This is a genomic window from Clostridiales bacterium (assembly GCA_015243575.1).
In the GTDB taxonomy this organism is placed as follows: Bacteria; Bacillota; Clostridia; order Peptostreptococcales; family Anaerovoracaceae; genus Anoxybacterium; species Anoxybacterium hadale.
On record CP042469.1, the window covers coordinates 749,729 to 1,672,474 of the forward strand.

Annotated in this window: 793 protein-coding genes, 19 tRNA genes, 1 other RNA gene, 13 pseudogenes and 4 riboswitches (1 of these 830 running past the window's edge); of the genes and pseudogenes, 385 read left to right on the forward strand and 441 right to left on the reverse strand. The window is 43.9% G+C overall.

Features of this window, described 5'->3' with window-relative positions:
• The first annotated feature begins 182 nt into the window (after positions 1–182).
• On the forward strand, positions 183–3,092 hold the full coding sequence (locus tag FRZ06_03165) for a HAMP domain-containing protein (GenBank protein QOX62429.1): 2,910 nt from the start codon (positions 183–185) through the stop codon (positions 3,090–3,092).
• A 46-nt stretch (positions 3,093–3,138) separates the two neighbouring features.
• Here FRZ06_03165 and FRZ06_03170 read toward each other — a convergent pair whose 3' ends face one another.
• The 6 genes from FRZ06_03170 to FRZ06_03195 form a co-directional block, all read right to left on the reverse strand.
• Entirely contained in the window at positions 3,139–4,770 is a 1,632-nt protein-coding gene (locus FRZ06_03170) for a DEAD/DEAH box helicase (GenBank protein ID QOX62430.1), read from the reverse strand.
• 366 nt (positions 4,771–5,136) lie between these two features.
• A complete protein-coding gene (gene hydA / locus FRZ06_03175) occupies positions 5,137–6,540 on the reverse strand; it encodes a dihydropyrimidinase (protein QOX62431.1) in 1,404 nt (467 codons plus the stop codon).
• A gap of 176 nt (positions 6,541–6,716) precedes the next feature.
• Positions 6,717–8,228: an NCS1 family nucleobase:cation symporter-1 gene (locus FRZ06_03180; GenBank protein ID QOX62432.1), complete on the reverse strand. Its 1,512-nt coding sequence runs from the start codon at positions 8,226–8,228 to the stop codon at positions 6,717–6,719.
• A 226-nt stretch (positions 8,229–8,454) separates the two neighbouring features.
• Positions 8,455–9,069, reverse strand: a complete 615-nt coding sequence (locus tag FRZ06_03185; protein ID QOX62433.1) for a TetR/AcrR family transcriptional regulator — start codon at positions 9,067–9,069, stop codon at positions 8,455–8,457.
• Complete coding sequence (locus FRZ06_03190; GenBank protein ID QOX62434.1) at positions 9,069–12,203, reverse strand: efflux RND transporter permease subunit; 3,135 nt, start codon at positions 12,201–12,203, stop codon at positions 9,069–9,071. The genes FRZ06_03185 and FRZ06_03190 overlap by 1 nt, the downstream gene beginning before the upstream one ends.
• A gap of 10 nt (positions 12,204–12,213) precedes the next feature.
• Entirely contained in the window at positions 12,214–13,293 is a 1,080-nt protein-coding gene (locus FRZ06_03195) for an efflux RND transporter periplasmic adaptor subunit (GenBank protein QOX62435.1), read from the reverse strand.
• A 531-nt stretch (positions 13,294–13,824) separates the two neighbouring features.
• Between FRZ06_03195 and nth the strand changes: the two genes are divergently transcribed.
• Positions 13,825–14,574, forward strand: a complete 750-nt coding sequence (nth, locus tag FRZ06_03200; protein ID QOX62436.1) for an endonuclease III — start codon at positions 13,825–13,827, stop codon at positions 14,572–14,574.
• Positions 14,571–15,449: an epoxyqueuosine reductase gene (locus FRZ06_03205; GenBank protein ID QOX62437.1), complete on the forward strand. Its 879-nt coding sequence runs from the start codon at positions 14,571–14,573 to the stop codon at positions 15,447–15,449. Before nth ends, FRZ06_03205 begins: the two co-directional genes overlap by 4 nt.
• 228 nt (positions 15,450–15,677) lie before the next feature.
• On the opposite strand, the gene FRZ06_03210 is transcribed toward FRZ06_03205, so the two are convergent.
• Together FRZ06_03210 and FRZ06_03215 are read right to left on the reverse strand one after the other, a co-directional pair.
• A complete protein-coding gene (locus FRZ06_03210) occupies positions 15,678–16,175 on the reverse strand; it encodes a hypothetical protein (GenBank protein QOX62438.1) in 498 nt (165 codons plus the stop codon).
• Between the two features lie 102 nt (positions 16,176–16,277).
• A complete protein-coding gene (locus FRZ06_03215; protein ID QOX62439.1) occupies positions 16,278–17,567 on the reverse strand; it encodes a homoserine dehydrogenase in 1,290 nt (429 codons plus the stop codon).
• A 319-nt stretch (positions 17,568–17,886) separates the two neighbouring features.
• On the opposite strand from FRZ06_03215, the gene trmL reads away from it, so the two are divergent.
• From trmL to rnr, 16 genes and pseudogenes are all read left to right on the forward strand, one after another.
• Complete coding sequence (trmL, locus tag FRZ06_03220; GenBank protein ID QOX62440.1) at positions 17,887–18,357, forward strand: tRNA (uridine(34)/cytosine(34)/5-carboxymethylaminomethyluridine(34)-2'-O)-methyltransferase TrmL; 471 nt, start codon at positions 17,887–17,889, stop codon at positions 18,355–18,357.
• A 117-nt stretch (positions 18,358–18,474) separates the two neighbouring features.
• A complete protein-coding gene (gene rpoN / locus FRZ06_03225; GenBank protein QOX62441.1) occupies positions 18,475–19,899 on the forward strand; it encodes an RNA polymerase factor sigma-54 in 1,425 nt (474 codons plus the stop codon).
• Positions 19,900–19,963: 64 nt separating this feature from the next.
• Positions 19,964–20,974 carry a type I glyceraldehyde-3-phosphate dehydrogenase gene (gap, locus tag FRZ06_03230; protein QOX62442.1) on the forward strand — a complete coding sequence of 337 codons (1,011 nt, stop codon included), beginning with the start codon at positions 19,964–19,966 and terminating at the stop codon, positions 20,972–20,974.
• Positions 20,975–20,978: 4 nt separating this feature from the next.
• On the forward strand, positions 20,979–22,166 hold the full coding sequence (locus FRZ06_03235; GenBank protein QOX62443.1) for a phosphoglycerate kinase: 1,188 nt from the start codon (positions 20,979–20,981) through the stop codon (positions 22,164–22,166).
• Between the two features lie 133 nt (positions 22,167–22,299).
• Positions 22,300–23,046 carry a triose-phosphate isomerase gene (locus FRZ06_03240; protein ID QOX62444.1) on the forward strand — a complete coding sequence of 249 codons (747 nt, stop codon included), beginning with the start codon at positions 22,300–22,302 and terminating at the stop codon, positions 23,044–23,046.
• A gap of 103 nt (positions 23,047–23,149) precedes the next feature.
• On the forward strand, positions 23,150–24,439 hold the full coding sequence (locus FRZ06_03245; protein ID QOX62445.1) for a phosphopyruvate hydratase: 1,290 nt from the start codon (positions 23,150–23,152) through the stop codon (positions 24,437–24,439).
• Between the two features lie 64 nt (positions 24,440–24,503).
• On the forward strand, positions 24,504–24,734 hold the full coding sequence (gene secG / locus FRZ06_03250; GenBank protein QOX62446.1) for a preprotein translocase subunit SecG: 231 nt from the start codon (positions 24,504–24,506) through the stop codon (positions 24,732–24,734).
• Positions 24,735–24,897: 163 nt separating this feature from the next.
• Positions 24,898–26,922 carry a sodium-translocating pyrophosphatase gene (locus FRZ06_03255; protein ID QOX62447.1) on the forward strand — a complete coding sequence of 675 codons (2,025 nt, stop codon included), beginning with the start codon at positions 24,898–24,900 and terminating at the stop codon, positions 26,920–26,922.
• 323 nt (positions 26,923–27,245) lie between these two features.
• Positions 27,246–28,427: an ABC transporter substrate-binding protein gene (locus tag FRZ06_03260; GenBank protein ID QOX62448.1), complete on the forward strand. Its 1,182-nt coding sequence runs from the start codon at positions 27,246–27,248 to the stop codon at positions 28,425–28,427.
• Between the two features lie 213 nt (positions 28,428–28,640).
• Positions 28,641–29,519, forward strand: a complete 879-nt coding sequence (locus FRZ06_03265; GenBank protein QOX62449.1) for a branched-chain amino acid ABC transporter permease — start codon at positions 28,641–28,643, stop codon at positions 29,517–29,519.
• 3 nt (positions 29,520–29,522) lie between these two features.
• The gene (locus tag FRZ06_03270) at positions 29,523–30,479 is read left to right on the forward strand and encodes a branched-chain amino acid ABC transporter permease (GenBank protein ID QOX62450.1); all 957 of its coding nucleotides are present in this window, start codon (positions 29,523–29,525) and stop codon (positions 30,477–30,479) included.
• A gap of 14 nt (positions 30,480–30,493) precedes the next feature.
• Positions 30,494–31,279 carry an ABC transporter ATP-binding protein gene (locus FRZ06_03275; GenBank protein ID QOX62451.1) on the forward strand — a complete coding sequence of 262 codons (786 nt, stop codon included), beginning with the start codon at positions 30,494–30,496 and terminating at the stop codon, positions 31,277–31,279.
• Positions 31,272–31,979, forward strand: coding sequence for an ABC transporter ATP-binding protein (locus FRZ06_03280; GenBank protein QOX62452.1), 708 nt, complete (start codon positions 31,272–31,274; stop codon positions 31,977–31,979). Before FRZ06_03275 ends, FRZ06_03280 begins: the two co-directional genes overlap by 8 nt.
• A 1-nt stretch (position 31,980) precedes the next feature.
• Entirely contained in the window at positions 31,981–32,625 is a 645-nt protein-coding gene (locus FRZ06_03285) for a CBS domain-containing protein (GenBank protein ID QOX62453.1), read from the forward strand.
• A gap of 291 nt (positions 32,626–32,916) precedes the next feature.
• Positions 32,917–33,006: pseudogene (locus tag FRZ06_03290) on the forward strand (bacteriocin microcin).
• Positions 33,007–33,188: 182 nt separating this feature from the next.
• Positions 33,189–35,249, forward strand: coding sequence for a ribonuclease R (gene rnr, locus FRZ06_03295; GenBank protein ID QOX62454.1), 2,061 nt, complete (start codon positions 33,189–33,191; stop codon positions 35,247–35,249).
• A gap of 78 nt (positions 35,250–35,327) precedes the next feature.
• Here the strand turns inward: rnr and FRZ06_03300 are convergent, their stop codons facing one another.
• From FRZ06_03300 to trkA, 4 genes are all read right to left on the reverse strand, one after another.
• Positions 35,328–35,750 (reverse strand): CBS domain-containing protein, encoded by a 423-nt coding sequence (locus FRZ06_03300; protein ID QOX62455.1) that lies wholly within the window; start codon positions 35,748–35,750, stop codon positions 35,328–35,330.
• A 155-nt stretch (positions 35,751–35,905) separates the two neighbouring features.
• Positions 35,906–37,366: a TrkH family potassium uptake protein gene (locus FRZ06_03305; GenBank protein ID QOX62456.1), complete on the reverse strand. Its 1,461-nt coding sequence runs from the start codon at positions 37,364–37,366 to the stop codon at positions 35,906–35,908.
• Between the two features lie 8 nt (positions 37,367–37,374).
• Positions 37,375–38,832: a TrkH family potassium uptake protein gene (locus tag FRZ06_03310; protein QOX65810.1), complete on the reverse strand. Its 1,458-nt coding sequence runs from the start codon at positions 38,830–38,832 to the stop codon at positions 37,375–37,377.
• Positions 38,833–38,854: 22 nt separating this feature from the next.
• Entirely contained in the window at positions 38,855–40,219 is a 1,365-nt protein-coding gene (gene trkA / locus FRZ06_03315) for a Trk system potassium transporter TrkA (protein ID QOX62457.1), read from the reverse strand.
• Between the two features lie 169 nt (positions 40,220–40,388).
• Between trkA and FRZ06_03320 the strand changes: the two genes are divergently transcribed.
• From FRZ06_03320 to hslU, 9 genes are all read left to right on the forward strand, one after another.
• A complete protein-coding gene (locus FRZ06_03320; GenBank protein ID QOX62458.1) occupies positions 40,389–40,988 on the forward strand; it encodes an MBL fold metallo-hydrolase in 600 nt (199 codons plus the stop codon).
• Positions 40,989–41,351: 363 nt separating this feature from the next.
• Positions 41,352–43,154 carry a threonine--tRNA ligase gene (thrS, locus tag FRZ06_03325; protein QOX65811.1) on the forward strand — a complete coding sequence of 601 codons (1,803 nt, stop codon included), beginning with the start codon at positions 41,352–41,354 and terminating at the stop codon, positions 43,152–43,154.
• Between the two features lie 392 nt (positions 43,155–43,546).
• Positions 43,547–46,852, forward strand: a complete 3,306-nt coding sequence (locus FRZ06_03330; protein QOX62459.1) for a HAMP domain-containing protein — start codon at positions 43,547–43,549, stop codon at positions 46,850–46,852.
• A 245-nt stretch (positions 46,853–47,097) separates the two neighbouring features.
• Entirely contained in the window at positions 47,098–47,442 is a 345-nt protein-coding gene (locus FRZ06_03335) for a YraN family protein (protein QOX62460.1), read from the forward strand.
• Between the two features lie 75 nt (positions 47,443–47,517).
• The gene (locus FRZ06_03340; GenBank protein ID QOX62461.1) at positions 47,518–49,098 is read left to right on the forward strand and encodes a YifB family Mg chelatase-like AAA ATPase; all 1,581 of its coding nucleotides are present in this window, start codon (positions 47,518–47,520) and stop codon (positions 49,096–49,098) included.
• Between the two features lie 58 nt (positions 49,099–49,156).
• Entirely contained in the window at positions 49,157–50,017 is an 861-nt protein-coding gene (gene dprA / locus FRZ06_03345; GenBank protein ID QOX62462.1) for a DNA-protecting protein DprA, read from the forward strand.
• A gap of 91 nt (positions 50,018–50,108) precedes the next feature.
• The gene (gene topA / locus FRZ06_03350; GenBank protein ID QOX62463.1) at positions 50,109–52,181 is read left to right on the forward strand and encodes a type I DNA topoisomerase; all 2,073 of its coding nucleotides are present in this window, start codon (positions 50,109–50,111) and stop codon (positions 52,179–52,181) included.
• 51 nt (positions 52,182–52,232) lie between these two features.
• The gene (gene hslV / locus FRZ06_03355) at positions 52,233–52,772 is read left to right on the forward strand and encodes an ATP-dependent protease subunit HslV (protein QOX62464.1); all 540 of its coding nucleotides are present in this window, start codon (positions 52,233–52,235) and stop codon (positions 52,770–52,772) included.
• A gap of 21 nt (positions 52,773–52,793) precedes the next feature.
• Positions 52,794–54,221, forward strand: coding sequence for an ATP-dependent protease ATPase subunit HslU (gene hslU / locus FRZ06_03360; protein QOX65812.1), 1,428 nt, complete (start codon positions 52,794–52,796; stop codon positions 54,219–54,221).
• Positions 54,222–54,357: 136 nt separating this feature from the next.
• Here the strand turns inward: hslU and FRZ06_03365 are convergent, their stop codons facing one another.
• A complete protein-coding gene (locus FRZ06_03365; GenBank protein ID QOX62465.1) occupies positions 54,358–54,552 on the reverse strand; it encodes a helix-turn-helix transcriptional regulator in 195 nt (64 codons plus the stop codon).
• Positions 54,553–54,564: 12 nt separating this feature from the next.
• Positions 54,565–54,858, reverse strand: coding sequence for a hypothetical protein (locus FRZ06_03370; protein ID QOX62466.1), 294 nt, complete (start codon positions 54,856–54,858; stop codon positions 54,565–54,567).
• A gap of 316 nt (positions 54,859–55,174) precedes the next feature.
• On the opposite strand from FRZ06_03370, the gene codY reads away from it, so the two are divergent.
• The 22 genes from codY to FRZ06_03480 all read left to right on the forward strand — a co-directional run bounded on the left by codY (position 55,175) and on the right by FRZ06_03480 (position 62,930).
• The gene (gene codY, locus FRZ06_03375; protein ID QOX62467.1) at positions 55,175–55,954 is read left to right on the forward strand and encodes a GTP-sensing pleiotropic transcriptional regulator CodY; all 780 of its coding nucleotides are present in this window, start codon (positions 55,175–55,177) and stop codon (positions 55,952–55,954) included.
• A gap of 110 nt (positions 55,955–56,064) precedes the next feature.
• Positions 56,065–56,742, forward strand: a complete 678-nt coding sequence (gene yunB / locus FRZ06_03380; protein ID QOX62468.1) for a sporulation protein YunB — start codon at positions 56,065–56,067, stop codon at positions 56,740–56,742.
• A gap of 211 nt (positions 56,743–56,953) precedes the next feature.
• Positions 56,954–58,207 carry a GTPase HflX gene (hflX, locus tag FRZ06_03385; protein ID QOX65813.1) on the forward strand — a complete coding sequence of 418 codons (1,254 nt, stop codon included), beginning with the start codon at positions 56,954–56,956 and terminating at the stop codon, positions 58,205–58,207.
• A 12-nt stretch (positions 58,208–58,219) separates the two neighbouring features.
• The gene (locus FRZ06_03390; protein QOX62469.1) at positions 58,220–58,849 is read left to right on the forward strand and encodes a YigZ family protein; all 630 of its coding nucleotides are present in this window, start codon (positions 58,220–58,222) and stop codon (positions 58,847–58,849) included.
• Positions 58,850–58,950: 101 nt separating this feature from the next.
• Positions 58,951–59,025: transfer RNA gene (locus FRZ06_03395), tRNA-Asn, on the forward strand.
• A 96-nt stretch (positions 59,026–59,121) separates the two neighbouring features.
• Positions 59,122–59,197, forward strand: a tRNA-Val gene (locus tag FRZ06_03400).
• A 48-nt stretch (positions 59,198–59,245) separates the two neighbouring features.
• A tRNA-Asp gene (locus tag FRZ06_03405) sits at positions 59,246–59,322 on the forward strand.
• 21 nt (positions 59,323–59,343) lie between these two features.
• Positions 59,344–59,418 (forward strand) — tRNA-Thr (locus FRZ06_03410).
• Positions 59,419–59,733: 315 nt separating this feature from the next.
• Positions 59,734–59,818 (forward strand) — tRNA-Tyr (locus tag FRZ06_03415).
• Between the two features lie 6 nt (positions 59,819–59,824).
• Positions 59,825–59,899, forward strand: a tRNA-Gly gene (locus FRZ06_03420).
• Positions 59,900–59,904: 5 nt separating this feature from the next.
• Positions 59,905–59,978 (forward strand) — tRNA-Gly (locus FRZ06_03425).
• Positions 59,979–60,004: 26 nt separating this feature from the next.
• Positions 60,005–60,081, forward strand: a tRNA-Arg gene (locus tag FRZ06_03430).
• A gap of 15 nt (positions 60,082–60,096) precedes the next feature.
• Positions 60,097–60,172 (forward strand) — tRNA-Gln (locus tag FRZ06_03435).
• 4 nt (positions 60,173–60,176) lie between these two features.
• Positions 60,177–60,252 (forward strand) — tRNA-Lys (locus FRZ06_03440).
• A gap of 31 nt (positions 60,253–60,283) precedes the next feature.
• Positions 60,284–60,372, forward strand: a tRNA-Ser gene (locus FRZ06_03445).
• A gap of 114 nt (positions 60,373–60,486) precedes the next feature.
• A tRNA-Ser gene (locus tag FRZ06_03450) sits at positions 60,487–60,578 on the forward strand.
• Between the two features lie 3 nt (positions 60,579–60,581).
• Positions 60,582–60,657 (forward strand) — tRNA-Trp (locus FRZ06_03455).
• Between the two features lie 29 nt (positions 60,658–60,686).
• Positions 60,687–60,763, forward strand: a tRNA-Pro gene (locus tag FRZ06_03460).
• Positions 60,764–60,774: 11 nt separating this feature from the next.
• A tRNA-Met gene (locus FRZ06_03465) sits at positions 60,775–60,851 on the forward strand.
• A gap of 18 nt (positions 60,852–60,869) precedes the next feature.
• Positions 60,870–60,945, forward strand: a tRNA-Phe gene (locus FRZ06_03470).
• 396 nt (positions 60,946–61,341) lie between these two features.
• Positions 61,342–62,091, forward strand: coding sequence for an S-layer homology domain-containing protein (locus FRZ06_03475; protein ID QOX62470.1), 750 nt, complete (start codon positions 61,342–61,344; stop codon positions 62,089–62,091).
• A gap of 260 nt (positions 62,092–62,351) precedes the next feature.
• Positions 62,352–62,930, forward strand: a complete 579-nt coding sequence (locus FRZ06_03480) for a thymidine kinase (GenBank protein QOX62471.1) — start codon at positions 62,352–62,354, stop codon at positions 62,928–62,930.
• Positions 62,931–62,937: 7 nt separating this feature from the next.
• Here the strand turns inward: FRZ06_03480 and FRZ06_03485 are convergent, their stop codons facing one another.
• Positions 62,938–63,867, reverse strand: coding sequence for a TIGR01212 family radical SAM protein (locus FRZ06_03485; protein ID QOX62472.1), 930 nt, complete (start codon positions 63,865–63,867; stop codon positions 62,938–62,940).
• A gap of 299 nt (positions 63,868–64,166) precedes the next feature.
• Between FRZ06_03485 and FRZ06_03490 the strand changes: the two genes are divergently transcribed.
• The 11 genes from FRZ06_03490 to FRZ06_03540 all read left to right on the forward strand — a co-directional run bounded on the left by FRZ06_03490 (position 64,167) and on the right by FRZ06_03540 (position 76,098).
• Positions 64,167–64,823, forward strand: coding sequence for an epoxyqueuosine reductase QueH (locus FRZ06_03490; GenBank protein QOX62473.1), 657 nt, complete (start codon positions 64,167–64,169; stop codon positions 64,821–64,823).
• Positions 64,824–64,925: 102 nt separating this feature from the next.
• Positions 64,926–65,939, forward strand: coding sequence for an aspartate--ammonia ligase (locus FRZ06_03495; GenBank protein QOX62474.1), 1,014 nt, complete (start codon positions 64,926–64,928; stop codon positions 65,937–65,939).
• A gap of 18 nt (positions 65,940–65,957) precedes the next feature.
• Positions 65,958–67,973, forward strand: coding sequence for a primosomal protein N' (priA, locus tag FRZ06_03500; GenBank protein ID QOX62475.1), 2,016 nt, complete (start codon positions 65,958–65,960; stop codon positions 67,971–67,973).
• A gap of 71 nt (positions 67,974–68,044) precedes the next feature.
• On the forward strand, positions 68,045–68,512 hold the full coding sequence (gene def / locus FRZ06_03505) for a peptide deformylase (GenBank protein ID QOX62476.1): 468 nt from the start codon (positions 68,045–68,047) through the stop codon (positions 68,510–68,512).
• A 7-nt stretch (positions 68,513–68,519) separates the two neighbouring features.
• Positions 68,520–69,449, forward strand: coding sequence for a methionyl-tRNA formyltransferase (locus tag FRZ06_03510; protein ID QOX65814.1), 930 nt, complete (start codon positions 68,520–68,522; stop codon positions 69,447–69,449).
• Positions 69,450–69,557: 108 nt separating this feature from the next.
• A complete protein-coding gene (locus FRZ06_03515; GenBank protein ID QOX62477.1) occupies positions 69,558–70,262 on the forward strand; it encodes a zinc metallopeptidase in 705 nt (234 codons plus the stop codon).
• A gap of 1 nt (position 70,263) precedes the next feature.
• Positions 70,264–71,562, forward strand: a complete 1,299-nt coding sequence (rsmB, locus tag FRZ06_03520; GenBank protein QOX62478.1) for a 16S rRNA (cytosine(967)-C(5))-methyltransferase RsmB — start codon at positions 70,264–70,266, stop codon at positions 71,560–71,562.
• A gap of 156 nt (positions 71,563–71,718) precedes the next feature.
• The gene (locus tag FRZ06_03525; GenBank protein QOX62479.1) at positions 71,719–72,447 is read left to right on the forward strand and encodes a Stp1/IreP family PP2C-type Ser/Thr phosphatase; all 729 of its coding nucleotides are present in this window, start codon (positions 71,719–71,721) and stop codon (positions 72,445–72,447) included.
• A 137-nt stretch (positions 72,448–72,584) separates the two neighbouring features.
• Positions 72,585–74,546, forward strand: a complete 1,962-nt coding sequence (gene pknB, locus FRZ06_03530; protein ID QOX62480.1) for a Stk1 family PASTA domain-containing Ser/Thr kinase — start codon at positions 72,585–72,587, stop codon at positions 74,544–74,546.
• Complete coding sequence (gene rsgA, locus FRZ06_03535) at positions 74,546–75,412, forward strand: ribosome small subunit-dependent GTPase A (protein ID QOX62481.1); 867 nt, start codon at positions 74,546–74,548, stop codon at positions 75,410–75,412. The genes pknB and rsgA overlap by 1 nt, the downstream gene beginning before the upstream one ends.
• Before the next feature lie 32 nt (positions 75,413–75,444).
• Entirely contained in the window at positions 75,445–76,098 is a 654-nt protein-coding gene (locus FRZ06_03540; protein QOX62482.1) for a ribulose-phosphate 3-epimerase, read from the forward strand.
• 282 nt (positions 76,099–76,380) lie between these two features.
• Here the strand turns inward: FRZ06_03540 and FRZ06_03545 are convergent, their stop codons facing one another.
• Positions 76,381–77,187: a triose-phosphate isomerase gene (locus FRZ06_03545; protein ID QOX62483.1), complete on the reverse strand. Its 807-nt coding sequence runs from the start codon at positions 77,185–77,187 to the stop codon at positions 76,381–76,383.
• Positions 77,188–78,103: 916 nt separating this feature from the next.
• On the opposite strand from FRZ06_03545, the gene FRZ06_03550 reads away from it, so the two are divergent.
• The 17 genes and pseudogenes from FRZ06_03550 (at position 78,104) to FRZ06_03630 (ending at position 96,158) form a co-directional block, all read left to right on the forward strand.
• On the forward strand, positions 78,104–79,720 hold the full coding sequence (locus tag FRZ06_03550) for a response regulator (protein ID QOX62484.1): 1,617 nt from the start codon (positions 78,104–78,106) through the stop codon (positions 79,718–79,720).
• A gap of 47 nt (positions 79,721–79,767) precedes the next feature.
• Positions 79,768–80,823: a sensor histidine kinase gene (locus FRZ06_03555; GenBank protein ID QOX62485.1), complete on the forward strand. Its 1,056-nt coding sequence runs from the start codon at positions 79,768–79,770 to the stop codon at positions 80,821–80,823.
• Positions 80,795–82,252 carry a hypothetical protein gene (locus FRZ06_03560; protein QOX62486.1) on the forward strand — a complete coding sequence of 486 codons (1,458 nt, stop codon included), beginning with the start codon at positions 80,795–80,797 and terminating at the stop codon, positions 82,250–82,252. The genes FRZ06_03555 and FRZ06_03560 overlap by 29 nt, the downstream gene beginning before the upstream one ends.
• A gap of 248 nt (positions 82,253–82,500) precedes the next feature.
• Entirely contained in the window at positions 82,501–83,490 is a 990-nt protein-coding gene (locus tag FRZ06_03565) for a sugar ABC transporter substrate-binding protein (GenBank protein QOX62487.1), read from the forward strand.
• A 75-nt stretch (positions 83,491–83,565) separates the two neighbouring features.
• Positions 83,566–85,044, forward strand: coding sequence for a sugar ABC transporter ATP-binding protein (locus FRZ06_03570; GenBank protein ID QOX62488.1), 1,479 nt, complete (start codon positions 83,566–83,568; stop codon positions 85,042–85,044).
• A 19-nt stretch (positions 85,045–85,063) separates the two neighbouring features.
• Positions 85,064–86,068, forward strand: a complete 1,005-nt coding sequence (locus FRZ06_03575) for an ABC transporter permease (GenBank protein ID QOX62489.1) — start codon at positions 85,064–85,066, stop codon at positions 86,066–86,068.
• Between the two features lie 74 nt (positions 86,069–86,142).
• On the forward strand, positions 86,143–87,039 hold the full coding sequence (locus tag FRZ06_03580) for a TIM barrel protein (GenBank protein ID QOX62490.1): 897 nt from the start codon (positions 86,143–86,145) through the stop codon (positions 87,037–87,039).
• Between the two features lie 96 nt (positions 87,040–87,135).
• Entirely contained in the window at positions 87,136–87,699 is a 564-nt protein-coding gene (locus FRZ06_03585; GenBank protein QOX62491.1) for an SIS domain-containing protein, read from the forward strand.
• Positions 87,700–87,711: 12 nt separating this feature from the next.
• Positions 87,712–88,188: a ribose 5-phosphate isomerase B gene (gene rpiB, locus FRZ06_03590; protein QOX62492.1), complete on the forward strand. Its 477-nt coding sequence runs from the start codon at positions 87,712–87,714 to the stop codon at positions 88,186–88,188.
• A gap of 45 nt (positions 88,189–88,233) precedes the next feature.
• Positions 88,234–90,029: pseudogene (gene dhaL, locus FRZ06_03595) on the forward strand (dihydroxyacetone kinase subunit L).
• A 278-nt stretch (positions 90,030–90,307) separates the two neighbouring features.
• The gene (locus tag FRZ06_03600) at positions 90,308–91,036 is read left to right on the forward strand and encodes a hypothetical protein (protein ID QOX62493.1); all 729 of its coding nucleotides are present in this window, start codon (positions 90,308–90,310) and stop codon (positions 91,034–91,036) included.
• On the forward strand, positions 91,026–91,805 hold the full coding sequence (locus tag FRZ06_03605) for a septum site-determining protein MinD (protein QOX62494.1): 780 nt from the start codon (positions 91,026–91,028) through the stop codon (positions 91,803–91,805). The genes FRZ06_03600 and FRZ06_03605 overlap by 11 nt, the downstream gene beginning before the upstream one ends.
• The gene (locus tag FRZ06_03610; protein QOX62495.1) at positions 91,787–93,145 is read left to right on the forward strand and encodes an ATPase; all 1,359 of its coding nucleotides are present in this window, start codon (positions 91,787–91,789) and stop codon (positions 93,143–93,145) included. The genes FRZ06_03605 and FRZ06_03610 overlap by 19 nt, the downstream gene beginning before the upstream one ends.
• 2 nt (positions 93,146–93,147) lie before the next feature.
• Entirely contained in the window at positions 93,148–94,170 is a 1,023-nt protein-coding gene (locus FRZ06_03615; protein QOX62496.1) for a hypothetical protein, read from the forward strand.
• A gap of 51 nt (positions 94,171–94,221) precedes the next feature.
• The gene (locus tag FRZ06_03620; GenBank protein QOX62497.1) at positions 94,222–94,926 is read left to right on the forward strand and encodes a hypothetical protein; all 705 of its coding nucleotides are present in this window, start codon (positions 94,222–94,224) and stop codon (positions 94,924–94,926) included.
• Between the two features lie 365 nt (positions 94,927–95,291).
• Positions 95,292–95,705, forward strand: coding sequence for a hypothetical protein (locus tag FRZ06_03625; protein QOX62498.1), 414 nt, complete (start codon positions 95,292–95,294; stop codon positions 95,703–95,705).
• Between the two features lie 3 nt (positions 95,706–95,708).
• Complete coding sequence (locus FRZ06_03630) at positions 95,709–96,158, forward strand: hypothetical protein (protein QOX62499.1); 450 nt, start codon at positions 95,709–95,711, stop codon at positions 96,156–96,158.
• 92 nt (positions 96,159–96,250) lie between these two features.
• On the opposite strand, the gene FRZ06_03635 is transcribed toward FRZ06_03630, so the two are convergent.
• Positions 96,251–97,138, reverse strand: a complete 888-nt coding sequence (locus FRZ06_03635; protein ID QOX62500.1) for a PHP domain-containing protein — start codon at positions 97,136–97,138, stop codon at positions 96,251–96,253.
• A 224-nt stretch (positions 97,139–97,362) separates the two neighbouring features.
• Between FRZ06_03635 and FRZ06_03640 the strand changes: the two genes are divergently transcribed.
• Positions 97,363–98,259, forward strand: a complete 897-nt coding sequence (locus FRZ06_03640) for a hypothetical protein (GenBank protein QOX62501.1) — start codon at positions 97,363–97,365, stop codon at positions 98,257–98,259.
• Between the two features lie 118 nt (positions 98,260–98,377).
• On the opposite strand, the gene FRZ06_03645 is transcribed toward FRZ06_03640, so the two are convergent.
• Positions 98,378–98,971: a hypothetical protein gene (locus tag FRZ06_03645; protein ID QOX62502.1), complete on the reverse strand. Its 594-nt coding sequence runs from the start codon at positions 98,969–98,971 to the stop codon at positions 98,378–98,380.
• A 182-nt stretch (positions 98,972–99,153) separates the two neighbouring features.
• Between FRZ06_03645 and thrS (FRZ06_03650) the strand changes: the two genes are divergently transcribed.
• From thrS (FRZ06_03650) to FRZ06_03660, 3 genes are read left to right on the forward strand one after another with little or no spacing between them, the layout of a single operon-like run.
• The gene (gene thrS, locus FRZ06_03650) at positions 99,154–101,061 is read left to right on the forward strand and encodes a threonine--tRNA ligase (GenBank protein ID QOX62503.1); all 1,908 of its coding nucleotides are present in this window, start codon (positions 99,154–99,156) and stop codon (positions 101,059–101,061) included.
• A 42-nt stretch (positions 101,062–101,103) separates the two neighbouring features.
• A complete protein-coding gene (locus FRZ06_03655; GenBank protein QOX62504.1) occupies positions 101,104–101,457 on the forward strand; it encodes a DUF2007 domain-containing protein in 354 nt (117 codons plus the stop codon).
• A 3-nt stretch (positions 101,458–101,460) separates the two neighbouring features.
• On the forward strand, positions 101,461–102,552 hold the full coding sequence (locus tag FRZ06_03660) for a zinc ribbon domain-containing protein (GenBank protein ID QOX62505.1): 1,092 nt from the start codon (positions 101,461–101,463) through the stop codon (positions 102,550–102,552).
• A 5-nt stretch (positions 102,553–102,557) separates the two neighbouring features.
• Here the strand turns inward: FRZ06_03660 and FRZ06_03665 are convergent, their stop codons facing one another.
• The 8 genes from FRZ06_03665 to FRZ06_03700 form a co-directional block, all read right to left on the reverse strand.
• On the reverse strand, positions 102,558–103,190 hold the full coding sequence (locus FRZ06_03665) for an ABC-2 transporter permease (protein QOX62506.1): 633 nt from the start codon (positions 103,188–103,190) through the stop codon (positions 102,558–102,560).
• Positions 103,187–104,095 carry an ABC transporter ATP-binding protein gene (locus tag FRZ06_03670; protein QOX62507.1) on the reverse strand — a complete coding sequence of 303 codons (909 nt, stop codon included), beginning with the start codon at positions 104,093–104,095 and terminating at the stop codon, positions 103,187–103,189. Before FRZ06_03670 ends, FRZ06_03665 begins: the two co-directional genes overlap by 4 nt.
• Positions 104,096–104,136: 41 nt before the next feature.
• Positions 104,137–104,514 (reverse strand): GntR family transcriptional regulator, encoded by a 378-nt coding sequence (locus FRZ06_03675; GenBank protein QOX62508.1) that lies wholly within the window; start codon positions 104,512–104,514, stop codon positions 104,137–104,139.
• A gap of 219 nt (positions 104,515–104,733) precedes the next feature.
• Positions 104,734–105,300 carry an N-acetylmuramoyl-L-alanine amidase gene (locus tag FRZ06_03680; GenBank protein QOX62509.1) on the reverse strand — a complete coding sequence of 189 codons (567 nt, stop codon included), beginning with the start codon at positions 105,298–105,300 and terminating at the stop codon, positions 104,734–104,736.
• 230 nt (positions 105,301–105,530) lie between these two features.
• The gene (locus FRZ06_03685) at positions 105,531–106,829 is read right to left on the reverse strand and encodes an aminoacetone oxidase family FAD-binding enzyme (protein QOX62510.1); all 1,299 of its coding nucleotides are present in this window, start codon (positions 106,827–106,829) and stop codon (positions 105,531–105,533) included.
• 160 nt (positions 106,830–106,989) lie between these two features.
• Positions 106,990–109,209 (reverse strand): acyltransferase, encoded by a 2,220-nt coding sequence (locus tag FRZ06_03690; GenBank protein ID QOX62511.1) that lies wholly within the window; start codon positions 109,207–109,209, stop codon positions 106,990–106,992.
• Positions 109,184–110,080, reverse strand: a complete 897-nt coding sequence (locus FRZ06_03695; GenBank protein ID QOX62512.1) for an ABC transporter ATP-binding protein — start codon at positions 110,078–110,080, stop codon at positions 109,184–109,186. Before FRZ06_03695 ends, FRZ06_03690 begins: the two co-directional genes overlap by 26 nt.
• Positions 110,064–110,459, reverse strand: coding sequence for a GntR family transcriptional regulator (locus FRZ06_03700; protein ID QOX62513.1), 396 nt, complete (start codon positions 110,457–110,459; stop codon positions 110,064–110,066). The genes FRZ06_03695 and FRZ06_03700 overlap by 17 nt, the downstream gene beginning before the upstream one ends.
• A 314-nt stretch (positions 110,460–110,773) precedes the next feature.
• Here FRZ06_03700 and sppA point away from each other — a divergent pair, with 314 nt between their 5' ends.
• From sppA to FRZ06_03750, 10 genes and pseudogenes are all read left to right on the forward strand, one after another.
• Positions 110,774–111,766 (forward strand): signal peptide peptidase SppA, encoded by a 993-nt coding sequence (gene sppA, locus FRZ06_03705; protein ID QOX65815.1) that lies wholly within the window; start codon positions 110,774–110,776, stop codon positions 111,764–111,766.
• 215 nt (positions 111,767–111,981) lie between these two features.
• A complete protein-coding gene (locus FRZ06_03710) occupies positions 111,982–112,617 on the forward strand; it encodes a Crp/Fnr family transcriptional regulator (GenBank protein QOX65816.1) in 636 nt (211 codons plus the stop codon).
• 279 nt (positions 112,618–112,896) lie between these two features.
• On the forward strand, positions 112,897–113,460 hold the full coding sequence (locus FRZ06_03715; protein QOX62514.1) for a 4Fe-4S dicluster domain-containing protein: 564 nt from the start codon (positions 112,897–112,899) through the stop codon (positions 113,458–113,460).
• Positions 113,461–113,481: 21 nt separating this feature from the next.
• A complete protein-coding gene (gene cooS, locus FRZ06_03720) occupies positions 113,482–115,389 on the forward strand; it encodes an anaerobic carbon-monoxide dehydrogenase catalytic subunit (protein ID QOX62515.1) in 1,908 nt (635 codons plus the stop codon).
• Between the two features lie 85 nt (positions 115,390–115,474).
• Positions 115,475–116,251 (forward strand): AAA family ATPase, encoded by a 777-nt coding sequence (locus FRZ06_03725; protein ID QOX62516.1) that lies wholly within the window; start codon positions 115,475–115,477, stop codon positions 116,249–116,251.
• 120 nt (positions 116,252–116,371) lie between these two features.
• Entirely contained in the window at positions 116,372–116,941 is a 570-nt protein-coding gene (locus tag FRZ06_03730; GenBank protein QOX65817.1) for an NAD(P)H-dependent oxidoreductase subunit E, read from the forward strand.
• On the forward strand, positions 116,928–118,736 hold the full coding sequence (locus FRZ06_03735; protein ID QOX62517.1) for a 4Fe-4S dicluster domain-containing protein: 1,809 nt from the start codon (positions 116,928–116,930) through the stop codon (positions 118,734–118,736). Before FRZ06_03730 ends, FRZ06_03735 begins: the two co-directional genes overlap by 14 nt.
• 10 nt (positions 118,737–118,746) lie before the next feature.
• Positions 118,747–119,580: an NADH-quinone oxidoreductase subunit E/F gene (locus FRZ06_03740; protein ID QOX62518.1), complete on the forward strand. Its 834-nt coding sequence runs from the start codon at positions 118,747–118,749 to the stop codon at positions 119,578–119,580.
• Positions 119,581–119,988: 408 nt separating this feature from the next.
• On the forward strand, positions 119,989–120,363 hold the full coding sequence (locus tag FRZ06_03745) for a pyridoxamine 5'-phosphate oxidase family protein (protein QOX62519.1): 375 nt from the start codon (positions 119,989–119,991) through the stop codon (positions 120,361–120,363).
• 50 nt (positions 120,364–120,413) lie between these two features.
• Positions 120,414–120,500: pseudogene (locus tag FRZ06_03750) on the forward strand (MazG-like protein).
• 230 nt (positions 120,501–120,730) lie between these two features.
• Here FRZ06_03750 and FRZ06_03755 read toward each other — a convergent pair.
• The 4 genes from FRZ06_03755 to FRZ06_03770 form a co-directional block, all read right to left on the reverse strand.
• Positions 120,731–121,561 carry a 4Fe-4S dicluster domain-containing protein gene (locus tag FRZ06_03755; GenBank protein ID QOX62520.1) on the reverse strand — a complete coding sequence of 277 codons (831 nt, stop codon included), beginning with the start codon at positions 121,559–121,561 and terminating at the stop codon, positions 120,731–120,733.
• 2 nt (positions 121,562–121,563) lie between these two features.
• Positions 121,564–121,938 carry a nuclear transport factor 2 family protein gene (locus FRZ06_03760; protein ID QOX65818.1) on the reverse strand — a complete coding sequence of 125 codons (375 nt, stop codon included), beginning with the start codon at positions 121,936–121,938 and terminating at the stop codon, positions 121,564–121,566.
• 339 nt (positions 121,939–122,277) lie between these two features.
• Positions 122,278–123,081, reverse strand: a complete 804-nt coding sequence (locus FRZ06_03765) for an SDR family oxidoreductase (protein QOX62521.1) — start codon at positions 123,079–123,081, stop codon at positions 122,278–122,280.
• A 289-nt stretch (positions 123,082–123,370) separates the two neighbouring features.
• Positions 123,371–123,526 (reverse strand): integrase, encoded by a 156-nt coding sequence (locus FRZ06_03770; protein ID QOX65819.1) that lies wholly within the window; start codon positions 123,524–123,526, stop codon positions 123,371–123,373.
• A gap of 128 nt (positions 123,527–123,654) precedes the next feature.
• Here FRZ06_03770 and FRZ06_03775 point away from each other — a divergent pair, with 128 nt between their 5' ends.
• The 19 genes from FRZ06_03775 to FRZ06_03865 all read left to right on the forward strand — a co-directional run bounded on the left by FRZ06_03775 (position 123,655) and on the right by FRZ06_03865 (position 137,623).
• On the forward strand, positions 123,655–124,131 hold the full coding sequence (locus tag FRZ06_03775) for a winged helix-turn-helix transcriptional regulator (protein QOX62522.1): 477 nt from the start codon (positions 123,655–123,657) through the stop codon (positions 124,129–124,131).
• 6 nt (positions 124,132–124,137) lie between these two features.
• Positions 124,138–124,323, forward strand: coding sequence for a conjugal transfer protein (locus FRZ06_03780; protein ID QOX62523.1), 186 nt, complete (start codon positions 124,138–124,140; stop codon positions 124,321–124,323).
• A gap of 64 nt (positions 124,324–124,387) precedes the next feature.
• Positions 124,388–125,698 carry an MATE family efflux transporter gene (locus FRZ06_03785; GenBank protein QOX62524.1) on the forward strand — a complete coding sequence of 437 codons (1,311 nt, stop codon included), beginning with the start codon at positions 124,388–124,390 and terminating at the stop codon, positions 125,696–125,698.
• A gap of 424 nt (positions 125,699–126,122) precedes the next feature.
• Positions 126,123–126,479 (forward strand): YlxM family DNA-binding protein, encoded by a 357-nt coding sequence (locus tag FRZ06_03790; protein QOX62525.1) that lies wholly within the window; start codon positions 126,123–126,125, stop codon positions 126,477–126,479.
• Between the two features lie 85 nt (positions 126,480–126,564).
• On the forward strand, positions 126,565–127,902 hold the full coding sequence (locus FRZ06_03795; GenBank protein QOX62526.1) for a signal recognition particle protein: 1,338 nt from the start codon (positions 126,565–126,567) through the stop codon (positions 127,900–127,902).
• A gap of 99 nt (positions 127,903–128,001) precedes the next feature.
• Entirely contained in the window at positions 128,002–128,247 is a 246-nt protein-coding gene (gene rpsP / locus FRZ06_03800; GenBank protein QOX62527.1) for a 30S ribosomal protein S16, read from the forward strand.
• 18 nt (positions 128,248–128,265) lie between these two features.
• Positions 128,266–128,496: a KH domain-containing protein gene (locus tag FRZ06_03805; protein ID QOX62528.1), complete on the forward strand. Its 231-nt coding sequence runs from the start codon at positions 128,266–128,268 to the stop codon at positions 128,494–128,496.
• A gap of 164 nt (positions 128,497–128,660) precedes the next feature.
• Complete coding sequence (gene rimM, locus FRZ06_03810) at positions 128,661–129,158, forward strand: 16S rRNA processing protein RimM (GenBank protein QOX62529.1); 498 nt, start codon at positions 128,661–128,663, stop codon at positions 129,156–129,158.
• Positions 129,159–129,211: 53 nt separating this feature from the next.
• Entirely contained in the window at positions 129,212–129,958 is a 747-nt protein-coding gene (gene trmD, locus FRZ06_03815) for a tRNA (guanosine(37)-N1)-methyltransferase TrmD (protein ID QOX62530.1), read from the forward strand.
• 112 nt (positions 129,959–130,070) lie between these two features.
• The gene (locus tag FRZ06_03820; GenBank protein ID QOX62531.1) at positions 130,071–131,267 is read left to right on the forward strand and encodes a hypothetical protein; all 1,197 of its coding nucleotides are present in this window, start codon (positions 130,071–130,073) and stop codon (positions 131,265–131,267) included.
• A 12-nt stretch (positions 131,268–131,279) separates the two neighbouring features.
• The gene (locus FRZ06_03825) at positions 131,280–131,981 is read left to right on the forward strand and encodes a YggS family pyridoxal phosphate-dependent enzyme (GenBank protein ID QOX62532.1); all 702 of its coding nucleotides are present in this window, start codon (positions 131,280–131,282) and stop codon (positions 131,979–131,981) included.
• A 174-nt stretch (positions 131,982–132,155) separates the two neighbouring features.
• Positions 132,156–132,557 (forward strand): cell division protein SepF, encoded by a 402-nt coding sequence (locus FRZ06_03830; GenBank protein ID QOX65820.1) that lies wholly within the window; start codon positions 132,156–132,158, stop codon positions 132,555–132,557.
• Between the two features lie 3 nt (positions 132,558–132,560).
• On the forward strand, positions 132,561–132,845 hold the full coding sequence (locus FRZ06_03835; GenBank protein QOX62533.1) for a YggT family protein: 285 nt from the start codon (positions 132,561–132,563) through the stop codon (positions 132,843–132,845).
• Positions 132,846–132,897: 52 nt separating this feature from the next.
• A complete protein-coding gene (locus FRZ06_03840) occupies positions 132,898–133,464 on the forward strand; it encodes a DivIVA domain-containing protein (protein QOX62534.1) in 567 nt (188 codons plus the stop codon).
• Between the two features lie 18 nt (positions 133,465–133,482).
• Positions 133,483–133,938: a signal peptidase II gene (gene lspA / locus FRZ06_03845; protein ID QOX62535.1), complete on the forward strand. Its 456-nt coding sequence runs from the start codon at positions 133,483–133,485 to the stop codon at positions 133,936–133,938.
• Complete coding sequence (locus FRZ06_03850) at positions 133,938–134,876, forward strand: RluA family pseudouridine synthase (GenBank protein QOX62536.1); 939 nt, start codon at positions 133,938–133,940, stop codon at positions 134,874–134,876. Before lspA ends, FRZ06_03850 begins: the two co-directional genes overlap by 1 nt.
• Complete coding sequence (locus FRZ06_03855; GenBank protein QOX62537.1) at positions 134,869–135,504, forward strand: flavin reductase family protein; 636 nt, start codon at positions 134,869–134,871, stop codon at positions 135,502–135,504. The genes FRZ06_03850 and FRZ06_03855 overlap by 8 nt, the downstream gene beginning before the upstream one ends.
• Positions 135,505–135,948: 444 nt before the next feature.
• Positions 135,949–136,812: a lysophospholipase gene (locus tag FRZ06_03860; protein ID QOX62538.1), complete on the forward strand. Its 864-nt coding sequence runs from the start codon at positions 135,949–135,951 to the stop codon at positions 136,810–136,812.
• A 196-nt stretch (positions 136,813–137,008) separates the two neighbouring features.
• On the forward strand, positions 137,009–137,623 hold the full coding sequence (locus tag FRZ06_03865) for a hypothetical protein (protein ID QOX62539.1): 615 nt from the start codon (positions 137,009–137,011) through the stop codon (positions 137,621–137,623).
• A 92-nt stretch (positions 137,624–137,715) separates the two neighbouring features.
• Here FRZ06_03865 and FRZ06_03870 read toward each other — a convergent pair whose 3' ends face one another.
• On the reverse strand, positions 137,716–139,410 hold the full coding sequence (locus FRZ06_03870; protein ID QOX62540.1) for a fibronectin/fibrinogen-binding protein: 1,695 nt from the start codon (positions 139,408–139,410) through the stop codon (positions 137,716–137,718).
• Positions 139,411–139,581: 171 nt separating this feature from the next.
• On the opposite strand from FRZ06_03870, the gene FRZ06_03875 reads away from it, so the two are divergent.
• The 43 genes from FRZ06_03875 (at position 139,582) to FRZ06_04085 (ending at position 184,787) form a co-directional block, all read left to right on the forward strand.
• The gene (locus FRZ06_03875) at positions 139,582–140,466 is read left to right on the forward strand and encodes a YicC family protein (GenBank protein ID QOX62541.1); all 885 of its coding nucleotides are present in this window, start codon (positions 139,582–139,584) and stop codon (positions 140,464–140,466) included.
• A gap of 244 nt (positions 140,467–140,710) precedes the next feature.
• A complete protein-coding gene (locus tag FRZ06_03880) occupies positions 140,711–141,319 on the forward strand; it encodes a guanylate kinase (GenBank protein ID QOX62542.1) in 609 nt (202 codons plus the stop codon).
• Positions 141,320–141,523 carry a DNA-directed RNA polymerase subunit omega gene (locus FRZ06_03885; protein QOX62543.1) on the forward strand — a complete coding sequence of 68 codons (204 nt, stop codon included), beginning with the start codon at positions 141,320–141,322 and terminating at the stop codon, positions 141,521–141,523. It begins immediately after the preceding gene.
• Between the two features lie 187 nt (positions 141,524–141,710).
• The gene (locus FRZ06_03890; GenBank protein ID QOX62544.1) at positions 141,711–142,574 is read left to right on the forward strand and encodes an amino acid ABC transporter substrate-binding protein; all 864 of its coding nucleotides are present in this window, start codon (positions 141,711–141,713) and stop codon (positions 142,572–142,574) included.
• A 165-nt stretch (positions 142,575–142,739) separates the two neighbouring features.
• A complete protein-coding gene (locus FRZ06_03895; protein ID QOX62545.1) occupies positions 142,740–143,381 on the forward strand; it encodes an amino acid ABC transporter permease in 642 nt (213 codons plus the stop codon).
• Between the two features lie 9 nt (positions 143,382–143,390).
• Positions 143,391–144,152: an amino acid ABC transporter ATP-binding protein gene (locus tag FRZ06_03900; GenBank protein ID QOX62546.1), complete on the forward strand. Its 762-nt coding sequence runs from the start codon at positions 143,391–143,393 to the stop codon at positions 144,150–144,152.
• 181 nt (positions 144,153–144,333) lie between these two features.
• A complete protein-coding gene (locus FRZ06_03905; GenBank protein QOX62547.1) occupies positions 144,334–145,092 on the forward strand; it encodes a tRNA threonylcarbamoyladenosine dehydratase in 759 nt (252 codons plus the stop codon).
• A 198-nt stretch (positions 145,093–145,290) separates the two neighbouring features.
• Entirely contained in the window at positions 145,291–145,644 is a 354-nt protein-coding gene (locus FRZ06_03910) for a LytTR family transcriptional regulator (protein QOX62548.1), read from the forward strand.
• A 267-nt stretch (positions 145,645–145,911) separates the two neighbouring features.
• Positions 145,912–146,658, forward strand: a complete 747-nt coding sequence (gene rpsB, locus FRZ06_03915; GenBank protein ID QOX62549.1) for a 30S ribosomal protein S2 — start codon at positions 145,912–145,914, stop codon at positions 146,656–146,658.
• A 55-nt stretch (positions 146,659–146,713) separates the two neighbouring features.
• The gene (locus FRZ06_03920; GenBank protein QOX62550.1) at positions 146,714–147,628 is read left to right on the forward strand and encodes an elongation factor Ts; all 915 of its coding nucleotides are present in this window, start codon (positions 146,714–146,716) and stop codon (positions 147,626–147,628) included.
• A gap of 48 nt (positions 147,629–147,676) precedes the next feature.
• Positions 147,677–147,871: a hypothetical protein gene (locus FRZ06_03925; GenBank protein ID QOX62551.1), complete on the forward strand. Its 195-nt coding sequence runs from the start codon at positions 147,677–147,679 to the stop codon at positions 147,869–147,871.
• A complete protein-coding gene (locus FRZ06_03930) occupies positions 147,855–148,559 on the forward strand; it encodes a UMP kinase (GenBank protein QOX62552.1) in 705 nt (234 codons plus the stop codon). Before FRZ06_03925 ends, FRZ06_03930 begins: the two co-directional genes overlap by 17 nt.
• Before the next feature lie 79 nt (positions 148,560–148,638).
• The gene (locus FRZ06_03935; protein QOX62553.1) at positions 148,639–149,196 is read left to right on the forward strand and encodes a ribosome recycling factor; all 558 of its coding nucleotides are present in this window, start codon (positions 148,639–148,641) and stop codon (positions 149,194–149,196) included.
• Between the two features lie 3 nt (positions 149,197–149,199).
• Positions 149,200–149,415: a hypothetical protein gene (locus FRZ06_03940; GenBank protein ID QOX62554.1), complete on the forward strand. Its 216-nt coding sequence runs from the start codon at positions 149,200–149,202 to the stop codon at positions 149,413–149,415.
• A complete protein-coding gene (locus FRZ06_03945) occupies positions 149,412–150,122 on the forward strand; it encodes an isoprenyl transferase (GenBank protein ID QOX62555.1) in 711 nt (236 codons plus the stop codon). The genes FRZ06_03940 and FRZ06_03945 overlap by 4 nt, the downstream gene beginning before the upstream one ends.
• Positions 150,123–150,130: 8 nt before the next feature.
• Positions 150,131–150,928: a phosphatidate cytidylyltransferase gene (locus FRZ06_03950; GenBank protein QOX62556.1), complete on the forward strand. Its 798-nt coding sequence runs from the start codon at positions 150,131–150,133 to the stop codon at positions 150,926–150,928.
• A gap of 74 nt (positions 150,929–151,002) precedes the next feature.
• Positions 151,003–152,136: a 1-deoxy-D-xylulose-5-phosphate reductoisomerase gene (locus FRZ06_03955; protein ID QOX62557.1), complete on the forward strand. Its 1,134-nt coding sequence runs from the start codon at positions 151,003–151,005 to the stop codon at positions 152,134–152,136.
• Positions 152,133–153,131, forward strand: coding sequence for an RIP metalloprotease RseP (gene rseP, locus FRZ06_03960; GenBank protein ID QOX62558.1), 999 nt, complete (start codon positions 152,133–152,135; stop codon positions 153,129–153,131). Before FRZ06_03955 ends, rseP begins: the two co-directional genes overlap by 4 nt.
• Positions 153,128–154,201, forward strand: coding sequence for a flavodoxin-dependent (E)-4-hydroxy-3-methylbut-2-enyl-diphosphate synthase (gene ispG / locus FRZ06_03965; protein ID QOX62559.1), 1,074 nt, complete (start codon positions 153,128–153,130; stop codon positions 154,199–154,201). The genes rseP and ispG overlap by 4 nt, the downstream gene beginning before the upstream one ends.
• A gap of 15 nt (positions 154,202–154,216) precedes the next feature.
• Positions 154,217–154,705, forward strand: coding sequence for an NfeD family protein (locus FRZ06_03970; protein QOX62560.1), 489 nt, complete (start codon positions 154,217–154,219; stop codon positions 154,703–154,705).
• The gene (locus tag FRZ06_03975) at positions 154,702–155,646 is read left to right on the forward strand and encodes an SPFH/Band 7/PHB domain protein (protein ID QOX62561.1); all 945 of its coding nucleotides are present in this window, start codon (positions 154,702–154,704) and stop codon (positions 155,644–155,646) included. Before FRZ06_03970 ends, FRZ06_03975 begins: the two co-directional genes overlap by 4 nt.
• An 83-nt stretch (positions 155,647–155,729) precedes the next feature.
• Positions 155,730–159,548: a PolC-type DNA polymerase III gene (locus FRZ06_03980; GenBank protein QOX62562.1), complete on the forward strand. Its 3,819-nt coding sequence runs from the start codon at positions 155,730–155,732 to the stop codon at positions 159,546–159,548.
• Positions 159,549–159,776: 228 nt separating this feature from the next.
• A complete protein-coding gene (locus tag FRZ06_03985) occupies positions 159,777–160,253 on the forward strand; it encodes a ribosome maturation factor RimP (protein ID QOX62563.1) in 477 nt (158 codons plus the stop codon).
• A 19-nt stretch (positions 160,254–160,272) separates the two neighbouring features.
• Positions 160,273–161,439 (forward strand): transcription termination/antitermination protein NusA, encoded by a 1,167-nt coding sequence (nusA, locus tag FRZ06_03990; GenBank protein ID QOX62564.1) that lies wholly within the window; start codon positions 160,273–160,275, stop codon positions 161,437–161,439.
• Between the two features lie 83 nt (positions 161,440–161,522).
• Positions 161,523–161,798 carry a YlxR family protein gene (locus FRZ06_03995; GenBank protein ID QOX62565.1) on the forward strand — a complete coding sequence of 92 codons (276 nt, stop codon included), beginning with the start codon at positions 161,523–161,525 and terminating at the stop codon, positions 161,796–161,798.
• Positions 161,782–162,087 carry a 50S ribosomal protein L7 gene (locus FRZ06_04000; GenBank protein QOX62566.1) on the forward strand — a complete coding sequence of 102 codons (306 nt, stop codon included), beginning with the start codon at positions 161,782–161,784 and terminating at the stop codon, positions 162,085–162,087. The genes FRZ06_03995 and FRZ06_04000 overlap by 17 nt, the downstream gene beginning before the upstream one ends.
• A gap of 112 nt (positions 162,088–162,199) precedes the next feature.
• Positions 162,200–165,127, forward strand: coding sequence for a translation initiation factor IF-2 (gene infB / locus FRZ06_04005; GenBank protein ID QOX65821.1), 2,928 nt, complete (start codon positions 162,200–162,202; stop codon positions 165,125–165,127).
• A 31-nt stretch (positions 165,128–165,158) separates the two neighbouring features.
• Positions 165,159–165,578 (forward strand): 30S ribosome-binding factor RbfA, encoded by a 420-nt coding sequence (rbfA, locus tag FRZ06_04010; protein ID QOX62567.1) that lies wholly within the window; start codon positions 165,159–165,161, stop codon positions 165,576–165,578.
• A complete protein-coding gene (locus FRZ06_04015) occupies positions 165,535–166,512 on the forward strand; it encodes a bifunctional oligoribonuclease/PAP phosphatase NrnA (GenBank protein QOX62568.1) in 978 nt (325 codons plus the stop codon). The genes rbfA and FRZ06_04015 overlap by 44 nt, the downstream gene beginning before the upstream one ends.
• 7 nt (positions 166,513–166,519) lie before the next feature.
• Positions 166,520–167,572 (forward strand): tRNA pseudouridine(55) synthase TruB, encoded by a 1,053-nt coding sequence (gene truB / locus FRZ06_04020; GenBank protein QOX62569.1) that lies wholly within the window; start codon positions 166,520–166,522, stop codon positions 167,570–167,572.
• A 160-nt stretch (positions 167,573–167,732) separates the two neighbouring features.
• Positions 167,733–168,701: a bifunctional riboflavin kinase/FAD synthetase gene (locus FRZ06_04025; protein QOX62570.1), complete on the forward strand. Its 969-nt coding sequence runs from the start codon at positions 167,733–167,735 to the stop codon at positions 168,699–168,701.
• A 456-nt stretch (positions 168,702–169,157) separates the two neighbouring features.
• On the forward strand, positions 169,158–170,171 hold the full coding sequence (gene aroF / locus FRZ06_04030; protein ID QOX62571.1) for a 3-deoxy-7-phosphoheptulonate synthase: 1,014 nt from the start codon (positions 169,158–169,160) through the stop codon (positions 170,169–170,171).
• Between the two features lie 74 nt (positions 170,172–170,245).
• On the forward strand, positions 170,246–171,379 hold the full coding sequence (gene aroB / locus FRZ06_04035; protein ID QOX65822.1) for a 3-dehydroquinate synthase: 1,134 nt from the start codon (positions 170,246–170,248) through the stop codon (positions 171,377–171,379).
• Between the two features lies 1 nt (position 171,380).
• Positions 171,381–172,499 (forward strand): chorismate synthase, encoded by a 1,119-nt coding sequence (gene aroC / locus FRZ06_04040; GenBank protein ID QOX62572.1) that lies wholly within the window; start codon positions 171,381–171,383, stop codon positions 172,497–172,499.
• Between the two features lie 33 nt (positions 172,500–172,532).
• Complete coding sequence (locus FRZ06_04045; GenBank protein ID QOX62573.1) at positions 172,533–173,651, forward strand: ACT domain-containing protein; 1,119 nt, start codon at positions 172,533–172,535, stop codon at positions 173,649–173,651.
• 94 nt (positions 173,652–173,745) lie between these two features.
• Positions 173,746–175,020, forward strand: coding sequence for a 3-phosphoshikimate 1-carboxyvinyltransferase (gene aroA, locus FRZ06_04050; protein QOX62574.1), 1,275 nt, complete (start codon positions 173,746–173,748; stop codon positions 175,018–175,020).
• 289 nt (positions 175,021–175,309) lie between these two features.
• Positions 175,310–175,576 carry a 30S ribosomal protein S15 gene (rpsO, locus tag FRZ06_04055; protein QOX62575.1) on the forward strand — a complete coding sequence of 89 codons (267 nt, stop codon included), beginning with the start codon at positions 175,310–175,312 and terminating at the stop codon, positions 175,574–175,576.
• A gap of 194 nt (positions 175,577–175,770) precedes the next feature.
• Positions 175,771–177,870, forward strand: coding sequence for a polyribonucleotide nucleotidyltransferase (locus FRZ06_04060; protein ID QOX62576.1), 2,100 nt, complete (start codon positions 175,771–175,773; stop codon positions 177,868–177,870).
• 287 nt (positions 177,871–178,157) lie between these two features.
• Positions 178,158–180,611: a hypothetical protein gene (locus FRZ06_04065; protein QOX62577.1), complete on the forward strand. Its 2,454-nt coding sequence runs from the start codon at positions 178,158–178,160 to the stop codon at positions 180,609–180,611.
• Positions 180,612–180,672: 61 nt separating this feature from the next.
• Complete coding sequence (locus FRZ06_04070) at positions 180,673–181,452, forward strand: polysaccharide deacetylase family protein (GenBank protein ID QOX62578.1); 780 nt, start codon at positions 180,673–180,675, stop codon at positions 181,450–181,452.
• A 65-nt stretch (positions 181,453–181,517) separates the two neighbouring features.
• Positions 181,518–182,768 carry an insulinase family protein gene (locus FRZ06_04075; GenBank protein QOX62579.1) on the forward strand — a complete coding sequence of 417 codons (1,251 nt, stop codon included), beginning with the start codon at positions 181,518–181,520 and terminating at the stop codon, positions 182,766–182,768.
• Positions 182,769–182,784: 16 nt separating this feature from the next.
• On the forward strand, positions 182,785–183,219 hold the full coding sequence (locus tag FRZ06_04080; protein ID QOX62580.1) for a dUTP diphosphatase: 435 nt from the start codon (positions 182,785–182,787) through the stop codon (positions 183,217–183,219).
• A 251-nt stretch (positions 183,220–183,470) separates the two neighbouring features.
• Positions 183,471–184,787, forward strand: coding sequence for a catalase (locus FRZ06_04085; GenBank protein QOX62581.1), 1,317 nt, complete (start codon positions 183,471–183,473; stop codon positions 184,785–184,787).
• A 130-nt stretch (positions 184,788–184,917) separates the two neighbouring features.
• Here the strand turns inward: FRZ06_04085 and FRZ06_04090 are convergent, their stop codons facing one another.
• Entirely contained in the window at positions 184,918–186,264 is a 1,347-nt protein-coding gene (locus FRZ06_04090; GenBank protein ID QOX62582.1) for an aspartate aminotransferase family protein, read from the reverse strand.
• A gap of 415 nt (positions 186,265–186,679) precedes the next feature.
• Between FRZ06_04090 and FRZ06_04095 the strand changes: the two genes are divergently transcribed.
• From FRZ06_04095 to FRZ06_04115, 5 genes are all read left to right on the forward strand, one after another.
• A complete protein-coding gene (locus FRZ06_04095) occupies positions 186,680–187,696 on the forward strand; it encodes a deoxyguanosinetriphosphate triphosphohydrolase (protein QOX62583.1) in 1,017 nt (338 codons plus the stop codon).
• Between the two features lie 224 nt (positions 187,697–187,920).
• Complete coding sequence (locus FRZ06_04100; GenBank protein ID QOX62584.1) at positions 187,921–189,729, forward strand: DNA primase; 1,809 nt, start codon at positions 187,921–187,923, stop codon at positions 189,727–189,729.
• 9 nt (positions 189,730–189,738) lie between these two features.
• Positions 189,739–190,881: an RNA polymerase sigma factor RpoD gene (rpoD, locus tag FRZ06_04105; protein QOX62585.1), complete on the forward strand. Its 1,143-nt coding sequence runs from the start codon at positions 189,739–189,741 to the stop codon at positions 190,879–190,881.
• Between the two features lie 204 nt (positions 190,882–191,085).
• Positions 191,086–192,045 (forward strand): ISL3 family transposase, encoded by a 960-nt coding sequence (locus FRZ06_04110; GenBank protein QOX62586.1) that lies wholly within the window; start codon positions 191,086–191,088, stop codon positions 192,043–192,045.
• A complete protein-coding gene (locus FRZ06_04115) occupies positions 191,996–192,268 on the forward strand; it encodes a transposase (protein ID QOX62587.1) in 273 nt (90 codons plus the stop codon). Before FRZ06_04110 ends, FRZ06_04115 begins: the two co-directional genes overlap by 50 nt.
• Positions 192,269–192,581: 313 nt before the next feature.
• On the opposite strand, the gene FRZ06_04120 is transcribed toward FRZ06_04115, so the two are convergent.
• Positions 192,582–196,703, reverse strand: coding sequence for a hypothetical protein (locus FRZ06_04120; protein ID QOX62588.1), 4,122 nt, complete (start codon positions 196,701–196,703; stop codon positions 192,582–192,584).
• 573 nt (positions 196,704–197,276) lie between these two features.
• Between FRZ06_04120 and FRZ06_04125 the strand changes: the two genes are divergently transcribed.
• The 16 genes and pseudogenes from FRZ06_04125 (at position 197,277) to FRZ06_04200 (ending at position 214,830) form a co-directional block, all read left to right on the forward strand.
• Positions 197,277–198,017 (forward strand): SAM-dependent methyltransferase, encoded by a 741-nt coding sequence (locus tag FRZ06_04125; protein ID QOX62589.1) that lies wholly within the window; start codon positions 197,277–197,279, stop codon positions 198,015–198,017.
• Positions 198,014–198,829 carry a Nif3-like dinuclear metal center hexameric protein gene (locus FRZ06_04130; GenBank protein ID QOX62590.1) on the forward strand — a complete coding sequence of 272 codons (816 nt, stop codon included), beginning with the start codon at positions 198,014–198,016 and terminating at the stop codon, positions 198,827–198,829. Before FRZ06_04125 ends, FRZ06_04130 begins: the two co-directional genes overlap by 4 nt.
• A 101-nt stretch (positions 198,830–198,930) precedes the next feature.
• Positions 198,931–199,349, forward strand: an RNA gene (rnpB, locus tag FRZ06_04135) — RNase P RNA component class A.
• Between the two features lie 428 nt (positions 199,350–199,777).
• Positions 199,778–200,095, forward strand: a complete 318-nt coding sequence (locus FRZ06_04140) for a hypothetical protein (GenBank protein ID QOX62591.1) — start codon at positions 199,778–199,780, stop codon at positions 200,093–200,095.
• Positions 200,096–200,099: 4 nt separating this feature from the next.
• Complete coding sequence (locus FRZ06_04145) at positions 200,100–200,480, forward strand: polymer-forming cytoskeletal protein (GenBank protein QOX62592.1); 381 nt, start codon at positions 200,100–200,102, stop codon at positions 200,478–200,480.
• Positions 200,481–200,530: 50 nt separating this feature from the next.
• Positions 200,531–201,325, forward strand: a complete 795-nt coding sequence (locus FRZ06_04150; protein ID QOX62593.1) for a hypothetical protein — start codon at positions 200,531–200,533, stop codon at positions 201,323–201,325.
• A gap of 188 nt (positions 201,326–201,513) precedes the next feature.
• Positions 201,514–202,452: a tyrosine-type recombinase/integrase gene (locus FRZ06_04155; protein QOX62594.1), complete on the forward strand. Its 939-nt coding sequence runs from the start codon at positions 201,514–201,516 to the stop codon at positions 202,450–202,452.
• A gap of 33 nt (positions 202,453–202,485) precedes the next feature.
• On the forward strand, positions 202,486–202,716 hold the full coding sequence (locus FRZ06_04160; GenBank protein QOX62595.1) for a hypothetical protein: 231 nt from the start codon (positions 202,486–202,488) through the stop codon (positions 202,714–202,716).
• A gap of 242 nt (positions 202,717–202,958) precedes the next feature.
• A complete protein-coding gene (locus FRZ06_04165) occupies positions 202,959–203,342 on the forward strand; it encodes a hypothetical protein (protein ID QOX62596.1) in 384 nt (127 codons plus the stop codon).
• 147 nt (positions 203,343–203,489) lie between these two features.
• Positions 203,490–205,310 carry a hypothetical protein gene (locus FRZ06_04170; GenBank protein QOX62597.1) on the forward strand — a complete coding sequence of 607 codons (1,821 nt, stop codon included), beginning with the start codon at positions 203,490–203,492 and terminating at the stop codon, positions 205,308–205,310.
• A gap of 453 nt (positions 205,311–205,763) precedes the next feature.
• Positions 205,764–206,255, forward strand: coding sequence for a hypothetical protein (locus FRZ06_04175; GenBank protein ID QOX62598.1), 492 nt, complete (start codon positions 205,764–205,766; stop codon positions 206,253–206,255).
• An 841-nt stretch (positions 206,256–207,096) separates the two neighbouring features.
• Positions 207,097–208,191, forward strand: coding sequence for a hypothetical protein (locus FRZ06_04180; protein ID QOX62599.1), 1,095 nt, complete (start codon positions 207,097–207,099; stop codon positions 208,189–208,191).
• 224 nt (positions 208,192–208,415) lie between these two features.
• Positions 208,416–208,982: a recombinase family protein gene (locus FRZ06_04185; GenBank protein ID QOX62600.1), complete on the forward strand. Its 567-nt coding sequence runs from the start codon at positions 208,416–208,418 to the stop codon at positions 208,980–208,982.
• Positions 208,983–209,128: 146 nt separating this feature from the next.
• Complete coding sequence (locus tag FRZ06_04190; protein ID QOX62601.1) at positions 209,129–210,262, forward strand: DUF4062 domain-containing protein; 1,134 nt, start codon at positions 209,129–209,131, stop codon at positions 210,260–210,262.
• 47 nt (positions 210,263–210,309) lie between these two features.
• Positions 210,310–213,285 (forward strand): hypothetical protein, encoded by a 2,976-nt coding sequence (locus FRZ06_04195; GenBank protein ID QOX62602.1) that lies wholly within the window; start codon positions 210,310–210,312, stop codon positions 213,283–213,285.
• Between the two features lie 349 nt (positions 213,286–213,634).
• Positions 213,635–214,830: pseudogene (locus tag FRZ06_04200) on the forward strand (IS256 family transposase).
• Positions 214,831–214,992: 162 nt separating this feature from the next.
• Here FRZ06_04200 and FRZ06_04205 read toward each other — a convergent pair.
• Positions 214,993–216,021, reverse strand: a complete 1,029-nt coding sequence (locus FRZ06_04205) for an AraC family transcriptional regulator (protein ID QOX62603.1) — start codon at positions 216,019–216,021, stop codon at positions 214,993–214,995.
• A 158-nt stretch (positions 216,022–216,179) separates the two neighbouring features.
• Between FRZ06_04205 and FRZ06_04210 the strand changes: the two genes are divergently transcribed.
• The 6 genes from FRZ06_04210 (at position 216,180) to FRZ06_04235 (ending at position 224,817) form a co-directional block, all read left to right on the forward strand.
• A complete protein-coding gene (locus FRZ06_04210) occupies positions 216,180–217,199 on the forward strand; it encodes a zinc-binding dehydrogenase (protein ID QOX62604.1) in 1,020 nt (339 codons plus the stop codon).
• Between the two features lie 27 nt (positions 217,200–217,226).
• Positions 217,227–218,606 (forward strand): hypothetical protein, encoded by a 1,380-nt coding sequence (locus FRZ06_04215; GenBank protein QOX62605.1) that lies wholly within the window; start codon positions 217,227–217,229, stop codon positions 218,604–218,606.
• Positions 218,607–218,620: 14 nt separating this feature from the next.
• Entirely contained in the window at positions 218,621–219,496 is an 876-nt protein-coding gene (locus FRZ06_04220; GenBank protein QOX62606.1) for a transketolase, read from the forward strand.
• Between the two features lie 2 nt (positions 219,497–219,498).
• Positions 219,499–220,461, forward strand: coding sequence for a transketolase (locus FRZ06_04225; GenBank protein QOX62607.1), 963 nt, complete (start codon positions 219,499–219,501; stop codon positions 220,459–220,461).
• Positions 220,462–220,672: 211 nt separating this feature from the next.
• Positions 220,673–220,954 carry a DUF503 domain-containing protein gene (locus tag FRZ06_04230; protein QOX62608.1) on the forward strand — a complete coding sequence of 94 codons (282 nt, stop codon included), beginning with the start codon at positions 220,673–220,675 and terminating at the stop codon, positions 220,952–220,954.
• Between the two features lie 452 nt (positions 220,955–221,406).
• Entirely contained in the window at positions 221,407–224,817 is a 3,411-nt protein-coding gene (locus FRZ06_04235) for a HAMP domain-containing protein (protein QOX62609.1), read from the forward strand.
• A 161-nt stretch (positions 224,818–224,978) separates the two neighbouring features.
• Here FRZ06_04235 and FRZ06_04240 read toward each other — a convergent pair whose 3' ends face one another.
• A complete protein-coding gene (locus FRZ06_04240) occupies positions 224,979–225,875 on the reverse strand; it encodes a YitT family protein (protein QOX62610.1) in 897 nt (298 codons plus the stop codon).
• A 191-nt stretch (positions 225,876–226,066) separates the two neighbouring features.
• Here FRZ06_04240 and FRZ06_04245 point away from each other — a divergent pair, with 191 nt between their 5' ends.
• From FRZ06_04245 to FRZ06_04255, 3 genes are all read left to right on the forward strand, one after another.
• Positions 226,067–226,573, forward strand: a complete 507-nt coding sequence (locus FRZ06_04245) for a DUF2512 family protein (GenBank protein ID QOX62611.1) — start codon at positions 226,067–226,069, stop codon at positions 226,571–226,573.
• A 181-nt stretch (positions 226,574–226,754) separates the two neighbouring features.
• Positions 226,755–227,510, forward strand: a complete 756-nt coding sequence (xth, locus tag FRZ06_04250; GenBank protein QOX62612.1) for an exodeoxyribonuclease III — start codon at positions 226,755–226,757, stop codon at positions 227,508–227,510.
• A gap of 161 nt (positions 227,511–227,671) precedes the next feature.
• Positions 227,672–229,723 (forward strand): S-layer homology domain-containing protein, encoded by a 2,052-nt coding sequence (locus FRZ06_04255; GenBank protein ID QOX62613.1) that lies wholly within the window; start codon positions 227,672–227,674, stop codon positions 229,721–229,723.
• Positions 229,724–229,759: 36 nt separating this feature from the next.
• Here FRZ06_04255 and FRZ06_04260 read toward each other — a convergent pair whose 3' ends face one another.
• Positions 229,760–230,377, reverse strand: coding sequence for a hypothetical protein (locus FRZ06_04260; GenBank protein QOX62614.1), 618 nt, complete (start codon positions 230,375–230,377; stop codon positions 229,760–229,762).
• Positions 230,378–230,667: 290 nt separating this feature from the next.
• Here FRZ06_04260 and FRZ06_04265 point away from each other — a divergent pair, with 290 nt between their 5' ends.
• The 26 genes from FRZ06_04265 to FRZ06_04390 all read left to right on the forward strand — a co-directional run bounded on the left by FRZ06_04265 (position 230,668) and on the right by FRZ06_04390 (position 263,207).
• Positions 230,668–234,891 carry a 2-hydroxyacyl-CoA dehydratase gene (locus FRZ06_04265; protein ID QOX62615.1) on the forward strand — a complete coding sequence of 1,408 codons (4,224 nt, stop codon included), beginning with the start codon at positions 230,668–230,670 and terminating at the stop codon, positions 234,889–234,891.
• Positions 234,892–235,058: 167 nt separating this feature from the next.
• Entirely contained in the window at positions 235,059–235,784 is a 726-nt protein-coding gene (locus FRZ06_04270) for a YebC/PmpR family DNA-binding transcriptional regulator (GenBank protein ID QOX65823.1), read from the forward strand.
• Positions 235,785–236,076: 292 nt separating this feature from the next.
• A complete protein-coding gene (locus tag FRZ06_04275; GenBank protein ID QOX62616.1) occupies positions 236,077–237,504 on the forward strand; it encodes an extracellular solute-binding protein in 1,428 nt (475 codons plus the stop codon).
• A 50-nt stretch (positions 237,505–237,554) separates the two neighbouring features.
• Complete coding sequence (locus FRZ06_04280; protein QOX62617.1) at positions 237,555–239,672, forward strand: diguanylate cyclase; 2,118 nt, start codon at positions 237,555–237,557, stop codon at positions 239,670–239,672.
• Positions 239,673–240,245: 573 nt separating this feature from the next.
• On the forward strand, positions 240,246–241,466 hold the full coding sequence (locus tag FRZ06_04285) for a dihydropyrimidine dehydrogenase (GenBank protein QOX65824.1): 1,221 nt from the start codon (positions 240,246–240,248) through the stop codon (positions 241,464–241,466).
• 1 nt (position 241,467) lies between these two features.
• A complete protein-coding gene (preA, locus tag FRZ06_04290) occupies positions 241,468–242,727 on the forward strand; it encodes an NAD-dependent dihydropyrimidine dehydrogenase subunit PreA (GenBank protein QOX62618.1) in 1,260 nt (419 codons plus the stop codon).
• 477 nt (positions 242,728–243,204) lie between these two features.
• On the forward strand, positions 243,205–244,884 hold the full coding sequence (locus FRZ06_04295) for a formate--tetrahydrofolate ligase (GenBank protein ID QOX62619.1): 1,680 nt from the start codon (positions 243,205–243,207) through the stop codon (positions 244,882–244,884).
• Between the two features lie 9 nt (positions 244,885–244,893).
• Complete coding sequence (locus FRZ06_04300; GenBank protein ID QOX62620.1) at positions 244,894–245,520, forward strand: cyclodeaminase/cyclohydrolase family protein; 627 nt, start codon at positions 244,894–244,896, stop codon at positions 245,518–245,520.
• Entirely contained in the window at positions 245,511–246,362 is an 852-nt protein-coding gene (locus tag FRZ06_04305; protein QOX62621.1) for a bifunctional 5,10-methylenetetrahydrofolate dehydrogenase/5,10-methenyltetrahydrofolate cyclohydrolase, read from the forward strand. The genes FRZ06_04300 and FRZ06_04305 overlap by 10 nt, the downstream gene beginning before the upstream one ends.
• Positions 246,363–246,531: 169 nt before the next feature.
• Complete coding sequence (locus FRZ06_04310) at positions 246,532–247,365, forward strand: formate/nitrite transporter family protein (protein QOX62622.1); 834 nt, start codon at positions 246,532–246,534, stop codon at positions 247,363–247,365.
• A gap of 97 nt (positions 247,366–247,462) precedes the next feature.
• Positions 247,463–248,254: an IclR family transcriptional regulator gene (locus tag FRZ06_04315; protein QOX62623.1), complete on the forward strand. Its 792-nt coding sequence runs from the start codon at positions 247,463–247,465 to the stop codon at positions 248,252–248,254.
• A 92-nt stretch (positions 248,255–248,346) separates the two neighbouring features.
• Positions 248,347–249,183: a 3-methyl-2-oxobutanoate hydroxymethyltransferase gene (gene panB, locus FRZ06_04320; protein QOX62624.1), complete on the forward strand. Its 837-nt coding sequence runs from the start codon at positions 248,347–248,349 to the stop codon at positions 249,181–249,183.
• A gap of 218 nt (positions 249,184–249,401) precedes the next feature.
• Entirely contained in the window at positions 249,402–250,316 is a 915-nt protein-coding gene (locus tag FRZ06_04325) for a 2-dehydropantoate 2-reductase (GenBank protein ID QOX62625.1), read from the forward strand.
• Positions 250,317–250,455: 139 nt separating this feature from the next.
• Positions 250,456–251,679, forward strand: coding sequence for a M20 family metallopeptidase (locus tag FRZ06_04330; protein ID QOX62626.1), 1,224 nt, complete (start codon positions 250,456–250,458; stop codon positions 251,677–251,679).
• A gap of 16 nt (positions 251,680–251,695) precedes the next feature.
• Positions 251,696–252,394 carry an ATP-binding protein gene (locus FRZ06_04335; GenBank protein QOX62627.1) on the forward strand — a complete coding sequence of 233 codons (699 nt, stop codon included), beginning with the start codon at positions 251,696–251,698 and terminating at the stop codon, positions 252,392–252,394.
• Between the two features lie 200 nt (positions 252,395–252,594).
• Entirely contained in the window at positions 252,595–252,834 is a 240-nt protein-coding gene (locus FRZ06_04340) for a 4Fe-4S dicluster domain-containing protein (protein QOX62628.1), read from the forward strand.
• Positions 252,827–253,906 carry a 3-methyl-2-oxobutanoate dehydrogenase subunit VorB gene (gene vorB / locus FRZ06_04345; protein QOX62629.1) on the forward strand — a complete coding sequence of 360 codons (1,080 nt, stop codon included), beginning with the start codon at positions 252,827–252,829 and terminating at the stop codon, positions 253,904–253,906. Before FRZ06_04340 ends, vorB begins: the two co-directional genes overlap by 8 nt.
• A complete protein-coding gene (locus tag FRZ06_04350) occupies positions 253,903–254,649 on the forward strand; it encodes a 2-oxoglutarate oxidoreductase (GenBank protein ID QOX62630.1) in 747 nt (248 codons plus the stop codon). The genes vorB and FRZ06_04350 overlap by 4 nt, the downstream gene beginning before the upstream one ends.
• Entirely contained in the window at positions 254,650–255,180 is a 531-nt protein-coding gene (locus tag FRZ06_04355) for a 2-oxoacid:ferredoxin oxidoreductase subunit gamma (protein ID QOX62631.1), read from the forward strand.
• A gap of 38 nt (positions 255,181–255,218) precedes the next feature.
• Positions 255,219–256,568 carry an ABC transporter substrate-binding protein gene (locus FRZ06_04360; GenBank protein ID QOX62632.1) on the forward strand — a complete coding sequence of 450 codons (1,350 nt, stop codon included), beginning with the start codon at positions 255,219–255,221 and terminating at the stop codon, positions 256,566–256,568.
• 168 nt (positions 256,569–256,736) lie between these two features.
• The gene (locus tag FRZ06_04365) at positions 256,737–257,597 is read left to right on the forward strand and encodes a branched-chain amino acid ABC transporter permease (GenBank protein ID QOX62633.1); all 861 of its coding nucleotides are present in this window, start codon (positions 256,737–256,739) and stop codon (positions 257,595–257,597) included.
• A gap of 22 nt (positions 257,598–257,619) precedes the next feature.
• Positions 257,620–258,612, forward strand: a complete 993-nt coding sequence (locus tag FRZ06_04370; protein ID QOX62634.1) for a branched-chain amino acid ABC transporter permease — start codon at positions 257,620–257,622, stop codon at positions 258,610–258,612.
• Between the two features lie 2 nt (positions 258,613–258,614).
• Positions 258,615–259,343: an ABC transporter ATP-binding protein gene (locus tag FRZ06_04375; protein QOX62635.1), complete on the forward strand. Its 729-nt coding sequence runs from the start codon at positions 258,615–258,617 to the stop codon at positions 259,341–259,343.
• Positions 259,336–260,040 (forward strand): ABC transporter ATP-binding protein, encoded by a 705-nt coding sequence (locus tag FRZ06_04380; GenBank protein ID QOX62636.1) that lies wholly within the window; start codon positions 259,336–259,338, stop codon positions 260,038–260,040. Before FRZ06_04375 ends, FRZ06_04380 begins: the two co-directional genes overlap by 8 nt.
• 380 nt (positions 260,041–260,420) lie before the next feature.
• The gene (locus FRZ06_04385) at positions 260,421–262,082 is read left to right on the forward strand and encodes a peptide transporter (protein QOX62637.1); all 1,662 of its coding nucleotides are present in this window, start codon (positions 260,421–260,423) and stop codon (positions 262,080–262,082) included.
• 162 nt (positions 262,083–262,244) lie between these two features.
• On the forward strand, positions 262,245–263,207 hold the full coding sequence (locus FRZ06_04390; protein QOX62638.1) for a P1 family peptidase: 963 nt from the start codon (positions 262,245–262,247) through the stop codon (positions 263,205–263,207).
• A gap of 39 nt (positions 263,208–263,246) precedes the next feature.
• Here the strand turns inward: FRZ06_04390 and FRZ06_04395 are convergent, their stop codons facing one another.
• Entirely contained in the window at positions 263,247–264,194 is a 948-nt protein-coding gene (locus tag FRZ06_04395) for a DUF4097 domain-containing protein (GenBank protein QOX62639.1), read from the reverse strand.
• Between the two features lie 52 nt (positions 264,195–264,246).
• Positions 264,247–264,909 (reverse strand): TetR/AcrR family transcriptional regulator, encoded by a 663-nt coding sequence (locus tag FRZ06_04400; protein ID QOX62640.1) that lies wholly within the window; start codon positions 264,907–264,909, stop codon positions 264,247–264,249.
• Between the two features lie 340 nt (positions 264,910–265,249).
• Here FRZ06_04400 and FRZ06_04405 point away from each other — a divergent pair, with 340 nt between their 5' ends.
• Positions 265,250–266,353: an RNA-directed DNA polymerase gene (locus FRZ06_04405; GenBank protein QOX62641.1), complete on the forward strand. Its 1,104-nt coding sequence runs from the start codon at positions 265,250–265,252 to the stop codon at positions 266,351–266,353.
• Positions 266,350–266,742: a metallopeptidase family protein gene (locus FRZ06_04410; protein QOX62642.1), complete on the forward strand. Its 393-nt coding sequence runs from the start codon at positions 266,350–266,352 to the stop codon at positions 266,740–266,742. Before FRZ06_04405 ends, FRZ06_04410 begins: the two co-directional genes overlap by 4 nt.
• A gap of 108 nt (positions 266,743–266,850) precedes the next feature.
• Here the strand turns inward: FRZ06_04410 and FRZ06_04415 are convergent, their stop codons facing one another.
• Positions 266,851–267,645 (reverse strand): histidinol-phosphatase HisJ family protein, encoded by a 795-nt coding sequence (locus tag FRZ06_04415; protein QOX62643.1) that lies wholly within the window; start codon positions 267,643–267,645, stop codon positions 266,851–266,853.
• Positions 267,646–267,799: 154 nt separating this feature from the next.
• Between FRZ06_04415 and FRZ06_04420 the strand changes: the two genes are divergently transcribed.
• The 6 genes from FRZ06_04420 to FRZ06_04445 all read left to right on the forward strand — a co-directional run bounded on the left by FRZ06_04420 (position 267,800) and on the right by FRZ06_04445 (position 275,254).
• Positions 267,800–268,375 carry a sigma-70 family RNA polymerase sigma factor gene (locus tag FRZ06_04420; GenBank protein ID QOX62644.1) on the forward strand — a complete coding sequence of 192 codons (576 nt, stop codon included), beginning with the start codon at positions 267,800–267,802 and terminating at the stop codon, positions 268,373–268,375.
• Between the two features lie 130 nt (positions 268,376–268,505).
• Positions 268,506–269,624 (forward strand): hypothetical protein, encoded by a 1,119-nt coding sequence (locus FRZ06_04425; GenBank protein ID QOX62645.1) that lies wholly within the window; start codon positions 268,506–268,508, stop codon positions 269,622–269,624.
• A gap of 2 nt (positions 269,625–269,626) precedes the next feature.
• Positions 269,627–272,509: a DNA polymerase I gene (gene polA / locus FRZ06_04430; protein ID QOX62646.1), complete on the forward strand. Its 2,883-nt coding sequence runs from the start codon at positions 269,627–269,629 to the stop codon at positions 272,507–272,509.
• A 43-nt stretch (positions 272,510–272,552) separates the two neighbouring features.
• The gene (locus FRZ06_04435; protein QOX62647.1) at positions 272,553–273,185 is read left to right on the forward strand and encodes a dephospho-CoA kinase; all 633 of its coding nucleotides are present in this window, start codon (positions 272,553–272,555) and stop codon (positions 273,183–273,185) included.
• Positions 273,186–273,202: 17 nt separating this feature from the next.
• Positions 273,203–274,867, forward strand: coding sequence for a hypothetical protein (locus FRZ06_04440; protein QOX62648.1), 1,665 nt, complete (start codon positions 273,203–273,205; stop codon positions 274,865–274,867).
• A 304-nt stretch (positions 274,868–275,171) separates the two neighbouring features.
• Positions 275,172–275,254 (forward strand) — tRNA-Leu (locus FRZ06_04445).
• Positions 275,255–275,349: 95 nt separating this feature from the next.
• On the opposite strand, the gene FRZ06_04450 is transcribed toward FRZ06_04445, so the two are convergent.
• The gene (locus tag FRZ06_04450) at positions 275,350–276,258 is read right to left on the reverse strand and encodes a hypothetical protein (GenBank protein QOX62649.1); all 909 of its coding nucleotides are present in this window, start codon (positions 276,256–276,258) and stop codon (positions 275,350–275,352) included.
• A gap of 206 nt (positions 276,259–276,464) precedes the next feature.
• Between FRZ06_04450 and FRZ06_04455 the strand changes: the two genes are divergently transcribed.
• Positions 276,465–276,905, forward strand: coding sequence for a GNAT family N-acetyltransferase (locus FRZ06_04455; protein ID QOX62650.1), 441 nt, complete (start codon positions 276,465–276,467; stop codon positions 276,903–276,905).
• 307 nt (positions 276,906–277,212) lie between these two features.
• Here FRZ06_04455 and FRZ06_04460 read toward each other — a convergent pair whose 3' ends face one another.
• Together FRZ06_04460 and FRZ06_04465 are read right to left on the reverse strand one after the other, a co-directional pair.
• Positions 277,213–279,435, reverse strand: coding sequence for a leucine-rich repeat protein (locus tag FRZ06_04460; protein ID QOX62651.1), 2,223 nt, complete (start codon positions 279,433–279,435; stop codon positions 277,213–277,215).
• Positions 279,436–279,596: 161 nt separating this feature from the next.
• A complete protein-coding gene (locus FRZ06_04465; protein ID QOX62652.1) occupies positions 279,597–281,654 on the reverse strand; it encodes an AAA family ATPase in 2,058 nt (685 codons plus the stop codon).
• A 331-nt stretch (positions 281,655–281,985) separates the two neighbouring features.
• Here FRZ06_04465 and FRZ06_04470 point away from each other — a divergent pair, with 331 nt between their 5' ends.
• The 8 genes from FRZ06_04470 to FRZ06_04505 all read left to right on the forward strand — a co-directional run bounded on the left by FRZ06_04470 (position 281,986) and on the right by FRZ06_04505 (position 290,012).
• The gene (locus FRZ06_04470; protein ID QOX62653.1) at positions 281,986–283,188 is read left to right on the forward strand and encodes a S8/S53 family peptidase; all 1,203 of its coding nucleotides are present in this window, start codon (positions 281,986–281,988) and stop codon (positions 283,186–283,188) included.
• A gap of 166 nt (positions 283,189–283,354) precedes the next feature.
• Entirely contained in the window at positions 283,355–283,792 is a 438-nt protein-coding gene (locus FRZ06_04475; GenBank protein QOX62654.1) for a hypothetical protein, read from the forward strand.
• Between the two features lie 115 nt (positions 283,793–283,907).
• Positions 283,908–285,155 carry a hypothetical protein gene (locus tag FRZ06_04480; GenBank protein ID QOX62655.1) on the forward strand — a complete coding sequence of 416 codons (1,248 nt, stop codon included), beginning with the start codon at positions 283,908–283,910 and terminating at the stop codon, positions 285,153–285,155.
• A 186-nt stretch (positions 285,156–285,341) separates the two neighbouring features.
• Positions 285,342–285,893: a lytic transglycosylase domain-containing protein gene (locus tag FRZ06_04485; GenBank protein ID QOX62656.1), complete on the forward strand. Its 552-nt coding sequence runs from the start codon at positions 285,342–285,344 to the stop codon at positions 285,891–285,893.
• A 231-nt stretch (positions 285,894–286,124) separates the two neighbouring features.
• Positions 286,125–286,484: a BlaI/MecI/CopY family transcriptional regulator gene (locus tag FRZ06_04490; GenBank protein ID QOX62657.1), complete on the forward strand. Its 360-nt coding sequence runs from the start codon at positions 286,125–286,127 to the stop codon at positions 286,482–286,484.
• Position 286,485: 1 nt separating this feature from the next.
• The gene (locus tag FRZ06_04495) at positions 286,486–288,084 is read left to right on the forward strand and encodes a hypothetical protein (protein QOX62658.1); all 1,599 of its coding nucleotides are present in this window, start codon (positions 286,486–286,488) and stop codon (positions 288,082–288,084) included.
• 115 nt (positions 288,085–288,199) lie between these two features.
• Entirely contained in the window at positions 288,200–288,406 is a 207-nt protein-coding gene (locus FRZ06_04500) for an alpha/beta-type small acid-soluble spore protein (protein ID QOX62659.1), read from the forward strand.
• A gap of 214 nt (positions 288,407–288,620) precedes the next feature.
• Positions 288,621–290,012, forward strand: a complete 1,392-nt coding sequence (locus FRZ06_04505; GenBank protein QOX62660.1) for an AMIN domain-containing protein — start codon at positions 288,621–288,623, stop codon at positions 290,010–290,012.
• Positions 290,013–290,218: 206 nt separating this feature from the next.
• Here the strand turns inward: FRZ06_04505 and FRZ06_04510 are convergent, their stop codons facing one another.
• Both FRZ06_04510 and FRZ06_04515 read right to left on the reverse strand, forming a co-directional pair.
• Positions 290,219–290,803 carry a hypothetical protein gene (locus FRZ06_04510; protein QOX62661.1) on the reverse strand — a complete coding sequence of 195 codons (585 nt, stop codon included), beginning with the start codon at positions 290,801–290,803 and terminating at the stop codon, positions 290,219–290,221.
• A 191-nt stretch (positions 290,804–290,994) separates the two neighbouring features.
• Positions 290,995–291,582, reverse strand: coding sequence for a hypothetical protein (locus tag FRZ06_04515; GenBank protein ID QOX62662.1), 588 nt, complete (start codon positions 291,580–291,582; stop codon positions 290,995–290,997).
• Positions 291,583–291,883: 301 nt separating this feature from the next.
• Here FRZ06_04515 and FRZ06_04520 point away from each other — a divergent pair, with 301 nt between their 5' ends.
• The 5 genes from FRZ06_04520 to FRZ06_04540 all read left to right on the forward strand — a co-directional run bounded on the left by FRZ06_04520 (position 291,884) and on the right by FRZ06_04540 (position 301,281).
• Positions 291,884–292,804 (forward strand): ATP-binding cassette domain-containing protein, encoded by a 921-nt coding sequence (locus FRZ06_04520; GenBank protein ID QOX62663.1) that lies wholly within the window; start codon positions 291,884–291,886, stop codon positions 292,802–292,804.
• A 1-nt stretch (position 292,805) separates the two neighbouring features.
• Positions 292,806–293,642 (forward strand): transporter, encoded by an 837-nt coding sequence (locus FRZ06_04525; GenBank protein ID QOX62664.1) that lies wholly within the window; start codon positions 292,806–292,808, stop codon positions 293,640–293,642.
• A gap of 66 nt (positions 293,643–293,708) precedes the next feature.
• Positions 293,709–293,791: riboswitch (cyclic di-GMP riboswitch) on the forward strand.
• Positions 293,792–293,841: 50 nt separating this feature from the next.
• On the forward strand, positions 293,842–298,725 hold the full coding sequence (locus FRZ06_04530) for a hypothetical protein (GenBank protein ID QOX62665.1): 4,884 nt from the start codon (positions 293,842–293,844) through the stop codon (positions 298,723–298,725).
• Between the two features lie 133 nt (positions 298,726–298,858).
• Positions 298,859–299,959, forward strand: coding sequence for a glycerol dehydrogenase (locus FRZ06_04535; protein ID QOX62666.1), 1,101 nt, complete (start codon positions 298,859–298,861; stop codon positions 299,957–299,959).
• Between the two features lie 179 nt (positions 299,960–300,138).
• On the forward strand, positions 300,139–301,281 hold the full coding sequence (locus FRZ06_04540) for an alanine--glyoxylate aminotransferase family protein (protein ID QOX62667.1): 1,143 nt from the start codon (positions 300,139–300,141) through the stop codon (positions 301,279–301,281).
• A 153-nt stretch (positions 301,282–301,434) separates the two neighbouring features.
• On the opposite strand, the gene gap (FRZ06_04545) is transcribed toward FRZ06_04540, so the two are convergent.
• A complete protein-coding gene (gap, locus tag FRZ06_04545; GenBank protein QOX65825.1) occupies positions 301,435–302,436 on the reverse strand; it encodes a type I glyceraldehyde-3-phosphate dehydrogenase in 1,002 nt (333 codons plus the stop codon).
• A gap of 135 nt (positions 302,437–302,571) precedes the next feature.
• Between gap (FRZ06_04545) and FRZ06_04550 the strand changes: the two genes are divergently transcribed.
• The 7 genes from FRZ06_04550 (at position 302,572) to FRZ06_04580 (ending at position 308,049) form a co-directional block, all read left to right on the forward strand.
• Positions 302,572–303,438 (forward strand): helix-turn-helix transcriptional regulator, encoded by an 867-nt coding sequence (locus FRZ06_04550; protein QOX62668.1) that lies wholly within the window; start codon positions 302,572–302,574, stop codon positions 303,436–303,438.
• A gap of 214 nt (positions 303,439–303,652) precedes the next feature.
• Positions 303,653–304,438: a flagellar motor stator protein MotA gene (gene motA / locus FRZ06_04555; GenBank protein QOX62669.1), complete on the forward strand. Its 786-nt coding sequence runs from the start codon at positions 303,653–303,655 to the stop codon at positions 304,436–304,438.
• A gap of 13 nt (positions 304,439–304,451) precedes the next feature.
• Positions 304,452–305,201: an OmpA family protein gene (locus FRZ06_04560; protein ID QOX62670.1), complete on the forward strand. Its 750-nt coding sequence runs from the start codon at positions 304,452–304,454 to the stop codon at positions 305,199–305,201.
• Between the two features lie 229 nt (positions 305,202–305,430).
• Positions 305,431–306,372: a hypothetical protein gene (locus FRZ06_04565; protein ID QOX62671.1), complete on the forward strand. Its 942-nt coding sequence runs from the start codon at positions 305,431–305,433 to the stop codon at positions 306,370–306,372.
• Positions 306,373–306,418: 46 nt separating this feature from the next.
• A complete protein-coding gene (locus tag FRZ06_04570; GenBank protein ID QOX62672.1) occupies positions 306,419–306,748 on the forward strand; it encodes a glutaredoxin family protein in 330 nt (109 codons plus the stop codon).
• Positions 306,749–306,821: 73 nt separating this feature from the next.
• A complete protein-coding gene (locus tag FRZ06_04575; protein QOX62673.1) occupies positions 306,822–307,292 on the forward strand; it encodes a pyridoxamine 5'-phosphate oxidase family protein in 471 nt (156 codons plus the stop codon).
• Positions 307,293–307,620: 328 nt separating this feature from the next.
• Positions 307,621–308,049 carry a metal-sensing transcriptional repressor gene (locus FRZ06_04580; GenBank protein ID QOX62674.1) on the forward strand — a complete coding sequence of 143 codons (429 nt, stop codon included), beginning with the start codon at positions 307,621–307,623 and terminating at the stop codon, positions 308,047–308,049.
• A 145-nt stretch (positions 308,050–308,194) separates the two neighbouring features.
• Here the strand turns inward: FRZ06_04580 and FRZ06_04585 are convergent, their stop codons facing one another.
• The gene (locus FRZ06_04585) at positions 308,195–308,905 is read right to left on the reverse strand and encodes a DUF421 domain-containing protein (protein QOX65826.1); all 711 of its coding nucleotides are present in this window, start codon (positions 308,903–308,905) and stop codon (positions 308,195–308,197) included.
• Between the two features lie 264 nt (positions 308,906–309,169).
• On the opposite strand from FRZ06_04585, the gene FRZ06_04590 reads away from it, so the two are divergent.
• From FRZ06_04590 to FRZ06_04665, 16 genes are all read left to right on the forward strand, one after another.
• Positions 309,170–310,657: an NAD(P)/FAD-dependent oxidoreductase gene (locus tag FRZ06_04590; protein ID QOX62675.1), complete on the forward strand. Its 1,488-nt coding sequence runs from the start codon at positions 309,170–309,172 to the stop codon at positions 310,655–310,657.
• 13 nt (positions 310,658–310,670) lie between these two features.
• Positions 310,671–311,273, forward strand: a complete 603-nt coding sequence (locus tag FRZ06_04595; protein QOX62676.1) for a hypothetical protein — start codon at positions 310,671–310,673, stop codon at positions 311,271–311,273.
• Between the two features lie 249 nt (positions 311,274–311,522).
• Complete coding sequence (locus tag FRZ06_04600) at positions 311,523–311,699, forward strand: cytochrome C551 (protein QOX62677.1); 177 nt, start codon at positions 311,523–311,525, stop codon at positions 311,697–311,699.
• Positions 311,700–311,761: 62 nt separating this feature from the next.
• A complete protein-coding gene (locus tag FRZ06_04605) occupies positions 311,762–312,307 on the forward strand; it encodes a translation initiation factor IF-3 (GenBank protein QOX62678.1) in 546 nt (181 codons plus the stop codon).
• Positions 312,300–312,947, forward strand: coding sequence for a hemolysin III family protein (locus FRZ06_04610; GenBank protein ID QOX62679.1), 648 nt, complete (start codon positions 312,300–312,302; stop codon positions 312,945–312,947). The genes FRZ06_04605 and FRZ06_04610 overlap by 8 nt, the downstream gene beginning before the upstream one ends.
• A gap of 178 nt (positions 312,948–313,125) precedes the next feature.
• Positions 313,126–315,090, forward strand: a complete 1,965-nt coding sequence (locus tag FRZ06_04615) for a PAS domain S-box protein (GenBank protein ID QOX62680.1) — start codon at positions 313,126–313,128, stop codon at positions 315,088–315,090.
• Positions 315,091–315,229: 139 nt separating this feature from the next.
• Positions 315,230–315,436: a DNA-binding protein gene (locus FRZ06_04620; protein QOX62681.1), complete on the forward strand. Its 207-nt coding sequence runs from the start codon at positions 315,230–315,232 to the stop codon at positions 315,434–315,436.
• Between the two features lie 11 nt (positions 315,437–315,447).
• Positions 315,448–315,900 (forward strand): C_GCAxxG_C_C family protein, encoded by a 453-nt coding sequence (locus FRZ06_04625; GenBank protein ID QOX65827.1) that lies wholly within the window; start codon positions 315,448–315,450, stop codon positions 315,898–315,900.
• Entirely contained in the window at positions 315,872–317,014 is a 1,143-nt protein-coding gene (locus FRZ06_04630; GenBank protein ID QOX62682.1) for a xanthine dehydrogenase, read from the forward strand. The genes FRZ06_04625 and FRZ06_04630 overlap by 29 nt, the downstream gene beginning before the upstream one ends.
• Positions 317,015–317,294: 280 nt before the next feature.
• A complete protein-coding gene (locus FRZ06_04635) occupies positions 317,295–318,488 on the forward strand; it encodes a 2Fe-2S iron-sulfur cluster binding domain-containing protein (GenBank protein QOX62683.1) in 1,194 nt (397 codons plus the stop codon).
• 116 nt (positions 318,489–318,604) lie between these two features.
• Positions 318,605–319,048 (forward strand): 4Fe-4S dicluster domain-containing protein, encoded by a 444-nt coding sequence (locus FRZ06_04640; protein QOX62684.1) that lies wholly within the window; start codon positions 318,605–318,607, stop codon positions 319,046–319,048.
• Between the two features lie 61 nt (positions 319,049–319,109).
• Positions 319,110–321,827, forward strand: a complete 2,718-nt coding sequence (locus FRZ06_04645) for a molybdopterin-dependent oxidoreductase (protein ID QOX62685.1) — start codon at positions 319,110–319,112, stop codon at positions 321,825–321,827.
• Between the two features lie 189 nt (positions 321,828–322,016).
• Positions 322,017–324,389 (forward strand): FAD-dependent oxidoreductase, encoded by a 2,373-nt coding sequence (locus tag FRZ06_04650; GenBank protein QOX62686.1) that lies wholly within the window; start codon positions 322,017–322,019, stop codon positions 324,387–324,389.
• Between the two features lie 126 nt (positions 324,390–324,515).
• The gene (gene nuoE / locus FRZ06_04655) at positions 324,516–325,031 is read left to right on the forward strand and encodes an NADH-quinone oxidoreductase subunit NuoE (GenBank protein QOX62687.1); all 516 of its coding nucleotides are present in this window, start codon (positions 324,516–324,518) and stop codon (positions 325,029–325,031) included.
• The gene (locus FRZ06_04660) at positions 325,024–326,817 is read left to right on the forward strand and encodes an NADH-quinone oxidoreductase subunit F (GenBank protein QOX62688.1); all 1,794 of its coding nucleotides are present in this window, start codon (positions 325,024–325,026) and stop codon (positions 326,815–326,817) included. Before nuoE (FRZ06_04655) ends, FRZ06_04660 begins: the two co-directional genes overlap by 8 nt.
• A gap of 5 nt (positions 326,818–326,822) precedes the next feature.
• A complete protein-coding gene (locus FRZ06_04665; GenBank protein QOX62689.1) occupies positions 326,823–327,584 on the forward strand; it encodes a hypothetical protein in 762 nt (253 codons plus the stop codon).
• Between the two features lie 113 nt (positions 327,585–327,697).
• On the opposite strand, the pseudogene FRZ06_04670 reads toward FRZ06_04665, so the two are convergent.
• A pseudogene (locus FRZ06_04670) lies at positions 327,698–328,072 on the reverse strand (CatB-related O-acetyltransferase).
• 131 nt (positions 328,073–328,203) lie between these two features.
• On the opposite strand from FRZ06_04670, the gene FRZ06_04675 reads away from it, so the two are divergent.
• From FRZ06_04675 to FRZ06_04685, 3 genes are all read left to right on the forward strand, one after another.
• Positions 328,204–328,770, forward strand: a complete 567-nt coding sequence (locus FRZ06_04675) for a TetR/AcrR family transcriptional regulator (protein QOX62690.1) — start codon at positions 328,204–328,206, stop codon at positions 328,768–328,770.
• A gap of 212 nt (positions 328,771–328,982) precedes the next feature.
• Positions 328,983–331,361 (forward strand): endopeptidase La, encoded by a 2,379-nt coding sequence (gene lon / locus FRZ06_04680; GenBank protein ID QOX62691.1) that lies wholly within the window; start codon positions 328,983–328,985, stop codon positions 331,359–331,361.
• 121 nt (positions 331,362–331,482) lie between these two features.
• The gene (locus FRZ06_04685) at positions 331,483–331,695 is read left to right on the forward strand and encodes a DUF1858 domain-containing protein (protein QOX62692.1); all 213 of its coding nucleotides are present in this window, start codon (positions 331,483–331,485) and stop codon (positions 331,693–331,695) included.
• A gap of 114 nt (positions 331,696–331,809) precedes the next feature.
• Here the strand turns inward: FRZ06_04685 and FRZ06_04690 are convergent, their stop codons facing one another.
• Positions 331,810–332,814, reverse strand: a complete 1,005-nt coding sequence (locus tag FRZ06_04690) for a uroporphyrinogen decarboxylase (GenBank protein QOX62693.1) — start codon at positions 332,812–332,814, stop codon at positions 331,810–331,812.
• Positions 332,815–333,123: 309 nt separating this feature from the next.
• Between FRZ06_04690 and FRZ06_04695 the strand changes: the two genes are divergently transcribed.
• The 7 genes from FRZ06_04695 to FRZ06_04725 all read left to right on the forward strand — a co-directional run bounded on the left by FRZ06_04695 (position 333,124) and on the right by FRZ06_04725 (position 339,296).
• Positions 333,124–333,579 carry a CGGC domain-containing protein gene (locus FRZ06_04695; GenBank protein ID QOX62694.1) on the forward strand — a complete coding sequence of 152 codons (456 nt, stop codon included), beginning with the start codon at positions 333,124–333,126 and terminating at the stop codon, positions 333,577–333,579.
• Positions 333,539–334,993, forward strand: coding sequence for a PLP-dependent aminotransferase family protein (locus FRZ06_04700; protein ID QOX62695.1), 1,455 nt, complete (start codon positions 333,539–333,541; stop codon positions 334,991–334,993). The genes FRZ06_04695 and FRZ06_04700 overlap by 41 nt, the downstream gene beginning before the upstream one ends.
• A gap of 276 nt (positions 334,994–335,269) precedes the next feature.
• The gene (locus tag FRZ06_04705; GenBank protein QOX62696.1) at positions 335,270–335,998 is read left to right on the forward strand and encodes a hypothetical protein; all 729 of its coding nucleotides are present in this window, start codon (positions 335,270–335,272) and stop codon (positions 335,996–335,998) included.
• Positions 335,999–336,078: 80 nt separating this feature from the next.
• The gene (locus tag FRZ06_04710) at positions 336,079–336,537 is read left to right on the forward strand and encodes a GNAT family N-acetyltransferase (GenBank protein QOX62697.1); all 459 of its coding nucleotides are present in this window, start codon (positions 336,079–336,081) and stop codon (positions 336,535–336,537) included.
• A 67-nt stretch (positions 336,538–336,604) separates the two neighbouring features.
• Positions 336,605–336,904, forward strand: a complete 300-nt coding sequence (locus FRZ06_04715) for a hypothetical protein (protein QOX62698.1) — start codon at positions 336,605–336,607, stop codon at positions 336,902–336,904.
• 144 nt (positions 336,905–337,048) lie between these two features.
• Positions 337,049–337,324: a metal-sensing transcriptional repressor gene (locus tag FRZ06_04720; GenBank protein ID QOX62699.1), complete on the forward strand. Its 276-nt coding sequence runs from the start codon at positions 337,049–337,051 to the stop codon at positions 337,322–337,324.
• 79 nt (positions 337,325–337,403) lie between these two features.
• Positions 337,404–339,296, forward strand: coding sequence for a cation-translocating P-type ATPase (locus FRZ06_04725; GenBank protein ID QOX62700.1), 1,893 nt, complete (start codon positions 337,404–337,406; stop codon positions 339,294–339,296).
• Positions 339,297–339,308: 12 nt separating this feature from the next.
• Here FRZ06_04725 and FRZ06_04730 read toward each other — a convergent pair whose 3' ends face one another.
• From FRZ06_04730 to FRZ06_04745, 4 genes are all read right to left on the reverse strand, one after another.
• Positions 339,309–339,947 (reverse strand): NAD(P)H-dependent oxidoreductase, encoded by a 639-nt coding sequence (locus tag FRZ06_04730; GenBank protein QOX62701.1) that lies wholly within the window; start codon positions 339,945–339,947, stop codon positions 339,309–339,311.
• Positions 339,944–340,465: a flavodoxin family protein gene (locus tag FRZ06_04735; GenBank protein ID QOX65828.1), complete on the reverse strand. Its 522-nt coding sequence runs from the start codon at positions 340,463–340,465 to the stop codon at positions 339,944–339,946. Before FRZ06_04735 ends, FRZ06_04730 begins: the two co-directional genes overlap by 4 nt.
• A gap of 67 nt (positions 340,466–340,532) precedes the next feature.
• Positions 340,533–341,105 (reverse strand): TetR/AcrR family transcriptional regulator, encoded by a 573-nt coding sequence (locus tag FRZ06_04740; GenBank protein QOX62702.1) that lies wholly within the window; start codon positions 341,103–341,105, stop codon positions 340,533–340,535.
• A gap of 199 nt (positions 341,106–341,304) precedes the next feature.
• Entirely contained in the window at positions 341,305–341,685 is a 381-nt protein-coding gene (locus FRZ06_04745; GenBank protein QOX62703.1) for a hypothetical protein, read from the reverse strand.
• 182 nt (positions 341,686–341,867) lie between these two features.
• On the opposite strand from FRZ06_04745, the gene FRZ06_04750 reads away from it, so the two are divergent.
• The gene (locus FRZ06_04750) at positions 341,868–342,524 is read left to right on the forward strand and encodes a DUF3298 and DUF4163 domain-containing protein (protein QOX62704.1); all 657 of its coding nucleotides are present in this window, start codon (positions 341,868–341,870) and stop codon (positions 342,522–342,524) included.
• A gap of 85 nt (positions 342,525–342,609) precedes the next feature.
• Here FRZ06_04750 and FRZ06_04755 read toward each other — a convergent pair whose 3' ends face one another.
• A complete protein-coding gene (locus FRZ06_04755; protein QOX62705.1) occupies positions 342,610–343,014 on the reverse strand; it encodes a bacteriohemerythrin in 405 nt (134 codons plus the stop codon).
• A gap of 227 nt (positions 343,015–343,241) precedes the next feature.
• Between FRZ06_04755 and mnmA the strand changes: the two genes are divergently transcribed.
• The gene (mnmA, locus tag FRZ06_04760; protein QOX62706.1) at positions 343,242–344,318 is read left to right on the forward strand and encodes a tRNA 2-thiouridine(34) synthase MnmA; all 1,077 of its coding nucleotides are present in this window, start codon (positions 343,242–343,244) and stop codon (positions 344,316–344,318) included.
• A gap of 78 nt (positions 344,319–344,396) precedes the next feature.
• Here mnmA and yajC read toward each other — a convergent pair whose 3' ends face one another.
• Complete coding sequence (gene yajC / locus FRZ06_04765; GenBank protein ID QOX62707.1) at positions 344,397–344,855, reverse strand: preprotein translocase subunit YajC; 459 nt, start codon at positions 344,853–344,855, stop codon at positions 344,397–344,399.
• Between the two features lie 111 nt (positions 344,856–344,966).
• Between yajC and FRZ06_04770 the strand changes: the two genes are divergently transcribed.
• Positions 344,967–345,053 (forward strand) — tRNA-Leu (locus tag FRZ06_04770).
• Between the two features lie 54 nt (positions 345,054–345,107).
• Here FRZ06_04770 and FRZ06_04775 read toward each other — a convergent pair.
• Positions 345,108–346,751, reverse strand: coding sequence for a helix-turn-helix domain-containing protein (locus tag FRZ06_04775; GenBank protein ID QOX62708.1), 1,644 nt, complete (start codon positions 346,749–346,751; stop codon positions 345,108–345,110).
• Between the two features lie 196 nt (positions 346,752–346,947).
• On the opposite strand from FRZ06_04775, the gene FRZ06_04780 reads away from it, so the two are divergent.
• The 23 genes from FRZ06_04780 (at position 346,948) to FRZ06_04890 (ending at position 376,789) form a co-directional block, all read left to right on the forward strand.
• Positions 346,948–348,555: an APC family permease gene (locus tag FRZ06_04780; protein QOX62709.1), complete on the forward strand. Its 1,608-nt coding sequence runs from the start codon at positions 346,948–346,950 to the stop codon at positions 348,553–348,555.
• A gap of 30 nt (positions 348,556–348,585) precedes the next feature.
• A complete protein-coding gene (locus FRZ06_04785) occupies positions 348,586–350,238 on the forward strand; it encodes an amidohydrolase (protein ID QOX62710.1) in 1,653 nt (550 codons plus the stop codon).
• A 100-nt stretch (positions 350,239–350,338) separates the two neighbouring features.
• Positions 350,339–353,440 (forward strand): HAMP domain-containing protein, encoded by a 3,102-nt coding sequence (locus FRZ06_04790; GenBank protein QOX62711.1) that lies wholly within the window; start codon positions 350,339–350,341, stop codon positions 353,438–353,440.
• 145 nt (positions 353,441–353,585) lie between these two features.
• Positions 353,586–353,951, forward strand: a complete 366-nt coding sequence (locus FRZ06_04795) for a TIGR04086 family membrane protein (GenBank protein QOX62712.1) — start codon at positions 353,586–353,588, stop codon at positions 353,949–353,951.
• Between the two features lie 157 nt (positions 353,952–354,108).
• Complete coding sequence (gene secF, locus FRZ06_04800) at positions 354,109–356,301, forward strand: protein translocase subunit SecF (protein ID QOX62713.1); 2,193 nt, start codon at positions 354,109–354,111, stop codon at positions 356,299–356,301.
• A 3-nt stretch (positions 356,302–356,304) separates the two neighbouring features.
• On the forward strand, positions 356,305–358,479 hold the full coding sequence (locus FRZ06_04805; GenBank protein ID QOX62714.1) for a bifunctional (p)ppGpp synthetase/guanosine-3',5'-bis(diphosphate) 3'-pyrophosphohydrolase: 2,175 nt from the start codon (positions 356,305–356,307) through the stop codon (positions 358,477–358,479).
• 41 nt (positions 358,480–358,520) lie between these two features.
• Positions 358,521–358,970 carry a D-tyrosyl-tRNA(Tyr) deacylase gene (locus tag FRZ06_04810; GenBank protein ID QOX62715.1) on the forward strand — a complete coding sequence of 150 codons (450 nt, stop codon included), beginning with the start codon at positions 358,521–358,523 and terminating at the stop codon, positions 358,968–358,970.
• Between the two features lie 26 nt (positions 358,971–358,996).
• A complete protein-coding gene (locus FRZ06_04815; GenBank protein QOX62716.1) occupies positions 358,997–359,617 on the forward strand; it encodes an MBL fold metallo-hydrolase in 621 nt (206 codons plus the stop codon).
• Complete coding sequence (hemZ, locus tag FRZ06_04820; GenBank protein ID QOX62717.1) at positions 359,541–361,148, forward strand: coproporphyrinogen dehydrogenase HemZ; 1,608 nt, start codon at positions 359,541–359,543, stop codon at positions 361,146–361,148. The genes FRZ06_04815 and hemZ overlap by 77 nt, the downstream gene beginning before the upstream one ends.
• A complete protein-coding gene (locus FRZ06_04825) occupies positions 361,142–362,452 on the forward strand; it encodes a histidine--tRNA ligase (protein QOX62718.1) in 1,311 nt (436 codons plus the stop codon). Before hemZ ends, FRZ06_04825 begins: the two co-directional genes overlap by 7 nt.
• A gap of 22 nt (positions 362,453–362,474) precedes the next feature.
• On the forward strand, positions 362,475–364,259 hold the full coding sequence (gene aspS / locus FRZ06_04830; GenBank protein ID QOX62719.1) for an aspartate--tRNA ligase: 1,785 nt from the start codon (positions 362,475–362,477) through the stop codon (positions 364,257–364,259).
• 55 nt (positions 364,260–364,314) lie between these two features.
• Complete coding sequence (locus tag FRZ06_04835; GenBank protein QOX62720.1) at positions 364,315–364,929, forward strand: nicotinate-nucleotide adenylyltransferase; 615 nt, start codon at positions 364,315–364,317, stop codon at positions 364,927–364,929.
• Between the two features lie 41 nt (positions 364,930–364,970).
• Positions 364,971–365,546: an HD domain-containing protein gene (locus FRZ06_04840; GenBank protein ID QOX62721.1), complete on the forward strand. Its 576-nt coding sequence runs from the start codon at positions 364,971–364,973 to the stop codon at positions 365,544–365,546.
• 61 nt (positions 365,547–365,607) lie between these two features.
• Positions 365,608–365,964: a ribosome silencing factor gene (gene rsfS, locus FRZ06_04845; protein ID QOX62722.1), complete on the forward strand. Its 357-nt coding sequence runs from the start codon at positions 365,608–365,610 to the stop codon at positions 365,962–365,964.
• A gap of 87 nt (positions 365,965–366,051) precedes the next feature.
• Positions 366,052–368,523 (forward strand): leucine--tRNA ligase, encoded by a 2,472-nt coding sequence (locus tag FRZ06_04850; protein ID QOX62723.1) that lies wholly within the window; start codon positions 366,052–366,054, stop codon positions 368,521–368,523.
• 2 nt (positions 368,524–368,525) lie between these two features.
• Positions 368,526–370,262 carry a ribonuclease J gene (locus tag FRZ06_04855; GenBank protein ID QOX62724.1) on the forward strand — a complete coding sequence of 579 codons (1,737 nt, stop codon included), beginning with the start codon at positions 368,526–368,528 and terminating at the stop codon, positions 370,260–370,262.
• A gap of 21 nt (positions 370,263–370,283) precedes the next feature.
• Positions 370,284–370,733 (forward strand): hypothetical protein, encoded by a 450-nt coding sequence (locus FRZ06_04860; protein ID QOX62725.1) that lies wholly within the window; start codon positions 370,284–370,286, stop codon positions 370,731–370,733.
• Positions 370,723–371,433 carry an aminopeptidase P family protein gene (locus FRZ06_04865; protein QOX62726.1) on the forward strand — a complete coding sequence of 237 codons (711 nt, stop codon included), beginning with the start codon at positions 370,723–370,725 and terminating at the stop codon, positions 371,431–371,433. Before FRZ06_04860 ends, FRZ06_04865 begins: the two co-directional genes overlap by 11 nt.
• 94 nt (positions 371,434–371,527) lie before the next feature.
• A complete protein-coding gene (efp, locus tag FRZ06_04870) occupies positions 371,528–372,088 on the forward strand; it encodes an elongation factor P (GenBank protein QOX62727.1) in 561 nt (186 codons plus the stop codon).
• Between the two features lie 136 nt (positions 372,089–372,224).
• Complete coding sequence (gene mltG / locus FRZ06_04875) at positions 372,225–373,268, forward strand: endolytic transglycosylase MltG (protein ID QOX62728.1); 1,044 nt, start codon at positions 372,225–372,227, stop codon at positions 373,266–373,268.
• Positions 373,269–373,311: 43 nt separating this feature from the next.
• Entirely contained in the window at positions 373,312–373,989 is a 678-nt protein-coding gene (locus FRZ06_04880; protein ID QOX62729.1) for an O-methyltransferase, read from the forward strand.
• A gap of 107 nt (positions 373,990–374,096) precedes the next feature.
• Entirely contained in the window at positions 374,097–375,320 is a 1,224-nt protein-coding gene (locus FRZ06_04885; protein QOX65829.1) for a U32 family peptidase, read from the forward strand.
• Positions 375,321–375,436: 116 nt separating this feature from the next.
• Positions 375,437–376,789 carry an HlyC/CorC family transporter gene (locus FRZ06_04890; protein QOX62730.1) on the forward strand — a complete coding sequence of 451 codons (1,353 nt, stop codon included), beginning with the start codon at positions 375,437–375,439 and terminating at the stop codon, positions 376,787–376,789.
• A 140-nt stretch (positions 376,790–376,929) separates the two neighbouring features.
• On the opposite strand, the gene FRZ06_04895 is transcribed toward FRZ06_04890, so the two are convergent.
• The 5 genes from FRZ06_04895 to vanR form a co-directional block, all read right to left on the reverse strand.
• Complete coding sequence (locus FRZ06_04895; GenBank protein ID QOX62731.1) at positions 376,930–379,299, reverse strand: acyltransferase family protein; 2,370 nt, start codon at positions 379,297–379,299, stop codon at positions 376,930–376,932.
• Entirely contained in the window at positions 379,296–380,063 is a 768-nt protein-coding gene (locus tag FRZ06_04900) for a M15 family metallopeptidase (GenBank protein ID QOX65830.1), read from the reverse strand. Before FRZ06_04900 ends, FRZ06_04895 begins: the two co-directional genes overlap by 4 nt.
• Before the next feature lie 74 nt (positions 380,064–380,137).
• A complete protein-coding gene (gene vanG / locus FRZ06_04905; GenBank protein ID QOX62732.1) occupies positions 380,138–381,226 on the reverse strand; it encodes a D-alanine--D-serine ligase VanG in 1,089 nt (362 codons plus the stop codon).
• A 215-nt stretch (positions 381,227–381,441) separates the two neighbouring features.
• Entirely contained in the window at positions 381,442–382,518 is a 1,077-nt protein-coding gene (locus FRZ06_04910) for a HAMP domain-containing histidine kinase (GenBank protein ID QOX65831.1), read from the reverse strand.
• Positions 382,519–382,537: 19 nt separating this feature from the next.
• Positions 382,538–383,236 (reverse strand): VanR-ABDEGLN family DNA-binding response regulator, encoded by a 699-nt coding sequence (gene vanR / locus FRZ06_04915; GenBank protein ID QOX62733.1) that lies wholly within the window; start codon positions 383,234–383,236, stop codon positions 382,538–382,540.
• 373 nt (positions 383,237–383,609) lie between these two features.
• Between vanR and spoIIIAA the strand changes: the two genes are divergently transcribed.
• From spoIIIAA to FRZ06_05055, 28 genes are all read left to right on the forward strand, one after another.
• On the forward strand, positions 383,610–384,515 hold the full coding sequence (spoIIIAA, locus tag FRZ06_04920; GenBank protein QOX62734.1) for a stage III sporulation protein AA: 906 nt from the start codon (positions 383,610–383,612) through the stop codon (positions 384,513–384,515).
• Entirely contained in the window at positions 384,505–385,026 is a 522-nt protein-coding gene (locus tag FRZ06_04925) for a hypothetical protein (GenBank protein QOX62735.1), read from the forward strand. The genes spoIIIAA and FRZ06_04925 overlap by 11 nt, the downstream gene beginning before the upstream one ends.
• A 192-nt stretch (positions 385,027–385,218) precedes the next feature.
• Positions 385,219–386,061 (forward strand): Cof-type HAD-IIB family hydrolase, encoded by an 843-nt coding sequence (locus FRZ06_04930; GenBank protein ID QOX62736.1) that lies wholly within the window; start codon positions 385,219–385,221, stop codon positions 386,059–386,061.
• Between the two features lie 251 nt (positions 386,062–386,312).
• Positions 386,313–386,507: a stage III sporulation protein AC gene (spoIIIAC, locus tag FRZ06_04935; protein QOX65832.1), complete on the forward strand. Its 195-nt coding sequence runs from the start codon at positions 386,313–386,315 to the stop codon at positions 386,505–386,507.
• Positions 386,508–386,546: 39 nt separating this feature from the next.
• Positions 386,547–386,942: a stage III sporulation protein AD gene (spoIIIAD, locus tag FRZ06_04940; protein QOX62737.1), complete on the forward strand. Its 396-nt coding sequence runs from the start codon at positions 386,547–386,549 to the stop codon at positions 386,940–386,942.
• A 52-nt stretch (positions 386,943–386,994) separates the two neighbouring features.
• Positions 386,995–388,083, forward strand: coding sequence for a stage III sporulation protein AE (gene spoIIIAE / locus FRZ06_04945; protein ID QOX62738.1), 1,089 nt, complete (start codon positions 386,995–386,997; stop codon positions 388,081–388,083).
• Positions 388,074–388,241 carry a hypothetical protein gene (locus FRZ06_04950; GenBank protein QOX62739.1) on the forward strand — a complete coding sequence of 56 codons (168 nt, stop codon included), beginning with the start codon at positions 388,074–388,076 and terminating at the stop codon, positions 388,239–388,241. Before spoIIIAE ends, FRZ06_04950 begins: the two co-directional genes overlap by 10 nt.
• A 122-nt stretch (positions 388,242–388,363) precedes the next feature.
• Positions 388,364–388,819, forward strand: coding sequence for a hypothetical protein (locus FRZ06_04955; protein ID QOX62740.1), 456 nt, complete (start codon positions 388,364–388,366; stop codon positions 388,817–388,819).
• A 37-nt stretch (positions 388,820–388,856) separates the two neighbouring features.
• Positions 388,857–389,618, forward strand: a complete 762-nt coding sequence (locus tag FRZ06_04960; protein QOX62741.1) for a SpoIIIAH-like family protein — start codon at positions 388,857–388,859, stop codon at positions 389,616–389,618.
• Positions 389,619–389,725: 107 nt separating this feature from the next.
• Entirely contained in the window at positions 389,726–390,091 is a 366-nt protein-coding gene (locus FRZ06_04965; protein QOX62742.1) for an Asp23/Gls24 family envelope stress response protein, read from the forward strand.
• 5 nt (positions 390,092–390,096) lie between these two features.
• A complete protein-coding gene (gene nusB / locus FRZ06_04970) occupies positions 390,097–390,504 on the forward strand; it encodes a transcription antitermination factor NusB (protein QOX62743.1) in 408 nt (135 codons plus the stop codon).
• Complete coding sequence (locus FRZ06_04975) at positions 390,494–391,489, forward strand: O-sialoglycoprotein endopeptidase (GenBank protein ID QOX62744.1); 996 nt, start codon at positions 390,494–390,496, stop codon at positions 391,487–391,489. The genes nusB and FRZ06_04975 overlap by 11 nt, the downstream gene beginning before the upstream one ends.
• Positions 391,471–392,712 (forward strand): exodeoxyribonuclease VII large subunit, encoded by a 1,242-nt coding sequence (locus tag FRZ06_04980; protein QOX62745.1) that lies wholly within the window; start codon positions 391,471–391,473, stop codon positions 392,710–392,712. Before FRZ06_04975 ends, FRZ06_04980 begins: the two co-directional genes overlap by 19 nt.
• Complete coding sequence (xseB, locus tag FRZ06_04985; protein ID QOX62746.1) at positions 392,681–392,884, forward strand: exodeoxyribonuclease VII small subunit; 204 nt, start codon at positions 392,681–392,683, stop codon at positions 392,882–392,884. The genes FRZ06_04980 and xseB overlap by 32 nt, the downstream gene beginning before the upstream one ends.
• Positions 392,885–392,899: 15 nt before the next feature.
• Positions 392,900–393,796 carry a polyprenyl synthetase family protein gene (locus FRZ06_04990; protein QOX62747.1) on the forward strand — a complete coding sequence of 299 codons (897 nt, stop codon included), beginning with the start codon at positions 392,900–392,902 and terminating at the stop codon, positions 393,794–393,796.
• Between the two features lie 77 nt (positions 393,797–393,873).
• Positions 393,874–395,781: a 1-deoxy-D-xylulose-5-phosphate synthase gene (gene dxs, locus FRZ06_04995; protein ID QOX62748.1), complete on the forward strand. Its 1,908-nt coding sequence runs from the start codon at positions 393,874–393,876 to the stop codon at positions 395,779–395,781.
• Positions 395,729–396,577, forward strand: a complete 849-nt coding sequence (locus tag FRZ06_05000) for a TlyA family RNA methyltransferase (GenBank protein ID QOX65833.1) — start codon at positions 395,729–395,731, stop codon at positions 396,575–396,577. The genes dxs and FRZ06_05000 overlap by 53 nt, the downstream gene beginning before the upstream one ends.
• 53 nt (positions 396,578–396,630) lie before the next feature.
• Positions 396,631–399,255, forward strand: a complete 2,625-nt coding sequence (gene mutS / locus FRZ06_05005; protein QOX62749.1) for a DNA mismatch repair protein MutS — start codon at positions 396,631–396,633, stop codon at positions 399,253–399,255.
• Between the two features lie 71 nt (positions 399,256–399,326).
• A complete protein-coding gene (mutL, locus tag FRZ06_05010) occupies positions 399,327–401,414 on the forward strand; it encodes a DNA mismatch repair endonuclease MutL (protein ID QOX62750.1) in 2,088 nt (695 codons plus the stop codon).
• 73 nt (positions 401,415–401,487) lie between these two features.
• Entirely contained in the window at positions 401,488–402,432 is a 945-nt protein-coding gene (miaA, locus tag FRZ06_05015) for a tRNA (adenosine(37)-N6)-dimethylallyltransferase MiaA (protein QOX62751.1), read from the forward strand.
• A 44-nt stretch (positions 402,433–402,476) separates the two neighbouring features.
• On the forward strand, positions 402,477–403,622 hold the full coding sequence (locus tag FRZ06_05020; GenBank protein QOX65834.1) for a tyrosine-type recombinase/integrase: 1,146 nt from the start codon (positions 402,477–402,479) through the stop codon (positions 403,620–403,622).
• A gap of 137 nt (positions 403,623–403,759) precedes the next feature.
• The gene (locus FRZ06_05025; GenBank protein QOX62752.1) at positions 403,760–405,058 is read left to right on the forward strand and encodes a hypothetical protein; all 1,299 of its coding nucleotides are present in this window, start codon (positions 403,760–403,762) and stop codon (positions 405,056–405,058) included.
• Between the two features lie 151 nt (positions 405,059–405,209).
• A complete protein-coding gene (locus FRZ06_05030; protein ID QOX62753.1) occupies positions 405,210–405,947 on the forward strand; it encodes a TVP38/TMEM64 family protein in 738 nt (245 codons plus the stop codon).
• Between the two features lie 36 nt (positions 405,948–405,983).
• Complete coding sequence (locus tag FRZ06_05035; GenBank protein ID QOX62754.1) at positions 405,984–406,493, forward strand: MarR family transcriptional regulator; 510 nt, start codon at positions 405,984–405,986, stop codon at positions 406,491–406,493.
• A gap of 117 nt (positions 406,494–406,610) precedes the next feature.
• A complete protein-coding gene (locus FRZ06_05040) occupies positions 406,611–407,876 on the forward strand; it encodes an MFS transporter (protein ID QOX62755.1) in 1,266 nt (421 codons plus the stop codon).
• A 186-nt stretch (positions 407,877–408,062) separates the two neighbouring features.
• Positions 408,063–408,980: an AraC family transcriptional regulator gene (locus FRZ06_05045; protein ID QOX62756.1), complete on the forward strand. Its 918-nt coding sequence runs from the start codon at positions 408,063–408,065 to the stop codon at positions 408,978–408,980.
• Between the two features lie 260 nt (positions 408,981–409,240).
• Positions 409,241–410,296 carry an aldo/keto reductase gene (locus FRZ06_05050; protein QOX62757.1) on the forward strand — a complete coding sequence of 352 codons (1,056 nt, stop codon included), beginning with the start codon at positions 409,241–409,243 and terminating at the stop codon, positions 410,294–410,296.
• Positions 410,297–410,571: 275 nt separating this feature from the next.
• Complete coding sequence (locus FRZ06_05055; protein ID QOX62758.1) at positions 410,572–410,874, forward strand: LysM peptidoglycan-binding domain-containing protein; 303 nt, start codon at positions 410,572–410,574, stop codon at positions 410,872–410,874.
• A gap of 568 nt (positions 410,875–411,442) precedes the next feature.
• Here FRZ06_05055 and ruvX read toward each other — a convergent pair.
• The 4 genes from ruvX to FRZ06_05075 all read right to left on the reverse strand — a co-directional run bounded on the left by ruvX (position 411,443) and on the right by FRZ06_05075 (position 416,630).
• Positions 411,443–411,910, reverse strand: a complete 468-nt coding sequence (gene ruvX, locus FRZ06_05060) for a Holliday junction resolvase RuvX (GenBank protein ID QOX62759.1) — start codon at positions 411,908–411,910, stop codon at positions 411,443–411,445.
• A gap of 208 nt (positions 411,911–412,118) precedes the next feature.
• The gene (locus FRZ06_05065) at positions 412,119–412,367 is read right to left on the reverse strand and encodes an IreB family regulatory phosphoprotein (protein QOX62760.1); all 249 of its coding nucleotides are present in this window, start codon (positions 412,365–412,367) and stop codon (positions 412,119–412,121) included.
• A gap of 78 nt (positions 412,368–412,445) precedes the next feature.
• A complete protein-coding gene (gene alaS / locus FRZ06_05070) occupies positions 412,446–415,076 on the reverse strand; it encodes an alanine--tRNA ligase (GenBank protein ID QOX62761.1) in 2,631 nt (876 codons plus the stop codon).
• Positions 415,077–415,079: 3 nt separating this feature from the next.
• Positions 415,080–416,630 carry a diguanylate cyclase gene (locus FRZ06_05075; GenBank protein ID QOX62762.1) on the reverse strand — a complete coding sequence of 517 codons (1,551 nt, stop codon included), beginning with the start codon at positions 416,628–416,630 and terminating at the stop codon, positions 415,080–415,082.
• Positions 416,631–416,865: 235 nt separating this feature from the next.
• Here FRZ06_05075 and FRZ06_05080 point away from each other — a divergent pair, with 235 nt between their 5' ends.
• Entirely contained in the window at positions 416,866–417,822 is a 957-nt protein-coding gene (locus FRZ06_05080) for an aldo/keto reductase (protein ID QOX62763.1), read from the forward strand.
• Between the two features lie 109 nt (positions 417,823–417,931).
• Here FRZ06_05080 and FRZ06_05085 read toward each other — a convergent pair whose 3' ends face one another.
• The 13 genes from FRZ06_05085 to FRZ06_05145 all read right to left on the reverse strand — a co-directional run bounded on the left by FRZ06_05085 (position 417,932) and on the right by FRZ06_05145 (position 428,820).
• On the reverse strand, positions 417,932–418,375 hold the full coding sequence (locus tag FRZ06_05085) for an iron-sulfur cluster assembly scaffold protein (GenBank protein ID QOX65835.1): 444 nt from the start codon (positions 418,373–418,375) through the stop codon (positions 417,932–417,934).
• Between the two features lie 10 nt (positions 418,376–418,385).
• On the reverse strand, positions 418,386–419,555 hold the full coding sequence (gene nifS, locus FRZ06_05090) for a cysteine desulfurase NifS (protein ID QOX62764.1): 1,170 nt from the start codon (positions 419,553–419,555) through the stop codon (positions 418,386–418,388).
• Positions 419,556–419,703: 148 nt separating this feature from the next.
• Positions 419,704–420,159: a hypothetical protein gene (locus FRZ06_05095; protein QOX62765.1), complete on the reverse strand. Its 456-nt coding sequence runs from the start codon at positions 420,157–420,159 to the stop codon at positions 419,704–419,706.
• Between the two features lie 140 nt (positions 420,160–420,299).
• On the reverse strand, positions 420,300–420,500 hold the full coding sequence (locus tag FRZ06_05100; GenBank protein ID QOX65836.1) for a DUF896 domain-containing protein: 201 nt from the start codon (positions 420,498–420,500) through the stop codon (positions 420,300–420,302).
• A gap of 17 nt (positions 420,501–420,517) precedes the next feature.
• Complete coding sequence (gene spo0A, locus FRZ06_05105; protein ID QOX62766.1) at positions 420,518–421,321, reverse strand: sporulation transcription factor Spo0A; 804 nt, start codon at positions 421,319–421,321, stop codon at positions 420,518–420,520.
• A gap of 149 nt (positions 421,322–421,470) precedes the next feature.
• Positions 421,471–422,637, reverse strand: a complete 1,167-nt coding sequence (spoIVB, locus tag FRZ06_05110) for a SpoIVB peptidase (GenBank protein ID QOX62767.1) — start codon at positions 422,635–422,637, stop codon at positions 421,471–421,473.
• A 28-nt stretch (positions 422,638–422,665) separates the two neighbouring features.
• Positions 422,666–423,169 (reverse strand): hypothetical protein, encoded by a 504-nt coding sequence (locus tag FRZ06_05115; protein QOX62768.1) that lies wholly within the window; start codon positions 423,167–423,169, stop codon positions 422,666–422,668.
• An 88-nt stretch (positions 423,170–423,257) separates the two neighbouring features.
• Complete coding sequence (locus FRZ06_05120; protein ID QOX62769.1) at positions 423,258–423,959, reverse strand: ComEA family DNA-binding protein; 702 nt, start codon at positions 423,957–423,959, stop codon at positions 423,258–423,260.
• 105 nt (positions 423,960–424,064) lie between these two features.
• Positions 424,065–424,733: a DUF2344 domain-containing protein gene (locus FRZ06_05125; GenBank protein ID QOX62770.1), complete on the reverse strand. Its 669-nt coding sequence runs from the start codon at positions 424,731–424,733 to the stop codon at positions 424,065–424,067.
• Positions 424,730–426,577: a TIGR03960 family B12-binding radical SAM protein gene (locus FRZ06_05130; GenBank protein QOX62771.1), complete on the reverse strand. Its 1,848-nt coding sequence runs from the start codon at positions 426,575–426,577 to the stop codon at positions 424,730–424,732. The genes FRZ06_05125 and FRZ06_05130 overlap by 4 nt, the downstream gene beginning before the upstream one ends.
• 130 nt (positions 426,578–426,707) lie before the next feature.
• Positions 426,708–427,568 (reverse strand): hypothetical protein, encoded by an 861-nt coding sequence (locus FRZ06_05135; GenBank protein ID QOX62772.1) that lies wholly within the window; start codon positions 427,566–427,568, stop codon positions 426,708–426,710.
• An 8-nt stretch (positions 427,569–427,576) separates the two neighbouring features.
• Complete coding sequence (locus tag FRZ06_05140; protein QOX62773.1) at positions 427,577–428,233, reverse strand: M23 family metallopeptidase; 657 nt, start codon at positions 428,231–428,233, stop codon at positions 427,577–427,579.
• Positions 428,234–428,298: 65 nt separating this feature from the next.
• The gene (locus FRZ06_05145) at positions 428,299–428,820 is read right to left on the reverse strand and encodes an HD domain-containing protein (protein QOX62774.1); all 522 of its coding nucleotides are present in this window, start codon (positions 428,818–428,820) and stop codon (positions 428,299–428,301) included.
• 402 nt (positions 428,821–429,222) lie between these two features.
• Here FRZ06_05145 and FRZ06_05150 point away from each other — a divergent pair, with 402 nt between their 5' ends.
• Entirely contained in the window at positions 429,223–429,984 is a 762-nt protein-coding gene (locus tag FRZ06_05150; GenBank protein ID QOX62775.1) for a hypothetical protein, read from the forward strand.
• A gap of 134 nt (positions 429,985–430,118) precedes the next feature.
• On the opposite strand, the gene obgE is transcribed toward FRZ06_05150, so the two are convergent.
• The 10 genes from obgE to recA form a co-directional block, all read right to left on the reverse strand.
• Positions 430,119–431,408, reverse strand: coding sequence for a GTPase ObgE (gene obgE / locus FRZ06_05155; protein QOX62776.1), 1,290 nt, complete (start codon positions 431,406–431,408; stop codon positions 430,119–430,121).
• A 216-nt stretch (positions 431,409–431,624) separates the two neighbouring features.
• On the reverse strand, positions 431,625–431,885 hold the full coding sequence (locus FRZ06_05160) for a 50S ribosomal protein L27 (protein ID QOX62777.1): 261 nt from the start codon (positions 431,883–431,885) through the stop codon (positions 431,625–431,627).
• Positions 431,886–432,030: 145 nt separating this feature from the next.
• A complete protein-coding gene (rplU, locus tag FRZ06_05165; GenBank protein QOX62778.1) occupies positions 432,031–432,525 on the reverse strand; it encodes a 50S ribosomal protein L21 in 495 nt (164 codons plus the stop codon).
• Between the two features lie 266 nt (positions 432,526–432,791).
• The gene (gene rbsB / locus FRZ06_05170; protein QOX62779.1) at positions 432,792–433,700 is read right to left on the reverse strand and encodes a ribose ABC transporter substrate-binding protein RbsB; all 909 of its coding nucleotides are present in this window, start codon (positions 433,698–433,700) and stop codon (positions 432,792–432,794) included.
• Between the two features lie 74 nt (positions 433,701–433,774).
• Positions 433,775–434,758 carry a ribose ABC transporter permease gene (gene rbsC / locus FRZ06_05175; protein ID QOX62780.1) on the reverse strand — a complete coding sequence of 328 codons (984 nt, stop codon included), beginning with the start codon at positions 434,756–434,758 and terminating at the stop codon, positions 433,775–433,777.
• Positions 434,748–436,244, reverse strand: a complete 1,497-nt coding sequence (locus FRZ06_05180; GenBank protein ID QOX62781.1) for an ATP-binding cassette domain-containing protein — start codon at positions 436,242–436,244, stop codon at positions 434,748–434,750. Before FRZ06_05180 ends, rbsC begins: the two co-directional genes overlap by 11 nt.
• Positions 436,245–436,269: 25 nt before the next feature.
• Positions 436,270–436,698 carry a D-ribose pyranase gene (gene rbsD, locus FRZ06_05185; GenBank protein ID QOX62782.1) on the reverse strand — a complete coding sequence of 143 codons (429 nt, stop codon included), beginning with the start codon at positions 436,696–436,698 and terminating at the stop codon, positions 436,270–436,272.
• Positions 436,695–437,642 carry a ribokinase gene (rbsK, locus tag FRZ06_05190; protein QOX62783.1) on the reverse strand — a complete coding sequence of 316 codons (948 nt, stop codon included), beginning with the start codon at positions 437,640–437,642 and terminating at the stop codon, positions 436,695–436,697. The genes rbsD and rbsK overlap by 4 nt, the downstream gene beginning before the upstream one ends.
• A gap of 62 nt (positions 437,643–437,704) precedes the next feature.
• A complete protein-coding gene (locus FRZ06_05195; GenBank protein ID QOX65837.1) occupies positions 437,705–438,721 on the reverse strand; it encodes a LacI family transcriptional regulator in 1,017 nt (338 codons plus the stop codon).
• A gap of 253 nt (positions 438,722–438,974) precedes the next feature.
• Positions 438,975–440,018: a recombinase RecA gene (gene recA, locus FRZ06_05200; GenBank protein ID QOX62784.1), complete on the reverse strand. Its 1,044-nt coding sequence runs from the start codon at positions 440,016–440,018 to the stop codon at positions 438,975–438,977.
• Between the two features lie 453 nt (positions 440,019–440,471).
• Between recA and FRZ06_05205 the strand changes: the two genes are divergently transcribed.
• Complete coding sequence (locus FRZ06_05205; GenBank protein ID QOX62785.1) at positions 440,472–441,317, forward strand: LysM peptidoglycan-binding domain-containing protein; 846 nt, start codon at positions 440,472–440,474, stop codon at positions 441,315–441,317.
• Between the two features lie 126 nt (positions 441,318–441,443).
• Here the strand turns inward: FRZ06_05205 and FRZ06_05210 are convergent, their stop codons facing one another.
• The 5 genes from FRZ06_05210 to FRZ06_05230 form a co-directional block, all read right to left on the reverse strand.
• On the reverse strand, positions 441,444–442,313 hold the full coding sequence (locus FRZ06_05210; GenBank protein QOX62786.1) for an AraC family transcriptional regulator: 870 nt from the start codon (positions 442,311–442,313) through the stop codon (positions 441,444–441,446).
• A 154-nt stretch (positions 442,314–442,467) separates the two neighbouring features.
• Complete coding sequence (locus tag FRZ06_05215) at positions 442,468–443,709, reverse strand: competence/damage-inducible protein A (GenBank protein QOX62787.1); 1,242 nt, start codon at positions 443,707–443,709, stop codon at positions 442,468–442,470.
• 118 nt (positions 443,710–443,827) lie between these two features.
• Positions 443,828–444,355 (reverse strand): CDP-diacylglycerol--glycerol-3-phosphate 3-phosphatidyltransferase, encoded by a 528-nt coding sequence (gene pgsA / locus FRZ06_05220; GenBank protein QOX62788.1) that lies wholly within the window; start codon positions 444,353–444,355, stop codon positions 443,828–443,830.
• A 1-nt stretch (position 444,356) separates the two neighbouring features.
• On the reverse strand, positions 444,357–445,673 hold the full coding sequence (gene rimO, locus FRZ06_05225; GenBank protein QOX62789.1) for a 30S ribosomal protein S12 methylthiotransferase RimO: 1,317 nt from the start codon (positions 445,671–445,673) through the stop codon (positions 444,357–444,359).
• A gap of 85 nt (positions 445,674–445,758) precedes the next feature.
• Positions 445,759–447,855: a DNA translocase FtsK gene (locus FRZ06_05230; GenBank protein QOX65838.1), complete on the reverse strand. Its 2,097-nt coding sequence runs from the start codon at positions 447,853–447,855 to the stop codon at positions 445,759–445,761.
• 875 nt (positions 447,856–448,730) lie between these two features.
• On the opposite strand from FRZ06_05230, the gene FRZ06_05235 reads away from it, so the two are divergent.
• The 4 genes from FRZ06_05235 (at position 448,731) to FRZ06_05250 (ending at position 452,320) form a co-directional block, all read left to right on the forward strand.
• Positions 448,731–449,726: an aspartate-semialdehyde dehydrogenase gene (locus tag FRZ06_05235; GenBank protein QOX62790.1), complete on the forward strand. Its 996-nt coding sequence runs from the start codon at positions 448,731–448,733 to the stop codon at positions 449,724–449,726.
• A 42-nt stretch (positions 449,727–449,768) separates the two neighbouring features.
• Positions 449,769–450,647, forward strand: coding sequence for a 4-hydroxy-tetrahydrodipicolinate synthase (locus FRZ06_05240; GenBank protein QOX62791.1), 879 nt, complete (start codon positions 449,769–449,771; stop codon positions 450,645–450,647).
• A 231-nt stretch (positions 450,648–450,878) separates the two neighbouring features.
• Entirely contained in the window at positions 450,879–451,631 is a 753-nt protein-coding gene (locus tag FRZ06_05245) for a 4-hydroxy-tetrahydrodipicolinate reductase (protein ID QOX62792.1), read from the forward strand.
• Between the two features lie 101 nt (positions 451,632–451,732).
• The gene (locus FRZ06_05250; protein ID QOX62793.1) at positions 451,733–452,320 is read left to right on the forward strand and encodes a hypothetical protein; all 588 of its coding nucleotides are present in this window, start codon (positions 451,733–451,735) and stop codon (positions 452,318–452,320) included.
• Positions 452,321–452,377: 57 nt separating this feature from the next.
• On the opposite strand, the gene rpmF is transcribed toward FRZ06_05250, so the two are convergent.
• The 20 genes from rpmF to glgB form a co-directional block, all read right to left on the reverse strand.
• On the reverse strand, positions 452,378–452,560 hold the full coding sequence (gene rpmF, locus FRZ06_05255) for a 50S ribosomal protein L32 (protein ID QOX62794.1): 183 nt from the start codon (positions 452,558–452,560) through the stop codon (positions 452,378–452,380).
• A gap of 100 nt (positions 452,561–452,660) precedes the next feature.
• On the reverse strand, positions 452,661–453,869 hold the full coding sequence (locus FRZ06_05260) for an acetate kinase (GenBank protein QOX62795.1): 1,209 nt from the start codon (positions 453,867–453,869) through the stop codon (positions 452,661–452,663).
• Positions 453,870–453,977: 108 nt separating this feature from the next.
• Positions 453,978–455,204, reverse strand: a complete 1,227-nt coding sequence (locus tag FRZ06_05265) for a nucleotidyltransferase (protein ID QOX62796.1) — start codon at positions 455,202–455,204, stop codon at positions 453,978–453,980.
• On the reverse strand, positions 455,201–456,358 hold the full coding sequence (locus FRZ06_05270) for a hypothetical protein (protein QOX62797.1): 1,158 nt from the start codon (positions 456,356–456,358) through the stop codon (positions 455,201–455,203). The genes FRZ06_05265 and FRZ06_05270 overlap by 4 nt, the downstream gene beginning before the upstream one ends.
• Positions 456,359–456,464: 106 nt before the next feature.
• Positions 456,465–456,995, reverse strand: a complete 531-nt coding sequence (locus FRZ06_05275) for an ATP synthase F0 subunit B (protein QOX62798.1) — start codon at positions 456,993–456,995, stop codon at positions 456,465–456,467.
• A 17-nt stretch (positions 456,996–457,012) separates the two neighbouring features.
• Complete coding sequence (coaD, locus tag FRZ06_05280; GenBank protein QOX62799.1) at positions 457,013–457,498, reverse strand: pantetheine-phosphate adenylyltransferase; 486 nt, start codon at positions 457,496–457,498, stop codon at positions 457,013–457,015.
• Positions 457,499–457,579: 81 nt separating this feature from the next.
• The gene (rsmD, locus tag FRZ06_05285) at positions 457,580–458,152 is read right to left on the reverse strand and encodes a 16S rRNA (guanine(966)-N(2))-methyltransferase RsmD (GenBank protein QOX62800.1); all 573 of its coding nucleotides are present in this window, start codon (positions 458,150–458,152) and stop codon (positions 457,580–457,582) included.
• A gap of 67 nt (positions 458,153–458,219) precedes the next feature.
• Positions 458,220–460,262 carry an ATP-dependent DNA helicase RecG gene (gene recG / locus FRZ06_05290; protein ID QOX62801.1) on the reverse strand — a complete coding sequence of 681 codons (2,043 nt, stop codon included), beginning with the start codon at positions 460,260–460,262 and terminating at the stop codon, positions 458,220–458,222.
• Between the two features lie 27 nt (positions 460,263–460,289).
• Positions 460,290–460,982 carry an Asp23/Gls24 family envelope stress response protein gene (locus tag FRZ06_05295; protein QOX62802.1) on the reverse strand — a complete coding sequence of 231 codons (693 nt, stop codon included), beginning with the start codon at positions 460,980–460,982 and terminating at the stop codon, positions 460,290–460,292.
• A gap of 444 nt (positions 460,983–461,426) precedes the next feature.
• The gene (locus FRZ06_05300; GenBank protein ID QOX62803.1) at positions 461,427–461,987 is read right to left on the reverse strand and encodes a hypothetical protein; all 561 of its coding nucleotides are present in this window, start codon (positions 461,985–461,987) and stop codon (positions 461,427–461,429) included.
• 79 nt (positions 461,988–462,066) lie between these two features.
• Positions 462,067–462,771 carry a hypothetical protein gene (locus tag FRZ06_05305; protein ID QOX62804.1) on the reverse strand — a complete coding sequence of 235 codons (705 nt, stop codon included), beginning with the start codon at positions 462,769–462,771 and terminating at the stop codon, positions 462,067–462,069.
• Between the two features lie 424 nt (positions 462,772–463,195).
• Entirely contained in the window at positions 463,196–463,387 is a 192-nt protein-coding gene (gene rpmB / locus FRZ06_05310; protein ID QOX62805.1) for a 50S ribosomal protein L28, read from the reverse strand.
• Positions 463,388–463,520: 133 nt separating this feature from the next.
• Entirely contained in the window at positions 463,521–464,012 is a 492-nt protein-coding gene (gene nrdG / locus FRZ06_05315; protein QOX62806.1) for an anaerobic ribonucleoside-triphosphate reductase activating protein, read from the reverse strand.
• The gene (locus FRZ06_05320; GenBank protein ID QOX65839.1) at positions 464,009–466,348 is read right to left on the reverse strand and encodes an anaerobic ribonucleoside triphosphate reductase; all 2,340 of its coding nucleotides are present in this window, start codon (positions 466,346–466,348) and stop codon (positions 464,009–464,011) included. The genes nrdG and FRZ06_05320 overlap by 4 nt, the downstream gene beginning before the upstream one ends.
• A 211-nt stretch (positions 466,349–466,559) precedes the next feature.
• Positions 466,560–468,524, reverse strand: coding sequence for a glycoside hydrolase family 13 protein (locus FRZ06_05325; GenBank protein QOX62807.1), 1,965 nt, complete (start codon positions 468,522–468,524; stop codon positions 466,560–466,562).
• The gene (locus FRZ06_05330; protein QOX62808.1) at positions 468,484–470,919 is read right to left on the reverse strand and encodes a glycogen/starch/alpha-glucan phosphorylase; all 2,436 of its coding nucleotides are present in this window, start codon (positions 470,917–470,919) and stop codon (positions 468,484–468,486) included. Before FRZ06_05330 ends, FRZ06_05325 begins: the two co-directional genes overlap by 41 nt.
• 87 nt (positions 470,920–471,006) lie before the next feature.
• The gene (gene glgA, locus FRZ06_05335) at positions 471,007–472,431 is read right to left on the reverse strand and encodes a glycogen synthase GlgA (GenBank protein ID QOX62809.1); all 1,425 of its coding nucleotides are present in this window, start codon (positions 472,429–472,431) and stop codon (positions 471,007–471,009) included.
• 101 nt (positions 472,432–472,532) lie between these two features.
• A complete protein-coding gene (gene glgD / locus FRZ06_05340; GenBank protein ID QOX62810.1) occupies positions 472,533–473,660 on the reverse strand; it encodes a glucose-1-phosphate adenylyltransferase subunit GlgD in 1,128 nt (375 codons plus the stop codon).
• A complete protein-coding gene (locus FRZ06_05345; GenBank protein ID QOX62811.1) occupies positions 473,657–474,883 on the reverse strand; it encodes a glucose-1-phosphate adenylyltransferase in 1,227 nt (408 codons plus the stop codon). The genes glgD and FRZ06_05345 overlap by 4 nt, the downstream gene beginning before the upstream one ends.
• Positions 474,856–476,772, reverse strand: a complete 1,917-nt coding sequence (gene glgB / locus FRZ06_05350) for a 1,4-alpha-glucan branching protein GlgB (protein ID QOX62812.1) — start codon at positions 476,770–476,772, stop codon at positions 474,856–474,858. The genes FRZ06_05345 and glgB overlap by 28 nt, the downstream gene beginning before the upstream one ends.
• Before the next feature lie 81 nt (positions 476,773–476,853).
• Here glgB and FRZ06_05355 point away from each other — a divergent pair, with 81 nt between their 5' ends.
• Positions 476,854–478,431: an aminoacyl-histidine dipeptidase gene (locus FRZ06_05355; GenBank protein ID QOX62813.1), complete on the forward strand. Its 1,578-nt coding sequence runs from the start codon at positions 476,854–476,856 to the stop codon at positions 478,429–478,431.
• A gap of 142 nt (positions 478,432–478,573) precedes the next feature.
• Here the strand turns inward: FRZ06_05355 and FRZ06_05360 are convergent, their stop codons facing one another.
• The 17 genes from FRZ06_05360 to FRZ06_05440 all read right to left on the reverse strand — a co-directional run bounded on the left by FRZ06_05360 (position 478,574) and on the right by FRZ06_05440 (position 499,035).
• Positions 478,574–480,787: a methyl-accepting chemotaxis protein gene (locus FRZ06_05360; GenBank protein ID QOX65840.1), complete on the reverse strand. Its 2,214-nt coding sequence runs from the start codon at positions 480,785–480,787 to the stop codon at positions 478,574–478,576.
• A 664-nt stretch (positions 480,788–481,451) separates the two neighbouring features.
• Positions 481,452–482,099: an L-fuculose-phosphate aldolase gene (locus tag FRZ06_05365; protein ID QOX62814.1), complete on the reverse strand. Its 648-nt coding sequence runs from the start codon at positions 482,097–482,099 to the stop codon at positions 481,452–481,454.
• The gene (araB, locus tag FRZ06_05370) at positions 482,083–483,768 is read right to left on the reverse strand and encodes a ribulokinase (GenBank protein ID QOX62815.1); all 1,686 of its coding nucleotides are present in this window, start codon (positions 483,766–483,768) and stop codon (positions 482,083–482,085) included. The genes FRZ06_05365 and araB overlap by 17 nt, the downstream gene beginning before the upstream one ends.
• Before the next feature lie 41 nt (positions 483,769–483,809).
• Positions 483,810–484,841: an oxidoreductase gene (locus FRZ06_05375; protein QOX62816.1), complete on the reverse strand. Its 1,032-nt coding sequence runs from the start codon at positions 484,839–484,841 to the stop codon at positions 483,810–483,812.
• Positions 484,838–485,572: an L-ribulose-5-phosphate 4-epimerase gene (locus FRZ06_05380; GenBank protein QOX62817.1), complete on the reverse strand. Its 735-nt coding sequence runs from the start codon at positions 485,570–485,572 to the stop codon at positions 484,838–484,840. Before FRZ06_05380 ends, FRZ06_05375 begins: the two co-directional genes overlap by 4 nt.
• 21 nt (positions 485,573–485,593) lie before the next feature.
• The gene (locus FRZ06_05385; protein QOX62818.1) at positions 485,594–486,946 is read right to left on the reverse strand and encodes a sn-glycerol-1-phosphate dehydrogenase; all 1,353 of its coding nucleotides are present in this window, start codon (positions 486,944–486,946) and stop codon (positions 485,594–485,596) included.
• A 33-nt stretch (positions 486,947–486,979) separates the two neighbouring features.
• Positions 486,980–488,536 carry a hypothetical protein gene (locus tag FRZ06_05390; protein QOX62819.1) on the reverse strand — a complete coding sequence of 519 codons (1,557 nt, stop codon included), beginning with the start codon at positions 488,534–488,536 and terminating at the stop codon, positions 486,980–486,982.
• A gap of 100 nt (positions 488,537–488,636) precedes the next feature.
• The gene (dhaL, locus tag FRZ06_05395; GenBank protein ID QOX65841.1) at positions 488,637–489,272 is read right to left on the reverse strand and encodes a dihydroxyacetone kinase subunit L; all 636 of its coding nucleotides are present in this window, start codon (positions 489,270–489,272) and stop codon (positions 488,637–488,639) included.
• Positions 489,272–490,756, reverse strand: a complete 1,485-nt coding sequence (locus FRZ06_05400) for a carbohydrate kinase (protein QOX62820.1) — start codon at positions 490,754–490,756, stop codon at positions 489,272–489,274. Before FRZ06_05400 ends, dhaL (FRZ06_05395) begins: the two co-directional genes overlap by 1 nt.
• A gap of 18 nt (positions 490,757–490,774) precedes the next feature.
• Complete coding sequence (locus FRZ06_05405; protein ID QOX62821.1) at positions 490,775–491,779, reverse strand: dihydroxyacetone kinase subunit DhaK; 1,005 nt, start codon at positions 491,777–491,779, stop codon at positions 490,775–490,777.
• Positions 491,767–492,243, reverse strand: a complete 477-nt coding sequence (gene rpiB / locus FRZ06_05410; GenBank protein ID QOX62822.1) for a ribose 5-phosphate isomerase B — start codon at positions 492,241–492,243, stop codon at positions 491,767–491,769. Before rpiB (FRZ06_05410) ends, FRZ06_05405 begins: the two co-directional genes overlap by 13 nt.
• Positions 492,244–492,289: 46 nt before the next feature.
• Entirely contained in the window at positions 492,290–493,369 is a 1,080-nt protein-coding gene (locus tag FRZ06_05415) for a zinc-binding dehydrogenase (GenBank protein QOX62823.1), read from the reverse strand.
• 53 nt (positions 493,370–493,422) lie between these two features.
• Positions 493,423–494,541, reverse strand: a complete 1,119-nt coding sequence (locus FRZ06_05420) for an ABC transporter ATP-binding protein (protein ID QOX62824.1) — start codon at positions 494,539–494,541, stop codon at positions 493,423–493,425.
• Complete coding sequence (locus FRZ06_05425) at positions 494,541–495,677, reverse strand: ABC transporter ATP-binding protein (protein QOX62825.1); 1,137 nt, start codon at positions 495,675–495,677, stop codon at positions 494,541–494,543. Before FRZ06_05425 ends, FRZ06_05420 begins: the two co-directional genes overlap by 1 nt.
• A gap of 13 nt (positions 495,678–495,690) precedes the next feature.
• The gene (locus tag FRZ06_05430; protein ID QOX62826.1) at positions 495,691–496,521 is read right to left on the reverse strand and encodes a carbohydrate ABC transporter permease; all 831 of its coding nucleotides are present in this window, start codon (positions 496,519–496,521) and stop codon (positions 495,691–495,693) included.
• Positions 496,522–496,540: 19 nt separating this feature from the next.
• On the reverse strand, positions 496,541–497,449 hold the full coding sequence (locus tag FRZ06_05435; GenBank protein ID QOX65842.1) for a sugar ABC transporter permease: 909 nt from the start codon (positions 497,447–497,449) through the stop codon (positions 496,541–496,543).
• A 173-nt stretch (positions 497,450–497,622) separates the two neighbouring features.
• Positions 497,623–499,035, reverse strand: coding sequence for a sugar ABC transporter substrate-binding protein (locus FRZ06_05440; GenBank protein QOX62827.1), 1,413 nt, complete (start codon positions 499,033–499,035; stop codon positions 497,623–497,625).
• Positions 499,036–499,312: 277 nt separating this feature from the next.
• On the opposite strand from FRZ06_05440, the gene FRZ06_05445 reads away from it, so the two are divergent.
• Positions 499,313–501,034, forward strand: a complete 1,722-nt coding sequence (locus FRZ06_05445) for a sensor histidine kinase (protein ID QOX62828.1) — start codon at positions 499,313–499,315, stop codon at positions 501,032–501,034.
• 164 nt (positions 501,035–501,198) lie between these two features.
• On the opposite strand, the gene FRZ06_05450 is transcribed toward FRZ06_05445, so the two are convergent.
• The 18 genes from FRZ06_05450 to scfA form a co-directional block, all read right to left on the reverse strand.
• Positions 501,199–502,758 (reverse strand): response regulator, encoded by a 1,560-nt coding sequence (locus FRZ06_05450; GenBank protein ID QOX62829.1) that lies wholly within the window; start codon positions 502,756–502,758, stop codon positions 501,199–501,201.
• A 308-nt stretch (positions 502,759–503,066) separates the two neighbouring features.
• Positions 503,067–504,185 carry a hypothetical protein gene (locus FRZ06_05455; protein QOX62830.1) on the reverse strand — a complete coding sequence of 373 codons (1,119 nt, stop codon included), beginning with the start codon at positions 504,183–504,185 and terminating at the stop codon, positions 503,067–503,069.
• Positions 504,186–504,235: 50 nt separating this feature from the next.
• Positions 504,236–504,775 carry a hypothetical protein gene (locus tag FRZ06_05460; protein QOX62831.1) on the reverse strand — a complete coding sequence of 180 codons (540 nt, stop codon included), beginning with the start codon at positions 504,773–504,775 and terminating at the stop codon, positions 504,236–504,238.
• Between the two features lie 170 nt (positions 504,776–504,945).
• A complete protein-coding gene (locus tag FRZ06_05465; GenBank protein QOX65843.1) occupies positions 504,946–506,139 on the reverse strand; it encodes a signal peptidase I in 1,194 nt (397 codons plus the stop codon).
• Entirely contained in the window at positions 506,117–507,043 is a 927-nt protein-coding gene (locus FRZ06_05470; protein ID QOX62832.1) for a hypothetical protein, read from the reverse strand. Before FRZ06_05470 ends, FRZ06_05465 begins: the two co-directional genes overlap by 23 nt.
• Positions 507,040–507,657: a response regulator transcription factor gene (locus FRZ06_05475; protein ID QOX62833.1), complete on the reverse strand. Its 618-nt coding sequence runs from the start codon at positions 507,655–507,657 to the stop codon at positions 507,040–507,042. The genes FRZ06_05470 and FRZ06_05475 overlap by 4 nt, the downstream gene beginning before the upstream one ends.
• On the reverse strand, positions 507,645–509,231 hold the full coding sequence (locus tag FRZ06_05480; GenBank protein QOX62834.1) for a sensor histidine kinase: 1,587 nt from the start codon (positions 509,229–509,231) through the stop codon (positions 507,645–507,647). The genes FRZ06_05475 and FRZ06_05480 overlap by 13 nt, the downstream gene beginning before the upstream one ends.
• A 45-nt stretch (positions 509,232–509,276) precedes the next feature.
• Positions 509,277–509,359: riboswitch (cyclic di-GMP riboswitch) on the reverse strand.
• A gap of 252 nt (positions 509,360–509,611) precedes the next feature.
• Positions 509,612–510,259, reverse strand: coding sequence for a hypothetical protein (locus FRZ06_05485; GenBank protein ID QOX62835.1), 648 nt, complete (start codon positions 510,257–510,259; stop codon positions 509,612–509,614).
• A gap of 98 nt (positions 510,260–510,357) precedes the next feature.
• Complete coding sequence (locus tag FRZ06_05490) at positions 510,358–511,038, reverse strand: hypothetical protein (GenBank protein QOX62836.1); 681 nt, start codon at positions 511,036–511,038, stop codon at positions 510,358–510,360.
• Positions 511,039–511,251: 213 nt separating this feature from the next.
• Positions 511,252–512,163 carry a ribonuclease Z gene (locus FRZ06_05495; GenBank protein ID QOX62837.1) on the reverse strand — a complete coding sequence of 304 codons (912 nt, stop codon included), beginning with the start codon at positions 512,161–512,163 and terminating at the stop codon, positions 511,252–511,254.
• Positions 512,164–512,448: 285 nt separating this feature from the next.
• Complete coding sequence (locus FRZ06_05500; GenBank protein QOX62838.1) at positions 512,449–513,375, reverse strand: carbohydrate kinase family protein; 927 nt, start codon at positions 513,373–513,375, stop codon at positions 512,449–512,451.
• On the reverse strand, positions 513,372–514,751 hold the full coding sequence (locus FRZ06_05505) for a 6-phospho-beta-glucosidase (protein QOX62839.1): 1,380 nt from the start codon (positions 514,749–514,751) through the stop codon (positions 513,372–513,374). The genes FRZ06_05500 and FRZ06_05505 overlap by 4 nt, the downstream gene beginning before the upstream one ends.
• Positions 514,752–514,759: 8 nt before the next feature.
• Positions 514,760–515,569, reverse strand: a complete 810-nt coding sequence (locus FRZ06_05510; GenBank protein ID QOX62840.1) for a carbohydrate ABC transporter permease — start codon at positions 515,567–515,569, stop codon at positions 514,760–514,762.
• A gap of 11 nt (positions 515,570–515,580) precedes the next feature.
• Complete coding sequence (locus tag FRZ06_05515; protein ID QOX62841.1) at positions 515,581–516,450, reverse strand: sugar ABC transporter permease; 870 nt, start codon at positions 516,448–516,450, stop codon at positions 515,581–515,583.
• Between the two features lie 78 nt (positions 516,451–516,528).
• Positions 516,529–517,809, reverse strand: a complete 1,281-nt coding sequence (locus FRZ06_05520; GenBank protein ID QOX62842.1) for an extracellular solute-binding protein — start codon at positions 517,807–517,809, stop codon at positions 516,529–516,531.
• A 174-nt stretch (positions 517,810–517,983) separates the two neighbouring features.
• A complete protein-coding gene (locus FRZ06_05525) occupies positions 517,984–519,006 on the reverse strand; it encodes a LacI family transcriptional regulator (protein QOX62843.1) in 1,023 nt (340 codons plus the stop codon).
• A 176-nt stretch (positions 519,007–519,182) separates the two neighbouring features.
• Positions 519,183–520,541 carry a thioether cross-link-forming SCIFF peptide maturase gene (scfB, locus tag FRZ06_05530; protein QOX62844.1) on the reverse strand — a complete coding sequence of 453 codons (1,359 nt, stop codon included), beginning with the start codon at positions 520,539–520,541 and terminating at the stop codon, positions 519,183–519,185.
• Between the two features lie 106 nt (positions 520,542–520,647).
• Entirely contained in the window at positions 520,648–520,794 is a 147-nt protein-coding gene (gene scfA / locus FRZ06_05535; protein QOX62845.1) for a six-cysteine peptide SCIFF, read from the reverse strand.
• Between the two features lie 265 nt (positions 520,795–521,059).
• On the opposite strand from scfA, the pseudogene FRZ06_05540 reads away from it, so the two are divergent.
• Positions 521,060–521,760, forward strand: a pseudogene (locus FRZ06_05540) (phospholipase).
• A gap of 51 nt (positions 521,761–521,811) precedes the next feature.
• Here the strand turns inward: FRZ06_05540 and FRZ06_05545 are convergent.
• The 9 genes from FRZ06_05545 to FRZ06_05585 form a co-directional block, all read right to left on the reverse strand.
• Positions 521,812–522,900 carry a hypothetical protein gene (locus FRZ06_05545; protein ID QOX62846.1) on the reverse strand — a complete coding sequence of 363 codons (1,089 nt, stop codon included), beginning with the start codon at positions 522,898–522,900 and terminating at the stop codon, positions 521,812–521,814.
• 238 nt (positions 522,901–523,138) lie between these two features.
• Positions 523,139–524,377 carry a LysM peptidoglycan-binding domain-containing protein gene (locus FRZ06_05550; protein QOX62847.1) on the reverse strand — a complete coding sequence of 413 codons (1,239 nt, stop codon included), beginning with the start codon at positions 524,375–524,377 and terminating at the stop codon, positions 523,139–523,141.
• A gap of 202 nt (positions 524,378–524,579) precedes the next feature.
• A complete protein-coding gene (cooS, locus tag FRZ06_05555) occupies positions 524,580–526,493 on the reverse strand; it encodes an anaerobic carbon-monoxide dehydrogenase catalytic subunit (protein ID QOX62848.1) in 1,914 nt (637 codons plus the stop codon).
• Between the two features lie 117 nt (positions 526,494–526,610).
• Positions 526,611–527,747: a DUF3810 domain-containing protein gene (locus tag FRZ06_05560; protein QOX62849.1), complete on the reverse strand. Its 1,137-nt coding sequence runs from the start codon at positions 527,745–527,747 to the stop codon at positions 526,611–526,613.
• A 135-nt stretch (positions 527,748–527,882) separates the two neighbouring features.
• The gene (locus FRZ06_05565) at positions 527,883–529,403 is read right to left on the reverse strand and encodes an amino acid permease (GenBank protein ID QOX62850.1); all 1,521 of its coding nucleotides are present in this window, start codon (positions 529,401–529,403) and stop codon (positions 527,883–527,885) included.
• 177 nt (positions 529,404–529,580) lie between these two features.
• On the reverse strand, positions 529,581–531,101 hold the full coding sequence (locus tag FRZ06_05570) for a collagen-like protein (protein QOX65844.1): 1,521 nt from the start codon (positions 531,099–531,101) through the stop codon (positions 529,581–529,583).
• A 642-nt stretch (positions 531,102–531,743) separates the two neighbouring features.
• The gene (locus tag FRZ06_05575; protein ID QOX65845.1) at positions 531,744–532,937 is read right to left on the reverse strand and encodes a collagen-like protein; all 1,194 of its coding nucleotides are present in this window, start codon (positions 532,935–532,937) and stop codon (positions 531,744–531,746) included.
• A 588-nt stretch (positions 532,938–533,525) separates the two neighbouring features.
• Positions 533,526–535,172, reverse strand: a complete 1,647-nt coding sequence (locus FRZ06_05580; protein QOX65846.1) for a hypothetical protein — start codon at positions 535,170–535,172, stop codon at positions 533,526–533,528.
• Positions 535,173–535,714: 542 nt separating this feature from the next.
• Positions 535,715–537,622, reverse strand: a complete 1,908-nt coding sequence (locus FRZ06_05585) for a collagen-like protein (protein ID QOX65847.1) — start codon at positions 537,620–537,622, stop codon at positions 535,715–535,717.
• Positions 537,623–538,162: 540 nt separating this feature from the next.
• Between FRZ06_05585 and FRZ06_05590 the strand changes: the two genes are divergently transcribed.
• Together FRZ06_05590 and FRZ06_05595 are read left to right on the forward strand one after the other, a co-directional pair.
• Positions 538,163–538,912, forward strand: a complete 750-nt coding sequence (locus FRZ06_05590) for a polysaccharide deacetylase family protein (protein ID QOX62851.1) — start codon at positions 538,163–538,165, stop codon at positions 538,910–538,912.
• Positions 538,913–539,003: 91 nt separating this feature from the next.
• The gene (locus tag FRZ06_05595; protein QOX62852.1) at positions 539,004–539,975 is read left to right on the forward strand and encodes a metal ABC transporter substrate-binding protein; all 972 of its coding nucleotides are present in this window, start codon (positions 539,004–539,006) and stop codon (positions 539,973–539,975) included.
• A gap of 195 nt (positions 539,976–540,170) precedes the next feature.
• On the opposite strand, the gene FRZ06_05600 is transcribed toward FRZ06_05595, so the two are convergent.
• The 26 genes from FRZ06_05600 to FRZ06_05725 form a co-directional block, all read right to left on the reverse strand.
• On the reverse strand, positions 540,171–540,914 hold the full coding sequence (locus tag FRZ06_05600; GenBank protein QOX62853.1) for an ABC transporter permease: 744 nt from the start codon (positions 540,912–540,914) through the stop codon (positions 540,171–540,173).
• Positions 540,911–541,690 carry an ATP-binding cassette domain-containing protein gene (locus FRZ06_05605; GenBank protein ID QOX65848.1) on the reverse strand — a complete coding sequence of 260 codons (780 nt, stop codon included), beginning with the start codon at positions 541,688–541,690 and terminating at the stop codon, positions 540,911–540,913. The genes FRZ06_05600 and FRZ06_05605 overlap by 4 nt, the downstream gene beginning before the upstream one ends.
• Before the next feature lie 12 nt (positions 541,691–541,702).
• Positions 541,703–542,656: an EamA family transporter gene (locus FRZ06_05610; protein ID QOX62854.1), complete on the reverse strand. Its 954-nt coding sequence runs from the start codon at positions 542,654–542,656 to the stop codon at positions 541,703–541,705.
• A 353-nt stretch (positions 542,657–543,009) separates the two neighbouring features.
• On the reverse strand, positions 543,010–544,413 hold the full coding sequence (locus FRZ06_05615) for an FAD-binding oxidoreductase (protein ID QOX62855.1): 1,404 nt from the start codon (positions 544,411–544,413) through the stop codon (positions 543,010–543,012).
• A gap of 17 nt (positions 544,414–544,430) precedes the next feature.
• Positions 544,431–545,648 carry an electron transfer flavoprotein subunit alpha gene (locus FRZ06_05620; protein QOX62856.1) on the reverse strand — a complete coding sequence of 406 codons (1,218 nt, stop codon included), beginning with the start codon at positions 545,646–545,648 and terminating at the stop codon, positions 544,431–544,433.
• A gap of 16 nt (positions 545,649–545,664) precedes the next feature.
• Positions 545,665–546,453 carry an electron transfer flavoprotein subunit beta/FixA family protein gene (locus tag FRZ06_05625; protein ID QOX62857.1) on the reverse strand — a complete coding sequence of 263 codons (789 nt, stop codon included), beginning with the start codon at positions 546,451–546,453 and terminating at the stop codon, positions 545,665–545,667.
• A gap of 72 nt (positions 546,454–546,525) precedes the next feature.
• Positions 546,526–548,073, reverse strand: a complete 1,548-nt coding sequence (locus tag FRZ06_05630; protein QOX62858.1) for an L-lactate permease — start codon at positions 548,071–548,073, stop codon at positions 546,526–546,528.
• Between the two features lie 274 nt (positions 548,074–548,347).
• Complete coding sequence (locus tag FRZ06_05635) at positions 548,348–549,067, reverse strand: FadR family transcriptional regulator (protein QOX62859.1); 720 nt, start codon at positions 549,065–549,067, stop codon at positions 548,348–548,350.
• A gap of 191 nt (positions 549,068–549,258) precedes the next feature.
• Positions 549,259–549,522 (reverse strand): HPr family phosphocarrier protein, encoded by a 264-nt coding sequence (locus tag FRZ06_05640; GenBank protein ID QOX62860.1) that lies wholly within the window; start codon positions 549,520–549,522, stop codon positions 549,259–549,261.
• A gap of 34 nt (positions 549,523–549,556) precedes the next feature.
• Positions 549,557–550,816 carry a zinc-binding dehydrogenase gene (locus FRZ06_05645; GenBank protein QOX62861.1) on the reverse strand — a complete coding sequence of 420 codons (1,260 nt, stop codon included), beginning with the start codon at positions 550,814–550,816 and terminating at the stop codon, positions 549,557–549,559.
• 74 nt (positions 550,817–550,890) lie between these two features.
• Entirely contained in the window at positions 550,891–551,823 is a 933-nt protein-coding gene (gene pfkB / locus FRZ06_05650; GenBank protein ID QOX62862.1) for a 1-phosphofructokinase, read from the reverse strand.
• Positions 551,824–552,264, reverse strand: a complete 441-nt coding sequence (locus tag FRZ06_05655) for a PTS mannitol transporter subunit IIA (protein ID QOX62863.1) — start codon at positions 552,262–552,264, stop codon at positions 551,824–551,826.
• Positions 552,261–554,324: a PRD domain-containing protein gene (locus FRZ06_05660; protein QOX62864.1), complete on the reverse strand. Its 2,064-nt coding sequence runs from the start codon at positions 554,322–554,324 to the stop codon at positions 552,261–552,263. The genes FRZ06_05655 and FRZ06_05660 overlap by 4 nt, the downstream gene beginning before the upstream one ends.
• Positions 554,325–554,425: 101 nt before the next feature.
• Positions 554,426–555,868, reverse strand: coding sequence for a PTS mannitol transporter subunit IICB (locus FRZ06_05665; protein QOX62865.1), 1,443 nt, complete (start codon positions 555,866–555,868; stop codon positions 554,426–554,428).
• 273 nt (positions 555,869–556,141) lie between these two features.
• The gene (gene lpdA, locus FRZ06_05670) at positions 556,142–557,530 is read right to left on the reverse strand and encodes a dihydrolipoyl dehydrogenase (GenBank protein ID QOX62866.1); all 1,389 of its coding nucleotides are present in this window, start codon (positions 557,528–557,530) and stop codon (positions 556,142–556,144) included.
• A 14-nt stretch (positions 557,531–557,544) separates the two neighbouring features.
• Positions 557,545–559,005, reverse strand: a complete 1,461-nt coding sequence (locus FRZ06_05675) for a 2-oxo acid dehydrogenase subunit E2 (protein QOX62867.1) — start codon at positions 559,003–559,005, stop codon at positions 557,545–557,547.
• 23 nt (positions 559,006–559,028) lie between these two features.
• Positions 559,029–560,003 carry an alpha-ketoacid dehydrogenase subunit beta gene (locus FRZ06_05680; protein QOX65849.1) on the reverse strand — a complete coding sequence of 325 codons (975 nt, stop codon included), beginning with the start codon at positions 560,001–560,003 and terminating at the stop codon, positions 559,029–559,031.
• Between the two features lie 18 nt (positions 560,004–560,021).
• On the reverse strand, positions 560,022–560,969 hold the full coding sequence (locus FRZ06_05685) for a thiamine pyrophosphate-dependent dehydrogenase E1 component subunit alpha (GenBank protein QOX65850.1): 948 nt from the start codon (positions 560,967–560,969) through the stop codon (positions 560,022–560,024).
• A gap of 298 nt (positions 560,970–561,267) precedes the next feature.
• A complete protein-coding gene (locus FRZ06_05690) occupies positions 561,268–562,785 on the reverse strand; it encodes a carbohydrate kinase (protein ID QOX62868.1) in 1,518 nt (505 codons plus the stop codon).
• Positions 562,786–562,799: 14 nt separating this feature from the next.
• Positions 562,800–563,693, reverse strand: a complete 894-nt coding sequence (locus FRZ06_05695) for an L-ribulose-5-phosphate 3-epimerase (protein QOX62869.1) — start codon at positions 563,691–563,693, stop codon at positions 562,800–562,802.
• Positions 563,660–564,382: an SDR family oxidoreductase gene (locus FRZ06_05700; GenBank protein ID QOX62870.1), complete on the reverse strand. Its 723-nt coding sequence runs from the start codon at positions 564,380–564,382 to the stop codon at positions 563,660–563,662. The genes FRZ06_05695 and FRZ06_05700 overlap by 34 nt, the downstream gene beginning before the upstream one ends.
• 3 nt (positions 564,383–564,385) lie before the next feature.
• The gene (locus FRZ06_05705; GenBank protein ID QOX62871.1) at positions 564,386–565,042 is read right to left on the reverse strand and encodes a hypothetical protein; all 657 of its coding nucleotides are present in this window, start codon (positions 565,040–565,042) and stop codon (positions 564,386–564,388) included.
• Between the two features lie 28 nt (positions 565,043–565,070).
• Positions 565,071–565,724: a class II aldolase/adducin family protein gene (locus tag FRZ06_05710; protein ID QOX62872.1), complete on the reverse strand. Its 654-nt coding sequence runs from the start codon at positions 565,722–565,724 to the stop codon at positions 565,071–565,073.
• Positions 565,725–565,758: 34 nt separating this feature from the next.
• On the reverse strand, positions 565,759–566,811 hold the full coding sequence (locus FRZ06_05715) for an ABC transporter permease (GenBank protein QOX62873.1): 1,053 nt from the start codon (positions 566,809–566,811) through the stop codon (positions 565,759–565,761).
• A complete protein-coding gene (locus tag FRZ06_05720) occupies positions 566,799–568,337 on the reverse strand; it encodes a sugar ABC transporter ATP-binding protein (protein QOX65851.1) in 1,539 nt (512 codons plus the stop codon). Before FRZ06_05720 ends, FRZ06_05715 begins: the two co-directional genes overlap by 13 nt.
• Positions 568,338–568,424: 87 nt before the next feature.
• A complete protein-coding gene (locus FRZ06_05725) occupies positions 568,425–569,480 on the reverse strand; it encodes a substrate-binding domain-containing protein (protein QOX65852.1) in 1,056 nt (351 codons plus the stop codon).
• A gap of 634 nt (positions 569,481–570,114) precedes the next feature.
• Here FRZ06_05725 and FRZ06_05730 point away from each other — a divergent pair.
• Entirely contained in the window at positions 570,115–571,089 is a 975-nt protein-coding gene (locus FRZ06_05730; protein ID QOX62874.1) for a hypothetical protein, read from the forward strand.
• 97 nt (positions 571,090–571,186) lie between these two features.
• On the opposite strand, the gene FRZ06_05735 is transcribed toward FRZ06_05730, so the two are convergent.
• From FRZ06_05735 to FRZ06_05840, 22 genes are all read right to left on the reverse strand, one after another.
• Positions 571,187–572,251 (reverse strand): FkbM family methyltransferase, encoded by a 1,065-nt coding sequence (locus FRZ06_05735; GenBank protein QOX62875.1) that lies wholly within the window; start codon positions 572,249–572,251, stop codon positions 571,187–571,189.
• A 132-nt stretch (positions 572,252–572,383) separates the two neighbouring features.
• Positions 572,384–573,340: a 4Fe-4S dicluster domain-containing protein gene (locus FRZ06_05740; GenBank protein QOX62876.1), complete on the reverse strand. Its 957-nt coding sequence runs from the start codon at positions 573,338–573,340 to the stop codon at positions 572,384–572,386.
• 251 nt (positions 573,341–573,591) lie between these two features.
• Positions 573,592–575,325 (reverse strand): adenine deaminase, encoded by a 1,734-nt coding sequence (gene ade / locus FRZ06_05745; protein ID QOX65853.1) that lies wholly within the window; start codon positions 575,323–575,325, stop codon positions 573,592–573,594.
• A gap of 17 nt (positions 575,326–575,342) precedes the next feature.
• On the reverse strand, positions 575,343–577,127 hold the full coding sequence (locus FRZ06_05750; GenBank protein QOX62877.1) for an adenine deaminase: 1,785 nt from the start codon (positions 577,125–577,127) through the stop codon (positions 575,343–575,345).
• A gap of 147 nt (positions 577,128–577,274) precedes the next feature.
• Positions 577,275–578,390, reverse strand: a complete 1,116-nt coding sequence (locus FRZ06_05755; protein QOX62878.1) for a BMP family ABC transporter substrate-binding protein — start codon at positions 578,388–578,390, stop codon at positions 577,275–577,277.
• Positions 578,391–578,500: 110 nt separating this feature from the next.
• Positions 578,501–579,430: an ABC transporter permease gene (locus tag FRZ06_05760; GenBank protein ID QOX62879.1), complete on the reverse strand. Its 930-nt coding sequence runs from the start codon at positions 579,428–579,430 to the stop codon at positions 578,501–578,503.
• Positions 579,427–580,602: an ABC transporter permease gene (locus FRZ06_05765; GenBank protein ID QOX62880.1), complete on the reverse strand. Its 1,176-nt coding sequence runs from the start codon at positions 580,600–580,602 to the stop codon at positions 579,427–579,429. Before FRZ06_05765 ends, FRZ06_05760 begins: the two co-directional genes overlap by 4 nt.
• On the reverse strand, positions 580,589–582,118 hold the full coding sequence (locus FRZ06_05770; protein QOX62881.1) for an ABC transporter ATP-binding protein: 1,530 nt from the start codon (positions 582,116–582,118) through the stop codon (positions 580,589–580,591). Before FRZ06_05770 ends, FRZ06_05765 begins: the two co-directional genes overlap by 14 nt.
• Positions 582,119–582,358: 240 nt before the next feature.
• A riboswitch (purine riboswitch) is annotated at positions 582,359–582,461 on the reverse strand.
• Positions 582,462–582,585: 124 nt separating this feature from the next.
• A complete protein-coding gene (locus tag FRZ06_05775) occupies positions 582,586–583,269 on the reverse strand; it encodes a D-lyxose/D-mannose family sugar isomerase (protein QOX62882.1) in 684 nt (227 codons plus the stop codon).
• On the reverse strand, positions 583,250–584,239 hold the full coding sequence (locus tag FRZ06_05780; GenBank protein ID QOX62883.1) for a carbohydrate kinase: 990 nt from the start codon (positions 584,237–584,239) through the stop codon (positions 583,250–583,252). The genes FRZ06_05775 and FRZ06_05780 overlap by 20 nt, the downstream gene beginning before the upstream one ends.
• A gap of 244 nt (positions 584,240–584,483) precedes the next feature.
• Positions 584,484–585,578 (reverse strand): sugar ABC transporter substrate-binding protein, encoded by a 1,095-nt coding sequence (locus FRZ06_05785; GenBank protein ID QOX62884.1) that lies wholly within the window; start codon positions 585,576–585,578, stop codon positions 584,484–584,486.
• Positions 585,579–585,633: 55 nt separating this feature from the next.
• Complete coding sequence (locus tag FRZ06_05790) at positions 585,634–586,899, reverse strand: sugar ABC transporter permease (GenBank protein QOX62885.1); 1,266 nt, start codon at positions 586,897–586,899, stop codon at positions 585,634–585,636.
• Complete coding sequence (locus tag FRZ06_05795) at positions 586,896–588,464, reverse strand: sugar ABC transporter ATP-binding protein (GenBank protein ID QOX62886.1); 1,569 nt, start codon at positions 588,462–588,464, stop codon at positions 586,896–586,898. The genes FRZ06_05790 and FRZ06_05795 overlap by 4 nt, the downstream gene beginning before the upstream one ends.
• A 40-nt stretch (positions 588,465–588,504) precedes the next feature.
• Positions 588,505–589,335, reverse strand: coding sequence for an HAD family phosphatase (locus tag FRZ06_05800; GenBank protein QOX65854.1), 831 nt, complete (start codon positions 589,333–589,335; stop codon positions 588,505–588,507).
• Positions 589,332–590,579, reverse strand: a complete 1,248-nt coding sequence (locus FRZ06_05805; protein ID QOX62887.1) for an ROK family transcriptional regulator — start codon at positions 590,577–590,579, stop codon at positions 589,332–589,334. The genes FRZ06_05800 and FRZ06_05805 overlap by 4 nt, the downstream gene beginning before the upstream one ends.
• A 262-nt stretch (positions 590,580–590,841) precedes the next feature.
• Entirely contained in the window at positions 590,842–592,500 is a 1,659-nt protein-coding gene (locus FRZ06_05810) for a hypothetical protein (GenBank protein QOX62888.1), read from the reverse strand.
• 13 nt (positions 592,501–592,513) lie between these two features.
• Positions 592,514–593,323, reverse strand: coding sequence for a lysophospholipase (locus tag FRZ06_05815; protein QOX62889.1), 810 nt, complete (start codon positions 593,321–593,323; stop codon positions 592,514–592,516).
• Between the two features lie 157 nt (positions 593,324–593,480).
• Positions 593,481–597,686, reverse strand: a complete 4,206-nt coding sequence (locus FRZ06_05820; GenBank protein ID QOX62890.1) for a DEAD/DEAH box helicase — start codon at positions 597,684–597,686, stop codon at positions 593,481–593,483.
• 123 nt (positions 597,687–597,809) lie between these two features.
• Entirely contained in the window at positions 597,810–598,712 is a 903-nt protein-coding gene (locus FRZ06_05825; GenBank protein QOX62891.1) for a phosphatidylserine decarboxylase, read from the reverse strand.
• Complete coding sequence (locus tag FRZ06_05830; GenBank protein ID QOX62892.1) at positions 598,709–599,302, reverse strand: SAM-dependent methyltransferase; 594 nt, start codon at positions 599,300–599,302, stop codon at positions 598,709–598,711. The genes FRZ06_05825 and FRZ06_05830 overlap by 4 nt, the downstream gene beginning before the upstream one ends.
• A 76-nt stretch (positions 599,303–599,378) precedes the next feature.
• Entirely contained in the window at positions 599,379–599,900 is a 522-nt protein-coding gene (gene pssA, locus FRZ06_05835) for a CDP-diacylglycerol--serine O-phosphatidyltransferase (GenBank protein ID QOX62893.1), read from the reverse strand.
• Between the two features lie 37 nt (positions 599,901–599,937).
• Positions 599,938–600,693: a TVP38/TMEM64 family protein gene (locus tag FRZ06_05840; GenBank protein QOX62894.1), complete on the reverse strand. Its 756-nt coding sequence runs from the start codon at positions 600,691–600,693 to the stop codon at positions 599,938–599,940.
• A 171-nt stretch (positions 600,694–600,864) separates the two neighbouring features.
• Here FRZ06_05840 and FRZ06_05845 point away from each other — a divergent pair, with 171 nt between their 5' ends.
• The 3 genes from FRZ06_05845 (at position 600,865) to FRZ06_05855 (ending at position 603,649) form a co-directional block, all read left to right on the forward strand.
• The gene (locus FRZ06_05845) at positions 600,865–601,554 is read left to right on the forward strand and encodes a response regulator transcription factor (GenBank protein QOX65855.1); all 690 of its coding nucleotides are present in this window, start codon (positions 600,865–600,867) and stop codon (positions 601,552–601,554) included.
• The gene (locus FRZ06_05850) at positions 601,547–602,860 is read left to right on the forward strand and encodes a HAMP domain-containing protein (protein ID QOX62895.1); all 1,314 of its coding nucleotides are present in this window, start codon (positions 601,547–601,549) and stop codon (positions 602,858–602,860) included. Before FRZ06_05845 ends, FRZ06_05850 begins: the two co-directional genes overlap by 8 nt.
• Before the next feature lie 309 nt (positions 602,861–603,169).
• The gene (locus FRZ06_05855; GenBank protein ID QOX62896.1) at positions 603,170–603,649 is read left to right on the forward strand and encodes a hypothetical protein; all 480 of its coding nucleotides are present in this window, start codon (positions 603,170–603,172) and stop codon (positions 603,647–603,649) included.
• Positions 603,650–603,725: 76 nt separating this feature from the next.
• Here the strand turns inward: FRZ06_05855 and FRZ06_05860 are convergent, their stop codons facing one another.
• On the reverse strand, positions 603,726–603,953 hold the full coding sequence (locus tag FRZ06_05860; protein ID QOX65856.1) for a hypothetical protein: 228 nt from the start codon (positions 603,951–603,953) through the stop codon (positions 603,726–603,728).
• 186 nt (positions 603,954–604,139) lie between these two features.
• A complete protein-coding gene (locus FRZ06_05865; protein QOX62897.1) occupies positions 604,140–604,946 on the reverse strand; it encodes a 4Fe-4S dicluster domain-containing protein in 807 nt (268 codons plus the stop codon).
• A 239-nt stretch (positions 604,947–605,185) separates the two neighbouring features.
• On the opposite strand from FRZ06_05865, the gene FRZ06_05870 reads away from it, so the two are divergent.
• Positions 605,186–605,782 (forward strand): TetR/AcrR family transcriptional regulator, encoded by a 597-nt coding sequence (locus FRZ06_05870; GenBank protein QOX62898.1) that lies wholly within the window; start codon positions 605,186–605,188, stop codon positions 605,780–605,782.
• A gap of 173 nt (positions 605,783–605,955) precedes the next feature.
• On the opposite strand, the gene rlmD is transcribed toward FRZ06_05870, so the two are convergent.
• The 8 genes from rlmD to ruvC form a co-directional block, all read right to left on the reverse strand.
• Positions 605,956–607,110: a 23S rRNA (uracil(1939)-C(5))-methyltransferase RlmD gene (rlmD, locus tag FRZ06_05875; GenBank protein ID QOX62899.1), complete on the reverse strand. Its 1,155-nt coding sequence runs from the start codon at positions 607,108–607,110 to the stop codon at positions 605,956–605,958.
• Between the two features lie 84 nt (positions 607,111–607,194).
• Positions 607,195–608,133 (reverse strand): homoserine O-succinyltransferase, encoded by a 939-nt coding sequence (metA, locus tag FRZ06_05880; protein ID QOX62900.1) that lies wholly within the window; start codon positions 608,131–608,133, stop codon positions 607,195–607,197.
• A 66-nt stretch (positions 608,134–608,199) separates the two neighbouring features.
• The gene (tgt, locus tag FRZ06_05885; protein QOX62901.1) at positions 608,200–609,318 is read right to left on the reverse strand and encodes a tRNA guanosine(34) transglycosylase Tgt; all 1,119 of its coding nucleotides are present in this window, start codon (positions 609,316–609,318) and stop codon (positions 608,200–608,202) included.
• A 97-nt stretch (positions 609,319–609,415) separates the two neighbouring features.
• Positions 609,416–610,447, reverse strand: a complete 1,032-nt coding sequence (gene queA, locus FRZ06_05890; protein ID QOX62902.1) for a tRNA preQ1(34) S-adenosylmethionine ribosyltransferase-isomerase QueA — start codon at positions 610,445–610,447, stop codon at positions 609,416–609,418.
• A gap of 24 nt (positions 610,448–610,471) precedes the next feature.
• Positions 610,472–611,860 (reverse strand): SpoIID/LytB domain-containing protein, encoded by a 1,389-nt coding sequence (locus FRZ06_05895; protein QOX62903.1) that lies wholly within the window; start codon positions 611,858–611,860, stop codon positions 610,472–610,474.
• A 108-nt stretch (positions 611,861–611,968) separates the two neighbouring features.
• Positions 611,969–612,991 (reverse strand): Holliday junction branch migration DNA helicase RuvB, encoded by a 1,023-nt coding sequence (gene ruvB, locus FRZ06_05900; GenBank protein QOX62904.1) that lies wholly within the window; start codon positions 612,989–612,991, stop codon positions 611,969–611,971.
• Positions 612,992–612,995: 4 nt separating this feature from the next.
• Entirely contained in the window at positions 612,996–613,583 is a 588-nt protein-coding gene (gene ruvA, locus FRZ06_05905; protein ID QOX62905.1) for a Holliday junction branch migration protein RuvA, read from the reverse strand.
• Positions 613,584–613,677: 94 nt separating this feature from the next.
• Positions 613,678–614,187 carry a crossover junction endodeoxyribonuclease RuvC gene (ruvC, locus tag FRZ06_05910; GenBank protein QOX62906.1) on the reverse strand — a complete coding sequence of 170 codons (510 nt, stop codon included), beginning with the start codon at positions 614,185–614,187 and terminating at the stop codon, positions 613,678–613,680.
• Between the two features lie 403 nt (positions 614,188–614,590).
• Here ruvC and FRZ06_05915 point away from each other — a divergent pair, with 403 nt between their 5' ends.
• The 3 genes from FRZ06_05915 (at position 614,591) to uraA (ending at position 618,266) form a co-directional block, all read left to right on the forward strand.
• Complete coding sequence (locus FRZ06_05915; protein ID QOX62907.1) at positions 614,591–615,040, forward strand: arginine repressor; 450 nt, start codon at positions 614,591–614,593, stop codon at positions 615,038–615,040.
• Positions 615,041–615,050: 10 nt separating this feature from the next.
• Positions 615,051–616,682, forward strand: a complete 1,632-nt coding sequence (recN, locus tag FRZ06_05920; GenBank protein QOX62908.1) for a DNA repair protein RecN — start codon at positions 615,051–615,053, stop codon at positions 616,680–616,682.
• Between the two features lie 312 nt (positions 616,683–616,994).
• Positions 616,995–618,266 carry a uracil permease gene (gene uraA / locus FRZ06_05925; GenBank protein ID QOX62909.1) on the forward strand — a complete coding sequence of 424 codons (1,272 nt, stop codon included), beginning with the start codon at positions 616,995–616,997 and terminating at the stop codon, positions 618,264–618,266.
• A gap of 256 nt (positions 618,267–618,522) precedes the next feature.
• Here uraA and FRZ06_05930 read toward each other — a convergent pair whose 3' ends face one another.
• From FRZ06_05930 to FRZ06_05960, 7 genes are all read right to left on the reverse strand, one after another.
• On the reverse strand, positions 618,523–620,574 hold the full coding sequence (locus tag FRZ06_05930) for a bifunctional 4-hydroxy-3-methylbut-2-enyl diphosphate reductase/30S ribosomal protein S1 (GenBank protein ID QOX62910.1): 2,052 nt from the start codon (positions 620,572–620,574) through the stop codon (positions 618,523–618,525).
• Positions 620,571–621,845 carry a replication-associated recombination protein A gene (locus FRZ06_05935; GenBank protein ID QOX62911.1) on the reverse strand — a complete coding sequence of 425 codons (1,275 nt, stop codon included), beginning with the start codon at positions 621,843–621,845 and terminating at the stop codon, positions 620,571–620,573. Before FRZ06_05935 ends, FRZ06_05930 begins: the two co-directional genes overlap by 4 nt.
• A gap of 93 nt (positions 621,846–621,938) precedes the next feature.
• Positions 621,939–622,502, reverse strand: coding sequence for a hypothetical protein (locus FRZ06_05940; protein ID QOX62912.1), 564 nt, complete (start codon positions 622,500–622,502; stop codon positions 621,939–621,941).
• Positions 622,503–622,693: 191 nt separating this feature from the next.
• Positions 622,694–623,209 carry a hypothetical protein gene (locus FRZ06_05945; GenBank protein QOX62913.1) on the reverse strand — a complete coding sequence of 172 codons (516 nt, stop codon included), beginning with the start codon at positions 623,207–623,209 and terminating at the stop codon, positions 622,694–622,696.
• A gap of 30 nt (positions 623,210–623,239) precedes the next feature.
• A complete protein-coding gene (locus tag FRZ06_05950) occupies positions 623,240–623,827 on the reverse strand; it encodes a J domain-containing protein (protein QOX62914.1) in 588 nt (195 codons plus the stop codon).
• 17 nt (positions 623,828–623,844) lie between these two features.
• Complete coding sequence (locus FRZ06_05955) at positions 623,845–624,747, reverse strand: hypothetical protein (GenBank protein QOX62915.1); 903 nt, start codon at positions 624,745–624,747, stop codon at positions 623,845–623,847.
• Between the two features lie 92 nt (positions 624,748–624,839).
• Complete coding sequence (locus FRZ06_05960; protein ID QOX62916.1) at positions 624,840–625,100, reverse strand: hypothetical protein; 261 nt, start codon at positions 625,098–625,100, stop codon at positions 624,840–624,842.
• Positions 625,101–625,371: 271 nt separating this feature from the next.
• On the opposite strand from FRZ06_05960, the gene FRZ06_05965 reads away from it, so the two are divergent.
• A complete protein-coding gene (locus tag FRZ06_05965; GenBank protein QOX62917.1) occupies positions 625,372–625,539 on the forward strand; it encodes a cytochrome C551 in 168 nt (55 codons plus the stop codon).
• 80 nt (positions 625,540–625,619) lie between these two features.
• Here the strand turns inward: FRZ06_05965 and FRZ06_05970 are convergent, their stop codons facing one another.
• From FRZ06_05970 to FRZ06_06015, 10 genes are all read right to left on the reverse strand, one after another.
• Positions 625,620–626,612, reverse strand: coding sequence for a hypothetical protein (locus FRZ06_05970; GenBank protein QOX62918.1), 993 nt, complete (start codon positions 626,610–626,612; stop codon positions 625,620–625,622).
• A gap of 5 nt (positions 626,613–626,617) precedes the next feature.
• Complete coding sequence (locus FRZ06_05975; GenBank protein QOX62919.1) at positions 626,618–627,385, reverse strand: hypothetical protein; 768 nt, start codon at positions 627,383–627,385, stop codon at positions 626,618–626,620.
• Positions 627,363–628,700 carry a hypothetical protein gene (locus tag FRZ06_05980; protein ID QOX62920.1) on the reverse strand — a complete coding sequence of 446 codons (1,338 nt, stop codon included), beginning with the start codon at positions 628,698–628,700 and terminating at the stop codon, positions 627,363–627,365. The genes FRZ06_05975 and FRZ06_05980 overlap by 23 nt, the downstream gene beginning before the upstream one ends.
• Positions 628,697–629,062, reverse strand: coding sequence for a hypothetical protein (locus FRZ06_05985; protein ID QOX62921.1), 366 nt, complete (start codon positions 629,060–629,062; stop codon positions 628,697–628,699). Before FRZ06_05985 ends, FRZ06_05980 begins: the two co-directional genes overlap by 4 nt.
• A 26-nt stretch (positions 629,063–629,088) precedes the next feature.
• Complete coding sequence (locus FRZ06_05990; GenBank protein ID QOX62922.1) at positions 629,089–629,286, reverse strand: hypothetical protein; 198 nt, start codon at positions 629,284–629,286, stop codon at positions 629,089–629,091.
• Between the two features lie 115 nt (positions 629,287–629,401).
• Complete coding sequence (locus FRZ06_05995) at positions 629,402–630,835, reverse strand: hypothetical protein (GenBank protein ID QOX62923.1); 1,434 nt, start codon at positions 630,833–630,835, stop codon at positions 629,402–629,404.
• Positions 630,832–631,620 (reverse strand): hypothetical protein, encoded by a 789-nt coding sequence (locus FRZ06_06000; GenBank protein QOX62924.1) that lies wholly within the window; start codon positions 631,618–631,620, stop codon positions 630,832–630,834. Before FRZ06_06000 ends, FRZ06_05995 begins: the two co-directional genes overlap by 4 nt.
• Entirely contained in the window at positions 631,617–632,822 is a 1,206-nt protein-coding gene (locus FRZ06_06005) for a CpaF family protein (GenBank protein QOX65857.1), read from the reverse strand. Before FRZ06_06005 ends, FRZ06_06000 begins: the two co-directional genes overlap by 4 nt.
• A gap of 67 nt (positions 632,823–632,889) precedes the next feature.
• On the reverse strand, positions 632,890–634,002 hold the full coding sequence (locus FRZ06_06010; protein ID QOX62925.1) for a hypothetical protein: 1,113 nt from the start codon (positions 634,000–634,002) through the stop codon (positions 632,890–632,892).
• 107 nt (positions 634,003–634,109) lie between these two features.
• Positions 634,110–634,925 (reverse strand): translocation-enhancing protein TepA, encoded by an 816-nt coding sequence (locus tag FRZ06_06015; GenBank protein ID QOX62926.1) that lies wholly within the window; start codon positions 634,923–634,925, stop codon positions 634,110–634,112.
• 103 nt (positions 634,926–635,028) lie between these two features.
• On the opposite strand from FRZ06_06015, the gene FRZ06_06020 reads away from it, so the two are divergent.
• The 4 genes from FRZ06_06020 (at position 635,029) to FRZ06_06035 (ending at position 638,374) form a co-directional block, all read left to right on the forward strand.
• Entirely contained in the window at positions 635,029–635,271 is a 243-nt protein-coding gene (locus tag FRZ06_06020) for a YlmC/YmxH family sporulation protein (protein QOX62927.1), read from the forward strand.
• A 132-nt stretch (positions 635,272–635,403) separates the two neighbouring features.
• On the forward strand, positions 635,404–636,204 hold the full coding sequence (locus FRZ06_06025) for a flagellar motor protein (protein QOX62928.1): 801 nt from the start codon (positions 635,404–635,406) through the stop codon (positions 636,202–636,204).
• Between the two features lie 11 nt (positions 636,205–636,215).
• Complete coding sequence (locus FRZ06_06030; GenBank protein QOX62929.1) at positions 636,216–637,046, forward strand: OmpA family protein; 831 nt, start codon at positions 636,216–636,218, stop codon at positions 637,044–637,046.
• Positions 637,047–637,240: 194 nt separating this feature from the next.
• Positions 637,241–638,374 carry a PLP-dependent transferase gene (locus FRZ06_06035; GenBank protein ID QOX62930.1) on the forward strand — a complete coding sequence of 378 codons (1,134 nt, stop codon included), beginning with the start codon at positions 637,241–637,243 and terminating at the stop codon, positions 638,372–638,374.
• A 23-nt stretch (positions 638,375–638,397) separates the two neighbouring features.
• Here the strand turns inward: FRZ06_06035 and FRZ06_06040 are convergent, their stop codons facing one another.
• The 20 genes from FRZ06_06040 to FRZ06_06135 form a co-directional block, all read right to left on the reverse strand.
• On the reverse strand, positions 638,398–638,865 hold the full coding sequence (locus FRZ06_06040) for a low molecular weight phosphotyrosine protein phosphatase (GenBank protein ID QOX62931.1): 468 nt from the start codon (positions 638,863–638,865) through the stop codon (positions 638,398–638,400).
• A gap of 79 nt (positions 638,866–638,944) precedes the next feature.
• The gene (locus FRZ06_06045) at positions 638,945–639,652 is read right to left on the reverse strand and encodes a hypothetical protein (GenBank protein QOX62932.1); all 708 of its coding nucleotides are present in this window, start codon (positions 639,650–639,652) and stop codon (positions 638,945–638,947) included.
• A 316-nt stretch (positions 639,653–639,968) separates the two neighbouring features.
• Positions 639,969–642,596, reverse strand: a complete 2,628-nt coding sequence (locus FRZ06_06050) for a pyruvate, phosphate dikinase (protein QOX62933.1) — start codon at positions 642,594–642,596, stop codon at positions 639,969–639,971.
• Positions 642,597–642,694: 98 nt separating this feature from the next.
• Entirely contained in the window at positions 642,695–644,098 is a 1,404-nt protein-coding gene (locus tag FRZ06_06055; GenBank protein QOX62934.1) for a glycine--tRNA ligase, read from the reverse strand.
• Positions 644,099–644,183: 85 nt separating this feature from the next.
• Positions 644,184–644,792, reverse strand: a complete 609-nt coding sequence (locus FRZ06_06060) for a DUF4342 domain-containing protein (protein ID QOX62935.1) — start codon at positions 644,790–644,792, stop codon at positions 644,184–644,186.
• Between the two features lie 16 nt (positions 644,793–644,808).
• On the reverse strand, positions 644,809–645,561 hold the full coding sequence (recO, locus tag FRZ06_06065) for a DNA repair protein RecO (GenBank protein QOX62936.1): 753 nt from the start codon (positions 645,559–645,561) through the stop codon (positions 644,809–644,811).
• A gap of 71 nt (positions 645,562–645,632) precedes the next feature.
• Positions 645,633–646,532, reverse strand: a complete 900-nt coding sequence (locus FRZ06_06070) for a GTPase Era (GenBank protein QOX62937.1) — start codon at positions 646,530–646,532, stop codon at positions 645,633–645,635.
• Between the two features lie 172 nt (positions 646,533–646,704).
• Positions 646,705–647,082, reverse strand: coding sequence for a cytidine deaminase (cdd, locus tag FRZ06_06075; protein QOX62938.1), 378 nt, complete (start codon positions 647,080–647,082; stop codon positions 646,705–646,707).
• A 297-nt stretch (positions 647,083–647,379) separates the two neighbouring features.
• Positions 647,380–647,832, reverse strand: a complete 453-nt coding sequence (ybeY, locus tag FRZ06_06080; GenBank protein ID QOX62939.1) for an rRNA maturation RNase YbeY — start codon at positions 647,830–647,832, stop codon at positions 647,380–647,382.
• Positions 647,829–648,800, reverse strand: coding sequence for a PhoH family protein (locus FRZ06_06085; protein ID QOX65858.1), 972 nt, complete (start codon positions 648,798–648,800; stop codon positions 647,829–647,831). Before FRZ06_06085 ends, ybeY begins: the two co-directional genes overlap by 4 nt.
• Positions 648,775–650,001, reverse strand: coding sequence for a hypothetical protein (locus FRZ06_06090; GenBank protein ID QOX62940.1), 1,227 nt, complete (start codon positions 649,999–650,001; stop codon positions 648,775–648,777). Before FRZ06_06090 ends, FRZ06_06085 begins: the two co-directional genes overlap by 26 nt.
• Entirely contained in the window at positions 649,991–650,272 is a 282-nt protein-coding gene (locus tag FRZ06_06095) for a hypothetical protein (GenBank protein QOX62941.1), read from the reverse strand. Before FRZ06_06095 ends, FRZ06_06090 begins: the two co-directional genes overlap by 11 nt.
• A 149-nt stretch (positions 650,273–650,421) precedes the next feature.
• Complete coding sequence (locus FRZ06_06100; GenBank protein QOX62942.1) at positions 650,422–650,865, reverse strand: GatB/YqeY domain-containing protein; 444 nt, start codon at positions 650,863–650,865, stop codon at positions 650,422–650,424.
• Positions 650,866–650,883: 18 nt separating this feature from the next.
• The gene (locus FRZ06_06105) at positions 650,884–651,063 is read right to left on the reverse strand and encodes a 30S ribosomal protein S21 (protein QOX62943.1); all 180 of its coding nucleotides are present in this window, start codon (positions 651,061–651,063) and stop codon (positions 650,884–650,886) included.
• A 216-nt stretch (positions 651,064–651,279) separates the two neighbouring features.
• The gene (locus FRZ06_06110) at positions 651,280–651,621 is read right to left on the reverse strand and encodes a histidine triad nucleotide-binding protein (GenBank protein ID QOX62944.1); all 342 of its coding nucleotides are present in this window, start codon (positions 651,619–651,621) and stop codon (positions 651,280–651,282) included.
• A 358-nt stretch (positions 651,622–651,979) separates the two neighbouring features.
• Positions 651,980–652,864 (reverse strand): 4Fe-4S binding protein, encoded by an 885-nt coding sequence (locus tag FRZ06_06115; protein QOX65859.1) that lies wholly within the window; start codon positions 652,862–652,864, stop codon positions 651,980–651,982.
• Positions 652,865–652,868: 4 nt separating this feature from the next.
• On the reverse strand, positions 652,869–653,015 hold the full coding sequence (locus tag FRZ06_06120) for a thioredoxin (protein QOX62945.1): 147 nt from the start codon (positions 653,013–653,015) through the stop codon (positions 652,869–652,871).
• 104 nt (positions 653,016–653,119) lie between these two features.
• Positions 653,120–653,704: a TlpA family protein disulfide reductase gene (locus FRZ06_06125; protein ID QOX62946.1), complete on the reverse strand. Its 585-nt coding sequence runs from the start codon at positions 653,702–653,704 to the stop codon at positions 653,120–653,122.
• A gap of 88 nt (positions 653,705–653,792) precedes the next feature.
• The gene (locus FRZ06_06130) at positions 653,793–655,160 is read right to left on the reverse strand and encodes a MiaB/RimO family radical SAM methylthiotransferase (GenBank protein QOX62947.1); all 1,368 of its coding nucleotides are present in this window, start codon (positions 655,158–655,160) and stop codon (positions 653,793–653,795) included.
• Between the two features lie 128 nt (positions 655,161–655,288).
• Complete coding sequence (locus FRZ06_06135; protein QOX62948.1) at positions 655,289–656,479, reverse strand: pyridoxal phosphate-dependent aminotransferase; 1,191 nt, start codon at positions 656,477–656,479, stop codon at positions 655,289–655,291.
• A 384-nt stretch (positions 656,480–656,863) separates the two neighbouring features.
• Here FRZ06_06135 and FRZ06_06140 point away from each other — a divergent pair, with 384 nt between their 5' ends.
• From FRZ06_06140 to FRZ06_06150, 3 genes and pseudogenes are all read left to right on the forward strand, one after another.
• Positions 656,864–657,205, forward strand: coding sequence for a LysM peptidoglycan-binding domain-containing protein (locus tag FRZ06_06140; GenBank protein QOX62949.1), 342 nt, complete (start codon positions 656,864–656,866; stop codon positions 657,203–657,205).
• Positions 657,120–658,838: an amidohydrolase gene (locus tag FRZ06_06145; protein ID QOX62950.1), complete on the forward strand. Its 1,719-nt coding sequence runs from the start codon at positions 657,120–657,122 to the stop codon at positions 658,836–658,838. Before FRZ06_06140 ends, FRZ06_06145 begins: the two co-directional genes overlap by 86 nt.
• Before the next feature lie 301 nt (positions 658,839–659,139).
• A pseudogene (locus FRZ06_06150) lies at positions 659,140–660,144 on the forward strand (M23 family metallopeptidase).
• An 887-nt stretch (positions 660,145–661,031) separates the two neighbouring features.
• Here the strand turns inward: FRZ06_06150 and FRZ06_06155 are convergent.
• The 7 genes from FRZ06_06155 to FRZ06_06185 all read right to left on the reverse strand — a co-directional run bounded on the left by FRZ06_06155 (position 661,032) and on the right by FRZ06_06185 (position 668,889).
• A complete protein-coding gene (locus tag FRZ06_06155) occupies positions 661,032–661,769 on the reverse strand; it encodes a 16S rRNA (uracil(1498)-N(3))-methyltransferase (protein ID QOX62951.1) in 738 nt (245 codons plus the stop codon).
• A 92-nt stretch (positions 661,770–661,861) separates the two neighbouring features.
• The gene (locus FRZ06_06160; protein ID QOX62952.1) at positions 661,862–662,887 is read right to left on the reverse strand and encodes a 50S ribosomal protein L11 methyltransferase; all 1,026 of its coding nucleotides are present in this window, start codon (positions 662,885–662,887) and stop codon (positions 661,862–661,864) included.
• Entirely contained in the window at positions 662,884–664,041 is a 1,158-nt protein-coding gene (gene dnaJ, locus FRZ06_06165) for a molecular chaperone DnaJ (protein QOX62953.1), read from the reverse strand. The genes FRZ06_06160 and dnaJ overlap by 4 nt, the downstream gene beginning before the upstream one ends.
• Before the next feature lie 240 nt (positions 664,042–664,281).
• Positions 664,282–666,165, reverse strand: a complete 1,884-nt coding sequence (gene dnaK / locus FRZ06_06170) for a molecular chaperone DnaK (GenBank protein QOX62954.1) — start codon at positions 666,163–666,165, stop codon at positions 664,282–664,284.
• 63 nt (positions 666,166–666,228) lie between these two features.
• Positions 666,229–666,822 (reverse strand): nucleotide exchange factor GrpE, encoded by a 594-nt coding sequence (gene grpE, locus FRZ06_06175; GenBank protein QOX62955.1) that lies wholly within the window; start codon positions 666,820–666,822, stop codon positions 666,229–666,231.
• Positions 666,815–667,861, reverse strand: a complete 1,047-nt coding sequence (hrcA, locus tag FRZ06_06180; protein ID QOX62956.1) for a heat-inducible transcription repressor HrcA — start codon at positions 667,859–667,861, stop codon at positions 666,815–666,817. The genes grpE and hrcA overlap by 8 nt, the downstream gene beginning before the upstream one ends.
• 230 nt (positions 667,862–668,091) lie before the next feature.
• Positions 668,092–668,889, reverse strand: a complete 798-nt coding sequence (locus FRZ06_06185; GenBank protein QOX62957.1) for a ZIP family metal transporter — start codon at positions 668,887–668,889, stop codon at positions 668,092–668,094.
• A gap of 245 nt (positions 668,890–669,134) precedes the next feature.
• Here FRZ06_06185 and FRZ06_06190 point away from each other — a divergent pair, with 245 nt between their 5' ends.
• On the forward strand, positions 669,135–669,791 hold the full coding sequence (locus FRZ06_06190) for a cytidylate kinase-like family protein (protein ID QOX62958.1): 657 nt from the start codon (positions 669,135–669,137) through the stop codon (positions 669,789–669,791).
• On the opposite strand, the gene FRZ06_06195 is transcribed toward FRZ06_06190, so the two are convergent.
• The 4 genes from FRZ06_06195 to FRZ06_06210 form a co-directional block, all read right to left on the reverse strand.
• Positions 669,727–670,764 (reverse strand): acyltransferase family protein, encoded by a 1,038-nt coding sequence (locus FRZ06_06195; GenBank protein ID QOX62959.1) that lies wholly within the window; start codon positions 670,762–670,764, stop codon positions 669,727–669,729. The two genes, FRZ06_06190 and FRZ06_06195, sit on opposite strands and share 65 nt — an antisense overlap.
• A 189-nt stretch (positions 670,765–670,953) precedes the next feature.
• A complete protein-coding gene (gene glpK / locus FRZ06_06200; GenBank protein QOX62960.1) occupies positions 670,954–672,444 on the reverse strand; it encodes a glycerol kinase GlpK in 1,491 nt (496 codons plus the stop codon).
• Between the two features lie 3 nt (positions 672,445–672,447).
• Entirely contained in the window at positions 672,448–673,953 is a 1,506-nt protein-coding gene (locus tag FRZ06_06205) for a flotillin family protein (GenBank protein QOX62961.1), read from the reverse strand.
• 22 nt (positions 673,954–673,975) lie between these two features.
• The gene (locus FRZ06_06210) at positions 673,976–674,635 is read right to left on the reverse strand and encodes an NfeD-like protein (protein QOX62962.1); all 660 of its coding nucleotides are present in this window, start codon (positions 674,633–674,635) and stop codon (positions 673,976–673,978) included.
• A gap of 305 nt (positions 674,636–674,940) precedes the next feature.
• Between FRZ06_06210 and FRZ06_06215 the strand changes: the two are divergent.
• Positions 674,941–675,141, forward strand: a pseudogene (locus FRZ06_06215) (helix-turn-helix transcriptional regulator).
• Between the two features lie 345 nt (positions 675,142–675,486).
• Here the strand turns inward: FRZ06_06215 and FRZ06_06220 are convergent.
• The 5 genes from FRZ06_06220 to FRZ06_06240 form a co-directional block, all read right to left on the reverse strand.
• Positions 675,487–676,701 carry an oxygen-independent coproporphyrinogen III oxidase gene (locus FRZ06_06220; protein QOX62963.1) on the reverse strand — a complete coding sequence of 405 codons (1,215 nt, stop codon included), beginning with the start codon at positions 676,699–676,701 and terminating at the stop codon, positions 675,487–675,489.
• Positions 676,685–678,496, reverse strand: a complete 1,812-nt coding sequence (gene lepA / locus FRZ06_06225; protein QOX62964.1) for an elongation factor 4 — start codon at positions 678,494–678,496, stop codon at positions 676,685–676,687. Before lepA ends, FRZ06_06220 begins: the two co-directional genes overlap by 17 nt.
• Before the next feature lie 181 nt (positions 678,497–678,677).
• Positions 678,678–679,001 (reverse strand): hypothetical protein, encoded by a 324-nt coding sequence (locus FRZ06_06230; GenBank protein ID QOX62965.1) that lies wholly within the window; start codon positions 678,999–679,001, stop codon positions 678,678–678,680.
• Between the two features lie 166 nt (positions 679,002–679,167).
• Positions 679,168–680,253, reverse strand: a complete 1,086-nt coding sequence (locus FRZ06_06235; protein QOX62966.1) for a hypothetical protein — start codon at positions 680,251–680,253, stop codon at positions 679,168–679,170.
• Positions 680,254–680,281: 28 nt separating this feature from the next.
• Positions 680,282–681,172, reverse strand: coding sequence for a GPR endopeptidase (locus tag FRZ06_06240; protein QOX62967.1), 891 nt, complete (start codon positions 681,170–681,172; stop codon positions 680,282–680,284).
• Between the two features lie 147 nt (positions 681,173–681,319).
• On the opposite strand from FRZ06_06240, the gene FRZ06_06245 reads away from it, so the two are divergent.
• The gene (locus tag FRZ06_06245; GenBank protein QOX62968.1) at positions 681,320–681,589 is read left to right on the forward strand and encodes a 30S ribosomal protein S20; all 270 of its coding nucleotides are present in this window, start codon (positions 681,320–681,322) and stop codon (positions 681,587–681,589) included.
• Between the two features lie 420 nt (positions 681,590–682,009).
• Here the strand turns inward: FRZ06_06245 and FRZ06_06250 are convergent, their stop codons facing one another.
• The gene (locus FRZ06_06250) at positions 682,010–683,257 is read right to left on the reverse strand and encodes an amidohydrolase (protein QOX62969.1); all 1,248 of its coding nucleotides are present in this window, start codon (positions 683,255–683,257) and stop codon (positions 682,010–682,012) included.
• A 78-nt stretch (positions 683,258–683,335) separates the two neighbouring features.
• On the opposite strand from FRZ06_06250, the gene FRZ06_06255 reads away from it, so the two are divergent.
• Both FRZ06_06255 and FRZ06_06260 read left to right on the forward strand, forming a co-directional pair.
• On the forward strand, positions 683,336–684,268 hold the full coding sequence (locus FRZ06_06255; GenBank protein ID QOX65860.1) for an LD-carboxypeptidase: 933 nt from the start codon (positions 683,336–683,338) through the stop codon (positions 684,266–684,268).
• A gap of 202 nt (positions 684,269–684,470) precedes the next feature.
• A complete protein-coding gene (locus FRZ06_06260; protein ID QOX62970.1) occupies positions 684,471–684,878 on the forward strand; it encodes a nucleoside diphosphate kinase regulator in 408 nt (135 codons plus the stop codon).
• Between the two features lie 145 nt (positions 684,879–685,023).
• On the opposite strand, the gene FRZ06_06265 is transcribed toward FRZ06_06260, so the two are convergent.
• The gene (locus FRZ06_06265) at positions 685,024–686,778 is read right to left on the reverse strand and encodes an AMP-binding protein (GenBank protein QOX62971.1); all 1,755 of its coding nucleotides are present in this window, start codon (positions 686,776–686,778) and stop codon (positions 685,024–685,026) included.
• A gap of 228 nt (positions 686,779–687,006) precedes the next feature.
• Here FRZ06_06265 and deoD point away from each other — a divergent pair, with 228 nt between their 5' ends.
• Complete coding sequence (gene deoD / locus FRZ06_06270) at positions 687,007–687,714, forward strand: purine-nucleoside phosphorylase (protein QOX62972.1); 708 nt, start codon at positions 687,007–687,009, stop codon at positions 687,712–687,714.
• Positions 687,715–687,892: 178 nt separating this feature from the next.
• Here the strand turns inward: deoD and FRZ06_06275 are convergent, their stop codons facing one another.
• The 7 genes from FRZ06_06275 to FRZ06_06305 form a co-directional block, all read right to left on the reverse strand.
• A complete protein-coding gene (locus tag FRZ06_06275) occupies positions 687,893–688,951 on the reverse strand; it encodes a response regulator (protein QOX62973.1) in 1,059 nt (352 codons plus the stop codon).
• Between the two features lie 9 nt (positions 688,952–688,960).
• Complete coding sequence (locus tag FRZ06_06280; GenBank protein ID QOX62974.1) at positions 688,961–691,042, reverse strand: PAS domain S-box protein; 2,082 nt, start codon at positions 691,040–691,042, stop codon at positions 688,961–688,963.
• A 281-nt stretch (positions 691,043–691,323) separates the two neighbouring features.
• The gene (locus tag FRZ06_06285) at positions 691,324–692,424 is read right to left on the reverse strand and encodes a PQQ-dependent sugar dehydrogenase (GenBank protein QOX65861.1); all 1,101 of its coding nucleotides are present in this window, start codon (positions 692,422–692,424) and stop codon (positions 691,324–691,326) included.
• Positions 692,425–692,614: 190 nt separating this feature from the next.
• Positions 692,615–694,030, reverse strand: coding sequence for a hypothetical protein (locus tag FRZ06_06290; GenBank protein QOX62975.1), 1,416 nt, complete (start codon positions 694,028–694,030; stop codon positions 692,615–692,617).
• A gap of 124 nt (positions 694,031–694,154) precedes the next feature.
• Complete coding sequence (locus FRZ06_06295; GenBank protein ID QOX62976.1) at positions 694,155–694,898, reverse strand: ABC transporter permease; 744 nt, start codon at positions 694,896–694,898, stop codon at positions 694,155–694,157.
• Positions 694,885–695,646, reverse strand: a complete 762-nt coding sequence (locus tag FRZ06_06300; protein QOX62977.1) for an ABC transporter ATP-binding protein — start codon at positions 695,644–695,646, stop codon at positions 694,885–694,887. Before FRZ06_06300 ends, FRZ06_06295 begins: the two co-directional genes overlap by 14 nt.
• A 67-nt stretch (positions 695,647–695,713) precedes the next feature.
• On the reverse strand, positions 695,714–696,475 hold the full coding sequence (locus FRZ06_06305) for a MerR family transcriptional regulator (protein ID QOX62978.1): 762 nt from the start codon (positions 696,473–696,475) through the stop codon (positions 695,714–695,716).
• Positions 696,476–696,952: 477 nt separating this feature from the next.
• Here FRZ06_06305 and FRZ06_06310 point away from each other — a divergent pair, with 477 nt between their 5' ends.
• A complete protein-coding gene (locus tag FRZ06_06310) occupies positions 696,953–698,059 on the forward strand; it encodes an Ldh family oxidoreductase (protein ID QOX62979.1) in 1,107 nt (368 codons plus the stop codon).
• Between the two features lie 56 nt (positions 698,060–698,115).
• Here FRZ06_06310 and FRZ06_06315 read toward each other — a convergent pair whose 3' ends face one another.
• A complete protein-coding gene (locus tag FRZ06_06315; protein QOX62980.1) occupies positions 698,116–701,064 on the reverse strand; it encodes a response regulator in 2,949 nt (982 codons plus the stop codon).
• A gap of 305 nt (positions 701,065–701,369) precedes the next feature.
• Here FRZ06_06315 and FRZ06_06320 point away from each other — a divergent pair, with 305 nt between their 5' ends.
• Positions 701,370–701,729, forward strand: coding sequence for a DUF454 domain-containing protein (locus FRZ06_06320; GenBank protein ID QOX62981.1), 360 nt, complete (start codon positions 701,370–701,372; stop codon positions 701,727–701,729).
• A 59-nt stretch (positions 701,730–701,788) separates the two neighbouring features.
• Here FRZ06_06320 and FRZ06_06325 read toward each other — a convergent pair whose 3' ends face one another.
• The 3 genes from FRZ06_06325 to FRZ06_06335 all read right to left on the reverse strand — a co-directional run bounded on the left by FRZ06_06325 (position 701,789) and on the right by FRZ06_06335 (position 703,780).
• Positions 701,789–702,379, reverse strand: coding sequence for a hypothetical protein (locus FRZ06_06325; protein ID QOX62982.1), 591 nt, complete (start codon positions 702,377–702,379; stop codon positions 701,789–701,791).
• A gap of 158 nt (positions 702,380–702,537) precedes the next feature.
• On the reverse strand, positions 702,538–702,858 hold the full coding sequence (locus FRZ06_06330; protein ID QOX62983.1) for a hypothetical protein: 321 nt from the start codon (positions 702,856–702,858) through the stop codon (positions 702,538–702,540).
• 82 nt (positions 702,859–702,940) lie between these two features.
• Entirely contained in the window at positions 702,941–703,780 is an 840-nt protein-coding gene (locus FRZ06_06335) for an RNA polymerase sigma factor (GenBank protein QOX62984.1), read from the reverse strand.
• A gap of 646 nt (positions 703,781–704,426) precedes the next feature.
• Between FRZ06_06335 and FRZ06_06340 the strand changes: the two genes are divergently transcribed.
• Positions 704,427–706,040 (forward strand): sodium:solute symporter family protein, encoded by a 1,614-nt coding sequence (locus FRZ06_06340; protein ID QOX62985.1) that lies wholly within the window; start codon positions 704,427–704,429, stop codon positions 706,038–706,040.
• A gap of 100 nt (positions 706,041–706,140) precedes the next feature.
• On the opposite strand, the gene FRZ06_06345 is transcribed toward FRZ06_06340, so the two are convergent.
• The 3 genes from FRZ06_06345 to FRZ06_06355 form a co-directional block, all read right to left on the reverse strand.
• Complete coding sequence (locus tag FRZ06_06345) at positions 706,141–707,604, reverse strand: GGDEF domain-containing protein (protein QOX62986.1); 1,464 nt, start codon at positions 707,602–707,604, stop codon at positions 706,141–706,143.
• A gap of 182 nt (positions 707,605–707,786) precedes the next feature.
• Positions 707,787–708,959: an NADP-dependent malic enzyme gene (locus FRZ06_06350; GenBank protein QOX62987.1), complete on the reverse strand. Its 1,173-nt coding sequence runs from the start codon at positions 708,957–708,959 to the stop codon at positions 707,787–707,789.
• An 11-nt stretch (positions 708,960–708,970) separates the two neighbouring features.
• Complete coding sequence (locus FRZ06_06355; GenBank protein QOX62988.1) at positions 708,971–710,407, reverse strand: aspartate ammonia-lyase; 1,437 nt, start codon at positions 710,405–710,407, stop codon at positions 708,971–708,973.
• Between the two features lie 258 nt (positions 710,408–710,665).
• Between FRZ06_06355 and FRZ06_06360 the strand changes: the two genes are divergently transcribed.
• On the forward strand, positions 710,666–711,607 hold the full coding sequence (locus FRZ06_06360) for a LysR family transcriptional regulator (GenBank protein QOX62989.1): 942 nt from the start codon (positions 710,666–710,668) through the stop codon (positions 711,605–711,607).
• A gap of 107 nt (positions 711,608–711,714) precedes the next feature.
• Here the strand turns inward: FRZ06_06360 and FRZ06_06365 are convergent, their stop codons facing one another.
• From FRZ06_06365 to FRZ06_06515, 31 genes are all read right to left on the reverse strand, one after another.
• Positions 711,715–712,794 (reverse strand): ATP-binding cassette domain-containing protein, encoded by a 1,080-nt coding sequence (locus FRZ06_06365; protein QOX62990.1) that lies wholly within the window; start codon positions 712,792–712,794, stop codon positions 711,715–711,717.
• Entirely contained in the window at positions 712,781–715,096 is a 2,316-nt protein-coding gene (locus FRZ06_06370; GenBank protein ID QOX62991.1) for an ABC transporter permease subunit, read from the reverse strand. Before FRZ06_06370 ends, FRZ06_06365 begins: the two co-directional genes overlap by 14 nt.
• A gap of 57 nt (positions 715,097–715,153) precedes the next feature.
• Complete coding sequence (locus FRZ06_06375; GenBank protein QOX62992.1) at positions 715,154–716,062, reverse strand: amino acid ABC transporter substrate-binding protein; 909 nt, start codon at positions 716,060–716,062, stop codon at positions 715,154–715,156.
• Positions 716,063–716,199: 137 nt separating this feature from the next.
• Positions 716,200–717,579, reverse strand: coding sequence for a radical SAM protein (locus tag FRZ06_06380; GenBank protein ID QOX62993.1), 1,380 nt, complete (start codon positions 717,577–717,579; stop codon positions 716,200–716,202).
• A 12-nt stretch (positions 717,580–717,591) separates the two neighbouring features.
• On the reverse strand, positions 717,592–717,840 hold the full coding sequence (locus FRZ06_06385; protein QOX62994.1) for a hypothetical protein: 249 nt from the start codon (positions 717,838–717,840) through the stop codon (positions 717,592–717,594).
• A gap of 78 nt (positions 717,841–717,918) precedes the next feature.
• Positions 717,919–719,022, reverse strand: a complete 1,104-nt coding sequence (locus FRZ06_06390) for an ATP-binding cassette domain-containing protein (protein QOX62995.1) — start codon at positions 719,020–719,022, stop codon at positions 717,919–717,921.
• Entirely contained in the window at positions 719,019–719,705 is a 687-nt protein-coding gene (locus FRZ06_06395) for an ABC transporter permease subunit (protein QOX62996.1), read from the reverse strand. Before FRZ06_06395 ends, FRZ06_06390 begins: the two co-directional genes overlap by 4 nt.
• Before the next feature lie 34 nt (positions 719,706–719,739).
• Complete coding sequence (locus tag FRZ06_06400; GenBank protein ID QOX62997.1) at positions 719,740–720,657, reverse strand: transporter substrate-binding domain-containing protein; 918 nt, start codon at positions 720,655–720,657, stop codon at positions 719,740–719,742.
• A 114-nt stretch (positions 720,658–720,771) separates the two neighbouring features.
• Complete coding sequence (locus FRZ06_06405) at positions 720,772–721,662, reverse strand: transporter substrate-binding domain-containing protein (protein QOX62998.1); 891 nt, start codon at positions 721,660–721,662, stop codon at positions 720,772–720,774.
• A gap of 81 nt (positions 721,663–721,743) precedes the next feature.
• Positions 721,744–722,613: a hypothetical protein gene (locus FRZ06_06410; protein ID QOX62999.1), complete on the reverse strand. Its 870-nt coding sequence runs from the start codon at positions 722,611–722,613 to the stop codon at positions 721,744–721,746.
• 66 nt (positions 722,614–722,679) lie between these two features.
• Positions 722,680–723,429 carry a chloramphenicol acetyltransferase gene (locus FRZ06_06415; GenBank protein QOX63000.1) on the reverse strand — a complete coding sequence of 250 codons (750 nt, stop codon included), beginning with the start codon at positions 723,427–723,429 and terminating at the stop codon, positions 722,680–722,682.
• Positions 723,426–725,339, reverse strand: coding sequence for an oligoendopeptidase F family protein (locus FRZ06_06420; GenBank protein ID QOX63001.1), 1,914 nt, complete (start codon positions 725,337–725,339; stop codon positions 723,426–723,428). Before FRZ06_06420 ends, FRZ06_06415 begins: the two co-directional genes overlap by 4 nt.
• The gene (locus tag FRZ06_06425) at positions 725,339–727,873 is read right to left on the reverse strand and encodes a SpoIIE family protein phosphatase (protein QOX63002.1); all 2,535 of its coding nucleotides are present in this window, start codon (positions 727,871–727,873) and stop codon (positions 725,339–725,341) included. The genes FRZ06_06420 and FRZ06_06425 overlap by 1 nt, the downstream gene beginning before the upstream one ends.
• A gap of 14 nt (positions 727,874–727,887) precedes the next feature.
• The gene (locus tag FRZ06_06430; protein ID QOX63003.1) at positions 727,888–728,793 is read right to left on the reverse strand and encodes a hypothetical protein; all 906 of its coding nucleotides are present in this window, start codon (positions 728,791–728,793) and stop codon (positions 727,888–727,890) included.
• Entirely contained in the window at positions 728,780–729,700 is a 921-nt protein-coding gene (locus FRZ06_06435) for a DMT family transporter (GenBank protein ID QOX63004.1), read from the reverse strand. Before FRZ06_06435 ends, FRZ06_06430 begins: the two co-directional genes overlap by 14 nt.
• Entirely contained in the window at positions 729,693–730,664 is a 972-nt protein-coding gene (locus tag FRZ06_06440; protein ID QOX63005.1) for a DUF2156 domain-containing protein, read from the reverse strand. Before FRZ06_06440 ends, FRZ06_06435 begins: the two co-directional genes overlap by 8 nt.
• 3 nt (positions 730,665–730,667) lie before the next feature.
• Positions 730,668–730,964, reverse strand: a complete 297-nt coding sequence (locus tag FRZ06_06445; GenBank protein ID QOX63006.1) for an STAS domain-containing protein — start codon at positions 730,962–730,964, stop codon at positions 730,668–730,670.
• A gap of 28 nt (positions 730,965–730,992) precedes the next feature.
• Positions 730,993–731,550 carry a hypothetical protein gene (locus FRZ06_06450; protein QOX63007.1) on the reverse strand — a complete coding sequence of 186 codons (558 nt, stop codon included), beginning with the start codon at positions 731,548–731,550 and terminating at the stop codon, positions 730,993–730,995.
• Positions 731,551–731,564: 14 nt separating this feature from the next.
• Complete coding sequence (locus tag FRZ06_06455; protein ID QOX63008.1) at positions 731,565–731,933, reverse strand: hypothetical protein; 369 nt, start codon at positions 731,931–731,933, stop codon at positions 731,565–731,567.
• 59 nt (positions 731,934–731,992) lie between these two features.
• Positions 731,993–732,241 (reverse strand): hypothetical protein, encoded by a 249-nt coding sequence (locus FRZ06_06460; protein QOX63009.1) that lies wholly within the window; start codon positions 732,239–732,241, stop codon positions 731,993–731,995.
• Positions 732,242–732,260: 19 nt separating this feature from the next.
• The gene (locus FRZ06_06465; protein ID QOX63010.1) at positions 732,261–734,471 is read right to left on the reverse strand and encodes an NHLP bacteriocin export ABC transporter permease/ATPase subunit; all 2,211 of its coding nucleotides are present in this window, start codon (positions 734,469–734,471) and stop codon (positions 732,261–732,263) included.
• Between the two features lie 15 nt (positions 734,472–734,486).
• Entirely contained in the window at positions 734,487–736,670 is a 2,184-nt protein-coding gene (locus FRZ06_06470; GenBank protein ID QOX63011.1) for an NHLP family bacteriocin export ABC transporter peptidase/permease/ATPase subunit, read from the reverse strand.
• 8 nt (positions 736,671–736,678) lie between these two features.
• Positions 736,679–737,155, reverse strand: a complete 477-nt coding sequence (locus tag FRZ06_06475; protein ID QOX63012.1) for a hypothetical protein — start codon at positions 737,153–737,155, stop codon at positions 736,679–736,681.
• Between the two features lie 59 nt (positions 737,156–737,214).
• On the reverse strand, positions 737,215–737,463 hold the full coding sequence (locus FRZ06_06480) for a hypothetical protein (protein QOX63013.1): 249 nt from the start codon (positions 737,461–737,463) through the stop codon (positions 737,215–737,217).
• A 153-nt stretch (positions 737,464–737,616) separates the two neighbouring features.
• Positions 737,617–741,039, reverse strand: a complete 3,423-nt coding sequence (locus tag FRZ06_06485) for a hypothetical protein (GenBank protein ID QOX63014.1) — start codon at positions 741,037–741,039, stop codon at positions 737,617–737,619.
• A 10-nt stretch (positions 741,040–741,049) separates the two neighbouring features.
• Positions 741,050–742,702: a dicarboxylate/amino acid:cation symporter gene (locus FRZ06_06490; GenBank protein QOX63015.1), complete on the reverse strand. Its 1,653-nt coding sequence runs from the start codon at positions 742,700–742,702 to the stop codon at positions 741,050–741,052.
• 6 nt (positions 742,703–742,708) lie between these two features.
• Positions 742,709–743,464, reverse strand: coding sequence for a GHKL domain-containing protein (locus FRZ06_06495; GenBank protein ID QOX63016.1), 756 nt, complete (start codon positions 743,462–743,464; stop codon positions 742,709–742,711).
• On the reverse strand, positions 743,461–744,180 hold the full coding sequence (locus tag FRZ06_06500; protein ID QOX63017.1) for a response regulator transcription factor: 720 nt from the start codon (positions 744,178–744,180) through the stop codon (positions 743,461–743,463). Before FRZ06_06500 ends, FRZ06_06495 begins: the two co-directional genes overlap by 4 nt.
• 49 nt (positions 744,181–744,229) lie before the next feature.
• On the reverse strand, positions 744,230–744,469 hold the full coding sequence (locus FRZ06_06505) for a hypothetical protein (protein QOX63018.1): 240 nt from the start codon (positions 744,467–744,469) through the stop codon (positions 744,230–744,232).
• 150 nt (positions 744,470–744,619) lie between these two features.
• Positions 744,620–745,876, reverse strand: coding sequence for a sensor histidine kinase (locus FRZ06_06510; protein ID QOX63019.1), 1,257 nt, complete (start codon positions 745,874–745,876; stop codon positions 744,620–744,622).
• Between the two features lie 3 nt (positions 745,877–745,879).
• Positions 745,880–746,608, reverse strand: coding sequence for a response regulator transcription factor (locus FRZ06_06515; GenBank protein ID QOX63020.1), 729 nt, complete (start codon positions 746,606–746,608; stop codon positions 745,880–745,882).
• Positions 746,609–746,899: 291 nt separating this feature from the next.
• Between FRZ06_06515 and FRZ06_06520 the strand changes: the two genes are divergently transcribed.
• Together FRZ06_06520 and FRZ06_06525 are read left to right on the forward strand one after the other, a co-directional pair.
• Positions 746,900–747,514: a helix-turn-helix transcriptional regulator gene (locus tag FRZ06_06520; protein ID QOX63021.1), complete on the forward strand. Its 615-nt coding sequence runs from the start codon at positions 746,900–746,902 to the stop codon at positions 747,512–747,514.
• A gap of 139 nt (positions 747,515–747,653) precedes the next feature.
• Positions 747,654–748,484 (forward strand): undecaprenyl-diphosphate phosphatase, encoded by an 831-nt coding sequence (locus FRZ06_06525; GenBank protein ID QOX63022.1) that lies wholly within the window; start codon positions 747,654–747,656, stop codon positions 748,482–748,484.
• 526 nt (positions 748,485–749,010) lie between these two features.
• Here the strand turns inward: FRZ06_06525 and FRZ06_06530 are convergent.
• Positions 749,011–749,340, reverse strand: a complete 330-nt coding sequence (locus FRZ06_06530) for a winged helix-turn-helix transcriptional regulator (protein QOX63023.1) — start codon at positions 749,338–749,340, stop codon at positions 749,011–749,013.
• A 117-nt stretch (positions 749,341–749,457) separates the two neighbouring features.
• Between FRZ06_06530 and FRZ06_06535 the strand changes: the two genes are divergently transcribed.
• The 3 genes and pseudogenes from FRZ06_06535 (at position 749,458) to FRZ06_06545 (ending at position 751,603) form a co-directional block, all read left to right on the forward strand.
• Complete coding sequence (locus FRZ06_06535; GenBank protein QOX63024.1) at positions 749,458–750,342, forward strand: radical SAM protein; 885 nt, start codon at positions 749,458–749,460, stop codon at positions 750,340–750,342.
• Between the two features lie 22 nt (positions 750,343–750,364).
• Positions 750,365–751,243, forward strand: coding sequence for a radical SAM protein (locus FRZ06_06540; protein ID QOX63025.1), 879 nt, complete (start codon positions 750,365–750,367; stop codon positions 751,241–751,243).
• 208 nt (positions 751,244–751,451) lie between these two features.
• Positions 751,452–751,603: pseudogene (locus FRZ06_06545) on the forward strand (transposase).
• Between the two features lie 368 nt (positions 751,604–751,971).
• Here the strand turns inward: FRZ06_06545 and FRZ06_06550 are convergent.
• Positions 751,972–752,190: pseudogene (locus FRZ06_06550) on the reverse strand (hypothetical protein).
• 27 nt (positions 752,191–752,217) lie between these two features.
• Here FRZ06_06550 and FRZ06_06555 point away from each other — a divergent pair.
• A pseudogene (locus tag FRZ06_06555) lies at positions 752,218–752,748 on the forward strand (IS3 family transposase).
• 98 nt (positions 752,749–752,846) lie between these two features.
• Here FRZ06_06555 and FRZ06_06560 read toward each other — a convergent pair.
• The 4 genes from FRZ06_06560 to FRZ06_06575 form a co-directional block, all read right to left on the reverse strand.
• Positions 752,847–753,266, reverse strand: coding sequence for a pyridoxamine 5'-phosphate oxidase family protein (locus FRZ06_06560; protein ID QOX63026.1), 420 nt, complete (start codon positions 753,264–753,266; stop codon positions 752,847–752,849).
• A gap of 24 nt (positions 753,267–753,290) precedes the next feature.
• Positions 753,291–753,680: a glyoxalase gene (locus FRZ06_06565; GenBank protein ID QOX63027.1), complete on the reverse strand. Its 390-nt coding sequence runs from the start codon at positions 753,678–753,680 to the stop codon at positions 753,291–753,293.
• A gap of 16 nt (positions 753,681–753,696) precedes the next feature.
• On the reverse strand, positions 753,697–754,137 hold the full coding sequence (locus tag FRZ06_06570) for an AraC family transcriptional regulator (GenBank protein QOX63028.1): 441 nt from the start codon (positions 754,135–754,137) through the stop codon (positions 753,697–753,699).
• A 66-nt stretch (positions 754,138–754,203) separates the two neighbouring features.
• Positions 754,204–755,097: a YafY family transcriptional regulator gene (locus FRZ06_06575; protein QOX63029.1), complete on the reverse strand. Its 894-nt coding sequence runs from the start codon at positions 755,095–755,097 to the stop codon at positions 754,204–754,206.
• Positions 755,098–755,169: 72 nt separating this feature from the next.
• Here FRZ06_06575 and FRZ06_06580 point away from each other — a divergent pair.
• Positions 755,170–755,364 (forward strand): annotated as a pseudogene (locus FRZ06_06580) (M24 family metallopeptidase).
• Positions 755,365–755,761: 397 nt separating this feature from the next.
• Here FRZ06_06580 and FRZ06_06585 read toward each other — a convergent pair.
• Positions 755,762–755,850 (reverse strand) — tRNA-Ser (locus FRZ06_06585).
• Positions 755,851–755,933: 83 nt separating this feature from the next.
• On the reverse strand, positions 755,934–756,911 hold the full coding sequence (locus FRZ06_06590) for a YegS/Rv2252/BmrU family lipid kinase (protein QOX63030.1): 978 nt from the start codon (positions 756,909–756,911) through the stop codon (positions 755,934–755,936).
• A gap of 262 nt (positions 756,912–757,173) precedes the next feature.
• On the opposite strand from FRZ06_06590, the gene FRZ06_06595 reads away from it, so the two are divergent.
• On the forward strand, positions 757,174–758,283 hold the full coding sequence (locus FRZ06_06595; protein QOX63031.1) for an aminopeptidase: 1,110 nt from the start codon (positions 757,174–757,176) through the stop codon (positions 758,281–758,283).
• A 147-nt stretch (positions 758,284–758,430) separates the two neighbouring features.
• Here FRZ06_06595 and FRZ06_06600 read toward each other — a convergent pair whose 3' ends face one another.
• From FRZ06_06600 to rmuC, 23 genes are all read right to left on the reverse strand, one after another.
• Positions 758,431–760,785 (reverse strand): carboxypeptidase regulatory-like domain-containing protein, encoded by a 2,355-nt coding sequence (locus tag FRZ06_06600; protein ID QOX63032.1) that lies wholly within the window; start codon positions 760,783–760,785, stop codon positions 758,431–758,433.
• Positions 760,786–760,886: 101 nt separating this feature from the next.
• Complete coding sequence (locus FRZ06_06605) at positions 760,887–762,956, reverse strand: hypothetical protein (GenBank protein ID QOX63033.1); 2,070 nt, start codon at positions 762,954–762,956, stop codon at positions 760,887–760,889.
• Entirely contained in the window at positions 762,946–763,737 is a 792-nt protein-coding gene (locus tag FRZ06_06610; GenBank protein ID QOX63034.1) for a prepilin-type N-terminal cleavage/methylation domain-containing protein, read from the reverse strand. The genes FRZ06_06605 and FRZ06_06610 overlap by 11 nt, the downstream gene beginning before the upstream one ends.
• 6 nt (positions 763,738–763,743) lie before the next feature.
• Positions 763,744–764,325, reverse strand: a complete 582-nt coding sequence (locus tag FRZ06_06615; protein QOX63035.1) for a type II secretion system protein — start codon at positions 764,323–764,325, stop codon at positions 763,744–763,746.
• A 31-nt stretch (positions 764,326–764,356) separates the two neighbouring features.
• Positions 764,357–765,076 carry a hypothetical protein gene (locus tag FRZ06_06620; protein QOX63036.1) on the reverse strand — a complete coding sequence of 240 codons (720 nt, stop codon included), beginning with the start codon at positions 765,074–765,076 and terminating at the stop codon, positions 764,357–764,359.
• Complete coding sequence (locus FRZ06_06625; protein QOX63037.1) at positions 765,057–765,611, reverse strand: hypothetical protein; 555 nt, start codon at positions 765,609–765,611, stop codon at positions 765,057–765,059. The genes FRZ06_06620 and FRZ06_06625 overlap by 20 nt, the downstream gene beginning before the upstream one ends.
• Positions 765,612–766,670 (reverse strand): hypothetical protein, encoded by a 1,059-nt coding sequence (locus tag FRZ06_06630; GenBank protein ID QOX63038.1) that lies wholly within the window; start codon positions 766,668–766,670, stop codon positions 765,612–765,614.
• Positions 766,670–767,434, reverse strand: coding sequence for a prepilin peptidase (locus FRZ06_06635; GenBank protein ID QOX63039.1), 765 nt, complete (start codon positions 767,432–767,434; stop codon positions 766,670–766,672). Before FRZ06_06635 ends, FRZ06_06630 begins: the two co-directional genes overlap by 1 nt.
• A 38-nt stretch (positions 767,435–767,472) precedes the next feature.
• The gene (locus FRZ06_06640; protein QOX63040.1) at positions 767,473–767,904 is read right to left on the reverse strand and encodes a prepilin-type N-terminal cleavage/methylation domain-containing protein; all 432 of its coding nucleotides are present in this window, start codon (positions 767,902–767,904) and stop codon (positions 767,473–767,475) included.
• 193 nt (positions 767,905–768,097) lie between these two features.
• Positions 768,098–769,306 (reverse strand): type II secretion system F family protein, encoded by a 1,209-nt coding sequence (locus tag FRZ06_06645; protein ID QOX63041.1) that lies wholly within the window; start codon positions 769,304–769,306, stop codon positions 768,098–768,100.
• Positions 769,307–769,320: 14 nt separating this feature from the next.
• Positions 769,321–770,382: a type IV pilus twitching motility protein PilT gene (locus tag FRZ06_06650; GenBank protein ID QOX63042.1), complete on the reverse strand. Its 1,062-nt coding sequence runs from the start codon at positions 770,380–770,382 to the stop codon at positions 769,321–769,323.
• A gap of 10 nt (positions 770,383–770,392) precedes the next feature.
• A complete protein-coding gene (locus FRZ06_06655) occupies positions 770,393–772,090 on the reverse strand; it encodes a type II secretion system protein GspE (protein QOX65862.1) in 1,698 nt (565 codons plus the stop codon).
• A gap of 422 nt (positions 772,091–772,512) precedes the next feature.
• Positions 772,513–772,818, reverse strand: coding sequence for a DUF3343 domain-containing protein (locus tag FRZ06_06660; protein QOX63043.1), 306 nt, complete (start codon positions 772,816–772,818; stop codon positions 772,513–772,515).
• A gap of 89 nt (positions 772,819–772,907) precedes the next feature.
• The gene (locus tag FRZ06_06665) at positions 772,908–774,185 is read right to left on the reverse strand and encodes a D-alanyl-D-alanine carboxypeptidase (GenBank protein QOX63044.1); all 1,278 of its coding nucleotides are present in this window, start codon (positions 774,183–774,185) and stop codon (positions 772,908–772,910) included.
• Positions 774,186–774,403: 218 nt separating this feature from the next.
• Positions 774,404–775,597, reverse strand: a complete 1,194-nt coding sequence (locus tag FRZ06_06670; GenBank protein QOX63045.1) for a beta-aspartyl-peptidase — start codon at positions 775,595–775,597, stop codon at positions 774,404–774,406.
• Positions 775,598–775,620: 23 nt separating this feature from the next.
• Positions 775,621–777,366, reverse strand: a complete 1,746-nt coding sequence (gene yfcC, locus FRZ06_06675; GenBank protein QOX63046.1) for a putative basic amino acid antiporter YfcC — start codon at positions 777,364–777,366, stop codon at positions 775,621–775,623.
• 218 nt (positions 777,367–777,584) lie between these two features.
• Entirely contained in the window at positions 777,585–779,777 is a 2,193-nt protein-coding gene (locus tag FRZ06_06680) for an AAA family ATPase (GenBank protein ID QOX63047.1), read from the reverse strand.
• Positions 779,778–779,850: 73 nt separating this feature from the next.
• Entirely contained in the window at positions 779,851–781,155 is a 1,305-nt protein-coding gene (locus FRZ06_06685; protein ID QOX63048.1) for a pyrimidine-nucleoside phosphorylase, read from the reverse strand.
• Positions 781,156–781,306: 151 nt separating this feature from the next.
• Complete coding sequence (locus FRZ06_06690; GenBank protein QOX63049.1) at positions 781,307–783,034, reverse strand: amidohydrolase; 1,728 nt, start codon at positions 783,032–783,034, stop codon at positions 781,307–781,309.
• A gap of 82 nt (positions 783,035–783,116) precedes the next feature.
• The gene (locus FRZ06_06695; protein ID QOX63050.1) at positions 783,117–784,301 is read right to left on the reverse strand and encodes an AraC family transcriptional regulator; all 1,185 of its coding nucleotides are present in this window, start codon (positions 784,299–784,301) and stop codon (positions 783,117–783,119) included.
• A gap of 27 nt (positions 784,302–784,328) precedes the next feature.
• Positions 784,329–785,498: a phosphopentomutase gene (locus FRZ06_06700; GenBank protein ID QOX65863.1), complete on the reverse strand. Its 1,170-nt coding sequence runs from the start codon at positions 785,496–785,498 to the stop codon at positions 784,329–784,331.
• 41 nt (positions 785,499–785,539) lie between these two features.
• Positions 785,540–786,253 carry a serine/threonine protein phosphatase gene (locus FRZ06_06705; protein QOX63051.1) on the reverse strand — a complete coding sequence of 238 codons (714 nt, stop codon included), beginning with the start codon at positions 786,251–786,253 and terminating at the stop codon, positions 785,540–785,542.
• A 4-nt stretch (positions 786,254–786,257) separates the two neighbouring features.
• The gene (rmuC, locus tag FRZ06_06710; GenBank protein ID QOX63052.1) at positions 786,258–787,586 is read right to left on the reverse strand and encodes a DNA recombination protein RmuC; all 1,329 of its coding nucleotides are present in this window, start codon (positions 787,584–787,586) and stop codon (positions 786,258–786,260) included.
• 512 nt (positions 787,587–788,098) lie between these two features.
• Here rmuC and FRZ06_06715 point away from each other — a divergent pair.
• Positions 788,099–789,091, forward strand: coding sequence for a hypothetical protein (locus FRZ06_06715; protein ID QOX63053.1), 993 nt, complete (start codon positions 788,099–788,101; stop codon positions 789,089–789,091).
• Between the two features lie 44 nt (positions 789,092–789,135).
• Here FRZ06_06715 and FRZ06_06720 read toward each other — a convergent pair whose 3' ends face one another.
• Positions 789,136–792,009 carry a sulfatase-like hydrolase/transferase gene (locus FRZ06_06720; GenBank protein ID QOX63054.1) on the reverse strand — a complete coding sequence of 958 codons (2,874 nt, stop codon included), beginning with the start codon at positions 792,007–792,009 and terminating at the stop codon, positions 789,136–789,138.
• Between the two features lie 198 nt (positions 792,010–792,207).
• The gene (locus FRZ06_06725; GenBank protein ID QOX63055.1) at positions 792,208–793,926 is read right to left on the reverse strand and encodes an endoglucanase; all 1,719 of its coding nucleotides are present in this window, start codon (positions 793,924–793,926) and stop codon (positions 792,208–792,210) included.
• Between the two features lie 102 nt (positions 793,927–794,028).
• Between FRZ06_06725 and FRZ06_06730 the strand changes: the two genes are divergently transcribed.
• Complete coding sequence (locus tag FRZ06_06730) at positions 794,029–795,519, forward strand: hypothetical protein (GenBank protein QOX63056.1); 1,491 nt, start codon at positions 794,029–794,031, stop codon at positions 795,517–795,519.
• 177 nt (positions 795,520–795,696) lie between these two features.
• Here the strand turns inward: FRZ06_06730 and FRZ06_06735 are convergent, their stop codons facing one another.
• The 13 genes from FRZ06_06735 to FRZ06_06795 all read right to left on the reverse strand — a co-directional run bounded on the left by FRZ06_06735 (position 795,697) and on the right by FRZ06_06795 (position 809,437).
• The gene (locus tag FRZ06_06735) at positions 795,697–796,347 is read right to left on the reverse strand and encodes an SdpI family protein (GenBank protein QOX63057.1); all 651 of its coding nucleotides are present in this window, start codon (positions 796,345–796,347) and stop codon (positions 795,697–795,699) included.
• Entirely contained in the window at positions 796,337–796,627 is a 291-nt protein-coding gene (locus FRZ06_06740; GenBank protein QOX63058.1) for a winged helix-turn-helix transcriptional regulator, read from the reverse strand. The genes FRZ06_06735 and FRZ06_06740 overlap by 11 nt, the downstream gene beginning before the upstream one ends.
• A 330-nt stretch (positions 796,628–796,957) precedes the next feature.
• Entirely contained in the window at positions 796,958–798,550 is a 1,593-nt protein-coding gene (locus FRZ06_06745; GenBank protein QOX63059.1) for an ATP-binding cassette domain-containing protein, read from the reverse strand.
• Positions 798,547–798,996 carry a hypothetical protein gene (locus FRZ06_06750; GenBank protein QOX63060.1) on the reverse strand — a complete coding sequence of 150 codons (450 nt, stop codon included), beginning with the start codon at positions 798,994–798,996 and terminating at the stop codon, positions 798,547–798,549. Before FRZ06_06750 ends, FRZ06_06745 begins: the two co-directional genes overlap by 4 nt.
• Positions 798,997–799,022: 26 nt before the next feature.
• The gene (locus tag FRZ06_06755; GenBank protein QOX63061.1) at positions 799,023–799,520 is read right to left on the reverse strand and encodes an O-acetyl-ADP-ribose deacetylase; all 498 of its coding nucleotides are present in this window, start codon (positions 799,518–799,520) and stop codon (positions 799,023–799,025) included.
• Between the two features lie 84 nt (positions 799,521–799,604).
• On the reverse strand, positions 799,605–799,943 hold the full coding sequence (locus tag FRZ06_06760) for a hypothetical protein (GenBank protein QOX63062.1): 339 nt from the start codon (positions 799,941–799,943) through the stop codon (positions 799,605–799,607).
• A 48-nt stretch (positions 799,944–799,991) separates the two neighbouring features.
• Positions 799,992–801,113 (reverse strand): transglutaminase domain-containing protein, encoded by a 1,122-nt coding sequence (locus FRZ06_06765; protein ID QOX63063.1) that lies wholly within the window; start codon positions 801,111–801,113, stop codon positions 799,992–799,994.
• 414 nt (positions 801,114–801,527) lie between these two features.
• Complete coding sequence (gene msrB / locus FRZ06_06770) at positions 801,528–802,487, reverse strand: peptide-methionine (R)-S-oxide reductase MsrB (protein ID QOX63064.1); 960 nt, start codon at positions 802,485–802,487, stop codon at positions 801,528–801,530.
• A 65-nt stretch (positions 802,488–802,552) separates the two neighbouring features.
• The gene (locus FRZ06_06775; GenBank protein ID QOX63065.1) at positions 802,553–805,060 is read right to left on the reverse strand and encodes a hypothetical protein; all 2,508 of its coding nucleotides are present in this window, start codon (positions 805,058–805,060) and stop codon (positions 802,553–802,555) included.
• An 11-nt stretch (positions 805,061–805,071) separates the two neighbouring features.
• Positions 805,072–806,274 carry a hypothetical protein gene (locus FRZ06_06780; protein QOX63066.1) on the reverse strand — a complete coding sequence of 401 codons (1,203 nt, stop codon included), beginning with the start codon at positions 806,272–806,274 and terminating at the stop codon, positions 805,072–805,074.
• Positions 806,275–806,293: 19 nt separating this feature from the next.
• Entirely contained in the window at positions 806,294–807,658 is a 1,365-nt protein-coding gene (locus FRZ06_06785) for a putative glycosyltransferase, exosortase G system-associated (GenBank protein QOX63067.1), read from the reverse strand.
• Positions 807,645–808,232, reverse strand: a complete 588-nt coding sequence (gene xrtG / locus FRZ06_06790; protein ID QOX63068.1) for an exosortase family protein XrtG — start codon at positions 808,230–808,232, stop codon at positions 807,645–807,647. Before xrtG ends, FRZ06_06785 begins: the two co-directional genes overlap by 14 nt.
• Entirely contained in the window at positions 808,229–809,437 is a 1,209-nt protein-coding gene (locus tag FRZ06_06795) for a hypothetical protein (protein ID QOX63069.1), read from the reverse strand. The genes xrtG and FRZ06_06795 overlap by 4 nt, the downstream gene beginning before the upstream one ends.
• 315 nt (positions 809,438–809,752) lie before the next feature.
• On the opposite strand from FRZ06_06795, the pseudogene FRZ06_06800 reads away from it, so the two are divergent.
• Positions 809,753–810,508, forward strand: a pseudogene (locus FRZ06_06800) (hypothetical protein).
• Between the two features lie 311 nt (positions 810,509–810,819).
• Here FRZ06_06800 and aroF (FRZ06_06805) read toward each other — a convergent pair.
• The 8 genes from aroF (FRZ06_06805) to trpE all read right to left on the reverse strand — a co-directional run bounded on the left by aroF (FRZ06_06805) (position 810,820) and on the right by trpE (position 818,376).
• Entirely contained in the window at positions 810,820–811,629 is an 810-nt protein-coding gene (gene aroF / locus FRZ06_06805) for a 3-deoxy-7-phosphoheptulonate synthase (protein ID QOX63070.1), read from the reverse strand.
• A 6-nt stretch (positions 811,630–811,635) separates the two neighbouring features.
• Entirely contained in the window at positions 811,636–812,409 is a 774-nt protein-coding gene (locus tag FRZ06_06810) for a tryptophan synthase subunit alpha (protein ID QOX63071.1), read from the reverse strand.
• The gene (gene trpB, locus FRZ06_06815) at positions 812,402–813,586 is read right to left on the reverse strand and encodes a tryptophan synthase subunit beta (GenBank protein ID QOX65864.1); all 1,185 of its coding nucleotides are present in this window, start codon (positions 813,584–813,586) and stop codon (positions 812,402–812,404) included. Before trpB ends, FRZ06_06810 begins: the two co-directional genes overlap by 8 nt.
• A 66-nt stretch (positions 813,587–813,652) precedes the next feature.
• Positions 813,653–814,354 carry a phosphoribosylanthranilate isomerase gene (locus FRZ06_06820; GenBank protein ID QOX63072.1) on the reverse strand — a complete coding sequence of 234 codons (702 nt, stop codon included), beginning with the start codon at positions 814,352–814,354 and terminating at the stop codon, positions 813,653–813,655.
• A 29-nt stretch (positions 814,355–814,383) separates the two neighbouring features.
• A complete protein-coding gene (gene trpC, locus FRZ06_06825) occupies positions 814,384–815,229 on the reverse strand; it encodes an indole-3-glycerol phosphate synthase TrpC (protein ID QOX63073.1) in 846 nt (281 codons plus the stop codon).
• Positions 815,226–816,269 carry an anthranilate phosphoribosyltransferase gene (gene trpD, locus FRZ06_06830; protein QOX63074.1) on the reverse strand — a complete coding sequence of 348 codons (1,044 nt, stop codon included), beginning with the start codon at positions 816,267–816,269 and terminating at the stop codon, positions 815,226–815,228. Before trpD ends, trpC begins: the two co-directional genes overlap by 4 nt.
• A 44-nt stretch (positions 816,270–816,313) precedes the next feature.
• The gene (locus FRZ06_06835; GenBank protein QOX63075.1) at positions 816,314–816,910 is read right to left on the reverse strand and encodes an aminodeoxychorismate/anthranilate synthase component II; all 597 of its coding nucleotides are present in this window, start codon (positions 816,908–816,910) and stop codon (positions 816,314–816,316) included.
• Positions 816,907–818,376 (reverse strand): anthranilate synthase component I, encoded by a 1,470-nt coding sequence (gene trpE, locus FRZ06_06840; GenBank protein QOX63076.1) that lies wholly within the window; start codon positions 818,374–818,376, stop codon positions 816,907–816,909. Before trpE ends, FRZ06_06835 begins: the two co-directional genes overlap by 4 nt.
• A 609-nt stretch (positions 818,377–818,985) precedes the next feature.
• Between trpE and FRZ06_06845 the strand changes: the two genes are divergently transcribed.
• Positions 818,986–819,591 carry a dienelactone hydrolase family protein gene (locus FRZ06_06845; protein ID QOX63077.1) on the forward strand — a complete coding sequence of 202 codons (606 nt, stop codon included), beginning with the start codon at positions 818,986–818,988 and terminating at the stop codon, positions 819,589–819,591.
• Positions 819,592–819,625: 34 nt separating this feature from the next.
• Here the strand turns inward: FRZ06_06845 and FRZ06_06850 are convergent, their stop codons facing one another.
• Positions 819,626–820,456, reverse strand: coding sequence for a class I SAM-dependent methyltransferase (locus FRZ06_06850; GenBank protein ID QOX63078.1), 831 nt, complete (start codon positions 820,454–820,456; stop codon positions 819,626–819,628).
• A 27-nt stretch (positions 820,457–820,483) separates the two neighbouring features.
• Entirely contained in the window at positions 820,484–821,890 is a 1,407-nt protein-coding gene (locus tag FRZ06_06855) for a PLP-dependent aminotransferase family protein (GenBank protein QOX63079.1), read from the reverse strand.
• A gap of 276 nt (positions 821,891–822,166) precedes the next feature.
• On the opposite strand from FRZ06_06855, the gene FRZ06_06860 reads away from it, so the two are divergent.
• Entirely contained in the window at positions 822,167–823,066 is a 900-nt protein-coding gene (locus tag FRZ06_06860) for a DMT family transporter (GenBank protein QOX63080.1), read from the forward strand.
• 121 nt (positions 823,067–823,187) lie between these two features.
• Here FRZ06_06860 and uvsE read toward each other — a convergent pair whose 3' ends face one another.
• From uvsE to pepF, 30 genes are all read right to left on the reverse strand, one after another.
• Positions 823,188–824,102 carry a UV DNA damage repair endonuclease UvsE gene (uvsE, locus tag FRZ06_06865; protein ID QOX63081.1) on the reverse strand — a complete coding sequence of 305 codons (915 nt, stop codon included), beginning with the start codon at positions 824,100–824,102 and terminating at the stop codon, positions 823,188–823,190.
• Positions 824,080–824,760 (reverse strand): ABC transporter ATP-binding protein, encoded by a 681-nt coding sequence (locus FRZ06_06870; protein QOX63082.1) that lies wholly within the window; start codon positions 824,758–824,760, stop codon positions 824,080–824,082. The genes uvsE and FRZ06_06870 overlap by 23 nt, the downstream gene beginning before the upstream one ends.
• Entirely contained in the window at positions 824,753–825,964 is a 1,212-nt protein-coding gene (locus FRZ06_06875) for an ABC transporter permease (GenBank protein ID QOX63083.1), read from the reverse strand. Before FRZ06_06875 ends, FRZ06_06870 begins: the two co-directional genes overlap by 8 nt.
• Positions 825,965–826,014: 50 nt before the next feature.
• Complete coding sequence (locus FRZ06_06880) at positions 826,015–827,256, reverse strand: HlyD family efflux transporter periplasmic adaptor subunit (GenBank protein ID QOX63084.1); 1,242 nt, start codon at positions 827,254–827,256, stop codon at positions 826,015–826,017.
• Positions 827,257–827,513: 257 nt separating this feature from the next.
• Positions 827,514–828,539: an electron transfer flavoprotein subunit alpha/FixB family protein gene (locus tag FRZ06_06885; protein ID QOX63085.1), complete on the reverse strand. Its 1,026-nt coding sequence runs from the start codon at positions 828,537–828,539 to the stop codon at positions 827,514–827,516.
• A gap of 155 nt (positions 828,540–828,694) precedes the next feature.
• Positions 828,695–829,483: an electron transfer flavoprotein subunit beta/FixA family protein gene (locus FRZ06_06890; protein ID QOX65865.1), complete on the reverse strand. Its 789-nt coding sequence runs from the start codon at positions 829,481–829,483 to the stop codon at positions 828,695–828,697.
• A gap of 28 nt (positions 829,484–829,511) precedes the next feature.
• Positions 829,512–830,654, reverse strand: a complete 1,143-nt coding sequence (locus FRZ06_06895) for an acyl-CoA dehydrogenase (protein QOX63086.1) — start codon at positions 830,652–830,654, stop codon at positions 829,512–829,514.
• Between the two features lie 378 nt (positions 830,655–831,032).
• Positions 831,033–831,479, reverse strand: a complete 447-nt coding sequence (locus FRZ06_06900; protein QOX63087.1) for a GNAT family N-acetyltransferase — start codon at positions 831,477–831,479, stop codon at positions 831,033–831,035.
• Between the two features lie 255 nt (positions 831,480–831,734).
• On the reverse strand, positions 831,735–832,610 hold the full coding sequence (locus FRZ06_06905) for a hypothetical protein (protein QOX63088.1): 876 nt from the start codon (positions 832,608–832,610) through the stop codon (positions 831,735–831,737).
• A complete protein-coding gene (locus FRZ06_06910) occupies positions 832,607–833,641 on the reverse strand; it encodes an MBL fold metallo-hydrolase (protein QOX63089.1) in 1,035 nt (344 codons plus the stop codon). Before FRZ06_06910 ends, FRZ06_06905 begins: the two co-directional genes overlap by 4 nt.
• A 113-nt stretch (positions 833,642–833,754) precedes the next feature.
• Positions 833,755–835,353 (reverse strand): acylcoa--acetate/3-ketoacidcoatransferase, encoded by a 1,599-nt coding sequence (locus tag FRZ06_06915; protein QOX63090.1) that lies wholly within the window; start codon positions 835,351–835,353, stop codon positions 833,755–833,757.
• An 83-nt stretch (positions 835,354–835,436) separates the two neighbouring features.
• Positions 835,437–837,344, reverse strand: a complete 1,908-nt coding sequence (locus tag FRZ06_06920) for an AMP-binding protein (protein ID QOX63091.1) — start codon at positions 837,342–837,344, stop codon at positions 835,437–835,439.
• A 206-nt stretch (positions 837,345–837,550) separates the two neighbouring features.
• The gene (locus FRZ06_06925) at positions 837,551–838,792 is read right to left on the reverse strand and encodes an OFA family MFS transporter (protein ID QOX63092.1); all 1,242 of its coding nucleotides are present in this window, start codon (positions 838,790–838,792) and stop codon (positions 837,551–837,553) included.
• A 94-nt stretch (positions 838,793–838,886) separates the two neighbouring features.
• Positions 838,887–839,078: a hypothetical protein gene (locus FRZ06_06930; protein ID QOX63093.1), complete on the reverse strand. Its 192-nt coding sequence runs from the start codon at positions 839,076–839,078 to the stop codon at positions 838,887–838,889.
• Positions 839,059–839,610, reverse strand: a complete 552-nt coding sequence (locus FRZ06_06935) for a hypothetical protein (GenBank protein ID QOX63094.1) — start codon at positions 839,608–839,610, stop codon at positions 839,059–839,061. The genes FRZ06_06930 and FRZ06_06935 overlap by 20 nt, the downstream gene beginning before the upstream one ends.
• A 16-nt stretch (positions 839,611–839,626) precedes the next feature.
• A complete protein-coding gene (locus tag FRZ06_06940) occupies positions 839,627–840,028 on the reverse strand; it encodes a hypothetical protein (protein ID QOX63095.1) in 402 nt (133 codons plus the stop codon).
• Between the two features lie 104 nt (positions 840,029–840,132).
• Entirely contained in the window at positions 840,133–842,472 is a 2,340-nt protein-coding gene (locus FRZ06_06945; protein QOX63096.1) for a molybdopterin-dependent oxidoreductase, read from the reverse strand.
• Position 842,473: 1 nt separating this feature from the next.
• Positions 842,474–842,965, reverse strand: a complete 492-nt coding sequence (locus FRZ06_06950) for a (2Fe-2S)-binding protein (GenBank protein QOX63097.1) — start codon at positions 842,963–842,965, stop codon at positions 842,474–842,476.
• Positions 842,966–842,970: 5 nt separating this feature from the next.
• Positions 842,971–843,855: a xanthine dehydrogenase family protein subunit M gene (locus FRZ06_06955; protein ID QOX63098.1), complete on the reverse strand. Its 885-nt coding sequence runs from the start codon at positions 843,853–843,855 to the stop codon at positions 842,971–842,973.
• Positions 843,856–843,880: 25 nt separating this feature from the next.
• Positions 843,881–845,005 (reverse strand): acyl-CoA dehydrogenase, encoded by a 1,125-nt coding sequence (locus FRZ06_06960; protein QOX63099.1) that lies wholly within the window; start codon positions 845,003–845,005, stop codon positions 843,881–843,883.
• Between the two features lie 19 nt (positions 845,006–845,024).
• Positions 845,025–846,167, reverse strand: a complete 1,143-nt coding sequence (locus tag FRZ06_06965) for an acyl-CoA dehydrogenase (GenBank protein ID QOX63100.1) — start codon at positions 846,165–846,167, stop codon at positions 845,025–845,027.
• Between the two features lie 355 nt (positions 846,168–846,522).
• A complete protein-coding gene (locus tag FRZ06_06970; protein QOX63101.1) occupies positions 846,523–847,926 on the reverse strand; it encodes an AAA family ATPase in 1,404 nt (467 codons plus the stop codon).
• 108 nt (positions 847,927–848,034) lie between these two features.
• Complete coding sequence (locus FRZ06_06975) at positions 848,035–848,973, reverse strand: MBL fold metallo-hydrolase (GenBank protein ID QOX63102.1); 939 nt, start codon at positions 848,971–848,973, stop codon at positions 848,035–848,037.
• A complete protein-coding gene (gene rarD / locus FRZ06_06980; GenBank protein QOX63103.1) occupies positions 848,974–850,029 on the reverse strand; it encodes an EamA family transporter RarD in 1,056 nt (351 codons plus the stop codon).
• 6 nt (positions 850,030–850,035) lie between these two features.
• Positions 850,036–851,703: a biosynthetic-type acetolactate synthase large subunit gene (gene ilvB, locus FRZ06_06985; protein QOX63104.1), complete on the reverse strand. Its 1,668-nt coding sequence runs from the start codon at positions 851,701–851,703 to the stop codon at positions 850,036–850,038.
• 71 nt (positions 851,704–851,774) lie between these two features.
• Complete coding sequence (gene ilvC, locus FRZ06_06990) at positions 851,775–852,770, reverse strand: ketol-acid reductoisomerase (GenBank protein ID QOX63105.1); 996 nt, start codon at positions 852,768–852,770, stop codon at positions 851,775–851,777.
• Between the two features lie 295 nt (positions 852,771–853,065).
• Positions 853,066–853,398 (reverse strand): hypothetical protein, encoded by a 333-nt coding sequence (locus FRZ06_06995; GenBank protein ID QOX63106.1) that lies wholly within the window; start codon positions 853,396–853,398, stop codon positions 853,066–853,068.
• Positions 853,399–853,482: 84 nt separating this feature from the next.
• Positions 853,483–854,385: an RluA family pseudouridine synthase gene (locus FRZ06_07000; protein QOX63107.1), complete on the reverse strand. Its 903-nt coding sequence runs from the start codon at positions 854,383–854,385 to the stop codon at positions 853,483–853,485.
• Positions 854,386–854,428: 43 nt separating this feature from the next.
• Positions 854,429–855,226: an NAD(+)/NADH kinase gene (locus FRZ06_07005; protein QOX63108.1), complete on the reverse strand. Its 798-nt coding sequence runs from the start codon at positions 855,224–855,226 to the stop codon at positions 854,429–854,431.
• A 130-nt stretch (positions 855,227–855,356) separates the two neighbouring features.
• The gene (gene pepF, locus FRZ06_07010) at positions 855,357–857,153 is read right to left on the reverse strand and encodes an oligoendopeptidase F (GenBank protein QOX63109.1); all 1,797 of its coding nucleotides are present in this window, start codon (positions 857,151–857,153) and stop codon (positions 855,357–855,359) included.
• Between the two features lie 299 nt (positions 857,154–857,452).
• Here pepF and FRZ06_07015 point away from each other — a divergent pair, with 299 nt between their 5' ends.
• The 4 genes from FRZ06_07015 to FRZ06_07030 all read left to right on the forward strand — a co-directional run bounded on the left by FRZ06_07015 (position 857,453) and on the right by FRZ06_07030 (position 860,608).
• The gene (locus FRZ06_07015) at positions 857,453–858,271 is read left to right on the forward strand and encodes a glutamate racemase (protein ID QOX63110.1); all 819 of its coding nucleotides are present in this window, start codon (positions 857,453–857,455) and stop codon (positions 858,269–858,271) included.
• Between the two features lie 10 nt (positions 858,272–858,281).
• The gene (locus FRZ06_07020; GenBank protein QOX63111.1) at positions 858,282–858,914 is read left to right on the forward strand and encodes a hypothetical protein; all 633 of its coding nucleotides are present in this window, start codon (positions 858,282–858,284) and stop codon (positions 858,912–858,914) included.
• Between the two features lie 155 nt (positions 858,915–859,069).
• Entirely contained in the window at positions 859,070–860,056 is a 987-nt protein-coding gene (locus FRZ06_07025; protein ID QOX63112.1) for a hypothetical protein, read from the forward strand.
• Positions 860,057–860,092: 36 nt separating this feature from the next.
• Positions 860,093–860,608 carry a GNAT family N-acetyltransferase gene (locus tag FRZ06_07030; protein QOX63113.1) on the forward strand — a complete coding sequence of 172 codons (516 nt, stop codon included), beginning with the start codon at positions 860,093–860,095 and terminating at the stop codon, positions 860,606–860,608.
• Between the two features lie 83 nt (positions 860,609–860,691).
• Here FRZ06_07030 and FRZ06_07035 read toward each other — a convergent pair whose 3' ends face one another.
• The 3 genes from FRZ06_07035 to FRZ06_07045 are packed head-to-tail and all read right to left on the reverse strand — an operon-like array spanning position 860,692 to position 864,187.
• Positions 860,692–862,233: a UDP-N-acetylmuramoyl-L-alanyl-D-glutamate--2,6-diaminopimelate ligase gene (locus FRZ06_07035; GenBank protein ID QOX63114.1), complete on the reverse strand. Its 1,542-nt coding sequence runs from the start codon at positions 862,231–862,233 to the stop codon at positions 860,692–860,694.
• 3 nt (positions 862,234–862,236) lie between these two features.
• Positions 862,237–862,959 carry an aspartate/glutamate racemase family protein gene (locus tag FRZ06_07040; GenBank protein QOX65866.1) on the reverse strand — a complete coding sequence of 241 codons (723 nt, stop codon included), beginning with the start codon at positions 862,957–862,959 and terminating at the stop codon, positions 862,237–862,239.
• A 16-nt stretch (positions 862,960–862,975) separates the two neighbouring features.
• Complete coding sequence (locus FRZ06_07045; protein ID QOX63115.1) at positions 862,976–864,187, reverse strand: ATP-grasp domain-containing protein; 1,212 nt, start codon at positions 864,185–864,187, stop codon at positions 862,976–862,978.
• A 275-nt stretch (positions 864,188–864,462) separates the two neighbouring features.
• Here FRZ06_07045 and FRZ06_07050 point away from each other — a divergent pair, with 275 nt between their 5' ends.
• Positions 864,463–865,563 (forward strand): ATPase, encoded by a 1,101-nt coding sequence (locus FRZ06_07050; GenBank protein ID QOX63116.1) that lies wholly within the window; start codon positions 864,463–864,465, stop codon positions 865,561–865,563.
• A gap of 129 nt (positions 865,564–865,692) precedes the next feature.
• Here FRZ06_07050 and FRZ06_07055 read toward each other — a convergent pair whose 3' ends face one another.
• A complete protein-coding gene (locus FRZ06_07055; GenBank protein QOX63117.1) occupies positions 865,693–866,481 on the reverse strand; it encodes a DUF975 family protein in 789 nt (262 codons plus the stop codon).
• A 312-nt stretch (positions 866,482–866,793) separates the two neighbouring features.
• On the opposite strand from FRZ06_07055, the gene aroB (FRZ06_07060) reads away from it, so the two are divergent.
• A complete protein-coding gene (gene aroB, locus FRZ06_07060; protein ID QOX63118.1) occupies positions 866,794–867,858 on the forward strand; it encodes a 3-dehydroquinate synthase in 1,065 nt (354 codons plus the stop codon).
• Positions 867,851–868,654 carry a shikimate dehydrogenase gene (gene aroE, locus FRZ06_07065; GenBank protein ID QOX63119.1) on the forward strand — a complete coding sequence of 268 codons (804 nt, stop codon included), beginning with the start codon at positions 867,851–867,853 and terminating at the stop codon, positions 868,652–868,654. Before aroB (FRZ06_07060) ends, aroE begins: the two co-directional genes overlap by 8 nt.
• A 111-nt stretch (positions 868,655–868,765) precedes the next feature.
• Here the strand turns inward: aroE and FRZ06_07070 are convergent, their stop codons facing one another.
• From FRZ06_07070 to FRZ06_07090, 5 genes are all read right to left on the reverse strand, one after another.
• The gene (locus tag FRZ06_07070; GenBank protein ID QOX63120.1) at positions 868,766–869,884 is read right to left on the reverse strand and encodes a 4-hydroxybutyrate dehydrogenase; all 1,119 of its coding nucleotides are present in this window, start codon (positions 869,882–869,884) and stop codon (positions 868,766–868,768) included.
• Positions 869,885–869,922: 38 nt separating this feature from the next.
• Complete coding sequence (locus tag FRZ06_07075; GenBank protein ID QOX63121.1) at positions 869,923–871,239, reverse strand: acetyl-CoA hydrolase/transferase family protein; 1,317 nt, start codon at positions 871,237–871,239, stop codon at positions 869,923–869,925.
• Positions 871,236–871,511: a hypothetical protein gene (locus FRZ06_07080; GenBank protein QOX63122.1), complete on the reverse strand. Its 276-nt coding sequence runs from the start codon at positions 871,509–871,511 to the stop codon at positions 871,236–871,238. Before FRZ06_07080 ends, FRZ06_07075 begins: the two co-directional genes overlap by 4 nt.
• A 169-nt stretch (positions 871,512–871,680) precedes the next feature.
• A complete protein-coding gene (locus FRZ06_07085) occupies positions 871,681–873,159 on the reverse strand; it encodes a 4-hydroxybutyryl-CoA dehydratase (GenBank protein QOX63123.1) in 1,479 nt (492 codons plus the stop codon).
• A gap of 161 nt (positions 873,160–873,320) precedes the next feature.
• Positions 873,321–873,596, reverse strand: a complete 276-nt coding sequence (locus FRZ06_07090; protein QOX63124.1) for a NifU family protein — start codon at positions 873,594–873,596, stop codon at positions 873,321–873,323.
• Positions 873,597–873,982: 386 nt separating this feature from the next.
• Between FRZ06_07090 and FRZ06_07095 the strand changes: the two genes are divergently transcribed.
• From FRZ06_07095 to thiT, 3 genes are all read left to right on the forward strand, one after another.
• Positions 873,983–875,263, forward strand: coding sequence for an O-acetylhomoserine aminocarboxypropyltransferase/cysteine synthase (locus FRZ06_07095; GenBank protein QOX63125.1), 1,281 nt, complete (start codon positions 873,983–873,985; stop codon positions 875,261–875,263).
• Positions 875,264–875,313: 50 nt separating this feature from the next.
• Entirely contained in the window at positions 875,314–875,961 is a 648-nt protein-coding gene (locus FRZ06_07100) for a thiamine diphosphokinase (protein QOX63126.1), read from the forward strand.
• Between the two features lie 139 nt (positions 875,962–876,100).
• Positions 876,101–876,193, forward strand: a riboswitch (TPP riboswitch).
• Between the two features lie 86 nt (positions 876,194–876,279).
• Complete coding sequence (gene thiT, locus FRZ06_07105) at positions 876,280–876,918, forward strand: energy-coupled thiamine transporter ThiT (GenBank protein QOX63127.1); 639 nt, start codon at positions 876,280–876,282, stop codon at positions 876,916–876,918.
• 152 nt (positions 876,919–877,070) lie between these two features.
• Here thiT and FRZ06_07110 read toward each other — a convergent pair whose 3' ends face one another.
• Positions 877,071–878,225 carry an iron-containing alcohol dehydrogenase gene (locus FRZ06_07110; GenBank protein ID QOX63128.1) on the reverse strand — a complete coding sequence of 385 codons (1,155 nt, stop codon included), beginning with the start codon at positions 878,223–878,225 and terminating at the stop codon, positions 877,071–877,073.
• A gap of 285 nt (positions 878,226–878,510) precedes the next feature.
• Here FRZ06_07110 and FRZ06_07115 point away from each other — a divergent pair, with 285 nt between their 5' ends.
• On the forward strand, positions 878,511–879,287 hold the full coding sequence (locus FRZ06_07115; GenBank protein ID QOX63129.1) for a crotonase: 777 nt from the start codon (positions 878,511–878,513) through the stop codon (positions 879,285–879,287).
• A gap of 160 nt (positions 879,288–879,447) precedes the next feature.
• On the opposite strand, the gene FRZ06_07120 is transcribed toward FRZ06_07115, so the two are convergent.
• From FRZ06_07120 to FRZ06_07155, 8 genes are all read right to left on the reverse strand, one after another.
• Complete coding sequence (locus tag FRZ06_07120) at positions 879,448–880,998, reverse strand: acyl CoA:acetate/3-ketoacid CoA transferase (GenBank protein ID QOX63130.1); 1,551 nt, start codon at positions 880,996–880,998, stop codon at positions 879,448–879,450.
• 316 nt (positions 880,999–881,314) lie between these two features.
• Positions 881,315–884,809 carry an FAD-dependent oxidoreductase gene (locus FRZ06_07125; GenBank protein QOX63131.1) on the reverse strand — a complete coding sequence of 1,165 codons (3,495 nt, stop codon included), beginning with the start codon at positions 884,807–884,809 and terminating at the stop codon, positions 881,315–881,317.
• A gap of 19 nt (positions 884,810–884,828) precedes the next feature.
• On the reverse strand, positions 884,829–886,577 hold the full coding sequence (locus tag FRZ06_07130; GenBank protein QOX63132.1) for an NADH-quinone oxidoreductase subunit NuoF: 1,749 nt from the start codon (positions 886,575–886,577) through the stop codon (positions 884,829–884,831).
• Positions 886,574–887,110, reverse strand: a complete 537-nt coding sequence (gene nuoE, locus FRZ06_07135; protein ID QOX63133.1) for an NADH-quinone oxidoreductase subunit NuoE — start codon at positions 887,108–887,110, stop codon at positions 886,574–886,576. The genes FRZ06_07130 and nuoE (FRZ06_07135) overlap by 4 nt, the downstream gene beginning before the upstream one ends.
• A gap of 615 nt (positions 887,111–887,725) precedes the next feature.
• A complete protein-coding gene (locus tag FRZ06_07140) occupies positions 887,726–888,631 on the reverse strand; it encodes a DMT family transporter (GenBank protein ID QOX63134.1) in 906 nt (301 codons plus the stop codon).
• Position 888,632: 1 nt separating this feature from the next.
• Positions 888,633–889,688, reverse strand: coding sequence for a DNA polymerase III subunit delta (gene holA / locus FRZ06_07145; GenBank protein ID QOX63135.1), 1,056 nt, complete (start codon positions 889,686–889,688; stop codon positions 888,633–888,635).
• The gene (locus FRZ06_07150) at positions 889,613–892,042 is read right to left on the reverse strand and encodes a DNA internalization-related competence protein ComEC/Rec2 (GenBank protein QOX63136.1); all 2,430 of its coding nucleotides are present in this window, start codon (positions 892,040–892,042) and stop codon (positions 889,613–889,615) included. Before FRZ06_07150 ends, holA begins: the two co-directional genes overlap by 76 nt.
• 107 nt (positions 892,043–892,149) lie before the next feature.
• Positions 892,150–892,566, reverse strand: a complete 417-nt coding sequence (locus tag FRZ06_07155) for a hut operon positive regulator HutP (protein QOX63137.1) — start codon at positions 892,564–892,566, stop codon at positions 892,150–892,152.
• 324 nt (positions 892,567–892,890) lie between these two features.
• Here FRZ06_07155 and FRZ06_07160 point away from each other — a divergent pair, with 324 nt between their 5' ends.
• Positions 892,891–896,265: a hypothetical protein gene (locus FRZ06_07160; GenBank protein ID QOX63138.1), complete on the forward strand. Its 3,375-nt coding sequence runs from the start codon at positions 892,891–892,893 to the stop codon at positions 896,263–896,265.
• A 39-nt stretch (positions 896,266–896,304) separates the two neighbouring features.
• On the opposite strand, the gene spoVAE is transcribed toward FRZ06_07160, so the two are convergent.
• The 3 genes from spoVAE to spoVAC are packed head-to-tail and all read right to left on the reverse strand — an operon-like array spanning position 896,305 to position 898,216.
• Complete coding sequence (gene spoVAE / locus FRZ06_07165; protein QOX63139.1) at positions 896,305–896,658, reverse strand: stage V sporulation protein AE; 354 nt, start codon at positions 896,656–896,658, stop codon at positions 896,305–896,307.
• Positions 896,659–897,714, reverse strand: a complete 1,056-nt coding sequence (gene spoVAD, locus FRZ06_07170) for a stage V sporulation protein AD (protein ID QOX63140.1) — start codon at positions 897,712–897,714, stop codon at positions 896,659–896,661.
• Between the two features lie 7 nt (positions 897,715–897,721).
• The gene (gene spoVAC, locus FRZ06_07175) at positions 897,722–898,216 is read right to left on the reverse strand and encodes a stage V sporulation protein AC (GenBank protein QOX63141.1); all 495 of its coding nucleotides are present in this window, start codon (positions 898,214–898,216) and stop codon (positions 897,722–897,724) included.
• 226 nt (positions 898,217–898,442) lie between these two features.
• On the opposite strand from spoVAC, the gene buk reads away from it, so the two are divergent.
• Together buk and FRZ06_07185 are read left to right on the forward strand one after the other, a co-directional pair.
• Complete coding sequence (buk, locus tag FRZ06_07180) at positions 898,443–899,504, forward strand: butyrate kinase (protein ID QOX63142.1); 1,062 nt, start codon at positions 898,443–898,445, stop codon at positions 899,502–899,504.
• Positions 899,505–899,604: 100 nt separating this feature from the next.
• Entirely contained in the window at positions 899,605–899,961 is a 357-nt protein-coding gene (locus tag FRZ06_07185) for a hypothetical protein (protein ID QOX63143.1), read from the forward strand.
• Between the two features lie 106 nt (positions 899,962–900,067).
• Here the strand turns inward: FRZ06_07185 and FRZ06_07190 are convergent, their stop codons facing one another.
• From FRZ06_07190 to rny, 14 genes are all read right to left on the reverse strand, one after another.
• Positions 900,068–901,369: a radical SAM protein gene (locus FRZ06_07190; protein QOX63144.1), complete on the reverse strand. Its 1,302-nt coding sequence runs from the start codon at positions 901,367–901,369 to the stop codon at positions 900,068–900,070.
• An 11-nt stretch (positions 901,370–901,380) separates the two neighbouring features.
• A complete protein-coding gene (locus FRZ06_07195; protein QOX63145.1) occupies positions 901,381–902,709 on the reverse strand; it encodes a UDP-glucose/GDP-mannose dehydrogenase family protein in 1,329 nt (442 codons plus the stop codon).
• Between the two features lie 13 nt (positions 902,710–902,722).
• On the reverse strand, positions 902,723–903,886 hold the full coding sequence (locus FRZ06_07200; protein ID QOX63146.1) for a glycosyltransferase family 1 protein: 1,164 nt from the start codon (positions 903,884–903,886) through the stop codon (positions 902,723–902,725).
• The gene (locus tag FRZ06_07205; GenBank protein QOX63147.1) at positions 903,886–904,482 is read right to left on the reverse strand and encodes a zinc dependent phospholipase C family protein; all 597 of its coding nucleotides are present in this window, start codon (positions 904,480–904,482) and stop codon (positions 903,886–903,888) included. Before FRZ06_07205 ends, FRZ06_07200 begins: the two co-directional genes overlap by 1 nt.
• 189 nt (positions 904,483–904,671) lie before the next feature.
• A complete protein-coding gene (locus FRZ06_07210; GenBank protein ID QOX63148.1) occupies positions 904,672–904,944 on the reverse strand; it encodes a hypothetical protein in 273 nt (90 codons plus the stop codon).
• A gap of 177 nt (positions 904,945–905,121) precedes the next feature.
• Positions 905,122–906,405 carry an electron transfer flavoprotein subunit alpha gene (locus FRZ06_07215; GenBank protein QOX63149.1) on the reverse strand — a complete coding sequence of 428 codons (1,284 nt, stop codon included), beginning with the start codon at positions 906,403–906,405 and terminating at the stop codon, positions 905,122–905,124.
• Positions 906,406–906,422: 17 nt separating this feature from the next.
• Positions 906,423–907,223 carry an electron transfer flavoprotein subunit beta/FixA family protein gene (locus FRZ06_07220; GenBank protein ID QOX63150.1) on the reverse strand — a complete coding sequence of 267 codons (801 nt, stop codon included), beginning with the start codon at positions 907,221–907,223 and terminating at the stop codon, positions 906,423–906,425.
• A gap of 105 nt (positions 907,224–907,328) precedes the next feature.
• A complete protein-coding gene (locus FRZ06_07225; protein QOX63151.1) occupies positions 907,329–908,474 on the reverse strand; it encodes an acyl-CoA dehydrogenase in 1,146 nt (381 codons plus the stop codon).
• 650 nt (positions 908,475–909,124) lie between these two features.
• Positions 909,125–909,856, reverse strand: a complete 732-nt coding sequence (locus FRZ06_07230; protein ID QOX63152.1) for a sigma-70 family RNA polymerase sigma factor — start codon at positions 909,854–909,856, stop codon at positions 909,125–909,127.
• Complete coding sequence (locus FRZ06_07235; GenBank protein ID QOX63153.1) at positions 909,846–910,310, reverse strand: anti-sigma F factor; 465 nt, start codon at positions 910,308–910,310, stop codon at positions 909,846–909,848. The genes FRZ06_07230 and FRZ06_07235 overlap by 11 nt, the downstream gene beginning before the upstream one ends.
• A complete protein-coding gene (locus FRZ06_07240; protein QOX63154.1) occupies positions 910,303–910,680 on the reverse strand; it encodes an anti-sigma factor antagonist in 378 nt (125 codons plus the stop codon). Before FRZ06_07240 ends, FRZ06_07235 begins: the two co-directional genes overlap by 8 nt.
• A gap of 290 nt (positions 910,681–910,970) precedes the next feature.
• Entirely contained in the window at positions 910,971–912,158 is a 1,188-nt protein-coding gene (gene thiI / locus FRZ06_07245) for a tRNA 4-thiouridine(8) synthase ThiI (GenBank protein QOX65867.1), read from the reverse strand.
• On the reverse strand, positions 912,158–913,324 hold the full coding sequence (locus FRZ06_07250) for a cysteine desulfurase (protein QOX63155.1): 1,167 nt from the start codon (positions 913,322–913,324) through the stop codon (positions 912,158–912,160). The genes thiI and FRZ06_07250 overlap by 1 nt, the downstream gene beginning before the upstream one ends.
• A gap of 132 nt (positions 913,325–913,456) precedes the next feature.
• Positions 913,457–915,004, reverse strand: coding sequence for a ribonuclease Y (rny, locus tag FRZ06_07255; GenBank protein QOX63156.1), 1,548 nt, complete (start codon positions 915,002–915,004; stop codon positions 913,457–913,459).
• A gap of 298 nt (positions 915,005–915,302) precedes the next feature.
• Between rny and rodA the strand changes: the two genes are divergently transcribed.
• Positions 915,303–916,409 carry a rod shape-determining protein RodA gene (rodA, locus tag FRZ06_07260; GenBank protein ID QOX63157.1) on the forward strand — a complete coding sequence of 369 codons (1,107 nt, stop codon included), beginning with the start codon at positions 915,303–915,305 and terminating at the stop codon, positions 916,407–916,409.
• A 117-nt stretch (positions 916,410–916,526) separates the two neighbouring features.
• Here rodA and minD read toward each other — a convergent pair whose 3' ends face one another.
• The 6 genes in view from minD to FRZ06_07290 are tightly spaced (at most 46 nt apart) and all read right to left on the reverse strand, a layout consistent with a single transcriptional unit that may run on beyond the window.
• On the reverse strand, positions 916,527–917,252 hold the full coding sequence (gene minD / locus FRZ06_07265) for a septum site-determining protein MinD (protein ID QOX63158.1): 726 nt from the start codon (positions 917,250–917,252) through the stop codon (positions 916,527–916,529).
• A gap of 10 nt (positions 917,253–917,262) precedes the next feature.
• Positions 917,263–920,007 (reverse strand): penicillin-binding protein, encoded by a 2,745-nt coding sequence (locus FRZ06_07270; GenBank protein ID QOX63159.1) that lies wholly within the window; start codon positions 920,005–920,007, stop codon positions 917,263–917,265.
• Complete coding sequence (gene mreD, locus FRZ06_07275) at positions 920,004–920,555, reverse strand: rod shape-determining protein MreD (protein ID QOX63160.1); 552 nt, start codon at positions 920,553–920,555, stop codon at positions 920,004–920,006. Before mreD ends, FRZ06_07270 begins: the two co-directional genes overlap by 4 nt.
• Before the next feature lie 46 nt (positions 920,556–920,601).
• Positions 920,602–921,435, reverse strand: coding sequence for a rod shape-determining protein MreC (gene mreC / locus FRZ06_07280; protein ID QOX63161.1), 834 nt, complete (start codon positions 921,433–921,435; stop codon positions 920,602–920,604).
• Entirely contained in the window at positions 921,432–922,472 is a 1,041-nt protein-coding gene (locus FRZ06_07285) for a rod shape-determining protein (protein ID QOX63162.1), read from the reverse strand. Before FRZ06_07285 ends, mreC begins: the two co-directional genes overlap by 4 nt.
• Before the next feature lie 40 nt (positions 922,473–922,512).
• Positions 922,513–922,746, reverse strand: the final stretch of a protein-coding gene (locus FRZ06_07290; GenBank protein QOX63163.1) for a JAB domain-containing protein. 462 nt of this gene lie beyond the right edge of the window; 234 of the gene's 696 nt are visible here — the last part of the coding sequence; its start codon lies off the right edge, out of view — the gene reads right to left on this strand; its stop codon occupies positions 922,513–922,515.

Here is a 922,746-nt window from a genome sequence, read left to right on the forward strand (position 1 = left end):
TTTGCTGTTCCTTTACTATTGATAAATATTAGCACAATGCATAACACTTTGCAATATTGTTTTTTAAATTTTCAGACAAATAACTTTACCATGTTTTAACAATGAATTAACCTCTCTTTTACAATCACAAGTTACAATGATAAGGACAAGACCGCAATGACGAAAAGAAAGAAGGTATTCTATTGAATCAAATAGGCATTCGAAAGAAATTAATTTCCGCATTTATCTTGATAGGACTTTTTACACTTGTGTCTGGAATCTTTGGGATCGTAGGTGTTAACAGCACAAATGCAAGTACGAAAGATATCTATCAAAGCCATTTTATCCCTGCTACCTATTTATTCGAAATACAGAAGAATTTGATGAAGGTGAACGATTATTACATCTTAATGCTTTATGAGAAGGATATCCTTCAGACGAAAAAACGGCTGGAGGAGATACAAAAACTAAAGGGAGAAAATCAACTGCTTTTTGAGGCATATGAAGGAAGCGGCGATGGGATTCCTGACATGGGACTTTATGAATCCATGAACGAGCATCTTGCGAATACTGATGAGATCATGGCCCGTTTGGGAACCTATTTAGGCAGCAACAATTATGTTGATGCCATGAATCTTGCTCCTTCCTTTCATTCAGGGATCAATCTGGTAAATAAAGATCTTCAATCACTGATAGATAAAAATATAAAGCTGGCAAACAGCTCCATTGCAGAATCCCAAACGGCGTACCTGACCTCCATCCTGTCTGTTCTTGCAGCAGCGGTGTTGAGCCTTATTGCAGCTGCCTCTGTCGGAGCCTACATATCAAAGAGGATCAGCCAGCCTATTACAGAACTTTCTCATGCTGCTGAGCAGCTGGCGGTGGGAGACCTTGGGGTTTCCGTTCACACAAATTTGAAGGATGAAATAGGAATTCTGGTAGATTCCTTTAACCGTATGACAGAAAACATGAGACAGCAGGCTGACATCGCAGAAAGTATCGCAGCGGGAAACCTGAATGTCGTAGTTCGCACGCGCTCAGACCGAGACCGACTGGGCCAGAGTATGCAGTCTGTGATAAAAACACTAGGATCTCTGATGACAGAAATTAATGAAATGACTGAAGCAGCCGGCGCAGGTCGCTTTGAACACCGAGGATTGGCGGAATCTTTTCCCGGTGGTTACGGTCACATCATTGATGGTATCAATGCCACGATTGAAGGCTTCACCAAACCGATGCAGCTGGCTTCTGACTATCTGAGAAGGATTAGCAGAGGAGAAATTCCCCAGGAAATAACAGAAATCTACACTGGTGATTTCAACGATATCAAAGATAGCATCAATACTTGTATTCGTGCGGTTAATGCCATGATACAAGATGTAAACCTCTTGTCAGATGCTGCAATTCAAGGAAAACTGGATCTACGTGCAAATTCGGATCTTCATGGAGGAGACTTTAAAAAAATAGTTGCCGGGATCAATGATACTCTTGATGCAATCACTGCTCCTCTTTATACAGCAGGGGAATGCATGACGAAAATTGGGCAGGGAAAAATCCCAGAGCCGATTCATGAGGAGTATTACGGTGACTTTCAGAATATCAAAGACAGTATTAATTCCTGCATCGAAGGCCTCCATAGTCTTGAGGAGAGCAGGGCGATACTGGAATGTATGCGAAATAACGATTTCAGCAGGCGCATGGAAGAGAGTGCACTTGGGGTTTACGGCGAGATCGCAATTTCCATTAATGAAGTTTCCGAGCAGATCAATCGAATGATCGTATACATCAACCATGTTTCGGTAGGAGATCTAGAAGATCTTCCTGCTTTGAAAAAATCCGGGAATAAGAGCGAGAAAGATTTACTGACGCCAGCGGTTGTAACGATGCTGGAAACCCTGAATGCTCTGGTCGATGACACCAATCGACTTTCGGAGGCTGCTATAAAGGGAAACATTTCGGAGAGAGGGCAAGCGGACAGATATCTTGGCCAATACAGAACACTTATGGAAGGAATTAATGGTACGCTGGACGCGGTTGCGGTACCGTTCCAGGAAGTTTCTAGTGTGATGCGAGAACTGTCGGAAGGAAATTTAAGTGTAAAAATGCAGGGCGATTATTTGGGAGAGTATGCTGAAATAAAGGATGCTGTAAATCATACACTGAACAGTCTGACCGGTTATATCAAAGAAATATCTGCTGTACTGCATGATCTTGGAAGTGGTAAGCTGTCGGTATTGATTTCAGATGGATATCGCGGAGATTTTATAGAAATTCGAACATCGCTGATCAATATCACCGAGAATTTGAATCAGATGATGACAGAAATCGCAGCGGCATCCGGTCAAATCGCATCCGGTTCTGCTCAGCTATCGGAGGAAAGCAGAATTTTGGCTGGGGGTTCTGCGGATCAGGCAGGATCGATTCAGGAATTGATGGCCTCCATCAATGAGATGACTGCACAAATGAAGCAAAGCTCAGTCGATGCCGGGCAGGCCAGCGTACTCAGTGAGGAGGCTTGTAATCACGCCAGAACGGGAAGCACCAAAATGGGGCAGATGCTGGATTCCATTGAGAACATGAAAGAATCTTCCCTCAATATTTCAAAAATCATTAAGGCGATCGACGATATTGCATTTCAGACGAATATTCTTTCACTCAATGCAGCGGTGGAAGCAGCAAGGGCTGGGCTGCATGGAAAGGGCTTTGCAGTGGTTGCCGACGAGGTAAAGGTTTTAGCCTCGAGGAGCGCAGCTGAAGCGAAAAGAACTTCTGAATTGGTTGCGGAAACTATGAAAAGAATGAAGCAGAGCACTGACCTTGCCAGGGATACGGCATCTGTTTTCAAAGATATCGTGGCCTCTTCTGAGACTACTGCCGGACTCGTGATGAGCATATCGGGTCTGTCTGAGATACAGACAGAAAGGATGGTGTCAATCCGGCAGGGGATTGATAGCGTTTCTCAGATTGTTTGGAACAACAGCGCATCTGCTGAGCAGAGTGCTTCTGCAAGCAGACAGCTATCGGGACAGGCAGAGCTGCTGGCTGAGCTCGTTGGGCGTTTTCGACTTGCTGAAGTAGGGGATCCGCTAAACGAAGAAAACCCTTCCAAGTGATCTGGAAGGGTTTTCATTTTTATAAAATATCAATAAGTTTATCTGCTTATCTTCTACGATTGGGTTTGTTTTTCGGACCCTGACGCTTTGCCGCTTTTTCGATCTGTACCTTTCTGCCGCGGTGGGTGTAGTTTCTCATAGAATCCATAACTTCGTCAGCAAATTCAGATGGGATTTCCACGAACGTAAAGTTTTTATGAATATCGATTTCACCGATCAGCTTGCCGGCAAGAGAGGTCTTTGCGGCGATGCTCTGCACGATGTGTTTTGGCTGGATGTGATCCATGGTTCCGATATTCATGAAAAGGCGTGTCATGCCTCCCTTTTGATATCTGGTGTGGTCGTCATCCAAATCAGAATACTCATAGTTTCTGTTGTCCAGTTCTTCAAAAGCCATGCTGAAAAGAGCTCCGGCAACATCAAGGGTTGTCGCATCCGCTGATTCGGCCAGGATTTTTTCAATAGTGGAATGATATTTTGTATATCGTTCCGGTGATTCCAGGAGTGAAAGCACCTTTCCGATGGAGGCTTCTAGCTTAACCTCTTCCACGTCTGTGATCGTAGGCGGTTTCATTGGAAGAATTTCAGACTTCGTATATCGTTGGATGTCCTTCAGCTTGTAAATATCACGGCCAAAGATAAAGGAGTAGGAAACACCTGTTTTTCCTGCACGTCCTGTACGGCCGATTCTGTGTACGTAATACTCCTCGTCATTGGGAATATCGTAATTGAAAACCGCTTCAATATTGTTTACATCGATGCCTCTTGCCGCAACATCTGTTGCCACAAGGATTTCGATCATGCCTTTTCTGAATTTATTCATTACTCGATCTCGTTCTGACTGCTTCATATCGCCATGAAGTGCTTCAGCGGAGTAACCTCGCGTCTGAAGAGCAATGGTAAGATCGTCAACACGTTTCTTTGTATTACAGAATACCAAACCAAGCTTGATATTTTTGGCGTCGATCATGCGGCAGAGCAATTCCGGTTTGGAGCTATCCCTGACTTCCAGATAGTACTGTTCAATACTGGGTATTGTAAGCTCCTTATGAACTGTTTTGATCAACATGGGCTCTTTTTGATAAAGCTTGGTCAAATCCATAATTTCCGATGCCATGGTAGCAGAGAACAACAGCGTCTGTCTCTCTTCTGGTACCTGAGCAAGGATGGTATCGATATCTTCACGGAAGCCCATATTGAGCATTTCGTCTGCTTCATCAAGAATAATCATTTTTAAGTTTGCAAGCTTGAGGGTATGTCTTCTCATATGATCCATGACTCTTCCAGGAGTGCCGATTATAATCTGCGGTTTTCCTTTCAGGGCCTGGATTTGCCGTTCGATTGACTGACCGCCATAAATTGGCAGTATTTTTACGCCTCTTTTAAATTTACATACGTTCTTCAATTCTTCGGATATCTGGATCGCCAGTTCCCTTGTAGGACTCAAAATGAGTACCTGTACACCGCTTACATTCGGATCAAGCATTTCTACTGCCGGAATGCCAAATGCGCAGGTTTTTCCGGTACCAGTCTGTGCCATTCCGATAATATCTTTACCTTCGAAAATAGGCGGAATTGCCTTTGTTTGTATGGGAGTAGCTTCTTCAAACCCCATAGCACTGAGTGCCTTTTGCACATCATTTGATAGATTTAGATCTTTGAATAATATGTTTTCCATTCTTCTCCTTTATTTGTACTTTTATTTGAACTTTCAGCCTCAGTTTACAAAGATATAGACGGTCTAAAGATTGCAAATTAATGCTCTTTTAAACCAAGGCTATTTATTGTATTACAGTCATTTTAATCCGTAGGGTATTCGTATCATGATTGTTGACAGCAAGCCGAGAGAACCTGCTGAACTGAGATTTATTTTCTACATAACAATTAATTTTAAACTAAAAGAATGAATTATGCAAGGAAAAGTTGAAAATTGAAAAAAGGCTGTCTCATGCTGTAATGAGCAGTTTTTCGATCTTGCTCATAAGCCAGAATGAGATCAGCCAATTAATATCGTTTTAATTTTGCGAGCTTGGCGCCATAGTACTTAGAGTTTTGGGCCAGTCAGCTTGATCGGTTTACACTTGATGAGCTTTCCAGCACCTTTCTGTCCAAGGAACTCACCGTCTTTATAGACCAGATTTCCTCTGCTGTAAGTAGCGACAGGATAGCCCTTAACCTCAACGCCTTCCCAGATGGTATGGTCCAGATTACCATGCATTTCGCTATTGGCAATGGTTACGTTCTTTTCTGGATCATAAATAACGATGTCTGCATCCAGACCCGGCGTTATTCCGCCCTTTAGGTGGTCTAAGCCGAATAATTTTGCAGGGTTTGATGCGCAAAGCTCAACAGCTTTATTGAAGGTGATTCTACCCTTGTTTGCTTCGGAAAGCACATATGGATACATATTCTCAACTCCAGCGCATCCGTTGGGGATGGTTGTGAAGTTTCCGGGTTTGCCGTCCTTTGTGGTGATTCCCCAGTCTTTTTCCGCCTGAGTAAAGGGGCAGTGGTCCGTTGCAATGGTAGCGATGTCCCCGGCTTTAATGGCCGCCCAAATCGCATCCTGAGATTCCTGACCTTTCATTGGAGGAGAGCAGACAAAATCTCTTCCTCGTTCTCTCTTATACACTTCATTTGTAAAGTGAAGATACTGGGGGCAGGTTTCTGCGAAGATTGGATAACCTTCATCTCTTGCCTGTGCTACAGCTTCGACACCCTGCTTATCAGCGAGGTGAACGATGTACAGTGAGGTACCTGCCATCTTTGCAAGATTGATTGCTCTTACATCGGCCTCACCCTCAACATCTTCATTCTTGGCCATATAATGCCACCATGCATCTGTTTTGCCTTCTGCCAGATACTGCTTTACCAGTACGTTGTTAACGTCTCTGTTTTCGGCATGAACTCCTACCAAAGCACCAATCTTAGCAGCCTTCTGGAGTACCTGATAGAATGCACCATCATCTACACCAAAGTCATATACCATGAAAACTTTAAAAGAGGGGATACCGTACTTGACGGCATCTTCCATGGAATCCAGCAATTCTGGGGTGGTAACGTCACATACGCCTACGTGGAAGGAATAATCCACCGCTGCATCAGGAGCTGCCAGAGCATCTCTTCTTTTAATAGCGTCCAGCATGTTTTCACCCTTGCCCTGAAGAACAAAATCAAAGACTGTTGTGGTACCGCCGCAAGCAGCAGATTTTGTGCCCGTGTAGTAGTCGTCGGAGGAAATGGTTCCGCCGAAGGGCATAGCAAGATGAGTATGTCCGTCGATTGCACCAGGAAGAACAAGCTTACCCTGGGCATCTACAACTTCAGTTCCCTTTAAAGGCTCAATGTCTTGACCAACAGTAATAATTTTACCGTCCTTAACTGCGATGTCGGCTTTAAAGGTTGATTCTGCGGTTACGATCGTGCCGTTTTTGATCAATAAATCCAATTCAAAAACCTCCTTAGAATTTAGGCTGGAAAATCACGAAGTGATCATTCGTAGTTTTCCTCGTCTCACTTAAACTCATTTTTGTTGTCATATGAGCAGGAGCCCCTGGGTCACAAGGGCTCCTGACATTTATTATAATTTACATTATAATTTAAATTGTAATATTGGAACGTGAATTATCTTTCAGTCATTGCTTCTTCTTCTTCGTCACTTACGAAGGAAACAGTGTCATTCTTCATCAGAAGTACATAAACGATGAACGCGATTGCAAATCCGATAACATATCCGTTTGCCGCAACCCATTTCAGGGAAGCAACGCCCAGGTTACCCATGGTCGGAAGAATGAATCCGAGTACCCATGCGATGAGGGCTTTGATATTCCAGCCACTCTGGTACCAATATCTGCCTTCTTTACCCTGGAACAGAGCCATAACATCGATGTTTCTCTTCTTTACGATGTAGTAGTCAGCAATGAAGATTGCAGCTACTGGTGCCAGGATACCGCCATAAGTGTTCAGCCATCCGAAAATATAAGAGCCGGCACCGCCGAAGATCCACCAAGGACGATAGAGAACTGCAAGCAGGCAGGAAATGGTAACGCCCATCTTATAGCTGATTCTCTTAGGTGATACATTGGAGAATCCGTTTGCAGGTGCCACTACGTTTGCAGCGATGTTTGTGGTGATCGTTGCAAGGATAACACCTACAGAAACAATGAACTTAATGAATGCATTGTCAATCAGCGGCAGGACTGCGGTTGGGTCAAACATTGCAGTTCCCATAACAAGCTTGGTTGCCTGAGCGAAGATAGCGCCGATGAATGCACAGGCTGCCATCATGACAGGCATTCCGTACAGCTGTCCTCTGAACTGATTCTTCTGAGATTTTGCATATCTGGAGAAGTCAGGAATATTCAGTGCCATCGTAGCCCAGAATGCGATGTTGGCTGTCAAACCGCCAAGGAATACATAGAGGAAACCGCCGTTAGCGTCAACTGCAGCTGTATCGGTTGTAGCTTTGAGCAGATCGCCGAAAGCGTAGCCGCCTCCACTTGCAAGCGCAACAGACCATACGAAAAGCATAATCGTTAACACGATCAGAACAGGAGAACCGACAGCTTCAAGGTATTTGATGCTTTCGGAACCCATTACGGTTACCCACCAAGTTAATAATAAGAAAATTCCGAATCCGATAAAAGGAGCAGCAGCCATTTGTCCAAAAGCCGGAGCAAAAGAAGCAACCAGAGAAACGATTGCAGCGCCGCCGATCCAAGACTGTACAGCATTCCATCCACAAGCGGTGAGCGCTCTTGAAAGGGACGGCAGATGCGCGCCGATAGGTCCAAAAGCAAGTCTTGCAAATACAGGGAACGGAAGACCGTACTTTGTACCTGCGTGGGAGTTAAGCTGGATAGGAATGAGGATGATGATGTTTCCCAATGCTACGTTGAATACGGACATCCAAGGGGATAATCCCAGGGCAACCAATGAGGAAGCCATCGTGAAGGAAGGAATACATACGGACATTCCGACCCAAAGCATTGCGATGTGATAAGTAGACCAAGATCTTTCAGAGATTGGAGTTGGTGCCAGATCTTCGTTGTAATACTTTGACGAAGTTAGTTCGGCACGAGCGGCGTCAGTCAGTTCATATAAACCGCCGCTTTCTTTTTGCGTGTACTTTGACATTAAAACACCTCCATAAAATATACAGTTGTTAGATTATTACACGATCATTATACAACAGAATTACCCAGATGTAACTAGTTTTTTTATTTATTTGGGGAATTATTTTTTAACCTTCCAAATCTTCTGATAAATTGAAAAACCATGATTTCCTATACTAATATTGACAGGAAATCATGGTTTTATTCTTGTGTCAGGCTAACCGCCTTTTCTTTAAAATATTTGTTTCTCAGGCTTTTAAGCCATTTAATATCAGGGCTAAAAAGTCACTTTGATCCAGTTCGTCCATCTGACTTTCAGAGGCGAACTGAGATAAATCAACAGGGCAGAATTTTATACTGATAAAGTGGTGCACTGCACCCATAATGGCAACCGTTGCAAGAAGCGGATCGGATTTTCTGAATTCTCCCTGCTTGATACCTTGTTCTATAATCTGATGCATAATCCGGAATTTATCCGTCATAAGCTGGCTGATCGCTTCAATCAGAGCTGGGTTTTGAAATGCGTCTGATTTCAAAAGCAAATCCAAGACAAAGTGCTTACTAAAGGTGTATCTGGACGTATTTTCAAGCTCTACTTCGATGTACTTTTTTAATTTATTCTCACAATCAAGTTCTGCATTCAATAGATCCGGAAGTTTTTCATAGCCAGCAGCGACCTCTGTTTTAAACAGTTCCATGAAAATGGCATCTTTACTATCAAAATACTCATAGACAGTGCCTTTGCCAATTCCCGCAGCATCGGCGATGTCAATGATCTTTGCATCAAGATACCCTTTCTTTACAAAGAGCTCATAAGCCGCTTTCAGAATCATTTCACGCTTTGATTGCTTTCCTTTGGTCATTAGATTTCCTCCTGCAGCGCTAGCTTCTTCGCCTTTCGTTCCGCTTTTTTAGCAACCCGCTTCAGATGTTGATCATCCATGATGGAGTAGAATACCGGCACGATAATCAGGGTGATGATCGTTGAGAAAATCAACCCGCCAATAACAGTGATTCCCATAGGTGCCTGTATTTCTGCTCCAGTTCCAACGCCAAAGGACAATGGAAGAAGACCAAGTGTCGTTGTCAGCATTGTCATTACGATAGGACGAATCCTGAATTTGCCTGCATTGACAATCGCTTCTTCTCTACTGGCATATACCAGCTTATTCTGGTTAATAAAGTCAATGAGCAGAATTGAGTTATTCACGACGATACCGCCTAACATGATAATTCCCAGGAAAGCGACCAGCGATAATGGTGTGCCGGTCAGGAACAGTGCCATGAATGCGCCTGTCAGAGCAAAGGGAATGGCCATCATGATGATGAACGGCTGCAAGAGCGATTCAAACTGGGAGGCCAGAATCATATAGATGATCAGGATAGACAGCAATAAAGCGTAACCCAAACTTGTGAAGGATTCTGCCATTTCCTGTTGTTCTCCGCCTGTTTCTATAGAATATCCGGCAGGAAGCTGATAGTTCGCCAGTGCTTTTTCGATATCTTTCGAAATGGATTGCAAATCCCGACCGGAGATGTTTGATGATATGGTTACGGTTCGAATCTGATCCTGTCTGGTAATCTGGGATGGGGAGTTGTCGAAAGCAAACTCTGCGATTTCTCCCACGGTAACCAATTGTCCTGTAGGCGCCGGTATGACGATCTGCTTCAGATTCTCAACGGATTCTTTATACACGTCGTTGAGGGAAAGGATGATATCCGTTTCTTCTCCATTGGTCTTCAGTGTCGTGGCTGTTGCTCCATTCAGAGCGGATTCCAGGGACTTCGCCAGCTGATAGGACGTAATACCGTATTTTGCTGCATTATTTCTCTGCAGCATAACCCGAAGCTCAGGATTACCCTCGGTCATATCCGTCGAAACGTTGATTGTGCCCTTGATGCCTCGGATGACGTCAGCAATTTCGAGGGAAACGTTCTTAAGGGTTTCCAGATCATCTCCCTTTAGAACGATGGAAACTGGGCTCCCGTTACCGCCGGACATATTCATTGAGGAGGTTTCAGAAACGGTTAGCTTTGCTCCCACCAGAGTCTGTAGATCAAGAGTCGTTTGTCTTACAACGTCTGATGTGCTCCTTTTTCTGTCCTGCTTGTCGATGAGGTTGACGGTAACTGTGGCAGTATTTGCAGAACTCAGGCTGAACATGTTGCTGTTTCCTATTGCAACAGAGCAAATCTTTAGTTCTGGGATATTGGCTATCACATAGGACTCAATCTCACTGATAATTTTATCTGTATCTTCAAGAGATGTTCCAAAAGGAACTTCTGCTGTAATGGTGAAACTGCCTTCATCGCTGGTGGGAAGGAGCTCTCCTCCTACAAAAGCTACAAGAACGGAGGAGGAAATCAGGATGATCAGAGCCCATACAACGATTTTCTTTCGATGGCGGAGGGAGTATCTCAGGAATTTGAGGTATTCCTCCGTCGTATAGTTCATTCCTCGTTCAAACAAGGGCAGAAGCTTAAACTCGTATCTGCGTCCCAGAAGTTTTACATGGGTTCCCATATCTTTCGTATTCAATAATCTGGAGCATAGCATAGGAACGACCGTCAGTGCTACCAGCAGGGAGCAGAGCAGTGCAAAGCCGATGGTATAAGAAAATTCCTTAAAGATAGAGGCCGCAATTCCTTGCACAAAGACGATGGGAAGAAATACTGCAATCTTTGTCATGGTTGCTGCAAATACAGGCATGGTAACTTCCTTTGTACCCGCAATGGAAGCTTCCATTGCAGACATGCCTTCATCTCTTCTTCGATAAATATTTTCCATGACGACGATGGAGTCATCAACCAGCATACCGATGGCAACCGCAAGGCCGCTGAGGGAAAGAACGTTCATCGTCAGACCAGTGAAATACATGATAATAAAGGTTGCAACGATGGACGTGGGTATGGAAATCGCGATAATCATTGTAGAAGCAACATTTCGCAGGAAAAGGAAACAGATGATTACTGCGAGGATACAACCCATGATTGCCGTTTCGGCCACATTATAAATGGAATTTTTTATGTAGTCTGCCTGATCATAAGAGAAGGTAATCTCCAGATCAGGGTGAGAAGCTCTCAGCTTTTCAACTGCATCATTTACCTGCCTTGATACAACGACTGTATTGGCGGTAGATTGTTTTGTGATGCTGATGCCGATGGCAGGGGATTCGTTAACACGGCCGATGGAGGTTTGATCTTTCAGCGTTTCCTCCACGGTGGCAACGTCTTGAAGATAGACCACTTCTCTTGTTGGAAGAACGAAGGGTACGTGCTTGATATCGTCAAGGGAGCGGAATTCGCCGATGGTTCTTACCACAAGCTCTTTAGAACCCTTTTTAACATCGCCGCTGGGCAGACTGACATTCTCCGCTGCAAGCATACCGCTGATGTCGCTGAGGGTCATGCCGTAGCCGGAGAGTCGTTCCTGATCAAACTTCACGCTGATCTGCTTTTCCGTTCCGCCAAAGCTGCTGGCAGCAGCCACGCCTTCACTTCTTTCGAGTGCAGGGATGACATCATCATCAACAATGGTATTCAGCTTTTCCAGGGACATATCGCCCGAAACATAAAGCTGTGAAACAGGCATCATTGTGGGATCCATGGTTAGAATCATGGGTTTGGTCGCATTGTCAGGAAGATATTCAGAAATGATATCAACCTTTTCCCGCATGTTAAGGGAGGCGAAATTCATATCTGTTCCGTTTTCAAATTCGCATAAAACGATGGAGTTTCCTTCCATGGAATAAGAATAGATCGCCTTAATGTTTTCTACTGTTGCAATTTGCTGTTCCACAGGTTTTGTAACAAGATTCTCGATTTCTGTGGGGGCAGCATTGGGATATTGGATCATAACCATTGCATAAGGCAGCTCCATTTTTGGATAAAGGTCAATGGGCAGCCTTGTAAAAGATACTGCGCCGAGTACAACAATAATGAGCATCAGCATAATTGTTGAAACAGGACGCATAATCGCTGTTTTGGAAAAATTCATGCTATCACTCCTACTCTATAATGTTGAACTCTGAGTTTTCTTCAAGATATTCCTGACCTTTAATAACAATGGTATCACCGGCTTTTACTCCGCTTTTGATTTCGGCAAGATCCCCATTGTCCACGCCAAGAACTACATCTTTCAGTTTCACTTTGCCGTCTTCAATGACGGCAACTACTGTTTTTCCTGACTTGATCAGGACAGCACTTGAAGGAAGGGCTATAACGTTCTCTGTTTTCTCGGAGGTGATGACTACCTCTGCAAACATGCCCGGCTTAATGGAAGTTGTTACATTATCCAGAGTGACTTTCATCGGATACGTAAGGGAACCGGCCGCCGGGGCAGGAGACAGTGCAGTGACTGTTCCTGTAAAAGGAGTGTCGGAAGCAGAGGATACAAGAACATCAACTTTATCTCCTACTTTGATTTTGTTAATAAGGGCCTCAGATAGACTGGTGTCAATTTCCAGTTTGTCTATGTTGGCGATTGTTACTGCAGGGGCAGCCTGAGAGGCGATTGCTCCGGCATTGACATTGATCGAAGTAATATATCCGTCGATGGGAGCTGTTACAACGTAATTATTCATACTATCGCTTGCAAAGGTATACGCTTCTTTGGCTACAGTATACGTTGTTTTTGCCGCTTCGTACTGCTGCTGAGAAACTGCGCCTTCATTAAATAGCGTTTCCGTCCTGCTTAAATTAACGGATGCATCGTTAAGAGCTACTTTCGCCTGATTGTATGTAGTCGCAACTTGTGTTTTATCCATATCAAACAGAACAGTGCCTTTGGCAACCTTCTGTCCCAGCTCCACATAAACGTTTGTTACTTCTCCCATAGCTTTTGGAATCAATGCGACCTCTTCGACCGGTTCCAGTCTGCCGGTAAGAGGCGAGGTACTCTCTAACGTTGTGATTGCGGCAGTAGTTACTTTAATGTTGACCACATCACTGGTGACAGCCGTCTTATCTTCCAGTTTGCTGGAGATAACACGAAAAGCGCCGATTGCAACAATTAGTATTACTACTGCTAAAACGAATTTTTTCTTTTTGCTCATACTTCTGAAGCTGTCAAATTTCTTTTTACTCATTTTCTTTCCCCTTCTGCTGATAAGATACACCGCTACTGACCAACGGGTCAGAAGCACAGTTATTATATTAATAAAATAGGCAAATCATGTCAATACAAATCCGACCCGTGAGTCAAAAAAATTGCTGCTATAGTAATTTTTCGATTATTTAATCGAAAAATTTCTGCCGATACGTTATAATAAATGCGTATATGAAACAAAATCCTGTAGATTTTGCCCGCAGATGCATTTATTGTATCGGTGTGAAGCAAGCCGGAGCAGCGGCTTGCACTCATGATATAATAAATACAAAATCTGAAACCAAAATCCGAAGATTTTGCCCGCAGATGCATTTATTGTATCGGTGTGAAGCAAGCCGGAGCAGCGGCTTGCACTCATGATATAATAAAGAGGGTTTATTAAAAATCAATTAGAATCTAATTAGGAAATCATTGGAATCCGATTGGAGTTTTATAAAGTTGTAATTCGACAGCATCGATTGACAAAAACCGTATCTGGGAAGATATGAAATAGAAAGGACGGAAAGCTGGTATGGCTGTGTTATCAAAGAAAAAGGTATTGGAAGTGGTTGAAATTTTGGAAGGAATGTATCCCGAGGCAGACTGTGAGCTTACCTTCGGTTCTGTTTTTCAATTGCTTGTGGCGGTGGTCATGTCTGCACAGACAACGGATAAAAGTGTGAATCAGGTTACAAAGGTTCTATTTGAAAAATATCCGGATGCTCCGTCCATCGCTGCAATGGAGGAAACCAAGTTGCAAGAGATGATTAAACGGATTGGGATGTACCGTACGAAGGCGAAAAATGTTCTGCATCTTGCACGGATCCTGACAGAAGAATACGGCGGTGAGGTTCCGGGGGATTACGACAAGCTCATCGCGCTTCCCGGTGTAGGGCGAAAAACTGCCAACGTAGTTCTGGCCAACGGCTTTGGTGAGCAACGCATAGCTGTGGATACTCATGTATTCCGTGTATCAAATCGCATCGGTCTTGTGAAAGAGCCAGACGTACTGAAGACTGAGCTTTCTTTGATGAAAGTTTTGCCGGAGGACAAATGGACAAGGATGCATCATGCACTGATCTGGCATGGCAGAAGGGTTTGTGACGCCAGGAAGCCCAGATGTCCGGAATGTCCGCTGAACTCCCTTTGCCTTCATTGGAAGAACGTGAATACAGTAATAAAAAGGAAGGAAGGCGTCGCTGCGAAAAAGGAAAGCAGTACAGCTGTGCAAAAGAGCCGCAAAGTTTTGGCACAGAAAGCAGCCAATGAGGAGAAAAAATGAAGGCGATGATCACTGGTGAAATTGAGGAATTCGTAAAAAAATATGAAATGATAGAGGGGATCACGACAAAATGGGGGAAGCCTTTGGTCGGTTTTGCTGATGCTAAGCATCCACTGATCATGGAACTGCCCGAAATCATCTCATCCGCTCATCAACTTCCGAAGGATGTTCTGCCCTGTGCTTCCATCGTTATTGCATATTTTGTACCGTTTACGCGTGAGATGAATCGAACGAACCAAGTTCAAAACGATATTGCGTCCAGGGAATGGGCTCTCGCGTATGAAGAGACCAATGGGATGTTCCTCAAATTGAATGAGCATCTCATCGCTTCCTTGGCTGGAAAAGGGGTTCGTGCCGCGGTTTCACCGGAAACCCGCACCTTTGACAGGGAAACGCTCATCAGCAATTGGTCCCATAGGCATATGGCAAGGGCTGCCGGGCTCGGTTCCTTCGGGCTGAACAATATGCTGATTACCAAGCAGGGCTGCTGCGGAAGATTTCATTCACTTGTTACAAATCTTGATGTGGTGCCTGATTCACCAGATGCGCAGGAGTACTGTCTTTACAAGAAAAACGGAAGCTGCGGGATCTGCATCAAGCGTTGTCCTGCAGGGGCCCTATCAGTGGAAGGCTATGACCGAAAAAAGTGCTTTGCGGTGCTGCAAAAGAACGCGATGATTCATACTGGGCTTGGAGATTCGTATGGCGAAGCACAAGGGGAACTTGAATCAGATGAACATACAGAAAGCATGGCGGTTCAGAAGTCGGAAGAAAATAAGCAGCTGGGGATGTCGACAGCAGAAACCAAGACAAAGGGTGGCAGTGATGTCTGCGGTAAATGCATCGCATTTGCTCCCTGTGCATTCTTTTGTTAAATGAAAGAAATGGAAATAACGGAATCAAAGATTCCTATTTCCACATGACGCCTCAAGGGCGACGATAATCAAGGTGCTTACTTTGTTATTCCGTCAATATTGCTTTCAGCAATAATTCCTACATAATAAAAAAGAGGTTCTCAACCGATTTTTCGAAAGGGAACCTTTTTTATATTCAATGAAAAATATTTCGTAGCTTTTTTGTAGCAATCCACAATTCGTTATCGGCTAGTTGGCGCCGCAGCATTTTTTATATTTCTTTCCGCTGCCACAGGGACAGGGGTCATTTCTGCCAGGCTCCTTATCTTTGACTACGGTTTTGGACTTTTTGTGGGTCTTTGTAATTTCCTGTCTTTCTTCTTCGGTGAGAATTTGTTCCCACTGGGGCAGGGTGTACAAGTAGTCGGCCTTTGCTTCCAGCATATTGAAGAATAACTTGTTGTAATCAATATCAAGCTCGATCTGAGATTCTTCATCAAAGCTCTTGAAATCCAGTTCCTGATTCAGACTTGAACTGATTCCATCCAGAAAACCCATGAAAATCACAGGATCAGCTTCGTATTTTTCTGCAAGTTCCTGAAAGGAACCAGTAACTTTTTCTTTGTAATTTTCAAGAATCCCGCTATAGATTCTCTTCTCAGTAGAACTGTATTTTTCCCAGAACGCGCCAAAGGTTTCATCGGTCTGATGATCGATCAAGTCCTGCCACTGTTCAAATAAACTCATAAAAAAATTCCTCCATCTTATTTAATTTTTTCTTATGGTAACGATGTGCATCTCAGGGAGCTGCATTCAGAAGCGATCCACTAACTGCTGCATCGAAGAGCGCTACATCACGCGAATGATACTTTTTATTTCACTGGCAAACTGAGATTTTCCGATTTTATCCAGCGCTTCATCAAGACGGGCTCTGGTTACCTCGTGCAGAATAAAGACAAGAGGTACTTCTCTGCGCTCGTTCACTTCTCTCGACAGCTGGAGAACAGAATCCACACCGATGCCGCATGATCCGAAAGTTGTAGCGATACTGCCCAGCACTCCGGGAACATCTTTTGCCATCATGTTGACATAGTATTTGTTTTGACCTTCACCAACATAGCGGAGCATCTTTTTCGCTTTTGTTTCCGCATAGTGATCAAAGGCAGCGCCCTTTGCTATGGCTCTTGAAATTTCAATTACGTCTCCCATAACTGCACTTCCTGTAGGCAGGGGACCGGCTCCTTTTCCGTAAAACATCAGGTCATCTACCGCATTTCCGGTGACGAAGATGGCATTGAACTCATTGCTGACGGAAGCAAGGGGGTGGTCTTTGGGAACAAAAGCTGGCTGTACGTGTGCTTCCAGCTGATTGCCTACCTTCTTAGCGGTTGCCAGCAGCTTGATTTTATATCCAAACTGATCCGCAAGCTTGATATCCTCTTTTGAAATGTTGGAAATTCCAGCAGTAGGGATTTCCTGGGGTGCTACTCGGATTCCAAAAACCAGAGAGATCAGAATGGAAAGCTTGTTGGCTACATCGATGCCTTCAACGTCAGCAGTGGGATCCGCTTCCGCAAAGCCCTTTTCCTGCGCAACCTTGAGCACATCCGCATAATTCAGTCCATATTCTGTCATCTGGGTAAGAATATAGTTTGTAGTTCCATTTACGATACCCAGGATCTCTTCGAATTCGTTAGCAAGAAGATCTGAAGCAAGGGTATTCAAAATCGGAATACCACCGCCTACGCTGGCTTCATAGCGAAACATCACCTGGTTTTCTTTTGCAGCATCCATGAATGCGTCATAATTGGCTGCTACTGCTGCTTTATTTGCCGTTACTACGTGCTTTTTATTCTGGAGAGCCTTCAGCATGAAGGTGCTGGCAGGTTCAATTCCCCCCAAAAGTTCGATGACAATATCAATGGAAGGATCCAGAAAGATATCGTCAGGGTTCTGCGTAAACTGCTGCGGAGTCACCGTAATGTCTCTTTTCCTATTTACGTCTTTTTCCAGTATCTTTGTGATTTCTATTGAAACGCCAGTGGTGGATTCAATCTGCCTTTTATTCATTTCCAGTGTTTTGTAGGTTCCGGTACCAATATTACCAAGCCCGAGAAGTCCGACTTTTATTGTTTTCATACAATTACCTCCTATCGTATTTTGTTCACTTCATATTCGTATTTCGTTCGCTTCTATCTTTTGCCAGGCGGATACTCCTGCCAGCAAAAGGCTGCTGAATCCGTAGCGGAAGCTGTTGTCTCTGCGAAATAGACTGCTATTTTCAGCGTATTTAGGTATTATAATATATAATTGTAAAATTGTCTTTAAAAAATTACAAAAATTTATTATGATAGATATGACGCATTGTCTAAATTACAGGGATGATGAAGATAACGAACTGGGATGAAACAGTGATTAAGTTAGTATTAGTTGCATAATATGACGGAGGTGATTGATTTTGACATTGCATATTGTGCTGGTAGAGCCTGAGATTCCTCCTAATACGGGAAATATTGCTCGCTCCTGTGCTGCCACCGGGACGAAGCTGCATTTGGTCAAGCCCCTTGGCTTTTCCATTGATGACAAGACTCTGAAGAGGGCTGGGCTGGACTATTGGCCATTTGTTGATCTTGAGGTGCATGAATCCTTAGAGGAGTTTCTCATAGAATATAAAGACATGCCCATGTATTTCGCGACAACCAAGGGGATCAGAAGCTATTCGGAAATCATTTACGAAGAGAATGCCATGTTGGTCTTCGGAAAGGAAACGGCAGGACTGCCACGGGGGTTGATCGAGGAAAATAAGGACAGAACCATTCGAATTCCAATGGGTAAGGACACCAGGCTGCGATCTTTGAACTTATCAAATTCAGTGAATATCGTGCTCTTTGAAGCACTGCGGCAATTAGAATTTCCTGGATTGGAATAATTGTGAGATTCGCTTGTTAATTTTTTGATAATTTTTAAGAAAAGTTTGGCACAAGGTGATATAGTTGTGGTATAATGATGAAGAGGTTTGAGAGAACCTCTCATAATGAGGTGCATTATGAGACTTGGGTACGACTTAACAATTGAACAATCGCAGAAACTGGTTATGACTCCTGAGTTGATTCAAGCCATTCAAATCCTGCAGTTCAATACACAGGAACTTGATAGCTACGTAGAGGAGCAGCTGCTGACAAATCCTATTTTGGAAATTACGGCCTCAGCTCCCGCGGAAAGCGAAAAAAACGCAGAAGAGTTTCAGGTCAAAAATGATGATTTTCAGGCAAAGGACAATAATAATGAATTTGACTGGGCAGAGCATTTCAAGGAGAAGGAATACGACGACATCAGTTATAAGCAGTGGGAGTATAACGCGGAAAAAAGCGAATACACTTACGAACAGTTTGTATCTTCTGAAATAACATTGGTGGAGCATCTGATGTTCCAGCTGCAGTTTGCCCCCATCAAACAAAGCTGCCGTGCCATCGGCAGGTATATGATTGAGTCTTTGGACGAAAACGGCTACATGACACTTTCGGTGGAAGAAATCGCCAAGGAGTTTGGGGTTGAACCAGAAAAGGTCACTATCGTACTCGATGCGATTCAAAATTTTGAACCGGCGGGAGTAGGAGCAAGGAGCCTGAAGGAATGTCTTTTGATACAGCTGCGGCACCAAGGAAAAGTTGACCCGGTTGTAGAGGAAGTTATCAACCATTATCTTGAAGACATTGCTGGTAATCGGCTGAACAATATCGCGAAGGCACTTGGTGTTTCCGTAAAAGAGATTCAAGAGGTGAGCGATCTCATTAAGGGTCTGGAACCAAAACCAGGCAGGCAGTTCGGATCAGCAAATGAAACAAGGTATATCGTACCGGATGTTACTGTAGAGAAAATTGATAGTGAATATATTGTCACAGTAAACGAAAGCAGTGCACCGAAGCTTACCATCAGTCCTTACTATCAGAGAATGCTTATTGATTCAGACAAGGAATCAAACATATCAAAATTCCTAACGGGCAGATTAAATTCCGCTCTTTGGCTGATCAAGAGTATCGAGCAAAGAAGGCAAACCATCTACAACGTTGTAAACGCAGTCGTAAAATACCAAATTGACTTCTTTGACAAAGGACCCAAGTATCTAAGAACTCTAACACTCAAACAAATTGCGGACGAGGTGGGCATACATGAATCCACTGTAAGCCGATCCATCAACGGAAAATACATGCAGAGTCCGCGAGGAATCTACGAAATTAAATATTTTTTCACCAGCGGCGTTTCAGGCAACAGCGGAGAGGGTATTGCTTCAGAGAGCATAAAAACTTTCATCAGGGAAATAGTAGAAAATGAAGACCCAAAATCTCCTTTGAGCGATCAAGCCATGGTAGAGATGCTGACGGAAAGAGGAATTGACATTTCAAGAAGAACTGTAGCAAAATATCGGGATGAAATGAATCTTCCCTCTTCTTCGAAGCGGAAACGATATTAGTGAATCCCACACTGATTAATTTGGTATCCAAAAAATTCATATATATTTATTAGGAGGAAAAAACATGAAAACAAAAGTTGGAATTAACGGATTTGGAAGAATCGGTAGAAACGCATTTAAGGCTGCACTGGCGAAGAACGCAGATTTTGAAATAGTTGCCATCAATGATATCACAAATCCTGCTACTTTAGCTCATCTTTTGAAATATGACAGCTGTTTCGGAAAATTTGACGGAACTGTAGAAGCAAAGTCCGACGCAATCGTTGTTAACGGAAAGGAAATCAAAATCCTTGCTGTAAGAAATCCTGAGGAACTTCCTTGGAAGGAAATGGGAGTTGAAGTTGTTCTGGAATCCACAGGGCTCTTCACAAAGAAAGCTGACGCTGAAAAGCATATCAAAGCTGGCGCAAAGAAAGTTATCATCTCCGCACCTGCAACTGACGAAGATATCACCATCGTTATGGGCGTAAATGAAGACAAGTATGATCCTCAGAATCACAACGTTCTGTCTAATGCTTCCTGCACAACAAACTGCCTCGCACCTTTTGCTAAGGTTATCGATGAAGAATTCGGAATCGTAAGAGGACTGATGACCACAATCCACTCCTATACAAATGATCAGAGAATTCTTGACCTGCCGCACTCCGACCTGAGAAGAGCAAGAGCTGCTGCAGTATCCATCATTCCTACCACAACAGGCGCTGCGAAAGCGGTATCCCTTGTTCTTCCTCAGCTGAAGGGCAAACTGAACGGAATGGCTATGCGTGTACCTACTCCTGCTGTATCCGTAGTTGATATCGTATTCGAACTGAAGAAGAATGCAACGAAAGACGAAGTAAATGCAGCACTGAAGAAGGCTTCTGAAAACGAACTGAAGGGTATCCTGGGCTACACAGAAGAGCCACTGGTATCCATCGACTTCAAAGAAGATGAAAGATCCTCCATCGTCGATGCATTATCCACAATGGTAATCGAAGACAATATGGTTAAGGTTGTTTCCTGGTATGACAATGAATGGGGTTATTCCAACAGAGTCGTTGACTTGATGGAATATGTAATCAAGAAAGGCCTGTAAGAAGATGAAAAAAACAGTAAGAGACATTGACGTTAAGGGTAAAAAAGTGATCGTTCGCTGTGATTTCAATGTACCACAGGACAAAGAAGGTAACATCACAGACGATATCCGAATTACAAGCGCCCTGCCTACAATCAGCTATCTGATCGAACAAGGGGCCAAGGTGATTCTCATGTCTCATCTGGGCAGACCTGACGGTGAAGCCAATATGAAATATACCCTAAAGCCGGTTGCAGACAGACTGTCCGAGCTTCTGGGAAAGAGTGTCCTGTTTATCAGTGCTCCCGAAGTAGTCAGCGAGGAAGTTTCCAAGGCTGCAGCGGGTCTTGCTGAAGGCGAAGTGATGCTTTTAGAAAACGTTAGATTCCGCAAGGAAGAAACCAAGAACGGAGAAAATTTCTCCAGGGAGCTCGCGGATCTGGCTGAACTCTTTGTGAACGATGCTTTCGGCACTGCTCACAGAGCACACTCATCAACCGCAGGCGTAGCAGATTACCTGCCTGCAGTATCCGGCTTTCTCATTGAAAAGGAAGTTAAATTTCTGGGAAGCGCGGTGGAAGCACCTGAAAGACCGTTCGTTGCTATCATGGGCGGTGCAAAGGTTAAGGACAAGATTCTCGTCATCGAGAATCTGCTTGCCAAGGTTGATACGCTGATCATCGGCGGAGGAATGGCATTTACCTTCCTAAAAGCAAAAGGCTATGAAATCGGCAAGTCCTTGCTGGATGCTGAAAGAATTGACTATGCGACAGAGCTGATGAAAAAAGCTGAGGAAAAGGGTGTAAAAATCCTTCTCCCGATAGACGTTGTGGCAGCCAAAGAATTCAGCAACGATGTTGAAACGGCTGAATTTGAAGCAGATGCCATTCCTGCGGAATGGATGGGTCTTGATGTAGGACCTAAGTCTGCGCAGCTTTTCAGTGAAGAGTTGAAGAATGCAAAAACTGTCATTTGGAATGGTCCCGTTGGAGCATTCGAAATGTCCAACTTTGCACAGGGAACCATTGCAGTAGCAAAGGCTCTTGCTGAGACAGATGCGGTTACCATCATTGGCGGCGGAGATTCTGCTGCTGCTGTGGAACAGTTCGGCTATGCTGATAAAATGACCCACATATCCACCGGCGGCGGTGCTTCGCTGGAATTCCTGGAAGGCAAGGAACTGCCGGGAATCGCTGTATTGCAGGATAAGTAAGACATCATAAATAGTGAAGCTCTGAATGACATCAAGTATAGTTCAATGAAACAGAGCTTTTGAGAAAAAATATTTCGCCGACAATTTGACTTGGATTGTCGGCGAGCTCATGAATTAATATCGGAGGACAAAAATGAGAAAGCCTTTTATAATGGGCAACTGGAAAATGTTTAAAACAACAAAAGAAGCAGTTGCGTTTGCAGAGGAATTCAAAAAATTATATCAGTCTTCGGACGTTGTTGCAGGCGTATGCGCACCCTTTACACAGCTTGCAGCGTTAAAGGATGCTTTCAAGGGTACCGACATTAAGGTTGGTGCACAGAACATGCACTTTGAAGAAAACGGTGCGTTTACCGGGGAAATTTCAGCAGATATGCTTAATGAACTGGGAATAGAATACTGTGTCATTGGACATTCTGAAAGAAGACAGTATTTCAATGAAACGGACGAAACGGTAAATAAAAAGCTTCACACTGCTTTCAAACATAATATCATTCCGATTCTCTGTGTAGGTGAAGTACTGGAAGAGAGAGATGCCGGCAAAGAGTTTGATGTTGTTAAGACACAGACCGTTGGTGCGCTGAAAGATCTCATAGCTGAGCAGGTATCTGCATTGATCATTGCCTACGAGCCAGTATGGGCGATCGGTACAGGCAGAACAGCTTCACCAGAGCAGGCTAATGAAATGTGCGGCTATATCAGAACGGTTATCGAAGAGCTTTATAGCGATGAAGTATCTGAAAAGGTCATCATTCAGTATGGCGGCAGTGTCAAACCTGCTAACGCATCCGAATTGATGAACATGGAAGAGATTGATGGGGCTCTGGTTGGCGGAGCAAGCCTTGTTCCTGCTGATTTTATTGAAATCGTAAATTTCTAACAATGAGAATCTACAAATCACTGATTTGTAGATTTCTAATGAAAACGGAGCAGTGTCCCGCAAGGGGCGCTGGCAGTAAGTGAAATATTAAGGAGGATAAGACATGTCATATATTGAAGATGTAATTGCACGTGAGTTACTTGATTCAAGAGGAAATCCTACAATTGAAGTTGAAATTTTTCTGGAAGACGGAAGCACAGGAAGCGCGATTGTTCCTTCCGGTGCATCCACTGGTATCTTCGAAGCTGTTGAGCTTCGTGACGGAGACAAGAGCAGATACCTTGGAAAGGGAGTTCAGACTGCAGTTGACAATGTAAACAACATCATTGCTGAAGAAATCATCGGCATGAATATTTTTGACCAGGTAGGTCTTGACAAGGCGCTGATCGCTCTTGACGGAACACCGAATAAGGGCAAGCTCGGAGCAAACGCGATTTTGGGCGTATCCATGGCAGCTGCTCATGCAGCGGCAAACTCCCTTGGCCTTCCGCTGTTCCAGTATATCGGAGGCGTTAACGGTAAGCTTCTTCCCGTACCGATGATGAACATCTTAAACGGCGGGCAGCATGCCGACAACAATGTTGATATTCAGGAATTCATGGTAATGCCTATTGGCGCTCCTTCCTTCAAAGAAGGTCTGAGAATGGGTACAGAAATATTCCACAGCCTGAAAGCTGTTCTGAAGGGCAAAGGCCTTAACACCGCTGTTGGTGATGAAGGCGGATTCGCTCCAAACCTTTCTTCCAACGAAGAGGCTATTGAAGTCATCGTTGAAGCGATCAAAAAGGCTGGATATGTACCAGGAACTGATGTGAAGATTGCTCTTGACGTTGCTTCCTCCGGAATGTATGACAAAGATACCAAAACCTACAATTTTGAAGGTGAAGGCGTAAAAAGAACCACTGCTGAAATGGTGGACTTCTATGACCAGCTTACATCAAAATATCCGATCATCTCCATTGAAGACGGATTGGATGAAGACGATTGGGAAGGATGGAAACTCCTGACAGACAGACTTGGCAAGAGAGTTCAGCTGGTTGGAGATGACCTGTTTGTAACGAATACCGAAAGACTTTCCAAGGGAATTGAACTTGGTGTAGCAAACTCCATCCTGATCAAGGTAAACCAGATCGGAACCCTGACTGAAACTCTTGATGCAATCGAAATGGCGAAAAAGGCTGGTTATACTGCCATCGTTTCTCACCGTTCCGGCGAATCAGAAGATGTTACCATCGCTGATATCGTAGTCGGAATTAACGCTGGACAGATCAAGACTGGTGCTCCTTCCAGAACAGATAGAGTTGCGAAATACAATCAGCTCCTCAGACTGGAAGAACTCCTCGATACAGCAGCACAGTATGCTGGAAGCAGTGCGTTCTATAATTTAAAATAAGCATTGATTTATTTGACAAGTTATGGTACACTACAAGAGTTAATCTTGTATAGGAGGTGCGGAAGTGCAAATATTTCTGATGATATTGCTTTCAATCGCTAGTTTAGTATTGATTGCAAGTATCCTGCTGCAGCACGGCAACAGCGCTGGACTCTCTGGGTCCATTGGCGGCGGCGCGGAACAACTGTTTGGCAAAAAGAAAAGCAAAGGCTATGAAGCGATCTTGAGTAAGATCAGTACCGTTGGTGCCATCGTATTCATTTTGTGCTCGTTGATTCTTGTTGCAATTGAGTAAAGAAAGCAGTCGTTACAGCCATATATTAAGATTCATTATAAACTTAACTGACCGGTAAGTCATTTTAAGAGGTGCTCTTTGCGCCTCTTAATCTTGTTGTTGAGGGGATTCGCAAACGTTGTAGGAAAAGAAAAATATCGTAAACGTAAGGAGGAGTTTTTTAATGAATGTTTTAGCCGTTTTAGCACCTGTATCTGCCGTCATAGCGTTAATTTTCGCCTATGGCTTATCGTCCTGGATAGGAAAAATGGACGAGGGCACTGACCGTATGCGCGAAATTTCAGGCTATATCAGAGAAGGCGCCATGGCGTTCCTGAGAAGAGAATATAAGACAATGGCGGTAGTTATCCTTGTCTTATTTTTGGTTTTAGGGTTCGGCATTGATTGGCTTACAGCGGTGCTGTATGTTTTTGGTGCGCTTTTTTCGGTTCTGGCAGGTTACTGCGGCATGCGTGTTGCCACAAAGGGTAATGTTCGTACAGCAAGTGCGGCCATGAGCGGTGGCATGAATAAGGCACTTAAGGTAGCCTTTAGAAGCGGGGCCGTAATGGGTCTGTGTGTAGTAGGTCTGGGACTCCTCGGTATCGGAGGAGTTTTTGTTCTATTTGGGGTAGAATCAGCCTCGGTAATTACGGGGTTCGGACTGGGAGCTTCCTCCATGGCCTTGTTTGGTCGTGTTGGAGGCGGGATCTATACAAAGGCTGCAGACGTTGGTGCTGACCTGGTTGGTAAGGTTGAAGCCGGGATTCCTGAGGATGATCCGAGAAATCCCGCTGTTATTGCAGACAATGTTGGAGACAATGTCGGCGATGTAGCAGGAATGGGCTCTGATCTGTTTGAATCCTATGTAGGTTCTATTATCTCTGCCATCACTCTTGCTGTAGTGATGCCTTCGATCAAGCCGACTTTTGGCTATGAATTCGACCTGCCTCCTCTGGCAGGATCAGTATTTCCCCTTGTATTATCTGCAATCGGAATCATTGCTTCCATTATAGGAATTATGTGTGTAAGGGGCAATGAGAAATCCAATCCTGCTGCTGCTTTGAATGCAGGAACTTATATCAGCAGCGCAATAGTCGTTGTTTTCTCTTTCGTGTTAAGTTGGGTTTTCTTTGCCAACTTCAACTGTGCCATAGCGATTATCGCGGGTCTTATCGTCGGAATTGCTATTGGGAAACTCACAGAATTCTATACCTCCGGTGACTACAAGCACGTTAAAAAAATATCAGAACAGTGCCAGACAGGACCGGCAACGACAATTATCAGTGGTTTTGGCGTTGGTATGCTTTCCACTGTATGGCCTATCATCATGATTGCAGTGGGAATCCTTGTTGCTAATGCATTTGCTGGATTATACGGAATTGCACTGGCGGCAGTAGGCATGTTGTCTACCACAGGTATGGTTGTTGCAGTTGATGCTTATGGACCTGTATCTGATAACGCAGGTGGTATTGCTGAGATGTCTAAGCTTCCAAAGGAAGTCAGAATGATAACGGACAAGCTCGATGCAGTTGGAAATACAACAGCTGCAATTGGAAAAGGCTTTGCAATCGGTTCGGCAGCGCTCACTGCACTGGCACTGTTTGCTTCCTATTCTCAGCTTGCTGGATTAGAGTCCATTAGCTTGCTTGAGCCAATGGTTATCGCAGGTCTCTTTATTGGAGCAATGCTTCCTTTCCTTTTCTCTGCTTTGACTATGAACTCTGTGGGAAAAGCAGCATATCAGATGATTGAAGAAGTAAGAAGACAGTTCCACTGTGATGCAGGTATCATGGAGGGCACCTGTAAACCTGATTATGCAAGATGTGTTGATATCAGCACAAAGGCGGCATTGAAAGAAATGATGGCGCCGGGATTGCTTGCAATCATTGCACCCATGGCTGTAGGAATCATTATGGGAACAGAAGCTCTGGGCGGAATGCTTGCCGGAGCTCTTTCCTCAGGCGTACTGGTTGCTATTATGATGGCAAATGCAGGAGGCGCTTGGGACAACGCAAAAAAATACATAGAAGAAGGACATTTCGGAGGCAAGGGCAGTGAGTCACACAAAGCTGCCGTTGTTGGAGATACTGTAGGAGATCCCTTTAAGGATACTGCTGGTCCTTCCATTAATATCCTCATTAAGCTGATGACCATTGTTGCGGTTGTATTCGCACCGGTCTTCGTAGCGATCGGCGGTCTGCTGTAAGGAAGACCGCTACCCGTAGTCAGTTAGTAAAATTAGTAAGTTTGCGAACAAAATAACAAAAAATCAAACCGAGAGGGAGTAATTTGACTCAGATTTTAGAATTCTGAGCAAATACTCCCTTTTCTAATATTGTGAATGTGCTATCTAAGGGTTTGTATCATACGCACAAATTAGCCCCGGAATATTCAAGGGCTTTTGTTTGTCCACACATAACAGAGGGATTTGTAGTGCGAACACAAAGAAATATGACATATGTTGTTGACAAAAACATAAAAAAAGATTAAGATAAGTACTATCTTAAATGAAGGTGGTGTATTCACAATATGAAGAAAACTTTAATTTTATTACTCGTAATGATCATGGTAATCGGTTCCTTCACAGCTTGCGGCGGAAAGAAAGATGCTGGTAACGGCGGGGATGCTGCAACAGAAGTGAAAATTGGTATAAACTATGAATTAACTGGTGCTGTAGCTACATACGGCGAAGCTTCTGTCGATGGTATCCTGATGGCATTTGATGAAATCAATGCAGCCGGTGGCATCAATGGTATGAAGATTGTGCCCGTAAAGGTAGACAATAAGTCCGATGCAGCGGAAGCAACAGCTCTTGCTACGAGACTGATGACGCAGGAAGGCGTAGTTGCTTCTTTGGGACCAGCAACTTCCGGTAACTTCATGGCTACCATTCCAGTAGCGATGAGCAGTAAAGTTCCGGTAATCTCGGCATCAGCTACTGCTGACGAAGGTGTAACAGTTGACGCAAAAGGTAATGTAAACGACTATGTTTTCAGACTTTGCTTCAATGATTCCTTCCAGGGCGTAACCATGGCGAACTTTGCAGCAAACAACCTGAGTGCAAAAACAGCTGTTATCATTCAAGATAACTCCAGTGATTATGCAAAAGGTCTTGCAAAGAACTTCAAGGAAACTTTCACAGCAGCAGGCGGAACCATCGTTGCTGAAGAAGGCTATGTTGCAAAAGACAAGGATTTCAATGCAATCCTGACAAGTATCAAAGGTAAGCAGTTTGATGTTATTTTCCTTCCAGGATACTACCAGGAAGCAGGTCTGATCATCAAACAGGCACGTGATCTTGGAATTGCTCAGCCGGTTCTTGGTGCAGACGGTTTTGACTCCCCTGTTCTTTTAGAACTTGCTGGAGCAGCTGCTCTGAATGATGTTTACTTCTCAAATCACTATTCCTCACTGGATCAGGATCCAATGGTACAGGATTTCATCGCAGCGTTCAAGGAAAAATATGGTTCAGATCCGAATGCGTTCCATGCTCTCGGATACGACCTTGGTAAGTATATTGCTGATGCTATCAGCCGTGCAGGATCCACGGATCCGACAGCCATCAAAGATGCCCTTGCTTCCACAAAAGATTTTGCAGGAGTTACCGGTACCTTCAGCATGGGTCAGGACCACAATCCGATCAAATCAATTGTTGTAATCGGACTTGAAAATGGCGTTCAGACAACTAGTGTAAAGGTTGACCCGAAATAAGCCAACTTCAAAACAAAGCATAGTTACGGTACATTCCAGAAAATTCCTCAAAATGATGGATCGAAGGATGTTACCAACGATTGACGAATTAACAAATAAAAGCTATAATTATTAAGTTAGAGCACTAATCTGCTCTAACTTAATTGTTGTTTATGACAAAAAGAATTTTTATCCAAAAAAAGAAATAATTATTAAGTGTGGAGGTGCCAAACCTTGGATCAATTTTTACAGCAGATGGTAAACGGAATTTCGCTGGGCAGTATCTATGCATTGATTGCCTTGGGTTATACCATGGTTTACGGAATTATTAAGCTCATCAACTTTGCACACGGGGATGTGTACATGATTGGCGCTTATGTTGGGTTTGCTGCTACCACGTATGCAAGGCTGGGATTTATACCGGCACTTGTGATTTCAATGATTTCCTGCGCAGTATTAGGTATTGTTATTGAAAAGGTAGCTTACAAACCGTTGCGACATTCTTCGAGAATCGCAGTTTTGATTACCGCGATTGGTGTATCACTGCTTCTTGAATATGTCATGATGTTCTTCGTAGGAGCAGAAGTGCGCTCTTATCCAAAAGTATTATCAGATGCAGCGATTAATCTGGGATCTGTCAGAGTTAGTATGCAGCAGATCTACATTATCGTTACAGCAATTGCACTCATGGTTTTATTACAATTTATTGTTCACAAGACGAAAACAGGAAAAGCGATGCGTGCCGTGTCCATCGATTCAGATGCTGCTCAGCTCATGGGCATCAGAGTGGACAAGACCATATCCTTTACCTTTGCCATCGGCTCTGCCTTTGCAGGTGCAGCAGGCGTGCTGGTAGGAATCTATTACAATTCCATTGATCCGCTTATGGGAGTTATGCCGGGACTTAAGGCCTTTGTTGCTGCTGTATTCGGCGGAATCGGAAGCATCCCCGGTGCTATGATCGGCGGGCTTTCCATCGGTATCATGGAAACCATGGTGTCAGGCTATGGAAACTCCATGTACAGGGACGCTGCGGTATTTGCATTCCTGATCATCATTCTGATCTTCAAACCGGCAGGACTGCTCGGTAAGAATACAAGAGAGAAGGTGTAACAGATGAGAGCGATAACTAAGAAGAATTTACTGATCCTCGTCACCATTCTGCTGACCTTCGGTATTGTTCAGACACTTTTGACCGTTGGGATCATCAATAGCTTTTATGAGATCACAATTGCAACAATCTGTATCAATATCATTCTTGCAGTAAGTTTGAACCTGGTTACAGGATTCACCGGACAATTTTCTCTGGGTCACGCTGGCTTTATGTCCATTGGAGCCTATGTGTGTGCGATAGTCAATCTTCAGATGAATTCGACAGTTGGTTTTCTCGTCGGTACCTTCGCGGGAGCGCTGGTAGCTGCCCTTGTAGGAATACTCGTTGGAATTCCTACCCTCAGGCTCAGGGGAGATTATCTGGCAATTGCCACCCTTGGAATGGCTGAAATCATCCGTGTGGTATTCCTGAATATGGAAATTACTAACGGGGCTGCCGGATTAAATGGAATTCCGAGATTTACTAACTGGCTGTGGTTATTCGTGTTCACAGCGGGAACCATCATTCTCATTAACAACTTTATTAAATCTTCCCACGGCCGTGCCTGCATCTCCATCCGTGAAGATGAAATTGCGGCAGAATCCATGGGAATCAATACAACGAAGTATAAGGTTATGGCCTTTGCCATAGGTGCATTCTTTGCTGGAATTGCAGGAGCACTGTATTCATCCTATTTCTTTTTTGTAAAGCCTGATTTGTTTGGTTTCCTGAAGTCAATCGACATTCTGGTTATCGTAGTACTGGGCGGAATGGGAAGTCTAACAGGTTCTGTTATCGCAGCGGTGGTACTTGCCGTAATCTCTACATTCCTGCAGTCGTTTACTGCGGTTAGAATGATCGTTTACGCTGCTTTGCTGGTGCTGATCATGATCTTCAGACCTCAGGGCATTATGGGTACCAGAGAAATCACAGATCTTCTGAAATTCATACCAAGAAAAAAAGATGATAGAATCGAGTAAAGGAGGAACCAGTCATGTCATTGCTAACGGTTGACAAATTAACAAAGTCTTTTGGTGGACTTACTGCAGTATCCAATGTCAGTCTGTATATCGACAGAGGCGAGCTGGTTGGGCTGATCGGACCAAATGGGGCCGGTAAGACTACTCTGTTCAATCTTCTTACAGGTGTATATGTTCCAACTTCGGGTACAATAAAAGTGGAACGGGACGGCAAGGTCAAAGAGATCGGTGGATTAAAGCCCTACCACGTAACAAAGGAAGGGCTCGCAAGAACCTTTCAGAACATCAGATTATTTAAAGATCTTTCGGTTCTGGACAATGTCCGAATCGCGATGCATCAGAACGTTAAATACCGTTTGGGTTCTGCGTTTCTGCATCTGAATAAATTTCATAACGAAGAAGATGAATTGAGAGCAGAGGCAGAGCGGCTTCTGGACATCTTCCATCTGTCTCACAAGAAGAACGAACTGGCAAAGAACCTTCCCTATGGAGAACAGCGACACCTTGAAATTGCAAGGGCGCTTGCTACTAAGCCTTCACTGCTGCTTCTTGATGAGCCAGCCGCCGGTATGAATCCTCATGAGACAGCCGCGCTCACCGAAATCATCGGATGGATCAGGAAGGAATTTGATCTGACCATACTGCTCATTGAACATGATATGTCTTTGGTTATGAAGATTTGCGAACGAATCTACGTACTTGATTACGGGATGCTGATCGCATCCGGAAAGCCGGAAGAAATCAGAGCAAATAAAAAGGTAATTGAGGCGTATTTGGGGGAGGATGTTAATCATGCTTGAGATAAAAAATCTTAACGTTCATTACGGCGTCATCCATGCCCTGAAGGATATTTCCTTGACGGTTAATGCCGGAGAAATCGTAACACTCATCGGCGCAAACGGTGCAGGAAAGACCACAACACTCAGAACTATATCGGGACTAAACAAAGCGACCAGCGGTGAAATTTTGCTGGAAGGCAAGAATATAACAGGTGCGGCGGCTCCCCAGCGTGTTGAGATGGGGATTTCGCAGGTTCCAGAGGGAAGAAGAATCTTTCCAGCTATGAGCGTATTTGAAAATCTGGAATTAGGTGCATTTTTGCGTAATGATAAAGCAGAGATCAAGAAGGATATGGAAATGGTTTTCGGCCGCTTTCCAATCTTGGGGAACAGAAAAAAGCAGACTGCCGGTACGTTATCCGGTGGAGAACAGCAGATGCTGGCGATGGGACGGGCATTGATGTCCAGACCTAGGATCCTGCTGCTTGATGAACCTTCCATGGGGCTTGCTCCGTTGCTGGTAAGAGAAATATTTGAAATCATAAAGGCGATCAATCAGACTGGAACAACAATCCTTCTGGTAGAGCAAAATGCCAGCATGGCACTTTCCATCGCACATAGGGCCTATGTATTAGAAACCGGTTCTATTGTACTTTCAGGAACCGGAGAGGAGCTAGCTAAGAGCAGTGAAATTCAAAAAGCTTATTTAGGAGGGGAATAGCATGTATGTAAAGAACAGAATGACTACGAATCCGTATACCATAGCTTTTGATGCGCCAATTACGGAAGTAATTGAACTGATGAGAGAGAAAAATCTGAAAAGAGTACCCGTTGTCCATGGTGACAGAGTGGTTGGAATGCTGACTCACGGAGATATTCAGAAGGTATCCCCCACAAAGGCAACGACTCTGAGCATCTATGAACTGAACTATTTGCTGGCAAAAACCAAAGTTAGTGATGCAATGAGCAAAGATGTCATAACCATTTCGCCGGATGCGCTTCTTGAAGAAGCCGCGGTTCTAATGCGTGACAATAAGATCAGCACCTTGGCTGTGGTTGAAAAAAGTAAACTTGTGGGAATTATAACGGAAAGCGATATCTTTGATTCGTTCATTGATCTCCTTGGATTCCGTGATTCTGGAAGCAGAATCACTGTGCAGGCAAAGGATGTTCCCGGAGTTCTCGCTGATATTGCTGAAATTTTCAGTGATCTGGACTCCAATATAACCCATGTTGGCATTTACAGAGGCAGCGGCGGATATAGTGATGTCGTAATTCGCACCAATGCGATCAACACGGACGAAATTGAAAAACGCTTGACGGAACATGGCTATAGAATTGAAAATGTCATAAGAAACGAAGATTGATCATTAAATCGTTATGTGTGGCTATGCACGGCATTAAAACTGCCAGGCATAGTCACTTTTTTTTTCCCAAAAGTTACCTCATCATAATTCTTCACAATCATAATCACTTTATTAATTTTTTGCGTAAAAAAGTAAAAACAGCAAATAATATTATCGAGAAAGAGAGGAGATGAAAGAATGAAAAATAGAAAGATTTTTCTGATGCTTTTATTGGTTTTAACTCTGTTTATGTTTGCTGCCTGCAATACAAATGACAATGGAACTCCTAACGTACCTGATACAACGAATAACGGTACAGGAGATGGCACTGGTGGCGGAACTGGTGGCACTGGTGGCGGAACCGGTGGTACTGGTACAAACGGAACCGGTACCGATGGTGGATTGGTAACGGACAGCGGCATAAATAATAATACAAATCAATAAAAGCCGGGAGCACAGAGGAAAAGCCTTTGTGCTCTTTGTTTATAACAAGGTATTATCACGAAATCTTTGATGATGTGATTTCTGCTTTGTTGATTTATTCTGTTTAAGAAATCCAAATTGTGGTAGAATGGTGATGTAGAATGAATACAAATATGATAAATGATATGGATGTGAATATGAATACAAATTTAACGAAACGCAGTTTAAAAGGTAAAAAGAGGAAAGAGGAAATCATCACCGGTGTTCTGTCCAAGCATAAAAAGGGGTTTGGCTTTGTAATTCCGGAATCAGGTGAGGGTGGAGATATTTTTATTGCACCGCCAGCAATCAATGGGGCAATGAATGGCGATATTGTAAAGGTTGCACTGCTGCCGCCGGAAGAAACCACAAGGTCAAGAGAGGGCACCATCAAGGAAGTGGTAACGCGCGCTGTAGACGAAATTGTGGGTACTTTTGAAAAGAGCAAGCGCTTTGGTTTTGTTATCGCGGATGACAGGCGCGTTAATGATGATATTTTTGTGCTTCGAAAAGATTTCAACGGTGCGAAGTCAGGAGACAAAGTAGTTGTTAAAATTACCAAGTACCCTGATAAAGCGAATAATGCAGAAGGGCGGATCGATGAAATTATCAGCAAAAGCGGAGAGGCTGGCGGAGATATCAAAGCCTTGATTCGGCAATATCAACTGACAAAGGAATTTCCTGAGAAGGTAGAAGCGGAAACAAAGAAAATACCATTGAAAATTTCTGAAGCCGAAATCCAAAAAAGAGCAGATCTTAGAGAAAAAACGATTGTAACCATGGATGGCGCAGACGCCAAGGATCTTGACGATGCTGTTTCTGTAGAAAAATTGAATAACGGAAATTATCTTCTGGGTGTTCATATTGCAGACGTAAGCCATTATGTAAGGGACGGTTCTCAGCTCGACAAGGAAGCATTAAAAAGAGGCAACAGCGTTTATTTGATTGATCAGGTGATCCCAATGCTGCCAAAGCTGCTTTCCAATGGAATCTGCAGTTTAAACCCAGCAGTAGATCGGCTGACTTTGTCTGTAAACATGGAGATTGACAGCAAAGGAAAAGTTGTGAATCACGATATCTATGAAAGTATCATTCATTCAAAAGCGAGAATGGTTTATGGTGACGTATCCGATATGCTGGAGAAGAATGACAAAGCCCTGATTGATCAATACCAAGACATTTATCAGGATATTCTCCTTATGGATGAGCTTGCTAAGATTCTAAGGAAGGCAAGAGACCAACGGGGAAGTCTGGATTTTGATTTTGACGAGGCTTATATTAAACTGAATGAGCAGGGCATCCCAACCAGCGTGGAAACCGCGGAACGGAGGGTGGCAAATCGAATTGTTGAAGAATTCATGCTCATTGCCAATGAGACGGTGGCGGAGCATTTTTACTGGATGGAGGTTCCTTTTGTATATCGTGTTCATGAGTCTCCCTCATTGGAAAAAATTGAAGAATTTAAGCGCTTCATTGGTAGCTTCGGATTGATCCTTAAGGGGAATCCCGACAATATTCATCCCAAGGCACTGAATGAAATCATAAAAAATGTTGAGGGAAAACCGGAAGAACATGTTGTAAATACGGTAATGCTTCGTTCTATGAAAAAAGCTTTCTATGGAACGGATTGTGAAGGGCACTTCGGACTTGGGGTTAAGTATTATTCCCATTTTACCTCTCCCATCAGAAGATACCCAGACTTGATCATACACCGTATCATAAAGGAAGCAATTCATGGAAAACTGGATGCAAAGCGGATCAAGTCACTGAAAAAGAAAACGGAAAAAGCTGCTGAGATTTCATCCGGAACCGAAAGGCAAGCCCAAGAGCTGGAACGCGAGGTCGAAAAGCTGAAAAAGGCCGAATATATGTCCTATCACGTAGGAGAAGTTCATGAAGGCATCATAAGCGGAGTCGCGAATTTTGGTTTCTTTGTGGAGATAGAAAATACTATCGAAGGCATGGTGCGTGTGGATTACCTGAATGATGATTTCTATGACTATGAAGCTTCTAAATACAGGTTAATCGGCAGAAGAACCAATAAGATCTATGGATTAGGGGATAAGGTTACCATTAAGGTGCACTCTGTAGATCTATTAAACAGAGAAATAAATTTTACTGTTGCGGAAGAACGTCAAAAGAAGGAAGATGTTTCAAAGTATCAGTATCGCAAAGATCATTGATATTTCATATAAAATTGAGCCGTCCAAAGACTGTATGGAGATCTGTTATAGATTCATCAATCTTGGCGGCTCAATTGTTTAATTCATAGTGCTCTGTTTTGATATGGCTGACAGTGCGTCTCCAGCCTCGTCTACATAGATCTGCTTTCGGGCAATATCTGCCATCGCAAGCATTCCGATGACTTTATTGTTTTCAACTACAGGCAGTCTTCTGACCTGATACTTAGCCATAAGCAGGGAGGCTTCATGGGTATCCATATCGGGTTCTGCATATACTAAGTGTTTCGTCATGATATCCTGGGCTGTTTTTGCGGCCCCGCCATTTGAAACGGCACGGATTACGATATCACGGTCTGTGATAATACCCAGGGCCTCACCGCGGTCATTGCATACCGGTATGGAACCGATATTTTCTTGTTTCATTTGTTTGGCAACCTGTTCGATGGAAGTTTCCGGTCTAACGCAGGTTACGGAAGTGGTCATTAAATTTTTTACACGCATATAGGCCTCCTTCAAATTTGCAGTTCAATCGCTATGTCCTCCTTTGAAAACAAGCAGGGTGGACATTCATAGATTGCCCGTTTTTCATTTAGAATATTCGAAGAGACCTGATGAATCGATGAATCAGTTTTTACATATTTGATCGATTTATGAGTTTATCTAGCTCTCCAAAAAGAGGGGGAAAGCAGCATAATAATGGTAAAGAGCTCAAGCCTTCCAGCAATCATTAAAACCGACATATAAAGGCGTATCGGAAGCGAAAAAATGCTGTAATTTCCATTTGGACCCAGCAAATTCATTCCCATACCGGTATTGGAAAGGGTGCTTGCGGCAGCACTTATGGTCGTCAGCATATCGTGATTTTCCAGAGAAATGACAAGAATACTGAATATAAACACGGTAAAATAAAGGATGGTAAAGGAGCTGACCTTTGATACTGTATCCGATGAAATAATCTTACCGCCGATTTTAATGGGAACTACTGCATTGGGATGAAGCCTTTTATAAATCCCCCGAATGATTAGCTTAAAGATAATCATAACACGGATAACCTTAACGGAACCACAGGTAGAGGCTGAGCAGCCCCCGATGAGCATCAAGCAAAATAGAATCATCTGGCTGAAAGATGGCCAGTACGTATAATCTGCAATAGCGTATCCGGAGGTAGATATAAAAGCGGTCGCTTGAAAAAATCCTTTTCTGACTGATTCGCCCAAGGTATCGTAAGTATCAGAGAGCCATAAATTCAATGTTATCAACAGGGCGGATATGAATAAAATCATTAGAAATGTCCGCAATTCACTGTCTTTGAAGAAATCTTTAATCCTCCCTTTTAATATAAGTCCGTAAAGAACAAAGTTCACCGAGGCGACGATGCTGAAAAAGATGATGACAAATTCGATGTAAAAATTATCAAAATGAGCAATACCTTGCTTATAGTTGGATAAGCCGCCTGTCCCAATACTGCTGAAGGTGTGGATGAGTGAATCGAAAAGATTCAGACCCCCCAGCTTCAGTAAGCAAATTTCAATAATGGTAAAAGTGAGATACATCAGATAGAGGATTCTAGCAGAGTCGGATATCTTTGTTGACATTTTTTCGACAGTGGGTCCTGGTGCTTCCGCACTGGCGATCCGAAGACCGCCGATTCCCAATGCCGGCAGGAGCGAGATGGCAAGGATAAGGATACCCATTGCGCCAAGCCAGTGGCTGAAAGATCTCCAGAACTGAATCGCTTTTGGCATGATAGAAAAATCATCTATTATGGTAGACCCAGTTGTCGTAAATCCAGAAACGGACTCAAAATACGCTTCCAGATAGTTGGGAATCGCTCCTGAAAACATATAGGGGAATGCACCGTATGCAGAGGCGATAAACCAGCAGAGCGCTGCGATGATATATCCGTCACGAATTTTTAGGGTAGTGGATTCTGTGCGAACAAAAAACAGAAGAATCAAGCCGATAGGTAAAGCGATAAGAACTGATTTTAAGAATGCAAAACCCGCTGTCCTCTCATGATAAATCACTGCAACGATGAAAGGGAGAATCATAGCTGTGCCTATCATCACTGAGATAATGCCTATGATACGGATAATAACTCTATAATTAAAGGACATATGATACCTCACTTATCGGGATTCCAAAAATGTCTGGTAAACAGCAATATGATGGTAAATAGCTCCAAACGCCCAACCAGCATAAGAATTGCCAGCATAAAAGTGGACAGATCGGAAAAAAGACTATAGTTTAAAACGGGTCCCACCAGATTGAACCCAGGCCCTATGTTCCCAAGACAAGAGGCGGCAGCGCTAGCGGTTGTTATGAGATCGAAGCCTTCAAGAGATAGTAAAAGCGTCGATCCGAAGAAAATCCCAAAGTAAAGGAAAGCAAAGCAGACTACTGAGGATATGGTATCCGTGGAGACTGGTTTATGATTCAGCTTAATAGAGACCACCGCACGCGGGTGCAGTCGTACAGAGATACCTCTCTTTAAGAGCTTAAAAAGCATGAGTATCCGTATCACCTTGATTCCTCCCGCAGTTGATGAGGAGCAGCCTCCAATAAACATGAGAAAGAATAGGATCATCTTGCTGAAGGTAGGCCACAGATCGAAGTCTGCAGAGGCAAAGCCTGTTGTTGTCATAATAGAAGCACTTTGAAAGACTGAGAACCGAAGTGACTCTCCCAGGGAAGCATAGATGCTGCTTGTCCAGAGATTCAGTGTAATCAGAGCGATAGCAGAACTGATAATAATAAAGTAGCATCGGATTTCACTATCGTAAAAAAAGTCTCGCCAATGTCCTCTTAGAGCATAGTAATACAATGAAAAGTTGGTCCCGGCAAGAAACATGAAAATGGAGATTATTATTTCAAAATACAAATTATCGTAGTGAGCAATACTATTATTATAAATGGAGAATCCTCCGGTACCAACAGATCCAAACGTATTGATCAGAGCGTCAAAGACATTCATTCCCCCAAGTATCAAAAGAAGTACTTGCAGCAAGGTCATGCCGACATAGATCAAGTACAGGATTTTTGCACTTTCAGCTGTTTTAGAAGTAAGCTTTCCGAAGGTTGGGCCTGTCGTTTCTGCTTTTGCTACTCTTTGACCGCTGATCCCAAGTGTCGGAAGCAGGGCGATTGCAAAAACTATAATTCCCATTCCGCCAATCCAGTGAGTGAAGGAACGCCAGAAAAGCAAACCCTTCGGCAATACTTCGATGTCTGTCAAAATGGAGCTTCCTGTGGTTGTAAACCCGGAAACCGTTTCAAAAAAAGCGTCAATGAAATCTGGAATATAACCAGAAATGACAAAGGGGAAGGCGCCTAACACAGAACTCAATGTCCAGCAAAGTGCAACGATTATAAAACCGTCTCGGACTTTTAAATGATCGAATTGAGCTTTAACATAAGTGGTGATGAAACCGCCGACAAACAGCATCGGCACGATTGTAGACATGAAGGATTTCATGACTTCAGTTTCACCATAAAGAAAGGCAACAAAAAGTGATGGAATCATGAGACACGCAATCAGAACGATGATAATTCCGCTAAGTTTTAAAATTGCTTTGTAGTTCAGAACCATGATGTAAAAGACACCCCTATTTAAAAAAGCCTGCTCTGCCGGAACGAATAAATTTTTCCAGATCCGGAACATCAGATAACAGACAGATGATGATTACCTTGTCATCCTTTTTGATTACTGTGTTGCCATTTGGTATGATGGCATCGGTTCCTCTATGAATTGCTGCGATCATAACTCCATCCGGCAAATCGAGATCTTCGATGGGGCGGTTGGTCAGTTTCATGTGATCACCGGCTATAATTTCAATGATTTCAGCTTGTCCCTGTATCAGTTGAGAAGAGATCACGCGCTTCGAGCCTTGAATAAACCGCAAAACATGGCTGGCGGTCATATCAAGAGGGTTTAGGGCCATGTCAATTCCCATGCTTTCGATGAGTGTTGCATAACTCTCCCTGCTGACTTTCGCAATGACATCTTCAATACCACGCTGTTTCGCCATTAGAGCCAATAATAGATTTTCTTCATCAAAGCCTGTGGCAGTGACCAGTGCATCCATTTCATCGATATCTTCTTCTTCCAAGAGGCTCATGTCTGTTGCATCGCCGTAGAGAACCAGCACATCGTCCAAATGGTTGGAAAGATACTGACACCGTTCCTTGTCTTTGTCTATTATCTTTACGGAAATACCGAATTCAGACAGCTTCTGGGCAAGATAGAGTCCTGTTTTCCCTCCGCCCAGAATCATTACCTTTTGGAGGTTGGTATATTTTCCTTTTTCATGGACTTGATCATTTAGCCGCATGATTGGAGTCTTTTCTCCCACAACGTAGAGGGAGTCGTCCCTCATGATTTCCGTGCCCTTTTTTGGTATGATGACTTTGCCATTGCGCGAAATCGCTACCACATGCATATTGCCGAGGGATTCGTTCACATAATATACAGTTTTTCCAATAATCTCAGTCATTCTATCGGTTGAAAATTCCACCAGAGAAATTTTTCCACTGGTAAAGATTCCATTACTGAGTGTATATTTTTCAACGAGATATTTATAGATCTCCAACGTGATAGAAAGATCAGGGTTTACGATATAATCGATATTCATTAAATCCTTCAAAAAGTCAAGCTGGTTCATATGCTCTGGATCCCGGACTCTGGCAATTACTTTTTTGCATCCTAATTTTTTTGCAAAAGCACAGATCACAATATTCTTTTCGTCGGCATTGGTGGCTGATATCAGATAATCATATGTATCAATTTCAATGCTTTCCAGCAGACTAATCTGTTTTGCGTTTCCCACCACAGTGAGAATATCCATTTGGGAAGACAGTTTCTGAAGAAGGGCTTCATTTTTATCTATTATGGTGACGGAATGGTCTCCGCCCAAGATCGCTTCAGCAATTTTGATCCCAAGCTTACCTGCTCCGGCGATGGCAACTTTCATTTTCAAACCTCTTTCGAATATATGATTTTACAATAATATCTAATATTGTAACCTTATTTGGTGCGAAAGCAATATCTTTTTCCTATTTCTTGATAAAATTATCAGGATTCTATTTGTTATTCTTCCAAAATGGTCTAAAATAAAACATATGATCTTATTATAAAACGAGGTGGAAATTGTGAAAATAAAACGATTGATAGGCGGAAATCTTGAAAGCAATGGTTATGTGATCTATGACAGGGAGCAGGGAGAGTGTTTTGTGGTGGATCCGGGCTATAATGGGGATAAATTCGTAAAGATCATCAATGATCTGGGGTTGCACATGAAAGGGATTCTTTTAACCCATCACCACTATGATCATGTGGGTGGAGTGGATAAGATCAAGGAAATGACAGACTGTCCAGTATACCTTCACAGAGCTGATGCTGATGTGTATAAAAAGGAAGTGGAAGTGCTTTTAGAGGATGGAGATACGCTTGCCTTGGGTGAGGAAGAACTCAAGGTCATTAGTACACCGGGACACACAAAGGGCAGCATATGTCTTTATTCAGAACAAAGTAAGCTGGCATTTACAGGAGACACAATTTTTAACGTTGATATCGGAAGGACAGATCTTAGTGATGGCTCACCGTCTGAAATGGAACGATCTATTAAAGGTATCATTAATCTGTGGAGCAATGAAATTACAATCTACCCAGGGCATGGAGATTCTTGCAGCATGAAATTTGTCAGGAATAACAACCAGGAATTTTTGGATGCAATAGGATGAGGCTGTGCCGTTGACAACGGCATTGTCGCGTAATATAATGAAAAAAACATCCGCAATGATGAGAAGAGTAAAAGGAATTATTTCTTACCAGAGAAAAGGCATCTGTGGCTGAAAGTGCTTTTATACAGAAATCCTTTGAAGACCACCTCGGAGCAGGAACGGTGATTCCGTTATCATCACAATGAGTTTCAATTAGGGTGGAACCACGGGTATTACTCTCGTCCCTTACAGTTTTGTATCGGACGGGAGTTTTTTTATCTGCTTGGAAATATCGTATCGTTTCCTATCAGATAAAAATGGGAGTGCAGAAGCGGAACCCCTTGTCGATAAAGGAGAGTACTCAGATATAAGGAGGATTGAATGATGTTTAAAGTAACATGGAAAGACGGAAATACAGAATTGATGGATTTTGATACAGAGGAGGGCAGAGCTGCGTTTCGGCATACCGCGTCCCATATTCTTGCCCAGGCGGTAAAAAGGCTCTATCCGGAGGTAAAACTAGCCATAGGGCCGTCAATAGATAATGGATTTTATTATGATTTTGACAGCGATATGAGTTTTTCTCCGGAAGTATTGCAAAACATTGAGGAAGAAATGGGGAAAATCGTCAAGGAGGCAATTCCGCTAGAGCGGATTGTTTTGCCGCGAGATGAAGCAATAGCGCTCATGGAGGAGAGAAATGAACCGTATAAATTGGAGATGATACGAGATTTGCCAGAAGGGGAAGAGATAACCTTCTTCAAGCAGGGAGAATTCATCGACCTTTGCGCAGGACCACACCTGACATCCACAGAAAAAGTAAAAGCTTTTAAGCTGACTGGAACTGCGGGAGCCTATTGGCGGGGCAGCGAGAAGAATAAGATGCTGAAAAGAATCTACGGTACATCATTTCCCAAGAAAAGCGAATTGGAAGAATATCTTACGCGGGTAGAAGAAGCAAAATTAAGGGATCATAACAAACTGGGAAGAGAACTGGAGATGTTTACTACGGTGGACTATATCGGACAGGGCCTGCCCATTCTCATGCCGAAAGGTGCAAAAGTGATTCAGCTTCTTCAGCGTTTTGTTGAAGATGAAGAGGAACGCCGCGGATACCAGCTGACTAAGACACCGCTTATGGCCAAAAATGATCTATACAAGATCTCAGGGCATTGGGATCATTATCGGGAAGGGATGTTTGTCATCGGCAATACTGAGAAGGAAGACGGAGAAGTTTTTGCGCTCAGACCCATGACCTGTCCGTTTCAGTTTCAGGTATATCTGGCAAAACAGAGAAGTTATCGTGACCTGCCCATGAGGTTCAATGAGACGTCCACCCTATTTCGAAATGAGTCCTCAGGGGAGATGCACGGGTTGATACGCGTAAGACAATTCACCATCTCCGAGGGTCATATTGCATGTACTCCGGATCAGCTGGAGCAGGAATTTGCAGATTGTATCGATCTTGCCAACTTTATGCTGAGAACCGTGGGATTGGATGATGATGTGTCCTATCGTTTCTCCAAGTGGGATCCAAACAACAAAGAAAAATATATCGGTACAGAGCAACAATGGGAAGAAGTCCAAAATCGAATGAGACAAATTCTCGATCATCTAGGACTAGAGTACAAAGAGGAAGAGGGGGAAGCTGCCTTTTACGGCCCGAAGCTGGATATTCAGATCAAAAATGTTCATGGTAAGGAGGATACTCTGATCACGGTTCAGATCGATTTTCAACTTTCAGAAAAATTTGGAATGCAGTATGTGGACAGTGACGGACAAAAAAAGTTTCCTTATGTCATTCATCGGACCTCCATCGGCTGCTATGAAAGAACCCTTGCACTACTTATTGAGAAATATGCGGGAGCATTACCTGCGTGGCTGGCCCCGGTGCAGGTAAAAATCCTGCCTCTGGTTGACAAGCAGCACGCTTATGCGGCAGAAATCAAGAAAGCGCTGCAGCGCCAGGGGATCAGAGCTGAGGTTGACCTTAGAAATGAAAAGGTAGGATATAAAATCAGAGAAGCACAGATGGAAAAAGTCCCCTATATGTTGGTGGTCGGAGCCAAGGAAGAAGAAAACAAAACTGTGTCAGTACGGGCAAGAAAACAGGGAGATCTTGGAGTGCTGACGCTGGAGGACTTTGCAGCACGCATCATGGAGGAAATTAAAAACAAGGATAAATGAGCAACTTTCATATAAAAACATGATCAAACTATGTGTCGTTTCGATGGTGCGTGAATTCACAACTAATATGGAATAAAAACCCAAAAGCAAGCAAAGCGAGCGGTGCTCCCAGGGGATCACGCTCGCTTTGTTTCGTTATTTTGTGCGTAGATTTTACAAATTCACACTTGTCTGCAAAAGAAATTAATGGTAAACTCTTGTCTGGTCTTCAAGTCCTCACAGAAGCTATGCTGCGGAGAAAATCGACGGCGCATCTAATTATCAACCGGAATAGGAATATCTGCGCAAATTTATTTGCATGTGCCAAATCAACTCAGGTCAAACAAGTTATTTTCATAACAGGTATCACATATAAGATTCTATTTTTGTTTATTTAATCAAGGAGACAGACAATGAAGATGAAAGGGAACAAAGAAAAAATTCTGGTCAGAAGAAAGAGCTTGCTGCACAAGATTCTGGCATGGATCGGCACACCGGTTTTTTTGACGTATTGCATTGCAGCGGTATTGATCCTGAGCCTCGTAGGGGGTTCTATCGTAAAACTAAGAAATGAAGAACTTGCATCCAGTTCCAGAGCAGTCGCCAATGAGATCAACGGAACATTAACCAATTATCTGGAAATTACGGATCAGATGTCCTTCAACAGCCAATTTGAAAACTTCTGCAAAATCGTAGTTCCGGGAGTAAGTATTGTGTCTGCGCCGGACATCGAGAATGTCATGCGTTCCATGAGAAAAATCTCTGATGAGAATCCCGATTTTATGTGCGCTTGGGTCGCTGATTTTGACACAAATCAGCTGATTGACTCCGACGAATGGGTATCTGGTTCCGACTACATCATAACAACAAGAGATTGGTATAAAGGGATTACAGAGAAGAAGGGTTCCATCATAACAGCACCTTACATCGATGCAACAACACAGTTGGCAGTGGTTAGTACAGTATCGCCTGTTTACGATTCTGATACAGGTGAAATGATCGGTGCTGTTGGTTTAGATTTTAACATTGATAGCATCTATTCCATGGTAAGCAAGTATCAATTGGGTGAGACAGGCTTCTTTATCCTTGTCAGCAGCGATGGTACAACTATTTATCACCCCAACGAAGCATATAAGAACATTCTTGTAGGGGAGACAAAGATGTCAGAAAATATCATCGATCAGATCCTGAAAAGGAGTGAAGGGCCAGTCGAGTATACAACAGATGGGAAGAAAAGCAGCGGATATGTAACCCCTGTGGGTGAAACAGGCTGGGTTGTAGCTTCCGGTTTGCCGCTGGCAGAATTTAATCTCATACAAAGCAAGGTCCAGCAATCAGTCTTTCTGATTTTCGGCCTTGCGTTTTGCTTCATTCTTCTAATGATATTTTTTATCTCGAAAAGGATTGTTTCTCCCATCAAGCAGCTGGCGCTAGCGTCGGATAAACTTGCACTTGGAGATGTGGATGTCGCCATTGATGTCAGAAGAAGTGATGATGAGGTTGGGGAACTGGCAGATTCCTTTAATAAGATGATCGAGAATATTAAATCTCAGGCAAGAGTGGCAGAGCGGGTAGCGGACGGGGATTTAAACATACAAATTGAGCCAAGGTCTGAGAATGATATCCTAAGCAAGAGTTTTATAAAGGTCGTGACATCCCTAAATGATCTGGTGGAAGAGGCAGAATCCATGACTTTGGCGGCGATAGAGGGCAGACTTGACTCCCGTGGCAGGTCGGAACGCTTTCACGGCGGATATCAGGAAATTATCCATGGTTTTAACCGAACGCTGGATGCACTAATTACTCCGCTTCGCACCATCTCTGATTACATAGAGCGGATCAGCACCGGTGATATTCCGAAGAGGATTTCTAAATCGCAGAATGGAGAATATGATAAGATTAAAAATAGTGTGAACACTTGCATTGACGCGGTAAATCTGCTGATTGAAGATGCGCTGATGCTAGCGGAGGCAGGAGTAAATGGCAAGCTTTCTGTTCGCGCTGATGCGTCTCGGCATGGTGGGGATTTTGGTATGATCATCGACGGTGTCAACAGGACACTGGATTCAGTGGTGGGCCCCTTGAACTCAGCGGCAATTTACATCGAAAAGATTGGCAGAGGAGAGATTCCCGATGAAATTAGCCAGGAGTATCAAGGTGATTTCAATGATATTAAAAACAGTATCAATGCCTGCATCGTTGGACTTGGCGGTATTGTTGAGGCAAATGAAGTTGTAACGAAAATGAGCCTGAATGATTACTCCCTAAAGGTAAAGGGAGCATATGAAGGAATCTTCAAACAGATGGCGGAATCGGTAAACTTACTGAACCATCGTATGAATGGTGTTGTGGAAATTTTGACTCATGTTGGAAACGGAGATCTTGGTGACTTGGATGAGATCAGAGCCGGTGGAAAACGAAGTGAAGGAGATAGTCTTTTTCCTGCACTCATCACTCTGGAAGAGGGAATTAAAGCGCTGGTAGATGAGACCAAAGCGCTGTCGGAGTCAGCGGTATCAGGAAATCTGGACAAGCGTGGTGATGTGGAAAAATTCCAAGGAGAATATAAGCAGGTCGTCTTGGGAATCAACCGTACGCTGGAAGCCGTGATTGCACCGATTCATGAAGCCTCCCAGGTTCTGACCGAGATGGCAAAGGGCAACCTTCATACCTTGATGCAGGGGGAATATGCCGGAGATCACGCTGTGATCAAGGATGCATTAAATGGTACCATTGGCAATATCAGAAGCTATATCAAAGAGATCTCGGAGGTACTGGCAGAACTATCCGAAGGAAATCTGGATCTTTCCATCACAGCAGATTATAAGGGCGACTTTGTGATCATTAAAGAATCCATGAATCGGATCACGACTACCTTGAGCCAGGTTCTCAGCGAGATTCGGATCGCTTCCAATCAGGTAGCCTCCGGATCACGGCAGGTCTCAAACGGCAGTCAGGTGCTGTCGCAGGGGACGACGGAGCAAGCCAGCGCCATTCAGGAGCTCACTGCTTCTATGAATGAAATGGCTCTGCAGACCAAAGAAAACGCAGCTAATTCAAATGAGGTGAACGGCCTTGTTGAAAGCGCGAAGAACCATGCGGAAAAGGGAAATCTGCATATGAAGGATATGTTGGCCTCTATGGGAGAAATTAACGCGGCTTCAGCAAACATTTCCAAGATTATTAAGGTAATCGACGATATCGCATTCCAGACCAATATTTTGGCACTGAATGCAGCGGTGGAAGCAGCGAGAGCCGGGGCCCACGGCAAGGGATTTGCTGTTGTGGCTGAGGAAGTCAGGAGTCTGGCCGCCAGAAGTGCCGCTGCTGTCAAGGATACAGCTGCTTTGATTGAAGGCTCCATGAGTAAGGTACACACGGGTTCGGCCATTGCAAATGAAACCGCAGCAGCCTTGGATCAGATTGTTCAGGAAATTGAAAAGGTTGCTGATTTCATTGATAAAATTGCCGTTTCCTCTAACGATCAGGCTACGGGGATTATACAGATCAATAAAGGAATTGAACAAGTTTCTTCCGTAATTCAGAACAATTCCGCTACTGCAGAGGAGAGTGCAGCCGCAAGTGAAGAGCTTTCCAGCCAGGCCGAGATGCTGAAAGAGATGGTGAGCAGATTCCAACTAAATAATAGTTTGGACCGAGAACCGCCGATGCAGCTAGATTCCATAAAAATATTGGAGAGCGGATCAGATAAATACTAATCTTATGAAATCTAGTTGTTGATTTGAAAATAGTATCGCAACGCTTATCACTCCAGGTAAACTCTCTCAAATAAAAGAAATAGAGGCAGCTCGGAAATTTTCCGGGGCTGCCTCTATTTTATACGATTTTATCAGCTACCGAGCAGCTATAAATGTAATTAATTGACAATTGAAAAATAAAATGGTATATTGTGGAATAAGACAAAAACTGATTCAATTCCTTTCACTGAAAACAGGAGGGACTTATGACCCTGGGCAGTTGGGGCGAACTCGCCGCTGAAAAGTATCTGAAAAAAGAAGGTTACATTATTTTAGAAAGAAATTATCGATGTAGAATCGGAGAACTGGATATCATCGCACTTGATGGGGACTGCATGGTATTTGTTGAGGTGAAAACGAGGCAAAGCCAAAGCTTTGGCCTTCCATGCGAAGCAGTCCACCAAGAGAAAATAAGACACATCAAGCGAACAGCAGCCTATTATTTGATGATGAATCCTTATAATGATTTCGACCAGAGAATCGATGTGCTGGAAATCTTAAGAATAGATGCTCAAGCATACCTACGTCATGTGAAAAATATAACGGGGTAGTCTGCAGTGGTTAAACCCATTGCATTATACTGACCCGTAATCATGGTTCTAAAAAGATTAGAAAGGTAAAAACAAATGTACTCACAGGTGAAAAGCGGTTCTCTTTACGGACTGGATTCAGAACAAGTCATGGTTGAAGTCGATTTGTCCCCTGGGCTGCCAGCCTTCAATCTGGTGGGTCTGCCCGATATTTCCGTGAGAGAATCCAAGGAACGGATCAGGGCTGCTATGGTAAACTCGAATTTTCCATTTCCTTCGAAGAGAATCACGATTAATTTAGCTCCGGCAGGAACGAAAAAAGAAGGGACGCATTTTGATCTGCCCATTGCACTTGGCGTTATGGCTGCCAATGGTACTGTGAAAAAAAGTGTTGTCTCATCCTTTGCGTTTTTGGGAGAGCTTTCGCTTGACGGAAAGCTGAATCGAATCGACGGAGCATTGCCGCTGGCAATCGGATTAAGAAATTACGGGGTTAAAAAAATTATTTTGCCATCTGCAAATGCTGCAGAAGTTGCGGCCATCGACGATATTTTACTATACCCAGCAGAAAGTCTGGGGCAGATCGTATCCTTCTTAAAGGGTAAGGAGAAAATTACCCCCTACGCAAAGCATCCCCGTGAAGAAGCAAAAAAAAGTGTGGAACATCTTGATTTCAGCGATGTGGCTGGGCAGGAAACCGTCAAGCGAGCCATGCAAATCGCAGCGGCAGCGTCTCATAATTTACTCCTCATTGGTCCGCCGGGAGCTGGAAAAACAATGATGGCCAAAAGAATATCTGGAATTCTGCCTGAAATGAGCTATGAAGAAAAGCTTGAGGTCACAAAGATTTACAGTGTGACAGGGAAACTGACTTCAGATCATCCCATGATCACGGCAAGACCTTTTCGTGCGCCCCATCATACGGTATCAGGGCCGGCCTTGGTGGGAGGCGGCGTAAGCCCAAGACCCGGTGAAGTATCACTTGCTCATTGCGGAGTTTTGTTTTTGGATGAGCTTCCGGAATTCAGCCGCTATGTGCTGGAAATGCTGCGGCAGCCGGTGGAGGATGAAAAGGTCTCCATCTCCAGAATCAGAGGGACCGTTACCTTTCCATCTCGCTTTCTGCTTCTTGCCTCTATGAATCCATGCCCTTGCGGCTATTATGGTGATCCAACACATGCGTGTACCTGCACTCAAAATCAAATACGAAGTTACCTGTCTAAGGTATCCGGACCCTTACTGGATAGGATGGATATGCATATCGAAATACTTCCGGTGAAGTACAGTGAGCTTGCGGGGCTGGGACTTGATTCGAATCAGCAAATGGGAGCCTTCAAGCAAAAAACATCGGAAGAACTGCGAAAGGACGTTGAGCAAGCCAGGGAAGTCCAGCTTGAACGCTATAAAAGTGAATCCATCTGCTACAATTCACAACTGACGACAGGATTGATTAGAAAATACTGTGCTTTAGATCGAGAAACAGAAACGCTGCTGGAACATGCATTTCATAAGTTATCTTTTAGTGCAAGAGCTCATTATAAAATCATCAAGCTGGGGAGGACTATTGCCGATTTGGAAGGGGAAGAACAAATTCGCCTTCATCACATCGCGGAAGCGATTCAATACAGAAGTCTTGACAAAATGTACAGGGGAATGGTGATGGTAAGCCCCAGGTAGCACCTATATAATAGAAGAAAAAATTTTGAAGAAGCAATCAGGAATAAACAGGTGAAATATGGATAAGATCAAAAAAGTAAAAGTAGGGGAGAAAGATTACCCTGAACTGCTCAATTACATTGGAAATCCACCAGAGGCACTTTACTATCAAGGAGACATCACGCTGGCAAGCGAACCTTTGATTGCCGTTGTGGGTGCTAGAAAAGCATCCTCATATGGAAAATGGGCAGCGTACCATTTGTCAGAGAAACTTTCGGAATTCGGCATCGGTGTGGTAAGCGGAATGGCTTATGGCATTGATGCCTATGCACATAAAGGAGCTGTTGATTATGGAGGCAGGACCATCGCAGTACTCGGCTGTGGTGTCGATATCTGTTATCCAGCTTCCAATCGTGCATTGAAAGAGGAAATCTTAAAAACAGGGTTGATTCTATCAGAGTATGAGCCGGGGGTTCCGCCGCTGCCTTTTCGGTTTCCGCTTCGAAATCGCATCATCAGCGGACTTTGTATCGGAACCGTTGTTGTTGAAGCCGGACTGAACAGTGGCTCGCTGATTACTGCAGAGTATGCGGCGGAACAAGGCAGGAATATTTACGCTGTGCCAGGGAATATAAATAATGTGAGCAGCTTCGGTGCCAATAAATTAATCAAGGACGGAGCTGTTCCTTTAATCGTATTTGATGATATTATAGATGAATTGGGGATCAACCGCTCAAAAAAGAAATCAATAGCAGAAATAGAACTCGGTGAAGACGAAAAAAAAATTTATGATTATATTCGTTTCAATGGTGAGTCCACAACGGACGAAGTATGCAGAAACACCGGAAGAAAGCCTTCGGAGATCAATTCCATGGTTACAATTTTGGAAATGAAAGGACTACTTCAGACCGCTCTTGGAAAAATTTTTATTGCAAAATGAAACTATTGGAAATATAATCTGTTCTTGTAAGAAGTCGTAATACAATGCGAAATGATTTCTAAACAGAAAAAATCGATAAAGGAGGCTGAAAATGGCCGATAAAAATCTGGTGATCGTAGAATCTCCATCAAAAGCAAAGACCATCGGCAAGTTTTTAGGCAGCAAATATAAAGTAGTCGCATCGGTGGGACACATCAGAGATTTGCCGAAAAGCAAGCTGGGCATCAATATAGAAAATAACTTTGAACCGGAGTACATCTCGATTCGGGGCAAAGGAGATATTATAAAGGCAATGAAAAAGGAAGCAAAGGATGCTGGCAGAGTATTCCTCGCAACTGACCCTGACCGCGAAGGTGAGGCCATTTCCTGGCACATTGCTTATTTGCTTGGAATCAATGCTGATGAACCATGCAGAATCGTGTTTAATGAAATTACAAAGGGAGCGATTCAAAATGCGGTAAAGCATCCGCGGCAGATTGATAAGAAGCTGGTGGACGCGCAGCAGGCAAGGCGTGTTTTGGATCGTCTTGTGGGCTACAAGATTAGTCCTTTGCTGTGGAGAAAAATTAGAAGAGGTCTCAGCGCCGGTAGAGTTCAATCTGCAGCTTTGAAAATTATTTGTGACAGAGAAAAATCCATACTGGACTTCGTTCCAAAGGAATTTTGGAATATTACCGCAATGCTGATGAACGAGAGCAAGGGCAAGGAAAAACAAAAGAAATTTGCTGCAAAGCTCACGGAACACAAGGGTAAGAAAATAACTGTATCCAATAAGGCAGAAGCGGATCATATTTTATCTGAGCTGGATGGAAAAGATTTTGTTATACAGAAAATAGAAGAACGGGAAAAGGTGAGAAAACCGAATCCTCCTTTTACAACAAGCAGTCTTCAGCAGGAAGCATCTACAAAGCTGAACTTCTATACCAAGAAGACCATGCTCATTGCTCAGCAGCTATATGAAGGAATCGAAATCAAAGGCCACGGAACAGTAGGTCTTGTTACCTATATCCGTACTGACTCTGTCAGAATTTCAGATGAAGCTCAGAACGCAGCAGTGGAGTATATCAAGGACAAGTATTCGGATCGTTATTTAGGAAATCATGTGTTTACCAACAAGAAAAAAGATGTGCAGGATGCCCATGAGGCAATCCGCCCTAGTATTGTAACTTTGCATCCTGATGAAATCAAGGATTCATTGACCAAGGACCAATACAGCCTATACCGGCTGATCTGGTCTCGCTTTATTGCCAGCAGAATGTCATCGGCAGTTTATGATAGTGTCAGCGCAGAGATCGTAAACGGAGATTATACTTTTAAAGCCAACGGCTCAAAGATGAAATTTGATGGATATCTCAAGGTATATAATAATGTGATGGATGAGGATGAAGAGAAGATGCTGCCGCTGCTCAAGGAAGGCGACAAGCCATCTCTCCTTGATATGCTCAGCGAACAGAGCTTTACCCAGCCGCCTTCCCGCTTCAGCGAGGCTTCTTTGGTCAAGGATCTGGAGGATAAGGATATCGGCAGACCGAGTACTTATGCACCGATTATTGCGACGCTCATCGAGCGGAAATATATTACGCGGGAAAAGAAGATGCTCAAACCTACAGAGCTGGGCTTCATTGTTACAGATTTGATGGAAACCTATTTCAAAGAGATCGTTGATGCGGGCTTTACCGCCGATATGGAGGAGAAGCTTGACGACATTGAAGTAAAAAATACCGAATGGAAAACCATCATAGCAGATTTTTACGGTATCTTGGAACAAGAACTACAGGTTGCGGACGAGGCCATTGAAAAAGTAAATATTGAAGACGAACTGACCGATGAAATCTGTGAGGTCTGTGGAAAGCAGATGGCTATTAAGCATGGCAGATTTGGTGAGTTTTTGGCGTGCAGTGGTTATCCGGAATGCAAAAATACAAAACCTATCGTCAGCAAAATTGATGTTAAATGCCCGGATTGTGGGAAAGATATCATTGCGAGAAAGAGCAAAAAAGGTCGTGTGTTTTATGGTTGCAGCGGCTACCCGGAATGCAATAAGCTGTATTGGAATAAACCGGTGGATAAAAAGTGTCCCAACTGTTCTTCGCTGCTTACAGAGAAAAAAACAAAAACCACAAATTATTTGTGTTCCAACCCCGAATGTGGGTATAAAGAATAAGTCGATTTATCACGAATCGTGATTCGTGATTTCATAGGAGGTAGTAACAAAATGGGAGATTTTCACGCAACTACAATCGTTGCTGTCAGACGGAATGAGAATGACATCTGTATTGGGGGGGATGGCCAGGTCACGATGGGACAGAGTGCCATCATGAAACAAACCGCAAAAAAAGTAAGAAAAATATATAAAAATACAGTGATCACCGGCTTTGCCGGATCTGTTTCCGATGCATTTGCACTGACCGAGAAATTTGAAAAGAAGTTGGAAGAGCACTCAGGCAATCTAAAACGTGCCGCTGTAGCATTGGCACAAACCTGGAGATCAGATAAGGCTATGAGGAACTTGGAAGCGCTGATGGTGGCTGCCGATAAGGAGAGCCTCTTGGTGATTTCCGGAAACGGAGAAGTCATTGAGCCCGATGATGATTTTATTGCCATTGGTTCGGGAGGAAACTTTGCGTATGCTGCCGCCAACGCGCTCTACAAGCATACGGAAATGAATGCTGAGGAAATTGTGAGGGAAGCATTAAATATTGCTTCGTCTATTTGTGTCTACACAAATAGCAACATTTCCGTAGAAAAGCTGTAAGGGGGAATAGAGATGAGCACACTGTATAGCATGACTCCGAAAGAAATTGTAAAAGAACTGGATAAATATATTATCGGTCAAGACAGCGCTAAGAAATCAGTTGCTGTGGCACTTAGAAACCGATACAGAAGAAGTCTGCTCCCTGAAGAAATGAGGGAAGAGATCACACCGAAAAACATTCTTATGATGGGCCCGACCGGTGTTGGAAAAACTGAGATCGCAAGAAGACTTGCAAAACTTATGGATGCGCCATTTGTTAAGGTAGAGGCAACTAAGTTTACAGAGGTTGGATATGTGGGCAGAGATGTGGATTCCATGGTCCGAGATCTGGTGGAAGCATCTATCCGTATTACCAAACAGAACCGTCTGCAGGAGAAGTACTCCATTGCGGAAGAAATCGCTGATGAAAAAATTATTGAGGCGATTATACCAGGGAAGAAAAAACCAGCCCAGAGCTCCGGCGGAGTGAGAGGGCCATTTGATTTTATCCTGGGAGGAGGCTTTCAGACCAATCAGAACAGTCAGAATCAGATTCCAGGAGCAAAGGATGAGACCCAGTCAGAGAAGGGCGATGTGGAACTGGCTAGAGAGCAGGTCAGACAGCAGCTTAAAGACGGCCTTCTGGAAGAGCAGTTTATTGAAATTGAAGTCAATGATACTCCTAAGACCAACAATCTGGATCTTGGAAATGAAGGTATGAGCATTGCCATTGGCAATATCTTTGGTGACATGATGCCACAGAAAAAGAAGAACAAGAAGGTTCGCGTCAAGGATGCAAGAAAAATATTGCGGGAACAGGAAGCACAAAATCTCATTGACATGGATCAAGTTACCATAGAAGCACTGGAAAATGCCGAACAAAACGGTATTATATTCATCGACGAAATTGATAAGATCGCTTCCGGCTCTGGGTATCGCTCAGGAGCTGATGTTTCGAGAGAAGGTGTCCAAAGAGATATTTTGCCTATCGTGGAAGGCAGTGTCATCAATACAAAGTATGGACCGGTAAAAACAGATCATGTTCTGTTTATTGGGGCCGGGGCATTCCATATCTCAAAACCAACAGATCTGATCCCCGAACTTCAGGGACGTTTTCCAATCCGTGTAGAGCTGGAAAATCTCACAAAGGAAGCTTTTGTTCAGATCTTGACCGTGCCGGAAAATGCGCTGCTGAAACAGCATAAAATGCTTCTTGAGACAGAAGGAATCAAAGTGACCTTTACGGATGATGCCGTGGAAGAAATCGCTACAATGGCATTTCTAACCAATGAGCAGACGGAAAACATCGGTGCCCGTAGACTTCACACAGTAATGGAAAAACTTCTTGAGGAAATCTCTTTCAATATTCCGGAAATGAATGAGGAAGAGATCGTCATCGATAAAGAATACGTAAAAGAGAAATTCCTTGATCGAATTCATGCTGATGACATTGATCGGTATATCCTGTAATATAATCAGTATATCAAGTAATTGAACCGATAATAGCAGTAATAAAATAGCTCTATAATAGACCATCAGAAGATTATCTAAGATGAACGTAACGTAAAAGGCCAGCATATTGCAAAATGCAATTGCTGGCCTTCCACTATTCTTCCAGCAGAAAAATGCTTTCAACCGGTAGCTCCAATAGTTTGGCGATTTTCATCGCCAAATCAAGGGTAGGATTGTACTTGTTGTTTTCAATTGCATTAATCGTCTGCCGGGTTACTCCTAATTGTGCCGCCATATCTTCTTGACGCAACCCCAAATTTTTCCGTAACTCTTTGATCCGATTTTTCACACCATAGCCCTCTTACAAATTAAAAAAATAAAGGAGGCTGCCGAACGCCAGCAGAAACAGGATGCAGATTGCGGCGCTTAACATATATTTGCGCCCGTTTGCATCATCAACCTTAGCTTTTGAAATTTGGCTTACCAGAAAATAAACGATGATCTGCATGCCAAAAAGAAAAGAAGCAACAGAAGCTTGCTGTTTCTGTAAGTAATCGTTGATACTCCAAGCAAACAAAGCGATGGCTGTAAAACCCCAGCTCCATTTAATTGCACTCAGATTAATGTTCATTTCCATTTCGTCCATCTTTTTCATATAGAATACTCCTTTCGAAATGTCAAAAGTAATTGACATTTGCAGTATAACTTCTTTGTGGGTAAATGTCAAGAACGTTTGACATTTTAATTCGGGCGCGCTTGCTTCACATGTTCCTATTTTTGATGATTCAATAAACGTTAGAACTTAGATATCAACGGGGTTCATCCAAATTGTACAGAATGATGAAACTTTTTTGAACAATCAAAAAAATCTATTTTACATTGCTAATATTTCATATATAATGATTACAAATAGATTAATATTTAACAATTACTATTTTAAATAATGAGAATAAATAATAATGGAGGAATTTATGGAAAGGGATATACTTACCAAGGTAAGAAAGCTGAACTGGGTACTCCAGGAAAGCGCTTCCGGCGTCTTTTCATTCAATGACCTTTGCGGGATATTGAGTGACCTGATGGATGCAAATGTTTACATTGCCAATAAAAGAGGAAAGGTGATAGGCGTTCATTACAAGATAAAATCAGACAGCTCTACCATTACCGACCCGGAGACCGGGAGTGAAAAGTTCCCAAATGAATACAATGAGGCTTTGCTGAAAGTTGTTGAAACAGAGGCTAACCTGAAGGCTGAGGAGGCTCTGGAAATTTTTAAGTACGACTATGATACTTATGATAAGCTCCATACGATCATTCCGATCCTCGGTGGCGGCCAAAGACTGGGAACCTTGATTGTGACCAGATATAAACCGGAATTCACAGATGAGGATCTGGTACTGGGAGAATATGGTGCAACCGTAGTGGGTCTGGAGATCCAACGGCGGAAAACCCTCGAGATTGAGGAGGATGCAAGAAAGAGAGCAGTGGTACAAATGGCTATTGGAACACTGTCCTATTCAGAAATTGAAGCGGTGCAGCAGATTTTCGCAGAACTGAAAGGAACTGAAGGCCTCCTTGTTGCCAGCAAGATTGCGGATCGATCCGGCATTACTCGTTCGGTAATTGTGAATGCACTACGCAAATTAGAAAGCGCAGGGGTTATTGAATCTCGTTCCCTCGGAATGAAGGGCACCCATATCAAGATCCTCAATGGAAAATTTATGGAAGAACTGGATAAGCTGGAAGTATAACGCTGTACCTGATTTACATCTGGAAAGCGTTAAAAAGATTACTTAATTTAATAAAACATGTGTCAAATTTACCCCAAGTATCATATTCTGAAGTACTTGGGGGTTTTTTTATGAAACAGAGAAGAAAGAGAGACAAGCGGAAAAGTATAAAATGGTTTGTTTGTCTAGTGCTGCTTTTAGTACTGACTGTTTACAGTGCTGTTTTTACAGAAAAAATCATAAAACCCAACCTTGCTGCAATTGCAGAAGTTAAGGTAAAAGCGATGATGACAAGAATTGTGAATGAGGCTGTCCGAGAGCAGTTTGTAAACGATGCTGATGTAAAGGGCTTATTGACGATTAAAACTGACCAGGAAGGTAATATTACATATGTGGAATCCAACACGACCGCTATGAATGCTCTTGCAACCAACCTGACACAAGCTGTGCAGAATCAGTATAAATGGGAAGATGCTTCCATGATGCGCGTTCCTGTAGGAAGTATTGTAGGAAGTCAGATTTTATCCCAGTTCGGTCCTTATGTTACGCTTAAGGTACTTCCCATTGGAACATCCAAAACCAATTTTAAAACGGAATTTGAGAGCATGGGGATCAATCAAACCAAATATAAGGTGTACCTTGAAATGGACAGCCAGGCGAAAGTCTTAGCACCATTTTCAATTAACAATATCGATATACAAAATACAATACTGATTGCTGAAGCGATTATTGTTGGTGAAGTTCCCAATTCCTATATTAATGTGCCGCCAGGTTCGGCAATGGATGCTACAAACTTTTTCAATGAGTGATTGTAATACTGCGAAAATTTTCCTTGCGGTGCAATGCCAAGTTTTCTTGATTTATGGTATACTAAATTACAGGCAATCTTTGGATTGTCTTATAAATAAGTCATGAAGATATTAATTTGGAGCAAATGTCCGGTAAATAATTTAATATGGCATTGCCCCGGAAATGTAAATAAGGAGTACAGATTTGAGATTTACAGATGATAATATAGTCCTGCAAAATGAGGGGTACCGCGCAATTCTTGCAGGTGTTCAGCTGGATCAGGATATTTCCTATTCTATGAAAGAATTATGGTCCCTTGCAGAGGCTGCGGGAGTCGATGTAGCGGGGGAGATGATACAGAATAAAGAAAGACCGAATACCGCCACATATATCGGGAAGGGTAAGGTGGACGAGCTTGCCGAACTGTGCCAAAATATGGAGGTTGATACGGTCATTTTTAATGATGAGTTATCAGGTATGCAGCTAAGAAATCTAGAGGAGCGGCTTAACGTAAGAGTAATTGATAGAACCATATTGATTCTTGATATCTTTGCTTCAAGAGCTGTATCCCGAGAAGGAAAACTTCAGGTTGAGCTTGCTCAGCTTAAATATCGTATGCCTAGACTCACCGGCTTTGGAAAATCCCTCTCAAGACTGGGAGGCGGAATCGGCACCAGAGGTCCAGGGGAAAAGAAGCTGGAAACCGATCGCCGTCATATCTCCAAAAGGATGGATGAAATCAAACGGGAACTGGCAGAGGTCAAAAACAATAGAACAACACAAAGAGCAAGGCGTCAGAAGAACGAAATTCCAGTGGTTGCATTGGTGGGGTATACCAATGCCGGAAAATCAGCATTGATGAACAGGCTTCTTTCGTTTACGGACAAAGAAGAAAAGAGTGTATTTGAAAAGGATATGCTTTTTGCTACGCTGGATACTGCCCAGAGAAATATTAAGCTGGAGACGAATCAAGAATTCATTCTGGTTGATACGGTAGGCTTTGTAAGCAAACTGCCCCATTCGCTTGTTAAGGCTTTTAAAGCAACCTTAGAGGAAGTAAACTATGCAGATTTATTGCTTCACGTAGTGGATGCGTCCTATTCGGATCATGATTTTCATATTAGCGTGACGAATCAGGTATTAAAAGAAATCGGTGCTGCGGAGAAAGACCGATTGATGGTTTATAATAAAATTGATATTGCAGAGGATATCACTCTTCCTAGCAATGGGGAAGAAAATCTTTATATTTCAGCCACCCGGGGAGATAATATCGAGCAACTTGTGGATCGTATCAAAGAAAAGATTTTTTCTGACAGGACTGTGGTTAAAATGCTGATCCCATATGATCGGGGTGATATTTCATCCTATCTTTGTGAAAAAGCTCGTGTTGATACTATGGAGTATCGAAACGAAGGGACTTATTTTGAAGTAGAGATATCCAGGAAGGATTACGGAAGGCTGGAGCAGTTTCTTCTCTTGGAATAATCGGAGGTTCTTGTGATCAGATATAAAACAGTAATGAAAGAAGCTGAAGCTGAACAAATCATAGACAAATCAAGATTTATTGGACATGTCAGGCCAGTTGATTCGAGAGAAGAAGCGGAAGCATTCCTTTTTGAAATTCGATCTAAGCATAAAACAGCAACCCATAATGTTCCCTCGTTTGTAATCGGAGAACAATTTCAGTTTCAATGGGCAAGTGATGACGGAGAACCACAGGGGACTTCCGGTGCTCCCATGGTTCAGATGCTGGTAAAAGAAGGCATCACTAATTTAGCGCTTGTTGTCACAAGATATTACGGCGGGATTAAATTAGGAACCGGCGGCTTAGTCAGAGCTTATACTGGAACTGCTAAGCTTGCATTAGAGGCCGCTGGTATCTGCGATGTAAAAGAACTGGATGAGCTGAAGGTGCGACTGGACTATACTTTCTACGGAAAATTGCAGAATCTTGCCTTAAATGGCAATTTCACTATTTGTGATGCTGTTTTTGAGGATGCTGTTGTGGCGAATCTTGTCATGGAGCCGGAAAGTAGGGAAGAAATCAAAACAATGCTTTCAAATTTGACAGGGGGAAATGCCTTGATTTTAGACGAAAACAGGCGATTGGCAAAAGTCAAGACCTAATTGAAAAGTAAAATTTAGCAGAAAAACGAATTTTACCGTTGACATTAAAAAAATCCTATGCTAAGATAAGAAAGCGCTCAAGAGAGAGCGAAAACGAACGTTCCAAGGTAGCTCAATGGTGGAGCACTCGGCTGTTAACCGATAGGTTGTGGGTTCGAGCCCCACCCTTGGAGCCAAGTTAAAAAAATAAAAATAAATAAAAAAAGTGTTGACACGAAGGTGAAAACAGAGTATAGTAAATAAATGTGTCAACCAATTAGTAAGCAAGCTTCGGGCGCATAGCTCAGCTGGGAGAGCACCTGCCTTACAAGCAGGGGGTCATAGGTTCGAGCCCTATTGCGCCCACCAATTTCAACAAACCAAGCTTGCCGAAAAGAGAGTTTCACCCAAAAAAACGGTCCGGTAGTTCAGTTGGTTAGAATGCCAGCCTGTCACGCTGGAGGTCGTCGGTTCGAGCCCGATCCGGATCGCCATTTTAAAAAAATACAGAATAAGCTGGTGTGGCTCAACGGTAGAGCAGCTGATTTGTAATCAGCAGGTTGGGGGTTCGATTCCCTCCACCAGCTCCAATAACTCCATATATAATAGAAGGGAATCGAACCCGAAAGGGCTCGAGCGCATGGAGAAAGTCCGGTGGACTTTTGAAAAGCGAAAGGTTCAAGCCGACTGAAAAGGAGGCGAAGAACAGCGGATGTGGAGCAGACGCTTATTCCCTCCAACAGCTCCAGTAACTCCATATTATATGGCAGTAACACAAAATAAAAAAAGAAAAAAACTTAAAGAAAAAACTTGACAAATTTTGCTGAATATTCTATAATAATCAAGCGGTCAAAAAACAAAAGGGAATTGCTGGTTCCCAACATACCTTGAAAAATCAATAATCTGGAGGGATTCCCGAGTGGCTAAAGGGGGCGGACTGTAAATCCGTTAGCTGAGCTTTCGGTGGTTCGAATCCACCTCCCTCCACCAAAACATGCGGAAGTGGCTCAGGGGTAGAGCATCGCCTTGCCAAGGCGAGGGTCGCGAGTTCGAATCTCGTCTTCCGCTCCAATTCTGCGGATGTCGTACAATGGTAGTACTTCAGCCTTCCAAGCTGATAGCGCGGGTTCGATTCCCGCCATCCGCTCCATATTCTCATTAGCACTAGAACAATTTGGGCTCATAGCTCAGCTGGATAGAGCATCGGCCTTCTAAGCCGTGTGTCCGGGGTTCGAATCCCTGTGGGCTCGCCAAATTTTTTTTGAGAATGGGGTATAGCCAAGCCGGTAAGGCAACGGACTTTGACTCCGTCATTCGTAGGTTCGAGTCCTGCTACCCCAGCCAATAGGACCCATTAGCTCAGTCGGTAGAGCACTTGACTTTTAATCAAGGTGTCCCGCGTTCGAATCGCGGATGGGTCACCAATAACTCTGAAGGATAGTAGAACCTAACGATGGAGAGGTGTCCGAGCGGTTTAAGGAGCTGGTCTTGAAAACCAGTGACTCCGAAAGGGGCCGTGGGTTCGAATCCCACCCTCTCCGCCACACAAACACATGAATCTCAAGGGATTTATACCCGAAGGGCGTTAAGCTTAACGGAGTGGAGGATGAGTAAAATCGCCCTCTCCGTCATGATATATAGAGGAATCGACCAACCATGGAGAAGTACTCAAGCAGGCTCAAGAGGACGGTTTGCTAAACCGTTAGACCGGGTAACTGGTGCATGGGTTCGAATCCCATCTTCTCCGCCACATAGGGGCATAGCTCAGTTGGTAGAGCAGTGGTCTCCAAAACCACGTGCCGTGGGTTCAAGTCCTACTGCCCCTGCCAATTTTAATAATAAGAGATTCAGCTGGTTGCGGGGTGTAGCGCAGCTTGGTAGCGCAACTGGTTTGGGACCAGTGGGCCGCGGGTTCAAATCCTGCCACCCCGACCATTTTTTATCAGGGGCCATTAGCTCAGTTGGTCAGAGCGTCCGGCTCATAACCGGCAGGTCCGGGGTTCAAGTCCCTGATGGCCCACCAAAAAGTGAATATTGATTTGCCCAGATAGCTCAGTAGGTAGAGCAGAGGACTGAAAATCCTCGTGTCCTTGGTTCAATTCCGAGTCTGGGCACCACTTAGAAACCTTCGGGAACGATTGAATTAGCAACGTTTTCGGAGGATTTTCTTTTTTTTGTATAGGAAATATCTCTGGACGATTCTGTCATTTCCTCTTTTGTTATTTTTCGATGCATATCTCTAAGGAATGCGTCCTTTTGTTGTATCGGTATGCTTACAAAATAAATTCATCGTATTCGGTCATATCTTGAATCATCTTGATATATGGAAACGAATAGAAACGATTTCGTGCTGTTTGTCGGAGAATTTGTAATAAGCATTAGATTGCATTGAACTGTGGACAAGCTTCATAATAAATAGTAGAAGGGGTGTTTCATAAGGAGCACAAGAAGATTAGTACCATAAGCACACAAAAACACAACTGTAGTAGAGCATTGAGCATCAGGGGGAAAACGTGAAAGAAATACCAAATTTCAGGGGACTTTTGGTCATTCTTCTTGCAGCAGTCTTGGTTCCTTTTGCAGCATTAACTGCGAAGGAAACAAGTTATGCTGCTGAGCAGCCTGACCGAATAACCGGCATTCACCGGGCGTACATATATGGCTATCCAGATGGAACGGTAAAACCTCTTGGAGTACTGACCCGGGAGGAAGCAGCGGCGATTTTTAGCAGGCTGCTGGAAGGCTGTGATAAATGGGCCGCAGAACAAAAGGAAAGGAAGTTCTCTGATGTCAGTCCGGACCGATGGTCCTACAGAGAAATATCAGAATTGGCTGATGCTGGATTCTTGCAAGGGTACCCAGATGGAAGTTTTCGACCTGAAAACCCCATCACACGGGCTGAATTTGCTAATATCGCTTCAAAACTTTCCACGAAGTTCGATCTCGATGTGCCTAGCTTTCCAGATACACCCAATCACTGGGGTGCGGATCCAATTCGCACGGCTGCCTGCCGCGGCTGGATTCGATCTTTTGGAGACGGATCTTTTCGGCCTGAGGAGCATCTTCTTCGCTGTGAAGGGATGATGCTGATCAATGATGCACTTGATCGAAGAGTGAATGGAGAGGGGCTAACACATAAGGTGATTCGCTGGATCGATAATCCTGCACATGAGTGGTATTATGAAATCGTACAGGAAGCTAGCAATTCCCATAAATATGAAAGAATGGATAAAACGAAATCCACGGAAAGATGGATTGAATAAGGAAGTAATATAATAGGGAAATAATTCAAAACAGAAATAATCCGGATTGATGGATTGCGTCAACCGGTATTATGCTGGGGGTTGTCTCAACATGTATCTTCATGGAGGGATGGCCTCTTTTACTTCCTGCACTTGCTTTCATCATAGAGGAGTAATTCTATAAGTTTCTTCCTGAACATTTTTCCTGTTTCCCTGTTCCTGTTGATTTTAACGCTCCATTCCTTTAAAATAGAATTACACGAACGTAAGGAGGAACTGAAGTGGCACAATTATATTACAGATACAGCACCATGAATGCAGGAAAGTCCATAGAACTGATCAAAGTAGCATATAACTACGAAGAACGGGGGAAACGGGTACTGGTTCTGACGCCCAGTATTGATGACAGATTCGGTGTTGGGGTCGTTGCTTCCAGAATCGGGATCACAAGAGAGGCAATTACAATCAATGAGGAAACCAATGTTCTCGAATTGTTTATGAAAGAAAACAAGCGTCATGGCATAGACTGTGTCCTTGTGGATGAGTGCCAGTTTCTAAAAAAGCATCACGTTCAAGAGCTTGTTGAGATCGTCGACAGCTGCGATGTTCCTGTGCTGGCCTACGGATTAAAAAACGATTTCAAAAATGAGCTTTTCGAGGGCTCTTATTATATGCTGATTTATGCGGATAAAATAGAAGAGATCAAGACAATCTGCTGGTGTGGCAGAAAGGCTACCATGGTAGCCAGGGTTGTGGACGGGAAATTTGTAAAGACCGGTGAACAGATCGTGGTCGGTGGCAATGACATGTATATTTCCCTTTGCAGAAAGCATTACAATGACGGACGCCTGGGAGAATAAAAGGATACTATTTCAAACTTATATCAGTTTTTACCAGACCTATCAAGCCTTTTCCCTGATAGCTGTTTCTGTGTCTGAATTCCTTTTGAATTCCGTTGAGGATGGACCGCTTTTCATATCCCCATTCAGGCGCAATCAGAAGATGACGCGGCGCATCTGCCGTCACTCTATGGATTGTTATCTCTGGAGGGACGATTTCGAGTGCATCAACCACAAGGTTGATGTATTCTTCTTTTTGGGGTATGTGTATCCGATCCGGATAAAATTCAGCGAGACGTGTACCTTTTAGTACATTCATTAAATGCAGCTTGATGCCGAAGACATTTTTGCTGCAAACATGGCGGAGGGAGCTTAGCATATCGTCTCTGGTTTCTCCCGGAAGTCCGAAAATTAAGTGTACTACCGTTTTTATGCCGCGCTTTTTCAGCTCCGTAACCGCTTCATCAAACACGGATAATGGGTAGCAACGATTGATCAGCTCCGCAGTATTCTCATGAATGGTCTGAAGTCCGAGTTCGACCCAAAGGAAAGTTCTTTTGCTCAGCTCTGCGAGAAGCTCCAAGACTTCCGCTGAAAGACAGTCGGGCCTTGTCGCAATTGCAATCCCAATGACATCTGGATAAGCGAGAGCCTGTTCATATTTTTCACGCAGAACCTCGATTGGGGCATAGGTGTTTGTATGGCTTTGAAAATAGGCAATGTATTTGCCGGAGGGCCATTTATTTGATAGAAGCTTAATTTGCCCAGGGATATCACTGGCGAAATCACCAGATCCGTCTGCAGAACAAAAAATGCAGCCCCCTGCGCCTTTTGTGCCGTCTCTGTTAGGACAAGTAAATCCGGCGTCCAGAGAAAGTTTGATGACTTTGCATCCAAATTGATGCTTTAAATAGCTGCCGATGGAATTAAAATATTGATCGTTGTATATGGTATTCATTTCAATGTGTCTCTTTCGATAAAATTCAAGGGTAAAACCTGTTGGCATTTCGATTGCAATATTTGCAGCAACCCAATAATATGGTATAATCATTCATGGAATAATAATCGCAGAAATCTTGTGGCTGCGATTATTATACGGATTGAGTGCCCTGCGAGAATTTCTGTTTTGAAAGCGAGCAGGACCGAAAACGCAGATTGTATCGGTGCGAAGCAAACCGGAGCGGCGGCTTGCACGTATGATATAATAATACCGTAAATCAGAAGAAAAGTGAATGAAATTGAGGAAGATTATAAAAAATGAAAACGACGAAAGAAAAGGACTGCAGGTATGAGGGTCTGGAGGAGATCACTCAGAGCAGCCCATTTATCAGACTGGATCAATTGAATGAAGTTCGCAAAAGCAGGCATAAACTACTTCTTCACAGCTGCTGCGGGCCATGCAGTACCGCGGTAGTGGAGCGACTCACCGGGCGGTTTGATATTACAATTTTCTTCTACAATCCCAACATAAATGATCAAGAGGAATATGAAAAAAGGCGAGATGCACAACTTGATTTTATAGAGAAGTACAATGACCGGATCGACGCCAGAGACAGAATTGCTTATCTGGAAGGCCCGTTTGAGCCGGAGTTGTTTGTACAGGCATCTAAAGGGATGGAAGAGGAGCCGGAAGGCGGAAGACGCTGCACCTCTTGCTTTCAGCTGCGGCTTGAAAAAACTGCTGAGACTGCAAAGATGAGCGGTTTTGACACCTTTAGTACTACGCTATCCGTCAGCCCGCATAAAAATTTTGAGTTGATTCATAAGATTGGAATGCAGCTAGGGATGCGATATGCACTCTCCTTTCTGGGTGAGGATTTTAAAAAGCAGGGCGGGTATCAGCGTTCCATAGAACTGTCAAAGGAATACGGACTGTACAGGCAGCGGTTTTGCGGCTGCAGCTATGCAAAATAAAGGATTCCCCTTTGTGAGAGATTGCTGCATAGCCATTAAGACTATGTATGAAAAGAAATATACAATGTAATAATAATGTGATAATAATTGGAGGAAAAAAACATGTCAAGAGGACTCATACTACCAGAGGGATATTCTACTGTGATTGATCTGATGGAGAGCCAAAGGGCCATCAAAAAAATTAAAGATTTCTTTCAGCAGGAATTGGCTTATGGGCTCAATTTAAGAAGGGTTTCTGCACCCCTGTTCGTCACCCCTGAAAGCGGGTTAAACGACAATCTCAACGGTGTGGAACGTCCTGTTGCCTTTACCTTAAAGGGGCAGGATGAAAGAACTGTAGAAATTGTCCAATCCCTGGCAAAGTGGAAGAGGATGGCACTGGGAAAATATGAAATCGAGCCAGGTAAGGGCATCTATACTGATATGAATGCGATTCGCAGAGATGAGGAAGCGGATAACCTGCATTCCATCTATGTAGATCAATGGGACTGGGAAAAATCCATCCGCCAGTCCGATCGAAATGAAGAATATCTTAAGGAAACTGTGATCACCATATATAACGCAATGAAGAATCTAGGCGATTATGTGAATCGGATTTATCGGGACATCCAGACGGAGCTGCCTAATGAAATCTTCTTTATCACCACACAGGAATTGGAAGATCTTTATCCTGAGCTGACTCCAAAGCAGAGAGAAGATAAGATCGCGGAAGAAAAGAGAGCGGTATTTATTATGAAAATCGGCGGGAGACTGAAATCCGGCGAGCCTCATGATGGAAGAGCTCCTGACTATGATGACTGGGAGCTGAACGGAGATATCGTATTATGGAACGACGTTCTTGGCATCGCCTATGAGATCTCTTCTATGGGGATCCGTGTTGACGAAAATTCCATGTTGAAGCAGCTTAAGCTTGCTGATGCTGAAAACCGGTCAGAGCTGCCATTTCATAAAGCAATACTCAATCAGGAGCTGCCTTACAGCATCGGCGGCGGAATTGGACAGTCAAGACTGTGCATGTTCTTCCTGCGAAAAGCCCATATCGGTGAGGTTCAGGTTTCTGTCTGGCCGGAAGATATGATCGAAGAATGCAAGGCAAATAATATCTTCTTATTATAATGATTGAAAAGAGAAAAAATGAAATATGTTAATGTAGTAATCGACAATAATACGGATCATACGGACAATTTGTATACTTACAGCTGTGCAGATGACAATGTAAGGGTGGGCAGTAAAGTTACCGTCCCCTTTGCTATGGGGAATCGTATTAAAGAAGCCTACGTCATTCAAACTGCGGATCAGCTGACGGAAGAGATCAAAGGTCTCAAAGCGGTTGATGCCGTTGACCCGGAGATTTCTTTAAGCGAAGAGGCGGTTGCTACATGTATCTGGATGAAACGGCAGTACCTTTGCAGGTATATTGATGCCATCAAGTGCTTTACCCCAGCGGGAACTTCTTCAAAAAGAGGGAAGATAAGGACGCCTTACAAGGATGCTACGGGGGAATCGTCAGGAGGGAAAGCACTGACGCCAGAGCAAAAGAATGCAGTGGAATCAATCCGGCCTGTCATTGCGGCAGGGGAACATAATGTTTTTCTGATTCACGGTGTGACCGGAAGCGGAAAGACGGAAATTTATATGAAAGTCATTGAGGAGTGTATCGGGAGAGGGAGAACTGCAATCATGATGGTTCCAGAAATCTCTTTGACACCTCAGACAATAGACCGATTTATCGGAAGATTTGGAACGGAACAGATTGCAGTTCTTCATAGTAAGCTGTCTCTGGGAGAGCGATATGATGAATGGATGAGAATTCGTCGTGGTGAGGTGAAGATTGTCATCGGCGCTCGTTCCGCAATTTTTGCGCCGCTGGAAAACATAGGGACAATCGTCCTTGATGAAGAGCATGAAACGACCTATAAATCTGATATGACGCCGAAATATGACGCAGTGGAAGTCGCGATCAGACGAGCGAAGAAAAACCATGCTGTGGTCCTTCTTGGGAGTGCAACCCCTTCTTTGGTCTCTTCCTATAAGGCGGAACAGGGTGAATATCACAAGATTCTGCTCAAGGAGAGATATAATGGAACGCCGCTTCCAGATGTAGAAATCGTTGATATGCGTGAGGAGCTAAAGCAGGGAAATCGTTCAATTTTCAGTGTGTCGCTCTATGAGGAAATCAAAAAAAATCTCGCAGAAAAAAGGCAGGTTATTCTTTTCTTGAACAGACGAGGATACTCAACCTTTGTATCCTGCAGATCCTGCGGCTACGTAATGAAATGCAAGGAATGCGGTATTTCACTTACATATCATAAGTCCAGAAATGAAGCGGTTTGCCACTTCTGCGGTCATAGTGAAAAGGTGCCTGTCCTCTGCCCCGATTGCGGAGGGAAATACATCAAACATTTCGGGACTGGTACAGAAAAAGTGGAGGAGATGACCAGGGAAATTTTCCCCGATTATAACATCGATCGGCTGGATTTAGACACCACCACCAAAAAAGGCAGCATAGACAAGATTTTAAATTCCTTCAGAAAGGGTAAAACTAATATATTGATTGGTACGCAGCTGGTGGCGAAGGGCCTAGACTTTTCCAATGTCGGCCTGGTTGGTATTATATCTGCGGATATCACCCTGAATGTACCGGATTTTCGTTCGGCAGAGAGAACCTTCCAGCTCATCACTCAGGCCGCTGGGCGAGCCGGTAGGGGAGATCGCAGAGGCCGAGTTCTCATCCAAACCTATCATCCGGATCATTACGCGATTTTGGCTGCTAAAGATCATGATTACGATACCTTCTATCAGTCAGAGTCACTGCTGCGTAGGCAGCTAGGGTATCCTCCCTTTAGTGATTTGATGCAGGTGGTTTTGTCTGCTGAGAAAGAAAAAGATGCATTGGAGCTGTGCAGACAGATTGCAGAAGAATTTATTCGGGGTGTGGGCGAGGAGGAACGGCGGTATGTGCTTGGTCCCCAGGCGGCGCCCATGAACAAGATAAAAGGACTTTACCGTTATCAGCTGCTGATCAAGTGCTTTCCCGGTAAACGGAAAGCTTATACTAAGGTGCTGAATAACATCAGATTGAAAATAAGCACCGACAGAAATGCAAAATATCTCATTTCTGTCGACGTAAATCCATATAGTTTTTTATAGCAAGATACTGTGTTATAAGTAGGACGGCCAGGCCGTCGAGTTTCATTGGTATTAATTGAGGAGAGGTTTGAATGGCATTAAGAAACATTGTACAGGAAGGCGACGAAATTTTAAGAAAGAGAGCAAAAGAAGTTACAGAGATCAATGATCATATCCGTATGATTCTTGACGACATGATTGAAACCATGAGGGAGAAGAACGGTGTGGGTATTGCAGCTCCTCAGGTAGGAATTTTGAAGAGAATGTTCATTGCTGAAGTAGATGGTGAACTCATCGAGATGATTAATCCTGAGATCCTTGAAACAGAAGGATCCCAGAGCGAAGATGAAGGCTGCCTGAGCCTGCCCGGATATATCGGAACCGTTGAACGGCCAGAATATATTAAGATGAAGGGCCTTAACAGAGATGGAAAAGAAATGGTATATGAGGGAACTGGCTTTCTGCCAATCGTACTAAGCCACGAGTACGACCACCTTGATGGCATTCTTTATACAGACAAAGCCAAGAATATAAGAGAGTTTGATCGAGATGATGAATAAGAATGGGATTAAAATCGTCTATATGGGTACGCCTGAGTTTGCAGTCCCGCCGCTGAAAAGTCTGTGTGAAAGCGGTTATCAGGTGGAGCTTGTGGTCACCCAGCCTGATAAGGCGAGAGATAGAGGAAAAAAGGTGCAGTTCCCTCCGGTAAAGGAAACTGCCCTTCAATACGGCGTCGAAGTGCTGCAGCCGGAAAAAATAAAGGGCAATGAGGAGTTTTTCAACCGCATCAGAGAGATCAAACCCGATTTGATCATCGTCGCGGCATACGGGAAGCTTCTCCCTCTTGAGCTTCTTGAAATTCCTGAGTTGGGATGTATCAACATTCATGCATCTCTTCTGCCCAAATACAGGGGAGCAGCACCAATCCACAGATGTATTATTGAAGGCGAAAAAACGACAGGCATCACGCTGATGTATATGGAAGAAGGCTTGGATACCGGTGATATGATCGCTTCCAGATTTGTTGATGTGGAGGATAAAAACACTGCTCAGCTCCATGAGGAACTGTCGGTAATGGGAGCAGAGCTCTTGATGGATACACTTCCGAATATCATGAACGGAACTGCAGGAAGGACCAAGCAGGATGACAGCATGGCAAGCTATGCTCCTATGGTATTTAAGCAGGATGGTCTGATTGATTTTGGAAAATCCCCAGAAGAAATTGAACGGCTCATCAGAGGGCTGAATTCATGGCCGGTGGCCCATACGCTTTATCTTGGGGAAACGATGAAGATTTGGGAAGCCAAAGCACTTGATGAGAAGTCTGCAGAACCATGCGGTACGATCAGAGCGGTCTCAAATGAGGGAATAAAAGTTTCGGCAGGGGGGCGGTCACTGATGATCACAAAGCTACAGATGCCTGGAAAACGTGCGATGCAAGTATCCGAATACCTTAAGGGGAACAAAATCGAAATCGGTGAAGTTTTAGGGTGATTTGGAAGGGTATTTAATTGATACGTGAAGAATTCAAAGGGAAGTTGCGCCAGACAGCTGAATTGGAAAACATTTTTGAAGTCTGCTGCGGGAAAGGATGGAGATGAAATGTATTTAGGAATGTTTGATCCGACAATTATTATATTGATACCGGCGATTATTTTTACCATGTATGCACAAAGCAAGGTGAATTCCGCCTATAACAAATACGCAACTGTAAGAAACAGAAAGGGCATGACGGGCGCTCAGGCTGCCAGAAGAATTCTGGACAGCAATGGACTTCAGGATGTGCCTATTGAGGTAACAAACCAAAGGCTGGGAGATCATTATCATCCGGGTAAGCGTGTCATGCGTTTGTCGCCGCGAGTGTTCAATGATCCGTCTATTGCGTCAGTCAGCATTGCCGCGCATGAAGCAGGCCATGCAATTCAGCATGCAGAAGGGTATATTCCTCTTCGGTTCAGGGGAATTCTGGCGCCGCTGGCAACGTTTTCATCAAGACTAGCCTGGCCCATTTTGATTGTCGGTTTGATGATCATCGGGGCAGGGAACCTCTATCAGGGAAATATGATCTTTAATATCGGTATCATCTTGTACACTTTGGCAGTTTTATTTCAATTAATTACACTGCCGGTGGAGTTTAATGCAAGCAAAAGAGCAATTGCTCAGATGAACGATTTAGGAATAATTTATGTGGAAGAGACCGCAAGTGCCAAGAAGGTACTTTCTGCAGCTGCTTTGACTTATGTAGCCGCATTGGCTGCTGCAGTAGCGACTCTTCTTAGAATGTTAGCGCTAAGGGGGCGTCAGTGAAATGGATAAGAACAGAAGAACTGCATACTTTACACTACTGGATGTCGAAACAAAGAACTCCTATTCCCACATCGCTTTGAATCATCATATTATCAGCGGAAAGCCGGATTCCCCGTCATTTGTCAGGGAACTGGTCTATGGTGTTTTGGAGAACAAGACCTACTTGGATTATATGATAGAACATTTCATAAAAACCCCTGCCGCTAAAATGAAGACAAGCGATCTCATCGTATTAAGAATGGGATTCTATCAGCTGAAATTTCTCAGCGGTGTTCCGGAGTATGCTGCAGTCAGTGAAAGTGTTGATTTGGCAAAGAGATTCTGCAAGGGCAGAGAGGGTTTTGTCAATGGCGTGCTGAGAAGCTTCGTTCGGGCAGGAAAAACGGTGGAACTACCCGATCGCGCTGCAGATGAGGTAAAGTATCTTTCCATCAAATATTCCTATGAGCCTTGGATCATAGAACTGTGGATGGAACAATATGAAACGCCATTTGTGGAGGAACTGCTAGAAGCGGGAAATACTACGCCGGATTTGGTTGTGCGGGTCAATCGGCTTAAAACTTCCAAAGAGGATTTAAAGAGACGGCTCACCGCCAAGGGGTATCTTGCTGAGGACGGAGTTCTTTGCAAGGAGGCGCTGCATGTTGAGGGGCGCGGGCTGCTTGATGGAAAACTATATCATAATGGAATGTTTTCCGTTCAGGATGAAAGCTCTATTCTTGCTGTCAATATTCTTGATCCCCAGGCTGATGAGCTTGTTATGGATGTTTGCGCAGCACCTGGAGGGAAAACCTTGGCAATTGCCGAGAAGATGGGCAATAGAGGCGAGATTGTCGCATGGGATATCTATAGACGGAAACTGGCAATTATCGATAAGGAAGCAGAGAGATTGGGTGTGACCAATATTACAACGAAGACCTGGGATGCCACCAGAGTGGATTCTTCCATGATCGAAAAGGCCGACCGAGTACTTGTGGATGCTCCTTGCTCAGGCCTTGGAGTAGTCCGCAGAAAACCGGAGATAAAGTATAAAAAACAAACAAGAGAACTGGAAGAACTTCCAAAGAAGCAGCTTGCAATACTTTCAGCATCCTCCAAGTATGTGAAACCCGGTGGAGTTCTGGTTTACAGCACTTGCACCATTTCTCACAACGAGAATCAAAAAGTCGTGAAAGAGTTCCTAAAAAAGAATTCGAGCTTTAGCAAGGTTGAGGAGCTTCAGCTTCTTCCGAACATCAACAACACGGATGGATTCTTTATTTGTAAAATGAAGAAAGATGAAAGCCTGATCGGAGATTGATGAAAGCGGGAAACGGATGAAACTTTGACATTTCATTTGTTTTTATATATAATAACTACGCAAGGATGGAGCTGCCGCCAGTCATGTAGCTTTACGGCGTAGGGTTAAATTCTTGTGAAGTGATGATGCCAGCATCGGGATCAATAGGGGAAGCTTATGACACAAGTGGGATTTAAAACGGATAGAGGCAGAAAGAGAGGGAGAAACGAAGACTCTCTTTTCGTCATGCCAAAAGAGGAAATTTATATCGTTGCTGACGGAGTCGGCGGCCAGAATTCAGGGGAACTGGCTAGTACGATGGCAGTCAAAGGTATTGCCGAATACATAAAATCGCGGCCATTAAAGGGTGCTGAAAACGAAGATGAACTGCGGAGTTACTTTCTGGATTGCATGAGATTAGTGAATGACTTGATTTATCAGGCTTCTAAGCAGTCTCCTGAAAATGCGGGAATGGCCACTACCGCAGTGCTTCTTTATTTGAACAAAAGAACTGCCTATTTTATTAACATTGGTGACAGCAGAGCCTATATTTACAGGGACGGGCAGATCAGCCAGGTTACCGAAGACCATACCTATGTAAATGAATTGGTGAAAGGCGGCTCAATTACTAGAGCAGAAGCGGAAAACCATCCGCAGAAAAATATGATAACAAGGGCGCTGGGAGGAGATGATAAAGTCCTTCCAGATTTTTATCGATTGGATACCAACAAAGGTGATATCATCATTCTATGCACTGACGGCCTTTACGGAGAGGTGGCTGTGGACGAAATCTGCAGCATGGCAGCAGTAACAAGTTCCATGAGCACTTTGAGCAGGAAGCTGGTAGAACGTGCCAATGAGAACGGTGGACATGACAACATAACAGTAATTTGTTTGAAAATATAACGGAGGCGTTAGAACGAGCGCCACTATTGAGATGCAGTATTGACTGAAAGGAAGCGACCGTTGAAACGCGAAGAGGAAAGAAAATTTTGTACTTCAAGAATTTTCTATGAAAACATTTATGACAGGAGGATTAACACATGAGTAGTAGAATACTTGCTGGCAGGTATGAATTACTTGAAAAGATAGGCGATGGCGGTATGGCCGTCGTATATAAAGCAAGATGTCGATTACTAAATCGCTTTGTAGCGATCAAGATATTAAAGCCTGAATTTACAAAGGATCTAAAATTCATAGAGAGCTTTCGGCGAGAATCCCAATCGGCAGCAAGTCTTTCTCACCCAAACATCGTTAATATTTTTGATGTGGGCAAGGAAGGCAATATCCATTACATTGTGATGGAGCTGGTTGAAGGAAAGGTTTTGAGCGATATTATCAAGGAAGAAGGCCCTATGGAATTCCAAAAAGCAGTGGAAATCGTTAAGCAGATAGCCCTTGCTTTAAATTTTGCTCATAAAAATCACATCATACATAGGGACGTGAAGCCGCATAATATTCTGATTACCCCTGAAGGAGTGGCAAAAATCACTGATTTTGGGATTGCGAAAGCGGTGAATGCGGGAACCATTGTTGGCAATACCGGAACGATTATGGGTTCGGTTCACTATTTTTCACCAGAACAGGCACGAGGCGGCTATGTGGATGAAAAATCTGATATCTATTCGCTGGGAATTGTTCTTTACGAATTGGTGACAGGAAAGGTCCCCTTCGATGCGGAAAACCCTGTTGCAGTTGCCATCATGCATATGAATGATGAGATGGTACCTCCCTCCACCTATGTTCCGGAAATACCGTCTGCCGTGGAAGATATCATCATGAAGGCGACAAACAAATACCAGGTGAATCGCTTTAAAACGGCCAGTGAGATGTATGAAGCGCTGTGCCAGGCAGATATGCATAAAACAAGAGCCTTATCCGGTTTCGATCATTATTCGGGCGCCGGTTTGGATGCAACAATCGTTATGAACGCCGTCAATGGTTTTAACGGGGCGGCAGACACAGGAGAGGACAATACCGGAGATATGAGAAAGAAGAATAAAGAAAACAAACCGAAAAAACGGATTCGAATTAATAAAGTAAAGGTGGCCGCTATCATTTTAGCGCTGATTTGTGCAATTCCGGTGAGCCAGCTGATTCTGAGTGCATTTAACAGCCTTACCGCAACAAAAGAGGTAGCAGTTCCCAGCGTTCAGGGTATGACCGTTGATCAGGCAACTGCGGAACTGAGCAAGTACAACCTGAAGATCAAGGTAGGAGATGCAGTGACCAGCTCCCAATTTGCCGAAGGCGAGATCGTATCCCAAGACCCTAAAGCGGAAATGATGGTGAAGGAAGGGTTCTCCGTAACCGTTAGTATCAGCAAGGGTAAAGAAGAGGACGGCAAAATACCGAATGTAGTGAATAAGACAGCTTCTGATGCAAAATTCATTTTGGAAAGCTATGGTTTTGAGCAGGGCAGTGTATCGACGGAAAACAGTGATTTTCCGAAGGATGTTGTCATACGCCAGTCTCCAGATGCGGGGACCAAGGCAGATCCTGGTACCAAGGTAAATCTGGTGGTCAGCCTGGGTAAGGCAATCGAACAGGTTCAGGTTCCAGATGTAAAAGGAAAAGATATCGATGCGGCTAAGGCAGAACTGGAAAAGATTGGTCTGCGTTTTGGTGCTGTAAGCTATGAGATGAGTGAGGCTTACGAAATCAATACAGTTATGTGGCAGCAGTACGAACCAAACACGATGGTGGATAAGGATACCGCTGTGAATCTAAAGGTCAGCACCGGCGATCAGCCGCCTGCAACTTCTAGGTCCATTCCGCTGACGGTTGACTTTAGCAATGCAAAGAACGAGGTATTTTATCTGACTGTGGTTATATCTGATGAGTCCGGTGTAAGAACCATCATCAACAGAGAGCAGATGATTAAGAGCGACGGCTCTCAGATTCTTTCTCTGTCAGGTGACGGTGCGGGTACCGTAAAAGTTCTTTTTGACAACGATGTTGTGATGGAGAAAAGTGTAAACTTTAATACTGGAGAAATTAATTAATGAAGGGTATCATCATAAAGGGGATTGCAGGGTTTTATTACGTTAAGACAGAAGAACGCGTCTATCAGAGTAAAGCCAGGGGGATTTTTAAGAAGGATGGGATCACTCCATATGTAGGAGATGAGGTTATCATTGCGCCTCTAGACGAAACGGAAGCGGTTGTCAATGAAATTTTGCCGAGAAAGAACTGCTTTATTCGTCCTCCCATTGCAAACGTTGATTGCTTTATCATCGTTACCGCAGCTGCAAAGCCCCAGCCGAACCCTGATATTATAGATAAATTTCTTGTTATGGCTGAAAAAAATCATACAGACATCATTGTGTGTATCAATAAGATCGATCTTGTAAGCGAAGAAAAGCGGAGATCGATCGAGAGCATTTATGAGAGCATCTATCCGGTTGTTTGTATTTGCGGAGCGACGGGAGATGGGATTCAAACGCTTGTACAATTGATGGGGTCACGAAAGTGTGCTCTGGCAGGTCCTTCCGGCACAGGAAAATCAACCATACTCAATCGCCTTCAAACCCGCTTTCTTGTTGAAACCGGGGATATCAGTGAGAAGACGAAGCGAGGAAAGCATACCACTCGGCATGTGGAACTGTTTGAGACGGATTCCGGTGCGCTGGTGTTTGATACGCCTGGCTTTACCTCCTTCGATATCTTGGATGCTGATACAGAGGAATTGCATTTCCTTTATCCGGAGATGGTACCTTTCATCGGAAGTTGTAAATATGATGACTGCAGGCACGTCAAAGAACCGGACTGCAGCGTAAGAGATGCTGTTATAGCAGGGAAGATTCATGAATCCCGATATCAGTCCTACTTGAGTCAATACAAAGAGATTCAGGAAAAGAAGAAGTATTAATTGATCACGAATTGTGAAGATAAGGAGAATTTATGAACCGCTTAGCACCCTCATTATTATCCGCAGATTTTTCCAGACTTGGCCAGCAGGTTGCCGCGATCGAAAAGGCAGGGGCACAGGTAATCCATGTAGATGTAATGGATGGACATTTCGTCCCCAATATCAGCTTTGGTGCTGTGGTAATGAAAAGTCTTTTGGGAAAGACAAAGCTTCCCTTTGATGTTCATCTGATGATCGAAAACCCAGATCAGTATCTAGAGAGCTTCGTGACGGACAATACCGAGATTATAACGGTTCATGCGGAAGCTTGCCGACATCTGCACAGAACGGTTCAGCATATTAAATCTCTTGGGGTCAAGGCCGGAGTGGCGTTGAATCCTGCTACTCCCCTTTCGGTTTTGGACTATGTCCTGGAGGATCTTGATCTTGTTTTGATCATGTCTGTTAATCCGGGATTTGGGGGGCAGAAATTCATTCCCTCTCAGCTTGATAAGATTAAGACACTGAAGGAAATGAAAGATCAGAGAAATCCCAAACTGGTAATCGCAGTTGATGGCGGCATCAACTTGGATAACATCAAAACCGTGGCAGATGCAGGAGTTGAACTTCTTGTAGCAGGCTCGATGGTCTTTGATGCGCCTGATATAGAGAGCAGAGTGAAAGAATTGCTGGAGCTGATTCAATAGCGATTATAAGCAGGATTGAATCCTAACAAGCATTTATAAAGATTAAAACCTTGGATGAAATACCTCCTCTATCGATGATAGGGGAGGTTTATTAATTTCGGTTCTATAATCAATGGTTGGGGTGACCATCAATCAAACAAATTGATTAGGATAGCAGAGATATTTCCGCTGTCATAGTATTTCATGATCCTACGATACCCTCCATCACGAGTACGATCGTACTAGTGATAGGAGGGTATACCGAAAATCAAATGACCGAATTGATCTTTCTATAAAAAGAAATCATTTGTTCGTGTCAGCTGCGCTCTCTCTATTCTGATAAGTCAGCAGTGAACTTCTGATCAACAGGTTGAAATCATCTGCCTGCCAGGCACTTCGTCCTGTAAAGAGTCCATCAATGGATGGCTGAACAATCAAATCTTCTGCATTCCCCGGATTGACACTTCCTCCGTAAAGGACGGGTATTTGTTTTGCTTCTTCTCCAAATAATTCGGAGAGACATTCCTTGATTAGCCGATGCATGCGTTCTGCATAATCTGAGGTTGCGGGAATTCCATTCACTCCAATAGCCCACACTGGTTCGTAGGCAATCCACAATTGATGAATACGTTCATTGGGGATATTGTGAAGTCCAATTTTAAGCTGTCTTCGGAGGACTTCCTCACTGACGCCGAAGTTTTTTTCTTCAAGGGTCTCTCCGATGCAGAGTAAAACGGTAAGGTCGTGAGAAAGAGCAGAACGTACCTTTTTATTTTCATCAATATCCGATTCTCTAAAAACGTGCCTTCTCTCAGAATGACCGATCATAACCAGCTCAAGATTCAATTCTTTCAGCATAATAGGAGAGATTTCTCCGGTAAATTGCCCCTGATCTTCCCAATTCATATTCTGAGCACCCAATTTTATTAAATTTTGATCGATGGTTTCTGATGCTTTCACAAGAGAGGTATAAGATGGGATGACAAACAGTTCGATGTTGTCCCTGCTGATGTCTTTGGTCAAATCCGCCAATTTGCTCAAATAATCCAAGGTATCAGAGATGGTTTTATACATTTTCAGATTGGTGCCGAAATAAAGTTTCTGATTCATTGTTTTTCTCCTTTAATTTCAAAAGCAAGATGCTGTCGTTAGAAAATTCCTCCGCTGCACCTTATGGGGTGCTGTCAGGAGTGGCTAAGTTTGTTAAAAAAACAAAGCCAAAAAACCGGTCTGTCCGGCCCTTTTCCTTACGCTATTTACTTTCAAAGAAGAAGAATTAAAATGATGCCGTACTATGCCTTCATGATCCCCGGAACATGTTCCAAAGCCGGGCTCTCCGATGCATGCGTGATCATCATTGTTAATTCATATTCATTTTATAATACAATATAACAATATACAACTAGAAAAAAGTTTATTATAATAAATGCAAATAGGAAACAAAATCTAAGATTTTGTCATGATGCATTTATTGATCGTTATGAAGCAAACCGGAGCAACGGTTTGCACGAATGATAGAATTAGGGGGAACTGAAAAACCCCTATCCTTTCCCAGGGGTTTTTCAGACCGGATGAAATCCGGCGGCATCTCAAACCTTCAGAATCAAGGATGTTTGAGGTGTGTTCCCCCTAATTATTGGCGAGCGAAACCGAAGGTGACCCAATATTTAGCATCACCTTCGCACAAAACATGAGATTTTTTTCTGGAAACAACCTCATGTTTTGAGAATTCGAAAAGGCCATACCAGTAGGTAGAGGCATTTTCGAATTGTTTCGTAAGCCCTAATAAATGCAAATAGGAAACAAAATCTAAGATTTTGTCATGATGCATTTATTGATCGTTATGAAGCAAACCGGAGCAACGGTTTGCACGAATGATAGAATTAGGGGGAACTGAAAAACCCCTATCCTTTCCCAGGGGTTTTTCAGACCGGATGAAATCCGTCGGCACCTCGAACCCCTCAGAATCAAGGATGTTTGAGACGAGAGTTATTGCGGAAAAGTGAAAGACGAATCAGGTGATGAAATGCTGGACAGAAAGTTACGAGTACTAATTGTTGACGATGAATTTCATATTGCGATGCTGATCAAAAAGCTGATCAAATGGGATGACATTGGATTGGAATGCGTGAACGTAGTAGACAACGGTGAGAGAGCCTATCGTATCATTACCGAGGAGAATCCTGACATCGTCATTACGGATATCAGAATGCCAAAGATTAATGGCCTTGATTTGATCAGTATGACAAAAAAAGAAAATGAAAGCGTTAAATTTATCGTGGTCAGCGGGTATAAGGAATTTGAATATGCGCATAAGGCATTGCAATACGGCGTGAACGATTATTTGCTGAAACCTGTGAATGAGGAGGAACTGAATAAAGTTCTTCAAAATATTTGTGCAGCTTTTGCAGATGAAGGCCTCAAGCAGAGAGAGGGAGAGAAATTTAAAAAAACCATCTCGGTTAGTGAACAGATCATCAAAAACAACCTGCTGAACAATATCATTGAAATGAATGAGCATCCGACATTGGCGGATCTGGAAGAGAAATATAATCTGTCTTTTCATGAAGGCGCATATCGGGGAATTGACATTAAATTGGACTATTGGGACTATGAGAAAAGTGATAAAAAGCAGGATACGATCACCATGGACAAGGTTGTGATGATCCTTGATAGTATGGTGAAAAATAATGTTTATGAATATATGATCTGCAAAAAGACCAATTTGAATATTTACTGTATTTTGAATTATAACGCACTTCAGTGGAAGGAAATTAAGACAATTATCAATAATATCCTGTCGGAAATCCAAGAATATCTGATTGGTTTTGAACAGTATAAAATAACCATTGGCATCGGCCCTGAAGCTTTGGAATTTGAGAAAATAAAGCATTCAATCTCTGCATCTCATATAGCAGTCTTAAACAGGATTAAACTTGGAACAGGAAGATTGATTTATTTTGATTCATTGCAGCCGGAAAGCAAATTTGATCTTGGGAAACATCTATCCGTTCATAAGGAATCGTATCTCATGAGCATTGAATCTCTTTCCAGAGAGTCCCTGGAACAGACGATCCAACAAATGTACCAAAAATTTCAGAATGAAGAAAACCATGATTTTGCAGTCTGTTATGATATTGCCTATGAGCTGATCGACTTGTTTTTTGGGCATATTACAGTGCAAAATAGTGAAGGAAAACAGCTGATCCAGGTAATGCAAAATGCTTGTCAACACTGTTACACTCTGGAACTTTTAACGGGGATGCTGAAAAATTATCTGGGAAGCTATCTGGAAACCTGTCTGAAGCAGCTAGAAATCGAAACGGCAAAACCGATCCGGCAAGCAAAGCAGTACATAAATGAGCACTATCGAGACAAGATCATACTGGAGGATATTGCGACAATTGTGGACCTGAATCCTGTATATTTCAGTGTTTTATTTAAAAAGGAAACCGGTATGAATTTCAGCGTTTATCTCGTACATATCCGAATGGAAATTGCTAAGGAATTGATTCGGGGAAGCAATAAGACCATTGCTGCTATTGCTGATGATGTAGGCTATAAGGACAGTCGGCACTTCAGCCAGACCTTTACCAAAACCGTTGGGATCAAACCTGCGCTATATCGCAAGCTCTATTCCTAGGTTTTCTAACCAGTTATTTAGAGTACTCTGTACTAGGAGATTTTATTATGGGTATGGCAAGAACGATCAAATTATATATGATGTTTCTTTTTCTGCTCATCCTTTTTCTATTGCTTGGGTATATCACCAAGCTGCTGTCGCCGATCTGGATGGGGATTTTTATCGTGAATCTGACCATTCTAACGCTGTGGCTTTATTTGACTATCGCCAAGCCTCTTTCGAGTTTTGAAGATTCACTCGATCGCAGCATCGAAACGGAACTGGGAAGCGAAGCGCTTCTGGACAATCTATCTGATGATGTTTTATTTAAGAATAAAATTAAAGATCTGGTAGAAAAGTGCGCCAATGAGATGATACGAGAAAATTCGGCAGAAATGCTGGATAAGCAGGCTGAACTGGCAGCTCTACAAAGCCAGATCAACCCTCATTTTCTGTATAACACATTAGAGACGATACGGGGCTATGCTTTAATTGATGATAATAATGATATCGCAAAAATTGTAGAGGCTCTTGCTGCATTCTTCCGTTACAGTATCAACCGAAGAGCGGATCTTGTTACCCTTCGCGATGAACTGGTGAACATCCAGAACTACATGATGATTCTGAAGTTTCGATTCAATAATCGCTTTACGCTGGAGATCATTATCGATGATGATGATTCCAAGGCTTACGATTATTTTATTCCAAAGCTGATTCTTCAGCCGATTGTTGAAAATGCGATTTTCCATGGACTTGAGGATTGTGTTGAGGGTGGCAGGGTCACCATTGAAGTCATAGAAACAGAGAAGAACCTGCTGATTACTGTTTCCGACAACGGGAAAGGAATGGATGGAAAAGCACTGAATGATCTGAATGAAAGAATTCGGTCGGCGGAACGAAATCTGGAAGACTACAAGGGAGGCGCGCATCGAAACACCGGTATTGCCCTTTCCAACATTCAGAAGCGAATCCAGCTGCTATTTGGACCAGACTACGGCTTGAGTGTATACAGCACCGCAAATCAAGGAACTGATGTAGAGCTTACAATCCCTGCAGGCTATGAACGAAGAATGCAGAAAGGAATCGTAACAGACCATGAAAAAGGAAATGCTGCGCATCAATAATCTAAATATGGAGTACAGCACCACCGAGCGGCTGAGGAATATTACCTTATGCCTTTTGGCCGGGGAGTGTGTTGGATTTCTGGGATTGGAGAATTCAGGGAAAAGATTGCTGGAAGATTTCATCTGCGGTAAGCTGAATGTGGATCGAGTCAGCTTTTATTTTGACGGAGTACGCCGAATTAATACGGAGGATCTGTGCAGATACGTATACAAGATTATCGCTTCAAATTTCTTGATTGATGACTGGACCGTTGCGGAATATATTTTTTTGGTTGATGAAAGCTCCTTTTTAGGAATCAATAAGAAAAGGCTTGCTGCGAAAACGGAGGAGCTCTTTTTAGAATTTGGACTGGAGATCAATCCTGATCGAAAATTAAAAAAGCTGACAGAGCTGGAAAAGCGGATGGTGGACCTGTTGAAGGCGTATAGCAAGCATTCTAGAATCGTCGTCATTGAAGACGAATTTGAGGGTTGTTCCACAATGGATATTAAAAAGTTCAAGGAGCTGATCGATCGTGTTTCAAGTAGGGAACTCGCCGTTGTTGTGAACAGTCACTCTGATCATGTCTCACGAATTCTTTCTGATAAATTTATCATCTTCAAGAAGGGCAGCATTGTTAAAAAGTGTCGAAAAGACTTTATTATTGATAACAGCAACCTGGAGGAACTTTTGTTGGGGGGGACTCGAACTTCACCAGAGATACTGGCAGATGCAGATGGCGTGGAAGACGAAAAAATCGTCAATGATAGAAAAAGCCAAAAGGGGATACAAATGCATCTTAAAGAATCTCAAGCGATAATCTATTCTATTGGCAACATGACTCTGAAACGAGGATGTGTCTTCCATTTTGACTTCTATCAGGGTGAAGTTACAACTATTCTTTCGCTGGATCTAAAGGAAAAAACCCAGCTGTTTCAACTCCTGTCCGGCAGAACCATCGATAAAACAATGAATATTGTTCTCGAAAAGAAGCGATGTGACTTTAATGACATTATCGGCTTTGTTAAAAACAGGATTGCATCCATCGCAGATATGGGCGGCGAAAGTGAGCTGCTTCTCAGCATGTCAGCGGGGAATAATCTTCTAATTCCGTCTTTAGAAAAAATATCAGCCGTGCAGCATGTTCTCATGGAGCGCAGAGTATTGAAAATGCTCGAGAATGAGATAAAAAATAATTTGAAGGTGAAGCATGAAAACATCCGGGATATGAGTGTGAACGAATATATCCTACTTCTTTTGGAACGATGGCTTATCTACAAGCCTAAGGTGATGATCTTATTTGAACCCTTTGTACACTGTGATATCTTTGGTGTTTCTCTGGTCAAATCCTATATCAAGAAATTTACAGAAGCCGGTTCGGCTGTAATCATAATCAAATCCAGAGAAGAATACGTAGAGGATATTTCAGACCGGATCATACATATCTAAAATACTTTTACTGCCGTGCAGGGTAGGATTTTATTCGATCCCCTGAACGGCAGTTTTCTTACAGAAAAGCGTAACCGTTCACGACCAATTCCCGCAACTTACTTCAATCAGCGTTCCCTTAGAAAAAGATGCCCAAACTAAAAATCCCCACACCTATTCTAAATCCCACCACATTGGAATTGATGATGCTCACAGATATAATTAAATTACTTTCAAAGAAGAAAGAAATTCTAGGAGGAGGAAAAACAATGAGAAGGAAAATTTTATCTGCAGTGCTTGCGGCAGCCCTGGTGATTGGGAGCTTTGCAGGCTGCGCCAAGTCAGAACCGTCATCCAGTGATGCGGGTGAGGCAGGTTCTGCTGCGAAAAAGAACTTAACGTTTGTTATTGTTCCAAAGGTGGTACATCCTTGGTTTGACGAGGTCAATAAGGGTGCCCAGCTTCAGGCAAAAGCCCTGTCTGAGCAGCTCGGTGTAGAGGTGAAAATCGATTACCGTGCACCACAGACCGCTGACGTAGCAGAGCAGAATACTGTACTGGAACAGGCTGCGGCAACAAAACCTGATGGTATTGCACTGGACCCACTGGATTATGAAGGCAACAAAGCTGTTATCGAAGAAATCCAAAAGCAGGGAATTCCGGTGGTGCTGTTCGACGCTCCAGCTCCTGAAGGCAGCGGGCTGACCAGTGTTGGCAATGATTTTGCAGAACAGGCAACCATTGCAGCAGATAAATTGGCGGAACTGATCGGACATAAAGGTAAGGTCGCCGTTATGCAGGGTGTTCCAACAGCCCCCAATCATGCAGAGCGGTATCAGGCGCATCTGGATGCGCTTGCCAAATATCCTGACATTGTTGTGGTTGACGGCGGAATCGACAATGACAGCGTAGAAGAAGCTCAGTCACAGGCTGCTGCTGTCTTGGCAGCCAACCCGGATCTGAAGGGATACCTAAACTGTGATGCCTGCGCGACGGGAATTGCGGCAGCAGTGGAAGAAGCTGGTAAGAAAGACCAGGTTACCATTGTTTCCATGGATAATCTAATCGAAATCCTTCAATATGTTAAAAGCGGCACAATTACAGCAACTTCTTCAACAATTCCACAGATGCAGGGTTCCATGGCTGTTCTGATGATGTGGCAGAAATCCATCGGCATCGATATTCCAAAGGTTGTTGATACGGGCATTGCTTATATCGATTCTTCCAATATTGATGAGTGGATCGAAATGGTCAAATAATTATAGAAGTAAAAGCGGGGGGCTTGGCTTATCATCGAGCTGGCCCCTTTTACCATAATAAAAGGAGCATATCAGATGAAAGTACTTGAGGCATGTAATATCACGAAAGTTTTTCCCGGAGTCGTAGCCTTGGATTCTGTAGATATTTCCTTTGAATTAGGTGAAATTCACTGTGTCATCGGAGAGAACGGCGCGGGAAAGAGCACCTTGATCAAATGCCTGACCGGCGTTTATGAGCCGGAAGGTGGAAGCATCCATATTCGCGGTGAAGATGCTATGAAGAACAAGAAACTGTTCGAAAAAATTGCATATGTACCCCAGGAGATTGATCTCTTTGAGCATATGACGGTAGCGGATAACCTGTTTCTTCCTTATGAGAGATCCGGACTAAAAGGGCTTGTTAATCGGGCGGAAATTGAGAAGAGGGCAGTTCCGCTTCTGGAGCGCTTTCATATTCATGCAGACCCGGGCATGCTGGTAAAAGAAATCTCGGTATCGGAAAAACAACTGCTGCAAATCGCGAGGGCAACGGTACATCAGGAGTATGAAGTTCTGCTGCTGGATGAACCTACCACCAGCCTGACCACAAAGGACACCCAGATTTTGTTTGAAGTCATTGAGCAGATCAGGCAGGAGAATAAAGCTATCGTATTTATTTCTCACAAGCTGGAAGAAATTTTTCTCATTGGTGATGTGCTCACAGTTTTTCGTAACGGAGAGAAGGTAGCGTATTCAGACATTCATGAAGTGGATGCTCCTTGGGTCATCACACAGATGACCGGCCGCTCTTTGGATCAGTCACAGGTTTTTTTCTCTGAGAAAGTTGGCGACGATGTTTTACTGGAGGTAGAGAACCTTACAGGAGAGAAGTTCTCTGATATAAGCTTCCAACTGAAACGCGGTGAAATCCTCGGATTTTCAGGACTTGTCGGGGCTGGGCGCAGCGAGTTGATGCAGGCTATTTTCGGATATCTTCCCATCTATGCGGGAACGGTGAAACTGAATGGAATGCCGATAAAGCAGGGTGATACGAATTACTCTGTAAAAAAGGGCTTGATTTATTTACCGGAGGAAAGAAAATCTCAAGGTATTTTGCCAATGCTAAGCGTCAGGGAAAATATTAGCGTCTCCAATCTGGATGATCTCAGAAGCACCGTTGGAATATCCAGTAAAAAAGAGATGGATTTGGCGGAGCAGGTGGTCAGGGAGTATGACGTAAAGACATCGGATATTGAAAAAAAGATAAAATTTCTGAGCGGCGGTAACCAACAAAAGGTGATTATAGGAAGATCCATGGGATGCAGCCCGAAGGTATTAATCTTTGATGAACCGACAAAAGGAATTGACGTTGGAACAAAAGCTGAGATTTATCGAATGATGAAAATACTTGCGGAGGAAAACGGGATGGGAATTATCCTAATCTCATCCGAGATGGAGGAGATCAGAAAGTGCTCCAATCGAATCGTTGTTTTGTACAATGGAAAAAAAGTTGGTGAATTTGGTTCTGATGCGGAAAAAGAACGCATTTTAAGTGCGGTTATCGGTATAAATTGAGAAAAAAGGAGTCGAGATTATGTATGAAAGATTGCCCAATCCTGTTCATTCTGTAGTCAGTACGTTAAAAAAGAGCACCATGACTGCAATCGGAGCTGTCCTGGCCCTGATGATCCTGATGGCCAGTGTTTTTTCCCCGTACTTTTTAGACATATACAATTTGCAATCACTGATCAGAGACCTTGCCTTTATCGGGATGATCGGTATTGGTCAGTCCCTTCTGCTCATCATCGGAGAACTGGATTTATCCGTAGGGAAAATCGCATCTCTTTGCGGGATACTTTCCGGTATCATGATGATGCACTGGGGATGGAATCCGTATCTTTCTCTGTTAGCAGCTTTGTTTCTCGGTTTGGTTCTGGGAAGCCTCAATGGCTTGATTATCTCAAAGCTAAGACTGAACGCTATGGTCGCAACCATCGGTATGGCGGGGGTTTACGGAGGCGTCAATCTCGTATTGACAAAGGGAAAAGCCATCACTGGTATTCCATCTGAAATACATATCTTTGGAAAAGGAAATCTGGGACCTTTACCCATTCCATTTATTTTTACTCTTATCGTACTTGTTCTTGTCTTGTTCTTTGTAAAAAAGACGAAAACCGGACGATATATTTACGCAATTGGAAATAACAGAGATGCTGCGAGAGTTTTAGGGATTAAGGTAGACAGAATCCGAATTTTGATCTACTCCATCGTGGGAATGATATCAGCTCTTGCCGGTATTTTGTATGTGGCCCGCCTTGGCTCGGCCCAATCTGCTATCGGTGAAAACTGGCCTATGAATTCCATTGCTGCATCTGTAATCGGCGGCGTAGCGCTGACCGGCGGGATAGGAAATCCTGCAGGGGCTTTGATCGGAGCTGCAATCATCAGCGTGATTCAGAATATGATCATTCTATTTGGTGTCAATGTGTACTGGCAGTCTGCTGTCAGCGGGTTTGTTGTTGTCATTGCAATTTCCTTCAGCTCCCTTTCTGTAATCCTTCAGGAACGGAAGCAGAGAAAAATCAAGCTGACCAAATAAATGGGATACGGCGGATTCCAAACGTATGACAATTGGATCGTCAATTGCATCGCTATGAAAAGGAGGTTTTATTCATGAAATTAGGTTTGAATCTTTCCTTTGCCACAAAGCGTTGGCTGGATCCTTACCAGCTGGCGGCGATGTGCAGAAATGATTTTAAAGTCGAACATATCCAATTTACATGGGATTTGATTGATCCATGGTGGCCGATGATACAAAGAAATGCTTTGGCAGGTGAGTACCGCAGAGCCTTCGAAACAGAGGGGCTGCTGCTGGATGCAACCTTCGGCGGGATTGCTTCTTATACCTATGCCCAATTGCTCGCACCCTCGGAACTTCAAAGAGAGGTGTCCTTTCAATTCTTTCAAAGAGCGGTTGATCTCACCGTTGAAATGGGCGCAGAAGTGATGGGAACCCCTGTAGGCGGGATGACTTATGATCATTCGCGTGATGCAAAAATGCGTGAAGAGCGATATGCGAACATGCTGGAATATCTGTTCCGAATTGCAGAGTACGGAAAAGGCAGCGGGTTGAAGGAAATTCATATTGAAGCGACTCCGCTGATTACTGAATTTCCCCATAGCCCTGAATCCTCCGTTCAGATGATGACGGATCTGGCTTCCAGCGCTATTCCCTATAAGCTGCTTGTCGACTGGGGTCATGCGCTCTTTTCTCCACTTCTCGGTCAGGAAGCTGATATGGGGCATTGGCTCAAGGTATGTAAACCTTACATCGGATCAATTCATCTTCAGCAAACAGATGGATTGCTGGATCGGCACTGGGATTTTACAAAAGAAGGCATCATTACACCGCAGCTGATCAAAAAAGCTACGGAAGACGCAGGTCTTTCGGATATTGTACAGTATCTTGAAGTGGTTCCTGCTTTTGAAGCATTTGATGATGAGGTATATGAAGGAATGAAAAAGACGATGGACTATCTTCATAAAGAACTAGCGCTCTGCAACACATAAGCCTTACAATGCTGATCGGTTAAATACTAACTTTTGATCTCTGCTGCAGGCTGGAATATGGAACAATGCAGGAACGTAAGGAATGGAGGAGCGAAAATGAATTTTGATGAGATGTATCCAAAAATTCTTTCGGAATATGAGCAGGTATTTCAAAAAATTGATTATAAAAATATCCGTGACTTTATGGATACTGTAAGAGATTCAAATCGAATTTTCCTGATCGGAGTTGGTCGCGAGGGTATGGCAACGAGAGCCTTTGCCATGCGCCTGATGCATATGGGGAAGGAAATTCATTGGATATGGGATGACACGACACCAGGAATTGAACCCGGCGATCTTTTGATAGCAACGCTGGGGGACGGCCAGATTGGTCACATTCATTATATCTGCGAGCGGGCGAAGGAGGCGGGGGGAAACATCTGTGTCGTTACAGGTTCCCCCAGTGGAAGAACGGCAAGAGACCTGGCGGATCAAGTACTGTTTCTGCCAGCGGCGGTTTACCGCGGAACGGATGCGGTGGTACCTTCCTTTCAGCCCATGGGAAATCTTTTTGAGCAGTGCCTTCTGATCCTATTTGACATGGTGATTATGATGCTCGTTGATGAAGACCCGGCACAGAGTTTTGAGAAGATGTCCGAACGGCACAGAAATGTTGAATAGGAGGAATTGGATATGAGAATAGCGATCGGCTGCGATGAGGCCGCATATTGTCTCAAGGTTGAAATTATCAAGCATCTTGAAAATCGCGCGAATCTTGAAATAGTTGATTTTGGAGCAATGGCAGGAGATGTGGTGCTGTATCCAGATGTCGCGTATACGGTGGCGGATGCCGTTGCAGGAGGAGCATTTGATCGGGGCATTCTCTTCTGCGGAACAGGAATCGGTATGGCCATCTGTGCAAATAAGGTACCGGGAATCCGGGCGGCAGTCTGCCATGATCCATTTTCTGCCGAACGTTCGAGAAAAAGTAACAACGCGCAGATCCTATGCATGGGAGAACGGGTCATTGGTGTGGAGCTTGCAAAATATATCGTTGACATCTGGATGAACTGTGACTTTGCAGGTGGCGGGTCTGCACCGAAAGTTGAGAGGATTCAGGAATTGGAACAGGAGCATCTTCGGAGTTTTCATGAGGCTGAGGTGCTGTAGCTTGCTTCAGGAGACCAATGAAACGTAAGAATGGAGGGAACTTCTATGAAGAAAATCATAAACCGCGATTCCAATGTGATCGAGGAAATGCTCACCGGATATTTAAAGGCGTATCGCCGCTATTATGAGCGAATTGGAGAATTTAACGCGTTTGTCTATAAAGGGAGACGGAAAAACAAGGTTTCTCTCGTCATCGGGGGAGGCAGCGGACATGAACCGCTATTCGGCGGCTTTGCAGGCAGAGGCCTTGCAGATGCAGTAGCCTGTGGGAATATTTTTGCATCTCCCAATCCCCAGCTCATTGCAGAAACGGCAAAGGCGGTACATGAAGGAAAAGGAGTATTGTTTCTCTACGGCAATTATGCAGGGGATAATCTCAACTTTGACATGGCGGAGGAACTCTGCGATATGGAGGATATCCAAACGGCACATGTGCGGGTCTGGGATGACTGTGCTTCTGCACCAAGAGAAAGGATACAGGACAGAAGGGGCATTGCGGGAGACGTTTTTGTGATTAAGATTGCAGGCGCTGCCTGTGATGCGGGGCTTGAGCTTGCGGAAGTGCTGCGCATTACAGAGAAAGCGAGAGATTCTATCAACACCATCGGACTTGCAACTTCGCCAGGCTCCATACCTGGCCTTGACAAGCCGACGTTTGTACTTGGAGAGGATGAGATCGAATTTGGTATGGGCCTTCACGGAGAGCCGGGAATTGAACGCACTACAATGAAACCCGTAAATGAGCTGGTAGAGAGAATGTATGGAGAGCTGCGAAATGAGATGGGATTGAAACAAGAGGACGAAATCTCTGTCCTTGTGAATGGACTGGGCTCCACAACCCTTCTCGAACTGAACACGGTCTATTACGAGCTGGATCACCAAATGAGTGATGACGGGCTCATCGTACACGATGCTGAGATTAAGAGCTATTGTACCTGTCAGGAGATGGGGGGCTTTTCCATTACCATTCTTAAACTGGATGACGAGCTGAAAACTTATTATGATACGGCTTGCTGGTCGCCTTACTATGCAAGAGAGGAGATCGTACAGCAATGACAACAACGACGACCTTTACGACTGCAGCGACAACACCAGCGGCGTCAACTGCAACAACTGCAACGGCAACAGAGACGACTGCAAAGACAGCAACTACTGCGCTGACCTCTCTGACCATCGATCAGACAACGGATATGATTCTGTCTGCCTGTGATGCAATCACAGCGAGTAAGGATTACCTTACAGAGGTAGACAGCAGAATCGGAGACGGAGATCATGGAATCGGAATGTCTGGCGGTATGGAAAAGGCAAAGGCTGCGCTGGAAGCTGGACGCCCTTTTGAAGATATCAATACCATTTTTAAAACCACAGGAATGACCATGCTGAACTCCATGGGCGGAGCATCCGGCGTTATATTCGGATCGATGTTTCTCAGCGGTGTTAAGGGACTCCCGCCTATCATAGAACTTAATGGATATGCGCTGACTGTGATATTCCGAAACGCACTGGATGCAATTAAGGCACGAGGCGGCGCACAGGTGGGGGATAAGACCATGGTGGACGCGCTGGAACCCGCAGTGGTTGCCATGGAAGCAATTGTCGCTATGGGAGAAACTGATTTTTCAAATCTCATATTGCTGCTGAGCAGTGCAGAAAAAGCAGCAATAGAGGGGATGGAAAACACAAAAAATTATACAGCTAAATTCGGCCGAGCAAAATCCCTGATGGAACGAGCCATCGGCTATCAGGATGCAGGCGCAACCTCGGTAGCAATCATTTTTTCTGCAATGCAGCGATATGTTTCAGAACTCTTCTTCTCCTTATCCCCTCAAGAAACGGTTTGACGCAGATAACCTGTTATAAGCAATAAAACTTATCAAAAAGGGGAATCGATTACCAGAAAAAGACAGCGGAATCAGAATGATTTCGCTGTCTTTTTTGGTTGCATTCCTAAAATAAAATTTTGCCATAGAGATAGAGAAGAACTATTAGTACACTACAGAATAAAATGTAATATTATGGAAAAAAAGTGGTTGACAACAAAGGGACGGTGGGATATATTAAATGTAAAATAATGTAATTATATCAAGGACATGGGACATAATGTTAAAGGAGTGGTTAATTGAAGCGAGTCAAATCAATCATCGGAATTCTACTCATCATGTTGTCTTTCGTCAGCCTGTTTCTATGGGAATGGAAGGGCAGGGAGATGATCCTACTGAGAGAAGTTCTCGTTGCGAAACATAAAATTGAGATGGGGACGCTGGTGGATCAAAATATGTTTGAGATAAGAGGGGTGCCAAAGGACAACCTGATTGAAGGGGCGCTGAAGCCGGAAGAGGCGGGCTTGTTAATGGGCAAGGTAACAGCCCAGCTCATTTCACAAAACAGTCAGCTCAGTCAGGCTTATTTCAGAGAGAATGAGTTTTATCTAAAAGAAGGGGAGGCTATATTTGTCATTGAGCCAGACTGGATTGCTATGCGAAGCAGTTCCCTTCGAAGAGGAGACATCGTTCAGATCTACGGCAGCAACAGTGGAGGGCTCATTGGTTCTTACCGGATTGCTTTTGTAAAGGATGAAGCAGAGCGCGAGGTAAGAGATGTGATGCTCGAGGGCAAAAACTATATTGAAAAAGAGGTTCTCGAGAGAACGGACAGTACCTCCATCATCGACCATGTTGAAATCATCACCACATTGGAAGAGTATGAAAAGCTGGTTGCGTATGTAACAGCAACTCCAAATAATGCCGGCGCGGAAAACCAGGCTCCTGCTTTGGAAACCCAGGTTGCTGCTTCCGAAATGTCGAGATCGCTCATACTCGTGCAAGGAGGAGAAAAAATTGATCCATAATCTATTTTGCTTTCATGGCGTTGATCACAAGGTCGGGACAACCATGGTATCCCAATCAATTGCAGAGGCCATATCTCTTGGCAGCCCCAATTTGAAACTTCTTTTTATCTCAATGAATGGAAGGGAAAGCGCTGAATATGTAAAAGAAACCCCTGTTTCCATCGATGCCATGAAATTTCACATTGACAATAAGATGATCAACGGCAGTGATTTTATGAAAACCTGCAGTCATAAAGGGAATTTCTATATGATGGCTGGAATCTCCAATGAACTAGAAGCACGGTATTATTATCCAGACATGGCCAGATATCTGCTGGAAGAAATTGCGCCGGAGTTTGATCTCATATTAGCAGATTGTGGAAATGAGATAGACAACGGTCTTGCAATAGGAGCATTGTCTTCTGCTGAGGAAATCTTTCTTGTGGCGACGCAGCAGGAGACCGGAATCCGCCGCTTTGAAAAGAACAAGAGGATTATGGAGAATCTGGGAATCGCTATTTCCGCATGTATTATTAATAAATACTATGAGCAGGATCCCATAGGACTTTCTTATCTTGCCGGACGGATGGAAATTGAAAAGGAACGTCTCTGGAAACTCAACACTGCGGATTATTCCCGTCAGGCAGAGATGGAATACAAGACACTTTTGGAATATCGAAATGAGGCATACACAAAGGATATTGTCGCAGTTGCAAATTATATTCTCAGGAAAAATGGGTTTGAGGAATTTGCGAAACAAAGGAAAAGCAGATGGAAAAGTTTCATTTAGGGGATTATATCAAAAATCAAACGACGGAGACGCTTCGTAAAAGCATAGATTTTCAGAAACTTTGCCATAGAGTAAACCTTGAATTTCTGAAAGAATGGGAAAGTGGGAAGGAAAATTTAGATTCTGCTTTAAGGATACAAAAAAAGGCGATTATCGGATATGAGAATGAGGTTGCATACTTTAAAAGCAGAATCCTTGAATCCATCAGACGGTATGGTGCCGAGAACGCTTCTTATCCATCCTGGTATGAAAGTCTTGAGGACGGGATTTATCAGGAGAACTGGGGACTAGCGGGGGTTTCTGAGTGGTTCACAGCATCGTTTTCTGAAAGCAGCTCTGCAAAAATTATCGGTGACAGAATCTATTTCTTGGAAAATGGTCAAATGTGCTTGAAGTCTCAGAAAATTACGAAAGAGCGAAGAGAACAGATGATTCGGGCATTCCTGCTGCTAACCCCCGAGGAACGACTTGATAAGGAGACCCATGAAGTCTATATGCTTGATGGAACGAGAGTAACCATATTTGGAGGCGGGATGACGAAAAAGGGTCAGGATGTCATCATCTTTCGCCGCTACATTATCCCCAATTACAGCTTTGAAGAACAGGCGGCAAGAGGTACCATTCCTATGGAATCCGTTGAACTCTTTAAGATCATGGTACGTCTTGGATACAATGTGGCATTTACAGGAGCGGTTAGAACCGCTAAAACCACCTTTCTTTCCACATGGCAGAGCTATGAGGATCCGTCCTTGGAAGGGGTGTTGGTTGAAACAGATCCGGAGATACCGATCCATCAGCTGATGCCGGAAGCACCAATTTTACAGCTGCTGGCAGATAATGAAAAGCTGAAGCATTTGTCCAAAAACCTTTTGAGAAGCGATGCCGACTACTTTATTCTTGCGGAAGCAAGGGATGGTATCGCGTTGGATACCGCTGTGAAGGTGGCAAGTAAAGGCACCAGGCGTATGAAAATCACCTTTCATACAAGGGAGCCTCTGGATTTTTGCTATGATGTTGCTTTTGAAATCATCAAGAGTATGGGGGGAGACCTTGAGAATACAGCAAGAAAAGTGGCTGTCAGCTTTGATTACATCTTTCATTTTATTCAGCTGAAAAACAAAAGCCAAAAGAGGCTGAAAGGAATCTATGAATTAAGCTTGAATAGAGAATTAATGCAGATCAATATCAGGCAGATTTGCACCTATGATCACTGTTTGGATACATGGAGCTGGGACTTTGCAATTGGTGAGGATAAGAAAAGGCTTGGAGAAGAAGAAGATTCCGCTGCGTTAGAAATGTTTGTGGAAAGACTTCGCAGTCTATCACAGAAGGGAGCATAGAAATGATTGCTGAGCTGGAACAAAAAGCAGGTTTTTTTGCGGACCTGGAAAAAAGTACCGGAACCTTTGTGAATTTCGAAAAACCAGAAGTTCTGGCTGTTCTTGCGGTAGCGATCCTATATCTGCTGCTGATCACGGGAGTATGGATTACCTATCGGGTGCGAATTCGGAGCGTCATGGCTAAAATTCGAATGCACAATCGGCTGAAGGCAAGAAAGAAAATGCTCAGACAGGATTCAGCTCTGGAGCGGCATCTGAGAAGTGTTTTGTCTGCCGCACAGAATAAGCCAATGGAACCCAAAGCATATCTTGTGATGTCGATCATTATTTTTGCATGCATACTGACAGCTGGACTAAGGAGCGCGTCGCCGATATCAGCCTTTCTAATGGCGCTCCTGCTTACACTGATGCCATATCTAATGCTTCGGGTCAAAGTAGAGACGATGCGAAGGAAGAGCAGCTATGAAGGAGAAAAACTGATTTCAGAAGTTCTATGCCAGTATCGAATCTGTGAATATAATGTCTACAAAACCATGGAGCAGGTGATTTTGATCTCGGAAGGAACAAAAATTACAGGAAAACTAATGTTCAAGCTTTTACTTGAACTGCGAAATACTGGAGATCCTCAGATCATAAAGGATGCTACAGAGCGTTTTGCTTATGGAATCAACACCAATTGGAGTAGGATGCTTGCAAACAGCATTCGTGTAGCAGCGGAAAGCGGCATGAACGTATCACTTGCTTTGGAAGATATCCTCATTCAGCTTAGGGAGGCGAGGCAGCTATTTGAAGAACGGAAGCGGCTCAATGCTGAGTCTGTCAGAATGGTGGTTTTTCTGGCACCGGTAATGTATCTGGGCACTATACTCATGTCAGTGAAGTATCTAGGCATCCCCGTTTCAAAGCTGATTCGAAATCAACTGTATACGGAGCAGGGTTTTCTTCTTATACTCGTAATCATCTTCTTGTTTTTAATCAATTTGGCGTTGATAGAAATCATTAATAATCAGCGCTTTGATTATTGATCATTGGGCAGAAGTATGGCTTTTCAGCGAATGGAATAAATGGAGGACCGAATGAATATAGGCTGGCTTGAATATTGGTATAGAGGGATTCCCATGGGGCTTATGGGTGTTTTCCTAACTGGAATTTTTATTATAAAAGACCGCAGACTCTGGGTCTTTAGTTTGCAGCGAAGACTTGAACTTAGAAGCAGTGCTGTTCTAAAAGCAAGAAGCAGCAGTGAGAGAGAATTCAGACAGCATAAGACCGGCATTTTTGAGATGCCCTCCCGTATCATCAGAAACATAAGGGAACAGAGTATGGACAAGGAAATCCTTGAGGCCATTGCATTTCTTCGAAATCTCGCAACGCTTGGCAGGGGGAAAACAAGCAGCTCCGACTATATCATTGAACGATTATCGGAGCACAATGGTATCCTTCAGCCTGTTTATGTAAAAATGCTGAGCTTGCTCCGTATGAATCAATCCACAGCGGCGGCAGAATATTTTGCAAAAAAAGTCGGTACTACTGCTGGCCGGGATTTTGCCGGACTGCTGATTCAATGGGATCGTCTGGAGCCCACCGGGTTATTGGAAACGCTGCTTTCGTATGAAAAGAGCATAAAAGCGGTAAGGGTTACCTATCAGAAAAAAAGAGATGAGATTGTAAGTGAATTGATTTACTTTCCGGTAGTAGTGAACATCCTGGCTATCTTTATTAATTTTATTTATATTGCGTATTTTATCGATCAGAAGGAATTGCTGCAGTTATTTATGTAGCAAAAGTAAAGGAGAGTTGAAATGAAACAAATTATCGTAATGATTGCGATGGTTCTCCTGGGGATTACCATTGCAGGTTTTGTAGGGGAATTTAAAGGAAGCGCTGAAACCATATCGGATAGTGCCAATTCTAGAATTGTAACAATTACCTCTCCGTGAGGAATTTGATGAAAGGGGGGAGGCTCCGATGAAGCAATTCATTGTACTTTGCAGCACGATTCTTCTGGGGATTACCATTTACAATATGATCATGGGACCTGCGGACAGCTCGGTTATCAATGTGGTGGGTGACATCTGGGAACAGGGAATTCAAGTCAGGACGAACAATCCTTGAGGATTACTTTGTGGTCGAGAGAAGGTGAATTATGAAACAGCTTATTGTTCTAATGGGGGTATTGCCCATTATGTTGGTTTTTCTGTTTCAATATGCTTTGGATCAGAAGAATAATGAACGGATTAACCGATTTCAGGAATATGTGTATCAAGCCAAGGAACAGGCCAAGCAGGAAGGCTGCTTTACGCCTAGTATCAGAAACGAACTCTCAACTAAGATCACGGACACGTTTGGAGTCACAGAAGGAGAGATGATTCTGGCACTCGAGGCGGTTCCTCAGTACCGCACCACAGCCTTTGACGAAAGAGAGCTGATTTATTATAAGGTCTCAGTTCCCATCGAAAAGATCATGGCAGGTAATCGATTTTTTGGCATCTCTGATGCGGACAATCAAGGGATGTATACCATTGAAAGCTGGACTGCCAGTGAGCGGTTGAGAGATTGAGCGATGAAAGTTTTTATTGTATTTATGGCGATTTTTGTGATCCATGTCAGTTTTCTTTCCTACCAAGGGGATATGGGAAGATATGTGCAGAGCAGGAACTTTTTAAAGGCAACTGCGGAAGAGTGTGCAGCCGGGGCGGCGCTGTACTATGACCGAGAAGCGTATGGACAAGGGAACTTTCACTTTTCCTACGAAGAGGGAAAACAATACATAGAATATATCTTAGAGCATGGTATGGCAGCAGCTCCCCTTCCTCAGGGAAGTCGTATCTCCTATGAGGTAGTCTTTCAGGATGATCACTTGGGATACGAGAACGATCCAGAAAGTGATGAGCGCAACAATATTCCATCAGTAACTGTCACGCTGAACGCAAAGACACAAGATCTCTTTGCGCTGCCTTTTTTTGAGGTAACGGAAATAACGAGGGCAGCCCGGTATGAGCTGCCACAGTAGATCAGTGTTTTTCAGCTTGAGCTGCCGCAGCAGATATATCGTTCCGCTCCCGGACTGCTGCGCAGTTCGGGAGTTTTTCAATTCAAGTCCTATTAAATAGAAAAAGTTTTCACGGATGGAAGCCATGGTTCCAATATTTCAAAGGGTATTCTCATGCCCTTGATACTTTCACCGATAAACACGGATGGTTTCAGAGCGCCGTGATAATCGCTGCCGCCTGATGCTAAGAGACGGTTGTCTCTGCAATATCCGAGTAAAAATTCCGTTTTTTCTTTATCATGGAGGGAATGGTAGCATTCAATGCCATCAAGGGCTCGGAGGCTCACGATGGAATCCAGCAGCTCCAAATGGTTTTCTGCAAAGTACCCATAAAGATGAGCCAAAAAAGATTTCCCTCCTGCCTTTCTGATTAGAGCTGCTATCTCTGAAACTGTAGGATAATCCTTCGCTTGATTCAGGAAGAAGGGACTTTCTTCGTTGTTGATGCAGGTACGGTAAAATGCGTTGATGCTGCCCCATATTTCTTGAGAGAAGAACATTTCGTTCTCTGGATATTTCCTTAAATCCCTATGAATTACCTGAGTTGCGAAAGGCTTTCCGCTCGTTATTGAGAGCGTATCTGTCATCTGGATTCCCAGGTTCTTACATATCTCTTTCATTTTATTGATATATTGGTTTTCTCGTTCCAGAAACCGTTCGTCGGATAACAGACCGGATTCTGCGATGGTATCAAAATCAAGGCCATAGCCGAGTACCTCGATGGGCATTTTATTGTGAACAACAGAAAATTCACATCCCGGTATCAGAACACCCGGATAGGATTCCCTGTGTTTTCCCTCTTTCAGCTTATGATAAGCCTCCATAGAGTCATGGTCGGTTATGGAAATATATCGCAGCCCAGCATGGGCGGCTTTCTTTAAAATCAACTGCGGCTCATCAGAACCATCAGATGAAGTGGTGTGGAGATGAAGATCGATCATGTCAGCCTCCTTAGAATCATTCAATCAATTTATTTTACTATGATATGGATCATATTACAATTCTGGTTCCAAATAGGCAGATTTATTTATCGATATGGAAGAGAAAGGGATATCTCAGTTTGATTGCTTTTGGTATAATGATAATATCAATGAAAATGGAGATAATAACAGCCGCGGCAACGATATCAAAGCTTAATGGAGAGTGTTTTCCATACGGAGTAATCATGATGAATGTTAAGAATGCTAAAACTCAGATCGGAACAGGAAAAAAAACAATTTTAAGGAGAGCAAAGCTGGGGATCTTGATTTTTGTTCTACTGGCAGTAATACTGATTGCTTTGGATGTTCTTCCGGAGGGAAGCGGCGTGTGGAAGCCGGATTACCAGAAAATCGATTTAGATTCCATCCTTGTCAAGGCGCAATTGTCAGAAGATGACTATCATGCTCTATTTCTTCAAACCGGGTTGGGCAAGGCTGCTGTTGATGAGATTTTTTTAAATAATATAGGGATTCGCAGAGAACGGACCATAGAAGAGTACCAGAATAATTTCTTTGCTTCCGGGGATTACGAATGCCGCAATGTAGCGATATTTGTTAATGAGGAGCGAATCAGAAACGACGATGGAGCACCGGTTAAAGGCTTCGAAATCGCTGATTTGAAGAACGGTGATGTCTTGATCACGAAAGCAACCCATACGGTGGGGTGGAGGCATGGACATGCGGCAATTGTTACCGATGCAACTCGGGGAGAGACACTTGAAGCAATCCTTTTGGGGAATCCATCTCTCCTTCAAAATACAAGCAAATGGCAAACCTTCCCTAGTTATATTCAGCTTCGTTTGAAGGAGGATTTCAAGGGAGATGCAGAGCGAATTGCCGAATATGCGAAGGAAAATTTTAATGGGATACCCTATGGACTTTTCACAGGAATACCGAATAAGGCACCTCTGGAAGTCAAGAAGACCCAGTGCTCTCATTTGGTTTGGTATCCATATATGCATTTTGGATATGATATAGACTCCGACGGCTCTTGGCTGGTCACACCAAAAGATATTGCAAACAGCGATCTTTTTGATGTGGTGCAGGTTTTTGGTGTTAATCCGGAGGAGGTTTGGCCGTAGCGTAACCCAGATACGGCTGTTGTTAAACTGGATTCCATAGAACAACTAGGCTGTATCCTCAGGATAATACGGATACATCCGAAGGATCGTCAGGATGCCAAGGTAACCCTGGAAAATGCTAAAATGAAAAGAAACCTGCAATTGCCAAGTGACCCTCAACAGTAGGGTGTAGGCCATCGATAAGATATTCATATGGATTTTCTTCTGAGTATAATGCTGCAAATTTTGCCTGTACATCAATGATTCTCACGTTGTTTTTTTCGCCATACTCCAATAATCGTGAACGAAGAGACATAAGCTTATGGTTTACTTCAGCATAGTCAATGTCCGGTAACCAAAGCTTTGATGCCATGAGCGGACTGGTCAGCAGCGGTGTCATCAGAATCGGCTCGATTGCATTGGCTCGTGCTATCAATACCATTTCATTCATATATGCAAGAACCCCTTGTGGTGTTTCAAGCTGATATATAAAATCATTGGTACCCGTCAGCACCACTGCGGCTGATGGTTTGTGGGCAACGACATCTCGCTGAAAGCGGAGCACAATATTAGAGGAAACATCACCATTTTCCCCTTTGTTTATGATTTCATGGCCAGAGGCTTCTCTCCACAGACTGACAAAGCACTGGCTTCGCTTCAGGGGAAAGCCATTAACAATACTGTTGCCGATACATACTATTTTCAACGTTTCCACTCCCTTTTCTTGACAAATTCATCCTATTGCATATAATTATAGTGAGGCAAACTGTCTATCGCCTCATTGATTTTTGCCCAAATCTTGCAGTAAAAATATTCCAGTATCTTTGATTTTCTACAGATGCATTATAATATTGGGCAAATTTATTGTCAATTATTGAGTAAGATAAAACAAGAGTTATGAACCAGGAGGTATTTATGATAAAAATTACATTGAAGGACGGCAGCGTCAGAGAAGCAGATCAAGGCGCATCCATTTTGGATGTGGCAAAATCCATTCATCACGGATTGGCTAAAGAAGCGGTTGCCGGAAAAGTAAACGGCAAGGTACAGGGACTTGATTATAAGCTGGAGGAAGACAGCGATTTGGAAATCCTGAAGTTTGAGGATACAGACGGAAATCATACCTTCCGCCACACCAGCTCTCATATACTGGCGCAGGCGGTAAAGCGTCTGTTCCCGGAAGCAAAGCTTGGCATAGGCCCGGCCATTGACAACGGATTTTATTATGACTTCGATCTGGAACACCGTTTTTCTGATGAAGACCTTGCAGCCTTGGAAAAAGAGATGGCAAAGATTGTTCAGGAGAACTTCCCCGTGGAGCGGTTTGAACTGCCCAGAGAAGAAGCCGTAAAATATATGGAGGAGCGTCAGGAGCCCTATAAAGTTGAACTGATCAGAGACCTTCCTGAGGATGCGATTATATCATTCTATAAGCAGGGGGATTTTACCGATCTTTGTGCCGGTCCTCATATGCTCTCCACCGGTGCGGTTAAGGCCGTTAAGCTGATGAATGTTGCCGGAGCATATTGGAGAGGCAGCGAAAAGAATAAGATGCTTCAGAGAATCTATGGAACTTCTTTCCCCAAGCAGAAGCAGCTCGACGAATACCTGGAGCGGCTGGAAGAAGCAAAGAAGAGGGATCACAGAAAAATCGGAAAGGAAATGGATCTCTTCGCTATTTATGAAGAGGGCCCAGGATTCCCATTCTTCATGCCCAAGGGCATGGTCATCCGAAATGAACTGGAGAACTTCTGGAGAAAAGCCCACAGGGAAAGGGGCTATCAGGAAATAAAAACACCGCTGATTTTGAGTGAGGCTCTTTGGCATACTTCGGGACATTGGGACCACTATCAGAATAATATGTACTTTACCAAGATCGACGAGGGGGATTATGCGGTGAAACCGATGAACTGTCCCGGCGCGATGCTTGCTTATAAAAGAAAGATGTACAGCTACAGAGATTTCCCCATGAGAATGGCGGAAATGGGGCAGGTTCACAGACATGAACTTTCCGGAGCGCTACATGGACTCATGAGAGTTAGAACCTTTACTCAGGACGATGCTCATATATTTATGCTACCTGAGCAGATCAAAGATGAAATCGTAGGCGTTATCGACTTTATTGATTACGTGTATAATATCTTTGGTTTTAAGTATCATGTTGAACTCTCCACCAGACCGGAAGACTCTATGGGTACTGAGGAAGAATGGAATATGGCCACCAGTGCGCTGCAGGGTGCACTGATAGAAAAGGGTTTGCCGTTCATCATCAATGAGGGAGACGGTGCGTTCTACGGCCCTAAAATCGACTTCCATCTAGAGGACTGCCTCGGCAGAACTTGGCAATGCGGAACAATCCAGCTGGATTTCCAGATGCCTCAGCGCTTTGAGCTTACCTATGTCGGAAGTGATGGAGAGAAGCATACGCCTATCATGATTCACAGGGTAATCTTCGGAAGCATTGAACGCTTTATCGGGATCCTGACCGAGCATTTCGCAGGAAAATTCCCGCTGTGGCTCGCTCCGGTGCAGGTAAAACTGCTGACGGTTACTGAAAAGTTTGCAGAATATGCAGAGGCCGTTGGACAGAGGCTTTTAAAAGAAGGTTTTCGTGTTGAAGTTGATGTTCGAAACGAAAAAATAGGGTATAAGATAAGAGAAGCAAGAAACGAAAGGGTATCCTATATCGGTGTCATCGGTGAAAAGGAAACGGAAACGAATACGTTAACGGTGCGTTCCAGCAAAGAAGGCGAGCTGGGCGCCTTAAACCTAGATGAATTTATCGAGAAACTGAAGAAAGAAATCGAAGATAAGGTCTGCTAGAATCTGAATTTCAACTGAAAACAGGGAAAGGATTGGATAGCCATGTTTGAAAAGAAGGATCAGAAAGAGTGGCGGGATGGAGTATATCTCTGCACAGCCAAGAACAGCTTTGAAGCGGATATACTCGAATCTAAGCTGAGGAGTGAAGGCATACCATCGATAAAGAAGTTTAAAGGAGCCAGCAATTTTCTTGAAATATTCATGGGATCCAATAGTGCATTTCCCATTGAGCTCTATGTGCCTGAGGAGACTTTGGAGGATGCAAAAAATGTTATTATAGCCGTACCCTTAGACGGGGATGAGTTCCCCAGCGAACCCGTTGATTTTGATTCCTTAACCGATGAGGAGCTGGATGAATTAATCGGGAAAGGTGAAGACGAAACCGAAGAGAAATAATATATGCGTTGCAGCAATTGTGGTAAAAAAATAAGAAAAAGGAGCAACTTTTGTATCAAATGCGGTGCAAAAGTTCCTCCTGCTTTGAAAAAAGATAAAAAAGCAAAAAATGGTGAAAAAGGCGAAAAAAAGAAACGCAGGAAGAGGATCTTAGTACCGGCAGCGATTTTGATCCTTATTCTTGTTGTTGCTTTTTTGCTTTTTGGCTGTGACAGGGTGAAACAGGGGCTTGAAGAAAATAAGGCGTATACAAAAATAAGCCAAACGGTGAAGGACAAGCTGCCCTTTGATTTGCCTAAGCTGCCTGAAATACCAATTGATTTACCTGCTCTGACGAAAAAACTGCCCTTTGATTTTCCAAATCCCGCTGCGCTTTTGGGCGATAAAGAACCTCCTGACGATGAGCAGATTCTTGAAGATCTAAAAAAGTATCTGGAAAAGGAAGAAAAAGTAAAGCTCAATAGTCTGGAGATTGAAAGAAGAGACACTGCAGAAGAGGGGAAAGAGGAGACAGTCTATGCCAAAGCAGAAACCACTTCGAAAAAAGGCACCATTCAAAAGAGCTACAATCTTTTTTACAAAAAGGGTCTTCTCGGCGGTTGGAAGCTGAAGGAAGCAGTGGATTCTGAGCAGGCAGAAAAAGAAGCGAAAGCTGCAAAAAAGGAAAAAGAGGCGAAAGAGGCAAAAGAGGCAAAAGCGGCAAAGGCTGATAAATCCGGAAATGGAGAAAAAGAGGAAAAGTCAGCGGCTGGCGAAAAATCCAAAGAGGAAGAAGCTCCAAAAGGTGTTGACAGCAAAATCGTTCTGGCTGATGAAAATCTTTATCAAGACCTGCCTTCAGACTGGACCTACAGTAATGTGAAAGTGATTGCCCATAGCCTTGACATGGATTCGGGAACGGACCGGGTGATTGTATATATGGAGCTTAAGACTGCATACGTTAATTTGACTGGCACGAAGGAAATTACTTATCAACTGGATCACAAAACCGGGGAATGGAAAAGCACGGGACCCGCTTCAAAGCTGGCTTGCCTTTCCATAGAACCAATCGTCATACCCGGTCAGGAAAATGGTGCTAACGGACTTCCCGTATGATCGCCTTAAATTTCTTTTGAACCGTAGATTCTGCAGGAGATCAGAAAAGAAAGAATGAAACAGGAAGCTGCAATCAGCGGCAGGAGTTTCAACAAACCGAGCAGAACCGCAGGAGAGGGAAGCTCAACCCCCAATTGGCCGAAGGAGATAACAGCAGCCGTCGGAGCGGCAAAGATGGCAATGAGGAACAATCTGCTTTTTTCCACGCCAAACTTAAAGATCAGGGGAAGAAGAAGGCTGAAAAGAAAAATTCCCATGGACGAGACCCCAGCCAGCGAAAAAAGATGTTCTTTAAGTCCAAAGCCGTCAACAGGTCTGAACGCAAGAATTACTGAGGAAAGGATAAAGGCCAAAATGCCTCCTGCGAGACAGAGGATTAAAGAGAGTAAATATTTACCTCCAACCACTTCTGTTCTCGATACAGGCAGTGAAAGCCCGAAACGATCCCATCTTGCTAAATTGTCATATGAAAAAGAATAGATTGCCATCATCATAGACATGATCACCATAAACCCTTCAAAAAAGCTAGCCGGATTATCCATGCCTGCGCTAAGGAATGCGAAAAATACAAGCATAAAGAGCATGGTCTTACTGTATTGGCGCAGTGAATAAAAGTCTTTTAAAAGTAAACCTGTCATTTTAATTGAACCCCCTTTACATAAAACAGCATAATATCCTCAAGCGTAACAGAATCTATGGTTAACCCCTTATATTTCTTTGACATTTCGTCTTTTTTTCTGATGAGCATTTCATGGCCGAATCTATTTTCCCTGTGTCCGATGATATCCCCTTTATCAACGGAAGAGAAATCAGCAGTGCCGCATAGGAGCAGACCATAGTCTGCCAGAAGCTCATCTTTTGATTCGCTGAACAGGATCGTTCCTTCATGGAGGAAGGTGATGTAATCGGCAACCTTCTCCAGATCACTGGTGATGTGAGAAGAAAACAGTATGGAATGTTCCTCATCTTGAATAAAGTCAAGAAAGATGTCTAAAATCTCATTTCGGATCACCGGATCAAGACCACTGGTGGGTTCATCCAAAATCAATAGCTTAGGATGATGCGAAAGAGCAGTGGCGAGGGAGAGTTTCATTTTCATACCCCTGGAAAAATCCTTTGTAATTTTATCCTCGGGTAGACGGAATGCCTTCAGGTAACGAGAAAACATCTCACAATCCCAGTTTCTATAAATGCGCTCCATAATTTTAGATATGTGCTTTGGTTTAATATTATCGTGGAAATAGCTTTCATCAAAAACCACACCAATTTCTTCCTTTAGCTTTTTTTCCTCCCGGATATGATCATATCCCAGAATTGAAATTTTTCCTGCATCAGCCTTTAGCTGATTCAGTATGAGTTTTATTGTAGTTGTTTTTCCCGCTCCGTTCTCTCCGATAAAGCCCATAATACTGCCTTTCGGTAATGTGAGGTTCACATCCTTGAGCTGAAATTGGTCAAAACTTTTGGAGAGATTAGCGATCTCAATAGAATGCTGCGTGAATTGGTTATTGGAATGCCGTATTGTATCTGCACGATGATTCATCGGTTTTATACCTCCTGTATTAGGCTGATTTCATAAGCCGTCTATTCCGTTTCCTTCATAAATAGGGTAAGGATTTCGATTACTTCGTCAAGGCTGATATTTGCTGTAATAGCAAGATCAGCAGCTTTTCGAAGGTTTTCTTCGATGATACGAAGATTCTCTTCGCGAACAAACTCCAGGTTTTTTGCAGCAACAAAACTGCCTCTGCCCGTTGCGGTCTCAATAAAGCCGTCTCGCTCCAGATCCTCATAGGCGCGTTTGGTTGTAATGACGCTGATTCGCAGTTCTTTTGCCAGAAGCCGCATGGACGGAAGGGCATCCCCTTCATTCAGCGAGCCGTTCAGTATCATTCCTTTGATTTGAGACGATATTTGTTCGTAAATCGGCTTGCTGCTAGAATTGCTGATAATGATATCCATTTATTCTCCTTGAAAGAAGTATATGATATAAATATTGTATATATACGTTATATACAATATAACTCCTTAAAATGATCCTGTCAAGGCAAGTTTGGTAAAAGTATTAAAAAAAATGCCTGACGCCAGAGGCGCGAAAAGCGAAATAGAGAGCAACATAAAAATCGCTTCAACTTTAAGTTGAAGCGACTACAGAATTACATCTTCCAGGCAGGGGTTAGTCTACTCAAGGCCGTAATATGTCAGAATTCCGCTGTAAATACCTCGGGCAAAGCTTTGGGGATCATTTACCAGCAGATTGAGATCGATCGGATTTGACATGTAGCCCATCTCCACCAGGACGGCAGGCATGGAGGTGGCGCGCAGGACATAAAGATTCGTTCTGACCATTACACCACGGTTGGGAAGGCCTGTATAGTAGTTTATACCTTCCAGGATACGTTCGCCCATGTAATATGCCGGAGAGTCTGCTTGGTATACGTACGCTTCACTCCCGCTGGCAGTGAGGATTTCACTGATATTGCAGTGAAGGCTGATAAAAAAGTCTGCGCCCCATTGATTGGCAGCAGCGACTCTTGCCTGCAGGCTTGTGGTCGTACTTGTACCAAGCTGCTCCGTTGGAGAGTTTCTTGATAAACGTGCTTCAAAATTCGGATTGCTGTTCAGGAGAGCGGCCAGCCTGACGCCAACTTCATAGTTGATATCTTGTTCCCGAAAACCGCCTGCTTCCGCTCCCGCGTTTGGATTCACAGGGTTGTGGCCCTGATCAATGAATATCTTTATCGCCATATTGTTCTCCTGTTAATTAGGGCGACTCAAAACAGATGCTGTGACATGCTAAACCCGGCTGTCTCTTCCGTTTCTGAGATGCCCCATTCTATTTGATACTATGATATCCATTATATGAAGGGGAGGGGCTGATGGTGCGGTCAATTACAGTTGGTTATGGCAATCCATAATCACTGAACCTGTTAAATATATGGACTTATTGATTCGTACGGGTACTCGTGCAGGAATCATTAAACTGCACTGTTTGCGGCAAGCCACCCAGACGAGAATGCGAACTGGAGGTTGTAACCACCGGTGTCCCCATCAACATCGAGAACTTCTCCGGCAAAATACATACCGAGGTATTGGTTAGATTCCATCGTTTTCAAATTGATTTCATCAAGTGAGATTCCGCCTGCAGTGACCATGGCAGCGGAAAAGCCGTCGGTTGATGATATGGTGAACCGATCCTGAAGCAAGAGTTTCACAATGGATCGGAGCAGAATACGGCTGACGGCAGAAGCTTTTACCGCAGGATCAGTACCTGCACGCCTGCAAAGTGTTTCCAAAAATCGTTTCGGCATTTCCGATTCACGCCCTTCTGCATTGCGATTCCCATTGAAGTATTCGTAGAGCTCTGTGAGCAATTGCTTGCTGCTGCTGCTTAGGGCAGTGGTGAGTTCTTTGATTAAGACCTCATCCGATTTTCCAGTGCAGTAGCTTAATGAGAGCTGCATTCCCTCCGTAACATATCTTGATAGGTTCAAAATACCAGGTCCTGAAAAATGATTGCGTGTAAACAACAAAGGGCCGATGTTCTCTGCAACCCGTTTGCCTTCTTTTGAATAAAGAGTAACAGCGGCATTCTGAAAGGAAATTCCGGAAAGATCACTGTATGGGTATTGCTGTACATGAATCGGAACCAGAGCGGGGTGCAAAGGTTTGACTGCTATGCCCAATGCTTCCAAAACAGGAAAAAGACTGCCGTCTGATCCAGTGGACGGATAGGAACAGCCGCCTGTTGAAATAATTATTTTCTTTGCAGTGAAAACAAAGCTTCCAGTTTGGATCACGTAAAGTCCATCATTGCCCTCAGCAGGTTCACGATAGGAGATGTTTTCGACCGGAGTCGAAAAACATAATTTCATTCCATTTCGCTGACATTGAGATGTCAGACAGTCTAGGATATCCTTCGCACGGAGTGATTTGGGAAAGATCTTACCATCCTCTCGTTCAAAGAGGGCAATCTCATTTTTTTCAAAGAAGTCAATGACGGAATCGTTACTGAAACGATAGAGAACCGTTCTGATCTTTTTTCCGCGTGCACCGTAATGGGTAATGAAATCCTTGATACTTCCTCCATGTGTCAGATTGCACTGCCCTGCACCGGACATCAGAAGCTTCTTTCCGGGTGAAGCACTCTTTTCCAGGATCAGTCCGTTAATTTTATTTGGGAGGGAAGCTCCGGCAAAGAGGCCGGCAGCACCGGCTCCAATTATTATTAAATCATATGTCAAGTTCGGTTCCTCCGTATGAGTAGTATGAAGCACATTGTATCATATATTGCATTGGTTGACAAAGTGCTGCTTGGCGTATTTGTGGTTCGGAAACGAAACGGCCGTACAATATATAACTGTACAGCCGTTTATAAAACCCCTATTTTGAATTGATTTTAGTTTGTATCATACCTTGGTTTTTATACCAAATTCCTTACTGAAAATAGTCCAGTACGAAATCCGGGATATTTCCTTCATTGAAGTAAATGTTTACCATGGGATAGCCCGATTCGCTGGTAGAATAGTCCGCTCCGTATTTTTCGGCCATTTCCTTCGCATACGACGAACCATAATTTTGTTGGTTCAATACGCTCCCCTTGTAGAAAATGGTGCCGTAGTAATAATCGGAATAAACGATATTCGACGTTTCATAGCTTTCGAGAATCTGTTTGATCTGATCGGGATCTGTGATTTTCATGGTTGGAATCTCTACAGAACCGGTTTTTGAAGTTCCTACTATTCCCATGACACCATTTCCGCTATAGGAATACTCAGCTGCGGCAGGGTAGCGATTGTCATCTTGATCCTCGCTTTGGACATAATGATAAATCTCGATATACTCGATATCTGCGGTGTTGTCTTTGAACCGCTCTCCATAGCCTTTGCTCTCGAGCCACTGAATTGTATTGGTATAGCTTTCTGTTATTTTGAAAGCTATATTGTTGTTCAGCAGCCGTTCCGGTGTATTGGAACTGGTATCTTTATACATAAAATTGATGCTGGCAGTGGCATAGCCGTGCTTTAAGTCAACTCTGTCTTCAAACTTCTGTGCTTTGAAGTCCAGATCAAGACACTTCATGAACTCCTCAAGATCAGCTGCCCGTTTAATTTCCACCGCTTCCACATTGGGTTTATCAGTGCTGACAAGGATACTGTCAAGCTTTTCGTAGTTTAAATTGCTGGGAGCAAAATAGTCTTTGTATTCCTTTGATTCATAAATCTGCTTAAAGTCGGGGCTTTTACCAAAGGTCACATAGTCCAGCGTGTAGCGCCTGCTCAGCGGAAATAGGGAATCAGGGTTATAGGAAAGTGCGAGACTGCCTGCATATACATCCTCCGGTTTTTGCAGCCGTTCCTTATCTGCGACCAGCATTTTGTGCAAATTGACTGCCGCCTCTATATTTGCAGGATCTTTGAACAGCAAACCCTTTTCATCCCCTTTGAAAAGGGTATAGCCGCTGCTGCTATAGTAGTAATTGTTGTAATTTCTCATAAAATCATCAGAAAAGGTCATGCTTCCCACCTTGGAAGGATTTGGTACTCTCTTCTCAAAGCCTGTGAGATCAAATCGCAGACCCAAAATGAACACAATAGCGATGAGCGCATAGATGCCCAGACTCTTTAAACTTTTCAGGTTGTAAACCCTGGGGGTCTTTTTCACAATCATCTGCCCGATGATAAAGAAGATCAAGGTACCTGCAGCAAGACCTCCATACATATAAAATTCGGATTTCCCCAGCACCTGGAAGTAGAATCCAAGCAATGTCATACCAAGAAATGCAATGAGATAGCATATGATGGGCTCCATGAAACTGAAGGCCAGAGAATCCGTTGCGTGCTCCAGATTTCTTTTTCTATATAGAAAGCCTGTAATAATAAAGAGCACTATGGCACTGATCAAATAATAAATCGTGCTGAATAGTCCCAGATGACCTTGATTTTGCAATACACTGAGGTATGGTGAGATTTTCATTCCGAATTCAACCCAGTTTCCGGCAGTATCAAAGCCATAAAGGAATTGGGAGAAGTATGCGATGAAGACAGCATACAGTGCGGGAATCAGGAAGTTAAACCAGATTGCCGTTGCAAAATGCATCAGTGCATTTCCTGTCACGATTCCAGCAAAGACAGATACTGCGTAGATGACCACTGCGATCAGGATGGAAACCCAGATCCAGTTCAGGATATCTGCTCTTGCAAAGACATTCACTTCATTGATCATCATCCCGGATTCTGTACCATACATTCTGTAAACCGGTTTGCTGATGGCAAGAAGAATCAAGCCATTGACCAGGATTGGAGACACGATGAGGATCAATCCAGAAATAAAACCGCTATTATAGAGCTTCGTTCTCGTAAAGGGCATGGAATGCATCACAGACACCGAACTGATCCCCTGCAGATATCGGAAAATCACGACAGCTGCTACGATGGGAAAGATCAAATGGGCAAACATGTAAAAGGGCTGCTGGTTTTTCAGTGACATATCGATATAGCTCGCCATATTATTCAGGCGATTGTAGGACATCAAAACAGGAAAAACTCCTGACAGAAAATAAACCAGGAATGCCAGGGCAGGAAGCGCCCAAAAACGTCGCAAATTTTCCAAGATGAGCGGCTTTGAGATACTAAAATATGATGCCTTCAATTTCATTGTCGCCACCTCCTAACTCATAGATAAAAATTTCCTCAAGGGACAGGGGAAGCATGTCAAAGATCACCGGATGGCTTTCATTGATTACGCTTTCAACATCTTCTTTTTTATTTCGGATGATTAAAAGGTCTACGGTCCCTCTGGATTCCTTATGAAGGACGTTCAGACCCTGGTATGGATCATCACTGCTTTCTTTAAATGCTACCTGAATTTTATGGATGTCTGATTTCAATTCGTCCAGATCTCGTTCGATCATCATCTTCCCCTTGGAGAGGATGCCGATAGAGTCACAGATCCCTTCCAGCTCACGCAGATTATGGGAGGAAACCAGAACCGTCATTTCTCTTTCTGCCACGTCCTCAATGATGTACTTCCATACCAGCTTTCTGATGATTGGGTCCAAACCGTCAATGGGCTCATCGAGAATCAAGTAGTCGGGCATGGATGACATGGTAAGGATAAAAGCGGCCTGCTTCTGCATTCCTTTGGAAAATTTGGAAAGCTTACGCCGTTCATTCAGTTCAAACTGCTTTACCATATGGGTATATCGTTCCTGGCTCCAATTGGGATAAATGGAGCGGTAGAACTTGGCAGACTCCTTTAAATTATAGGATGCGAAGAAGTAGAGATCGTCGGGTATAAAACCCATTCGTTCTTTCACCGGGATATTTTCGTAAACAGGCGCTCCTTCAATGAGTATTTCTCCCTGATCCTGTTTCAAAACACCGGTTACATGCTTGATCAGGGTGGTCTTTCCGGCCCCGTTGGTTCCTACCAATCCATAAATGGAACCCTTCCTGACATTGAGATTTAAATCGGAAAGTGCCCGAAAGCCGTCAAAGGATTTGTCAAGATTACTTACCTTTATCATTCCTATTACTCCTTTCCTCCAGTAGTTCATTCATGATGGATCTGATTCTTTCCAGAGTACAGCCAAGATAAAACAGTTCTCTAATGCAACCCTTCAGGTGCTCTCTTGCTTCGCTGATTTTTTTCTCATCCACCGGTAAGTCCGATGGAGAAGCAACAAAGGTACCTAGGCCGGAAACCGTGTACAAAAATCCTTGATACTCCAGCTCCCTGTATGCCTTTTGTATGGTATTGGGATTTACCGTGAGGGTTTTTGAAAGCTCCCGTACCGATGGAATTTTATCTTCCGGTTTCAATATGCCTGTTATGATGAGCTCTTTAATATTATCAACAATCTGCTCATAAATTGATTTTCGGCTTTTCAAATCAAGCTGAAACATGATTCTAACCCTCCTTTTCTATTCAGGAAATGCAAATTTCATTCAGTGAGACCATCTGTATAGGCCTCCATTAAATCAGCACTTCCTATATTTTCGTCAATTGAATCGATCCTATTCAGCTGCAAGTGTACTAAATGATATAATACACCTGATGTGCATAGTGTACTACATGGTGTAATACGCTGTCAACTGTTTTTAATACGCGCATTTTTACCTTTCACATTGACATTGATGATAAAAAAGTGGAAAATGGAATGAGATCAATTGAAAGGGGATTAGAAATGACAGAAATCAGAGAATATGACATTGAAGCAATGAATCAGGAGAAGAAACCCGGGAAAAAACGGCTCAGGAAAAGTCTGATGGTTTTTGGATGTATCATAGTTGGTATCGTGATACTGGCATTGATTGGGAATGGAATAAAAAACACCATGTTCGGACAGGAAAAGGATATTGCAGCTAATGGACCATATATTGCAACGCTTTATGTAGAGGGATCAATTATGTCCGGACAGTCAGATACCTTCGGTTTGCCGGTAGGGTATCAGCACAACTGGACTTTAAATAAGATTGACGAAATGATAGCGGATACGAACAATCAGGGTTTAATCCTGTTTGTGGATTCTCCCGGAGGCGGTGTTTATGAAAGCGATGAACTCTATCTCAAGCTAAAGGAGTATAAGGATAAGACAGGGCGTCCGGTCTATTCTGCAATGGGCTCCATGGCGGCTTCGGGAGGGTACTATATTTCGGCAGCTGCAGATAAAATCTTTGCAAATAGGAATACCTGGACCGGATCCATCGGCGTTACCATTGGAACGCTTTATGACATTTCGGGATTGCTTGATCGATACGGGATTAAAACCGAAACCATAACCGCAGGGCGGAATAAGGCTATGGGAAGTTCTGTTGAACCGATGACAGAAGAGCAGAAGGCAATTTTTCAATCTCTTGTTGACGATGCATATGACCAATTTACAGGAATTGTGGCAGAGGAAAGAAATCTTAGCCTGCCGGATGTGAAAGCACTTGCGGACGGCAGAATCTATACTGCAAAACAAGCCTTGGATCTGGGACTTGTGGATGATATTGGAACTTTCAAAGATGCTGTGGACGACATGAGAGCGTCGTATGATCTCAGTGGTGAAGTGATCGATGTTGTTTATCAGGATAATTCTTTTTGGAGAAGCTTCCTGGGAGGAGTGCAAATTCCTGATTTAAAGAATGGTGATGTATCCGCACTGATGGAAGTCATCGAGAAGGATCAACATTTTCCCATCAGTTATGAATGCGAACTGCTGAAGTAGCTGTAATTAGGAAATAGAAGCAATAAGATAGAGATTTTACGATCTTTATGGGAAGGCGTTCTCGGCTTACGAATGTTGCCGGAGACGCCTTTTTGTATTTTTACAAAAAGAATTCTTTTCTATGGGGATGGAAAGTTCTATAATTATAGAAAGCTCAATTAGAAAACGATCAAATCTTTCAAAGGAAAAGGGGCAGTGCCGTGTTAAGAAGGGGAATGCCGGATCAGAATCTTTTGAATGTCCTTAGCCTGCCGGAACATGCCGGTTTATTATCTATGTTCCATGAAAAAAAGTATCGCAAGAAGGAGCTCATCTATCATCCAAACCATGGTGATAACAATGTGTTTATCGTCAAGGAAGGCAAGGTCCGTATTTTCTTGGCATCCAATGATAAAGAATTCACCCTGTCCATTCTGGAGCCCGGTGACGCATACTCTACCCATACCCGCGCATTTACACAGGCGTTATGTGACTGTGTGCTGCTGATCTGCAAAACCCAAGATTTTGGGCAGATCATGATGCAAAATCCCACCTTCGCCATGAATACCGTCAAGGTCCTTGGAGATCTCCTGAAAAACTCCTTTACCATCATTACCAATCTTGCCTTTCAAAATACCAATCAAAGAATGAAAGAATATCTGCTTTCTATGGCGGAAGATAAGGGAATTCTCTGTGAAAAGGGGATTTTGATCGAAATCGGTCAGGATACTGGTCAGGTTGCGATGATCGTCGGAGCCTCCCGGCAGACTGTATCTTCAATTTTCAGCGAATTTTGCCGTCTTGGTATCATGGAACGAATCAACCGAAAAACAATTCTGATCACGGATCTGGAAAAACTCAAATCACTGTAAAGTCTTAACCGTATCAAATATATCCAGCTCTAAAAGTCGAAACCGTATTAATTATATCGAGTCTCCATCACTGCAGCGAAATTATTTCTAGTCTAAATTTCAGAAAATTAAGACTAATGTCTCCTATCTGACAGATTTATTTTATAACTTTGTTACAATTGAATTAGAACCAGAGGCTGCTGCCTGCATTTTTACGGCAGCAGTCCGATATTCATTTCCGTTGGTATCGCACCGCGGTATTGCTTTGTGTCGGAATCAAGAATGAGAGGAGGTTATTTCATGTCAGATCAGAAGGAAAACTATTTCATTTATGCAGATCCGCAAAAATGTCTGGGTTGTAAAAGCTGCGAGCTTGCTTGCGGCCTTGTCCACGCAGAAACGGATTTGTTTACGGCTGTTCTTGAAGGCTACAAGATCAGACCGCGGAATCGCGTGGTACAGGCAGAGAACGTCAAAGTACCGCTTCAATGCCGGCAATGCGAGGATGCACCATGTGCCCAGGTCTGTCCTTCTGGTGCCATTGGGCAACGGGACGGTATGGTTTTTCTAAACAGGGATCTGTGCATCGGATGTAAAAGCTGTGCAATGGTATGTCCCTACGGCGCCATTCGCGTCAGGTCAGAGGCACAGGGAAAAGGAGACGGACGGATAAAAAGAGCAAAGGCTCTGAAATGTGATCTTTGCGTCGAGGCAAATGGAGGAATTGACGGTGAAGCCTGTGCATGCGTAAAGGCATGTCCCACAAAGGCAATCGCCCTTGTGGATTATGAGGACTTGATTCAAAGATCAATGGAAGCAAGAGCAAAAGAAATTGCGGCAGTGGCTTCCGGCAGAGAAAAATGAGAGGGTAAGGAGGAAGGATCTATGAACAAAGAATTTTCTGCTGACCAGGCAGTAAAACAGATGCTGCCTTTTGCAAAAAAAGCCGGAGTTGAAACCGTATGGGACCGCTTTGAAAAGCAGCAGCCTCAATGCGGCTTCGGTACGCTGGGAATCTGCTGTCGTATTTGCTGGCAGGGACCATGCAGAATCGACCCCTTCGGAGAGGGGCCATCCAAAGGTGTGTGCGGTGCGGATGCGGATACCATCGTCGCGCGAAATCTGATCCGGGGGATTGCGGGAGGAACTGCGGCCCATTCTGATCACGGCAAACATATTGCCCTTACGCTCCTCGAGATTAGTGAGAAAAAAGCGGAAGGATATCAGATCAAAGACGAAGCGAAGCTGCGGAGTGTAGCCGATAAGCTTGGCCTGCCTCAGGAAGGCCGCGACCTTTATGAAGTGGCGGGTGCCGTGGCGGAAGCCACCCTTGAGGACTTCTTCCGAAAAGATGAATCGATTCACTGCAGCTGGTTTGATAAAACACTACCGAAAGAGCGGGTGGAAAAGCTGGAAAAGCTGGGAGTGGTTCCCGGGAACATCAATGGCTCAATTGCCGAGATCATGGCCAGAACCCATATTGGAACCGATGCAGATCCCGTCAACCTGCTTTTGGGCGGAATCAAATGCGCTCTCGCCGACTATGTGGGAATGGCGCTGGCTACGGATTTGTCGGATGCTATATTCGGAACCCCGACACCAGTGAAAACTAGAGCAAATCTTGGCGTGATCAAGGAAGCTGCCGTTAATATTGCAGTCCATGGTCATAACCCTCTGCTCAGTGAGTTAGTATGCGATTTGGCAGCGGAATTGAACGAGGAAGCCATCAAGGCTGGGGCAAAGGATGGAATTAATGTTGTGGGCGTGTGCTGCACGGGCAACGAGGTTATGATGCGCAGGGGCATTCCTTTGGCGACCAACTTTCTGTCCCAGGAATTGGCTGTTGTCACCGGGGCATTGGATGCCATGGTCGTAGATGTACAGTGCATTATGCCATCCCTTGCGGCGGTAAAGGATTGTTTCCACACAGAGCTCATCACCACAATGCCTACTTGTAAGATTTCGGGAGCAACCCATGTAGAATTCAGTACGGAAACAGCAAAGGAGAGCGCGGGAAAGATCGTGAAACTGGCCATTGAGGCATATAAAAGGCGAAATCCCGCCAAAGTCAATCTTTCTGACATTACACAAACAGCATATGCTGGGTTCAGTACTGAAGCCATCGTCGCGGCTCTCAGTGCAGTGGATCCGAATGACCCGCTGAAGCCGCTTCTTGACAATATCGTCAACGGAAATATCCGCGGCGTTGTTTTGTTTGCAGGATGCAACAATCCTAATGTGGTGCAGGATCATGCCTTTACTGCCATCGCCAGGGAACTTGCGGCAAAGAATGTGCTGATGCTCGCCACGGGCTGCGGAGCGGGGGCCTTTGCCAAAGCAGGGCTGATGACCCCCGAAGCTACGGAAGCGTATGCCGGAGATACCCTGAAAGCAGTCCTTACAGCAATTGGTGAGGCTGCCGGACTTTCCGGGCCTCTGCCGCTGATCTTACATATGGGCTCCTGCGTTGACAATACAAGAGCCGTTGCCGTTGCAACAGCTCTTGCAAATAAAATCGGTGTGGATCTTGACAAGCTGCCCGTTGCAGCTTCTGCGCCGGAATGCATGTCGGAAAAAGCTATGGCCATCGGCACTTGGGCGGTATCCCTTGGGCTTCCCACCCATTTGGGCGTCGTACCCCAGATATTGGGATCAGAGCTGGTTACCAAGGTTCTGACAGAAGGCGTAAAAGATCTCACCGGCGGTTACTTCTTTGTTGAAACAGAACCAAAGGCCGCCGCAGCCAAGCTTTTGGGAGCCATCGAAACGCGCAGAGCGGGGCTAGGTATATAAGCGTGGTTTTTAAGTCTTATTCAACAGTGGCTTATCTTCTATTGCCAAATCAGGATAAATTAATCAAGCGCAAAGGAGGGCAGATGTGAAAATTGCGATAACAGGAAAAGGTGGTGTAGGAAAAACCACCATCGCAGGTACCCTTTCCAGAATCTTTGCAGAGGAAGGATATAAGGTTTTGGCCATCGATGCAGACCCGGACGCAAATCTTGCGTCTGCTTTGGGAGTCCCGGAAGAAATTTCAAAGAAAATAATGCCTTTTTCTAAGATGAGGAAGCTTGCGGCTGAGAGGACAGAAGCCTCTGAATCCTATGGCGGCTTGTTTATCCTCAACCCAAAGGTTGACGATCTTCCGGATCAATTTTGCGTCGATCATCAAGGTGTTAAGCTTTTGGTTATGGGCACGGTGGAGCAGGGCGGAGGAGGCTGTGTCTGTCCGGAGCATACCCTGCTGAAACGATTGATGCGTCATCTTTTGGTGGAACGAGATGAGGTTGTTATTATGGATATGGAGGCAGGAATTGAGCATCTTGGCAGGGGAACCGCTGACGCAGTGGACGTTATGATCATCGTTGCGGAGCCGGGATATCGGAGTATTGAAACCGCTCTGAGGATCAGAAGCCTGGCGAAAGATGTGGGGATCAAGAAGCTTTTTGTCATCGGAAGCAAGCTGCGGGGTGAGGAAGATGCGGAATTTATCCGAACCTGTCTGCCTGAGATCCCTTATCTGGGCTCCTTGCCCTTCTGTCAGGATATCATTGAAGCAGACTTAAACAGAAGAGCATTGTTTGATGCAGGGAATGGAGCATCTGTTCTTGCTCTGAAAAAAATACAGGAACGTCTCATGGCAGAAGGAGAATGAATTTTGTATCTAGTTCTTTATCTTTGCTGTATTAGATGGTGACAATTCTGGTGAATCGATAGGGAGGATAAAATGACAACTTTAATGGAACAGGAACAGTGCTCCTTTGACGAAGGCGTTATGGACATCACAGAGCTGCTTCATCGATATCCCGCGGAACGAAGATATATGCTGGCAGTCCTGCAGGACATACAGGAACGGTATCAATTTCTTCCCAAAGAAGCTTTGTGCCAAACCTCAGGATATTTTGGAGTGCCCTTGAGCAAGCTTTACGGAATGGCTACCTTTTATAAAGCATTCAGCCTGAAAGCAAAAGGAAAGAATATCATACGGGTCTGCGACGGAACCGCCTGCCACATTCGTTCCTCGACGGTACTTCTGGAGGAAATTGAACGGCTTTTGCACTTGAAACCGGGTGATACTTCAGTGGATGGAGTTTTTTCTCTGGAAACGGTCAGCTGTCTGGGATCCTGCGCCCTGGCGCCGGTTTTGGTGGTAAATGAAGAATATTATGGGAGTGTGACCCGCACGATGGTGGGAGAAATTTTGAATCATTACGGCCCTGCCATGGGGGAGGTTCCAGTGTGGGATGTAGGATCTGCCTTTGAGGAGAACCTTGAGGGGAATGGAGGGTCAGCTATAGGGGATCGACTTGCATGGGACGGAGGAAATGCAGATGAATGGGCATGATGGAACAAACTTTGAAAAGATACTCGTCTGCTGCGGTACCTGCTGCCTGGCAAATAACAGCATGGATATCGACAGTGGTCTGAAAGAGAGAATCCAACAAGCGGGCCTTCCTCTTGAGGTGGAGCCCATGGTGAAAGCCACAGGCTGCAGCGGACTTTGTGAGAACGGCCCCATCGTTCGGTTTTTGCCAGATGATCTTTGCTACTATAAAGTCAAGCCGGGTGATGTGGATGAGGTGTTTGAAAAGACGGTACTGAACAAGCAGGAGATCGACCGCTTGATGCATCGGGAGCCGGAGCAGCGGAATCGTGTCAGAACGAGGGAAGAAAACAGCTTCTATAAAAAGCAGTTCAGAATTGCCCTGAGAAATACTGGGGAAATCGATCCGTTCTCTATCCAGGACTACATGGAACGGGGAGGATATTCGGCGGCGAAAAAAGCTTTAAAAATGACCCCGGAGGAGATCCTTACTGAAATTGAAGGTTCCGGTCTTCGGGGAAGAGGCGGGGCTGGTTTTCCAACGGGCAGAAAATGGAGACAGTGTGCCGGGATCGGACGATATCCCAAATATACCATCTGCAACGGAGATGAAGGTGATCCGGGAGCATTCATGGATCGATGCATTCTAGAGGGCGATCCTCACAGTATCATTGAAGGGATGCTGATCGGGAGCCTAGCCATAGGCGCCAATTCGGGATACCTCTATATCAGAAATGAGTATGGGCTGGCTGTGAGGACTATGGAAGAAGCTATTTGTCAGGCAAGGGAGAAAGGTTTTCTCGGGAAAAATATCTTTGGCAGCGGATATGAGTTTCATCTCCAGATTGTCAAGGGCGGAGGCGCGTTTGTCTGCGGTGAATCAACTGCACTTATGGCCTCCATCGAGGGAAATACGGGAGAGCCAAGAGCGAAATATATCCGCTCGGTAGAAAGAGGATTATGGGGACAGCCGACCCTCTTGAACAATGTGGAAACCTGGGCCAACATTCCTGAAATTATCAACCGGGGAGGCAGTTGGTTTTCCTCCATCGGAACGGAAAAAAGCAAGGGGACAAAGGTGTTTTCTCTGGTAGGAAAGGTCAAAAACAATGGTTTGGTGGAGGTTCCTATGGGAATTACTCTGCGGGAGCTGATCTTTGAAATTGGTGGAGGAATTATCGGAGGGCGAAGGTTCAAAGCTGTGCAGACAGGAGGCCCTTCTGGAGGCTGTATTCCGCAAGAACTATTGGATATGAAGGTTGATTTTGATTCTCTGGAAGCTGCTGATTCCATGATGGGTTCCGGAGGAATGATTGTCATGGATGAACGGACCTGTATGGTGGACACCGCCCGGTATTACATCAATTTTCTCTCGGAGGAGTCCTGCGGAAAATGCGTGCCGTGCAGAGAGGGTCTGAGAAGAATGCTGGAAGTGCTTGACGGAATTACGGAGGGCAAAGGCTCTGAGGAGGATCTGGAGCTTTTGATCTGGTTGGGCTCCATGATGAAGGAGGCCGCACTCTGCGGCCTGGGAAAGAGCGCTCCCAATCCGGTATTGTCTACCATAAAATACTTCCGCCAAGAGTATCTTTCTCACATACGGGATCAGCGCTGCCCTGCAGGGATCTGTAAGAAACTGACGACGTTCCGCATTCTTGAAGAAAAGTGCACCGGCTGCGGACTCTGCAAAAAGAATTGCGGTGTGGGAGCAATCAGCGGAAAGCCCAGGTTGAGTCATGTTATTGACGAAGAACTTTGTACACGCTGCGGAAACTGCATCGATGTATGCAGATTCCAAGCGGTGGAAATCGGATAGGAGGTGCGGAATGAAGGTAATCATTGACGGTTTGACATGTGAAGCAGAATCAGGAGAGTATCTTCTTCAGATTGCAAAAAGAAATCATATTAACATTCCAACCCTCTGTCATGAAGAGGCGCTGGCTGGTCTTGCCACCTGCAGAATTTGTATTGTGGAAGTGATGGATGCAAGACAGAAGGCAGAAGAGAGAGCGTTTGGGCAATTGAACGATGATTGCGGTGAGAAGGACGATCGAAAAAGAAAAATAGTCACTGCCTGCGTTTATCCTGTGGTTGCAGAAATTGAAGTGCTTACCAATTCAGAGAAGCTGAGAGACATGCGAAAAGCCGTATTAACATTGCTGATGGCCAGAGCACCTCAAAGTGATGCCATTGGTATGCTTGCGAAGGAATATGGTGTAGAACAAAATCATCGGTGGAGTTCTAGGGAAGACGAAAAATGCATCCTTTGCGGACTGTGCGTTGCTGCCTGTGATAAAATGGGCACCGGCGCCATTGCAACAGTTAATAGGGGAACCACGAGAACAGTTTCTACACCATTCGAAGAGCCTGCAGAAAGCTGTATTGGATGCTGTTCCTGTGCAAGTGTTTGTCCCAGCGGAGCAATTCCTTTCACGGATCTTCATGGAAAAAGAACCATCTGGAATAAGGAATTTGAGTTGGTTTCCTGTTCTTGGTGTGGTGAAGTGATCGGTACCAAAGAACAGCTGGAGTATGTGGGTAAAAGAAATGGCCCTTCTGCTGATGTGCACGGCGGTGAAATGCTGTGTGAACATTGCAGGGCGGTCAGGGAAGCATCGCGTTTGAAATGGGTGAGTCAACCTGGGAGGACCTTTGCATAGACCGGAACAATATCGGTGAAAAAGCAGAGAAAAAAAGCAAGAAGGCTCCTCCCATTCCTGTAGCCCAATCACGCGCTTAGGCATCATGACATCGGCAGGTCCGTGGATCACTGTCCCCGGACTGACCACGTTGAGACGGTAGTATTGATGTCAAGGGTAAAAGACTGAATGTACAAAAAGCTCAGTAAATAAGCCATTTCTGTGGTTTTGGGATTTTCAAACTGTACTCTCAAAACGTGATTTTACCCGTACATGGGAATCAGTCTATCGGGTCGGATTCCGCTTGACGTTTACATTGCAAATAGCATAGATAATATGACGGGACATTGTCATATTTTCTATGCTATTATTAATAACAACCCGTAAATTTGCATCGATTTTATTCGATTCTATACCAAGGAGGAACAAATGCTATCAGATAAATTTTATGAAGTATTAAAAAACGAGGGTATTGTAACAATTGTAACGTGGGGAAAAGGAGAACCTCATGTTGTAAATGAGTGGAATTCCTATTTAGTGGTTACCGAAGACGAAAGAATACTAATTCCCGCTGGAATAATGCACACAACGGAGAAAAATATAAATGATAACAATAAGATAAAAATGGCTTTAGGAAGTAAAAATGTGAAAGGGCATGATAATTATCAGGGAACCGGGTTTGTTGTAGAAGGAACTGCAAGATTTTTATACTCCGGCGCAGATTTTAATATGATGGAAAAGAAATTTAAATTTTTAACCCGAGTATTAGAAATTACGGTTACGTCAGCTAAGCAAATGTTATAGCAGGCAAAATCGCTATTTCGCTAAATAGAATATGGAAAACTTACAGGAGATATTAAATTATGAAGGATGCCCTCGCCTTTTTGACGGACGCCGGTCTGGTCGGCCGGTTAACCATGTCCCAACAAGGGCGTTGGCCGGTTTTTTGTCCAAACTTGAGAAGCAGATACAGTCTTAATATGCCCGAGTAAGGAATGTTTTTGATTCAAAAGCAGGGCATCCTACGTAAAATCCCGTAGAGTGCCATGCTTATTTTTGCCCTTATTCATCTGCATCCACCGTCATGCCGATTTGTATTCCAAAGTGAATTGATAACATTCTCTATTCTTAACATCACCAAAAAAATAAGACAAAGATCATGTGCTCCACATTAATGCCATGTAACCTGTAAAGGTTCCCTGTCTACTATTCGCCTAAATGTATAGATCGGATATCCAACGAGCAACGCACCTGTGACGCTTTTGTTTTCATGAAGCCGGAGAAGCTGCAGCAAAGGTTTATAGCCCGCTGTAGCACAATATTCGAATAACCCTGACCAGCAAGTACCGAGTCCGAGCGCCGGTGCATAGAGCTGGGCATAGGAAAGCGCAAAATGAGTATTGTCCCGACCGAGCGCGAAGCATTCTTTTTGTGCCGTGGCGATGATCAGACAGGGCGCATCCCTTAGGATTGTGTCCCTGCCATTTTCCCGGTAACCGCGTATGGTATTGACGGTGTTTTTTGACCATGGGGATTTCCCCAAAGCTCCGTGTTTTAAATCCCCCTCTGCCCAATCCGCAATCACAGCTGCGATTGCTTTTATGGTCACAGGATCATCTACAACATGGTAGGAGACTCCCTGTGAATTGCATGCTGTTGGTGCGAAACGGGCAATGTCAAGAAGCTCGCGGACGGTCTCACGCGGCACACGTTTTTTTTGGAAAGAGCGAACAGACCGACGTGACCGGAGAAAGCGGGCTGCCGTATTGGCGTCCGGTATCGGTGTCTCTTCGAGCGAAACTTGCTTTTCAAGTGGAGCCAGCCTGTGATCCAACGCGCCGTTTGGGCAAACCGCTACGCAATGCCCGCAGGCAATACAGAAATCATTGACGGCCTCGGGGCCGTGCTCGCCCATGTCAAGCGTGCCCCGGCAGACCTTTACGCAAAGTCCGCATTGTGTGCATTTGTCCTGATTTACCTGAATCAAATTCTCTGTGGCCATTTTTACGCTCCAGCCAATACAATATTCAAGGCATTGATTTTCCCGTTTTCAACGGTGAAGTGGAAATCCAGCGGAACCGGGCTGCCCTCGAAGCTACCGGAAAGCGTAGCGGTGACAACAGTATCACCGTTTTTCTCTGTACAGCCGGTGATTTCGGTCGTGACTTTAGCGTCCCGGTTTGCCTCCAGAATATGCCCGCTAACAGCTTCGGGGCCATGATATTCCATTCCCTCGTCAGCCAACACGGCATCAGTCGCAAAGCAACCCGCAAGCAGAGCGTCGTCATACACATCGGAGGCATGATAAAAGGCAGCAATCGGTTGAGGCAGCGGCACAGCTCTGCTGTTGGAAGAAAGAACATTGCGTAGGCGTGTGATTTTATCCCCATCCAGCGTAAAATGAAAATCAAGATATAGAGGGTCTGGCAGGCCGGTTTTGTCGTATTCTCCGTCACATTTTGCAGTGACGACTATCTCTAGAGCGTCCTGAACGGCGTTTGTGACTTCCAGTCTCAGATGGTCGCCAAAATAGTCGCGGTCGCTCCATGCTTTGATGGCTGCTTTCCCGCGATATTCTTTACCGGCGTCTATGACGACGGCGTCCTCGGAAAAGGTTGAAAGGAAGGCCACGGGGTCACTGGTATTTGTCGCCTGAAAATGTGTCTCAACCGATTTTGGTAATTGGAATTGATTGTTTGCCATAATTTTTATTCTCCTTTATATTGTGCGGACGATTCCGCCGTCGATTGTATGCTCCGCTCCTACAATGTAGGAAGCGCGGTCGGATACCAAAAAAGCGACAAGTTCAGCCACTTCCTCCGGCCGCGCAGTACGCCCTATGGGAATACCTCCTAAAGAGTCCATCAAAGACTGCCGGGCATCACTATAGTCGCATCCCCGTTCCTGTGCCATCCGCTCGATAAGTCTCTCAGCGGCCTTTGTTTCCGTGAAACCGGGCGCAACGCTGTTCACGCGGATACCCTTGGGTGCGAGCTCCGTCGCCAGAGCTTTACTGTAATTTGTGAGTGCGGCCTTGGCCGCTGAATATGCCATGGTGTTTTCTCCCGGGAATCGGCGTTGAATTGAGGTAACGTGAACAATCACGCCACCACCCTGCTCAAGCATTGAGGGCAACAAACCTCTATCCAATCGGACAGCGGCGAATAAATTGGTCTCGAACGTTCGCTGCCAGTCCGCGTCGGTTTGTTTCAGTACGCCGCCTGTTGGTGTAGAAGAGCCTCCCACGTTGTTGACGAGGATATCTACACCGCCAAAGCGTTTTAGCAGATACTCCACAACTTTTGTAGTGCCTTCAGGCGTGCTAATATCGGCCTGGATAAATAAATCCGAATCTTTTAATTCGTCCGGCGTGTGCCGTGCTGTCGTGATGACTGTTGCTCCGGCACGAGCAAGTCGTTTGACCGTCGCCTCGCCCATCCCGCCCCCAGTACCGCCGGTCACAAGCACACGTTTGCCGTTTAGTTCCTTGGAATCAATTATGATATGGTTGGAATTCTCCATGAAGAAAGCCTCCTTTTTGGGAATTAGGTTGTTTGCATGTTCCAATCATACCAACCATAACCTGACAGTATCGCGTCAAGTTATGATTTATATTTGCCCATTATGTTATTTAATTCATCCCGGAACGCGTCGCGTATCTTTGCGGGAGCCAACACTTCCACATCGGATGCTTGCAGATACCAGGCGTTTATTTTGAAAATGAGTTTCATCGGTTCTACTCTCCTGATCCAAATATGTGGTTTCATTTTTTGATCGAAGAATGATCGAGTTGCCTCGCTCATTTTTACCCTTATTCATCCACATCGACCGTTACGCCAGACTTGAATTCTACGGTGAATTTACCCTCGTAGACGGTGACTTTTTCAATCAGCCGCCGTACAAGTGGCTCGTCGTATTCGGTTAGAGCGGTGGGCTGCTCTCGCAGGAAAGCTTTATATAATTTTATCTTAAAGCAGCAATTATACGATTGACAAGTATCCGATTTCGGATTATAATCAGTATGTTTCCGAAGTCGGAAACATATAATTTAGTCAATGAGCCAATAGAACAGCTTATTGCGAAAGAGGTAAGAGTATGGGACATGACATTCAACAACAATTGAATACTCTCAATCGTCTGTATAAAGAAACAGATGAAATCTATCGCGGCATTGCCGGACGCTTTGGATTAACTGATACGGCATTTTGGATACTATACGCAATCACCCATGCTGACGGGGATTGCACACAAAACGACTTGTGCAATGATTGGTTTTATCCCGTGCAGACTATCAACTCGGCAGTCAGTAAATTGCAGCAGCGAGATCTTGTATATCTCGAAACAATTCCGGGCACGAGAAATCGGAAAAAGATTCTCTTAACGGACACAGGAAGGCAATTCGCCGAACACAGTATTAGCATGATTGATGAAATGGAGAAAGAAGCTTTCTTGATGTTTACCGATGAAGAAAGAGAAACCTATATTTCTATTTATCAAAGATACAACGAAAATATCCGGCGTGAGCGAGATAGAGTGCTATGCACTATAGATAAACTGTTGAAAAAGGAGTGAGGGTGCATGGCCGAGCAATGGATTATCTGTCCTGTTTGTCAGCAGAAAACCAGACTTAAAATCCAAGAAAACACGGAACTGAAGAACTTCCCGCTATTCTGCCCCAAGTGCAAGCAAGAAACGCTTATAGATGTCGAAAAGTTTAATATGACCATTATCAAAGAGCCAGACGCAAAGACGCAGAGCCGATAACACAAGAAATTGTTGTTTCGGCTCTTAATTTTTTACAAATAAAAGTATAGGAGAACTTCAAGTTATGAAATCAACTCAATTCAAAAATGTACTTAAAATCGTAATACCAACGGTTTTTAGCCAATGTGCCATTTTCCTCTTTACCATAGTTGATGGTATTTTTGTAGGTCGCGGCGTTGGAACAGACGCTTTGGGCGCTGTGAATATGGCGCTGCCTTTTATGATGATTATTGCTGCGGCCTATTTGTTGACTACAATCGGCGGCGTCACAATTGTCGCCATCAGAATAGGTCGGAAAGATATTGATGGTGCAAATCAAGTGTTCATGCACGCATTATGCCTGACCGCACTATTATCTGCTATATTTATGATTATCGGCACCGTATTTAATGAGGTGCTTGTATCAGCATTAGGTGCTACCGGCGTTTATCATGATATGGTATCAGAGTATATTTTTTGGTGCAGTATCTTTACCATTCCCTCTGCGATGTCAATTATCTTGCAAGGTTTTGGAAGAAATGATAATGCTGCTGTACTGGTGATGATAGCCACAATCGCCAGTACCGTATGTAATGTCTTTCTCGACTGGCTTTTTGTATTTCCGCTGCAAAGAGGGCTTGCGGGCGCAGCCATAGCAACGGGTATTTCTCAACTCCTATCTTTTGTTATTATTACCATGCACTTTATTCGCAAGCGCGGGGATTTGAGAATAGGCAATTTTAAAGTTGATGGTGTTTTAGTAAAAAAAATTCTGACCCGCGGCTTGCCGGAAATGCTCTCACAACTTACCACCCCTATTATGACAATATGTATGAACGCTGTAGTTTTAAGATATATTGGTAACAATGGAATCAATGCTTATTCCGTTATTAGCTATATCTCATCGTTTACTTTTGCAATCGTCCTTGGTGTTGCAGAAGGTATGCAGCCTTTGTTCGGACAAAGCTATGGTGAACAGAATGAGCAGGATATAAAGTATTACTTTCGTGTAGGCCGTATTATTAGTTTTGTGGGAAGTGCATTGATTTATTTCGTTACCTTTTTTGTCGGAGCAAATATTTGCAGGCTGTTTGGTGCGGATACTGTCGCAACGGAAATGTCGGTAGTAGCAATGCCAAAATACGGTTGGATGTTTCTTTTTGCGGCGCTTAACACCATGATTGCCGCCTATCTCTACTCTACAAAGAGAACAAAAGAAGCAGTTTTGCTAAACATTTTGCGTGGGTTTGTGTTTTTACCTGCCTGTATTTGGGGTGTTTCTATTGCTTCTAATGGTGCGTTGGTATGGTTTACAGTCGGTATTGCAGAAATCCTTTCTCTGATAGCCGGAACCGTTATTGTAAAGCACTCTGAACGAAATGGCTTGACTTTTTGACGCGGATTAGAGGAGGTGTTTTATAATGAGCAGCATCTTATTGTTGGCAGTATTTTCTGGCAGCATATTGCTTTTCAAGTGATGCGTAAGCATCCCAAAATCTTAAATTCTATGATATAATCTAAAAGCAGGACAACGCTGAGGTTATGAAAATGAGTGAGCAAGGAGGCCACTTTTGTAGGAATTATATTGTCTCCGCCAAGGCAGGATTCTGCCTTTCGGAAATCTATTTCACAGCTTCAATACAGGTAAGGCGTATCGTTAAAATTAAATTTTTAATCTGCTTAGCAAAAGTTCAGGAAAATTACAATAAAATTTCTTTGAGCGGCAAGTATTATTGCTTGACAGTGCTGATGATTTATGTTAAATTTACATGGTGTCAAGTAAAAATACTTGCCAAATAAGATGATAAGGCTGATTGCAGATGTTTGATAAGATGATAGAAATTAGTATGCTATATGATTTTTATGGTCAGTTGCTCACTGCAAAGCAGCAGGAAATACTGAAACTTTACCATGAAGATAATTACTCCCTGTCGGAGATTGCAGAAGAGTTTGGCATCAGCAGGCAAGGGGTTCATGACGCAGTGAAAAAAGCTGAAAAAGCGTTGCATGAATATGAAAATAAACTTGGTCTGGTGAAAAAATTCATGGATACAGAAGATGCGATAGCAGCCATTGACTCACAACTCGATGAGTTGATCAAAGAAAACGATGGAAATGAAGGGCTGCGGTCAAAGCTGATGGATCTTAAGTCCATCATCGACCGAATTAATGAATGAGGAAATACTTTTATATTTTTAAAACGATAAAATTCTGCGAATCGGTTCTATAGAGCCGTAGAGAATGTTATAAGGAGAGCCGCATATGGCATTTGAAGGACTATCGGAAAAACTGCAGGGAGTCTTTAAAAAACTAAAGGGCAAAGGAATTCTCTCAGAAGCGGATATCAATGAAGCAATGAGAGAGGTTAAGCTGGCACTGCTGGAAGCTGACGTAAACTTTAAAGTCGTCAAACAGTTCGTTGACAGCGTCAAGGAAAAAGCTCTGGGTCAGGATGTATTGGCCAGTCTGACGCCTGCACAGCAGGTAATCAAAATCGTAAACGACGAGCTGGTTTCCCTTATGGGTGGGACAAACAGCAAGCTGACATATTCGCCAAGAGGATTTACCGTCATTTTAATGGCTGGTCTGCAGGGTACCGGTAAGACCACAACCTGCGGAAAACTTGCAAACTACCTAAAGAAAAATGGAAAAAGACCAATGCTGGCAGCGTGTGATGTATACAGACCCGCAGCCATTGATCAGCTGGAGATTGTAGGAAAAACCGTAGGCGTTCCAGTGTTCACCATGAGGGATTGCAATGAGCCTGAAGTGATCGCAGAAAAAGCCATGAAGGAAGCAGAATACAAAGGCCATGACGTGCTGATCCTGGATACATCGGGCAGACTTCATATCGATGATGAACTGATGGATGAGCTTGTCAGGATCAAGCAAAGAACCAAGCCCCATGAGATTCTTCTTGTAGTAGATGCCATGACCGGTCAGGATGCGGTAAATGCTGCAACTGGGTTTAATGAAAGGCTGGGCATTGACGGGATCATCATGACGAAGCTGGACGGTGATACCCGAGGTGGTGCCGCATTGTCGGCAAAGACCGTTACAGGCAAGCCCATTAAATTTATCGGTATGGGTGAAAAGTTCGACGCACTGGAACCATTCCATCCGGAGCGTATGGCATCCCGAATTCTGGGAATGGGCGATATGATGAGCCTGATTGAAAAGGCTCAGGAAAATTATGACGAAGAGAAAGCGGCTGAACTCGAAAAGAAGATGAAGAAAAACGAGTTCACGCTGGAAGACTTTCTGGATCAGATGGGACAAATCCGAAAGATGGGCGGACTCGCGAAGATTATGGATATGCTCCCGGGTATGGGTGGAAAAGCTATGCAGGAAGTCGATCTGGAAGGCGGAGAAAAAGAGTTTTCTCAGATGGAAGCCATCATTCAGTCCATGACGAAAGCGGAGCGAAAAGATCCGTCTCTCCTCAACGCCAGCAGAAGGAAGCGGATTGCAGCGGGAAGCGGCCAGCCGGTCAGCAAGATCAACAATCTGATCAAACGGTATGAGGAAGCGAGGAAGATGATGAAACAATTTTCCAACGCACCAAAATTCAAAAGAAACCGCATGTTTAAAGGTTTTTAGTTGATTAAATTCAGATAGACTGAGTTTAACATATATTGTAAATCGTTTGTCATGGAGTCAATTCGGAAAATGACAGACAAAAAGAAGGAGGTGGAACATATGGCAGTAAAAATTAGACTGAAGAGAATGGGAGCACACAAGAAGCCTTTTTATAGAGTAGTAGTAGCAGATTCCCGTTCACCAAGAGATGGAAAGTTTATTGAGGAGATAGGTTACTATAATCCTTTGACTGAACCGGCTGATGTTAAAATCGATAGCGAAAAGGCTAAGAAATGGATTTCAAACGGAGCTCAACCTACCGATACTGTAAAGAGTCTTTTCAAAAGATCAGGAATTATAGGATAAGGAAAGCGGTGAAAACTTATGGTAGAACTGGTTGAAGCTATTGCAAAATCACTTGTTGATAATCCTGATGCGGTAGAAGTTAAAGAGGTCGAAGGTAGACAGGCAATTGTTATCGAATTGAAGGTTGCCCCGGATGATATGGGTAAGGTAATCGGCAAGCAAGGGAGAATCGCCAAAGCGCTTCGTACCGTCGTAAAAGCCGCAGCGACCAAAGCAAATAAAAAAGTGGTAGTAGAAATCGTTCAATAAAGATTCTGCAATACTGCGTTCGTGGCACATATATCGGATATATGTGCCCGTATTTTTTGATGTCGCAGGAAAAACTGGAAGGCAAGGAGCGAGGCGGGCCTGCACCAAAGGACGCTGGTTTTCTGGGGGAAGTGGCGAAGCCACTGTTTTGATGAAGAGGAACTATGGAAAAGATTAAAATTGGACAAGTTGTGAACGTGGTCGGACTAAAAGGGGAACTAAAGGTGTACCACTATTCCGACTATAAAGAGCGTTTCGAAGAACTGTCTGAGATCTATCTGGATCAAAAACTGGTTAAGATAGAAGGCGTTCGCTATATGAAGGATATGGTGATCCTGAAACTTGCCGGCATTGGTGATCGGACAGAAGCAGAAAAGCATAAGGGTAAGGATCTTTTGATTGAGAAAAAAGATGTGAGGGTGCTTCCGGAAGATACTTATTATATTTATGATCTCATTGGTCTTGCGGTGCAGGATGAAAGCGGAGCATCTTTGGGGTCCCTTTGTGACGTGATTCAGAACAGTTCACAGGATCTTTACGAAATAAAAAAAGAAGATGGCAATAAATTCATGATCCCGGCTGTGGAAGAATTTATTTTGAAGATCGATATGGAAAATAGAGTGATGACCGTCAGATTAATCGAAGGTCTGCTGGAGCTTTAGGGAAGCTGTGACTTCATTCAATCAGCGCTTCCTTAGAAGGATATGAAGAGAATATGAAAATTGATGTTTTAACATTATTTCCGGAGATGTTTCGGCCGGTTACGGAAGAAAGTATCCTAGGAAGAGCTAAAGAAAATGGAATCTTGGATGTCCGGCTGACAAATATCAGAGACTTCAGTCAGAGCAAGCATAAAAAGGCTGATGATTACCCCTTTGGGGGCGGTGCTGGTATGGTGATGCTTGCGGATCCGATTTTTCGGGCACTGGAGCATGTGGAAGCTAAAGAAAAGAAAATCCTTTACATGTCGCCTAGAGGAAGACTGCTGGACAAAGAACTTGTTGGTGAACTGTCCCAGCGTTCGGAGCTGGTAATTTTATGCGGCCATTATGAGGGAATCGATCAAAGAATTATCGATCATTGGGAGATGGAAGAGGTTTCCGTGGGAGATTATATCCTAACAGGAGGGGAGCTGCCCGCTATGATCGTCATCGATGCGGTAGCTCGGATGATCCCTGAGGTCCTTGGAAGCAGCAATGCGCACTATGAGGAATCCATCTATTCGGGCCTTTTGGAATATCCACAGTACACAAAACCAAGAGAATATGCAGGCATGGAAGTTCCCGAGGTGCTTGTTTCCGGAAATCATAAGCTGATTCACCTCTGGCAGTTTGAAAAGTCTCTGGAACTGACGAGACAGCGTCGTCCAGACCTTTGGGAAGCCTATGTAAGGGCAGAGAAAAATTTAACAAAAGACGAAAAAAAAATCCTGCAGAAAATGCTGGAATCCTCTGACGGATGACAGTTGAATCGGAGGAGATTATAATATATACTTATTGCAGCCAATATAGCAAAATCCATAGATTTTGCCAGCAATCATAAAAGTAAGGATTTGGCGGAGGTTAGGACAAGCTATGAAAACAAAGAACAGACTGATGATACTGTTTTTTTCCACCTTAGTCATCCTTTTTGTAATCATTTACGTATTTCCGAATGTAACCGGTGCGCTCAAAAAAACGGAGATTATTCAGTATGGAAGTATTCAGGTAACAGATCATGTTACCGCATATCTGGTGCGGAATGAAACCGTTTTTTTTGCCAATAAGGCCGGCAGCATCCATTACAATGTCAAAGAAGGGGAAATGGTGCGAAAGGGTGTAAAAATCCTTGATATTACATCAGGAGTACAGGGTGAGGAAGAGAGCCAATATGGGAAGATCACTGATCGTATTTCCAGATTCAACGGCGGCGAAAGTATTTTCAGTGACGATCTAAAGCAGATCAAGGTACAGATCGCAAAGTTGGAAACAAGGCAAAGTGAAGCACTGAGTGAGGGAGAGATCGAGCAGGCAGAACGGTTTGGCCAGCAGATAGAGCGGCTGAATCAGAAACGTGATTACATACAGGCAACGGATTCGGCAGCAAAAGAAGAAATCGTGCAGCACAATCAGACCATTAACAGTACCATGGGCGTTATTCCACAGGATTATATCAGCAGAACCAGCGGTGTAATCAGTTATTATGTAGATGGTTATGAATCCGAATTCACACCGGAAAACATGGCGCTGCTGAGTCGGGACAAGGTTGAAAGCTTGAATATTGAGGTTCAGAACCTGGCAAGGGAGATTACCCAGCCAAAAGAACCGTTATACAAGGTTGTGGATAATAAGTTCTGGTATGCGGTATTCTGGGTAGCTCCGGAAAATATTATGAAGTATGAAAAAGGAAAAACCGCAACCATCAACCTGCCGCTTGGACCGGTAGAAGGCAAAATTTATGACATTGTCGATGCAGGTGATGAATTTTTGGTTATACTTGAATTTAATCGATATTATGAAGAGTTTGCACAGATCAGAAAGATTGAAGCAGATGTTATTACCTCAGATTATAAGGGTTTGACCATAAAAAATGAGAGTATTACTACGAAAGATGGTAGACCGGGTGTCTATGTTAAGGATAAAAGCGGCCAATATGTTTTTAAGCCGGTAAAGATCATTACCAGTGATGGAGAATGGTCTCTTGCAGAGGTCTCCTATTTTTACACCGATAATGGAGCCACAAAGGTGGACACGGTGAATATCTATGATGAGATATTAAAAAATCCAAAATAAGGTGGGTTAATCATGGGAATCAGGGAAAATATCGAAGAAATAAACAAGATCAAAGAAGATACGTCAATCAAGGCCGGAAAAAAGCCAGGAGAGGTTCTTCTGATTGCGGTAACAAAAACAAGATCTTCAGAGGAGATCAACGAAGCCATTGAAGCAGGGATCACAGATATCGGAGAAAATAAGGTTCAGGAGATTCTGGATAAATATGATTCTGTTAAGCCTGTTCGCTGGCATATGATTGGACATTTACAAACAAATAAGGTAAAATATATTATCGATAAGGTATCCTTGATACACTCTGTCGATTCCTTCCGCTTGGCTGAGGAAATCAACAAACGTGCAGAGCAGAGGCAGATTATAATGGATATTCTGGTTCAGGTAAATTCTGCGCAGGAGGAAAGCAAATTTGGAATTACCTCTGCGGAAACGGGAGAACTGATCGAATCAATCCTTGAAAACTGTCCTCATATCAGGATCAGAGGCTTGATGTGTATTGCGCCGTTTGAGGATAATCCTGAGGATGTTAGGATTTACTTCAGGGAGGTTAAAGAGCTCTTTGATAAATATGCGAAGCATTCGCATGCAGGTATCGATTTCCAATATCTCTCTATGGGAATGTCCCATGATTTTGAAGCAGCAATCCATGAGGGATCCAATATGATCCGTGTGGGAACGGCAATCTTCGGGGAACGAAATTATAATAAACAAATATAAATGATATGGAATGTATGTAATGAACAGTGCCAATGATAAATACCAACAGGAGGTAAAAAAATGGGAGATGGTTTTTTTTATAAACTCAAGACATTGATCGGTATCGAAGAAATCGAGGAGGAGGATCAACAGGAAGAGGTTCATACCTCATCAGCGCCCCTTGAGAGAAAGCCGATGGATCCCAGAGGCTCATATATGTCCGCAAGAAGTGATCTGAAAGAGGCTAAGGAAATCAAGGATACAAGAGTCCTGCCGATGCAGAATAAAAGCACGCCTCAAGGCACGGCTCAGTTTAAAATGGTTGTCATCGAACCGAAGAGCTTTGATGAATGCCCGAAACTGGTGGATAATTTGAAGGCCAAGAAACCTGTGATCATCAATTTGGAAAAGGTTGAGACCGATAGTGCAAGAAAGATATTCGACTTCCTGAGCGGAGCTACATATGCCTTGAACGGAAATGTTCAAAAGGTTGCCAACAATATATTTATTTTTGCACCCGAGAATGTGGATGTGACCGCAAATATCGATCACAAAGGCATCGATTTCAGCGGTTCCCCCAAGAATGTTTGGAGATAATGTATGATTTATGTTTTGATTAACGCCATTAACACTTTCTTTCAGATCCTTGTGTATCTGATTATTGGAAGAGCGATTCTCAGCTGGTTTGTAAGAGCTCCATATGGGAATCTATACCGAATTTACGCTGCTATCATGCAGATCACAGAGCCCATGCTGGCTCCGTGCAGAAATTTGCTTGGAAGATTCGGACTGAATACCATGATTGACTTTTCACCGATTCTGGCGATTATTGGGCTGACCGCAATCAACAATCTGGTAATCCGTCTCCTAATTATGATATTTTAAACTGGATTACCCTCCACATCCTTGTCATTGGAGGGTACAGAGAGGTAAATAAATGATTACTCCTTTAGATATCCAAAACAAAGAGTTTGCGAAGGCTGTCCGTGGCTACAAAGAAGAGGACGTGGACAGTTTTCTCGATCTGCTTACCCTTGATCTGGAGAAGCTGCTGGAAGAAAATCGCAGACTGAAGGATCAAGCCAAAAGCCTGAATGCGGAAGTGGAACGTTACCGCAATTCGGAGGGCGCAGTTCTGGAAACCCTTGAAGCGGCAAAAGCACTGATGGGTGATATCTCTGCAAGCGCTGAAAAACGAGCCGAAATACTGCTGAAAAATGCCGAACTGGATGCAGAACTCATTCAACGAGAAGCAAAAGAGTCCGTGGAGCGATTGAATGAGGAGATGATTTCTACAAGAAATCGCCTAAATATATTCAGAACGAGATACCGGAGCCTATTAGAGTCGGAGCTGGAGAAGTTTGATAATCTTAGTGCCGAGCTTTTTGCTGATAAAGTAATAGAGGAACTAAAACCTTATACAGAAGAGCGGCCGGTATCGATAGAAAAGCGCTCCTTTGGCAAAGAGACCATTACAAATTTGAGAAAGGGAGAAGGGGTTTAACGATTCCCCTCATAATAAATGTACTTTATCATAATCGCATTCATTCTAATTGCTGACCAAGGGATCAAATATCTAATCCGGGCTGCAATGGAATTGAATCAGTCAATTCCACTGATTGACGGTATCTTCCATATCACATACATTCACAATTATGGAGCGGCATTCAGTATCCTGCAGAATAAGACAGTATTTCTCATCGCGGTACAAGTGATCGTAATCAGCGGAATATTGGTTTATTTAGTCAAAAAGAGAAAAACAGAACATCCGATGCTGCTTCTGAGTCTGGCAATGATCGTTGCGGGGGGCCTTGGAAATCTCATTGACAGAGCGGCGAATGGATATGTTGTAGACTTTTTGGACCTGAGATTCTGGCCGATCTTTAATATTGCGGATATTTCCGTCTGTGTGGGCTGCGGGCTGATGGTTTTGTATGTTCTCATTATTGAACCAAAACGAAGCAGGAGTAAGATTTAATGGAACAAGAAAGCAGCTTATTTCAATTTATTATAGAAGAGGATTTTAAAGGGACCAGGCTTGATTTGGTCCTTTCGCTTCTTATTGAGGAAACATCAAGAAGTCACCTGCAAAAACTCATTGAGCAGGGAAAAGTCACCGTCAACGGGGCGGTGAATAATTTGAAAAAATACAAGGTAAATACCGGTGATCTGGTTACCGTGTCAGTGCCGGAACCGGTTCTTCTGGATGTAGCGGCCGAAGATATTCCCATCAATATTGTTTATGAAGACGAGGATGTTCTTGTGATCAACAAGCCAAAGGGTATAGTCGTTCATCCTGCAGCGGGGAATTACAATGGAACGCTGGTGAATGCAATTTTGTATCACTGCAAAAGTCTGTCTTCAATCAACGGAGTCATTCGTCCGGGGATTGTTCATCGCATCGATAAAGATACGAGCGGACTTCTCATGGTCGCAAAGAATGACGTCGCTCATAGAAGCTTAGCTGAGCAATTGGCAGCACACTCCATTACAAGGGCATATCGAGCAGTGGTATACCATAATTTTCAGGAGGATGAGGGGACTGTGGATGCACCTATCGGAAGAGATCCAAACAATCGGCTGCGAATGGCGGTGAACCGCATGAACGGCAAGGAAGCGGTTACTCATTTCAAGGTACTGGAGCGATTTGGATCCTTCACCCATCTGGAAGCGAGACTGGAGACAGGAAGAACCCATCAGATCAGAGTGCATATGGCATATATCAATCATCCACTGCTGGGGGATGCAGTTTACGGGCCCAAAAAGCATGTTATGGGTGTTGAATCCCAAATGCTCCATGCAAAACTACTGGGATTTCGTCATCCCAGAACCGGAGTGTATATGGAGTTTGATAGTCAGCTGCCTGATGAATTCAAACGTATTTTAAGCAAGCTAGGAGGGACATCCTATGAGTAAAGTTACCTTCAAACCCGGAACTATGGTAAATCCTGTTCCTGTTGTCATGGTAACCTGCGGAGATATGGAAGCAGAATCTAATATTATAACCATCGCTTGGACCGGAATCGTAAATTCGGAGCCGCCAATGACCTATATCTCTGTAAGAAAATCGAGACATTCCCATGCAATGATTGAAGGCTCAGGAGAATTCGTTATCAATCTGACCACCGAGAAACTGGCTTTTCAGACCGACTACTGCGGCGTGAAATCCGGACGCGATGTCAATAAATTTCAAGAGCAGAAGCTTACCCCTGTTCCGGGACAGCATGTAAAATGCCCAATGATAGAGGAAGCGCCTGTCAATCTGGAATGCAGGGTGAGAGAAGTGCATCAATATCCGTCCCACGATATGTTTGTCGCGGATATTTTAGCAGTTCATGCGGACGAGAGCTTGTTCCATGAGAACGGAAAACTAGAGCTGGAGCGTGCTGGCTTGCTCTGCTACAGCCATGGTGAATATTTCGGACTTCAAAAGCATCCTCTTGGAAAATTTGGCTATTCCATTATGAAACCAAAGACGAAAAAAAGGATCGCGGCAGAAGAGCGAATAAACAAGCAAAAAAAATGGTCAAATAAAAAAGGCTGATACCGTCGAGATCAGCCTTTTAGCGGCAGGTTCCCCTTCTGAGAAAAACGAGTAAACGATTTGGATTTGAGAGAGAGGGAATATCGTATTAAAGAGTTCTAACGTATTGTAGACAACTGGTGCAGACATATCCGTTTTTGAAACCGGTGATATCTTCCAGCCCGCCGCATAATCCGCAGCGTAATTCTCCTATCCTGGTAAATTGATATCTTTTTGTTTTGCTGTTTTTAATCTTCATACTAACCTACTTTCTTCCTGATTTAAAAGGAGAATTCGTCTCAGCTTTGAGAGGGAACCTGCCGCGTTCTTATAGGAGCAATTTCATTTTATGGCGGGGCCAAAAAGAAAGCAATAGCATACTAATTTAATGTAATAAGTAGTGCACGAAATGTAATAATTTATCATATTATGTAATATATTGTCCAAAATTGGGAGGTTGTTTCAATGTACAGTACATTTCTATTGCATAACGGTAAAATTCAGCTTATGGGGTATGCTTGGAACGTGGATCAACCCAAAGCGATTGCCTGCCTGATTCATGGAATCGGCGAACATGCCGGAAGGTATGACCGAATTGGAGAAGCCCTTCAGGAATCCGAAATCGGTCTCATTGCTGTGGATCTGAGGGGACACGGGCTGTCGGCAGGTAAGAGGGGACATACAGCGCCAAGAGCGGAAATTCTTCGCGATATTGACTTATTGATCGAATATACGAGAAAGATCCATCCAGATGTACCCATTGTTCTTTATGGCCATAGCATGGGAGGAAACCTTGCATTGGATTACCGGAACAGGGGGAAATACCGTTCTTTGCTAGAGGGCTATGTGATTACTTCCCCCTGGCTGATTTTGATGCGAAAGATCCCATTTTACCTCTATCAGTTTTCTAAGCTCATGGCGGTGTTCAAGCCGGATTTTACGATGAATTCTAAAATAAAATCCGAAGAGTTGGGTAATTCCGGTATTATCGCAAAGCAGGAGAATAAGCATCTCATTCACGGTAAGATTACGGTCAGAACTGCCCTAGATGGATTTGACACAGCAGACAGACTGCTTCGGGAACGGGTTGGGGGAGATGATGGTGCTGCTTTGAAACCATTTCTTCTAATGCAGGGCGATGCAGATCAAATCTGCGATCCTGAGGGAAGCAGGCGACTGGCACGATTGGAGGCAGAGCGCTGCACCTATATTGAATGGCCGGATTTATACCATGAAATACATAGCGGAGGCGCTGAATCAGACGGTGCTGAAGTAATAGAAACCATTGCTCAATGGATTATAAAAATTTCGATTCATACCATGGAATAGTTTCCATGGTATTTTTTGTGATTTTATTGTATGACTTGAAATTATAAATCGATCAGTGAATAATATATATAGAAACGGGAATATAAAATTTATTCAAATCCGTGAAACCCATCTTGAACACTTTCTAAAAACAGGAGTGTTCCGCAGACCCCTTTCAGACGCCCTGATTATTAATTCATCATGAAAGGAGATTTATATGTTTATGAACAAAGAGAACAGCCCGATCTGTAAAATCAAGTCCGATCAAAAACAAATAAAGATTCCTGTAGATGGTCAATTGAGTAAAAAAGGAACAATTGTCAAGAAAACAAGTACTGCCGGTGAAATCGACTATTCGATTGCAAACCTTGTAGATGGTATTAACAAAGCTGGGTTTAAGTCTGTTTATTCCTGTTCTGGGCTAAAAAAAGATCACCCTAACTGTGAAATAAAGCCAGGGGGTGGATATATTAGTTTTTTGATTCAGGATAATGATCTGGATGCCATCACATGGATTAAAAACGCTGCTCATCGTTTTAGCTTATCAGTGGAACACACATATATCAATAACAAGCCTGCTTTGGTCGTCAGAATCGATAAAGATAAGGAAGGGAATTCCTTGACGGATCGAATCAGGATCGCCAATGAGTCAGGGGATCATGCCAGTGGAGACTTCAAAAACCGCCCTTATGGTGCCTTCACAAAGGATCTTGAGGATATTATCCAGCGCTGTGGAGGTTTGATTTACGATACCGACGAAAAAATTGAAGCAGCCTGGAGGAAGTTCTGCTCAATGCTGCTGCCGGGTATCAGTATTAAAAATGCAGGCTGAACCTAGAACGATTTCTTTCTATTTCATATGAAATCTATTTTTTAATGGAACGAAGTTCTAATTGGAAACAGTAAAAAAAGAGGCTGCCGGAACTACGGCAGCCTTGGATTTACATAAACTGTTCTGTTATCTGTGAAGATCACCATCCCTGGTTTTGCTCCGTTTGGCTTTTTTACATGGCGGACCTGCGTATAATCTACCGGAACATTTTCGGAATCTCTCCCTTTACTATGGTATGCTGCAATAGCTGCAGCTTCGAAAATTGCTGTTTCCGTCAAACCCTTTCCTTCAGAGAACAGGATTACATGAGAACCGGGGATGTCCTTTGTGTGGAACCAGACATCTTTGGGCGAAGCTGTCTTAAAGGTAAGGCTGTCATTCTCCTTGTTGTTTCTTCCGACGAGAATGCGAAAACCGTCGCTGGTGGAATACTGGTGAGGAGCAGGCTTACTCTTTCCCGGTTTGAAGTTATTTTTCCTTCTTTTTAGATAACCGCCTTCCACCAGTTCCTGACGAAGCTCTTCGATTTCTTCCACTGTAGAAGCCTTTTCGATATAAGATGATACGGATTCAAGATAAGCAATGTCTCCGTTGGTCTCTTCCAGCTGTATCTTTTTTTCCGTAATTGCCGTCTTTGCCTTAGCGTACTTTTTATAATATCTCTGTGCATTCTGGATTGGAGAAAATCTGGGATCCAGATCAATAGAGACGGTGGTGTTGTCATAATAGTTCGGTACCTCAGCTTTAGAAGCGCCTTGTTTGACGAGGTGAAGGCTGGCAGTCAGAAGTTCTCCATACAGCCGAAGCCCGTCGGAGTTTTCTGCTTTCAGCAGATCCTCGGATAGTCTTTGCTTTTTTAGATAGAGCTTATCAAGGCTGCTGCTCACCGCACGATCCAGGTCGGAAGCTTTTTGCCTGATTCTATTCGAAGAACTTTTGTTTGTGTAGAAATACGAAATTGCCTCACTGATGTTTTGAAAGGCGATTTCCTGATAATAATCAGAGATAGACAGAAGAGAAAATAGATGGAAATCAAAAGGCGTTCCGCTTTCTGTTAGATACACCTTCGGCTCAGGCTTGCCGCTGCCAATCTGTGCTGTCATATGAGATAAAATTTGGAATATGGACGCTCCTGTCATTCCTGCTTCAAAGATGATTTCATCTGCAATCAGGGGACTAACGCCTTGAATTCCCGACATCAGCGCCTTTGCTTCATTCCCTGCCGCATGTTCCAAGATAGTATCAATCTGCGCTTCGGTAATCCCATAATAAGGGATCTTTCCCTGTGCAGGGGGATAGATGTACTGCTGTCCCGGTAAAAGCTGACGGTATCGGTTCACATCGATAGAGACTCTTTTGATGCTGTCAATGATCTTGTTCGAAGCGATATCTATGAGAATAATATTGCTGTGCTTGCCCATGATTTCAACAATCAGTTTTTTGTTCACGGAAAAGCCGAGCTCATTGATGGTATCGATGAAGAACTCCACGATTCGTTCTGAATCCCTTTGATGAACAGCTGTAATCCTGCCGCCCTGAATATGCTTTCGCAGCAGCATGCAAAAACCCATAGGGTTCAACGGATTTGCAGAAGTTTCGGATATCAGATGAAGCCTTGCGTGGCTGCTGTTCGACGAGATATATAATTTTTGATTTTCCTTACCGGAATGGATGTTTAATATGATTTCATCCGCTTCGGGCTGATAGATCTTCTCGATCTTTCCTCCTGTCAGACAGCCTTGAAGCTGGCTGACCACAGCACCGGTGACCATGCCGTCAAAACTCATTGTATCGTCTCCTTTAATGTTGTATAATAACTGGGGAAACGCGGATTAACCGTGCTTCCTTAGGGTTTACCGAATAAAGAAAAAAAAGTGATCCAATCACCATTTCCTCTTTCTTTATTTAATATATCATAAAAACACCAATTTTAACAAGCAAAGCAAGGAGAAACTTGTATGATCAAGAGCATGACCGGCTTCGGCAGAAGCGAATATACGGACGGAAAACGGAACATAATTGTAGAAATCAAGTCAGTGAATCATCGGTACAGTGATATCAGCTTTAAGATGCCGAGACGTTATTCCTTTGCAGAGGACAAGCTGAAAAGTGCTGTAAAAGACATTGCAAGACGAGGAAAAATAGATGTATCCATCATGGTGGAGAATATCACCGAGGATGATACCAACGTCAGATTAAATACAATGGTTGCCAAGCAGTATTATGACAACTTGAGAGAATTGCAAAAGAGCTTTGACTTATGCGGTGACATTACGCTGCAGTTTCTGTCAACACTCCCGGATGTTATGAAGGCAATTCCGGACGTTGAAGATGAAGAAGCGATTTTCAAAAGCTTGGAAATTCCGGTATTGGAAGCTGCAAAGAAGCTGGATGCTATGAGAACTCTTGAAGGGGCAAAGCTTGCAGAAGATATTATTAAGAGGGGAGATTACATCCGAAGCTATGTTAAAGAAATTGAAACCAGATCGCCTGAAGTAACAAGATGCTATTCGGATAAGCTGAAGGAAAGAATTAAAGAACTGTTAGGAAATAATGTTACAGTTCCTGAAGATCGTATCCTTGTAGAAGCGGCAATATTTGCTGATAAATGCAGCATTACGGAAGAGCTTGTAAGACTTGACAGCCATATCCTGCAGCTCAACAGCATTATTTCAAAGAGCAATCAGCCCGACGGCAAAAAATTGGATTTTCTGGTGCAGGAGATGAACCGCGAAGCCAATACCATTGGTTCCAAGGCGAATGATATCGAAATTACAAGTAAGGTGCTGGAGATCAAGAGTGAGATCGAAAAGATCAGAGAGCAAGTTCAGAATATAGAGTAAACAGGTGCCAATAAAATCAATTCATCACTTCAGCGTATTTGGCTGCGATTTTATTGATGAAACAGAAATTTTGTATTGTAATAATCGACATTTTATTGTATCATAATCTTTACACTTAGCAGTTTTATCGCTTTATTGTTTATGATTCAATAGTTCCTTCCTTGCAGAAATACTGCATTTTGACGGTGGGAGCTATTCTATTCTATAAAATTGCAGGATAGATAAAAGTTTGTGAGGAATGATTATGAGAAAAGGCTTACTGTTCGTCGTTTCTGGTCCGTCGGGAGCGGGGAAGGGTACGATATGTAAAAAACTAATAGACAAAATGGATATTGAACTCTCTGTATCCATGACCACTAGAAAACCAAGACCTGGTGAGGTCGATACCAAGAACTATTACTTCGTTTCAGAGGAAGCGTTCGTTGAAACGATTCAAGTAGAAGGATTTCTGGAATACGCTAAAGTTTACGGCAATTACTACGGTACTCCAAAGGAGATCGTGCTAAAGAAGCTGGAAGAAGGCAAGGATGTGGTCCTTGAAATAGATATTCAGGGAGCGCTGAAAATTAGGGAATCCTATCCGAAAGGCGTGTTTATCTTTATCCTGCCGCCATCGATGTCGGAATTGCGCAAACGAATCACCGGCCGAGGGTCCGAATCTGAGGATGATATTAATCTTCGTCTCGGAGAAACTTTGAAAGAAGTATCCTATATTGATAAGTATGACTATTGTGTTGTAAACGGTGACATCAACGAAGCGGTAAATCGAGTAGCAGCAATCGTCAAAGCAGAGCATTCCAGAGTCTCGGAAGATATTTATGATTTAATAGAAAAATATAAGGAGGAGATTTAAATGTTATATCCATCCATCAACCTGATTAGGGAGAAGGCTGACAGCAGATATACCTTGGTAATCCTGGCGGCGAAAAGAGCCAGAGACATCATCGACGGAAAACCGAAGCTTACAGAGGTTGATATCGAAAAGCCGGTTTCCATTGCAGCGAACGAAATCTCAGAAGACTTAATTACCTATCGAAGGGAAAGCAACGCGCAATAGTAAGTTTGCAGGGCTTTATGAATAGAGGAAGAGCAGGATAACTGCTCTTTTTTTTCTATTAGGAAACGATAGGGTTCTCCAGCGGAAGTGGCAAAGTCACTTTTTTTATTTTAGTACTTTACAAATTTAGCACGGTAAAGTATAATAGCAACATAAGCTGTTCGATACGAACGAGGAGGAGAGAAAAATGTTTAAAAAAGTTAGTATATTACTTGTACTGGTACTTATCATGAGCATCTTTGCAGTTGGCTGCGGAGGCGGAGCCTCTACGGAAGAACCTGCTGCCGGTGCGGATACAGATACATCGTTAACAGACCTTCAGGCAAAAGGCGAATTTGTAGTCGGAATCGATGATCAGTTTCCGCCCATGGGTTTTGTCGGTGAAGACGGTGAAATCACTGGATTTGATGTTGAACTTGCAAAATTAGTTGCTGAAAAACTTGGTGTAAAAGCAACACCACAGCCGATCGACTGGTCTGCAAAGGAAATGGAACTGAACAGCGGCAAGATTGATGTAATTTGGAATGGTTATACAATCACTGCTGATAGAATTAAGCAGGTCGAATTTACAAAGCCCTATCTGAACAACGAACAGGTTCTTGTTGTTGCACAGGACTCCCCTTATCAGAAAAAGTCTGATCTTGAAGGTAAGGTTGTAGGTGCTCAGGTTGAAAGTGCTGGCCTGGATGCACTGAATGCTGATGCTGAATTGTCAGCTTCTGTTGCTGAAATTCCTGAATATGATGATTATATGTCAGCGCTTCTGGATCTTGGATCTTCCAGACTGGATGCACTCGCTATTGATAAAATATTGATTGGTTATACCATGTCACAAGATCCTGGGAAATATAGAATACTTGACGAAAGTCTTGCAGACGAGTATTATGGAATAGGTTGTGCAAAGGGAGCGGTTGCTCTTAGAGAAGCAATCGATAAAGCTCTAGACGAATTATATGAAGACGGAAGCATAGAAGAGTTATCAACAAAATGGTTTGGCGAGAACATTGTTATCCGCGACGTTGATCAGCTTAGCGCTGACGACTTTAAATAAGCGTGCTCCTTAGATTAAATAAAGGAATAGAGCTTCTGCTTCGGCAGGGGCTTTGTTCTTTCTTGGAGAAACGCTGATTCCCTTTGGGCGCACTTTGGAACTTTAAAACTGAAATAATAAATCGTTATTATAGCTGAATGTAAGATTGGAAAGGTGGTTCAATCATTGGATTTATGGAATATCAGCCTGTTTATTTTGGAGGGAGCGAAAATCTCTGTCAAAATTTACGCAGTCACATTGCTTTTTTCCATTCCACTTGGGATGCTGTGCGCAATTGGGAAACTTACTCCGTTGAAACCGTTGCAATGGCTGCTGGAATTGTACACTTGGATTTTCAGAGGAACCCCGCTGTTGCTGCAGCTGTTTTTTTCTTATTATGGACTTCAGATTCTTACCGGAATTGAGCTGAGCAAGGAGATGGCGGCATACATAACATTTGTTCTGAACTATGCAGCCTACTTTACAGAAATCTTCCGTGCAGGGATTCAGTCCATCGACAAAGGACAATACGAAGCTGCTAAGGCACTGGGTATGAGCTATCGTCAGACAATGAAACGGATTGTCATCCCCCAGGCAGTTAAGGTGATTTTGCCGCCTACAGGAAATGAAGCGGTTACCTTGATCAAAGACACTGCGCTTGTATCTGCCATTGCTCTTGCCGATATTCTGAGAAATGCGAAATCGGTGGTCTCGAGAACTGCCAGTGTGGAAGGATATTTTATCGCGGCCATATTGTATCTGATCATGACCTTTGTCATTATCAATATCTTTAAATATATTGAAAAGCGCTTTGCTTATTACAATTAGGAGGAAAGTATGGAAGCAATTATTAAAGTGGAAAATTTGCATAAATACTTTCATTCCCTGCATGTGTTGAAAGGGATCAATCTGGAGGTAAGCAAAGGGGAAATTGTGTCGGTAATTGGCCCTTCCGGTTCGGGAAAAAGTACTCTGCTCAGATGTTTAAATCATCTGGAGGTTGCAGATAAAGGAAGCATAAGTTTTGAAGGACAGTTTATCGCCAAGGCGGATGCATCCGGCAAGGCGGTATATAAGAACAATCGCGAAGTGCTTGCCATCTGCAGCAATTTGGGAATGGTCTTTCAGAATTTCAATCTTTTTCCCCATATGTCGGTCTTGGAAAATATTATAGAAGCTCCTATTATGGTGAAAGGGAAGGCCAAAGCGGAGGCTGTCAGGAAAGCAGAAGAGCTGCTTGATAAAGTAGGGCTGCTGGAAAAAAAGGATGCTTATCCAAATCAACTTTCAGGAGGACAAAAGCAGCGGGTTGCTATTGCAAGGGCGCTGGCGATGGAGCCGGAAATCATGCTCTTTGACGAACCGACTTCGGCGCTGGATCCTGAGCTGATCGGAGAGGTTCTTCAGGTTATAAAAAAACTAGCGGATGAAAAGATGACCATGATCATCGTAACCCATGAAATGAATTTTGCGCGGGAAATATCGGATCGTATCATCTTTATGGATGACGGACAAGTGGTTGTGGATGGATCTCCTGATGCAATCTTTGTAAATCCGGATCATCCTAGAATCAAGACGTTCTTAAATAAAGTGCTTTAATTGAGAATTTATGGTCTAAAATAAGGTGCTCTGTTGAAATTGAAAAATAGATTCTATTTAGGAATTAAAAAGAATCCCGTGGGTTGATATTGGCTGACCGCTTGTATCAGACATGGGATTTTTTAATGATAAACAGCAGAAATATCTGGTATAATAATTTGTGAGTGAAGTGAGGTGCAAGATGAAAAACATTTATGAAAGAACACAAATGCTCCTTGGGGCAGATATGCTGAGAAAGATACAATCGAAAAAAGTAATCGTATTTGGTATGGGCGGTGTAGGCAGCTATGCTGCAGAGGCGTTGATTCGTGCCGGAATTCGCAATATAACCATGGTTGACGATGATATCGTGGAGCCTTCTGATCTGAATCGGATGGTTGCTGCACTTCGTAGTACGATTGGAAGAAAAAAGATCGATGTTATGGAAGAACGGCTCTGGGATATCAATCCAGATGTCACTGTGACAAAACTCGATCAGCGGCTGGATGCGTCCAGTCTCGCAGGTTTTCCACTTGAAGACTATGATTATATTATTGATGCGATAGACGAACTGCCGGAAAAAATACTTCTGATCCAAGCTGCGGTAAAAGCACGGACTTCTCTGATCTCGGTTATGAATACCGGAAATCGCTTTGATCCTGTCAAGCTAAGGATCGGTGATATTCGAAAAGCTTCCGTATGTACCATGGCGAAAAACATAAGAAAGGAACTTGCCGGGCTTGGAATTAAACAGCAAAAGGTGCTCTTTTCCATAGAAGAACCACACAGGGAGGAAATTAATGAGGATGAGCCTGGAGTGTCCTCCAGTATCTCCTTCGTTCCTTCGGCTGCGGGAATCCTGGTCGCTGCAGAAGCGGTAAAGGATTTGATCTTCACTGTGCCCGGAGACAAGCTGCTTTTCGGAATCAAAAAGCCTGCAGAAAGATTCAGAGTGGAATAGGATTCGAGAAAATTACGGCTTTCATCGAAATTAAAGCGATGCCCGATGAAAATATATATTTAATATAAAAAAATAGAATTTCTTGCAACATTTTAAAGAAAATTGCCCCCTTATTATATATACAAAGAAAACTGAGAATGATTTTCAGCCGATCATGCTTAAGAAAAAGCATCGCCGGTGCAAGAGGGAGGGAGCGAAATGAACGCGAATGAACTATGCAAGGAATACTATATTCCAGTTATTACAAGGAAGGAAGTCTCAAAAGTATCTGTTGGTGAAATTATATATATTGAGACCCAGCTTCGGGTTGTGTATATTTATACGGCCCCCCGGATATACAGGTTTTATGGAAAATTGGACGAAGTGGTAAAATATTTGAATGGTGACTTTTATCGCTGCCACAAAAGCTGCGTTGTTAATCTCAACAAAATCTTGAGAATGGAAGACGGTGTTGTTTACTTCAAAGGTGGATTAACCTTACGGGTCGGACAGAATAACTTTCGACATACGCGCAGTTTTTATAGCAAGTTTCTGATCGATCATATGAAATAATCCGTTCGAAAAGATAAAATCGGTACTTAAAAAACAATAAAGTAGGAAAACTTTGATGAAATAACGTCTTAACAACAGTATTTCGATAAGTTTTCCTTGATTTTCAAATAATAATAGTGTATAGTATTCGAGGATATGTCTCCAAAAGGGACAATTCACAATGATTATTTCAAATTCACACACCGCACTACTTAAAAATGGGTGCCTGAAAAAAGGCCATTGAAAAGGAAGGTACGGTGGAGGGAAAAAACCAGGAGGTAAAAAATTATGGCTGTTATTTCAATGAAACAGTTGCTGGAAGCCGGTGTGCATTTCGGACATCAGACAAGAAGATGGAACCCTAAAATGGCTCCTTATATCTTCACAGAAAGAAACGGAATCTACATCATCGACCTTCAGAAGACAGTAAAGAAAATTGATGAAGCGTATACTTTCATGAAGGAAGTTGCATCTACAGGCAGACCCGTTCTGTTTGTCGGAACGAAAAAGCAGGCTCAGGCTGCAATTGCAGACGAAGCAAAGAGATGCGGAATGTACTTTGTAAACGAGAGATGGCTCGGCGGAATGCTGACCAACTACAAGACAATTTCCAGCAGAATCAAAAGACTGAACGACATCAGAAACATGGAGACTGACGGAACCTTTGAAGCACTGACAAAAAAGGAAGTTATCAAGCTGAAGGCTGAACTGGAAAAGCTTGAAAAGTTCCTGGGTGGAATTAAAGATATGAAGGGTATGCCGGCGGCAATCTTCGTAGTTGATCCCAAGAAAGAAAGAATTGCTATCAAAGAAGCTAGAATTTTAGGCATTCCGATCATTGGTATCGTAGATACAAACTGTGATCCGGACGATGTTGATTATATCATCCCTGCTAACGACGATGCAATCAGAGCAGTTAAGCTGATTGCCGGAAGAATGGCTGATGCGATCATTGAATCCAACCAGGGCGAAAGCTTTGCTGAAGCGGAAGAAGCTGCTCCTGCAGCGGAAGTTTCCGAAGAAGCTGCGGAATAATTCAGATCAAATCACAGCATGATAATTATATAAATCGTTAGGAGGATGAAGGATAATGGAAGTAACCGCAAGTTTAGTAAAAGAACTGCGCGAAAGAACAGGCGCAGGTATGATGGACTGCAAAAAAGTACTTGTTGAAACAAGTGGAGATATGGATAAGGCCATCGAGCTGCTGAGAGAAAAGGGTCTGGCAAAGGCTGCTAAAAAAGCTGGAAGAGTTGCATCTGAAGGATTGGTAAAGCTTGCTTTTGCAGCAGATGGCAAGACAGCTGCTGCCATTGAAGTTAATTCAGAGACTGACTTCGTTGCAAAGAATGAAGAGTTTGTTGAATTCGTAAACGTATTAGCAGACAAGGTTCTGGAAGGTGATTCTGATAGTGTTGAATCCTTCCTCACACTTTCATATGGCGATGAGGGCAGTGTTCAGGATGCTTTAAATGCAAAGATCGCTAAGATCGGCGAAAATCTGAATATCAGAAGATTTCAGAAATTCGCGGCTCCCGGTGTTGTTTACGTAGGATATACTCATGGTAATGGAAAAATCGGCGTTGTAGTAGGATTTGAAACAGAAGCATCCGTTGATGAAATCCATGCAATGGGAAGAGACGTGGCCATGCAGGTTGCATCCATGAATCCGAAGTTTATCGATGAATCCGCAGTTGACCCAGAGTATCTGGAGAGCGAGAAGAAAATCCTCATACAGCAAGCACTGAATGAAGGAAAGCCGGCTGATATCGTCGAGAAGATGGTAACCGGAAGATTGAAGAAAGAACTAAAAGAAACCTGCCTTGTTGAGCAGAAGTTCGTTAAGGACGGAGAACTCAGCGTTAAGCAGTATATTGACAACTCAGCAAAAGCCATTGGCAAGACGGTGAAAGTTGTTGAAATGGTTCGTTACGAAGTAGGCGAAGGAATCGAAAAGAAGGAAGAAAATTTTGCCGAAGAAGTAGCAAAACAGATGAACAACTAATCAAAATATGGTATAATAAAAGGACACTAAATTCTAGTGTCCTTTAAAATGATCAAACATAAAAGAATGCGCGAGAAAATATTGCAAGAAATGCGCAGGAAAAATATTGCAATGCAAGGCGCGGTGATTGAGTTTGAGCAAAGCGTACCTAGATGTACGAGTGCGAAAACAAAAGAACCGGCAACGCAGCAGTGCGGAATTTTAACAAGCATGAAAGGACACGGTAATGGAGCCAAAGTATAAACGGATTGTATTAAAAATCAGCGGAGAAGCGCTGGCGGGTGAAACAAAATTCGGCCTGAATGAAGACATGCTAAGCATGGTTGCAAAACAGGTAAAGGCGCTTGTTGAATTGGGAGTTCAGGTAGCTGTCGTCGTCGGAGGAGGAAACTTCTGGCGTGGAAGAACCAGTAAAAGTATGGATCGTGCAACTGCGGACTATATGGGTATGCTTGCCACAGTCATTAATTCTCTGGCACTGCAGGATGCCTTTGAAGCAAATGGCATACCCACCAGAGTTCAAACCGCAATCGAAATGAAAGAGGTTGCCGAGCCGTATATCAGAAGACGCGCTATGGCGCACCTTTCTAAAAATGTGGTGGTTATATTTGCAGCTGGAACAGGAAATCCGTTCTTTTCCACAGATACGACTGCAGCACTTCGGGCTGCGGAAATTGAAGCCGATATTATCCTGCTGGCAAAGAAGGTTGATGCGGTTTATTCCGATGATCCGGAAACAAATCCGGATGCGGTTCGATATGATGCGCTTACCCATAAAGAGGTTCTTGAAAAAGGACTTGGTGTTATGGATTCCACTGCAGCATCTCTTTGCATGGACAATAACATACCGATTCACGTATTTGGTCTATCTGAACCAAATAACGTAATCAAGGCCATATACGGTGAGAAAATTGGCACGATAATATCATAACAACAGCACCCAGGGATCAGGCTTATCCAATGGACACGTCCCTAAGTAAAAAATAAAAATAAATTCGGAGGATGAAATTATGAGTGTTGATGTACAAAAAAATCTTGACGACAAAATGAAGAAGAGTATATCAGTATTAAAAGAAGAATTAAATACCGTCAGAGCGGGCAGAGCAAATCCGGCACTTTTGGACAAGATCGTTGTGGAATATTACGGGAGTCCCTCGCCTCTGAAAAACCTTTCAAATATATCCGTACCGGATCCAAGAACTTTGATGATCTCTCCATTTGATCCAAAGTGCATTCACGATATTGAGAAAGCGATCAATGTCGCAAATCTGGGAATCAATCCATCCAATGACGGTAAGGTGATCCGACTTGTGATACCGCCTGTTACAGAAGAAAGAAGAAAAGACCTCATTAAAGTGGTAAAGAAATACGGTGAAGATTCCAAGGTCGCCATCAGAAACGAAAGACGCGATGCGAACGACGAACTGAAGAAACAGGAAAAAGCCGGTGAAATTACCGAGGATGATTTGAAGAAGTCTCTGGATGAAGTTCAGAAAAAGATTGACAAATGCATTAAAGACATCGATCAGATCGTTGTAGATAAAGAAAAGGAAATCATGGAGGTCTAGCCATTGAATGAATTTCCTGACGTTTTAGGTATGGAGCTTCATGATGCAGCGGCCCTTCTGGAGTCAGAAGGGCTAGCTTTTATTATTGCGGAGACAAAACCGCCTAGGAAAGAATTGGACAGCGGAGAATTCCGTGTGATTCGAATCAAGCTTCCTGACAGAGGTGAGAGCCTGCTTAAGGAACAGCAAAACATAATTTTGACGGTGTGCAGGATATGATTGATTTAAATAGAATGCCAGCGCATGTTGCTGTTATTATGGATGGTAACGGTCGTTGGGCTCAGGGAAAAAATCTGCCGCGTATGGCAGGACATAATGCGGGAATGCTTGCTTTAAAGGAAATAGTCAAAGCTTCATCTTCACTGGGGCTAAAACATTTGACTGTTTATGCGTTTTCTACAGAAAACTGGAAGCGGTCCGTGGAGGAGGTCAGCGGAATCTTCAAGCTGATCATTATTTACATCGAAAAAGAACTCAGAGAGTTGCATGAAAACAATGTGAGAGTAAATATTTTGGGAGATTATGAGCAGCTGCCTAAAGATGCGGTAAAAAGCCTGGAGCGATCATTGGAAACGACGAGGAACAATTCTGGCTTGCAGTTTAACATCGCATTGAATTATGGGGGAAGAGATGAAATTCTCAGATCTGTAAAGAAATTGGCTGCACAAATCGAAAATGGAACCTTAAAAGCAGAAGAAATCACCGAAGATAAGATTTCGGAAAACCTGTATACCGCCGGTATACCTGATCCGGACATCATATTAAGAACAAGCGGTGAAATAAGATTGAGTAACTATCTTTTATGGCAATGCGCTTACAGCGAATTCGTATTTACAGATGTACTGTGGCCAGATTTTAACCGTAATGAGTTTGAGAAGGCCATAGAAATCTATCAGAGCCGCAAGAGACGGTTCGGGGGCAGGTGAAATACTCAATGAAAACGCGAATTTTATCGGCAGTGATCATGCTGCCGCTATTGACACTAGTGGTCTTTGGGGGAAGACCGCTGCTGATTGCCTGTTTTATTATTGGGGTAATGGGGGTCAGAGAATTCTATCAGGGTTTTGAGAAAATCAACATCAAACCCTCTTATCGAGTAGCAAATCTCAGTATATTAGGTCTATATGCCGTCAATTTATTTGCTCCGGATGAAATCCATTACTATATGTTTTGGCTTTTTGCGGTGGTTATATTGAGCCTGATTTATCTGTTCAATATTGAGAACCGGGAACTGAATGATGCAATGGCGACTTTGACAGGCATCTTTTACGTGGTATTTTTGTCCTTCCACGTCACGTTGGTGGACCAAACCGGTGAATATGGTATTCTGGTCTGGTTGATCTTTATTACCGCTTTTGGTACGGATTCCATGGCTTACTTTGCAGGCTATGCTTTTGGCAGACACAAGCTTGCTCCCAAAATCAGCCCGAAAAAAACCATAGAGGGCTCCGTTGGAGGGATCGTTGGCAGTGTTTTGTTCTGCGGAATATTCGGATACTTTGTCATACCGCAGCTATTCATTCATTGTATTATCATCGGTATTCTGGGTGGTATCATTTCTCAACTAGGAGATCTTACTGCATCTATATTCAAGAGAAAAATGGGTATTAAAGACTTTGGGAACCTGATTCCCGGTCACGGCGGTATACTGGATCGCTTTGACAGCGTGCTCTTCACGGCACCTATGGTTTATTATTATATCGTACTGGTTATATCACAATCCGTACTTTAATTTAAATAATCATTCGTTTTGGGGAGCGGGATAAAAGCAGTGCAGATACATAACCCAAATCTTTGGAGGAATTTATGAAAAAAATAGCCATTCTGGGGTCCACCGGATCCGTTGGAACTCAGACTTTGGATTTTATAGAGAGTAATCCGGACAGGTTTACAGTGACTGTCCTTTCCTGTGGAGCCAACGTAGAACTGCTAAGAGAACAAATCAGAAAGCACCAGCCGCAGCTTGCTGTTGTGTCCTTCGAAGATGACGCAATGGATTTGGGAAGAGAATTTCCCGGGACAGAGTTTTTGTATGGTATGGAAGGTCTGATTGCTGCTGCCTCAAAAAGTGACAGCGATACGGTTGTAAATTCTCTCAGCGGTATGATGGGGCTGCTGCCTACGTATTGTGCGATTGAGGCAGGCAAAGATATTGCTTTTGCTAATAAGGAAACCTTGGTAGCCGGTGGCGAAGTGATTATGGATGCTGTTAAGAAAAACAATGTACAGCTTCTGCCGGTGGACAGCGAACATAGTGCGATCTTTCAAGCATTACAGGGGAATGATGCCAAAGCATTAAATCGGATTATACTGACTGCTTCAGGTGGTCCATTTCGTGGATATCAGTTAGAGCAGCTTGAAAAAGTGACGCTGGCCCAGGCACTAAAACATCCGAAATGGAGTATGGGAAGCAAAATTACCATCGATTCGGCAACCCTGATGAACAAGGGGCTAGAAGTAATTGAGGCCAGATGGCTTTTTAATGTTCCTGTAGACATGATTGAAGTTGTGGTTCACCCACAGAGCATCATTCATTCCATGGTGGAATACTGTGATCATTCTATCATTGCTCAGCTTGGTGTTCCAGATATGAGAATTCCTGTCAGCTATGCGCTGACTTATCCTGAGCGGATCAAAAATGAGTATCAGGGAATAAATTTCTTAGAAACGGGCGAACTTAATTTTGAAAAGCCGGATATGGAAACCTTTCGATGCCTATCCCTTGCCTACGAAGCAATTCGCGCAGGTGGAAGCTATCCAGTGGTTTTAAATGCGGCAAATGAAGTATTGGTACAATGGTTCCTTGAGGGCCGTATCAGATTTTTGGACATACAAAAGACGATTGAGAGGGTATTGGAAGAACACAAACCGGTATATCATCCCGGTTTAGAGGATATATTGGATATTGATCAGAAAATCAGGGGGGATTTAAAATTATGATGATCATATATGCGTTGTTAATTTTTTGTCTGTTAATTTTCATTCACGAGCTGGGACATTTCTTATCGGCAAAAGCGGTGGGGATACGGGTTAATGAATTTGCACTAGGCATGGGACCGCTTCTGTTCCATTTTAAAAAAGGGGATACGGAATATTCGCTGAGGGCACTTCCTATTGGCGGTTATTGTAAGATGGAGGGCGAGGATGAAGAATCCAATGATTCTGCCGCCTTTAACAACAAATCCTTTCTGGCGAAAGCGCTGGTAGTGGTAGCTGGGTCTGTGATGAACCTGCTTCTTGCCATTGTGATTATTTCGATGGTTTTCTTATCAGTAGGAATGCCCACCAATATTATCAAGGATTTATCACCTGATCTTCCGGCAGCCCAAGCAGGACTGCTGCCCGGCGACAGGATTGTACAAATAGAAAATACGAAGATCAAAGAATGGGAGGATATCACCAACACCATCGGAAAGAGTACCGCTGATACTCTCCGCGTCATTATAGAAAGAGACGGATCGATGCAGACATTTTCCGTTGGGGTCGTCAAATCTGATGAAGGCAGAAGAATGATTGGAATTGGACCCGAGTATACGAAAAACCCGGGTAAGGCGTTGATATTCGGAGCTTCCAGCACGGTAGAAATGGGAGTCAAAATGGTAGAGGTCATCGGCCAGCTCTTTACGGGTGAGGTCTCAACCAAGTCATTGACTGGTCCTGTGGGGATCGTTTATATGGTGGGGGATTCTGCAAAACTCGGAATGCTTTATCTTGCACAGCTTACAGCACTCATCAGTCTGAATCTTGCCATCGTCAATATGCTTCCGTTCCCTGCACTCGATGGAGGAAGACTCCTATTTATGGTAATCAGACTCTTTACCGGTAAAGCGGTAACGGATGAAACCGAAGGAAGAATTCACTTTATAGGACTGATCCTATTGTTTGGCTTGATGATTTATATTACCTATCAGGACATAGGAAGGTTTTTCTTATGAGCAGACAGATTAACTGCGGGGGCATCCTCATCGGAGGAGGCGCTCCCGTTTCCATTCAGTCCATGACAAATACGGATACTAGAAATATCACAGCCACTGTAGAACAGATTCAAAAACTTGTCAGTGCAGGCTGTGATATCGTGCGTTGTGCCATCCCTGATATGGAAGCGGCAGAAGCGTTCGGTGAAATTAAAAAAAAAGTAGGGATACCCCTCGTAGCAGATATCCATTTTGACTATCGTCTGGCTTTGGAAGCAATCAAAAATGGAGCGGATAAGGTAAGAATCAACCCGGGCAATATTGGCAGCAGAGACAGGGTTAAGGCTGTTGTTGATGCAGCCAAGGAACGTGAGATTCCCATTCGGATCGGAGTAAATTCCGGTTCCCTTGAAAAAGACATTCTGGAACAATACGGCGGAGTTACAGCAGAAGGACTTGCTGAAAGTGCACTCAGGAATGCAGTCTTGGTTGAAGAAATGGGATTTTCCGATCTCATCTTGTCCTTGAAAGCCTCGGATGTCAGGCTGAACTACGCAGCGCATAAAATCATCCATGAGAAAACAGACTATCCCCTTCATATCGGAATCACCGAAGCAGGAACGCTGGAAAGCGGAAAGGCAAAATCCGCTTTAGGCATCGGTGCATTGCTGCTGGATGGAATCGGAGACACCGTCCGGGTTTCCCTAACGGGTGATCCGGTAAATGAGGTACTCTTTGCTATAGAAATATTGAAGGCACTGGATTTGAGAAGCAGTTCCATAAGGTTTGTATCCTGCCCGACCTGCGGACGATGCGGAGTCGATTTGGCGAAGATCACGTCGGATGTCGAAACGGCACTGAAGCCCATTGAAGATAAAATGAAAGAGAAGCAAATCCCATCCTTTACCGTTGCAGTAATGGGCTGCGAAGTGAATGGGCCAGGAGAGGCTCGAGAAGCGGATTTTGGAGTTGCGTGCGGCAAAGGCAAGGGACTGATTTTTAAGGACGGAAACATCATAAAAACTGTGCCAGAGGAAGATATTGCAAAAGAATTAATCCTGTATATAGAAGAAGAAAAAATATTGGTTTAGGATAAAATAAATTCAGTGTTTCCGAAGAAAGGGGGTATGGGAATGATTCCGGGACTTGAAATGTCACAGCCGTTGATCTGGGTCATGATCGCGGTGATTTTTGCTGTCATTGAAGGCTTAACCATGGGACTGACGACAATTTGGTTTACAGTGGGAGGCGTTGCAGCTTGTATCATCGCGTTGATTGGAGGACCCTTAATCCTTCAGGTGGCAGTTTTTCTGATTGTATCCGTCATCCTGCTTTACTTTACAAGGCCTCTTGCAGAAAAGCGGCTGAAGGTCGGTCATGAAAAAAACAACATTGAACAATTGATCGGAAAGACAGCGCTCGTGATGGAGACCATAAAACCGTATCATCCAGGACAGGCAAGACTGAACGGTCTCGTATGGACAGCGGTGACCGAGCAGGAAAGCGAAATTCTGGAGAAAAATGAGCTGGCAATCGTTGTTCGGGTTGAAGGCGTAAAACTTGTTGTTGAGAAAGTGAAAGGAGAAGAAAAATGAATATTGTTCCTGTTTTAACCATTTTTCTGTTGATCGCTATTGCTATCTTTCTTGTAGTGACCAATATCAGGATTGTGCCTCAGGCAAGAGCCTATGTGGTGGAGAGACTGGGAGCTTATCACGTCACCTGGCAGGTGGGACTGCATATAAAAATTCCGCTCATTGATAAAATCTCTCGAAAGGTTTCATTAAAGGAGCATGTCATAGACTTTCCCCCTCAGCCAGTAATCACAAAAGATAATGTTACCATGGAAATTGATACGGTGATCTATTTTCAGATCACTGATCCAAAGCTTTACGCATATGGCGTAGAAAATCCTATGTCAGCTATTGAAAATCTGACGGCTACGACGCTGAGAAACATCATTGGTGATCTGGAGCTGGATGAATCATTAACAAGCAGAGAGCATATCAATACCAAGATCCGCCTTGTGCTTGATGAAGCCACCGACCCATGGGGCATTAAGATTAACCGGGTTGAAGTTAAAAATATTGTTCCGCCAAGAGATATTCAGCAGGCCATGGAAAAGCAGATGAGAGCGGAAAGAGAACGGCGAGAAGCTATCCTGAGGGCTGAGGGAGAAAAAACGTCGGCCATATTAATTGCTGAGGGAAATAAACAATCTCAGATTTTAAATGCACAGGCAAATAAGGAAGCAACGATTCTTTCGGCAGAAGCAAAGAAAGAAGCGCAAATCAGAGAAGCTGAGGGTCATGCTCAGGCAATTTTGCTGGTGCAGCAGGCAACTGCAGACGGAATTAAGATGCTTGTGGAATCCAGCCCCACTCAGCCTGTAATTGCGCTGAAGAGTCTGGAGGCCTTTGGTAAGGCTGCGGACGGAAAAGCAACAAAGATCATTATTCCGTCGGAAATACAGGGCCTTGCGGGTCTTGCGTCCTCTCTGACAGAACTCATAAAAGAGGATTCTAAGGAACGCTGATTGAATGAAAGGTGCAAAGAAGGTCGAGAAAATTTCTCGATTGGCAAGAAAAAAATAGAACGAGGCATTTACGGAGGCTATCATTGAAATCGTTAATAGAAAACACAATCAACTGGAATAAAATCGGCAAGCATCCCAAAGAAAGCTATATCTTTTCCATTGGAAAGGCAGTTGTTTCGAAAGAAACGGCTGTCCTTTCTCTGGATATACAGCTTAATTTTGTAATACCATTTTCGGATGCTGAGCGTATCAGTGATCTGGTAAGAAGTCAGATTCCGGGATTGAACGGTGTGAAGCTCAATTTCATCTATGAGAATGTGATTCTGAGCGAACAGGAGATCCTCAAGCATTACATTGAGCATATGATCCATGAAATCAATGGCAGCTATGCCGCCATCACAAAGACGATCTTTCCAAAGGAGTTCCAGATTGAAGGGGGACAGCTCACGATTATGGCGCTTGGTGCAGTGGCTGTAAGTGAACTCAACGACAAGGTTGCCCATCATTTTGAGCAGTACCTCAAGCGGGATTTTGGAATCGTAACGAGTGTGGTGTTTGAAAATCACAAGGACAATTATAAGGAAACCGCAAAGGAACGTGCTTTGCAGGCTGAAAAGGAGCTGGAAGAAGCCACAAAAGCCCTGAAACAGGCTGCCGCATCAGGCGGTTCCGGCGGCTCTGGCGGAAACGGAGCAGGCGGTGCTTTCGGTGGGAAATCACCCGGAAGCAATGGCGGAAACGGCGGCGGCTTTAACAAGGGCGGGGAGAAATGGAAACGGAGAGAAAAGGAAGAACCCATGGTGGGAAACCGCATTCTGGGAAAGAATATCAATGAATCGCCAGTCCCCATGTCCAGTATTACCGTGGACAGCGGACAGGTCACCATTGAGGGGATGCTATTTCGTAAAGAGTCCAGAACCATAAAGAATAATAAGAAACTGGTTACCCTTCTGGTCACTGACAAAGTCACCTCCATGTGTGTTAAGCTCTTTTGCTCTGAGGAAAAATGGACGGAAATTGATGAGAATCTGAAATCTGGAGATTACGTCAAGATTCGCGGCAATGCAGAGTTTGACACCTTTGAGAATATTCTGGTCGTCATGGGGAAGGATATTGAAAAAACCGAAAAAGAAGGGCGGAAGGATCACAGCGAAAAGAAGCGTGTAGAGCTTCATGCTCACACGAAGATGAGTGCCATGGACGGCCTGAATGAGATCGGCGGAATGATCAAAACAGCCGCCAAGTGGGGTCAGAAGGCAATCGCCATCACGGATCACGGAGTGGTACAAGCGTTCCCAGATGCGGCAAAGACCGTGAAATACGGGAAACTGGATATCAAACTGATCTTCGGCCTTGAGGGTTATCTCTATGATGACTCCAATGATGCAGACGGAACCATTGACTATAAGTCTAAAAATACATACCATATCATATTGCTCGCTCAAACCCAGGAGGGATTGAAAAATCTTTACAAGCTGGTTTCGATCTCTCATCTGGAATATTTCTATAAGAGACCCAGAATTCCCAAGTCTGTACTAACGGCCCACAGAGAGGGCTTGATCATTGGATCAGCATGCGAAGCGGGTGAGGTTTACCGGAGCATCCTGCATAAAAAATCAGAGGAAGAGATTGTTCGAATCGCAGAGTACTATGATTATCTTGAAATCCAGCCTCTTGTGAATAATCAGTTTCTCATTGATAACGGCACCGTTCCCGATCGAGAGGCGCTGAAGGATATCAACCGAAAGATCATTGATCTTGGTAGGAAGCTGGGAAAGACCGTAGCAGCTACCTGCGACGCACATTATTCCAATCCCGAAGAAGCTCTTTACAGAAAGATCCTAATGGCAGGGCAGGGATTTAAAGACATCGAAGGTGATAAAGGACTCCATATGAGGACCACACAGGAGATGCTGGAAGAATTTGATTATCTGGGTGAGGAAACTGCTAGAGAGGTTGTAATTGAAGCAACCAACAGGATCGCGGATATGGTGGAAAAAGTAGTGCCTGTTCCCAGTGGGAAATTCCCGCCGAAGATTGACGGAGCAGAAGATCGCCTCAGAACGCGGTGCATGGAAACCGCGTGGGGAATCTACGGGAATCCGCTGCCGGAGCTGGTCCAAAAACGTCTGGATCGAGAACTGGATTCTATCATCAATAACGGTTACGCCGTCATGTACGTCTCAGCGGAGATGCTGGTACAGAAATCTCTTTCCGACGGATATCTGGTAGGCTCCCGAGGCTCGGTAGGCTCCTCTTTCGCAGCTACCATGGGCGGAATCACCGAGGTAAATCCGCTGGCACCCCACTACATATGCCCCAATTCGGAATGCAAAAACTCAGAGTTTATTACCGATGGAAGCTATGACTGCGGTATTGACATGCCGGATAAAAACTGTCCGAAATGTGGTACCCTGTATAAAAAGGACGGTTTCAGTATTCCATTCGAAGTGTTTCTTGGCTTTGAAGGGGATAAGGAACCCGATATCGACTTGAATTTTGCGGGAGAATATCAGCCCGTTGCCCATAAATATGTGGAAGATATCTTTGGGAGAGAAAACGTATTCCGTGCAGGAACCATCGGCACCGTCGCATCAAAAACTGCGTATGGATTTGTCATGAAGTACTTTGAAGAACGTCAGCAGCCGGTGAACAAATGGGAAGCAGACCGATTGACGGAATGCTGCACCGGCGTGCGAAGAACCACAGGTCAGCATCCTGGAGGAATTATCATCGTTCCCAGGGGCCACGAAATCTTTGAATTCTGCCCCGTTCAGCATCCGGCAAACGACATGACAACGGATATCATAACAACGCATTTTGACTATCATTCGATCGATGAAAACCTGCTGAAGCTTGATATCCTCGGCCACGACGTACCGTCCATGATCCGGCAGCTTCAGGATATGACGGGTGTGGATCCGCTTTTGGTGCCATTGAAGGACCCGAAGGTAGACAGCTTGTTCAATGGAATTGAAGGTCTTGACATTAAGGACCCTGACTATAAATTTACCCATGGGAGTTATGGTATCCCAGAATTCGGTACGAAGTTTGTTAGACAGATGCTGGATGATACAAAGCCTTCTATGTTTGCTGATCTGGTTCGTATTTCCGGCTTTTCACACGGAACCGATGTATGGATTAACAATGCGCAGGAGTTTATCAAGAGCGGTCTTGCCACCATGAAGGATGCGATTTCCACCCGAGACGACATCATGAACTATCTGATTTTGAAAGGTCTGCCGAACAAAACGGCATTCAAGATCATGGAAAACGTCAGAAAAGGAAAGGGCATCACCCAGGAAGAAGCGGATCTGATGGCAGAGAACAACGTTCCGGAATGGTATATTGAATCCTGTCGAAGGATCAAATACATGTTCCCTAAGGCCCATGCGGTGGCCTACGTTATGATGTCCTATCGAATCGCTTATTATAAGGTCTACCATCCGGTAGAATTTTACTGCGTCCTCTTTACAACGAAGGTGAGTGAATTTGACGCTGATACCATACTGAAAGGCGCCAGAGCCATCATGAATAAGATCGAGCTCATCGAGGCAAAAGGAAAAAATGCTACAAAAAAGGAAGAAGATGAGGTCACCGTTCTGGAAATCGCATACGAGATGTATTCCAGAGGCTACGAATTTTCACCGGCGGAAATTGGTAAATCTCATGCAACACGCTTCCTTGTGGTGGATGGAAAAGCGCTGCTGCCCTTTGTAGCACTCTCTGGAGTGGGAGAAAGTGCAGCCAAGTCCATCGTCGCGGAATATGAAAAGAAGCCGTTCATTTCCGTAGATGACATGCGAAACAGGGCAAAAGTAAACAAAACCGCCATCGAAGCATTGACCAATCACGGGGTTCTTTCTGACATTCCGGAATCGGATCAGCTTTGCCTTTTTTAATCAGCAATATCTGCTGAATTCAGGTGAATTTGATTACTTTTTTCTAGAAAAGGCTTGCAATACCAAGGTTTTTGTGCTATTGTAAAAAAGTAGTAGAAAACTTGACTTGTAAATGCAAAAGAGTGGGCAATCCCACTCTTTCACTTTTGTGAAGAGAAAGAAAGACAAATTACGCGTTAAGGCGTCAAATTCAGGGGAGAACGGAGCAGTCCGTTCAAAGGAGTTACAATGGCAAAAAACAAGATTAAAGAACTGATAACGGAAGAATTGTCAGAGTTTCTAAAAACGAACGGATACGAACTGTACAACGTCGAATTCGTAAAAGAAGGCAAGGACTGGTTCCTAAGGGTCTATATTGACCGGGCAGAGAATTCGGACGAAGGCATCGGAACGGATGACTGCGAGAAGGTAAGCAGATATCTCAGTGAGAAGCTGGATTCCCTGGATCCAATTGAGCAAAATTATTACCTGGAGGTCTCCTCACCGGGGATGGATCGGGCACTGATTAAAGACAGCGATTATGTCCGCTATGCGGGCCGTTTTGTGGATATTACCCTATATCAGGGTTTCAATGGTAAAAAGACGTTCTTTGGTAAGCTGGAAGGCTTGCAGGACGGGAACTTGGTTATTCTGGATGAAAAAGAAGCCAGAATTGAAATTCCAATGGAAAAAGTGGCAAAGACAAAGCTTGCTGTATTGTTTTAAGGAGGATAGTTGAGTCATAATGAACAGAGAATTTATTAAGGCAGTTGAGGAATTAGAAAAGGAAAAAGAAATCTCCAAAGACCTTTTGATTGAAGCCATCGAATCTGCCCTTGTGTCTGCATACAAGAAAAACTACGGAACCTCTCAGAATGTCAGAGTAAATATTGACAGAGACACCGGTGATATTGATGTCTTTATGAGAAAGGATATCGTAGAGGTGGTGGGAGATCCCTTCGTAGAGGTTTCCATCGAGGAAGCCCGGGAGATCGATCCCAAATACGAGGTTGGTGATGTAATTGAAAAGCAGGTCACTCCCAGGGACTTTGGAAGAATTGCCGCTCAAACCGCGAAACAGGTTGTAGTACAACGAATCAGAGAAGCGGAACGCGGCTTAATTTATGACGACTATTCCAACCGGCAATCAGAGATTGTGAACGGAATTATTCAGAGAGTAAGCAATGATACTGTGTTTATCAATATGGGAAAAACAGAAGGAATTCTGGCTGCCACAGAGCAGGTTCCCGGAGAGAAATATTTGATCAACAGCAGAATCAAGGTTTACATCATGGATGTAAAGAAGACCACAAAAGGGCCACAGGTCTATCTTTCCAGATCCCATCCGGGACTTGTAAAGAGACTGTTTGAACTTGAGGTTCCTGAAATACAAGATGGAATTGTTGAAATAAAGAGCATATCAAGAGAAGCTGGTTCCAGAACCAAGATGGCGGTCTATACGGCAGATGAAAATGTAGATCCTGTAGGTGCTTGTGTTGGTTCAAGAGGAACCAGAGTTCAGACCATTGTGGATGAACTCTTTGGTGAGAAAATAGATATTATCAATTGGAGTGAAAATCCGGAAAAACTCATCAGCAGTGCGCTGAGCCCGGCTAAAGTTGAGAAGGTAATTGTCAACGAAGAAGGAAAATCAGCCACCGTTATCGTACCGGATTATCAATTATCTCTAGCCATCGGCAAGGAAGGGCAGAATGTAAGATTGGCTGCCAAACTGTGCGGGTGGAAAATTGATATTAAAAGCCATACTCAATTCTTCCCCGATGAAAGCGAGTTTGACGACAATGCCGATTTGGAGAGTTTTGAGACTGAAGATGGTTATGAGGAATGGGAAGAAACCGGAGAAGATCTGATTCTGGAAGATGACGATTACGAAATCGTTGAAGTGGAATAAGTCTTAATCATAGCCAAAGCCCGGGTAAAATAAACTTGTCTGAAGTAGCAGGCAGAGATACAGATAGATAAGGGGGTGTTTCTATGAAAACGAAAAAGGTCCCAATGCGCAGGTGTGTTGGGTGCATGGAATCAAAACCGAAACGAGAATTGATTCGAATCGTTGCTGCGGACGGCGGTCCCAAAATAGATTTGACCGGTAAGGCAAACGGAAGAGGCATTTATTTATGCCCCAATACAGAGTGTTTTACGAAGGCAAGAAAACGAAAAGCCGTCAGCAGGGGCCTCGAGATAGAAATAGGAGAAGCAGAGCTGGACAATTTATTCAAGGAGCTAGCGGAACATGAGAAAAAAGGTTGATAGCTATCTGGGTTTCGCTGCCAAATCGAAAAACTTGGTATCAGGCTATCAATCCTGCCTGCATGCCATCAAGCATCGAAAGCTGAAACTATTAATTTTCGCAGAGGACTTGTCCGAGAATACGGTTAAGAAACTGTCCAGAGTGGCAGATGAGAGCGGCGTACCTGTAAGGGTTTATGGTCACTCTGAAGAACTGTCACAGATTACGGGAAACCAGGACAGAGGAATTTTCGGCATTACCGATGGGAATTTTGCAGAGGCGATCATGAAAGAAATTGACGGAAAATAGCGAGGGGAAATCAACAGCTGCCTCGTTAAGAACGCAGAAATAAGGAAATTTTCCACATTCGAAAATTTTCAGGAATGCGTAATAAGAGAATGGAGGTGTTCGAATGTCCAGTATGAAAATACATGAACTAGCGAAAGAACTGAATATGAGCAGTAAAGATATGTTGGATAAAATCAATACCATGGGGATTGATGCCAAAAGCCATATGAGCGTGTTATCCGATATGGACGTAATTGCGATCAAAAATACAGTATTAAGGGGGAAAAGCGGCTCGGAAACGAAAATCGTCAAGGCTGCGCCCAAAAAGACCGAGGTACAGGATAAGGAAGAAGTAAAGGTGGTTGTAAAAGCAGCCGCGCATCCAAGTGCCAGCCCTGAATCCAAAGCTGCGCAAAAACCCGCCGGAGCAAGACCAACACAGCCGCAGCAGCAAACGCAGCAGCCGCAACCATCACATCAGCAGCATCAGCAGTCGCAGCATCAGCAGCCACAGCAAAGAGCTCCACAATCCAATCAAACCCAGTCACATGGGGTGCAGCAACAGGATCGAAATCATCAAACTCAAAACCAGGGAAACAACAGACCGGCGCAGCATCAGCAGCAAAGGCCTGCACAAAATAATCAGGCCCAGCGGCCTGCTCAGGGGAATAATCCTCAGACACAGAGGCCGAATCAGGGGTATTCTCAGGCTCAAAGACCTGGGCAGAATAATTCTCAGGCACAGAGGCCTTCTGGTGGATATCAGCAGCAAAGACCGGCACAGCAGGGCCAACAGGGTCAGTATAACCAGTCGAATCAGTCTGGACAACAGGGTCAGCAAAGATCCTCGCAGAATTATTCCGGACAGAACCAAAGACCGGCACAATCCGGACAGTACGGACAGCAGAGACCTTCCTATGGTGGTCAGCAGAGACCATCCTACGGTCAGCAATCTGATCAAAACAGATCATCCGATGACAGAAACGCGCAGCGTCCTAGAACCGGAGAGCAGAGAGATCACCATAACAAACCAGGTGAATCGAGACAATTCCAGCCCAGAACTGATCAAAGATCAGACAGCAGACCGGACAACAGGGAGCAAAGACCGGATCAGAGAGCCCAGAATCCAAGACAAAAACCCGGTACTCAGACGAATCAGCAGAGATCTACTCAGGGAGGAAATCAGCAAAGGCCCAACAACAACCAACAGAGACCAAACCTGCAGAGACCTGCACAGAGATCAAAACCTCGTCCAAAGCCGGCTCCAAAGCCGGTAGAGCCTGAAATCAATCTGGCTGAACTGCCACCAGGAACAAAGATTATCAATGTTCCGATAACTGTTGCAGGTCTTGCAGATCAGATTGAAAAGTCTACTTCACAGGTCATCATGGCGCTGATGAAGCTTGGAATTATGGCAAATATCAACCAAAATATAGATGAAGATACCGTTGTGATTCTTGGCTCTGAGCTTGGAGTCAATATTGTGGTGGGCAAAGTTGAAGAAGAGATCGTAGAAGAGGGCCTGGAATTATTTAAAGATCAAGATGAAGATCTGAAATCGAGACCTCCGATCATTACCGTAATGGGCCATGTTGACCACGGTAAGACATCACTTCTGGATGCCATCAGAAAAACCAACGTTACGGCTTCTGAGTCAGGCGGGATCACCCAGCATATCGGTGCATCCGAAGTATATGCCAACGGACAGAAAATTGTGTTCCTCGATACACCGGGACACGAAGCTTTTACCGCTATGAGAGCGCGTGGCGCCCATGTGACGGATATTGCAGTCCTTGTGGTTGCAGCGGATGACAGCGTTAAGCCTCAGACGGTTGAAGCCATCAGCCATGCTAAGGCTGCCGGTGTTCCTATTATCGTAGCAATCAACAAGATGGATAAACCGGGAGCAGATCCGACACGAGTCAAACAGGATTTGACAGAGCATAACCTTCTCATCGAAGAATGGGGCGGAGATATTATATGCGTGCCAGTTTCTGCAAAGACAGGAGAAGGAATCGATACCCTTCTTGAGATGATTCTGCTTCAGGCGGAGGTTCTGGAATTAAAGGCGAATCCAAATCGTCTGGCTATGGGTTCCGTTATCGAAGCAAGACTGGATAAAACAAGAGGACCGGTTGCAACTCTTCTGGTGCTCAACGGTACGCTGCAGGCGGGCATGAGCGTTGTAGCAGGAACCAGCTCCGGCAGAATCAAAGCCATGACCAATTTCAAAGGCGATGCCATCAGAAAGGCCGGTCCGGCTACAGCTGTGGAAATCCTCGGTCTTACAGAAGTTCCTGAGGCAGGCGATGAATTTAATGCGGTCAAAGAAGATAAAGTTGCCAGAGAAATCGCGGAAAACCGTAAATCCAAGCTGAGAGAAGAGGTTATGGCCAGAAATTCAAGCATAACGCTGGAACAGCTCTTCAGTCAAATTCAGGAAGGCGAAGTCAAAGAACTGAATCTCATTATCAAGGGTGACGTTCAGGGCTCTGTGGGAGCATTGACCCAGTCGCTGGAAAAATTAAAGAATGAAAACGTTAAGGTTAAAATAATTCATACCGGTGTAGGTACTGTTACGGAATCTGACATCATGCTGGCAAATACTTCCGGTGCGATCGTCATTGCATTCAATGTAAGACCGAGTACTGCGATCACCAGCCTCGCGGAAAGAGAAAAGGTCGAAATCAGAACTTACAGGGTCATCTATGATGCCATCGACGAAGTGGAATCAGCCATGAAGGGAATGCTCGATCCGGTATTTAAAGAAGTGGTTCTGGGCAAGATAGAAATCAGAAACACCTTTAAGGTTCCCGGCGTAGGCATCATTGGCGGTGCATATGTACTGGAAGGAAAGGTGCTGAGAAACGCTGAGATTAGACTTGTAAGAGACGGTATCGTTATTCATGAGGGCAAAATTTCATCCTTGAAGAGATTCAAAGATGACGTGAAAGAAGTGAATCATGGATATGAGTGCGGTATCGGCATCGAAAATTACAATGACATCAAGGAAGGCGATATCATTGAGGCGTTCAAGATGGAGCAAATAGAGAGAAAATAACGAAACCGGACAAAAGTTAAAAGGAGCGCAAATGGGAAAAGGATATCGATCAGGCCGTTTGGGAGAAGAGATCAGAAGAATTGTGAGCGATCTTCTTCTTCGGGAGATCAAAGATCCAAGACTTTCGGGAATGGTAAGCATTTCCGCAGTGGAGGTGACAGAGGACGGCAGTTATGCTACGGTATACATTACAGTTCTGGGCAGCAAGCCATCAGAAGAAACCAGCGGTGAGAAAAAGGATGAGGTTCTGGCAGCATTTAAGAGCGCGAAAGGATTGATCCGCAGGGAGATTGGCAAGCAGGTCAAGCTGCGTCATGTACCAGACCTGTTGTTCAAATTCGATACTTCTTTGGAATATGGAAGACATATCTCCAAGTTGATCGACAATCTTGGTATAGAAAAAGCGGATGAAGAAAATGATGAAAAACACACTGAATCAGATCGCAGCTGAACTGAAAAAAGCTAATACCGTTTTATTGTATCCCCATGTCATTATGGATGGGGATACTTTAGGCTCTTCAATCGCACTGTGCATTGCGCTCAGAAAATTGGGGAAGCAAGCTTACATCCTTATTGAGGACGATATCCCCGGATATTTAACATTTCTGGAAAAGGATTATTGCACCTACGACCAGGAAATCATTGATCGTCCTGATATTTCTATCTCTGTAGATTGCAGTGATATCGAACGCTTCTTCAAGCGAAAGGACAAGTTTCTGATGGGAAAGAGAAGTATTTGCTTGGATCACCACAGAACGAATAATTTCTTTGCTGAATTGAACTATATCGATGAAAACATTGCGGCTACCGGTGAAATCGTCTTTCATCTCATCAACGAGATGGGTGTGGAAGTCGACGTGGAGATGGCAGAAGCAATTTACACGGCAATCACAACGGATACGGGAAACTTTCAGTATACCAATACGACCAAGACAACCCATCTCATTGCAGCAGAACTCTTTGAAATCGGAATTGATCTTGAAAAAATCAGCGTTGAGGTCTATCAGAATATTCGCCATGAAAAACTGAAGATCATGAACGAAGTAATAGGCACCATAGAAATGGTTTGCGGCGGTAAGGCTGATATCGCATATGTGACCCAGAAGATGCTGCAGAAAACCGGTGCACTGATGGAAGAAACGGAAGGGATTATCGAGACCCTTCGAAATATCAGTGGTGTGGAAATTTCTGCATTCCTGAAAGAAAACAGTGAAAATGAGATCAAAGTGGGTCTTCGGGCCAAAACCTACGGTGATGTATCCGTCATTGCACAATCATTTGGCGGCGGAGGTCATAAAAAGGCTGCAGGCTGTACGATTCACGCTCCGTTGGAGGAAGCAAAGAAGCAAATCATAGCCGCTGTTGTAGCACATCTTGAGGGATAACGGAACGATGATCAAAGACGGAATTATTAATTTACTGAAGCCTGCGGGAATGACCTCCCATGATGGCGTTCAGTTTCTCAGACGCCTTACTGGGATTAAAAGAATAGGACATACTGGTACGCTGGATCCAATGGCTGTCGGCGTACTTCCTTTATGTATTGGCAGTGCAGCTCGGATTACTGAATATCTGGATCTGGATTACAAGAAATACCGCTGCGAAATGCAATTGGGATTGGAAACAGACACCCAGGACATTTGGGGCACCGCTATACAGGATAGACGAGAAGCTGGTTTCCCCGAAAGAGCAAAAGTAGAAGAAGCACTTTTCCGGCTACGTGGAGTGATTTATCAATATCCCCCCGGGTACTCTGCTGTAAGAGTAAATGGCAAGCGGCTTTATGAATATGCAAGACAGGGAGAAGAAGTCGAAATCAAGGCCAGAAAAGTTGAAATAAAAGATCTCACGGTGATATCGTATGATTCGGACAGAGGGCGTGCAGTCTTTGATGTTACTTGTTCAAAAGGCACCTACATAAGGACAATCTGTCACGATACAGGTACATTTCTGGGCTGCGGAGCAGTGATGAGCAGTTTGATTCGAACGGCCAGCGGTGCATTTGAATTGAATCATACAGTGACTTTAGAAGAACTAAAAGATAACGGCGCGGAACCTTACCTGCTGCCTCCTGATTTTCCGCTGGTTCATTTTGGCCAGGCAACGGTATCAGCTGACAGAGGAAAATGGTTTGCGAACGGTGGTCATCTACGAATGTCCGAGATCGATATCATACGGGAACCGGAATTTAAAAATCCGAGCTCCGGCCAGGAAGGTGTACGGGATATTCGGGAAGAATACCGAAGCGCCTATAATATTTATTTGAAAGACACATCCAGCAGCGACCAAAATCCGGGAACCTTTCTAGGCGTTGCATTCTATAGCCCCCAATACAAAAAACTCGTCGGCGACAAGATTTTTCTCAGCGACAGAGCTATCTTTGATAGCACTGAAGCGAGCGAAGCGGTAGAAAAAACAGTCCAGGGGCGTGGAGACTCAGAATAAAGAATGGATAGAGTCTCAGCCATCGGGCAAGATTTTTCTCAGCGACAGAGCTATCTTTGATAGCACTGAAGCGAGTGAAGCGGTAGAAAAAACAGTCCAGGGGCGTGGAGAGAATGAATAGGGTCCAGGGGCGTTCTGACACAGAATAGGAAAGAAAGAGATGAAACAGTTTAATTCATTGGATGAAATCAAGAATATTAAGGAAACCGTAGTTGCCTTGGGAAATTTTGACGGTGTTCACAAAGGACATCAGGAACTGATCCGAAGAACTGTGAAAAGTGCCAGGATGGCCGGGTTGAAAAGCGCCGTTTTCACCTTTGCGAATCATCCCAAAAACGTATTGGCGGGCAAACCGGTGATTAAGAATATATTATACCCGGAAGACAAGGCTGCAATGATCCAGTCCCTGGGTGTAGATTATTTGTTTTCTCTGGAATTCAACGAGATTATACAGCATCTCTCTGCAGAAGAGTTTATGCAGAAGCTGCTTATTGGTGCTTTCCGGATGAGAGAAGTTTACTGCGGCTTTAATTATCGCTTTGGATACAAGGCAGAGGGTTCACCGGAAACGCTGATTAAAGCAGGAATGAAAGATGGCTTTGGAATTCATGTTCTGGAACCCTTTAAGATCGATGGAAATCTGGTCAGCAGTTCCTTAATTAGAGAGCTCATTGCTGCCGGAAGAGTCGGTGAATGTAAAAAATATATGGGGAGAAACTATACGGTAGGCGGCGAAGTAGTCGTCGGCAACAAGATCGGCAGAACCATTGGTTTTCCGACTTCAAATATTCTGATCGACGAGACGATGGTCACCCCCGCTCATGGTGTATACGTGACCTACTGCAATTATAACGGAACCTGTTATCAGGGGATTACAAACGTCGGGATCAAGCCGACCATCGGCGACAATCTAAAGAATATTGAGACTCATATCTTTAATTTTAGCAAAGAACTTTACGGCAAGGAGATTCGAGTCGAGTTTCTGGAACGAATTCGTCCAGAGATAAAATTTGAAAATGTTCAGGAACTGGCCCAGCAAATTGACAGGGATTGTGCCGAGGCAGAACGGTTTCACAAAAGGCTTAACGAAGCGAGATTAAGAGATAATTTTTGTGAGACAAAAAAATAATTTTCATTTCGCTCTTGACAATCGGAAAGTTTGCGGTTAGCATATTAATAATTAACAATACGGAAAAGCGATGATAGAGGAAAGTAAAAACAAGAGACCTATCAGGGATTATCCATCGTTGACTGGAAGTGGATATTAGAGAAGTTGTTTTGAAGTTCCCTCTTGAGCTCCTGGCTGAACAATTCGAAAGTAGGCTAAGGCGTTTTCCCACGTTACAGGGATAGAGTATAAAGCGGCAGCTTCGTATTCGAAAAGAGTGCAGTACTGATTCAGTGCTGAATTTGGGTGGTATCGCGGAAGATAAGAGTCATTACCTTTCGTCCCTACATAGGGGGCGAAAGGTTTTTGTTTTATTTAGGCGCTTTTTCTGAATTGTATTTGCGGATGTAATGCCCGGGTTTTTCCGGGGAGCGTGTCCCTGGCTAGACCTCAAGAAACCGGAAAAGGAGAATGAAAATGATTATTGTATTAAAGAATGGAACAACACAAGAAGATATCAACAAGATATCAGGATGGCTGAGTCGCTATGATGTGGAGGTTTGCCCTATTGTCGGAGCTGAAACTACGATTTTGGGTGTTGTTGGAGATACCTCCTCCGTAGACCGAACCTCAGCGTTTCTCAGTGAACATGTAGATAAAATTATAAAGGTTCAGGAACCGTACAAGAGAGCAAATAGAAAGATGCATCCGGAGAATACCATCGTTGATATCGGTGGTGTGAAAGTCGGAGACAACAAACTGGTCGTTATGGCTGGTCCCTGCTCAGTGGAAGGGGAAGATCAGATTGTTGATATTGCCAAGCATATTAAAGAAACCGGAGCAGCCATTATCAGAGGCGGTGCGTGGAAACCAAGATCCTCCCCATATTCCTTCCAGGGACTGAAGGCAGAAGGTTTGGAACTTCTAAACATAGCCAAGGCTGAGACTGGTCTTCCCATTATAACGGAAATCACCAATCCCATGCATGTGGAAAAGTTCATAGGAAAGGTTGACTGCTTTCAGGTTGGCGCAAGAAATATGCAGAATTTTGAACTGCTGATCGAGCTGGGAAGGGCCAGAATTCCGGTTCTTTTAAAGAGAGGCTTCTCCAATACTTTGGAAGAATTTCTCATGTCCGCGGAATATATCTTAAGCGGCGGCAATGAAAATGTGATATTATGTGAGAGAGGGATTCGTACCAACGAGACCTTTACTAGGAATACGCTGGACATCAGTGCAGTGCCTGCACTCAAGAAGCTGAGTCATCTGCCTGTCATCGTGGATCCATCCCATGCATCCGGCATGGCTTGGATGGTAGAATCCTTATCTATGGCAGCCGTTGCAGCAGGAGCGGATGGCTTGATGATTGAGGTTCATAATGATCCGAAAAATGCGCTCAGCGATGGTGCGCAGAGTCTTACCTACGAGATGTTTGAGAGCACAATGAAGAAGCTGAAGCTACTGGCAGCAGTAATGGAGAGGGAGCTCTGAGACTGTAACGAAAAATGATTGAGCAGTTTCATTTTCAATATACAAAGAAATAAAGAAAGATTTGGTTAATGCAGATGAGAAAATTGAACTTAAAGGGAAAACATAACAGCTCTGCGATCCTCATTGGGAGAGGGATTCTAACACAAGCAGGAGAGCTTTGCAAAGCCGAACTTGCAGAACGCAAGGCACCTTCTGCGATTTGCGTGATCACGGATACCAATGTGGCTGAGCTTTATTTAGAGACTGTATTAAAGGAATTTGAAGCTTTTTCAATCCCTGTATACAGTCACGTGATCCCCGCAGGGGAGGAAAATAAAAATCTGGATACCGTTTCAAAAATATATGACACATTGAGTACCAACCGGTTTGGCAGAGATGATATGATCGTAGCCCTAGGGGGTGGAGTTACTGGAGATATCGCCGGCTTTACAGCGGCAACCTATCTGAGAGGAATGAGACATCTGATCCAAATTCCCACCACACTCTTAGCACAGGTGGATTCCTCCGTAGGAGGAAAGACCGGTGTGGATCTTCCCTTAGGAAAGAATTTAGTAGGTGCTTTTCGTCAACCAGACGTTGTTCTGATCGATCCGGTGGTGCTTGACAGCCTTCCGAAAGAGATCTTTACCAGCGGTATGGCCGAGGTAATCAAATATGGCTGTATCTGGGATGAAGAAATTCTGGAGCTGGCGGCAAAGGAAACTGCAATTGATACGTCTGACCCCAAAGAGACAGCGGATCTCAGCCGAGATGTAAATTGGGAAAAGGAGAAGATCGAGTCCCTTATTGCTCGTTGTGTGGCTATAAAAATAAGGGTGGTGGAAGAAGATGAGACGGAGGAAGGACTTCGCAGAATTCTGAATTTTGGTCACACCATCGGCCATGGTCTTGAAAAACTGGCCAATTTTACTGGACTTTCTCACGGAGAAGCTGTTGCTATCGGCATGGTCGCAGCAACTCAGCTGGGAGAGGCTGCAGGAATTACAGATAAGGGTTGCTATGACAAACTGAAAAACCTTCTGCAATGCTATGAGCTGCCTGTTGCGTTACCGTACCCGGTAGAGGAAATCTATCAGGCTATGATGACTGACAAGAAGAAGCAGGGAGGCAGCTTATATTTTATTTTTGTAGAACGCTTTGGCAAGACAGATGTCAGGAAATTGCCGGTTGAAGAACTTCGGCAGATGATGAAAGTGTTAGGTGATTAAGATGGGAAGCACTTGGGGCAATCATATTAAAATATCAATCTTCGGCGAATCTCATGGCAACGGAATCGGCGTTGTTATGGATGGGTTTCCCGCAGGACATTGCTGTGATATGGAGTTCATCCGCAGCGAGCTGGCACGGAGAGCTCCTGGTCAGAGCAGTCTGACCACAGGAAGAAGGGAAGGGGATCAACCGGAAATTCTTTCTGGCATGCTGACGGATCCAGCCAGCGGCGAGCTTACCACAACGGGAGCACCGATCTGTATCGTGATCAGGAATACCGATACGAGAAGCGGAGATTATGAAAATCTTAGAACGGTTCCAAGGCCCAGCCATAGCGACTTCACAGGTCAGCTGCGTTATCAGGGATACAATGATATTCGGGGCGGAGGACATTTCTCCGGAAGGCTGACGGCACCTATGGTGTTTGCAGGGGCTCTTTGTAAAGATTACTTAAGAAAGAAATACGAGATAGAGATTGGTTCTCATATCTATCAGATTGGGGAAGTGAAGGACAGTACGTTTGATTTGACCTCGATTAGTGATACACAGTTAAAGGAGCTGCAGAAAGCGGCATTTCCTGTCCTAGATCCGGAATCAGAAGGAAAAATGAAAGAAATCGTAGATCACGCCAGGCGTGAACTTGATTCTGTCGGCGGTGTGATTGAGTGCGCTGCCACAGGCGTTGCAGCAGGCATTGGCAGTCCGATGTTTTCCAATGTGGAAAGCAGGATCGCCTCAATACTATACGGTGTTCCGGCTGTTAAAGGAGTAGAATTTGGCCTTGGCTTTGAGATGGCAGAAAAACGGGGCTCAGAGGTAAATGACTGCTATGTGAAGAACGGAAACAACATTGAAACACGGACAAATTATAACGGAGGAATTGCCGGAGGCATCACCACCGGAATGCCAATAGTTGTGCGTGCTGCGATCAAGCCCACCCCATCGATCAGCCGCGGGCAGACAACTTTGAACCTGAAGACGGGGCAGGAAGAGCTGCTTGAGATCCACGGAAGACATGATCCCTGTATTGCGATGAGGGCGCCGGTGGTGATTGAATCAGCGGTGGCGCTGGCAATGCTTGACCTCTGTCTGGAGGCATGGGGATATGCTCCGGTTTGATTGCTGCTCGGAATTGAAAGGAACTATAGAATTATGACGCTGAACGAATTGAGACATAGAATTGATGAAATCGATCTGCGGATGAAGGAACTGTTTCTGAAGAGAATGGATATTGCAGAAGCAGTGGCGGAAAACAAACTGAAGACCGGAGATAAAATATTGAAGCCCCAGCGTGAGACGGAAATTATCAATCAGCTCACAGAAGATGTACAGGAAGATTTGAAAGCGCCCTATGCAATCTTTCTCAGTAAGTTGATGGAAGTGAGCCGAACACGTCAATATCGGAAACTCCTGAAGCTTGGGGCGGAATTTCAGCTGAATTATGCCGAAACAGCTCTTGCTATTCATGAGGCTGTATATCAAGGCTTACCTTGTTCTTACTCGGAAAAGGCGGTGAAGAACCTTTTTCCGGATGCTAGTACGAGTGCTGTCGATACCTTTGATGATGTATTTCTCAGCATTAGCAAGGACAAGGTTCAGGCGGGTGTGGTTCCACTGGAAAATACCACTGCCGGAGGCGTATATGAAGTGTATGATCTGCTTTTAAAACATGATTTGTATATCAACGCCTGCGAGATTATTCAAGTGAATCACTGTCTTGCAGCACTGAAGGGGGCCGCACTTTCTAACATAAAAACCGTTTACTCCCATCCACAAGCCATCGCTCAGAGTGCAGAGTTCTTGAAAAAAAGAGGAATTGTAACACGAGAAAGCAGCAATACTGCCGTTGCCGCTAAGGAGATTTTTGAGCGGAATGATATGAGCTGCGGTGCAGTATGCTCCGTACAGGCGGCGGAGCATTACGGACTTTCTGTTCTTGCGGAGGGAATCAATCATAATAAGGAGAATGCTACGAAGTTCGTAGCAGTTTCAAAGCAGCTGATCGTTGAAAACAATCACGATAGAATTGCTGTAGTTTTTGCCTGCCCTCACCGAAGCGGAAGTTTGGCAGGAGTTCTCGGCATCTTTGGAGATTACGGGGTCAATTTAACAGAGATTCATTCCAGGCCAGACGGAAAAAGTCCGTGGGAATATCTATTCTATGTGGACTTTACCGGAAATCTTAAGGATGAGCACATAAGGGCGCTGCTGTTTCAGCTGACAGAAGAGCTTCCCTTTGTAAAAATAATCGGGAGCTATAAGAGTAAATAAAATCGGGAGCAGTAAGCGGAAATAAAATACGATCGCAACGACTCAGAGTTCATGGGTAAAGGTCTTCTGGTCGTTCGTATTACAGGAGTCAAATATGGAAATGAAAGCATCAAAGGGACTTCGGGGCACCATTGACGTAGCACCGGATAAATCGATTTCTCATAGAGCAGTAATGATGGGATCTATAGCAAAAGGAACAACAAGGATCAATAACTTTCTGATGGGTGAGGATTGCCTTTCAACAATTGATTGTTTCAGAAAAATGGGAGTGCCTGTCAAAATAGAAGAAAGCATTGTAACCGTAACAGGAAAAGGACTGCGAGGTCTGCAGGAATCCAAAGAATTGCTCTACACCGGAAATTCCGGCACAACCACAAGATTGCTTTGCGGTCTTTTAGCGCCGCAGAAATTCACTTCGGTTCTTGATGGGGATGCGTCAATTAGAAAGCGGCCCATGAATCGAGTCATCAACCCATTGAAAGAAATGGGCGCCAAAATTATGGCTCGGGATGGCGGCTTTACCCCAATTACCATTGAGGGGACGGCGTTAAAAGGGGTGGAGTATGCTTTACCCGTTGCAAGTGCTCAGCTAAAATCTGCTCTGATTCTAGCGGGGCTATATGCGGAAGGGGAAACGCTAATTCTTGAGCCCAAATCATCCAGAAATCATACGGAACTCATGATCAACGGATTTGGAGGAAATATTTCCACGGAAATAAATCGAATCACAGTAAAACCAACGGAAGAGCTTTATGGTCATGAAATTACTGTGCCCGGCGATATTTCCTCTGCTGCATTCTTTCTTGTCGCAGGTTTAATCGTGCCAGGATCTGAAATCAGAATCAAAAATGTTGGGCTGAATCCCACGAGAACGGGGATTTTGGATGTTCTTAAAGCGATGGGTGCATCCATTGCAATCGAAGAAAATCAGGGAGAAATCGAACCATCGGGAGATTTAATTGTAAAGCATTCTGCACTGAAGGGAACCGAGATCGGAGGAGATCTGATCCCGCGGCTCATCGACGAGCTGCCCATTCTGGCTGTAGCGGCAGCCTTTGCCGAAGGCACAACCGTAATCAAGGATGCTGAAGAATTAAAGGTTAAGGAATCCAACCGAATTGATGCCATGGAAACAGAATTGAAAAAAGCTGGTGCTCAAGTGAGGGCAACAGAAGATGGTATGATTATTCAGGGAGGCAGCCCGCTCCATGGTGCAGATTTTGAAAGCTATCATGACCACCGGATTGCAATGTCCATGGCGGTACTTGCTCTGGCTGCAGAAGGAGACAGTAAAATCTTAAATCATCAGTGCATCAACATCTCTTATCCTGGTTTTTTTGATACCATTACGTCCCTTCAAAACCGATAAGGGACAGAATTTCTATTTGTCATTTATAAAAGACTATGGGTTTTGGTATAAAATTAGTAACAAAAGGGCAAAAATATACCTAAACTCACTGACTTATTTTGAAATGAATCAAATTGTTGCAATTTGTCGGGATTGACGGTGAATCGTAACAATAAAGCACAGAAAATGCTTTACTTTGGAGCATAGATATGATAATATTTATTGTCAATACTTACCTTTCGCTGAGTTCTGCGACTCTCCGACGCTCGTTACACGGCAAAAGGTGAAAAAAGAAAAGGAGAAAGAAAACATGATTGACCAGATTAAAAAAGCACAAATAATCGAAGATTACAAAACAAAAGAAGGAGATACAGGATCTCCTGAAGTTCAGATTGCCATTCTTACTTACAGAATCAATGATTTGAACGAACATCTTAAGATTCACAAAAAAGACCATCACTCAAGAAGAGGTCTTTTGAAAATGGTAGGTCAGAGAAGAAACCTTCTTAATTACCTCAAGAACAAGGATCTGGACAGATACAGAGATCTGATTGCTCGTTTGGGATTAAGAAAATAATTCTAAAAATCAAAGGCGGGGAATTTCCCCGCCTTTCATTTAATACTATTTTCATTTGAAAACAGTATAAGCGGGCGGCTCAATGAATTCAGGAAAGTCGATTCATGGGAAAAACGCAAACAACCGCGGGTAACCGCTTGTGCCGGAGAGCACATGTAAAAAAATAGGAAGAAATTAACAGGAGGAAGTTGTTAATGAGATTTGAAGATTACAGAACATTTAGAACAGCAGTAGGCGGAAGATTACTGCAGCTTGAAATTGGCAAGGTATGCCAGTTGGCAGGCGGTGCGGTGATGGTAAAATACGGAGACACTGTGGTAAACGTTACCGCTACTGCTTCTGCAGAACCCAGAGCCGATATCGACTTTTTCCCTCTTAGTGTAGACTATGAGGAAAGAATGTATGCTGCGGGGAAAATTCCCGGCGGCTTTATCAAAAGAGAAGGAAGACCTTCCGAAAAAGCAATCCTGAGTTCAAGATTGATTGACAGACCAATTAGACCGCTTTTCCCAAAGGGCTTTTATAACGATGTGCAGGTGGTTGCCACGGTAATGTGCGTCGATCCTGACTGCTCACCGGAAATCGTCGGAATGATAGGCTCTTCAGTCGCCTTATCCATTTCTGATATTCCATTCGAAGGACCTACGGCATCAGTACTCATCGGCCTTGTGGATGGAGAATACATTGTAAACCCTACCTTAGCACAGAGAGAAGCCAGTGATCTTCATCTGGTGGTATCCGGCACAAAGGAAGCAATCATGATGGTAGAAGCAGGTGCCAATGAGGTATCTGAGGAAGTTGTTCTCGAAGGCATCATGTTTGCTCATGAAGAAATTAAAAAAATCATAGAGTTTATCGAAGAGGTAGTATCTGAAGTTGGTAAGCCGAAAAGAGAAGTGGTTCTTTACAAAGTTTCAGAAGAGATTGAAACAGCAGTGAAGGAATATGCTTCCGCGAAGATGCGTGCGGCGATACAGACCTATGACAAACAGGAACGACTCGATAATATGGATGCAGTTGAAAAGGAAGCGAAAGCGCACTTTGCAGAAATTTATCCTGATAATAAAAAAGATATTGCTGCAGTTTTATACAGCATTACAAAAGAGCAGGTCAGAAGCCTCATCCTTGATGACGGCATCAGACCGGACAATAGAAAGTCTGATGAAATAAGACCCATCTGGTGTGAAACCGGTATCCTCCCGAGAACCCATGGGACAGGCCTGTTTACCAGAGGTCAGACGCAGGTTCTTTCTGTAACTACAGTGGGACCAATGGGCGAAGCTCAGACCATTGATGGGATCGGTGAGGAAGTAGAAAAGAGATATATGCATCACTATAACTTCCCTCCTTACAGTGTCGGTGAAGCAAGACCAATGAGAAGCCCGGGAAGACGTGAAATCGGTCACGGTGCCCTCGCAGAAAGAGCATTGATTCCAGTCCTGCCAAGTGTTGAGGAATTTCCATATGCCATCAGAGTGGTATCGGATGTACTTGCTTCCAACGGCAGTACTTCACAGGCCTCAGTTTGCGGAAGCACGCTGTCCCTGATGGATGCTGGTGTACCGATCAAAGCCCCTGTCGCAGGAATTGCCATGGGACTGATCGAGCGCGTTGAACCCGACGGATCCAGCAAGATTGTGATCCTCTCCGATATCCAGGGAATGGAAGATTTTCTTGGGGACATGGACTTTAAGGTTGCTGGTACCGCAAATGGTATCACTGCCATTCAGATGGACATCAAGGTTCATGGGCTTTCCAGAAAAATTCTTCAGGATGCACTGGCTCAAGCGCATGACGGCAGAATGTTCATTATGGAGAAGATGCTGGAAGAACTTCCGGAGCCAAGGAAGGAAATGTCACCTTACGCTCCAAGAATCATCTCCATGCAGATCGACCCAGACAAGATCAGAACCGTTATCGGACCGGGAGGCAAAACCATCAACAGGATCATTGCAGAGACCGGCGTAAAAATCGATATCAACGACGACGGACTGGTTTATATCGCTGCTCCTGACATGGAATCTGCAGGTAAGGGCGTAAAAGCCATCGAACTTCTTGTGAAGGAAGTAGAAGTTGGTGAAACCTATGAAGGTAAAGTCACAAGACTTATGAACTTTGGGGCTTTCATTGAAATTCTGCCCGGCAAAGAAGGCCTGCTGCACATCTCCAAGATGGCAAAGGAAAGAGTGGAAAAGGTCGAAGATGTGATGAACATCGGAGATGTTGTAAAGGTAAAAGTAACGGAAATCGACAGCCAGAACAGAATCAATCTGTCCAGAAAAGAGCTGCTGTAAGGAAGCACTGATTTCATGAAGTGTGCGCACGGAATGAATCAACAGTTTCCAAGTCGGTATTCGTAAATGAGGATGCTTTTCATAACTGAAAGGCATCCTTTCTTTTTTTGTGTGTGGATGATTATGGGGTCGTTTCCAAATGTAACGGAAGTGTAACTTTAACTGCCTTTGATTTGATGATAGAATGTTAATAGCATCGGTTGGCGAGGTACAAACCGTGTATTTCTTGTCAGCCGATGCCATTTGTAATGAACCAATCAGAGAAGAGTTAGGGGGTTAAGAGATTCATGGCTTTCAAAAGCAGCAGAAAAGTCACAGCAGGGGTCTTAGCGGCAGCAATGCTTGCCGGAACATTTTTAACAGGTTTTACATATCAGGATGGAATCGGAAATGTTTATTATGAAACGAAATCAGAAATCTACAATGATACATATTTCTATGAACAGCTTGCCGGTCACAGCGTCAATGGGATTGAAAGAGCTTACTACGTTCATGCGAATACTGCAAATACGGATTTAATTCCTTACGTATTCGAAGGGGAAGTAACTGGGATGTATACCATGAATACCATGGTAAGTACATTGGAAGCACAAGGATATAAGGTCGTGGCCGGTATCAACGGTGACCTTTATGACATGGCATCGGGGACACCCAAAGGTCTTACAATACATAATGGTAAGGTGAAAACTTCAGGATATGCTCCGGAGTACGTCATATCCTTTAATCATAATGGAGAAGCCACGTTGGAAAATGTCAATGTGGGCTATACCCTGAAAGGAACAATCAACGTTCCTACCGTTGTACCGGTAGATCAAGTGGTAAACCAAACGATGACCGATCCAAATGTACAGGCAAATAATGGACAGACATCAGGCGGCACGGTAGATCAGACGCTTCAGTCTGCCGCTGCAGGAGCAACACAGACTATTTATGTTCCCACGGAATACACGGCACAAATCGGATATTTCAATGTGCCCCACGGCGGCGCCAAAGCACTTCATTTATTTAATAGGCAGTATGCTTCTTCCACAAAGACTTCCCAAACCTCGGTTGAAGTAATTCTGGATGCAGGGTCTGCGGAATATGCAGAACCTTCCGTTGGTGGAACCATTACGGCTACTGTTGTGGAAGTGAGAAACGGAAATTTCAATACGCCCATCGGAGACAACCAGCTGGTGCTCTCCGCTGCGGGTGACTCGCCCTATGCGGTACCCATATCTCAGCTCGTTCCCGGCAGTACAGTAGAAATTTCTGTGGACGATTGGAGCGGCGGTAATCTGAGAAATAGTGCGGAAGCTCTAGGGGTTTATTATGTTCTGTACAAGGATGGACAGTATGTAACACCAGGCACCAATGTGAATCCGCGAACAGTCATCGGTATTAAGCCTGATGGAAGTATTCTGCTTTATGTTTTGGACGGCAGACAGGCGAACATTTCTGCTGGCCTTGGTTTGACCGATGTTGCGAAGCATTTGGTGGCTCTTGGATGCACAACCGTTGTGAATATGGATGGTGGGGGTTCTTCCGTCATCAATGCCAGAAAAGGCGGGCTTGATGCAAACGCAATTCAGAAGAACTCACCTTCCGGAGGTACTCAAAGAAAAACAACCAATGGACTACTTCTCGTATATAAAGGAGGCGGCGGTTCTGAGGCGGAAAATCTTCATACCTACGCAGCGCAGCCTTTGGCCATGCCGGGAGCGGATATCCAGCTTACGACTTACGCTACCAATGAAAGCTACGAACCCGTTAGCCTTCGGAGAACGGTAGAATACACTATGGATAACGATGATACAGACAGCACTGTTGATCAGAATGGACTGTTCACCGCAGGAAGTTCCGCCGGAACTGCTACCGTAGCGGCTGAGAGCGGAAGTATTAAGACAACAGTTCAGATTGGTATTGAAAAGGATATTACCTTTACGACCAATGTTCAGAATCTGGTCATTGATCCAGGCAAAACATCAGATGTCAATGTGACTGCGAAGTTTGGATATGCTCCGATTGCCAGCAAGGACAGCCTATATAAATGGAGCTGTGATCCGGCTATCGGAACCATTGATGCAAATGGACTCTTTACGGCGACTTCTGAATCAGGGCTAGCAGGAAATATTTATGTGGAATATAACGGAACGATTAAAACCATCCCGGTTCAGGTAGGAGCATCCGTCGTTGATTTTGCGGATACAAATACCCACTGGGCGAGAGAATATATTGGCAGGCTGGCTGCAAGGGGAATTGTAAATGGTATGGGAAATAACTATTACCTGCCGGATGACTCTCTTACAAGAGCGCAGTTCCTGACCATGCTTGCAAAGACCATATATGGCCTTGATACCAAACAGACAGTGGCGGCTGGCTTTACAGACGTTCCTGAATCAGAATGGTTCTACAGCTACGTAAATTGGGGCTTTGCGAACGGCATTGTAAAGGGTATCGACGAAACAACCTTTGCTCCGAATGAAAAAATCACCAGGGAGCAGATGGCCATCATGATGAACAACTTTGCGAATTATACCAGTTTGGTTCTTCCTGAAACCAACACAAGTGTAAACTTTACGGATGCTGCTGTGATCAGTCCATGGGCAACGGAATCCGTAACCAAGATCGTATCCTCAGGCATCATGGGCGGCTATCCGGAAGGAAATTACATTCCTCAGGGAAATGCAACGAGAGCAGAAGCGGCTACTGTAGTTTATAAGATGATTAATATCAGAGACAACATCGCAAAAAATAAGTAGCAAAAGTTTTTCTACAGCCAGCAGCAGGATTGCTTGCGGCATCAGAAAGAATCCGTTATAAATGAGCACCCCTAAACATAGAATGTTTGGGGGTGTTTTTATGAAAAGTAACAAGATTTTGATTTCCGTTGTTTTCATAGCCGTGTTCGCTTTATTTCTGTATCAGGTGATTTCTCTGGGATCGATCCTGATACAAAATCATTCTGCCATGCAGGAAGAGGGCGTTGAAACCCTTTCGCCGGATGAAGTGGGGATCGTGATCCGAAATGGACTACCCAACAGCAACCAGCTTGTTTTGAGCTGCAATGTGGATTGGGGAGAAGAAGTGATCCCAGACATGCTGAAGATCCTGAAAGATAATAATGTTAAAATCACCTTTTTCGTAAGCGGCAGATGGGCAAAAAACAATCCTGAGCTGCTGAAGGAAATGTACCAGGAAGGCCATGAGATCCAAAGCCACGGTTACAATCATAAACTTTGTACACAAAACTCTGTTGAAACAACAAAAGACGAAATATTAAAGACAGAAGCGGTTATACTTGATATATTGGGAGTTAAAACGAATGTTTTTGCTCCGCCGTCCGGAGATTATGATCAGACTACCGTCGATCTTTGCAAGGATCTGGGGTATAAAATGGCTCTCTGGAGCGCCGATACCATCGACTGGAGAGAAGGTTCCACAGCTGACGTGATTAAAGGCCGAATCTTGAAAAAACAATTAAACGGTGCCATTGTTTTAATGCATCCCAAAGCGGAAACCGTCAAAGCTTTGCCGGATCTGATCAAGGAGATTAAAGGGCGGAATCTGGAGATAGTGCCTCTTTACAGGCTGTCCTATTAAAGCTATAATAAAAAGATGCAGCGTAGGATTGAATTGCAAAAAGAAAAAGGAAAGTGGTAAACATAATGATAATAAACAAAACATTAAATTGCGGTGTTCGCATTGTAATGGAGGAAATACCATACGTAAAATCAGTTTCGGTCGGCATCTGGGTCAGAGCTGGTTCTGTGGATGAAACTCCGAAAAACTCTGGTATTTCCCATTATATCGAACACATGCTCTTCAAAGGAACTGAAACAAGGAGCGCTAAGAAGATTGCTGCAGACGTGGACAAGATCGGTGGACAGATCAACGCGTTCACTGGGAAAGAAGCGACTTGTTACTATCTGAAGACCTTGGCAGCAAACATTGATCAGGCTGCCGACATCCTGATTGATATGTTCGTCAATTCTAAGTTTGACGAGGAAGAGATGGATAAAGAAAGACGCGTTATCTGCGAGGAAATCAAAATGATTGAAGACTCACCGGAAGATGATGCACATGATATTATCAGTGAATTGGTTTTTAAAGGCAATCCTCTATCAAAATCCATCATCGGGACCCCGAAATCCCTATCGGGAATTACGAGAAAAACCATCAAGAAATATATAGATGAAGAATACACACGCGATAATATTGTCGTCTCCATCAGCGGCAGCTTTGATCAACAGCATGTTTGTGATCTTTTTGAAAGCAAGCTTTGCCATTTGAATGAGAATAAGACGACAAAATCTTATGATACAACAGCATATCAGCCTAGTTACAAGGTTAAAATTAAGGACATTGAGCAGTCCCATCTTTGTCTTGGATTAAAGGGCCTTGCCTTGGAGGATGAGCGATACTATTCTCTGTTCCTGCTGAACAACATCATGGGTGGAAGTATGAGTTCAAGACTGTTTCAGAATATCAGAGAAGAGAAGGGCCTTGCCTACTCTGTTTATTCGATGGCAAGTTCTTTCAGCCATACGGGATATTTCAACATCTATGCGGGAGTAAGCCATGACAAGGTAAAGGATGCCATTCTTGGAATCCAAGATGAGCTGAAGCTTTTAAAAGCCCATGGTATTACCCAAGATGAACTGGAGACGGCCAAGGAGCAGATGAAGGGCAGCTATATTTTCAGTCTGGAAAATGTAAATGGAAGAATGTTTTCCATCGGTAAAAATATGCTCCTGCTGAATAAGATCTATACTCCGGAACAAGTCCTTGCCAGTATAGATGGTGTTACCATGGAGGCGGTGACGGAGGTTTCAGAATTGATTACTGATATTCACAATTATTCAGGAGTGCTCATCGGCAGAAATAAAGTGGATCTGAAGAAAATCCTTCAATCGTAGTAACAGGAGAATTTCTTTGAAAGTAGAGATAAAAAAACTGAGGGAAACAGCGATCATTCCATCCAGAGGGAGTGAGTATGCAGCAGGTTATGACCTGTTTGCAAATTTGGATTCGCCGCTGGTAATTCCGGCTCAAACGACAGTGAAAATCGGCACAGGCTTGTCTGTTGCGATTCCGGCAGGATATTTTGGCGGAGTATTCGCAAGAAGCGGTCTTGCTTCAAAACAGGGTTTGCGTCCAAGTAACTGTGTTGGTTGTGTTGACAGTGATTACCGGGGAGAGCTGATCGTTGCCTTATATAATGATTCGGCGGAGAATCAAACCATAAATCCCAATGACCGAATCGCCCAGCTGGTGGTAATCCCATTTCTTACTGTTGAATTCGAAGAAACAGAAGAACTGGGCGAAACCGTAAGAGGTGAAAACGGCTTCGGCTCAACTGGCATCTAATTCAGCTGATGATTAAATAACCGATTATCTGATTCAGCTCCGGATTGACTAACTGATTATCGAATTCACCTCAGGATTGACTAACTGATTTATTGTAATTTAAGTTAAAAAATATAAGCCTGTTCCATTGAATTGCCCTCACTGGAACAGGTATTTTTTGTTTCTGCAATTCTCATCAGGAAAGTGCTCTGAGCATTTGACTTATTGGCCACTTGTTTCATATACTGTAGTATTAAAACTAGGAGGTTGACATGATGAACAAGGAGGAGAGCTCATTAACGGCGGGCAAAAACGGGCCTGTGCTGTTGCAGGACATTCAGCTCATTGGCAAGTTGTCCCGCTTCGTGAGGGGGAACATACCGGAGAGGGTGGTCTTTGCAAAGGGAGCGGGCGCACATGGTTACTTCAGAGTATACATGCCGATGAGTGACTTTACCTCGGCGGCATTTCTTCAGAATCCCGAAAAGAAAATCCCCGTATTCGTCAGGTTTTCAACGATGACTGGCTCAAAAGGCTCGGCTGACACGCTGCGTGATGTGAGAGGTTTTGCGACGAAGTTCTATACGACTGAAGGAAACTACGATATGATATGCACCAGTCTTCCTGTCTTTTTTATTCGTGATGCAATGCAATTTCCCGAGCTCATGCACGCACTCAAACCATCGCCGAAAACAAACCTGACCGAGCCTGCACGGTTTTGGAAATATATTTCGGAAACACCCGAAGCTACCCATATGGCAACATGGCTTTTTTCCGATAACGGGACATTGAAAAGTTATCGTCATATGGAAGGTTATAGCATGAATACTTACATCTGGGTGTCCGAAAGCGGCATGCGTCAATTTGTTCGTTATCACTGGAAGCCCTTGCGTGGAATAAAGAATATTTCAAGGCAGGAGGCAGAGTTTCTGGCAGGTTTTGATCCGGATGCAGCAGCCAGAGATCTCAGCGATTCTTTGGAAAGCGGTGAATTGACCGAATACGAGCTGAACGTGCAGCTTATTCCCTATGAAAAGCAGAATCAGTATGACTTTGACATCCTTGATGCGACAAAATTGTGGCCGGAAGAAAAAGTGCCTCTCATGAAAGTGGGGAAGATGACGCTCGCAAAAGCTCCTGAAGATTATTACGAAGAGGTGGAGAAGGTTGCGTTTTCCCCGGCAAACATCGTTCACGGCATAGAATTTTCCTTTGATCGTTTGCTACAGGGCAGTATCTTCGCCTCTTTGGAGGCCAACAGACATAGGCTGGGCAGCGACTTTGATCAGATTCTTGTGAACCAAACAAAATTTGCGGTAAATTATGCCGCCCTTGAACGAAGGGCACTTTACCCGCCGCTTGCCATTGAGGGCTCTGTTGATCGAGGTCCAAGTCCCAAGGGGGACGACTTTATCCAGGCGGGTGAGCGTTATCGTTCACTGTCTCTTAAGGAGAGAGATCGTCTCGTTGATAACATTTTGGATCATTTGATGTTTGTTGAGGATGACATTCAAGAAAAGGTAGTTGGATATTTTACACAAGCGGATGCGGATTTTGGAGCCAGGATCGCAAGAGGACTTGATTTTTAAGCCGAAATGGCAAGAAAATGGATTTTAAGCTGAGATGGCATGAAAATTGGAACTTACAGGATCCTTCAAAAGGGCTGCTATAGTCAAAAAGGGCCCGGTCTGGGCCCTTTGATTATTTTCTACTGATTCTTTAGAGAATATTTTGGACAATCTCACGAAAGACAGCCGTATGTTTGTCAATGTCTTCTTCCGTGGTCACTGCAGTAATCAGAGCCATGTTGTGGAAGGGAGTCATTAATATCCCTCTATTCAAGGAGGCAAGATGCATATATTGGTCCAGTTCGAAATCCACGGCAGCCTCTGCTTCTCCACCATTCTTAGCAGGCTCTTTTCGGAACCAATATTCTGTTCTGCAGCCTAATTGGGTCGTGTTCCACGGAAGATCAAATTCATTGATGACGCTTTGGACTCCTTCGTTGAACTTAGTTGCAAGGGGGATGTTTCTCGCATAAAAATCTTCAGTCAGAACTTCACTGAGTGTGGCTTTCATTGCATGCATGCTCAGAGCATTTGCAGCCAATGTTCCTCCGATGCCGCCGATATCACACAGTTCATAGGGAATTGCCTCAGCTACGCGATCACCAAGCTCCTGTGAGAATCCATAAGCCGCACAAGGGATCCCCGATGCGATGGTTTTTCCGACTACTACAATATCCGGCTGCAAATTGTAAGCCTTGGTATAGCCGCCTACACCGGTGCAGATGGTATGGGTTTCGTCAATGATGAGAACGGCGCCGTATTTCCTGGTCAGTTCTCTCAGCGCATCGTGATAACCGGGCTCGGGATGAACGATACCACAATTGGTCATAACAGGCTCAGCCAGTACGGCAGCAACATCACCTTTTTTCAGAGCTTCTTCCAAAGCGGGAATGTCATTCCATTCGATGATTCTGGTTGTTTTCCCCGGATCTACCTGCGGCCCCAGATTGCCAGGTTTGGCGACGGTATTTCCGTTTTCATCCATGATGGCTACGGTCTCATCAACCGTACCGTGGTAACACCAATTGTACGCGATGATCATAGGTTTTTTGGTAACCTGCCTTGCAAGCCGTAACGCAAAGCGGTTTGCATCTGTTGCGCTTGTTGAGAATTGCCAGTATTTCATCCCAAACCTTCTGGAAAGCTCTTCACCGCACCAGATGGCATCTTCTGTCGGAAGCATAAAAGTGGTTCCTTGTTTTACATATTCAGTAATTGCCTTGACGGAAGCCTCCGGAGCATGACCTACCATGGAGCCGGTATCGCCCAGACAAAAGTCGATATAGTCATTACCGTCTACATCCTGAAAATGAGCACCTTTGGCGCTGGCAACGCATACCGGATAACTACCGGCCCATTTGACCATCCAATTCATGGGAACACCCTGAAGCAGGCTTCCCTTTGCTCTTTCATAAAGTTCCTTTGATTTTGGATGGGATTTCTCAAAGAGCTGAAGCTCCTTCTCATATTGTTCTTTTAATTTTTCCTTATGAATCATTGGATTAATCCTTTCCTACCATAATACTTTTGATAACGGCTGTGGCGTAATTTATCATCAAACATCATCTCATCGGCAGTCAGCGTTCTGACTGATGCTCTGCTCTGGTTTTACCACTGTAATTTTATTAAGCAATAGTTGTGCCATTTTTTTATGCAATTTTAAAAACTCTTGTAATCCTGTAGATTCAAGGGTGGCTTTGAAGACTTAGTATCGTACGCATGAATTATTTTCTGTCAAATATGAAAACATAATTATTAAGATTGACAATTATGTAATTGTAATTTTTGCTTCAAGAAAAAGGAAATTGTCTTTACTAAAATATCGATGAAAGGTAAAATAAGATAAATTATTTGTTCGGTTTTTAGGAGCTTTTGCTGAAGCTTGAAAGATAAGTTCCTGTTTGGAGGGTTCCATGATATTAAGAGAAGATCTTGAAAAAAGAGAATATGATATGTTGTCACCTTTTGCTGCGAAAGCTGCCGAAACAAAAGGGCGGCAGTATGAAGAAGCGAAGTGCGATGTGAGGACGGATTATCTAAGGGACAGGGATCGAATCGTCCATTCAAAGCCTTTTCGCAGACTGATGCATAAGACTCAGGTGTTTTTGGCACCGGAGGGTGATCATTTTCGGACACGACTTACCCATACGCTGGAAGTATCACAGATAGCCAGAACCATAGCCAGAGCACTCGCTTTAAATGAAGATCTGACAGAAGCTATCGCTATGGGTCACGACCTTGGGCATACTCCCTTTGGCCATAACGGAGAGAATTTTCTGAATGAAAGGCATCCTGGAGGGTTCAAGCATAATGTGCAAAGTTTGAGAGTGGTTGAGGTGCTGGAATCCAGCAGCCGAAGACAGGGAAGGGGAATGAACCTGACGTTTGAAGTCAGGGATGGAATCTTGAATCATACTGGAAGTGCGGTACCAGTAACCATGGAGGGGCAGATTGTCAAAATCAGTGACCGAATCGCATACATTAATCATGATATTGACGATGCGGTGCGCAGCGGCGTAATTCAGGAATCCGGACTTCCCAAGGACTGCGTTGACGTGCTGGGGCGTGATCACAGGGCTAGAATCAATACTCTGGTGCTGGATCTGATTCGCAACAGTGCTGGAAAGGACCGGATTGTCATGAGTGAGGAATGCCGATTTTATATGGATAAGCTGAGAAATTACATGTTTGAAAATGTTTATCACAGCCGGATCGTTAAAAAGGATGAAGAGCTGGATAAAATTAAAAATATGATTTTCAGTCTATATAACTATTATGAAAGCAATATACAGGCATTACCTGAGGAGCGCCGGGACATGATTGATGAATTCGGAGTGGATGAAGTCGTTAAGGATCATATTGCAGGGATGACAGATCGGTATGCGCTGAATCTGTTTCATGAGCTGTTCGTTCCCAAAGGCTGGCGCTAAATAGTTCCTTTATATGGAAATATAAAAATGTATCATTAATACTGACGAACCCTGACGAATATTGTTTTACTTAGGGGATACGTCCTTATTCCAACATTAGAAGCCGCCTTTGAAAATTACAGGATCTTCACACTCCATTATTTATAAAATATTTTCATAATAAAAAAAGGAATGTCGCTACTTTTGTCGAATATATATAAGTATTACTTTGTGGTTTTTTTGAAATTACAAGTTACAGTGACTTAAAAGCGGGGATAAAAGTGGGTGCGGGATTCAATGATAACATCGTTGACGAAATAAAAAGCAGGTGTAATATTGTCGATGTGATCGGTCGCCATGTGGTTCTGAAAAAAGCAGGACTCAATTATAAAGGCGTCTGTCCTTTTCACAATGAAAAGACACCTTCTTTTGTTGTTTCTGAAGCAAAACAAATCTTTACCTGTTTTGGCTGCGGAGCTACCGGTGATGTGATCGAATTCGTTCAAAAGTATAATAATCTTGATTTCCACGGTTCAGTGGAAAAACTGGCTGATGAATACGGAATCGAAATCAAAAGCGCTGGCTTTCATGCTGAGAAGGAAAGAGCAGCATTATATGAAATTAATCGTGAAGCTGCCGCGTATTTTTATAGGGCATTCGCAAAAGGATCAAATCCGGGACTGGAATACATGGCAAAAAGAGGTCTTGATGCGGCTACTTTAAGAAAATTTGGCATCGGTTACGCTGATGCGGAATGGGACAGCCTGTATCAATATTTTTTGAGCAAAGGAGCAGATCCAAAGACACTTTTGGAGCTGGGCCTGATATCCAATTCCAAGGATCGCTACTATGATAAGTATCGGAACAGAGTAATCTTTCCAATTATCAATACGCGGGGTAAAATTATTGGATTCGGTGGCAGAATTCTTGGTGACGGTACGCCCAAATACCTGAATTCACCAGAATCCACAATATTTTTAAAGAAAAATAACCTGTACGGATTAAACTTGACAAGACAGGATATAAATAAAGAAAATTATGTAATTCTTGTTGAAGGTTATATGGATGTGATTTCACTGTACCAGCACGGAATCCGAAATGTATCGGCATCTCTTGGGACAGCGCTGACAGAAAATCAAGCAGCTATGCTGAAACGGTATACCGACAATGTGATTCTGTCTTATGATGCAGATGCAGCTGGACAGGCTGCGGCACTGCGTGGACTTGATATCCTCCATAAATCCGGCTGCAAAGTCAAGGTGCTTCATGTGACAGACGGAAAAGATCCCGACGATTTTATAAAAAAGAATGGGAAGGACGAGTTCCTGAAATTGGTTCATGATGCGATGTCTTTTGCTGATTACAAAATTCATATCTTAAAGCAGCGGCTGGATATGAATACTACTGAGGGAAGCGTTGAGTTTTTGCAGGAAACAGCGAAGATTTTACGGGAATTAAGCCCGGTAGAAGCAGATATTTATATCAAAAAAATTGCCAGGGAAACAAAAATTTCTGAGGGGGCTATAAGACTAGAAATTAATGGCAATAATAATAGCGATCATGGAAGGAATCCTAATATTATAACGGTTCGTGAGCCGATGAGAAATCAGCAAACTGCCGTGAGAACCGCTGGAACCGGAACCATGATTGAGCGATATCTGATTAAACTGATGCTGCAAAAAAGCAGTTTTGTCAGAAAGATAAAACCCTATGAAGAAATATTTAGAAGTCCATCAGCATATAAAATCTATGAATTGATTTTATCTGTATATAAAGATGATGAAGAGATCGACATTAAGAAGCTTGAAGATAGTCTGGAAGAGGAAGATAGTCGTCTGCTTCATGATATTATTGAAAACATTCAGTTTGCGGACAAGGAGGATCAGGTCTTCCAGGATTGTGTTTATCGGATTCATACGTCCCATCTGAAAAAACGGGAAAAGGAAATTATTCAGATTATGTCTATTTTGGATGACGAGAAAGATCGGGATAAAATCGAAACCCTGACAATAGAACTGATTGAGATTCAGAAAGAAAAAAACAACAGAAGGTAGGTGGTTTGCATGAGCTATGAAGAAGGACATGAAGATAAAAAATTTGAATATGTAAACGAATTATTGGAGAAGGCAAAAAGTAAAGGTTCCATATCATATAGAGAAATTTCAGATTACCTGGAGAATATTGATATGGATAAGGATCAAATGGACGATCTTTACGATTCCTTGATTTCCATGGGTATTGAGATCGTATCCGAGGTTGATCCTGACGATTTTGAGATCATTGCTCTGGAACACGAAGAAGACGTGGATGTCTCATTGGATGACATAAATCTTGAGGGTGGCGAAATCGATCTTGAGGCAACGCTGCCAAAGGGAATCGCAGTTGATGACCCCGTTAGAATGTACCTGAAAGAAATCGGAAAGGTTCCGCTTCTTTCGGCAGAAGAGGAAATCGACCTTGCGAAGCTCATGGAACAGGGGGACGACGAGGCAAAAAAACGACTCTGCGAAGCCAACCTCAGATTGGTAGTAAGCATTGCTAAACGTTACGTCGGAAGAGGCATGCTGTTCCTGGATCTGATCCAGGAGGGAAATTTAGGATTAATTAAAGCGGTAGACAAATTTGACTGGAGAAAAGGATATAAATTCAGTACATATGCTACCTGGTGGATAAGACAGGCCATTACCAGATCCATAGCGGATCAGGCAAGAACCATTCGTATTCCGGTGCATATGGTGGAAACCATCAACAAACTGATTCGTATCTCAAGACAGCTGCTTCAGGAGTATGGGAGAGAACCCACTCCGGAAGAAATTGCTGCCGAGATGGATATTTCCGAGGAAAAGGTTCGGGAAATACTGAAGATTGCACAGGAACCTGTCTCTCTTGAAACACCAATCGGAGAGGAAGAAGACAGCCACCTGGGCGACTTTATTCCTGACGATGATGTTCCGGCACCGGCAGAAGCTGCGGCTTTTTCCATGCTGAAAGAGCAGCTTGTTGAAGTGCTCGACACCCTGACCGACAGAGAGCAGAAGGTACTGAAGCTCAGATTTGGTCTGGACGACGGACGTGCGAGAACGCTGGAGGAAGTAGGCAGACGGTTTGACGTCACCAGAGAACGAATCCGGCAGATCGAGGCGAAGGCACTTAGAAAGCTGCGGCATCCAAGCAGAAGCAAGAAATTAAAGGATTATTTGGAATAGTCAACACGTTTTCTTGGTTTTGTAGAATCATTTCACGATAGCAAAAAGTACACATCATGGTTTTTTGAGGCTCTATAATAAATGTTGTGGTGTTTTAGAAATTAAAATGCCACAGCATTTTGTTTTTTGCAAAAAAGATAGAGCATAAAGCAGATCTCAAGTAGAATGAAGTTACCACACACCATTTCGAAAGGAGATTAGCTTATGCTCTACCCAAATTGTACAGCAGACTTGCTGGGATTAAAAGATGTAATTGTAACCAGAGTCGAGAATTTTAACAATCAGATTCATGTGTGGCTGGAATCTAGACTTCAGATGCAGGTTTGCCCGGTCTGCCGTCATGGAACGAAGAGAACGCATTCCTACCGCGAACAGCTTGTAAAGGACCTGCCGTTACAAGGGCTGCACTGCCTGCTCCATGTGCGAAAGCGCAGATATTACTGCCCTCACTGTGGAACTGTCTTTCAGGAAAGGTTATCGTTTCTTGCACGATATCAGCGGAATACAAAACGACTAACCTCTAAAGTATTGCATGATTACAGCTGTGAACAATCCACTGCATCTATCGCAAAAAGGAACGGCATTTCTACTGGAACAGCGATAAGAATCTTCGATAGAGTATCATATCCGCTTCCAAAGTTGCCAAGGGTTCTTTCTATCGATGAATTCAAGGGGAACGCAGGTGGGCGCAAATTTCAGTGCATTCTCACTGATCCTGTAAAGCATAAGGTCCTAGATATTCTTCCTTCCAAGAAAAGCGATGATTTGATCGCCTACTTCCTTCAGTTTCCTCTGGAAAAGCGCAAACAGGTTCAATATCTAGTGATGGATATGAGCCTTCAATTCCGAGATGTTATGACGCTCTGTTTTCCAGAGGCCAGTGTAATCACGGACAAGTTCCACGTTTGCCGGTATGTGACATGGGCGCTAGAAAACGTGAGAAAATCCGAGCAAAAGAAATTCAGTGATGAACGACGTAAATACTTCAAGAAAAGCCGCTGGCTACTTCTATCTCGGCAGGAAAAGCTCAACGAAGAGCAGTGCCAGCAGCTTGAAAATATGCTGGCGGTATCCGAGAAACTCCGCAAAGCGTACTGGTTGAAAGAAAACTTTTATGTATTTATGGACAGCAAAGATATCTACGAAGCAAAAGAATCTGAGTAACTGGAATCTATGTGCAGGAGTTGCAAAACTAGAGGAGTTTCAGAAATGCTTTGATATCATCAACAAATGGCAGCCCTACATACTCCGAGCCTTTAGCCTGGGATATACAAACGGATTTACGGAAGGCTGCAATAATCGGATCAAAGTCTTGAAGCGAAACTGTTACGGAGTCCGAAATTTTAGCCGCTTTCGCAATCGAATCCTTCATATGATGGCAGCCTGATTAAAATGAATCATTTCGACTGTTCCAATTCCTGGCCTACCTACAATATGGCTTGTTTTGTTATGCCCTTACCAACTAGTTCCCATAAAACAATCCAGCGATGGATTGACCTTCGCTGGATTGAAACACATTTTTACTTATTTTTTATTTTACTTGAGAGCTCTACCACAACATTTGACATAGAGCCTTTTTTGAAACCGTAGCTGTGTACTTTTTTATTGAAACACCTCTCGGGTGAGCTGAAAAAACCAAGTAAATTGCGCTGCTGCTCTTAATAAGGAGCAGCAGCGCAGAACGTTAATTGATTGTCCGATTAATGCAATTCCAAAAGTCCCTGAATCATTTTGACAGCCTGCGCTCTTGTGGCATAGCCTTGCGGGGCGAAAACTGTTTTCCCGTTCGATAAGCTCCCGCTGACAATACCGGATTTTTGCATTGCAGCTACTGCGGGTGCCGCATAGCTGCTGATGCTGCTTTGATCGGCGAAGGCTATAGCGGGAGCTGTTTCGGGAAGTGAAATTCCACGTTTTGAAGCGGCGCGGTACAAGATTGCGGCCACTTGCTCTCGGTTGATTTTGTCATCAGGAAGGAAATAAGTTCCGTTAGATTTTGTAACTCCCGTGACCAAATCATTAAAAGCCGCTGTGCCGATCTGGGGCAGTGCCCAATGGCCTGTACTATCGACAAATGTCGTATCGCTGCTTCCCGTAAAACCAAATGCGACTACAATCATTTTTACAAATTGAGCTCTGGTTACATAGGCTTCTGGCTGAAAGGTACCGTCAGAATAGCCCGACACATATCCTGCTTTGACCGCAGCGGTGATAAATGGCAGGGCCCAATGTGCTGAGACATCGCTGAACGTTGGGGATGCATTGTTGATCGTATAATTAAATGTGGCAACGCTGCTGTTTGTATAACCGCTTTTTATTGCGATCGCTTTAATTTGCATTGATTTGCTCACAGATATCGCTCCGTTATAAAGCGTACTTGCGCTTGTTGGGATTGATCCATCTGTAGTGTAATATATGCTGGCACCTACCGTTGAAGTTGATAATTGAACACTCTGCGCACTCGTATAAGTGCCGCCTGCAGGGCTAGCCGCCGGAGTGGATGCCTTTTGTATTGAGGAGCTTCCGCCGGAAGAGCCGCCCGAAGAGCCGCCCGAGGAAATGGTATAAGCAAATGTTGCGATATCGCTGTTCACGTAACCATCCTTAACCGCAAATGCTTTTATTACCGTACTCTTATTGATGGTAATTTCGCCATCATACAATGTGCTGGAGATGCTTGGCGCTGAGTCATCCAGTGTATAGTAAATTCTGGCATCCGAAGTTGAAGTGGATAACGATACGCTTTGCGCGCGCTTGTATGTTCCTGCGGGTGGATTTGCGGTGGGCTGTGCAACGATTTCACTATTACGCTCCAGAGTGATTGTTTTTTTCCATGAGCTTTCATCACTTGATACAGCAATGGTGCCGAAAGCAGAATCATAACCAGCCTTTGTTACTTGATAAGCGTAGTTCCCCGATTGAAGGTTAAATAATGCTTCTCCATTGGAGTTGGTCTTATGTACGATCACAGCTGTGTCTGATCTCACCCGGTAGATTGTATCTGCATCGGAATTGATCGAATCTGCAGTATCTGTATCCGAATTGATTGAATCTGCAGCATTTTCATCCGAATCAATGGGTTCCGCAGCATTTGTGTCAGGACTTATCTGGTCAATAGCACGTGTATCCGGGTTTATCTGATACACAGATAATTCTGCTCCTTCAATTTTGTTGGTGCCGTCCGTTACAGTGAAGTTCACCGGAAAGGTCAGTACCCCGGTATTTGATTCGGCAACTGCCGATGCGCCAAGGGCTGCAACGATCCATTTTGATACATCTGCAGTACAGGTTTCATGCTCAAACCACAGCATCCCAAAGTTATCAATGCATTCCGGGAAATCCGGGCTGATTACGACATAACCTGGAAGAATACCACCGGGGATATTAGTCTCATAAGCACGGTTGTTGCTGTAAGTCCATGTCTTTGAGTTCTTGCCGACACCGGCGACCCAAGACGTGCTGTTAACTGGATGCATGCCAAGGATGTAGTTTGCCGCACGAAGAGTATATTCCCCGCTTATGGTTTCGGGGAACGCCTTGTGAAGGAAGTACATATTCACACCTGTTGTGCATACGCCCTGTGAGCCGCCCCACATGTTGCCGGGGGCCATGGTTGCGATGCCATACGGAGTAGAGGCCATCGACGTATCATAAGAGGCAACATAAGCTGCTGCTGCTGACTGATAGGCTTCTTTGAAGGCATCGTCCATGTAAGGAAGAATGAACGTAGCTAAGGACGCACTTGCAACGTTGGCGGAAGTAAACATCACTGGAGTCAGTTCTTTAATCCGCGCTTTGTATCCTTCATATGCTTCCGCCTGAGAAGCATCTCCGTAAGTTGCCAGCATCAGATAAATTGCAGCATTCCACTCACCTGAGAGTCTTCCACTGGTACCAGTGTGGGGTTGTTCCTTCCAAATTTTCTGCGCATAAGTCAGACACTTATCCGACAGAGCTTTGTCCCAGTCTTTGAGTGCCCATGCTGACGCTGCCAGAGCGGCGTAGGCGCTGGAATCCAGATTTGATGAAGTCACCGCCCAACGGTCATCGGGAATATTGGAATACCTGGCATCTGATTCAGCCAAGGCAGAGTTTGGCGAGTAGATTTTACCGTCGGTTTCCGTTGCGCCGTCACCCAGATGCGTGTACTGACGCAGCGTTGGCACCTCCAAAACATTGAAGGTATGTCCAACCGTATCGATTTGTGCAAGAATCTGAAGGACACCATGTTTCGTGAGCTGCAGCGCATCTGGAATTCCGTCCGGTCGATGCATTTCCACATCGCGGGACGCTTGATCTACGGTGAGGTTATCATATTCCAGATCGAAGCCCTTGTAGGCGTTGACTAAGTCTTGAATAATTGATATATTGCTACCGGTCTGAATATCAAAGTCACCAGCATCATAAAATCCGCCCACATTTAGTCCGGGAATGTGTTCACCGTCCGCATATGGAGAGTTCTTGTTTGCTCCCATGGACCAGCCGTCGAAGAGCGTTAAACCGGCGGGCGCTTGGCGGGCATCATCCATGTGCGAGAGGCCATGCCGGATCAGGTAACCATCACGAACTTTGGCGTGATCCATCTGTTCTGCAAGGAAGCAGACCAGGCTGTCTTGCCAGGTGTTGCTGTATACATTATCGGCAATTTGGAAGGAATCTGTTAGATTTCCATCATATCGAATTGCATATGTACCAGGCTCATTCACTGGTGTGAAGTAGAATGTCTGATAGTGATACCTTGTAAAGGGTATGGGATCAGCCAGAGGGCCCTCATATACCGTTTCATAAGAACCATTCGCGTTTAGGCGTACAACTTCGGCGTTCTGAGGAGCGTTGTAAAGGGGATCGAGCTCAATCACTGCAGTTTTCACATGATTGATCGCATATCCGACTTGACTGTATGTTACCACAGGCTCACGGGTCCAATTCGGCATCAGATTCGGACGGATGTGCCATGTCACCACTTCTCCGGTCTGGTCTGCGGGTATTAGGGTACGCAGCACAAACCAGCCGTTTTGGGCCTTCGTTCGTCCGTCGTATAGAGACAGCGTTCCATTATCCGATGTTATATTGACACGGTGAAGCTCATCTTCAGGAGCAAGGGTGATATTGGATCCGGTGACCAAAGGAAGCGGCTGATAATCGCCCCTGTCCAGATCCCATTGCTTTTGCCAGGTGTTTCTCTTTAGCGGGTCGTCGCTTGGCACAGTCATCTCCACCATAGGCGAACTGGGAGTTGAGGGAATCACCCCGGTGGTTTCGCCATCGTCTACAGAGTAAGTCTTATTTCTGTAGATGGATGGAAGAAATTCAAGGTTAAAACCGGCTCGGCCTACCAGCCTTTCAGGCAGAGGGCTGTCCAGATTTACACTGACTTTGAAGCCACCCGGTTCTGGTGTGACTACTGTCGTATATTTGAAATTGAAATCGTCAAAGGCTCCATTGTTATAGAGGGTGCCTGATGACTCATCCGCTCCATGAGAGGACGAGGTGGGACACGCATCCCACTGCTCAGGGGTTGGCAGCAGACGGATATCGCCGTCCGTGGCAATCCGTTCTCCATGGAGAATCATCTCCATTCCTGCACATTTTTGGTCGCCGAAGGTGCGATCAAAATTCGTATTATTCAGGAATACACTAAACCCCTGGGCATTCAGGTAGGAGACCTTGCTTGTACCCATCCAGGACGTAACTTCAACTGTCTTCAGCTCCATTAAAAACGTATCATCATTCTTGCTCTTTGCGAAGACACTGGTTGGAAATAGGGTCAATAGCATGCATAAGGCAGTTAAAACAGATAAAAACCTTTTGCGTCTTGACATAAAAACACACTTCCTTTCATAATAAGATACCTTGTGCGCTTGGTATAAATTCTTTTTCATCACCTCAGCTTTCGATTAAATTTCGCACAGACGAGTTTTTTATAATCGCTCCATTCATTGAAATTTTGATGAAGCGATTAAAAGTCTTGGATTAGCTCAATCGCATGAGTGGGTAGACATCTTGTCCATCATTTCGTTCTTTAGTATTAAGAAAATTTAAAAGCAAGATAACGACAAACTATATTTGTAATTTATAGATAAAAATGTTTGATAAATAACTTTTGCAAAACTAGTATACAAAAGATCGAATTTATCATATCACTCCCAAATCGCATGATTCAACGAAATCAGTCATACAAATTTCAGCAACTTCTCTTCAAAAGATTGATTATCCGCATAAATTACCTAAAAATAGATTAAATGTAACAAAATATTACATATGGAAACTTTGAGTTCCAATACTCGGTATAGATTGACAACTCGGTTTATCGATCATAGGTAAAGACTGTCTCTCAATCCATATGAATGTTCTATTTCAATAGAAAAAAGCCCTGCGATCTGGTATAATAAGCGATGAAACCTTTTATCTTTCATAAGGAGCAGAAGATGATAAAACTATCCGACCGATTACAGAAAATAGCAGATCTGATTCAGCAGGGGGAAACCGTTGCCGATATTGGAACGGATCACGGATTTCTACCGATGGCATTATGGGAATCCGGCGTGAGCCCTCATGTTATCTTGAGCGATATCAATGCAGGACCATTGGAAAAAGCCCGGGTCAATATCGATAAATATTTCCCTAAAACGGAATTTGATGTCAGGCTAGGAAGTGGGCTTTCTGCAATTCAGCCCGGTGAAGTAGCTGCTGTTGTGATCGCCGGTATGGGTGGTCAGTTGATTTGTGAGATTCTTGGAGAAGATTTGGACAAGACGCGAACTTTTCAGCGGATGATTCTCCAGCCCAGGAATGGGCAGGACAAGCTGAGGGCATGGCTCCTTTTAAACGGCTTTCATATTTATGATGAGTCACTGGTCAGAGAGGGGAAATACCTTTGTGAAATAATAGCAGTTTCCCCGGGAAATACGGAGAATTCCCTGGGAAATACGGAGATGGATCTGGAGGTCAGTCCTGTACTTTTTGAGAAACAAGACCCATTACTGGTTGAATTTATTGAAAATAAGATTAGAATAGAAAAGAAGATACTTGAGGCCGTGAAAAACGGAGTAGGAAAAGACAAGTATAAAAAGCTAGAAGAGACGGAACACCGGATCAAATTATTGGAGGAATTACGAAAGAGGAGTTTAGCATGAGTATGAAAATGAGCGAACTGATTGCAGAGATCGAGATCATTGCACCCAGGGAGCTGGAAGAAGAATGGGACAACTGCGGAATGCAGATCAACATGGGTATCAAGGATGTCAACCGCGTTCTGGTTGCTCTGGAAGTCACAAAGGGAGTAATCGCTGAAGCCATTGAAAAGCGGATTGATTTTATTATTACACATCATCCCCTTATTTTTCATAAGATCGATGTGGTGGACAATAATAATATTACGGGAAATTATATTATCGAGCTGATCAAGAGCGGTATTTCCGTATATTCGGCCCACACCACCTTCGATGATGCATTCGGTGGAAATAATGAGTATCTTGCTGAAATCATTGGACTGACGAGAGTCAGAAAAATTAAAAATCTGCGACCTGCGGTAAAAGGGTTTGCTAAGGAATTTGTCATCGGCAAGATGGGAAATTTTGTAGAGCCTATCACAATGGAAGAAACCTGCAAGCTCTTGGAAGACGTTTTGGGAATACATGGTGAGCTGAAGGCTGTGGGAGATCCTCGTAAGATCATAAAAACTGTGGGGCTTTGTACCGGATCAGGTGCCGATACCATGACTGCTGCCATTAAAAATGGTTGTGACTTGTTTATTACCGGGGATGTAAGGCATCATGAAGCGCAGATTGCGAAAGAAACAGGTATCTGCCTGATTGACGCAGGACATTACGGGACCGAGCGGATTTTTGCAGAAAACTTTGCCAACCTGCTTCGAAAAAATGTTGGATCAAAAATTAAAATAATAGAATCAGAAATTAATTCAAATCCATTCGCAAGTATGGTGTAGTGATTCTAGCAGTGCTGCAATGAAGCAAAAGCTGCAGCTCTGCAATTTTGAATCGAGATAACATGTTTACCAAATCAAATTTTTGTGTTATAATAATGATGTGAGTAAGCCAGACAATCGCGGGGATGCTTAGATATCCACGAGGAAAGTCCGAGCTCCATAGGGCAAGGGTGCCAGATAACGTCTGGTGAAGGTGACTTTAAGGAAAGTGCAACAGAAACATACCGCCCACCAGCTAGTATCCTGTAACTCTTAAATGTTTTTAGGGGTTAGAGGGTACTAGCTGAGGCAAGGTTGAAATGGTGAGGTAAGAGCTCACCGGCAGCATGGTAACATACTGGCCGTGTAAACCCCACCCGGAGCAAGACCAAGTAGGGAGGCAATTGTTCTTCGGAGCAAGAGCCTGAAAGGCGGCTGCCCGTCGCTTCCCGGATGGTAGGTCGCTAGAGCGCACTGGTAACAGTGAGCGTAGATAGATGATTGTCTAATACAGAACTCGGCTTATAGACTTGCTCATGCCAAAAAAGACCGAACCATTGTAAAATCAATGTTTATCGGTTTAAAACTTCCTTTGATAGTACAAGTTTTTTGGATCAAAAATCAAGAGACTTGTTCTGCAAAAGGAGGTTTTTTTATTGGAAAAACTCGATAAAAATGGTAAAAAATATCACCATAAAAAGGGGCTAATTCTATAGGAATAGACTATTTTTAATGATATAAAAAATGAGCAATTTAATAAATATGGCAAAATTAGCTAAAGTTAATAAAATAAATGACGAAATATGGGAATAGAGTTTAATGATATTTACTATTAAACAGGAAGGAGCAGTGCTAACGAATATGACTAGCGTTGAGCCAAGATTTGACTCTTTTTTTTTGTCTCTTTTTAGTATCAATTAGCAAAGGCATACGTTATAGTCACCGCTTAGGGCAGAATGGAGGAAATTAATGAAGATACTGTCTGGATTTCGAATCGTGATGGATAATGGAACCTATGTGTACATAAATTCGTTTCAAGCGAAGCTAGTATTGGCAATCATCACAATTGTATTATTAACATCAATGACATTTGGCACGGTATATTATGTAAAATTTAGTACCTACTCAGCAACAATTAACAATTATAAAGTAAAATTAGAGATTACTGAAAAGCAGTTAGAAGAGGAAAAAAAAATAAATCAATCTAATCAGGAGCAGTTACAATCTTTGAAGAATTCTGTTGCAGAAGCAGAACAATTAATTAAGACATTAAAAGAAGGAGAATAAATTAATGAAGAGTTCCAAATATAGCTCAATTATGATAATTAGCCCAGAAAGCCTCATTGATGGAAGAATAATAGCAAAAGGTGATATTGAAATTCTCGGGAGAGTACAAATTTTAGAAGGTAACAGTACAAATAATCTTCTTGTTGTTGAATCGGGCGGAAACATCATCATTCACGGCGAAGTCGTTGGAGATGTAAAATGTGTAAAAAGTATTAGCATTTCGGGGAAACTGATCGGCAATATTGTCTCGGCTAAAGAGGTATTAATTAGCCCAACAGGAGTCGTCACAGGGAACATTTGTACGAATCGATTTAAGATTGCTGATGGGGGGCATTTTAAAGGTAATCTTGAGATTAGTGATGATATTAATGATATTGATAAATGATAACGAGAAAATACTGTCAATCAGAATAGGCAGGAGGTGTTTGTCAAGAATTGAATAGATGCAGAACAAATTCGACGGGATTGTTTCATATCAGTAAATTCATGAAAATATATTTAGGAATGATTGCTTTTTTAATTATCTGTATGATGTTAGTTATTATCTTTAAGACTACTTCCTATCCAAAAGCAAAGTGTGATGTAGTTAATCATGATATGATTAGCACCGTAGAATCAATTGAAACTGACGAATTGCAAGCAAAGTTAGATGTTATGAATCAGAACCTTTCTACTATGTTAAATAATAAGAAAAGGGAAGAACAGTTACTGAGGGACTACGAAAAAACTAAAGCTGCATATCTTGAAAAGACAATAACCCAAGGTGCATCCAGAAGTGGATATTTGGGTTTCAATTTAAAACAACCATCGGGATTGACAGCTGACATTATTAATAGTGTTCTTGATGAAACTCCACTTGAAGGACTGGGGGATGCTTATATAAAAGCGGAAAAAGAAACCGGCGTAAGCGCATTATTCCTAATTGGAGTGTCTGTGAATGAATCTAAATGGGGAAACAGTAAATTTGCGAGAGAACGAAACAATATATTTGGATATAAAGCATATGATTCCGATACGGGTAAAGCAGAGTGGTTTTCAAGCAAAGAGGAGTGTATTCTCATTGTTGCTAAATACCTAAGTGAAAACTATCTTGTAGCTGATGGAAAATATTATAACGGGACGACATTACAAGCAGTGAACAAGCGATACGCAAGCGATGAATCCTGGTATCTAAAAGTAAACAATGTTATGGAAGTGATTGCTGCAATGATTCTGTTACAAGAGGGGTGATAGAAAAAATCAAACTGGATCATAATTTTGACGCCATACTACAGTACTCGGCTTATAGGCTTGCTCACATTTTTTTGCTTTTAAAATGTTGAAATATCAGCGTTTTCAAGCATCGAGCCTTCTTGAGCAGAACAAGTCCTTTTTGTTGAAAATTGGGTAGACTTGTTTTGTAAAAGGAGGTTTTTTTAATGCAAAAAATCAAGTTGAAAATGGAGAAAGATGTCACAATCCGACAGGCTTATGAGGAGTTCATAAGAAGATGCAAGGTAAAGAACTACAGCCCGTACACACTCAAATACTATGAGAATAACATCAATGTTTTCGGGTTGTTCTGTGACTTGGATTCGCCTATAACAATTATTGATGAGGATTTAATCAATCAATACGTACTTCATCTTCAGGAACAGAACATCAAGGATTACACTGTATCCTCGTATATGAAGGCAATCAGGGCGGTATTGTATTTCTTCATGCAGAAAGACTACATAGAGGATTTCAAGGTGACGATTCCAAAAGCAGATAGAGAATTGAAAGAAATTTATACAGATACGGAGTTAAAAATTCTATTGAAGAAGCCTAACCTGAAAAAGAGCAGCTTTGTTGAATATAGAACATGGGTGATGATTAACTACCTGATTGCAACCGGGCAAAGATTGAAAAACTTGCAGTATTTAAAGGCGAAAGATTTGGATTTCGAAAATAAGGTTGTTAAACTGAGCCACACGAAGAACAGAAAGCAAACCTTATTGCCTCTTAGCAACAGTATAATTGAAGTTCTTAGCGAATATCTGAAATACAGAAAGGGTAAGCCGGATGATTATGTGTTTTGCAAAATAACCGGGGAACAGCTTGGCAAAACCGGAATCGAACAGGCAATCGTTCATTACAGTCATAAAAGAGGAGTAGATAAAACATCGGTACATCTCTACAGGCACACTTATGCCAAGAAATACTTGCTGAATGGAGGCGATTTAGCCCGATTACAGCGACTTTTATGCCATGCAGATATCAGTACAACCAAAGACTATCTGAATCTTATCATTGATGATTTACAGCTTGATTATGATAGTCTGAATCCGCATGAACAAATGACCAAGTACAACAAACGGCTTAACATAGCGAAATAATATAGCTTTTATAAATGCGAAGGAGAAAGATTAATGAATAGTTACATACTTGATATAGAAAAACAGGGCTTAAACAGCTTATTTGAAGAGGTATTTGATTTGATGACTACCGGAACTATCACGGCAACGAAGTGCAAGGCCGTCATGTGCAATATCATTGATGAAGATAAAGACGAGCCGGAAACGGAGCTTGAAGTATTCGTTGAGGGATGGCTTAGAACGGTGAACAAACATTGTTGCAGTGATGAAGGAGCAAAAGCATGACTATAGTGATAATTATCAAATTCCTGTTCTGGTCTACCATGATAATCGGTGCAGGAGGATGTCTCATCAACGAATTGGCAAGGCGTGGAAAGCTTTAAAGGCCATTAATTACACTACTGATAAGCCCCTTAATAGACGATTTGGGCGACTTTTTCGGGTTGGGAAGGTAAGTCTTGGCAGAGTTTAAATAATCAGGTACGTTTTATTACTTGCATTGAGAATTTATACGGAGGAATGAACGAATGAAGAAAATCTTTATTATAGCCGTTGTTGCTTTAACAGTACTTTTAACAGCGTGCGGAGGTGTAGACCAAGAGACACTTGATAGAGCGCAAGCCTTGGAGAATAGCCTTAACATTTACACAAATGATGTCGTTCTGAGCATTGATATTGATGATGATGAGCCAAATATCTTTACAGTAACAGTCGCTAATGATGCGTGGTATGATGCTCCTCTTCAGGACAAGCAGCACATTGCTGAGAGTATGCTTGATTCTATGACAGAATCAGCACGAGCAGAGGAATTAATCAGTGATTCAGGATATGTGTATCTGTACATATACGACGAGTACGGCAATGAGATTGCTCAGAACGACGGCCCGGATGATATGGAGGTTATCCAGTAGATATATGAAAATGGAGAGGGTACTAAATAAGTATCCTCTTTGTTGTTGTAGACAGGGTATTAGCGTTGCTATGGCTTTACATAAAGCAAGGAAGCCAATATAATATTGTAAGCTGCCAATTATAATTAAAGAAAGAAAGCAAAAATTATGGACATAACTGTAAAAAAAATTTTAGAGGAATTTGAAAAACACGCATCTGAAAAGGGCTTAAAGGATATTGATGAAAACCATCGGAATGTTATAAGGCAAATGATAGAAGCCGTACTACTGACGGAAATTGACCAGATTACGGTAATTCCTGCAATGATGGGAATTGGTAAATCCACACTTATCAAAGTATTGCTCGATTTTTTAAGCAATAAAGATAAGCGCTTTGGCGCTGTTGTAATAAAAGAACGGCTGGAGGACATGGATACTCTTAGGAAGGAATTGGGATATTGGGAGGATGAGTATCTTGGTTTAGACAGTGTTTTTTCAATGAAGGGATATTCAAAGAATGATTGCCTTGAAGGATATTCAGTCTATGACCCTGCAAACTGTTCCAATTGCGAAAGGCGAAATTGCAGAGTAAAGAATAATCATAAGGAACAAGTGGGGTATCCTATTCTTGCTATCAGTCATCAGAGATTGTTTCTGTCATCGAACCCTGAAAGATGCTTAGAAGAATACTCCGAATGGAATAATCCTTATGATGGTAAGTGTAAACGAACGTACATATTCGTTGATGAAAAACCGAAATTTATGGAAATCAAGACGTTGAACAGAGATAATTTAGACCACTTTTTTAATTTCATTGAAAGCATAACAGGTGAAACAAATATGCTCACCAAGCTATCTGAGTTAAGACTTGAATTACATGAACTTTTCAAGATAAAACAAAACGGTCTGGTATCATTAACGGGGATTAATGCAGAAGAGGTCTTAAACCATGCACATACAGTTTGGAGCAAGTATGACGGTAGTAATCCTTCGCTTTTAAAACTGATTGAATCATTTTTCATTAATGGTGGATACCGAACACATAATTTAAAGACAAACCAAGTATTGCTTAATATTCCACTCGTCACAGATTACAATTTCAATGGATTTAAAACCATTGTTTTTGATGGCACTGCAACGGATGATTTAGGCTATCCAGAGAAGTTCATTAAATTAGAAATACCTGATATCAGAGAATACCAGAACGTAACAATACACTGGTGTAATCGCATGAATCTATCAATCAATAGACTTAGAAACTCAAACCTCGAAGTGATAAGACTACTGAAAGGTTCAATTCAGGAAATTGCATTGATGGGAAAGACTTTAATCGTATGCCATAATGAATATGAAAAAAATATCAGGAACATATTAAACGGTATTGAAAATATTGAAATTGACCATTTCAATAACTTAAAAGGAAAAAACTCGTACCGGGAATGTAGCAATGTAGTGTTTCTTGGCACTTTTCATAAACCTGACAACTATTACTTACAGAAGGCTCTGTATATTGATAAGGAAAAGGTTGATAATTTCGAAATGCCAAGGACATCGGAAGGTAATGTCAGAGAATTTCCGGATGCGTTCGTAACAAGTGTTATGAAGAACGATAAGGAACTTGATTTATTACAGGACATTTTTCGAATTGCAATTAGAGATATAAGTTTCAAAGGTGATGCTAATATATATCTATTCAATACAGACAAGGATATCATTGCGTACATGTCAAGCGTTTTAAAAGGTTGTACTGTGAAAGAATGGGAACCTTTTGAGAAGGAAGAGACATACAAAGATAAGTTTGTTTCGACACTTGTCCAAGCTCTTTGTATAGATGGAATTGAGAAGGTATCAACTACAAAGCATCGAGAATTGGTTGGTTGTCAGAAGTCAATCTGGTCAAGATACGCTAATGATATTGATGTAATACTGGAGATGGCCTCACATGGAATCATACGAACAGGAAACTCTTTTACGCTGAATGAACAGTGAGGGCTTCGCCCCCACACCCCCGGCTTTGCAGTGGTAGAATAATGATTATGTAAAACGTACACACACGTTATTAATAACTAAATAACTACAGTGTACGATTTCAGACTGACCATCTCAACCAGATATTGGTAAATTGCTTTTCAAACTAACGTCTGAACATCGTGTTCAGAAGTTGATGATAATAAAGTGTACCTATAACACAAGCTTGTTGTAGCTGTTGGTGGTGGTCTGTTTGGTGTGCTGCACACACCACCACCAACTTTAGGTTTAAATAGTAACTCAAAATACCATTCCCTTACAGCGATTGAGCGAAGCGAAAACGCAGGCTTTTGCGAAGCAAAACGCCATTGGATGGGGTTTGGAAGGAAGAGTATTAAAGTAAAATGAGTTGTCGGTCAATTCAAGATGCTAACGTCTGAACATCGTGTTCAGAAGTTAAAAGGAGGAGCGAATATGAATAGAACACCTGAAACCAATCAGGAGGTAATGGAGTCCTTATTTCCTGAATGGAATAAATACCCTCTCAACAGCTTGATTCCAGTTGTTACGAAGTATGATAATGCAGATGAGCCCATAGCTCTTTCAATGCTTTATATCGGAGATGATGAAACGGTAATAGCTTTTCAGTCAGAGCTAAAAGGTGGACATATTGACATTGAAACAATGCTCTGGATTGAAGAGAACAAGAGTAACCTCTGCAAAGACTTAGCAATGAGTTTTGGCTTCATGGGCTTGAAAGGAAATCCGACAATGAATACCCTTGTCAGTGGAGATAACATGGTTGCTCAGAATGAGCTTATCAATGCGCTGTACAGCATCAATCATTTATATCTCTTTATTACGGATAAGGACGGTGAACTGATTAAGGTCAAACAGATTGAATGGAATCACGAGGAACACATAGCTGTGCTGAGCCAGTTTGATTTCCGTACAATACTGAATTAAGTAAATACGGTCGTAATGACCTCATCATACGGGCATTTTTCCTCTGAGGGGTAATTGTGGACTAACCCCGGCCTGTCAAGAAAGGGCTTGAATCGTTGAAGTAGTAATCTATCCCCCACCCCCCTTGCATTTTAGTGCTGAGTATCTTCTCAAACTCAATTCATACGATGCTGATAGTGATTTATATTAATAAAGTATCAGGCTAAATTGCATAATATCTTTAATTTATATTAAAAGAGCAAGGTGAAAATCATCTTGCTCAGCTGGCATGTTATTTAGTTTTCTTTGAAGGTCTTTGAGACAGAGCACTTCCAGCAGCTGTTTTGGATGCTGAGCTTGTTCTTCCATCTCTTAGAACTTTGGAAGCAGCAGAAGCCGCTTTCTTGGAAGTTTCTTTTGAGTTTGGCATATATTCGTCCACCCTCCTTTCTACATAATATGGGTATGAACAAATGTTCTATAACAATATATAGTATAATTATTATGCATCATATTGTCAATAATTTTTATAAAGGAAGAAATATGGCGAAGCAATAAAGTGTCATAACTTTTAGGAATTGGCACCTTTTTTATATTGTTGCAATATCAATCCATTGAACGGTATCATAACATGTGTTTAAATAAGAGAGGGATTTTTACATTAGATGTAGTTTAATGGAGTGCTTTAATGCATTACGTAAGGAATCATTGTGTTTGGCAGATATTTGCCTTATAATGGAAATACAAACAGTGGGCAGAAGCTCTTTTCTGGTGATATGAAAGAATTCGAAGCTCAGTAATATCCGCTCTAACAATTTCTAAAAACACTCTAATGTATTTGTTATTATTCAAGGAGGTTACTATGCAAATTCAAGAATTATTCAATTTGTCAGTATGGTATATGGACAAGATAGAAGGTAGTAATATACTAAAATACCTTCAAGAGCTATACAACATCTTATATTCGAATGCAAACAATACAACAAAACAACCATTTAGTATTGAGCAAGAAAACCTTAATGCAGCCTTAGGTGAAGTTAATACCATCAAATTGAATGACAACCAACTTGAAGTATTAGAAAAATACAATATATTAAAATATCTTGGTAAATCTGGAGTTCATCACATAGAAGACATTTTATATAAAAATAATCTAGATTTGGCAACAGCTGCTTCAAAAATAAATGGCATCATATCATTATTTGCACAAGCGACAAACAATTTTATAAGTATTAACAAAGACTTAACTTTCTTGGTTCAGACTACACAAGATGAATCAAACGACAATATTTTAAAAATACACTTTAAAGGTGGCGTTGCAATCAACAATATTGTTGACCTCAAAGATTGGAGTAGTAATTGGTATACAATCTCACGTGGAATTGCAATGGTCAATAACGAGCCACCAGAAACCTTCAAAATAGTTAGTACAGAAAACGGCTCAATAGTCCTCCTTGTTTCTGCTTCTGTTCCAACGATACTACTTTTAAGCAAAACAATTAAAGCCATATTAGAAGTAGTGGAGAAAATTTATGCTATCAAAATTCAAAAGGAAGAGTTGATAAAGCTCAAACTGGAAAATTCTATCACAGTAGCAAAACTATTGAATGATGATATTAAAAAGTTGAAAAAAACCAAAGTTGATAAGATTTGTGAAGATATACTAAGTTCTGCCAATGGTGAGCATGATGGCGAAATAACAACAAATCTAAAGAAAGCAATAACTCAACTAGTTAACTTCATAGAAAAAGGTGGGTCTGTTGATATTGACTCTCTGGCTGAAAATGTTGATAACGAAACGAATGATGAGCAGCTTGTTGTAAGACAATTTAGGGAAAACTTTGAAGCCATTCGTACATTACAGGAAAAGATTTTTTTAATTGAAGGTGAGTCGAGTTCTAACGAACGAGATGAAGAACAAGTAGAAGAACTAGATGAAGAGAATGAGCAATCTTAGCAGTTTATAATTTCAATTATTAATAGAGGGGGATATATTCTCGCTCTATTTTTATTTGTATATTATAAGCAACGATGTTTCGTTAGGGTTTACCCATTTGAACTATCAGAAACATGTTTCAATAGAATCACAATGATAAATATGAAATGTTTCAAAATAAATATTGACGTTATTGAAACATTGCTTTATGATTGAATCATCAAATGAAAAGAGGTGTTTCAACCATGAGAATAGGATACGTAAGAGTCTCGACCATTGAACAGAATACGGCTAGGCAAGAGGTAATGATGCAAGAGTTAGGTGTAGATGAAGTCTACATTGACAAACTAAGCGGAAAAAATATCGACAGGCCAGAGCTTAAAAAGATGATGGAATACGTAAGAAAAGGGGATACCGTCATCGTTGAAAGTATCAGCCGCTTTGCAAGGAATACCAGAGACCTATTGGAACTCATTGAAAGGCTGAAGGAAAAAGGAGTTGAGTTTGTCAGTAAGAAAGAAAGCATAGATACCACAACTCCAACAGGAAAGTTCATGCTTACTGTGTTCGCTGCTGTTTCTGAATTAGAAAGGGACTACTTATTGCAGAGACAAGCTGAGGGTATTGCCATAGCAAAGGAACAGGGAAAATATAAAGGCCGGAAGAAGATTGAAAATGATAAGTTTGAAAAGGTATATACTGACTGGAAAGCAGGGAGCATCACTGCAGTAAGGGCTATGGAACTATTAGGGATGAAAAGAAATACTTTTTACAGGCGAGTAAACGAGCATGAAATGAAGGAGGGTAAATGATACTATTTTAATTTTATCTACCTACAGTATTTCATAAGTAACGTATAAACATAGTCAATATAATGATAATGGAAATTATTGTTGAATCATGTAAATTACTGTATTAATATAAAATTGAAAGCTATCCTATTTTCTGGAGGTATATTATGAAAAAAAAACTACAGGTGTTTATCTCTTCAACCTATACAGATATGATTGAAGAAAGGCAAGCAGCAGTTGAAGAAATATTAGCAAAAGGGCATATACCAGCAGGAATGGAGCTTTTTACAGCTGGTGATGAGAGTCAGTTAAATGTTATCAAAAAATGGATAGATGAATCAGATGTTTACTTGTTAATTTTAGGTGGACGATATGGAAGTATTGAACCCTCAACAAACAAAAGCTATATTCAACTAGAATATGAGTATGCAATTAAGACAAAGAAGCCTTATTTTTCGATTGTAATTAAAGACTATGCACTAGATGAAAAAGTAAAAAAAATAGATAAAAGTGTATTAGAATTAGATAATCCACAAAAGTATAAGGAATTTGCATCAAAAGTTAAAAGCAAAGTTTGTTGTTTCTTTGAGGATACAAAAGATATAAAAATAGCTATCTCGAATAAACTGTCTGAATATGAACACCAAGAAAATATAACTGGTTGGATATCCGGCAGAGAAGTGAAGTCAAATGAAAAATATGCGGATGAAATATTAAAACTTATCCTTGAAAATAAAAAAGACAAAGAAAAAATAATTAATTTGGAGAATAAACTAGCTGAATCAAATAAAAAAGCTACAAATGAAAAAACTGTAAAAACAGTGAGAGAGAAATTTGATAAAAGAGTAGAACGGGTATTAGGCCTAATAAGAGCCGAGCAACAAGACCCCTCATATGATGATACGATTAGTTGGAGTGAGCATGATGAATCATTTGAAATGTATGCTCCAGATGGAGAATTTAGTTATTACTTTGTCTATAAAGATACTAAAAAGACAGACATTGAATACGTATTAATTATTTCAATTGATGGACAATCATCTAGCAACGTTGAGGGATTGCTTGCTGATATAAGACTTATGATAGAATCCCATAAAGATATTGGGGGTACAATGACATATAAGTATGTTATTGCCTCATTGCAAATTAATGATAGTCTGGAAGCTAAATGCTTCGAGTATTTTAATTCTGCATTAGCGAAAGCAAAAGTCGAAAATGATGGTTTATTCAGTTTTGAAATCTGGAATGACGGAAAATTGTCACTCATTGAAGAAGAATTGGGTCTTAAGGTGAAACTATAATTCAATAGGTATCATAGCTTAGATATTGAAATTTAAAGGGGATTCAAATGTCAACACTATTTAATAATATTGAAAACAATAGACAGATGATTGAAGGCGCATATAAGAAATTCAAATCCTTTTATTATTATAATAAAAATGCATTATACATTAGAGAAAAAATCGCTGATTTTGAGAATAATCGTCCTCAAGTGAATAAGACATTTGATATTCTTTCAAAATTATTAAAGTCTCCAAACGCTAACAAATATGAAAACTACTTAACTGAATTGATTAATAATATTGATTTTCTAGTATATCCAAAAAGCTTTACTACAAATGAAGTTAAAGCTGATATTATAACAAATATTCTTGATAAGGATAAAGACCTAGAAAAAGTTAATTTCTTTATTGATATGCCAATCGAATTACATATACTTGATACATTATGGACTATTTACTGCGGAAGAATAGCAAAAGATTCACTTGGTGTTTTTGATAACTTGTATGGAAATATTATTGATGAGTCGATTTCGTATAATGATAACAATGATTTCTTTGAATCGATTAATTTTAATAAACGAAGATTCTTCAAATTTTATTTTAATGAGTACACTAGATGGAGAAATTACGCTTTTGACAAGCTTGCAGAAAACTATGAAGAGAAAATTGATTCAATACTCATTTCATTAGATTTAAGAAATTATTACTATTCCGTTCATTTTAATTTTAGCAAGATAAGTAAGTATTTTAATGATGATGTTAGGTTTAAAGAAATGAAACCTTTAACGAAAATTGTGAAATCAATTTTTCTTAAATACACCTGCCTAATTCAAGACTTTAGAACTGACATAAAAACATCAAAAAATGAATCAATCTTTCCTATTGGTCTATTCTCTTCAATGCTACTATCAAACATATATTTAAAAGATTTTGATAAGAAATTCGATAATTTGAACTTGGATTATTATGGCAGATATGTTGATGATGTATTATTAGTTTATAAGACCAATAAGCTAGATAATTTTAATTTAAAGAAAATACTTAGAGAATTATTTGTTGATAATGACATATTACATTTGAATAATAATGATTCTACGTATTCATTAACAATAGATGAAAATTTGAAAATTCAAGAAAGCAAGATAAAAGTATTATATATCGATTCAGCCGAATCAAGAACTATTTTAGATATTTATGAGCAGAAAATAAGAATTAACCCTAGTATGGTTAATATGTTACCCGGCGAGCTAAACATTAAGGATTTCGATGAATCTGCATATATGGTTGATAATTGGTCTGCAGAAAACAAAATTAGAGATATAGGGCAGATGTCCATAAATAGCTTTAGGGTTAACAGATATTTATCCGATATTGTACGTACTCAGAAAAATATTAATGAAGAAGGTAATGATGAAGTAACAAAACAGTATATAAAGATAAGGAACTTCTTCAAGGGAAATCAAGCTATTGAATATTATAATAGTTGGATTAATATTTTTTATTTTTTGGTTCTTAATAATGATAAAAAGCAAATTGTACAATTATATAGGGATTTAAGAAATTCAATTAATCTTCTCAAAAAACCTTTAAATGGTTTTGTGGGTATCAATAACAAACGAAAAATAACCTTGATGAAGAAATTAAAGGATTCATTAAAGCAGCATCTTAAAATATCTATGTGCTCAGCTTTTGCATTGGATATAAGTTTAATTAATGAAAATAAAATTGAATGGCGAAAATTAAGTAGAAAGCTTCTCGATTCCAATATGTTTAATCACTATCTAGCAAAGTATCCGTTGATGAATCTTTGTAATCTAGATGGAGAAATATCTCTAATAAATCCAAAGATGAAAATGTGCAGCCCACAAAACTTTTCATCTTTTAAGCTTAAATGGATGCCTCGCTTTGTAAAACTAGAAGAACTCTTTAATTATAATTTTTTAAATAATTATATGGCGGATAGGAGCTTTTTTTCAGAGGAACAAATTGATGAAATAATTAGAGAGTTTTATGAAATAAATGAGAATTATGGAGAGCCATTTACATTAAACATACATAATGAAGATGGGAATAGGTACCAAAAGCATATAATTAAACTTGACTTAAAAAATAAGGATAGATTAAAAATAAAGATAGCAGTTGCTAATATAAAAATTACGGAACTAGATTGTGCAGTAACACTTTTAGATAGTTCTATAGGATTAATTCGTGAAAAAAAAGAGTTATTATTTAATATATTGAAACAAGCAGTAGAAAATGAAGTAGATTTCTTACTCCTGCCAGAGTTCTATTTACCTGCGCTTTGGTTAAATGAAGTTATGGAATTTACGAGAAAAACTGAAATCGTTGTAATAACTGGCTTGCAATACCTTACAGATGATACGCAAAGAGCTTTTAATTATGTTGCGACTATTTTGCCATTTAAAGTTTCAAAATATGTAAATGTAATTCCAATAATACGTGAGAAAAACCATTATGCTCCAATAGAAAAGTATGAATTGGCTGAACTTGGATTTACATGCAATGGTGATAATAAAATTCCAGTTTATGATTTCTTTGAAATTGATGACATAAAGTTCGGATTATTCTTATGTTTTGAGTTTACAGATATTGAAGCTAGAAGCATTTATAAAAACAATGCAGATATACTCTTCATTCCTCAATTTAATAAAGACACTTCATATTTTTCAAATATTGTTGAGTCGTTATCAAGAGACAATCATTGCTTTATAGTTCAGGCCAACACTTCAATATTTGGTGATTCAAGGATTACTGCACCGTATAATAGTGATTATAAAAATATTGTACAATTAAAGGGCGGAGACAATGATGGGATTATTGTTGGTACAATTGACATTGTAAAGTTAAAGGAATACCAAGACAAATATTATTCAGATGAAGACACTGAAATAAAACAAAAATTGCTTGATTCAGTAAAAATTAAAGATAAAAGAAAGTACTTAAAAGAAAAAATTGAAAAGAGAGAATATGATGCAGAGAAGAGAAAAATAAAAAAATTACCAGCAAAGTATTCAACATAAGAAAATCAATTGAATTTCAAAAGAAATTCTAGTATTATAATCATAGTGTCTCGTCCAAGGACTTGCACACAAACAACAAAGAGATTTGTTCTGTACAGAAGACAAGGGTAACATGCTGGCCGTGTAAACCCCACCCGGAGCAAGACCAAGCAGGGAGGTAATTACCCGCAAGGGTACAATGCCTGAAGAGCGGCTGCCCGTCGCTGCCCGGTAGGTAGGTCGCTGGAGCGTGCTGGATAAGGTACAATAAGTTGCGCAAATTGAATAAAGGGTAAAAAAATAGACATGCCCAAAGCCGTTTGGTAAAATTAATTCACCACAAACCAATTGCCAAAGGAGGCTGAGGGACATGTCTGAAAAAATTATACAACTAAACGAGGGAATAATCAAAGACGAATTAAAGGAACTCGTCAGATCCAGCGTAGAAGAAACTCTAAATGGGCTTTTAGAGAAAGAAGCTGAAGAACTGATCAATGCCAGTAAATATGAGCGTACTGCTGAGCGTGAGGGTTACCGTGCCGGACATTATGACCGTAATCTGGCAACCACCTCAGGAGAAGTAACCCTGAAGATGCCAAAGCTAAAAGGAGTTGCCTTTGAAACTGCAATTATCGAAAGGTATCGCCGCCGAGAAAGTTCAGTGGAAGAAGCACTGATCGAGATGTACCTGGCCGGGGTATCCGTTCGAAGAGTTGAAGATATAACGGAAGCGCTATGGGGTACCAAAGTATCTCCTTCGACCATCAGCGAACTCAACAAAAAAGCATATGTACATATAGAAAACTGGAGAAACCGGCGCTTACTCATAGCTCATATGCTTACGTGTATGTTGACGGGATCTATCTCAAACGGAACTGGGGTGGCGAATACGAGAATGTGGCCATCCTGATTGCAATTGAGTCAATGAGGACGGATATCGTGAAGTAATTGGTGCAATGGAAGGTATGAAGGAAGACAAGGCTAGCTGGACAGAGTTTTCAAATGGCTGAAAAGCCGAGGACTTACCGGGGTTAAACTGGTGATTGGTGACAAATGCCTAGGAATGTTGGAGTCGATCGGTGAAGTCTATCCGGATGCAAAATACCAGCGCGTTGTTCATTTCTACCGCAACATGTTTTCCGTTGTTCCTCGCTCGAAGATGAAGTCAGTAGCCAAAATGCTTAAGGCGATTCATAGCCAGGAAAACAAGAAAGCCGCTAGAGAAAAGGCTAAGGCTGTTATCGAAGAACTGAGGCAAATGAAGCTTAAAGAAGCTGCGGATAAGCTGGAAAAGGAATTGAAGAAACACTTACCTACATGGCATTCCCTTACGAACACTGGCTGAAGATCCGCACCACAAATCTGGTAGAGCGGATCAACCGAGAGATCAGGCGCCGAACCAGAGTGGTTGGCACCTTTCCCGACGGGAACTCTGCCCTGATGCTAGTCTGTGCCCGCTTACGCCATGTTACAGGAACCCAATGGGGCATTAAGCGGTATATGAATATGAAACATCTTGAAAACTGCAGCACAGAAGAATCCGAATCAGAAAACATGGCTGGCTAATAGCTGGCAACTAGGCGGCAAAATCAATTTTGCGCAAAAAACTTGACGGTACCGCACGTCGAGATAGATGATTGTCTAATACAGAACTCGGCTTATAGACTTGCTCATGCCAAATGGCCCGGAGAAATCCGGGCTTTTGTTATTTGTTAACAACTTGCACACCTATTTTTGTATATTTTTTCTATGCTGAAACCTGTATTCCACAGGCGTAATTCCTTCTTGATCCTTAAAAAGCTTTGTGAGTGCTTTTGACGAGGGGAGTCCCACTTGATCTGCGATCAATTCAATGGACTTATCGGTACTGACCAGATATTGCTTGGAATAATGCATCCGGATAATATTAACCGTTCTGGCAAAGGGTGTCCCAAACATGTCTTGGAAAAGACGATTAATATGGCGAGGTGTTACATTGAGAAGGGAAGCTATTTCTTCAAGTGTGATCTCATCGGAGTAATTTGCGTGGATATATTTTGTTGCTGTTAATGCAACATTCATGTATCCTGAGAGGTTTTGAATTCTGGAAGGTTCCGGCGCTAATAATCGCAAGGCCTTTACAAAAAATTGATAATAAAGCGTTCCCGTAACAGAGTTCCACCCCATCTGCCTGTTTGTCTGTTCTTCATATAACGAAGTAATCAACGAGTCTGCAAAAAGCTTTTTGGGAGAAAGAACGTATTTCTCTTTATCAATTCGTTTTAGAACTCCCTCCAGTTCGCAATATTCCATACTGGTATCAGAAGTAGCATAGGTAGTTTTTAACCCGCCTTGAGTTCTTGGTTCGACATCAAAAATAAGCACAAAGTATTCTCCCTGATTGGAGGGGTTGTAAATCATATGATGATCAAGGTTTTTGCCCAGGAACAAAAGATCTCCCTTGTAAAGGTGCAGGGACTCTCCTGCACACCAGCACTGCATTGAGCCATCTGTAACATAATAGATCTCATATAGATCATGACGGTGGAGAAATTCAGGAATTGTTTGATTCATCTGTTCTGCATAATGTACCGCAAAATTAAAGTCAGGGCAGGATACCATAGTTATATTGTTTTGATACAAATGATTTGGTTGGTATTTTTTATACAAATAAAAAACTCCTTTCCGTGAGTTCACTTCTGCTTTTCTAGTTATTATCCTATCACACTTTGGTGACATTTCAATGAAATAATTAACAAACTGGTCATATTCGGACATTTTCTATTTTATCTGGTCCTTCGTAAAACTGGCATCCCAAATTGTTTGTGCTATTATGATTTTATAAAACTGTTGCGTGCGCGCGTGACCTAGCTTGGCTTTCCAAAATCGCGAACGGAAAGCCGTCCTGGCAATAGCCGGAGAAAGGTTACTGAACAATGGCCAAGATGAAACAGCTATGGTTTGTCGAAAAAGGTAAAGTTGATCTTTTGGAGGTGGAAGTTCCAGAAGTAAAAGCAAATCAGGTAAAAGTCAAGATTGCGTATGCCGCACTGTGTGCCACAGATGTGCATCAGGTGACAATGGGCGTCCTTGGCGCCGTTCCTCCTATGGCACTGGGACACGAGGCCTCGGGAGTGATTGAGGAGATCAGCATAGAAGCGATGAAAGCGGGATACCAGCTGGGCGATCACGTTGCTCTGTTTCCTGTAACAAACTGTGGAAACTGTGAGTGGTGCAAGAAAGGGATGACACAATATTGTATCAATGCACAGACAACAGGCGCCTTTGCTGAATATGCAGTTGTGGATATCAGTGCGATTTTCAAGATTCCGAAGGAAGCAGACCTGAAGAAGTATGCCCTTGTGGAACCGACAAACTGCACCCTTAGAGCAATGGATCTGTCACCGATCAAGCATGGGTCTACCGTGGCGATTGCGGGAATTGGAGGAATCGGTTCTATCATGTTAAATCAGATCCTGCTTTCCGGCGCCGCAAAGATTACAGCCATCGATCCCGTCCCGGAAAAAAGGAAGCTGGCACTTGCAATGGGGGCATCCTATGCCATTGATCCCTTCAAGGAAGATGTTATGCAAAGATCTATGGAGATTACGGATGGCATCGGCTTTGATACCGTATTTGAAATGTCTGGCTCACCAAAAGCAGCGGAGACTCCTTTGAAGATTCTTGCCAGATGCGGGACGGCAGTCTACTTTGCTGTCTTTCCGCCGGAGTATGAAATGCCGCTCAATCTATATGAATTATATATGAAAGAAGGAAGGATACAGACCGTCTTTACAACAACACATATCATGCACCGTTCCATTCATATGATCGAACGGATGCAGACAGATAAAATTATCGGAAAAATCATGCCCCTTAGAGATGCAGTGGAAAGCTTTGAAGTTTTTCACCAATCCATTTATCCCAAAATTCTGCTCGACTGCAGTGAGGTTTAATTTATTAAGTGAGGAGAGGAAAATGGTATGAAACAAAATAATGAGGGAAATATGACGGCGTACAGACGTCTTGGCTATGCTTCCGGTGATTTTGCCAATAACTTCAGCTGGGCACTGGTCTCTGGGTATCTGATGTATTTTTGGACTGATGTTGCAATGATTCCGGCAGCCTTATGCGGTACTTTAATGCTGGTCTCCAAGGGCTGGGATGCGATCAACGATCCGATTATCGGTGCACTATCCGACAGAACGAAATCCAAGTGGGGCCGGTACAGGCCGTGGATTCTCTACGCCTGTATCCCCATGCTGATCTTTAATATTCTGAGCTTTCGGGTGTTTCCATCAGATTCTGTCAATACCCGTGCAGCTTATGCCATCATTATTTATATGATTCTGGTATTGGCATACACCTGCGTAAATATTCCCTATTCTGCAATGCCGGCAACGTTGACCCGCAGTGATGAAGAACGTTCCAGACTTGCTAGCTGGAGGATGACGGGAGCCTTCATTGCAACACTGATTCTCTCTCAGGGAGTGTTGAGGGTCGTGAAACTGGCTGGAAACGGTGATGATGCAAAAGGATTTTTTGTAGCGGCAATCATTTTCTCGCTGATTGCGCTGCCGATGTATCTCTTTTGTTTTGCCGCCACAAAAGAGGTTGTGGATGTGCCAATTCCTGCGAAAGTTAGTGCAAAGGAATATTTAGCCGTTCTTAAAGGAAACCGCCCTGTTTTCGTACTGATCATCACATTTATTTGCTGGGGTTTTTATGAAGCGGCAATTGGGGCTACAAGGCTTTACTATTTCAAATATTATGTAGGGAATGCGGATCTGTTCATGCTGAATGCCAGTCTGATGTTCCTAGGAAGGGCAATCGGAACTTTTTCGCTGTCCTACCTGGTTCTTCGTGTATCAAACAAGCGGACGCTGCCACTGGTTGCTTTTCTCGTCAGCGGAGTTCTGATGATCATCATGAATTTCCTGCCGGTTCACAGTGAAAGCGGTCTTGCCGCCTACCACGTTATGACCTTTCTGACGGGAATCGGTGGAGGGCTAGGTCTTGCTTCGCTGTTCGGGATGGTGCCCGATTGTTCGGAAGTGACGCAATACAAGTATCATACCCATGCCATTGGGTTTGTCTCTGCTTTCATTAACTTTGCATTTAAGCTGGGAATGGCTATTTGTACTGCTGTGATCGGCTGGGTTCTTGCGGCCTATGGTTATATTGCAAACGATGTTCAGAACGATGGTGTTTTAACAGCGATAAACTACAGCATGAACCTGGTTGTAGGAGTGATCCTAATTATTGGTGCAGTCGCGTTATATTTTTATAATATCGATAAGAAAACCTATTCTGATATGCTTCAGGAGGTTGAGCATCGTATTGCGGAGAAACACACTTTATAAAAAGGAGGAACAACATGAACGCAGAAAGGTTAACCAAAGAAATGCTCAGCGTTGAGCAGCTGGAGGAAAAGTGCCTGAAAATCCGTAAGGACTTGATTCATTTTATCTATCGTATCGGAATGGGACACCTGGGAGGGGAGCTTTCCATGGTCGAACTGGCAGTAGGACTGTATTATAAATATATGAATTATGATCCTAAGAATCCAAAGTGGGAGGAACGGGATCGATTTATTCTCAGCAAGGGACATTGCAGCGAGACGCTGTATACCATATTTGCAGATCTTGGCATGTACACTCAGGACTATATGGTTGAGCATTTTGAAACGCTGGAGACCGCAAAATTTGGAATGCACTGCAACAGGAAATATGTACCTGCAATCGAAGTCTCGGCGGGTTCGTTAGGGCACGGTCTGCCCATTGCAGTGGGAATGGCTCTGGGGGCCAGGCGGCTCGGTCAAAACTGGAGGACTATCGTAATGGTCGGAGACGGTGAGTTGAATGAGGGAACCAATTGGGAAGCGCTTATGGCTGCCGGTCAGTTTCGGCTGGGAAATCTGGTGGGCATCGTGGATCGCAACCACCTGCAGATGACAACTTCTACAAAAGAAGGAATGGACATCGATCCGCTGGATAAAAAACTGGAGGCATTCGGATGGGATGTGATCGAAATCGACGGAAATGACATGGTGCAGGTATGCAAGGCGTATGAATCTCTGCCGCCCCGTGATTGCCATGCGAAACGGCGCCCGGTATTCATCATTGCAAATACAGTCAAAGGAAAATGCGTTGACTTTATGGAGAACAATGTGAACTGGCATGGCGGCGGCATCGCGATGGCGCAAAGGGATCAGGCCATTGCATGCCTTGAAAGCAAGGGAAGGAGGATATAGAGATGACGGTACAGACTACCTTTGATTTTGATCAGATGCTGTCCAATGCGAGGGAAGCATATGGAGAAGAATTGATGAAAATGGCAGACGAGGGTTTGGATTTTGTCTTTACATACAGCGATAATATTGCCCCTTCTTCCGCAGCTGGAAAATTGATTAAAAAATATCCTGACCGCTGCTTTAACTTTGGAATCGCAGAAGCAAACCAGGTGGGAGCATCCTGTGGGCTGGCGCTGACAGGTCCGCCGGTTTTTGCACAAGTATTTGGACCATTTCTTCCGCTTCGGGCAGCAGATCAGATTCACACTGATATTGCTTATAACGACGTGAATGTTCGCCTGATTGGAACTCATGCCGGCTTGACGGCAGGTGGAGGACCTACACATAATTGTGTTTGCGATCTTGCCTTGTATCGGGCGATTCCCAATCTGACCATTCTGGTCCCCGCCGATGCCGGACAGTGTATCAAGGCCATCAGAGCTTCCATGGAGCACCAGGGGCCGATGATCATCAGAATTAACAGGGGAGGATCCCCTGATGTTTACGCGGATTCAAATTACGAGTACCAAATCGGGAAAGGAATCGAAACTGTGCCAGGTGATGACTGCGCCATTATTTCAACAGGTTCAAGCGTTTATTGGGCTATGATGGCCGCAAAACAGCTGCTGAACGATAACATCCATGCGAGGGTGGTTGACATGCATACGATCAAGCCTCTGGATACTGAATTGATTATGAAATGCGCTCGAGAGACCGGAACAATACTGACCATTGAAGAACACTCGATCAACGGTGGTTTGGGATCAGCCGTTGCAGATGTACTTTGTGAAAGAGGTTTTACAGGAAGTTTTAGCAAGATGGGATTACCGGATGAATTTGCACTTCTCGGTGATCCGGATAAGGTATATGCCCATTACGGCATGTCCGCTGAGGGTATTGTCTCAAAAGTTAAAGAGATGATTTAGAGTTTAGAAAATTATAAATCCACTAAAAATGTCTGACTGGAATCTTCGTGATGTTCCATCAGGCATTTTTTTTGCTTTGATTGTAAAAATACTAAATTTCGTTTTGATTAAAAGTCGAAATTAGTTGAAAAAAATAGAAACTTCGAGTAGACTGAATACAATTGGACAGAATAAGAACTGCAGATCATTATACCGACAAGGAGGTCGCTTTATGATAATTGAATCCCTCGAATTAAAACTCTATGCTCCCTGGGTTCATTCATTGAAAGAAAAGCGTATGATCGTAAAGAGTCTGACCAATAAAATTTCCAATCATTTCAATGTCTCTGTGATAGAAGTAGATGACCAAGACCTGCATCAAAGCATCGCTCTTGGTATTGTTTGCGCAGCAGGGAGCACGGCACAAGCGGACAGCATCATTGATCACGTCATAGCTTTTATAGAGGAGAATACGGAGGCAGAGCTGATCAATCTTCGAAGAGAACTTAGATAGTCATTCAGCAGAAAGATCCGGCTCTTCACAAAAATTTTGATTCTCGTAATGTAAGAGCCATTCTATTCTATTTTCACTTTAGTCAAAGAGATATCGTTCAAACGAAATGAGGATAGCAGGATATTGCTACACATCCAGAATAGTCCATAATTTCATTTTAAATATTCTGACGACTAAATTAGTAAATTTTATCATTATTCAGTAATTTACGACTAATTTTTGTCTGTATACAGCCGATAATAAAAAGAGGGGAAAATTCTTCTTTATAATTAATTCTTATCGATAGAACCATTCCATTGGTGCTGCCGATCAGGGCAGAATAAGTATGCATATATAAATTAAAATGGCGGCTCAGCTTTTGGGAGGTGATCATGTGCTGCGGCGGAGCGCAAAGATGAGTTATCGTCGGGAAATATCGGAATATGCATTAATCACAGAAAGGAGTAGTACGAATGAAGCAAGATGCAAATCTGATCGATTTTACGCAAGACAATCAAACTGAGATCAACGAAGCAATGATTGAGGAGAATAAAAAAGACAAGGAGGAAACGGATCAGCCTGCCCGTGAGGAGAAGCAGGGGGCTGAGACTGTCAATGAGAGGACGGCTGAGTCTGTTATCGAGCAGGAGCATGGCGCGGATAGCAGGCTGTCAACTGATGCTGATTCAGAATTCGAAGAGGCTGCGGAGGAAATGAAAGCGGAAATACACCTTGAGGCAGCAGAACCGATGCTCCAGAGCACAGACAAAACTGCTGCTGACCTGGAATATATGGATCAGACAAGTGAAATAAATGATGAAAAAATCAGTAAAAAAATTCCATTGCTCTCGAAAGGAATTCGAAAAGGTTCGGGACGAAATACGAAGTCTCGTGTAAAGAGCAAAAATGAAAACAATGTATCTGCGTTGGGGTTAATGATTAGGGATATGAAAATTAACAAAAAACTGTCAGTGCTTGTAATTATGTTTATTATCTGTATTCTGCTTGTAAGCTCATTCAGCTTTTACGCGATCAATAAGATAAAAATAAATGGAGATTTATATCTGCAGATTATTTCTGGAAAAGATCTGATAGCAGATATCAATCCACCTCAGGCATATATTATCGAATCTTACGCTTTGATCCTAGACATTGCGAATACTCGAAACCATGCTTATGTTCTTGAACTTGCCGATAAGATCAAAGCGCTGGAAGAACAATATGAGGGAGAACATGAATATTGGTCAGAGAACATAAAGGAAGCTGATGTCAGAAAGGCTTTCTTAGAAAACTCGTATATACCTGCTACACAATTCTTTGACGTTGCGCAAAAGGAATATATCCCTGCAGCACTTGAGGGTGATACCGTAAAAGTTCAGCAGCTGTTAACAGGTAAATTACGACCAAATTACGAGATACATAAAAGAGCAATCCAAACAATCAGCGCACTTGTAAATGATGATAATGCACAAAAGGAAGCAGAAGCAGCCCAAACAATTAAGAATAGTGTGCTGTTCTTAATATTGGTAATCGGCTTTGGGCTTGCAGGTATTATATTGATCGGGCTGTTCATCGGCAGAAATATCAGCAGACCTCTAAAAGAGTTAAAAGAGGTGGCAGATAAGGTTTCCTTGGGAGATGTTGATATCCAAATCAAATCCGTTTCAAAGGATGAAATTGGCGACTTGATGACATCTTTTGAAAAAATGGTGGATAACATCAAAATACAGGCAGCTGCCGGCGAGCAAATCGCCAACGGAGATTTATCTGTGACAATTGAGCCAAGATCAGAAAAGGATGTCCTGGCGCACAGCATGCGTTCCATAGTAGAGAACCTGAGGGCGCTGGTGAATGAAACCCAGACTTTGACAGAGGCAGCAGCAGATGGTGATCTCAATACGAGAGGAAATGCAGATGCTTTTGAAGGAGGGTTCAAAGAAATCATCGAAGGAGTCAACAGTACCCTTGATGGTATTGTAAATCCTTTGAATACGGCTCTTGACTACATTGAAAAAATTGCCAATGGTGAACAACTCGAGGAACTGGAAAACAATTATAAAGGCCAGTATGCACAATTGATCGGTCATCTGATGATGGTTCGAGAATCCTTGGGCTTGCTCACCACAGAGACGGAAAAACTGACCCAGGCTGCGTTTAACGGAGATTTCTCCTATCAGCCGGAGATTGAACTGCACAAGGGTGTTTATGCAGAGATCATGAGCAGTATTGACGGCTCTCTTGCCAATATCATCAGACCTCTGCGAATCTGCGGAGACTATATGAAGCAGATCGGAAACGGAGAAATACCGGAAAAAATCCAGGAGGAATACAAGGGTGAGTTTAGCGACATCATGGGCAGCATCAATGCTTGTATCGATGGTCTGGGAGGACTCATTGAAGGCAGAGATATTCTCGTTCATATGAGTAAAAATGACTATACAAAGCAGGTTACAGGATCGTACCTTGGCATCTATGCAGAAATTGCAGAAGCCATCAACTCTGTATCCGACACCGTGAGAAATGTTATCCGGGTCGTGAATAATATCTCCAACGGTGAGTTAAGCGACTTGGATGATCTAAAAGCAATCGGAAGAAGAAGTGAAAATGATACGCTGATGCCATCAATCATTCGGCTGATTGAAAATATTCAGTATGTTATCAAGGAAGCCTTGTTGCTGACGACAGCGGTCACAGAAGGAAAGCTTGATACGAAAACTGACTCGGAATTGTTCCAGGGTGCGTGGAAGAATCTCGTAGATGGCATGAACAGCATTCTCATAGAGGTATCCAAGCCGCTTAGAGATGTTTCAGAGGTTATGGAGCGAATTTCCGGCGGGGATCTGCAGGCGGTGATACAGGGCAGCTATCAGGGCGAGTTTGACCAGCTATCCAAAGCGGTGGATAAAACTGCAGGAATGCTTAATGATATCATAGGAGAAATGACCGAGGTAATCGGAAGCATAGCAAGCGGAAATCTGGCCCAGGAAAAAGTTAGAGATTACGCTGGAGACTTTGCAAATATCTCTGGCTCTCTGAATGTAATTATTGATTCCTTCAACCTGATTTTGGGAGATATTTACACTTCGGCAGAGCAGGTATCCTCTGGTTCAAGGCAGGTATCAAACGGCAGTCAGGCACTGTCTCAGGGTTCCACTGAGCAGGCTAGCTCCATCGAGGAATTAAAAGCATCCATTGAGGATCTTGCGGCACAGACGAAGCAGAATGCCATGAATGCAAATCAGGCAAATGAACTTGCTTCGGTGGCCAAGGTCAGCGCGGAAAAGGGAAATGGTCAGATGGGTGATATGTTGAAATCGATGGAAGATATCAATGTTTCCTCTACAAATATTTCCAAGATTATCAAGGTTATTGATGATATCGCGTTCCAGACTAACATTCTTGCATTAAATGCGGCGGTGGAAGCTGCAAGAGCAGGACAGCATGGTAAAGGCTTCGCGGTAGTAGCAGAAGAAGTTAGAAATCTTGCTGCAAGAAGTGCCGAAGCGGCCAGAAGTACTTCTGACTTGATCGGTGGTTCCATCAATAATGTGGAAAAAGGAATCAAGCTTGCGAATAATACTGCGACCGCCTTGAACGAGATTGTCAGAGAGATAGAAAAAGCTGCAACCCTTGTTGAGGGTATCGCTCAGGCGTCGAACGAACAGGCTACGGGCATTTCCCAAATCAATAAGGGGATCGAGCAGGTATCCAATGTTGTACAAAATAACTCTGCTACAGCAGAAGAAAGTGCGGCAGCAAGTGAAGAACTGTCAGGACAGGCAGAGCTGCTGAAGGAGATGGTTGGAAGGTTCAGCCTTCGAAACGATCTGCTGAAGTCACCAGACAGGCAGATGCATCTGGAAAGCGGTTCCAGCCGTTTCTAAGAATTAAAACTTGCGAAATGAAGTATTTTTATTCCGCCAATTTGCCGGCAAGGGTACGTCTTATCCTTGAATGCAACAAATCGCATCCCGTATCTATGGAACGGGATGCGATTTTTTATGCTATCCGCAAGCAGGGAATCAAGGAAATTGAAATACCTTTATTAATGGATGGCCTTTTTTCGGAAACGCTTTCCTTCGATTTCAACACTGGAAATGGCAATCATGGCATCCTTGTCAAAACTGGATACAATTAATTTCAGCTTGGCGATTTCCAGCCTCGTTATCATGACGAAAATCGTATAGGTATAGTTTTTGTCATCGTTACTTTTAATAATTGTGTATTCTCGACCCAGACGGGCTTTTATCGCATCTGAAATAGCAATATAGTGTTCTGAAACAATGAATACACCCTTTGTAGAATTCAAACCTTCTATGGTAACGTCAATGGTTTTGAATGCCACATAATAGGCCAGAAGAGAATACATTGCATTTTCCCAGCCAAAGACGACACCTGCGCTGCTTAGGATGAAAAGGTTGAAAAACATTACGATTTCACCGACAGAAAAGGATGTTCTGCGGTCAAAGATGATTGCAACAATTTCCGTGCCATCGAGTGAACCCCCATTTCGGATAATCAGACCGACGCCCATGCCTAGAATCACACCTCCAAAAAGCGCAGCCAGGATATCATCATCTGTCATGCCATGGAAGACATGGAGCAGAGAGACTCCTGCAGAAAGACAAATAACCGCATATAGAGTAAACAAGGCAAAAGTCTTGCCGATCTGACGGTAGCCCAAAAACAGAAAGGGCAGATTCAACACCAGCAAAAAAAGGCCAACAGGAAGACCGCTCAAATAGGAAGCCATGATAGAGATTCCGACAACGCCGCCGTCAATAATATTATTTGGAATTAAAAAGATTTCAAGCCCTATGGAAGCCAGTGCAGCACCTACGGTAATCGATAATAACTTCCTGCAGATCTTAAAAAAATTTCGATCAAGTCGTTTCTGTTTTTTTCGTAAATGATGTTTAGCAGGTTTTAGTCTTCTTTTCATTTTTCTTTCCCTTCTTGGATTGTTTCATTTATTAGGTTGACCCAAAAAACAAATTGCATGATTCCAATCAAGGAAGATATATCTGGAATGATTCACATTTTTATGGGAAAAATAATTACGAAAACGCTGATTCAATCCGCATTCAATCAGTGCTTTCCTAAAAAATAGATCTTGGAAAGGAGAACTTGAAAATGAAAAATGCAGTTTCTTTACTCATCAAATTTATCTATACCATGGTCGCAGCTTGGATTGCTTTTTCAATATTTGGAACCATTGCGGTCTATACGCTTATTTCCATCGGGGTTGTCGCAACGCTTCTCAGTTTTGCAATAGGAGATATGTGGGTACTTTCTCGATTCGGCAATTTAGCAGCATCTTTGATCAATGGGGTTATTTCGGGTGCAACGGCATACATTGCACTATTATTTTTCCCTGTGACTTACGCTTATTGGACACCGATTTTAGTGTTTGCGGCCGTCGTCGCAGCGGTGGAATATTTTTATCACATGTACCTTGTAAAATCCCACATTGTTGAAAAGAAAAAATCCGGCGGAGAAATCTTCAGACCAACGAATTTTAACTTTAAGACTGAAACAGCAGATGAACTCCATCCTCATATCGGAAGAGATCATCCGGATAAAGGGATTTACAACGAGAACAACAGCAGCGATTATAAAAATAACACAAATCGACTATAGCAATTTTAGAATTTTAAAGTTTGATCCATGGGCAGCCTCTTCAGGCTGCCTTTACCTTTTTTGTCACTTATGATAAAATCATGTAAGCTCTATTAGGACGTGTCTGAAAACTGCTCTGCCCTGCACAAGCAGTTTTCAGACGCGCCTCAGAGAACATATTTCGAAGAACGGAGGAACTGATATGAAGTTGATTACTTGGAATGTAAACGGATTAAGAGCCTGCCTCGGCAAAGGGTTTTTGGATTTTTGTAAAGAACAGAATCCTGATTGTATCTGCATTCAGGAGACTAAGATGCAGGAAGGCCAAGTCGAAATCATACTGGAGGGTTACGAACAGTATTGGAATAGTGCAGAAAAGAAAGGTTACTCGGGCACAGCGATTTTTAGTAAAGAAAAACCGATCAGTATCAATTATGATATCAATGCAGAGGGACATGATAAGGAAGGCCGGGCGGTCACATTGGAATTTCCCGAATTTTATCTAATTACAGTATACACGCCCAATTCCCAGGAAAAGCTGGCAAGATTGGATTATCGTATGGAATGGGAGGATGCATTTAGAAGCTACGTGACAGAACTGGACGAGAAAAAGCCGGTGATTATTTGTGGAGATCTGAACGTGGCACATCAAGAGATAGACCTAAAGAATCCTGCTGCTAACCGAAAAAATGCGGGCTTTTCCGATGAGGAACGGGCAAAAATGACAGAGCTGCTTGATTCGGGCTTTACCGACACCTTCCGTCATCTCTATCCGGATGCAACAGGCATCTATACATGGTGGTCCTATCGCTTCAATGCAAGAGCCAACAATGCCGGGTGGCGGATTGACTACTTCCTGGCATCCGACAGGATCAAGGATAAAATTAAGGATGTCGTAATCTTTGATCAGGTTTTCGGCAGTGATCATTGTCCTGTCATGCTTGACATTGAACTATAGTTTAGGGAAAACGCTGGTAAATTCGGTGTGCACAATCGATTCAATCGTCGCTTCCTTAGATAATTGGTTCCCCGGAGATGAAAAATATTTTTATTTCCGGGGAACTTTTGACATAGAAATGCGTCTTAATAGTATCAATTCGTAAAGGAGGTTTTGAATTAGTGAAAAAATTAATCGGTATCATGCTGGCATTCAGCTTAGTCTTGGGTTCTGCCAGTCCTGCGTTTGCAGCCGAGATGAACAGTACAGGCCTGGAAAAGGCCATCAATCAGGTAAAGAATGTTGTCACTATACCCAGTGATTTCAAAGACTTTCAGTATTCATCGAATCAGTATGAGGAAAATGGAAAGACGATAACAGTCTGGTATTTGAACTGGAACAAAAGTGACTATAGCGGAGGAATTTCTGCCACCGTCGAAAATAACGGTTATCTGATCAATTATAATAAGTATGTAGATAAGACCAATGAGGGGTTGGGGACTGTAACCAAAGAGGCTGCACAAAAAACTGCTGCAGCATTTCTTGCCAAAGTGAGACCTGACATTGCTCCGCAAATGCGCGTTGCTAAGGATAATGATTATTCCAGTACCGACAGACATTCTTTGCGTTACAATCTATACAAAAATGATGCAGTCGTTGCGTATGTTGAAGCAAGCGTGGAAGTGGATAAGTATAACGGAGAAGTCATCGGGTATAACTTCCAGGGTTCTGGAGAAGACCTGTCAAAGCTTCCGGCCGCCAGCGACATCATCAGTCTGGAAGAAGCCCAGAAAGCTTATCTGGAAAAAATTAAGGTTCCGCTTAACTATTATTCCAATTACGATTACAATAAAAAGTTGCTCACCGTATTTGCAGCTTATGCAGGTTCCGGAGAGAACAGCAAGGTCATTGATGCTAAAACAGGCGAAGCGGTAAAGGTCTACAACGATTTTCGTTTCTACAAAGATGCAGGCGGATACGGAATGGCAAAGACAGAGTCAGCAGCCAACGTCAACCAGCTGACGAAGGAAGAGATGGTCGCAGTGGATAGCTTGGCGGGCTTGATTTCTAAGGAAAAAGCAGAAAGTATTCTCAGAGAGTCGATTCCCGGAATCACAAGCAGCATGAAGGTAACCAATTCTTCCCTGTCCAAAAGCTATAACGAAGCGGACAAATATCTTTGGGAAATCGGTTTCGATGGCGCTTACGGAGTCGTAAATGCCAAGACGGGAGAAATGACCTCTTTTTATCTGTACGATGAAAACAGCTCCAAGGGGAATTCTGCATTGACAGAAGCAAAAGCGAAAGAAAAAGCAGAAGCCTTCATGAAGAAAGTGGCAGCAGAGAAGTTTGCACAATCAAGATTTTACGAAACCCCCAATTATGTTCTCTATAGATCGATGGATAACGTCACGGATTACAGCTTCAATTACTATAGACAGGCGAACGGCATTGATTTTGTTGGGAATGGTTTTACCGTCATCGTTAACAAGGCGAGCGGCATGATCACACACTATGACTTAAGCTGGTTCGACAACGTAACATTCCCAAGCATTGATAAGGTCATCACCAGTGAAGCAGCTTTTGATGCATTTAATAAGGATGGCCAGCTGGGACTGGTTTACCGAAAGGTAAATGATGGAGAGCCTGCTCTGGTTTATGACTTTGTTAAATCCACGGGAAATTTCTTAATTGATCCTGTGACAGGTGCGAAATTGGGATGGGACGGAAAGCCTTATAAAGATGCTTCTGTGCCAGCTTACTCAGATATTCAGGGACATTGGGCTGAAGCAACCATCGAAAAACTGCTTGACAACGGGTACTATCTCACAGGGGAGAAGTTCAATCCAAACGAAAAAATAACACAATTGAACTTTTTGAGATTTTTATATGCACCGATTCAGGCATATTATGATGAAGATGGTTTTTACAAAATGCTGATCAATGATAAGATTATCAAGGAGAACGAAAAAGCTCCAAATGCAGCTTTGACCAGACAGAATGCAGCTAAGTTCGCTGTTCGTTTTCTTGGCCAGGGCAAGACTGCGGAGCATCCTGAAATCTTTATAAATCCATTCAGAGACAGCGTATCTGATGCTTATAAAGGATATGCGGCAATCAGCTATGGCTTTGGGATTATGAAGGGGGATAAGAACGGACGATTCAATGGAGCAAATCAGGTGACCAACGCAGAAGCCGCGACGATCATCTACAATGCACTTCAGGTAAAGTAAAGGGGGAGAAACTTCTCTAACATGAAAACCGCCTAGTTATTTAACCGGGCGGTTTTCTGTATGTTGTACTGTTATAAATTCGATTTTTCGTTTTTTTCTTTTCATTCGCTTTCTCAGGTTTTCTGAGTCCATTCTTACAAGATCCTTGATTAGCGGATCCTGAATCAATCTGTTCCAGACCGTACGATTCGCCTGAATAAAGGAAGGCTGCAGCGGCATGGATTCTGAGATCAGAGGACATCGATAGGGAAGTTCCGTGTGAGAGAGAATTAACTCAAGCTGACCTTCTTCTGTTAGATAGGGTGCCAGGGGATAAAAACGACACTGCAGCGGCCGTAGCGCTCTCGGGCAGTGGGGCGGTGTTTTGCATCGTACAAAATATACTTTTCCGGTCCAGGACAAAGGAAATTCATAATCCTCTGCATCTTCGGCGCTCCATTTCAGCCAGTCTTCCTTTCTAGTAAACAGCTTTTCTTCGCCGGGCAGGAGATAAATCCCCATATCAAAATCCAGACCATCTCCTTGGGTATCATCTCCGCCGCAAGTACAGCATGCGGCACCGCAAAGCTGCCCGCAATCTCCGGGTAAGGGGCTGACCTTGTCAAGCAGTCTGTATATCGCTTTGTATGTGCTTTTTCTGATTGTGCTTATCATAATAAGGGTATTATATAAAATTACAAGGAATTGTGGAAGAGGCAGAACTTACTTTCTGTCAGGAATCTTTATTTTTTTGATTTTAGACGTTCCATATGGTATAATAATCGCCGATAGCTTGATTTTGCGATTATGATACAGATTAAGTGCCCCGCGAGAATTTCGGCATGAAAAGCGTGAATTCCGAAAATGCGGATGGCGGATACCATAAAACATTTTTATGGTATGCAATCGCCGATCGCTTGATTTTTGCGATTGCTCTATAACAGGCAGGAGGATACGGACAATTTATGAAATTAGGAATTGATATTGGATCGACAACAGTTAAACTCGTGTTGCTTGACCGACATGACAAAATCGTTTTCAGCAGATACGAGCGTCACATGTCCAACATATTTGAAAAAGTTTCTGAGCTTATGACTCAGCTGTACGATACTTATAAAGATATCCAAACAACCGTTGCCATTACAGGATCGGGAGGACTTGCTCTCTCGACTTTGCTCGGTATACCCTTCGAGCAGGAGGTAGTTGCTTGCAGCACCGCGGTGGAATCGCTGATTCCCAACACCGATGTAGCCATTGAACTGGGGGGAGAGGACGCAAAGATCACGTTCTACGGTCCTACCATTGAACAGAGGATGAATGGGACCTGTGCAGGAGGCACAGGTGCGTTTATCGATCAAATGGCTGTGCTTTTAAACACTGATGCGCAGGGATTAAACGAGAGCGCGAAAAATTATACAATGATCTATCCCATCGCAGCACGGTGCGGTGTTTTTGCAAAAACAGATATACAGCCGTTGATCAATGAAGGGGCAAAGATAGAAGATTTATCTGCGTCTATTTTTCAGGCTGTTGTCAATCAGACCATCAGCGGATTGGCCTGCGGAAGAACCATACGAGGCAATGTGGCGTTTCTGGGAGGACCTTTGTCATTTTTATCCGAATTAAGAAAGCGCTTTGTGGAGACGTTGGATCTCAAGCCGGAGCAGGTCATATTTCCAGCCGAGTCCCAATACTACGTTGCAATCGGCGCAGCCATGCTTTCAGCAAAAAATTCACCTGTGAATATTGAGAGCATTCTGACCAAAATTGATGCAGCTGACCTTGCTTCCATGTCTGAAACGAAGCATATGGAACCGCTATTTAAAGATTTTAACGACTTCCAGCAGTTTAAAGGAAGGCATGATAAGAATAAAATAAAACGAAGAGATATCAAGCGGGCAAAGGGAAAAGTATTTCTTGGAATTGATGCCGGTTCTACTACCACAAAGGCAGCGCTCATTGACGATGAGAAGTATCTTTTATATTCCTTCTATAAGAACAATGAAGGAAAGCCGCTGGAAGCAACTCTTGTCATGCTCAAAGAGCTTTATTCTCTATTGCCTGATGGCGCATATATTGCCAATGCGACAGTGACCGGCTACGGTGAGGGGCTGATCAAAACCGCTTTTAATGTGGATATGGGAGAAATTGAAACCATGGCCCACTACAAAGCTGCTGAGGAGTTTCTGCCCGGAGTTGATTTCATTTTGGACATCGGCGGTCAGGATATGAAATGTATGAAGATCAAGGATGGGGCAATCTATAATATCATGCTCAATGAAGCCTGCTCCTCCGGGTGCGGATCTTTTATAGAAACCTATTCAAAATCGGTCAATATGAGCGTTCAAGCCTTTGCAAAAGAAGGACTTTTTGCAGAATCCCCTGTTGACCTGGGAACTCGCTGTACGGTATTTATGAATTCCAAGGTCAAGCAGGCCCAGAAAGAAGGGGCCTCCATCGGTGACATCTCCGCAGGTTTGTCCCATTCCGTCATAAAAAATGCCTTATACAAGGTGATCAAGCTGAGAGACTCAGAAGAGGCTGGCAACAAGATCGTTGTGCAAGGGGGAACCTTTCTGAATGATTCCGTGCTGAGGAGTATTGAGCAGATCATGGAGAGGAAGGTCGTTCGTCCGGATATCGCAGGGATCATGGGGGCGTATGGCTCTGCATTAAATGCGAGAGAAAATTATGTGGAAGGTACCGAATCAGCAATCATCAAGTCTGCTGAAATGGCATGCTTCACCGTCACCAATACCCATACACGCTGTAAGGGCTGCGAAAACAAGTGCCTACTGACCATTAACAAATTTAATGACGGGGGAAGGTTTATCACGGGAAATCGGTGTGATAAAGGAGCCGGACTGGAAAAAAAGGGGGAGCATCTTCCCAACCTCTTTGAATACAAATACAGACGGCTGTTCTCATATGAACCGTTGGAAGAAGCTTACGCATCGAGAGGTACCGTTGGAATCCCTCGTGTACTCAATATGCATGAAAATTACCCATTCTGGTTCACCTTTTTTACCAGCCTGGGCTTTCGAGTTGTGCTTTCTCCTGTTTCCACAAAAGACATTTATGAGCTTGGAATGGAGAGTATTTCCTCCGATACCGCATGTTATCCTGCAAAATTGGTTCACGGTCATATTAGGTGGCTTGTCAATAATGGAGTAAAATGGATTTTCTATCCCTGTGTGAACTATGAGATGATTGAAGATCACAGTGCACCGAATCATTACAATTGTCCCATCGTTGCCACCTATCCCGAGGTTATTTCAAGCAACATGGATGAAATTTTTAAGGAGAATGAGGTGCAATTCAGCCACCCATTTCTCCCGTATGACGATGACATCAGACTGAGCCGCCAGCTTTACGAAATGATGAGAAGTCTTCACATTGGATTTAATGAAGTCAGTAAGGCAGTGAAGGCTGCAAGGAAAGAGGATAAACGATTTAAGGACGATATTAAAAAGAACGGTGCTTACGCCATAAAATATATCAAGGACAATAATAAAAAGGCAATTGTACTGGCAGGCAGACCATATCATCTCGATCCGGAAATCAACCACGGGATCGATCAGGTGATTAATTCCTTTGGAATGGCCGTTCTGACTGAGGATTCTGTGGCTCATTTCGCCAAACTGAATCGCCCCATCAGGGTGCTTGATCAATGGATGTATCATTCCAGAATGTATCGCGCTGCGGAGGTGGCAGGGAGAAATGATGATATTGAGCTGATTCAGCTTAATTCCTTTGGCTGCGGACTAGATGCTGTGACTACAGACCAGGTGGAAGAAATTCTGACGAATAAAAACAAGCTGTATACGGTACTGAAGATTGATGAAGGCTCCAATTTAGGAGCGGCAAAGATCCGAATCAGATCGCTCAAAGCAGCAATGGACGAAAGGGAGAAGAACAACGTAAAGTATATCCAAAATCATTCTCCTTACAAACGCAAACTCTTTACGAATCGAATGAAGAAGAACTACACGCTGCTGATTCCGCAGATGTCGCCCATCCATTTTCAGTTTTTAGAACCGGCGCTGCATCATGGAGGTTATCAAGCGGTTTTGCTGCCCTCTGTTGATAAGCATGCAGTAGAAGAGGGACTGAAATATATCAATAACGATGCTTGTTATCCTACAATTGTAACGCTTGGGCAGATCATTTCCGCACTGAAATCCGGAAAATATGATCTGAATAAAACGGCGATTGCTATGTCTCAGACAGGAGGCGGATGCCGTGCCAGCAATTACGTTTCGCTGCTTAGAAAAGCCCTTGGTGAGCTGAAGATGGAGCAAATTCCGGTAGTTTCAATCAATATGTCCGGCCTTGAAAAAAACCCGGGCTTCCAATTTACGCTTCCGCTGATTAAGCGGATTTTGATGGGCATGGTATATGGCGATGTGCTGATGAGGGTGCTCTATGCAACAAGACCCTATGAGGCTGTCCCAGGCTCAGCTGACGAATTGTTTGAAAAGTGGTCAAAAAAAGCAAAAGTGAATATTGAAAAAGGAAGCGTACGCAAATTTAACAAATATATTCACGATATTGTTGAGGACTTTGACAAGATCCCGCTTCGAGATGTGAAAAAACCAAAGATCGGCGTTGTCGGTGAAATCCTTGTAAAATATCATCCCACCGCAAACAACGATATTGTTGGAATTATCGAAGAGGAAGGCGGCGAAGCAGTTGTTTTGGATCTCATTGATTTCTTCCTTTACGGTATGTACAGCAAAGAGTTCAATTTCAGAAAACTGAGCGGGAAATACAGCACGATGCTAGGGAATGCGGCTGCGATTCGGGTTTTTGAATATTTCAGAAAACCTGCCAGAGAAGCCCTTGAACAAAGCAAGCGCTTTGAACCGCCGCTCTTTATTAAGGAGATGGCACAAAAAGCGAGCCGCATCATTTCCCTTGGAAATCAGTGCGGAGAGGGATGGCTGCTCACCGGTGAAATGGTGGAGCTCATCGACAACGGTGTAGAAAACATTGTTTGCCTCCAACCATTTGCATGCCTTCCCAATCATGTAACAGGAAAAGGTATGATGAAAGCCTTGCGGCAGTATAGCCCGATGGCGAATATTGCAGCCATCGATTATGATCCCGGCGCAAGTGACGTCAACCAGCTCAATCGGATCAAGCTGATGATGGCGACTGCTTACCGCAATTTGGAAAAAGAGAAGTAAAAATTGTAATTTCGTTTTCGATGTGGTATAATTACTCCGTTGATTTTAACGGGACTGCCGAAAGGCGGGAATCACAAACCGGGAAATGCTGTAATTACATTCATTTCAGGGATTCCGTTCGAAATATTAAATCATGATATTAATCGATAGACAGGAGGAATTGTTTGATGGGCAGACATGGAACAATTGCAAACAGAAAAGCGTCTCAGGATAATAAAAGAGCGCAGGTTTTTACAAAATATGCCAGGGCTATTACAGTAGCTGCAAAGGGCGGCGGTGACCCTGAATATAATATTGCATTAAAGCATGCCATCGATAAGGCTAAGGGCATCAATATGCCGAATGACAATATTACTAGAGCGATCAAGAAGGGAACCGGCGAGCTTGCGGGGGAAACCTACGAGCCAGGCAGCTTTGAGGGTTATGGTGCTGGAGGCGTGGCGGTTATCGTCGATGTTCTCACCGACAACAGAAACAGGACAACCGCTGCAATGAAGCATGCTTTTGACAAATACGGCGGGAACCTTGGGGTACCGGGCTGTGTATCCTACATGTTCGAAAGAAAAGGAATTATTCTGATCGAGAAAACCGATGGTGTAGATGAAGATGCACTGATGGAAGCAGCTTTGGAAAGCGGAGCAGATGATATGCTTACGCATGAAGATTCTTTTGAAGTGCAGACCACTCCGGATGCCTTTGATGAGGTTTCTGATGCATTAAAGGCATCAGGATACGAGCTTGTTGAGGCAGACATTGAATACGTTCCTTCCATGGAATCCGCGCCAACGAATGAGCATGACATCAAGAATCTGAAGAAAATGATCGAGATCCTGGAAGACAATGACGATGTGCAGAAGGTATATCACAACTGCAGTCTGGATTTAGAGGACTAATCAGAACTATATATTTGATACGTTCGTTGTTCAAAAAAATATAAATCAACCAATTCCCCCGGTGATATAGGGATTTAATCGAATCACCGGGGGTTTTCATTGCAATAATAAGGTGAAATCATAGTAGAATCAAAATATAAAATATTGTAAAAAGTTTCAGACAGTAGTAGAATTGAGTCATTAAAGCTATTTTTATAGCAGTTTCTGTCGAAAAAGCGAAGGTTAAAAAATAATTGGGGATTTACGAATTAGAGAAGTAATCAAAGAATCAATTCAGATCAAGGAGTATACGATGATAAAAAAAATCCAATTCATTTCGCTTATGTTATGTATTTTGATGATCACTTCATCTTGCGGCATATCCACTCAGGATAAGCTTCTGGATCCCGAAAAACCCATTACCATAACCGTCTGGAATTATTATAACGGAACCGTCAAAGTAAAATTTGACGAACTTGTTTCCAGGTTTAATGAGACGATCGGTGCAGAACAGGGAATTGTGGTGGAAGCCCAAAGCTATGGTGACGTCAATGAACTGGCGGATGCTGTTTTTGAGTCTGCAAATGAAGAAATCGGAGCCATGCAAATGCCTGACATCTTTGCTTCTTATCCAGATAATGCGTTTCGCGTCGATCAGATTTCTGAGCTTGCGGATTTGAACGAATATTTCACAAAAGAAGAGCTTGGTGAAATCAGAGAAGAATTCTTATCAGAAGGATACTTTGGAGAAGAAGGTGCCCTGAAAATCTTGCCAATCGCTAAGTCTACAGAAGTTCTGTACCTGAATAAAACCTACTGGGATGCGTTTGCGGGAAAAACAGGGGCTGATATATCAAATCTTTCCACCTGGGAGGGGCTTGCACAGACCGCGAAGAAATATTACGAAGCTACAGGAAAACCATTCTTCAGTCTAGATGCAAATGCAAACTTTATGTTGATTTCGGCCATGCAGCTTGGCGAGGAGATGTATACTTACAATGAGTTTGATGCAACTCTGAATCTGAGTGAGGACACGGCCTACCGAATTTGGAAGAATTATTATGTTCCCTTTCTAAATGGTTATTATGCTAAATCGGGACGATTCAGCTCCGATGATGCGAGAACGGGAGCTATAGCTGCCTATACCGGATCTACAGCGGGCGCATCCTATTTCCCGGGGCAAGTGGAGCGAGACGGAGATTCAACTCCTATAGAAGTAATGGCACTGCCTTATCCCCATTATGAGGAAGGGGAAGCCTATGTCGTTCAGCAGGGGGCCGGTATGTGCATCGCAAGAAGCGATGCCGCTCATGAATATGCAGCAGCGGTTTTTCTGAAATGGTTCATCAATGTTCCTCAAAATATTGAATTTGCGGCGGCAACGGGTTATCTACCTGTTAAGACAGAGGCGCTTGACGCAGGTGCTATCTTGAATGAAATGAAGGAAGAAGATCGCGCCAATGTTACTGTAACAAAAACCATCAAGGCAGCAATCGATATGCTAAATTCCTATACCTTGTATGGAAATAAACCTTTTAGAAGTAGTTATGAAATCCGTTCTATCCTAGAATCCAGTCTCTTTGAACTCGTGAAGCACGATCTAGAAACACTTGAAAACCGTGTCAATGAAGGAGAGAACAGACAGGCTGTAATCGATGAACTTTGCGGGAAGGAACATTTTGACAGTTGGTATCAGGAATTTACAGGCAGCATCCAGTCCGCTTTGTCTAGGAATCGATAGAATATGGTTGGGAACCTGCAAACAGCAGAACAGAATTGAGAGGCTTTGAAATGAAACATTTGAATATGGATCGGAAATCAATTGCGTTTCGACTGACGACTCTGACCATAGTAATTATTATCGGGCAAGCGGCTTTACTGACATTTTTTCTTATTATTGGCGGAGTGATCAGCCAGGCGGAACAAAATTCCTATAACTCATTTTCCGAAAAGGTAAGAAATCGCAAGGATTACCTTCAACGGGAAATGAAGTACCGCTGGATGAATATGGATCCTTATGTTGAGCAAATTTCGGAACGGTATGATAAGGAGAGCAATTCGGATCAATTTTTTCTGGAGATTAGTGATCCTTTGATTTCCATGCTGAGAGCAACCCAGGTAACAGGTGTATTTGTCATCCTGAATCAAAAGGGGGATGCTCAGGATGAAGCCAAAGAAGCCCTATACATCAGGGATTATGACCCTGTTCTCAACGACTATAACAACAGAGATCTCTACTACATTTTTGGCCCTTCTGGACTGGCCAACCGCCTGCAGATTCCACTGGACAGAATGTGGAAACATCGGATGGATATGAGTGCGCTGCCATCTGAATTTTATGAGATGCCATTGAGTAAGGCGCCTCTGACATCGACAGCAAATCTTTTGGGATATTGGAGTCTGCCTTTCCATCTTTCTCCCGATGATGGTTCCATCATTACCTATACAAGACCCTTGTTCGATGACGAAAACCGGCTCATCGGCATTGTGGGAGTAGAAGTATCGGAACAGTATCTATCAAAGTTCCTGCCGGCAACAGACCTGCAGATGAAAGATTCCTATGGTTATATGTTGGGATATCGTCAAGCGCAAGAGGACAACATCGAGCCAATTATGCTGACAAGAGCCATTCAAAAGAGGATTGCTCAGAATGGGCAGCCATTGGAATATAAGGCTAGGGATCTGGAAAATTCAATTTATATCTTGGAGAATCACAATCTGAAGGGCAATATTTATCTTTCGATAGAAAGCCTTGGCCTCTACAACAATAATACGCCCTTTCAGCAGAGTCAGTGGTACCTCATAGGAATTATGGGTGAAAATCATCTGCTCAGCTATGTGACGACCATTCAATCGATCTTGGTGGTATCGATGCTGGCTTCCGTGTTCATCGGAGTAGTTTTTGCGTATTTCTTTAGTTACCGGTTTACAAAACCGATCATTCTAGTATCAAGGAAGACGAAAGAGACAAATACTGGCAAGAGGATCGAGCTTGAAAAAACAGGGCTGAAAGAAGTGGATGAATTACTTAAGATTATTCAATCCACCAGTAATATGCTTCTTGAAACATCCGGTAGAATGTCGAAAATTATCGAAATGGTTGGATTGCCTCTCGGTGTGTTTGAGTACAGTGACAATGAAAAAAGTGTTTTTTTCACGGATCAGCTTCCTCTCCTTTTATCGCTAAGCTCTGCCGAAACGGAAGTTATCACAGCGGATAAGGAACGTTTTACACGGATTATTGATCAATTACTAAGCAACCCCGAAGAAGAGGAAGAGGATATTTATTCTGTTAGCTGCGATCCCGAAAGATGGCTGAAAATCAAATTAGCCAGGAAGGATGCAACAACTCTTGGTGTTATTATGGATGCTACCGATGAAATGACAGAAAAGAAGAGGATTATGACAGAACGGGATATTGATCCTCTAACAGGTATTTTGAACAGAAAAGCCCTTCATCTGCAGATGGAAGATGGGCTTTTGAAAAGAAATGAGAATCTGGCCGCCGCAATCCTGATGTTCGATCTTGACAATCTGAAATCAGTCAATGACACCTATGGGCATAGTTGGGGAGATCTCTATATCAAACAAGCGGTCAAGCACTTGGAAATGATCACGGCAGAGGGCAAGGTACTTGGCAGACGCTCCGGAGATGAATTTGCACTGCTTCTTTATGATCGTGAATCCAAGGAAGATATAAGGCATTCCATTGAAACCTTTTATATGGGACTTAAGTCCGATTCGATGACTTATCCTGATCAAAGCAAGGGGATTGCTGCTGTATCAGCAGGACTTGTCTGGGTAGGACCGATCGAAACAACACTGGATGAATATTTGAATAAAGCCGATGAATTGATGTATGAAGCGAAGCGAAACGAGAAGGGGTATTACTGCGAAGGAACAATTTAATAGACAGAATCAAATGTCTCAAAATAGAAAGGTTATTTTGAGACATTTTTTATTTTTCTCTGTTAATCTACTTTTAACAAACTCATAATAACACTTTAATATTGAAACGATATACTGATTACAGAAACAAACGAAAGGAGCGTGATGTGAATGACAGAGGAGAACATCTACTTTGAAGGCAGCGAAACCTTCTTTGCAGATCTGGCATCAGGAGAGAATGATGACGAAAACGTTCTGAATGCATATTGGGTCTCACAGAGATAGGCTTACGGCCATACCTCGTTTAATAAGTCACAGGAGACTTTTCATATAGATTACCTCCTCAATGGCAACCAGGCAATTGATCAAATTGCATCACGGTTGTCTTCCTCTTTTTTTGAAAGGAATTCGTATGAGATCGAAGTAGAATTCCAATACTATAAGCATCTTGATTTTCGAACCGTTTCAAGTATCACATAGAACAGAGGAGGAACAGTTTTGAGTAAGGTTACAAGTAAAAATCAATTGCAGGGAAAGGAGATCAAGCGGGATTATCTAGACGAAGCCGTACATGGATACAATCTGAAAACGGCCATGGAAGAAGCCGCCCGCTGCGTTCTTTGTTATGATGCTCCTTGCAGCAAGGGTTGCCCTGCGGATACCAAACCGGCAGACTTTATTAGGTCTATCCGCTTCCGGAATATCAAAGGGGCTGCAGCCACCATTCGGGAGGCCAATGCGCTAGGAGGCTGCACTGCAAAGGTTTGTCCCTATGACAGGCTGTGCGAAGAAGCCTGCAGCAGAACGGGAATTGACAAACCGATTCAGATTGGAAGGCTACAAGCTTTTGCGGTCGCTATGGAAAAAGAATATGATATGCAAGTTCTGGAAGCACCTGATGCAACAAAAGAGAAGGTTGCGTGCATCGGCGCAGGACCGGCATCCCTTGCCTGTGCGCAGAAACTTGCACTCAGCGGTTACAAGGTAACGATTTTTGAGGAATTTGATAAGCCAGGCGGGGTTCTCACCTACGGGATCATACCTTCGAGGCTTCCTCAGGATGTGGTGGACTTTGATATTCAGAAGGTAAAAGATCTTGGTGTTGAATTTGTTCTGAATAAAAAGGTTGGACGCGATATCAGCATCAGCCAACTGAGGGAACAAGGATTTAAAGCAATATTCGTCGGAACCGGGCTTTGGAAATCCAAAGCGCTTGATATCAGGGGAAAGGATCTGAACGGAGTAACCTATGCTGTGGAATTTCTGAAAAAAGCACGATCCTCAATGGGTGAGATGAGGATAAAAGGTGATGTTGTGGTAATCGGGGGCGGAGATGTGGCAATGGACTGTGCCGCAACTGCAAAGCTGCTTGGAGCTGACAAGGTAACCATCGTTTATCGGAGAACCATTGAAGAAGCTCCGGCGGATATCGCGGAACTGGAATATGTACAAGCCCTAGGGATCGGTATATCCACAAAATTTAAACCTCAGGAAATCTTAGGAGAAGACGGTAAAGTCAAGGGCTTTCTGGCAGAAGGAACCGATGGTTTTTCACAGCTGAAGCTGAAGGCGGATCATGTCATCTTTGCCATCGGTCAGGAGGCAGAGAATATGAAAGAGATTGCAGATATCTCACTCAATGATAACGGAACCATTGCGTGCGATGTGAACAAAGGATTTACAAATGAAGAAGGAATCTTTGCAGCAGGAGATATTGTCAATGGAGGCAAAACCGTGGTAGAAGCTGTTGCGGCAGGAAAATCCGTTGCGGAGAGTATCATAAGTTATCTCTCAAAAAAAGAAGGGGTGAAGTAATATGGCAAAGCAAGCTGATTTATCAATCGAATATCTGGGTGTCAAATGCGAGAACCCGTTTTTCCTGTCCTCTTCACCGGTTGGCGGCTGCTATGATATGGTGGCAAAGGCTTATGAAGCCGGCTGGGGCGGCGTCTTTTTCAAGACTGTGGGCAGATTTATCGCAGACGAATGTTCCCCGCGGTTTGACAACGTCAGTAAGGAGGATACACCCTGGATCGGGTTTAAAAATATGGAGCAGATTTCTGATAAGCCATTAGAGGACAACCTGCAGGCGATCCACCGATTGAAGAGAGATTATCCGGATAAGGTGATGGTTGCAACCATCATGGGGAGCACTGACGAGGAATGGAAAGAATTGGCTGAGCTTGTGACCCAGGCGGGAGCCGATCTTATCGAATGCAATTTTTCATGTCCTCAGATGACAAGCCATGCTATGGGCTCTGATGTAGGTCAGAATCCAGACTTGGTACGTCAATATTCCAAAGCTGTCTCCGGCGCTACAAAGCTTCCGGTAATTGCAAAGATGACGCCTAATATCGGAAACATGGAGATTCCTGCCATTGCTGCCATCGAAGGCGGAGCAAAAGGTGTGTCTGCAATCAACACCATTAAATCAATTACGAATATCAATTTGGAGCACATGACGGCTATGCCTGTGGTAAACGGAAAATCCGCGATCTCCGGCTACTCCGGTGCTGCAGTAAAACCCATCGGACTGCGCTTCATTGCCCAGATGAAGTCACATCCGCTTTTGAAGGATATCCAGATGAGCGGAATCGGCGGAATAGAAACATGGCGGGATGCACTGGAATATATTCTGGTAGGAAGCCATAATGTTCAGGTGACCACTTCAGTCATGCAGTACGGATATCGCATTGTCTCCGATATGATCAGCGGGTTGTCCTATTACATGCAGGATCAGGGATTCAACAAATTGGAGGATATGATAGGACTTGCTCTGCCCAATATTATCCCGGCTGAAGAGCTGGATCGAAACTTTAAAATCATTGTGAACATTGATCACGATAAATGCATTGGCTGCGGCAGATGTTATGTGTCCTGCTTTGATGCAGCGCATCAGGCCATCAATTGGGATTTCGAAAACAGAAGGCCTTCCGTCAATGACGAGTGCGTCGGCTGTCATCTCTGCCTCAATGTTTGTCCTGTGCCTGACTGCATTAGACCGGGAGAAATCAAATATAAGGATGAATCAAAACGGATTCCGAAGGATATTGCGTTCCAAACCAGATATGAATAAGGACATGTTTTAACATTCTAGAAAAAATTTTCGATAAGGCAATATTTACATTTGTAAAATTCGTCGATATCGTTTATAATAATAAAACAGCAAGACAATTGAATAACATTGTTTAAGATCCTGGAATGCTCGTTTAGGATATATAATTCAACCTACATCTTGACCTTGGGAATTCGCGTTTCCCCGCCTATGTCAAGCCTCCTTGCAGAGGAAGGCAGAAGCAGGAACAGAGTACCCCCCTATCTTTGATAGGGTGTGAATTATTGACCTGACGACATGTTCGGGATTTTTTTTTATCTCTTCTTGATTTTTGGTATTATTAGGATTAAAATCGTAGTAAAATAATACGAAATGACGTTTCATAATGTGAAATAGCTAAGCTACATACAGGATAAACATAAGAGATGTAACCGTTAATGTTAAGAAACGCTGATTGATTACAGCGATTTCTTAAAACAGGTGAGTAGGAGGAAAAAAATGAGCTACAAGAGTGACATTGAAATTGCTCAGGAAGCGGCCCCCAAGCTGGTACAGGAGATTGCAGCAAAACTCTCCATTGACGATGAATTTGTAGAGTGTTACGGAAAGTACAAGGCGAAAATTGACTATAATATGCTGGACCGTTACCAAGACAAGGAAAATGGGAAACTGATTCTTGTAACTGCCATCAATCCCACTCCGGCGGGAGAGGGAAAAACAACCACCACTGTGGGGCTTGGCGACGCCCTGAGCAGAATTGGGAAAAAAACCGTCATCGCATTGCGGGAGCCCTCCTTGGGCCCGGTATTCGGTGTAAAAGGCGGCGCTGCCGGCGGAGGCTATGCCCAGGTAATTCCCATGGAGGATATCAACCTGCACTTTACAGGGGATATTCATGCCGTCACTACTGCCAACAATCTCATTGCAGCAATGCTGGATAATCACATTATGCAGGGCAACAGCCTGGGAATTGATGTGAGAAGAATTATCTGGAGAAGGTGCATGGATATGAATGACAGGCAGCTTCGGTTTATGGTGAACGGTCTTGGAGGAAAAGCAAATGGAATGCCGAGGGAAGATGGCTTCGATATATCCGTTGCATCCGAAATTATGGCCGTTCTTTGTTTATCCAAGGATCTTGAAGATCTGAAGGAGAGAGTCGCCAGGATCATTCTGGCTTATGACTTTGAAGGTAAACCGGTGACTGTTGGCGACATAAAAGCCCAGGGAGCGGTAGCTGCTCTGATGAAGGAAGCTTTGAAGCCGAACCTTGCACAAACCCTAGAGCATACACCTGCCTTTATTCATGGAGGACCGTTTGCCAACATCGCCCATGGCTGCAACAGTATTATGGCAACCCGTATTGCCCTTAAGCTGGGTGACTATGTCGTAACAGAAGCGGGTTTTGGTGCTGATCTTGGCGCAGAAAAATTTCTTGATATCAAATGCAGAATCAGCGGTCTGAAGCCTGATGCAGTTGTTATCGTAGCCACCGCAAGAGCACTGAAGCATCACGGCGGTGTACATAAGACGGAATTAAACAACGAAAACATACCGGCACTGGGTAAGGGAATTGAAAATCTGCTGAAGCATGTGGAGAACATTACTGAGGTTTATGGTCTTCCTGCTGTTGTAGCAATCAACCGGTTCCCCACTGATACAGAAGATGAGCTGAAATACATAGAAGACCGATGCAAAGAGCTTGGCGTTAATGTCATGCTGTCAGAAGTCTGGGCCAAGGGTGGCGCAGGCGGAGAAGCGCTGGCACATGAAGTGGTGCGCGTCATTGGTGAAAAGGAAAACAACTTTAGATTCTCCTACGATGAAAATCTGTCCATTCAAGAAAAAATCCATGCCATTGCAACGAAGATTTATGGTGCGGAAGGGGTGGACTATATCGGAAATTCTCTAAATCAGATTAAGGAAATCGAAGCGATCGGTTACGGAAACTTACCGATCTGTATGGCCAAAACCCAGTACTCCTTATCTGATGATCCGAAAAAACTTGGCAGGCCTGAGGGCTTCCGTGTTACGGTGAGGAATATTAAGCCATCCATTGGAGCTGGTTTTATCGTTGCCATAACAGGTGAAATTATGACCATGCCCGGACTGCCAAAGGTACCTTCGGCAGAAATGATCGATATTGACAAGACCGGAAAAATATCCGGATTATTCTAGGAGGATAGAATGCTGAATCAAAGCTGCCTGGAATTCATCGATGCACTTGCATCCAGCAAACCCGTACCCGGAGGCGGCGGTGCATCCGCCCTTGTAGGCTCTGTTGGTATGGCGCTGGGGAGCATGGTCGGGAATCTTACGGTGGGCAAGAAAAAATATGCGGATGTTGAAGAAGACATGAGAGCATTGCTCGTAGAATCGGAAGTGTTGATTCGCCGATTCAATGAGCTAGTTAAAGAAGATGCAGAGGTTTTTGAGCCTCTTTCCAGGGCATACGGACTTCCGTCAGGTACAGAGGAAGAAAAGGCAGAAAAAGAGCGTGTTCTTCAGGAAGTACTTGTCAAGGCTACTCTGGTTCCAATGGAGATCGCTGAAAACTGTCTTGCGGCAATGAAGCTCTTGGAACAGTATGCGAAAAAAGGAAGCCGTATCGTCATCAGCGATGCAGGAGTAGGCGTAATCTTTTGTAAATCCGCTCTGCAGGGAGCAAAACTGAATGTCCTAATCAATCTAAAACTTATGAAAGATGAAACGCTCAAATCGAAATACAGCGAGCAGATCAAAGCGGTTGAACTAGAAGGACTCCGTCTGGCTGATGAGGTATATGAATATGTGGAGGGGCTGCTATGCTGTTAAAGGGAAAACCTGTTGCAGATCAAATCAGAACTGAGATACGGGATGCAGTGGAAGCCTGCAGACAATCAGGCAGAGCGCTTCCAAAACTGGCAATCCTTCGTGCAGGAAACAGACCGGACGATATCGCTTATGAGAATCGTGTACTGAGAAATTGCGGAGAGCTAGGAATTCTTGCAGAAGTGGCGGAAGTTGACGATAACGTTGATATGGTAAACTTTATTGACAAGCTTCATCAGCTCAATGAAGACCAGAATATTCATGGGATATTGATCTTCAGACCCCTGCCAAAGCAGCTTGATATGGATGTCGTTAGCAGAACCATCAAGCCGGAGAAGGACATCGACTGTATGAGCCCTGTCAATGCCGAAAAGGTATTTCTGGGTGATAAGAGCGGAATTGCGCCTTGCACTCCCGAGGCTGTCATTGAAATTCTAAAGTTTTACGACTATGACCTGGAAGGAAAAAATGTGGCTGTGGTCAACAGAAGCATGGTGCTTGGCAAACCCCTTGCCATGCTCTTTCTGAATGAAAATTCCACGGTCACCCTATGTCATTCCAAGACGAAGAATTTACCTGAAGTGACAGCCAAAGCGGATATCGTGGTAACCGGAGCAGGTAAGGCAAAATTCTTTGGGAAGCAATATTTTTCTTCCGATTCTGTGATCGTCGATGTAGGAATTAATACCGATGCGGCAGGCAATTTATGCGGAGACGTGGATTTTGACCAAGTCGGTGAGTCGGTTCGCGCAATATCACCAGTCCCGGGAGGCGTGGGAACGGTCACCTCGATGATCCTATTAAAACACGTCATCAGGGCGATGGAGCAGCAAGTGACTGTGTAAGTAGGATTTGAAAAAATGAAAACAATTGACATTTAGCAATTGAAGGAAGTGCTGATTTATTCCGTGCTTCCTTGGAACAAAAAAATAAAAAATATAGGGAATCGCTGATTTAATGAAGTGTTCGCACGGAATGAATCAGCGGTTCCATAGGAAAAGGTAAGGTATAAAAATGGATATAAAACCATTATCGCCTGCCGAAATCACTGATGCGATCATCCGCACGGCAGAAGCAAAAGCGGGCGGGAGCTTTCAGAAATTGCTGATTCTTGGCATATTGGCAGGAGCCTTTATCGCCTTTGCAGCACAAGGCTCAAATATGGCTGCCTTCAATCTGCTTGCCAGGCCTGATACTTACGGCCTTGGAAGGGTGCTTGCTGGAGCTGTATTCGGAACCGGCCTTATGATGGTAGTTCTGGCAGGAGGCGAGCTTTTTACGGGAAATACGATGATTCTTGCAGCAGTCTGTGAGAAAAAAGTTACTGTGGGAAGAATGCTGCGAAACTGGGTTATCGTCTATATCGGAAATTTGATCGGATCGCTACTCATCGCTTATATGATGGTTCATTCGGGACTTTTTTCAAGCGGTGGTGAAATGCTTGGAGCTGTTACGGTAAAAATCGCAGCATATAAAGTGGGGCTTGATTTCACAAAAGCGTTTTATTTAGGGATCTTGTGCAACTGGCTTGTATGTCTGGCGGTATGGCTGGCTGCTGGAGCGGAATCCATGATCGGGAAGATCTTCGCTATCTTTTTTCCCATCTGGCTTTTCATCACATCAGGCTTTGAACATAGCATCGCAAATATGTATTATATCCCCGCAGGACTCATGGCAAAGTCACAGATGAGCTTTGCGGCGCTCAGTGGATTATCACAGGAGGCACTCGATGGACTCACCTGGAGCGGTTTCTTCGTAAATAATCTCATCCCCGTTACCTTGGGAAATATCGTGGGCGGCGGAGTATTTGTAGGCATGGTTTACTGGTATGTTTACAAACGAACATAGGAAATGTTGATTCTTTCTGGTACACATCAAATCGACCAACTGTGTATCTTGCGTCAAATCAGCGATTCCTTACTACTGTGCATTTGGAGGAAACAATATGCAGGGTTACGATGCGGAAGATAGATCAAACAGTGTAAAATCTGTCATGAAAGCTTTTCTGATCATGGAAGAACTTGATAAATATGGAGAGCTTAGTATCGGGGAATTGAGCGACAGGCTGCATATGGATAAATCTACAGTTCATCGTTTGATCAACACCATAAAGGATGCGGGATATATCAATCAGAACCCCGATAGCAGGAAGTACGCAAATAGCTTAAAATTGCTCGCAATGGGCAACCGTGTCATGGATAAAACCGGTGTGAAACACATCGCAAGACCGGTGATGGAGGAGCTTGCAGAGCAAACCGGGGAGACTGTCAATCTTGGAGTCCTGGCAGGAAATAAGATTTTCTACATCGATAAACTGGAAAGCAGCTCAACGATCAAAGTCGGTCTTGGGATTGGAACCAATGTTCCTTGCTATTGCTCCAGCTTGGGAAAGGTCATACTTGCCTATACACCAGAGAAAGAGCGGCAGAATGTGTTGGGAAATACGACCTTTGAGATCTTTACAGACCATACAATAACCGACATCACATTGCTTCAGGAAGAGTTGAAAAAAATAAAAAACGTGGGATATGCCGTTGATGATGAAGAGTATCTGATCGGATTAATCTGCTTCGGGGCTCCCATCTTTGATTACCACGGAGACCCAATTGCAGCAATCAGCGTGTCTTGTCCAAAATACAGGTATGATCCGGATCAGCATCTTGCTTTCTATACAGAGCTTGTGGCAGAGGCCGCAGAGAGGATTTCCAGGATGCTGGGCTTTAAGCCGAATATATAATTTTATTATATATTAAAATCCCTTCTTTGACCATTTCACCCTGCTTCAGGAGTGATCTGCGTTGTCAAAGGAAAATATCTAGGAGGAAAAAAATGAGCAACAAAACGAAAATGACGATCTCCGATTTCAAAAAATTCAAACAGGAGGGAAAAAAGTTCAGCTATGTAACGGCGTATGATTATACCATGGCTTCGATCATTAACGACAGCGATGTGGAAATCATACTGGTAGGTGACTCACTGGGAATGATCATGCTGGGCTACAAAGGCACCGAGTCAGTAACGATGGATGATATGATTCATCATATCAGACCTGTGGTGAAAGGTGCGCCCAATACCTGGATCGTCGGTGACATGCCATTCGGATCTTACAATGTAAGTGATGAGGAGGCTGTCAGAAATGCAAACCGTATCATTAAAGAAACAAACTGCGACTGTATCAAGCTGGAAGGCGGCGTGGAAATGCTATCCCGGATACAGGCCATCGTAAGAGCAGGAATCAACGTGATGGGGCACATCGGCCTGACACCTCAGACTGCATCCTCTCTTGGGGGGTTCAAGGTTCAGGGAGGTACTCCCGAAAGCGCGAAAAAGCTCATCGAAGACGCGATTGCTTTAGAAAAGGCGGGATGCTTCTCCATCGTTTTGGAATGTGTGCCTTCCATGGTTGCAAAAGCAGTAACGGAAGCTGTCAGCATTCCGATTTTAGGCATCGGGGCAGGTCCTCATGTTGATTGTCAGGTGCTGGTAACCCAGGACATGCTGGGAATGTACGGCGATTTTAAACCAAAGTTTGTGAAACAGTACGCTCAGATTCGCAAAACCATGGTGGAGGCCCTGAATGAGTTCCATCGTGAAACACTGGAAGGAGAATTTCCGTCTCCGGAATTCAGCTTCAACAAGGAAGTGGATATTCCTAAATTGTACTAGTACAACGTATATAAAGTAACCAGGTATAAAACTTGTCTGAATTTTCATATGCAGCCTCCCAAAATCCTCGGCGTAGCTCTGCTACGACTGCGTTTTTTGAAAACAGCCTCTGGAAATTCATCCTGCGTTTTCTTACCAGTTATTTATTATACGGTGTACTAGGAACGAAATCTCCACGAAGAATCCTTAATTACATGATCTGCAATAAGGAGGAACCAATGAAAATCGCCATCGTTGGAGCGGGGGCAATGGGCTGTCTCTACGGAGCTAAGCTTTCCACCGTTTCGGAGAATGAGGTTTATTTGATCGACGTATGGAAGGACCATATAGAAGCTGTCAGAAGCAAAGGTCTTGTGATGGAGGAAAATGGAGTCCTTGTAACATACGACAGAGTGAAAGGGACAAGTGACCCGGAAGAAGCCGGATTTTGTGATCTTGCAATCGTTTTTGTAAAATCTACGCTGACCAGTATGGCAGTTAAGTCAAACAAGGCTGTTTTCGGACCGAAGACCATCGCCTTGACCTTACAAAACGGTTTGGGAAATATCGACCTGATCCGGGCTGAAATCGGAGAACAAAATGTAATCGCAGGCACGACCGCTCATGGGGCCACCATGCTGGGACCTGGAGCAATGCGTCATGCAGGCAGCGGAAAAACGATCATCGGAGAGCTGGACGGTAAACAGACGGAGCGAATCAGGCGAATCTCCGCTCTATTTACGGAAGCAGGACTGGAAACAGACATCTCGGACAATGTTCTGGGACTTGTATGGGATAAACTGATGGTAAATGTGGGAATCAACGCGCTCACCGGAATTACAAAGCTTCATAACGGAGCGCTGCTGGACCATCCGGAAATCGAGGCCCTTTTGGAAGCGGCTGTTTCGGAGGCTCATGCAGTGGCAGAAGCGAAAGGAATCCGTTTGAGTTTTGAGGATCCAATTGGACACACGAAGGATGTTTGCAAAGCCACGGCGGCAAATAAATCCTCCATGCTCCAGGATATCCTAAACCACAAAACTACTGAGATCGATATGATCAACGGTGCCATCGTGCGAGAAGGTGCTTCTGCCGGTATCCCGACACCGGTTAATTATGTACTGACAAATTTGATTCGATTTATGCAGAAATAGCTGCAGGCTTATTTGACCCTACCTAAGGCGTTTTAATTGCATCAGCTTGAGGGTCAATCGTTCTTGACAGATAGGACTGCTAACTTTCTTTAACAACTTTATATTTCTAACTTTCATCGTCACTGAAAGGAGCCGTACAGTGGGAACTTACAAGCACGTCGCGGACTGCGTGAAAACTGACGAATTAGTTCAATTTACTCAAAAACTTGTTAGAATAAACAGCGTTTTTGACCCGGAAAAGACTGGAGCCAATGAGGAGGCTGCTGCGAAACACATCGCAGAGTTTCTGATAATGGAAGGCTTTGAGGTTCACTTCGAAGAAGTGGTTCCGGGGCGTCCAAATGTAATCGCATATCTTAGAGGAAAAAACCCAGGAAAAACTATATTATTTGAAGGACATACCGATGTGGTAACGGCGGGAGATCCGGAGCAGTGGCATTATGACCCCTTCGGAGCCGAGATCGTAGGTGACAGAATCTATGGCAGAGGAACCTGCGACACCAAGGGCAATGTAGCGGCTGCTATTTTTGCTGCAAAAGCAGTGAAGGATTCCGGCATTGAATTCAACGGAAATATTCTGCTTTGTATTCCCTGCGATGAAGAAGGCATGATGCAGGGCATCAAGCACTTCATTGACAGAGGGTGGGCAGACGATGTGGATGCCGCAGTCATTTGCGAGCCGGAGGAAAATCACGTTTGTATTTTCCAAAAAGGCGCAATGAGAGCAGAAATCCGTGTTTTTGGAAAACAAAGCCACGGCGCTATGCCACTTACGGGAATCAATCCCAACTGGCGACTTGCCAGAATCATTTGTGAGCTGGAAAAGCTGGAGCAGGCGGAGAAAGACCGTCTTGGCTGCCATGAGTACTTGAAGTGGCCCAGTATCACACCAACCATCATTGCTTCACCGGCAAAAGGAGAAGCTCAAATTAATGTCGTACCAGGCGAAGTCTACATGACATTGGATATCAGAACGGTTCCGGGACAGGAGCACAATGAATTGAAGCAGAGCATCCTTGACATTTACGACAGACTGGCTGAAACAGATCCCGATTTTAAAGCGACATTAAACATTATTGAAGAACGGCCATGGACTTCGACACCGAAAGATGCGGAAATCACCAGGGTTGTTTGCCGCGCTGTATCGGAAGTTACGGGAAAGGAACCAGTATGGCAGGGCGTACCGGGAGCGACGGACGGAACCTTCCTGCATGCCAGAAAAGGGATTCCGGTCATTGTTACCGGCGCGGGCAATACCTATATTCCACACCATGCCGATGAATACGTGGAGATACCGGAGCTGATTGAAACGGCAAAAATCTATGCACTGACAGCCATGTACTTCCTGAATGGGGATGCGTAAGCGTTAGTGGTGCTTTATGCTGACTTTCGATGATAAGAGAATCAGAGTCGTGGTCGGACATTATGGCAGCGGCAAAACTGAATTCTCCGTAAACTATGCATTAAAACTAGCAGAACAGGGGAATAAGACCGCGCTTGCAGATCTTGATATTGCAAATCCATATTTCAGAAGCAGAGAAAGACAGGGTTTGCTGGAAGAACAAGGTGTAAGAGTATACAGCAATATATTTGGTTATGATATCACCGCAGATCTACCTGCCATCACGGCAGCAATTCGAGGGCCGCTGGAGGATCCTCTCTGTCAGATCGTAATTGATGCAGGGGGAGACCATCTGGGAGCCAGAATTCTGATACAATTTGATCGGTATTTTGATCAGGCGGATTCCGATTTCTTCTGTGTTGTCAATGGAAGGAGACCGGAAACCAGCACTCTGGCGGGTGCGATGAATCATATCTTCAAAATAGAAAAGGAAACAGGCCGAAGGATCACCGGTTTGATTAATAATACCCATCTTCTGAAGGAAACGGAAGCGGAGGATGTGATCAGAGGGTATCATCTCTGCACAGAACTGTCTTCCCGACTTGGAGTACCTTTCAAATATAATTGCTGTGTACAGACACTGCTGGAAGAGCTGAAACAGAAAACGATACAATATCAGGATTTTCATATATTTCCCATGAGGCTGTATATGAGAGAGAGCTGGCTCGATCGATAAACCCTAAGTTATGACTATAGCCTTAACGTCGGTTGGTTAGTACCAGCTTAAAACCAAAGTTTAGGCCGGTCAAGGTACTAGGGCGTGTCTGAAAGCTGCACGTGCGAAGGCAATGCGTTTTCAGACACGCCCTGGAATCAACCAGATTGTTCCATGCCACCGGCGCTAAGGAGTGCTTCACTAAGAAAGGGAGTTATCCAATGGCAAAGGGTATGGTCGTTTTTGACGAAGAACGATGCAAGGGCTGTGAACTTTGCATCTCCGTCTGTCCTTTAAACTTATTATCTTTGCATGAAACAAAGATCAACTCAAAGGGTTACCACCCTGCGAGTGTGACAGAGCCACAGCGGTGTACCGGATGTGGTAGCTGCGGTGTGATCTGTCCCGACGGCGCAATCAGTGTCTTTCGAGAGGAGCAGGGAGGGCGCAGCGATGAATGAAAAAGTTTTAATGAAGGGGAATGAAGCCTTCGCGGAAGCAGCAATCAGAAGCGGCTGCCGTTATTACTTTGGCTATCCGATTACCCCGCAGAATGAAATTACAGAATATATGTCAAGGGAACTTCCAAAGCACGGTGGTTCCTTTGTCCAGGCAGAAAGTGAGATCGCCGCCATCAATATGGCCTATGGAGGCGCTGCGGCAGGAGGGAAGGTTCTTATCTCTTCCTCTTCACCGGGTATCGCACTGATGCAGGAGGGGTTTTCCTTCCTGTGTTCCACGGAAATTCCGCTGGTAATTCTGAGCGTATCCCGGGGAGGCCCAGGCGTTGGAACCATCCAGCCGGGACAGGCAGATTATTATCAATCCACCAGAGGCGGCGGCAATGGAGATTATCATCTCTTCGTATTTGCTCCGTCATCCATTCAAGAAGCGGTGGATATGATGGCCAGAGCTTTCGAAATTGCAGAAGAATATCGGAATCCCGTCATGATCTATGTAGATGGCGTTCTCGGTCAGATGATGGAGCCAGTGATTCTGCCAAAGCCTATTCCTGCAATTAGTGGGGATGAGATCTCTAAGCTCAGACCCTGGGCGATGACAGGTACAGGCGGGAAAAGAGAGCATAACGTGATCAAATCCTTGTACCTGAAGCCGGAAGAGCTGGAAGCGAGAATTCTGGATATGGATCAAAAATATCAGAAGGCTAAGAATGAGCTGGTTCTATGCAAGACAGAGGGACTGAAAGAAGCAGAAATCGTTTTCGTGGCCTATGGTTCCACCGCAAGAATCACCGAGGAAGCGATAGAGCTTTTAGCTGAAGAGGGTATTAAGGCAGGACTGATCAGACCCGTGAGCCTTTGGCCCTTCCCCTATGATGTTTTTGATCAGATTCCCGATACTGTGAATGCTGTCATCTCCGTAGAACTGAGTATGGGGCAGATGATTGACGACGTGAAAATCGGCTGCAGAGGAAGATTCCCCGTTTCCTTGTCAGGCAGAGTGGGCGGTATCCTGATTACACCGCCGGAGATTGCAGCAGATGCAAGGAAAGCATTGGGGGTGAGGGCATGACCGCTGTATTCCAATATACCAAGGGGATGCTGCCGGAGGAGACGACCTATTGTCCCGGCTGTACCCATGGAATTGCCCATAGACTGATCATGGAGGTACTGGATGAAAAGGGGCTTCTTGGCCAGACCATCGGTGTAGCACCCATTGGCTGCAGCATCCTCGCTCACCATTACATGAATGTAGATATGTGTGAATCTGCGCACGGACGAGCGCCGGCCATCGCTACGGGTATCCGCAGGGTACAGAAAGATAAAATCATCTTTACCTATCAGGGGGACGGCGATCTGGCTTCGATTGGAACGGGAGAAATCGTTCAGGCGGCTCATCGAGGAGAGAAATTTACCACATTCTTTATCAATAACGCAATCTATGGAATGACCGGAGGGCAGATGGCCCCAACCAGTCTCATCGGCCAGAGGACCACGACAAGTGCCGAAGGCAGAGACAAGGACAGTGCCGGAATGCCGATCCGTATGGCAGAGCTCATCGCAACACTGGATGGAGCAGTTTTTGTGGAACGGGTATCGGTGGATTCTCCCGCCAATATCAGAAAAGCAAAGAAAGCTGTCCAAAATGCAATCGAGGTTCAGGAGAAACGGCTGGGCTTTGGCTTCGTGGAAATTTTATCGACCTGTCCCACCAACTGGGGACTGAATCCGGTCAAATCGCTGGAATGGCTGCGAGAGAATATGATTCCCTACTATCCGCTCGGTACTCTCAAACATCCCGGGGAGGTGAAGTAAATGGCAGTACATAAGCTGATCATCGCAGGCTTTGGAGGGCAGGGCGTCATGCTCATAGGACAGATGATTGCCTACGCCGGTATGCTGGAAGGAAAAGAGGTTACCTGGATGCCTGCTTACGGGCCGGAAATGAGGGGAGGTACCGCCAACTGCACTGTTGTCGTCTCTGATCGAAAGATCAGTTCTCCCATCGTAACTGAGGCCACGGCAGTCGTGGCAATGAACCTGCCTTCTTTGCATAAATTCGAGAAGCTGGTAAAACCGGGAGGTATGCTTTTCATCAATTCGTCCTTGGTTCATGAAAATGCAGGCAGGGATGATGTAGAAGTCTGCCGGATTGATGCGAACGAGATTGCGGTGAGACTTCAAAACGACAAGGTGTCAAATATGGTAATCCTCGGTGCTGTTGTAAGCAAAACCGGGGTAGTAAAAATGGAGAGCATAGAAAAAGTAATGGATCAGTTATTTACCGGTAATAAAGTCAAGACATTACCTCTAAATAAAAAAGCATTGACAGCATGGAAGGCTTGATTGTCCTTATGCATCTATCATAGTTAAGGAGGAGAGCTGTGATATCATGCGAGCATGAAGAAACACTAAAGTTTAAAGGAAAGGATGAGTATGATGTTAGCATCATACGGGGAAGAAGAATGAAAAAGAAATTAGCCATACTTCTGGTTTTAGTCCTTCTGCTGTCAACCTTGGCCGGGTGCGGCGGCGGAAACGGGAGTGGAGGAGACTCCGAATCGGCGGAGCCCTTCAAGGTCGGTGCAATCTATCCATTGAGCGGTGCTAATGCGCTTCTTGGCTCACAATGTCTTGCGGCAGTAAAAATTGCAGTTGATATCGTCAATGCAAACGGCGGGGTACAGGGAAGACAGGTTCAGCTTGTCTCAGCGGATGCTCCAGATCCTACAGCAGCGACAACAGAAGCGGGAAGACTTGTGGATCAGCAGGGGGTCCAGGTAATCTTCGGCTCTCTGGCTAGTGGGAATGCTCTTGCGATTGCAGGCGTTACGGAAAAAAGCGGCGTGACTCTTGTGGAATCAGGCGGTATCGCAGATGCTCTGACAGATTCCGGCTTCAAAAATGTTTTTAGAATTCTTGACAAGGGCGGACTGCGTGGAGCAGCAGGCGTAACTTATACTGCTGACGTCATTGCACCAATGCTGAACATCGCACCGAAAGATCTGAGAGTTGCCATCATTCACGAAGAGTCCAGCTATGGTACTTCTGTTGCAGACGGCGCCGAAAATAAGATCAAGGAGCTAGGTCTGAATCTTGTAGCCAGAGAACACTATAACTCTACGATTACGGATATGTCAGCTCTGGTGCTGAAGCTCAAGGAAGCAAAGCCTGACGTTTTATTCACAGTCAATTACATCAACGATGCAATTCTCCTTGTAGATACGCTGAAGCAGTATGATGCTATTCCGAAGGTCTTGATGGGCTGCGGAGCAGGAACCACCGACCCGAACTTCGCCGCTACCATTGGTGCCGATTCAGATGGATTTTTCTGCACTGATATGCCAACAAACCTTCCTCTTGACGTGTTCACCGACGAAGCCATGAAAAACGTTGTCAGCGAATTCAGAGAGCGGTTCAGGAAAGAATTCCCTGATATGAACAATGTATCTGTTGCGGCAGAGGCTGCATTTGCAGGCTCCTATACCTTTATGAATAACATCCTGCCCAATGCAAAGACACTGGATGCAGCAGGAATCCGTGAAGCTGCTTTGACCACTAAGCTTGACATGACCACTCTTGGTTTTGGTTGGGATCTTGGAGATGATGGCCAGAATTACGCGGCTTCCGCCAATATCAACCAGTGGCAGGGAGGCAAAGTTGTAACAGTATCACCTGATAAGCTGAAAAACGGCGAAGTGATCAATGTACCGCTGCCCATAGCCGGTCAATAAAGAGCGGAAAGGAACCACCAATTGTGTTCTTTTAGCATTGAGAAAACCACTGATAAAAAACTGATCTCGTAACGATTCTGCCCGCAGATGCTTCTCCTCGGTTCTTGCGGCTGCGGGCAGAGTTTAGGATGATTCAGTACTAGCAGCAGAATATTAAAGGAGTATAAAATGGAACAAGTTTTACAGGTTCTAATTTCAGGTATTCTATCAGGCGGGATCTATGCACTGGCCAGCGTCGGCTTGGCTTTGATTTTTGGGGTGGTTGGGCTTGTAAACTTCGCCCACGGAGAATACCTGATGCTTGCGATGTACATCGCATATTGGATTTATAATTTTTCCGGACTGGACCCTTATCAGTCCTTGATCATTAATCTGGCTATCATGGCAGTCATCGGATACATTACCTTCAAGGTGATTATGGAGCGGGTTCTCGATTCGGATCACTCCATACAGATGCTGCTCACATTGGCGCTGTCCATGGTACTTCAAAATCTGGCGCTGATGTTCTGGAAAGCTGACTATCGAAACATCAGAATTGATATGACCAATGATACGATGAACCTCGGTTTTCTGACGTTCAATACACCGAGAGTGCTTGCCTTTTTCATTGCAATTGGTGCGTCGATCCTACTGTATCTTTTCTTACAGAAAACATTCACCGGAGCTGCCATGCGAGCCATTTCCCAAAACGGAAAAGCCGCGCAGCTCATGGGAATCAATATAAAGCGAACCTATGGCCTTGCTTTCGTCATCGGAACAACGCTTGTTGGGCTGGCTGGCCTGCTGATTTCACCCATCTATCCAGCGTTTCCCACCGTGGGGGCCAGCTTCAGTACCCTTGCATTTATCGTCGTCGTTCTGGGAGGCTTATCCAGCGTACCCGGAGCCATCATCGGAGGACTGGTGATCGGCGTTGTGGAAAGCTTTGCAGGTTATCTTGCCGGACCGGCTTACCAGCAGGCGGCATACTTCCTCCTGTTTATTCTGGTACTCGTTTTCAAGCCGAACGGTTTGTTCGGCCGATCCTAGATGGCAGTAAGGGAGTGAGAATATGATAAAACAACTGATTTTAAAACAGCATCTTGTGCTGTGGGTCATTGCCACAGGTTCGGTCATCGTGCCGTTTTTTCTTCCCAACAGATATTTTCAGGACATTGCAGTGATGACGTTCTTATGGGCTGGTCTTGCCACCTCTTGGAATCTGTACAGCGGCTACTGCAAACGACTGAGTATCGGCCATGCGGCGTATCTTGGAATCGGAGCATATACCTCGACGCTGCTGTATCTGAATTTCGGGATCTCACCGTGGATCGGCATGTTGGCAGGAGGCGTGATCTCTGCCATTGCCGCACTCATCATCGGGGGTACGACCCTCAGATTGAAGGGGACCTTCTTCGTATTATCGACCATCGCGTTTGCCGAAATCCTGAAGGTTATGACCATTACATCCAAGGATATTACCGCAGGAGCGCTGGGGCTTATGATTCCGTATCAGCCCGGTTTTGCCAATATGATCTGGCAGGGTAAGATTCCCTATGCCGTTCTCACTTGGATTTATATGATTGTTGTGCTGATCATCAGCGTGAGACTGGAAAAATCTAAACTCGGATATTCGCTCATTGCCCTTGGTGAAAATCAGGAGGCGGCTGAAAATTTAGGCGTCAATTCCACCAGAACGATGCTTGTTGCTTTTGTGATGAGTGCGGTTCTGACCTCTTTTGGAGGAACGCTGTTTGCTCAGTATGTGATGTTTATTGAGCCTACTTCCGTAATGAGCATGGGAAATTCCATCAACTTCATTCTTCTTGCTATTGCCGGCGGTATGGGAACCGCTTTTGGACCTATGGTAGGGTCCTTTATTCTAACACCTGTCAGCAATCTGCTCAGGGGGTATCTTGCAGGTATCAGCGGGCTTCACGGTCTCATTCTCGGACTGGTGCTCATTGTCATCCTGCTATACAGGCCCGATGGTATTCTGCCGCAGCTAAAATTGCTGTTTCGATATCTCTTTGGGAAGTTCGTTAAGCCGGGTAAAGGAGAATGAGTATGATATTACAAGTAGAATCGGTAACAAAAAAATTCGGCGGCTTAAGTGCAGTTTCAGAGGTTTCCCTGGAGATTGAAGAGGGGAACATCATCGGACTGATCGGACCCAACGGTGCAGGGAAAACCACATTGTTCAACTGCATCAACGGAACCCTGCCCATAACAGAAGGAAAAATCGTTTTTGATGGGGTAGATATCACCCGGAAAAAATCTCATGAGATTGCGAAGCTGGGAATTGCAAGGAGCTATCAAATTGTGCAGCCCTTCGGCAATATGACCACCCTTCAAAATGCTATGGTGGGAGGGTTTTGTAAAACGAAGGTCTATAAGGAGGCGGAAGCAATTGCACTGCGTTCATTGGAGCTGGTCCGTCTTGATCATAAAAAGGATTTGATTGCAAAGCATCTGAATCTTGGTGAAAGAAAAAAACTGGAGATCGCGAAAGCGCTGTCAACACAGCCGAAGCTGCTGCTGCTGGATGAGGTTATGGCCGGACTGACGCCTTCGGAGGTGCAGGAGATGGTTAAAATCATTCATTCAATCAACGCGTCGGGAATTACGCTCATCATCATTGAACATATCATGGAAGCGATCATGTCACTGTCAAAGCGGATCGTTGTACTGAACTTCGGAAAAAAGATCATGGAGGGCACCCCGGAAGAGGTCAGCAGCAATCAACAGGTTATTGAGGCATATTTCGGAGTAGAGGACGGTGAAGCGGATGCTTAAATTATCAAACGTCAATTCCTTTTACGGAGAAGTACAGGTCTTGCGGGATGTAAATCTAGAGGTGAATCAGGGAGAAATTGTAACCGTCATTGGTGCCAATGCAGCGGGAAAGTCAACGATGATCTCTTGCATCTCCAAAACGGTAAAATCCTTTACTGGTGAAATCGAGTTTGAAGGAAGCAGGATTGATTCTCTCAGACCGGATCAAGTGGTAGAACGGGGACTGATTCAAGTCCCGGAAGGAAGACTGCTCTTTCCGAAACTGACCGTAAGGGAAAACCTCGAACTGGGGGCATTCAGCAAGAGAAGCAGAAGCAGCAGGAAGCAGCGGCTTGAGTATGTTTACAGCATTCTGCCCAAGATGAAGGAGAGAGCAAACCAGATGGCCGGATCTCTCAGCGGCGGTGAAGCACAGATGTGCGCCATTGGGAGAGGCCTCATGGCAGACCCTAAACTGCTGATGTTTGATGAACCTTCTCTCGGCCTGGCTCCCATCATTGTTTTGGAAATCATGGATCTGATCAAAAGCATCAGAAACGAGGGAACCACCGTTCTCCTCATTGAGCAGAATGTCAGGCAATCTCTGAAATTGGCTGACAGAGCATATGTCATTGAAAACGGGAGAATCCTCATGGAAGGTAACGGCAAGGAACTGCTTGGAAGCAATGAAGTGAAGAAAGCGTATCTAGGCATATGAAATGACTCTGGTTGATTTTCAGTTCAGTATTAGAGCTGTAGGTGAGTGGCTGTTGGCTGCGGCTTCATCGGCAGGTCAAGATTTTGACACTCTCAGCGCTTCATTTCACGCTGTCAAACAAACCATGCCGTAACCGTGTTTGACAGTAGATGAACATCTTGCTCAATTTTAGCGGAGAGTGTGGCAAAATCTTTCCAACAGCCGCTTTCAACTGTAGCCAACAGCCACTCACCTACAATTGATTGAATAACTATTCTGGAAAATCGTGAGAAATAATTCTTGTTGTCTGCTAGATTACGCTTTTGAAACATAGTATAATTCAGGGAAAGCTGATGGAAAATCAGTTTTTACTGATAAAAATTATAAAGGAGGGAAAATTTATGTCAGAGAATCAAAAAGGCGTGAAATACGCCACATCTTTCAAAGAACAGTTTACTGTTCGAGGTATGATTATCGGCTCCATCGGTGCAGCTATTTTGACCATGAGTTCCATGTATGTTGCATTAAAGCTAGGCGCGCTCCCATGGCCGATCATATTTGTTGCTCTGGTATCCATGTTCTCACTGAAACTTCTTGGGAATACGAATATCAATGAAATCAACGTAACCCATACGGCGATGTCTGCAGGTGCGATGACTGCAGGCGGTCTTGCATTCACCATTCCCGGCATATTTATTCTGAATCCAGAAGCGGAGCTGAACATCGTTGCTCTGTTCTTTGTGGTCCTGGGCGGCGTAATCCTCGGACTGATTTTTACAGCACTTATTCGAAAATACTTTGTCGTAACAAAAGATCTGCCTTATCCCATGGGTCAGGCGGCTGCGGAAACGCTCATTATCGGAGATGAAGGAGGAAAGAAGGCCCTTACCCTATTTTCTTCGTTAGGTGTTGCCGCGGTATTCACTGTTGTTAGAGACTGGTTCAAATGGATTCCCGGAACCTTGCCTGGAAATATTGCCGGTACAAGTCTGGCTTCCAAGGGAGTTTTTGCAGGAATCTGGCTCTCGCCTATGTTAATCGCAGTAGGTTTTATCATCGGCCCTCTTTACATCGGTATCTGGTTCCTGGGAGCAATCATCGGTGATTTCGGCATCGTGCTGGGCGGGACCAGCGCGGGCCTCTGGGATGGAGCTGTCGCCGGAGCGATTAAATCCTCTCTCGGTATCGGTCTCATGGTAGGAACCGGGGTAGGCATCATTGTAAAGGGAATCATTCCAAAGGCTAAAGAAATCTTCGGCCCCATGTTCAGCAAGGAGAATATGTCAGGGGGCTTTATCAATCTCAGATGGGCGCCTATCGCTATGGTTCTGATCGCATTTCTTTTCACCGTCATCTGCAAAATGGGCGTAGTTGCCAGTATCATTACCATTCTCGGTGTTTGGCTTGCTACTTCCATGTCAGCGCAGATCGTCGGTCAGACGGGCATCAATCCAATGGAAGTGTTTGGTATCATCGTACTTCTAGCGGCAAAAGCAGTTTCCAGTCTCGGTCAGACAGAAGCCTTCATGGTTGCTGCTGTCGTCGCCATTGCCTGCGGTCTTGCGGGTGATGTTATGAATGATTTCAAAGCCGGACATATTCTGCAAACTGATCCAAAAGCACAGTGGCTCGGCGAATGCATCGGCGGCTTGATCGGCTCATTTGTAACCGTAGGGGTATTTTATGTAATTTTAACTGCCTATGGACCTACCGCCTTTGGAAATCCTGAGATGTTTATCGCTCCTCAGGCTGGTGCTGTTGCTGCTATGGTTGGCGGCATCCCGCATATGACTGCGTTCCTCATCGGACTGGTTCTTGGCTGCGTCCTTTACTGTTTGAATTTCCCGGTCATGACACTGGGACTTGGCGTGTATCTTCCATTCTATCTCTCAGCAACAGCTTTCATCGGCGGTGCGCTACGATTTATCGTGCAGAAGGCGGCACCGGATTATGAGAAGAGCGGTTCTGGTCTGATTGTAGCATCCGGACTCCTTGGAGGAGAAGCGGTAGTAGGCGTTATCATCGCGCTAATCCAGGCTGTTCAGGGAATGACGGCTATATAATTTCGTGGTACCAATGTGGGAGGGTAAGATGATATCTGCCTGCCCACTGTAAAGATACCGGCTGATCTCTTTTGCGACGGCCGGTATCTTTTATCAAGCGGGAACCGATAGGCTCTTCCGCGGAAGTTGTCAAATTACTTCGTTGGTTAGGGGAGGTCCAGGATGAAAGAAATCAAAATAACGGATATTGAAGGGGTTAAGGTGGGGCATGCCCAGGACTTGGAAGGTGCTACAGGCTGCACCGTCATTCTTTGTGAAAAAGGGGCCTGGGCTGGCGTCGATGTCAGAGGCGGCGGCCCGGCATCCAGAGAAACAGAGCTCTTAAAGCCAGTCAACATGGTAGAGCAGATCCATGCGGTCATGCTCAGCGGGGGCAGCGCCTATGGCCTGGATGCAGGCTCGGGAGCTATGGCTTATCTGGAAGAAAACAATGTGGGTTTTGACGTAGGTGTTGGAGTCGTTCCCATCGTTTGCGGCGCCTCTTTGTTTGATTTGGTGGTGGGTGATCCGAAATCCAGACCAGATAAAGCCATGGGATATGAAGCCTGTCAAAACGCTGGAACCGGACACGTCGAGGAAGGAAATGTAGGTGCCGGAACCGGAGCCTCCGTCGGAAAATTTCAGGGAATTGCCAATATGATGAAATCCGGACTCGGTACCTATGCCGTTCAGATCGGATCATTAAAGGTTGGTGCAATCGTAGCCGTCAATGCTCTGGGTGATGTTGTGGATGTAGATACCGGGAAACGGATTGCCGGTCTTTTGAATGAGGACTTGACGGCGCTTTCCAATACAGAGGAGACGATGTATGCCCAATATGCCGAGGACAAGAATGTTTTCAGCGGCAATACGACCATTGGTTGTATCGTCACCAATGCCAAGCTCACAAAATCCCAGGCCAATAAGCTTGCGTCCATTGCCCATAATGGATTTGCCCGTGCCATTAGGCCGGTGCATACCATGGCGGACGGAGATACGATCTTTGTAATGGCCACTGGAGAAGTAGAAGTAATGCCAGATGCGGTGGGAGCACTTGCTACTGATGTGATGGCAAGAGCCATTAACAGAGCCGCAAGGATGGCCGCACCTGCTTACGGGCTGAAAGCAGCAAGGGATTTTGAATAAAGTTTGAGGGACACTGAAATTTCATGTTCTCTCTTGATATTACATTGAAACTTCAATGTCCCCATTTCTAGTCTCCAAATCTATGGTGATTTCAGGGGAGTTTCCGATGGTTCCCGCGGCAGAATGATCTTTTGAAGCAAGCTGATCTGCAAAGGAGGTTTTAATCGAACCTTCTTTTGTGATCGCAGAAAATTTGAAAGCAAGCTGGCTTGGAAGCATTAACGTTAAGCGTCCGTTTTTTGAGAATGCAGTAATGTCTCCGGTCACATCGGTAAAGGAAATATTTATGGAGCCATCCCCTGAAGCGTGAAAGGAACCAGAACCTCGGAGCTCAGTAGCAGTCAGCTTGCCGCCCTTTGATTGATAACTGATTATTCCGTTGATCTGATTCATTGAAGCTGCCGCATTAGTTGTCTTTATATTCACCTCCTCTGCATCAACATTCTCAAAGCTCAGCTCACCATTTGTGCTGGAAATCATGAGATTGGATACTTTTGTATTTGATAAGTGAATTACGCCGCTTGTGGTATCGACGCCGAAATCCCCAGGCAAGTTAAGAGCAACGTCCGATTTTATCGTTCCGCTTGTAGAGTGCAGGAATAGGCTGCCGTTGTATTCCTGGGGGATATAAATTTCAATATAGGATTCAAAACTGGAACGTCTTGGCCGATCTCCTTCTGTTATCAGTAATTCACCATTTTGAGTACTTGATCTGGCATAGTAGCTCTTTTTATCCTCGTTCATATACTCCTTCAATGTAACCTTGTCGTGATCACCTTCCAAAACATAGATATCATCGGCATCATAATCAAGTCGAAGGCTTTGAAAATCTCCAACACCAAAGGTAAGCGTGTTAACAAGGGTCATCTGCTTTTGGCTTCCGCATCCTGTGAAAATTCCAGTAAGCAAAATGCCTGCACAGGCAAATGAGAGTAACGTTCGTTTCATAATAATAATAAATCTCCCTTCAATTATTAATTGAACCATTCATTCAAAAGCATCGATATTTTTTTACGGAGCAAGAAGCCCCGTAAAAATTTTATCGTTGGTATGCGTGTAGCAAATTGTCCATACAGACTGCTCTAGCCGTGTCAATTGAAATATCCTTTTGAATTTCATAAGCGTCATTCCGAATGTGCATGCCCCACCATGAGAGGGTTTCAATGATCAATTGTGTAGTATACTGAGGGTGGTCTACCTGACGAAAGGTTCCTTTGTCAATGTACTTCATGATATAGGCTAATACATGATCCTTGAAATTATTTCGGTATTCCTTGTAAAAGGCAGCCAGGCTTGCTAAATCATCAGGATTCTTTTCAATCAACAAGCAGCCGATTCCATATTTTGAAATTACATCAAAGGCATCGTTCAGCATTTGCGCTAAGGGGTATTGTTCAATATTCTCAAGATGAGCGGAGAATGCTTTTGTGTTTTCATCGAAAGCACGCATAATATCATGATCCAAAGAATCAAATTGATGGGAACGAACCGGTAATTCGAATTCTTGCAGGATAAAAGCGGGATCAATGGTGCCCTTTAGAATAAAATTCAGAATATCTCTTTTCCCGGTAAAGTAAACATAGAGCATACCAGTAGACAAGTCGATTTCCTTTGCAATATCTTTCATTTGCGTTCTTGCGTAACCTTTATTAATAAACAAGCTGCTGGCAGCATCGTAGATCAATTTCATTCTATTTTCCATTTTTGGCGAGCTCCTTATTTTGATTGAATCATTCATTCAATTTTATTGTAAGCTTCCATTCCTAATCTGTCAATCAATTTTGGAAATGAAATAAGGCACACAGGTGGCTTATAATATGGTATGATAAAAAATAACGAAAGCGATAGCGAATCTTACAGAGACACTCTCTGTGAGCGGGCGTTGAGTCGACGCCTGTATCCCGAAATCCGAAGATCGCAGCCTGCGGCAGCGATAAAAATTCTGTCCTCACCGTGCTCTGGCTACATTTCATGTAGGTCTGCACGGCTGTGGGTGAATTTTACGAGAGTTTTTGTATCGCTTTCGTTTTATTCTACTGTAAATGAGAAGAGCTATGAATCATACATTAAGAGAATTTCTTGAATCAATAAAATCGAAGCATACCTATCTTTTGTTTCGCTATACGGATGAAGCATATAAATTAAGACGCTGCTATCGGCCGGTGATTCTAAAAAAGAAAAACGGCGGATTTAGGGTTTTGCAAGTGCCTGATGAAAATTTGAAACGGCTTCAGCGGCAGCTTTTAACGTATCTTCAGCATGCAGAAATTTCACCCTGTGCTGCAGCTTATGTCAAAGGGAGGGGGCTCTCTGAGCATGCCCATTATCATGCGGGGCGCAGCATGCTTTTAAAGCTTGACATCGAAGATTTTTTCGGCAGCATTTCTTTCTCAAAAGTCTTGTTTGCGGTAAAGGAGGCGCTCAAGCGATCGCCGCTGGTGGGACAGGAACAAAGAAGTGAGATCGGCTGGTTCATTGCAAAGGCTTGCACGCTGGATGGGGTTTTGCCCCAAGGTGCCCCAACCAGTCCGATTCTTTCCAATATGGTATTTCTTCACTTGGATCAAGAGATCAACAGCTACTGCATCCAGAGGGGAATCCATTATACGAGATACTCTGATGACCTGTTTTTTTCAGGGGACTTCCGGCCGTCGGAAATCATACCATTGATCAGAAAGTTACTGAGGAGAAACGGGTATACTCTAAATGAGAACAAGATTGTTGCAGCAGGCAGGGGAAGCAAGAAGCTGGTAACAGGCGTCGTGGTAAACCAGCGGCCTCAAGCAGATCGGAGCTATCGAAGAGAAATCAGACAGAGCATCTATTACATCGGAAAGTTCGGCCTGGAAGAGCATCTGAAAAGAAAAGGCCTGCTGGATGAGGGAATGCAACCTGAAGATATGAGAAGTGAAGCTGCCGGAAACGAAGATTTTGGAAGAGAAGATGTAATTATAAGAGCACAGATGGTAAAGGAATTACAGCGACTCATCGGCAGAATTGTTTTTGTACTGCAGATCGATCCGCAAAATAGAGAATTTCAGGATTACAAGAAATTTTGCATCGGGCTTCTCAATCGGCTGCCGGTAATATTCAATGGAAGGCTGTTATCGGAAGCGGAAATCAATGAAGGGTGGGGGAGTGCATGATTACCATAGAAGAGATGGAGCAGATCCTGGAGGAACTTGCTGAAGAGCTGCCTGCGGAATTTTATAGAGAACTGAACGGAGGAATTCTGCTGCTGCCGGAAACGAAAATCAGTCCTGAAGCGAAGAAAAATGACCTTTATACCATGGGGCAGTATCGTTACAATCCCAGTATGGGCCGATATATCGTCATCTACTACGGATCCTTTGAAGCACTTTACGCAGCCCTGCCGACAGAGAATTTGAAACAGAAGCTGCGAGAGGTATTGCGTCACGAATTCACTCATCATTTGGAGGATCTGGCGGGCGAAAGGGATTTGGAAAAAGAAGACGAGGCAGAATTAGAACGTTATCGGTACGGCCTGCCCATGAAGCCAATCAGGAGATTATAAAGATAACCCCCCGATGGAAGTTCTACAAAGGCTGTCATTTCAAAACATTTCAATAAAATTGAAACACTATGTGATTTCTACTACTTTTATGAAGATCGGCATTGATTCTTATAGCTTTACGAAGATTGGTTTTCGCTGCTCAAAGGTGGTCAAATATCGAAAACCCAAGGTTCGCATCAGCTCCTGGGCATAATCAATCTTGAAAGCGACATCTTTCGGTCTATGGGCATCTGATCCGATGGTCATAATCTCACCGCCTAAATCCTTGTAGAGCTGCAGCATTTCCTGAGCGGGCGTCGTGCGGTCGCCTAGACCGTAGCGGAAGCTTGAAGTATTGATTTCAAGTCCCTTGCCGTCAGAGATGATTTGTTTCAGAATCTCGGCGACAATGTCCATATAAGAGGCTGGATCTGCGATTTTATCCGTATATCGGTCGATAATATTCAGATGACCAAGCACGTTATAATCTTTATACTCCTTCAGGTTTTCATATACATAGGTGTAATATGCAGCATAGGACTCCTCTGGAGAACGTCCGCTAAAATAACTGTCGCCATATAATTCGTATCCTTCCGCACAGTGAAAGGAACCAATAATAAAGTCGTATGCAAAGGAGCTTGCGCATGTAATGCAGCGTTTCATGGTTTCGCCGTGCTGTATTCCGATCTCTACTCCTTTTCTGATTACGATTTTGCCCTTGTTTGCTTCCTGTGCTTCCAATAAAGCCTTGTGGTAATTCTCAAAATCCAGAGCAAAGGGGTAGGCGGGATCCGGATAATCCGGATCAAAATGGTCAGTGATAGCGATCTCTTTCAAACCTGCGCTGCAAGCAGCAGCGATCATATCTTTCATCGGTGTGCTGCTGTCGTCGGAAAAAGAAGTGTGAATGTGATAATCGTACATTTTTTAAGTTTTTCTCCTTGTCAAATTCTGTTACGTCATGGTGAAAAAAGGAAGCTCGAAGCAGAAAAAAGTGGCCTGCGGAGCACTCCCTGTGGTATAATCATTTCATCCAGTCATTATATCAAAATAATTGTCTTTTGAAAAGGGTATGGGGATGTCATCTGATCTAAATGAAAAGCAATTGATACAAAAGGCAAAAATGGGAGATGAGAAGAGTTTCGAGTCTCTTATTTTAGGTTGTCAATCAAAAGCTTACAATCTGGCGATCCGTTACCTTAAGAACGAAGAAGACGCTATGGATGCACTTCAGGAAAGCTTTATTAAAATCTTTCGGCATCTGAATTCCTTCAAAGAAGACAGTAGATTTGATACTTGGGTTTATCGTATCGTCGTGAATACCTGCAACGATATACTAAGAAAAAATAGCAGCAGGAAAACCACAGACAGTATTTTCCGAACAGAAGATGACAAGGAAATGGTGGTGGAAATTCCCGATTCTTCCGGTGCTCCCGAAGAGGTTTATGACAAAAAGGAAAAGTCAGAATATATTATGTCCTGTATGGACAAGCTGAGCCAGGATCAAAGGGAAATAATAATTCTTAGAGATATTCAAGGCTTCTCATATGATGAGATCAGTGAAATTCTGAAATGCTCCGTTGGAACGGTCAAATCCAGAATCAACCGTTCACGGCTCAAATTACGGGAAATTCTGATGGAACAAAATCTATAAAATTGCGTCTAATAAGTAGAAAATGTAAATCATAGATCATAAGAATCACTATTTTATAGATAAAACCGGAAATTTATGACGCAGCGAAAATAAATTTTTTTCTGCTTTGCGCATAAGGAGGGAGAGCGTAATGGAATGTAATGAAATAAGAGAGTTGCTCTCACTTTATATTGATCAGATGCTTGATGCTGACGAACAGAAAGAGGTTGAGAAACATCTATCTGTTTGCGAAGCATGCAATCAAGAATATCAAGATCTGAATGAAGTTCATCTCCTTCTCAGTGGGATGGATCCGGTTCCTGTTCCTGAAGCCTTTGAATTCCGATTGAAGCAGGCGCTTCAAGAAGAAAAAAAGCGCTCCAGCGGCTATGGTGCATCGATCAAATCCTTGTTTGGAAGCAAACGGTATCGTATGCTGGCATCAGCGGCTGCTGTATTTGCGGTAGGCGTATTGACGCTTGGTGTGTATCAGGATGTCCTTGGTGATTTTGCAGATAAGCTAGGCTTTATTGGCCGGGACGGGATTGAACAGGCAGCACCGAAAGACGCAGAAGTCGATCTTTACGGCACTGCCAAAGACGAAGCAGGTTCCACTGACAGCATGAAAAAGCAACTTGATCCTCTAGAAGATCAACAGGTGCAAGACCAGACGCAGTTGAATAAAAACTCTGAAGAACAGGAAGTAAAACTGTATCAAGCAAAGATCGCTTCCGACGGAGCAGCTTCCTCGGCGCAGAAAGATGTTCCATTGAAGAAAGAAGCCGTTGGGTTCACAGCACCCGAAGCCGCTTCTGATAACGGAGCTGCAGCTGACGAATCGTCTTCTTACACCGCCGAAAACAGTGATGCCAATGGGGCAGCCGGTTCGGCTCCTGCTGGTGGTGCTGATACGGCTGGGCTGGGAAATACAAAAGAACAAGAGCTATCCTTTGGCTCTCTGGCGCAGGATGAAGTACGTGCCAAGAACAAAGCGGATCAGTCCGGAAACTCCTGCAGCAGGTCGCTGACCTCTTCCGGAGTAGAAAGAAATACCGCAGCGGTGCATTTTTATATGGGCTTGATTGAAGAGCGGCTGGAGGGTTTTGATTATCAGGTATTGGAGTCCGGTTACGCCCCGACAGGTAAGTGGAATTTCAGGATATTTATATTCCGGGGAAAAGACGGCAATACTTATAACGAAGAAATACGAGTCATAGGAAAGGATGGAAAAATTAAGATAATCTGTTCCAATGAAATTACGGGGTTGTAAAAATGAAAATAATAATTATTGACGGAAACAGTTTGATCAACAGGGCTTACTATGCCCTTCAAAGACCTATGATCACAAAGAGCGGACTGTACACTCATGGAGTGTACGGTTTTCTTAATATGCTGAATAAAATTAAAATGGACTATTGTCCTGACTATATTGCGGTTGCGTTTGACAGAAAAGCGCCGACCTTCAGACATCTGGAATACACAGAGTACAAGGCGGGAAGAAAAAAAATGCCTCCGGAGCTGGCGATGCAGATGCCGCTTCTAAAGGAAGTTTTGGATGCCATGAAAGTTAAGATGCTTGAAATCGATGGATTTGAAGCGGATGACATCATCGGCACCGTCGTGAAAAAAGCGGAAGCCGAAGGTCTTGATCCATTGATCATAACTGGGGATAAAGACGAGCTGCAGCTTGCTACAGAAAAAACAAAGGTAATCATTACGAGAAAAGGTATTTCTGAATTTGATCTTTATGACGAAGCTGCTATGATTGAGAAATACGGCTTTACACCGGAGCAGTTTATTGACTACAAAGGGCTCATGGGTGACCAGTCCGACAATATCCCAGGCATTCCGGGGGTAGGGGAAAAAACCGCAATGAAGCTGATACAGGAATACGGCAGCATTGCAAACATTATCGAAAATGTTGATCAGATCACCAGCAAGTCGTTGAAGGAAAAGATCCAGGAGCACGCCCAGCTTGCCATTATGAGCAGAAGACTTGCGACGATCAACACAGAGGTTCCAATTGATATTAATTTTGAAGAATTTAAGGTGGAGGAGCCGGATTATGACACCCTCATCGATTTATACATCAAGCTGGAGTTTAACAGCTTTTTAAAGAAAATGCCACCGCGGGGAAGCAGTGCAAAACCGGTTTTCTCAGATGGCGGAGCCTATGCCTCTGATGCAGTCGGCTCAGCCAATGCTGCAGCTGGAATGGCTGATGGGCCCGATGCAGCAAATATGACTGCTGCAAATGCAGAACCAGGCGATACGCCAGCTGTGCCGCTATTGAGAGATTTCTCTATCGTGTCCAGCGAGAGTAGTCCTTTGGCAAAGCATTATAAAACCAGAGACAGGAGCCATCTGGAAGCTTGCCTTTTGGCAGATAACAGCGGACTTGAGTTGCTGCGAAGCGAGCTTTTGGAAGACCCTGCTGCCGTAATAAAGGTGTTTAATGATCGAAATCACAAGGCAATTCCACAGGTTTACGGAATGAGTATTCTGTCAACAAAGCGATATTATTTTATTTCCGGTGATCAAACAGAATTGCTGAAAGAAGCCGCAACTCTGTTGATCAAAACCGACGTCAGGCTAACAGGACACAATTTAAAAGAGGATTATTATGCCTTACTGGCCAATGAACTTTTGCCTGCGGATGCTCACAGCGAATCGGGACAACTTTTTCAAACGGCGTTTGACACAATGATTGCTCAATATCTTCTGGATCCAGCCAGAAGTGACTACGGACTCAAATCATCGATGCTCGAATATTTTCATGAAGAGTTGGAAGATGAAGCTGCGTTATTCAAAGAGTATGGGCAGATAGGTTTTCTTGGTCGTTCAGAAGAAAAATACATGGAGTTTGGACAGAAATGGTGTCTTGCCATTGATGGATTAACTGCAGTGTTAAGAAATAAATTAATACAAGAGGAGCTGGATCATGTGTTCTGTGAGGTTGAACTTCCTTTGATAGAAGTTCTGGCATCCATGGAACACTGCGGCTTTGCGGTGGATGCGCAGGAACTGATCAATACCGGGATCATGCTCGGGGAGAAAATCAATGAGTTGACGAGCAGAATCTATGAGCTTGCAGGGGAGGAATTCAACATCAATTCTCCTATGCAGATGGGTGTGATTCTATTTGAAAAACTGAATCTGCCTTTCGGAAAAAAGACAAAGCGAGGCTATGCGACAGGCATTGAAATTCTGGAGAAACTCAAGGATGATTATGAAATTGTTGCATTGATTCTGGAATACAGGATGCACAGCAAGCTGAAGAGTACGTATATTGAAGGACTGCTTCCGCTGATCCACCAGGATCATAAGATCCATGCTCATTTTCAGCAGACCGTTGCTGCAACTGGAAGGATTAGCTGTACAGAGCCAAATCTGCAGAACATTCCCATCCGTCATGAGCTTGGCAGAAAGCTGAGAAAGGCGTTTGTACCTGAGAATGATGATTTCGTACTCGTTGGTGCGGATTATTCTCAGATTGAACTGCGAATCCTTGCCCATCTGTCTCAGGATCCTGAGCTGATTGACGCATTTAATCACGGAGATGATATTCATAAGATCACTGCGTCCAAGGTATTTAATGTGCCTGAGGATGATGTTACGCCGCTGCAGCGAAGCAATGCCAAAGCAGTAAATTTTGGCGTTATCTATGGAATGAGCGGATTTGGACTCTCAACAGAACTGAACATAACCCGAAAGGAAGCAGAACGGTACATCGGAGAATATTTCAAGAAATATACCAAGGTCAAAGAGTTTATGGATGGTCTGATTGAAAGCTGTAAACAGAATGGCTATGTTACGACCATTATGAAACGAAAAAGAATGGTACATGAAATAAATGCAAGCAATTTCATGGTTCGTCAGGCAGGAGAACGACTTGCGATGAACAGTCCAATACAGGGAAGTGCGGCAGATATTATCAAACTGGCAATGATTAAGGTCTATCAGGAACTGGCGAAAGAAAAGACAAGGTCAAGGCTGATACTTCAGGTACACGATGAATTGATCATTCAGACTCATAAATCTGAGCTGGAGAAGATCAAAAAGCTTCTGGAGGAAAACATGGAGCATGCAGTAGCATTAAGTGTGACGCTGTCTTCAGAGGTATCTACGGGCGAGAACTGGTACGATCTCAAATAGCACAGTCTCGTCGGCAGAGAAGGGTTATTGGAGGAATTAAAGCATGAGAATTATAGGACTTACCGGGGGCATCGGAGCCGGAAAATCAACGGTAACCGATTATCTGATTGCAAAAGGGTTTCATGTACTGGATGCTGATAAGATTTCCAGGGAAATTGTCCTCCCTGGATCTGATACCTTGATTCAGCTTGTGGAGCTCTTTGGAGAGGACATTCTTGAGGAAGATGGCGGACTGAACAGAAAGAAGCTCGGCAGCATCGTCTTCTCCGATCCCGAAAAGAAAAAGCAGCTGGACCTATTGATGCACACAAGAATTCTTGAAATCATCCATGAACGAATCTTTCAGATCAGGGAAGAAAGCCTCCATAATGCAGAAACCGTCATTAATCCCAAACTTGCAGCCACAAATAAGGTAATCTTCATCGATGCACCGCTTCTATTTGAGACGGGTCTTGAGAAAAGTGTTGAGGAAATCTGGGTCATTGACGCGGAGGATGAGATTCGCATAAGGCGGGTCATGGAGCGAGATGCTCTGGAACGCAGTGAAATTATCCGAATCATGAGCTTTCAGATGGATCGAAATGAAAAAAATCGCAGAGCGGATGTGCTGCTGGATAACTCGGGCGAAAAAGAAGCCCTATACCGTCAGCTGGATCTGCTGCTTCAAAATTTATAATTTGTCGGAGAACTGAGATGACAAAAAAATTAATTGCACTGACTGCAATTGTATCCCTTTTGCTTTCAAGCCTTGTTGGCTGCGGTGAGACGCCAAACTTTCTCGGCGGGCCTGCCAATGAAGAAAAGCAAATGATCAGATCCAATGAGGTATTCATCCCCATTGAAAAGGTAAGGACGTTAAACCCCATCATTTCCAAGGATGAAGATGCCTATTACGTAAACAAACTGATCTATGAAGGCCTGTTTGAATATGATAAAAATCTGACGCTGAAACCCCTGCTCGCAGACAGTTATTCTTATTCTGCGGGTGAAAACGCCGTTACCATTCAAGTAAAGAAGGGGATTTCCTGGCAAGACGGTCAGGAATTAAATGCAGACGATGTGAAATTTACCATTGATGCACTGCTCAGTGCATCCTATTCGGGCAGCACGCTTTATGCTTCCAGTGTTAACAACATTAAATCCACGAAGCTGGATGGAAAAGATCCCTATAGCATAACGGTCTATTTTAACAATGCGACAAATGTTTCTATGAACAATTTTACCTTCCCCATCGTTCCCAAACACCAGTTTAAGAGCGTGGAAGATGCCAAAAAGTTGACTTCAAACTTTATTCCGGTTGGAACCGGGCCCTATCGGGTGACAGAATATAATGAGTTATCCCATATTGCTCTTGAAGGATACGAGGGTTATCACGGGGGAACTGTTCCGTCCAATCTTTTGAATTTACAGATCATACCGGACAAACGGGATGTCATCAATCTGATGGACGTGAATAATGTATCCTTGACGTATTCCAAGGATCTTGACCGGGATACTGTTTATACAAATAAGAATGTGAACGTGATCAACTTCCCTTCCAATGAGGTAGAACTCATTGGCTTCAATTTCAGACATCCGATCATGAAGAATACCAAACTGCGCAAGGCAATTGCCAGTGCTATCAATACGAAGGACATCATCGAAGGTGCGTATTATAAAAACGGAATTGAGAATAACACCATTTATTATCCCAACTATCTGGGGGTGTCCGGCGAAAAAACAACCAATCTTTATGATATCACTCAAGCCAAAAAGCTTCTGACGGAAGCAGGCTTTGTCGATCGCAATGCTGACGGATTGGTGGAAGGGCCTGATAACGAGTCCATCACGATCAATATTCTTGTGAATTCGGAAGATCAGTCTCGTTCTGCAGCAGCTCAGATGATTCGTGACAACCTTGCTCAGCTGCCGATTCGTGTTAATCTAGTCAGCAAGGAATGGGACGCATATGCAGCTGATTTGGCCAGCGGAAACTATGATCTTTACGTAGGAGGTTATCAGATCAGAGATAATTATGATCTGCGCTTCCTGCTTCATACCAATTATGGAAACCCCATTGGGTATTCCAATCTCGCTTTGGATACGCTTCTTGACCGAATGGAGTCGGGAATCTCGCAGAAAGACAGGCTTGCTACTTATACCCAGATCAACGATATTATGGTCAATGATCTCCCTTATTTTTGCTTGCTCTACAAAACCTACGGTATGATTACCTCACCGGCTCTGAAGGGGGATATCGAACCACTGTTCTTTGATTTGTACCGCGGCTGCGGAGAGTGGTATTCACTTTTTGAAGCACCAGAAGCGCCGGAGGAGAATAACTCGGAAACGGCGTTCAATATCCTTGAGGAACAATGAGAGCGCTTCGGCGCTCTCGCTTAATATTTAGATTGGAAAGATAGGCATTCAAGAAAAATGAAACATTAAAATTTAATTCGAATAAATTGTAATTTATGGGTGCAATCGTACAAGGGGTGTGGTATAATAACACTTGTCCCTAAAAAGGGATCAGAGAAAAAGGTACACTTCAACATCATGAATTCAGGATAGAAAATAAATCATGAATTGGATAAAAAAAGGTTTGACAAGAATGCCAAAACATAGTAAGATTATTCTTGGTCAGTCTTACAAAACAAGCCTCAGAGACTGAAAAACTGAATATGCGGTCGTGGCGGAATAGGCAGACGCGCACGGTTGAGGGCCGTGTTCGAAAGAGTATGGGTTCAAGTCCCTTCGACCGCACCACAAACTGTCTGAAAAGGCAAAATAAAAACGCTGAAATGTTGAAATTTCAGCGTTTTTGTTTTGTTTTCGAAACGAAATAAAAAAAAGAAGGCTTATTAAGCCTTGATTCCCTCCAAAATTGCCCTGGTACCGATCAGATTGACCGCTCTTCTCAAATTATACGCGAGAAAACTAAGCCCCAGCTCCGCTGTGGTCTTTTCAATTCCCTTGCACAGCACGTAGTGTGCGCCGTGATACCATTTGACGGTTCCGAAAGGATGCTCTGAAATACAAAGCCTTTCCTTCTGTTTTGGAATGTCATCCCTGATCCGGATAAGAACTGTCTTTTTCGTTCGATTTTTTACGAAAAAAGAATTGTGTGGGATAAAATCGGGAGGAGGAACATTGACAGGGGGATACTCCCCGTACATCTTTACCGCGACGTATACTGCTTTGGGACCGAAATATACGGTCTTATGAGACTTTGACGGAGTGCAGCGGTTTGCGCATTGCCTGCAGGAGGATCTTGATGCGTAAACCATTCCTTCGCCTTTGGTTTTTACTCTTCTGAGAGTGAATCCCATAGGGCAGATGGCAGTTTTCTGATCCAGAGATCTCTGGAAGCAGCCCAGATATCCTTCCGAGCGGACTTCAATGGAGATATTGGTATTTTCGTAGCAGGAGGGAAGGACACCTGCATGAAGACAGGCACTGATATGGATAGGAACGGTGGAGATTCTGATTTTTTCTGTAATCTCTTTCTTTTCATAGTCCAGAGTAAGGATCCGTTCCTCCTTGTCATCCTTAAAGCCTACATAGGGAACAATTCCGTTTAGGATACAGGTTTCAATTTCCTCCTTGCTGTCATAACCCTTATCGGCAATAACGCTTACGCAAGGGATATCCATCGTACGTGTCAGCTGCTTTGAGAACTTGTGAAGGAGGCCTTGATCATTTAGGTGATTGGTAACGAGGTAGTCGCCAAGTATGGCTCGTCTGAGTAAGCTCAGAAAGATACCCCTCATAAAGTTGTTGCCTTTCTAGAAGCTGTTGAACTTTATCAGAGAGGCACGTGTGCTCCTCAATGTCATTATCTTGGTCATCTCCCCCAGCATCATCGTCCAGATCTTCCTGATCGAGCCGGCTCATATACTCGGACTCATACATGACTTATTACTTTACTGATGATATAATAATGCAAAGATTATTTATATAATAGACAAGAGGATTTATGAAAATAATAAAAGTTGAAGACAGAAATTCGATACTGATTGAACAACTTGTAACGGTATGGAAAAATTCTGTAAAGGAAACCCACTTATTCTTATCGGATACAGAAATAGATAATATCCAGCAGTATGTACCGCAGGCTTTAGCTGGAATTTCCCATTTGATAGTTGCAAAGAATGGAAGTGGTATTCCTATTGCCTTTATGGGGATAGAAGGTCGAAAGCTTGAAATGCTATTTGTTTCTCCCGAAGAGCGTGGGCATGGTGTTGGAAAGAATTTGCTTGTGTATGGTATTCAGGAATACGCAGTAAGTGATTTGGGAGTAAACGAGCAAAATCCTAAGGCAAAAGGATTTTACGAACACATGGGTTTCAAGGTTTACAAAAGAACCGAAACAGATGAACAAGGCATGCCATACCCAATTTTATACATGAGGTTATGAGCATAATTGACATGAGGTTAGTTCAAATCCCAATAAAAATCTAATGATATCTTTATACAGCGAGGCTCGCAAAAGATTACAAACCGTTGATTTTAACGGTTTGTAATCTTTTTTGTGCTTCAGGGTTAGAAGGGACTTGAACGGAAAAATTGCAGCAAATCTGAGATTGTCAAATTTATGTATGGCACCTACATGACATTTGTTGAAATAAATGAGGTTAGGTGCTTAGACCGAAAGGGCGTCGGATGTCAAAGGTGCGAATGAATCTCCCTCAACTCGATTTGGAGAAAACGAATGATCCTATCTGCTATTTCATCAGGGGAATGGTTAACGGAAAGATCTTGTTAGAATAACCGGACCAGGGTGGTGTGGATTTATAAAGCTCTGCACTTTGTGCAGGAACGTGGATGGTTTTGATGGCAGAAAAGGAAAAACCTGATGCTTTTGGAGGGATCAGAGCATAGACATTAAGATCGACCTGAGTAAGGTTGGTGTCAGCAGACAAAAACATTCCCCTGAAATCAATGAAATCCGGGCCCAAGGTTATTTTATTTAAATCAGAACAAATACTGAATGCAGCTGACGCTAAATATTGAATCGCCAGAAGGCTTACCTCCTTAATCGTCGTGCATCGGTAAAATGCTTGAATTCCTATTCTTGCGAGGTGATCCTCCGCGTCCAAATTGATCAGACGGTATAAGCGAAAGCAACGTAAAAAAGCATAATCTTCTATCGCTTCCAGCTGATTGTGAACCTTTAGTACTGACAGCCCATTGCTGTCAAAGAAAGCGGCCATCCCTACTGCTGTTACCGTACTTGGGACCTCATATTCCGTTGTCTTTCTGGCGGGAGGATAATTGATGAGCTTCGTCATGTGGGAGTTAAAAAGTACCCCCTCTGACGAAGTATAGCTTATATTTCCTTCTTCTACCAGAATCTTTTCAAGGGCGGAACAGGAAGTCAGTGCATAATCTCTTATCTGGACGATATCTTTGGGAATCATTATTTCGGGAGCGTTTCCCACATACTGGATCAATTCGTTGCCAATGATGGCGAATTCGTTCCGGATGATGCTGTTCTTATAAATAATGTCCTTGTAGGCTTGCCAGCCGGGAGCATTTACATATGCCTCATAGCTTCCGTCCGGGACATAGATTTTAAAGGAGGGAAGCATGCTACTAAAATTACTGTTCATTGCCGGCGGTGTATCCGAATTCAGATATAGCACTCTCAGGTATCGATTTCCCCAGAAAATATGAATACCAAAATCGGTTACGGTATCTGGAAGCGAATAAGAATATGATTCTTTCCCTAAAGGATAGGCGATCAGAGTGGTTCCATCCAGATTATACATGATGCCGTCTATATCTTTGTAGTATAGATTTCGGTGGTCAACGGTAATCCGTTCCAGGTTCAGGGCCTGATAAAATACGCGCAGCCCCATTGACTCAAGGCTCTTTGGAATATAAATTTCGGTAAGCCCACTGGAAAAAAAAGCATGATCATGAATGATTCTAAGGGTTTCCGGAAGCTTGATTTCTCTCAGCAGCAAATTACCGCCAAAAGCAACCATACCGATTTCTGTAAGGCTGCTGTTTCTTCCGAATTTGACATGCTCCAGAATGGACTCGCCATATATATAGTCAGGATTGTACCGAGTTGTGCCGTACAAGAAAGCATTGTTATCGATTTTTTCAACGGTGTCCGGTATCAAAACATCTCTGATTTTTATTCCCCAGAAAGCATATCGGCCGATAACCGTTACTCGTTTTTGATTGTAATACCAGGGTATTGCTAAATAGTAGGGCAGTACCGCTTCTGTTTTTGCAAATACTGAGTAGCTTTCGCCGTCACTATTCAACTCAAAGAGAAAAAACCCTAAATTTGTGGGGATCGTCTGCGGCGAGGTCATGATCAGATCTTTGTATTTCTGCCAGCTTGGCGTGCCGAGGTAGCTCGAGAGGGTGTGCTTTGGTACATACAGAAGTAAATATTCTGAAGTCTCATAAAAGACGCCATCTTCCAAGCTGGGCGGTTTGATTGATTCGAAATAGACCTGCTGCAATAAGCTACACGAAGCGAAGGCCCCACAGCATAACCTTTCGACACGATCGGGAAGCACAATGCTTTCCAGTCCAGAGCAATGATAAAATGCATAGGACTCAATGATTCTGATATTGCTTGGCTCCTCAAAGAGCAGGATCGAAAGCTGAGAGCAGAAGGCAAAGCTGTTTTCCTTAATTACGGTCACCGGCAGCCCATTATGGGTGCTCGGTATCGTCACAAGAGAAGGAAGCGTCTCGACATCTTTTGCCGATATTGAATAACTCCTTCCATCAAAGTTCCGCTCAAACAGAAAATAATCTTCCGCGGTCAACGAGCCCTCTTCGTTGGCTGTTTCGGCTTGGCTCGAATCGATGAACGGCGCCGACTCTATTGTTTTTTCAGAAACAGCTGGCTGCTCTGATTCCTCATTAAGATCGGTTATCATATTGCCGTCTATATCGATTATATTTTCATTGATCATCATAATAATCAACTCCTTAAATTAAAAAGTGATACTATAATATAATCTTTTTACCGCAAAATGTTCGCAACCGTCTCGTTTGACATGGAATTTTAATGGTTTCGTAGATCAAAAATAGGGCATTCCAACTATCATGTTTCGGACGAAGCAGCTTCTGTTGTTTATTATAAAATAAACTCTGTTTCCGTTCCATAATAGGTCAACTCCAATTTATGCATCGCTCTGGTACAAGCAATATATAGTAGGCTTCTGTCCATTTCTGTAGTATAACAATCGCTCGATACATCGGGTACAATGACCTGGTCATATTCCAATCCTTTAGACATATGGGCTGATGAAATGATAATCCCTTCCTTAAATTCACTGCTGGTGAAACTCAAGAGCAGAATATCATCGTGGACTGTTTTTATACTCTCGTATAACTCGTTTGCCTGTTTCTGTGATTTGCATATAATTCCCAGTGATTGATACCCAGAGTGCTTGAATATTTCGATTAGGTCCAGTATTTTATGAAATTGGTCGGCTGGCGAATGACAGGCACTTACACAAGGTGTCTCACCATGCCGTTCGATAGGGATCAAATTTTTATTTTCCTGTATCTTTTGGGCAAATTGCGTAATCTCGATAGTTGAACGATAACTTTTACATAATTCCGCGCAATCACAGTCTTTGAAAAAGGGACGTATTTTTTCTGCAGTGGAAGAACTGTATGGATTAACACTTTGATTGCTGTCTCCTAAAATTGTCATTTTGCAGGAAAACAGCTTGGCCAAGACTGCATATTGAATCGGGGTGTAATCCTGCATTTCATCAACTAGTAAATGCTGTATTGATTTATAATCCAGTTTTACGCCGTCAAAATGCAGCTTCAAATAGATGTATGGGTAGACATCAGAAAACTCGAAGGTATTTTTTCGATGAAATTGAAAATAATTCTCCTGATTCAAATAACGGTAAAAATTCTGATACAAAGAAATTGCGGTTGGATATCGAAACATTTTTAATATACTGGCTCTCAATTGACTTGCTATTTTAGAATCCGGCTTTTCTTCATAAACCATTCTATATTTTTCAATCATATCGTCTGCGATTCTCTTCAATCTTTGTTTGACAGGAATCCTCTTGAGTGCCTGATACCTCAAAAGCAGATCTGCCTTGGAGATAGGATAGGCACCAAGCTTCAGGTCAATCGGGTCAAAATAATGATCATCGGCATATTCAAGATACGATTTTAGCTGCACCACAAAATGATTCGTCGATTTAAATTTGATTCGAAAAACTGCTTCCGTACTTTCTGTTTCCAGAAGATTCTCAACCTGTTCCGAGAACGTTTGATAGCGATATTTTTTATCCATGATATCTGCGGCGATATCATCAAAGCCGCTTTCTAAAATGTTTTCTTCTCCCAACTCCGGCAATACATTTGAAATATAGCTGCCAAATACCTTATTCGGAGAAATAATCAGGATGTTGTTTGACGTCAGAGTCTGTTTATATCGATAGAGCAAAAAAGCCACTCGGTGCAACGCAATGGAAGTTTTTCCAGAACCGGCGACACCCTGTATGATCAGTACCTTTGCCACCTCGTTTCGGATGATTTTATTTTGTTCTCTTTGTATCGTTGTTACAATATTCTTCATTTTTTCATCGGAATTTTGGCTTAATTCCTTTTGAAGAATATCATCGCCGATATTAAGGGAGCTCTCGATCATATAATCCATTTGGCTTTGCCTGATCCGATATTGCCGCTTTAAGTTTAATGCTCCTTCTATTATTCCATCAGGAGCATTATAATAAGCTGGTCCGATTTCAAAGTCATAAAAAATGCTTGAAACCGGCGCACGCCAATCAAAGATAATATTATCGTAGCTTTCAGAATCTGAAAAGCCATAGATTCCGATATAGAATACCTCTCCATTTGAACTTTCACTGGCAGCGAAATCAATCCTCCCGAAATAAGGGGACTGAATCAGCTTTTGGAGTTTTTCCCGTTGTAAAACAGCTTTATCTCCAATCGCAATATTTTGATATAGAACCATTCTGTTGGATGCCTTTTCTGCACGATCAAATTGCGCTTGATTTTCATACATGTATCGTTTTGCTTCGATTATCTCTTCGGAATAATGGGTTATTTTTTGCTCTATATGATCAAATGCTGTCTGCAGCTTTTCTAATACCGTATCCAGATAGCTTCGTTCGTCCATTTCCTTTGCGTTAAACATAGATTGATCTCCTCAGATTTATACTTGGCTCCAATAACGTTACCATTACAAGTATAAATCAAAACTCGAATAATAAAAGACTTTTATTTGGGTGGTACGCTTACTTAGTTTCAGATGGGACCTCGGGATCAAATATTTTAATAGAAACATGTTGAATTATTGGATGATCGGACGTAATATGTAAATAGTTGGAATTAAGGGGGGTTGTTTGAATCGGTGACTAATTACTGGTACTAAGACCTCATATGGTCAGATGGTGGAACAGGAATGATAAAGAATGTACTGAACAAGGGTGTTTCAACCCCTAAATTTAAAGAAAGGATTTACTAAAATGACTAAGTTTAGAATCATAGTAGTTTTTATCATATTCGTTTTACTACTTTCATCCTGTTCAAAGCCTGTCGCAGATGAGCAGAAAGTAGAAAACACAGATGCAACGACAGGAACAAATGAGTATGCTATGAATCCCATCCCGTCCAATTATGGTATTAATCCAGATAATCTGCCTGACGAGGTAACAGATCAGGATATTAATCCTGAATTAGGCAGCCTTGAGACGATATACGGATTCTCAGGAAAGAACGTTTCGAACAAAGACTTTACACGGATGTCACTAGATAAAATTTCTCAAATTTCTTTTGATACAGATACAATATGGTGCGAAGCCGACAAGCTGCCAAAGGGGTACTCGCCAGAATTATGGCTTGAAACCAGTAAAGATCCAGGTTTGCAAATAAAAGCGCTTCATAAGGAAGGACATACCGGAAAAGGAATATCAGTGGCAATGATCGACAAGCCTATCCTTTCTACTAGTAATGAGTTCAAGAAAGACAATTTTATATATATTCAAGTTGAAGCGGATACGCGGATTCATTTTCACGGCATGAGTTGTGCATCAATATTGGCAGGACAAAATTGCGGAGTCGCACCAGATGCAAAATTGTATTATTTTGCAGTACCAGACAACGGTAAGAATTTTGATAATTATAGTAAGGCAATTGAACAATTAATTGAATTAAATCAAGGACTGAGCGAGAAAGAAAAAATTAGAATCGTGTCTATCTCTGATGGCTTATCCAATGACGATGCTCATTGGGAAAACTGGCAAAAGACAATCCAGAAAGCAAATGATCAAGGTATTATCGTTATCTACTCCAATAATGTGGGTAACAATTTTATATGGGGAGGCTGTCCGCCTTATAAGGACAGAAATAATGTTTTAAATTATGACATTTCAGAAGTTTATAGGAATCAGAAGATTGACAAAAAATCGGTAATAATGATTCCAGGTGATTACCGAACCACCGCTAACAACCAGTCTGATGATGGATATAACTATTATGGAATCGGTGGATGGAGTTGGGCAATTCCTTATTTTGCGGGTCTATGCACACTGGGGCTTGAAATCAATCCCAATTTGACCTATGAGCAAATGCAGCAAGCGCTGGAGGAAACAAAAAGTAAAACCGAAGCCGGATATTATATTATAAATCCGGTCGATTATATTAAAAAACTGGAAAGCTTAAGCAATTAAGCGAGTTAGATCTTATAATATAAACAATTAATTTACTTACGTTTTGCTTTGATGTGGCAGTGATCTATATTTTAATGGTCGCGCTGGAGAAGATAAGAAAAAGTAAGGATGAGTAAGACTTTGTATTTTAAACCAATTTCGAAACCTTGCAATAAGGAGGAAGCCAATGAAAGAACTTCAATTCTCAACGAAAATTAATGCCTCTAAAGAAAGAGTCTGGACAACTCTTTGGGAAGACATCGCGTTCCGTGACTGGGCAAGTATAATTGATGAGGGCACATATATGAAGGGAGAAATGAAAGAAGGAAATGAAGTCGAGTTTATTTCAGCGATCAATGGTTATGGTGTGACAAGCTTGGTAGAGAAACTAATTCCAAATGAGTTTGTATTATTCAGGCACGGTGCGGATACACAAAACAGTGGTCAGCAGGAACGTGAAAAAGAGTGGACTGGGGGGACGGAGAGTTATTCACTTACTGAAAAAAATGGTGCTACTATATTGATTGTCAAAACCGATGTTCCACTGGAGCTCGAAGAAATATTTAACAACAGACTTCCCAAGGCACTGGAACGTATTAAAACACTGACAGAAGGAATCAAATAAGGCTTCCATCCTGAAGCGGATGGAAGCTCATATTCGACATGATCATGTGCGAAGCCAGCAATGAATATGGAACATTTAACAAAAATTACCGTCCTAATTGTTAGGAGGGGTTTTTATGAAAAGAATTATATTATTGCTGGTATTACTATTAATACTAACGGCTTGTTCCAGCTGTACAAGTCTAACAGCCGAAAATTTGATGAAAGACTTTAAAGGAACGGAGATAGATTCATCCTTAATTGGAAATCAACAGCAAAACAGTGCCGATAAAACAACGGAAATCGCAGATTTCTCACTTGCAATATTCAAAAGAATTCAAGAGAACGAAAACACGCTCATCTCGCCGCTGTCTATTATTTCTGCCTTGTCGATGACGGCAAACGGTGCTGAAAAGAACACGTTGTCTCAAATGGAGGAGGTTTTCGGTACAGACATAGGAAGTCTGAATGAATATCTCTATTCCTATCGAGTGGATCTTCCGACGAGTGACAAATTCAAGGTTAGCATTGCTAACTCCATATGGTTTAAGGATACAAAGAATTTGATTATAGAAGAGGGATTTTTGCAAACGAACAAGGATTATTATAATGCCGACGTATATAAGGCTCCCTTTGATGACAGCACGAAGAACGACATCAATGCTTGGGTCAATAAAAAAACAAATGAACAGATTAAAGAACTCTTGCGAGAGAAGCCGCCCGAGAATTCTGTGCTATACCTTATTAATGCATTGTCCTTCGATGCTGAGTGGCAGGAGATCTACCAAGATACCGCTATCCGCGAGGGCGAATTTACGAACAAAGCCGGTAAGAAAAAGACAGTTGATTTTATGGACAGCGCCGAATACGGTTATATTGAGCTTCCCAATGCCATTGGATTCTCAAAGCCATATGCCGACAATCAATATTCCTTTGTTGCGTTATTGCCCGAAGAGGGGTTTTCTGTATCGGATTTTATAAAATCTCTCGACGGTAAGCTGCTTATTAATGCCATTAAGAACCAAAGCGATGAAAGGATCTATGCCTTCATTCCTAAATTTACATTTGAATATAGCAAAGAACTCTCCGAAATATTGAAGGAGCTGGGTATCAAGGATGCTTTTGATGTGAATCTTGCGGATTTCAGTGCTATTGGATCGAGCGAAGGTAATCTTTTTATAAATCGTGTGATTCATAAGACAAAAATTGAGGTAGATGAAAAAGGGACAAAGGCAGGCGCAGTTACCGCAGTAGAGCTTTATGCGGGAGCTGCCGCAAAGACGGAGCCTAAGATCGTAAAATTAAATCGTCCGTTTTTCTTTATGATAGTAGACAACAAGTTTCATATGCCCATTTTTATGGGTGTTTTAAATGATGTGAAATAATGAATAGTCGATTCGGGTTTGTATATGCTGAGAGATTTTAGCGATTTTGATGTATATGAAAACATGGATATTGAAGAATTGATACCATGAGTCAACTTTTTATGGTATCATATTAAGGCGTCGCGATAATATCACGTCGAGTATACAGCTTGACCTAGAGGAAATAATCATTTACAGGAGATTGGAATGACCGGAACCCGAAAGAAATTCGTTATATTTTTCATCGTTTTACTATTCGCAGCATTTGCTGCAAAGACAGTGATCAATCATGTTTATCCCGTTGGATATCAAGATTATATTATAAAATATTCCAGAGAATATGATATCGATCCCTATCTTTTAACGGCGATTATTAAGGTGGAAAGCAGATTTGATAAGAATGCTGTGTCGCACAAAGGAGCGATCGGCCTGATGCAGCTCATGGAGCCAACCGCTTTTTGGATCGCGGAGTCCATGGGGGATGAGAACTTCACAATCAACGATCTTTATGATCCGGAAACAAATATAAAAATGGGAGCATGGTACGTCAACAACATTCGGAATGAATTCGGATATACTGAGCTTGTTCTCGCCGCATATAACGCGGGCAGGGGCAATGTGGCAAGCTGGATAGATGGCTCCCTCATCGCCAGTGATGGGACGGATTGCAGCGGGATACCATATAATGAAACGAGAAAATATATCGAAAAGGTTCTGTCAAATCAGGATATTTACAGAATACTGTATGATATCAGCTGATATCGATATGACATTCACAATTTAAGAAAAGCAAAGCAAACAAAACGCTGGAATTTCGGAATTTCAGCGTTTTTGTTTTGAGCATCAAACCAAACCAACAAGTTTGATCAAGAAAATAATTTACTTGCTTGACAAAATGTAGACTATTGTGATAGTCTGGAGATGCGTGCGAGACTACTGCGATAGTCTCGGAGCGCAAACGACTATCGCAGTAGTCAAAAAGGAGGAAATATGGATATCAAGTTGTTTGATTCTGAGCTGAAGATTATGGAAGTTTTATGGGAGCAGGGGATTTTACCTGCTCGTGACATTGTAGATGTATTAATGGAACGTGTAGGCTGGAACAAAAACACGACTTATACTGTGATTAAAAAATGCATTGAGAAAGGCGCCATTGAACGGGAGGAACCCGGTTTTTTATGTAAGCCTCTGGTTACGAGAGATGAAGTGCAGCAGAGTGAAACGGAACAGCTCATTGATAAAATGTTTGGAGGTTCCAGCGAACTTTTCTTTTCTGCATTTCTAAAAAACCAAGGCATTTCAGAAGATGAGGCCAAACGGCTTGCAAAGATGATAGAGGAGGCAAAATAAAATGCTGCATTTTAGGATGGACATGCCGTTGTACCTGATGGCAATGTACGGAAGCGTAATGATTGCCGTCGTTTTGTTGCTTCGGTTTTTTCTAAGGAATCGGTTGCCCAAGTTTGTTTTTCCTTTGCTGTGGAGTTTGATCCTTATTCGGCTTTTGGTTCCTTTTTCCCTTTCCAGTCCCCTTAGCGCACCAGTTCCACAATGGCAGATGCAGCTTTCAGAAGCTTCTGCTGTCTATGTGGTAGAAGATCAGCCAACCGCAAGGGAAAACACAAGTCCAGGCACTGCAGAAACTACTTCCGATGGCATGAACTACAGCTATGCAGAGCGCTCGGGCAGTTTGCTTACGGATGATCGGTCTCTTCTGATTGTCATCTTTGGTTTGGGGGTTTTGACAACAGCAGGAATCTTGCTATCACAGAAGCTCCAATATTCCCGCAAGCTAAAAAACAGTCTGCTGGTGGAGCATAACCAAACGATCAACGCACATCTTCGAGATATGGGTATGGGTCATATCCTTGTCTGTACCAATGATGAAATTGCTTCTCCGCTGGTGTGCGGGATTGTGAATCCTCGCATTTATCTGCCAGGGAGCATGGACTTCCGACAATCACAGCTGCTGAGACATATTCTTGCACATGAGACAATGCATATCAAGCGAAAAGATAACTGGCTCAAAATGGTGATGTTGATCGCTTTATGTTTTCACTGGTATAACCCGCTGGTGTGGATCATGTCAAAATATCTAGCATCAGACCTAGAGGCAGCTTGTGATGCTGCCGTGCTTAGACAAGTGGGTGATGACGAACGGCAAAGCTATGCCGTCAGCCTTCTTTCCATGGCGATTACCGGCAACCGTACCACATTGCTTTTCAGTGCCTTTTCCAAAACAGAGGTTGAGCGACGCATTAAAAATGTTCTAAGCTACAAAAATGCAACCGCGTTGATGTTGGCTCTCTCAATGCTTCTGATTTTTTTTAGTACCGTTGCTTTTGCCACAGGGGGGCAAGCACCGTTTTCATCATATCTTAGCAGCTATTGTGCGAGTACATCCTCACAATGGGCCGTCAAGGCAGAGCTTGCAAGAGATATTTCTTTAGGCGAAAATGCAGGCCAGCGCGCAGACAATGTAATCTTTGATGTGCTGGAGAGAGATACGAGCAATGATCCTGAGGTTATTGCAAGGCAGGTAAAAGCAGCTCTTTCAAAAGAATTTGGTGTGGAAAAGGGTGCATTTCAAATTGGGGTTGATCTTTGCTTGACAGAAGAAGAAGTATCTAAGGAATATAAAAACCAAGGAATCACAAAAGGGCAGGACGGGTTTTATCTGTACAAAGGTGAAGCGGTTCGAGTTTATCAGGATAAAATGCTTGGCTCAGTTCACACAAGAGAAGCAGGAATGGTAGATCTTTCTGTAAACAGAGATCGTTTCGGCCGGATCATATCGCTGACCGTTTTGAAAGAAGGCGACGCAGAGTTTGATCGGTATACAAGAAAAATGGAGATAAGTCATAGATCTAACACATCATCAACAGATCAGGCCACTGCATCAAATCAATCTACGACCATAGAAGAAGATGGACAGGGATTTTTTCGGTGATCAGAAAGCATTTCAAAAATCTTACGCAGAACGGAGCTAAGAAAGAGCCATAATTTACTAACTATATTTCTTGTTATATGGGTCATATTAACTTGTATAAAGGAGGTGAATCAAAATGGCAAGTACAAATACACCAGTAAAACCAAGTGCAAAGAATGGACTGAACAACATGAAAACTGAAATCGCCAGTGAACTCGGCCTGTCCAATTATGATTCCACAGACAAGGGAAATCTTACAGCTAGACAGAACGGCTATGTTGGCGGTTATATGACCAAGAGACTTGTTGAGATGGCAGAACAACAGCTGTCCGGCAAATTCTAAAACGAAAAAATAAACAAGCATTGAGGCATCCTAATGATAGGGTGCCTCATTATATTTACAGTTATATTTCAGTCGTGTTACCATTTGGTTATACAAATAGATTTTTGTCGAATTTTCTGATATAATCTGCGGAGGTAATGCTAATTTTACAAAGGCATGTCAGAAAGCTGGCTGAAAAGTTTTCTGATGCGCACTACATAAAAAAGGGGGGTTTATGACAAGAAAAATTAGTTCGGCAGCTGCAGTTATCTTCATAATGGTTTTTTTTACAATCATGGGAATAACAGCTGACGCAGCAACCACCGCTGACGTTAAGCTCGTAATAAATAACGAACAAGTATCAGCAGATGTAATGCCTTATATTCAGGATGGGCGAACCTTGGTTCCGGCAAGGGCGGTATTTGAAGCCCTTGGAGGTAAGGTGACATGGGATGAGATCAATTACATAGTTACTGTAGAGTATGATTCTACCACCGTGATTCTTAAAATCAACGATAAAACCGCCGAGGTAAATGGGGAAAACAAAACTTTGGATGTTCCTGCCACAATCAATAACAGCAGGACCGTGATCCCTGCAAGATTTGTAGCAGAGGAGCTTGGATTTCTAGTCGGCTGGGATGAATCCACAAGGACGGTGACCATTAAATCACCTGAAACACCAGTAGTTCCTGAGTTCAAAGGCTATGTAACAGGAATTTCCGTGGAAGAGGGGAACTCAAAAACTGAAAATACAGTGGTAACGGTTCAATTGTCAGAGGCACTCAAGGGTACAGAGGATTATTCAACAACGATGCTGAGCTCTCCAGACCGATTTGCGTTGGACGTAAAAGGCTTTCAGTTGGACTCCAAGATATCTGACTTAGATTATGAGCGGAAGGATTCACCCTTATCGACGGTAAGAACAGGAATTTATAATGAGAATACGGTGAGGGTCGTTTGTGATTTGAAGGAAGCGTCAAATCCGTCTGTAAATTTATCTCCGGACGGAAAAACTCTAACGATAACATTTCCAACCCTCAGTACCTACTTTAATCCGATGGAAGACGGAAAGCTTGTAGTGGTACTGGATGCGGGTCATGGAGAAGCGACAGCAGGAAAACAAAGTCCCGGCGGCTTGATGAAAGAATACGAATTTAACAGGGCTGTTGCGGCCAAAATGAAGACTTATTTGGAGGCCGAGGGAATCGAAGTGCTGCTTACGGTAAATGATGATTCTGATCCAAGTCTTGCAGACAGATGTGAAAGTGCGAACAATTCTGATGCTGATATCTTTGTCAGTATCCATGCCAATGCGTTCGGAAGCGGCAAAGATTGGACCAGCGCAAATGGGTGGGAGATTTACCATTACCAGGGCAGCGTATTGGGCAACCAGCTTGCTAAGTCCATTACAAACGCCAACTTTCCAGGACTCGGAATTCTTAACAGGGGTATCAAAACAGCGAATTTCTACGTGATCAAAAATACATATATGCCTGCGGTGCTTATTGAGCATGGTTTTTTTACCAATATTGATGAAGTCGAACTTTTGAGAAGTGATGAATGGAGAGACAAAGCAGCACGGTATAATACACAAGGCATCGTGAACTTTTTGAGATCCTTCAACTAAGGATGTCGATGTCAATCAGATACAAGTAAATGAATCAAGTAATGAATTGTGAAGATATCACAAAACAGCGGAAGGTGCTGTGCGGATGCACAGCACCTTCCGCTGTTTTCGTTGTCATATTAGTGTGTCTGGTAAAGCAAGAACCAATATATGTTCATCTCTAAAGCATCTGCTTGGCACCAGCTAGACTAAGCCTTCGCAGCTTGTTATTGTACCGGGCTCATATTGGAATCAATATATTGGGAGAGTCCATTTACGAAATAGTTGGCCATTTGCGTCGCAACAGACAAGAGGGTTTCATAAATTTCTGCACTTTTTCGATCGTCTCCTGACAAAAGTGCATTTGCTTCATCAATGGTAAGGAGCAAATATCGAAAGAATAAGGCCCTCCATTCACTTTCCTTCCAAAATGGATTGATCTGAGATAAAATCATGGAGCTGTGATGAAGATTATGATGGATCTGTTCCATATATCCATTCACTGCGTTGTCATCACCGTTCTTTTGTGCGTCGATCATTGCTTCAACAGAAGCAATATAATCGGAAAACATGGTTGTATAAGTATCCGCCATTTCATTGCCAAAATATAATCTTAGGATATTGCCAAACTCCATCGGCATTTGAGTTAATCTTAACCGCACTGCGTCCAGATCACTGAGCTCCTCAAAGCTGCTGATCATATAAGCTCGCATCCACCCAGCCAGATCCCGAAAGACCCATCCCGCCTGACGTATGGCATCCATCTCGCCTGTGTTGATATCGGCTCCATTCAGTTCATTTTTATGAATCATACGTTCGTTCCTCCTGATAGAATTAATATAGTATATTACTATTGTGATCATGTTGCTATTTTGCCGATTGCCATGTATGCATCATCAAGATCTTTGGGGGAATCATTATGGTGAAACAATGGAGCCTTCCGGTAATGTAAGAAAGCATCCGGCAGCGGCCGGATGCTTTCTTGGAATGGGATTTACCCGTTTTATGCTTTCTGATCCATTTTAATGATCGCTTGCTGTCCTGAGTAGGTCAGAGCTATGCTGCCGAGCTCCAGCTCAGGGATATCATATAAATAATCGTCATGATTTTCGGCTTGCGCTACTGTTTCCTTAAAGTAAGCATAGAGATCCGAGTTCTCATATTCGGAATAATTTCCATTTTCCAGAGGCTCTTCGTAGTCCAGTGTAAGGAAGCCTCTTTCTTCAAGGCTTTTCAATACTGCTCCCGTGCTTTTTACCACTTCCATAGAATCGGTTTTGTCTTTCAGATGAACCGGGGCCAAAGCCACTGATTCAAAATGGTTTGATTTTGTACTTTTGAGCACAAATCTTGTCAAAGGAAGGTAAGGGGTTTGAGCAAGCTGTATTAAAAATTCTGTTTCTTCAGCCGAAAGAGGTGCCGCTGATTTTCGGCTGGCACAGCAGCCGCCTCCGCAGCAGCCATGTCCGTGTGCATGATTGTGTTCATCGTGATCGTGGTGGTCATGATGATCGTGATCCTGGTGATCTTGTTCAGTGTGATGATGGCTACCGCTGCCGTGACAGCAGCCGCCTTTATGGTTATGGTTCATTCGTATTCCTTTCTATCTATAATCAAAGTGAAACGCGGGTTGGATGGCTTTATAGTTATTATACCACTTTAATTTACATTTTGGGTAGGTTCGTGCGATTTTGGTTGGGTTAGGAATGTCTAACTAATTTCATTAGAATAACATATCCCCGGTGAAATTGTCAAGGGTACTGCAATGAAAGAGTACCGATTATGCAAGAAAGGATTTTCTTGAATAATCATAAATAAATGTGGTATTATCAATATTACGTATCAGCAGAGGAAATTAGTACTGAAGCTGCCGGAAAAGGAGAGATTTTAGGATGAATTCAATCATCGAAGTTAAAAACTTTACAAAAAAATATGGCGATTTCATGGCCGTAAATGATATTTCCTTTAACGTGGAGGAGGGAACGATTTTTGCGTTTCTGGGTCCCAATGGCGCAGGAAAAAGTACAACCATAAATACCCTGTGCACCATATTTGAAAAGACGACAGGCTCTCTTTCCATTAATGGGTATGATGTTACAACACAAAAAAGCGAAGTCAGATCATCCATCGGCGTGGTATTTCAAGATTCCACATTGGATGCAAAGATGACCATCGAAGAAAATCTCAAAATGCATTGTGTTTTCTATGATATACCGAGAAGGGAAGTGGAAGAACGGATTCAATTTGTTTTGAAACTGGTTGATCTTCTAGACGAGCGTAAAAAGCCAGTTGCGGCGTTGTCCGGAGGAATGAAACGTCGGGTGGAAATTGCCCGGGGGCTGATTCATTACCCCAAGGTACTGTTTTTGGACGAGCCAACAACGGGATTGGATCCGCAGACCCGTGCGCACATCTGGGAATATATCCTTAAGCTTCAGAAGGAACGAAATATTACAATATTCCTAACTACGCATTACATGGAAGAGGCGGAAATCTGCAATAAAATCGCAATCATTGATAATGGAGTCATCGTAGCCCATGATACACCTTACGCACTCAAAAAGACCTATACCAAGGACACCGCTTATATTACGACGAAAAATTCCTCGGAGCTAGAGGAACAGCTGGTGCGCCATGATCTAAACTATGAGAAAAAGGACGGCTACTATAAAGTCGAGGCGGAAAAGATTGACTGCCTGCTGCAAGTCCTAAGCATCCATAAGGAGCATATCACCAATATTGAGATCAAAAAAGGTACCTTTAATGACGTGTTCCTTGAAATAACAGGGAAAAAGATTAGAGAGGAGGCATAGCATGAATACAGTTTTTGCATTATGGAAGCGTGGGCTCAAAGCCTTTGTCAGAAATAGAACCGGTTTGGTTTTTTCCCTGATCTTTCCGCTATTCTTCGTCTATGTATTTGGTGCAATTTTCAGAACGGACTTTATCGATAACCCGATTGCATATATGCTTTCGGGAGTGATTATTACAACGGTTTTTGAAAGCTCATTGAATTTAGCTTCTTCCACAGTTGATGACATGGTGAGCGGATTTATGAAAGAGGTTCTTGTCTCTCCTGCAAAGAGAATTTCCGTAGCCTTTGGCCAACTTCTTTCGGCAGCGACAGTCTCAACGGTACAGGGTATTTTGGTGCTGGTGATCGGACTTTTTATCGGGATTCAATTTACTACATGGCTTACACCTCTGTTCGTCCTCTGTGCAATGATCAGTGTGGGGCTTGTTTTTTCCGGAGTTGGTCTTTTCATGGCCACAAAGGTTCGAAACGGGCAGACCTTTCAGATTGTCAAAACAGCCATAACCATGCCTTTGACCTTCCTTTCAGGGGCGTATATTCCGCTGGATATGCTGCCCGAATCTCTGCGTTTTGTGGCATATTTTAATCCCATGACCTATGCCACAGCTTTCTTTCGGATGGTCGTACTGGAAAAGACAGATCTGCCGTCTGCGCAGTTGGTAAGAGAAGGGCTGGCCATCGATATCGGCGGCTTTATCGTAACGCCGTTTTTATCGTTTGTAATTATCATGGTTATCGGCCTTATCTTTCTGTTTCTGGCTACAAGCTCCTTCGTAAGAACGGATTTCTCCCGTTTGAATCGAAGTGCGACTGACGCCAATGCGATATGGGGATAAGGATCCCCTTAATTTACCTGATTATGAATCACTGAATCGGGTATTAATTGGTAAGTACTGTAGCAGAAGGATCGAGAATGCGAAGAATTTTATACTGTACCTGGGCACTTAGTATAAAATGAGCAAGTAGTGCAACCGGCTTGACTGTCATCATGCTATTTTACTTTGTATAAATTATTTATTCAAAGGAGAATGAAAGATGAAGCCAAAAAAGAGAAGTCCCGCACCAATTGCATTCACACTGGTGTTAATGCTGTTATTTTCATTGGTTACCCCTGTATATGGGGATGAAATCCCCAAAGATGTCAGCGGTTATCTTCAGGATAAGTCGGTAACGCTGGCTCAGGGAGGCCATAATCTTGATCTGGAAGACGAGAACCTAAAAATAGACAGCGATCAGGATCTCGTTGTTGGGATTTCTTTTCGAGTTCCAATCATGAGTGATCCGCTTGAAAATGGAACCTATGTTGTGCGAAATGATACTGCGAGCTTTGAAGTAAGCAAGCAATTTGAGCTTATGTCCGGCGCAGGTCCAATCGTTTTGAAAGCAGCTGACGGAACAAAAGTAGGTACCTTAACCCTCACGACAGAGACTGTAGGCGCTACACCCAAGGTCATTGCCAATGTGATTTTTGACGGTCAGGAAAGCGTTTTTGACGGAAGTGATCCCAGTCTTAATTCTGTTGCTTGCTTTTTCACCGCAACTTTGCGATATGATAAAACGGATCATGATGGCGAAGAAGATGATGTGACGGTAGAAATTTTAGAGAGAAATTTTGTCGTCCATGTTCCTGAGGCCCCCGTTGAATATACCGTCATGAAATCGGGAATCGCTAACCTGTCTGACAGACAGATTACATGGAGCGTGACGGTGGGAGCAGAGAAGGCTGGAAATCCAATTGACCTGAAAGATTACAAATTTGTTGATCATTTAAGTCAAGTTGGCGGTTATGTTGCGGATTCGTTTCAAGTTGACGGCAGCGCCCCCGACTCTCCTCCTGATTATACGGACAATGTTTTGTCCTATCGTTTTCCAGAAGGCTCTGTGAGCCCGAAAACGATAACCTTTACGACAGACATTCCCGTGGGTAAGTACTATGGCAGCGGACAGCAGTCTATAACGAACAAAGCTGAGCTTAAGGACATCACCGATACGCTGAAAAAGGACGGCTCGGTTACGGTCAACTTTACTCCCCCCAAATGGATTGAGAAAACTGGCGTTGCCAGTCAATCGTCTAGTACTGATCCGTACAATCCAACAGGCCGTTCCATCACCTGGACGATTACCGCAAACCACGAAAGAGCAAACCTGAAAAACGTAGAAATCACTGATATTTTATCAGAGAACTTAAACTTCATCTCCGCAGTCTGGGAGAAAGAAACCTCGCCAGATGTGTGGGAGGAGACGGGGCTTACCTTCAACTCAGCACCCGCTGGAGGAAGGTACATTATTGGAGATATCCAATACAAAGGCAGGCTGGTCATCAAAGTCGGTGTCCCGGACGAAAGCAGTACGACTACAACTACAAGTTATAACAATCAAGCAAGCATTACATGGGATGGAGCACCCGGTACTGGAAATAACGGCGGTTTGAAAACCGGAGTTGTAAGTGTTTCCATTGGTTACAATGCCATCTCTAAGACAGGAACGATCAATGCAAAGGATCGAACCGTTAATTGGACGGTTAAGGTGGATGCTAGAGGACAGGGAGCGCTGAATAACCTGAAGGTTTACGACCTATTGGTTTATGGAGACAAAGACAGTGGCTTTGATCCTGATACGGTTGTGTGGCCAGAGGGAATTTCTCCCGGCGTCATAAACTATTTCAAAAATAGTAATAACATTCGCTACGATCAGAAATACAACGGCAATTTCCTGAACAAAGGTCCATCGGATATATCTGCGCCCCATGTGTACACGATCATGCAGGATACTAAGCCGGTAGCTGAGCTGTTGGAGTTTTCAGATTTATCCAATACGCAGGTGAATGAATTTTCATTTGATACGATGGTATTAAATCCTGGAATCTTTGCCGGAAATACAAACGTGAAACGCGTAATCAATACGGCGGTTCTGTTCAACGGGGAAGCAAAGCTTGCTGAGGCTACGGCAGATCCCTTATATAATAGCAGAGTCCTTGCAAAAGAGATGGTCCATCGAAATGCGGTCAACCCAGTTGCAGGTGTCAACAACACGACAACAGATGCAGGAAGCGGTTTCAATTACATAGATAAATCAGTCATTTTCCGCCTCAGTGTCAATGCCAATGGACTGGATTTGGTCAACAGCCTGAAATCCGACGGATCGACTCTTGGAGCATTCACGGTAACTGATACGCTGCCCGGAGGCTGGGAATTTGAGGAGATTGCTCCCGGAAAAGATTTTCTCATTTTCGAAGGAGTTCCGAATACCAGCGGTACCTTGCAAGCGACAGGCTCGCCTCTGGAAACCGTAAGTGGATTGGCAGCAGCTTTTAATAGAACACAAGATCCTCAAACAGCTGTATTTACTTTCCAGGAGTTGAACAAACCTTATGTAATATTGGTTAAAGCAAAACCCAGTGATGAGATGCTGCAAGATTATTTTGACGGGAATAAGGGAACTACAGTCACAAATAATCTGACCATGAAAGCTGTTAAATGGCAGCCTGGTGTATCCGTAACGCGGTCTGTTTCCATCACAAGTAGAGTACTTGATAAAACAAGCGCACTTGCCGCCACAGGCGTAGCCAAGTGGACCGTTGAATATAAGCCTTACGATCTGTCGTATGAAGGAGAAAGAAGGATAGAGGATGTTCTGCCTTCCGGTCTGGAATTGAGAGTAGATGCCTCAGGCAATCTGGTAATCAGCGGTAATATCACGATGCAGGAATTGGTTCTTCAGAGTAATGGAACCTATGTGCCGGGAGCTGCTGTACCTCTGACTCTGGGCTCAGGCGGCAATCTTTCCTATGACAATGCTGAACGCAGGCTTACTTTTCACATACCGGATAACAGCAAAGGCTATCGTATCACTTATCTGACTGACGTTACCGGTGCGGTAGGAAGCGTTTGGAATCATGTATACCTGATCGGCGCCAGCGGTGAGGTGGAGGATCATTCTGGAGCATTCAGTATCTCAGAGCAGGATGGCTATGCTACTCTTGCGAGGAATGGCTGGCTTAGCATTTTCAAGACCGATGGATCGGAAACGCCTCTATCCGGTGCTGAGTTTACACTTTACGCTTTGGATGGAGTAACCCCAATTCGAAAAGGAATCAGTGGGGCCGACGGAAAAATACTGCTCAAGGTTATTCCAGATGGAACTTATCTTCTAAAAGAGACTGGATCACCAAGCGGGTATTCACTGGAAGGCTTGATTCATACGGTTACGGTAAAGACCGAAGGAGCTCTCGTTACCACATCCATAGACGGCAAGACCGGTTCCGAGTCAAATTTATTAAATGTAAAAAATTTTGTAAGCAACACCGTTGGTACCCTGGCCATCCGTAAGACAGTGGCTGGTGATGCCAATGAAAACAAAAGCTTTGCGTTTACTGTAGAACTTTACAATGCTGACAATTCACCGAACAATGGAAGCTATCAATACATGGATGATAATGGTGTGCTGGCAGGAACCATAAAAAACGGGGACTCGTTCTTCCTGAAGCACAATGAGACAATCACCATCTACGGTCTGCCAAAAGATCTCAGGTATTCTGTAACTGAAAGTGATTACTCCGCTGATGGATATACTACTGTTGATACAGAGCGTACTGGTTCCATTGAGGCGGATGTTATTAAGAATGTTGTATTTACCAACACAAAGAACAAGCCCGGCAGTCTGACAATCAGCAAAACCGTTACCGGCGATGCAGATGAAACCGGCAAAAAGTTTACATTCACGGTGACCTTGACCGATGCGGTCAATACCTATGCCTATACAGGAGCCAACGGCGGACCCAGCGGGAGTATGAAGGGCAGCATGACTTTCGAATTGTCAAACGGTGAGAGCATAACGATAGCAGACTTGCTTGAGGGAACCGGATACACAGTAACAGAAGCGGATTACACCGCAGATGGATATACTACTGTCCATACGGGAAGCACGGGGAACATCGACACAAATAAGACTCATACCGTAGCGTTTACCAATTCAAAAAATAAACCCGGCAGCCTGACAATCAGCAAAATCGTTGCTGGCAATGCTGCTGATAAAGAAAAAAAGTTTGAGTTTACGCTAACCTTGAGCGATGCGGTCAATACATACGCCTATACTGGAGCCAACGGCGGACCCAGCGGGAGCATGAAAGGCAATCTGACCTTTGAACTGTCAAACGGTGAGAGCATAACCGTAGCAGATCTGCTTGAGGGAACTGGATACACAGTAACAGAAGCGGATTATTCCCCAGATGGGTACGCTACTGTATCCACAGGAAGTGCAGGGGTCATCGATACAAGCAAGACCCATGCAGCAGTATTTACCAATACAAAAAATAGGGGCGGCGGAGGCGGCGGAAATCCTCCGAAAGAGGAAACTACGCCGGGCGGAATTACCACACCGGGTGGTGTAACCACGCCGGGCGGTGTCGTCACTCCTGAAGCAATTCAAGGAAGCATTACCATTGTAAAAGTAGATGGTGATGATTCGTCAAAGACGTTATCCGGTGCGATCTTTGAATTGTTTGAAGGCGGAAGGCTGATCAGAACTGCCGTGACTGGTTCGGACGGAGTTATCTTCTTTGATGGACTAGACACGGGTGTGAGGTATTCCTTAAGAGAAAAGGCTGCTCCAAATGGATACAAAGCCAGTGCTCGAGTCTATACCTTCCAGTTGGAAGACCGTGCGAACAGGCTTGATCTTTCAGTACCATTCAAAAACTATAAAATTGAACGAGATGAAATCTCTCAGATTGATCCGGAGGATATTCCAGCAGGGTGGATTATAGACGAAGATGTGCCCGGAGGATTTACAGAGCTGGACGAGACGCCGAAGACAGGCGGCAGCTATATAACCTTGAATTCCTTGGTCACATTGATGCTTCTTTCAGGATTCGGACTGCTCTTATGGGCAGCTTTAAGAAGAAGAAAGCTTCAGCCCTGATTTTAAGTGAATAAGCAAAATTCCCAAAATGCCATGGATTTTTCCATGGCATTTTCTTGACTTGTCAGAAACAGGGGCATATAATGCAATCGAGAGATTGATAATAAATTATCAAATTAATAGGAGGTTTCTTATGGCAAATATTATTGGAAGTCCCGAACGTTATGTACAGGGCAGGGGGGTTCTCGGAGAGCTTTGCAAGCATATTCAGAGCATGGGAAAGACTCCCTTCATTTTAGTGAGCGAATCAGGCAAAGGCCGCGTAGAAAAGCCCATATCCAAGGGTGCAGTGGAATTTGATACGAAATTGACTTACGCAACGTTCCGCGGGGAATGTTCCCGCAATGAAATCGACCGACTGATCAAAGCGTACAAGGAATCAGCTTGTGATGTTATCGTAGGAATCGGCGGAGGAAAGATTCATGATACGGCAAAAGCAGTAGCTTTTTATGCGGGTGCCCCAGTGGTAATCGTTCCAACCATTGCCGGCACAGATGCACCATGCAGCGCGCTGTCTGTAATATACAGCGACGAAGGTGTATTCGAAGAATATCTTTTTCTTCCCAGAAATCCCAACATGGTTCTTGTAGATACCGATATTATCAGCAAAGCACCGGCACGTCTACTTGTTTCTGGTATGGGAGATGCACTGGCGACCTATTTTGAAGCACGCGCATGCAAGCAGTCAGACAGCGGCAACTTTATCGGAGGTCAGTACACTGTTACCTCAATGGCCATTGCAAAGCTTTGCTATGACACATTGATTTCCGATGGCGTAAAAGCGTTGGTTTCTGTGAGGGAAGGTGTATGTACAAAAGCCCTCGAACATATTGTAGAAGCAAATACCTATCTCTCCGGAATCGGATTTGAAAGCTGTGGTATAGCAGCGGCTCATGCGATTCACAACGGCCTGACTGCAATTCCGGAAACCCACCATTACTATCATGGTGAAAAAGTTGCATTCGGAACGTTAACCCAATTGGTTCTTGAAAATTCAGATCTGAAGGAGCTTGAGGAAGTCATGAACTTCTGTCTTGATACAGGATTGCCTACAACGCTGGCAGACCTAGGTATAACAGAGATAAAGCCCAATGAACTGATGCAGGCTGCCGAACTGGCCTGCGGGCCAAATGATACCATGGGCAATATGCCTTTTGCTGTTACCCCACAGATGGTATACGATTCGATGATTGCTGCCGATGCTCTTGGCAGGCATTATAAGTCTAAGCGCTAGACTCGGATATGATTCCTGGCTTAATCTTTTCGGCGAACTGTCATTGTAAAAATATTAATAATTGCATATTTAAATGACTACACATATCCGCTAGAATATTGATCAAAGGAATGTTTTGCAAAACCCTTAATCTTGCCGGTGCTCCAAAACAGCACCGATATGGAGAATGGAGAAATAAAATGAAAACACCATTGATCATGACACCCGGACCTACTTCTGTACATGAGGATGTACGCAGGGCAATGTCAAAAAAAATTACAAATCCGGATCTGGACATGGAATTCTATGAGTTCTATAAGGAAACCAGTGACCGATTGAAGCAATTATTTCTGACCAGCAATGATATTCTGATCCTGAATGGAGAAGGAATCCTAGGACTGGAGGCTGCCTGTGCATCTCTGATTGAACCGGGCGATCAAGTGCTGTGCCTGGATAACGGAATCTTCGGAAAAGGCTTCGGAGAATTTGCAGAACTTTATGGCGCAGAGGTGACATACTTTAAAAGTGACTACAGGAAAGCAATCTCAGTGGAAGAGCTGGAGCAATTTTTGGCTGATCGCCATGATTTTAAGTTGGCTCTTCTTGTTCATTGTGAAACCCCTTCGGGGATTACAAATCCGGTGAATCACATCTGCCCGCTGCTGAAAAAATACGGAATTCTAACCGTTGTGGACTCCGTGTCGGCAGTAGGCGGCGAAGAATTGCGAACGGATGAATGGCAGATGGATCTCGTACTGGCAGGTTCTCAGAAATGCCTGTCGGCTCCACCTGGCCTTTCCATCGTCAGCATCAGCGGAGACGCTTGGAAAATGATACAGAGCCGAAAGCAGCCTGTGGCAGGGTTTTATTGCAACCTAAGTCTTTGGAGCAGCTGGTATGAGAAAAAGTGGTTTCCATATACCCAGCCCGTCAGTGATTTGTATGGATTAAGAGCGGCAGTGGATCGGATACTCACTGAAGGGGACAGTATTACGCGCCATAAGAAATATGCTGAAGCGGTCAGAACCAGTCTTGTCGATGCAGGACTGGAATTATATGCGCAGGACGGATTTTCTAATACGGTGACTACCGTTTTAGTGCCCGATGGCATCCGTTTTCAGGAATTATTTAACGCGATGCTGACGAATCACAATATCATGATTGCAGGTGCTTTTGATTATCTGGCAGATAAAGTATTCCGTATCGGACATATGGGAGAGAATTGCAGGGAAGAGACGTTGTATCTCGCATTAAAGGCACTGAACGAAGTCTTAAAAAAACATCGTGTGGTTCTTGAAAAAGAGCTTCACATAGAATTCGTAAATCTGATCTCGCAAATGTAAAAAAGAGCAGGTATTCTGAGCTGCGCACCAATGATCATCGATTAAAAGCTTATCATTGGTGCGCAGCTCATTTTGCTAACTTTTGCGTCCTCGGAGATTCGATTTGCAGCGGGTCGCCATTCGACTTGGAACCGTCAAGATTTTTACACAAGCCTATAGATTTGCCAGATGCTTTACGGTACGAATCATTTGACTGGTAAATGAATTTTCATTGTCATACCAGGCTGCGATTTTAACCAGCGTATCGCTGCCTAATTCAGTCGTCTTTGTTTGGGTGGCATCAAACAGGCTGCCAAAGGTCATACCGATGATATCTGAGGATACGATTTCATCCTCTGTATATCCGTATTCTTCCGATTTTGACTGCTCCATTTTTTGATTCACCTGATCTACTGTTACAGAACCGCTGACCACAGCAGTCAGTTCCGTGAGAGAGCCTGCCATGACCGGGACTCTTTGGGATGTGCCATCAAGTTTGCCTTCCAGTGCGGGAATGACCAGCCCGATAGCCTTTGCGGCTCCCGTAGAAGTTGGAATGATATTTCCGGCAGCGGAACGTGCTCTGCGCAAATCACCTTTTGCATGAGGGCCGTCAAGTGTATTCTGATCGTTTGTATAAGCGTGAATGGTTGTCATAAAGCCTTTTTGGATCGGTGCCAGTTCATTGAGATGATATACCATAAAAGCCAGGCAATTTGTAGTGCAGGAAGCGGCGGAAACAATGGTATCTTCCTTTGTCAATGTGCTTTCGTTAATACCGTAAACGATGGTAGGAACATCCTTACCGGCTGCAGTGGAAATCAGCACCTTCTTAGCTCCAGCTTCAAGGTGTGCAGACGCAGCTTTTTTAGAAGCGAAGAACCCGGTGCATTCCAACACTACGTCGATATTCAGATCCTTCCAGGGGAGCTTGGAAGGATCTTTCTCCGCATAGATCGGAATACTGACACCATTTACTATGAGGCTGTTTTCAGTGGAATCAATCTGCTCTCCATAACGTCCTTGTGATGTGTCATATTTCAGCAGATGCGCCAGCATCTTCGGACTGGTTAAATCGTTGATTGCAGCAACATGATAGCCCTCGGCCTCAAAAAGCTGCCGGAACGCCAGTCTGCCAATTCGTCCAAAACCATTGATTGCTATATTTTTCATAATGATCACCTTTTTCTACCTTTCTGGTTGGCTTAGAATACTTCGTTTGCGTAATTCAATCGTATTATATCGTTTAGAGTTTTGTGGTACAATGTCATATGTGAAGGATTTCACTATACTATCTGTCAGGAGAACCCTATGCCGCAATATGACCGATATAAAAATAGAAACGTTAACATCGAATTTCATGTCCGTGAGGATTTTAGCAAGATGCCATATCCAGGGCGTTTTTCACTTGTGTTTCTCACCGATGGCAGCATCAGCGGATTACGAAACGATCATCCTTTCCATGTATCTGCGCCGGGTGTGCTTTGCCTTACTGACAAGGATGAGTTTTGTATCTTTGAAAATAAAAACGTATCAGCCCAGACCTTTTGCTTCGATTCCGATTTTTTAAGTTCTATTCCCATTTCTGAATCACAAGATTATGCTTCCACAAATTTAAAAATCCAAACCGGCTTGTCGCTTTTTTCAAAAGATTCTTTACAGACAGGCCTGCCGAGGGTACCGGAACGAGCATACCCGCAATTATTTGAATGGTTTTTTGTACTGGGAACAGAGGTCTATGCACAGAGTGATGGGCTTTGGGCATGCAGGATCAAGAAATATCTGATCCAGATCTTAGGTATGCTGGAAGATCTGAACCGTCAGGCCGAACAGTCTCCGGTGGATCTTGTTTTGGAATATATCCATACCTATTATGCAAATAAGATCAGCCTTGCAGACCTGACAAGCTGCGCGCATCTAAACCGAGTTTCATTGAATCAATTGTTTCATCAAAGATGTGGCTGCACAGCGATGACATATCTTCTGAATCATCGACTAAAAGTAGCTTCAAGCCTGCTGACCCACACCGATATGAGCCTGAATGAGATTGCGCGGTCAACGGGATTTGAATATGATACGTATTTTATCAAGCAGTTTACCGCGAAAAAGAAAATGTCACCGACTGTGTTTCGGAATTCATCCAGAGAATCAGCAGTCTTCCCAGTAGAAGCAAATTAGTTTTTTTATTTAGTTAAAAGTTATTCCATTCATTTTTCATGCCAAAAAACTGTTATCGATCGAAAATTGCGCATTTAGGAAGATAAATCCAAAAAACTTGATTCTATATTTAAAATACCAATTGTAAAGATGCAAAAAAAATGATACCATAAATGACGTATAGATAGGGAAATTTGGTGATTTTAGTAAGAACTTGTCGATTACAGGAGGATGTATGGAACTTACTACTTTAATAGGTGTTGTTGCGGGTATTGTTGCTGTAGTAGGAGCAATGATTTTTAAACATATCAGTTTTGCGGTTTTAGTGAATCCCGCAGCGATATTTGTTATCTTCGTAGGTACAGCCGCTAGTGTTCTCAATTCATTTCCAGGCGAAAATCTGAAGAGCCTTGGGAAATTATTCAAAATTTTGTTCACGAAACAAAAATTGATTACAGAATTAGAAATTATCGAAATGATGATCAATCTTTCAAGCATCAGTAAGACTGGGGGCTTGCTTGCGCTGGAGAGTAAAATTGAAGAGATATCAGACCCATTCATTCAGAAGGGGATTCGAATGGTTGTTGATGGCTCAGAAGCTGATACGATTACGGATATCCTTGAAGCCGAAATTACAGCCATGGAAAAGAGACACGAGACCAATGCCAGCATTTTCGCATCGGCTGGTATGTATGCACCGACTCTTGGTGTCTTGGGTGCAGTGTTTGGCTTAATCGCGGCGATGTCTCATATTGATGATACCGAAGCTATGGCCGAAGCAATTGCAGCAGCATTTGTCGCAACGATCCTTGGTATTTTTACCGGTTATGTATTGTGGAATCCCTTTGCCAAAAAGCTAAAAGTAAAGAGCCAAAACGAGGTTATGCTGAAAGGCATGGTTGTGGAAGGTTTGCTGTCGATTCAAAGAGGAGATGCTCCCTTCATGCTGAAAGAAAAACTCCTTGCGGTTCTGCCTGCATCGAGACAGGCAAAAATTCTTGAACAATTGAAGAAGGAATAGGGAGTACATAGATATGTCTAGAAAAAAGAAGCACACACAACACGAAGAGGAAGCAGGGGAAGCCTGGCTGCTTCCGTATTCCGATTTAATGACGCTATTATTGGCAGTTTTCATTGTTCTTTTTGCTGTCAGTCAGATTGACGCACAAAAGGCTCAGGATATGTCTGAGCGATTCAGTGAGACGATGATGGACCAAAACTATGTGCAGTCGATGAAGGGCAGCGACAGTACACAGGAGGGAGAGCAGCAAGCCGCTCCCCCACAGCCTGTAACGGAAGAAGAGCAGATGGAAGAGTTGAAGACTGAACTTGACGAAAAGATGACGCAAGAACATATGACTGGCTCTGTGTCCACCAGTATTGATAAACGTGGCTTGGTAATCAGTCTGAACAATGCGATGTTCTTTGAGCCGGGCAGTGCGGAAATCAAAAAAGAATATGAAACAACATTGATCGGAATTTCAGATTTGATGGGGAATATCGACAATTATATTCGCGTTGAAGGTCATACCGACAACGTCCCGATGAATTCGGAAATGTATCCATCCAATTGGGACTTGTCCGTAGCAAGAGCCACAAGTGTGGTTCGATTGTTTTACGGTAGATCTGGAGTCGATCCAGAGAAGCTTATTGCGGTGGGATACGGGGAATACAGACCGATTGCTGATAACTCAACAGAAGTGGGTCGGCAGAAAAACAGAAGAATTGATATTATTGTTTTAAACGATAAATATAGTGATCTGGAGCGTTCAATCATTAGATGATTTTTCCATTATAATCATGTTTATTAAGAATGATTTGTGGTAAATATGTATTAGAATACACTGAAAGTGTCTAACGAGGCAGAAGAGTTTGTGACGCCTCGTTATATTTTAAGCTTCGCTTAGCACTCTGATGAATAGAGTGCTAAAATGAGGAATTTTGAATATAATAATACTTGATACTGCTATGATCTGCAGCAAGTAAGCCAAAGAATTTGAAGGGGGGATTGCAATGGCGGAAAAACGAGATTATTATGAGGTGCTTGGCTTGAAAAAAGGTGCTTCCGAGGATGAAATAAAAAAAGCATTTCGGAAAAAAGCCATGCAGTATCATCCTGATAAAAATCCAGGTGATAAACTATCGGAAGAAAAGTTTAAAGAGGTGAATGAAGCATACGGGATACTGGCCGATCCGGATAAAAAGGACAAATATGATCGCTTTGGATTTGCGGGTGTAGACCCAAATGCAGGGTTCAGCGGACAAGGTCAAAGCCACCAAGGGTTTCAGCAAGGTCAAGGCGGCTATCAATATCAGAGCTATGGTAATTTTAACGGAGCAGATTTTGACATGTTTAAGAACTTCTCTGGCAGTGAATTTGAGGATTTGCTCGGCGGTATGTTTGGAGGAGGTGCCTTCGGAAGCTCCCAGCGATCCAATGCACCTAGAAAGGGGTCGGATCTGCATTCTAATATCACTATCTCTTTTGAGGATGCAGCCTTCGGTTCGAAAAAACAGCTTCGAGTCAATGGCAAAACAATATCGGTTACTGTCCCGGAGGGAGTTGACAATGGCTCAAAGATTTCTTTAAAAGGTCAGGGGCAGCCTGGTATCAATGGTGGGCCCAATGGAGATCTTATCATAGAGGTTCACGTAAAGCCTCACAACAGATTTACCAGGAAGGGAGCCGATCTTTATACTGATGTTCCCATAACGTTCATTCAAGCGGCACTTGGCACAAGCATTATCGTACCGACATTAAAAGAGAAGGTATCCTACAACGTGCCAGCAGGAACGCAGCCGAATACCGTGTTTCGTCTGAAGGAGAAGGGACTGCGAATTCCTAGAAATAAAAAAACAGGTGACCTATACGTAAAAGTTGTAGTGGAAATTCCGAAAAACCTTACGGCGGAGCAGATTGGCCTGCTAAAGCAGTTTGAGCAAACGTTGCAATAAATCAGAACGCTTCGAATATGAATAGAACATAGGAGGGTATATCAATATGAAAGATGTTATTTTACTAACCACAAGTACATGTCCTTACTGCAGGATGGCGAAAGAATTCCTCGTTCAGAACAAAATTCATTTCATAGAAAAGGATGTTAACGCAGACCCGCAAGCTCGTGCAGAAATGACGAAAAGAAAATTCACAGGCGTTCCTGTATTTCTAATTGGAGAGGATGCGGTATTAGGGCTCGACAGAAACAAGGTTCTGGAATTGATCGATCATCGTCTCGTACAATGCTCAAATTGCGGCACCTCGGTGCGGGTACCTACTGGGCAGGGCAAAATCAACGCGAAATGCCCCAAATGCAAATCGGAACTGAAATAAAAACTTGAGCTTAGTTTCGGAACGTTGTATGATTTGAATAAGATTATTCATAAGATGAAGCGGAGGATTCATAATGTTTCGAAAAATGAGGCTTGAATCGAATCAGACTACTGAAGAAGAAGTAATAGAAATGCTGAATGGGGCTACCAATGGTGTGCTTGCAGTGCAAGGGGATGAAGGGTATCCCTACACGGTACCGTTGAGCTTTGCCTATCAAGATGGAAAGATCTATTTTCACAGTACTGCAGAAACCAGTCATAAGATCGAATCGATCAGCAAGAATCCAAAGGTATCGTTCTGTGTTGTCACTCAGGATCAAATATTGCCTGAAGCATTCAACACACTGTATCGGAGTGTTGTTCTTTTTGGGAAAGCACGAGTTTTGACAGAACCTGCTGATATCGCCCGGGGGATTCGGCCGATTGTCTCGAAATACTCAGGAGAATTTATGAAGGAAGCTGGAGCATATATGAAGGCAGAGGCGGGTAAGTTTTGCGTCGTAGAAATTGAAATCGAACATATGACCGGTAAGGCCGGAAGTTGAGAAACATGGAGGCATCCGCTCAAAATGGCCGGATGCCTTTTTGTTTGACAAAACTATGAATTAGGCTTTATAATGATTTATATACGTTGTCATGAAGACAGCTTGAAGGGTCATACGATCTAACAATAATAATTCGATGTAAAAACAAATATTGTCGATTATTACATTTATAATCGAAATAAAAAAGCAAGTATAGTCGAAATTCGGCTATGGTTTTATAATAGGTCCAGTGATACAGTACCATGAAGGTGCGTGGCTTTCCAGAAATAAAGGCCATGATACTTGATGGTATTTTTTTATACGCGACATTTGAAAGAGGAGAAGATCAATGGTTGAAAAGAGGATACAAACGAAAAACCATGCTAAAACCCACATTTGTAACAATGCCCGTGTCCATACACATGGCAATGATCATGACCACACACGTGACAATGACAATAACTACACCCACACCCATAACGATACCAATACATATCACACCCATACCCATACCCATACCCATCATAACACCAAGGCGGTTTTGAACCGTTTGTCCAGAGCAATCGGTCACATGGAAGCGGTAAAACGTATGGTGGAGGACGGCAAGGATTGCAGTGAAGTGCTGATCCAGCTGTCAGCAGTTATCGCAGCGCTTCACAACACCGGAAAAGTGATTCTCTCAGATCATATCTCCCATTGTATTGTAGATGCGGTGGAAACCGGTGACAAAAAAGCAATCGAAAATTTGAATATCGCAATTTCAAGGTTTATTAAATAGTCAAAATTGGGTTATCAAAATGAAGTTTAGAAGATTACGATCAGCTCATCCAAACACAGCTGAATAGGCAGCGGGATTTAGTGCACTGGAAAAGTTAGCTGAAGAAGTTCTCAAGAGAAATCCTGGTATTATCTTTCCAATAATATTAAAGATCGAATTTATCATTGAAATTATCAGTTTCAGTCATTTTCGATACGAATAATTTCCCTTCGGGAGTGCAGTCTGCAAAGAAAACCTCGCTGTAATTTTGAACGTCAAATTGTGCCAACTGCTTTGCCAGCCAAGCTTTATCATGGTTCAGCTGCTTGAGATTGCCCTCCTGGAGCTTGCCGTCGATGATGAGCGGTACGGCCAGATTCTTCTGCTCCGCTTTCAGCTTCATGTCTGAGGGCGTTACCGGCAGGAATTCTGGCTTTTTTAATACGCTGATATTGCCGCTGCCTTCTATGATGGCAAATTCAACCTCATTCAAATCAAAGATATCCTTTTCCCTGAGCGCCATCATGACATTTTCCACCGGATATTTCAGTCGTTTCATGTTGGATTTGATGAACTGACCATTCTGAATCACAACGGTTGGGCCGAAGGTGATCTTCCGGGCGATTTTTTTATTATATAAAAGAACACAGCTCACCAGGTATTGAAGTACAATGATGAGGACCACTGCAAATAAGGTGGGGAGATGGGGAACATCCGGTTCGGCAATATCGGCTCCAATGACGCTTCCTATAACGATGATGGAAAGGAAGTCATAGACAGGAAGCTCGCTGAGCTTGCGCCTGCCTGTTTTTAAAATTAAGAAAAGAAACAGTGCCATTATAGAAACAATTCTGAGCGTGATGATAAGATATATCATCATTGGTTTTACCGCCTTTCTACAGGACCGCAGCACATCAAGGTCCTCTCATAATAGATACAATTCTTTTACAAGCCATTTTATTGATTATGGACAGAACTTATAATTCTAAAGCAGCATTAAAATTCCAAAGCAACCTGACATACATTGAGATTCATGCTATAATGATCCCAACAATTTACATACAGGCTTTGGAGTGTTGGAAGAATTCAATATTGCCAAAGGAGGGTATGTTCGGAAAAAATAACATTGGAGGCGATTATTTTGCCAAAATCAATCATTATCATCGGCGCAGGGATGGGCGGTTTGACTGCGGGAATTTATGGACAGAAAAACGGATTTGAAACGAGAATCTATGAGATGAATCATAGGCCCGGGGGTCAATGCACCTCGTGGAAGCGCGGTGAATATACCTTTGATGCCTGCATCCACCATCTTATGGGTTGCGCACCAAAATCAAAGCTGAATATGTTCTGGCGTGAGATCGGAGCAATGTCGGCAAATTTTGTCAGGACAAAGGAATGTGTCAGTGTAGCATCTTCCGATGGAACCGTATTTTATGATTATTACGATCCCGATGAATTGGAAAAACATCTTCTCCAGCTTTCTCCTCAGGACAAGGGTGTCATCAGCGAATATATTCAAGGGATTCGCAAAGCATCCAAATTCGATATGACCGGAAATCTGATCATGGGAAATTATCTGGGAATTCTGCTTCATTTACCCGCTGTACTTGGAAACATGAAGTGGTTTAAAGTCAGCATGGGACAATTTGCCGAGCGTTTTCGTGATCCATTTTTAAAAAAAGCGTTTCCTCTGCTGGTCTACTCCAATCCAGAAGTGCCGGTATTTCTGCATATGATGCGTCATGCATCAGGCTACAAGCGAGATATCGCTTGGCCTATTGGTGCCAGCAATGCTTTTGTAGCTGGAATTGTGAAACAATATGAGGGACTGGGCGGAAAAATCCATCTGCGCAGAAAGGTAGAGAAAATCATCACAGAGCATGGCAGAGCTGTTGGAATCAGACTTGCTGACGGCACTGAGGAATTTGCAGATATCGTCATTTCCAACGCGGACGGACGGAAAACACTGCTGGAACTGCTTGACGGAAGCTTTATGGATGATACGCTTCGTTCGTATTGTGCCGAGCCTGCTGATCTGTCCGAGTTTGCAGTTACAGTTTACATTGGCGTGAACCGTGATCTTACAAAGGAGCCATCCAGCATGATTTTGCTTCTGGATGAACCTGTAACTCTGGGAGATCAGATCTTTAACTCACTGGAGATGCAGGCTTATGGCTTCGACAAGACCATGGCGCCGGAGGGAAAAGGTGTGATCAAGGTTGAGTTTCGATCTACTTATTCCTATTGGAAAGAACTTTCTTCAAACAAAGAAGACTACAATGCAGAAAAGAAAAAGACAGCAGATCGGGTGATTGGGCTGCTTGAAGCCAGATTTCCCGGTATCAAGGAACAGGTAGAAGCGGTGGATGTATCCACACTGCTGACCTGGGAGCGATTTATGGGCGGAACCCATGGCTTTAACAATGCACCAAGCAAGGAACCGGATTTTATCAGCAGCATGGTGAGTCCTAAGGGGATGACGGTTCCCGGACTAAAGAATTTTTATTTTACGGGAATTTGGACGACGGGAGCTGGTGCATTATTTCTCAATGCCTTGTCCGGCAAGAAGGCTATTAAAAAGATCTGTAAAGAAAACGGAATGAAGTTTCAAACTGAAGATAAATAAAAGGGGAATGTTTATGAAAAAGACGACAGTGGGAAGAGCCGCATTACTGATTGCTATGATGCTTTTTATTCTGTTTGCTGTTTCTGGGTGTGCAAAAGGCAATCAAATAGAATTGCGCAAGCTGCCAAAGGATTACAGCCTCGAAGATGCAAAAAAGGATGGCTGCGTTGTCTTCGAGGATCTCGATATTACATCAGGTCAAAGCACATGGGACGATTTTATCGCCACGACGGAAAAAAAGGAACCTGCAAGCGTAAGAATAGCATATTACTATACTCTGGGTGATAAGTCGAAATATGCTTCAGAGTATTATGAGGAAATAAAGGATGATTATCCGATACTCTATATTCAAGAGCTGCGATATGATGGTGATTCCTATATTCTCGATGTAAATGAAGAAGAGGGGCAAGTTATCTCCCATGAGTATCTATATCTTTTAAGATATGAAGGAAAGCCGGACAGCCCAAATGCAATCTTTACCGATTATGTGTATTATGTACTTGTAAATGATCCGAATGTAACGTGGGATGAACTAGAAAAGGGAATGCTGAGTTCCGATTTAGGCGATCATATCGATCATCGTCTTGTCTATTCTGATCTAAAATTTAGAGAATAGGCAGAAAAAAGTCGAATAAAATCGATGAATCTGAACAGATCGTTTGAAAAGTTTCGAAGCAAATTAAAAAATACTAAAATATTTTCGAAAAAGTATTGCATTCTTTATCTGTATGTATTATATTGGTAAAGGTAGTAATAATACTACTTGATATGGGTTAATAAATTCTGACAATACTTCTTTGAATTATTTCGAGAACGATGTCTGTGATTCGTGAAATCCCAAAGTAAATCAAAGGAGGTCAAGAGAATGGCTGATAAAAAAATTACATGCAAAGACTGCGGAACAGAGTTCATCTTCACAGAAAATGAGCAGGCATTTTACAAGGAAAAGGGTTTTGATAACGAACCTCAGAGATGCCAGCCCTGCAGAGCGGCAAAAAAACAGCAGATGAGAAATAATAGAGGCAATGGAAACAGATATTAATAGAACTGTTGTAAGCTAGCATTAAAAGTGGATTGTTTAATCCACTTTTCTATTTTTAGAGGATGTTTTTGGAGGTGTTCAATATTAGGAATAAAAAAGATGATTTACAAATTAACAACGAAATTACCGATAAGGAAGTTAGACTGCTGGATGTGGATGGCTCCATGCTTGGTGTGGTTCCTCTTGCTGAAGCAATGAAATTGGCAGGCGACAAGGATCTTGATCTTGTAAAGATTTCTCCCAATGCCGTTCCGCCGGTTTGCAAAATCGCCGACTACAATAAAACGGTGTACGAGAAGGCCAAAAAAGATAAAGAAGCAAAGAAAGCTCAGAAGGTTGTCGAGCTTAAAGAAATAAGACTGTCTGTTAATATTGAAGAGCACGACTTAGAAGTAAAGGTCAAGAATGCTCACAAATTCCTTTCAGAAGGAAATAAGGTCAAAGCAAGTCTTCGATTCAGAGGCAGACAGCAAAAATATACAAATGATGGAAATGATGTGATGTCAAGGTTTGCAGAAGCACTCAGCGAGATCGGTTCTGTTGAAAAAGCGCCTCTTCAGGAAGGCAGAACCATGTTCATGATCATCGGCCCTAAAAAACATGACTAATGTAGAGAATTTTAATGATCAGGGAAAATCAGAAGAAATCCTGAATGCCATATCACATGGACTGGGTGGATTACTTGCGATCGCAGGGACTGTAGTTATGCTGGTCATTGCATCGGGAAGCGGAAAGGTGATTGATGTCATCAGCGCTTCCCTTTATTGCTTTGGCTTAATTTTTCTATATATCATGTCTACGCTGTATCATTCCATGAACCGATATAAGGTGAAACGGATCTTTCAGAAGTTGGATCATTGCTCAATCTTTGTACTGATCGTCGGAAGCTATGCACCGATTTGCCTTTCGCTGCTGGGAGGCAAGCTGGGATGGAGCATATTCGGCGTTAACCTTTTTCTTGCAGTGCTTGGAATTGTAGCCAATGCCATCAGCGTGAAAAAATGGAGCAAACTTTCCTTGCTTCTTTATCTGCTTATGGGATGGTCCGTTCTGGCTGGGATAAAGCCGCTGATGCAGTTGATTTCTGTCAGCGGGTTCCTTCTCCTGCTACTGGGCGGACTGTTTTATTCCATCGGCGTAATTTTCTATACCAGAAAGAAACCTCGTTACATGCATGCGGTGTGGCATATTTTTGTCTTGGCGGGAAGCTGTTTTCACTACTTTTTTATTTTTTTCTTTATATTCTAGTCCTAATTATAATTGAAACATTGAGTGGCGATAGCCACTTTTTTTATTGGAAAATATCGAACTCGATCAGGTCTGTATGGAGGTTCAGAAGCCGAAATCGAGGATGGTCGAAGGATAGTCCTTGCAAACCGTATCTTTTAGGATTATATTAAAATCATCCAGGTAAGCGGAGGAAATTATGAGTAGGGAAGTGAATCCTAAAAAGGATTATATTATTAATTCCCATGAACGATGCAGACAGTATAAGGTTGAGCAGGATCGTGTCTTCAGTAAGAAGATCATATCCGGCAATGAGCTCTATAGAAAATTTGAGACAAAACGGGAATTAATCGATACAGCGGATTTTTTTATGAACCGGCTGTACAATTTCGTGAAGGGATCTAATTTTTTCTCGATTTTAACGGATGAAGAAGGATGCATTTTAAGCATTATCGGAGATGAGAGTATCCTTTCTGAAGCATTTTCTTTAAAAATGGTACCAGGTGCGTATATGGATGAACGCAGCATCGGAACCAATTCTATGGGCACGACTCTCTTTGAGGGCAAGCCTGTCCAGGTCTCCGGCGAGGAGCATTACATAAAGGCCTATCACAGGTGGACTTGTTCTGCCTCTCCCATACGAAACACAAGAGGCGAAATCATCGGAAGTATTGATTTGACTGGATTCAGCGAGTCTGTGAATCTTCATACCCTGGGAATGGTGGTGGCTGCTGCCAATGCCATCGAAGAGATGATCGATATCAAACGATACAATGAAGAACTATCCATGGAAAAGAAGTTCACCGAGACCATTCTGGAATCCATCGATGCAGGCATTCTGACTGCAGACTTGGATGGCAATATTAAAACTGCCAATCATCATGCGGCAGATTTATTTGGTTACAGTCAGAATGAAATAAAATCCATGCAGGCTTCAGATCTCCTTGATGATTGGGTCAAGGTGAGAAATGCCATAATCAACAAGAAGAGCTTTGTAGATTCTGAGGTCTTTGTCAATTCGAAACGCAAAAAACTACAGTTCAATTTGAGCGCTTATCCGAATTATGACAGTGAGCAGAAATTAAGGAATATTGTTTTTGTTTTTGTAGAAGCCAGGAAAATCCGAAAGCTGGCGAATAAAATCATGGGGCATCAGGCGATCTATACTTTCGAGAAGATCATCGGTCAAGATAAAAAATTTACACGTATCATTGAATATGCGAAAAAGATTGCAGACAGCAGATCAAATGTACTGATTATGGGCGAAAGCGGAACGGGAAAAGAGCTTTTTGCTCAAGCAATTCATAATTACAGCAGCAGACATGACGAACCTTTTGTTGCAATTAATTGCGGTGCAATACCAAGGAATCTCATTGAATCAGAATTGTTCGGATATGAGGGCGGCGCTTTTACAGGTGCCAAGAACTCCGGTCAGCCGGGCAAGTTTGAGATTGCCGATGGTGGAACGATTTTTCTTGATGAAATTGGTGAAATGCCATTGGATATGCAAACCAGATTGCTGCGCGTTATCGAAGAAGGTATCGTAATTCGGGTAGGGAGCAACAAGGAAATTCTTGTGGATGCCAGAGTTATCGCCGCAACCAATAAGGACTTAAATGAAGAAGTAAAAAAAGGAAATTTCCGAAAAGATCTCTACTACCGCTTGAATGTACTTCCAATCAGACTTATGCCTCTTAGGGAAAGGAAAGGGGATATCCCTCTGCTTAGCCAATATTTTATGGAGCGGATTGCAAGAAAGCTAAAGAAGAAAAGCATTCCAATCAATGATGAGACCATGAAGGCTCTTTTGGAATATGAATGGCCCGGCAATATCAGGGAACTTGAGAACATGATCGAATTAATCGTGAATACAGAATCCCTTCCGGAAAGTTTTATGAAATTTATGCCAGACACTCAAATCAAATCCAATTCTGAGTTCACACTGAAGCATCAGGAACTTGCAGAAAGCGATATCGCTGAAGAAATCTTGAATCTTGAATTGATGGAGAAGCTGCATATTCTGAAAGCTTTGAACCGATACGACGGCAACATTTCTCTATGTGCAAAAACTTTGGGAATTGGAAGAAACACCCTGTATCGGAAGATGGAATATTACGGAATCAGATGTTCGGATTCAGAAAGGGTCTCCTCCTATATGGCATAAGCATTGCACCTTCTATATGGCATGAATTTTGCTTTAATATATTCTAAATTGTGATCTCGAAATAGAACCGGGCAGCAATGCAAGGAATAGGGCTTACAAGCTTACAAGTATTGGGATAAACGAGAGGAAGGTGCAGTCCATGAAAGAGGAGAAGGAACAGGACGTTCCTTGGATCTGTGATCAATGCAAGGAGAAACTGGTTCTGCGCAAGGTGAAAGTATCCTATTTGGGAGGCAACTTTGAGGTAGATCTCATGAAGTGTCCCAAATGCAGTAATGTTTTTATCGGGGAAGAACTGGCTACCGGAAAAATGCTGGAAGTTGAGAAGGGTCTGGAGGATAAGTAGTGAGCGATCAATTGGGTAATACGGGATTTCTCATGTTCCGTTTAAAGAATGCCGGATACTGCTGTACACAGATCATGCTCAAGCTGGCCCTTGATGAAGAAGAAAAGGAAAATAAGGATCTGCTTCGTGCAGCAAATGGCTTGTGTATGGGGATCGGGAGCAGTCAGAAAATCTGCGGTGTACTGACAGGGGGGATCATGGTGTTGGGACTCTATGCGGGAAAAGGCGCCGATAGAGAGTTTCCAAACCCCATATATTCTCAGATGGTGGATGAATATACAGACTGGTTTGAGGCATTGTATGAGAGTACGGAATGCCGCGATATCATCGGAGTCTGCACGGTAACGGATTATCTCACCAATCAGGAATATCTGATGAAATGCGGAGATATTATGGTACAGAGCTTTAAAAAAATTGTGGAAATTCTGGAGTCCCATGATTTTACCTTCGGGGACAGAGAATAAGGGGATAAGGGGTTTCCTAATGAGTGCAAGCGTCTACTTAAGACTAAAAATCGAACTTGATCACGGAAGAAAAGCAGTGATGGTTACCAACGTTTCTGACGGGAGAGTAAAAGAAGTCGATCAAATGAAAAAAGTCGGCGTTGAAAAAACCCTTATAACTGAGGACCAGCTTTCGAAATGCCAGGGAGAACCTCTTCTGGCAAAAGCGCTGCATGCGATGGAAACTAGCTCTCTGCAATTTTTTCAAGAAGAAGATGGGACATTCCTGCTGATTGAGCCTTATGAGCCAATGCCAAAAATGATCCTTCTGGGAGGTGGGGCTATCGCCGTACCACTTGCAGAATTGGGCGCCAAAGTCGGCCTTTCTGTCACGGTAGCAGATGACAGGCCCAACTATGCAAATAAGGATCGCTTTCCTCAAGCTGAAACGATCATCTGTGATGAATTCTCAAGCTGTCTTGCTCAGTTAATCCTGAATGAGTATAGCTTTGTGGTTATCGTAACGAGAGAACATAAGCATGATTTGGAATGTTTGCGTATGGTATTAAACAATAAAACAGCATATACGGGTATGGTCGGATCCAAAGTAAGTTTGAGCCGTGTCAAGGAGCAGCTCTTACAGGAAGGATTCTCTAAAGAACGGATTCATAAAATACATATGCCTGTGGGACTGGATATTGGTGCCGCCACACCGGACGAGATTGCAGTTTCCATCATTGCGCAGATCATACAGTACAGGAGATTTTTAAAAAAAGCTCTAATCCTGAATGGAGCATGTGATAGGGTCAGAAATGAAGTTGACCACCTCGTTTTAAATGCTCTTTGCGAAGATCCGGAGGAACCAAGAGCTTTGGCAACGGTTGTGGAAACCTGGGGCTCTGTGCCAAGGAAAGCAGGTGCGAAAATGCTGATCTGGTCTTATGGAATGACAGTCGGAAGCATTGGCGGAGGATATGCAGAAGGGGAGCTGATCAATGCCGCCTGGCAGATCATCGGTACCGGCTGCTCAGCCCTCCATGAAATTGATCTTACGGGGCAAACGGATGAAGAGGAAGGAATGGTTTGCGGAGGTAGGATGAAAGTATTGATCGAGGACTGCTCTGTTCCAAAATAGAGCAGTGTTCCACTTCGTGACACTAATTGAGCAAGATAACCGTTCCGTAATGGAACAGAATGGAATTGATCAGAGAAGCCACGATACCAAATAAATAACAAAGATATCAAGAAAAGGGCACTGTCCTTTTCTTATTTTTTTGGCATGATATATGCTAATTCAATTGGTAGTAGAAATAAGAGGCAGAATGGTATGCGGTTATTTATAGAAGCGCTGGTTGATTCCAAAAAAGCGGAACCATCACCGTTTCACTAAGTCAAGTTTAAAATGGAGGGAAACTATGCTTAAAAAGACGTTGTTTATCAATGAGAGCGAAAAACGTGTCGTAGTTGATCCTGAAGTCACTCTTGCTGAGGTTTTGAGAACACAAATGTTTCTCACAGGAACCAAGGTCGGATGCGGCAAAGGCGCTTGTGGTGCCTGTACGGTAATCCTGAACGGGGAAGCTGTCCGTTCCTGTATCCTGAAGATGAGGGATGTACCGGAAGATGCCAGGATCATTACCATTGAGGGGGTAGGAGCTGGGAATCGCCTTCACCCCATTCAGCTTGCTTGGGTGGTTCACGTCGCTGCGCAATGCGGATTCTGTGCACCAGGCTTTATTATGTCTGCCAAGGCGCTGCTGGATCAGAATCTGAGCCCCAGCAGAGAAGAAGTAAAGGCGTGGTTCCAAGTCCATCACAATGTATGCAGATGCGGCGGTGATGACCCTGCAGCGGATGCGGTACTGGATGCTGCAAAGCTGCTGCGGGGAGATATGACTACAGAAGAACTTTGGTCAAAACTAAAGGATCAAGCACATGGTTCTACCCATGACGGTGACAATGGTGCGGCAGTGGCAAAGGTCACAGGCGTATGGGATTTCGGTGCAGATCTTGGACTCAAGCTCCCGGAAGGAACACTTCATGCCAAGCTGGTTACGTCACAGGCAGATCAGGCTAACATTCTTGCCATCGATACTTCTGAAGCAGAAACCATGCCCGGGGTTTACAAGGTTCTCACTTATAAGGATGTGCTTGGTACAAACTATATCAGTCAAACCGCTTACGCCTCCGGAACAGGCAGAGAGGGTGCAATTTTAAGCGATAAAAAAGCAGTCTCCTACGGTGATGCTGTGGCTATGGTACTTGCGTTCAAACCGAAGCTGGCTGAAGAAGCGGCTAAAAAGGTAAAGATTAAAGTGGAGGGCCTTACCGAGGGTGCATCAGCAAGTGAAGATGGTGCAAAACCTTTAGAGCCTAATACTGGATTTGCCTATCTGAATGAAAAAGGAAAGCTGATGATTCATACCAGGAATACAGATCTTTCGCCCAGAGAGTTGGCGGATAGCATTGGGATCTCACCGGAGAAGGTGACGCTGGTACCAAGTCCTGCTGTGGGAATGGGTCAGGTCAAACCGTCAGCAGTGTCTTTGGAAGGGCTTCTTGGTGTTGCTGCATTGTCCGTTAAAAAACCGGTATACCTCGAGCTGTGATCGGGCGAGCCGTGATCAGTAATGGGAAAGAACGTTTGATAGCAGCGCAGCTGAAACTGTTAAATATTTGATTATGGGAGGTGTAACGGTATCGCTTATGCGATGTCTGAAGTATCATGAGTAAAATTTTAATGATTTATCCAAAGAAGTGTAAAAACTGCGGAACCTGCGAGTCCGTATGTTCGAACGCGGCAGTGAATGTAATCCATTTTGAAGAAGCGGTGATTTCAGTTCCCGTTATGTGCATGCAGTGTGAGGATGCGGCTTGCATGAAGGTCTGTCCGACGGGGGCAGTTTACCGGGATGAGAACGGTGCTGTTATTACAGATCCGGGCAAATGTATCGGCTGCAAGATGTGCATCAGCTCCTGCCCCATGGGGAATATCCACTATAGTACAAGGCAAAGAAAAGTAATGAAATGCAACCTTTGCGATGGGAATCCCGATTGTGTGAAATATTGTCCCACAAGGGCCATTGAATATGTGGATGGTACGGTGTCCAACATGGAAAAGAAGCGAGCGGTAGCGGAGAAGTTTCTGGAATTGTTTGAGGATCAGTAGGAAGAAATCCACCGGTTTCACGCAGGCAGTTTCAAATTGATTTTTAAAAGGAGACAATCAGATGATTAGAAAAACCTTGTTTGTCAATGGAGTTGAGAGACATCTCATCGTGGACCCTGATGAATCCCTGCTGAATGTTCTGAGAAATCAACTCTTTCTGATAGGAACAAAATCCGGGTGCGGAGGAGAAGGCGAATGTGGCGCCTGTACCGTAATCTGGGACGGCAAAGCCGTCAGATCCTGCAATTATAAGATGGAACGAATACCGGACGGCGCTCAGATCGTTACCATCGAAGGAGTAGGAACAAAAGAATGCCTTCATCCGCTTCAGCTGTCATGGATGATTCATGGTGGTGCTCAATGCGGGTTCTGTACCCCCGGCTTTATTGTTTCTGCAAAAGCGCTTCTTGACCAGAATCAGAATCCCACCAGAGAAGAGGTGCGGGAATGGTTTCAGGTCAACCGCAACATCTGCAGGTGTACCGGCTACAAGCCGCTGGTGGACGCTGTCATGGATGCTGCCAGGCTTGTCCGCGGAGAAGTAACAAAAGAGGAGCTGTGGCCTAAGCTGAAGGATGGCGTGAGCCTGATGGGCTCCAGTATGCCCAGGCCCTCTGCACTGGCAAAGGTCACTGGAACCTGGGATTTCGGAGCGGATTCAGGACGGAAGCTTCCTGAGGGAGCCCTACATATCAAGCTCGTTCAAGCAAAGGTATCTCACGCAAACATCCTGAATATTGATACTTCTGAAGCAGAAAAGATGCCAGGGGTATATCAGGTAATCACATATAAAGATGTACCGGGAACCAACCGGATCAACGGTCTGGCTTTTCCCGCCAATAAGGGCAGCGGGAAAGAACGGCCCATTCTAAATGATAAGAAAATCTTCCAATTTGGAGATGCCCTTGCCATGGTACTGGCGTATTCTCCTAAGATTGCAGAAGAAGCGGCTAAGAAAGTCAAGGTTGAGATTGAAGAACTGCCAGCCTATATGAATGCTTTGGATGCCATGGACGAGGATGCCATTGAGATCCATCCCGGTACGCCGAACGTATACTTTGAAAACCACAACATAAAGGGAGAGGAAGTAGAACCTCTGTTCGAGGAGCTGCCTTTTGTCGTTGAGGATGATTTTTATGTGGGCAGGCAGCCGCATCTTCCTCTGGAGCCGGATGTAGGCTATGCTTACATCGATGAGGAAGGGAAGCTGGTTATCCACTCCAAAAGTATCGGGCTGCAGCTGCACGCGCTGATGGTAGCGGAAGGCATTGGTGTGCCGCTGGATCAGCTGGTCATCGTACAGAATAACGCCGGAGGAACCTTTGGCTACAAATTCAGCCCGACCATGGAAGGTCTTTTGGGTGTAGCTGCAATGGTGACGAAAAAACCTGTATTTTTAGAATTCAATATGTATCAGCAGATTACCTACACAGGTAAGCGTTCCCCGTTCTTTATCAATGTGAAGATGGGTGCTGATGAGAACGGCAAGATTAAAGCAATGGCCTCAGATTGGACGGTAGATCATGGTCCATACTGTGAATTCGGTGACCTTTTAACCATGCGGGCGCCCCAATTCATTGGAGCGGGCTACAATATTCCGAATATCCGGGGTAACGGCAGGACGGTTGCTACAAACCATGCTTGGGGCTCAGCGTTCCGGGGATACGGATCTCCCCAGAGTCTGTTTTCCTCGGAAGTTCTGGTGGATGAGCTTGCAGTGAAGGCTGGGATGGATCCGCTGGAGTTTCGCTATTTGAACGTGTATCGTCAAGGAGATACCACACCGACGGGGTGTGAACCCGACGTGATCGCATTCCCGCAAGCATTGGAAAAACTGAGACCGATCTATAAAAAGGCGAAGGAAAGCGCTAAAGCAAAGAACGCCAGGGGCGGTGATTTGAAGTACGGTGTTGGAATTTCTTTATTGGAATACGGCTGCGGACTGGATGGTGCTGATTCATCGGAAGCTTGGGCAGAGATCACTGAGAAAGGAATTTCCATCGGAAGCTGCTGGGAGGATCACGGACAGGGTGCAGACATGGGCTTTTTATCCGTTGCGCATGAGGGATTAAAGCCTCTGGGAATTAAGCCGGAGCAGATCAGGCTCGTTATGAATGACACGGAAAAAGCACCAAACAGCGGTCCTGCAGGCGGAAGCCGTTCTACAGTGATGACAGGAAATGCCACCCGTGTTGCCTGCGAAAATCTGGTTGCTGCTCTAAAAAAAGATGACGGAACTTACCGCAGCTATCAGGAAATGATCGATGAGGGACTTCCCACAAAATACATGGGAAGCTGGACTGCTCCCTGTACTGCATGCAGTGTGGAAACAGGGCAGGGGAATCCATTCCCAGTTTATATGTACGGTGTGCTGCTGGCGGAAGTTTCCGTGGATACGATTTCCGGTAAGGTCAAGATTGAAAAGCTAACACTGGTTTCCGATTGTGGCCCCATTCTGAATAAACTGGTTTTGGAAGGACAGCTGTGGGGCGGCCTCACACAAGGCATCGGCCTGGCGTTGTCGGAGGATTTTGAGGATCTGAACAAGCACACCACCTTGGTAAAATGCGGAATTCCGAGAATTATGGATGTACCGGACAACATGGAGATCATCCATCAGGAGACACCGCGGCCTTACGGCCCATTTGGTCTTGCAGGTTCCGGAGAGATGCCGCTTTCAGCACCCCATGCAGCGATCGTGAACGCTATCTACAATGCATGCGGCGTACGAATCACAAAACTCCCTGCGAGACCGGAAAAAATACTGGCTGCACTGTAAGTATGTAAGCACATGGGCTGCCGGGCAAGGGAACATTCGTAGAAGGCTAATGCTTGAGGCTGGTCTTTTCCGAAGGGCACAGCAGCCCATATTAATAAATTAACCATAATAGTATTATAGTTAATTTATTTCGATTTAGAAAGATGATACATAAATTGGATTATAGTAGCTTTTAAAGTAGGAGGTCCTATGGAAACGAACCTTTTTGAAGCATGTGAAACCTGTCTGCAGGATGAACCTGCTGCAACAACTGCCAGGTGTCCGGTCCATGTGGACATAGCGCTGCTATGCAGTGAGCTGGAGAAGGGTGAATTCAAAAAGGCGTATAAAGTACTGGAAAAGAGAATCCCCTTTGCGGGTATTATCGGAATGATCTGTGACCACCCTTGTGAGACAGTCTGCGTCAGAACCCAACTGGACCAAGCGGTACAAATCCATGATTTAGAGCGGGCGGCGGTGATGTATGGCAGAACTCCCTTAAAGAAAATCGCATCTGCTCCAAAAAAGAATGGAAAAATAGCTGTTGTCGGCGGCGGGATCAGTGGCATAACCGCCGCCTTCGAGCTGGATAAACGAGGCTTTCAGGTAACGATATTTGAGGCGGATCGAAGGCTGGGAGGACGAATCTGGGACTATGAGGGCAGCTTGATTTCAAAAGAACTGATCGAAGAAGAGCTCAAGCTCATCGGAAGAATCGGCGTCAGGGTAGTTTATAACAGCAGCATCGGAACTGGTGAGTTAAAAAAACTGGCACAGGAGTATGATGCCGTCTATCTTGGCACAGGACGATGGGAATCAGAGCTCTTCATCAATCAGGAAACCTTTCAGATCCTCGACTGGCCGATCTTTGCCGGAGGCAGGCTTATCAATCAAGAAAAGTCTGCTGCTGGCAGAAGTAACGACTCCGTTATTGATTCGGTAAGTACTGCCAAGCGAGCGGCTCTTTCCATCGAACGATTTGTAAAAAAGATCTCGATGACCGCGTCCAGAGAAAGAGAGGGTTCTTATCAGACACCGCTTGTGTATGATATGGATGATGTGATCACCGCTCAAGCAACGATGAAAACCGGTGAGACCTATACCGAAGAGGAAGCAATACAGGAAGCGGGACGTTGCTTGAAATGCCGCTGCGTGACCTGTCTGAAAGCGTGTAGTCATTTGCAGCACTTTAACGTCACACCCAAGAGCTACGGCAGGCAGATCCAAATCAATGAAAGCGTAATCATGGGAACCCGCTATGCAAATCCGATGATCAACTCCTGTACCCTGTGCGGATTATGTAAGGAGCAGTGCCCCTTGGGCATTGGAATGAAGGAGCTGGTCAGGGAAACAAGAGAGAGCATGGTGGAAAAGAATAAGATGCCACCTTCTGCCCACGATTTTGCTTTAAGAGACATGGAATTCAGCAACAGCAGCCAGTTTTATCTGGTAAAGCCCCCGCCGTCAGAGACAACATATAAACAATTGAGCAGAATGGAAGCTGAGCAAGGCAATCCGAGCAATCAGGGAGTGACGATATCAGCCGAAAAAGTAAAATACTTGTTTTATCCCGGATGCCAGCTTTCCGCTTCCTGTCCAGACTATGTGGAAAAGTCCTATCGATATCTGCTTGAAAAGAAAACAGATGGTGTTGGCCTTATGTTGGGCTGCTGCGGCGCTCCTGCGGACTGGGCGGGAAGAAAGGATATGATGGCGGAGAGTACCCAAAGAATTCGCAGGGTATGGAGTGAATTGGGTGAGCCCATCTTTATTCTGGCGTGCTCAAGCTGTATTGGAACGTTTGAACGGTATCTGCCGGAAATACCGTATTTTTCTTTGTGGGAGGTTCTAGAGCAGTTAGGTCTTCCGGAGGAGGCTGTAAGTGGAAAAGGCCGAAAATTAAATGTTCATGATTCCTGCAGTACGAGAAATAACCAGGCAGTGCATGAGTCGGTGCGAAAGCTTGCTTTTGATCTGGACTATGAGATAGAAGAACTCCATTATTCAAAGTCGAGAACCAAGTGCTGCGGCTATGGCGGGTTGGTATATTTTGCGAACAAGGAGCAAGCGGAACAATTTGCTGTAGAACGTATCCTGGAAAGTGGTAAGGACCTGCTGGTCTACTGTGCGATGTGCAAGGATCTTTTTATTGAAAAGGGAAAGCGAACCTTTCATATCTTGGATCTGATATTCGGAAATGCCTCCGATGCGGATGCGCTGAGAACCATGCCCAATTTATCTGATCGTCATGAAAACAGAGCAGTATTGAAGCGAAAACTACTGCGGGAGCTATGGGGAGAGAACGAAATGGAAGAATTGAAGCAGCCCAATGATTGGAATCTCCAGATTCCGCAGGAAATCTGGGAGCGCATGGAAAAGAGATTCATCCTTCTTGAGGATATCAAAAAGGTGATTGAACATGCAAAGGTCACTGGAGAGCGCTTCTTTAACCCCGAGGATGAGAGCTATCTTGCCAGCCATAGGATCAAATATGTAACCTATTGGGTCAGATTTGCCGAACAAGAGGATGGAATTCATGTCCTCAGCGTTTACAGTCATCGAATGGAGGTTATGAAGGAATAAAATCAGGATCTGAGGATGAATAAGCAGAAGCTATAAAAAATATGCAAATACTATGAAAAGATAAGAATGGCAGTTAGGTGAATCGAACGGCGCCCTTTCAAGACGCCGGTTTAAGGGGGCGGAACAATGGAAAACGAACAAAGGATCAAGGAGATTATCATAAAATATCCTGCGGAGCGGCGTTTTTCTCTCGCAGTTATGCAGGACATCCAAAGAGCCTTTAATTACATACCGAAGGAAGCGATGATAGAACTATCAGAATACCTGAACGTCCCGTTCAGCCAGCTTTACAGTATGGCTACCTTTTATAAAGCATTGAGTTTGAATCCGAAAGGAAAATATGTCATCAAGGTCTGTGACGGAACAGCCTGTCATATCCGCTCTTCCATGGTCATCCTCTCTGAGCTCCAGAAGCTGCTGGGGATCGAGGCAGGGGAAATCACTGCGGATGGGCTTTTTTCTGTGGAAACCGTCAATTGCCTTGGTGCTTGCGCTCTTGCACCGGTGATGGTGGTCAACGGCGAATACCACGGCAAATTAACGCCGCAGGACTTATCCTACATTCTTGACGGTTATAGAGAAAACTCTGAAGTTCCGAAGGATGATTTGAACCTCAACAGGGAGGGTGAAGCCAATGTATAACAAAACAGTTAAAGTGTGCTGCGGAACGGGTTGTTTGGCCAATGGAAGCAATCAGGTACTGGGGGCCTTGCGGAAAGAAATTGAAGCGCAAAGACTCGATATCGAAGTCGTTCCCTATGTGAAAGCCACCGGCTGCAACGGACTTTGTGAACGAGGACCCATTGTTAAAATTGAGCCGGATGATATTGCATACTATCATGTCAAGCCGGAGGATGTGGTAGAAATCGTAGAAAAAACCGTGATAAAGGGAGAGGAGATACCGAGGCTGCTTTATCTTGATGTAGTATCAAAGCAGAGAATTCGCTCTCATAAGGATTCGGACTTTATTAAGAAACAGACGAAAATCGCGCTCCGTAACATTGGTGAGATTGATCCCAGCCAGATCCAGGACTATGTGGATGCCGGCGGCTACGCAGCTTTAAGGAAAGCTGTTTTTGAACTGTCACCAGAGGATATCATCAGCGAAATGAAAGCCTCTGGTCTGCGGGGAAGAGGCGGGGGAGGTTTCCCCACCGGAATCAAATGGGAGACCTGTTACAAAATCAAAAGAGAGCCTAAATATATCATCTGCAACGGAGATGAAGGTGATCCTGGCGCATTCATGGATCGAAGTGTTATGGAGGGAGATCCTCATACGGTACTGGAAGGCATGATTATCGCAGCTGTTGCGCTAGGTGTTCATCATGGATATATCTACATCCGGGATGAATACGGCTTGGCTTTGGAAAACATGCATAAGGCCATTGAGCAGGCTAAAGAGCATCATTTTCTCGGAGACAATATTTTAGGGAGCGAGCACAGCTTTGATCTTGAAATTGTCAGAGGCGGGGGTGCTTTTGTTTGCGGCGAGTCCTCTGCACTGATGGCATCCATCGAAGGCAGAGTCGGAGAACCACGGGCAAAATATATCCGCTCTGCTGAATACGGTCTTTGGGGACAGCCAACCGTCTTAAATAATGTGGAAACTTGGTCGAATATTCCGGTCATCATTCAGAATGGAAGCAGTTGGTTTAATGAGATTGGAAGCCCTCAGAATGCGGGAACAAAGGTATTCTCTCTTGTGGGAAAGGTAAAAAATACCGGCCTTGTGGAAGTTCCTATGGGTATTACGCTGGAGGAGCTAATCTTTGGAATTGGTGGCGGAATCACAGGCGATAAGGAGTTTAAGGCTGTTCAGACAGGGGGACCGTCCGGAGGCTGTATTCCAAAGGAACTGCTCCACCTTGCGGTAGATTTTGACACCCTGGAAGCTGCAGGCTCCATGATGGGTTCCGGCGGCATGATTGTCACCGATGAAAGAACCTGTATGGTGGAATTTGCCAGGTACTATGTCTCCTTTCTTGCTGAGGAATCCTGCGGAAAATGTGTATCCTGCAGGGAAGGAATCCGGCAGATGCTGAAAATTCTCACTGATATCTGTGAGGGAAAAGGTCAGCTGCAGGATCTGGACCTGCTTACGGAAATTGCTCACACAGTTGAGCAGGCATCTCTATGTGGGTTAGGGAAGACGGCACCTAACCCAGTGATGAGTACATTGAAGTATTTTAAAGATGAATATCTGGAGCACATTACAGAGGGAAGATGCAGAGCGGGAGTATGTAAGCCACTGACGGAGTTTATGATTGATCAGGAGCTTTGCATCGGCTGTGGACTTTGCAAGAAAGGCTGTGCTCCTGATGCGATACAAGGGAGCTTGAAACAGCCGCATGTGATCGATCAGGGAAAATGCATCAAGTGCGGCAACTGCATTGATCGCTGCAGGTTCAAAGCGGTAAGGGTGAGGTGAGATCGATGGAAAAATTGAACGTAATCATAAACGGAAAGGAATGCAAGGCAGATAAAGGGGAATTTCTGCTGGATATTGCACAGAGAAATGGAATTGTCATTCCTCATCTATGTCATCATGAATCTCTCAGAGGCCAGGCAGCCTGCAGGTTATGTATTGCAGAAGTCAGGGAAAACGGACGGAAGAAGATCGTAACCTCATGTATCTATCCTGTGATGAAGGATTTGGAAGCCGAGACAGAGACGGAAGAGATCAGGGAAATGAGAAAAGTCCTCATCGGATTGCTTGCAGCAGAAGTACCGGAAAACGCTGCAATCGCAAATCTAGCCGAGGAATACGGCAGCGGTGACGAAATACGCTTTACTAAGGATTATGGTAATCATTGCATTCTCTGCGGTCTATGCGTGAAAGCCTGCGCTGAACTTGGATGTAATGCCATTGCTACGGTGAACCGCGGAATTACGAAGAAGGTCTCCACACCTTATGACGAGCCTTCAACCGCTTGTATCGGCTGCGGCTCTTGTGCCTATGTCTGTCCAACAGAATGCATCAAGATTGACGAACAGAGCGGAATAAGGACGATTTGGAACAAAGAATTTCAACTGATTCGGTGTAATTGCTGCGGTCGATATTTTATGACGAAGGCGGAACAGAAGTATCTCCGTCAGAAATGCGGTAACAGCCAAGGGGAACTGGAGATGCTCTGCAAGAATTGCAAGCAGGCAGAGATGGCGAAAAAAATCATTCAAATCGGAATGGAGCTATGAGCAGCTATTTCTGACCTTATAGCTGCAATGGCAATCAAACAATTGAACTCTAAGAGGATATCGATCCAAACTGCAATACAGGCAAGCTTACAGAAGATAGGCTTGCCTGTTTGTTATTCCGTTAATTGAGCGAACCCAGTTTCCGTTAATTGATCTAGGCCTGCTTTCGATGTTAGCTTTTCAAGATGATGAAATAACTTTTCATCGTCCCAGTTCCACCATTGAAGCTTTCGTAAAAGCTCGACTTTTTCATCGCTGAATCGCTTCTTTATAAATTTAGCTGGATTACCACCATAAATCGTGTACGGTTCTATATCTCTTGTTACAGTAGAGTTAGCAGAAATAATGGAACCATCACCAACCTTAATTCCTGGCATGATGGTAACATATTGACCAATCCAAACATCATTGCCTATGACGGTGTTGCCCTTGAAAGGAAGCTGGTCTATTTCAGGCGTCACCTTTTCCCATCCACATCCAAAGATATTACGATTATAGCACATATGATATATCAATATTCTTTTGACTGATATAAAACTACTGTTTTACTTTTGGCATAAAAAGCATATTGACATTAAATGAATGATCGTTTATTATATATTTATTTAGAGGTGTTAACATGAGAAAAAAAGATGATGAGAAGGAAAAAAGCATAAAAGAAGCAGTGGTGAAGCTGATTCTCCAGGAAGGCTTTCATGGTACTTCCATCTCCAAAATAGCGAAGATGGCGGGTGTGTCGCCGGCCACGGTCTATATCTATTTTGAAAATAAGGAAATCATGCTGCATAACATATACAATGAATGTGCAGAGGAGATTTACGAGTACCTTCTGGACAGGGTGAACCGGGGTATGGCCGGCCCTCAAATTCTGGAGATATTGATCCGCAGCTATTACAGCTATATTAGAGAAAACAGAGAGATCTTCAGTTTTGTGGAACAGTTTTCAAATTGTCCGTCTCTTGCGAACGGATGTTCTGAAATCAAGGGCATCTGCAACATCAATGATCTGATCATTGAGATGAAAAACAGCCGTATTATCAAGAACTACAGCAATGACAACTTACTGGCCATCATGTTCTATCCTGTGAAAGCCATTGCAGTTGACAATCGAAGAAGCGACGCCGAGCGATCGGATTTGCTGAGAGAAATGATCACCATGATTCAGGATGCTTTATTGGCAGAATAGTTCGCTCGATTTGAAATTAACATTAGAATAATGAATGTATTTTGCGATTAGAACCTGTGTGAATCAAAAGACAAGGGTAGAAAAAACCAAAAAAGGAATTAGCTTAAGCAGTTAATGCGGGATATTTTGTGAAAACTAAACACAGGAAATCTCGCAAATATTTCAAGATATATTAAATGAGCATTCACTTATGAATGCGGAAAGGGGATACCATGATAAATTTTGAAGAGAACAGCAAAAAGGGAATTGTAATTCCTGTCTCAAATACAGTTTTGCTTCCGGGAGTAACCTCAGTGCTGAGAGTAAGCAAGCTTAGTGCAGAGCAGCTACTGCGTCTTGAGGAGGATGATACTGCAAACATTGCGCTGCCGCTAAAACAGAATTTTAGTAATAAGTTTCCGCAGGAAGAGGACTTCCACAAAATCGGCGTTTCATTTCATATCAATGGAATTGAAAAGACAGACAGAGGATTTCAGTTATCCATTAAAATAGAAGACCGGGTGGAGATAAAAGAGCTAAAGATTGAAAATGATACCATCTTTGCAGAATATCAGGTCAGCCCGGAAGATCAGGATCTCACCGATCAAAGCAGAGACGAAATTCTGGAGTATATGAAAAAGGTCACACGGGAAATCAGTGATAAATTTACCGGTGGAGAGCATTACATCAAAATCGTCGATGAATTTAAGGAGCTGAATTCTCTCATCGTCTATCTGGCTCAATTTTTACCTCTTTCCAATGAGGAAAAGTATGGACTTTTAGAAACTCCTTCGATTAAAGAAAAAAGCCTGCGATTCATGGATCATCTTCTGAAGCAGAAGGAAGCCATCGAGCTGCAGATCCAGCTTGCTGAGAAATTCTCTGAAAAAGCGAACAAGCATTATCGGGAAACCGTGCTGAAAGAGCAGCTGAAAGTGATTCAAGATGAATTGAATGAAGGGAAGCCGGAAGGAAAGAAGGAGACGGATTATCAAAGCAAAATTGAAGAAGCACAAATGCCTCCGGAAGTTAAGAGTGCAGCCCTTGAAGAACTGGATAAACTCCAGTCGCAAAGCTCAAATAGCCCTGAGTACAACGTGATCCGCAATTATTTGGATCTCCTGGTACAGCTGCCGTGGAAAAAATCCGAACCAAAACCGGTAAACCTCGGCGAAGCAAGACGAATTCTTGACGAACAGCACTTTGGCTTAGATAAAGTCAAAGACAGAATCATTCAGCATCTGGCTGTCATGCAGCTGAAGAAGGACAAAAAAGGTTCCATTCTACTCTTGGTAGGTCCTCCCGGTACAGGGAAAACAAGCCTTGGGAAGAGCATTGCAGAAGCCCTCGAAAGAAAATATATAAGGCTTAGTCTGGGAGGCATCCGGGATGAAGCAGAGATCAGGGGACACCGCAGAACCTATATCGGTGCTATGGCGGGCAGAATTATACAGAGCATCAAGAAAGCGGGAGAGACCAATCCGGTTATGATTCTGGATGAAGTTGATAAGCTTATGACAGGGGGATACAGCGGAGATCCTGCCAGCGCATTGCTGGAGGTACTGGATCCAGAGCAGAACAATACCTTTACAGATCATTACCTTGATCTTCCATATGATTTGTCAGATGTGTTTTTTATCGCAACAGCAAATTCGACGGAAAGTATTCCAGCACCGCTGCTTGACAGAATGGAAGTAATCCAGATCTCAAGCTATACCATTGATGAAAAGTTCCATATCGGAAAGGATCATCTGGTGCCTGCGGTATTGGAAGAGCACGGACTTACACCGGAGCATCTTGTGGTAGAAGATGAAGTTCTTAAGAAGATCATCAGTGATTATACCCTTGAAGCAGGCGTCAGAGGCCTTAAAAAACAGCTTGCCGGACTGGCAAGAGTTACGTCGGAGAAGATTGTATCCAACAAGGTAGAGCTTCCGTACAAAGTCAAGATGGATCAGCTGGAAGAACTACTGGGCAAACAGGTTTCAAGACACGATAAAGCCCAGACAGATAATCCGCCCGGTGTTGTGACTGGACTTGCGTGGACACCTGTCGGTGGCGAAATCTTATTTATAGAAGCGACGGATATGCCGGGAAGCGGTGAAGTAATGCTGACCGGAAAGCTTGGTGATGTGATGAAGGAATCCGCAAGAATTTCTTTGAGCTTGCTGAAATCGAGACTTCCGCTGAACTCAATCAACTTTAAGGAGAGGGATCTTCACATTCACGTACCATCAGGTGCCGTTCCAAAGGATGGGCCTTCTGCAGGGATTGCGCTCTTCACAGCACTCGCATCACTGGTAACAGGGATTAAAGTTGATTCGAAAATAGCTATGACGGGAGAAATTACCCTGAGAGGGGCAGTGCTTCCCATTGGCGGACTCAAGGAAAAACTGCTGGGAGCACAGCGCGCTGGAATTACGAAGGTCTTGATTCCAAAGGACAATGTCACCGATCTAAAGGATGTACCGGAGGAAGTAAAAGAACAGCTGACGGTCATTGCGGTCGAAACGGTGGAAGATGTCCTGAAAGAGACCATTGGGATATCCATGCCAAGGGTTGAACACGTCTTTTCACAGCAAGTAAGCGGACTGCTGCCGTTTCAGGGATAAGTAAGTAGTTTTGCTTTCAGGGATAAGAAGAGATTGACTGGGGGTTTGGGAAAATAACCATTCAATAAATAAGGGAACCATTAAAATACGAATAGATCACAGAAAGAAAGAGGGACATAACATGAGTTTTACAGTAACAAAGAACACATTGATCGGAGAGATTCTCAATGCGGACAGAACCACAGCTCCATACTTTTTAGAAATGGGAATGCATTGCCTTGGCTGCCCGTCTTCTTCCGCGGAGAGCCTGGAAGAAGCCTGCATGGTACACGGTGTTGAGGTGGAAGACCTTATCGGAAAATTAAACAATCACCTTGCTAGCAAGGAAGCTTAATTGTATCCAGGAAATCAGCCGTTACTGGCATAATTTCCCCACACAATTGATTCCAATCAAAACGCCATTGGAGGTATTCAATGGCGTTTTGGTATTTTTGTATTTTTTTGGATGTTATAGCTGCTCTGTCAACGCTTCGAATACAGCTTTTAAATTCTCAGGGGGTGTATATTTGGGAACTTCACAGCCTGCACTCATGATAAGATCCGCACCTCCAATGATGAGACTGTTCCGGACATGCTCCTTGACCGTTTCGGGATCGCTGTCGAGAAGCACAGATACCGGGTCAAAGTTGCCGCAGACGAGGGCCTTCCCTCTGATGGCTTCTACAGCGGTCTTCAAATCCACAAGATGATCGATATCGATGATTTCAGCGCCACTACCTGCCATCTGGTCGAGCAGCGCCGTAGTATTACCGCAGATATGCAGTTTTGCCTTCGCTCCGGCTTCATGGATCACTTTGATAAGCTTTTGCTCTGCAGGAAGAACGACCTCCTTGTAAAATTTAGGACTAATGAGGGAAGCGGCTGCATCACCGATACCAATCCATTGTGCTCCTTCTTTGATTTGCGCTTTCGCAAATAGGATGCTTTGTTCCAGACAGATTTCTACCAGTTCATTGATGAAATCAGGATTTTTCTTAATATCATACATGAGCTGGTACATTCCTCTGAGATCATTTGCCTCGGCAAATGCGCCTTCTACCCAGCCAAGAATCGGAATTTCACCATTGCATTCCTGTTGATAGAGAGAAACTGCCTTGAGACGGTCACACATTCTTTCTGACGATGCGGGATCGATGGTTTTCAGCTTTTTAACATCTTCATAATTTTTTATATAAGGATCGGTACAGCGGGGAACATCGTCCTCGAGTATGATGACTGTACCTCCAAACCCTGCGGTTTCCCGAAAGGGATCTGAGATTGCACTAACCATATCAATCCCAAAGTCTCGGCAGCAGGTTAGGTTTCCTTCCACGAGATATCTGTAATCTGTACAGTACTTTCCATATGGGATATTGATATACTTGGCTGCAAACTGCATGATAATGTTTAGATTTGGAACACGGTCGACAGGAAGTTTTGCTAGTCTGCTTTCAACTCTTTCCATACTGTTCATGGGCAAGCCTCCTCAGAAAAAATGCCTTGTATCAAATTGATGATCAGTTTTCCTTAATGCTGTAAATTTCGAATGAAAGCCGCTGTCTTATTAGATACTGTCAATGTAACATATAGATTGGGTGGATTCAATCAATTTCATAATCATATAAATTGGCCCTATCAAAATATAAATAACTGGCTCTAGTAATCATTCCAGATTAGGCGTAAAATGCTGTTAATACTAGTTGACAATTTAACTTATCATTTATTGAACCAGTATCGTTAAAACCAAGAGGATCATATTCAATAGGAATCAGGAGGCTGAATCATGGAAACAAAATCGGAAGCAAAATATGTATTTATTATTCAATGCGAGATTGCCAGACAAAGGTGCAGCGGTTTCGCATGTACAAACGGATTCTACAACAGAGATGACGTATTTCAGGGGTATGATGACGGAGTCAGATATATTGCAATCACCTGCGGGGGTTGCTGCGGTGCAGGTCTGGCGGCCAGAATGGAGCATTTTTCAAACAAGCTTCGGAAAACCGATGTGACAAAGGATGAGGTAGCGGTTCATCTGTCCTCCTGTATGGTTACGGACAATTACCACCACGATCGATGTCCACACACTGAATATATCAAAGGTCTCATCATCAAAAAGGGATATAAAAACATTACTGAAGGCACATACATAAGCAAGACTGCTGAGAAGAAGCGGGAAAAAGGGGAATATAAGCGGTATGCTGATACTACAGAAGGAATCAAAACAAGCCTTATATGAACAAATCTATGATCAGCTGAAAGAGCAGATCCTAATGGGTAAGCTAGCAGAAAACAGTACACTGCCTTCAACAAGGAGTATGGCAAAGCAGCTGCAAGTGAGCAGAAATACCGTAGAAAGCGCATATCATCAGCTCTGTTCTGAAGGCTATCTATCCAGCAAGGCCTGCAGCGGTTATCGGGTTGAAAAAATTCAATCCAATCTGATCTATGACAATCCTCATCACGATTATCATTACCGTGATGAACATATTGTGTCTGAAGAAGAGAAAAACGAGCAGGGGACGGCTGAGATCCAAATATCGTTTCAGTATGGGCGGCTGGAGTTTGCTGATTTTCCGATTAGAACCTACCGGAGAATCATGAATCAGATTCTGCTCTCTTCTGAGATCACTAACATTTCTGCCTATAACAACAGAATTGGGGAGCCGGAACTCAGACAGGAGATTATGAAATATCTCTATGCTTCCCGAGGCGTAAGGTGCACACCGGAGCAGATTATCCTCTGCTCCGGTATGCCCGCCTGCATCAGCCTGATCAGTCAATTGATGATGAAGCATACAGCGGAAATTGCGCTTGAAGAGCCCTGTTACGATACCGTAAGACATACATTCCGAAACCACGGTCTAGGTATTATTCCCGTAGATGTTGGCAAGGATGGAATTACTCTTGAAATACTTGAGAAGTCAGGAGCGAAAGCAGTCTATGTAACTCCCTCCCATCAATTCCCTACAGGAGTGGTGATGCCTGTAAATAAAAGACTTGCTCTCATCGAATGGGCGGAGCAAAACGATGCATTTGTCATCGAGGATGATTATGACAGTGAACTTCGGTATAACAGTAAACCGATTCCGTCTCTGCAGTCAATGGACCGGAAAGGGAGGGTCATCTATATCAATACCTTTTCCAAGGCTTTTGCACCGGGGATGCGGCTTAGTTTTATGGTATTGCCTGCTGCATTGATGGAGGAGTATCGTCTTTCTTTTGGCAGATACAACTGCTGTGTGCCCTGGCTGGAGCAAAAGATCATGAGCATTTTTATGAAGGAAGGGCATTGGGTAAGGCATCTTAGGAAAATCAATGTGATCAATAAAAAGCGCCATGATACGCTGATCAGCGCCATTCATACCAGCATGGGCGAAAAGGTGAGGATTTACGGCAGGAACGGCGGGCTACACATTATTCTCGAAGTGAAAAATGGAATGAAGGAGGGGGAGTTGATCAGTACAGCCCTTGCAGCAGGCATCAAGGTATATCCGGTATCCGGATATTATGCAGACTACAGCAGAGCAAAAGGGAATCAGGTACTGATCGGATATAGCAGTCTTTCAGAGGCGGAGATAGAAACAGGAGTCCGCATCTTAAATGAGGTCTGGTTTCATGATGGACATAATCGGAAAATGAAGGCTCTTTGAAATCATATTCCAGAAAATAGATTTGACTGCACAGCATTTCTCTGTTAAGCTTAAATGAATTGAATAAAAAAATTGTTTTCTAGGGTTCCGTAATAGTAATATTAGACTGGTCCGAGAGAAAACGCACAATTGATACAAAATTGTGTACACGGAGGGATAAAAGCCTAGGAGTTTAACATGACTCCTGGGCTTATTTTTTTTACTGAAATAAACTAAAACGGGAAGAGATTGCCGTTTTGATCAAACGATCGTACGTTTGAGAAAAAGGAGGACAAAATGCTCGGATTATTTCTATCTACTATTTTAACAAGTGCAGCAGACAGCTTGAATCCAATCGCTATCACGCAGCAGTTTGTACTGCAGGGCATGGTAAGAAAACCGCAGCACATCTGGTATTTCATTCTATCCATTGCACTGACTAACCTGGCAAGCGGATATTTGGCTTATTACGGACTGCTTGCCGTCTTTGGGAGCTTTGCTGAGAAACTCATCGCAGGGTTTGGAACACATTTGTTTGCAGCAGAATTGATGCTTGGAATTACTTTTCTCATGTTGTGCTGCTGGCTCATTCAAAATCAAAGAATCCAGAAGCTGAAACTACAGCTGCGTTCGGCTTCGGAAGAAAGGGAGCGGCCATCTGCTGAAGAGGCAGCTGCGAAAAAGATTAAGTCCGTTTCTCCCATTGCACTGGTGGTGCTTGGAATCGCTGCAACGATATCGGAACTATTAACGGCTTTGCCTTACTTCGCTTTTTTAGGAATTCTGTTTCAGTATCAGCTGTCGCTGGGAGAGCTTACGGGTTTGCTGCTGGTGTATAATACGATCTATTCTTTGCCGTTGATCTTTTTATATATTGTTTATATGAGAGCGAGAGATCAATTCGACAGACTTTACCTTTGGATGAAGCAGAAAATGTCAGTGGTTTCGGGAGGAATTGCGCCAGCTGCAGCAGGATTGATTGGTAGCCTTTTGGTATATCATTCTCTATCCATCCTGGTAAGATAATGGTATAATGAATAAATGAAACGAAATCCTCTGATTTTGTTGTCGGATGGATACATTGAAATACTTAAAGGGGATTGTTTATGGAAATCAGAGAGTATCTGCCATCAGATTGCAACGAGATGGCGGAATTATTTCACCGAACAGTACACTCAGTCAATATAAGAGATTATACCAAAGAGCAGATTGATGCATGGGCCTCCGGCGATTTGGATCTCGACGTATGGAACCGATCATTCCTTGAACATGATACATTGGTTGCCATAGCGGGCAGCATGATTGTGGGCTTTGGTGATATGGATAAAAGCGGATATCTAGATCGTCTCTTCGTTCATAAAGATCACCAGCGCAAGGGCATTGCTGAAGCACTCTGTAATCAACTGGAAAGCCGGAACTCTTCAAGATGCTTTACGACTCATGCCTCGATAACCGCAAAGCCTTTCTTTGAAAAAAGAGGGTATCAGGTAATCAAAGAACAAAGTGTTGAACGCAGAGGGGTATTCTTTAAGAACTATGTTATGGAAAAAAATATTCGTTGGTGATTCAGGATAGAATAAAATGATTAGAATCATATAATGCCATTGGCGGAATGAAAAGAGGGGGTAGCGTATGAAGAAAAAAATTATGATACTTGGAATTCTTTGTGCGGTTATGATTTTTACAATGACAGGCTGTATTCCGGGAGATGGAACGTATACGCCGGATAAGCCTGCAGGATTTTTCTGGGGAGTCTGGCATGGCTGGATTGCACCGATTTCTCTGATCTTGGGCTTATTTCAAAATGGGATAAGGGTATACGAACCGATGAATACCGGATGGTGGTACGACTTTGGTTTTTATATTGCTGTGATCAGTGGCTTTGGGGGTTTATCTTTATCTCGCAAGAAAAAGAATTCTAAAAAGGATTAGCAGAATTTAGTCAGCATATTTGCACCAATTTTTTAGAATACGATGAACCTAGAATACGCGAAACCAGTTTGATTTGTATTCGAGGTATGATATACTGATCCCATACCCATGGGGGTATCATGAAATCAGAAAGTGGGTGATAAGATGCGCCAATGTATGGATGCGGACAATTTGCATAGACGATTGAATAAGATCATGGGACAGCTTCGTGCCATCGATAAAATGGTTGATGAAGATGTTCCCTGTGAGGATGTTCTGATACAGCTGAATGCGGCGAAAGGAGCACTCCACAAGGTTGGTCAGGTAATTTTAGAGGGACATTTGAATCATTGCGTCCGTGAGGGGATAGAACATGGGGATGCAGACAGGACGATCTCTGAATTTGCCAAAGCGGTGGAACAATTTTCAAGAATGACTTAAATATTATTCTAAGGAAGTGGCGGCAGCCACTTTTTTTATTGACACCTCATACCCCCAGGGGTATAATTGGCCTGTAAATATGTATACCCCATGGGGTATAAAAGGAAGGAATGATAACTTGATCCAAATGATTCAGAACGAAGAAAAGCGGACTCCATTTTTTATTGGAATATCCTTTATCGCTGTAATAATTAGCTTATTTGACTTTAGAATGTTGCCTTTCGACACTGCATGGGTTGCAATTTTCCTTTGCGGAGTGCCGATTATAAAAGGCGCTGTCATCGGACTTGTCACTGAATTTGATATCAAAGCCGACGTGCTTGTTTCCATTGCTCTTGTTGCCGCTATTATAATCGGGGAACGTTTTGCAGCTGGTGAGATTGCCCTAATCATGGCACTTGGAGCCTATCTGGAAGAAAGGACCGTTGCAAAGGCCAGAGCAGGCATTGAAAAACTTGTCAGCCTCACACCGGCAACGGCAAGAGTCATCCGAAACGGAGAGGAAATGATTATGCCTGCAGAGCAGATAAGGTTGGGGGATACCTTGAGAGTACTTGCGGGAGAAACCATTGCGGTAGACGGCGTGATTACAAAAGGTCAGACCTCGGTGGATCAGTCTGTAATGACAGGAGAGTCTCTTCCCGTTGATAAAGGTGAGGGGGATGAAGTATCCAGTGGAACGGTTAATCAGTTTGGAACCTTTGAGATGCGAGCACTGAAGGTTGGGGAAGACAGCTCGCTGCAAAGAATGATCCGTCTGGTGGAATCTGCGGATGCAGGAAAGGCTAAGATTGTAGGTCTTGCAGATCGTTGGGCCACCTGGATCGTCGTGTTCGCATTGCTGACCGCTGTGGCAACATGGCTGTTCACCGGTGAGGTCATACGTGCCGTAACTATACTTGTTGTCTTTTGTCCTTGCGCATTGGTGCTGGCAACGCCCACCGCCATCATGGCTTCCATAGGGAATGCTACAAAATATGGGATCTTAATCCGGCAGGGGGATGCGCTGGAACGTCTTGCTAAGGTGAAGCGGATCGCCTTTGATAAAACCGGTACACTGACTCACGGTCATCCTGCTGTAACCAAAATACGCAGCTTTGTTTCCATTTCCGAAGAAGAGCTGCTTGAAATTGCTGCTTCTGCAGAGAGCCTTTCAGAGCATCCGCTGGGAAAAGCAATTGTATCCTACTACAAGAGGGAAAAAGGAAAAAAACCGGATGCACCGGAAAGCTTTTGTATGATCCCAGGCAGAGGTGTATACGGAGAAATCGGCGGAACGAAGGTCTATGCCGGTAACGAAGCTTTGCTGTCAGAGAATGGAATCTTCTTCGGTGGTGAAATATCTGAATCAGCCGAAGGTGAGCGGGCGGATGGGTCCACTGTAATCTACCTTGGAATTGACGGAATTACAGCCGGTTATGTTGTTCTTTCTGACACCTTGAGGCCAGATGCAGCAATCACAGTAAAACAAATTCAAAATAGCGGAATGAAAACCGTTCTGCTTACAGGGGATGCAACACAGGCAGCGGCGCATATAGCAGGAAGTGTCGGAATCACCGATCTCCATTCCAATCTTCTGCCCGAGGATAAACTCAATGCTATTGCCAATTTTACTGCCAGGGGCGAAGCGATTTGCATGGTTGGAGACGGCATCAATGATGCTCCGGCACTAAAAGCAGCTCAGGTTGGAATTGCTATGGGAGGCATTGGAAGCGATATCGCAATCGATGCGGCTGATATTGTACTGGTAGGAGATGACATCAAGGAAATCCCCCATCTGCTGCATCTTGCAAAGAAAACCACAAAAACGATCCATATTAATATTGCGGCTTCCTTGCTTTTGAATTTTGCAGCAATCGCGCTGGCGATACCAGGACTTTTGAATCCGGTACTGGGCGCTTTAGTACATAATGCAGGCTCTGTTGCGGTCATCATTCACTCTTCCATGCTTTTAAATTGGCGAAAGCATTAGGGAAGCGCTGATTTATAACTGCCGTAGGATATCTATTCGTTTCAGATGATTTTTTCTTGCAGAGGTATTCCAGAAAAAATGTGTCCCCATCATCTTCCAGAAAAAACGTGGAACGTTGGGAGAGAGCATTTGTTTCTGTCCTTTTGTACCACTTGTAATATGATCCGCAATCTGTGACATAGCTTTACTCAAGTCTTTTAAGGGGCCATGACCAAAAGGTACATTGGAGGTGGCTCCTATCATTTCCCCTGCGCCTTGACCAATTCCGCCACAGAAGGAAAGCTCGGACCGCTTACACCAATTCTCCATGATTTTCATTGCGATGTGACACTGATGACCTTCATAAAATCCATTATTTACAATGACATAAACGCGGATTTCCTTATCCTTGTATTCTTTCATATAGCGCTCAAGTTCAATGATGATTCTGAATAAATGAGAGGGAAGGGCATCGATATATAAGGGGAAGGCAAAAAGAAGGACATCCATTTCACAAAGGGAGCGGTACTGATCGGGGGTAAATTCTTTCCCGGAAGTGGAGAGTGAGGTTAGCTCATTTCCTTCGTTCAGCAGTGGCTCTATTTTGTCCAGCAGAATACCCGAATTGCTGTTTCCGGGTTTTGGACTGCCATTTATCAAAGCAATTTTCATCCAAGCGCTCCTTTCATTGATTCCATTCGATCATAGAAAAATACTTTTTCTTTTGAGCTGTAGAAATTAACTCCATTGGCTGCAACCAATTCTTTAGCGGTTTCACGCTCTGCTTCGGTGAGATCCTTGCCGTAAAAATGCACTGTGAAAGCAAATGAGTGATTATATCGTCTCTGGTGATGGGTTTCACCATTTTTTGATGTGAAATAGGGCAAAAGGTAGGGGATGCTGCGATCCAAAACATTTCGGATAAAAGGACTGTAGCTTCCGTAAATACATTTACTGATGATCGTTACTTCATCACATTGCGACAACATTTTGCCGAGGTTTTCATAGCCGTCTTTTCTGACACAGATACCGGGGGTTTTGATCCAGCAGCCAAAGCAGCCGATGCAGGGTTTCATATGCCCGTTATCCGTTAATACGATGGTATCCTGGGTCACCTGCAGCATAAGGGCATTGAACACCGCAGGATCTAGATCATGAATGATCATTTTCATACAAAAGTCTCCTTTTATTATTTTCATACCTAATGATTGCTGCTTTTATAGTTGATGCACAAATGGTTGAGGAAATTTCCTAAGCCTATTTTTGCGTTATCATTGAGGAAAAGATCTTGCTCCAATCACCTGAGTATTTGATTCCTTCCGTTGTGAGCAGGGAAACAATGCCATGAACCATAGCCCATAGTATAATCAGTTGCTCCTTAAATTGATCCTCCGGGAGTTCCTTTTCACGGAACAGGGCATAAGCGGTATTTCTGAATAGGACAAAGGGAGGATAATCCTCGGGACTCTCACTGTCCAAATCGATCGTAGTTCCGGAATAATGGTATAAGAACAAGAAATATTGCGGATGTTCAATAAAGAAATCAATATATGCCTGACCTAGTAGACCAATTGACGCATTGCAGTCTTCTTTGCCTTGGATTGCTTCAAACAGTTTCTTTGTGAACTGACTGGTTACATGCTCGCCCATAGCTGCAGTGAGCGCTTCAATATCAGAAAAATGGCTATATGGCGCGGCGTGACTGACATTACATTTCGCAGCAACCTTTCTCAGGGAAAACTTTTTCGGCCCTACTTCATTCATCAGCTCGATTCCGGCTTCTATCAGCTCACTTCGTAAATTACCATGGTGATATTGGGTTTCTTTCATTTACGATTTCTCCTTCCTATTATTAGAGAATCCCTTATAAACTTTGAGGCACCTCTCCAAAGGGTGTATTCTGTGATAGTATCTTTACGCTGTCAAGATACTATCACAGAATCTTTACGGTGTAAAGATTGATTGCAAAAAAACGGATCAAAAATTAGATAAGATCCGTTTTGAATGAGCTGAACCGGCATAGGATACGCTATTTTACAAATTTCTCATAGAGATGGTATGCAAGCTGAACGATCAGGCCCGTTATCAACCCAAGAATTACAAAGAAAAATAAGGATATGAGCCCGGCAAGATCTCCCCAGCCGCTTCCATCTGCAAGAAAGGCTCGATACATAGACACAAATCCGACTAACAGTCCTGCTAAGAATATGCTAAGCGATAGTTTGGGACGAAAAAGGTACAACATGGAGGCAATCACACCAATCAGCAGGGAAAAGCCTGCATATGCAAGAATATTGTTAAAAGAAATCTGATGATCCAGAACAAAACGGACGCCTGCATACAGCAATATAAATGATACGACAGACACTAAGCTTGAGCTTAGGACGCGGTTTCTTGTCAATTTATTCATAATACACCACCTTAGGGAAGTGCCGATTTGAAAATCTGCCTTCCTTTGTCCTTTTCATAAATAATACCTGTTTTTCATATTATTAATCGAATCAAGCAATCTCATTCTGAACTTTCTTTTGCGATGGCATCGTCACATATCAGTTTCCATTGCCATACTCTGTCATAAAGGAGGCGTTACTTATGAGTTGTGAGCCTGTAACAGTTGAAAAGGTCACCCTTGAGCGTACTATGAAACACAAAGGTGTACCGGTACTGCACTATAAGATAGAATACCCGAAGTTCATTCATAGCCAATATCAAAATCAGCTGGATCAGATCAATTGCTGGTACCAGTGCAAGGCGGAGGACCTGCAAAAAGAATTTGAAACAGTAAATTATCGGGATGCTTCGGAACAGTATGATTTTTCGCTGAAAGAGAATTATCCATTTCCAATGCACGAAGCGATGGTAGTCTTTCATATTACTTATAATCAGGATTGTTGTATCAGCTTGTACCAGGATAAATATATATTCAGCGGAGGGGCACATGGGAACACCTTGCGTACCTCAGACACCTGGAATGTTATGACAGGCTGCCTGTATACCCTTTATGGAAACAGGAGTGACTGGGAACAAGTGCAAAAAAACATACTAAATCAGATTGATGGGCAAATCAAAGAACACCTTGCAAAAGGAGAAGACTGGTATTTTGACGATTATTCCAAGCTTGTTGCGGAGACATTTAATCCGCAAAGCTTCTATGTGACTCCGGAAGGAATTATGATCTACTTCCAGCAATATGACATTGCACCATACTCCAGCGGAATACAGGAATTTTTAGTCAGAACCGACCAATAGAAATCTGCCGCCTGAACGTACTTAATAAAAATGTACTTAAAATAAAAAGGAAGCTAAGCATACTCAGCTTCCTTTTTATACCATATTATTTCGCAGCTTTGACGAAGGCGCCTATCTTTTTATCTTCATTGGAGATGTGTTTTACAAGCCAATCAACTACCATTTGATTGGCATTCAGTACAACCAAGATATTGCCGCCGGATTCATTGAACTCTTTTTTTAGTTTTGCCAGTTCACCGATGAAAGCGGTATGTAAGTTTTTTTGTCTGTCATATTCGGGATAATTTATGCTGAGCATGTACTTTTCTTCATCGCTGAAGTGTTTTTTCGTGTAATCGTCCAGAAAGTCGAGCATCTGTCCGACAAATTCCTTTGCCTGTCCTTTTTTTCCTGCTTCAAATAATTGATCTGCTTTGTCAAACCATGTTCTATGCTGCTCATCGATAATGCCGATGCCTACCGATAAATCCTCAGTCCAACTCAATGCCATAATAATATCCACCTTTCTTTATCTGTATAGCTCTTTTGTCTATTATAATACCCTGGGGATCTTTTCACAATCGACAAAATTCTATAATTCTCGCTATTAAATTAATATTTTTAATTATTTGGACGGTCGAAAAAATTCTTTGGATGCGTTATAATAAATAAAGTAGAAATTTGATACAGAATAATATGATGATTTCGGTCACAGAAATAAATGGAAACGAGGTACGTATGTCAAAGGTATTAATTGCCATGAGTGGCGGGGTAGACAGCTCTGTTGCGGCTGTATTGCTGATGGATCAGGGTTACAAAGTAGCAGGGGCCACCTTTAAATTATTTGAAAATGAGGATATTGGTATCGAACGGGCCAAGTCCTGTTGCTCCCTTGAGGATGTGCTTGATGCAAAGAGTGTTGCGGAGAACCTTGGCTTTCGCCATGATGTCTATAATTTTGGTCTTCAGTTTGAGCGGGATGTTGTCATACCGTTTGCGGAAAGCTATAAAAAAGGCGAAACGCCTAATCCCTGCATTGAGTGCAATCGAAGCATCAAATTTGAAAAGTTCTTAGAGCGCGCAATGTTTCTGGAATATGATTTTATCGCTACAGGCCATTATGCAAGAATTGAAAAAGACGGGGAGACGGGGAGATATTTGCTGAAAAAGGGGCTTGATCCCACAAAGGATCAAAGTTATGCCCTTTATACCATGTCTCAGGAGGAACTTTCGAGAACCATCTTTCCACTGGGGAATTTGAAAAAGACAGAGATCAGAGCCATAGCTGAGGAAAGGGGCTTTGTCAATGCAAAAAAGCCTGACAGTCAGGATATCTGCTTTGTGAAAGACGGAGACTACGCAGGATTTCTTAAGCGTACCTTGGGAATTAATGTGGCGGAGGGTGAGTTCGTTGATATGGAAGGAAATTTCCTTGGAAAACATAAGGGGATTATTCACTACACCGTCGGACAGCGTAAGGGATTGGGAACAACGTTCGGGAAGCCTATGTACGTTGTCAGTATAGACAGCGAGACAAACCAGGTTGTGCTTGGGTCAAACGAGGATCTTTTTGTGGACAGCCTAGTGGCTGGAAATGTAAACCTGATTTCAGTAGCGGAGCTGAAAGAACCGATGGAGATAACGGTGAAGACGAGATATAAGCAGACAGAGGTTCCTGCAATTCTTTATCCAGCTGAGGACGGCAAGGTCTTTGTTAAGTTTAAGGAAAAACAACGTGCGGTGACACCCGGACAAGCCGCAGTGTTCTATGACGGCGATATCGTTGTAGGCGGGGGTAAAATCCTAAAACAATAAAAAAGTAGCTTCGCCACTTCCTATATAGAAAAAAACCCTGCAGTTTCAAAATGCAGGGTTTGTTTATGTTCAATCTTATTATTTGTTATCAGTAGCTTCTGCTTGATCAGCTTCAGATTCAATTGATGCTTCTGGAGCATAATCTGAAGTCGGTGATTCTGTTTCGCTTGCTTTCTTCATTCTCTTAGGAAGAGACTTTTTTGGTGCTGCAATTATATCCTCATCCTGCGGTTCTTCCTGTTTTGCTTTCTTGGAAGGTGAAGGAGCGGATTCTTCGTTAACAACCTTTGATACAGCCCATCTCATGATTTCAAATTTAACTCTGTCGGCGCCGACCTGGATTGTAAGAACCTCATCCTTGGTTTTTACAACCTTGCCACAAATACCTCCGATTGTGATGATCTCGTCTCCGACTTTAACAGAATTTCTCATCGCTGCAACGGATTTTTCCCTCTTCTTCTGCGGCCGAATCAGCAAGAAATACATGATAACTATTAGAAGAATTAAAGGCATTAAAGTTGCTAGTTGTTGACTCATTATTCTTTCTCCTTTCAGGTAATAAAAAAATTATATAGTAAAAAAAATGAAATGTAAATGGTTTTTTTTCTTGATTTAAATTCTTGAATATGGTAATATAAGATTTGTTACGCCGGCGTGATGGAATTGGCAGACGTGCGGGACTCAAAATCCCGTGGTGGCAACACCGTATCGGTTCGACCCCGATCGCCGGCACCAAATGAGATTGACAAGTTTTCAAGTAAGAAAACTTGTCAATTTTTTTTTATCGAATTAGGAAATGTCGTTTCTTTCCAGCATGATGAAAACAATATCCTGCGGATCAAGAGAACATGTGTATTGATGGCATGCTGCCTTCGTGAGAATTTGGAATGATATTTCCGGCATAGACATCCTATCTATGAATTGTTTGTCTTTTTCCGAGAGCTTACTCTTAAAATTTAATTGGCACCAAAACGCGACACACGATTTAGCAGAAACAAGTTTCTGCTGCGTGAGCTTGCAATTGTCAATCCCTCTGAGGTTGAAGTCTAGTGTAAGTTTATTGGAAACGCTTTCATTGAAAGCCAGTATGCTGTAGTTGCCTTCTGATTTTGTAACAATATATTCAGAGCCGATTTCAAGGACGCTGCGTTCCATTTGAGATAGCAGTTCCAGGAAGTAGAAGAGTGGTTTTTTCAGGCCATTGACCGCATACAAACCATTCGTGCTGTGCAGAGAATCGGACAGCTGGATGAACGACGGACTGATTGTATTTGTTTGAGTCATTTCTCTCAGAAGCCGTAGACAGGCCGTATGAGGCAGATCGTTGTAATACATTGACAACGGAGCCGCCTCATCGCTGCATGCCTGGCGAAACAAAAAGGAGCCAGGCTGAAGATTTTTCAAAACGTCAGTCTGGATATCAAGTTTCAGGGACAATCCCGCAGCGGGGGCTTTGAAGTCAAGATTGATTAGCTTCATTTCAGCAGAAATGTCTTTGAATACTGGAAATGAGGTATATTGTGAGATCGTTGTTTTTAGGTATTCCAGAGGCAAATCCTCTGCTTCCGCAGCTTGGAAGCCCAAGACCTCTCCTGAAAATCTCCTGCGGTATTCCTTCGGATGCATACCAAACCAATTGCGAAAATTTTCAACATAGTACTTTGTATCAGAGAAACCCGCATTTTGTGCAATCTGAGCAATGGGCGTGCTGGTGGACAGCAATTCCGCTTCTGACATTTCCACCCTTACCAGACTGAGAAAATCTCTGAAACTGTCACCTACAAATTTCTGGAACAGATGAGACAGATAATGGAGATTGATGTTCTCCTTCTCTGCAATTTTAGACAGGCTTAATTTATAAGGATAATTTTCATATACATAGCTGACGATTCGACTGATCCGGTCTACCTGGTACAGATCGTGTGCTGTTTTATGTTCAAACAGGCGGTTGTCCGGATTGATAACGAAGCCGCGGAAATGGTTGATCAAAGTTGTCAGCAGAGAGATTGTAATTTCTTTTATGATCGATTCATATCCCGGGCGCTTATTATATTGCTCTGATAAAATAGAAAAAATTTGTTCCCGCAGCAAGAGCTGATTTTTATAGGCTGATGTGGATTCTCTCAAATTTGTAGTAAATACGATGTTTTCAAGGTTTGGAAAAAAATTTGTAAAATAGGCGATACTGATGTTCAGGATTAGAACCAGGTTTTCATCACTGATGCTTGTGATCGAGTGAACGTCATTGCTATGAATGATATGAATGCTGTTTTTCGGAAGATAATAGTGGGTGTAGGCAAGCTTCAGATCCAACTCCCCCTCCAGTACATATAAAATCTGGATATCCTTGTGGTTGTGGATCGGGTAATGATGGATTCTGGACAATTGCACATGGACTGGAAGTCCTTCCGGATAATTGATGATTTCTAACATGGTTACCTCTAAAATTTCTTCGTAAAAACCATTTAGTTGCTATTCTTGTTTTATAATTCAAAATTCATTTGCAATTTTACAATAAAATATAGCAAATTAAAAGGAAAAAAGTCATATTAATCGCAAGAATATTCTGTAATCTGCTGTTTTATTTCGCTATACTTTTAAAAAATAAAGAAGGAGGTTTCTAATAAAAATGGAAGAAGGCAACAATCTCGTGAAAAAACACGACTTGAAGGTAATCAATATCGTGTTTATGATTTATTGCTTATGCGCGGCAGGGGCTTACGGGATCGAAGCGATGATTCCGGCAAGCGGTCCGGGGCTGACATTGGTGCTTTTGATGGTGATCCCCTTTGTGTGGGGTCTCCCCATGGCGCTTGCCTCTGTAGAATTAGGAAGCGCTAGACCGGTGGAAGGCGGATTTTACAAGTGGATTCAGGAAGCACTGGGAGAATTCTGGGGATTTCAGGCAGGATGGTGGAAATCCATCGCAAACTATATTGATTCCTCTGTCTATGTGATTCTGGCGGGAACCTATTTTGCTCTGATGACGGGCGTCGGTGAAACGGGAAAATATGCTTTCCAGGTTGCTATCATTGCGTTGTTTGTAATCATTAATTTGAGAGGGGTTCAGGAGTCGAGTAAAATAAGCCTGGTAGTCGGTTTTGCTGTGCTTGCAATTTTCACACTGATTACAGTGGTGGGTTTTATGAACGTCAGTCAAAATGCTTTCACACCGTTTACTCCTCCGGATCAGGGAGTGATGCTGAGTATCAGCGGCGGTCTCGCAATCGGAATTTGGATGTATTCGGGGTATGAGGCTATGTCTGCCGTCGGCGGAGAAGTCAGTAATCCAAGGATCATTCCAAAAGCAACGCTCATCGCTGTCCCTCTGATTGCGGCGACTTATATCCTGCCTACTGCGGCAAGCCTGAGTTCCATCGGCCAGTGGGAAAATTGGCAGGAAGGAATTTCCGGAGACGTGGTGGGATACGGAACGGTTCTTTCAACCTATCTGGGACATGGGATCTGGATGCTTCTCTTTGGTGCCATTGCAATTATGGCCCAGTGCTCCATCTACAATTCGTGGATGACTGCGGGGACGAGAGTCTTATTTGCCATGTCTGATGATAACCTTGCTCCAAAATTTATTAAGAAGGTTAATAAGAAGCACGGCGTTCCCTATATACCGGTTCTGATCATGGCAGCCGTGAATCTGATCCTGTGTTCATTTGAATTTACTGTTGTGCTTGTCATAGAGGTTCTGCTGATCATCGCGACGCAGATTCTGCTGTTTATCAGTATGCTAGTCATGAGGAAGAAAATGCCTGACAGCGAGAGACCGATCAAAATACCGGGACCTAAGCTGTTCATTACGCTTTTCTTTTCTATTCCCGTGGTGGTAGGCGTCCTTGCCTATCTGCTCAACGGAACCGATTATTTCATGGGCGGGCTGATTGGTATCTGTACAGGACCTATCGCTTATTTTGTGTTTAAAAGACGGTATGGCGGCCTACATAAATCTGATCCAAAGAAGCATCCGGTCAATCGGATTACGGGACTTGCACAGGGTGATCTGTACCGGATTTCTTATTTCTTTCTCATCGTTTGTGTTCTCTCCCTCATGGGAAGCGCTTTCCTCCCATGGTACGAAGGGAGCTGGGGACAGGAGTATTATTACGAAACTTACGGTGCGGATGTCTTCGGTACATTCCTGTCAGTCATAAAGGGTTTTGCTGCAGCAGGGGCGGCGCTCTTCGTTGTATTCCGTGTGATTGCAAAGAAGACAGAGAAGAAGTAAAAAATGCAAGCCAAGATAGTATAGGAAAGGATGATCGTCGTGAAGCAGATGACTGCGGATATTTTAATCAAAGGTGCCGCCTTTTTCGATGGAAGAAGATCTCGTCCGGAGATTGATTTTATAGCGGTAAGAGAAAACAAAATTATCGGAATGGGAGGTGAGGAGCAGGCTGGAGCATTCATCGGGGCAGATACCGTGGTCTGTGAGTTTTCAAAAGATCAGATGGTGATGCCGGGATTTCACGATAACCATATCCATCTGATCCAATCCGGAATGTTGGATAAATATGCGGATTTAACCATGGCTTCTTCCGAGGAGGAGGCAGCGGAAATGGTCCTGGAATTCGCGAAAAAGATCACCGATGAAAAGTGGGTTATGGGCTTTGGATGGAGCAGATTTGCATGGAAAAATAAAAAGTTCCCTACGAGAGAGAGCCTTGATGCCGTTCTATCAGACCGGCCGGTGCTGCTCTTCGATACGGAGCTCCATGCTGCGTGGGCTAACAGCTGCGCCATGGAAGAAGCGGGAATCACGAAAGACACGGCAGACCCGCCCTTCGGGAAAATCGATCGTGATAAGGACGGCATTCCCAGCGGATATTTTTATGAAACCGCTTTGTCACTGCTTGCGAAGCATGCTTTCCAGCTGGAACCGCATATCGTAAAGGATTTGATCCACAGGTATTCGAAGCGGGCGGTAAAATGGGGAATTACCTCAGTCAGCGACATGACACCCTATCTCGGAATCAATCTGGCATTTGAAGATATCTTTATGGAGCTGGATCGGAAGGGTGAGCTGATGCTGAGAATCAATGCTGCAAGAGATTTGTATGAAGATATTGAAGCGGTCGTGGCTCTTCGAAGGAAAGCGGAGGAATCTGGAACCGGAATGTATCGAATCCCATACTTCAAGCAATTTCTCGACGGTGTTATTTCCAATCATACCGCGATGATGATCGAAGATTACAGCGATGCAAAGGGGAATCGGGGAGGTTCACTACTGGATCTGAGCAATTTAAAGGAAGCGGTAAAGACAGCGCAGGAGAACAGTATGTCGGTACGCCTGCACGCCTGCGGAGACGGAGCAGTACGGGCGGCACTGGACGCGTATGAATATGCAGCAGGAGAATGCGCCGCAGGAACCTCATGCCGACATCAAATTGAGCATATCGAGGTAATAAGCTTTGAAGATATCAAGAGATTTGCTTCACTGGGTGTCATCGCTTCCGTCCAACCGGAACACATCGTGTCAGGAATGCCGTCCTTCTCGGACAATGGATATCCTGAATTGCTCGGCAAAGAACGCGAGCGGTATACGTGGGCGTTTAGGTGCCTGAAAGAATCGGGAGCAATCCTTGCCGGAGGGAGCGATTCACCCGTGGTCGAGGGAAATCCTTTTATGGGCATTTATTGCGGACTTGAAAGGGTTCATCCTGACGGCACTCCGAAAGGGGGATGGAACCCTGACGAAAAGCTTACTGTTCCGGAACTATTGGAACTGTATACCTTCAATGCGGCATTTGCTGAAGGACGGGAAGCTGAGCTGGGTACGCTGGAACCGGGTAAGCTTGCGGATATGATCGCAGTAGACAGAAATCTTCTTACTGTGAGCGCCGAGGAGCTCCTCTGTGCGGAGGTTTTGCTAACCATCGTGAATGGCAAAGTCGTTTATAAATATTCTTAACCAGTACTGCAGTATGCGGTCTGTGCATGCGAACTGTACAGACCCATATTATTTTTTATGGAATAAGAAATTTCTTATTCCATAAAAGGGGGAACCTCTCATGTTCGAAGCAAAAGGAGAAAATATGGAAAATATATTTAGAACTGGAAACGCAAAATCCATCAGTACGAAAATACTTCTTATTTTAACCCTTATGGTGATTGGAATCACAGTGCTGATTGGAACCTTTAGTATTGTGGAGCACAGAAAAGAGGTAATCGCCCAGAAAGCGGGTAAGTCAGAGGCGATTGGAAGCATTGTGGCTGCGAATACAAACCCCGAAAAACTGAAAGCATTAATTGCTTCAGATAAAGAGACAGACTATTACCCTGAAATAAAGCAAGTTCTGTCAGACATCAAAACAGCCACTGATGTAAAATATCTTGTTGTGGTTGCATCGAATCCAGAAGATAAAACGATGCGGTATCTTGCAGAAGGGCAGAAGGCAGATGACAACCCAGATGACATCTTCCCCTTCAATACTACTACCGCTTATTCTGATTTCTTTAAAAATGAAAAGGATGGAGACATCTTCGAATCTGCATTTGAAAAAGGCGAAGTTTACAACTACGGCATGTATGAAGATGCTGACTTTGGCTACCTGATGACAGTTTTTATTCCAATTCTGGATGCAAACGGCAAGACCGTTGCCATGGTGGGCGTGGATCTGGATGCCAACGATATCGTAAGAGAAGCCAATGAGCTGATGTATCTGCTGATTGGCATTGCAGCGGCAGGTATTCTTATCATGGTGATTACGTCCCGATATCTGATCAAAAGAACCATAATACTGCCCTTGAAGAATCTCGTCGCTGCGTCGGATTCACTGGCGGCAGGAGATGTTAATGCAACAGTAGACAGCAGCCAGGACGACGAAATCGGACAGCTGGCCAGTGCTTTTCGGAAAATGATTGAGCACATCAGGGAGCAGGCTGGGGCGGCAGAACAGATTGCGGCGGGGGATCTTAATGTAGCGCTTCTCCCGAAATCGGACAAGGATATTCTTTCGATCAGCCTGCTGAATGTGGTGAAGGAACTGAGTCTGCTGACAGAAGAGACGGGAGAGCTGACGAAAGCGGCGTTGGAAGGAAATCTCTCTGCCCGCGGAAATGCCGATGCACTCAGGGGCGGATACCAAAAGATCCTTGGAGAGGTAAATTCGGTCATGGACGCCATCATTACGCCGCTGCAGATTTGCGCTGGATATATGGAAAACATCAGCAAGGGAGAAATCCCTGAGCCGATCATCAATGAATACTATGGCGATTTTGACCGGATCAAAGGCAGCATCAATTCCTGCATCATGGCGGTCAATCTGCTGGTAGAGGACATGAATTCGCTTTCCATGGCGGCCATTGAGGGTCATCTTTCAAGCCGTGCCGACACTGCTGGACACAGCGGCAAGTTCTTAGAAGTAGTAGAAGGAGTCAATGCGACGTTAGATACCATCGCCGGACCGCTGCAAATGGCTGCTTCTTATCTGAGTGAGATTGGAAAGGGCCAGATTCCGGAACGGATTACAGACAGCTACCGTGGTGATTTCAACAGCATTAAGGACAGCATCAATTCCTGCATCGACGGTCTTGACGGTCTTGTGGAAGGGAAGCAGGTTCTGGCCAGAATGAGCCAGAACGATTATACGGCAAGAGTAGAAGGGAACTATCAGGGAATCTTCAGCGAGACTGCCGCCTCCATCAATCATGTGGGCTCCCATATCAACCATGTCATCGATATCATCAAGCGGGTTGCCGACGGGGACCTCAGCGATCTTGAAACGCTGCTGGCAGACGGAGTACGCAATGAAAACGATGCTCTGATGCCGTCTATTGTACAGATGATTGAGACCATTAAGGATTTGATCGAAGAAACCGTGATCCTGTCTGAAAACGCAGTGAGGGGTAATCTGTCTGCGAGGGGAAATTCCGAAAAATTCAGCGGGGAGTACGGAAACGTGATCAACGGCATTAACAGAACGCTTGAAGCGATCATAGAACCGATACGGGAAGCGTCCGATGTTTTGAAGGAGGTGGCAAAAGGTAACCTCAATACAAAAATGAACGGAAGCTATCACGGCGACCACGCCGAAATCAAGCACGCGCTTAATGGAACCGTGGAAAATCTCCAAAGTTATGTCGGAGAAATCTCCAGCGTGCTTGCGGATATGGGAAACGGAAACCTGGATCAGTCTATTACTGCGGAATATAAAGGAGACTTTGTAGAAATCAAAGATTCTTTGAATAACATCAGCAATTCTCTGTCCCATGCGCTTCGGGAGATCAGCCAGGCGGCTGACGAAGTGGCGTCGGGCGCAAGGCAGGTTTCCGATGCAAGTCAGGCCCTTTCCCAGGGAACCACTGAACAGGCCAGCACGCTGGAAGAACTTACAGCTTCCATCACGGAAATTGCAAACCAGACCAGGCAGAATGCTGTCAGTGCAAACCAAGCCAATGAATTCTCGGAAAACGCAAAAACGAACGGGCAAAAGGGAAATGAACAGATGCGTGAAATGCTTGGATCCATGGAGGATATTAGCGCATCCTCCACCAATATTTCTAAGATCATCAAAGTCATTGACGATATTGCGTTCCAGACCAACATTCTGGCTCTTAACGCCGCAGTGGAGGCTGCCAGAGCCGGACAGCACGGAAAAGGCTTCGCTGTTGTAGCGGAAGAGGTGCGAAACCTGGCCGCAAGGAGTGCCGCCGCTGCAAGAGAGACGACAGAGCTTATCGAGGGGTCCATCGGCAGGGTTGAAAACGGAACGGCGCTTGCCAACGCAACTGCGGCGGCGCTGTCTGAAATCGCCTCCGGTATTGAAAAGTCTGCCGATTTGATCGGAAGCATATCCGATGCATCCAGTGAGCAGGCTGCGGGAATTGAACAGATCAATGTGGGAATCAGGCAGATTGCTCAGGTGGTGCAGAACAATTCCGCAACCGCTGAGGAGAGTGCGGCGGCAAGTGAGGAACTGTCGGGACAGGCAGAAATATTGAAGCAGATGGTCGGTAGATTTCAGCTTAAGAAAACCGCTGCTTATCAAATAGACACCGTGGAGCGGCTGTTCACGGATACGGAAGCGAACAAGAATTCCAGCGATCCCTATGGCAAAATGAAAGCAAAGCCCGGATTCCTCCCGATGGATCAGGAAAACAATAAATATTAACAGAGATACAGGAAACCCCGGTGGCAAACTGGCTGCTACATTTTTCGTATAAATCTCCTTCTCTAAAATATAATGTAAAAGAATATATTTGGATAGGACTGTCTGCGGCATCAAGCCCGGATGGTCTTAGAATAAGGAGGATACCATGGAAATGATATGGAAAAATATGAAGGGCTTTTTATTTGCGCTGCTTCTTTTTATTATCATGACACTGGCAGTCAGCGCTGTGGTTAAGTTTACTCCGGCTCCTGAAAGATGGGCGATATACTATATGATCGGCGTCCTTTGCATCAGCTGCCTATTTTTAGGAACGTATTTCGGTAATCACTACAAGAAAAGAGGGTTTCTATACGGTGCCCTGTATTCCATCATTTTTCTGCTGGTTTTATCAGCAATCTATATGCTTGCTTTCTCCACGGGATTAGAATTGGGACTCGGTATGACAAGGTATATCATTCCGCTGCTTTTTGGCTGCGTCGGAGGAATGATTGGGGTAAATATGCGCGGTTAGCATGTTTCTGAGAGGAATACATAGACGGAATTTCCACCTTTTGTTATGATTTTGCTTGTAGGGACACAGAATAAGTAGTAAAATATTTTGTAATATAAATCAGACATACTATTTGTATTACAATATTACAGCATAAGAATAGAAGGTGAAAAGTACAATGAAGAAGGTATTGGCAGTATTATTGACGATCCTGATCATCTTTGGCTGGTATGTTACGATATTCGGCATCGGTTCCTTTGCGCCGATTAAGGACCAGATAAAGTTGGGTCTTGATTTGTCAGGCGGGGTCTATGTCGTAATGGAAGCGCAGACCGATGCAACCGGGGATGATTTAAAAAAGCTTATGTCGCAGACACAGGCTGTTATTGAGCGAAGAGTAAACCAACTAGGGTTGTCTGAGCCAGTCGTTACCATAGAAGGGAATAACCGGATAAGGGTGGAACTTCCAGGGGCTGAAGATGCGGATGAAGCAATCAACGCTATTGGGAAAACTGCACAGCTGCAGTTTGTCATGTCTGATAAAACAATTGTTTTAGACGGCAGTCAAGTAAAGGATGCCGGTATTATTTCGGATCAGGAAAGTGGTGGCTATGCCATCCGGCTTGAGTTCAATAAAGAAGGTTCTGAAGCTTTTAAAGACGCAACTACAAAGATCATAAACCATGAAGTCACTTCGCAGATAGACGGAGTTCCTGATGGTGCAATTATGATTATTCTGGACGGAGAAGTAATTTCATCTCCCGTTGTTCAAAGCATCATCCCCAACGGAGAAGCAACGATTACAGCGGGTGGAAGAGGTGGCTTTGGCGAAGAGGAAGCGACCAGTCTCTCTGCGTTGATTCGCGGCGGAGCGCTCCCTGTGGCATTAAAAGAGGTACAAACCTCTGTTGTTGGACCAACACTTGGTCTTGACGCACTGCAAATGAGTCTGATCGCAGGAGCAATCGGTGTAGCTCTAATCTTTATTTTATTGATCGCTATGTACCGTATTATGGGTGTAGCTGCAAATCTTGCACTGCTTCTCTATATACTTATTGTATTCTGGGTGATCGTTGCCATGAGAGGCGTACTCACGCTTCCTGGTATTGCCGGTTTGATTCTTTCCATCGGTATGGCTGTTGATGCGAATGTTATAATATTTGCCAGAATCAAAGAAGAAGTTATTAATGGAAAGTCCATCCGTGTAGCGGTATCCTCAGGATTTAAAAGAGCCATGTCAACCATTATTGACTCTCAGATAACCACCATTATTGCGGGTATCGTTCTGTATCAGCTTGGATCAGGTTCTGTCAAAGGGTTTGCCATGACACTGATGATCGGTATTATTGCAAGTATCTTTACTGCGGTTGTAGTAACCCAGCTTTATATGGAACTCATCTCAGAGAATAAGACCCTTGCAACTATGAGAAACTTCGGTATAAAAACGGATGAAAAGAAACCATTTGTTGAAGTCAGCTTTATAAAACATAAGAAGATTTTCTACATCGTATCTGTGGCAATTATAGTTCTTGGTCTCGGAGTTGGTATGGTCAGAGGCTTCAATTACGGAATTGACTTTACCGGTGGTACCATGTTCCAGATTAATATGGGCGCGGAAACAAACGTATCTGAATTGAAAAATGTCCTAAAAGATAGTGGAATAGACGATGCAGAGATTGTTCATGCAGGCAAAGAAAACAATGAAATAATCATCAAAACAGTTCAAGCGCTTGACTCTGATGCAAGAGAAGTGGTATTAAACAATCTCTTTGATAAGTTTAATTTGACAGAGGACTCTGTATTATCGGTGGAACAGTTTGGGCCGTCTGTCGGTGACATGCTGAAGGCGAATGCGATCAAAGCAGTGATTATCGCATCCATCGGTATGCTGATTTACATCATTATTCGATTTGAATGGAAATTCGGCTTGGCTGCAATTACCTCTGTAGTTCATGATGTATTGATACTCGTTGCATTTTATGGTTTATTCAATGTCACTGTGAACAACCCATTTATCGCGGCGGTGCTGACTCTGGTGGGATACTCGATTAATGATACCATCGTAGTATTCGACCGAATCCGTGAAAATCTTGGTATCATGAAGAAAAACAAATTGGATGAATTGATTGATACCAGTATTAAGCAGACTCTCGTGCGATCCTTAATGACATCGCTAACAACTGTACTGGCTATCATTCCGCTTTATGTTCTGGGCGGAGAGACCATACGCCAATTTACCTTGCCGTTGATCGTCGGTATTATCGCTGGTGCGGCATCCTCTATCTTTATAGCGAGCCCCGTATATTATGATCTGTGTCAGATCACCGGCGGTCCGAAATATAGAGCAAAAAAAAGCAAGAGTAAGGACTAATTTATGGAGATAATGGAGCAATTCTTATCGGACCTTCTGCAGATCAACCCGAATATCAATATCGAACTGATCAGGAGGGCTTACCAAAAAGCAGAAGAATTTCATGAAGGACAATTAAGAAAATCGGGTGAACCATATTTGGTTCACCCTGTTGAAGTTGCTAAAATCCTGGCGGAATTGGGCATGGACGAAAACACCATCGTCGCAGGGCTCCTTCATGATACGGTTGAGGATACCTCTTATTCAGAAGCAGAACTGAAGTCTGATTTTGGAGAAGAGGTAGCGCTCCTTGTAGACGGTGTGACGAAGCTGGGCAGCCTTGTTTTTGAAAGCAAAGAAGAACGACAAGCGGAAAATCTAAGAAAGATGTTTCTTGCCATGTCAAAAGATATCCGCGTTTTGATCATCAAGCTTTCGGACAGGCTCCACAATCTCAGAACCATCAACTATATGAGTGAAGAGCAGATCAGGGATAAGTGCAAGGAAACACTGGAAATTTATGCGCCTCTAGCTAGCAGGCTCGGTATCTATACCATGAAGTTTGAGCTTGAGGATATTGCGTTGAAACATCTTGATCCGGAAGCCTACTATGATCTAGTCAGCCAGGTGAAATCCAAAAAGCAGCAGCGTGAAGACTATATCAATAAAGTAATCGCTGAGATCAAGGAGAGCCTTGACGACTTGAAAATACCTTATGAGATTACGGGCCGTTCCAAGCATTTTTACAGCATCTATCGAAAGATGAAGTATCAAAATAAACAGATGGAAGAAATTTTTGATCTGACCGCGGTGCGTATAATCGTTGAGAGTGTGAAAGACTGCTATGCGGTACTTGGTGTGGTTCATACCATGTGGAAGCCTATTCCTGGGAGATTTAAGGATTACATAGCAATGCCCAAGACAAACCGCTATCAATCCTTGCATACCACCGTCATCGGCGACAACGGTGATCCGTTTGAAATCCAGATCAGATCCTATGAAATGCACAGGGTTGCAGAATACGGTATCGCAGCCCATTGGAAATACAAGGAAGGTGTCTCTCAGGACAAGGAAGAAAGTAAACTCGCATGGCTGAGGCAGACCTTGGAATGGCAGAAAGACCTGAATGATCCCAAAGAATTTATGGAAACACTGAAGGTGGATCTATTCTCCAATCAGGTTTTCGTATTCACCCCCAAGGGCGATGTCATAGAACTTCCGGCAGGCTCTACACCGCTGGATTTTGCTTTTAAAATCCATTCAGCCATCGGCGTCAAATGTATCGGTGCCAAGGTGAACGGGAAAATGGTTCCCATCGACCATACGCTGAAAAATGGAAATATTGTTGAGATTGTAACATCATCCAACAGCAAAGGCCCCAGCATTGACTGGCTGAAGATCGCGCAAAGCAGCAATGCCAGAAATAAGATCAGGCAGTGGCTGAAAAAAGAAAATAAATCTGAAAACACGGACAAAGGAAAGGAAATGCTGGAAAAGTACACCAAGAGAAAAGGTTACGACAGCCAGCAGATCATCAAGAGCTCCTATATCAATCGATGTGCGAAGGCCTTTAATCTAGCTTCTGCGGATGACCTTTATACGGCGATCGGTTCCGGAGGCGTTCTTCTGAGCAAGGTTGTTACCATGCTGCTTGGGTATTATCATGAGGATAAGCAGGCAGAACTCAGAAGAAAGGAAAAAACAGAACAAGCTGAAGAAAATAAGAAAAAGCAGAAGAAGAAAGAGCAGACAGGGGTTACCGTTAAAGGCGTTGATAATCTGCTGATCCGCTTCTCCAAATGCTGCAATCCGGTTCCTGGTGATGAAATTATTGGCTTCATTACAAAAGGCAGGGGAATTTCCGTCCACAGAAAAGACTGTATCAATGTGCTCACGCTGCCGGAAGAAGAGCTTCAGCGAACCATTGAGGTTGAATGGGATAAACAGAAAGATAATATGTCCTACGATACCGATATTAATATTCTGGCCGAGGACAGAAAGGGGCTATTCTCCGATTTGTCAAGAGTATGCGAAGATATGGATGTCCATATCGCAGGGGTCAATGCAAAGAGTGCAAAGGATGGAATTATAAACATTACAATGACGTTGTCCATTACCAATACCGGGCAGATCGAAAAGGTGCTGCGATCTTTGCGCAGCGTACAGGGGGTAGCTGACGTTTATCGTGCTATTACCTAGCAATTTGTCATTCGGTAAGATAAAAATCAAAAGGAGTATTTATGCGCGCAGTAGTACAGCGAGTCGTGAAAGCAGATGTAACAGTTGAAGAAAAGGTAACCGGCGCCATTGATCAGGGCTTGATGGTTCTGCTTGGCGTGGAGGATGAGGATGATACAGCTGATGCGGTTTATCTGGCGGATAAAATAGCCGGTTTGCGCATTTTTGAAGACGAAGATGGAAAAATGAATCTGTCCGTAAAGGATGTTGGCGGATCTTTGCTGACAGTGTCGCAGTTTACCTTATTCGGAGATTGCAGAAAAGGAAAGAGACCCAGTTTTATCAAAGCAGCGAGACCTGAAAAAGCAATTGAATTATATAGAAAATTTGTGGACTTGTGCAAGGAACAGGGACTTCCTGTTGAAGAAGGAATATTCCAGGCCGAGATGTTGGTTAGAATATACAACGACGGGCCTGTAACGATATTGTTAGATAGTAAGAAGACCTTTTAGGAAAGTTATCAAAGTGAGGAAAAAAAATGATCTTAAAAAAATTTCTGAGCGGCCCTTTGGCCGTTAACTGTTATGTAGCCGCGGATGAAGCAACAAAAAAGGCTTTTATAGTAGATCCAGGTGGACATAATGCCGATATGGTCAACTATATAAGAGAAAACAAATTACAAATTGAATATATTATCCTGACGCATGGACATGGGGATCATATTGGCGGAGTGCCTGCAGCGTTAGAGGAGTATCCAGGTTCCAAACTGGTGGCCTGTCTTCATGAAAAGGCAATTCTTGAGGATCCTAATATGAATATGTCAAAGATGACTGGCGGAGTGGCTTTATCTCTGAAAGCTGATCATTATGTTACAGACGGTCAGTCACTGAAGGTAGGAGATCTGAATCTTGAATTTCTCCATACACCCGGACACACGCCGGGTGGAATGTGTATTTATGTAGGTGATGCTGTGTTCAGCGGGGATACGTTGTTTCTGCAGTCCATTGGAAGAACAGATTTTCCAGGTTCCTCCTATTTGGCAATCAAGGAATCGATAGAGAATAAACTTTTTACGCTTCCAGATGATACCACAGTACTGCCTGGACATATGGCGCCTACTACCATTGGTTTTGAGAAGGAGAACAATCCTTTTGTATAAAATAAAGCTGCCCCGGGAAATCAATCAATATGAGCTTGAAGAGCTGGTTAAGGTATTCCTGAAAGCAGGCGAATATACATTTATAACTGAGCCAAATACCGTTGATACAACTGATGCAAACACTTCTGGTGAAATAGAGCCAAATGCCGACGCGCTGAACCAAGTCACCTCCGTTGCGAACGGGAACCCAAAACCAGAAGCTGATGTTCTGATTTCTGTTCCCAGTGACCCAGATTTTACAGTTAGAACGGGAGATCAGGAAAATAAGAACAAGCTAAAAGCAGAGGAAAAACCTGAGAAAAATTCTAAGAATCAAATGAAGCGGTTTTTGTTTCGCGAACTGGAGCGACTTACCGGAACAACGCCAGATTGGGGAATTCTTACGGGTGTAAGGCCCGTCAAACTTGCAGGGGAGCTGCTTCAGCGGGAAGGAAGTCTCAAAGAAGTCAGAGAAATTTTAAGTGCGGACTATTTTCTGGCAGAAGAAAAAATTCAGCTTTTGATTGATATTGTTGATTGCCAGAAACAGATCGTAAAGCAGAGTCCGAGTGAGGCCATCGGCCTTTATATTGGAATTCCTTTCTGTCCCACCCGATGTGTATATTGTTCTTTCCCGTCTAATCAGGGCAAACCGGAACAGATTGAAGCATATCTGGAAGCATTGCATCAGGAAATCGCATATACTGCAGAAAATATGAGGAAAAAAGGTTGGTATCCGGAAACGATCTATATCGGCGGCGGAACACCAACCACCCTTCTGCCAGAACAATTGGACAGGCTGTTGTACCATGTTTATGAGGCTTTTGATTTAAGCAAACTCAGAGAGTTTACCGTTGAAGCGGGAAGGCCTGATACCATTACGCCTGAGAAGTTAGCGGTGATCAAGAAGTACAAGATTGATCGGATCAGCATCAATCCCCAGTCCATGAATGCGTTGACTTTGGAGAGAATCGGCAGAAATCACAGCCCAGAGGATATTAAAGAAGCATTCCGAATGGCGAGAGCGGCGGGGATTCCTCAGATCAATACCGATCTTATAGCAGGGCTGCCGGATGAGTCGGAAGCGGATTTTGTTACTACTCTGGAGCAGATCCTCGATTTAGCCCCTGAAAACATTACGATCCACACATTGGCCTTGAAGAGAGCCTCAAAACTGAAGGAAATCGACAGCGAATTCAATTATAAACAAGGAAAAAAAGTAAGGGCTATGCTGGATCAGGCAAAAGAAATGCTTGACCGCGGCGGCTTTCATCCTTATTATTTATATCGGCAGAAGCAGATGACCGGAAATTTTGAAAACGTCGGCTACGCCAAAGAAAATACAGAGGGAATCTACAACATTCGGATTATGGAAGAAGCCCAGACCATCATTGCTCTGGGAGCCGGAGGCATCTCAAAAGCCTGGTATCCGGAGGAAAATCGCCTGGAGCGGATTCCCAATGTTTCAAATTATGAAATCTATATAGAGCGTCTGGATGAAATGCTGCAGAGAAAGACGGACAACTTATTCGAGGAGGTAAAAGAATGTTAACAAACGCACCAAAAGGAACCAAAGACATTCTTCCCAGTCAGGTATATAAATGGCATTATGTAGAAAATGCTTTTCGGGAAGCGTGCGGCAGATATGTATTCAAAGAAATCAGAACGCCTGTTTTTGAGCATACCGAGCTGTTCGCCAGAGGCGTTGGCGATACCACCGATATCGTGGAAAAGCAGATGTATACTTTTGAGGATTATGGGAAAAGAAGTATTACATTGAAGCCGGAGGGAACCTCTCCTGTCGTAAGAGCATTTGTTGAGAACAAATTGTATGCAGATATCCAACCGTCAAAATTTTACTATGTCATTCCATGCTTCCGTTATGAGAAACCCCAATCGGGAAGACTCAGAGAATTTCATCAGATGGGGATCGAGATCTTTGGTACGGACAATATGATGGCCGATGCCGAAGTCATCGGCTTTGCATCAGATTTTCTCAGCGGACTGGGGATTCAGGATCTTGAGCTTCGGATCAACAGCATCGGCTGTCCCAAATGCAGAGAAAACTACCGGAAGGTACTCAGAGCGTTTCTGGCACCAAAATATGATGAACTTTGTGACACCTGTAAAGGCCGATACGAAAAGAATCCCATGAGAATTCTGGACTGTAAATCACCGGTCTGTCAGGAATTGGTCAAGGGAGCACCATTGATGCTGGATTATCTTTGTGATGAATGCAAGACTGCTTTTGATGATTTGAAGACAAATCTCGATGCGATGGGAATCAATTATATCGTTGATCCGGGCATCGTGAGAGGTTTGGATTATTATACAAAGACAGCTTTTGAATTTGTATCAGATAAGATCGGTGCCCAGGGCACTGTTTGCGGAGGCGGTCGTTACGACCACCTCATCGAGCAGATTGGAGGTCCGCCCATTCCGGGAGTAGGATTCGGACTGGGAATTGAACGGCTGCTGCTGATTATGGAGGCCGCAGGAATCTCCATCCCGGAACCTGAAAATCTGGATGTATTCATTGCGGTAATGGGAGAGCGGGCTCGTGTCTTTGGCTTAAAGCTGATGAGGGATCTTCGGAATCAGGGGATCAAGGCTGAAATGGATAGTTTGGGTCGGAATATCAAGGGCCAGTTCAAATATGCGGATCGCTTGCATGCCAAATATACCGTAGTAATCGGAGACAATGAGCTGGATCAGAACATTGTTTCTATCAAGAATATGGAAACTTCTGAGCAAAAACCGGTGTCGCTGCAGGAAATTCTTCCGACTTTAAAAGCGCAGCAAAATCAGGAATTACAACAGAATCAGTCTGCAGATTTTACGGTTGATTCGCTTTAAAATATTGAATAGGAGACAGAGTATGGAGAATGTACTGAAAAGGACCCATATGTGCGGGGTTTTGACCGAGAAAAATATCGATGAAAGCGTTGTGCTCAACGGATGGATTCAAAAAAGAAGAAATCTGGGAGGATTGATTTTCTGTGACCTTAGAGATAAGACGGGAATCGTTCAGATCGTCTTTGACGATACCATTCCCCAAGAACTGTTTCAGCAGGCGGACAAGCTGAGAAGCGAATATGTGGTGGGTGTAAAAGGAATTGTCAAGGAGCGGCAGGCAAAGAATAAAGATTTGCCAACTGGTGATATCGAAGTTTTTGTCAGTGGTCTCACCATTTATTCCGAAGCGGATACTCCGCCGATCTACATTAAGGACGACGACGATGTTTCAGAAAATCTGAGACTGAAATACAGATATTTGGATCTGAGAAAAGGAAAAATGCAGAGAAACCTGACTTTCCGTCATCAGATATCCAAGATCACAAGAGAATATTTTGACAGCGAAGGCTTTACCGAGGTGGAGACTCCTATCCTCTGTAAGCCTACTCCTGAAGGAGCAAGAGATTATCTTGTTCCAAGCAGAGTAAATCCGGGACAGTTCTATGCGCTGCCTCAGTCCCCCCAGCTCTTTAAGCAGCTTCTGATGGTCAGCGGAACCGACCGTTACTACCAGATTGCGAAATGTTTCCGTGACGAGGATCTGAGAGCAGACCGTCAGCCGGAATTTACCCAGATTGATCTTGAAATGTCCTTTGTGGACGTAGACGATGTAATCAATGTTCAGGAGCGGTTTTTACAGAAGCTGTTCCGAGAACTGATGAATACAGAAATACAGCTTCCGCTGCCCAGATATCCCTACAAGGAAGCCATGGAACGTTTCGGAAGCGACAAACCGGATACCAGGTTCGGATTCGAATTGAAATTGCTGAATGAAACCGTCAAAGACAGCGAATTCCAGGTTTTTGCCAATGCTTTGGCAGCAGGCGGAGACGTGAGAGGCATCAATATTGAAGGCGGGGCTGAAAAGTTTAGCCGTAAAGATATCGATAAGCTTCAGGATGCAATCAAGAACTTTGGAGCAAAGGGACTTGTTTGGATCAAAATTGGTGAAACCGAAACCACATCCTCCATCAGCAAGTTCTTCACACCGGAAAAGATGAAGGAAATTACCGACGTATTCGGTGGAAAAGCAGGAGATCTGATTCTCGTGGTTGCTGATAAAGCCAAGGTTGTATTTGACAGTTTGGGCTTTCTGAGAAGAGATATCGCCGGAAAGCTGGGTCTTTTGGATGATACTCAGTATAATCTCCTTTGGGTTGTTGACTTCCCGCTCTTTGAATACGATGATGAGTCAGGAGAATACTATGCAATGCATCATCCCTTCACCTCGCCGAGACTGGAAGATGTTCCGAAACTGGATACCGCTCCGGGCGAGGTTAGAGCCAGAGCATATGACATCGTTCTGAACGGTGTTGAACTTGGAGGCGGAAGCATCAGAATCCATGACAGTGTTCTTCAGCGCAAGATGTTTGAGGTTCTTGGATTGTCGGAAGAGACTGTTAAGAGCAAATTCGGCTTCCTGCTGGAAGCGTTCCGGTACGGTACACCGCCTCATGGAGGACTGGCGTACGGTCTTGATCGTCTTGCCATGCTTCTTTCTGGAGAGCATAGTATCAGAGAAGTGATGGCCTTCCCGAAAAATCAGGCGGCAGCAGACCTGGTAAGTGACGCACCAACCTTTGTGCCACAAGAGCAGCTTGATGAACTATCCATCAAGACTGTTGAAATATCTAACAAAGAGCAGTAGACTCCGTTGACAAAGTAAAACCGTGTTGTACCTTGTCAAAGGAGGGTAACATGAAATGAAAAAAATAGGCATTATCGGCGGCACCTTCGATCCGGTGCATTATGGACATCTGATTCTGGCAGAGCAGGCTCGTGTTGAGGCTGCTCTGGATCGGGTCGTCTTTATGCCAGCAATGGTGCAGCCGTTTAAATTGCATACGAAATCAGCGGAAGGGGATCATCGGTACGCAATGCTTTTAGAAGCAGTTTCGGGAAACCCTTATTTTTCTGTGTCAAGAAAAGAGCTGGATTCTCCCGACATCTCCTATACCATCCATACGCTGAAAAGTTTAAAAGAAGAGATGGGGGAGGATGCAGAGCTCTATTTCATTATTGGAACCGATGCCTTTTTGAGCTTAGAGAAATGGTATTCTGCAGAAGAACTGCTGAGAAACTTTTCTTTCGTCATCGGAATGCGTCCCGGCTATAAGGAACAAGAACTCAAAGAGATGATCGATCATGTCAGAGAGATCTATGGAACCCGTGTTGCCGAAATTAACAACTCGGAAGTTGAGATCTCATCTTCTGACATCAAGGAACGAATTCGAACGGGAAAAAGCATTAAGTATCTTTTGCCGGATGGTGTAGAAAGCTATATTAGAAATAACGGGCTCTATACCGTTTTGGATTAAAGCTTGAAATTTGTGGGTATAAATGGTAGTATAATTAAGTTATGCAGTGTACGGATAAAAACTTACTCATTGATTATATCAACAGTAATATGACGGAAAAGAGGCGAATCCATACCTATGCAGTTGCGGAGGAAGCTGTGAAGCTTGCCCGCCGGTACGGAGAGGATGTGGAGAAGGCTGAACTAGCCGCTCTTTTTCATGATTTCTTTCGTGGGATCTCGGTAGAGGAACTCAATGGCTATGTGAAGGCATTTGGTTTAAATCATGTCTATCTGAATAATAATAATTTAGCTCATGGCAAAATTGCTGCCATTGTTATGGAGCGAGATTATCATATTACAGATCAGGATATAATTAATGCAGTCAGCTTTCACACCACTGGCAGGGCAGAAATGTCACTGCTTGAAAAGATCGTTTATTTAGCGGATGCAATTGAGCCAAATCGGGCCTATCCTGGGGTAAATGAGCTTCGAGACCTTGCCACGAAGGACTTGGACAAGGCTTGCCTTCTTTCTCTAAATAGAAACATTGAGTATATCAGGAGCCGAGGGATTTATCTGGACGAAGATACACTGCAGGCAAGAGATAGCTTGCTGAAAAAAATCAGAAATCAGTAAATGCTGGTTTCATAACAAAATAGCATAGATTAAGGTATAAAAGAAGGAAAGGAGTAATTGAATGAATAACAAAGAGGTGGCACTAAAAGCAGCTGCTGTTCTTCTAAACAAGAAGGCAATGGACGTTGTAGTAATTGACATCGCTGAGAAATCATCTTTTGCGGATTATTTTGTCATCGCATCCGGCGGTTCCGAAAGGCAGGTTGGAACCCTTGCGGATGAAGTGGAAGATCAGTTCGCCAAGGAAGGGATCCTCACAAAGAGTGTGGAAGGCAAAAAAACTTCCGGCTGGATCCTGATGGATTTTGGTGATGTTATTGTAAATATATTTACCGTTGAGCAGCGTGACCGATACCATATTGAAAAGGTTTGGAGCGACTGTACATTCCTGGAAATAAACGAAAACGAATTGCAGTAATGAAACAGGGGAATCTGCGATTTCCTTGCATAAGTCTGCCGTTAATCTGTAAACAGATGGCGGGCGAGTATACGGAGGTTAACTTAAATGATTGAGCGCTATGATTTCGGAGAAATCGAAGCCAAATGGCAAAAACACTGGGAGGACAGTAAGCTTTTCAAAACCACTGAGGAAGAGGGAAAGAAAAAGTATTATCTGCTGGAAATGTTCCCCTATCCATCGGGAAAGCTTCATATGGGCCATGTAAGAAACTATTCCATCGGTGACGTGGCCACGAGATACCTCAAAATGAACGGATATAATGTACTTCATCCTATGGGCTGGGACTCTTTCGGTCTGCCTGCGGAGAATGCTGCCATCAAGCATGGAATTCACCCCAATGTATGGACATGGGAAAACATTGCGGAAATGAGAAATCAGCTAAAGCAGCTTGGGTTATCTTATGATTGGGATCGAGAAGTCGCCACCTGCCACCCTGATTATTACAAGTGGATGCAATGGATTTTTATTCAGTTTTTTGAAAAGGGCCTGGCATATAAGAAGAAGAATCCTGTTAACTGGTGTCCTTCTTGTCAGACAGTACTTGCAAATGAGCAGGTCGTTGACGGAGCATGTGAACGCTGTTCTACTCCTGTTGGGAAAAAGGATCTGGATCAGTGGTATCTGAAGATTACCGACTATGCCGATCGCCTGCTGACTGATATTGATCGGCTGGAAGGCTGGCCCAACAAGGTCAAGGTCATGCAAAAAAACTGGATTGGAAAAAGCGTCGGCGGTGAAGTGGATTTCACAATTGAAGGCTTTGACAAGACACTGAAGATATTTACTACCAGGCCTGATACTTTATTTGGCGTTACCTATATGGTACTTGCTCCAGAGCACCCATATGTTAAAGAGCTTATCGCCGGAACGGAATATGAGGCCGCTGTTAATGAGTTCCTCAATAAGCTTCAGTACATGACCGATATTGAAAGAACCGCCACAACCCTTGAAAAGGATGGTATCTTCATCGGAAGATACGCAGTGAATCCTTTGAATGGCAAGAAGGTTCCCGTTTATATTGCAAACTATGTTCTCATGGATTACGGCACCGGTGCTATTATGGCTGTTCCTGCCCACGACCAGAGAGACTTTGATTTCGCTAAGAAATACAATTTGGATATCATTCCAGTCGTCGATCCGAAAAACCCGGAAATCGATATTAACAACCTGAAGGAAGCCTTCGAAGCCGACGGCACTATGATCAATTCCGGACAGTTTGATGGAATGGATGTGGAGACGGCAAAAGAGCAGATTGTGGCTTTCCTTGAGGAGAAGAACATCGGAACAAAGTCTGTAAATTTCAGACTCAGAGACTGGCTGATTTCAAGACAGAGATATTGGGGCTGCCCAATTCCAATGGTCTGGTGTGATCACTGCGGCTGGGTACCGGAAAAGATGGAAAACCTACCGGTTCTTCTGCCAACTGACGTTGTCTTCACCGGGAAAGGAGAGTCGCCGCTGACCACCAGCCCGACCTTCATGGATACCACCTGCCCGAAATGCGGCGGAAAGGCAACGAGAGAAACGGATACCATGGATACCTTCCTGGATTCTTCCTGGTATTTCTTAAAATACACAGATGCCAAGAACATGGAACGGATCTGGGATCAGAAAAAGGCCGATTACTGGATGCCCGTAGACCAATATATCGGAGGTGTAGAGCATGCGATCCTGCATCTACTCTATGCAAGATTTTTTACTAAGTTCCTCTACGACATCGGTTTCAGTGCGGCAGATGAGCCGTTTACAAACCTGCTGACTCAGGGCATGGTGCTCAAGGATGGTACAAAAATGTCAAAATCCAAGGGTAATGTTGTCAGTCCGGAGGAAATTATCAGCAAATACGGAGCAGATACAGCACGTTTATTTATTCTGTTTGCATCTCCGCCGGAAAAGGAACTGGAATGGTCCGATGCTGGAGTGGAGGGAAGCTACCGCTTCCTGAACAGAGTGCACCGACTCGTATTTGAGCTGAATGACAAGCTCAAGGACGTGACTGCATCCAGACAGGCAGTCAGCGCTGAGGACAAAAAGTTAAACTATGCAATGAACGCTACCATTAAGAAAGTATCTGAGGATGTGGGCGGCAGATTTAACTTCAATACAGCGATCAGCTCCATTATGGAACTTGTCAATGAGATCTACCGCTATAAAGAAACAGAGACACTGAATCTGGGACTTCTAAAAGCTGCAGTGGAGAATTTAATTTTGATTTTATCTCCGTTTACACCGCACATTTGCGAGGAAATGTGGGAGTTTACAGGACATAGCGGAACGGTTTATCTCGAAAACTGGCCCGAATATGACGAAGCGGCTCTGGTCAAGGATGCAGTTGAGATTGTAATTCAGTTCAACGGAAAGCTGAAGGACAAGATTGAGGTTCCAAACGGACTCTCCAAGGAGCAGCTGCAGGAAACAGTAATGGATAGTGACAAAGTCAAGGCATTGCTGGCTGGCAAGGAAATTGTAAAAATTGTTGCTGTGCCTAATAAATTGATCAATATTGTCGTAAAATAACAATGTATTATAAAAGAACACGTACGGAGAAAGAATGTAAGGAAGAAAGGATTGAAAATTTGAAAACAAATGACAATAAAAAAGGAGTTAGCCCCGTAAAGGTGATTCCAATTGGCGGTTTGAACGAAATCGGAAAGAATATGACCGTTTTGGAATACAAAAATGACATCATGATTATTGACTGCGGGCTATCATTTCCTGATGATGAAATGTTCGGAATCGACATCGTAATTCCCGATTTCAGCTATTTAATCAAGAACCGGGATAAGGTAAAGGGCATGATTCTAACCCATGGACACGAGGACCATATCGGAGCCATTCCCTATTTTTTAAAAGAACTAAATATTCCTATTTACGGAACCAGGTTGACACTGGGTCTGGTTGAAAATAAACTGAAGGAGCATGGAATCAAAGGCAAGCTGAACACCATCAAAGCGGGCCAGACGGTCAAGATTGGAGAGTTTAAGGTGGATACCATCCGAACAACTCACTCCATAGCCGATGCGATTTGTCTTGCAATTGATACCCCTGCAGGAGTTGTATTTCATACGGGAGACTTCAAGATTGACTATACGCCCATCGACGGGGAACCCATTGATTTCCAGCGTCTTGCGGAACTGGGACACAAGGGTGTTCTGCTGATGCTTGCTGACAGTACAAATGCAGAAAGAAAAGGATATACCGCTTCTGAAAAGACCGTTGGAGTTACACTGGAAAATATTTTCCGTAATTCCGAGGCTAGAATTTTGATCGCAACATTCTCCTCCAACGTACACAGGGTACAGCGTATCGTTGATACCGCAGTGATGTTTGGAAGAAAGGTGGCCATCTCCGGACGAAGCATGGTCAATGTGGTGAATCTGGCCATAGAGCTGGGTTACTTGAAAGTCCCAGAGAATGTTTTCGTGGATATCAATAAGATTAAGCATATTCCTGACAATCAGCTGGTGATTATCACAACGGGAAGCCAAGGAGAGCCCATGTCTGCTCTTTCCAGAATGGCTTCATCGGATCACAAGGCGGTTCAGATCAAACGAGGAGATATGGTTATTCTTTCCTCAAGCCCCATACCAGGAAATGAAAAAACCATTTCCAATGTAGTGAACAAGCTCTTTGAGAAGGGTGCAGACGTGATCTATTCTGATATTGCAGATATTCACGTGTCTGGTCACGCTTGCTCTGAGGAATTGAAGCTGATTCACTCCTTGATCAAACCGAAATATTTTATGCCGGTTCATGGTGAGTACAGACACCTGAAGCAGCATGCCCTGCTTGCGGAGAGTTTGGGAATGCCGCCGCAAAACACCTATATCTTAGAAAATGGCCAGGTGCTCCATCTGACCAAAGATAATGTTGTAAAGGCAAAGGAGGAAGTTGCTGCTTCCGCAATCCTTGTTGACGGCCTGGGCGTCGGAGATGTAGGGAATATTGTACTGAGAGATAGAAAACTGTTGTCAGAATCAGGCTTGATCATCGTAGTTGCTGCCATCGACAAGAGCACCGGAATGATTTGCTCAGGACCGGACATTATCTCGAGAGGCTTTGTCTACGTGAGAGAGAATGAGGACTTGATGAATTCGGCTAAGATGGCTGTCAGCGCCAGATTAAACAAATGTTATGAAGGCGGACTGAGAGACTGGGCCGGGCTGAAGAACGCAGTAAAGGACGAACTGAAGAACTTCATTTATGAAAGAACCAAGAGAAGCCCGGTAATATTGCCGATCTTCCTGGAAGTATAAGCTGTCATCGGTTCAAGCGTTATGAATGAAAGCCGGAAACCCTCCAGGTTGCGACCTGGAGGGTTCCGGTTTCAAAAATTTAGCAAAACAATTCAGGCTCGTTCTATAACAGGACGAAGAAATGTTAGGAGGTTGCCCGTGAACGTACATGACGAAGCACACAATCTGGCCAGAGCCATCAGGGAATCAGACGAATACAGACAGTATGCGGAGCTCAAGGATGCTGCATCCCAGAATGAAGAGCTTGCTGTAATGCTCAATGATTATCGTGCGAAACAATTTGAAATTCAGGCAAAACAGATGGCAGGAGAAGAGCTTGGACCTGAAGTAATGGAACAGATCCAGTCCCTCAGTCAAATTATTATGAGAGATCCTCTGGCTTTTCAATATGTTCAGGCAGAGGCACGTTTCACTTTGCTTGTGAACGATGTCTTTAATATTCTGGGGGATGTGATCAAATTTGACAGATAAGCAGAAAAGTAATATCGTAAAAAGTGCACGCGAGATAGAAAGTATTTCTAAGGCTGCGGCCTTGGGTGATCGTTGTTTCAGCCATATTCTCGGTTTTATTGAGCCGGGTATGACCGATCAGCAGGTGGCTGATGAAATCGGGCGTTTTCTCTACGCAGGCGGTGCTGAGGGGCTTGCTTTTGATACCATCAGCGTTTCTGGAGAACGATCCTGCCTCCCACACGGAGAACCAACAGATAAGGTGATCCAAAAGGGTGAATTTCTTACCATGGATTTCGGTGCTGTAATCGATGGTTACTGCGGCGATATGACCAGGACTGTTGCCATTGGTTTTGTTACTGATGAAATGAAGCGCGTTTATGAAACGGTGCTGGAAGCTCAGCTTGCAGCCATCGAGTTTATCAAAGCTGGAGTGGCTTGTTTTGATGCGGATAAAGTGGCGAGAGACATCATAAGCAATGCAGGCTATGGAGAATACTATCCTCATGGCTTGGGCCACGGTGTGGGCACTCTGGTGCATGAGGCACCTACATTGAATGCCAAAAGTATAGAAATTCTTGAGAAAGATATGGTCATTACCATTGAACCGGGTATTTACATACCAAATAAATTTGGTGTACGGATTGAAGACTTGGCAATCGTTACTGACTTTGGTATAATAAATAAAGTTGAGTCAAAAAAGGAACTGATTATTTTGTAACGGATATCAAGTGTCCCTTGACAATGCTTCCGGCGTGATGCAGTTTGTCTATGGATGCTATCAATAATTGAACTATTTTGGAGGTATTATAATAATGATTTATGCAAGCGATTTTAGAAAAGGAATTACCTTTGAAATCAACGGAGAGCCTCATGTAATCCTAGATTTCCAGCATGTAAAGCCGGGTAAGGGTGCAGCTTTCGTAAGAACGAAATACAGAAATATTCTGACGGGAGCAACGAGAGAAGAAGCATTCAATCCAAACGACAAATTTGAGAATGCACGTATCGAAACAAAATCGATGCAGTATCTCTACAGTGACGGTGAACTATACTACTTCATGGATCAGGAAACTTATGACCAGATTCCGTTAATGAAAGAACAGGTTGAAGATGCGATTCTCTATCTCAGAGAAAATGATATGGCAACGATAAAGTTCTTCAAAGACAGTGCTTTTCTGGTTGAGCCGCCGAACTTTGTAAATCTCAAGGTTATTGAAACGGAACCGGGCGTTAAAGGAGATACTGCTACCAATGTGACAAAAGCTGCGACGGTTGAAACAGGGGCTGTAATCCAGGTTCCGATCTTTATCGAAGAAGGCGAAGTAATCCAGATTGACACCAGAAGCGGTGAATATTTATCAAGAGCAAAATAGGCTGAAACATTTCGCAGGATGATCGTCGTTCTGCGAAATTTTTTTGACGGCGTTTTGGACAGGGAGGTATCCGGCGCACATTGGATGGTGCCAAATTGGACGTATACGCTGGTGAAGCAATGTATGGGGGCAAGGTATGGGCAAGAGACGCAATAAGATAAAAAATAAGAAACGATTAATTTTCAGTGTGGTAATCATCATCGCGACGATACTGCTGGCAGCGGCGGCATTCTTCTCCGTCTATTTGAATAAGCAGAGTGAACCGGTAAATCCGGACAACGAGGCATCTGTGACGGTGGTTATTCCGAACGGAACGGGAACGGGAGGTATTGCCCGTATCCTGGCTGACAACGAACTGATCAGCAGTGAAAGTGTTTTTAAAATACAATCAAAAACCAGGGGATTTGATGGTAAATATAAGGCCGGGGAGTATAGCCTTTCGCCAAGTATGTCGATGGCAGATATTATGAAGATTCTTCTGTCGGGTAAAGCGAATACGATGCGTTTTACGATCCCGGAAGGTTATGATATCAGACGCACTACAGAGAAGCTGGCATCTGAGGGGCTGATTAACCCTGAGGTCTTTGCCAATGAAATTCAGTCAGGACAATTTGATTATAAATTCCTGGCGGATGCTCCTGCCGGAGCGGATCGCCTGGAGGGTTTTTTATTCCCTGAAACGTATGATATCTATACAACGGCGAATGAGCACGACATCATCAATAAAATGCTTGCTCAGTTTGATAAAGTTTTTACAGAAGAATATTATCAGAGGGCTAAGGAACTTGGCATGAGTGTAAGAGATGTAATCACCCTTGCTTCCATCATCGAGCGGGAAGCACAGGTATCAGAGGACAGACCAATTATCGCAAGTGTTTTTTACAACAGACTGAAAATCAGCATGCCGCTTCAATCCTGTGCCACCGTTCAATATATTTTGGGTGAGCAAAAGCCGGTTCTGAGCATTAAGGATACACAGATCGAATCGCCATATAATACGTATCTGAATGCTGGTTTGCCGCCGGGTCCAATTGCATCGCCCGGAGCAGACTCGATAAAAGCTGCTCTTTATCCGGCAGATACGAAATATCTATATTTCCTTGCAAAAGGGGACGGTTCTCATGCGTTTTCCGAAACCTATGATCAATTTTTAAAGGATAAGAGAAAATATATCAACTAGTACGTGTCTGAAAACTATTCGGAAAACGTCTTAAAGGAGTTCCATGAAATTTGTTAACGATAAGGTCTCTGAATATATAGACAGTTATTACAGGCCGCTCAATGCGGATCTGATGAAATTGAGGGAAGAAGCGGAGGAAGCTTTGATCCCCATCATTACCAGAGATACGGAAATGCTACTTTTAAATTTGCTGCGAATCAGAAAGCCAAAGCGGATTTTGGAGATTGGTACTGCTGTTGGATATTCCGCAATTTGCTTTGCCTCACTCCTCGAGGAAACGAAAATCGTTAGCTTGGAAGTGAGAGAGGATATGTTCCTCAAGGCAACCGCCAATCTGAAGCGGTTTCAAATGGAGGATCGGATCGAAATTCGGCTCAAGGATGCTGCGGAAAGTCTGGATGAGATGAATGCATCTCTCAAAGATGTGGAAACACAGGGTTTTGATATGGTGTTTATCGATGCAGCAAAGAGTCACTATAAACTTTTCTGGAATGGAAGCATCCCGCTCTGCAGAAAAGATGCAGTCATCATTTCGGATAATATCCTGCTGAAGGCGAGAACCGCGTCCGATGAATTTGTTACTAAGCGCAGACAGATGACAAGCGTTCGGCAAATGCGGGAGTACATCAGGGAAATATCGGAATCTGAAATCGCAGATACGACGCTGATTCCCATTGGTGACGGCGTTGCGCTCAGTGTTCTAAGGGCTCGCACGGAATAAACCAGCGATTCCCAATGAAACAGATAACGAATAACAATCATAACCGGAGAAATAACAAAGGAGTATCGTATCGGTTGTCTGATGCGAGCTATGGAGAACAATACATGATGAAAAAAATAGAACTGCTTGCACCGGCCGGTGATCTGGAAAAGCTCAAGATTGCGGTGGATTATGGCGCCGATGCAGTGTACTTTGGCGGTGAGATGTTCGGCCTTCGCTCAGGAGCAAAAAATTTCACTGTTGAGGAGATCCAAGAGGGTGTCTCCTATGCCCATGACAGAGGGAAAAAAGTTCATATGACTGTGAATATCTTTGCCCATAACGAGGATATCACCGAACTGGAACAATACTTACATCGTATCAAAGAGATTTCAATCGATGCGTTTATTGTATCGGATCCCGGGGTTATGATGGCGATTCGTGCTGTCATGCCGGAAGCGGAAATCCATCTCAGCACACAGGCAAATATGACAAATTATAGAACGGCTGAATTTTGGGGGAAACAGGGGGTGAAAAGAATCGTCCTTGCACGAGAACTCACCTTCGGCGAAATCAAAGAGCTCCGGGAAAAACTTCCGGAGGACATGGAACTGGAATCCTTTATTCAAGGCGCCATGTGCATCTCCTATTCCGGACGCTGCCTGCTCAGCAATTTTATGATCGAGCGGGACGCCAACCGAGGAGAGTGTGCTCATCCATGCCGCTGGAAATATCACCTCGTGGAAGAGCAGCGACCAGGCGAATATTTTCCTGTTGAAGAAGACGAACGAGGAACCTATATCCTGAATTCCAGAGATCTTTGCATGATTGAACACATTCCCGATCTGATTCAGTCTGGGCTGGCTTCTCTGAAAATAGAAGGCCGTATGAAGAGTATTTTTTATGTGGCTACGGTTGTGGGGGCTTATCGAAGAGCGATTGATGCCTATTATGCCGATCCTGAAGGATATGTGTTCAACCCTGACTGGCTGAATGAACTGAAGAAGGTAAGCCACAGAGAGTTTACAACAGGGTTTTATTACAATCAGCCCACCAATAAAGATCAGAACTACCAGACCAGTGCCTATACCAGAGACTATACCTTCGTGGGACTTGTAAAAAGTTACGACCACGAGACCGGTATGGCTGTGGTAGAGCAGCGAAATAAGATGCGTCTTGGTGACGAAATCGAAGTTTTCGGCCCATTTACCGATTATTTCGCGCAGAAGATCGAAATTCTTCTGGACGAGGAAAATCAACCAATCGAAGCAGCACCTCATCCCCAGCAAATTGTAAAAATTAGGATGAAACAGCCTGTTGCAGAAAAATATATGTTACGGAAACAAAAATAAAGTGGTATAATATATTGAATATGTATAAACTCTGCGCACTTAGCTGCGCAGAAAGCTTCTCAGCCGGGGTAATAAGGCCTTAGGCCGGGGATTTACAATTAAGGAGGAAATTTTTAATGCCAGAGCCTGACCCGAGTATATCATTAACGGTTCAACTTTTATTTCTTGCACTGCTCATACTAGTGAATGCATTTTTTGCGGCTGCAGAGATGGCCGTAGTTTCAGCGAACAAGAATAAGATCAAAGTGCTTGCACAAGAAGGTAATAAAAAGGCCAAGCTGTTATTAAAGCTATACGAGGAACCAAACAAGTTTCTGTCAACGATACAGGTTGCCATCACATTGGCAGGTTTTCTGTCCAGCGCCGTGGCTGCCACATCCATGTCCGACGACATCGGAGCATTTGTGACCCGCTTAGGGATTCCGTACGGTCCACAGATTGCAATCGTTCTCGTAACCCTGATCTTATCTTTTATCACGCTTGTATTTGGCGAGCTTTATCCAAAACGGATGGCCCTTCAGTATTCTGAGCGGATTGCTTTGTTCTGCGTGAATCCAATTCTGTTTATCTCAAAGCTTTCCAAGCCTTTCGTCTGGCTGCTGTCAAAATCAGTGACACTTTTGCTTCGCATCACCGGAGTTAAAGATGCAAACATTGAGGAGCAATATTCGGAGGAGGAAATCAGATCTTTGCTGGAGGTCGGTCAGGAAACCGGACTGATCAAGGAAACGGGCAAGGAGATGATTACCAGCATCTTTGAATTTGACGATAAGCTGGCTTATGAAGTTATGACGCCGAGAACCGACGTTTATATGATTAATATCAACGATAATCTGGCGGACTACGTGGACGAGCTTTTGGAAGAGCGGTATGCGAGGATTCCGGTATTTGAGAAAGACTCCGATAATATTATCGGTATTCTGTATATGAAAGATTTCATTATTGAAGCCAGAAAGCATGGTTTTGAACAGGTCGATATCAAAAGCCTGCTGAGAAAACCATATCTGGTGCCGGAAAGCAAAAACATCGATGATCTCTTCAGAGAGCTGCAGGAAACAAAGGTTCATATTGCACTGCTTATTGATGAATATGGCGGATTTTCCGGAATCGTTACCATCGAAGATCTGATTGAAGAAGTCATGGGAAACATTGAAGACGAGGATGATGAATTTGAATCTAAGCTGGAGAAGCTGGACGACAACATCTACCTGGTTGATGGTCAGTACTACATTGACGACCTCAACGACGAACTGCTTTTAGATCTTGAGTCGGAAGAGCATGAAACCATAGGGGGTTTGATCATTGATCTCCTTGGTGAAATCCCGGACGAGGATGAGACCGAGGAACGTATTGTGGAATTCGGCAACTGCGTCTTCAAGATCGAATCCGTCAAAGACAGAAGGATCGATAAAGTAAAGCTCTTCATAGCACCCGAGACGAAGAACGATGACGGAGAAGAAAAAGAATAGAATTAGAGCATACAGATAAAATGTCAACCAGAATAAGATCAATAACAATCAGATTAAGATCAATAAAAAATAAAATAATAAAATTAAATATAAGCATCTGCAGGACTTTCTGCAGATGCTTTCTAATTATATGATGCGTATCAGTCTGAAAGATAGACTTTTTCAAGACGACTGCCCAGTCTGCTCAGCAGTTCATTTGTTATGGTACCAGCAGCATCAGCAGTCTGCTCAGCGGTGATTTCTTCATAACCGTCTCTGCCGATCAACGTGACAATATCACCTCTTGCAGCTTCCGTAAGGCCGGTGACATCGATCATGAGCTGATCCATACAAATCCTTCCAATGATAGGGACGGGAGTCCCGTGAACCAAAGCAAGGCCTTTCCCTGAAAGACTGCGAGGATATCCATCTGCATAACCGATAGAAACGACCGCAATCCTGGTTTCTTGATGGGCAGTATAATCAAGACCATAGCCGATGCCTTCTTCCGGGTCTACTGTTCGAACCAGGGCAATCCTTGCCTTTAAGGACAGCACAGGCTTTAAATCAAGAGACAGTGCCCTATGTGCAGCAGGTGTATTTTTATCCTTAGATTTCGTGGGAAGTGCAGGAGTACTCAAAACACCATAGAGCGCAATACCTACCCTGGCATAGCTGGTCGTTGACAACCCATCATGATGGCATCGAACGTTAGGCAAGCTGGTAGAAGAAGGACTGTCAGCCGGAGCGGATAAACGGTCAGCTATGGAGGATAAACTGCCATTGGGACCGGAGCCATAATGGATTGCTCCATAGCTGCTGAATACATGTGTGCTTGGCAGGGGAATGCCTTGTGCCTTCAATCCCTCCGACAGCTCAGAAAACCGCTGGATCTGCTGCTGGGTAAAGTACACAGAGGAAGCGTCTGGACTGTCCGATGCACAAAGATGGGTGTAAATTCCCGAAATCTTAAGATTCTTCAATGAGAAAACCTCGATAATATCGGTTCGGTTCTGATAAGCCTCTCCAAGCCGGTGCATTCCCGTATCTATTTTGAGGTGGATTGGAAGCCTTTTCGACAGATGATGAAATAGGTGCCATCTGTGACTGCGGGCGTTATTAAGAACGTCACTTAACTCCTTTGCATGGGATGCATCCACAGCAGTCTGAATAAGCCGCCAACGGCAAAGTTCGGCAGCCCTGGCTGCTGGAGTAAAGCCAAGGATCAGAATATCTCCTTTGACTCCCGCTTTGCGAAGCTCGATTCCTTCTTCAGCAGTGGCAACTGCAAAGGAGTTGATCCCGGATTTTTCAAGAAATGCTGCCACTTCTTTTGAACCGTGTCCGTATGCGTTTGCCTTGATTACCGGCATAGCCTGACAACCCTCAGGAAGGCGGCTTTGCAGAACCTCAAGATTATGAAGCAAGTTGGGAAGGGTAACTTCAATCCAGGCGCGGTGCGGCTCATTTCCGTCAGTAATGATTACACCGGCTTGACGAGAGCGCTTATATTGCAGCAAGAATGAGATCAGCCAGGCTGCTCCAAAGGACAATAGCGCCGTCATGAAATAGTGAACGAGACTGTTCTGTACCAGCAGCTGCTCCATGTGAATGGCTTTTACAAAGCCCCTTATCACAACGATCATAGCAGGATGGATGAGATAGAGGATCACCGAAATCGTCCTCAAGTAATATGGGAGGTTCGGATTTAATGGCTTGCGGTCCGATCCCAGAGAAAGCAGGCTCTGAAAGAGATAATACATACAGGGTATGAGCATCAGATACATGCTGTCATGCCGCTGCAGATTCATACTATGAAGGAGGAGTCCCTCTGCGAGCATCAACGCAAGCGATACCATAAAACAGGAAAAAACTGGCACAAATCTTTTTTTAATAGGCTTAACAGCAAGAATACTTCCCATGACAAAGAACACAGGCGCAAAAAAGAAACCGTTTCTAGTATAATCAAAAAATCGGAATAACTGTTGGTAAAAAGAGTCGATCAGCGAGAGTTGCGTTGTTATTCCGTAGTAGCTGTCACCAAACAGTCCTATTGCATAAAGGAACATGGTTACAGATAATGCTTGCCAGGGCTTCAGCCGCTCCAAAAGCTGCCAGCACAAAAGTGCACCGAGGATGGATGCAGGAAGATACCACAAATGATAGAAGGTTCCGTCAAAGAGCAAGTCCTTCACAAATGCTGAGGGAGAAGACCATTCGGCAGCGCTTCCACTATAAAAGTTTAATGGAAGGTAAAACAGGATGGCTGCACCATAAAGCAAAGCTGTTTTTTTGACAAATCTGCTGATACGATCATAGGGAAGACTACCGTCTGTTGCTTTTCTGTAAAGAAAAAAAGCCGATGCCATAAAGAAGAAAGGGACAGCGACCCGGCCCAGCTCCCTGGTCAGAATAAAATCCGCAGTCCCGCTAAAATCGGTCAAAGGGGAGGTATGAATGGCAACCACAAGCATGGCGGCGACAACCCTGAAATAATCGATGCTGAGATATTCATGTATGTGGTTCCTCATTGCGCCCTCCAAAGTGTCATTACAATCCCGTCCTCGTTGTTACCTGATACTTGATATGGAATTCCGTCCGGTACAACAGTGAGAATTCTATCTTCAGCAGCAACCGGCAGATAATAAATTTCAAACTGATTGTTCTCATAAGAAAAATATAGGTGCTTGCCGTCTTCCGGAAATCCTTTGAGAAAATCTGTGTATTCCTCCAATGTAAGATCATTTTCTTTCATGATTACGGAATGGGGATAGCCTACATAACGAAAATGCCATGGCTCATGGGAAATTTTCGTAATTTCTTCCCGGCCTTTTGGATAGCGTTCAATGAAGCCGTATCGCAATGCAAGCTTTCGGAATTCACCACAGATCCCGGTATAGGGAAAGTCAGGGCAGATAAAGTCGATGCGCCCGCTATTTTCGGCCAGATCGATGGCCAGCCCCGTTTGGTGTTCACTGCAGCCTGGGATGGCAACGTATTTTTTTGTGAATGTCTCTCCGTTTTCCGAAAGGGAGGTATTGTAAATCTCGGTTTGTTCCGATAAAGAACGGAACCCGCTGACAGGTGTGATCCTGTCAGCGCTGTTCAGAATGGAGATGATCTCTGATAGCATCCGGGCGGACTGTTTCTCAAGGAATATCGGCGTTTGTGTGACACCATGCGTTACAGAAACAAGGCGCTCCCTTGCAACCTCATTTTGGATCGGGTGGGACGGGTTTACCAGAATCAGATTTCCTTTTCCCACTGCATCACCGCTTAATTCCAATGGTTTCATTCGTTCGCCATTTTTCTTCATTCTTTCACCGCTTCTTTTCATTCTTTCGCCGTACATTCTGTCAATGCTCATTTTCATCCTTTCACCGCCAGTCGGATCAATTCGTCAAGGAGCTGCCCAAATGAAATCCCGATATTTTTGAGCATGCTTGGATAGCGGCTATGATCGGTGAAGCCTGGGATTGTATTCACTTCATTGAAATAGATTTCACCATTTGGTGTCAGGAAAAAATCTACTCTTGCGAAACCTCTGCAGCCCAGCGCTTTGTAGACAACTGCGGCGGACTCTTTGATTCTGCGGGTGGTCTCTTCATCAATACGTGCGGGCAGATGGATCTTTGAAGTTTCGAGGGTATATTTTTCCTTAAAGTTGAAGAAACCACCAGATAATTCTATTTCGTCCAGATCACCAATTGTGAGCACGTCATTCCCCAATACGGCGCAGCCCACTTCAAAGCCGGTAACGGCTTCCTCTACGAGAATTTTACTGTCGTGATACGCAGCAGCGCGAACGGCGGTTATCAAATCCTCAGGGATATCCACCTTGGTAATTCCAAAGGAGGAGCCTGCATTGGCAGGTTTTACAAAGAGAGGATAGCGCATCTCTGCTGTTTCCGTTTTCAGAATTTCCGCAAGCTCTCTGCTTGGATCGTTATCAAAATGATAAGAAGGAAGATTTAAAATTGCGGAACGGGTGATTTTAATTCCTTCCAGGGCTGCCAGCCGATGAGCAATATCCTTGTCCATACAAAGTGCCGAACTCAACGTTCCGCAGCCTGCGAAGGGGATTCCTGCAAGTTCCAGCAATCCCTGCATGGTACCGTCTTCTCCGTTTTTTCCGTGGAGCACAGGAAATACAACATCAATGGGAAGTTTTTGGAGGACTCCGCCGTTCATCACCAGCAGTCCTCGGGTTGTTCGATCCGGTGAAATCACTGCAGGAACACAGGATTTGTGCGTACTCCAGGTATCCTTAAGAATTTCATTTAATTCACCGTCAAACTTCAGCCATTCTCCATGACGGGTTATGCCTAGGAGAATGATTTGATATTTTTCATGATCCAGATGTTCGATTACTGAACAGGCTGATTTCAGAGAGACCTCGTATTCTGTGGAACAGCCTCCGAACAGCACTGCTACCGTTTTTTTATTTTTCTTGTTCATTTTTTAATCCTTTCAGGCGGATCTATTTCTCTATTAAGCAAACAAAAAAGCCTGTCTGATCCGCTACTTCAATGGTAGCTGAATCTGACAAGCTATTTTTCAATTTACCCTGATGAAACTCTTAAGAAAGCATTAAGAAGCACTTAGCTTTTTCTTATTGGTCAGGAAGCATTCTAAGGCGATGACTGGTCGGTATTATTTTGCAGGGAAGTATTTTAGGAGAATGACGGATCGGTATCGTTTTGCGGAAGTGTTACGATAAAGGTTGTATTCGTCCCGCTGCTTTTCGCCGAAATGGTTCCTCTGTGCGCATCCACGATTTCTTTAGCGATTGCAAGCCCCAAACCGGCTCCTCCAGTTTGAGAGGAACGGGCGTTATCCAGACGGAAGAATCGCTCAAAAATGGTTTCCAGCTTTTGAGAAGGGATGGGATCGCCTTGATTGCTGACTTGAATGACCACATTTTTATTATTTAAGAAAGCGGAAATGATAATTTTCGTATCGTTATAGCTGTACGCAGCGGCGTTTTTCAAAATATTATTAAATACACGGGATAGCTTATCTGCATCTCCCCAAAGCGCAAGCCCCTCCGGTGCATCGACCACTGCTTCCTTGTTCTCAGGTGAAAGCATGGGGTAGAACTCATCTGCAATCTGACGGAGCATAAAAGGCAGGTTGATCTTTCCCTTATTTAATACGATGGTGCTGAGATTGAACCTGGTAATTTCAAAGAATTCATCCACCAGCTGTTCCAGCCTTCCAGCTTTATCCAGTGTGATCCCCGTATATTTTGACCTCTGTTCAGGAGGCATGTCAGGCGCTTCGTCAAGCAGGCTGAGATAACCGATGACGGAAGAAAGCGGCGTTCTGATGTCGTGGGCCAGATTGACAACAAGGTCGTTTTTGCGCTGTTCTGCTTCCTTGGCTTCTCTTGCACTTTTTCTTGCTTCCTTTTTGATCTGATTCATTCGGGTCTCAATCTCCCGGAGTTCCTGCGGCAGTCTGATCTCCTCTTCATCGGGCTGAACAAGAGACAGGCTGGCAGTCGCTATTTCTTCGATATAGCCTGCCGTTTTATTCCAGTAATAATAAATGATTGCCAGAAGCATGATAAGCCAGGCCATTGGAACCAGAAGGGAAGCGTAGGGTAAAAGCCCGTGTATCAAATAATAAACGGGCGAGGGATACCAGGTGATACTGTAGCCGATATAGTATACGAGTACGAGGGATAGCCCATAGAAAACTGTCGCCAGTACTGCTGCGCGGACGCATTGAAATAGAGCGGTTCTCATAATTTTGGAACGAAAAGGCTTAATCTTCAATGGTATAGCCAACCCCCCATACTGTTTTAATATACTTGGGACGATCTGCGCTGTCCTGCATCTTTTCCCGGAGATGCCGGATGTGAACCATGACTGTATTATTGCTGCTGGTGTAATACTTTTCACCCCAAACTTCGCGGAATAAATCCTCTGAACTCACTACCCGTCCTCTATTGGAGACGAGTGTCCATAAAACAGCAAACTCAATGGGAGTCAGAGAGAGCGGTTTTTCATTCAGCAAGCATTGATGCTTATCCTTATTCAGCACGAGACCTGAATGAGTGAGTACCTGATCGTCTTGTACCTGTTCAGCAGGGTTATATTTCGTAAACCTTCGAAGCTGGGCTTTTACTCTCGCAACCAGCTCCAGCGGGCGAAAAGGCTTTGTCATATAATCATCTGCGCCCAGCGTCAGTCCGGTGATCTTGTCGATTTCTTCATCTTTCGCCGTTAGCATAATGACGGGAAACATATGTTTTTCTCTGATCTGCTGACACAGAGAAAACCCATTGATATCAGGCAGCATAATATCCAATACCGCGAGATCAATGTTCTCACGGCTCAGGCAGTTCAGTGCCTCCGTGCCGTTATAAAATTTAAAGACCTCAAAATTTTCATTTTTTAGATAAACTTCGATCAGATCTGCGATTGCTTGTTCGTCATCTACAACTAGTATTTTTTCCATAATCCTTACTACTCCTTTTCCTTTTCAAAATGAAATCACCATGTTACAGCCGAAACGGCCGTAATCCCCTGCGGTAATTTGGGAAGCGCGCTGTTTCATGACATGTGAGCCCGGAATTAATCAGCGTTTCCATAGAGGTTTTGTCCCAATGGGATCAGAATCATTATACCCCAATTTCCAGTCGATGAATACTCCAATACTTCCATCAAGGGGGAATAAAATCTTGTCCATCTCATATGATGTAATGTAGATGTTCTATTGCCGAAAGAAAGCGGATCCATTTCTACTTGGATGCTTTACTGGTTATCGGTGAGAGCATGCAGGTTGATAAGAGACGCAAGAGGAGAGAAGAGGAGCGAAAAGGAAGGGTGAGGAGATGAACGGATTAGATAAAATTTTGGAAAAGCTGCCTGCAGAGGTCAGTGAACCCATGAAGGAGCTGCCTGCGGGAATTAAAAAAAATCTGGAAGAGGTCCGGATCAGGAATGGAAACCATGTTCTGATATTTGCAGGAGGTAAGGAATATGAATTGGAGTCTAAGAAAGGAAAAATAGATAACTACATAATTAACAATATATTTAACGCATTACTTAACCATTCCGCCTATGCCTATCAAGAAGAACTTGCAAATGGCTATATTACAATTGAAGGTGGTCATAGAGTGGGCGTATGCGGAAAAGCTGTCATGGAAAACGGGAAGGTAAAAACCATTAAGGATATTTCCTCTGTTAATATCAGAAGAAGCAGGGAGATCATAGGTGTTTCTGACCCTTGTATGAACTATTTACTAAATGGAAAGGGTCAGATACACAATACGTTGATTATTTCACCGCCGAAATGCGGCAAAACAACGCTCCTACGGGATATGATCCGAAATTTAAGCGGTATGGGTTATCAGGTGGGTGTTTGTGATGAGCGTTCGGAAATTTCAGGGATGTATAACGGAAAAACGTCATACGATTTGGGGATTAGAACGGACGTTCTTGATGGCTGCCCAAAAGAAAAAGGGATGATCATGCTCATTCGGTCTATGTCACCGGACATCATTGCCACCGATGAAATCGGAAAAAAAGAAGACTGCCATGCAATTGAAGCAGCCATATGTGCAGGGATCAGCCTTCTGACCACCATTCACGGCAGCAATTATGCAGATGTTAAGAGCTCCGGCATCGGAGAAATGGTTGAGCGAGGCGTTTTCGAACGTCTGATCTTTCTGTCCAATGTACCGGCCATAGGCTCTATTGCAGCCATTAGGGATTGGAGGAATCAGGATGTTGTTTAAGCTAATTCTCTGTATCGTTATTTTGGCAGCAGGAGCGCTGATGGGACAGCTAAAGGCGAAGACCTTTGATAACAGAGTCTTTCATTTGCAGGATTTGATTACAACTTTAAAAGTATTGGAATCAGAAATGAAATACCGTCTTGATCCTCTTCCGGAACTGTTCTCACGAATCGGCGCAGCGCGTCCCGGAATGAGCAGCGATCTATTAAATACTGCAGCAGAAAACCTGAAAACCAGAATGGGGACCGATCTTCCCACCTGTTGGAAAGAAGCAGTGGAAAAGGCTTATAAAGAAAGTGCGTTGAAAGCAGAGGATAAAAGAATCCTCTCAGACCTTGGCATTGAGCTGGGTAAAACGGACTTAAACAGCCAGACAGGCATGTTCCTGAGAACCTTTTCACTTTTGGAGGCTCAGGTCATGGAAGCTTCCGATGAGAAAAAATCAAAGGGGAGAATGTACAAGAGTCTTGGACCGGCTGTCGGAATGCTCATTGTGATCCTGCTGATCTAAGGAATCGCTGAATAATTCCGTGCGCACATCTGATCGGTTCATGTACAAATTGTTGACAACTGTCATATTTTTGAATCATAATAATAGATGTTGAAGTTTTTACTGATGATTCAGGCAAAACTCAAAACTCAAAAGGTTTTTGGTTTTGCCTTTTTCCTTTTAGAATAGGAAAATGGCAGGAAAGGTGATGAAATGAAGCAAGCATATATTTTTATTGATATTGACGGAACCCTTCTTGATCCGGTAACGGGAGTTCCGGATTCGGCGGCTGCTGCCATCCGTGAGGCAAGATTACGAGGACATAAGGTCTTTATCTGCACAGGACGATCAAAGATCAACATTCCAACGGTGGTAAGTGAAATCGGATTTGATGGGTACATATGTGCTGCCGGTGCTTATGCCGAAGCAGAGGGAGATATTCTGATGCTTGAGACTCTTGATAAGGAAACGGTAAGGAAGCTGACGGAACCCATCAATTCTCGTAATATCGGTTGCCTGTATGAGGGATATCGAGCTACCTTCGTGAATGAACCGGTCTGTGACTACGCAAAGCGGCTCTACAAGATTGACGCTTTTTTATTTGAGTTATTGGAGAAATACCATTGGGATACAGAAAAGATCCCAAGAGAAGCGGAATACTTGGGCGGTACCGAAGTAATCAGTAAGCTTTCGCTGCTCACGGATCACCTAGAGGATTTAAATGCGCTCTATCAGTACCTTCCCGAGCATTTGAAACTGACAATTCATGATCCGAATGCCGAAGGGGTCTACCTTTGTGAAATCGCTATCAAAACCATTTCCAAGGCCAGCGGAATTGAGAAAATCATCTCCCGTTATGGCGCTTCTCAGGATCAAACCATATGCTACGGTGATAGTATGAACGATATCGAGATGGTGCAGTTTTGCGGAACAGGCATTGGTATGGTGAGCGGTTCATCTGCACTTTTAGCGGTTGCAGACGATTTCGCAGAGCCCGTTGCTGAAGACGGAATTTACAAGAGTTTTCTCAAGTACGGTTTGATTGAAAGCATATAAGATTACACTTAATGCAGCATCTTTGAATTTTTCAAGGGTGCTGTTTTTTATTTTACTCTCACTCCGTTGGAATAAATTCTTGTCCACAGAATATGATGTATTGATAGCGTTGGGCAGCAAAGTTTCATGCTCTGTCTTCCGGCGTAAACTCTTAAGGATGTGCAGATTTTAATGAAGTGTGCACACGGAATAAATCAGTGCTTCCACAGATTAAGTTCGTGCAAATAACGAGAGGAGAAGTAAGAATGGATATTAACGTGGATCTTATTTTTAAAATTGCAGCCATCGGCATCATTGTTGCTGTACTGAATCAGGTTCTGATACGGGCAGGGAGAGAGGATCAGGCGATGATGACCACCCTGGCGGGGATTATTGTCGTGCTGCTGCTGATTGTGCAAATGATCAACGATTTTTTTATCACCGTAAAAACCTTGTTTCAATTGTAGAGAAAGTTGCTAGTGTACAAAAGAAATGGAGTGATTTTTATGGACATGGATATTTTTCGAATTGCAGCCATTGGTCTATGCGGAGTTGTTACGGCATCCATGGTAAAAGGCTACAAGCCAGAGTTTGCAATTTATGTGGTCATTACAACAGTGCTTGTTATCTTCATTATGATTCTAAACAAGCTGACCTATGTATTTGAATTTTTAGGTGACATATACAACCAGATTACCTACGGCAGAAATTTTTTCCCGATTATTCTTAAGGTTTTGGCGGTAGCATATATTGCTGATTTTACGGCCCAGATTTGTAAAGACTCAGGGGAGGCAGCCATAGCCGGCAAGGTCGAACTTGCGGGGAAGGTCTTGATTTTTTATCTGGCGATACCCGTTATCATGTCAGTTATGGAATTGATCAACAAGATGCTGCCCAGCTAAAGACGAAACAGAGGAATTACACGGCGGAAAATCTCGGCGGAGGTGAAAAAACTTGAGTATAGAAAGTATAGTTAACGAACAGCTTGCTGCCATGGACATGAGGAAAATTGAAGAACTATTCAATCTGTCAGGAAGCAGAAGCGTTTTTGGTGATACCTCTCCCGGTGAGATTATCCGCAGTATTCTCAAGGGAGACCCAATTTTCAGTCTGCATGATATTGTGGCAGCGATTAGCAATCAGTTTATGAAAGAAATTCACATCAGTATCATGCTGGGGGTGCAGCTTGTGATCATCTGCATCATCATCGGACTGCTGAAAAACTTTTCAACCTCCTTTTCGGAGGAGACTGTATCAAAACTTGGTGTAATCGTATGCAGCTGCTGTGTCATGGTACTATGTCTCAAAAGCTTTATGGATATCTATCAGGTATGCAGTGAATCGGTCAATACCATGACGGTAACCATGCAGGCACTTTTGCCAATATTGGTACCTTTGCTGATCTCCATGGGGGGATTTTCATCGGGGGGAATCCTAAATCCATTTATAGTGGGAGCCATCACAATATTCAATTCTTTTCTTCAAAAATTCATCATGCCGGCGGTCTATCTCTCCTGTATTTTTATATTGGTCAACAGCCTTACGGAGAGAGATTATGTCAAGAAGCTGGCGCTGCTGATCAGAGGAATTGCCGTATACGGAATCGGCCTAGCTGTGACCCTGTTTTCCGGACTTACCCTAGTACAGGGACTCGTTACAAAAACCGCAGACGGAATGCTTGCAAAAACCGCCAAATATTCGGTAGACAATTTTGTACCTATAGTAGGAGGTTTTGCAGCGGATTCTCTGGATTTGATTATCAGCTGTACGACGATTATAAAGAATGGAATCGGGATTTTTGGATTGATCATACTGCTGACACTGCTGATCATACCGCTGGTTAAAATTCTTGCGGTGGCGTTGATTTTCAAAATCACGGCAGTGGTCATCGAACCCATCGGCAACAAAACGGTCTCCGATTGCGTGAATGAGGTGGGAAATACCGTCATTACCCTTGCAATCATCCTTTTCCTCTGTGCCTTGATGTTTATGATCTTTCTTTCCATCATTATCGGGATCGGAGGTGGAAGCTTATGGAAATAGCCAGAGAGTGGGTGAAGAATGTTTTCATCATTATCGTTGCGATTACTTTTGTTGAAATCCTTCTTCCGGCAGGCAGTATGAGCAAGTATCTGAAATTTATTTTTTCTTTGATCATTATGGCCATAATATTGTCGCCGCTGGCAATTTTCCTGGAATAAGGAACCCTCCATAATTATATATTATTAACGAGGCATTGAGTATTGCCCGTTACCACCCTGAGAAAAGGAAGTTTTTGGGAGATCAAAAATTTTCGATAGATGCGAGATAAGGAGGATAAAGAATGTGGGATAAACTAAAGAATGATAAATATGTTAAGGACTTGCTCGTCAGGCTGCTTACCGTTTTATTCGTTGCCGCCATCGCACTACTGCTCTTTGATGTCCTTACACAAAGCAAGGATGGCAGAAGACAGATTGTTGATATGGATGGCGGTTCGGAGTATACCCAGGAGTCCGCACTGGCGACTCAGGAGGAAAAGCGGCTGGAAGATATTTTGAGCCAGATGAAAGGGGTAGGGAAAACAAGTGTGATGATAACCTACCAAAGCAGGGAGCAAACTGAAACGGTCTTCGGCAGCGGAGATAATAACAAGAATCTTATGGTGGAAGGAGTGATCGTTGCCTCCGAGGGAGCAGGTGACATTATTGTCAAGAATAACATTATCAATGCGGTTGCAACGGTATACGACATCCCTGCGGCAAATGTAGTGGTATTTGAGAAAAACGGCATGAAATAAATTTAAAGCGAAAGCAGGATTAGGGGGGATATGGTAAATGGAATTCACAAAACGTAAAAAAATAATTTTACTGGGCATGCTTGCCCTTATCGTTTGCGTCGGTGTTCTGAACAACAAGCTGAGCAACGATCAGAATCTGTCCGCCACGGCTGGATATGAAAATTATGAAGCGGAGCAGATGGATATTCATGACGGGGATGTTCTTGTTGACAGTGCCAATGTTGCGGAGCTTCCGTCAACTACAGGTACTGCAGTTGATCCCAATGCTGCGGTTGATCCCAATGCTGCGCCGGATGGCCAGGCTCCCGGTGAAACCAGCGATACAAATGGAAGGGTAGTTGATACCATTGCCGGTGGTGTAGTGCCCACCAACGCCGGCGAAGCAGCTGCGGTAGATCCTATTGACAAGAGTCTCATTGTTACCTCAGATAATCTTGAAGAACTTGCCAATGCAGACACTTATTTCGAAGAGGTAAGAGCTACGATCAACATGGACAGAAACCAGGTGATTGCAATGCTCACCGATGTTATCGAGGAAACGAAGGAAGGCCCTGAAAAGAACAATGCAACCCAGCAGAAACTGAAAATCATCAATTACATGAATACTGAGAAGGTAGTTGAAAACCTAATCAAAAATAAAGGCTTCACAGATGCTTTGGTGTTGATTACAGATAACTCTGTCAATGTGACTGTAAACAAGCAGGAAATCAGTCAGTCCGATGTGGCTAAGATCTGTGATATCGTCATCAGGGAAACGGGCCGTGATGCCAGCCAAATCGTGATTCAGAGCAAATATTGAGGATTGTAAAAAAAATTGTATCTCCAGTTCACTTCTGCTATAATGGTTCTAGCACTGAATTTTGCTCGTCACTGCCTGCAAAATTTAATATACTAGAGGTGAAATGAATGAGCACAGGATCCGATGAAAAACTGGGAACCCTGAAAATATCCGATGATGTCATAGCAATTTGCACCATGAATGCTACTTTGAAAACAAAAGGCGTCGCAGGACTATCCAGTGTTTTCTCCGACAATATTTCAAAAAATATTTTCGGTAAAGAGCCCCTGTATAAAGGGATCAAGGTGAATCAAAACGATGACGGGATCGGAATAGACATATATATCATCGTGGAATACGGAGTTAAAATCCCGGAAGTGGCCTGGGATATCCAGGAGAATGTAAAAAAAGAAGTAGAAGCCATGACGGAAGCTGTTGTGAAAGCAGTGAACATACATGTTCAGGGAGTAAACTTCACAGACGAGGAGGACTAGAAGACATGCGAAGAACCGAAGCAAGAGAGCTTTTCATGCAGCTGTTGTTTCAGATGGAAGTACAGAATGATTATGGCAAGGAAATAAAGGAACGATTTGTTCAGGAGCACCTGCGGGAATCCAATCAGTTGGATTATTTCAACAACCTTTATGAGGCTACCGCAAACAATCTTGATCAGATCGATGTTAAGTTGGAAGCGTGCAGCTCCAACTGGAAAATTAACCGTATGGCTAAGGTTGACCTGGCAATTTTGCGGTTATCCGCGGCAGAAATCTTATACCTGGATGAGGTGCCTGATTCAGCGTCGATCAACGAAGCTGTGGATATGGCAAAAAAGTTTGGCGGCGATGATTCGGGAAAATTCATCAACGGGATTCTGGGTAAGGTTGTAAGAACGAAAGATGCAGAATAAAGATCTGATTCTCGGCATTGATACCAGCAACTACACAACATCACTTGCGGTTACGGATATCAGCGGAGAAATCAAACTGGATGCAAGAAAATTATTAACTGTAAAGCAGGGCGAAAGAGGGCTTCGGCAATCCCACGCCCTTTTTCAGCATATGGAAAATCTGCCGGTCTTGATTCTCAAAGCACTAGAATCAACAGATAAGCATCGGATTGCTGCTGTAGCAGCATCCAGCAGACCAAGACCGGTAGAAGGTTCCTATATGCCTGTTTTCAAAGCCGGCGTAAATTACGGGAAAGTTATGGCAGCCAGCCTGGGGGTGCCATTCTTTGAGTTCTCGCATCAGGAAGGACATTTGGAAGCAGTAAAATACAACAGCCCATTAACGGAGGTTGGCGATTATCTGGCCTACCATCTTTCCGGCGGAACCAGTGAATTGCTGAAGGTTAGCAATGGACAAATCAACATTCTGGGGGGAAGCAGAGACCTTTCCTTTGGTCAGGTCATCGACAGAATCGGTGTAGTTCTTGGGATGGATTTTCCCTGCGGCAAACAATTGGATCAGATGGCAATTGATGCAAGGGACAAGCTTGATGCAGCTGACAATAAAAAGTTACATCTTTTAAAAAAGATCCCTGTGAGCGGTCTTGAAATCAACCTTTCCGGCCTGGAAACACAGTGCAGACGGCACCTGGAAAACGGAGCAGATCCAGAATGGCTGATCTACGAATTGTTTCACCATATGGGAAGCTGCCTCGCAGTATTAACGGAGAAAGCGGTTACGGAATCAGGTTGCAGCCACGTGCTTTTTACCGGCGGCGTGACCGCCAGCAGCTTTATCAGAACGGAATTAAAAACCTATTTTAACGACCGTCTCGTTTTCGGGCGGCATATACAGATCATGTTTGGAGATCCTGCCCTTTCCTCAGATAATGCGGTTGGGATTTCCTATCTCGGAGGGAAGGCTTTATGGCTATCAAACCGGTAAAGGTATCACAGCTCAACGGTTATATTAAGAGAATTCTTCAATCAGATCCGCTGCTGGGCAACGTTTCAGTCATCGGCGAGGTTTCAAACCTGAAGCATCACAGCACAGGTCATGTGTATTTTACAATGAAGGATGAAAACAGCAAGATCAATTGTTTCCTTGCATCAGAATACCTCAGGGATCTGCGCTATGAGCTGGCTGACGGTATCGAAATCATTGCATCAGGATATATCTTTCTCTATGAGCGGGGGGGAACCTACTCACTTAATGTTCGAGACATCGCAGTGGAAGGTCTGGGAAACTTAACTGCTGCTTTTGAAAAACTAAAACAAAAGCTCTCCGGCGAAGGCCTTTTTGATGACAAATACAAAAAGCCCATCCCATACTTTCCGAATAAAATCGCGGTCATTACTTCTGAAACCGGTGCCGCGGTAAGAGATATCATAAAAATCATCAAGAGCAGGAATAATATTGTTGATATCTTGGTTTATCCCTGCCTTGTTCAAGGTCCCGGAGCTGCTGCAGATATCGCAAAATCTATTCAGGATGTAAACCGTCTTTTTCCTGAGACCGATACGATTATCGTCGGCAGGGGCGGTGGTTCTATGGAAGAACTGTGGGCGTTTAATGAAGAAATCGTCGCACGGAGTATCTTTGCGTCCAAAATTCCCGTGATTTCTGCGGTGGGCCATGAGACAGATTTCACGATTTCGGACTTTGTTGCAGACAAGAGAGCGGAAACGCCTACTGCTGCGGCGCAGATGGCGGTACCTGATATCAATGCATTAAAAGCATATGTTGAAGGAGAAAAAGACAGCCTGGTTCATGTCATGGAACGGCTGATAAAATATATGGAACTAAGGGTCGCAAGCCACAATATCGGAGCACTGAGCGTAAGCTTGAATCACAGGCTGTTGTACAGTGCAATGAATGCGGAAGCTCTGTTTAAAGATATGGGAGGTGCCCTGGATAGCAGGCTGAAGGACTGGGCCAATCGGCTGGAAATGGCGAAATCAGGTCTGGATGCTTTAAATCCAAAAAATATCATGGACAGAGGATATGCGGCAATTTTAAATGGAGAAGGAAAGATGACGGGTACGGCCGGTAGTTTTCTGACTGGCGATGACCTGACGGCAGTGATGAAGGACGGCAGTATACAATGCCGCGTCTTCGATGTAAGGAGGAATCAAAATGGCAAAACAAGAGAAAAAGATGAGCTTTGAGGAAGCTTTGGCAGGGCTTGAGCGTTCAGCTGAGGTTCTGAAAAAAGACGGCACAACTTTGGAGGAGGCCATGCAGTGTTTTGAAAAAGGCGTGGAGTATTACAAGTACTGCAATGAGATTCTAAGCGATGCAAAACAGAAAATCGAATTCTACGATAAAAAGGAAGCATAAAGGAGATATGGTAGGATGCAAAATGAAGAATATCTGAGATATAAAAACCTGGTAGACGAACATATCCTTTATTTTCTGCCAGATATTGACCATAAAAGTATTACGTTAACCGAAGCTATGACTTACAGTCTAAAAGCCGGAGGGAAAATGCTTCGATCAGTCCTTCTGCTTGCTGCCTGTGATTTCTGCGGAGGGGATGAAAAAACAGCACTTCCTTACGCCTGCGCCATCGAATACATTCATACTTATTCATTGATCCATGATGACCTTCCGGCCATGGACAATGATGACCTCAGAAGAGGGATGCCAACCAATCACAAGGTATTTGGAGAGGCTATGGCGATCTTGGCAGGTGATGGACTGTTAACTTCGGCATTTGAGGCTATGAACAAGGATATGCTGCTTTATTTTGATAATGTTGATCTGCTGAAGCGAAGAGTCAGAGCAGCTTATGAAATCTCAAAAGGAGCCGGCTGCCGAGGAATGATAGCGGGTCAGGTTGCAGACGTGGAGGCGGAGAATAAACAGTGTACCAGAGAAATTCTGGACTATATCCATCTGAATAAAACAGCTGCACTGATTAAGGCGGCTGTAAGAGCAGGCGCTTACCTAGGAGGCTGCGATAAAAAGATGCTGGAAGATCTGGATGCTTATGCGGAAAACATCGGTCTGGCCTTCCAGATTGTGGATGATATTCTGGACGTAAGCGGCAGCGAAGCTGAGCTGGGGAAACGGGTCGGATCGGATGAAGCAAATCAAAAAGCCACCTATCCCTGCCGCTACGGTCTTGAAGAGTCTAAGAAAAAAGCGAATGAGCTGACAGAAAATGCGAAACATGCTTTGGCGGATTACTATGATAATGCGGAATTCTTTATTAAGCTGGCCGATGAACTGGCTTCAAGAATCAAATAACAGTTTCCAGCTGACGCAGAGCAGGTGCCAGACAGTTGTAACATGTAAAATAAGAGATTACAAGGGGTATATTCTAAATGAATAAGACGTTGCTGGACTACAGCTTTCCGGAAGAACTGAAGAAGATGAACGATAGGGACTTGGAGCTGTTGTCTTACGAGATAAGAGATTTTTTAATTGAAAAGGTTTCAAAGAACGGAGGCCACTTGGCCTCTAATCTGGGTGTTGTTGAATTGACCATCGCACTGCATAGCGTATTTGACAGCCCAAAGGATAAGCTGATCTGGGATGTGGGACATCAATCCTACGTACATAAGATTCTTACCGGCAGAGCTGGGAGCTTTGATGGCCTTCGCAGATTCAACGGTCTCAGCGGCTTTCCTAAAAGGGAGGAAAGCATCCATGACATGTTTGATACCGGACACAGCAGTAATTCCATTTCAGCAGCCATGGGCTATGCTGCTGCGAGAGATCTAAAGGGTGAGGATTATTCGGTGGTTGCGGTCATCGGAGACGGCGCGCTGACAGGGGGAATGGCTTACGAAGCGCTGAACAATGCCGGTTCTTCCCATTCCAGGATGATTGTGATCCTCAACGATAACGAGATGTCCATCTCAAAAAATATCGGTGGAATTTCTCAGCATCTTGCAAAGCTGCGGGCCTCTCACACCTACCTGGATCTAAAGAAGCAGTTAAAAAAGACGCTAAAAGGAATTCCAGGCGTTGGCGAAGGTCTCTATAACAGTGTGGAGCATATTCGAGATACGGTAAAATATGCGCTGTCTCCCGGAGGAATCTTCGAACAGCTTGGATTCAAATATTTTGGACCAGTGGATGGTCATAATATCCACGATTTGACTGAGATCCTGTCCGCTGCAAAACTTATGGATGAGCCTGTGCTGATCCATGCCATAACGAAAAAAGGGAAAGGCTACCGGAATGCGGAAAATAATCCGGGGAAATTTCACGGAATCGCCGCCTTTGATCCCACCACAGGCAATTTGGCGTCCGTTTCGGAAAAACCCAGCTATTCCTCTGTGTTTGGGAAGAAGCTCCTGCAGATGGCAGACCGGGATAATAGAATTGTTGCGGTCTGTGCAGCGATGATTGAAGCGACCGGTTTGGGAAAATTCTCTCAGAAATATCCTCAGCGGATCTTTGATGCCGGTATTGCAGAAGCCCATGCAGTGACGTTTGCTGCTGGTCTTGCGGCAGGTGGATACCGACCGGTGGTTGCCATCTACTCCACATTTTTGCAGCGAGCATATGATCAGATTCTCATCGATGTCTGTATGCAGAAGCTTCCGGTCCTGTTTGCCATCGACAGGGCGGGCAATGTAGGTTCCGACGGAGAAACCCATCACGGTGTGTTTGATCTGTCCTACCTGTCTCATATGCCGAATATGACAGTGCTTGCTCCCAAGGATGGAAAAGAACTTGAAGAAATGATGGAATATGCCATGACACTTCCCGGTCCCTGTGCCATCCGTTATCCCAGAGGAGAAGCGCCGGAGATAACACCGGCTGATGGGAATGTGCTGGAAAAACAAGATGTGCTGGAAAAACAAGATGATTTTTTTGGCAGTCGTTCTATCCTCACAGGTCAGGACGTGGAGCTCTTTGCGGTGGGAAAAATGGTTTCTGTTGGAACAGAGGTCTGTGAGCTGCTGCGCAAAAGAGGGATTCAGGCAGGGCTGACCAATGCACGGTTTATAAAACCGATAGATACCGATTCAATTCTTGCTGCTGCGAAGCAAACCGGAAAGCTCATTACGCTTGAGGATAATGTAATTGAGGGCGGCTATGGTTCCTCGGTGACGCAGGTTCTGGCGGAAAAAAGAATGAATGCTGTAAAGATACTGAACATCGGCTGGCCCGATCGTTTTGTAGAGCAGGGAAGCACAGAGGAGCTTTGCTGTAAATATGGATTGGATGCGGAGAGCATCGCGGAAAGGGTGTGTGATTTCCTTGAAGGAAAGGCTTGATATCATACTTGTTAACAGAGGGTTCTTTCCTTCCAGAGAAAGAGCAAAAGCTGCCGTTATGGCGGGCATCGTCTATGTTGACGGACAGAGAGTGGACAAAGCAGGAACGGGCGTTCGAGAGGATGCGGATCTATATGTAAAAGAGGACACCTGTCCTTATGTAAGTCGAGGCGGACTGAAGCTTGCAAAAGCCATCCAATCATTTCAGCTATCCTTAGAGAATGTGGTTGCTGTGGACATTGGGGCTTCTACAGGAGGCTTCACGGACTGTATGCTGAAAAATGGAGCCCAAAAGGTCTATTCCATCGATGTGGGTTACGGCCAGCTTGACTGGATACTCAGAAATGATCCGAGAGTTGTCAATATGGAGAAGGTAAATATTCGCTATCTGGAACCGGATACGATTGAAGAAAAGGCTGATTTTATCAGCATAGATGTATCCTTTATCTCACTGAAGCTTGTCTTCCCTGTTGCGTCTTCCCTGCTGTCTGAGGACGGTAAGCTGGTTTGCCTCGTTAAGCCACAGTTTGAGGCAGGGCGGGAGCAGGTCGGAAAAAAGGGAATTGTTCGGGACAAAGCTGTGCATGAAGAAGTGATCGGAAACGTAATCCAATATGCTGAAAGAAACGGCCTCTACCCCCATGGCCTTGATTTTTCTCCTATGACAGGAGCAAAAGGAAATATCGAATATCTTCTCTTGCTTAGTAAAAACAATCATGATGAGCTTACTGGCGGTCGTGATTATAAAGACATGATCAAAGCAGTGGTCAAGGCTTCCCATGAGGTGCTTGACTAGAAGGGTATAACGTTAATTAAAATAGAGTAGAAAGAAAGCGATTAGAGGTTACCATGCAACTTACACCGATGATGCAGCAATATATGGATATCAAGGAAAACTACAAGGATTGCATCCTGTTCTTCCGTCTCGGAGATTTCTACGAAATGTTTTTTGAAGATGCGATAACGGCGTCAAGGGAGCTGGAAATCACACTGACGGGAAAAAGCTATGGACAGGAAGAACGGGCACCTATGTGCGGTGTTCCGTATCACGCAGCGGATAACTACATCGGCAAACTCATCGACAGAGGCTACAAGGTGGCGATTTGCGAGCAGGTGGAAGATCCGGCAACTGCCAAGGGGATTGTAAAGCGGGAAGTGATACAGATCATCACGCCCGGCACCGTGGTCAGTCAATCCATGCTCAATGAAAAGGAGAACAATTATCTTGCATCTGTCTTTTTGAGTGAGACGGGTGCGGGGATCGCTTATTGTGATGTATCCACTGGAGAAATCAGTGCAGCAGAGCTTTCGGGTACAAGATACATAGAAAAACTGATTAATGAATTGGTAAAAATTAGGGCAAAGGAAGTTGTTGCCAACGAAGCAGTCTCACTGGACGGTCTTTCTGAGGATATTCGCGATGCTTCCGGCGCCTATTTCAGTATATTAGGTTCACAGTACTACAATCAAAATTCCGCGGAGGATGCGGTGCTAAGGCAGTTTAAAGTAAAATCCCTCAAGGGTCTGGGGGTAGAAGAAATGCCCTCCGCAGTAATGGCGCTTGGAGCATTGCTTTCCTATCTTTTTGAGACTCAAAAGCAGAACCTATCCCACCTTGCCCGCCTGAATGTTTACGATACGGCAGGCCATATGGCACTTGATAAGGCAACCATCAAGAATTTGGAGCTGACAGAGACCTTGTTTGAGAAGAAGATTCAAGGCTCTCTTCTTGGTGTTCTGGACAAGACGCAAACTGCCATGGGTTCCAGAAAGATGAAGCAATGGCTGAGAGAACCTTTGAACAGGCTGACAGAAATCAAAGAGCGTCTGGACGCTGTGGAGCTCTTAACAGACGAAATTCTGCTCAGAAACAATATCAAAGAGCATCTGAAAAAGATCTACGATCTGGAGCGTTTGGCCGGACGAATTTCCTGCGGAAACGCCAACGGCAAAGATCTTATTGCCTTAAAAAACTCTATTTTTGTCCTTCCTGATATGAAAAGTGAGCTTTCCGCCTGCGGTGATCCTTTGCTGGAGCGATTGGAAACCTCAATGGACGCACTTGCTGACATCTACGAGCTTATCGATCGTGCTGTGGTGGATGAGCCGCCCTTTACCGTTAAGGAGGGAGGACTGATCAAAAAAGGCTATTCTGAGGATCTTGACAGCTTGAAGGATTCCATCGTTGACGGTCAGAGCTGGATTGCAGGATTGGAAGCAGTTGAAAAAGAGAGGACCGGGATTAAATCCTTAAAGGTTGGCTTTAACAAGGTTTTCGGATATTATATCGAAGTGACAAAATCCTACTATGATCTCGTTCCCGAAAACTACATCAGAAAGCAGACCCTGGCCAACTGCGAGCGGTTTATTACTCCAGAACTAAAAGAAGTAGAATCCGTTGTTCTCAACGCGGAAACAAAGATCAACCAGCTGGAATATGAACTGTTTGTCGAGATCCGAAACATGATTCAAGGCTTTATCGGAACCATACAAAGTACCTCGGCTGCAATTTCTGTGCTTGACGTTCTGGTTTCCTATGCAGAAGTGGGGAGCAGACTGGGATATATCAAACCAAGCATCAACAATGGAGATGCGATCCTCATCGAAAAAGGAAGGCACCCCGTCATAGAAGGAAGCATTCGCAATGGCATCTTTGTTTCTAATGACACCTATGTGGATCGGAAGGACAGCAGCATGCTGCTGATCACCGGTCCAAATATGTCGGGAAAATCTACATACATGCGCCAAACTGCACTGATCGTTCTCATGGCGCAGACAGGCTGTTTCGTGCCGGCAGAAGCTGCAACCATCGGCATTGTAGATCGTATCTATACAAGAATCGGCGCATCCGATAATTTGGCACAGGGGCAGAGTACCTTTTATGTGGAAATGAGTGAGCTCGCCTATATTCTCAACACGGCGACAGACAAAAGCCTCATCATTCTGGATGAAATCGGAAGAGGGACAAGCACCTATGACGGACTTTCCATTGCCTGGGCAGTTGTGGAATATCTTTGCAACAGCAGAGGAAGAATCCGAACCCTCTTTGCCACCCACTATCACGAGCTGACCGCTCTGGAAGGGCATATGACCGGACTGAAAAACCTGAACGTGGATGTACAAGAGAAGGACGGCAATATCGTTTTCCTTCATAAGATAGTCGAGGGCAGTGCCAGCCGAAGTTATGGGATTCACGTGGCAAAGCTTGCAGGGGTACCGCAGCAGCTGCTTCTTGCGGCGGAAGAAAAGCTCTCAGAGCTTGAACATAGCGGCGCTTCTATCGATCTTGACAAATATGTGCCCGGAGCTGCGGAGCAACTTCCGGAAGCAAAGGCGAACGCAGAGCAGATCTCCTTTTTCAGTTTTGCCCCCAATCCTGTAGTGGAGCGGCTGAAATCACTGGATCTTATGACGATTACTCCATCCCAGGCTTTCAGTATTCTTGAGGAATTAAAGAAGGCTGCAGAATCGTAATTGACATGGGTGCTGATTCGAATAAAGGAACGAATAAGAGAATTTCATGAAATGCAGATCAGGCCGAATGAATGCGCATCCGGCCGGAACAGGAGCATGATATGGATCAAACCATAGAAAAAAGAATTTTTGAACTTCCGAAACATGTGGCAGATAAGATCGCGGCTGGCGAAGTAGTGGACAGACCACTTTCCATCGTAAAAGAGCTAGTGGAAAATTCCATTGATGCAGGCGCCACCTCTATCACCATTGAAATACGAAATGGCGGAAAAACATATATCCGTGTAACAGACAACGGCAGCGGCATCCAAAAGGAGGATGCAGAACTTGCATTTAAGAGGCATGCTACCAGCAAAATTAAGACAGATACGGATCTGGATCATATTGAAAGTCTTGGATTTCGCGGTGAAGCACTTGCCAGCATTTCTGCCGTCTCCAAAGTGGAGCTGATCACGAAAACCGCCGGGGATAAGAGTGGGATTCGTCTCAGACTGGAAGGCGGAGAAATGATTGAAAAAGAGGATACGGGCTGTCCTGAGGGAACCACCTTCATCATCGAGGAACTCTTCTTTAATACGCCGGCAAGATTAAAGTTTATGAAGCAGGATGCTACTGAGAGCACACTGATCATCGACTTTATCTCTAAAATGACGCTGGCATATCCTCAGATTAAATTTCGTCTCGTAAACAATGGAAATATCCTGTTTTCCACCAACGGCAAAGGAGATATCTATTCCAATATTCTCACCATTTACAGCAGGGAAATTGGGGATAAGCTGATTCATCTTTCGGAGGATCATGGACAGATGGCACTGGAAGCGTTTATCTCCGCGCCCAGCAACAGCAGAACCAATAGAAAAAGTCAGATTTTCTTTGTAAACGGAAGATATATCAGCAGTAAGCTAATGGAGAATGCGGTGACGGATGCGTACCAGGAAAAGCTCTTTGAAGGCAGATATCCGGTGAGCTTCTTGTTTCTTAGGGTTTCCCCGGAAAGCTTGGATGTCAATATCCATCCCAATAAACGGGAAGTTCGCTTCGATGATGAAAAGGCTGTCAGGGAATTTATCGCTGCGTCCATCAGAAAAAGTTTAAAAACCAAGGACGCGATTCCGGAAATCAAAGAGAATAATCTCTTTAAATTTAAGCCTTCAGCTTTGGCTGCAGACCCATCGAAGACTTTGGCAGATCCTGTTAGCACTCTGGATACAGATAGCCCCAAACCTTCAGCAGAAGGCGTTGATGCTTCGGTGCAGACGAAAGAAGCGGATGTGATAAAAACACAAGCGGTGAAATCCAATGGCACGCAGGTCGAACAGCGACCGAAAGAGGAACAGGTTGACATAAAAAGATTATTGTTTGAATCGAGGCTGGCCAAGGAGAAGCAAAAGCAGTATTCTGAACAAAATCGATCTTCTGTATCTACTGCCGCATCAGCAGTTGAATTCCAAGACGGCGATGAAAAGACCCCTGCACCTTTGGTAAATGAGGCTTTAGACGCTTATGTACCTTCGGAAAAAAGATTAAATTCTGTTATATTGGAGAATAATCAGGCTGGGAATACTAAGCCGGCAGATGATTTTGAGATTGGAGCACTGACCGTTACCGGCTCCATTTTTGGAACATATATTACAGCTGTGGATGATTCGTGTTTCTATCTGATCGACCAGCATGGAGCCCACGAAAGAATCTTTTATGAGCAGCTGCTTGCCGAATATCGAAAAGAAGAGAAGACGCAGCAGATGATTCTGACGCCATTCGTCATAAATGTGACTCATGCCGTCAAAAATGATACGGGGCGAATGCTCCATTTCCTGGGAAATCTAGGCTTTGAGATCGAAGAATTCGGCCCGACTGCTTATATTGTCAAAGCGATTCCGTATTATATGGGACTGGAGGAGTCCAAGGACTTTATCGATTACCTGCTGGACAATATTTCGGAAGAGGGCGAACTGGATAATCAGAAGAAAATCGCCTCGATCATTACCAGCGCCTGCAAGAAAGCAGTGAAAGCCCATGACGTATTGGATCGCCAGGAAATCGATCGCCTGATGGCAGATTTGGCAAAGACAAAGAATCCCTATTCCTGTCCTCACGGAAGGCCTACTTTCGTGAAGCTGCGAAAATATGAAATCGAGAAAATGTTTAAGAGGGTTTAGTACCGATGTGCTGTCCCGACAAATTTTGAATTAGGTATGAGAAACCATACGAGTAGAAGAAAAAGGATGCTATATGAGCGGAGAAAAAACTGTTATTTTTATCGCCGGACCAACGGCGGTAGGGAAAACCAAATATGCAATCGAAGTGGCCAAGACTATGAACGGAGAAATTGTATCTGCCGACTCCATGCAGATTTATCGATATCTTGACATCGGAAGCGCAAAGCCTACCAGTGAGGAACTGGCACAGGCAAAGCACTACCTTGTGGATGAAATCGATCCAGCCTCACCGTTTTCCGCTGCCGAATACCAGCACCTTGCAAAAAAATATATCAATCAGATCTTTGACGCAGGAAAAATGCCGGTGGTCTCCGGCGGTACAGGACTTTATCTCAACTCATTGATTTACGACATGGATTTTTCTGTCATGCCGAGGCAGGAAGGATTTCGAGAAGCGCTGGAAAAAGAGGCTGCGGAGTACGGTGTGAATTATGTTCACGATAAGCTCAAGACGCTAGATCCTGATGCAGCAGAGCGAATTCACCCCAACAATTTAAAGAAGGTCATTCGTGCCATTGAGGTGTTTCAGAGTACCGGGGAAGGCATCCGTGAGTTCAGCGAGTCATTCGTAGAAACCAGAGATTTTCGATGCATTCTCATTGGACTCACAAGAGACAGAGAGGAACTTTATCAGCGCATTGACCAGCGGGTTGATTTGCTTGTGCAGGCAGGCCTCATTGATGAAGTCAAGTGCTTGCTGGATCGAGGGCTCACGGAGGACAGTATCTCAATGAAGGGGATTGGCTATAAAGAAGTCATTGCTTATCTGCATGGAGAATATGATCTTGATGAAGCAATCCGCCTTGTGAAGCGGAACACCAGGCATTATGCAAAGCGTCAGATGACATGGCTCCGCAGATATCCGCAAATGAAATGGTTTAATCTATCTGAATACAGTGATGATCAGTATGCACTGAATGCCATTGTTAAATCTATTCGCAGTGATTTAAGTGATTAGATTAAACTACCACCTTATTGCGTCAGGAGAAAAAGATGGCTAAGATGTCGGTAAAAAAAGAATCAAAAAAAGAATTAAAAATTCATAATAAGAGTGATAAGCCGGACAACATCATCCTGAAGGAACAAGAGATTTTCGAAAAATGTCAGGAAATACAGGAGGAACTCCCATCGTATCTGAATGGTTTTTTTATGTATTTAAAGGGCAATGTTCTGCCCATGACCAGGCTGGCGTATTTGCAGGACATTCGCTTTTTCTTCAATTACCTGATTCATGAAACCGGCTTGACAGAGGCGAAAGCTCCGAAAGAGATCAAACTGGAAGAAATCGACGGGATTCGGGCCTCTGATGTCAATCTCTTTATAGACTATTGCAGAAGATACAAAGTAGAAAAAGAAAAAACTGTCTACATCTACGAAAACGATAAGAAGTCCTTGTCCAGAAAAAAGTCATCTATATCGGTACTTTTTAAGTACCTCTATCGGGATGAACTGGTTCGCAAAAATATTACAGACGGCTTTGATCCCATTAAAACTCCGAAGCCGGGAGAACGAGAAATTAAAGCGTTGCAGGACGATGAAGTGATGAGAATGCTGGATGCGGTCTCCACGGGGGGTAATCTCACAAAAAAAGAGCGGGAATTCTGGGAAAAAACAAAGAAGCGGGATAAAGCGATTTTAATTTTATTTCTTACATATGGGCTTCGTATCTCAGAACTGCAGCAGCTCAACGTATCCTCCTTTAACTTCAGCCGGGGAGAGTTCAAGATCTACCGGAAACGGGGCAAGGAGTCCATCATGCCGCTGAATCAATCGACTGAAAAGACTGTTTTGGCCTATATTAACGAAGAACGTGCCTCAGATGAATCACTGGCAGAGCAGCATAAGGATGCACTGTTCCTGTCTCTGCAAGGGAAAAGAATGACCGAGCGCCAGATTAGAGAGCTTGCAAAGAAATATACCTCAATCGGAATGGCTACCTCAAGATCTTCTGGGTACAGCCCTCATAAGTTAAGAGCCACCGCGGCTACATCGCTGATTGGGCGAGGGAATTCCATCTTTGATGTGCAGGCGCTTTTGGATCATGAGAATGTGACGACAACACAGCTCTACGCAGCGCACAAGAAAAACGTGAAGAAGGATTTGGTTAAAAATTTTGAATGGGAAGAGGAATTCGATAAAAATCGTTGATATTGCGCTCTATCGACAGAAGACTTATGCCTAAGGCATACCGCATAGAAACAGAATCGACAAGCGCATGTAACTATAAATATATTATGTATACCGGAAACCTGTTCGTAGAACAAGAAAAAATGGGAGAATCTATCATGCAGAAGAATACCTATCAATTATTGAATAAAGAATTTGGAATCAGCGAAGACGTATTGAATGCAGTTTCAGAAGCAGAGGGGCAAATTCAAGAAATCTTTTATGAACTTGATGATATTATGGCCTTTAATCAATACAAAATTTTAAATGCATTTCAGAAGAACAGAATTTCTGACATGCATTTTGGATGGAATACTGGATACGGATATAACGATCCGGGGCGAGAGGCATTGGAAAAGGTTTATGCCGATATTTTCAAAACGGATACCGCTTTGGTTCGGCCGATTATCGTAAACGGTACTCATGCGCTGACGTTGACACTGTCTGGAATTCTCAGACCGGGAGACGAACTGATTTACTGTACGGGAAAACCGTATGATACCTTGGAAGAAGTAATTGGAATTCGGGGCGAGGGAAAGGGATCTCTTAAGGATTTTGGAATTCACTATAAACAAGTGGAACTGAAGGAAGACGGAACCATTGACTTATCAGCTCTTGCGGCTGCAATCACACCGAAAACAAGGATGGTTACACTTCAGCGAGCCACCGGATACGGCTGGAGAAAAGCCATTACCATTCCGGAAATAGAAGAATGGGCTCGATTTGTAAAATCCATACGTGCGGATATCGTCTGCATGGTAGACAACTGCTATGGTGAATTCCTTGATGTTAAGGAACCGACGGAAGTGGGAGCTGATGTTGTAGCAGGATCCCTGATCAAGAATCCCGGCGGTGGACTTGCACTGACAGGCGGATATATTGCAGGTCGTGCTGACCTGATCGAAAACATCTCTTATCGGATGACCTCCCCGGGAATCGGCGGTGAATGCGGCCTTACCTTCGGACAGACCCGTACCATGTTCCAGGGGTTGTTCCTTGCTCCCAAAACGGTAAACGGAGCTGTGAAAGGTGCAATTTTATGCTCCAAAGTCTTCCAAAATCTCTGCTTTGATGTCTGCCCCAAGCCTGAAGAAAAACGGAGCGACATCATCGAAGCAGTGAAATTGGGATCACCGGAAGCAGTGGTTGCATTCTGCGAAGGGATTCAGGCGGCAGCGCCCATTGACGCTCATGTCAAACCAGTTCCATGGGATATGCCTGGGTATGAAGACCAAGTAATCATGGCAGCAGGTGCTTTTGTCCAGGGATCATCCATAGAGCTCAGTGCAGATGCTCCAATACGACCGCCGTACATCGTTTACTTTCAGGGAGGCCTGACCTATGAACATTCGAAATTCGGCGTGATCAAAGCACTTCAGGAATTATATCGAAATAATCTTTTGAATTTCAGTAAATAAGAAGAATAAGTACCATATCTCGTGGAGCGTGACAGTACGCCACCCGGAGCGTGACATTTAAAAGCGTGCAACGAGTTAAAACGAAAGAATTCGGATATAATAATCAGGTCACAATACAATCATGAACAACGATTAATTTCAGGTGAGAGAAATGACCATTGATTCATCAGCACACAAAAAACGATACAGAACATTTGTTTCCATACTAAAGCTGGTAATTCTGCTCGGTATTATCATTGCTGTGCCGGTTTATGTGTATTTTACGTATCCAGAGTTGATTGATCGATTTAAGAACCTGGAAGAAATCAATAAAGTACTGAAACAGTACAAGACTGCAAGCATCTTCATCTATATCGGGCTGCAGGTGTTTCAGATTATTATATCGGTTTTGCCGGGGCAGGCACTGCAGTTTGCCGCGGGGTATGCGTACAAATTTCTGCTGGGGCTCCTTTTTTCAGTGATAGGGGTTGCCTTGGGCACCGTGATAACCTTTTATCTGGCCCGTCTGCTTGGTAAGGATGCACTTCATTTGATTTTCGGAGAAGAAAAATTTTCTCGGTTTGTTCACACGTTGAACAAGAAGAGATCTTTCGTGATTCTCTTTGTTATTTTTCTGATCCCGGGGATTCCCAAGGATATTTTCACATATGCCGCTGGTGTATCAGAAATACGCATCATTCCGTTCCTTTTACTATCACTGGGAGGAAGGCTTCCCGCTATGATGGGAAGTGTCATGATGGGCAGCATGTTCTATAACGGAAGTTATATTGGGCTCATTGCACTGGCAGTTGCCGCTGTAATCCTTTTTACGGCAGGCATCCTGCAGCGGGATCGGCTCATGGGATGGTCAGACAAAGTCTACTGCCGAATGGTAAGAGAGAAATCATAAGGAAGAATAGAATCAAGGGTCAGGAGGGAAAGAGCAATGAACAAAGAAGAACAGGTCATGAGAGGTCTCAGGGACGTATTCAACAAGATGGGATGGCTTAACCGACTAAAGATGGAGGAAAGCCTTAAGGGCTATAAGTCATCAGAAGTGCATTGTATTGAGTACATAGGAAGAAATGAAGATCCAAACGTAACGAAACTTGCGGAATCCTTTTTTATGACCACCGGTGCAATCAGCAAATTAACAGCAAAACTGGTCAATAAAGGTGTCATAGAAAGCTACAGAAAGCCGGAAAATAGAAAAGAAATCTATTTCAGGCTTACTGAGAAAGGGAAAGACGTCTATAAAATCCATGATGAACTGCACAGAGAGTTTCAAAAGAGAGATAAAGTAGTCTTCCAACAGATCACTGAGGAACAGTTTGACAGTATGCTCCGCTTCGTGGAAGAGTATAACCGCCACCTGGATACAGAAATAAGAAAATTGGATGAGGTCTTCAAATCCAAACCACTGGAAGCGGAATCCAAATCTGAACCAATTGAATAATTTGAGTGAAAACAATGCAGCCAGTTCTTTTGAGAATAGCTGCTTTTTTCTTTCTGTCATTTTGTTGACAAGGAAGCAAAATGGTGATACCATGGTTTTGCATCCGAGGAAACAAAAATGAAAAGGAGAAATTTTGTGATCAAATTAAAACCATATAAAGAACCATCTGCAAACGTAATTGTAGACAGAAAAGCACTCCTGTTTGGCCTGATGTCTGTGTTCCTTTGCGGAATAGGCTTCACCATCATAGCACCTGTTGTTCCGTTCTTGGTAGAGCCTTATATCAGTAGTCCCAAAGATCAAGCCATTGTCGTTACCTTTCTAACATCTGTATATGCAGTCTGCGTGTTTTTTGCAGCTCCGGTACTCGGAGCTTTGAGTGACAGATACGGTCGTCGTCCATTACTTTTGATATGCCTTTTCGGTTCTTCCATCGGATACCTCGTTTTTGGCATAGGAGGTGCGCTATGGGTACTATTTGCAGGACGCATTATAGAAGGGATAACAGGAGGGAGCATTAGTACGATCTTTGCATATTTTGCAGACATTACCCCGAGAGAACATCGCACAAAGTACTTTGGGTGGGTGAGTGCGGTTACCGGTGTAGGCGTCGTCATTGGGCCCACACTGGGCGGATTGCTTACTAAGTTTGGCTACTCAGCACCAATGTTTTTTGGCGCTGCCATCACTTTAATCAATGTGTGTTATGGATATCTATTTATGCCAGAGAGTCTTGCCCAAAAGAATCGATTGAAAAAAATTACCGCCGCAAGACTCAATCCATTTCTGCAGCTCATTAATATACTTTCAATGAAACAGTTGAAAAGAATCCTTATAGCTGCTTTCTTACTTTGGATACCCAACGGATCACTGCAAGCGGTTTTTTCACAATTTATCATTGATACCTTTCATTGGAAGCCTGCACTCATTGGGATGATGTTTTCCATTATGGGCATCCAAGATATCGTTTCACAAGGAATCGTAATGCCTAAGCTGTTGATTAAGCTTAGCGATGCACGAATCGCGATTCTGGGAATGGTTTCCGAAATTGCGGGATACAGTCTCATCGCTGTTTCTGCTTTGTTTTCATACTATCCTCTTTTTATAACGGGCATGTTTCTCTTTGGTTTTGGTGACTCAATTTTCGGACCATCCTTTAACGGTATGCTTTCCAAGTCGTCAGATGCCAGTGAACAAGGAAGGATTCAGGGAGGCAGTCAATCAATTCAATCTTTGGCAAGAATCATCGGGCCTGTTGTCGGAGGTCAAATCTACGTAAGGCTTGGCCATGCAGCACCAGCTTTTATGGGCATGATCCTTATTGGAGCAGCAATACCGGTTTTGTATCAAAGAACGGCAGTCAGTTCTAAAGAAAAAGCTTAATCACCGCATGTATCTTCTTAATTGGACAGTGAAATTTAATTCGACATATGGTATGATTTGGAGGAGCAGGCCGGGAAAATAGTCTTCATTAATTTGTCATGTAAATGTATAATGAGGATGGTAATACAGGATTGAAAATGAGGTTTTTAGATTCGGAACCCGAATATAAAAAATGTGGAGAATTTAATGTCTAACGAAAACAATGATATGCAAAAAGAGCTTGCTGAGTTGGTCAGCCGCCATACGGACAGAGAGGGGCCACAGGTTACCGCGATCTCAGCCCTTAGTTTCTCTCGTTATTCTAGTCCACACTGTCATGATGGAGTGGTTGCGCCCTATATTATAAACCAACCTTCAATCTATATCGTAGTACAAGGGATAAAGGATGTAATATTTGGTGGAGAGCATTTCAGGTACGGGCTGCCAAACTACTTGGTATCATCTATGAATCTGCCTATCATAGCAGAAGTGCTTGAAGCATCTAATGAGAACCCTAACCTTTCGTTGAAGATTGGGTTCACGAATCATCAAATCTTAGAGTTATTAAATGATGATGAGATCAAGAGGAACTCACGTAAAATAAAGCGTGGACTGAATATCGCAAAGTTAGATGAATCATTATTAGATGCTATTCTAAGACTGGTTCGATTACTGGATAAACCAGGAGATATTACTATTCTAGCACCTCTTTTTGTAAAGGAAATTTTATATAAAGTGCTTAGCAGCGAATATGGCGATTCATTGAAACAAATTGTAATTGATAATAGTCCAACGGTATCTATTCAAAACGCGATTCAGCACATTGTAAACCATTATCAGGAGGCGCTTCGCGTTGAAGAACTGGCTAAGATTGCTAATATGAGTGTACCTTCATTCTTTAGACACTTCAAAGAAATCACAATCATGAGCCCAATACAATTTCAAAAGCAGTTAAGGCTTCAGGAAGCGCGGCGACTTTTAATAACCAGTACAATAGATGTTGCCGAAGCAGCATATCTGGTTGGATATGAAAGTACGACGCAATTCATTCGTGAGTACTCAAGAACGTTTGAATTTTCTCCTAGAAAAGATTTAAAGCGGATGAAAAACATGGAGCGTGAGTGAATCATATTAGAATATAAAATGAAAGTCTGTAAAGAAGAGTGTAATCGCAGCGAATAGCGAATTCACTCTTTTTTTGTTTGAAATTGTTTAACCCAAATATCAACCATACTTTATCAACTATTTGCCCGCAGCCGTACAGACCTACAGAAAATAGGATCATGATAGGATTAGGCAATTTTTTGATCGGATCATGTTATCGGTATAACATGAATTCGAGCTAAAATATGATTATAGAATTAAGAATTTTTCAGGAGGTAATTATGGAATATATTAAACTTGGCCGTTCCGGTCTGGAAGTTTCACCTATTTGTATCGGAAGTATGGGATTTGGAGATCCAACGAAAGGCCACCCAACTTGGGCACTTGGTGAGGAAGGCAGCCGTCCTTTAATTAAACACGCCATAGAAGCGGGCATAAACTTTTTCGATACTGCTAATCTCTATTCACAAGGAACGAGTGAAGAGATCTTAGGTAGGGCGCTTAAAGAATTTTCAAGACGTGAGAATATCGTTATTGCGACGAAACTCGGTGCACCTACACGTATAGGTCCTAATTCATTTGGTCTTTCTCGAAAGGCGATTCTGACTGAGATTGACAACAGCTTGAGACGTCTTGGTACGGATTATATCGACCTTTATCAGATCCATCGTGCTGATCCGTTTACGCCTTGGGAGGAGACTTTAGAAGCACTTCATGATCTTGTTAAGATGGGAAAAGTGCGTTATTTGGGAGCATCCACAATGAGAGCCTGGCAGTTCGCTAAAGCGCTGCATATACAGAAATCTAACGGCTGGGCTCGTTTTATATCGATGCAGCATAACTACAATCTTGTTGCTCGCGAAGAAGAGAACGAAATGCTTCCGCTCTGTGCCGACGAAGGCATACAAACCATCATCTATAGTCCGTTATCCCGTGGGCTGCTTGCCCGGCCATGGGGTGAAAAAACATCTCGCTCTGAAGCCGAATCAGGTGCTTCCGTATACTTCAATGCAACTGCAGCTGCTGATGAAAAAATCGTTCAAGCGATTGGACAGGTATCCGAGGAACGAGGTGTCAGCCGTGCACAAGTCTCTCTAGCTTGGTTATACAGAAATTCCGTTGTTGCAGCACCTATCGTGGGGGCGCTCAAAGCCAGCCACATCGATGAGGCGATAAAAGCATTATCTATCAAGCTGACCAATGAAGAAGCATCCATATTAGAGGCATCATACACACCGCGTATCGATGTTAACGTTAAAAACTCCGATCCGAAAGCAATTGCTAAAATGGCTGCGACGGTTGGGATTAAAATCGCGATTCCGACTTCCTCGAATTAGTTAGCAAAATTGAGCAGAATAGACCCACTTCAGCCATGGCTGAAGTGGGTCTTTCAATAACTCATTTCAGATTGATGTATGTTAAGCAATATCAGACAAAGAGAAAATGCGAACGAAATGCAGTGATTTTAACGACGGAGCTGCATTTTGTTTTTAAATCGGCGAAAAAGAACAAATGTTTGTAAAATTACTTGACAACGAACGCACATTCTATTACTATAAAGAAAAGAACATACGTTTTAAACGTAGTGAGATAAGAAAAGGAGAAACGCATTATGAAGAAAAAATATCGGATTAAATCAAAATTAAGGTTTACTTTATTTATGACGCTGATGATCCTTTTCGTGTTCAGTACTGCCGGTACTGTTTTTGGGGCTTATAATTCTGAAAGCTTGATGAAGCCTATTTATTCTGAAATTTTGGTTCAATCCGGAGATACTCTCTGGGACCTGGCACAGGAATTCGGTCCTGAGGGAAAAGATACGCGGATGGTCATCCATGAGATCTGTAGAATTAATGAGTTGCAAGCAAACGATATCTATCCAGGCCAGAAAATATTGATTCCCGCTTACATATAATAATAAATTATGTATTGATCTGTTTTCATTGCCATTCATTTACTAAATAGAGTTTTCTTACGGGTCATTCTATCCATCTTGCTAATTTAAAGTCGAATTGGACAGGTATAAAACCATTGGCATACTCCAAAAAGTCGCTCAAAACGCATTTTAGAGCCTCGACGCCTGAAGGCATTGCAAATGCTGGGTTTCAGGTTTACGATATGGCGAGGACGAGTTGAAACGATTAATTTGTTGATAATTAACGGATACTGAGGATGAAACGTTAAGCAGCTTCAGAAATTATAACTGATTAATCCATTATCAGATTCTAATTGAAAAAGAAAATAAATGATGAATGTGGAAAATCATAGCCAATAGAAAAGATACGGTCAAATCATCTAAGAGAGCAACAATTAATAATAATAGGATGATAAATAAAATATAAAGATTGAATCATAGATGGTCAAGATGCAGGCAGCCGGTAAAACAAGCTAAAATCAGCCAAAATCCAGGCTGTTTTTTTTATCCGCTACAATCTATTCCGAAAATTACAATTTTAGGAATAGATGTGGATAGAAGAATCCGCTTACTCCAGCGTTTCTTCCTGTTCCTTTTTAAGCCGAATATTTCTCATGCGATCCAAATATCCCTGCAGAATTAAAACAGCAGCTTGTTTATCGATGACATCTTTTCGTTTTTTTCTGCTGACGTCAGCTTCAATTAAAACTTTTTCTGCCATTAAGGTTGTGAATCTTTCATCCTGGAATTCGATTCCGATTTTGCTCATTCCCATGCTTTTCATTTTGTTTTCCAGCATGGTCTTAAATTCATAGACTTTCTCGGTCTGGATGCTATTGGTACCGTTTAAATTTTTCGGAAGTCCAATGATGACTGTATCACAATTATACTCTTTGACAAGATCCATAACTTTTCCGGTATCCTTACGAATACCAACTCGTTCGATTGTCATGAGACCTTGGGCGGTAATCAAAAGATCGTCACTGAGTGCTACTCCGATCGTCTTATCGCCAACATCTAAAGAGATTAATTTCATAATGCTTTTCCTTTCTATTCTATCTTAAGCCAAGGATTAAATTATCAACGTAGATATACTACGTTGATATACTATTGATATAGAGTTTAATTGGGTTTCGCTCCATTTTTTTATTGATGGATCTATTGATAGAAAACTAAGAAAGCGGACTGAAATTAGCCCGCTTAACTTATATGTTCTAAAACACTGCATTTTAATGTATCAACCGTTATTTTTTTAGAAATGCCCTAAGCAGCTCTTCCACAAGGTCGTCACGTTCTATATGTCGGATGATATTTCTGGCATTATTATGCCCTGTTATATAAGAAGGATCTCCCGACAGAATGTATCCGACCATTTGATCGATTGCATTATAGCCTTTTTCTTCTAAAGCATCGTAAACAGTTTTGAGAATATCTTCCGTTGTCTGCTGCTCCCCCTTGTCCGGGCTATTGAAAAGTATTGTATTTCTGTCCATTCTGCTCACCCCTTCTTTCTTATGGATGATTTTATTATATCAAATGCTCCGTGCCATAAACAAGGAGTTTTCTGATTTTTAATATTGTTGTAACAAAGTTTCCGCTAAATTGAGTGCATCATTGATTTTTGATGGATCCTTTGCACCAGCTTGAGCCATATCTGCTTTGCCGCCGCCGCCGCCGCCTGCAGCTGCTGCGATTTGCTTAATCATATTGCCGGCGTGATAACCCTTTTCCAGGAGATCATCGGAGACAGAGACCATGAAGGTAACCTTGCCATTTGTCTCAGTTGCAAATACGATGATGATGCCTTTGTTTTCAGCTTTGATCTCATCTGAAAGAGTTCTAAGATCATTGATATCATAATCTTTGAAGGCTTTTGTGATCAAGCGTACGCCATTAACCAACTTGGCTTCTGCGATGAGCGCATCAAGACCGGAACTCATAGCCTGTCGTTTCAGATCTTCCAGTTCTTTTTTGCTTGCCTTCAGCTCGTCATTCAGGATGGTGATTCTGTTTAAGAGACCGGAAACATTTGTTTTCAGCGCATCTGCTGCGGAATGAACCAGTTCCTCTTCGGTCTTGAGTTTTCTGTAAAGACCAGTACCTGTGATGGCTTCAATTCTCCTGACTCCAGCAGCAACTCCGTTTTCGCTCAGGATGCGGAATGCGCCTATTTGTCCGGAATTGGTAATATGCGTTCCTCCGCAGAGTTCTGTGCTGTAGTCACCTACAGAAACAACACGGACTGTATCACCGTATTTTTCACCAAACAAAGCAGTTGCGCCAGAACTGATGGCGTCTTCTACGGATTTTACCTCCGTGATGACCGGGAAGAAATAATTTATTTTTTCATTCACAATCGATTCGATTTTCTGCAGGTCTGACTTTGAGATTCCTTCAAAATGCGTAAAATCAAAACGTAAGCTGTCTTCAGTAACATTGGAACCAGCCTGTTCTACATGGTTGCCTAAAACTTCTTTCAGAGCTTTGTGCAGAATGTGGGTTGCGGTATGATTTCTAGCAGTATTATTTCTTCTTTCGATAGAAACTTGAGCTGAAATAATATCTCCTATCTTTACAGTTCCTGTTACAACCTTCACCTTATGGGCATAGATTCCCTTTGATTTGGAAACGGAGAGAACTTCAAGTTCGAAGTGATCTCCTTTCAGTATTCCTGTATCGCTGGCCTGTCCGCCGCTTTCAGCGTAGAACGGTGTTTTGTCCAAAACCAGAATTGCACTGTCCCCTTCTGATAAGCTTGCGACTGGCTGCTTATCAAGGAATAGTCCTTTTATAGATACTTGTCCGGATAAGGTGTCATAACCGATAAATGTGGTATCTTCAAGACCAGCGAACATTGTTGCGTCATCAGACCAGCCTTCGTCTTCATCTGATTTTCTAGCTGATCTGGCTTGCTCTTTTTGATGGAGCATGTGTTCGTTAAATCCTTCTACATCAGCAGTACAACTATTTTCCTCAAGGATTTCTTGAGTCAGTTCCAGCGGGAATCCGTAGGTATCATAGAGCTTAAACACTTTCTCTCCAGAGAGTATTGTCTGGGATGCGGCATTTAGTTCTTTCATATAGTCATGAATAATAGCAGTACCCTGATCGATGGTAGTACTGAATTTATCTTCTTCAACAGTAAGGATCTTATGAATATAATCTCTTCTCTCCTCCAGTTCGGGATACGCAGAACCGGAAACTTCAATAACCTTCTTTGACAGGTCTGCAAGGAAAGAACCTTGGATTCCAAGGAGTTTTCCATGTCTTGCGGCTCTTCTAAGAAGACGGCGCAGCACATATCCCCTACCTTCGTTACTTGGCAGAATTCCATCTGCAATCATGAAGGTAACGGAACGGATATGATCCGTGATGATACGAATGGAGATGTCAGTATTTGCTGTTCCATCTTTATATTCAACCCCGGACAATTCAACGACTGATTTCAGGATATACTGAATTGTATCAACATTGAAGATGGAATCCACTTCCTGCATAATGCAGGCAAGACGTTCCAGTCCCATCCCTGTATCAATGTTTGGGTGTGCCAGCGGTGTATAATTTCCTGCATCATCTCGATTGAATTGTGTGAATACATGATTCCAGAATTCTACATAACGGTCACATTCACAGCCAGGTTTACAGTCGGGCTTTCCGCAGCCGTATTTTTCACCTCTATCAAAATAGATTTCAGAACATGGACCGCAGGGGCCTGTCCCAATTTCCCAAAAATTATCGTCTTTGCCCAGAGGAACAATTCTTTCTTCCGGGAGCCCTATGATGTTTTTCCAAATTTCAACAGCTTCGTGGTCTTCTTCGTAGACGCTTGCCCATAAACGATCCACTGGCATATCCAATACTTCCGTGATGAATTCCCAGCCCCAGGTTATGGATTCAACCTTAAAATAATCGCCAAACGAAAAGCTGCCCAGCATTTCAAAGAATGTGGCGTGTCTTGCCGTGTAACCTACGTTTTCAATGTCTCCGGTACGGATACATTTTTGACATGTGGTCATTCTTTTGCTCGGAGGAGTTTCCAGTCCGGCAAAATATGGCTTTAATGGAGCCATTCCAGAGTTGATCAAGAGAAGGCTCTTATCTTTTTCCGGTATCAAAGAAAAGCTTTTTCTCGCGTAATGGTCCTTTCCCTCATAAAATTCTTGAAACATTCTCCTTAGCTCGTTCAATCCAAGTTTTTCCATTTACTATAATCCTCCTGTTGTTGTGCTTTCTATATCTAAATCATCGGAAAAAATAACATAGATTCCTTTGCCCTTTTCCTTTGAATAATACATCGCCTTATCCGCTTTCAGAAACAGCTCGGTATATCTGTCTCCATGATCGGGCCAAACAGAAATTCCGATACTTGCGCGCAATTTCAAAGATGTATCACTGGTTAGCCGGATATTGTTCAGCAGTCTTGAAATCTCATCGGCCTTCGTAATTAGATCATCATCTGATTTAATATCCTTTAACAGAATAATAAATTCATCTCCGCCGATCCTTCCTTTAATATCTGTTGCTCTAAAGCTTCGGTTGATCCCATTTGCTACCTCTACCAAGGCTTTATCGCCGTAATAATGTCCCATGTCATCGTTGATTCTTTTGAAATCATCAATATCAATGACAAAGAGCGCATGGCGCTGGTTTCTTCCCTCATTTTTCAAAAAGTCGCTGATCAGGTATTCGCTGGTTATCTTATTATAAAGCTCTGTCAGCAAATCATTCTCAGCTTTAAATTTTAGAATCTCATTCTTTATTTTTAGTCGCTCATTGAGTACTTCCAGTTCATTCTTGCTTTTTTCTATTGTAACCCTGTACCTGGCCTGTCTCCAAATAATATAAAGGAACAGGACTGCAAATAAGATTAATATCTGGATGGCCAGCAAAACCGTCGGATTTTGAATAGAGACGGTTTGCAGGTTAATTCCGTCACTTGGAGCGGTTGTTACCAGATACCAGTCATTGACACCTATGGGAGTAAAACAGAAATATTCCGATTTCCCGTGAAGTGTATAAAAAACAATTCCCGGTTCTTTGTTTACAAACGCTTGAATGAAATCATTTTTGCTTTCTCCCTTTTGAAATGAAACATCATTCAAAAAGCTGAAAACATTTTTATAATCACGAAACACCGAATTGCCAAAGGATAGAATAAAATCTCCGTTCCTTTCAATAATCTGATATTCCAAATCGCCTTTACTATCCGAGCCTCTGAGGATATTCATGATATAGTTGGAATAATATAAGCCTGAAACGGTACCAGCTAATTTAGTGTCATGATAAATCGGAGACGTTAAGGCAATCATATCTCGATTGTATAGTGCATTCTTATAGATAACTGAGATATATTTTTTCCCACCGGTAGACCCCACAAGATAATCTGGATGATTAATATTTACGGTGCCTTTATTATTAATATAATATTTGCCGTTGAGATCATTCACAAGAAGCAGGCTGAATGGTGACTCATAACCTACCCGTTTGATAAACTCTCTTGCCTCATTGCTGTCTATTGAATCATAGGTGGCGAGAATGGAAGAAAGCGCAAATACAGTGTTTAAGTCACTTTTGATTTTTTCACGTATCATCGCAGCGCTTGTCCTTGTCGCCAGCATTTGACTTGCTTTTTCTTCAGCCCGGGTATTTGTTGTTACATAGGAATAGAAATCATATAAAAAAATGCACAGCGTTATTATGATCCCTATGATCAAAAATCCCCCGACCCATTTGTTTGCTCTCTCAAAGATATTCATATTCCTATCTCTCTTATAATCTTACGAGATTTGTTATTTCTATGTTAAAATACTGACCGATGTATTATACCACAAAACTCTACATATATCTATTAATTTTATTGACGGATTGCCATAAAAAGGCATAGAGATGAGGCTTGTCTGGGACAGCTTGTGTAAGTTCCTTTTCTCTTAGTTTCCTATTGATAAATTCTGTGATAAGATAGAGAAAAATGAAATCCAAGGAGTATTGCAAATGAAGAAAAACATACTTGGAAACACGGGTTTGCAGGTAACCGAAGTTGGCTTCGGCGTTCTGACTGTAGGGAAAACGCAGCTAAATATGACCATTGATGAGGGTGCTGCTGTTCTCCGGTATGGTCTTGAGCGTGGAATCAACTTCCTGGATACTGCTGAATACTACGAAACCTACCCCTATATCAGAAAAGCACTGAAAGGAACCTCTTTCGAACCGGTTATCGCGTCTAAAAGCTTGGGGCGAACCTATCAGTCCATGGATACAGCGATTGAAGAAGCAAGAAGTGCACTTGATCGTGATGTGATTGATATTTTTCTTCTGCACGAGGTCCGAGAAGATCCTGATTTTGATAGTCGAGCCGGAGCATGGGAATGTCTTCAGGAAGCAAAAACAAAAGGAATTGTAAAATCGATAGGGCTCTCCACCCATCATGTGGACGTTGCGGCAAAAGCATCAAAAATAAATGAAATCGATGTACTCTTCCCTCTTGTAAATCTTCAGAGTCTGGGAATACGAAATGGTACTGGCTTTGGAACAAAAGAAGAAATGGCTGAAGAGATCAAAAATGCTTCGCAGATGGGAAAAGGTGTTTTTGCAATGAAGGTGTTCGGCGGAGGAAATTTGGTAGGGCGCTATCAGGAAGCGATACAGTATGTTCGCAGCTTGGAGGGCATTTCGTCTATGATGGTTGGTTTTGGCTACAATCATGAAATTGATCGGATCATTGAGGCTGTGGAAGGATCTTTAGAGCCATCATATGTTCCGGATCTTACTGCGAAAAAAATCCAGATCGATCAGGGAGACTGCGAAGGCTGCGGAAACTGCATTGTAAGATGTCCGAACGGAGCGATTTATCGCAATGACCAAGGGCTCGCTGCAGTAAATCACAGTATTTGTCTCACCTGCGGATACTGTGCTCCCGTTTGTCCTGTGAGAGCGATTATTATGTTTTAGCTTAACCAAAGAAGAACCACGGGAAAATAACAGCAATCGTCATTCTAAGTGGTAAAGCGTATAGAAAAACGATATAAACAGAGCGGCTTTTAAGCCGCTCTTTGTTATCTTATTCTTCTTCTACCTGATGGTGATGGTCATCTTCTTCTGCATTAGGATCAAAACCCTTTAAGCCTTCCAGTTCCAGTCCGTTTTTGGAAGCATAATCATAGATTGCCTTTTTTACGGCCTGTTCTGCCAAGACGGAGCAGTGGATTTTCGGACCAGGAAGTCCACCAAGTTCATCGATGAAGTTCTTGTTTGTCAGCTCCAAGGCCGCATCCAAGGTCTTTCCCTTAATCATTTCAGTTGCTACGCTTGAGGAAGCGATTGCGGATCCGCAGCCGAACGTTTTGAACTTGGCATCCACGATTACATTATCTTCAATTTTCAAAGATATTTCCATCATATCTCCGCATACGGGGCTGCCGTAGCTGCCTACCGCATCGGGATCCTCCATTGTACCTGCATTGTGCGGATTCATAAAATGCTCCATCACTTTATCATTATACATAGCCATAAGCTCACCATGTCCTTTCTTTATTGAAAGCAGAAAATCCTCTCAATTTTTCAACTATTTTTACAATTTCATCGATCGCGTAATCGATATCTTCTTTTGTGGTAAAATCTCCAATGGTAAATCTTATGGAGCTGTATACCTTCTCCAGAGGCAGACCGATAGCTCTGAGTACGTGTGATGGCGTAAAGCTCGCAGAAGAACAAGCTGATCCTGTAGATGCGGCAATTCCCCTTGCGTCCATGTAAAGCAGTAAAGCCTCACCTTCCGCATAATTGAAGGTAAGGTTAATATTTCCCGGATGTCTGTGCTCCATATCACCGTTGATATCAACATCTTCCAGTCTCGAGGTCAGTTCTTTCGCAAAATAATCTCTCAGTTCTGAAATTTTTCTGATATGTGATTCCAAGTTTTCGCCAGCAAGTTCAGCAGCTTTGGCAAACCCTATGATACCGGCCATATTTTCTGTACCGGCTCGCCTCTTATTTTCCTGAGCTCCTCCGTTCATAAAGCTTGGAATAACCACGCCTTTCTTTACGTATAGAGCGCCCACTCCTTTTGGACCATAGATTTTATGGGCAGACATTGACATCATATCGATTCCAAGTTCACGGACGTCAATAGGTACATTGCCAAGTGCCTGAACTGCATCTGTATGGAACCAAATTTTATGTTTCTTTGCAATTTCTGCGATTTCCTTGATTGGCTGTACTGTCCCGATTTCATTGTTTACAAACATGATGCTGATGAGAATTGTCTCATCAGTAATCGCACTTTCCAACTCATCAAGGCTGATTCGCCCTTTGCTGTCGACATCAAGGTAAGTAACCTTAAAGCCTTCCTTCTCAAGATATTCGCAAGTATGCAGCAAAGCATGGTGCTCGATCTTTGATGTAATAATATGATTGCCTTTTGCCTTTTTTGCCCGTGCAGTTCCTATGACTGCCCAATTATCAGCTTCCGTTCCACAGGATGTAAAATATATCTCACGCTCATCGGCGCCAATCAATTTTGCAATTTTAGCCCTTGCTTGACTGAGGTCTGATTTTGCATTGAGCCCTATACCATATAAGCTGGATGGATTGCCGAACTTTTCGGTGAAATAAGGCAGCATCTCATCCAGAACTTCTTTCTTTACAGGAGTGGTTGCTGAATAGTCTAAATAAACTTGACGCATGATAATGCTCTCCTTTCAGCTTGTTTACTTCATTACCTCTTCTATTATACCAATTATTTCTGAAAGATAAACAGTTATTTTTGCATTATCATGAAATATTCCTAGTAATTCTCTGGGATATATAAGTTGAATGCTGTAAAAATCAAGATTAATACTCCTGTTTCGGATTAAATTCCGAGAGCTTGTACCCTTCACTTGTGGATTTCAAAATGACCGAATATTCGTTTTCGCTGACATAATCGGAGCTGAGACCGCTCATATACCATCGGATTTTTGTATGAAAGGAAATGTAATCAAACATTTTTGTTTCCTGGTTTACAATAATAAAATCCATGGATTTTACAATGTCAAGCTGTGAAGCATCATAATCCTTCAGATTACCAACATCTTCTGAAAGCAGCGGATAGGTTTCGATTTTGCTAAGTGCCGCTTCTGCTTTGTTCCGGTCAATTTTTCCATAATATGCATTCTGCAGTATTTCCGTCCGCTCTCTCAGGAGATCTTCTGCAATTTGATCATAGGACTGATTGCTGAATCCGGAAAAAATACCTGCAATAATAATTATTATTGCAGGGAGAATCAATAACTTATCATATTGTTTCAAGTTTGTCCACCTCGCTCTTAAACTAGTAGATTACGTCTGACAAAACGATCAGAAGCCAAAGCTTCTCGTCAGCCTTAAAAACAGTATAATTAAAAAGCAGCGGGAAAATTGTATAAACCCGCTGCAAATTATTGATTTTTTTAATTTTTTTCTTTGCCTTTTTCGACACAGTCATCATCGACAAATTTTATGGACTCCAGGTGTCCTCGAAAATTATCTCTAAATTTCTCCAGATATTCCGCACGAAGTTTTGCTTGCTCCTCTTTTTCTTCAGGGTTCAAGCCTTCCGTTTTGGATTTCCTGGCAAGCACATTAATTCGATCGATTTTTTCTTTTGTCAGCATAAATCCTTCCTGTTCTAGCTTACTTTTCGTTCCAGTCGGAGTTTGTCGGCAATAATGGCGATAAACTCACTGTTTGTCGGTTTGCCTTTGTCATTATGTACCGTATACCCAAATAAGCTGTTTAATGTTTCAATTTTTCCCCGATTCCAAGCCACTTCAATGGCATGCCGGATGGCTCTTTCCACTCGGCTGGGTGTAGTATTGTTCTTTTTTGCAATGGCTGGATAGAGTTCCTTTGTAACAGCACTTAGAAGATCCATGTCTTCAACGACCATGGTGATCGCATGGCGCAAATACTGATACCCCTTGATGTGGGCAGGAACACCGACCTCGTGAATGATATTAGTAATATCAATTTCGAGATCATTCTTCTTGGTCTCGTCTGTATTGATAATGGATCTCGAAATGGCGCCTCTATTTGGCTGATTCATTACCTGATCATGACCAGACAGCTGATAGATTCGTTTTGCGAGAATATTTAAATCGAATGGCTTCACCACATAGTATTCTGCGCCAAGATTGATGGCTTTTTGAGTGATCGATTCCTGACCTACGGCAGATAACATGATGATTTTTGGAGTATTGTCTAGATCCATGCCGTTAATTTTTTCCAATACTCCAAGCCCATCGAGATAAGGCATAATCATGTCAAGAATGAGCACGTCAGGCTTTTCTTTAAAAACGGCTTCGACTGTCTGCATTCCATCATGGACGGTAAAGACAATATCGATATTTTGCTGTGTTTCGAAGAAATCCGTGAGAATTTCGCAGAAATCCTTATTGTCATCTGCAATTCCCACTCTGATTTTGTTTGTCATTGACAAATCCCCCTTTAGCTTACGCAAGTTTTTTCCATTTTCTTTACAGTAGTACATAATTCCCTATGAACTATATAGTAAAGAAATTTTACATCTTTTTCAAGAGTATGGAAATAGAAAGTTACGCTAATTACTAATGGTATCCGACTTTATTCGACATTTGAGTCTTGAAGCATCCATTCAATAAAGATTCCGTAGCCTTTCTGTGGATCGTTGACGAATACATGCGTTACGGCCCCAATAATTTTGTTATTTTGTATGATCGGACTACCGCTCATACCCTGGATAATTCCACCACTTTTTTCCAAAAGACGTTTATCAGTTACCTTGATTACCATGCTTTTTGTATCTGCTTTGGTCTGATGGTTGATTTTTTCAATACTAATATCGTACTTCTCAATTTTGTTTCCATCAAGCGTGGTTAGGATATATGCGGGGCCTTTTTTGATTTCGTTTTGATACCCTATTTCAAGAGGTTTTTGATAGAGTGGGTTTGAAATATCCTCGTAGGTATCACCGAATATGCCGTATTCAGTATTGACTGCGAGTTTTCCCAGAGGCTTGTCAGCTTCATAGAAAATACCTCTGATTTCCCCTGGACTGCCGGCTTTTCCCTGCTTTACAGATTCAACCTTTGAATTGAGCAGCTCCCCTTGTGCAACGGAGAGAACCGTTCCCGTCTCGGGGTCTGTAATGGCATGTCCCAGCGCACCGAAGGTGTGGGTTGTGGGATCATAAAACGTGAGTGTACCAATCCCCGCGGTTCTGTCCTTGACCCATACTCCTATTTTATATAGGTTATCGTCAACACTTTGTACAGGAGTAAGCTTGATATTCATGATATCATCTTTTCTTTTTACTTTCAATCTTACATCTGCTTTTATTTTGTTCACAACGTCCTTGACTTCTCTGGCATTATTTACTTTCGTCCCATCAATCTCAAGGATATTGTCACCGATTTGGAGACCCGCATCAAGACCCGGATTTACAAATTTGCCGTCAGTAGACTCAATTTCCTCAAGGCCAACAATCAGCACACCTTTCACATTCATTCTCACGCCTACGGAATGCCCGCCCGGAATGAGTACTCGTTCCGGGAGTACGCTAATGGTCACCTCTTTCAGGGGCAACTGCAGCACTTTTGTTTCATTTGAGAAAATTTTGATATCACTTGGGATAAAAGATAATAAGCTGCCTCCAGCCAGGAGAGCAGCAACCATAAAAGTAAGGACCAGGTAAGATCCTTTCTTAACAACTTCCTTATACATTCTCATCCTCCGTATTAAGGAAACTCTGATTTTATTCTGGATGTACATCTTTCCTTAAATCAGTGCTTCCCTTGCTCTAGCTTTCAAAATCCTGCAAAAGTTCATTCAGTTCTTCCTCGTTGTTTTTAATGATCCCCTTCTGGAAGAGTTCCTGATCTCCTACGCTTAACAGTGAGAATGCAATGTCAGTAGTTCTGATTAACTTTTCCTTACCCTGCTCATCATAATAAAAGACTTTGATGACGCCATCAACTTCTTTTAAAAGATAGTATCCCTGTTTTTTTGTCTCGTCGGCAGGAGTGCCGCTGTCGCTGTCGCTGTTGGTCTCTGTGTTGTTTTGTTCTCCTGGAGACGTTATATTATTTTTTCCTATAATATTATCGAGAATATCATAGTCATTTTTATTTCCCTGATTCACTGCACCTTGTGTGCTTGTCGGATAGTCACTGTCGGTACTGATTTCTTGTGGGACTTTTACGTCCACCGGAGCCTGATTCAGCCAGATACCAAAACCAAACAATCCAACAAGGATTACGTAAAACAGTTTCCCCTTTAAAAAGCTTTTTCTTTGACTAAACATTGCCATCACCTCAAACTTTAGTGTTGACATGTTGTTTTGATTTTATAACATAAGATTTTCAATTCTGATGATTGTCTTTATTTTCCCCTTATTTTACTTTGATTTTATCTTTAAATTTTTCAAAGGTCTTATCGCCAATGCCGCTTACATTTTTGATATCTTCAATGGACTGAAATGCGCCGTTTTCATTGCGATATTTGATAATTTTTTCTGCTGTAGATGGCCCTACGCCTGATAATTGCTGCAAAACCGCGGAATCGGCTGTGTTGATATTGATAAGTCCATGATCCGAAGATTGCTGTGACAATCCTTCAGGAATCCCTGTAAAACCAGTACCGCCGCCAGCTGTTATCGGTGTAGCGGGAGCAGCACCGTTCTGTGCCTGCTCTATTTCCTCTTTTGTGGGGATATAAAGCTTTTGGCCATCTGTTAGAAGCTCAGCCTGATTGATAAATCGTGTATCTGCTTCTGCTGTGAATCCACCGGATTTTTCGACAGCCTGATAAACGCGGCTTCCCTCAGGAAGAACCAAAACAGAAGGCTTGCCGACCGCGCCTGATACATCAATCACAATTTCCAAGCTGGGGGAATTCTCTTCGATAGCAGATCCTGTCAAAACCATAGCCGCACTTCCGTCAATTGCTGTACCTTCTGTAACTACTATGGCTTCTTCTCCTGAGTTTTTCATCAGATAAGAAAAAAAGGCAATCACAAGAAGCAGTATGCCCGCGATTACCTTAATCATCAGTTTTTTATCTTTGGTGAAGTGCTCATATAAATGATTCATCATATTCCCTCACAATGCAATTTGTATGTCAGCAGGCTCATGAATCAGAAATGGGTGATAAAAAATGAGTGCTGCATGGCATTATATTACATTATTTGGAAATATATGTCAACTATCGAAATAAATTTCTTTGCGTTTTATGTTTACTTCCGTACGATCATAGGAAATTCTTGAATGACTGCAGAAAGAAGACAAAACCAATTCGGGGCTCAGATTCGCTGTGCTGCCTGCTGACAGTCTGCAGTGTAACATAATATAATTATTGTCAACAAACCCCGCAAAATCGTGAATCATGGGTTTCATATCAATCTCTACATCCTTACCACTCTTTCTTTGATGCTTCAGAACGGTGATTGCCTTTTGAGACAGATAGGCAGACACAAGCTGGATGATATCGATGTTTCCTCCTTCTGGACACGGTATGGAAATCTCATAATCTGCAGCATTTGTCATTGCCGCCAAGGTTTTTCCTGCAGCAGGAAGCTCCTCGCAGGATAGAATTCCCATGCCTTCTGGAAGGATTCGATTCATCTTTTCTTTGATTTCTTCCGGTGGATAGGGCTGTGTGGTTTCAAACTCAATGTATTCGCCTGTACTGGAATAGCCAAGAGACAGGGGCTGAGCGAAACTCATCTTGGGATGAGGATTGAAGCCCTGAGAATACTGAAGTCGAATTCCTTCCCTTTTAAAAGACCGTTTGAACAGTCTAAGAAGATCTAAATGAGAGATGTACCGCAGTACACCTTCTTTATAAAACTTAATTACATAGCGGCTCATAGCGTTCCCTCCATGGTGCAATTCACTCTCTGATTGATGCCGCAGCCGATGCAGCCTCGTCTGCAGTCGACAGACTGACTTCCTTTTACTGCATTTTGATTTTCTTCCAGCAGGAAGGCTTTTGTGACGCCAGAGTCAATCAAATCCCAAGGCAGAACTTCCTCAAAGGATCGTACGCGGCAGGCATAAAAATCAGGGTCGATACCAGTCTCATCCAAGGCCTTGATCCAAAGGCCGTAGTTAAAATGCTCCCTCCAGCCGTCGAACTTACATCCCAGTTCTACTGCTTTGATGAGTGTATCGGAAAGTCGTCTATCCCCTCTTGCAAAAACTGCTTCCATATAGCTTACTTCAGTGCCATGGTACTGGAAGGTTACACCTTTGATGCTTTTCAGCTTATCTTTGAGATATTGATGCTTCTTGTGAAACAGTTCCGCTGAATCCTGAGGGAACCACTGAAATGGAGTATGGGCTTTGGGCACAAAATTAGAAACGCTGATGGTAACATTAAATCTGCCCCGCTTGCCCGTAATCCGATAATTGAGATCCGTAATATTTCTGGCGATTTCTGCAATGCCATCCAGATCCTCAAAGGTTTCTGTAGGAAGACCAACCATAAAGTATAGCTTAATATTGCTCCAGCCCAGTTCTATCGCTTTCTCCATAGCATGATAAATATCCTGATCTGTGATGGATTTATTGATTACGTCTCTGAGTCTCTGAGTTCCTGCTTCCGGGGCAAAGGTCAGTCCGGATTTCTTGTAGCCCTGAATTTCCTCTAAAACTTTAAATGAGAACGAATCAAGTCGAAGTGACGGCAGCGAAAGAGATACGTTGTTCTCGCGGCAGACACCCATCAGCTCTTGTACTAGAGGCTCGATTTCAGAATGATCACTGGTAGAGAGGGACAGGATTGTCAGCTCCTCATGACCTGTGGATTCTATCTGGCTCATTGCAATTTCCTTTATTTTATCCTTTGACCGCTCTCTTACAGGGCGATAGATCATGCCGGCCTGGCAAAAACGACACCCTCTGGTACAGCCCCGGAAGATTTCAATTACAGCACGGTCATGAACTGTATCAATAAAGGGAACGATGCAATGCTCCGGAAAATCCACTGTATTTAAATCCTCCACAATTCTCTTTTCAATTTGCAGAGGCGCTTTTTCGTAATTTCTTTCTATTGATCGAATGGTGCCATTTTCTTCGTAAACTGGGGTGTAGAATTTCGGCACATAAATACCGGGGATCTGCGCTAGCGTTTTTAGAAATTCCTCTTTTTCTCTACCAGACATCTTCCAGCTTTCATGGGCTTCGCACACTTCTGGAAGAATTTCTTCTCCATCTCCCAGCATAAAGAAATCCACAATATCAGCAAGGGGTTCTGGGTTAAAGGCACATGGGCCTCCTGCTGCAACAAAGGGATGCTCCTTCGTCCTTTCTGCACTCTTAAAAGGAATGCCGGAAAGATCCAGCATATTGATCAGATTACTGAAGGAAAGTTCATATTGCAGTGTAAAACCAAGGATGTCCATATCCTTGACCGGTGATTTTGTCTCTAGTGTAAACAGCGGGATTCCTTCCTTCCGCATCAGCTCCTCCATGTCAATGGCGGGGGCAAAGATTCTTTCGCAGAAAACCGAATCTTTTTTGTTCAGAATATGATAAATGATCTGAAGACCCAAATAAGACATGCCGATTTCATAAGTATCGGGAAAGGCAAAGCCAAACCTTGTCTTTATGCCAGAAAGATCTTTGCTGGCCGAATTCCATTCTCCGCCAGTATATCTGCCAGGCTTTTCCACCTTCATCAGCAGCTTGTCCAATTGATTCGTTAATACCATGTATACGCTCCATTTCTTATGGGGGCGCTCTCCCCCTCTTTTTTCTGAATCCTCAGCTTTACTTCGATGTTAGTTTTTTACTTTTGTTATTCTTTCACTTCGCTGAAATATTATGACGACGGCAATCTCCTTAGCCAGCGCGTTTGAAAGCCAAAAGCCGCTTAAAGTCAGCGTAAATGCCACAGTAATAAATCCCGTTCAGGAGTTCTGTCTCCGTCAGCTGGCCTTTGTACTTTCCCTTGTCATTGACAATGGTGAATAGCCTGCTTTCCAAAGGTTTATACCTCTCGATGATCTTAATGGCTTTCATATCTTCCCTGCAGACTACTATTTTTTCGTTGCCGTTTTTGATTCCGTCTTCAATATTTCTTGTGATTTTATAGAAAATAAAACTGTTATCCTGCTTGCGGGCTACATAAAGATTGACAGCAAGAGCAGACAGGAATAAATTCAGTACATTATATTGTACCAAGTAAATCCCCAAAAGGAAAAGGAAAACTGTAAATAATAATGAAAAAAAGCGGGAAATTTTTTGTGAGCGTCCATAACCAAGGAATATGGCAAGATATAGATCTACAATCTTCCCGCCATCAAGCGGAAAAAAGGGCATAAGATTATAAATCGCCAGTATGATATTGGACAGAATCAAAGGCTCAAACCATGGATAGTCATAATATTGATAGAAGGCATAGAGTAAAAATGCTGCAACAATATTAAAAAATGGCCCGGAAAGATGAATCAAAAGTTCATCCACAGGCTGAAGAAAGCCTTCCCGAAGATGCAGAACACCTCCGAAGAGACCATAAGAAATCTTCTCCGGTGAATAACCGAGATGGATGGCAGTCGCCCTATGCGCAAACTCATGGAGAAATGAAAACAGCAACGACGATGCCGCAAATATTGAATTTCCGGAAAGTGCGATCAGTAGAAGCAGCAGAAATAAGGAACTGTGCAGTTCAACCTTTGTATGAAGTAGCTGAAAACGAATCATTACGGCCGCTAAAATTCAATATAACTAGCCGGATTTACAATATCATCATCAACCCAGAGCTCAAAACTGAGATAGCCATTGTTTTCGGGACTGACAGAACCGATCAGCTGGCCCTTTTTTACCTTCTCCAATGATTGTACATAAATCTGAGTACAGCCGCCGTAAATCGAAACCACATCGTCTCCGTGGACGATTTTGATATATTTTCCGTATTGACTGCTTTCTCCTATCTCAGAGACAATTCCACCTCCAACGGCATATACCTGAAGTTCTTGATCAGACTGGAATTTCATTCCCCGTTCAAATCCGCTTGTTTCAGAACCAAAAAATCCAGTTTTTTCACCAAAGGTAGAAATAATCGCATCTTCATCAGCCGGTGGCGAAAATGCCAGCTTACTTTCGCTTCGCTGAAAAGCGGCGACAATGTTGTCGGGAATATCCCTGGCCTTGGAGGCAAGATTCCTTGCAGAATCCACAATATCTGCGGCTTTATAATCATGGTTCAGTGCTGCTTTGAAAGTCTCAATGCTCTGATTCACAATCGCAATATCCATTTTCTTAATGACAATGACCAGTAAGACAATGATGATGCAGACCAGAATCTGCTTTATGAGAGTAGATCCGTATCCTTTCCTTTTTCTTGAATACCTTCTATTATTGTACATAAAAATACCTCCTCGTCGCTGCTTCAATTAAGCATATTACAGAGGAGGTTAAAATATAACTTCGATTACATGAGCGAATCGATGGAGACACCTAGAATTTGTTCAATCCGAAGGAGCATAGCTTTATTTTCCTTGATTCTTTCGCTGATTCGGTCTGCGATGTCCTTTTGTTCCTTGAATTGATCAAGAATGTATTGCATTCTCCTTTCAAGACCTACATATTGATCTTCTTTTACCATGCGGTCAGAGAGGCAGATGATATCGGTTTCGTTGATTTCGTCAACCTTGGGATTACAATTATAAAACATATGAATTCTGATGATCTCTGCTTCCTGACAATAACCCAGGTCTTCTGCAATGTCTGCGCCGATCTCCCAGTGCTTTTCGTGAACTCTGGCGATATCATGGATCAGACCTGCGCCCTGAATCAATTCAAGATTCAGATTATAGCCCTTATGATTTAAAGCCTCAGCAATCTTTAACGCAGTTTCTGTTACCTTTAAACAGTGCCTTACGACATGGGCAGGTGTGTGGTATTCATTTAATAATGTTAAGCATTCTTCTCTGGAGGGATGTTTATTTGCCATGCGAATCTCCTGTCAATAATATTCGGACAAAATCTCCGATTTTGTTTCAGAACTTATATTTATTATACCATAGTTTGCTGCACGGGGTTGAAATAAATGTAAGATTCTGATATTGGAATTCTGATCGAATTTCAAAGCTTTATTTCGATTATGCCTAAATATAGGATATTTCTTGGTTAATTACTTTTAAATGTTATCGTTTCATGCTCGAAATATCGAGACAAATTTCGATAATAATTGACATTACTGTAGAATGTTTGGTATAGTTAAGTGAAAACTCAACAGTTAATGGGTTGAAAAATAGTAGCAAAGGTCTGCAAAGCAGATTGAGAGCACATGCAAAGAAATCACAAATCTCCGATTTGTAGGTTTCTACTGCAAATCGGGGGGATAGAGATTATTATGAATTATGCTGAAATGTTGGATCAGATTATTGCTGAAAGCGAACTATCGCTCAGACAGATATCCAAACTATGTACTCAATTTGATATTTCCATTACACCATCTTACATATCGCAGTTAAAAAATGGCAAGCTGCCGCCTCCTTCTCCGGAGGTATCACTTGCGCTTGCGAAAGTCTGCAATAGCAAGAATCAATCACAGCTGGTGTTTCAGGGGTATATGGAAAAAGCCCCGGATGTGATTAAGGAATACATGCTTGCATCCTCGCAGCTGAACAGAATCATGCTGGAATCCTTATGTAAGGCGGAGAATAATACAGTGTCAGGGGAAGCACTGGATTATCTACGAAATCTGGATGTGTTATCAAGTCTTGAGATGTCCTCCAGGTATATTGATCCCAACAACAATGTGGACCCGTCAGAATTGATCCGGGAAATTACCCTGTCAAGCGGAGGGGTTTCTAAAATACAGGCCCAGGGTGATATGATCAACTTCTTTTTAGGAGATACTTCGATGAGCCCTACTATTCCGGTTCATTCTTATATTTACATTCTTCCTACAAAGCTGGAACTGTTAAAAGAGAGAGATGTAATTGCCCTGTATCCCAACAACAGAAAGCAAGCGACTCTGAGACGTATTTTCTTTTCTAATGATAAGATTCTTCTAATTCCGGAAGACAAGGCTTTCCAAATTTATATTGTTGACAGCTTTGAAGATATCGATTATATCGGAAAAGTAGTTTCCTACAAGGTAGACTTATAAATCAAATATAAAAAGTAAGCCCGAATAAGGCGGGTGTCAGAAAAAAGACACCTCTTAGATGATGTAAGAGAAATACATCTTCCAAGAGGTGTTTTCTTTATAGTCTCGTTTCGGGTCGTTCAGCAAATTCTTTTTTATTCATCAAAATATTCGAATTCATAATCGAATACCTTAATCGTATCGCCCTCATCCAACCCTAGTTCCTTCAGTTTTTCAATGGCTCCGTTTTTTTCAATATACTTGTACAAATATCTCAAAGAGCCCATGTCATTGAAGTTCGTAGAATTGAAGATTTTACGAAGCTGCTTTCCTTCCAGGACATATGCATTTCCGCGGCGAGAAGCATAGATTTCCCTATAATCAGGATCTTCTTTGTCCTTTTCAAAGTCGAAGTACTCGTAAGAATCCTCTGCCTGAGGTTCCTGCTCGATTCGGTTAAGCTCTGCCGCTGCTGCCCCCATGAGCTCTTTCACCCCTTGATTGATAGGCGCGGATATGGGGAACACTCGATAACCTTTTTCTTCAACATATGCTTTGAAGGAAACGTATCGCGGATCTTCTTCATCCAGCATGTCCATTTTATTTGCAGCTACCAGCTGGGGCTTTTTCAGCAGCATTTCTCCGAAGGATTTTAGTTCATTATTAATTTTATCAAAATCTTCAATGGCGTCGCGTCCTTCTGATCCGGAGACATCCACCACATGAATCAATAACTTCGTTCGCTCGATGTGCTTTAAGAAATCCAGCCCTAATCCGGCACCGGTATGAGCCCCTTCGATGAGCCCCGGAATATCAGCCATCACAAAACTGGTATCATACATCTCTACTACGCCCAGATTCGGCGTAATGGTTGTAAAATGATAGTTGGCGATCTTTGGATTTGCGCTTGTGGAAACGGACAACAGTGTGGATTTTCCCACGTTGGGGAACCCGATTAAGCCCACATCAGCGATTAACTTTAGTTCAAGAAGAATATTTCTAGATTGAGCAAAGCCGCCTGCTTCGGCAAAATTAGGTGCTTGACGAACGGAATTTTTAAAATTTACATTTCCCTTACCGCCTTTCCCGCCTCTTGCCGCCACAAAACGATCGCCGTGGTTCAGCAGATCTTTCATTACAAGTCCGCTTTCTTCATCGATTACAATGGTTCCTTGCGGTACCTTGATGATGAGATCCTCACCTTGCTTTCCGAAACGGTTATACTTCATACCGTTTTGACCATTTTCAGCTTCATATTTTCTTTTATAACGAAAATCCATCAGCGTTCTGAGATTATTGTCAGCTTGGAAGATGACATCTCCGCCCTTTCCTCCATCGCCTCCGTTGGGTCCGCCTTCCGGAACGTAAGGTTCTCTGCGGAAGGATACACAACCGTCTCCGCCTTTTCCCGATCTGATGGATATTTTTGCTCTGTCAACAAACATTGCATCACCTCCTTATACAGTATCCCCTTTTTTGGCTTGTTAAAACAGCTCTTTTCTCTTTTCATTGGGGATTTGTTTTCGTGATTTATAGAAACACTGGTTCACCCAGTATACTGTAACATATCTATAGAGAAACATTTTTGTATTTTTGTGGACGATTATCTTATTAGATAAAAAGCCCCTATATGTAGATATAGGGGCTTAATCATATCTGTCTTATGCTTCTTTCGGATAAACGCTTACTTTTTTTCTGGTTTTGTCATATCTTTCGAACTTTACAGCTCCATCGACTTTTGCAAATAAAGTATCGTCTCCACCGATTCCTACATTGTTTCCGGGGTGAAACTTCGTACCTCTCTGTCTAACCAGAATGCTTCCAGCGCTGACAGTCTGACCGTCGCTTCTCTTGACACCAAGTCGTTTCGACTCACTGTCGCGTCCGTTTTTGGAGCTACCTACTCCTTTTTTACTTGCCATAGACTACACCTCCTTTTTCCTTGTGCTGTCTTTGCCTTGGTAAAAATCATAAATCAACAAGGATCTAGATTTTTCTGCAGCCGTCAAGCGGAATTAGAATTCCACTAAAACTTTTATGTGCAATACCCTTCGCTACTTCAGCATCTTAGGCATCTGCCTTAGCTGCTTTTTTCGCTGCAGGCTTCTTTGCCTTTTCTTCGCCGTCAGCTTTTTTTGCTGTAGGCTTTTTTTCTGCTGCTTTTTTAGCAACAGGCTTCTTTTCTTCAGCTGGTTTATCCGCTTCTACTGCTTCAGCAACAGGCTTAGCTTTCTTAGGAGCCGGTTTCCCATCAGCGGACAATGATTCAATTTTAACCATTGTATAAGGCTGTCTGTGTCCCTGCTTCTTTCTGTAATCCTTCTTAGCCTTGTACTTAAAGATGATAACCTTTTCACCTTTACCATTCTCAACTACGGATCCAAAAACCTTTGCTTCTTCCAGAATTGGAGCTCCAACCTGAACGCTTGTACCGTCATTCAGAAGCAATACTCTGTCAAAAGTGATGTCATCACCTGCTGCTACATTGAGCTTTTCAATGGTGATTACGTCGCCTTCCTGTACTCTGTACTGCTTTCCGCCGGTTTCGATTACTGCATACATATTCTTTTTTACCTCCTCTATCCAGTCTCGCCATCAAGGGCAGCCATCGGCTTTTTTTATGACCCGTTCTGAGCGGCTTACAGTCATAAATATTATCATAGAAACCTTGGAATGTCAAACGATATTTGAGATTTTATCGTTTTTTGCTGCAAAAAATAGATTGCAACCTTATTGTAAACTTATTATAAATTTTTAAGTCAGAAATCTCAACAAAAAATGCCGGCAGACCAAAGAAATATCTGCCGGCTTAGATGATCTCAAATTACTTATTTCTTTACAAGGGCAAGGTCAACCGGGATATATGCGTCTACACTGTCTCCAGCGATAACTTTCATTGCCGCTTCAACACCCTTGCCACCTATCTCTTTGGGAAGCTGCTGAACGGTTGCGGCCATATCTCCTGCTTCTACGGCCTTTACCGCATCGTCAGTAGCATCAAAACCAACTACCATGATATCACGTCCGGAAGCCTTTACTGCTTCCAATGCACCTAACGCCATTTCGTCGTTGTGTGCAAATACCGCGTTGATTTCTGGCTGAGCCTGCAGAATATTTTCCATTACAGACAATCCTTGTGCTCTGTCAAAGTTTGCAGTCTGTTTTGCAACTACTTCGATATCACTTCCTGCGATTGCGGAATTGAAACCTTCACCTCTATCTCTTGCTGCAGAAGCACCTGGGATTCCTTCCAGTTCCACAACTTTGCCTTTTCCACCCAGCTGATCGATGATGAATTCACCAGCCATTTTACCTCCTGCAATATTGTCGGAAGCAATGTGTGCTGCAACTTCACCGTCATTTGCTGCTCTGTCAAGAGTAATGACAGGAATACCAGCTTCATTGCAGGCGAGTACTGCATTGCCCACAGCATCGGAGTCGGTTGGATTGATCAAGATTAGATCCACTTTCTGTGTGATAAGGTCTTCGACATTGGACATTTCTGTTGCTGAGTCATCCTGAGAATCGAAGACTACCAGGGTGGCTCCAAGTTCATCAGCCTTAGCTTGAGCTCCGTCTCTTAGATCCACAAAGAAAGGATTGTTCAGTGTAGATACGACAAGGCCGATTGTCGCCCCTTCCTTATCGGCTGCAGGCTCTTCTTTTGTTCCGCCGCCGCACCCTAACATGCCAACCATCATAGTAAGTACCAGCAATAATACGAATACTTTTTTCATTTTTTCTCCTCCTGATTCTTTTTGATCAAACTGATTTATCTCTAACCCAAAGGGGTTAAAAACCATTAATTTGGTTACCTGGAAGCCTTCTGCTTTCTATCGAGCAGTACGGCGATCAGTATGACGACTCCTTTTGCAACATCCTGATAGTAGGAAGGTACCTGAAGAAGGTTTAAGGCATTATTTAAGAGTCCGATGATCAGGGCACCGATTACTGTTCCGGAAATGGTTCCGATACCGCCGGACATACTGGTACCACCCAATACAACCGCAGCAATGGCATCCAACTCATAACCTACACCTGCAGTGGGCTGGGCAGAACCGAGGCGAGCGGTAACGATGATTCCAGCTAAAGCAGCAAGGAATCCCGACGCGCTGTATACAAACAGTTTGACACGGTCTGTCTTAATCCCAGAGTACATGGTAGCTTCTTCATTAGAACCCAGTGAATAAATATAGCGACCCATTCTGAGATGGCGTAATACGTAATAAGCAATGATAAAAACAATCATCATGATATAGATCGGTATCGGTATATAGAATAGGTAGCCTTTTCCGATTTCCGAAAAAGCTCCGGAACCGATGCCTCCCGAAGTGCTGATGGGTTTTCCCTGGGTATAGACCAGAGTAAATCCTCTCAATAGCGTCATTGTTCCTAAGGTTGCGATAAACGGCTGAAGTCTTCCTTTACTGATCAGAAGGCCGTTGACAAGACCGATTCCAAGCCCCAGGAGCAGGGATACTAATATAGCGAGCGGTGCGTCGACACCAGATGAAATCATGGAAGCTGCCATTGCTCCGCAAATCGCCAGAACCGAACCGACAGAAAGGTCGATCCCGCCGATGAGGATGGCGAAGGTCATGCCAGTTGCAATTACTGCATTGATTGAGGTCTGCCGTAAGACCGTTATAATATTTCCCCAGGTCCAAAAACGTTCATTTAGAATCGACATCACAATACATAGGATCAGTAAAACGACCAGAGGTTTATTTTTTAGAAGAATCGACTTAAAAAATTGTATATTGCTATTTGATTTTAATTTCAAATTAATCCACATCCTTTCCCACAGCCAGGCTCATGATGCTTTCCTGGGTGACTTCCGATCGATCCAAGGTGCCTGTGAGCGTTCCTTCATGCATTACCATGATCCTGTCGCTCATCCCGATAATCTCAGGGATTTCAGAAGAGATCATAAGGATGCACATGCCCTGTTGCTTAAACAGATTGATCAGATCATAGATTTCCTTCTTTGCACCGACATCCACCCCACGGGTAGGCTCGTCGAGGATCAGAACCTTTGGCTTTGTTTCTAGACTTTTTGCGATGGAGACCTTTTGTTGATTCCCTCCGCTTAGGTATCTCACAAGTTGTTTCGAACCGGATGTTTTGATCGACATGGATTTTATATATTTGTCCGTTGTTTCTTCTTCTTGTGATTTATATACAGCTCCAACTTTACTGCTATAGGCTTTTAGAGCCGCAAGGGTTATGTTTTCTCTCACGTTTAACCCGAGGACAATCCCGTTGGCCTTACGATCCTCTGAGACATAAGCGATTCCATGCTTAATCGCATCTGCCGGATTCTTCAAGCGAATTTTGTTCCCTGAAAGGAGTATCTCTCCGCTTTCCTTAGCATAAATACCAAAGAGTGTTCTGGCCAGCTCTGTACGACCTGCTCCCATAAGACCGGCAACGCCGACGATCTCACCTTCTCTGAGTGCAAAGGATATCTTGTGAACAAATTGATTGCAAAGTTCTTTTACTTCCAGCACAGTCTTTCCTGGTTTTGACAAAATCGAGGGATATTGTTCACTGAGCTTTCTGCCTACCATCATCTCAATGATCTTATCTTCGTCAAGAGATTCGATAGGACTTTCGCCAATCAGCTCTCCATCCCTTAAGACCGTAACATGATCGCAGAGTTCAAATATTTCTTTCAGTCGATGGGAGATATAAACAATGCTTTTTCCTTTCGCTTTTAATTCACGAATGACACCGAACAATTTTTCTGTTTCTGCTACGGTGAGTGCCCCGGTAGGTTCATCCATAATAATCACACGTGCATTCAGCGATAGTGCTTTTGCAATCTCCACAAGCTGCTGCTTTCCTACACTTATATTTTTAATCAATGTGCGTGGATCTTCCTTCAGTCCAAGGGTATCCAGCCATACCTTCGCTTCCTCGTAAAGCTTCTTCCAATTAATTTTTCCGATGCTATTAACGGGTTCTCTTCCAAGGAAGATATTTTCTCCAATGGAGAGATTCTGGATGAGGTTCAGTTCCTGATGAATGATTGCGATTCCCTGTTTCTGAGAGTCAGTTATCGTTGAAAAGTGCACCGGATTGTTATTCCATAGAACATCCCCGGAAGTTTTTGTATAAACGCCGGTTAGAATTTTCATTAAGGTAGATTTTCCCGCACCATTTTCTCCAATCAGCGCCATGATGTTTCCATCGTAAATGTTGAAATCGACGTGTTTCAGCACCGAGACTCCTGTAAAATCTTTATTGATATTTTTCATGGAAATTATTGTATCAGGCATAATTTTTCCTCCAGCATTACGCGCATCAGAATACCACTCCGGATACCAGAATGATATTGCTGTAAGGGGTGAATTCACCGGTTCTGATTACGGCTTTGCTTTCTGCTGTTCTGCTTTTAAAAACTTCATGAGTAACATACTCTGTTTCGACCTTTATCCCCGACTCTGCTTCCATTAGTTTTACAAGGGATAAGATTCCATCATGGATTTTTATGCTTTCAGGGCCTGCTGTTTTTAGTTCTTCGGCTAAAATGATTTTCTCGATACATAATTCCGACAAAACAGTTTTTAATACCGTAAAGAAATCTGGAACTCCTCTTGTTATCGCCAGATCAATTTCTGAAACACCCTGCGGGACGGGTAACCCTGCATCGCCGATTACAATTTGATCCTTATGTCGCATACAGGAAATCTGGTGACTGATGTTTGAATTCAATAGAATGCTTTTTTTCATTCAGTTTCTCCTCTTGAATCTATCTGCTGTAATTTAATCCATTCATCAAAAGCTTCGACCTCCTCCAAATGAGGCAGAGAGGTTTGCGCTCCCTTTTTTGTAACTGTCATTGCTGCGACCTTCATAGAAAACCCAATCGCATCAGCTAGCGCTCTTCCGTTGCTGAGAGAAACCGCAAGTGCAGCACTAAAGCTGTCGCCCGCGGCGGTGGTGTCCACGGCATTGACCTGATGTGCTCGATAATGGGTTGCTTCTTCGCCTTTCATATGAACACAGCCCATGGAACCAATGGTTATGACCAACTCCTTAACGCCTCTTGCTATGAGGATTTTTCCAGCTAATAGGATATTTTCAATGGAATCGGTTCTGTGACCACTTAAATATTCCAGTTCTGTTTCATTTGGTGTCAAAATATCGACCAGCGATAAAATGTCATCGTCAAGATCTGCCGCCGGCGCTGGATTTAAGATGGTCTTTTTACCACTTGAACGCGCGATTTTCAATGCAGTGCGAACACTGTCAATGGGTGTCTCAAGCTGTGAAAGTACAATATCAGATGCCGCGATGACAGTTCGTAACGCTTCTACATCCTCTGAAGTCAGGTGATAATTCGCTCCGGGAGCTACCGTTATAGCATTGTTTCCGGATGCTTCGACGATAATAGAAGCAACTCCTGTGGACTGCGTTTGCTTGATTAATATATTTTCTATATTTACACCGTCCTGCTTTAGTGAGTTTAGGAGGCGTTTTCCAAAGTCATCCTCACCCACACAGCCGATCAGAATTACTTCGGCTCCCAGCCGGGCTGCAGCATCAGCTTGATTTGCCCCTTTTCCCCCTGGTATTTGCTGTAGGTTTTTGCCGAGCACAGTTTCTCCTGGGCGCGGTATCTTATCCGCAGATATTACAAGATCCATATTCAGACTGCCAACTACAGTAATCATCGTTCTCCTTTCGCGGAAATGCTGTGAGTTTTTTTCAGCAAACTTATAAAAGCCGAGCTGATTTATCTCGTTGATTCCCTAATCGTTAATTCTGTTCCCAAGATTGCTTTTTCAGCATCATGAGCTTCTCTTTGTTCCCCGTGACCTTCAATTGAATTAATTAGAAGCTCAGCGGCCTTATATCCCATCTCGTAGTTGGGTTGCTTAATCGTCGTAAGTGATGGCTCAACGATACTGGACATATAGATATCATCAAAACCCATCACACCGATATCATCCGGTACTTTTAACCCGGCTTCTTTTAGGGCTTTCATTGCACCGATGGCAATCAAATCGTTGCCGCCAAAAATTGCATCAAAGGGGATTCCTTCTCTGAGAAATTCCTTCGTTGCATCTGATCCCCATTGACTCTTGTATTCTCCTATTTTGATATAACGCTGGCTGCATTCCAAGTTGCTTTCTTCCAATGCTTTTTTGTAGCCTTCTAAACGATCCTGAGCTGTTTGAGTATTCATAGAGCCTGCAATATACGCGATTTTTCGGTATCCTTTGCTCAAAAGATAATTCACCGCCATCTGAGAGGCTTTTGTATTATCAACCAGAACCTTACCGATAACATTCGGAAGATCATAATCTCGGTCTATCAGGATTATGGGTACTTGGCATCTTTTCAGCCGCTCCGTGCTGCCTTTTCTGTCGGCGGAATGGGTGAATATAATTCCGTCCACCATCTTTTCGGTCAAAATATCTACATAAGAATCCTCTCGGATGAGATTATCGTCTGTATTGCAGTAAATAATACTATATCTTGACTTACTTGCCCTATCTTCTGCACCCCTTGCAATTTCGGGGAAAAATGGGTTTACTATGTCAGGCATGATCAAACCAATGGTTCTGGTATGTCTTGTTACCAGGCTCCGTGCCATGGTATTGGGAATATAATTTCTTTTCTTTGCAATTTCCAGAACACGGTTTCTAGTTGCTTCGCTGATGTTCTTATCCTTATTGTTCAGAATCATCGATACCGTAGCTGTGGAAACTTCCGCTTCCTTTGCAATTTCTTTGATTGTGACCTGCATTTTGACCATTTTGACCACCCTGTTTTTCAAATGTAATGTTTAGTTAAACGTTTAACTTGAATATATTTTACTACATTTGGTTTTCAATTTCAATAGGTAAAGTAAAATAAAAAATGGCAATGACGGAATAACACTTCCATCAATATTTTCTACACAACAAAAAAAGGAATGCAAAAGCATTCCTAAAATATTGATTTTTCTATTGCACCTAGTTCCTCACCGGACAATGCCTAGACGTAAATATTACCGAGTACTAATCTTCGATAATAACTCCATCTTCATCTACGTTCATTGGCTTTTCTACTTTGATGCTGCTCATGAGACGCTCTTCAATCTGTGCGAGGATAGCTTTGTTCTCTGCCAAAAAGTTTTTGACGTTTTCTCTTCCTTGCCCGATCCGGTCTCCGTTGAAGCTGTACCAGGATCCTGCTTTCTCCACAATTTTGGCTTCTACTGCACAGTCGAGAACATCACCTTCTCTCGATATCCCCTGACCATACATAATATCAAACTCTGCCTGCTTGAAAGGCGGTGCAACCTTATTTTTTACAATTTTAACTCTGGTACGATTACCTAAAACGGCATCGCCTGATTTAATGCTTTCTATTTTTCTGACGTCCAGACGCATGGAGGCATAAAACTTCAGTGCTCTTCCTCCTGTAGTTACTTCGGGATTTCCGAACATGATGCCGACTTTTTCACGAAGCTGATTGATGAAAATCGCGGAGGTATTGGATTTGTTGATTGCCCCTGCTAACTTTCTGAGCGCCTGAGACATAAGACGTGCTTGCAAACCAACATGACTGTCTCCCATTTCTCCTTGAATTTCCGCTTTTGGAACGAGTGCAGCAACTGAGTCGACAACGACCACATCAATGGCTCCGCTCCGAACCAGCATTTCACAAATTTCGAGGGCTTGTTCTCCTGTATCCGGCTGAGAAACCAGCAGTTCGTTGACGTCAACACCAAGATTCTTTGCATATTCCGGATCGAGGGCGTGCTCCGCATCGATGAACGCAGCCTTGCCTCCCATTTTTTGAGCCTCCGCCACAATATGAAGCGTGAGGGTTGTTTTACCGGAGGATTCAGGCCCATAAATTTCAATAATTCTACCCCTTGGAATCCCTCCTATGCCGCTAGCGATATCCAGGCTTACGGCACCGGTAGGAATTGCTTCAATGCTCATGTTGGCTGCTTCACTGCCAAGTTTCATGATAGCACCCTTGCCAAACTGCTTTTGAATCTGAAGCATTGCCGCTTCCAGGGCTTTATCCTTATCTTCTTTATTGATCGCCATTTAAAATCCTCCTGTTTTATGTTTCTTCATGATAGATCGGAACGATCTATATGGAATTGATGAGCAAAACCGAACATTTGTTCTATCAGTATCATAATATAAGACGCTCCCTGGGTCAAGTCTTTTTTTATGGGGGCTGCCTGCTGTTTCATGCAGGATATAGAGAATAAGCGCGCTTGTATTATCTGCTATATGGTATAGCTTAACACAGAAAATTCTAAATGTAAATATTTTCCTTTTGGATTCTGATGAATAATTTTCTTGGTTTACCCAATCCTTCCTTGCATGCGCATACTTACCAATAGATATCTGGAGGATTCTGAATTAAAATAGTAGACAGAGCCGAGTCTTTGACAGAAGAACCGGGGACACTGTTCTTTTGGAACGATCAATACTGCCGGGTACACAGGTGCTAACCCGTCGCCAGACCCGGAAGACAAAAGGAGGAACAAAATGCTCAATGAAAAAAAGATCAGAACTGTCATTCTGACCGCAGCGGCAGCTTGCTGTATCACGTTGTCTTCAGCTGGAGCGGTTTATGCGGATTCGCCGGCGGTGTACACGGTCGTAAAAGGAGATTCCCTATTTAAAATAGGCCAAGTCTTTTTTACCGACACAGGTACATTGATGAAGAAGAACAATCTGACGACATCCTCTTTGAACATCGGACAGGAACTAAAGGTTTCCTGCAGAACCTATACGGTAAAAAAGGGAGACTCCTTGTATCTGCTTTCGCAGAAGTTCAAGATCTCACTGGATCAATTGAGAAAGGCTAACAACCTCTATACCGATACGCTAAACATCGGACAGGTATTAAATTTACCGGGGACAGAGATTGAAACAGCGTCCAATACTCCGGGCACAGAGTCTGAAACTGATGGGGCTCCAGGTACAGAAATAGAGGGGGCTGAGAATACATCTGACAGCGGAACCTACACCCAAGCTGAAATTGATCTGTTATCGCGGCTGATTCATGCAGAAGCTCAAGGCGAGTCCTATGAAACAAAAGTGGCAGTAGGCGCTGTAGTGGTAAATCGAATGGAGAGCGGATTATTCCCGACAACGATTAATGGAGTGATCTACCAAAATATCAACGGATATTATCAGTTTACTCCTGTTGTTAACGGCTGGATTAACAAACTGGCTGATGATGAAGCGGTCAAAGCAGCAAGTGAAGCCCTTGAGGGAGCAGATCCGTCAAAAGGAGCGCTGTTTTATTATGATACAGGGACAACAAATCAATGGATCCTTTCCAAACCTGTTACTGCAAAAATCGGTAATATGGTTTTCGCGCTATAACGATACCAGTAATATTGTTTTCGCTTGATGACTCCTATGCAAATTGGCGGCAGCAGAAAGAATAGATTGTTATATAGTGTTCTTCTGCTGCCGAATTTTTTTCGCGCTATTCAGCAAGGACTGCTTTTACTTTTTCTTAACAGGAATCCAAATTTCACTTTTATAATCAGGAACACTGGTATCCTTCTGTTCATTCCAGAGGATCTCCGGACCTTCGGAAAGCTCATAACCAGAGACGGTAAACCACTCTGCGAAAATTCTGGCCCAGGTTTCCTGAAGCGCATCAGGAAATTTCCCTACTACGGTAAATACCGCCCACGCGGTTGCTGGTACTTCAAGCGTTTGCCAGCGGCCCGCTTCTTTTCCCAAGGCGGCAACACCGATAACATGATCGATTTCCGTGCCTTCTTCTCTTCCTCCTGTAAAATTCAGAGTCGCACTGATAAAACCGCGGGGCTCAGTGCTAGACAGTCCTTTTAGTTCCGTGATATCGTCCATGGTAAGACTTGACCACATCTCGGCAATTTCAGGATTGACTCCCTGATATTTCAGTGCTACTTTCTTTCTAAGTCCGATGACTTGAAACGCTTCTTTTTCAACAATTCGATAATCCATTTCATTTCCTCCTTTTATGGTGAGCTGGAAGGTCATTGGAGGAACCGCTTTCAATTGAGTACCTTTCTTTCTGGCTTCTTTTGGTGTTACGCCATGGAGTGATTGAAAGGCCCTGGCAAAGGAATCCGGCGAATCATAACCATATTTTATTGCAGCATCTATAATTTTAATATCACTGCTGCTGATTTCCAAAGCAGCCTGGGCTAGGCGTCTGCGTCTGACATATTCACTCAGAGAAATTCCGCTTAAAAAGGAAAACATCCTTCTGAAATGATATTCCGAGCAGCATGCGATCTGCGCCGCCTTACCAAAGTCGATTTCTGAGTCTAAATTTGCCTCAATATATTTCATAGCAAGATTCAATTGTTTCAGCGATTCCATAACAACTCCTCCTTTTGATCTCATCATAACAAAGGAAACAGGAACGAACCCGACAATTTCAGTATGGATTTTGACGCTTTTTGAATAAATAATAGGCCGTCTCCCGGTTCGGAGACAGCCCTTACTTAATTCTTATTCAATCCACCGATTTCGATTATAACCTTTGATCGATAAGGCGATTAACGATGTCAAGCATGCATAAAACCGTGTAATTTCGGTTCCATTTTCTGCTGATGTTCCGAACCTGAATCTTTTTGCTGATCCTCTTATCGTCAAGGATTGCGCTGATATAAACCAGACCGACAGGTTTTTCTTCGGTTCCTCCATCGGGCCCTGCGATTCCTGTTACGGAAATACAGAGTCTTGTTTCGGTGGCCTTTTTCAGCCCTTCCGCCATTTCAATGGCCGTTTCTTCGCTTACTGCACCATATTGGGAAAGGGTCTCCTGCCGGACACCCAGCTCTTCCATCTTTGCCTTGTTGCTGTAGGTTACAATCCCTCTGTCAAAGACTGCTGATATTCCCGGCACCTCTGTAAGCGTCTGTGCGAAAAGTCCTCCCGTACAGGATTCAGCACAGGAGAAGGTTATGTTTTTGTCAAGAAGCTTTTTCCCCACCACGAGATAGAACTCCTCATCGTCATAGCTGTAAACATACGGACCGATTTTTTCATTCACCTGCTCAATCATGTCCTCCACTGCTGCTTTTGCTTCCTCCAGTGTAGGTCGTTTTGATGTGATTCTGAGGCAAGCTTCACCTTCTTTGGCATAGGTGGCCAGGGTTGGATCCGTCTGTCCGTCAATCCACTGCTGCAGATCGGATTCCAGCTTGGATTCTCCGATTCCAAAGGTGCGAAGCTGCTTATAAAAAATCACGCTGTCTGTTTTTGCTTCCAGATAGGGCTTCACTCTTCTTTGAAACATGCGAGTCATTTCTCTTGGCGGCCCCGGCAAACAAATGATGGTTTTTCCGTTTTCCTCAAGGGCAAAGCCGGGTGCTGTTCCGGCGTCATTATCAAAGATGTCTGCTCTGGAAGGCAGATAAACCTGCTTTTTGTTATTTTCTGTCATTTCACGGTTGATTCTTATGAAATAATCCTCAAGATCCTTCAACAGGTCCTCATGGAGGATTAGCTCATCATGGAGAACCTCTGCTGCAATTTCTTTCGTAAGATCGTCCTGTGTGGGCCCCAGCCCTCCTGTTGTTATGATTAGATCACAGTCGGTGAACGCCTGACGAATCATTTCTGCAAGGCGCTTCGGATTATCTCCTACTGTGTAGTGGTACATCACATCAATCCCCAGCAGGTTCAGCTGCTGAGATAAAAATACAGAGTTGGTATTCGTGATTTGACCGAAAAGCAATTCTGTTCCGACACTTAATATTGCTGATTTCATCTTTCTTTGTACTCTTCTTTCTCTAATCTGTCTGTATTCTATTCTAGTTTTTTTCTTTATTCTTTCTCAAGTACTTCTATTCTAGCAGGACTTTTACTTTTGATTTTTATTCCTTTATCTACATTGAAAAAACACTTTTGTTTTTGATTACGTATTCAATTCCGGAAATAATGGTCATGATCACCGATGCCCAAAGCATGATCTCTGCAAACGGAAAGCCGATGAGCGAAAACGGCCAGTTTTGCAGAAGCAGCGCAGGAACGGCAATCATTTGCAGAACGGTTTTAAACTTTCCAGACCATCCGGCAGCAATGACGATTCCTTGAGCAGCCGCAACTGTACGTAATCCTGTTATGGTAAACTCCCTTGCCAAAATTACAATTACCATCCAGCCGGCAATATCACCAAGCTCCACGAGACAAACGAGCGCAGAAAGCACAAGCATCTTATCCGCCAGCGGATCCATTATCTTTCCAAAGTTTGTAACAAGATTATACTTTCTTGCGATATAGCCATCGAGTGCATCTGTTGAGGAGGCAAGAATGAAAATGATCGCTGAGATATAATAGTGACCTGTCATGAGGACTATTATAAACACCGGAATTAATATTATTCGAAGCATGGTCAGTTTGTTGGGCAAATTCATATTATTCCTCCGTTCTGCCGACGAGATCATAATCAAAGGCGTCAGTGATTCTGACATTGACGATGTCCCCGGGCATACATAAAAAATCCGACGAGAAAAGAACTGTATTATCGATTTCAGGGGCATCGTATCTGCTTCGGCCTGTATAGCTTCCGTCTTCCTCGGCCTCTTCCACCAGAACCTCAAGCAGAGTTCCAATTTTCTGCTCGTTTGAAGAAAGCGCAATTTCCAGCTGCTTTGTCATCAAAAGATCCTTTCGTTTTTGCTTCGTATCTTCACGAACCTGATTCGCCATTTTCGAAGCAGGTGTTCCCTCTTCCTTGGAGTAGGTAAAGACGCCAAGACGTTCAAATTTCTGACTCTCTATAAACTCGATCAGTTCCTGAAAATCATCCTTGTCTTCGCCGGGAAAGCCGGTAATCAGCGTCGTTCTAATGTGAATATCGGGCATTGCCTTTCGCAGCCTGCCGATGGTATTTAGGATGGAAGCTTTTGTGGATCTTCTGTGCATGGACCTTAGAATCTTGTCGCTGACATGCTGAATCGGAATATCGATATAATGGCAGACCTTTTCTTCTGTGGCCATCACCTCAATGAGCTCATCGGTGATCCGGTCTTCGTAGCAGTACATCAGTCTGATCCACTGGATTCCCTCCACACGGCAAAGTTCTTTGACCAGTTTTGCAAGCCGAAGCTCCTTATAAAGATCAAGGCCATAAGCCGTAACATCCTGGGCGATGAGAATCAGCTCCTTGCAGCCGTCTTCTGCGAGCTGACGAGCCTCTTTTAGTATATCCTCCATTTTTTTGCTGCGGTAAGGTCCTCGAATGGATGGAATAACACAGTAGGCACATACGTTGTTGCACCCCTCAGCAATCTTGATCGTCGCGCTGTATCCGTTGTCTGTTCTTTTTCGATATCCTGTTTCCAGAAAGCCCTTTTCATAGACGCTGAAATACTTTTCTCGTTTTCCCTTAACATGGTTGTTAAGTATTTCCGGAAGTGCAGGATAGTCATTTACACCAAGGAAAATATCAACCTCGGGCATTTCCTTGTAGAGCTCTTCTCCATACCGCTGAGACAGGCAGCCGGATACAATGAGGATCCCACCGTTCTTTTTATATTCTGTCATATCGAAGATTCTTCCGATGGATTCCTTCTTTGCATCGTTAATGAAGCCACAGGTGTTGACCATGATTCCGTCTGCTTCCGCCGGACTCTTAACGATTACATGTCCTGCTGCCTCCAGAATGCCTGCCGCTGTTTCCGAATCGCTGGCGTTCTTCGCGCAGCCTAATGTTTCTATATATATATTCATGAATACCTCTTCCCATTTTAATTGTTCTCTTTAAATTTTTCAGATGATCAGATGTGTGCACGGCATGAATCAACGATTCCCTAGCTTAAAGGTCCTCGGTTTCTGCAGACAATCCGAGAAACTCATCTTCTGTCATGAGTACGCTGCGGGGTCTGCTGCCGTCAGCCGGGCCTATAATCCCGCGGGCTTCCATCATGTCCACGAGCCTTGCAGCACGGTTGTATCCGATGCGGAATCTTCTTTGGAGCATGGAAACGGAAGCCTGTTTCGCTCTGACGACGGTTTCAATCGCATCGGAAAGCAGCTCGTCCGTGTCCTCATCATTGGCAGAAGTCTGTACCTTTTCGATGCTGTGGATTACATCATTTGCGTATTCCGTTTCAGGAGACTGGCTCTTGACAAATTCGATGACCTTATGTACTTCCGAGTCGGAGATAAAGGTTCCCTGGACACGATAAGGTTTCGCATTGCCCATGGGATTGAAGAGCATGTCCCCTTTTCCTACAAGCCGTTCTGCTCCCGCCATATCCAGTATGGTTCTCGAATCAAACTGAGAGGATACGGCAAATGCGATCCGGGAAGGAATATTGGCTTTAATAACACCGGTGATAATGTCAACAGAAGGCCTCTGGGTTGCGACGATGAGGTGCATTCCCGCAGCTCTGGCCATCTGAGCAAGTCTGCAGATGGATTCTTCAACCTGAGACGGTGCTGCCATCATCAGATCAGCAAGCTCGTCGATAATGATGACGATCTGAGGCAGGAAGCGATCATCTTCTCCCTTCCCTTTGACACTGTTGTTGTAGGACTCCAGATCCCGGACTCCCTCTTCGGCAAATTTTTTATAGCGGTCTGTCATTTCAGCAACGGCCCAGTTAAGGGCAGCTGCTGCTTTGCTTGGGTCTGTGACGACTGGAATCAACAGATGCGGAATTCCGTTGTAATTGCCAAGCTCCACCACCTTCGGGTCAATGAGCACAAACTTTACCTCATCTGGCTTTGCCTTGTAAAGCATACTGATGATGATACTGTTGATACATACGCTCTTTCCCGAACCTGTTGATCCGGCAATCAGCATATGGGGCATGCTTTTTAGATCCGCGACGATGGCTTTGCCGGCAATGTCCTTGCCCACAGCAAAGGTGATCTTTGATTTTGCTGTCTTAAACTCACTGGATTCTATGATTTCTCGCAGTGCGACGAGATGTACTCTATCATTTTCCACTTCGATGCCTACCGCAGCTTTTCCGGGGATCGGCGCTTCGATACGGATACTTTTTGCTTCCAGATTCAGCGCAATGTCGTCGCCAAGACGAACGATGCTGCTGACCTTGACCCCAGTGCTGGGCTGGATTTCATACCGTGTAACGGCAGGTCCTTTGGTAACCTGTACCACTTTTGCATTTACGTTAAAATCCTTTAGTGTCTGTTCCAATTTGGCTGCCTTTGCCTTCAGGCTTTCCGTCTCTCCCATATTGTTGCTGGAAGGTCCCTTGGCTAGCAAATCAGACGAGGGAAGCTGAAATGGCTTTAATGAAGTCCCGCCGATTTTGATGTTCAGCTCTTCTACTTTTACGGGAGCTGCCTCTTTTTGGGGCGTTAAACCGGATGCTTTCACTGGCTCCTGCCCTTCGGTTTTCACAGGAGCTTCCTCTCCTTTTGCAGGCGATTCAGGACTCTTATATTCTTTGATTGCCGGCGCTTCTGCCCCTTCTCCGTCAAGCCCCATACCAGGCACACTGATCTTAATCTCTTCCAGTCCAAAATCGTGCTTTCCTTTTTCTCCAGCAGCTTTTTCAAAGAGCTCTTCATCCTTCATATAATCAAGGATCTTGAGCTGGTTTCCGGAAACAGGTCCTGCCGCAGCTGCTGTGGAGATGGGAGGCAGTTCGATGGTGGAACGCTTGTACTCTTTATTCTCGAACGGATGAATTTTTTCGTGATCTGTTATAATTTTAGATGCTGCAGCACGCTTCCCTTTTTCCTTGGCAAGCGGCTCTTTTTGAGCTTGCTCCTGCTCCTCCCAGCTCTCCTCCTCAAGGATTGCTGCTTCGGCTGCTGCCAGTTTTCTGGCCTGTCTTCGCTCCTGCCATGCATCAAGGAATTGAGAAACCGGTGTGTTGATTACCAGCATGACCGAGATCAGGGTTACTACGATAGATAGTATGTACAGTCCCGTCATTCCTATGATTTTGACAAGGAGATAACCCACCGTCATCCCGAATGCACCGCCGGTTTTTAGTTTGGCTCCCTGTGTAAACATCTGCCCGATAAACTGAAAAGAGAAGCGGTAGTCAGATCCCTCACCTAGAAAACGAGCCGAATTCAGCAAGGTCATCATCAGGAAGATCAGAAACAGAAAAAATACCGAACGCCCGCTGATATGTGCGGTACGCTTTGCAAACAGCAGTAGACCGTAAAGGATCAAATAATAGGGCAATACAAATGCGATTGCTCCAAATAAACCCTTCATCAGCTTGGAGATCATAAGTCCGAATTGCCCTGCAGCTTCTGTCTGCAATGAGACTACCAGAAAAGCACCGATTGCTAAAATGATGATTGCCCAGATTTCATCTCTGAGTCTTCCTCCCGCTGCAGTTACAGTTGTACCTCGTGTCTGACCGTTCCCTTTATTTGATTTTGGTTTGTTTTTTGATCCGGGGGGTCTCCCCCTTTTCTTTTTCTCTTCTGCCATAAATCAATACCCTCTTATTTCTATATCAAGTTTCTGTTTTTCCAGTTAAACTGCAAAACTTTCCACGGCCATTCTATTCCCTTTACAGGCTATATTGGTCGTCCATAATTATACCACAAATTTACTAAAAAAAAAGTATGGAAAAATACAAAAAAGTTCAACATTCTTTTTGAAATGTTATATAATATAATAATTATATCATCATCAAAGGCCGCCGCTCCGGCCTAACTCTCACCAAATATTCGGCGCGTAAAACAATAAAATCTGGGAATCGTAACTATCGTAGGCATATCGGAAGCGGGAAATGTAGATTCTCGGGATGATTCTGTTTATGATAATTTTACATATTGGAGGAATAAAAAATGAACAAAAAACCTAATTTAGCAATCGTAGGAGCTACAGGCCTTGTTGGCAGCACATTTCTGAAGGTACTTGAGGAAAGAGACTTTCCTTTTGAAAATCTATACATGATGGCGTCAGCAAAGTCTGCCGGCACGACAGTGACCTTTAAAGGAAAGGAGTACGTTGTTGAGGAACTGACGGAGACTTCTTTTGACAAACCAATCGATATCGCCCTATTCTCGGCAGGCGGTTCCGCAAGCGAGAAGTTTGCGCCTATCGCGGCGTCCAAGGGTGTGATTGTTGTTGATAACAGCAGCGCTTGGAGAATGGATCAAGAAGTGCCGCTCGTAGTTCCGGAAGTAAACGCAGGAGACATCAAGTGGAACAAAGGCATTATTGCGAACCCCAACTGTTCCACCATCCAGGCAGTGGTAGCACTGAAACCGCTTCAGGAGAAATATGGAATCAAGCGGATTGTTTACTCCACTTATCAGGCAGTTTCAGGGTCTGGCTTAAAGGGGATCAATGACCTCAAAGAAGGACTGCAGGGAAATGATATCAAAAAGGCTTACCCCCATGCGATAGCTGGCAATTGCCTGCCTCAGATCGATGTATTCCTGGAGAATGGTTACACCAAAGAAGAAATGAAAATGATCAACGAGACACACAAGATCATGGGTGATGAAACCATCAAGATTACTGCTACGACGGTTCGTGTGCCGGTATTTGACTCCCACAGTGAATCCATCAATGTCGAACTGGAAAAACCTTTTGAAGTGGAAGATGTGAAAAAACTGCTTTCAGAATCACAGGGCATCGTTCTTTTGGATGATCCCGAAAAATCTGTTTATCCTCTTGCACGAGATGCTGCCGGCAAGGATGAAGTATTTGTGGGAAGAGTACGCAGAGACTTCAGCGTAGAAAACGGCTTAAACCTGTGGGTTGTAGCGGATAATATCAGAAAAGGCGCAGCTACCAATGCGGTACAGATTGCGGAAGAGCTGATCAAGGGATAAGAATTAAAATTGAATAATTAAGTAAGAAGGATGTGAGTCTTCATGACACTTTTCACAGGCGCAGGTACTGCTATCGTAACGCCATTTAAAGACGGAGCGGTTGACTATCCCAGCCTGGGTCAGTTAATTGACTGGCAGATTTCTCAGGAGATCGACGCAATCGTTGTTTGCGGCACTACCGGAGAAGCTTCAACACTTAATGATAAAGAACACATTGAGACTGTTCAGTATACCATAGAAAAAGTAAACGGCAGAGTTCCTGTTATCGCAGGAGCCGGAAGCAATGATACCGCCCATGCCATATACATGTCACAAGAGCTTGAGGCTCTGGGCGCCGATGGTTTGCTGCAGGTTACTCCATACTACAATAAATGTACCCAAAAAGGGCTTATAGAACACTTTACCAAGATTGCAGATTCAGTTAGTATACCAATTATATTATACTCTGTTGCAGGAAGGACTGGCGTTAATATAAGCCCTTCTACTGTTTTTGAACTGGCAAAGCATCCCAAGGTTGCGGGAATTAAAGAAGCAAGCGGAAATATTTCACAGGTAGTAGAGATTGCCAAATGTGTTTCCAATGACTTTGCTCTCTATTCAGGCAACGATGATATGATTGTTCCCCTGCTTTCCGTTGGCGGCGTCGGTGTAATTTCTACCGTCTCCAATATAGTGCCAAAGGATACGCATCAGATGGTTATGAACTATCTGTATGGAGATACTAAGGAGGCGAGCAAATTGCAGCTTTCCATGAAGCATCTCATCGATGCAATGTTTGTTGAAGTCAATCCAATTCCAATCAAAGCCGCCCTTGCGCTGATGGGTAAAATCAGGATGGAATATCGCCTTCCACTTTGCCCGCCGGATGAAAAATCCATGGATCTTATCAAAAAGGAACTTACACTCTATGGCTTAATCTAAAAGTTGAATATTGCTTGATATGATACCATAAAAGAAATGAATGAACTGGAAAGAAATTGCTTAAATCTTATTGAAACGAGAATTTTAGGAGTATTGAAGGCTTTGCTGTCCATCTTGGCGGCAAAGCTTCAATGCCCTTCAAAAAAAGGCAAGCCTGAAATATACGTTGGCACCTTCCGTATATTTGCTATTCAACCTGTTTGAGAGGTGCGGAAAGAGGAGGTTTTTATCATGATGAACATTATTCTTCACGGTTGTAACGGCAAAATGGGCAAAACGTTACAGAGAATCATTGCCCAGGACCCCGATCTGACAGTCTCCGCCGGAATCGACAGCTTTATTGGAGAAGAGCCCGTGCCGTTCAAGTTTTACATGTCATCTGTTGACTGCGATGCAAAAGGTGATGTTGTCATCGACTTTTCCCATCATGAGGCGATCGAAGACCTCCTGCGTTTTTGTGTAAATTCCAAACTTCCGGTGGTTATCGCCACAACTGCTTTAAGTGATGAGGATCTGGAGAAGATTTCAAAGGCGTCTGAAGAAATACCGGTTTTCAGGTCTGCCAATATGTCGCTGGGCATCAACGTGTTGTCCAAGCTGATAAAGGCAGCAGTACCCGTATTGGAGGACGATTTTAATATTGAAATCATCGAGAAGCATCACTGCAAGAAGATTGACTCTCCCAGCGGAACCGCCCTGCTGCTTGCCGCTGCGATCAATGAAGCGACTGAAGAAAAAAAGGAATACATTTACGGAAGACATAGCAAGGATGATAACTGTAAACTGTCTGAAATCGGAATCCATGCAGTCCGCGGCGGCAGCATCCCCGGAGAACACACCGTAATCTTCGCCGGTCCCGATGAAGTCATTGAGCTGACCCATACGGTTTACTCAAAAGAGGTCTTTGCCAGGGGTGCATTGAAAGCTGCCAAGTTTATCGTCACCAAGGGAAACGGTCTCTACTCCATGGAAGATATGGTATAGGATTTAAGACCATAAGAATGGATCCGGCGGCATACCGGAAATGAAACTTTATCAGTAGTCCTACCGTCTAATCCTTTAATAATAGTAAGGAAGATGGGAATATGAGAAAAAGAATAAATGTAGGGTTGCAACTGGTACTCGCTGCTATCATTGTACTTTGCAGCACTAAGAGTGGATATGCGACTAGCTGGATCAAACTAGAACCAGCCGAGGTGGACCAACGTGCAGAGATTGTAGCTTATGGAACATATGATTTTTCTAAGGATATTAAAAAGTCTATCGATTATCATGGCTACTTCTCCCCCATTTCCTTTCAAGCTGAGAAGTATTACAGAGGTTCTGGCGAATCCTTGATTTTAACAGAAATTGATCCATTTGATATAGAAGATATCAAAACAGCACAGCAGGATGGAACATCATTCTTGCTGTTTTTAGAACCGGACAAGGAGGATGAAACCCTTCTGATTCCCATTGCAGGCCCCAACGGCATCATCGAAATTGCAGATGGAAAGCCCCGAACCGGAGATGCCGGAGAAGACGCTTACTATCGCAGCTTTCTTGAAACAACAGATTCGGTTGCTGCCAAGTCAGTTTTCGATACGGGGGATCCCCTGTTTATATTTGTGATCTTACTTTTAATTTCCAGCATTTTCGCGATTACTGCAAGGCTCAAATCCAAGGGCCGATGATGACAGATATGAATACAGCAAAAGAAAACGCCAGCAATGCTGGCGTTTATGTTGTCTTTATGCTTCTGCGGCGACTATTTCCTTACCGTCGTAGTAATTGCAATTCGGGCATACTCTGTGAGGAAGCTTAGGCTCGTGGCACTTAGGACAAATTGATAATCCGGGTGCTGCCATCTTCATATTAGGAGATCTTCTCTTGTCTCTTCTCGCTTTTGATGTTTTCCGCTTTGGAACTGCCATTATTCTACACCTCCTTCTGCTCGTGAAATCTATAAAAGTTATGTTGTTCCATACAAACTAACTTCTAAATTATATATGCCGTCAAGAATCTTGTCAACCTTTATTTTACATGTCCATATTTAACGAGGCTGAAGGTATCTCTTGCGATCATTAATTCTTCATTGGTTGGCACCAATAAAATCTTTACTTTTGAGTCTTCTCTGCTGATGATGGTTTCCTTACCCTTGACTTTGTTTTTCACAAGGTCAAGCTTAATTCCAAGGTTTCCAAGCTCGCTGCAGATCAGATCTCTGATGTTGATATCGTTTTCACCTACGCCTGCTGTAAATACGATGGCATCTACGCCGTTCATTTCAGCAATATAAGCACCGATATAGAATCTTACCTTATGTGCGAAAACTTTTAATGCTAATGCAGCTCTTTCATTTCCGGCTGCAACGGCATCCTCAAGATCTCTGAAGTCGCTGCTGACACCGGAGATACCCAGTACACCAGATTTCTTATTGAGGATGTTTGTGGATTCACCTGCAGGAAGATTTTCCTTCTGTCTGATATAGGATACGATAGCAGGGTCGATATCTCCGGATCTGGTTCCCATTACGAGGCCTTCCAGAGGGGTAAAGCCCATGCTGGTATCGATGGATTTTCCTCTTTTGATTGCTGTAACGCTGGCACCGTTTCCAAGGTGGCAGGTGATGATCTTAAGATCTTCAATATTTACGCCAAGGATGTCTGCTGTTCTCTCTGAAACATACTTATGGCTGGTTCCGTGGAAGCCGTATCTTCTGATCTTGTACTTATCATAATACTCATAAGGAATCGCATAGATATAGGATTCCGGCGGCATTGTCTGGTGGAACGCTGTATCGAATACGCCAACCATCGGGGTACTCGGCATAAGTTCCTGACAAGCAGCGATACCCAGAAGATTCGGCGGGTTGTGGAGCGGAGCTAATTCAACGCATTCTTCCAGTGCTTTGATGACATCATCATTGATCACCACTGAGCTGGAATATTTTTCTCCTGCGTGAACAACACGATGTCCCACTGCTCCGATTTCGTCCATTGAGCTAATAACACCGTGCTCTGCGTCAATCAAAGCTTCCAAAACGTGTGCAATGGCCTCTTTATGACTTGCCATCGGCGTTGTCAGCTTAAATTTGTCCATCCCGATCTTTTCGTGGGATAAGATGGAACCTTCAATTCCGATTCTTTCCACTAATCCCTTTGCTAAAAGTGTTTCGGTTGTCATATCAAGAACCTGATATTTCAGTGATGAACTTCCGCAGTTAATTACTAATACTTTCATTCAAAAATCCTCCAATAATTTAATCAACTCTTATAATTATAGACCAAACTTATATTTTTTCAAGCCGATTTGACAAATCTTGCGTTAAACAATATTTTAACAAACTTTTTAAGGCAAATGATGATAGGGCTTCATGACATAATCAGAACGGCTGTAGGTTTCCCCACAGACTGCCAGATGATAGATGTCAGAAGCCAATATGTCAAATTTCAGGAGCTGCCATTCCCTTGCATCTTTGTCAAGCTCGCGATTGATGTTGGTCAGGATTGGTATCGTATTTCGTTCCTCTTTTTTGATCTTTTTAATCAAGGTGGCCCCCTTTTTGCTGAACGCTAAAACTCTGGCGTAATTAATTTGGCCGCTGATAATTTTCTCAAAACTATGCTTGTCCAAATGTACCAGGGTATGGGTCAGCAGTCTTTGAATTCTCGTTGCGGTATATCGTTTTGATAAAACTCCACTCAGAAAAGATTCGGGGTCCTTTGACTGGACAGCCGCCTTTTTCAATTTGTTTTCCAAGCCTTCCGTTGCTGAAAGAACCGATCCCAGCACCGAGGCTTCCGTGGTCAGTATGCGATAGATCAGAAGCTGATAAAACAGTCTAAATCCTGGATTTACAGGGAGCTTGCTGCTCTGGAGTACGTCCAGAGACGGCTTTGGTATAAACTTTGAAACTGCGTCGATGTCTGCTGATTGTCCAAGTATATGCCTAACCGCTGTGGCACTTGCGATCTCTTCAAAGGTTTCTTTGTCATGATAGCCTGTCCCATACCGTGTCACTGTGATAGGCTCTATGGAACTATTTCTTATATTTAGCTGCTTTAAATATTCTACTGCAAGAATATTGTTTGAATTTTTTAGTACTTCGGCTCTTGTTTCTCCGATACAGCGCTTCACCGATTCATAGCGGGCTTTCGGAAAAGAGATGCCCTGATCAGAAAATGCCTTGATCCCCGCCTTCAATTCTTCCGTTTCACAGGTCAGAAACGCTGCGGTTTCTCTCAGAAGAGCCAGATCCCCTGATTCACTGCCAAAGGACAGATGCGTAACGCAGCCCAGTCGGTCCAAAAGATCCACTGCCCCTGCGGCAAAAAATTCGGCATTATTCGAAGCAAAAGCGAAAGGAAGTTCCAAGACAAGGTCAATTCCGTTTGCAGCCGCCATGGAGGCACGAAGCCATTTGTCAGCCATGGCAGGTTCCCCTCGCTGCGTAAAATCGCCGCTCATCACGCATACGGTATAGTCTGGATTCAGCATCCGTTTTGACTCCTGCAGATGATAAAGGTGTCCGTTATGGAATGGATTATATTCTGCTATGATTCCTAATACCCTCATGAACGATCCTCCGTCTTATGCTGCTTATAGTTTTTAAAAATACTGTCTGCAAATATTGTGATGAGAAACAGGATTACAATCATTATAACCATTTTGGTGGAAAATAACAATTGAGAAAAGAACCCCAGACTGCTTACAATCTCTTCTCTTCCAAAGGCTCCTGTAGTGATGGCTTCGCTGCCCAGCACCAATGGTCCGATGAGCCATGCGATAAGTGCGGCAAGCATACCGTGAGAAAGCTTTGAAAATAGATAAAAGCCCGGACCAATGCGAAGTCCCGAAAGCATACTCATGGACTGAGCATAGACGGAAATCCCTCCGAAGGAGATTAAAAAGGTACATAGGATGCTTTGATACAGCAAAGTGATCTGGCTGCTTCTAGCGATTCCGCTGCACCCCACTGTCATTTCTAAAAGTCCCTTCAAAATCCCTTTGCCGTAATCGCTGGAAATCACGTTTAATACACCGGAAAATTGAATAAATTCCGTAATCATCATGAAAAGCACAATATATCCACAGATTATTCCCAGCGCGCGAAATGAAGAAAGCAAGGAATCAGTAAACAGATCCAAGATGCTGCCCTTTGGAAGAACCATCCGATCCAGATTTCTTTTTACGGAATGATTTTTAACCGGTGAGATAATCCGATATAGAATTCCGTTCAGCAGTGCGCCGGCATAATGAGACAAAGCAATAACCGCTCCGGCTGCGGGAGAACCCAGCATCCCCGCTCCAACAGCTCCCAGCATGAAAAGCGGACCCGAGGTGCTGCAAAAGGTCAGCATACTCTTTGCTTCATCCAAGGTCACGGACCTGCTTCTGCCAAAATCTCCGATGAGCTTGGCACCCATTGGATAGCCCGATGTGATGCTGACAGAAAAAACAAAGGCAGAGACCCCCGGTGCACCGAAGATCTTCTGAAAGGGCTTTTCGAAAATCCTTCCCATATAGGAGGGAAGACCCAGGGCTGTCATGAAATTTGCACAAATAAAAAAAGGCAGCAATGCGGGCAGCACGGAGCTTGCCCACAAGGAAATGCCTTTTTGAGCTGCATTCAAAGCGATGGCTGGAAACACCATCATAATAAGACAGCCGGTGCAAGCCAGAGCTCCGGCCAGTATGAAAATTGTCCTTCTACCTTTTAATCTGTTCATGTTCCATCATATTAATGCCGGAACATGAATATTCATAGTTCCTGTTGGAATTTAATCTCAAAATAAAGATGCAAAACCAAACAGTTCTTACTATATCTTTTCTTTCTTAATCGTTGCTTTCCATCTGCGCCCGATAGATCATTTCTTTGATTTCATTTCTGTTATCTGCGATGGTGCCGTTGACCTTTTCAAAGGTTGTCTGCAGATTACTGAACATATCGTGGAAATAGACGGAATTCAGTTGATCCATTTTATCCTGAAAGTTATACAGGATGCTGTCTATGTAATCAAAGGCGCCAAGCTTCATAGCCTTAACATTGGCTTCTGCAACGCGCATGATTTCATCTGCACGCATTTTGGCTTTTACTGTAATGTCGTCGTTTTCAATCAGTGCTTCCGCCTGAACCTTAGCATCCTTCAGAATGGTTTCATATTCACGTTTCGCCTCTTCCAGGATTCGTTGACGTTCGTCCTTGATCCACTGTGCCTGCTGTATTTCATCGGGCAGCTCCACACGAATTTCTTTTACGATTTCCAGGATCTCTTCTGCATCTACTAATATTTTCCCTGTAAGCGGAAAGCCAGAGCTTGTATCCACAATTTCTTCAATCTCATCCAATAGTTCTAAAACCTTCATTGAGTGAATCCCTCCCTTTATTTTCTATATTTTCGTTCCATGTAATCCAAAACATTATCCGGTACCAGGCCCTTAATATCCCCATTGAGCATGAATACCTCTTTTACGATACTTGAGCTGACAAATGAGTAATCAGGACAAGTCATCAGAAAAACCGTCTCCACGTCATTATTATATAGCCTTGCGTTCATCTGTGCCATCTGTATTTCATATTCGAAGTCCATGGTGGCTCGAAGACCTCGCAGAACTACGTCGATATTATTCTTTTTAACATAGTCAGCCAAAAGTCCGCTGAAATGATCGATTTCGATATTTTTTATATGGCTTGTGGCTTCTCTGATCAGATCCGTCCGCTCTTCTACTGTGAAGAAGGGCGTTTTTGACATATTTTCGATCACGCCTACGATCAGATGATCTCCAAGCTTTGCCCCCCTGTTGATCAGATCTAGATGGCCATTGGTGATGGGATCAAAGGAGCCTGCGTAGAGAACTTTTTTTATCATTTCTTTTTTTCCTCCAAATCTAAGGAAGGACTGATTGAATGAAAAGCAGCACATCGTTTCATGGCGTGATGGGCTTTTGGTTTAATCAGCATTTCCTAATGCATAAATACTAATTACTATGGTTCCGTATTTTTTTTCCTTTATCTTCGTAAATCCCAGGAGCTTGTCCTCCATAGGTGTTTTTATCCCGTGTTCCGCAACGATGATGCCGTCCTCTGAAAGAAGTGAGCGTTCTGCGATCAGCTCCAGACAATGTTCTAAAAGTCCTTTTCCATAGGGCGGGTCCAAAAAAATCAAGTCTGCTTTTTCAGGGATCTTTCTAAGCACATATTCATAATCCCCAAGGATTGCAACGGTCCTGTCTTCCTGTTTACAATAAGCGATGTTCTGACGAGTCAGCTCCATGCTGGATCTTGACTTATCACCAAAATAGCAGCGTTCTGCCCCCCGGCTCAATGCTTCCAGTCCCAGGTTGCCCGTTCCCGAAAACAAATCAATGACCACCGCATCCTCCAAATAAGGAGCGATCATACTAAAAATTGATTCTTTCACCTTGTCGGTGGTCGGTCTGATGTTACTGTCTTTTGGAGTGAACAGTCTTCTGCCCTTCAATTCTCCAGCGATAATGCGCAATACTGCTGCCTCCTTTTTAATCCATAAAATAATTGCGATTACAGCAATTATTTTACCATAAGATTATCCAAAAGCAAATTTTTATCTTTTAGATGTTTAAATTTTCGACATTTTGGAACATTTTGTCGATTTTCCTTTTAAAACTCAAATGAGCCTCGTTCTGCAGCAAAGGATCCTCTGATAGGATTTTCTCCGCTTCTTCTCGTACTGTTTTAAGGATCTTTATATGTTTTACCAGATCTGCAAGCTTCAGTTCAGGGACGCCATGCTGTCTCATTCCAAAAAACTCTCCGGGACCTCTGAGTTCAAGATCTTTCTCTGCGATCAAAAATCCGTCATTTGTTGCTTTCATGATTTCAGACCTGGCCTCTGCCACTTTGGAGCCTCCGTCGGAAATCAGAATGCAATAGGATTGCTCCTCGCCCCTTCCAACTCTGCCCCTAAGCTGATGGAGCTGGGCAAGGCCGAACCGCTCAGAGTTTTCTACAAGCATGATGGTGGCATTTGGTACATTGATCCCGACCTCAATAACAACCGTTGAAATCAGGATTTGTATTTCTCCCGCATAAAATTCCTGCATGATGCGATCTTTATCTGCCTGTTTCATAGCTCCATGTAAGAACGCAACAGAGAAATCGAAAAAGCGGTTTTTCAGTTCATCATAAAGCCCCAGTGCCGACCTTGCATCCAACGTCTCGGAATCTTCGATCAGCGGTGCAACCACATAAGCCTGACGCCCCTTTTTCACTTCCCTTCTCACAAATTCGTATGAGGCTTCCCGTCCGTTTGCTTTTACAGCGCGGGTTATGATCTGCTGCCTTCCCGGCGGCATTTCATCAATGATGGAAATATCCAGATCGCCATATAAGATTACTGCCAGCGTTCTGGGAATGGGCGTTGCCGTCATAACCAGAACATCCGGGTTCTGGCCTTTCTTTGTGAGAACAGCGCGCTGATTTACGCCGAAACGATGCTGCTCGTCGGTGATCACAAGACCAAGATTTGAGAAGGTTACTCCCGGCTGGATCACGGCATGTGTTCCGATGATGAGATCTAGTGCACCTGATTCAATTTGCTCAAGGACTGCCTTTTTTTCTTTTGCTGCGAGACTTCCGGATAAAAATCCTACTTTGAGACCAAAAACTGAAAACATCGATTTCAGCCCATCAAAGTGCTGCCTGGCCAAAAGCTCGGTGGGTGCCATTAAAACGGCCTGAAAGCCGCATTTGGCGGCTTTAAACATGGCCGCAGCGGCTATCACGGTCTTTCCAGAGCCCACATCACCCTGAACCAGTCGGTTCATCACCTTGTTCGATTCCATGTCGCTGTTGATTTCCGCCAGTACTCTGCTCTGTGCACCGGTCAATTGATAGGGTAGTGTGGCTAGAAATTCGTCCACTTTTGCTTGTGGCGAAAAAAAGATTCCTGTCTTTCCTGCCGTCATCCGGTTGCGTATCATCAGCAGACCGGTTTGAAGGAAAAGAAGTTCATCAAAAATAAGCCTGTATTTTGCTTCCATGAGCCGCTTTTTATCCTGAGGAAAATGAATATTCTCTACAGCATGACGAATCCCGCAGAGTCGGTTCTGGGCGAGTGTGTTTTCCGGAAGATATTCTTCCATCTCAGAGAGCTGCTTTTGTGCCTCCCTCTGCCATTTTCTCATTTCACTCTGAGTAATTCCTCCTGCCAGCGGATAGATGGGTAAAATTCCCTGCTCACTGCTGTCTTCACTTTTTGACACATCAGGATGCAGCATTTGTATTCTTCCCATATTGTCGGAAACCTTGCCGTAAAATAAATATTCCTCATCCTTTTTTAAGGTTTTTTCCAGATATGCTGCATGAAAAAAAACAACCTCCATTGCACCGGTCTCGTCCTGAACCAAAAGCTTTAAGGTTTGTTTTCTGGGAAACCTGACCTTCCCTTTTACGATAAGGATCAGCTTTCCTTTTACCAATGCAAGATCCCCGTCCTGCAGGGACGATATCTTTCTCAGATCCCGCCGATCCTCATAATCCCTGGGATAATAAAACAGAAAATCCTCCAAGGTGTCTATATTCAGTTTATTCAATGCAACGGACTTTTTCGGTCCAATGCCTTTTATCGAAGTTGCTTTACTGTGTAAATCCATTCCGAATCCTCGGTTCTCCTCTTTACTTTATCCTTTGACCTCAATATTTCTTCGGGCGGTTTGCTTTGAGACCATGCCCGTTACCACCACTGCGACGCTGTTCACCTCAAGACCGGTAATCTCTTCCGTATTTTTTTTGACCGTTGAGATGAGCTGCTCCGTTACACGGTTGATGCTCGTTCCAAATCGAATCAGAATATAAAAACGAATATCCAGACCGTTTTTTCCCAGATTAATTTCCATATAGCTGATATCGTCGGCTACGCCGATTTTTGCCGCAAAACCGGCCACTCGACCTCTATGATTAGAAATCAGAACTTTTCCGCCAAATTGTTCCACAGCCTTGGCAATAATTTTCCCAACAACATTTTTATCGATGGAAATGCTGCCATCCCTGGCTTCCACTTTATAAAGCAACAGTGATACCCCCTTCTGCTGTAGTTGAGCTGATTTTAAGTTTATCACATTCTGTATGAAATGAAAAATAATTTTTGCACGATCGCGTATTTGCAAACATACAATGGATATGGGTGGTATGCATTGAGAAGAAATACGGTAGTGATCAGATTGATAGGAGTTGTTATGGCGATCGCGGGCGCGGTCATTATCATACATGCCGTCCCGGCTATTGTCTGGTATGTGCTGCTGATCCTTCTCGTCCTGATCTTTGTGTTTCTTCTGTTGAATGCATGACCCCCTTGTGGTATAAATTAGCGGCATCGGCTGATTCACCGCGACTATGCGTAGAATTTTTACTGCCGGTGCAGGATTGGGATGTGATCACGATGTTCAGAGATTTCAGGAGATTTTTATGCTGCGGAAGAAGGCCGGGGGAAATAGAATTATTCGGACTGCTTTTGTTTGTGATCGGCATAGTAACAATATGTGCGTTTTTTCTGCCCTCGAAGCTATGGCTGATCATAATGGGCTGTCTGATGATCTTCTGCGGCTTCAAGCTGTTTAACTGCTGATTGCCCTGCCAAAGGGAAATAGGCTATCAAACAAATTTTCATACAAAAACATATAAAAAGGGGGGATCTCCAAATGATTTTCAATAAAATCAAAGAGAACCCCCCTTCTTCTTTTTATGGTAAGACTGTGGAAGCACGTAATCAATCAGCGTTTTGCTAAACAGAAATGACAAAATCCGATTGTTTTAAGAACCTATTCTGCTCTGTTTCTTTCAGACTCAAGTGGTATTTCCAGCTCGTCTTTTAGCCTTGCAAGGACTGTTTTTACTAAATTTTCAATATAACCCGGTTCTTCCATACTACCGAAGAAGTCGATATCCGGCAAACCGCCTTCAACAATTTCTATTTCTCCTGTAGCACTACAAAGCTCGAAAAGCTTCGGCGCATCCTCGGTTTTCAGCACTCCTTTGATAAATAAGTCAAATGCGGCATCATAATATCTTCGTGGATCGTCAGAAGCATTTAATCCAGTCTCAATTGCCGTCAAATCCTCCTTTGTCAATCTAGGGACTGAAACCTTACTTTGCGCTGCATCGTTCTCCTTCTGTTGTTCTTCTATTCTAAAAAATGTCGAAGTTTGCTCTGCTTCATATAAGCTTTTTATATCCGTGTCTTGATCGGATTGAGAAGCCAATACGCTTTCTGCCTCTTTTCTTCGATCCAGCGTACTCGGCGTGTAATGCTTCTGTTTTTCTGTGTTCCTGGTGCTGTAAGTATTCACAAAATTAGAATTCGCTCCAATGCCTGTAATCATAAATTTCCTCCATATATCATGACCTACGATTGAGATTGTCTTGTGCGCTTCGATCAGTACGCCTACAAAATAAAAGTCTTTATTTAGGTACAGTGTAAACCCATACATCCACCAAGCTTTTCCATTCTCCATTTGACTTTTGATAGTTTATGCCTTGATAAGAACCATTATTAGCCCATTGACCATTCACAGGATATGTTGTAACTGTGAGCGTGTAAATACCGTCAGGCGCTTTATAAGCGGAATTCTTGCCGTTATCTTGAATGAAATATTGAATGGTATCAGAATCTAACTGGTATGTAGCACGAAGCCTATAATGAGACCATGTTTTTCCTACTGAATTAAAAGTACTAATCCACTTATTATATTGAGAGTTTGTTGGATATACATCTACCCGGGACCACGCACCGCTGGGCCACAACTGTGACGTATACTTATCTGACCAGTAGTAATAAGACCCACCTTCATAATAGGCTGGGTACGCATAAACAGCAGTAACTCCCAATGCAGATGTTGCCATAATTTGAGCATTGCTGCTTAGCTCAGTTTCTTTAAACGGGTCATTCCCATTTTCATCAGTAATTGTATAAACCGCATTACCAATCCTCACACCTTTTGTAAAATCGGCATCAGGAGAACCTACTGTTGGGTAATCTTCAAGTGATTCAACAACTAAATCACCTGTACTGGTATCCATAGCGGGTGTGTCTGCAAAGACACCCAAAGGGAATGTCGCTGTTATAAACAATGCAAAAACTAACAGCAATAAAGTTTTCTTTTTCATATCTTGATCCTTTCTGTAATCGAAACACCCCTTTTAGTTATCGTGTTTCATCTAATGATGTTTAATTTACTTCTACTTTAAGTCTATTAAGGTAATTTGTCAACTTATTATAAATATTTTACATATTTACTGTAATGTTGCATACTCCTGCTAACTGCTGCGAATTTTTCAATTATAATGTATTAGGGAACCATCTTTGATTGATGGTCACCCCAACATTTATTATAGAACCAAAAAAACGAAAATCCCATCATTGGCAAGCCGCCTGGTGATGGGATTTGTCTACAATTTAAAACCTGCACCGGTGGTGCAGGTTTTTGTACTGTTTCGATTCGTCTTGTTCGTCAATGTATCATTACCGAACAATGCACTTCTATTTCCTTAATTGAGGATAATTCATACTCAATTAAAATGGAAATAAGTATTAGATAGCGCGGTTGATTTTGTTGCTACGAATGCAACGAGTGCATACGTTCTTTCTTGAAACTGTTCCGTTTACATCAACTTTAACAGTCTGAATGTTTGCATTCCACTTTCTTCTTGTATGTCTGTTGGAATGGGAAACGTTATTTCCAGAAACTTGACCCTTACCACATATTTCACACTTTCTTGACATCTGCCGCACCTCCTTCTATATTGCAATGCTTTTTTAAGCAAACAAATTTTTACATCAAACAAGGGGTATTATACCATATACAATTCCTCTTGTAAAACACTTTTTTGATCAAGCATAAAACTTCACCAAAACACTATTTTCGGTAATCAGCCATTTTAAGAAAACGCTGATTTCTGCTTCCGCGAAACTCTAGTGTCAGATCCCGCTCTTCCAGAATAAAAGGACCGTCCACAAGAGAATCAATCACATCCAAAAGCTTCTCGATGTATTTGTCTTGCTCTGCTAATTTCGTTAACTCTTCAAAAGTATACCCGGAATAAGCGAGAATATCAAGTCCTCTATTTTTTATTTCTACACCAAGTTCGTAGAAACCTTGTGCCTGACTGAAGGGCTCGCCCCCTGAAAAGGTCACGCCGGACAGCAGCGGATTTTTATCGACTTCAGCAAGAATCCTGCTCAAATCACAATCATAGCCTCCCTTAAAATCATGGGTGGATTCATTATGACAGCCCTCGCAATGATGGGGACAGCCCTGTGCAAAGATCACAAACCGAATCCCAGGCCCATCAACGATGGATTCTCTCACAACTCCGGCAATCCGCAGCTTTATATTACTGTCTGTCATATTGTTTCAAATCCACATTCAATATTATGCTTCACTCTTTGGTGTTCTTCTGCTTTTTTTGCATTGTTGAATCTGTCTACAGTTCCCACCAGATACCCGGTAATCCTTCTGATCCGCTCAAAGCCAATATCGCCCTGATCTTCTGTTCTGGAACACTTAGGGCACTGATTATCGATGATCCCCGTATAACCGCAGATGGGATCTCTATCTACAGGGTGATTGATGGAACCATATCCGATCCCGCTTTCCTTCATGCAGCGAACGATCCGTTCAAATGCATCAAGATTCTTAGTTGGATCTCCGTCAAGCTCAACATAGGTGATATGCCCTGCATTGGTAAGCTTGTGATACGGCGCTTCGATCTTGATCTTATCAAAGGCGGAAATATTGTGATGAACCGGAATGTGGAAGGAGTTGGTATAGTATTCTCTGTCTGTTACACCTTCTATCGTTCCATATTTCTCCCGGTCTATTCTCACGAATCTCCCTGACAGGCCTTCGGCAGGTGTTGCAATCAAAGTATAGTTAAAACCGGTCTTTGCCGATTCCTCATCCATTCTCTTTCTCATATAGCCGACGATTTCCATGCCGAGGTTTCTTGCTTCATTGGTTTCACCGTGGTGACTGCCTACAAGCGCTTTGAGACACTCCGCAAGGCCGATAAAGCCCATGGTCAGTGTGCCGTGCTTTAAGACCTCAGCGATGCTGTCATTCGGTCCAAGCTTGTCCGAATCCATCCAAATTCCCTGCCCCATAAGGAAAGGATAATTTTTTACTTTCTTCGTTGCCTGAATTTTATACCGCTCCATCAGCTGATCAACTACCAGTGTAATCTTGCGATCCAGATCTTCAAAGAAGATATCCAGATTTCCATTGGCTTTGATGGCCAGCCTTGGAAGATTGATGGACGTAAAGCTCAGATTGCCTCTGCCTCCAACCGTCTGCCTGGATGGATCATTTACATTTGCGATGACCCTGGTACGGCAGCCCATATAAGCTACTTCCGTATCATGATTATTGGGCTTGTAAAACTGCAGATTAAAAGGAGCATCCAGGAATGAGAAGTTCGGGAATAGTCTCTTTGCGGAAACTCTGCAGGCTAGCTGAAATAAATCATAATTGGGATCACCGGGATTGTAGCTGATTCCTTCCTTGACTTTGAAAATATGGATCGGGAAAATGGCCGTTTCCCCGTTTCCCAGACCCGCTTCCGTAGCCATCAAGACACTTTCCGTAATAAGACGACCTTCTGGGCTTGTATCAGTTCCGTAATTGATGGAGCTGAAGGGAATCTGTGCTCCCGCTCTGGAGTGCATCGTGTTCAAGTTATGTACAAAGGCTTCCATGGCCTGATAGGTAGCCCGTTTGATTTCTTTCTGAGCATAGGTTTTTGCAACCTGCTGAACCTTTTTTATTTGATCCTGTGTCAAAAACTCTTTCAGATATTTCGCTTCTTTTTTTCCGTAATCGTTGCTGTCTGCCATATTCGGTTCCAGTCCGTGCTCCTTGAATACCAGCGCACCGATTTCTTTTGCCTTGGCAACGCCATCGGCGGTATCGCACAGGATGTCCATGCTTTTTCCAAGATTGCCCCAATAGAGCTTTTTATAGGTCTTTTTTACACCGCTGGCCATGCCATAATCAAAGTTTGGAACACTCTGTCCTCCGTGTTGATCATTCTGGTTGGACTGAATTGCAATGCAGGCAAGTGCTGCGTAGCTCTGGATATCATTGGGTTCTCTTAAAAATCCGTGACCGGTAGAAAATCCGCCTTGAAACAGTTTTTCCAGATCGATCTGACAACATGTTGTCGTCAGAGTCAAAAAATCCAGATCATGGATATGGATATCTCCTTCCCGATGGGCCTTAGAATGTTCGGGATGTAAAACAAACATTTCATAAAACTGCTTTGCGCCTTCCGATCCGTATTTCAGCATCGTACCCATGGCTGTATCGCCGTCGATATTGGCATTCTCTCTCTTGATATCGTTATCTTGAGCCTCTTTAAAGGTGAGATCTTCATACACCTTCATCAGGCGGGTATTCATTTCTCTGATTCTTGTCCGTTCTGCACGGTAAAGAATATATTCTTTGGCTGTACGGGCATGTCCATGTTCGATCAGAACTTTTTCCACTGCATCCTGAACCTGTTCAACCGTTGGGCAGCCGTCTCTTAATTGACCCTGCAACAGATATTCCTCAACTCTTTGAGCAAGATCAAGCGACATCTCATGATCTTTCCCGCCCAAAACTGCTGCGGCTTTATAAATCGCATTTGCGATTTTATCGATGTTAAAATCGGTACAACGTCCGTCTCTTTTAATAATTTGATTGATTTTCTCCACTGTTATGTACCTCCGTTATGCAATTCCAAACCATATTACTTGTGAATGCAAAATGTTGCAATACAAGATATGGTACTTTTCCAACCTAATTATCATAATTGGAGGATGCCGCCTTGTCAATAGCCTCCGGCCATTAACCTTTCAGAAAATCAAGGTTAGATAACGGCGCAAATAAGGGTATTGCTGGGTAAAGCGTATCTCTTTAAAAGCCGGAGCGATGAGAACTATTTTTTTCGACAATACCGAAAGGATCAGAACTATTTTTTTTGACAATATAGGCAGTTATACCTGAATTTTCTTTGATACGATAGACACCTTGTCTCTCGAAAAGAACGGTTCCGCTGATCAGATGATCCTGAAGGTGTTCCCCCTCTTTCATAGCAAGATTTACCAGACAATCCTGACTGCCGCTGTTCACCGCAACGATTAATCGGCCCATTGTCCCCGTTCTGGAGAACGAATAAAAGCTTCCTTCTGCAGAGCGCGGCTGGTAGACATAATTTTGAAGCTTGGTGATTTTTTTTGTAAAATCATTGAGTCTCCTGTAAAACCGAAGAATCTGTTGGTTTCCTCGTTCCGGCTCAAAGCACAATCTATTATACGGATCCTTTCCACCGGCCATTCCGATTTCATCTCCATAATAAACACATGGAATTCCCGGCATAAAGGAAATGATCATCCAAGCAAGAAAGAGTCGCTGCCGTGAATACTCCTCTCCTCTGCCTTCATCCGAAAGTACCGTCAGAATACGAGGGGTGTCATGGGTACCCAGAAGATTCATCAATGAAGAAAAGGCCGGCTGCGGATAGTTCTCCCATAAGCTATTTATTAGATTTTCCAGTGTTTTTCCGTTATGATGATGAATAAGATAATCGATGACGCCGTTTTTCAGCGGATAATTCATAACGCTGTCGAGCTGACGACCCTGAAAATATGCTCTGCGGCTTCCATAGGAGATTTTATTGGAAGCATCTTCCCAGACTTCACCGATCAGGGCACCATCCGGATCTTCCTCCTTGACGGCTAGTCTTACTGCTTCCAGAAATTCATCAGGAAGTTCATCGGCAACATCAAGTCGAAATCCCGAAGCACCCTGCCGCATCCAGTGACGGATCACCGAGTCTTCAGAACGGGCAATAAAGTCCAGATAGGATGGTTCCGTTTCATTGATATGCGGCAGCGTATCGATGCCCCACCATGATTCATATTCATCGGGATGATTGATAAACCGATACCAATTATAATAAGGTGATTCGTTGCTCTGATAGGCGCCTGTCACAGGAAATCGACCTGTTTTATTAAAATACAGGCTGTCGCTTCCCGTATGGTTGAAGACTCCATCCAGAATAATTCGAATTCCCCGCGCTCTTGCGCACCTGCACAGCTCACGAAAGTCCTCTTCTGTTCCCAGCATAGGATCGATTTTTTTGTAATCCGCTGTATCGTAGCGATGATTTGAGTAGGCTTCAAAAATTGGGTTGAGATAGATCACCGTAACGCCCAGTTCTTCCAGATAATTAAGCTTCTCGATGATTCCTCTCAGATTTCCGCCGAAGAAGTCGTTGTTCTGTACAATACCATTTTCATCGGGCAGCCCGTTGGGGATTCCCCCCCAGTCGGATCGCTTTACATAACGTTTGTTCTGCTCAGGAGCTATGTAAGCATCGCTCCTGGCAAAGCGATCGGGGAAAATCTGATACATTAGTCCGGATTTCAGCCAGTCCGGCGTCTGAAAATCCTCCGAATAAACCGTTAGCTGATATCCTGGGGTTTTTTCAAATGGAATCGGTTCTCCCTTTGCATCATTTGATTCTGAATTGATCCTTGTCTGGTCTCCTGCTGTTGCCTCCTCGTTCCCGTCTGCTTGATAGGTTACCTCGAAATGATAAAAGAAAAGGCCTATTGTCTCCACCCGCAAAGAAAATTGATAGAGGGATTTCCCTCCTTTCTCGTCTTTATTGTCAGAAGCGCCTGCAACTCTGGAGATTTCCCCCTCGTCAGAGGAGAGAACCAAACATGCAGAAGCAACAGACCTGCCGTCTGTAATCCGGATTCGAAACGACAGGTCTGTGTGCCGTGGCACTGCCCCAAAGGGCGTTTTATAAAATGTTTTTTGTGAATTAAATTCAATCATTGATCGATTTGATCCCCCAAATTTTATCGGCATATTCTCTGACACTTCGGTCTGCTGAGAAAACACCTGCTTTGGCAATATTGGTCAGAGACATCCCTCCCCAGCGCTGGGTGTCTCTATAAGCAGCAGAAACCTCCTGCTGGGCATTTTTATAACTTTCAAAGTCTGCAATCACGAAATAATGATCCGCTTCTCCATTGTAGCCTGTGGTCAGCGAATTGATGATATCACCGAAGTTTTCACCAGGAATACCCCCTGCAAGGAATTTAATGATTTCAGAGATGGATCTGTTATCCTGATAAAAGCCCCATGGACTGTAAAGGCCTTGCCCTTTTAGTTTTTCTACCTCTTCTACACTCATACCGAAAAGGAAGATATTCTCTTTTCCGACGGCATTGTAAATTTCTACGTTGGCTCCATCCATGGTACCAATGGTCACCGCACCGTTGAGCATAAGCTTCATATTTCCCGTACCGGAAGCTTCTGTACCCGCAAGAGAAATCTGCTCAGACAGATCTGCTGCGGGCATGATCATCTCCGATAACGAGACAGAGTAATTCTCCAAAAAGACGATTTTAATCCGGTCTCTGATGACAGGATCCTTTTCCAGCTGCTCCGAAAGCTTGCAGGCCAGTCTGATAATTTGCTTTGCCATATAGTACCCGGCTGCCGCCTTGGCTCCAAAAATAAACGTTCTAGGCTGGATCTCCAAATTGGGATTTTCTTTGATTTGGTTGTAAAGGTCGATGATATGAAACAGGTTCAAAAGCTGCCGTTTGTACTCATGGAGACGCTTTACCTGAACATCAAAGATCGAGTCTGGGTTTACGATAATCCCATTACTGTTTTTAATTTTTTCTGCCAGGCGCAATTTATTGTCTCGTTTGATGACTGCCAGCTGTTCCAATACTATGCGGTCCTCTTTGTATGCGAGAAGTTTTTCCAGTTCTCTGGAATCCCGTTTAAAGCCCGGTCCACAAAGCTCTTCAATGAAGCCGGAGAGCTTTGGATTTGCTTGACAAAGCCATCTCCTGTAGGCAATTCCATTGGTTACATTGGTAAATTTGCCTGGTGTCATTTCACTGAAACCGCTGAAAAGCTTCTCTTTTATGATGCCGCTGTGCAATGCCGAAACTCCGTTGACGGTATGGGATGCGGCAACACAGAGATTGGCCATGCGGATTTTGCCGTTGAAAATGACAGCCATCTCATTTCTCCGCATTTCATTGGCTGGAAAAGCATCGTGAAGCGCGTCATTGAAACGACGATTGATTTCCTTCAGTATCGAATGAAGTCTTGGAAGAAGTCCTGCGAACAGTGCTTCCGGCCATTGTTCCAGGGCTTCCGGCATGACGGTATGATTTGTATAAGATACGGTTTTTGTTACGATGTTCCATGCATCATCCCATTCATATTCGTGATCATCCATGAGTATGCGCATCAATTCAAGAATTGCCATGGTAGGATGGGTATCGTTGATATGCACGGCAATCTTTTCATAGAACCGGTCAAGGCTGCCATAGGTGCAAAGATGGCGTTTGGTAAGGGTCTGCATGGAAGCAGAAATAAAAAAGTATTGCTGTTTCATGCGGAGAATTTTCCCTTCATCGTGGGCATCCTCCGGATATAGGATTTTTGAAATAATCTCAGCCTGATGCTTTTCCTCCATGGCCTTCAGATATTCTCCTTTGGCAAAGAGCTCCATATCAATGCTGATGGGCGAAGTAGACTGCCAAAGCCGGAGGGTATTGACCACACCGCTGCCATATCCTGATATCAGCATATCCCTTGGGATCGCAATGACTGTGGTATAGTCTGAGTGAATGAGCTTCATTCGCCCCTTGTCATCCCAAACTTCCGTTAGTTTTCCGCCAAAATGCACTTCTTCCGCTTCATCTTCCTTGGTGATCAGCCAGCTTTCCCCAAGATCCAGCCAGTCATCAGGCTGTTCCACCTGTCTGCCGTCTTTGATCTGCTGTTTGAAAATCCCGTACTCGTAGCAGATCGACATGCCCTGGCCGAACATACCCTGTGATGAGATTGCATCCAGATAACAGGAGGCCAGCCTTCCAAGGCCACCGTTTCCCAGCCCTGCATCTGGCTCCATCCGGTAAAGCTCCTCCAGATTTCCGCCCAGTTCTCCCAGTGCTTCCTGAAACGGTTCTTCTAATCCTAAATTAAAGATATTATTGCGAAGGGAAGTTCCGGGTAAAAATTCCATGGACAGATAGATAACTTGTTTTTCAGTTTGTGAACATACCGCGTCACTGTTTGTCAGCCAAAGCTCTGATAAGATGTCCCTTACCACATAGCAGGCTGCACGAAAGATCTGGTGCTTTGTAGCATTGCCAGACTCCCTTCCAAAGTATCTTGTCAGTTTTCCTTCAATTAAACGTGAAATATCTTGCGATGTATAAACATAGTCCATAAGCAGGTAACCTTTCTATTATTACAAGCGGCTCAAAGACTCCATTCCCTTCATGGGGCGGAGATTAAGAGCCGCTGAATTTCAATCTTATTTTAGCATTTCCTTATAGAGCCTGATATATTGCTTTGAAGAGGCTTTCCAAGAAAAATCCGTGTTCATTCCGTTATTAATAATCTTGTTCCATATTTCCTTATCCCAATACAGTGCAATCGCTCGCTGGATTGCTCCAAGCATATCATGGGCATTGACAGATTGAAACGTGATTCCGTTTCCGGTTTCACTTCCCGGATCAAAGGGCTCGATACTATCCTTCAGTCCCCCTGTTTCCCTGACCACAGGAATGGTTCCATAGCGAAGGGCAATCATTTGAGCCAATCCGCAGGGTTCACTGACGGAAGGCATGAGAAACAGATCCGCTCCTCCATAGATCCGGCTGGCTCTCTCTGCAGAAAAGCTGGTGGTGACAGAGACCCGCCCAAGATATTTTCCCGCCATTTCATTGAAAAAATCTTCATATTGCTTTTCCCCTGTTCCGAGCAGGACAAACTGGATTTTTTCTTTCATGATTTCTTTAAAAACACTGATCACCAAGTCGATTCCCTTGTGCTCTGTCAGCCTACCGATCATGGCGATTATTGGGATTTCATCATCAGCATTCAGACCTAGTTCAGCCTGAAGCGCTCTTTTATTCTCTATTTTTTTGTCTATGGAATTTTTCGAATACTTTACAGTTATGCAAGGATCCTTTGATGGATTGTGTAGCTTCGTGTCTATTCCGTTTAAAATGCCATGAAGTTTGTAACTGTTCTCCTTGATAATGTTCTCAAGTCCTTTTCCGTAGAAAGGAAAGGTAATTTCTTCGGCGTAAGTACTGCTGACTGTAGTGAGACGGTCGCAGGTCACAATGGCACCTTTCATAAAATTCACGGCTCCGCTATAGTCCAAAACACCTCTTTCTCCTTCAGAGATTCCCAGTACATCCTGGAGTATGGCAGGATCAAATTTACCTTGATACTCAATATTATGAATGGTAAATACGGTTCTCAGCCTGTCATATGCAGAATTCCCGCGGTAAAGCGTTTTAAGGAATACGGGAACCAAGGCGGTCTGCCACTCACTGCAGTGAAGAATTTCCGCTTGAAAATCCAGCAATGGAAGCACTTCGAGGGCGGCCTTGGAGAAGAAAGCAAAACGCTCACCATCATCGTAATAGCCATAATATGCATCCCTTTTAAAATACTGTTCATTGTCCAGGAAATAAAGGGTGACACCTTCATGTTTTAACGTGTAGATTCCGCAATACTGGGTTCTCCAGGAAAGCGGCACCGTACACTCGCAGAGCAGCGTCAATTGATCTTCATATATTTCCCGAATTTTGGGATAAAGGGGCAGCATCACTCTGGCATCTGCTCCCAGTTTGTTCAGTTCACCTGGGAGGGAGCCGATCACGTCCCCAAGGCCTCCGCTTTTTGCAAAAGGCTCTGCCTCCGAACTGATGAATAAGATATTCATAAAATCACCTGCCATTCTTTAACCATCTCAGACGTTCCCTATGAAGTGCTGATACATGAAGTTGGCGCATAAAAAACCAGCACTTCCTCTATTGGATACTTTTATATGATACTTTTCTTCTCGATGACGACGGGATACGTCTCATGTCCCACAAGCTGCCTGCTTTCCCGTACAATCACGTCCTTATCAAGAATCACATAGTTTAATGAGACATTTCTCATGATCTCTGTATTTTGCATCACGATGCTGTTTTGGACCACTGCGCCTTTCCCCACGACCACTCCACGGGAAAGAATGGAATTGATCACTGTTCCCTCAATGCGGCAGCCGTCGGAAATAATAGAATTTGAAACCTTGCTACCTGCACCATACTGTGCTGGAACGCTGTCCTTTACCTTCGTATATACTGGCATCTCAAAGGTCTGCTTTCTCACATCCTCTTTGAGAAGTCTCATATTTTCTTTCATATATCCAGAGACACTGCTAATTTCGAAATAATTCTTTCGATACTCATATCCACGGATATTTAGCTGGTTGGAAAGCCGCTGGATGATATCTCGATAAAAGTCATAACGCCCGTATGCGATGGAATCAGCAACAAGAGATTCCAGAAGAGATTTTCTTAAGACAAACATCCCAAGACTAAAGGTTGTGGTATTTGGATCACAATCGTCGTTGAAATAGCACAGCTCATTGACCCGTTCCTGATCATCCATACGAAGAAGAGGTATGCCGTCAGGCAGTTCGAAATCTGGTCTTTGTCTTGCATAAACAGCAGTGATATCCGCTTGACGATCGATATGACTCCTGATGATGTCATCATAATCAATGGAGCATATAAAGCTGCTTCCTGTAATTACAACGTACTCCGCCAAAGAACGTTTGATGGAGTGCATGTTTTTTGAAAGTGCATCGATCGTTCCCAGATACGTTCCGTTATCGGTGCCGCCGGGATTGGAAAACGGTGAAAGAATTCTGAGCCCGCCGATTTTTCTGGTCAGATCCCATTCCTTCCCTGATCCCAAGTGGTCGATGAGAGAGTGATAGTTGTTTCTCGTGATAATGGATACCTCTTGAATTCCCGAATTCACAAAATTGGATAGAATAAAATCGATAATTCGGTATTTCCCACCAAAGGGAACGGAGGAAAGAGTTCTTATTTTCGTAAGCTCTCTGAGATTTTCTCGGTCAGCATATGAAAAAACGATTCCTAATACTTTCATACTCATTCACTCTCCTTCTTTGCGATGCTCTCCCCTACCATTGCGCCTGCAGGGATCACGGTATCATCGGCGATGATGATATTCTGGCCGATTACACTGATATCAGGGTGAGATCCTTCCGGAAGCGTTTCTTTTCCAGCTCCCAGTTTTACCTTCGATCCAATTACAGTATCTGCGGCTACGATCGTATACTCAACCATTGAATCTTCCCCGATGGTTACACCAGGCATCAGAATGGAGTTGCTGACGGATGCGCCCTTTTGGACGGTTACACCGGGAAAGATAATACTATTCTCAATGACTCCGTCGATATTACAGCCTTCGGAAATACTGGAATTCTTAAGGATTGCATTTTCACCGATGTACTGGGGAGGAAGAATCCCATTTCTGGAATAAATCTTCCATGGCGGATCATTGAGCTCAATTGGTACCTCTGGATTCAAAAGATCCATATTGGCTTCCCAGAGCGATTCGACTGTTCCAACATCCTTCCAATAACCCTTATACTCGTAGGCATACATTTTCTCGTCTGCCTCGAGCATTTTCGGTATGATGTTTTTGCCAAAGTCATTTTCCGATTTTTTATCAGTTTCATCTGCTATGAGATATGTCTTTAATTTTTCCCAATTAAAAATATAGACACCCATAGAGGCCAGCGTACTCTTTGGATTTGCAGGTTTCTCCTCGAATTCATATATTTTCAGGTTCTCATCCGTATTCATCACGCCGAATCGGCTTGCTTCTTCATAAGGAACGTCAATGACAGCGATGGTGCAGTCGGCCCCCTTCTGCACATGATAATCCAGCATCATTTTATAGTTCATCTTGTAGATGTGGTCGCCGGAAAGGATCAGTACATAGGTCGGTTTGCTCATTTCTATGTACTCAATATTCTGATAGATCGCGTTAGCGGTACCTTTATACCATTCCCCTGCTTCCGCCTTCATATACGGAGGTAAAATGGTGATTCCGCCAAAAAGTCTGTCAAGATCCCAGGGCTGCCCGTTGCCGATATAGGCGTTGAGCTCCAAAGGTCTGTATTGCGTTAGGACACCGATGGTGTCAATGCCGGAATTTACGCAGTTGGAAATGGGAAAGTCGATGATCCGGTATTTTCCGCCAAACGGTACCGCCGGCTTGGCTACATGATTGGTCAGAATGCCCAGGCGGCTGCCCTGGCCGCCTGCCAGCAGCATGGCGATCATTTCCTTTTTCTTTGCGTTGGACATTTTATGCACCTCCAAAATATTGTTGATAGACCTGTCAGGTCAGTTTCAAAGGAATACTCATACCCATTATAGCTGATTTCCTCCGCAATGGCGTTGGAATCGGCTGCAGCATTCTCCGCCGTACCTCCATACTTTTCAAGCCCGGAATGGAACACTATTTTATAAATACCCGGTTTGGGTACTCCTATTCTGTATTTTATTCTGGTAACAGGAGAAAAATTGCAGGCTGTGATTAGTTCTTCTCCTTTTTGATCGATTCTGCGAAAGGTAATGACATTGTTGTCAGCGTCATCAGGGTTGATCCATTTGAAACCATCCCAGCTGTCATCCATTTCCCATAGCTCTGAAGACGAGAGGTAGAGATGATTTAGATCATGGGAAAATGTATGAAATTTCTTATGCATTTCAAAATCCAGAAGGCTCCAGTCCAGTTCTTTTTTATAATCCCACTCAGAGAACTGGGCAAATTCACTCCCCATAAAATTAAGTTTCTTTCCGGGATGTGCCATCATGTAAGCAAGATAAGCGCGAAGATTGGCAAATTTGGATTCGTACTCTCCCGGCATTTTATTGATCAGAGAGCCTTTTCCATGGACTACCTCATCATGAGACAGTGGGAGGATATAATTCTCTGAGCAGAAATACGTCAGAGGAAAGGTCAATTGATTGTGGCAGCCTTTTCGAAAGAAAGGATCTTGCCCCATATAGCGAAGGGTATCGTTCATCCAACCCATGTTCCATTTAAAATTAAAGCCCAACCCGCCTACGTGCACCGGCTTTGTCACCATGGGCCAGGCTGTGGACTCCTCTGCAATCATAAGGGCACTTGGAAATTCGCGAAATACTGTTTTGTTTAATTCCTGCAAGAACGAGACTGCATCAAGGTTTTCGCGTCCTCCTTTTTCATTGGGCCTCCATTCCCCGTCATTTCTGCCATAGTCCAAATAGAGCATGGAAGCAACAGCATCAACCCGCAGTCCGTCGATATGATATTTATCAAACCAAAACACTGCATTGGAAATAAGAAAGCTTCTGACTTCGTTTTTTCCCCAGTCAAAAATCATGGTGCCCCATTCCTTGTGTTCGCTTTTCAGCGGGTCTGCATACTCATAGCAGCTGCCTCCATCGAAGTGATAAAGGCCGCTTCCATCCTTGGGAAAATGTCCCGGAACCCAGTCAAGAATGACACCGATTTCAGCCTGGTGGCAGGCATTCACAAGAGCCATGAACCCTTCCGGCGTGCCGTACCTTGAGGTCGGCGAGTAATAACCCATCACTTGGTATCCCCAAGAACCGTCAAAAGGATATTCCGAGACGGGCATGAATTCCAGATGGGTGTAGCCCATATCTTTGACATAAGGAATGAGTTCTTCCGCCAGTTTTTCAAAGTTGAAGTAATTCCCATCCTCATATTTTCTCCAGGAGCCAAGATGGACTTCATAAATATTCATGGGAGCATCATAAGGCGCTCTTTTCTGCTGTTTGATCCGCCACAGATCATCTGTCCACTGATACCTGTCCACGTTGCAGGTTTTCGAAGCGGTATCGGGCCTGGTTTCCATATGAAAGCCGTAAGGATCCGATTTTACGTGCAGATTCCCCTGCTTGTCGGTAATTTGATACTTATATGTGGTATATTCGGACAGATTGGAAATGAAGAGCTCCCAGAGTCCCTGATCCGTGATCCGCTTCATCTGATGGAGCGGCCTCCATTCGTTGAACTCACCGATTACGGCAACACTTGATGCATTGGGCGCCCAAACCCGGAATCGGTAGCCTTCCTTTCCGTCGTGAACTTCGGGATGTGAACCCATCAATTCATATGCTTTCGCTGCAGTACCCTGATGAAATAAATAAACGGGCATTTGTAAATCATGTTCCATATGCATCCCCCTGACTGATAAGATTTTAACTTCATTCAAATTCGATTGAAAGGAACAATTTGTATTATGCTATGATTATATGTTATTATGTTACTGAAAGCAATATTGGGAGGAAGATATATGAAACGAATAATCGCCGTTGCGTTGATTCTCAGCTTACTATTGACCGTTTTAACGGGATGTAACGGCAGCGAAGAACAAGAGATCGACGATGAAGCAGTGAAAGCAGCCATACTTGAGGAATTCAACAATATTACACAAATTCCTAGAACCACCGGACACGAAAGAGCCATCAGTACCTACCTTCGAACATGGGCCAAAGACAATGGGCTTGATGTGGTAAGGGACAGTTCAAATAATGTGATCATGGATAAACCGGCGACACCCGGATATGAAAAAGCACCAACCACCATTCTCCAATCCAATATGGATATGGCACTCACTGTCAAGGATGGAGTTGAGTTTGATCCCATCAGTACCCCAGTGAAAATCATTTCTCAGGAAGATACTTTGACTGGCGATGGAACAAGTCTGGGCGCATCCAGCGGGATTGGGATGTCCACGGCATTGTACGTACTGAAATACGCGCAGAAGCATGGTCCAATCCGAGTGATCTTCACCACCGACGGTGAAGAAGGTATGAGCGGAGCAAAGAAATTGAAAACTAAGTATCTCGAAGGGGACTATCTCATCAATCTTGGATGGAACCAAGAAGATACAATAAATACCGGAAGCGGCGGTTCAGCTTCCTACGAAATGATTCGGAAGATTGAGTGGACTCAGCCTCAGAATACCCTTCCCTATCTGATTACGCTTAGCGGACTTCACGGAGGACCAGCTTCAAAGGAGATTGGTAATGGATCTCCCAACGCAATTAAAATCATCGGTGATATTCTGGCGAAAGCACAAGGACAAGGAATTCTATTCGAACTAGCTTCCTTCAATGGAGGTGTTTCGGCAGAAACCATTCCGGAGGCCGCAGCTGCATTGATCGTAATCAATGAATCGGATCAGAAAAAGATGCAGAGCATCATTGATGACGCTATGGATGCGTTCAAGGGCGCTTACGGCGGGATTGAAGATGGATACAGCTTTACTTATGCTGCGGCAGAAATGCCGGACAAGGTAATTTCTTTTGACGACAACGGAAGCATTATTAGCTTTATTTACGGAATTATCAACGGGGTTCAGTCCATGTCGAAAACGTATGATGATGTGGTGGAAAGTGCAACCAATATCGGACTCGTTTCCACTGCTTCGGGGAATTTTGCCTGTAGAGTTTCAGCAGGAAGCACCTCTGATGTGGGACTTTATGAAATCACCACTGCCCATGAAGCTATCAGCAGCATGTGCAGCATGGAATATAATGTTTCAGAAGGAATTCCCAGATGGCCTGATCATTCAAAAAGCAAACTCTTTGCCGATATCTCGCAGGCTTATTCGCTTTACGGCGGAAAACCCAACGCGATCATTACTCACCAAGGTTCTGAATGCGGCTGGTTTGTAAAGAAGAATCCTAAGCTCCAGGTGATCTCCATCGGTCCGGAAATAGAGAACCCGGATCTGCCTGAAGAAATTCTGAAACTGAAAACGGTAACATTACCGGCAAAAACAATTCTTAAATTCCTAGAGCAACAGAAAGATCTACCGGCAGAAATACAGTAAAGATGTGCCGCAAAATTGAATGACTTACTTTTACAAAGACAATTTAAAAAAACGAAGGATACAGCTGGAAAGCTGTGCCCTTCGTTTTTTAATTGCTTGCATATCTTATTTCGTTTTCATCAAATTATGAACATTGGGGTTCTTAATACCTTGCATACTCAAAATTGCTTGAATCAGGCAGGCTCATGGACTGATGAAAACTTCCCCGTTCGAGGGACAATGCCGATGAACTTTCTTGATTCAACCGAAATCTTCCCACATGAGATTTCAGAAGTTCCGCTTGGCTAAAGAGTTCTTCACTGGCCGCAGCACTTTCCTCTGATGTGGCTGAGTTTGTCTGGACGACCTGTGACACCTGTGTGATTCCCATATTGATCTGAGAAATCCCTGTGGCTTGCTCGTTGGATGCTCTGGCGATCCCATCAACAATCCCAGCAACCTTTGCTACCTCATCAACTATTTTGACAAGAGCTTCTGCAGTCTCGTTCGCCACCTTTGTCCCGCCACTTACGATTTTGATGGACTCTTCAATCAGCTCTGTTGTTTCTTTCGCTGCATTTGCAGAACGTGCAGCCAGATTTCTTACTTCATCTGCAACCACCGCAAATCCCTTCCCGTGCTGACCTGCTCTCGCTGCTTCTACCGCTGCGTTCAGCGCTAGAATGTTGGTTTGGAACGCGATATCATCAATTACTTTGATAATTTTCGAAATGTTATCAGATGCACTGTTGATGTTGTTCATTGCGATGAGCATCTCAGACATCTGTTGATTGCCTTGCTCTGCATTGGATTTTGCTGATTCAGCCAAATCATTGGCCAAGCTTGCATTTTCAGCATTATTTTTCGTCTTCCCTGCAATCTCTTCAATAGAGGCAGACAGCTCTTCAATGGCACTTGCCTGCTCTGTTGCTCCCTGTGACAGCATGGAGCTGGCATCAGAAACTTGTTTCGCTCCTGCTGCAACCTGTTCAGATGCAGTGCTGATCTCTGTCAAGGACGAACGGAAGGATACGAGCGTTGTATTGAGCGAATCTTTAATTTTGGCATGATCTCCCTTATATTTACCAACGACTGCAGCAGTAAGGTTCCCCTTTGCCAACTCATCCAAAACATCGGCTGCCTCTTGTATGGGATCAATAATTGCATTAATAAGCCCATTCAAACCTTGCACTAAATCATACCAATCTCCCTGAAATCTTTCTGCATCAGCGCGTTCCTTCAAGCGGCCTTCTGCAGAAGCAGCAATCAGCGTATGTATTTCTCTGTTCACTTCCATCAGATTTCTTCTCAGCGCCTCGATATTTTCATTGATAAAGGCCTTTTTGCCTGGAAACTGTTCCAGCTCAGCATCGAAGTTCCCCTTGGAAAATTCAGCGATACATGCCATAGCCTTCTTTTTTACACTGATATGTCCTTTGACCATCTCATTGACGCCCTTTGCCATCTCCCAGTACGCACCCTCAAACTGATCTTCGGGGATCAGAACGTCGATGTCTCCAAGCTCATGCTGGAGAGACATGTTTTTCATCTCTGAGAGGAAGGCTTTTACATGATGTCGAAGCAATTCAATATTCTCGTTAATAAAAGCTTTCTTGCCGGGGAACTGCTCGAGTTCCGCGTCGAAATTGCCCTTTGCAAATTCCGCAACACATGCCATCGCCTTTTTCTTCACACTAATATGACCTTGTACCATATCGTTGACACCCTTTGCCATTTCCTGATAAGCACCCTGAAATCTGTCTTCAGATATGACAGAATCAATATCTCCCAGTTCATGCTGAAGAGACATATTACTCATTTCTGCAATAAAAGCTCTTACATTACTGCGAAGCTGTTCAATGGTTTCGTTGATGAATGCCTTTTTGCCTGGAAACTGCGGAAGTTCAGCGTCAAAGTTGCCGTTTGCAAACTCAGCAACGCAGGCCATCGCTTTTTTCTTCACGTTGATATGACTTGCAACCATCTCGTTAACTTCTTTGACCATTTCACGATAAGCGCCCTGAAATGTATCTTCGGGTATGGCTGCATCGATATCCCCCAGCTCATGCTGGAAAGACATGGATTTGATCTGAGAGATGAGTTCCTTAACACTATCCCGCAGCAGTTCAATTCCTTCACTTATGATAGCTTTTTTTCCCGAGAGCTGCTCCATCTCAGCGTCAAAGTTTCCCTTTGCAAATTCGGTGATACATGCCGTTGCTTTTTTATTGATATCAATATGACCTGCAGTCATATTATTGATTTCTCTTGCGATCTCGCCATAGACGCCTTGGTACTTCTCCTCTGGAATTATTGCGTCGATCGCGCCAAGCTGATGCTGCCTGCTCATGAAATTCACATCCTGGAAAAACTCCATTAAAGCTTCAGTCTCCAGCTCTCGATTCGTTCTATTAAGGCTTCTCACAGTAAATATCCCTGAAAAGACGGTTAGCAGTACGATAAGTACGGTAATCGTTGATAGTGTCATAATGGCAGTTGTTTGATCCTGATTGCTTGTACGTAAGCTGATGATTGCTGTAACTCCCAAAGCACCTGCTAAAAGCGCAATAATGGAGAATGCTGCCAGTAGTCTGCTGAAAAGTTTCATGTTGTAGCGTTTCATTCCATTTTTCTCCTTTTTTTGTCCTTGGTGCTCAGATCGGCGGCGTCATCGGCCGAATGACTTCGTCTCTCCGAGGTATCCTGATTCGTTATTAAATAGATCAGGAATCGGTAATTCATTATTTACCCACTACCAATGGTCTGAAACGCAGACCGCCATAAGGATCGATATAAATAAACTTTTAACGATAAATTTCGACAAACTTCTTTTCCTTTAACAATACAGAAAACCCCTCTGGCTGATCAGCCTTATGGGGTTTTCTGCAGATGCTTAATAATTTGAGGAGAAGTATTCGCTTCTATATATTGAGATTCAAAGCGACATCGTAATTTGAGGAGGCTGCCATAATTCAAAGCGGGGGTGAAGGCATTGGTTACAGTCTTATCGGCACTTCACCCTGCCTCACTGTGAATTATGACTACTTATTAACTTTGCTATACTGTTGAAATCTCAACAGCATAAGCTCCATTTCCGCATCGGAGAGTACCACAGGCTCGCCGACACATTTACCTCTATAATAGATTTCTGCACAGAATTCAATTTCTTCTGCAATATTAAAGGCATTGGGCAGATCCGGTGCTACTGCCAGCAGGCCGTGATTTCCCATGAGTGCCGCATTTCTGTCCTTCATAGCCTCGAAGGCATTTTCTGCAAGCTGCTGGGTTCCGAAGGTTGCATATTCGGCACACCTGACGTCTTTTCCTGCAAGTGCGATCATGTAATGGGTTGCTGGGATTGGCCATCTTAGGCATGCCAGCACAGCCGAGAACATGGAATGGCAGTGGACTACAGAATTACAATCTTCTCTTCTCTCATAAAATATTTTATGGAGAAGATATTCGCTGGATGGCTTTCTGTTGCCGTCAACGATCGTTCCGTCAAGATCCATGACCACAACATCTTCCGGCTTCGTTTTATAATAATCCATACCACCCGGAGATATCGCCATGATCTTTTTTTCCCGATCAAATACGCTGATGTTACCGCCGGTTCCTTTTGTTAGTCCATGCTCAATCAGTTTAATACAATATTCAACAATGGCTTCTCGTTCATCTCTCATTAACATAATAGGCATTCTCCTTTATCTTTTTCAACCGCTTCATCACGGTATTCTCTCCTCTGCCAAAGTAATCATGCAGTTTCTTATATTCTTCATATAGTTTTTCATAAACTGGCACGTTCTCTTTAACGGGGGTGTAGGAAAAATCTTTGACCTTCCCCATGACGTTTGCTGCGGTATAAATATCATCATATCCGCCTCTTTTCTTACCTGCTGCTACAGCTGCGAAAATTGCAGCTCCTAAAGCAGGTGCCTGAGGTGAAGCGCCGATTTTGATCTCCATGTTTATAATGTCAGAATAAATTTGCATCATCAAGGGATTTTTCTCCGAAATTCCTCCTGCTGCATAGAATTCTTCGACAGGAACACCATATTCTTGAAAGGTTTCTATGATCATTTTAGTACCAAAGGCGGTAGCTTCTATCAGTGCACGATAAATTTCTTCTGGTTTTGTAGCCAGCGTCATTCCTATCATCAAACCAGTAAGGTCAACGTCAACCAAAACAGAACGGTTTCCGTTCCACCAGTCCAAAGCCAGAAGTCCCGACTCACCGGGCTGAAGCTTCTCAGCCTTCTCATTCAGAAGATCAAAAATTCCGATTCCTTTCTCTGCAGCTTCCCTCTCATATGCTTCCGGTACACAGTTTTCTCTAAACCATTGGAAATGATCACCCACGCAGGACTGGCCTGCTTCATAACCATAATACCCTGCAATGATGCCGTCTTCTACAACCCCGCACATTCCCGGCACCATGACCTCTTTCTCTCCAAGCATCATGTGGCAGGTGGAGGTCCCCATAATAGCAAGCATTTTTCCGGGCTCCGTAATTCCTACTGCAGGAACAGCAGCATGTGCATCACCGATCCCCACAGCTACAACGGTACCTTCCTTAAGTCCCGTTAATTGGGCAGCTTCTTTCGTCACGTATCCTGCCAGACTTCCAATGGGATAGACGGAAGGATTGAATTTCTCTTCAATGATGTTTTCCAGGTCGGGATGCAGGATTTTGAAGAACTCTTTCGAAGGAAAGCCCTCTTGTTTATGCCAAATGGCCTTATATCCTGCAGTACAGCTGTTTTTCCGTTCTTCACCTGTAAACTGCATGGTAATCCAGTCAGCGAGTTCCATAAATTTAGCGGTATCATGATAGAGCTGCGGATCTTCATCTAATATCTGCCATATTTTAGGAAACATCCATTCAGAAGAAATTTTACCTCCATAGCGGGGCAAAAAAGCTTCCTTCCTGTCCGCAGCAACTTGATTCAATTTATTTGCTTCCTCCTGCGCCGCGTGGTGTTTCCACAACTTCACATAGCTATGGGGATTGTTTTTGTAATGATCCTGAAAACAAAGCGGAGTGCCGCTTTGATCGACGGGTAACATGGTGCACTCTGTAAAATCACTGCAGATCCCTACAATATCCGCGCTGTCAACACCGGTCTTGGTTATGATTTCATTGATGGTAACTTTGATCGCATCGATGTAATCCTGAGGATGCTGCAGCGCAAAATCAGGCATTAGTTTTGTAGTGCCGTCGGGCAAACAGGTATCCATGACTCCGTGAGGATATTCAAACAGAGCCGTAGCGATTTCCTTACCGGAAACAATATCAACCAATAACGCCCTTGCTGACAGTGTTCCAAAATCGATGCCCAGAGTATATTTTGTACCCATAAAACCTATCTCTCCTTTGAATTTTATCTTGGGAATACAGATTACTTATCGTAATCCTTATTGACCAAGTTTTTTACTTCCCTGCCCTCAAGGAAGGCATTCAGATCTTCGGCCATGATCTCGGCGGATATTTTCACTGCGTTTCTTGAGGCGCCTGCGATATGATTTGTCAGAGTTACATTATCCAGCTTCAGCAGTGGATCCTCCTCTGCGATAGGTTCCGACTCAAATGTATCCAATGCGGCTCTTGCGATGATCCCGCTTGTGAGCGCTTCATAAAGGTCGCTGTAGTTAACCAGAGGTCCCCTTGCAGTGTTGACCAGAATCGCAGAAGGTTTCATTTTCTTCATAAATTCCATGTTGATCATCCCCGTGGTCTCTGGAGTCACTCTCATATGTAAGGATAAGATATCCGCCTCAGTCAGCAGTGTATCCAGAGCTACAAGCTCTGCATTGCTCTCAACTTGACTGATATAGGGATCATAGACCAAAACCTTACACCCAAACCCGCTGAGAAGTTTGCATACCTTTTCGCCTATATTTCCATAACCCATGAGACCGATTACCTTACTGGAAAGTTCATATTCCGTCTTGTCATACATATAATAATCATCGATCCACTTTCCCTGGCGTGTGGTCTCGTGACTTCTGGCAATATTCCTCGTCTCAGCGATAAATAGACCAACTGTAAATTCAGCCACTGCGGAAGAATTTCTACCTGGCGTGTTGAAGACTGGAAGGTTCATTTTCGTTGCAGCCTCAATATTCACGTTGATCGCACCGCCCCTTGTGACGGATATGGATTTTAGTTGCTTTGCATGTTCCAGTACCCTTTTGGTGATGGGAGAGGTATGAACCACAAGATGATCTACATCGCTGATCCGCTCGATAATATCTTCTTCACTGCCAACGAATTCCGTCACCTCTCCGTCGCTGTATTGAAGAGGAGTTATGGGAAAATCAACAGAAAAATTTTCGATCTGTAGATTTTCAATATGGCAGAGTTTTTCTCTTAGAGCTGTTTCCACAACCTCTTTCTTTATGAATAAATCGGTTACGGTCAGGATTTTCATTTTTTTTGCTCCTTGTCTGCCGGCTGCCCGTAATACGCGTTTTGCCCGTGTTTCCTAAGATAATGTTTATCCATGAGCGCACCTTGTATCCCGGTGATGTCTTGATTAATGGTTAGAGTCAGATAAGCCATTCTTGCCAGCTCTTCTAAAACTACACTGTTATGAACCGCTGTGAAGGGATCCTTACCCCAGGTAAAGGGGCCATGATTTGCCACCAGGATACCGGGCATTGCTTTATAATCTCGGCCTTCCATGGTACGAAGAATCACCTTGCCCGTATTGGTTTCATAATCTCCACCAATTTCCTCAGGAGTCAGTTCCGGCGTACAGGGAATTTCATGGTAAAAATAATCTGAATGAGTTGTACCAAAGCACTCAATCGGTCTTTTTGCCTGTGCCCATGCTGTGGCATAGGTGGAATGGGTATGTACGATCCCACCGATTTCAGGGAAGCCCTTATAAAGCTCCAGATGGGTTGGTGTATCGGATGAAGGGTTGTAATTGCCCTCGATCACATTTCCCGATAGATCGAGTACTACCATCATATTTGGAACCAGATTATCGTAGGAAACACCGCTTGGTTTAATTACTACGAGACCTTCCTCCCGAAGGATTCCACTCACATTCCCCCAGGTATAAATCACAAGTTTTTTCTCCACCAATTCCAGATTGGCTTCGCATACCTCTTCTTTTAGTCTGCCCAGTTTAATTTCGTCGTATCGTGCTGCCATGATCAATCACCTCGTTTTCTATCATCGGCTCATTTTAGCGGCTACTTTCTCTGCCACATCTTCCAGGCAGCCAAGATATTCAGCCGCATCCAGTATGGTATATTTATTTCTGACTTCCTTGGCGTAAAGAATTGCCTCTTTCAAATCTTCCTCGGTAAGGCCCAGTTCTTCGGGCTTTGCAGGCGCCCCCATACTCGTAAGAACGCTGATGATTCTCTGCGCGTCAGGAATCCTCGGGATCAGCTCCTCTTTTATCTGAGGCATCGATTCTTTGACTTTCTGTGCGTGTGCAAGCCATGCTTCTTTTTCAAATATTTTATTTTCATTTTCCTTAAAAATCTGAGGAGCACTATCTTTGAACACTTCCAGGATTCGCTTTTCATAAGCATCTTTATCCAACGAATTTTCATAGATCACGTTGATGTCAATATTCCTAAAGTCTCTTGATAAGATCTCATGATAAACTTCAATCATGACTAGGGTCATTACTGCGACTTCAATTCCATGGAGATGAACCGGATGATTTTTCATCATAGCCTTCATTCCGATGAAATGAGCCAAATGATGCTCTGCACCTGCAGCCGGCCGTGACTTTCCTACCCAGTGCATTGCAATGCCTGAGAGCATAAGCCCCTCCGCCAAGTCTTTGATGGCAGTTTCGTCTCGCTCTGAAATTTTCAGTGCATTGTTTGCGGTTTTTTCAACGATTTGATCTACTACATCAACTGTATTTTGGCAGTAACTTTCTCCGTTGATTAAATTGGAAATTCTCCAGTCAAAAGCCGCTGTTTTTTTGCATATCAGATCACCGAAGCCTGCAGCAACGAGTTTTGGAGGAGCATTTTTTAAAATGCTCGTATCCGCATAAATTGCCGTTGGATGAGTTGCGTTCAAGGTCTTTTTAATCCCATTCAGTACCAGAAGAGAGACTTCAGCAGAATATCCGTCCATGGAAGCTGCCGTTGGTATGGAAATATATGGGATGCGGCATCTGGAGCTTATGAATCTCGCAAGGTCATTGACGGCTCCCGAGCCTACCGCAATCATAAAATCGATGGTATCATCCAAATCTGCCATGATTTTTACGATGGAGGTTTCGTTGGGGAGCACCTGAGGCGAGTCAAACAGGCAGAGGGAATAAAGAATCCCGCCCTGATCCAGTGCTGCTTTGATCTTATCTCCGATCAACTCATTGAGAAGACTGTCTATTATAATGAAACCCTTGTTGTAGGTTTCACCCAAATTTTCTTTCACCGCTCCCAGCTTATCCAAGGCCCCTTTTGTTATGGAGATGTCCTTGATAGGCTGGCTGTGTACCTGGCCGCAGGAGCATTCAAAGCTATGGGCCTGCCAAATATTTTCAGGTATTATCATATTGATTCACTTTCCTGACTGAAATGAAATCAATCACTCAATTTCAGCCAATTGACAAAAATCACGTTTGGTATTTTGATAAAGGCTCAGATAAATCTCATATAGCTCGTTGTACCGTTCATTCCACTTGGTGTCGGGCTCTATGATCTTCTTTATCTTTGCGGCTTCCTTTGCAAATTTGCCGGGATTTTGATAGATTCCAAGGCCGGTGCCGCATATGATGGCATCTCCAAAAGGTGCTCCTGTAGAAATATCCGGAACGACGATGGGCATATTCAATACCGACGCTTTGATCTTCAGCCAGATATCACTTTTGCTGCCTCCGCCTACAGATCGCAGTTCTCTGATCGGTGCGCCGATTTTCTTTGCTTCGTCAATGTTATGCCTAAGTCCAAAAGCCGAACCTTCCAGAATGGCACGAATCATATCTTCCTTCCCAGTATTCAGACTCAGCCCGAAAAAGGCTCCTCTGGCGTAACTGTCCCAAATGGGTGATCGCTCTCCTGCCATATAGGGAAGAAAGATCAATTTATTAGAGCCTGGTTTTGACTTGGCAGCAAGCCGATTCATGGCATCAAAGGAACTTTCCCCTTCCCTTGCCTCGCAGCTTTCCTTATGATAGAGATTATCTCGGTACCACTTCAGGCATGCACCGGTTGTACTGTTTGCTCCGCAAAGCATTAGAATGTCTTTGAGACCATGATACATTTCAAATAGGAGACCGGGATCTCTCCATTCATCCGTACAGATATTCAGTACCGTTGAAGTACCGGTCATTTCCACTGCATCTCCGACATCAACCGCTCCGGCTTCCAAGGTGGCGGCACTGCCGTCTACCGTTCCGCAGACTACAGCGGTGGAAGTGCTCAGGCCCGTTAGTTTAGCAGCGCTCTCGCAGACTGTTCCGATGATAGAATCGTTCTGATATACCTGCGGGAACAGTTCTGTATCATAACCAATCAACTCCGCCAGTTCTTCAGACCATTGGTTGCGACGCACATCGTAAACTCCCATCAGGCTTGCATGAGCGATATCTGTCGTGACAGCACCGGTAAGCTTGTAATTGATAAATCCATTGATTTGCAGAATTTTGTAAGTCTTTTTATAAAGCTCCGGCTCATTTCTTTTAAACCACAGGATTTTGGAAGACAAATAATAAGGATCGATGCGGTTTCCTGTGATGCTTTTTACTTTGGCGCTTCCGATTTCTCTTTCCAAAAAATCAGTTTCCGGTTGAGACCGTCTGTCCATCCAGATTAAACCGTTTCTTAGAACATTGCCTCCCTGATCGATGGGAATCAATGTAGGTGCTTGGGAGCTTACGCCAATTCCTGCAATTTGACTTTTCTCGACTCCGCTGTCTCTGATCACACAGGAAATGGTTTCTACCGCAGCTTGCCACCAGTCTTCCGGATTCTGTTCTGCCCATCCTGATTTGATCAGATACAAAGGGTATTCCTTACCGCACTCCGCAATTTTTGTACCATCTTCGGCAAACAGAACTGACTTAACATTTGTAGTGCCGATGTCCATTCCAATTAAATATTTCGTCATAATACTCGCTCCGATAGCTGATGCGCAACGCCGCATCGTTTTAAATATAATTCCATATATAGAACAATATGGAATTAAAAAGGTTAAAGTGATCCCATTTTACTTGCTGTCTCTCGGTATCTAATTGTTTTTATGATCAGCCGATCAGTTCTTTCACTGTTTTTCCAAAAGACTCAAGCATTAGAAAACAAGAGGTAGCCCCTGCATCCAGTACTCCCCTGGAACGCTCCCCTAATCTGCTTGCTCTTCCAACCTTTGCAACTAAATCAATGGTGGAGTCTTTTCCTTTTTCTGCAGCAATAATCATTTGATCAAGGGCAGCGGCAAAGCCTTCTCCCATGCTTTCATTGAAAGCTTCCAGGGCAGGGATAAAGGTATCCAGCAAAGTCTTATCACCAACTTTTGCTTCCCCCAGGCTCTGAATTCCTTTTGCTGCATTTCCGAGCATTTCAGAAACGATCTGACTGTCGATTTCGTCCTTGCCCGCTGTAGCTTTGGACATTTCAAAAAACATGGTGCCATAAAGGGGTCCCATGGAGCCGCCGATTTCCATCATCAATACCATGGCAAGCTGTTTGAGACTCTCGGTCAAATCAAAATCCTTACCGCTGATTCTTTCTCCACAGATGGTAAAGCCTTTATTCATATTGATGCCATGATCCCCATCGCCGATTTCACCGTCGATTTTGCTCAGATAATCCTTGTTTTCCTGTATTGTTTTAATGAGATTTTCGACGATGATTTTACCGTCGCTGTTTTTAAAACTGCTCATCATGATTTCTCCTTATACAGATTGTTTCTTTGAAGCCAGTGCTCCTCATAATCATATCTTAGATTTTGAAATAGCCGGAACATACCTTGATATTTTTCGTGCTGTTCCTGATTGGCCAAAAACTCTTTGTCGATGGACTGCTCCGTCGGTGCAAACTCCTTTTCATGACCGAGTGCAACTTTTACCACAGATACAATCCCCTTGATACCAGCCTCTTTTCCCTGACCTCTTACCATGGTTTTTCCAAGGCTATCCGCTGCCATTTGACAGAAGGAATCGTTTTTGGACGCACCACCGGAAATGTAAACCCTGTCATTGGTCTTGGGAAGAGATGTAAAGCAGTCACAAAGAGACATTGCGATGCCTTCAAATGCAGCTCTCATTAATTCTTCTTTGCCATGGGTAGATTTTAAGCCAAAGAAGCTTCCTGCAGCGAAGGGATTGCGGAATGGTGCCCTTTCGCCCTGAAGATAGGGGTGATAGATCACGCCGCGGCTGCCGATGGGTACTCGATTGATGATCTGTTCAATCTCATCGTAGGTCTGGCCTGGATAGAGAAGTTTTTTTACCCAATCGATGGCGGCGGCTCCGCTCAGTGTCGGCATCGTACATACAAATTGATCCTTTGGAATATGAGAAAAGATCAGACCTTTATCAAAATCGATATCTGATTCTTCAATGATGGTCTGATTGGCCAATGTTGTACCTACTATGATGCAGGTATCCCCGGTCTTCACCGCTCCAAGGCCAACAGCAACTGCCGCAACGTCTATGGCACCTGCGATGACCGGTATTCCCCTTCTCAGACCCGTTTGTGCAGAAGCTTCTTCGGTGACGAAACCGATGATTTCTGTGGATGCTTTCGGTGTGGCAAAAAGCTCCATGAAATCAGATAGCTCCAATGCATCAAGAATCTCTTCGGAAAATTTTCGCTGCTTAAGGTTCATCAGTGCAGTCGTCATATCGGAATCATCACTGCACGCTTCTCCTGTCAGCTTATAATTCAGCCAATCCTTACAATGAAAAATCTTGTGGATTCTAGCAAGATACTCTGGCTCATATTCCTTCATCCAACGTAAAATATGGATGTTGGAACCTGCATAAAGGGGATTCGCGTCGTTCTTTATGCAGATTCCGTCTATTTCTTCCTTGTTAATAAGCTTTAAATGCTTTGTTCTTGTGTCGTTCCAAAGAATCGCATTCCGTACTGGGTTTCCCTCTTTGTCGATCGCCCACAAGCCGTCCCCCTGGCCAGTTATTCCAATCCCAGCTATTTTACTGAAGCTCGCGGAATTGTTTTTCGACAACTTTCGCAGCAGCCGGCAGAGGCTTTCCCAGAGCAGGATCATATCCAACTCGCATGCGTCCTCTGAAGGCATGAACAGGTTCACATCCTCCGTCGCCGAATCGATAAAAATACCTTCTTCCGATACGATTGCCGCCTTGATACAGGTGGTTCCAGCGTCTATGCCTAAATAAAACAAAGCATGCCTCCTGTGTTTCTATTTTTGAAACTGCTTCATACCCATGGTATCCACTTCCATGTCGATGAGCTCTTTTAATTCGTCATCCAGCTTCATCAGCGTAAGTGTAACCCCCATCATTTCCAGTGAAGTGAAGTAATTGCCAACATAAGAACGGTGTACTTTGATTCCCTTTTCTGAAAGAATTTGCTCCACCTTGTTGTAAACGATGTAACCTTCCATAATCGGGGTGGCACCAAGACCGGAAAGCAGTACAACGACTTCATCTCCTGATTCAAAGGGCTGGTCGGGCAGAATGATATCCAGCATGATCTGCGCCATCTCATCTGCAGTTGCCAAATCAGCAACCTTGATGCCAGGTTCTCCGTGATGACCGATTCCTACTTCCATAGTACCTTCTTTTATTTGAAAGTTTGGCTTTCCTACAGAAGGAATGGTGCACGGAGTGATACCAATCCCTACGCTTTTCGTGTTGTCGATGGCTTTCTGAGCAGCGGCGATTACTTCGTCCAGACTTCCGCCCTTTGCAGCTTTAGCACCGCCAACCTTCCACATCAGAATTTCTCCGGCTACGCCTCTTCTTTTCTGAGATTCTTCTTTCGGAGCTGAAGCGACATCATCATTGGCAACGACTGTCTTAACCTCAAGGCCTTCCATTTCTGCCATCTGTTTCGCCATCTTAACATTCATATTGTCTCCGGCATAATTTCCGTAAAGACAAGCGATGCCTTTCCCTCCGTCAGCTTCTTTGAATGCTTCGAAAAAAGCTTTGGCTGTTGGAGATGAGAAGATTTCTCCCACTGCAACCGCATCTACCATGTTTTTACCTATGTAACCGATAAAGGCAGGTTTATGTCCGGAACCGCCTCCCGTAACAATTCCAACCTTTCCGGCTGCGGGCGCATTTACATATTTGATGACCCTTGGATTCTCTGTTTCTGCTACGATATCTTTATGATTTTTTAAAAATCCTTTTAGCATATCTTCAACAACAAGATCAGGATTATTAATTATTCTTTGCATGCGATTGTACCTCCTGAAATAAAATCTCTTTCGTATTCCATAATCCGGTCTACCTTGGAGGCAGAACCTCCGCCTTGGAATTCAGAATTCATCCAGATTTCTACCAGCTGCTTTGCCAGTTCTGATCCAATGACTCTTGCTCCCATGGTCATAATCTGAGCATTGTTGCTCTTTCTGGCCCTCTCGGCAGAGAAGCTGTCATGGCATACCGCCGCCCGGATTCCCGGAACCTTATTGGCTGTTATTGCCATTCCGATCCCAGTACCGCAGAGGAGGATTCCTCTGTCATGCTTTCCAGCCGCAATGGCTGCGGCAACCTTGACTGCAGTGTCAGGATATAGGGAGGCGTCTTTGTTATAGACTCCATAATCCTCTGTTTCATAGCCCAGATGGGTCATGTGCTCAATGATGATCTGCTTTAGGTCGAAAGCAGCTTCATCGCAGCCAATGGCTATTTTATTCATCTTTCCGCCTCGCTTTCTTCTAGCCTTTTAAATGGAATTCCTTAGATTAAGGAATTAGAATTACTTTCAATGTTCCCTCTGCACCCTTTTCGGCGGTTTTGAATGCAGCTTCCCACTGTTCCAGCGGGAACTGATGGGTTACAACACCCTTGGTCGGCATCTTGCCATCCTTGATCCAACCTGCCACAGCATCGTAACAGTATGGGCTCAGGTGTGCACCATACAGGTTCAGCTCTTTTCTGTCGCTGATAATGCTCCAGTCAACGGTAGTAAGATCACCGAACACACTGAATTCAACGAAGGTTCCCATCTTTCTGATGGCTTCCAACCCCTGTTTTACACTGGATGGATGGCCTGTTGCTTCGATATAGATATCGCAGCCGTAGCCTTCGGTTAATTTCTGAATCTCTTCGACTACATTGACTTCCAGAGGATTCATAACCATGTGCGCGCCGAATTCCTTAGCAAGTGCAAGACGATCTGGTTTTGTATCAAGAACAATAAAGTTTTTCGGATTTTTCATCGCAATATAGCCTACCATACCCAGACCCAAGGTTCCGGCGCCTGACAAAACAACTACATCCTCATTGGTGATGCCGGCTCTGTCAACGCAGTGCTTGGAACAGGCATAAGGTTCGATCAGAATCGCTTCTTCGATTGCCAGCTCTTCTGGAACATGATAGTTCAACGCTTCCTTGGGGAATTTCATATATTCTGCCATGCCGCCATTAACATTGTTCTGAAATCCGTATACATCATGCTTTTGGCACATCCAGTGTCTCCCGGTCTTACAGAATTTGCATTCCCAGCAAGGAACGATCTGCTCGGAAATCACTCGGTCTCCAAGCTTAAAATCACCTTTTACGTTGCCACCCATTTCAACGATTCTACCGATAAACTCATGGCCGGGAGTCATGGGAGCCTTGATATAAGGCGGATTTCCTTCGCCGCCCCAGAAACTGGGAGCACCGTGGTAGGATTTCAGATCTCCGGCACAGATACCGCAAGCCTCAACCTTAATTACGATTTCTCCTTCTCCTGCTTTTGGTACAGGAACTTCTTCCAATTTAAAGCATCCAGGTTCGTAAGCAACTAAAGCTTTCATTGTTTCAGGAATGTTTGACATTTCATTTCCTCCCTTTCTTGATACCTAGTACATTTATTAACGCTGTACTAGCATTAAACTAATATTTTCTCCCCTGTATTTACATCGAACAGGTGGGTTTTTTCTGACTTCACTTCAAGCTTGACGATATCTCCCTGCCTGTATCGTTTTTCATCTGTTGTAATCAGAGTGAGGAAGCCCTCTCCAACACGGAAGCTGATTTTTTTCTCATCTCCCAGGTTTTCAAAGACAGATATTTTTACATCCGAGCCCTTGCTGCCAGTACCCCCGATCATAACATCAGACGGTCTGACTCCAAGCCTGGCCTGCATTCCTTCACGCAAAACAGGATAATACCGCTCAGGAGCAGGAATCAAAATATCTGCATCCTGCAGTTTGAAGAGAAAACTGTCTTCCTTTTTTTGAACTTCTACCGTCATGATGTTCATCGGAGGTTCTCCGATGAAGCCGGCGACAAATTCGTTTACAGGATTATCATAAACTTCGAAAGGAGTCCCATATTGCTGCAGCTCTCCGTCCTTCATGATTGCAATCTTATCAACAAGAGACATGGCTTCCATCTGGTCGTGGGTTACAATAATGGTTGTACATTGGATCTCATTATGGAGTCGTTTGATCTCCGTCCGCAGCACCTGTCTCATTTTTCCGTCCAGGTGAGACATTGGTTCATCCAGAAGCAAAAGCTTTGGTTTTCTTACGATGGCACGGGCCATATTAACCCTTTGCTTCTGCCCTCCGCTAAGCTTTCCCGGTTTCATTTGAAGAAGATCATCGATCTTTAGCAGCGGTGCAATTCTGTCGATTTCCTCTTTGATCACCTCGTCATTTACCTTACGTGCTCTCATATTGAAAGCGATGTTCTCATAGACACTCAGCGGCGGATAAAGTGCATAATCCTCAAAAGCAAGACCGATTCCTCTGTCCTGCGGCTGAATTTTATTTACCACAGTGTCTCCGATGATGATTTCACCATCAGTGATATCCTCAAGTCCTGCGATCATCCTCAGGGTTGTGGTCTTACCGCAGCCTGATGGTCCCAGGATTCCAATAAATTCTCCATCTTCACATTCCAGATTCAGATTGTTCACTGCGTAGGGGTTTTGGGCTGCACCTTTTTTGCCTTTTTTATTTTCATATCGTTTATAAAGATTTTTTAATATCAGCTTCGCCATTATTCCACCCCCAACAATTCAGCCTGATTATGCCGGTATATGTACTTGTGATCGTCGGCATTGAAGAACATTGCACGTTCCATTTTAATTTTCACAAAGATCTGCTCGTCGAGGTTTGCTTTCAGATCGTTTGGCGCGACCAGTCTCAGGAGCTGTCCGTTCACATCAATCACAAGGATGGTTTTATTACCAATGGGCTCCACGCTGTAGACCTTTCCTTCTATGTAAGAGGCATCTTCCTGCTTAAAGCTGAAGGTGAGATCATTTCCGCGAAGGCCAATGCGAACATTCTGATAACCGCCGGATTCGATCACATCGGAAACATCCTTTTCAATCGCATAGCCGGTTTCCTGACCCAGCATTAGCGCATACAGCATTCCATCCTGTTTCACCAGCTCGATATCAAAGAGATTGATTTCCGGTTCACCGATGAATTTTGCTACGAACTCATTTGCCGGAGTAAGATAGACTTCGTCACCCGTACCAATCTGAAGAATTTTCCCTTCGTTGATGATAGCAATTCTGTCACCTAGGCTAAGGGCTTCCATATAATCGTGGGTTACATAAATAGTTGTAGTGTCAAAGGAACTCTGCATCTCCTTGAGTTCTGCTCTCATAAAGTGCCTTAGCTTCGCGTCAAGGTGAGCGATGGGCTCATCCATGAGAAAGACATTGGGCTCTCTTACGAGACAGCGTCCAAGTGCGGTTCTCTGTCTTTGTCCGTTGCTGACCTGACTTGGCAGACGATCCAGCAGATGGTCAATCTTCATCATACTCGCAACGCGCTGAACTTCCTTTTTGATGGTTTCCTCATCCTTCTTATAAAGTGGGCTTCGCATCGGTGATGCAATATTGTCATAGATAGAAAGATGGGGATACAAAGCATAGTTTTCAAATACCATGGATACATTCCGTTTGGCAGGCTCCACGTAGTTTACATTCTTGTCATTGATCTTCACTTCTCCAACCTCAGGAAACTCAATTCCCGCAATGACCTTGAGAATCGTTGTTTTACCTGCTCCAGCAGGGCCGAAAAGGACGAAGAATTCTTTATCCTTTACTTCGATATTGATATCATCAAGAGCAGTGAGCGATCCGAATCGTTTTGTTATATTACAAAGTTCTATTTTTGCCATATTAAATCTCACCCTATCCTTTTACTGCGCCGAAGCTCAATCCACGTACGAGATGTTTTTGTATGATGAGCGCTAAGATGACTTCAGGAAGTGCAGCAACCCCTGCAGCTACCGCCATCTGTCCGTAATGAACGGTATCTGAACCGATATATCTGAGAGCAGCAACCGTAACTGTCTCAATTTTGAATCCACTCAGAAGAAGCGGGAACGTAAAGCTGTTCCAGGCAAAGATGAATGCCAGCAGTGAGGAAGCTACCATACCCGGCTTGATCAACGGTACGAGGATTTTCATAAATACATGATACCAAGGGTATCCGTCCAGATTAGCTGCCTGTTCTACTTCAACAGAGATTTCCTCAAAGTATCCTCTGAGCACCCAGATCAAAAGAGGCAGCGTAATGAGCTGATAAACCCAGATTAGTCCGAAATAGGTATCATAAAGGCCAATTTTTTGATAGATCATGAAAAGTGGCAATATGACCAAAATTTCAGGAGCGAAACGAAATGACAGGATTGTAAATGCCAAGTCTTCCTTTTTTGCAAAGTTATATCTTGCAAAAGCATACGCCGCCGGGACTCCAACGATCAGGGAAAGCAGAACCGCTCCTCCGCTGACGATAATATTGTTGACAAAGGCTTTTATGTAGTCTGCGCCTTCAAGCAATACGATTCTGTAATTATCCAGTGTCGGTGTAAATATGAAGGTTGTTGTATACATCTGCATATCACTTTTAAAGGATATGATTATTAACCAAATTAACGGGAAAATCGCAAAGATCGCATAAATTCCGATTACCACGTTTGCTGAAATATTTTTCAGCAGATATTTTGTTTTATTTTCCATCGTGATACTCCCCTCATCCTTAATTGCCTTGGGCACTCTTCTGGCCGCGAAGCCAAGCGCCGACAAGTTTCTGACTTATGATATAAATTACAAACCACAATACCAATAAGAACGGTACTGCCTTACCTAGATTTGAAAATGCAAAACCCATGTTGTATCCGGTTAAGGACAGATTCATGAGGGTGTTTCCAGGTCCTCCCTTTGTCAAAGCAAAGATAATGCCATATTCCTGCATAGATGCCATGAGTCTGAAGATAAGGGCGATTAATATAAAGGGTTTCAAAAGAGGCAGTGTCAAAGTTTTAAATGTAAACCATGGCGATCCGCCATCGATTTTTGCGGATTCATAGGGGGATTTTGGCAGAGACTGAAGTCCTGCAAGCATGAGCAGCATGACAAAAGGTGTATAAACCCAGAAATCAATCATCGCTGCGGTAAATAATGCTGTCGAGGCAGAGGATGCCCATGGGAAGTTGTAAACACCGAATAAATTCAAGAATTTTTCTACGATGCCCACAGAATTGTTAATCATGAGCTGCCAAATCAGTGTTGCGATTACAGGTGCAATCATTAGCGGGAAAATCAGGACAATTCTTAATATTTTTGTGTATCTGCTTTCACGGACGAGCAGCAGTGCCATTCCAAGGCCTGCGATCATTTCTGTTCCAGTCGTCGCAATGGCATACTGAGCAGTCACAAGACATGCATGCCAGAAATCTGCGGACTTGAACATCGTGATCCAGTTTTTCAGTCCTACAAACTTGTAGTCAATGGATCTGAATGAGAAGTCTGTAAATGAGTAAAAAATCGCTGTCGCAAAGGGATATAAAATACCGATTGTCAATAATAGCGCCGGAAGAATAATCAGATACGGCCGTGCTTTAACAGAAAAAGGTATTTTGTTTTCTTCCAAAGTGATGTCTTTCATCGTTCCTGATGTCTTTTTCAGGATATTTGCTGGTGTCGCCAATTGTATCCATCCTCCTCATATTATTCCTTCAGGGGGGAGGGCTTCCTCCTACCTATTGATAGGAATTGCTATAATTCATGAGATAGAATAAGGGAGGGAACCCTCCCCTATTCTACTGATTGATTGCCTTATTATTCAGCTTCTACGTCTTCTACGATCGTATCCATTTTATCTTTAAGCTGGTCCATAGCATCCTGAACGGAGCTATATTTTCCTGCTACGATATCCTGAAGGGTTGCAGCCCATTCAGTGGTTGTCTGGAAGAAGTGAGGCTGAGGTGTGAACTGGATTGTGGTTCCCGGTACAGTAGCGTTGAATGTTTCAATGTATCCAGTGTTGGATGCAAGAACTTCCTGTACTTCGGGGCTTTCAAATACTGACTTTCTCGGCGGATCTACGCAGTTTCCTTCGGTGATGGACCATTTCTGATAGTCAGCACTTGTGAAATACTGTAGGAACAACCAAGCAGCGGTCTTGTTTTTGGAAGCATCATTCATGGCCATTGACCATGTCCAGAGGTTGGAATTGATTTCTGTCTTTCCTTCTGGAAGCGGAGGAGCTACCCAAGCCAGGTTTCCAGCTTCTTCGGATGCGCCTTCGGGATTCTGGAAGTATCCGTTACAAGTTGCGTCAAACAGCATTGCAGCTTTTCCTGCACCGAAGTCAGCACCTGCCTGATACCAAGTGTAGCTGGACCATGATGGAGCTCCGCCTTCTTTGATCAGCTTAACCCACATTTCAGTCATTGCTACAGCTTCAGGAGAATTAACCTGGGATACCAGTTTTCCGTCTTTAATGTCGAAGTCAACTGCTCCGTAGTTGGAGTATGTAGTCATATAACCCGGGTGGATGGTTCCCCAGTTTCTTGCTCCTCTGATTGCGAGAGGATACGTTCCGGGGCCGCCGAATTCCTTCAGCTTGCCGCATACAGCAAGGAGCTCTTCCATAGTTTTGGGAGGTGTAAGTCCCAATTCGTCAAAGACTCTCTTGTTGTACGCAAGTACGTTGGATTCGAATCCAAGTGGAAGTGCCCACAGAGGACCGCTTCCTGTTTTGTGCCCTGCTTTGAGGTCCCATCTGAGACCGCCGATGATACCTTCATAAAAATCGTCTACATTATAAGAGGGATCTACCATATTAGGATCGTTCAGGAACTGATCCAGATCAGCTGTGTAACCAGCCGGCGCATATTCCCAAATCTGATAAGCTCCTGTCATGAACAGATCAGGATCTCCCGAACGGGAATTCAGCGCAATGGTTAATTTGTCAAAGTAATTTTCTTCGGGAGTCAGCGAGTATTCAACCTTGATTCCTGTCTTCTCAGTGAACTCAGGAATTTTCTTGATAATCGCTTCTGCATAAGGATGTTGATTGAACATAATCTTGACTGTGGAACCGCTGGCCATATCCCAGCTGAACCCATCGGCGCCCGCTGCAGGTCCTTCCGTTTGCTCTGCCTTTTGTCCACATGCAACCATGCTCATGGGCAGAATCAATACGGCCAGTACTACAGCTAGAATTTTGAGACCTTTTGATTTTTTCATTTTTCTCCTCCTTATAAATTTGCTTGTCGAGAATAATTATCACTTTTCAAACAATATTCCCTAGGTTTCATTATAAGGATCGACTGGTTAAATTGAATCAAATATATTACGAAATTTAACACTTTTGATCGTTAATTATTTGTCCAACTTTGACTTTCTATCGTAATATTTTACTAATATTCAGATTATTTTTAATGTTAATCTAGGAGGACAATATGGTATAATGGTTGAAAATCCATACGTTTTCGGTAGTTGAAAGGCTAGATTGGGTGAAGAGATGAAATTTTTCAGTATTAGAAATAAAATCTTTTTATTTTACACCTGTTTTATTATGATCCTTTTATCTTTGGTCGGTTATGTTCTCTATTCCTTGTTTTTTGATACGTTAAAGGAATACCAAATCAATTATTCCATTGAATTAGCGAACAAAACTCAATATAACCTGGAATTCTTTCTGAGCACCGTCAACAACACCGCAGCACTGCTCTCAAACAACTCCAGTATTCTAGCGGAATTATCCAGCGGAAACGGAGAAAATAAGGAAGAGATCGATAAATTTCTAGAGACGACAGTCAGTGCCCATGCATACCTCAAGGGAGTCTATATCATAGGACAAAACGGTAATGTTTATGTGAGTGATCAGAGGATTAAAGCCGAAGATCTTGCTCAGTCTTTTGAAAATATTATCTCTAACGAATCCGGTGATGGTTTTTATAAAGATTCCTATACCTATAAATATCATAGTTCCTATAACGCACGTACACTTACCTATTCGAAACATATCTATGACTATAAAAACCATATCGACTATGGTCTTTTGATCATTGCCATCAACTATGATTTCCTGAGAGAGTTAATTTCCACTGCATCCGTTACGCTGGTGAATAAAATGCTGGTGGTGGATCCCGAGGGTGAAACCCTCTTTACCTTCCCTTTCAATGCCTACCTTGACGAAGTAATCTTTAAGCATCCGGAAGTTCTATCTGAGACGAACCTTCGTTTTACAGACAAGGTATTCGGAGAGGAAAGCATCATTGTGTCCGATACCATCAAGTACAGCAATTGGAAGATTATAAGCATCCATCCCCTGAATAATATTCTTCAGGATATTCGGAATCTATTTGTTGAGATGGTCAAAATGATTGCTATGTTTTTTATTGTCACCGCGTTTTTTGCATACTTATTTTCTTATAGCATTACTAAGCCAATCATAACATTGCGAAGAAGTATGAAGCTGGTTGAAAAAGGAAACCTTGACGTAAATGTGGATGTCATTAATAACGATGAAATCGGAGAATTGACTGCAGCCTTTAATAGAATGGTGATGCGGATCGATCAGCTGATCAAACGTACCATTGAAAATGAAAAGCAGAAGGCGGAAATGGATTTTAAAATACTGCAGGCACAGATTAATCCTCATTTCCTATATAACACGCTTGACTCCATAAGGTGGATGGCGACACTGCAAAATGCCCCTATCGTCAGTACCATGACCTCATCAATGATCAATCTTTTAAAATATAACTTTTCCAGAAAGGACACACTCGTATCGCTCAGTGAAGAGATTGATAGTGTCAAAAATTATGTATCCATACAAAAATATAAATATGGAGATGTATTTGATATCGTGTATCATATTCCCGAAGAGATCCTGGAGTATAAAACCATCAAGTTTATTCTCCAGCCAATTGTGGAAAACTCCATCTTTCATGGATTTGAAAATATCGAACATATTGGTCTCATTGAAATTTCCGCTTATGCGAAAGAAGACCATTTGTACATAAAGGTATCCGATAACGGAGTCGGCATGACTGAAGAGCAGAAAGAAAACCTCATTAACAGAAAGCCCAGTAATCAGAAGTATCTCGAAATCGGAATTAAGAATGTAGATGATCGGATCAAATTCTACTGCGGAGAGGATTCAGGACTTACACTGGTGAGTGAACTGAATATCGGAACGACAGTTACCTTTAAACTTCCTTTAAATATCAATATGTGATATTACACTTTCTCAAGGTGCATGACAATAAAAATAAAAAACTTGTGATGGTACAAAGAGCCACCTCTTGAGATCGACGAAGCGATCTCTGAGGTGGTTTTTCTTGTTCACAAGTTTGAATAATATAGGATAACGAGCTAAATAAATATTAAAAATAATTGCTTTTATTGTTTTTCTTTATAATATTTCTTTTGATATTCCTTACAGGAGATTCCGACTTTTTCTTTAAACACCTTGCTGAAGTAATAAGGGTTATCAAACCCCACTCTTTCTGCAATTTCATAAATCTTATAATGAGATTCTTTCATATACTCTTTACATTTTTCAATTCTGTAATTTGTCAGAAAAGCGGAAAAATTAATCCCGGTTTCCTGCTTAAAGAGCAAGCTGAAGTAGCTTTTACTGATCTGCGAATACTCAGCAACTTCATCCAGTGTTATATTTCTTTCGTAGTTATCCTGAACATACTGAATACTCTTATTAATGTAGTAGGAATAGGTTTTGTCTTCATTTTTTCCTGCTACAAAGCGATACACATCTTTGACATATTTTTTGATGGCCCTGAAATCAGCCAGCTTATCAAAGTAGATATATTTGAATTTTTCATCATTGACAACTTCTTCTTCTGAAAATTTCTCCTGATGGATGATTTGCGCAAGGCTGATAAAGTCAATGAAGAGTTTTCTGACTCCCATCTTATTATAAGTCAGAAAGATCTTATCAAACCGCTCTTCAATATAGTCACATAAACCGTCAATATCTGATTTGTGAAGGTAACGCCTGATTACATCGGGCTTAATTTTCACATTTTCATCCCCGATTTCTTCCACAGAAGGATCATAAAGTATGACCTTATCGTCGCTGAAAAAGCATCTTTCACAGGCTTTTTTTCCTTCTGTTACCAGCATGGGAATATCGGAAAGCTTCTTCCCCGCCGAGCTCACTCCAAAGAACATATCCAGATCAAAAAACTGTTTGATATTTCGTTTTAATATATTGGTGATTTCCCCTTGTTCTTTTCGATAATCATCCGTTTTAAAGTCTATATTATAAAGATACACCAGATGATCTTCCATCATCATCATCGCTTGTCTTACATTATCCTTGCTGACAAATACATTGGAAAGATTTTTCAGAAATTCGCCGTTATTCAGATCAAGATCAAGATCATCATTGTAGCTGATTTTTCCATAGGCAACGAAGAAATAAGGATAAAAAGAATTTTCACCCAGGATATTCATCAGTCCCCGATATTCCATTTTGGAAAGATTCGTCAGGATTGCTTTCTCCAAGGTGTAATAAAGATGATCTGAATCTGCGAGATTTTTATGTTCCTTACTATTTTCCGGCTTTAGCTCCTCGGATAGCTTTTTTAATATGATCAGCAAATTATCAGAGGTAAGATTATTCTTTAAAATAAACTCCGAGGCACCTAGATTAATGGCTTTTTGTGCATAGGAAAAGTCATCGTAATGGGTAAGAATGATAGACTTCAGGTCTCGCTTTTTTTCTTTGATTTGTTTAATTACTTCAAGTCCGTCATAAACAGGCATCCTGATATCGGTGATAAGAATGTCCGCATCGAACTTTTCAAATAGTTCAATTGCTTCTTTGCCGTTTTTTGCTTCCCCAACAATTGTAAAACCGTTTTTTTCCCACTCGATGGTTGTTCTTAAACCGATTCGGACAAGAAGTTCGTCATCTGCTACTAATACTTTGATCATGTTCACCAACTCCGCTCTCAATTTGTTAAGACTACGCAATCATCTACAAGTCGAGCCGCCGTATGAAAAAGAATTCAAGGGAATCCGTAATTTTCAGGAATGTCTGACTCAATACTCAAGCTTTATTATACCATTTTTATTCCCCTAAAAAAACGTTAAAATTTATACAAATAAAATTATTATCAGGAATAATCTCTTGTGACGGCAAGCATGATATTGGGTTTTCTGTCTTAGTAATTGCTGAGAAAAAATCCTGAAGCAGATGATTTGTGGTTTGCTTCAGGATTTTTAAACACGGTTTGATTGTTTTAGGAAGCAATTTTATTGTCTGCTTCCTCTCTTGGTTCCTGGGGGTCATCAGGTTTGGCTGAAGTATTTGCTTTATATACATATGCGGTATCTTTATCTACAATGAAGAATTCACAAATGTCAGCCGGATCCTCCTGATATACATAAAAAATTGGTCGTTCGATTTCATCGGATATTTTGACCATATCGTTCATGGTATGTACACAGCAAAGTTTCAGACCACTGTACATCATTCCCATTTCTATTGCTACAATTCTATTTCCATGGGCTTTTAACATCTTCATGATTCTACTTCTCTGAAGGTCAGTAAGGGTTGGTTCTGATGTGTTAAATAAAAGTAACAAAGCAATCAAGCATAATAAGGATATCGTTGAAAGCAAGATCATTTTGCCATAATCATACGGTGCTGCCAATTCAACGGTCTTGGTGATATCATTTTTCATTTCTGTGTTATCGGATTTTTGAATTGTGAAATATTTTTCCTCTAACGGCATTGTCAGCGAGGGTTGCAAGGTTCCCGTTACTTCGCCATCTGTTGTTGTGATTTTATAATTGACGATCATCATAACTTTCATTGTACAAGATGTTTTGTAGCCAGTTAATTCTGTAACTCTGGCGACAAAAGAATTAAAATGATTGAAGTCGAGATTCACATTCTGTGATAATAGCAGCTCCTTGTCGGTTGTTTCGAAGTTTCTTTTCGTCGAAATATTAAATTGCTTTGTCCAAGCAGGAACTGGTGTATCTGTTCCTGCTTGCCACCCAATAATCTCGCCCTTTATTGTATAATCACCCTCATACATTGCTCCGCTTTCACCTTGATATTGATTATCAAAGGTGATCTCTATATGGTCAATCAATGACGAAAAGTAACCTAAATCTTCGGGTTGAATCTTGTCGTTAAATATTTCATTCTCTTTTAAATAGACTTGATACGATACGCCGGGTGTATTGGTGAAGGAGGACATAACCTGCGTTTCTTCGATTAATTCCTCTTGCATTACTTCATTGACAATGAAACCAATGCTGGCTAGAAAAAGGATCATGATACCTGTTATCGCATATCTTTTCACTTGTTTGCATAGCTTAGGTTTTCTTTGGTATGTTTTTTTCGTCATTCGTGAAGCTCCCTCTTTCCCTAGATACAATCGTGATTTCTGTGAAGCCATTACTTCGCATCAGCTGTAATGATAAATTTAAAATTTGCATTCTGATTTTGATATTCATTTCCCGCTCCTGTTGGGAGGCTGAGCAGCATGTAGTATACCTTTTTTTTATTTTTACTCAAGGAGCATAAAGTGATATCCTTCATATCCTTTAGTTTACCGTCGTATATCACTGTGCCGTTTGCATTTCCCTCTCGTATCTCAAATTCCAAGGTCTCAAATAGAAGCTTCCCTTGTGTTGATGTATCCATAGCAGTGATGATTGATTGGAAACTTTCTTTACCTGAATTTTTCACGGTAACAATCTCTGCATATTCATCACCGGGAGCCATGTTTTCAATATTAAACAACATTTTTTTATTATCGTTTGCCCCGATTTTTTCGGAACTCACCTGCAATCCATAACCATTATCCTGCACTTCAAATGCATAGGTCGTATCAGACAAGTTATTAAAAACAACCGAAAATACTAGCGCAATTATGAGCGCCATAAATCCGAATCTGATTAGTTTGATTGCATTTTTATTTTTTTTTCGAGCCATGATGATACTCCCCCTGCATATACGTATTTTAATTTCTGCAGACATTTTCTACCGTCTGCATATTATGACAGATGTTTTTTCATGAATATATTTATTACAATATTATTATAGGTCAATGCTCATGTGTTCCAACCCTGCGAGGTTCACTATTTGTACTACTTTCGTACCATTTAGAATACGATCTCATCTAAGGGGATTTCTTTGCCGCTTTTTATCAGCATTGTTGGCCATCCGATTTTAGGTACCACTTTTATGATTTCGCCCTTTATTTGTTCAGGCTTTACAAGCTGGATGTCTTCGGAATTGTTATTATCGCCCTTAGTCCTATAGGATGGAATACCGTCTTTTGTTATGATTTCAGTAATCCTGTGAGATATCATAATACGATCTCGTTTAAAATGGATTACATCTCCTATTTCAATCTCTTTAATATCTCTTGTCTTCTTTACTAAGATAACGTCTCCCGGATAAATCATTGGCTCCATACTCCCAGTGACAACAACCGAAGGATAGATCGGGAAAACACCTACCGCAAACCATACAATGCCAACGGATATCAGGATCGTTATCAGAAAGCTCGCAAGACCTTCCTTTTTCAAATCTTCTTTACGGCACTGTTTGGACTCTATTTCATACATGTTCTGCATTGCCGTAAACATAAAGACTGGCGTTAGTATGCCAACGGATGCTGCTGTAATCCACTGCAGATTGGGCAGAATTGGAGACATCCAATTAAAGGTCTCAAGGGTACCCAAGAATATCAATGACGATATTGGTCCTCTCAAAAACACTAGATATGTCGTCAGAAAATTTTTCGAAAATTCAGGGAGGAAATATTGAGCTAAAAATTTGACGATACTTTCAGATCCCTGTAAATCCAAATATTTTTCAACTGGAAATGCCAATAAGGTCATAAACAAGCTTACCGAAAGGAATACTCTGTAATTTTCCCTCTTAGTAAGGCTATGAATGATATAGCTGCGGAAAAACTCTCTGCCAACCAGAGTCGCTCCTATGGAAAAAATATTAATAGCAATGCCATACAAAGAATGATCATAGGGACTTTTACCGAGTCCGTCTACCAGACCTGCTAAAAATTGTACACATATATATACTACAGCAAATATAAATGACCAAGAGTTGATAAAATGCCCGACTCGCAGTTTGCTTTTGTATCGCTGTGCAGGGAGCAGAAATATCATCAGTGCAATCCCGCTCCAAAACAGTGGTTTCAGTACATATATGAATAACGAAGTACCCACCAATGATCGAATCACAATATTATCAAGTGCGTAAATCGTCAGAACCCCTACAAACAGAAATAAATATATGATTTTAATTCTACTCTTTGACATCGTTAACATTATCATCTGATCCTTCTTTTGATTCTGCATTCCCTTCATTAACTGGTTTTGAAGATTTTTCCGACTCTCCGTTCATATTTTCAGTGTTATTTGGCTCAGGATTAGGCGCTGGGGTAACTTCTGGTGTTGGATCTGGGGCATGATTCGCTTCTGGAGTCTGAGCTGGTGTGGTATCAGCTTCTGGAGTCTGAGATGGTGTGGTATCAGCTTCCGGAGTCGGGGCTGGTGCAGCATCGGTGTCCGGAGCAGGCTCTGGTGCAGCATCGGTGTCCGGAGTCGGGGCTGGTGCCGGTTCTGTACTCGGTGACTCTGTATCAGGAGCAGTCACCGCAGGTTCTTCTACAGGCGGAGTATCCACAATCGGTGCTTCCACAAGTTCTTCATTTTCGTTTAATAGATCCGGATCAAGTACTTCTTCGACAATCTTAATATTCCAGCAAATCTTAAGCTCCTCATTCCATCCACCGTTGCCCTTTGAATTATGCTGAACAAAGGGTAGAACCAACTCATTTTCACCTGGTTCTATGATCAGCCGATTTCCTCGTAGATACTCTCCCGGCTTAATTACAGTGGTGTCTTGATCCAGCACGATCCCTTCTGGCAAAACTTCATCATCGGGAGAATACTTTATCGGTATCGAGCTGCCGTTATAAATATCGTATTCAATCAATACTGTGGAATCAGGGGCGGTCATACCGCAAATATTGAAAACACCCTCGCTGATGTCAAAATCGATATCATCTTGTTCATCGGATACGACTTCAGGGTTTTCAAAAGAAACATGAATATTTCCCGTTCTAAATAGAGATTTTATGCTTAAACCCTCTGTCCAGGCCGAATAGCCGACCCCAGTAAAACTGAGCACAACGATGCAAGTGATCAAGAGATACAAACGTCCCTTCATAAAGTGGACCTCCTGTCTCTTGCCCATAATGCCGCCTGAGTCCTGTCGCAAAGTTCTAGCTTGGCAAGAATCTGACTAACGTGCTTTTTTACCGTAAACTCTGTAATATACAATTTCATTGCAATTTCCCTATTTCGAAGGCCTTCCCCCAAGGCTTCAAGAACATCTCGCTCTCTTGAAGTAAGTTCCCCAAAAGGATCATGTTTTTTGTTGTACATGTAATTTTCCACCATGATAGGATCAAAGTATTTTCTGCCCCTATGTACAAGGCGTACAGCAGAAATAATCTCCTCCGGAAATGCTTCTTTTAGAATATATCCATCGGCACCTATTTCTTCAGCTTTACAAAAATCATCTCGATCTGCCGAAGAAGTAAGGATGATATATTTGCAGCCGGGAGTCTTTTCCTTACAGGAACGAATCGTTTCAAGGCCGCAGGAATCTCCTAGCCTTAGATCAACAATTGCAACATCGGGCTGCTTTTCACATACTAGATTAATTCCTTCTGTTGAAGAAGAAGCCTCACCGACCATGATTATGTCATCTTCCATGGATAGTATCGCGCTTAATCCCTGTCGTACCAGGGGATGGTCATCAATAATTACGATATGCATGTTATCCCTTCCCTTTCTTTTGTACCACTTTTTATATGCCTTAGAGGGATTATGATCCTTAGCCTCGTCCCCTTACCGGGAGTACTGGTTATGTGAAATGTACCGTTAAAGATTTGCGTTAGTGTTTTCATATTATTGACTCCCAGGCCTTGTTGATTACAATTGATTTTAAGTTCTTCCACCTTGAACCCTCTTCCATTATCTTCGATGATCAAAGAGCATCTTGTAAGTTCAATACTCATCCTTACTCTAATTTCAGTGCATTCACCATGCCTGACTGCATTTCCCGTAGCCTCGCGAATAATGCGTATGAGCGCCAGCTTCAAATCATGTCCTAACCTTTCTGCATCACCGCAAAGATCAATATCCATCTTAATATTGTTTAGCGTTGCAAACTCATGAAGATATTTGTTAACATTGTCGAATAGAGCCTTAATATTGTTTTTATCCGGACTTAACCTATAAATAAAGGATTTCAACTCCTTTCCAATCTCTTTGGAAGAATCCTCAATCATAATGAGTTTTTCTCTGATAGATTCTTGATTATATTTTGATAGATTGGCATTTACTGCATGCGCAGCGCATACTACGCTGAAAATCCTCTGTGAGACATTGTCATGAATCTCATTGGCGATTCGCTTTTGTTCTTCAAGGATTACAAGTTCATTTGATACTTTTTCCATTTGGTTGCGCTCCACAACAACAGCAATCAAATCCGCTAAGAACTTTAACAATTCAAAATGATGTGTATCTGTGAAATTACCATCATTCTTCACGTCTTTTACGATCAGATAACCGTATGACTGGGAGGCAGATTTTATCGGCGCAAGCATGCAGTCATTATCAATGACCACGGGTTTTTCCCAGCTTAGGACAATCTTACTTTTGATGACTTCATTTGCATATTCAACCATTCGGTTAATCATGTCATTATTATTTTCATGGCCTGAAAAGACATTCATGATCTGGTATAGAGACATAATGTGCTTCAGTGATCTTTCTGCTTTTTCATTTGTGTGTACCAGATTGGCATTGATCTGAAGTAGTTCTTCCTGCTGAATCCGAAGTCTTGCAGCTTGATCACAGAGCTCATTATTGATCTTCGTTAAAAATCTTATCGCAATGACGATTAAAATAAATACTAATATCAGATCGGATTTTATCTTAATAAATTGAATTAGTTCCAGGTGCTTAGAGTTAAAAAGTATCATGCTGATAATCGTACCTGACATAAGATAAAATCCCAACATCAGCCAGCTGTATAATAGCTTATAACCTCCCATAAGAAGTACCGTATTCAAAGCATACCAGATGAACGGACTGTCCAGCCCCCCTGTTGGAATTAGAAGTAATGACAAGCCTACCGTTTCTAAAATAGCAACTCCGTATTTTGGGCTTTCAGTATCCATATAGATTCCGTTTACAATTACGGTCATGATCCAAAGCATGATTACTACGATCATTTTAATGATATTTATGCTTTCGTTGTAATCTGCTGTTAAATAGAGAATTGATGTCATGATACAAGAGATGTATCGATAGGTCACAGATATTCGTTCCAAGCTTAAATTCATAATTTCTCCCCCGGATTCAATAAAAAAAAACCAACACACGCATAACTGCTCGTGTGTCGGTTTCACAATTCGCTCCGTACAGTATAAGTGACCAATAAAAACTGTACATCTCAGCTTCACACATTGTTTCTATAGAAAATATTGGCTTATCCACTTCTAATTATACTTGTTCCCATGATCCAAACAAGGAATTTTATTCGTCAGAATTCCTTAGAATGTTGCAAAAACAATGAATATAATTATGGTTTCTAGTTGGTTCCTTCTTAATTGACAAGGTTCCCGAGAAAAAACTAGGACGAGCGCCTCTTTCTAAAAACTGAAAGTTACGATTCGTCCTAGTCAGTGCATCGTGAATGCACTGAAAGTTTGTACTTATTGAATTAGTTGACTTGGGTAAAGGTCAGTTCTAAGTTGAACTTCAATTGCTCATCTTCAAATTCGTCTCCCGTTATGCTTGCTGGCATGATAATGTCATAACCGGGATGTTCCTGAGAGCGATAAAGGTATAGTTTATCACCGGGATTTAAGATGATGTCTTTTAGATTCTTCTGTAATTGTAATGCAAAATCCTGGACCGTGTCAGCTTTGATCGGCTCTATTTCAAAGGATTGACTGCTTCCTCTTGTATAGACCTTAACAGTATCCACATAATAATCCAGGGCGTCGGCCAAGTCAGGATTCTCAATAACCGTACCGGTTACCGTCCCGATTTTGGCAGGTACAGACCCTGTATTTTCAACTAGAAAATCCAAAGAGGCACCTGCTCCGGGATAGAGATTATCAACAGTTAGTGATATGCTCTGACCATCTGAAGCAATTGTTTTATGAGCAATGACAAGGTTTGACCGATGGAGAAAGGTCTCACTGTCATCATAATCCCAAGCATCGGCATCAATAAATTTTACATCTAAATATCCGGTACTTACAGAGTTGCTGATGGTAAGGGTCTCAGTCCAATAGGCATAACCGGTACCAAGCAGCATGATAGCAATAGCAATTGCAGCTATGATCATCTTTCGACGGTTCATAAGTTTTCTCTCCTTTAAAGAAAAGCTGACTCAATTCGGGTCAGCTTTTCTTCTTATTTGATTACGATTTTGCTTGTTCGTTAAGCGCCGTCAGCCTATTAGTTCACCTGAGTGAAGTTAAGGGACAGTTTAAAGGAAGCAGTTTCTTTTTCGAACTGATTGCCGGTGATGCTGGTAGGCATAAGGATTTCATATCCGGGATTCTCAATTCCGCCGCCGATTCCAGTTCCGAGCCAGCCATCAGATACCAGAACAAGAATATCACCAGGCTGAAGAATAATGTCATCCAGTGCATCAGTAAGTCCGCTTGCCAATGCAGAGACGGTATCAGCATCTACATCAATTAGCTGTTCGCGATAGGGGATTCCTAATGCTGTATACACTTTGACTTTATTGAACTTATAGTTCAGTGCATCACAAAGAGTGGAGTTTTCAATATCACTGCTTGTGATTTGGGTAATTTTGGCTGCTACGCTTCCTGTATTCTGGACCACGAAGTCAAGGGAGGCACCTGCACCTGGGTAGAAATTGCCAACTGTGAAATCGAGGCTTTGCTTATCGTCCGATCGAACGGAAGAAAGAGTAACCAGATCGGAAGTACGTCCGCTGATGTATCCATCATCCCAAGCATCATCCCCGTCACAAACGAAAGCAACATCCATGTTGCCGGTGTTGACGGTGTTGTCAATAGTTAAGGTCTGGGTCCAGTAAGCGTAGCCTGCTCCTGTAAACATAACGGCCAGAGCCAGAGCCACAACTAGTATTTTGTGTTTTTTCATTTTTATCTCTCCTTTTGAATGAATAATATCCTCGACCGAAATCTCTAAAGGTAGGGATTTGCATTCGAGTTGTTATTTTCATTATAAATCAACCCAAAATACCTGCATCACGCCAGAGTGTAATTATCAAGGGCTTCTGTGATACTTCTTTTTAGCCAAAGAGAGTTAGGGGGGTTACACCAAAGTATTACTTCCGTATGGACCGTATATTACTCAGTCATCAAAACTAAGCCGGTCTTTCATTAAATCTTTTCCGATGACAGTCCTTAAGAAGATGCTCTGCGCATTACAAAGGAGCGTTTCCGGGTCTTTTAATGACGGGCTGAAATGAGTCAGCCACAGTTCCTGTGAATTCCCTCGGGCAGCGATTTCTGCTGCCTCAGAGAAGATCATATGCTGCCGCGCAATGGCCTTTTCCCGCATTTCATTCTCTCCGTACATTCCTTCACAGACCAAAAGATCTGATTCAACGCTGAACTGAATCAGTTCCTCTGTTGGCCTGGAATCTGTACAGTAAGTGATTTTTAGCCCTTTTCTTGGCGGTCCCATGACCATGTTGGGCGAAATCATCCTGCCATCATATTCGATCTCATTCCCCTTTTGCAGGATGCTCCAAAATTCCTTCGGAATCTTCTGCTCCTCCGCTCGTTCCTTTTGAAATTTTCCGGATCGCTTTATTTCAAATCGATATGCCAAACATGGAATTGCGTGTACCATCGGCAATGACCCGATTAAAAAAGCTCCATGTTCAATACTGCTTTCCTTTTCAGAAGATAATTCTGAGATGTGGATCTCATAGGGAAGTTCCGGTGCGATGACGGTAAGAGCGCTGAGTACATAAGCCAGCGGGGGCGGTCCAAAGATTGTCAACGGTTCTGTTCGGCCGCTGTTGCCAAGGGTAAGGAGAAACCCCGGAAGACCTGCCACATGATCCGCATGATAATGTGTGAGACAAATCGCATCGATGGACTTGAAGCCCCACCCTGCTTTCTTGATGGAAACCTGTGTTCCCTCACCACAGTCTACCAGAATCATTTTTCCGTTCTCGCGAATCAGCAGAGACGATAAATGACGATCCGGTAAAGGCGCCATTCCGCCGCAGCCCAGCAAACAAACCTCCAGCATATTGATTCCTCCTCTTACGATTACAATTTCAAGCCATTGCTTCTATTAATTTCTATTTACTGCATTTATTATAACCCATACAAGAACTCTGCAACACTGAATTCCCTGCATTGCCAAGTTTTAAGTGTTACAGAGTTTCTCGCAAGAACAGGTTTTAAGAGTTACAGAGTTTCTCGCAAGAACAGCCAATAGATTACGCAAAAACGAAACTTCCCGGCAGCCGCAAGCTTGCGGCATACCGGGAGTTTCGCTGTAAAAGAAATATCGTAAGCTATGAAATTTGCACTACCTACGGAAGGTGCTGTAATATTCCAAAAGGCCTGCCTCATCCAAATCAGCAGTCAGGCAACCGATCTTGGTAACACAGTTTCCTCCAGTGATATTCCCTAAAATCACTGAATCCCTTGTACTGTAGCCTTTGTAAATACCGTACATCAATCCTGCAAGGAACGCGTCACCTGCTCCGGTAGCATCCACGCTTTCAAACTGGGGTGCAGCGTTGATATGGACCGTTTTCCCATCTTCTTTGATGATGCAGCCATCCTTGCTCAACTTAACAATAGGGTTTGGAATGTACTCTGTAAGAACGTCCAGAGCTTCTTCCGGTGTCTTTGTACCCGTCAGCTTGGGCGCTTCTTTTTCGTTCGGTGTAAAGTAATCGATGTAAGGAAAAATATCCTTATACCAGTCGATATGCATGTTATCTTCCCAAGCTGCGTCCATCACCAGAATGGAACCTTCTTTTTTCAAGCGCTTCCATACATCTTCGTAGCCCAAAGTAATATAAGCAATCCTGCTGCCCTTATATAGATCATAGACCTGACCTTCTGTCGCACAGAATCGTTCCGCCTCTCCTTCACAGGGATGCTCCGGCTGGTAGCTAACAAAACTTCTGTCCGTGCCGGAAGAAATAACACTGGTAATAATCAGCGGTTCCGGTTCCTCTCCTTGATATAAATTGAGGTAATTCACTCCGTACCCGTCGAGCTGCTTTTGTGCCAGTATACTAAATTGGCCGTTCCCTAGAAAGGTGCCAAGCTGAACAGGAATTCCCAGCCGATGCAGTCCCACAAGCGTTGCCGGAGGACCGCCGCCCATCGTCATTGTAAAGCCTTTTGAAAAGACTTCCTCACCCATTTTGGGAACTCGTTCCACTTCACTGTAGATCAGATCGATGCATATTTTCCCCATTGAAACTATTTGATCTTTCATGCAAGCCTCCAGTCGCCAAAATCCCCGGCGTTTAATGTTAAGTATTCTGTCACAAGGCTCTTCGCCAAGGAATAGGAATTGACCAGCGGATGCACCATCAATGCCTCCACTGCCAAATCGGTGTCTTTTTCTACGATTGCCCTCGCAGCAAGACGTTCATAGCGCTTCATGGTCTTTATGAGAACCTTAGCACTGTCCGGCAGGTCTCTCATATCTTTCTTTGTGATCGCGCCATCAGGACCTATGGTGCAGGTTGCTTCCACCACATCGTCATCAGCAAGCCAATCCACAGTGCCGCTGTTCGGCACTGATAAAACCATTTCCGATACGGCTCCTGTAAGCTTTGCCTGGATAAAAGCAAGTGCGATTCCTGCATATCCCCCTTCTTCCGGGCTGTACAGATCAAACTTTATAGCGGCGTTCTCGTTTCTCTGAACGGATGATTCCGTAGCCATATAACTGATTTCTCTCATATGATTGTAACCTGCATAGATGTCCAGCATCTTCTGAAAATCTGCATCAGGATCCAACAGTTCTAACTCTTTCATCATTTTTTGATTGATGGCAAGAATCGACTCCCCTCTGGTAGTACCACCCTTCAGGATGTTCTCAACGGCTTTTTCCCGATAGTAGAAATAGTACAGATATTCATTGAACAGCAGATTCCATTTCTGCGGCAGATCCGGTTCGAAGTATCTCATATCTGTTTCGGTATACAGCTCTGGATCAGCCAGTAGTTCAGCAGTAATCTCGTTTTCGTTTTCTCTTATTGATGTAAAGTAGCTCAGATGGTTCAAGCCGAAAACATCCATTCTCATTGCTTCTTTGGGTTGCTTCCGAAGTCGGGCTACCTGATGCAGGAAACCGGATGGAGCATCGCAGACGCCGTAGACAAAGTCATAGCCCATATCCCGCATAGCCTGGGTCACCAGACCGGATGGATTGGAGAAATTGAAGACCATTACGTCCGGTTTTGCGTGTTTCTTGATCAATTCGCAGTATTCAGCCAGCGCAGGAATGGTTTTCATCGCCATAAAAAATCCTCCGGCACCGGTGGTTTCCTGTCCTAATACGCCGTGATTTAACGCAATTCGTTCATTCTGTACGCGGCTTGCATCTCCTCCTACCCGAATGGTAGTAATCACATATTCCGAATCCTTGACAGCAGAAATAGCATCTGTCGTATAAGAAACTTTTACGTTCGGATCAATGATGGATGCGGCTTTTTTTGCCATCGCTCCAAAGATATTCAATGAGTTTTCGTTATTGTCCATAAAGACGATTTCATCAATCCCAAGCAGCGGAGCTTTTTGAAGCAGACTCTTTGTTAATATGATTGCGCGGGTTCCCCCGCCTCCTAATATTGATAATTTCATAATTCACCTTACCCTTTCACGGCACCTGCTGTCAGGCCCTCGATAATTTTTTCCTGGAAGATTATAAAGATGAGTACACTCGGGAAAATCATCATGATAACAGCAGAGAACATCGCATTGTAATCAAAGGCAAACTGTGATGTAAAATAATTCAACGCTAGCGGTACGGTTCTGGCATTGTGTGACGCGGTCAGCGACAGTGCATAGAGGAATTCATTCCAGCAAAAGATGAAATGAAGAATTCCTGCGGTGATCATACCCGGACTGGTAAGCGGCAGTATGACTCTGCGATAGCTTTGCATGAAGGATGCCCCGTCGATATATGCAGCCTCCTCAAGTTCCTTGGGAATCGTAAGAAAGAATGCCCTAAGAATAAAGAAGGACATGGGCAGATCCAAGGCAGTATAGACAAGAATCAAAGCCGTCTTCGTATCATAAAGATCCAGAAACCTTACAATGGAGTATACCGGCATAATCAGGGCTGTAATCGGCAGCAGCAGTGAGATACTCATAATAACCACGATGGGCTTTCTGAGTTTGAAATCAAATCTTGTAGTAGCGTAAGCCGCCATGCTTGAGATTAGGACATTTAGAGCCGTACTAATCACTGCGATAATGACGCTATTGATTAGATACTGTCCCAGCGGAGCGATTTCGAGTGCATTCCCGTACCCTTCAAAAACCAATTTGGTAGGCAGGGCCAACGGACTATTTATGATTTCCTCATTGGTTTTCAGGGATAACATAATGACCCATAAAAACGGTATGATGGAAATCAATGCAATACTTGTTACATAGGAATATCCTTTTATCTTCATAACAATCCCCTTTATTCATCACTGGCAATCTTAAATACTTTATTAATAATATAGATCAGAACCAGACCCAATGCGATGAGCACCGTACCGATCATGTTGGAATAACCGAAATTATTCTGTACGATTGAGGTATTGTACAGGTAGAGCGGAAGACTCATGGTCTCCGTTCCGGGTCCACCTTTTGTAGTCAGATAGATCAGTTCGAATTCTTTGAGTTTGGAGGTGGCCGCTATAATCATACATGTCCCAATGACGTTCCTAAGCTGGGGCAGAGTGACAAATAAATCCTTCTGCCACTGACTGGCGCCGTCCAGATCAGCTGCCTCATACAGCGACGCCGGAATGGTTCCAATCTCCGTCAATACAAGTAGCATAATCAGGCCTGCGAAGAGCAGCCATGTCAGCGTGACGGTAACAAAAGCCGTATTTGGATCGAAAAGCCAGTTGCGAACGAATTGATCCAGGTGAAGCTTGTGCAGAACACTGTTCACAAGCCCGATTTGACCGTTAAAGATCATCAAGAAGATAAAGCCCAGGGCTGATGCTGAGATCATGTTTGGTATCATAAATGCGGTTCTGAGCACTTTCCAACCCTTGAACTTTCTTGAAATAATAATTGCAAAGCTGACGCCGATGGCGACATGGACGGTCGACTGTAATATAATCCAAACGATTGTATGTTTAAATGAGACAATGAACTCAGCATCCTTCATCGCCGCAATATAGTTGTCGAATCCAATAAAGGAAATCTCACCGGAGAATCCCTTCCACTCCATGAAGGACGAACAGAATACGATAATGACCGGAGCAAGTAAAAATACGACGAAAAAAATGATCAATGGGGCCGAAAACAGGTAGAGCCATAATGTATTTTTTTTCAATGTTGCACCTCTATTTCAGCAGTGCCCCCGAATCCGGGGGCACTGACAAACGATTTAAGTAGGAAAAATGAAAAAGCGTTAGTTTTTATTGGCAGCATCGGTCAATGCTTGTGCAAACTGTTCCGGTGTAAGGTTTCCAGCAGCAAGCAGCGGATACTGTCTGTCTAATTCCGTTACTACGTTGGAATACCATAAGCTCTGGTAGTTTCCGTAAACGGTAGTAGCCTCTGACTGGAGTTTAATGATTTCTCCCAGCAGTGGGTTCTGATCGATAACTTCCTGTGAAATTTCAACATTTTTATTAGCAGGTATTGCACTATACATTTCAGCCATCTTTCCTTGCATGTCTTCATTTGAGATGAACTTCAGGAATTCGACAGCTGCATCAGCATGAGCCTTATCTTTGGAACCAACCAGATATCCAGGCATGGATCCTGAGAAGATACCGCCTTCCGGATAGAGTGCTGTTCCGATGTTTGCTACAAAATCATCGCCTTTTGCCTGGAAATCACTGATCATCCAAGGACCGTTGGCAATCATAGCAGTATTTCCGTTGAGGAAATTATTGGCTCCGTTTTCGTATTTTCCACCAAGTGCATCTTTTGTTGTGTAGTTCAGAAGCATCTTCTGCACCATATCAACGGATTTGATGAAGTCGGGAGAGTTATAGTCCTTCGGCATAGCCTGGTTCATCCATGCGTTGCTTTCCGGTGAAAGTGTTCCTACCATACTGTTAAGCCACAGTGAGGATAACCAAGCGGAATCCAGTGTATCCATGGAAACAGGAGTTGTTCCGGAAGCCTTCAGCTGTTCCAGCTGCTGCATGAACTCGTCCCAAGTTTTGGCAGGTGCAGTAATACCAGCTTTTTCGAAGAGGGCCTTATTATAGAAATAAGTAACCGGCTGTCTTTCTACTGGCATTGCGTAGATTTTTCCGTCTCTTGAATTGTATTCAATATCATCGTCAAAGAATCTTGACGCGAATTCCTGATCCGCTTCAAAATAAGGAGTCAGATCGACGATTGCATTTGCTGCCAGAGCATCATCCATCAGATTGTAGCCTCCTGTAAATACAAGGTCAGGCATATCTTTCATAGAGATATAGGTCTTCATTTTGTCTACATAAGCCTGATCCCCCGGGATCTCTTCAATATTCAGTTTAATTCTTCCTTCGTATTCCGCATTGAATGCTTCAATAACAGAACTGAACCATGGAGCCGATGAATTGACTCCAACCTGGAAGGTTGCGAGACGGATTGTTACAGGACCGCCTTCAGCAGCGTCTTCCTTGCTTCCGCAAGCAGTTGCCATAGAAAGAACCATGACAAGACAGAGTAAAACAGCGAGTAATTTTTTCATATCTTTTCTCCTTCTTCTCCTCTAAAATAACTTGGCTTCAGCTGATAAAGCATAGATGCTCTTTCAGTGAACCTATATCTATATGAAGTGCTATAGATATTAAATGAAGTTTTGTCTATCCCCCCGTACCTTTAGGAAAAGGTTTTCCTAATTCCTAAAAAAATATCAGCGAAATTAGACAGTTCCTCTTTCCACCAGCGAGTGTTTGAGAATAATTCTTGATTCATCACTGGCTGCTTGATCTTTGCCGCTGTGCTTCATAGATCCGCTTTTCTTTTCGATCATCTCTATGAGGAGTCTTGCGGCTTCCTTCCCGATTTCCTTGATCGGCTGGTGTATTGTCGTCAGTCTGGGACGAACTACCTGACTGATTTCAATGTCATCAAAGCCTACGAAAGAGATATCCTCAGGCACTCTCAAACCCTTATCATAGGCACAGTCCATGGCTCCTACCGCCATTTCATCACTGACGCAGAATACCGCGGTTGGATGGGATCCGGAACAAAGAAGCTGTTCCATGGCTTGGTACCCATGATCAACACTGCAGGGACACTGTGTTAAATATTTTTCTTTCATGGTTAGGCCATGATCTCTCATCGCTTTTTCATAGCCTTCTTTTCTCAAGATACCAAGCGCAGTACAATCACCATAAATCAATCCGATCTCTTTATGACCTTTTTCAATCAGATGAGTGACTGCATCATACGCTGCTGTGATCTCATCTATTCCTACGAAAGGAATTCCAGGAACCTCAAGTGGTACACTGGCAAGAACCAGTGGTGTATTTGTCATCTTTTGAAATTCATTTAATTCTTCGATGGTATTTTCATGCAGCAGGATAATTCCATCGACATGCCTTTCAAGCATCAGGTTGAAATATTTTTGCTGCTGTTTCATGTTTCGGTAAACGTTGCAGATCATCACACCATAATCTGCCTGCGCAGTAATCTCTTCGATTCCAGAGAGCAGCTGCGCGTGAAAGGAATTGGATACATCCGGAACAACAACCCCGATGAGATTTGTCTTTTTTAAAATCAAACTCCGCGCAATGCTATTCGGCTTATAATTCATCTGCTGCACCGCATCATAAACCCTTTTTTGTAGATCCGGGCTTACGGGCTTGGATCCATTCATTACTCTTGAAACAGTTGAAATGGATACTCCGGCCTTGCGTGCGATCATCTTGATGTTTGGCATAGCAATTCTTCCTTTCAACTTTGATTATATGGGAAAACATTTTCCTGTCAATGAATTTTCGGAAAATGTTTTCCTGAAATTCTTACGGAAATCATTGGAAATTCAAATAAATGGGAAATCCGCCCTATCTTTAGGAGACAAGAACGGATTTAAAATACTTCTTATTCTGTTTCTGATTATGCTTCTTCATCTGCGGATAAAATTGCTTTGATCGCGATGGCACATTCAATTCTCTTCTTTTCAAGATCGCATCCCAATTCATAGGGCTTCATGATATCGTTGTTCATATTATATGCATTGGCATGACAGCCGCCGCTGCAGTAAAACTTTGCCCAGCAGGTTCTGCATTTTTCCTTATTATAAATATGCGCTCGATTAAATGTATCATACCAGTTGTTTTTGAACTCACCAGCATTCAGATTACCAAGCTTGAATTCAGGATTTCCGACGAATTGATGACATGGATAGATGTCTCCTTCCGGGGATACAGCGACGTATTCTGTTCCTGCTCCGCAGCCGGACACCCGTTTAACAACACAAGGTCCCTGATTCAGATCAACATTATAATGGAAGAATTCAAATTTCTTACCCTCTTTTGCATACTCAAGGTATAAATCTGTAAGGCGGTCATATTCTTCGCAGATTCGATCCCGATCTTCATCCAAAAGTGCATAGCTCATGGATGGGTCTGTGACAACAGGCTCTACCGACACATTTTTAAAACCTTGGTCCACCAGATGTTTCACATCCTCTGAAAAGTCAAGATTTTCGCGGGTAAAGGTGCCTCTTACATAATAAGTACCCTTTCTCTTCTCAACAAATTTCAGATAATTGTTGGTAATGATATCGTAGGTTCCCTTATCATTTACTGTTCTGCGCATGTTATCGTTGACCTGGGGTCTGCCATCGATGCTAAGAATGACGTTGTCCATATTTTCATTGATATAAGCCGCTTTCGCATCATCTAAGAGTAGACCGTTTGTCGTTATGGTAAACCTAATATTTTTTCCATAAGGCTTTTCTGCTTCTCTGCCATAGGAAACCAAAGCCTTTACCACTTCAAAATTCATCAAAGGTTCCCCGCCAAAAAAGTCGATCTCCAGATTTCTTCTGGATCCGGAGTGTTGAAGCAGGAAGTCGATGGCTTTCTTTCCTGTTTCGAGGGACAATAAGGATCTTACTCCTTCAAAAGCGCCTTTATCACCAAAGCAGTACTTGCATGTCATATTACAGTCATGTGCAACATGAAGACACATGGCTTTAATGACTGCCCCTCTTCCCTCGAGCATATCCATGGTAACTTGTGAGTCATCCGCATACAGCATTCCATTTTCCTCGAGATAGGCAATATCTGCCATTGCTTCCTCAAGGTCCGCTCTGCTGTACTTTGCTCCTAGAATCTCATAGATTTCTTCGGCAGCACGTTCTTTGTAGTGGTCCAGAATATCGTAAATGATGTCGCCCACAACATGGATTGCACCGCTGTTGATATCCAAAACGATGGATTGATCCTTGTATTGATATTTATGAATCATTTTTTTCCTCTTAATCTCCAAAGAGACCATGTTCCAGATCTCCGTATATTTTTTATGCTAAAAGAGAAAAAAACAGCAACGCTGCTGTTTTTTTGATTGGTTTAAACTATCTGCGCCTTGTATTTTCACATTCCTGATTGGCTACCGTGCAGGATGTTTTGCAGGCAGACTGACAAGATGTTTGGCATTCACCGCAGCCTTTGCTGGCCGTATTCTTTAAGGTCGGTTTTGCGATTGTCTTGATATTTTTCATGTATGTAACCTCCTATTTCCTATTCATTCAGCTCTATGGCCTTATTTTCATGAAAAGCCGAAAGATCAAACTTCAGCCTCATATAAGATTACTAGAAAACCTATGAATTGTCAATATAATAGATGCTTGGAATCAGTGAAATCAATTCATATCTTTTTCTGGTATCTTCATTTCTATTGAGTAGGATTTTAAAATACGATTATAATAATATCATATTGAAAGAATCCAAAGATTATGTGAAAAATCAAAACAGGAGGCGGTTATTATTACTAGATTTGAATCAGCGTATCATAATATCCTGAGGTCTGTTTTTGCAACAGTAAATCCATTAAAAAAGATCATCATAAAAACAGAGTGCCAGGTACACAAATATATCAATCTGCATGCACTGAATATATTAAGAAACGATAAGTTTCTGGAGCAGCATGCCTTCTTTCAAAACTATATCGAGGAGATCAATAAAGGTGCCGTCTGGGCAGATCAGGATTTTAAAAGTTCGAATCACTTTTATAACCCTTATAAAAAAAAAGCGGTCTTTACGGAAGAAGCAACGCTTTGGCATTGGCAGTAGATTATTATACCGATGCTATTTTGTCCTGGCGCAAAGGAGATTCTGCACGTTCGATGTTTTACTTCGGTGCTGCAATTCATCTGATTCAGGACATGACGATTCCTCAGCATGTAAACATTCGACTGCTTGACGATCACAGGCAATTTGAAAACTATGTCAAACGAACCTACGAGAGTGTCAAAGAATTTCAAGCGGAAAGCGGCGCGTATCTTCTGAGTACCATTGAATTCTATGTTAAATTTAACGCTCGAATTGCTCTAAAGATTTATAAGAAATTCCGAACAATCAAAAACGATGAAATCAGATTCTACAGGATCACAAAATGCACCCTTCCCCTGGCAGAACGAACAACGGCTGGTGCAATGATGCTTTTTTATAATAAAATCCACGAATAGAAACGAAAAGATTCGGTGTTGCATAAGCATAATCCGAATCTTTCTATTTGTTCAGTCGTTTTTTAGTTTATCTGTCAGCTTATATAGAAAATCTTGAATATTGGATACAATCGTTGTAACTTCAAGACTTCCTCTGTCTCTGAGTTTGTTCAGAACAAATTCAGAAACGTCAATAGCGTAGATATAAACTGGCCTAACCTCCCCATCAACTACGGTATAGGACGGGGTCAGGTTTCCCGTTGCGATGGTGTGCAGTTGAGTAGCTAGACAGACGATGGTCGTAGCCTTTTTTGTGTGCTCACGCATGGCATCCTGCACAGAAGACATGTCATCAATAACGTCACGCAATGGGCCATCATCTCGAATGGAGCCTGCAAGAACAAATGGGATTTCATTCTTGACACAGGAATAGATCAAACCGTTATCAATTCCCAAATCCTTGACTCCCTGATGGATCGAGCCTGATTTATTGATCATATTGATTGCATCCAGATGGTGGTAATGTCCATTATGAATGTTTTCTCTTGTGCTGATGTCCTGCCCCAGCGCCGTTCCAAATAAAGCACCTTCCAAATCATGGGTTGCTACTGCGTTTCCTCCGAATACAGCATGGGCAAATCCTTGATCAATGATATATTCCATAGCTTCTCTGGCACCGATATTGAAGATTGCAGCCGGTCCCAGTACCCATACAATATATCCGTTATCCCGATCGTGACGCAGAAGTTCGACCAAATTGTTATAATCCACGTCAAAGGAAGTTTCTCTGGATCTTCCACTTCGAAATGCAAAGGTATCAATTTGATTTTCCTGTGTTTTGAATCCTGAACTATATAAGTAGATCCCTTGAGAACCATCGTCAATTCTTCCGGTAATTACGGTTTCTCCTATCTCCAAACGCCTGAATTCTTTAGCTTCCAGGCTGCCATCAGGATGAATCACCGGAACGCAATCCATTCTCGTATGAGCAAGCAGAACCCATTTTCCATTTATTTTATAATACTCCGGATACATAGAAGTTGCATGATAATGATCCGGTGCGACTCCCTTTATTTCAACTTTGCTGGTTGATGCATCCGGTGCATTTAAAAATTTCTCCTGATTAAAATCCGGTGATCTATAATTGGGGATTTGAAACATTTTAGTAGCCTCCATTGATATTCAATACCATATATCTTATCAGAATTTTTTATAGAATGCAAATAATTCAATAGGAATACCCTTTCCATATCAATATCCCTTATTATATGAAAAGAATGCCAACCTTTGATACAAGATCAAAGAAGGCATTCTTTCTTTTAACTTACGATAATAACCCATTTTCTTCGCTGCTTACGCTCCATACAAATAGATCTTCAGAATTATGTAAGTGCAGCGACTATTTTATCGGTTCGACGATTACAAATGGCTGAAGCTGGTACGGTTTTGGCGCCACTGCTCTGTCTGACCACATGTAGAACCATCTTTCCGCCGGATAATAATAATATCCGTCCTGCCAGTGATCTGAGGTATCGTATGGATCAGCGAAGATGATCGTGTCATCTCCAATCCCCGGAGTTCCGTTGGTATCATAGCCTATGATTGCCTGCCAATGACCGTCCCAGTCTCCCCATTCCACCATAATGGGTCTGTTGGCCTTGAGGTTTCCTACAATCCATTTTACAAAATAGGAATCCTTCGCATCATCGACCCAGTTTTCGGTATCCGGATCATTATCAGAAGCATACAAAGAGACGGAATTGAACGTACCGGGCAGATTTCCCCAGTCATTTTCCGGTGAACCATAGTCCCCTTTTGCGATTAAGTCCGCTTCGGAATAATTGGTATTATAACTGGACTGTACCACTTTAAAACCTTTTATCTCGTTAAATAACTTTATGATATCATCTACAGATGTCCCATATTCCGGGAAGTTGTTCGCAGAACCGGGTTTCGAGCCTGGTACATCAAGATCCACACCTGCACCTGATTTTACCGCGATATCCCACTCACTGTAATCACTGACTCCGAAATGTTCGAGAACCATAAGGATTGTCGCACTGCCACAAGACCATTCTGCAGTCTGCTGGTAGGTTTTGAACTTACTGATGATGGTAAGCTCGTCATCGGATTTCATGTTATAAAAGTCAGGGTTCACATAATACTTGGAAGCGGCATGATCGCCTGCGTTGTCATAGGCGTCTGCTCCGCCGCTTTCATCAATATTAGTTTTAGGTGCTATTGTGACAGGTTTCGCTTTCTCAACCGACAGCGATGGAGCGGTTGCAGAACTGGTTTTCGTATCAACTGCTGTGATACCTGGGGATTCAACTGTGGCAGCTGGTGATTCAACTGTGGCAGTTGCTGACTTGATAGGCTCAGCGGCGGCCTTCGTTTTTAGGATCTGTCCCGGCAAGATCAAATTAGGATTCTTGATCTGGTTTAGATCAATCAAAGTCTGAATAGAAACATTCTGATCCCTAGCAATTTTCCAAAGCTTATCACCGGATTTCACCGTGTAATCGTCAGCAAAGACTGACCCTGCTGAGAAGGATAAAGCTAGGATGACCGTCAATAAGGAAATTAAGGCTTTTCTCATGGATTCCCTCCTCTTTTTCTGGCACCACCAAGATGCCATTTTCACAATATTTCGAATTGTATATATTCTACTGATACTTTGGATAAAATTCAAGAAGAAAATAGCGAAACGATAAAATAATGGGAAATAAGAAAGCGAATCCTTCTGGACTCACTCGTCGTCAGATGATTCGCTTTCCGTAGTTATTGTCTGACAGAATTACTGAAATCCTGCCTCAAAACCGATTAAATCAGTTAATAATTTAGTGAAGACCCATATTAATTCTTTTTTTCATAATATGCGCCTTAATATCACTGGCTGCTTTTACCGGATCATCTCCCAACGCCACCTTTCCTCCTGTCAGTGTTTCCACATCTTCTGTCAAAAGTTTCACAAGATTTGGTGCTCCTGTAATAAACGGTGTTGGGGACAGGTGGGTATATGCACCATAAGCAATTGCAAAAAGTGCATCAATGGTTGCTTTTTGCTCCATCCACTCAGGAGCGGTAACTGCAATAGGCAAATCCGGGATATCCACGCTTAAATGTTCCGCTAATGCTGTAACCAGCATAGAAATTCTACCGGTATCGGTACAGGTACCAAAACTCAGGACAGGAGGTATCTTCAAAGCCCTGCAAACGCCTTGCAGCCCCTCACCGGCCAGTTCCACCGCATCCATATTACAAAGACCTGCAACCTCAAGTGCGTGGTTGCCGCAGCCACCTGCTACAACAAGGATGTCTCCCTTGATCAATTCCTTTGTAATGGTTACGGTGTTCCAGTCCTGCGGTCCGTTTCTCAGGGTGGAACAGTTGGCGAGAGCTACAACCCCTTTGATCTGCCCTTTTGCGATCACATCAACAAGATTGTTCAGATCATTTCCGATGGCGCCCAATACAGCTTCTGTTGAAAAGCCTGCAATTGCTTTTGTTACATGTTTGGGAACCATTGGTTTAATCTTCCCGTTTCTCTTTTTAAAGTTTTCTATGGCAACCTGAATGCATTTCTCTGCCATTTCATCCGCTTTTTCAGGATAGTATGCCATATTATGCTCAGTTCCCGGTACCCCAATGATGGTGCTGACACTAATGAGTGCTACCTGATATTTTTCCGCATAATCATCAATTGATGGCGGGGAGCAGTTTTCTTCCATCACCAGCGCATCTACAGTTCCCGTGGCAAGGAATGGCTCAATAGAAAGCCAATTTCCCATGAGGCCCACAAAGATATCGTCCACTTCAAACCTTTGTAGCAGCTCCTGTCCGGTCTCTATGGAGCCTATTATGCGCAAACCCTTTGCCCCGGCAGCTTTTGCCATTTCTTGATATTCAGATTTTTTCGCTTTTTGCAGTGTGGCAACACCAATCCAGGGCTGGTGACCATTAAAAGCAATATTGACATAGTCAGGATCCATAATCCCGAGGTCCACATTGACTTCATGGGGCGTTGGAGTTCCAAACAGAATATCCTGAGTCATTTCCAAGCCTATTTGAGCAGTGTAAATGGTGGATAGCCCAAGTCTGAGTGCTTTTTTCGCAAGCGATACATAATCACCATCCACGTTGGTAAGACAGCTTGCAATGGAATTTTCCACTTCATGCTGAACCCCTGCCGGATAAATATTTAAATCTCTCCATATCGGCTTTCTTTTGGTTGGAGCAAACAGCTCCACCATTTTACTGCTGTCATCTGGAGTTACTTTGAGTTCCTTATCAAGGAATTCAGCCAGCTGTACTGCCTGCTGGCCGATATCCTGATTGGTATCAATCCCTACCGTATTGCAGAACCATTTTAATTTTTCTACATCGGTAATCTGATAGGGCGTTTTGCCTTCTCCTGTAGCCTTTAGTGTCCGGAACGCTTCATATGCATGATGACCATAGGTTGCCGCACCCATGATATTGCGAATCAGCATATTTCTCATCGCCATTCCGTCAGGTCCGATTCCGCATACCCCTTTGTCTGCACCAGATTTTTCGTTGATTCTGCAGGGCCCCTGTGTACATAACCAGCAGCTCATACCCTGCAGGCAGAACCCACATCGGATTTTTTCCTGGGGGTCCCACCTAGAAAACACGCTGGAAAGCCCATCATCTCTGATTCTGATCAGCATCTCCTCCACTGAATCATGATAGCTTACCCGTTCCCCCATATTGTTTGAAACTTTCTCCGTCATAACATCCTCCTGGAATATTGATTCATTTTACTCCAGTTAGTATGTTCATTTTTCATCGTGATTATTATGGAGATCCTAATTTGACCTAAGAGATACAGCTGTCACAAAAACCCTTTGCTACAGCAACTCATCCGGTTCTAGAACGTCTTTATATTCGGCAATCAGGTAATCCACCATAAGTCCATAGCTTCCGGCACCTTTCGATTGTGCATTCGCAAGAAGGTATGCATTATTGACATAGCGGGCCATATCACGGTAAATAACAGGTCCTTCCCGTCTTTGTTCGCCTATATAGCTCAATTGAATCCGTACAAGCTCGGGCATTTTTTCATAAGTATCATAGTATTGTTCAACAGATACAGCTTTTTTCAAAGCATTCAAAGAGTAGGTTAATGCATGAAACGATCCACTATATTGAAAGGCTGGCGAGGGGGAATCCTTGGTTGCCAGATAAGCGATAAAGTTTGCATCCTCTTCGCGCATATACCCTTTTAAGTGTGCAAGTTCGTGACACATTGTAAAAGGAACGAGAAACGAGGTCATATCATTGTTATAATTGGCCTCCATAGTAAAGGGAGAGTAAATTCCTTCGATTCCCATCAGGGACATAATCTTTGAGAAATAGACCGGTTTCGGGGTTGGATAATAACCTGAGAGTGATGGTTCGCTGTCGCCTAAATTCTTCATTGCCGTAATCGCTTCCATTCCGATTGAGTCCATATCATTTAAGGACTCTAAACTGTTGGTCCACTCTGGATTGTCCGTAAACGCGATCATCTGGTCAGATAACAGGATGCAGAGCTTTTCAAGTTTTTCTACCGAAACATCCTCAACTGGTCGATTTAATACCGTTCCAATGTCATCTCTATGATAATTAATGGAACAAGTTAGTGTATAAGTCAAAATCAATGCTGAAAAGATCAGCATCCCCTTTTTAAGGCCGGCAAGGAAAAATCCTGCTCTCCTGCTATGATTCATATAAAATAGCCATATGCTCATTGCTATAAAGCAGACCACAGCAAATGCAGCCAAAAGAATCCCGGCCTCGAATAGTGAGAACGGCCATGGGGAAAAGATTCTTCCAATTGTTTCGGGAAAGATTGGATAGATATTGAGCGCATACCACTGACCAAAACCACTGTGATATCTTGACGCAAGCATTAATAATACCGTCAGCAGAATCATGCACGCTGAAATTCGGACTCCAACGTCTCGGCTGATATTGTGTATGAGAGTACGTATTCCATTTCGCATTTATGTACCTCCGATTTAACAGAGACGATCTCTATCCAGCAGCATAAAACAATTGATTTTTAACACAATTCCTGTACTACTATGATAAAGAATTTTACTCAAAGTTTCATTAAGTAAATATTGGGATTGTCAGCTTCAGTCTGATTTCGGGCAGTTATCCCTATCAGATTTTATATTTTTATTCTGGGTATGATCTGTCAATTCATCAGAAAACTCCACTGAGTATTGCGCCCTCTTTCTCCTCTTCACGGTGTATCCCCTTGCAGAGAAGTTCTCATCGTTAGCATGTTCTATTTTAGAAGCCTCACTCAATTCAAAATTACTTTTCGGATTGAACCTCTTTTGAACCAAATACGCACCAGTAAAAAATAAAATCATCAGAATCCCGGCAATCAATCCAGAACCCTGACCGGAAATAAATGGCATACTCAGTATGATAAGGATTAAAGAAATCAAAGCAATCCACGAGGTATAAGGATACCAAGGCATTTGGCAATTTCCTTTCGGCGGACAGCCGTTTTCTTTCCGAAACCTTAAATGCGTTGCCATGATTACCGCATAGGTAAAGAGCAAAGCAAAACCACCTGAGCTGATTAAGAAAAGATAGACTCTAGGCAAAAGCAATCCGCCAGCCAGTGCAAGAAGCATAGCAATTCCAGAAAAGATAATTCCGCGATAAGGAACATCTTTTTTGTCTATCAGCCAGGAAGGTGCCTGCTTTTCATTTGCTAGAGAACGAATCATTCTCCCCAAGCCAAACATGGCAGCCAGCATAGTGGATAGGATTGCTGTGATTAAAACAAAATTGATAGCAATACCAGCCCAGCCGATCCCCCATCGGTTTAGCGCTGCAACGAAAGGACTCACATCCTCACTTAAGTCAGCAGTTGGAATCAATGGCAGCATCACGGCCACTGAAACAATATAAAAGCCGACCAAACAAATGATTGTATGATTGATTGCTTTTGGAACTGTCTTATGCGGTTCTTTGGCTTCTGAAGCTGCTAGACCGATGATTTCAAACCCTGCATACGAAAACATTACGATCAGCATACTTCCTGCAATGCTCCTGATCCCTCCGGGCATCCATTGTTCCTGCACCAGCTCCCCTGCACCGATGGGATTCGTCCTGATTAGAATTCCCATGATCAGCAAAACCGCAAGGATAATAAACGAAGCGATGGCTAAAAGCTTCAGCGCTGCAAGACCGCTCTCCAGCTTGCTGAGTTTGTCCGCTCCGAGAAGATTCAACAGTGTAACAGCAATGATGATGACACTTCCCATCAGTGCGATAGAAAGCTGCGGATACCACTCTCTGATTAAAATCGAGACCGCTGTCGCTTCGCTGGACATAGCAAGTACCATGCCCGTCCAATAAACCCAACCAACGACAAACCCGATTCCTTTCCCAAAGGAATTTGCTGCAAAAGTCCTGAAGGAACCCGAATCAGGATTGGCCACGGTCAGTTCAGAAAGCGCATACAAAATAAAATAAATAAGAATGCCTCCAAGGATATATGAAATGAGAATGGATGGACCCGCAGCGTGAATTGCCACGGAAGAGCCAAGAAAGAAAGAACCACCGATTACTGTTCCCAATGCCATCATCGTTAGCTGCCAGGATGATAAGCCCTGATGTCCATAACCTTTTGCCATATAAACTCCTTTAATACTTGTAATAAAATATAATTTGTCTGAGGTTAGTCTTTCTCTAAATATTGAAAATAATACTGATTCAAAATGAGAAAGGAGCCGCGAAAGCGACTCCTTAACCAACTTTTAATTAACAATTAGAAGTTTAGGATATGATTAACGTACTATTCTAGGTTCAACTTACACGATGTTCAAGCCGCCGCTGACAAAGCCAGTAATTACCGTAGCAATGTCAATACCAGCTGTGACACTGGCAGAAACGACAAACATCAGCCGAGTACCTGCCGTAACCGGTATTGCAAGCCCTGTGGTTACACCACTTGACGTTGTGCCTATGGCTACTAATCCTGTCAGCGCAGGTGCAAGCGCAACAGTGGCTCCGGGAACTGGTGCAAAGACATCATCCGGTGTTGGGGAACTATACAGCTGGGCAGTAATTGTAACAGTACTACCAACAAGAGCTACTGCTGCTGCAACACTGTGATACCCCGCAATAGCAGTGATTGTGCCGTCTCTTGGTGCAGAGAAAGCAAGACTTGTGCTTCCTGTTGTGTCGATCACACCACCGACAACGGTGCCTGCTTCATTGGCTCCAAAACCTACAAGGGCCTGTAGTCCTGCTAAACCGCCTAAGACGGTACTTACCGTCGTCACCATACCCGAAGCAAAGGGTACAATTGCTCCCGCTGCAACCGGGCCTGTGTCGCCAGTCGGTCCAGTGTCACCTGTCGGACCGGTATCTCCGGTTGGGCCAGTATCTCCGGTTAGACCAGTATCTCCGGTTGGGCCGGTATCTCCGGTTGGGCCAGTATCTCCAGTTGGGCCTGTGTCGCCAGTCGGTCCAGTGTCACCTGTCGGACCGGTATCTCCGGTTGGGCCAGTATCTCCGGTTGGACCAGTATCTCCAGTTGGACCGGTGTCTCCTGTCGGACCAGTATCTCCAGTTGGTCCAGTATCTCCGGTTGGTCCAGTATCTCCAGTTGAACCGGTATCTCCGGTTGGACCAGTATCTCCAGTTGGACCTGTGTCGCCAGTCGGACCGGTATCTCCGATTGGACCTGTGTCGCCAGTCGGACCGGTATCTCCGGTTGGACCAGTATCTCCGGTTGGACCTGTGTCGCCAGTCGGACCAGTATCTCCGGTTGGACCAGTATCTCCGGTTGGACCGGTATCTCCGGTTGGACCAGTATCTCCAGTTGGACCGGTATCTCCGGTTGGACCGGTGTCGCCAGTCGGACCAGTATCTCCGGTTGGACCGGTGTCGCCAGTCGGACCGGTATCTCCGGTTGGACCGGTGTCTCCAGCAGGACCAGTATCTCCAGTTGGGCCTGTGTCACCTGTCGGACCGGTGTCGCCAGTCGGACCGGTGTCTCCAGTTGGGCCTGTGTCTCCGGTTGGACCGGTAGCTCCCGCTGGACCAGTGTCTCCTGTTGGACCGGTGTCTCCAGTTGGGCCAGTGTCTCCTGTCGGGCCCGTAGTTCCCGCAGGACCAGTGTCTCCTGTTGGACCGGTAGCTCCCGCAGGGCCAGTGTCTCCTGTCGGGCCGGTAGCTCCCGCAGGGCCTGTGTCTCCTGTCGGGCCCGTTGGCCCTGTTGGCCCTGTTGGCCCAAATCCAGTAAGATCATCTTCAATGATAATCAAGAAAGCTGAAAGGGGTACATTATTTGGATAGTATACTGTTGCTGAACTTGTGTTAACCAAAGTAAGAGTTACAGGAGCAGCAGCAACTTCAATGATTCCAAATCCTGTTACTTCGCCTGTCTTAATCGGTGAATTTCCGATCAAATTGTCACCTTGTGAAGAGGAGAGTGTGAAAACAGTCCCGATAACTGACTGTGATGATTGAGTCGCAACCCACCAATTTATTTCATATCTTCCCGCTTCATTAAAGGTTATAACTCCGGTTACAGGGTTATAGCTTATATTACCGGCAGATAAAATCGTGTTATCAAAGATTACATTAGCGCCTACGGCTACATTACCTGCAGCAACTCGTGCAATCTGTAAAGCAATATTGCTCATTTCAATCCTACTTTCTGTCAATTTTAAGATAACATGAATCAATACAGCGTGATTTTGTTCTCGCTGAATTGTCCTCATGTAATTAGAGGATAGTCGCGATATTCGCATTTACCCTTTTTGAATGATACAATTAAAATTTATGCTAAATCTAATCAACTAATATATAGTTTAATTGTATAATATGAATCTTTCGGTCAAGTGGCTCCAAAATAACTCAAATTATTGATAATTGGGATTATTTGCTCCGGAAACCTGGCTGCATTAACCGAAAAACCCCTTTCTCCAGAAAACAGAAAAAGGGGTTTTTCTTTAATAAAATCTTTATATCACCCGAACAACAGCCATATACGTGCTGGCACCACCAATAAGGGTTGCTGCTCCAAGTAATCCAAACAGCTGCAGTGTTAGGGTATCCCCAGCGGCTAGAGGAACGATAAAGGCTGCTGACAGATTGTCTGTCGCTACTGTCGGAGTTATAATTGAAGCCGCAATCGGAGTACCGTTTTGCAGCACTTGCGTTGAGACCAGCAATGCTGTTGTTGTGGCTACAGCATAACTAATCAGGTATTCACCCGTTGTCGGTACGGTAAATTCTGTATCGGTACCATCTACGGTGAAAGTGTTTAAATTTTGATTGTCTGGCAGGGGAACATCCGTACCACCCAGCACAACAGCTATAATTGCAGCAGTTGTGTTAGCCGTAGACATACTGTCACTTGTGACTCCTACACCTACAGGCCCGGTATCTCCGGTTGGACCAGTATCTCCGGTCGGGCCGGTGTCTCCAGTTGGACCAGTATCTCCAGTTGGACCAGTATCTCCGGTTGGACCGGTGTCACCTGTTGGGCCGGTGTCTCCGGTTGGGCCGGTATCTCCGGTCGGACCAGTGTCACCTGTTGGGCCAGTATCTCCTGTCGGGCCGGTATCTCCGGTTGGACCTGTGTCACCGGTCGGACCAGTGTCACCTGTTGGGCCGGTATCTCCGGTTGGACCTGTGTCACCGGTCGGACCAGTGTCACCTGTTGGGCCGGTATCTCCGGTCGGACCAGTGTCTCCTGTTGGACCGGTATCTCCTGTGGGACCAGTATCTCCGGTTGGGCCAGTGTCACCTGTTGGGCCAGTATCTCCTGTCGGGCCGGTATCTCCGGTTGGGCCGGTATCTCCGGTTGGGCCGGTATCTCCGGTTGGGCCAGTGTCACCTGTTGGGCCAGTATCTCCTGTTGGGCCGGTATCTCCGGTTGGGCCAGTGTCACCTGTTGGGCCAGTATCTCCGGTTGGGCCAGTGTCACCTGTGGGGCCAGTATCTCCGGTTGGGCCGGTATCTCCGGTTGGGCCAGTGTCACCTGTGGGGCCAGTATCTCCGGTCGGACCGGTAGGACCGCTTCCAGTCAAATCATCTTCTACAACGATTAATGCTGCGCTTAAGGGGACAATTGCTGGATAAAATACTTCTGCGGTACTCGAATTTATTAATGAAACAGTAACAGGCGCAACAGCTACTTCAATGATCCCCATACCTGTTACTTCATCGGTTTTTAATGGTGAGTTTCCATAAAGAAGATCCCCCTGTGATGAAGATAGTGCAAAAGTTGCTCCATTGGTTGAGGCGGAAACTTGAAGAGCTACCCACCAATTGATCACATATCTACCCGCTTCATTAAAGGTTATGACTCCATTTACAGTATTATAGCTTATATTGCCAGCAGAAAAGACGATTTGATCAAAAATGACATTTGATCCGGAGGATACAGAACCATTTGCTGTTCGTGTGACCTGTAAAGCAATATCGCTCATATTAATCCTACTTTCTTTGAAAATATGATGAACATGAAAAAACAAAGTGGATGATCTGGGCCACAATTATTCCATATCATCGATATTTTATTAATTTCTATACCTCAAGTTATGTTAAACTTGAAGTTATTAATATAATATGAAAGAATTAGTCCAATTGCTTCAATTCCATGAAAACAACTCCTTCTCTGTAGATACTGAGAAGGAGTTGCTTATGCTACTTTACTAATCTTTTATCTGTCGAATAGCGATAGTATCATCGTAATACAAGCCGCTAAGAGTCCCCCTCTTGCAACGCGTAAAGAAACATTAGCTTAGTAGGATCACATTGAACTGTGAGCCTACAGCTGGAGCGAGGGCGAGTGTGAAAGGAACTGCCGAATTGTTCCTTAGGGTCAACGTATCTCCTGCAGCAAGTGTGAGAATTGCAGTACCAGCCATCTCGCCAACTGCAACAAGAGCACTAATCGGTGTTGATGCATCAACACCTCCATTTACTGCTATTGCGATTGTCGATCCAATACCAGCTGTAATACTAACAGTATAATCTATCTGATACGTCCCTGCAGCAGGTACGGTTACAACAGTCGATGATGCTGTATGAGTTACACCGGAAAGCGGTCCATTATTACTAAAAGGCACATCAGCGCCTCCAACAACGGTTGCATCTCCTAATGTCGCCAAGTCATAAACATAACCAAAAGTTGTGACTCCCGCGCCTGCAGGGCCGGTGTCCCCAGTTGGACCAGTGTCGCCAGTCGGGCCAGTGTCGCCAGTCGGACCGGTATCTCCAGTTGGGCCAGTGTCTCCGGTCGGGCCGGTATCTCCGGTCGGGCCGGTATCTCCTGTTGGGCCGGTGTCCCCAGTTGGACCAGTGTCGCCAATCGGGCCAGTGTCGCCAGTCGGACCGGTATCTCCTGTCGGGCCGGTGTCCCCGGTCGGGCCGGTGTCCCCAGTTGGACCAGTGTCGCCAGTCGGACCGGTGTCTCCTGTGGGACCGGTATCTCCTGTCGGGCCGGTATCTCCGGTCGGGCCGGTATCTCCGGTTGGGCCGGTGTCTCCTGTCGGACCGGTGTCTCCTGTGGGACCGGTATCTCCGGTTGGGCCGGTGTCTCCGGTCGGGCCGGTATCTCCGGTAGGTCCGGTATCTCCGGTCGGGCCAGTATCTCCGGTCGGACCGGTATCTCCGGTTGGACCCGTATCTCCGGTCGGGCCGGTATCTCCAGTCGGGCCGGTGGCCCCTGTCGGACCCGTATCCCCAGTTGGGCCGGTAGCTCCTGTCGGACCCGTATCTCCGGTCGGACCGGTGGGTCCAGTTGGTCCGGTATCTCCTGTTGGGCCGGTGGCCCCTGTAGGTCCGGTATCACCGGTCGGACCGGTATCTCCGGTTGGACCCGTATCTCCGGTCGGGCCGGTATCTCCAGTCGGGCCGGTGGCCCCTGTCGGACCCGTATCCCCAGTTGGGCCGGTGGCTCCTGTCGGACCCGTATCTCCGGTCGGACCGGTGGGTCCAGTTGGTCCGGTATCTCCTGTTGGGCCGGTGGCCCCGGTAGGTCCGGTATCTCCGGTTGGGCCGGTGGCCCCGATAGGTCCAGTATCTCCAGTTGGGCCGGTAGCTCCGGTCGGACCGGTGGGTCCAGTTGGTCCGGTATCTCCTGTTGGGCCGGTGGCCCCGGTAGGTCCGGTATCTCCGGTTGGGCCGGTGGCCCCGATAGGTCCAGTATCTCCAGTTGGGCCGGTAGCTCCGGTCGGACCGGTGGGTCCAGTTGGTCCGGTATCTCCTGTAGGTCCGGTGTCTCCAGTCGGACCGGTGGGTCCTGTTGGGCCACCAGCAGAAGGATCATCTTGAACAATGATGAGAGACGCCGATAGGGGAACGATTGCAGAGTAAAATACTTGTGCGGTACTCGTATTCACTAATGACAGAGTAACTGGCGCAGAAACGACTTCAATAATGCCTACTCCGCTAACCTCTCCTGTTTTGATCGGTGAATTTCCAACAATGTTATCTCCCTGTGACGATTGGAGGGAGAATGCAGCACCATTGGTAGACTGAGAAGTTTGGGTTGCAACCCACCAATTGATTACATATCTGCCGGCTTCATTAAACGTTATAACTCCCGTAGCGGAATTATAACTAATATTTCCTGCAGAGAATAAGATCTGATCGAAAACTACGTTCGCTCCCGTCAGTACGGTACCTCCCGGTAATCGTGTAACTTGTAAAGCAATATCGCTCATTTTCCATCCTACTTTCTATTAAATTAGTGAGGACCTGTATAAGAGGTTCCATAAATATTATATGAAAGATACCATTCTATGGCTCCAATAGTATGAATATCTCATACTCACAATATATAAACGCAAGAACCGCTTTGTGATTAATCGACAACCAGGCCCCTTGTGGTTCCCACTCAGATTGATGTCATACCACGGCAATATCCAGCGCCAATAGGCACTGGATATTGATTAAAAGCTTTAACCTGAAACCAGAATAATTATACAACGAAAACAATGATATTCAAGTTTCTATTAACAGCAGAAGTGGATGTTACATTGGTTGCCGCAGTAACAATAGCTCTAACCTCATAGGTGCTCGGTCCAGTTACAGGTGCAGTATCAACATAGGTGTCTGCTACTGGAATACGTTGTGTTCCTGCAGTGGCTTGAGCAATATTCAAGGTCCTAGTAAAAATTAAAGTTCCATCTCTATATAGCCTATATTCTATGGTTATAGCCCAGTCAGCAGTTACCACTAATTCAGATGCTAATGCATAGTCTATTTTTACATTATCACCAGCTGTTACTGCTGTTGCCGAGGACACAACCGTAACTTCGGTGTCGTTTGGAGGGGAAGTGGCTAGCGTACCTGCAACATCACTAAAAAAGAATGTTACAACAGGCGGGCCAGTTGGACCGGTATCTCCAGTCGGGCCGGTGTCTCCTGTCGGACCAGTGTCCCCGGTCGGGCCGGTTGCTCCGATTGGGCCGGTGTCGCCAGTGGGGCCGGTTGCTCCGATTGGTCCTGTGTCGCCTGTCGGACCGGTATCTCCGGTTGGACCGGTATCTCCGGTCGGGCCGGTTGCTCCGATTGGGCCGGTGTCTCCGGTCGGGCCAGTTGCTCCTGTTGGGCCGGTGTCACCGGTCGGGCCAGTTGCTCCGATTGGGCCGGTGTCCCCGGTCGGGCCAGTTGCTCCGATTGGGCCGGTGTCGCCAGTAGGACCGGTGGCTCCTGTTGGACCAGTGTCGCCAGTCGGACCGGTATCTCCGGTCGGGCCGGTGTCCCCGGTCGGGCCGGTTGCTCCGATTGGGCCGGTGTCTCCGGTCGGGCCAGTTGCTCCTGTTGGGCCGGTGTCACCGGTCGGGCCGGTTGCTCCGATTGGGCCGGTGTCACCGGTCGGGCCGGTTGCGCCTGTTGGGCCAGTGTCGCCAGTAGGGCCGGTTGCGCCTGTTGGGCCAGTGTCGCCAGTAGGGCCGGTGTCCCCGGTCGGGCCAGTTGCTCCTGTTGGGCCGATGTCGCCAGTCGGGCCGGTTGCTCCGATTGGGCCGGTGTCCCCGGTCGGGCCAGTTGCTCCTGTTGGGCCGGTGTCCCCGGTCGGGCCAGTTGCTCCTGTTGGGCCTGTGTCGCCAGTAGGACCAGTTGCTCCTGTTGGGCCTGTGTCGCCAGTAGGACCAGTTGCTCCTGTTGGGCCAGTGTCGCCAGTAGAACCGGTGGCTCCTATTGGACCGGTATCTCCAGTCGGGCCGGTGTCTCCTGTGGGACCAGTGTCCCCGGTCGGGCCGGTTGCTCCGATTGGGCCGGTGTCCCCGGTCGGGCCAGTTGCTCCGATTGGGCCGGTGTCTCCGGTCGGGCCAGTTGCTCCTGTTGGACCGGTGGCTCCTGTTGGACCAGTGTCGCCAGTAGGGCCGGTGGCTCCTGTCGGACCGGTGTCCCCTGTTGGGCCAGTGTCTCCGGTCGGGCCGGTTGCTCCTATTGGGCCGGTGTCCCCGGTCGGGCCAGTTGCTCCGATTGGGCCGGTGTCTCCGGTCGGGCCAGTTGCTCCGATTGGGCCAGTGTCGCCAGTAGGGCCGGTTGCTCCTGTTGGGCCTGTGTCGCCAGTAGGACCAGTTGCTCCTGTTGGGCCAGTGTCGCCAGTAGAACCGGTGGCTCCTATTGGGCCGGTGTCGCCAGTAGGGCCGGTTGCTCCTGTTGGGCCAGTGTCTCCGGTCGGGCCGGTTGCTCCTATTGGGCCTGTGTCTCCTGTTGCTCCAGTTGGACCGGTGGGGCCAGTTGGGCCTCCCGTCGAAAGATCATCTTGAACAACGATGAGAGACGCCGAAAGCGGGACAATTGCTGAGTAGAATACCTCCGCGGTACTCGTATTGACTAATGATAAAGTCACTGGTGCTGAAACCACTTCAATAATGCCAACCCCACTTACCTCTCCTGTTTTAATTGGAGAATTTCCAACAATGTCGTCTCCCTGGGACGATCGTAAGGAGAATGCAGAACCATTGATTGATTGGGATGTTTGAGTCGCAACCCACCAGTTTATAACATATCTACCGACTTCATTAAACGTTATCACACCTGTACCAGGGTTATAACTGATATTTCCGGCAGAGAATAATATCTGATCGAAAACTACGTTCACTCCCGAAAATACAGTACCTCCCGGTAATCGTGTAACTTGTAAAGCAATATCGCTCATTATTCATCCTACTTTCACAAATTTGATGATCCTAAAATAAGGTTCATTTCTATAATATGTATAAGATAAGGTTGTTGCATCATGATACTAATAAATATTGATAATGAAAGGGTTAAATCAATAGCAGTTTTATGCTATTGATGAATAAGCAGCCTCATTTCAATAAATTAATTAGGTTTTTTTCCATGAAATGTGATATATTTATTATTGTTTTAAAAATCATAAATAGAAAAATCATACAGGAGATCACAAGTAATGTCATTTACAGCCCTAATGTATCATGAGATAAGAAGCAAGGAGACGTATGAATTCGGCCTGCCATCACCCATTGAAGTCAGACAAAAGTATGAGGATCAATTACCTCCCCCGCTTTTCGTCAGCGCAGAGGATTTTGCCATACAGATGGAATATCTCTATCAAAACCATTATCATACCTTGACTCTGGATGAAGTAAAGTCCTATTATGATCAGCAAGAAGCTCTGCCGGAAAAATCAGTGCTGCTTACTTTTGATGACTGCTATCAGTCACTATCGTTCTTCGCATATCCCATTTTAAAACAATACAATTTTCATGCGGTTTCATTTGTGGTCAGCGGTTGGCTGAATGAAGACAGAAAACCATTTACACCAGAAAAATCCATCTGCCTTACGGAAGCTGAGCTCATTGATATGAATGATGTCTTTGAATACGCAAATCATACCGATCAATTCCATACGAGGACAGGCACTGCCGTCAGTAAAGTGATGGAGGCAGCAGATGATGAATTCTCACAAGACCTTGATCGATGCAACGCCATCGGCATCCTGGACAACAGAGATGTTTTTGCGTATCCATTTGGTCTCTATGAGGAAAGAAATGTTGATTTGCTTCGAAAGAAAGGATTTCGACTAGCTTTCACAAGCCAGGGCGGCAAAAATGATAAAAGCACAGATCCTATGCTTCTAAAGCGGAATGTAGTCCCATATTTTCTTAGTTTAGAAGGTTTTAAGGAAATCATTGAATAAAGAGGCGTCAAACAGGCAATGACGAAATAGAACAAGCATGAAAAAAATAACGCTTACAGAAAATTTTTATAATAAGGAGTACTTACAAACCATGAAAAACAAATTTACCATCTTAATCATAATTTTGGGAATGATTCTTCTCACAGCTTGCGGCAAAGCAGGCGATGAGAAGAGCAGCACACCAGAAGCAAATCAGTCACCACAGGATGCACCCTCTGGACAGGAATTCAATATAGGCATTCTTCCTGCTGAATCAGCGATTCCGATTATAATTGCAAAAGAGAATGGATATTTTGAAGAGGCTGGCGTGAAGGTAAACATCAAGGCCTTTGCATCCCCTGGGGATCGAAATGTTGCAGTTCAGGCAAAAGAGCTGGATGCTGCCATCGGCGATGTCATGACGGGAGCATCTTTCGTTGACAGAGGAATTCCAATGAAGATCACATCGGATATCGCCGAAGACTTTAAAATTCTCTCCTCCCCTGCTTCCGGCATTACGACAATGGAAGGACTGAGCGGGAAGCGAATCTCTCTCGTTCCCAACTTTATTCTGGAGTATATCATGGATCAGTTTGCAAAGGAAAACGAATTCACTTATGAAATCGTTGAAATCCCATCCTTTGCGGGAAGAACAGAAGCCCTTATGTCCAATCAGATTGACGGAGTTGTTTACACTGAACCGCAGGCCGGAATGCTGGTTAAGCAAGGCGCTCACCTTCTTGGAAGCTCAAAGGATGCCGGTATCAAAGGCGGTACCCTTCTGTTTACTGAGGACATGGTTGCAAATCGCTCCGGAGATATCAAGGCATTCTATCATGGATATAACAAAGCTGTCGACTATATGAACGAAACAGACGTAAAAGAATATAGCGATATCCTGACGAAATATCAATTTCCGGAATCAATCAGCGACTATCTCTCTGGAATGTACGGAGACTTTCAACATGCCGGTATCATTGAGAAGGATCAATTTGACAACATCATTCAGTGGACCAAAGAAAAAGGGCAGATCAGTAAAGTGTATTCCTACGAAGAGCTAACCGACTTTACCTATATTCAATAAGTGTGAATACAAGAGTATATTAAAAAACTCACAGCTTATTTACCAATTGATAAATTGAAGAAAAACCTCTCTGAACCACAATTGTCTGACAGGCTTATTACCTGCCAGATCAACGTCCGGTTTTGAGAGGTTTTTTTGAAATACAGATTCATTCAAGATATGCCGCGAATCGTTTTATGATTGTACTCATCTTGCTTATTTCTGCCATGGGATCAAACGTCCCTCGATCCGATCAAGGATTTGAAAGAGAAGGATTCCTACGAAACCCATTGCCAAGATGCCGCTGAACATTTCAGTGTAGTTCATCTTTGTCCATGCGCTTAAAATATAGTAACCGATTCCATACGTTGTGGCATAATTCTCTGCAAAGAACAGCGATGCAAGCGCAATACCGATGCTGATTCGCAAGCCGGTAAAAAGCTGCGGAAGTATTGCAGGCAGTATCAGATACCGATACCGATGCAAAGTCGATCCACACAGGCTGTCCATTACTTTAAAATATAACCCAGAGATCTGGTCAACACCGTCTCTTACCGACAGCATGATCTGAAAGATGATAATAAAGATCACAAGAACGATCTTTGAAGTATTTCCAAGCCCGAACAACAGCATAAATACTGGAAGAAATGCAATTTTGGGAATGGGATACAGAAAGTATACAAGCGGTGAAAAAAGCCGTCTGCAGGTTTGATTGATCCCAAGTAAAATTCCAGCCGGAACACCAAATAACAATGAAACACCTACCGAGGCTGCAACTCTTAAGACACTTGCCGAGCAATGCTTTAGAAGTTCTACCAGTACGGTAACCATAAAAAGAATGGTCTCAACAGGTGATGGAACGGTATGCGTATTCAAAACAAGATGCAGCAGCTCCCAGAGGAGCAGGAAACTGATAAATCCCAAGAGTTTGCTTTCCGTGATTCTCCTTGTGTATTTCATAATAATACTGTACCGCTCCTCTCTGATTCCCCCTTGTCATTCAGTCTCTTTCTCAATTTGATACAGGCATCATAGAAGTCCAGCTGTTCTTTCGCACCCTCATTTGACCCATCATTGGAAACAAATTGATTTTTAATTTGCGTAACTGTCCCGTTTTCATTCATGATTAGGATGGTTTGCCCTAACAGTATTGCTTCTTCAATATCATGGGTAACAAAAACCAACGTGGTTTTTCTTTTCTTTTGTTCTCGCAAAATAAGCGTCTGAAGTTCTTCCTTTGTCATAGCATCAAGGGCTGAGGTTGGCTCGTCCATTAAAAGCAAATCCGGACTGGTGATCAGTGTTCTCGCCAGCGCAGTCCGCTGCTTCTCTCCCCCACTGAGCTCATGAGGATATTTTTTGATATGGCGCTCCAGCTTCATCTCACTGATTAATTCCATTACAAGAGAATGGTGGTCTTGGTCTTTTTGTCCAACTTTCAGCGGCATGGAAACTGCCTCGTATACTGTTTGCCAGGGAAACAGGCCAAGATCCTGAAACAAGAATCCCGTATCCTTTCGCGGTCCTCTGATTTCCGCACCGTCGACGGTAATCATGCCGCTTGCCGGTTTCAAAAAACCAGCAAGTAGATTCAATAACGTACTCTTTCCTGTACCAGATTTTCCAATCAGCGCGTAGGAATTTCCCTGCTTAAGCGTAAGACTGACTTCTTTCAAAACGACCTGCGTTCCATATGCGAAGGAGACCCGGTCAAATACAATATCGATTGTTTCCATGTCCAATACAGGCTATCCCCTTTCCAGATCATTTTCTGTCTGTTGTTTGATCCTCCTGCGGATTCGTGTTATAAAGAACTCAGCTGAATTTGCGATTAAGAGTCCGATCAATATAGTCGCACAGCCGAACCATTGGGCCCTTGTGAGCGCTTCACCCAAAACCAGCTGAGCGGTAATCAAACCAGTAACCGGAACCATCAGTGACAGCGGCGCAACTTTAGCCGCCGGATATTTCGCAAGCAAGGTGCTCCAAAAGTAGTAGCCAAATAGTGTGGCGCAAAATGCCAAATAAAAAATCGAGAAGATTGATATCTTGCTGAGATGAAAAACCGCATTCAGTAATGTACTCGGCGGGTCAAGCAGCAGCGCAAACCCAATGAGCGGGATCGGAGGCACAAAGCTTGACCAGACCACTAAGCTAAGCATATCCAATTTTTCACCTCTGGATGCACACTGGCGGTCTGCAAACCTCACAATGATGTTTGAAAGCCCCCAAAATGCAGCTGCAAGAACGGTCAATAGGAACGATACCTTAGGGATTGATGCAAAGGTCCCTCCGTCTCCTCCATTTCCACCAATGAGAAAAAGACCGAAAGCAGCTACCGCAAGACCTATCATCTGACTTCCTTTTATCGATTCTTTTAAAAGAATTGCTGCAAAAAAAAGCGTAAAGAACACTTGTGACTGCAATACGACAGAAGCAACACCTGCCGGCATCCCTTTACTCATTGCAAAGAAAAGACAAGCAAATTGTCCAACGCCCACTGTCAGTCCATATGCCGCGATCGTATGCCAGCGCAGCGGCGGAGGCTTTACAAAAAAGACCGCAGGCAGTGCGGCAAGAATATACCGCAACGCTACCAGCAGCATTGGCGGTACACCGGAAAGCCCGAGCTTAATCACAGTAAAGTTTGCACCCCACAGAGTTACAACGGATAAAGCAAGGCCCAAATCACGTTTCGTCATGTTCACAACATCCTTACAAATTTATATAGCGTTTATTCAGCAATTTGATTAACGCGAACAGTCGGCTGCTCTAACAGCAACCTCAGATTTTCTTTATCGCTTATTTTAGCATATTTTTTGGAATTTCTCCAGTATTGCATTTCAAACAATGCATTTTTGACACAGGTATGATTTCCCTAAATATTCTTTAATTCCGCATACTCCCCCCTCTCATAAAAAAGAAAAAGACGTAAGAATCCATCGCTCTCACGTCTTTTTCTGGGTCGCTGCTGATTAAATGACAGGCGTGCGCCTGGTATGAATCAACGTTTCCCTTGTTTGTTTCATTCATTTAAAAAAATAGCCTGGAGTTGCTATATCTGGCATACTTTACGGGGATTCAGTATGTTTTTCGGATCGAACGCTTTCTTAATCCCTCTCATTATCTCAACGGTTGCTGGATCCATGGACTCCATGAGATATGATTTTTTAGCATATCCAATGCCGTGCTCACCAGACACCTGTCCGCTCAGCGCTCTTGCCTTGCCATAGATCCGATCCATGGCATCTTTCATCTTTTCCTCCCACTCCTCTTCGGTCAAGTCATCCTTCAGGATGTATGCATGAAGATTTCCATCTCCTGCATGACCAAAGCTCTTAATACGGATGTTGACTTCTTTATATAGGCCATGAATGTATTCTACCATTTCATTGACAGAACTTCTGGGAACAACCACGTCCACTTCGTCCATGTAGGTTGTAGAACCCTTGATTGCTTCCAAAAACGCGCCTCTTGCTTTCCAAATGGATTCCTCTCGTTCGTTTGTATCGGAGATCAGAATATCGATGGCACCCTGCTCTAAGCAAATCTGAGCCACAGATTCATAATCTTTTTCAATATCCTCTGTGGAATTTCCGTCAAATTTCAAAAGAAGATATGCATCAGCGCTGTTGTCCGGAAACTTCTTTCCCAGATATTTTTCTGCGTCCAGAATTACTTCTCTCTGCATGAACTCAATGGCCGTTGGTATGGTTTTAGACTTTATGATGAATGGTACGGTCCTGATTGCCTGTTCCAGTGTGGGAAACGGAATCAGAAGACTGATGGCTTTTCTCGGCAAAGGCAACAGCTTTAAGGTTGCTTTTGTAATGATGCCAAGGGTTCCTTCAGAGCCTACCATTAAGTCCTTCAGCGCATACCCCGTGCTGTTTTTTACCACTTTTCCACCGAATTCCACAACGGTTCCGTCGGGGAGTACCACTTCAAGACCACGGACATAATCTCTGGTAACACCATATTTAACTGCTCTCATCCCTCCTGCATTGGTACTGATATTCCCGCCGATGGTAGCTGACTTTTCACCGGGGTCGGGAGGATAGAAAAAGTCTCTGTCCTGTACGTAAGCAGCGAGTTCCATCAGCAGCACACCAGGCTCGACGGTAATCGTAAGGTTGTCTTCGTCCAGCTCCAGCACGCTGTTCATCAAGGTGGTATCCAGCATAATGCCGTTTTCCATTGCTACAGATGCCCCAACGAGTCCGGTACCGGATCCCCTGGGCGTAACGGGAATGGTATGTTCATAAGCATATTTCATGATAGCAGAAACTTCTTCTGTGGTTTTTACCATTACAACGACGTCTGGAAAACTGGCGGTATCGCTCAATTCGTCATGGCTGTATTCTTCATTGATTTCCTCACCAAAAAGAATCCGCTCATTTTCCTTTATCATTCCTTGAATTGCTTTTAAGTCTTCCTGATCGAATTTTTTGTAGCTCATATGTTCCTCCATTCCTGCTAATTTGCAGTTTCAAAACTGGATACGGCCTCTGATTGATTGGCCTTGATCCGGCTGATCAAATCCGGTATGATTTCATAAAGATCCCCAACCATACAGTAATGTGCTGTTTTAAAGATCGGCGCATTTTCATCCTGATTGATGGCGATGATCTGCTCAGAATTGTTCATTCCCGCCGCAAACTGAACCGAACCGGAAACGCCGCAGGTGATGATCAGCTTGGGTCTTACCGTTCTTCCGCTTAAGCCCACCTGGCGCTTGGAATCCAGCCAGCCGGCTTCCATCACTGGCCTGGTACATGCGATCTGACCGCCCAGTAAATCAGCGAGTTCCTCCAGCATTGACAAATCTTCTTCTTTCTTAATTCCTCGTCCTGCAACCACTAGAACCTCTGCCGCTTCAATAAACTGTTCTTTTTCTTTCGCGATGATATCAAGCACGTTGACTCTGCTGGTTAGTTCTTTTGCATCCACACTGCATTCAATGATTTCTCCCTTTGCTTCAACATTTCTATTGGGAGCATTCATAACCTTATAGCGTACAGTGGCCAGCTGCGGTCTGTGATTCGGTGTCAAAATCTGTGCCATAATATTTCCGCCGAAAGCAGGTCTGATCTGAACGAGGTCTGTATTTTCATTGATATCCAAAATGGTACAGTCAGCGGTAAGCCCTGTCTTTAATTTGGCAGCGGCTCTCGCAGCTAGCTGTCTGCCCACTGGTGTAGCACCCATGAGAATCACTGCCGGTTTGATGTTTCTCACAAAGTCTTCTAAAACTTTTGTATAAGGCTCCATACGGAAACGATCGAGTTCTTCCTGATCGTATACAAATACCTTATCTACTCCATAATGAAGCAGTTCTTTACATTGTGATCCGATATGCTGCCCCATCATAATCGCGTAGACCGATTGATTGACTTTGTCTGCAAGTTCTCTCGCTTTTCCAAGCAGTTCATAAGTAACAGGATGAATTGCTCCGTCAATATGATCCACGTACACAGCAATTCCCTTCCATTGATCCTTGTCTACTGATACAGCAGCTTCTTCGACATATATGACAGCCCCCTGAGGACCATTTTTCACGCATAAATTACACATCTTACATGCGGCATTAATCTGAAGCTGATGATCCTTTTCTTCCAGCGCGCCGAAAGGACAGATACTGATTAGCTCCTGGATATTTCCGACTTTATCTTGATTTATAATTAACTTACCCATTGTTGGCTCCTCCTTATTAAGCGAACTTTAATTCCTTCAGTTTGTTTAGCAGCTTGGTGGTCAGCTCATTGCCGTCTCCGGTCCAGACTTCCCTATGGGTATTCACCTCTGGAGGAAAGATTCTTTGCACTTGCGTTGGAGAGCCATTCAAACCATAGTGCTTCTCGTCCTGATCTTCCAAATCAGCTAAGGTGATCACTCTGATTTCCCGATCTTTCGTTTCCTGCTTTTTCACATAAGAAGGCAATCTGGGAATATAGATGTCTTTATCCACTGCAAGCAAACAGGGATATTGAATCTCAGCGATTTCCAAGTCGTGGGTCATATCCATTTCGACGATCATAGAACCCGATTTTAATTCTACGATTTTCGAAACATTGGATAGACTGGGAATATCAAGCCATTCTGCCACTTCCGGCCCTACTTGCGCAGTATCACCGTCAGTAGTCTGTTTTCCGCATAAGATCAGATCAAACGTGCCGGTCTTTTGAATTCCCTGAGAGATGGTATAACTGGTGGCCAAAACATCTGCTCCTCCAAATTTTCTATCTGAGATTAAAACACCATGATCTACCCCCATCGCAAAGGCTTCCCGAATGACTCCCGCAGCCTGATTTGGCCCCATGGTCATAGCGGTAATGGTGCCGCCTAATTGCTCTTTCATGCGCAGCGCAGTTTCAATGGCATACAAATCATATGGATTCATTTTGGATTCTACGCCGTTTCTTTTCAGAACGCCGGTTACTGGGTCTACCTCAACCTTATTGCTGTCAGGCACCTGTTTGATGCATACTAAAATGTTCATATTGAACTCCTCTCCTCCATTCATGTCGTATTATTTTATATCTATCATTTGATTGATTGTCGATGTGTTGTATTACAAGAAAAATCTCGATCCGATAAAGGTCAGAACTCCTACTGAAAGGACAAATATCACGAAATATTTAATGGTTCCTCTCAGAAGTTCGTTTTCTTTTCCCTCTAATTTTACTGCTGCAACTGCAACGGCTATGCTCTGTGGTGAAATCATCTTCGCCATAACTGCGCCGGCGGTGTTGGAGGCAGTTATCCATGCCTGATTTAATCCAAGCGCTGTAGAAGTCTCAAATTGAAGTCCTCCAAACAATACGCTGGCCGAAGTGCCGCTTCCCGTTACGAAGGTACCGATGGAACCTAAAAACGGTGCAAATAACGGATAGAAAACCCCGGTGTACACAAACACCTCAGAGATAGAAGCGATCATGCCGCTGTAACCCATCAGCTTTGCGGTAGCCATAATGGCAATGATTGTGATCACGGTTTTCATCATTTGACGTATGGTATTGATAAGGACAGTAATCAGTTCACCAAACCGCATTCCCTGGATTGCCCCACCGATAAACGCGGCTAGTAAAATCCACAGGACAGGTGTACCCAGCCAGGAAAACGTATAGGGCGTGCCTCCTGCACCGGTATAAATATCTACGCTTGTTTTCACTGTCGCAAGGAGTGCATTAAGCGGCGCAATTAATTTTGAAGTTCCAAGAAGAAAAAAGAAGATCAGGATAAAAGGACTCCAAGCGATCAAAGCATCTTTTCTTGATACAGGTTCCGCTTTTCTGCCTTCCAGCAGATACTCCTGAGGAACTTCACCGCGATAAAAGAGTTTGGCTGACAGGATCGTAGCTGCCATAGAGCAGACAGAACCGATTACTACAGCGAGCTCAGCCCCAAGGTATCTTGCAACCAGATATTCTGGAACCAAGAACGCGAATCCTGAGATTAACGTGATCAAGAAAATCCCTTTCAATGGATTTTTTGATTTGCCGGTTTTTAATTTTCCTGTTAAATAGACTAATATAAAGGGTGTAATTACGATGAAGATTGCCAAAAGAGTAACTGTATTTGTGGACAGTTCAATCACATTAAGCCCGGTAATTTTTGATAATGTTGTGGTAGGAATACCGATTGATCCAAAGGCTGTGGGCGTTGCATTTGCAATCAGACAGACGATAGCTGCGAATACAGGATTAAATCCAAGTCCCCATAACATGCTTGCTGGGATGGCTACTGCAGTACCGAAGCCTGCCATTCCTTCCATGAAGCCTCCAAAGCCCCATGCGATGATCAATACCAAAATTCGTTTGTCCATGGTCACGTTACCAAGCATTTTTTTGATGGTTTCCATTTTGCCGGTGGCAACACAGACATTGTAAGTAAAGATGGCCGCAATAATAACCGTGACAATGGGCCAAAGTGCAAGGGCAGCCCCTTCCGTAACAGCACGAAGGCTGTCAGTAATGGGCATTTTCCAGATAAACACGGCAAGTGCGTATGCGATTGCCAGAGCGATGGAACAAGCTTTAAATCCAGGAGTTTTTAAAGCGGTCAGAGCGATAATAAGCCAAATAATCGGTAATAAAGCCAAAATAAATTCCAAAATCATTTTCACACCTTCTCCATTCTGCCTGTCGTTTGAGAATCAAGAACAAAGTTACGCGTTTCACCTTTGCTCTCTTGAAAGAATAGGGTTATAATTGGTACTACCAATTTTTAGCTTCTAAAAAATGGTGCTGCAAAACAGTTAGCTTTACGACACCGATTCCTTGTCAAAATAGTCCAAATTGGTAGTACCACTTTGTGGCTTTATTATATTTACATGAAACGTTCCTGTCAACAATAGTCTTTTTTTTAACACAATACTTTATGTTAATTGCTTCTCAATCTCTGTTTTTCAACGTTTCATACTCATCTCGATTTAATTTTAAATCGATGACTCCAAAATGTTTGTTAATAGATTCATAAGCCAGATTTTTATCCCGTTCGATCAGGCTTTCAACCATTCCAAGGTGTGCTTCTTTCAAAATCGCTCTGGTATCTTCCTGACTCAGGATCTCCCTTCTCAGATCAACAATAAACTTATCCAAAACTTCAGACAATGCTTGCAGAATATTGATGATCAATGTATTTTTCGATGCCAAGGCGATATTATAGTGCATCCTCTTATCCAGAATAACATTATTTTCTTCTGTTTCTAGTTCCAGTTGGGATATTATCTGCCTGAGGATTTGAATTTCTTCCTCGGTAATATTATCAATCGCGAGCATGATGGCTTCCAGCTCAAGAGCTCTTCTCAGCTGGCTGATTTGCTTATAATCGATTTGGTTGAGCAGAAACATCATAGACATGGATTCCACCAGATTGTTCTCAAAGTTGCCTGTTAAAAAGTTACCAGCTCCCTGTTGACTGGAGATAACACCCATGATGTCCAAAGTACGAATAGCTTCTCTTACGGAGTTACGGCTTACCCCCAGCATCTCCGAGAGCTCTCGCTCCGCTGGCAGCTTTCCGCCGATGCATAGTTTTTCGTCACGGATCAGACTTTTTATGTAATTGATTACCTTCATATATGATTTTTCGTTAGAATAAATATCTCCCATACTTCCTCCGCTGCAACTTGTTTTCCTTCTTCTAATATGTCGCATTACCATTATTATCACATTATTGTATGATTAATTCAAGTTGAAGTTGAGTTGTCACGTTAATCCCACGCCAAAATGCTGCATCCACAACGGACGCAGCATTCAATTTTTCATTCCCTATTTTTTTCATATTTTAGCTTGCAAATTCATTATTCGTTGAAGTTTGCCTCAGCCAGTGCCAAAATCGCCGCAACAGCCTCCTCCTCATCCGGACCCTCTGCAGTCAGCGTAATCTCGGTTCCTTTGGAGATTCCCAGAGCAAGTACAGCCAGAATCGATTTTGCATTTACCTTCTTTTCTTCCTTCTTGATAAAGAGCTCTGATTTAAATTTTGATGCGGTAGAAACAAACACAGATGCAGGTCTCGCATGAAGTCCCGTATTATTTGTTATTGTGATTACTTTTGATATCATATTCCCATCCTCCTATATAAGATCGCTTCGGATCTCATGATTTCCAATTTGCAAGTAAATATTGCTCTGCTTCCGCACACCATAAGCCTTTATTTTTGCCTGTGATTTCTGCAAGCTTTGCAAAGTGAGGGTTTGTTTTCCCTTTTTCTTCAAAGTCATCTATTGCGGTAAGTTCCATATCGATATGGGTGTAAATAAGCTTCTTGCCCCCCGGAATATCCGGTAAATTCAACACAGTTTCCGCTACAGAATCCAAACCCCCGATATGGGTTACCATTACTGCGGGATTAATCAGCTTCTTTTCTGTCATTTTGAGAGATTCGATGAGATCGTCTGTATTCCCCCCGGTAGTACCCATTACATGGGTGGAAGCGTAATGGATGTTGTAAAGGTTCAGTGTTGCTGAAAAACCTGTGTCTGTTGGACCTGCAAAGAAATTCAGGCAGCCGTCCCTGGCGAGAATACTGTCTCCCTGTTCAAATACTGGCTTTACAGGTGCAAATACGAAGACATCATCAAAGCCCTCACCATCGGTCAGTGCTTTCAAGTGGTCAACCGGATCATCGACTTTCGCAGTATTGATGAAAATCAGCTTAACCCCGCATCGCTGCGCTTCTTCTTCCGGAAAGATTGCCCTTGCTCGCTCAATTCTTTCATCATCAATGTCCGTTACCACAAGTAGACCGGGTCTTCTGTCACAATGAAGTGCATAGTCGATGGCGCCGAGTCCCATAGGGCCAGCAGCTGCAAGAAGTGCCATTTTCCCGCCTTCTACAATCCCCATTTTGTGGGCATAATTTCCCATTTCAGTATGATAATTTGCATGAAAGGCTCCAATGATGCAGGACATTGGTTCTGCCAAAGATGCTTCATAATAGGTCTCACCGTCATAGTTCAGCAGACACCCAAGTTCCATAACCTCCTGAGGGATGATATTATAGGTGGCAGCTCCTCCGAAATACATATAAGAGTATCCCGGTGACCACATGGATCCCTTGTAATTTAATGCCGGCTGCTGTGCAAATTTTGAGCCTTCTTTGAATTGATCCTTCCACTTTGCGCCAACCTTAACAATGTTGCCTGCAAATTCATGGCCGACGATGATAGGATTCACATCCACATCCTGGGGCACCCTCTTATGTTTTTTTCCTAGTATCGCCGCTTTGTATGTAGACATACAAACGCTGTCAGAGATAAGCTCAACCAAAATCTCGTCATCCTTTATCTCTGGCAGTTCAAACGTTTCAAGCCGTAAATCATTTGCGCCATATAATCTCACTGCTCTTGTTTCCATATTACTGTCCTCCTGTTCATTCAATCAGCCTGCATGTTGTTTCCTGGAATTCAACCATGACTGGCTTGCCAATGCTATAGATCGTTCAATTCTACTTGCGCTTCATATTGAGCTACCGCATCCCGGCTAGGAGGCTGAGTACCCTCGCAGGCAACATTCGCGGTACCGGAAGCGACTGACAGAACAACCGCCTTTTCAAAGGAATCTCCTCTTGAGATGGCGAAAGCCAAAGCAGCAACCATAGCATCACCGGCACCAACGGTGCTTTTCACATCTACTTTAAGACCGTTCGCAAAAATGACCTGTTCCCCATAAAAAAATATGGCTCCATCGGCTCCAAGGGAAATTGCCACGATTTCAATACCCATATCAAGCATGCAGCGACCTGCACTCAGGAGCTCTTCCCTGCTGCTGAGCTTCCTGCTTAGCAAACGCTCCAGCTCTTCAAGATTTGGCTTGATCAGATAAGGTTTTCCTTTAATGCCTTCCTCAAAACTTGATCCGTCAGCATCTAAAAACACTTTTATTCCAATTTTTTTTGCTTTCTCTGCCCATTCTCGATAGATTCCCGAAGAGACTCCTGCTGGAATACTCCCTGACAAAACCAAAAGATCTCCGTCTTTCATATCAGAGAATAAATTGTGTTCCAGCATACGTAAGTCATCTTCCGACACCTCAATAAGGCCCGGTTCATTGATATCCGTATTGGTACTGTTTAAGCGATCAACCACCTTCAGGTTTGTTCTGGTATCTCCTCTTACAAAGAGAAAATCATTAGCAACGTCCAAATCCTCAAGACGTTCTTTAATAAATTGGCCGTTTCTCCCGGCAAGAAAACCTGTAGCAACGCTGCTGCCGCCCAGCGCTTTAATCGTTTTTGCTACATTGATACCTTTCCCCCCCGGATCCAGTCTCACCGAGGTGATTCGGTTGACCTCACCTACTCTAAAATCTCTGATTTCCACTGTTTTATCGATGGCAGGATTTAACGTAACCGTTTTGATCATCTATTCATCTCCTTCAGTCAGGATCGAAATGATTTCCTCCTTGGTGGCAGCATGCCTGAGCTTGCTTACATTGTCTTCATCCTGACAGACGAGCGCAATGGCTGAAAGGATTTCCAAATGCTCATCGTTTTTCCCTGCAATGCCAATCAGAATGTATGCTACATTTCCCTCGCCGAAATCCACACCCTCAGGATACTGAAGAACTACAATGCCCGATGTTTTGATAGAATTGACATATTGAGAGGTTCCATGAGGAATGGAAATTCCGTTCCCAATGTAGGTTGTGACTTCGTCTTCTCTCTTTCTCATGCCTTCTATATAATCAGGCTCAACATAACCATTTGCTGCCAAGAGTTTTCCAGTTCTTTCGATTGCTTCATACTTTCCCTCTGCTGCAACGTTTAGTAAAATATTTCCTTCATTTAAAATAAACTTGTTCATAAGCGTTCCTCCCTGTTGATGATTTCTATTAATTCATTTCTAATGTCTGCGATATCTCCCAATCTCAAAACATTGATTACTTGTTCGCTCTCTACCAGCGAAGCGCTGATTTTTCCGAGCATTTCCAGAATAAAATCCTTCTCATTCTTTCTTGCTAACATAACCAAGATGGTATCAACATTTTCAACAGAGAAACCCGCACTTTTCATTTGTATATAGTGTTCCAAGCGGAAGACTCCAACAAAAGGTGCATCAATTTCCTCTGTTCTTATATGAACCAAGGCCACATGGCTTCCTGGAATAACCACGCTTCCTTTTGATTCTCTCTTTAATATTTGATTTTCAACACGCTCCGGCCCAGCAATCACACCGGCATCGCTCAGCTCCAGTATAATTTCTCTTATGGTACTTCGGATGTCATCAGAGGCAACGGTTTTCAGCTTAAAATTCTGGAACATTTTGTCTGCCGCATCAAAGTCTGCCTCAGCCTCAGCCTCAGCATTTGCAGCATAGAAGCCTGCCGGTCTGGATTTTTTCAGACCGCTGCCCTCCCCCATTTTGTTCTTGATCAACACTCCTACCTTCTCAATGTCCTTGCTTGGCAGAAACGGAGATATGAACAGGATCTCACTTGCTGACTTTTTACTGACATCTACCGTCGATAACACAATATCGTAGTTCTCTTTTATTTTCTCATCCATTTCTCTCAGTGAGCAGGCATCAACCTCGTCAATTTCAGGGAATTTACTTTTTAACTTGCCGCATAGAATTTTTACTGTACTAATCCCATTGGGGCAGATCACCAGAACACGGAGTTTGCTTTCTATCCCATGGTGCCGTTCGATGGCCGCACCGATGTGCATCGTAACATAACCGACTTCATTCGTAGGAAGGATCAGGTTGTATTTTGAAAAAACCACCTTACATGCATAATCCACTGCTTCGTATAGTTCTTTGTAGTATTCTTTAATATCGTTGATGATTGGATTTCTCACCTCAAGACCCATAGTCAATCTGTATAATGCCGGATTGATATGCTGCCCCAGACCGCTGATCAGCTGATTGTCACAAGCGATGGGAATATTCAGCCGTTTGCTTGTGATGGATACAATCTCATGAACCGCATCTTCCAGATCAAAGCCCAGTTCTTTCGGTATAGTGTCATCGCTATATATATTTCTATCCTCCATCAGGTGAATTGCAAGATAGGCAAGCTCACTTTCAGGAAGCTCAATTTCATTTTCGTGCAGTACATTCTTTAAATCTTTTATGATGGAGAAATCATTCATGAATAAAGTGTCCTTTACGATATCCTCCGGCAATTCTATCGGCATATTGCTGCGGGTTCTTTCAATGGCCAGCAATAAATGAATGAATGTACTGAAATTATCTACATCATTGTCCTTCAGCATTCTGCTTTCAGAATATAGTTGCTTCATCATACCTTTTACGCTCGCGACAAGCTTTTTACCAAAAGTAACTTCAAAAAAGGCATGAAGAGAGTAATCGTTGTTATCCTCGTACAAAAACGCCAGAAGCTCGCTTATGGACTTATAATTATACAAAAGTTCGGCAAAAGCATTTCTTTTGCTCCAGTCGGAGCCAATAATCTCAAGACCATAACCTCTTCTTCTAATTAGTTTCAAATTTTTTGTTCTAAGCCAGCTTTCAATTTTATCGAGATAAAAAATAATTGTACCTTCAACCACATTGAATTGACTGCCAAAATATGCTGATTTAATTGGCTCCTTGGAAAGGAGCAGCTGTGCTGTAATCAAAACCTGTCTCTGCTCTTGGGTAAGCAGCCATAAAGGCGGAATCCCATCGAATCGTTTTCGTATTGCCTCTAGATCACTCTGATTGCCACGAATCACTAAATTGTCACCATTTTTGAAGATATGCAGCTTGTGTTTCTTCAGCCAGTCATTGATGGTGGCCAGCTCACGCATAATCGTACGATCACTGACATCAATTTGTTGAGACAGATCCTTTATAGATAAAGGACCTTTTTCAATCAGACTGCTTAATATGAACTTCTGTCTGACAGTAAAAGCATCCATACCGTTCACACCCCATTCTTCATATTGTCAGTGGCTCCAGACTCATAATTCAGAGCCCAGAGCCACTAACCCAGAAGGTTTTACTTCTTTTTCGGTAACGATTATTTCTTGAATCTGCTCAAATATTCATCGTAAGCAGTCTGTTCGAGGAAATTCTTTACCGTAACGATTTCCGCATTTGGTGCAACCTGGGCTGCTCTTCCTGCCAAGCTTTCCTGCGTAAAGATGACCTCTGTATCAGCAGGCACTGCATTTACCGCTGAGTGTTTTACCTCTATTGCGAGCCCCGCTTCCTTAATCTTTTTCTTTAGAATGGATTCTCCCATAGCGGAGGATCCCATACCAGCTTCACATGCAAATATAATCATTTTAGGTACGTTTGTGTTTAATGCTGGTGCACTTGCATTTGAAATCTGCTGTCCTTTGCTTTCTGCTTTCATCATGGCAGTTAAATTTTTCGCCAGCGCAAGAGAATCCTGATCCATTTCTCCCATGGACTTATCTCTCTTAAGGATTACAGAAGCGATGAGGAAGGATACAATTCCGCCCACTACAATTCCTGCAAGTACCGGCAGGTGGCCGCCTTTTGGAGACATAGCCATCTGTGCAAAGATACTTCCGGGAGATGGAGTAGCAACCAGTCCAGCATTCAATAATACGAAGGTGAAATTGGCGCTGATTCCGCCGCCGATGGCAGCGAGGATGAGAATGGGCTTCATGAGTATGTATGGGAAATATACTTCATGAATACCGCCGAGGAAATGAATGATTGCTGCACCGGGAGCTGATTGTCTTGCCGCGCCCTTTCCGAAGATACAGTATGCCATAAGGATACCCATACCCGGACCTGGATTGCTTTCCAGCAGGAAGAATACCGATTTGCCCATTTCTGTTACTTGCTGGATTCCTAGAGGTCCTAAAACACCGAAGTTGATCGCGTTGTTCAGGAACAGAATCTTTCCAGGCTCAATAACAATGGCGATGAGCGGAAGGAGTCCTGCGGCTGTTACTGCCTCAGCAAAACTTCCTAAAGTTGTGGAAATTGCAGTTACGACTGGCTCAGCCACCAGGAACGCAAATATAGAAATAAGCGCGCCCAGAATACCAGCCGAGAAAGTATCCACAAGCATTTCAAATCCTGTACGGATTTTGCCTTCAACGAGCTGGTCAAATTTCTTGATGATCCAGCCGCCCAAAGGCCCCATAATCATACCACCAAGGATCATTGGAATATCAGCACCTACAATAATACCGCATGTCGCAATCGCACCGACGACACCGCCTCTGATCCCATGTACCAGTCTGCCGCCTGTGAACCCAACCAGGATTGGTATCAACCATTTAATCATAGGTCCGACCATTACGGCGAGTTTTTCATTTGGGGTCCATCCCGTAGGAATAACAAACATTGTAATAATACCCCAAGCCAAGATCGCTCCGATATTCGGTATGATCATACCGGCCATGAAGCCCCCGAATTTTTGCGTACTAGCCTTAAAATTTGACTTTTTGTTCGCAACCGTTTCGGCTTTAACATTACTCATAGCTTTACCTCCTTTTTATTTTACCCTAATAGTAAACGCAAGAGTAACGATATGCAATTTAAAGAAAACCAATCTTGTCACAGCTTCCTTTTGACAATTTTGATAATTCAGTTATTATAATGGTTTCAACTGGATTTAATTATAACAAAAAAATTCGAAGCACTGCACAATGTTTTGCAATGCCTCGAAATAATTCCTTCGTTCCTTCTGTTTTAGCTTATAGATTCTCAGGTTTCTGACTATTCTTTAATTTATTGAACACAAAGATTCACATCAACCCCTCTTGGGCAGATGAATGCAGCGTCCCAACGCGTCTGCGCAAGCCTCCATAAATGCTTCGGAAAAACTCGGATGGGCATGGATCATATTTGCTGCTTCGAAGACAGTAATCTCTGCTGCCATCAATGCGGCGGGCTCTGCGATCATTTCCGCCGCATGTGCGCCAAAAATATGAACACCGCATAGCTCAGAATACTTCTTATGCACTACAACCTTAACATATCCCTGAGATTCACCGCCTGCCAGTGCGCGTCCATTTGCAATCAATGGAAAACGGCCCACGCTGATTGCATCTCTTCCAAATGTTTCTGTTGCGCCATCCTCCGTCAGTCCGACGGAAGCTACCTGTGACAGGGTATAAACGCAGGAGGGTACCAAATCAAGTCTGCAGCGCGCATTGTGACCCATCGCATTCTCGGCCGCCGTCTCTCCCATTTTAAAGGCAGCGTGAGCCAGCATGAGTCTGCCGTTGATATCTCCTGCGGCATATAGATTTGTAATATTTGTGCGCATATACTCATCGACAACAATTTTTCCACCCTCGACCAGAATCTGATCCTTTAATGCACCAAGGCATTCCAAATCAGATTTTCGTCCAACAGAGAGAAGAATGATATCTGCTTCCAGACTGGTTCCGTCCTCACAGCAAATGCAGACGGAAGATCCTTCATCAATGATCTCCGTAATTTTTTTAGAGAGCAGCAATGAAATCCCCTGCTGCTTCAGATCTTTTTCCAAAGACTTAGCCAGCTCCTGATCCATCATGGGGATGAGACAATCCATTGCTTCCAGTATGGTAACCTGACTCCCGAAGGATTGAAACGCAGAAGCCATTTCGCACCCGATTACACCGCCACCAATCACTGCCAGTCTCTTCGGAAGTAAAGCCAGGTTCAAAAGCTCGGTGCTCGACATTACTTTTGGATTTATGATTCCCTTAATTGGAAGTTGGCTCGAAACAGAACCTCCGCATAGGATAATGGATTTTGCCTCAAAGGTGTTGCCATTACAAAGGATATGCCGCCTACTGCTGAGTACGGCAGTACCATATATGACGGTTACACCGTTGGACTTCAAAAGAGAAGCAACTCCGCCGGTCAACTGTCCTACGATTTTGTTTTTATGACTTACAACCCTTTCCATGTCAACCTCGGCGTCAGGATGATTGCGGATTCCGCGTTCTGATGCATTTTTTATGGCATGAATTACCTCTCCGGTTTTCAGATAAGTCTTTGTAGGGATACAACCTCGATTGAGGCAAGTGCCTCCAAGGACATCTTTTTCAAACAGTACGACGCTTCCTCCAAGCTGGGCGGCCCGGATTGCAGCAACATAACCTGCGGGACCTCCTCCGATCACAGCAACATCAAATGGTTTCATCATATGATCACCCTCTTTCACATTAATAACTCCACCGGATTTTGAAGCAACTCTCTCACGCGGAGTTTCATTTTAGCCGCTCCAACTCCATCCATGATACGGTGATCATAGCTCATGCAAAGAAGTGCAATTTTTCTGCTGATCAATTCCCCTGCCTTAAGTAACAATTCATCATGAATCCCGCCAATGCCCAGCAAACCGCACTCAGGCTGATTGATGATCGGTGTAAATTCGTATACATCATACATCCCCATATTGGAAACTGAGAAAGTCCCGCCGGAATACTCGTCAGGAAGAATGGTTCCCGCTCTCGCGTGTTCTGCCAGCACGGCTGCCCTTTCTGAAATTTGGAGCAGAGAAAGCTGGTCAGCGTTGTGGATCACTGGTACAAACAAACCATTCTCAACACTGACGGCAAATCCGATATTCGCCTCTTTGTAAGTAACAAATTCATTTCCGATGATTACCGTACGACAAGGAGCAAGCTCTTTCACTGCAATTGCGGTTGCCTTCAACACAAAGTCATTCACGGAGATCCGTTTCTCACGGTTTTTATTAATCTTCACCCGCAGTTCCAACAATTCAGTAAGATCGACACGCATGCTCTGCATGACCGTGGGAATCTGACTGTAGCTTGAAAACATTCGTTCCCCGACAACCTTACGCATTCCCTGAACGGGACGGCGGTTTTCAACGGAACGCAGATTTCTCTGTATTTCCGGAACATCTGCGGAGACATTGGAATATGCAGTGTCTGAGGAGTTTGTTGTGGCGAAGGAGCCCGTAGTGGCTTCAGCAGCAAGAACGTCTTCCTTTCGAATTTTCCCTCCAAACCCAGAACCTGAAATATGGTCAAGATTGACACCATCCACCTCAGCATATTTTCTGGCAAGAGGTGTTGCTGTCCCCGGATGCTTCTCCAATGCGGCAAGTACATCTCTCCCTTTGATTTCGCGCAGCGTACCGGAAGGCAGAATGGATTCCAGTGCAATTCCCCCATCCTTCGCAAGCTTTTTTGCATAAGGTGTTGCGGCAGGCGGTGCCCCAGCCGCAGCTGTATTGCCGGGAGCGGCACAATCAACAGCATTCCTAGCTCCACTGCCATCAACTGTATTGCATGCTGTGTTGTCATCAACTGAATTTCCCGCAGTTGCGCCATCTACCGTACTATCTGCAGTTTGAACCGCGTCGTGTCCGCCTGTGATTTCCTGTAGATCCTGCGTCTTTTGTGGGATCGTTTCATCAGGCTCGCCAATATATCCGATTGTTTGCAGAACCGGTACCGTTGCTCCATTCTCAATGAGTTTCGCAAGGAGAATCCCGGTACCTGGAGATTCTGCCTCCATATTGATCTTATCGGTTTCAATTTCCATAATCGGTTCATTCAGTTCAACGTGATCCCCCACGTTTTTCAACCAACGGAGGAGCGTTCCTTCCTTCATATCCATGCCTGCTTTGGGCATAAAAACTTCTATCATTTTGTTCTCTCCTCTCGTGACCGCTACAGCAGGCTCTTGACCTGGGCAACGATCTTTTCTACTGTAGGGAAAACCGCTTTTTCAAGATTTGGATTAAAGGGAATGGGGCAGCTCAATGCGCCCAGTCTGCGAATCGGCGCATCTAAATAGTAAAAGGCTTCGCTGTCGGCGATCTGCCCTGCGATTTCTCCGCCGAACCCACCAAATTGTACCGCTTCATGAACAATGAGAACATGCCTTGTTTTACGAACAGACTCGATGATTGTCTTATGATCCAGAGGCACCAGAGAACGGATATCGACTACCTCCACATTGATTCCTTCTTCCATAAGCCTCTGGGCGGCCTCAAGACTCATCTGAACCATTCGTCCGTATGTGATGATGGAACAATCGGTACCGCTTCGTTTTACATCGGCAACCCCAAGGGGAATGGTGTATTCCTCTTCCGGTACCATACCTTTCGTACGATACAGCGTCTTCTGCTCAAGAAACATAACAGGGTTGTCATCTCGAATCGCTGTTTTCAGCAGACCCTTGGCATCATATGGGGTAGACGGAATCACAACCTTCAATCCGGGAAAATGAGCAAGACAAGCCTCAAGGCTTTGAGAGTGCTGAGCAGCTGCACCAGTTCCGCCGCCTGACGGCGTACGCATAACCATGGGTACCTTAACTTTTCCTCCAAACATAAAGCGCATTTTCGGCGCTTCATTGACGAGTTCATCAAAGCAAACACACATAAAATCCGAGAACATCAATTCGACGATGGGACGCATCCCTACCATAGCAGCGCCGATTCCAGCCCCCACGAAAGCCTGTTCAGAAATCGGAGTATTCATAATACGATCTTTCCCAAACTTTTCAAGCATTCCGCGCGATACTCCAAATGCACCGCAGTATTCGGCAATGTCTTCGCCCATAAAAAAAACAGTCTCATCCCGAATCATTTCTTCACACATGGCATCATTGATTGCCTGAGCATATGTAATTTCTTTCATCATAATCTCTCCTCCCCCTTAAGCATATACGTCGTTCATTAGATCGTCGAAGGATGGCTCTGGGCTGGCTTTGGCAAATTCCTCCGCCTGCTCAATCTCATCTGCAGCAGCTTTGGCCGCTTTGTCAAGCTCTTCCTCTGTGAACAGTTCGTTTTCTATAAGATACATTCTAAATGCTTTGATCGGGCATTTCTCCTTCCAGGATTCGATCTCCTCCTTTGTCCGGTAGAGATTTCCGTCGCTCTTTGAATGACCTGAAATTCGGTATGTATTTTCAACCAGCAGCATGGGTCCCTTGCCCGATGCTACGTATTTTCTGGCCTCCACGCTGGCATGATAAATCTCTAAAACGTTGTTCCCATCGACGGTCTTTGCAGGCATGCCGAAGGGATAAGCCCGCTTTGCGATGTCTGTATCCTTCATGACATCCTGAATGGGGGTTGACATACCGTAGGTGTTGTTGACGCAGACAAACAGTACTGGAAGCTCCCATACTGCTGCCAGATTCATTGCTTCCCAGGTGGCCCCCTCATTGGACGTACCATCCCCAAAGAAGACAACGGAGATGCGGTCTTCCTCTTTTCTTTTCCTGGTGGCCAGAGCTGTACCGACACACATTACCGCACTTGCCCCCAGAACACCGTCTGCACCAAAATAGTGAATATCCGGGTCGGCAATATGCATGGAACCGCCTTTTCCCTTGCATACACCGGTTTCTCTCGCTAAAATTTCCGCCATCATATACTTGACGTCGATGCCTTTGGCGATTGCCTGACTATGGCCCCTGTGGGTTCCAAAGACATAGTCCTGAGACTTCATCGCCGCAATGGTACCTGCAGCAGTTGCCTCTTCTCCAATGCCAAGATGCGTCGTACCATGCACAAGGCCCTTAGAAAAAAGCCACTGGACGCGCTCTTCGAAATAACGTGCCAAATGCATATCAATCCACATTTGCCACATAATCATTTTTAGTTCTTTTGATATCGTATCTTTTCTATTCTTTGTAACATCTGGTGCATGATCAGAATTCTTTCCACTCAAAATAATCGCTCCTTTCGGAACCTCTCGGTTCCAGTTATCATGCTCTGTGCTCCATAGCCATAAGCATAACAACTATTTTATTCTATATTTGTATATTATTTACTTTCATAAATGCAGCAGAACCTCCAGTAACCCGCTCATCCTTCCATGTTTGCTTACGAAACCGTATGAATTGCTTTGATCCCGGATCAGCCTCGAGAATCCAGACTGATCAGCTCCCGAATCAGCCCCGTAACTCCAAACCGCTCAGTTCGTTCCAGATCGGATCAAGTGCTTCTATCAGCTTGCAGTAAATTGCATATTTACGCTGATAATAGGAATGCTTCTCTGCGGCAGGCTCATATCGTTTTTTAATCTTAGTCAATTCGGCAGCAGCTTCATAAAAATCTTTGAAAATGCCTACACCCACGCCTGCGGCCATAGAAGCCCCCAATGCTCCGAGTTCCTGTGCTTCTGAAACCTCCACGGTGAGTCCAAGGGCATCTGCAAAGATCTGCATCCATACTTCAGAACGTGCTCCGCCGCCAGAAATCCGTACTGCTTGCGGCTTATCACGAAATTCCATCAGCCGGTCGATGTGGTACATATGACAGAAAACCACACCTTCGTAGATCGCACGCAGCAAGTCCTGTATGCCATGGCTGCAATCCAGCCCCACAAACGCCGCGGTCGCATCAATGCTGACATTGGTACCAAACAGAAACGGGAGAAAAATCAAATGATTTTGTTCTTTGCCAGTGGCAATCATCTCATTGAGCTTCTCATATCCGCAAAATTGCATGCCGTTTTGTTTCAAAAATGTCTTTATGAACCATTCAAGATTTGTTGCAGAAGTAGAGCTTCCCTCCAAAATGATATGATATCCGGGCAAGCAGTAATAAAAGGCACTGAAAATGTTCTTCGAATAGAGCGGCCGTTTTGTAATAAATGCATTGACACCCCAAGTGCCAATAATCATACCAAGCTGCTCTTCCTGCACAACACCCTGAGAAATAATGCATGCAACGGTATCAATCAGTCCACCTACAACAGGCGTTCCGGCGATCAGCCCTGTACGCTCCGCACAACTATTTGTCACAAATCCACCGATTTCGGTGCTCTCTAAAATTTGAGTCGGGAATTTGTTTTCATAATGTTCAATCCCAAGTGTTTGCATAATCTCACTGCTGAGCCTGCGTGTCTCAAGATCCATCAAGCTCATGGAAGAGGCTTCTGTACATTCCAGACTGAAATTGCCGGTCAAAAGAAACCTGGCATAATCCTTAGCAGTGAGAAAGACGTCTGTTTTCTCAAGGGTATCAGGATCATTGCTTGCAAACCATGCAATAATCGCCGGTGTTTGCCCTGCCCATAATATTTGACGGGTTTTCGGTATGATCTCATCAAGAATACCGGTTGCATTCCATTTTCGGACAAACTCCTTCGCCCGCATGTCACTGCTCAGGATTGCAGGATAAGTGGGGCTTCCGTTCCGGTCAAACATGTAAAGACCGTTCGCCTGCCCGGTTACACCGATGGCTGCAATCTCTTTTCCATTCACCCCCGAGTTTTTCAGCACTTCCGCGACAGCGTCATAAATACTGCTGCGGATCTGTTCCGTATCTCGCTCACAGTATTCCGGCTGAGGAGTCTGTGTATCCATCGCTTTTCCCGCTGAGCAAATCTCTTTCCCCCTGATATCGTAAATTGCGGCCTTTGCTACAGACCCTCCAACGTCAATTCCCATCAAATACTGCATCATAACGTTTCTCCCCTTCAGTAATTTGCCAGCTTATTCCTCAGGAATTCATTTGCTTCCTTGAGATAGGAATGAAACTGCGCCTCATCATAGCTCCACATCTCTGCAATCAGAAACCCTTGATAATCAATTTTCTTTAAAATATCCAGACATGTGTCAAAATTCACTGTGCCGTGGCCGAAAAGGACATCTCGATACACCCCCGGCCTGGTATCTTTTAAGTGTACACCCACAATATGCCTGTTTGCAATTCTCAAATCCTTATCAAGATCAACTTTTGATGCTGACAAATTGCCAACATCCGCATAACACTGAAGAAAAGGGGAGTCAATCTTTTCACAGAGTGACATGATGTTTTCACAACATCCCATAAAATATGTATCCATTGTCTCAAGTGCAAGAATCACACCATGTCGTGCTGCAAAAGCAATGCATTTTTCCATGGAATCGAAAAAAATAGCTTCTGTAGTCTCATTGCGGTGCGCTCCATGCTCGTCATAGGCCGCCAGATGGACTAAACGAATCCCAGTTTTTGAAGCAAAACAAATTGCTCGTTCCACAAGTTCCAACCCCTTACTGCGAATTGCAGCATCCTCGCTGCCCAAAGGGAAAATGCGGTTCGCTGTCAGCGCCATGGTGTGGATTGGAATCCCAGTGCTTTCCACCGCGCGACGTACTTCCAGCACAGTCTCATCAGAGTAGAGTCTTTTCATCCTTTCAGGAGTCCCATCTACATTCATTTCGACGAAATCGAATCCGCTGTGTTTTGCCAGTTTCAACTTTTCTTTCCAGCTCAGCTTGCTGCTGATCGCCTTCTCGTACAATCCTAGCGGTAATTCTCTCAGGTTGCTCAAGTCAATTCTCTCCTTCCTGGACGCTAGAGGGGGCTGACCACCTGAGACATACCCCATACCGTGATTTCCTCTACAACCACATGATCGGGCAGGGCGCAGATATTGCAAATTGCTGCTGCCATATCCTCTGCTTTTAGATTATCAGGCGACTGGGCCATTGGCGATTCCTGTGCATTGATTTGAAAGTTCGTTGCCCCAGCGCCCGGGATTACACAAGTTACACGGACCCGATCCTTTTGCAGTTCCACATAAGCGCTCTTTGAAAGACTTAATACGCCTGCTTTTGCTGCTGCGTAGACAGAGTACCCTGGCCAGGAATGTCTGGCACAAACGGAAGAGACATTGATGATGGTCCCTCCACCCTGTTCTTTCAGCATCGGTGCAAAATAATGGATTCCATAAATACAGCCCATCAGATTTGTTTCAACGCATTGATGGATTTCCTCCAAAGTTTGATCGGCAAGCTCTTTGACCACAATTCCTGAACCTGCATTGTTGACTAAAATATCAAGCTTTCCATACTTTGTCTGAATATATTCATATAGGTTCATCCAGTCTGATGGTTTTGCCACATCGGCACAGAAGGAATCAACCTTGCCAAGCTCACTCACCGCCTGTTTCAGAGTATCCTCTTTTCTCCCGGTGATGATGACATTGGCACCCTGACTCAGCATCAGATATGCTGTAGCCTTACCAAATCCACTTGTGCCTCCTGTAATCAGCACATTCTTTCCTTTGATTCCCATTTTTTATTCCTCCTTTTGGGTAGTAACAACTTGAAGCAGCGGAGACTGATTGATTACATATTCTCCACGATCCACGCGCGCGTGGATCTCATCCCACATCCTGCGTGTATAATTCAGCAGATCCTCATAGTTCTTCTTTGACGCATCGCCGGAGTGCACCAGATCCTGTGACCAGTAATTCAAAAGTCTGGCTGCATAGGCCTGATTTTCTGAAAGTGTCCAGAGTGTATCCTGCGTGAACCCAAGCTTTTCTAAATAGCTGTTTTGTGACTCACCCATCCCATCAATATCTGCTAAAAGAGTGTCAAAATACGCCTGTGCTTCCTTCTGCTCCGTCTCATTGAGCACTCCCGGCTCCTCTTGAATACAGAGTTCACGAGCAATCTCTGAGCTTGCATATTCATACACGATGTCATCCACCATCTGATTCCAAAACGCGGGATCATCATGAAGCTGTTCCATCGAAAAAGAGTATTTCTGACAATACAGCGCCATCCGCGCACGAACCTCGCTCTCGGTGTATTCATTCTCATTTGTTTTGAGAATCACCGGATCATGAATGGTTTGTTCCGCTGCTCCTGATTGCAGAAGGAACAGCGCTGTATAACTGGTAATGAGCGCTCCTGACACACCAAGAATCAACCATAGCCTTCTTTTCATCTCAATTTCCACTTCCTAAATTCCCAAACTATAGCTTTCTCTGTCCGTAAGTTTTATGGGTATTCACAGACTCTTCCGCTTGCGCTTCGGTCATGATCGAAATGACTCCGTTGTTTGACGCCGCCTTTGCCGCCAAGTATAATTTTGCCGCATCCTCCAGATAAATCGCCGCATACTCTGCGTCTTTGAGCGTTGGCCCAACAGAAATCACACCGTGATATTTCAGGATGACCGCACGTTTCCCATTCAGATTCTCTACTGTCTGTATCCCCATATCCTCACTTGCTGCATTGGCGTAATCAGCGACGGGTACCGCTCCCAGACAAACGTTGCACAGGGTCGTACAGCAGGCTGGAAGCTCATCTCCGATCAGCCCGACTGCAGTGGCATAAGGCTGGTGTGTATGAATCACTGCGTTTACCTCCGGGCAGTGATCAAATATGTATCGAATTGCTACGGTATCAACAGACGGTCTCAAATTACCTTCGATGATCACCCCTTCTTTATTCAGAACAAGAATCTGATCCGTTGTCATTGTCTCATAGGGCATCCCGGAAGGAGTCACGATGATATCGCCGTTTTCTTTCCGCACGCTGACATTGCCGCCGGACAATTGAATCAAACCGACTCGCTTGATTTCTTTCGCCACGTCAATGATCTGAATTTTATCACTCTCATACATAAGTCAAATCTCCTAATAAACATCTAAAATAGAATCAGGAATTCTTCCTCTTGCGAGCCCGTTCCTGAAGCACATCTAAAATAACAGCCAGTAAAACGATCAAATAACGGATCAAATCCTGCCAGAACGCCTGAACGGAAAACAAGTTCATCGCATCCTGGATGAGAACGATAAACAACAATCCCAGCAACCCTCCTGCGATGGTACCTTTTCCTCCATTCATACTGACGCCGCCGATGACTGCTGCTGAAAGTGCGGTCATTTCAAGCCCGATCCCGGCACTGGTTGCCACACCAGAGTATTTACTCATATAAATAATCCCTGCGATACCGGCCATCGTGCTGCAAGCCATACAAGCCGCAATTTTTACCCGTTTTGTCTTGATTCCCGAGTATGCTGCCGCCTGTTCGTTGCTTCCCGTATAGTAGACCTTTCGCATATTCGCAGACTTCCGCGCATACAGTTCCGTAATGACTGCCAGGACAATAAATACCAGAAACGTCATCGGCAGAAAACCACCGATATATCCTGAGCCAAGATAAGCAATGGCAGGCATTTCTTTCATATTTGATACGAGCGAAATATTCACGCCGGAAGTCATAGCGTACACTACACCTCTTGCAATCCCCATAAAGCAAAGGGTTACGATAAAATGAGAGAGATTTAGTTTGGTTATGATGACACCCATAACCAGTCCACATACAATGGCACAGAGAATGCCAACCAATGCGGAAATCCATGGATTCATACCCGCACGAATCGCAGTTGCTGCAAATGCCATCGACAAGCACATCACCGATCCGATGGAGAGATCCAGGCCGCCGGAGATCATAACAATGATCATTCCAATGGTCAAAATTCCATTGATTGAGATACTGCCCAGCAGTGTTTTCGCATTTGCCCAGGTTGCAAAATAATCATTGGTAAACGCTAGTAATATGGATACCAGAACAATAATTATGATCAGACTCATTTCACGGACATCGCTAAGCGTTTCCAATAAGCCCGACAATCCCACCTTATGTATCTTTCCCGGAGTTCGTATTCTCCCCGGAGTCATTGTCTTTACATCGTTCATTTTGAGCATACCTCTCTATTTGTCTCCTGATATTTATAAGCATCAGAAATGTAGTACATAATATGATCGGAATTAATGTCACATCCTTTGACATCCTTAACCAGAATTCCTGTGCTGTCAATCATCGCAACGCGGTCGCTCATGCCTATGATTTCATTCAATTCGGAAGATACCAGAATAATGCTGACACCTTCTTTCGTCAAGTCCCGCAGCAATCGATAGATTTCCGCTTTTGCTCCAACATCTACTCCCCTGGTTGGTTCATCCATAATCACAATGTCTGGTTTTTTTGCCAGAACCTTTGCCAGCAATACCTTTTGCTGATTTCCACCGCTCAGGCTTCGAACGATCTGGTTGATTCCAGAACACCGCACGTTCATTTTTGACACCAGACCAAGAGCCTGTTCTTTTTCTCGGCTGAAGTCAATCACACCATTCTTTGAAACCTGCCCCAAATAATTCGCCGTTGTGTTCATCTGGATGTTCATGTCCAGAAACAAACCCATCTTCTTACGGTCCTCCGGAAGCATAACCAGGCCTGCGTTGAAAATTTCTTCCGTTGTCTTTCCTGTGATGTTCTTGCCTTTAAAGATTACTTCTCCCGACTTCAGACGGCGCAACCCAATAATTGCCTCCATGATCTCACTTCGACCGGCACCGAGTAATCCGGCAAAGCCTAGTATTTCACCTTTATGCAGCTTAAATGAGATTTTGCTGAACTTCCCTTTTCCATCCGTTAGTTCTTTAACCTCCAAAACAACGTTCTCATCACCACAGCATTCATCCTCTGCCTTACAGGGATACAGCATATTCACTTCACGGCCCGCCATATCGTTGACAAGATGCTGAACGCATGCGTTGCGGACTTCGCAGGTGGAAACCATATGACCGTCGCGCAGGACCGATACACGATCACATTGTTCAAAGATATCGGACATTCTGTGGCTGATATAGATAATGCCAATTCCCTGACGTTTCAGGTTCCGGATCATTTGATGTAGCGCTTCTGCTTCCGAACCGGATAGCGACGAGGTTGGTTCATCTAAGATCAGGATTTTACAATTATTCGAAACGGCTTTTGCAATCTCGACGACCTGCTGGCTGGAAATAGAAAGCTTTTCTACAGGATCACAGGGATTGATGGCTCCATTCACTAAGGGCTGCAATATTTTCTCGGCCTCTGCAGCCAGCTTTTTCATTTCGAACCGTTTCCCCTTCCCGATCTGCGTCATAAAAATATTTTCTGCAACAGTGGCGTCCTGACAGAGTGCAATTTCCTGATGGACAAAGCAGATACCCAGAGCTTGCGCATCCCGCACTTCATTAATTGTCGTTTTCCTTCCATCAATGTATATTTCTCCGCCGTCAGGCCTAAGGTTTCCGTAGATGATATTCATCAACGTGGACTTCCCTGCACCATTTTCTCCCATAATGCCGTGTACTTCACCAGGACGAAGATTAAAATCAATGCTGTAAAGCACTTGATTGCGTCCAAATGATTTCGATATGCCCTTTAGTTGCAAAGCATCCAAAATACCTACCTCCAATACGATAAAAATAGAGATCCGCAAGTTCAGTTTATGTAGAAGGTTCTGCTGATCATTGCGAATCTCACGATTTACTTAATCAACAGTATAAGGGCTCAGCATATCTTCAATGCTTGCATAGCCAATCTTCTTTGCATAATCAGCAGTATAATAGAAATCTGCTGTTTCGGCTGTCACAACCGTTAAACCATTATCAATCGAGATATCCATGATATTTTGTCCTAAAGCTTTGCGTTCGTTGATCGGATTCACATTTTCAGGATGAGCAGCGATGAATAAAGACATCATACCCAGATATCCCTGCATGTACTGATCTGGTGTGATGATGCCGAATAGATCCCCGGCCTTCAGCATATCCAGCAAGGTATCGCTGGTATCACAGCACATACAGCGAATGGTTCCGCCAAGTTCCTTCGCCGCCGTTGCAGCTCCTGTGATGGATACAGATTCCGGGCTGAACACACCGCCCAGGTCAGGGTACTTTTGATAGGTAGACATGACTGCATCATAGCCGGCTTGAGAGTCCTGCTTGGTGGCAATGTCGGCAACTACTTTGATTCCGGGATATTCCTTTTCGATTGTTTTAATAAACGCATCGCAGCGGATATCGTGATTTGTTTGTCCCGGGTTTCGCAGAACCATTACAGAGCCTTTGCCGCCCATATCTTCCGCAACAGCACGAGCCGCTGCAGTACCCTCTTTAATGTTATCAGAGGTTACGTAAGCTGGACGTTTTGAATCCGGCGAGTCTGAGGCGTAGGTTACAACTGTGACGCCTTGATCAATTGCCCGGTTGATTGGTTCGTTAAAAGCTTCCGCGGTGATTGGCGAAAGAAGAATTCCTTTGGGGTTTTTCGCAAGAATGGATTCGAAGGAATCAACCTGCTTCTGAGCATCGTATTCGGTGGTACCTTCATAGTAACAGTTAACACCAAGCTGCTTACAGGCATCCTTCATGCCGGCATACACAGGGAACCAGTACTCAACTCCAGAAACAAACACACACATGTAATAGTTTTCATCTGAAGAACCTCGAAGACCTGTTGCAGAAGCTCCCGCAGCCCCGCTGCCGTCTGCTGCAGAACCTGAGGATGCAGGCGCCTGTTTGCCGCATGCGGCCAGACCCAGCATCATAGCAATAACCAAGATGAGTGCCAATACTTTCTTTTCCATGTTATCCTCTCCTTATTCCTTTATTTACGGGTTTCATATATCGATGGATAAAAATCCATAACCCACAAGGTTCTGTTTCTAGAGTTTCATCCCCTGGTCAGATTGACATATGTCATCACATATTCCAATTTCGTTTTAATATTATCAAACGAAGAATCCAATGTCAATCATGATTTGAATATTGTCATAACATTTTTCAAATACATCACATTTTCAGATTTTAGTGCTAGTGTTATGCTGTAAGTTCTTCCATTTGCGACAGGATTCTCTCGAATTCATTTTCTAATATCGAACAATTAAAACGTCTTATTTTATGCAGCTGAAGGCACTAGTAGTTCTTCGGGCTTTAAATGGCCATGACATATGACATGTTATATGTCATTTATCGCATATATCATTCATCTCTGTATTTGTCGCATATTTGCTGACATACCCATTTCAACACACTCCATCACAAAGAACCCTGTGGCAGAGCTCTGAGAGCTTATCCTAAATAACAATCCAAGAATACGTCAAAAACTTTTCCATAACTTTTGACAGTGATGATTGTTGTGTAGTATAATAACTCAGTTACCAGTTTAGGAGGAATACTATGGATCATTCGGATATTCAAAAACTTGTTGAAATTTCAAAGATGTATCATCACCAAGGGCTGACTCAGGAAAAAATAGCGAATATATTTGGCATTTCCCGTTCAGCCGTATCAATGTATTTAACAGAAGCAAAGAACAGTGGAATCGTACAGGTTCAAGTGAAAGATCCCTCGATTAACAATAGAGAACTGGCAGAACGGTTTGAAAAAGAATTTGCACTTCGGCACTGCATCGTTGTTCCCAACGGAACGCATAACGACGAGGTTCTCTTACGCGTTGTTAATTCCCAGGCGACGCGCTTTGCAGCAGATCTTTTTGTCAGCCATTCTTCCATTGGAATTGCTTGGGGTCATACCTGTTATGATTTCATGCAATCATTCCCCAGCGATACAGACTTGTGCGACGTAAGTGTTGTCCCAATGGTCGGAGCATCTCCGCTGTTGACCCAGGAGCATCAATTAAATGAGAGTATTCGAATGTTCGCAGATAAGTTGCGGGGATATCCGTTATTTATCTATGCCCCTGGCTTTGTTGAAACTTTGGAAGATAAAAGACGGCTAATAGAAAGTACATTTATGCAGCCCGTCCTGGATCGGTGGCAGAATATGGATTATGCTGTCCTTGGTATTGGAAAACTTCAGGAACGTGACGAGCTTCGCCAATTCCGATGCGGCGGCCAAAATATCCTTGAGGAGATTGGCAAGTATTCGGATTTGGTCGTAGGAGACCTTTGTGCACGCAGGTTTAACATCAAAGGCGAGTTTATAGAATGCGACTATAACAATAAGATCATCGGTGTAGATGGAAACATATTAAAAGCAACAAAGAACGTAATGGCCATCGCTGTCGGAAGCAGCAAGATTTTTGCCATCATCGGTGCGCTGAGAACAAAGGTAATCCACTATTTTGTGATTGATGAGAATACTGCAAAACAAGTTTTAAATCTGCTGGATTCCGGATCATTGCCTTCTTAAAATAAAAAAATGCTCCCTCATGATTAACAGTGTTTCTACATTCACCGTCTCTCATAAAGGGAGCATATCTCTCAAGCTTATGCCAATTCACCAGATCTTAAATCGCGAAGAGTACATATTCCGTCGGCAACATCCCGTAACCATAATAACGCAGATAGAATTGGTACGATGGATCCGTGTCCTCAATAATTCTCGCAAGCTTCCAAAGGTCCTTGTGATTATGATAAGCGCTTAGAGCAAGTTTGGGATGATACTCCTTTATCTTTTTCAGACACCCCATAAGTGCTTGTTCTTCCGCGCCTTCGATATCCATTTTTATGAAGGTCACGGGCCCTTCAATGTCCTCATCGATAGCCACCGTCGGGATTTCAATAGAGCCCGACTGCGAAAGTTGATTGACAGAGGAAATCCCATCCTCTGCCAGATAGAGCACTCCGTTTTTTTCACCAACGCCCTTGCTTTTTATTTCAACATTTTTCAATCGAAACGCCTCGACGTTCTCTCGAATTCTCTCAACATTAGCAGGTACAACTTCATAGCAATAGATTTTCTTATAGCAAGCCCTTCCGTACATATTGGTAAACTCAACCAGTGAATCACCGATGTATGCCCCCACGTCCACAAAAACTTCATTTGCATCACAATGGATCAAATCAAAATCGAAATACTGCGAGAAGCACTTATCACAGATACTGCCAATGAGGGCTTTATCAGTTTTCAGCCAATAACTTAAAATATTGAGCAAAATCTTTTTGGATCGATAGTCGCCTAGCCTACTATACAGCCATTCAAAGTCCTGCTTATGATTTAACAATGCATCTGCCCTGTTATCTATCAAATCAAAGATCCCATTGTCAGGATCATATCCTCCCCATAAGCTGCTGAACCTGTTATAGTAATTTACGATTGCCATATAGCTGCTCGGATCGGTTATTTTCTGATGTAGTAAATTCTGTTTGATCGCATCCTTTACTCCGTCCAAATTTCGTTGGCCAATAAATTCCATAAGCCGCCCAAAGTATTTATCTACCTGTATCGAGATTCTTTCGTTCTGTATCGGATATCCCAAATCGGTTTTCGTTTGGGCCTCCGGTTCCAGAGGGCTGGTTTGTGTTGTCATCATAATTCTCTCTTTCAAAGGTGAAGTTGATTTATCAATCATCCGATTTGTATCATCCTGTTGGAGGATGACGCATTATCCCTAATGATTATATTATTCAGCCTATGGAGAAAACGAAACTGATTCATTTAAATTGTCTGCACCAATAATACACGGTTATCGAAAAATAGCCGTTCACCGAAAATACAATCGTTCTTTCCTGCCCATATCTAAGCCCACGGTTACTGACGCTGCAGCTTTCGGACATTCATAGATGCAAGTGCTGCACCATATGCATTCCGTTGACAAGACTCTTTGCTGATTGTTCTTATATTCCAGCAGCTTGATATCCATGGGGCATACCTGTTCACATTTTCCGCAGTCTACGCATTTTACAGGATCAATCTTAATCTTGAATAGCGCAAATCTTGAGGTAATCTTTTGAAATACGGGAATTGGGCACAGATATTTGCAAAATGCTCTGTTATCCTGTAAACGATATGCTAATAGAATTCCGGCGCTGTAAAACAAAAGGTTTCCTCCAATAAGCCAGCAAAGCTCTGTGGTGGATTGCGGCTTCACCGGATCCTTCAGCACATACCAGATCACCAGAACCAGGCTTAAAGAAAGAATGAAATACAAGTACCTTAGCGCACCGAGATATTTGATTCGTTTCTGTTGCGGTCTTTTAAAAGGCAGTAAATCCAAGACCATGGCGGTCCAGCACGTGTAGCTGCACCATGCCCGCCCGAAAATCAGCGGCCCTGCAATTTTGGCGATCAGATAATGCATGGTCGCCGCAGCAAATACACCGGATAACAGCAACATGAAAAAACCTTCAATCTGCATGTTTTCTCTGCCAAAAAAGCCGAGAAAGAACAGCATGTAGCAGCCCACCAATAGTTGAGAAGTTCTTCTTCCCCACGCTTTATGTTTTTTAGGTAATGTCTGAATTAAAAAAATACCGATTGCAACCGAAGTGCCTATGTACCCGAAGTTAAATAAGTAGAACATAGCACCTGACTGGATTGAAAGCAGAATTGCCAGTCCCCAAAAGATTGCTAGAAAAACAGCTGGCAAAACAAAGCTTTTTAGTGAGATATCCCATTTATCGTCCGATTTATGCTCCCACTTCTTTGCGAATTGATCCATTTGTGATCCTCCTAAATAAAATTCAATACATGTAATGAAAGCGTTTCAATGTATAAAATTACCTGTATCTTTTTAAGTATATTCGGTAAAGATTAACAATTGAATATGGGAAGATTAGAATTGCATTAAGTTTTCCGCCGAATCAGAACGATTTAGTTTTCTGTCAGTGTTTTGCAGCTTGCAAAGGAAAGAGCTGCATTGTGACATGCAGCTCTTCCACTATAAAGAAGCGGTATCAATTGTATAAAAGCTTACTGTGCTTCAATTGGTATAAATTCAAACTTCGTCACATCAAACAGTCCCATATCCGTAAGCTTGAGCTCTGGGATTACCGCCAAGGACATAAAGCAAAGGGTCATGACAGGCTCTACATCTTCATTGATTTTCAGAACTTCGTGTGCTGCTTTGTGAATCCTTGTTAATGTTTCATCAATCCACTCACCGCTCTGATCGCTCATGAGGCCTGCGATCGGCATGGGCATGCTCTCCAAAACTTCCTGATCCTTTACGAGGATAATCCCTCCGTCCTGTTTGATCAGCTCTTCTACCGCAAAGGCCATATCCACATCATTCACACCTACCACAATGATATTATGGGAGTCATGGGCAATGGAAAGTGCGACTGCACCTGTTTTTATGCCATATCCCTTAAGCAGAGCCACTGCCACATTTCCGGTATTCTGATGACGCTCCACCACTGCAACCTTGACAATATCAGCATGTTCATCATAACAGAATGTATCGTTTTCATCCCGATTGATTTCCGCCGTTTCCTTACTGGTAACAACACCACCGGGCAGGATGTTGATCACATGTGCCTTGTCAGAATGTATGGTCAGCTTCAGCTTTTCCTTTGAAAAATCTTTGACGTGGAAGCTGCCCTTGGTTTCTGAAATGTCATGACGCTTGATTGGCAACTGATAGTTCCCTTTGCAAGCCGCTTCCTTACCTTCGATCAAGACCTTTTGGATGTTAAAGTCCTTCAGGTCATCAAATAGCACGATGTCCGCTCTCAGTCCCGGCGCAATGGCCCCCCTGTCGTCCAGCCCGAAGCATTCCGCTGCATTGAGACTTGCCATCTGAATAGCCATAATAGGATCAATTCCTTCTTCAACGCATATACGCAGGTGATGATCCAAATGCCCGGTACTTAAAATTGTCTTTGGCTGACAATCGTCGGCGCAGAACAGGCAGCGCCTGCTGTTTAAGGGAGTCACGCCTTTCAACAAATCTCTTAGGTTGTGACAGGCCGAGCCCTGCCGAAGCAATACGTACATGCCTCTTGCAATTCTGTCGTGCATTTCAGCTACAGAAGAGCATTCATGATCGGTTCGGATTCTTGGGGCCGCATAAGCATTCAGCTCGTTGCCGGTAACGCCCGGGCTGTGCCCATCGATTGGTTTGCCCTGATTTTTGGCAACAAGCAGCTTGTCCAAGCTGTCATCGGTTCCATAGATCACTCCAGGAAAATTCATAAACTCCCCAAGACCCAGAATCCGTTCATTTTGAATTGGCTCCTTCATAGCTTCTGCGTCAATAACCGCACCCGCATGCTCAAATGGCGTGGCTGGTACACAGGATGGAAGCATCCATTTAATATCAAGTACGGTTTCCTTGGAGGCCTCAATCATATAATTCAGACCTTTGAGCCCGCAGACATTGGTAATTTCATGGGGGTCTGCAATGATGGTGGTTGTACCATGTGGAACAACCAGCCTCCCCAGCTCTTCAGGGCAGACATAGGAGGATTCCACATGGATATGACTGTCAATGAACCCCGGCGCAGCATATTGTCCTGCTCCGTCAATTTCTCTGAGTCCTTCATAAGTTCCTACACCTGCAATCAAGCCTTCACAGATTCCAATGTCACCTTCGGTAATAGCTCCGTTATAAACATCGATGACCTTACAGTTTTTGATCACCAGATCAGCTGGAGTTCGTCCTGCTGCAACATCAATGAGTTTTTTTAAGAGTCTTTTTTCCATACCCATTAACCCCTTCCTTATTTGTCCTTTACAAGTTCAAGAATCGGATCAAATGTTTCTAATGCAATACAATCAACAGGGCCTACATCTGTGATCGCATAGTCAGGAATCGCTGTAATCGGCAGAAAGAACATATACATCAGCGGTTCGGGCAAATCGCAGCCCAATTGATTTGCTGCTTTTGTAAGCAAGGTTTCACGGTAAGCAATTTCTTCCGGTTCCAGATCGCTGGCGATTCCTCCTACAGGAAGTGACAGGAATTCAATAATCTTGCCGTCTGCAACAACTACTTGACCTCCACCGTTTTCAATCAGATGATTGACAGCCAGTGACATATCGGCAGCATCGGCTCCCATCACGATAATATTATTGTCGTCGGGGGCAGCAGAAGATGCCATTGCTCCTTTTTTCAGTTTCCAGCCGGAACAGAATGCCAAGGATTTATTGCCGTTCCTTCCGAAACGTTCCAGTACGGATACCATGAGTACATCCTGCTCGATGTCAGGCCGAACGATAAAATCCTCTACCTCCAGTATAACATCTCTTCTCTTTCGTACGAAAGGCCCAATCACATTCATAGCAAGAACCTTCGCCTGCCCGTTTTCAAGATCAACTCGATATTCGAAATCCGATTTAGTTGTTTTTGCACATTTTAATTCGCTGCTGAGAACGCTGCTTCTTGTCGGTGCAAACAGTTTATAGTTGAGCTTACTGTTTTCTGCTACCAGACGTCCATTGGAAATAACCGCGTTCACATGGAAGGTTTCGGGGCTGTCAACCAACAGAATGTCTGCGATTTTTCCCGGCGAGATAGAGCCTACCAGATGATCGATCCTGTAAGCCTCAGCACTATTGATGGTAGCCATCTGAATTGCAGTCAAAGGCGCAACTCCTTCGGCAATGGCCAGGCGAACCAAGTTGTCCACATGTCCCTTTTCGATCACATCCGTAGCTGTTACATCATCGGTGCAAAAGCTTACACGCCTTGCGAAGGCTGGATTCACTTCCGTGACAGCTCTAATGTTTTCTTTCAAAAAATGAGTAACGGACGACTCTCTGATAACCATGTGCATTCCGTTTCTCATCTTCTCAACGACTTCTTCATGGTCATAGCTCTCGTGATCCAGACGGACCCCTGCACAAAGGTATCCGTTCAGGTCTTTTCCTCTGGCCATGGGTGCACAGCCGAAGACAGGAAGCCTGTTCTTGAATGCTTGTTCAATTGCACCAAGGGTTTCTTCGTCCTCTTCCTGCACATACTCCCGAACCGTTTCCCAGACGCCGAAGCATTCGGGCCATTGCTGGACTTTCGCATGAACCTCTTTGTTGAAGTTAAAGGCAACTGTCGATTGGGGGAAGGTGTAAGGCGTTCGATATGGTGCACCCCAGAATACTTTCAGCGGGCTTGCATTGATCTCTTCAAATACTTCTTTTAAGCCCTCAAGTCCAGAAACGGAAATATATTCGTCCAAGCCGGAGACGATGCTGGTGGTTCCGCAGGGAACCACCGCTTTGGCAAAACTGGTAATACTGAGCTTGCTGCATTCACTGTGAATATGTCCGTCAATAAGCCCCGGAACCAGATACTTGCCAGAAGCGTCGATAGTCTTCGTTTCTGGACCTGTGTAATCCTGGACATCCCCAATGGCAACGATGGTATCTTCATAGATGGCAACATCGGCCTTATAAATTTCACTGGACATGACGTTTACCAGTGTTCCGTTCAAAATCACAGTACTTGCCGGAATCAGTCCTCTGCCGGCACGAATCAGTTGCTTTAAGTTTGTAATATTTTTTTGCATATAAGCCTCCAATAAATATTTTTTGGATCCCCCGGCCATTGCTGGCGAACCAGGTTTCCCGTCCTGCGGCAGGGATCCTGACGAATTTTCATTGGATCAATTTTGATCGGTTACTAAAATCAATGGCTGTGAATGGTCAATTCACCTTTATTTCCAAGTACCGATCACATTCTCAACGAGAAATTCCTGTACTTTAATGTCTTCATCGCTCATAACGGAACCGGCAGGTACTAGGATATTTCCTTCGTTATCTTTCAGTTCACCGCCATACACTTTGATTTCTCCGCTGGCAATGGCTGCTTTTGCGGCAAGCACTTTGTCCTGAACTTCTTTCGGAACGATTGCCTCATTGAAAGGAGAAATCTCTGCACAATCTCCGCCTTCATAATAATATTTGCTCGTGTCTGCTGTACCTTCGACTGTCGCGGTCAGTACATCTTTGAAGATCGGAGCGAAGTTCCACATATAGGAGAACATCACCGCATTCGGAGCCAAATCATGCATGTCCACGTTATAGCCAATGCAGTAAGCACTGTTTGCTTCACAAGTCTGCGGGATTGCTGGTGAGGATGCTTCCATACCCATAAACTTAATACCCTGGTTGATGAGAGTTTTGGCACTCTGTGTTTCCAGATCCACATCATACCAGCTGTTGGCCCAAACCAGCTGCACCTGAGCATTTGGGTTCGCATATTTTGCGCCCAATGCATAGCCGTTGATCGCAGCTCTTACAGAAGCCTCGGACATACTGCCAGCAAATCCAAGCTTATCACTATCTGACATAAGGGCAGAAGTATATCCCGCAAGGAACATTCCCTCATAATTTCTAATTTGATATCCGATGAGGTTAGGAACCTGATCACCATGCTGTGCTACAACAATGTCAGGATTTTCCGCTGCCAGATCAGAGAGGAACGTTGCATAGCCGGAGCTCGCACCGATGATGATATTCACACCTTCACTTGCCAAAGCATTAAATGCATTGGTCACAGAAGTTTGGTCCTCCATAACATTTTCAATGACGACTAAATTGCTCTCTGGAATCCCCAATTCTTCCATAGCGGCCAGCAAGCTTTGATGTGTTGCCTGACACCATCCTCCGTCATTTACGACCAGAGAGGTGATTTCACCGATTTTTACAGTTGAATAATCAAGCACCTTCGCGGCAGCATCTTCTGCCGGCGCTGAGCTTCCGGAACATCCTGCGAATAGTGCCGCAGTCATAATCATTACAAGTAGCATACTAATCCATTTTTTCTTCATCTTTTGATCTCCTCTGTTTTGATACCCCCTTTGCAAACTGTCTTATATTATGTCAAAGGAGGGTGTTATATTTTGATGGACACGACCTCAGCCGCATCGATTTACTAACATTATCGATCTTCCCTGTCGTATTTCTGGCACAATGCCGCTGGTTCTTCGCTGTGCTTCTTTCGGAAGCTGCCAGTTGTGATGATCAATGCTATGATTGTAGCTGCATAGGGCAGCATCCCATAGAACTGCGAAGGAATTCCCGGCAGATAAACCTGCATATTCATTCCAAGAATACTGATTCCTCCGAAGAGCAATGCTCCGAGAACTGCATAAGCAGGGTTCCATCTTGAAAAAGCTACCAGTGAGAAAGCAATCCACCCTTTCCCTCCTGTCATGCCTTCATTCCAAAAATTCGTATAGGATAAAGAGATGCATGCACCGCTGATGGTGGTCATGGCGCAGGCAAACATGATATAGCCATATCTCATGGCAAACACGTTTATCCCCGCCTGATCCAAGGATGCTGGATTTTCGCCGAGTGCGCGGAGCATAAGTCCTGCTTTCGTTTTGTAGATGTAGAAGATACTCAAAGGGATCACAAGATACATCAGATAGACGAAAAAATCCTGCCGAAAGAATATCTCTCCGATGACCGGTATGGAGGAGAGAACCGGGATGTTGATTTGCTGAAATTTAACAGCTGAAGCAATTCCGGTAACACTTTTTCCAAGGAACCCGCTGAGGCCGCTGCAGAAGATCAGAAAGGCCATACCGCATACAGTTTGGTCTGCCTGCAGGGTCACGGTTAGAAAAGCAAATGCAAGTCCCAGCACCAGTCCCACTAAGATCGTAGCAAGCAACGCAAATAATAGGTTCTCAGTGTGATATACCGTCACAAATCCCGTCATAGCGCCCATGAGCATGATTCCTTCAATCCCGAGGTTCATGATTCCGGCACGCTGAGAGAAGATTTCACCGATGGCTGCGTACAGAATGGATACCGCATAGACAATGGCTGCGGCACAGATCGATGTTATAAATGGAATCATTGTACCGCTCCTTTCTTTGGCTCTTGATTATCAACATTACGCTGCTTTGGCTCTTGCATGTCATCATTTGGCTCGGCTGTGTAATCGCTGCGCTCAGCCTTGCAATAGGTGATCCGATAACGATTGAAGAACTCCCCTGCAATTACTGAAATCATCAAAGTTCCCTGCAGCATGGTAACGATCTGAGATGGAACACCCATGATCTGCACCACTGCACTGCTATTTTGAAGTGCTCCAAACAAAACCGAGACCAGAATAATTGCCAGTGGATTACATTGACTGAGATACGCGATAACGATTCCCGTGTACCCGCTGCCTCCCGGCAGCTGCGCTTGCACACGATGGACAATTCCTGTCACCTGAACAAAACCTGCGATCCCTGCCAATGCACCACTGAGCGCCAATACGATCAGTATATATTTCTTCACAGGAATTCCCGCATATTCAGCAGTACCAATACTATTCTTGATCACAGAAATCTGATAGCCTGCTGCTGTATACTTCAAAAATAAGTGGAGCAAAACAGCAATCAGAATTGCCAGGATCAAGCCAGAGCTCGTTCCGTTTATCACAGGGAGGAACAGGTTCTCAGGGATTTTTACCGTCATTGCAGTGGTCTGCTTAGGAGCCATCCACGGCCCGTAGCAAAGATAATCCAAAAACAGCAAAGCGATATAATTTAACATCAGAGTTACGATGGTTTCATTGACCTTCCAGAATGCTTTCAGAGCTGCCGCTAAAAGCGCCCACAGTCCGCCACCCAGAGCACAGAGGAAAAACATCACAACACCAGAAAGCGGCGCGGGCAGCGACGGACCATATAGAGCAAAGGCTCCTCCAACGATGGCCCCCATGGCGAATTGTCCTTCCGCACCAATATTATTGAGATTCATTTTAAAAGCAATTGCAACGCTAAGGCCGCAGAACATCAAAGGAAGTGCGGCATTGATGCTTCCAATGAACCCCTTTGTGTTTAAAAGGGAATAGGAAATCATCTTACCAAACACAGGAATAGGCTGAAAACCATTTGCTATGATAAAGATCGAGCTGAACACAAAGCCAAGAAGAATAAAAACCACAGGGTTGAGTATTTTCCTGCTCAGGGAAACAGTTTGCTTTCTTTCAAATCGTAAGGTTCCTTTTTTCATTGTTTCCTCCTTATGCAGATTCATCGGATGCCGACTCACCAGACATCATCTGACCGATTTCCTCGTAGTTCGTCTCAGATATATTACGAATTCCCATGAGCTTACCGCCGCACAAGACAGCAACTCGGTCAGACATCTCAAAGATTTCGTCCAGTTCTTCAGAAATTAACAGGATGCAAGCGCCCCGGTCACGCTGTTCCACTAAGGTTTTGTGGATGGAAGCAGTTGCTCCGATATCAAGTCCTCTCACCGGGTAAGCTGCTATAATCAGTTCCGGATTACCGTTGACTTCTCTTGCAATCAAAAGCTTCTGCTGGTTTCCGCCGGACATGAGACTTACGGGCAGATCCAATCCGCCGTGTTTAATACCATGATTAGCGACATGTCTTTCTGTTAAGGTCCGAATCGCCTTGCTTAGCAAAATACCGCCCTTATTGTATGAAGACCCTCTAAATTCCTTTAGTACCGCATTTTCTTTCATATTCATACTTGGAATTAAGCCCATTTTCAGGCGATCTTCCGGAATAAAGGAAATCCCTTGTATTACTCTTTCTCGAATATTTTTTTTTGTGATATCCTTCCCCTTAAATGATAGTTTCCCTGAGGTGACCTTTCTCAGCCCGGCAAGTGACTCCGCCAGCTCGCGCTGACCACTCCCGGCAACACCGGCTATCGCAAAGATCTCACCGGCATGGAGCTGAAAAGAAACATCTTGGAGCGCCACCAACCCTTTATCATTTAAAACACGAAGATGATTTGCCTCCAAAAGCAAACGTTCGGTTTTTACTTGAGATTTATTGAAAATCTTTTCGATATCCCTCTCCCCAACCACTGCTTTTGTCATCCGGTCAATATTCGCTTCGTCAGCAAGCATCCTATCAGTGACTCTGCCATTTTTCAGAACTGTGATCCGATCAGCATGCTCCATAACTTCATTCATTTTGTGGGAGATAAAAATCACGGATTTCCCATGAGCTGCCATTTTACGCAGGGTTTTAAACATCTCACCAGCTTCCTGTGGTGTCAATACAGCGGAGGGCTCATCCAAAACCAAAATCTCACTATTTCGGCAAAGAAGCTTCATAATCTCCACTCGCTGCTGTTCTCCTACTGAAAGCTGCCAGACCTTAGCGCCAGGATCCACCTGTAATGAAAACTGCTCTGAATATTCACGGATTTTACTCTCCATTTTTTGTTGATCCAAAATAAAACTGCAATGATCCAGGCTAAGAAAAATATTTTCTGCCACCGTCAACGTCGGAATCAGCGCAAAGTGCTGATGTACCATACCGATACCCAATTCAGCAGAATGCTTTGGGGTCTTGATCTGCCCTTTTTCTCCTTTATAGAAAATATCACCGCTATTCGGTTTATAGATCCCCAGCAGAATGTTCATGAGAGTGCTTTTTCCAGAGCCGTTTTCTCCAAGTAACGCATGAATCTCTCCCGGATAAAGCTGCAGATCAATATGGTCATTTGCCAGAACCGTTCCAAATTTCTTTGTGATTCCTTTCATTTCCAGTAAAGCTGTTTTTTCCATAAGGCAAATCTCCGTTTCCGTATTTCAAGTCGTGCTTCAGCTGAAACACGAACCTTCGTACTTACTATATAAAAAAAAGTCAAACTGCAATCAGGAAAACAATCAGGCTTCCCGTCCTGCAATTTGACGAATTTCTTTTGACGATATGAACTTAAACAAAAAAAAATAGATTAAGAACAGTGTTCTTAATCTTCGAAATTGATGCAACACAAAAACAAAGCAAATGCAATGCTTTTCACTGCAAGAAGAAACGAACACCATAGCGTAGGTAATTTATGGTTACCACGTAGAAACTTCCACACCGTATTTGTGGACTAATATGGCTCTTTGCTTTTCACGTATAATTTACTTTAAATCTAGCATAATGTTCGACAAATGTCAACATTTTTCTTCTGTAAGATAGTCCTAATGCAAAACCGCAGCTAATCACGCAATAGCTGCGGCGTATATGATTCCATCTCTCGCTTCTATCCCCTAGGATATTCATTGCAAAGCAAACGATATGGCGGTTCGTCTTCCTCAATAGCGGGAAAGCGTCCAATTGGTTCCAGAAAACGGTTATCAGTATTGTCATCATTGCATTGACTTACCTCGCCTAACAATACCGGGCCTGTACCCTCCTCCACAGAAAAGTCATGGTATAGATAGGGCTGTATCGCGATGCTTTCACCAGGAGTCAGACGCACCTGGGTACCTGCCGGAACGGTAAGCTTCCGTCCATCCATGTAAACTTGTACTTCTCCTGACTCGTCCAGCCCCTCGCCTTCCGTTGAATTGTATACGCGGATCAAAACATTGCCCCCGCCTCGGTTGATAATATCCTCCATCTTATTCCAGTGAAAGTGCATGGGCGCATATTGACCCTCTCTGAGATAGAGCAACTTTTCCGCATAGGTTTTGGTGTATTTATCCTTCATAGCGAGGTTACCATTACGGATTGTAATTAAGGAAAAACCAGTCTTAGAAAAATTTCCCAGACCATAATCCGTAATATCCCAGCCCAACATGTTATCGCGGATTTCATCATATTCAGATCCCTTGGAGTTCCACTCCTCCGGCGTAAAGTGACAGAAAGGCGGCAATGCAAACCGATATTCCTTAATGAAATTCTCCATTTCCACCAGCGACTTGTTAATCTCGCTGCGTTTCATTGTCATTCCCCCTTTTGGCCAAAAATTCCTTGACCATGCTTATCGTAGGCATCGCTGGTATCCCCCCGCGTTTTTGAATGCATAGAGAGGCTACCGCGTTAGCAAATTCAGTAAAATTACGTAATTGATCTTGACCGAGTTCCTTAGGTCGAAGCCCACTCTCAGCCAGTTGATAGAGAAATCCTCCCCAGAAAGCATCACCTGCACCAGTAGTGTCTACCACCGGAACGTCTTGATCAAGAATAGGGATCAACACAGAGGAACCCTCCACTGCGGTGTAAGCGCCGTTTCTGCCAAGGGTGATCACAGCACAGGAAATACCCTCTTGAAACAGATAGGCGGCGGCAGCCTCGGGAGAAGACTCTCCGGTGATCAGTTCAACTTCCTCATCGCTGATTTTCACAATGTCTGCAAAAGAAAGGACACTCTTCATTGTATCAGCGGCTATTTTCTCACTTTTCCAGAGCGGTGCACGGTAATTCGGGTCATAAGAGATAATGGCACCAGCCTTTTTAGCAGCTTTTACCGTTTCTATTGTGGCGGAGCGCGAAGGCTCGTCAGTCAGCGAGAGAGAGCCGAAGTGAAAAATCCTGCACCCATTTGCTAGCTCACGTTTTACCTCGCCTGCAGAAAGACAAGTATCTGCACCTGGTTTACGCGAAAAAGAGAATTCACGTTCCCCAGTTTCGGATAATTTTACAAACGCAAGAGTTGTAAATACATCCTCAGCACTAATCAGTCCACTGGTATCAACACCCTTTTCTTCAAGCACGCTTCGCAAATAATCTCCGTGCATATCCTTGCCAACCTTGCCGATAAATGCAGTACTCAATCCTAAGTTCGAAGCAGCACATAGCACATTTGCAGGTGCGCCGCCAGGGTTTTGTTCAAACAGGCGCGTTCCATTTTCGCTTCTTCCGTGGTATGTAAAGTCAATTAATAGCTCACCCAATGCGACAATATCGAACATTCAATCACTCCCAAATATAAATTTATAAACGAATATTTTATGCTTATTTCGATGTGTTTCCAGATAATTCTACACTGTTTTCAAATCGAAATATAGAACGATTTGAAAACAATACGAAAATAGTATTAATTTGGAAACATTATAACACGAAAGGAGTGCTTATTCAGCAAATTTTTTCGCGTCTGCAAATTGAACGGCAGAGGAGTATCCCCTGCCGTCCCCTTGCAAGAACCTAATACATTTCCTATTTCAGTAGCTCCAAACGACCAGGATCATTAGCAAAAGCTTCTTTTGCATTTTCCTTGGTAACAACAAGCGGTGGAAGCTCGTAGACGCCTACATCCTTCTTGCCATTGTTTACAGTTGTATCAGGGGCAGGCATCCCATTGCCAGCCTGCAGAGATTTGATGATCTCGATTGTTTTGTTAACAAGAACATCGGTGGGCTTAGCAACGGTTGAATACTGTCTGCCGGACCAAATCCATTCAACGGACTCGTTTTCAGCATCAAGACCTGAAACAACAGGAAGCTGCTGTCCAGCCTGTTCAGATGCGGTGATAATCGCACGAGCAATGCCGTCGTTGGGAGAGAGAACGCCATGGATTTCTTTATCTGCATAGAATCCGGAGAGAAGGGAGTCCATACGAGCTTGAGCTTTTGAATTATCCCAGTCCATGGTCGCACACTGGGTAAAATCGGTCTGTCCAGATACGACAACCAGTGTACCGTCGTCAATCTTAGGCTGAAGAACTTTCATAGCTCCCTTAAAGAAGTTGGGGGCATTGGGGTCAGCAGGGCCACCACCGAACAGTTCGATGTTGTAAGGTCCTTCGCCCTTTACTGCTGCTAATCCATCCAATAATGCCTGCCCTTGCAGTTCGCCGGTTTTTACGCTGCCAAACTGTACAACACCGTCAACACCTGTTGTGTTTTCAATGAGACGGTCATAACCGATGATTTTGATGCCTGCAGCTTCTGCTTCTTCCAGAACAGCACCAAGTTGTGAACCGTCAACAGGTCCTACGACAATGACCTTTGCACCATTCTGAATCATAGACTCAATCTGCTGCTGCTGCTGAGGAACCTTGTTGTCTGCGTGCTGAACGATCGCTTTGAATCCAGCTGCTTCCAATTGGTCTTTAAACATCTGATCTGCTTCTGCCCAGTTCTGCGTTCCGAGCCAAGGCAGTGCGACACCGATAACTGCATCTGCGGCGAAGCCGTCACCTTCTGCAGCCGGGGGATCAGCGGGTTCATTTTGAGCTCCGCCACCACATCCGGTTAGCGCCATTGCAACCATAAGTAATGCAACAAGGAACAGTGATACACGTTTTTTCATTTCTTTTCTCCTCCCGTTTTAAGTCCATCGACTAATATGTAAGCCCACCGCCAGTCTATCTGGAACCGCCTTTGGCGGGATTACCTTCCTTTGTGTTGCTTTCTTTCGATTCGCTTTCCTTGCTGGGAAACAGCCTTCCGATGATGGATGGGCGCCCCTGTTGCTTGTTGAAAACATCAAAAGCAACTGCTGCAAGCAGCACAAATCCTTTAATAACCTGCGTACGGTCAGCACCCACACCCATGAGCATCAGACCGGAGTTGAGAACCGCCATCACCAGACCACCGACCATAGTTGCAAGGACGGTACCGACACCACCGGAAACCGCTGCTCCGCCGATAAAAACCGACGCAATGGCGTCTAATTCCCAGCCTGTTCCATCCGAAGGTCCAGCTGCTGTCGAACGGCCTACGAACATGATTCCAGCTAAGGCCGCAAGCAAAGACATGTTAAGCATGGTAAGGAAATAAGTTCTTTGAACGTTTACACCCGATAGCGCAGCCGCACTTTTATTGCCCCCAACCGCGTAGATGTGGCGGCCAAATCTGGTGCGCTGGGTGATAATATGGTAAATGATAACTAAAACTACAAGAATCAGTCCCGGTACGGGGAAGGATGTACCGGGTCGTCCAGTACCGAAAATCCATGTCAGATAACCGATAGCGATCCCTATTAAGCCAATTCTCACGAGTACCGGCCAAAGCTCCTCTGTCGTTTCAGTCAGTCTAGAAGAACGATTGTATTTTCGCAGCTGGGAAAACGCTACCGCTGCAATTGCTATGATTCCTAATAGAAGTGTTGAGTTGTTCATTCCTGTAAAGGAAGGGCCCCAATCAGGCAGATAACCTGCGCCGAACACTTTGAGTTCTGACGGGGCAGGAACCGAGATTGATTTAGAAACCCAGATTACACCGCCGCGGAAAATCATCATACCACCCAAGGTAGTGATAAATCCGGGAATACCAAGCCGAGACAGCCAGAATCCCTGCCATGCTCCGATCGCAGCACCGATTGCCAAGCTGAGAAGCACTGCCACCCACCAAGGCAAACCAAGATCCCGAGCAGTAAGAGCCATCACCATTCCAGAAAAACCGGCTACTGATCCAACAGAAAGGTCAATCTGACCAATTACGATAACCATCAACATACCAATGGCCAATACCAGCACATATGCATTGCCGGATATCAGGTTCTGAAAATTGGAGGAAGTAATCATTCTTCCTTCTGAAGTAATATTAAAGATGATGGTAAGCGCTACCAAAGCAATTACCATACTGTACTGACGCAGTCCGCCGCCGAATACCTTTTTAATATATCTCATAATGCCTTCTTATCCTTTCCTGCTTCCACTTCCGCGCCCGAGGTGTTTGTCATCATTTTCATGAGAATCTCCTGATTGGCCTCCTCGCGGTCTATCACGCCCGTTATATTTCCTTCAAAAATAGTGTAGATTCTATCCGATATCCCAAGCAGTTCCGGCAGTTCGGAAGAAATTAGGATCACTGCTTTTCCTTGATCTGCCATCTCATGAATCAAGCGATAAATTTCGTACTTAGCACCGACATCGATCCCTCGGGTAGGCTCGTCAAGAATCAAAACATCCGGTTCTGTAAATAACCACTTTCCTAAAACGACCTTTTGCTGATTTCCGCCGGATAAGGTGGTCACCCCCCGATCAACACTGTGGGTCTTGACATTTAAAGAGCGGCGGTACTCTTCAGCAACCTGAAATTCTCGTTCTAAATCAAGGAGCCTGCCACGCATAATTCCCTTTAAATTTGCAGCAACCGTGGTCATGCGTATGTTGTCTAACAAATTTAGCCCTAAGCTCTTGCGATCCTCCGGTACATATGCGATGCCCTGACGAATTGCAGAGGCTACAGAGGTAACACGAATCGGTTTCCCCCTGACTTTCATCGATCCTCCAAGATAAATCCCGTAATTTTGCCCAAAGATCGATCTCATCAGCTCAGTTCTTCCCGCACCCATAAGACCGGCGAAGCCAACGATCTCTCCTGATCTCACAAAAAAGCTGGAGTTTTTACATACTCGCCGACCCGGGTTATTGGGATCTTCAACACACCAGTCAGATACTTCAAAGATAATCTCTCCCGGATTGGATTTGTGGGCAGGATATCGGTTTTCAATGGAGCGTCCTACCATGGCACGAATAATACGATCTTCATCAACATGACCCGCTTCCACAGTGTAGGTTTCCACAGTACGGCCGTCACGTATCACTGTAACGGCATCAGAGATGGCCGCAATCTCATTCAGCTTATGGGATATCATGATACAGGTGATATCGCGGCTTTTTAACCCTCTCATCAATTCAAGCAAGTTTGCGGAATCGGCCTCGTTCAGTGCGGAGGTAGGTTCATCAAGAATCAGTAGTTTGACGTTTTTGGAAAATGCTTTGGCGATTTCGACCAGTTGCTGCTGACCCACGCCCAGGTGTTTGATCAAGGTGGTTGGATCGATTGAAAGTCCAACCATCTCAAGCAGTTCTACCGTGCGTTTTTGTGCGGCGTCCCAGTCTATCAACCCATGTTTGACGATCTCATTTCCTAAAAAAATGTTTTCAGTTATGGACAACTCCGGAATCATTGTGAGCTCTTGGTGTATAATTGCAATGCCCGCACTCTCCGATTCCTTGATGTCTTTGAATGTCATCTCGCTGCCCATGTAGATAATCTTTCCTTGATAGGAGCCGTGAGGATAAACGCCAGAAAGGACTTTCATCAGAGTTGACTTTCCTGCGCCATTCTCTCCGCAAATAGCGTGAATGGTTCCTCTATGTACTTCCAGCGTCACGTCATCAAGCGCGCGCACTCCCGGAAAGAGTTTGGTAATACCTTGCATCTGTAGAATTAAAGGATGTTCCATAACCACACTCCTCATACGCTTGCACCTTTGCAAGCAATCATCATATTCGATTCTTCATAAAATTCAATTGTTGCAGTCCCAGGGCAACGCCCTCTCGGTCATTGTCAAGGGTAACATGCATGGCTAATCTTTTTACCTCTTCTGGCGCGTTTCCCATTGCAAAGCTGGTTCCGGTAGCCATCAGCATATCCACATCATTATAATTGTCGCCGAAGGATACCGTGGCTTCGATTGGAATATTATAGTCTTTGCATAAATATTTGACTGCATCTGACTTTGAAACAGTTCCATTCATAATCTCAAGATACGTATCTTTAGAGCGATAAATGGATAGCCCGGAGAACATTTCCTTAAGTCCAATACTCAGTTCAGATATCATCTCCGCCTCGCCCATACACAATAGCTTATGGATCTGAGTTTTCTCTGAAAAATCAGAGATCCTTCCCTCTATCGGCACTGACGTGGTAATCCTCTGTTCCTTCATAATCCATTTATTACGAATATTGTCTGTTAACCAGTCATTACAGCTATAAGCGCTGCAACAAATGGAACTCCATTCTTTTTTAAGAAACGTGTCAATTCGTATTGCTTTTTCGCGGTCTATTCCAATGGTTTTGATGGGGCTCCCCCGCTCATTTAGGATCAGTGCACCACTATAACAAACAATGGGTGCTTTTATTCCCAATTCAAGCTGTAATGGATAAATCCCAGAAGGCATACGCGCCGACACTAGGATAAAAGGGATGCCACCATGATAAAGTTCCTGTATCTCCTGTTTGGTCCTCTGAGAAATGTGATGTTCAGAATTTATGAGTGTTCCGTCGATATCACAGAAGACCATTCTATATTGCATCGGATCAGAGGGAATCATTTTCCCGGCCCCCATTTACCTGCCGCCGAAAACATGCTTGGCAGCTGCAGAACCTTGTTTGTTGCGGTGGCTGCTGCACCATAAAGGGTTGGGTCTACCTGAAGATTGGATATTTTAATCTGTACCCTGGTGTGCAATTCTGGAATAACACGCTGCTTTACCACTTCCAGAATTGTAGGCATCAGTAAATCTCCTCCCTGAGATACTACATCGCCTATGATAATAACGTCTGGATTATAACCGTTGATCAGAGTAACACAACCGTAACCGATATATTCCGCTATCTCTCGCACAACATCCAGCGCTTTTTGATTACCTAAACGAGCTGCTTCAAAAATTGCATTGCAGGCATCACCGCTTTGCAAAGTTTCACCGCCCTTCAGATTCTCTCCCGGAAGGCATTCCGGTACATACTTCTGCGCTTTCTTCCATAAAGCAGATGCAGAGCAATACATTTCAAGGCAGCCATAGTTTCCACATTCACAACGAGGACCAAGAACATCCACACTGACATGTCCAAGTTCACATGCAGAGCCTTGGACGCCAAGAAAGAGCCTGCCCCGTTCAATCATTCCACATCCAACACCTTCTCCCACCAGAAAATAGGCGAGGGTATGAAGCGACTGCCCGTGACCTCCAAAAAACCACTCCGCTAATGCACCTGCATTCGCATCATGCTCTATAAATACAGGCTTTTGAAACTCTTCTTTAAATTCCTCAATAAAATTGATCGTGTGCCAGGAAGACATCCGGGTTACAACAGCAATACGCCCTTCATCCCGAAGATACGGCCCCGGAACAGCAAGACCAATGGATACTACATTTTCATACTTTTTCAGCATATCGTGTATCTGTTTTTTCATAGCAGACAACACTATTTGCGGATTTTCCTCAAGAGGAAACTTTGTTTCTGTTTGAGTGTACATTTTACCAGAGATATCAAACACACCCAATGCGAACATCTCTCTTGCAAACTTAACCCCGATAATCTGATGCCTGTCAGCATTCAGTTTCAGCCCTATAGAACGGCGGTTATCGCTGCTGCCCGTTATAATACCCACCTCGGATACAATGCCCATTTCCATCATGGAAGCAACTATTTTTGTAATAGCTGCTTGGGTAAGTCCCGTTTGTCTGGCAATATCCGCCCGGGAACAAACCTCCTGCTGCTGTAATATTTTCATAACAGCGGAGCGATTCATTTCTGTCAGATCACTATTGTTTTTACCTGTCGCACCTCTCATTTTGCTCGCCGTCCTTCTTTTGGATTCAGAGTCACTTAACTCTGTTAATTCATTTACTATGTTAATAGATTAATCTAATTGCATATATATGTCAACTGTTTTTTCTTTAGGTTATCATTTTATCTCTAATACAACGTTTTTCAACGATTTAGAGTCAAACCATCAATAGAAATAACAGCCTAAACATGGCTAGATCAAAAAATGCTTCAAAAAAAACAAGTACCCCAAAGGATACTTGTCTTTGTAAAATATTTGATAGATTTTAATTAATGACTGCTTTGCAAAGTGTCTCTGTTGTAATGTTATAGAAATACAAGGCATTGCCTTCCACAACAATGTTGCTACCACAGTCGGAAGTCTTAAATACGGCCTTTCCGGATTGATCAAAGACCATGATCCGGTATTTGGATTGTTGCGTTTCCATGAACGTGCAGACCAAGTATTCCTGATGATCACCGGTAACACTCATCGTGATCGCTTCAGCCGCAGGGTTTAAGCTTTCATTGCTCCCCATTCGATACAAAGCGCCATTGCTTAGATAATAAATGTGATCTCCGATTACCGCGAAGCTCTGATCCCAAGTCAGTTCACTTTTGAAGCTTCCCATAAAGGATTCTGCACCATCGATCAGCGAATGCTTATAGATACTGTAAGTACAGTCACTGCCTTCACCGCTTGCAGACATATAGTAAAGCGTGTTTGCAGAAATCTGTGCTGAAATCACCTTGTCTTTTGATTGACTAACCCGGCTCACAGCATTGGTTGATACGTTGACTTTATATACCGCAGGGTCATCTGTTATGTAATCACCCCCGCCTTCCTGGGAGCCGGTAACATTTGACGCTCTTATATAAAGTTCATCTCCGTTCATTTGGAGATTCGGCAGTCCTTTTGTAGTGCAGAACGAATAAAACCAATAATCTGCCGATCCCAGGTTGCTGCGAGAACCTGAAGCATTGAGTTCTTCAACGCTGAGGTTTCCCGGTCCCGCCATAGGCCCATTATAGTACATATATAGTTTGTTATTGATCAATGTGGTTTCATGGTAGCTTTCCTGAATTTTTTGCACGGTCCCATTTTCTTTTAAGATGTACCGGTGATCAGAGCCCATTGTTGCGCCTCCGGAGTGAAAGAACAGCATAGCGTTTCTGTTTTCCTCATAAAATTCGTGGCTGTCAAATTGTTTCCCATCCCCGTAAGACCATATACCCAATTGAAAAACTGCTTTTGCTTTGGAGATGTCTGCTAACGGAGCCTGCATGACAGCCCCCTTGTTCGTCACGTAATAAACGAAACCGTTTTTCGCCATAACAGCAGTACTTTTCTTTCCTTCATATTCTCCATAGGCTTCTACCAATCTGGTTTTCGGAATTTGATACTGTTCTACCTTTATATTCTTCGATTGGATCACCAGTCCGGTTTTCCCATCAAACTTATAATCCCAGCCGAACGCATCAACACCGTACTTCCAGGTCATCGGAAAGTAGGTAATGTCCCTGAAAGAAAGGAATGGATATTCTTCCTTGCTGATATCGACGACTTTTCCGTTTACCTTGACCGGAAAACTTACAATCCTGGCCGAATAGCTTTTCTTATTCTGGGATGAGGACAAATAGGGGTTGTACGCTGCTGTAACACCTGTAAAATCCACTAGAAGCCCTGTTTTCTCGCCTGTCCATGTCGATTCTATCCCCAGAAATCTACAGTCACTGAAAGTCATTGGAAAATAGGTAATGTCTTTGTATACAATCAGCGGATATTTGCTGTAATTGTTATTAACGACCTGCCCATTGATGGTTACTTTGGAATTGGGCAATGTAATGGTGACACTTTTATCCGCGGCGAAGGATGGTATTGCCATGCTGACCATAACACCAACAAACAATGCCGCCAGCACCAGTATGCGTGGTCTTTGATTCATATTGTCCCCCTAATCAGTTATGTTTTTCAAGCCACACTAAAATATCGGAAATGATTTCATCCTTGCTTGGCTCATTTAAGATCTCATGAAACAGTTTGGCATAGACCCTCAGGCTCTTATCTTCTGAATTGATCTCTCTAAAGAAATCCAGCGAGTCTTTTACCGATACCAGTCCATCATCCGCCCCATGTAAAATCAAGATGGGATCGACGAAATTCTCCGGAGTTTCTTTAAGCCACTGCACCCCCGCATAAATCTGATTGATCAGTTCGATACTGATTTGTTTTTCCACCAAAGGATCGTTTGCATATGCTTCGATCACCTCAGGATCACTGCATACTCCGTCGCCAAGTGCGTTGGGCACGTAAGTACCGGCAGGCGCTTCGATGGGGAACTGATCCCCCATGATGGGATTATGATAGCGGGTTAATGCACCGGAGGTAATGATTCCATCCACTTTTCCCGGATTTTTCGTACCGTACAGAACCACCGTTTCCCCGCCCATGCTATGACCGAGAAGAAAAACCTTCTTTCCGTTGTTTTCGTTTTTGACCAGATCAACAATTACGGCCAAGTCATCCGGCATTTCGTCATAATGACTAAAATATACCTTCGTTCCTTCTGATTTACCATGACCCCTCTGATCATAACGATAAACGCTGTAACCACTCTCGTTGAGTTTTTCCGTAAAATAGTCATAGCGGTTTAGGTGTTCGCAAAGACCGTGGGATATGACAATCAACGCCTTGGGATCTTGGACAACATCCTTTGTGAATCTGAGTTTCGTTCCATCGTAGGAAGGAACCATTTTTTCCTCTTTCATTTTTCCGTTCCCCTTTCAATCCTTATATATGAGTATCATACTACTTTCAAAGGGACAGGGCAATAAGTACGCTCTATTACAGAACTATTTTCCTCAGGGTACTTCGCCCTTGTCAAATGAATTGACATGACCGCTCAAGTGAACAAGCATCCAGCTATCAATAGGACCTATAAAGTACATAATCCTGCAGCTCCCGGCGAAAGCCAGCATTGCAAAGTGCATCTGCAGCCTCCTGAGGATAATCCTTGATGATGATTCTTTTCTGAGATGGGAAGATCGTATGATTCTCATAACGTTTTACGAAAACAAGCATAGCTTCCTCTAGAGCATCCGGTTCAAAGACCCGCAGGCTCCTGCCTTGACGTTCCACCACTGCAACAGGTACTCCTGATCGCAGTGCGACAATACTGCCGGAAAGATTTTGAAACTTTCTATCCGATTTATGCGGAAGGCTTTTTCCCCAAGGCTGGGCTGGATCAATGGCATTCAGCCATAGGAGTTGGTTTCTTGGTTGTTCCAAGGTTAGTATGGCTGCCCCATAGTCCTTTTCCCGAATAAATTGGATTCCCGATAAGCCTTCCAGAAAATATCCGCGGCGAGCCCTTCCAGTGAACTCCCAGATTCGCAGTGATTCCAGTGCCTTGCTCCAAGAGAGCCCCTGAATCGTCTCTCTGCAAAGGATTACCGAACGATCAAAATTACGATCCAGCAGCTCATCTTCAGTCAGAGATTTCAGCGGGCGGATTGCTTCCCAGCGTCCCGTGGACAGGATTTTCATGCGCGCATTGACTCTCTGCCTGGCCGTGCCCTTTTGCAATCTATCCCAATCCAGCCAGTGCCGCACGGGAATAAAGCTGTCTGCCGTCACAAGTCCTTTTGCAGCAAGCTGAATCAGCGTATCGTAAGGGGAACCTTCCACCAGTCCGTTCAATCTGTGCATGAAGCTTGCCCCAAATTGCAATAATGCTTGATAAATGATCCTTTCATTGCCATCCAACGACTCCAGCGTTTTAGACAAGTCTGCTTCCCAATCAAGATCCTCTGTCCAATGGAAATGAAGTCTGCCAGCCGAACCGGGTTTGAGATTAGCACCATGCCCGGCATTAGAATCTGGTTCGGCATCGGAAGCAATTCCCTCACCAGAACAAAACTGCCAGAAGACAGTCCCATGAGATAAAAAGTTGTCCAGCAGCTCCGGGCGATACTGTTTTACCCTTGCAGGCAGCAGGATTTGTTCCCATGCGTCCGCTGGAAACGATTGGTCGGAAAGGTTCTTCAGCGCAAGCTCCAATTGTTCTTCAGCAGAGGCAGAACGCTCTATTCTTCCTGACAGCAAGGTGGCATACCGCTCTGCCGGCTGAGTGGTTACCTGCTTTCGGCGGCTTTTAATGGTTTCGGCTCTGGCCTGGTCATAAAGTCCCGCATGGAAATACAGACCTTCCTGCTCCACTGCCTTTTCTTCTGTACAAAGTGAGTTCAGAAGATCGAGGGCAATTTCTTCCGGCCAAAGGTACCGCTCTGCCACCTGATCCGGCGATTTCGCACCTCGGTAACGCAATAACCTCTGAACGAGACGTTTCCTGGCCTTTTTATCCCCGTCTGCAAGGGCTTCTTCGTATTCCCGTTCCTGCTCTGCTGCAATCCATAAGCCCGGTTCAATATATAGTGCTCGCCCATTGTCAGCCAGAGATTCCAGCCATTCAACGGGTACATCCAGTTCTCCCGCTGTCAGATCACCTTCCATCATCAGCAGGGAGTGGAGCTGCTGCGCATCCTCCGGAAGTCTTGAACGCTCAGCGATGCTGATCAAGTGCTCTGGTGCAGGCGTAATCCCCTCCGCCTTTTTGACTGCCGCTGCAGTGGCTTTATGAATCTTCTGCGGGGTCGGCGCATAATCGTACATCATGTCTGCCTCCGTCTGACGTCTGAGCGCAAGAGACATAGGCGACGGGATATCATTGTACAGTTCCCGGATTTCAATCTCACCCGTTCGGATTCCATTCAGCAGGGATTCAACGCCCGGCAGATCCCAATAATCCTCCAGACACTCCCTCCTCGTTTCTCTGATCAGCGGGTGGTTCTCCTGTTCCACAAGGGAAGACAGCAGTTCTGCACTTCGCATTCGCTGAATCCAGAGGGGCTGTCTCTGGTTGTTCTTTACACCCATCAAAAGCGCATGGGCTACATTATATCGGAAGTTCATGTTGTAAAGCGGTGTGGCGGGCAGAAGTGCAGATACAATCTGTGCAGCGGTATCTGGTACTACCTCTTGAAGCAGCCCCTGCGGCAGGGGACTTCCGTCATAGGGAAATAACAAGAAACCGTCATCGTCTGCTGCACAATTGATGGCCGTGTCCAGATGGCGGCTTGCCGCTTCTTTGACCAGCATAGAAAGAGGTTCGTTGACAGGGCGGCCAAATACAGAATGCACCATCATCTGATGGTTGCTGTTTTCATCGATAAAATGTTCCACCAAAATGGTTCTGTCATCAGGCAAGATCACCGTGCTCTGCAATTGACGCTTTATAAAACTCGCTGCACTTTCAGCCGCATCCTGGTCAAGACCCAATTTTTCCAGTTCTTTTTGCACCGAACAGGCTTGATCCGCATGAGTCAGCTGGCGAAAAATCCTGCCAAAAGCAATCCCGGTTCTCATTTTCCTTCCTTTAAGATCACCGTGCCAAAACGGCATTCTTGCTCCTGTTGTATTCGCTTGCGATACGATGACGGTATCTTTCTGGATGCTGACAATCTGCCATGCAAACGTACCAAGGAGAAAACGGTCCCCTATTCTCGTTTCAAAGACAAACTCCTCATCGAGCTCACCCAGCTTAACGCCGCTTTCCGTCCGACATGCATATAAACCCCGGTCTGGAATGGTTCCGCCGGCACTGACCGCCAGCATCCGGCTGTAGGCGTCTCCCATGACCCGATCGTGTATCCGGTCATAGAGAATTCTGGGACGGACAGGAATATCCCTGTCATGCTCGTAATCCCCCGCAAGCATGCGCAGAACCTCACGTATATCTTCGGCTGTAACCTCTCGGAAGGGATAGGCGCGTGGAAGAAGCTCCATCACCTCTTCCACGCTGTAACCATCACCGCAAGCCATGGATACAAGGTGCTGGGCCAAAATATCAAAGCAGAGCCTGGGCGGCTTGGAGTATTCAATCCCTCCCTTCCTTGCAACCTCCGCAGTAAGCCCGCAGTAGAGACCTTCAACCGCTTCTCTGGGAAACATATACATGACACTGATCCGATTAGGATTATGCCCCGCCCGACCAAGCCGCTGCATCGTACTTGAGATGGTACGGGGGCAACCAACCTGAAACACCCTGTCGATCTCACCCACATCGATGCCCAGTTCCATGGAGGAGGTGGCGCATAGCAATCGTAACGCTCCGCTTCGCAATGCATGCTCTACTTCGTAGCGTTGTTCCTTGGACAGGCTTCCGTGATGGGTCCGTGCAAAGCCCTCTCCGCCAATCTGGTTGATAAAGTACGCCAGCTTCTCAGCGTATGCTCTTCCTTCCACAAAGGCGATGGCACTGCTGGTACCGTTACAATGGACATACACCATTCTTGCCAGCTCCTGCCAAACCGGATCTTTCATTCTGACCTTATGATCCGCAAAGGGGCTTTTCACCTCAATGTGAATCTGCTTCTCCATCTTTGGTGAGATTACGGTCACCGGATCAGGAGACAAATACTGAGCTGCGATGGTTAATGGTTCAATGGTTGCCGATAAACCGATCCGCTGTAACGGCTGGCCGCATAGTCTGTCCAGTCTGGCGGCGGACAACATCAAATGAGCGCCCCGCTTAGAATCGATCATGGCATGCAGTTCATCGAAAATAATTGCCTTGGCCGTTCGCAGAATTTTTTGACCGGATTTGCTGGTGAGCATGAGATATAAGGATTCAGGGGTTGTAATCAGAATGTGCGGCGGCTTCCTGATCATCCGGTTTCGCTCAGTTTGTGTGGTGTCACCGGTCCGTATCCCTACAAGAAGTTCTGCGCCCGAAGACGAAATACCGGCTTTCATTCGTTCCTCCAGGATTCCCTCAAGCGGCCTGCGCAGATTTTCCCGAATATCTCCCGCAAGGGATTTCAGCGGAGAGATATAGACCAGCTGAAGCTCTTGCTTTAGATTGCCGTTTTCAGCCTCTTCCAGCAGTCTGTCAATAAACACCAAAAACGCCGTCAGCGTCTTACCGGTACCGGTGGGTGCGGATACCAGCGTATGACTGCCTGCGGCGATCACCGGCCATGCCTGCTCTTGAACAGCAGTAGGAGCGCCGAGGTTTTTCGTAAACCACAGCGAAGTAAGCTTATGAAAGATTTTAAGTGAGTTTTCAGGCATATGGTTTTCCCCCATATCGAATCTTTAAAGTTACAATCATTATACAAACATACGTTCTTGATTGCAACATTTAATCAATCTGTTTTTCCAAATGCCTCTTTTCAATCACCTTTCTGCATCCGTTCACGAAGGATTTTTCCCTTTTTTCTGTCCAATTGTCTCTCCTGCCAATACTCTCGTTTCATAGCCCATTTTTGTTTGTTCCAGAATGTCGTCATCAATGACAGCTCTGCCCTTTTTTAGAAAAAGGAGCATTGTAGAACCGCCAAATTTGAAATAACCTTTTTCGTCTCCTCGGACCATCGTTTCCCCTGGGTGGTAGGTTTGAACTATTGATCCCACCGAAGTCGCTCCAACTTCAATATATAACATCCTTCCAAAATTTTCAGAATCGAAAATACTATATTCCCGCTTATTCCTACAGAATACGGAGGCCACTGTTTTCAGTGCGATTGGATTTACCGAGTAATAAGATCCGCGAATTTTACGGCTCTCATTGCAGGCACCTCCATCAACAAAATGAAACCGGTGGTAATCCACCGGGGCCAGTCGAAGCAACAAACAAACGCCGCCGCTATATTCCGATGCAAGCGTTTCATCTCCAATCAGCTCTTGCAAGGAATAAAAGGAGCCTTTGATCTGAATAAGCCGCTTTACATCAATATCTTTCCATGCCTTCAGTCTCCCGTCCCCGGGACAGAGAAGCAGCTGCGGATTCTTATCAAATACCCTGGCCTCCGGCCTCAGCTTTCGAATAAAAAACTCATTAAAGCTTTTAAATTCTTCTGTCTTTTGTTCACACAAAGACAGGTCAATACCGAAAGAATCTACAAATCCACGAATCCGTTTTGTACTGAATCTCGAATCAAAATAGATACCCGATAGACTTGAGACAAGCTTCCTTTTGACCAGCAGCTCAAGCCCTGCCCTGCCGGACCTGGTTTCATAGAGATAGTTCAGGACCCCTGCTCCTGCTACCTTCTCTATTTCATATTCCCCGGTCTGCCTGTTGTATACCTTAATCAACGCTGTGATCCCTCTTCTGTTCTGAGATACGACGCACTGCTGCAGCTGAGTACATAAGCTGGAGGTACATTCCTCAGCTCACGTTTTACTTCTGTTTTCTTAAAATATTGTTCGAACAGCTTTTTCTTGAATAAGGTGTACTGAAACAGAATGAATCTGCCGTCTGGCTTCAAATATACCTGCGTCTGCTTTAAAATATTTGCCGATACCCCCTGTGGTAAACTGGCAAATGGAAGCCCTGAAACGATATAGTCCACCCATGGTATGTCATACATTTTCATATACTTCCCGATGGATTCAGCCGAATCGTTGATAATATAAAGATTCGGTTCCTCTTTATATTTTTCTTTCAGTAAGCCACAAAATGTTTCATTGCGTTCGAGCAGCAAAAGCATAGTCTCTTGCGTTCTTTCTTTGATCATTTTTTCAGTAAAAACACCCGTACCCGGACCGTATTCAACGATATAGCGGGCAGAAGAAAAGTCAATCTCTTCGACCATCTTATCTGCAAGATATTTAGAGCTTGGAAGGATCGCTCCTACTGTTCTTGGTGTTGTGATATATTGCTTTATAAATGACAACCTCTCCATAGATATCTCCTCTTATCTGCTGACATGCCGCAAACGCTTATGGTTCTGTGCAGCATGACTGCGGCATGACAACGGTCTAGATTTTTTTAAATTCGAATTTTGAAACCATGAAATAAGCAAGCAGTATTAGTATAATCATTGATATGTGCGCAGAGATCGTGTTGCTGGGTGCAGCTAGAGAGTATAGGGCTAAGATGAGTCCTGCCACCGTAATTGGTATTCCCATAAAGACACCGTCAAATTTGCTGATGTTATATTTAGCAAGCCTGCTGGAACCGCAGATGATATACAGTAATAAAAACCCGTTACCCATCATTTTTATATTTCCCAGATCAAGAAAGTTAAACTTATAAAATATTAATAATGCCGGTGCAATTCCAAAGGAGACAAGATCCGCTAGAGAGTCCAGTTCTTTTCCGAATTCACTGCAAACATCAAAATGTCTCGCAAGCCTGCCGTCATATCTGTCCACTAAGGCCGCAAACATTATAAACACAGCACTTGCTATGTAATTTTCATTGATCATTTCCAAAATAGATAACACTCCAAATGATAGATTCGTATATGTAAGTACATTTGGTATTGACTTTTTCAACATATTTTCCTCCAAGTTTATAATAACTTCTGATCATGATTTAATCTGCACGTTTGTCTTTACTGGAAAATTTATAAATCAGCTTGTCTTTACTGGAAAATTTATAAATCAGCTTGTCTTTACCGGAAAATTTATTAATCAGCTTGTCTTTGAAAAGCAGACCCAATAGTGCGCCCAGCAGTGCGGTGACGGATATCATGATTGTTAATGTATAATTCCTTTGATAAAGGTTGGCACCGACACTGACAGATGCCAGCAGCCAAGGTAGCCTGCCTGCAAGCAAAACAAGAAAAAATTTATATGGTTTTATATTCGTCAATCCTGCAAGATAGATTAATATATCCTTTGGCAGTCCGGGGATAAAGAAAAAAACAAATAGAAAAATAGCGAACTTATTACTGTTCATAATGTCTGCCATCCACTGAAACTTTTTCTTTTCCAGTATTTTCTCGATATAAGAACCACCTAATATTCTTGTAAAGTAGAACGCCATAACAGCGCCAATCAACATGCCTGCCACGGTATAGCCCGTCCCCAGGAGAACTCCATAAATGTATCCCCCCGCAATTTGTATTGCTTCTCCAGGAATCGGAGCAATTACTGTCTGGAGTATCTGAAAGAGAATAAATACAGCCGGTCCTAATTTTCCGACCGAAAGGATATAATCTCTGAATTTTTCTACTGATAATGTTAAAGCAACAATATCTGGGAAATACTTTATTGTCAGGATAATGATCAAAATACCTAGTATGGCCAATGGTATTTTTATTAGAAGCAGTTTTTTTGATTTACCCACACGTATTGAGTCCTTTCCCACGTTTTATTTGCATAGTTTGAATTCTACGGAAAGAATCTTAAGAACAACCCACAATGAATCTTAAGAATCCTTAAGACAAGTAGATTGTATAGATTTTATCCATATTGCATTATATACTGATTACAAGACGGAGGAAGAAAAATGGACAAGATAATGAATATTCTGATTGCGGATGATAACAACGAGATAAGGGAGATCGTCCGTGTTTTATTGGAAAGCGAAGGTTATAATGTAATCGAGGCTGTCGATGGTGAAGATGCTGTAAATCAAGTTGATGAAAGTATCGATTTGATCATACTGGATATCATGATGCCGATTAAATCAGGTTTTAGAGCATGTATTGAAATCCGCGAGAAGACAAGTGCTCCTGTCTTATTTTTGACCGCTAAAACTCAGGACTCCGATAAGTATATGGCTTTTTCTTCCGGCAGTGATGATTATCTGTCAAAACCGTTTTCGTACACAGAATTGGTTTCGAGAGTGAAAGCGCTGCTTCGAAGGTATTATGTTTATAGAGGCAAAGAACAGGTTGCTCCTGCTGACACAATTCATGTCAATGAATTAACCATAAATACCGCAACAAAAGAGGTCTTGATTGATACTCGAGAAATTATACTGACGGAAATAGAGTACAAGATTCTGCTGCTCATGGCGAATCATAGAAAGAAAATATTTTCTGCACAGAATTTATATGAAAGTGTTTGGGAAGAGCCCTATTTTTATTCTTGTAACAACACCGTTATGGTGCATATCAGAAACCTGAGGAGCAAACTAGAAAATGATCCACAAAACCCTAGATACATTAAAACCGTTTGGGGAAAGGGGTACCGAATTGAATAAAAAGTTTGCACTTGGCAAATTGCAAATCAGCTTAATATTCTGCTTAATCTTTTCTTTTGCTATTTCTGGAGGCATTTTTTTCTTATCGCAAATGATCGGCGCATTGATTCTGGATAACTACTTTATCAAGACATCTTATATTGAAACGCAAACGAATCAAGCGGTAAATGACTTCAAAAACTATGTAACTGATAACGACTTATCCATCAATGACCGGGATCAAATGGCACGGTGGGTTCGCAGTGAAAAATATGTCAATGTCAATATCTACAAAGATGGCAAACTGCTATACACTTTCGATAGTAATAATTCCGTTGTCAGCAGTGAAGGGTATCTGCAAAATCCAATATTATCATATGGGCCGCTTTACGATATTGAATTTGCAGACACAAGCGCTCAAATGTCAATGGAGTGCTATTTTGAGTATAAATATTACTATATTGTCACCTTTTTAGGGGTAGCCTTCTCCTTTGTCTGCTTCATAATTATCATACTCCTGTTCATCAATCGGAAAACCTCCTATATTGGCTTGCTTGAAAATGAAATAAAGATACTGGAAGGCGGAAACTTAGATTACCAAATAACAATGCATGGCAATGATGAACTTGCTTCCTTGGCGCAAAGCATTAATGAGATGCGTAAATCTTTCATTGAAAGGCTTGAAAATGAAGATAAAGCAAGACTTGCCAATAGCGAATTGGTCACGGCCATGTCCCATGATCTCAGAACTCCCCTCACTGCACTGGTTGGATATCTGGATATTATCGAATTCAAGAAATATAAATCAGAGGAAAATTTGAATCAATACATCCATAACAGCAGAGAAAAAGCATATCAGATTAAACATCTATCCGACAAGCTATTTGAGTACTTCACCGTGTTTAATACAGAAGAGGAGGATTTAGCATTAGAAACCTTTGATGGAATTCAATTGATCGATCAGATGATAGATGAGCAGCTGTTGCTATTGCAAAACAACGGGTTTTATTTTGAATTTGAGTCCTGTGTTACTCCTTTTCAAATAGAAATCAACCTGATAGCCATACGAAGAGTTTTTGATAATATCTTTTCGAATATCACAAAATATGCAGATAAGTCCATGCCTGTTAAAATCAAATGCTATGTAAAAGATGATGAATGGCTGATGATTGATGTTGAAAATCACATCAATCAAAATCTGAAAGCGGCAAACGGCACCGGCATTGGAATGAAAACTTGTAAGAAAATCATTGAAAAGCATCAAGGAAACATATCCGCTTCAAAGATTGATGATATGTATTACGTTCATATATGTTTATCCGTATGAATATAGAAGGCTGGCGGTGCGGCATCCATATTTAAAACTATTTATATCATGAATTGGGAACGAAAATAGTTTCTTTTATTTCCTGTAATGAAACAATAAGCTCCTGCTCTCTTCTGTTACTTCAAACCTGTCAACGCCCTTGACGTTAATCCCTTGTTCCTTGGCGTAACACCAGAGTGGGATCATTTCGACAGGAGATTTGATAACACCATAATCATTTATGCTCCTTGTACTATGTACTTTAAGTATAGGAAGGATGACGCAAGTATCATCGCGAATACGAAATTTTCATAGGAAGGTGACAATACCATGAATCATGATAAGCAAAATAATTTTGAGGCACTTGCGCTACAAGAAAATACATTCGTATTTGAAAAGTTTTCCCGAAAAGATGCGCTGAACATCGGTCTTCAGCTCAATGAAAATGCTATTAAATACGGCGAACCCATTGCGATCGAGATAACCGTAAATGGATTGGTTGTATTCCGGTATTTTTCTGAGGGTTCTGTTAAGGATAGTGAATATTGGCTGCTTCGCAAAAGGAATACAGTAGATCTCATGGAAATGTCCTCCCTGCGGTTCATGTATTGGCTGGATCTGCAGGGAGTGACGATAGCAGATCGTAAGTTAAATCCGGATGATTATGCTGCTGGCGGAGGCGGGTTTCCAATACGGCTTCGAGATGCCGGTGTGATAGGAAGCATTTGTGTTTCGGGCCTGAGTAATCATTTTGACGACCACCAGCTTATTACGGACACTTTGATTGAATTTCTGAAAATTACCGTTTAGGGGCGCCAAGATTGCGCTTTTTAAAAACTCAGAATCAAAAAAACATATTCACCATGAGGCAGCTTTAGTGCCTTTTTTATAGATCAAATGTGGTATTTTCATATACTGATATACCCAGAAGCTTAATTTCAATTCCTGTGTCGTAACCCTCTACTCCTCTGAGCGCATGATAATCAGTTATGCTGTACAAAATTGCCTGATATCTAACCGTTCCACCGTCTTTATAGCGTAACGGAATTGGGAAAAGCAAAATCAAAATGAAAGCTATAATAATGGTGTTTCTAGTTCTCGTTTTCTTTTTCATCATTTCTCCTCAATGCATTGCTCCATGTTTATTGTACCAAGATGAATAGAATAAAGCAATGTAGTGTCTTATTGAAAATGCACAAAAGTAGAGCGACTATTGTATAATCAGCAAATAAAGCTCTGGGCTGTTGATATTAAACAGCTCGGAGCTCTACTTACTTTTTCGTTCTTTGTTGTATAATCATTAAATTACTATTATGCTGGACGCCTCTTTTTGAACTGTTCGTTTATACTTAACAGCAGGAATACCAAGAAGAATAATATAGCTCAAGGAATAATTTTCGGGGATTTCAAGCAAAGAATAGACTTCAGGGTTTTGCTTGACTATAGTGACTGCTCCATGACTCCACATGGTCCCCATTCCAAGGCTTTGAGCATATAGTTCCAGATAAGACAGTGCAATGATTGGGTCTGTCGTTTCACACCCCGGCACTACCGTTGATTTATTAACGGAAACCACAACCATTGATGGCGCATCCCTATAACTGATATCTTGACCGTTTTGATAGCTGTTTTTTAGAAACTGAATTATTGGCGAATCACTACTTGATTGCAGTATTTTTTCATAAGTAACTTTTTTGATCTCATCCATTTTTTCTTTTGTCCCGACAATGGTGAAATGCAGACTGTCTGCATTAGCTCCTGTTGGTGGAAACGCCAGCATCTCTTTGATTTTATCAAGTTTATCAGTCGGCACACTTTCATTTTTGTAGTATCTTATACTTCGTCTTGACTTGATCAGGTTCAACAATTCATCACTGTTTCCGTAGCTGACTTCTGCTGAATCGTCAGGATTCTTGCCACCAAATGACAGTGCACCCTCAGGGCATACAGCCATGCAATGCTGACAGGCAACACATCTTTCTTTCCTAACTTCGCTAAATTCAGGAATTTTATCACCGTCAAATTCTATGCTGGAAGTTGGACAATCCTTTATACACAAACCACAATGAATACATTTGTTTTTATCGACAGTTATTTTTCGTTCCATATTCTACCTCGTTTTCAATTGAATAGTTGAGTTTTCCGACCTTTGCTCTCGCCAAATTTATTATTTTTCTTTACTTAATAAAATATTTTGTATCTAACACCTTTTGCATAGACAACACATGCTGTATAATTTATTTTAAAGTAGAACTCATTTACTCTCAATCGTCAATTTCAGCGTTTTGTTGCATAGACAACAAATGTATGAAATTGTTGTCTATGTATAGAAGAGGAGAAATATATATGAAAAGTACAAAAATTGATCCAAGGATTGTACGAACGAAAAAACTGTTGATGGATGCTTTTATTAATTTAAATCATAATAAAGATTTCAAAGATATTACGATAAAGGATATCACCGATGCAGCAATGGTTAATCGTGCCACATTTTATGCTCATTTTTATGATAAGTATGATTTAATGGATGCTGTAATAACCGAAACTATTGTAGTAAGCATTATTGAAAACTTGAATGATTACGATCGGTTAAATGAAGAGACTGTTGTAAAAATATTTCTTGCATTAACTGAGTTTCATACAAATTTAAATACACAATTGAGCACACAATGTAGAAAAAGTTATGAATCTTACAGTTCGAAAATTGAACAAAAAATAAAAGCAGAATTGGAAGATTTATTTTATTCTCTTCTTTTAAACCAACAGTTTAGACTGGATTCGGAATCTTTAAAAATAGGTGCGGCTATATTAAGTTGGGGAATTTACGGAGCATCCGTAAATTGGCAAACTCACAGTTCACTCCCAGCAGAACAATATATTAAGAAAGCCTTACCCTTTTATATTGATTTGAATGTCTTAAAGGAGAGTCCCCAAAAGCGGTGATTCCAAATAAAGAATCACGCAGCTCCGGAACAAGGCGCTACCGAACCTAACTCCACTTATTTCTATTGTACTTATTATTAGTATCAAAAGTAAAGACGTGAAAGTCATCATCTTCTCACGCCTTTATTCTAATTTATTCAATTGAACTACTGTAGACCGCTAAAACTGCAGCGTTATTCTTTGTGTAAAAGTACCACACTCTCAATATGCTTCGTATTCGGGAAATTGTCAAACGCCTTCACCGTCTTCACCTGATACCCATAGTACTGCATAAAGCTCAGATTTTCAACGAGTGTCTTGGGATTGCAAGAGATATACACGATTTGTTTAACCCCATAGTTAACTATTTTTTCAAGGGCTTTTGGGTGAACTCCGACTCTTGGTGGGTCCAGTACGATGACGTCCGGTTTCTCCGCAAGATCATCCAAAACTTTCAGGACATCACCTGCGATGAATTCGCAGTTCTCCAGTCCGTTTAGCTTTGCATTTTCTCTGGCAGCCTCCACCGCTTCTTCCACGATTTCAACGCCAATGGCTTTTCCAGCGCGAAGGGCCAATGTCTGGGTGATGGTACCTGTTCCGCAGTAAAGATCGAATACTGTTTTTCCTTCCGGCTCTCGGATCAGCGCCAGTGCTTCCGTATAGAGCTTTTCAATGGCCAGGATATTGGTCTGGAAGAACGAAAACGCGCTGACTTTAAATTTCAACCCCAAAAGCTCTTCCATGTAATAGTCTCTGCCCCAAAGGGTTTCCATTCTGTCGCAGTATACAAAATCAGCAACATTGTCATTATAGGTATGGAGAATTCCAACAAGGGTGTTTTCAAGCGCAAGGGATCGGATCGTCTCTGCAAACGCTGTATCGTCAAATTCCTGCTGGGTGGTGGTAACGATATTGACCAGCAGTTCCTTTGTGTTCTCCCCTTTTCTGATAATCAAGTTCCGAAGTAGACCCTGATGGGATTTTTTATGATAAAAGGGGTAACCTTTTTCTTTGCAATGATCCAGAGCGGCTCTCAGGATTTTGTTAAAATCAGGGTCCACAAGCTGACATTCATCCACGGTAATAATGGACATGAACCGGCCTTTTTTGTGCATGCCCAGCGTCATTTCCCCGTTTTTTTCTTCGTTTCCGAAGGTATATTCCATCTTATTCCGGTATTCCGTACGTTTGGGACTTCCTTCGATCCCCATATATTTCTCATAAGCTACTTTTTTCTCTTCCAGCAGCCGCATCACTTCCTTGCCCTTCAATATGATCTGATCCTGATAGGGCATTCCCTGATAAATACAACCGCCGCAGTTTTCGTTATGCTTGCAGATTTCCATGTTTCCCTCCGCTGTCTTTATGATTCATAAGGCAAAGGAAATCGGTTTATTCCGCTCCCTTTGCCTTCATCCGCTTACCATTCTTTATTTTTTATGTTTCTTTCCGATTTCATCCAGTTTGCTGAGATCGTAAGGTGTTTCCTGATAGATATAGTTGAGCCAGTTGGCAAAGAACAGATTGCCGTGACCACTCCATTTAACCACAATTCCCTTTTGAGGATCATCATCTCTGAAGTAATTCTGGGGAACTGCAATATCCAGTCCCTTTTTGATATCCCTGTCGTACTCCAGCTTTAAGGTTTCCCTGTCATATTCCATGTGACCCTGTACAAAGATCTGTCTCTTATCCTTACTAGAAATTATATGCGGGCCGGTGGCATCCGATTCTGCAAGGATTTTTAAATCATGATTTTTGAGGATTTCATCTCGGCTTACCTGAGTATGTCTGGAATGGGGGGCAAAGAATTCTTCGTCAAAGCCTCTTGTAAATTCCGACTTCTTATCTCTCACTTCGTGCTTAAATACGCCGAAAAGCTTCTCCGGCATTACAAATTTATCAATTCCATAGTGATAGTAAAGACCAGCCTGCGCTCCCCAACAGATATGTAGCGTGCTGAACACGTTGTTTTTCGTATATTCCATGATCTCGGTCAGTTCCTGCCAGTAGTCTACATCTTCAAAAGGCAGAAACTCCACCGGAGCACCTGTAATGATCATTCCGTCAAAGCGCTGATTTCTGATTTCATCGTAGGTCTTATAGAAGGTCTCCATATGGTACTTATCTGCATTTTTCGAGTCATGGGTATCCATAGTGAGTAGCTGCAATTCCACCTGCAGTGGTGTGTTTGCTAGCATGCGGATCAGCTGCGTTTCTGTAACTTCTTTTGTCGGCATCAAATTCACAATGGCGATGTGCAGAGGCCGGATGTCCTGCTTTGAGGCCCTCTGCTCATTCATTACGAATACATTTTCTTCTTTCAGGGTTTTATATGCGGGTAAACCTTTCGGCACTAGTATCGGCATAAGTCATCCTCCTTTAGGGAAGCGCTGATTCATTCCGTGCGCACACTCCATTCAATCAGTGCTTCTTTAGAATTTTCCATATTTATTATAAAATTCTCTCTTAAATTCCAGGAATCTGTCTTCCTCAATAGCCTTTCGCATGTTGCTCATCAGATTGATCAAAAAATGCAAATTGTGGTTGGTAAGGAGCATGGATGACAGTATTTCATTGGATTTAAATAAATGTCTTAAATAAGCCTTGGAATAATTACGGCAGGTATAGCAATCGCATTCCGGATCCAGTGCTGTGAAATCCCGTTCATGGGCAGCGTTCTTAATCACCACTCTGCCCCTAGAGGTCATAGCGGTTCCATTTCTCGCAATTCTCGTGGGCAGTACGCAGTCAAACATATCCACGCCACGCTCTACACCTTCAAACAGATAATCCGGACTTCCTACACCCATTAGATATCTGGGCTTGTCTGCGGGAAGATAATCCACGCAATAGTCCAGCACCTCGTACATAATATCCTTCGGCTCTCCTACGCTCAGTCCGCCGATGGCGTAGCCTGGAAGATCCAGGTCTACGATTTCCATAGCACTCTGATAGCGAAGGTCCTGATACATTCCGCCCTGCATGATTCCGAATAAGGATTGAAAATCCTCATTCTTATTGGCCTCCTTGCACCGTTTCAACCACCTTGTGGTTCTTTCCAGAGAGTTCTTTACATATCCGCGGTCAGCAGGATAAGGGGCGCATTCGTCAAATGCCATAATGATGTCAGATCCCAGCGCGTTTTGGACCTCAATGGACTTTTCCGGTGAAAGCATATGCTTCGACCCGTCGATATGAGATCGGAATTCCACCCCTTCTTCGGTGATCTTTCTAAGATCGCCAAGGCTGAATACTTGAAATCCTCCGCTGTCCGTCAGGATCGCTCTGTCCCAATTCATAAATTTATGAAGACCGCCGGCTTCTCTTACGATTTCATGTCCCGGACGCAGATAAAGATGATAGGTGTTGGACAGGATAATCTGCGCCCCCATCTCTTTCACTTCGTCTGGACGCATCGCTTTTACCGTAGCGGCTGTTCCTACAGGCATGAAAACAGGGGTTTCAATGCTCCCGTGGGGAGTATGAACCCTTCCTCTTCTCGCTTTTGATTTTGAATCCTTTTTGATTAATTCATACGTAACTGCTGCCATATTTCCCTCAATATTATAAAAAATAGATGATTCCTGAGCTTTACTGTATCATACCCGACTGACGCAATCGTTATGCCGGTCAATGAAGCACAATTCTCTAAACGATAAACATTGCGTCGCCGTAGCTGAAAAACCGATAGTTCTGCGCTACTGCTTCGTTGTAAGCAGAAATAATATTCTCTCTATTATACAGTGCAGACACCAGCATTAGCAAGGTGGATTTTGGAAGATGAAAATTGGTGATCAAACAATCCACAACCTTAAACCGATAGCCGGGATAAATAAAGATTCCCGTACTTCCTTCACCGGGTATCAGTGTCCCATCCTCAGCAGCCGCACTTTCCATCGTTCTTGTTGAAGTGGTGCCCACAGATATGATTCTGCCGCCAGCTCGCTTCGTTTCGTTTATAATATCTGCATTCTTCTCGTCGATATGATATTCTTCAAAATGCATCTTGTGCTCTTCAATGGTTTCACATTTCACTGGACGAAAGGTTCCAATTCCTACATGGAGTGTTACATACGCAAGCTTTATGCCTTTTTCTTCTGCTCTGCGTAGCAAATCCTCGGTAAAATGTAGCCCTGCGGTTGGTGCTGCAACAGATCCTTCTTCCTTACAGTAAACCGTCTGATACCGGTCTTTATCCTCAGCACCGCTCTCCCTTTCGATATACGGAGGCAGCGGGATCTTACCAAGCTGTTCCAAAAGCTCCAGGAAGACCCCCTCATATTCAAATTTCACAATTCTGGTGCCGCCTTCGCTATGCTCAATAATTTCTGCCATTAAAGCACCGTCGCCGAAGGACACTCGATCCCCAGGATGCAGCCGTTTTCCCGGACGAACCATGGTTTCCCAAGTATCTCCCTCGAGCCTCTTGATCAGTAAAAACTCTACTTTGGCTCCGGTGCTCTCCTTTACCCCAAACAATCTAGCCGGAAGTACCTTGGAATTATTCATGACCAGGCAGTCTCCAGGGTTCAGATATTCCAGAATATCATAAAAGTGCTTATGGGCTAATTCACCGGTATTGCGGTCAATCACCATAAGCCTGGATTCGTCTCTTTGATCAGCAGGATGCTGGGCGATCAGCTCCTCAGGTAAATTATAATCAAAATCGTTAATGTGCATTCATTTTCCTCTTCTATTTTTTCTTTATTCTACTTCTATGTCCGTAAAGAAATACTCCAGAATTTCTTTATAATCAAACCCTTGCTTCGCCATCTCTACAGCGCTGTCCTGGGGCATACCCACACCATGACCGTATCCATAGCCGTTGAATTCAACAGTTCCGTTTGTTACTGTTTGGATCGGCTCTGAGGATCTGGTTCCGAGTAGGATTGTAACCTGGCCGTTAGAGCCAAATACACCCTCCGCATCTATTTTACTAGCTTTTCCGGAATCACTGATTACATACAGTTTTGCATCTGCGTCTGATTCGGTTACCCTTAGACCATTGCTGATGTTCCATGTACCGTTACCAACGCCTGATGAGCTTCCTTTTCCAAGGGTAAACATATTTGATTTGATAATTGTTGCGCCTAAAACATTTCTGATATTTTCTTTCTTCAGGTAAACGGTTGAACCACTTCCAACAATCTTCAGTTCGGAAACCGCGCCGGTATTATTATAAGCATTTATAGATACCGACTGAATGGTTCCCGGTGAAAATCCGGCAGATTCCAGCTTAGTCTTAATGATTTCAAAGGATAAGCTGGTACTCCAGGGGTAACTGGGACTGTACTCATCCTTTACTGCTCTCAGATATGGAAGCTTTCCCGACCACACATCTTCTGAATTCTGCGTATATCCCCCACTGTTTTTATAATAGAAGGCAGAGACCGGTTCTCCGTCATAAAGGAGAAATTCCCCTTCCGTCTCATCCGTCGCTTTATTTGTGGCATCAAATTCACCCGAATATCCCTTGTAAACCTGACAATGGGTAGAAGTACAAAGGTCAAACCCATCTGCGGAATGCTTTCCCAGATTTTGCTCCGCGTAGCTTCTGGCTACAACTGCCTGGGCTTTCAATGCTTCCTTAGGGTTGGTATAACCCAATTCAGAATTCAAAATTCCATATACATAATGCTCCAGACGGATAACATTAATCACGGTCATGGTACCGTTAGATTTTCCCAAAAATTGTACACCACCTCTATATGGCGTTCCGTCATAATATATAACTCCGTCATCATCATAATCGGCAGGCATAATACAGCCGGAGGAACCCATATCAGCAGACAACAAAATACCATCCTTATCTTTGACGACAATATTTCCATTTTCATTTGTAATTACAATCTCATTATACGCGGGGAGCGGCATTCCTTCTTCAAAGCGTCTCCCATCAATGGTTCCAAGAAGAAATCCTTGATCTGATTTTAGAATTCCAGTCGAGACACAATTGCTTCCAAATTTCAGCCCGATCTTTAAATAATCACGTTTCGATGCTGCATCAGCCTGATATCCACTGCATAAGGGCAGGAGCAGTGTGAACATAATAATCATTATGGTAAATCTGACGTGTTTCATTCTACTTCCCATATTCCTTCATTGATTTCAGCTTTTTTCACACCATATTCCGTAAAAAGCTGATGTATTGTATTCTATGCGAATTCCATTTTCATGCGAATGACATCGCACCATCGCAGATCACATCGTAATCTGCTTATCTGAAGGACATTCCAACCCAAGATGGCGATAAGCCAGCTCCGATGCCATCCTTCCCTTTTGCGTACGGTGTAAAAATCCAGCTTGGATTAAATAAGGCTCATAGACATCCTCGATGGTAACCCTTTCTTCACCGATGGAAGCGGAAATCGTATCAATTCCCACAGGGCCCCCATGGAACCGTTCAATAATGATTTTTAGAATTTCACGGTCTAGATTTTCAAGTCCCTGAGCATCAATTCCCAGCGACTGCAGTGTCTGATTCGTTATTTCAAGATCTATGGTGCCGTTGCCCTTTACCTGGCTGAAATCCCTGACTCTTTTCAGGAGTCGATTCGCGACACGCGGTGTTCCCCTTGATCGCCTTGCCATTTCGGTCAGGGATTCATCGTCGATCCCGATGTTTAAAATATCTGAGGAACGCTTGATGATCTTTTTCAGCTCATCAATGGTATAGAGTTCGAATTTACTCAGCACCCCGAAACGGTCTCGAAGCGGTGCGGAAAGACTGCCAGCTCTGGTGGTGGCACCGATCAGAGTAAATTTTGACAAGTCCAATCGGATAGACCTCGCGGAGGGGCCTTTCCCAATGATAATATCCAAAGCATAATCTTCCATCGCAGAATACAGTACTTCTTCAACAGAACGATTCAAGCGGTGAATTTCATCAATGAAAAGCACATCGTTATCATTGAGATTTGTCAGTATGGCCGCAAGATCCCCTGCTCGTTCAATGGCTGGACCGGAAGTGATCCGAAGGTCTACGCCAAGTTCATTGGCGATAATTCCTGCTAATGTTGTCTTTCCAAGTCCCGGAGGACCATAAAAAAGTACGTGATCCAGCGGTTCACGGCGAATTTTCGCAGCCTCAATGAAGATCTGCAGATTTTCAGTCACCGCTTTTTGCCCGATATACTCCAGAAGTTTTTTAGGACGTAAACTGAGCTCAATTCCTTCCTCCTCAAAGTTCTTATCGGGTGATGTGATCCTTTCTTCAAAATCCATTCCGTTATCTTCCTATCCCTTTCAATGCCCTCTTTATGTATTCTTCTACAGAAAGATGCTCCTCACTGACTTCAGCAAGGGCAGTAATCGCCTCGCTTCTGCTATAGCCAAGGCTGATCAGCGCGTTGATTGCTTCCGTTTTTCCCGAGTCTGAAACAGTTTTTTCAGCTGCTTCTGCAAGTCCGCCTACAGCACCCATCTTATCTTTCAATTCAAGCGTAATTCGCTGTGCAATTTTTTTACCGATTCCGTTTGCTTTTGTTAAAGCTGCTGCATCTTCAAAGACGATTGCCTTTTTGATTTCTCCCGCTGGCATGATCGACAGGATGGACATGGCTGCCTTTGCTCCCACCCCATTTACTGTAATAAGCTTTTTAAAAAGCTCTAGTGTTTCCTTGTCATGAAAGCCGTAAAGACTGACATCGTCCTCCCTGACAGCCATGACGGTATAAATCATTACAGTTTGGCCGCTTTCTGCAAGGTAGACGGGAGAATTATCGGGAACAAAGATCTCATAACCGATACCGCCTGTTTCGATGACGATTCCGCCTTCGAACCGCATTGCTGCCACGCCTTTGATATAGTGAAACATATGGTTCTCCTATCATTTATACTTCAACCGCAGATACGAAATCTATTGATCCATCTCTGGCGGTTCCCTGATCTTCTATTTTAAATTCAGATTCTTATTTGCCAAGTGCCTTGTAGCGCTCAACTTTGCTTAAATGTCCCGCACAATTGCCATGACAGATGGCAGCTGCAAGTGCATCCGCGGTATCGTCAGGCTTTGGAACTTCATTCAGATTCAGTATCGTCTTTACCATAAACTGAATTTGCTTTTTTTCTGCTCTTCCATACCCTGCGAGACCCATTTTAATCTCTAAAGGAGTATATTCTCTGATCTCAAGACCAGAGTTCGCACACGCCAGTATGGCAACGCCTCTCGCTTGTCCAACAAGAATTGCCGTCTTTGAGTTGGTATTAAAGAACAGTTCCTCAATGGATACCACATCAGGTTCAAATTCCTGAATAATATCCATTAGGTTCGTGTACAAATGTTTCAACCGATCGGGCATTTCCATGGAGGAATCCGTTGTAATCGCTCCATATCCGCAAACGGAAAAACGATTGCCCTTCATATCTACGATCCCGTAGCCCAATATCGCATAGCCCGGGTCAATTCCAAGTATTCTCATAAAAAACTCCAATATAGTATACCATAATTTGAATGCAGTGTCTTCCCTACATTTTAGCATAAGAAACATATGTTTGTCCATTTCTATCTGCCAATTCGCTCCATTTCAAAATGGTTATAAAGGAATAGGGATTTCCTCTGTTCGGGGCATGAGAGCAAAATAATTTGCAGTTGCCTTTATAGTTTATGAATAAACTTCTAAATTTTGTAAATTCATTTCTTTTTAGTTGAATCGTGTTCGAATTGTGTTATAATAGTTTCATCCGGCAACCGCTTGTATTGCTGAGAAAAATACGCTATTGCAGCATAAATTTCAATCCGCCAACACCGTTTGAAATTGAGATTTATGTTATAATAATTATAACAAACACTCAATAATTATTCATTTTGAAAGGAAGTGCAGCATGAGATATTCTAGGCAAAACAAGATACTGGATATTATAAACTCGCACGAGGTTGAAACACAGGAAAGACTGGTATCCCTGCTAAGAAAAAGTGGGTACAAGGTAACCCAGGCTACCATTTCCAGAGACATCAAAGAGCTGCAGCTGGTAAAAACACTTTCTTCATCAGGGAAATACAAATATACTGTCGGCGCAAGTGTAGATCAACCCATATCGGACAGATATATTAAAATTTTTAAGGAAACCATACAAACCGTGGCTTATTCCGGCAATATTATCGTGGTAAAGACGCTAAGCGGTTGCGCTAACGCTGCCGCAGAGGCAATCGATACCCTTGGAATTCCTAATGTCGTCGGAAGTATCGCAGGCGACAACACGATCTTTATCGTGGTCAATGATCCTTCCAATGTATCTTCACTTGTTAACAGGTTTAACGAAATGATCAGATAAGGAGAAAAGCATGATTTCTCACATTCGCATCAAAGACTTTGCAATTATCGACCAGGTTGAGCTTGACTTTGACGACGGACTGAATATCATCACCGGAGAAACAGGCGCAGGTAAATCAATTATCATTGAAGCAGTGAGTCTGGCTTTAGGAAGCCGAGCAGACACTGCTTATATTCGTTCGGGGAAGGAAAAAGCTATCGTTCAGATGGTCGCAGACCTCGGAGGGGATGAGTTTGTAATTACCCGGGAGCTTTCCGCAAATGGAAAAAACGTCTGCCGGATTAATGATGAAGTGGTCTCGCTGGCTCAGCTTTCCAAGCTGTGTAAAAAAATTGCCGATGTTCATGGTCAATATGACCATCAATCCTTGCTGAATCCTGAAAATCATTTAAAGCTCATCGACTCATACCATGGAAGAGTCATATCACCTGCTGCGGAAACCGTGGCCGATTTGTATCAATCTTATGCGGAAATCAAGCAAGAATTAAGCACACTGCGCTCAAATCAAGCAGATACAGAACGCAAGCGTGATTTCATGCGGTTTGAATTAGACGAAATCGAAAAAGCAAAACCAACTCCTGATGAAGATAAGGAGCTGTCAGAGAAGCTCAATTTACTTCAGAACAGCGAAAAAATTTATCAAAACCTATCCAGTGCCTATGATCTTCTCTATGCTTCAACTCCGTCCTCACTGGAAGGCCTGGGAAAAAGCCTGCACCTGATACAGGAAATCGGCAGCTTCTCCCCTGACATCCATGCTTTTTCAGAAGAATTATCCGACGCTTACTATAAACTGGAAGATCTGACAGGCGAAATCAGGAAGTACCGGGATGGAATATCCTTCTCGCCTGAATTGCTTGAGGAGACGATTAAGCGTCTTGATGTGCTTGATGCTCTGAAAAGAAAATATGGTGGTTCCATTGAAAATGTACTCGAGTACCAACGTAAAATTATTTCCGAACTGGATCGAATTGATAATATAGACGTTACGCTGGACAAGCTGATGAAAAACCAGTCTCTCACGGAAAAGAAACTTTCTGAGGCATGCAAAGCACTTACTGATCTGAGAAAAAAAGCAGCTCTTGAGATTGAAACTCAAATCAACCAGCAGCTGAAAGAGCTAAATTTCAAAGACGCTGTTTTTATCGTGAAGTTTTATGACCATGAAACAGCAGAAAAATATACTGCAAACGGTGTGGACCGGGTGGAATTCCTCATCACCACCAATAAGGGAGAAACACCGAAGCCTTTGGTGAAGATTGCTTCCGGCGGTGAAATTTCCAGAATCATGCTTGCCTTCAAACAAATCATCGGTGATTTTGATGCCATACCAACCATGATTTTTGATGAAATAGATGTGGGTATCAGTGGGATCACTGCAAGCATCGTCGGTAAAAAGCTTCTGGATATCTCCAAACATCATCAGATCATCTGTATCACCCATCTGCCACAGATCGCTGCATTTGGAGATCATCATTATAAGATAGACAAGGTGACGTCCGGAGAAAATACCCATACCATTGTATATCCCCTCACTCAGGAAGAAAAGATTGAGGAAATTGCACGACTACTTGGTGGAATTAACATTACAGAAACAACCTTAAAAAGTGCTGGTGAACTCCTCTCCCTTTCAAAAAGATAACGTTGTATTGAATATAATTGAACCATGAATAAAATTGAACCATGATCATTTAAGAAGGCTTTTCGCGAAGTCTTCTTTTTCTGTTAATTATATAACATTTTTAATCATAATCCAAAAGCTTCACCTAAGTTTTCAAATCATTTAATGCCTCTTTGCCTTTAAATATATTGACCATCCTTTTGTTTTCGATTATAATAGCGTAAGTCGGTTGATTATTTATTAACAATCTTATCAGAATAACCAATTTGATTTTATGATGAATCATTGTTCCGACTGACTTGTTACTAGTATTTTAAGCATAAGGAGAACAAAATGAAAGAACAACGCAGAATTATTCAGGTTCAGGAAAGAGTACCTTTAGCTCAGGGTATTCCACTTAGTATCCAGCACACTTTCGCTATGTTTAGTGCATCTGTTCTGGTTCCATGGCTCTTTGGAATCAATGCTTCTATCGTCCTTTTGATGAATGGAATCGGTACACTGATATTTATTTTTATGACAAAAGGCAAAGCACCTGCATACCTTGGTTCCAGTTTCGCATTCTTATCCCCCACGTTCTTGCTTCTTGCCAATCCAGAATTAGGCTATCAATATGCATTGGGAGGCTTTGTTGTAACCGGACTTATTTTCTGCGCAGTCGCACTTATTATTAAAGTAGTCGGCACTGCGTGGATCGATGTATTACTTCCGCCAGCGGCAATGGGTCCCATTGTTGCTCTGATTGGTCTTGAGCTAGCCGGTACTGCTGCAAACAATGCAGGCTTACTTACAAACGAAACCTATACTTCCATCAATCCTAAGTTCGTAATTGTTTTTGCAATTACCATTCTATTTGCTATTTTCGGACAGGTACTTTTCAAAGGTTTCCTTGCCGCTATCGCAATTTTGATTTCCATCATAGCAGGCTACGTTGCATCACTCGCTCTGGGACTTGTTGATTTTTCACCAGTGGCAGAAGCTTCTATCTTTGCACTGCCGAACTTCATGTTCCCGATTTTCGACTTGCCCTCCATCCTGATTATCGTGCCTGCTTCACTGGTTGTAATTTCAGAGCACATCGGTCATCAGGTAGTAACCAGTGAAATCGTTGGCCGTGATTTGATCAAAGATCCCGGACTTCACCGTTCCCTGTTGGGTGATGGTATTTCCACTACCCTTTCCGGTCTTTGCGGAGCAGTTCCAACAACTACTTACGGCGAAAACATCGGGGTTATGGCTGTGACACGAGTTTACAGTGTATGGGTCATCGGCGGTGCAGCTGTTTTCTCCATCGTTCTCGCATTTATTGGAAAAGCTTCTGGACTGATCAACACAATTCCCGGTCCTGTTATGGGAGGGATCAGCTTTCTTCTTTATGGGATGATTGCTGCCTCTGGATTGAGACTTTTGGTCGACAAAAAGGTTGATTACAGCAGAAGCCGCAACCTGGCACTTTCTGCGGTTGTATTTGTAACAGGACTATCCGGGGCATTTATTCAGATTGGGGAAGTTCAGTTAAAAGGGATGTGCCTTGCTACGATCGTAGGAATGGCATTAAGCCTCGTCTTCTACATGATTGACAAAGCAAACCTTGCTAACGATTAATAAGCAACCATTACAGCATATGATACTGAAAAATAAGTACGAATAAGTTTGAAAGAAAACTGCCGGCAGCAATTTCCGGCAGTTTTCTTTTGCTTTTAAATTATTGTAGTCAATGTCCCCGTTCAGCTTTGCTTTGATTGAAAAAAGCAGTCAGTTATTTCTACCAGTATTGTGTTTCGACAGGAATAACGCAGCTATGAGAGAACCAAAAAGAGGCTGCCTCAAAATGAGACAACCTCTGGTTGTAATACGATTATTATTCCTGATCTTCAGCTACAGCTGCATCTTCAATGCTTTCCACAGCAGGAGCTTCCTCGATTGCTTCTGCAGCAGATGCTTCCTCAGCAACAGCTTCCGCTGGTGCAGCTTCTGCCTCTGACGTTGTCGGAGGTTCTAAAGTTTCCTTTATGCTCAGGCTTATTCTTTTTCTATCCTTGTCGATTTCAAGAATCTTAGCAGATACTTCCTGTCCTACAGAAATTTCATCTGCAATATTGGTTACTCTCTTGTAAGCGATCTCAGAAATGTGAACAAGTCCATCCAGACCTGGCTCAAGCTCTACGAATGCACCATAATCCTTGATCTGTACGATCTTTCCGGAGATAGTCTGACCTACCTGATAGTTTTCGTCGATAACAGTCCATGGTTCTGGTCTGTTCTGCTTTAATCCCAAGGAGATTTTGCCTTTTTCTGTGTTCATGGAAAGGATCTTTACCTGCACCTTTTCACCAATTTTCAGTGCTTCCTGCGGATGCTTCAGCTTGCCCCAGGAAATTTCTGAAATGTGCAGAAGACCATCGATTCCGCCGATATCAACAAATGCACCGTATTCGGTAAATCTCATGACAGTACCGTCTACAACATCGCCAACATGCAGAGAATCCCAGATTTCCTGAACCTTTTTCTGTTTTTCTTCTGACAAGAATGCTTTGTGTGAGAAAACAACCTTGTTTTTCTTCTGATCAACCTTTGTTACTCTTACAGGCAGAATTTTACCCATAAACTCGTCCGCTTTGTCGATAAATTTATCGGAAAGCTGGGAAAGCGGAATAAAACCGGAAACTTCTTTGTAAACTGCGATGACTCCACCGTTTACTTGTTTCACGACTTTTGCATTAATCGGTGATTTATTTTCAAGAGCATTATTGATTTCATCCCAATGCTCGTTTACTTCAAGCTTCTTTTTAGACAGGAGAATGTTACCATCGCCATCGTCAGTTTTCAATACTTTAGCTTGAATTTCGTCGCCTTCTTTAAATAAATCAGTTAATTCCTGGTCTCCTTCCAGTGTAAACTCGTCTCTTGGAATGACACCGTCTTTTTTGCAACCAAGATTTACTACGATTTCTCTGTTAGAAACCTGTATAACCTCTCCGTTTACAATCTCTCCGCTGCGTGGCAATCTTAAGGACTTTTCAATTTCGTCCATCAGATCGTGCATCATACTATCTTTCTTGTTTTCAGTGAATAATTCACTCATGGTAGCAATAACCTCCTTAATTATACGTTCGGGAGTCGAGGCTCCCGCCGCTATTCCTATTTTATTACATAACTCGACTTCTTTCAACGGTAAACTTTCTTTATTTTGAATAAAATAAGTATTCACACAATATTTTTTTGCTATTTCATAAAGTTTTTTGGAATTCGAACTGTCGATACCTCCTATTATGACCATTAAATCGGAATCTATAGCAGTTTCCATACAGCTTTTTTGCCGCTCCTCTGTGGCGTGACAAATCGTATTGTGGACAACAATTTCTTTATTTTTCGTTCTGAAAAACGATACAATACCCTGAAACAGCTCCGTTGTAATTGTGGTCTGTGCCACGATGAAAAGCCGATCTTCGTTCACAGTCTCCGCTTCTTCTAAAGAAGAAACAATGGATGCCATATTGTCGCACCAACCGTTGATTCCGATGACCTCAGGGTGATTCCGATCTCCAATGACAACAATATGATACCCTTGATTTTTTGCATCACTCACCAAACGCTGAATTTTTTTAACAAAAGGGCAGGTCGCATCCACAACAGTGATATGACGAGCTTCCGCTTTTTGATAAAAACGCTCCGGTTCTCCATGGGATCTTACAATTACCACCGATCCCTCTTCTGCTTCATCAGGATCCTTAATAATGGACAAGCCCTTTGCTTCCAGCTCATCAGTCACATTCTTATTATGGATCAGCGGTCCGCAGCTATATATTTTAAGACCATTGTCCTTGTTTTCAACAATTGTCTGCTCTGCTTTCTTGATTGCTTCTTTTACACCGAAACAAAATCCCGAATGCTTTGCAAGTGTAATCTTCATTTATTCTGATACAGGCTTTCCAGGAATCGTTTGAAAGCCCCTTCCTTTCCATTTTCCTTAGGTATATAATATTTTGCTCCCGCTTTGTAGAGGTTATCCGGCAGATACTGCTGTTTGACATACCCGCCATAATCATGGGGGTATTTGTATCCAATTCCCAGTCCTCGTTTTTTCGCGCCGGAATAATGGGAGTCTTTTAAATGATCCGGTACATCGTCAATATTCTTCTTTTGCAGATCGGATGTTGCCATCTCGATTGCTACGATAGCAGAATTTGATTTCGGACAGGATGCCAGTAAAATAACCGCCTGTGCCAAATTAATTCTAGCCTCTGGAAGCCCAATCATAAGCGCTGCCTGAACGCAGCCTGTCACGATGGAGATTGCACTGGGATAGGCCATTCCAATATCCTCACTGGCCATGACCATGAGTCTTCTTCCGATCATCTGAATATCTGCTCCGCCTTCCAATAGTCGGGCAAGATAATGAATCGCTGCATCGGGATCACTGCCCCTCACAGATTTTTGCAGTGCTGACAAAATATTGTACTTGTCCTCACCTCGATCAAAAAAAGTGGTCTGGCGCTGCATCGCTTCGCCGATGATGGCTTTGTCAATCCTTCCATCTTTTCGAAGATTTTCACTGACAAAGCCCAGGGTATCCAGTGCAATACGCGCGTCTCCCCCACTGAGTTCCGCCAGCATCCGAATCGCATCCTCATCCCAATCGTGTTTTTTCCTACCCAGTCCTCGCTCTTCGTCGCTGAGTGCATGAATCAAAATCCGATGGATTTCATCTTTATCCAGCCGTTTGAACTCATAAATGGAACCGACACGGCTTAAAATTGCATTGTTCACTGCAAAGTATGGATTTTCCGTAGTACTGCCAATAAAGCGAATCACGCCTTCCTCCAGCGCCTTTAAGAGGGAATCCTGCTGAAGTTTATTCCATCTATGAAACTCATCGACATACACGTATGTAGTCTCTTTTTGGAGACCAAAAAACTTCAATTTTGCTTTTTCTATAATATCCTTTAGTTCTTTTATTCCTGTAGAAGACGCATTGAGTTCATAAAAATCCGCGTCCATTTCCCTGGCAATCAATCTTGCTAATGTAGTCTTCCCCGTTCCTGACGGGCCAAAAAAGATCGCGGAATCAAAGGTTTTATTTTTAATTGCATTGTAAAGCAAAGACTCCTTGTACATAAAATGTCTCTGCCCAACAAATTCATCAATATGCTCCGGTCTCATCCGGGTTGATAAGGGGATCATTCTCCTGCCTTTCCGCCTGAAAAGCTTTCGTAATTCATCTTGTGTATGGTATTCGGCGCCGAATACTTTTTTATGTAGTAGCAAAGCTACTTTTTATTGTATCAAGTTTGAGAGATTTACAACAAACACATCAGACACGACAGCTGATACAACTGCAGCCGCCTCTTTGGCCTTTGCTTCGCTTTCATATGGCAGCCCAAGTACTTTATAGCTTCCATTGCTTTCATAGACATAAGAGTAAATGCCTTTCCCCGTCAGTGCTGTACTCATTTCGTCAGCCCCAACTTTCGTCGAAAAGCTGCCGAATTGGACACTGAAAGGTCCTTTTGCGCTGTTAATTGTCTGCGATGCTCCGCTGTTTTCACTACTCCCTTGGCTTTGCTGCGGAGTTTGCGCATTGGGCTGTTGATTTTGGACGTTCTGCTGATCTATGATCACACTGGGCAAGCTGGTATTCGGATCAACTCCCCCTGTCTGGTCTGACCCAGCGCCTCCTTGGTCTTTTGGTTCTGTTGCTGCACCATTCCCTAGCAAATACGGATAGACGATATATTTGGTGCCGGCATATCCCACCGCTACGGCCAATATGATCACAATGATAAAAACAGTAAATCCGGTTCCAGCACTTCTTCCAGGATAACGATAACGCCTTCTCATACGCTCCCTCTTTTCTCCGATAGTTTTTTGGGATAAACCCTGCTTACGTAGCTAGTTTATTAGGGGCGTATCAAAAATATGACTAAAGCGTTATGTTCCTTTCATTTTAAATTATATGAACTGAAGACTGATGGAGTATCTAATGAACTCATTGAACTCGACGAACTGATGATTTCATGAGCTCATAGTACTTATATCTTAGGACGCCGTTTGTAGTAGAATCCGATGATCATAGTCAAAATATAATCATATGCAAGGAAGAAAACCTGTCCTCCCGCAATAATCAAGGGAAAAGCTAGCTCCGGCATGTGGATCGTTCCGGTGAAGGCTTCACCGAAAAGATAAAAACCGAAAGCGAACAAGCCGTTGAAAAAGACGAGTTTTAGAATTACTTCAGCAACCTGAGGCAATTTTCTATCCTTTTCAATATAGTACTTTATAATGGGAAAAACTCCGAAAAACAATGCATAAGGAATCAGCGCTGCTTTATTGGGTGTAATCAAAAATGATAATATCACCGATGCAATATAAAAAATCCAGCCGGCCCCAGGTGTGAATTCAATCAGGATAATCGCCACATAAGCAGAGCCAAGTGCAAATAAAGTCAGTTCAATACCTGGGATAAAGGTTGCCGCAAATAGTGTAATAACCGATAAGGCCAGCATGATTCCGCTGACCGCGATCACCTTCGTTTTGTTTTTAGCCATGCTTCCTTACTCCTTGAACAAGATACAACATTAGATGCAGTCACATAACGCATCAGCACAGCAATAGCACTGAAGCATTCTGCATAATTCATCATTGCTGTTATAGCCTCTTCCATATGAATTGGTTCTGTAACCAGCTCCTGATGCCATTATACTGTTCATTGCGTTTCGATATTCCATATTGCTAGGATCCATGGACATAGCCGTTTGTACCTGATTTACCGCTTCATCATACCAGCCTTTTCTAAGCGCAATCATGCCGTTTAAGAAAAACCATTCTGCATTACGCGTTCTGACCCTGCCTAAAGTCGCTTCCGCACCCGGTAGATTTCCTCTGTCAATCATTCTTCTAATTTCTGCGAACTCAGAACTTTGTCCCTGGTTCCCATTGTTTTTCATACCACTTGTATAGTTTTGATAGTTTCCATTTCCGTTGTTTTTTGTAAGGGTCTCATAAGCTTCGTTGATTTCCTGAAGCTTTTCTTCCGCCAGATCCTGCAGCGGATTATTCTGGTATTTATCAGGATGATATTTTTTAACCTGCTCTCTATAAGCAGCTTTTATTTCCTCCTGGCTTGCTCCTTCTTTTATTCCGAGTACTTCATATGGATTCTGCATTGTTCTCCATTCCTTTCTTATTCAAAATGGTCCGATTCGGCCACCGATTTTTCCTGTAATATTTCTTCTGTTTTTCTCATCAATCCGAAATATAGTATATTTTCTATGATCCCTTTATTTTTGCGGAAATCAAGCTTACCACAGCAATTGGCAATCTCAGCAAGGTATAAAACCAAATTCCGTTCAGTTCTTTCTCTTACGCGCAGTTTGAATTCTTCCACAGTCTCAGTGGAGGAATTATAGGAAAACTGTCTGAGCAGCGGGTTATACGCATTGCTTTTAATATTCTCTTCTATATCGTCATATGCATCAATCAAATAGATCCATTTCCCTATATGGTACCCGATTCTTCGTAATAGTTGAGAGACTTCGCTTTGATTCGTCAATACTTGGAATTCTGGATAGTCAAAGACCTCCTCCATAAGCTTGGCAAAAGGCTCAGCCGCACGGTCCAAAGAGGTGCAGCCTTCTGTTTCCAATTGAGTCAATGCCTCCAACTTTGATTTTACATGGCTGCATTTATCAGGAACGTTAGCAATCAGTTTTTTAAAAGTACCCTTCATTAGCAGCGCGCCAATTGCAGCTTTCATGCTCTTTTCATCCTGAAGATCATCTTTCAGTTTGTAGTACGCGAGCAGAAGAAGCATATCTGCTGCATAATCAATCTCCCGGTTATCATATACAATAGAGCGGATTTTAAACGGGTGAACAAAACATCGTTCCTGTTCAATATGTTCTAGATCCGGATTCATTCCTGCTAATAATACAGCAAGAAAAACCGAGTCATAGTTTAAGGTCATCCGTGGAAGCTGTCCGTACCTTTTTGAAATGGATTTGCATATCCCACAATAATAACCACCGTATAGTTCAAATTCTTTTATTTTCAGTTCGGGCTTGTCCGGCTTAATATATCCCAGCATACTTCCCTTTCTTTTCAGACTTTTAAAAAACAGCACAAAAGTGCTGTTTTTGGACTTAAGCCTAGTTTCAGAAATCTATCAGCAATTCAATTTTATTTAAATTGTTTTCTCAAATGTTTCAGAAGACAGTAGGTCAAACTCATGTCGATGCTGTACAAGCTTGTTAATATCCCGTTGAAGATCCATTGCTTTTTTGTTAATTGCTTGCTAACATGGATCGGATTAAGAGTTTTCTCATCCTTGGGAACCTTTTTTCCGAGAAAGGCATTTCCAATCACTGCAATCCCTAGATACAAGCTGCTGACTGCCACCGCATGTTTTTTATAATTCCAGTTCTCTAGAAATTTTCTCATTACTATCCTCCGTCAATCGAGATCGTTGCTACGTTCTTTTTCATTATTATACTTTATTTTGCCAGTAAATAAAAGAGATTATTGGGTATATTTTTTATCCAATTCCCGATTTTTTCAAAAATTTAGTGGACAGAAGGTTAAATTAGCTATATAATTACTACTGAGATATTTAAAATATTCAATGGCTCGATCGTCTTTTTGGAAATCGTCTCCATAACCTATTTTAAATATTAAAAATTATTATTTTTTTTAAAAATCTGGAGGAAAATCAATGGAAGACAGAACACTCGTATGTCAAGACTGCGGACAGGATTTCGTATTCACAGTTGGAGAACAGGAATTCTACAAAGAGAAAGGTTTTGATAACGAACCAAAAAGATGTAAGGAATGCAGAGAGAAGAAGAAGAACGAAAGAAGAAGCTTCAGAAACGACCGTTAATCTGCAATAATATCTCACACCAAGCATCGTAAACAAGCCGGGTAATTACCCGGCTTTTTATAGTCCATAGAAAGTACTGTTTATCCACTGAATAGAACCTGTTTCTCCCCACTGCTCGCTTTACCGCCGACGAAAATATGTCCCCACCTTTTTACTGCATATAAGTCAATCGCTGCACCTATGATGGTAATACCGGCGAGCTGAATCCCATCAAATTTTCCCCATAGAACCAGCGCTCCCATGATAAAAACGAATCCCATCTGAACGAAAATCAGCTTAACGGAAACCCTGCTTTTTCTCTTATCATTCCGCTTGATTCTTTTGGCTGTATCTTTGACTTTATTTTGCTCAACATCTCCACATCCGCAGTACGAATCGGATTCGTTACAATTTTCAGAGATATTATTTCGAAAGTTTTCAGCGGCCCTATAAATATAACTTGTCTCACGCCGAAGCATTCCCAGCATGTTAATCATTCCATCCAGCCCGGGGTTATGATCATCAACGAATTGAATGAATCGAGTCAGAAAATGTCCGGCATCACTTCCATCATAGAGTATTTTCATCTCTTCGGCCAGATTTGCAATTCGCTTTTGAAACGTTCTGTCATCATGGTCATGTTTGTCAGGAAAATATGCCAAAAACACCCGCCCATTTCCCGTATCGATATAGACTTCGTTCATGCTTAGCAAAATGCAGTCGGGAAACAAAAGATGATTTTCCATCTTTTTTAGATTTTCTAGTACTTCCATAAGAATACCGATGGAGCTACCAACCATATGATCCGGCCTCTGCCTGCGGCCCTCACCCCTTTGTAATGCAGCGGCTTCTTTCAGAGGCAGACAACCTGCACATCCATAATATACTCTTAGACCATCTTCTTCTTCAATAAAGCTCATCGGCAAAACGTAAGCACAGGCTCTTTTCGATAAGATCCTTCGTTCAAAATCGTGAAATGCCTCTTTGGGATAGATTATATAGAATCTGCGGCCTCCAGCTGACTCTTCCCATTTTATTTGTCCTATTGTCTTTATTTCTTCCAAATTGCTGTTGTTGTCTCGCTCGTCATTCATCGGTTTTATCCTCCTCCGCACTTTAAGCAAGGCGAGTAGCCTTTTCTCCGGGCGTCTTCTATTTCTATGGAAGTAACATATTTATCCACAGTAGGGCAAGAACCCCTATGATACACCTTCCCTGATTTTATAAACACATATACCGTACTTCCGTTTGCAATCCGTTTTGATTCACAGATTTTGCAAGCATCATAGCTTCTCCTGATCGATGAGGTCATACTTGTTTCCATAGGTTCATTGGCAATATAGATGCAATTTTTTTCATGATGCCTTTTCCCTGCGGTGGGAAAGATCCATACAAGATGAGATTCTTTTTCTTTTTCCATCTCGTCAAAGCCCATGTTCTCTCCATCCATTGTTTTCCCGACAAATCCACGGAACATCAGAGATTCTGAGACGGGCAATGGGGAATAGAATGAAATGGGAAGCTTGACGTTGACATCATAATTCAGGTCCATGGAGATCATGCCATAGGTTCCGTTAGAGAAAAGATAATAGAAATGATCGATGTCAACATTGCTGATGTGCGTGTCGTTTTCCAAATACAGTCTGGATTTTAGATTTGATTCAAAATTCAATGGTTTAAGCTTCGTGAAAACTGCCTCAGAGCTCAAGGCTCTTGCTTCATCGACAAAAGCATGGAACACCCTCTCCTGGACTGCCATAAACTTAATTAAATAAGCAAAAGTCAGTACTCCTACGATAAAAATCGGAAGAAAAATGGCGGCTTCAACCGTTAAAAATCCTCTTTTAGTACTTTTGTGTGTAAGCATAAGTTTTGCCTTTGATAACCGCATCAAATTCAAATCCCCCATATAGATATTTCAAATCAAAATCCTGGTGATAGCTTCCTTTGAGGTTGATCTGTATGAGATCCATGGTTCTCAGCAGTTTGGTTTCATTATTTTCGAAGAATAGCAGAATCCTGAGATAATCTTCATAATCAATACCACTTTTGTTCATTGGTTCTATGTACCCCGATGATTGTTTCTTAGAATGAAGTGATTTTCCTAGTTCCAGATTCTCCTGCTCCCCATTTTTCTCAAGGGATTCTTTCATATCAGATATTTCTCGTTTCATTTCTGGTCTCACTGCGTTTTCAATGCTAATGGCCCAATGATCTTTTGTTTTAAACAGCGAAACCTGTTTCCCGTCTTCCAATCTTCTTAGATCATTTTCGGCTTCTGCTGCAGACCATATGCCTGCAATTACTGCTTGTGTAAAGGCTGCCAAAGGCCCGGGAGTGAGAACTTCAGCAAGTGTCATCATTTCATTCCTTTTTTTATTGTCCGCATAGATATGTGCAAGGTTCAGTCCTGTACGCATCAGAAAGAGCTGGTTTCTGACTTTATTGTAATTCCCCTGATCGTTGAAGCTGCCGATTAGGATATATTCCACCTCATTCATGAAGAAGGTCTCTCTGGATTCAGATCCCCTCCTGTGATTCCAGAACCGCCCTAGTATATACTCGTTTGTAAGAAATGCCTGCTCACTTTTTTCTTTGATCTCTGTCAGATTCGGAATTCCCACTTCCAGTAACCTACCGATGTCGCTGGTTCCTACTCCCTTGCCTTTTGACGGGAGGCTGTTGATCACCTGCATGTTTTTCAGCTCTATTTCTTGAAATCCTGATGGTACAACACCTCTCGGTTTTATCAGATTTTTACCCAGATCATATAGAAACGTATCCAGAATCTGCTTTTGAAACAACTCCGTATTTGTGATGCTATATCCTTTGAGATCCACAGACACTGATTCTACTTTTAGCCGAAGCTGATCCAAGTGCTTTTTACTGCGGAAGGTCTCTTTCAGTTGATTATTATGGAAGCTATAAGAAGCGTAATAATTGATCTTATTCTCCACCTGGCTTTGATCCAGGTTAAAGGCGAATAGACCATATCGCTCTTGCAGCTCTGTATCATATTCTGCCAAAATAGAACGTCCAGCCAATTCCAAGACAGCGTCAGAATAGCTCCGCCCTGCAAGCTGGGATGCTTCATATACGATGATCCCCACCGCTGCAAGAACTGCTGCAAGGATCATCGTTAAAAATACAGCCGTCGTTCCCTGTTTCGATCTGACCTTCATTCCTGATTTACAACCTCCTTGATCGTGCTTTTACCTCTTACAAGCTCTGCTTCATCGATAACATAAGCACTTCCTTTTTCCTGCCTTCTAACACTGGCACGAAAAAGCCCCTTCATTCTAACAACCTGCTGCTCTTTCATCATGAGAACAGAGTGCTTTCCAAAGCTGTTCTTTCTTTCATACTCATATTCCCTCGCTGTCTGACCCCGTTCAACAGTATCAGACTGTATGCCTGTTTCCTGCCGCAAGGATAAATGGATCGAGGTTTGCAGGGATAAAGCCGAATAGAGTCCCAGTGTGATATAGATCACCGCAATTACAGCACCGATGACCAGAGGAAAGACGATGGCCGCCTCAACCATCGTGGTTCCCCGTTTGCTCCGAAGGTTCAACTGATAAAACCACTGTTGGACAGTGATTCGAAGGTCTTGGTTATAAATTCACCTATCTTATCTTTAAAAACAAGTCCAAATCCAATCGCAATTGCAACCAGGATTGCTACCTGCACCATTTCCATTCCTTTTTTACTGTTTGAGATCAATTTCATTTTTGTATTCTCCTTCGTCTTTTTCACAAGTCTTTTCATATTCTACCTCCTGCTCTAAGATTGGACGGTTTTTCTCATATTAAGTGCTTTTTTTATCATACTTAGGTATTCATTTTTATCATATCAGCGATTCTTTTTATCCTATTAGGACATTTTACATTTCCATCAAGGCTGGTGCTACAGTGATCACAATTAAAACGATTAAAAGGATCATAAGCGGAAGGGTTAGCTTCGTCTCCGCCAGCCGTCCTTTTTCCTCAGCCTTCTTTTTACGTCCAATCCACATCAATTCCCCCTCTCGTTCCATTTTTTCAGCCAAAGCGCTGCCTTTGTTCCAATTGTCTGAAATGATTGCAGTTAACCGAACCAGATCACGCACACCGCTTCTTTGCGAAAAATCCTTAAGCTCAAAGATGAGCGAAGAGTTGGTCTTTTCAACACGTTTTTGTATTTCCAGCAATTCCGCGTACAAGTGCCGTTTCCGACTCGTGTTCTTTCCAGATTCAAGTCTTTGATAATGCCTCTCATAATCAGTAACGATTTTTGAAAAAGCAGAACTAAAAACCAATCCTGCATTTAGGAGCAAAACCAGCTTGCTGATGAATTCAGGAAGATCTTTTTCAATAGACTCCCTTGCAGCCTTCATTTCTTTATCTATTTTTTCGTACCGCTTCAGGAATAGAATCAAAAGCAAAAACCCGTATAAGGCGGCCATCATACCCAGGTAACTCTCTCGTTTTTGCTGCCAGCGGATCTCCATCCCCTGTGGCAAACGTTCCGGCAGCTGAATATACTCGGCGGCACTGTTTTCGTTTAGTTGATCAACAGCATCATCCAAGCGCTTCTCCATACTGCTGAAATACCCAGAAGAAGGTACGGCCTGATCAATTACTGCTGTGATGTCAACTTCCCGGGTGATCCCATCCAAAGTGAGCTGTGCCGTCAGTAACGTTGATAACCCCTCTGCTGCAATTAGATCAACCGCTCCATCTGTTTGAATCACTTCGGGATTACTGCTGGCCCAAACGATGGTGATACCCGTAAGACGGTCATACTCTATGAGGTTTAGCGGAGTGGTGATCTTAATCAGATCCTGGTTCTTTCCTAGTATCCTGTTTGGCAGCTCTTCTGAGAATTTTTGAAGAATACGGCGTTTCTCTTCCTCACTCAATTCCTTTGGGTCTACTCTCAGTTGAAATGATTTTGAAACTTCTACCCCTTTATAGTCCATTTTGGCTTCAACTGGCACCGTTACAGAAGTCTCTCCGGGCCCAGGCTTTGCTATGCTTTTCAATTCCTCATTTTCTTGAAACCATTGGGGTATGGATAAAATCAGCAATAAGAAAAACGTAGCTGTGAGAATAACATAAGCCTTCATCAAGCTTTTTTTCTCCTCAAGAATGTATGTATCACAATCTTTTTGACCGTATTTCAACCGAAGTTTCCGCTGCATAATTTCTCTTTCGCCGGTAAGCCAGTCTGGGAGCAGAATTACAAGCCGTTTCATCCATAAATCGATTTTCAGTTTTAAATCCGGCCAGTTTTTCATCACACTTCGCTCCTCTTTGTGTCGTATTGTTTTTTTCATACTTCGATCCTGGTAAGCTTTGTACTGATATAATATGAGGCACCGATCCCACCCAGGGCCGCCGTCATCAGAAGTCTACCGTTGAAGCCTTCATACAGTGCAGAAATATATTCCGGTGAAACCAACTGTAAAAACAATATAATCATAATTGGTATGGCAGTCAGGATCTTTGTTTCAAAGCGCTTTTGTGCTGTAATGGTGTTGATTTCTTTTTCTATTGTAATCTTGTCCGTAATCATTTCACTTGCCTTGCCTAAAACCCGGATCAGATCTCCGCCGGTTTTACGACAGGTCATATAGATATCAACAAAGTCAGCAATGTCTTCAATATCTGTTCGATAAGCAAAATCCTGGAGAATCTCCTCCTCCGATTCTCTATAATCATTAATTTTCTTTGACATCTGATCCAGTTCTCTGACAATCAAAGCACCTTCCCCATATATCATTTTAAGATTTGATGCCGTTTCCTGTAATGCACCTGACATCTGCCTGCCCGCAGCAATGGAAGCAGAAATAGAATAGAGTACATCTCGAAACTGTTCTTTGATTTCTTTTCTCCTTTTATCTGCCAATGACTTTCGATACCACGGCAAAAAAAACCACGATGCAGGCAGAGACAACATTGAAAAGGGGATACTCTGATAGAAAAGAAATGACAATGCTGCCAAACCGATGCCACTAAGCAGCAGAAATTTCACGAATTCAGAATGGTTCAGATGATAGGTATGATAGTGATCAGGAATTTCTCTCCCCTTTGGCCGCGCTGTTATCAGAAATTTCATCATAAAAATGCTCCATTCATCTTTAGCTTCATCGTGTCAACCAATCGATTCTCTGTTTTTGTTAATGCACCCAAGGGAAGGGGCTTTTCTGAATGAGCGGAATGAGCGAAATCATTCAATTGATTCATTTCGTACTTAAATAGTGTATTAATCTCAATCTTACCACCGGTATATTCCATAATTTCAGCGATTTCCAACACTTTTCTGCTTCGATCAGGAAGCCTGCCCAAGTGGACGATAATGTCAATTGCTTCCGCAATCTGGGCTCTGATTGCCTCGATGGGATAATCAGCTGCCTGAAGGAACATCGCTTCCAACCTTGATAGCATCCCTTCCGGTGAGTTTCCATGTCCTGTCGATAATGATCCGTCATGCCCAGTGTTCATTGCTTGTATCATATCTAGGACTTCCTCCCCTCTCACTTCTCCAACAATAATTCTGTTGGGACGCATTCTTAAGGAAGCTTTTATAAGTTGCCGGATATTTACCTCGCCTTTGCCCTGTACATTTGCATTTTTGCTCTCCAACCGAACAATATTCTCTATCCCGTTAATTTGAAGTTCTGCCGAGTCTTCAATCACAATGACTCTTTCATCCGACGGAATATATTCCGATAACACGTTTAGAAACGTTGTTTTTCCGGAGCTTGTCCCACCCGATATGAAAATATTGTAGCCAGATTTGACAAGCGTCTTTAGAAATTCGGCAGCTTCCCTGCTAATGGTTTCTCTTTTGATTAAGCCCTCCATTGAAATTCTATTTTCCGGAAAGCGCCTTATCGTCAGAATGGGACCGTTGAGTGCAACATTTTTATATACAGCATGAACTCGTGATCCATCTTCAAGCCTTGCATCTACAATGGGGTTTAATTCATTGATTTCCCGGTGAACCCTAGCTGCAATTCTTCGTATAATTTCTTCCAGATCCTCTTTCGTTTCAAATCGAATATTAAGTTTGAGAACCTTCCCATTTTTTTCGATAAAGATGTTATCTGTTCCATTGACCATGATTTCACTGACATCACGGTCATCTGCATAGGGCTGCAGCAGATCGAGATCTTTCCTTGTGATATTAAAGATGCTATGTATCACTTCACTCTTCTCACGAAATGTCAGACTGTCCATCCGCTGGTCATCAAGAATAAAGTTTTCAATCAGCTCCAAAACCTCTTTATCGCTGAGTTGTCCATGACGGCTGTTGATCATCGTTCGAACATCCTCTGTGATTTCCTTTAGTGTATAATGCTCTCCCTGCATAAAAGCTTCACCTCCTTTAATTGAATTCTGCCAGCAGAACAATTTCTGCAATATGCTTGATTCCAATGCCAAAGGTTTGGCTGATATCGATGCCAAGCTGCTCTCCTTGATGACAGAAACTGTTTTCATCCGTGTCGATCACAATCACGTTTTCATTGCTTGGATGGCCTCCATCATTGAAATTACGCACATGAATCATTGCATCTTCCGAAATGGGAGCAGAACCCTTTCTGAAATAATCTTCTAGCTTTCTTTGTTTTTGGAATGAAACCGGATCATCTTTATGAACCAAAATGAGTCTGGTGCAATAGGTTAGCAGCTCCCAAGTTTCCGGTGAGATATCATGGTTGAAATCAATCAATATGTAGTCGTAGCTGCAGCTGTCGGTCAAGTACTTGATAAGATATGCCAGATCGTCCTTCGTCAAACTACGGAGATCATTTCTTCCACGTGACGGGCAGAAAAATCCGACCCCAAAATCATCCTTTGTTGTAAAGCCCTCAAGATGGCTGCAAATTTCATCATCTTGTTTTTCAAATAAGTAGTACAGAAAATCGCTGATTTTTCTGCATCCGCATCCAAAGGTAACATACATTTCGGTTGCTGGTAATTCCTCAAAGCTAAGATAGAGAATTTTTTTATCATGATATCTGGATAACTCTCTGGCAAGTCCTATTGCAATGGAAGAGCTCCCAACTCCTCCGGAAACGCCTAAAACTCCAATTAATGAAGTTTTGAGATATGGATTTACGATTTTTTTATCGGTAAGATAGGCAAAAAGAAAATTCAAATCATTGAGGATTTCATTGACAGGTGCATATTTGTATACTTGCCAAAGGCCAGAATCTTCCTTGCTGATTTGTTTGGAGATCATTTCGGGAATTGTTTCAGTTAGAACAATTGATCTTTTTTTGATCGTTTGATTCTGGAGCCGATCAGCGAAAAGTGAATCCAAACCGCAGTCAGTCAATAGGAAATCCCACTGCTCTGAAAATAGAATCGAATCATTTTCCAAAACGGAATTGCACGAAAGAATTGTTACATCAAAACCTTTATGTATGCCGGAGATGGCTCTTGCTAATGCAAAGCCATACTCCCTTTCATTGTAAGCGATAAAAAGTCGAGCCATATCGTTTTCCTTTTTTATTATATAATTACATTATTTTACTTTTCGTAATTTTACAATATCACACCTACCATTTTTTTACAATTTTATTTATTCGACATTTTTCGACATCAGCCTTCTGTGATAAGCTCTTTTAATTTCATCAAGGCTCTGTTCAGACCGCCAACTTCATCAATTAATCCGATGTCTACCGCTTCCTGACCGACAATAATCGTTCCGATGTCAGCAGCCATATTATCTGTTGCATTCATTAATTTTACAATCTGGTCTCGATCTGCTTTTGACGTTCTTGTTATGAACTCGACGATGCGATCCTGCATTTTTCGAAAATAATCATATGTGGGCTCTGCACCGATGACCAGTCCGGTCATTCTGATAGGATGCAGCGTCATCGTCGCGCTTTCAGCAATAAAGGAATAGTTGCTTGCAGTGGCAAGGGGAATACCGATGCTGTGTCCTCCACCTAGCACAAGAGAAACCGTGGGTTTTGACAACGTAGTAATCAATTCAGAAAGTGCTAGTCCGGCTTCCACATCACCACCAACAGTATTGAGTATGGTCAGTAAGCCTTTGATATTAGGATTTTCCTCTATCGCTACTAATTGGGGGATAATGTTTTCATATTTCGTTGTTTTATTATTGGGAGGAAGAACAATATGTCCCTCAACGTTGCCAATAATCGTTAGGTACTGAATATCACTTTGGAAGTTAAATGCGTTGCCGATCACTCCAAAATTATCAATGTTCTCTTTTGGATTTGGTTCTTGGTTTTGATCATCATTATTGCCTTTGTCTGTATTTCTGGCTTTGCTGGCTTCTTTGTGATTCTTTTCCTTTTCCTGATGTTTCTCGTTTCCTTTTCGCTCTCCAGAGGACCAAATCACATCAGATTCTGTTTTAATGTTTATATCAGTATTTTTATCCATGAATCTTATCCTTTCCTAGTAATAAAAATAGTTTTTCCCAAATATATTTTTTTATAATAAAGGATATTAGCTTGCACATTGCATGATTCAAAGGGGTGATTTTATGAGGCTCAGTGATTTAGGTGATAAAGAAATTGTAAATCTGGCAAACGGAAGCAGGCATGGTCAGCTTGCTGACGCAGAGCTCTTATTTGATGAAAGTCAGGGAAAAATTAAAGCCATACTCGTTCCTGATTATCACGGCAGAATGAGCTTTCTTGGGAGCAAAGACTATCTGCAGCTTCCCTGGAATTCTATCCGAAAAATCGGTGAGGATATTATTATTTTCGAATCATCGGAAATATAAACGGCAAAATATGATGATTCATGTAAAAATTCGACAAATATACATAAAAATAATTGATTTATGCGACTTTACATACTAAAATAATAGTGATGTGTAGCAATAGTCAAAATTATGTATTTTAGGAGATGAAACATGGATCTATTCTTAATCATCTTTACAGTAATCGGTTTTGGTTCAGTCATCGGCGGATTTCTTCTGGAGGGCGGACATATTACCGGTCTCCTTGCTCCCACCAGTGCCTTGATCATTATCGGAGGAACCATTGGAGCCGTAGGTATCGCTTTTCCAAATAGCGAGCTGAAAGAGATTCCAAGAATTTTAAGAGTTTTGTTTAGAGATCAGAAATATGATTTTGTCGGCTTGATGAATCGAATGAAGGCAATGTGTGTTCAGGTTCGTCAAAGCGGGCTGTTAAGTCTGGAAAGTCAAATTGATTCAGAGCCAGACGGCCTTATGAGAAAAGGGATGAGAATGATCGTCGACGGCACTTCCCCCAATTATACAAGGGAAGCATTGGAGCTCTCATTGGACGTGATTACAGACAGACATAATGCAAGAGCGAAAATCTTTGAAGCTGCAGGCGGTTATTCCCCTACCATGGGTATCATCGGTACTGTTCTTGGTTTGGTTCACGTGCTAAGCGATCTGGAAGAACCGGATACTCTGGGTCCCAAGATTGCAATGGCATTTACAGCCACCCTCTATGGTATCGGGCTTGCCAATCTATTGTGGCTTCCCATTGCCGGCAAGTTGAAAGCAAAAAATCAAATGGAAACTTTGTACAAGTCTATGATCATCGAAGGACTTCTGCTTATCCAAGAAGGCGTGAATACCAACTATATGGAGGAAAAATTGTCAAGCTTTTTGTCTGAGGCACAGCTCTCTTATAAAGGGTCCCGCAGTGATGGCTCCGGCAGAAGGCAGAAAGGCTGAGGTTCCATCCTATGGCACGAAAGAAAAAACAGGAAGCCGAGCATGATAACAGCGAGCGATGGCTACTGACTTATTCCGACTTAATCACGTTACTGATGATTTTTTTCGTTGTAATGTATGCCATGAGCAATATCGATGCTCAGAAATATCAAATCCTCTCTCAATCTCTCGAGGGCGCGCTGAATCCTGCTGCGTTAACCGGTAACGGTGAAGGCAGTGGTTCCGGGGAAGGCGGAGATCTCTCGATTGATGACCTTGCCGAAGCGTTGTCAGACGGCAGTACCGATAAGCTTGATCCCGAACTCGTTGCTGCAGCAGAAGAAATACAAAACCTCATCCGGCAAAACGGACTGGAGGATAAAGTCTCTGTTAGCGTTCAAGAGCGCGGAGTCGTTGTCGGACTAATGAATACCATTTTGTTTGATTCAGGCAGCGCTCAGATCAAGCAGGATGCCATGCCTACTTTGATCGCCATCGGCCAAATCGCCAACGGCGTTCACAATTATATTAGAATTGAAGGCAACACAGATGATGTTCCCCAAAGCTCTGAAAAATTTCCGAGTAACTGGGAGCTTTCCGTTATCAGAGCAACCGAAGTTGTTAAATTGCTGATTGCAAAGAGCGGCGTTGAACCCGCAAGAATTAGTGCCGTTGGGTATGGCGAATACCGCCCAAGCGTTCCAAATACATCTGCTGAAACCCGAGCTAAAAATCGTAAAGTTGATATTGTAATATTAAACGATCAGTTGGATAAGAGCGAATCTTCAATGAGCGGGAGTACAGAAACAAGTGCTGGAACAAATGAAGGCGCAAGCTCAGATGTAACAGAAAACTCTCAGTGAGATACGGTGAATCGGATTAATGAACTCTAAAATTAGATGGCAGCAAGCTGCCATCTTTTCTTTGTTTTCATGCTTCGCTTGACTTTCATCAGGATATCAGTTACTATATTTAAAATAAATATTACTACCATTTCCATATGAATAGTAAAGATATTGATAATTCGTAAATATTATCAATTTAAGGAGTTTTGTACATGAATCAGAAAACCATATGCATCCATGGCTGTAAAGAAAAAAAAGACCTGACTGGTTCAGTTAGCGTTCCCATTTATCAGTCTGCAACCTTTGCCCACCCTGCTGTAGGCAAGAGTACTGGATATGATTATTCCAGACAGCAAAACCCTACCAGGGAGCATCTTGAATGCACCGTAGCAGCATTAGAAGGCGGCAGCCATGCTGTTGCTTTTACGTCTGGTATGGCTGCCATCACTGCCTTAATGGAACTCTTCCAGCCCGGGGACCATATCATCGCTTCTGAGGATTTATATGGCGGGTCGATTCGACTGTTTGAACAGATTAATAAGAAGAACGGATTGCGGTTCAGCTATGCGGACACATCAGATGCTACGAAAATAGAAGCTTTGATTACAAAAGATACAAAGGCGGTTTTTATTGAAACGCCATCAAATCCGACCATGATCGTCACCGATATCAAAGCCGTTTCTGAGCTGACTAAACCGCGCGGAATCCTTTTGATCGTCGACAATACATTTTTGACACCATATTTCCAAAAACCACTTCAGCTTGGAGCAGATATCATCGTACACAGCGGAACGAAATACCTTTGCGGACATAATGATACCCTTGCAGGATTTTTGGTTACAGAGGATCAGAAGCTCGGAGAGAAGCTGCGCCATCTCTTGATGTCTCTGGGTTCATGTCTCTCCCCTTTTGACAGTTGGCTGCTGATCCGAGGAATTAAGACTCTTGCAATCAGAATGGAAAAGCAGCAGGAAAATGCTATTGCAATCGCCCATTGGCTGAAAACTCATCCAAAGGTTAAAAAAGTCTATTATGCGGGGTTATCGGAGCACCCTTCCTATGAGATTTCATCAACGCAGGCTTCCGGCTTCGGCTCTATGATATCCTTCACCGTTGACAGCGAAGCAACCGCAGTACAGGTACTTGAAAAGGTGGAACTGATTCTATACGCAGAAAGTCTTGGCGGAGTAGAAACACTGATTACGTACCCAATGCTTCAGACCCATGCAGACCTTACTAAGGAAGAACGTGATGCCAGAGGTATTAATGAAACCCTGCTTCGTCTTTCTGTTGGTCTGGAATTCGCAGAAGACCTTATTTCCGATTTAAAACAGGCCCTTGATTAATCATTGTAGGCAGTGTAGTTCATTTACACTGCTTTTTTTTCATTCAGAATCTGCGTCAGCAGTGCTTTGCAGCCTTCCATCACATCGTGATACGTAAGATCAAAATTCCCAGTATACCAGGGGTCTGCAATGTCTCCCGACCGATTTGTGAAGTCCAGTAGTCGTGATATTTTCCCATCACTATCATGACCGATGATCCTTGAAATATTTCTTACGTTGTTACTATCCATAGCAATAATATAATCATAGCTGTCGTAATCAGCTCTCCGAAATTGAATTGCGCATTTTCCATCAGAAGAAATTCCGTATTCTGCAAGTTTTCTCCTGGTTCCCCTATGTACCGGATTTCCTATTTCCTCCGTACTGGTTGCAGAAGAAGCAATCGAGAATTGCTCTTGGAGCCCCTTCTTCTGTACCATATCTTTAAACACAAATTCTGCCATTGGTGATCTGCAGATATTTCCGTGGCAAACAAACATAATTTTAATCATTCATACCCTCTTTTCCGCTCTTGTTACAGTTTTTCAAGTTATTTTTAGTCGTTTTCCGCAACCCCAGTAAGTCTCCCGGTTATTCGATTACAATCTCTTTATGATCCTTATCAACAATTGAAATATCACAGGATCCTCCTAAATGCTCTTCTACCGATGCTGCCAATTCATTTAGAGCGAGTATCAGCGAATTTGATCTTCCTTCATCAATGGATTCAATACAAAGGAAAGCATTATTCGTATTTTCCGTGAGCATGGTTCTTACGGATTCCCTCCAGTTCCAACACCTACAAATGGCACCCGCATCATCTTTATAAATGATCTCACCTTCATAGGGTGGTGCATTTTCGTCGGTACCGAGCGTTACAAAGTCTTCATTCCCAATTGCCTTAGTAAGCGTGATGTGACCGGCAAATTTATTGATATCCTCGCCTCCGCATGGCAATCCGTATCGCAAGGAAATCGAGTTATAAATATCGACCAAGGGATTAATCGCACTCAGTACATTACCATTTTGCACGCGTTTGAGTAACGCCTCAATGGATGATCGCGCTCCTTTCTTCGTCTTGAATTTTTGAAACGCCTCTCTCCATACTCTAATTACCTCATTGCTGCTGAATTCATCCGTCTGCAGATACTTTAAGGCTTCCTGTTCCGCACTGCGAAGCATATCCAGGTATTTGGACTCGTCCTTTATCGTATTATCAATGTTATGGCAAACGACGATACCAATTTTTGCATTGGGAAACAGATCCCAAAACGCATCCTCCACAATAAATTTTTTCATTGGTTCCTTCCTCCTCAAGTAAAGTTAGCGGATTGCCTTATATTTATCTTCCTGACCAAAAGTGCATCGGGTCTTTCCGTTTGAATTTCCAAAATGCGATCGCACCGAAAATCAGAGCACAGCCAGCAGATAACGGCAAATACAATATTCTCAACTAACATTACTTTTCCTCCATACTAATCTTGGAAATGCACAAAAACAGGGGCTGACATGCGAAATTTAATCTGCCAGCACCCTGTTCATGTATGAAACTAATCTTAGAACATTATGACGCTGCCCATTCATGCAGCCTGCTTATAACTAATGCTTAGTTCGGCTAGTTTTTCAGAGCAGCCTGTGCAGCTGCCAATCTTGCGATAGGAACTCTGAACGGTGAGCAGGATACGTAGTTGAGTCCTACTTTGTGGCAGAACTCAACAGACGATGGATCTCCGCCGTGTTCTCCGCAGATTCCAAGCTTGATACCAGGTCTTGCTGCCTTACCGAGGTCAACCGCCATCTTAACAAGCTTGCCGACGCCGTTCTGATCCAGTCTTGCAAATGGATCGCTTTCATAGATCTTTTTCTCGTAGTAAGCACCCAAGAAGGAGCCTGCATCGTCACGGCTGAATCCAAAGGTCATCTGAGTGAGATCATTTGTTCCGAAGGAGAAAAATTCGGCTTCAGAAGCGATCTCATCAGCTGTGAGAGCTGCTCTTGGGATTTCGATCATGGTTCCCACCATGTACTTCAGTTCAATACCAGATTTCGCTATAATAGCATTGGCAGTTTCTACTACAACATTCTTGACGTACTGAAGCTCTTTAATTTCGCCGATCAGCGGAATCATGATTTCAGGAACCATCTTCCACTCCGGATGTGCCTTCTGAACGTTGATAGCGGCTTCGATGACAGCCGTGGTCTGCATTTCAGCGATTTCTGGATAGGATACCGCCAGACGGCAGCCTCTGTGTCCCATCATCGGATTGAATTCGTGCAGAGAGGTAATAACAGCCTTCAGCTCAGCAACTTCCATCTTCATCTCCTTTGCAAGAGCTGCAATGTCAGCTTCATCTGTAGGCAGGAATTCATGAAGCGGCGGATCCAGGAACCGGATGGTAACAGGATAACCCTGCATAGCCTCATAGATGCCTTCAAAATCACTTCTCTGCATTGGAAGCAGCTTTGCCAGAGCGGTTCTTCTCTGCTCTTCCGACTTCGATACGATCATCTCTCTCATCGCAGCGATTCTTTCGGAATCAAAGAACATGTGCTCAGTTCTGCAAAGGCCGATCCCTTCTGCACCAAATTTGATGGCTTGAGCAGCGTCCTTAGGTGTGTCCGCATTGGTTCTGACCTTTAGAGTTCTATACCTGTCAGCCCATTCCATGATGGTGTTGAAGTTTCCAGAAATTGACGCTTCTACAGTCTTAATCGCTTCACCGTAGATTTTTCCGGTGGAACCATCCAGAGAGATCCAGTCTCCTTCATGGAATTCCTTTCCGCCGAGGCTAAAAACTTTTGCAGCTTCATCAATCTTAATTTCACCGCATCCGGATACGCAGCAGGTTCCCATTCCACGGGCAACTACCGCAGCATGAGAGGTCATTCCACCTCTTACAGTCAGGATACCCTGAGCATAGTGCATTCCTTCAATATCTTCAGGAGAGGTTTCAAGACGAACGAGGATTACTTTTGCGCCCTTGTTGACGGTCCAGTCTGTAGCATCTTCTGCGGTAAATACGACCTGTCCGCAGGCTGCTCCAGGTGACGCAGGGAGTGCGGCACCGATGGGCTGTGCAGCTTTGAGGGCAGCAGTATCAAATTGGGGATGCAGCAACGCATCAAGCTGTTTGGGATCAATCATCTTTACTGCATCTTTTTCTGTGATCATGCCTTCTGCTACAAGGTCGCAAGCAATTTTAAGTGCCGCAGCAGCAGTTCTCTTTCCGTTTCGTGTCTGAAGCATATAAAGCTTGCCTTCTTCAATGGTGAATTCCATATCCTGCATGTCTTTATAGTGCTTTTCCAGGGTATAAACAATTTTATAGAATTCATCGTAAACCTCAGGATTTTGCTCCTTTAGTTGATCGATGGTCTGGGGAGTTCTGATTCCTGCAACAACGTCTTCACCTTGTGCATTCATCAAAAATTCACCGTACAGTTTTGCTTCTCCGGTGGATGGATTTCTGGAAAAAGCTACGCCAGTTCCGGAGGTGTCACCCATGTTTCCGAATACCATGGACTGTACGTTAACAGCAGTTCCCCATGAGGATGGGATATCGTTCATTCTTCGGTAATAGATTGCTCTCGGATTATTCCAGGATCTGAATACAGCCTTGATTGCGCCAAAGAGCTGCTCTACAGGATCACTGGGGAAATCTACGCCGATTTTCTCTTTATAAGCTTCCTTAAACTGTCTCGCAAGCTCTTTCAGATCATCAGCATCGAGTTCCGTATCCATATGTACGCCCTTCTTTTCTTTCATCTCATCGATGAGCTTTTCAAAGTAGGCTTTTCCAACTTCCATAACAACGTCGGAATACATTTGAATGAAACGGCGGTAGGAGTCGTATGCAAAACGCGGGTTGTTTGTTTTCTTTGCAAAGCTTTCAACAACTTCGTCGTTTAAACCAAGGTTCAGAATGGTATCCATCATACCAGGCATAGATGCTCTGGATCCGGATCTTACTGAAACAAGCAGCGGATTTTCAAGGTCACCGAATTTTTTTCCGGTTATCTTTTCCATCTCGCCGATGTACTGCATGATTTCAGCCTTGATTTCGTCATTGATGGTTTCACTGTCAGCATAGTATTGAGTACAGGCCTCAGTTGTAATTGTGAAGCCCTGCGGAACAGGCATGCCCAGGTTTGTCATTTCGGCAAGGTTTGCACCTTTGCCACCCAAAAGATCACGCATGGTGCCGTTACCCTCATTGAATAAGTAGACAAATTTTTTCCCCATCTTTTTCTCTCCTTTATATTATTAAATTGTTTATTTATAAAAAAACATGGGACAAGCCTACCTCTGCTGTAAGGTGCATGTCCCATGTTCTTTAATCGTTAAAATACCAATTTATCTTCAATATATTTCTTTACTTCTGAGATAGGTATTCTTATCTGTTCCATTGTATCACGATCACGGATTGTTACACTCTTATCAGTTTCGGTATCGAAATCGACGGTTATACAGAATGGAGTGCCGATTTCATCTTCTCTTCGATATCTCTTTCCGATGCTTCCGGGTACGTCATAATCAACCATGAAATATTTAGATAATTCTTCGTGAAGCGCTTCTGCCTGCTCGCACTGTTTCTTTGTTAAGGGAAGAACTGCGGCTTTAAAAGGTGCTAATGCCGGATGAAAACGCATCACCGTTCTCACGTCTTCCTTTCCATTTGCATCGGTTAAAACTTCCTCGTCGTAAGCGTCAACTAGAAAAGCAAGTGTCACTCTGTCAGCTCCAAGAGAAGGTTCGATACAATACGGAACATACTTTTCATTCGTTTCAGGGTCCTGATAGGACATATCCTGTCCGGAATGTTCAATATGCTGTTTTAAATCGAAATCAGTACGGTCTGCAATGCCCCACAGTTCGCCCCAGCCAAAGGGGAACTTAAATTCGATGTCTGTAGTGGCGTTGCTGTAGTGGGAAAGCTCTTCCTGATCGTGATCTCTCAGCTTGATGTTTTCTTCTCTCAGTCCAAGAGTTTTTAACCAATTTACGCAGTACTCTTTCCAATAAGCAAACCATTCCAAATCGGTTCCCGGTCTGCAGAAAAACTCCAGCTCCATCTGCTCGAATTCACGGGTTCGGAATGTAAAATTACCTGGTGTGATCTCATTTCTAAAGGATTTACCAATCTGGGCGATACCAAAGGGCATTTTCTTTCTAGCTGTTCTCTGCACATTCTTGAAATTGACGAAAATTCCCTGTGCTGTTTCAGGTCTCAGGTAAATCTCCGCTTTCGAATCCTCTGTTACTCCCTGGAAGGTTTTAAACATCAGATTAAACTGCCTGATTGAGGTATAATCACTCTTGCCGCACTCTGGACAAGGGATTGCCTTTTCCTTAACATACGCTTCAAGCTTGTCATTGGACCAGCCGTCCACAGTAACCGTCATCTGATCGTTATCCTTGATATAATCTTCAATCAACTTGTCTGCTCTGAAACGGGACTGACAGCTTTTACAGTCGATAAGCGGATCCGCAAAGCCTCCTACATGTCCTGATGCCACCCATGCCTTTGGATTCATAAGAATCGCGGCATCGAGTCCGACATTGTATTTGGATTCCTGGACGAATTTCTTCCACCAGGCCTTCTTTACGTTATTCTTTAGTTCCACCCCAACCGGACCGTAATCCCATGTGTTAGCCAATCCGCCGTAAATTTCCGAGCCTGGGAAAACAAATCCTCTTGATTTCGCCAGCGCGGTAATCTTGTCCATTGAAAATTCCTTGCTCATAAATACCTACCATTTCTACGTTTTGTGTCTTGTATTACACCGGCAGCAGCCTAACAAAATCCTTTAAGATACTGCCGCATGTTTTCTATTTGTCCTCTTCGGGTTCTCCGCAGGTGCAGCTGTCGTCACACTCTTCTTCGCTGCCGCAGGTGCAGCCCGAGTTGTCGCTCTTCTTTGCCTTATTGATGGCATCTGAGGTCTTTGCCTTTACAGACGCGAACACATCAGCACTTTTCGTCTTGACTTCATCAACCACAACGGAACCTTTTTCTACGACATCATCAAAGGTATCGGTAGCCATTTCACTGATATCAATGATCTCACCGTCATCCTTTACAAGCTCGATGGCACACTTTGTTCCAAATGCGGCAATGACACCTGCAACGGCTGCCCATGGCGCCAAAACAGTACCAACGATACCAACGTTGACAGGAAGGTTCATGATGACCTCATCATTTTTCTTCACGATGATTTTAGCAACATTCCCCTTTTTTATTGCTTCTTTCACCTTATCAACGATGTGAGAGCTTTGCTCTGCAAATTTATTCTTGCTTTTGATGTCTATCGATTCTTCGATGTCGATGATCGCATCCACAACGCTGCCGTCTGCTGCCTCTAAGGCTTCTTTTGCCTCCTTATAGCTAACGCCTGTACGGTCTTTGACCAGTTCAATTTTCTCTAATGTAATCTCCATAATCTTTACCTCCATTTTAAATATTTAAAAAGCTTTCGCTCTTCAACTCACTAATATCAAGATGATATGCAAGATAGCTTCGGATTATTCTGCCAAGTTGTTTCTGAATTTCATCATTCAAGGCCAAATTTTCGAAGCTTTTAAGCGGGTTATCCAAAATGTATTGCAATATATTTACTATACCAAAATTTACACTATAAATCAATGTATCATTCGCAATATCATGAATATTTGACCTGCAGCTGCTGCACACAATTCCCCCATCCTTAACGCTGAAGAAAGCAGGTTCTTCTTTCCCGCCGCAAAGGACACAGTTTCTAACATGCGGCATACTTCCGGTCTCCTGCAGCAGCTTAATTTGATACGCTAGAATCAGGGTTAAATACTTCTTATTTCTTTTTTCCATGATGTCAAAAAAATCAAGGATCATTCGGAAGATACCGGGTGCCGGCTCTTCCTCCTGAAGAAGTTTTTCCGTCAGTTCCAGCGCGTAGGAGCTGTGCATATATTTATCCACGTCTTCACCGATACGGTAATAGCTTTTGATCACTTCAGCACTGTTGATATGATAGCTGTCTCGGTTTTTGAAAAGCTCGTACCGACCATAGGTAAATGGACGCATTGCCAAGGACGACTTACTCTTTCCTTTTTCACTGATATTTGCTCCGGCACTGATCTTGCCGAATTTTTTGGAAAACAAAAGAACCATCCTTCTCCCGTTGACGGTCTTGACCTGCTTAAAAATGATTCCTTCTGTATCCGTAAACATTTGAGTCCTTTTCTATCAATTTTTGATGTTGCAAAGATTCTTTTAATGCATCACTATTGATGGTTCATTTTTCATTCATCTTTGCGATATCCGAAGCTATTCAGTATAAAATCACTGTCTCTCCAGTTTTCCTTGACCTTAACCCAGAGTTCAAGAAAGACCTTAGTGCCAAGCAGACCTTCAATTTCAAGTCTGGCACTCTTCCCAATCCCCTTCAGTTTCTTTCCTTCCTTACCGATGATGATCCCTTTATGAGATTTTCTTTCACAATAGATCACTGCACCAATCTTGGTGATAGAAGGTTCTTCCTTATAGCTTTCAAGTTCTATCGCAACTCCGTGCGGCACTTCTTCATCCAGATACAGTAACACCTTTTCTCTGATGATTTCACTGACGATAAAGCGCTCAGGATGATCCGTCACCATATCCTCCGGAAAGTACATCGGCCCTTCCACAAGACGGCTTTTCAGCTTTGCCAGAAGCGCGTCCACATTTTTTCCTGACAATGCAGATGCCCCGATGATCTCATCAAAGACTCCCAGCTCATTGTATTCTTCGTAAATTCTTCGATACTTCTCTGGGTCAAGTTTATCAATTTTATTGATAATCAAAAACACCGGTGTTTCAATATTCTTTAAAAGCTCTACAATATATTTATCTCCCGGGCCTGCAGAAAGCTCATCATCAACCAAAAAGAGGACAACGTCTACCTCCTTGAAGGTATTCAGCGCCATATCTGTCATAATACTGCCCAATTTGTTCCTGGGCTTATGAATACCGGGGGTGTCGATGAAGATCATTTGGCAATCATCGTCATCTCCGTTTCTCTTGGTGTATATTCCACGAATACTGTTCCTTGTCGTCTGAGGCTTGTCTGTTGTGATTGCAATCTTTTCACCGAGAATTGCATTCAGAAGTGTAGACTTTCCAACATTGGGCCTGCCAATAATACCTATAAATCCGGATTTCATTCTATCTCCTTAATCAATGTTCTTAATCTGTGCTCTTAAAATATGTTCGTAATCAATGTTCTTAGTCTATGTTATTAATCTAAGTCTTTAATCTGTTTCCTTTATTCTTTTCCTGAATTTCCACATAAGAATTTTACGATGAAATTCCTATAACTTCTCCTCGATTTGCTCCTTAAAGACGAAAGCCTTCCGGCAGCAATTCTGTTATCTCCTTAACGTTAATATGGTCTTCATCTTCCCCCGTAATGATCTTTAAATGATCGCCGAACTCAAACATGAATTGTCTGCAGATACCACAAGGATACGCCTCTCCGTCAGAGGTTGCCACTGCGATTGCTTCAAATTCACGAAAGCCTTCTGAAATTGCCTTTACATAGGCTGTTCGTTCTGCACAAATGGTAGCACCGAAGGATGAATTTTCGACATTTACTCCTGTGAATACCTCTCCGGTTGACGTCAGGAGTGCTGCACCAACTTTAAAGCGTGAATAAGGCGCATATGCATTCTGTGTCATATCTTTTGCTGTTCGAAACAATTCCCTGTATTTCATAATGAGTTCCCCCTTCAACGTTAGCTAGTACAGCGTCTTCTAAATAACTGGGCGGAAAACGCCGGATGAATTTTCAGAGATAGTTTTAAAAAACGCAACGGCCTCTGGCCTCCTTCGCAAGCGCTGCTTGCTACGCTGTCCGTTTTGCTTAGCCAAGGCAAGCTTGGGGCAAAAAGGCAGGCATAGTGGCGCTACGCCGAGGATTTTTGAAGGCTGTATATGGAAATTTCAGACAAGTTTAATGCCTAGTTAATTTAATAACGCTGTACGAGTATGCTTGGCCAATGGCCAGGCTCTCTATCGCACCAGCCCGATCAGATTCATAATCTTCTCTTCCTGTGCTCTCATCTCGGCTTTATCTTTCTCCTCAATGTGATCATAGCCCAAGAGATGAAAGACACTGTGGACAAAGAGGTATACAAGCTCACGCTCTCCGGAATGACCAAATTCGTCAGCTTGAAGCAACGCCTGTTCCGGGCAGATTACCACATCACCCAAACAAATCACGTCAGCTTGATGCATCTCTGAGACGGTTTCATATTGTGGAAATGATAGTACATCCGTCACGCTGTCCTTATCGCGATACACTCTGTTCAGTTCATGAATCTCTTCTGTACTGACAAAGGTTACGCTGATTTCAACACGCTGCGGATCAACTCCCTCTTCTTTCACACAAAGTTCCGCGGCCTGGATCATATGATCAATCACAGTCTGCCCCGGCATTCTCTCATCGCTGAATATCAGGTTCATTCCTCTCCCTCCTTCTCCGGATTTTCTTTCGCATACTTTTCATATGCTACAATAATTCTTCTGACCAGTGCATGTCGCACCACGTCGGCGTCTTTCAGAAAGCAGAAATCAATTCCTTCTACTCGGTCCAGCACCTTGATGGCATCCACCAGACCTGATTTTTTCCCTCTGGGCAGGTCTATTTGCGTAATATCTCCTGTTACCACTGCCTTGGATCCGAAACCAAGTCTTGTCAGAAACATCTTCATCTGTTCTTTTGTGGTATTTTGGGCTTCATCCAAAATGATAAATGAATTGTCTAAGGTTCTTCCTCTCATATAGGCCAACGGAACGACCTCGATGATTTCTTTCTCTTTGAGCCGAAGCGCGCTGTCCCTTCCTAAAATATCATGCAGCGCATCATAGAGCGGTCTCAAATAAGGGTCTACCTTTTCCTGCAGATCTCCGGGAAGAAATCCAAGACGTTCTCCCGCTTCCACAGCAGGCCTTGCAAGGATTATTTTCTGAACCTCTTTATTTTTAAACGCGTTTATGGCCATGGCCACTGCGATATAAGTTTTCCCTGTACCTGCAGGCCCAACGCCAAATACGATATCATGCTTTTTAATACTCTGTGCGTAGGAGGTTTGTCCTATGGTCTTGGGTTTAATGGGCTTTCCTCTATGGGTAAAACAGAGCACATCCTTATTAATATTGCTGTCTTTATAAGAGAGTCCCTTTTGATTCAGGCTGATAACATAGTTTACCTTTTGCGAGTCCAGTATTTCACCGGATTCCAGAATACCCAGAAGCTCTACGATTACTTGCTGCGCTTTCGCCGCTTCTTTTCCTTTTAAGATAATCTCATCCTGCCGCTGCACAATGTCCACATCATAATTGTCTTTTATATTTTTTAAATTGACATCCAGGTTTCCGAACAATTGATCCGTGTCCTGATCATGGTCAATCTTGATCTTCAGTTCCTCCATCAGTTGTGTTTCCAATCACAATCTCCTTTTCCATTCCGATTTTTTCCAGGGCCTCCAGCATGATCGCTACTCCTATTATATTTTCTCCCGGTGAAAACTTCAAACTTTTATTTAGTATTTGCACATTTTCCGGTAAATTCTGCCTGATTGCCATCCGAACCTGGCGGTTTCCCTCTTTTTCAATCTCTTCCTGGCTGCGTTCATGCTCTGTTACTGTAATTTCATCAATTTTAACAAGGGCAAGCGAAACGGGGATTGGTCTAACGACATGGAGCAATTTGTTCTCCTCATAGACAGAGTTATCATAATAATTGAGGATATTGGCAGTGTTCAGTTTAAAATCACCGATTTCCACACGAAACCCCACAAGACGGTTGCCGGTGGGCTTCTTAATATCCCTATATTTTTCCTGATAATAGTTGAGCCGGTACGGTACCCTTACATAAACCTCACCCTCTGAATGAACATATCGCTCTGTTTTGTTCACATCCGGCGTTCCGTAAGCGGTGCTTTTTACCGGTACAATACCAGAAATCAGAACATCTCCAGGCTTTACATAGGTTCCAGGAAGAGCCGCAACAACACCCTCTCTTGCGATGGTCTTTTCCACATAGCCCTCTTTGTCAGCAACAATATCACATGGCTTTGACTTGTCGACCGGCTTGGGTGTAACGGTTCCTTCCGCAATGGTGACTTCTGCCAAATTTCCTATATATTTTACCCCTATCCAGGCAATATTATCAAGATCATTGTAAAGATGAAGCTTTACCGCCTTTAAATCGACGCTTTTGCTGCAGCCTTCGTAGAGACCGGCCTCTCGCAGGCTTTCTCTGATTTCGCTTTCTGTAAATGATTCATACCCAAATATTCTGATTTCAGACACAAAGGTGCTCTGATAATAGAGGATCAGGGTAAATAGAAGCAAGCCAATAATGGTGCTTTTTTTTCCAAAGGCCTTTTTGGCAGCAGGTTTATATCCTCTCTCGCGAAGGACAGTAATACGATATTTGTTTTTTGCTGCCTTCAGAAAGGTCTGGTAGTCCCACTCCATCAGCGTCAAAATCATCTCGATCTCACTTTGGATATGGATGTCCTTGATCGGAATATCTTTGCGCATGCACTCACTTAACAGTTTTTGCTGTTCAAAGCCCTCAACCTTCAGTGTTACCGAATGCTCGAGAAAACTTCCTCTATTTTTCATCGGCACCACCTTTTTTCCCTGAGTAGAATTCAACGGAGCGGATATTACCAGTTACAAGCACCCGTTCTTCTTCAATGAGTTTGATGCGCAGATCATCACCGCTCACGGCACTGAAACGACTGCCATGATCCACAATAATACTGCTTTCGGTTATGTAAACAATCTTTTTAACATTGTCAATAATGCCCGTGTTCCCGCTGACAAGAAGCCTGGGCATATTGATACTGAAATCATATAACAATTCGTCCTTGACGTTCATAAAAACCTCCATAGGAAAGGTGGGGCAGCGGCCTCCTTTGTTCAGCTTTTCCTCCAGCTTGGTTGCAGCACACTGCCTTACTGTACAATTTTATGTTTCAAGGCATAAAAAATAACCTGGTTGTAGCAACCAGGTTTATTTTCTTGTTATATCTATGTTCCTTAGAGCAGACCTTCGATGATTTTGCGAACGGCGCCGCCGTCTGCAAGACCTTTTACCTTTGGCATTACTGCTCCGATCAGCTTACCCATGTTCTGCTTTCCGCTCTCGATACCGAGTTCGGCTGCAGTAGATTTTACGATTTCCGTAATTTCTTCTTCGGTCAGCTGTTTTGGAAGATATTCCATCAGGATTTCAATTTCTTTGTTATAGGCTTCCACTAGGTCCGTTCTACCTGCTTTTTCAAAATCAGAGAGGGCATCTTTCCGCATTTTTACCTGTTTGGTCAGGATTGCTAAAATTCCCTGATCATCCAGTTCTTCTCTATTGTCTACTTCGTACTGCTTAACAGCTGCACGAGCTAAATTTACTGTGTTTTTTTTGACTTCATCTTTGGCCTTCATAGCCTCCTTGAAGTCATTCAGTAATCTGTCTTTTAAAGACATATAACTTGCACCTTCTTTTTAGAATTTCTTTGCCTTTTTCCTAGCCGCTTCTGACTTCTTCTTTCTCTTTACGCTCGGCTTCTCGTAATGTTCTCTTTTTCTTAACTCGGACATTACTCCGTCTCTTGCGCAAGAACGCTTAAATCTTTTCAGCGCGCTTTCTAAACTTTCGTTTTCTCTTACAACTACTTGTGCCATTTATCCATTCCCCTCCCTCCGTATTCTGAAGTCTCTTTTACTGTTCCCATATTTGAATGAACAGTTCAATACGATTTTCCCTGCGACGTTTCCGCCACTAGACTGCAATACAGCCTTTCATGAAAAACGGAAAATGTATTCGATGCTTATCAAACGGAATTACCTATAACAAAAGTATTATACATTTTTTTTATCTATAAGGCAAGTTTTTTTTCATCAACCTGGCGGCCAAGTCATCTTTCTTTTTCCAAGAAGATGGAAATGAAGATGTTTCACCGTCTGCAACCCGTCTTCACCGCAGTTATTTACCAGGCGGTAACCCTTTTCCAAATTCAAATCTTTCGCAATCTCCTTGATCTTCAGCATCAGATGTGCAATCAGTTCGCCGTCGTCATCTGCCAGATCATCCAGAGAAGCAATATGTTTTTTCGGGATGATCAGAACATGTACGGGAGCTTGTGGTTCCAAATCATGAAATGCAATGATCTCGTCATCTTCATAAACTGTTTTTGATGGGATGTCCTTATCTGCTATTTTGCAGAAAATGCAATCAGCCATTTTTTCACTCCTGTTCCGATTCAAGTTTATTCATATAGTTAATCGCGCAGCTTCTGCTCTGCACACAGATTTTTTCACCTTGTGTACTGCTGAGATGACGATCGCCTGCAGCTGCTACTACGATTGTTGACATTACCATGATGATTATAACAAAGGGTATGAAGTATTTTTCCATAATTCATTCCTCCTGTTTGACTGCGGTTAGAACCAGCAGCCTGACATTTCCAGATGCCTTTTGCTCAAATCTACGATTTTTTCCGCAATATTATTAGTATAACACATTTTTGTCCAAAAGAATAGCATCATTTGGAAATTCATGATTTTTCAAATGATACAGGCGAGTCTGCAACAAAAGACTTCATTTTAGCAATGAATCATTACGTTCCGCGCGGATAGAAAGTGCTTTTTGTCCGCATGCCGATATACAGCTGCCGCAGCGGATGCATTCCATACTGTTGGGATTTGCTTCCACATTGATATTCATTTTGCACGACCTCGTACAGGCGTGACAATGTACACATCTTGAGCGGTCAATTCTCAAACGATAAAGAGATATTTTATTAAAGAAACCGTAGATTGCCCCTAGGGGGCAAACATACTTGCAAAAGGGGCGGTAAATCATCATTGAAAGAAGGATTAAAAGCAGCAAAATTCCATTTTTCCATAAGAACAACAGCCCTGCAGCCTGTCTTATTCCATCATTCCTAAAAACGAGCGGCCAGCCGGCCATCAAGGTTCCCGAAGGACAAATCCATTTGCAAAACCAAGGTTCCCCCTGCCCCACAATATCTACAACAAACATTGGCAGCAAAATGACAAAGATCAGCAGAATCCCATATTTCGCATAGCGCAGCGTTCTGTCGCCCGGTACTCTTTTTATTTTTTTCACAAAAGGAATGCGATGCAATAAGTCTTGTATCAAACCAAACGGGCAGAGCCAGCCACATACAATTCTGCCTATCAGCGAACCAACCAACAGAAAAAATCCGGTCAGATAGAACGAAAAGGTGAAATTACGGGAAGCCAACACCGCCTGAAGAGATCCAATGGGGCAGGAACCTAAGGCTCCGGGACACGAATAGCAATTTAGACCCGGAAGGCATAGAGATTTAGAGGGTCCGGTATAGATTCTTCCCTCATAGAACCCCTTCCAGTATCCATTGGTTGCCGCTGTAAATACAATCTGAACCCATATACGGAGACGTTCTTTTCCAGCCGAAATGATCCGGAAGCTCCGTTTCATAACGTTAGCCAATTCCGATACACTCCAGACATATATTGATGGCTTTCCTTAGTACCACAGCGATTTCACCCCGATAGATTCCAGTAATCATAAAGACTGCCCCCGCAGCTGCAAGCAGCGGAGGAAAGAATCTCGCCAATCTACGTTTCATTTCAGTCCTCCCATCTAGAGTTTTACTCATAAATTTCTAGAGGCGCAACGAATAGATCACCTTACTGCACATATTTTGAGGCAGAGCCTCATCATTACTTAGTTCTAATTTGAATGCATTTTATCAATCAGTGATTTCCATTCATCCTTGCTTTTCGATCCAATATAAAACTCGCTTACAATATTGCCGTCACCATCAACAAAAAAGCTGGCGGGAATGGCATCAAACTGACTCAGCACCGGTTCAATCATTTCCTCAGAAATCAGCAAATGCGGGTATCCCGCACCTGTTGTACTCACAATCTCTTGCGCCAACGTTTTTTGGTCTTCAATTACCTGCATATCATTGTCCTGAACATCTATTACAATTCCGACAATGTTAACACCCGTTGGCTCGTATTCCTTTTGGAGTTCCCCTAAATCGGGCATCTCGTTGAGGCATGGTTTGCAGAAGGTGCCCCATACATTGACCAGTGTAAGGTCATATCCGCTGAAGATCTCCTGGGTTTGTTCCTCACCGTAGATATCCGTTGTTTTAAAGCTGGTCAGACCCGCTGAGGCATCTTTACCGCTCCCCTGCTCCTGCGTAGGCGGGATAATCTGATCCCCTTTGTCAGGCTTATTTCCGCAGCCAAACAACAGAGCAATGCTCATTAATAGAACGACGAAAAAAAATAATCTCTTATTCACACAATACCTCCATTTCGCTGGACGTACCCACTTCAGGAACGTCCATGTTTCACCTTTTCGTTACTGCTCGCAGCCAATGCCATTACCATCAGCTGTGCATTAGAACACCTTTTATCCCGTCGCGGTATAGTTCCGTAAGTTCCACCTTTACAAATACATTACAAAGGGTTTCATCTCCCTGACAATATACTTTAATGTAGTTGTCAGACAGGCCTTCCAGCAATCCAGTATTCTCATCATATTGCTCCAGAAGGACTCTTCTTACAGTACCTAAGTTTTTTTTGCAGAAAGCCTCTGCTGCCTTCTCCGAAAGCTTATGCAGTGCATCGCTTCGCCTTGATTTGGTCTCAGGGGAAATATGACCTTTCATTTGGGCTGCTTTTGTACCTTCTCGTTTTGAGTACTTGAAAACATGCACCTTCGAAAGTTCAGCCAACTCAACGATACTGCAGCTATCCTCGAAGTCCATTTCCGTCTCACCTGGGAACCCTACAATAATATCCGTGGTCACACCGAACCCTGGATCGTGGTCTCTGAGGCGCTTCACAAGCTTTAGATATTGTTCCTGCGTATAGCTTCGATTCATCTCCTTCAGGATTCTGTCGCTTCCGCTTTGAAGTGACAGATGTAGATGGGGACAAAGCTTTTCATATTGCAGCAGCCTGCAAGCGTAATCTGCATCAATTACATTGGGCTCCAAAGAACCAATCCGAATTCGAAAATCACCGTCAAGTCTATTGAGCTCTCTTATCAGGATCTCAATACCGTAAATTGATTCCTTCTCTTTATCATTATCACCGGTTTCTGATACTTTTTCAGTAACCAAATCACTGAAATCTTTTTCCATACCGTAAAGTGCGGTATTGATGCCTGTGAGCACAAGCTCTTTAAATCCCTGGGCAATCAGGCTCTTTGCTTCTGCAACCACATGAGGAACAGCTCTGCTTCTCACGGAGCCTCTGGCGTATGGAATTATGCAATAAGAGCAGAACCGGTTGCATCCCTCCTGAACCTTAATGAAGGCTCTGGTTCGTGAGTCCATGGAAGTTATGATTCCTGTGTCCTCAAATTCTGTGAGCTCATCCCATTCCCGGATATGGCTTTCCACACCATTTTCTCTCACATATGCTTCGATATATTCCGGCAATTTATTTTTTTCATTTGTTCCTGCTACGATATTCACACCTGCTATGTTTTTGGCCTCCTCTGGGCTCACTTGCGCATAACAGCCGATCACCGCCGTTATACTATCTGGATTGATTTTTTTAGCCCTTCGAATGTATTGTCTTGACTTTCGGTCCGACAAGCCGGTTACCGTGCAGGTATTGATGACATAGACATCGGCGAAATCATCTTCAGCGACGATCTCATACCCTCTATTTTGAAATTTTTCCTTCAACGCCTGCGTTTCGTATTGATTTACTTTACAGCCCAGCGTGTGAAACGCAATTTTCATTCTTTATTCCCTTTCTTAACAGAGACACTGATTTATGAAAAGGCGCACAGATGTGCGCCTAAATTATTCAGAGATTACTGAAATTAATGCTCCTTTATTCTTCCGATCAGTGTCTTTTCAATCTTGTTTCAATGCTTTTTCAACTCTTCCATCAGTGCTTTGAATTTTGGAAGTGCTGTTTCGATGGTCTTAGGCGATACACAATATACAAGCCTTACGTAACCGGGACAGCCAAAGGAAGTACCCGGAACGATGAGAAGCTGATGCTCCTTCGCCATATTGACAAACTCAAATTCACTTTCCAGCGGCGATTTTACCCAAAGATAAAATGCACCATCAGGATAAATACACTCAAGCCCTGCTTCCGTTAGACCGTTATAAAGCATCTGACGATTTTTATCATAAAAATTGATATCTGCTTTTTCATCAAGGCACTTTGCTACCGCTCTTTGAATCAGTGACGGTGCGCTGACATAACCAAGAATTCTGGTTGCAACATTTGCTGCTCCGATGAGGTCTTCTGAATCCGCTGCTTCATCGGGAATCACCAGATATCCGATTCGTTCGCCAGGCAAAGACAGCGATTTGCTAAAGGAGTACCCCACAATCGTGTTATCATAATATTTGGTGATATAAGGAACTTCCACATCTCCGTAGACCAGTTCACGGTATGGTTCATCTGAGATGATATAAATATCATTTCCAAGTTCTTTTTGTTTCTTCCTTAATATTTCCGCAAGACCAATAATCGTCTCCACAGGATATACAACACCGGTAGGATTATTAGGATTATTGATGATGACCGCCTTTGTCTTCGGTGTAATACGTGCTTCAAATTCTTCTAAATTTAATTGAAAATCCGGTATCGATGCTGGGACAACGATGAGCTGTGCATCAAAATTGGAAGCATAATTTCTATACTCTCCAAAGAACGGAGCAAATGTTATAATTTCATCGCCAGGGTTGATCAGGGTTTTCAGGATAACATTGAGTCCTCCAGCCGCACCAACAGACATGACAATATTTTTTTCTGCAAAGGAGGTTCCGAATCGCTTGTTAATAGACTCTGCAACCTTTGCTCGAACATCTTCGTATCCGGAATTATTCATATAACCGTGCACCAATGTGGGTTCGTCCTCATCCAGAACATCGATGATTGCTTTTTTTACTGATTCCGGAGGCGGAAGGTTGGGATTTCCCAGACTGAAATCACATACATTTTCTTCACCATATATGGCAGCCAGTCGTTTCCCTTCTTCAAACATTGCTCGGATGGCAGAGCTGCCAACCAAAAGGGTTTTCATTTTATTTGATATCATTTTATCCCTCCTAATAAAAAAAGTGGAAATGACGGAATTCAAAGCGTAATTGAAGATTCCAATTTCCTGCTGACGCCGACCGGTCAGCATACTTATCCTTTATTGTAGCAGTTTCTTTTTTTTCTGTAAATCCAATTCCGCAGATTCTCAAGGAAATCAATTTTCGACAATCAGTGATTCAAAGGGTGAGAACATATTAATTGCAGCCTGATTATCAGGGATTAGCTGTAATCCTTTTCAATGTAGCTTAGAGATTTTGAGAATATTTCGAATTGTTAAAATATTCATCTCGTGCTAAAATCTATTTTAAAGACACTGAGCAGCAGGTTCTCTGCCAGAAATCAGTGCTATAGGGAAGGACTTAATTGAAAGGGAGGTTAAGACATGAAAAGAAGAATAGCAATCTCGGTTTTACTAGTATCCGTACTTATCATCAGCAGTTTTGGGTTTGCCTTTGGAGCAAATTCCTATACGGTTCAGCAGGGAGATGTTCTCTGGAAAATCGCAGAGAAATATGAGCTGTCCTATCAGGAGCTTGCAAAATTCAATCAATTGAAGGATCCAAACCTGATTTACTCAGGTCAGCTACTTCAAATCCCCAGCATACCCAAAGAAATTGCTCCGTCACCCATCGCAAAAGATGCCTCTAGTCCCCCCTGCCCCTGCGGTAAGCGCGGACAAAGCTGCGGACAGTATCTTAAAAAGCGGGGTCATTTATACCATTGACTCCGCTGATTCCGTTGCAGAAGCCATTGCGATTAAGGACGGCAAGATCGCTTTTGTTGGAAGCAACGCGGGCGCAGCAGCTTATCAGGGCAGCAACACAAAAGTAATCGATTTGAAAGGAAAAACTGTGCTGCCAGGTTTTATTGATGCCCATGCTCATGCCCCCGGAACAAAGCTCACAGAACTGTTCGACATCTATCTCTATGAATCGATTACGAAAGAACAGACGCTGGCAGATATCAAAGCATTTATCGATGCCAATCCTAATCTTCAGGAATACTGGGGAACCGGGTACACTGTTGGAATGGCTGGAGATGCCAAAGGGCCAAAGAAAGAATGGCTGGACGAGATCTGTGCAGACAAACCAATCATCCTGACCTCAAATGACGGACACAACAAATGGTTGAATTCCAAAGCATTGGAAATGAATGGCATCACAAAGGATACACCAAATCCGGCAGGAGGCTTAATTCAGAAGGATCCCGCCACTGGAGAGCTCTGGGGCTCTATAACGGATGCAAGTTCCCTGATCACAATGTCCCAAACCTATACAAAGGAGCAGCAGAAGGAAGCCCTCGCTGCATTTGTCCATACAATGAATGGTTGGGGATACACCAGCGTCATGTCCATTGCCCCTACAATGGTGGATCTGGAACGGTATCAGGAGTTGGAACAGAGTGGAAATTTGACATACCGAGTCAATCTGGCAGGTGAGATATCACCCTCCGAGCCATTCGAACCGCAATTGAAGTCTTTGATTGATCTGCGCAGTCGTCTGGACTCCGATTTAATCGATGTAACGACCGCGAAAGTATTTGCCGATGGTGTCGTTGAGGGTATGACTGCATATCTGCTGAAGCCTTACGATCCCGCTGCCGGCCTTGATCCAGATTATCGCGCAGAATTTTATTGGGATCCCGAGCAGCTTGACCAGTACTTCGATAAAATTATGAAAGCAGGCTTCCAGATCCATGTTCACTCTATTGGTGATGCTTCCACAAGGTTGGTTCTTGATTCTATGGAATATGCTCAGAACGCGAATCCCTCCATCGATAACAGAAACGTGATTACCCATCTTCAGGTTGTAGACGATGCGGAAAAAGTCAGGATGGGCAAACTGGAAGTCATCGCGGCGTTGCAGCCTTATTGGCATCTCAAGGAACCGGAATGGTGGGAAGTTGTCGATAAGGTCGCACTTGGAGAAGATCGGGCTTACCGTGAGTATCCTGTCAAATCCCTTCTTGATAACGGAGTGCTTCTCACGGCTTCCGGCGACCATCCCGTATCTCCAATCAACAACCCTTTCTGGGCCATAGAAGCAGATGTTACAAGGAATTTAAACAATGCGGAATACTATGGGGTTAAGGATATCACGAACAAGGATGATCCTACTTGGCTGTTAAATCCTGCAGAGCGTGTAACCGTTAAAGATATGGTAAAAGCTTATACAATTAATGGTGCATACCAGCTTTATCGCGAGAAAACCGCAGGTTCACTTGAAGCAGGTAAATTTGCAGATCTGATTGTAATCGATCAGGATATTTTCAAAGTAAATCCGCTGAATATTGATAAGACACAAGTGCTGACTACCATTTTCAACGGGAGAGTCGTATTTGGCGATGAACAATTTTAGAATTTAATTCTAGGGGAAAAATATATTTCCAATCATTTGCGCATACGCAATTAAACAGTGTTTCATCAGATTGAACGAAAGAATTAGGACTTAATAAAAACGAACGTTCCAGCGGAGCATCGGGTTTATTAGGCCCTTTTTCTTTCAATCCCTCTAAAGAAGCTATGATTTAAGGAAATCATAATTCAAAGCACTGCCGCATATCTATATCTTATAATAGTATCCTGTTGTCCAGGGGGTAGGTGCATTGAAATTGAACAAAAAAAGATTGATGCTCTTCAGATATCTGCATCCCAGATTGATGAAGCTGATGCTCTTGACCGTCGTTGTCATAGCAGCGGCAGCAGTCCTGTTTTTCATACAAATTATTCCTGATGGATTTCCTGTATCTCTCCCGGAGTCTGATAGTTCCATAAAATGGGTTGACTTTGACGTTCCTTATAAGGTGCTTGAAAAAACCATGTATCTTGATATCGAGTCTTATGAAACAGAAATTCATCTGAAATGGACAGAGCTCCTCGCCTATCTAGGCGCTAAATACGGCGGAAACTTCAAGTATTATAAACAAAAAGATCTGGATGATCTGATCAAGCGGCTGAACGAAGGAGAATCCATTGATACCATTACCGCAGAAATGAAGATGTATGATTATTATAAGGAAGCATACACAGCAACATTGGGCGGTTTTTTGGGTGAATTCATGGTTCAAATCCCTGTAGATTCTAAAACCGGCGGTGATGTGGTCTGGGAGACAAAGTACGGGCTGAAAGCCTTTTCTCCTATTCCTGATGGTTACTGGTACTCAGATTTTGATGACTTTGGCGCTGGCAGAAGTTATGGATATAACAGAAAGCATTTTGGTCACGACTTGATGATAGGCACGGGGACGCCCATTATAGCAATCGAAAGCGGCATCGTAGAGGCCATCGGCTGGAATCAGTACGGAGGGTGGAGAATCGGGATTCGGAGTTTTGACAAAAAGCGTTACTATTACTATGCGCATCTTCGAAAGGATCGTCCCTATACAGCCGACCTTTATGTAGGAAAAGCCGTTAAAGCCGGTGATGTCATCGGCTATTCAGGCAGAACCGGCTACAGCATTAAAGAAAATGTGAACAATATTGATACACCTCATCTTCATGTTGGGATGCAGCTGATCTTCGATGAAAGTAAAAAAGACAGTCCCAATCAGATCTGGATCGATATGTATTCCATCAGTAAATTATTGCTGAAAAACAAATGTGCCGTATATAAAAATGAGGAAACAAAAGAATTCTATCGAAAATTTGACTTCACTGAGCCGAGCTATTTTCTCCAAATGGAGAATCTAAAAGACAGCACAAAAAGTAATCAGACAGCCTTGTTCTCATCAGCCGCACCGGAAGGCAGCATTCCCCTGCCCGTTGTAATGTATCATGGGCTTACTAGAATAAGTAAGTATCAAAACAAGTTCTTCATCAGCCCAAAGCAGTTTGAAAAGGATCTTCAATATCTGCAGGAAAATCAGTACACACCAGTTGTCATGAAAGATTTGATTGATTATGTCGACAATGGCACCCCGCTCCCGGAGCGGCCGGTATTGATCACCTTTGACGATGGATTCTTTAACAATTATCTTTATGCTTACCCGCTGCTTAGAGAATATAACATGAAGGCCGTATTTTCCGTGATCGGTGATCTAGCAGATAAATACAGCGTAATCCAAGATGAGAATGCGTATTACGCATATATGACCTGGGAGGATATCAAAGAACTGAGCGCCTCCGGTTATATTGAAATACAAAACCACTCCTATGATCTTCATGACAATGACGGAAGCCGCAAAGGAGCAATGCAAAAGCAAGGAGAAAGCCTTGATTCTTATCGGCATGTTCTGGAAGAGGATGTAGGAAAAATGCAGCAAATGCTATATGATACAACAGGTCTGATGCCCACAACCTTTACTTATCCTTATGGCTATATCAGTAAGAGTTCCAAGGAAATTCTAAAAAACATGGGTTTTCGTGCAACATTAAGTTGTGCTGAAGGCTTGAATTATATTACACGGGATCCCGACTCTCTATTTTATTTAAAGAGAGTTTGCCGTTCGCCAGAGGAATCCAGTGCTCAATTTTTTAAATCGATTGCACCGCCGTTAGAAAAACAAGCTGAGAACGAACCTCAGGACAATCAGGCTGAGCAATAAGCAGCTGCTCATAGTTCTAGTTCATACATTAACATAGCCATAGCTGCCATCCCTGCAGTTTCTGTCCTCAGAATGGTCTTTCCCAGGGTCACGCTTTTCGCTCCCAGATCCAACAGTGCCTTGGCTTCCTTATCAGAGAATCCACCCTCAGGTCCGATGATCAAAGCTGCATTGAGCGGCTTTTTTTCAATGCCTTTCAAGTAGTCTTTTATCGAGTAGTCCTGTTCATTTTCATAAGGAAATACGATAAGTTCGTACTGATTCAGGCTATTAATCATTTCCTTAAACGTCATTGCCTGTTGAATTTCAGGGATGAGCCCCCGTTTGCACTGTTTTACGGCTTCATCGGCAATCTTCTGCCAACGTTGTATTTTATTAGAAAAACTACCGTTGTCCACCACCACGGTTCGGTCGGTAAAAACGGGTACGACAGCATATACTCCCAACTCAATATTTTTTTGAATGATGGTTTCCATTTTCCCCTGCTTGGGAATTCCCTGAAACAAGGTAACCTGAAGTTTCGGCTCCCGGGCAAACTTCTGCTTGTCTAAAATTCGTGCCTCAATGAAATCCTTCTCAATTGAAATAATTTCCGTCTCATATTCAAACTCAACGGTATCTGAAATAGTCAGCAGATCCCCTGTTCCAAGACGTAGAACCTTTTGGATATGTTTTCGATCATCCGAATTTGTGATTCGGATGCTTCCACCTGCGATACTTCCTGCATCTACAAAAAATTTACTCATACTTTAACCGCCTTACGCAATATATTTCAGCTCAGTAAGTTCATAGAAACAGGCACAAATTCAGAAAACGAACGCTTCGTATCATGCCTTATTTATGAAAGATAACGAGCCGCTATGGCGCACCATTCCCCTTCCTCTAAAATTTCTAAAATCCGGAAGCCGCAGGCTTCAATGGCTTCCGCTACAATCTGCTTCTTTTCGATCAGGATTCCGGAGGAGATATAAACGGCTTTCCCTGTCAAATGGGCTGCAACATCTTTGGACAGCATCATCACAAGATCTGCCATCAGGTTTGCCACCACAATTTCAGCCTTTTCATTTAGCCCCTTGGTCAGGTCGCCTTCGTAAACACGCACCTTTGATGAGACGCCATTCAATTCCACGTTTTCTTTTGTTACTTCCACTGCTATGGGGTCAATATCCACCGCTGCAATATCCTTCGCTCCCAGCAGAGCAGCCGCTATGGACAGGATACCAGATCCGCAGCCAACATCTATGATCGAATCCTGGTCTGCCTCTAGGTATTTTTCAAGGAGTTTGATGCAAAGTGATGTGGTTGGATGAGTGCCGGTACCAAACGCCATACCGGGATCAATTTCTATCACAAGTTCATCTTGTTCTGCTGTGTAATCCTCCCAACTTGGTTTGATTACAATACGATCCGTGAGTTTCGCTGGCTTAAAGTACTCTTTCCAGTTATCCCTCCAATCGGAATCATCCACTACTGCCCAGCTCATTTTGGCTGCAGGAACAGGTCTACTTTCAAGCTTCTCTAGATTCTGCGCGCCGTCTAGTTCATCCAGAATTGAGGAATCAGCATTCCTCGACGCTCCTTGTACCATTAAACCGTCTTTCCATAACACTTCCAGCTGGTTTAACGTTTCTCTTCCATCCTCCGTATCATCCAGATAAAAGGTGATGCCAGCTTCCATACTTTCATAATTCATCAGACTTTCGTCGATATAGTCCCAGTCATAAGAGTTCTTCTTCTCCATCAGCGCCTGAAAATCCTGTGGATCTTCTACAGCAAAACCCGCTATCCCCATATCCATGAGGATACAGGTCAGCGGGTCAAGATTTTCCTGCGACGTCTTTATTTTTACTTCAATATACTTCATGATCCTTTAAAGATCTCCTTCATCGCATCTGCAAACTTTTTCTTTTTGGAGTAACATCCTTCCGTATTCAGTGATTCTCCAAACTTGCTGATCAGCTTCTTTTGTTCGCTTGTTAGTTTTGTTGGAACTTCAAGAGTCACCTTAACATAAAGATCCCCAACCTTTGAAGTTCTTAAAGATTTAATTCCCTTGCCCTTCAGCCTGAACACCGTTTCCGGCTGCGTACCGGCAGGGATCTTATAGGATACCTTTTCTTTTAAGGTAGGAACGATGATGTCATCCCCAAGAGCCGCCTGTGTAAAGGTAATCGGCAGATCAAGCCACAAATCCGTACCTTTTCTTGTGAACAACTGATGAGGCTGGACACCAATGACCACATAAAGGTCGCCGTTTGGACCTCCGTTGCTGCCCGGCTCTCCTTGGCCTTTGATGGAGATTACCGAATCGTTATCAACTCCGGCAGGAATCTCCACGGAAATGGTAACGGTCTTTCTGACCTTACCGGACCCGCTGCAGCTTGGGCAGGGATTCTCGATGGTCTCTCCTGTCCCGCCGCACTTATCACATGCGGATACGTTGGTAAACTGTCCGAATGGGGTCCTTTGTGTGGTGCGAACTTCGCCGCTGCCGTTGCACTTGGAACAAGTTACCTTTTCCGAGCCTTGCGCAGCGCCGCTTCCACCGCAGGTCTCACATTCAACATATTTATTAATTTGAATTTGCTTTTTTGCTCCGAAAGCAGCTTCTTCAAATGCAATGCTGATATTTTTCTGTAAATCCTGACCCTTTCTCGGTCCGTTTCTTCTTCTGGCACCGCCTTGACTAAAGCCTCCTCCAAACATTCCGCCAAACAGATCGCCGAAAATGTCTTCAAAGCCACCTCCAAAACCGCCTCCGAAACCGCCGCCTCCGAAGCCAGCATTGGGATCTACCCCAGCATGGCCGAATCGGTCATATTTATCCTTTTTCTGAGGGTCAGAAAGTATGCTGTATGCTTCATTTACTTCTTTGAATTTTTCTTCTGCGGTCTTGTCTCCAGGATTTCTGTCCGGATGATATTCCATTGCTTTCTTTCGGAATGCCTTTTTTATCTCGTCATCCGCCGCTCCCTTGTTCAGTCCAAGGACCTCATAAAAATCACGTTTTTCTGCCATCACTGTAACCCTCTCTTAAGAATCGAAAGCCTAATTGCTCTCGTTGATATATTATTCTATGTTCTGCGCGACAAATTCAGAAACGACCGCTCAAAATCGATCAGTCATTTCTGAATCTGCAGTTTCCCAGAATCTAATCACATTTGCGGTACGTTCCCGAAGGACCGCACCGCAAAATTATACTTCATTTTATTGATTGCCGTCAACTTATTTGTTGCCGCAAGCAACGCTATCATTCATTTATTTGTTGTCATCAACTACTTCGTAATCCGCATCAACCACATTGTCCGGTCTAGCCTGTGTATCGTCAGCAGCATCCGCTCCGCCCATATTTCCAGGATTGAAACCTGCTGCTCCGGGATCAAAACCAGCTCCGCCCTGCGCCTGCTGTGCCTGCTGGTACATCTTTGCAGAAATGGTGTGGAATTCTTCCGTCAGTGCATCGGTCTTCTCTTTGATCTCCTGAACGTTGTTGCCTTCCAGTGATTTGGACAGAGCATCTTTCGCGCTGTTGATTTTTGCCTTTTCATCTTCGCTTAAGCTTGCTTCAATATCCTTCAAGGATTTTTCGGTTTCATAAACCAGCGTTTCCGCCCTGTTTCTGATATCGATCTCTTCCTTCTTCTTTTTATCTTCTTCCGCATACAGTTCAGCTTCCTTGATCTTCTGCTTAATATCGTCATCGGAAAGCTTCGTGGATGATGTGATGGTAATTCTCTGTTCCTTACCGGTTCCCATATCCTTTGCACTTACGTTTACGATACCGTTGGCATCAATATCAAAAGTAACTTCGATCTGTGGGATTCCACGTGGTGCCGGCGGAATACCGGAAAGCTGGAATCTTCCAAGGGTAATATTTCCTGCTGCCATTTCTCTTTCACCCTGCATTACGTGAATGTCAACGGCAGTCTGATTGTCTGCAGCGGTTGAGAAGATCTGGCTCTTCTTTGTAGGAATTGTTGTATTTCTTTCAATGAGCTTGGTTGCAACTCCGCCTAAAGTCTCAATGGACAGGGAGAGCGGAGTAACATCCAGGAGCAGAACGTCTTTTACTTCACCGGTGAGAACGCCGGCCTGTACCGCAGCACCTACCGCTACGCATTCATCAGGGTTAATTCCTTTGAATGGGTCTTTTCCTGTAATTTTCTTAACAGCATCCTGTACTGCAGGGATTCTCGTGGAACCTCCAACCAGAATTACTTTTGCCAGATCTGTATTGGTTACACCTGCATCAGACATAGCCTTTCTCATAGGCTCAATGGTCTTTTCAACAAGGTGTGAGGTCAACTGATCAAATTTTGCTCTGGTGATATCCATATTTAAGTGGAGTGGACCGTCTGCATTTACAGTTATGAAAGGCAGATTGATATTGGTTGTCTGTGAGCTGGAGAGCTCTTTCTTTGCCTTTTCAGCCGCTTCCTTTAATCTCTGATGAGCCATTTTGTCTTTTCTGAGGTCTACGCCATTTTCCTTCGCAAAGCTATCTGCAATAAAGTTCATCAGCGCTTCGTCAAAATCATCTCCACCCAGTCTGTTGTTTCCGTTTGTGGCAAGTACTTCAAAAACGCCGTCTCCAAGTTCAAGAATGGAAACGTCGAACGTACCACCACCAAGGTCATAAACAAGAATCTTGTGATGTTCATGATCTTTATCAAGGCCGTATGCAAGGGATGCAGCAGTAGGCTCGTTGATAATTCTTTTTACATCTAGACCAGCAATTTTTCCGGCATCCTTGGTTGCCTGTTTCTGGCTGTCTGTGAAGTATGCGGGAACAGTAATAACCGCTTCTGTAATCTTCTCACCGAGATAGCTTTCCGCATCTGCCTTCAGCTTGGCGAGAATCATTGCGGAGATATCCTGCGGCGTATATCCTTTTCCGTCTATTTCAACTTTGTGATCTGTTCCCATATGTCTTTTTATAGATGCGATGGTTCTGTCAGGGTTTGTGATCGCCTGTCTTTTAGCGGTTTCCCCTACCAGTCTCTCTCCATTTTTAGCAAAACCAACCACAGATGGTGTGGTTCTGTTTCCTTCTGCATTTGCAATTACAACCGGTTCGCCGCCTTCTAATACAGCAACGCAAGAATTGGTTGTTCCAAGGTCAATTCCTATAACTTTTCCCATGATATGATCCTCCTATTTTTTAATCCTATCTTTTGATTTTCATTTTGCGGCTTCTTCCACCGCTTATTCCGCTACCTTAACCATAGCAGGTCTGATTACTTTTTTATTCAGCAGATACCCCTTTTGCAATACCTGTGTGATGTTCCCGCTTTCATGCTCGCTGGAGTTTTCCATAATTACCGCATGATGAAAGTTGGGATCAAATGGCTCCCCATGGGGAGTCATTTCTTCAACGCCGCTCTTCTCCAGTACCCCTTTGAACTGTTTAAAAATCATGTTCATACCTTCCGAAAAGCTGTCGCTGCTGCCCTCGCTATGTTCCAGAGCTCTTTCAAAATTATCTATTACATCAAGCAAGTCTACTACGATCTTCTCGTTAGCATATGCATAAATGTCGCTCTTCTCTTTTTCCACTCTTTTTCTAAAATTCTGGAAATCGGCCGCAAGTCTAAGGTAGCGAGTATTCAGTTCCTCATCTTCCTTGTTCTGCTCCTCATTTCCAGTTTGATTTCCCCCTGAATTCGCTTGGTCAGCTTCCTCGGTCCCGGCCGAAGCATTCTTGTCGAAAGCTTCCGTGTCCATTGTCTCTTCAGAAGTTTCTGAACCGGGCTTTCTTTCGAATCCTGCCGTATCCTCAGGCGCTTTCTTCTTACTCATCTTCTTTGTCTCCTCCCGTTAGTTTAAAAGTTTGGCTGATATTATCTGTAATATATTGAATGATTGAGGTAACCTCGTCATACTTCATCCGTGTGGGGCCTATTACGCCTAGTTTTCCAACCATCTGTCCATTGATATGATAGGTGGCGGTAATCAGGCTGCAATCCCGCATATAGTCCTCTTTATTCTCATTTCCGATGGTAATAATCATTCCGTTGTCACGGTTAATCAAAACATCAGTAAAGTGTTTTTTCTGATGGATCATCTCAAGGAATACTTTGGCTTTTTCGATGTCATTGTATTCCGGAATCGAAAAGATGTTTGTGAGCCCATCCATGAACAACTCCACATTCAGCATGTTTTCGAGTGTATTGATAAAATTGGGGCGGATTGTTTCCATCAATTTCCCCATAGTTTCGATATCGCTTTCGAAATTTTTAATGATGTCCAGCGTCAAAATATCACTCAAGGTCTTCCCTTTATAGTTAAAGGTCATCACCTTTGACATCAAAGTCAGATGCTCTTCTGAATAAGGGTTACTCAGTTTAATCGCTGTATTGGATACCTTGCCACTCTCCGTCACGATCATCAGAACAACCGTATGATCATCCACCGGAAGGAAATTGATATATTTCAGCTGATTGGCTTCCTGATTTGGTGTAATGGCAAAGGAAGTCAAATTCGTAAGTTCCGACAGCAGGCTGGCTGCATGCTGAATGGTCTTTTCCAGTTCTGATACATTCTTGGTTAATTTTTCGGCGATGATTTTCTTTTCTTCTTCCGGAAGCTCATACCGTTTCATCAAGTTGTTGACATATAGGCGATACGCCTTGTCAGAAGGAACTCTTCCTGCCGATGTGTGCGGGTGTGTCAGAAATCCCATCTCTTCCAGATCGGACATTTCGTTTCGTATCGTTGCCGGGCTGATTCCCATATCATATTTCTTTGAAAGCGTACGGGATCCAATGGGTTCAGCAGAACGGATAAAGTCTCCCACGATCGCTTGCAGTATTCTTAGTTTTCTTTCCGACAAATCCATCTTTATCACCACATTTCAAAGAATTTTACGATTCACTGTTTTGATTTGTTAGCACTCGATACGAGTGAGTGCTAATTCTTAGTTTTAATTTAACACTGTTGATCTTTAATGTCAACAGTGTTTTATAAAATAATGCAATATTTTTGGTAATTTCTGTTTCCATAGTCAATCGGGCAAGCCCTTCTGTTTTGCAGGTTGACCTGCGCACAGAAGGAACCAGAGTTCCCCTCCTAACCTAGCGCCACATCCAAAATCATCATCACAAGAAAACCGAGCATCACGCCGAAGGTTCCTTTATGGGAGTGCTCCCCAAGACAAGCTTCCGGGATCAATTCCTCCACCACAACATAGATCATCGCTCCTGCAGCCATGGCTAATAGCCACGGCATAATGCCGACAATAGATCCGACTAAGAGTACACCTGCAACACCAGCGATGGGCTCCACGATACCGGATGCCGCTCCATAAAGAAACGCCTTCATTCTGGAAAGACCTTCCTGCCGTAACGGCAATGAAATCGCAGCGCCTTCCGGAAAATTCTGAAGACCAATACCTACTGCAAGAACGATAGCAGATGCAATTGTTACGGTAGAATTGCCCTGGGCAGCCATACCAAATGTCAGCCCTACAGCCAAGCCCTCTGGAATATTATGAAGCGTTACAGCAAGAACCAACAGTGTTGTTCTTTTCCAGCTGGATTGAAGACCCTCAGGAGTCTTGCTTTCGAGGTGCAAATGGGGCAAAATACGATCCAGCAATAGCAGAAAGAGCCCTCCTATTACAAACCCCCCTGCGGCAGGAATCCACCCAATCATCCCTTGCTCTTCTGCCATTTCTATGGCGGGAATGAGAAGAGACCAAACGGAAGCTGCAATCATAACACCACCAGCAAAGCCCAAAAACAATCTTCGAACGTCCGCTGACATCTCCTTGCGAAAGAAAAAGACAACTGCTGCACCCAGCGCTGTCATTAAAAATGTTCCCCCGGTTCCAAGAAGTGCAAGCAACACCGGATTTAAATCTGTCATAAAAACCTCCACAGCTATTTTGCTTTTTTTTATCTTTTATTTCTGTCATTCTCTGTTTGAATGATTCAAAACCAGGTTGGCTGATTCATCCTCACCCTCAGATTTTTGCCGAATTTATATATTATATTTACCATATGTGCTATAATTTTAAACATAGCGAAGCGCTGATTTAATAGAAGGTGCGCAGATGTTTATCAGCGTTTCCACAGATGATTTCCCGATCGAATCATGAAAGGAGCTGTGCAATGAACAAGAAAGTCGTTATTACCATTGCCAGGCAATTTGGCAGCGGAGGCAGAGAAATTGGCGAAATGCTCGCGGAAAAATTAAAAATCCCATTCTACGACAAAGCTCTGATCCATTTTGCTGCAGAAGCAAGCGGGATTGATGAAGATCTTTTTGCTTTCGCAGATGAGAAAGCAGTTCAAAGTTTTTGGTCCGCAACCTCCGGCGCAACAGGAGTTTATGGCAGCCGGCTTCCCGTTTTCAATGAAATACCCATGAACGATAAGTTGTTCTTGATTCAATCCAACACAATTAAGAAACTTGCCTCCGAGAGTTCTTGCGTCATAGTAGGCAGATGTGCTGATTATATCTTACGTAGTGAGCCCTATGCACTTTCCGTGTTTATCCATTCAGAAGACGAGGATAAGATCAATCGGATCATCCGTTCCTATGGTGTTCCTGAAAAAGAAGCACAGGAAACTATGATTAAAACGGACAAAAAACGTGCTTCCTACTATAATTATTATTCTGGTGAAAAATGGGGCCGTGCCGATAATTATGATCTAGCAGTCAACACCTCTGCTGTCGGGATAGAAGGTGCAGTCAGCCTGATTATAAAATTTGCCGAATTAAAGTTCGCGGAATCACCACAGTCCACCGATACAATTTATCCATAAAATGATGATATAGTGCTGCTGCTAAAGGTCTGGAAAAGAGCCACACTGACAGAACAGCCAAAACGGCCAGCAGCAGAAATGAAACACCACTATTGTCAAAAGGAAATCCAAACGCTTTTACAAAATAACGAATGATAATATGCAGTATATAAACCGTCATGGTATTTTGCCCGATCATTGCCAAAAACGTGTTTCTTCGAGGGAGAAGATTGATAAAAATTATGATCCATACGAGAGAAATTGCGGAGAGAAGCAGCCGAATTGCCGCACCCTCGAGATTACCGAGACCTGTTGCACCATAAGAATTCTTCATATGAAATGCTTCCAAAGGTACTGCTTCAAGAACCGTCAGAGCGGCTATGAAGAAAAGCAGTATTGCCAAGGTCATCATGGAAGCTGCTTTCGGTATTCTACGGATTTTCTCAATCCACTCCTCTTTACAATAATATCCCATTAGGAAGAATGGAAGAAATGCTAAAGTTCTTCCAAGGGCTAATGTGGAATCGAAAAATGGTATAAATCCTGCTGTCAGCGAAACAAAAAAGCTGATCAGCAGGATATTTTTTATCTTAATCAGGTCAATGAGGAAATATCGGTAAAAGAATAAGGTCAGCAAATACCAAAGGGCCATGGTCGGCAGCGTCAGATCAAAGTGCGCATCTCCAAAGACGAGATATCTAATACCAAACATGATCGGCATGAGGATCAGATATGGATACAGAAAGGTTTTAAATGCGTTGTCCCTGCACTTCTGCGGATCACCTGAAAAATACCCTGAAATAAAGAAAAATGCCTGCATGATATATGAAAAAGAAGTGATATAGACGATTCCTTCTAAATCTTCCATATCAAAAGAAGTGCTTGCCCTAAAATAATGGGCAAGCACCACTGAAAAAATCAATATCGCCTTTATATTATCGAAAAGGTAATTTCTATTGCCTATGCTCTCTGCCAATTTTATTTTTCCTTCGATTTATCCTGTTTCTGATCCCGCAGCTGCAAATTGAGGTCAGAATCGTGGTGCATCTTTAATTATCACGCAATATTTTAATGCAATTTGTGAGCAATTTCAAGCACAATTTCTAGCAATATTTCAAGTACAATTTCTAGTAATGTTTATACGATACCGTTTTCTCCGTGTGATCGAAATTTTCATTCCATGTTATTTGGCCCATCCGAAGGAAGTTGAAACCGCTTTCTGCCAACCTCTCAGCAATTCTGTTCTGACCTCAGATTTCATTTCCGGCTGGAAGGTCGTTTCAATTTGCCAATTATCCAGAACATCCTCTTTTCCGTTCCAATATCCAGCCGCAAGCCCCGCCAGATACGCAGCACCCAAGGAAGTGGTTTCAATCGTTACAGGACGTTTTACAGATACGTCCATTAGGTCAGATTGAAATTGCATCAGAAAATCATTGGCACATGCTCCACCATCCACTTTTAGAGCCGCAAGCCGAATCCCAGAGTCTTCCTCCATAGCCTTCAATACGTCATAGGATTGATAAGCGAGAGATTCCAGCGTCGCCCTTACAATGTGGTATTTATTGGAACCTCTGGTGAGTCCTACGAGCGTTCCTCTTGCATAAGGATCCCAGTATGGCGCTCCCAGCCCTACAAAGGCAGGAACGAGATATACCCCATTGGTATCCTCAACTTTTCTTGCCATCCACTCCGAGTCAGCCGAACGGTCCAGGAGACCCAGTTCATCTCGGAGCCACTGGATGGCAGCTCCTGCAATAAATACAGAGCCCTCCAGTGCGTAATTTACCGTTCCATCAAGCCCCCATGCGATGGTGGTCAGCAACCCTTTCTGGGAATGAACTGGTTTCGTTCCAGTATTCATTAGGAGAAAACAACCGGTGCCGTAGGTATTCTTCGCTTCTCCTTCTGAGAAACACGTCTGACCAAACAAGGCAGCTTGCTGATCTCCCGCAGCTCCTGCAATGGGAATTTCTCCACCGAAAATAGAACTGTCCGTTACACCATAAATGTGGCTGGAAGGTTTTGACTCAGGCAGCATAGAAACGGGTATCCCAAGCTCATTTAGTATTTCTCGATCCCATTCAAGTGTGTGGATATTAAAAAGCATCGTTCTTGAGGCATTTGAAAAATCCGTTATGTGAACCTTGCCCCCAGTCAGCTTCCAAATCAGCCAGGTTTCCACGGTTCCAAATAAAAGTTCACCGCGGTGTGCCCGCTCTGCCGCTCCTTCCACATGGTCTAGAATCCATTTAATCTTTGTCCCTGAAAAATATGCGTCGATGGGTAATCCCGTTTTATTCCGAAACGTTTCCGACAATCCTTTTTCTTTCAGGCTGTCGCAATACTCCGCGGTCCGTCTGCATTGCCATACAATGGCATTAGAGACCGGCTTCCCGGTCTCCTTATCCCATACGATGGTTGTTTCTCTTTGATTGGTAATGCCGATGGCGCAGATGTTTTTATAACCGGCGTTAATCTTGTACATGGCTTCCTGAGCAACCCCAATCTGGGTAGACCAGATTTCCATTGCGTCATGTTCGACCCAGCCCGGCTTGGGATAGATCTGGGTGAATTCCTTTTGCGCAAGGCTTATAATTTCGCCCTTTTTGTTGTATAGAATACACCGGGAACTCGTGGTTCCCTGATCCAGTGCCATGATGTACTGCTCCATACGTTAGTCTCTCAGTGGTCTGCGTACTGCCTGTCTCTTTCCCTCTGCCTCATCATCTGAAGCTTCCTGATTCAGGCTGGCGTTAGCTTGGAGATCTTGGTTCAGAGCAGTGTCGCTCGAAACAGCTACTGCTTCTTTTGTATCCTCACCCAGTTCTTTTCCGAGGAAAGCAGGCAGTTCCATACCCGCCTGATGGAACAGTTCATTCATTGGAGGAATGGACTTCATCATCCCGGAAAGAAAGTTTGCGGTTGCAGTCTTGCCCTGTTCACCTGCTCCGTTGCTGTCCCAGACAGTAACCTTATCAATCTTGATATTCTTAATGGCATCGACCTGAATTCTAGTCAGATCTTCCAGCTTATCTGCAATGATCAGCTTAACAGCAGCATCTGCATCCTGACCGGCAGCTTCCACAAGAAGCTTCATACCTTCCGCCTGCTTTGCAAGAATCTCTCTTGCACCTCTGGCTTCTGCCTCCAGTTTTGCATAGATCGCATCCGCTTCACCGCGAGCTTTACGTCTCATTACTTCCGCCTGCGCCTCCGCTTCGATCTCTGCTCTTTCTTTCATGATCTGTGCATTGATCAGAACGTCTGCTGTCTGCGTTGCTTTTTCCAGCTGGGCACGAGTCTGCTCCGCTTCCTGCTGTGCAAGGTAAGATTCCTGTTTTGCTCTTGCAGCCTGAACTGCTTCAGCAGCGGTAGCCATTTTCAGTGCTTCCGCTTCTTTTTCTCTTCTTCTTGCTTCTGACTGAGCTACTTCAATTTTAGCAGTATTTTCTCCGTCGATGGCGCTTGCATCAGCAGCAGCGACCTGGATACGCTGATCCTTATGTGCATTTGCCTGACCGATTTCACCGTCTCTATTTTTCTCAGCAACGCTTTTCTTCGCATCATTGATGGCTTTAGCGGCAGCTTCTTTACCGAGTGCCTCTATGTAGCCAGACTCATCATTGATGTCCGTTATATTTACGTTGATCAGCCTCAGACCGATCTTCTTCAGTTCAATCTCAACATTGTTTGATACTGCAAGCAGGAATTTATCACGATCTGTGTTGATTTCTTCAATATCCATTGTTGCGATAACAAGTCTGAGCTGACCAAAGATAATATCCTTTGCCAGTTCCTGAATTTCCTGCAGTCTCAGACCTAAAAGCCTTTCTGCTGCATTCTGCATAACACCAAGCTCCGTTGAAATACCAACGGTGAATCTAGATGGTACATCGATACGGATGTTCTGCTTCGAAAGCGCCTGGGTCAGGTCAACGCTGATGGAAATCGGCGTCAAATCCATATATTGATACGCCTGAATAACCGGAATAATAAATGCCGCGCCCCCGTGAATACATCTTGCGCTCTTTGTCTGCCCATCTTTATCGTTGCCGACTTTACCATAGATTACCATCACTTTGTCTGAAGGGCACTTTCTGTACCGCGACAGAATTAAAATAATGGTCGAAAGCAAAACGACCGCGATGATACAAACTGCGATTAATACTTGAATACTCATACTCTTACTACCTCCTTATAAACTACTGATCTTCTTCTACGATCAAAATATCGTTTCTGACGTCCGTAACTCGAACCAACTCTCCTGTAGGGAGCATTTCTTCGCCGAACGCAATTGCGCTGCATTCGACATATCTTCCCTGAACCTGCATTGTTATTTTTCCGATGCCGGAGCCCCCTGCCGGAATGGGTATATATACTCTGCCCGATTCACCGATTGCATTCCTCAGATCCAAGGTTCCGTTTTCCGTGAGTTTTCTCGAGGCGTGCAGCAGCTTTGCCGCCGCATACATCGCTACAAAACCCATGGCAATCCCCACCATAACGCTGAGAAACACCGGTGTTCCTGATGTCACTCCCACAATAGAGCTCCACCCCATAACAGTCAGAAACGTAACAATTCCTTGAAGGGTAATCATACTCATGATTGAAAAATCATGCGGATTCCCCCCATCGCTTATTTTGCCGATATCCCCCATATCGGAGGCATCTGCTATTTCGCCTATATCTGATCCCCCATGAAAATCGATACCTGAAGTATCACTTGTATCAATTCCTCCGCCGCCTTCAAAACCCCCCAGCAGCGAAAGAACGGTCTGAATCACCATCACAAGAGTCGACGGTATCGCAATACAATATAAGATTCTTAACGCCCCATCCAATCCGTTCCACCATTCTGTCATGTAATCTCCTCCTTTGCCTTTTGATTCTTTGTAATAATGCGTTCAAGCTGAACAAAATCTAAGGGGATTTTGTTTCTTATGCGCATTTATTATATCACATTTTTACCACATATCGACAGGAAAGCGAAAGATTATGATGGTAAATCTTATTTACCTTAATTATAGCACTCGTCAAAACGTTGTCAATGATAAAAGTTGATAATTTCAGTTGATTTTAGCAATTATCCTTGTTAATATAAAGTAAATCATACTTACATCATAGAAAACGAGACAAGATTAAAGCGAAATAAGATTAAAGGTGGATTATGAATTCTGTAGAGCTCGGAAGAAAAATTAAAGAAGCTAGAATCACCAGAAAGATGACGCAAAGTGAAGTGGTGGGCAATTTTATCACCAGAAATATGCTGAGCCAAATCGAAAGCGGTACCGCTACGCCTTCCATTAAAACGCTGGAGTACCTTTCTCGGGTTCTTGACATTCCGCTCTTTCAGCTGATTCCCGATCAAAAAGATGATTCTATCACAATTCTTAACCGTGCAAAAAAGCACCTTGCAGAAGGTGCTTACGATAAAATTCTAAAAATGGAAGAAGGATATCCGCCGGAGCTGCAGGATGAGTTCTGGGCGATATTCGCAAATGCCAGTCTGAAGCTTGCAAAACAGCAGCTTCGCTCCGGGAGTTATCAGGACGCCGCTCGGCTTTCCCAGAAGGCTATGGAGTATGCAGAAAAAGGTATCTATGCAAATTCCACAGTCAAGTCAGAAAGCATTATCGTATTGAATCAAGCAGCAGAAAAGCTGAGACATGGATAAAATGGCCAAGCCTGCCATCCTCCATTGATTAGGGCTTCATTAAATTATAAACTCAGTCAGGATTGTATTGGAAATATCAATTCCCTTTTCCGTAAACAGCAGCTGGTTACCGTCATAGATCAAGTACTCATCTTCTATATACCTCTCTATTTGCATCCAATTCTGGGAAAACACATCCGTTATTTGTTCTCCAAATCTCTTTTGAAAGTCGTTCAGATCAACACCGGTTATTCTCCTGAGACCTGTAAAGAGATATTCAGAAATATTGTCTTCTCTGGAATTGAGATGATTCCAAACCTCTGAGGCACCCTCCGCGCTGAGATATGTTTTAAAATCCGTAACATTGCTGAATCGTGTGCCACTCATAAAAGAGTGAGCGCCAAGCCCCATTCCAAGATAGTCCTCCATAGACCAGTACTTCAAATTGTGCCGAGATTGATATCCTTTCTTTGCCGCATTGGAAATCTCATACTGGAGATAATCCTTCTCCTTCAAAAAGGATTGGGCGTAATGATACATATCACGGTCTTCCTGCCCGTCGGTCTCAACAAGAGTACCTTCTTTCTTCATTTGGAAGAAAAGAGTCCCTTCTTCTATTTGAAGGCTATAAAAAGACAAATGCTCCGGTGCAAGGTCCACTGCACACTGCAGCGTTTCTTGCCAATGCTTTAGATTCTGTCCCGGGATGGAGAACATCAGGTCAATATTAATATTCGAAAAACCGCAGCTCCGAGCGAGAGAATAGTTGTCATAAAAGTCCTCAGCGCTATGAGCCCTGCCCAAACGTGTCAGAAGATCGTTATCAAAAGACTGGGTGCCGATGCTGAGACGATTGATTCCCATTTCAAGGTAAGCCTCAAGTTTTTCCTTGTTTAGCGTCTTGGGATTACTCTCTATGGTTATTTCAGCATCATCCGAAAGGTCGAACGCTTTCTTGAGCGCCTTAGTCAATTCCCTTAAAAGGCTGGTATCGACCAAAGACGGTGTACCTCCGCCGACAAAGATCGAATCGACATAATATTTGTTATGGTATTTTTCAGAACAGATTTCGATTTCTTTTAATAAAGCACCCAGATAAGCCTTTTGACTATCATAGCCTGCTTCAAAGGACAGGAAATCGCAGTAATTGCATTTTTTAATGCAAAATGGGATATGGATATATAAGCCCAAGGGTTTCCTTGGGCTTATGATTTTGTCGTTATTTACTTTGATAGAATTGCCGTTTCCTTCGACAGCTTTATTTATTGTCATCATATTTCAGCACCGCTGTAAATGCCTCCTGAGGAACCTCCACGCTGCCAAACTGTCTCATTCGCTTCTTTCCTTCCTTCTGTTTCTCCAGAAGTTTTCTCTTTCTTGAGATATCACCGCCGTAGCATTTTGCAAGTACGTCCTTACGATATGCTTTAACGGTTTCTCTGGCAATAACCTTCTGACCGATGGAAGCCTGAATAGGAACTTCAAACTGATGGGGTGGAATGATTTCCTTCAGCTTCTCGCAGACAAAGCGTCCCCTGCTGTAGGCCTTTGACTCATGCACGATCATGGAGAAGGCATCCACCAGATCCTTATTCAGCAGAATATCCATCTTCACAACATTTGACTTTTCATATCGGATAAACTCATAATCCAAGGAACCGTAGCCTCTGGTCTTTGATTTCAAAGCATCAAAGAAGTCATAGATTACTTCATTCAGCGGCATTTCATAATGAAGCGCTACGCGGCTTTCGGTAATATACTCCATGTGAAGCATTTTTCCCCGACGCTCCTGGCAGATTTCCATAATGCTGCCGACATATTCTTTCGGAATCATTATGTCTGCTTTTACGATTGGTTCCTGAATGTGGTTGATCAATAGCGGTGACGGTAGATTAGAAGGATTCTGAATCATTTCTTCTGTTCCGTCATTCATCACAACCTTGTAGATTACGCTTGGCGAGGTTGTAATAATGCCGAGGTCGAATTCTCTCTCCAGTCTCTCCACGATGATTTCCATATGAAGAAGTCCCAAAAATCCGCATCGGAATCCGAAACCAAGCGCTGTGGAGGTTTCCGGTTCAAAATGGAAGGCCGCATCATTTACCTGCAGCTTTTCCAGCGCATCTTTGACGTTTTCGTATTTTTCCCCTTCTGCAGGATAGATACCGCAGTAAACCATAGGCTGAACTTTTTTATAGCCGGGCAGAGGTTCTTCTGTGGGATCATGGTCCAATGTAATGGTATCTCCTACTCTGGCATCGGCAACCTGCTTAATGCTGGCACAGATATAGCCTACCTCGCCGGCAGAAAGTTCGCTGACCGGCACGGGGCCCGGAGAATAAACGCCTACCTCTGTGACCTCATACTTCTTTTTCGTATTCATAAGGCGGATCAAATCACCCTTTTTAATCTTGCCGTCAAATACACGGGTGTAAATGACCACGCCTCGATAATTATCATAATAGGAGTCGAAGATCAATGCCTTTAGTTTACCGCCTGCATCACCAGTTGGTGCCGGAACCTTTTCAACGACGGCTTCAAGAACATCCTCAATTCCGATCCCTTCCTTCGCCGAAATTAAAGGTGCATCATGGGCATCAATTCCAATGATATCTTCAATCTCCAGCTTCGCTTCATCAGGCCTAGCGCTTGCCAGATCGATTTTGTTAATTACCGGAAGAATCTCAAGTTCCTCATCCAAAGCAAGATAAACGTTGGCAAGAGTTTGGGCTTCTACGCCTTGAGTTGCGTCCACAATGAGCACCGCGCCTTCACAAGCTGCAAGACTTCTGGAAACTTCATACGTAAAGTCCACATGTCCAGGTGTATCAATGAGATTAAAGATATATTCGTTTCCGTTTTTTGCACGATAAGCAAGCCTTGTGGTCTGAAGCTTGATGGTTATTCCTCGTTCCCGTTCCAGATCCATGTTGTCCAAAAATTGCTCCTTCATCTCCCGGTGGGAAACGAGGCCTGTATTTTCAATGATACGGTCTGCCAGGGTGGATTTTCCGTGATCTATATGCGCTATAATGCAGAAATTTCTTATCAATTGCTGGTACGAATTCATTGTTCCTCCCAATATATTTTCAAATATTTCATATTTTGCTTTATATACAGCGTTTATTCTATCATCCGTGCAAATCGATGCTCCGATTTGCTTCACACCGATACAATAAACGCATCTCGAAGGCAAAATTTCATATTTTGCTTCGTTTACAGCGTTCATTATAACACACCAGCAGTACCCTTTACAATATCTCTGTTTTAAATACGTTATAGTCCCGTTCTGTTTCAACGATACCTAAGAATCCCTGAATTTCAGAAACGGCAGTGTCCAGTCCTGCTGTGACACTGCCGCTGAGTTCCTTCCAGTCTTCCTTCAGCTCGCTGATATTAATCGCCGCATTTTTTCCGAACATGGATAAGGTAAGGTAATCCGAATTGACTCTCCGGATCTGCAGTGTAATCTTGCCCGGTTGATCCATCATATCCGAATACGCTTCATCCACAGCTGTAAAGCCGTATACAGCTAAAAATACAAGAATAAATAGAATTGTTTTCTTTAATCTCATGGTGTTGTTCCTCCAATCAGCTCTCCATAATGCAGAAAAGCTTCTGATTACAGCGCACTGATTCCTTTTCTTTTGTAGTTAGCAAACCGCTGACTCATTCCGTGCGCGCACTTCATTGAATCAGCGTTACCTTCGTATTTTTAAGTTTCTGCTTTAATTGTTGACTCTATTGATTTTCTTTAATTACTTCAGCCAATACTTTCGCAAAATATTTTGCGGTTGTCTTTGTCTGTTCAATGGTATTCTCATTGTTCCCAACTTCAAGCAAAATAAGGTTGTCAGCTACATACTGGTTGAATTTATAAGGTTTCTCAATAATCTTACCGCCAAATCCCGGATACATCTCTTCAGCTTTCTTATTAATTTTATTTGCAAATGAGCGAAGAGCTTCAACATTGGGATTGCCTGTTCCAATTACAAGGCTGTAACCAGCCATGGTTTCGCTATTTACACTGACGGTTTTCGCTACATTCCCAACATAACCTGCTGCATCTCTATGTAAGTCAATCACGATTTTATCCGAATCATAACTTGCCATCAAAGTCTTAATGGTCTCAAGTGATCTGGAGTAAGACTGATTATACGACGGAGAGTCGTGAAGAGTCTTATCGTGAACAACTTGAATTCCCATCTTGCGCAGTTCATCGGTCAGTACATCTCCAACCTCTCTGACCGTACCGTATTCTTTAAGAGAGTGGAAATTCCCTTCTGTTACCGGCTGGTAGGATTCTGTTGCATGGGTGTGGTAGATGATAACCACCGGTTTTTTCACATCTACATCAGCAGGAGTAGGGTTAGGAACCTCCGCTGTGATGCCGGAATCCGTGGTTTGTTCTGGACTAGGAGTACCGCTCTGATCAATGTCTTCAGGGGTGAAGAAATAACCCGGGTCTTCTTCCGCAAGATCATCATTTAGAACCTTTGCTCCAGGAAACATAGATCCCATCATTCCCTTCAGCAAACCAGAGGACTTTTCATTCTTCAAAGAGTCTGCTTCGCCTTTCTGATCCGGTAATGTTGCAAGAGCTTCTCTTGATTCAAAAGAACTCCTGCTTACAGTGGGAAAGATATTTCCGATGTACATCTTACCAACATCTTCTTTTTGTGCTTCAAACATCCCCAAGGGTCCGCCATGCATAAATGAAATCATAATAAAACCGGAGACAATCCAGAACAGTAAGGTCATGAATGCCAGTCTTCCGCTTCCAGATTTCCTCCTGCCGCTATATGCCCCGTATCTTCTCTTTCTCATTGATTTAACTCCTCAACACTCAGCAATACTAAGAGTATATGCCCGGATGAAGCGTTATATTAATTCCATTTGCAATTATATCGGAAAAATCCTTGATCACCTGATCGATATCTGTAGCTGTAACAATCATCTGATATCCATTGTCATCGAGATATGCCTCAGCCCCGTCAGGATCACTTAAAAAACCACTGAGATTATCCAATATTAAGGTTTTTGTATCGATTACAGTCGGAACACCAATCGCAATCACCTTGATTCCGAGGGTCGATTCATTGAGTTGTTTACGCATATTACCGGTTCCTGCTCCCGGAGCAATTCCCGTGTCGCTAATCTGGATCGTGGTACTAATCCTGTCCACATTCCTTGCTGCTAGAGAATCGATGGCTATAATAAGCTCAGGTTTTGCAATCCTTGCAGCGCTCTGAATCAAATCTGCAGTCTCCATTCCTGTGGAACCCATTACCCCGGGTATAAATCCGCTAACACATGAGATTTCATTGTCACTATCCGTATCGTACATCAAAAAGTAATGCCTTGTAACCTTGACCTTGGCCACTGTATACGGTCCCAGCGAATCCGGAGTCACCTTATCGTTGCCAAGGCCGATGATCAGTACTTTTAATTGACTGTGAAATTTGATCAACCGCTTCAATTCAAGAGACAGAGCCATTGCCGCTTTTTCCTTGATTTCTTCACTTCCGTCAACTGCACTGTCAATCTCAAGGGTGATATAATTGCCAATGGGCTTGCTCAAGATCTTACTGCCATGTTCATCGGTTATTTTAATCCTGGTGATATCCACCGCTCCTTCATAGTGATCAGTTTCAACCTCTACACCTTTTATTTCGATTTTTTCTTCTTGATTCTCTTTGTCGTAGATTTCTTTATTTTCAATCGCTAGATCCGTTCTGAATTTCATCTTGCTTTATCTCTCTTTCCATCGATCTTCGTTTGTGATATCTTGAAGCAGAAGCATTTATTAAACTTTTTATATTTTTGCCTTGCGTTTTCCATTCTATTCATGTATACTCAAACTTGCGATATTTTGCGAAAGTGGGGTGAAATAATGGCGAATATCAAATCAGCAAAGAAAAGAATCAGTGTCATCGCAAAGAAGACAGCAGTCAACAGAAGAGTTAAATCTCATCTGAAGGCGATCGTGAAGAATTTTGACGGAGCAATTGCTACCGGAGATTTTGACACAGCGAAAGCTAAGCTGGCTTTAGCAGAAAAGAAATTGATGCAGGCAGCTGCAAAAGGAACCATTCATAAGAATGCTGCTTCCAGAAAAGTTTCCAGAATGACGACTAGATTCAACAAAGCAAAAGCAGAATAATCTCACCCGTCCCCACAGTGCATAAGTTAAATGCACAAAATATGGAAACAATTAATCATGCCAGAGCTGGCGGTGTCTCCCAGTTCATGGCATGATTTATTTTGCTTTTAATCAAGGAACGACATAGGGAAGATAAACGGATAAAGAAATAAATACGATCCAAAATTGCAAGAATAAGCCCATCAACCGTGGCTGAAAGCAGCTGTCGGAAGGTTTTTTCTGCACTCTCCGCTTAATTGAGCAGCTTGTTCAGCTACTGTCAAACACGGTTTATGGATAGGTTTGTTTGACAGCCTGAACATAGCGAAATGAAGCGCTGAGAGTGTCAAAAACCTGACCAGCTGATGAATCCGCGGCTGGTGGGCTTATTCTACTTGCGGATCGCTGTAAGCTTTATCCGTTTATCAATGAATTATGGTTCTATTCTAGGAGCTTTAAAACTGACATCACCAGCAATTGGATTCCAATTCCAATGCATTTTTCATCTACTTCAAAACCACCGGAGTGTATCCCATCATTTTCCCGCCCTTTAAAGCCGCTTCCCAGGAAGAAAAACGCTCCCGGAACCTTTTCTAGATAATAGGAAAAATCCTCAACACCCATCGTGGGTTCCTTCAGCTCCACAACCTTCTCAATTGCGGTCTCACAAATAACCGCATTCCGTACTGCGTCGACAACAATGTTATCGTTTGTCAAAACCGGATATCCCTTTTTAAATTTCACTTCCGCCCTCGCACCATAAGCCTTTGCTGTAGACTGCGCCATCTCCTTCAGTCTAATTTTCAAAAACTCTCTGCTGAAACTGTCAAGGGCTCGTATCGTTCCCTCCATTATGACAGTATCCGCAATCAAATTGACAGCAGTGCCGCCATGGACACTTCCAAAGGTAATGACAGCAGGATTAAGAGGACTAACATTTCTTGCTACAATACTCTGAGCACCGCATATAATCTGTGCTGCAGCTGCTATTGCATCGATTCCCATTTCCGGGTATGCTCCGTGGCTGTGCTTCCCCTTTACTGTAATATGAAACGTATCTGATGATGCGTGGACCTTCCCGTACTTGATACCGATGGTTCCAGCTGGGAGATCAGGCTTCACATGCAGTCCGAGAATAAAATCCGTTCTGGGACTCAAGCATCCCCTGCGCATCATGCGCCTTGCACCGCCTGTGGTTTCTTCTGCGGGTTGAAATATAAATTTAACATTGCCATTAATTTCATCCTTTATTTCGTTCAAAACCCTTGCAGTTCCAAGAACTACCGCCATATGGACATCATGTCCGCAAGCATGCATAAGTCCTTTCCTTCTGGAGGCAAACGGAAGGAGAACCGTCTCCTGGATCGGAAGCGCATCCATGTCTGCCCGAAGTGCGACTGTTTTTTTCTCTGCACTTTTATGGATGGTCCCGACGACCCCGGTAGAGAGCACTTCCTGATAATCAATATTCAATATACTCAGCTCCCGTTTGATTCTTTCAGAGGTTCTACACTCTTCATTTCCAAGTTCAGGCCATTGATGCAAGTCCTGCCGCACGCTCACTGCCCATTTTTCCGACTCTGTTACCAGTTCATCCAATTTCACGTGACTGACCAAGTTGAAATCCCTCCCCCGCAGTATTAATTGCTTCTCTGTATTAGGGAAGCACTGATTAATTCCGTGCCACACTTCATTAAATCAGAACTTCCTTAATATAATATTAAGCAGAAATGTGATTTATGAGGAGGTACTTGCAGAATGTCCGTTATGCTAAAACCAAAATGTCTAAAGGCCGGGGACCGGATTGCTTTAATCGCTCCATCATCTCCTGTAACGGAGGAGAAACTGAAGCTGTGCGCCAACTCCGTTAAGTTTCTGGGCTTAAAACCAGTCATTTACCCCTCTGCCACCATGTCACACGGATATTTATCAGGCCCCGATGTTATCCGTGCGAAAGATATCAACGATGCCTTTCAAAATCCAGATATCGAGGGTATCTTCTGTGTAAGAGGCGGCTATGGAATGACACGAATATTGAATAAAATAGATTATAAGTCCATTGCTAAGAATCCAAAGCTTCTGATTGGTTACAGCGATATCACAGGGCTGCACGTCGCGCTCAATCAAAAATGCAAATTGATTACACTTCATTCACCAATGCCCTCTCGCGGCTGGGACTCGCTGGATTCGGTTACGTTGGGCTGTCTTAGGGAAAGCCTTCTTTCATCAAAGCCTTTAGGAGCAGCTCCTGAAATGAAAGGGGAACCCATTGAAATCATTCATCCCGGTGTTGCAGAGGGCCAGATCATCGGAGGAAATCTTTCCTTGCTGGCAGCAACTTTAGGAACCCCCTATGAGATTAATACAAAGAACAAAATCTTATTTATTGAAGAAGTAGAAGAGCGAAATTACAAAATTGACCGGGGCTTAACGAGTCTTGCTCTCGCCGGGAAATTCAGGGATTGTGCGGGCATAATTCTCGGAACCTGGGCAGACTGCGGAGATCCCGATGTAGAGCCTGAACACAATCTAACGTTGTCTCAAGTTTTTGAGGAGGTCATCAAACCCTTCCAAAAGCCCACCATCAATAATTTCAGAGCAGGCCATATCTATCCTCAAATTACAATCCCCATGGGGGTACGAACGCTTCTGGACGCCGATCATGGATCTGTTACATTTTTGGAATCCGCAACCAGGTAACAAAAGAAAAACTTGTTATAAATCCCTTGCCCGTCCCATATTTTATGTATATAATAACATTAGAGAAAAGAACCGTCATAGATTACACACATTTCCTATGAAGGGCTTTTATTTAATGTGATTAGAATGCATTTAAATGAAAGGCCTTTTATTTTTTTATTTTAGAAAAATAAAAGCTTTCAAATTTTACGGAGGTGCGGAGTTGTCCAGGCAAATTTACATTACAGAAAATGACAAGAATAAGTTAAAGAAATTAATCGTGAACGCAGTGCTTGAAGGTCTGCAGTCAGATAAATCGTTCGGGCACTTGAGAGACGAAATTGAAAAGGCGAAGGTCCTTGACGGGAGAAAGTTACCCCAAAACGTGATAACAATGAACTCTAAGGCTTTAATCTCAATCAATGGCAACGAAGAAGAGGTTACCTTAGTCTATCCGCAAGATGCGGATCTGATCGAAAACAAAATTTCGATTCTTTCCCCAATCGGTACCGCCATCTTAGGTTATAGCGAGGGTGATACAATCCAATGGTCTGTTCCCTCGGGTATGACAGAAATACATATCAAGGAAGTTCTTTACCAGCCAGAAGCCGCAGGTGATCTGCACCTGTAGGATTACTGCAAAACAGAGCTTGAAGCACTCTTCCCGATCGTATCGGGGCAGGTATCTCAAGCTCTCTTTTCTTTTTGATTCTTATCGATTATTTGTATTCATAGGTTCACTCGCTTCAGCGACTTTTTGGAAATATTTAAAGAAATTACACATTCTTGTGTCTTTGAATTTTTTTCGTTGTGGTTTTGATAAATTCGTCTTTCCGTACAGCAATGTTTCTGATGCGCTTGTATATGGGAAGCTTCTCATTGATCTCTGAAATGACTCGTTTAATCAGCGACTGAACTTCTTCTTCCCCAAAACCTTCTCCAAATTCCTCATAAATGACCTCATAATTGGGTCTGACCTGTGCACTGACCAGAGTATCCTCATTGTCATCATCTTCATAGCCGTGAACCAGGCTCTCCTGAATGTATTTATTACGGTTAATGTAATATTCTACTTCTTCAGGATAGATATTCTTTCCGTTTTTGGTTACGATAACGTTCTTCTTCCTGCCTGTAATATAGAGCCAGCCCGCATCGTCTAAAAATCCAAGATCTCCAGTGTGGAACCAGCCGTCACGAATTACTTCTGCAGTTTTTTCCGGCAGATTGTAATATCCCAGCATAACATTTGGTCCTCTGTATATGATTTCACCAATTCCATCTTCATCCTTGTCGATGATTCTGATCTCACCGCTTGCGACGGCTGGCCCTACGGAGCCTGCCTTCTTTGAATCATAGAAATCAGGGGTTCCTGAAACCAAGGGCGCACATTCTGTGAGACCGTAGCCTTGCAGCATTTTCAGACCTAGATCGTCATATCCCCGCAGAACATTCGGATCAATTCCTGCTGCTCCTGATATCAGCAGCCTCAATTTCCCTCCAAACTTCTCGTGGATACTCTTAAACAGTTTTCGGCTTGCATCCATGCCCAGCGATTTCATGGTTTTATTGAATTTAATCGCCTTTTTCAGGGTCTTGGCTTTTCCTGTTTTTTCTGCTTGTTTCCAGATTTTATCATAGATGGATTCAAAGATGAGCGGAACGCCAATGAGCACAGTGGCCTGCGCTTCTACCAAGTTCTTATTTACATATTTAAGCCCCTCACAGAACGCGGTAGAGGCTCCCCGATACAAAATAAGGGACATACCCATTGTCGATTCAAATGTATGATGGATCGGAAGGATGGATAACGTCCGATCCTCCGGTGTGATGAGAGCAATTTTACAGGTATCCATTACGTTTACTGCAATATTGCGATGACTGAGCATAACACCTTTTGCAGCATCCGTTGTTCCCGATGTGAACAGAATTATTTTCATTTCGTCAGGATCAATAATACTGTCGATAAAGCTCAAGTCGCCGCCACGAACCAATGCCTCGCCCGATGCCACCAGGTCTTCCCAGTTACAAATACTGCCTTTCACCGGCTCAGCGTCAGAAACTTTTAATGGTTCGTTTAGATCAGTCCTATCTCCATAAACCTTCATTCTGATTTTGTAGTCAATCTCGATATCGCTTACGTACTCTTCAAAGCTCTGGGTAAAGAATACTGCTTTACAGTTCGCAGTCCGCAGAAGATTTTGAATTTCTTCTTTTCCCAGTTCCTTATCTAAAGGAACAACAATTCCTGCCCCATTTACTACCGCAAAATAAGATGCAATCCATTCATAACAGTTTTCACCAATTATCGCAATTGCGGCATCCTTGAGTCCCATTGAGATCAACTTCGTTCCGAGCGCATCAACGTCATTCTTGACCTGCGCGTAAGTAATTTCCTCATACGCCCCACCCTTCACTTTCTTCGTCAGAAAGGCGGTTCTGTCTTTATGTTGCTGCGCACTGGAATTCAGCATATCCTTAAGCGATGTTATATTGCTGACTTCATGGTACTTTTCTTTCAGTTTATTTTCCATTTCCTGCTTTGCTCCTCACTAGAATAGTATTACTACATAATAAGGTATGTATTATCATGTTATATATTATATAAGATGATATGCGATATTACTATAATACATGAATTAGAACGACAAGTAAATATAATTTCATCACATAACACCTGGCCTTTATGGATACAAAGATAAAGTATTTCCACTCTTTTACCGGGTATGCTATACTATAAGAAAAAAACAGGAGGTCGTTTTATGACTGCACATATTTACGCTGCGAAAAAAGGAGAAATTGCCGAATCCATCCTCTTGCCCGGAGATCCGCTGAGAGCAAAATTTATCGCAGAGAATTTTTTGGAAAGCCCGAAATGTTATAACGAAATTAGAGGAATGCTGGGTTATACCGGTATCTATAAAGGCGTTCCTGTTTCTGTTCAGGGAACCGGCATGGGTATGCCATCCATGGGAATTTACAGCTGGGAGCTGATTAATGATTACGGAGTACAAAATCTGATCCGTATTGGTTCCGCAGGTTCCTTCCACGAAAAGGTTAAAATCAGAGATATCGTATTTGGGGTGAGCGCTTCAACTGATTCAAACTATATCCATACCTTTGGGGTCAACGGAAACTATGCACCCTGTGCCGATTTCGATCTTTTGATGAAAGCCAAAGACGCAGCGGACAAGCAGGGAATCTCCTTCCATGCCGGAAATATCGTATCCTGCGATGTGTTTTATGAGCAGCAGGAAGGCTGGTGGCAGAAATGGGCCAAGATGGGCGTTCTCGCTGTAGAAATGGAAGCAGCCGCACTCTACATGAATGCAGCATATCTGGGAGCTAAGGCGCTCTGCATCATTACCATCAGCGATCACTTTATCACTTCTGAGCAATCCACTTCGGAGGAAAGAGAAAAGTCCTTCACCGATATGATGAAAATTGCGCTGGAAGCGGCTATCGCTTAAGCAACGATTTACTTTAAGAACCATATTATTTCTTTATAAAGCATCCAAATAAAGCATCTAAAAAGCTGCAGCCTTCGATTTGATCTGTCCTGCAGCTTCTTTTTATATTAGCTCTACAATGAATGGTTGAGTTAACCATTCAAAGATGGGGCTATGACATTTTCCATTGTAATCCGCATTATAGCTTAAAATCAATCTCATGTTCGCTGTCGTCTATCTTGTAATGATCCTCTTCAAAGAGAGAGAGACAAGCAGATACAACCTCGCTGTTATAATATCTGCCCCCATTGGTTCTGATCTCATTCAGCGCCTTTTCAAGCCCAAGAGCCGGCCGATATGGCCGATGCGACATCATGGCTTCCACCACATCTGCAACCATCAAAATCTGTGCCTCCATGGAAATTTCGCTCCCGGAAAGCCCTCTTGGATATCCTGTTCCGTCACATCGTTCATGATGCTGACGAATGGTCTGAGCAATGTTAATTGGGAGGTCGACCTTCATCAGCATTTCATAACCGCTGTCGGAATGGGTTTTAACCATTAACAATTCCAGCTCTGTCAAGGATCCCGGCTTCGATAGAATTTCCGCAGGAATTGCGATTTTCCCAATATCGTGGATATAACCGATCATTCGAATTTCTTCAATAGCCTTTTCATCCAGCATCATCTTTCTTCCGATCTCAGCAGAAAGATTTCCTACCCTTCTCTGATGCCCCGCGGTATAAGGATCCCTTGCCTCAACGACTGAGGAAAGAAGCGATATGATCCCTTGCATTGCTGCTTTCAGCGCATTGGTCTTCTCTTCTACAATGTGCTCCAGTCCCCTTTGATACTTAAGGTTTTGTCGTTCCAGTTCTTCCTTTTCGTCGATCAGTCTCTTAACCTTTTCCGCATGGCGGATGGCTGATATGAAGTTTTCCTTTTTGATTGGTTTGGTCAAATAATCATTTGCACCACTTTGAACAGCTTTAACTGCTGTATCCACCGTAGGTTCACCGGTCATAATAATAATTTGGACGGTCTGAGATTTTTTCCGGATTCGTTCCAACAGTTCAATCCCAGTAATTCTCGGCATGATAATATCTGTCACGATAATATCATAGTTTATTTCATCCATCATCTGGAAGGCTTGGTTTGCATCAACAGCAGTATCGATCTCATAACCTTCCGGTCTAAGAAATTCCGATAGAGTAATTCGCATGCTTTTTTCATCATCAACAATTAAAACCTTAAACATAATTCTCCCTCATAGACTCCAGCCATTGTCGACAGGCAAAATAAGTATAAACTTTGTATAGCAGCCTTCCTTGGTGTCGATGGAAATACTGCCATGGTGATCCTTAACAATACCGAAGCTGATAGAAAGACCCAGCCCAGTTCCTGTTTCTTTGGGTTTGGTTGAAAAGAACGGCTCAAAAATCTTTTCCCGAATATTCTCCGGAACACCGTTTCCGTGGTCTTCAACAATGATTTTCATCCATCTGCGATCCGCTTCAAAAAAGTGAGTACAGGACAGTCGGATAATTTTGTTCTCATCATACTCCTGATACTTTTCATTTAGTGCATCCCTGGCGTTTGTCATCAAATTCATAAGGACCTGCTGGATTTGCTGACTCCGGCATTTAATATCCGGCAAATGGTCTTCAAGATCCACTTCCAGTGTAATTTGATCCCGTTTCACAACTGTGTTGATGAGAGAAATCGTCTGATTAATAATGTCATATATGCTGGCATAACTATGGGATTGCTTTTCCTGCCTGGAAAACTGAAGCAGGTTTTTCACAATGGTGGCCACGCGATCGGTCTCCTGCAGAATTTCACCTGCATACTGAGAGATGGACTCATTTTGAGATTCTGAAAGATCTAAAATCAACTGTGCATAATTCATGATACCGTTGATTGGATTATTAATTTCATGGGCAACACCTCCTGCCAAAGTGCCAATGGCTTCCAGCTTCTGTTGCTGCCGCAGCTGTGCTTCTACTTCGTTCTTTGCATGCTCCAGCCGTTTTCTTTCCGTAATATCTCTGGCGAACACAAGAGCTCCGTCCAAACTTCTATAGTGCAGCGGAACCGCCGTGACATCCACATCTACAGAAGTTCCATCGAGCTTTATAAAAACTTCCTCATTGGGCGGAACCGCCTTCTTTTCCTCATTTAACTGGTGAATTCTTTCATTGATGATTGCATGGTACTCTGGATGAAACCGCTCCATGACAGAAGCCCCGATCAATTCAGCTTCAGATTCTGCACCGAACAAGGAAACAGCAAACCGGTTTAAAAATGAAAATTTGCCATCTGTCTGGATAAAGATTGCTTCCGGTGCACTTTCAATTAATAGGCGAAATCGTTCCTCGCTTTCCTGCAGGGCCTTTGTTGCAGCCGCGCTTTCGGATATGTCATGGACTATGGAATAATTGATTTGCTTTCCATTGATCATCAGTGGCCCGCTGTATACTTCCACATCAATTTCCTTTTCAGATGCGGTTTTGTGCCGAAAGAAAAAGTGGTTCTGTTTTAAAGCTATAGAGTGATTCAAATTTTCTTTTACTTCAGCTTCGCTCAACGTATTAATCTCGCTGATCTTCATCTTCTTGAGCGTTTCAAGGGGCCAGCCATAAAATTCAACTGCAGCGGGATTTGCATCCACAATATCGGCAGTTTCTGGATCAATAAGAAGCATTACCGCATAATTACTATTGAAGATACTAGCATATCGTCCCTCAGCTTCATCGATCATCATTCGTGCTTCTTTTCGATACTTTTGATGAAAAAGAATTGTACTCAACAGAACCGTTACGAATGGATAAAGAACCATGATTGGCAAGCTGACCTCCGTCAAAACCTCAAGAGGCTGAGGCCAGGGCAATATGAAAACACAAGAAAGCATTGCGATATGAAGAATCACTCCAAAAAGATAGATATGAATCCACTTCCATTTCTTTTTGTCCGAAAAATTGAATTGACGCCAAAGGATGCCGATCAGACAGGAGGAAATAATGATTGCACAACCCGCCAGTACTCCGGCTCCGCCGATATAGATCCGGTAGAGAATCAGCATAAAACCTGCAATTACAGAAGGGACAGCGCCAAAGGTTAAGGCGGTAACACCAAGGAGAATAGAGCGGGTATCAAAGAGTATGCCGCTTTTCAGATGGAGGGGAACACTCATGATTGCCAGACCGATTAGACCGATAAGAAGCCCATTGATTAGAGGAACAGACCGTTTCCAACGATCGTTGAGTAAGTAAGAAAATTCATAAATTACAATCAAGGCCATAAGAAGTGCAGAATTATTGATCAAACCCACAAATAGATTCGTATTCATCTAGATACCCCCTGGTTTACTGCGACGATAATCTGTGATTCTACTGTCTTTATCCCCTGTGTGCTATATAACTATAAAATACTCTTTTTTTCGACAAAATGCAAGAATTTTGAACAATATCGTTTTCTTTACATTTTTCCATATATCCCCATGGGGTTGTCCTACTCAGACACATAATCATTTACAATTCTTTGCCTGTGGTCTCAGGTGGCTTATCGACAAGTCTTAGCTTCTAATTATCTGCAGGCTATCATAGATCACCAATTATGGAACTAGCTAATTTATGTGCGCGGTATTAGCCTGATAATGCGATCATCTTCCGGTCTGGGCACACCTCCCCTGCCATCCCGATTGCTGGTGGAGATGTAGATAGACCCATCGTCAGCTTGAATCACATCTCTAAGCCGACCATATTCTCTTTGGAGCCATGGCTCGATTCCTTGAACTGCAGTGCCGTCTTCCGATAGTAAAATGGACATCAGCTTTTGTCCGCGAAGCGTTGCAACCAGTAAGCGGTTCTGCCACGGCCCTTGATCAAGATAAGCGATCCCGGATGGGGCCCAAGTCTCGGTTCCAGTATTTACAAGGGGTTTTTGAACGATGAGTTCATTGGATTCTTCATCACCGGTTACAAGGGGCCAACCGTAGTTGCCTCCTGGAATGATCAAGTTGATTTCATCCCGGGCTTCTGAACCGTGATCTGATGCGTACATTACATTATTTGCTGAATCCCAGGCCAATCCCTGAGGATTTCGCAGACCATAGCTGTATACAGGTGACCCAGGATAGGGATTGTCTGCCGGAATTCTGCCGTCAAGCTCAATGCGAAGGATCTTGCCGGCAGTACTTGATAAGTTCTGCGGAAAAGAGGTATTCCCAGCATCCCCCGTGGAAATATAAAGCTTCCCATCTGGTCCGATCTTGATCCTGCCTCCGTTATGAACAAGGCCTCCGGGAATTCTATCGATGAGAACCTGATCGATAAAGGCTCTGTTATTCTGCTCAATCAAGCGAACAACACGGTTATAGATTTGATTGTCCTCTGAATAAGAATGCATGACGTAGATAAAATGATTTTCCAAGAAGTCAGGATCCAGCACGATGCCCAACAGCCCACCTTCCCCCTCACTGATAAAAGGTGCCTGAAACGTCATAATCGGCTCTGGATAAAGCACTCCATTCTGGATCATTCTCAGAGTCCCCGGCCGTTCCGTAAAATAGATTCTTCCGTCCTGACTGATGTCCATTGCCCATGGAACATTTAGATCCTCGGCGATGACCTGGACTTCAAAGGGAAATCCCTCCTGAGAACCTGATGGTGAACTTACCTCTGCAGCGAAAGGGGTATTTATATAGGGAGATATCATTCTTTTTTCATGCATCTCCAGCTTACTCTTGGTTTGAATCCTTAGGAATTCTGGTCTACGAAATTCCCGTCTCTTTTTTCCGATTAGAAAAAGAGAATTGATGTTGAATTTACCCCCGGACATATTCTGCTCTCCATTCCTTATAAATTCAATCTATGCTCCCTTTCCATGATATTATTTAAGTTGGTGTTTCATGACGGTTATACTAATTTCTTATTCTTGCTTTTTTACTCCACAGTAGGATAATGATCAGGATGATTCCTGCAAGAAGGAATGGCCAGAACATTGCTATAAAGAAAGGCACATATCGAAGACCATCCAAAGATTTCTCTACCTTATCAAGAGATGTAATCTGTTCCTTATGATACAAGGTGAAAAGAAGCTCATCCTCCGGCAAACCATCAAGTACCGTGATGTATCTTCTTTCTCCATCCAAAGTAAGAGGCAGAGAACTTTCGATCACAAACGGTGCCTTCTCCGGTGTGCGAATTTCCAGTTCCAGCTCACCAAAGGACTTCCAATGTTTGGCCGGGCTCAGCAAGTATGTATAGTGATACTGGGGAGAGCTTGTCTCACGGCGATCCATGGTTCCGCCAGTCAAGTACCCTACGCGTATCGTTCGTTCAGAACCCGCAGGGAAGTCAACGGAATAAAGCAGTGTTATAACTCGATCTTCATGAGAAGCAGAAAGAGCTTCGTCCAGCAAGCTGTACCCAGCAACAAGTCCATCACTCCAAATTCTGCTTAGGTAAAGATTCAGCAGCTGGGTCTCATCTACTGCCGTTGTGATTTCCCTCCTGAGATCCCGATGGATTTCATCCATCAGATATTTCCGTGGGTCAACACTGCTGACTTCCTCCTCGAAATAAAAGTCAGCAGGGTCAGCTTTTACGCCATCTTCAGTCAAAACCTCTGTTTCCAGGTGGATCGCTTCACCCAAGACGAGCACTTCCACCACCTTCTCTTTATCTTTATAAAGCCCGGCACCAATGGAAGAGCCCTTCCCCTCAGTGTAACTCGCCATATTAAAATTTTTCCCAATTAACCTAGTTTGTTTCGGGTCGGCATTAAAAATCACTTCGAATCGCAGATTTTCCTCTTTGGCTGGTTTGATCCGGTAGCGAACAAGCTGGGCCTTCTGATTCAAATCAAATCCCGGCAGCTCATATTCCGCAGTGGAGATATGAAAACCACCGTAACGAAAATGCGCATCAGAATCATATTTGTGTTCAGCAGCCTCCATAGCCGGATAAACCTCGTAGGATACCCTGCTGCCGTCAGTTTCAACAATCAGATCCTTCACAGAGAGCTCTGCCAGACTGGAAACCAGTGAAAAAGCCATCTGCACCCTCTGGTCAGCATTAGAGGAATTCATCATCTGATATTCTGCGGTTACCGCCGCTGTTGGCGAAAAGCCAAATTGCTCTTGCCTAATACTGTTATAATCAAAAATCAGTTTTTCCCTTTTCACTTCAATTGGTGATGCTTCATCCACAAGAAGTACTTCTGAATAGGGATATCCCTCCCAATAGGTGGGGGCTGAGTTTGCAGACGCCGCTGCCGACTGCATCAATATCAAAGTGATTACCAATATAATTGTTCTGAATCTCAATTTAATCATCAAGTACCTCTTTCTCCCTTTAACCCTATACCAAACCCATTATTTTAATTCTATAGGAATTATTTTACTTTCGCAAGTTGAAAAGCCCCTCACCTATTGGTGAAGGGCTTGAAAGAAGCTCTACTTACTCCCAGCGGAAAAAACGAATTGAGATTCCAGTACAGATGACTGCAATGGATAACATGATGACAATTGGCAGGAACACTTCTCCCGCCTGCAATCCCAGCGACATCGCCTTCAGCAGTTTGATCCCCTGAGTAAGGGGCATGAGGTCAGCCAGGTTCTGCATTACACGCGGCATTACTTCATAAGGCAGGGTAGCACCGGAAAATATCAACATCGGAAAATACAGGATGCTTGCTATCATTCCAGCGGTCTTTGTATTGGGCGCCAGTCCTCCCACCATCAGTCCGATGCTGAACATAGAAACCATCACAAGAAAGTATGCTGCCAGAAAAAGCGGCCATGACCCCCCCAGACGATATCCAAAAAAAATTGCTGCTGTCCCGTATACCAGTAAAAGCGAGCAGATAGAATACAGCGCATAAACTACTGTTTCAACAGCCAAGATTAATCCTGGCCGAACAGGTGTCACCTTCAGTCTCTTTAAAATTTTCTTGTTGCGATAATCTGAAATTACCAGCGGAAGACCCATAACACCTCCGGCACAGACTGCAATGGTCGAAACAGCGCCAAAGGATTGTGCCAGAAAACTGTAGGAAGCTCCTTCAAATGCAGGCCTGCTCCCAAATACCGCCCCCAAAATGATGGTTACTGCTATGGGCATTAGGATTGCAAAGATTACCATATCCATGCCTCGCAGTGACAGTTTGCATTCAATTTTTAGAAGTGTCTTAAAGGCTTTCATGATACCGTTCCTCCTTTTCATTTGATCCCTCATCATCGGTATACCATAGATACGCATCTTCCAGATTTTCTGCGGGACTTGCTTCTATCGCCTGTTTAACCGTGCCGGAAAATACCGTCCTGCCTTGTTTCAAGATCAGGATTGTATCACAAAGGATTTCTACTTCATCCATAAAATGTGATGTAAGCAGGATTGTTAGACCTTTTTCCTTCATCCCCTCCAGGTATTTCCAAACTTCACGTCTCGCTTTTGCATCAAGACCAGTGGTAAGCTCGTCCAGAAAAATCACCTCCGGTTCTGGAATCAGTGCCAGCACAATGAACAGTCGCTGTCGCTGTCCTCCGGAAAGTTCACTGACGCAGCTTTTTTTCTTATCAGACAGTCCAAATTGCATGAGCAGTTTTTCATAATTGGCTGGTTGACGGTATAATGCAGCTGTCACTTCGCACAGTTCTCTCACCGTAATCTTTTCCTGATAAGCAGATTCCTGAAATTGAACGCCGACCCTTTCAAAGAGCTTTCTTCGTTCTTTCACCGGATTCATACCGAGAACCTCAACCATTCCTGCCTCAAATGCCTTTGTTCCCAGCACACATTCAATGGCTGTTGTTTTTCCCGCGCCATTTGCTCCGAGGAGACCGAAAATTTGTCCCCTATAAGCTGTGAGGCTGAGTTCATTTACAACGTTTACCCCGTTGTAAGACTTCTTCAGACCTTTCGCTTGAATCGTTATACATTCTTCTTTCATATGTCATTCCTCCTTTTCAAAAAGAATAACACCAGTGCGAAGTCTGGTGTTTAAATGGAGGGTTATATTATTTTAGCAGCCGCTTCATGCGCTCCAGTTGACGAAGCATTTCTAATCCATTGGCTTCTGCCCGACCCAAAGAGGTGAGCAGTTCATCACAAACAGAGACAATCTCTTCATCCCTTCTCGGTGTATTGATTTCCTTATAAACATCCGCCTTGGGATTTGCGGAAAGTGCGGTTAGCATTCTCAGGATCGATGCCAAGGAATAGTTAGCGCAGCGAAGTGCTTTAATAATTTTAAGCCTTCTCACATCTTCACTCCCATAAACCCGATAGCCGTTTCTCTTTCTTTTCACCGTCAAAAGTCCATTCATTTCCCAGTTTCTCAGAGAATCCATGGAAACTTCCAAACGTTCCGCAGTCTGCTTCCTGTTCCATAACGCGCTTTCTTCCATCTGGACATCTTCTTTCCCAGGAATAAAGGCCAGATTTTGTGTAACAATGTCAATGGCTTCTTCCGCGTTTTTCCGCTCTTTTCTGACCTGATCCAAATATGAGTGCGCAAGGGACTCCGCTTTACTAAGGTCTTTCTGTGCAGCGGCTTTTATTATTTCGATCGCTGATTTTCGAAGTCCATTTTGTAGAACCTCAACTTTTAATGCAATTCTGGCAAGCTTAATTTGTTCGAGGTGAAAGTCATTAAAAACTCGGTACCCATTTGCTTTTCTTTCTGCCTCAGGAATCAATTGCAAAGCCTCATAAAGCCGCACTGTATTGGGATGAATTCCTGTCAGTCTGGCTATTTCAGAAGTTTTGTAGTTGTTCACAATACCGTTCACCTCCCATAAAAATGTTTTTTTTATCATATCACAGTTCCAGTTTAGCACCAAGTAAAAGTCTGGTGTTATAATGGAGGGTTTGATTGTATAATCGGTTAACGAAAGTGACTAACAGAGTTTATATTTGGAGACATGATTTTTATTTTGCGTTGTTTATGTTATAATGAACGCAATAAAAAGGTAGTAAAACCAAAGGGGTTTTACGGCAAGAGGCGTTCATTGTATCGGTGTGAAGCAAGCCGGAGCTGCGACTTGCATGGATGATATAATGAACGCAATAAAAAGGTAGTAAAACCAAAGGGGTTTTACAGCAAGAGGCGTTCATTGTATCGGTGTGAAGCAAGCCGGAGCTGCGACTTGCATGGATGATATAATGAACGCAATAAAAAGGTAGTAAAACCAAAGGGGTTTTACGGCAAGAGGCGTTCCAATCAAGTTTACAAAAGAAGCAGGAGGCAAGCATTCATGGAAACAAGACCATATATGTCATGGGACCTAATCGGCGATTTTATTGCATCAGCCTTTGAAAAGATCGGTGTTCCCCGAGAAGAGGCGGAAATATGTGCTGATGTACTGATGGAAAGCGACAGGCGGGGGATTGAGAGTCATGGCTGCAATCGTTTTAAACCCATCTATATTGATCGAATCAATGCAGGGATACAAAAACCTGTCACAGCGTTTGAGATCCTCAGGGAAACACCGACCACCGCAGTTGTAGACGGACATGACGGAATGGGCATGGTAGTTGGCTTTAAAGCCATGAGCATGGCCATTGAAAAGGCTAAGAAGTATGGAATGGGTATGGTAGCTGCTAGAAATTCCACACACTACGGCATTGCCGGCTATTATCCCTCCATGGCCATCAAGGAAAATATGATCGGAATCACCGGCACCAATGCGCGGCCTTCCATCGCCCCTACCTTCGGCGTGGAAAACATGCTTGGAACCAATCCCCTTACCTTCGGCTTTCCTACCGATGAAGAATTCCCCTTTATTCTGGACTGTGCTACGAGCATCACCCAGCGCGGCAAGATTGAGTATTACGCCAGAGAAGGCAAAGAAACACCCGCGGGAATGGTCATCGGTCATGACGGAAACCCCATGACAGACAGTGTCAAGATACTGGAAGATCTGGTGAAGGAAACTGCTGCTCTGGCTCCTCTTGGCGGAATCGGCGAAGAGCTGGGCGGATACAAAGGCTACGGCTATGCCACCGTGGTAGAAATCCTTTCCGCAGCCCTTCAAGCCGGAAGCTTTTTAAAAATGCTTACCGGACTTGATGATCATGGAAACAAAATGCCGTACCATCTCGGTCATTTCTTTATCGCCATCGATACAGAAGCTTTTCTTGGAGCTGACAGTTTTAAGAAGACCACCGGAGATATTTTAAGAGCACTCCGTTCCTCAACCCTCGCTCCCGGAGAAAGCAAGATCTATACAGCAGGTGAAAAGGAACACCTGATCTGGCTGGAGCGCAAAGATAAAGGAGTTCCTATCGGAGAAGCAGTTCAAAAGGAATTCATTGAGGTGAGAAACAGTTTGGGTCTGCATCACCGCTTCCCATTTGAATAAAAGCCTAAAAAAAACAAGCTGCCTCTTTACCGTTTTCGGTGGAGGCAGCTATATTTTTAATCTTGAATCAAGATAACACCCTGATTGCTCTGTCCGTCTATTTTAATGATTAATGGTTTTTTGAAACGAACCAGCGTGACGTGCTCTGTCTGACGAATAATCTTTGCTTTACGAAGCTTCTCCCAATTGATGTATTCATGATCAGGCGCTTTTTTTCCGATATGAAAATATCCCATCTTTAAAGAGGTGAGGTTATGATGGAAATGACTTCCCAGTGATGGCTCCACAGTAAGATTTTCTAAATCTGCCTCTACCACTACTTTGGCCTGGGACATCTGCCACCACATCAGCGGGATTCCCAGCCACGGATCAGAGGTTCCGATCCTTCCAAAGCCCATCAGCACGCATTTGCGCCCCTCACTCATCAGCAGCTTGTTTATCTCACCGATTTCTGTAGCAATATCAACGGTTTTATTCATTTCAAAATGGTCCGGATCCAGGTAAATTACATCTGTGATATCTTTATAGACGCCGTTTCCGATGATATGTGAGCTGGTGCACACCACATCCTTACGATTGAACTCCTCAATTTTAACCTCTCTGGCTTCTCGGCCGACCACCATAGGACGGATCTGCAGAAAGTAAAACTCTGGCTTCTTATCACTTTCAACCGGATAATTCACAGCAAACTCTATCTCAACATCTGTTCCAAAGGCACTCTTCCCAAGCTCAAATAAATCCTTGACAATGTTCACAAGCGGAATGGAGTTGTATTTCAGAATTGATGCAAAGGTCACAATTTTCGGACCCTGCGCTGCAAAGGTATCCATAATCATATCGCTGTCTCTGAGATATGTGCTGGCAACTTTATGCAAGGTTTTATCTTTATCAGCTCGCTCAAATCCAATCTTCCGATAGGTGCATTCATCATCCTTGGTAAGCTGCCTTGCGCATCCGCTCATGTCCAGTGTATAGAAGCTGGTCTGTGTGTTCTCCATGAATTCCTGCGGAGAAGCAACCGGCGGATTCATCTTCGGATACGCCGGGGAAAAACTGAATACACGTCCCCCGTCAACGATGGCTTTTCCGAACCCCAATGCAAGACTCACGATCCCCTGCTCTGGCTGCATATAGGAATATGGGTAGTAGTTATATGTTTGCGCTACACCTGAAATCAGCGGATAGAAGATATCCTCATGCTGTTCTCCAACCAACTGTTGTATCAATACAGACATCGATCCCTCTTCTATCCGTACATCGGCATTTTTTGCATATCCTTTGGGAGACTGAAAGAACGCAGATGCATAAATCAGCTTAACTGCATCGATCAGCTGCTTCAATCTTACAACCGGATTGGGATCGCAATTGGGGAGAATATACGTCTTGAAAATTCCTGCAAATGGCAAAACCTGTGAGTCTTCCAATATACTGGAGGAACGGACAGCCAGCGGATAATCGATCTCATTGATCAGTATTCTCAGGTTGTCAATAATCACATCCGGCAATCGTCCTTCAAGGAAGCGCTGTGCGATTTCGTCCTCATTGGTGGAGTTGTATGCCATTTCCTGCAAATCATTGATGTACATGAATTCTTCAAAAACATCACTGCAAATGACAAAGGAGCTTGGGATCTTAAGCCGGATGTCAGGGTATTTATTTTGCAGCTCCGAATTTACAAGCAGATTTCTGAAGAATGCAACACTCCTGGCCTTTCCGCCCAGCGACCCGCTTCCCAGTCTGATAAAGGAGTTTTCAAAGGTCATTTTAGAAAGTCCAAAATCGATGATGACCCCCTTTTGATAGCTGCGGTAAAGTCTGTCGAGGCAATCAACGATAAAGGCTCTGAACTCGTTGATGTTTTCCGGCGCACTGGGCTCTCTTTCCCTCAATTCATCGGCAATCGCAAATTCCGTTCTTGCTCTGAACCATCGGGAAAAATGATTGTGACTTGCATGATAAATCAGGCTCTCAACAGGCAGCGTCTCAACAATACTCTCAAAATCCGTAATGTCCGATGCCTTTACAAGAATCTCACCCTTAGCAGTTCTAAAGACAAATTCTCCGAAGCTGTAATTATCTAGTATATAATTTCTAAGTTCCTTTAAAAGATTAGGAGAATTTTTATCGATAAAATTCAGTTTTCTCCTCTTGGCCTTCTTGATGTTTCCGGTCTCTTCTGACTGAAGGAGTATGGGAAGATCGGGAATGGTACTGCTGATGTAGGACGCAAGTTCAAGACCTGCCTCCGAATAGACCTCACCGTTTTTCAAAAATCCGATGTCAGAGATTACACCCAGGAGATTATTTTTATATTTCAGGATTAATTCCTGAGCCTCTTCATAAGAAATAGCAAGAATAATTTTCGGCCTTGCACGCATCCTCAGCAGACGGTGAAGATCATTGACCGCATGGGAGATAAGGTAACGGGTTTGTTTCATGATCTCAGTGTAAATCAATGGAAGAAACTGCGAATAATAGCTGGGAGAATCATCTACCACAAGGATAACCTGTACGCCCTGCGCGCTATCCTCTTCAACATTTCCAAGATCCTCCACATACTTGATGATCGCAAGTAGAATCTGGCTGTCTCCCGACCACACGAAGACTCGGTCTATGGTTCTCGCTTCCCTGATTTTGCTTAATGTTTCATTATCCAAGGTCTCATAGGTCAACATGACCACTGGTTTTTCCGGATATTCTTCCTTTACGAGCCGGCTGAATTCCAAGGGACTCATGTCACTGATTCTGGGCATGGTGATAACAAGATCGTAAGTACGGCTTTTCAACGCTTCAAAAGCCTCCTCAGCAGAGGATGCATGCGCGATTCGGGGGACAAACTGCAGATTGAGATCCAGATATTCACTGAAAATCTTATCAGCAAGATGTCCGTCCTCTTCAAGCACAAAGGAATCGTACGGCGTTGATACCAATAGAATTTCTCGTACACGGAATTTCATCAAATCATGAAACCTGGTAAATTTGGAATCGTATTCTTTCGTAGTCATAGATGCCTCCTTAAGTTACTTCTCCTGCCCTTAAATGGTTGGAACTATTATAACACATTTTCCATGTCCTCAATCAGTCAGATCACATCAAATGATAAATTTCTAATCTCTATGAGGGTTACCTTCATGTTCCTGCTTTACTTGATTTTAGAAGCAGAATCATTTATAATATTTTCAATTATCTGTAATTGAAGGAAAAAAACGATGAGCTTTGATGGGATTCCGCTTTTTGAACAGGAGCAACGCGTTATTCGAGGATGGTTTCCTGCTGATCCAGAAAGAAATTTTTATGCAAAGAGGGAAAAATGAAAAAGATGATGTTGATGTTCTGCGGCTGGCTTTTACTCGTTTTAGCCGTAATGGGAATTGTCCTGCCGGTTCTCCCAACAACCCCCTTCGTTATTGCTGCTGCGGCCTGCTTTTCTATCGGCGATCCGAAAATGTACCAGAGATTAGAATCCAGCAAAGTATTTGGGCCTTATCTTGAAGGCTGGAGAACAAAACAAGGCATCAGCGCATCCAGAAAGGCATCTGCAATTGCAATACTCTGGATCTTAATGACATTATCAATCCTGCTAACACAAAAGCTTTGGCTTACCGTTCTTCTTATATTCATTGGAATTGGCGTTACGACGCACCTTTTATTGATGAAAACAAAAAAATAAGGCAAACAGAAACGCCCCGGGTCACCCCGAGACGCAAGCTGCTTTATCATTACACTCATTTAACCAAGATATTTTATTTTCCCGGGATCATATTGAATCTGACAAGTTTCATAATACATAATTATGCCGCTATAATAGTGGCGGTTTCCGAACTGGTCAACAGTATGCCACCTTTGCTTTAGATCTTCAAAAGGAAGATAAGTGTAATTGCCCAGTGTATATGGGTCCATTGCATAAATTCCTTTCTCATAGTATCCGCAAGCAATAATATAATGGCCGTTTTTCCAGTCATGAGAATAATCGATGGCATCATCGGACCAGGCCTGAATGATCAATAGTGGCGCAATCCCTGCATCAATGAATCGAATCAGATCTGTAGGTTTCATATTTTCATAAAACGACGCAGTCAGACCTTTGGCTTTGACAAAGGAAAGAATGTTTTGATACTCTGTTCCGATATAGGGCTTTGTATTTAAAACATCCGCAAGCATACTCTGTTTAAAATACATACCATACCTGGCAAGCAGAGACTGAACACAGGCCACACCGCAAGTGAATTCAGTTTCCTGATAACATAAAGGTACAGCTATAAAACGTCTGCTGCTCTGAACGTTTGTGGACTCCCTTGGAATCGTTTTAGTCGGTAACACATTAAAAAACTCCTTGTATCAGGCTTAGGGGAATTGTTCTTAGATACTTTAGAGAATAACGCTCCCCCTTTTATATATATTCCTATCAGCTCGGAGTGTGTATATCCTTATAAAATCCAATCGTTAAGTTCAAATTAAGTTGTCCCTCTTATCCGGGATTAACTCAACATTAAGTGGCCTGCTATTCCGATCAGAGTACCAATCACAAGAGACGAGATAGCCATGGGCGGAACTGCTGTTCTATCTTGCTTTGCTACTATAAGGATAACCGGTACCGCCAGAAGGAAAGTAACAAGACCTCCCGTTAGCCACCAGGCTAATCCTGGCACCTTAATATTAAAGATGACAAATGGCATTAAAAAGTAGAACACAAAAGCAGAAATAACTGAGTAACGATCAAGTTTCATCTTAATCATCGGCAGAATATCTACAATTCCTGCGATGGTTCCTATAGCTGCTGCTATCATAAATATTTTCATAGTATTAACTCCTTTTATTATCTCAGATTCTCACAAGAGAATGTCTCAAACAGTTTAAATGCAGTCATGGTTACGGAATATCTCAGACTGCTTTTATAACACTCATATGCTCTGATACGATCAGTTTTTTTAGAAACTCTTTCATAATATCCGGCGAGCGAAACTTTGGCAAACTTCTGAAAATCAATGAAAGGTCGTCCATTTTTTCCATAGACTGCTTGATTCCAAAGGTTAAACTATAATCCAGCTGTTTCAGCGCTGTATATTCAAGATGGTGGGGATCTAGCCGATGATTTTGAATCGCATATCCAACCCGTTTTCTGCAGCTGCATTTTCCCCCTTCACTCAGCCCGCAGTAAGTGTCAAGAAATCCTCCCATTTTTTTTCGTACACGAGACAATCTCTGACGATAAGCCTCCGGAGAAATTCCAAGAATCTCACCGCATACTTTACTGTCAGCTCGAAACATAACACCAAGCACGTAGATACATCTACTCTCAGGATCAAGACACTGGAGCATAACATTCGTGCAGGAAAGTTTTAATTCTTCGGTCAGCAAGTCTTCACTCACATCTTGCAGCAGTTCTTGTTTGTTTTCTATGAACCCGTTATCAATATCCATTCCATAAAATTCGAAGCTAAGGGGCCTCTGCGCAAACATAGATTTTTTGTAATTTATCAGATAGTTAACAGCAATTCGATAAACCCATGTGGAGAATGCGCTCTCTTTTCGAAATGTTGACAGCTGGGTAATAATCCTGATAATGATTTCCTGCACTGCGTCCTCTGCATCCTGAGTTGTTCCAAGCATTCTCAGCGATAAATTGTAGATCATATCTTCAACTCCCATGATCAAAGCTTCTAGCGCCTGCTTATCTCCGTCTACAGCCCGGTTTACAAAATCAAACTCTTCTTCTCTCATAATTTACCATTCCTTTCATTGATTTGATTATATAACAAATTAGACAATGAGAGAATATTAGCTGTGACAGAAAAGAATAAAAATATTTCTTTCTTAGTTTATTGATTTCCAAAAGTTTCTGTTGACATAATACTAAGGTCCCACTTATAATGAAAAACAATAAGTTAAAATGCAAACGCTGTGACGAAGGAAAGTATGCGGCACTATCTTGCCAGGGAGGATCTGTCATTGACTGGAAGCAGATCTGAAGTGAAACCCGTTGAAGTTCCCTTCTGAGCGTATCTGTTGAACACGCTGGTTTACAGCAGTAGACAGATACGGTTTCCACCGTTAAAAGGATAGGATATAGCTTCTGTATCCGAATATGAGTGCGCGTGTTTTATGATACGCGAATCAGGGTGGTAACACGGAGAGCAATCATGCCCTTCGTCCCTATAATAGGGGCGAAGGGTTTTTTTTGTGTTTTCGCAAACACATGGCGGGCAAGACGTCAAGTAATCTTGAAAAGGGAGGAAATTATGTTAGGATTATCAGACCCATCCATTTTGCTAGCGTATCTATTATCCATTGGCGGAGCCATTTTATGTATCTCTTATGGTGTGATCAATTGGAACAAAGACGGCAGTAGTAACGGGGGTGACAAGAAATGATTTATGTGATCGTCAGCCTTATCATCTATGTACTTATTTTAGCGTTTCTGTCATATACCGCATTTAAGAGAACAAAAAGCACCAGTGATTATCTTTTAGCAGGAAAACAAATTCATCCGATCGTTATGGCCTTATCTTATGGAGCCACTTTCATCAGCACCTCCGCTATCGTTGGTTTTGGCGGTGCCGCTGGTCAGTTTGGACTAGGACTTTTATGGCTCACTGTTCTGAATATCTTTGTCGGTGTATTTATCGCGTTTGTCGTATTTGGGAAGCGCACCCGTGAAATCGGACATAGGCTTGGTACCAATACTATGCCTGAATTCTTTGCCCGCCGCTTTAACTGCAACTTCATTCAAGGATATGCAGGTATCCTTATTTTCTTATTTATGCCCATTTATGCCTCTGCAGTTCTCAAAGGAATTGTTGATTATGTGGCAAAATACACCGGGGCACCGTTTAATGCAGCACTTATCATTATCGCAGTACTGGCTGCTATTTTTGTAATTATGGGCGGTCTCAAGGGCATTATGTATGCTGATGCGTTTCAGGGTACCCTCATGTTCGTCGGGATGGCATTTCTGATCTTCTATACCTACGGAATGCTGGGCGGTATCACCAATGCGCATATAGCACTATCCGAGCTTCCATCAATGCCCGGGGTTGCAGAGCAGGTAGCAGGTCTCACAAAAGGGGGCTTTGCTGGATGGACGTCCATGCCTGTTACAGGTACTCCCGTATGGTGGAATATTGTAACCTCTCTTGTAGCCGGCGTAGGCATTGGTGTACTCGCACAGCCGCAGCTATCCGTTAAATTCATGACTGTAAAAAGCGGACGAGAGTTAAACCGTGCGGTTCTCTCCGGAGGAGTTTTCATCCTGTTCATGACTGGTGTTGCATTCTCTGTGGGAGCCCTCTCAAACGTTGCATTCTATAATGCATCCGGCCAGATATCCGTTGTTGCTGCTGGTTCTAATGACAGCATCATCCCAACCTTTATCAAAGTTTTCCTGCCAGAATGGTTCGGCGGCATTTTCCTGGTCATCCTTCTGGCTGCCGGAATCTCAACTTTGAATGCTCTGGTTCATACCATGGGAACTGCTCTTGGACGTGATTTTCTGAAACAGTCTCTAAAGTTGAAAACAAAAACCATAACATTGACACGAATTGCAATGTTGATCGGTCTTATCATCAGTACCATGCTTGCATGGTTGTCCAGTATGCTGGATGCAAGTATGGCGATTATCGCCATCGGCACCTCATTATTCTTCGGACTTTGTGCAGCAACCTTCTTACCTACCTACTTTGCAGCCCTGTATTTCAAGAAGTTTCCAAGGAAAGCTGCCCTTGCAAGTATTATGACCGGTTCTGCTGCAAGCCTTTTCTGGCTGCTCTTTGTTCAGGAAAAAACCGCCGGCAGTCTTCAGATCTGCAATCTTCTCTTTAAAACAACTTCCATTGTAAAGGGTACTGCATTGCAGACACTTTCCATGGTCGATGCCATTGTTGTCGCACTTCCCCTTTCCATTCTTGCTGCTGCGATTGCATGGGCAATCGTAGGCAATGCACAAGAAGAAGAAGCCAGCGCTGCATTCAATACAGCAAACTGATTTTGCAGCAAAGCATAAAACAGGCAATGAAATCCCTGCGATTTCATTGCCTGTTTTGTTATTTTTCATTACTCTTTCATTTTTTATCATAACAGAAGCTTCAAATACGGTTCTTTTCGTCATCCATAACCCAGTTATCTTTGCCGTTTGCCTTGGCCTGATATAGTGCTTGGTCGGCGCGATAAATGAGGGCATCTTCATTATCATTTTCAAGAGCACGTGTAATACCAAGACTGACCGACATGTTATACAGCTTGAAGGAAGGATCTTTTCTAACAATCTCGAAAAACGCCTCAAGGATTTTGATTACTTCCTGTCTGTCGCTAAAACAATAGCCCGCAAATTCATCTCCGCCCCATCGGCAAACCAATCCTTTTTTTGAAAATGCTTCGGAAGCAAACCTGCTGATTTCTTGCAGCATTTGATCTCCTTTCAGATGTCCCTGTGTATCGTTGACATGCTTAAAGTTGTCCAGATCAAATACGAACACGAACAGCGATTCCTGTTCTGATGTAATGTTGATTGCTTTTGCCAGGGTCTCGTTGAAATTACGGCGGTTGGGCAGCCCGGTCAGCAAGTCGGTGCGAAGCAGACCAAGCATTAACTGATCATTTTTCTTGACAATACCATTGGTGATGATTAGTACTAGCAATACCACGATTGTATAGATGAGCGCATCCCTCGTCGTTTGCGCATACATGGAGCTTGCAAGCACAGAAGTATCCTTTTTAATGAGCAAATACCAGTTTAGTTCTTCAATATACCGAACGATATAATATCCGTGAAAAGATTGCTCTTTGAATTGCAACACTTGTAAGGAATCGTGATTGTTCAGGATTTTCTCCCTATTTTCACTCAGTATTTCTGCATCGAACACGTTTTCCGTACTGATGTCATTCAAGCTCGTATTGATCTGAACGGTGCCGTCTTCTCCAAACAGCAATGCATCCAGATTATAATCATCTTCAAAGGCTTTCAGTAAACTCTGAACCTGATCCAACTCAAGCCCAACACCGGTAACACCTAAAAGCTTCCCGTCCTCGTCCGTCATGCGGCAGTTCACAAAAACCGAGAGGCTCCCTTTGTTGGCCTCATCCGTATCAACGTCCAAATCATACACATAATCGCTATTGACAAATTCATAGTACCAAATATCATGATCATTGTTATCGCTGATCACTTTGTTCAACCCATTGAAATGGTAATAATTTTTGGAGCTTTCGGAAACCAGAAATACGGAGTCATAATTATATTTTTTCTTCAAACCCAGCAAGTATTGACGCAATTCCAACTGATGTTCCAACGTATCGTTCGCCTTTTCACTTTCCAGCCAACCCTTGAGGAAGCTGTCGTTAGCCATAGTCAACGAAACAAAAATGGGTTTCGTCAGCTCATTTCTGATGTCTGAGTAGATATTGGTTGAAGTCAGTTTTGAGATATTTACAATATCGTCTTCAATGATTTTACTGTAGGTATGATAGCTGGTAAATGCTACAGCAGCAAACCCTGCAAAAATAATAAGTGATATCAGTATGTTTACTTTCAGTTTCAATTTTCGATCCATATAAACTCCTGCTGATTTCTTTCAATTAAGACGCTAAAACATTACATAACATAATGTTAATACTAACGTAACGTCCACAAAAAATCAAGCAAAGGTCGTATCTCATTCAATGGATTTCGTTTCAGAGAAAACAGAACAATACTTCCTTTATAAACTTTTACCGCTCATTGAATTAAAGTTTGTTAAATTCTAGCAACACCGCTTCTTCTGGCCGCTTCTGCAACAGCATTGGCCACAGTATTTTTGATACGTGGATCAAAGGCAGCTGGTATGATATAATCCGATTTTAGTTCTGCGTCAGATACCAGACCTGCGATTGCATAGGCTGCTGCAATTTTCATATCATCGTTGATGTCATTTGCACGTACATCCAATGCACCCCTAAAAATCCCAGGGAACGCCAGCACGTTGTTGATCTGATTGGGAAAATCGCTGCGGCCGGTTCCAACCACTGCCGCTCCGGCTTCCAGCGCCAAATCAGGCATGATTTCCGGAGTGGGATTTGACATGGGGAATAGAATCGCACCCTTTGCCATACTGCGAACCATCTCCTGGGTTACGGTACCCGGTGATGACACGCCGATAAATACATCCGCACCTTTCAGCACATCCGCCAGACTTCCTTTTTTCTTGCTGAGGTTTGAGATCTTTGCCATCTCAGCCTTTTCTGCATTTAATCCCTCTCGGCCGTCGTAAATCGCACCTTGCCGGTCGCACATCACAACATCTTTCAGGCCCATAGCCATCAGCAGTTTGATAATCGCAACGCCTGCCGCCCCAGCACCAAGCGTAACGACTCTGATCTCACGCAGATCTTTTTTAACGAATTTTAAAGCATTGATAAGCGCCGCCAGCGTAACCACAGCAGTTCCATGTTGGTCATCGTGAAAAATGGGAATATCGCAGCGTTCTTTCAGCTTTCGCTCTATTTCAAAGCATCTGGGTGCCGCGATGTCCTCAAGGTTGATTCCACCGAAGCTTCCCGCCAGCAAGGTGACAACATTTACGATGTCATCCACTTCCTTTGACCTCACGCAGAGCGGAATAGCCTCCACATCACCAAAAGCCTTGAACAGCACACACTTCCCTTCCATCACGGGCATGCTGGCTTCCGGACCGATATCGCCAAGGCCAAGCACCGCGGTTCCGTCTGAAATAACCGCTACAGTGTTCCATCGACCGGTAAGTTCATAGCTCTTGTTTACGTCCTTCTGTATCTCCAGACAGGGCTGTGCTACTCCCGGCGTATATGCAAGGGATAATTCCTCCTTTGTGGTCACCGACATTTTGGGCACGATCTGCTGCTTTCCGCGCCACTGATAATGTAATTTTAATGATTCCTGTGCATAGTCCATGATAAAACCTCCTAGTTTTTCAACAGTTCTGCGCCGGAAATTCCCGGCTCTGTCATGGAAAAAGGATTCAGAATGATATCGAGTTCCTCACCTGTCAATAGTTTTTCGCGAAGAAGCAATTCCCGTACCGATACGTCAGTGGAAATGGCTTCCTTTGCTATCTCTGCTGCCTTTTGATATCCGATGTGCGGAGATACGGCGGTGATAATTCCTACACTGTTTTCCACCATGGCTTGGCAGCGCTCTACATTGGCCGTAATTCCTGTAATGCAGTTGTCAACGAGCGTTCGAACCGCGTAGGTAATCGTCTCGATGGACTGAAACAGGTTATAAAAAATGATTGGTTCAAACGCATTCAGCTCAAGCTGCCCAGCTTCTGCGGCCAAGGTCACGGTGATGTCGTTACCAATGATATTAAAGGCAACCTGATTTACAACCTCAGGAATCACGGGATTGACCTTTCCAGGCATGATGCTGGAACCGTTTTGTTTCGGCGGCAGATTAATTTCTCCAAATCCGGTTCTTGGACCGGAGGACATGAGCCGCAGATCATTTGAAATTTTCGAAAGGTTCACTGCGCAAGATTTCGTCACACCGGAAACGGTAACATAACCATCGAGATTTTGAGTTGCGTCGATCAAATCACTGGCCTGCGTCAAATTCAGTCCCGTGATTTTATCTATATTCTCCACCACGCGCAGGAGGTATTGTTCATCAGCATTAAGTCCTGTACCAATGGCTGTACCGCCGAGGTTTAAGCTGCGCATTTCATCTTTTGCTGTTTCAAACCTTGCAATATCACGTTTAATCGCAGCGGCATACGCACGGAACTCCTGGCCGAGACGGATCGGCACAGCATCTTGCATTTGTGTCCTCCCCATCTTTATCACACCATCAAATTCCTCTGCTTTTGCGATGAACGCATCGTACAGGCGATATAATTCGGCTTGTGCTTTGATCATCAGCTTGAGTGAAGTAATTCTGCCGCAGGAAGGAAATACATCATTGGTGGATTGCCCGTAATTCACGTGGTCGTTGGGATTCACGAGCAGGTAATCTCCTTTGGTCCCTCCCAGAAGCTCAATGGCACGGTTGGCGATGACTTCATTTGCATTCATGTTAAGGCTTGTGCCCGCACCCCCTTGAATGGGGTCCACGATAAATTGGTCGTGCAGTTTTCCGGAAATAATCTCGTCACATGCTGTTACAATTGCATCGGTGCGCTTTTTGTCCAGTCTGCCGACCTCATAATTTGTTAAGGCGGCGGCTTTTTTGATTGCAGCGATGCTGTTCACAATCTCCTGATGCATAGTAAGCCCCGTAATGGAAAAATTTTCAGCCGCACGTAATGTCTGAACACCATAATATGCATGCTCCGGAACTTCCTTCGTACCGATGGAATCGTGTTCAAGACGGAACGTTTGATCCTGCTTATATTGTTTTGACATGGTCATTGATCCTCTCTTTCAAGTCTTTCCTCATTTGAAAACTCCCTCGCTGCAGTCGCGGAAGCCCCCTGTTTCCCTCATTATATCGTTGCCCCCTGTTAAAGACAAATATAAATAAAGATATGTAAGCCATAAACAAATATAAATATTCACATCCATAATCTTGCATTCTTCAGGTTTTCTTTTATAATATCATTATATTAATGAATTAATACGAATGGAATATTCATAACTTTCAATTTATAGTGAGGTTCCGACATGTTCACAAACAAAAAGTATGTTTACGAGGTTTATAGAGCGAAGAGCTTTTCAAAAGCGGCGGAAAAGCTTTTCATTTCCCAGCCATCACTCAGTCTAACCATAAAAAAAATCGAGGACCGTATTGGTTCTCAACTTTTTGATCGCAGTACCACACCAATCCAACTGACGGAATGCGGTGAGGAATATATCAAAGGTGCCGAAAAAATCATGGATATTGAAAACAGCTTTGAGATGTATCTCAGCGACCTGAATGATCTGAGAACGGGCAGCCTTGCCATCGGGGCCAGCAACTTCTTTACCTCCTATATCCTGCCGCCCATGATTGCCAGATTTAAGTCCCAATATCCTCTGGTAGCGGTCAATCTGATCGAGGCCGACACTGCGCGCCTCGAGAAACAGCTGTATTCTGGAGCATTGGACCTGATTATCGATAATTATCCGTTTAACGAAACCCACTATAAAAAACAGCTTTTTCATCGCGAACAAATGATTTTAGCGGTTCCGGAAACGCTCGATTTGAATAAACACGTAAGAAAATACCGACTGACTGCGGAAGATATTATGCGTGGCAAACATCTTGGCCCTGCCATGGACGCGATCCCACTTGAGCAAGCAGATGGCACACCGTTCATATTTCTGAGGTACGGCAACGATACAAGGGATCGGGCAGACAAAATTTTCTCAGAGAACAATATCAAGCCGAACATTGTGCTGGAGCTGGATCAGTTGGCAACAGCCTACCACGTTGCCTGCCATGGCATTGGGGCTACACTGGTCAGCGATACATTGGTTCGCAACATCCCGCCGGATCACCGAATGATCTATTATAAAATCGACAGCCAGTATGCAATTCGGGAGAATTATTTCTATTTCAAGATGAATAAGTATCTCACCCGAGCAATGCAGGAGTTTCTGCAGCTTGCATCCAAGCCTCGATAACCTTTTTGAGCAATCGCTTTATTGTAGAGATTTTCTTCTCTAAAAAAGCCAGCCCTTCATGAGAGGCTGGCTTTTTCAGTTTTTTTGTAAATCATTTTATATACAAGTTACAATACAAGAGAAATGTGATTCCCATTCTCTCCACTCCACTGATGTTCTTTGGTCAGACCAAGCACCATCTTGATGGACAGCTCCCCAGCCTGCTCCTCGAAGGGATTAAAGCTGGGACCGCTGTAGAAAATCGCCGCCTCGCAGGAGCCATCCAGTTCTGAGACCGAGACCGAAAACCGCAGGGGAAGCGTCTCTCCTCCCCTGCCAAGGAGCGTCTGTACGCACAATTCCTCAAACACCAACTGCAAATTGTTGATCTGCCTCTGTGAAAGAAGCTGTCTTCGTCCAAACTCCTCTATGCCGGTATTGACCTCGATAAAATCAAAGGTAGATGATTCGATTACTCGTTCGAAGGTCTTGAGCCGTTTCACGAAGGCCCTGGTGCGCTCTCTCTTAGGGCAATCAAAGATCTGCTCCGGCGGACCATCCTCGTAGATACCGCCTTCATCCATGTAAAAGACACGGGTAGACACGTCCCGGGCAAACTTCATCTCGTGGGTAACGATCATCATCGTCAGCCCCTCTCTGGCCAGAGACCGAATGACAGCCAGCACCTCGCCCACCATGGTTGGGTCCAGCGCTGAAGTAGGCTCATCGAAGAGGATGATTTCCGGCTTCATGGCTAAGGCCCGTGCAATGGCAACACGCTGTTTTTGACCTCCGGACAGTTCGTCCGGGTAATTGAGTGCTTTTTCAACGAGACCCACGGTAGTGAGCAGGCGAAGCCCTTCATCGTATGCCTGCTGTCTGGACAACTTCAACAAATCCACAGGCCCTAGCATAATGTTCTCGATCACGGTCAAGTGAGAGAACAGGTTGAAGGACTGAAAAACCATCCCCATCTTGCGCCGGACCGCGGGAATGTCTGCGCCTTTTTTTGTTATGACCTCTCCGTCCACGACGATTTCGCCGGAGGTCGGTGTCTCCAAAAGATTCAGGCACCGCAGCAGCGTCGATTTACCTGTACCAGAGGGACCAATGATGGAAATCACCTCTCCTTTTTTAATTTCCACGTTGATGTCAAAGAAAGGCGTAACATTGGGATATTCTTTTTTTAAATTCTTAATGGAAATCATTTGTCACTACTCCTTTCACAGCGCGTTTCCGCCGCTTGGGGTCCAGACTGATTTCCAGACGCGATAACAGCGCAGTCAAAATATTCGCAACCAGGAAGTAGATCACCGCCGTTGCAATCAGCGGAAAAAATGCCTCTAAGGTGCGGCTGCGGATGATGTCGCTGACCTTGGTGAGATCCTGAATCGCAATATAGCCTACGATTGAAGTCATCTTGACCATAGAAATAAACTCACCCTTGAAAACCGGCAGGAAATGCCGTGCTGCCTGGGGAAAGGTGATCTTCCAGAAGGTTCTGACCCTTGTAAAGCCCAAAGCATATGCTGCCTCGATCTGTCCCTTATCCACCGCGTCAATACCAGTACGCATCATCTCTGATACGTAAACACCAAAGTTGACTGAAAAACCGAAAATCGCTACCAAAACGGCAGAAATATCCAGCTTGCCGAAAATGATGTAGTAGAGAATCATCAGCAGTACCACGATTGGCGTTCCCTGGATGAGCCGGATAAATGCCGCTGCAAAAAGAGAGGCCAGGCGGTTTTTGCTGCGCCTTAGCATGCAGATTCCAAAGCCCAGCAGTGAGCCCAGGAGCCCCGAACAGATTGATATGAGCACCGTGACCTTCAGACCATCCAGAACTAGCTTCCAGCGGTTTTCCGTAAGAAAGGTACGTGTGAAGCTGGCCTTCAGACTGTCCCCAAAACCCTCCTTTATTTGAGCAGAAACGGTAGCAGCGGGGTCGGCGGCTTTGCGCACAACGAAGTACAGCCCGCCATCATAATAGGAATCGCTCATATCCACTGTCTTTTTCCGTTCGTCAGTGATGGACATGCAGCCTACTGCGGCATCCGCCTTGCCGCTTTGCAGCATGGGGATCAATCCTGCAAAATCGACGCCTGTGAACTCCACCTTGCGGTCGAGAATCTCACCAATCCGCAGCATCAGCTCCAAATCATAGCCCACCGACTCTCCATTCGCTCCCACATACTCCATGGGTTCTGCACTCATCTCGTGTGACACATGTAAGGTCCCGTTTGCACCGGGATAGACGAGCTTAGGCAGAACTTTGATCCTTTCATCAGCGCCGGTCCACTTTTCCTTCATTTTGTCCAGAGTGCCGTCAGCCTTCAACCGGGCAATGGCCTCGTTCACCGGAACAGTAAGAGGACTGTCCTTTTGCAGTGCCACACCATAGTGGTCCTCAACGATCTGCTCAGGCAGGATGACCAGATCCGGGTTTTGCGCCGCAACCAGTCTGGCCACCGGTTCGTCGGCAGGCATTGCTTCTACCTTGCTGTTCTTCAGCGCTGCGAGCATGTCGGCCCGCGTGTTAAAATAGCTGTAGTTCACATTGGGAATGACATTGTTGATCAGCTGATCCGCGATGGTGCCGGTCTGAGAGGCAACCACCTTTCCTGAGAGCTGGTTCAGGGCAGTATACTGAGGCTCATCTGTATCAGAACCTGTTTTGACCCCTGTATCCTCGCCTGTTTCCTGACGTACCACCAGCACCTGCGGGTTTGTGAAATAGGGTGAGGTAAACAGAAGCTTATCCGCGCGCTCAGGAGTATTGTACATGCCCATGGTCATATCAGCCTTGCTGCTGCCCATAGCGGTGATGACTGCCCCCCACTCCATATCAAGATATTCCGCTTGGTATCCCAACTCATAAAGAATTCTGTCAATGAGTTCCACATCAAGACCGGCATACTGACCGTTCATCATAAATGTGGTAGGCTCCCGGGACGATACAATGGCCACCTTAATCTTTGGTGCTCCCTCAAGTCTGGGAGTCTTTACAACAGCATAATCGGATACGTCAGGCTTGATCCAGTGGGAAATAATCTCATCCATGGTTCCATCGGCAAGATATTTGTCCACCACCGCGCTGACCTTTTGCGCCAGCTCAGGCTGGCTTTTACTGATCCCAAGACAAAGCTTTTCATCGGTCAGGGCTCCTGATCCAATTTTCAGGTTTTGATTGCTGCGGATAAAACGAAGTGCGCTGGTATAGTCCATCATGGCATAATCCAGCTTGCCCGCATCCAGTGCTGCAGTACTGTCAACATAATTCTTAAAGCTTTGACGATCCGCTTTTGGATAATGCTCCTCCGCATAAACCTCGTTGGTAGAGCCCTCCATCACACCGATGCGGGAAGCTTCCACCGGTACACGCTGCTGGTTGTTTTGGGATGCTTCGGCAGACGCTGATTTCGTCTTGGTATTGCAGCCTGCCAGAAGGCTTATGAGAATCAACAGGGTCAGAACAAGTGCAACTGCCCTGGAACATTTCAATCTCATGGTGAATCACCTTTCTTTGGAACCGTTGATTTAGGAACACGCTGATTCAATCAGTGCTCAGTTTGCTCTCACAAAGATGGATCTGATTTTTTCCAGAACATCCGCCGAATAACTGACAAAGCAGAGAGGTTCTTCAAAGTATGACGTTGAAAGGCTGATATTTTCTTCCTCTGGCTCAAAACCGTCATTGCTCCAACATCCAATCCAGAAGACAAGATCAATCTTTCCGCTCTCCAGTGCCGACAGACGAGCTGCTGCATCCATCTGCACAATTTCAAAGTTACAGCCTGTCTTCTCGGAGATTGCATTGAGGAGAGCAACATTGAAGCCCGCTGGCGTTCCGTCGGCAGCAACATAGTCCATCGGCGGCAGATCGCCGGTAACAGCTACAACGTGAGTCTCTCCGCCCTCATTCTTTACCAGTGCGTTGGAAGCAGGCTCACTGTCCGCATTGGCGATGTAGTCGGATACCAGTTGGTCAAGTGTGCCGTCTGCCTTTAAAGCTTCAATGGCTTTGTTCAGCTCTTCCATTAGTGCCGTATTATCCCCACGAGCAGCCATATGGTAATGCTGGTTTGGTCTTGAGTTATCCTTTGTCTCAATAATCAGAGAATCATCTGCGGCAGCCAGATAGGCTGCAACACTGCCGGGCAACTGTAAAAAGTCTACTCGTCCGGTGCCAAGCTCCATCAGCATGGTATTCAGGGAATCAAATCTCTTATATTCGACCTGTTTTCTTATTTCACCGTTTCCGTTGGCCTGTGTCCAATTCTTACGAGCCGATGTTTCTATGCTGTTTTGCTCCAGCAAGCCGGCAGCCAGCTTGTCTTTCTGTTCTTCTGCACCATCGGATGCTGGAGTGCTGCCTTCCGTATCACTTCCTGTTTTGCTGCTTCCGCAGGCCGAAAACATCATACAAAGAACCATAGCGATTAGGATCAAGGTTATTATTTTTTTCATTTTCATATGTCGTTCTCCTTATTTATGGAAGCGCTGATTTATTCGACACGCGTAGGCCGTTTCATCAGCGTTTGTTTTGTAAGATATAGGTTTTTTTGGGTGGCGCAATGCGTGCTTTCAAGCTCGCCCCAGGGAAATTATGATTATTTGCAGATTTCCTTGACTTTTGTCATAAATCCGCCTTTGTAAACGCTGCATAACATCATCCCCCGCTTGTAGATAGCGTCGCTGCCGTGATTTGTCGCAAGGGCGTCTGCGCGGCAGCCGCCTCCGCAAGTCAATTTATACGCACATTGGCGGCATTCCTCATTTCGTTCCGTAATATCCGAAACCTTGATTCCTACAAGTTTACGGAATTGAGAATTGGGATCTGCATAGATTTTCGACAAGGGCATTTTCGAAAGCTTCGGCAGCATCGCTTCTACAGGAGTTGACACCCAGCCGATACACGGTACAAGGGTACTGTCAGGGAGAATATAGGGACGGTTTCGGCACAGACCGCAGGATACACGCTGCTGGTTGAACGCATCCTCTTTATCGTTCTCCCAATAGGCAAATCCGCCGCCGCGGTGCCCCTTTACCAAACCCTCTATAAGGTTTAAATCAAAGGGATTACCGTCCGCTCTATAGCGTTTCAACAGTTCAAGATATTCGACACAGCAAACAGCCGGTGCAGACGGAACGCTGGAAACCGCCTCGCCAATGGGAAACACGAAACTGACCTTCCAGCTTGTCACGCCGATGTCTTTCATCAATTCATAAGTATCTAAAACGGTGTGAACACTATCTGTATGAAACTTGGAATTTACCAGCAGTGGATACCCTTCCCTGCGGATTTTTCGTAGGGAAGCGATGGCAGAGATCTCAGCGCCCGGCGTGCCGCGCAGATCGTCGTGTGTTCCCACCCCGTCAAGGCTGGAATCAAAGGTCCAGTACAAATCGCGTTTCTTCATATCGGCAAAAAAATCATCATTAAGCAGCGTGGCGTTCGTGTGAACGTGTGAAATATGTATATTTCGGTTTGAAAGCTCATCCACGAGCTCCCAGAAATAGGGTGACATCTGCGGTTCTCCGCCGGATAGCTCAACCTCCATCACGCCCGCCTCTTCAAACTGGGCAATTAAATCAAATAGCTGATCTTTCGTCAGGTCTTGATATTGATTTCTCCCCCCCGACATGTAGCAGTGCTTGCATCGCAGATTGCAGTCACCGGTGATGCTCCAAATCACACTATGGATATGTCCATTGGGGTATTTTCGAAATTTTTGAAGCTCCATGATCTCTGAGGGTGATTCCGCAGCGGATATCACGCCGCCGTCCAGCATAGACCGTAGGATTTTGGCAATTTTTTCGTCGCCATCATCGATGTCCTTACCGAACTCGGTCATACCGTCACAGCACAAAAGCACCGCAAATTCTTCCCGAGACAGCAAGCGAGGCGTCAGTGCATGAGGGCTTGTGAGGCAAAATGGCAGGCCGTCCCAGCCGCGCAGACGATATGGCTTGCAAAGCTTATAAAACATTACCGTTACCCCTTAGCCCCCGATACTCATCTCCCACGAATGTCCGCAGCGATTGCATGTGTACGTTAAGTTTATGCAGGTCAGATCCTCCGATCCGCATTTGTAACACGTCTCCTTCAGGCAATTTCCACCGCCGCTGACGATATCAAGCGCCTCGTCAGGAAGTGCGGTCTTGCCGTCGATGTAGTCCTGTGCTTCTTGTTCGGTGATCTCCTTGCCGAGCTTTTCCTTGGCAAGTGCGATTATTTTTTCTTTTGTCATAGTCATTCCCTCCAATTATGTAATAAGTCGTTTAGATTTTTTAGCAACTCTTTATAACGTTTCAACGCGGAGCTCTTCTTATAGCCTCACCTTGATCTGATTGATACCATCGTGGTAAGCGAAGGACATATCTTTTGCTACATTCCTTAAAATGGTGACTCCCAGGTGCGTCTCGTCATCCTCATCGGTTGAGAATGGATCATACTTACTGCCGCTGCAGATCAGCTCCAGCAGGATGGATTTGTCCGCTTCGCTGTAACTGATATTCACTTCCAGCTTTACTTCGGCTTCCTCTGAAACCGCACCGGAAAGCATTTCAAAAACCAATTCCTCGGCGCAAAGTTGGAGCCGATAAGCAAATTTATCTCCGATCCCATACTTTTCTGCAAACCCCTGAATCCCTCCCTGAAGCTGCATCAGGTCGAAATCACGCCGGTCGATTTTCTGGGAGAAGTATTTCATTTTTTGAATAAAGGCTTTGGTCTTCGGCTTTTGGGGCCGGTCGAAAATCTCTTCCGGGGTACCCTGCTCGTAAATCCCTCCTTCATCAAGGTAGAGAATCCGTGTCCCCACCTCCCTGGCAAAGGCCATCTCGTGGGTTACAATCAGCATGGTCATACCGCGCTTGGCCAGCATTCGCATCGTAGCAAGTACCTCGCCCACCATGGTTGGGTCCAGCGCACTGGTGGGTTCGTCAAAGAGCATAATCTTCGGCTCCATGGCAAGGCACCTGGCAATAGCGATCCTCTGTTTTTGACCGCCGGAGAGAACCCCCGGCATTGCGTGCTTTCGGCTCTCCAAACTTACCATCTTCAACAGCTCTGCGGCTTTTTCTTCTGCCTCAGCCCTGGACATCCCCCGCAAGCGGGTGGGAGCCAGCGTCAGATTGTCCAGTACATCCATGTGCTGGAATAGATGAAATCCCTGATAGACCATGCCCATTTTCTGTCTGATGCGGTTCACATCGGCGCCCCGGGCGGTTATTTCATCTCCATCAATGAGGATGCGTCCTGCATCCGGCTTTTCAAGCAGATCAAGGGAGCGCAGAAGCACACTTTTGCCGCACCCAGAGCCGCCGATGATAACAATGCGTTCTCCTTCCTCAACCGTAAGCGAGACATCCCTCAAAACTTCAAGCGAACCGAAGGATTTGAAAAGGTGCTCCACTTGAATGATACTCATCGCGATCTCCTCCCTTCGGCTCTTTTCTCAGAAATCCTTTCTGCCAGAGCAAAGATTCCGTAACAAAGATAGGCAAGTGCTAAATACAGAAGCATCCCCACCAGAATCATGAACAGCGGCTGCATCGTACGGCTGCCGATGTTGTTGATAACACGGGTCAGATCAGTAATGGTCACATAGCCAACCACACTGGTCCATTGGATCAGATTTACCAGTGCGGATTGATAGGTGGGCTTTGCAATGGTTACAGCCTGTGGCAGAGAAATGATCAGAAAAGCCTGCCAACCGGAAAACCCCAGCGTCCTGGCTGCCTCAGCCTGCATCTTGTCGGTAGCGGTCAGTGCAGCCCGAAAACACTCTGCCGTGTGGGCAGAGACATTCAGAGAAAAGGCCGCAACCGCAATAAGAGGCGCTGACAGCTCGCTTCTGGCAAAGATTACGTAGTACATCAGCATCAACAGCAGCAGTACCGGGCTGCCCCTCAGAACGGCGATATATAGCGCCGCAGCACTCCTTAGCAGCCTGTTTTTACACATTCTTGCAGCGCATATCAAGGCCCCAAGCGCCGTACCCATTAGGATGGACAGCAGCGAAATCTCCACGGTAACCCACAGGCCTTTCCAAAGAGTGAGATAGGAGCCGCCGGCAATCAGTGTTTTATAAAAAATGTCATAAAAGGACATGGGATCACCCCCTTTCATAGTATTAGAACTACCCTTATTCTCCGCCCTTTTTCAGCAGTCCAAAGCGGCTCAGAATATCTTCATACGGGTAATCCTTAATAATGGCAGCGCCGTAGGATTTGTGGTAGGGTTGGGTTATAGACACACCCTTGCCATTTGCGTCCTCAGCAGAATCATCAACCATCATCCAGAATACCACGTCAATTTTTTTGCTTACAAGTGCTGTAAGGCGGGCGTCCACTTCTACCGTAGTCAGTTCAATATTCATACCCAGCCGCTCTCCCAGCGCATTTGCAAAGGCTACATTGAACCCTGCCGGGATACCGTCTGCGGAAACATAATCGAATGGCGGCAGGCTGCCTGTCAGGCCGATACGAACCGTTGGAGCGCCTTCTATTTTTACAGGAGCTGCGGCTTTCTCTGAAAGTCCCTCTGCGGAATAAATGTATTGATCTTCCAGTGCAGAAAGCGTACCGTCCTCACGCAGCGAGGAAATAGCACTGTCCAGCTTCTCTCCCAACACAGAATCCTCTTCCCGCGCCGCCATTGCGTAGGAATAGATAACACTGGCGTCTACTACCACCGTCAAATCAGTGTTCTCCCCCTGCATGTATTTCGCGGTATCATAGGGCAAATATGCCCAATCGATTTTGCCTCCGTTCAGCGCAAGCTGCAACTCGGAAAGAGAGGGATAGCTTTGGCGGGTATACTCCCCGAAGGAAAGCGAAGGATAGGGAGGTTCCATGCAAAAGGACATCCGTTGTTCTTTTTCAAAATCCAGCATCGACAGATACCCCTGCACGGGAACGGTTTGCTCCTGGCCCTGATCGTTGTTTGGTGATTGCACAGCCGCTGCCTTCCCTCCGCAGCCGGCAAACGTCAACAGCATAACTACTGCAAGAAATAAGACCATTCCTGTTCTTGTCTTTGTTTTGTTTGTTCCTTCTCTCATTTTGATCTCCTTACTGTTTTCATTAATTTTCCGATTTCGTTTTCTTTACTGTTTTATTGTTTTTCTCCTTTTGTTTTCCTCATGGGTTTTGTTGTTTTTCGCATTTCGTTTTCCTTACAGTTTTATTGTTTCATCCGTTTCCTTGACGAGAAGCCCGTATCGCTGCGCGATGTCCTCCCAGGAATAATGCAAAGTTAACGCAGCGCCAAAATCACGGAAATAGGATTGGGTGACACAAACGCCATCAAAGGCTTCTGCTTCACCTCCAAAGCTCTGCTGCCAGAATAGTACATCCACCATACCGCTTGAAAGTGCCGTCAGCCGCGCCTCTGCGGTAACGCTTACCAGCTGGATATTGACCCCAAGCCTTTCCCCTATAGCGGCGCATAGCGCTACATTGAATCCTTCCGGGTTACCGTCAGAGGCAATATAATCCATTGGAGGAAAATCACCGGTGACACCGATTTTAATGGTTTTGGTTCCGGAATCGTCGGGCATTTTGATCACGCCGACAGAGCGCTCTCCCCCGCTATACAGATATTGCTTCGTCAAGGTGTCAAGAGAACCGTCAGTTCGCATTTCACCGATGGCACCGTCAATCTCCTGACAGAGTTTCGCATCTGTATCTCTGGTGAGCATTGAATAATAATAGAGGAGCGAAGCATCCACCATCAATGTCATCTCCGTATTCCGGTATTGTATGTACCTGGCAGTCTGATAGGGGACATACATCCAGTCCGCTTTCCCCGAATTGACTGCCAACAACATTTCAGACAGGGATAAGTACTCCACTTCATTAACCTCTCCCATTTTCAGGGAATGGTACAGGGAGGTGTCATACAACGAGTCGCAACTTTCTTGTTCTGCCGCATTTCCGCAAAGAGATGCTTCCGTGGGAATGTTACCCTTTAGCCCCTGTACGGGAGCCTGCGTTGGCGGACTGTTGCAGGCTGTCAAAGTCGAGAGCAGCGATAGGGCGATCACACATAGTAAGAATCGTTTCATAATAAACTCCTCCTGCGTTTACTGGGTAGGTAGTACAGTGTTACATGAATCATTTTTTTGGCGGGCAGTACCGCTATATGTTCATTTTTTAGGCAGACAATACAATGTTTCATGGTTCTGTACCGGGTCAGATTCTTCAGGAACCAGCGTTTTTCCCAGATTGTCTAAGTAGAGAGCATATCCGTCGTCACAAACCCAGGTAAAGGCTTCCCCCTTGGGAATTTCCGCAGTCCGTGTACTGCCATCCTCCATCTGAACGGTCACGGTACATTTTTCTGCATCCAGATAGCCCTGTACTGCATCCGTGTGCTGCAGCTCCTGATCGTAGAGCATCACGCCGGAGGCGATCTTCGATTCCGAGCCGTCGGGACGGAGAAGGCTGAAATCAATGGACAGAACACGGAAATCATCTGCAGCAAAGACAGTCGTTGTCACCATCTTGTCCTTGGTGGTCGCCGGCCACGACTCTGAAAGTTGATCTGCGTAGTCCTGGCTGATATCAGCCTGTGTTTCACAGACCAGATTGCCGTTGGTGTCCGTTGTTTGGGATGTAAACTCGCTGCCTTTCACCATGAACAGATAGTCGCTGACATAGAGATCTTTCCTGGCGGAGACAGTAAACGTAGATTTTCCCTTTTCCCGGGAGAAATCGAGAAAATCTGTTCGATAAGCGGTATAGCCGGAATCATCTTCTGTAACGCAATAATTTCCGTCATTGTCCTTATAGTAGGTCAAATGCATCGTATTTCCGCCAACATAGTCCAGCTGGGCGTAGGTGACAGTCTTGTAATGCTCCAGCAGGTATGCCGCAGTATTGACCTCGGCTCCCTTTTCCATGGTCAGTACCTTCACCTCAGATACCGCAGGTACTGTCTCATCACGGCAACCGGAGAACAGACCCATTACCAGCGCAATGGTCAAAACCAAAACTTGTAATCCTCTATGATTCATAATATTTCCTCCTATTGGTTCTGGATGGGTTTCATTGTACTTTCTCCTGCTGATCCTGAATGGGTATCAGGATATCTTCTCCTGATACCCCTGGATGAAATTTTCGATCCCCTCCATCAGCAGATGTACGTGGTAGCCGTCCAGGAGCCGATGATTTAACTGTACGTTAAAAGGGATCGTCACCTTACCATCCTTCCATTCGAACTTCCCCCAGGCAATCCGGGGGGCTGAGTCGTTAGGATTGCAGTCTGCCGCGTGACTCATGGAAGTGAACGAAAACCAGGGGGTGCAGGAGATATAGACGAAATCATCCCTGACGCTGGATTCCGATGTGGAGAAATGGCTCGTCATCTCCCTTTCGGCTTTGGAAGCAGCAGCGCAAAAGGAAGAGAGATCCATACCGGGGGTTATCTCTATATCTATGATCTTTAAGAGATGGGTCGTTTCGTCAAACGTGACGAAGCTGGGGTGAAGCCGGTCTACGATGACCACACCATCATTGCGAATCTTATATCGAAAGTCTTCAATACCACTCATTACATTGGTGACGATATAAGTCATCGCGTAGTAAAAGGACAGCCCATCCTCCTTGACCCTTTTATAGAGATTGGTCACATCCAGGGGCAAAGTGATGTTGTAAAATGGGAATGTTCGGCGGGAAAAGAACTGAAAATGCTCTTTTCTGGACCAATGTTCGATATCAATATACTTCATGTAGTTGTTCTCCTGCGATTGTTCTTCTGTGGTTATTCTCCCGTGATAGCTGGTTGTTTTCGCCATGCAACTTGACGGTAGCTTCTTTCCTGTTTCGCTCACTCAAATTCCTTGAGCAACCGTTCAAACCGCGCAGTGAATGCATTGATATAATTTCCGTTAGAGATATCTACCCCTGCAAGGTTTAGAAGATCCACAACGTTACCGCTGTCTCCAGCCTTGAGGAACGTCAGATAATCCTCCGCAGCACCCGCATCACCGGACTGAATACGGTCAGCTATATTGCATGCGGCAGAGATGCCAACAGCATACTGATAAACGTAGAAGCCATTGTAGAAGTGGGGAATCCGAGCCCAGCCTGCAGCGTAGGAATCCGTTACCGCGTATTCCGGTCCGTAGCTGTCCCGGGTTGTTTCAAGCCACAGCTCGTCCAGCTTATCCGCAGTCAGAGTGCCGCCATTCTCCACTTCTCGAACCGCAGCCTCCTGGAAGCGGGCGAAGAACGCCTGGGTAAAAAACGACTTGTACAGCGTGGACAGCTGCTCCGCAGCGTAATATTGCCGCTCCTCCTCCGTTTTGGCATTCTGGATCATATAATCTGAGAGCAGAAGCTCGTTCAGTGTGCTTGTTACCTCGCTTGTCAGGCTGGAGACATTCTGTCCGTAGCTGCTTTCCTGGGTTTGCGAGTACAGCATATGTGCCGCGTGTCCAAGCTCATGTGCCAGCGTGGAAACGCTGTTATAATCTTCGGTATAATTAAGGAGAATATAGGGATGCGTACCGGATACCGGCATGGCAAAAGCGCCGGTTGACTTGTTTTCTGCGGGGTAGACGTCGATGGCACCGCCCTCCAGCATCACATCCAGCTGATTTGCATAATCATTCCCCAGTGGCGCAAGTGCCTTTTTCACAAGCGTTCGGGCATCTTCATATGGAAAGGTTGTTCCAGGATCCTTGGCGATACTTGCGTTGGTCTCAAAGCTATAGAGCTTTGTCGTGCCCAGTGAGTTTCTAAGCAGCGAAAAGTACCGGTCCAGCGACGGCTTTGTCTTTTCTTCAGCATTCAGAACGCCGTTGTAAACCGAAATGGGCGTATCCGTCGGCGCCAGATCCGCCTCCAGTGCAGAGCCATACTTGTGGAGGGATGCGCTTTGGGTTACAGCGGTATAATAATTGTGCAGATTTTGGGCAAGGGTGTTGCGGAACGCTCCGTAGGTCTGCATCATGGCATCGTAGTACGCGATACGAAACTCCTGACTATAATTTTTATTGTAGGCCGCAGCATAATGATTCTCATCTGCTGGAACCTCTGTGCCATCGGGAAATTTGATCTTTGGAAATGTCAGATCACTACCGGTCAGAGAAGCATACAGATTGTAGGCTCCATCCCGCATCTGATAGAGCGGCTGCAGCAATTGTTCCTCCCGCTCCGGCAGTGCATGGTCACTTTCTGCGCGGTCACGATGAAACCATATGAGGTAAGGCTTCATGCGCGGATCACCAGCCACCTTGTCGAGGAAGCTGTCACTGTTTGCAAACAGCTCCGGCAGAGCAAAGGCTGTTTCTGTGGACATCCTGGTAAGTAAATTGGACACCCGGCCAACCAGCTCCTTGGCTTTGCTGTCGGATTGATCTTTTTGAACCTGCAGTGTGGCATAGGCATCAAGACGCCCGGCAAGACGGCTCATCTCATCAAAGCCAGCGTAATAGCCCACGACGCCGTCTGTGGTATTCAATCTGCCGCGCAGCGCGGAAACGGTTTTTATTTGAGCCTCCGTCTGAGAATATTCCTTTTCAAACGCCGCCTCGTCGGGATAAATTGCACGCAAATCCCATGGAATCTCCTGCTGAGCTGCTTGCTTTTCTGATGATGTCGTTTCGTTCTGCGCAGCTGCCGTATCTGCGTTCTGTCCTTGATTAAGACTACAGGCTGTCATTGACAAAGCCATTGCCATTGCTATAAAAAATGAAAATATTCGCTTCACGTTTGTTTCCTCCGTGCCCTTCTCCATTAAATCTGCTTTGTCAGCGTCAGAATGTTGAGACTGTCCTGATATTCATATTCCACTGTGTCCATGAATTTTTTTACCATAAAAATCCCAAGGCCGCCGATGTCCCGTTCCTCGGCAGAAAGTGTTGTATCCGGGTCCGGTTTCTCCGTTGGGTCATAGGGGCGGCCATTATCGGCAAAGCGCAATGTAACATGACCGTCTTCCACACTCACACCCACGGTAGCATCGCTTGCACCTGAGTAACGGACGATATTAGAGAAAATCTCGTCCACTGCGATGTTCATTTGTGCAGTCACCTTCATGGGAATTTCTGCGGCCTCCAGCTCTTGCTCCACAAATGCGGTGACCTCTTCTATAGATGCCAGCGTTGGGGTCACTTTCAGCTTTTTCATGCCATGGCCGTTCTGCGGTCTAAGCTCCAGGCTCAGCATGGTAATGTCATCAAACTGCGGAGCCTCTCCAACAAAGGCGTCGATTTCCTCTTTCATCCGGTGCAGCAGGGTCGCGCAATCCACGTCTTTATACCGGTTCAGTGCATGGATCATTCGATCGGTGCCGTAAAGCTCGTTGTGGGTATCGGTGGCCTCAGCGACACCATCGGTATAGAGATACAGTCGGTCGCCGGAATCCAGTTGCAGCTCGTACTCCTTGTAACGAGTCCCTTCCATTCCCGCAAGCACGAAGCCGTGCTTATCCTTGATCAGCTCATAGCTTCCGCCTGCCCGTTTGATCACCGGGTACTCGTGTCCCGCGTTGGCACAGGTCATTTTGCCTGTGGAAATTTCTAAAACACCCAGCCAGACCGTGACAAACATTTCTGCCTCATTTCCCACACAGAGCTGATTGTTCACTTTTTCTAGCACCGCTTTGGGAGAAAGTCCTGTCTGGGCCACGTTCTTGAGCAGTGTCTTTGCGATTACCATAAACAGGGCCGCCGGAACACCCTTTCCGGATACGTCTGCCATCACCATGGCAAGCCGGTCGTCGTCTACCAGAAAGAAGTCGTAAAAGTCTCCTCCCACTTCCTTGGCGGGAGTCATCGTCGCGTAGATATCGAGCTCTGGCCGTTCTGGAAAAGCTGGAAAGATGCTGGGAAGCATGCTGGCCTGAATGTGCTTGGCCACGTCCAGCTCTGCTCCGATGCGTTCCTTCTCGGCTGTTACAAAAGTTAAGTCGTTAATATACTGTTCCAGAGAGAGTGCCATATTGTTGAAGGAACCTGCCAAATCTCCGATTTCGTCATTGTCATGAATTTGTGCCCGGTATTCCAGATTCCCCCCACTGATCTCACCCACATCGTTTCGCAGAGACAGCAATGGCATCGTCAGCTGTACAGCAAAACGCCTCGTAAGGATTACAACGATGAATATAATGGCTGCAAAGGATAGAACAAAGATCAAAATTGCCGTCAATATATTCTTACGCATGGATGCCGCAGTATCATCGGTTTTGGTGTTGATGCTGTCGCGTATCTGTGCCACCGGTTCCGTGATATCCGATGCAGGAACATGGATGGCAAGGGTCCACTCCGCAGAGGCAACCGGTGTATAAGCATAATAAATATCTGTTGATGTCAGGGTGACACCTGTATTTCCGCTGAGCAAATCGTCCTTTGCTTCATAAGCCGGAAGTGAGGGATCCTTCAATATATCGTCAAACTCGGTCTGCTCCGATGTCATTTGCGGAGAGGCGATGATTCTTCCATTTCTATCGATGAGCATCGCATAAGAACTCTTTCCAAGGTCTATGTCTATGATCGTTTGATTAAGATCGGTGATCAGAATATCCATACAGACCACACCGGCGAAGCGATCCGCTTCATCGTAGAACGGTGCTGCGCAGCTGATGGTCAGGCCCCGTCCATAGGTATCGGGATAGGTATCGGTAAATACGGGTTTCCCAGCTTCCTTTGCAGCAGTATACCAGGAAGCGTCGAAGTAATCGTAATATTCCTCGGAGGCAGCGGTCTTGTCCCCCAAATCCGATCGATTGTCATAGCTGAGCATAAACCCGCTCTCTGTTCCTATGTAAATTGTGGTGATCATCTCCTTTTCAGCGGTGATGATGGGTTTGAAAACATATTCCAGGTTCCCCAGCAGCTTTATTTCATCGTGAATATCTGGCAGTGAAATGTTCTTGCTGGCCAGATAACGCTGCATCATAAGATTATTTGAATTTTCTTTATTGGGAGGAAGCACCTCCACCGGGATAAAATTGGATGAGCTGTTATAAAGCCGATCGGCATATGCTGCAAATTGACCGGTATAGCCAGAAAATTTGCCAAGCTCCGCGTCTGCAAGCTTTGCTTTGCTTGAAACGATATCAAGCAGATTCTGTTCCATTTGTGTGAGCAGTGCGTCCTCTCCGTTCTTAGCAGCGGTATCTCCCAGCTCCTTGCCTGCTGAAAGCACATCACTTTGTATCTTCAACATACTGATAACGCTTACAACACTGGTAAGCAGCAATGCCGTGACCGATATGGCAAGAACCATAGTCTGTACTTTTTTTCGAATCGGCCTTCTTTTTTTATCCATTGATCTGTGCCCCCTTAAATTACAATATGAATTTTGTTGATTCCCCGTCGGTATTTGTATGACGCGCGGAGTGCACGGTACTTTATCAGCTGGAGTCCGAACATATCCTCTGATGCTTCCTCTTTGCCTGCCACAAAGGGATTGTAACGGCTGCCCTGATACGTAAACCAAAGAGAAAAGCTGTCGTTCTCATAAAATTGAATCGCGACCGATGTGTCAGGCTGTTCAGCAAAGATCCTGATCATCACTTCTTCAATGCAGTTCTGTATGCCATACAGATTTTTTCTGTTGATTTTACGGAGCAGGAAATATTCCTCTAGCAGATCATTGAAGTTGTCAAGACTGCCCGGCTCGGAATCAACGCTGCCGGAAACATCCGGCAGTATATGCGCCCAGGGCGGAAGAACCGGAATAACACATATAATGGAGGTCATCAGAATAATAATCGGAATTCCCACTAATAAATTCATCGAAAGATAAGCAATCAGTACTGTCAGAAATGCCCCAACCGACAGGAACACAAAGCTTATTGCACCGCATACTGCTGCAAGAAAAGCGTTCAGCCAAATATATCTGAAATAATCGGCTTTCTTTTTCAATTGAACTCTGTGTGGTATTACTCCTGCGTGCCACAAAAGCCACATCCCCATACCCGTCACCAAAATACAGCTTTGTTCAAACAGCAGTTCAGGCAGCGTCGCGGCAGTTATCACAGAAGCCAGCATACTTCCAATCAAGCAGCCAATGGTTCCACACCAGCCAAACAGCAGACCCAGCGTGACGGGAAGAAAGTTCTTAATCCCAATATAAGCACCGAAATCCAGAAAGCCGGTCATTCTTACAGGTAGATCCAGCAAAAAATATACCGCTGCCGAAATCAATATCAGTGAGACTTGCTTCTCATAATCAGTCTTTTTCATGTACAAGCCTCCTTTTCACAGCCATAGTAAAAGAGGAATCTGCAATCAAAATGCCCGCTATCATTACGATTGCTCCTGCAAGCTTCCAGGAAGTGATGGTTTCGGCTTGTGTACCAAATAAGCTGGCAAGAACAGGAGACATCAGCATAGTGATAACAATTTCGGTAGAAAAAATCAATGAGGTGTCCAGGGCATTGACATATCTTTGGGCGTATATCTGCACAACGCTATACAGTCCACGGATAAAGAGGCTGATAAACAGCACACTCCACCAGAACGCAGCATCAGATGGCAGTGACATGGTGATATTCTTAACCTTTGCCTCACCAAACCAAAATACCAGAGCAAAAATTGCGTTGAAGAACATCTGGCCCATGGCTAGGATGGACGGATTGGATTTTGCTGTAAAATCTCCGGTCATTATGATGTATACAGCAACAAAAACATCCGCTGCCACAAGATAAAGGATATGGATATTCAGCGCCCCTGTAAGATCTGTATTCATGATCAGAAACAAGCCTGCAAGTACCACTCCAATCCCGATGAGGCTGGACCGCTCCGGTTTTTTCTTGTAAAGTACAAACGAAAGACCAGGGATAAATACAAAATATGCAGAAAGCACGCATGCGCTGACAGTAGCACCTACCCCTGAGGTTCCAAGCAGTAAGAAAAGGTTGAATCCAAACACCTCGACGGACAGGATCAAACTTTGCAGAATCTGACCTTTGTTGATCCGAAACAGCTCGCCCCAAAATAGGGCAAGCATGAAACAAAAGCCGATCAGATACGTAATGGTCAGAAACGCAAAGTTTGAAACGGACTCCGGAACATTGGCAAGAAAAACGTACTGGATCGCTGCGAAAAAAGTGATCATAAAAAGCGAAAGGTTTGCTTCTGTTTTATTCATTGATCACCTCGCGCAGCAGATATTTTTCAAGCAGGATATCAGGGTAATAGGATAGTTTTGCCCGCCTTAAGCCTTCGACCCCAACATCCTCCTCACGATTGATATACTGGTATTCGCTGCAGCATATCCTCACCAGATCACGGTTCAGCGCCCTGTATATATCAGGAATTCTGCGGTCACCCTTTTCGATAATCACATCAAAGCTGCTTGCTGACAGCGGTACACCATATGCGTAGCCGCACAGAACATGATCAATATACATTACGATGCCTGTGAATTCCAGTTCTGCATAGTTGGAAAGCCCAAGCTGTATTGCAATATTTTCATGCTCAAGCTGTGCGTCCTCCTCACCATTCAGCCGATTTTCAAGCCACATTTTCTGAAACCGCCGGATCTCGTCCAGGTGCTTCTCTTCGATTATTTCGATGTGAGTCCTGCTGCCATAGTTGCGGTAGAAGGATCTGATATCATACCGTCTGGATCGCAATTGGGGTCCAGGCAAATTCACCAGCTTGTCATAAGTATAGATGTACTCCGAATAATCACGGAGCGCCGTTACCGAAAACTTGCCCGGAAACAGCCTCACTACTGCATCCTTCGCCGCTGCAGTCAAGGTTTCAAAACGAACTGCTGCTCCATAGCGATGTGCGTCTTCAAGAATCGCCTCGATTGCGCCTCTGAGCCTGCCCTCATTGGAATAGTCCCCCATAGGGAATAGATAGGCTCTTTCCGTTTTACTGCTGATGCCGGCGCGATGGACAAACAGCCACCCGTCATTTTCACAGACGGAGTCACAGTATTTATCCGCCAGGCAGAACATGGCCGCAAAGGAATGCTGACATGAGCTTTCTCCGTACTGATACAGGTACGGGTTAATTATTTTTTTGTGTTTCAATGTTACCGCTTCAAAATTCATCTTTATCTCCAATTGGCGGACAATCATTGCTATGCCGCCTTTTTTCACGTTCTATTCCACCGTCAGAATGTCGGTAAACCCAGTGACCTCAAACACTTCCAGGATGGTTTCGTTCACATGGCGGATCACCATTTTTCCCTGCTTGCTCATTACCTTCTGTGCAGATAACAGCACGCGTAATCCGGCAGAGGATATGTATTCCAGCTCTGAAAAATCTAAAACAAGGGACTCCACGCCATTCATGGAAGCCTTCAGCTCCGCTTCCAGCTGAGGTGCTGTGGTGGTGTCCAGGCGTCCGGACAGGGCCACAGTTAATTCGGTTGCGTTTAAAATTTTGTTAATTGTCATTCTTGATTCCTCCATATGATTGAGCTCATTAAAACATTTTGGTTACTGTGATTTCCAGCTTGCCGCTTCGAATACCGATGGATACGTCGTCAGCAAAATTTGCGATGATGGATTTTTCCATGCCATCCCACTCGCTGTTGACCTCCTCTTTTGGAGCGGATTCAATATACTGTGACAGCGTCCACACAGAAGCGTAATCAATTCCCGGTGTCTGCAGCCCGTATGACCAGGCTGATTCATAAAGGGCCAGACGCCCCTCGAAAGCCAGCACCTCCATAATAATGCCCATCAATCCCCTGATTCCTTGGTTCGCAGCGTTTTTGCCGCTGCTGCTCATGGAGAGGAAATGCTCTCGCGCCGTTTCTGTCACTTGCGCTTTGGTGATCGTACGCAACGTATACTGCCCTTCCTCTTGTCTTATCTCGAAGTCCATAACGTCTGTATGCAAAAGCTCCCTGCACATGGAAAACATCTCTTCTGCGAGAAGCCGCAGACAGCCTCTGTCTTTGGGGCGAAGTCCCTCCAGCGTGTCGATTTGTGCCAACGCCTCCTTCATGTTACTTTCTGTGATCCTGATTTCTTTCATTGCTTGCATCCTCTCTATTGGATTTTCTGTATTTCTCTGTTATAGCAGATCGGGCATTCGTTTACCCGAAAGCTGAATACGGCTCCGCATTGACATTGGTATGATGCCTGATCAGATTCGACCGACACACCGCCCACTACTTCATCCAGATCCTCATCAGACAGTTTGACCGACGGTTTGCTGCTCTTTCGGCGGCATGTGCCGTAATGCTTTTGCAGAGCAGTGTTTTCACGGAAGTCAGCATATTTGCAATACCAACATTCCCTCGCACAGGCCAATGCACTCTCCTGCCGTTCAAAATTCGCGCAGCACCCGGTTGATGTTATGATCCACCATCCTGCCGCTGACGTGCCGATCACGTCGGGGGTCTGTCGTGAAGTCATAAATTCATCCTCCTTTTTCTCCCGCTTCGATGCTCACCACGATAATATACCGTCCTTTCTTAACCACAGTTTTGAGGAAACGGTCCTGAAGGTGTTTTCGGTTTGAACTGTTCCTCTACGTCTTTTCTAGTGTTGACAGGGTCCTGGCTCAAGCCTCCTGAACTTGGTATCGAACCACTTTCAAACGCATTCACACACCCGCCGGCCACACTGTTCATTTCCTCATCCGTGAGGAGATTATCATGCTCCTTCAGATTTGTCTGTTCCTTCAGATTTGTCTGCTCGTTTAAATTTTTCTTTTCTGTCATTTTTTTGTCCTCCTTTTATTTAAAACAATGTTGTTTTTCCTACAAATTCGCTGTCATCAAGGCGCTGGCGTGCTACCAGCTCCGCGAAGCTGCCGTTTCTTTCAATCAGCTCATCATAGCTGCCGTCCTCAATCACCCTTCCTGCGTCCAGCACGATAATGCGATCGCACTCCTTGATGGTGGAAAGCCGGTGGGCGATCACAATGCGTGTGCATTTGAGACTTGCCAGCGAATCAGCTACAGTCTTTTGGGTCAGGTTGTCCAAAGCAGAGGTCGCCTCGTCAAACATGAGGATGCGAGGCTTGGGCGCCACCGCCCGTGCAATCATAAGCCGCTGTCGCTGTCCTCCTGAAACGCCGCCGCTGCCTTCAGAAAGCATCGTATGCATTCCCATGGGCATGTTCCGAATGTCGTCTGCAATGCCTGATCGCTCCGCCGCCTCCCATGCTTCTTTCATTGATAGCCATGGGGCTGAGATGGTGATGTTTGAAAAAATATCACCGGAGAAAAGCTTACCGTTTTGCATCACAACACCAATGCGCCGCCGAAGCGATTTGAGATCTACTGTGGCAAGATCTCTGCCGTCATAATAGACGGCTCCTTTTTGAGGTATCTCAAAGCCCAGCATCAGCCGCATGAGCGTGGATTTTCCGCAGCCGGTCTTGCCTACCAGAGCTACATACTGCCCCGGTCGAATTTTGAGAGACAGGTTGTCGACGATTAGAGGCATGCTCTCACTATAGCGAAAAGAGACGTTGTTCAGCTCGATGCCCCCTGATATGCGAGTGAGCACCTTCTTACCGATGGATACCTCCGGAACCGTCTCCAAAATGGGTTTTACCAGCTCCAACACCGGCTTGATATTCGCCGCCGTAATCGCAATACTTGACAGAGACAGAAACGCACCGCTCACCATACCATAGGCAACGTTGAATGCAAAATAGTCCGCTACAGACACGCCGGATTTCACCGCTGCATAATACAGAGCAATGTTGCCCACCAATGAAATTCCGGTGGTAATGACTGCATTTAACTTTAAGAACATGGGCGGGTCGTAGGTTAAGCTTGCCTTTTGGCGATAGAGTGCCGCCCACTGTGCAAACGCTCGTTTCTCCGCACCGGAAAGCTTTAACTTCTGCACACCGCTTACGAAGGAATAAATCAAGCCCGATTCCTTGGCTGAGAGCTTCATCATCTGCTGCGAGTGTTTCATCTGCATCAGTGTTGAGAGCAGCGTAAACAGAACTGTCGCCAATGTAATAGTAATCGCTGGCATGATTAGTGCCGGTGCGTACGTAAAGATCTGAGCAAGATACGCAAGGGAAAATACCGAAGTGAGTCCTGTGGTCAGAATCGCGCCGCCCAGCATACTGCAAAGCGTATTGATGCTTTGCGTACGGGCTGAAAGCTCACCTGCACTGTATTCCTTGAAAAATTCTGCAGGAAGAGACAATACGCGCATCATGGCGGCGGCCTGCACCGCCGTTCCGGTTTTCGTCTGCATCCGCTCGATGACGATGCTTTTCACCGTGCTCATAAGCAGGAATGAAATACCGGTTGCCGCCAGCATCACAGTCACCGCAGTAAATAATCGCAGATCACCTTTTGTGATGACGCTGGAGAAGATGATGTTATTGAGCTTCGGGCCCAGCATCCCGATGAGGGTGACTGCCAATGTGGCAATACCTGCCAGTGCATAATCAGCCGCAGAGAGGGTCTGGGCAATGTATACGAGCAGGTCTCGGATGCTCAGCTTCTTTAGCGGCAGCGGCTTGTAAAAGCAGATGGCTTCCATTTCCAGCATTGCTGCTGTTTCCCTGTTCAACTTCACGGTTTTACCATTGGCATGGTCGAAAAAGGCATAGCCGGAAAGCCCTTGCGGCAGCAGCGCTACCACTCCGCCGGCTTTGAGGGTTCCGAGGAACGCTCCAACCGCGTTGCGATACCATGCTCCCTCCAAATGGACCATTCTCCGCATGACACCGGAGGGCCGCAGCAGATATTCGAGCTGTTCATTGATGTCTGTTAATTCGTCCGGCAGCTCCACGGACTTAATGCGGTAAAATTTCAAAATCTCGTCCATTGCATTTTTGGTCTTCTGACGGTCATCCGAAAGAAGCCGCTCCATGCTCCGCCCCATGACAGCCCCCGCCATGGAGGAAAATGCTTCAGAAAAGGCGTCCTCGTCCGCCTGTATCCGTTGTTTTATCTGTTCGTCAAACCATCCCATCAGCTTCAGCCTCCTTCATTCGCTCGACACAAGCAAGGTATAGACCCCGCCTCTGGCATATAGCTCCTCGTGAGTCCCTCGTTCCACAACCTTACCCTTTTCCATCACGATGATTTCGTCGCAGTCCCGGATGGTAGAGAGTCGATGGGCGATAACGATACAAGTAATACCACGCGCTTTGATGGCGTTGACCACCTCAAATTCGGTCTTTGCATCCAGAGCAGAAGTCGCCTCGTCCAGGATGATGATGGTCGGGTCCTGGGCCAAAACTCTTGCAATTTCCAACCTTTGCCGCTGACCTCCGGATAAGTCCTTGCCACCCTCCATCAGCTGATAGGAATATCCGCCGTCCCTTCCCATGATGTCTTCGTGGAGGCTGGCATCCCGAGCGGCCATGATGACTTCAAAGTCCTCTATGGAGCTGTCCCACATCTTAATGTTATTGCTGATGGTATCTTCAAATAGAATAATGTCCTGATCCACCACCGCCACCGAACCGGTAAAAATGCTGCGATTGATCTCCCCGATGGTCTTGCCGTCAAATCGGATCTCACCGCCCCAGGGCTGGTACAGTCCTGAGATCAGCTTGCTGAGCGTACTCTTACCGCACCCCGAGGAGCCGACAAATGCGACACGACTTCCCGGCTTCAGATGCAGATCGAAATGCTCAATGAGCGGTGCATCCAGCTTAGAATAGCCGAAGGTCACATCCATCATTTCCACCTCCCCGGTTAGCTTACCGTACTCGGCGGTTCCATCGAGTCCTTCGTCGTAATTCACATCGGCAGGATACTCCATGACATCCTCGATCCGTTCCATATTGGTGCGCATCTCCTGAATGGTCTGCCCCGCTGTGATGAGGGAATGAGCCGGTCCGTTGAAGCCGCTTAAAAATCCTTGAAACGCCAAAATCATACCAACGGTGAACTGGCCCTTCATGGTCAAGTAAACGCCCAGCATCAGCACCGTAGTGGAGGTTAGCGACTCAACCAACATCGGCACCAGCCCCAAATAGTGGTTGATATGAGCGAACTTCTCCGTCTGCGTGTTCACACCAGCTTGATATCCCGCCCACTTTTCAAAAAATCCGTTTTCCGAGCCGCTGGCCTTGATGGTCTCGATCATTTCGATCCCCGCAACGGTGGAACCGGCAAGCTTGCCGGCATCGCGCATCTGCACCCTGGTGGAGTTGACCCGTTTCTCAGAGATGACCCGAGCCATAACGAGATTTACAAGAATGGAGACAAGTCCCACCACTGTCAACGGTAAGCTGTACCGTAGCATAGCGGCTAAGTAAAATACCATCATTCCCGTCTGCAGCACCAGCGGTGCAAAGGTAGCAATCAGGGCGTTTGCAATCCCTTCGTTGAGAGACTGCCGCATGGCAATATCCCCGGCCATGCGCTGAGAGAAAAACTCCATGGGCATCCGCAGTACATGCCACAAAAAGGATGAATTCGCCACAATAGCCAGCTTACCGTTTAGTTTCAACGTATAGACCGCCTGCACCCACGCAACAATCAGCGTTACGACGGTTGCCAAAGAAAGGCCCAGCAGGAATGGGTAAAACCACTCAGGGTTCTTTCCGGTAAGCAATCGATCCAGAAATACCCGGGAAAACGCAGGATTGATAATGCCCATCAGCGAGGTGATGGCCGTGGTAAGGATCACAAAAGCAACCGATGCTCCGGTACCCACCATACGTTTTTTCACAAAGTTCCAGGTGCTCTTGGGCTTTCCTTCCGGGACGAAGGTTTCATCCGGCTCAAAAATGATACACACCCCGGTGAAGCACTTGTCAAACTGCTCCATGGAAACAGTGTACGACCCCTTGGCTGGGTCGTTTATGTATGCCTTGCTTCCCTTAAAGCCGTCGAGCACCACAAAGTGATTGAAGTTCCAGTGGATAATGCATGGGAAGCGTCCATTTTCTCTAAGCTGCTCCGGCTCATAGCGGTAGCCCTGGGCGCTGAGACCGTAGCTGCGCGCAGCCTTCAGCACATTGAGCGCTTTGGATCCGTCCCGGGAAACGCCGCAATCAACACGCACCTGTTCCAGCGGCACCCACTTGCCGTAATAGGCCAGCACCATGCACAGGCTTGCCGCACCGCACTCCAGTGCTTCCATCTGCATCACAACAGGAACCTTGGCATATCCCTTTTCGATTGGTTTTTTCAGTTTCTTTTGATTCGCTGCCATAAGTTGCCTCAATTCAGAACGAAGGAGATGGGCGAGATGGTCTCAAGAACAATTTCTCCCGTATAAACGCCCTCTGGAATCGAAATATCCACGTTCACTGCCACTACCCAGTCGCCGGTTTTCAATCCCCCCAGATAGAGCGTATATTCATCAAAACGGTCAGTGATTTTCACGGGCCTTGACGGGACAGAGGCAATACTGCCTGTGCTGCCCTCCACTCGCACCTCCATTCCGGATACGAGGTTTTTTGCTTCCTCAGGGGTGACGTAGCAAAGGGCCTTTCCTTCCTCTACCACGATTACTACACCCTGCGTGGTGGTCAGGATGCCGAACACGCCCCAGACACAGACTCCGACGAGCAGCACGATCACTGTTCCCAAAATCAGCCATACGCCGGGCCTGGAAATCTTTATGTAGTCATTGAGCTGATCCGGTGACGACACCCGGTCAAGACTTGCTTTACGGAAAATGGTGTTGCTGCTCATGTTGATATCTCCTTATGAATGTTAGTGTGCTGACCGGCTGGTAGCTGAGCCGGTATTGGTCATTTTACTAAATGGTACTGAGAGCAGTTGGGATTATTGCAGTAAGGATAACCGTATGGTCCGATAGAAAGAAGTTGCAGACACACAGGACAATGGCCTTTTAGGGCACAATCCCCTCCGCCGCTTACAATGTCAAGTGCCTCGTCGGGGATGGCTGTTTTGCCGTTGATGTAGTCCTGAGCTTCCTGTTCGGTGATATCCTTACCAAGCCTCTCCTTTGCAAGCGTGATGATTTGTTCTATGGACATGGTGATTTCCTCCTTTAATTAATATCAATACTCTATAATCATCTTTCAATCTTCATCCAGTGTAGTGAGTTCGTCAAAATTCTACAATAGGTTTGCTATTTCCCGCAGATTTTGCGGCAGAATACGCAGATTTTGATGGAGGAAACGCTCCTGTTATTGATTTGTTTTATCATTTGCATTAGAAAGTTCGATATATCGTCTGAGCACCGAGGAAACCTCTGCCCGAGTGGCATTGCCGTCAGGATCTACAAGATTGCCGGTTTTGCCGTTCAAGATACCGGCCAATTGTGCCCGTTCCACAGCATCTTTGGCCCAGCTTCTGATTTTGTCTCCGTCTGCAAACTTGTTTTCTTTATGGGAAGCCGGAAGCTGGAAGCCAGTCATTGCCGCATATCGGTCGATCATTACCGCCATCTGCTGTCGGGTGATAACGGCATCCGGTGCATACTTCCCGCCGCCCATACCATTCACGATACCGCTTTGATGTGCCCACTCCACATAGCCGGTATAATATGCACTTGCGGGTACATCGACGAAGCTGCTCTCCTTGTAATTGCCAACGTCAGCCTGAGCCAGCCGCCCCAGTGCAGTCACAAGCATTCCCCTTGTTATAGGTAAATCGGGGCTGAATTTATCGCTTCCCGTGCCGGCGAACAAGCCTCTGCTCACCACAAACAGAATATCCTCTTTGGCCCAATGAGCATCAATGTCGCTGAACAGATGCCCGTCACTGACCACAGGTACATTACTGACTGCCACTTCAGGATTTTTGATCACAGGCGGAGTATTTGATCCTTTGCCCCCACCTCCACCGTTCCCGCCCGAAGTCTTCCAACTGACCACCACAGCATCACCGCCAAACATCAGGAGCTTTCCGCTTGTGATTCTTCCTCTGCTGGCTGTGATCACATTGGTACCGTCGGTGGCATTTTCAATCGAGGCTGGTTTTGCAGCGCTGCCGATGGTGAGAGTGAAGGTAGAATTGGGTTCGGAGGATGAATTGAAGGCGATGATCGCGGCCTTGTCGGGCGCTTCTCCATTCTTGGCTGTGACTCTGCCGCCGGTAATCGTGAGCGTGATTGCTCCGCCTTCATTTTCACTTCCGCTGTAAATGCCATAGCTGCCGGTTCCAGTGTCTCCGGAGGTACTTTCCACTGTTCCGCCAGTGATTGAGACAGTATTTGGAGTATAGATGCCATAACTGTCTTTGGAGGCCTCACCCCCTGTAGCGATAATGGTGCCGCCGCTGATTTCTATACCAAGGAAGGAGAACAGACCCATGCTTATGCCAAAGGTGCCATCGCCCTTTGCTGTACCGCCGGTAGCCTTGACCACGCCTCCGGTGATTTTAATGGGCATGAACGAAAAGATCCCCTCACTTACATCGACAGATCCGCTGCCGCCCGCTGCGATGACATTGCCTCCGACGATTTCAACGGAAGAGGTAAAAATGCCGCAGCTCTCACCTGCATCACTACCGCCGTATGCAGTAACAGTTCCGCCGTTGATCTTTACAGAGGACGCAAAGATTCCGTTGCTGACCGCATTGGCGCCTTCCCGTTCATATGCGGTGTTACCGCCGATCCCTATAATGGTTCCGCTTTGTATGGTCATCACTGCTCCACTCATAATACCGGTGCTATGCCCATTTTCGTAGAGCGAGGTAGCTTCGCCGCCGGTCGCGTTTATTGCGGCGTCACCAGTCAGAATCAGATTTCCCGTACTGTAAATCCCTGCGCTTTTACCTTCATATCCATTGAATTCTTCCATTGTGCAGGTTGCCTTTCCAGAGAAAACGTTCAAGGTTCCATCGCCGAGGATGGTCAGCGCGCCCGGGCAGTAGACGCCGTAAGCCGAAGCTGGCCCGCTGTCCGAGGTGGCATTGCCGCCCACTATGGTATTGATCGTATCATCCGCCAGCACAATGGTCGTGCCATCCGGAACGGTTAAAGCAATTGATTCCGTTGCATGTAGTGTCAAGCCGGATAGAACGAGTGTTTTCTCCGCATAATGCAAGGTTTCGTTTCCTGCAAAATACCACGCCCAGCCTTCGGTAGAAAGCTTGTCCTCATCAGAAGTCTGTATGCTTAAGTCCAGAGCCGCTTTGCGAACCGTTCCCGGGTTTTCAACTGTGTTAAAAATGGGATAGCCATTGTTGACACCGGGCTTCACTACCCAACTTTTGTAATCCGCAGGCGCAGGCTGCGCCTGTACCCAGCCGTTGAGCGCAGTTAGGAGATTCCTGCCGTAGCGTAAGCCGTGCTCCACTCTCTGGCTTCCTGCATTTTTGTCTGTGGCTGCGTCAAGGAATCCCTCTGTATCAAAGGTGCCGCAATTGAAAGCTAAGCCATCATTCACACAGATGTCTGCAGTACCGGTTTTCCAATAGCTGCTGTAAGTTCCGCTTTCATAAAAGCTTGTGCCGTTGATCCCTGCTGAAGAATTGACCAGATTGGCAGTGCTGGTTACCGTACCGACGTTATAACAATTGCTGATGGTATCAAGGCTACCTCCTAATTGATATCCCGCGATACCGCCTGTAAAGGCAATGCTCGCTAAGCCTGCATCGAGATTACCGGTGTTGTAGCAGTTTTCTACTGTGGCATTGCTATGCTCATCGCTCTCGCTACTAATCTTAGTTCCCGCAATTCCGCCAAGCATTATAATGCTGAATGAACCATTGGAATCAGGGATCTCTGCCGTCAGTGCGCCGGTGTTGGAGCAATTTTTGATGGAAGAGCTTCCAGTGAGCAGCTCCATATCAGCGATAATCCCTCCCACAAGAACCAGATCTGTTCCACGGACTGAAATCTCACCGTTATTGGAGCAGCTGTCGATGATTACATTGTCCCCTGCAAAGGCTGCGATTCCTGCGGCTATGAAGCCAGCAGCGCTTCCCGCGGAAGATTCGGCAATATCGACTGTAACGTTCATCTCACTGTGACAGTTTATAATGGTACTGTCCGTTACGTTGCAGATGAACCCTGCCGCAATGCCTGCTTTGCTCTTTACCCAATCACTTGCTCCATCAGTAATGCGGATGCTGCCGCTGGCGGTTATGTTTTTAATAACCGCGTTCTTCACCGTATCGAACAATCCCGAAAACTGCCTGTTACCGGCAAAATTCACACCAGAGAGTCGATGCCCCCCACCATCAAAGCTGCCGGTAAAGGGAACCTGATCCCCATTCTCGTCAACGGAGCCAATTGGCGTCCATTGAAATTCAGAAATGTCGATATCGTCATCCAGCTTAACGTTGTAATCAAGATAGGTCCCGCCGCTTGCCGACCAATAGGCGGCGCCCACGGCGGTCATTATAATGAGTGTGGTGTCATCCGAAATGAGGTAGTCGGTGCCGCTGTTAGCATTTGTAGCATACTCTGCCGCCGTGAGAGGTGCGGCAGTTTGTTCCATGGCTGCATCCAGCGCTTCGATCACTGGGAATTCATTCTCAGTTCCTGCAGATTCTGCCTCAACGCTGCCCGAATCAAATGCAAAGACACCAGACGGCAGCGCGGTAAAAACCATGCAAACCATCAGCAATAGGCTTAAATAGTTCCGTTTCATTTTTTCCATCCTTTTTCAATTACAGGGCAAACAACGTTTCCCTGTCCAATAGATCTAGGTTGTCAGCGGTCAGAATAATTTGCATGACCTGTACGTGGGAATTCACTGCTGTAAGCAGAAAATCCAGGATCGGCTCCGCAGCAAGTACCAGCACCAACCCCTCCGCCGGAATACCAAGCTGTAAAAAAAGAGCGGAATATGCCATCTTAGTGCCCCCCGCAACGGGAGGCGTAGCAATGGTCAGAATTCCTGATACCAGCACGCATAGCACAAGCCAAAGCGGCGTGATGGATACACCATATGCTGCAGCGACACACAGAGCAGATACGCTATAGAATATGCAGCCAGTGGGTTTGAAGAGTGTTTGTGCAAGAGAAACACTGAATCTGGCAGCTTGGCCAGCAACCCCCAGACGATTCTCGCAGATTTCCAGACGTAAAGGGAAACTGGCTGCAGAAGACGAGGTACTGAATGCCACGAGAAAGATCGGCATCGTTTTCCGAAGCAGCGTAGTCATGGACACGCTGCAGCGCATGCAGGCAGCTGTAGTAAATATGAGAGCCATCACCAGACACAAAACAGCGGTTAGGATTAAAATTTGAACTGCTCCGCCCAGCTTGGAAGCATCCGATGTTACGAAAAGGTTAAAAAAGGTCAGAAATACAAAGAGAGGAATCAACCGATTGATGCCGCTCATCAATAGCGAAATCATTTCATCAGCCTGCCGTACAACACTAGATAGCATTTCCGCCCGATCTCCCAGTACCAATAAAGCTACGCCAAGACAGAGCCCCAGCAAGATAAGCTGCAGTGCATTCCCTGCTAAAAATGGAGACACCAGATTGGTGGGTATCATCTGAAGCACCAGATTAAAAATAGCCTGAAATTCACCGGAGTCCGAGGTCCCTCCGCTGTAGAGCGGGAACATCCAGACTGTAGCAGCTACTGTCAATGCAGCAACAACAAAGGTTAGGCTTAGGAAACGAAGTAGAAATTTCTTTCCAATCCGGCCCAGCGTAGCCACGTTCCCGATCCCTAAGATACCGGTACAGATCGAAAGAAAAATCATCGGCATTGCAACTCCGGCAAGCATGCCTAGAAGGACATTTAATGTAGGCCCACTGAGCTGCTCCGTCAAAAGCAGCTTAATATTCTCAGGAAAATGCGAGGCGAAGAAGCCAAACGCCATCGCCAGCACCGCAGCCAATGCGACCCATGACAACTGGTTGAGTTTTTTCCCGGGTATCCGAAATTCCACATGATTGGCGCCTTTTTCATAACGATACTTTGGCGATATGCCCAAGCTTTCCAAAATAACGTTTCCTGCAGCGTCCAGTTCACTTTCTTCAATATCCGTATTGGGGTTTACGGCTGGTCCAGCTGCGGATAATCGGACGCTTCGTTGACCGAGGCGGACGTAATACTGAACAACGAAGACAGCTTCACTCTCCTGCGTCTTCTTCCAGAGTGTCAGAACATCCTCTGCCGCAAGACGGAGTCGAAGAATCTCACGCCGATCCGCGATGCCCTCAAGCAGAGCTCTGATATGCTCACTAGCCGCATCGATTCCTTCATCTGTCAACGGAAAATATATTTTTTTCGTATCATGTCTTTGCCTTTTCAATGTTCCCTTATCCTTTCTTACCTTTTCAATATTCCTAGGACTACTCATGTCTTTTCAATATTTCAATGCCCTCTCATCAATGGTTAGTGCTACGGTCAATCGAAATTGTTGCTGTGTATGCTCGATCTCCACATAGCCGCCGGCGCTCTCTGCAGCCTTGCGAATACTGGGCAGTCCGTAGCCGTGAAGCGAACCTGCTTTGGTGGTTTGATAGTCCGGCTCCAAATTGCCATCATAGCCGTTTTCCACTACAAGCAGTAATGTATTCTGTACCGCACGCCCTTCGATTCTCACTTGTCTCAGACCTCTCTCCGGTGCATTAAGTGCTGCCTCATAGGCGTTTTGAAGTGCGTTGCCTAAAATGAGCCCCAATCGTGTTTTGTCAGTTAAGGCATCCTCATCGTAGCGGATATCTGAAACAAGCGTAATCCCGCCGCTTCTGCACAACTGCATATATTTTCCGAGAAACCCCTTGGTAAGCCTATTTTTACCGTCCAGCGGCGTCTGCGGCAATTCACCGGAGAGTTCGTTTATGTAAGCCTTGGCAGTGTCTAAATCATTATCAGACAGCAATGTTGAGAGTACAGCCAGATGGTGCTTCAAATCATGCCGCATTTTTCGAATTTGTTCCATGCAATCCAAGTCCGCTCGGTATTCCTGCTCCACCAACGCTATTTGCGCTTTTACGCTTTCCATAGAAAGCCTCAGCATCTCGCCATAGAACTCCGGCTCCAATTTCATGGCGCGCTTTCCAGTTCGCGTCACATACTTTCCTCTCACGCTTCTTAAGCGCTTTAATATGTCAATCATCCTAACTGACCTCCCATTCCCGCCATTGATTTCAGATAATCGTAATACCGCTTGCGGAATTCTGGAAAATCTCTCTTGCGGATTAGTACAGGCCGATCAAGTATGGTGAGAAAGGTCTCGTTCTCCACTCCTCGGACATAACGGAAATTAACAAGATAGCTCTGGTGGCAGCGCACAAACGAAGAGCCCTCCAACCGTCGTTCCACAGTATTCAGCTTCTCACGCACCCTTGCGCTGGTTCCATCCCGAAAATATATGGTGATGTTTTTAAGATCACTCTCAATAACTACGATGTCCTCCATCACAAAGAGTCTGCCCGCTAAAAAAATGCTGCGAGGCCGATAGCTCAGGAGAAACCGTTCCATCAGCCCTTTCATTTTTTTCAACGAAATTGGCTTAAGAAGATAGAAAAAAGCTCCTACTTCATAGCTCTGCACTGCAAAGTCAGGTGTGGAAGTAAGAAAGACAATGGGTGCAGTAACGCCTTTGGCCCGCAATTCCTTGGCTATGTCAAAACCATTGGAATGCTCCATGTATATGTCAAGGAAAAAAAGCTCTATTTCAGAGAGGCTTTCTGATTCCATGGCGAGCAATGCCATACCGTCCTCAGCTTGGGCGATCTCTACGTCCATGCTATTTTCAGTGCTAAACGTCCGCAACGCTCGAAGCAGTGATTCTCTGTCATGAGAACTGTCGTCGCAGATGACAATGTACATAGGCAGCCACCTCCCTCCGTTTGAAATCGTTGTTTATCTGAATGTATCATCAACCCGAATTTCCTTTTTTATCTTCTCTTACTATTTTGTCAGGCCATTCACATATGCCCACGTCCAGTGCCCGGTGTCTGTCCAAATGGAAGTCGGCGTAGACACAGTACCAACAGGTTCGCTCGACCGCACCACCTCTTGGAACAATGGCAGGACAGCTTTGATCCGGCCAAACGTTGCCGCCGGAATTAGGGGCAAGCAGAGGCTGATCCTGCCGCCGTCGTCCAATTTCGCTCATAAAAAAATCTCCCTCCTTTCCACGCGTTCCTGTCGGTAGGATAGCATGAAAGAGAAGGGAGCTTATGAATTTTACTTAAAAGTCGTATTTTTATGCTTAATGTTGCTTACTGTCGAAATATCACGATTGACAGTCTGATTGATCTATGAATTATATCATCAGCCGTACACGAAATTGGCCGTTGGACACCTCATATACCAGCTCTCCGCCGCAGCTGTTCACAAAATCGGCAACGCTCTGACTGCCTCTGCCGTGACCATGCAATTCAGGGACTGGCAAACCATTTTCATCCAGCGTCAATGCTTCCTCGCAGGGGTTGGCCATCTCCAGAATAAGCTGTCCTGTGTTCACAGCGGTGAAGTGCAGCTCACGCTGCCGCTCAGGCAGTAAAGTGACCGCATTGACAGCGTTTTCCATCAGGTTGGACACCGTCATGACGAGGGATAACTCATCCACATGAAGCTGCTCGGGAATGTCCAACCGCAAATGACAGCGTATGCCCTGCTGCCGGGCGAGCTCGGCATAATAGGACACGGCGGCATTCACCGGCACATTCTGGCAATAGCTCCGCGGCTTTTGGGGCAGTGCCTCGCTCTGGGCCCGTATTAGTTCTGCGGCCTTTTCCTCCTCACCCCTCTGTAGCAGGGTGAGAAGAGTATTGTTGAAATGGCGGCGATCATGCTGGGAGATGCTCATCTGGCGTACGCTCTCTTCCATCAGACGAAGGCGGTGGCGGGTCAATTCCCGATCAGACTGCATTTTCATGTTCTCCTCCCGCAGCGCAGATTCTCGCAGCGTCCTGCGCAGGAAAAGAAAGTTTGCAAGATACACCAGCACCGTAAGCATGGACAATAAAAGCAGTGGAATAAAGGACTGTGTCATCATCTGCTCCACATCGTCCCAAGCCATGAAATACCAAGAAAAATTTAAAAATAGTCCTGCGGATACCAACAGATAGATGCTCCAACGCTCCGACGCCTGCCGATAAAGTGGGCGCAGACGTGTTTGGAACAGGGCGATCACAGATCCAAATATAACAACGCGTATGCAGGTTATTGTGTAATAAGAATCCGGAAAAAGATCTGACAGGTAGTAGCTTAAAATAACCGTTATGGCATAGACATTCATCATCGTAAAGCAGTTGAACAACCATTGCATCGCCGTTTCCCGGAACAGGGGCTTGACTGCGGCGCTCGCGATGATAAAAAATAGAATATCCAGTTTGGCCAGTGTCGTATAGTCGCCCGCTCTGTAAAAATAGATGTTAAGCGCCAGATCCAGTGTCACTATGATCATAAGAGCCGTCACCAACGTCCATTTGCGGTACTTGGGCCGTGCCAGTGAAAAGAGCAGTCCTATCAGCATAGCATTTGTGACTAAGGAACGAACAATATCGTAAACTCCCATGATTTATGCCTCCCCCAGTCGATAGTTCATATATGCCCCACGCACCGCTGAAAACTGTTTACCTGACACCGGTACGAAGATTCCGCCCCGCAGAGTGAAACCCTCCTTGTCTAACCGTTCCACACGACTCATATTGACAGCAAAGGCGGCATGGGGTTGAAGAAAACGCCGATCCTCAAGCAACGGCGCGATATAATCTGAAAATCGGCCTGGGATGGTGACTGTCTCCACCCGTTCACCGCTTGCAAGGGTATAAGCCACTGTATGACGAGAGTATTCGCAACAGGCAATTGCATTTACAGAAAGGGTTCGAAGTCCATCACGGGTCTTTACCGTCACGGTAATCTCATCCCCAAAATTCACCTTTTCCGAAGCCAAATCCATTGCTGTAAAGAAGGTATCTTTGTCCACTGGCTTGAGCAGGTAGTGCAGCGGGTTGACCGCGTATGCATCCAGCGCAAAACCGGGTTCTGTGGTTATGTAGATGATCTGGGCTTCGGTGCTAACACGGCGGATGCATCGCCCCAGTTCCATACCGCTGACCATAGGCATAACCATGTCCAGCAGAAAGATGTGAAAGACCTGGATCTCGCAAGCAGTCAGCAGATCGTCAGGGTGTGAAAACTCGCAGACTTCAGCGTCCACGTGACGGTAGGCCAGGTATTCTTTGGTAAGAGCGGTGATGTGCCTTAGTTCAGCTTCTATATCGTCACAAATAGCAATGTTTAGCAATGCGATCACCTCTTTCGGTTTTGTCGATTTTAGTCAAATTATATCAGAATGTTTATTATAATTCAATTTCACCTTGGAATAAGATTTAGTTGCTGCTGATATGACTTGTAGAAGGCATTATTTCATTGACAAAAATAAATGATATTTTATGAGACTAAATATCGATATTGTTCCGCTACCCATATATAATATAAGGCGATATTGTTGGCAAGCCAAAGGATGGCCATACCGAAAGATACGTGAAATCCGATTTACGGGCGCTTGAAAATCCAGCAAGAGAGGATAAAAGAGATGGAATTTAACAAAAAGCTACAACAACTTAGAACTCAGAAAAATTTAACACAGGAGCAGCTTGCAGAGCAACTATATGTATCAAGAACAGCAATTTCAAAATGGGAGAGCGGCAAAGGCTACCCTAACATTGAGTCACTCAAGTGTATATCCAGATTCTTTTCTGTTACCATAGATGAACTGCTGTCGGGTGAAGAACTGATTACCTTTGCCGAAACAGAAAACCACGATAATGTTATAAGAATTTATAACATTATCAGCGGTATCATAGATGTATTGGCAGTTGTATTTATTGTATTACCGATCTACGGAGAACCTCAAGGCAAACAAGTTTACCATGTAAATCTTCTGTCAAATACGCATATGACAAATCTAGATGTTGGAATACACTGGGCCATTTATTTATTAATCATTGGTCTGGGAATTGCCAGACTTGCTTTTATTTACTTTGATAAAGAATCATCGTATCGCATTATCTCGAAAGTTTCTATCGCAACAGGCACCGCAGCAATCTGTTTATTTGCTGCGGCAAGGGAACCATATGCAACAATACTGCTATTCTTGTTTTTGGTGGTGAAGATATTTTTATTGCTAAAGCAAAGAAGAACAAAATAAAAATTGTCGTAAAACCTTGGAAATGCGCTCTGATACGATAAGTGTCGGAGCCTTTTTCTATTGTGACGATAGGTTACTTGGATTTTGCTGCACAGAAACAGATAATAAATTTACCATTTCAAAAGGAGGATTTAAAATAATGTCACTTGATTTTACAGAAGTTTTGAAAGTTGTTTTTCTTGGAATTGTAGAAGGGATTACCGAGTGGCTGCCCATCAGCAGCACCGGGCATATGCTTCTTGTGGACGAATTTATCACACTTGATATGAGCAGCGCATTTAAGGAAATGTTTTTTATTGTCATTCAGCTTGGAGCTATCCTTGCAGTCGTTGTAATGTTTTGGGAAAGGATGTTTCCGTTCCAGTATGGGGACAAATCGCAGCCTATGATTAAAAAGGATATATTTTCTCTTTGGTTCAAAGTCGTTTTTGCTTGTATTCCGGGAGCAGGGACAACGATCCTGTTTGACGATTATATTGAAGCTCATCTGCACACTCCAATCGTAATTGCGGCAGCCCTTATTTTCTATGGTATTGCTTTTATTGTCATTGAAATATGGAATGAGAAACGGTTTCCGGCTATTAGTAAATTAGAAGCGATTACTTATCGAACAGCCTTTTTAATTGGTCTATTTCAGGTACTTTCCATTATTCCCGGCACTTCTCGCTCGGGGGCCACAATCATTGGTGCGCTGTTAATTGGCGTATCAAGAGTCGCAGCGGCAGAATTTACGTTTTTCCTTGCCGTTCCAGTTATGTTCGGTTTAAGTGCTATTAAAATACTGAAATTTGGTTTTTCCTTCACAAGCGTTGAATTGCTTATCTTGGTTATAGGTATGGTGGTAGCTTTTGTGGTATCTGTACTAGTAATAAAATTCCTCATGGGATATATCAAAAAACATGATTTCAAGGCGTTTGGTTACTATCGAATAGTGCTTGGTATTCTTGTTATCCTGATAACATCAATGTAATAACAGCTACAGTCAAAATACCGCCGAAGCGGCCAAAACAATTGCAGGTGCTGGTAGATCTAGGCTATCAAGCACCTCATAATTGAGATACCTCATTTTTAGATTTACACAGCTGCTTCGCACCTGCCGTCCTTCGAGGCTCAACTCAGGCATCTCGGACCGCTCACTACTCGAAAGTCCACCGGACTTTCTCCTCTCGCTCGCGCCCTTTCGGCTTCGAATCCCTCCTTCTTTACAAAAACGAAAAAATACCCACCCTATGGATGGATATTTTTTCGTTGAGAAGTTAGGTGAATATAGATGCATGACATTTTATATTATGGATCGCTCTTTTATAGAGCTGATCAAATTCACATCCGCAACTGCCACACTCTTTGTCTGCCTGTTAATATGGTAGCAATTAATTCGCCTGTGTCTCCGTTACCCTCATGGCCACTAAGTTGAAGTCCAGACCAGTCGATATGTTCGATGTCTATACATCGACCTATCCGGCAAATCGCAGGGTGCATAGGGAAGAAAGCAGTTGCTATTGCTTTAGGTGCGCTTCTCCCCACTTCTTCATGAAATCCAAAACAGGCATAAAACTGTTACCTAAATCAGTCAATGAATACTCTACTTTGGGTGGGAGTTCCTTATAATCATAGCGTGAAATGAAACCGTCCACTTCTAATTCCCGCAATTGTTTTGTTAAGGACGATTCCGTAATTTCACCGATATGACGGCGTAGCTCACCGAACCGATTTATATTTTGCAGACCTATGTAATATAATATTTCTATTTTCCATTTGCCGCCAACTATCCTCTGAATTGTTGAAATGGTTGTGCAACGCTGGACAGATAATTCACTTTTTTTCATTTTGGTTTCCTCCAATCCATGAACATTATACTACAAGAATCGATGTACTACAAATAAGTACAGTACTTTTATTTTTATTGTACAGCTACTATAATATGTATGAAAGGAGTTGACTTTATGCATTTTACAGGCACAATCTGGCGACCGCCCTATGAAGCGAACTCCGCTTTATTACAGGTTACGGCTGGCTGTACACACCATGATTGCAAGTTTTGTTCTCTTTATGCGGATTTGCCTTTCAAATTCCGCATATCACCCATGAGTGAGGTAGCGGAAGATTTACAAGAGCTTAGAGCATATCATTCATGTGCAGAACGGATATTCTTGACAGGTGCTAATCCTTTTGCCCTTAGCGTTGACAAACTGACAGAGATAGCCCAAAAAGTACATCAATATTTGCCGAGAGTAAAAAGTATCGGCTGTTTTTCAAGAGTAACGGACATTACTCCAAAAACACTTGAACAACTTAAAGAACTACGTCAATTGGGCTATGACGGTGTTATTATCGGAACGGAAACAGGCGATGATGATACCCTTCGCTTCATGCGTAAGGGGTATCAGTCAAAAGATATTATTGAACAGTTAAACAGGCTTGATGAAGCGAAAATAACCTACCATATTTCCTACTTAAACGGTCTATCAGGTGCGGGAAATAGCCCAAAGGCTGCTTTGAACACTGCTGAAATTTATAATCAAATCAATCCTGTTAGTTTAAGCATAGTGGCATTGACAATATTTCCTGAATCGGATTTGTTCACCGAAATTAAAAACGGTACTTTTACCGAAACGGGTGAATTGGAGAAATTACAGGAACAAAAAACCTTAATTGAAAATTTGACAACTCAAACGACCCTGTATGCAAACACAGTATCTAATACCGCCCCAATGGTTGGAAAATTGTGCCAGGACAAAGAAAAAATGATAAAGCATTTGCAATATGCGATAGACAATATTGATGAATCGGAGCTTAAACGGTACCGAAAGAATATCCGGCACTTGTAAGCTACGGGGAAGGAGCTAAAAAATGCACTTTACAGGAAGAACTTGGAGACCGCCATATGAAGCATATTCGGTTATCATACAAGCAACATCCGGCTGTACCTATAATAAATGTCGGTTTTGTAGCCTATATCATGGAGAACGTTTCCGTATGTCGCCTATGAGCGAGTTTGAGGAAGATTTAGCAGAAATAAAAAGCTATCAGCCTAATGCCCGCCGTATCTTCTGGACTGGAGCAAATCCATTTGCAATGAGCTATGAGAACCTTAAATTAAGGGCTTTGACGACGAGGGACTACTTGATTAAGTGTCAAAGCATGGCTATGTTTGCAAGTATTCGTGATATAAAATCCAAATCTGTTCATCAGCTTCGAAAATTGCGCGCAATGGGCATAAACGGATTGAGTATCGGAACCGAAAGCGGGGAAAATGAAACGCTTACTTTAGCCAACAAAGGTTATACTGCCGAGGATATTGTTGGGCAATGCAATAAACTGGAGGAAGCCGGAATTGAATATTCCTTTGTTTATATGACTGGTCTTGCGGGAAAAGGGAATGGCAAGCGAAATGCTATTAACAGTGCCAAAATTTTTAATCAGCTTAATCCATATTTTTTAAGCATTGATTCACTGACATTATTCCCTGATACGGACCTGTATGCTTGGTCGAAAAGCAACAAGTTTGCCCCTGCAAGCGAACATGAACGATTAGAAGAAATGATAACTCTTTTGGAAAAGCTACAAATTCGTACTCATTTACAAGCGGACACAAAATCAAACTTCAAGCCTTTGTCTGGAACTATTCCATATGACAAATCGCGTATTATCGGAGAATTGAGTTATGCCCTAAAAACAGCAAGTGAACAAGAAATGCTTGACTATCGAAATAGCTTGAGTACCTTATAGTTAATTAAGAGACCACCAATGAAAAAAGAGCGGTCTTCCTGTTTCCTTTGGTGTAGTCCGAATAAAACCAGCATCAGCAAGATTAAGGCTCTCAACGAAAGCATCAATTACGCGTACCGGGTTATTTTCACCCATGTAATCTTCAATGCATTCTGGGAAAAGTGAGACTTGGTGGCGGTACTGGTGTTGTATAAATTTCATTGAAAATCCCTCCTATGACCCTAAGGACTTACTCAAACTGTATGTTTAGGATACTTTAACCGTATACGCTCCAGTAGGAAGTTGATGACAGAATGCTCAAGAAATATTGAGCTGTTTTATAAAAAGCTGAAACCCTTGATCTTCAAGGATTTTCAGACAAATCGTGGCGGAGAAGGTGGGATTTACACAGCTGCTTCGCACCTGCCGTCCTTCGAGCCCAACTCAGGCCTCTCGGACCGCTCACTACTCGAAAGTCCACCGGACTTTCTCCTCTCGCTCGCGCCCTTTCGGCTTCGAATCCTTCCTTCTTTACAAAAACGAAAAAATACCCACCCTATAATGGATATTTTTTCGTTGCGAGCCACGTTAATACTGGATATCATCCTGTTTTCAAATGAGGATTTGAACTGTCATCACACAGAGAGTATAAACATAATAAGTCTGATTCGATATAAACCTTAACGTATTTCCACTTTTCTATAATCTCATGTGTATGCCGATCTTTTTTTGAAAACAAGCGGGCTTCATCAACTAATGCACCATTTTACATGGCTACCGTCCTCATCCTTGCTAACGATCAGTTGATCTTCGATTTCCTGCTTCAACTCCGAATTATGGGAAACAATTCCGATTAGCTTGGAGCCGGCTGCCATTCGCTGCAGCACTTTGACTGCCTGATCTCTGGAGTGATCGTCCAGCGCACCGAAGCCTTCATCAATGAACATCATATCGAGGTTGATGGAGGCTGGATTTGATCTGGAAGGGCTACAATAAAGTACAAATACATGGGACAGGAAGTACACAAATACGAAAATCTGCTCAACCGAGATTTCACTGCCGCCCGCCCGAATGCAAAGTGGGCTACGGACATCTCTTATATCCATACCGCCCAAGGCGTGCTTTACCTATCCATCATTCGCGATCTGTACGACAACAGCATCGTTGCCTATCGGACAGGAACGAAACAGACAGCAAACCTCGTCCTAAGAACCATTAAGGCGGCGATGAGCAAAGTGAAGATCGCTACAGAGCTGCAACTCCATAGCGACCAAGGGTTTCAATATACTTCGCACGGATATTTTAACCTAACAAAAGAATATGGCATTACACCATCAATGTCAAGACGCGGAAATTGTTATGACAATGCACTGGCTGAGAATTTCTTTTCCATTCTCAAGACAGAGTGCATTTACCGCCATAAACTCATAACGTTCGATGAAGCCAGGCAACTCATTGATGAATACATTGATTTTTATAATAATGAGCGCATCCAGACAAAAACGAGCCTGACACCGCTCAAATAACAGCGTCAGGCTGCGTAATTTTATGATATTCTACGCTAGGGTTTCTATTTGCTGTCCACGGTCGCTGGGTCGGTGCAAAAATCAGCCGGGTTATCCTATTATACCGCAATAGTTTCCATGTGTTCAAAATCAATGACCACATCCGCCTCGTCAAAGGTTATTTCAAACAAGATAAGCGCAGGGAGCACATCAGGAATGCTCATAATGTACTCCGGCATCTTCGATAGAAATTTAGCCTTAATTGTTTCAATGGAAACCGAGCTTTTTCTAACGACACCAGCCTTGACTCGCACGTGCTCTTCTCCGTTTTCCGGAATGGTTGTGAATGCGACATGGGGATTTTCCGCAAGTTCCGCAACCTTTTGGTTGTCGCCGAAAGTAGAGAAATACAGGGCCTTCAGCTCCGCATCATAATAAAAATTGACAATGCGCACATTGGGCACGCCATCCACAGCCGTTGCGATTGCGGTTGCTGTCTGTTTTTCCATCATTCGTTCAAATTCTTTTTTATAATCCACTTGTCATTGGCTCTCCTTTTTTCTTTATTTCGTAAATGAACCAATTTCGATTAGGTTGCCCTCCGGATCTGCAATATAGCAAGTCCGCTGTCCCCATGGCTCTGTTGTAGGCTCTAAGACAGGCACCGCACCTTTTGAAACAACTTGCTTGAAGGTATCATCGACCGCGGCATAATTTGGGACACTCATCGCAATTTCATAATGGCCGTTGATATCATTTGCGTAAGAAAAGGACCTTTTTGCCATCCGCTCAAAATCGGTTCTGCGATAAAGCAAAAACAAAGTTCCATCTTTCATCAGATAGACATTGCTTTCATTTTCTTCCTCTTTGATTTCAAATCCAAGTACATCACGGTAAAAGCGCACCATCGTTGGCATATCCTTGACGAAAATTCCAAAACCATCTAATTTCATGCATTTTTCCTCCTTTTTACTTCAGGGCAATGTAAATATCAATATCAGAGTTTTCCGGGTCGGCATTTCGGTATTCCTCGAAATCGCCTGTGAAACTGCGGTCTAAATCCGTCTGCCAAATCTCTCCCCACGAATCGGAGACGGCTTTTTCCATATGCCCATGCACAGAGAATTTTGCGTATTTTCCGGCAGGGATTGTTTTTACGGTCAGCTCGGGATTTTCTGCCTTGGAAACCTCATTGCCTGCCGTTACGCAATATCCATCTGCCGTATAATCGGAATAGAGCCCAATGGCGTACTCGTTTGCCTTGTTTTTTATCGCGGCATTGATGCCGCCTTGGTACAACTTCGCCCAAAGTCCACCAATAATTTTCCCCATTTCAGGGTCGCTGTTGCTGGTCGCGGCACTTACCCCAACAATAGTCTTTTCCTCTAAATGCACAATTTCATAGTTCATTTGATCGTCCTCCTTGTCTTTGATGCTATCATCATAGCAAAGACCAGTTGACAGTAGCGTGTCATATTATAAATATTGCGCCAGCGATTTTTGCAATTTCTCTTTTACTTGCAGACGGATATCCTCCGGCTCTAAAATTTTACAATGCTCACCGAAGGTCGCAAGATATTGATAGACCCAATCGCCTCTGGGCATGGTGAGCTGTGCAATAAAATCACCGTCTGGGAGCGTCTTGTACTGTGAAAACTCATCGTATACACGATATGCCATTTTCTTTGACAGCTTCAGCGTGATGGTTACGAAATCATCTTGAAATATCTTGTTGACTTCAAATATCTTTGCAGGGGCGGTGCGTTCAAAATGCTCGTCGAGCAGCTTCAATTCTTTGATGCGCCGCAGCTTGAAAAACCGATCATCCTGACGCACTGTGCAGAAAGCATAAAGATACCAGCTTTGCCCCTTAAAGCAGAGCTTCATGGGTTCTACTGTGCGCTGCGTACAGCCCTCACTGCTGTGATAATGAAATGCCACTTTTTTCTTTTCGAGAATGGCGGTTTTCAGCAGGCTGAACAGCTGAGCCTCCTCATCAGCATTTGCCCAACCAGAGAAATCAACTTCAACCCAATCGGCGTTGGTGTTTCCAAACAGGGAGGATAGCTTTTGCACCGCAGTATTGGTTTGCTCCAGATTGACCGCCTCTACCGCGTGAAGTGCAGCGAGGATATCTGATTTTTCGCCATCGGTCAGTACGGTTTTATTGAGAACGAAGTCGGGGAGCAATGAAATTCCACCGCCCTTGCCCTTGGTCATATAAATGGGTATTCCCGCCGAAGATAGAAGCTCCACATCCCGGTAAATGGTGCGGGGAGAAACCTCAAATTGCGTCGCAAGTTCCCCGGCGGTTATACTTTCTTTGTTCAGGAGTAAATAAATCATTTCAAACAGCCTATTAATTTGCATATTATCACCTCAATTATTTTTTATTATAAGGCCATAATATGACATCCACAAGACATGTTAAAACAATAGAATCGAGAGATCGGAGGTCACGGTATTGGCTTGCAATTTCACGAAGATCCTTGGGTTGGGTATGTGACAACACAAGGATCAGGGATGCTCTTAGTTCCGGGACTTGTATTTACTGTAGAGCCTATGATAAATATAGGAAAATCCAATATAGTAACAGATAAACACGATAATTGGACTGTTCGCACTGCCGATGGGAAGTGGAAAGGCTACAATAAAGTATATATCCGGCTTGCGTTATTCCGTGTAAAAGAGCATTCTGTATGAGTTCAAATACCAAGGGGGCTTAGAATCAATGAAATGACATCCTCAAAATCGAGCTTTATTTTGACGGGGCTTTTTGGGTAAAAACACCCGAAAAGCCTGATGTCCTGCGGTTTTCACCGCAGGACATCAGGCTTTAATTATGGCGGAGAAGGTGGGATTTACACAGCTGCTTCGCACCTGCCGTCCTTCGAGCCCAACTCAGGCCTCTCGGACCGCTCACTACTCGAAAGTCCACCGGACTTTCTCCTCTCGCTCGCGCCCTTTCGGCTTCGAATCCTTCCTTCTTTACAAAAACGAAAAAATACCCACCCTATGATGGATATTTTTTCGTTGGCGGAGAAGGTGGGATTCGAACCCACGTGGGATTGCTCCCAAACTGATTTCGAGTCAGCCCCGTTATGACCACTTCGATACTTCTCCAAAATTTTATATTATGCCCGGATGGATCTTTATTATGCTGTTTTTCGCACACGGACAAAGATGATTATAGCACAAAGGATAGATTAATAGCAACCCTGCGGAACAGAAAATTTCATTGCATTTGGAAGAATCTCAAAGACTGTCTCTCCTACTGTTGAAACTTCGCCATCGGTACACATTTTCACTTTTCCATTGGGAATCATTTTCAAGCTTTTACACTGTTTATAGGTGAGAAAATTCATGACAGATGGATCGTCAAGATGCGTTCCCTTACGGTATTTCCCTATTATGGAAAGTAAAGTCCGACGGGTGAGGTTGTCCACGATGATGACATCCATCAAGCTGTCGTTTGTGATCGCCCTTGGCAATGCTTTAAACCCGCCGCCGCAATAGCAGCCGTTCCCAATGGCAGCCAGTATATAGTCACCTTCATAGAGTTCCCCGTCTTCCAGGCAAAGCTGAAGTTTAACGCCCTCTTTCTTTCCCAGCACAATGGCGATACCAATAATATATGCAAGTGATCCATTTACAAACGGATATTGTTTTATAGTTCCGACCCGATCCGCTACATTACAGTCCAGTCCTATGTTAAACATGTTGATACCATACCGTACGAAAGGCGGATTGTCTTCCTCATCAGAAGTTGTCACATAACGAATTAAATCAATGGAACGTGAAGTCCCCCTGATCTGAGCCTCGATATCTTCAAATAACGGTCCGTCTCCGAAGCTTCTTGGAAAATCATTGCCCGTACCTGCCGGAATCATTGCGATTTCAACACCTGGATATCCGTATGCCCCGTTGGCTACTTCATTCAAGGTGCCGTCACCTCCGCAAGCATAAAAACGAACGATTTCCTTCTTTGATTCCTCTTCTCTAATTTCTTTCGCTAGTGTTTCACATCTGGTTCGCACAAAATGCTCTGCATCTCCCGGAGCAATGGTTCTGTGGATTTCATAATCAATCTCCAGTTTTTTCGAAGCTTCTATAATCCTCGGTAAAAACACCTCCCCTGCTTTTCCTTTTCCAGCGGCGGGGTTCATAATAAAAATATGCTTCATACCTTGCTCCTTTATTTTTCTCGATCAGATGTGCGCACGGAATTAGTGAATCATAAGCGTGACGTGTTCATTCTAACACAACTGACGGTTCTCGTAAATGTATTTGGTATGTGACATTTTATTGTTGAATTTTCAAGAACGTTAGTTTTTCACATTTTTAAATTTCTTAGCTGCCGTATTTTGCCAGCCACTCTTTTAAAGCCACTCACTTTGGGGTATAATATTTTAGTATCGTTGACTTTACGAAAAGGAGATTTTAAATATGGATTCAAGAGTGAAAAAATTAGCTGACGTCCTTGTACATTACTCCTGCAATGTACAAAAGGGAGAAAAAGTATTAATTTCATACGAAGGAGAAAGCACAAAACCCCTTGCGAAACAACTCATCAAGGAAGTTTATGCCTGCGGAGGTATGCCCTATGTTGAAATCAGAGATTCCTCTGTGACGCGGGAAATTCTCCTTGGATGTGAAGAAAAGCAAATCCAGTTCATGAGTGACTACCTTCTCAATCAGATGCAGGGAATGGATGCATATATCGCAATCCGTGCAAGCGATAATACATCGGAGCTTTCGGATGTTCCTTCTGCGAAAATGAATATGTATAACAAACTGCTTCGCCCTGTTCTTGATTATAGGGTTAACAAGACAAAGTGGGTGGTTTTAAGATATCCAAACAATGCTATGGCACAGCTCGCCAATATGAGCTTGGAAGCTTTTGAGGATTTCTATTTTGATGTTTGTACGCTGGACTACAAGAAAATGTCTGATGCAATGGATCCCCTTGTGGAACTAATGAATCGAACTGACAAAGTTAGAATTACAGGCAAAAACACAGACCTGACCTTCTCCATCAAAGGCATTGGCGCTGTAAAGTGCAATGGAGACCGCAATATCCCCGACGGGGAGGTCTACTCCGCTCCTGTTCGTGACTCTGTGAACGGAATTATTTCTTACAATACACCCTCCGAAGAACACGGCTTCACCTTTGATAATATCGTCTTTGAGGTCAAGGACGGAAAGATTGTCAATGCAACTTCCAATAATAACGAGCGAATCAACGAACTGCTGAACACTGACGAGGGAGCAAGATATTTCGGCGAATTTGCCATCGGTGTAAATCCCTATATTCTGCATCCAATGAAGGATACCCTGTTTGATGAGAAAATTGCGGGCAGTATCCATCTTACACCCGGTGCGGCTTATGAAGAGACCTTCAATGGCAACAAGTCTGCAGTTCATTGGGATCTGGTATTCATTCAAAGACCGGAATACGGCGGCGGCGAAATCTACTTTGATGATGTGTTGATCAGAAAAGACGGGATTTTTGTAATTCCCGAATTAGAAGGATTGAATCCTGAAAACTTGAAATAAAAAATAGATGGCAGGTCTACAAAAGGGATAGGTGCTTTTTTGCCTCTATCCCTTTCCATTTCTCTTTTCAGTTTCTTGCTAAAGTTTCTTACTATAGCTCCTTACTAAAGTTTCTTTCTATAGCTCCTTACTATTTTGTTTCTTCCCTTACATAATGCCCTTTGTGGAAACCGTCTGGATCTTCAAAGGTACCGCAATGGTGGATACATTGCTTACCGTTACACCAATGACACCATTAAAGCCTGCTTTGAAAGCCTCAACCTTGAAATTGAGCTGATAAGAATCTCCCCCAGAAGATTGAACCTCAACCAGTTTAATCGTTACCGCATCGTTCAGACCGGTAAATGTGATATAGGACGAGGCTGACTCTAAACTGCTTGCGTCCAGATCAGCACTATTCACCAACAAGCTCAGAGTTGCAGTACTCCCGTTGCTTAGGGTATTCAATGCTCCTGCACTGATTACGTAGAGAATCGTTCTGCTTCCGCCATTTCGGTATACCGGATCACCGTCCTTGGAGTAATCAGCTTCTCTGGTATAGACCGTTGTTCCCCGATTCATTTCAAATGGTCCGTTATATTCAAGCCATGCATCTCCTGATAAACTATATTCCAGAACCGATCGAGACGATTCCGTATGACGCAGAGTAACATGAAATCTGCCATTGGTATCCTCCGTCTGCGGAGTCACTTGAATCGACGTGCCACCGAATTGGTAGAAATTATTCACCTCAATGGTCTTGACAGAAGCATTATTGTTGATATCTTTCGCATAGACGGTATAGAATCCTCTCCCGCCATAGTCTACGGAAAAGGCTGAAGTACTTGTAATATCATTACTTTCGCCCTTATCAAAATACGATTTCGGCAGGGTTCCCTTCGCATACTTAATAACGGCAACGCCACTCTCATCAGTAACCGTAGCAGTGACCTTCACGTTACGAGTAGTCCACACTGTAATATCCTTATCCAGTGAGATGTCCGGCGCATTGGTATCATTGGGATTTAGCTCTATATTAACCGTTGCCGTGTTTCCGGCTTTTACATCAATATTATTGAGATTTTTCGTTTCATAGCCATCCATATACGCTGTTATCGTCACCTGACCGGCGGTAACATCGCTAATTGTATATTTTCCATTACTGTTTGTTACTGCGGAATCCTTCCTTCCCTCCAATGTGATTGCAGCACCTGAAATCGGATCACCCGTATTTCTATCGGTAACCGTCCCTGTTATCGTACCTCTGTAATCGGCAGTTTTCAGATTGATCAGCAGCTTGACAAAATCAATCGCATATCCGTCCGCACCACCGGTAACAGGATCATCCAGCTTTAGGATCAGCTTTCCGGTCTTTAACTCTGCCAAATTTTGCGCCGGAACCTCTAACGTAATCAGCTTCCCGATTGGGCCCGACTGATCCATTGTATTGATCATTCTTTCAAAATCCGATACCCGTGTTCCGTTGAGTTTGACCTGATACTGTACTTTTCCTGATCCATTTCCGATTCCCTTCGCCCCAGCTGGCTGAAAGTCATCGACGAAAAGCTGCAGTACAGCATTATGTACGGTAATTCCAGAAAGAGCATCCGCGTAATCAAGAGTGATCTCCTCCAACGCATTATCCTTGCCCTTGGTGTCACTTGTATAACCGTCTGTAGGCACGGAAGAGGAATATTTATAACCAGATACGATCATAATCTTATCCAGTCCATTGGGCTCGTCGGAAGGCTGCGTCCATGGGAAGGAATGGACCTTCGTGCTGTTGCCCGAAAAAGGATCAAAAGTGGGGGAGGTACTGGTCCACCCAAAACCGAAATTATCCACATCGCCAATGCGCACCATGAGATCTGCTTCTGGGGTATTTTTTAATACAACTTTTTTGCTTGCCCAATCTCCGTTGGAATAGTCGATCTTAAACCCGATCGTGGTGGAAGCTGTCAGCTGATTTGAATTTTTCGTTGCAGTTACTACCAAGGTGTGACTTCCAACGGTGTTGATTGTAGTCCCCTTGATATATGGACTTCCGTCCAGCTTTGCGGTTATCGTTGTGCCCGGCACCTCGTCCCATAAAGGTGTAATGGAGCTGGTGTAAGTACTCCCGTTGGTTACGGCGCTGACTGCTGGAGCCGCTGGATACACTTTGTCAATGACAAAGGTAACGGTCGTTGTAGTGGAGGTATACCCTGACCGGGAAGCAGTTACAGTCAGCGTATAATATCCGTCGCTGCTGACAGAACTGTTCCTAGTAAAGCTGCTTACCGTTGTCTGTGTTCCCCCTTGAGTATCGGATCTCTTCAGGCTAAAAGCATACTGATAACTTGAAGACTGGGTCCAGTTAGGTTTCACTGCTGCCGTGTATACCGTTCCGCTTACCACCGTTGATCCGCTGATGGTAACGACGGGCGCTGGTGCAGCACTTGCCGCAAAGGACTGACATAGTGACGAGGTAAAGACCAGCAGCAATACCAATAATGTGATTCCTGCATTTCTGATTCCGTTCATTTCGATCCTCCTTTTTCAATATCTGCTTGCATCCCATGCGCTTGAACGCATGCTCTGCTGCGGGTTTATCAGCTTATGATTCAACGTCATGTCTCCGTTGATTATCGCTCTGACCAGTCTATAATCTTAAATTTGAGCTGCTTCGCATAGTCCTGCGAAAGATTTCTGATTAGATATTCATTGATTAATGCTTTTTGGGAATTGGTAACATATCCCCTGGCATTATCCCAAACCTCCTGGTATTCGTCCATATCCGCCGAAATTTCCTTGACAGAGTCGTCACTTCCGATTCCCGAAAGAAAGATCTCTGATTGCACTTTATTCTTTTTCGCTGCACGATACGCATTTTCCAAACGTTCACCGGCGCTTACCAAGCTAGAGTCGGTATTGGAATATCCGCGGAAATTCATTTCTATGTTCAATTCATCCTTCAGAGGACCTGCAATATATTCCAGTCCTGTTGCCGAATCGATTTCTGTCGTGTGCCTTGTTTCAGCAATTCCGCCTTCCTCTCTCGGTGTAATTCTGAGGTCCTGCAATTCCTGAAGCAAGCCCTGCACCGGAGAAACCTGCGGATCAATGAAATCATAACTCTCATAAGTTGTTCCGTCTTCTGTCATAAAGGGAACTGTAGGCAGATCATAGGTTGCAGTTTCAAAGACAACGTTTTTTGCCATGATGGAACTGCTGTACATCTCCACCGTTCCCCGTAGAGTAACCGTGCCGGATGCTATAATCATGTAATTCATCAATCGCATTTTTCTAAAATCCGAGGAATCGATGATATCTGGTGTATTGTCGGTAATCTGATCATAATAAAGCTTTGATGCATCAATAAGAAGATCACCGTCAACGAGAATTACCTTAAAAAGCTTGATATAATCAGCTTCATTTTTATAGGTTCCATACTCAAGATTCAGCTCCGGACTCTTGGCCAGATAGCGTCTCAAGCCTGTGTGGGAATCCAGATCTCTGCCAAGCACCAGCCGACTAAAATCAACAGGCTTGCTGCTGTTATCCTGAACGCATTTTACTGTTACCATTGCATAGTCTGTGTCTGAAGCTTCTCCTTTTACAAGCTGAAAACCGTCCTCTGCCAACACCTTGTCCACTTTCAAGCCTCCACCCGCTATCCCAAGCGGTTTGGCACGCTTCAGGCTGCTGTTCTCCGTAATAGGAGTTTTCAAAGAGGAATCAAAGGAGCCTTTGATCGAAAAGGAGCGCTTCAGATCCGGAAGAAAAGTCAGGCTGGTGTTGGTCTTTACAATGCTGTTATCTCCCCCATATTTGTAAAATGCGAGATTCTTTCTGAAGTTTACTTCCCTAGCTGTTTCTGCCGCAATCACCTTAATCATCCCGTTGATCCATACGTTTCCTGGGTTTCCGGTCTCGTCATTATCTATGGAAAGCGATAGGCTGTCACCCTGAAAGAATATATTACCGCCTATTTTTAATGACCCCAAAGAGTGTTCTTCCGGAATTTCGCTGTTTCTGGCAGTCTTGATCGGTTCTCCATCTGATTCATCAGGATCGCCAAGGGCGGTGAGAGTATTGCCAAAGAGCTTATCCAGATAATAATTAGAGATGGAATTCTTGTCGATATAGATCGTCTCTGTTCTTGTGCTTTCGCCTCTTCCGTAAACCACCAGTTTTATCTTGATACAATCTTTCGTAATGCCATCCTCCGAGTCCTCGAAGAGATTCTCTCTTGATTCCCCAGGCGCACCATCGGTGTAGGTCACATAGCAGTCCCCCTCTTCTTTACTGGAAGCGGTCTGTTCACTGCTTTTCAAACTATAATCATCGTCCTTATATATATTGAAATAGATCGAATATCGTTCGCTTTCTGCAGTATCGGGCAGAAAGCGGCTGGGTTCTAAATCAAGAAGTGCCATGGTCGCTTCCTTGGGATGCTCCGCATATGTATATAAGATGCTGATGTCGTCATCTGCAAGTACCTTGCGTACTATTTTTTCCCTCAGGATTGCGATGCTTTTTTCCATTCCTGTTTGAGCAAGCAGCTTCAACTGGCTGGAACGATCCATGCCGAAAGTGCCGGTTCTGTTTAGAAAGGCAGCAGTCATAATGCTCACTGCCAGCACGATAAGTAACGAGGTTACCGCCAGAGTCAGAACCAGAGCCGCCCCCTTCTTCCTTCCCCTAATCCTCATCTTCATCGCCTCCATAGTTGACCCTGGCCACGCTGGTCTCCAGTGTACGCTTGATCAATAAGCCCGTCAGATGATTTTCTCTGGATACAGTAAACCCTATCCGATAGGCATCCGCCAGCTCTGTCACCGTGACCGTCTCGAGGTACGAGGCGACTCGTTCAACTCCCTCATCTGCCAATGACCGATCCTTTTTCTTCAGTTCATAGATATTAATCAAACCGCCTACTTCCCTGCACTGAAAATACCGGCTTCCCTGATAAAATCGAAATGAGCTTTCTGAACCGCCGTCAAATCTATAATTATCGTAATAATATCCCCTTGTATTTTTATCGATTCGACTTTCGGTTGATGTCTCTTCATCGAATATATCATCTGTCCTTGCTACAGAAAAGTCGTACCGATAGAGATTTCCTTCTTTTAATGCGTAGAGACAGCTCCGCCCATTAATCTGCCGGATGAAAAGAACACCCTGATACGCCTCTGATGAAGTGATGTCGTAGACACTCTCGCCGGGTTGATAAAGGAGATGCATCTCCTTAAAGTTTTCCGATAGCTCATCGTTGGTTTTCCCGTCATAGTTAACGAAGTCTGTTCCCTTGCGGACATTGTCAGCAACATCCCCCATAGCCCTTCTAACGTTCTCCTGCACTTCATTCTGGAGATTCTGTCTTTTATTTGTTTCCATCCCAAATTTCGCAACCATTCCGACACTGATCATCGCCAGTGACAGAATCAGAACCACGGGAATCAGTTCAACAAGGGTAAATCCTTTTTTATTCAAACCTTATCACTCTCCAATGTATGCAACGCGCCGGGACCCAACGGAGTAAGAGTCACTGCTTAATTTCCACGTATTAATAACGATCTTATAAACCTTGAAATAGTCAACTTGTTCTTCACTGTCAGGCTGCAGATCCGGCTGGATTAAAATGTGAGCTGCATAGCGCCGATCGATGGAGGCAGACGCCATTGCTTCCTTGGCTTTCGAAGCATCCGCTTCCACTGCTAAGGCTTCCAGCACATGATCAATGTCAGACGCTGCAAGCTCTGGATCAGCCATCTGTTCTACCGCACTTGCGATTTCATCGTTATCGGTGTAATAAAGAAATAGCGATGCACGTTCATGACCAGATTCTTTATATTTCCCGTATATGGTTTCCATTCCTTCCCGTCTTTGGACTTGAAGACTTTGTACCAAATACTGTGCTTGCGTCAAGGTCTCCAGCGTTGAATTTTCGTCCTCCATGGTTTTTTGCGCCGTGACAAACGCCGAAGCGATGGCAGGGTAAATGATAGCCAGAATGGTGATTGCAACCATCAGTTCAATCAGTGTGAATCCCTTTTTTCGGTTATTCCATATCGTTCGCATTTCGTTTCACCCTGCTGATTCTCATAATCTGTTAACGGAACAGATCGTCTTTTCCATAGCTTCCGTTGTTGAAATAATAGGAAGGCTTTTCACTCGAGCTGTTTGTATAATAATAATCAACGCTGATATTGACCTTCAGCTTCTGACCAACAATGCTTCCACTTCTTCTTGTTTCCTCCTGGGCATCAATGTTCAGTGATTTGATTTTCGTAAAGCGTTTCTCTTTTTCAAGCTGATCAGCAAACTTCATAATATCGCCATAACTGCCGGCTTCTCCTTCAATGGTAACAGGCATACTGAAAATCAGAGCATTTTTCTGCTCTTCTGAAGCAGAACCGTCATTTCCACTCTCCTTCTGCTCTGGCGCCTCTTCTTCGACTTGCGCCTTCTGCTCTTTGCTGCTGATTTGCACACCATCTCCCAAAGAAACACTTAAAAGCGTTACCCCGCTGATATCCGCCAGCGGCTTCAGGCTATATGCTACTTCTGGGTTGCGGGGATGCTCCGGCAGCTGAAACAAGGCTTCCTCATGTTCTTTTTTTAATGTTTCCAAAGATTCTCTCAGGGTTTCGTTTGTCGTTTTCATGGCAGTAAGCTCAGCGACCTGAATCCGGTCCTCCGCAATGGCCTGGCTGCTCAAACTGATTTTTTCCAGTACAGGCAGCAAAAACATTTTTGTATAAAGAAAGAGCAGAAATGTAATCCCCAGCAGAATGATCAAATATTTTTCTCTAGTTGTCAGATTTTTCATCAGATCTGCCTCCCTGCTTCACCAACAATAAAAAATGATAGCTGGATTCAGAGTCCTCCCGCTTAATCTCTGAGATTACCGCATTGCTGTATTCATCTGACATCTGGAGATTTGCTGCAAATTCTCCGATATCACTATAGTCAGTGGAAGCGCCCTCCATAGACAGTTCTGTTTCGGTATAATTCAGCCAAATGAGCTTGATTCCTGAAGGCATGTATACTCCCAGCCCCCTAATCCGCTCGACAGAGGATGCACCTTCTACATCAAGCTTGTCCACCTGCTGTATGTAATGCTTTAACTGCTGCGTCTGTGTTTTTAACCTTTGGTTTTCTTCAATAACACTCTTTTGTGCATCGATCTGGCTTTGCAGTGCAGCTTCTTCAGTCTGAAGGGAAAGCAAGGTTCCCATGGGAAAATATAGTCCCAGAAACAGAACACAGAAGATGATGATACCCGCAGCAGCATACTGTCTTACACGGTATCGTTTCCGCTGCTCTTCCTTCATTCGATAAGGAATCAGATTCAATTCCGCCATCTATTTTTCCCTCCTTAACAGCATGCCGTATGTACCAGCATAGTGCATAAAATTAAAGTCTGAGGGATATGAGATCTTCCTCCCAATATGAATTGGATCCCGCACTGCTGTAGCTGCCATCCCAAGGGTTCTTGTGAGATAACGATCCAGCTCCGGGATTGCAGCGCCCAGTCCGATGATAAAAATCTCGTCCAGATTTTTTCTGGTTCTTCCCGTGTTATGAAATTGAATGACCTTTTGAAAAGAGGAAAACACATTGTCCATGAGGTACTTCAGCCGTTCATTCACTTCATTTTCGTCTCCAGCCTCTTGAAATCCGAACTGCTCTGTTAGATATACTCTGGCTTCGTACTCCCCAATCTCCTTTTTCTTCATAATTTCCCGAACCAGATTTTCGATTCCGAAGGGAACCTCTCGTTCAACCGCTAGATTTCCTTTCTCAATAATACACATTCTAGTAGTTTCTGCTCCAATATATATGACGCCGATTCCGTTGTCTTCTTTCCCGTTCTTGTTTTTTCCAAAGACTCTGGCGACGCTGTTTCCAAAGATATCCACTGACAGCAGCTTTAAATTGAGACTGTCTGTTAGTTCCACATATTGTTCAATTCTTTCCACAGGAGCGGCAACAGCCAGAGTTTTTAGAATTCTGGATTTTCCAGAACCTGTACTTCCTGCGATTTGATAATCGATATAATAATCCTTCCCCTCCTCTGGCAAATTGCGATTCAGCTCCCATCGGACGGACTCCTCTGTATTTTTTTCGCTGATAGCGGGCAGCTCTATATTCCTGATGACCAGTCCCTGCCCATTGATCACATAGGAGATTTGCTTTGACTTGATGTTTTTATCTAGCAAAAAATCCTGGATTTCAGAACGGATCGCATCGATATTGACGATTCTGCTTTCCGTTACACTCTCTTTAGGAATCGGGATCAGCCCAAATGCCTTAATCTTGTTCCTTGTGCCATACAAGAGTTTGATCATGCCATCACTGATATCGGCAACCAATCTGTTTGCGTACATGGTCGTATAACCCTCACTTCTTCCTGCATCCATTAAAAAAACGAATCATAATAAATCATGTAAAATTGCACCAGCTCCTGTCCGAACAGGTAGGCAATCGCCGAACCAGCCGCAAGAAAAGGACCAAAAGGGATCATATCCTTCCGCCCTTTTTTTCTCAACAGAATCAGGCTGATCCCAACAATTCCTCCTGTTACAAAAGCAATCAGGAGCATCGCTGCTGTCAACGAAAGTCCAAGATACAGCCCGCAAAGCAGGCAAAGCTCTGCGTCTCCCCACCCCATTCCGCCTGTCAGAAGGATCAGCACCGCAATCAGGCCTCCTCCTGCAAGACCGCCGATGACATAACTCCAAAACCCGCTCTGCAGTGTTAGGGAATATCCGGCTCCTGCAAGAATCAATCCGATTAGAATACCGGGCAGGGTCACTCTAAAATAAATATCGGTTGTCTTCAGGTCGATTATGCTGACGACAATCAAAAAGCCGAAGAAAATCATGCCTTTATAAAGGGCAAAGGTCAGTCCAAATTTCAGATAGAGCGCTGTAAACAGAAGCCCTGTCAAGAGCTCTACCAACGGATACTGAAGCGATATGGAGCAGCCGCAGAAGCGGCATTTTCCGCCAAGTACAGCATAGCTCAGCAGCGGAATCAAGTCGTAGGGCTTAATCCTGCCGCCGCAGCCCGTACAATGGGAAGGAGGGAAGGAAATAGACTCCCCTCCCGGTATTCGGTAAATACAAACGTTCAAAAAACTTCCCACCAGCAAGCCTGATAAGAATATAAAGATCGTGATCACAGCGCCTCCTGAGGGTGGTTTTAGCGGATCGATTCTTTCTACAATACAGCCTTGATGCCTCCGTAGGTTGTTACATCCTCATCAAGTGCATCCAATAAGTTCTCATATGTAGTCGTTGTTTCTATCGCATCATCCCCTTCACTAATGCTTTTAGCTGTTTCCTTTAGTGTATCAATCGCATTGGTATCACCATCCAGATCTGTATCAGCATCTGCTTCCCCATCAATCATATCAGCAACGGTAGTATCCACATCGACTGGTACATCCTTGGCTGTTGAATTATAAACCTCTATTGCTGTTACCAGTGTCTTAACGTTAGCCTTCGTCTTTGATACCTTTGCACTGTCGGTATAGCCCGTCATACGGGGAGCTATCACTGCAATCAAAATGCCCAGGATCGCGATAACGGCAATGAGTTCGATGAGGGTAAAGCCTTTTTTCTTTCTGTTCTTCAGCATGTTCTTTTTCATAGTCCTTGTGTCCTCCTAAAATTAAGATTCTGGGATAATTAATATGTATGTTTAGCTAAGGAAACGCGCATTGATCCAGCCAATCTCCTGGTCAAGCCTTGCTTCCCCACCCTTAGCTCTGCGTGATGACAGTGCTGATTCTTTCAATGCGCACTGCAGTCAGCAATGCACCTTTCCTATCATCAGTACTGCTTTAGCCCATATTAACAACATCGTACATGGAAAACATGGGCAGGATGATAGACATGATGATAAATCCTACAACAACAGCTAAAATTACGATGATCACCGGCTCGATGAGCGCCGTCAGTTGTGAGGTCGCAGTATCCACCTCGCCGTCGTAAAAAGATGCTGTCTTCTCCAAGATTGCGTCCAGCGTTCCTGCCTCTTCTCCGATCTTGATCATTTGAGTCAGCATCACGGGGAAAATTCCACGAGCGGTCAGGGTTTCCCCTACACTCAGTCCCTTTTTCAACTCATCTGTCGTGGAATCCAGTGCTTCTCGTATGACAGCATTTCCTACCACGTCGGCGCAGATTTGTATGCTGTTCAGAAGGGGTACCCCACTGCCCATCAGAGTACCGAAGGTTCGTGCAAAACGCGCGGTTAATATTTTAGAATATAGCTTCCCGAAGATCGGGGCTTTCATTTTGAAAAGATCCAGTGTCTTTCTTCCCTGACTGCTTGACGAGTAGGTGCGATATGCAAAGAAAACCGCTATGATGATAAGAATCACTATGTACCACTGATTCGTCAGAAAACTGCTGAGTCCAAGCAGAATTCTGGTTGGCAGAGGCAGCATCGTTCCCGACTGAGAAAGCATGGTAACAAACGTTGGAAGCACCTTTGTCACAAGCAGAATCACAACAGAAATAGCAAAGATGCTGATTGCCGCCGGATACGTCATAGCACCCTTAATCTTTTGGTTCAGAGAATTTTCCTTATCGTAATAGACCGCCATCCGTTCAAAGATGATGTCCAAAGTACCACTGGATTCCCCTACGGTAATCATGTCTGCAAGCATGTCCGGAAAAACACTGTGCCGTTTCATCGAATCAGAGAGCGACCTGCCTTTCTGAACATCGGAAAAGACTTCATCGAGCACATCCTTCAAGCGCTTGTTCTCAGTCTGTTCCTTGACGATCTCAAGGCTTCGGAGCACACTGATTCCCGCGTTGATCACAACGGAAAATTGTCTGCAAAAAATTGCGATATCCTTTAAGGTTACTCGTTGCAGCTTGGACAGCTCTATATTGGAGGAAGCCTTAAAAGGCCTTAATCGGATCGGATAATATCCCTTTTCTCTAAGCGCATCCGCAGCGGCCGCTTCACTGACTGCTTCCAGTTTCCCTTTCAGAGACATTCCCTTTAATGTTTTCGCTTCATATTCATAAATCGGCATCGTGCCACCTCATATCAACAATTTTGAAGAAACTTCCTGAGCATTTCCTTATCAACACAATAGAGATTTGCTTCGTCTTCAGAAATGAGTCCTTTTTTAACAAGCTCTGCCAATGACATATCCATGGATTTCATGCCATATTTGTTTCCTGTCTGGATGGAGGAATCAAGCATATGTGTCTTTCCTTCCCGGATCAGATTACGGATTGCAGAGGTACCGAGCATAATCTCCATAGCGCACGCCCTGCCTTCCTCATCAAACCGTTCAATGAGCTGCTGGGAAACGACTCCTTCAAGCACCGCCGAAAGCTGAACCATAATCTGCTTTTGCTGATAAGGAGGGAACACATCCACAATTCTATCGATGGTCTTTGATGCCCCCACGGTATGGAGGGTTGACAGCACCAAATGACCGGTTTCCGCGGCGGTTACAGCGATACTGATGGTCTCAAGATCTCGCATCTCACCTACAAGGATTACGTCGGGATCCTCCCGCATGGCGCTTCTGAGCGCATTGGCATAACTTTTTGTATCATGACCGATTTCTCGTTGATTTACGATGCTTCGTTTATGTTTGTGCAAATACTCTATGGGGTCCTCTAGCGTCAGTACATGTACCTCTCTAGTAGAATTGATCTCATTGATCATAGCCGCGAGGGTAGTTGATTTTCCGCTCCCCGTAGGCCCTGTTACCAGAATCAGTCCCCTGGTTTTTCCAGCTAATTCCTTCAAGATGTCAGGCATCTCCAATTCTTCCAAAGTTGGTACTGAAAATGCGATCACCCGAATCACAATGGCGTCGCTGCCTCTCTGACGAAAAGCATTGACCCGGAATCTGCTTACACCCGGTCTGGCCCATGACAGATCATACTCTCCCTGTCTTTGAAACTGTTCATATTGTTCCTGTGTCACGATTTCCTTAAGCAGTCGGCTTGTATCCTCGGGAAGCAGCGAATCGCCTCCATACGGAACAAGTTTTCCATAAATTCGCAGCATCGGGGGTAAACCAGCTGTTATATGGATGTCGGACGCTTTTCTATCAAGAGCTTCTTCCAGCAATTCTTCCAATCGAACCATTCTGTTTCTCCTAATCCTTTAGATATGTAATCTTCGCCAGTTCGTCAACCGTTGTGGTTCCGTTTAGAACCAACTCGTCGCAGGAAGTTCGCAACGTCCTCATTCCTTTTTCAATACTTAAATTACGAAGTTCGTCTGAACTTTTGCCTTCCATAATCATCTCCCGATGTTCTTTTGAAATCTCCATAATCTCATAGACACCAACTCTTCCTGAATATCCGGTATTGCCGCACCGCGGACAGCCCTTGCCGCGATAAAGGGTCAAGGGTGAATCCATGGAATGATTCAAAATGATCTTTTCACGGGAAGTTGCTTCATATGCAGCTCTGCACTCCGGGCAGATTCGCCTCACCAGACGCTGAGAGATTACGCCTACAAGGGAAGTCGCAGCAAGATACGGTTCAATCCCCATATCTGCAAGCCTTACGGCAGTGGAAGGAGCATCATTGGTATGCATGGTGCTGAGAATCAGATGGCCTGTGATTGCTGATCGAATTGCAATTTCAGCAGTTTCCATGTCTCTGATTTCTCCGATCATAATAATATCAGGATCCTGCCTCAAGATGGATCGCAAACCTGTCGCAAAAGTCATTCCTATTTTTGTGTTGACATGAACCTGATTGATGCCCTCCAGAACATATTCCACAGGGTCTTCCACCGTTATAATATTTTTGTTGGGTGTATTCAGATCGTTGAGAATTGAATATAGAGTAGTGGATTTTCCGCTGCCGGTGGGCCCGGTAACGAGAATAATCCCGTGAGGGTGTTTGATCATACGGTTTAGCAAGATTAGCTCATGCTCTTGCAGTCCCATGTCATGCTTGGAGACAAGAAAACTATCACGTTTTAAAATTCTGATCACAATTTTTTCCCCGTAGACGGTAGGCAGAACGGAAACTCTCAAATCAATATCCAAATTGTCAACCCGGGTAATGATTCTGCCATCCTGAGGCAGCCTTTTTTCGGCAATATTAAGATCTGCCATGATCTTGATTCGGGTGATGAGCGCCCCTAAGGCACCTTTTCCTGATCTCATGGTTTCACGAAGTTCTCCGTCAATACGGTTTCGTATTTTGATGTAATCTTCGAAGGGTTCTATATGAATATCGCTGGCGTTGCTCTTTACGGCTTCCTTTATGATGGAATCCACCAGCTTAACGGCTGGAGCATCTTTAATATCGATTGACTCATCAGTTCGTGCGTGTCGTTCTTCCTCCTGCCGATGTTCTTTTGAAAGCTCTTCGGCGGCTTTCTGTGCAAACTGGCTGGAATAAAAACGGTCGATGTATTTTAGAATCTCATGTCTGGATGCGATGACCACTTCCACCTCGTATCCTGAAGCGATTTTCACATCATCCAAAGCAAAGATATTTAGAGGGTCTGCGATAGCAACCCTGATCTTTTCGCCTTCAACTCCGATGGGGATCAGTGTGTATTTAGAAGCCAGGCTTTCCGGAACGGAGAGCACAGCCTGCTTATCAATATTGATTCGATCCAGGTGAACCCTGTCCAAGCCAAACTGCTGCTCGAGTGTTTCAAGGATTTGCTCTTCGGTCACCATCATTTCTTCAATTAAAAGTTCCCCAAGACGCTTGTTAGAATTCTTTTGCTTAATCAGCACTTCTGTCAATTGTTCCTTCTTAAGCGTTCCGTTTTCAACAAGTAAATCTCCGAGACGCTTATTCCCTGTGTGCCTGGGCTTTTCCATGCTGTCGCTTCTTAACGAAGGTTCTTTATCCGGCTCTACAGAAGTACTTCTGAATAGTCTTTCATATATGCTGCTCATAGATCGATTCTCCTGCCCTATCAGAAATATTGGTAAATCACGTGCTTTGAAATGCTGTAATCATTCGAAATCAAAATTTGTTGAATTTCAGCATTATATTACAAGAACTTCATTTTATTGCATAATTCGTTATAAATTAGGTGCAGTCGGATAATTTTGTATATTTTTGTTGATTTATTATACCCCCATATTTTTGCCATTGCAACAATTATCAATTAAATAGGGTGTTAATTATTTGTTAATTTTTCATTTATTAAGCGCGTACCCTTTAGAAATCAGCTTTATAAATTTGAAATCTTTCCTGAGCAAAAAAAGACCGTGGTATAATCCACGGCCTTAAGACACTAAGCAATCTGTTTGTATTTAATTGCGCCATTTTCATACTCAATCATATAGATTCCTCTTGAGGTAATCTGACTTTTATCGAGGATGTCAATTGCACTGTTAATTGAATTAGTTTTCAGAAAGACAGCATATCCGCAGGTTCGCAGAAGATCCGGCGGCAGCTTCTTAAGCGTTGATCGGATCCTGTTTTCTTGTAGCTTTTCTTGTGCATAGACAGCCCTATAAAAAGATGAAAAAGCTATTACGTATTCATTCATTCTATCCTTTACCCCCTTGGCGGCTGGCGCCGCTCCGCTTGAAACCATTGGTTCCCACGGTGCTCACTTCATTCTGATATGCGAGCTGGGCACCCTCCTTCGAATTTTGGAAGCGCTTCATCAGCGTTTCCTTAGTATTAGATCAATGTCTTTAACATCCTGAAATAAATTTGCATCAGTCCTGCCTTCTCAACGTTTTCTGCCGCAACCAAAGGGTGCCTTGCGATTTCCTTATCCTGCTTATATATGACCAATTCTCCGATTTTATCACCCATTGTGATCGGTGCCGATATCTTAGCGTTTAATTCTAGCTCACCGCGGATTCCGTCTTTTTCCCCTTTTTTGACCAGTATGCTGATCTGTTCCGGGGCAACAGCGTCAATCATGTCAGGCGCACCCTTTTCAATGACGATTTTTCCCATTGGCTCGCCCTTTTCTGCAAGCTTGACAGAATCATAATTTGCAAATCCGTAATCCAGAAGCTTTGCGGCTTCAGCAAATCTAATTTTCGATGTCGGGCTTCCCATAATGACAGCAATCAAGTTTAAATCATCCTTTACTGCCGACGCTGATAAACAGTATCCTGCCTCCTGGGTAAAGCCTGTTTTAATTCCATTGGCCCCCGGATAGGTTTTGATGAGGCGGTTGGTATTGGTAAGTCCCAGCTCGGTCTGTTTCTTTCCCGGCAGCCCTACTGTGATATTCGTCATCCAGACCTTGAACCAGTCCTGAAGCTTTTCATGCTTTATGAGTTCTTTCGACATTAATGCTATATCATATGCACTGGAATAATGATTGGCTACCGGAAGACCGTTGGTATTTACAAAATTTGTGTCTACCATTCCCAGCTCCTTGGCCTTTTTATTCATGTTCTCAACAAAGATCTCTACTGTACCCGAATGGTATTCAGCCGCTGCCACACAGGCATCATTTGCGCTGGCGATTACGATTCCCTTCAGTAAGGTTTCAAGAGTCTGCTGCTCACCGGGTTCCATATACATCTGGCTTCCGCCCATACTTGCAGCTTTTTCACTGACCGTGACCTTATCATCCAGGTTCATCTGTCCGCGCTCCACCGCTTCCATGATCAGAAGCATGGTCATTACCTTTGTAACACTCGCAGGCGGCAGCCGTTCATGAGAATTTTGATCGAACAGAACCGTACCGCTGCCAGCATCAATCAGCACTGCTGATTTAGCATCTACCGTCATATTCACTGCTCCGCCTGTAATGGAGGTAGGCAGCACCGTGGGCTCCGGTTCCACAGCAGTTGATATCATTTCCAGGATTGGTTCATCTGTAAATTCATCTTCAGCGTATACTACGATAGGCAGCAGTCCGATAATCAGCGCCGCTACCAAAAGATACGCAGTTTTTCTGCCGTATTGTAAAAATCGTTCTGTATGTCGAAGCAACGTTAAAACCCCCTCGCATCAATCTTCTTTAACGCTGTGCAGAAAATTTTCAGCTCAGGAAAATCTTTCTTGCATCTCTGCGTTATATTGAGATGGAAAAGTCTCCTTCTCGATATAAAGATATGGATGGTCAGGGGGTTTTATGACTATTTTCAGTGTTTCATTAGACAAACAAGAAGGTTTTCTACTTCATGCTCTCATGTGGTGATAAAGGTTTTCTACTTCACGTTCTCAAAGGTTCCATATACTTCAGGATGGCCATCATAAACCATCCTTTTCCCTTTACAGAAAACGGTGTCCAATATCAGTTCCGCCTCATCAAGAAGGCAAAGATCTGCATCAAAGCCAGCTTCGATTCTACCTTTTCCTGTAAGTTTCAGTATTCTGGCAGGATTAACAGTTACAGCCCTGAGCATAACCTCCAGGGGAATCTTATATTCCAGCACAGCTGCCCTGATCTCTTTCAGAATGCATTCCGGCTTACCCACACCAAGGCCAACAAATTCCATTTTTTCATTGAAAAGTGGAAGGCTGCCTTGTGCATCGGATGAAATCGTAAACTGATCCTGAGAAATATTCTCATCAAGAAGTCTTTTAATTCCCGTGCAGGTTCTGACCTCTCCGTATTTCTCCTCCCAGAAAACCGGATCGTTGCTGGCGGTAAAATCGATGTACCCGCCTTTCTTCGCATAGAGGATTCCTTCCTCAAAGAGTTCCCTGTTTCTGTTGATATGGGTGGGCAGAAACTGGGTAATGGGAATTTCTGTCTGTTCCACCGTCTGCAAAATCAAATCCAGCATCCTGCTTCCATCTCCAAGATGAATGTTCAGGATTCCTGCCTTTCCGGAAAGCATACCTCCAACTCGTGCATCTGCTGCAAGCCGTTGGAACTCAGAAAGTGTTGGCTGGGAAGAACGATGATCAGAAACAGCGATTTCCCCAATACCGATGATCTTATCTACGATGAGAAGATCCTTCATAACTTCCCCCGTCACTGTAACAGGGGGCACATGATAAGATCCTGTATAAATATAGGTGCTGAGTCCTTCTTCCTCCAGTCCTTTTGCCTTTGCGAGAAGGGATATCATATTTCTGGTGACCCCATCCGTGCCAAGACAACCGACAGCAGTTGTAATTCCTGCCATCGTGAAATCAGTCAGTACTGCTTCCGGCGTTCTGGTTCGATACCCGCCTTCGCCGCCTCCCCCCGTCATATGGGTATGTGAATCAATGAAACCAGGTACTGCAATCATACCGGTAGCATCAATTTCACTAAGGAGTCCGTCCGCATTCTTTATTTCCAGGGAAATGTTCTCAGCAACAGCCCCTATCTTACCGTCAATCAGCAAAATGTCCTTCCTGCCTGCCTCTTCTGGCTGATAGACCTTCGCATTTCGAATAATTGTGATCATGTTCTAGTCTCCCTCAAAAGAAATTACGAGAAATTAATGGATACAGCAATGATAACAAAGATGCTTCCTAAAAGGAAGAGGAACCCTTGCATTTTGATTTGGAACTTCGCCCATTTCATCCAGTTGATTCTCGCAACGCCCAAAACACCAAGTAAGCTTGCAGAACAAGGAGTAAACGCATCTACAAATCCAGATCCCAGCTGATAAGCAAGAACTGCAACCTGTCTGGATACGCCGACGATATCGGCAAGCGGAGCCATAATCGGCATTGTCAGTGCTGCCTGGCCGGAATTGGAAGTTACAACAAGGTTGAATAAGCTCTGGAACACGTACATGAGCCAGCCGGTCATTACCACCGGCAGTCCGCCGATTGCTGTACCCATCCCATAGAGAATTGTGTTCAGGGAAGATGCTACCGTAGCATCGGAACCGCCGAGTACCAGCAGGATTCCTTTTGCCATACCAACGACTACCGCTGTTCCTGCAAGATCCGCAACACCGCTCTGGAAGGCGGATGCCATCTCGTTGACAGTCATTCCGTTGAGTTTAAAGATGATTGCAATGACACCTGCTACAAAGCCCATTACAAAGAACTGGGATGCGATTTCTGGGATGTAATACCCCTTCTGAGTAACTCCCCAAACGATCCAAATTAAAACAGCCGCCATGTCGAGGAGAACAAGCTTGTGTCCCAGCTTAAATTCGCTGTGAACGCCTTCGCTTTCCTCGGTGATCTTATTTCTGAAATAAGCGTCCATTTCATAAACTGCTGAGTGATGAGGATTCTTTCTGACTTTTTCTGCATAGAACATCATATATCCAGCAGCAGCAGCCGTTATTACCACAAACATGGTGATACGGAACGGAGCACCAGAAAGGATTGGAATTTCAGCGATACCCTGTGCTACCGCTACACCAAACGGGTTCATCCACGAAGTGGCATTTCCAACCTGTGCCGCAACGAAGGTCACCGTTATGGCAACAATTGAGTCATAACCCATAGCAATGACAAAAGGTACCATTACCATGGCAAAAGGAATACATTCCTCAGACATTCCAAAGGTTGCTCCGCCCAGTGCGAAGAGGAAGAAAAGCAGCGGCAGAGAGTAACGCTCCAGGCCTCTGGATTTTTTGATAAAGGCATAAATACCTGCCTCAACTGCACCGGTTCTCATGATGATACCGAAGGCGCCTCCAACGACGAGGATCAAGGCAACGATACCGATTGCAGATCCGTACTTGTCACCAGTGACAAGGCCTTCAAAGAGGTAGTTGAGTACGCCGAACCCGCCGTAATCATCGGTTCCCCAAAGAGTTGCAGTATTATGTAATTTCTGACTCATATCATAGATGCTGTCTCCGAAAAGGTCGTACAGCACTGGATCTGTCAGTCCTACTGCGTCAAGTGCATCCTGCGACCAGGAAGCCTGATCTGTAGCAAGGAAATCAGACAGAGCTGCAGGATCCACCCCGAGTTCCTCCAGTTTCGCTGCATCGCTGCTTAAGGTATTCAGCGAAGCTGACAGCTTTTCTGTATCGAAGTTATAAGCGTAGCGGAAGGTTTCTGCCATCAATACAGTCTTAGTCTTTACCGCACCACTGGCATCGGTGTACTCCACCTCGTGCGTCGTAAACTTACCTGCAGGAATTACAAAGGTAAGCAGCCACATTGCAATAATAACAAAAAAGATAATCGCGTATGTGTGTGGTGCCTGAAACCTTGTTAGTTTGCTTTCCAGGCTTTGAAGATTTTTTTCTTCTTTTTTCATGATCTTCCTCCTTAATTGAATTTTCCCCGATAATCGTATCAAAGGATGCGATTGGTTTTCAGGGATATGCATTCTATATAGCAAACCATATGCCAAAAATAAGAATCTCAACATAAAAGAAAAAAAGCCGGTTCAAACCCTTGAACTACGGCCTTTTTTCAGAAAAATCAGAAAGGTATTCTTCCATATTCATTTCAAACCTCGGGATCAATTGGGGTTTATTGGGTGTTATAGTTCACGTATTTCAGCCCGTTTATCGTCAGTCTCATGCCAACCCTGCCGGCTGATTTTGTAATCAGCTTCAATGCCTGAAGGTCGTCGGTCCTCTTTCTAACCCGTTCCTCTGTGAGGTAGGGAAACCGATTCTTGGCATCCTCCGCCATGGTCTTTCTGCTGATAGTCTGTCCCCTGTCCGTGTACTCTTTAATTAACTTTAGAAAAAACAGGTATTCCTCCAGATTTCCTCGCTGACACAGTGCTTCACTGTATGTCGTATACTCAGCGTCGTCATTCCGAGTCTGTATTCCTGAAGCATCATGATCTATCATCATAGGATTTTGAATCCCGCGGACTGTGGCTGACTCCGTATTCTGCCCCCCATGACCCATCACTGACTCGTCAAAAAAATCCTCAGGCAAATCACTCATCCTTACTGTACCGGTGTCACACACAGCGATGAAATACTCCATGACATTTTCGAGCTCTCTCACATTTCCGTTCCAACGGTTCATTCTCAGGGTTTCCATAACTTCAGCAGAAATCTGAAGACGGCCCCGACCATGCTTCTTTAAAAAATGATGAACCAAAACCTCAATATCCTGACACCTCTCTCGAAGAGGCGGTACCTTCAAATAAAATTTTTTCAGCCGATGATACAAATCCTCACGAAAGCTTCCGTCCCTGCACATCTGAACCAGGTTCTTATTTGTAGCTGCAATTACCCTAACATCAATGGGAATATTTTCACTCCCGCCCACTCTGCGAATTTCTTTTTCTTGTAGAACACGAAGAAGCCTTGCCTGAATGCGAAGGGAGATATCTCCGATCTCATCAAGAAATATGGTTCCCTGATTGGCCTGTTCAAAGATCCCCAGCCTGCCGCCTTTCTTTGCTCCGGTAAATGCCCCTTCTTCGTAGCCGAATAGCTCACTCTCAATCAAATCCTCAGAAATGGCACTGAAATTGATGGCAACAAACGGCCCCCGATTGCGCAGGGACTCATTGTGAATGGCGCTTGCGAACAATTCCTTACCAACACCACTTTCCCCATAGATCAAAATATTGAGATCGGATTTGGCAAGCTTCTTTGCAATATGTACCGCATCAGAAATCACGGTAGAATTCCCTGCAATGTCCGAAAACCGATATTTCCCGATATAACCTTTGCGAATCAAGTCCTGTCTTAGCTTTACCTCAATATCTTTATTTTCTTTCGTATTTTTTATGGTACAGACAGTAGTGTCCAGTTTGTCGATTCGAAATTTGCTGATAATAAGGTCTTCTTGGTTCAATCGAAACAATCGGTCTGACAGATCCTCTTCTGCAAGCAGATACTCTTTGATGGATGAATCCGCAATCACATTATGGATCAAATCCCCTGCTGAAGCAGCACCAAAGATCTCTCTGCTTTTCTCATTAAAGATCGAGATAATACCACTGCCGTAATAAGCGATGATTCCGTCATTGATCTGATTGAGAATCCTCGCCAAATATTGATTCATACTGGATGCTTCATTAAAGAGATGATAAAGATGATTGCTGAAACGGATCATGGTCTCTTTATATTTTTCAGATACAAGGCTCAGCTTTTGATCCATCAAATCCAGAAGCTTCAAAATTTCAACAATGCTGGAAATGTCAATGATTCGCGCTCCCAGATCGATGGCTTTTTCTACGTGATCAGGCACCAAAGCCATTTCTCCAGCAGTAACGGCGATATTAGCATTTCGGTAAATTCTGCAGCCGGGATAGTAGGGAATCAGTTCGAGATAATCAATACCGATTTCCTGAAGTGCTTCAATACAGCCAACGGCATTCTCTTTGATATCATTGACAAAGAAAACACTGGTACCCTTGGGGATACCAAATAATTTCTCGATGTTTTCAATATTCAGAGACCGTTTTGCAATCAAAACCGGACATTCAGGACTGACATATTCCGCCATCTCCTCAGAAAGAATTTTGGAACTCATCACCACCAGGTCCGCCTGTATGGGGTCTTTCACCATGACTTCCTCTGAATAACCTTCGATATCGACGCAATCTTCCAGATAATACTTCATCTGACTGCAAAGGGTTTCCTTTGTAGCTTCTGAACCAGTAACAATGGCCAGCTTTTTTCGCTCTTTTATAAAATTACTGTTCCGTTGATTTAACAATAGATCAACGGACGGATCTGCTAATTGATTCATGGAAATATACTCTCTTTGATTTTATAAATTCATCTGATCCCAGGTAACGATCCCTGGATAAAAATCCGCAGAATTATTCAATGATCCGTTTGATTAAGATCCCTTTTTCCGGAGCGGCAGGCTGAATATGAAATGCCTTGGCTGCCTCTAGGGCGCCTTTATCAACCCGTCCCTGATCTGTACCGAAAACAGTGGCAAGGAGTTCTCCTTTTTTCACTGCAGCACCAACTTTTTTTGCCAGAAGGATGCCTGCGGAGAGGTCGATGGTATCCTCTTTGGTTTCTCTGCCTGCACCGGAATGCTGCGATGCCAGGCCGATGGATTTTGCTTCAATGCTGCCAACGAAGCCGTCAGCTTCTGCAAGGACCTCTGATTTGCACGTTGATTGAGGAAACAGTGTATAATCAGATGTCACACCGGGATTTCCTCCCTGACCTGCAATAAATTCCTCCAGCTTCTTCAGTGCCCTGCCGCTTGCCAGAGCTTCCTTAGCCGCCAGGTATCCTTCTTCAGGGGAAGCAGCTTTCTCGCCGAGATAGATCATATAGGAGGCTAGCCCTAAGGACAATTCAGTAATATCCTCCGGTCCATTTCCTTTTAGAGTCTCAATGGCCTCAATGACCTCAAGGCTGTTCCCTACAGCTAATCCGAGGGGCTGGCTCATATCCGTTACAACTGCAATGGTTCTTTTTCCATCTGCCTTGCCAATATCTACCATGAGGCTTCCAAGCTCACAAGCATCTTCATAGCGTTCCATAAATGCACCGTTTCCGCATTTTACGTCGAGAACAATAGCATCACTGCCGGAAGCAAGCTTCTTGCTCATGATGCTTGAAGTAATCAGACTAAGATTGTCAACTGTTGCAGTTACGTCGCGCAGAGCATACAGCTTTTTATCTGCCGGTGCGATATGGGCTGTCTGTCCGATAACTGACAGGCCAACGCTGTTGACCAGGTTGATAAAATCTCCCGCTTCTACCGTTGTTCGGAATCCGGGGATAGCTTCCATCTTATCTACCGTACCTCCGGTGAAGCCAAGACCTCTGCCGGACATCTTTGCGATGGGTACGCCGCATGCTGCAGCGAGGGGCCCAACGATGAGCGTCGTTTTGTCACCCACTCCGCCGGTGCTGTGTTTATCCACCTTGACCCCTTTGATTTCAGAAAGATCAACAATGTCTCCCGAGTATTTCATGGCTCTTGTAAGGTCATAGGTCTCTTCCCTGCTCATCCCCTTCAGAAAGATGGCCATTAAAAGCGCAGAAGCCTGATAATCGGGAATCGTCCCCTCCGTGTAACCACTGACAAAATATTCGATTTCATCCTTGGTGAGGGTTTGCCCCTCTCTCTTTTTATATATGATGTCATTCATATTCATAATTTCATTAACCCCTTTCCTTCAAACATCACCACAGCGCCGGCCTCCCTGCGAGCCTTTTTTTGGCCGCAGCAAATACCAGCGCTGAAATAATTTGGTTTTGTAAAGATATTATATTAGAATTTCATCATTATGTCCATTTATTTGCTTTTTATAAACTGAACACAGTATTTCCCCCCATGATGGTTTTCAAAACGGTAACATCTGATATTTTAAATGGATCTGTATCAAAGAGATTCTTGTCAAGAATAATGAGATCAGCCTTCTTACCCGCTTCTACCGAACCCAATTGATCTTCGGCAAAATTTTGATACGCAGCATTGATGGTATTGGCCCTAAGCATCTGAACGAGTGTTACTCTCTGTTCAGGATTTTGAAGGGTAGCAGGATCTCCCATTCGATCGCATCTAGTGATACCGGTTTGGATGTCTGCAAGCGGGATTGATGGGATTGTCACGGGATAGTCACTGGCTGCTGAAACTACAACCCCTTCATCAAAGAAAGACTTCATAGGATATTCCGCATTTGCCCGTGCCTCACCCAGATAAGGCATTTCAAGTTCATAGAAATAGCCAGGCTCCTTACAGAACCAATAGGGGTTGGTAACCGCTACAATCTTCAGATCCGCCATTCTTTTGATATCAGCGGGATCCACGACCTGGAGGTGGGTGATGGCATGACGGTTTTCCCGCGATCCATTTTTTTCAGCAGCATATGCATAAGCATCAATCGTCATCTTGACCGCTGCATCACCAATGGCATGGGTATGAATCTGAAGACCTAGTTTATCTGCTTTTGCAAAAGCCTGATTCAGAGGTTCCTGCTCCCATAACGGCTCCCCTTTAAATCCCGGATCAGAGGTATAGTCCTCCAGAAGATAAGCGGTCTTTCCTTCAACAACACCATCCACAAGCACCTTGATGCCGGTGATCTCAAAATCTCCTCCTTTTGCTTCCTCCTTTAATGCTGCACATTGTTCTACCTCAGCCATGGGATTCAAATCCGGCAGGATCTGATAACCGCCATAGACTCTTATTTTCAGTGCCTTTTCCTGATCAAGCTCGTTGTATGCCTTCAGCAAATTTCCGCTTCCGCCCAGGTTTACCATGGGTTCATAATAAGCGGTAATTCCGTAGGTCAAAACTTCCTGCTGGTATGCGAGGATCCCTTCTTTATACTGTTCCACCGTATAGTCAGGAATACTGCTTTCAAAGAGCGCAATGGCATTCTCTCTGAAGGTGCCGCTTGGCTCTCCGGTAGCCGGATTTCTTTCAATGACTCCGCCGGGGACATCCGCCGTATCCGCTGTGATTCCGGCCAGCTCCATCGCTTTCGAATTCGCCCATACAGAATGGTGATCTCCCGAATTGATTACGATGGGAATGTCTGATGATATTTCGTCTAAAACTTCCTTCGTCGGGCCGCCGGGCGGGCAGTATCCATTCACCCAGCCTCCTCCGGTGAGAAACTCCACATCAGGATTCTGATCAATGAAAGCTCTTATGCTCTTTGTATATTCTTCCATAGAAGTGTCTTCGTAAAGGGCCACTTCAAAGAGCATACCGACGCCGCCTTCGTGGCCATGAGCATGCGCATCAAAGAAGGCGGGCATCGCCATCCCGCTCTCCAGGCGAATCACTTCCGTATCATCCCCTATGTATTTCTGTATGTCCTCTTCCGTGCCCACGGAAAGATAGACACCGTCCTTGATCGCCGCTGCTTTCGCAATGGTGTCCGCGTCATCTGCAGTATAAATCGTACCAATGATTACCGTATCAGCTGCTTCTGCGGTTTCAGCTTTACCGGCGCCGCCGCATCCGCCGAATGCACCCGCAATCATCAGCAATACCAATAAAATGCTAAATAGTTTTTTACTCATTCCTTCTCCTCCTAATTTTTTTGAATATTTCAACTATTCTAGCACATAAAAAAAAGCCATCCTATATTCTATCTTGGCTTTTCTATAACAGATCTTGCACTATTCGTGGTTCCTTCAATTGGAATATGATCTTACTTACTTCCAGTTCTTTCTTGCCGAGGAATCGCTCCGCCACGCCTTCCTGTATCAGAAATCCTAGAAACTCCTCCATCTCCGATCCTTGCAGAACCAGCTCAGAAACTGTTTTCTCTGCGATCTGATATTTCGACGCCAGCTGATGTCTCCAATCCTCTTCCGATATGGATAGTAGATCGTCTTCCTCCGCAATATTCGGATAGGTCTGCGGCTGATATTGCTTTCTGTACCCCTGTGGAAGCATTCCGAAATAGAACCGAAATTGCTTTACAAAATACTGATAGGACGAGAAGCCCACCGCTTCCGCAATTTCGCTCAAATTCATTTCTGTTCCCAATAGCAGTACTTCTGCTCTGTCTGCGCGAACCAAACTCAACATTTCCTGAAATGGTGCACCGGTACCAGCCTTAATCAGATGAGAAGCATAGTATTTATCTATGTATTCTCGCTTGGCAACTTTGTGCAGCATAATCTTGTGATCAAATTCCTTGTATATATAGCGGATTGTGTTTTCCACCCGCTCCAGCTTTGTATTGCTCCCGCTGAATGGACTCTCTGCTCTGTTGGTCATCTTGAAATGCTGCATTTGAAAGTGATCGAGACAGATCGCAGCAATCTTGCCTGTAAGCAATGAAATGGAAGAAACCTTTTCTGTGGGCGGGTCAATCGCAGAAATCTTGTCTGCTGGCAGAGAAATACCTCCGGGAACATCCAAAAGTCTCTGATCGCTTGCAAGAGATAGATATATCTCCACCATGGACTTTTTCAGGATCTCAACCTGGTCGATATGATAATTTCTGTAATAAAAGGGATCGAAAGCAAAGAATCTGGCTTCATCACCAAATATAGTTTCGTCGCATTGGAGAAAGAGGATGACACATTCCTCCTCCAGCTTCTGTATTTTATGAACCTCGAATTGATTGATCAGTAAAAAGTCTCCGGCTCTTAATTCAAAGGTATGAAAACTGATTTTCACCTGGGCAGCTCCGCTCAGAACATAGAGCAGCTCCATACCGTCATGCATGTGGATCGGTGTGCTGTTGACTGCCTTTAAAAAAGCAGAGACAGGGAACTGACTCTGCTTTTGAAAATGCTGCATAAAGCTTATTGTATTGTAAAAATTTTTATCCATTTCGATAAACTCCAATTGAGTAAAACTTCACGATTCAGTTAACAGACCCAGAAAGCTTTCGCCCATCTCTGACTTTGAAACGGACAAATACTCGGCGATGGTGGCGCTGATATCCGCAAAGCTTGCTCTCGTTCCAAGATTTACGGACTGTTTCAGCCGCTTACCCCAGACGACAACAGGAACGTATTCTCTGGTGTGATCCCAGCCCTCGTGCACCGGGTCGTTTCCGTGATCGGCGCACAAAATCAGGATATCGTCTGCTTTCATTGCTCCCATGATTTCCGGAAGCCGGTTGTCAAACTCTTCAAGGCACTTGCCGTATCCCACCGGGTCACGGCGATGGCCGTATTTGGAGTCAAAGTCCACAAGATTTGTGAAGATAAAGCCTTCAAAATCAGCGTGCAGAGCCTGCACGGTCTTATCAACACCATCCATGTTGCTGTCCGTATGAACGGACAGGCTTACGCCCTGACCATTAAAGATATCATTGATCTTACCGATGGCATAGACCAGCTTTCCCGAATCCTTGATGTGATCCATCACCGTTTTTCCACTGGGAGAAACCGCGTAATCCTTGCGGTCCGAGGTTCGGACTCTCTGGCCATCCTGTATGACATAAGGTCTTGCGATTACTCTTCCTACCTGCACATCACCTACCAGCATCCTGCGGGCAACTTCGCAGATATGATACAAGCGCTCCAGCGGAATAACATCGGTGTTTGCAGCGATCTGGAAAACACTGTCTGCCGAAGTATAAATGATGGGCTTACCTGTTTTTTCGTGCTCAGGTCCAAGTGCCTCGATGATCTCTGTTCCGGAAGCCGCATAATTGCCAAGGGTTTCGATACCGATCTCCTTTTCAAACGCCTCCATAAATTCCTCTGGAAACTCAGGAAAGGTTTTAAAGGGAATCTCTGTATAGAGACCAGCAATTTCCCAATGACCTGTTATCGTATCCTTCCCCTTGGACATTTCCGTAAGACGTCCATAAGCTCCCTTCGGTTCTGCATCAGCCTTCAGCTTCGTGACGCCTTCAATATTTCCAAGACCAAGACTTAACAGATTTGGGATTGCTAAATCCGCTTTTGATTCTGCTATATGGCCCAGCGTATCGGCTCCTGCATCGCCATATCCGGGTGCATCGGGCATTTCTCCGATTCCCAGGCTGTCAAGTACGATTAATACTGCTCTCTTCATCATTCATTCCCCCTCAATCTACGTTGCTTCTATTTTTCATCTCAAACAATTTTGTACGGTTTGCATTTCAAGTAATCCGTCGATGTTAAAATGTATTCGATATGATTCTTAATACCCCGGAGTCCGTTTCCGTAAGCATCTTTTCCATGGAGGTGACCATATACAACCTTCTCTGCGCCGTATTCTTCAAAAATCTCAGTAAATCCAGATCGTCTCTTCTTGTCATTTGCAGGAGGAAAATGCAGAACCCCTATAATTTTGCCCTTGCTTCCGTTATTCTTTTTCCCATAACCGGCTTTGGCTGCTGCTTCAAGAGACATTCTCAGTCTTCCCAATTCCCGTTTATATATTTTTTCATCATGTGCGGTAAATTCGTCATCCTCGGGACTGATCCAGCCTCGGGAACCGCAGATTGCATAGCCTTCTGCTTCATAATAGGTATTTTGCAAAAAGAACATATTGTCAAATAGTGCGTTCAACTTGCTGACAGAATTCCACCAAAGATCGTGATTTCCTTTTATGAAGACCTTCCTGCCCGGCAGTTCACTGATCCACCTCAAGTCTGTCATCGCTTCCTCAAAGCGAAGGGCCCACGAGGTATCACCGGGGATAATGACTGTATCTTCTGGCTTTATCAGCGCCTTCCAATTTTCGCTGACCCGTTCAGTGTGGTTGATCCATTGCCCTCCATAGATGTCCATGGGTTTCTCAGCTTCAAAGGAGAGGTGCAGATCTGCAATTGCGAATATGGCCATATATTTATTCTTCCTCACTTAGCTCAATTTCTAACGTTTCATCTTCTCCTGCAGTTCCGATTCCAAGGATGTCCCTGCTGCTTGCCTCGGAGAGACTTACGACATTTCTCAGTTTGCTTTGAATTTTTCTTGTTCTTGTACCAATGAGTTTATCAAGCTCTGCGTTGGCCTGATTGATTCGCTGCTGGGTGGCGGAAAGGACGTCTCCAAATTTATCGAATTCGGTTTTGACCGCACCCAAAATGTTCCATACCTCGCTGGAATGTTTTTGGATGGCCAAGGTTTTAAAGCCCATCTGCAGGCTGTTCAGCAGTGCCGCCATGGTGGTGGGACCAGCAATGTTGATTTTATAATCACGCTGCAAAACCTCAACCATTCCCCTTCTGACAACCTCAGCATAAAGTCCTTCGAAGGGCAGGAACATGATTCCGAAGTCCGTGGTCTGAGGCGGTTCAATATATTTATCATGGATGCTCTTTGCAAATGCTTTGATCGAGCGCTCAAGCATTTTTGCAGCCTGATCCACTTCATCAGAGTTTCCTGATTCATATGCATCAACCAGCTTCGTATAGGTATCGGCTGGGAATTTGGCATCAATTGGCAGGTATACCACTCCGTCTTCATCTCCTGGAAGCTTGATCGCAAACTCAACTCGTTCAGAACTTCCTTTTTTTGTAGCAATATTCTCTTCATACTGTTCAGAAGAGAGCATCTGCTCCAGAATAGCACCCAGCTGTATTTCTCCTAAAATACCACGAGTCTTCACATTGGAAAGCACTTTTTTCAGATCACCGACTCCCGATGCAAGGTTCTGCATTTCGCCCAGTCCTTTGTAGACCTGCTCCAGCCGCTCGCTGACCAGCTGAAAGGATTTGCTGATTCGGTCTTCAAGGGTTTTCTGAAGCTTTTCGTCTACTGTAGCTCTCATTTCCTCAAGTTTTTTGCTGTTTTCCTCCTGCATGGCGGTGATGCGCTTTTCCATGGTTCCACGAATCTGTTCGAGCTTTTGTTCATTTTCCATGGCATTGTTCTTCAATCTGACCTCAATCTGCCCCAGCGCGTCGTTGACCGTTTTTTGCAGCATATCATTTTTCTGTGTCAGCTGAAGATTCAGCTCCTGGAGTCGCTTGTCCTGAATATCTGAAGATTGACGCTGAGACCCGGTCAAAAGATCCCCCAGGCTGGTGAAGCTGCTCTGTATGTACTGAATGCTTTTCAGACTCTGATCCTCACTTACTTTTCTGCGTATGCTCAGCAGCACCGCAAGGCAGACACAAGCCAATGCCAATATCGCCAGCCCTATTATGATTAATAAAATATCTGTTCCCTGCATTATTATATCCCTCTTTCTTGTTATGGAAACACAGACGCTTCCCTTATTCTTAAAATTCTACTTGGCTAGCTCCAACGATTCTAAACTTATCGTGAGCTTATTCTGAACTTATGAACCGCCGATTCAAAGCACCCATCAGTTCTTTCTATCTTGTGCTTCACATATATTATTCAGGAATGTGAAATTGAAGCAACCAAAGCATTTGATACAAAATTCTATGATTTTGCTACTTTGATCCGGTGCAAAATCCTCAGATTTTGTTTCTTATGCGCATTTATTATATCATCCGTGCAAACCGCTGCTCCGGTTTGCTTCACACCGATACAATAAACGCCTTTGGTGCAAAATTCTCCTATTTTGCTACTTTGATCCGCGTTTATTATAACATTAAATTCCTTTTCAATCCTATAGGAAATTAAAAATTCCTTGTGATCAGATATCATGGGTTACGATTCGCAAGGAATTAGGGCGAAAGCATTGGCAGTGTCGGACGCAAGGAGCCGGAGAGTTTCATGAGCATCGGAACATATTATATTGCAATCATCAAGGGGATCATCACCCCATTTCTCAGCGAGGACAGCTTTTGGGGAAGCCTGCTCATTGGTCCGTACGGAATGCTGACCATGACACCTGCTTATCTATTTGGTCTCCTCCTTCCTTTGGTGGCTGGTTTCTTTCTATTTCGCCATTTACTGGAGGATTCCAATCTGCTGCCACGGATTGCAAAACTCCTCGATCGTCCGTTTCATCTCATCGGTCTTAACGGCAATGCCATTATCCCGATCTTGCTCGGTTTCGGCTGCGTCACAGTCGCACTGGTTTCCACCTCGATCCTTGGGACAAAAAGAGAACGTCTCATTGCCTCGGTGCTTCTATGCATATCCGTGCCCTGTTCTGCACAGGTTGCCATTATTTTTTCCTTCGCCTTCATGCTTGGTCTGAAATATTTCATTTTCTATCTCTTGATTATTACTCTGATTTTCATACTTTTGGGCGCCCTGATGAACCTGCTACTTCCAGGTAGCCTTTCGCCCTCGGTACTTCCAACGCCGCCGCTTCGCTTCCCTGATATCAAAAAGAACATAAAAACAACTGTCTCAGAGACAGTTGAATTTTTAAAAGAAGCAGTTCCTACCTTTTTAATCGGCGGAACCGTCATATGCATCTTGGATTTTTATAACGGTTTTATGATATTGAGGCAATGGTTTGCCCCGCTGACCGTGGGGTTTCTAAACGTGCCGGAAAACGCTGCCAACCTGTTTGTCATGAGCATTATCAAGCGAGATCTAGGTGCTGCAGGCTTTTATTCCATGGTCCAAAACGGAAGCTTCACTCAGAAGGAGATTCTGGTGACGCTCATCGTTCTCACACTTTTTGTTCCATGTTTCGCATCACAGATGATCCTGTTCAAGCAAGGCCGACCACTGGCAGCGGTATTGATATGGGCTGGAAGCTTTCTCATCGCATTTTCTGTGGGCGGCCTTGTCAGTTGGTTCATTTTCTAAGGAAGCGCTGATTAATCCAGTGTTATCACAAATTAACAAGTGCTCTAGTATGTTTTTCTGATGATACCAGTCTCGTCATCTCGTATGTAAATGGTACTCCCAGAATTTTTGACAGATTTGTACGAGCCTTCCGCTGATTCCTTTGACATAACGATGGCCGGTACGTTATTCAGTTTAATAAACTCCAATATCTGTTCTACCGTATTTCCACCGATGTCTATGTTCAAAATGGAATGATACAGTCCAGTGTATTCCACCATGCCGGGAACTTCAGAGATAAATTGATCCATAATACTGCCTGCATAGCTGTTCATACTTTTCATGAACCAATCAGAGCTCCGCTCAGCCTGTGCAACCAAAACGGCATCGGGACGCTCTTTCAGCCAGGCAATCAGATCCAGATAATCCATGGAGGTGAGTCCATTTCTCATGTTCAGGTTTTGAAATGCTTCCAAGGTGATTTCTGAATCTACCCCTGTTGTAAAATACTTGCCAAGCTCTTTCCATGAGCTGAGCATCACCGCTTCTTTATCTTCTGTCCAGCAGATCTCAACCTTGAGGTTGCGATAACCGGCATCATAGGATGCGTTCAAGGCCTCCAGAGAATTGGTACCCATCAGGGTTTTATCCGGAGCGCCTGCAACGACAATCTCATCGGGATATTCTGTAACAGCTCCTGTTGAAAACGCGCTTACAGCATCCTGCTCTTCCAGATAGATCTTTCTCAGCACATCATTTTTCAGAATATACTCCGAAGTATTGATAATGCTCATTGACTTCAGATACCCTTCATAACAATCCTTGACGGGTATGGATTCCCCGGTTTTTTTATTCCACGCTCGTCCATTTTCAAATACACCGTCCCTGGACATCTCATATACGATGTCATCCTCAAAGAACGAGCCTTTTGTCATATAGGTCTGTTCTGCTACAAAACCCGAATCAATGGTAAGCAGGTTATGACCCAAATAAACGGTATCAAGGGCATCAAATCCCATGAGATATGCAATTGTTGGAAGAAAATCCATCTGCCCTCCCGCCACACTCACTGTTTGGTTGACATTTTGCTCCGCTCCGGGAATCGTGATAATCAACGGAATGTTCATCATTGTATCGAAGTCGTAATCCTTACCGATAAAATCTGACACAGATTTGAAGATCTCCTCATCTGACTTGGGCAGTCCCAGATGATCCCCATAAAATGCAATGATGGAATTATCATAGATCCCCTCATCCTTAAGTTCCTGCATCAGCTGACCCAGCGCATAATCCGTATAGGCTGCACTATTCAGATAGTTGCCAAAGATTGTGCCTTCATCCTTCGGGAGCAGATCGATAAATTTGTAGTGATCAAGCATCTGGAAAGGATGGTGATTGGATAGGGATATGATAAAGCTGTAAAACGGCTGAGTCATATTCTTGACATACGGCATTACCTGCTTATAGAACTCGGAGTCGGTTAGTCCCCATCCCATCCATTCTGTCATATCAAACTGACCGTTTTCGGTTCCGCCGATTCCTCCGTAATAGGTATCAAAACCGATGCTATAGTAAGCATCTTCTCTATTCCAGAAATCCCTGTCTTCATATGCATGATATACGGCCGTTTCATATCCCTGCTCCTTGAGAAGTTTGGGCAGTCCTTTGAAATAGTTCTTTGCATAGAGCTTGTAGGTGTAACTTGACAACGTTCCATAGATGGAATTATTGGTTGCAAATTCAGCATCGGAAGTGTTCCCGCTTCCAATCTGCTGATAATAATTATCAAAATAGATCGTGTTTTCTTTTATAATCTGGTTCAGATTTGGTGTGATTTCCTGACCATTATAAGTCTTGTTGATTACCAGATTCTGCAGGGACTCGATCTGAATTACAATGAGATTTCTACCCTTTGCAACACCAAACAGAGGTCCGTTTTTTTCTTTGTCGTAGCTGTTCGAAACCGCATATTCGAAATTCGGATCACCGCCGCCAGTTATCGCTCGTACAATATCTTTCAGATGAAAACTGTAAAACTCCTGATTCGATACGGAGGTAATAAATCCGCTTCCCGTAACATTAAATATCAGCAGCAATATCATCAAAATGGCAGTAACCTGCTTTTTATGAGAAGCCAGCCAAAGCCTGATTCTTTGCTGTTTGTCCTTCTTTGCGTTCTTTACCCGCTGAGGAAGTGCCCTTTCCTTGCCGCTCAATTCTTCATTACCGATTTCTGCGGCAATGTCATCAGAACCTTCTTCGGGTTTTTGATCGCAATCTTCTCCATGCACATTATTACAGATTTCACTAGATTCATTAGAGTTACTGGATTCATCATTCACTTCGCAGGCGATTGAATTGGAAGTCTCAATCTCTTCTGCCAGCCATTTCTCGAATCCTTCATCAGAGCCGCTGTCTGATGTTACCAGTGCCTCATCCGCTTCGTGTTCCTTATCGTTTGCATTTTTGCGATCCCGTGATCTCTTGGAACTCAGTGTCACCAGAATCAGTACCACATCGGTAAAGAGCAGGAAAAACCAAGGTTTAATAACCTCTTTAATGCTCTCTGTAATATCCCCCAAAACACCTGCAGCACCCAGCATTGCAACAGATAAGTAACGATTAAAAAAGCTGCTGTATGTAACGTCGCAAAACATTAAGATGGTCAGCAATAAAAACACGACAGTGGGGATCCATTTATTTCTGAAGGATGTGAACAAAACATATGTAAAGAAAGCACTGATGAGCCAAACAAAGAAAACGTTGGCAGTCACACCAATGAGCTGATAAAAGAGCAGCAGCTTCAGCAATACTGCTGCTGCTGCCGCAATACCCACAACTCCGTAGGCAGCATGGTAATCCGTAGATTTCTCGTATGCCGCGGTTTTCATTTTATCGTAAATTCTTATTAAGATGGTTTTCATCGACTGTTCAAACATATATGCACTCCCGTTTCATCATGATAGCGGTAAAGATACTAAAAAACAATGCATTTATTTTATTATACTTTCGACGAAAAAACAAGAAAATGAGGAATAAATTCATACAAGCTTCACAATATTGCTGCGATTCGCAGCAGACAAGGAAGGTATTTGCTGCGCTCTTTCGACAGGTCGCTCTCCACACGGGACATCACACTAGCGAAAGCGCGCCAGATTGTCCCTGAAGAGACGGACCAAATCATCCGACTCATCAATAAAATAGGAGCGTGCAACATTGCCTTCACTATCCCAGTCACATCCGTCCCACCAGACAGCAACCCGCAGTTTGTCATATTTACCAATATGCTGAAACATGTTGGCAACCCAATCTTCCTTGTTCCCTCCCACACTACTGGACGAAAACTCTGTGATCATGAGAGGCTTTTCGTAGCGCTGCACATATTTGGCATAAAGACTGTCATATAATTGGTCAAATTCGTTCCAATGCTCGCTTTGATAATACGTGCCGGTATTGTAACTTGTCATCCCAATAACGTCAACATATTCGTCACCCGGATAATAGCATAATTCTTCGTTCCATTTATAGTCTGGAAATGATTTGCCATTTGGATTCCAAACCCAGATTACATTATCAGCACCGGCATTTCTGAAGATGGAATACACATACCGATAGAACTCTTGAAATATTTCTGTATCCTTAGAGGTGTGATGCGCAGAATAAACGCACCAGTCACCGTTCATCTCATTTCCAAGGCGGAACAATACAGGTGCCTTTGAAGCCGCGACCTCAGCGGCGTAATTCTTTAGATAAAGGTCATAGCTTCCATCCAGAACATCGTAAACCATGTTTCCTTTTCCCGGGGCCTGTTCCACAGTTTGAAGGGTCAGTTCGAGAAGCCGTCCCTCACGTTTTGCATTTTCAAGCGCAGCAGAAAGATTGGGGTGCTGATCCGAATTTTCAAGAAGCCCTGTATAGTAAAGAAGGATGGGAAACGTGAAGCCTAGTTTTGACTCAATTTTCTTTAGCTCGCTAAAATTAAGCGGTGCATCTGTTTCAAAAATACCCCATTGAAGCCTCTCGCTTTCCAGGAAAAGCTGACGATACCTGCTGCGAGTCTCTTGGTTCCAGTTTTTATTCTCGATCTGATGTATGGTTCTGATATATGGCTCTGCTGTTTTATCAACGAGCTGCAAGCTTGACGCAATTTGAATACATCGTTGATCATCCAGAGCCTTGCTGCTCTTAAAAAAGAACGTCATAACCTCATCCTTGCTCAGTGGAACATCAATTGACACATAGAAACACCGATCATTTTCCACCCGGCTCAGCGCTTTTCTAGACCATTTCAAAAAATAGGCTTCTCTTTCTCCATTGAGTGTTATCTTTTCTTTCCGTTCCAATTTATGGTCAACTTTGTTTTCTACAAACAAATTCGAATAATTAACGTAACTCTGGACGCCTTCACCCCCATTTGTATTCATTGGCTGACGGTAGACTTCAATCCGAAGATCCTCATTTTCCAGTACCGATCGGATTCCAGACAACGACATATCAACACTGATCTTTTTGGGAATACGGATGGAATAGCCATCCACGCGATTGATAAAGATACTGTGATTTAGATCCTCTGGCAGCACCGAATAGGTCTCCATTTCTTTTCCGTCCTTCTTCTCAGGCAAAATCTGATTCTTCAGTCCCTCTATAGGATCCTCATTCAGGCGCATCTTCCGCTCCGTCTCAACGACTGCAGGTTCATTTCCTGCTGCGCTGTACTGGATTCCCTCCCTCGGGCCAATCGCATTAAAATTTAAAGAAACCGACCAATATACAATTACCGCAACAACCAGCGCGCTGATCAGCCTGAATGGGTTGTCCTTCATAAAATTCTGCTCCTTTACAAATACTATGCACATTCGAAATACGATGCACTGGCAACCAATGCTTCTATCATATATAATGGATTAAAATCAAGAAGTTATGTCCATCTTTCACATGATTCATAAAAGAGGTATTCAATGAAGAAACGGATCTTGTCCTGGCTGATCATTTTTGTCATAGCGGTTACTGGAATAAATAGTTTTCTTCTGCTTTATTTCCTCGCTGACAACACAGGCAGGAATATCTATCTGCTATATTACAATGATCAAATGCTCTTTCAGAGGGGTTATTACATCGAGAATACACCTTATCTTCCGATAGCGCTCATCGGCACATATTTAAAAAACTCAGGGATTAGAGTGAACGAAACAGAAAAGAGGCTTGAGATCGATCTTTCGGTTCAGAATATTGTGATGGCCGATGAGACAACAACAATGTTTGTAAAAGAGCATGCAGGCAGCGTTTTTATCCCTCTCAGAGAGATAGAAAGCAATCTTTACTTTCCGCTTAATACTACCGTTCAGTTTTTTCATTCAAAGTATTCCATCATTGGAACTACGATCAGAATGTATCACGATATGACGGCTGCCGATCCTGCTCAAGTTGATTTTTACGCGCCTAAGAAAATGATCCAACACAGAGAAGAAGAAAAAATTAGCCTTGCCTGGGATTACGCCGGCACCATTACACCAAGCGTACCTGCTCAGAAATATCCAGGGCTGGATATACTCGCTCCCACATGGTTTCACCTGATCACAAACGGAGGCGGAAATGTGGAAAACAACGGAGACAAAGGCTACACAGACTCTGCTCATGCCATAGGTTATCAGGTTTGGGCTACCATAACCAATAATATGTCAACCAAAGGCTCCACTGCATTTACAACGAAAACCTTTCAAAATTGGGAACTGCTCAACAAATCAGTAGCCCAGTATCTCTTCTATTCCTGCCTTTATGATGTGGACGGAATCAATATCGACTATGAAGATGTGTCAGATGAAGATGCAGCAGGACTTGTTGCCTTCACTGCTCTTCTGAGAAATTATACCCAGCGGCAAGGGCTGGCTCTTTCCATTGACACATTGATTCCCCGACCATGGACCATAGAATATGATCGGGCTGCACTTGCAGAGTACGTAGATTATCTGGTGATCATGACTTACGACGAGCATTATTCCGGCAGTAAAGTTGCAGGTTCTGTGGCCTCTCTTCCCTGGGTGGAAGAAGCGGTGCAGACTACGCTAATGGAAGTTCCTGCTTCAAAGCTGCTCCTCGGAATCCCCCTTTACACAAGGATCTGGACAGTGGACAGTGAAGGCAAGGTCATTACCAATCCCGCAGCAAAAATGCCTGCTATAAGAAGTCTCATGGAAGAAAAGAAATTGACACCGACGTGGCGGGATACAGAAAAACAGTATTATATCGAATACCCAGAAGATCCTTATCACACAAAAATATGGATCGAGGATTCCCGATCCATATCAAACAGACTTAATCTAATATCCAAGTATGATCTCGCCGGTGCGGCCTGTTGGCAGCTGCGCCAAGGCGAAGAATCAATTTGGGAAGTATTTGAAGGAATGCTGAAAGAAAATCAAGCGCTGAGCTTCTATCAGCAGCCTTATTGAGTTATTACGCCTCCCAGCTGAGGGTGAAGGCGTTGCCTTTTTGCCCCAAGCTTGCTTGGCTTGGCAAAACGGACAGCAGTTCACGAAGTGAACTGGAGGCGAAGCCGTTGGATGCGGCTTCACCCTGATGCACTGGGAGGCGTAACAACAAATGGGTTGTCTTAAGAAGCTCACAGCTTATTTTTCCAGGTTGCGGAAGAGAAGGTATGAGTACACTGTCACAAAGGCCGCGGGTAGCAAGATTCCGGCCATCATGATGGCAAAGCTAAGTGTGCCTTCGGTTGCCAGAACGCCGATGAGGGCAGCGATACCACCCAAAACCATGGTCTTGCCTCCCATCTGATGTGTTTTTTTCCATACTTCTTCATTTGCAAGAGTCCAGGGAAACTTAAACCCGACAAAATAGTTGTGTCTGACTCTGCCGATGATATTGCCAAAAACGATATACAATACACAAACCCCTGACGGAACCAATTTCGCAATATTAACGTCATAGCCAAGAGCAGCTGCAGACGTGACTGCAAACAGGAAGAGGAACAGCAGATGGGTAGCATAGCGCATCACGTTATATGAGCTTTCAAATTTGCTGTAATTTGCCCTCTTCGGATCAAATTTCGGCATAATTAAAAACATGACATACAGCAAAATATTCAGTGCCGGAAGAAAGAATGTTCCAAAGAGTCTGGATCCATAATTGTCCACCTCGCCATTTGCATTCCAATGAATGGGGATCTGATCCGGCATATGGGAATATAGGAAAAATCCGGAAATCACCGGTATCACCAAAAGGATAAGAAACGGCCATTCCTTTTTTAGATTAAATTTCATTCTTATCAACCTCCTCTTTATCAATGAAATTCAGAAAAAAACCCAAGAGCTCCTGAAAAACCGTGGTATTCAGCGAATACACAATATTCTGTCCCTGCCGTTCATCCATCACCAGATCTGCCTGCTTCAGCAGGTTAAGGTGATGACTGATGCTAGGTTTTGATATGGAAAAAGAATCCGCAATCTCACCTGCAGTTAGATCCCTCTCCTTTAGTAATTGCAAGATTTTACGTCTTGTGGGATCTGACAGAGCTTTAAAAACACTATTTTGATTGGACATTTTTTCCTCCGAAGCTGCATGATTCAAAACAAAACCTTAAGCTATGCTATTCAAAAGAAACATTTATAAATAAAATTTATGTTATTTTGAATCACTAATTCAGTTTATTTAGATATTTATCTAATTATACAAATATCATATCATTCATTATACATTTTGTAAAGTACTGTATAAAAAAATATCCAGCAATTAAAATCAGTTTCAAAAAGAATAGAAAGCAAATAAAGAAATGATTCAATGAGATCTATAAAAAATCGCACTCCAAGGAAAACCCTGAAGTGCGAAAGCCATCATAAGTAGCTTTTAATTTAATAAAGAAACGCGCCTCTATTACGAAATAGCGTTTTCGATATAATCATCATAGGTGCAGGACTTGTCGATCATCGTACCGTCCTCTTTGATTTCAATGATTCTGTTTGCAATGGTCTGAATAAACTGATGGTCATGAGATGCAAACAGGATGACACCTTTAAAATCAATGAGTCCATTGTTGACTGCAGTGATGGATTCCAAGTCAAGATGATTCGTCGGCTGATCCAGAACCAGCGCGTTGGAGCCGAAGAGCATCATTCTGGACAGCATACACCGCACCTTTTCTCCTCCGGACAGAACTTTCACTGCCTTAAATACATCATCTCCCGAGAATAACATTCTTCCCAGAAAGCCCCGCATAAAAGTCTCTGTGGTTTCCTCCGTAAACTGACCAAGCCATTTTACCAGGTTGAGGTCACAATCGTTAAAGAAGGAAGAGTGATCCATGGGGAAGTACGAATTGGTAATACTCACACCCCATTTATAGGTTCCTTCATCCGGTTCTAATTCCTCCATGAGGATTCGGAACAGCGTTGTGTTTGCAATTTCGTTCTCCCCAACGAAGGCGATCTTATCTCCTTTGTTCACACGGAAAGAAATATTGTTCAATACTTGAACGCCGTCAATGGTCTTGCTGATTCCATCCACGGTGAGGATTTCCTTACCCGGTTCTCGATCCATGGAAAATCCAACAAAAGGATATCTTCTGGAGGAAACAGGGAGTTCTTCCACGGTCAGCTTATCCAGCAATTTCTTTCTGGATGTCGCCTGTTTTGATTTGGATTTATTTGCTGAGAACCGCTGAATAAAGCTCTGCAGTTCTTTGATCTTATCTTCACTTTTCTTGTTTTGATCCTTTAGGATCTTCTGTATCAGCTGACTGGATTCATACCAGAACTCATAGTTACCGACAAACATTTTTATTTTGCCGTAATCTACATCTACGATGCTGGTACAAACAGTATTCAGGAAATGTCTGTCATGGGAAACTACAATAACTGTTCCGTCATAATCCAGGAGGAAGTCCTCCAGCCAATTGATCGCCATAATATCCAGATGATTGGTAGGCTCATCCAGCAGGATAATATCAGGCTTGCCGAATAGTGCCTGAGCCAGAAGGACCTTAACCTTTTCGTTACCGGTTAATGAGCTCATTTCTTGATAAAGAATATCGTTTCCAAGTCCCAGACCTTGAACGAGCCTGCTTGCATCAGATTCAGACTCCCAGCCGTTCATCTCAGCAAATTCGCCTTCCAGCTCTGACGCTCTGATTCCGTCCTCATCGGTGAAATCTGCCTTCTCATAGAGGGCGTCCTTCTCCTTCATTATTTCATACAGCTTTGCATTGCCCATGATAATGGTATCCAAAACCGTAAAATTGTCAAAAGCGAAATGATCCTGTTTCAGTACGGACATTCTCATATGCGGAGGAATGTGGACGTCACCGGTTGATGGCTCCAGCTCTCCCGAAAGAATTCTCAGGAAGGTGGATTTACCCGCACCGTTGGCGCCGATAATCCCGTAGCAGTTGTCTTGTGTGAATTTGAGATTTACATCTTTAAATAAGTTTGTTCCGCTGAAATTTAAGCTTACATTTGTTACTGTTATCATTGATTCTCCTCTAAATTTGCATAGACTGCGTCCATGTTGCGCAGTCCGTTTTGTAATGTTTCTGTGGCTTTCTGGACATTATAAACCGCTTTTCGGTAATCTACCATTTGTACTTTTTCCCCTTCGCTCTTCTTTAAGAGCATTGTTTGGAAAGAAACTTGAAAATTGATCAGATCAACAAAGATCGTTATGCATCTTCCCAATTGATCTCTGGCATCTATGGAAAACTCATCTTCTTGGTCAACTTCAATTTTTTTAAGATTGATTGTTTGCGCCTTTTTCTTTAATTCCTTAAGCTTGGCGATGCGAGACTTATAGTCAACCTTCCTGAATATCGTCAGGAGCTTTGATTCACTGGCAACTTGCCGTTCCAGCTCCTTATACCTGTCGATGATTTCTTCATAAAATGAATCAATGGCTTGAGTGACATTCCTTTGATCAGCCATGGCTGTAGCGCCTCCTTTGTCTTCATTCACTGTGTGATCAATTTCTGATACAGCTTCTCATCCACATCTCCGAAAGCCGTCAGGATGATCTCCATATTATGGTCCTTCAGAAAATCCCGAATCGTATTGACTGCTATTACTGCAGCTTGCTCCTTAGGATATCCGTAAACACCAGTCGAAATGGCCGGAAAAGCAATGGTTTTGATTCCGTTTTTCTGCGCCAGGCACAAGCTGTTCCTATAACATTCGGCCAGAAGTGCAGGTTCCCCTTGCTCTCCGCCGTGCCAGACTGGCCCAACGGTATGGATGACGTACTTTGCAGGGAGCCGATATCCGTTTGTAATCTTAGCTTCACCAGTTTTGCAGCCGCCAAGGGTTTTACACTCTGCAAGCAAATCCTTTCCTGCTGCTTTATGTATGGCACCGTCAACACCACCCCCGCCAAGCAGGGTTTCATTCGCTGCATTGACAATGGCATCCACCTCTAATTTTGTGATATCGCCTCGAATAACTCCTATCCCCATTTTACACTTCCTGTACCTCTCGCGCGCAATTTTTTTATATTAAAATGAAATCATTCTATTAAAACTTCATTCTATTTCTGCTTGCTATTTTAATATTACAACGGTGACGCCATAATTACCATCGATTTTCCTTTGATAGTCAGATAACGCAGGGCATAAGACCAATAGTTCGCGCTTTCTTTCATACCACGACTCTCCGCCGCAGTGGGATCTGACAATCCCGCTTAGGCTTGATTCCCGGAGCTTGCTCTTCACTGCAGTTTTGATCCCTCCGCCTAACCCTGAAGAACCATAGCCATGAATAAGAATCACTGCTTTATAGCCCTGTCCTTTACACGTTCCAAGCTGGCTTATCATATTTCTCACCGCTGTATCTGCAATGGGTGACCCATATTCTAGATTGATTTCTTTCACTTTGGCCATTCTACAGTTCTCTTCCGTAATGTTTTGTATAAACCATTCTTCCGCAGCCTATCTTACGAGAGATAAGATTCTGGCAGGCTTCGTCTTCAGCTCCTCCGGAATCTCACCGATTTCCCAGCCGGGAGAAGTGGTTTCAATGTAATAATACCGGATCCCATCCGTCTCGAAATAGTTTCCCTGTATGGATTCTTCCCCCCGTACTCCAACGCCCATATGATCCGGAAATTGGATCAGAACCGTTCCGAAGCCCAGTTCCCTGAGCAAGGATGCCAGGAGGATTGCGCTGTCTTCACAATCTCCGCCCTCATCAGCCAGCGTTTCCAAAGGGAATTTGGGATACTCATCATAGCCGGTTCCCACCTTGTCATCCACATAATTAAGATTCTGGACGAAAAGAACGATGTTTTTGACCATATCAAAATCGGAATGATGTTCCTGCTCCGCAGCTTCTTTAAATTTCTGTCCCAGTGCAGCAAGATACTCATCATCACTATTATCCGTTACATAGTAACTATAGCTTGTTATTTTCTGTCGGTCTACGGTTTTATAATACTCGTAGGAAGCTCGGGGAATTTTCATCTCGTATGACCAAACATTTTTGCCATAGAGCCAGGAATACTCTCGCTCTATGAAGTCAGCGCTGCTCGACGAGCCGGTGAGTCCGCTTTCCCAAATGGCTTCATCACTGCGATCTTCTTCAATAGGAGCTTCTGCCTTCAGGATCTCCCCTGCAGGCTCTTCTGCATTTCCATCAAAAGAACTTCTCCCCTGCATCATTGGGATCGCAACCGCCATGAAAACTGCAGCGAGAAGAATGATGATGAAGGGCAGCATAAGACTAGGCCGCTTTCTCCTTGTCTCCTTCTTCTCTTCTTTCACATATCTTTGTCTTACCGGTTCGAAGGAAGAGTAGATCGCTTCACCGTTCGCCTCGATGATGCAATTTGATGTTTGAGGACCGCCGAGATAGACTTCGATGGTTTCCTCGATACCCGCTTCATTGACAAGGGTTCCTTTCAAATATCCATCATATGGCTCAAAGTTTTGATCCTGCATCTGGTCATTGATAAAAAGACGTTCCCCTTCAGGCCCGTCATTTTTAATGAGAATCCTGCTGCCTTGATATGAAATTTCAAAATCCGTATCATAGTAATCAGTATTGAATTTCATCGTATCCAACCATTATATTTTTTAGGGATATCCCAATAGAAAAGGCAAGTCCAACGTTGCTCAAAGTACCTGCCCCATAATCCTTATTCTGAAACCCCATCGGTTTCAAATAATAGCCTGTTTCATTATATCAAAAATAAACCCTTTTGTGAATTGAATTTTATCGATTATGGCTAATACCCGAAAAACACATGTACTGCTCGCAGCTTGAGTGAAGGCATTGATTGCAGTCTCAATCGTCAGGTCTCGGTTTTGACACTCTCGACGCTTCATTTCACAATGTTCATATTGTCAAACAAACCTGGCCGTAATCGTGTTTGACAACGAATGAACATTCTGCTTAATTTTAGCGGAGAGTGTAGCAAAATCATTCCAACAGCCGATTTCACCGCGATCAACCGCTCTTCACTCAGTCTAGCTGCGAGCTGCAAACAATTCGAGGTATTGGCCATAGCCTTCCTCAATCAATTTTTCTCGCGGTATGAAACGCAGGGCTGCGCTGTTGATGCAGTAGCGAAGACCACCCTTCTCTTTTGGGCCGTCCTCAAACACATGACCCAAGTGAATGTCTCCAGCACCGCTCCTGACCTCATCGCGTATCATACCATGGGAAAAGTCACGCTTCGTCCTGACACTTTCGGTGCTCACCGCTCTCGCAAAGCTAGGCCAGCCACAGGCTTCAAACTTATCAAGAGATGTAAATAGGGGCTCTCCTGTGGTAATGTCCACATAAATCCCCTCTTCAAAATGATCCCAATATTCATTTTGGTAAGGTGGTTCTGTGCCGTTTTTCATTGTCACTTCATATTGAATGGAGCTGAGCTGTTCTTTCAGATCCTCCTTATCCGGCAAAGAATACAAAAAGGGATCAGAAGAATGCTTGGCTTCTTCAAAATAATGTCCAGGGATATGACAGTACCCTCCTGGATTCTTATCCAGGTACTTCTGATGATACGCTTCCGCTGTCCAGTAATTCAGCAGAGGTTTGACTTCCACCGCAATTTTCTTCGTATACTCCCGCTGGAGCAGTTCAAGTGAGCTTTGGATAACGGGTAAATCCTCTTGGTCAACATAGTAAATGCCCGTGCGATACTGACTTCCCACATCATTGCCCTGACGGTTCAGAGAAGTGGGATTGATTACCTTATAATACAAGCGCAGCAGTCCTGCCAGGCTTAGCTTCTCACTGTCAAAAACAACTCGAACCGTCTCTGCATGGCCGGTGTTCTTTCTGCAAACCTCTTCATAAGTTGGATGTTCCGTTTTTCCGTTTGCATATCCGACCTCCGTCTCCAATACCGACGGGATATTTCCCAAGTATTTCTCAAGGCCCCAAAAGCAGCCTCCTGCCAGATAGATTTCTTTTCGTTTCATATCAATCCCCTCCTTTATTTCACTAGGGAACACTGCATAGATCTTTTTCTTCCTCTTCTTTTACTTTACCCTGATTTTCGCCAAAGAATCCCAAGGCGAAAAAGATATTTCAATCTTGATAAAAACACCCCACTGAGTATCAGACCGCAGAGACTGATCACAAAGCCATCCAGTAAATAGGGATATCGCAGTTGAAGATCCGTTCTTCCCTGTGGTACAACAATCAGGTTGTGGCGCCTCTCGATTTCCTGTTCCGTGTAGAAAATATCCAGCCAAGCAAGACCGGTATTGACTCCTGCTCTGGGGGAGTCGATCCGAACTTCTTTCCCCGAGAAATTTATGGAGATTGGCACCAGCTCCCGTTTTGGAAGTGTGCCGTACGCTTCACCAAAGATTGCTTCCGCCATTCTGATCACCTCCGGATCTCGAGTCTGTATCCCAAGATAGATCATATTTAAACCAAGAAAATAGATTCGCGGATTTTCTGCTGTACCTGCGAATACAACCTGGCGGTTTTGAAATTCGCACTGTCCCTTGATCTGGGACACACCGTCAAGATACACCGTATTCCAGGCACTGTAATCCGACGGATAACCCTCTGGCTGATATTGTATTCCATCGTACTGCAGGGTAGGAAAGCCTTCAGTAAATGAAATGGGCTGTGAAAATACCCGAAACAGCTGATGACTACCGGTTTCCCGATCCAGAGGAATCTGATTCATGTCGATGACGATCGTTACGCCTCGAGCCGCAAGGGTCTTCAGCAACAGTTCCGCTTCTGCCCTCTTCTCATAGGAAAAGCCTGAAAGATAGATGATCTTATACTTTGCCAGTTCCTCCAAAGTGTAATCCTCCAATCGATTGGAATCACCCTCCTCAAAATTGGGAAAGAGCAGCGCAATATCTCTGGCCGATGTTCCAATTGCAAGATTTAAATAATCCGTCACCGTTCCGAATTCACCTGAAACGGGATGCTGAAAGATTAGATGGCCTTCTTCTCTTGTAATCAGTTGATATCCAGCCTGGCCTCCCGCCAGCTCCAAGCTCTTTGAATCACCGGGGCGTTTGAGCACAGACAAGGGTACGGATATCACATCAATTCCCAGCTCCAAAGAGCGATCAAACAGATACCGGTAGTGTCCAAGCTCCAGAGCGCTGTTCAGACGCACCAAATTTGAGCCTGTGGCGGCGCCTTCCCATCCCGCTCCAAAGGCATACCGGACCTTTGGCGCTGTACCTGCGATGTAATAGGGTGCAAAAGAACCATAAGTGCTGAGATCCATCACCGACATGCGCTGACGGGTAAGCGCCTTTGCCTCCTGAAGTCCCTTAATTTTGGCAGACTGTTCCACGAGGATATCGGATGAGGACAAATTGGCTTGTCTCAGGTTGATCAGATAGGTTACCGAGGGAATACAGTCCAGCACCAACAGGAGACAAAAGACCAGCAGAAGCGGTTTCTTTAAGCTGTCCCAGAGAAGAAACCCCATGAGGATCAACGCAACAGATACGGGAACAAACCGTATCATCCAAAGAAATTGACTGAACGGAAGCTGAGAGAAAAGTCTGTAGGCCGCTTCCCCCGTAAATAGAAACAACATGATCCCAACAGCAAATAAGAGCCTGGTTCTATTGAGGCTTAAAAAGGCTCCCGCCACCCCTAACCCAACAAAGGAAATTCCGTAGTAGAAGATCAGCAGATCTCCTTTCAGCCGCTCAGCAGGAGAAAGAGATGTCCAGATGGATTGAAAGAAATATTGCATCACCTGATTGGTATTGGAATTTGTAATGGCTCCGCCAAACATAGCAGGCACTAGCCAAAGCCCAGCAGATAAAAACACAAGTACAAACGAAATTGCAAGTGTTGCCTGAGGCCTATATTCCTTTCTGCTGATCCCATGGAGCAGCAGAACCAGCAGCACAGAAAAAAATACAATCAGTGCAATTCCCAAATGACTCAGCAGGATAAAAAGAAATATCAACATTGCCCATAGAAGCTGGCCCACCCGCTTTTCCTCCGCAACCTGCCAGACGGTGTACAGGAACCAGGGCAGCAGCGCATTGATCACAATTCTCGGAACATTTCCATCAGTGGTACAGATACGAATATTCTCAGGAGAAAAGAACCAAATCAATGCGATGGTCAGCGCACAGCCCACTCTTTTGTATCGAATACCAAAGCATAGCCAGCCGCAGGAACCAAAAAAGAGAACCTGACTCAAAAATACCGGATAACTGTCAAGTGAATTTCCTCCGCAAACCCATTGAATCAGTGCCAATAGATAAAGGGGAACGGGTCCCCAATACCGCATGAACTCCACCCCGTTATACCATTTTGGATCATAGAGGGGATATAAGATTCCCTGCGAAAGATTGACTCTTACCTCCTGAGCACGATATAAATGACAAAGCGTGTCGGCACCATCGAGAGCCAGGTAGCCACCCTTTAAGAAAAGACCAAACATAAAAGAGATCAGAAACAGCACGATGATAGCACCCAGCGCAGGCTCAGCTACGATACGCCCTGGTTTTTCAGCTCCGGTGGAATGAATTCCCGAAAATGTATTTTTCATACCGCCCCCCCTTACTCATCAGAAGATCCCAAATCGATCAGGTACGCTCTAGTAGGGGTCTCACTGCATTCGAACCGTACCAGCTGCCATCCAAACTGATTTAAAACCGAGGCAAATTCATTTTTAAAGTACTCGCTGATATTCTCGAGTGTCGGGTTTAATACGTCAAAAGGAGGGATATCATTGAGAGTCTGATCCTGATATCGTTCAAGGATTCCATCAATCTTAAGCTCTACTTCATTAAATAGAATGATCCCGTCTTTCTGGTTCACCGCCTGAGCAGTCATCTGCCAGGTATGGGGATGCAGCTCACCTGGTTTGCCATCTATATAAATGTAATGATAGGTATTGAGGTAGAATTTCAGCCTATATTGACGATATCTGAGGTTCTCCGATGATACTGTGCCCGCCTCACCAATAGCTGCGGACGCCCCTTTCGCTGCAGCATCAAACTCTCCTGCTTCCATTGCAGCAGGCTCCCCTTTCCCAAACACAGCAAGCTGCCCCTCGCTCAAAGCCATAACCTGCAGATTTCGCTGCTGCAGTTCCTCCTTCAAAGCTCGATTTTTCTCTTCCGCACCGGATATCTCTCCGTTGAAGATCAGCGTAACGATGATTGCCACAGCACTGAGAAGCAGCGCCGCCATCATCAGGTACGTCTGGTGTGCCAGCATTTGATTCAGTGACATAATATAGGAAGTCTTTGTGCAGAGAATCAGGGTGTAACGAGCTCCCTCTGCCGTAAAGGTTTTTACCGACGCTAATAACTCCCCTTCTCCCGCCCGTTCAACCTGAGCCGAAAAGCTTTCCTCCTCTGCCAGGCGTCGAAGGAAATCTGCATTCTTCTCAGCTGTAAAATAGCCAGCGAGTCCTTTCGCTGTGTATTGTTTTGTCAGTGAATCATTTCGCAGAAACAGAAGCCTGTCTTCTTTGGATAAAATCCAGTACCGGCTCCCTGTGGCCGTAGAATCCTGAAGGTAGCGGAGCATTTTCTGTTCCCACATAAGAGAAACAGAATTGCTGCCCGCGTTAGCACCTGAAAATAAGACTGCCTGCTGCACCAAAAGGAGCTGCTCTTGGCCATAATGCTCCAGCATGATTTTCTGCTCCCTATGCCCTTCGTATCCGATGAAAAGAAGCATACCCAAAGAGAAAAGGATCACAAAGATAATCCTCTTTCCGTTGGAACCGGGCGATTTAAATAGATATTCCATTCAGATTCATTCCCTTCGCTTACGATTCTATGTGTCGATTCACCGCTTTTCTTAAAGCTTTGAGCCAGGAATAGGGTACTGCCAGAACCCTTCGGACAGAGGCAGACGCCTTGCTTCTCTCTTCTGTTAGGTTCATCGTTTTCCAGCTGCTTTCGGTATCGATGCTATTGATAATTCCCGCAAGCCGAATCCAAAATACAGCAAAGTTATAAAAAGGCAGCAGTGCTACCAGTCCTCCCAGACCGATATAATAGCGCTGCAGCTGCCCAAACCCCCTGAGATAACCGATGATGGTCAAATAATACAAATAGGCGGTCAGCACATACAGTAAGAAAATCAGACCCACGGAAAATAAGATCAATACCATTGAATAATTCTTAAATGCAAGACAGCCCAAAGCGAAATACCAGATCATCCTTGGAAAGGCGAAGGTATGGTCATAAAGTAGTGTTTTGATCATCGGCCTGCCGGGAATGGATTTTCTGCTATGTGAAAATAAATTTGAAACCTCCAGTTCGCCCCGCTGCCATCGCTGTCTCTGGGTGTAAAGCTCATTGAGCCCGAGGATGGGTTCTGACAAGAAGATCGCATTCTCGCATAGGTGCACTCTTTGCTTCAAAAGCAGCTTTACCTGAAAGGTAAGCTGGGTATCTTCAGAAACAGTTCCGGTATGATACAGCTGTGATTTTAAGATCGTGGATTTTCGAAAAGCAGAAAAAGCACCGGAAAGGGTATAAATCATATTCAGCTCCGAGTCATAATTTCTACCGGCCAGAAATGCCTGTGCATATTCAAGAAACTCAAGTCTTCGCAGCAGCCTTCTGCTCCGCTTGTCGCTCTCCTCTACAAGCTCCCAATCCGTCAGGATGACCCCCGTCATGCAATGAATACCGGAATTTTCCTCAAACCTCTGGACGAGGTTGCTCAGCGCATCCGATTGAAGACGGCCGTCACTATCGATATGAATGATATATTTCCCCTCGCTGTTGAACAACGCTAGATTTAATGCCTTGGACTTTCCCTGCTTTGCGCTGAGCCACTGAATCATCAATTCCGGAAACTCCTTCTGACATTGCTGAAACACAAGAAAGCTGTCATCGGATCCTTGATTGTGAACCAGCAAAATACGAATCATGTGCTTCGGATACGTCGAATGATCAATGGAAGCAATGCATGCTCTCAGAGTCTTCGCAGAGTTATAGATCGGTATGATGATACAGATCTCGGGATAATAGACTTCGTCTTTTACCTTGTTACCGAAAAACATCTTCTTGATCAGAATGAGAACACCGCCCAGTGCCGGGATGATCTCCAAAAGCAGCGGAATAATGACCCAGGCCATCCAAAAAACAATGGGACTGGCAAAATAATCAACGATGCTCATAGCGAAATCCCCCTACCTTTTGCCGGACAATCTGAGCCCTTGTAAATACATAGAAATATAATATTACCGATAAACCGTAAAACACCAGCCTTCCGATTACCGTATGGGCAAGATAAAAGATATCATTTCCAAAGAGATAGATTAAAATGCAAATCAGGTGGATCCTCAGGACATTGGCAGTAAAGATCCATAATACACCGCCAATACTGACCATTATTTTTTCAGAAAACCGGTATACTGGAAAGAACCAAAGCAGTGATAAAAATACCAGTATTTCGATCACACCGGAACATTCATAATCTACCGACAGCGAAATAGAGGAAGACTTACTCTCAATTAATAAAATCCCGTACTCGAAAAAAGAGGAATAGGTATTGGTCCATTCTCCCAGCAAGCCGGCAGCGGAAGATACGTAGCGTGACAGGTAGATTGTCAATACCGGCTCAACAAGAATCATGAGCAGGAGAAATAAACCCACACAGCCCCATAGGAACTTCCAGAATCTCAGCTTAGCATGGTGAAGAGCAGCAAGGCCCATCACCCACAAAAATCCATACAATATGATTCCGATCATCTCTGTCTCAATCTCCAAATCCGACCTTTGCGATTCGATCCCCAATTGTTACGGAAAAACAAAATCAGAGCGACCATTCCAAGGCAAAGCAGAATCCCTGCAATCGGTCCTGTTGAAGTTCCCACAGAGATTAGCGCTAGCTGGCGTACAATCAGATTTGGACACCACATCTCAATCTTACTCACATTATCCAGATTGAGCCCGGGGTTTTTCAGTTGAAATGCTGCCATAGGAAGCTTCATCTCAAGCTCATCCTGCTCTTGGGGGCCGCCGATATACAGGCAGGCCTGCGAGCCTGCAACCTCTCTATTGTCGTACATGCTTCCGTCATTTTTGTATTTCACATATACGGTTTGTATTCCAAGCGGCGCATTTCCGTTTGGAAAAGACCTGCCGTTAGCATCTAGAATGTTGACATTCAGGCGATACCTGTCATTGATCTGAAAATAGTACTCATTTCCATTGAACGAATATTTCCACCCGCTTAGCATTTTAATGTGCAGATAGACAAAGTCGCCATCACAAAACAAGGATGCATAATGATAGTTTTTCTGATTCTTGGGCTGGCTGCTGACATAATTGATGACGTAAGAATGAGGCTTGTCCTCCCAATCGTCAAAATATCCATCGATAAGAATATTGCCATAGCCCCCAGCCTCCTCCTGTGCATAAACCTTCAGAACGCCGGCACCCATGTTTCCCGTTACCGCTGCCGAGACCACGAGCAGCAGCAATATCAACTTCTTCATCAAGATCGGCATCAAGATCGGCATTAGCTTCTGCATCAGCTTCAACTTTTGCGGCCGCACTGAGCCACCAGATTCCAAGACCCGGTTCTGGCTCCTGACCGTTGGAGCTGATACGATATATACCCGCAGCGGAGTTTCGCTGATTTCCAGTGATGTCAAGGTCAGATCCTTTAATTGCAAGACTGCCCTTAGCTCCTCGAAAAAAAGCTCCCCCAGATGCTCCACCGTAGGAGGCAGGTTGCTGAACTTCTCCAATTCATTCAGATATTTTTTATCGTATTCCTCCAAATAGCGATGCACCGTTTCATCCAGATTCGGATATGATAGAAATACGACGTCAGACGGATGCTCGATCATCAGCGCAAGTTCCAGAGTATGTCCATGTCTGACTCCCCCTCCATCTCCTAAATTGTGTTCAATATTGATACGGTAGCTGTTTTTATACCATCGTTTCATTTTATTTCCTTCACATATTTACACCAGACATCCAACGTTTTATGCCCTGTTATTTAGAAAACCCAGTATTGGTACTCTATAGAAACTATTTTTATTATTCTCAGAAAGAAATCAAAGTAACACAAACATTTCACTGTGAATATACTGACCTTGAAAAGAAATAATGAAAGACCGGTTAAAGGAGGGAAATATATGAGTTGTTTCGGTGGCAACATATCGCCGGACCTCTTTCAAAAATGCTGCAATGCTAACCAGCTCTGTGAATTTAGCGGGAATTTAAGTGACGTTTCATCCGAACCTATTTTTGTTCAGAAGGTGTATGACGCGGTACTTTTTAACCTTCAAGGGCTGAAAACTGTGACCAATCAGTGCTTTTCACCTGCAATACCCAGGGGGCACAGAATCAGAAGGGTCATAGACATTCGCTGCAAGAGGTTCTTTAATCCGCTAAATGTGGAAGACCCGTCAAACCTCACACTGGACGTCAATACAACCATTTCAGGTGCGTCGTTCATTCAGGACGCACATTGCGAACCCATTCGCGTGGTTGGCCCCGACGGTACATTTTCTGAAAAGGTTCTTTATGCAGATACAGAAGAATGCGATGAGAAATGCAAAGGGACTCCGATTTTCGGTACCCAAAACATCGCCATCACCGGAGACGTATTGGTAACAATTGATTTACTGTTGAGTGACAGAAATGACCGCGAGGTCGTATTCAGTGTCTGTGCCAACGTAAATATTGCCGATGATCGAAATCCGCTGGTGCTCACCAACTTCTTTGAGCTCTGCATGCCTTCCACGAAAAACAGTGCATTTCTGCCACGTTTTGGTGAGTTCTGTAATCCGGCCTGTGAAACCAGACTGGCTACAAACAGCATAGGAAGAGATATCACGATCTGTCCTGATGGTACAATCAAGGCAAATCTGATCGTCGCATTATGCGTTACATGTGAAAAGAAGATTGTGGTTCCGGTGCAGCTTTGCGTATTATCGACCGGATTCGTTCAATTGGAGCCTCAGGTATCCGCAATCTGTGCAACTTTCCCGTCACTATTCCCGAATCAGATCAGAGAAAGCGACACACGGGAAAACTGCGGGGACGTTGATAGTGAAAGAGATATCTGCGACACGGTCTGCGATGTCTGCAATGACGACCGACGCGGCGGCAGACCAAGAAGACGATAAAAAAAATAGTGTCGTACGCGACACTATTTTTTTCCAGCCCCTTAAAGACGTGCTGCACTGTTTCAGTCTCCGTCATAAATGCTGCGGTACTTTTCCAATACCGCAGCATTTTGCTGTCTTTAAAACACAATGAGCGACTCATTCTGACAGGGTACCCAACTGAATTGAGCTCACCCTTTTTCTTCAGTCAGTTCTCAGCCCAGCCTTTTCTTCTCAAAAAAGACTCTTTGGCGAATGTCTTGCATCAGTACGTCGAAATCCTCCGGGCTCAGAGATTGATCCCCATCAGACAGGGAATGCTGCGGGTCAAGGTTCACTTCGATCATCAGCCCGTCTGCGCCCACCGCCACTGCGGCTTTGGACAGAGGGCCCACCAGGCTTCTGATTCCCGCCGCGTGGCTCGGATCAACAATAACCGGAAGATGGGTTCTTTCTTTTAATAGCGGTATAGAAGACAGATCCAGTGTATTTCTAGTCATGGTCTCAAAGGTTCTGATACCCCGCTCGCATAGGATGACCTGTTCATTCCCTTCTGCCAGGATATATTCCGCGCTCATCAACAGTTCTTCAATGGTATTGGCCAAGCCCCTTTTCAGCAGGACTGGTTTTTTGCAGCGTCCCACTTCTTTCAGCAGATCAAAATTTTGCATATTTCTGGCACCGATCTGTATGATATCGATCTCCTCAAGCAGCGGCAGCTGTGTCTGATTCATGATCTCTGTAATGACAGGCAAGCCCCTCTTTCTCTTAGTCTCAAGAAGAAGGCTCAGTCCCTCTTCCTGTAATCCCTGAAAGGAATACGGCGATGTTCTGGGCTTGAAGGCTCCCCCCCTGAGTATGGCTGCACCACTTGCCATCACGGACTGTGCCATACCGTCAATTTGTTCTCTGCTTTCCACTGAGCAGGGCCCTGCTATGACGGTGAAGTATCCGTCACCAATGACCCTCCCGCCAGCGTGAATCAGGGTTCTTTCTCTCGTTTCTGGTTTTAATGCAAACAGCATTTCAAATCACCCCCCGATGGCAGCTTTCATAGATTTCACGTATTCATAGAGATGAGGCCCTGCTGCTTCTCCATATTCTTCGATGATTTTTACGATAGCACTGCCGACGATGACCCCATCAGCCATGCTTCCAATCTCTCTGGCCTGGTCCGGATTGCTGATGCCGAAGCCCACTGCTGCAGGTACATCTCCTGCCTCTTTTGCTAATCGTATCATTTTTTGCAAATCCGTTCTGATTTCGCTGCGAACTCCTGTTACTCCCATGGAAGAGACAACATACAGAAACCCTTTCGCTTCGGACGCAATCTGTCGGATTCGCTGATCAGAGGTTGGCGCGATTAGAGATATGACATCCACCTCATAATTTTCCGCAATTTCGTCCAGCTCCTGTTTTTCTTCAAAGGGCAAATCAGGTATGATGATTCCATCAATACCGAGCTTGCGGCATCTTTCAAAAAACCGCTCGTAGCCATATTTGAACACCGGATTGAGATATGTCAAAACTACCAGCGGAATGCTGCTTTCTTTCCGTACAAGCTCTACGAGATCAAAGATCTTATCCGTTGTAGCGCCTGCTGTCAAGGCTCTGATATTCGCCTTCTGTATGACACTGCCCTCTGCCACCGGGTCAGAAAATGGAATCCCGATTTCAATCAGATCAGCGCCGCCTTTCACCATCTCCAAAATAAATTCGCAGCTCTTTTCAATGGAGGGATCCCCTCCTGTCAAAAATCCGATAAACGCCGTACCGTTTCCAAATGCTTTTCTGATATTACTCATTGATTGCTACCCCCCTATATCTTGCGATGGATGCAACATCCTTATCTCCTCTTCCCGAGAGGCATATGATAATGATTTGATCCCGACTCATCTGACCTGCAATCTTCCTCACATGAGCAACGGCGTGAGCGCTTTCAATGGCGCAGATGATCCCTTCTGTGCGTGCCAGATATTCAAAGGCATCCACCGCTTCATCATCAGTAACCGGTACGTACTTTGCTCTTCCTGCATCATAGAGGCTTGCATGTTCCGGCCCAATTCCGGGGTAATCCAGCCCGGCTGAAATGGAATATACCGGTGCAATCTGTCCGTACTCATCTTGGCAAAAATAGGATTTCATCCCATGGAAGATGCCAAGACTGCCTCTGGCAATGGTCGCGGCATGCTCCTGGGTGTCTATCCCCTTGCCTGCGGCCTCGCAGCCGATTAATGCCACTTCCTCATGGGGAATAAATTCATAGAAGGCTCCCATCGCATTGCTTCCGCCGCCTACACAAGCGATAACTGCATCCGGGAGTCTGCCTTCCTTTTCCAGAATCTGCTCCTTGGCTTCCTTTCCGATGACACTCTGAAAATCCCGCACGATCATAGGAAATGGATGGGGTCCCATCACCGACCCAAATACAAAATGGGTATCGTGCACCCGGGTGGTCCATTCTCTCATGGCTTCATTGACAGCGTCTTTTAAGGTCATGGTACCGCTTGTAACAGGGTGAACCTTTGCTCCCAGAAGCTCCATGCGGTAAACATTCAGCGCCTGACGCTCTGTGTCCTCCTTCCCCATAAAGATTTCACACTCCATTCCCAGAAGCGCTGCAGCCGTTGCCGTTGCTACGCCATGCTGGCCAGCTCCCGTTTCCGCAATAACTCTGGTCTTTCCCATCTTTTTTGCGAGAAGTGCCTGCCCCAGTACATTGTTAATCTTATGGGATCCTGTATGGTTCAGGTCCTCTCTTTTGAGATAGATTTTTGCACCGCCCAGTTCCTCGGTCATCTTCTTTGCATAATAAAGCAGCGAAGGCCGCCCTGCATATTCACGAAACAATTGATCAAGCTCCTGATTAAATTCCGGATCATTTTTATATCGTTCATAGCTCTCTTCAAGCTGGATCAATTCGTTCATCAGTGTCTCCGGGACGTATTGCCCCCCATGGACACCATATCTGCCCTTTTTCATCTTCATCCTTCCCTTCCATATCCTTATCATATTTCCATCGGCACCTTCAAGCTGCTTGCAATTGCTTTACATTTGTCTCATTGACTGCCGCACCCGCGCCACGATATCAATTATTTTCGATTGATCCTTCAGTCCATCCGTTTCCACTCCGCTGCTCACATCCACCGCATAAGGGCTTAATGTTTTTACTGCATCCTCCACATTGCCTGGATTAAGTCCTCCCGCAAGAAAGAACGGTTTTTTGTTTTCATTTCCTGCTGTTCCCGCCTGCAAAACCAGACTCCAATCAAAAGTTTTCCCCGTACCGCCTGACCCGTTGTCCAGCAGCAGATAGTCAGCTGCGCTGCCCTGCATGGCAGTGATATCTTCCGGACGTTCCACCCGGATGGCTTTTATAACCGGGAAGCAATTGACTGCTTCTGGTAGATCTGATGAACCAGCTGTCTCCTGTAAGGCATCACGAATGGATATCTCTGAAAGTTTCTGTTTCAGTGCTCTGATATAAGTTTCATCTTCATTGCCATGCAACTGCACCAGATCAATGATTCCGCCCCGGGTAAGACTTATCGGAATCTCAATGGGAGCATCAACGAAGACTCCTACGACTTTGATCCCAGGGTTGAGTAGTCTTCTCAGTACGGCGGCGGTTTCAGGGTTCACCCTGCGTCTGCTGTTTGCAAATACAAATCCGATATAATCCGGCCTTGCCTCGTTGACAAAGCCCATATCTTCCGGGCGAAAGAGCCCGCATATTTTTATTTTCGTCATACGCCTTTCCCTCTCATTATCTCGCAGCTTTATTCTTCTCCTGATTCGCCTCTCAGTTCTGAAAGCATCCTCTTTTTATCGCTGCTCCTCATCAGGGTCTCTCCGATGAGGACTCCGTTGACGCTGTGGCTTTTCAATCTCTTGATCTCCGCCGCAGTTTTGATGCCGCTTTCCGATACAAATAATATCGAGTCGGGCACAAGCTTTCTCAGCCGGATGCTGGTTTCCAGATCAACCTCAAAGGTCTTGAGATTTCGATTGTTGACCCCAATAATCTCCGCGCCTGCATTGACTGCCATCTCAGCTTCAGTCTCCGTATGGGCTTCAACAAGAGCGGACAAGCCAAGCTGCTTCGCAATCTGCAGACATTCCTTTAGAAAAGGCTCCTCCATCAGTGCACAGATCAACAGGATGGCATCTGCACCCAGCAGCTTGCTTTCGTAGATCTGGTAAGGATCTACCGTAAAATCTTTGCGAAGGATAGGTAATTTTACGATTTCTCTAATTTCTTTCAGATATTGGCCGCTGCCGAGAAACCAGTATGGTTCTGTGAGCACCGAGATGGCTGCAGCTCCTGCTGCTTCATATTCCGCGGCGATTTTGACATAGGGAAAGGTTTCGTCGAGGACACCCTTTGACGGTGATGCTTTTTTCACCTCGCAGATAAAGGACATTTCCTCGCGGCTTAATGCTTCTTGAAACGGGAACAACGGTTCCTGATCGCACGTGGCTTCCATGGCCTGCGCTAAGCGCACTTCTGCTCCTGTGCACATGGCCTCAGCTTGCCGGATCACCTCAGAATAGGACTTGATCTGTTTCTGCTCTATAACCCGCTCTCTGGTTCGCTCCGCTATTACACTGAGAATATCCTTCATGAGAGTACCTCACCTGAGGAACGGTTAAATTCATTTGAAAGTGCGATCAATGCGTTGAGTTTCTGGATCGCAGCTCCGCTGTCTATCATTTCTTCGGCCAGCACTCGGCAGTCTTGCAGGCTTGCTCCCTTTCCCGCTGTATAAAGAGCCATTGCCGCATTCATGATCACAACGTCTCGTTTGGCACCGCGTTCAATTCCCTCCAGAATGGCTCTGGTGATCTGCGCATTTTCCTCGGGCGTTCCGCCCAGCAGAGCATCCCGGTCGCTTCTGTTCAGTCCAAAGTCCTCCGGTGTTACCGCGTACCGCCTCAGAGTTCCATTATCGATTTCCACCACAATGGTCTCCGCGGTGAGGGTTGCTTCATCCAGCCCGTCGCCTCCGTGGATGACCATGCCCCGCTTTACACCCAGATTAGATAGGACCTGCGCCAAAGGAACAGCCAGCTTTTCATCATAGACTCCCATGAGCTGCAGATTTGCCGCCGCAGGATTGGCAAGGGGGCCTAAAATGTTGAAAATGGTCCTGATCCCCAGTTCCTTCCGAACCGGCGCGGCATACTTCATTGAATTGTGATAGAGCTGAGCAAACAGGAAGCAAAGGTTGATTTCTTCCAGCATTCTGCTGCTTTGCTCAGAGGTAAGCTGTATGTTGACTCCCAGCTTTTCCAGAACATCTGCCGCTCCGCTTCTGCTGGATACGCTTCTGTTGCCATGCTTTGCTACCGGCACACCGGCTGCTGCGACCACAAAGGCTGTGGTGGTTGAAATATTAAACGTCCCCGCCTCATCTCCTCCAGTGCCGACAATATCCATCACAGGATCGGCGCCGCGGCTTACAGGAACAGCTTTATCCCTCATGACAGAAGCGCATGCAGTGATCTCATCAATACTCTCCCCCTTCATCCTCATAGCAGTCAAAAAGGCTGCAATCTGTACCTGTGTCGCTTTCCCTTCCATGATCTCTTCCATTGCCATTTTGGCGGTATCAAAATCCAGATCTTTTCCGGATATTACTTTTTGTATTGCATCTGTTATCATTCTTCGTTCCCTCCACAAACATGAGATTATTTGCTCAGCGAGAGCTAGCAATTGGGCTCCCCTGATGAGCAATCGCTCAGGCGGATAAAATTTTTCAGAATCGTTCGGCCTTGGGGAGTCAGGATAGATTCAGGGTGGAACTGAAGTCCGTAGACGTCATGCTCCCGGTGCTTTACTGCCATGATCTGCCCGTCTTCCGACCGTGCTGTTATGGTGAGTTCCTCCGGCATCGTCTCTTCCAACGCCGCCAGGGAGTGATATCTCGCTCCTTCAATTTCTTCCGGCAATCCTTGAAACAGCTTGCAATCCGTATCCACCTTCATCAGGGACTGTTTTCCGTGCATTAAGGTTTTCGCATAGGATACGGTTGCTCCGAAGGCTTCGCAGATTGCCTGATGACCGAGGCACACGCCCAGAATCGGTATCTTTCCGGCAAAATGCTTCGCTGCTTCAACGCAAATCCCCGCATCTGCGGGCTTGCCGGGGCCGGGAGAAAGAAGAATAGCCTCGGGTTCTAGTGCTTCGATTTCTTCTAAAGTCACTGCATCATTTCTGATGACTCTGATATCGGGCTGCAGAGATCCGACGAGTTGGTAGAGATTATACGAAAAGCTGTCATAATTATCAATCAATAAAATCATCGTCCAAATACCTCCCCTGCACTGACCAAGGCGTTTACTACTGCCCTGGCTTTATTGAGACACTCCTGATATTCCGTTTCCGGTACGCTGTCAGCCACAATTCCGGCGCCGGAGCGGATGAATACCTTACCGTTTTTTTTGTATGCGATCCTGATGGCGATGCAGGTGTCCATATTGCCGGTGAAATCGATATATCCGATGGCACCTCCGTAAATACCCCGCTTGTTGTTTTCCAGCTCATTGATGATCTCACAGGCTCTGATCTTCGGTGCTCCCGACAAGGTTCCCGCAGGGAGAACTGCATCCACTGCACTGAGTGCATCTTTGTCTTCCCTGATCTGTCCTTTTACGGTGGACCCGATGTGCATTACGTGGGAGAACCGTTCAATTGTAAGGTATCTTTCTACTTCTACCGTTCCAAACCTGCTGATTTTGCCGAGATCATTTCTTCCAAGGTCCACCAGCATGTTGTGTTCCGCCAGCTCCTTGGGATCGGACAGAAGTTCCTGTTCCAACAAGAGATCCTCTTCGTCAGTTTTGCCTCTGGGCTTCGTTCCTGCCAGCGGGAAGGTGTAGAGTACACCATCCTGCAGCTTCACCAGCGTTTCCGGTGATGCCCCTGCGATTTCGATGTCCTCACCGGAAAAGTAGAACATATAGGGAGAAGGGTTGGTGGACCGGAGTACACGGTAGGTGTTTAAGAGGCTGCCTTCAAACTCTGCTTCCAGACGATTGGATAGAACCACCTGAAAAATATCACCTTCCTGAATGTACTCCTTGGCTTTTTCTACCATGGTGCAATATTCCTCTTTGCTGAACAGAGGCCGGAATTCGGATTTCAATTCAGCAGGGTAATGCTCTGTTGCTGCCGTATCCTGAATCAGCCTTACCATCTGATCCAGCTCCAGCATGCCTTTTTTATAATTTGTTTCCAGTTGGTTCGTCATGATATTGGTGATAAGGATGATCTTCTGCTTCAGGTTGTCATAGGCAATTACTTTATCAAACAGCATCAGGTCAACATCTTTAAAGTTTTCTTGATCCTCTGCATCAAGCTTCAGTGAGGGTTCGCTGTACTTGATATAATCATAAGAGAAGTATCCAACCAGGCCACCGGTAAAAGGCGGGAGATAGTCCAATCTGGGGCTTTTATTTTCCTCGATGATCTGCCTTATCATTTTTCCCGGATCGCTGGTTTCTATATTGATTTCCGTTCCTGCACTGACCTTTAACCGCCCGTCGGTACAGGTCAGCTCCAACCTTGGATCATAGCCCAGAAATGTATATCGCCCCCATTGGGCAGGGCTTTCCAAACTCTCCAGCAGATAGCAGTGTTGGCTGATGCCTTTGAGAATTTTCAATACCTCGATGGGCGTTTTCACATCGGAATAGATTTCACGGCTCAAGGGAATTGCTTTGTAAGCTTCCTCAAATTCCCTTGCCTCTTCTAATGTTGGTCTTACCATATCCTTTCCTCCTTTTGCTTCATTGCCAAGGACGTCAGAATAACAAAAAACCCGTCCTCAACAGAAAATACTGTCAAGGACGAGTTCTAAATACAAAAAACCCGCGGTGCCACCTTGCTTTATGGAAATAAATCCACACGCTTTACAGGATACCAACATATCCCCGGCAACTTACGTATGCCCTCACGTCGCAGAATACTCGGATGCCGAATCCGGTTACCCGGACTCTCGCCTGATCAGCTCCAAGCCGATACAGCCTTTGACTGCGCCCTCAGTGGTCCATTTAACAAGCTGCGTTTACCGGATCTCAGCAACCCCGGCTCTCTGTGAATGCACGATTTGTTTTTATCTCCACTTCAACGGTTTGATCATTATTAATTTTGTTTATTATATGCACATTTTTTTTGGCTGTCAATAGATATTATGATTTTTTATTTTTTTGTTGATATTAATTTGTTTGTGTTGTTTATGTTTATCATCTAAAAATCTATATATTTGATACCCAGCCTTTTAATTTAATTGTAGTATTCAGGATGACACGATATAATATCTTCTAGTATACCATTGGGATAAATTCACGGTTGCAGCTATTTTGTCTGAGAGGAGCATCTGTTGATTCAGAATCATACCGCTGGTGCGGCAATAGTCGTTTTTCACGAAATATATGGCAAGAATCAGCATATTTCAAGGGTCTGCGAGCAGTACCACAACTTGGGATATGATGTCTATTGTCCGGATCTGCTTGATGGAGCAGAGGCTTTTCCATATTCTCGGCAGCAGGAAGCGTATGAGCATTTCAAAGCGAACATTGGATTTGATGTTTTTGAGAATTATGTACAGCTGCTGTCAAAGCTGAGGCCAAAGTATCGGTCCATTGTTCTGATCGGCTACAGTGTAGGCGCAACCATTGCCTGGCGGTGCTCAGCTTCCGGACTTTGTGACGGTATGGTCGGATACTATGGTTCCCGAATCCGCGATTATCCCGAAGTCAAACCAAAATGCCCGACCCTTTTAATCTTTGCAGAAAATGAACCGAATTTTGATCCCCGTAATTTGGCACGCACTTTAGGACACAAAAAGTATACTTCCATTGTTACCCTGGGCGGAAATCATGGGTTTTGTGATCCGTACACGATCAATTACACTCCTTCTTCAGCTGCAAAGGCGGAGCTGCTTACGGACGAGTTTCTTGACAGAATTAAAGCCGGAAGCTGATCATCATACTGCAACGCTGCGGGTAACGTTTTTCTTATTTCTCCAAAAGAATTGCCATGGTTAGGCTATCGTTATCATAAGACTTCCCTGCCACATCACTGAAGATTTCATAATGTTCAAATCCCGCCGCTCTCACTTCCTTCAACAATGCCTCTTTCGAAAAGTAACAATTCCAGATATAATATGTCGTAAAATCCTTCTCGGTAACAACAGTGGTTTGCTCCAGCGTCACATCATCAGAATAGTGATACTGCTCACAAAGCTCCAGGTATTTCCCCTCGCGCCAAAAGCCCCCTCTTTCATAGACGTTCCAGGTTCTTAATTCACGAAACTCACGATACTTTACCATGGTAAACACATCCAGCAGCAGTTTTCCACCCGGCTTCAGACTCTGATACAGCTTCTTTAGGATATTTGCTCTGTTTTCAGTTGACAATGCGCCGTAATCGCAATAAATAAAGGTGACCAAATCAAACCGGTTCTCATAATCCATCGTTAAATAATTCTGATATACGTATGTGATGTTAAGGTTTTGTTTCTCTGCAGACACCTTGGCATATTCTATGGACCCCTTAGAAAAATCAATCCCAGTTACGTTATATCCAGCCTTCCCAAACCGTTCCGCATATAATCCAGGACCGCAGCCTGCGTCCAGCAGTTCTGGAAACTGGTGGGACGGGATCGTTTCGCAGATCCATTTTACCGACTCTTCAATAAAGTCCAACTTCCGGCTCGCTCCCTCGAAATTAGGATCAAGATGGGCTTTAAGCAGCTGCTTCGAAATATGTTCCTCTGTCCAAAAATTAACTTCACTTTGTTGATAAAGTGAAGGATGCTTCACACATGTAAAAAAATCTTGATTCATCTCAATACTCCTCTCGTAAATAAAACATCAGTAGTGCTCCTCTAAAACTTCTTTTAAAATCTCTAAACCTCTTTCCATATCATCATAACACAGTGAGGCATATCCTAAAATAATCTGACTTGAGTGATTGCCTTTTACAATTGCATGCTTTTCGACCGGAACCACATATATACCACGGTTCAAGAGCTGCCGAATCGTTTCCTCAGGAAATGAACCCCCTACAAATTCAGCCACAATGTGCATGCCTGCATGAAATCCATACACGGTTACGTTATCTCCAAAATATTTGCGTAACAGCGCAAGCAAATGATCTCGTCTGGATAGATACACTTTTTTCATTCGACGAATGTGGCGTTCCATCTCCCCGCTTTCCAGAAACCGCATCAGTGCAAGCTGATAGATGGAATTGGAGTGATGATCCGCAAGCCGCTTCCATTCCCGGATTAAGGGAACCAGCTTATTCGGCACAACCAGATAGCCTAGGCGCAGGGATGGGAACATGGTCTTGCTGAAGGTGCCTGCATGAATCACATATTTCGAATCAAATTCATACAAGGAGTTTGCAGGAAGCCCTTGATAGGTAAATTCACTGTCATAATCATCTTCCAGGATATAGCACCCGCTCTTCCTCGCAAATTCGACGAGTTCAAGTCGGCGTTTGATGGGTAAAATCCCACCCATAGGGAATTGGTGGGAAGGGGTAACAAAAATCAACGTCGGTTTTCTATCTCTTGGAAACAAATAGGGCGTGATCCCATGCTCATCTACACTGAAGGGAATGATTTTGTTCGTATGGTACAAAAAAATCTGTTTTACATTTTCATTGGTGGGGTCTTCAATCCAAACTTCACTTTTGTCATTCAGCAGGGATTTTGCCACCAGGGTCAATCCTTGTTTTGTGCCTGATGTGATGATAATCTGCTCTGGTCTGCATTCAATTCCGCGGGTACGTTTGAGATATCCCGACAAAGCTTCTCGAAGCTCTGGCCTGCCCTGAGGATCGTCATATCCCAAAACAGATGCCGGTGCCTCGTTTAATGCTTTGGCGGCGGCATGATTCCACTTGCTTCTTGGAAACAAATCCAAAGCAGGAAGGCCGCTGTCAAAGTTGATCAACTCATTTGGAAGTGTCATATCAGACAGAGAGGCTGCGATTGAATCCCCAATCTGCACCGGCTGTTTTACCCTCGAAATTTCAGGACCAACATAAAAACCAGCACCGGGTAAGCTATAGAGGAATTCCTCAGAAACAAGCAGTTCATATGCAGTCAGCACGGTATTTCGGGCAACGCCTAAATCCTTTGAGAGCTCGCGGGTTGACGGCAGCCTGTCACCTGCTTTCAATAGCCCTGAAACTATTTTTTTTCGAATTTGTATATAGATTTGTTTTGTAAAAGAACGCTCATGAGTTCTGTCAAGTTCTATAAACAACATCTGAATGCCTCCCCTCAGACTGGCTCAAATAAAATCATTTATAATTGGTTCTTTTCTATACCGATTGCTTGTGGTCAAATTATATAAGAAAATATTGGTATTTGCAAGGTAGGACGATAGTGAATATGAGATGAGAATATGAGTGTGAGACAAGATTATGGAATGCGAGACGAATTTATGAATGCGAGACGAATTTATGGAATGCGAGACGAATTTATGAATGCAAGGCGAATTTATGAATGCGAGGCGAATTTATGAATGCGAGGCGAAGAAAATATGAGATTTAAAACGAGCTTTCATATGGATGCGATGATTACGATTCTATTCTGGTCGCTGGCTTACGTGCTGACAAGACTGGCACTGCAGTATTTTACTCCCTTTTCTCTGGGTTTTCTCCGATATTTCATTGCGTCCTGTACCCTTTTAGCCGTTGCCTTGATTACAAAAATGAAATTACCCCAGAAACAAGATTTGCCGTGCTTCATCCTTGCTGGAGCCTTAGGATTTTTCCTCTATATGATTGCTTTTAATCAAGGACAGCGTACTGTTACGGCCGCCACTGGAAGCATTGTAATTTCTACCGTACCAGTACTGACAGCTTTCCTTGCGCAAATTTTTTATCAGGAAAGACTGCACTATATTCAGTGGCTTGCCATAGTGATCGAATTGATCGGCGTAGCAGTTCTAACCTTGATGGATGGTGTCTTATCCATCAACACAGGGCTGTTTTGGCTGTTTCTAGCGGTTCTCTTCCTGAGCCTATACAATCTCCTGCAGCGCAAGCTAACAAAAAAATATACTGCATTGCAGACTTCTGCATACAGCATTTTTTTCGGCACGATCCTTCTTGCCCTCTTTGCACCTTCTTCTATAAAGGAGGCATCTCATGCTCCTGGCATCCAATGGGTATATCTTGCTGTCCTGGGAATCTGTTCAAGTGCGGTTGCATACGCTTTTTGGTCGAAGGCTTTCTCAAAGGCTGAGCAAACCTCACAGGTCAGCAACTATATGTTCGTAACACCCTTTTTAACAAGCCTTTTAGGTTTTCTCATTGCAGGCGAATTACCTGAGCGATCCTCCCTCGTTGGCGGAGCAATCATTATAGCCGGTTTCTTCCTGTTTATCTTTGGCGAGAAACTGTATGGAGCAATACAAGATCAAAAGGATGCGGCTTAATTTTTCAGAGGTTAACAAGTGGGGGTAGTTTTTAAATGAGAACCTTCAGAAGAAAAGAAAGTAATCGGACGCGGCCAGATAGGGATTCCCTTACTTTCCTTGCTCATTCTTTTTCAAGATCCTATATGCCCTTACTTTCTGGAGAAATGAGCTGAATGCACTTCACAGCGGATAGATTCTTGTCCTTTACCTCCAGCATAACATCCAAATCATGGGATCGGATGGACTCATAGTATTTCACGAATTCAGATGTTTCAATAGTCTGAGAATGGGAGCCTGGCTTTTTTCCGTCCTCCTGCTGTGAATAGTGAATTTTCTGTCTCCCGTCAATGTCCTTCCATGTGCTTTTACACGCTTCAATCCAGAAAGAATCATTCTTGGATGGATCAGAGCAGTTGATTCGGTTATGGAGGTGATCATATACCACTGGGATTCCCAGCTTCAACCCCAATTCCAGAACATCGCTGATTGTATAAGATTTATCATCATTCTCCAGTACAAGTCTTGCCTTGATTCCATCATGAAGCAATTTATAGTTCTCTTCAAAACGCTTCATTGCAGCTTCTTTGTCCCGGTAGATTCCCCCCACATGAAGGATCAGCTTGCTGTCCGGCGCTGTCTTTAGGACTTCCAGAACCTTGCAATGATATTCAAGATCCTCAACAGCCCGTTTGACTACTGCATTGTCGGGGGAATTAAGAACGGTGTATTGACCCGGATGCAGCGAGACTCTGATTCCATATTCCTTAAGTTTCCTGCCAATCTCCCGGAAGCGTTCCACGAAAAGCAAATCCCATTGTAAAGTATTCACCGGGCTCGAACCGAAAGGAATCAATTCTGAACTGATACGAAACAGGAAAATCTCCTGGGCTTTATTATATTCAATGATGCGATCCAAGACGTCAAGATTATGAGCGATGATTTCCGTTAGCCTTTCTTCATCGGCATTCCTCATGATACAGCTTCTCAGCTGCGTGTTTTCTACTGCTAATGCCTGACAGGCGTAACCAATCCTAATCACTGATAATTCTTCCATCCTTCATTTCTATGATACGATCGCATTTCTGCGCAATATTGCGGTCGTGGGTAACGATCAGAAAAGTGGTACCCATCTCGCGGTTGATCATACGAAGCAGCTCATAAACCTGCTCTGTTGATTCTGAGTCAAGATTTCCAGTCGGTTCATCGGCCAGCACAAGCTCCGGGCTGTTAATCAGCGCTCTGGCAATGGAGACACGCTGCTGCTGTCCCCCAGATAAGTTGTTGGCAGGGTTCATGATCTTGCCTTCCAAACCCACCAGTTCCAGCAGCTCTATTGCATGTTTCTGTCTGTTTTGATTCACCCGACCGGTTTTAATCCATGACGGAAGCAGAACATTTTCCAAAGCATTAAATTCCGGAAGCAGATGGTGAAATTGAAACACAAAACCAATGCTCTTGTTCCGAAAGGCTGCCAGCTCATTTTCACTCATGGAGGAAAGCTCAATCCCGCGAAACTGCAGGCTGCCTCCATCCGGGCGGTCAAGGGCGCCAAGAAGATTGAGAAGCGTACTCTTACCGCAGCCAGAGGGTCCAATGATACAGGAGAATTCCCGATTTCCAATCTTCAGATCCACACCGTTCAACGCTCTTGTTTTTACCACTCCTCCATATTCCTTCACTAGATTTTCCCCTTTTATCAGAAGTTCATCCATTTTTTATCGCCTCCATCGGATTCAGATTTGCAGACCTTCTTGCAGGAAGAAGCGATGCGAGAGAACCAGATACAGTGGAAATACCTCCGATCAGGAGCATACTTCCCCAGCGATAGCTTATTTCCGGTACGCCAGCTCCAAGTCCTGCTAGCTGAAAGAGACTGATCAAAAGAATCCCCAGCGCCGCACCTATAATAGATCCAGCAGCACCTAACAGGAAGCCCTGCATCAGAAAGATCCTGCTTGCGCTGCCTTTCGTTACTCCCATTGCTTTGAGAATTCCGATCTCTTTCGATTTCTGAACCACAGAAACCGCCAGCACACTGGAAATTCCGAGAGTTACCGCAAGAATTACAAAGAACTGTATGGTATAGGTGGAACTACTTTGGCTGGATAGGGCAATCAAAAGCTGCTTGTTCTGCTCCTTCCAGTCAATGATTTCTTCTTCAGGAATGCGGCTCCGCCATGCTTCTGCAATGACATCGGATTGAAATGGATCTTTAAGCTGTATTTCGATGGCAGTGATTCTGCTTTCCATTTGAAAAAGCTTTTGCGAGCGATTGAAATCCATAAAAATTACAGTACTGTTGACTGCCTCATTTTCCAAATCGAAGATCCCAGAGACGAGGAAAGGCACTGGTTCTCCTTGGGCTGTAAACAGATTGATCACGTCCCCAGCCTCTATTCCCAGATCCTTTGAGAGTTTCGTTCCAATTAAAATCTGATTTCCTTCTGCAACACCCTCTCCTGATACGATTCTTGATGTAAGCTCATAAATTTTATCCGCCTTGCTCAGCTGAATCCCTTTTACTTGAACCGATAAATCTTTCCCTGAACTTCGGATCAGTGCTGTGCCTTGAACAAGGGGTGAAAATGCAGTAATATCCGGTTCATCTTGCAGCTCCTCTGCGATCACAGGCCAGTTGATCAAGCCTTTCTCAAGAGCGGTTCTGTTCCCTCGAAGCAAAGACATTTCCTGATTGCTTTGCTCCAGTATTCTGCCGATTTCATCATCCCTGCTTTTAACCGTAATGTGGGCTGCATTACCAATGGTCTCATCAATAAGGCTTTCCTGAAGGCTGGTGATCAAGGTAGAGAGAAATATCTGAACCGCTACGCCCACGGCAATTCCCAGCAGAATAAAAAGCGTTTGGGTCTTTCCGTATTTTAAAAATCGCAATGCAATTTTAAGTTCCAAGTTCATCCCATCGACCTCCTCCTAGGGTCTAATCCCTTTATTTCTTGATCCTGACTTTATTCCTTGATCCTGACTTGCTTTCCGTCATAAATCTCCTTGCCAGGCTTGATTAAAATATCTCCCTCCGACAAACCACTGGTCACTACGATGTTCCCGGAAAGACCCAAGCGGTACGCTATCTTTTTCTTCATTGCTTTCCCATCATCATAAAGGTATATGCTGTCCTCTCCCGCTATGAGGTATTGATTGGGGATCAAGATCACATTTGCATCCTCACTGATGAGGATTTCCACATTCACGGTCAGGTCAGAAGCCTGAAATGAAAAATCTCCCGGCAATCCGATTTGAATTGAGAACGTGCCGGTATTTTCGTTGATCTTCGGAGAGATGACAGTGATGGTTCCTTCCGCAGCAGGCAGCCGGTTATCACCTACTTTTATTTCCGCTTTCATCCCTTTCAGCAAATATGGAAAGTATTTTTCGTCCAGCTCCGTTGCAACATAGCTGCTCCCTGCTTCTCCGATCTCTGCAAGGGCATCTCCGGGATTGATCAATTGCTGTTCTTTCACGTATGTTTTCAAAAGAATGGCGTCCCATGGGGCTGTGATCGTATATTTATTCTTTTCTTCCAGCTTGCTTTCATATGCAGACTGGGCATTCATCATCTGGGAATACGCAGAGCTGCGGAGTGCCCCTCCTTCTCTAAGGGACTCGGCTTTCAAGCTAGCCTTCTTCCATTCCGCAGCAGAAGAATCGTAAGCAGACTTTGCCGACATTCGTTCGCTGTCAGCAATTGCGCCTTCCTGATATAATAGCTCTGCAGCGTTCCAGTCGGCTTCTGCTTTTTTTCGTGCGGTATCTAGTCGTTTCAAATCTTCAGCTGCTGCCTGATATTCATAGTTCACAAGGTTCTCATACTGCGCCTTCTCATCGAGATACACAGATTCTTTCTGTTTCAGTTCATATTCAAGATCCGGACTGTCAATGGATAGAATTACAGCTCCTGCTGAGATAGAATTTCCATCGTCTATTTCAATGTTTTTCACAATTCCGTTGACTTCGGCAACAAGTTTTGTTTCTTTTGCAAGCTGCACCAAGCCCGTTGCCACGATTTTTTCTGTGTATTCCTGCGGTTTTACCGTCAAAGTCTCTTCTCTGCCCATTGCTCCAGATATCAGTTTCGATGCTGCGTATACGATACAGAAGGAAAAAATGAGCAATGCCAGTGACCGGCTTTTTTGTTTCCTGCTCCATTTCAAAGGATTGATAGAAGGAAAAGCTCGTTCTTTACGATCCATAATTATCACCTCACATTTTCATTGTTAATACCCAAGCCAAAAACGCATAATCAATTAACTTCATAGAATTTATGCAGAAAGTTGCAATAAAATGAAAATGACTATCTTTTAAAAATAGTCATTTTCATATTGACCAACTCATTATTTTACTCTCAAATTAGATTCGCGCAATCTTAGTCGTAAGCTAACATTGAAGAAAGGCCGTCTCTCCATGATTCAATCATTTTGAGACGGCCTCTTTGATAACTATTTGTTTTTTACTCGTTAGCAGCCTTGATCTTCTTCAGAGCTTCTGTGAGCTTTGGTACGATGACCTTAACGTCGCCTACGATACCGATGTCAGCTACATCGAAGATTGGAGCGGTATCGTTCTTGTTGATGGCGATAACGCACTCGGAACCTTCCATACCGGCTACGTGCTGGATTGCTCCGGAGATTCCGCAAGCAAGATACAGTTCCGGTCTTACAGTCTTTCCAGTCTGTCCTACCTGTCTGTCCTTTGCTGCCCAGCCAGCATCAACGTTGGCTCTGGAGGAGGAGATGTCTCCGCCCAGTACTTCAGCAAGCTCTTTCAATGTTCCGAAGAACTCAGGTGTGCCGATTCCGCGTCCGCCGGAAACCAGAACCTTCGCTTCTGTGATATCGGACTTCTTGTGGGTTTCTTTTACGACTTCTCTGATCACAACGTTCATGTCAGCAGGTACGAAATCTACCTTGATCTCTTTGATTTCGCCTGTTCTGGCTGTATCTTTCTCAAGACGCTTCATTACGCCGGGTCTTACGGTAGCCATCTGAGGTCTATGGTTTTTGCAAAGGATGGTTGCCATGATGTTTCCGCCGAATGCAGGACGAGTCATGAACAGCAGCTTCTGACCAGGATCTTCGTCATTTGCCTTAAATACATCAATATCCAGCTTTGTGCAGTCTGCGGTCAGACCGGTGTGGATTCTGGATGCTACTCTTGGAGCCAGGTCTCTTCCGATGGAAGTTGCTCCAAACAGTACGATCTCAGGATCGCATTCCTTGATTACGGCTGTCAGAGCTTTTGCATAGGGCTCTGTTACGTATTCAGCAAGCATCGGATCTTCCACATAAACAACGGAATCTGCTCCGTATTCGATGACCTTCTGTGCTTGACCTTTAATGTCAGCTCCAAGCAGGATACCGACAACCTTCTGTTCCAGATCTGCAGCGAGTCTTGTGGCTTCTCCGATCAGTTCGATACCAACCTTAGCGATTACGCCGTCTCTCTGCTCTACGACTACATAAATATCTTTACTCATTTTGAGATTTCCCCTCCTTAAGCTTGTTAAATTCGCCCACAGCTGCGTTTCGCGCCCTGCGTTCGGTGCTCACGTACGAGAAGTACGCTCCGCTCTCACTTGGCCGCATGCCTTGCTGTGAACCAATTTCCCCTGCGCTTTTGCGCTCATTAAAATTAAATGATGTGTCTTTCTTCCAGCTTATCTACAATAATCTGCACCGCTTCATCAACACTTAAGTCAGCATGCTTTGTTCCAAGTCCCTTTGCCTGCTTTGTGAAGGATTTGAATACGTTTGTCGGGGATCCCTTCAGGCCGATGTGAGCAGGATTTAAGGAATCTTTCAGATCTTCAAAACCGTAGGTCTTGATTTCCTTTTCATACGCTTCTACAACGCCTCTGGCATGCATGTATCTTGGAACTGCCAGTTCCTGCAGTGCGGTCAGAAGACAAGGAGTCTTCACTTCAATAATGTGGTATCGATCTTCATACTGTCTCTTAACGACAACCTTATCGCCTTCCACATTGATTTCTTCTGCGTAGGAAACCTGTGGAATCTGGAGGTTCTCAGCAATCTGAGGTCCTACCTGAGCGGTATCTCCGTCGATGGCCTGACGACCTGTGATTACAAGATCATATCCGACCTTCTTCAGCGCTGCGGAAATGATGTGTGCAGTCGCGTAGGTGTCGGATCCGCCGAATTCTCTTGCGGATACCAATACTGCTTCGTCACAACCCATCGCAAGAGCTTCTCTCAGCGCTACATCTGCCTGGGGCGGGCCCATGCAAACAACGGTTACAGTTCCGCCTACTTTTTCCTTCAGCTGCAGTGCAGCCTCGATTCCGGATTTATCATCGTGGTTGATGATGCTCGGTACTCCTTCACGGATCAGTGTATTTGTTACCGGATCCAGCTTTACTTCATTGGTGTCTGGTACTTGTTTTATGCATACAACGATTTTCATCATTTATCTCCTTTCAATTTGCAGCTGACTAGCTGATTTTCATGGAACCGGCAATAACCATCTTCATCGCTTCAGAGGTTCCTTCGTAGATCTCTGTGATCTTCGCATCTCTCATCATACGTTCAACAGGATATTCTCTGGAATAACCGTATCCGCCCATGAGCTGTACGCAAGCTCGGGTTACATCATTACACATCTCGGATGCGAATAATTTTGCCATTGCTGCTGCTGGTCCATAGTTTTCCTTATTATCCTTCTGGATTGCTGCTCTCCATGTCATGAGTCTTGCTGCATCGATCTTTGTCTGCAGCTCAGCAATTTTGAACTGTGTGTTCTGGAAGGAAGAAATTCTCTTTCCGAACTGCTTTCTTTCTTTTACATATTTGATTGCTTCGTTCAGGGCACCCTGTGCAATTCCTGTAGCCTGAGCAGCGATACCGATTCTTCCGCCGTCAAGGGCTTTCATTGCGATTTTGAAGCCATCTCCTTCTTTTCCAAGACGCTGTGATACTGGGATGCGAACATTTTCATAAGCTACTTCGCAGTTGGATGCAGCTCTGATTCCCATTCTGTGGATATTCTTACCAACGGACAGTCCCGGTGTATTTCTGTCAATTACGAATGCGGAAATACCCTTGGTTCCCTTGGATTTGTCAGTCATGGCAAACACGACGAACGTATCTGCAAAACCGGAGTTGGTTGTAAAGATCTTTGCGCCGTTGATGACATATTCATCGCCGTCAAGAACTGCCTTTGTCTGCTGTCCTGCAGCGTCTGTTCCTGCGTTTGGCTCTGTCAGACCGAAGCAGCCGACTTTGGAACCATCAACCAGTGGTCTCAGCCATTTTTGTTTCTGTTCTTCTGTACCGAAGCCTTCGATGCAGGAGCAAGCCAGTGATGTGTGTACGGAGATTGTGATTCCTGTGCTGGCATCAATCTTGGAGATCTCTTCCATACACAGCGCATATCCCAGATAGTCTCCGCCTACTCCGCCGTAATCTCTGGAATAGGGGATGCCCATCAGGCCGTATCTCTGGAGCTTCTTTACCAGTTCCAGATCAAACACCTCTGTCTCATCCATCTCTTCTGCGATCGGCTTTATTTCAGTTTCCGCAAATCGACGGAATAATTCCTGCTGAAGCAAATGTGTTTTCGTCAGTTTAAAATCCATTTTTCATTCTCCTCCTGTTTTGTGATACTTATCTTATCTTGATCTAACTCAGCAGGTCACCGGCAAATCAGGAATTTGCGGTCTCCTGCTTAAATTCCCGCCAATTTATCTTATAAATTGTTCGGGCTGATAAACAAATCTTAATTCTACATGTTACACTTTAACTCATTGTTAATAAATAGTCAAACGTTATTTGGTGAAATCCAGAAAGTATTTTGTATACTTTCCTATCATATTTGAGTATATCATGGTGCAATGATTTTTAGGCAAATTGGATGCCTGATTAAATTGCACACTAGATAGCATTCACAAAAAGAATAGAATGAATTCAAAATTATGGCATGATCGCTTCCCGTCAAGCAATGATTTTTGTGATTCTTATAAGATTTTGCTCAAATAAACCATATCAACCAATTGAACACCATCATCATACATTGGTTGGCCGTAGTTGTCTGTGAAAAAGTCCTTAATTCTATGAGAAATTCTAAATCCGTTTTTCTGGTAAAACTGCAAGATCCAAGGAACGTCGCCTGTTCCCACAAGCATGGTTACATACCTGCCTTTGTAATGTGAAAAGATATGGTCTAACAGTTTGCTTCCATACCCGTTGCCATGCCATTTTTCATAGGTAGCTATATTTTTTAGTTCGCAGACATCATCACTTTCCTGCGTAACCACACAAATACTTTTTAAGCCGCCATCATATAATGCAAACATTTCTCCCCGATATAGGTATTTTTCTATCATTTTCAAGTCTTCATCTGCAAGAAGGAGAAGCTCCATAAAACTTATTTTGTCCTTATCCTCAATTTTCGTTATTTTCATATTACCCTCCACGACCTTTTTATTATCATTAAGTATACCATATTATTACGATCATCCATCCTGAGAATAAATCCACTCTGGTTTTGACAGTCCAGTGCGATACGCTCAGTATGATAAAATGTAAAAGTAAAGTAAATGACAAGGAAAGCGAACCCCAAACATTAGTCTTTCACTTATGACCTAATGCTTGGGGTTCGCTTCCAGAATGAATAGGCGGGTTTTATTCTTCTAATGAGCGGACGCTCATTTCTGAAATCATGCTCGTTTTAAGAATGAAGATTTGATTTCATACAGAAATGGTTTCAACAATGCTTTTATCTGTTCCTGGTCGATTTCTTTTTGATTCATTTCTTCTTGCTTGCTTTGTTCCACATCTGTCCCTTTCAAAGAGGCTGATTGTTCACTGATCAGCTTAAGGATTCGCCCTTTTTCCCTGTGCCGAAGAGAAAATCTATGAACTACAAGAGTCCTGCTGAACCAGTCCTCCTCTCCAGAGCTGAAATCCTGAAAAGTCCATCGTATCAATTCCTTTTTCAATGACTGACGGACACCCTGCAGCGTCATAATTCTCAAAGCAGACTTCATCTTATTTGCACTGAGGCAGCAAGGCAGCTGCGTACATAGTTTCAGACTGGAGCCATCGCCTTGATCTGCAATAGCCTCGATCCTTCCATCCGTAACTTGAAATTCGTTCACATGCGTGATTTGTGGAAGATCAAGAAACTCAGCGATCATTGCGCCAACATGTCCTTCTTTTTTATCCTGACTTTGATACCCCGCCAAAATCAGATCATAGCTACCGATTCGGCGGATTGCAGCAGCCAAGCAACGCGCTGTCGCCATCGCATCAGCTGCGGCAAGCCCTGCATCACTTATGAGGACAGCCTTATCGGCTCCCAAGGCAAGCGCCTCTCTTAAAACCGTATCTTCATCCGAAATTCCTGCTGCCAGTACTATAATTTCCACTGCGCCCTGTTCCGCTTTTTCCTTTAGCCGCAAAGCCATTTCAAGCGCATTTCCGTCATCATAACCTATTTGCGCATCTTCGCTGGAATTACTTCCTGACAGCCTTCCCCTATCCGAGTATTTTTCTTCTTTTAAAGGCTGTTTTATCAATACAATGATCCTCATAGAAGTACTCCTCCTGTTTTTTTCAAAGAAAACTTATAAGATTCGCCTTCCAAGCTGACTTCTGCTGAGCCTTCTTCTTCAAGGTAGAACAGATGGGCCATGGCCTCTCCTGTTGCAAACCAACGTTGCTGTCTCGGTATTTTTTCCCAGATATCCTTTGGCATTCTCCAGCTCATTTTGGCGGCAACTTCATATGCATTCATCGGCCGATTGGCATGTCTCAGGATCAACCGAATCTCTTTCAGTCTCAGCTCATGATGCTTTTTCAGTTCCTCTATCCTGACATAGGGCTCTGTTACTCTCCCACGGTGACCCGGAAGAATCTCTTTGATTTCAAGAGCTTCAATACGCTCCAGGCTCTTCAGATATGATCTTAAAGGCCGTTCCAGCCCTCGCTCCGGTGAAAGGACAGGGGTGATATCTCCCAATATGTGATCTCCTGAGAAAAGCAGTTTTCGATTATTTTCTAAAAGGCACATATGACCTGGGCTATGTCCCGGTGTCCAGACACATTGAAGCTTGTATTTTCCCGCTTGAAGGATTTCCCCATCTGTCACCGTAACAAAATTGATCCGGTCTTTCCCTCCGAACAGCTTGCCCGGATGAATCCCTTTTTCTTGATCTTCCCCAATATCAGGCATCCCGTGCCTGCAGAAAAGAGCGCCCATTTCATCCCAATATTCCTGAGCAGCAAAAAGATTGATAATATGACCGTCCAGCGCGCTGCAATAAATCTTAGCTCCCCTGGAGGCCAGCTCAGAAGCAAGACCGGAATGATCTGCATGCAAGTGGGTCAGGAAGATGTCTGTATCCGAAAGTTTTGCACCGATGTTTTGGAAGCCGTCCCATAAGGCCTTACGGCATGCCGGATGAAAGAAACCGGTGTCAATCAGTAAATTCTTTTCACCCCCTGTGAGTAAATATGCGTTGAGCGATCCCAATGGATTATTGGGAAGAGGCACCTTTATCTGGTAGATTCCATCTGCAACTTCTTCTGTAATACTTTTGCTCATCGATCTGTTATCCGTCATCGTCCTTCCATTCCTCCTTGCTTTTTCCTCTGCGAGAGCCAGCTAAAGATTCAGAAAACCGAAACGCTTCTGCGCTCCGGTTTTCCTGATGGTTTTTCATGCTCTTAAAGCTGTTATTTCTGACTCATCTGTTCTTTCAGTTTTCCCCATACGGGCTGGAACAGTTCGGGATCCATTAATTTCGGTCCGCCTTCTGGAATGATTGGAGCAAAACCCATCTGATCCAGAATTTGCGTCTGAAGATCAATGCCCGGTGCGATTTCTGTCAGAATCATACCTTCCATGGTTCTTGTAATGACACAGCGTTCCGTGATAAATATGATGTGATTTCCGCGCTTTAAGGATTGTTCCGCATTAAAGGTAAGCTGCGGGCACTTCTCAACAAATTTCTTAAATTTCCCTTCTTGAACGATGACCATCTTGCCATCTTCCACTTTGCACTCAATTCCGCCTGCAGTGAAAGTTCCTACGAAAACCGCATGCTTAGCAGTTGCCGCAATATTTGCAAATCCGCCGACTCCCATAATTTTACCGTTCAGTAGACTTGTATTCACATTCCCGTCCTTATCGACTTCACTCAGTCCAAATACCCCAAGATCCAGACCGCCGCCGTCAAAGAAACTGAAATGATCGCCCTGATCGCAGGAAGCTTCAATATTCCAGTGTGCGCCGAAGTCGTTTCCACCGCCCGGAACTCCGCCGATGCTTCCTGATTCAGAAATCATCGTAATGGTATTTGCACAGCCTTCTTCTGCCATTACGTTGCCCGTATGGGTTGGAACTCCAATACCAAAATTGCATTTGAATCCAGGTTGAATCTCCTGAGTGACTCTTCGGACCATTACCTTTTTTTCATCAAAAGGAATAGGCTTCATACTCGATTGAAGAGGTACACGTACTTCGCCGGTAAAGGCTCTGTTATACTTTGTTCCCTGGGTCTGCATGATATTTTCGGGATCTTCTGCAACGACGATATAGTCTACATAGATTCCAGGCACTTTAACAAGCTTTGGATTGAGACTGCCTGCCTTTGCAAGGGTTTCGACCTGAACAATAACAATTCCTCCGTTTGCTTTCGCGGCCTGCGCAACAGACAGCATTTCAAGATTGTGGGATTCTTTTTCACAGGTAATGTTGCCATTCTCATCTGCTGTTGTTCCTCGCATGAATCCGATATCAATGGGCCATGCTTTGTAGAAAAGATACTCTTCGCCCATAAAATCAGGTATGTACGTTACAAGATCCTCTCCCTTTTCCTTGGTCAAAGGATTGAGCTTTCCGCCGTCAAACCGGGGATCAATAAAAGTCCCAAGACCAGTCTTTGTCAGGATTCCGGGAGCTTTTCTTCCTGCTTCGTGCCAAATCTGAAGAATGGTACCAAGTGGAAGATTCCATGCCATGATCTTATTCTCTGTAATCATCTTAAAGACGGAAGGAGAGGAACCTGCATGGGATCCGATGAATCTTGTCATGAGCCCTTCCTGAGCCCAAACGCCTTCGCCCCGTTCTCCCTTAGGCCCTAAGCCCCAATTTCCCAGTCCTGCCGCATGGATATGGGTGAGATTTCTCGGGTGACCGGTTTCCTCAAATCTCTTTCCGACAGCAATGGCGATCTCTTCTGGCCAGCCTGCCAAACCGAATCCTGCGGTACCAACACTGATATTGTCCTGAAATAGTTCTGCCGCTTCTTTTACGGTAATTACTTTTGCCATACTCAGCTCTCCTTTTTCTTAGGGGAAACATCCATGGATTTCAGTATATCTAGCAAGTTATCCATGTTTCCTCAAATAATGAATTAACTGATGATTTTTTTCTCTTTCAGCTCCGCGGCATGCCGCCTGAGCTCAGATTTCAGACATTTTCCCGAATCGGAGACGGGGAATCGGTCGAGAAACACAACCCATCTTGGCATTTTATTGGTAGATATTTTTCCCCTGCAATATTCCCTAATCTCATTCTCAGTCAAGTTCCTGTCATCCTTCACTCTGATAAATGCAACAACTTCTTCTCCGTACAGATAACTGGAAACGCCAACAACAGCCGCTTCCGCCACAGCATCATGGGTATGGAGGAAATCTTCTATCTCTTTCGGACTGATATTCTCACCACTCCTGATGATGATGTCCTTGCTACGATCTTTGATACTTAGATAACCGTTATCTGCAAGACAACCGATATCTCCTGTATGAAGCCAGCCATCTGCATCAATTGCCTTTGCAGTCTCATCAGGCATGCAATAATATCCCTGCATGAGATTGTAGCCCTTAACCCAGATTTCGCCGCAGCTTCCATCGGTAACTTCTTCCTTGGTGGTGGAATCCATAATGCGAACCTGCACACCCGGAATCGGTGCGCCAGCCGCAGTGGACTTCCATTCCAAAGGATCATCTGCGTAAACCGCGGTTACACAAGGCGAAGCCTCTGTCAGACCATAAGATGAAACCAACTTTGGGATTCCAAGCAAGTTTTGAATATCCTCCATCAATTTCGGAGGACATGACGCCCCAGCTATAATCCCTGTTCTAACCGATGAGAAATCATAGCAGTTTTTTTCCATTTCATGAATAAAACCGATGAACATTGTAGGTACACCAGAAACCACGGTACATTTTTCCCGCTCAATCAGTGACATGGTAATCTCCGGACGGAACTTATCTACCATAACCATCGCTCCGCCCCTTGAAACAGCAGTAAGGATGCAGGCTACACAACCAAAACAGTGGAACATTGGCGCCTGTACACACATTACATCCTTCTCGGTAAGTTCCATGCGGTCTGCCATTGCATTCGCATTTTCAATGACATTTGCGCTGTTTAACATAACGCCTTTGGGAGTCCCTGTGGTGCCAGAGGTGTAGATCATATGTACTGTATCTTCATAGCTTAATTGCTTCTGCCGGTGAGAAAGTTCCGTGTCATCCACAGTGCTTCCCATTTGGAGCAGCTCTGACCACCGATAGGTTCCGGGATATTCTTCATCGCTGATTACAATAACGTTTTTGAGCATTGGAAACCGCTCCGACCGCAGTCTTCCTGGTACTGCTTCACAAAGTTCCGGACACAGCCTGTAAAGAATTTCTATATTCTCTGTGGCTTTTGTTCCTACTTGCATGATCAGCGTACTGGTATCCGAATGCCTCAGCAGGGTCTCCATTCTCATTTCCTTTTCATAGGCGTTGAGCGGCACCATAATACCCCCGGCTTTCGCAATTGCAAACTGTGCGAGGACAAATTCCGGTGAATTCACTGCCCAAACCGCAACTTTATCACTCTTCTGCAAGCCGATTGAAATCAGTCCTTTTGCAAGCTTTCCGGAAAACTCCCTGAATTGGCCATAGGTGTACCTTCTGCTGCTGGTGCTGCTGATCAATGCCTCACGCTCACCATACAGTTCAGACACCTGATCTGCCAGCTGTCCGATGGTCAGGTCAACATAGCTTTTCGCCAGAATCTCAATGTATTGATCAGGTTCGTCAGGATTATATAGCCGTGCTGACTTCGTTTGTGATACGCCGATGTTCTCCATGGCAAAGGTCCTGCAAACCGATTCAATCCATGGCATGGGCCACGGAAGCTGCCATGGCTCAGTCTCAATTGCGCCGTCTGCCGAAAACACCATTTTCTTACCAACCAGGCTGCAGGGTATGCTATCCACCCGCTGAACTGTTATTTCTATTTTCCTGCTCTTGTCAATGATACTCATGATAGAAACCCCTTCTACAAAGAACTCCGGTATTTAACGATTCACAGCTGTGGTGAAGACATTGCGGTCTCATCTGCAGCTGGCAACGGCTTCGCCTCCTGTTCCCTTCGGGAACTGCTGTCCGTTTTGCCATGCCAAGCAAGCTTGGGGCAAAAAGGCAACGGCTTCGCCTTGATCAGCTGTGAATCATAATGTCTATTCCTATGTTACGCCTTGGATGTCGCTGCTGCAGCTTTCTTCTTCATCGTTCTGACGATAAAAGTCAAAACGATTCCTACGATGCTCAGCGCGGCAGCAATGAGAAATGCGTTGGTATAAGCGCCGTTATTATTTGCCTTTACTGTAGCTGCTAAAACAGGGCCTACATACGCACCGATTGCAAAACCGGTAAACATAAATCCATAGTTTACGCCGTTATTTCTAGCGCCAAAGCTGTCTGCTGTCAGAGCTGGGAATACGCCCATAAATCCGCCGAAGCAGAAACCGATGGCCATAACGACGACAACAAATAAAGCAAACTGTCCTGCTCCTATTGTGGAGAGTGCAAACATCATTGCGCCGGATAAGATATACATCAATGGAAGCGCGTTATATCTGCCGATCTTATCGGAGATCCATCCCCAAATAACACGTCCGCAGGTATTGGCAATGGCCACGCAGCTTACTGCCACAGCGGCAAGAGCCGGATCTACTCCGATAACTTCCTGTGCGATCGGTGATGCCTGGCTGATGATCATAAGTCCGGCCATAGCGCCGATAACGAACATGACAACCAGTAAGTAGAAAAGAGGATCTGCAAGCATCTGTGACCAGGTCTTGTCTTTTCCTGTATTTGCAGATGTGGCTGTAATTGCAGGTGGTTCCCATCCTTCCGGTTTATATCCAGCCGGTGCTGTCATGATAAAGCGTGAACCGACCAAAATAACAACAAGATAGATAATTCCTAATGTTTTAAAAGTGAACAGTACACCGTTTCCTGCAATTATCTGCTGAGCGATCGGTGCGAAAATGATTGCGCCGGAGCCGTATCCTGCTGTAGCAAGACCACCAACGAGACCTCTCTTGTCTGGGAAAAATTTAACGGTATTTGCGATGGTACAGCTATAAACCAGACCCATTCCAAACCCTGCAATAATCCCGTAGGTTACATACAGCCATGCCAGAGAAGTGGTCAATCCGGAAAGGAAGATACCGCCTCCGAAGAGAATCCCTCCCGCAAAGATTACCCATTTCGGGCCATACTTATCTTGAATTTTTCCGCCTGTAATCATGGTAATTGGGCTGACTGCATTGGCAATTGTAAAGGTCAGAGCCGTTGCTGCTGCTGTCCATCCAAAGGTTTTGATCAGTGGTCCCGCAAATACGCTCCATGCGTAACCGGAACCGATGCACAAATTGATTACCAGACTCGCTCCCAGGATAAACCATCTTTTTTTCTTAAGATCCATAGTTATTTTCCTCCGCTTTCTTTGTTTATTTTTTAACAATAAAGGGTAATACGGATTGATAGCGTTTTTTTGCATAAAGAAACGGTCATTATTATTAAATTTCTTGGTTCCTCTTTTCAAAGACCACTTTAAAGCCTTCAAAATCCTTTTCCATATTGGTATCGTGTTTTTGCATCAGTACCCTTGCACAGGATGTCTTACAGCTGGAAGGACAGTTTGCACACATATCCTCCTGACCAACCGGCTCAAATCTCCTGTAGTTGGATTCAACAACAATCTTTCCCATAGGTATCATCATCCTCCACGGCAGAACTGTAGGTTATCGCCTGCCAATCGCCTTCCATATGCTCACGGTTGGCTGCAAACAGTTGTTCCAGACTTTCATAGGAAGTCCGGTTTCCACTGAAATACATATTGATTTTATTAAGCTCGATGACCCATTTGTCTTCGGCCTCATCAAACCAAACCAGCGTATCGGTCTTCTTGTGAAAGAACTGCTCTACTCCGAAATTCCATTTGTGTAAAAATGCTTCTGCATCCGGGTCTACCAGTCTTTCATAAATCCGATTGATCTCCATCTCGAAGATTTTTCCGGTATCCCTTCTCTTTGCGTAGAGCCTGCGATTCTTCGCCTCGATTTCAAGATAGTCTCCACACATTTCTAGGATATGACCAACTGCATCAAGAACCTTGATTACGACAGTATCGTTCTGGCATTCCGCTAAACCTTCAATTTCAAACATGTCATCTTCCAGATAAAAGTCCACTCTTTTTCCGTCCATTAACTGCAAAAGAGCAGCTTTGTCTATTAACCGCATGGATGTGTCCTCCTTATTACCTGTAGCTGATCAAGCCCGGATCTTCGTAGATATTACCGACAATTTCAATGTTATCCGCCAGATATTCTCCGCCCATCATGACCATACCGTCGTGGGACAGGATGATAAAGCTTGCAATTTCATCACTCCAGATTACTTGATGAAGTGCTCCTTCCAGCTGGACTACATCGCCCTCGCAGATCTCGTTCTTATTCTTATCGTACCAACCCGTATACTGCATTGGTACAAACTCTACTGGCTCCTCTGAACGAAAATCATAAATATAGAGAACGCCGAAGGAGAGATAGGAATAGATTGTTTTCTTTGTACTGTCTTCTATTTCCGGCTGCTCCAAGGCTTCGGGTGAATACATCTTTTTTGCCTCATCATCCCAGGCCCTGAACTTCAATTGTCGCATAGTCTGTTCCCTTTCGTTTCCTTGTTTGCAATTACAGAATGTAGTCCGGCAGCAGCGCAGTAAGCCCTGCCGCCGGACTGTAAATTAACTGTTTTTATTTTTTATTATTTTGCCTTATTTGCTTTGATGGCATTGAGCACCTTTTCTGGTGTCAGCGGCATCTCAGTAAATCTGACTCCAATGGCGTCATAGACTGCATTGAAGATAGCAGGTGCAGTTGGCTGAATCGGACCTTCTCCAGATTCCTTTCCCCCGTATGGAGCAGAAGGATCGAAGGCTTCCACAATGCTGGCATCGATTTCCGGCATATCCATGGAAGTCGGCAGCTTGTAATCGTGGAAGGATGGGTTGATGAATTTTCCGTCTGGTGCGATCTTCATTTCTTCATAAAGCGCCTGACCCATACCCATCTGGATGGAGCCGTGAACCTGTCCCTCTACGCTCATAGGATTGATTGGCTGTCCGCAGTCGCCTGCTTCTGTGATCTTCGTAACATGAACTTTACCGGTTTCCAGATCCACATCTACTTCCGCAATCTGAGCGCTGAATCCGAAGGTCGGTGAATGTCCGATATTTCCGCCCTGCTGGATACCCTTTCTTCTTGGAGGAGTAAATTGTCCTGTGCAAGTCAACGGCCCATTGGACTCGATGTACATGGTAACGACATCACTCCAAGGAATATTCTTCTTTTTCTTTTCATATACGGAATAGAACATTCCATCCTTAACTGCAATTTCTTCTCCTCTGCACTTCAACATGGAAGCGGCAACAGGGAACAGTTCTGCATTGACCTTTTCTGCAGCTTTCCTGATAGCCCAGCCCGTTGCGAAGGTCAGACGGCTTGCAAAGGTACCCAGGTCGAAGGTTGAAATCTGGGTATCTCTTGGGATTACCTTAACATCCTCAGTCTTGATGCCTAAGGTTTCCGCTGCCATCTGAGCCATGACGGTATCTACACCCTGACCGATATCGGTAGCGCCGCAGAATACGGTAGCGCCGTTTTCTTCATCGATCTTGATGGTAGCCACGGTGTGGGGTTTATAAGAAAGGTACAGGGTATAGGATGTTCCGGAGATGTAGTATCCGCCGGACAGGCCAATGCCCTTCCCATAAGGAAGCTTTCCGTGCTTCTCAAGATAACCGGACCGCTGTACAACATCATCCAGGCACTTTTTGTACTCAGTATGAGGAACGTACATCAGACTCTTCGCTGTATATCCGGACTCTGCTGCATTCAGTTTTCTGATTTCATAAGGGCTCATTCCAAAATGAGCTGCTGCCTGATCAAGCATCTGCTCCATGGCAAACCTAGGCTGTACGCCTCCTAGTCCACGATGTGCTCCGCAGGTAGGCTTGTTTGTATAGACTCTCTTCCCTTCAAATCTTACATTGGGGACCATGTATGGGATGTGAACCATGGATGCTGTGTAGAACAGAACTACGATACCCCAGCCTGCGTATGCGCCGCCTTCCATGATATTGTTGAAGTCAACAGCAGTAATCTTTCCGTCCTTATCAAAGCCCATCTTAAATTTCATATAGCATGGGTGACGTCCATTGTTTGTTGCAAAAACTTCACTTCTCTCATAGGTAATCTTTACAGGTCTGCCAATCTTTCTTGACAGGATCGCAGAGCAGAAATCCGCCTGAGAAGCTACGCCTTTTCCGCCGAAGCCGCCGCCGATGAGCGGAACGGTGATTCGGATTTTATTCATTGGCATTTCCAGAACCTTGGAAAGCTGCTGATGAGTATAGTGGGGAACCTGACAAGTAGCATACAGATGCAGCTGTCCTGTGTTGTTGTCAAAGTCTGCGATGGCTGACTGTGGTTCCACAAATGCATGGTTTACATAGGAGGAATAATACTCCTGTTCCAGGACATAATCAGATTCTTCCAGCGCTTTTTCCGGCTCTCCGTAAACCTGAACACCTTCATATGCAATATTGTTGGGCGCATCTTCATGGATCCTGAGATCGTCTCTCTTCAGTGCTTCTCTTGGATCAACGAGTGCTTCCAGTACTTCATATTCTACCTTAATCAACTCAAGCGCCTTTTCAGCAGTTGCTTCGTCTCTTGCAGCTACAGCAGCAACGCCTTCACCCCAGTTTCTTACCTTGCCTACTGCCAGAGCATGCTCATTGGCATTGTGGGGTACGATTCCGTAAGCGATGGGGCAGTCTGCTCCTGTGATAACGTCGTAAACGCCGTCCAGCTTTAATGCTTCACTGAAGTCGATGCTTTTGATAATTGCATGAGCATGAGGACTTCTCAGAATTTTTCCGTAAGCCATTCTAGGAAGTACCAAATCGTCGGTATATTGTACCTTACCAGTTACCTTAGCAGCACCGTCAAGACGTGGAATGCTTCTGCCAACTTCGGTGAATTCTCTGGTGTAATCTTTATATTCATGATATTTGTTTGAAACTTCATACATTTTTCCCATTTTATTTCACCTCCGCTTCTGCGCGAGCCTTGACATAAGCCTCGATTGCTTCAAAGATCAGAATATATCCTGTGCAGCGGCAGGTATTTCCGGCCAGTGTGCGTTTGATTTCGTCAATGGTTGGATTCGGTGTGGAATCCACCAGTGCTTTAGAGGAAAGAATCATTCCGGGGGTACAGAATCCGCACTGTACTGCTCCGTGATCCAGGAAGGATTTCTGAAGGGGATGGAGTTCTCCTGTTACAGGATCAGCAATACCTTCAATGGTAGTAATTTTCTTTCCCTGACATGCGATTGCAAGCTTCAGGCAGCCGAGCTGTGGTTTTCCGTCGATGAGGACGGTACAAGCTCCGCAGTCACCCTGGCCGCAGCCCTTTTTCGTACCGGTGAGACCTACTTCTTTTCTGATGACATCCACCAGAATATCCATTGGTGTTACCGCTACCTGATAAAGCTGGTCGTTGATATCTAAAGTGATTAACTGTTTATTCATCCCTCTTACGCCTCCTTTGCAGCTTCATATGCTTCTTTGACCAATCTTCTAGCCAATGCACCAACCACATCTTTTCTGTATTCTGCAGAAGCTCTTACGTCTGAAATGGGCTTCGCCTCACTCTGAGCAGCTTCTCCGGCTTTTACGATGAGTTCTTCTGTCAGCTCTGTTCCTTTTAAGAGACCAGGAACCAATTCTGAAACAAGGGGTCTTGGAGATACGGAACCCATGACCAATTTCACATCTTTGATCTTTGCTCCATCATCTTCAAGCGTGATATTGACTGCCATGTTTACAGCATCGATTTCCATAGCATTTCTCAGACCGATGTATCCATACCGACAAGCGGATTTTGGAGCCGGTTCGGGAAGTACGAACTTGCTGACGATTTCTCCCAGCTGAAGATCATTTTTACGATTTCCCTGGATAAAGTCTTCCATTGGAAGTTCTCTTTCTCCTTCAAGACCGCTGATCACAACCTTAGCACCCAGTGCAGACAATGGAGTAGGCGTTTCCGCTGCTGGAGAAGAATGACAGCAATTGCCGCCAAGAGTAGCCATTACTCTTACCTGGTTTGAACCCAGTTCGCCTGCCGCGTAGGTCAATGCACTGTACTTCTTAGCCAGATCTTTTGAGAATTCAATTTCTGAGATTGTGGTGCAGGCTCCGATTTCGGCTCCCTGCCCGTCTTTGCAAACAATTCCTTTCAGCTCCTCAAGGCCGCTGATGTCAATGATTGCTTCTGGTTTGATCATCTTTTCTTTCATCATGATGATCAAATCTGTTCCTCCTGCCAGTACCTTTGCGCTGCTTCCCAGACTTTTCGTCAGTTCCAGTGCTTCGCCTTTGGTTTTTGGCGCATAATAGTCAAAATCATGTAAAATATTCAAAAGAAGCCACCTCCTATACCTTTCACTATTTTAATAAAGCTCCTGCGATTACCTTCTGCGGGAATTCATTGGCGTTTTCTACGAGGAATGTTCCTCTGATATCTCTGAAGTACCGCTCAATCTTACCTTCTCTGCTGTAGCCGACTCCCCCGTGAATCTGTACTGCATTCATTCCGGCATCAACACCGGCTTTCATGGCATACATCTTCGTATAAGCCGCTTCCAGGAAATAGTCGCCTCCCTGATCCACACAAGCTGCGGAACCATAAGCTGCCATCTTGATCATATGCACGCTGGATGCGATTTCTGCAAGGAGCCACTGGACTGCCTGAAGCCTTCCAACGGGAGCGCCAAACTGAACTCTTGTCTTACAATGGTTCGTAGAAGCGTCCAGCATTTTCTCACTGATTCCCGCAGCCATAGCAGCATAAGCGATATCTGCTCTTGCCTGAATCTCAGCAGCAATTTGTGCCCCTTGGTTTTCCGTGCCTAGAAGCTCCGCTTTTGCACCTGCAAATTCGAGCTCCGCTGTAGGGAATGCTCTGAGACCTAATTTATCAATGGATTTTGTTGCCTTGACGGCAGTGCCTTCTACTAGAAATGCGGAAAAACCTTTCGGTCCCGCTTCTTCGTCTGTCTGTGCAATGACAACGTAGATCTGAGCTGCTCCACCATTGGCTACATAGGTCTTTTTTCCGTTCAATTCATAACCATCGCCACTCTTCACTGCTGTTAACTTTTCTGCTCCGCTGCCAAGTCCTGCTCCCGGCTCCGCAAAGCCATAGCCACCAAGCGCTTCTCCGCTTTTCATCAAGGGAAGCCACTTCTTTTTCTGATCATCGCTGCCGTACTTGGCAATGGTCTGCGCTGCGAGTACAACATGGGTTACAGCAATGGCTGCAGCAGCTGCGTTTTCTTTTGCTAGCGCTTCTGTCACAAGAGCCACGCTGACAAAATCCGAACCAAGACCTCCGAATTCTTCCGGAACGGTCATCCCAAGAAAATCGTGTTCTGCCATTTTCTTGATCGCCGCTGCCGGAAATTCTCCGCTTCTGTCGTCTTCATAAGCGATGGGTTCAAGCACGGATACCGCAAAGTCAGACGCACTTTTCTTTATCATTTGCTGTTCCTTTGTCAGTTCAAAGTTCATCTTCATATCCTCCTACTCTTTACGATCTTAGCAATCCGCCGGCGATAACCAGTCTCTGTATCTGGTTTGTGCCTTCGTAGATGGAAAGAATTCTTGCGTCTCTCCAGATTTTTTCGATTTCCGAATCCTTTGTATAACCGTAGGTTCCCATAATATCCATTGCATCCAGTGCTACCTTCATAGCCATGTCGGTTGCAAACAGCTTGGCAATGGCAGAGTGATGAGAATATGGCTGCTTGTTGTCCTTGAGCACTGTTCCTCTATGTACCAGCTGTCTTGCAGCTTCTACCTGAGCTTCCATTTCAGCCAGCTTAAAGGTGACAGCCTGTTGCTTTGCAAGTGGCTTTCCTCCATCCATGCGGCCCTTAACGTAGCGTACGGCGGCATTTAATGCAGCCTGACCACAACCGATGGACTGAGCAGCTACCATGAGTCTTCCTGAGTCAAGGGTCTTCATTGCGATCTTCATTCCGTCTCCCTCTGCGCCCAGCAGTGCTGAAGCAGGAACTCTCAGATCTTCAATGACCAGTTCTACAGTCTGCGAACCTCTGATTCCCATCTTGTCTTCAATTTTGCCGACTCTTAATCCTGGAGTTCCGCCCTTTACTAGAAACGCACTCAGACCTTTGCTGCCCAGGGTTCGATCCGTAGAAGCAAATACCACCAGAGAGGATTCCATATCGATGGCATGGCCACCCTGGGTAATGTAACACTTGGAACCGTTCAGTATGTACTCGTCTCCTTTTTTGACCGCTGTAGTAGCTACAGCGCCGGCATCGGATCCTGCACCAGCCTCAGTCAGAGCAAATGCTCCATATTTTCCTTCCAGAATCGGTCCGAAATGCTGCTTTTGCTGCTCCAGAGTTCCTGCGATCAGCAAGGGATAAGATCCCAGATTGTTTGCGCCGAAAGCGGTTGCAAGTCCCACGTCCCCTAACGCCAGCTCTTCCATGATGATGGCGCAGCTCTTCGTATCCAGTTCAATTCCTCCAACGGCTTTCGGTGCCACCAGACAGACCAAACCTGTCTGATACCAAGCCTTGAAGATTGACTCAGGCACATCGCCGGAATCAATGATGCTCAGGTTTGGTGTTACATGCTCCGATACAAAGTTGCGAACCTTCTGCTGCAGCTCTAATTGACCGGCTGTGTAATCAAACATTGTTCTCCTACCTTCTTTCCTCTTAAAATCTGAAATAAGTAATGAATCAAGTGGTTGTTATGATAATATTTAAACAATCTCACGATCCTATAATAAAGCAAGGTCTGTGCCAATGAAGCAGGATCATATTTATCTTTAAAATAATTTAAACAAAAACAAACAAAAACAAACTATTTCTATAATGCATTCCATATTTCATCAATTCAGATTTCAACTCCAGCACAAAAAAGTACACAAAAAAACGGTGTACACTTTGTGTACACCGTAAACATTTCGTAACAGTCATTGTACATATATGTTGACAGTTAACATTTTAACAAGCAAATTGCCCATCATGCTCCGTGGTTTTTGTCTTTCATATGTCAATCTTATATTTTTCAAGCTTTTTATAAAGGAGCGTCCTCGAAATATTCAGCATCCTGGCGGCTTTGCTCTTATTCTGTTCGCAAAGATCAAGGGTCTTTAGGATCGCTTCTTTTTCCAGGGAGCTTTTTCGTTCGATAAGCGGTTTGTTAATATCCTCATAATCTGATCTTCGCAGGTTGGAAAAGTCCATCTGATCCCGATCTTCAAGGTGATCTTCCACCGCAAAAGCAGACAGATCCAGAACATCCCTGCGAGATGCGTTAATTGCTCTTTCGATCACGTTCTGCAGTTCTCTCACATTGCCAGGCCAGTCTTTGTTTTGGAGGTACGACATTGCTTCCTTCGTTATGCCTTTGATATTTCTCCCCATCTGTTTGCTCAGTTTTTGTATGAACGCATCTGTGAGCAGAGGAATATCCTCTCTCCGCTTTCTAAGAGGCGGAATGGAAATGGTCATGATATTCAGTCGATAATAGAGATCTTCACGAAACATTCCTTCCCGGATCATTTCCTGAAGGGAGACGTTTGTGGCAGCGATAACCCTTGCATCAACAGAAATACTTTCGCTTGTGCCCAGCCGTTCAACCTCCTTTTCCTGAAGAACCCGAAGAAGCTTGGGCTGCATGGATAAGTGAAGGTGATTGATCTCATCGAGAAAAATAGAACCGAGATGCGCTTTTTCAAACTTGCCGCGTTTTCCGCCCTTTTTCCCGCCTGTGAAGGTTCCTTCCTCATAACCGAAGAATTCTGATTCCAGAAGATTTTCCGGAATAGCGGAACAATTCACTTTTACGAAAGAAAAGATGCTTCTCGTACTGCAGCTATGTATGGAGTGGGCAACCAGTTCTTTTCCCGTTCCGGTTTCTCCTTTGATCAGCACCGTGGAGTTGGACGAGCCAGCGAAATAAATCTGCTCCTTCAGATGCTTGATCGCATCGCTTTCACCGATAATATCCTCAACGCAGTATCTAGCGCCGCTTCGTTTTTTTAATTCGCCTTTGAGGAACTCGTACTCTGCTGTAATGGATTCCATTTTTTCCAGAAAAGCATAAGCCTGATCAACACTCAGAAAGCTTGAAGAAATAAAACATCCGACCACATCATCTCCGTTAAAGATAGGCATGTAGGTCATAATTCCCGGTAAATCCTTGCCGTTCCTAGTCTTGATAAATACGTCTCCGCTTACCGCTTTCCCAGTTTTGATCGCAGTGATTGCCCGTGATCCTTCAATTAGATCATGGTTAAAGCTCCCGATGGCGACATCCCGGGGAATACCGGTATCTTCTTCCCATCGTTTATTCACGTATATGTATTTTGCATACTTATCGGTGACTGCTATGATACCAGCCTGTTCAAAGATAAGTTCTACGCACTTTTCATGTAATATGGCCATGACTTTCACCCCACAACAATAAGAGCAACCTGCCGATGAAACAGAGATTACTTCTGCCCGTTACAGCTATCTTACTATGAAAGATTTACATTTGCAACGTGAATTTATTCACAAGTATTCACTTTGATCACGAATCATCGCCTTGATAATTAGTCTTCCATTGATTTCAAAGGCTTCCAGCGGCTGCTGGTTTTTTGTAATATTATGCCAGTATTCAGACTTATATTCTTCATAGATCGTGTCCTCTGACAGCCCCGATTGATAGCGATCCAAAATAAAAGTTCGATATTCGTCTGCCTTCTCTTTTACACTGTTCCAATAGTTTTTGATTAAGGAATCCGATACTTTACCGTAATGGGGCGCAATAATACAATCGGGCATAAGCTGCCGTCCCTTTTCAATGGATCTTACGGTTTGTCCGTATCCCTTCAGCATAGCAAGCATAATATCTCCATCTGGAGTCAGGCATCCCATGGTTTCTGACAAAAACAATATGCCTTTCTCCAAAAGATAGTAACTGATGGAACAATCCGTATGACCTGGCGTTTCGAGAACCTGAAAGGTCATGCCGCCAAGCTCTATTTGATCGCCCTCTACCACCACTCGATCCACAGAAACATCCCGATCATCATAAGTAACAGCAATGTCTTCGGATTCCAGTCCGTATGCTGAAAGTTGCTGTGAATGGCGGTACATTTCACCTGCTGCCAAGGATAATTCCCGAATGACGTTCCTTGCACTCTGCTTATTTAGGACGTTCTGTGCATGCTGCGCTCCGACAGAAACCGCTTCCGGCCACTCCTTTTTTAGATAGGGCAATCCTCCCATATGGTCATAATGACTATGGGTTAATAAAATATAATCCAGCTTTCGCCCGCCGAGTGCTTTCTTAGTATTTTCCACAAGACGTTCACCGCAGAATGCCATTCCGCAATCAACAACCGCCGTCATTTTTCTTCCGATGACGAGAAACACTTCTCCGCCCGGTCCGGCAGTCACTCTCTTGATATCAACTGGAAATTGAAATCGTTCCTCCGCATTGTTCATTCAGTCACTCCTATGAATCGATTCTTCGGCCCCATGCTTGGGAACCTCAACAGTTTTTCTGCTTTCTCTGATTTCACCTGCTGTGAAAACAGCAAGTCCAATCCAGATCAGGGTAAACGTAACCAGCTGAACTCCTTCAAATCGCTCATGATACAGAAAGATTCCAATGAGTAAGGTGAGCGACGGAGAGATGTACTCTGTCACTCCCAGTGTGATCAGGCTTACTCTGTTTGCAGCCATAGCAAAGAAGAGCAGCGGTGTTCCGGTCAAAATACCAGCGAGAGCCAGCAGCCCCCATTGGTAGGGCTGAGCGTTTGCAAAAGCTCCCCTTCCGGTCAATTCAAAATAAAGAATCATCCCAAAAGCGATGGGAACCAGAAGCATGGTTTCATAAAGCAATGCAAGCACCGCATCAAGCTGATATCTCTTTTTAATTGCGGCATACATAGCAAAGGATAGGGCAAGGGTTAGGGCAATTCCCGGTATTTGTCTATAATACACCAAGATGACGGCAACACCTGCACATGCAAAGCCAAAGGCTGCCAGCTTAAATGAGCTGATCTTTTCCTTAAAAAATGCAACACCGAAAATCCCAACAATCAAAGGCTCAATGTAATAGCCAATGCTGGTCTGTATCAGAAAGCCATTGTTTACTGCCCAGATATAGATGCCCCAATTCATGGAGATTAACAATCCTGAAAAGAAGAAAGTACCCATGACCCCTTTTTGCTTCAGTGGCTTGAGCAAACCCTCACGTTTATAAATGCACAGTCCTAATGTTAGCGCATAAAGAAATGCAAGGAGGATTCTATAAAAGAGAATCAGGATCGGATCAATGGAGGACAAGGACTTCCAATAAATTGGAAGAACACCCCAGAGCACAGCACAAAGGATCGCAAATGCAGCACCTTGCCTGCTTGGCCTCCTGAAAAAATTTCGTATTCTGATGAATGTCCGCTCTCGGTCTGTTCCTCTTTCCATAGCATGATTCAAAGAGGCGGAAAAATGCTCCGCCTCTTGAGTTTTGATATATTCGTTCTCTTGTTTTAAATTCAATTTATTTTACACCAGCGTTTCTGTAAGTAATTGATTGTTGATGGCTTCTCCCGGAGGTACAATCGGCGCTACATTCTCATCAATGAAGATCTCGCATGCGATGACCGTACCGCGTCCAGACTTCTTTGCTTCCTCCAAAGCCCGGATCAGCTCATCCCGTTCCCTTACGAGGCATCCGTCAAGACCGAATGCTGATGCAAGTTTATCATATTCAATCACATCAGGCAAGTCGGTGGCAGAATATCTCTGAGAAAAAAACAGTTTCTGCCATTGTCTCACCATTCCCAAAGTATGGTTTTTGATGATTACAGAAATGATCGGCAGATTCTGAGACGACACCGTGGCAAGTTCGTTGAGGTTCATACGAAAACTGCCATCTCCGCTGATATGAACCACCCTTTTTCCGGGATTCCCGATCTGTGCCCCAATAGCCGCTCCCAGTCCAAAGCCCATAGTACCCAAGCCCCCGGAAGAGATAAAGGTTCTCGGTTTTCGGAATGGCCACTTTTGTGCGGTCCACATCTGGTGCTGCCCAACGTCAGTGGCAATGATAACATCATCGCCAAGAATCTCATTGATCGTATCAAAAATACTATCGGGATCGAGTTTCTGGGAGTTTGCTGTTTTTTCTTTTTTCCAGGTATCGATCCGTTCGTTCCATTCTTTCCGCTCTGTTTTCTCAATGAGCGGCAGCAATGACTGCAAAGCGCTTTTCACATCGCAGCGGATGCAGTAATCATACCTCATATTTTTTCCAAACTCAGCTGGATCAATATCGATATGTACAATCTTCGCGCCACGGGCAAAACGGGTCGTATCTCCTGTAACACGGTCGCTGAACCGTGCACCCACGGCAATGATCAAATCGCTGTGATGAACAGCCATGTTTGCTTCTTTCTGTCCATGCATTCCAACCATTCCCAAAGAAAGGGGGTCCCTTCTGTCGAAAGAGCCCATGCTCATGAGCGTCGTTATAACCGGTATGTCAGAGGCATGCGCTATCTGAGTTAATTCTTCCGAAGCATCAGCGATAATCACTCCACCACCGGCGTAAATTACCGGTTTCTCAGCGGCATTGATCTCTTCAGCAATGGAGCGAATCAAATCCAGATCAGCAGGCGGACAGCATCGTTCAACCTCCATGGGAAGGCTGGCTTCATATTCGCCAAGCTCTACCATAAGATTCTTCGGCACATCGATCAGCACCGGCCCAGGCCGTCCGCTTGCCGCAATTTTAAAAGCATTTCTGATATTGGGAGCAAGTTCCTCTACCGTTCTGCAAAAAAAGCTGTGTTTTGTGATCGGAAGCGTCACCCCAACAATATCGACTTCCTGAAAGGAATCCTTTCCGATGAGATTAATAGGGACCTGGCCGGTAATTACTACCATAGGACTGGAATCCATATATGCAGTGGCGATCCCCGTAACGGTATTGGTCGCCCCCGGACCACTGGTTGCAAAGCATACGCCAACCTTCCCAGTGGATCTTGCATAACCGTCCGCCGCATGGGCTGCCCCCTGCTCATGGCTGGTTAAGATATGTTTGATTCTGTCCTGATAATCGTATAAAGCGTCATACAGGGGCATAATCTGACCGCCCGGATAACCGAAAATGGTATCAACCTTCTGCTCCAAAAGGCATTCCATTATTATTTTAGATCCCTTTAACTGCATACTCTCACCTATTTCTATTCCTTATTTTTATGATTCAGCATATCAGGAATACGATGTGTGATTCCCTATTCTTATTTCCCGTCGTTCCAGGAATACATCTTTCTCAGTTCTTTTCCGACTTTTTCAAGCTGGTGCTCTGCATGAATTCTTCTGGAAGCCAAGAAGTGCGGGCGGCCAACTTTATTTTCAGTGATCCAGTTTCTCGCAAAGGTTCCATCCTGAATTTCAGTCAGTACTTTCTTCATTTCTTTTTTCGTGTCTTCTTTGATCATTCTCTTTCCGGTTTCATAATCACCGTACTCAGCGGTGTCGGAGATAGAATATCTCATATAAGAGAAGCCTCCCTGATAGATCAGGTCAACGATGAGTTTCATTTCGTGGATGCATTCAAAATATGCGTTTTCAGGATCATAACCTGCTTCTACAAGGGTTTCGAAGCCCGCTTCCATCAAAGCAGTTACACCGCCGCAAAGAACGGCCTGCTCACCAAATAGATCGGTCTCAGTCTCTTGTCTGAACGTAGTTTCCAGAACACCTGCTCTGGAACCGCCAATACCGGCAGCATAAGCCAGACCCATTTCAGTAGCTTTTCCGGAAGCGTTCTGATGAACTGCGATCAGGCAAGGTACGCCTTTTCCTGCTACATATTCGCTTCTAACGGTGTGTCCAGGTCCCTTTGGCGCGATCATAATAACATCAACGTCTGCAGGAGGTACGATCTGAAGGAAGTGGATATTAAATCCGTGGGCAAATGCAAGAACCTTGCCTTCTGTCAGATGAGGTTTAATACTTTCATGGTAAATATCAGCCTGTTTTTCGTCGGGCACAAGGATCATAATTACATCCGCTGCTTTTGCAGCATCAGCAACCGTTGCCACTTTAAGACCAACAGCTTCAGCCTGAGCCCAAGACTTACTGCCTTCATAAAGACCGACAACAACATCCACACCGCTTTCCTTAAGATTTAGTGCGTGAGCATGTCCTTGACTGCCATAGCCAACTATTGCAACGGTCTTACCGTCTAATAATCCGAGATTACAGTCACCCTGATAATAAATTTTTGCCATTTTAAATCCACTCCTTTGTATATTCAAGATAATTTTTATACAATAAATTTGTTGTACCGTCACAATTTTTCATGCGAAAAATTTGATATTAATATATTGTACTACTAGGTATGCACTCAGTCAAGGCAAAACGAGGAAATAATTGTGTTGTTCATCGAAGCAGAAATGTTACAGCAAAAAGAGGGCAGAAAGGAAACAAAAAAGGAAATGCAGGCGGATTCAATCCGTACAATTCCTTTTTGTATTATATGGATATTTTTTTATCGTTCACAGAAGAAAACGTCTTTAGGAAGCTTTAGAAGAGTCCTAAAAAGCCGCCGCCGCCGTCCTTTCCACATCCCTGATTATTTTGGAATAAGAAGAAGATCAGGACCAGAATAAGTAACCAGCCACTTCCGAAGCCGCCGTTGTTATCACAGCATTCATCTCTGCAGCCGCCTCCGCCGAAGCCGCCCAAGCCACCGAAGCCGCCGAATATGTTTGTTCCTCCGCAAAGCAAGAATACGATCAGCAGGATTGGAAGCCATTCGCCCCAACCTGAGTCATTGTTGTCGCAGTCACAGTCATCATATCTGTCCTTATCATAACAGCGATCCCTGTCAATGCATTGTTTTATTTCATCGCCCACCTTAAACACCTCCATGTAAATGACATTACAATTTCTATATAATATGAGGCGATGATAATTTTGGTTCCTTCCTGTCTGCACAGTCTACTTGCGTATTTTTAAAATCAACTCCTGCATGTCATCGGGCAGCGGAGCTTCCAGCTCCATAACAGCACCAGTGACCGGATGCCGGAAGGACAGGTATTTGGCATGGAGCGCTTGCCTTTCAATGAGCCAAACCGACGCTTCTCCATAAAGCACGTCACCCACTACCGGATGACCGATATGGGACATATGAACCCTGATCTGATGGGTTCTGCCAGTTTCAAGCAAAAGTTCCACCAACGTGTATCCCCGTTCAAAGCGTTCAAGTACTTTATAATGAGTAACTGACGGATATCCCCCATCGGTCACCGTGCGTTTCACCTTATCCTCGTGCTCCTTGTCGATGGGAAGATCCACAGTTCCCTCATCCTCGTCAATGACACCCTTTACCACGGCAGCATATTTTTTTACTACAGCATTCTCAATCATCTGCTTCTGCATATCGTCCTGGCAGTGGGAATTCTTTGCCACCACCAAAAGCCCTGAAGTATCCATATCCAGCCGATTGATAAACCGTATTTTATAATTCTTATTACTTTCCAGCATGTAATTCATGATCCCATTTGCAAGCGTTCTGCAGGGATGGCCTTTGGTGGGATGAACCACAAAGCCGGGTTGTTTATTTACAATGAGCAGGTCTTCATCTTCATAGACCACGCTAATTGGGATTTGCTCAGGTTCAAAATGGCTGTTTTCCTGGGGCAGATCAATGGTTATACGATCCCCGGTGTCGCCTGTCGCATACATTTTAACCGGACTGCCGTTGAGTTTCACATAATCGCCTGCTTTCAGCTTATTCATCAATCTTGTGGAAAACCCAAAATTACGTTTTAAGAGCTCCTTTATCCGGAGCTCTGTTTCATTTTCCTTTATTGTGTATTCAAATTTATTTTTTTGGCTCATAGTATTTGCTTGTTTCCTTATTTTTTATTTCCTATATATTTCCCTATAGAAATTTACTCTTTACTTTATTCCAAAAATCATAATGTTCAAACCGAAGGAGTTTGACAATAGATTCTGAAAACTCCAGGACGATTTCATCGGATCCGACATGAAGGTATTCCATACCGTCCGGAACGATTAAAAGACCGCGCTCTCCGTTATACTCAGGGTTGATCCGAATGGAAAGATCAGGAGGCAGAATAATACTTGAAGTAAAAGACCGATAAGCAGTGGTATTCATCGGTGCCAAAGGAGTCAGCTGCAGCAGCGTAAGTCTTGGATCGACGATACTTCCCCCAAGAGAGTAATTGTAAGCCGTGCTTCCTGCCGGGGTTGATACCAGAATTCCGTCTCCGCTGAACCGCTCAATAAAGCTGTCCCCAATTGAAATGTTCAGATGAATGGCTCTGGAACGTTCCCCTTTGATCAGTATTTCATTCAGTCCTTTATAAACGAAGCTTTGGTTTCCGACGGTAACCTTAGCTTTCACAGTTTTTAAGTGCTGAATTTCGTATTTTCCCTGTTTATAGCGAAAGATGAATTCATCCAAACCGTCTGGATGGAGCTCTTGAAAAAATCCAAGATGTCCCGTATTGATTCCGATAAAAGGAATATCGGGAAAATCATGTCGGTGAAGCGTCTCCAAGAAAGAACCATCTCCCCCGATACAGATGATCAATTCCGCATTGGGATCAAATTCCCGAGGAACCACAAAGTCGCTTTTCTCCAGTTTTCGTCTGAGAAGTTTCTTTGTTTCCCTGGATAGAACGGTGTCATTTGCAAAAACATTGATGATCTTCATCAGAGCTTTTCTCCCCCTTATTAAAAAAAACAGCTTTACTCCTTCCATCAGGAAACCGGATAGCCTGAGCTAATTTAGATGAATAGAAAGAAAGAGTAATCGGGGCAGAACTGCTCTGCCCCGATCTATTTTACACCAATTTTTCAATTTCCACAATGAGCTTTTCGAAAGCATCCATCGCTTGTTCAATGGGCGCCGGACTGCTCATATCAACACCCGCGATTTTTAGCAGTTCAATGGGATAATTGCTTTCTCCAGTCTTCAAAAACTCGATGTAGGCATCTCTTGCGGGAGCTCCCTCTTTTAAAATCTTTCCGGAGATCGCTGAAGCAGCTGAGTAGCCGGTGGCATATTTATATACGTAGAAGGCCCTATAAAAATGAGGGATTCTTGCCCATTCCATGGCGATATACGGATCGTATGAGACGTTGTCGCCAAAGTACTTTTTGTTCAATTTGTCGTACTCTTTGCTGAGCCATTCCGCTGTTAGCACCTCACCCTTCTCTACCGCTTCATGGGTTAACTTCTCAAATTCCGCAAACATCGTCTGACGGAACAGGGTGGTTCTAAACTCCTCAATATGAAGGTTTAACAAGTATTTTCTCTCCTCCGTATCCTTGCAATTGTCAAGGAGGTGATGCATCAGCAGAGATTCATTTACGGTAGAAGCAACCTCTGCAGTGAAAATGGAATGTCCCCCGTACACGAAGGGCTGGTTCTGCCTGGTGTAATAGGAATGCATGGAGTGGCCCATCTCGTGAACCAAGGTAAATACATCCTTCAGCCTTCCGTTATAATTCATTAAAATATACGGCATACTGTCATAGCTTCCAAAGGAGTAAGCACCGCTGGTTTTGCCTTCATTTTCGTAGACATCAACCCAGCCTGCAGCGATTCCGTCATTCATCTTCTTCAGATAACCTTCTCCCAAAGGAGCCAGCCCTGCAGTCATCATCTCCAGCGCTTTCTCATAGGATACCTCCGCCTTGGGCATCTCCACCAGCGGTACATACATATCATACATGTGAACCTGGTCTACGCCAAGCATCTTTCTCCTGACTTCCACGTATCGGTGCAGCAGATCCAGCCTGCTGTTTACAGTATCGATCAAGTTGTCGTATACGGAAGCGGGAATATTATCACCGGACAAAGCGGCTTCTCTTGCAGAGTCATACTTTCTGATTCTGGCAGTGATGACATCAGTTTTTGTATTATAATTATAGGTAGTGGCAAGGGTATTTTTTAGGTTGTCATAAGCCTGATACATGTGCTCGTAGGCATCCTTTCGAACTCTTCTGCTGTGGGATTCCATAAAACCGATGTATCTTCCGTGGGTCACCTCGACTTCGTCACCGTCTTCGTCCATGATGGTGCCAAATTTGATATCGGCATTATTGAGCATACCGAAAATATCATTGGTGGCACCGGCGATCTCGCTCATTTGAGCCATGAGATTTTCCTCATCCTTGGAAAGGACATGTGCCTTCTCACGCAGCAGCTCGTTAATTACATGCTCATACAGTTTCAAACCTGGTTCTGCTTCAATGAAACCCTTCAGCTTTTCTTCGGGAATTTCGAGCAGCTCCGGTGTGAAGAAGGAAAGATATGAAGAGGTTTTTGCAATCAGCGATCCCGATTTGTCACTCATAGCCTGATATTTATTGATCCTGTTGTCCTCATCCTTCTTCATTCTCGAATAAACATATATTTTTTCCAGAATCAACCAGATATTATCTTTCTTCTGCAGTGCCTCCAGCAAGAGCTGCGGGCTCTCTCCCAGTCTGCCGGAATAAGCCACATAATCTTTAGCCTTATCTTCTACTGCTTTATAATCAACTTTCCATTGTTCCTCATCAGCGTACATCTCTTCAATCTTCCATTTGTACTTTGAATCGATCTGATCCCTAGTTTTCATTTCTTTTCCCATGCCAAAACTCCTTATCTTTTTTTGATTGGCAGGAATCCCTGCCGAAAGAGAATGTAGAAATCATCCAATTTCTCAATTCCCTCATTTCTCATTTTTTTATTTACATTTTATCCTTTATTCATTAATATTATTATAGCATCAGTGCAAACCATAGCTCTGGTTTGCTACACACCGCTACAATCCAATACATCCTTTATAAAATCTCCGATTTTATTTCATTTGCTGTATTGATGATATACTTATCATTATTATACCCAGAAAATGGTTTTACTTCAACAACGAAAGGACACTTAATTTTTATGGATAACCGACCAATAGGTTTTTTTGATTCAGGCTTAGGCGGGCTTACCTGCATACCGTATTTAATGAAGGCTCTGCCGAAAGAGAAAATCGTATATTTCGGGGACACCGCCCGAACTCCGTATGGCTCGAAAGCACCTTCCACCATTCGCCTTTTTTCCATGCAGATTGCAGACTTCCTGGTAAAAGAAAATGTGAAAATGATTGTAATTGCATGCAATACAGTAAGTTCAACCTGCTTGGAAGAGCTGCAGCAGAAATATCCCTCAATCCCCATTATAGGGATTATTGGACCTACCGCTGAGGTCATCGCAGAAACCTGCAGCAAGGAGGATGAAATCGGTATTATCGGGACAAAGGTTACGATCAAAAGCAAAGCCTACGAGAACTTAATCCACTGCCTGAATCCAGAGTTAAACTTATATGCAACACCCTGCCCTACGTTTGTCCCACTCATTGAAGAGGGTATCATACAACATGAAATTATGGATCTTTCCATTCAATATTATCTTGATCATTTTATTGCATATAATAAGATCAACACCTTGGTTTTAGGCTGTACCCATTATCCACTGATCAGGAAGAATATCGAGAAGATTTATCCCCAGCTTCGGATCATCAATCCCTCGGAAGAAATCATACCGCACATCATAGAACAGCTTGAAAAAAATGATCTCCTCTCCGACGAGCCGGTTTTTGACAATACTTTTTACGCCAGCGACTTGTCAGAGAACTTCGTAAATATGATTAATCGTATCTTTGAAAATTCAGAGTTCAAGGTGGCTTTTAAAAGCTTCGATCTTGATACCTACAAATGAGGTGATAAAAATGGATTATGACGAACTTATGGAACTACTCGAAATCGACTCACTAGACGAATTTGTAGATTTTGAGCATTTTGCTACTTTGGTTGAGTGTGACGAAGAGATTCCTTATGAATCTTTCTTTAAAATTTTTGCGGATATTGATTCGCAAACACTGGTGGAAATCACCGATACCTATTTTGAGGATATTCTACAGGGTATGCCCGATGACGGAATTGAAGTCTATACCCTTATGGATACTGTGAGACAAGCATTGATCGGCTTGGCCAAGAATTCAACAACCCGAGACGAACGTATCCCTTATGTGGACGAACTTTATAAGTTCAGAAACTGGTATATCTTTGACAGCATCGTTCACTTGAGGCGTCTTAAGGATAACGTCAAACGTGATGCCACAGTCAGCGAAGCAATGTCATTATATCGGCTGGAAAAGCTCAATGAAGATCAATACCGCTACGATTTCTCTGATAGTTTAGATTATGAAATCGATGAATATGCAATATCCTTTGATGCAGAACTTGATGAAGAATATGACGAAACCAACGAAGAAGATGAGGAACTGTACGAAGATGGCCTCATTGATAAGAAATTCCCTGTCATCGACGGTGAGTCCTATGATGAGGATGAGGACTATTGAGAAATAGTCCTCTCATGGTAAACGCTTGGCGTATGATAATGGCTTATCACAAGATAATGTAGTAATGATTCCTCCCGAAAAGCAATAGAATAGAATAGCCGAGCTATTGGCCAAACAACGCTTGGGCTAGATTTTACTGTTCTTCGGAGGCTCATATGAAATCAGGATCAATTGCAGAGGTCAGGACAGGCACCATGATCGTTAACGGATATGCAACCCAGAATATGACACAGGAACTGCTGAATTTCTGGGCAAAAGATTTGACCTACGTGACGTATTACAGCTATGGCTTCAATGCACAAGGTGATCTGATTCCACTAAGCGATGCAAATCTGCTGCAATATGCATATAACAGCGGTGTTGCCCCCCTGATGGCCTTAACTCCCTATAATGAATATGGTGAATACAGCTATGATCTGACCCGAATCATTTTTACCGATCCTAATGTCAGAGACCGGCTGATCAATAATGTCGTATTAAACGTATTGGGTAAAAAGTACTTTGGCATGGTATTTAATTTCGGCTACATCGCACCACAGGACCGGGAGCAGTTTGTGATAACTGTCTCAAAAACAACTGCCAGGCTCAATAGTGTAGCAGCTCTCGTTATGGTATCTCTAACACCAGGCTTATATGATGCTGGCATCGATTACACTGCGTTAAACAAGGCGGCTAACTTTCTTGAATTAAAAGCATTTCGACAGGCCTTTGGAAACGAAAGTCCTGGCCCACTCTCCTCCAGTGAAGGAATTTATAATTTTTTGGCTTTCAACAGAGTACTGGATCCTCGTAAAGTTTTACTTGGTATCTCAAATTACGGCTATGATTGGGCCGTCCCTTTTCCCGAAAGCTATCTGCCTGCGCAAATGTTATCCAATGACGATGCGGAACGGCAGGCACAGGAAATAGGTGCTGTGATTCAATATGACGATCGTTCAAAGGCACCATTTTACCTTTACCGCGATAACGCTGAAATCCAGCATATTGTCTGGTTCGAGAACGAAGCAAGCATCAGATCCAAGCTTCAGATTGTTGATGAATTCGATCTTGGCGGCATCAGTATTTGGACCATCATGGACCCTTTTCCTGCAGGAATCAAAGCCATCAGAGATTCAACCCCGGTGCTGAAAGTTAAGGTATGAAATGAAATTGATCTAGAAACTGAAAGGATAAATAATATGGAATTAATAATCAGACAAGCATTAGTTGAAGATCTGGAACGGCTCGATGAGATTGAACAGATCTGTTTTCCGCCTAAGGAAGCTGCTTCTCATGATACACTTGAATCCAGACTGAAGGTTTACGGCCGCAGCTTTCAGCTTGCAGAGCTTGACGGCAAGATCATCGGCTTTATTAATGGAAGCATCATCAATGATATGGTTATTCATGATGAGCATTACGGGGATACATCCTATCATGATGCGAATGGCGCGTATCAGAGTATTTTCGGGCTGTGTATGCTGCCTGAATACAGAAAAAGCGGTTATGCTTCTGCCCTTGTCAACGCATTGATCAATACTGCCGAAGATTCTGGAAGAAAAGGGCTTACACTCTGCTGCAAAGAAGAGAAAATTTCGTATTATGAAAAGCTCGGTTTTGTCAATCATGGCAAATCTGCCTCTGATCACGGGAGTGCAGTATGGTACAATATGATTCTTAAATTGAACGAAGGAACTCCATCTCCAGTGGATTAAGACTTTCGCTCTGCACCAATCCCTGGCACTGTTTCAAACAAAAAATCACCATCCCTTAGAAATGGTGATTTTTTTATCTTCTATTAATTAATACCGAGATATTTCTTTACGTATTCCACATCAGAGGGTGTATCAATATATAAAGTTCCTCTCTTTTGCCGGGTCTCTCTTCCCTTGCCCGTAACCAATACGATGGTATTGTCATCTGCATTGACAATGGCTTCTCTGATCGCCTCTTCCCGGTCTGGAATGATTGCGTAGCTGCATTCCTGCTTCTCTACATGCTGGGCAATCTCTTCACAAATTTTCAACAAGGGTTCCTCTCCTGCATCCTCTTCTGTGATATAGACCTGATCAGAATATCTTCCCGCAATTTCTCCCAGCTCCTGCCTGCGTCTCACTGCCTTTTTCCCCGGACAGCCGAACACGATGGTAATCTTCTTATCCGGATACTCTTTTCTGGTGGATTGGAAGAGCGTTTCAAAACTCATTTTATTGTGAGCATAGTCCACGATGACCTGAACCTTCTTCTTCTTTCCTGTATAGACTTCCATTCTGCCACTCACTCTGGCCTTTTTGAGACCAGCCGCAACAAAGCTCATGGGGATTCCCAGACAATAGGAAATAGAAATAGCAGCCAGCGCATTTTGTACGTTGAATAAACCAGCCATGGTGATTTTAAATTCTTTTTCAAAGTCCTTTTCCAGGTTCTTCGTTCTCACCTTAAAGCTGATGTTCTTGCCCGCCTTTATAATATCGTAACCAAAAATGTCTGCTCGTTCATCAAGGCCGAAGGTAACCACGTTAGGGCAAGCTTTGGACGCTTCCAGGATTCTGTCGATTTGGTCGCTGTTGATGTTGATGCACGCATTTTCACACTGGGCGAAAAGCCTAAGCTTGGATTCCAGATAGTCCTCAAAGCTGCTGTGCTCCACATCACTGATATGATCTTCACCAATATTCAGGAAGCAGCCTACAGTAAAGTTAACACCCAAAGTACGGTCATATTTCAATGCCTGACTGGAGACCTCCATGCTAAGATACTCTATGCCGCTGCTCGCCGCATTGAAAAAGTGCTTGTGAAGCTCCATCGCCTCCGGTGTGGTTAAATGAGATTCTTCGTTGATGATCCCATCGTAATTATCAATGCCGGAAATAATTGCGCTCAGCGGTTTCTTTTTTTCTCTCAGATACTCATCCATGATAAATTTCATAAAATAAGCGGTTGTGGACTTTCCTTTTGTGCCTGTGATTCCTACGATGTTCAGGTCTCTCCAGATCTGGTTATAATAATAATCAGCAAGGAGGGCCATGGTCTTACGGATATCATTAACAATGATGCACGAAACCCCGCCCCCAGGAAGTTCACCATCAGAAAGCTCATATCTTGTCTCGCTGATATAGCATACCGCCCCATCTCTGATGGCAGCCTTCAGATATTCCGCAGAAAAGTGGCTGCCCTTACACACGAATAGTGTATTCTTCTTGATATCTTTTGAATTAAATGAAATATACTGAATCGGCCATTCTTTGTGACCATCTTTGATCTCGCAATGCTTTACCAGCTGATGCTTGTCCAGCAATTGATAGTACTCTATCATGCTATGCTTTGTATCATCCATCATTTTTCAACCTTCCTTTATATTACCGCCGCAGGACAAAATTGACTGCTCCGTCAAAATATCCATGGCATCTATGTAGTATGGCGGCAGCTTATATTGCTCTTTGAAACAGGATAGCTCGGTGCACGCCAGGATAGCGGCATCACAACCTTTATTTTTAAGGTCCTCCTGAATCATCAGAAAATCAGCAAAGTCGATTTCTCCTCCGTTTTTAATTCCGTCATAAATTAATTTCATCACAAGCCTTTGTGACATCTCGTCAGGCACAACAGGGACGAGCCCTACTTTTTGGAGTTCCTGCTGATATAAACCGGTATTGATGGTGCCGTCAGTGGCCAAAATACCGACCTTTCCCTCCTGTTGAGGAAACTGTCTGGCAAGATATGCAGCAGTTTCTCTAATCATATGAATGATCGGTACCGATATTTCTTCTTGCAGTCGATCAGCCAGCACATGGGAAGTATTGCAGGGAATTGCAATCACCCCTGCGCCGTTTGCTTCCAGTGACATTGCATCCTTACGCAGCATCTGGAACAATTCTTCCGTCCTGCCTTCCAGAATAGCTTTCGTCCGATCCGGCATCGTTGCATGACTGAGAATCAGCATATCCAAATGCTCTTGGTCGCAGTGAGCATCGGTTTTTTCAATAATCATTTTATAAAAAAGCTGTGTTGCAAGAGGCCCCATGCCCCCTAAAACGCCCAGTACCTTTTTCTCTTTGATCCCCATGATTCCAGTCCCCCAGTTATTTCTGCTTTCCAAGATACTTCCTGTACTTATAATAATGTCCCAATTGAGACTTATATAATCTCAATCTTCTCATAAAGCCAGCATCCGCAGAATAGAACAGAGGATTCACAACCTTTCCTTCCCGGATCAGCTGTCTCATGGCTATTTTATACTCTTCCGGCTGGATATATCGGAATGCGACTCCCTTGGGAACTACCATCCAAAGGGATTTCTCCGTAATAATCTTTGTTTCCACAGGATGCTTCAGAATATAATCCTCTACCAGATACTTTGCAATATTCTGACCTGCTCCAGTGACGTAGTAGTTGCTTCTCCCCTGCCGTGTATTAATTTCAAAGGCTTTATACTTACCGTCACGCAGATCGTACTTAATGTCAAAATTGGAGAAACCAATGTAGTGCATTTCCTCCAATAATTTTTTAAAGCCAGCAGCCAGCTCTTCGTTGTGCTCCGTTATAATCACCGCATGGTTGCCGATCCCGTGCGGTGTATGCTCCTCAAGGAGAACATGTCCAAGAGACATCAAGCGAACCTGTCCATTGCGGTCGGAATAATTGGTCAGTACACGCATATAAGTGTCATCTCCGGGAATAAAATCCTGGATGATGATGGAATCGTTATAACCCGACTTGTAAATATCATCTAATATTCCATTGAGTTCTTTCAGATCATCCGCTTTGTAAACCTTCTTCTGGGTCGGGAACGGATAACGCCAGTACTCAATTCCGTTTGCAGGCTTCACAATAAAAGGCGCCTCAAAAGGCAGCTCAAACTGATGCCCCAGCTCCTTTTTATGAACAAAGGTATTGGGATAATCCACCCCCGCCTCTTCGCACATCTCATAGAACTTTTCTTTATGAATTAAATTGTTCATCATATCGATGTCAATGTAAGGTGCGATCACATTCCCAGGGAACTTGTCCTTATTCTGACTGAGCAGCTGTACGTAGCTGTCACCGCAGCCAATTGCAAGGATTTTCTGCTCCTTGTGTGCCTCTGCAAACTCCTTTACGACAGAAAGAAACGTTTCCTGCCTGTCGATCTTTGGATTGGCGGTATAATGCATGATCTTGCTGTCATGGCATGGACCGGTGCTGTATTTTCCGTATACGTAAGCCTTTATATCATATTGCTCATGGAATGCCCTGGCAACACTGTAAACATTAATATCTCCTGCGAACAGAAGTGGGATAAAATTCTGACTCATCTGCAGCTCCTTCGTTCTTAATCGATCTAAAATCTGATCTTCAGATCCTGCTTATTATACTACTTTTCCCTTTTTTTATCAATGTTATAATCGGATATATGTTGGGATGTATGTTATCCGTCAGCTACAATTCGCGGCCGATTAGGCCATAAGAGCTGTAGGCCGCAGCTTTACCCTCAAATGTGAAAAAGGGACAGCAGATTTCGATTTCTTTATCACCAGCGGCTTTTTTTCAGCATATCATGAAAGGTAAAGCTTTGGAAAGGGAGATGTATATGGCGGGAATCGAAAGACATATGTATCCAGGAAACAATACACCAGAAGGCTTCTTCTCTTATTATCAATACATATTAGGCCAGGACGAAGCGGATAAAATCATCTGCATCAAAGGCGGCCCCGGTGTGGGCAAATCAACATTTATGAGAAAGATCGGTGAGGCAATGCTAAAAGAAGGTCATGATGTTGACTTCATGCATTGCTCTTCAGATAACAGCTCTCTGGACGGTATTGTCTTGAGAGATAAAAAAATTGCCATGATTGACGGAACTGCTCCCCACATCGTAGACCCGCTGAATCCAGGAGCAGTTGATTCCATCATTCATTTGGGCGATTACTGGGATGAAGAGGGTATCAGGAAAAATAGAGAAGCGCTCATCAAAAACAACGAGAGAGTACGGACCATCTTTGGCAGAGCCTATAATTATCTGGCAGCCGCCGGAAAAATGTACGACAACCTCAGCAGCATCTATGAATCCGCAATCAAGCATGAAGAACTCTACAAAATAACAGCAAAAATAATCGGTGATGAACTGGCACATAAGGAAATCAGTTCCAAGCAGGGCGATATCAAGAAATATTTCGCTAGCGCAATTACCCCCAAAGGCTTTGAGCATTACCTTGACTCTTTGCTGAAGGGCTACCGAAAGGTTTACTTAATTCAGGCTCCCGTGGGAGTGAGCAGTGAAAAAATCCTGAATTTGTTTCTGGAAGGGTCTGCTTACCGAGGATTTCAAGTAGAAGGATACTACTGCCCCATGAAGCCCTCAACAAAATTGGAGCATCTCCTGATTCCTGATCTGGGCATCGCCTTCGTAACCTCCAATCAATACCATTCGATCAAAGAAACAGATCTGAATGCAAAGGTGATCCCTATCAATTTAGCCGATATCATCAGGTATGATGTGATCAAATATCAGGATATGATTCTGGAAGACAGTAAGATGCAGATGGAAAAGCTGCTGGAAAAGGCAGTTTTTTGTCTCGGTCAGGCAAAGAAAGAACATGACGAACTGGAAAAATACTATGTTCCCAATATGGATTTCATGAAGATAGACGCCTTGAGACAGCAGCTTACTCAAAAGTTCAGTCAACGCTAATTCATCTCTCCCTGACATACAAAAGAATGCACCTGCAGAGCCTTTTACAAGGCATCTGCAGGTGCATTCTTTTTGTGTATCTTGGCTGTATCTCTTACTTCTATTTTTTTGATATCCTTAAAAATTGCGCTATTCTCTTCGATCTTGTTGGTCCATTTCATTAGCTTTATCAGCATCTACGGAAGAAGTCTCCGGAGTCCGATACACGGTAATGGGATCGACAAAGTCTTTCGTATCCTTATCTGTACTGTTGTATTCTTCCTGCCAGCCATCCAGCCTGCTAACCGAACGAAGATTTCCTTTTGCAATATCATAAAATGCAACAATTGTTACTTCCATATATGGCATTAGCCACAGGTAACCAATTCCAAGGGTGAAAGCGCTCAGGATTGCCCAACCCAGGAAGGAAAGATACAAGCAGAATAACTTCCATTTGTTGCCCCGCATCAGTCGCTTGCTCTCGTTCAATGCCTCCATGATTCCCATTTCAGGATGATCCGCAAGGATATAAAAGCTCATGCTGTAACGCAGCGCAGCAATAATACCAGGTATAAACAACAGCAGCATCCATAAAACAATGAAGATTGACATGACGATATATAGGCCAAAGGCTTTGCCAAAGCGCTCAAAACCATAGAACACTTCTGCGGGAGATGTCTCTCTTCTGCGAAACAGCGAAATCGCAAACATTGCGTAACCAAGAGTCAGGGGCCCGCTAATTAGTATGCTATATATGTTTGCTATCGTCGTTGGCTCAAAATCTCCAAATACTCCATTCAGAATGAAAACCGGCAGAAGCGCAAGAACCATATATAATAACGTTCCCAAAGCACCCAATCCCCATTTTCCTGTGAGGGAATCTCTTCCTAATGCTCTTAAGTTTCGGCAGCTTTCAGTTATAATGATATTCTGATCCATTTTATATCCCTCTTTTCTTTCTCTTTGCATAGGCAACAAAGCATCATACACTTCATCCGTATCAATTCTTCATTCCTACAAGCTTTCATACACAATTATTATATTATATTACTTTGATGTTAGAATGCAAGAATTTGTTAAATCGAAGCGGTTCATCGAAACCCTGTTATAGAATATCTTGATTTGCTTATTACACCATTTTGGTGTATACTAATTATTACTATTATGTTATTTAACCGGTATTCATACGGCTCATCCTTATGAAAATACCGGCTCTATCGATACAAATTGGATAAGTTTAAGGAGGTCCTTATGAAATATACGTTATCAATCAACATCAGTAATAGAAAACACCCTATAATTATTGAGAGCGGATTATTTCAGACCATTGGCAATCGGCTCGGGGAGCATTTTGCCGGGAAAAAAATTGCTCTGATCACAGATGAAACGATTATAAATGTTTACGGAAACTTTATAAGAAAGCAGCTGGATGCATCTCAATGCCAATGGGACATTATTGTACTGCCCGAAGGAGATGAAAACAAATCCTTTGAATCCCTTTCGATTATTTATAAAAGACTGGTGGATTTTCAGCTAACTAGAGACGATGTGATTGTCGCGCTGGGCGGCGGAGTCACTGGAGATCTTTCGGGTTTTGCCGCCGCAACATTCCTTCGCGGCGTAAATTTTGTTCAGATTCCTACAACGCTCATCGGACAAGTTGACAGCAGCTTCGGTGGCAAAAATGCAGTCAATATACCGGAAGGGAAAAACCTGGTTGGCACATTTTATCAGCCATCCTATGTATTTATCGATCCTGATTTTATTAAGACACTGTCTGACTTTCATATGGCAAACGGTATGGCTGAAATTATTAAATATGCCTGTATTGCCGATGCAGATTTATTCCAGGATCTCATAAGAATGAATAACCATCGCAATGCAGAATTGATCGAGTCAGTCATTTATCGTTGTTGCCTGATTAAGAAGCAGCTCATCGAGCAGGATGAAAAGGAACAGGGTGTTCGTATGCTGACCAATTTCGGGCATACACTTGGTCATGCCATTGAAAACCTATATGGACGTGCCTACGGTCACGGTCAGGCTGTGGCCATAGGAATGCAGACGATCACAGAGCATAGCGAAAGACGAGGCTTGTCCGGAATCAACACTTCCGCGATGCTGAGGGAAGTACTCACGGTTTATGGTCTTCCTGTCGAGCTCCCCTCCGGAACCGACAAAGATATTCTAGCGGAAGCCGTAATGAAGGATAAAAAGCGACGGGGTAATAAAATCAATCTGGTATTGATTGATAAGATCGGGAAAGGCTATCTTTATCCAATTGAACAAACTGAATTCAGAAGTTTTATTGATTAAACCATTCATCGAGATAATATATTTAGCAATGGAGGACAATGCTATGCTGAAACTGGGTCTTGTGGGAGAAAAGCTGTCACACAGCCGATCTCCTGAGATACATGCGAAGATCATGAAGCAGAAAGGAATTGAAGGTGTTTATGAACTTCTGGAATTTCCCAAAGACTCTTTCGTAGAAGACTTTAATGCGCTTAAGGAGTCCGGTTTTCGCGGTGTTAATGTTACAATACCGTACAAGGAAGCGGTGCTGCCTTTACTGGACGAAATCTCGCAGCAGTCAAAGTATATTGGCGCAGTGAATACAGTCCTGTTCCAAAATGGCAAGGCCAAAGGTTTCAATACGGATTACGACGGTTTCATTTCCTTACTTGACCACAATAAGGTGGCTGTAAAAGGCAAGTCCGCCATAGTACTAGGTTCAGGAGGTTCAGCAAAAGCAGTTGTAAAAGCCCTGCTTGATCTGGGAATTTATGATTTAACCATCGTAAGCAGAGGAAAGCAAAACTTCCATGGAAATTACACCATATCCTACGAATTCTTCAAAGAGGCAAAAATCAAAAGCAATCTTTTAATTAATTGTACCCCCGTGGGGATGTACCCCAATGAGGACGCCTCTCCTGTGGCAAGGCAGGAGATTCAGGCGGATACCGTAATCGATATGATCTATAATCCAGAGAAAACTCTTCTTCTGAAAACAGCCGAGGAGCTGGGTTTGAAAGCAGTCAACGGCAGCTATATGCTGCTTCAGCAGGCTGCAAAAGCACAGGAGATTTGGGCAGAGAACCTTCCTTTTTGAAAAATAAAAGCCGCACTTATTCATACTGTAATTCAAAACACCTTCCGTCGCCGGAAGGTGTTTCTTTTTCGCGAGCTGCAAAACTGCAGATGTTGTTGCTTTCTATTTGTATTAATACAGGTTTGCAAAGATTTCTCTGATTTCTTCGTCAGAGAGGAATACATAGTTATTGGCGAGCAGTCTCTGCTGATTTGCTACAGTGGACTTTGTGAACTCATCAATCTGCTCTTCCGTCATTCCATATTCTCTCAAAGGCTTCTTCATGATCAGCTTGTTCAGGAAGGTTTCCAATTCGCCGTATACATCTCCCGCAGGATCAACACCCAGAGCGTCCGCAAAGATTTTTGTTGCTGATACGATTTTTCCGGTCGGGTTCTTTCTTGTATACATTTTGAAAACTTCGGTAAAGAACTGATAGTTCGCTTCACCGTGAGGTACGTGGAATGCTCCTCCAATGGAGTAAGAAAGCGCATGCACAGCTGCACAGCCTGCATTGCCAAATGCAATTCCCGCATAGTTGGATGCTAGGACGAATTCCTTCAAATACTTCATTCTTTCCTCTTCGCCCTTTTCAACGATCTCCTTGTAGCCGTCCATGATCATTTTAATGGCTTCCAGAGAATACATTTCTGTAAATGGTGATGCTTTGGGAGACAGGTAAGATTCGATGGCGTGGATTAATGCGTCCACAGAACTTGTTACAAAGAACTTATAGGGCAGTCCCTTGACAGTCTCCGGAACAAGTACGGCGATATCTGCATAGGTTTCATCCACTGCGATTCCTTTTTTGGTATGTAAAGATTTTAATTCAGCGATGGCAACGTTGGTAACTTCGCTTCCGGTTCCGCAGGTTGTGGGAACAACAACAAGTTCTTTCACCTTTTTGGGAGCGACAGCGCCGGTGAAAAGATCAATGGATTTTTCAGGAACATCCAATGCTAATATTTTGCAAATGTCAACGATGGTACCGCCTCCGAATGCGACGATTCTTTTAAAATCATACTTTTTCATTTCCACTGCGATAGCATCGATCATTTCGTCAGACGGCTCACCTGCTCCGAACTTTTCCTGGAAGATCACATTTGTTTCAATGCCAAGGGGCTTCATATACGGCGTATACAACCATTCATTTGTTAGAACCAGATCGTCCTTGCCTACCTTAAATTCGTCGTTAAATTCTTTGAAAGTATCGAAATAGAATACTTTTGGAACTACTCTTAACGCTTGCATTTTAAATCCTCCTTATATTTTGGGCAACCAACCCTATTTTAAAATTTAGCGCAGAACCGCTTTTCAAATTCCTCTTTCAGTTGTTCTCTGAAATCCGGATGCGCAATGTTGATCAGATTTCTTGCTCTCTGCTTCAGTGTTTTTCCCTTAAGCTCAGCGATTCCATACTCGGTGACAATATAATCCACATCGTTTCTTGAGGTCGTAACCGCAGCTCCATGATCAATGAAGGGCGTGATCTTGGATACCATGCTGCCATCTTTCTTTGTGGCAACGGAAGGCATTGCAATGATTGCCTTTCCCTTACCGTCAAGGGACATAGCGGCACCTCTAACAAAGTCAACCTGTCCGCCGACTCCGCTGAACTGTCTTGTTCCGATACTATCGGATACCACCTGACCCATGAAATCAACCGCAAGACAGGAGTTGATGCACACCATATTTGTATTCTGGGCGACGACGCAAGGATTGTTGACATAGTCAACTGTACGCATTTCCACCGCTGGATTTTCTTTTGCGAAATCATACAGCCTCTTGGACCCCATTAAAAAGGTTACGATCATCTTGTCTCTGTTCAGGCCTTTCTTGGAGTTGTTGATCACTCCTGCTTCAAACAAATCCACCACGCCGTCAGAAATCATTTCAGAGTGAATTCCAAGATCCTTCTTATCCTTCAGTGACTGAAGGACTGCATCAGGAATCGCTCCGATTCCAAGCTGCAGCGTAGAACCATCATCAACCAGCTCCGCACAGTTTTTACCGATGGCCAGTTCAACCTCGCCGATCTTAGGAAGTCCCAGTTCAAAAAGAGGATGTGAGTTTTCTACAAATTTATCAATTTTGCTTACATGGACAAACGTGTCACCAAAGACCACAGGAACCTGATCGTTCACTTCCGCAAGGACGATCTTCGCGGATTCGATTCCCTGCATGGTGTAATCAGAGGATACGCCCACACAGCAATAGCCGTGCTCATCCGGCGGAGATACCATTACCATAAATACATCGATCTCAAAGATTCCTTTTCTTATGTAATTCGGAACTTCATGGAAAAATACCGGTGTAAAATCACCGTGTCCCTGTGCAATGGAATCTCTTGTGGATGGGCTTGTAAACCAACCGTTAAAGCGGAAGTGCTCCTTCAGCTCCGGTTTTGAGTAAGCACCCTTTCCAAGGGTAACCATATGACACACTTCCACGTCTTTGTAAGCTGCAGCGTTGGCTACCATGGCATCTACGAGAATTGCCGGTTCCGCAACAGCATGGGCAAATGCAACACGATCTCCGGATTTAATGCTTTGTACTGCATCCTCTGCTGTGCAGATTCTACTGTAGTATAATTCTTTCCAACTCAAATGTTATTCCCCCATTTCTTTATATTGTTTATAATAGTATCAACATGTTCCTGATCCCACATGCGGATCGAATCGCCTTTCACTTTGTACTGAGTAGCGGAAGCACAGCAATTGGTGCACCCGCCGATAATCAGTAGTCGGTCATATTCTCTGCCCTCTTCGGCAACCACGAACTCAGCGAGCTCTTGTGTAGCGCTGCGAATCGCTTCCAGCGCTTTTCCACGGTCATATCTGGGATTGCAGCCCCCGCAGAATTTAACTCCGATCAGCATGTACCTTATAACTCCTTCGACTTGTTTTTATGAAAGCACGGAATGAATCGATGCTTCCCGCAATAAGCTCTGATTCAATGAAGTGTGCGCCGATTCCCTAATACCATAGAACCGCCGAAATAGCTCCCGACGGTTCTGATTAGTCTTTTGCAATCGATCTTGCGAACGATTATTCCTTAATGCCTGCGATAACCTTAGCAAGCTCTTTCTTCTGATTGATATTTCCCTGACGGGCAATCATGATTCTCTGGGCCTGAGGAGATCCTGCACCGTGCAGTGACTCTGTTCTATAGCCTACTGCAGAAGATCCAAGGCAAATGTTTTCAAGGAATCTCAAAATTCTCATTCTATTTTCAGTGGATACTCCAGGAGCAGCAGCGAAGAACTTATTGCACCATTCTCCGATGGTCTTTCCCGATTGTCCAACTTCTAAATCGGATTTGAAATCCTTCTGCGAAGGCATGGTTACCATCAGTCCACCGGCGATATCTTCAGCAAGTCTGACGATTTCGTAAGGGAATCTGGTTACGTTTTGCTTACATACGTTTGCCAGCAGCAGATCGATCTGATAATTTCCTGCCTGTGTCGGATAACCTTCAGCGGAACATGCGATACCACAGCAGTATAATGTCTCATTGAGATGCGTCATTTCGATGAGTTTATCCTTAATGTGAGAAGCCTTTTGTGCTCCGTTATAATCAGCAGCAAGAGCAGCAGCACCGATGATAACATCACCTACACCAACTTTACAACCGCCGTAGGATTGTCTGTGGTAGCCAGCAAATCTCTCAACCAGCATACCTGCGAAATCATACTCCTGACAGAGGAAAATTCTATCATTTGGGATAAATACGTTATCAAATACAACCAGTGCTTCCTGTCCGCCGAATTTCTTGTTTCCAAGATCTACATCAGCATTCTCTTCCATTTTTCTTGTATCGCAGGACTGTCTTCCATAAATCATGAAAAGGCCAGGTACGTCGGACTGGATTGCGAAAGAAACCGCATAATCCTTATCCGCTTCTGTCATCGCGATCGTAGGCATAATCAGATGTTCATGAGAATTGATGGAACCAGTCTGGTGAACTTTTGCTCCTGTTACGATGATTCCGTCTTCTCTTTTCTCAACGATACGCAGGAATAGATCGGGATCAGCCTGCTGGCTTGGAGCCAGTCCTCTGTCGCCTTTTGGATCTGTCATTGCGCCATCAACAGTCAGGTCATTTTCCTGTACGTATTCAACATATTTCTTGAATCTTTCATGATATTCGGTACCATACTTTTTATCAATTTCGAAGGTAGTGGAATAAACAGCATTGAAAGCATCCATTCCAACGCATCTTTGGAAACAAGAAGCAGTCTTCTGTCCCAGCAGTCTCTGCATTTTCACCTTCTTTACAAGGTCGCCAGTGCTCTGGTGCAGATGGGCAAAACGGTTAACGGTCTTTCCGGTAAGATTTGATGTTGCTGTCATCAGATCTGAATACTGGGGGTCATGAGCAAGCTCATAGGTCATTGCCAGACATTCGATGGAAGGTCTGATCATTGGATGATCTACCCAATCTTTCACTTCTTCTCCGAACAGGTACACCTTTGTGTTCAATTTCCGTAGGCTCTCAATATACTGAGCTCCATTCATTAATGCCATAATACAACCACTCCTTACATGTGAAATATTGTTCAGACGGTACAGTAAAGAATGCCCGATTGCACCTATTTACCGTATCGTCAATTGAAACCGCTTATAATTTAAGCAAATACTATGCCAACAACTGCATATTTTGCTTCCTTTTCAAAAAGATGCTGCGTTCAATCCCTTTTCAGCAACTTTTTGGCCATATCCAGTAAATCCTGACTGACGGAGGTGTCAAGTACAACATCCGTTACCTCAGGAATCTCATCCATAACAATCCCTTTTACAACATCTTCTATGGTGTATTGAGCCGAAGGACAAGTACTGCATGATCCAGTCAGTCTAACATAGGCGATACCCCCTTCAAATGCTGTCAATATCACACCGCCAAAATGGTTGGCCAGCAGGGGATCCACCTTCTCTTTTAAGACTTCTTTGATTCTATCTTCCATAATGCATCCTTCCATGAATCAGCTCCGGCAAGGCGAAGAATTCAACCCCTCAAAACGGGGCGCCGCCTGCCTCTACGAACAGAGGAAACCTTTTTATTATCTCACTTTCAGTATACTCATTGACATCTTGATTGACAAGTGCAAAATAACCCCAGAACAATACACGGAATTTTTAGAATTTTAGGGTTTTTAACGTTTTTTAACAATCTTTTTATCTAATTTTTCAGTTAATATTCTATTTTCCTATCAGAATGTGTTATAATCATCAATAAAATTCTGAAGCGTTGCAAATTTGCAACTTTTTAAATTCCTGCAATGAGAAATATTAGACATCACTTCCAATTTACCAGCAAAAATGAAAAAAATATATTAAGGAGGGCATAGCCATGACTTGCTATCGCTTCAACACAAATTGCGTTCAGGGAACCTACGACCCAAAATCCGGAGAACCTAGAGTTCTTCCCATCGTTCAAAGCACTACATTTGCCTATGATGATTCCGATTATGTGGCCGATCTATTCGATCTAAAAGCTGCAGGCTCATTTTATACAAGGCTTGGGAATCCTACAACCGACGGGTTTGAGGGAAAAATCAATCTACTGGAAGGCGGCGTCGGTGCCCTCGCTCTTTCTTCCGGACAAAGTGCCAGCATGTTTGCGATTCTCAATATCTGCAAAGCCGGAGACCATGTGATCTCTTCTTCCAGCATCTATGGAGGAACCTACAATTTATTTGACGTCTCTCTTCGCAAACTGGGAATCGATTTTACCTTTGTGGATCCAGACGAAAGTGCGGAGGCACTCTTATCCTGTGCGAAACCGAACACAAAAGCAATTTTCGGAGAAACAATTGCAAACCCGGGAATGAATGTTCTCAACTTTGAGAAATTTTCTTCAGTAGCCAAGGCACTGGACATCCCTTTTATCGTCGACAACACGCTAGCCACTCCCTTTCTCTGCAGACCTTTCGAGCATGGAGCCAACATCATCGTGCATTCCGCTTCAAAGTATACCGACGGTCATGCAACCAGCCTTGGCGGAGTCCTTATCGACGGCGGTAATTACAACTGGGATAATGGAAAGTTTCCCGGTCTTGTAGAACCTGATGAAAGTTATCATGGGCTCAAATACACCGAAACCTTTGGAGCTGCTGCCTATATCGTAAAAGCCCGGGTTCAACTGCAAAGAGATTTCGGATGCACTCCCAGCCCTTTTAACTCTTTTATGTTTCATCTCGGCCTTGAAACCCTTCATCTGAGAATGGAACGGCACAGTGAGAATGCTCTGAAACTTGCAGAATTTCTCTCAGAACACCCTTGCGTGGAATGGGTCAAATATCCGGGCCTGAAAAGCAGCCCTTATCATGAACTGGCACAAAAATATCTTCCCAAGGGCAGCAGCGGAATTCTGAGCTTCGGGATCAAAGGCGGGGCCAAGGCAGGAAAAGAGTTGGTAAAACACCTTGATTTGGTTCGACTAGTCGTTCATCTGGGCGACCTGCGCACAAGCATCCTCCACCCCGCCAGCACAACCCACAGGCAACTGAACGAGCAGCAGCAGATCAACTCCGGAATTTATCCAGAAATGATCCGTGTATCCGTGGGTATTGAAGACATTCATGACCTCATTGAAGATTTTGATCAAGCTCTTCGGGCAGCAGCAGTTTAAAAATTAACAGGAAGTCGTTACAAAAATATGAATTACAACGAGGTGACTGCATGAATCGATGCGTAATCATAACAGCCTTTCAGTCCATAAGCCTACCCCAAGCCTTTGATTTTTGTCAAAGTGATTTTATCATCTGTGCCGACGGTGGTTATGACCATGCCATGCAAGGGGGGATTCATCCCCATGTCCTGATCGGCGATTTTGATTCTCTTGGCAAAGAAGCTTTGGAATTGCAAAAGGATTTTGAGGACAGCGGCGGGCGCGTTCTCCGTCTTCCTGCAGAAAAGGATGACACCGACACGCTTTATTGTTTGAAATATGGCATCAAACTGGGTTTTGAAGATTTTTTTATTCTCGGCGGCCTGGGAGGAAGACTGGATCATACGATAGCAAATCTCCAAACCATGTCCTATGCCATAGACAGGCAAAAGAAAATCTGGTTTCTGGACGGAAAAAACAAAGCGACTCTGCGAAACCCAGGAGAACTCATGATTCCAAAGGAGGATGGAATGAAACTGTCCTTGTTCTCATTCGGGGATTCTTGCCAAGGAGTTTCTATAAAGGGTGTGAAATATCCCTTAGACAGCTGCAGGCTGGAAAACAGCTTCCCTCTTGGGGTAAGTAATGAGTTCGCAGAAGACTCCGCTGCAATATCCCATACCGCCGGAAAGCTTCTGATCGTCCTTTCTCAAGACTGAGGAACGATAAGCCTAAGGAATCGCTGATGTTCGGAAGTGTGCATACGAATTGAATCGGCCTTATCCTTCAATTATATTGTTAAAATATTATTTGACAAAGGCAGCACTGCTTGTATAAAATAAGTAAGATCAATTGAATCATTTTTGCTAGGGGAGCTTTTTGCTGAGAGTTTTTCGACCCTCATTACCTGATCCGGGCAATACCGGCGTAGGGAAGCATATTGATAGATTGTGATGCAGAACTAACGTCTGTATTCTATTCTGTCAACCAATCCCCTCCTGCAAAACGCAACGGATGTGTTAAAAGGAGGTTTTTTTATGTCCGCAGAACAATTACAGGGATTTTTTGAATCCACAGCTGGTCAGATTTCAACGGTAGCCGTTATCCTTCTTCTCTTCTTGGGGATTCTTCTCTCCGGCAGAGAAAAGAAGGCTGATACAAAGGCCATGGTTACTTCCGCAGTGCTGGTGGCACTAGCTATTGCGCTGAATCATATCATTCTGCTCCGTATGCCTCAGGGAGGTTCCATTACTGCCTTCAGTATGCTGCCCATCGTCGTATGTGCCTATTTTTTCGGTGTGAGAAGAGGACTTATGGCAGGAATGTGTGTCGGTCTGATCGATTTAATATTTAATCCGTACGTAATCCACCCCATCCAGATGCTTCTGGATTATCCCTTAGCTTTTGGAGCCCTGGCATTTGCAGGCCTCATGAGAAAACAAAAATTTGGATTAATGTCCGGTTATGTCGTAGGGCTTTTGGGAAGATATCTCTGCGCAGTCCTCTCCGGCATCGTCTTCTTTGGTCAATATGCTCAGGAAGGCTTTAACGCGGTTACCTGGTCGCTCTACTATAATCTTACTTATCTTGGCGTAGAGGGTGTGCTCACTTTGATTGTTCTTAGCATTCCGACAGTACGAAAAGCAATAGAGCAGCTGCACAAACAGATCGCTTAACAAATTTCAAATGAAACCCACGGTAAAATAAAAGAAGAGGCATGCCTCTTCTTTTATTTGTTGGTAGTTGTTATATGAATTTAGACTGGAATTGCGTTGTTTATATACTGTTTTCAAATTGAAAGATTTCGGTGATTTTATTGAAAATAGTATTAGTCCCAAAGCTGCTTGTAAAGAGCCATGATGTCATCTTTGTTCGGGGTACGTCTGGTATTAAGCGGGCTTCCGCTGATTAAAGCATCTTCAGCCATCTTAGGAATCTGCTTGAAGAACTCTTCCTTATCAATACCAAATTCTTCAGGAGTTTTGATACTCAAAGTACGCAGCAGCGCCTTTGTTGCTACTACAAACGCCTGTGCACCTTCGTCAGGAGTCATTCCCGGACGGTATACACCGATGGTCTTTGCAAGCTGATTCAGTCTTGCAACTGCACCAGGCTGGATGTAATCCAGACATACGTTCAGCAGCATCGCATTTGAGAGTCCATGTGGGACGTGGAACAATGCACCAATGGGTCGGCTCATTCCATGAACGATTGTAACGGAAGCGTTACTGAAAGCAATTCCTGCTTCCAATGCAGCAATGGCCATTTCTCTTCTCGCTTCTACGTTGGAACCGTTGGTATATACTTCGTAGATGTTATCAAAGATTCTCTTTACCGCAGACAGAGCATAAATATCACTCATAGAGAATGCTTTCAGTGATGTATATGCTTCGATTGCATGTGTCAGTGCGTCAACACCAGTAGCTGCGGTAACCCCCGGAGGAACAGTTACTGTGAACACAGGGTCAACGACCGCGATATTCGCCATAAGCTTAGGATCATTGAGGAGCATTTTAACGCCTGTATCCGTGTTTGTGATAATGGATACCTTTGTAGCTTCTGATCCAGTTCCTGCAGTTGTTGGAATCGCACAGGTCGGTGGCAGAGAATTCTCAATTTTCTTGCCCATGTACTCGGTGATGCTGCCGCCGTTCTTCGCTACTGCACCGATTGCCTTCATTGCATCGATCGGACTTCCTCCGCCGATACCAATCAGGAAATCGCAGCTTTCTTTTTTGTAGATTTCAACACCATCATCAATCATTGTGTGAGTGGGTTCGCTGTTAATACCGGAGTAAACTATATACGAAACATTAATCTCATCAAGAGCATCTGTCAATTTTTTAACGTTTCCGAGTTTTACCATAATATCGTCTGTGACGATTAACGCTTTCTTTCCAAAGGCTCTGAAGTACTCTGTACTCATTTTCAGAGCGTTCTCACCTGTGATGATGTATTGAGGAATAAAGAATAAATTTGCCATTTTTTTACCTCCAAAATACTGTGGCTTAATGTTGTTTAGCTCATGATAGCATATCAAAAAATATAATACAATATGTTTTTGATAATTATTTAACGTTAATTGTCTGACAATTTTTAAACCCATTGATTATTGCATTTTATAGTGATAATATGGATTTAAATCAAATATTAATAAAGCCTTGACCCCTTATGATCAAGTCTCATGGCCAAGGTTTCGGTATCTGCAGCGCAGGTGCTTCAGCGTACCGGAGACATAATATATCGAAAGCGAAAGGAAGTAATTACAATGTATCAGCACTTACTTTACGAGGTTAAGGATGGGATTGCTTATGTAACAGTCAACAGGCCAAAATCCCTCAACGCCTTAAGCAATGAAGTTTTAGACGAATTATATGCAGCTTTCACTGCTGTAAATGACGATCCGGAAGTTCAGATTGCGATCCTGACCGGCGAAGGAAAAGCCTTTGTTGCAGGCGCGGACATCTCCCAAATGGTCAATCTCTCTACCCTGGAAGGCAGAGCAATGATGATCAAGGGACAGAACGTTATGAATCACATCGAAAATATTGACAAGCCCGTTATCGGTGCTATCAACGGTTTTGCTCTAGGCGGAGGATGTGAGCTTGCTATGGCCTGCGATATCAGAATCGCATCAGAAAAGGCAAAATTCGGACAGCCTGAAGTCAATCTGGGAATTATCCCCGGATTCGGCGGAACTCAGAGACTCCCAAGACTTGTCGGAAAAGGCATGGGAAAATATCTGATCATGACTGCGGAAATGATCGATGCTCAGGAAGCTTACCGTATCGGGCTTGTAGAAAGAGTTGTTCCTGCAGAAGAGCTTATGGGAGCTGCTGAAAAAGTGGCTAAGACCATCATGTCAAAAGCTCCTATCGCGATCAGAGCTGCAAAATTGGCTGTCAACAACGGTATTAGCCTTGATGTCAGAACAGGCGTAGCGTTTGAGGGAGAAGCTCTTGTTGGACCATTCAGCTCCGAAGACAGAAAAGAAGGAATGGGAGCATTCCTTGAAAAGAGACCTGCTGCATTCCAGAATAAATAAAGAATCAGCATACACGGAACGAAGTTCCGATAAAAAAGAGATCCCTATGTTCCTATAAACTAACAAGCAAACGCTCTTCGTTACAATTCAGCTCGGAGAGCGTTTTTTTCTTTGCAAAAAAAGAAAAAAGAGAGTCCCCAGCCTCTCTTTTTTCCTTTTGTTATTTCAACCCCATCGGTTCATCACAGAAGATGCGTTTGTCCATTAATTTAGGTGCTCCATCCATCTTCGGCTTGAAGTCCATCAGATCAAGTACCTGTGTTTGAAGGTCAATTCCAGGAGCAATCTCAGTGAGATAGACTCCGTCTTTTCTTAATTCAAATACTGCCCGCTCCGTAATGTACATAACCGGTTGACCGATTTTGGCAGCATACTCACCACTGAAGGTAATCTGCTCTACCGCATCGATAAACTTTCTTTCTGTGCCTTCCTGGATGATTTTGATTGCTCCGTCTTTAATATCCGTTTTCAGTCCGCTGGCGGTAAAGGTACCGCAGTAGTATACGCGTTTTGCATTCTGCGTGATATTGATAAAACCGCCGCAGCCTGCAATTCTGGGACCGAATTTGCTTACGTTAATATTTCCCTGCTTATCAGCCTGTGCAAGACCGAGGAACGCAAGGTCCACTCCGCCTCCGTCATAAAAGTCAAATTGTTCGTGCTGGTTTAGGATACACTCCGGATTCACGGAAGCGCCAAACTGTGAGGCTCCGCAAGGGACCCCTCCCACCGGACCAGCTTCCACCGTCAGTGTCATATAATCGCCGATGCCTTCTTCGTTTGCAACAGCGGAGATGTATTCGGGAATACCGATTCCCAGATTCACCACGGTGTTTTCTTTCAGTTCCATCGCAGCCCTTCTTCCGATTACTTTCTTTGCAGAAAGCGGCGGAGCTTCCAGACTATTGACAGGAACCTTGATTTCACCTGCAAGTGATGGATCATATTCCTTGTCATAAGACTGCTCATGATCTCCAGGTTCAGCAATGACGAGTCCGTCTACATAGATTCTTGGGATCTTTACGAGCTTCGGATCAAGCGTACCGGCTTTAACGATTTTTTCAACCTGTACAAAGACTTTTCCTCCGCTGTTTTTTGCAGCCTGCGCCAAAGCAGTTACTTCAGAAGTTACTGCTTCTCTTTCCATAGAGACATTCCCCAGTTCATCTGCATATGTGCCTCTGAGAAACGCAATGTGGATCGGAAATGCTTTATATAGGAGCTTTTCCTCTCCCAAGATTTCAACCACCTCAACGAGATCTTCTGTTGTGATTTCATTGAGTTTACCGCCCTCTTTTCTGGGGTCAACGAATGTATTCAATCCCACGTGGGTGATGGTTCCTATTTTATGTGCGGCGATATCTCTGCAAAGCTGGGAAAGGGTTCCCTGGGGCAGATTATATCCTTCGATTTCATTGTTCAGGATGCACTTTCCAAGGGCAGGTGCCAGATTATAATGGCCAGCAATTACTCTTTTCGTCATTCCCTTGTGAGCGACATGGTCTGCTCCTCTGCCGTCTCTGTTTCCCTGTGCTGCTGCGTAAAAATACGTAATGTTCTTTGGAGAGCCTGTCTCTAAAAATCTTTTTTCCATTCCTTTTAACAAGGTTTCTGGAATTGCACTTCCTACAAAACCGCTGGAAGCCACGGTTTGCCCATCCTCGATTAAATTTGCCACCTCTCCGGCGGTCATAACCTTCATAATTCTCATCCTGATTCCTCCGAAATATATTATAATCAAACGATTGCGATTAACTCACGGTTACTATGGTAGCATTTCGTTATATATTTGTCAATATCAGAAACCATGTATACATCTCGAATAGTCTGATAATTCCTGACGGTTCTACATCGTTCGACCCGCATGAACTCGCAAAGATTGATCGGTCCGGAAGCTGGAAGGAGCTGATTGTGGTTCCTATTTTATCTGTCAGGAAACGATATTTCCGACCAGATAAAGTAGGGGCACCATGGCTAGTGTAGTGTCTGGTTGATACTACACTAGCAGTGCCCCTTTCCTATATTGTTTATACTGGTTTTGGCAATCTTTGTGAAATCAAATTCATAAGATGGTCTGTGGAAGCAAGAGGATCTGCAAAGGCGGCGTCTCCGATTACCGCAAGTACCGGTTTTTCTGAAGCAATCACGCCTCCCAAAATTTCTCCAAGCTCCGCATATTTGTATTTGTACAGCTGATCATCCATTTCAACGGAAATATCATATGCATCATCAAAGGACATTTCCACTTCGAAAACATGAGCCAGTTCAGCCGCGATTTCCCAGTTGCTGAATGATACATCCTCGCAGACAGCCTGACGAACAGGCTGCAGTCTTCTCTCGGTGTTGGTGTAGGTTCCGTCGGTTGAAGCATAACCAGTACCCGGAAGAATTACATCCGCCTGTTTTGCTGTTTCGGTCAAATGAGTGTCCGAAACCATGAGGAATTCCAGACCGGAGAGATCCGCATCAGTGTCTTCACCGAAGATCAGCAACGCCTTCACTCCGCTAAGCGCTTCCGCACCTGCTCTGATTCCAAGATCCACAAGTCCCTGGCTGTTGTTCTTAGCCTTTACAAGCAGGATGCCGTCTCTTGGTGATCCAATGTGACCGGAAACCACTGCGATGTTTGCAATCAATGCTGCAGCATCTGTAGTCACAAAGTTCTGCTGGAACACGATCATAGCCTTCTTTGCGTTGCCATAAAGCTCAGCAACCGCCTTGGCATCATCGCTGACCGTCACTTTTCCTAAGCTGGCAGCGAAGTCATCAAAGCCTTCTGCCTTGGAGGATTTGCCCAGATCTATCAGTGCCTTGGCAACTTCCTTCAGGAAGCTTACATCATTCTTGGTATAAATTACCTTTGCAGCAAATTCAAAATGCTGCTCATAGCCTTCCGGATTGATCAGAACAACCTTAGCACCTGCTTCTGCAGCCTGCTTCAGCTTGAGCTGGATCACTGGATTCAGCACGGTATGGAAGCCTGTCACCAATATGACTTCTGTAGCAAGAAGTTCATCAATTGTATTTGGAGAAGCGTCAAAGCCAAGTACTTTAGCAGCTCCATTTGGTCTGTTATTGAGGCAAAGGGTCTTTGCGCCAATGGTATCTGCAAATTTCTTGATGGCATACGCTTCTTCGTTTGTATATCTGTCGGAAATAGCAATTGCAACCGCATCTTTGCCGTATTTCGCTCCAATGGACTGTACCTTCTTAGCGGTCAGTACGAATGCTTCATGGTAGTCAGCTTCTTCCATGCCGTTTGCTCTCTTGATCATCGGATCAAGAAGTTTTCCTTCAGAGGCAACACAATCGAATCCGAATTTGCCCTTTCCGCAGAGAAGCCCCTTATTGACAGCACCTTCCTTATCGGGAACTGCTTTGATCAGCATATTACCGTAAGTTTCAAGATGCAGACTGCAGCCAACAGAACAATAGGAACAGGTTGTATCCGTAGCGTCTGTGGCGAGAGGAACGGATTTTGCGATGGTGAGTCGTTCACCGAGGGCACCCGTTGGGCATACGCTTACGCACTGTCCGCAGGATACACAGCCTGACTCAATCAGCGGTTTTTCCAGTGTGGGCTTAACAACGGTATCAAAACCTCTGTGTACCAGACCGAGTGCTCCGATTCCCATGACCTCATCACAGGCACGTACGCACAGTCCGCAAAGGATACACTTGTTGGGGTCTCTCACGATAAACGGATGGTCATCTTCAAATTCAATCTTGTTGACATCACCGGCAAAACGATCGGGTTTTACACTGTATTCGTTTGCAAAGTCAATCAGCTTGCACTCGAAGTAATCATGGCAGCCGCATTCCAGGCATCGTTTGGCATCAGCAATGGCTTGCTCCTGGTCATAGCCGAACACGACTTCTGTAAAGTTGTCTTTTCTTTCGTCGGCATGGAGATGCTCCATGTTCGGTCTGCACTGCATTTCTCTGTCTTCAAAGGTCTTTTCGGTGATGTCATGTCTTTCAACCGTATAAGGCCTTTCATATTTAACGTTCTCGCCTGCCAGATAAGCATCGATGATATCCGATGCCTTTCGTGCATCTGCGATAGCTTCAATGGCGATGGAAATCTTGTCATTTCCGCAGTCTCCTCCGGCAAATACACCTTCCAGACTCGTCATGAAGGTTTCGGGGTCATAAGCGATCCCCTTCTTTCTGGTAAGATCCAGTCCGTCAAAGCCCTTTGGATCAACCGCCTGGCCGATGGCAAGAATCATGGTGTCAATGTCCAGTGTTTCGGTCTTGCCTTCCACAGCAACGGGAGCTCTTCTTCCGCTTGCATCGGGCTCACCCAGCTCCATCACCTGAAGAACGACCTGTTTCACATGGCCATTTTCATCCTTGATCACTTCGATTGGGTTGGTCAGATTCTTAAAGATGACACCTTCTTCATCTGCTTCCACGATTTCGATCTGATCTGCAGGCATTTCATCCTTTGTACGTCTGTAAATATTATAAACTTTTGATGCACCAAGTCTTACGGCTGTTCTGCAGGCATCCATAGCGGTGTTTCCTCCGCCTACGATGGCCACATTTTCTCCCAGCTTGATTTCTTCGTTTCTTACTACTTTTCTCAGGAAATCGATCCCGCCGATGACGCCGTCAGCATCTTCACCCTTGCAGCCTACGCCGGTGGATACCCACGCGCCGATGCCTACAAGTATCGCATCAAAATCCTTTCGGATGGAATCAAAGGAAAGATCCACGCCAATCTTTGTATTGGGAACCATGGTAACGCCCATCTTTTCGATGAGGTAAATTTCCTCGTCCAGAACTTCCTTTGGAAGTCTATATTCTGGAATACCGTATCTCAGCATACCGCCCAGCTTTGGCATCGCCTCAAAAATGGTTACTTCATGACCCATTCTTCTGAGGAAGTATGCAGCGGATAAGCCCATGGGACCTCCGCCGATCACTGCTACTGATTTTCCGGATGCAGGTGCGATATCCGGCATAAACGGATCGTCACCGGAAAGATCCATATCAGAAGCAAACCGTTTCAGCCAAGCGATGGAAATCGGTTCTTCTATGAGCTTTCTTCTGCAGTTGTCTTCGCAAGGATGAGGACATACTCTTCCGATGGCTCCTGGAAGCGGAATTTTTTCTTTGATCAGTTCGATCGCTTTTTCCATTTCGCCATTGGCGATGAGTCCCACATAACCCTGACAATCAGTCTGAGCAGGACATGCGAGCGCGCAAGGCGGTCTGCAGTCTCCGATATGGTTGGAAAGCAACAGCTCGAGATTCGTTTTTCTCGATTCCTTTACTCTCTCTGTGGTGGTCTTGATGATCATGTTCGGTGCGATTTCTGTAGCACAGGCCTTCACCATCTTAGGGTTGCCTTCCACCTCTACAACGCATATGCCGCAGGAACCGTAGATTTCAGTTCTTTCATCAAAGCAGAGAGTCGGAATATAAATATCATTTTCTTTTGCGATGTCCAGGATTGTCTGACCGGGAAGTCCAAAAACTTCTTTGCCGTCAATATTTAATCTGAATTTTTTCATCTTTCTTCACCTCTCTCCCTTAGTCTCTGATGATTGCGCCGAATTTGCAGGTTTCTTCGCATTTTCCGCACTTAATACAGGTCGCTTGATCGATTTCATGCTTTTTCTTCAGCTCGCCATGGATCGCGGTGACAGGACATTTCTTGGAGCACAGGGTACATCCAATGCATTTGTCGTTGATCGTAAAGGTTAAGAGCTCCTTACATGAGTGAGCGGTACATTTTTTATTGTAAATATGATCTTCATACTCATTTCTGAAATATTTAATAGTGGTAAGAACCGGATTCGGTGCCGTCTGTCCAAGACCGCACATGGAGCCGTCCTTGATCTTAACAGCAAGCTCTTCCAGGAGCTCAATGTCTCCGTCTTTGCCTTCCCCGATGGTGATTCTTTCAAGGATTTCAAGCATTCTCTTCGTTCCAACACGGCAGTAATTGCACTTTCCGCAGGATTCTTTTCTGGTGAAATCCAGGAAGTATCTGGCCATATCCACCATACAGGTGGTTTCGTCCATAACGATCATACCGCCAGAGCCTACGATCGCACCGGTCTTTGTGATGTTCTCGTAATCTACGGGGGTGTCAATCAGAGCAGCGGGAATACAACCGCCGGAGGGTCCGCCCATCTGAACGGCTTTGAATTCCTTGTCATTTTTGATTCCGTCACCGATTCCAAAAATAACATCTTTCAACGGCAAGCCCATGGGAACCTCAACGAGTCCGCCCTTCTTGATCTTTCCTGCAAGAGCAAATACTTTGGTACCCTTGCTCTGAGGAGTTCCATAAGCGGCAAAGGCAGCGCCTCCGTTTACGATGATCCATGGAACATTGGCAAAGGTTTCTACGTTATTAATATTGGTAGGCTTCTGCCAGAATCCCTTTTGAGCCGGGAATGGGGGCTTCAGTCTTGGCATTCCTCTCTCCCCCTCTAAAGAAGCGATGAGTGCGGTTTCTTCTCCGCATACGAATGCACCGGCACCGGCCTTAATTCTAAGATCGAAATTGTAGCCTGTTCCAAAGAGGTTCTTTCCGAGGAAGCCCTTTTCTCTCGCCTGATCCATTGCAATCTCAAGTCTGTGAATTGCCAGCGGATACTCAGCACGGACATAGATTACGCCTTCTGTTGCACCCATAGCAAAGCCGCCGATGATCATTCCTTCGATGAGGGAATGAGGATCACCCTCCAGAACGCTTCTATCCATAAATGCGCCCGGATCTCCTTCGTCAGCATTACATACCATGTACTTTTCTTTTCCGGGAGATGATTTTGCAGCATTCCATTTGAACCAGGTCGGGAAACCTGCACCGCCTCTTCCTCTCAGACCAGAAACCTTTATTTCTTCTATTACTGCCTCGGGAGTCATGGAAGTTACAACTTTTTTTGTCGCTTCATAACCACCGGTGCTGATATATTCTTCTATGTTTTCAGGATTGATGAGACCGCAGTTTCTCAGGACGATTCTCGTCTGCTTATCGATAAAGGTCTTGTCGACATCTGAGATTCCATGGTCAGCAGCGGCTTGCCCGCCGATCAAATGCTTTTCAACAATGTCTGCAACCTTGTCAGGCTGTACCTTGACATATCTGGTAATTTCGCCGTTGTCATCATAGATGTCCACGATAGGTTCCAAATAGCAGGTTCCAATACATCCTGTCTTTTCAACGGAGATGCTCAGGCCTTTTTCCTTGATCTGCTTTTCGAACTCTGCAGCAGTTTTTTTCGCTCCGGTTGCAACACCGCAGCTGCCCTGTCCTACAACAACTTTCATACTGCCTTCACCTCCTGATCTTCTTTCGCTCTGATCTCTTTCAGAACGGCTTTCACGCTGTCCTTCGTAAGATTTCCGTAGGTTTCGTCGCCGTCTGCACTCTTGATCATCATTACAGGTGCAAGACTGCAGCAGCCAAGACATGCAACGTTGTTCAAAGTGAAGATTCCATCCTCTGTCGTTTCACCATCAGCGATATTAAGTTCTTCACAGATCGCTTCTTCTATCATCTCAGAACCGTTGACATGACATGCTGTACCCTGGCAGAGCATGATGAGATACTTGCCGATGGGTTGTAATCTGAATTGAGAGTAGAATGTTGCTACACCGTAAATTTTAGCCGGTTTGATTCCAGTCTGTTCAGAGATATAGTTGATTGCCTCAATGGATAAATAGCCATAGATATCCTGGGCTTTCTGTAAAATTGTGATCAGGCTGCCGGGAGTCTTTGCATACTTCTCCATGACGGGAGCAAGTTCTGTAAAGTCCGGTGAGCTGCACTCACATTGACAGCCACTGTTTTTACAAGTCATAGTCTTACCTCCTGTAATTACGATTTCAATCGAATGCTCAATTTGGTACCATAGCCTCAGCTTACAAGGACATATACGGTTTTCAGGGGCAAATTTGCCCACTGTCTGTGTCAGACGGCCGGCACCATAGGAACCACTATGCCTTGGTCGTCTTCCTTGCCATTGAACAAATTTGCCGCCTGCAAACTCATCAAATCTACACGCAGACCAAAACAGATGAAATTGGGACGCTGGCAAGGCCGCAGGATGATGCGCTACCGGCCGTAACGCGAGGCCGAGAACACAGCCAGCATTCCAATTTCGCTGTTTTGGCGTGTATGCCCTTGTAAACTGAGGCTTTATTCATACAACAACTCAAATATAACAAATAACCTTTAAAAGCACAAGCAATTTCAGGGTCGAAAAAGCCGTTTTTCTGTCGATTTATTAAAGTTGTAATATTCTGTTTTTTATCATATTTGAAATCGAATTTTTCAAACATTTTCATTAGAAAACGCTGATTCATTATGTGCGCAAATCTGATCAGCTAAATTTCAGGCCAACTTCGCACTTTCCATTAAATCAGCGCTTCCTTAAAACTCTTACGAATATAAGGCTGATTTTTATGATCTATTATTACCGTTCTGATTGAATCAGTCGGTTCAATAGCTTTTGTAATAGCTTTGGCAAATCCAGTTCCATGATAAAAAGGCTGGATACCAGAATTGCAGCGCCAATATAAGCCTGAGTCGTCAAGATTTCTCCCGCCAGAAAAAAGGCAACAAACCCTGCAAATACCGGTTCAAGGGAGAAGATTACTCCCACATGGGAGGCGCTGGTATACTGCTGTGCCACCGCCTGGGCGATGAAAGCGGCCCCGGTGCAAAAGATAGACAGGAACAGTACTGCTGACCATACCGATGCGGACTTGGGCAGTGCCGGTGTTTCAATCAGAAAGGCTAAAACCAGGTTGTAAATGCCGGTAAACCCCAGCTGGAATACACCAAGCTGAAAGGCATTCACTTCCTCCTTTTTTACAGCTGTCTCGGTGATCAGCAGATCCACGGCATATGCAAAGGCCGCCATGATGCAGAGCAGATCTCCAAGAGCCAGCTGGATCGCATTTTCTTTCAGCGTTAGCAATGAAATTCCGATCAAGCACATAAGCACGGCAACTGCAAGCTTTTTCTCCGGTTTCTGCTTCAGCAAGGCAAATGCCAGAACCGGAGTAATTACCACCGTCAGTGCGCAGAGAAAACCCGCATTGGATAAAGAGGTATAGCGAACACCGAAGGTTGCTCCAATATAGACAAATAGAAGCGCCACGCCTATGAGGGCACTGTATTTTAGGGTTGCTTTATTTACAGTTTTTAGCTTTGGAAATGCAAGTGCTCCCGCAACAAAAAATGCGATGAGAAACCTGAGCGCATTCAGCATGAATGGTCGAACCTCAGCCAGGCTTAAATCGACAAGCCAGTAGGAAATGCCCCAGAAAAGCGTTACCATAAGCAGCATAATGTCTGCTTTCATTTGTTTCGTCATTTTATATCTCCGCGACGAAGAGTTCCAGTGCCAGTGCCGCTTCCAGCAGCCCGGTCTTGATATTCTTGTCTATTTCATAAGCCTTTTGCAAGATTTTTCTTAAATGCTTCAGGGAATAATGCTCTGCAAAAGCAGACGCCTTTTTAATCCGGAATTCATGAATTCCGAGAAGCTCCTTCATCTGAGGAAGGGAGCGTCCCTCCTCCTTCATTTCCTTAACAGAAAGAATGATCTCAAAATGGGAGCAAAGCAGCGCAAGCAGCTTGTATTCCTTTTCACCGGAAACCAGTAGGTTATGAAGCAGCTGATAGGCTTCATCCTTTCGATCTCTGCTGATGGAATCGATCATATTGAAGACATTGGTATCCATATTGCCGGATACCGTATTGTCAATTGCCTCTGACAGGATCTCGTCTTCCTCACTATAAGCTGCTGCTTTCTTAATATCGTTCTCCAGATTATAAAGGGTGTAATCCGTGTCCTTATCAAAATAGCCGGTCGCCTCAATGAGCCTTGCGGTAACCGCAGGTCTGATCTGTTTTCCTGCTTCTTTGAACCTCTTTTCAACATAGGCTTTCAGGGACTTTTCATCCAATTCGCCAAACTCATAAACACCGCCATGATCCGAGATGGACTTAAAGAGTTTTTTTCTCTTGTCAGCGCTATCCGAAGTAATGATCAGCATACAGTTGTCAGGAATGGACTTAAAGTACTCAGCAAGCTGCTTCTCGTCATCCTCATGGATGTTCTTGGATTTTGATCCTTCAAGGAGCTTGAAATCGCTGATAAACACCACGCGCCGTTCTGACAGGAAGGGCATGGTCTCACAATTGCTTTTGATCTGATCAATGGTTACTGATGTACCGTCTAGTTGAAAATAGTCTAAATCCCGGCATGCCGGATTCACATATTTTTTAATCAGCGTTTCAACAGCCCAGTGAATCAGGAAACCCTCTTTCCCATAAAGAAGCAGCAGATTTTTTACCCCGCCGCTTTTGATATCTCTGTCAATTCTTTTATATGCATGTTCTTCGGTAGCAGAACTTTTATATGCCATGTTTGACCCTCTGTCTCAAAAATGATTGCGCCGTTTTGATCGTTTCTATATATCATTATACCTTTTTTTGAGCATTTTTCAATGACCGCTTCGTGAGGATGTCCGAAATTATTTTTTCCCACCTGAAAAACTGCAATTTCTGGAGCTACCGATTCCAGGAAATGATCACCCGTGGAGTATTTGCTTCCGTGGTGTCCAACCTTTAAGATATCAGCTCTGATCTGCTCCGGATCCGCCTGATATTGCCTCATTAGTTCCGTTTCACCATCAAAACCGATATCTCCAGTCATGAGTACGGATAACCCTCTGTAGGTCACCCGCATCATCAAGCTGCTCTTATTTTCATCCTCTTCCTGAAACAGGATTCTCTGATACTCCTCTGCAGTCCGTTCTTTGGGATAAAGCACATCGATCCAAACATCCTGATCCAGCTGAATTCTATCTCCTGCCTTCAAATAAACCATGTTTTCCCGCTTAAGACCCGTCTCTTCCAGAATCTCCTCCTCTCGGTACCGATTGATTTCATACGTGCCGAATTTCTTAATTTTCATTCCCTTTGCGAGCTGAGTAAGCCCCAGATAATGATCGTCGTGGAGGTGGGTGGCAATGGCCAGATCAATCTCCCGAACTCCGCTTTTCAGAAGGTAAGGCAGCAGAATATTTTTCCCTACATTATAGTTCTGGCTTCCTCCGCCGTCGATAAGGACATTTCTGCCGCCTGGTGTTTTAATGTGAAGACTATCTCCCTGTCCAACATCAAGAAAAATCAAACCCGCATCTGGATTCTCGGAGCCAACGATAGTATGACTCAGCGCAGAAAGCAGGACAATTGCGGCACAAATCAGAGCGATCCCCCTTCTATTCTTTCTCTGAAACAGTACTCTCATCATCTCCGATGTAAGACAGAAGAAAAAGCCATAGTACAATATAAGAAAATAAACCGACGGACTGACCACGGGGTAAAACCCTACCCCCGGAAGATAAAAGCAATCATTCATCCAAATCATCAGTTCTACCAGCAGTTCCATTGCTCTAGCCCCTATACCAAATAGGAGTTCTCCTAAAAACGCCAGAGGAATCAAGCTGATTCCCAAAGGAATCATCACACCGGACAAAGCAATGATTGGAATATTTGCAAAGAAGGACGCCACGGAAAAATAATTGAAAAGATAAGCGGTAAGCGGAGCCATGCCCAATTGAATCACAAACAGGGGTGTCAAAAATCGAAGTAATTTGACGAAATGCTCCGGTTTACCCTCCTGCTGCAAACGGTTAAGCTTTCGTTCTGTCCAAGGAAGTCCGGATGCAAGGCAGAAAACAGCGGCAAAGGATAGTTGAAATCCTGTGTTGAACAGATAGTATGGATTGATGATCAGCATCACAAGACCGCATGCAGCTGTACAAGAAGGAAAATCATAGGGACGCCAAAGAATTTTTGAGAGAATATGAATGAAAATCATTACCGCAGCCCTGACCACTGAGGGAGAAAACTCTGAAAGTGCTGCATAGAAAATAAGAAACCCGCTGGTAAGCATATAAAAGGCTATGGTTTTTCGATTTCCCAATAGCTTGCTGATATAAAGGTATACTATTCCCACATGGATTCCAGAAACACTTAAAATATGTGCGATACCATTCTTCTGAAAGGCATCATAGATGTCTTCACCGATGTAGCTTCTGTCTCCAAACAGCATACCAACCGTGACTCCATAGGTCTCGGGACTCATATGATCCTTTAACCGATCGGTAAAGCCGTATTTCAAACGTGCTACAGCAGACGGAAGCAGCGCTAAGCGGCTTTCATCGAAGGTGATCTGGTTTGAGTTAGCCTGAATAATCACCCTGACATTGCGGGTTTTCAAATAAAGGCGATAATCAAAAAGATTTGGATTTCTCCGCTCTGCCGGGATCGTAATCGTGCCCCTTACCACCATCCATTTGCCAATGAGCTCCACTGGGCTCGCCATACCGCCCCGGATCTGGATCAGCCGCTTCCCGTAAGGTTCAGCGGTAATGAGTACCTGGCAAGAATTTTCATCTTTTACCTGTACTGTAATTACTCTACCCTGAACTTGATATTTTTTCCCTTCCAATGCCTCCAGTGGATCTCTGTCATTCTCCGCAAAATAAAGTATGGTACTGCCAAGAAGAAATACGGCAGACAAAAGACAGGCCAGTCGGATCGGCTGGCAATATACCCTTAAGTTCAAAGGCCCAGTAAAAAAAGGAAATAAAAGTAGTATGATAAGGATCGCAAATGAGCAAACCAGCACTTGCAGATTCATCTCCAAGTGATATTCCAATGCAATCCCCGCTATAAAAAACAAAAAAAGAAAGATGATCGGTCGTCTCACAGTATCCTCCTGTAAAAACCGATTCCCTTTCTCTCAAAATTAGTGTATCTCAAGTTCCATAATTTGTAAATACATTCCGAGTTTTTAGTCCACGCTTTGCTGCTATTTTAGTCTGCAGGCAGTGAACGATGTCCCAGTCCAATCACCACTTCATTGAGATGAAGCAACCCAATACTCATGAAGATGCAAACACTGAGATGTTCTTTATGTCTGCATATTGCCACTTTCCCTCCGCCATTCAGGCCTGTTGCTTTGGATGCAATCTGCATAATGGCTTCTCTGGAAGCACCTGCAATGGCTCCGTCCTGCACATGATTTTCCTTTGTAACACCGCTTTTTCTTGATGCGATGATGGCTCTTTCAATCACCACATGAATGGAATTCACGATATCTCCGCCGATGTCTACTGCAGCCCCATGTATGTCTTTTTCTTTCAATCTGGCAATTAACTGTTCCTCGGAGCTTCTGCTCGATGTGATGGCCAGCTTGATTGCCGCTCTTGCGACATCTATGCTGTCGTACATGTTCTCTCCTCCTGTACCAATATGCAATTCCTATTGGTTCATTATACTTCCTATTCAAACCCAAAGCAACCGTTACTGCCTTATCGTTACCGCTTCTCTCTATACTGCTTGTTAATTTTCCAGGGCTGCAAGAAGTTTGAAATTATATTTCTTTTAATTTCCCCAATATAACCAGATAGTTTACAAATTATCCGTCTAAATTCCGGGGAAAAGGGTATATAAAATATTACAAGAATATGTCTTTGTGAGATTTCCATTAACAGCCAAGGCCCAGTATGCTATAATGTTTCCGGAACAGGTTTGAATTAAAAGCATTACACTTTAATGGTAAGGCAGGTGATAAGCTTGACAGATGAGCTTGATAAAACCAATAAGCAAAAGGAAATAGATGATTTTTTTGCCAAGTTTGATAAAATCAGCAACGACTTTGATAAAAGCATGAACAAACCAGAGCAAGGCAACCCTTCTATAAGTGAAGACGCCGCAAGTACCGGCAAAGAATCTGCGGGTGCCGATCAGTCTGTTGCGAGTGAAAGCAGAAAAACCCGACTTGAGAGACTTACTGAAAATAAGCCTCAAAGCCGACGATCTGTTAGGAGCGGAAACCAAACTTCAAGCGGTGAAGAACGACTTATAACAAATGTACACGATAACGGATTCATGACGAAAGAGCAGATATCCGGCGAGGAGCCTATGAGAACGAAGAAACAAAAGAAGAAGAAAAAGTATACTATTAATAAGAAGCAGCTGTTCAAATTTATTCTGTTTCTCGGTCTGAGCATATGTCTCGTTCTGGGCGGAATTGTTATTTCTATTATTGTACAAACCCCACCCATAGAGCCGGATAATATTTACGAGAGACTTGCTGAAAATTCTACCCTTTACGATGATCAAGAAAACATTATTGACAGCCTCTTGACCTCCGATGGATTGCGGACAAACATTTCCTATAATGAGCTCCCGCAAAATCTCATTGATGCCTTTGTGTCAATTGAAGATAAAACCTTCTGGGATCATAATGGTTTCAATGTAATTCGTATTTTAGGAGCGATCAAGGAAAGCATTTTCGAAGGAGATAAGGTCAGCGGTACGAGTACCATTACTCAGCAGCTGGCAAGAAACCTTTATCTTGCTGAGACCAAATCTGACTATGACTTAAAAAGAAAAATTAAAGAAGCTTATTATACAGTCCTTCTGGAACGTCATCTGACGAAGGAACAAATCCTTGAAGCATACTTGAACACCATATTCTTAGGATATAATACCAATGGTGTACAAGCGGCTTCACAAGCTTATTTTTCAAAGGATGTCAAGGATCTCAACCTACTCGAATGCGCTTCCCTGGCCAGTTTGCCGCAGGCCCCTGATCGTTATGCCTTCGTCAAACGCTATGAGAGTGCTCAGGTAAATCCAGATGATCCAAATATCATTAGAAAGGGCGAGACCTATACGCTTGTCTTCAACAATACCTTCAATGACAGAAAAAATCTGGTTCTCTCATTCATGCTCGAACAGGGTAAGATCACACAGGCTGAATATGATGAAGCCAAAGCAGGCGATCTGCGCGCTTCCATCAATCCCAGCGAGGATACGGCCAGTGAGTTATCCTCTTACTTTGCAGACTATGTAATTAAATCTGTCGTAAAAGACTTGATGTCAGAGCTCAATTTGAAAGAATCCGATGCCAAGCAGATGATCTATAATAACGGACTAAAGATTTATACAACAATGAATTCAGATATGCAGAAAATTGCAGAGAAGGAATTTACCGATAACGCTAACTTCCCTAAGGTAGCGGGATTAAGCAAAGACAAGGCAGGAAATATTCTGAACGCAAGTAAGAATATTATGCTCTATAGCTACAACAATTACTTCAATGAAGAAGGAACCTTCACGCTTACTTCTGATGAATATCAGACTGCTGCCGACGGCAGTATCGTTCTTCTGGCAGGTCATCGCCTGAACTTTTATAAGACAGAGGTTCAAGGTAAGGTAGACTATAGTGTGGAATTCAAGGATATGTATGTTGTTCAGGACAATATCTTCTACCGTATTAACGGCGGTTACATCAACATTCCGCAGCAATACAAGACAAAGGATGAAGAAGGAAATCTTACCATCAGCGGACAGTTTTTCCAGGATGCTCCGGATGCCTTCCAATTCAATAGCCAGAGTATATCCATTGCAAAGAAAACCTACACACTGGATAAAACAAATTATAATACGTATACGCTGAAGCAGCAGATCATTCAGCCCCAGTCTGCCATGGTAATCTTCGATTATAAAAACGGAGGAATCAAGGCTATGGTCGGCGGAAGAAATATTGAAGGAAGACAAATCTATAACAGGGCAACGAATCCGCGACAGCCCGGATCCTCCATTAAGCCGATGGGAGTATACGGACCCGCAATCCAAAGCGGTCTGGAAAAAGCCAAATCCGGCTTGACAAACGATCCTTCTGAGGGCAACAGCTTTGGCCAGTTATGGACAGCTGCCAGTGTAATCGACGATGCGCCGCTGACCATACAGGGAAAGCTCTGGCCGAAAAACTGGTATTCCGGATATCGAGGCCTGCATACGATGCGGGAATCGATCGAGCAATCCGTCAACGTCAATGCAGTGAAGGTATTCTCTGATATTGGTGTCGACGCCTCTGTGAAATTCCTGAAAAAATGCGGAATCACCTCCATCGTTGAATCCGGTAATGTCAACGATATGAATGCAGCCGCACTGGCTCTGGGAGGTATGACCAAAGGGGTTTCACCTCTCGAGATGGTCGCAGGCTACGGCGCCTTTGCAAATCAAGGAAACTATACAGAACCTATTGTATATACGAAGATCACCAATAAACGCGGTGAAATCATTTTGGAGAAGAAGGCTGCTTCCACGCAAATCATGGATGAAGGGGTTGCCTTTATCATGACCGATATGCTTCGCTCCACAGTAACCAATGGCCTGGCCAAGGCGGCTGCCATCGGTTCTCAGCCCGTTGCTGGTAAAACTGGAACAACCACCGACAACTACGATGCATGGTTTGTTGGATTTACACCCCAATACGCAGCATCAGTCTGGATCGGTAATGATATCAATATCGAATTGAGTCAGGGCAGTGCTGCTGCATCAAAGCTCTGGAGCAAGATCATGAAGCAGGTTCATACAGGAATTGCCGCAGGCAGTTTTCCTTCTGCACCAAGTGATGTTGTAAGCGTTGCCATTGACATAAAATCAGGCCGCTTACCCTCAGAATTAAGTGCTCTCGATAGCAGGTCCACTGTAAGAAATGAGTATTTCATCAAGGGAACAGAGCCAACCACCACGGATAACGTCCATGTAGCAGCAAACATATGCACCGCCAGCGGATACCTTGCAACACCATATTGTCCGGCAACGGAAAGCAGAGTATTCGTGAAACGGCCGTATACAGCCGATCCTAACGTGGCGGATTATGGTTATGAAATGCCATCCTATTACTGTAACCTGCATAACCCAGACCCATCCCTTTATCCCATCAGCCCCAATGTCACCGTAGATCCCAATTATCAATGGGACGGCGGCAGCGGCAGCCCTGACGGCGGAGGAATTGTTCCAAATCCGGGAAATGAGAACGGAAACGGAAACGGCAATGGAAACAATAACGGAGGCAATGGCCAAACCGATGAGGGCAGTAAGCCCCCGGACTGGTTAAACTTCTTTAACTAAAATGCTGATAGAACCATGGAATGAATCAGCGCCCCTATATCAGCGCTTTGACTTTGGAGAAAAGACCAGCGCCACAATATAGCCAAATCCTATTGCTGCGGTTAACCCCGCAGCAGTATTTTTTAACCCGCCAGAAATTGCAGCAAGAAAACCATCCTTTGCACCATCCATAGCGCCCTTTGCCAGTGCGTAGCCAAAGCCAGGCAAAGGTACGGTAGCACCATTCTTTGCGAGCTTCACAATAGGTTCATACCATCCGAATGCAGTCATAATAGCACCAGCCACCACAAATATGACCAAAACCCTCGGTGCCGTCAATTTTGTCGTATCAATGAGAATTTGGCCAATCACGCATATGATTCCGCCAATCAAAAAGGCATAGAAATAATCCATTTAGCTCACTCCTTCCGTTGTAACCGCAACTGCATGGGCAATACCGGGAATGGATTCCCCCTGCTGGGAGCTTATGGTGGATAAAAGCGCCCCGGTTGAGATCAGCAAAGCATTTTTGATCTTGCCCAGGCGCATTTCCTTATAAATATAACCACTGAAAATACAGGCCGAGCAGCCACAGCCGCTGCCACCGCTATGGGTATCCTGCTTCTTATCAAAAAGCAGAACACCACAGTCATCGTAATTGTTTGAAACCTGAAGGCCGGCACCGCTCAGCAGATCAATCGCAATATCCTTTCCAATGTGCCCTAAATCGCCAGTCAATATGATGTCATAAAAATCCGGTGTTCTTCCAGTATCCGTGAGATGCCTTATGATGGTATCTACCGCTGCAGGAGCCATGGCGGCACCCATCTGGTTTGCATCCTTAATTCCAGTATCTATAATTTTCCCTACTGTTGCATGGCTGATATAAAGCTCCTTTACCTCTTTCCCCTGTTTGACCGCCTTGTCACCCTTATTGTTGGCAGAGAGAACCATACCGCCGGCAGCGGTGGCTGTCCATTGTGCTGACGGAGGCCTGTGGTTACCGTGTTCCAGAGGAAGGCGGAATTGACGCTCCGCAGTACAGTAGTGGCTGGAAGCTCCAACCAGAACATTGGCAGCATATCCCCCATCTATCATAATAGAGCCCAAGGTCATGGATTCAGTCATGGTGGAACAAGCGCCGTAAACCCCTAGAAACGGAATTGCAAGATCCCTAGCCATATAGGACGACGACATAATCTGGTTGATCAAATCTCCGCTTAAAATGATATCGATCTGGTCTTTTTCCAGCCCTGACTGCTGCAAGGCAAGCAAAAGTGATTGTTTCAGCATTTTACTCTCGGATTTTTCCCACGTTTTTTCTCCGTAAGTGTCTTCTTCCAATATGGTATCAAACCATTTTGCCATAGGCCCCTTGCCTTCTTTTTCCCCCACCAATGCATGGGCTCCAATGATCCTAGGCATCGAAGAAAATTGTAACGTCTGTTTGCCTACTTTGTTCTTCATTATTTGCCTCCTACTCCATAAAATAATAGATCATTCCGATCAAAGCGCTCACTGTGATTCCGCATACAAGCACCGCTCCAGCAAGGCTGAAGAGCTTCGCTCCCACGCCTAAAACCGGGCCTTCCTTTTTATATTCCATTGCGGGTGCTACCATAGAATTTGCAAATCCGGTAATGGGTACAAAGACACCTGCTCCTGCGAATTTTCCGATGGTGTCAAAAACGCCGAAACCAGTGAGCAGCTGCGCAATGCAAATAAGAAGTACCGTGACATAAGCGCCTGCGGTCTTTTCACTTAGACCTTTGTCCATCAATAAATTCTGTATATATAAAGCAGCTGCGCAAATACATCCCCCCACGACAAAAGCCTTCAAGCTGTTTGAAAAATATTTTGGCTTTGGCGTAAACTGTTTCACATATTGCTCATATTGTTTTGTAACCTCTTTATTTGGCTTTTTACTTTGTTCTTGCGGTTGCTGCGATTGTTTCTGTTGTTTCTTCGACATATTCTGTCCCTCCTCCAGTGATTCAAATTTATGTCCTTGTAAATTTCCTAATAACATAGGAAGTTTTTCTTATTGTTACCACTCAGCATGAAATAATTTATCAATTCCATAGCGTTAGATTGTTTTTTTGTGGTAAAATACTGAATACTATTGAAAATAAAAAGCTTCAAATGAGTCAGGCTTACCCTAAAATGACAGTTAAAAATTAACGTTAAGGAGATATTGCATGGTTTTTTCCATACTTGCTATTAACCCCGGATCAACCTCAACAAAACTCGCCCTGTATCAAAATGAAACCCTCATTTTTTCTGAGCAGGCGGAACATTCCGACGATGATTTTACAGGAATCACAGATGTACTCGATCAATTGGATTATCGTTTGGAAGTAATTCTTTCCATTTTAAACAAGCATCAGACACCTCTGGGCCAACTTGATGCAGTAGTCGGACGAGGAGGTCTCCTTCCCCCTGTCAAAGCTGGAGGCTATCTTGTCAACGAGAAGTTAAAAGAAATCATAAATAGCGGAACTCTTTCTCCTCATGCGTCGAATCTAGGCGCGCTGCTGGCAGACAAAATAGCTGCACCCCTTGGAATTCCTGCTTATATTTATGATTCGGTATCCTCAGACGAATTTAAGGAAATTGCCATGATCACCGGCATTCCCGAATATCTTCGTCATAGCCAATGTCACGTACTCAACTCAAAGGCGATGGGAAGAAGAGCAGCTGCACAGTTAGGAAAGCGATATGAAGATCTTAATCTGATTGTAGCCCATTTGGGCGGGGGGATTTCCATCGGAATTCATGAGAAAGGCAGGATTGTCGATGCCATTGGGGACGATGCCGGACCTTTTTCCCCCGAAAGAACAGGAGGTCTTCCACTTCTTTATATCGTCGATTTGTGCTACTCCGGAGAATATACCAAAAAAGAGATGACTCGAAAAATCAGAGGCCTAGGAGGCATCAAGGCGCACCTGGGGACTCATGACTGCAGGATCGTTGAGCGGATGATCTCTCAAGGGAATGAAAAAGCGAAACTGGTTTATGAGGCAGAGGCATATCAGATCGCTAAGGGAATCGGAGAACTTGCACCGGTGCTAAATGGGGAAATCGATTATATTCTCCTTACTGGAGGTATCGCTTATTCCAAAATGATGACGGAAATGATCCGAAAAAGAGTAGAGTTTATCGCGCCGGTCATTGTAATACCCGGCGAAATGGAAATGGAAGCTCTTGCTTTAGGCGCACTGCGCATGTTGCAAGGTGAAGAAATACCTTCTATCTTTTGAAATGATAAAGAGATAAAAAACTGAAATACAGGCGGACGATACCGCTCTAGATGAATCTTAATTCTAGTAGAAAATAGAACAAGGAGGCGAAGTAAAAAAAATGACAAACCATTTTAAGACCGTTGATGAGTACATCCTGCAGTTTGCCCCGGAAATTCAGGAGAAGCTTCAGCAGCTTAGGAAAACCATTCTGGAAGCCGCTCCAGAAGCGATAGAAAAAATCAGCTGGCAAATGCCAACCTTTACGCTGAATGGGAATCTGGTTCACTTTGCAGCGCACAAAAACCATATTGGGCTTTATCCCGGTCCCAGCGGTATTGAAGCGTTCCAGGGACGTTTTGGAAGCTGCAAAAGTTCAAAGGGTGCCGTGCAGTTTCCGATCAAGGATCCCTTGCCCCTTGATCTGATATCAGAAATCGTTCGTTTCAGAGCACTGGAAAATACTAAAGAGGATTAACAAAACAAAGATTTGTACCGAAAAACACAAAAGATTCTGGCATATAAAACGCCTGAGCCTTTTGTGTTTTTGAATCTATATTGAATAGGAAGTGGTGTTCCGTGTTTCATCTTGCCTTTCTGCCGTCGAAATAGGAACAGCGATGGAAATAAAGAAGATCCTGGTTCCACAGCCTTCGATATTCTGAAGTCTTATACCTGATGAGTTTCACTGGATTTCTAACTGCCTCAATCAGATAACCCACCTGTTCCGAAGGGTCACGGAAGCACTCCCAGTCACAATCTCTGCAAGCCCGTTTTTCTTTCAGGTTTTTTATGTCTAGGTTATAGAACTTGCCGAGGTTTTCCTTGCCTCGATACCCACAGGGATAGGTATTTCCTTCCTTCGCATCAACATAAAAGAAATCGATACCCCCCCGGCATGGCAAGGAATCGTCTGAATAGCCACTATATTGTCTGATCAGAGAATAAAGGGAAACCAGTGGTGTGAAAATACGAATTTCTTCTCTGAATTTTGGAATCGTATCCATCAATGCTCTAAAAATCTGCACCTTTTCAGCATCCGTAAATGATACCAGATTACTGGCAGAAGCCGCTCCATAGACTAGGTTAACGGCTGAAGCCACTCCAGATACCAGACCGCCGCCAGTATCTCCGCCGTTAACAGCGGCGTCATCACTGGCCGAATGTTCCTCAGCAATACTCATGGGATAGCACACATTCGCCATCGTAAATCCCATGTCTATGATAAAACCATAAAACCGTTCAAAGGCTTCTTTGAATTCCCTATAAAACTCATCCGGTTTGATCATCTTTTCAGAAATCAGCCCCATCCCGCCGATATTTCGATTGATTCCGAGATTGGCAGCAGGGTAAATCCCGTATTCATGGAAGATCGGGAGGGCAATTTCAATCCCCCGAATTACCCCAGGAAGTCCTCTCATCTGCTCATGCGTTCTGGGATCTGCTGAATCGATGCTGATCCAGAGATTTCGCAGATTTGTTCTTGCCAGTTTCTCTGCAAGGTTGTGGATCTCATAAACATATTCCTGACGCCGCCAGTTGGAGAAAAGATACCCATTCGTCCCTGTACGTATGAATGGTATCTTCTTGAAAGACGCGTATTGAATCAATTCGATGAGTTCATCCAAAAACAGAAATGGTTCTCCCCCCGTAAAGGACAATGCCTGTATCTTTTGCTCCGCTGCTGCATCGATAATCCTGCACACCTCATCCCTTGAAAGTTTTGACCGTTCATATGCCTCTGTTTTTCTCATGCTGCATTGCGGACACAAAGCATTGCATACATCCGTATATTGGATGATAAGCTGCCCTGGAATTCTCCCCCGCAGAATCGGCAATACCGCATCTGCATATGGAATTGACCTGTGGCCTTTCTCTCTCGTCATTTAAGACCTCCTCATCCCCGTCCCACAGAATAATAGCGAAACCCCATATCTGTCATCATTCTGTCACTGTAAATATTTCTGAAATCGAAAAAGAAGCTTCCTGTCATTCCCGTTTTCATCCGATTAAGATCTAAGCTGCGGAATTGATTCCATTCGGTGAAAAGAATCACAGCATCAGCGCCTTCTGCCGCATCATACTCACTATCACAATATTTCTCAATAATCATCCCATGCTCACGAAAACAAGCAGCAGCTTTCTCCATAGCCTTTGGGTCGTAAACTCTGAAGATCGCTCCTTCAGAGGCGAGTTCCTTCATAATGGACAGGGAAGGTGCTTCTCTCATATCATCTGTGTTATTTTTAAAGGAAAGCCCTAGAATGCAGAAGCATTTCCCGGTTATCGATCCTACCTCATCCTTAATTCTCTCCGCAAGCCTCCGTTTCTGTTTTTCATTGGCGGCTATGGTTGCCCGTACGATTTCAAGACTGCACTGATTGTTTTCACCCTGTTTCAGCAAGGCAAGGGTATCCTTTGGAAAGCAGCTTCCTCCAAATCCGGGGCCTGCATGAAGAAACTTCGAACCGATTCTTCCATCCATACCCATTCCTTTTGCAACCTGTTGAATATTCGCTCCCGTCTTTTCGCATAGCTCGGACAATTCATTGACAAAGGAGATCTTCGCAGCGAGAAATGCATTGGAAGCATATTTAACAAGCTCCGCAGTCTCAATATTTACGGTCAGAAACGGCGTTTCATTGAGATATAATACACGGTAGACTTCCTTCATAAGCTCTGCCGCTTTATGCGATTCCGCTCCGATCACCACCCGATCCGCATGGGTAAAATCCTGGATTGCAGAGCCCTGCCTTAAAAACTCAGGATTGGAAACCACATCAAATTCCAATTCGAGATTTCTGCTCAGAAGCTCTCTATGAATCATTGCTTTCACCGCTTGCCCGGTTCCCACCGGAACCGTAGATTTATTGACAATCACCTTATATCCATTCATGTTCTGACCGATCCTGACTGCAGTTTCATAAACACCGGAAAGGTCCGCACTTCCGTCAGCCTGCTGCGGCGTTCCTACCGCAATAAAAATCACATCACTATCCTTAATCACGCTGTCAATATCACAGGTAAATGAAATTCTTTTATAGTATCGGTTACGCTCAAGGAGATCCTCCAGTCCAGGTTCATAAATTGTTGATCTTCCTTCGTTCAACATTGTAATCACGGCTTCATTCTGATCAGCACAGGTTACATTCCACCCGAAATCTGAAAGACAGACGCCTGTCACCAAGCCAACGTAACCTGTTCCGATCATGCCGATTTTGATCATAATCTATCCCTCCTTACGCACTGAGCTTCCCTTCCTTGAATTGCGAAGCATCTTCCCGACTTCTATCCCCAAGTACTCCTTCATAAATACGCAGCAGCCCTCCGATAATCATTTCCCATGATTGACTGGCAGCGTGACTGATGCCTCCTTGGGCCAGCTGGGTTCTCAAGCCGATATTTTCCATCAATTCTGACATGCAAACGGTAAGTTCATCACTATTTCGCGCTGTAAACTTCATGCCGTTTTTCCTATGTGATATAATTTCCTTTACGCCGCCTGCGTCTGCTCCAACCACTGCCAAGCCGGATGCCATTGCCTCCAAAATGACATTTCCGAAGGTTTCTGTAGAAGAGGGACAGACAAAGATATCTGCAGATGCATATATCTCTGCCAATTCATTTCCTGTTTTAAATCCGGTAAATACGGTATCTCCGGGCAGTAATTCACGCAGCTTCGGAAGATAAGGTCCGTCACCGGTAATCATCAGTACTGCCTTATTGCCATACACTTCTTTTACACGATTGTAGCTTTCTACGAGAATGTCGAGATCCTTTTCAAATGAAACTCTTCCTACATAGAGAAACGCCGTTTTTCCTTCAATACCCAGTTCGCTTCTCAGGAGGTTACTTCTTTTGGAAGGGTGGTATTTTGAAGCATCTATTCCTCTTGAAAAAATTCCAGTATTGCAGATGTCATTTTGCGCGAGCAGTCTTTGAGCCTCGCCAGAGGGGCAAAGCGTGCGGCGACTTTGATTATGGAACCACTTCATATAGTCCCAGATGCCCTGCTTTAGAAAATCAAGACCATAGTAGTCCGTATATTGAGAAAAGTTGGTCGTATAGCTTGAGATCGTCGGAATATTATTTTTTTGCCCATACCGCATGCCGGTCAGTCCCATATTGAACTCGGTCATAAGATGAATCAGATCCGGTTTGAACTCCGATAGGGTCTGGTTGATTCTGAAGATATTCGGAAGTGCAATCCTGCAATCAGGATAAAAATGGAATTTTAGGCTGTAAAACCGTTCCGCTTCCCTATCACCATCGGCTTCATATTTCGGTGCAAATATCTTATACTGAATTTCATTCCCACTAAAATAATCGCTCATTCTCTCAAGAGTATTGGTAACGCCGTTAATTTGAGGGGAATAGGTATCCGTAAAAATCGCAATCTTCATTACTGACCTCCCGCCATCGGCAAAACGCTATTTGCTTGCAGATGCTGATTCTCCAGCTCTCTAGAATCCTCTAATAAAAAATGAAACACCGACTGACAAAGCCATATTGATGCGGAAACCGCATATCTTACGTCCTTATCATCAGTGTTTTTTTCTGAGAGATAGGCTCTCCTCATATCGAATATGAAATCCGCCACACTGCGGCTCTCTTCTATTGTGTATAGAGGTTTCCATTTGCGATAATCTGCTGTCCTCAAATGAAAATCCAACTTCCATTCATAAAAAAAGTGATTTCCATAAAGCGTAAATAAATCATAATTTAAATGATATTTACAAAAGAAATCACAGACATAATGACATAGTTTTCCCAATTCATAGGAAAGCTCTTTTGGAGGCAGTTCCCCCCTCATCAGAACCTTCGTCTGATTACTTACGTGAATCAAATAATGATCCATGATATGAGCGCTGCGCAAAAGCTTACGCGTCAGATCAGGTTTGATATTTCCAAACACAAAAGCGTTTTTATCAAGAGGTAATTGGTTCTTGACTTGTTCATAAATGATTTCGGCCATTGTAATGTGAGTCAGAAGATTCATAACAGTCTCCTTTCCTTCTGTCTGCTGTTCTACTCACACTATAAACCCTGAAGATTAAATCCTTTTTAACCATAAGTTAAAAGTATGTAAATGTTGATATATACTATATATCAGCCAAACTATTTCGTTCATGTCAAACACAAAAATGGGCTGTCACACTAAAATACAAGTGCGACAGCCCATTTTTATTTACAGAAGAATAAAAACCAATCCAACGACTGAAAAAACAGAAATAACAATAAAGAAGAATGCCCATACAACTGCAGTTCTTTTCCTTTCTATTTTTGCATTAAGCCATTTTGCTCCAAAAAGAAGCGGTTGAGAAAGGAAAAGAAAACACGTTGAAATTTTATATAAATTGATATGCATTTTAAAATCAATAAGCATTAAAATCAATGAAATAATAGCTAAGCCAATCGCACAAATGGCTAGATAATTTGTTTTTATTATTTTCTCAATCATCCTCGATCCTACTCGATCCTACTTATTTTATACCCTGGGTATTATTATACGGGATTAGTGGCACAACTACAAGGATCGAATCAAATCGCTCTGGTTATCAAAGAAATAAAAAACCGCCGTCTCAATATTATTGAGGCGGCGGCTATATTGTTAAATCTATTCTGTTTGAAAGGGATGTTATTTTGTGGTAGCGTCGTAAAGAGCTTCTGCGTTATCCCACTGTTCAATGATCTGGGGAATGACCTTGTAAAGGTCTCCGACGATACCGTAGTCAGCAACTTCGAAGATCGGTGCATCGGGATCTTTATTGATCGCTACGATGATATCGGAGGTCTGCATTCCAGCAAGGTGCTGGATTGCTCCGGAGATACCGCAAGCAAAATAAATCTTAGGCTTAACGGTGGTTCCGGTCTGACCTACCTGGTGGGAATGATCAATCCAGCCAGCATCAACCGCTGCTCTGGAGGAACCTACTACTCCACCAACCTTATCAGCAAACTTCTTGATCAGCTCAAAACCGGAAGAATCTCCGAGACCACGTCCGCCGGAGCAGATGATTTCCGCGTCGGTAAGGGATACAATTTCCTTAGCGGATTTTACGATGTCAAGGATTTCGATCTTGATGTCGCTCTTTGCGATTGCAGGTTTTACCTTGATCAGTTCGCCGGTTGCTCCAGCCTGTCTTTCTCTCTTCTGCATAACGCCGGGTCTGACCGTTGACATCTGTGGTCTTGTCTTAGGGCAGATGATGGTAGCCATCAGATTTCCGCCGAAAGCAGGACGTGTCTGCTTCAATCCCTTGTCATCCGAATTTGGGTCCAGCGTGGATACATCAAGGGTTGTGTTCTTGATGGCATAATCCATATAACTGGACACCTTGATATCAAGTCTGGTACAGTCAGCAGTCAGACCAGTATTCAGTCTAGCTGCTACTCTTGGAGCCAGGTCTCTTCCGATATGGGTAGCACCGTAGATTACGATTTCTGGTTTGTGCTCTTTTACTGCATCGACGATAACCTTGGTATAACCATCGGTGGTATAGTTTTCAAGAAGCGGATCTTCAATCATATAAACAGAGTCTGCTCCGTATTCAAAACATTCCTTTGCCAGAGCCTCTACGTTGTTTCCTACGATAAGGGCGCAAACCTTCGCTTCGTCGCTGATTTCTCTGGAAAGTCTTCTGCCTTCTCCGATGAGTTCAAGAGCAACATTCATGATCTTGCCCTTTCTCTGTTCTGCATAAACCCAGATATTTTTGTATTCGGAAAGATCAACAGTTCCTTCCTTCTCTTCAGTCTTGGTAATCGCGTCAAATTTGCAGGCTGGAATACACTGGTTGCAAGCAGTACATTTTTCGTTGATAACTGCCAGCTTTCCTACCATTTCTATTGCTTCGAAAGGACAAGCCTTTACGCATAATTTACAGCCCTTACATTTATCATTTAAAACTATAATAGCCATTTCGATTCCTCCTCCTCTTAGATTACATGCTTCGCTTTTAAATTAATTAAAAGCTTCTGTGCAAGTTCAGTATCCGTATCAGCTTCAATCATCTTACCTTTTCCCTTTGGAACCGGTGTGAATGAGCGGTATACGTTGGTCGGGGAAGCATCGAGACCTACTGTAGCCAGATCAACTTCGATGTCTTTTGCATTCCAAACCTTAATTTCTTTATTCTTCAGACCGAAGATTCCGTTGATGGACATGTATCTTGGCTGATTCAATTCTTTGATTGCGGTAAGCATACAGGGAGCCTGAATCTTGATCAGCTCATAGCCGTCTTCCATCGCTCTTTTTACAGTGATGTCCTTCATGTTGCTTTCAATCTTGAACTCTGTTACATATGTAACCTGCGGTAATCCGAGTTTTTCTGCCAGCTGCGGTCCAACCTGAGCGGTGTCTCCGTCGATAGCCTGACGTCCTGCAAACAAAAGGTCACAGCCGCCCAGTTTGTGGATTGCTGCTGCGAGTGCGTTCGAAGTTGCCCATGTGTCAGATCCGCCCACTGCTCTGTCGCTTACGAGTACGCCTTCATCTGCTCCCATAGCAAGACATTCCAAGAGCATATCCTTTGCCTGTGGAGGTCCCATGGTTACAACTGTAACGTGGGTGTCAGGATATTGATCTTTCACTTTCAATGCTTCTTCCAGAGCGTTGGCGTCGTCATGATTTAATATGCTTGGAACGCCTTCTCTGATCAGCGTTTTTTTCACGGGGTCAATTTTAATTTCGTTGGTATCTGGAACCTGCTTTGCGCAGACGATAATTCTAAATGCCATTGTTATTTCCTCCTTCTTACTAGCTCGCCCAATTTGTGGCGCAAATTGACGGCGAACTTATGCACAGAAATCACAAATCTTCGATTTGCAGATTTCTACTGCCAATTATTTGCCGAATACGGATGCTGCAATAACGATCTTCTGTACTTCGGAAGTACCTTCATAGATTTCTGTGATCTTCGCATCTCTCATCATTCTTTCAACCGGATAATCCTTCGTGTAACCGTAACCTCCATGGAGCTGTACTGCCTTGGTTGTTACGTACATTGCGGTTTCAGCAGCAAATAATTTTGCCATTGCAGAAGCAGGGCCATAAGCAAGATGCTTATCCTTCATATCTGCAGCTTTATAGATCAGCAGTCTGGCTGCTTCGATTCTTGTTTTCATGTCAGCAATCTCAAACTGAAGCGCTTCCATCTGAGAAAGCTTCTTGCCAAACTGTTTTCTGGATTTCATGTATTCCACGGTCACATCAAAAGCTCCCTGTGCGATACCCAGAGCCTGGGATGCAATACCGATACGACCTCCGTCAAGAGTTGACATAGCAACCTTAAAGCCGTCACCAACCTTGCCAAGAAGATTTTCCTTTGGCACTTTACAGTTCTGGAAAATCAATTCTGTTGTCGAAGAAGCACAGATACCCATCTTATCTTCTGTCTTTCCGATAGAGAATCCTTCATAGCCTTTTTCAACGATAAATGCGCTGATTCCGCCTCTTGTTCCCTTGGATTTGTCTGTCATAGCCATAACAACGAAGGTATCCGCATATCCTCCGTTTGTAATAAATACTTTTGCGCCATTGATCAGCCAGTGGTCTCCCATATCAACGGCTCTGGTCTGCTGTCCGGCAGCGTCAGTTCCTGCATTTGGTTCCGTCAATCCGAAAGCGCCAAGCTTTTCACCCTTTGCAAGGGGAATCATGTATTTCTGCTTCTGCTCCTCTGTGCCCCATGCCCAGATCGGCCATGCACAAAGGGAAGTATGTGCAGAACAGATAACACCTGTTGAAGCACAGACTCTTGATAATTCTTCTACCGTAATTGCATAGGAGATATGATCTCCTCCTGCACCGCCCAATTCTGTCGGGAATGGTACTCCAAGAAGTCCGTACTCACCCATTTTTTTAACATTCTCAACAGGGAATCTGTGTTCTTTGTCAATCTCCGCCGCAATTGGCTCGACATCGTTAACAGCAAACTCTCTTACCATTTTTCTTACCAATTCTTGTTCTTTCGTCAATTGAAAGTTCATGTTAAGCCTCCTTAATGATATTTATCAGATCTCGATTAGGATATTTGTAACGCATCAATAGAAAAATTTCGACTCGAGAAATTTTTCATACCTTTGAGCGTTTCAACGAGACAGCGTTTTTAGTCTCGTTTTAACGTTTTCATTGTTATAAAAATAACATTATACAATTTCAGTAAACAACATTTTTGCACAATTTGCAACCCTTTCTTAAGTCCTCATATTGTTTTTTTTTGCGTACCCGCTTCCCCTGAATATACTGAAAATTCAGATGTTTCGGGTTCTTTTCCAACCTTTTCATATGTTGTATTTATGTGCTCAATTATCGATATATATTGATTGGTTTTTTCTTTTAAACATTGCCATAAACCCATACACATTACAATTTTCGACAATTTCTAAATATAAAAAGAACCTTGCATAATTTTATCATCTTTTGTCGTGAAACCTCATCACCTTACAGCCTTTGTTAAAAATTTAAAAATCAACATTCAGAACATTCCGGTTTTTTCCTCATTTTAAAATAGAAACGATAAAATCATGGTGAAAAGGAATACATCCATATGATGTCATTAGGAAAAGTTTGATTGCAACTACAAAAGAAAAGGCGCAGCGAATGAAAATTTACTGCGCTTTTTTATCATATTTACATCCTATTTCATTTCTTGCCTTAAGGCTGTTAGAATCTTTTTTTCGATTCTTGAGACCTGTACCTGGGAGATCCCCATTAAGCCTGCAACCTGTTGTTGAGTCATATCCTTAAAATAGCGAAGAGCGATAATCTGTCTCTCCTTATTGGATAATTTGCCGATAATGCTTTTCAGGTGAATCATATCGATGTTCCGCTGTTCCGTATCGGTATATGGCTCTTTCCCCGAACGCTCCTGCCTGTCGGGATCATCAAGGCTTTCCAGGTTGGTAAGCGCATCACTGGCTTCCATAAGGTTCAGAATCTGTTCCGGTTCCATCTCCATCAGGGAGGCAAGTTCGCTCACCTTCGGATATCTGCCATTTTCATTATAGAAACGCTCTTGGCAGTGCTTCATATTTTTGATATCCTGCTTTACCTGTCTTCCGACCTTAATTCTGCCGTCGTCCCTCAGATAACGTCTGATCTCACCGAGAATCATCGGTACCGCATACGTGGAGAACATCACGCCATAAGTACTATCAAACCGCTCCACAGCCTTTAGTAGACCAATATACCCGATTTGAAGCAAATCATCTAGTTCATAGCCATTTCCCATAAATTTCAAGGCAATATTTTTCACCAGCCCGGTATTTTGTACGATAAGCTGCTCCCTCGCCCATTCGTTCCCGTTTCTAGCCCGGTCAATTAGATCATATGTATCTTCTTTGTTTCTGACAACATTATTAGAACTCATAAGCCATGTCCAGATTCTTAATCATTGTAATTCTGGTGCCTTCTCCAGGGGTGGATTCCACTTCCAATTTATCCATGAAGCTCTCCATAACCGTAAACCCCATACCGGAGCGCTCCTCACCGGGAATCGAGGTGTACAGTGGTTCTCTGGCTTTAGATATATCTTCAATCCCTACGCCGTTGTCCATTACGGAGATCATCAGCCTACGTTCCTGATCCACCGTGCATTCCATTGTTACAAATCCTTCTTTCTGGTCACCATAAGCGTGAATGATTGCATTGCTGACGGCTTCGGAAACTGCTGTCTTTATCTCCGTCAGTTCTTCAACAGTGGGATCAAGAGGAGCAACGAAAGCTGCAACAGCGACACGAGCAAAGCTTTCATTCTCAGATTTATTCAGAAACTCAAGTTTCATGCGGTTTAAGACAGAATCCTTTTCCAATTTACTATTCATTGTCACCTTCCGCCTCCTCGTCATTATATTCTGATTCGATCAATTCAATGGATTCAGCGATGGTCCCCAACCTTGAAGCGATGGTATAGATTCCTGCCATATCCAGAATCCTGTCAATATATTCATTACAGCCTGTTATGATCAGTTTGCCGCTCAGCTGGGTAATTTTATTGTAACGGCCCATTACGACACCGATCCCAGAGCTGTCCATGAAGGTCACTTTTTCAAAATTAAAAATTAAGTGTTTTGAATGAAAGGCATCCACAGTTTTATCGATTTCTTCCCTGATTACAGCGGAAGTATGATGGTCAAGCTCGCCATCAAGATTTGCGATTAAAATATCGTCGGTCATTTCAAATTCTATCTGCATATTAACCCCCCCTCCTAATCATTATACAAGCTTGTCCATGCTCTGTCGCTGAGAGAATGAGGGGATATGATTCTATTTTTGTCGAAAAGGCGGCATAAACTGACGCTTCAACGCCTTCACACTTTTGATATTATTCAATCCTCATCTCATGATTTTTAGAGTATTAAAATTTGAAGCAATCAAATTATTAATACTGGCTAAAAATTTCATTCGATTCGGAACATAATATTACAAAAGTGCTCAAGGCATTTCTGTGTCAGTTTATGCCGCCTTCGTTTTACGTTGCGACGTTATTCCGCGGGATAGATTGTGATGGTTTCTCTGGAAGCTACGGCTTCGTCCACCAGCTTGTCTACGTCCAGCTTACTTTCGGATTCCAGGATTCTGCTCAGCCTTGGCTTCGTCACCGGATGTTTGGGGAGAAATACGGTACAGCAATCTTCGTATGGAAGAATAGAAGTTTCATAGGTTCCGATATTCCTTGCGGTATCCATAATATCTACCTTATCTAGTGCGATCAGCGGCCTCATCACAGGCATCTGCACCGACTGGTCCGTAACGATCAGGGACTCAGCTGTCTGACTGGCTACCTGTCCCAGGTTTTCACCGGTAATCAACATGCCGCATTCCGTCTCCTTTGCAACCTTTTCCGCAATCTTCATCATAAAACGGCGAACAAGGATTGTCGTTTCTTCTTCAGGACAATGTTGAACGATCAGCTCCTGAATCGGAAGAAGGTTTATGGTATGAAGCTTAAATCTTCCGCAGTATGTTGCTACAATGCGCGCCAGATCCTCAACCTTTTCCTGCGCACGTTCGCTGGTATAAGGGTAGGAATGAAAATGAACCGCTTCAATGAGCATCCCACGCTTGGCCATCATCCACGCCGCCACAGGGCTGTCTATCCCCCCTGAAAGGAGGACCAACCCTTTGCCGTTAGTTCCCAGCGGCAAGCCTCCAAAACCGGAAATCTTCTGCTCGTAGATATATGATTTATCCCTCCGTACATCTACAAAAAGAAGGCAGTCCGGACGATGCACATCAACTTTGAGAACCTTGCATCCGATTAGAACCTTGGCACCAATAATTCTTCCGATATCCGGTGATTTAATCGGAAAGCTCTTATCTGCACGCTTCGCATCTACTTTAAAGGTCTTGATACCTTTCTTCTCAATTAATCGGAGCATGTATTCGATAGCGGCATCTCCGATTTCTTCAATGTCCGAAGCGACTTCTACCGCAGGACTTATGGATGCAACACCAAAGACCTTTGAAATATCACCTGCAACCATATCCTGTTCAAGCTCCATGGGCGTTTTCACGAAGATAAGTCCTTCATGACGCCTCACCTCAGCACCTTCATATTTCTTTAACACTCTTTTGATCCGGTCAACCAGCATACGCTCAAAATACGGCTTATTCAAGCCTTTGAGCGCCACCTCACCACATCGTACGATAAATGTATTTTTTTCATCCATCATCTGAAACTTCCTAACCTTCTAAATTTGAGGACTGCATTTTTCAATTCCGTTAAAACATAGTCCATTTCTTCCATTGTATTAAATTCATTGAAGCTGAATCGAATGGCTCCCTCGATTTCCCGATCAGAAAGCCCCATTGCTTTCAGCACATGGCTTTGTCCCTTTTTCTTTGAGGAACAGGCCGAACCGGTTGAAACATAAATATCCGATTGTTCCAGGGTATGCAGTAAAACTTCACCGCGGACCCCGAGAAAGCTCACATTCAAGATGGATGAGATACCTTCCTCACTGCTGTTAAATCGTACGTCTGGTATCTCCTCTTGGATTCCCTGTTTCAGGCGGAACTTTGCCGCCTCCATGGCTTTGGCTCGTTTGTCCAGGTTTGCCGAGCTAAGCGTCGCTGCTTTTCCGAAGCCTGCGACGGCTGGTACGTTTTCTGTTCCTGATCGGAGTCCTCTTTCCTGGCCCCCCCCATAAATGATGGGGAGAATATTAAGATCTTTTCTTACATAGAGTGCACCTACGCCCTTAGGTCCATGAATTTTGTGTCCGCTTACGGAAAAAAGATCGATCCCTAAATCCTTGACATGGATCGGGAGCTTACCGTAAGATTGGACGCCGTCACAGTGAAAGAGAATTTCGGTTCCAAGCCTTTTTTCTGCTGCTTTCTTCAGTTTTGAGATTTTATCAATGGGCTGAATTGCCCCTGTTTCATTGTTCACCTGCATGATTGACATCAGTATTGTTTGATCATTCAATGCACTTTCAAGTGAATTTAGATCAATCCTCCCTTGACGATCAACCGGCAGATAAATCACTTTGAACCCCATGTTTTCGAGCTTTTTACAACTTTCCAGCACTGCCGGATGCTCGATTTGAGAAGTGATAATAGTGTTTCCCCGTCTTTTTCTCGCCTGTACCGCTCCGAAAATAGCAATATTGTCGGATTCGGTTCCGCCAGAAGTAAATAAAATTTCCTCTTCTTTTGCTCCCAATGATGCAGCAACCATTCTTCTGGATTCCTTTATGGCCTTCTCAGCCGTGATGCCCATTCGGTGGAGCGAAGAAGGATTGCCATAATCGGTTTCCATATATTTGACCGTCTCTTCCATTGCTTCTCGATACGGTCTTGTTGTTGCGCTATTGTCTAAATAAACGAACATACTGCCCTCTTACAATTTATCAGGTATCGCTGCGCCATGTTGATTTTCACAAGAAATCCCCTGCTGCAGCGAGCTGTTAATGGGGTTGGCATACGCCATTCATGATGAAAGAAGAGGCATACGCCTCTTCCTTTATTTTGCATATTCGATTGCTCTGGTTTCTCTGATTACGTTGACCTTGATCTGACCCGGGTATTCCAGCTCGCTTTCGATCTTCTTGCTGATTTCCCTTGCCAGGAATACAATCTCTTCGTCATTCATTTCATCAGGTCTTGCAATGATTCTAATTTCACGACCGGCCTGGATGGCGAAGGATCTTTCTACGCCAGGTGTGGTATTTGCAATCTCTTCAAGCTTCTGCAGTCTCTTGATATAGGTTTCCAGTGTTTCTCTTCTGGCACCCGGTCTAGCTGCAGATAAAGCATCCGCCGCCGCAATCAATACCGCTTCCATGCTCTTCGCTTCGTAGTCACCATGGTGCGCCGCCATGCCGTTGATGATAATTTCAGATTCCTTGTATTTTCTCAGTAAATCAATACCAATATCTACATGGGTTCCTTCAACCTCGTGATCGACAGCTTTTCCAATATCATGGAGTAAGCCTGCTCTTTTGGCGGATTTGATATCTAGTCCCAATTCTCCTGCCATTAAACCTGCCAGATGGGCAACCTCAACGGAGTGCTTCAGGACATTTTGTCCATAACTTGTTCTGTACTTTAATCTTCCTAGAAGCTTTATCAGTTCCGGATGAAGATTATGTATGCCGACCTCAAAAGTAGCCTGCTCCCCTTCTTCCTTAATGATATTATTCACTTCTTTTTCTGCTTTCTCAACCATCTCTTCAATTCTAGCCGGATGAATTCGCCCGTCCACAATGAGCTTTTCAAGAGACAGTCTTGCGATTTCTCTCCTTACCGGATCAAATCCGGATAAGATTACTGCTTCCGGTGTATCGTCAATGATTAAATCGATACCGGTCAGCGTCTCAATCGCTCTAATGTTTCTTCCTTCTCTTCCGATGATTCTTCCCTTCATTTCATCATTGGGAAGGGGTACCACCGAAACGGTACTTTCAGCCACATGATCTGCAGCGCATCGCTGGATGGCTCCGGTAATGATTTCCTTTGCCTTCTTATCAGCATCTTCCTTAGCCTTGGATTCGATATCCTTGATCATGACTGATGCTTCGTACCTGATATCTTTTTCAACGTTGGAAAGCAGTATTCCTTTTGCTTCCTCCACCGTATACCCGGAGATCCTCTCCAGCTCTTCAATTTGCTTATTAATGAATCCGTCCAATTCTTGCTGCTTATTGATCAATAGTTGTTCTTTTTTCGTGATTCCGTCTTCTTTTTTCTCAAGATTTTCGGTCTTTCGATCAATGGCTTCTTCCTTTTGGATCAGTCTTTTTTCCGATCTTTGGATTTCAGCTCGTCTTTCTCTGATTTCACGCTCAACATCACTTCTCATTCTGTGAGCTTCTTCTTTTGCTTCAATGGTTATTTCCTTTTTTATGGTTTCCGATCTGTTTTCAGCATCGAGGATTATATTCTTGGCCTTTTGTTCAGCACTTCCAATGGCTTTTTCACCGACATTTTTTCTGAATATATATCCAACCAAAGACCCGAAGGCCAAGGCAACAATTCCAATGAGTATTACTGTTCCTATTCCTATGTTAATGCACCTCCCTCTCTGTATTATTTTTAACTTTTTAACGCCCGTTCAAACCGGGACGAACAACTAAATATCAGCATTGTGTAATTAAATATTGATATAACTACACAATATATATTATAATGTTGTACGTGACATAATGTCAAGTTGAATTAGATTGAGCCGGCAGTGATATTTTGTAAAATTTCTCTGTTCGTGGAATCCTTTTTTGTCGGCTTAAACTGACGAAATTCAACCGTGAAACAAGCGTTAAAACAACATATTATCTGGCTGAAATGTTAGAAACAGAAACGAAGGTATTTGAATGGACTATTTTAGAAATCTGTTAAAGAACATCGACAAGTTATTGCTCTTTTTACCACTCTGCTTTGCAGTAATCAGTATCGTTATGGTGGGCAGCACATCCTACGAAGGGCAATTTATTATAACAAAAGATATCACAGTACAATTTGCAGCTTACTGTCTGGGTACCATAGCACTCTGCATTGTATTGTTATTCGATTATAAGACATTTGAGAGTATGGAAAAGATCATCTATGCAGCATCCATACTATTTCTCTTAACCGTATACATTCCGGGACTCGGTGTCGAGCATTATGGCTCCCGAGCCTGGGTAGACCTTGGCCCAATTGACATGCAGCCCTCCGAGCTGGTGAAAATTTCCTTCGTTCTGTTATTTGCCAACTATCTTTCAAGAAAAAGAGGAACGCTGGATACACTAAAAGGCATCGGTATGGCCGGACTCTACGCAGCGCCCTTTATCGTAATCATCCTGAAAGAGGATTTGGGAACGGCAGTTGTCATGTGCTTTATGACGGTTGTGATGATTTTCACCGCAGGGATTGATTACAAACTGTTTGCAAAACTTGGCGGCGTTTTTATGATCTCAATGCCGATCTTGTACCGTTTTATGGCCTCTCACCAAAAGGAGCGTATCGACGCCTTTCTTCACCCTGAGAATTTAAATCTGGCAGGTAATTATCAGGTTTACAATTCCAAGATTGCCATCGGCTCAGGTGGAATCTTTGGCAAAGGATTATTTGCGGGAACCCAAAAGGAGTTAAAGTTTCTACCGGTCCAAAAATCCGACTTCATATTTTCAGTAATTGCAGAAGAGCTGGGAATGATCGGTGGTGCAGTTGTAATTCTCCTTTACGTTGCTTTCCTTTACCGCATGTTGAAAATTGCTGACAACGCAAAGGACATGTATGGTTCTCTGATCGTAATCGGAATTCTATCCATGTTCTGTTTCCAGATCTTTGAAAACATTGCAATGGCTATGGGAATTATGCCGGTTACCGGAATTACCCTGCCGTTCATCAGTTATGGCGGTTCCTCTGTCGTAGCCAATATGGTAGCACTTGGAATCGTACTAAACGTTGGTATCAGGAGCAAGATCATTAATTTCTAATCTAAAGAAACGCTGATTCCCTGTGCCATGATCCGAATAAAAAAGCAGCCGTAAACGGCTGCTCAAGTTACTCACAAATCCCGTCGGGAGCAAAAGCTGCTGATGGGATCTTTTTTTCTACGAGGCTTCAATGATTCGATCCATGATCTTTTTAAAGTTTTGTTCTATGTAGCTTCCCTCTTTATAAACGATAGGGAGCCCATTATTTGCGGCAATGTGAATGTTCTCATCGTATTGAATGATCCCGGCCATTTCCGGTCTCATGATATCTGCTATTTCAGCTATGCCCGGAACAAGACCGGTACGGATCAAGTTAGCCATAACCTTATTAATCACATAAGTTCTTTTCTTAATTCCAATCTGAAGCAAGATCTGATCTACCGCATCTGCATCCCTTACAGCAGCATACTCCGGCACGGTAACAATCACCGCGGAATCCGCTCCCGCAGCTGCAATGGCTAGCCCCTCGTCAATACCCGCCGGTGCGTCGATGATGATATAATCAAAGCTCCGCTTTAACTTATTGCACAGAACCTTCATATGGAGCGGTGTGATCTCGGCCTTCTGCTTGTTTTGCGGGGCCGACATCAAGTACAGCTCTGGAAATCTTCTGTCCCTGATAAGGGCCTGCTTAATTCTGCAGACGCCGGACATGACATCAGCCACATCATAGACGACCTTATTTTCAAGCCCCAGGTAGATATCAAGGTTTCTAAGTCCCATGTTCATGTCGATCATGACGACCTTATATCCCTCCTGTGCCAGCTTGGCTCCCGCATTGGAAGCAAAAACCGTCTTGCCGACACCGCCTTTGCCGGATGCGACCAAAATTACCTTGCCCATATTTTTCTCCTCATTGTGTGATTCTTGTGTCAATATTGTAGTCCTCGTATATCTTGTCTAACTGAAGATATTTAGCAATAACCTCTCTCGCTACAGGAGCAGCATAACCTGCCGTTCCGCCCTGGAAAACAAGTACGCCTACGGCGATTTTAGGGTCATTAGCAGGAGCCATTGTCATAACCCAAGCAAATGGATCATAGCTTCCCTTAAAAGAGTCCAGTTTAGTGGGTGTAACCCTACCATTGCTTAAATTAAATACTGCCTGACGCACTGCGGTATTTCTTGTCGTATAATATTCGGGGTAATCCGCCATTAGTCTCGTTAATTCGCTCTCTACATCGTCCCATCTCAAACTGCTGTCAATTCTCGGAAGATACTGTTTGACATATTCTACTTCGTCAGGCGGATTGATTTTTCCTGCTCTCTCCGCAGTACCGGTCTTTCCCGCAACCTGAACTGGGAAATTTCCAAATACCCCTTTCAGACTTCCTTTGGAACCACTTGCCACAAGCTTCATCCCTGCGATGATATCATCAAGATACTTATCATCCTGAATATCTATTTTTTTGCCAGGAGCTCTTTCAACCTCATTCTGACCTTCAATTGCTTTTATCAGACTGACTTGATTATGAACGCCTTTATTCCCGATGGTTGCAATATAGTTTGCCATTTGCAGTGGGGTGTAGGCATTTTCCCCTTGCCCGATGGCAATGTTCAATTCATCACCGGTTGTCCAGGTGGCTTGATTAAAATACGTAAATTTGCAAAGATCCGCAACAGTCTCCACAAGTTCTTTTTTTACTCCCATCTTGCCCAGTCGATTGATCAATTCATTTCTTGATGGATTATCTTCTGTCCAGCTGACGATGGTTTTGATGGTATCGTTCAGCTTTTCTTTGTTGTCAATCAGTGACTTTTCGAAATAGATTTCTGCTTTTCCAAGAAGCACGTTGCGAAGCATCGCTTTGATCTGTTCCAGCTTTCTCTCTTCACTGGGAACGGGCACAACAGTTTCAGGAATCTCTATTCCAGTTTTAAGACCCAAGCCATACTGCTGAGCGTAAGCCATGATCTTTTCAATATTCATGGGTTCTCGCAGTCCCAGCGAAGTTTTCTTATAGAAATCCCGTCCTGTTGCAATATCAAAAAAATAATAATTGCAGGACACCTCGATTGCTTCTGCAAGGTTCACATATCCATGGTTTCCTCTGTATCGATTCCAGATCAAGCAGCCGTAGGTTCTGTTTCCAAGGGTAACCGCTCCTCCGTCTCGAAGCTTTCGGTTTGGATCCAGTCCGCTTTCCAGGGCAGCAGTCGCTGTCACCATCTTAAAGGTAGACCCTGGCTGGACCGCCGTTCTTGCCGCCACATTATAGAGCGGAAGCGGCGAAAGTGGATCTCTTGGATTTTCAGCCTGCAATGCATTCCAGTTTTCCTTGCTAATACCCGTGGCAAACAGGTTCGGGTCAAAATCAGGATAGCTGGCCATAGCCAGGACATCACCGGTTTTAACATCCAATGCGACAACGGCTCCCACATTTGCATTTTTATATGCTGTTCCATATTTATAGTCGCCCCACTGGCTTTTAAAGGTTCCTGCTCTCTGGATTTCAGTCAAGGCTTGCTTCAACGCTTCTTCCGCTGTCTTCTGAAGTTCCAGATCTATGGTAAGATAAACGTCCTTTCCTTTTCGCGGTTCTGTCTCATTAATGACTCTAACCAGCTCTCCAAAGGCGTTGACTTCCACGTTTTTCGTGCCATCCTTGCCCTTCAGCGTGGATTCAAATGCTTTTTCAATGCCCTCCTGCCCAACCATATCGTTGGATTTATATCCCACATAATTGGCTTTCATGCTTTCTGAGATCTGTCCCAAATATCCAAGTACATGGGATGCAGTAGTCCCATTCGGGTAATACCGTACAGATTCAGCAACAACCTCAACACCGGGTAAATCAGATTTCTTTTCCTCCATGATTACGATCGTATCGTTGGAGACACCGCCGGCGATCCTGGCAGGCATATATTTTCTGTACCCCTGGGAGGACAGTTCGTTTCTCACCACCATGATCTTCCTTGCGTCAGCATCAGAAAGGGCTGGATCAATCTTGAATCGCGCCCTCAGCGCCTGGAAGGCTTCATCGGCACTTAATTCTTTATCCAGATAATATCTGCCCAGAAAGCTTTCTTTATCCAGTTCTTTTAGGAATTTCATATTTTTCACAGAGATCGGAGGGAAGATATTATACACCGACTGCAATTCTGTTTGCGCTGCATATTTGTCAAGCCCTTCGTCGATGTTTTGCCTTTGCCTAATCTCAGCGAAGGCCTGTTCCGCTGTAAAATCGGTAGGCATAACCTGTGCAGTTAGCCATTCCTCAATTTCCTTTTGGTAGGTATAATAAAAGATTCCATTTTCGTTCAGAATCGGAAAATTATCATAATAAGAATCACCATTAGCCTCCAGAATCCGGATAAGGCTCTGTGCAACGGTATTAATCTGCTCATCTTTCAGGTCTCCTGCACTGAACTGAACGGTAAAGCTAGGAATATTCCCAGCAAGAACCCGTCCGTATCGATCAAGAATTTCTCCTCTCGGAGCAGAAGTGCTGATGCTCTTGATGCTAAGGTTTGTAGCCGCTTCCTCCCACCGTGCTCCCTCGACCACGGTCAATCCGAACAATCTGATTCCCAGTACAGACATCATCACCATGATCATAGCCAATATTTGATTATTTCTTGATTTTATCCATTTCATGATCGGTATAAGCTCCTCGCTTCCTGCAGGTTGCCGCGATACATATATCGGTCGCTTCTGTGCTTAAAGCTCTTGCTGACAAAATGATAGATGATTAATGTTACAACAGCATGATACCCAAGCAGAATCGCTTCCTTCTCCGCAACGTACAGGAAATCAAATCCATTTCCAAGCATCCGGTAAATCCCCCAGTACATCAGACCGTAGACTGTGGTCGAAACCAGCGAGACGATGACGATAGAGACTACACTTTCTTTATAAAGATAGCGCTTTAATTCACTGCAGATCAAGGCAATAGAAAACAACCCTATTGATGCAATGCCAATGATCTGCGCGAAGCAGATATCCACAAAAAGCCCAAACAGCAGGCCATATATTATACCATGATATCCTTCAAACAAAAAGGAAAATATAACAACCAAGCAAAGAATAAGATTCGGTGACATGCCGAATATACCAAAGTGATTGAGAACAGTGGTTTGTAATAAAAACGCTATGAAAAATAAAAGAAATGAATATCGGTATTTCAATGTCTCCTCCTCATCCATTTTTCAGTTTATGAAAACGCTGATTTATGGAGTATACGCAGATGGATTAGTCTTGTTGTTTTTTAACCAAAACCGTTACTTTTTGCAAGTTCTTAAAATAGGCACTAGGGTCGATGGTAACGGTCTTCAGCAACGTATCGTTATTCCAGACAACTTCCTTGACCTTTCCGATTGGAATTCCGGCTGGATACATTCCAATTCCCGATGTAATCAGAACATCCCCTTCAATCACTGCTGCTTCAGGATCTATCATATATCCATCCAAAGCACCCTTGCCGTCACCGGACAGGATACCCAGCAGCTGCATGTCCCTGAAAACCTTAAAGCTTACGGAATTCGATTCATCGATTACCGAGATAATCTTCGACCAATTTGGTCCGGTTTCCAGTACTCTTCCGATCAGTCCATCGCCGTTAATTACAACTGCATCCCGGTAAATCCCGTCATCAGTGCCTGCGTTAATCGTAAACAGATTGAACCAATTGGAGCCGTCCATGGCAATTACATCGGCAGTTACAAGCTCATAAGTTGAAGCAACTTGGTCATAGCCAAGGATATTGGAGAGATTCCGCAATTCTGCCAATTCCGCTTCCGTAAGTTTGTTCTGAATGATCTGCCTATTTAAATCGGATACCTGTTTCTTAAGTTCTTCGTTTTCCTTCAGAATACTCCGGAATTGAAAAATCCCCTTCAGTCCTGATCGAATTCCATTTCCGGCATCGGAAAACGGTTCCTGTACTAGGGCTGTAACTTTCTGTACACTTCGCCCTAAAACAGTGCTTCTCCCCACATGACTGTAAGAAATAGCCATGATGACGATCAATATGAAGAATATTGACAGTATCGTTGATAATACTCTATGTTCTCTTAGCCAATTCATACTCTCTTTTTTGTGCCTCTTCCTGCATATTTTTGTATCTTTTCGATATTAGACAAACTTTTTCCTGTTCCTTCTGCAACAGCTTCCAGTGCGTTTTCAGCGATGGTTACCTTCAAGCCAGTAGACTGCTCAATCAGCGTGTCTAGACCGCGGATCAGTCCACCGCCTCCGGAAAGCATCAGTCCATTGCTGACAATGTCAGCAGATATCTCAGGCGGTGTTTTTTCCAAAGTACTTCTAATACCGTCGATGATGATTTTAATCGGTTCTTCCAGCGCCTTCATAGCGTCAATAGAATTGATGCTGATGGTCTTGGGAAGTCCAGTTATAATATCTCTTCCTCTGGCATTCATCTGTCTTATGGAATCAGGATCTGATTTATCTATGTAAGCACAGCCGATTTTTTCTTTGATTTCTTCAGCTGTTTTATCTCCAATCAGCAGATCATACTGCTTTCTCATATAGGCGATAATTGCTTCGTTAAGCTTGTCCCCAGCATGCCGAAGGGATGTGCTGGTAACGATTCCTCCCAGTGCAATGATCGCGATGTCAGAAGTTCCACCTCCAATATCTGCGATCATACAGCCCATTGCACTGTCAACCGCAAGACCGGTACCGATGGCTGCAGCCATGGGCTCTTCCAAGATATAAACTTCTTTCGCACCCATCTGCCGGATCACTTCTTCTACTGCACGCTTTTCTACTTCTGTTACTCCCGAGGGCACGCCCACTACAATACGTACCTTGGTAAAAATAGAGGTCTCTGGCATAACCCGCTTAATGTAGGATCTGAGCATGCTTGCAGTCATCTCAAAATCTGAGATGACGCCGTCCTGAAGCGGTCTGATAACCCGAATATTTTCGGGAGCCTTACCGATCATGTTCTTTGCCTCTCTGCCTGTTGCAAGTACACTTTTTGTATAGGAGTCCACCGCTATGACAGAGGGTTCATTTAGGACGATCCCCTTGTTTTTTATATAAATCAGAGTATTAGCCGTACCCAGATCAATTCCCATGTCTTTTACAAATAAGCACATCTTGAATCCTCTCCTTTAACAAGATTTCCATCGACTAAAGCTATAACAGCATTTTTTCTTTGAGACTAAAATAGATTCCATCACCAATGATCAGGTGATCAAGCAGTTTTATACCGAGAATTTCTCCCGCTTCTGCCAATCTTTGGGTTATATCCACATCAGTCTTGCTAGGCTCCGGATTTCCGCTTGGGTGGTTGTGAACTGCAATAATAGAGCATGCACTTTTTTTGATCGCAGTACAAAACACCTCTCTGGGATGTACCACAGAGCTGTT

Bases quoted from the DNA above. Each gene is read 5' to 3' on its own strand.
- FRZ06_05235 (QOX62790.1), top strand. From the start codon at position 448,731: ATGAACAAAAAACCTAATTTAGCAATCGTAGGAGCTACAGGCCTTGTT.
- FRZ06_05440 (QOX62827.1), bottom strand. From the start codon at position 499,035: ATGAAAAAATCAAAAGGTCTCAAAATTCTAGCTGTAGTACTGGCCGTA.
- FRZ06_05485 (QOX62835.1), bottom strand. From the start codon at position 510,259: ATGAACCGTCGAAAGATGATCATAGCTGCAATTGCTATTGCTATCATG.
- FRZ06_05415 (QOX62823.1), bottom strand. From the start codon at position 493,369: ATGTCAAACATTCCTGAAACAATGAAAGCTTTAGTTGCTTACGAACCT.
- FRZ06_05465 (QOX65843.1), bottom strand. From the start codon at position 506,139: ATGTTAACGATGTCAAAGAGTAGAATTAAAATCATATATTTATTTCTG.
- deoD (QOX62972.1), top strand. From the start codon at position 687,007: ATGACTGCACATATTTACGCTGCGAAAAAAGGAGAAATTGCCGAATCC.
- FRZ06_03370 (QOX62466.1), bottom strand. From the start codon at position 54,858: ATGAAAAAGATGGACGAAATGGAAATGAACATTAATCTGAGTGCAATT.
- FRZ06_03630 (QOX62499.1), top strand. From the start codon at position 95,709: ATGAAAGTTTTTATTGTATTTATGGCGATTTTTGTGATCCATGTCAGT.
- FRZ06_04280 (QOX62617.1), top strand. From the start codon at position 237,555: ATGAAACATTTGAATATGGATCGGAAATCAATTGCGTTTCGACTGACG.
- FRZ06_06870 (QOX63082.1), bottom strand. From the start codon at position 824,760: ATGGATGAACTTCTGATAAAAGGGGAAAATCTAGTGAAGGAATATGGA.
- FRZ06_06045 (QOX62932.1), bottom strand. From the start codon at position 639,652: ATGAAAAAATTTATTGTGGAGGATGCGTTTTGGGATCTGTTTCCCAAT.
- FRZ06_05625 (QOX62857.1), bottom strand. From the start codon at position 546,453: ATGAACATTTTAGTATGCATCAAACAGGTGCCTGACAGCAATAAGGTT.
- FRZ06_05145 (QOX62774.1), bottom strand. From the start codon at position 428,820: ATGGCAAATAAACATCCCTCCAGAGAAGAATGCTTAACATTATTAAAT.
- FRZ06_04525 (QOX62664.1), top strand. From the start codon at position 292,806: ATGAATACAGTTTTTGCATTATGGAAGCGTGGGCTCAAAGCCTTTGTC.
- FRZ06_05430 (QOX62826.1), bottom strand. From the start codon at position 496,521: ATGGAAAATAAAACAAAATATCTGCTGAAAAATATTTCAGCAAACGTG.
- FRZ06_07035 (QOX63114.1), bottom strand. From the start codon at position 862,233: ATGATGGATGATACAAAGCATAGCATGATAGAGTACTATCAATTGCTG.
- FRZ06_03580 (QOX62490.1), top strand. From the start codon at position 86,143: ATGAAATTAGGTTTGAATCTTTCCTTTGCCACAAAGCGTTGGCTGGAT.
- FRZ06_04615 (QOX62680.1), top strand. From the start codon at position 313,126: ATGAGTAGGGAAGTGAATCCTAAAAAGGATTATATTATTAATTCCCAT.
- FRZ06_05450 (QOX62829.1), bottom strand. From the start codon at position 502,758: ATGATCAAAGTATTAGTAGCAGATGACGAACTTCTTGTCCGAATCGGT.
- FRZ06_06145 (QOX62950.1), top strand. From the start codon at position 657,120: ATGCCTCTAGTCCCCCCTGCCCCTGCGGTAAGCGCGGACAAAGCTGCG.
- mreC (QOX63161.1), bottom strand. From the start codon at position 921,435: ATGAATTGGCTAAGAGAACATAGAGTATTATCAACGATACTGTCAATA.
- FRZ06_06115 (QOX65859.1), bottom strand. From the start codon at position 652,864: ATGAAACGGAGCTTCCGGATCATTTCGGCTGGAAAAGAACGTCTCCGT.
- efp (QOX62727.1), top strand. From the start codon at position 371,528: ATGATTTATGCAAGCGATTTTAGAAAAGGAATTACCTTTGAAATCAAC.
- FRZ06_04750 (QOX62704.1), top strand. From the start codon at position 341,868: ATGAGTTGTGAGCCTGTAACAGTTGAAAAGGTCACCCTTGAGCGTACT.
- FRZ06_05420 (QOX62824.1), bottom strand. From the start codon at position 494,541: ATGGCGAAGCTGATATTAAAAAATCTTTATAAACGATATGAAAATAAA.
- FRZ06_06435 (QOX63004.1), bottom strand. From the start codon at position 729,700: ATGAATAAAACAGAAGCAAACCTTTCGCTTTTTATGATCACTTTTTTC.
- FRZ06_04380 (QOX62636.1), top strand. From the start codon at position 259,336: ATGCTTAAATTATCAAACGTCAATTCCTTTTACGGAGAAGTACAGGTC.
- FRZ06_06130 (QOX62947.1), bottom strand. From the start codon at position 655,160: ATGAAAATTGCGTTTCACACGCTGGGCTGTAAAGTAAATCAATACGAA.
- FRZ06_06465 (QOX63010.1), bottom strand. From the start codon at position 734,471: ATGGGATGGTTTGACGAACAGATAAAACAACGGATACAGGCGGACGAG.
- FRZ06_07055 (QOX63117.1), bottom strand. From the start codon at position 866,481: ATGGATCAGAATATCATTATAACTGAAAGCTGCCGAAACTTAAGAGCA.
- FRZ06_03300 (QOX62455.1), bottom strand. From the start codon at position 35,750: ATGCGTGTAAAAAATTTAATGACCACTTCCGTAACCTGCGTTAGACCG.
- FRZ06_04095 (QOX62583.1), top strand. From the start codon at position 186,680: ATGATATTAAGAGAAGATCTTGAAAAAAGAGAATATGATATGTTGTCA.
- FRZ06_05525 (QOX62843.1), bottom strand. From the start codon at position 519,006: ATGCCAAACATCAAGATGATCGCACGCAAGGCCGGAGTATCCATTTCA.
- FRZ06_05810 (QOX62888.1), bottom strand. From the start codon at position 592,500: ATGAATCAAAGACCACGCATACTGGTGCTGGCGGCATTGTTTGTTGGT.
- thrS (QOX65811.1), top strand. From the start codon at position 41,352: ATGTTTAAAGTAACATGGAAAGACGGAAATACAGAATTGATGGATTTT.
- FRZ06_06105 (QOX62943.1), bottom strand. From the start codon at position 651,063: ATGGCACAAGTAGTTGTAAGAGAAAACGAAAGTTTAGAAAGCGCGCTG.
- gap (QOX62442.1), top strand. From the start codon at position 19,964: ATGAAAACAAAAGTTGGAATTAACGGATTTGGAAGAATCGGTAGAAAC.
- FRZ06_04350 (QOX62630.1), top strand. From the start codon at position 253,903: ATGACCGCTGTATTCCAATATACCAAGGGGATGCTGCCGGAGGAGACG.
- FRZ06_05990 (QOX62922.1), bottom strand. From the start codon at position 629,286: ATGAAAAGACTTGTGAAAAAGACGAAGGAGAATACAAAAATGAAATTG.
- FRZ06_03260 (QOX62448.1), top strand. From the start codon at position 27,246: ATGAAGAAAACTTTAATTTTATTACTCGTAATGATCATGGTAATCGGT.
- glgB (QOX62812.1), bottom strand. From the start codon at position 476,772: ATGCATATGGAACATGATTTACAAATGCCCGTTTATTTATTTCATCAG.
- FRZ06_06050 (QOX62933.1), bottom strand. From the start codon at position 642,596: ATGGGGAAAAAATTTGTCTACTTATTCAATGAGGGTAACGGCACCATG.
- FRZ06_06240 (QOX62967.1), bottom strand. From the start codon at position 681,172: ATGAAATTCAGAACGGATCTAGCGATTGAAAATAAAGAAATCTACGAC.
- FRZ06_04640 (QOX62684.1), top strand. From the start codon at position 318,605: ATGAGTAAAATTTTAATGATTTATCCAAAGAAGTGTAAAAACTGCGGA.
- FRZ06_06360 (QOX62989.1), top strand. From the start codon at position 710,666: ATGTTCACAAACAAAAAGTATGTTTACGAGGTTTATAGAGCGAAGAGC.
- FRZ06_07200 (QOX63146.1), bottom strand. From the start codon at position 903,886: ATGAAGATTGCGATTTTTACGGATACCTATTCCCCTCAAATTAACGGC.
- FRZ06_03665 (QOX62506.1), bottom strand. From the start codon at position 103,190: ATGACAGGTTTACTTTTAAAAGACTTTTATTCACTGCGCCAATACAGT.
- FRZ06_06755 (QOX63061.1), bottom strand. From the start codon at position 799,520: ATGGGGATAGGAGTTATTCGAGGCGATATCACAAAATTAGAGGTGGAT.
- recA (QOX62784.1), bottom strand. From the start codon at position 440,018: ATGGCGATCAATAAAGAAGATAAGGATAAAGCCCTGGAAGCGGCAATG.
- FRZ06_04460 (QOX62651.1), bottom strand. From the start codon at position 279,435: ATGATGATCAATGAAAATATAATCGATATAGACGGCAATATGATAACC.
- FRZ06_06530 (QOX63023.1), bottom strand. From the start codon at position 749,340: ATGAAAAAAAGTGAATTATCTGTCCAGCGTTGCACAACCATTTCAACA.
- FRZ06_04895 (QOX62731.1), bottom strand. From the start codon at position 379,299: ATGAGGAACCACATACATGAATATCTCAGCATCGATTATTTCAGGGTT.
- FRZ06_04550 (QOX62668.1), top strand. From the start codon at position 302,572: ATGCCGCAATATGACCGATATAAAAATAGAAACGTTAACATCGAATTT.
- FRZ06_06445 (QOX63006.1), bottom strand. From the start codon at position 730,964: ATGACAATTAACAAAATTTTAAACGCAACCGAATTAACTGTGGCCCTG.
- araB (QOX62815.1), bottom strand. From the start codon at position 483,768: ATGGGTACAAAATATACTCTGGGCATCGATTTTGGAACACTGTCAGCA.
- FRZ06_07285 (QOX63162.1), bottom strand. From the start codon at position 922,472: ATGTGCTTATTTGTAAAAGACATGGGAATTGATCTGGGTACGGCTAAT.
- FRZ06_05520 (QOX62842.1), bottom strand. From the start codon at position 517,809: ATGAAAAAATTACTCGCTGTTTTACTCTGTCTTGTCATGGTTCTTTCT.
- FRZ06_05470 (QOX62832.1), bottom strand. From the start codon at position 507,043: ATGAAGGGACGTTTGTATCTCTTGATCACTTGCATCGTTGTGCTCAGT.
- FRZ06_05830 (QOX62892.1), bottom strand. From the start codon at position 599,302: ATGGAGAGGTTGTCATTTATAAAGCAATATATCACAACACCAAGAACA.
- FRZ06_04705 (QOX62696.1), top strand. From the start codon at position 335,270: ATGCTCGGATTATTTCTATCTACTATTTTAACAAGTGCAGCAGACAGC.
- nrdG (QOX62806.1), bottom strand. From the start codon at position 464,012: ATGACAGACAGTAATATAAAGCTGCGGATTGCCGGAGTTGTGAGAGAA.
- FRZ06_03305 (QOX62456.1), bottom strand. From the start codon at position 37,366: ATGTCCTTTAATTATAGAGTTATTATCCGTATCATAGGCATTATCTCA.
- FRZ06_06310 (QOX62979.1), top strand. From the start codon at position 696,953: ATGGAAACAAGACCATATATGTCATGGGACCTAATCGGCGATTTTATT.
- FRZ06_05390 (QOX62819.1), bottom strand. From the start codon at position 488,536: ATGCGGCGTTGCGCATCAGCTATCGGAGCGAGTATTATGACGAAATAT.
- aspS (QOX62719.1), top strand. From the start codon at position 362,475: ATGGAGAATGTACTGAAAAGGACCCATATGTGCGGGGTTTTGACCGAG.
- FRZ06_03205 (QOX62437.1), top strand. From the start codon at position 14,571: ATGAAGGCGATGATCACTGGTGAAATTGAGGAATTCGTAAAAAAATAT.
- FRZ06_06350 (QOX62987.1), bottom strand. From the start codon at position 708,959: ATGGACTATGCACAGGAATCATTAAAATTACATTATCAGTGGCGCGGA.
- msrB (QOX63064.1), bottom strand. From the start codon at position 802,487: ATGAAACGAAAAGAAATCTATCTGGCAGGAGGCTGCTTTTGGGGCCTT.
- FRZ06_05935 (QOX62911.1), bottom strand. From the start codon at position 621,845: ATGATCCCCTTATCAACCCGGATGAGACCGGAGCATATTGATGAATTT.
- mreD (QOX63160.1), bottom strand. From the start codon at position 920,555: ATGGATGAGGAGGAGACATTGAAATACCGATATTCATTTCTTTTATTT.
- FRZ06_04260 (QOX62614.1), bottom strand. From the start codon at position 230,377: ATGATAAGCACAATCAGAAAAAGCACATACAAAGCGATATACAGACTG.
- FRZ06_03875 (QOX62541.1), top strand. From the start codon at position 139,582: ATGATCAAGAGCATGACCGGCTTCGGCAGAAGCGAATATACGGACGGA.
- FRZ06_06385 (QOX62994.1), bottom strand. From the start codon at position 717,840: ATGACAAAAGAAAAAATAATCGCACTTGCCAAGGAAAAGCTCGGCAAG.
- trpE (QOX63076.1), bottom strand. From the start codon at position 818,376: ATGGTAAGACCAACATTAGAAGAGGCAAGGGAATTTGAGGAAGCTTAC.
- FRZ06_06810 (QOX63071.1), bottom strand. From the start codon at position 812,409: ATGAGTAATATCAGAAAAGCATTTGGAAACGGTACGGCGTTTATCGGA.
- ilvC (QOX63105.1), bottom strand. From the start codon at position 852,770: ATGGCAAAAATTTATTATCAGGGTGACTGTAATCTCGGATTATTAGAC.
- FRZ06_04130 (QOX62590.1), top strand. From the start codon at position 198,014: ATGAGTATGAAAATGAGCGAACTGATTGCAGAGATCGAGATCATTGCA.
- FRZ06_04190 (QOX62601.1), top strand. From the start codon at position 209,129: ATGAAAAAAAAACTACAGGTGTTTATCTCTTCAACCTATACAGATATG.
- FRZ06_05660 (QOX62864.1), bottom strand. From the start codon at position 554,324: ATGGATGCTTTTACTGTCAGACAGAAGTTCATATTAAGCAGTCTGATT.
- dxs (QOX62748.1), top strand. From the start codon at position 393,874: ATGAATAAGACGTTGCTGGACTACAGCTTTCCGGAAGAACTGAAGAAG.
- hemZ (QOX62717.1), top strand. From the start codon at position 359,541: ATGATACCACAGTACTGCCTGGACATATGGCGCCTACTACCATTGGTT.
- FRZ06_05730 (QOX62874.1), top strand. From the start codon at position 570,115: ATGGATCATTCGGATATTCAAAAACTTGTTGAAATTTCAAAGATGTAT.
- FRZ06_05205 (QOX62785.1), top strand. From the start codon at position 440,472: ATGCTCAATGAAAAAAAGATCAGAACTGTCATTCTGACCGCAGCGGCA.
- FRZ06_05505 (QOX62839.1), bottom strand. From the start codon at position 514,751: ATGAAATTATCAATATTAGGAGGCGGGGGAACCCGCGCAATCATATTA.
- FRZ06_06820 (QOX63072.1), bottom strand. From the start codon at position 814,354: ATGACGAAAATAAAAATATGCGGGCTCTTTCGCCCGGAAGATATGGGC.
- FRZ06_05115 (QOX62768.1), bottom strand. From the start codon at position 423,169: ATGTTTAGTCAAAGAAAAAGCTTTTTAAAGGGGAAACTGTTTTACGTA.
- FRZ06_06690 (QOX63049.1), bottom strand. From the start codon at position 783,034: ATGAGTAAAAAACTATTTAGCATTTTATTGGTATTGCTGATGATTGCG.
- FRZ06_03700 (QOX62513.1), bottom strand. From the start codon at position 110,459: ATGTTTCAGCTTGATTTGAAAAGCCGAAAATCAATTTATGAGCAGATT.
- FRZ06_04730 (QOX62701.1), bottom strand. From the start codon at position 339,947: ATGAAAATTGCTTTGATAAATGGCAGTCCAAAACCCGGAAACAGCAAT.
- FRZ06_06935 (QOX63094.1), bottom strand. From the start codon at position 839,610: ATGCGGTTAATAGACAAAGCTGCTCTTTTGCAGTTAATGGACGGAAAA.
- FRZ06_05030 (QOX62753.1), top strand. From the start codon at position 405,210: ATGACCATTGATTCATCAGCACACAAAAAACGATACAGAACATTTGTT.
- FRZ06_05610 (QOX62854.1), bottom strand. From the start codon at position 542,656: ATGACGAAACGTGATTTGGGCCTTGCTTTATCCGTTGTAACTCTGTGG.
- FRZ06_04785 (QOX62710.1), top strand. From the start codon at position 348,586: ATGATCGTCGTGAAGCAGATGACTGCGGATATTTTAATCAAAGGTGCC.
- FRZ06_06315 (QOX62980.1), bottom strand. From the start codon at position 701,064: ATGACTACGAAAGAATACGATTCCAAATTTACCAGGTTTCATGATTTG.
- FRZ06_06365 (QOX62990.1), bottom strand. From the start codon at position 712,794: ATGATTTCCATTAAGAATTTAAAAAAAGAATATCCCAATGTTACGCCT.
- FRZ06_06470 (QOX63011.1), bottom strand. From the start codon at position 736,670: ATGGCAGCGAATCAAAAGAAACTGAAAAAACCAATCGAAAAGGGATAT.
- FRZ06_05245 (QOX62792.1), top strand. From the start codon at position 450,879: ATGATGAACATTATTCTTCACGGTTGTAACGGCAAAATGGGCAAAACG.
- FRZ06_07215 (QOX63149.1), bottom strand. From the start codon at position 906,405: ATGGCTATTATAGTTTTAAATGATAAATGTAAGGGCTGTAAATTATGC.
- FRZ06_05950 (QOX62914.1), bottom strand. From the start codon at position 623,827: ATGCAGAATCCATATGAAGTACTCGGAATAAAAGAAGGAGCAAGCCAG.
- FRZ06_03765 (QOX62521.1), bottom strand. From the start codon at position 123,081: ATGGAGAATTCCAACCATATCATAATTGATTCCAAGGAACTAAACGGC.
- FRZ06_04795 (QOX62712.1), top strand. From the start codon at position 353,586: ATGGAAATGATATGGAAAAATATGAAGGGCTTTTTATTTGCGCTGCTT.
- FRZ06_04470 (QOX62653.1), top strand. From the start codon at position 281,986: ATGACTAAGTTTAGAATCATAGTAGTTTTTATCATATTCGTTTTACTA.
- FRZ06_05600 (QOX62853.1), bottom strand. From the start codon at position 540,914: ATGAAATACACAAGGAGAATCACGGAAAGCAAACTCTTGGGATTTATC.
- FRZ06_06885 (QOX63085.1), bottom strand. From the start codon at position 828,539: ATGAGTAAAGATATTTATGTAGTCGTAGAGCAGAGAGACGGCGTAATC.
- FRZ06_03860 (QOX62538.1), top strand. From the start codon at position 135,949: ATGTACAGTACATTTCTATTGCATAACGGTAAAATTCAGCTTATGGGG.
- FRZ06_05715 (QOX62873.1), bottom strand. From the start codon at position 566,811: ATGCTCAAAATGAACGATGTAAAGACAATGACTCCGGGGAGAATACGA.
- ruvB (QOX62904.1), bottom strand. From the start codon at position 612,991: ATGGATTTTGAAGAAAGGATCACATCACCCGATAAGAACTTTGAGGAG.
- FRZ06_06680 (QOX63047.1), bottom strand. From the start codon at position 779,777: ATGAATCAATTAGCAGATCCGTCCGTTGATCTATTGTTAAATCAACGG.
- FRZ06_04390 (QOX62638.1), top strand. From the start codon at position 262,245: ATGAAAGAAATCAAAATAACGGATATTGAAGGGGTTAAGGTGGGGCAT.
- FRZ06_05240 (QOX62791.1), top strand. From the start codon at position 449,769: ATGACACTTTTCACAGGCGCAGGTACTGCTATCGTAACGCCATTTAAA.
- FRZ06_05915 (QOX62907.1), top strand. From the start codon at position 614,591: ATGAGATATTCTAGGCAAAACAAGATACTGGATATTATAAACTCGCAC.
- FRZ06_05495 (QOX62837.1), bottom strand. From the start codon at position 512,163: ATGCTGGAGGTTTGTTTGCTGGGCTGCGGCGGAATGGCGCCTTTACCG.
- FRZ06_07090 (QOX63124.1), bottom strand. From the start codon at position 873,596: ATGGAAGATAGAATCAAAGAAGTCTTAAAAGAGAAGGTGGATCCCCTG.
- FRZ06_04335 (QOX62627.1), top strand. From the start codon at position 251,696: ATGCTGACTTTCGATGATAAGAGAATCAGAGTCGTGGTCGGACATTAT.
- FRZ06_05085 (QOX65835.1), bottom strand. From the start codon at position 418,375: ATGTATAATGATAAAGTGATGGAGCATTTTATGAATCCGCACAATGCA.
- rimO (QOX62789.1), bottom strand. From the start codon at position 445,673: ATGAATATATATATAGAAACATTAGGCTGCGCGAAGAACGCCAGCGAT.
- FRZ06_03805 (QOX62528.1), top strand. From the start codon at position 128,266: ATGGTAGAACTGGTTGAAGCTATTGCAAAATCACTTGTTGATAATCCT.
- FRZ06_05645 (QOX62861.1), bottom strand. From the start codon at position 550,816: ATGGAAACAAGAGCAGTGAGATTATATGGCGCAAATGATTTACGGCTT.
- FRZ06_05550 (QOX62847.1), bottom strand. From the start codon at position 524,377: ATGGCATCTTGGTGGTGCCAGAAAAAGAGGAGGGAATCCATGAGAAAA.
- rnr (QOX62454.1), top strand. From the start codon at position 33,189: ATGAATACAAATATGATAAATGATATGGATGTGAATATGAATACAAAT.
- rbsC (QOX62780.1), bottom strand. From the start codon at position 434,758: ATGTGGATTAATTTGAAATTAAAATCAAATAGCAATATACAATTTTTT.
- glgD (QOX62810.1), bottom strand. From the start codon at position 473,660: ATGAGTATGAAAGTATTAGGAATCGTTTTTTCATATGCTGACCGAGAA.
- FRZ06_05725 (QOX65852.1), bottom strand. From the start codon at position 569,480: ATGCTGGGTCTGGCCGCATGCGGCAAACAGGCGCCTGCATCCTCAGGT.
- FRZ06_04855 (QOX62724.1), top strand. From the start codon at position 368,526: ATGTATTATAAAAGAACACGTACGGAGAAAGAATGTAAGGAAGAAAGG.
- FRZ06_03570 (QOX62488.1), top strand. From the start codon at position 83,566: ATGAAAGTACTTGAGGCATGTAATATCACGAAAGTTTTTCCCGGAGTC.
- rodA (QOX63157.1), top strand. From the start codon at position 915,303: ATGGACTATTTTAGAAATCTGTTAAAGAACATCGACAAGTTATTGCTC.
- FRZ06_03280 (QOX62452.1), top strand. From the start codon at position 31,272: ATGCTTGAGATAAAAAATCTTAACGTTCATTACGGCGTCATCCATGCC.
- FRZ06_03690 (QOX62511.1), bottom strand. From the start codon at position 109,209: ATGAAATTGAAGGCATCATATTTTAGTATCTCAAAGCCGCTCATCTTG.
- FRZ06_03180 (QOX62432.1), bottom strand. From the start codon at position 8,228: ATGTCAAAGTACACGCAAAAAGAAAGCGGCGGTTTATATGAACTGACT.
- FRZ06_07185 (QOX63143.1), top strand. From the start codon at position 899,605: ATGACAAACCATTTTAAGACCGTTGATGAGTACATCCTGCAGTTTGCC.
- rimM (QOX62529.1), top strand. From the start codon at position 128,661: ATGGAAAAGATTAAAATTGGACAAGTTGTGAACGTGGTCGGACTAAAA.
- FRZ06_05210 (QOX62786.1), bottom strand. From the start codon at position 442,313: ATGGAATCGCTGAAACAATTGAATCTTGCTATGAAATATATTGAGGCA.
- FRZ06_03695 (QOX62512.1), bottom strand. From the start codon at position 110,080: ATGATAAAGGTAAGTAATCTTGACAAATCCTTTGACGGCTTTCGGGCA.
- xth (QOX62612.1), top strand. From the start codon at position 226,755: ATGAAGTTGATTACTTGGAATGTAAACGGATTAAGAGCCTGCCTCGGC.
- FRZ06_05380 (QOX62817.1), bottom strand. From the start codon at position 485,572: ATGGCAGCACGATACGACGAAATTAAACTGGGCAGACTAAAAGAAGAG.
- FRZ06_04790 (QOX62711.1), top strand. From the start codon at position 350,339: ATGTTCGAAGCAAAAGGAGAAAATATGGAAAATATATTTAGAACTGGA.
- FRZ06_04165 (QOX62596.1), top strand. From the start codon at position 202,959: ATGAAGAAAATCTTTATTATAGCCGTTGTTGCTTTAACAGTACTTTTA.
- recG (QOX62801.1), bottom strand. From the start codon at position 460,262: ATGGATTTACACAGTAAAGCAACTTCGATAAAAGGCATTGGACCGAAA.
- FRZ06_06890 (QOX65865.1), bottom strand. From the start codon at position 829,483: ATGAAAATCGTTGTATGCATAAAACAAGTACCAGACACCAATGAAGTA.
- FRZ06_05020 (QOX65834.1), top strand. From the start codon at position 402,477: ATGTCGGTAAAAAAAGAATCAAAAAAAGAATTAAAAATTCATAATAAG.
- FRZ06_04375 (QOX62635.1), top strand. From the start codon at position 258,615: ATGATATTACAAGTAGAATCGGTAACAAAAAAATTCGGCGGCTTAAGT.
- nth (QOX62436.1), top strand. From the start codon at position 13,825: ATGGCTGTGTTATCAAAGAAAAAGGTATTGGAAGTGGTTGAAATTTTG.
- FRZ06_04620 (QOX62681.1), top strand. From the start codon at position 315,230: ATGAAAGAGGAGAAGGAACAGGACGTTCCTTGGATCTGTGATCAATGC.
- alaS (QOX62761.1), bottom strand. From the start codon at position 415,076: ATGGAAAAACTTGGATTGAACGAGCTAAGGAGAATGTTTCAAGAATTT.
- FRZ06_04175 (QOX62598.1), top strand. From the start codon at position 205,764: ATGAATAGAACACCTGAAACCAATCAGGAGGTAATGGAGTCCTTATTT.
- FRZ06_06745 (QOX63059.1), bottom strand. From the start codon at position 798,550: ATGATAACAGTAACAAATGTAAGCTTAAATTTCAGCGGAACAAACTTA.
- rpiB (QOX62492.1), top strand. From the start codon at position 87,712: ATGAGAATAGCGATCGGCTGCGATGAGGCCGCATATTGTCTCAAGGTT.
- FRZ06_03670 (QOX62507.1), bottom strand. From the start codon at position 104,095: ATGAATCATCGTGCAGATACAATACGGCATTCCAATAACCAATTCACG.
- FRZ06_04340 (QOX62628.1), top strand. From the start codon at position 252,595: ATGGCAAAGGGTATGGTCGTTTTTGACGAAGAACGATGCAAGGGCTGT.
- FRZ06_04235 (QOX62609.1), top strand. From the start codon at position 221,407: ATGAAGCAAGATGCAAATCTGATCGATTTTACGCAAGACAATCAAACT.
- FRZ06_05050 (QOX62757.1), top strand. From the start codon at position 409,241: ATGGAATATATTAAACTTGGCCGTTCCGGTCTGGAAGTTTCACCTATT.
- thrS (QOX62503.1), top strand. From the start codon at position 99,154: ATGATAAAAATTACATTGAAGGACGGCAGCGTCAGAGAAGCAGATCAA.
- FRZ06_04070 (QOX62578.1), top strand. From the start codon at position 180,673: ATGAGCACCCCTAAACATAGAATGTTTGGGGGTGTTTTTATGAAAAGT.
- FRZ06_04725 (QOX62700.1), top strand. From the start codon at position 337,404: ATGTATACCCCATGGGGTATAAAAGGAAGGAATGATAACTTGATCCAA.
- FRZ06_05975 (QOX62919.1), bottom strand. From the start codon at position 627,385: ATGCTTACACACAAAAGTACTAAAAGAGGATTTTTAACGGTTGAAGCC.
- FRZ06_04185 (QOX62600.1), top strand. From the start codon at position 208,416: ATGAGAATAGGATACGTAAGAGTCTCGACCATTGAACAGAATACGGCT.
- FRZ06_04710 (QOX62697.1), top strand. From the start codon at position 336,079: ATGGAAATCAGAGAGTATCTGCCATCAGATTGCAACGAGATGGCGGAA.
- FRZ06_07030 (QOX63113.1), top strand. From the start codon at position 860,093: ATGGAATTAATAATCAGACAAGCATTAGTTGAAGATCTGGAACGGCTC.
- FRZ06_06285 (QOX65861.1), bottom strand. From the start codon at position 692,424: ATGCATGAAAAAAGAATGATATCTCCCTATATAAATACCCCTTTCGCT.
- rmuC (QOX63052.1), bottom strand. From the start codon at position 787,586: ATGCAGGGAACAGATATTTTATTAATCATAATAGGGCTGGCGATATTG.
- FRZ06_06500 (QOX63017.1), bottom strand. From the start codon at position 744,180: ATGTACATTGTCATCTGCGACGACAGTTCTCATGACAGAGAATCACTG.
- FRZ06_05510 (QOX62840.1), bottom strand. From the start codon at position 515,569: ATGAAGATAAAAGGATATTCCTATGTAACAAGTATTGCATTGATTTCC.
- grpE (QOX62955.1), bottom strand. From the start codon at position 666,822: ATGAGTAAGAAGAAAGCGCCTGAGGATACGGCAGGATTCGAAAGAAAG.
- FRZ06_03620 (QOX62497.1), top strand. From the start codon at position 94,222: ATGAATATAGGCTGGCTTGAATATTGGTATAGAGGGATTCCCATGGGG.
- truB (QOX62569.1), top strand. From the start codon at position 166,520: ATGATCAAAGACGGAATTATTAATTTACTGAAGCCTGCGGGAATGACC.
- def (QOX62476.1), top strand. From the start codon at position 68,045: ATGGCATTAAGAAACATTGTACAGGAAGGCGACGAAATTTTAAGAAAG.
- FRZ06_04220 (QOX62606.1), top strand. From the start codon at position 218,621: ATGAACGCAGAAAGGTTAACCAAAGAAATGCTCAGCGTTGAGCAGCTG.
- FRZ06_05980 (QOX62920.1), bottom strand. From the start codon at position 628,700: ATGAAGGTCAGATCGAAACAGGGAACGACGGCTGTATTTTTAACGATG.
- FRZ06_06485 (QOX63014.1), bottom strand. From the start codon at position 741,039: ATGGAAAAAATGAAACGGAACTATTTAAGCCTATTGCTGATGGTTTGC.
- FRZ06_07110 (QOX63128.1), bottom strand. From the start codon at position 878,225: ATGGCAAATTTATTCTTTATTCCTCAATACATCATCACAGGTGAGAAC.
- FRZ06_07230 (QOX63152.1), bottom strand. From the start codon at position 909,856: ATGAGTTCTAATAATGTTGTCAGAAACAAAGAAGATACATATGATCTA.
- FRZ06_04410 (QOX62642.1), top strand. From the start codon at position 266,350: ATGATTACCATAGAAGAGATGGAGCAGATCCTGGAGGAACTTGCTGAA.
- ruvA (QOX62905.1), bottom strand. From the start codon at position 613,583: ATGTTTCACTATATCAAAGGCGTGGCAGCAATGCGGTTCGAAGGCGGA.
- FRZ06_05735 (QOX62875.1), bottom strand. From the start codon at position 572,251: ATGATTGATAAATCAACTTCACCTTTGAAAGAGAGAATTATGATGACA.
- tgt (QOX62901.1), bottom strand. From the start codon at position 609,318: ATGGCAGCAGTTACGTATGAATTAATCAAAAAGGATTCAAAATCAAAA.
- FRZ06_04275 (QOX62616.1), top strand. From the start codon at position 236,077: ATGATAAAAAAAATCCAATTCATTTCGCTTATGTTATGTATTTTGATG.
- FRZ06_03780 (QOX62523.1), top strand. From the start codon at position 124,138: ATGGCCGAGCAATGGATTATCTGTCCTGTTTGTCAGCAGAAAACCAGA.
- FRZ06_03730 (QOX65817.1), top strand. From the start codon at position 116,372: ATGGACATCACAGAGCTGCTTCATCGATATCCCGCGGAACGAAGATAT.
- FRZ06_06925 (QOX63092.1), bottom strand. From the start codon at position 838,792: ATGGATCTTAAGAAAAAAAGATGGTTTATCCTGGGAGCGAGTCTGGTA.
- FRZ06_03900 (QOX62546.1), top strand. From the start codon at position 143,391: ATGGAAGCAATTATTAAAGTGGAAAATTTGCATAAATACTTTCATTCC.
- FRZ06_05760 (QOX62879.1), bottom strand. From the start codon at position 579,430: ATGATTCCATTTATAACATCGATCTGTGCCGCAGCCATTGTCTATGCG.
- FRZ06_06340 (QOX62985.1), top strand. From the start codon at position 704,427: ATGATTTATGTGATCGTCAGCCTTATCATCTATGTACTTATTTTAGCG.
- FRZ06_03795 (QOX62526.1), top strand. From the start codon at position 126,565: ATGGCATTTGAAGGACTATCGGAAAAACTGCAGGGAGTCTTTAAAAAA.
- FRZ06_05575 (QOX65845.1), bottom strand. From the start codon at position 532,937: ATGGGGATCATTGAAGTAGCTGTTGCGCCTGTTACTGTTTCATTAATA.
- FRZ06_06480 (QOX63013.1), bottom strand. From the start codon at position 737,463: ATGTCCATAGAACAAATCATCACGCTTGCAAAGGAGAGGCTTGGTAAG.
- FRZ06_05490 (QOX62836.1), bottom strand. From the start codon at position 511,038: ATGAAAAAACACAAAATACTAGTTGTGGCTCTGGCTCTGGCCGTTATG.
- mltG (QOX62728.1), top strand. From the start codon at position 372,225: ATGGGCAAGAGACGCAATAAGATAAAAAATAAGAAACGATTAATTTTC.
- yfcC (QOX63046.1), bottom strand. From the start codon at position 777,366: ATGAAAAAAGAAGAAAAAAATCTTCAAAGCCTGGAAAGCAAACTAACA.
- FRZ06_04600 (QOX62677.1), top strand. From the start codon at position 311,523: ATGGCTGATAAAAAAATTACATGCAAAGACTGCGGAACAGAGTTCATC.
- FRZ06_05565 (QOX62850.1), bottom strand. From the start codon at position 529,403: ATGGCAAAAGGTTATGGACATCAGGGCTTATCATCCTGGCAGCTAACG.
- xseB (QOX62746.1), top strand. From the start codon at position 392,681: ATGGCAAAACAAGAGAAAAAGATGAGCTTTGAGGAAGCTTTGGCAGGG.
- FRZ06_05820 (QOX62890.1), bottom strand. From the start codon at position 597,686: ATGCCTGAAAACTCACTTAAAATCTTTCATAAGCTTACTTCGCTGTGG.
- rbsB (QOX62779.1), bottom strand. From the start codon at position 433,700: ATGAAAAAAGTATTCGTATTATTGCTGGTACTTACTATGATGGTTGGC.
- FRZ06_03610 (QOX62495.1), top strand. From the start codon at position 91,787: ATGGAAAAGTTTCATTTAGGGGATTATATCAAAAATCAAACGACGGAG.
- FRZ06_04925 (QOX62735.1), top strand. From the start codon at position 384,505: ATGTTGTTTAAGCTAATTCTCTGTATCGTTATTTTGGCAGCAGGAGCG.
- FRZ06_06720 (QOX63054.1), bottom strand. From the start codon at position 792,009: ATGTTTGAACAGTCGATGAAAACCATCTTAATAAGAATTTACGATAAA.
- FRZ06_06110 (QOX62944.1), bottom strand. From the start codon at position 651,621: ATGGCTGATTGCATTTTCTGCAAAATAGCAGATAAGGACATCCCATCA.
- mutL (QOX62750.1), top strand. From the start codon at position 399,327: ATGCGCATCCGGCCGGAACAGGAGCATGATATGGATCAAACCATAGAA.
- cdd (QOX62938.1), bottom strand. From the start codon at position 647,082: ATGAAATACAGGGAATTGTTTCGAACAGCAAAAGATATGACACAGAAT.
- rpoN (QOX62441.1), top strand. From the start codon at position 18,475: ATGAGACTTGGGTACGACTTAACAATTGAACAATCGCAGAAACTGGTT.
- aroB (QOX65822.1), top strand. From the start codon at position 170,246: ATGAGAAAATTGAACTTAAAGGGAAAACATAACAGCTCTGCGATCCTC.
- FRZ06_04125 (QOX62589.1), top strand. From the start codon at position 197,277: ATGAAACCTTTTATCTTTCATAAGGAGCAGAAGATGATAAAACTATCC.
- FRZ06_04075 (QOX62579.1), top strand. From the start codon at position 181,518: ATGATAATAAACAAAACATTAAATTGCGGTGTTCGCATTGTAATGGAG.
- FRZ06_04400 (QOX62640.1), bottom strand. From the start codon at position 264,909: ATGGAAAATAGAATGAAATTGATCTACGATGCTGCCAGCAGCTTGTTT.
- spoIIIAD (QOX62737.1), top strand. From the start codon at position 386,547: ATGGACATGGATATTTTTCGAATTGCAGCCATTGGTCTATGCGGAGTT.
- FRZ06_05150 (QOX62775.1), top strand. From the start codon at position 429,223: ATGAATTATGCTGAAATGTTGGATCAGATTATTGCTGAAAGCGAACTA.
- FRZ06_06540 (QOX63025.1), top strand. From the start codon at position 750,365: ATGCACTTTACAGGAAGAACTTGGAGACCGCCATATGAAGCATATTCG.
- FRZ06_06020 (QOX62927.1), top strand. From the start codon at position 635,029: ATGAGGCTCAGTGATTTAGGTGATAAAGAAATTGTAAATCTGGCAAAC.
- FRZ06_06190 (QOX62958.1), top strand. From the start codon at position 669,135: ATGAACAAGAAAGTCGTTATTACCATTGCCAGGCAATTTGGCAGCGGA.
- FRZ06_04245 (QOX62611.1), top strand. From the start codon at position 226,067: ATGAAAAATGCAGTTTCTTTACTCATCAAATTTATCTATACCATGGTC.
- FRZ06_07210 (QOX63148.1), bottom strand. From the start codon at position 904,944: ATGATTGAGAAAATAATAAAAACAAATTATCTAGCCATTTGTGCGATT.
- FRZ06_07040 (QOX65866.1), bottom strand. From the start codon at position 862,959: ATGGGGATCAAAGAGAAAAAGGTACTGGGCGTTTTAGGGGGCATGGGG.
- FRZ06_04285 (QOX65824.1), top strand. From the start codon at position 240,246: ATGGAAGAAGCCGCCCGCTGCGTTCTTTGTTATGATGCTCCTTGCAGC.
- FRZ06_04240 (QOX62610.1), bottom strand. From the start codon at position 225,875: ATGAAAAGAAGACTAAAACCTGCTAAACATCATTTACGAAAAAAACAG.
- ade (QOX65853.1), bottom strand. From the start codon at position 575,325: ATGGAAAAAAGACTCTTAAAAAAACTCATTGATGTTGCAGCAGGACGA.
- FRZ06_03525 (QOX62479.1), top strand. From the start codon at position 71,719: ATGACACAAGTGGGATTTAAAACGGATAGAGGCAGAAAGAGAGGGAGA.
- FRZ06_03285 (QOX62453.1), top strand. From the start codon at position 31,981: ATGTATGTAAAGAACAGAATGACTACGAATCCGTATACCATAGCTTTT.
- FRZ06_04700 (QOX62695.1), top strand. From the start codon at position 333,539: ATGCTGATACTACAGAAGGAATCAAAACAAGCCTTATATGAACAAATC.
- FRZ06_04440 (QOX62648.1), top strand. From the start codon at position 273,203: ATGACAAAAAAATTAATTGCACTGACTGCAATTGTATCCCTTTTGCTT.
- FRZ06_06495 (QOX63016.1), bottom strand. From the start codon at position 743,464: ATGATTGACATATTAAAGCGCTTAAGAAGCGTGAGAGGAAAGTATGTG.
- FRZ06_07190 (QOX63144.1), bottom strand. From the start codon at position 901,369: ATGACGAGAGAGAAAGGCCACAGGTCAATTCCATATGCAGATGCGGTA.
- FRZ06_04310 (QOX62622.1), top strand. From the start codon at position 246,532: ATGGATATAAAACCATTATCGCCTGCCGAAATCACTGATGCGATCATC.
- FRZ06_03870 (QOX62540.1), bottom strand. From the start codon at position 139,410: ATGAGTTTTGACGGCATGGTCACCGGTGCTGTGGTCAGCCAGCTTCAA.
- FRZ06_04490 (QOX62657.1), top strand. From the start codon at position 286,125: ATGGATATCAAGTTGTTTGATTCTGAGCTGAAGATTATGGAAGTTTTA.
- dnaJ (QOX62953.1), bottom strand. From the start codon at position 664,041: ATGGCAGAAAAACGTGATTTTTATGAGGTCCTTGGACTGAACAAGGGA.
- ruvC (QOX62906.1), bottom strand. From the start codon at position 614,187: ATGAGAATACTTGGAATTGACCCGGGCTATGCGATATTGGGCTACGGG.
- FRZ06_03790 (QOX62525.1), top strand. From the start codon at position 126,123: ATGTTTGATAAGATGATAGAAATTAGTATGCTATATGATTTTTATGGT.
- FRZ06_06120 (QOX62945.1), bottom strand. From the start codon at position 653,015: ATGAAACGTAGATTGGCGAGATTCTTTCCTCCGCTGCTTGCAGCTGCG.
- spoVAC (QOX63141.1), bottom strand. From the start codon at position 898,216: ATGTCGAAGAAACAACAGAAACAATCGCAGCAACCGCAAGAACAAAGT.
- FRZ06_06535 (QOX63024.1), top strand. From the start codon at position 749,458: ATGCATTTTACAGGCACAATCTGGCGACCGCCCTATGAAGCGAACTCC.
- FRZ06_04695 (QOX62694.1), top strand. From the start codon at position 333,124: ATGGAAACAAAATCGGAAGCAAAATATGTATTTATTATTCAATGCGAG.
- FRZ06_03890 (QOX62544.1), top strand. From the start codon at position 141,711: ATGTTTAAAAAAGTTAGTATATTACTTGTACTGGTACTTATCATGAGC.
- priA (QOX62475.1), top strand. From the start codon at position 65,958: ATGAAATATGTTAATGTAGTAATCGACAATAATACGGATCATACGGAC.
- FRZ06_05130 (QOX62771.1), bottom strand. From the start codon at position 426,577: ATGGTATTAACGAATCAATTGGACAAGCTGCTGATGAAGGTGGAAAAG.
- FRZ06_06715 (QOX63053.1), top strand. From the start codon at position 788,099: ATGAGCATCGGAACATATTATATTGCAATCATCAAGGGGATCATCACC.
- FRZ06_03745 (QOX62519.1), top strand. From the start codon at position 119,989: ATGCTATCAGATAAATTTTATGAAGTATTAAAAAACGAGGGTATTGTA.
- FRZ06_04015 (QOX62568.1), top strand. From the start codon at position 165,535: ATGAAGAAAATGATGAAAAACACACTGAATCAGATCGCAGCTGAACTG.
- FRZ06_06455 (QOX63008.1), bottom strand. From the start codon at position 731,933: ATGACTTCACGACAGACCCCCGACGTGATCGGCACGTCAGCGGCAGGA.
- FRZ06_06070 (QOX62937.1), bottom strand. From the start codon at position 646,532: ATGAAATCCGGATTTATAGGTATTATTGGCAGGCCCAATGTTGGAAAG.
- mnmA (QOX62706.1), top strand. From the start codon at position 343,242: ATGTCAAAGGTATTAATTGCCATGAGTGGCGGGGTAGACAGCTCTGTT.
- uraA (QOX62909.1), top strand. From the start codon at position 616,995: ATGAAAGAACAACGCAGAATTATTCAGGTTCAGGAAAGAGTACCTTTA.
- FRZ06_06590 (QOX63030.1), bottom strand. From the start codon at position 756,911: ATGAAGCATATTTTTATTATGAACCCCGCCGCTGGAAAAGGAAAAGCA.
- FRZ06_05675 (QOX62867.1), bottom strand. From the start codon at position 559,005: ATGATAGAAGTTTTTATGCCCAAAGCAGGCATGGATATGAAGGAAGGA.
- FRZ06_03945 (QOX62555.1), top strand. From the start codon at position 149,412: ATGATTGATTTAAATAGAATGCCAGCGCATGTTGCTGTTATTATGGAT.
- FRZ06_05300 (QOX62803.1), bottom strand. From the start codon at position 461,987: ATGATTACAGGCATTGGAGCGAATTCTAATTTTGTGAATACTTACAGC.
- rpsB (QOX62549.1), top strand. From the start codon at position 145,912: ATGGCTGTTATTTCAATGAAACAGTTGCTGGAAGCCGGTGTGCATTTC.
- FRZ06_05955 (QOX62915.1), bottom strand. From the start codon at position 624,747: ATGCTGGGATATATTAAGCCGGACAAGCCCGAACTGAAAATAAAAGAA.
- FRZ06_05945 (QOX62913.1), bottom strand. From the start codon at position 623,209: ATGGCTAAAAACAAAACGAAGGTGATCGCGGTCAGCGGAATCATGCTG.
- FRZ06_04885 (QOX65829.1), top strand. From the start codon at position 374,097: ATGAAAAAAATAGAACTGCTTGCACCGGCCGGTGATCTGGAAAAGCTC.
- hrcA (QOX62956.1), bottom strand. From the start codon at position 667,861: ATGGATTTGTCGGAAAGAAAACTAAGAATACTGCAAGCGATCGTGGGA.
- FRZ06_05405 (QOX62821.1), bottom strand. From the start codon at position 491,779: ATGCAAAGAATAATTAATAATCCTGATCTTGTTGTTGAAGATATGCTA.
- FRZ06_03785 (QOX62524.1), top strand. From the start codon at position 124,388: ATGAAATCAACTCAATTCAAAAATGTACTTAAAATCGTAATACCAACG.
- FRZ06_05680 (QOX65849.1), bottom strand. From the start codon at position 560,003: ATGAAAGAAATTACATATGCTCAGGCAATCAATGATGCCATGTGTGAA.
- FRZ06_07005 (QOX63108.1), bottom strand. From the start codon at position 855,226: ATGAAGATCATCAATGTTTTTGCAAATGACACCGTTCTATCCAGGGAA.
- FRZ06_06595 (QOX63031.1), top strand. From the start codon at position 757,174: ATGGATTCAAGAGTGAAAAAATTAGCTGACGTCCTTGTACATTACTCC.
- FRZ06_03825 (QOX62532.1), top strand. From the start codon at position 131,280: ATGGGAATCAGGGAAAATATCGAAGAAATAAACAAGATCAAAGAAGAT.
- FRZ06_04650 (QOX62686.1), top strand. From the start codon at position 322,017: ATGGAAACGAACCTTTTTGAAGCATGTGAAACCTGTCTGCAGGATGAA.
- FRZ06_05965 (QOX62917.1), top strand. From the start codon at position 625,372: ATGGAAGACAGAACACTCGTATGTCAAGACTGCGGACAGGATTTCGTA.
- FRZ06_06860 (QOX63080.1), top strand. From the start codon at position 822,167: ATGAGATTTAAAACGAGCTTTCATATGGATGCGATGATTACGATTCTA.
- FRZ06_07160 (QOX63138.1), top strand. From the start codon at position 892,891: ATGGTAAGGCAGGTGATAAGCTTGACAGATGAGCTTGATAAAACCAAT.
- FRZ06_05615 (QOX62855.1), bottom strand. From the start codon at position 544,413: ATGAGCTACAAAAAATTCGATCAGGAAGACTTAAAAGCAATTCAAGGA.
- FRZ06_05475 (QOX62833.1), bottom strand. From the start codon at position 507,657: ATGCATATCGTAATTATTGATGACCATCCCCTGGTACGACAGGGATTA.
- FRZ06_05260 (QOX62795.1), bottom strand. From the start codon at position 453,869: ATGAAAGTATTAGTAATTAACTGCGGAAGTTCATCACTGAAATATCAG.
- FRZ06_07195 (QOX63145.1), bottom strand. From the start codon at position 902,709: ATGATCAAAATCGGCATGATCGGAACAGGTTACGTTGGCTTGGTGACA.
- FRZ06_03930 (QOX62552.1), top strand. From the start codon at position 147,855: ATGGAGCCAAAGTATAAACGGATTGTATTAAAAATCAGCGGAGAAGCG.
- ybeY (QOX62939.1), bottom strand. From the start codon at position 647,832: ATGAACCTGATATTCAGCGATGAGAGAATGCCGGGGCAGACTGTGATT.
- FRZ06_06290 (QOX62975.1), bottom strand. From the start codon at position 694,030: ATGATTAAATTGAGATTCAGAACAATTATATTGGTAATCACTTTGATA.
- aroA (QOX62574.1), top strand. From the start codon at position 173,746: ATGGAAATGAAAGCATCAAAGGGACTTCGGGGCACCATTGACGTAGCA.
- FRZ06_06670 (QOX63045.1), bottom strand. From the start codon at position 775,597: ATGATCACAATTATTCGAAATGCGAAGGTCTATCAGCCAGAAGAGGCA.
- polA (QOX62646.1), top strand. From the start codon at position 269,627: ATGAAAATAATAATTATTGACGGAAACAGTTTGATCAACAGGGCTTAC.
- FRZ06_06085 (QOX65858.1), bottom strand. From the start codon at position 648,800: ATGGAGGAACTGAAGATCAAGATTGACCATGATCAGGACACGGATCAA.
- FRZ06_07085 (QOX63123.1), bottom strand. From the start codon at position 873,159: ATGGCATTAATGAATGGAGCTCAGTATATTGAGAGCCTACGGAAATTG.
- FRZ06_05025 (QOX62752.1), top strand. From the start codon at position 403,760: ATGCAGAAGAATACCTATCAATTATTGAATAAAGAATTTGGAATCAGC.
- FRZ06_03735 (QOX62517.1), top strand. From the start codon at position 116,928: ATGAATGGGCATGATGGAACAAACTTTGAAAAGATACTCGTCTGCTGC.
- FRZ06_03565 (QOX62487.1), top strand. From the start codon at position 82,501: ATGAGAAGGAAAATTTTATCTGCAGTGCTTGCGGCAGCCCTGGTGATT.
- FRZ06_06060 (QOX62935.1), bottom strand. From the start codon at position 644,792: ATGGAGATTACATTAGAGAAAATTGAACTGGTCAAAGACCGTACAGGC.
- FRZ06_05140 (QOX62773.1), bottom strand. From the start codon at position 428,233: ATGTACAATAATAGAAGGTATTCAAGAAAAAGGAAAGGATACGGATCT.
- FRZ06_05445 (QOX62828.1), top strand. From the start codon at position 499,313: ATGAAATTTTTCAGTATTAGAAATAAAATCTTTTTATTTTACACCTGT.
- FRZ06_07270 (QOX63159.1), bottom strand. From the start codon at position 920,007: ATGAAATGGATAAAATCAAGAAATAATCAAATATTGGCTATGATCATG.
- FRZ06_04755 (QOX62705.1), bottom strand. From the start codon at position 343,014: ATGGCATTGAGTTGGACTGAGGATTTATCGGTAGGCATCGGCATTATC.
- FRZ06_06055 (QOX62934.1), bottom strand. From the start codon at position 644,098: ATGAGCAAGGAATTTTCAATGGACAAGATTACCGCGCTGGCGAAATCA.
- FRZ06_05655 (QOX62863.1), bottom strand. From the start codon at position 552,264: ATGAACAAGTTTATTTTAAATGAAGGAAATATTTTACTAAACGTTGCA.
- FRZ06_06005 (QOX65857.1), bottom strand. From the start codon at position 632,822: ATGATCAACAGCCGTCATGGACAACTCAGCGATAAAGAGGTTTTGGAG.
- pknB (QOX62480.1), top strand. From the start codon at position 72,585: ATGAGTAGTAGAATACTTGCTGGCAGGTATGAATTACTTGAAAAGATA.
- FRZ06_04565 (QOX62671.1), top strand. From the start codon at position 305,431: ATGGCGGAAAAACGAGATTATTATGAGGTGCTTGGCTTGAAAAAAGGT.
- dhaL (QOX65841.1), bottom strand. From the start codon at position 489,272: ATGAGCAGTTTTAAAAACAGCGACGGTAAAATCATCGTCGAAAATCTC.
- FRZ06_03245 (QOX62445.1), top strand. From the start codon at position 23,150: ATGTCATATATTGAAGATGTAATTGCACGTGAGTTACTTGATTCAAGA.
- FRZ06_05635 (QOX62859.1), bottom strand. From the start codon at position 549,067: ATGGGAGATATTTATTCTAACGAAAAATCATATATGAAGGTAATCAAT.
- FRZ06_05375 (QOX62816.1), bottom strand. From the start codon at position 484,841: ATGAAAATCCTGACCGTAACCGATTTATTCATAAAGAAAGAGGTTGTG.
- FRZ06_06910 (QOX63089.1), bottom strand. From the start codon at position 833,641: ATGACGGATAACAGATCGATGAGCAAAAGTATTACAGAAGAAGTTGCA.
- FRZ06_03335 (QOX62460.1), top strand. From the start codon at position 47,098: ATGACCCTGGGCAGTTGGGGCGAACTCGCCGCTGAAAAGTATCTGAAA.
- FRZ06_06620 (QOX63036.1), bottom strand. From the start codon at position 765,076: ATGAAAAATCTGACAACTAGAGAAAAATATTTGATCATTCTGCTGGGG.
- FRZ06_06320 (QOX62981.1), top strand. From the start codon at position 701,370: ATGAAAAAGATGATGTTGATGTTCTGCGGCTGGCTTTTACTCGTTTTA.
- FRZ06_06640 (QOX63040.1), bottom strand. From the start codon at position 767,904: ATGAAAAAGAACATGCTGAAGAACAGAAAGAAAAAAGGCTTTACCCTC.
- FRZ06_04850 (QOX62723.1), top strand. From the start codon at position 366,052: ATGATTGAGCGCTATGATTTCGGAGAAATCGAAGCCAAATGGCAAAAA.
- thiT (QOX63127.1), top strand. From the start codon at position 876,280: ATGTCCGCAGAACAATTACAGGGATTTTTTGAATCCACAGCTGGTCAG.
- minD (QOX63158.1), bottom strand. From the start codon at position 917,252: ATGGGCAAGGTAATTTTGGTCGCATCCGGCAAAGGCGGTGTCGGCAAG.
- FRZ06_03660 (QOX62505.1), top strand. From the start codon at position 101,461: ATGCGTTGCAGCAATTGTGGTAAAAAAATAAGAAAAAGGAGCAACTTT.
- dnaK (QOX62954.1), bottom strand. From the start codon at position 666,165: ATGGGAAAAGTTATAGGAATTGACCTTGGAACAACCAATTCTTGCGTT.
- FRZ06_05860 (QOX65856.1), bottom strand. From the start codon at position 603,953: ATGAAAAAGAAAACGAGAACTAGAAACACCATTATTATAGCTTTCATT.
- FRZ06_03540 (QOX62482.1), top strand. From the start codon at position 75,445: ATGAACCGCTTAGCACCCTCATTATTATCCGCAGATTTTTCCAGACTT.
- motA (QOX62669.1), top strand. From the start codon at position 303,653: ATGGAACTTACTACTTTAATAGGTGTTGTTGCGGGTATTGTTGCTGTA.
- FRZ06_03995 (QOX62565.1), top strand. From the start codon at position 161,523: ATGAAAACGAAAAAGGTCCCAATGCGCAGGTGTGTTGGGTGCATGGAA.
- coaD (QOX62799.1), bottom strand. From the start codon at position 457,498: ATGATAAAAAAAGTTCTCTACGCAGGCTCCTTTGATCCCATCACCAAT.
- FRZ06_05215 (QOX62787.1), bottom strand. From the start codon at position 443,709: ATGAAATCAGCAATATTAAGTGTCGGAACAGAATTGCTTTTCGGTCAA.
- FRZ06_04415 (QOX62643.1), bottom strand. From the start codon at position 267,645: ATGTACGATTATCACATTCACACTTCTTTTTCCGACGACAGCAGCACA.
- nusA (QOX62564.1), top strand. From the start codon at position 160,273: ATGAACAGAGAATTTATTAAGGCAGTTGAGGAATTAGAAAAGGAAAAA.
- FRZ06_06245 (QOX62968.1), top strand. From the start codon at position 681,320: ATGGCGAATATCAAATCAGCAAAGAAAAGAATCAGTGTCATCGCAAAG.
- FRZ06_06265 (QOX62971.1), bottom strand. From the start codon at position 686,778: ATGGAAAATAAACTGAAAGAAAAGTACCATGAAGTCAGCAATATAACA.
- yunB (QOX62468.1), top strand. From the start codon at position 56,065: ATGAAACAGAGAAGAAAGAGAGACAAGCGGAAAAGTATAAAATGGTTT.
- FRZ06_03330 (QOX62459.1), top strand. From the start codon at position 43,547: ATGAAGATGAAAGGGAACAAAGAAAAAATTCTGGTCAGAAGAAAGAGC.
- trkA (QOX62457.1), bottom strand. From the start codon at position 40,219: ATGAAAGTTGCCATCGCCGGAGCAGGTAAGCTTGGGATCAAAATTGCT.
- trpC (QOX63073.1), bottom strand. From the start codon at position 815,229: ATGAAGGATATTCTCAGTGTAATAGCGGAGCGAACCAGAGAGCGGGTT.
- FRZ06_04520 (QOX62663.1), top strand. From the start codon at position 291,884: ATGAATTCAATCATCGAAGTTAAAAACTTTACAAAAAAATATGGCGAT.
- FRZ06_04365 (QOX62633.1), top strand. From the start codon at position 256,737: ATGGAACAAGTTTTACAGGTTCTAATTTCAGGTATTCTATCAGGCGGG.
- FRZ06_06510 (QOX63019.1), bottom strand. From the start codon at position 745,876: ATGGGAGTTTACGATATTGTTCGTTCCTTAGTCACAAATGCTATGCTG.
- FRZ06_04210 (QOX62604.1), top strand. From the start codon at position 216,180: ATGGCCAAGATGAAACAGCTATGGTTTGTCGAAAAAGGTAAAGTTGAT.
- FRZ06_04510 (QOX62661.1), bottom strand. From the start codon at position 290,803: ATGATTCATAAAAATGAACTGAATGGAGCCGATATCAACACAGGCGAG.
- FRZ06_05740 (QOX62876.1), bottom strand. From the start codon at position 573,340: ATGGATCAATTCGCAAAGAAGTGGGAGCATAAATCGGACGATAAATGG.
- FRZ06_07025 (QOX63112.1), top strand. From the start codon at position 859,070: ATGAAATCAGGATCAATTGCAGAGGTCAGGACAGGCACCATGATCGTT.
- FRZ06_03715 (QOX62514.1), top strand. From the start codon at position 112,897: ATGTCAGATCAGAAGGAAAACTATTTCATTTATGCAGATCCGCAAAAA.
- codY (QOX62467.1), top strand. From the start codon at position 55,175: ATGGAAAGGGATATACTTACCAAGGTAAGAAAGCTGAACTGGGTACTC.
- FRZ06_03190 (QOX62434.1), bottom strand. From the start codon at position 12,203: ATGAATTTTTCCAAAACAGCGATTATGCGTCCTGTTTCAACAATTATG.
- spoIVB (QOX62767.1), bottom strand. From the start codon at position 422,637: ATGTACATCCAGAATAAAATCAGAGTTTCCTTAATACGGAGGATGAGA.
- FRZ06_06155 (QOX62951.1), bottom strand. From the start codon at position 661,769: ATGAGTAAATTTTTTGTAGATGCAGGAAGTATCGCAGGTGGAAGCATC.
- FRZ06_04465 (QOX62652.1), bottom strand. From the start codon at position 281,654: ATGTTTAACGCAAAGGAAATGGACGAACGAAGCTATCTGGATACGGTA.
- FRZ06_04170 (QOX62597.1), top strand. From the start codon at position 203,490: ATGGACATAACTGTAAAAAAAATTTTAGAGGAATTTGAAAAACACGCA.
- sppA (QOX65815.1), top strand. From the start codon at position 110,774: ATGAATCAGGAGAAGAAACCCGGGAAAAAACGGCTCAGGAAAAGTCTG.
- FRZ06_06040 (QOX62931.1), bottom strand. From the start codon at position 638,865: ATGATTAAAATTATGTTTGTTTGCCACGGAAATATCTGCAGATCACCA.
- FRZ06_03340 (QOX62461.1), top strand. From the start codon at position 47,518: ATGTACTCACAGGTGAAAAGCGGTTCTCTTTACGGACTGGATTCAGAA.
- FRZ06_06235 (QOX62966.1), bottom strand. From the start codon at position 680,253: ATGAGAAAGAGAAGATACGGGGCATATAGCGGCAGGAGGAAATCTGGA.
- FRZ06_06355 (QOX62988.1), bottom strand. From the start codon at position 710,407: ATGTCAAAACAATATAAGCAGGATCAAACGTTCCGTCTTGAACACGAT.
- FRZ06_04270 (QOX65823.1), top strand. From the start codon at position 235,059: ATGGGCAGACATGGAACAATTGCAAACAGAAAAGCGTCTCAGGATAAT.
- FRZ06_06735 (QOX63057.1), bottom strand. From the start codon at position 796,347: ATGAAATTTAATCTAAAAAAGGAATGGCCGTTTCTTATCCTTTTGGTG.
- FRZ06_05640 (QOX62860.1), bottom strand. From the start codon at position 549,522: ATGATATCAAAAGTAATCACAATAACAAATAATACGGGACTTCATGCG.
- FRZ06_04425 (QOX62645.1), top strand. From the start codon at position 268,506: ATGGAATGTAATGAAATAAGAGAGTTGCTCTCACTTTATATTGATCAG.
- FRZ06_03215 (QOX62439.1), bottom strand. From the start codon at position 17,567: ATGAAAACAATAAAAGTCGGACTTCTCGGGCTTGGTAATATTGGTACC.
- FRZ06_04090 (QOX62582.1), bottom strand. From the start codon at position 186,264: ATGATTCATAAGGAAAAATTAAAAGAACAATATGAGAAGGAGCTTCAG.
- mutS (QOX62749.1), top strand. From the start codon at position 396,631: ATGCAACTTACACCGATGATGCAGCAATATATGGATATCAAGGAAAAC.
- FRZ06_04120 (QOX62588.1), bottom strand. From the start codon at position 196,703: ATGTCAAGACGCAAAAGGTTTTTATCTGTTTTAACTGCCTTATGCATG.
- rpmB (QOX62805.1), bottom strand. From the start codon at position 463,387: ATGTCAAGAAAGTGTGAAATATGTGGTAAGGGTCAAGTTTCTGGAAAT.
- rsfS (QOX62722.1), top strand. From the start codon at position 365,608: ATGAATAACAAAGAGGTGGCACTAAAAGCAGCTGCTGTTCTTCTAAAC.
- FRZ06_03270 (QOX62450.1), top strand. From the start codon at position 29,523: ATGAGAGCGATAACTAAGAAGAATTTACTGATCCTCGTCACCATTCTG.
- FRZ06_06520 (QOX63021.1), top strand. From the start codon at position 746,900: ATGGAATTTAACAAAAAGCTACAACAACTTAGAACTCAGAAAAATTTA.
- FRZ06_04665 (QOX62689.1), top strand. From the start codon at position 326,823: ATGGAAAAATTGAACGTAATCATAAACGGAAAGGAATGCAAGGCAGAT.
- FRZ06_03820 (QOX62531.1), top strand. From the start codon at position 130,071: ATGAAAACAAAGAACAGACTGATGATACTGTTTTTTTCCACCTTAGTC.
- FRZ06_05775 (QOX62882.1), bottom strand. From the start codon at position 583,269: ATGAAACGCAGCGAGATTAACAAGTCGCTGGTGGAAATGGAGAATTTC.
- FRZ06_03905 (QOX62547.1), top strand. From the start codon at position 144,334: ATGAAAAACATTTATGAAAGAACACAAATGCTCCTTGGGGCAGATATG.
- FRZ06_06280 (QOX62974.1), bottom strand. From the start codon at position 691,042: ATGAATACGAATCTATTTGTGGGTTTGATCAATAATTCTGCACTTCTT.
- FRZ06_05685 (QOX65850.1), bottom strand. From the start codon at position 560,969: ATGATTATGTGGCAAATGTGGATTGATATGCATTTGGCACGTTATTTC.
- FRZ06_04515 (QOX62662.1), bottom strand. From the start codon at position 291,582: ATGAACCATAACCATAAAGGCGGCTGCTGTCACGGCAGCGGTAGCCAT.
- FRZ06_07155 (QOX63137.1), bottom strand. From the start codon at position 892,566: ATGTACGACAGCATAGATGTCGCAAGAGCGGCAATCAAGCTGGCCATC.
- nuoE (QOX62687.1), top strand. From the start codon at position 324,516: ATGGAAAACGAACAAAGGATCAAGGAGATTATCATAAAATATCCTGCG.
- FRZ06_05815 (QOX62889.1), bottom strand. From the start codon at position 593,323: ATGAAAGAGGAAAAAATGGTTCCTTCCTACGATGGAACGAAACTCAGA.
- FRZ06_05695 (QOX62869.1), bottom strand. From the start codon at position 563,693: ATGGGGTATGTCTCAGGTGGTCAGCCCCCTCTAGCGTCCAGGAAGGAG.
- FRZ06_03575 (QOX62489.1), top strand. From the start codon at position 85,064: ATGTATGAAAGATTGCCCAATCCTGTTCATTCTGTAGTCAGTACGTTA.
- FRZ06_03850 (QOX62536.1), top strand. From the start codon at position 133,938: ATGGAACAAGAAAGCAGCTTATTTCAATTTATTATAGAAGAGGATTTT.
- FRZ06_06205 (QOX62961.1), bottom strand. From the start codon at position 673,953: ATGAGTATTCAAGTATTAATCGCAGTTTGTATCATCGCGGTCGTTTTG.
- rbsD (QOX62782.1), bottom strand. From the start codon at position 436,698: ATGAAAAAAAGCATTCTATTGAATTCAAACATCAGTCACCAGATTTCC.
- FRZ06_05895 (QOX62903.1), bottom strand. From the start codon at position 611,860: ATGGGAAGTAGAATGAAACACGTCAGATTTACCATAATGATTATTATG.
- FRZ06_06835 (QOX63075.1), bottom strand. From the start codon at position 816,910: ATGATTTTATTGATTGATAATTATGACAGCTTTTCGTATAATCTCTAC.
- miaA (QOX62751.1), top strand. From the start codon at position 401,488: ATGAGCGGAGAAAAAACTGTTATTTTTATCGCCGGACCAACGGCGGTA.
- FRZ06_03880 (QOX62542.1), top strand. From the start codon at position 140,711: ATGAGAAAAGGCTTACTGTTCGTCGTTTCTGGTCCGTCGGGAGCGGGG.
- FRZ06_06460 (QOX63009.1), bottom strand. From the start codon at position 732,241: ATGACAGAAAAGAAAAATTTAAACGAGCAGACAAATCTGAAGGAACAG.
- FRZ06_06970 (QOX63101.1), bottom strand. From the start codon at position 847,926: ATGGCCATATTACATGAAAAGTGCGTAGAACTTATCTTTGAACAGGCT.
- FRZ06_04585 (QOX65826.1), bottom strand. From the start codon at position 308,905: ATGATATATCTTATCATCACGCTCAGAATTGTTTCTATAATGGCACTG.
- FRZ06_06960 (QOX63099.1), bottom strand. From the start codon at position 845,005: ATGAACTTTGAACTGACAAAGGAACAGCAAATGATAAAGAAAAGTGCG.
- FRZ06_04575 (QOX62673.1), top strand. From the start codon at position 306,822: ATGTTTCGAAAAATGAGGCTTGAATCGAATCAGACTACTGAAGAAGAA.
- FRZ06_05590 (QOX62851.1), top strand. From the start codon at position 538,163: ATGTCATTTACAGCCCTAATGTATCATGAGATAAGAAGCAAGGAGACG.
- FRZ06_06965 (QOX63100.1), bottom strand. From the start codon at position 846,167: ATGTTTGATTACACAGCCGGTCAATTAGAGCTGCAGCAGAAGGTTCGC.
- cooS (QOX62848.1), bottom strand. From the start codon at position 526,493: ATGACGGAGAAAGTTTCAAACAATATGGGGGAACGGGTAAGCTATCAT.
- FRZ06_05275 (QOX62798.1), bottom strand. From the start codon at position 456,995: ATGAAGGTTTTAGAACTATTGGATGAGATTGAAGAAATTGTGGATACA.
- rbsK (QOX62783.1), bottom strand. From the start codon at position 437,642: ATGATTACTGTAGTTGGCAGTCTGAATATGGATCTTGTAATATCTGCG.
- obgE (QOX62776.1), bottom strand. From the start codon at position 431,408: ATGTTTGTTGACAGAGCAAAAATATCCATCAGATCGGGAAAAGGCGGA.
- FRZ06_03495 (QOX62474.1), top strand. From the start codon at position 64,926: ATGTCAAGAGGACTCATACTACCAGAGGGATATTCTACTGTGATTGAT.
- FRZ06_03255 (QOX62447.1), top strand. From the start codon at position 24,898: ATGAATGTTTTAGCCGTTTTAGCACCTGTATCTGCCGTCATAGCGTTA.
- recN (QOX62908.1), top strand. From the start codon at position 615,051: ATGATTTCTCACATTCGCATCAAAGACTTTGCAATTATCGACCAGGTT.
- FRZ06_06630 (QOX63038.1), bottom strand. From the start codon at position 766,670: ATGGATGCAGGAAGAAGTGAGGGTTATACGACCATGTACGCAAACAGA.
- FRZ06_03235 (QOX62443.1), top strand. From the start codon at position 20,979: ATGAAAAAAACAGTAAGAGACATTGACGTTAAGGGTAAAAAAGTGATC.
- FRZ06_04560 (QOX62670.1), top strand. From the start codon at position 304,452: ATGTCTAGAAAAAAGAAGCACACACAACACGAAGAGGAAGCAGGGGAA.
- FRZ06_05055 (QOX62758.1), top strand. From the start codon at position 410,572: ATGAAGAAAAAATATCGGATTAAATCAAAATTAAGGTTTACTTTATTT.
- FRZ06_04045 (QOX62573.1), top strand. From the start codon at position 172,533: ATGACGCTGAACGAATTGAGACATAGAATTGATGAAATCGATCTGCGG.
- FRZ06_04980 (QOX62745.1), top strand. From the start codon at position 391,471: ATGGCTATCAAACCGGTAAAGGTATCACAGCTCAACGGTTATATTAAG.
- FRZ06_03210 (QOX62438.1), bottom strand. From the start codon at position 16,175: ATGAGTTTATTTGAACAGTGGCAGGACTTGATCGATCATCAGACCGAT.
- pssA (QOX62893.1), bottom strand. From the start codon at position 599,900: ATGTTGAAAAAGTCAATACCAAATGTACTTACATATACGAATCTATCA.
- glpK (QOX62960.1), bottom strand. From the start codon at position 672,444: ATGGAGCAGTACATCATGGCACTGGATCAGGGAACCACGAGTTCCCGG.
- FRZ06_03515 (QOX62477.1), top strand. From the start codon at position 69,558: ATGTATTTAGGAATGTTTGATCCGACAATTATTATATTGATACCGGCG.
- FRZ06_03885 (QOX62543.1), top strand. From the start codon at position 141,320: ATGTTATATCCATCCATCAACCTGATTAGGGAGAAGGCTGACAGCAGA.
- lspA (QOX62535.1), top strand. From the start codon at position 133,483: ATGTACTTTATCATAATCGCATTCATTCTAATTGCTGACCAAGGGATC.
- FRZ06_05770 (QOX62881.1), bottom strand. From the start codon at position 582,118: ATGGAAAAAACAGCTTTACTGGAAATGAAAGGAATCACAAAGAAATTT.
- FRZ06_04435 (QOX62647.1), top strand. From the start codon at position 272,553: ATGAGAATTATAGGACTTACCGGGGGCATCGGAGCCGGAAAATCAACG.
- FRZ06_05795 (QOX62886.1), bottom strand. From the start codon at position 588,464: ATGGAACATCCTTTAATTCTACAGATGCAAGGTATTACCAAACTCTTT.
- FRZ06_06475 (QOX63012.1), bottom strand. From the start codon at position 737,155: ATGAGCAGCAACACCATTTTCCGTAAAGCAAGTCTTGACCGGGTGTCG.
- dprA (QOX62462.1), top strand. From the start codon at position 49,157: ATGGATAAGATCAAAAAAGTAAAAGTAGGGGAGAAAGATTACCCTGAA.
- secF (QOX62713.1), top strand. From the start codon at position 354,109: ATGAAGAAGGTATTGGCAGTATTATTGACGATCCTGATCATCTTTGGC.
- preA (QOX62618.1), top strand. From the start codon at position 241,468: ATGGCAAAGCAAGCTGATTTATCAATCGAATATCTGGGTGTCAAATGC.
- FRZ06_03950 (QOX62556.1), top strand. From the start codon at position 150,131: ATGAAAACGCGAATTTTATCGGCAGTGATCATGCTGCCGCTATTGACA.
- FRZ06_06140 (QOX62949.1), top strand. From the start codon at position 656,864: ATGAAAAGAAGAATAGCAATCTCGGTTTTACTAGTATCCGTACTTATC.
- FRZ06_06330 (QOX62983.1), bottom strand. From the start codon at position 702,858: ATGAAAATATTTATGATAGCAGCAGCTATAGGAACCATCGCAGGAATT.
- FRZ06_04955 (QOX62740.1), top strand. From the start codon at position 388,364: ATGTGGGATAAACTAAAGAATGATAAATATGTTAAGGACTTGCTCGTC.
- FRZ06_04810 (QOX62715.1), top strand. From the start codon at position 358,521: ATGCGCGCAGTAGTACAGCGAGTCGTGAAAGCAGATGTAACAGTTGAA.
- FRZ06_05045 (QOX62756.1), top strand. From the start codon at position 408,063: ATGTCTAACGAAAACAATGATATGCAAAAAGAGCTTGCTGAGTTGGTC.
- FRZ06_04530 (QOX62665.1), top strand. From the start codon at position 293,842: ATGAAGCCAAAAAAGAGAAGTCCCGCACCAATTGCATTCACACTGGTG.
- FRZ06_06915 (QOX63090.1), bottom strand. From the start codon at position 835,353: ATGGCAAAAGTAATTACCGTAAAAGAAGCGGCAGAACTATTTCAGGAC.
- FRZ06_05780 (QOX62883.1), bottom strand. From the start codon at position 584,239: ATGTTCGATATTGTCGCATTGGGTGAGCTATTAATTGACTTTACATAC.
- FRZ06_06760 (QOX63062.1), bottom strand. From the start codon at position 799,943: ATGGCCAAAGTGAAAGAAATCAATCTAGAATATGGGTCACCCATTGCA.
- FRZ06_05270 (QOX62797.1), bottom strand. From the start codon at position 456,358: ATGAACAGATTAAAAGGTAGAAGGACAATTTTCATACTGGCCGGAGCT.
- FRZ06_05560 (QOX62849.1), bottom strand. From the start codon at position 527,747: ATGCGAAATGGAATACGTACTCTCATACACAATATCAGCCGAGACGTT.
- FRZ06_03775 (QOX62522.1), top strand. From the start codon at position 123,655: ATGGGACATGACATTCAACAACAATTGAATACTCTCAATCGTCTGTAT.
- FRZ06_05700 (QOX62870.1), bottom strand. From the start codon at position 564,382: ATGGGAATCAAAGGAAAGAATGTGCTGATTACAGGAGGCACAAGTGGA.
- FRZ06_03925 (QOX62551.1), top strand. From the start codon at position 147,677: ATGATCAAACATAAAAGAATGCGCGAGAAAATATTGCAAGAAATGCGC.
- FRZ06_05665 (QOX62865.1), bottom strand. From the start codon at position 555,868: ATGAGTAATGTTAAAGCCGAAACGGTTGCGAACAAAAAGTCAAATTTT.
- FRZ06_07140 (QOX63134.1), bottom strand. From the start codon at position 888,631: ATGACGAAACAAATGAAAGCAGACATTATGCTGCTTATGGTAACGCTT.
- FRZ06_05385 (QOX62818.1), bottom strand. From the start codon at position 486,946: ATGATAATACCTGAAAATATTTGGCAGGCCCATAGCTTTGAATGCTCC.
- FRZ06_03910 (QOX62548.1), top strand. From the start codon at position 145,291: ATGAACGCGAATGAACTATGCAAGGAATACTATATTCCAGTTATTACA.
- FRZ06_04140 (QOX62591.1), top strand. From the start codon at position 199,778: ATGAAGATACTGTCTGGATTTCGAATCGTGATGGATAATGGAACCTAT.
- FRZ06_04295 (QOX62619.1), top strand. From the start codon at position 243,205: ATGAGCTACAAGAGTGACATTGAAATTGCTCAGGAAGCGGCCCCCAAG.
- FRZ06_06605 (QOX63033.1), bottom strand. From the start codon at position 762,956: ATGAGGATTAGGGGAAGGAAGAAGGGGGCGGCTCTGGTTCTGACTCTG.
- FRZ06_05455 (QOX62830.1), bottom strand. From the start codon at position 504,185: ATGACGAAAAAAACATACCAAAGAAAACCTAAGCTATGCAAACAAGTG.
- FRZ06_04405 (QOX62641.1), top strand. From the start codon at position 265,250: ATGAGAAGAGCTATGAATCATACATTAAGAGAATTTCTTGAATCAATA.
- FRZ06_04815 (QOX62716.1), top strand. From the start codon at position 358,997: ATGATCTTAAAAAAATTTCTGAGCGGCCCTTTGGCCGTTAACTGTTAT.
- FRZ06_04060 (QOX62576.1), top strand. From the start codon at position 175,771: ATGAGATTTGAAGATTACAGAACATTTAGAACAGCAGTAGGCGGAAGA.
- FRZ06_06750 (QOX63060.1), bottom strand. From the start codon at position 798,996: ATGGCTGATCAAAGGAATGTCACTCAAGCCATTGATTCATTTTATGAA.
- FRZ06_03935 (QOX62553.1), top strand. From the start codon at position 148,639: ATGAGTGTTGATGTACAAAAAAATCTTGACGACAAAATGAAGAAGAGT.
- FRZ06_04455 (QOX62650.1), top strand. From the start codon at position 276,465: ATGAAAATAATAAAAGTTGAAGACAGAAATTCGATACTGATTGAACAA.
- FRZ06_04975 (QOX62744.1), top strand. From the start codon at position 390,494: ATGCAGAATAAAGATCTGATTCTCGGCATTGATACCAGCAACTACACA.
- FRZ06_07240 (QOX63154.1), bottom strand. From the start codon at position 910,680: ATGCAGATAGAATTTGAAATGACCGACGATATTTTAATCGCAAATCTT.
- FRZ06_06000 (QOX62924.1), bottom strand. From the start codon at position 631,620: ATGATGAAATTTCTGATAACAGCGCGGCCAAAGGGGAGAGAAATTCCT.
- FRZ06_03955 (QOX62557.1), top strand. From the start codon at position 151,003: ATGAAAAAAATAGCCATTCTGGGGTCCACCGGATCCGTTGGAACTCAG.
- FRZ06_04780 (QOX62709.1), top strand. From the start codon at position 346,948: ATGGAAGAAGGCAACAATCTCGTGAAAAAACACGACTTGAAGGTAATC.
- FRZ06_04645 (QOX62685.1), top strand. From the start codon at position 319,110: ATGATTAGAAAAACCTTGTTTGTCAATGGAGTTGAGAGACATCTCATC.
- FRZ06_06780 (QOX63066.1), bottom strand. From the start codon at position 806,274: ATGGAATATCTATTTAAATCGCCCGGTTCCAACGGAAAGAGGATTATC.
- FRZ06_04605 (QOX62678.1), top strand. From the start codon at position 311,762: ATGTTTTTGGAGGTGTTCAATATTAGGAATAAAAAAGATGATTTACAA.
- lon (QOX62691.1), top strand. From the start codon at position 328,983: ATGATAAATTTTGAAGAGAACAGCAAAAAGGGAATTGTAATTCCTGTC.
- FRZ06_06185 (QOX62957.1), bottom strand. From the start codon at position 668,889: ATGACAGATTTAAATCCGGTGTTGCTTGCACTTCTTGGAACCGGGGGA.
- FRZ06_04385 (QOX62637.1), top strand. From the start codon at position 260,421: ATGTCAGAGAATCAAAAAGGCGTGAAATACGCCACATCTTTCAAAGAA.
- FRZ06_03170 (QOX62430.1), bottom strand. From the start codon at position 4,770: ATGGAAAACATATTATTCAAAGATCTAAATCTATCAAATGATGTGCAA.
- FRZ06_04180 (QOX62599.1), top strand. From the start codon at position 207,097: ATGCAAATTCAAGAATTATTCAATTTGTCAGTATGGTATATGGACAAG.
- FRZ06_03855 (QOX62537.1), top strand. From the start codon at position 134,869: ATGAGTAAAGTTACCTTCAAACCCGGAACTATGGTAAATCCTGTTCCT.
- FRZ06_07225 (QOX63151.1), bottom strand. From the start codon at position 908,474: ATGAACTTTCAATTGACGAAAGAACAAGAATTGGTAAGAAAAATGGTA.
- FRZ06_03585 (QOX62491.1), top strand. From the start codon at position 87,136: ATGAATTTTGATGAGATGTATCCAAAAATTCTTTCGGAATATGAGCAG.
- FRZ06_05705 (QOX62871.1), bottom strand. From the start codon at position 565,042: ATGAAAAGAAGGCTATGGTTGATTCTTGGTGTGTCAGGAGCGCTCATT.
- FRZ06_06450 (QOX63007.1), bottom strand. From the start codon at position 731,550: ATGAAAGAAATCAGGATCACAGAAAGTAACATGAAGGAGGCGTTGGCA.
- lepA (QOX62964.1), bottom strand. From the start codon at position 678,496: ATGAATTCGTACCAGCAATTGATAAGAAATTTCTGCATTATAGCGCAT.
- infB (QOX65821.1), top strand. From the start codon at position 162,200: ATGAAAATACATGAACTAGCGAAAGAACTGAATATGAGCAGTAAAGAT.
- queA (QOX62902.1), bottom strand. From the start codon at position 610,447: ATGCACATTAACGATTTTGATTATAATTTACCTGAGGAGCTGATCGCC.
- FRZ06_04685 (QOX62692.1), top strand. From the start codon at position 331,483: ATGAGTTTTACAGTAACAAAGAACACATTGATCGGAGAGATTCTCAAT.
- FRZ06_04740 (QOX62702.1), bottom strand. From the start codon at position 341,105: ATGAAAGAAACCCAATATCACCATGGTAATTTACGAAGTGAGCTGATA.
- rpsO (QOX62575.1), top strand. From the start codon at position 175,310: ATGATTGACCAGATTAAAAAAGCACAAATAATCGAAGATTACAAAACA.
- FRZ06_04890 (QOX62730.1), top strand. From the start codon at position 375,437: ATGCCAGAGCCTGACCCGAGTATATCATTAACGGTTCAACTTTTATTT.
- FRZ06_06570 (QOX63028.1), bottom strand. From the start codon at position 754,137: ATGAACTATGAAATTGTGCATTTAGAGGAAAAGACTATTGTTGGGGTA.
- FRZ06_06895 (QOX63086.1), bottom strand. From the start codon at position 830,654: ATGGATTTTAAACTGACGAAAACACATTTGCTTCAGCAGGAATTATTC.
- FRZ06_05125 (QOX62770.1), bottom strand. From the start codon at position 424,733: ATGAGCCGCTATGTAATTAAGTTTTATAAAGAAGGTGTACTGCGGTAC.
- FRZ06_04155 (QOX62594.1), top strand. From the start codon at position 201,514: ATGCAAAAAATCAAGTTGAAAATGGAGAAAGATGTCACAATCCGACAG.
- FRZ06_05480 (QOX62834.1), bottom strand. From the start codon at position 509,231: ATGAATTTAAGCTTGGAACGAATATCTGTGACCTATCGATACATCTCT.
- FRZ06_04230 (QOX62608.1), top strand. From the start codon at position 220,673: ATGATAATTGAATCCCTCGAATTAAAACTCTATGCTCCCTGGGTTCAT.
- FRZ06_06100 (QOX62942.1), bottom strand. From the start codon at position 650,865: ATGTCTTTAAAAGACAGATTACTGAATGACTTCAAGGAGGCTATGAAG.
- FRZ06_06730 (QOX63056.1), top strand. From the start codon at position 794,029: ATGAAGAAACGGATCTTGTCCTGGCTGATCATTTTTGTCATAGCGGTT.
- FRZ06_04195 (QOX62602.1), top strand. From the start codon at position 210,310: ATGTCAACACTATTTAATAATATTGAAAACAATAGACAGATGATTGAA.
- spo0A (QOX62766.1), bottom strand. From the start codon at position 421,321: ATGACAAACAAAATCAGAGTGGGAATTGCAGATGACAATAAGGATTTC.
- FRZ06_05805 (QOX62887.1), bottom strand. From the start codon at position 590,579: ATGAGAGGTGCGACAGGTAAAAACAATAGTGATCTGACAGAAATGAAT.
- nusB (QOX62743.1), top strand. From the start codon at position 390,097: ATGCGAAGAACCGAAGCAAGAGAGCTTTTCATGCAGCTGTTGTTTCAG.
- rsgA (QOX62481.1), top strand. From the start codon at position 74,546: ATGAAGGGTATCATCATAAAGGGGATTGCAGGGTTTTATTACGTTAAG.
- FRZ06_05330 (QOX62808.1), bottom strand. From the start codon at position 470,919: ATGGACTATGTTTATACATCGCAAGATATTTCACGTTTAATTGAAGGA.
- FRZ06_05265 (QOX62796.1), bottom strand. From the start codon at position 455,204: ATGAGGGTATTAGGAATCATAGCAGAATATAATCCATTCCATAACGGA.
- FRZ06_06945 (QOX63096.1), bottom strand. From the start codon at position 842,472: ATGGGAAAAATGTATGAAGTTTCAAACAAATATCATGAATATAAAGAT.
- topA (QOX62463.1), top strand. From the start codon at position 50,109: ATGGCCGATAAAAATCTGGTGATCGTAGAATCTCCATCAAAAGCAAAG.
- xrtG (QOX63068.1), bottom strand. From the start codon at position 808,232: ATGATCGGAATCATATTGTATGGATTTTTGTGGGTGATGGGCCTTGCT.
- FRZ06_04690 (QOX62693.1), bottom strand. From the start codon at position 332,814: ATGAACAGTATGGAAAGAGTTGAAAGCAGACTAGCAAAACTTCCTGTC.
- FRZ06_03635 (QOX62500.1), bottom strand. From the start codon at position 97,138: ATGATCGATCTTCATCTCCACACCACTTCATCTGATGGTTCTGATGAG.
- FRZ06_05800 (QOX65854.1), bottom strand. From the start codon at position 589,335: ATGATTCCCTCTGATCCGATGCAATATAGAATGGTCTTCTGTGATATC.
- FRZ06_06930 (QOX63093.1), bottom strand. From the start codon at position 839,078: ATGGGAAAGATTGTTGTTGAATCCAACTACAGGAGATTTGAGCCGGTT.
- FRZ06_03975 (QOX62561.1), top strand. From the start codon at position 154,702: ATGAATATTGTTCCTGTTTTAACCATTTTTCTGTTGATCGCTATTGCT.
- rsmB (QOX62478.1), top strand. From the start codon at position 70,264: ATGGATAAGAACAGAAGAACTGCATACTTTACACTACTGGATGTCGAA.
- trmD (QOX62530.1), top strand. From the start codon at position 129,212: ATGAAAATTGATGTTTTAACATTATTTCCGGAGATGTTTCGGCCGGTT.
- FRZ06_05690 (QOX62868.1), bottom strand. From the start codon at position 562,785: ATGATGCAGTATTTGATGGGAATTGACGTTGGAGGGTCTGTAGCAAAG.
- FRZ06_05035 (QOX62754.1), top strand. From the start codon at position 405,984: ATGAACAAAGAAGAACAGGTCATGAGAGGTCTCAGGGACGTATTCAAC.
- FRZ06_04355 (QOX62631.1), top strand. From the start codon at position 254,650: ATGGCAGTACATAAGCTGATCATCGCAGGCTTTGGAGGGCAGGGCGTC.
- FRZ06_05425 (QOX62825.1), bottom strand. From the start codon at position 495,677: ATGGCAAAAATAGAACTTTGTAATATAACAAAACGATTCGGATCGCTC.
- FRZ06_06410 (QOX62999.1), bottom strand. From the start codon at position 722,613: ATGAATCATAGAGGATTACAAGTTTTGGTTTTGACCATTGCGCTGGTA.
- FRZ06_04085 (QOX62581.1), top strand. From the start codon at position 183,471: ATGATGAACAAGGAGGAGAGCTCATTAACGGCGGGCAAAAACGGGCCT.
- FRZ06_04305 (QOX62621.1), top strand. From the start codon at position 245,511: ATGCTGTTAAAGGGAAAACCTGTTGCAGATCAAATCAGAACTGAGATA.
- FRZ06_05355 (QOX62813.1), top strand. From the start codon at position 476,854: ATGTTACTGAAAGCAATATTGGGAGGAAGATATATGAAACGAATAATC.
- FRZ06_06740 (QOX63058.1), bottom strand. From the start codon at position 796,627: ATGTCCAATCAAAATAGTGTTTTTAAAGCTCTGTCAGATCCCACAAGA.
- FRZ06_03240 (QOX62444.1), top strand. From the start codon at position 22,300: ATGAGAAAGCCTTTTATAATGGGCAACTGGAAAATGTTTAAAACAACA.
- FRZ06_04775 (QOX62708.1), bottom strand. From the start codon at position 346,751: ATGTTAGAAATCATCAATTATCCGGAAGGACTTCCAGTCCATGTGCAA.
- FRZ06_06095 (QOX62941.1), bottom strand. From the start codon at position 650,272: ATGGAGGTTTTTATGAACGTCAAGGACGAATTGTTATATGATTTCAGT.
- FRZ06_03835 (QOX62533.1), top strand. From the start codon at position 132,561: ATGATTTATGTTTTGATTAACGCCATTAACACTTTCTTTCAGATCCTT.
- thiI (QOX65867.1), bottom strand. From the start codon at position 912,158: ATGGATGAAAAAAATACATTTATCGTACGATGTGGTGAGGTGGCGCTC.
- ruvX (QOX62759.1), bottom strand. From the start codon at position 411,910: ATGAAATTAATCTCTTTAGATGTTGGCGATAAGACGATCGGAGTAGCA.
- FRZ06_06880 (QOX63084.1), bottom strand. From the start codon at position 827,256: ATGGATCGTAAAGAACGAGCTTTTCCTTCTATCAATCCTTTGAAATGG.
- FRZ06_04065 (QOX62577.1), top strand. From the start codon at position 178,158: ATGGCTTTCAAAAGCAGCAGAAAAGTCACAGCAGGGGTCTTAGCGGCA.
- FRZ06_07220 (QOX63150.1), bottom strand. From the start codon at position 907,223: ATGGCATTTAGAATTATCGTCTGCGCAAAGCAGGTTCCAGATACCAAC.
- FRZ06_05460 (QOX62831.1), bottom strand. From the start codon at position 504,775: ATGGCTCGAAAAAAAAATAAAAATGCAATCAAACTAATCAGATTCGGA.
- rpsP (QOX62527.1), top strand. From the start codon at position 128,002: ATGGCAGTAAAAATTAGACTGAAGAGAATGGGAGCACACAAGAAGCCT.
- FRZ06_06625 (QOX63037.1), bottom strand. From the start codon at position 765,611: ATGGCGGAATTGAATCTGATTCCTTATCGAATGAAGGAAGAGCAGCGG.
- FRZ06_03185 (QOX62433.1), bottom strand. From the start codon at position 9,069: ATGACCAAAGGAAAGCAATCAAAGCGTGAAATGATTCTGAAAGCGGCT.
- FRZ06_04420 (QOX62644.1), top strand. From the start codon at position 267,800: ATGTCATCTGATCTAAATGAAAAGCAATTGATACAAAAGGCAAAAATG.
- spoIIIAA (QOX62734.1), top strand. From the start codon at position 383,610: ATGAACGGATTAGATAAAATTTTGGAAAAGCTGCCTGCAGAGGTCAGT.
- aroC (QOX62572.1), top strand. From the start codon at position 171,381: ATGGGAAGCACTTGGGGCAATCATATTAAAATATCAATCTTCGGCGAA.
- FRZ06_07130 (QOX63132.1), bottom strand. From the start codon at position 886,577: ATGAAAGTTGTTGTAGGACAGGGCAGCTGCGGTGTTGCAACCGGAGCG.
- FRZ06_06010 (QOX62925.1), bottom strand. From the start codon at position 634,002: ATGGCTCGACTTTTTATCGCTTACAATGAAAGGGAGTATGGCTTTGCA.
- rlmD (QOX62899.1), bottom strand. From the start codon at position 607,110: ATGGAAATCTGCAAGCATAACGAAAACTGCGGCGGTTGTATTTATCAG.
- FRZ06_04675 (QOX62690.1), top strand. From the start codon at position 328,204: ATGAGAAAAAAAGATGATGAGAAGGAAAAAAGCATAAAAGAAGCAGTG.
- FRZ06_03710 (QOX65816.1), top strand. From the start codon at position 111,982: ATGCCGGATCAGAATCTTTTGAATGTCCTTAGCCTGCCGGAACATGCC.
- FRZ06_05325 (QOX62807.1), bottom strand. From the start codon at position 468,524: ATGCCGATAAAATTTGGGGGATCAAATCGATCAATGATTGAATTTAAT.
- FRZ06_04300 (QOX62620.1), top strand. From the start codon at position 244,894: ATGCTGAATCAAAGCTGCCTGGAATTCATCGATGCACTTGCATCCAGC.
- FRZ06_05545 (QOX62846.1), bottom strand. From the start codon at position 522,900: ATGTTTCAAATCCCCAATTATAGATCACCGGATTTTAATCAGGAGAAA.
- ispG (QOX62559.1), top strand. From the start codon at position 153,128: ATGAGCAGACAGATTAACTGCGGGGGCATCCTCATCGGAGGAGGCGCT.
- FRZ06_06975 (QOX63102.1), bottom strand. From the start codon at position 848,973: ATGAACAATGCGGAGGAACGATTTCAATTTCCAGTTGATATCAAGAGA.
- glgA (QOX62809.1), bottom strand. From the start codon at position 472,431: ATGAATATCTTATTCATCAGTTCGGAGGCAGAGCCTTTTGCAAAAAGC.
- recO (QOX62936.1), bottom strand. From the start codon at position 645,561: ATGTTTACGGATACAGAAGGAATCATTTTTAAGCAGGTCAAGACCGTC.
- FRZ06_05605 (QOX65848.1), bottom strand. From the start codon at position 541,690: ATGGAAACAATCGATATTGTATTTGACCGGGTCTCCTTCGCATATGGA.
- FRZ06_03865 (QOX62539.1), top strand. From the start codon at position 137,009: ATGTTTATGAACAAAGAGAACAGCCCGATCTGTAAAATCAAGTCCGAT.
- FRZ06_04580 (QOX62674.1), top strand. From the start codon at position 307,621: ATGGTTGAAAAGAGGATACAAACGAAAAACCATGCTAAAACCCACATT.
- FRZ06_04860 (QOX62725.1), top strand. From the start codon at position 370,284: ATGAATGAAAGCCGGAAACCCTCCAGGTTGCGACCTGGAGGGTTCCGG.
- FRZ06_05765 (QOX62880.1), bottom strand. From the start codon at position 580,602: ATGAATCTGCATAAGGAGGAAACAATGAAAAAAGGAACCTTACGATTT.
- FRZ06_04950 (QOX62739.1), top strand. From the start codon at position 388,074: ATGGAAATAGCCAGAGAGTGGGTGAAGAATGTTTTCATCATTATCGTT.
- FRZ06_06295 (QOX62976.1), bottom strand. From the start codon at position 694,898: ATGAAAGCCTTTAAGACACTTCTAAAAATTGAATGCAAACTGTCACTG.
- FRZ06_05160 (QOX62777.1), bottom strand. From the start codon at position 431,885: ATGGCAAGTAAAAAAGGAGTAGGTAGCTCCAAAAACGGACGCGACAGT.
- FRZ06_04315 (QOX62623.1), top strand. From the start codon at position 247,463: ATGCAGGGTTACGATGCGGAAGATAGATCAAACAGTGTAAAATCTGTC.
- FRZ06_06940 (QOX63095.1), bottom strand. From the start codon at position 840,028: ATGCGACAATTGAAGTTCAGGGCCTGGGATGATGAGGCAAAAAAGATG.
- FRZ06_04485 (QOX62656.1), top strand. From the start codon at position 285,342: ATGACCGGAACCCGAAAGAAATTCGTTATATTTTTCATCGTTTTACTA.
- cooS (QOX62515.1), top strand. From the start codon at position 113,482: ATGAACAAAGAATTTTCTGCTGACCAGGCAGTAAAACAGATGCTGCCT.
- FRZ06_04535 (QOX62666.1), top strand. From the start codon at position 298,859: ATGGCAAATATTATTGGAAGTCCCGAACGTTATGTACAGGGCAGGGGG.
- FRZ06_03680 (QOX62509.1), bottom strand. From the start codon at position 105,300: ATGGCGATAAAGATATTCATTGATCAGGGCCACAACCCTGTGAATCCA.
- FRZ06_07235 (QOX63153.1), bottom strand. From the start codon at position 910,310: ATGAATAGTAAATTGGAAAAGGATTCTGTCTTAAACCGCATGAAACTT.
- FRZ06_05345 (QOX62811.1), bottom strand. From the start codon at position 474,883: ATGTCCAACGCAAAGAAAAAGGAAATGATCGCCATGCTGCTGGCAGGC.
- FRZ06_04805 (QOX62714.1), top strand. From the start codon at position 356,305: ATGGAGATAATGGAGCAATTCTTATCGGACCTTCTGCAGATCAACCCG.
- FRZ06_03545 (QOX62483.1), bottom strand. From the start codon at position 77,187: ATGAATCAGAAACTTTATTTCGGCACCAATCTGAAAATGTATAAAACC.
- nifS (QOX62764.1), bottom strand. From the start codon at position 419,555: ATGCGTCAAGTTTATTTAGACTATTCAGCAACCACTCCTGTAAAGAAA.
- holA (QOX63135.1), bottom strand. From the start codon at position 889,688: ATGGCATATAAAAGTTCTGCTACCGAAGAACATGCATATAAAAGAATT.
- FRZ06_07100 (QOX63126.1), top strand. From the start codon at position 875,314: ATGAATCGATGCGTAATCATAACAGCCTTTCAGTCCATAAGCCTACCC.
- uvsE (QOX63081.1), bottom strand. From the start codon at position 824,102: ATGGAAGAATTATCAGTGATTAGGATTGGTTACGCCTGTCAGGCATTA.
- FRZ06_04880 (QOX62729.1), top strand. From the start codon at position 373,312: ATGAAATTTGTTAACGATAAGGTCTCTGAATATATAGACAGTTATTAC.
- nuoE (QOX63133.1), bottom strand. From the start codon at position 887,110: ATGACTTGTAAAAACAGTGGCTGTCAATGTGAGTGCAGCTCACCGGAC.
- FRZ06_06300 (QOX62977.1), bottom strand. From the start codon at position 695,646: ATGAAAGAAGAATGTATAACGATTCAAGCGAAAGGTCTGAAGAAGTCT.
- FRZ06_06645 (QOX63041.1), bottom strand. From the start codon at position 769,306: ATGCCGATTTATGAATATGAAGCGAAAACATTAAAGGGAATGTCTCTG.
- FRZ06_06400 (QOX62997.1), bottom strand. From the start codon at position 720,657: ATGAGAGAAGGAACAAACAAAACAAAGACAAGAACAGGAATGGTCTTA.
- FRZ06_05620 (QOX62856.1), bottom strand. From the start codon at position 545,648: ATGGGTAAGTTAATTATAAATCAAGATAAAGTCGGAAATATCCAGGAG.
- FRZ06_06395 (QOX62996.1), bottom strand. From the start codon at position 719,705: ATGTCCTTTTATGACATTTTTTATAAAACACTGATTGCCGGCGGCTCC.
- FRZ06_04660 (QOX62688.1), top strand. From the start codon at position 325,024: ATGTATAACAAAACAGTTAAAGTGTGCTGCGGAACGGGTTGTTTGGCC.
- FRZ06_06135 (QOX62948.1), bottom strand. From the start codon at position 656,479: ATGATATCAAATAAAATGAAAACCCTTTTGGTTGGCAGCTCTGCCATC.
- FRZ06_04910 (QOX65831.1), bottom strand. From the start codon at position 382,518: ATGAGAACCGCTCTATTTCAATGCGTCCGCGCAGCAGTACTGGCGACA.
- FRZ06_06380 (QOX62993.1), bottom strand. From the start codon at position 717,579: ATGTTTTATAAGCTTTGCAAGCCATATCGTCTGCGCGGCTGGGACGGC.
- FRZ06_04450 (QOX62649.1), bottom strand. From the start codon at position 276,258: ATGAGGGGTATCTTTCTGAGCTTACTCAGACGAGCCATACTTGGCGAC.
- FRZ06_05940 (QOX62912.1), bottom strand. From the start codon at position 622,502: ATGAGAAGGCGTTATCGTTATCCTGGAAGAAGTGCTGGAACCGGATTT.
- scfB (QOX62844.1), bottom strand. From the start codon at position 520,541: ATGATTCATAAATATCAATACAAGGATCAATCCATCGTTTTGGATATC.
- FRZ06_05040 (QOX62755.1), top strand. From the start codon at position 406,611: ATGAAAAGGAGAAATTTTGTGATCAAATTAAAACCATATAAAGAACCA.
- FRZ06_04480 (QOX62655.1), top strand. From the start codon at position 283,908: ATGAAAAGAATTATATTATTGCTGGTATTACTATTAATACTAACGGCT.
- FRZ06_06035 (QOX62930.1), top strand. From the start codon at position 637,241: ATGAATCAGAAAACCATATGCATCCATGGCTGTAAAGAAAAAAAAGAC.
- FRZ06_05855 (QOX62896.1), top strand. From the start codon at position 603,170: ATGAATCATGATAAGCAAAATAATTTTGAGGCACTTGCGCTACAAGAA.
- FRZ06_04635 (QOX62683.1), top strand. From the start codon at position 317,295: ATGCTTAAAAAGACGTTGTTTATCAATGAGAGCGAAAAACGTGTCGTA.
- FRZ06_06600 (QOX63032.1), bottom strand. From the start codon at position 760,785: ATGAACGGAATCAGAAATGCAGGAATCACATTATTGGTATTGCTGCTG.
- pepF (QOX63109.1), bottom strand. From the start codon at position 857,153: ATGGGAAAAGAAATGAAAACTAGGGATCAGATCGATTCAAAGTACAAA.
- FRZ06_07045 (QOX63115.1), bottom strand. From the start codon at position 864,187: ATGAGTCAGAATTTTATCCCACTTCTGTTCGCAGGAGATATTAATGTT.
- FRZ06_05785 (QOX62884.1), bottom strand. From the start codon at position 585,578: ATGAAAAAACGTGTATCACTGTTCCTTGTTGCATTACTTATGGTTGCA.
- FRZ06_06615 (QOX63035.1), bottom strand. From the start codon at position 764,325: ATGCGAACGATATGGAATAACCGAAAAAAGGGATTCACACTGATTGAA.
- FRZ06_04715 (QOX62698.1), top strand. From the start codon at position 336,605: ATGAAGAAAAAAATTATGATACTTGGAATTCTTTGTGCGGTTATGATT.
- FRZ06_06210 (QOX62962.1), bottom strand. From the start codon at position 674,635: ATGACAGAATGGTGGAACGGATTGGATGGGGCGTTAAGAATCTTATAT.
- rpmF (QOX62794.1), bottom strand. From the start codon at position 452,560: ATGGCAGTTCCAAAGCGGAAAACATCAAAAGCGAGAAGAGACAAGAGA.
- FRZ06_04610 (QOX62679.1), top strand. From the start codon at position 312,300: ATGACTAATGTAGAGAATTTTAATGATCAGGGAAAATCAGAAGAAATC.
- FRZ06_06275 (QOX62973.1), bottom strand. From the start codon at position 688,951: ATGTTTAAGGTTTTAATTGTTGATGATGAAAAAAGCATGCGAATTACT.
- FRZ06_04825 (QOX62718.1), top strand. From the start codon at position 361,142: ATGTTAACAAACGCACCAAAAGGAACCAAAGACATTCTTCCCAGTCAG.
- FRZ06_06525 (QOX63022.1), top strand. From the start codon at position 747,654: ATGTCACTTGATTTTACAGAAGTTTTGAAAGTTGTTTTTCTTGGAATT.
- FRZ06_03640 (QOX62501.1), top strand. From the start codon at position 97,363: ATGATGAATGTTAAGAATGCTAAAACTCAGATCGGAACAGGAAAAAAA.
- FRZ06_05360 (QOX65840.1), bottom strand. From the start codon at position 480,787: ATGGAGTTTTTCCAGGATGTGAATTTCATGAGCAGGCAGCATCAGCTT.
- FRZ06_07120 (QOX63130.1), bottom strand. From the start codon at position 880,998: ATGAGAATTATGAAGGTTATGACCGCCGGAGAGGTGGCAAATTTAATC.
- FRZ06_05075 (QOX62762.1), bottom strand. From the start codon at position 416,630: ATGAATATCTTTGAGAGAGCAAACAAATGGGTCGGGGGATTTTTGATC.
- FRZ06_06160 (QOX62952.1), bottom strand. From the start codon at position 662,887: ATGAAGTATATTGAAGTAAAAATAAAGACGTCGCAGGAAAATCTTGAC.
- FRZ06_04160 (QOX62595.1), top strand. From the start codon at position 202,486: ATGAATAGTTACATACTTGATATAGAAAAACAGGGCTTAAACAGCTTA.
- aroF (QOX62571.1), top strand. From the start codon at position 169,158: ATGATTATTGTATTAAAGAATGGAACAACACAAGAAGATATCAACAAG.
- FRZ06_06335 (QOX62984.1), bottom strand. From the start codon at position 703,780: ATGAGAGAAGAAGAGTTTGATTTTGTAAACCGGGCTGTAGACGGAGAT.
- FRZ06_03920 (QOX62550.1), top strand. From the start codon at position 146,714: ATGGAAGTAACCGCAAGTTTAGTAAAAGAACTGCGCGAAAGAACAGGC.
- FRZ06_06420 (QOX63001.1), bottom strand. From the start codon at position 725,339: ATGGAGAAGGGCACGGAGGAAACAAACGTGAAGCGAATATTTTCATTT.
- scfA (QOX62845.1), bottom strand. From the start codon at position 520,794: ATGAAAAATATCAAGACAATCGCAAAACCGACCTTAAAGAATACGGCC.
- FRZ06_06950 (QOX63097.1), bottom strand. From the start codon at position 842,965: ATGAATAAACAGTTAATCACTTTAGATATCAACGACCAGCTTTATCAG.
- spoVAE (QOX63139.1), bottom strand. From the start codon at position 896,658: ATGGATTATTTCTATGCCTTTTTGATTGGCGGAATCATATGCGTGATT.
- FRZ06_05195 (QOX65837.1), bottom strand. From the start codon at position 438,721: ATGCAGGTCACAATCAAAGAAATTGCAAAGGAAGCGGAAGTTTCCACA.
- FRZ06_05305 (QOX62804.1), bottom strand. From the start codon at position 462,771: ATGAAAAAGAAAACTTTATTGCTGTTAGTTTTTGCATTGTTTATAACA.
- FRZ06_06375 (QOX62992.1), bottom strand. From the start codon at position 716,062: ATGAAAATGAAAAAAATAATAACCTTGATCCTAATCGCTATGGTTCTT.
- rseP (QOX62558.1), top strand. From the start codon at position 152,133: ATGATGATCATATATGCGTTGTTAATTTTTTGTCTGTTAATTTTCATT.
- FRZ06_05930 (QOX62910.1), bottom strand. From the start codon at position 620,574: ATGAAGATTACACTTGCAAAGCATTCGGGATTTTGTTTCGGTGTAAAA.
- FRZ06_05870 (QOX62898.1), top strand. From the start codon at position 605,186: ATGAAAAGTACAAAAATTGATCCAAGGATTGTACGAACGAAAAAACTG.
- FRZ06_05080 (QOX62763.1), top strand. From the start codon at position 416,866: ATGAAGAAAAACATACTTGGAAACACGGGTTTGCAGGTAACCGAAGTT.
- FRZ06_05985 (QOX62921.1), bottom strand. From the start codon at position 629,062: ATGGTTGAGGCGGCCATCGTCTTTCCTCTGGTCATCGGTGCTGTAATT.
- FRZ06_07250 (QOX63155.1), bottom strand. From the start codon at position 913,324: ATGTTCGTTTATTTAGACAATAGCGCAACAACAAGACCGTATCGAGAA.
- FRZ06_07020 (QOX63111.1), top strand. From the start codon at position 858,282: ATGGATTATGACGAACTTATGGAACTACTCGAAATCGACTCACTAGAC.
- FRZ06_06650 (QOX63042.1), bottom strand. From the start codon at position 770,382: ATGGTTCGATTGGAAGAATTGCTGGAAGAAGCTCTTGATAGAAAAGCG.
- FRZ06_07205 (QOX63147.1), bottom strand. From the start codon at position 904,482: ATGAATCTTCTGACTCACATTACAATGGCCGAAATCATTTATGAACAA.
- FRZ06_03555 (QOX62485.1), top strand. From the start codon at position 79,768: ATGGGTATGGCAAGAACGATCAAATTATATATGATGTTTCTTTTTCTG.
- FRZ06_04840 (QOX62721.1), top strand. From the start codon at position 364,971: ATGCAGTGTACGGATAAAAACTTACTCATTGATTATATCAACAGTAAT.
- FRZ06_05755 (QOX62878.1), bottom strand. From the start codon at position 578,390: ATGAAGAAAAAATGGATTAGTATGCTACTTGTAATGATTATGACTGCG.
- trpB (QOX65864.1), bottom strand. From the start codon at position 813,586: ATGAAAAAGGGCAGATATGGTGTCCATGGGGGGCAATACGTCCCGGAG.
- FRZ06_06230 (QOX62965.1), bottom strand. From the start codon at position 679,001: ATGAGATTAAAGAAAACAATTCTATTTATTCTTGTATTTTTAGCTGTA.
- FRZ06_06855 (QOX63079.1), bottom strand. From the start codon at position 821,890: ATGTTGTTTATAGAACTTGACAGAACTCATGAGCGTTCTTTTACAAAA.
- FRZ06_05710 (QOX62872.1), bottom strand. From the start codon at position 565,724: ATGTATGAGAGTGATAAAATTCAGATCATTGACGTGGCGAAAGAAATC.
- FRZ06_06030 (QOX62929.1), top strand. From the start codon at position 636,216: ATGGCACGAAAGAAAAAACAGGAAGCCGAGCATGATAACAGCGAGCGA.
- FRZ06_03655 (QOX62504.1), top strand. From the start codon at position 101,104: ATGTTTGAAAAGAAGGATCAGAAAGAGTGGCGGGATGGAGTATATCTC.
- FRZ06_05865 (QOX62897.1), bottom strand. From the start codon at position 604,946: ATGGAACGAAAAATAACTGTCGATAAAAACAAATGTATTCATTGTGGT.
- FRZ06_06705 (QOX63051.1), bottom strand. From the start codon at position 786,253: ATGGCCATATTCGCAATTGCAGATCTGCACCTCTCCTTTGAAGCTGAG.
- rbfA (QOX62567.1), top strand. From the start codon at position 165,159: ATGGGAAAAGGATATCGATCAGGCCGTTTGGGAGAAGAGATCAGAAGA.
- FRZ06_06900 (QOX63087.1), bottom strand. From the start codon at position 831,479: ATGAAAATAACGAAAATTGAGGATAAGGACAAAATAAGTTTTATGGAG.
- aroB (QOX63118.1), top strand. From the start codon at position 866,794: ATGAAATATACGTTATCAATCAACATCAGTAATAGAAAACACCCTATA.
- FRZ06_07050 (QOX63116.1), top strand. From the start codon at position 864,463: ATGGCGGGAATCGAAAGACATATGTATCCAGGAAACAATACACCAGAA.
- FRZ06_07095 (QOX63125.1), top strand. From the start codon at position 873,983: ATGACTTGCTATCGCTTCAACACAAATTGCGTTCAGGGAACCTACGAC.
- FRZ06_04370 (QOX62634.1), top strand. From the start codon at position 257,620: ATGATAAAACAACTGATTTTAAAACAGCATCTTGTGCTGTGGGTCATT.
- FRZ06_04960 (QOX62741.1), top strand. From the start codon at position 388,857: ATGGAATTCACAAAACGTAAAAAAATAATTTTACTGGGCATGCTTGCC.
- FRZ06_03740 (QOX62518.1), top strand. From the start codon at position 118,747: ATGAAGGTAATCATTGACGGTTTGACATGTGAAGCAGAATCAGGAGAG.
- FRZ06_06425 (QOX63002.1), bottom strand. From the start codon at position 727,873: ATGGATAAAAAAAGAAGGCCGATTCGAAAAAAAGTACAGACTATGGTT.
- FRZ06_06685 (QOX63048.1), bottom strand. From the start codon at position 781,155: ATGAATATGAATGACATCATATATAAAAAGAGAGAGGGGCAAACCCTC.
- FRZ06_06795 (QOX63069.1), bottom strand. From the start codon at position 809,437: ATGAAACGATGGTATAAAAACAGCTACCGTATCAATATTGAACACAAT.
- FRZ06_04595 (QOX62676.1), top strand. From the start codon at position 310,671: ATGAAAAAGACGACAGTGGGAAGAGCCGCATTACTGATTGCTATGATG.
- FRZ06_03490 (QOX62473.1), top strand. From the start codon at position 64,167: ATGAAAACGACGAAAGAAAAGGACTGCAGGTATGAGGGTCTGGAGGAG.
- FRZ06_04265 (QOX62615.1), top strand. From the start codon at position 230,668: ATGAAATTAGGAATTGATATTGGATCGACAACAGTTAAACTCGTGTTG.
- hslV (QOX62464.1), top strand. From the start codon at position 52,233: ATGGGAGATTTTCACGCAACTACAATCGTTGCTGTCAGACGGAATGAG.
- FRZ06_05000 (QOX65833.1), top strand. From the start codon at position 395,729: ATGCGGAGAGCATCGCGGAAAGGGTGTGTGATTTCCTTGAAGGAAAGG.
- FRZ06_06920 (QOX63091.1), bottom strand. From the start codon at position 837,344: ATGAGTATCATTGACAAGAGCAGGAAAATAGAAATAACAGTTCAGCGG.
- FRZ06_06875 (QOX63083.1), bottom strand. From the start codon at position 825,964: ATGAACTTGGAACTTAAAATTGCATTGCGATTTTTAAAATACGGAAAG.
- FRZ06_04395 (QOX62639.1), bottom strand. From the start codon at position 264,194: ATGGTTCAATTAATAATTGAAGGGAGATTTATTATTATTATGAAACGA.
- FRZ06_05230 (QOX65838.1), bottom strand. From the start codon at position 447,855: ATGACGGGACTGTACATACTATCTATCGTAGTAACCCTGATCTCGGTC.
- FRZ06_04115 (QOX62587.1), top strand. From the start codon at position 191,996: ATGTATTTATGGACAGCAAAGATATCTACGAAGCAAAAGAATCTGAGT.
- FRZ06_06905 (QOX63088.1), bottom strand. From the start codon at position 832,610: ATGAGGATCATTGTATTGATAAAACAGCCTTTAAAAGAAGAAAAATAC.
- FRZ06_06505 (QOX63018.1), bottom strand. From the start codon at position 744,469: ATGAGCGAAATTGGACGACGGCGGCAGGATCAGCCTCTGCTTGCCCCT.
- lpdA (QOX62866.1), bottom strand. From the start codon at position 557,530: ATGATGAAACCATTTGATGTTGCTGTGATCGGAGGAGGTCCCGCAGGT.
- FRZ06_07000 (QOX63107.1), bottom strand. From the start codon at position 854,385: ATGAGCCAAAAAAATAAATTTGAATACACAATAAAGGAAAATGAAACA.
- FRZ06_05630 (QOX62858.1), bottom strand. From the start codon at position 548,073: ATGATTTTGGAATTTATTTTGGCTTTATTACCGATTATTTGGCTTATT.
- vorB (QOX62629.1), top strand. From the start codon at position 252,827: ATGAATGAAAAAGTTTTAATGAAGGGGAATGAAGCCTTCGCGGAAGCA.
- FRZ06_03550 (QOX62484.1), top strand. From the start codon at position 78,104: ATGCTGGACAGAAAGTTACGAGTACTAATTGTTGACGATGAATTTCAT.
- FRZ06_04990 (QOX62747.1), top strand. From the start codon at position 392,900: ATGCAAAATGAAGAATATCTGAGATATAAAAACCTGGTAGACGAACAT.
- FRZ06_04965 (QOX62742.1), top strand. From the start codon at position 389,726: ATGAGCACAGGATCCGATGAAAAACTGGGAACCCTGAAAATATCCGAT.
- FRZ06_06660 (QOX63043.1), bottom strand. From the start codon at position 772,818: ATGGTTTCAAGCGGAGCGGCGCCAGCCGCCAAGGGGGTAAAGGATAGA.
- FRZ06_06220 (QOX62963.1), bottom strand. From the start codon at position 676,701: ATGATGACAATAAATAAAGCTGTCGAAGGAAACGGCAATTCTATCAAA.
- FRZ06_06725 (QOX63055.1), bottom strand. From the start codon at position 793,926: ATGTGCATAGTATTTGTAAAGGAGCAGAATTTTATGAAGGACAACCCA.
- FRZ06_06370 (QOX62991.1), bottom strand. From the start codon at position 715,096: ATGAGATTGAAATGTTCCAGGGCAGTTGCACTTGTTCTGACCCTGTTG.
- FRZ06_06430 (QOX63003.1), bottom strand. From the start codon at position 728,793: ATGAAAAAGACTGATTATGAGAAGCAAGTCTCACTGATATTGATTTCG.
- FRZ06_05065 (QOX62760.1), bottom strand. From the start codon at position 412,367: ATGGACAGAAATACAATACTTTTCAATAGCCCGGACAAGGGGGAGCAG.
- FRZ06_05295 (QOX62802.1), bottom strand. From the start codon at position 460,982: ATGCCGCTAATTTATACCACAAGGGGGTCATGCATTCAACAGAAGAAA.
- FRZ06_06490 (QOX63015.1), bottom strand. From the start codon at position 742,702: ATGAGTAGTCCTAGGAATATTGAAAAGGTAAGAAAGGATAAGGGAACA.
- FRZ06_07015 (QOX63110.1), top strand. From the start codon at position 857,453: ATGGATAACCGACCAATAGGTTTTTTTGATTCAGGCTTAGGCGGGCTT.
- FRZ06_07125 (QOX63131.1), bottom strand. From the start codon at position 884,809: ATGAAAAAATTCAGATTAAATATTGACGGCAAAGAAGTTTTTGGACTT.
- pfkB (QOX62862.1), bottom strand. From the start codon at position 551,823: ATGATCAAAACGGTTACGTTAAATCCTGCCATCGATAAAACAGTGGAA.
- FRZ06_03830 (QOX65820.1), top strand. From the start codon at position 132,156: ATGGATCCCAGAGGCTCATATATGTCCGCAAGAAGTGATCTGAAAGAG.
- FRZ06_04570 (QOX62672.1), top strand. From the start codon at position 306,419: ATGAAAGATGTTATTTTACTAACCACAAGTACATGTCCTTACTGCAGG.
- FRZ06_03615 (QOX62496.1), top strand. From the start codon at position 93,148: ATGATTGCTGAGCTGGAACAAAAAGCAGGTTTTTTTGCGGACCTGGAA.
- FRZ06_05500 (QOX62838.1), bottom strand. From the start codon at position 513,375: ATGAAAGATCAAATAGTTTCAATGGGGAAAATATGCATCGATCTGATC.
- rpoD (QOX62585.1), top strand. From the start codon at position 189,739: ATGAGCTATGAAGAAGGACATGAAGATAAAAAATTTGAATATGTAAAC.
- FRZ06_06765 (QOX63063.1), bottom strand. From the start codon at position 801,113: ATGAAATTCAATACTGATTACTATGATACGGATTTTGAAATTTCATAT.
- vanG (QOX62732.1), bottom strand. From the start codon at position 381,226: ATGAACAAGAAAAATAAAAAAACGGTAGCAGTGCTGTTCGGAGGCTGT.
- FRZ06_06090 (QOX62940.1), bottom strand. From the start codon at position 650,001: ATGAAAAATAGAGGAAGTTTTCTCGAGCATTCGGTAACACTGAAGGTT.
- FRZ06_03985 (QOX62563.1), top strand. From the start codon at position 159,777: ATGGCAAAAAACAAGATTAAAGAACTGATAACGGAAGAATTGTCAGAG.
- FRZ06_04025 (QOX62570.1), top strand. From the start codon at position 167,733: ATGAAACAGTTTAATTCATTGGATGAAATCAAGAATATTAAGGAAACC.
- FRZ06_05250 (QOX62793.1), top strand. From the start codon at position 451,733: ATGAGAAAAAGAATAAATGTAGGGTTGCAACTGGTACTCGCTGCTATC.
- FRZ06_04930 (QOX62736.1), top strand. From the start codon at position 385,219: ATGAAGCAAGCATATATTTTTATTGATATTGACGGAACCCTTCTTGAT.
- FRZ06_05595 (QOX62852.1), top strand. From the start codon at position 539,004: ATGAAAAACAAATTTACCATCTTAATCATAATTTTGGGAATGATTCTT.
- FRZ06_04900 (QOX65830.1), bottom strand. From the start codon at position 380,063: ATGAAACCATTGGAATTAAGCGGTGATGCAGTGGGAAAAGGAAATCTG.
- FRZ06_06405 (QOX62998.1), bottom strand. From the start codon at position 721,662: ATGAAACGATTCTTACTATGTGTGATCGCCCTATCGCTGCTCTCGACT.
- FRZ06_05995 (QOX62923.1), bottom strand. From the start codon at position 630,835: ATGAAAAAAACAATACGACACAAAGAGGAGCGAAGTGTGATGAAAAAC.
- FRZ06_05180 (QOX62781.1), bottom strand. From the start codon at position 436,244: ATGCCTGATACAATAATTTCCATGAAAAATATCAATAAAGATTTTACA.
- FRZ06_03840 (QOX62534.1), top strand. From the start codon at position 132,898: ATGATTACTCCTTTAGATATCCAAAACAAAGAGTTTGCGAAGGCTGTC.
- FRZ06_05790 (QOX62885.1), bottom strand. From the start codon at position 586,899: ATGAGATATATTAAAAAGGTATTCGGCGGCGGACTGCGTCAGTACAGT.
- FRZ06_04495 (QOX62658.1), top strand. From the start codon at position 286,486: ATGCTGCATTTTAGGATGGACATGCCGTTGTACCTGATGGCAATGTAC.
- FRZ06_04500 (QOX62659.1), top strand. From the start codon at position 288,200: ATGGCAAGTACAAATACACCAGTAAAACCAAGTGCAAAGAATGGACTG.
- FRZ06_05365 (QOX62814.1), bottom strand. From the start codon at position 482,099: ATGTTAATGAGAGATGAACGAGAAGCCATTGTTGAATATTGTATTAAA.
- FRZ06_04145 (QOX62592.1), top strand. From the start codon at position 200,100: ATGAAGAGTTCCAAATATAGCTCAATTATGATAATTAGCCCAGAAAGC.
- FRZ06_04225 (QOX62607.1), top strand. From the start codon at position 219,499: ATGACGGTACAGACTACCTTTGATTTTGATCAGATGCTGTCCAATGCG.
- FRZ06_05120 (QOX62769.1), bottom strand. From the start codon at position 423,959: ATGATGAATCATTTATATGAGCACTTCACCAAAGATAAAAAACTGATG.
- FRZ06_03560 (QOX62486.1), top strand. From the start codon at position 80,795: ATGAAAAAGGAAATGCTGCGCATCAATAATCTAAATATGGAGTACAGC.
- buk (QOX63142.1), top strand. From the start codon at position 898,443: ATGGTTTTTTCCATACTTGCTATTAACCCCGGATCAACCTCAACAAAA.
- FRZ06_04540 (QOX62667.1), top strand. From the start codon at position 300,139: ATGAAAACACCATTGATCATGACACCCGGACCTACTTCTGTACATGAG.
- trpD (QOX63074.1), bottom strand. From the start codon at position 816,269: ATGATAACAGATGCAATACAAAAAGTAATATCCGGAAAAGATCTGGAT.
- FRZ06_07080 (QOX63122.1), bottom strand. From the start codon at position 871,511: ATGCTGATCGGAGTTAAATTCTGCGGGGGCTGCAATCCCAGATATGAC.
- FRZ06_03195 (QOX62435.1), bottom strand. From the start codon at position 13,293: ATGAGTAAAAAGAAATTTGACAGCTTCAGAAGTATGAGCAAAAAGAAA.
- FRZ06_06575 (QOX63029.1), bottom strand. From the start codon at position 755,097: ATGCAAATTAATAGGCTGTTTGAAATGATTTATTTACTCCTGAACAAA.
- FRZ06_05970 (QOX62918.1), bottom strand. From the start codon at position 626,612: ATGAATGACGAGCGAGACAACAACAGCAATTTGGAAGAAATAAAGACA.
- FRZ06_04110 (QOX62586.1), top strand. From the start codon at position 191,086: ATGCTCTACCCAAATTGTACAGCAGACTTGCTGGGATTAAAAGATGTA.
- FRZ06_06695 (QOX63050.1), bottom strand. From the start codon at position 784,301: ATGGATAAAAATTTTTACAATACAATAAGCTTTATGCAGCATTTTCAA.
- FRZ06_05960 (QOX62916.1), bottom strand. From the start codon at position 625,100: ATGAGAAAATTTCTAGAGAACTGGAATTATAAAAAACATGCGGTGGCA.
- FRZ06_06015 (QOX62926.1), bottom strand. From the start codon at position 634,925: ATGGATAAAAATACTGATATAAACATTAAAACAGAATCTGATGTGATT.
- FRZ06_04000 (QOX62566.1), top strand. From the start codon at position 161,782: ATGAGAAAAAAGGTTGATAGCTATCTGGGTTTCGCTGCCAAATCGAAA.
- FRZ06_03625 (QOX62498.1), top strand. From the start codon at position 95,292: ATGAAACAGCTTATTGTTCTAATGGGGGTATTGCCCATTATGTTGGTT.
- FRZ06_04745 (QOX62703.1), bottom strand. From the start codon at position 341,685: ATGAATAAATTGACAAGAAACCGCGTCCTAAGCTCAAGCTTAGTGTCT.
- FRZ06_04325 (QOX62625.1), top strand. From the start codon at position 249,402: ATGAAAATCGCCATCGTTGGAGCGGGGGCAATGGGCTGTCTCTACGGA.
- FRZ06_03275 (QOX62451.1), top strand. From the start codon at position 30,494: ATGTCATTGCTAACGGTTGACAAATTAACAAAGTCTTTTGGTGGACTT.
- FRZ06_04475 (QOX62654.1), top strand. From the start codon at position 283,355: ATGAAAGAACTTCAATTCTCAACGAAAATTAATGCCTCTAAAGAAAGA.
- FRZ06_04630 (QOX62682.1), top strand. From the start codon at position 315,872: ATGATTTTACCTTCGGGGACAGAGAATAAGGGGATAAGGGGTTTCCTA.
- FRZ06_03485 (QOX62472.1), bottom strand. From the start codon at position 63,867: ATGAATACCATATACAACGATCAATATTTTAATTCCATCGGCAGCTAT.
- FRZ06_06785 (QOX63067.1), bottom strand. From the start codon at position 807,658: ATGAGCATCGTTGATTATTTTGCCAGTCCCATTGTTTTTTGGATGGCC.
- FRZ06_03675 (QOX62508.1), bottom strand. From the start codon at position 104,514: ATGGATATCATTATCAGCAATTCTAGCAGCAAGCCGATTTACGAACAA.
- FRZ06_04835 (QOX62720.1), top strand. From the start codon at position 364,315: ATGAAAAAAATAGGCATTATCGGCGGCACCTTCGATCCGGTGCATTAT.
- FRZ06_04505 (QOX62660.1), top strand. From the start codon at position 288,621: ATGACAAGAAAAATTAGTTCGGCAGCTGCAGTTATCTTCATAATGGTT.
- FRZ06_06255 (QOX65860.1), top strand. From the start codon at position 683,336: ATGCTAAAACCAAAATGTCTAAAGGCCGGGGACCGGATTGCTTTAATC.
- FRZ06_05435 (QOX65842.1), bottom strand. From the start codon at position 497,449: ATGAAAGACATCACTTTGGAAGAAAACAAAATACCTTTTTCTGTTAAA.
- FRZ06_06850 (QOX63078.1), bottom strand. From the start codon at position 820,456: ATGAATCAAGATTTTTTTACATGTGTGAAGCATCCTTCACTTTATCAA.
- FRZ06_07070 (QOX63120.1), bottom strand. From the start codon at position 869,884: ATGCAAGCGTTAAGAGTAGTTCCAAAAGTATTCTATTTCGATACTTTC.
- FRZ06_06565 (QOX63027.1), bottom strand. From the start codon at position 753,680: ATGAAATTAGATGGTTTTGGAATTTTCGTCAAGGATATGCCAACGATG.
- panB (QOX62624.1), top strand. From the start codon at position 248,347: ATGAGCAACAAAACGAAAATGACGATCTCCGATTTCAAAAAATTCAAA.
- FRZ06_04215 (QOX62605.1), top strand. From the start codon at position 217,227: ATGAAACAAAATAATGAGGGAAATATGACGGCGTACAGACGTCTTGGC.
- FRZ06_06655 (QOX65862.1), bottom strand. From the start codon at position 772,090: ATGGAAAAGCCCAGGCACACAGGGAATAAGCGTCTCGGAGATTTACTT.
- rplU (QOX62778.1), bottom strand. From the start codon at position 432,525: ATGTATGCAGTAATCGAAACCGGCGGAAAGCAGTACAGAGTACAGGAA.
- FRZ06_05750 (QOX62877.1), bottom strand. From the start codon at position 577,127: ATGCAAAAAAATATTACAAACTTAAAGCAACTGATTCGTGCCGGCAGA.
- FRZ06_06025 (QOX62928.1), top strand. From the start codon at position 635,404: ATGGATCTATTCTTAATCATCTTTACAGTAATCGGTTTTGGTTCAGTC.
- rpiB (QOX62822.1), bottom strand. From the start codon at position 492,243: ATGAATAAAATAGCCATTGGCTGCGATGAAGCTGCTTTCGACCTAAAG.
- FRZ06_06345 (QOX62986.1), bottom strand. From the start codon at position 707,604: ATGGATCGAAAATTGAAACTGAAAGTAAACATACTGATATCACTTATT.
- metA (QOX62900.1), bottom strand. From the start codon at position 608,133: ATGCCGATACTAGTGCCGAAAGGTTTACCCGCATATAAAACCCTGAAA.
- yajC (QOX62707.1), bottom strand. From the start codon at position 344,855: ATGAGTCAACAACTAGCAACTTTAATGCCTTTAATTCTTCTAATAGTT.
- FRZ06_06700 (QOX65863.1), bottom strand. From the start codon at position 785,498: ATGAAGAGAGCAGTATTAATCGTACTTGACAGCCTGGGAATCGGAGAA.
- FRZ06_06390 (QOX62995.1), bottom strand. From the start codon at position 719,022: ATGAGTATCATTCAAGTGGAGCACCTTTTCAAATCCTTCGGTTCGCTT.
- pgsA (QOX62788.1), bottom strand. From the start codon at position 444,355: ATGAATTTGCCCAACAAACTGACCATGCTTCGAATAATATTAATTCCG.
- FRZ06_06775 (QOX63065.1), bottom strand. From the start codon at position 805,060: ATGAAAAATACATTTTCGGGAATTCATTCCACCGGAGCTGAAAAACCA.
- ilvB (QOX63104.1), bottom strand. From the start codon at position 851,703: ATGCAGTTAAAGGGATCTAAAATAATAATGGAATGCCTTTTGGAGCAG.
- FRZ06_04720 (QOX62699.1), top strand. From the start codon at position 337,049: ATGCGCCAATGTATGGATGCGGACAATTTGCATAGACGATTGAATAAG.
- aroF (QOX63070.1), bottom strand. From the start codon at position 811,629: ATGCTGTTTGCATTAAAACCAGAAACGAGAGAAAGAACCCTGATTCAC.
- FRZ06_03755 (QOX62520.1), bottom strand. From the start codon at position 121,561: ATGGCCACAGAGAATTTGATTCAGGTAAATCAGGACAAATGCACACAA.
- FRZ06_07115 (QOX63129.1), top strand. From the start codon at position 878,511: ATGTATCAGCACTTACTTTACGAGGTTAAGGATGGGATTGCTTATGTA.
- FRZ06_04205 (QOX62603.1), bottom strand. From the start codon at position 216,021: ATGTCCGAATATGACCAGTTTGTTAATTATTTCATTGAAATGTCACCA.
- FRZ06_05135 (QOX62772.1), bottom strand. From the start codon at position 427,568: ATGATTCGTTTTCAGCTACTTCATACAAAGGTTGAACTGCACAGTTCC.